We start from the raw sequence: 914612 nt of genomic DNA on the forward strand, positions 1-914612 counted from the left end.
TGTCGACATCGACGCCGGCGACGCCTTGGTCGAAGCAATCAAACCGTTTGCCAAGCGCACCATGCGGGAAGGGGTCCTCGGCGGCATCGGCGGTTTTGGCGGCCTGTTTGAGATCAGCAAGAAGTTCAAGGAGCCGGTGCTGGTGTCCGGCACCGACGGCGTCGGCACGAAACTCAAGCTCGCATTCGAGCTGAACCGCCACGACACGGTCGGCATCGACCTGGTCGCGATGAGCGTCAACGACATCCTGGTGCAGGGCGCCGAACCCCTGTTCTTCCTCGATTACTTTGCCTGCGGCAAGCTCGACGTGGCGACCGCCACTGCCGTGGTCAAGGGCATCGCCCTGGGCTGCGAACAGTCCGGCTGCGCCCTGCTCGGCGGCGAGACCGCTGAAATGCCGGGCATGTACCCGGACGGCGAATACGACCTGGCCGGCTTCGCCGTCGGCGCGGTGGAAAAGTCGCAGATCATCGACGGCAGCAAGATCGTTCCCGGCGACGTGGTGCTGGGCCTGGCCTCCTCGGGTATCCACTCGAACGGCTACTCGCTGGTGCGCAAGATCATCGAGGTCGCCAAGCCTGACCTGGAAGCGGATTTCCATGGCCGCAAGCTGTCGGACGTGCTGATGGCGCCGACCCGCCTCTACGTAAAACCACTGCTGGCGCTGATGGCCTCGATGGAAGTCAAGGGCCTGGTCCACATCACCGGCGGCGGCCTGGTCGAAAACCTCCCGCGCGTGCTGCAGGACAACCTGACCGCCGTACTCGACGGCAAGTCGTGGACGATGCCGCCGCTGTTCCAGTGGCTGCAGCAGCACGGCGGCGTGGCCGACCACGAGATGCACCGCGTCTTCAACTGCGGTATCGGCATGACCGTGATTATTTCGAAAGAAAACGCGGATGCGGCCATGGCCCAGCTTGCCGCGGCGGGCGAGACCGTGTACCGCATCGGCGAGATCCGTGCGCGCGAAGAGGGACAGGCGCAGACCGTGGTGCTGTAAGCACCACGCTGCAATTACGAAAGGCGCCCGCGGGGCGCCTTTTTCGTTTGCAGCGCCGTTGTTTAACGCGCCAAAATCTTCTCCACCCGCGCCCCGCGCAAGCGGAAGGCATCCGGCATGCGCGAACCGAGCAGCGGTCGCAAATACAGGCGGAAGGCGTCGGTGACGTCGGTGCCGCTCTCGCTGATGAATTCGTCTTCCATGGTGCGCGTTTTACCGGCGACCTGGTCGAGCGGCAGCAGTTCGTAGTCGACCGAGTAAAAACCGGTGCGCCGGATCACCACCGAGCCGTCGGCGTCGCCCCACATCGCGAACTGCACCGCCTTTTCGCCGACTTCGCGTGCTTCGCGCTGGTCGACGTCCGACACGCAGCCGATGAAGGAGCGTTGCAGGTAGCCGAAGGTGTCGCCGCGCACGCGCTTGATGCCGATTCGGGCCTTGATTTCCTCGCACAGCAGATCCGCCAGGGCGCCGGTGCCGGACAGTTGCACGTTGCCATGCGCATCCTTTTCAATTTCCTTGGCCAGCAGCGTGACGATCGGCTCGCCGGCGGCGTCGTGCACGCCCTCGGAGACGGCAATCACGCAGCGTCCATGGCGTTCGTAAGTCGCCTTCACGTCCGCCAGGAAGCGCTCCGGCTCGAACACGCGCTCGGGCAAATAGATCAGGTGCGGGCCGTCGTCGGGAAATTTTTTACCCAGGGCAGAGGCAGCAGTAAGAAAACCCGCATGCCGCCCCATCACCACGCCGACATACACGCCGGGCAGGGCGGCGTTGTCGAGATTGGCGCCGGCAAAGGCCTGGGCCACGAAACGCGCCGCCGAGGGAAAGCCCGGCGTGTGGTCGTTGCCGACCAGGTCGTTGTCGATGGTTTTCGGAATATGGATGGAGCGCAGCGGGTAGCCGGCGGCGCGCGCTTCCTGGCTGACGATGCGTACGGTGTCGGCCGAATCGTTGCCGCCGATGTAGAAGAAATGTTCGATCTCGTGGGCGCGCAAGACCTCGAAGATGCGCCCGCAATAGGCCATGTCCGGCTTGTCGCGGGTGGAGCCGAGGGCGGAGGACGGCGTGGCCGCGACCAGCTCGAGGTTGTGGCTGGTTTCCTGGGTCAGGTCGAGGAAGTCTTCGTTGACGATGCCGCGCACGCCGTGCAGGGCGCCGTAGATGCGGTTGACGTTCCGGAAGCGCCGCGCCTCCAGGGTCACCCCGACCATCGACTGGTTGATAACGGCGGTCGGACCGCCTCCTTGTGCAACGAGGATTTTGCCAGATGACATACAGCCTCCTTCACGCATGGCCCTTCAGGATAGCACCGGCATCCGGGCGCATCCATGCATGTCGGATAACGTCGCGCTTATGTGACTCCGGTGCTACTCCGGCGCCCGGATGTAGTCGACCAAGCCATCGCTGCCGCGTGCCGGCGGCGCCGTCAGCAGGCTGACCACGATGATCGCCAGCAGGCCCGCCGGGACGCCGAAGATACCGGCCGACATCGGCGCGATCTCGAACCAGGCGGCATCCATCTGGCCGCCCAGCATCGGGTGCACGCGGATCATGTAGTAGAAGCAGACCAGGAAGCCAACTACCATGCCGGCGATCGCCCCGGCGTGGTTGGCGCGCTTCCAGAACACGCCCAGCACCAGCGGCGGAAATAAAGTAGAAGCAGCGAGCGAAAAGGCGGCGCCCACCAAAGACAGGATGTCGGCCGGCTTTTGCGAGGCGGCATAGGCGGCAATGAAAGCCACGGCCAGCAGCAGCAATTTGGAAATCGTCACCCGCTTCTGGGTCGAGGCGCCCGGGTCGACCAGCTTGTAATAGATGTCGTGCGAGAGGGCATTCGAAATGGCCAGCAACAGGCCATCGGCAGTGGACAGGGCCGCCGCCAGGCCGCCGGCCGCCACCAGGCCTGAAATCACATACGGCAAGCCGCCGATTTCGGGCGTGGCCAGCACCAGCACGTCGCCGTCGATCGCAATTTCCGCCAGCTGCACCAGGCCGTCGCCGTTGATGTCGACGACTTGAATCAAGGGATTCACCTTGTCGATATTTCCCCAATAGGAAATCCAGGTCGGCAGGGACGAAAAATCGCTGCCGACCAGGCTCGTATAGATGTCGTATTTGGCCAGCACGGCCAGCGCCGGAATGCTCAAGTAAATGAGCAGGATGAAGAACAGGGTCCAGAACACCGAGACCCGGGTTTCGTGCACCGAGGGCGTGGTATAGGAGCGCATCAGGATATGCGGCAGGGCGGCGGTGCCGAACATCAGGCAGAACACGAGCGCCAAAAAGTTGTTGCGGCGCGCATTCGATTCCGCTTCGGTGGCGCCGGGGAAGGGCGTGGCATGCGGCTGCGGCGGTTGGGCCCGCGCGAGCAGGCGCGCGCGCTGCTCGCGCCACAGGGTTTCGGCGTCGTCCGCGGTCTTCGGGTAGGCGGCCAGGGCGCGCTCGGCGCTGCGCACGTCGGCCAGCGAGACATTGCGCAGGCGCGCCGTGTCGAGCCGGCGCTGAGCGTCGATCTTGCCCTGGTCCCAGGAGGCGGGCAGCCTGGCGAGGCGCTCGCCATAGGCGTCGGCTTGCTTCTGGAAGGTCGCCCGCACTTCGCGCTCGCGCGGGTCCGCCGCCAGCTGCGCTTCGCGCTGGGCCAGCTTCGGCAGCACCGAGCCGTAGGCGACCTGCGGCACGGGATTGTCGGCATGCTTGGCCGACAGCCACATGGTCGGGAGCAGGAAAGCGACCAGGATGATGATGTACTGCGCCACTTGCGTCCAGGTGATGCCGCGCATGCCGCCGAGGAAAGAGCAGACCAGGATGCTGGCCAGCCCCAGGAAAATGCCGACCGAGAAATCGACGCCGGTAAAGCGCGACGCGATCAGCCCGACCGCATAGATTTGCGCCACCACGTAGACGAAGGAGACGATGATGGTCGCGCTGACTGCCAGTGCGCGCACCGGCCCGCCGCGCCCGCCCGCGCCGCCGCCATAGCGCACGGCCAGGAAGTCGGGAATCGTGTACTGGGCGAACTTGCGCAGATAAGGCGCGATCAGCAAAGCGACCAGGCAATAGCCGCCGGTCCAGCCCATGATGTAGGCGAGGGCGTCGAAGCCGGAGAGATACAGGCCGCCCGCCAGGCTGATGAAGCTGGCCGCCGAAATCCAGTCGGCGGCGGTCGCCATGCCGTTGAACATGGACGGTACGCGCCGTCCTGCGACGTAATATTCAGTGACGTTCGAGGTGCGGCTCACCACGCCGATGGTGGCGTACAGCACGATGGTGGCGAACATGAACAGGTGCCCGATCCACAGGCGCGGCATGCCTTCGTTTTCGAGGATGGTCAGGGCCAGCAGGAAGCCGGCGAAGCAGACGCAGAACCAGGCGTAGTAGCCGGACAGGCGCCGGAAATACCGTTTAGAACCGCTCACGCCTGCTCCTCCAGCGCACGCGCATTGAGGCGGTCGAGCCGGCGCATGCGCCATGCATAGACGCCGATGATCGCCAGGCAGATCAGGGAAGCACCCTGCGCCGCCATGTAGAACGACAGCGGCCAGCCGAACACCGTGACGTGCGCCAGTTCGCGCGCAAAGAACACGGTGCAAAAGCCGGTCGCCAGCCACAGCGCCAGCAGCACGAAGGTCAGGCGGCGGGTCTGGCGCCAGTGCACGGCGCGCGCGGCGATCAGGCGGCGCTGGCGCTGCAGGTCGGGTTCAGGCGGAGGCGCGGGGGCTGCGGGTTCAGGTGGCATCGATGGCGTCGTTGACAGGTGGCGGGAAGGTCAGCCGGAACAGGCTGCCCGGGTATTTGGCCGAATGGCTGCGCGGATTATTGAAAATGTCGACTTCGGCGCCGTGCTGCTGCGCGATCTCGCGCACGATCGCCAGCCCCAGGCCGCTGCCGCTCGCACTCGAGCCGAGGATGCGGTAAAAGCGCTCGAACACGTGGGCACGCTCGTGCGGGGCGATGCCGGGGCCGGTGTCCTCGACTTCGAGCAGCGCGTAGTCCCCGTCGCGCCGCACCCGTACCGTGACGCTGCCGCCCGCCGGGGTGTAGCGCAGCGCATTGTCGATCAGGTTCGACAGCAGTTCGCGCAGCATCAGGGTATTGCCGGCGATGGTCACGTCGTCGTCCTGGGCTTCGTAGCCAAGGTCGATGCGCTGGGCGAAGGACGCCTGCACCCAGTCCTGCACCACCCCGCGCGCCAGCGTCGCCAGGTCGATTTCCTCGAAGGCCAGGCCCGCATGCGGCTGGTTTTCCGCGCGCGCCAGGGCCAGCAGCTGGTTCACCAGGCGCGTCGCTGATTCCGAACTCTTGGCCAGTTGTTCGAGCGAACGGTGGATTTCGTCCGGGTCGAGCTGGCGCAGGGCCAGCTCGGATTGCATGCGCATCCCGGCCAGCGGCGTCTTCATCTGGTGCGCGGCGTCGGCAATGAAACGCTTCTGCATGTCGATGGTCTGCGAGAGCCGGCCCAGCATGTCGTTCAGCGAGCCGACCAGGGGAGAAATTTCTTCGGGCACCTGGCGCGAATCGATGGGAGAAAGGTCGTCCGAGGAGCGCGCGCGGATCCGCTCCTGCAACTCCGCCAGGGGCGAGAGCCCCCTCGAGAGGGCGAACCAGACCAGGGCCAGGATGATCGGCAGGATGATGAACTGAGGCAGGATCACGCCCTTGATGATCTCGTTGGCGAGCAGGGCGCGCTTTTCCAGCGTTTCCGCCACCTGCACCAGGGCCTTGCGCGCAAACGCCGGCGAGCTGCTGCCGGGCGGCGCCAGCGGGTCGAGGTTGATGTACAGGTAGGCCACGCGCAGCGGATTGCCGTGCAGGGCGGCATTGCGGAAGTGGACGGCGCCATCCTTGTCGGCCTCGTCGTCGCGCGGGCGCGGCAGTTCGCGGTCGCCGTCGACGTGGCGCCCGGCGGCGTCCAGCACCTGAAAATACACGCTGTCGATGTCGTCGGCGCGCAGGATGTCGCGCGCGCTGCCCGGCAGGCGTGTATTGATCACCCCGTTCTCTTCGCGCACCTGCTGGGCCAGCACCGTGACCCGGTCTTCCAGCGCATGGTCGAAGGGTTGATTCGCAATCGATTTCGCCACCAGGTAGGTGATCGCAATGCTCATCGGCCACAGCAGCAGCAAGGGCGCCAGCATCCAGTCGAGGATTTCGCCGAACAGCGAATGCTGGATGTTTTCTTCCGGCTCGGGGTTGGGCGGGACGTAGAGCGGCTCGGGCTCGAGCGCGTCCAGGGCGCTGGCGCGATCCTGCTCGTGATCCTGCTCGTCTTCCTTCTCCTGCTGCTTCACTTGTGCTCGGCGCTCTGCTCGCTGCCGGCGCGCGCGGCGTCGGAATATTTTTCCAGGCAATAGCCGAGCCCGCGCACGGTGGCGATGCGCACCCCGCCGACTTCGATCTTCTTGCGCAGTCGGTGCACGTAGACCTCGATGGCGTTGTTCGACACCTCTTCGCCCCATTCGCACAAATGGTCGACCAATTGCTCCTTCGACACCAGGCGCCCGGTACGGGCCAGCAGGATTTCGAGCAGTCCCAGTTCGCGCGCGGAGAGGTCGAGCATCTGTTCGTTGATGTAGGCGCTGCGCCCGACCTGGTCGTAGACCAGCGGGCCGTGGCGGATCACGGTGGGGCCGCCGCCGGCCCCGCGCCGGGTGAGGGCGCGCACCCGCGCCTCGAGCTCGGACAGGGCGAAGGGCTTGGCCATGTAGTCGTCGGCGCCCAGGTCGAGCCCCTCGACGCGCTGCTCGACCGAATCGGCCGCGGTGAGAATGAGCACCGGCAGCAGCGAGGAGCGCGCGCGCAGGCGGCGCAGCACTTCCAGGCCCGACATCTTGGGCAGCCCGAGGTCGAGAATGAGGAGGTCGAATTCCTGGGTGGAGAGGGCCGTGTCGGCGTCCTGTCCGTTGCGTACGTCATCGATCGCATAGCCGGACTGGCGCAAGGAGCGTGTCAGCCCATCCGCCAGTACGCTATCATCTTCAGCAAGCAAAATTCGCATAAGATCACCCTGTTATCAATTAGACCTCCCGGCCGTCCTCATTGTGTTTGATTTGGCGCAACAATGCGAGCTTCTTCAACGGTTGGGGCAAAAACGCGCTTGCCAAAACCACTGGATTTATATACAGTAGTACCCTTGCAAAGCGTGAGGGTGCCCACACCTTGGTACCTCCAAGACTGAGAGAAAATTATGGACGACAAGAAAGTAGTACACAACGCTGCTGAAAAAAGCAAAGCGCTGGCCGCCGCCCTCGCGCAAATCGAAAAGCAGTTCGGCAAGGGTTCGGTCATGCGCATGGACGCGAACACCCCTGTCGAAGAGGTGCAGACCGTCTCGACCGGCTCGCTGGGCCTGGACATCGCCCTCGGCGTCGGCGGCTTGCCGCGCGGCCGTATCGTGGAAATCTACGGTCCGGAATCGTCGGGTAAAACCACGCTGACGCTGCAGACCATCGCACAAATGCAAAAGCTGGGCGGCACCTGCGCCTTCATCGACGCGGAGCACGCGCTGGACGTGGGTTACGCGCAAAAGCTGGGCATCAAGCTCGACGAGCTGCTGATCTCCCAGCCTGACACCGGCGAGCAGGCGCTCGAAATCACCGACGCCCTGGTGCGTTCGGGTTCGGTCGACCTCGTGGTCATCGACTCGGTGGCGGCACTGACGCCACGCGCCGAGATCGAAGGCGACATGGGCGATTCGCTGCCAGGTCTCCAGGCACGTCTGATGTCGCAGGCACTGCGCAAGCTGACCGCCTCGATCAACCGTACCAACACCCTGGTCATCTTCATCAACCAGATCCGCATGAAGATCGGCGTGATGTTCGGTAGCCCGGAAACCACGACCGGCGGTAACGCGCTGAAGTTCTACGCCTCCGTGCGCCTGGACATCCGCCGTACCGGTTCGATCAAGTCGGGTGACGAGGTGATCGGTAACGAAACCAAGGTCAAGGTCGTCAAAAACAAAATCGCGCCGCCGTTCCGCGAAGCGCACTTCGACATTCTTTATGGAGAAGGCACGTCCCGCGAAGGCGAAATCCTCGATCTTGGCGCCGACAACAAGATCGTGGAGAAGTCCGGCTCCTGGTACAGCTATAACGGCGAACGTATCGGCCAGGGCAAGGACAACGCACGCCAGTTCCTGAGGGATCGCCCAGCGCTGGCGCGTGAAATCGAGAACAAGGTGCGTGCGGCGCTGGGCGTGCGGGAACTGCCGCCACCGCTCGGTGGCGATGCGGAAGACAAGGCGCCGAAGCTGAAAGCCGTGTCGGAGTAATCGGCCGGGGCTGACCCTGGTCGGCTCCATCCGGTGGTTCCTAGTACCATGCGTGCACCTGTACTGAGTTTGAAAGGCCGGGCCCTGCGCTTTCTCTCCATGAGGGAGCACAGCAGGCTCGAGCTCAAGCGCAAACTGGCGCGCCATGCCGAGGAGGGCGACGACCTCGACGCCCTCCTTGATTTTTTAGAGAAGAACAATTGGCTGTCGCAGGAGCGCTTCGCCGAATCGCTCATCAACCGTAAGGCGGCGCGCTTCGGCAACAGCCGTGTCTTCGCCGAGCTGCAAAGCCATGGCGTGACCGGCGAGGCACTCGCCGAGCTCAAGCCCGGCCTGGCTGAAAGCGAAACCGCGCGTGCCGTCGAAGTCTGGCAGCGCAAGTTCGGCACAGTCGCGCAAGACGCGGCCGAGCGTAGCAAGCAGATGCGTTTTCTCATGGCCCGCGGCTTTTCCAGCGGCGCCGTGCGCGCTGCCCTCAAGGGCGCGCCCGAAGAGGACGACGAGTTCTAAGAGCCTGGCTCTGATACTCGCCGTCGGGCCTGTCCCGGCAAGGTAACAACCACCATCACGATGATCCAGGCGCCAGCGCGGAGCGCCATTCGCCGATATGCGTCCGCATATTCTTCAACGACGGATGGCGCTGCGCGCTGGCGCTTGCTGCGCCTAAATTATTGTCATTATGAAAACACTGTTCATCCTTACGTCGCTGCTTGTCCTCACCGCCTGCGCCCGCGGCCCTGTCGAACCGACCGGGACCTACCGGCTCGGCACGGCCGATAAAACGATGGAACTGGACGTGCGGGCCAGCGGCGATTATGTGCTCCAGATCGACGGCCCGGACAGCATGACCGATGAAATCCGCGGGAGATGGGAAGCGGAGCGCGGCGGCGAGATCGACATCACCTTCCACGGCCTGGTCTGGCGCGGAACCGTGCCCGAAGCCGGCCAGGGCCTCTGGCTCGCGGCCTTCGAGCGCAATGGCGGGATCTGCCTCGATGGCGAGGGCACCGTGTGCTTTTCGAAGGACAGCGAAGGCTAAACTTGCCCCGGCCGGCAGGGCCGCAGTCCCTCATTTGCGCTGCGCGCGTCAAACATTGGCAAGCTTGCCACCTTTCCCTGGCCTAGGGCCTGGAACCGGACCGCTTCCCCCCATGTTGCAGTGCAACCTGCCCCGGCGTGTGCTAAACTTTCACGGTTTTAGCAGCGCCGCATGAGCGGTTGTTGCCGCAGAAGCTGCGGTAACGTGCATCAGCACACCGGCTGCCACCTTGATTGCCGCCTTCACGGCACCGTTTTTTTATGCCTCTGTCATCTCCCGCCCCGCGTTCACTGCGGCATACTCGCGCCATTACCGTCGAAGCGTACGCGCGCGACGATGGCCTGTGGGATCTTGACGCGCGTATTCGCGACATCAAGGCACAAGACATCGTTCTCGCCTCCGGCAACCGTCCGGCGGGCACGGCCGTGCACGACCTGAGCCTGCGCATTACCATCAACACGGACCTTGAGATTGTCGACGCCGAAGCTGCGTCCGACTCGGTGCCGTATCCAGGGTATTGCGATGTGATCGGGCCGGCGTACAAGAAATTGATCGGGCTGTCGCTCGCCAAGCATTTCCGGCTGCACCTGAAAGACCGCTTCTCCGGCGTGCTCGGCTGCACTCACCTGACCGAACTGGCGCAGGTTTTGCCCACCGCGGCAATCCAGGCCTTCGCCGATGACGAATTCGAGACACGCAACGCCGCCAACGCTGGCGACGCTGTGCGTCCGTATGAAATCGACCGCTGCCACGCGCTGCGCGCCGACGGCCCCGCTGTGGCAAAGTATTACCCACGCTGGGTAATCAAGGCCGTACAGGGTTGAGACCGATGTCGAAGTACCTTAATTAACCTATCTAATCAGTAACATAAGAAGGGAAGCCAGCATGAAAATCCATGAGTATCAGGGCAAAGAAATCCTCCGAAAGTTCGGAGTGACGGTTCCGCGCGGCATTCCGTGCATGTCGGTCGACGAGGCCGTCAAGGCAGCTGAAGAGCTGGGCGGCCCGGTATGGGTGGTCAAGGCCCAGATCCATGCTGGCGGCCGTGGCAAAGGCGGCGGCGTGAAAGTGGCCAAGTCGCTGGAACAAGTCCGCGAATACGCGGAGCAGATCATGGGCATGCAGCTCATCACGCACCAGACTGGCCCAGAAGGCCAGAAAGTGCGTCGCCTGCTGGTCGAAGAAGGCGCCGACATCAAGAAAGAACTGTACGTCTCGATGGTCACCGACCGCGTCTCGCAGCGCGTCGTGCTGATGGCCTCGTCGGAAGGCGGCATGGACATCGAAGAAGTCGCACACAGCAACCCGGAAAAAATCCACTCGATCGCGATCGACCCATCGGTCGGCCTGACCGACGCCGAAGCGGACGAGATCTCGACCAAGATCGGCGTGCCTGCCGAATCGCTGGCCGACGCCCGCACCCAGCTGAAGGGCCTGTACAAGGCGTACTGGGAAACCGACGCATCGCTGGCCGAAATCAACCCGCTGATCCTGACCGGTTCGGGCAAGGTCATCGCCCTCGACGCGAAGTTCAACTTCGATTCGAACGCGCTGTTCCGCCAGCCGGAAATCGTCGCCTACCGCGACCTGGACGAAGAAGATCCAGCCGAAGTCGAAGCATCGAAGTTCGACCTGGCCTACATTTCGCTCGACGGCAACATCGGCTGCCTGGTGAACGGCGCGGGTCTTGCCATGGCCACCATGGACACCATCAAGCTGTTCGGCGGCGAGCCGGCCAACTTCCTGGACGTGGGCGGCGGTGCGACGGCTGAGAAAGTCACCGAAGCATTCAAGATCATGCTGAAGAACCCTGGCCTGAAAGCCATCCTGGTCAACATCTTCGGCGGCATCATGCGTTGCGACGTCATCGCCGAAGGCGTGATCACCGCATCGAAAGCAGTCTCGCTGCAGGTTCCGCTGGTCGTGCGCATGAAGGGCACGAACGAAGACCTGGGCAAGAAGATGCTGGCCGACTCCGGTCTGCCGATCATCGCCGCCGATACGATGGAAGATGCAGCCAAGGCCGTCGTCGCCGCTGCAGCTGGTAAAGCCTAATTCAAGGAATAAACAAATGTCGATCCTGATCAACAAAGATACTAAAGTCATCACCCAGGGTATCACCGGCAAGACCGGTCAGTTCCATACCCGCATGTGCCGCGACTACGCGAACGGCAAAGAAGCATTCGTCGCCGGCGTGAACCCGAAGAAGGCCGGTGAAGACTTCGAAGGCATCCCGATCTACGCTACCGTATCGGATGCAAAAGCCGCTACCGGCGCCAACGTGTCGGTCATCTACGTGCCGCCTGCAGGCGCGGCTGCCGCCATCTGGGAAGCTGTCGAAGCCGACCTGGACCTGGCAATCTGCATCACCGAAGGCATTCCTGTCCGTGACATGATGGCCCTCAAGGACCGCATGGCCAAAGCCGGCTCGAAGACTCTGCTGCTGGGTCCTAACTGCCCAGGCCTGATCACCCCGGACGAAATCAAGATCGGCATCATGCCGGGTCACATCCACCGCAAGGGCCGCATTGGCGTCGTCTCGCGTTCGGGCACCCTGACCTATGAAGCAGTCGGCCAGCTGACCGCACTGGGCCTGGGCCAGTCGTCGGCAGTCGGCATCGGCGGCGACCCGATCAACGGTCTGAAGCACATCGACGTCATGAAGATGTTCAACGACGATCCTGATACCGACGCGGTCATCATGATCGGCGAAATCGGCGGTCCGGACGAAGGCAATGCGGCCTACTGGATCAAAGACAACATGAAGAAGCCAGTCGTTTGCTTCATCGCCGGTGTCACCGCTCCTCCAGGCAAGCGCATGGGCCACGCCGGCGCGCTGATCTCGGGCGGCGCAGATACCGCGCAAGCCAAGCTGGACATCATGGAAGAGTGCGGAATCAAGGCCACCAAGAACCCATCGGAAATGGCGCGCCTGCTGAAGGCCATGCTGTAAGCCTGATTTGTTCTAGCTGGACCAGAGAGGAGCCTGCGGGCTCCTCTTTTTATTTCCGGGACCCGCGGGAATTGTTTCCGTATGGACAGAAAATGCACCATGGGTGACAAATTTTGTCAGTTCTGCAGCGGAACTGACGCGTTTCGTCAGTATTGTTGCATGAAAACTACTAAAAACAGGGGTAAACGGGCTGGCACGGCGCTTGCAATAAGGAGTACGTGGCACGAAGCAATACCAAACAAACACCCCAACACATTACCCCCTGGAGATCCACCATGAAATCGATGAAAATTGTTAAAAAAGCACAAGCCGGCTTCACCCTGATCGAACTGATGATCGTTGTTGCCATCATCGGCATCCTGGCCGCTGTCGCCATCCCTAACTACCAGAATTACACCGCCAAGTCGAAGTTCGGTGCTGCGCTGTCGGAAGTGTCGGCTGGTAAAGTGGGCTTCGACACCCGCCTGAACGATGGCGAAACCGTCGGCTCCGCGACCGATGTCGGACTGTCGGCTAACAAAACCTCGAACTGCACGTTTGGTGCGACCGCAAGCACGCTGACCTGCACGATTGAAGCAGGTCCAACCGGCGTGAAGGGCGAGATGATCACCCTGACCCGCGACGCCGCCGGCGCCTGGGCCTGCACTGCGCCGAAGATCAAGCAAAAACTGATCGGCGCAGAAGGCATCTGCACTGGCGACAAAACCTGATACTGGTAACACGTAGCAGCCAAGAAACCCCGCTTCGGCGGGGTTTTTGTTTTTGGCTGAGCTAGCGCAATCGCGCATCCAGGCTCACGGTTATCGTTCCGGTCTGCTCAATCTCACCGGAGGATCACTATGTTATGTAGGAAATTTCTCAAGAGTACGCAAGCCGGTTTTACCCTGGTCGAACTGATGATCGTGGTGGCCATCATCGGCATCCTGGCAACGGTCGCCATGCCTGCCTACCAGGACTACATGGCGAAATCGAAGTTCGGTGTGGCGCTGGCTGAAGTCGCGGCCGGCAAGGTCGGTATGGACACCAGGCTGATCGACGGCGACACCGTCGCCAAACCGGAAGACGTCGGCCTGGCCGCGGCCGACCAGCCCACCGCCAACTGCAAGTTCGGCGCGGTCGGCGGCCCCGAGGCCACCAATCTCACCTGCCAGATCGTCGCCGGTCCGACGAGCGTCAAGGACCAGACCATCACCCTGACGCGCGACATGGCCACCGGCGCCTGGAGCTGCGCTGCCGCTACCGTCCCGCAAAAGCTGATCGGACCCGCCGGCGTGTGCAAGGGCAAGGCTTGAAGAGCGCTCCCGAAAAGACAAAACCCCGCACTGGCGGGGTTTTTTATTCGGACATCAACAGAAGGCTCTTAAACGATTTTCTGGCGATCGGCCAGCAGCGCTTCATACGTCATGTTCTGCAGGAGCGTGTAGTGCCCAGGATCGAGGTCGATGAACTGCATGCCGTAGGTGAACAGGTCGCTGTCGTCCGGCGCCTTGGTCACGCTCACGTTGCGAATCGCCGCGCGCGCCCCGATGTGGACTTCCTGGTCGTCGGGCGGCGCCTTGAGCGAGAACTGCAGCGCGATTTGCTGCTCGTCGCTCGGCAGGCGGCTCGGCGAAGTCACGAGCGCGCCACTGACGGACAGAATCACGATGGTGCAGGCCAGTGCCTTGCCATGGGTCCCGTTGCCAGTCAGGTGAGCCGGCAGGTCGACCTTGACCCGCATCGCCGTGCGCAGGCTGGTGCCCTGCACCGAGGTCGGGAAGGACACGTGCACATAGAACAAGGGACGGCCGAATACGCGTTCGACCGTGCAGGCGAATGAGCATACCTTGATGCCGGAAAACACGCGGATCGTCAGGCGCTCGCCTTCGGCCAGGGCGATCGGAGAACCGCTTTCCATCGGGATCTTGAGGATGATGTACTCATCCTTGATATAGCCGATCAGGCTCGAGAAATGCTGGACAGGCTTGATGCGGCGATGCGTGATGAGCTGCAAGCGTGTACCGACCTGGATATTCATGGTCTCGAAATCGATGTCCTCGGGTTTGAGCTCGTTTGCCTGTCCGGACTGCATGCTGTTCATGGTGAGGAAGTGGGCCGACAGGCCGGGAGAGGGCTGTATTTTACCATTGCATTTAGTGTTGCCGAGGCAACAGATTTGCTAAATACAATGAAAAAGCCCGTGATGACACGGGCTTGTCCAGGTTTTCTGAGCGCCAGATCAATAATTCAATGCTTCAGGTGCTGATCCAGCCAGCCGATCACCGTGTGGTGCCAGAGCAGCGAGTTGGCCGGCTTGAGTACCCAGTGATTCTCGTCCGGGAAGACCAGCAGCTTGCTCTCGATCCCCTTGCGTTGCAGCGCGGTGAAGGTCGATAAAGCCTGCGCGGTCGGGATGCGGAAATCGAGGTCGCCCTGGATCACGAGCATCGGCGTCTTCCACTTGTTCACATGGTGCACCGGGTTGAAACGCTCGTGCTGCTGCGGCACGGCGAAATAAGGGCCGCCGTTTTCCCAGTCGGTGAACCATTGTTCCTCGGTCGAATAAGCCATGCCGCGCGTATCGAACACGCCATCGTGGTTGACGATGCATTTGAACTCGTTCGACCAGTTACCCTCGATCCAGTTCATCATGTAGCCGCCGTAGGAGGCGCCCAGTGCGCAGCTGCGCCCGCGGTCCAGCCACGGGAATTTCTTCACCGCCGCAGCCAGGCCTTTTTGCAGGTCGACCAGGGGTTTGCCGCCCCAGTCGCCGCTGATGGAGTCGGTGAACTTCTGGCCGTAGCCGGTCGAGCCGTGGAAATCGATGAACACGGCCGCATAACCTGCGCCGGCATACACCTGCGGGTTCCAGCGGTAGCTCCAGGCATTGCCGAAGCTGCCCTGCGGGCCGCCGTGGACCAGGAAGGCGATCGGATACTTCGCGCCCGGCGTGGCGTTCCACGGCTTCATGACATAGCCGTACACCGTGTCGCCATTCGCGCCGGCAAACGAGAACTGCTCGAATTCGCCGAAGCGCACGTCGGCCAGCTTGTCGGCATTGTTATTGGTCAGCTGTTTCGGCGCGGCACCGGCCAGCGGCGTCGTGAACAGCTGGGCCGGCGAGTTCAGGGTGGCGAGGGTGTAGGCAATGGTGTCGCGGCGCATATCAAAACCGCCGATCGAACCCTTGTCCGTCAGCGGCGCGACCTTGCCGCTGGCAACGTCGATCGAGAACAGGCGATGCTGGCCGACGTCTTCGGCGTCCACCACCAGGGTTTTCCCGTCCGCGCTCCACTGCAGGGCGCCGGCGGAGCGGTCCCAGTTCGCTGCCAGCTTGCGCTGCTTGCCGGTGGCGACATCCATCAGCATGATCTGGAAACGGTCGGCTTCGAAGCCGGGACGCGCCATCGCCAGGTAAGCCAGGGTCTGGCCGTCGGGCGAGAACACGCCCTTGGTGTCCCAGGCCGGATTGGCCGCGGTCAGGTTGCGCGGCGCGGCGCCGCCCACTGCCGGCACGCTGTACAGGTCGAAATTGGTCGACCAGGCTTCGGTCTTGCCGGCGATGCGCGCCGAAAAGACGATGCTCTTGCCGTCCGGGCTGAAGCGGTATTCTTCGCGGTCGCCAAAGGGTTTCGAAGGCACGTCGCCGTCGAGCGAACCGGACAGGCTGACGGGCGCGGCGCTCACGCGGCCATTCGCGTCCAGCGGCGCCGAGAACAGCACCGCATTGCGGCCATCGGCCCAGGTATCCCAATGGCGCACGAACAGGCGGTCGTAGACGCGTCCGCTGGCCTTGTTCTTGGCCTGCGCATCCATCCGGTCCTTGGTGCAGGCGAGATCGGCGCAGTCGCGGAACACCGCCAGGCTGAAGGCAATGCGTTCACCCGTCGGCGAGACGCGGAAATTGTCGACGTCGAGCGGCAGGTTGGTCACCTGCACCGGCTCGCCACCGGCGGCGGCCTGGCGCCAGACCTGGGAACTGCCGGAACGGGTCGACAGGAAATAGACGGCGTCGCCCGAGGGTGACCACTCGGGATCGGTGCTGCTGCTGTCGTGGTTGTTCAGGGCGGCGGGCGCGGCAGCCCCTTTCATATCCGCGATCCACAGGCTGGTATGGCCCCGGTTCTTGCCCAGGTCGGTGCGGCGCACTGTGTAGACGACGCGGCTGGCATCCGGCGACACGGCCGGGCTGCCGACGCGTTCCAGGTTGACCAGGTCTTCCACCGTGAATCCGCGCGGCGCGGCAAGGGCGGTGGAAGCGGCCAGGGTTGCCACAGCGGCGCCCAGCATCAGCAAACGTAATTTCATTGAATCCTCGTCAGACGTATAGGAAAGTCCCGCGTGCAAGGGAGGTGCGGAAAGGCAGCAATTTACCATGCGGAATGGGTAAGGCAAGCACCTGCTCGGCCCTTGTCTTTACAGATAGCCAAGCGATCAACCGAGGAGTAGACTCGATGGTGCGCCGCAGCATTCGGCGTTCCCGCGGTTTCCCGTCATTTACGAGGAGAGCACCATGTCAACACCGAACCCCTACCCGAACATTGCATTCCCGATCGTCACAAGCGGCCCGTTTTTCGATACCTGGACCAAGGTCGGCGGCCTGTACAGGGACGCGATGCAGGCCAATACCCAGCAGTTGCTGCAGAGCTCGGCGAGCATCATCCAGGAGCACACGCTGCGCGCTTTCATCGCCGCATCGAAGGCCTGCAGCGACGCGCTGGCGAAGAATGCGGTCGCCGTGCAGCAGCAGTCGATGGTGCGCTTCACCGATGCGAACCAGAAGGCGGTGGGGGTGATGGGCCAGGCGATTACGCAGGCGTGGCTGGGAAGCCTGCAGCCGGCGAAATAAACCTGGTGGCCTGGACGCCTGCCTGCACGCCAGCCGTCCAGTCCTCGCTCTTGCCCCATGCTTCTCCAGCACCCGCGCATTGGTCATGATCATCCCTCGGTCCACCGCCTCGCACATGTCGTATTTCCCATCTCGACGCCGGTGTTCGAAGCCGCCGCCACCTCGGGCGGGATACCGCCTGGTTTTATTTCATCGACTTGCGCAGTTCGCTGAGTGCTTCCTGGCTCACCCTGAGGACGCCTTCCTGCGAGCGGTCCAGGTCCGCGATTAACACGATCACTACCGAAAACGTGACGGCGACAGCGATGATGACGAGCGAGCGGGTCGTGCCTGTCAGGCCGGAGTGATAACCCATCGCGGCGAAAGAAAAGATGGATATTCCGTAAAGCGCCGCCCAGATGGCAAAAGGAATACGATTGCGCACGGCGGCCGTCAGGCGTTTGGTATGCAGGTCGATCACCTCGTTGAGCGATTGAACGAACAGGCCGACAATGATCGAATTGGGATGTTTTACTGCAATAGGAACCGTCAGTTGCCACAGCCGTTTTTGCAGCTCCTCTGATCGGCGAATCCCTTCCGCCAGCTTGTCCGGCACGACCGCTTCGACGCGAACGTCGACATACGTGCGAAGCAAGGCCCGAATTTCATCGCGCCGTTCGGGAAGCATCTCGGCGCGCAAATAGGTCGTCCCGACAGCGTTGGCCTCATCGACCAGAAGCTGCCGCTTGGTATCGTAGCGCGTCGCCGCCAGTCCAAACGTAAATCCGAGAATGAAGGCCAGCAACCCGAGCGTGGCGGCGACCATTTCGCCGACCGGGGTTTCCATTTCATGCGCACGGCGCGCGCGGAGCCGTCCCACGCGAAAGCCAACTTCGCCCGACAACAAGACGATCAGGATAACGCCGATCAACAGAGCCCACAGAGGAACAATGTCGAGGAGTTCAGTGTTTTGCATGGTCGCCTCCCGGCACCGCGCCAGCAACGCGGGGGGCGCGGCTGGCGCTAATTGCAGACTGATTCTGCCACCGATCGCCTGTCTTGCTGCTGTTTTCCGCACCCGCGGCGCGCTTGTCGCGGTGCCGCTTCAACCACGTCGACCAATCACCGATCGATATCCGTACTCCAGTCCCCGCTCTTGCCGCCGTGCTTCTCCAGCACTCGCACATTGGTCATCACCATCCCGCGGTCCACCGCCTTGCACATGTCGTAAATCGTCAGCAGTCCGATCTGCACGGCGGTGAGCGCTTCCATTTCGACCCCGGTTTTTCCACGCAGTTCGACCTGGGCGCGGCAGTGGACGCTGGAAGCGGCGGCGTCGACCTCGAAATCGACCGCCACGCGCGTGAGCGCCAGCGGGTGGCACAGGGGAATGAGGTCGCTGGTGCGCTTGGCAGCCATGATGGCGGCGATGCGGGCGATGCCGAGCACGTCGCCTTTTTTTGCCGTGCCGGACTCGATCAGGGCCAGGGTTTCCGGTTTCATGCGGATGGTGCCGGCGGCGACGGCCACGCGGTGGGTCTCGTCCTTGGCGCCGACGTCGACCATGTGGGCCTGGCCGGTGGAATCGAAATGGGTCAGGCCGTCTGGGCCGGGCGTCGGGGCGGGGTGCGTCATGGTGGTGTCGGTATGCCTGGGTAAGAAAGTGTTTCAGGCTGCGGCAGCGCGCCTGTAGATGCGGTTATCATAGCATCGTGAACTCGACCTCCCACCCCGCAATGCCGCCTGCCCGCGCCCGGCGGCGCCGTTCGTTTGCCGTCCTGCTCGTGTCGGCCGTGCTTGGCGCGGCCCCTGCGCTGGCGGGCGACCAGCCCTTCAGCCAGCAGTCCAATGCAACGCGCCTGCCGACCCTGGGCGATACCTCGCGCGAGGACCTGTCGCCGATCGTCGAGCGTAAGCTGGGCGAGGAGATCATGCGCGAGATCCGGCGCGACCGCAATTATCTCGACGACGATGCGATCGGCGAATACCTGAACAATTTCGGCGGCGCCCTGGTCGACGCCGTGCCCGGAACGCGCGGCGAAACGGGGGCCGACTTCACGTTTTTCCCGGTGCGCGACGGGGCGATCAACGCCTTTGCGCTGCCGGGTGGCTTCATCGGCATTCATTCTGGCCTGCTGCTCGCGGCCCAGAGCGAGTCGGAACTGGCCTCGGTCGTCTCGCACGAAATCGGCCACGTCTCGCAGCGCCACATCGCGCGCATGCTCGGCCAGCAGCGCCAGGACATGTTACTGCCGCTGGCCTCGTTCATCCTTGCCGCGCTGGCGGCCAAGGCCAGTCCGGATGCCGCCATGGGCGTGCTGATGGGCGGGCAGGGCCTGGCCATGCAGCGCCAGCTGAACTTCAGCCGCGACGCCGAGCGCGAAGCGGACCGGGTCGGCTTCCAGATCATGGGCGCCGGCGGGTATGACACCTCGGGCATGGTGGCCTTCTTCAAGCGTTTGCAAAGCGCGAGCAAGATCTATGGCGAGATTCCCGCCTTCCTCAGCAGCCACCCGCTGACGAGCGAGCGGATCGTCGACATCCAGGCGCGCATCAAGGAAACGCCTTACCGCCAGCGTCCGGACTCGATCGAATTCCATCTCGCCAAGGCGCGCGCGCGGGTGCTGCAGGACATGGGCACGACGGCGCGCCGCGATACGCGCACCACCTTCCAGTCGCAGCTGGCCCTGCAGCACCGCCACCAGCAGGCGGCGGCACAGTACGGGCTGTCCTTCCTGGCGCTGAAAGAAGGCGACCTTGCCGGCGCACGCAACTGGTTCGACAAGGCGCGCGCCACGATGCGCCCGAAGGAGGGCGCCTTCTCGGCCATGCCGGCGAGCGATGGCGGCGCCATGTTCGCCGTGCTCGACCTCGACATCAAGCTCGCGCCCGGCCAGCCGAAGGAAGTCGTGCAGCAAGCCTTGAAGGATGCCGCCGAGGCCGCTAGCCGCTATCCGCTCTCGCGTGCACTGGCGCGCCAGTATGCCGATGCGATGATCAGCGCCGGCAAGCCGGACGAGGCGACCCGCTACCTGCGCGACCAGGTGCAACTTTACCGCCAGGATGGCAAGCTGTACGACCTGCTCGCGCGCGCCTATTCGAACCAGGGCAAGATCGCGCTGCAGCACATGGCGCTGGCCGAATCGTATGTGCTGGCCGGGGCCTTGCCGGCGGCGGTCGCCCAGCTCGATTTCGCGCGCAAGGCGAGCGATGTCTCGTTCTACGAACAGTCCGTGATCGATGCGCGCGAGCGCGAGCTCAAAGCGCGCCAGAAGGAAGAAAAAGAAGAAGAGAAGAGCAGGTAGCCATGCGTCCGGTCCTGTTGCCCATCAAGCTGACGCAGCAAGTGGCCGGCGCGACGGTCGAATACATCCTCGCCGGCAGCGGCCTACCCGCCGTGGTGCTGGTCAACGGCGCCGGTGGACCGGTCGAAGGCTGGTTCAAGGTGTTTGCCAGACTGGCCAGCAGCACGCGCACGCTCGGTTACAACCGGCCCGGCATCGATCACTCGAGTAAACCAGCGGTGCCGCAGACAGCCGCGGAAGCGGTCGAGGCGCTGCGCGACCTCCTCGATGCGCTGGCCGTGCCGCCGCCGTATGTCCTGGTCGGGCATTCGCTGGGCGGGCTGGTCGTCAACCTGTTTGCGCGCCTCTATCCGGACGCCGTCGCGGCCGTGGTAATGCTGGAAGCGACCGCGCCCGAGGATGTGCGCGTCTTGCCGCGCTACGAGAACGGAGTGCAGCGCTGGCTGAAACGTGCAAGCCGGCGCCTGCTGCCGCCCCATCCGTTCGACGAAACCGAGCACCTCGACGCCAGCCTGGCCGAGTTGGATGCGGCGCCGCCATTTCCTCCGATTCCCTTATTCGTCGTAAGCGGTGCGCGCCCGGCATTGGGCTGGGCCACGCCCCAGGCGCTGCTCGCGGCGCGCGCGCGGCATCAACAGTCCCTGGCGCGCCTGTCGCCGCTGGGCAAGCAGGTGACGGCATCGAGAAGCGGGCACTTCCCGCAATTTTCGGAGCCTGAACTCGTGTGCGCGACGATCCTTGACGCGGTGCGTGAAGCGATGGCGCGCTTGCGCCCGGCTCAGGCCTGATCGGGCGCCGGCGTGCGCACGTAGCCGAAGCGCTGCGGCAGCTCCTCGCGCACGACGCGTTCGGCCGGAATGGTGTTGCCGCGCCAGCGCAGGGCCAGCGTGCCGGCGCCGCCATCGAGCCAGCGCATCAGCGCGTCGTCGCTGGCCGGCTTGCCGTCCACTTCCAATGCGTCGAACAACTGGGCGGCGTCGCGGTCATCGACCTGGGCGACGATGTCGCCCGCCTGCAGGAGTACCACGCCCACCTCGGTGAGATACACGCGTTCGATATTTTCGAAGGGCGCACCGGTATGCAGCACCAGCCCGAGGGCCGGGTCGGTGCGCGCGACATAGGGCGCCGCTTCCAGGTTCACGTACACGCGCTGCGGGCCGTTCTGGAAATACCAGCGGCCGGCGTCGTCATGCCCGTAGTTGCGGTTGATAAAGCCGATCAGCGTTGCGTTGCTCAGCTTGTCGCCGGCGGCGTCGGCCTGCTGGGCCGCTTCGTCGCGCATGCGCCAGTTGCCGCGCGCGTCGAGCGCCAGCCAGCCGTAGCAGTGCGGTACGTTTGGCCACTTGGCCATTGCCTGTTTTACGATGTCATCCATAAGTGCCAGCTTCGCATAGTTCGGGCGGGTGGGGCGCGCCGCAGGTGTCGACCGTAGCGTCGAAGAAGGACAGGATGCGGCGCGGCAGCCAGTCGTTGCGTCCCGGGAAGGGGCCCGCCGGAAAGCCGGCGTGGCCGCCTTCGTCCGGATACTCGAGCGTCACGGCCTGCGAGGCGCTGCCCGGCAGATGGCGGCCCGGCAGGAAGGGATCGTTGCGCGCGTTCAGGACCAGGGTCGGCACGGTGATCTCGTGCAGCACGTGGCGCGCGCTGGCGCGGTGCCAGTAGTCGTCCGTGTCGCGGTAGCCGTGCAGCGGGGCGGTGACGACGTTGTCGAAGGCGTACAGGTCGCGCGCGGCAAGCAGGGCCGTCCGGTCGAACAGGCCGGGAAATTGTTCCAGCTTGGCCAGGCATTTCGGTTTCAGGGTCTGCAGGAACATGCGCGTATAAAGCATGTTGAAACCCGAGGACAGGGCTTCGCCGCCGCGCGCCAGGTCGAGCGGGGCGGAAATGGCGGCGGCAGCCGTGACGAAGCCGGCCTTGCTGCCGGATTCACCCAGCCAGCGCAGCAGGGCGTTGCCGCCCAGCGAGACCCCGGCCGCGAACAGCGGGCCCGAGCTGCGCGCACGCAGGCGCGCCATGATCCAGTCGACTTCCAGCGAGTCGCCCGAATGATAGAAGCGTGCCGTGCGGTTCGGTTCGCCCGAGCAGCCGCGAAAATGCGGCACCGCGCCCGACCAGCCGCGTTCGGCGAGCGCCGCCATCAGGCTGCGCGCGTAATGGCTGTTCGACGAACCTTCGAGGCCGTGGAACAGCACGACCAGCGGTTTGCCCGGCTCGCCGTCGACGAAATCGACGTCGACGAAGTCCTCGCCCAGGGTCGGATGCTGCACCTCCCAGCGCTCGCGCCGATAGACGACCGGCGGTTTATCGGCCAGCGTGGCGGGATAAATCGTTTGCAGGTGGCCGCCGGGCAGCCAGCGTGGAGCGCGATAAGTCATGGCCGATCGGCCGCTGTTATCAGTGGTGCTTGAAAGCCACGCCAGGGGCGAGGCGGTAGCGGGTGCCGCAGTAGGGGCACTTGGCTTCGCCGTCATGGTCGAAATCGAGGAAGACGCGCGGGTGCGACGACCACAGTGGCATGGCCGGGTTCGGGCAGTGGGCCGGCAGATCCTTGGCCTCGAGTTCCACCACAGGCATCGTCTTGTCAGTCATTCAAATTCTCCGGTACGCAAAGTTGGGCAAAGACAGGATTTTAACGGATAAGAGCGGGCAGTCGGGATCATCGGTAGAATGGCGGATTCATCACAGCCGGGTTTCGCACAGCGCGCACGCCTTGCGAGCAAACCGAATCGTCGTTTCATGTCTTTTTGTCCCCGCTTTATTCACTTGGTTCCCTGTTGCAGGAAGGCGACATGAACGCGCCCGATCCTGTCCGGCACACCGCTCCCATCGTCGAACGCCACGATCCCGCCCTTTGGCAGGAAGGCTTGCGCACCGGCCTGCCTAGCCTGTTCGGGATTGCCGCCTGGGGTTTAGTCGTCGGCATCGCCATGGTCAAGACCGGGCTGAGCCCCCTGCAAGCCTGCGGCATGACCCTGCTCGTGTTCGCAGGGTCCGCGCAGCTGGCCTCGCTGCCCCTGATCCTGGCGCATGCGCCGGTCTGGGTGATTTTTGCCACCGCCATGGTGGTGAACCTGCGCTTCGTGATCTTTTCCGCCTTGCTCGCCCCGCATTTCTCGCACCTGCCCTGGCGCCAGCGCCTGATCTACGGCTATATCTCCGGCGACTTGACGGTGGCGATGTTCCTGCAGCGCTTCCCGACCGCGGTGCCGGTGCCGGGCAAGCTGTCCTATCTGAAAGGCCTGGTGCTGCCGAACTGGACGGCGTGGCAGGTCGGTTCGCTGACCGGCATTTTTGTCGGCAGTGCGATCCCGGCCGAATGGGGCCTGGGCTTTGCCGGCACGCTGGCGATCCTGTGCATCACGGTGCCGCTGGTGGCCAACAGCGCCGCCCTGTGCGGCGTGCTGGTCGCGGGCGCGGTCTCAGTGCTGGCCTATGGCTTCCCTTACAAGCTGGGCCTGCTGGCGGCCGTGTTCGCCGGCATGCTGGCCGCGATGGCCACCGAAGCCGTTCTTGAAAAACGAAAGGCGCGCCATGTCTGATTGGGAAATCTGGGCCACCATCGTGGCGCTGTCGGTGTCGACGGCCATCACGCGCAGCGGCTTCTGGCTGGTGGGGCACAAGGTGTCGATTCCGCCGCGCATCCAGGACATGCTGCGCTATGCGCCGGCCTGCGCGCTGGCGGCGATCATCGGCCCCGACTTGCTGCTCGATGCGGGCGGCGGCGTTCACCTCGAGCTGGGCAATCCGAAACTGCTGGCCGGTATTGCCGCGCTGGGTTTCTATCTGTGGCGGAAGAACATGCTCCAGACCATCGTATTCGGCATGCTGGCCTTCACACTGTTGCGTGTCTTACACGTTTTTGGTGCTGCCGTATAAGAGGCGTGCGGTAGAATATCGTTCTTTCACTATTTCACTGTTGAGCCGACATGGACGCCGTTCTCAGTTTCACCCGCTTGCAAGACCTGATCGACCGCGATGCGCTGCAAGGACAGCGCGTCTTCATCCGCGCCGACCTGAATGTGCCGCAGGATGACAACGGCACCATCACCGAAGACACCCGCATCCGCGCATCGATCCCGGCCATCCAGGCTGCGCTCAAAGCCGGTGCCGCCGTCATGGTGACTTCGCACCTGGGCCGTCCGACCGAAGGCGAATTCAAGCCGGAAGACACGCTGGCGCCCGTCGCCCAACGCCTGTCGGAACTGCTCGGCCAGCCAGTGGAACTCAAGCAAAACTGGGTCGATGGCGTCGACGTCGCGCCGGGCCAGGTTGTGCTGCTGGAAAACTGCCGCGTCAACAAGGGCGAAAAGAAAAACGCCGACGAACTGGCGCAGAAGATGGCCAAGCTGTGCGACGTGTACGTGAACGATGCCTTCGGCACCGCGCACCGCGCCGAAGCGACCACCCACGGCATCGCGAAGTTTGCACCGGTCGTCGCGGCTGGTCCCTTGCTGGCCGCCGAACTCGACGCATTGGGTAAAGCCCTGGGCCAGCCGGCACGTCCGCTGCTGGCCATCGTCGCCGGCTCGAAAGTGTCGAGCAAGCTCTCGATCCTGCAAAGCCTGGCCGGCAAAGTGGATAACCTGATCGTCGGCGGCGGCATCGCCAACACCTTCATGAAGGCCGTCGGCCTGAACATCGGCAAGTCGCTGGTCGAGAACGACCTGGTGGCCGAAGCGAAGCAGATCATCGACATGATGAGCGCGCGCGGCGCCTCGGTGCCGATTCCGGTTGACGTCGTCTGCGCGAAAGAATTTTCGCCAACGGCTGCTGCCACCGTCAAGGATGTGGCGGACGTCAGCGACGACGACATGATCCTCGACATCGGCCCGAAAACCTCGGCAATCCTGGCTGCGCAAATTGAAAAAGCCGGCACCATCGTCTGGAACGGCCCGGTCGGCGTGTTCGAATTTGACCAGTTCGCCGAGGGCACGAAAACCCTGGCGCTGGCGATTGCCGACTCGAAAGGCTTCTCGATCGCGGGCGGTGGCGACACCCTGGCGGCAATTGCCAAGTACGAGATCGGCGACAAGATTGGCTATATCTCGACCGGCGGCGGCGCCTTCCTCGAGTTCCTCGAAGGTAAAACCCTGCCGGCAGTCGAGATCCTGCTGCAGCGTAACGCGAAGTAAGTATTAGCGCAGCCTCTGGGCTGCGCTTCTCTTTCAGAACAAGGATTCCAACACATGCAACCTGCGCGTCCCCTGTACAACGCTACCAAGATCGTTGCCACCATCGGCCCTGCGTCGACCGACTTCGACATCCTCGTGAAAATGATCCGCGCCGGCGTCGACGTCGTGCGCCTGAACTTCTCGCACGGGAAGGCTCAGGACCACATCGACCGCGCCACCCTGGTGCGCCGCGCCGCCGAAGCCTGCGGCACCGAAGTGGCGATCATGGCCGACATGCAGGGTCCGAAGATCCGCGTCGGTAAGTTTGAAGAAGGCAAAATTTTCCTGGAAAATGGTGACAGGTTCATCCTGGACGCCAAGTGGGGCGAGAACGGCGAGCTGGGCAACCAGGAACGCGTCGGCCTCGATTACAAGGCGCTGCCGCGCGACGTGCGTCCGGGCGACAAGCTGCTGCTCAACGACGGCCTGATTGTGCTGATCGTCGACAAGGTCGTCGGCCACGAGATCTGCACCACGGTGAAAGTCGGCGGCGAGCTGTCGAACAACAAGGGCATCAACCGCCAGGGCGGCGGCCTGACCGCGCCGGCGCTGACTGCCAAGGACATGGAAGACATCAAGACGGCGATGAGCTTCCAGGCCGATTACCTGGCGATCTCCTTCCCGAAGAGCGCGACCGACATGGAAATGGCGCGTCAGCTGGCCAATATCGCGGGTGAGGCTTACGGCCACAAGCCGATGATGATCGCCAAGATCGAGCGCGCCGAAGCCATTCCCGTGCTGCAGGAAATCCTGGATGCGTCCGACGGCATCATGGTCGCCCGCGGCGACCTGGCGGTCGAGGTGGGCAATGCCGCCGTGCCGGCGCTGCAAAAGCGCATGATCCGCATGGCGCGCGCTTCGAACAAGCTGGCCATTACCGCGACCCAGATGATGGAGTCGATGATCGTCAACGCCGTGCCGACCCGCGCCGAAGTCTCGGACGTGGCGAATGCCGTGCTGGACGGCACCGACGCGGTCATGACCTCGGCCGAGACCGCATCGGGCAAGTACCCGATCGAGACCGTCGAGATGATGGCTGCGATCTGCCTGGAGGCGGAACAGTCCGAGTATTACAACAAGCTCGATACCGACTTCCTGAACCTGGAGTTCACCCGCATCGACCAGTCGATCGCCTACGGCACGCTGTTTACGGCGCACCACCTGGCGGTGAAAGCCATCGTGGCCCTGACCGAGTCGGGCTCGACGGCCTTGTGGATGAGCCGTCACGGCATCGACACCCCGATTTTTGCCCTGACCCCGTCACGCACGACGCAGCGCAAGGCCTCGCTGTACCGGAACGTGCGAGCATTCCACCTGCTGCAGGAAGGCGGCAGCCACGCGGTATTGCGCAAGGCCGAAGAGCTGCTGATCAAGGAGGGCATGGTCAGCCCGGGCGATACCATCGTCGTGACCTGGGGTTCGCCGATGGGCGAGGCCGGCGGCACGAATGCGCTCAAGATCGTGCGCGTCGGCGAGACCTACAAAGAATAAAGGCGGCTTCGCGTTGTCGAAGCCCTTGAGACGATTTTTTTATTTTGGAGTACTACCATGGCACTCGTATCACTGCGTCAATTGCTGGACCATGCAGCCGAAAACGGCTACGGCCTGCCGGCCTTCAACGTCAACAACCTGGAGCAGGTCCAGGCCATCATGGCCGCGGCCGACGCCACCAACAGCCCGGTGATCATGCAAGCCTCGGCGGGCGCACGCAAGTACGCCGGTGAAGCCTTTCTGCGCCACCTGATCGACGCCGCCGTCGAAGCCTATCCGCACATCCCGGTCGTCATGCACCAGGACCACGGCCAGTCGCCGGCAGTCTGCATGGCCGCGATCCGTTCGGGTTTCACCTCGGTGATGATGGACGGTTCGCTCGAAGCCGACGGCAAGTCGGTCGCTTCCTACGAGTACAACGTCGAAGTGTCGCGCGAAGTCGTGAAATTCGCGCACTCGATCGGCGTGACGGTCGAAGCCGAACTGGGCGTGCTCGGTTCGCTCGAGACGATGATGGGCGACAAGGAAGACGGCCACGGCGCCGACGGCGCCATGACCCGCGAGCAACTGCTGACCGACGTCGCGCAAGCCGCCGACTTCGTCGCCCGCACCCAGTGCGACGCCTTGGCGATTGCCATCGGCACCTCGCACGGCGCCTACAAGTTTACCCGCAAGCCAACCGGCGACATCCTGGCGATCGACCGCATCAAGGAAATTCACCAGCGCATTCCGAATACCCACCTGGTGATGCACGGTTCGTCGTCGGTGCCGCAAGAGCTGCTGGCGATCATCCGCGAATTCGGCGGCGACATGAAGGAGACCTATGGTGTCCCGGTCGAAGAAATCCAGGAAGGCATCAAGCACGGCGTTCGCAAGATCAACATCGACACCGACATCCGCCTGGCGATGACCGCCGCGATCCGCAAATACCTGTTCCAGAACCCAGGTAAATTCGATCCGCGCGACTACCTGAAGCCTGCGCGCGAAGCGGCAACCGAGATCTGCAAGGCACGCTACATCTCCTTCGGCTGCGAAGGCCAGGCTGCCAAGATCAAGCCGATCCCGCTGGAAAAAATGGCCGAGCGTTACAAGGCCGGCGAGCTCGCGCAAGTCGTCAAGTAAAATACTGTTTTGAACGGGCTGCTGCGGCAGCCCGGTTTTCTTGTCGGCGGATGTCTTGCTGAGTCCACCGAGTCCGCTGAGTTCGTTTTTCTGATAGTCCTCCCATGAACAGCCTCTATAAAACCTCGATCAAGTCCCTGCCACTGCTGGGCCACGGCAAAGTGCGCGACAACTACGCCGTCGGCGACGACAAGATCCTGATCGTCACCACCGACCGCCTGTCCGCCTTCGACGTCGTCATGAACGAACCGATTCCGGGCAAGGGCATGGTATTGAACCAGATGAGCGATTTCTGGTTCGAGAAGCTCGGCCACATCGTGCCGAACCACCTGACCGGCGTGGCGCCGGAAAGCGTCGTGGCGCCCGACGAAGTCGAGCAGGTGCGCGGCCGCGCGGTCGTCGCCAAGCGCTTGAAGCCGATCATGGTCGAAGCCGTCGTGCGCGGCTACATCATCGGTTCGGGCTGGAAGGATTATCAGCAAAGCGGTTCCATCTGCGGCATCGAACTGCCGAAGGGCCTGCAGCAAGCCGAAAAGCTGCCGCAGCCGATTTTTACCCCAGCCGCGAAAGCCGACCTGGGCGAGCACGACGAGAACATCTCGTTCGCCGACATGGAGTCGCGCATCGGTCCTGAACTCGCGGCAAAAATGCGCGACACCTCGATCGCCCTCTACACCGCGGCGTCCGAGTATGCAGCCACGCGCGGCATCATCATCGCCGACACCAAGTTCGAATTCGGCCTGGACGACAACGGCGTGATGCACCTGATGGACGAAGTGCTGACGGCCGACTCCTCGCGCTTCTGGCCGGCGGATTCGTATGCACCGGGCATGTCGCCGCCGAGTTTCGACAAGCAGTTCGTGCGCGACTACCTGGAAACGCTCACCGACTGGGGCAAGACCGCACCGGCCCCGGCGCTGCCGCAAGACGTGATCGACAAGACCCAGGCCAAGTATTTCGAGGCCATCGAACGCCTGACCGGCGAAAAGCTGAAGGCGTAAGATGACCGATCAAGCAAAACCGTTGGTCGGCGTCGTCATGGGTTCCTCGTCGGACTGGGACGTCATGAAGAACGCGGTCGACATCCTGAAACAGTTCGGCGTGCCTTTCGAAGCGCAGGTCATTTCCGCGCACCGCATGCCGGACGAGATGTTCAGCTATGCCGAAACCGCCCGCGCACGCGGCCTGCGCGCGATCATCGCCGGCGCCGGGGGCGCTGCCCACCTGCCGGGCATGATCGCCGCCAAGACCATCGTGCCGGTGCTTGGCGTGCCGGTGCCGTCGAAATACCTGCGTGGCGAGGACTCGCTGCTGTCGATCGTGCAGATGCCCAAGGGTGTGCCGGTCGCCACCTTTGCCATTGGCGAAGCGGGCGCCGCGAATGCCGCGCTGACCGCCGTTGCTATGCTGGCCGCGAATGACGATGCCCTGGCCGCGCAGCTGGAACAGTTCCGCCTGGACCAGACCGCCGCCGCCAAGGCGATGATTTTGCCTGTTTGAACGCTTATGAGTAACGAGAGTCATTCCCAGGGAAGCGCCTTCCTGCCAACCGCCAACCCGCCGACCTGGCTCGGCGTGATGGGCGGCGGCCAGCTCGGCCGCATGTTCGCCCACGCCGCCCAGGCCATGGGTTTCAAGGTAGCCGTGCTCGAGCCGGCCGCAAGCTGCCCGGCCGGCGAAGTGGCCGAGCGCCTGATCAATGCCGGCTATACCGACGCCGCCGCGCTGGGCGAATTGTCGGCCCTGTGCGCCGCGGTCACCACCGAATTCGAAAACGTGCCGGCCGACAGCATGAACTTGCTGGCGCAGGGCAGTTTCGTGGCCCCGAACGGCGCCTGCGTCTCGATCGCCCAGGACCGCATCGCTGAAAAACGCTTCTTTGTCGACTGCGCGCCGCAGTCGGGCGTGATGCCGGCGCCGCACAAGGTGATCGCCTCCCTGGCCGACATCGACGAAGTCCAGGAAGAGCTGCTGCCCGGCATCCTGAAAACCGTGCGCATGGGCTATGACGGCAAGGGGCAAGTGCGCGTCAACACCCGCGAGGACATCCGCGCGGCCTTCGAGGCCATGCAGGGCGTCACCTGCTTGCTCGAAAAAATGCTGCCGCTGGCCTACGAGGTGTCGGTGCTGACCGCCCGCGGCTTCGACGGCGCCTCGGTCGTCTATCCGATCGCCGAAAACGTGCACCGCGACGGCATCCTGTTCACCACCACCGTGCCGGGGCCGAACGTGTCGCCCGAATGCGCGCAGCAGGCCCAGGATGCGGCGCGCGCCATCGTCGCCCAGCTCGGTTACGTTGGCGTGCTGTGCATCGAATTCTTCGTGCTGACGGACGGCACGCTGGTCGTCAACGAAATGGCGCCGCGTCCGCACAACAGCGGGCATTACACGATGGACGCCTGCGTCACCAGCCAGTTCGCGCAGCAGGTACGCGCCATGGCGCGCCTGCCGCTGGGCGACGTGCGCCAGCATTCGCCAGCCGTCATGCTCAATATCCTGGGCGATGTCTGGTTCGATGGCGATGCTGTCCGTGAACCGGCCTGGGACCGGGTGCTGGCGCTTCCGGGCAGTTTTGTCCACTTGTACGGCAAGGACGATCCGCGCCGCGGCCGCAAGATGGGCCACGTCACCTTCGTCGCGCCCACGCTGGAAGCGGCGCAGGAGCAATTGCAAGCCGCCTGCGCCATCCTGGGAATCGCGCCGTGAGCGCGATGGAGATCGATCCGGCCGGCATCGACGCGGCTGCGCGTGCTTTGGAAGCCGGGCAACTGGTCGCGTTTCCGACCGAGACGGTGTATGGCCTCGGGGCCGATGCCGAAAATCCGGCGGCGGTCGCGGCCATCTACGCCGCCAAGGGCCGCCCGCAGGATCACCCGGTCATCGTGCACCTGGCGCCGGAAGCCGACATGGCCCACTGGGCCTGCGAGATTCCCGCTGAGGCCCATGCCTTGGCCGAGGCCTTCTGGCCCGGCCCCCTGACGATGATTTTAAAGCGCGCGCCCAACATTCCAGACGCGGTCAGCGGCGGCCAGGACACGGTTGGATTGCGCTGCCCCTCGCACCCGGTGGCGATTGCCCTGCTGCGCGCCTTCAAAGGCGGGCAGGGTGGCGTCGCGGCACCGTCGGCCAACAAGTTCGGCCACGTCAGCCCGACCCTGGCCCAGCACGTGCGCGACGAATTCGGCGCCGACGGCACGGTGGCCATGGTGCTCGACGGCGGCGCCTCGCAAGTGGGCATCGAGTCGACCATCGTCGACCTGTCGCGCCTCGCTACGCACGGCCCGGTGCTGCTGCGTCCCGGCCACGTGAGCGCCGAAGCGATTGCGGCCGTGATCGACCAGGCGCCGGCCGCGCCCGACGTCGCCGCGCCGCGCGCCTCGGGCACGCTCGAATCGCATTACGCGCCGCATACGCCGGTGGCGATGCAGGACACGGCGGCCCTGGCCGAGACCCTGGCGCGCATGCTGGATGCCGGACGCAAGGTGGCGCTGATTCATTATTCGGATTTGCCGGCACCGTACGCGGCGACCTGCCTGCCGGCCACGCCGGACGGTTTTGCGCACGCGCTGTATGCAGCCTTGCGCGCGATGGACGGGCAGGGTGCGGACGTGATTCTGGTCGAGGCGCCGCCGCAAGACGGCGCCTGGCTCGGCGTCAACGACCGCCTGCGCCGCGCCGCGCACGGGTCGACCGGGATTGTGCACGGCTTGCTGAACCGCGACGCCGGAGTGTAGGGCGGCGGTCGGATTTGTTCCGCGGCGGTTGTGTAATGTAGGGTGGGCTCTCCGAGCCCACGCGAAAGCTCAAATCGCGGCGGCGTCATTCAATTCACAATCGCCCGCACCGCGCCAAACGGCACCACATGCACCCCGCAAACGCCAACAACGTGTTGCGCCCCCGCTACCCCTCCGCCCCCTCCGTTTGATCCATCTCAACTCCAGCTCAGTTCGCCTGAAATAACTGCCTGCAAGCCATTGCCTCTGTCACCTTTTGAGATATTACATACAGCAATGCTTGTTATAATCTGCAACGGTTGCCAGCTAGTGCCCGCCTGTTGCCTGTGGTCGATACCATGACAAAAGGAAATTTCTATACAAGCGGAAAGAACACTGGCATATTAGTTTGGGATGCGAATAGCACGAGCGTTCGTTTCACATAAAAATATCTCATTCCTTTTAGGAGACACAATGCGTCAAATGAATTTCGCGCTCGCGCTGCTGGCTGCAGCTGCGCTGGCCGCATGCGGCGGCACCGGTAGCGAAGGTGGCGATCAAACGCACAAGATCGCGTTCACCCAGCAGGTGAGCTTCGGTGACAGCCTGTCGGACGTCGGCACGTATAACGTCGGCGCCATCACGGCGGCCGGCGGCGGCAAGTACACCATCAACGGTGCGAACACGAGCGCGAACGCCGCGTACACCGGCCTGAACTGGACCGAAGTGCTGGCGGCCGAACTGAACCTGCCGAAGCCATGCGCGGCCCAGACCGGCCTGGATGGCGCCGATAACGCCGACCCGGCGCTCGACTTCAAGGTTGCAGTCGTCAACAACGCAAATTGCTTCAACTACGCCCAGGGTGGCTCCCGCGTGACCGACCCGATCGGTTCCCACCACCGCGCCAACGATCCGCAACTGGGGCAGTTGACCGTGCCGCTCGTGACCCAGATCGCCAACCACCTGGCGAAAACCAATGGCAAATTCAGCGGAACCGAACTGGTGACCGTGATGTCCGGCGGTAACGACGTGCTGATGCAGCTGGCCGGATTGAGTGCCGGGGCGACTGCCGCTGGTTCCGCGGAGGGTCAAAAAGTGTTCGGCCCGGCACTGATTGGCGGCCTGGTGGCACTGGTACCGGCGCAGAACCGCGCTGCCGCTCCGGCCGCTATTTCCGCGGCGGCCCAGGGCGCAGGCTCTAATCAGGAAGCCGTCGCTGGCGCTGCCGTGATGGCTGCCTACAACTTGGGCGCTGACCTGACGGCAGCGAAAGCCGCGGCCGCCAAGGCCGGCGCCGATGCGCAAGCGGCTGGCCTCGCGGCTGGCAACAAGTACGCCGCCGACAATGGCCCGGCCCTGGTTGGCAAGCTGGCCCTGGCCGGTGCGGAAATGGCCAAGCTGGTCAAGGAACAGATCGTCGCCAAGGGCGCCAACTACGTGGTGGTGAACAACTTGCCGGACGTTGCCAGCACCCCGTCGGGTAAATCCCAGTCGGCCTCGACCCAGGAACTGATCAAGGCAATGGTCGATGCGTTCAACGCCAAGCTCAAGGCGGATCTGGGCGAGGACCCGCGTATCGCCTACGTCGACCTGTTCACCGTCAGCAACGACCAGGTGAAAAATCCGGCTATCTACGGCCTGACCAACACCGCGCTGAAGGCCTGCACGACCGAGTCGTCGCTGACCTGCACCAGCAAGACGCTGTCGGCGCCGGACACGAGCCACTACATGTTCGCCGACGACATCCACCCGACGCCATACGAGTACTTCCTCGTCACGCGTTATGTCCTGAAAGACATGGCCGTCAAGGGCTGGCTGTAATCCGCATACAAAAAAGCCCGGTTGCTCCCGCCTGCGGACAGGGGTAGCCGGTCGTAAAAAAGAATTCAGGAGAAAGTATGAAAGTACGTATGAATAGCGTCGCCAAAACGCTGGTCGCCGCCGCTGCCCTGGCGTGCGCGTCGGGCGCATTGGCCCAGTCGGCCGGCCAGTTCACCGCGAAATTCGGCCTCAACGAGCTGACCCCGAAGGTCGTGAGCGGCGACATCTCGGCACCGGCCCTGCCGGGCACCAAGGCCGACGTCGAGAGCGACATCCAGCCGGTGCTGATCTTCGCCTACGGCCTGACCGACAACATCTCGCTCGAAGCCGCGCTCGGCACGCCCTACAAGCACAAGATCGTCGGCGCCGGTTCGATCGCCGGTACCGGCGAATTGGGCTCGGTCGAGGCGCTGCCGCCGACCGTGTTCGCGCAGTACCGCTTCTTCGCGCCAACGGCGACCTTCCGTCCCTATGTCGGCATCGGCGCCACCTATGCCTACTTCATGAAGGCACGCGGTTCGGGCAAGCTGACCGCGCTGACCAATCCGGGCGGCCCGCCGACGACCTTCGAGATCGACAACAAGTTCACCTACACCGGCCAGATTGGCGTGGCGATGAACCTGAGCGAGCGCTGGTTCGCCGACGTGACCGTCAACAAGAGCAAGCTGCGCACCGACGTGCACTTCTCGACCGGCCAGACCCAGCACATGAAGCTGGACCCGGTGGCCGTGGTGCTGGCGCTCGGCTACAAGTTCTGATCAAGGTCCTTCGGGACGCAAAAAAACCGGCGGGCGCATAGCCCCGCCGGTTTTTTTTTCGTGTAGCGATTTAATGCAGGCAGGACGCGTAAGCCGCGAAATGCTCGCCGCTGAGCGCGCGTTCGTACAAATACCCCTGGTAGACGAAGCAGCCTGCTTCGGACAGCCACTCGCGCTGACCCAGGGTTTCGACGCCCTCGGCAATGACCTGCAGGCCCAGGCTGGCGCCCAGAGCGATGATCGAGCGCACGATCGAGGCATCGTTGCGGTCGGTGAGCACGTCGCGCATGAAGGAATAATCGATTTTCAGCTGGTCCAGCGGAAGCTTGCGCAGGTAGGCCAGCGACGAGTAGCCGGTGCCGAAGTCGTCGAGCGAGAAGGTGATGCCGAGGCGGCGCAGCGTTTCCATCGTCGCCACCGTGTGCGCGAAATCGGTCACGACCAGGGTTTCGGTCAGCTCGAATTTCAGGCGATGCGGATCGGCTCCGGTGGCGGCCAGGATTTCCTGGGTCATGGCGACGAAATCGGGTTCGACGAACTGGCGCGCGCTGACGTTCACCGACAGCGACAGGTGGCGCGTCACTGGATTGCGCTGCCAGGCCGCCAGTTCGACGCAGGCCCTGCCCAGCACCCAGCGGCCGATTTCGACGATCAGGCTGGTCTCCTCGGCCTGCTTGATGAATTCGGTCGGATACAGGATCTCGCCGTTCGGCAGGCGCCAGCGCAAGAGCGCCTCGGCGCCGATCACGCGGTTGGCGCCGTCGAGCTGCGGCTGGTAGTTGAGCATGAATTCGCGGTTGCGCAAGGCGCGCCGCAGTCCGCTTTCCAGTTCCGAGCGGGCGGTCCACTTGGCCTGCATGTCGGGGTCGAAGAAACGGAAGGTGTTGCGTCCCGCCGCCTTGGCCTGGTACATCGCGGTGTCGGCCTGCTTCAGGGCCGACTCCACGGTATCGAGCGCGCCGCTGATCATCGTCACGCCGACGCTGGTCGACACCGAATACGCGAAGTCGGCCAGCTGGAAGGGCGCGCGCATGGCGGCGACGACCTTGGCGGCCACGGTTTCGGCCTGGTGCGCGGCCGAGGCAAGCGTGTCTTCCTCGGGCGGCACCAGGATCACGAATTCGTCGCCGCCCAGGCGCGCCACCATGTCCGCCTCGCGCACGCTGTGTTCGAGGCGCCGCGCGACCGCCTGCAGCAGCATGTCGCCGGCCGCATGGCCGTGGGTGTCGTTGAGCGTCTTGAAATTGTCGAGGTCGAGGAACATCAAGGCGCCGATCTTGCGCGAGCGCGCGCTGCCGAGCAAGGCGCGCCGCAGGTGGTCGAGCAGGCTGGCGCGGTTCGGCAATTCGGTCAGGGCGTCGAAATAGGCGAGGCGGTGGATGCGCGCTTCGTTGCTCTTGCGTTCGCTGATGTCGGTGCTGATCACCAGGATCTTTTGCGGAACGCCCGAAGCCGCGTCGGCCGGCACCACGGTCCAGCGCGAGTCGGCGTGCAGCTGCGTGCCGTCGCGCCGGTGCTGGTGCAGTTCGCCCACCCATTCGCCTTCGTCGAGCGCCATCTTGTAGGCCTCGCTGTAGGCCGCGTGGTCGTCGCACAGCAGGTCGGACATGCGCTGGCCCACGGCCTGCGCCGCATCCCAGCCGTAGAGCCGCTCGGCGCCCTTGTTCCAGTAGACGATGCGCGAGCCCATGTCCATCACGAAGATCGCGTCGCGCGCCTTGTCCAGCAGCGCGGCCTGTTCCTGCGCCAGCTGGTCCGCGCGGCGCAGGACCGTGATGTCGGCAATAAACCCTTCGAGTGCCTCGACATTGCCATGCTCGTCGTACACGGCCGAACCTTGCTCCCAGACCCAGCGCAGTTTGCCGGCGGCGGTCGTGAGCCGGTAGCTGATCTGGAAGGGGCGGTGGTCGCGGATTGCCGCATTGGTGTCGTCGGTTACCTTGGCGCGGTCGTCGGGATGGATCAGGCTGGCGTACGACATCGCGTCGGGGCCAGTAAACGCGCAAGGGGGATAGCCGGTCAGCTTCTCGACGCCGGCGCTGAGGAAAATCATGGTCCAGGCGCTGTCGTTGAGGCAGCGGTACACGACACCAGGCAAATTGCTCAGCAGCATGTCGAGCGATAACGCCGAGGCGTCGTGCGCTCGCAAATTCGACAAGACTGGATGGCCAGATGTGTGCATGTTCCGCGCGCTTGAAGTAGGTGGAACACCTGCAGGGCAATGCTTGATCTAGCACACATGGTAACGCGAAACTTACGTCGATTCGTTACTGTAAAGACGCTTTATTGAGATTTTGATGTCAAATAAATACGTTCGGGTAAGTTCTAACCCGGCCCGGGTAGGCATCGAGGCCAGTGGCCTCGATGCCGGGTTCACCGGGCAATACAGCGGCGCGGCCGTTAGAAGGCCGCGATACCGGTCTGCGCGCGCCCCAGGATCAGCGCATGGATGTCGTGCGTGCCTTCATAGGTGTTCACGACTTCCAGGTTGACCATGTGGCGGATGATGCCGAATTCGTCCGAGATGCCGTTCCCGCCCAACATGTCGCGTGCGGTGCGGGCGATATCCAGCGACTTGCCGCAGGAATTACGCTTCATCATCGAAGTGATTTCCACCGCAGCGGTTCCCTCGTCCTTCATGCGGCCCAGGCGCAGACAGCCCTGCAAGCCAAGCGTGATTTCGGTCTGCATGTCGGCCAGCTTCTTCTGCACCAGCTGGTTCGCGGCCAGCGGTTTGCCAAACTGCTGGCGGTCCAGCGTGTACTGGCGCGCGGTATGCCAGCAGGCTTCGGCGGCACCGAGCGCGCCCCAGGCGATGCCGTAGCGTGCCGAGTTCAGGCAGGTGAACGGGCCTTTCAGTCCGCGCACTTCGGGGAAGGCGTTTTCTTCCGGGCAGAACACGTTGTCCATGACGATTTCGCCGGTGACGGAAGCGCGCAAGCCGAACTTGCCGTGGATCGCCGGAGCGCTCAAGCCTTTCCAGTCCTTCTCGAGGACAAAACCGCGGATCGCGCCTTCATCGTCCTTGGCCCAGACCACGAACACGTCCGCCACCGGCGAATTGGTGATCCACATCTTCGAGCCGGTGAGCGAGTAGCCGCCGTCGACCTTGCGCGCACGCGTGACCATCGAGCCCGGGTCCGAGCCGTGGTTCGGTTCGGTCAGGCCGAAGCAGCCGATCCACTCGCCGGTAGCCAGCTTCGGCAGGTATTTCTGCCTGGTTTCTTCGTTGCCGAACTCGTGGATCGGCACCATGACGAGCGAGGACTGTACGCTGGCCATCGAGCGGTAGCCGGAGTCGACGCGCTCGATTTCGCGCGCGATCAGGCCGTAGGCGACGTAGTTCAGGCCAGGGCCGCCGTACTGTTCGGGAATCGTCGGGCCGAGCAGGCCGAGTTCGCCCATCTCGCGGAAGATGATGGTGTCCATCTTCTCGTGGCGGAAGGCTTCCAGGATGCGCGGCTGCAGCTTGTCCTGGCAGTAGGCGTTGGCCGCGTCGCGGATCATGCGCTCGTCATCGGTCAGCTGGCTGTTGAGCAGCAGCGGGTCGTCCCAGTGGAAGGCAGTCTTGCGTGGCGAAGCGGCGTGGTTCATGGCGGGTCCTGGTCTCGGTTCTTGTAGGGAGGCGGCGCGCGCAATGCGGCCGCGCCGGGACTGGCCATTATAGAAAGGAGATGCGGGCCTATCTTTTCAAACTGCGACAGCCATTTTCATAATTGTCGCCGGGGCCTCAAGCCGGCCCGGTACTGCCGAAGCGCCCACCATGAAACAGCAGGCCCGCCTGCGGCTGCACATTGCAATCCTCGACTTCGCCGACGAAGATCACGTGGTCGCCTTCCGGATAACGGCTGCGGTTGTGGCATTCGAACCAGGCGGCCACGCCCTTCAGGATCGGCAGGCCGGTGCGCGAGAGTTCGTAGTCGATGCCCTCGAAGGGATTGGTCTCGGTGCGGCGCGAAAAGCGCAGCGCCAGGTCTTGCTGGCCGGCGGAGAGCACGTTGATGACGTAATGCGAGTTGCCGGAAAAGACAGGCATGCTGTTCGCGCCCGCACCCAGGCTCCACAGCACCAGCGGCGGATCGAGCGAGACGGAATTGAACGAACTGGCGGTCAGTCCACGGAAGCTGCCGTCGCCAAGCCGCGTCGTGATCACGGTCACGCCGGTGGCAAATTGCGACAGCGCCTGGCGGAAATGCGCCGAGTCGAATCCGCGCTCGGTAGCGCGGTGGGAGCGTGTGTTCATTGGTACCTTGGAAAGTTGCATGCTCATTATGCCACCGCCGCCTGTGCGCCGTCGCCACGGGAGCGTCACATGCCCGCATCGCATTCCTGGATACGCCTGCATGGCGCGCGCCTTTGCGTTAGCATCGAAGCATTCAATACAAGAACGAGGCATGCGATGAGCGAGCAAGGGCGGCGGGAGGTGGCAATCCTGGGCGGCGGATGTTTCTGGTGCGTCGAGGCCGTGTACCTCGAAGTGCGCGGCGTCACCCGTGTCGAATCGGGCTACATGGGCGGGCATGTCGTGAACCCGACCTACGAGCAGGTCTGCGGCGCCGGCACCGGCCACGCCGAGGTCGTGCGGCTCGAATTCGATCCTTCGGTCATCAGCTACCGCGACATCCTCGAGATCTTCTTCACGATCCACGATCCGACCACGCAGGACCGCCAGGGCAACGACGTCGGCCCGCAGTACCGCTCGGTGATCTTTTATGAGAACCCGGAGCAGGAAGCCACCGCGCGCCAGGTGATGGCGGAGATGGCCTCGGTCTGGGATGCGCCGCTCGTGACCCAGCTGCTACCGAGCCAGACCTGGTACAAGGCCGAGGAGTATCACCAGAATTACTATGCGCAGCATCCGATGCAGGGTTACTGCGCATTCGTGGTGGCGCCGAAGGTGGCGAAGTTTCGCACCACTTTTACGCACTGGATGAAGTAGCCCCTACGGGTACATGTAGCCCCGCGACCATGGTATCTGCGCCGGATCCTTACCCGCTTTCGCCCCCACGATCTGATACAGGCTGATCCAGTCGTGGGCGAAGGCGTAGGCGCAGCCGGCAAGGTAGATGTGCCAGATGCGCACCCGCCTGGCGTCGGTCAGGGCGCCGATCGCGTCCATCCGGTTTTCGAAATGCTCGGTCCACAGCGTGCAGGTGCGTGCGTAGTGGCGGCGCAGGTTTTCGATGTCGCGCACTTCCAGGCCGCCTTGCTGCATGGCCTTGACCACCGTCGACAGGTGCGCCAGTTCGCCGTGCGGGAACACGTACTGGCCGATGAATTCCCCGACGCCGTAGGGCGTGGCGCGGGCGTCGACGTCGGTGGTGGTGATGCCGTGGTTCATGACCACGCCGTCTGGGGCGAGCAGGGCGCCGATCTTCTCGAAATAGGCCGGCAGCTGCTGCAGGCCGACGTGCTCGAACATGCCGACGCTGGTGATGCGGTCGAATTCGCCCGTCAGGTCGCGGTAATCCTGCAAACGGATCTCGACCTGGCTACTTAATCCGGCCCGCGCCACCCGTTCGCGCGCGAGCCGCGCCTGGTTGTCCGACAGCGTGATGCCGACGCAGCGTGCGCCAAACTGTTCTGCTGCGCGGATTGCCAGCGCGCCCCAGCCGCAGCCGATATCGAGCAGGCGCTGGCCAGGGCGCAGGTCGATCTTGCGCAGGATGTGGTCGATCTTCTTGATCTGCGCGCTGGCCAGGTCTTCGCTGCCGTCCTCGAAATAGGCGCAGGAATACACCATGTTCGGATCGAGCCAGGCCGCGTAGAAATCGTTCGAGACGTCGTAGTGGTAGCGGATCGCCTCGGCATCCCTGGCGCGCGTGTGGCGCCTCCGCTGCCACAGCGGATTGGGCGGGCGAGCGGCCTTGCCCTTGGCGGCGGCCAGTTCGGTGCCGATGCGGATCATGTCGGCGGCGCGTCCGCGGATTTCGAGCTGGCCTTCGACGTAGGCCGCCCCGAGCTTGTACAGGGTGGGCGAGAGCAGGTAGCGCAGGCTCGAGGGCTTCGGGACGCGGATGGTGACGCGCGGTGGATCGGAAGAAAAATCCAGGCGCTCTCCGTTCCACAGTTCCACGCGCAAGGGCAGCGACAGCTGGCTGCCCAGACCAGTACTCCAGGTGCTGAGCTTCAATGCATTGAACATGGCGTCCTCCAGCGGTAAGCGCGCCGGCCACACTGCGCCGGCATCGAACCTGCCCGGTGGAGCGACAGGTTCTAGGGTTGCAAACGCTGCCGTACCCAGCTGCCGTCTTCCTGCCGCTCGTAGACGATGCGGTCGTGGAAACGCGAACGCCGTCCCTGCCAGAACTCGATGCGCTCGGGCACCAGGCGGAAACCGCCCCAGTTGGACGGCCTTGCCGGCGCCTCGCCCGCGGTGGCGGCGACCGCTTCGTAGTTCCGTTCCAGGGCCGCGCGGTTGTCGATCGGCGCGCTTTGCTGGGAGGCGATCGCCGACAGGCGGCTCTTCAACGGCCTGCTGTGGAAATACTTGTCGCTTTCTTCAGCCGAGGTCGTTTCGACCCGGCCTTCGATGCGAACCTGGCGTTCAAGTTCGCTCCAAAAGAATAGCAGTGCTGCATGCGGATTGGCGCGCAATTCCTGAGCTTTCCGGCTGTCATAATTGGTGTACCAGGTGAAGCCGCGTTCATCGAACTGCTTGACCAGGACGATGCGCGAACTCGGCCGGCCGTCCGCATCCACGGTTGCCACGTTCATCGCATTCGGCTCGTTGACCTGCGCTTTCAGGGCCTGCTCGAACCAGTTCGTGAACTGCGCCATCGGGTCGTCCAGCACCTCGTCCTCGTTCAGGCTGGCCTGGCCGTAATCCTTGCGCAGGCCGGCCACCGCATCCCCGATCGCCGGCGCCGCCTCGGTCGCCTGCGTTGCGACAGGGTCGTCGCCAATGCCGCGGCGGCGCGCCATCGCGCTGCCCAGCTGTGTCATCTGCTCGGGCGAGAACAGGCGCATCGCCATCGGCGCCATCGTGCTTTCTTCGCGGTCCATGTGCGACGAATACCGCTGGCAGAAGCGCTGCACGCCGGATGCCGACAGGACGCTGGCGCTGCCGTCGGCAATCGCCGCCAGTTGCTCATGCAGGTCTTGCCAGAGCGCATCCATATCCTGGTGGTCCTGCAGGATCACCGGGGCCAGGGCCTGCAACGTGGCGGCGTCTTCCCCCTGCGCCACGGCGCGCAGCATCGGAATCAGGTTTTCTTCCTCGTCCTCGTGGTGCAGGTGCGCCGCCTTTTCGAAGTAGTTCAGGACGGCGCGCGCCGCCTGGCGCGCGGATTCGTCGGCGCCGTGTTCGGGCAGGTGCGAAAGCAGCCGTTCGAGCGTCGTCAATTGCTTGCGGATGCGGCCGTGGCAGTGCTTGAGCACGGCGATCGGCTGGTCGAAGCCGGGGGCCGTATCAGGAAGGAAATCATTCATGTGCGTATTTTTGACAGAGGGAAGTTTTTTAATTGACTAAGCGTTATTTTAGTGCGGATGCGAAAGATCGGTCCGGTAAAATGCCCGGATGAACCCGATCGACACCCCACTCTTCGCGCCGGCGCCTGATGCCGACATCGACTTTGCGCGCCGCTTCGGCGGCGTCCAGCGCCTCTACGGTGAGCGTGCGCTCGAACGTTTTAAAACGGCGCACGTTTGCGTGATCGGCGTGGGCGGCGTCGGTTCCTGGATCGTCGAGGCGCTGGCACGCAGCGCAATCGGCCATCTGACCCTGATCGACCTCGATAACGTGGCCGAATCGAACATCAACCGCCAGATCCAGGCCTTGACCGATACCGTCGGCCAGCCGAAGATCGAGGCGCTGCGCGACCGCATTGCCCAGATCAATCCGTTCTGCCAGGTAACCCTGGTTGAAGATTTCATCGAGCCGGACAACATTGTTCGCATGATCGATGGAAAAGGTTTCGATTACGTGGTCGACGCCATCGACAGCGTCAAGGCCAAGGCCGCCCTGATCGCCTACTGCCGCGAACATGCCCTGCCCATGATCACCAGCGGCGGCGCCGGCGGCCAGATCGACCCGACCAAGATCGAAGTGCGCGACCTGGGCCGCACCGAGCAGGAGCCGCTGCTGAAAAAAGTGCGCAAGCTTCTGCGCGCAGAGTACGGTTTTTCGCGCGGCGAGAAGCAGAAATACGGCATCGACGCCGTGTTTTCGATGGAGCCGCTGCGCTATCCGGAAAGCGAGGACGCCTGCGAGATCGAATCGAGCATCACCGGGCTCAATTGCGCCGGCTTCGGTTCGGGCATGGTGGTCACGGCCAGCTTCGGCATGATCGCGGCCGCCCACATCCTGCGCAAGCTGGCCGAGTCGACGCTGGAAGCTGCCGCGGCGCCGGCCGATGCGACCGAGTTTGTAAGCACCTGAGTCATCGCTGGGCAGTGCGCTCCGGGCTTGCTATGATGGGATATCGCTTGAAATCCTGTTATTGAAAGAGCCCTCATGATGCGTCGTACTACTGCTACTTCTACTTTCGTTGCCCTGTTGCTCGCGGCCGCCGCCGCCAGCGCCCAGCAAGCCACCGTCCCGGCCGCTACGCCGGCCAACGCGCCGGCCAGCGCCGGCCAGGCGGCCGCCCCCCTTGAGCCCAGCACCGCCGCCCAGGCCGCCGCCGCCGCGCAGGCAGCCCAGCCGGTGCCGCCGGCACCCAGCGGTCCCCAGCTCGAAGTCATCGACCGCGTGGTCGGCAAGGGCCGCGAAGCAACCCTCGGCAGCGAGGTGCGCGTCAATTACACGGGCTGGTTCCACAAGCCGCTCTCGGCCACCGGCAAGGGCCGCAAATTCGATTCCTCGCTCGACGGCGGCCGCGAGCCGCTCGAGTTCCGCCTCGGCGCCGGCATGGTCATCAAGGGCTGGGACCAGGGCGTGGCCGGCATGAAGGTCGGCGGCAAGCGCACTTTGATCATTCCAAGCCAGCTCGCCTACGGCAAGCGCGGGGCGCCGGGCGGCATGATTCCGGCGGATACGGATTTGATTTTTGATGTTGAATTGCTCGGAGTTAAATAATCCAACTTACTGACGGGAGAACGGCAATGCGTATTGCAAACGATGTCACCGAACTGATCGGCAACACCCCTCTCGTCAGGATCCGCAAGCTGTCGCCGGGCGGCGCCGACATCCTGGCCAAGCTCGAGTTCCATAATCCCGCGCACAGCGTCAAGGACAGGATCGGCCTGTCCATGATCGAGGCGGCGGAACAGGCCGGCAAGATCGGCCCGGACACCGTCGTCGTCGAGCCGACCAGCGGCAACACCGGCATCGCGCTGGCGATGGTCTGCGCCGCGCGCGGCTACCGCTGCAAACTCGTCATGCCTGAGACCATGAGCAACGAGCGGCGCATGCTGCTGCGTGCCTATGGCGCCGAGCTGGTGCTCACGCCCGGCTCCGAAGGCATGCTGGGTGCGATCCGCCGCGCCGAGGAAATCGTCGCGAACGATCCGCGCGCCTTCATGCCGCAACAGTTCAACAATCCCGCCAATCCGGAAGTCCACCGCCGCACGACCGCCGAGGAAATCTGGCGCGACACCGACGGCAAGGTCGACATCCTGGTGGCCGGCGTCGGCACCGGCGGCACGATCACCGGCGTGGGCGAAGTGATCAAGGAAAGAAAGCCCGGCTTCCAGGCCATCGCGGTCGAACCGGAAGCCTCGCCCATGCTCTCGAAAGGGACCAAGGGCCCGCACCCGATCCAGGGCATCGGCGCCGGCTTCGTGCCGCAGGTATTAAATACCGCGATCTACGACGAGATCATCACGGTCAGCAACGAAAACGCCTTCGAGACGGCGCGTGCCGCCGCGCGCGAAGAAGGTTTATTGGTCGGGATTTCGTCCGGTGCGGCCTTGTGGGCGGCGATCCAGGTGGCGCAGCGGCCGGAGAATGCGGGGAAGATGATCGTGACGATCATTCCGTCCTTCGGCGAACGTTACTTGAGCACTGCTCTTTTCGCCAATTTAGCGGGCTAATCTGGCCAATACACGCCGCGTACCGTAGGGTGGGCACTCCGTGCCCACGCGGAAGCTTGCATCGTGGCACGCGGCGTCAGCACCCATAAGCCGCGTGCCTGCTTGGCCACCTCTAGCTAGATGCTGGCGTTTCGGAGTTTGGTCACCCAAACAATGATCATCGTTCCGCGTGGGTACAGGGTGCGATCGCGGCCCGGCCCAACCTACGAGCGTGTGAAAAAATCCGCCATGGCTGCGTTGCATCGTCTCGCCGTACGAGTGTACTGTCTTCGACGATGCGCCTTGCCCTGGCGTTTTTTTCACACGCTCTACGTGACGAGCGCGCATTGATGTTGTAACGTCCCTTCTTCTACCTGCAGCGTGCAGTGCCCGATCGAAAAATCGTGGCGCAGGCGCGTGACGATCTCTTCGATCACGCGGTCCCCGGGATAGCCTCCCGGCATCACCAAATGCGCCGTCAGCGCCGTTTCGGTCGTGCTCATCGCCCAGATGTGCAGGTCGTGCACCCCGGCCACGCCTGGCTGCGCGGCAAGAAAACGATCGATCGCCACCGCGTCGACGCTGCCGGGCACGGCCGCCATCACCAGGCGCAGCGATTCGCGCAGCAGCGACCAGGTGCCGACTACGATCACCAGCACGATCACCAGGCTGACGGCCGGGTCAAGCCAGGTCCAGCCGGTGCCCATGATGACCAGGCCCGAAATCACCACCCCCAGCGAGATCGCGGCGTCGGCCGCCATGTGCAGGTAGGCGCCGCGGATGTTCAAATCTCCCTTGCTGCCGGCCATGAACAGCCAGGCCGAAAAGCCGTTGATCACCACGCCGATTGCCGCCACCACCGACACGGTCATGCCTTCGACCGGGGCCGGCGCCGTGAAGCGGTGCAGGGCTTCCCAGGCGATCGCGCCGCAGGCCAGCAGCAGCAGGATGGCATTGCCCAGCGCCGCGAGGATCGAGGTGCTGCGCATGCCGTAGGTGTAGCGCGCGCTCGGCGCGCGTTTCGTCAGCACGGCCGCGCCCCAGGCCAGCACCAGTCCCAGCACGTCCGACAGGTTGTGCCCGGCATCGGCCATCAGCGCCGTCGAGTTGGCAAGGAAACCGTAGACGAATTCGATGGCGACGAAGATTGCATTGACGCCGATCGCCAGCGCAAAGGCGCGCCCGTGTCCCGCTTCCGGAATGTGATGGTGGTGGTGGCCATGGCCGTGCCCGTGGTGGCCGTGCTGATGGTCGTGGTCGTGATCGTGGCTCATGCGTCCATTCCGTTGGTAGGTTCGGCGATGTGCTCGAACATGGTGGTGAGCAGGGTGCTGATGTGGGCGTCGGCGGCGGCGTAGAACACTTGCTTGCCCTGGCGCTCGGCCTTGACGATGCGCGCCGCGCGCAGCAGGCGCAGGTGGTGGCTGACGAGCGAACTCGACAGCGCGAGCGTCGCGGCAATCTCGCCCACCGCGGTTGGCTGCGCCAGGCAGGCCAGCACGATGCGCAGGCGGGTCGGGTCGCCCAGCAGGTGGAACAGGTCCGCCAGCTGGTCGACGTCGTCATTCGGATAGGGAAGAGTGTTCATCATTAACATGTGAATAGTTGTTCACATGTTAGATCAAGGTGGACGATTACGCAACGCAATCGTGCTGAAAGGCAGTGTGGGGGCGCGTTCTGGCCGCTTCCAATCGAACGGGGGTTAACCCGGAGCCCATCATATAATTGTCGGTGTATTAATAAAAAGAACGACCGCGAACCGGCACAGCGTGCCGCAAGAACCAACATTTACCCATGGGCGCAGGTCCGGTCAGCCGGTGGACCGCGCTCCCCATGACCATCAACAATCAACAGTCAGGATAGAACCACATGAACAAGAAAATCGCCATCGTCGGCGCTGGATTTTCCGGAGCTGTGATTGCCAACCAGCTTGCACAAGCCGGTTACACCGTCGAAGTCTTCGAATCGCGTTCCCATATCGCGGGCAATTGCCACTCCGAGCGCGATGCCGAAACCGGCGTCATGCTGCACGTCTACGGTCCGCACATTTTCCACACCGATAACGAGCGCGCCTGGGAATTCGTGAACCGCTACGCCGAGTTCAAGCCTTACGTGAACCGCGTCAAGGCCATCACCAAGGGGCAAGTGTTCACGCTACCGATCAACCTGCTGACGATCAACCAGTTCTTCGGCAAGACCATGGGCCCGGCGGAAGCGGAAGAATTCCTGCAGTCGCTCGGCGACAAGACGATCGAAAACCCGACCACCTTCGAAGAGCAGGCGCTGCGCTTCGTGGGCCGCGAACTGTACGAGGCCTTCTTCAAGACCTATACCGTCAAGCAATGGGGCCTGGAGCCGAGCGAACTGCCGGCCAGCATCCTCAAGCGCCTGCCGGTGCGTTTCAATTACGACGACAATTACTTCAGCCACAAGTACCAGGGCATGCCGGCCGAGGGTTACACCGCGCTGGTCGAGAACATCATCACCGTGCCGGGCGTGACCGTGCACCTGAACACGCGCTTCGATCCGGACCTGAAGTCCGACTACGAGCACGTCTTCTACAGCGGCCCGATCGACGCCTGGTTCAAGCACGCCGAAGGCCGCCTGCCGTACCGCACGCTCGATTTCGAGACCTTCCGCGCCACCGGCGACTACCAGGGCAACGCGGTCATCAACTACTGCGACAACGAAAAGCCGTACACCCGCATCACCGAGCACAAGCATTTCTCGCCGTGGGAAAAGCACGAAAAGACGATCTGCTACAAGGAATACAGCCGCCAGTGCGAAGAGAAGGACATCCCGTACTACCCGATCCGCCTGGCGCGCGACAAGCAGCAGCTCGAGCTGTACGTGAACCTGGCGAACAAGGAGCCGAACGTCACTTTTGTCGGCCGCCTCGGTACCTACCGCTACCTGGACATGGACGTCACCATCAACGAAGCGTTGATGACGGCCGATAAGTTCCTGGACTGCGCTCGGGACAAGCAATCGATGCCGGCGTTTGTGATCGATCCACTGGCGTAAATAGGGTGGGCACTCCGTGCCCACGCGGACCTGTGCGCCGTGTTGGCGGGGGCGGATGATCCGCAGTCACGTGTCGGTTTGATGAATTTATCGCCGCGCCCATGCGCCAACGCGACGCACGCATCCGCGTGGGCTCGGAGAGCCCACCCTACGATGTGCAAGCATCGCGGTGTTAATCGGGTAGCTGGCCCATCAGGATCAACGACACCGGTTTGCCGGTTTCCGGGTGCACCGGTTCGCGCAGGCTTGTGACGCGCAGGCCGCTGTCGATGAACAGCGCGACCCAGCTCGCCAGGGTGCGGAAATACCAGGGAGGCGCATCGGTAAAATCGCTGCTGAAGCCGGCCCAGCTGCCTTCGCGCCAGCCGTCCAGGTAGGGCGCATCGCCGCAGGAGGCGAGCGGGTGCACCGTTTGCACGATCAGCGTGCCGCCCGGGCGCAGGTAAGCCGGCGCCGCGCGCAAGAGGCCAGCCGTGGATGCTTCGCCGATCAGCGAGAAATTGCAGATGGCGACGTCGCTGGCCAACTGCAGTTGGCCGGCCGCGATTTCCTCATACGACATGACCCGGAAGTCGCCCGCGCTGCCGCCCGCGGCACGCGCCGCCTCGACCAGGCCGTCGATCGCATCGACGCCGACCATCTTCACCTCGGGCAGGGCGCGCACCAGCCAGCCTTCGCCGCAGCCGAGGTCGACGCCGGTACGGGGCCGGCAGGCGCGCACGGCCTCGACGATGGCAGCATCCGTCACCAGCGCGCGGCTGGCAATTTCTCGGCCGCGCACGGCGGCCACCCAGGGGACGCTGTTGCGTGACCAGGACTCCACAATTTTCTCGTCCGTCAGTACCGCCATCGCACTTCCTCCAATTTAAGGACGCAGCTGCCCTTCGCTGTCGCGCACTTCCACCGGCCCCAGTTTCAGCTTGTCGAGCTGGGGCGCGATCTTCTTGCGCGCGCCCACGGCGACGACCATCAGCCGCGCCGGGTCCAGGTAACGCTTGGCGGCGGCTTGCACGTCGGCCGCGGTGACCGCCGCCAGGCGCGCCGGCAGCTGGCTGTAATAGTCGAGCGGGAGGTCGAACACGAAGGTTTCGGCCAGGCTGGCGCCGATGTCGCTGTTGGTTTCGAAGCGGTTCGGCAGCGACAGCAGCTCGGCGTTGCGCGCCCCTGCCAGTTCGGCCGCCTCCATGGGCTTGTCGACCATCGCTTGCGCTTCCTTGAGCAGTTCGCTCACCGAGGCGCCCGTCACGTTCGCGCGCACGCTGCCGGCGATGATGAAGGGGCCGGGCGTGCGGTCGTAGCGAAAGCCCGAGTACACGCCATAGGTATAGCCCTTGTCTTCGCGCAGGTTCTGGTTGATGCGGCTGGTGAACAGGCCGCCGAAGGCGGCGTTCATGACTTCCAGCGCCGGATACAGGGGCGTCTTGCGCTCGGCCGCCAGGGTGGTCAGGCGCAGCGCCGTCTGGCCCGCGCCCGGCTGGTCGACCAGCACCACGCGCGCCTTCGTCGTCGCCGGCGCGCCCGGCGCCAGCGGCGGCACCGGGGCGCTCTTCCAGCCGAGGAAATGCTTCTCCGCCAGCGCCTTGAGTTCGGCGCGCGAGATGTCGCCCGCCACCACCAGCGCCGCATTGCCCGGCACGTAGTGGCGCTGCCAGAAACCGTGCAGGTCCTCGCGCGTGACGGCGCGGATCGCCGGTTCCGTGCCCAGCTGGCCGTAGCCGTAGGGATGGCGCGGGCCGAACAGGGCGCCCGCGCCGGCCAGGGCCGCGATCAGTTCCGGTTCGTCGCGCTGCTGCATCAGCTCGCCCAGGCGGCTGGCGCGTTGGCGCTCGACTTCGGCGGTCGGGAAGGCCGGGTTCTGCACGACGTCGGCCAGCACGGCCAGCGCCGCGCCGAAGTTGGCGCGCAGCGACAGCAGCGAGACGGCCGAGCCGCCGGTGCTGCTGTCGGCATCCATGAAGGCGCCCAGCTGCGCGATGTCGTCGGCGATGCGCGGCGCGCTGCGCGTGGCCGTGCCCTCGGTCAGCATTTGCGCCGTGAAACCGGCCAGGCCCGGCAGGCCAGGGGGATTCGCGTCCGAGCCGCTGCGCACGACCAGTTCGGCCGACACCAGCGGCAGCGCCGGGTTGTGGTGGTGAATCACCGTCAAGCCATTCGGCAGCTTGAAGGCCTCGCCCTGCGGCAGCGTCATGCGCGGCGCCGGTCCGGCTTTCGGCATCTGGGTGCGCCAGGCTTCGGCTTCGTTGATGCCGCCCGCGCCATGGCCGGAGCGCGCCTTGGGCGGCTTCGGCGCCGGCGGATCGGGCGGCAGGTCGGGGATGCCGGGCACGCCGGCCACCACCACGCGCGCACGCTGCGGCAGCCAGGTGCGCATGGCTTGCCTGACGTCGGCCGCGCTGATGCTGCGCAGGCGCGCCACGTCCTGCGCCAGGTAGCCGGGGTCGCCCGTGTACTGGTTGTAGTGGTTCAGCTGGTCGGCCAGGCCGTCGCCTCCCAGCTTTTCCAGCGAGCTGACGATGGCCGTCTCGATCTGGTTGCGGGCGCGCGCCATTTCCTCCTCGGTCGGGCCATGCTCGCGCAGGGCCGCCAGTTCGGCGTCGATCGCTTCCTCGAGTTCGGCCGGCGTGTGGCCGGCGCGCGCCGTCACTTCGATCAGGAAGGCCGAGGTCAGCGCGCGCGCATCCTGGTTGGCGTCCACGTCCTGGGCGATCTGGCGCCCGTAGACCAGCGATTTATACAGGCGGCTCGACTTGCCGCCGGCGAGGATTTGCGCGGCGACGGCCAGCTCGGCGTCGCCCGGCTGGTAGGCAGGGGGCGTGAGCCAGCCCATGTAGACGCGCGGCAGCTCGACCCGGTCCGGCACCACCAGGCGCTTCTCAAGCGTGATCGGCGGCGTCGTCACCTTCGGGCGCACCACGGCCGGGCCGCGGCGCAGGCTGCCGAAATACTTGGCCACCAGGGCCCGCGTTTTTACTTTATCGATGTCGCCGGCGATCACGATGCTGGCGTTGTTCGGGCCGTAGTAGCGCGTGAAGAAGTCGCGCACGTCTTCCAGCTTGGCATTCTGGATGTCGGCGTGCGAGCCGATCACCGAGGCGCGGTAGGGGTGGTCCTGCGGGAACAGCGCGTGGTTCAGCGCTTCTTCGACGATCCCGTAGGGTTCGTTCTCGACCGTGTCGCGGCGTTCGTTGCGCACCACGTCCTGCTGGTTGGTGAGCGACTTCTGGTCGAGCACGTCGAGCAGATAGCCCATGCGGTCGGCATGCACCCACAGGGCCAGCTCGAGCTGGTTCGAGGGCACCGTGTCGTAGTAATTGGTGCGGTCGTAATCGGTGCTGCCGTTGCTGTCGCTGGCGCCCGCGCCTTCCATCAGGCGGTCGGCGAGACCCCGCGGCAGGTGCTTGCTGCCGGCGAACATCATGTGCTCGAACAGGTGGGCGAAGCCGGTCAGGCCCGGCGCTTCGTTGGCCGGCCCGACGTGGTACCAGACGTTCACGGCCACCAGCGGCAGGCGCTTGTCCTCGACCAGGATGACTTGCAAGCCGTTGGGCAGGGTGTATTTGTCGAAGGCGATGGTCGGGATGCCGGGCAGGCTGGTCTGGGGCGCCGTGCCGATTGGTGCGGCGCTGCCCCCGCCGCCCTGCGCGCCGGCGCCGTTCAGGGCGGCCATCAGCAGCGATGCGGCAAACAGTGGGCGGGTTTTCATGTGATGCTCCAGGAGATAAAGGTGATGCAATGAATCAATGTCAGTGGCAGCGGCCGCTGCCGTGGTCGGGCGGCGAGGGGTTGGGTAGCTGAGGTGGGGTCGCTTCCAGGAATTCCCAGTTGTAGCCGCCTGCAAATAATCGCAGGCGCAGCACGCCGTTGCGGCTGGCGTCGCGCGTTTCGCTGTTTTTCCGGATGCGCAGGAAAGGCGTCGGATAGGCGCCGCCGGTGCCGACCACGAACTGGCGCGGGCCGCGCGGGTCGTGCCGTCCATCCGCATCCTGGGGCGCGAAGCGCTCGTAGTCGTGGTCGTGGCCCGACAACACCAGCTCGGCGCCTGCGTCCTGCAGCAGCATCCAGGCCGCGCGCATCGCCGGCACGCTGCCGTGGCCGCCAGAACTGTACAGCGGATGATGCCAGAATGCCAGCGTGCAGGGCGGCGCGCCGCCGGCGCCGGCCCGCGGGTCGCGCGCCAGCTCGTCCTTCAGCCAGGCCAGCTGTGTTTCCTGCGCCGCGCCCCTCAGGTTGCTGTCGAGCGAATAGATGCGCCAGCTGCCCAGCGTCAGGCTGTAGTAGCCGCGTCCGGCGCGCGCCCCGAAGTAGGCGAAATAGGGCAGGGCGCCCTTTGTATAGTATTCGTGGTTGCCGGGAGAAGGCCAGGTGCGCTCCTTGAAGCGGCCCCAGGTCGGCCCGTAGCAGTTGGCAAATTCCGCGGCCGTACCGCGCGGATAGGTATGGTCGCCCAGGGTCAGCACGACGGCTTGCGGGTCGGCGGCGAGACCCGCCGCGACCACGGCGGCCGTGTCGGCGGCGCCCGTCCAGCGCGTGTCGGGATGGGGGCAGCGGGCGATGTCGCCGACGGCGTACACGGTCTGGACTGCTGGTTCGGGGGCTGCCTGGGCGAGCGCCGGTACGGCCGCGCCGCCCAGGGCGCAGGCGAGCAGGCGCGCTGCGTGCCGGGCCGCGCCAGGCCGGCCCTGCCTATTCAATGAAGCGCAGCAGGCCGCGCAGCGCATGCGCCACGGTCTGCTCGCGCACGGCCTGGCGGTCGCCCTGGAACACCAGGCGCTCGGTGTGGGTGGTGTCGCCGCGCGCCCAGCCGAAGCAGACGGTGCCGACCGGTTTGCCCGGCACCGCGCCGGTCGGGCCGGCGATGCCGGTGGTGGACACGGCGACGTCGGCATTGCTGTTGGCCAGCGCGCCCTCGGCCATTGCGCCCGCGACTTCTTCGCTGACCGAGCCGAACTGGGCCATGAGCGCCAGCGAGACGTCGAGCATTTCCGCTTTCGACACATTCGAATAGGTCACGAAGCCGCATTCGAACCAGCCGGTCGAGCCGGCGATTTCGGTGACGGCCTGCGACACGCCGCCGCCGGTACAGGATTCGGCCGTTGCCAGCAGCAGGCGCTTGGCCTGCAGCGCCATGCCCACTTTCGTTGCAAGATCGATCAACTCGTTCGTCACGTGCAGCTCCTTCAGGTGGCGCCAGGCGTACCCGGCGGTGGCGACAGCGGGTGGTCGCGCATGGTTCATTCTAGCGCGGCATGGCGCACACTGGTGTGGCAAACTTGCCGCGATCCGGTCCCAGGTTCCCCATCGTCACTATCGGTTAAATAAATGTCCCGTGCGACACGGCGGCAAACCGGACTGCTATCCTGCATCGCGGCGGTTTCCGCCGCGTTTCTTTTATTTAACAGAACTCTCATGCCGCATGCATTATCCATGTGCTTTCGCGTAGAGCCGGTCCGGCCGTGATGGCGTTCGCCGTCCGGGCCGTGCGCTCGGCATATTCCTTGCTCCTTGCCTTGTCGCTGCTCGCCGGCGCCGTGCACGCACAGCCGGCACGTGTCGACAGCCGCCTCGAAGTCCAGGTCAAGGCCGCCTACCTGTATAAATTCGCCGGCTTCGTCGATTGGCCGGCCGCCGCCTTCGCCCGGCCCGACAGCGCGCTGGTGATCGGCGTGGCCGGCAACGAGGAACTGGCGGCCCAGCTCGAGCAGGTGGTGGCGGGGCGCAGCGTGGGCGGCCATCCGCTGGCCGTGCGGCGCGTGGCGCGCGGCGATGCGCCTGCCGGCCTGCACGTCCTGTACGTTGCCGGCGCGGACGGCGCCGCCCTGCTGGCCGCCGCGCGCGGGCTGCCGCTGCTGACCGTGGCCGACGCCGGCGAGGCGCCGGCCGGCATGATCCACTTCATCGTGGCTGCGGAGCGCTTGCGCTTCGAAGTGGCGCTCGGCCAGGTCGGCCCCAGCGGCATCAAGATCAGCGCGCGCCTGCTGGCCGCGGCCCTGCGCGTGACGGGGGCCTCGTGATCCGGCGCTCCTCGATCCGCAAGAAGCTGGTCGTGGCCGTGATGGCCACCACCTTCGCCGCGCTGCTGGTGTCGGTCGGCCTGATCATTGGCTACGACTTGCGCAGCTACCACCGTTCGCTGGTGAACGATTTGTCGACCCAGGCCGAACTGGTCGGGCACATGACCTCGGCCGCGCTGGCCTTCGACGATCCGCGCCTGGCAGGCGAAAACCTGGCGCTGCTGCGCACCCGGCCGATGGTCGGGGCGGCCGCCATTTTCGACGAGAACGGGCGCCTGTTCGCTTCCTATACGGCGCATGGAAAGAAAAGCAGCTTTCCGGCGCGCCCGGAAGCGGCCGGCGCGCAGACCGAGGGCGACGCGGTGACGCTGTTCCGCCCGATCGTGGAAAACGGCGAGACCATCGGCACGGTCTGGCTGCACGCCGAACACCGGCTGCTGGCGCGCACGCTCGACTATCTGGCCATTGCGCTCGGGGTGATGCTGCTGGCGATGGGCACGGCCTATCTGGTGATGCGGCGCATGGGCGGCGTGATCACGACCCCGATCGTGGCCGTCACCGAGATTGCGCGCGATGTCGTGGCCACACGCGACTATTCGCGCCGCGCGCCGCGCGTCGGCGACGACGAGGCGGCCGAGCTGGCCGACTCGTTCAACGCGATGCTGACCGAGATCGAGCAGCGCACGCGCGAGCTGGAAGGCTCGAACGCCGAGATCGTGCGCGAGGCGGCCGAGCGTTCGCGCGCCCAGCAGGAAGTGATGCGCCTGAACGAGCAGCTCGAGCACCGCGTCGACGAACGCACGCTGCAGCTGGCGCTGGCCAACGCGGAACTGGCCAACGCCATCGACGAGGCGCGCAAGGCGAACCAGGCGAAATCGGCCTTCCTGTCCTCGATGAGCCACGAGCTGCGCACCCCGCTCAACGCGATCCTCGGTTTTGCGCAGATTTTGACTTCGCAGTCGCTGCCCACGACCGAGGCCCAGAAGAAGGAGTTCGCCAACCACATCCTCAAATCGGGACGCCACCTGCTCACCCTGATCAACGAGATCCTGGATCTCGCGAAAGTCGAGTCGGGCACGATCACGCTGTCGATGGAGCCGGTCGAATTGGGCGAGATACTGGGCGAATGCCAGAGCATGATCGAACCGCTGGCGGCCGCGCGCGGCATCCGCATGCTGTTCCCGCAGAAGGTCGACGCGGTGCTGCTGGCCGACCGCACGCGCGTCAAGCAGGTGCTCCTGAACCTGCTGTCGAACGCGGTCAAGTACAACCGCGACGCCGGCGCCGTGGTGCTCGACTGCGTGCAGGGCGCCCCGGGCCGTCTGCGCATTTCGGTGCAGGACACCGGCATGGGCCTGCGCCCCGAGCAGGTCGAGAACCTGTTCCAGCCCTTCAACCGGCTCGGCCAGGAAGCGGGCGCCCAGGAAGGCACCGGCATCGGCCTGGTGGTCACGCGCCGCCTGGTCGAACTGATGGGCGGTACTATCAATGTTACGAGTAGCCCGGGTGTGGGCAGCGTGTTTACGATCGAACTTGGCACGACGGCGCCGCTGGCCTCGACCGCCCCTGCCGGCGTCCAGTTGGAGGCGGTGGCGGCACCGGGCGGGGATGGCGCTCCCCATCTGCTGCTGTATGTCGAGGACAATCCGGCCAACCTGAAACTGGTGGAGGAAATCGTGCGCTTCCGCTCCGACCTGCGCCTGCTGGCGGCCGGCGACGGCCCGCTTGGCCTGTCGCTGGCGCGCGCCCACCATCCCGAAATCATCCTGATGGACCTGAACCTGCCCGGCATGAGCGGGCTCGAGGTGCTGGCCCAGCTACAGCGCGAGCCGGGCACGCGCGGCATCCCGGTGATCGCGCTGACGGCCAATGCGATGGCGCGCGACATCGAACGCGGCATCGCGGCCGGCTTCTTCCGCTACCTGACCAAGCCGATCGACATCGACAAGTTCAACGAAGCGATCGACCTCACGCTGGCGCACCTGCGCGCGCAAAAGGGCGCCGCCAGCACCGAGGGACGCGCTTCATGATCACGCCGGCCGAGGTACGCCGCGCGCGCGTGCTGGTGGTGGACGACCAGCCGGTCAACGTGCAGCTGCTGGAATACCTGCTGAAAACCACCGGCTACGAGAACGTGCACAGCACGAGCGACCCGCGCCAGGTGGTGTCGATGCACCTGAAATTCCGCTTCGACCTGATCATCCTCGACCTGCACATGCCGCACATGGACGGCTTCCAGGTGATGGAAGCATTGAAACCGCTGGAGAGCGAATCCTGGCTGCCGGTGCTGGTGGTGACGGCCGAACCGGACAAGAAACTGGCGGCGTTGGAGGCCGGTGCGCGCGACTTCATCGGCAAACCCCTCGACACGGTCGAGGTGATGACGCGCATCCGCAACCTGCTGGAAGTGCGCCTGATGCACCGCGAGTCGCGCGAATACGGCGCGCGCCTGGAACGCACCGTGCGCGAGCGCACTGCCGCCCTGGGGCGCTTTCGCAGCGCCATGGACGCGACCACCGACGGCATCTTCCTGATCGACGCGGCCAGCCTGGCGCTGGTCGACGTCAGCGACGGCGCCTGCCGCATGCTCGGCTTTTCGCGCGAGGCGCTGATGCGCATCGATCCGGTGGCCCTCGGTCTGACCACAAAGGACCAGCTCGAGCGGCACCTGGCGACCAATGGCGCGGCCCACGAGGCCGACATCGCCGAGACCGAACTGCTGCGCGCCGGCGGCGAAGGCGCGGTGCCGGTCGAGATCAGCTGGCAATGGCAGGAGGCGGGGACCAGTAAACTCCTGATCGCGGTCGCGCGCGACATCAGCGAGCGCCTGCAGGCGCAGCAGCGCCTGAAACACCTGGCCAGCTTCGACGCGCTGACGGGCCTGCCGAACCGCACCCTGTTTTTCCAGAACCTGCGCGATTCGATCGAGCTGGCGCAGGACAAGGCCTGGCGCGTGGCGGTCCTGTTCATCACGCTCGACCGCTTCAAGATCGTCAACGATTCGCTCGGCCCGAAGCTGGGCGACGAATTGCTGCGCCAGTTCAGCAACCGGCTGGTGCGGGTGCGCGAGCAGCGCGACTCGGTCGGGCGCCTGGGCGGCGACGAATTCGCCGTCATCCTCAGCATGACGCGCGAGCAGCAGGACGAGGCCGCGCACCTGGCCAACGAGATCCGCGAATCCCTGCGCGCGCCTTTCGACCTGGAGGGCCAGCAGGCGGCACTGACCGCCAGCATCGGCATCGCCATGTATCCGGATGACGCGGTCGACCCGGGCACGCTGGTGAAATATGCCGACACTGCGATGGTGCGCGCCAAGGAGGCGGGGCGCGACGGCTACCGCTTCTTCACGGCCGGCATGAACGTGCAGGTGCTGGCCCGGCTCGACCTCGAGGTGGCGCTGCGCGGCGCGCTCGAGGGACGCCAGTTCGTACTGCACTACCAGCCCAAACTCGAACTTTCCACGGGGCGCGTGTGCGGCGTCGAGGCGCTGCTGCGCTGGCACCGGCCGGGCCATGGCCTGGTGTATCCGGCCGAATTCGTGCCGGTGCTGGAAGAGACCGGGATGGTGGTGCGCATCGGCGACTGGATCATCGACGAGGCCTGCCGCCAGATCGCCGAATGGCAGGCGCAGGACGTGCGCGAGCTGCGCGTGGCGGTGAACGTGTCGAGCCGCCAGTTCGTCGAGGGCGACCTGGAAGGCGTGGTGCGCGCCGCGCTCGAACGGCACGGCATCGAACCGGGGCTGCTGGAGCTCGAACTGACCGAAAGCGCGCTGATGACCAATGCCGAGCGCACCATCGAAGTGCTCGAGCGGCTGAAAGCGCTGGGCATCCGCATCGCGATCGACGACTTCGGCACCGGCTACTCGAGCCTGGCCTACCTGAAGCGCTTCCCGATCGACAAGCTGAAAATCGACATCGCCTTCGTGCGCGACATCGTCACCAGCCCGGACGACGCGGCCATTGCCCTGGCCATCGTCAGCATGGCGCACAGCCTGCACATGCAGGTGATCGCCGAAGGCGTCGAGACGCGCGCCCAGATGGCGTTCTTGCGGCGCCACCGCTGCGACGAGATCCAGGGTTTTCATTTTTCGCGCGCGCTGCCCCCTGGCCAGCTGGCCCAGCTGGTGCGCCGCAACCGCGACACCCCGGACCGTTCGGCGCTGGACGACAGCACTGTGCAAACGATTCTGGTGGTCGACGGCGACGTCGACACCCTGACCGCGCTGCACCGCCTGCTACGGCGCGACAACTACCGTGTGCTGACGGCGGCCACGCCGACCGAGGCCTTCGAATTGCTGGCGCTGTACCGGGTGCAGGTGGTGATGTGCGACCAGCGCATGCGGGCCATGAGCGGCACCGAATTTTTGAGCAAGGTGAAGGAGATGTACCCGGACACGATGCGCATCATCCTGTCCGGCCACACGGGCGTCAAGACCGTGCTCGAATCGATCAACCGCGGGTCGATCTACAAGTTTTATACCAAGCCGTGGAACGATGCGGAGTTGCGCGACAACGTGCGGCTGGCGTTCCGGCATTACTGGATGGAGCACGGGCCGTATGACGACCGCAAGGTGCCCCGTACGGGCTGACTCGATGCCGGCGTCCGCGTGGGCACGGGGTGCCCACCCTGTAAAGGCAAAGTTGAAATGTCCGCTTTCAGCAAAGTTGAAATGTCCGCTTTTTCAGGTGTGAACATGGAGCTGAGCGGCCCCTTTCTTTGCTGCTGACACGCCTTTCGTAACGATGGCGGCTGGCTGATCGGCACGATAGGTCCGGTTGCGCGACTTTTTGTCGAGCAGTGCGTGCAGGGTCTTGCTGTCGATGTCGTTCCGATTTTCCCGACGCGGCAGTGCCAGGCTGGTATGGGTAAATAGCTGACCGTTTGCCCGCAGCTCCACACGGCCATCGGTGTAGGTATGGATGGCAACAGCTTGGCCAATCAGACTTCGGGCTCTGGGGGTATCGTCCAGCCGGTGCTGTACGGTGGCCTGTTGCAGGGTCAGTTGGGTGCTCAGTTTGCGTGTCTCGCAAAAGCTCAGGATGCGCTCCAGGTTTTCGCCGGCTTGCAACGGCGTATGCAGGTCAAGCGGATTGCTTGGCACACGGGCAAACCGGGCGTTGTAACGTGCAGCGTAATCGTTACACCAGGCATTGGCGGTCGCGATATCGCTGATTCCTTCAAGCCTCAGATGTTTTACCAAGCGGTCCTGCAAGGTACGGTTGGCTCGTTCTACACGGCCTTTTGCTTGCGGTGAGTTAGCGCAGATTAGTTCGATTCCGAGTTCATCCATGGCACGTTGAAACTGGGTGCAGGTTCGGCTCGTCGCTATTGCCGAGCGAAACACGGCAGCGCGGTCGGAGTACAACGCCTGGGGCTTGCCGTGTTGTTCGACGTAGCGCTGCGTGGCCTCGAAATAGCTGGCCGTTGATTCACTCGGGGCGAAGTGCAGCTGCAGCAGCTTTCCGGTTGCATCGTCGATGTAGACGAGCAGTGCGCAAGCGTCTCCACGTCGCTCGAACCAGTGATGGCGGCTGCCGTCGATCTGGACCAGTTCACCGAAACAGGCGCGCCGCTCGCGCGGCTGGTGCAGCGCAGCCATCCGCGCGGTCTTTGGGATCCACAATCCCGCCTCGATCATCAGGCCACGCAGCGTTTCTTTTGACACGATGACGCCGTGCCGATCCCGCAGCTGCTCGCACGCCAGTGTTGGGCCAAAATCGGCGTAATGGTCGCGTACCAGTTGTAGGGCTGCCTTGGCCAGGCCCGGCCCGAGCTGATTGTTGCTCAGCTTGCCTCGCTTGCCAGAAATCATGGCGCCTACGCCATCCTCTGCAAACCGCTTGATCAGGCGCCGCACCTGCCGGGTCGTTATTTGAAGCCGTTTCGCCGCAATCGTTGCCTTGACCTCGCCACGGGCACACGCCCCCACGAGTTCAGCCCGCTCTAGCTCCTGCATCGTAATGCTCCCGATTTTGCTCACGCTCGACTCCAAACGATTCGGAATCGACAGCATGAACTATCTAGCAAAAGCGGACATTTCAACTTTGCTAGAAGCGGACATTACAACTTTGCTCTTACACACCCTACGAAGGGCGCGCTCTGGTAGATCCTATGATGAAAAAAAAGTGAGCCGATTTGCAGATCGAGTCCTAACCTGAGAGTTCGAAACGCAGATTTAGGAGAACGACATGCAACCGGCTCACACTCAGGATATTACGCTCACCCACCAGACGCTGACAGCCTCGCTCGAACTTGCGTGCAAGAACTGGAAAGTGGCGTTGCAGGACGATGCGCACGAGCGGCCCTCAGTGCACAACACGAAGCAGGCAAGCGCCTCTAACCGGTTAGCCGAATTGATTGGGCTAATCGAAGCAGAACGAGGGAAATGGGGCTTGCCCCCAGACTGTCGCGTCGTGGTGTTGTATGAGGCAGGCCAGGACGGGTTCTGGATTTGCCGGGCCTTGCAGAAACATGGATACGAAGTCGTGGTCGCCGATCCAGCGAGCATTCCCGTGGAACGCCACGCCCGGCGCGCCAAGACCGACCGACTCGACGCGTTGCGCCTGCTGTCGTGCCTGCGCGGCTGGCTGCGCGGCGAGCGTGACCGGCTGCGGGCAGTATCGGTGCCGGCGGCTGAGGACGAAGCGACGCGTCACCTCGTACGCGACCGCGGCCAGTTGCAAAAGGAAATCACGCAGCACCGGGACCGCATCACGAAGTTGCTGCGTACCGTCGGCTGCTGGATGGAAGTCGGACCGAAGTTTGCCGAACAGCTCGGACGCAACGAAATCATCTGCCATGACGGCGTTGCGCTGCCGCAGTGCCTGCGACAGCGCCTGATGAGGGAATGCGATCGGCTGGCGCTGGTGACCCAGCAATTTCACGAACTGGAAGCCCAGTTGCCCCGGCTGTTACCCCCCGCTGCGGCGTCCTCGGCCGCCACGCTGCAGAAGCTGCGCGGTGTCGGCCCGGTCGGCGCGCAGCGCCTGGTCCTCGAACTGTTCTGGCGCCAGTTCGACAATGCCCGCCAGGTCGGCAGTTGCGTGGGACTGGTACCTCAACCGTACGACAGCGGGCAACGCCGGGTCGACCAGGGCATCAGCAAGCAGGGCAATCGCCGGGTGCGCGCCTTGCTCGTCGAGATGGCCTGGATGTGGCTGCGCCACCAGCCCGACAGTGCGCTGGCCCAGTGGTTCAAGCGACGAACCAACAGCGGCACCGACGCCCCTTCGGCGGGCAAGCGTGGCCGGCGGGTCTGCATCGTGGCTGTGGCCCGACGATTGGCCATTGCCCTCTGGCGTTACCTGAAGGACGGCGTGATGCCCGACGGCGCTGAGCTCAAACCAAGGACTGGCAAGATAATCGAAGCGGCAGTATGACGAGCAGGAAGTTTTGCAGTGTGAAGCTTGCAAGCCCGTGGCCCACCCTGGCTGTCAACCAACAGCCGACGCTAGTAGATGGGGCTTGCCTTAACGAGGTCACCTGAGCGCAACGCGCATGCAGGATTCAGTTGGACAAACAGCCCAACGGATAGAAGGTGGTGAGACGCCAATGTCTCACGGACAGATGACCAAGAGCTTTACGACAGCAGCATCAACCAGATAGCTACCAGGAGAGGCAAGATCGCACACGCTCCTTGACAGTCTTCATAGAAGGGTGGGCCGGGCCGCGATCGGACTCTGTGCCCACGCGGTCCGCGGCTTATTTAATCTCCGCTGAAGTGATCCCACCCCTGCACATCCATCTCCACCGCCTTGCCCGCCGCATCGACCAGCCGTAAGCCCGGCTGAGCATCGATCGTTCCCACGCGCGTGACCGGCACGCCGGCCGAACCGGCTGCCGCCAGCACGGCCGCGCGCTGGGAAGGCGGAGCGGTGAAGCACAGTTCGTAGTCGTCGCCGCCGGCCAGGGTGAAGCGGCGGCGCAGGGCGAGCGGCTGCTGTGCCAGCGCCGGGCCGGGCGGCAGGGCGTCGATGTCGAGGGTGGCGCCGACCTTCGAGGCGTCCAGGATGTGGGTCAGGTCGCCCACCAGCCCGTCCGAAATGTCGAGCGCCGCGTGGGCGATCGGCAGCGCGGCCAGGGCGCGTCCGAGTTCGACGCGCGGGGTCGGCAGGTGCATGCGCGGCGCGGCCTGGGCCAGCGACTCGGCATCCAGTGCGATCTCTTTCCAGTAGCCTGCCAGCGCCAGGCGCGCGTCGCCGAGCGTGCCGGAGATCCAGATGTCGTGGCCTGCGCGGGCGGCGTCGCGGCGCAGCGCGTGGCCCGGCGCGATCTCGCCGAACACGGTGATGCAAATCGCCAGCGGCCCGCGCGTGGTGTCGCCGCCGATCAGTTCGCAGTCGTGCTGGTCGGCCAGCGCGAACATCCCGCTGGAAAACGCTTCCAGCCATTCGGGGTCGGCGCCGGGCAGGGACAGGGCCAGCGTGAAGCCGACGGGCCGCGCGCCCATCGCCGCCAGGTCCGACAGGTTCACGGCCAGGCTTTTATGGCCCAGCATGCGCGCGTCAGCGCCGGCAAAGAAATGGCGGCCTTCGATCAGGAGGTCGGTCGAGATCGCGCTCTGCATGCCCGGGGTGGGCGCGAGCAGGGCGCAGTCGTCGCCGATGCCGAGGACAACGTGGCCGGAGTGGCTACTGCGGGCGCGGCGGAAGTATTGTTTGATGAGGTCGAATTCGGAAAGCATGGGCAATTCTACCGTCCAGAGAGCGTGCACGTGCTGGTCAAGGAGACAACACCCGTATTCATCGGCTTTACTTATACCGAGGCTCGTCACATCAGCAAAGCTGATGAATCCCATGCGTGGAAAATACGTAGCTGACTGCAATAGCCACTCTGATAAAATTGGAGGTTCCCCTCTAAGTTCAGGAAGGCTGCATAGCATGGATTCGTCATCGGATAAAAAAGAAGAATTACGCCAACAACTGCGTGCTGCAGCGCTCGAATACCACCAGTTCCCGCGTCCCGGCAAGATCAGCGTCACGCCGATCAAGGGCTTGCTGAACCAGCGCGACCTGGCCCTGGCCTATTCGCCGGGCGTCGCGGCCCCTTGCGAAGAGATCGTCAAGGACCCGCTGAACTCGTACAAGTACACCTCGCGCGGCAACCTGGTGGCCGTGATCTCGAACGGCACCGCCGTGCTGGGCCTCGGTAACATCGGCCCGCTGGCTTCCAAGCCTGTGATGGAAGGCAAGGGCGTGCTCTTCAAAAAGTTCGCCGCGATCGACGTCTTCGACATCGAGATCGCCGAGAACGACCCGGATAAACTGGTCGACATCATCGCTTCGCTGGAGCCGACTTTTGGGGGCGTGAACCTGGAAGACATCAAGGCGCCCGAGTGCTTCTACATCGAGCGCAAGCTGCGCGAGCGCATGAAGATCCCGGTCTTCCACGACGACCAGCACGGCACCGCGATCATCGTCGGCGCCGCCATCCTGAACGGCCTGAAGGTCGTCAACAAGGACATCAAGCACTGCAAGCTGGTGGTCTCGGGCGCGGGCGCGGCGGCATTGGCCTGCCTCGACCTGATCGTCGACCTCGGCTTCCCGATCGAGAACATTTTTGTCACCGACCTCGCCGGCGTGGTTTATAAGGGCCGCGTCGAGCTGATGGACCCGGACAAGGAGCGCTTCGCGCAGGACACCGCGCACCGCACCCTGACCGACATCATGCCCGACGCCGACATCTTCCTCGGCCTGTCGGCCGGCGGCGTCCTCAAACCCGAGATGGTCGCCAAGATGGCGCCGAACCCGATCATCCTGGCGCTGGCCAACCCGAATCCGGAAATCCTGCCGGAAGACGCGAAGGCCGTGCGCAGCGACGTCATCATCGCCACCGGCCGTTCGGACTATCCGAACCAGGTCAACAACGTGCTGTGCTTCCCCTACATCTTCCGTGGCGCGCTGGACTGCGGCGCGACGACCATCACGCGCGAAATGGAAATCGCGGTGGTGCACGCGATCGCCAACCTGGCGCATGCCGAACAGTCGGACGTGGTCGCGACCACCTACGGCATCAACAACCTCTCCTTCGGCCCTGAATACCTGATTCCGATGCCGTTCGACCCGCGCTTGCTGACCCACATCGCACCCGCGGTGGCGAAGGCCGCGATGGAAGGCGGCGTCGCCGCCCGTCCGATCGCCGACCTCGAAGCCTATGCCGAGAGCCTGCAGCAGATCGTCTACCGCAGCGGCTCATTCATGAAGCCGCTGTTCCAGGTGGCCAAGGCGACCCCGCCGGAACTCAAGCGCATCGTCTACGCCGAAGGCGAGGACGAACGCGTGCTGCGCGCGGTGCAGGTGGTAGTCGACGAGAAGCTGGCGCGCCCGATCCTGGTCGGCCGCCCGGCGGTGCTCGAGCAGCGCATCGAGAAGTTCGGCCTGCGCCTGAAGCTGGGCGTGCACTTCGACGTCATCAACCCCGACTTCGACGAGCGCTACCGCGACTACTGGCAGACCTACCACCAGATGGTCATGCGCAAAGGCGTGACGGTGGACATGGCCAAGCTGGCGATGCGCCGCCGCCATACGCTGATCGGCGCGATGATGATTCACAAGGGCGACGCCGACGGCATGATCTGCGGCACCTACGGCACCACCTGGACCCACCTCGACTTCATCGACAAGGTGCTCGGCAAGCGCGCCGGCGCCAACGTGTATGCGGCGATGAACTTCGTGATTACCGAGGAGCGCCAGATCGCGATGGTCGACACCCACGTCAACGACAACCCGAACGCCGCGGAACTGGCCGAGATCACGATCATGGCGGCCGAGGAACTCGAGCGCTTCGGCATCACGCCGCGCGTGGGCCTGCTGTCGCATTCGAATTTCGGCACGTCCGACAGCGAGTCGGCGCAGAAGATGCGCGCCACGCTGGCGCTGGTGCGGGAGAAGGTGCCGAACCTGGAGATCGACGGCGAGATGCATGGCGACGTCGCGCTCGATTCGAAGCTGCGCGCGAAATTGATGCCGCAGTCGACGCTCAAGGGCGACGCCAACCTGGTGGTGATGCCGAACATCGATTCGGCCAACATCGCCTACAACCTGCTGAAAACGGCGGCCGGCAACGGCATCGCGGTCGGCCCGGTGCTGCTCGGCTGCGCCAAGCCGGTGCATATCCTGACGCCGTCGGCCACGGTGCGCCGGATCGTCAACATGACCGCGCTGTGCGTGGTCGATGCGGTGTCGAACCGCTGATCGGGCAGGGCGGCCGGGCTGACAAAAGTTCAGTCCGATTCAGCCTCCATTGAGTGGACTCACAGGCGAGCGTGCTCGCCTGTTTTTTATGGCGGAGACACGTAACAATCCGTAAGCGCAGCTTGCATGCCGCGCAACACCAGCAACAATGTTGTTATGGCGGTATTTCGATATCATTTGGTTACGTCCAAGAGGCAAGCAAGAATCGTTCTGATACAATATTGGGTTGCCATCCGAACTCCGCACTGCCCCAGTCCATTCATCCGGGATTTAGCATCATGCAACAAACAATAAAAAGAGCTGTAATTACCGGCATTACCGGCCAGGACGGCGCTTATCTCGCGCAATTACTGCTCGACAAGGGTTACCACGTGACTGGTACCTTCCGCCGGGCGAGCTCCACTAATTTTTGGCGCATCGAAGAGCTGGGCATCGCGGCGCACCCGAATTTGTCGCTGGTCGAATTCGACCTGACCGACCTCGCGTCGAGCCTGCGCCTGATCCAGAACGCCGCGCCTGACGAAGTCTATAACCTCGCGGCCCAGAGTTTTGTCGGCGTTTCGTTCGACCAGCCGCTGACGACGGCATCCATCACCGGTCTGGGCGCCGTCAACCTGCTGGAATCGATTCGCATACTGAATCCGAAGATCCGCTTCTACCAGGCGTCGACCTCTGAAATGTTCGGCAAGGTTCAGGCGATCCCGCAGGTCGAGGAGACGCCGTTCTATCCGCGCAGCCCGTACGGTGTCGCCAAGCTGTACGCGCACTGGATGACGATCAACTACCGCGAGAGCTACGGCATTTTCGGCGCTTCCGGGATCCTGTTCAACCACGAGTCGCCACTGCGCGGACGCGAGTTTGTGACGCGCAAGATCAGCGACTCGGTCGCGAAGATCGTGCTCGGCCAGCTCGACGTGCTCGAACTGGGCAACCTCGACGCCAAGCGCGACTGGGGCTTTGCCAAGGAATACGTGGAAGGCATGTGGCGCATGCTCCAGGCCGACCAGCCCGACACCTACGTGCTGGCGACCAACCGCACCGAGACCGTGCGCGATTTCGTCACGATGGCCTTCAAGGCCGCCGGTGTCGCCATCACCTGGAGCGGCAGCGGCGAAGATGAAACCGGCCAGTGCGCCAGGACCGGCAAGACCCTCGTGCGCATTTCGCCGAAGTTCTACCGTCCGGCCGAAGTCGAACTCCTGATCGGCAACCCGGAAAAGGCCAGGCGCGAGCTGGGCTGGGAACCGACAACCACGCTGGAAGAGCTGTGCCAGATGATGGTTGATGCCGACCTGCGCCGCAACAAACAGGGCTTCTCGTTCTGATATGACCGGACACGGCGCGCACCAGCTGTCCGCTTCAGCCGCCGTGCGCGAGGGCGAGGGCCGGTGCGCACTGGTCACCGGGCTGCGCGGCTTCACGGGCGACTACGTCGCGCGCGAGCTCGAGGCCGCAGGCTACCGCGTCCACGGCACGGTCATGCCGGGTGGCGAGCAGGAACCCGATATATTCCCGATCGACCTGTGCGAACGCGCGGCGGTGGCCGCAATGGTCGAGGAAGTACAGCCCGACGTGGTGGTGCACCTGGCCGGCATCGCCTCGGTCGCACACAGCAACGCGGGGCAGATCTACAACGTCAATGTGGTCGCCACGCGCAACCTGCTCGAAGCCCTGGCCGGCGCGCGCCGTAAGGCGTCCTGCGTGCTGCTGGCCTCGTCGGCGAACATCTACGGCAACGCCAGCATGCCTGTCATCGATGAGAGCGTCGCGCCGGCCCCGGCCAACGATTACGCCGTCAGCAAGCTGGCGATGGAATACATGGCGCGTCTGTGGATGGACAAGCTGCCGATCGTGCTGGCGCGCCCTTTCAATTACACCGGCCGCGGCCAGAGCGAGCAATTCCTGCTGCCGAAGATCGTCGGCCACTTCCGCCGCGGTGCGCGCCGGATCGAACTGGGCAACCTGGCGATCGCGCGTGATTTTTCCGACGTGCGCACCGTTGCGCGCAGTTACCGGCGCCTGCTGGCCGCTGCCCCCGCGGGCGAAGCCTTCAATATCTGCTCGGGACATACCCATTCGCTGGCGGAGGTGCTCGGGATGATGGCCGAGATCGCCGGCTACTCCATCGAGGTCGAGGTCAATCCGGCATTCGTGCGCGCCAACGACGTGCTCACGCTTTCCGGCAGCAACGCCAAGCTGCTGAACGCGATCGGCACCGTCCCGCAGCACCCGCTGTCCGCCACGCTCCGCTGGATGTACAGCGCGTGACCCGCCGTCATTGCCTGGCGCCGGCGCGCGCCTTCGCAGTCCGTCCGGGCATCAAGGCCGGCGGGCGCTAAGCGTCACTTTTTCGATTTCCTATGCGCGTCCTTCATTTTTACAAAACCTATTATCCCGACACCGTCGGCGGTATCGAGCAGGTCATCCGCCAGCTGTGCGTCGGCACCGGCCGCCTCGGCGTGACCAACACGGTGCTGTCGCTGTCGCGCGAGAAGAACCTGGTGCCGATCGATTTCGAGGGCCACACCGTGCACCGCGTGCCGCTCGACTTCGAGCTGGCCTCGAATGCCTGCTCGGTGGCCTCCCTCGGCGCGCTGGCGCGCCTGGCGCGCGATGCCGACGTCGTGCACTACCACTTCCCCTGGCCCTTCATGGACCTGGCCCATTTCATCGCGCGCGTGAAGAAGCCGACGGTGGTGACCTACCACTCCGACATCGTGCGCCAGAAGAAGCTCCTGCGCCTGTACCAGCCGCTCAAGCAGCGCTTTTTGCGCAGCGTCGACGCCATCGTCGCGACCTCGCCGAACTACATGGAGTCCTCGCCCGTACTCGAGCGCTACCGCGACAAGACCCGCATCATTACCTACGGCCTGGACCGTGACACCTATCCGCAGCCCGACCCGGCGCTGCTGGCGCACTGGCGCGCGCGGATCGGCCCGAAGTTCTTCCTGTTCGTCGGCGTGCTGCGCTATTACAAGGGCCTGCACGCGCTGCTCGACGCCGTGGCCGGTACCGGCTACCCGGTCGTCATCGTCGGCGCGGGGCCGGAGGAAGCGGCCCTGAAAGCCCAGGCGCAGCGCCTGGGCCTGGACCATGTCCACTTTGTCGGCGCCGTCGGCGAGGACGACAAGGTCGCCCTGCTGACCCTGTGCTACGCGCTGGCCTTCCCGTCCTACCTGCGCTCGGAAGCGTTTGGTATTTCGCTGCTGGAAGGGGCGATGTACGGCAAACCGATGGTCTCGTGCGAAATCGGCAGCGGCACCACCTACATCAACATCGATGGCCAAACGGGACTGGTGACGCCGCCGGACGACGCCCAGGCGCTGCGCGCGGCGCTGCGCACGCTGTGGGACAACCCGGAGATGGCGCGCGAGATGGGACTGCGGGCGGCGGCGCGGTATGAGGAGGTGTTTACGGCGAAGAAGATGGCGGCGAGTTATACCGATTTGTATCGCGAAGTGGTCGCGCGTCGCGGCTGAGCGGGCGCTGTAATGCGTGGACTCCCGAGTCCACGCGTTGTACAAGTTTCAGGCCGCTTCCGCCCAGCGCTCCCGCACCACGCGGATCGCCGGCAGCTGCGCCACGAACAAATCCACCAGCGCCGGATCGAAGTGCTTGCCCTTCTGCTGCACGATATGGTCGACCGCTTCCTGTTCGCTCCAGGCGCGTTTATACGGCCGCACCGAGGTCAGGGCGTCGAACACGTCGGCAATGGCCACGATGCGGCCGGTGAGCGGGATCGCGTCGCCGGCCAGGCCGTTCGGATAACCGCTGCCGTCGTACTTCTCGTGGTGGGTCAATGCGATCTGGTGCGCCAGCTGCAGCATGCCGCTGCCATGCTCGCCGATGATCTCGGCGCCGATCGTCGCGTGGCTTCGCATCACCTCCCATTCGTCCGCGTCGAGCGGCCCGGCCTTTTGCAGGATGCGGTCGGGGATGCCGATCTTGCCGACGTCGTGCATGGGCGCGGCGTGCAGCAGGTCGTCCGCTTCCTGTTCCGTCATGCCGGCCGCCAGGCCCAGGATCTGCGAGAAGTGGCTCATGCGGATCACGTGCAGGCCGGTTTCGTTGTCCTTGTATTCCGCCGCTAGTCCCAGGCGCTGGACGATCGCCAGGCGCGAGGCTTTCAATTCTTCCATCCGCACCAGCGACAGGTGGGTGCGCACGCGCGCGCGCACCACCGGCGGGCTGACCGGCTTGGTGATGTAGTCGACCGCGCCGGCCTCGAAACCTTCGAGCTCGTCGGCGGTGTCGGACAGGGCGGTGACGAACACCACGGGAATCGGGGCCGTCAGCGGATTGGCTTTCAGGGCCGCGCAGACTTCATAGCCGCTCATCCCCGGCATCATCACGTCGAGCAGCACCAGGTCGGGGCGCTCTTTATTCGCCAGTTCCAGCGCACGGGCGCCGTCTTTCGCAAACAGCAGGCGGTAGTGGTCCTGCAGGATCTGGCGCAGCAACTGCAGGTTGCTCGCTTCGTCGTCGACCGCCAGGATCAGCGGCTTGTTGCTGGTAGTGCTCATTTCGTCGTTTCCTGTGGCGTAGGGTCATCGTGCCCGGCGAGTGCTTCGAGCACGGCATCGAGCTGCTGCTGGGCGAGGTCGAAATCGAAATCGGACAACGCGGCCTGCACTTGCGTCACGCGCGCCGCGACCGGGTGGCCGGACAGCGCGGCCGCCAGGGCGGCCAGCGCGCCGTCGTCGAGCGCGCCGCGCCCGAGCGCCTCGCGCAGCATGCGTCCGGCCCGCAGGGCGCGCGGGAGATCGACGGTGCTTGCAGGCGACGGCAGAGCCTGCGCCTGCGCCGGGCGTTCGGCGCGGATCATCAGGATCGCCGCGGCATGCGCCGCCTCGACCTTGACCAGGGCTTCGGGCAGCAGGGCGACGCCGGCCAGCTGCTGGCCCTTTTCGCCTTCGGCCAGCAGCTCGAGCTCGGCCAGCGCATCGGCCAGCAGTTCGAGGCCGATGTTGGCGGCCACGCCGCGCGCCTTATGGGCCAGCATGCGCAGCGACGGGTAATCGGTGCTGGCCAGGAAACCCTGCAGGAATTGCGGCAGCAGGGCGTGGTGGCTGTGGAAGTGCTCCAGCGCTTCGCGGTAGGCGTCTTCCTTGCCGCCCCAGCGCTGCACGGCGGCCGTGCGGTTGAGCACATGGCGCTCGAGCTGCGGCGCCGCCTCGTGGCCCGTGTGGCCCGAGCCGAGGCCCAGCACGCGTGCGATCTCGTGCGACAGCGTGACCCAGTCGACCGGCTTGGAAGCGAAACCGTCCATGCCTACCTCGGCGCTGGCGCGGCGGTGTTCGGGCAGCACGCTGGCCGTCATCGCGATCACCGGCACGCGCGTGCGGCCCGCGGCCAGTTCCTGCTCGCGGATCAGGCGCGTGGCCGACAGGCCGTCGAGTACCGGCATCTGGAAGTCCATCAGGACCAGGTCGAATTCCTGGCGCGCGGCCATCTCGACCACGGCCACGCCATCGGACACGGCGGTGAGCGTGTGGCCGCGGCGCGCCAGCAGCAGCTGCAGCAGTTCCAGGTTCTGCGGCACGTCGTCGGCGGCCAGCACGCGCAGCGGCGGCAGGGCGGCGGCGGTGCGTACGCGCGCCTGCTGCGGCGCGAAGCGCGCCACCACCAGCGGCAGCACCACGTGGAAGGTCGTGCCCTCGCCGATCACGCTCTCGGCCCAGATCTTCCCGCCCATCAGTTCGACCAGTTGCTTGCTGATCGTGGTGCCCAGGCCAGTGCCGCCAAAGCGGCGCGTCATCGAGGCGTCGGCCTGGGTAAACGGGTCGAAGATCGCCTGCAGGCGCTCCGGGGCGATGCCGATGCCGGTGTCCTTGACGGAAAAATGCAGCATGCCGTCCTGCTGCTCGGCGCGCAGGACGACGGTACCGGCGGCGGTGAACTTGATCGCGTTGTCGAGCAGGTTGGTGAGCACCTGGCGGATGCGCAGCTCGTCGCCGCGCAGGTTGGTCGGCAGGGCAGGGTCGTAATGGATGTCGACTTGCAGGCCCTTGGTGCGGGCATTGGCCGCCAGCGTCGAGGACAGCTCGTCGATCAGGGACAGCAAATTGAAATCGTTGATCTCGAGTTCGACCGCGCCTTTTTCCAGCTTGGCGGTGTCGAGGATTTCGTTCAGCAGGCGCAGCAGCGAGCGGCCGTTGCTGCGCACCGTGTCGAGGTGGCGGCGCTGGTCCGGCGCCAGTTCGCCGTCGAGCAGCACGTCGGTGAAGCCGAGGATCGAATTCATCGGCGTGCGGATCTCGTGGCTCATGTTGGCCACGAAACTGGCGCGCGCGGCGGCGGCCTGCTCGGCCGCGTCTTTCGCTTCGCGCAGCGCGTCTTCCATCGTGCGGCGCTCGCTGATGTCGAGGATCACGCCGTCGAGCCAGGTCAGCACGCCCGCCTCGTTGCGCACGCCGGTGCCGTTTTCCCACAGCCAGCGGGTCGTGCCGTCGGCATGCAGCAGGCGGTATTCGACCAGGTAAGGACGGTCTTCGCGCAGCGCCGTTTCGATCGCCTCGGACACGCGCGCGCGGTCGGCGGCGTGGATCAGGGTGCCGAAGGAACGGCGCGGCGCGGCGCCCGGCGGTTGGCCCAGGAAGTCGCGCGCCGGGTAGCCGGCAACGCGCTCGACGGCCTCGCTGATGAAGACCATCGGATGCGCGCCTTCGATCCGGCTGCGGTAGGAAATGCCGGGGATGGTGCCGATCAGGGAGCGGAACTGCCCCTCGCTGGCGCGCAGGGCCGCGACCATTTCGCGCCGCTCGGTGATGTCGGTGACAAAACAGACGAACAGTTCGCGCTCGTCCATCCGCGCATGGCCGACGGCGACGCGGATCGGCACCAGGCTGCCGTCGCGGCGCAGCGCTTCGATTTCCGCATTGTTCGGTGCGGCGTGGGCGCTGCTGTCGCGCAGGTAGCCGAGCAGGCCGCCTTCGCTGTTGCGTTCGGTGTCCGTCATCAGCAGGCGGATGTTCCCGCCGACGATGTCGTCGCGCTTCCAGCCGAAGATCTTTTCGGCCGAGGCGTTGAATTCTTCGACCCTGCCATCGCGGTCGATGGTGATCACGCCGTCGACGGTGGTGGTGAGCAGGGCGCGCATCCAGGCTTCGCTGCGCGAGAGTTCGACGTACAGCTGGCGGTAGCGCAGCAGGCCGTTCGCGCCCAGCACGACGACGGTGAACAGGACCGTGATCAGGGAGATCGCCAGGGCCAGGAAAGTCGTGTCCGAAGCGACTGCCGCGTTCGGGTCGACGGTGCCGACGAAACGCGCGGCTGCCATGCCGGTGTAATGCATGCCGGTGATGGCGCAGCCCATGACGATTGCGGCCAGCAGCAGGCGCTTGCCTTCCGAGAGGCGGCGCAGGCGGCGCAAGCCGAAGCGCACCCACAGGGCCAGCGTGGCCAGCACCACGGCCACCACGATCGACAGGCCGAAGGTGAACGGGTCGTAGCGCAGGTCCAGGCTCATGCGCATGCCGGCCATGCCGGCGTAGTGCATCGCGCCGATGCCGGCCCCGACCAGCACGCCGCCCACGACCAGGCTGCCGGTGCCGATGCGCTCGCGCGCGATCAGGCTCAGCGCCACATACGAGGCGCCGATGCTCGGCAGGTTCGACAGGATCGTGATCATCGGGTCGTAATCGACCTGCGTGCACAAATTAAAGGCGAGCATGCCGATGAAGTGCATGGCCCAGACGCCGGCGCCGAGCGCCAGGCTGCCGGTGAACAGGAAGACGCTGCGCTGGCGCGTCTGCTGGCGTGCCTGGCCGGCGATCTGCAAGCCCATCCACGAGGCGAAGATGGCCACGAGCAAGGACAGCACGACCAGTTTCGGATCGTGGATTCCGTAACTGAGCAACGACGGATCGTCGGGCAACATGAAGAGCGACATGGGGATTCCGGCAGTAGAAAGCGCCCGAGCAGGGCTGCGGTATCGTCAGTATGACATTTCCGTACGGAAAGTGTTGCCAGGATTTGCTGAAATTGCCGAAGATGCAAGCAAAGTGTCGCGCACTTGCCACCATACTGACGAGCACGAAAGCACGCTGGGGAGACCGGCTTGCCAATACGGTATGCTGGCTGAATGCAGGACACTTTTTGCGATGCTCCGGACGGATGTGCAACATGCTGATTCGACAATTCCAGTGGACGGTGCTGGCAATGGCGCTGGCGTTTGGCGCCGCGCTGGCGCAGGCCGGCGTGCGCAGCGACGCGGCCGATCCGGCGCGCCGCTTGGTGACGCTCTACCTCACGACCGAAGCGGCGCCGCCATCGAGCATGCACGACGGCGCAGGGCAAGTGGTTGGCATCTCCACCGACAAGGTGCGCGCCGCCCTCGACCGCGCCGGCCTGGCCTATACCATCGAGCTGCTGCCCTGGAAACGGGCCTACGCCGCCGCGATCGGGCGCCCTGACGCCTGCGTCTATTCCACTACCCGCACGCCCGAGCGTGAGCTCCTGTTCAAATGGGTCGGCCCGATCGACAGCGCGGAATGGGTGCTGATGGCACGCGCCGACCGCCGCTTCTCGCTGCGCACGCTGGACGATGCGCGGCCCTACCGGATCGGCACCTATAACGGCGACGCGCGCGACGACTACCTGCGCAGCCGGGGTTTCCGCGTCGACGCCGCGCCGACCGACCTCACCAACCCGCGCAAGCTCCTGCTCGGCCGGATCGACCTGTGGGCCGCGGCGCTGCGCACGGGCAGCCCCGTCCTCCAGCAGAACAACTGGCACGGAAAAATTGTCCCTGTACTAGTATTCAACCGGCTCGACGTCTTCCTGGCCTGCAACCGCGCGTTGCCGGACGAGCTCATCACGCGCCTGAACGGCATCTTTGCTGCGCTGGAACGGGATGGGACGCTGCGGCGGATCGAGCGGTCTTACGATAACTGGATCGTGAAAACGCCGGGGAAATAAGCGCGTCTCACCCCTGCGCGCGGCACGCGCAGGTGGCACCCGGCGATACCGTGACGGTCCGGACCCTGGACCCGCAAACGAAAACGAAATCGAGCGTCCTCGACTAGCGCACGCCGCCAGTTCGGCCCGCTGTTGTGCTGAGCCTTCGGCAATTGCTCTTTTCTAAGCAGCACATGCTGACTTTCAGATGGCATCATGGAGAACCTGCGTAGGAAAAAGACGCTCGAAATCCGAGGCATTCATCGGTTTTCCAAAGAGGTAACCCTGGTAGCACGTGCAGCCAATCTCGGCGAGAAATGCGCGTTGTTCCTGCGTCTCCACGCCTTCTGCGATGATGCTCAGTCCAAGCGACTGGCTCAACGCGACAATGCTGCGCGCAATCGAGGCATCGTTTGCATTCGACAGGATGTCGCGGACGAAGGAACGGTCGATTTTCAGCTGATCGAGTGGTAACTGCTTCAGGTAGCTGAGCGAAGAATAACCCGTGCCGAAATCATCCAGCGAAAAGCTGACACCGATCGACTTCAGACGCTGCATCTTGTCGATCGTATCGTCGAAATTCTCGATGAGCACCGTTTCGGTCAGTTCCAGTTTCAGTCGCTCAGGCGCGATACCCGTCTCCTGAATAATATCCACGACATGTTGTACGAAGCCGTTTTCCCGGAACTGGCGCGCACTGACATTGACCGCTACGGTAAGGGCGCACATGGCAGGCCGGGAAGCCCAGCGGGCGAGCTGTTCACAGGCCGTACGAAGAACCCAACTGCCGAGTTGCACGATGAGACCTGAAGTTTCGGCAATGGGAATAAAGACGGCGGGTCCTACAAAGCCATGTTTCTCGCTGTCCCAGCGCAGCAGGGCTTCTGCTCCTGTGATCTGGCCGTGCATGTCGACCTGGGGCTGGTAGTGCAGGTGGAAGCCCGACGTCTTGACTGATTCCCGAAGCTCTGCTTCCAGCGCCAGACGGTAGGACACGTCGGACGCCATGCCGGGATCGAAGAAACACATGGTGTTGCGTCCGCCCTTCTTTGCCCCATACATGGCCATGTCGCCGCGCTTCATCATTTCGTCGATATCGATCGTGCGGTCGGTACGAAGAGCCGTGCCAATACTGCAGGTGGTGTGATGCGTTGTCGTCCCGAGCGCGAAAGGTTCGGCAATCGCCGCAATGATTTTCCATCCGATCGCACTGGCGTGTGCTGCAGCATCCTCTTCAGTCTTGCCGATGTTTTCGAGAAGGGTGACGAACTCATCTCCACCAAGACGTGAGACGGTATCGCCGGCGCGCGTGCAGGTTCTGATTCGTTGTCCAACCTGGATCAGCAGCTGGTCCCCGGTCTGGTGCCCGTGCAAATCGTTCAGGTCCTTGAAATTGTCGAGGTCGAGAAAAAGCAGGACGGCCATTTGTCCGCTGCGGTCGTGCAGCGACAGGCAATGCCGCAGGCGGTCCAGCAGCAGGCGGCGGTTCGGCAAGCCGGTCAGGACATCGAAATAGGCGAGCTTGGCGATCTCGTCCTGTGCGGACACCTGCTCGGTAATGTCGCCCTGGGTGCCGACATAATGGGTAATCCGGCCATGCTCATTGCGAACGGCGGTAATGGTCAATCGGGCAGGGTAGATTTCGCCAGTTTTGCGGTGGGTCCAAATCTCGCCGGTCCATTTGCTATCGTGCTCTGCTGTTCTCCACATGACTTCCCTGGCGTCCTGGTCATTTCGGCCAAGCGCGAACCACGGCAAGCTGCACCCAATCAGTTCCGCAGGTGCATAGCCAGTCATCATGCAAAATGCGTCATTGACCCGCTGGATAAGCTTGTCCGGGCCTGCAATGAACATGCCCTCCGCTGACTGGAATACGAAGGCGGCGATGCGGGTCGATTCTTCTGCGGCCCGCCGCGCGGAAATATCGATCGAAATGCCGCACAGCCCGTACACGGTTCCGTCATCGCGGCACAACGGGATCTTGGTACTGAGAACCGTGACCATGTCACCGTTCTGGTCCGGGACGGTCTCTTCCTCAATCACCCGTTCCTGCCCGACTATCGCACGGGTGTCATTCCGGCGCAGCTCCATGGCTACGGGCTGCGGAAACAGGTCAGTGTCCTGCTTGCCAATAATGCTGCTGGTTTGCCGAGCGAAGAGGGCATGCAGCGCCCGGTTTGCATACGCGTAGCGGTAGGAGGCGTCCTTGATATAGATGAGCCCGTCTACGCTGTCGAGTATGGTTGCCAGCTGTTGTTCGCTGTCGCGCAATGCCCCGGTCTTGCGCGCCACTTGCCGTCGCAGCCAGGTCGTCGATGCTACCGCCATGGCCAGCAAGGCGATGACTGATCCTGCGGCCCACCAGACAAAGCGCGGGATTTGCGCGATCACGCTGCGGGTCTGCCAATGGTCGAGAATGTCGAAGTAGACAGAGCCGGGATCCTTTTGCCAGGCGCCGAGCTGCCGGTCGATTGCATTGAGTAAGTCAGGGTTCCGGCCTTTTCCGGTGGCGTAGTAGAGGCGAACTGGTTGGAATATGACTGGCGTTTCGATGATCCCGCGGCTGGGCGCATACAGGGAACCGGCATACTTGCTGGCCACAACGGCATCGGCCTCTCCTCGCTCCACCAGCGTAAAACCGTTTTCGACTGAATCGACCAGCAAGAGATGGGGTTTCACACCAAAGTTCGTGGCGTAGTCAGCAAAGAAACGCTGCTGGATCGATCCGGCCAGGATGGCGATGCGCTTGCCCCCGGTGTCTATCATTGTATTGATCGGGACATCAGGGCGCCGGTATATCTGCGACCAGCTGAAGAGGGCAGGGATGTCGTGAAAATCAAGTACCTGCTTGCGTTCTTCCGACCATGCGACGTCCGGGAGAAGGTCAATCCCACCGCCTGCCAGGGCATTGAGGCACCGCGTCCACTCGCATGAGACGAAGCGCAGTTCCCAGCCTTCTGCCTTTGCAATCGTACGAAGCAGGTTGACCAGGATGCCGTCGGCCTGGCCTTGCCCGTCAAAGTAAATTTTTGGCGCGTTGGCGTAAATGCCGACATTGACGACACGCGGCGTCCCACCAGCGTGCACATGCATGGCGCAGAGCAGCAGGATCGTGGTCAGTGTTCGCAACATCGCAGGCGAGGGCCTTTCGTTACAGTCGGACTGCGGGTACGCCTGGTTCTGGCGTGTCAATACGCATTGAATCTTGACTATCGTATATGAAGGTCGGCGCCTCATGGCGCGCTTGAGCGAATTCGCGTTGTCCGGATCCGACTGCGTGGGCGCCCACTTGCCTCAGCCATACCGGCAACGTATTCTCCAGGACAGTCAATTCTCTGGATTTTCCGCTATGACATCGATTTGGTTGCGCATGACCGTCGCCGCTTGTTGTATCGCTACGCTGCCTGGATGTGGCTCCCTGCGTACCCTGGCGCGCACCGAGCCGGGCGCGGGCGCTCAGGCTGCGGTTGTCTTCGGACGCTGGGTCGACTCCGGCGGGGATGCCGCCGCCGCCACGACCTGGTCGCGCAAGGCTGCCGTGGGAGTAACCGTCCAGGAAATCGAGGAGGCATTCGCCAGCGTTGCAGCGGAAGATAACCTGCGCCCTGTCGGCGAAATGTTCCTGTCGCAGGAACTCGCCATTCGCTCCGGCCAGCCGCAGAAATTCCTGAAGGTGTACTCATACTGTGACCCTCAGGTGGCGCGGGCGATCGTCGACTTCAGCCCGCCAATGTCTGCCTTTCTTCCCTGTCGAATTACCGTGGTAGAGCAGGACGATGGGTTCTGGATCTATGCGATGGATATGGATGTCCTGCTCAAACTCGGCCGGTCGATGCCTCCGGCGCTGCGTGCTTCCGTATCGAGAGTGCGCACCACGATGCTGAAAATGCTTGATCGCGCTGCGGCCGGTGAGTTTTAAGCCAATAGATGAGTATATAGACATCTGTCGGCTGTCATTTATTTACCGTGCATTGCGGCGATGCACCATCGAAATATCTTGCCTCGAAATGGCGGCAGTGGTTACATGCGCATGTACGCATATATTTGATGAATAAATAATGGATCCAGACCTCGACAATGAGGAAATGGCAGAAGTGTTCGAGGAAGTCTCGAACTACTTTTTCCTGCTCTCCGAGCCGACCCGGCTGAAAATCCTGCACGCGCTATGCCACGGAGAACGCCCGGTGGGTACGATCGTCAAGGAGCTGGGTGCCACCCAGGCGAATGTGTCCCGTCAACTGAACATGTTGTACCGCGCCCGCATTCTCGGCCGGCGCAAGGATGGGGCGCAGGTCTATTACCGTATCGAAGATCAGAACACGATCGAGCTGTGCCGCACGGTGTGCACGCAAATGGCGGACAAGGTGAAGAAGTCGCGCCGGATGCATCAGGACGCAATCGAAAACTTCATGAATTAATCAAGCTTGCATGCAGCACGCATGGCTGCATCAATAATTAAATATGCGCATATGCGCATTTGGTTATATGAGCATGTAGAGATTTTATTTGCATTGGGGTGGAAAGCAGGATGGAAAAACCAGCACGCAGATTTGGCCGTGTCATCAAAGCGCCGGAAAACTATGTCGATCGTGCCTTGATCGATGAAATCAATGCAAATGGGCTGAGCGAAGAGCGGCGCGGTTTCTTGCGGCGCAGTTTTCTCGCTGCCAGTGCCGCCATGACGGCTGGCACTGCGCTTGCCCGGAGCGGCAGCGCGCCGGCGGGCGACGGCGACCCGCTTATCCTGACCTTGCCGGAACATTCACGCACGCTGGGCAAGCCGGTCGCCTCGATGCCCTATGGACTTCCCTCTGCATTCGAAGCCAACCTGCAGCGGCGCGAGTCGCCCGGCCTGACCCGGGTGTCCGCTGCCTCCGTGGCATTCACGCCGCTGCAAGGATTATTCGGAATCATCACGCCGTCCGGCCTGCACTTTGAACGTCACCACCAGGGGTGGCACGATATCGACCCATCGAAGCACCGCTTCATGATCAACGGGCTGGTCAAGAATCCCAAGGTCTATACGATGGATGACCTGATGCGCATGCCGTCGGTGTCGCGCATGCATTTCATCGAGTGTGGCGCCAACACCGCCATGGAGTGGGGCAACGTCGCCGTGCCATCGGTGCAGTATTCGCACGGCATGCTCAGTTGCAGCGAATTCACCGGCGTGCCCTTGTCGGTGTTGCTCGAAGACTGCGGATACGACAAGCGCAAGGCACGCGTCGTGCTGGCCGAAGGGGCCGATGGCTCGTCGATGACGCGCACCATCCCGCTCGACCGGGCGCTTGACGACGTGATCGTCGCCTGGGCCATGAATGGCGAGATGCTTCGCCCCGAGAACGGTTATCCGCTGCGGCTGGTCGTGCCGGGCGTGCAGGGCGTTTCCTGGGTGAAATGGCTGCGCCGGATCGAGGTCGGCGACCAGCCCTATGCGACCAAGGACGAAGCGATCCACTACATGGACGCGATGCCCGACGGTAGCTATCGCCAGTACACGTCGATCCAGGAGTGCAAGTCGGTCATTACCACGCCGTCGGCCGGCCAGCGCCTGGTCGATACCGGGTTCTACAACATTACTGGCCTGGCCTGGTCCGGGCGCGGCAAGGTCAAGCGGGTCGATGTCTCCGTCGACGGCGGCCGCAACTGGCGCACGGCGCGCCTGGAGACGCCGGTCCTGAGCAAGTGCCTGACGCGTTTCAATATTGACTGGGATTGGAACGGCGCGCCCGCGGTGCTGCAATCGCGCGCGATCGATGACACCGGTTACGTGCAGCCGAAAATTAATGAGCTGCGCGCGGTGCGAGGCACCCGCTCGATTTATCACAACAATGCAATCCAGTCCTGGCAGGTGGCGCAATCGGGGGAGGTATCGAATGTCCAGGTTTATTAAGTTTGGCGCCGGCGTGCTCCTGGCCGCCGCTGCCGCCGCTGCGCTGGCCGGGCCCCTGACCAATCTGGGACGCGCCGCCACGCCGAACGAAGTAAAGGCATGGGATATCGACGTGCGGCCCGATTTCAAGGGACTGCCAAAGGGATCGGGCAGCGTATCCGCAGGCCAGGCCGTATGGGAGAGCAAATGCGCATCCTGTCACGGTACCTTCGGCGAGTCGAACGAAGTCTTCACGCCGTTGGTCGGAGGCACCACGCCCGAGGACATCAGGACTGGCCGCGTGGCAGCGCTGGTGAACGGACGCCAGCCGCAAAAGACGACCCTGATGAAAGTGGCCACCGTCTCGACCTTATGGGACTACATCAATCGTGCCATGCCCTGGACGGCGCCGAAGTCGCTGACCACCGACGAGGTGTACGCCGTCACCGCCTACCTTCTCAACATGGGCGAGATCGTGCCTGATGACTTCGTGCTATCGGACAGCGCCATCGCCCAGGCCCAGCAGCGCATGCCGAACCGCAACGGTATGGCGACCAAGCACGGCATGTGGGACGTCAAGGGCAAACCAGACGTGCGCAGCGTGGCATGCATGAAGGACTGCAAGGTGGATCCGGCGCCGCGCTCGACCTTGCCGGAAGCAGCGCGCAATGCCCATGGCAACCTGGCCTTGCAGACGCGTGGCTTTGGCGCAACCCGTGGTGTCGACACCACCGTTCCCGCGCCGTCAGTGCGTGACGCGAAACCGGCAGCCGGTGCGCCTGCCGCCAAGGCAGCAGCCCCGGCCCCGGCGGCGCAGGCCAGTGTTCCCACCGCCCTGTTGCAGGCAAATGCCTGCATGGCCTGCCATGGCGTCGACAACAAGGTCATGGGCCCGGCCTTCGTGGCGGTGCGGGCCAAGTACAAGGACGATCCTGGCGCGGCAGCGTATCTGGCCGGCAGCATCAGGAACGGCAGCGCGGGAAAATGGGGCGCGATCCCGATGCCGGCGCAGGCGCATGTGAAAGACGAGGACCTGAAGGTCCTGGTGGGATGGATCCTGGCTCCGCAGTAGGCCGGGGCAGCGATGGTGCAAGCGATAACAAGTTTAACTAGGAAAATGGAGCACAAATGAAACAAGTTGTATTCGGAATCGCCCTGGCGGCGGCATGCATGGGAGCCATGGCTGCCGACCACCAGGTCAAGATGCTCAACAGCGGCAAGGACGGCGCCATGGTGTTCGAACCGGGCTTCCTGCAAGTCGCCAAAGGCGACACGGTCAAGTTCGTCAAGGCTGACATGTCGCACAACAGCGCGTCGGTCATCACTCCTCCAGGCGCAGCTGCCTGGAAGGGCAAGCCGGACGAAGAAATCTCGGTCAAGCTCGACCAGGAAGGTGTCTACGTCTACGTATGCGAGCCGCACAAGATGATGGCCATGGCGGGTGTCATCCAGGTGGGCAAGGCAAGCAACCTGGCCGATGCGAAGAAAGGCGCGGACGCGCTGTCGAAATCGTTCGTGATGAACAAGGACCGCCTCACCGGTTACATGGGGCAGGTGAAGTAAGCATGCCTGCCGTTTAAGCGGCGGCATTTTCAACGTTTGGAGGATGGTATGAATCAACAGCGGCGCAACGTCATGCGCATTACCTCGGTGCTGGGCGCTGCCTTTGCAGCCGGATTGCTCAAGCCGGAGCAAGTCTTCGCGGCAGAATGGAGTCAGAAGGTGTTCGATGCCAAGAGCCTGGAAGCCGCCGTCAAGGAGCTTGGCGGCGACAAGTTCGCAGTCAGTGCCGACGTGTCGATCACCGGCCCGGACATCGCCGAAAACGGCGCCGTGGTGCCGGTATCGATCGCAAGCAAGGTGCCGAATACGGATTTCATGGCCATCCTGGTCGAGAAGAATCCGAGCGCCATGTCGGCAAGCTTCACGATTCCGGCCGGGACCGAACCGTCCGTCACAACCCGCGTCAAGATGGGCGCCACCTCCAACGTGCATGCCCTGGTGCGCGCCGACGGGAAGTGGCTCGTGGCCAGCAAGGAAATCAAGGTCACCCTGGGCGGCTGTGGCGGCTGAACTCCCAAGAGAATATCAAATAAGGAAAGATCATGGCAGACCCAATGCGTATCCGCGCCAGCCTGGCTGGCGACACGGTTGAAGTAAAAGTCCTGATGCGGCACGACATGGAAACCGGGCAGCGCAAGGACCCCAGCGGTAAAGTCGTCCCTGCCCACTACATCAAGACGCTGGTGGCCAAAGTGAAGGACAAGGTCGTGCTCGACGCGAACTTCGGTCCATCCGTATCGAAAGACCCTTTCCTGTCCTTTAAATTCAAGGGCGCAGCCAAAGGCGACAAGGTCAGCGTCACCTGGGTCGACAGCGCCGGCGACACGCGCACCGACGAAGGCGTCATCAGCTGAGCATCAAGGCCGCTTCCTGCCGGGAGCGGTCGCATGCGCGGCAACAGACCGCGCAGTCCAACAACAAGGAGACAGGCATGAGCAACATGCGTTTCGGTGTGACCGCTTTGATCGGCTTGACGCTGCAGGGCGCGTGCGCGGTGGCGCTGGCACAGGCATCGGCAACCGACGAGATCGCGAAATACCGCCAGATGCTGGCCGACGGTAATCCTGCCGAGCTGTGGGAAATGCGCGGCGAGGAATTGTGGAAGAAAAAAGCGGGACCGAAGAACGTCACGCTGGAGCAATGCGACCTCGGCAAGGGCCCAGGCGTGCTCAAGGGCGCGTACGCGGCGCTGCCGCGCTACTTCAAGGATGTCAACAAGGTCATGGACCTCGAGCAGCGCCTGCTGCATTGCCGCATGACGCTGCAGGGCCTGAGCCTGGCGGACGCCACCAAAGTTCCGTTTGGAGCGGCGGGCAAGCAGTCCGACATCGAGGCCCTGGTTGCGTATATCACTTCCGAGTCGCGTGGCACCACGATGGCAGTGTCGACCAGCCATCCGTTGGAGAAGCGCGCCTACGAGGCAGGCAAGCAGCTGTTCTTCTACCGGGGCGGCGCGCATGATTTCGCCTGCGCCACCTGCCATTCGACCACCGGGCAGCGCATCCGCCTGCAAGAGCTGCCGAATATCCTCAATACCGTCAATGCACAGGCGGCCTACACCACCTGGCCCGCTTACCGCGTCTCGCAGGGCGAAGTGCGCACCATGCAGCACCGGCTCAACGATTGCTTCCGCCAGCAGCGCTTCCCCGAGCCCCTGTACGCATCCGATGCCATCACTGCGATCACGATGTTCCTGGCGAAAAACGCGAACGGCGGCGTGTATGCCGGTCCGGCACTGAAACGATAGGAGAGAGCGATGACACCACTTGCAAGAAAGCTGATTGTCGTGCTGGGCGCGGCCGCCGTGGCCGGTTGCGCCACCGTCGCCGCCGACACCGACTACCGTCAAGTCGCACTCGACCTGTTGAAGCAGGACTTCCGTTCCAAGGGGCCGGCGACGCTCGAACGCGTCATTGCCCAGGACGAGGCCCAGCAGTTGTGCAGCCAGTATCCGCAGGAGCGGCCTGCCGAGGTCGCTGCACGCATCGAGGCGGCGCAAATGAAGAACATCCGCCTGCCGGCCGACGGCAAGTATATGGGCAGCTGGCAGGAAGGCGAGAAGATCGCGCAGAACGGCCGCGGCATGCAATCGTCGGATCAGGTGGGTAGCGCCAACGGCGGCAATTGCTACGCCTGCCACCAGATCACGAAGAAGGAAATCTCATTCGGCAATATCGGCCCCAGCCTTTACCAGTACGGCAAAATCCGCGGCAACAGCGACGAGATGCTGAAGTACACCTGGGGCAAGATCTATAACGCGCAAGCCTACACGGCCTGCTCGAACATGCCGCGTTTTGGCCATAACGGGATCCTGACGGAAGCGCAGATCAAGGATGTGATGGCCTTGCTGCTCGATCCCGCATCGCCAGCAAACCAGTAAAGGCCAGGTGCGGGCCGGCAGGTCCGCATCCAGCGCAGTCGTACAACAGAGGACATAGCATGGGAATGAATCGGCGCGAATTCGCGCAGTTGCTCGGGATTGCCGCCGCCGGCGGCATGTTGCTTAATTCGAAGGCCGCTCTGGCGGCGCCGTCGCCCGGCGCCCTGTATGATTTGCCGCGCTTTGGCAACGTGCACTTGCTTCACTTTACCGATTGCCATGCGCAACTGATGCCGGTGTATTTCCGCGAGCCGAGCGTGAACATCGGCCTTGGCGCTGCCGCCGGCCGCATGCCGCACCTGGTCGGCGATGCATTGCTCAAGGCGGTCGGCATCCCGGCGAACACGCCGCAGGCGCATGCCTTCACGTCGCTCGACTTCGAGCAGGCGGCCCGGACCTATGGCAAGGTGGGCGGATTTGCGCACCTTGCCACCCTGGTCAAGAAAATGAAGGCCGGGCGGCCAGGCGCGCTGCTGCTCGACGGCGGCGACACGTGGCAGGGGTCGGGTACCGCGCTCTGGACCAAAGGCCAGGACATGGTCGATGCCGGCTTGCTGCTGGGAGTGGACGTCATGACCGCCCATTGGGAAATGACCCTGGGCGATAAACGGGTGCAGGAAATCGTTGGCAAGGATTTCAAGGGCAAGGTCGATTTCGTCGCCCAGAACATCAAGACCAACGACTTCGGCGACCCGGTGTTCGCCCCCTACGTCATCAAGGAAATGAATGGGGTGCCGGTGGCGATCATCGGCCAGGCCTTCCCCTACACCCCCATTGCCAATCCGCGCTACATGATTCCCGACTGGAGCTTCGGCATCCAGGAAGAAAACATGCAAAAAATGGTGGACGAAGCGCGCGCCAAAGGCGCGAAGGTCGTCGTCGTACTGTCGCACAACGGCATGGACGTGGACCTGAAGATGGCCTCGCGCGTGCGCGGCATCGACGCCATCCTGGGCGGGCATACGCACGACGGCGTCCCGGTGCCGGTAACGGTTGCCAATGGCGGCGGAAAAACCCTGGTCACCAATGCAGGCAGCAACGGCAAATTCCTCGGTGTGCTGGACTTTGATGTGCGCGGCGGGCAGGTCCATGGCTTCCAGTATCGCCTGTTGCCCGTCTTCGCCAACTTCCTGCCGCCCGACCGCGACATGGCGGCCCTGGTCAGCAAGGTACGCGCGCCCTACGAAGCGAAGCTGAACGAGAAGCTGGCCGTGACCGAGGGTACGCTCTACCGGCGCGGCAATTTCAACGGCACCTTCGACCAGCTGATTGTCGACGCGCTCATCGCCGTCAAGGGTGCGGACCTGGCGTTTTCTCCCGGCTTCCGCTGGGGCACCTCGCTGCTGCCGGATAGTCCGATCCTGATGGAACACTTGATGGACCAGACGGCGACGACTTATTCGCATACCACCCTGACGGCAATGAGCGGCGCGACCATCAAGACGGTGCTCGAGGACGTGGCGGACAACTTGTTCAACCCCGATCCCTACTACCAGCAAGGCGGCGACATGGTGCGCGTGGGCGGCATGACCTATGCCATCGATCCGGCGGCGCCGATGGGATCGCGCATCAGCGACATGCGCCTGCACGGCAAATTGCTCGATGCCGGCAAGTCGTACAAGGTCGCAGGCTGGGCCCCGGTCGCCGAAGGTGCATCGGGCGAGCCGGTATGGGACGTCGTGGCGCAGTGGCTGCGCACGGAAAAAGTCGTCAAGCCGCGCAAGCTGAATACGCCGCGCCTGATCGGCATGAAGGGCAATCCGGGCATCCTGGCCTGACAGTCCAAAAGGAAATGCAATGCGAAGAATGAGCTCGAAGGCCGCGCTGGCGGCGACGGTGCTTGCGCTGCTGGCCTTGAAACCGGCGCTCGCAGTGGAAGCGAGCGCCGTTGCGCCGAACAAGCAGACAGTGGCGGGCCGCTACCTCGATGCGCGCGAAGCCTACCGGATGAAGCAGGAACTGGGACCGCGCGCCTACTTCATCGATGTGCGTACGCGCTACGAAGTCGCCTATGTCGGCCTGCCAACCGTGGTCGATGCGAATATCCCTTATGTGGAACATCCCGAGGATGCACCCTGGGACGACAAGGCAGGGCGCTTCAAGCTCGACGTCAACAGTGATTTCGGACCGGAGGTTGCGCGCCGCCTGAAAGCAGCGGGACTGGGCAAGGATGCGCCGGTCCTGTTGATCTGCCGCTCGGGCGACCGCAGCGCACGCGCAGCCAACCTGTTGAGCCAGCTCGGCTATACCGCCGTCTACACGGTTGTCGACGGCTTCGAGGGCGACGCCATCGCTTCCGGCGACAAGCAGGGCCAGCGTCTCCTGAACGGCTGGAAGAACGCCGGGCTGCCATGGTCTTATAACCTGGGCAAGGCGCGTGCCTATTTCCCTCAATATTAGGCCACGAAAGCCCTCGCTGCGGCCACTGCGCATTGTTGCGCTGGCAGCGGCCGTACTGACGGGAGACACGGGCGCGGCGACGCCCAGGGCAGGCTTGCCTGCTGCTTCGCAACTCGGCCGGGACGGTCGTAACGCGCTGCAACGTGGCGTGCCGATTGTCATCCTGTTCTCGCTGCCCGGCTGCCCGTATTGCGAAACGGTGCGCCGCAATTACCTGCTTCCGCTGGCGCGTGAGGGGGCGAGTCGGCAGCGGCCGCTGGTGCGTGAGGCGGACCTGTCATCGATGGCGCCACTGCGCGGGTTCGGGAAGGAGTCCAGTAGCGGCAAGGCGCTGGCGGCCAACTACAAGATTCGCGTGGCGCCCACTGTCGTCGTCGTCGACGGGCGTGGCACTTTGCTGGCGCCGCCGCTCGAGGGCGGCGACGTCTCCGGCATGTATGGCGCCTACCTCGACAATATGCTCGCCGCCGCGCGCGGCACGCTCGCCCACACTCCCGCGCAGTCACCGAAAAGGATCGAACAATGAAGGCACTTTCATGCGCGCTCGCCCTGGCGGCACTCCAGGCCAGCCAGGCCATGGCACAGACCGCCTCGCCGCAAGCGGCAACCTATACGATTACCCTGATGAGCCCCGAGCTCGCCCTGCAGGCGGCGCAGGCCGCCATGCATGCCTGCCGCCAGGCCGGTTATCAGGTATCGGTCGCCGTGGTCGACCGCACCGGACAGGCCCAGGTGTTGCTGCGCGACCGCCTGGCGGGCATCCACACGGCGGACGCGGCGGCCGACAAGGCGTGGACGGCGGCCAGCTTCAAGACCGGCACGACGGCGCTGGCGAAGGCGACCATGAGCGGCACGGAAGCTGCCGGCATCCGCCACATCCCGCGTGCGCTCGCCGTTGGGGGAGGCCTGCCGATCGAAGCGAACGGTTCGCTGCTGGGCGCCATCGGCATCTCGGGCGCGCCGAGCGGCGCCGCCGACGACGCCTGCGCGCGCAGCGGCCTGGCGGCGATTGCCGACGACCTGAATTTCTGACGGGACAAGAACATGCAATTCATCCGAACCATCACGGCATGCGTGGCAAACAGGTGCAGGCTGTGGATGCTGGCCCTGCTGGCGGGGACCGCGCTAACGGCGGGCGCGGCGCCGGCTCCCGTACTCAAGCCGGTCAAGATCAGCGCACACGCTTATGTATTCCAGGGCAAGGCCGGCATGGCGGACAACGCCAACGCCGGTTTCATGTCGAACGCCGGGTTCGTCGTTACCCGCGACGGCGTCGTTGTCTTCGATGCCCTCGGTACGCCGGCGCTCGGCGAGGCGATGGTGCGTGCCATTCGCGGCGTCACCCGCCAGCCGATCCGGCGCGTCATCGTCAGCCACTACCATGCGGACCATTTTTACGGCTTGCAGGCGTTCAAGGCCGCCGGAGCGGAAATCTGGGCGCACGAGCAGGGCCGCGCCTATCTCGCTTCCGACGTTGCCGCGCTGCGTCTCGCGCAGCGCAAGGAATCGCTCAAGCCCTGGGTCGACAGGCACACGCGCCTGCTGCCGGCGGACCGCTGGCTCAGCTTCCCCGACGGCAAGCCGATGGCCTTCGAGATGGGTGGTCTGCACTTCCGCGTCATCGACAGCAGCGGCGCCCATGCGCCCGACGACATCATGCTGGCGGTGGACGAGGACCGCCTGCTGTTCGCGGGCGACCTGTTCTTCACCGGCCGCCTGCCTTTCGTGGGCGATGCCGACAGCCGAGTATGGCTGGGTGCGCTCGACCGCATGCTGGCCTTGTCCCCGGCGGTCGTGGTGCCGGGCCATGGCGACGTGTCGCGCGACCCGCGCCGGGATCTCGAGCTGACCCGGTCCTACCTGACTTTCCTGCGCAAGGTAATGGGCGAAGCCGTTGCCGAGCTGTCGTCGTTCGACGAGGCGTATGCCAGAGTCGACTGGAGCCCGTATGCAGGTTACCCTGCATTTGCGCAGGCGAATCGCTTGAACGCCTACGGCACCTTCCTGCTCATGGAGCGGGAAAGCCTGCAACAGAAGTAAACCTGCCATTCGTCTGCATGTCCACCCCGAGGAGACTTTATGAAACTGTTCCGTGCAATCGCAACCGTGCTGTGCCTGGCGTTCGCCGCCAGCGCCGTTGCCAACGCTGCCCCACGCGAAGAGAAAGTTGTTTATCACATCAACGATTCGAGCAACGCGATGATGGCGCTCGGGAACATTCGCAATCACCTGAATGCCAGCCCGAAGGCCAGTATCGTCGTGGTCACGCATGGCCCCGGCATCGACTTCCTGCTCGAGGATGCCAAGGACAAGAACGGCAATCCCTACGATGCGGTGGTGCAGGAGCTGTCGAACCGGAACGTCAAGTTCCGGGTCTGCAATAACACGCTGGAGGCGCGCAAGATCGACCGCAAGCGCATCCTGCCGGAAGCGACGGTGGTGCCCTCCGGCGTGGCGGAAGTGGCGCGCCTCCAGTTCCAGGAAGGCTATGCTTACCTGAAGCCCTGAACACGACGGCCCGGCTGATGAATCACGTAGCCGGGTTCAGTCGCGGATGGGTTTCTTCGCCCCAGTGATGCAGTACCAGGCCGGACAGCGCCATGGCGATCGCAACGAACCAGAAAGCGCTCTCGATCCGGCCACCGAGCATGGCGGCCCCTCCCAGGCCGAGTGCGCCAATGCCATAGCCCAGGTCGCGCCAGAAGCGGTAGATGCCGATCGCGGATGCACGCCAGTCAGGATGAGCGATATCTGCCACCGCTGCGCTCAGGTTGGGATACAGCATGGCCATGCCAAGGCCGGTGACAGCGGCGGCCAATCCCCACCAGATCGAGCCGGACCCCAGCGGCAGCAAGGCGACGCCTGCTGCACACAGCCACATACCCAGCACATTGAGGCGATGACGGCCGATGTGGTCGTAAAGCCGGCCTGTAAACAGTTGAGCCACACCCCAGGTGAAGCCATACATGCCGGTGATCCAGCCGACCTGGGGAAGGCTGGTACCGTGCTGGTGCAGGTAAACCGGCCAGAATATCCAGACCAGCGCATCGACGAACTTCTCGACCAGCCCGGCCTGGCAAATGGCGGCGAGGCGCCGGTCGCGCCAACTCATCAGGATGAACATCTCACGGGTCGACGGGCTTGCGCTGACGCCGGACGGGTAGCGCGGGCGCGGTGCATTGAGCGCATCCGCAGGCTGAGTCTTCAGCTCGGCGTGTGCCCATGGAAGGGTCTCCCGTACTGCAAGCAGGACGAACATTGTCGCCGCGCCGATGACAATGGCGCCGAACCATAGCAAGCCGGAGCGCGCGCCCAGCATCGACGCGAGGTAGCCGGTCAGCACGCCCGCGGATGCGACGCCAAAGTATCCGGAAAATTCGTTCAGGCCGATGACCAGTCCACGCTGGTCTGCTCGGGTGATATCGAGTTTTGCAGTCTGGGTCATCGACCATGTCAACCCTTGGTTAATACCCAGCAGGACAGTCGCCAACACGATCCAGTTCCACGATGGCGCGAAATAGATGAGCAATGGTATTGGCACGGCTGCCAGCCATCCCATCAGCAACACCAGGCGGCGGCCGAGGCGTTCTGCCAGGCGGCCGGCAACGAAATTCATCGTTCCCTTGACGAAGCCGAATGCGACAACGAAAGCTGCCAGCAGCATGAATGAACCGCGTGGCACGCCGAACTCGCTCTCGGCCAGGGCTGGCACGACGGTCCGCATCATGCCAAGCGTCATGCCGACCAGCAGTACCTGAAGCAAGTGCTGGAGTACCTGCGCCAGGTTCGCCCGAATGCCGAAGCGTAAGGCAGTCATCCCTGCGGGCTGGCGCTCATCTGCTGGCAATAGCGGACGAGGTTGTCCGGCAGGTCCAAGGGGCATACGCCGCACTGGCGGTTGCCCGGCACGGCGTGGTCGATGAAAGTAGGGTAGGGCAAATTCAGGTTGGCCATGATTTCGCGGAATTCTTCCAGCGTCTTGCCTTTACCCAGCCGTGGATTGCGCAGCTTTTCCTGTGCAATCGACGTGACGAAGCGTTCCTTGTAATCGTGGGCGGGGTAGACGAGGGTTTCGTCCGGCAATGCAAACAGCTTTTCGGTAACGCTTCGGTACAGCGTATCGGCATCGCCGTTCTGGAAGTCGGTGCGTCCGCAGCCCTCGATCAGAAGGGCGTCGCCGGTGAACACGCGCTCGCCCAGCAGGTAGGCAAAATGCCCATCCGTGTGCCCGGGGGTATGCAGCGGCTGGATGAGGAGGCCGGCCATCCCGAACGGCTTGCCTTCCTCGATACCGACATCGGCACAGGCAAGGCGGTCGAAGGCCGGCGCCGCGATCTTGCTGCCAGTCCGGCGTTTGAGTTCGAGCGCGGCAGTGATGTGGTCGGCATGGATATGGGTGTCGAGCGTGTATGCAAGACGCAAGCCCAGGCCGTGAAGCACGGCGAGGTCCCGGTCCATGCTCGAGATGACGGGATCGATCAGGATCGCCTGTCGAGTCTGTTCATCGCCGAGCAGGTAGGTATACGTGCTGGAGACAGGCTCGAAGAGTTGGCGGAAAATCATGGCGTTACCTCCTGCATGGGTTGATTGGTGTCAGGCGCCGTGCGGCAGGCCCAGATTCTGGTTTGCCGGCACGGCGACATCGATCAGCTTCGGCTTGGGCAAATTCAGTTCGCTCATCAGCTTGCCGAAATCTTCACGGCTGCGGTTGGCCAGGCGGGCGTTGTGCCGCTTTTCCCAGCCGATCGTCGAGACTGCCTGGCCCTTGTAGTCGTGCCCCGGCCACATGCGCGTGTCGTCCGGCAGCGAAAACAATTTGGCGGTCACGCTGTCGTAGAGGGCATCGCTGCTGCCGCTCTGGAAGTCGGTGCGGCCGCAGCCGTCGATCAGCAGCGTATCGCCGGTGAAGGCATTGCCGCGCCAGACATAGCTCATGCTGCCGGCCGTATGGCCGGGCGTATGCAGCACCTTGATTTCCTCGCCATCGCCGAAGCGGATGACGTCGCCGTCGTTCAATTGCAGTTCGGCGGGAGCGATGCCGCAGCCGCTTGGCACCGCCGCCTGCGCGCCGGTCAGTTCGCGCAGCTTGCCGGCGGACGTGACGTGGTCGGCATGCGCGTGCGTTTCCAGGACATAGACCAACCGCAGCCCGAGGCGCTCCAGGTGACGCAGGTCGCGCTCCCAGTGATGGTCTACGGGATCGATGATGACGGCCTGGTTCGACCCCGGCGCCGTCAGGATATAGGTGAAGGTCGATGATTCGGTATCGAACAGCTGGATGGGATTCAGGTTCATCTTGGTTTCCTCGATCAATGGTAACGAAACTTGTTTACGACATTGCCTTGACGATCATCGCGATGGCGACGATCGCTGAGACGATTGCAAAACCCTTCTGTAACTGCGGTCCGGCAAGACGGGATGCGAGCGAGCGGCCGCCGAGCATTCCTGCAAGCGCGCCTGCCGAGAAAGGCAGCGCGAGCGCCCAGTCCAGACGGCCGCTCGCAGCGGTGGTGGCGACACCCATCAGCGAAATCAGGGCGATGACGGCCAGCGAGGTCGCTACGGCCGACTTCATCGGCAGGTCCGTGTAGCGCTGCAATGCGGGCACCATGACAAAGCCCCCGCCCACGCCGAGCAGCCCGGAGAGCAGGCCGGCGAGACCGCCCGACAGGGACATGGCCAGTGCGCAGGGGCGGGTCCAGATGAAGCGCCCGCTACCCACGTCGCGTTTGCACACCACTTTGGCGGCCGTGGCGATGGGGCCATTACCCGATGCCTGCCTGAACGTTTTGAGGGCGACATACAACAGCACCAGCGCGAACAGAACGGCCAGCCAGCGGCTGTCGACTTGCCGCGCTGCCCACAGGCCCGCCGGCGACAGGACCATGCCGGTGGCCGCGATCAGCACGGCGGCGCGGTAGCGCACGATCCCGGCACGCAAGCCCAGTACCGCCCCCAGCGCAGCAGCCATGCCGACCGCCATGAGTCCGACCGGTCCGGCCTCGGCAACGCTGACGCCGGTGCCGAAAATCAGCAGCGGGACGGCCAGGATGCCGCCACCCGCCCCGGTCAGGGCGAGGATCACCCCCACCACCAGGCCCAGTCCGACGCTGGTCAGCATGCCAGCCTCCCGTTCGGCGTGTCCATGTTCAGGCCTTGCCCTGCGCGCGTGTGGCCGAGACGCGTTCCAGCACTTCGAACAGCGCCATCCCGGCCAGCATCGCCAGCGTGAAGAGCAGCGGCTTGTCGCCGCCCGTCGCGAGCGACGCGAGGGCAGGGCCCGGGCAATACCCGGCCAGTCCCCACCCGGCGCCAAAGGCGAGCGAACCGAGTACAAGGCGGCGGTCGATGACAGTCGCCGTCGGCAGGCGCATGGGCGCGCCCAGCAGGGAACGTTGACGTTTGCGCGCCACGCCGAATGCGAAAACGCCCACCAGGATCGCACCGCCCATCACGAAGCCGAGCGACGGATTCCAGTTGCCTGCCAGGTCGAGAAAGCCGATCACTTTGGCGGGATCGGTCATGCCGGATACGATCAGGCCGATGCCGAACAGCAGGCCGACCAGTAAAGCCATGAAGATTTGCATGTCGATTCCCTCAGTTGAAGACGTGGCGAACGAGATAGACCGTGACGAAGCCGGCGAACATGAACGCCGCCGTGGCGACCAGCGAACGGGGCGACATGCGTGAAATCCCGCAGACGCCATGGCCGCTGGTACAGCCGGCGCCGTAGCGGGTGCCGAGACCCACCAGCAGGCCGGCGGCCACCAGCGTGCCGGCGCCGGCATCGACGGTGACTTCAGGCAGCGCCGCGAACAGGCCGTACACGACGGGGGCTGCAAGCAGGCCGGCCAGGAAGGCCACGCGCCAGCCGGCGTCACCGCGCTCTACGCGCAGCAAGCCGCCTAGAATGCCGCTGATGCCGGCGATCCTGCCGTTGAAGAGGACAAAGGCGGCGGCGGCCAGTCCAATCAGTACACCGCCGGCAAGTGCCGCCTGCGGCGTGAAGTTAACCCAGTCAATCGTCATGTCGTTTCTCCTTTGCCTGGCTGGCAGAACAATTCATAAAGGACCTGCATGATCGCCGTCGCCTCGCGGCTGTCGATCTTGTAAAAAATCTGCTTGCCCTCGCGCCGGGTGCTGACGAGACCTTCCTCGCGCAGCACCCCAAGCTGCTGGGACAGGGTCGGCTGCTGGATTTGCAGCAGCGTTTCGAGTTCGCTGACGCAGAACTCGCCTTGCGTCAGCTGGCACAGCAAGAGCAGCCGGTCGGGATTGCCCAGCGTTTTCAGCAGGCCGCAGGCTTGGCTCGCGGCCGATTGCATCGCCTGGAGATCCAGTTTCTGTACATCGCTCATCTTGAATCCTTCTTGTGTTTCGTTATTCCTGAAGATATTATATTCACTTACGATATATCTTTCAATAGATTGTTGACGAATTCCACCACAGGGAGATCACATGAGCATCCGTTACCTCGATAAAGATTTCGCAATTACCTCGCAAGTTGGGCCTGACGCCTTGCCAGGGCTGCGCGACGCAGGTCTGGCGACCATCATTTGCAACCGGCCCGACGGCGAGGCCGCCGACCAGCCGTCGTTCGCCGTAGTGGCGGAGCAGGCGGCCCAGTGCGGCGTAGAGGCGCATTACCTGCCGGTTGTTCCAGGAAAAATCACCCCGCGCGACGTCGAGGCCTTTGCTGCGCTGATTGCCGCGGCGCCGAAGCCGGTGCTGGCCTACTGCCGCACCGGCCTGCGGGCCGAAACCTTGTGGCAGCTTTCCGAGGGGCTGCGGCAGCAAGGGCAAGGGAACGCAACGCGCACGTGAACGCGCACGTTAATGCGCAGTTAATCCGGGAACGAGAAGCTAGGCCAGCGCAGGTTCGGCGTGCAGGACTAAACCTTAACGAAAGGAATGCAATATGTTTTTTCAACGGGTAAAAACGAAGGGGCTGGGCCACAATGCCTATGTGCTCGGGTGCGGCGACGGGCTTGCGGTCGTCGTCGATCCGCGGCGCGACGTGGCAGAGTATCTGCAACTCGCCCGCGACAATGAGCTGCGCATCGCGTATTGCATTGAAACCCATCGCCAGGAGGATTTCGAGTTCGGCTCCGCGACCCTGGCCGAAGTGACCGGTGCGAAGATTCTGGCAGGTAAGCACCCCCTTTTCGGGCGCGTCGATGTGGCGCTTGACGATGGCAAGGAATTCAAGGTGGGTACAACCCGCTTCGTTGCGCTGGCCACGCCGGGGCACACTCCCGAGAGCATGTCCTATGCGGTCTACCCCGAAGACACCGGCGACCAATGCTGGGCCGTCTTCACCGGGGATACGCTCTTTGTTGGCGATAGTGGCCGGACCGATTTGTCGGACCCGAATTTGACGGCGGAAAATGCAGGCGTCCTCTACGATTCGGTCCACCGGAAGCTGGCGCCGCTCGGCGACCAGGCGTTCATCCTGCCAGCGCATGGGTCGGGATCTGCATGCGGAGGCAATATCTCCGAGCGCGACGAGTCGACGCTCGGTATCGAACGTGCGACAAACCCGGTTTTCAAGAAAAGCCGCGAAGAATTCATGAAGCAGAAGGCCGGAGAAAACCTGCCCAGGCCGCCGTACTTTGCTCACATGGAGGTCGTCAATCTGAAAGCCGGGCGGCCGCTGCCTCCCTCCCTTGGGGATCATGTGCTTGCGCCTGACGCCTTCCGCGAGCGCATCCAGGGCGCGATCGTGATCGATACGCGGCCGCCCGAAGCCTTCGCAGGGGCGCATATCCCGGGCTCCTACAACGTGTGGCTGGAAGGGCTGTCCAGCTTTGGCGGATGGATCGCAAAAGATCAGGCCAGCATCTTCATCGTGGTGGAACAGCCCGGGAAGGCGCCTGCGGCAATCGCACAGCTTGCCCGCATCGGCATCGACAGCGTCGAAGGCGTGCTTGTCAACGGGGTCGAGACATGGCGCGAAAAGGGACTTCCCATCGAAACGCTCGGTACGACCAGCGCCACCGAAGCCGCACGCTGGCGTGAGGAAGGAGGGCTGTTCATCCTCGACGTGCGCGACGACATGGAGTGGGAAGAAAAGCATATTCCGGGCGCGCACCATACCTTCGTCGGGCATCTCGAAGAAAACCTGCCGGCGATTCCAAAGGACCGGCGAATCGTTGCCCACTGCAGCGTGGGGAACCGCTCCGGGCTGGCGGTGAGTATTCTCCGGCGCAATGGGTTCACGAATGTGTACAACATGCTCGGCGGCATAACGGCATGGGAGAAGCTTGGTCTGCCCTTGGAGAAGAATCAGGCCAAATAAGCGAGCCGATGGACCCGCGCGCGACGGCATATACGCCGGCCCGCGCGGAAAGGGGCTCCGTGTGGCCATGGTGCAACGCCATGCGTTAGGACGGTTTCCTTAACGTTGCGTTAACCGGGGCGATGTAGCATCGCGCCTCGAAGAACAATCATTGCTTGAATTCAATTGGCCGGTTGCCAGCGTGAGATTGGGCGTGAGGCCGGCGGGGCCGCATGAGCAGGTAACTTGCTCAACCAGTGAACTTCGCCGGCTTTCCTCAAGCGAATGAAAAAATCATCCTGCGCAGGCGTCCAGACGCGCAGCGCTCCCATCAAATACTGATTCCATGCCAAAAACCATTGGTCTTCTGCTGGCGTTAAGCTTTACCGCTTCCCTTTGTGCGCTCGGTTTTCTTATCTGGGCCATCGCCCGGCGCCAGTTCTCGTTGTCGCAGCGAGACGCGAACACGATCTTCGAACCGGGCGAGACCGGCGCGCCTGACGACCCAACTGCGTTCGGGCGTCCTGCGCTCGGTACGGACGCCCACCGGTTCGACGCGATGCGCGAGCGGATCGACATTGCCGGACGGCGCACCGTGATGCTGATGGTGGCGGTGGCCGCATTCTGGCTGGTGCTCGGTTCCGTGTTCGGCGTGATCGCCTCCCTGAAACTGCACCTGCCCGACTGGTTGTCCGCCCATGCGCCATTGACCTTCGGCCGCATGCGCACCATGCACCTGAACCTGGTTGCCTACGGTTGGCTGTCCGTGGCCGGCATCGCCTCGGCGCTGTGGATCGTGCCGCGCATTTTTCATACGCCGCTGCGTCATCCGGGGGTGGCGATGTTCGGAGCGATGGTCTGGACCCTCGGCGTCGGCATGGGCGTGACCGCGATTGCGCTGGGCCATACCCAAGGCGTGGAATGGCTGGAAATTCCATGGCAGATCGGCCTGCTGCTGGCTGTCGGCGGCGCCTGTCTCGCGTTTCCCCTGGTGATGACGGCGCGCCACCGCAAGTCGCATCACATCTATGTCTCCGGCTGGTATTTCCTGGGTGGACTGGTATGGTTTCCGGTCCTGTATGTGATCGCCAATCTCCCGGGCCTGCACGCCGGCGTGCAGCAGGCAACGGTGAACTGGTGGTATGCGCACAATGTCCTGGGCTTGTGGCTGACGCCGCTCGGCGTCGGGACCGCGTATTACCTGATCCCGAAGATCGTCGGCCAGCCGGTCTATTCATACAGCCTGTCGCTGCTCGGTTTCTGGGGACTGGCCCTGTTCTACAGCCAGGTCGGCATTCACCACCTGATCGGCGCACCGGTGCCGACCTGGCTGGTGACGATGTCGATCGTGCACAGCGTCATGATGTTCATCCCGGTGATCGCGGTCGCGGTCAACCAGCACACCACGGTGGCCCGCAACGCCTGGGCGCTGAAGGAGTCGGTGGCGCTGCGCTTCGTTGCGCTCGGCGCGCTGATGTACACGCTGTCGTCGTTCCAGGGTTCGATCGAGGCGCTGCGCGCGGTCAATTCGGTCACCCACTTCACGCACTACACCGTCGGCCACGCCCACTTGGGCGCCTATGGCTTCACGACGATGGTGCTGTTCGGCGCGATCTACTACATGCTGCCTTACCTGACCGGGCGCGACTGGCCGTGGCCGCGCCTGCTCAAACTGCACTTCTGGCTGGTTGTCGGCGGCTTTGCGCTGTACTTCTTCGCCGTGTCGCTGGGCGGCTGGATCCAGGGCGTCGGCCTGCTGGACGTCGGGCGCTCGTTTGAAGCGATCACCAGGGCAACCATCCCCTACCTGCAGGCGCGCTCGGTCGGCGGCACCCTCATGACCGCCGGGCACTTTGTATTCGCATTCCATATCGCCGCGCTCCTGCTGGGCAAGGGCAAGCCACGCTTGTCGCTTGCCGACCAGGCGCCGGCGGCCGTCAACGCGGGAGCATGATGATGAACCGGCTTATTCCTATCTTTGTCGGCGCGATCGCCATCCTGGCCTTCGCCACCCTGATGCTGGTGATTATTCCCGGCGCCCAGATCCGCGATCAGGCGCCGGCACCCGGCCTCGTCGATTACTCGCCGCAGCAGCTGGCCGGGCGCCAGCAATACATCAACCAGGGCTGCGTGTACTGCCACAGCCAGCAGCCGCGCGCCGCCGGCCAGACCCTGGCCGACATGGCCAAGGGCTGGGGTCCGGCACCGACCGCCGCCGATTTCGCATTCGATCGCCCGCACCAGCTCGGCACCATGCGTACCGGCCCCGACCTGCTCAACGTCGGCGCGCGCCTGCCGAGCAGGGACTGGCACCTGACCCACCTCTACCAGCCGCGGGCGATTTTCGACTGGAGCATCATGCCTTCCTACTCCTACCTGTTCGAGCGCAAGAAGGTGGCGGAACCCGGCGATGTGGTCGTCAAGCTGCCGCCCGCTTACCAGCCCGAGGGCGAGGTTGTCGTGGCGACGAAAGAGGCACTCGACCTGGTCGCCTACCTCCAGGGCCTGAACCGTACTTACCAGGGTGGCCCCGCCGGCGACCGTATTCGTGACGAAGGCTATGCGCTGTCCAGGAAGGAGCAACAATGAAGAAAACCGATCCACAAAGCCGTCCGCTCAAGGCGCCGGTCGACGAAGCGTTCGATCCCTGGGAACAGGTGCGGCCGGTTCCCCTGTTCGTGTTGGCAGTGGTCTTCGCACTGGCATTCTGGGGCTTGCTCACCTATATCTCCGAATACCGTGCGCAGCGGCGCGGCCTCGAGCAGAAGGCGGAAACGAACTTGCTGGCCCCGGTGCAGGCCGTACCCCCTGCTGCTGCCGGTTCGCTGTCGGGTACGCCCGGCGTGGCCGATGGCGATGCAGCCACGCTACAGCTGGTCGCGCTGGGCAAGGGGCAGGCATGGAGCTGCGCCTCGTGCCACGGCGAAGCGGGGCAGGGCAACCTGAATACGCCGCGTCTTGCCGGTCAGCCGGCCGAGTACCTGCACAAGCAGCTGCAGGACTTCAAGACAGGAGCGCGCCATAACGAGTCGATGCAAGTCGTCGCCCGCGCGCTGTCCGAGGAGGACATGGCAAAGCTGGCCAGCTATTACGCCGGCATCGAGCTGAGCACGACGCTGGCGCCGACGCTCGGCGGCGACCTGGCGCGCGGACGCATGATTGCCGAAAAGGGCGACTGGAAGACGAACGTCCCGGCCTGCTTTTCCTGCCACGGCATGAGCGGCGAGGGCGTGGCGCCCGGCTTTCCGGCGCTGGCCGGGCAGAAGCCGGACTACATCTTCGCGCAGCTGACCGCCTGGCATCAGGGCGAGCGCAAGAATTCGCCGCAGGCACTCATGGATGGCATTGCACAGCGCATGAGTTTCGAGGACATGCGCTCGGTCGCCGACTACCTGGGCTCGATGCCATCGCGCGCCGCGGCGCCGTCCGTGCAGGCAGCGGCGACGCCGCCGACACCCCAACTCTGAGGCCAGCCGCTGGCAAAGGAAGATCATGACACATCCAAAAGAAACCGATAACAGCAGCCCTTACGGCATCGGCCGCACGGTAAAACGGGTCCTGGCCGGCGCCGGCGGCGGCCTGGCCCTGTTCGCCCTCGGCGCGCTGGTGCACCAGAGCGGCGCCTGGGACAAGCTGCGTACCTCGCTCGGCGGCGAGAATGTCGCCCCGGCGCTGACGCACGAGGCGCAGGAGAAGGCGGCGCGCGAAGCCATGCTGGCCGCACGCGCGGCCCGCAAGAAGGACAAGGAGGGCACGGTCCCGGCACCGCTCCAGCCGGTCGGCCATGACGGCTATTTCGTGCCGCCGTCGGAGTCCGAGATTCCGAAGGGGCCTGTGGGCGACGCCATCAAGCGCGGCCGCGACATCTTCGTCGATACCCCGCGTTTTGCCTCGCGCTACGTCGGCAACAGCATGGCCTGCGCCCAGTGCCACCTTGACGCCGGACGCCGCGAAAACTCGGCGCCGATGTGGGCCGCCTATGTGCAGTATCCGAAATTCCGCGCCAAGAACAACAAGATCAACACGCTCGAAGAGCGCATCAATGGCTGCTTCAACTACTCGATGAACGCCCAGGCCTCACCTGCCGGCAAGGCGCCTCCGCCCGGGGACGAGGTCTACAAGGAGCTGATGACCTACATGTACTGGCTGGCCGATGGCGCGCCGACCGGCGAGGAGATGCGTGGCGGCGGCTACATCAAGGTCAAGGAAACGGCGCGCGGTTACGACTACGCGCGCGGCGCCAAAGTGTACGAGCAGAACTGCGTGCTGTGCCACGGCGCTGACGGCCAGGGACGCAAGGAAGCCGACGGCAAGCTGCGTTTCCCGCCGCTGTGGGGACCGGAAGCCTACAACTGGGGCGCCGGCATGGCGCGGATCGATACCGCCGCCGGCTTCATCAAGGCCAACATGCCACTCAGCAAACCGTACAGCCTCTCGGACCAGGACGCCTGGGACGTGGCCGCCTATATCAACGGCCACGAGCGGCCGAAGGATCCGCGCCAGACCGGCGAGATCGAAGAGGCGCGCGCCAAGTTTCACAAGGACGAGAAAAGCTATTACGGCAAGGAAGTCAACGGCAAGCTGCTCGGCGTCGGTGTAGCACGCAGCAACCCGGCGGGAACCTGATCCATGGCCGCGCTGCCGTTCGACGATCTCGACCGTGAGTCGCTGCGGCGCGCAGGCCGCATGGTGGTCAGCATCGAAGGCATGTGGTGCGGCAGCTGCGCCATGGCCGTCGAACGTACCCTTGCCCGCACGCCCGGGGTGACCTGGGCCAGCACCAGCTTCGCCGGCGGTTCGGCACTGATCCGCTGGGATCCGCAGACGATCGACCTCGACGTCCTGTTCGCGCGGGTGCAAAAACTGGGCTACACGATCACACCGCTGCTCGAAGCGCAGGAAGTCGAGGCGCAGATCGATGCCCAGGCACGTGCGGTCTGGATGCGCCTGGCGGTGGCCGCATTCTTCGGCATGTGGAGCATGCTCGGTTCCTTCGCCCTGTACCTGGATGCGGATTTCGCCGCGTCCCCCGCCGCCTGGTGGGTGGCGCTGGCCACCTGCCTGGCCGCGCTGCCGGTGGTCACCTGGTCGGCGGCGGCATTCCACCGCGCAGGCTGGCGCACCCTGCGGGCGGGCGTGCCGGGCATGGACGCCCTGATTTCGCTTGGCGTTGTCGCCGCCAGCGCGCTGTCGGCCTGGGCCCTGGCGCGCGGCAGCGCGCATGTGTACGCCGATACCGCAACGATGCTGGTCACCTTCCTCCTGTGTGGACGCCTGGTCGAACTGTACGCGCGCCGCCATAACTCGGCCGCGGTCAATGCATTGCGCCAGGCGGTGCCCGAGACGGCGCGGCGCGTGGGGGCCGATGGTATTCCGGCCGATATCCCGGCATCCGAGGTGCAGAAGGGCGACCTGGTACTCGTCGACGCCGGCGAGCGTATCGCCGTCGACGGCGTAGTGACCGAGGGCGCCAGCGAGGTCGACTCCGCGGTAGTGAACGGCGAGTCGCTGCCGGTGCCGGTGGGGCCGGGATCGCAGGTCGTGGCTGGTGCAATCAACCTGTCGTGCCGGCTGACGGTCCGTGTCGAGCAGGCCTACGGACAGCGTTTCATCGACCGCATCGGCGTGCGCATGCTCGAACTGTTCGGCGCCCGCAGTGCAGCCGCTTCCCAGGCCGAGCGCTTTGCGCGCTGGCTGATCCCGGGTGCACTGGCACTTGCTGGCCTGAGTTTTTTGGGTAGCTGGCTCGCGCATGGCGACGCAGTCGAAGCAGCACTGCGTGCATTGTCCGTGCTGGTGGCGGCCTGCCCGTGCGCGGTGGGGCTTGCGTTGCCGCTGGCCTATTCGACTTCCGCCGCGAGCGCGGCGCGCAACGGCATCCTGTTTCGCGACCCGGCTTCGCTCGAAGCGCTCGCCAACGCGCGCGAGATCCTGTTCGACAAGACCGGCACGCTGACCGAGGGCCGCCTGGTACTGGCGGAGACGGTCACCGCACCTGGCGTCACCTGCGAGCAGGTTTTGTATTGGGCCGGGCAGGCCGAACACGGTATCGCGCACCCTGTGGCGCGCGCCGTCCTGGAGGCCGCGGCAAGCTTGCCGGATGCCGTGCCGGTCGCCGGCATCGCGCAACGTCATGCGCAAGGCAGCGACTGGCGCAGCACCGACGGCGTGTGCCGGGTATTGGTCGGTAACGCCCGTTTCCTCGAGACCCATGGCGTGCCGGTTCCAGCCGCGATTGGAACGCAAGGCAACACCCGGATCGACGTGGCCCGCAATGGCGCCTGGCTGGGGTCTTTGCTGTTATGCGACGCGATTCGCAAGGATGCCGCGGGCGCGATGTCCGTTCTTGCCGATGCTGGGATCGGGCTGCGCCTGGTGACGGGCGACGAGGCCGGTCCTGCAAGCAAGGTCGCTTTCGTGATCGGACTGTCGAAAGACAGGGTGCATGCAGGATGCAGCCCGGAACGCAAGGCGGAAATCGTCGAATCGGCCGGCCGGCCTGCGGTCTTCGTTGGCGACGGCGTCAACGATGCACTGGCGCTGGCAGGCGCCGATTGCGGCATATCGGTGCAAGGCGCCAGCACCGCCGCCGTGGCCACGGCGGGTGTCGTGATTGCAAGCGGCGGGCTCGATCAGGTCGTGGCGGCCTGGCGCCATGCGCGGCGTACTGTTCGTATCGTGCGCCAGAACCTGGTGTTTTCGATGGCCTATAACGTTCTCGTGCTCGCCCTCTCGTCCACGGGCATGGTACTGCCCGTCGCGGCGGCGTTCGCAATGCTGGGCAGCAGCCTGAGCGTGGTCCTCAATACGACGCGCCTGGAGCGGTTGCGCTAATCGCGCGGCCTGGTCCCGCAAGCCATTCCCGTCTGCGTCGATGCCTTGACTCATGGCCCGGGCGTGATCAGCACGTACGGGTAGGGAGATGCGGAAAATAGTGCCGTGTAGTCGGGTGCCAGAATCATCCGCGCTCCGTTGTTGGTATGCGCGCCTGCACTGTATTCAGGCGGCCGGGTCGATGAGGAATGATACTGTGCATCTGAACGCAGGCGGCGCATGATCGGTCTCATCCCCGCCGCCGGTTGCGCAAGGAGGCGCCAATCCGGGTTTTCAGGCTGGCATCAGCCGCAAGGAAGGGTAAGGCGCGCCCTCATGCCGCCTTGGCTTCCACGTTGCAATACCCAGGAACCTTCATAGCGCGCCGCGATGGCGCGCACAATCGACAAACCGAGTCCACTTCCCTGGCCGCCGCCCTTGCGCCAGAACCGTTGTCCGGCGCGGGCAATGTCGGCCTCGCTCAATCCTTCTCCCTCATCCTCGACCGTGAACCCGACCGACTGGCCCGCAGGCTGAATGCGGATCACGACCGGTGCGTCGGCAGTGCCATAGCGCAGGGCATTGTCGAGCAGATTGCGCAATGCGGTCATTGCAAGCGAGGCCGGGACCCCCAGTAAGCGGTCGGCGCCGCCTTCATCGATAACGTGGATGCGCTGGACGGAGGTGGCAGGGAGCTGATTAATGGCATGCTCGACAACGGTTCGCGCGTCCAGTTGCTGGTCCTCCTCGAATGATACCGAGCCCTCGACACGGGCCAGCATCAGCAACTGCTCGATCGTGCTCTGGAGACGACGCACTCCCTGCTCGGCATGGTCAAGTGCGACACCGGCTGCTGCGCCCGGCTCGCTCAGGCGCGCAACCTGGAGGTGCGTCTTGACTGCGGTGAGCGGCGTACGCAGTTCATGGGCGGCGTCGCCGGTGAATCGTCGTTCGCGCTCGATGGCGCGCTCGATCTTGGCGAGCAAGCCGTTGACGGTCGAGACCAGTGGCGAAAGTTCGCCGGGCAAACCCTCCACAGGCAAGGGCTGCAATGCGTCGGGAGCGCGCGCCGCCAGTGCACCGCGGATCCGCTCAAGCGGTTTGAGGCAGCGCCGTATCGCGAACCACAAGGCAGCCAGGGTAGCGACCATCGCGACCAGGAAAGGAACGAAGGTCGCAAACGCGATGTTGCGGAACAGATGTTCACGGCGTTCTACACGGTCGGCCGTCGTGATGCGCACGCCATTCTGTTCGATCGTATAGCTGCGCCATTCGACACCGTCGATGGAGCGCGTTTGAAAGCCGGGGGCGGCAATGCCCAGGCGGTGAGGGCTATTGCGTGTGCGTCCGACGATTCCCCCGCGCAGAAGCCTGATCTCGCAAGCGACACCATCGGTCCGCACCAGATAAGAGGGCGTTTCCCGGGTGGCCGAACGCGCCGTCAGCGCCGGCGAATCGGCGACCAGCGCGGACACCATGCGCGCAGAGGCGGCGAGCCTTTCATCGAGCGCGTCGCGGAACTCGGTGCGCAGGTCGACCAGGGTCCAGACAGAAGACAGCGTCCAGAACAGTGCGAAAGAAGCGCCAATCGCGACCAGGAGGCGTAATCGAAGCGTTTTCATTTGCCGGCCGGTCCCAGGCGATAACCGAGACCGCGTACTGTTTCGACAATCTGCTGTCCCAGCTTGCGGCGCAGGTGATGGATGTGCACGTTCAGGGCATTGCTCTCGACGCTTTCACCGAGGCCGTAGAGACTGTCTTTCACCTGTTCGGCGCTGAGGATGCGGCTGCCGCAGTTGAGCAGCGTTTGCAGCAGGGCGAGCTCCCTGCGTGACAACTCGACGGGCTCGCCATGCAGCCTGACTTCGGAGGTGGCGGGGTTGAACGATAGCGGTCCGTGTTCGATCAGGTCGATGCTGCGCCCGGCACTACGGCGTTGCAGTGCGTGCAACCGTGCCGTGAGCTCATCCAGGTCGAAGGGCTTGACGAGGTAGTCGTCAGCGCCGGCGCGCAGCCCTCCCACCTTGTCCGTGACGCTATCGCGCGCGGTCAGTACGAGCACCGGGCAGGCCCTGCCGCCGGCGCGCCAGCGCTTGAGCAAGGACACGCCATCCGCGTCCGGCAGCCCCAGGTCGAGGATGATGACGTCGAAGCGGCCCGCCTGGACTGCGGCGTCTGCCATCGAAGCATTCGGCACATGGTCCGCGTCGATCCCCGAAAGCCGCAGCCCGGCGACGATTCCGCTGGCGACCAGCTGGTCGTCTTCCACTACTAGCACGCGCATCAAACCACCCAGTTCCGCAAAAATCTCATCTTACCCGTTTGCGATTACTCCAAGGTTAACGCGGAGCCGTTGGTGCAAGAGCCGCGGCTATCCCTGGTAAGCAAATTAATTCATTCCCTTAACGCTGCGGTAATCGGCAGCCCCTACCATCCGTTTCACGCTCGAAACTCGTCTGTGCCAGGTGCCAGCCAGGCGCGGCAAGCACAGGCGAGGCCTGGAAACGCTCATGAAAGATGAACATGACAGAAGTAATGATCGGACCCCTGGTCTTGCCAGTGAGCCTGTTGGTGACGCTCGTAGCCGTGATCGCCGGGGCTGCAGTGGGAAATCGCATTGCCCGCTCCGATGGCGTGCAAGTGGAGCGCATTTTATTGTTTGTGATAGCCGTTGCCGTGCTGACGGCGCGCGCCGCGTTCGTCGGTGTCTACTGGGACCGTTACGCCAATGAGCCATGGCGGATCATTGACGTACGCGACGGAGGGTTTCGCCTGGCGCTTGGCGTTCTCGCCGCTGTCATTGCCGGCGGCTGGGTAGCCTGGCGCCAGGCTGACAAGCGCAAGGCAGTGATTGCAGGCGTCCTTTCCGGCACGCTGCTATGGGTAGCTGGTACAGCGATGGCTGATCTGTTTCCCGTTGACGGCGGCCTTCCCGAGTTAACGCTTAGCGATTTGGATGGAAGAGAAGTGCCGTTGAGCGCACTCGCCGGCAAGCCGGTGGTGCTGAATTTGTGGGCGACATGGTGCCCGCCATGCCGGCGTGAAATGCCGGTGCTGGAGCAAGCGCAGCGCACGGTGCCGGGCGTGACCTTCGTGTTCGTGAACCAGGGAGAAAGCGCCGAGACGATTCGCGCTTACCTCGATGCGCAATCCCTGACGCTCGAAAACTTGCTCCTCGACCCAGCAGGCAGCGTCGCCGCAGTCGCGCATGCCCCTGGCCTTCCGACTACGATGTTTTTCGATGCAGAAGGAAAGCTCGTCGATCGGCGCATGGGGGAATTGTCGCCGGCGACGCTCGCGCAACGACTCGAACTGCTGACCAGGCCAGCGGTGGTGCCGGCTGCAGGCGCGGGACCTCAAATCAAGGAAATTCAATGATCGCGGCTTTTTTCAAGCTGTTCCGGTGGCGCTTGATTGCGTCGGCTGCAGTGGCATCGCTGTTCATGACGATGCCTGCAGGGGCGGACGATTCGTTCTTGCCGCCGGAGCAGGCATTCAAGTTTTCTGCCCGGATGGACGGGAATGATGCCGAAGTACGCTACGACATCGCGCCCGGCTATTACATGTACCGCGAACGTTTCGCTTTCAAGGCACAGGGCGCCACGACCGGATCACCACGCATGCCGCAGGGCGCCGTTGTTTACGACAAGACCTTCGAGAAAAATGTCGAAACCTACCGCGGAACTGTAACGATTCGCGTACCGGTCACTGGCAGCGGCGCGTTCACGTTGCTGGCGACGTCGCAGGGTTGTTCGGACAAAGGACTGTGCTACTCCCCAATGACCTCGACGGCTGCGCTTGTCGGCGGCGACGCTGGGAACCCCACGCCATCGCCAAGCGTAATCGGGGCTGGCGACGATGCCGGCCGGATCGAGAAGGCATTACTCAGCCGCGACCTGGTGCTGATTCTGCCGATGTTCCTCTTACTCGGCCTGGGCCTTGCTTTCACGCCCTGCGTCCTGCCGATGCTGCCGATCCTGTCCTCCATTATCGTCGGCAACGGCGTCCAGATTTCCCGCATGCGCGGACTGGGCCTGTCTGCCTCGTATTCCCTGGGCATGGCACTGGTGTACACATTGATGGGCATTACCGCCGGCCTCGCCGGACAGGGACTCGCAGCAGCGCTTCAGAACGCCTGGGTGCTGGGAGGCTTCGCACTCCTGATGGCAGCACTCTCGCTATCGATGGTCGGCGTGTATGAGTTGCAGATGCCTGCTGGTATCCAGACGCGGCTGATGGGCAAATCGAACGAGCGCAGCGCCGGCACGCATGCGGGTGTCTTTGTCATGGGTGCGCTGTCGGCGCTGATCGTCGGCCCGTGCGTTGCCGCTCCACTGGCAGGGGCGCTGGTGTACATCAGCCAGACGCGCGATGCGCTGATCGGCGGGAGCGCACTGTTCGCAATGGCGGTCGGAATGAGCATTCCCCTGTTGCTGCTTGGCGCGTCCGCCGGGACCCTGCTGCCGCGTGCAGGCGTCTGGATGAACGACATCAAGAAGTTCTTCGGCGTCCTGATGCTCGGCACGGCCTTGTGGATTGCTTCCCCGGTCATTCCTCCCCGCTACCAGATGGTCGGCTGGGCCGTGCTCGGCCTGGGCTACGCGGTGTGGCTCCTGTCCAGATACCGCAACCCGCTCAATCTTGCCGTCGGTGTGCTCGCCGGCGCCCTAGGTGCAGTGCAGCTGGCGGGGCTGGCGGCCGGAGGCGCCGATCCCTTCGCCCCGTTCACCCAGGCTGCGGACGCGCATGGCGCCGCGACAGCATTCAAGCGCATAGGTAACGCCGCTGAACTCGACGCAGCCCTTGCAGCGGCCGGCGGCAAACCGGTCATGCTCGATTTCTATGCGGACTGGTGCGTTTCATGCAAGGAAATGGAGCGCTTCACTTTCTCCGACGCGCGTGTGCGCGCCCAGCTCGACACACTGGTTCTTTTGCAGGTGGACGTAACGGCCAACAGACCTGCCGACCAGGCCCTGCTGAAGCGCTTCGGACTGTTCGGCCCGCCGGGAATCGTGTTCTTTGGCGCTGCGGGAGTCGAGATCACGGGAACGCGCGTGATCGGCTACCAGGACGCCGATGCATTCCTGCATTCGCTTGCAGCTGTCGTCCAACCTGCTACCTGAATCATCCATATCGATCCATCCGGAGAAAGCATGAGTATTAAAAAAGGCAGCATCGTCCTCGCATTCGCGGCGGCAACCGTCATGTCGTCCGCTTTCGCGGCGCAGGCGATACCGAAAGTGCTCAACGGCGCGGTCAGTGCAGGTGTCAAGGTCATCAAGCAGTTCCCCGCCGCGTCGGGTTTGACTGGATGGGTTTTATCGCAGGGCGGGAAGTATTCGGTTGTCTACACCACCGCTGACAGCAAAATACTCATCGCGGGTGCACTGATCGATGAACGCGGCCAGAACCTTTCTCAGCTATACGAAGCGTCGCAGGTGCCGCAGCCGGACCTCTCCACTGCCTTCCGGCAGCTCGAAAAGACAAGCTATGTCGCCGAGGGCAGCACAGGCAATCCGAAGAGCGTCATCTATGCGTTCGTCGACGCGAACTGCCCTTATTGTCATTACCTGTGGCAGGCAGTCCAGCCGTATCAGGCTGCAGGCTTGCAGGTACGCTGGATACCAGTGGCAATGCTGGGGCCGACCAGTATGCCCAAGGCGGTTTCGATCCTCGCTGCCAGGAACAAACTGGCAGCCTTCCGCAGCATGGAAGAGAACCATGGCAAGCCCTGGACTGCGCCAGCGGGCATCAGCGCCACATCCCACCCAGCGCTAGTAACCGCTATCCAGAAGAACGGTGAGGTGATGGATGGGTTCGGCATCGGCGGAACTCCGGGCATCGTGTGGCGCGACAAACAGGGAAAGGTGCACGTCAAGAGCGGCATGCCCCGCCTTTCCGAGTTACCGGGAATTACGGGACTGCCTGGACAGCGCAATACGAATCCGGGCCTGGAGAAGTTCATGTAAGAGCCAGGACGCCACATGCTCGCCAGGCGGGACAGCGAGCAACCACCACATAATTCCACCCGCGACCTGATGCATATTTAACGCTTGAAGGCATACCTGCCGCGGGCGGGTCGGCGCTCGTCCGCCCGGAATGCGTCACGTTGCGGATATACGTCGGCGAATGCCACCCCTCTTCATTTTCTCGATAATTTCCTTAGAGAATCATTTGTTTCACTTCATAATTCTGATTCTTGGTCTGCCTTCATCAGGGTGACCTTCTATTACACTTATCGAGGCAAACATGAAGTTGCGAAACAAGATGGCCCTTTGCATGGCCGTCGTATTCATCCTATTTATGGTCGCGGTCGGAACGGCGATCTCCGGCATGCGCAGCGCTGCCGCACAGTTCGACAAGTTCATCGAGCAAGATCAGGCATTCCTAAGTGCAAACAACAATCTGTATGCGCAAGGCTTACAGATGGGCCAGGCACTGCGAAACATTATTCTCGATCCAGCGAACAAGCAGGGATATGAAAACCTGGCATCCGCGCGCAGCGCATTCGGCAAGGAACTGGGGAAGGCGCAATTGCTCGCACAAGCGGAAGCGGCCACAGGGGCAACGCTGTCGAAAATTCAGGCGTTACAGGAAAAACGCGCTGCGGTACAAGACACGATCATGAAACTCGCTACGCAGGATCAAACTGCGGCGATCGCTACCCTGACCGCGGAAGAAACGCCCCTCTGGCGCGAGGCCCGTGCTGACCTGCTCAAGCTCATCAAAGAAAAGAACGAGGCAGTTGCCGTCTCCAAAGATGCGTTAACCCAGCAGACGCGTAGCATGCTGACGCTCAGTCTCGTGCTGGCCGCGTGCGCCATCGTCATTGGTGCCGGTGTCGCGTGGTGGCTGACGCGCGATGTCACTCGGCAGCTTGGCGGCGAACCTGATTACGCTGCTGCAATTGCCTCTTCAATTGCAGACGGCGACCTGACGATCCGCATCGATGTGGACGACGAACGCAACAGCACCAGCCTGATGTTCGCAATGCGCAAGATGCAGCATAGCCTGGCCGCGCTCGTTTCCAAGGTCCGCGACGGTACGGACACGATCACGACAGCGTCCGGCGAGATCGCCGCCGGCAACCTGGACCTGTCGGCCCGCACCGAACAGCAGGCGAGTTCGCTCGAAGAGACGGCCGCCTCGATGGAAGAGTTGACCTCCACTGTCCAGCAGAACACGGAAAACGTGCGCCAGGCGAACGAGCTGGCAACGAAAGCATCGCAAGTCGCAGTCAAGGGCGGCGACGTCGTTGATCAGGTGGTCGGTACGATGGGTTCGATCAACGAATCGGCGAAACGCATCGTCGACATCATCGGTGTCATCGATGGCATCGCATTCCAGACAAACATTCTGGCATTGAACGCCGCGGTCGAGGCCGCTCGTGCAGGCGAGCAAGGTCGCGGATTCGCCGTCGTAGCGTCCGAAGTGCGCAATCTGGCGCAGCGCAGTGCTGCCGCTGCGAAGGAGATCAAGGAGCTGATCGGTGATTCGGTGGGCAAAGTAGACCTCGGGAGCAAGCTGGTCACCGCTGCGGGCGAGACGATGAACGAGGTCGTCGCAAGCGTCAAGCGGGTTACCGACATCATGAGCGAGATCACCATCGCCGGCCAGGAGCAGAGTGCCGGCATTGCCCAGGTCAACCAGGCAATCGCCCAGATGGACCAGGTGACGCAGCAGAATGCGGCGCTTGTGGAAGAGGCAGCAGCAGCTGCAGATTCAATGCAGGTGCAAGCGCAGGGATTGCTGGCCGTGGTCAGCACGTTCAAGCTGGCGGCCGACAGTGCAAATGGCGCCATGCTGGGTGACGGTCGCGTTCAATCCCGGCTGACACCGCCCGTGCGACCGGTCCTGGCGCACTGAGCATGTCCCTTGGTGTTGGTATGTCGATTTCCGACAGTTTGAGATCCCAACAAAGCCACCATCAGCCTGCGTGAAACAACAAAAACCCGCGCCTCTGATGAGGACCGCGGGTTCTGATATTTCTTGATACGTCATGCGAGTGTTTGGTGGTGCCGGGAACCGGAATCGAACCGGTACGCCTCGCGGCGCGGGATTTTGAGTCCCGTGCGTCTACCTATTCCGCCATCCCGGCAACGCGCTCCGCATTATCGCTGATTTGGATTGCAGCGGCAACAGTTTCCCGGCGTGAAAGGTCGGCGGGGTCCTTCGCGGGCACCGTTCCGGCCAGCGCGGCCTGCAAGGCGCGCAGGATCGGGATCGGGCCGGTGACCTCGAGGGCGTGTGGGCGGATGCGGATGCTGACCGCCTGGGCGTGCCAGGCGCTGGCACTGGTCTTGATGTAGCGGATGCGGTCTGGTGTGGCGCTGGCCTCGGTGAATCCCATCTCGCCCAGCGTGCTGTCCAGTGTGGCACGCATGTGGCAGGCGTCGAAGCGGGTATTGACGTCGAGCCGGCCGGGGGCGCCCGTGCACAGCGGCAGGGCCAGGCCGGCCAGCACCGGGAGCACGATGACGGCCAGCGGCGCTTGCGGGAAGGCGGCGCACAGCGCCAGCACCAGCAGCGGCATGCCGATCGCCAGCGTCAGGCCGTAGGCGGTGAGCGGGGTCAGGCGGCGCAGGTCGGGGCGGCGGGGTGCCTGTACGATTTCCGAGAACAATACGCTTTTCATGTTGTCTCCTCCTAAGGGGCGGATCGGGATCGGCAGGGCACTCTTGCCATTGTCGGTCCCGCTTGCGCCCTGGAGTTGACGTGACACAAATAAGCTGACCGGGACGCTTGCCCATGCCGGGCGCGTTTTCGTGCGGCTGTACGTCGACATGACCGAACCATTGCTACTTGCCGATGGAGGCACCATGAAACGATTCTTGATCGTGCCGGGAGCCGCACTTTCCGCCCTGGTTTTCGCCGTCCTCGCGGGCGCCGCGCCGGCGCAGGCGCAGGTGATCGAACGCAGTACCGAGGTGGCCACCGTGGCCGACGGCGCGGGCGGCTTCAATGCCTTCTTCGGCGACACTTTCACCGGTGCGCAAAGCGGCAGCAGCTTTGCCGACCTGTTCACGTTTGCTGTCGCCGGTACGCCCTTCGATGCGGCCGCCTCGCTGACCTCGTCCTTCCTCGATTCGCCGGGCTCGAAAGACCTCCGGATCACCGGCCTTTCCCTGTACCGCTACGACCCGCAGACCCTCGCCATCATCGGCAATGCGCTGGCGGGCATCGACCTGACCGGGTTCGGCGACAATCCGGTCGATTCGTGGGCCGTGACGGGGCTGAACCTGGTGAGCGGATCGTATGCGCTGCGGGTGGACGGGCAGGTGCTGGGGGCGGCCGGCGGCAGCTTCGGGGCCGACCTGACGGTGTCTCCCGTGCCGGATGCGCCGGCCTGTGCGCTGCTGCTGGCGGGCCTGCTGGGCGGCGCGCTGGCCTGGCGCCGCGGGGTGCCGCTGGCGGTGCCGCAAAAGAAAAGCCGCCCTCGCGGGCGGCTTCATGGGGAGGTCGCTAAATAAGACTCAGGGCGCGCGCCGGTACAGGCGGAAGCGCTCGTTGCGGTCGGAGGCGCGCCGGCCTTCCCACAGCAGCGTGGCGCCGCGCGCCGACCACTCGCGGAACAGCGCGCGGTCGTCGCGCGTCTTGACGTTGTCCTGCAGCAGGACGTAGTCGCACTGTCCGCCTTCGACGCCGACAAACGGCAGGCGCCCGTAATAGGCGAACGAGGCGCGCTGGGCGGCGCCGACATTGGTGTCGATGCAGTTGGCGTCGTGCGGCAGCTTGGCCGCGATCGCCTGCGCCACGCCGGCGTAGCTCTTGCTGTAGTTCAGGTCCGGCAGGAACAGGGTCATGAGCAAGACCCACAGCAGGATCAAGCCGCTCGAGGAAAGCACCACGGCGCGCCACAGCACCGTGCGCTGGCGCGACACGCGCCAACGTACCAGCCAGATCCAGCCGACCGAGACGGCGGCGGCCACCAGGAAGGCGACGATCCCGAATTCGGGCGTAAAGCCTGGCACCAGTTTCAGGGCGTTGTGCGACAGCTTGGCCGGCCAGCCGGTCAGCTTGGCGATCCAGAACAGCCAGACCAGGGCGCCCAGCGTCGTCAAGGCCATTACCGAGAACCAGTCGATGGCATTGATCGCGCCGCGCTTCATGGTCGGCAGGCCGAAGGCGGCCATCAGGGCCAGCGGCGGCAGGAGTTTGAGCAGGTCGCCGTTTTCGGGCGTCGGGTCGCACAGGAACAGGGCGGTGAGCGCGCCCAGGAAGGTCAGCGGCAGCACGATGTGCAGCATGTCTTCCTGGCGCCGCCAGGCCCAGATCGCCCAGCCGGCAAACGGCCAGGCCGGCCAGAAGAACCAGACGCCGACGCGGAAGAAGGCCTTGATCGAGACCCAGCTCGGCAGGGCCAGCTGTTCGACGTTGGTGCCGAACCAGCTTGCGATCGGCGACTGGCCGTAGGGCTGCACCAGGCTGGCCGGCAGGACCCACACCAGGGTCAGGGCGACGCCGGCGGCGGCGGCAAGCGCCATGTGGCGCAGCGCCAGGCCGGACGGGATGTGGAACAGGCGCGTCGACAAGAGCAGCGCCAGCAGCAGGGCGATGGAGGACAGCGGGCCGCGCGTGAGCGTCAGGGCGCCCAGCGACAGGCCGACCAGGGCGGCATTGCGCAGGCTGGCGCTCTCGATGTAGCGCACCGCGCGGTAGAGGAAATAGGCGACCAGCGAGCCTTGCAGGGTGACGGCCAGGGTTTCATGGCTGTAGAGCAGCAGGCCCAGCGAGCCGAGGTAGATCAGCACCGTGGTATCGGCCAGGGTACGGCCATAGGCGTCCGGTTCCGGCTGACCGCCGAAGGCCAGGCGCAGCGGCTGTGCCTCGGGGCGGCGGCCCAGGTGGAAGGCGGTGTACCAGAGCGACATGCCGCCCATCACGAAGATGCCGAGGTTCGACACGCGCGCGGCCAGCACGTCGCCCAGCAGCCAGCCGAAGAGCTTGATGCAGACGGCGCCCAGCCAGAACACGAGCGGCCCGTCTTCGAGTGCCGGCAGGCCGGCGATGTTCGGATACAGCCAGTCGTTCAGGCCACCCCTCGCCATGGTCCACATGATGCCGAAGCTGCCGGCGTCGTCCTTCCACGGATCGCGGCCGATCAGGCCCGGCAGGATATACAGCAGGCCGAGCGCGAACAAGGCCCAGCGCGGCAAGGCCAGCGTGGCGGCGGCGGGGAGGCGGACTGGTTTCATCGATAAGTCTGATGTTGGGAATTAATGTCGCGCTAGTATAGCGGCGAAAAAAAAGAAGCCGGAATTAGGTTCCTAATTCGCGGCTTCTTTCTTGAGGCCCGTGGGGGCTCGGTGAAGCCCGCGTGGGGCTTCGTGGGAATTAACCCTGGTCGTTCGCGACGGCGGTCTTCGAACCGACAGCGCCGAATTTCTGGCGGAACTTCTCGACGCGGCCAGCGGTGTCGACGATCTTGTGCTTGCCGGTGAAGAATGGGTGCGATTCAGCCGACACCTCGATCTTGATCAGTGGGTAGTCTTTACCTTCGAAGTTGATCGTTTCGCGGGTATTGATGGTCGAGCGGGTGATGAATTTGAAGTCGCACGACATGTCCTGGAAGACGACGTCACGGTATTCTGGATGGATTTCTTTTTTCATGGTTCTGCCTTGGTAGGTTTGGTAGCCAAACAGCACTTCGTCGGTCGTCCTGCTTCCTGACCCGATTGCCGATCACTTGCCGGGGGTGAGTACTACTGAACCGACGATTATAAATCGCCCTGCGCCCCCAGGCAAGCTTTTGGCGGCGTGCATGTTCAACTGGCAAATAAAAAAAGGCAGCCGAGGCTGCCTTTCTGGATGCTTCAACGGGGTTTAACCGCCGCGGCGCATCATGTCGAAGAATTCGATATTCGTCTTCGTCGCGCGCATCTTGTCGAGGATGAACTCCATCGCTTCGATCTCGTCCATCGAGTACAGCAACTTGCGCAGGATCCAGATTTTCTGCAGCTGGTCTGGCTTGATGAGCAACTCTTCGCGGCGCGTACCCGATTTGTTCAGGTTGATCGCCGGGTAGACGCGCTTCTCGGCGAGGCGGCGTTCGAGGTGCACTTCCATGTTGCCGGTGCCCTTGAATTCTTCGTAGATGACGTCATCCATGCGCGAACCGGTTTCGATCAGGGCGGTGGCGATGATGGTCAGCGAGCCGCCTTCTTCGATGTTACGGGCGGCGCCGAAGAAACGCTTCGGACGCTGCAGCGCGTTGGCGTCGACACCACCGGTCAGGACCTTGCCCGAGGCAGGGATGACGGTGTTGTAGGCGCGCGCCAGGCGGGTGATCGAGTCGAGCAGGATCACGACGTCCTTCTTCATTTCGACCAGGCGCTTGGCCTTTTCCAGCACCATCTCGGCAACCTGCACGTGACGCGTGGCCGGTTCGTCGAAGGTCGAGGCGACGACTTCGCCGCGCACCGAGCGCTGCATCTCCGTCACTTCTTCAGGACGCTCGTCGATCAGGAGCACGATCAGGGTGCAGTCGGGGTGGTTGGCGGTGATCGCGTGGGCGATGTGCTGCAGCATGACCGACTTGCCGGATTTTGGCGAAGCGACCAGCAGGCCGCGCTGGCCCTTGCCGATCGGCGAGATCAGGTCGACGATGCGGCCGGTGATGTTCTCGGCGCCGTTCATGTCGCGCTCGAGGCGCAGCGGCTCGTTCGGGTGCAGCGGCGTCAGGTTTTCAAACAGGATGCGGTGCTTCGAGGCTTCCGGCGATTCGCCGTTGACCTTGTCCACTTTTACCAGGGCAAAGTAACGCTCGCCATCTTTTGGCGTACGCACTTCGCCTTCGATCGAGTCACCCGTATGCAGGTTGAAGCGGCGAATCTGCGACGGCGAAATATAGATGTCGTCGGTCGATGCCATGTAGCTCGCATCGGGGGAGCGCAGGAAGCCGAAGCCGTCCGGCAGGACTTCGAGGGCGCCGTCGCCGAAGATCTGCTCGCCGGATTTGGCGCGCTTCTTCAGGATCGCGAACATCAGTTCCTGCTTGCGCAGGCGCGCTGCGTTGTCGATGTCGAGGCCGATGGCCATCTCCAGCAGCGCGGAGACGTGCATTGCCTTCAGTTCAGATAAGTGCATGTTGTGTGGGTGTCCCGTGACGGGAAGTAAAGGTAGGGGAGGGAACTGCGTGGCTTAGTTAATCGAGTCGGGAAGCGGTCGGAGCCGACCGCTTCCCTTCCGGACAATGGCGGCAGCGCGGGCGCGCTGCCGCCGCTATGCGATTCTTTTTAGATATTGCTGTCGATGAAAGCAGTCAGCTGGCCCTTGGCCAATGCGCCGACTTTTTGCGCGGCTACCGCGCCGTCCTTGAACAGGATCAGGGTCGGGATGCCACGGATGCCGAACTGGGCTGGAACAGCCTGGTTGGCGTCGACGTCCATCTTCGCGATCGTGATCTTGCCGTCGTATTCTTTAGCGACTTCTTCGAGGATCGGGGCGATCATCTTGCACGGACCGCACCACTCGGCCCAGAAATCGACCAGTACCGGACGCTCGGACTTGAGCACGTCGGTTTCGAAAGAAGCATCGCTGATGTGTTTAATGTTTTCGCTCATGTTTTCCTCAAAGAGAGGTAAGGATCAATGTACGCCTGGAGCCTGTGGGGCTCGTCCGGCTTCCGATTACTAATACGGCGGGCTGCAGCACAATGGTGGAGGCAATGTGCGCGAACTCAATATTAGAAGGGCGTCAAGAGGACGTCAGGCGGGGGATTTAGGCCGAATAATACCTTATTTTCCCAAAAAGTGTTCGGGCGTTTGTACAAAATCCTAACGACTGACAGCTGAGCACAACTGGTCCAGTGCAATAGGCTTGCGGAATATACCCGCCACGCGTAATCCGAGCGCGCGCGCCAGTTCGCCGGCCGCGTCGCGCACCTCGGGATCCATGCCCGACAGCAGGATCACGCCGCCGCGAAAACCCTGTTCGGCAGCGGCCTGCAGAAATTCGATGCCATCCATGTCGGGCAGGACCAGATCGCAGATCAGGACATCCGGACCCTGTTCGGCCAGGGTCGACAAGGCGTGGCGCGTGGTCGCTTCGGTATAGACTTCGCGCACGCCGATGGTGTGCAGCATGTCTTTCACCATCTCGAGCATGAAACGGTCGTCGTCGAGCACCAGCACACGCGGCGGCTGGCCTGCGCCTGACGGAGCGAGGTTATTCATACAGTTGGTTCCGGCGAAATGTTAACTGGCAGCGATTATGTGCGAGAACGGGCCAGCGTGGCACACGCCGTTCAAAATATTTCGCGGTTCAGGTTACGCTGCCGGTGAACTGAATCAAATGGCCCGGGTGCCACATCGTGACGACCGAGGCCACGCGGCCCTGCGAGGTGGTCCTGCGCTTGAGCACGAGGCAGGGCGTGCGGCCGTCGATGGCGAGCAGCTCCGTCACTTCGCGCGGCGCGCCCAGGGCTTCCAGGCTATAGGTCGCCCCCTGCAGCGGAGCGACCGCCATCAGGTGTTCGTTCGGCGTGATGCTGGCGAAATCCTGCGCCAGGTAGGCCGGGGCGCAGGCGGGGTTGACCCAGCGGTCCTCGAGCTGGATCGGAACCTCGTTCTCGAAGTGCACGATCAGCGAATGGAACAGCGGGGCGCCCGCCTCGAGCCCGAATTGCAGCGCCAGCGCTTCACTCGCCGGCGCTTCTTCCAGCAGGTGCAGGCGGCTGGCGTGGCGGTGCCCGCGTGCGCGCACCTCGTCGGCGATGTTGCGGATCTCGACCAGGGTCGCCTGGTATTTGCGCGGGGCGACATAGGTGCCCGAACCCTGGCGCCGCGTGAGGATCTGTTCGGCCGTCAGTTCGCGCACGGCGCGGTTGACGGTCATGCGCGAAACGCCGAACTGGCGCACCAGCGCCTGCTCGGACGGCACCAGCTCGCCTTCCTTCCAGCGCCCGGTGGCGATTTCGCCGACCAGGTAGTCCTTGATCTGCTGGAAGATGGGGGTGCTCGCTTGCGCGCTGGGTTCGTCCAAACTGCTCTCCGGAAGGCGATAATCGATGGCCGATTCTAGCATCGCGAATTCGAAAGCAAGACGCGAGATGCGGGACAAACCCAAGCCTGCCAGGATGACGCTGTCCACCACCACCGGAAATGCACCATGAAGACCGAGACCATCGCTCAATCTTGCTCCAGCGCTTATGCCAGCATTGCTGCGCGCTGGGCCGCCGTACAAAGCCGCGACCGCGGCGCCGACGGCGTCTTCTATTACTCGGTGCGCACGACCGGCGTCTACTGCCGGCCCTCGTGCGCCGCGCGTCCCGCGCTGCGCGCGAACGTCGCCTTTCACGCCAGCTGCGCGGACGCTGAGCGCGCCGGTTTTCGCGCCTGCCTTCGCTGCAAGCCCGACCAGCCGCCCCTGGCCGAGCGCCAGGCCCAAGCCGTGGCCGAGGCCTGCCGCCTGATCGACGCACTGGACGAGGCGCCCGACTTCGATGCGATCGCGCAGGCGGTCGGCATGAGCCGCTTCCACTTCCAGCGCGTGTTCAAGCTGCACGCCGGCGTGACGCCGAAAGCATATGCCGCGGCGCGCCGGGCTGCGCGGGTGCGCGAAACCCTTGGCCAGGGCGGCAGCGTCACCGAGGCGCTGTACGCGGCGGGGTTCAATTCGAGCTCGCGTTTTTATGCAGGCAGCGAGGCAATGCTGGGCATGGCGCCGGCCAGTTTTAAAAAGGGCGGCGCGGGCGAAGAAATCCGTTTCGCCGTGGGCGCCTGTTCGCTCGGTGCGATCCTGGTCGCCGCCACCGGGCGCGGCATCTGCGCGGTGCTGATGGGCGACGATCCGGAACTGCTGGTGCGCGACCTGCAGGACCGCTTCCCGCAGGCCCGGCTGATCGGCGCCGACGCCGGCTTCGAGCGCACCGTGGCGCAGGTGGTGGGCCTGGTCGAAGCGCCGCGCATCGGCCTGGACCTGCCGCTCGACGTGCGCGGTACCGCCTTCCAGCAGCGGGTGTGGGCGGCCTTGCGTGCGATTCCGGCGGGCGAGACGGTCAGTTATACCGAGCTGGCCCAGCGCATCGGTTCGCCGGCCGCGGTGCGCGCGGTGGCGGGGGCCTGTGCGGCCAATCCGGTGGCGGTGGCCATTCCCTGCCACCGGGTGGTGCGCAACGATGGCGGCTTGTCGGGCTACCGCTGGGGCATCGAGCGCAAGGCGCAGTTGATCGCCCGCGAGAAGGCATGACGAAAAAAGGCGGGGAACAGGGGGCCGACAGTGCCCTAAGGCGCAGGGACTTCGCTACACTCATGTTTTGCTTCCAATAAACGGAGAGTCCATGCAGTCCAGCCTCAAGCAGTGTTCCGCCTTCGTCCTTGCCGCCCTGGCCGCCATGGGTGCGCAAGCCGATACCATGGTCGTCAACGCCAACGGCTATACGCTGAACGCCAAGGGGGAGCTGGTGCAGTTCGCCGCGCTCGCTTTCAATGACGCGGGCAAGATCGTCGCCGTCGGCAGTGCCGCCGAGGTAGCGGCCAAGGCGCCGGGCGCGCGCCGGGTCGACCTGCAAGGCAAAACCGTCCTGCCGGGCCTGATCGACGCCCACGGCCACGTGTTCGGCCTGGGCCAGATGCTGACCCAGCTCGACCTCTCGCAAACCAGCTCGCTCGACGGCGCCTTGAAAGCGATCGGCGACTACGCCCGCGCCAACCCGGGCCAAGGCTGGCTGCGCGGACGCGGCTGGAACCAGGAAAACTGGAAGCTGGGGCGCTTTCCGACCGCGCTCGATGTCGACGCCGTGGTGAGCGACCGCCCGGTCTGGTTCGAGCGCGTCGACGGCCACGCCGGCTGGGCCAACAGCCGCGCGCTGGCGGCGGCCGGCATCACCGACAAGACCCCGGACCCCGCCGGCGGCAAGATCATGCGCGACGCGAACGGCAAGGCGACCGGGGTGCTGGTCGACGCCGCGCAGGATTTGATCGCCAAAGTCCTGCCGCCGCAAACCGAAGCGGAAGGGCGCGTCGCCCTCGACCGCGCCCTGGGGGCGATGGCGAAGGTCGGCATCACCAGCACCCACGACGCGGGCCTGGGCGTGGCGGAAGACCGCCTGTACCGTGCCTACGCCGACCAGGGCAAGCTGACCGCGCGCATCTACGGCATGATCGGCGGCACCGAAGCCGACTTCGACGCGCTGGCCAAGAACGGTCCCTTGAAAACCTATGGCAAGGACATGTATGCGCTGCGCGCCGTCAAGCTGTATTCGGACGGCGCCCTGGGCAGCCGCGGCGCGGCCCTCATCAAGCCCTACAGCGACGAGCCGCATTCGCATGGCCTGCTGTTCTTCAAGCAGGGCGAGATGGACGCGAAGATGAAGAAGGCGATGGCGCGCGGCTACCAGGTTAACGTGCATGCGATTGGCGACGCCGGCAACCACCAGATCCTGGATATCTACAAGAAGGAACTGGCGGCGACGAAGAGCGCGGCCCAGCGCCACCGCATCGAGCACGCCCAGGTGGTCACGCCCGCCGACATCGTGCGTTTTAAATCGCTCGGCATCATTCCGTCGATGCAGCCGACCCACGCCACCTCGGATAAAAACATGGCCGAGAGCCGCGTCGGCCCCGAGCGCATCAAGGGCGCCTACGCCTGGCGCAGCTTCCTGCACCAGGGTTCGCGCATCGCCTGCGGTTCGGACTTCCCGGTCGAGTCGCCGAACCCCTTCTTCGGCATCCACGCGGCCGTCACGCGCCAGGACGCGGCGGGCCAACCGATCGCCGGCTGGTATCCGGACCAGGCCATGTCGCTGAAGGAAGCCTTCCGCTGCTTCACGCTGGACGCCGCCTATGCGGGCCACGCCGAAAACAGCCTGGGTTCGCTGGAGCCGGGCAAGTGGGCCGACTTCATCGTCATCGACCAGGACTTGTTCACCATGCCGACCTACGACATCCACAAGACGGGCGTGCTGCAGACCTGGGTGGCGGGCAAGGCGGTGTATCAGAAGCAGTAACAAAGACGGTAAACGCTGACAATTTGGATTGACGCTGTTGTATAGACAACCTAGACTCTGTGAATTCCGTGCGCGGATGCCCGCGCACTTTTCCGTCTCAGGAGCCAGCCATGACCCAAGATGCATCCCCCGTCGCCGATCCGCGCTTCGACCCAACGCGCAGCATCCGCGCCCCGCGCGGCACTGAACTGAGCTGCAAAAGCTGGCTCACCGAAGCCGCCTACCGCATGCTGCAGAACAATCTCGATGCCGAGGTGGCCGAGGATCCGACGCGCCTGGTGGTCTATGGCGGCATCGGCCGCGCCGCGCGCAACTGGGAGTGCTACGACCAGATCCTGGCCTCGCTGCGCACCCTGGAAGACGACCAGACCCTGCTGATCCAGTCGGGCAAACCGGTCGGCGTGTTCCAGACCCACGAAAACGCCCCGCGCGTGCTGCTGGCGAACTCGAACCTGGTGCCGAAATGGGCGAACTGGGAGCATTTCAATGAGCTCGACCGCAAAGGCCTGTTCATGTACGGTCAGATGACGGCCGGCAGTTGGATCTATATCGGCACCCAGGGCATCGTCCAGGGCACCTACGAAACCTTCGCCGAAGCGGGCCGCCAGCATTTCGGCGGCGACTGGGGCGGACGCTGGATCCTGACCGCGGGCCTGGGCGGCATGGGCGGCGCCCAGCCATTGGCCGCGACCTTCGCCGGCGCCGTGTCGCTGACCATCGAATGCCAGCAGACCAGCATCGATTTCCGCCTGCGCACGCGCTACCTGGACAAGCAGGCGACCGACATCGACGATGCGCTTCGCCTGATCAAGGAACATTGTGACAAGCGTGAAGCGGTCTCGATTGGCCTGCTCGGCAACGCCGCCGACCTGCTGCCGGAACTGGTACGCCGCGCCCGCGCGGGCGGCCTGGTGCCGGATATGGTCACCGACCAGACCTCGGCCCACGACCTGATCCACGGCTACCTGCCGCAGGGCTGGACGGTCGAACAGTGGAAGGCGGCCCAGGCCGACCCGGCGCAGCACGCGCGCTTGAGGGCCGCGGCGGCTGCCTCATGCGCCGTGCATGTGCAAGCCATCCTCGACTTCAAGGCGCTGGGTAGCCACGCGGTCGACTACGGCAACAACATCCGCCAGGTGGCGCTGGATGAAGGCGTGCAGAACGCCTTCGATTTCCCGGGCTTCGTGCCGGCCTATATCCGCCCCCAGTTCTGCGAAGGGCGCGGGCCCTTCCGCTGGGTGGCGCTGTCGGGCGACCCCGAGGACATCTATAAAACCGATGCCAAGATCAAGGAACTGTTCCCCCACCACGCCCAGGTGCACCGCTGGCTCGACATGGCGCGCGAGCGCATCGCCTTCCAGGGCCTGCCGGCGCGGATCTGCTGGCTGGGACTGGGCGAGCGCCACATCGCGGGCCTGGCCTTCAACGAGATGGTCAGAACGGGCGAACTGAAGGCCCCGATCGTGATCGGGCGCGACCACCTGGACACGGGTTCCGTCGCCAGCCCGAACCGCGAGACCGAGAGCATGCGCGACGGTACCGATGCGGTGTCGGACTGGCCGCTGCTGAACGCCTTGCTCAATACCGCCGGCGGCGCGACCTGGGTCTCGCTGCACCATGGCGGCGGCGTCGGCATGGGCTACTCCCAGCATTCGGGCGTCGTCATCGTGGCCGACGGCACGGACGCAGCGGCGAAACGCCTGGCGCGCGTGCTGGTGAACGACAGCGGCTCGGGCGTGATGCGCCACGCTGACGCCGGCTACGAATCCGCCATCGCCTGTGCCAAGCGCACCGGTTTGAACCTCCCGATGATCAAGTAAGGCAGTACCATGAAAAACCAATCGCAGCACTGGACCCTTCACCCCGGCGCCCTGACGCTGGCCGACCTGCGCGCCGTCTGGGCGTCCCACTTCCCGATCGCCTTGTCGGCTGACGCCGCAGCCCCAATCGCAGCTTCCGCCGCGCTGGTGAAAACCATCGTCGACAAGGGCGACCCGGCCTATGGCATCAATACCGGTTTCGGCATCCTGGCCAAGGCCCACATCCCGAACGAGCAGCTCGAACAGCTGCAGCGCAACCTGATCCTGTCGCACGCGGTGGGCACGGGCGAACTGATGTCGGACGCCGTCGTGCGCCTGATCCTGCTGACCAAGATCGGCAGCCTGGCGCGCGGCTATTCCGGCGTGCGCCCGGTGATCATCGACACCCTGATCGCGCTTTATAACGCCGGCCTGATGCCCGCCATTCCCTGCCAGGGCTCGGTCGGCGCCTCGGGCGACCTGGCGCCGCTGGCGCACATGACCCTCGCCATGCTCGGCGTCGGCCCGGTGCGCTACAAAGGCGAGATCATGGAGGCCAGCGACGCCTTGCAGGCAGCAGGCATCGCGCCGGTGACCCTGGCGGCGAAAGAGGGCCTGGCCCTGATCAACGGCACCCAGGTGTCGACCGCGCTGGCCTTGCATGGCCTGTTCATGGCCGAGCGCCTGGTGGAAGCGGCGATGGTCACCGGCGCCTTGTCGGTGGACGCCGCCCGCGGCAGCGACGCGCCGTTCGACGCCCGCATCCATGCGGTGCGCGGCCAGCCGGGCCAGATCGCGGCGGCCGCCATCTACCGCGAGCTGATGGCCGGCAGCGCGATCCGCGCTTCGCACCTGGTCGGCGACGAACGCGTGCAGGATCCCTACAGCCTGCGCTGCCAGCCGCAGGTGATGGGCGCCATCATGGACCTGGTGGCCAATGCCAGCCGCACCCTGCTGATCGAAGCGAATGCCGTCACCGACAATCCGCTCCTGTTCCCCGAAGACGGCGCCATTCTTTCGGGCGGTAACTTCCACGCCGAGCCGGTCGCCTTTGCCGCCGACACGCTGGCGCTGGCCATCGCCGAAATCGGCGCCTTGGCCGAACGCCGCATCGCGCTGCTGATCGACGCCAATTTGTCCGGCCTGCCCGCCTTTTTGGTGCGCGAGCCGGGGCTGAACTCCGGCTTCATGATCGCCCACGTGACGGCGGCCGCGCTGGCCTCGGAAAACAAGTCGATCGCGCACCCGGCCAGCGTCGACAGCCTGCCGACCTCCGCCAACCAGGAAGACCACGTCAGCATGGCGACCTTCGCGGCGCGCCGTCTTGATCAGATGGCGCACAATACGGCGGTTATTGTCGGGATCGAACTGCTGGCGGCGGGGCAGGGCATCGAGTTTCACCGCCCGCTGGCGAGCTCCGGTCACCTCGAGCACGTGCATGCGCAACTGCGCAAGCGCGTGGCGCCCTTCGATGCCGACCGCTTCTTCGCGCCCGATATCGAGGCCGCGCGCCGGATGGTGATCGAAGGCGAGCTGTCAGCGTCCTGTAAAGAGCTGTTCGCAGTATTACACCCGTAACCATCAACAGGAGTCTTCATGGATTTCCGGTTCAAGGCAGGCGACGCGCCGATGCTGCTGTCGATGCCCCACGTAGGCACCGACCTTCCCGACGAGGTGGCCGCGCACATGGCGCCCTGTGCGCTGGCGACCGCCGACACCGACTGGCACCTGGCCGAACTCTATGACTGCGCGGACCGCTTCGGCATCTCGACGCTGGCGGCGCGCTGGTCGCGCTATGCGATCGACCTGAACCGCCCGCCCGAAAACACCAACCTGTATCCGGGCCTGGACACGACCGGCCTGTGCCCGGTCGATACCTTTGGGCGCGAGAGCCTGTACCAGGAAGGCCGCGTGCCCGACGCGGCCGAGGTGCAGCGCCGCCTCGAACGCTACTGGCAGCCCTACCACAATCAACTGCGCGCGGAACTGGCGCGCCTGCTGGCGCTGCACGGGCGCGTGGTGCTGTGGGACGCGCATTCGATCGCCTCGCAGGTGCCGCGCTTTTTCGAAGGCCGCCTGCCGGACCTGAACTTCGGCACCGCCGAGGGGAAATCCTGCGATCCCGGCCTGGAGAATGCGGTGGTGGGTGTGGCGCGCGCCCAGGACCGCTTCAGCATTGCCGTGAACGGCCGCTTCAAGGGCGGCCACATCACCCGTTTCTACGGCCAGCCGAACGAGGGCGTGCACGCGATCCAGCTCGAGATGTGCCAGTGCCTGTACATGGACGAGGCGCCGCCCTTCGCGTTCCAAGCAGAGGTGGCGGCCAAAGTGCAGCCGCTGCTGTCGGACATGGTGCAGGCAGCGCTCGATTGGGTGCGCGCATGAATGCCCTGTTCGCGCGCCACGCCCTGTTGCCCGAGGGCTGGCAGGGCGACGTGCTGATCGAATGGGATGCGCGCGGCAACCTGACCAGGGTGGCGCCCGGGGCGCGTCCGCCGATCGGCGTGGCACGCGCCGATTACGTTGTGCCGGGCATGGTCAACCTGCATTCGCACGCTTTTCAACGCGCGCTGGGCGGCCTGACCGAGAAGGCGGGCGATGGCCCCGACAGCTTCTGGACCTGGCGCGATCTGATGTACCGCTTCGCCGCCCACATCACGCCAGAGCAGGTGGAGGCCATCGCGGCCCAGCTGTTTTCGGAATGCCTGCGCCATGGCTACACGGCGCTGTGCGAATTCCATTACATCCAGCGCGACCCGGCGGGCAGCCTGTACGCACGTCCAGCCGAGATGGCCGAACGCATCGCGCAGGCGGGCCAGCAGGCCGGCATCGGGCTGACCCTGCTGCCGGTCCTGTACAGCCACAGCGGCTTCGGCGCGCAGCCTTTAAAAGCGGAACAGGCGCGCTTTCGCACCGATGTCGACACCGTGCTGCGCATCGTCGAGACGTTGGAGCCGCTGCGCAATGGCCAGCTCGAGGTGGGCGCGGCGCCGCATTCGCTGCGCGCGGCCGGCATCGAACAGATCCGCGAACTGATGGCCGCGCTGCCGAAGGCGCGTCCGCTGCACATCCATATCGCCGAGCAGCAGGGCGAAGTACAGCAAAGCCTGGATTTTTGCGGGCGCCGGCCGGTCGAATACCTGTTCGACGAAGTGATGATCGACGCGCGCTGGTGCCTGGTGCATGCGACCCACCTGACCGCCGCCGAAACGGCGCAGCTTGCCGCCAGCGGCGCGGTGGCCGGCCTCTGCCCGACCACCGAGGCCAACCTGGGCGACGGCCTGTTCCCGCTGGCCGACTACCTGGCCGCGGGCGGGCGCTGGGGCATCGGCAGCGACAGCCATGTGTCGCAGAGTCCGGTCGAGGAATTGCGCTGGCTCGAATACGGGCAGCGCCTGGTTCACCAGCGCCGCAATATCGCCGCCACGCCGGCAAGACGCGACGTCGCGCTGAACCTGTGGCAGGATGCGCTCGATGGCGGCGCGCAGGCGGCGGGGCGCCCGGTCGGGGCCCTGGCGGCCGGGCGCCGGGCCGATCTGCTGGTGCTGGACGCGGCCCATCCGAACCTGGATGGCGTGAATGACACCGATGTGCTGGGACGTCTGGTATTCTGCGGAAACGATAACCTGGTACGCGACGTGCTGGCCGGCGGACGCTGGGTCGTGCAGGGCGGGCGTCACATGGCGCAGGAAGCAATCGGACGCCGCTACCGGCAAGCCGTTCAACAGTTGCGCGAAGCATGAGCATGAGCGAGGCACAAAGATGAATATCCTCATTCCGTTTGCCGGCCTGTCGGCATACCCGTGGAAGAACGGTGGCGGCAGCACCACGACGATTGCGATCGGTCCGCCCGACGCCGGCTTCGAGGACTTCGACTGGCGCGTCAGCCTGGCCACGATTTCCGAAGACGGCCCTTTCTCGCGCTTTCCCGGCGTCGACCGCACCCTCGCCCTGGTCGACGGCCACGGCATGACGCTCGATATCGACGGCAGCGAACGCGTGATCATCTGCGAGAGCGGTCCGGTGCTGGCCTTCGACGGCGACTCGGATGTGGTGGCCAAGCTCAATCGCGGCCCGACCACCGATTTCAACGTCATGACGCGCAGCGACCGCTGCTACCACCAGTTCGGGCGGCGCCGCCTGGCCGGCAAATCGCGTTTTGTCGCGCGTGCCGACCTGACCTTGATGTTCCTGGCCGAGGGCGATACGCTGGAAATCGCCAGCGATTCCGAGCGCATCAACCTGGTGCGCTACGACGCCGTCCTGTTCGACCCGGGCACGATCTGGTCGATCGAGGCCAACCAGGCGCTCATTTTCATTGTCGACATTTTCTATTACAACGAAGACGAGGACTACGACGATGAGTGAGCGTCACGGGCCGCGCTACGACGCGGTGTTTGCGAACGTAAACCTGGCCACGATGACCGATGGCTACGGCGAGGTGAAGGACGGCGCGATCGCCGTGCACCACGGCCGCATCGCCTGGGTCGGTGCGCGCCGCGAGGCGCCCCGTGCCGCCGTCATCCACGACTGCGACGGCGCCTGGCTCACGCCCGGCCTGATCGACTGCCACACCCACATCGTCCACGCCGGCAACCGCAGCGACGAATGGGAAGCGCGCCTGGAAGGCGCCAGCTACGAAGACATCGCCGGTAACGGCGGCGGCATCATGTCCACCGTGCGCGCCACTCGCGCCGCCAGCGTGGTCGACCTGCTGCACCAGAGCGCGCCGCGCGTGTCGCAACTGCTGGCCGAGGGCGTCACCACGCTCGAGATCAAGTCCGGCTACGGCCTGAACCTGCAGGGCGAAGCGAACCTGCTGCGCGCGGCGCGCCGCATCGGCGAACTGCTGCCGGTGAAGGTGCGCACCACCTTCCTCGGCGCGCACGCGCTGCCGCCGGAGTTTACGGGCCGCCCCGACGACTACATCGCCGAAGTCACCGAGCGCATGCTGCCGCTGTTGATGAAAGAAGGCCTGGTCGACGCGGTCGATGCCTTCTGCGAGCACATCGGTTTTACCTACGACCAGACCGAACGCGTGTTCGCCGCAGCCAGGAAGCTGGGCCTGCCGGTGAAACTGCATGCCGAGCAGCTGTCGGACCAGCGCGGCGCCGAACTGGTGGCGCGCTACCGCGGCCTGTCGGCCGACCACCTGGAGCACGTGACGCCGGCCGGCATCGCCGCCATGGCCGCCGCCGGCACCGTCGCCGTGCTGCTGCCGGGCGCGTATTACTTCCTGCGCGAGACGCAAGCGCCGCCGATCGCCGCCCTGCGCGCCGCCGGCGTGCCGCTGGCGATCGCCACCGACTGCAATCCCGGCACCTCGCCACTGAGTTCGCTGCTGCTGGCGATGAACATGGCCTGCACCCTGTGGCGCCTGACGCCGCGCGAAGCCCTGCTCGGGGCCACCGTCAACGCGGCGCGCGCACTCGGTTTGCAGAACGAGATCGGGACGCTCGAGGTGGGCAAGCGCGCCGATTTCGCGCTGTGGGACATCGCCCGTCCGGCCGAGCTGGCGTATGCGATCGGCTTCAATCCCTGCCAGGCGGTAGTGAATGGCGGCGTGATGCGGGCGCGCGATGTGGGCTTGCCGGCGGGGTTTTAAGCTTGCGGCAACCCTCAGGCTTTCCTGCCTTCACAGCGACTGCAATTTAGAGCGCGTTGTCGACACCGCCCGGTGCAGCATGCGCTCGGCGTGAAAATCGTTCTCGCGCTGGGCGGCAATCGCATGCAGGCTGCGCGTGTAATTGTCGAGCCGGGAACGTAGCCACGCCTTGTACAGGCGCGTGGTGATGGGCTTGAATCTGGAAGTCACGGTCTCTCCCCTTGTCCGAAGAGCACATTGTCCGGGACAGCCATCCATTGCATTTGTGTTCACTCAATCGTGCAACAGCCCCGATTGACGCTTGATTCGCGTCAATTCGTTCATCTACAGCTCGGTAATTATAGGTATCAGACAATCGGTAAGAGAGGTAAGCAATTGTAAGAAAAACAGCTTCTCGCGATTTCACCCAGCTATAGTGAACTCGTGATTTCCAGTCTCCCCTCCCCATTACCATAATGGGTTCGCCCACGGCGCCTTACAGCCCCGTGGGTTTTTTATTGCCGGTCAGTCCGCGCGGCGCGCCAGGTGGTCGAGCGCTTCGCCGGTGACGCGGCAGATGCGCCACTCCGGCAGGATCTCGGCGCCCATGGTCTGGTAAAAGCCGATTGCCGGCTCGTTCCAGTCCAGCACCGACCATTCGAAGCGGCCGCAATTGCGTTCCACGGCGAGCTGCGCCAGCTTTGAGAGCAGCTGGGTGCCATAACCCTTGCCTCGGTGCGATTGACGCACATACAAGTCTTCCAGATACAGGCCCTTCTTGGTGAGGAAGGTCGAGAAATTGTGGAAGAACAGGGCAAAGGCGACGACTTCGCCGTTTTCTTCGCCGACGATGGCTTCGCAGGCCGGGCGGGTGCCGAACAGGCCCTCGTGCAGCAGCTCTTCGGTGGCGACGACCATGTGCTCGAGTTTTTCGAACACGGCCAGCTCGACGATCATCGAGTGGATGTGGGTGATGTCGGCAGGTTCGGCGGGACGGATGGAAAAATGGGTGACAGCGGTCATGGCGTTTCGGTTATCTGATTCAAAGTGGCGGTTTGCACGGGTTTGGCTGTGGGTGCGCGCAGGGCCCAGGCCACGCTGGCCAGGCACAGGATCATGCCGAGGAATTCGACGGGACCCGGACGGTAGGCTTCCAGCTGGATCGACAGCAGCACCGACAGCACCGGCGTGATGACGCCGATGTACACGGCCTTTTGCGGCCCGATGCGGTTGATCAGCGTGAAGTAGGCGAGGAAGGCGATCACCGAGCCGAAGATCGACAGGTAGAGCAGGCCCAGCGTATATGACAGGGTCGGCGGCGGCACGAAGCGCTGGCCGGTCAGCACGACATAGAGGGCGACCAGCAGCGTACCCCACAGCATCGACCAGGCGGTGGTCAGCATCGTGTTGCTGGACTGCTCGCGCACCTTGCCGACCACGATGCTGCCGGCCGAGCTGGCGATGGTGGCGACCAGGGCCAGCACCACGCCCAACAGGAAGTGGCCGCTGCCGCCGGCCTGCACGTCGCGCCAGGCGGTCTCGATCGAGTGATAGAAGAGCAGGGCGACGCCGCAGATGGCGACCACGCCGGCGGTCCAGGTACGGGGTGCGAGCGGCGTGCCGTAAAACACGCGGCCCAGCAGCGGCGTCCAGAACACCATTAGCGCGAACAGCACGGCGACCAGGCCCGAAACCACGACTTCCTCGGCCTGATAGGTGCAGATATACGACAGGCCGAAGGTGGCCACACCCTGCAGCATCAGCCATTTCTGGGTGCGCCAGGGCAGTTGCAGCTTGAAGCCGCGGCCGATGCAGATGATGAACAGCACGCTCGACGCGAGCGCAAAACGGTAGACCACGGAGACCGCCGGCGGCACGTCGCCCAGCTGCAAGGTGATGGCCCAGAAGGTCGAGCCCCAGATGAGCGAGGCGAGGGTAAACAGGACGGGAGAAGACATCGCGGAAGTATACGTGCTTTCCCCGTTTCCTGCCGTCTACAAATTACGACGATTAATGGGTCACGCGGGTCTGGTAGCCGTTGCTCAGCAGCCGCACGCGCTCGCCGGGGCGGAACAATTCGTCCGCCGTCTGGGTGATGGCGCGCAGCTCTCCACTGTCGAGTCTTACCGTGATTTCGAAGCCGGGGCGGTTGTTCGCGTTCTTCTCGACGCGCTGGCCGAACAGGCCGCCCGCAAGGGCGCCGACGATGCTCATCGCCGCCTGGCCGCTGCCGCTGCCGGCCTGCGATCCGGCAATGCCGCCGAGGGCTGCGCCGCTCATCGTGCCGACACCCGATTCCGGATTGGCGATGACGACATTGCGCACCGACTCGACCGTGCCGGTGCGCACGACCTGTTCATTCTGGGTCTCGTGAGCACGGTAGACGCTGCCCGATTGCGGCGTGGTGGCGCAGCCGGCAAGCAGGGCGGCGAACAGGAGGGGAAGCGTGGCTTTCATGGCAATCTCCAGTCAACGCAAGGCGTTGCCTGGCAGCTTACTCCTGGCGAGCGAGGCGCGCTACAGGATCAATAGGCCAGCTTGAAACGGCGGTACAGGAAGCCCAGCACGAACAAGGGGCCGATCAGCAGGAAGCGCATATCGTCGAGAAACGACGGCTTCTTGCCCTCGATCTTGTGGCCGATGAACTGGCCGATCCAGGACACGACGAACACGGCGATCGACAGCGGCAGCACCGTCATCGGCGGCATCGCGGCCAGCACCGCCAGCATCAGGATCGCCATCGCCAGCATGCCGACCGCGAACGGTTTCGACAGCTGCAGGTAGTACCACATCGACCAGCCGACGGCGGCCAGCGCCACGACCGGATGGAGCGCGTACAGGATGCCGAGCAGGGAGAACACGATCAGCGGCACGCAGACGAAGTGAATCAGCTCGTTGGTCGGGTTGCGGTGGCTCTCGCTGTACTGGGCGAGCAGGGCGTCGATGTTGCGCGATTGTGCGGTGTGGTCCATGGCGGTCTCCGGCCGTGATTGTTATGCCGAAGATTCTACACCGGCGCCGCGCCCGCCGAGCCGCATCTGCGGATGGTTCGCGAACACGTCCGACACCCATTCCACGAACACGCGTACCTTGGCCGACATGTGCCGGTTCTGCGGATAGACGATGTGGACCGGCAGCGGATCGCTGAACCAGTCCGGCAGCACCTGCACCATGCGGCCCTCCTCGACGTGGCGCGTGAGGAGATAGTCGGTCATCTGGATCACCCCCAGGCCGGCCAGCCCGGCCTGCACGTAGGCGTTCGAATCGTTCAGGGCGATCATGCCCGGCATCGGCACCTCGATGCGCTCGCCGTTGCGGTTGAAATCCCAGTCGTAGACTTTGCCGGTCTTGGCCGAAAAATAATTCACGCAGCGGTGTTTGACCAGTTCGTTCGGATGCTGGGGCGTGCCGAAACGCGCCAGGTAGGCAGGCGAGGCGGCGGTCACGAAGTTGATGATGCCGACCCGCCGTGCGATCAGGCTGGTATCGAGCACCGGGCCGCCGCGCACGGCGCAGTCGATGCCTTCCTCGACCAGGTCGACCGGCCGGTCGGTGCTGCCCATTTCCAGCGTGATGTCGGGGTAGCGCTCGAAAAAGGCCGGCAGGGCCGGAATCAGGATCTCGCTCGACAAGCCGGTGGGCGTGTCCACGCGCAGCCGCCCGCTCGGATTGATGCGCATGCGCGACAGCGATTCCTCGGCTTCGCGCACGTCCGACAGGATGCGCACGCAGCGCTCGTAATAGGCCGCGCCGTCCGAGGTCACCGTGACCTGGCGCGTGGTGCGGTGCAGGAGCTTGGCCGACAGCGACGCCTCTAACGCCTGCACCAGGGTCGAGACGCTGGCTTTCGGCAGGTCGAGCAGCAGCGCGGCGCGCGTAAAACTGCCGGTATCGACCACCTGGACGAAAACTTCCATCGCTTGAAGCTTATTCACCATCACCTCCTTGCAGCCATTTTAATGGGAATTTAAGCTTATTGTTCGCCATTTCCGAACAATCAATTCGACATTGCCGTATTTATCTCTTGGACGATCCTGTCTATAGTGATCGCAGTGCAGCAAAATTTACTCGCAAGCGGGAGCAGGACATGAAGATTTGGGACAGCATTGTGGCAAGCATCTCTCTGGGGATCGGCATCGGGACGATGGCTGCGGTCGTCAGCAGCGGCGCCTATGCGCAGGCCGCCGGCGCCGAGGCGCGCGGGGTACATGCCCTGTCCTCGACAGTCGCCCAGGCGCTCTACAAGGATGCGGCGCCAGCCGCGATGCTGGCCTCCGCCTCGCCGGAGATGGCGCCATGAACGACCGTCTCGACATGCTTGATGCCGTCCGGGTGCGCGAACTGGAAGTGGCCGGCGAGCAGGGCCCCTTGAAAGCGCGCCTGTACGCCACTGGCGAGAAAGGCAAGCGCGATACGCTGATCGTGTTCTTCCCCGGCGGCGGTTTCGTGGCCGACGACCTGCACGAATCGGACGACTTCCTGCGCCACCTGGCCGGCGTCAGCCACACCCCGGTGGTGCTGGCCTCGAGCTACACGCTGGCCACCGTGCGTCCCTTCCCGGCGGCGGTCGAGGATGCCCACGCCGTGCTGCTGTGGGCGAAAAAGAACAAGGCCAAACTTGGCTGGAACGGCAAGCATTTACTGGTGGCCGGCATCGAGGCCGGCGCCAACCTGGCCGCCGTGTGCGCCCTGATGTCGCGCGACCGCGGCGCTCCCAAGCTGGCCGGCCAGATCCTGATCATGCCGATGCTCGACCCTGGCCTGTCGACCTGCTCGATGCGCGAGATGCCGGCTTGCGCCGACCAGGAAAAGCTGGCCGATGGCTGCGCCGCCGCCTACCGCGGCTATCTGCCGAACGCGGCCGACCGTACCCACCCATATGCTTCGCCCCTGCAATCGAGCCGGCTGAAAAACCTGCCGCCGGCCCTGATCCTGTCGGCCGACGACGATCCCCTGCGCGACGAAGCCGAAACCTACGGCGCCAAGCTGCTCAGCTTTGGCGTGCAGGCCACCGTGCGCCGCATGCTGCCGGCGCCGCAGATGGCGGACGACCGCAACGAATGCGCCTGTGCCCAGTCGGCGCTGGTCGAAATTGCCGCTTTCATCGCACGTCTCGAGGAGCAGGAGGCTCCTCCAGCCTGAGCCAGCACCTTCCTGAACTACCCATCCTGAACTGACCGCAAAAACGCACTATTTTGGTGCGGCGGGACCTGCTTTTCTGCGATTCGTCGCGGAGGGGACGGGTGTCGCCGTCTTATTTACATTCTCACAAGAAAAGGTATCCACATGAGAAACCTGGCACAACTTTCCAAGGCGGCGCGGCCGCTGATTGCGGCGCTGGCCGTCGCTGGACTGGCAACGCTCACGCTCGCCGGCTGCGAGGACGCGACCGGAAAAACCGCCGCGCCAGCCGCACCCGCCGCACCGCCCGTCTCGGCCGCCATCGTGCTGGAAAAGCCGATCGCCGAAACCCAGGAATTCTCGGGCCGCCTGGAAGCGATCGAGCGCGTCGAGATCCGCTCCCGCGTCAGCGGTTTTATTACCGCCGTGAATTTCAAGCCGGGCAGCGAAGTGAAAAAGGGCGACGTGCTGTTCGTGGTCGACCCGCGCCCTTACCAGGCCGAAGCCACCCGTGCGCAAGCCGCCGCCGCCTCGGCCCGGGCGCGCGCCGACCTCGCCAAACGCGAACTGGCCAGGGCCGAAAGCCTGATGGCCGATAAAGCGATCGCACGCCGTGAATTCGACGAGGCCGCCGCCAGCCAGAAGGAACTTGAAGCAAACGCCGGCGCCGCGCAAGCCCAGTACGAAGCGGCGCGCCTGAACCTGGCCTATACCCGTGTGGTCTCGCCGATCGACGGCCGCGTCTCGAAAGCCGAAATCACCCTCGGCAACCTGGTCGACGCCACCGCGGTCCTCACGTCCGTGGTCTCGCTCGAGCGCATCTACGCCAGTTTCGATGGCGACGAAGAGACCTATCTGCGCGTCGGCGCAAAGGCGCGCGACGGCGCTCCGGTGACGGTGCGCGTGGGACTGGCCAACGAAGAAGGCTTCCCGCACGAAGGAAAACTCGAATTCGTCGACAACCAGCTCGATGCCCGCACCGGCAGCGTGCGCATGCGCGCCGCTTTTGAAAACAAGGACGGCGCCCTGGTGCCGGGCCTGTTCGCCCGCGTGCAGCTGGGCGCGGCCGACGACCGCAGCGCGGTCCTGATCAGCGAGCGTGCGGTGGGCACCGACCAGAGCCGCAAATTCGTGGTCGTGGTGGGCGCTGACGGCAAGGCCGAATACCGCCCGGTCGTCCTCGGCCCCGTGGTGGACGGCCTGCGCGTGGTGCGCAGCGGCGTGAAAGCGGGCGAGAAGATTGTCGTCAACGGCCTGCAGCGCGTGCGTCCGGGCGCCCCGGTCGCGCCGCAGATCGTCCCGATGGATGGCGCCGCGCCGCTGACCCTGGCCGCCGCTGCGAAGGAATAAATCATGAACTTCTCCCGCTTCTTTGTCGACAAGCCGATCTTCGCGATCGTGCTGTCGGTGCTCATCTTCGTGTCGGGCCTGATCGCCATCTTCCAGCTGCCGATCTCCGAATACCCGGACGTGGTGCCGCCCTCGATCGTGGTGCGCGCCCAGTATCCGGGCGCGAATCCAAAAATCATCGCCGAAACGGTGGCCGCGCCGCTGGAAGAGCAAATCAACGGCGTCGAGAACATGCTGTACATGTCCTCGCAAAACACCTCCGACGGCGCCCTGATGCTGACCGTGACCTTCGCCATCGGCACGAATGTCGAGCAGGCCGAGACCCAGGTGCAGAACCGCGTCCAGCGTGCCTTGCCGCGCCTGCCGGAAGAGGTGCGCCAGATCGGCGTCACGACGGTGAAAAGCTCGCCCAACCTGACCATGGTTGTGCACCTGAATTCCCCCGATGGCCGCTATGACGACCTGTACTTGCGCAACTACGCGACCCTGAACATCAAGGACCGCCTGGCGCGCATCGAGGGCATGGGCGAAGTGCAGCTGTTCGGCTCGGGCGACTACGCGATGCGCGTCTGGCTCGACCCGCAAAAGGTGGCTGCGCGCGGCCTGGTCGCGGGCGACATCGTCGATGCGATCCGCGAGCAGAACGTGCAGGTCGCGGCCGGCGTGATCGGCCAGGGCCCGGCCAAGGGCGCCGAGTTCCAGTTGACGGTGAACACCCAGGGCCGCCTGTCGAGCGTCGAGGAGTTCGGCGCCATCATCGTCAAGACCGGCGAAGACGGTTCGACCACGCTGCTGAAGGATGTGGCGCGCCTGGAGATGGGCTCGAACTCCTACGCCCTGCGCTCGCTCCTGAACAACAAGTCGGCCGTGGCCATCCCCATTTTCGAAGCACCCAACGCGAATGCGCTGCAGCTGTCGACGGACGTGCGCGCCACCATGGCCGAGCTGTCCAAAGAGTTTCCGGAAGGTGTCGAATACAGCATTGTGTACGACCCAACCCAATTCGTGCGCGAGTCGATCGACTCCGTCATCAAAACGCTGTTCGAAGCGATTCTGCTGGTGGCGATTGTCGTGATCGTGTTCCTGCAAAGTTGGCGCGCCTCGATCATTCCGCTCCTGGCGGTGCCGGTATCGGTGGTCGGCACCTTCGCCGTGATGCTGATGTTCGGCTTCTCGATCAACACCCTGTCGCTGTTCGGCCTGGTGCTGGCAATCGGCATCGTGGTCGACGACGCCATCGTCGTGGTCGAGAACGTCGAGCGCAACATCAGCAACGGCCTGAACCCGCATGATGCGACGATCCAGGCGATGAAGGAAGTGTCCGGGCCGATCATCGCGATCGCCCTGGTGCTGTGCGCCGTGTTCGTGCCGATCGCCTTTGTCTCGGGCCTGACCGGCCAGTTCTATCGCCAGTTCGCGCTCACCATTGCGATTTCCACCGTGATCTCGGCTTTTGCGTCGCTCACGCTGGCTCCCGCCTTGTCGGCCGCACTCCTCAAAGCGCACGATGCGCCGAAGGACCGCGTCACGCGCGCCATCGACACCGTCTTCGGGCGCTTCTTCGCCGCCTTCAACCGCTTCTTCGGCCGTGCCTCGCACCGCTACGAAGGCGGCGTGCAGACGGTCCTGCGCCGCAAGACCCTGTCGCTCGCCGTGTATGCGATCCTCGGCGTCGCTGCCGTGTTCATGTTCAAGGTGGTGCCGCCGGGCTTCGTGCCGCAGCAGGACAAAGCCTACCTGATCGGCTTCGCCCAGCTGCCGGACGCCGCCTCACTCGACCGCACCGACGCCGTGATCCGCCGCATGTCGGCCATTGCAAAAGAGATTCCCGGCGTCGAATCCTCGATTGCCTTCCCCGGCCTGTCGATCAACGGTTTTACCAACGCACCGAACGCGGGCATTGTGTTTACCGGTCTGAAGCCGTTCAGCGAACGCAAAGGCAAGGAGCAGTCGGCCGAAGCCATTGCGGCCGAAATCAACAAGCGCATGGGCGCGGTGCAGGACGCCTTCGTGATGGTGCTGCCGCCGCCGCCCGTGAACGGCCTCGGTACGACAGGCGGTTTTAAAATGATGCTGGAAGACCGCGGCAACCTCGGCTACGACGCGCTGTACAAGGCGGCGCAGGCGATGCAGGCCAAGGCCTGGGCCGAGCCGCGCCTGGCTGGCGTGTTCTCGAGCTACCAGATCAACGTGCCGCAGCTGTTCGCCGACGTCGACCGCGTAAAGGCCAAGCAGCTCGGCGTGCCGCTGCAGACGATTTACCAGACCCTGCAAGTGAACCTCGGCTCACTCTACGTGAACGATTTCAACCAGTTCGGCCGCACTTACCAGGTGCGGGTGCAGGCGGACGCCCAGTTCCGTTCGCAGCCGGAGCAGATCGCCCAGCTGAAAGTACGCAGTACCAAAGGCGAGATGATCCCGCTGTCCTCGCTGATGCAGGTAAAGGATACCTATGGCCCGGACCGCGTGCAGCGCTACAACGCTTACGTCACGGCCGACATGAACGGCGGCCCGGCGGCGGGCGTGTCCTCGGGCGAAGCGCAAGCCATTTTCGAGCAGATCGCAAAAGAGACGCTGCCGAAAGGGATCGCCTATGAATGGACCGACCTGACTTACCAGGACATCCTGTCCGGGAACACCATGGTCTTCGTCTTCCCGCTGTGCGTGCTGCTGGTCTTCCTGGTGCTGGCCGCCCAGTACGAAAGCTGGACGCTGCCATTGGCTGTCATTCTGATCGTGCCGATGTCGATCCTGTGCGCGCTGGTCGGCGTCAAGCTGACCGGTGGCGACAACAACATCTTCACCCAGATCGCGCTGTTCGTGCTGGTCGGCCTGGCCTCGAAGAATGCGATCCTGATCGTGGAGTTTGCCCGCGAACTCGAACACCAGGGCCGCAGCGTGGTCGACGCCGCACTGGAAGCGAGCCGCCTGCGCCTGCGTCCGATCCTGATGACCTCGATCGCCTTCATCATGGGTGTGGTGCCGCTCGTGTTTTCCAGCGGCGCTGGCGCCGAGATGCGCCACGCGATGGGTGTCGCCGTCTTCGCCGGCATGCTGGGCGTGACCTTCTTCGGCCTGTTCCTGACGCCCCTGTTCTATGTCCTGCTGCGCAGCTTTGCCAAGCGTTTCGAAAAACCTGCCGTCGCCCCTGTTGCGGTGCACGCTGAAGGAGTACACCAATGAGAACGATGATTGCACGGGGCGTTGCCCCCTTGCTGGCGGCGCTGCTGCTCACCGCCTGCGCCGCACCGGAGTTCAAACAACCGGCGATCGATACGCCGGCCGCCTTCAAGGAAGCCGGCACGGTGAAAACGGCGCCTGACGGCACCCAGTGGAGCGTGGCACGCCAGGCCGAGCAGCAGCCGCGCGGCCAGTGGTGGCTGGCCTTCCAGGACCCGCGCCTGACGGAACTGGTCGACGAGGCGACCCGTAACAACGCCAGCCTGGCCATGGCCGCGGCGCGCGTAAAACAGGCGAGGGCGATCGCGGGCATTGCGCAAGCGGACCGCGTGCCGCAGGTGGGCGTCGGCGTCCAGGCCCAGCGCGCCCGGCCGTCGGCATTCGATGCCGGCCTGCCGCAGGGCAGTGCGGTCGCGCCGCAGACCAGCTACAGCGCCAGCCTGAGCGCCAGCTACGAGGTCGACCTGTTCGGCCGCGTGGGATCGAACATCGAGGCGGCGCGCCAGGATGCGGGCGCCAGCGAGGCGAGCTACCGCTCGGTGCTGCTGTCGCTGCAGGCGGACGTGGCCCAGACCTGGTTCCGCCTGCGCGCCCTGGACGCCGAGCTGGCCACGGTCGACGCGGCGGTGCGCCTGCGCGAGGAAAGCGTGCGTGTGACCCAGCGCCGTTTCGACCTGGGCGACATCGGCGAATTTGACCTCAGCCGCGCGAAGACGGAATTGTCGGCCACGCGGTCCGAGGCGATCGGCCTGCAGCGCCAGCGCACGAATGCCGAGCACGCGCTGGCGGTCCTGCTGGGCCGCCCGGCCGCACGCTTCACGGCCAGCACCAGCGCCTTGCCGGAAAGCAGCGCGCTGCCCGCGATTCCCGCCGGCTTGCCCTCGACCCTGCTCGAGCGCCGGCCCGACATCGCCGCCGCCCAGCGCGCGATGGAGGCGGCCAATGCCCGGATCGGCGTGGCGCGCGCGGCCATGTTCCCGGCGCTGAACATCAACGCGCTTGGGGGAGGCGTCGGCGGCACGATGGCCGAGGTGTTCAACTGGAGCAGCCGCTCCTGGGTGCTCGGCGCGCTGCTGTCGCTGCCGATCGTCGATGGCGGCCGTAACAAGGCGAACGTGGTGCGCAGCGAGGCGGCCCTGGAGGAATCGGTGGCGGCCTACCGCGAGCGGGTGCTGGTGGCTTTCGCCGAGGTCGAGGACAACCTGGCCGGCGTGCACATCCTGGCCGAGCAGGGCGCACAGCTCGACGATGCGGTGCGTTCCGCACGCCGCTCGGCGCAGCTGGCGCGCACGCTGTACGACGCCGGCCGCTCGAGCTATCTCGACCTGCTCGACGCCCAGCGCAACCTGGCAACCAGCGAACGCAGTGCGGTCCAGCTGCGCGGCAACCAGGCCATGACGACGGTCGCCCTGATCCGCGCGCTGGGTGGCGGCTGGGACGCGCCGGCGCCGCCGGAAGCAGCGCCGCTGGCGATGCGCTGAACCGTATTACGTGTGCCCCTTGCGGCGGATCCGGCCGGGTCCGCCGTTTTTTTATGGGCGGTTACAATCCTCACATGACGACACCGGCACCTCTCGACGCGACCCTGCTCACTGGCCTGGCGCCGGTGCTCGATCCTGACACCCGCATCCTGATTCTCGGCAGCTTCCCGGGCGCGCAGTCGCTCGCGGCCGGCCAGTACTATGCGCACCCGCGCAACCAGTTCTGGCGCCTGGTTTCAAGCCTTGTCGGCGAAGACCTGGCGGCGCTGCCATATATAGAACGCCTGCCGCGCCTGCGTGCGCACGGCATCGGCCTGTGGGACGTACTCGGCGCCTGCGAGCGCGAAGGCAGCCTCGATTCCGCGATCCGCAAGCCTGCCGCCAACGATTTCGAGCGCCTGCACACGCTCTGTCCCATGTTGAAAACGGTCGGCTTCAATGGCCAGACCTCCGGTAAATTCGCGCCGCAGTTCGCCGGCGCCGGCTACCGGACTGTCGTGCTGCCGTCGAGTTCGCCGGCGCACATGGCGATGACGTTCGAACAGAAGCTGTCGGTTTGGCGAGAACTGCTTGCTTAGAGCCGATCCAATTTTTTGCACAGTCAGCGCTGTTGAGGTCTGCTTTCGTGTTTATTTCGAACCATACGGAAGTGCAGCTGTCTCATTCCCTACCATATGGACGAAAAGGCAAAACAATGAACGCACCAGATTACACGCCTCCGATGTTGGACCCATTAGAAATCGAAAAGGTGAGAAAAATCGCGCAAGAAGCGACCACGGCCCGACGAAGACCATTGCCACAGACCCGAATCGAGCAACGCCTCGACGCCTTCAACAAGCAGGTCATGTCGCATGCAATGCTGGGTTTTGTGACGATGATTTCGATGGCTTTACTGGCGTTTTACACTAAGTCGCAGCCGCTTCAGAGCGCCACGCTGGCCTTGGGGATTATTGTTCAGGTGTTTGGTCTGGCCTTGCTTGGGTTAGTAATCGTGGGCGGCTTGTTGTTCATATGGGATTTAAAAAAATCGCCGTTCGGGCCGTTTTTTACGTTGGTGAAATCGTATGCCGACATGGATATCGAATTCGCTCAGCGACTTGCCGGCTGTGAAAAATCGGCTGTTCAGTATGTGCTGACCTATTACAAATATGAACGGGCGAATTTCGAAAAACGCGGTTATTTGATTGCAGGCCCCGTTGAGCGAATTGGCATGTTCCCCGCAATGGCGGCGCTGATTGTGCTCGTTGCCAACCTGGCTAAGGTCTCCGAGGTTGCAACCTGGGCTGTCATGTTCGGCCCGCTTATCTTTGCGTTCTACGTGATGCTGGTGGCAACGTTCCCAATGATTCAGAAGATGGACCGCGTGATTGGCTTGCTGGAATTCAGTATTCAGTCGAGAAAGTAGTGTCGTAACTGTTGCACGACGGCAGCTTATATGTGTCAGCCCATACGCGCTTTGCCGATCCGTGCTACACTGTGTTCAGTCGAAAAGGTCATGAGGCCTTGACGGCATCCCGTACAGCCCCGCAACGCGATATGTGTAATGTCGCCAGCGACCAGGCCGAGGGATTGTGATTCGAGATACGTTGGTCGACTTACACCGATGGAGGCACCTTGCAGATAGCTTGGGCGTCCAGGGCTCCGCACCTTGCAGATAGCATCGGCTGGAGCAGCGATACAAGCATTGGCAATACATTGAAACGAAGCCCGCAGCAAGCGGGCTTTTTTTTCTCCCCGCGCAGGTCGGCGTCCGGTTGCAGGCCCGGAATATAGCCGCCGCCATCTCTCTCCGCCGCTAGGGCGGCCCGTTTAATTTTTCTCCGGTCCAGTCCCCGCGGGCGCTGTGCACCGGCAGCATCGTCGTGGCGCCATGTTCATGCGCCGGCTCGCACTCAATCAAATTCAAAGGAATCCACCATGGCAAAAGAAGAACTGATCGAAATGAATGGCCTCGTGACCGAAGTGCTGCCGGAACTGCGTTTCCGCGTCGACCTCGATAACGGCCACAAGCTGATCGCCTACACCTCGGGCCGGATGAAGAAAAACCACATCCGTATCCTGGCAGGCGACAAGGTCACGCTGGAACTGTCGCCTTACGACCTGAACAAGGGCCGTATCGTGTTCCGTCACATCGAAACGCGCGGCGCTCCGGCAGCACGCCCAGGCGGCTTCCAGCGCCGCCGCTAAGCCGTTTTCGTTGCAGGCCGCGGTGGGCGCATGGCGCCATCGCAACCGGCAGCGGCAGTACTGCAGCGGCGCGGCCATTCGGCCGTGCCCGCATTCCTCCGGCATCGCTCATGCCGCAGGTGTTTCACCCTCGCACTATCCTCCTGTTCAACGACGCCGCGCTCCGTCTGCCACATCGCGCAGATGCGCCAGCTTGGCCGAATAACGCTCGCGCGTATCCGGCCGCACGCTGTGATCGCGCGCCAGCGCGAGCTGCTTCTCGGCCGTCTTCCATTCCCCCAGCTGCAGGCTGGCGACGCCCAGCCAGAAATGAAACTCGTCGTTGTGCGGTGCGCGTGCCACTTCGCGCCCGAACAGGGCGCGCGCCTTGTTGAAGTCGCCGGCCTGGTAGGCCTGCATTCCCTGGTCGAAGTAGTGGTAGGGCGGCGCCGGATACAGGCGCGCGATGCGCTGGGTGAGCGCCGCGGCTTCGGCAGCCTTGCCGTTTGCGGCTAGCAGGGGTGCCAGGTTCTGCATCACGATCAGGCTGTCCGGGTCGCGTTCCAGCGCTGCGCGATAGACCTGCTCGGCCAGCAGCGGCTGTCCGCTGCGCTGGTAGATCACGGCCAGGGTATTGAGCGTCGCAGCCAGTCCCGGTTTTTTCAGCAGGGCGCCGCGCGCCCACCAGTAGGCCTCGGTGTGGCGGCCCTGCGCGATTTCTTCCGCGGCACGGTTGTTCATGTAGCGGGCGACGATGTCGTTCTCGTCGAGATAGCGCACGCGTTCGCTGGCGTTCGGCGGGAGCTGCACGAAGTCGACCGTCAGCGTGGCCGAGGAATCGAAATCGCGGCTCGGTCCGGCTTGTCCCAGGTTCAGGTTGACGTGCGAGCTGACGAGGTAAAGCGCACGTTCGCGGGTCCATGTTTCCTCGATCTGCACTTCCTGGAAGCGTACGCTCATGCCCAGTTCGCGCGCAAAGGCGGCGGTCATGATGACGAGCGACAGGCAGTTGCCACTGCGCGCGGCATAGGTTTCGGCGGCGGTGCCGGTATAGGTGGCGTCGTAGTCGAGCCGCAATTCGCGGCGGTCGTACAGCGCTTGCACGAGGCCATATGCCTGGCCCTCCTCGCGCAAGCGCTTGCGAAATGGCGTGCTGCTGAGGTGGCGCCGCATCTCGGGGCTGAGCGCGAACAGCTGGCCGGTATCGATGCGTTGCGCGGGCGGTGCAAACGCGGCATCGTTGAGGAGGGCCGCAACCTGGCCGGTGGAAACCGGCTCCCGGGCGACATGGGTGCAGCCAGTTAAAAAGACGAGCAGCGACAGGATCCAGGTCTTCATCATGCCTCCCGAACAGATAGCCGTACTTCAGTATCGTCCTGCCGGGGCGGCCTGTCAAAGACTGGCGTTACGAGTGGTCGTCGTGCAGCGCTTCTTCGAGTTCGTCGAGCAGTTCGGCCGCTTCCATCTCGTCGAGCGAAAGATAGGCGATGGCGCGCTCGCCGCCCTTGTCCCATTCGGGCGAGCCGGCGTGGCCCTGGTAGCGGCGGATGGCGCGCTCGGCCAGCAGCGACAGGGCGACCAGCGAACGCACCGCGTCGGCGGTGTTCTCGTCTTCCAGCACCGCGTAGTCGTGGTGATGCAGGATCGCCCACGAGACGTCGCTCGACAGGCCCCAGTTACGCGCCAGCAGGGTGCCGATGGCCGCATGGTTGGTGCTGTGGCGCTCGTCTTCGAGTGCCGTAAACGAACGTTCCGGCTCGGCGCCGGCGTCCAGGAAGGTGGTTTCGTAGTCGGGGAAGCGCTTCACCAGCAGCGGCATGCCGGTGTCGCAGAACAGGCCGAAGGTATGGGCGATGTCGGGCGCGCCGATGCGCAGGCGGCGCGACAGGAAGACCATCGCATGCGAGCGCTTGGTCGAGACGTCCCAGAAATTGGCCAGGGCCGCACTCTCGACGGGAATCGCCTGGCGCGCCAGCAGGCCGGTCATCAGCGCCGCCACCTGGTTGATGCCCAGGAACAGGATGGCCTGCTCGATCGACTTGGCACGGCGCCCGCCGAACAGCGAGGAATTCGCCAGTTTCAGGAGCGCGCCGGCCATGCCGACATCGCGCGCGACGATGCGTCCGATGCGCTCGGGCGAGGGATCGCTGGACGCCAGCTCCGCCTGCAGGTCGGCCAGCAGGCTCGGGCGCGGCGGGATGCGGATCGACCTGATCAGCTCGTCGACCGCATCCGTGGGCCCGGCAGCGGGCGCCGGCGCAGTGACAGCGCGCGCCGGGGGGCGCGCGGAGGCGCTGGCGCGCGATGGCATTGCTTTTGCGGCAACAGTACTCATGGAGGAAGGGTGCTTATAGGAAATAACAGCGAAGAACGCCACTATAAACGATGCTGCGTTTCCGTGCAGCAACAGGTGCGTTCAGCGGGTCCTTGTGTGGCAAAACGGACAGAACGGTGTTGTCGGAACGCCTAAAATTGTTAGCATGAATCCAGCACATCTTGCAGGAATTGACTTTTATGCACCGGCCGAGCTGGTCGCGCGCCAGTTGATCGGGGTGGTGGTATTGATCGACGGCGTTGGCGGGCGCATCGTCGAAACCGAAGCCTACGACCGCGAAGATCCGGCCTCGCACGCCTTTTCCGGTCCGACCGAGCGCAATGCCGCCATGTTCGGGCCGCCCGCGCACGCCTACGTCTATCGCTCCTACGGCATCCACTGGTGCCTGAACTTCGTGTGCCGCGAAGAGGGGCATGGCGCCGGGGTCCTGATCCGCGCGATCGAGCCGCTGGCCGGGCTGGACGTGATGCGCGAGCGCCGCGACGCCGAGGACCTCACGGCGCTGTGTTCCGGTCCGGGCAAACTGTGCCAGGCGCTGGACGTGACGCGTGCCTTCAACGGCAGGCCGCTGGCGCAGCCGCCGTTCCGGCTCGAAGCCGCGCCGCCGGGCCTGCCGATTATCGCAGGCCCGCGCATCGGCATCTCGAAGGCGATGGACGTGCCCTGGCGCTTCGGCCTGGCCGGCTCGCGCTTCTTCAGCCGCCCGTTCCGCTGATCCGGCCAGACCTGGCCTTGGCGCCGGCGTCCGGCAAGGCCGGCGGCGCGCCGCGCATCGGGCTGCCGGGAGCACGGCGCTCGGCCGGATCCTGAAACTCGTCCGTTTCGCCGGCCGCGGCCAGCGGTTCGATGCCCTCGATCTGGAACACCGACACCGCACGCGCCAGGTTCACCGTCTGCTCGTGCAGGCTTTCGGCCGCCGCCGCCGCTTGTTCGACCAGGGCCGCGTTCTGCTGGGTCATGTCGTCCATCTGCCCGACCGCGCGGTTCACTTCCGAGATGCCCTCGGCCTGCTCGGTGCTGGCGACGCTGATGCGCTCGATGATGTCCTTCACCTGGCGCACCGAGGCGACGATATGGCCCATGCTGCTGCCCGCTTCGTTGACCGAGACCGCGCCGCCGTCGATGATCGAGACCGAGTCGGCAATGAGCGCCTTGATCTCTTTCGCCGCCGCCGCCGAGCGCTGCGCCAGGGTGCGCACCTCGGAGGCGACCACCGCGAAGCCGCGCCCCTGTTCGCCGGCGCGCGCCGCTTCCACCGCGGCGTTCAGCGCCAGGATATTCGTCTGGAACGAGATGCCGTCGATGACGCCGATGATCTCGACGATCTTGCGCGAACTGGCGCGGATCGATTCCATCGTCGTCACCGCGCGGTCGACTGCCTGGCCGCCGTGGCTGGCCAGGCGCGCAGCTTCCGCCGCCAGGTCGGTGGCCAGGCGCGCATTGTTGGCGTTGTCCTTGACCGCCACCGTCAGCGTCTCCATGGCGCTGGCGGTCTGCTCGAGCGAGCCGGCCTGCATTTCGGTACGGGTCGACAGGTCGAGGTTGCCGGTCGCGATTTCTTTCGACGCGGTGTCGATCGAACGCACCGACGTGAGGATGGCGTGCAGGGTCGTGTTCAGCGTGCCGATCGTGTGGTCCAGCGCGCGCGAGGTGTCGGCGATCTCGTCGCGGCCGGTGCTGCCGGTGGCGCTGGCCAGCCGGCCCTCGGCCAGTTCGGATACCACGTCGGAGATGGCGCGGATGTCCTGCAGCATGGCGCGCCGCACCAGCATCGTGACCGCCAGCGAGAGCGCGATCGACAACAGCACCAGTACCGCCATCGTCACGCCCAGCATGCGGAACTCGGCGCCGGCGGCGGCATAGGCTTCTTCGCTCAGGCGCGTTTCCAGCGCCGCCAGCTGGGCCAGCTGGGCATTGAGGATGCCGAAGTCCTTCTCCGCCTTCTGCATCGAATTGGTGGCGATCGACTGGTCGACCTGCGCCATCTCGATCGTCTCGAGCACCGCCTTGCGGTAGGCGCTCAAGGCCGTGCTGGAAGCGTCGATCAGCTTGCGCTCGGCCGGATCGGCCACCTTGGCCAGGGCGGCGAGGCGGGTCTTGATGTCGGTGTGCTTCCTGTTGATGTCCTTGACCAGGTCATCGAGCCGGTTCTTGGCGAAGCTGCCGCTGATCCAGGCCAGCAGCTGGTAGATATTCGCATGCGCATATTTGGCGTCGCCGGCGACGTCGGCCGTGTCCTGCAGGCGTGCCGCGCGCACCTGCACCATGTTTTCGAGCGAGGCATGCTGGCGCACCATGCCGTAATAGGCGCCGCCGGAGAGCAGCGTCAGCAGCACCAGCACCAATCCCGGCGCCAGCAGCAGCTTCGGGCCAATCCGTAGTTTTTTCAGCATGCTTTTCTCCGTACAAATGATGAGGGCGGCCGAAGCCGCCCCCAGGTCGGTCGACGCCTACTTTTTATAGATGCCCGCTTCCAGCACCACGTCGTCGACCTTCATCACATAGGTCGTCTTCGGTTCGATCTTGCCGGTGGTCGGGTTCTTGTACATATAGTCGACCCAGCCCTTGCCCTTGGCGGACGCCAGTTCGATGATCGCCCGGCGGTATTTCTTGCCGTTGGCGTCGGGCACGTCGGTCAGGTCCTTGCCGACGATCGACGGATTGTGCGGATGCGCCAGCATCACGCCGGATTTGATGTCACGCATGCCGACATACAGCTCGCCCTGGACGAATTCCGGGTCCTTGGCAGTGATGCGCTTCATCATTTCATTCTTGCCCTTGGACTTGACGAGGGCCGCGCCGCGTTCGGTCATCGCGATCGCATCCTTTTCGGTCGGTTCATTGGCCAGTGCACCGGAGCAGGCAAGTCCGAGGCACAGGGCGGTGGCAGTGGCGAGCAGCTTCATGGGAACATTCCTTTCGGTAGACAGACAGGGGGTAAAACTTTCCTAGGTGCATTGGGAAATGTACGCTGCACTTCCTTTAGGCAATTTGCGCTGACGCAAGCGCCTACCGCGGGTGCAGACGGCGCACCACATGTCTCGCAGCAAACAAATTGTGCTTGAAAGAAAGTTTGTGATTATTTCGTTGATTGTGTGCAACTCACGCAAGACGGCTGCCTCCTAAGATGAGCTCCCGTCGGCAATTTCTTACTCAAGAATTCGCCCGTCGTCCCCCACCACATCTTTCCTTTTCAGGAGCATGACGTGACCACCACCGAAACAACGCCTGCCAAGTTCAAGCCCTACACGCGACAGACCATTGCGCTTGCCCGCCAATGGCAATGGATGAGCCCCGAGTTGCAGGAAGCGACCCAGGTCGTCTCGCACGTGCTGCCGTTTCGCGTCAACGAATATGTGCTCGACCAGCTGATCGACTGGGACCGCATTCCCGACGACCCGATCTTCCGCCTGACCTTCCCACACCGCGACATGCTGCCGGCGCGCGAATACGAGCAGCTGCGCGACCTGGTGCTGCACAAGAAGGACGACGCCGCCCTGGCCAAACTGGTGCACCAGATCCGCATGCGCATGAACCCGCACCCGGCCGGCCAGATGACCCACAACGTCCCGCGCGTAAACGACGCGCCCCTGCACGGCCTGCAGCACAAGTACAAGGAAACCGTGCTGTTCTTCCCGAGCGCCGGCCAGACCTGCCATGCCTACTGCACCTTCTGCTTCCGCTGGCCGCAGTTCGTCGGCATGGACGACATGAAGTTCAATGCGAAGGAGTGCTCGGAGCTGGTGTCCTACCTGGCCACGCATCCGGACGTGACCGACGTCCTGCTCACCGGCGGCGACCCGATGATCATGAATACGCGCTCGCTGACCGAATTCCTGGAGCCCCTGCTGGCGCCGGAACTGGCGCACATCCAGAACATCCGCATCGGCACCAAGTCGGTCGCCTACTGGCCGCAGCGCTTCGTCTCCGACAAGGATTCGGACGACCTGATGCGCCTGTTCGAACGCGTGGTCAAAGCCGGCAAGAACCTGGCCATCATGGGCCACTACAACCATGCGGTGGAACTGCGCCAGCCGATTGCCCAGCAGGCGGTGAAACGCATCGTCGGCACCGGCGCCACGCTGCGCATGCAGGGCCCGCTGATCCGCCACATCAACGAAGACCCGAAAAGCTGGGCCGAACTGTGGACCACGGGCGTGCGCCTGGGCGCGATCCCGTATTACATGTTCGTCGAGCGCGACACCGGCCCGAGCGACTACTTCGCGCTGCCGCTGGCGCGCGCCCACGAGATCTTCCAGCAGGCCTATTCGATGGTCTCGGGCCTGTCGCGCACCGTGCGCGGGCCGTCGATGAGCGCTTTCCCGGGCAAGGTCGTGATCGACGGCGTGGTCACCATCAATGGCGAAAAGCTGTTCGCGCTGCAGTTCCTGCAGGCGCGTAATCCGGAATGGGTGCGCAAGCCCTTCTTCGCCAAATACGATGCGGACGCCACCTGGCTCGACCACCTGAAACCGGCGTTCGGGCGCAAGAAGTTCTTCTTCGAAGAAGAAGCGGGGAACGCCGGCCACGCCACGCCGGGCGGACGGGTGATCCCTATCGTGCAAAGCAACCAGCACGACCGCCGCGCCAGCGACAGCCAGCCCAGCGCCGCTTGAGCCAACGCGGATCCGGACCCGCCATGGGTAACCAAAGCTCGCCACGCTTGTCCAGCGTGGCGGTTTTCTTCTGCGTGTTCCTGCCGTTCGCGCTGGGCCACTATCTGTCTTCGCTGGTGCGCAACGTGAACGCGGTGCTGGCGCCCGACCTGATCGCGACGCTGGCGCTCACGCCCGGCCAGCTCGGGCTGCTGACCAGCGCCTTCTTCTTCGCCGCCGCGCTGGTGCAGCTGCCGGTCGGAATGGCGCTCGACCGCTACGGCCCGCGCAAGGTCCAGCTGGTCCTGATGACCTGCGGCGCGCTGGGGGCGCTGATGTTCGCGTACGGCCAGAACTTCGGCCAGCTGCTGCTGGCGCGCACGCTGATCGGGGTGGGCCTGGGCGGCTGCTTCATGTCGGCGGTCAAGGCGGTATCGACCTGGGTCGACCCGAAGCGCCTGCCGTCGGTGCAGGGCTACATGATCGCGGTCGGCGGCCTGGGCGCTGCTTCGTCGACGATGCCGGTCACAAAAGTGCTGGAGTACATGGACTGGCGCGGCCTGTTCGTGGCGATTGCAGGCCTGATCGCCTGCTGCGGCCTGCTCATTCGCCTGCTCAGCCCAGCTACCCCCCCGAGCGGCGGCAAGGCGCCGACGGTCAAGTCGATCCTCGACGTCTACCGCAACCCGGCCTTTCGCAAGGTCACCTCGCTGGTGGTGGTGTCCCATATGGTGTTCTTCGGCATCCAGGGCCTGTGGATCGGCCGCTGGCTGTCGGACGTGGCGCGCTTTCCCGAGCCGGCCGTGGCCTACCTGCTCTACATGGGCATGGCCTCGGTGATCTTCGGGGCGATTGCGGTCGGCATGATCACCGAGTGGGCGGGGCGGCGCGGCATCGCACCGCTCGACGTGGCGGCGATCGGGGTAGCGCTCTTCGTGCTGATCCAGATGGGGATCGTGTGCAACTGGAAGCCGAGCATGCAGCTGCTCTCGGTCGTGTTCCCGCTGGTCGGCACGATCACGGGCATCGAGTTCGCGATCGTCTCGCAGAGCATGCCCAAGGAGCTGACCGGGCGCGCCGCCACCTGCCTGAACCTGGTGATCTTCGTCGGCGCCTTCCTGGTGCAGGCGGGCTTTGGCCAGCTGGTCGGATTGTGGACGCCGGACGCGGCGAACCACTACCCGGCCCAAGCTTATCAGGTGGCCTTTGGCGTGCTGGTGCTGCTGCAGCTGCCCGGGCTGCTCGGCTACTTCCTTCGGCGGCGTCCGCTACAATGCGAGATTGCCATATTGAGCCCGAAGGAAGACTATGAAATTGGTACGCTACGGTCGCCCCGGTAAGGAAAAGCCGGGACTGATCGACGAAGAAGGACGACTGCGCGATCTCTCCGGCGTGATCGGAGACATCGACGCAGCCGTCCTGTCCGACCGTGCCCTGCGCAAGATCGCGAAGATCGACGAGAAAACCCTGCCGCTGGTGCGCGGCACGCCGCGCCTCGGGGTGCCGGTCAAAGGCACGGGTAAATTCATCGGCATCGGCATGAACTATGCGGACCACGCTGCCGAAATCGGCGCGCAGATCCCGGCAGAGCCGGTCATGTTCACGAAAGCGATCTCCTGCCTGTCCGGTCCCGACGACCCGATCCAGCTGCCGAAAGGCTCGAAGAAGACCGATTGGGAAGTCGAACTCGGCGTCGTGATCGGCACCCGCGCGCAGTACGTCGACGAAGCAGAGGCGCTCAATTACGTGGCCGGCTACTGCGTCGTCAACGACGTCACGGAACGCGCCTACCAGTTCGAACTGGGCTCGCAATGGGACAAGGGCAAGGGCTGCGACACCTTCGGGCCGGTCGGCCCCTTCCTGGTCACGCGCGACGAAATCTACGACGTGCAGGACCTGAACCTGTACCTGGAAGTGAACGGCAAGCGCATGCAGACCGGGAATACGTCGAGCATGGTGTTTTCGGTGGCGCAGATCGTCAGCTACCTGTCGCGTTTCATGACGCTGGAACCGGGCGACATCATCTGCACCGGCACGCCGCCGGGCGTGGGCATGGGACGCACGCCGCAACGCTTCCTCAAAAAGGGCGACCAGGTGCGTCTGGGGATCGAGGGACTCGGCGAGCAGCAGCAAGAAGTGCTGGCGTATCCGAAGTAAACAAGTAAAACCCTGCGCTGGCCGGTGTGTACTGGCCAGCGCGCGGGTAAAACGGGTCAGCTCAGCCAGTAGCGCGTCAGGTGGCGCACCGGGTCGGTGTATTTGCTGCGGGCGTGCATCAGGCGCTGGTTGTCCCAGACCAGCATGCAGCCTTCCGGGATCAGCACCTGGATCATGTGCTCATAGAAGAATTTTTCTCCTGCCTCGGCTATTTTGCCCAGCGGCGTCGGTGCATACTGCCCGGGCGAGGCGAAGTCGCCTTCGGACGGATTGACGTCGCCGAAGCGGAACTGGTTGTAACTGAAGCGGAACAGCCGCGCCCCATCCTTTTCTTCGATCAGCCGCGTGTGGAACTGGCGCCGGCTCATGCCGGGCATGGCGCTGGCAAGGAAGGTGACGTCGTTGTCGTTCACCCATGCCTTCATTTCCGGGCTGAGCGATTCGTAGAATGCAAAACCGTCGGCCAGCAGGGTCTGGCCGCCGCCGCATTGCGCCTGGCGGTGGCAGTGCAGGGCCAGGTATTTGGGCGGCGGGTCGTACACGGGCGCTTCGGTATGCGGGCCGATGCTGTTTTTACTTTGCGAAAACGGCAGCTTCTCGAAGCCCGGTTTGAGCGTGACTTCATAGGTTTCTTCGCCATTAAACTGCGGCACGATGCGGCCGAAATGCGCCAGCGCCGGACGCGGGCCGTCGCGCAGGAGGTCGCGCGGCAGGATCGTCCAGCCGCGTTCCATCAATTCGGACTTGCAGCGGGCGATGCCGGCGCTCGCTTCCATCACATTCGATTCGCTCATTTTTTCAATCCTTTTCGACAGGTGTGGGGATGAAGCTCAAGGCTGCAGGGCGGCGTTGACCGCCTCCTCCAGGCGCATCACGATCTCGCCCAGCTGCGCCTCGCTGGTAATGAAGGGCGGGGCCAGCAGCACATGGTCGCCATGCAGGCCGTCGACGGTGCCGCCCATCGGGAATACCATCAGTCCCCGCTTGAAGGCCTCGGCCTTGACCGCCGCATGCAGCTTCTTTTCGGGCGCGAAGGGGACTTTGGTGGCGCGGTCCTGCACCAGTTCGAGCGCCATGAACAGGCCACGGCCGCGGATGTCGCCCACGTGCGGGTGCTTGCCGAACACGCTGCCCAGCATGCGGCGCAGCGTCGCGCCGCGCTTTTGTACCTTCGCCAGCAGCTGGTCGCGCTCGATCACCTTCTGCACCGCCAGTGCCGCCGCCGCCGCCACCGGATGGCCGATATAGGTGTGCCCGTGCTGGAAGGCGCCGCTGCCCTGGCGCAGCCGGTCCACGATCGCGCCTTGCGCCAGCACGGCGCCGATCGGCTGGTAGCCGGCGCCCAGGCCCTTGGCGACCGTGATGATGTCCGGCGCCACGCCTTCCTGTTCGATCGCATACATGGTGCCGGTGCGGCCCATGCCGCAGGCGATTTCGTCGGCGATGAAGAGCACGCCGTGGCGGTCGCAGATCGCGCGCACGCCCTTGAAATAGCCTGGGGTCGGCGGGACCGCGCCGGCGCTGGCGCCAACCACCGGCTCGGCGATGAAGCCGATCACGTTCTGCGGCCCGGCCTTCATGATCGCGGTCTCGAGTTCGTCGAGCAGCATGGCGGTATAGTCGTCGACCGACTGGTGCTCGCCGCGGCCGCGGTATTCGTTGCAGGGCGAGACGCGCGGCACGTCCATCAGGATCGGTGTAAACGGTTTACTGCGCCAGGCGCTGCCGGACACGGCCAGTGCGCCGAGGGTATTGCCGTGATAGCTCTGGCGGCGCGAGAGGAAGAGCGAGCGCTGCGGCTCGCCGCCTTCGTAAAAATACTGGCGCGCCAGTTTCAGCGCGGTCTCCATCGCTTCGGATCCGCCCGAGACGAAGTAGACGCCAGTCATCCCCGCCGGCGCACCGGCGACCAGCCTTTCGGCAAGCTCCTCGGCTGCCTCGGTGGTGAAGAAGCCCGTGTGCGCGTAGGCGCACTGGTCGATCTGGCGGTGCATCGCCTCGATCACGTCCGGATGGGCATGGCCGAGGGCGGAGACGGCCGCGCCGCCGCAGGCGTCGATATAGATGTTGCCTTGGCTGTCAGTAAAATGGATACCCTGGGCCGACACGACTACCGGCGGGGTCTGGCGCAAGCTGCGGTGAATAATGTGGCTCATGGTGCTCCCGTCTGTTGAAAGTTGACGGTCAACAATAAACGTGGTCGCTTCGGCCTCTTTTGATGTTTGCTGGAAACTAGTTGGATATTTTTCCGGTGGGACACTTTCGCAACATCCCGGCCAAGCCCAATCGCGCGAAGCGGCATTGCCCTTTTCGCTACAATCGCTCAGCCTGCTTCCCCGCGTTCCCTTCCAGGAGAAACCCCATGCGCCTACGTTCGTCCCCCATTCTTGCGGCCGCCGTCCTGCTCACGCTGGCCGCTTGCGGCGACAAATCGAGCCTGCCGGTCGGCGCCGGCGTCGGTCCAGCGCCAATGCTGCCGGAGCCGAAGAAAAGCCTGATCCCGACGGTCGACATCGCGCCGGCCAAGGGCTGGAATGGCGGCAAACCAAGCGCGGCCCAGGGCCTGGAAGTAAGCGCCCTGGCAACTGGCCTCGACCACCCGCGCTGGCTGCACGTGCTGCCCAATGGCGACGTGCTGGTGGCCGAATCGAACAAGCCGCACAATCCCGAGACCGAGCAGAAGGGCATCAAGGCCTGGGTCATGAAGAAGGTGATGGAAAGGGCGGGCGCCGCCGTGCCGAGCGCCGACCGCATCACGCTGCTGCGCGATGCCGACGGCGATGGCGTGGCCGAGGTGCGCACCGTATTCCTGAAAAACCTGAGCTCTCCCTTCGGCATGGCGCTGGTAGGCGAGACTTTGTATGTGGCCAATGCCGACGGCATCGTGCGCTTCCCGTACAAGACGGGCGCCACCGACATCGCCGAGGCCGCGCAAAAGGTCGCGCCGCTGCCGGCCGGGCTGAATCACCACTGGACCAAGAACATCATCGCCAGCAAGGACGGCAGCAAGCTGTACGCCACCGTCGGCTCGAACAGCAACGTCGGCGAAAACGGCATGGAAAGTGAGATCAACCGCGCCGCCATCCTCGAGGTGGACGTCAAGACCGGCGCCACGCGCCTGTTCGCTTCCGGCCTGCGCAACCCGAACGGCATGGCCTGGGAACCGCAGACCGGCGTGCTGTGGACAGTCGTGAACGAGCGCGACGAAATCGGCAGCGACCTGGTGCCCGACTACCTGACGTCCGTGAAGGACGGCGGTTTCTATGGCTGGCCGTACAGCTACTACGGCCAGCACGTCGACGAGCGTGTGAAACCGCCGCGTCCGGACATGGTGGCGAAAGCCATCGCGCCGGACTACGCCCTGGGAGCCCACGTCGCCGCGCTCGGCTTGAGCTTCTCCGACGGTGCGAAACTGGGCCCGCTGTTCACCAACGGCGCCTTCATCGGCCAGCACGGCTCCTGGAACCGCAAGCCGCTGTCGGGCTACAACGTCGTGTACGTGCCCTTCGCCGGCGGCAAGCCGAACGGCAAGCCGGTCGAGGTCTTGACTGGTTTCGTCGACAAGAACGGCGACGCGCTGGGGCGTCCGGTGGGCGTGGCGATCGACAAGGCCGGTGCCTTGCTGGTGGCGGACGACGTGGGCAACGTGATCTGGCGCGTGCGGCCGGCGGCGAGATAAAAGGTCTCGGTCTGCTGACGTGCGTTGAACGCGTGGGTGGCTTTGCCGCCCACGCGTTCAACGCACGCCTGATCTAACGCGCACTGCGTCACCCTACGCGCAACTGTCGATAAACCACATCGGCACGGAGGTCCACGCAATCCCTGCAAAGGCCAGCAGCGCCGTCAGCGCCGCCGCCCAGTCCAGCAGCGCGGTCTCCTCGTTCCCGCCACTGAGCGTACCCCGCGCGCGCCAGGCCAGCGCTGCGCAGACCGCCAGCGCCACGACCGTCATCAGGGCCAGCGGCAGCCGGTGCGGGCTGCCGGGCGCGAAGCCGGCCGGGCTGCACTGGGCCGCGACCAGCACATAGCTGCCGGCGAAATGCGCCGCCCAGACCAGCATCGGCAAGGTCCCGCGGATGAGCTTTCTGAAGAACCGTTCGCGCATCGATCACTCCATCAGCATGGGCACGACATGCACTGCCAGCGACAGGGCGATGCCCTGCAGCGTCGTGTAGTGCCAGATCAGTGCCGTATTGTCGAGCGTCGCACGGCTGGACGGAGACAGGCGTCCGCTCCAGGCACGCGCCGCCAGGTAGGGGCCCGCAATCGCCAGGATGACGACGTGCAGTCCCTGGTAGCTTAACAGTGCCGCGATCGTTGCGCTCCAGGCCTGCGCGCGCGGCGCCAGTCCGGCCAGGTCGTAGCCGTACAGGTCGACCAGGAAGGAGCCGATCACGCAGCTTGTTGCCGCCAGCGCCAGCCAGGGCAGGCGCTGCTTGCCGATGCTGCGCACGGCCCACAGCATCAGGCCAGAACCCAGCGCCAGCAGGGCGCCGGAGATCAACGGCCAGCGCACGTCGGGCAGGGTGGCCGCCGGCGGCGGGCACACTTCCAGGCGCATCGAGATGTGGATGTAGGCAAACAGCAGGGAAGCGAAGATGGTCGCGTCGACCACCAGCATGATGATCGTGCCCCACCACGAATGCGAGGCCGTGCCTTGCGCGCCCACCGGCAGCACCAGCGTGTCCGAGACGCGCGCCTCGGTGATCGCATGCTTCTTGTCCGAGCCCCACAGCCAGGCGACCGTGGAGACGATCGCCGCGATGCCGCACGCCCAGGCAATGAAGGTTAGCTTCATCGTCATCAAGAGGAAGAAGCCGGCGGTGCCGGCGGCGGCAATGAAGGGCAGCCAGCCGTCGGTCGGCAGGATCAACAGGTACTTGGGCGTCGCCGAGACCGGGCTGGTGGCGATCGTCTCGCGCTGCCCGCTGGCGGTGCCGGGCAGGTAGTGCTGGCCCGCTTCGACCTGTTCGGCCAGGTTCGGCTGGTCCCACAGCGGGTCGGCCGACTTGACGAGCGGGATGCTGCGCGTGGCATACACCTCGGTCGGCAGCCATTCGAGGGTCGAGGCATTCCATGGGTTGCCGACCTCTTTCTCCGGCCGGCGCAGCGTGCGCACGATGTCGACCAGCACCACCAGCACGCCGAGCGCGAGGACGAAGGCGCCCAGCGTCGAGACCAGGTTCAGCCAGTCCCAGCCCATCTCGGTCGGGTAGGTGTAGACGCGGCGCGGCATGCCCAAGAGGCCCGTGATGTGCATCGGGAAGAAGGCAATGTTAAAACCGCCAAACATCAGCCAGAACGCCCATTTCGCCAGGCGCTCCGACATGCGCTGGCCCTTGATCAGCGGGATCCAGTAGTACAAGGCCGCGAACACCGGGAACACCATCCCGCCGACCAGCACGTAATGCAGGTGGGCGACGATGAAATAGGTGTCGTGCGCCTGCCAGTCGAAGGGCAGCAGCGCCACCATCACGCCGGTCAGGCCGCCGAGCACGAAAATGAACATGAAGCCGCCCAGGAACAGGGCCGGCGCGTTCATCGTCACTTTGCCCTTCCAGAGTGTGGCGATCCAGCCGAACACCTGGATCGCGGTCGGTACCGCGACGGCCATGCTGGCAGCCGAGACGAAACTCATCGTCATCACGCCCAGGCCGGCCGTGAACATGTGGTGCGCCCACAGCGCGAAGCTGAAGAAGCAGACGATCACCAGCGCCACGATGATGGCCTTGCGCCCGACCAGCGGGGTGCCGGCGATCGACGGGATCATGGTCGAGACCATGCCGGCGGCGGGCAGGAAGATGATGTACACCTCGGGATGCCCGAAGAACCAGAACAGGTGCTGCCACAGCACCGGGTCGCCGCCGCGCTCGGCGATGAAGAAGGGCCAGTCGAAGGCGCGTTCCATCTCGAGCAGCGTGGTGCCGGCGATGATGGCCGGGAAGGCGAACACGATCATCACGGCCACCACCAGCATGGCCCAGGCATACACCGGCATGTCCACCAGCTTCATCCCGGGCGCGCGCGTGAACAGGATGCCGACGATCAGTTCGATGGCGCCGGCGATCGCCGAGATCTCGATGAAGCCGATCCCGAGCAGCCAGAAGTCGGCGTTCAGGCCGGGCGAATACGCCTTGCCCGTCAGCGGCGGATACATGAACCAGCCGCCGTCCGGAGACAAGCCGAAGAACAGCGTGCAGAAGAAAGCCAGGCCGCCGATCGCATACGCCCAGAAGGCATAGGCCGACAGGCGCGGGAAGGGCAGGTCGCGCGCGCCGAGCATGTTCGGCAGCAGGAATACGGCAATCGCCTCGACGATCGGAATGGCGAACAGGAACATCATCACCGTGCCGTGCATGGTGAAGACCTGGTTGTAGGTCGATGCGCTCAAGAGGTCGTTGTCGGGCACCGCCAGCTGGGTGCGCATCATCAGGCCGAGGATGCCGGCCAGCAGGAAGAACAGCAGCGCGGTGCCGATGTAGAGCAGGCCGATGCTGGTGTTGTCGACGCGGGTCAAGAAGCGCCAGCCGGTTGGGCGGCGCCAGGGTTTTTCCAGCCGTTCCAGTTCCCCGGGAGGACGCGGCAGGGAGCTGGGCAGGGCGGCGGACAGCTCGTCCGCGGTGATGGTGGTGTTCATTTCAGCTGTTCGAGGTAGGCGGCCAGGGCTTGCAGCGTGGCCCCGTCGATGTCAGTGGCGGCCGGCATCCGCGCGCCCGGTTTGATGGCTTGCGGATCGGCGATCCAGCCGGCCAGGGTGCCGCGGTGCGTGCGCAGCGTGCCTGCGGCGATGTGGGTGCGCCCGCCCACGTGGGTCAGGTCCGGCCCCAGGCGCGCACCCTCGGCCACGCCGCGGATCGTGTGGCAGCTCTGGCAGCGCTGTTCGATGAAGGCGGCGCGGCCGCGTTCGATCAAGGCGTTGTCTGGCCCCGGCGCGATCGCGCGCGCCGGCTGCGCTTCGCGCGCGAGCCAGGCCGCGTAATCGCCGGGCGCCATCGCCACCACGTACAAGGCCATGCGCGCATGCTGCTCGCCGCAGAATTCGGCGCACTGGCCGCGGTAGATGCCGGGTTTGTCGGCCTGCAGGGTCAGGCCGTTGACGCGGCCCGGCATGGCGTCGATCTTGCCGTTCAAAGCCGGAATCCACAGGCTGTGGATCACGTCGGGCGAGGTGAGGCCGATGTAGACCGGGCGGCCTGCCGGAATGCGGATCTCGTTGGCGCTGACCACTTCGCGGCCGCTGGCGGGGTCGTGGTAGCGCACTTCCCACCACCACATCTTGGCGGAGACGCCAATACTGGTCGCGCCGCGCGAGGTCTGGGGCGTCAGTTCCGCGCTGCGCCAGGTGCTCCACACCAGCAAGGCGGTGAGCACCACGACCGGAAAGGCGATGCCGGCGCCGGCGATCCACCAGCGCGCCGAGACCGGCCGCAGGTTCGGGCGCAGGCTTAGCACCATCAGCGCCATCACGGCGACGAAAATGACGGCGCCGCCCGCGAACAGGACCCAGGACAGGTGCGCGATGATGGCCGCATCGGGACCGGCGGGATGGAGGGCGGACTGCAGCGGCACGCTCATCGCAGCGTCAGCAGGTAAGCCGCCATGTGACGCGCTTCGTCGGGCGAGACGCCCAGGTCCGGCATCGCGGTGCCGGGTTTCACCGCCTGCGGGTTGTCGAGCCAGCGCGTCAGGTTCGACGGCGTGTTCGGGATGCCGCCGGCGATATAGCTGCGCCGGCCGAATAACTCCAGCGGCGGCCCGGCATTGCCGGCCGCGCCCGGCACTTCCGGAACCGCATGGCAGGCGGTGCACTGGTACTGCGCCATCAAGCGCTGGCCCTGGAGCGGATCGCCGCCGCTCACTGGCTGTGGCGCCTCGCGTTCGCCGCAGCCGGCCAGCAATGCCAGGCACAGTCCAGCGGCGCAGAGGCGGCGGGGACGCGGCAGTGAGGGGAGGGGGAAGTGATTGCGCACAATTGAATCCGAAGAAGCGTATGGCTCTATATAATACAAGAGAAACAATATCATTTTTTCAACAGTGCGCACCCCCAGCCAGCGACCACCGATGCTCTCGAACCGTACCCGCCTGATCCTGAAAACCGCCGCCGCCACCCTGGTGCTGGCCGGGCTGGCGGCCGCCACCACCGGGGCCATCGTGCTGCGTGCCGGCTGGTACGACACCACGGCCACCAACCAGCACCTGCAAGTGACGTATTCGGTGCTGGAGAAGGGGATGCATTATTCGGTACGCAATCACGCCAAGGACGTGAAAGTGCCGCCGCTGGGCGCGCCGCAGCAGGTGGCGCGCGGCGCGGTCGTGTACGCAGCAAATTGCGTCCAGTGCCACGGCGGTCCCGGTTCGGCCCAGGCCAAGCTTGGGCAGAGCATGCAGCCGCTGCCCGGCCCCCTGATCGACGCCGGCGCGCGCTGGCAGCCGCGCGAGCTGTACTGGATCACCAAGCACGGCATCAAGATGAGCGGGATGCCGGCCTGGCAGTTCCACATGAGCGACGCCGACTTGTGGTCCGTGGTCGCCTTCATGGGCGTGCTGCCGACCTTGTCGGCGCGCGATTACGCGCAGGCCACCGGGGTCCCGAACGTGGCGGAGACGCCATCCTCGGCGCCAACCACCGCGGGAGCAGCCGAATGAGCGCGCGCCTCCTCACCGTCGGCCTGGCCTTAACGCTGCTCGCCGGCTGCCAGGACACCCCGGCGCCGACCGGCCTGCAGGGCGACCCCGCGCGCGGCCGCGTCGCGCTGGCCCAGCATGCCTGCCGCGCCTGCCACATGATTCCGGGTCTCACCGGTCCCGAGACCTATGTCGGCCGGCCATTGGTGGACCTGCCCGAGCAGCGCTTCATCGCAGGCAAACTGCCCAACAACCAGGCCAACCTGGTGCGCTGGATCCGCAACCCGCAAGCGATCGACCCCCATACCGCCATGCCGACGATGGGCGTGAGCGAACGCGACGCACTCGACATGACGGCCTGGCTGCTTGCGCCGCAAAAATAGTGTCGTTTGATAAAAATCTCATCCTGGTGGGATTTTTTTTGATCTTTAACGGAAGCTGTGCGACTATTTTTTCCGTTTAGACATTTCTCGAGGCCCAGCATGAGTGACCGCCTGCCCCCGATTCCCCCCGACCAGCTGACCGAGGCCCAGCGCCGCGCCGCGCAGGCCGTCATCGCAGGGCCGCGCGGCGCGCTGTACGGCCCCTTCGTGCCCTTGCTGCGCAGTCCGGAACTGCTGGAAAATGCGCAGCGCATGGGCGAATACCTGCGCTACCGCAGCGCCATCGGCGTCAGGTTGTCGGAACTGGTGATCCTGGTGACGGCGCGTCATTGGAACCAGGCGGTAGAGTGGGCCATCCACGCGCCGATCGCGGCGCAGGTAGGCTTGCCGGCACAGGTGATCGAGGCGGTGTCGCGGCGCGAACGGCCGGCGAGCATGCTGATGGACGAAGCGGTGGTCTACGACTTCTGCATCGAGCTGCACCAGAACAAGCAGGTATCGGACCCTACCTATGCGCAGGCGCTGGCGCTGTTCGGCGAGCAGGGCGTGGTCGACCTGATGGGATTGAACGGGTATTACACCTTCCTGGCGATGGTGATGAACACGGCGCGCACGGAAATGCCCGTGTCGAGCGCCGCGCCCTTGCCGGAATAGCGGCGCTGGCGGTCAGGCCAGCGCTTCCTTCGCCGCTTCTTCCGGGCTCAAACCGTCATAAAACAGATCGGTGAACCACTCGACCTGCTCCTCGATATGGTCCTGCGCCTCTTTCTGCGTGGCGCCGCCGGCAACCAGGTGTCCTTCGACTTCGATGCACCAGTTAATCAGTGCCATCGTTTCTTCGTCGAGCGCTTCTTCTTTCTTGGCCATGGTAGGACCTCCAATGTAAAACGGGAGCCAGGGCTCCCGTGGTTTGAGGCTGTTAAGCCAGTACTTTTTTCATCCACGCCGAGATGTCCTGCACTTCCTCGAAGCAGAGCGAGTGCTGCATCGGGTATTCGTGCCATTCGATGGTATAGCCAAGGCCTTGCAGGACGTCGCGCGACTGCTCCGCGCGGATGAAGGGCACCACGTGGTCCTGGCGGCCGTGCGCCATGAAGATCGGGGTGTCGATGCTTTCCTCGGTGCGCTCGTGCGTCACGGTTTCGTTGAGCGGCAAATAGCCCGACAGGCAGAGCATGCCGGCCAGCTTTTCCGGGTGGCGCAGGCCGGTCTGCAGCGTCATCGCGCAGCCTTGCGAGAAGCCGGCCAGGATGATGCGCGAGGCCGGGATGCCGCGCGCCTTTTCGCGTGCGATCAGGGCCTCGACGTCGCGCTGCGAGTCGCGCAGACCCGTTTCGTCTTCGCGGCGCGTGAGGTCTGCGACGCTGATGTCGTACCAGGCGCGCATGATGTAGCCGCCGTTGATCGTCACCGGAATCTGTTTCGCATGCGGGAACACGAAGCGGATGCCGGGCAGGCCCTTCAGGTCGAGTTCGCGCACCAGCGGCACAAAGTCATTGCCGTCGGCGCCCAGGCCGTGCAGCCAGATGACGGCAACCGTCGGATTCGGTGCCGTTTCGATTTCGATGTTTTGCAGCAGATCGCTCATGCGTTGTCCTGGGGTGGGGCCGGACGCTGGGCCGACTTTGGGCGCCAGGCGGTCGTCACGGCCGGGTTGGTTTCCATGTAGGGGCCGCCGATCAGGTCGATGCAATAGGGGACCGCGGCAAAAATGCCGCCGGCGATACTCTTCCCGTCTGCGTCTTTCAACCCTTCCAGGGTTTCCTTGATCGCCTTCGGCTGGCCGGGCAGGTTCATGATCAGCGCCGCGTGGTCGGCGGTCTCGCGGATCACGGCGACCTGGCGCGACAGGATGGCGGTCGGCACGAAGCGCAGGCTGATCTGGCGCATCTGCTCGCCGAAGCCCGGCATCTCCTTGGTGCCGACAGCCAGCGTCGCCTCGGGCGTGACGTCGCGGCGCGCGGGGCCGGTGCCGCCGGTGGTGAGCACCAGGTGGCAGCCGGTGACGTCGACCAGTTCGATCAGGGTCTTCTCGATTTGCGTGCGCTCGTCGGGAATCAGGCGCGGCTCGATCCGGTAGGGCGTGGTGAGGGCCGAGGCGATCCAGTCCTGCAGCGCAGGAATGCCCTTGTCCTCGTAAATGCCGCCACTGGCGCGGTCCGAGACCGAGACCAGGCCGATGACCAGCTCCTGCGCCTTACTCGTCTGCGGACTCATCGTCTTCCAGCTCATCCTCGGTTGGGGCGGCTTTCTTCTTGCTCAGGTCCTTCAGGATCTGGAACAGTTCGCGGAAGGCCTTCGGCGGTTTCGATTCGGCCTGCTCCTTGCGGGCGTTGCGGATCAGCGTGCGCAGGTGCTGCACGTCGAGTTCCGGGTTCTCTTCCAGCAGGGTCGTCAGGGCCTTGTCGTCGGTCAGCAGCTTGTCGCGGCGGCGCTCGAGCGCGTGCAGCGCGGCGGTTTCCGCTTTCGAGGCGCCTTTCCAGCTGTCGATGGTGCGCTGGATGACGGCCACTTCCTCGTCCGTCAGGGTGCGCATCTTCTTGCCGACGAACTGCAGCTGGCGGCGGCGCCCTTCGTGATTCGTGATGGTCTGGCACATCAGGATGGCGTCCTTGACGTCTTCCGGCATCGGGACGCGCTTGACGCGGTCGCGCGGCTCGGCAACGAGCTGCGCTCCGAGTTTCTGCAACTCGTCCATCTGGCGCTTGAGCTCAGATTTGGATGGGCGTTCGTATTCTTGCTCGAACTCGTTGGACTGGAAGCCCACCGAGCCGCGGTTTGGATTTGGCATGGTATCGATTGATCCGATTGGCGCTGAGCCGATCAGTAAAAACAGTAAACGGCTGCTATGATAACTGTTTTAGGGCTCGCACAAAAAACTCGATATGAACAGCTCCGTTTTTACCCACACCCAGGCCCAGTTGAAAGAACTGGCCAAGAGCGTCCTCGCCTTCGCCCAGGACCAGGGCGCAACCGACGCCTCGGTCGAAATCAGCGAGGGTAGCGGACTGTCGGTGTCGGTACGTCGCGGCAAGATCGAGACCATCGAGCAGAACAAGGACAAGGGCATCGGCGTCACCGTCTACGCCGGCCAGCGCCGCGGCAACGCCAGCACCTCCGACTTTTCCGAGACCTCGCTCAAGGCCACCGTGGAAGCGGCCTGGAACATCGCCCGCTTCACCGCCGAGGACGACGCGGCCGGCCTGCCCGACGCCGACATGCTGGAAATGGACCCGCGCGACCTGCGCCTGTGCTACCCGTGGCAGATATCCACCGAAGAAGCGGTCGAACTGGCGCAGCGCTGCGAGAACGCGGCCTTCGAGGTCGATCCCCGCATCACCAACAGCGAAGGCGCCAGCGTCTACGTGCAGCAGTCGCATTTCGTCGCCGCCAACACGCGCGGCTTCATCGGCGGCTATCCGTTCTCGCGCCACACGATGTCGATCGCACCGATCGCCGGCAAGGGCAGCAAGATGCAGCGCGACGACTGGTACACCTCGGCGCGCGACCCGAAAAAGCTGGCCAAGCCGGAAGCGGTTGGCCGTTACGCCGCCGAACGCGCACTCGCCCGCCTGAATGCCCGCAAACTCAACACGCTCACCTGCCCGGTGCTGTTCGAGGCGCCCCTGGCCGCGGGCCTGGTCGGCGCCTTCGTGCAGGCGGTGTCGGGCGGCGCGCTGTACCGCAAGTCCACCTTCCTGCTCGATACGCTGGGCAAGCAGGTCTTCCCGAGCCACATCCAGATCGTGGAAGACCCGCACGTGATCGGCGAAGTCGGCTCCTCGCCCTTCGACGAAGAAGGCGTGCGTACCGTGCGCCGCAAGGTCATCGACAGCGGCGTGCTGCAGGGGTACTTCCTCGGTTCGTATTCGGCCCGCAAGCTCGGCATGAAAACGACCGGCAACGCCGGCGGCGCGCACAACCTCACCATCACCTCCGATGAAACGAAGCTGGCCGACGATTTCAAAGGCATGCTGAGCAAGATGGGCACCGGCCTGCTGGTGACCGAACTGATGGGGCAGGGCGTGAACTACGTCACCGGCGACTATTCGCGCGGCGCTTCCGGCTACTGGGTCGAGAACGGCGTCATCCAGTACCCGGTCGAGGAAATCACGATCGCCGGCAACATGCGCGAGATGTTCCAGCAGATCGTCGCCATCGGCACCGACGTGCTGTCGCGCGGGAATAAATCGACGGGCTCGATCCTGATCGAAAAGATGGTTGTCGCAGGTAACTAAGCGCAGGTAATCAAGGAAAAGCATGAGCAAGTTCATTCGCATCGACAAAGAAAACAACTCGAAGAAGGCAGTGCTGCTCAATCTCGACCTGGTGGCATCGGTCGAATTGTCGCCCCAGTCCGACCTGCTCAGTTCAGCCGACGAAAATCGTGTTTACCTCAGCTGCCTGGCGCACGACAAGACAGTGATCGCCACCGTGCACTTCGATAACGTCGAGGATGCGCACGCGTGGGTGGACAAGAACCTGGGCGTGCAGCTGTAATCAGGGCGGGGTGAGCATGGCCGCCAACAAGACGATGCCGACCCCAGTCGATGCGCGCGGCTACCTTGGCGCGATCGACGACCCTGTACGCCGTGCCGACTGCGCGGTCCTGGCCGGGTTGATGGAGCGGATCACGGACGAGCCTCCGGTGATGTGGGGTCCCAGCATCGTCGGTTTCGGCAGCTATCACTACCGCTATGCCAGCGGGCGCGAGGGCGATGCCCCGATGGCCGGGTTTGCGTCGCGCAAGGGCGACATCAGCATCTACCTCAGCTGCGACACCGAAGCGCGCGCAGCCCTGCTGGCGCAACTCGGCCGGCACAAGATGGGAAAAGGCTGCCTGTATGTGCGCAAGCTGGCCGACATCGACCTGGCCGTGCTCGAAGCGCTGGTGCGCGAGTCGATCGCCACCACCGAAGCGCTCTACGGGAGCCCTGGGACAGGTGCTTAACCCGCCGCCGCCTCGCTGCTGACCTTCTGCAAGGCCCGCTCCACGGTGGCCGCCAGTTCCGCCAGCTGGAACGGTTTGCGCAGCAGCATATCGTCGCCAATCACCTGTTCGATCGCCTTCATGTCGGCATAGCCGGTGGCGATGATCATCGGCACGCCCGGCAGGGTTTGGCGTGCGCGCTGCACCAGTTCGGCGCCGGTAATGCCGGGCATCAGGTAGTCGGTGATGATCAGGTCGGGCGCGGCGCGCCCGAGTTCGCGCAGGCCCGCTTCGCCGTCCGGCGCCTGGGCCACCGTGTGACCCAGGGCTTCGAGCGATTCGACCATCGATTCGCGCACGAAATCGTCGTCCTCGACCACCAGGATGCGCACGCCGGGCCGCGGCGCCGCGGCAGACGCCGGTGCGGCCGCGACGGCCGTCTCAAGGCCGTTGCCGGCCGCCGGCAGCCAGATTTCCACCGTCGTGCCGACGCCCGGTTCGCTCAGGATGCGCGCGGCGCCCCCGGACTGCTGCGCCATGCCGTACACCTGCGACAGGCCCAGGCCCGTCCCCTTGCCGACGCCCTTGGTGGTGAAGAAGGGTTCGAACACGCGCGCCGCCACTTCGGGCGGCATGCCTTCGCCGCTGTCGGTCACGGCGATGCGCACATAGTCGCCGTCGGGCAGCAAGCCGCCCGGCGGCGTGGCCGGGCCGGCATTGAAACGCAGCTCGCCGCCGGCCGACATGGCGTCGCGCGCATTGATCGCCAGGTTCAAGAGCGCCATCTCCATCTGGTTGGTATCGGCCATGACGCTGGCGGTCTGCAGATCGACCTCGAACTTCAGGCGGATGCTCGAGCCGAGCGAGGTGGCGACCAGTTCGCGCACGCCTTCGAACAGGGTGTTCACATCGAGCGGGCGCAGGTCCAGGCTCTGGTTGCGCGAGAAGGCCAGCAGCTGGCTGGTGAGCTTGCCGCCGCGCTGGCAGGCGCGGCGCGCCACTTCGGCGCGCTGTTTTGCGACGTCGTCCTTCGACATCAGGAGGATCAGGTCCATGCTGCCCTGGACCACGTTGAGCAGATTATTGAAATCGTGCGCGATGCCGCCGGTCAGGCGCCCGACCGCTTCCATCTTCTGGAACTGGACCATCGCCTGCTGCACGCGTTCGCGCTCGATCACCTCGTTCATCAGGCGGTCGTTGGCCTGGGCCAGGGCGCGGGTGCGCTCCTCCAGCGCGCTTGTGCGCTCGTCGATCCGTGCTTCCAGGGTTTCGTTCAACTGTACCAGCGCTTCCTGGCTCTGGCGCAGGCTCTCGGCAGTGCGCTCGCGGTCGAGCAGCACGTCGCGCGCCTGGTACTGGCGGCGGCGCGCGCGCAGCACCGACAGCGCGGCCGAGCGCAAGGTCTGCGCGTTCAGCGGGCGCTCCAGCAGGATCACGTTGCCCAGCTCCCCCAGGCGCGCGCGCGCAGCGTCGGCCGGCACGCCGACGCTGCGCGTGAGCAGCACGACGAAGGGAAAGTCGGACCAGTGCTTCTGAGCGTCGAGCCAGTCGCGCAGGCGCGTGGTGTCGATCTGCTGCAGCGCTTCCTCGGCGACGATGGCGGCACCCGCGCCGGCGGCGATGCTGTCGACAAAGCTGTCGAAGCTGTCGACGGTGGCGCAGCCGAAGCCGTCGCGCTCGAGCACCGTGCATATGACCTGGGCATCGCGCCCGTGCGGCGCGAAGATCAGGATGCGTTCGTCGGCTGAGTTAGCGTCTTGCATTACTCGGCTGCATGCGGAATGGACGCCATCATCGGCGTCGAGCCATGGTAGCTCGGCAGGCCGCTGAGTACGCCCTCGAAGCCCTCGAGCGGCTCGCCGACGCGCACGCCGTCCTGGCCGAGCTGGAGTTCGTGGATGGTCAGCGCGTGGCTCGCGGTGCGGCTCTTGATGACGGTGATGGCGCGGCGCAGGCGCCCGCTCGATTCGAAGAAGCGCAGCAGCACCGTGGTGTCGGACAGGTAGCTCAGGTCGACGTCGGAACGCACTTCGCCGATCAGGCCGTGCTGGCCCAGCACCAGCAGCGTGGTCACGCCCTGCTGGTTCAGATAGGACAGCAGTTCGTGCATCTGCAGGGTCAGGAACTGCTCGCCCGGCATGGCCTGCAGGTAGGCGTTCAGGCTGTCGATGGCGAGGAAGGAGACGCCGTGCTGCTCGACCGCGTCGCGCAGCATTTGCGCGAATTCGCCCGGCGAGAGCTCGGCCGGATCGATGTGGTGGATGCGCAGCTTGCCGCTGTCGACAAACGGGCGCAGGTCCATGCCGAGCGCCACGCTGCGCGCGAAGAAGGTGCCCAGGCCCTCGTCGAACAGGTAGAACGAAGCCGTTTCGCCGCGCTCGAGGGCCGACAGCAGGCAGCGCGCCAGCAGGGTGGTCTTGCCGATGCCGGACGGGCCGACCACGAGCGTGTTGGTGCCGCTGACCAAGCCGCCGCCGAGCAGCTTGTCCAGTCCAGTCGAGCCGGTGGAGCGCACTTCGGGCGTGAAGTCGAGCATGTGCTCGGCCGCGACCAGGCGAGGGTACATGGTGATGCCGCCGGTATCGAGCGTGTAGTCATGGTAGCCGCCGCGGAAACGGATGCCGCGCATCTTGATGATGTTGACGCGGCGGCGCTCCTTGCCGAATTCCTTGGCGATCTGCTCGAGGCTGACGACGCCGTGCGCGATGCTGTGCAGGTGCTGGTCGGGCTGGCTGGTCTTGTCGTCCAGCAGCAGCACGGTACAGTGACGCGCCGCGAAAAACTGCTTCAGGGCCAGGATCTGGCGCCGGTAGCGCAGCGGGTTCTGGGCCAGCAGGCGCATCTCCGACAGGCTGTCGAAGACCACGCGCACCGGTTTTACGCGCTCGACCTCGGCCATCACGTTGCGGGTGGTTTCGCCGAGTTCCACTTCCGACGGGTGGAACACCGACTGCTGGGCGTCGATGTCGAGCGAGAGGTCGCTGGCCAATTCGAACAGGGTCAGCGCGTCGATCGACCAGCCATGGCTGGCCGCGACCGCTTTCAATTCGTCGATCGTCTCGGACAGCGTGATGTACAGGCCGTGCTCGCCCTTGGCGACGCCGTCGAGCAGGAACTGCAGGCCGAGCGTGGTCTTGCCTGCGCCCGGCGAGCCTTCCACCAGGTAGACACGTTGCGGCGTCAGCCCGCCACCGAGGATGTCGTCCAGGCCGGCGATGCCGGTCGAGATGCGGGGGGTGGGATAAGGCTCCGCGGTGCGCAAGGAAGATGGGGAATTCATGGACACGGCCTATCGTTTGACCGGGGCGACTGCTGCTGCATGCTGGCGGACGCCGTCGCAAGCCCGACCGGGTGTGGTAGCGTTGCCGTCGCTGTGCGGCAGTGCTGATGACGTGATTATAGAACGATTTTCCGGCGGGTCTTTGTACGCTTGGGTACGTTCAAACAGCTTCGATGCGGCTCAGGCGCTGGCCGTAAATACCCCAGGTAACGTCCTCGCCGTCGACCCGGCCGCGCAGGACCCAGCCGGTGCCGACTTTTTCGACGCGGATCGGGGTTTCGAGTTCCTTGGCCACCTTTTCGGCCCACATCGTGGCCGAACCCTGGCCTTTGAACATTTCGTGGCCGTTATAGATGACGGTGGCGTCGAAGACGGAGGCGGAGAAGATGGTCATGGTGCGTGTTCTTTCTAAAATGAGACAACGCCCCGGCTGGCGGGGCGTTCGTGCGTGTTATTTCTGTGCGCGGATCGATTGCAGCACCGGCTGCAGCACTGCCGCGCCCAGGCGCGCGCTGCGGGCGCCGTCCCAGCCCACTTGCGGGTCGGGGTCGTTGGCATTGTCCTTGAACGGCAGTTCCAGCGTCAGCGACAGGCAGCCGAAGGCGTGCGTGATGTGGGGCGAACCCATGGTCAGCGTCTCTTCGGTATAGGGCGATTCGCCATAGCCGTGCACGTCCTGGAAGTCGGGGCTGGCGATCTTGAAGTCGGCGATGAAGCGCTTCTGGGCCGCGTCCTGCTCGGGTGTGAACGTCGGCAGGGATTCGCTGCCGGCCACGAACACGTAGGGCAGGCCTTCGTCGCCGTGCACGTCCAGGCACAGGTCGACGCCCACTTCATGCATCTTCTGCTTGACCAAGAAGACTTCCGGGCTGCGTTCCATCGTCGGATTGAGCCACTCGCGGTTCAGGTTGGCGCCGGCGGCATTCGTGCGCAGGTTGCCGCGCACCGAGCCGTCCGGGTTCATGTTCGGGACCACGTAGAACACGCTTTCGTTCAGCAACTGGCGTGCGAACGGGTGGGCCGGGTCGAGCAGGGCGTCGAGCATGCCTTCGACGAACCACTCGGCCATCGTCTCGCCCGGGTGCTGGCGCGCGATGACCCAGACCTTCTTTTTACCCGCGGCGGGTTCGCCGATGACGAGCATGTTCAGGTCGCGGCCGTCGACGGTCGAGCCCAGGTCGAGCATGCGCACGTTCTCGCTCATCTGCGCGCGGTCGAGCAGTTCCAGGTGGCGTTCCCACGAGTAGGGCTCGAAATAGGCGTAGTAGACGCTGTCCATGCCCGGCGTGTGGTTGATCGTCATGACCTGGCCGTCGAAGGTGGTCGGCACGCGGAACCAGTTGATGCGGTCGTAGCTGGCCATCGCCTGGTAGTCTTCCCAGCCGGCCGGATAGGCGGCCTGGCCGGCGTTCAGCAGGCGCATGGTGCAGGCTTGTCCTTGCGCGCCCTGCAGGCGGAAGTAGAACCACTGGGTGATGTCGGCGTGCGAATCCTTGCGGATGTTCAGGTCGATGGCGTTCGCGCTTGTGGCGTTCACGATCTCGATGGCGCCAGCGTCGAACTGGCTGCTGATCTTGATAGACATGGTGTGTCCCGTAGAAGGCGTAAAGCCGAGATGATACCAATTATCAGCCGCGCAATCCGCCGAAGCGCTGATAAAACGCTTCATCGGCGGCCGGCGTCGCCGGATCCTCGCGCCTGAGCACCGCATCGACATGCAGCTCGGCCTGCGCATACACCATCAGGTAGACGTCGCGCGCCACGGCATACGCATCCGACCCCGGCCAGGGATCGGGCAGCAGTTCGATCGGCAGCATCGGATCGTGCAGCTGCAGGCGGCGGTAGGCGTGAATCAGGAGCGAGCGAATCGCAAACGCGTCGAGCGGCGCCACATCGGGCGCCGCGCGCAATAAAGCCAGCAGCGGCGTGAACTGGTCGATGAAGCCGCGATAGCTCTGCGCCACGGCGGTGAGATCCCAGCCTTCGCCTACCAGTTCCTGCAAGGGCCGCGAGCCGACGTCCGGCAACTCGGCCGCGGTCACCACAAACACTTTCTCGCGCCCGCCGGTGCGCTGCAAGGCATCGAGCAATCCTTCGGCATCGGCCCCGGGATGGGCCAGCAGGCCCGGTCCCAGCATCGCAAAACCTTCCCACGCCAGCTCTTTTCGTACCGCCGTGCGCAGATCGCCATCGATGCTGCCGTTGGGCGCGATCACCAGCGTCCAGCGGCCATCCCAGTGCAGGCCGGGCGGGGCGTAGATGCGGCGGTCGGCGCGCTGGAAACGCGGCAGCGATTTCGGATCGAAGCCGTAGCGGCTGCGCCGTCCCTCGCGGCTGGCGGTCAGCCAGCCTTCCTGCACCAGCCGGAACACGCTGGTCCGCACCAGGCGGTCGGTCACGCCGAGCGGGGCCAGCAATTCGATCAGGCTGCCCAGCCAGGCCGCGCCGCCGTGGGGAGCGATGGCGTCGCCCATCACCGTCATCACCAGGGATTTCGAGCGTAGTGGCTCGGCGGCAAGTGCCTGGCCGATCCATTCAGCGCTGGTCAATTGTTTCATGTAAATCCGTCAGTGAATGCTGCTCAATATGATTCAAAATTTTGGTGTACATCTCGTTTTCTGTATCGTATTATTGTTGGACGATGTTTGCAATGGGAGACTGACCATGTATGCGCAACTGGTGGAAACGGGCCTGAAAAAGGTCCAGACAATGGAAGACATGAGCGCTGAAGAGCAGGCCTTCCAGGCCCGCATCGACGCCGGCGTGAAGATCGAAGCGAAGGACTGGATGCCGGAGGCCTACCGCAAGACGCTGGTGCGCCAGATCTCCCAGCACGCGCACTCCGAAATCGTCGGCCAGCTGCCTGAGGGCAACTGGGTGACGCGCGCACCGACGCTGAAGCGCAAATCCGTCCTGCTGGCGAAAATCCAGGACGAAGCCGGACACGGCCTGTATTTATATAGTGCCGCCGAAACCCTGGGCGTCTCGCGCGACGAACTGCTGGCCGCGCTGCACTCCGGCAAAGCCAAGTATTCGAGCATCTTCAATTACCCAACCCTGAGCTGGGCCGACATGGGCGCGATCGGCTGGCTGGTCGACGGCTCGGCCATCATCAACCAGATCCCGCTCTGCCGCTGCTCCTACGGCCCGTATGCACGCGCCATGATCCGCGTCTGCAAGGAAGAGTCCTTCCACGCCCGCCAGGGCTACGACATCATGATGAGCCTCGCCAAGGGCACGCCGGAACAGAAGGCGATGGCCCAGGATGCGCTGAACCGCTGGTGGTGGCCCTCGCTCATGATGTTCGGCCCGTCGGATGCCGAATCGGTGAACAGTGCGCAGTCGAGCAAATGGCGCATCAAGCTGTTCTCGAACGACGAACTGCGCCAGCGCATGGTCGACCAGACCGTGCCGCAAGCCGAATACCTTGGTTTGACCGTACCCGATCCCGACCTGAAATTCAACGCCGAGACCGGCCACTACGAATTCGGCGAGATCGACTGGAGCGAGTTCAACAACGTCCTCAAGGGCAACGGCCCCTGCAACCGCGAGCGCCTGCGCACGCGTGTAAAAGCCTGGGACGACGGCGAATGGTTCCGCGACGCGCTCGTTGCGCACGCCGACAAGCAAGCCGCCCGCAAAGCCGCCGCATAAATCGGCCCGCGGCCACCGCATATACCCGCGGCGGCCGCGTACGTAGGGCGGGCACTCGTGCCCACGCGGTACAGCGCATCCGCAGTCGAACAGCACGCACCAACAAAATCAGAAACACCGGAGACAAACCATGAGCAAAGAATGGCCCCTGTGGGAAGTATTCATCCGCAGCCAGCACGGCCTGGCCCACAAACACGTCGGCAGCCTGCACGCCCCTGACGCCGAAATGGCGGTCAACAACGCCCGCGACGTCTACACGCGCCGCAACGAAGGCGTCTCGATCTGGGTCGTGCGCGCCGCCGACATCGTGGCCAGCAGCCCGTCTGATAAAGAAGCCCTGTTCGAGCCGGCCAACAGCAAGGTCTACCGCCACCCGACCTTCTTCCCGATGCCGGAAGAAGTAAAAAACCTGTGAGCACGCCCGTGGACGCGAAAATCGAATACCTGCTGCGCCAGGGCGACAACGCCCTGATCCTCTCGCAACAGCTTAGCCAGCTGTGCGGCAAAGGCCCGGCCCTCGAAGAAGACATGGCGCTGACCAACGTCGCCCTGGACCTGTTAGGTCAAACGCGCATGTGGCTGACCTACGCCGGCGAATTGGAGGGCAAAGGCCGCGACGAAGACAAGCTGGCCTACCACCGCGACGCCATCGACTTCCGCAACGTCCTGCTGGTCGAGCAGCCCAACGCCAGCTACGCCGAAACGATGATGCGCCAGTTCCTGTTCGATTCCTGGCACTACTTCCTGATGCAGGGCCTGCTGCAATCGACCGATCCACGCATCGCCGAGATCGCGGAAAAATCGTTCAAGGAAGTGACTTACCACCTGCGCCGCAGCGGCGACCTGGTGGTGCGCCTGGGCGACGGCACCGATGTCAGCCACGCCAAGATGCAGGCCGCGCTGGACGACCTGTGGATGTACAGCGGCGAAGTGTTCATCTACGACGCGGTCGACAATGCCATGGTCGAGCAGGGCATCGCCCCGAAGGCTGAAGACCTGCGCGCCGCCTTCCTCGACCATGTGAACGACATCCTGCTTGAGGCCACGCTCACCATGCCGTCCCCGGACGCCTGGATGCAGCGCGGCGGCAAGGCAGGGCGCCACAGCGAACACCTCGGCTTCATCCTGGCCGAGATGCAGTTCCTGCAGCGCGCCTATCCCGGAGCCGAGTGGTAATGAGCCCGCACGCCGCCACGGTCGAGCAGGTCTGGTCCTGGCTCGGCGAGGTACCCGATCCCGAGATCCCGGTGATCTCGGTGGTCGACCTGGGCATCGTGCGCGACGTCGCCTACGAAGGCGACGAATGCGTCGTCACCATCACGCCGACCTATTCCGGCTGTCCGGCGATGCAGGTCATTGCCGATACCGTGAAGGAAGCGCTGCATGCGCACGGCCTGGACAAGGTCAGGCTGATCAGCCGCCTGTCGCCCGCCTGGACCACCGACTGGATGAGCGAGACCGGCAAGGCCGCCCTCAAGGGCTATGGCATCGCGCCGCCGGTGCAGCAGGCGATCGACATCAGCGGCCTGCGCGGCGGCGTCAAGCGCGGGACCTTCGTCGAACCCGAAGTCACCTGCCCGAACTGCGGCTCGAAGCACACGCAACTCACCAGCCAATTCGGTTCGACGCCATGCAAGGCGCTCTACAAATGCCTCGACTGCCGCGAACCCTTCGATTACTTCAAGTGTCACTGAGCTGAACATGAGCAAATTCTATCCACTCACCGTGGCCAAGGTGAAGCACGAAACGCGCGACGCGGTCGCCGTCACCTTCTCCGTACCGCCCGAACTGCAAGCCACCTTCGCCTACCAGCAGGGCCAGCACCTGACCCTGCGCGCGATGATCGATGGCGAAGACGTACGCCGCTCCTACTCGATTTGCTCGGCCGTGCAGGACAAGCTGCTGCGCGTGGCGATCAAGCGCACGCCCAACGGCCTGTTTTCCAGCTGGGCCAACGAACACCTGAAAGCCGGCGCCACCCTGGAAGTGATGCCGCCGATGGGCCACTTCAACGTGCCGCTCGATCCGAACAGCGAACGCCACTACCTTGCCTTCGCCGCCGGCAGCGGCATCACGCCCATCCTCTCGATCATCAAGACCACCCTGCTGACCGAGCCGAAAAGCCGTTTTACGCTTGTCTACGGCAACCGCGCCTCCTCGTCGGTCATCTTCCGCGACGAGCTGAGCGAACTAAAAGACATCTACATGGGCCGCCTCAAGCTCGTCTACGTGATGAGCCGCGAGCAGCAGGACATCGAACTCTTCAACGGCCGCATCACCGGCGAGAAGTGCAGCGCCTTCCTCAAGCACTGGATCGATGCCGAGGATATCGACATCGCCTTCATCTGCGGCCCGGAAGACATGATGCACGGCGTCTCGCAGTCCCTGCAGGAAGCCGGCATGGCCAAGGAAAAGATCCGCATCGAGCTGTTCGCCGCCAGCATCCCGAAGCACGAGCACAAGCCACGTCCAGTCGTGGAAGGCACCCGCCACCAGACCGAAGTCACCGTGATCATGGACGGCAGCGCCGCCAGTTTTACGATGGACAAGGACAAGGAATCGATCCTCGATGCGGGCCTGCGCGCCGGCATCGACATGCGCTATTCATGCAAGGGCGGCGTCTGCTCGACCTGCCGCTGCAAGGTCGTCGAGGGCAATGTCGAGATGGACGTGAACTACGCACTCGAAGACTACGAAGTGGCACGCGGTTTTGTACTGAGCTGTCAGGCTTTCCCGATCACGGACAACGTGATCATCGATTTCGACCAGCACGAATAACGAAAAACACTGGAGGAGACAAAGCATGAGCTACGAATCGATTCAATTCAAGATCGAGAATGGCGTCGCAGTACTGACCTTGAACCGGCCCGACCGCCTGAACAGCTTCACCCAGGCCATGCACGGTGAGGTGCGCGACGCGCTCGATACGCTGCAGGCCGACAAATCGGTGCGCGTGCTGGTGCTCACCGGCGCCGGCCGCGGCTTTTGCGCCGGCCAGGACCTGGGTGACCGCGCGGTCAGCCCCGGCGCGCCGGGTGTGGATCTCGGCGAGTCCGTCGAAAAATTCTATGCGCCGCTGGTGATGACATTGCGCAGCCTGCCGATGCCGGTGATCTGCGCCGTCAACGGCGTGGCCGCCGGCGCCGGCGCCAACCTGGCCCTGGCCTGCGACATCGTGCTGGCCGCCAAATCGGCCAGCTTCATCGAAGCCTTCTGCAAACTCGGTTTGATTCCCGATACCGGCGGCACCTGGCATTTGCCGCGCCTGATCGGCCACGCGCGCGCCACGGGCCTGGCCATGCTGGGCGAAAAACTGTCGGCCGAAAAGGCGGAAGAGTGGGGCCTGATCTGGCGCTGCGTGCCGGACGAAGCGCTGATGGACGAAGCGATGGCCATGGCCAACCACTTCGCCAGCGCGCCGACCAAAGGCCTGGCTTTTACCAAGAAGGCGCTGCAGGCCAGCTATGCCAACACGCTGCCCGACCAGCTGAAACTGGAAGGCGAAATGATGCGCGAACTGGGCTATAGCCACGACTACCGCGAAGGCGTCGCCGCCTTCATCGCCAAGCGCCCTGCGCAGTTCAAGGGAGAATAGGATGGCGGGTCTGGCAAAGGGCAGCGTCGTCGCGGTCATCGGCAGCGGCGCCATGGGGTCCGGCATCGCGCAAGTGGCCGCCGCCAGCGGCCACGAGGTGCGCCTGTTCGACACGCGGCTTGATGCGGCAAGCAAGGCGATCATCGAGATCGGCAAGGTCTACGACAAGCTGGTCGACAAGGGCCGCATGGGCGCGGCGGAAGCGGACCTCGCACGCGAGCGCCTGCACACGGTCGATTCGCTCGCGCAGCTGAAAGACGCCGCGCTGGTGGTGGAAGCCATCGTCGAGAACCTCGACGCCAAGCGCGGCTTGTTCGCCGAACTGGAAGGCATCGTCGAAGAGCGCTGCATCCTCGCGACCAACACCTCCTCGATTTCGGTCACCGCGATCGCGGCGCAACTGCGCCATCCGGAGCGCCTGGTCGGCATGCACTTCTTCAATCCCGTGCCCTTGATGGCGCTGGTCGAAGTCATCAGTGGCCTGGCCACCAGCAAGGAGGTCGCCGACACCGTCCACGCCACGGCGCAAGCCTGGGGCAAGGACCCGGTGCACGCGAAGTCGACGCCCGGCTTCATCGTCAACCGCGTCGCCCGTCCGTATTACGCCGAGGCCCTGCGCTTGCTGCAGGAGGGCGCCGCCGACGCGCCGACGCTGGACGCGGTCATGCGCGACTGCGGCGGTTTTCGCATGGGCCCGTTCGAGCTGATGGACCTGATCGGCCACGACGTGAACTTCTCGGTCACGCAATCGGTCCACTCGGCCTATTTCGGCGACCAGCGTTTTACGCCGTCGGTGCTGCAGCAGGAGCTGGTGAACGCCGGTTTCCTCGGCCGCAAATCGGGCCGCGGCTTCTACCGCTACGGCGAGGATGCGGCCAAGCCCGTCGTGCAAACCGAGCCGCACGCGGTGCGTCCGCATACGGTCGGCATCAGCGTCGCGCGCGAAGTGACGTCCAGCGTCCTGAGCCCGATGGAGGCGCGCCTGCTCGACGCCGGCTTTACGACCGCACACCGCGAGCCCCTGCAAGGCGCCGAGAAGCACGAAGCGCCGGCCTTCCACACGAATGGCGCCGCGATTTTCCTCACCGACGGCCGCAGCGCCACCGAGCGCGCCGCCGCCAACAACCACCCGAACACCATCGTCTACGACCTGCTGCTCGACCACGCGAAAGCCACCCGCATCGCGCTGGCGCGCGCTGACCAGTGCAGCGAGGAGGCCTACCAGGCCGCCGTCGGCCTGTTTCAGGCGGCCGGCTTCCAGGTCACGCGCCTGGACGACATTCCGGGTCTTGCCGTGATGCGCACCGTCGCCATGCTCGCCAACGAAGCGGCCGACGCCGTGAACCAGGGCGTGTGCAGCGCCTTCGCGGTCGACATCGCGATGCAGAAGGGCGTGAACTATCCGCGCGGGCCGCTGGCCTGGGCGGACAGTGTCGGCATTGCCCATGTCGTCACGGTCCTGTCGAATCTCGCCGCCACCTATGGCGAAGACCGCTACCGCGTCTCGCCCCTGCTGCGCCGCAAGCTCGCCGCCAATCCAAACGGAGCCCGTTTCCATGCATAGCAATCCGCAACAGCTGGCCGAACTGGCCGGCAAGACCATGTACGAGCGCGACCCGGCCAGCCAGGCGCTGGGCATGAAGCTCGACGAAATTCGTCCCGGTTATGCGCGCATGTCGATGCGCGTGCGCGCCGACATGCTCAACGGGCATGCCACCTGCCACGGCGGTTTCATCTTCATGCTGGCCGACAGCGCCTTCGCGTTCTCCTGCAACTCGCACAATTTCAACACGGTCGGCGCCGGCTGTACGATCGACTACCTGGCGCCGGGCCGCGAAGGCGACCTGCTCATCGCCGAGGCGGTCGAGCAGGCGCTGGCCGGCAAGACCGGCGTCTACGACGTCACGGTGAAAAACGAAGAAGGGCGCACGATCGCCCTGTTCCGCGGCAAATCGCACCGCGTGAGCGGCATGGTGGCCGAGGTGGCCAGCGCCGCCGCATAAAGTCCACAGCCTAAAGGAGACTCAGATGGTCCAACGTACTCCCTCGCCCGGCGAGCTGGAACCGATCGAACGCGCCAGCCGCGACGAACTCCAGGCCCTGCAGCTCGAGCGCCTGAAGTGGTCGCTGCAGCACGCCTACGACAATGTGCCGCACTACCGCAAGGCCTTCGACGATGCGGGCGTGCATCCGGCCGACCTGAAGTCGCTTGCCGACCTGGCGAAATTTCCCTTCACCGAAAAGAAGACCCTGCGCGACAACTACCCGTTTGGCCTGTTTGCGGTGCCGCGCGAGCAGGTGGTGCGCGTGCACGCCTCGTCCGGCACGACCGGGCGTCCGACCGTGGTCGGCTATACGAAGAAGGACATCGATACCTGGGCCGACGTGGTCGCACGCTCGATCCGCGCGGCCGGCGGCCGCCAGGGCGACATGGTCCACATCGCCTATGGCTATGGCCTGTTCACCGGGGGCCTCGGCGCCCACTACGGCGCCGAGCGCCTGGGTTGCACCGTGGTGCCGATGTCGGGAGGGCAGACGGAAAAGCAGGTGCAGCTGATCTGCGACTTTCAACCGTCGATCATCATGGTCACGCCTTCCTACATGCTCAACATCGTCGAGGAATTCAAGCGCCAGGGGCTTGACCCAGCCGCGTCCTCGCTGAAGGTCGGCATCTTCGGGGCCGAACCCTGGACCAACGAGATGCGCCGCACGATCGAAACCGAGGCGGGCATCGACGCGGTCGACATCTACGGCCTGTCTGAAGTCATGGGCCCGGGCGTGGCCAGCGAATGCATCGAGAGCAAGGACGGCCCCGTCATCTGGGAAGACCATTTTTATCCCGAAATCATCGACCCCGAAACGGGCGAAGTGCTGCTAGATGGCGAAGAGGGCGAGCTGGTGTTTACCTCGCTCACCAAGGAAGCGCTGCCGATCGTCCGCTACCGCACGCGCGACCTGACGCGTTTGCTGCCCGCCACCTCGCGCTCGATGCGCCGCATGGGCCGCATCACGGGCCGTTCGGACGACATGCTGATCATCCGCGGCGTGAACGTGTTCCCGAGCCAGATCGAAGAACTGGTGTTGAAGATGCCGGCGCTGGCGCCCCAGTACCAGCTGGTCGTGGCGCGCGACGGCCACCTCGACACGCTGGAAGTGCTCGGCGAACTGAGGGAGGCGAACCAGCCGCAGGAAACCGTGGACGCCCTGTGCCGCGAACTGCAGCACTGCATCAAGACCTATGTCGGCGTGAGCACCAAGGTCACCTTGACCCCGCCGATGGGCATCGAACGCACGATGACCGGCAAGGCCCGGCGCGTGGTCGACCGCCGTCCTAAAAATACATAAGAGGAGACCTTCATGACTGACGCATTCATCTGCGACGCGATTCGCACCCCGTTCGGGCGCTACGGCGGCGCGCTGGCGTCGGTGCGCGCCGACGACCTGGCCGCGCTCCCGATTGCCGCGCTCATGGAGCGCAACAAGGGCGTCGACTGGGCCATGGTCGACGACCTGTACTGGGGCTGCGCCAACCAGGCGGGTGAAGACAACCGCAACGTCGGCCACATGGCGGGCCTGCTGGCCGGCCTGCCGCCTGAAGTGCCGGGCAATACCATCAACCGCCTGTGCGGTTCGAGCCTGGACGCGGTCGGCATCGGCGCGCGCGCCATCCTGTCGGGCCAGGCCCAGCTGATCATCGCCGGCGGTTCGGAAAGCATGACGCGCGCACCTTTCGTGATGGGCAAGGCCGATTCCGCCTTTTCGCGCGCTGCGAAAATCGAAGACACGACCATCGGCTGGCGTTTCGTCAATCCGCTGATGAAGGCGAAGTACGGCATCGACTCGATGCCGGAGACGGCCGAGAACGTGGCGAAGGACTTCAACGTGAACCGCGCCGACCAGGACGCGTTTGCGATCCGCAGCCAGCAGCGCTGGGCGCGTGCGCATGCCGCCGGCTTGTTCCGCGACGAGATCGCGTCCGTCACCCTGCCTACTAAAAAAGGCGACCCGCGCATCTTCGACACCGACGAGCATCCGCGTCCGGAGACCACGATCGAAGCGCTGGCCAAGCTGAAGGGTGTGGTCACGCCGGACGGCACGGTCACCGCCGGTAACGCCTCGGGCGTGAACGACGGCGCCTGCGCGCTCTTGATCGCATCCGGCAGCGCCGCCGAGCGCTTTGGCTTGACGCCACGCGCCCGCATCATCGGCATGGCCACGGCCGGCCTGCCGCCGCGGATCATGGGGTTCGGCCCCTCGCCGGCGACGAAAAAAGTGCTGGCGCAGACCGGCCTCACGATCGGCCAGATGGATGTGATCGAACTGAACGAAGCCTTTGCGGCGCAGGGCCTGGCCGTCATGCGCGACCTGGGCCTGGCCGACGACGCCGAACACGTGAACCCGAACGGCGGCGCGATTGCGCTGGGTCATCCGCTGGGCGCATCGGGCGCACGCCTGGTCACCACCGCGGTCTACCAATTGCAGCGTACCGGTGGCCGTTACGCGCTGTGCACGATGTGCATCGGCGTCGGCCAGGGCATCGCCCTCATCATCGAGCGAGTTTAAAAATATGGTCAAAGTCTATGAAATCGACGGCGTGCGCCCAGTGGTGCACCCAACGAGCTATGTGCATCCGACGGCAGTCATCATCGGCGACGTCATCATCGGCCCGCGCTGCTACATCGGCCCGCTGGCCTCGCTGCGCGGCGATTTCGGCCGCCTGATCCTGGAAGAGGGCGCCAACGTGCAGGACTCCTGCGTGATGCACGGCTTCGAAGACGGCGAGACCGTCATCGAAGTCGACGGCCACATCGGCCACGGCGCCGTGCTGCACGGTTGCCGCGTGGGCCGCAACGCCATGGTCGGCATGAACGCCGTCGTGATGGACGGCGCCGTCGTCGGCGAAGAATCGATCGTCGCTGCCATGAGCTTCGTAAAAGCCGGCATGGTCATCCCGCCGCGCAGCATGGTGATGGGCACCCCCGCCAAGGTGATGCGCGCGCTGACGGACGACGACGTCAAATGGAAGAGTTTCGGCACGAGCCAATACCACCAGCTGACCACGCGCTCCCTGAACACCATGCGCGAAGTCGAAGCGTTTACCGAGATCGAGCCAAACCGCCCGGTGTTCGACTTCAGCGGCACCGGCGGCCACGCCCCCAAAAAATAATCGTAGGGGTCATTGGGGCCAATGGCCTCAATGACGGGTTCACCGGGCACTCTGTGCCCACGCGGTACAACATCTGCACGCCGCCTGCGCAAACAAATCCTGAGGAGACAAAACAAATGGCACAAGCAAGCACCCTGCAAAGCTGGATCGCCAACCGCTGGATCGGCCACGAAGCCGCCACCCCCCTGCACGGCGCCCTCGACGGCCAGCTGCTCTACCACACCCACGCCGAAAAGATCGACTTCGACGAAGCCGTCACTTACGCCCGCAAGACCGGCGTCCCCGGCCTGATGAAGCTCGACTTCCAGACCCGCTCCCAGCGCCTGAAAGCCCTGGCGACCTACCTGATGGAGCGTAAGGAAGAACTCTACGAGATCTCGCACCTGACCGGCGCCACGCGCGCCGACAGCTGGGTCGACGTCGAAGGCGGCATCGGCACCCTGTTCGCTTACGCCAGCATGGGCTCGCGCGAACTGCCGTCCTCGAACGTGCTGCACGAAGGCCCGGCGATTGCGCTCGGCAAGCGCGGCGGCTTCGCCGGCACTCACATCCTGGTGCCGCGCGGCGGCCTGGCCGTGCACATCAACGCATTCAACTTTCCGATCTGGGGCCTGCTCGAAAAATTCGCGCCGAGCTTCCTGGCCGCCATGCCCTGCATCGGCAAACCGGCGACCGCCACCAGCTACCTGACCCACGCAGTCGTCAAAATGATGCAGGAATCGAACCTGCTGCCGGAAGGCGCGCTGCAGCTCGTGATCGGCTCGACCGGCGACCTGCTCGACCGCCTGACCGGTTTCGACGCCGTCACCTTTACCGGCTCGGCCGACACCGCCGCCAAGCTGCGCGCGAATCCGAACCTGATCCGCGAGTCGGTGCCCTTCACCGCCGAAGCCGATTCCCTGAATTGCGCGATCCTGGCGCCGGACGTGACGCCCGACGATCCCGAGTTCGATTTGTTCGTCAAAGAAGTCGCGCGCGAGATGACCGGCAAGGCCGGCCAGAAGTGCACGGCGATCCGCCGCGTCATCGTCCCCGAGCAGCACGTCGACGCCCTGGGCGAGCGCCTGCGCGAGCGCCTCTCGAAAGTCGTGGTCGGCAATCCGAAGATGGAAGGCGTGCGCATGGGCGCGCTGGCGTCGATGGACCAGCACCGCGACGTGTCCGAGCGCATCGAGCTGCTCGCGCGCGGCAACGAGATCGTGTTCGGCGCCGGCCACGGCTTCAATCCGGTGGGCGAGGGCGCATCTGGCGGCGCCTTCATCTCGCCGACCCTGCTCCTGTGCCGCAATGCCGCCGTCAACACGGCCGTGCACGACATCGAAGCCTTCGGCCCGGTCAGCACCATGATGACCTACCGCGACATCGACGAGGCACTCCACCTGGCCGCACTTGGCAAGGGCAGCCTGGTGACGACGCTGGCGACGAAAGACCCAATGATCGCGGCCTACGCGGTGCCGGTGGCCGCGGCCTCGCACGGGCGCGTCCACATTCTCGACCGCGAGTCGGCGGTCGATTCCACCGGCCACGGTTCGCCCCTGCCGCAGCTGAAACACGGCGGTCCTGGCCGCGCGGGCGGCGGCGAAGAGCTGGGCGGCATCCGCGCGGTAAAACACTTCTTGCAGCGTGCGGCGGTGCAGGGCTCGCCGACGATGCTGGCCGCGGTGACGGGCGAGTATGTGCGCGGCGGCGCGGTGAAGGAATCGGAAATTCATCCGTTCCGCCGCCACTTCGAAGAGCTGGAAATCGGCCACTCGCTGCTGACGCACCGCCGCACCGTGAGCGAAGCGGACATCGTCAATTTCGGCGGCGTCTCGGGCGACTATTTCTACATGCACTTCGACGAAATCGCTGCGAAAGACACGCAATTCGGCAAGCGCATCGCGCACGGTTATTTCGTGCTGTCGGCGGCGGCCGGCCTGTTCGTGTCGCCGGCCCCGGGCCCGGTGCTGGCCAACTATGGACTCGACAACCTGCGCTTCGTCGCGCCGGTGGCGATCGGCGACACCATCCGCGCACGCCTGACCTGCAAGCGCAAGGTCGACCGCAACCGCACGGACGAGCAGGGCCGCGGCCAGGGCGTCGTCGCCTGGGACGTGCAGGTCACGAACCAGAACGACGAACTCGTGGCAAGTTACGATATCCTGACGCTTGTGCAGAAACGCGCTTAAGCAAATGAAGCAAGCCCTGCCGGCGACGGCGGGGCGCGCCCATTCAACCAGGAAGGATTGAGCATGTCACGGCTAGACCTGAGCAGTATCCCCGTACAAACCGGAACCGGTTACCCTGATCCCTTTGCCGAGATCGTCAACGGCCGCAGCCGGCAAGCGCTGGGCGAGGCCGGCGGCCTGACCCAGTTCGGCGCCAACCTGGTCGAGCTGAAACCGGGCGCCGCGTCTTCCCAGCGCCATTGGCATACCCATGAAGACGAGTTCGTCATGGTCGTGTCGGGCGAACTGACCCTGGTCACCGACGAAGGCGAAACCCTGATGCGCGCCGGCGATTGCGCGGCCTTCCCGGCGGGCCGCCCGAACGGCCACCACCTGGTCAACCGCAGCTGGGGCAACGCCCTGTTCCTGGCCGTCGGCCCGAACATCCCCGCCGACCGCGCCACCTATCCCGACATCGACCTGATGTACGACGGCAGCTCCAACAGCTACACGCACAAGGACGGCACGCCCTATCCGAAGCGCGATGCCGCTGCTCCCGCACCAGAGCAGCCGGCGGTCGAGGAACACACCCTCAACCCCCGCGTCTACCGCCACGATTAAACACCGCCCACGTAGGGTGGGCGGGTTCCCCGCCCACGCGTTCAACCACCGGTTGCATCACACGTCCACGATCGGCACCCGCCCACCCTACGAAGACATCACCACCCGCAAGCGCCCCTCCGCCGTACAAACACTGCGCAACTCCGCATAATCCACCACCCCAACAACATCCGTCTCCACCGGATGCCCATGCGTCACCGTCACCACCACGCTCTCCATCCCGGCAGCCGCCGCCGACGCCAGCCCCGCCAGCGTATCCTCGAACACCAGGCAATCCTCCGGCGCAAACCCCAGCCTCTTCGCCCCCAGCAAAAACGGATCCGGCGCCGGCTTGCCGCGCTCCACATCCTCCGCCGCCACCAGCACCGCCGGCATCGGCAAGCCTGCCGCCGCAATCCGCGCCACTGCCAGCGCCTTCGGCGCCGAGGTCACGATCGCCCAGCGCTCGACCGGCAGCGAAGCCAGGAAGCCCGCCACGCCGCGAATCGCCTCCACCCCCGCCACATCCTCGATTTCGGCTGCCGTAATCCAGGCCGCCTCCGCCGCCGGATCGACACCAGGCAGGTTCACCCCACGTACCGTCTCCTCTGTACGTTTGCCGTGAATCGTCGGCAGGAAAGCCGCCACGTCGAGTCCATGCCCCTCCGCCCAGCGGCCCCAAACGCGTTCGGCCGCCTTGATCGAGGTGAGAATGGTGCCGTCCATGTCGAACAGGAAGGCGGCGAAGGCGCGTTCGGGCAGGGAAGTGGTCGTCACGGAGAAAGCCTGGTCATGGAAGAGAAGGGCATCTTAATCGAGCTTGCGCTCATACCGCTCCTTGACCACCTGGCTGATAAACGTCGACAAGCCGCTGCCCAGCGTCGCCAGCCTTTCCATCTCCGCGATATTGTCGGCGCCGGCGCTCTGGTCGGTGTAGAGATAGCGCTCGCCCCCGGTAAAGCGCACCGTGATCGAGCGGTCGCCGATCTCGTAGGCGAGCACGCCCGATTCGCCGCTGAGGTTTTTGTAGCGTTGCATGGCGTTCTCCCGCACTGAAGTAGAGCGGTAATTTTATGAGAGGGGAGGCGCTTCGTCCGTGCTGCTTTCAACCGTGCGCACCTGGTTCGCAAGCCTGATCTGGCGGACAAAGACCGCCGTACACGCGCCGAAAAACAGGCGACCCAGCACGCCGCTCAGGCGCGCACCTGAGGCGAGCAGGGCCGCAGGCCCGCCAACGAGCGCCATGAACCCTGAACAGAGCGCGAGTACCCAGAGCAGGGGACGGCCGAATGCCCGGGCGTGGAATGCCATGGCTGCGCGCTTTTGCTCGGGGGTGAAGCGGGCCGGCTTCTCGGTTGTCGTCCGTCCGGTAATTCAGGCGAAAAGGTGGCTGCAACAATTTCGAGGATGTTCATGGGCGATCGTTTGTTTGGATCAGCCTAAGCCGAGCAGCAGCAAGGTATCGGCTCCCCAGGGTGACAGGAGCAAGAACAGTGCACTGCAGTTGACTACGACGGTCAGCCGGAAGGCTTCCCGGAACGATTCTTTTTTCGACTTGTGATGCAGCACTTGGCGGGCCACGAGCGCCCCAGGCCACCCTCCCATCAGCCCGAGCAGATGCAGGGTGCTTTCCTGGGTCCTCCACCGATGATTCCGTGCTGCGGATTTGTCGATTGCGTAGGCAACAAACGCAACAGCACTCAGGCCCAGGTAAAGACCGAAAACGAAACCGGGTAATTTGCCGGTGAAAACTAACAGGGCGATGAGTGCGAGAAAAACTGCCGCGATGGCCAGCGCGCTCGTTGCCCGCGGTTCGGGCGCCGGCCGTGCAATCCGCTCCCGGGCGAAGGCGACATTCTCGGCACGCGGCTGCCCTTTGTCGTTGGCCGAGAGTTCGTAGGTGACGATCGAGTCATTGGCAGGGCGGGTAGCACGGCTGGAAAACGACTTGATGTGAACAAACACGGTTGCCCCACCGCCGTTGGGAGTGATGAACCCGAATCCTTGCTCGTCCTTCCAGGAAGTGATTTTTCCTTGGTACCTGGGCGGTTTTCGCGCGTTCACCTTGGCATTCCCGATTCGATTTAAAAGAATAGTGTAGTACCGGTCTTTCCTTTGATCAACTATTCATTCGTCACACCGCACGCGCGACCAGCACGATCCGCATCGCCGACGGCACCAGCAGTGCCTGTGCGAGCAAGGTACCCGCAAGACGGCTCCCGACCAGCCAGACGATCGCTTTGCGAAACTCCCCTTCGCTCACCCGTCGCTCGACCACGGAACGGCGGGCGCGGCAATCAGAAATCCACCAGCGTGTTAGACGAAAGTCCCATAGCACTGCGCCGGAAAGAACCGGACAATTCAAAGTGAATCAGCACGCATCATGGGCGTGGGCGTAACAACAAATCAACTTTTTACGGGAGTCCGCATCATGATCAAATACCTTCGGAATATCTTCGTGATTCCCATCTTGCTGCTTGTCCTGTCCTGCACGACGACCCCGAGCGGCCCGACCGTTGCCGGTGGTGGAGACCCTGATTTGGACGCAAAAGCGCGAGTGGCGCTACAAAGACTGCTCACCGAGACACCAAAGGCGAAGGAACTCCAGGCTCAAGCGAAGGGTGTACTCGTGTTCCCCGACATTGCCAAGGCCGGTCTCATTGTGGGTGCGGAAGGCGGAAAAGGGGTGATGTTCGGTCCGGATGGGAGAGTCACCGGGTACTACAAAGCCCAGGCGATGTCGGTCGGCCTGCAGGCTGGCGCCCAATCATTTTCCCAGGCCATGTTTTTCATGACCGACTCGGCGATCACGGCGCTCACCAGCGGCTCCGGACTGTCGGTGGGCACGGGGCCGAATGTTGTTGTCGTCGATGCCGGGATGGCCAAGTCAATGACCACGACCACCATGAAATCCGATGTCTATGCCTTCATTTTTGGCCAGGAGGGACTGATGGCCGGCATCGGCATACAAGGACAGCAGATTACCAAGTATGTTCAGTGAAGTTTACTGAGTAAGAAAAAAGGGCGGGCCAGCCGTGAACCACGGCAGGCCCGCCCTTGCTCCATCTTCCCGCTCAGCCTTTGAGCTGACCGCGCACGCGTTCGATGGCGCGGCGTACCTGGTTCGGGGCGGTGCCGCCCACGTGGTCGCGTGCGGCAACGGAACCCTCCAGCGTCAGGACGGCGAACACGTCATCCCCGATCAGCGGCGAAAAGCCCTGCAGCGTCTCGAGCGACATTTCCGACAGGTCGCAGCCGGCGACGTCGCAGGCACGCACCGCATGCGCCACGGCCTCGTGGGCGTCGCGGAACGGTAAACCCTTCTTGACCAGGTAGTCGGCCAGGTCGGTCGCCGTCGCATAGCCCTGCAGCGCGGCAGCGCGCATGTTCTCGGCTTTCACCGTGATGCCGCCGGCCATGTCGGTGAAGATGCGCAGCGTGTCGAGCACGGTGTCGACGGTGTCGAACAGCGGTTCCTTGTCTTCCTGGTTGTCCTTGTTGTAGGCCAGCGGCTGGCCTTTCATCAGGGTCAGCAGGGCGGTCAGGTGGCCGTACACGCGGCCGGTCTTGCCGCGCGCCAGTTCCGGCACGTCCGGGTTCTTCTTTTGCGGCATGATCGACGAGCCGGTGCAGAAGCGGTCGGCGATGTCGATGAAGCCGATGCGCGGGCTGATCCACATGACCAGCTCTTCCGACATGCGCGAGACGTGCATCATGAGGACCGCTGCGGCGGCCGTGAACTCGATCGCGAAATCGCGGTCGGAGACGGCGTCGAGCGAGTTATGGCAGACGTCCTCGAAGCCGAGCGTCTTCGCCACGCGCAGGCGGTCGATCGGGAAGGTGGTGCCGGCCAGGGCAGCGGCGCCCAGCGGCAGGCGGTTCACGCGGCGCCGCGCATCCAGCATGCGCTCGGCATCGCGCCCGAACATTTCCACATAGGCCAGCATGTGGTGGCCGAAGGTGATCGGCTGCGCCACCTGCAGGTGGGTGAAGCCCGGCATGATGGTGTCGTAATGGCGCTCGGCCAGGTCCGTCAGCGCGCCGCGCAGCTGGTGCAGCAGGACGACCACGTCGTCGATCGCCGCGCGCACGTACAGGCGGATGTCGGTCGCAACCTGGTCGTTGCGCGAGCGGCCCGTGTGCAGGCGCTTGCCCGCATCGCCCACCAGCTCGGTCAGGCGCTTTTCGATATTCAGGTGCACGTCTTCGAGGTCGAGCAGCCATTCGAAACTGCCGGCTTCGATTTCGCTCTTGATTTGCGCCATGCCGCGTTCGATCTCCGCGCGGTCGGCCGCGCTGATGATGCCTTGCGCGGCCAGCATCTCGGCGTGCGCGAGCGAGCCTTCGATGTCGAACATGGCCAGCCGCTTGTCGAAGAAGACGGAGGCCGTGTAGCGTTTGACGAGGTCCGACACCGGTTCGGAGAAGCGCGCCGACCAGGCTTCGGCTTTTTTGGAGAATTGTTCGTTCATGGTGGGTTCCTTAGATTTATTCGATTATAAACGGCCTCCCGTGCGGCCGTCCGAGGCGGCTGCGGATGACAGGGCGGCTAAAATAGTCGATTATTCAACTGTTAACATAGTGAAAACCGAAGGAGAACACGATGAAACGACTGCTTGGCCTCGCCGCGATGGCAGCAATGGCAGCAAGTGCAGGCAGCAGCATGGCCGCCCAGCAGGCAGCGTCCGCGCAGCCGGTGCATACCGCGCCCGCCCAGCCGGCGGTGGCCAAGGAAGCCGACGGCGCGTCGGTCGACACCATCGTCGCCGCCCTGTACGACGTCATCTCGGGCCCGGCCGGCGCGCCGCGCAACTGGAACCGGATGCGCGCGCTGTTCGCCCCGGACGCCAAGCTGATGGTCGTCACCCCGAACCGCGAAGGCGGCGGCTTCGCCCTGCGCACCATGACGGTCGAGGATTACATCAGCCGCAACATGAGTGCGTTTAACACCAGCGGTTTCTACGAGCGCGAAATCGCGCGCACCACCGATTCCTTCGGCCAGCTGGTGCACGTGTTCTCCACCTATGAACTGCTGCGCTCGCCGAACGATCCGAAGCCTTTCATGCGCGGCATCAACAGCATCCAGCTGGCATTCGACGGCAAGCGCTGGTGGATTGCCAACCTCGTCTGGCGCGCCGAAGACGCAGGTCTTGCGCTGCCGGAACGCTATCTGCAAAGCCGGCCGGAACCTGTCGCAAAACCCTAATGAATCGGACTTGTCGTTTGTGCAAACGGCGCTAGAATTGGTTTTTTCGCCAGAGCGGCCAGGCAGATGACTACCAACGATTCCAGCTTCGAGGTCAGTACCGACCAGTCGCGGCTCGACATCCCGATGATCTACCGCTTCCTCAGCGAGCAGTCGAGCTGGGCGGTGGGGATCTCGCGGCCGGTCGTCGAGCGCGCCATTGAAAATTCCCTGTGCTTTGGCGGCTTTCTCGATGGCCGCCAGATCGCGTTTGCCCGCGTGATCACCGACTTCGCCACCTTCGCCAACATGGTCGACATGTTCGTGCTGCCGGAATACCGCGGCCACGGCTATGGCAAGCAGCTGGTCGGCGTCGTACTGCGCCACCCGAGCCTGCAGCACCTGCGCCGCTTCATGTTGGCCACCAACGACGCGCAAGGGTTGTATGAACGCTTCGGTTTCACCACGCCGCGCAATCCGGAAGCACTGATGGAGCGTTACTTCCCGAACATTTATTTGTCCTGAGGCGGCGCAACACGGCGACATCCGTCTCGTCTCAGGCTTATGATTTGTTGTGTTCGAGAAGGAGCGCCGTCATGCGCCGATCCGCTGTGTCTGTTGCCCTTGCTTCGGCCCTGCTTGCGGGCCCCGCGGCCGCTGCCGCCGAACTGCCGGCCTCAAAAGGTTCGCTCGTCATCATCGGCGGCGCCCTGCGTCCCGATAACACCGCCGTCTGGGACCGTATCGTTCAGCTCGCAGGCGGGAAGGGCGCTCGCATCGCCGTCTTCGCCTCCGCCTCGGCCAATCCCGAAAAATCCGGCGCCGCCCTGGTCGAGCGCCTGAACAAGTATGGCGCCAACGCTTTCTTCGTCCCGGTCGCCGTGCGCCTGACCGGGACCGACTACCAGGCCGCTGCCGACGACCTGGAACTTGCAAATGCCGTACGCAGCGCCGGCGGCGCCTATTTCGCCGGCGGGGACCAGGCCCGCATCACGCGCGCCCTGCGCCGTCCGGACGGCACCAATACGCGCGTGCTCGACGCCTTGTGGGAACTCTACCGGCGCGGCGGGGTGATTGCCGGCACCAGCGCCGGCGCGGCCATCATGAGCAGCACCATGTTCGGCCATCCGAAACCGGTGCTCGCCACCCTCAAGCTCGGCTTGACGGACGGCGAGGAAATCACGCCCGGCCTGGGTTTCATCGGCGACGACGTTTTTGTGGACCAGCACCTGCTGGTGCGCGGGCGCTTCGCGCGCATGCTGCCGGCGATGCTGCAGAAGGGCTACAAGCTGGGACTGGGCATCGACGAGAACACGGCGATGGTGGTCGGCCCGAACCGCGACGTCGAGGTGCTCGGCTACAAGGGCGCGCTGGTGGTCGATTTATCGGCCGCGAATGCGCGCCAGGGGGCTTTTAACGTCAGCAATGTGCGCCTCAGTTACCTCGACAACGGCGACCGCTTCAACATCTCCAGCCAGACTTTCACGCCCGCGCCCGACAAGGCCGACGGCCGCCTCGATCCGGCCCGGCCGTACTACCGCGAGCCGCTGTTCTCTGCCGACATCCTCGGCAACAGCACGGTGGTCGACCTGATGGGAAAACTGATCGACAGCGACCAGCTTGACGCCATCGGCCTGACCCTGGGCAGCCCGCACGGCGTGCAGCCCGAGCTCGGCTTCGAATTCAAGTTCTCGCGCACCGGAGAAAGTGTCGGCTACATGTCGGCCACGACCGAGGCCTATTCGGTCTACAACGTGCGGCTCGATATCCGGCCGATCGTGGTCAGGCGGCCTCTTTACCAGTACAAATAGAGAAAAATATTGTTCATCGTAGTAGTTAGTTGGCTTTCCCCATGGAGAATTGAAGTTCCTATTAATATTCAAATTCCCAGCATATCTTAAGAGAGCGGGGCTCCGATTCGCTTTCTAGAATGGCAACGATCATGATATAAATATTTTCAATGGCGCGTTCGTTCTCGGGTATTTTTAAGAGCTGCGCCGCTAACAAGTCCGCATCCGTTTCATGATCAACCAATAAAATTAACGTCCCGTCATCTATATCGTCGACTTCGAGAGGATCTGCGCTTTCTCTTAGAAGCTGAGAAATTTCGTAATCAGATCGTCCTTTGACTTCAGATAGTTCAAACCCGTAGCGATGGCCGTCTTTTACAGCAACTATATCGGGCCAAAAATTGTTCTCGTGTATCTCGTCATAATCTGGTCGAATCTGTGCTGCAAACAACCGGAGAGCTTCTGCGCGCCTGCCTGGGTAGGGGCGAATAGCATTGGTTCGACTAGAGGTGACGGAAATGTCGCGCACCTCCTTTAGTGTTTCCTCTGAAACTTCAGCTTTAAGAAACGTCTTAGCAGAGTTAAGGAAATTTTCGAGGCTATACATCAGGAATGTATCTATAGCACTTGAATGCTTCGCCTCATCGATGAGCTCAGGCCGCGGCCCCAGTGTTTTATGGCCAACTCGCGCCCACCAGTCATCTTTCCCATCATCGCTAACAAAAATCAACGTTTTTACGCCTATTTTCTTGGCGTGGGTTAGTATTTGTGTCCAAATAAGGTAGTCGCCGTATTTTCCTTTGTACGTGATCCCTGCGTGAAAGTGTTCGTCCGGTTGATCTTTGTCTTTTCCCTCGTCTTTAAATCCCGGGGGGCGCTTCAATTTGAATCGCTGTTCACCAGCCTTGTAAATATTATCTATTTCTATCTGTTCCTTCGGGGCGGGCCCTACTCTGCCATCGAATAATATCTCGAGTTTCTGTTTTAATGGATCGGCACCAGTTAACTGTTGTTGGTTTTTCTGCGAGCTATCTAATTCATTAAGGAAAGAATCAATAAGCCCATTGAAGCTGCTAATAAATGAGTCTGGATTGATAACTGAATGGCGTTTCTTTAATTGTAGTTTGTCTAAGTCAGTAGATAAACATTTTTTCGTTTTTTCGATTGTATCGCGCACTTCTGTGAAGCGCTTAATCTGATCTGCAATGACGACTTGTCTGTTTTTATGGAATTCAAGCGCTACATGATGGGGAATCCAAATTTGATCAGATAATTTTTCAAGTATGGATATCAGTTCGTCGCGCGTGGCAATTCGATAGCGATAAAGGTTCAGAAGGACGTTCGTATCAAAGACGAAAATAGCCTCCTTCCAAACCACTCCAAAATTTATCGATGAAATATCGTTATATTCCGGAAACATTCCCTTCATAAATTCTCCAAAATATTTATAGATTCATAAACCTGGTTGGCTGCATCAAATCTAAAGTGTGATTTGGTGTAGTCACAGGCAGCGCGGCCGGATGTCCTCGCGCAGCAGCGTCGACTGGGCCTCGACCATCGGCAAATTAGGATCGTGGCCGGCGCGCGGCACCAGCACCAGCTTCTTCACCGGCGCCTTGATCGCATCGTAATAGCGCTGGGTGACGTCGCGCGTGGTGACGAGGTCCTGCGTGCCCTGCACCAGGTAGACCGGCAGCTTGAACTCAAGACCGAGCTTGTACAGGTCGACCGTCCTGAACATGCCGTCGTTGTTCATGCCTACGAACTGCACGAACGAATAGTCTTCGCCCGCTTCGTAGTCGGCCTGGGCCTGCGGCGTCGCATACAGGGCGCCGGGCGCGGCCCAGGCTTTGGGCATCGGGTCCGAGCCCATCGCCTCGTACTTGCGCGAGGCGCGGCGCTCGATGCCGAAGGAGCGGGGATTGACCCAGGGCGGCGGGCCGAGGGCCTCGATTTTCGCGACCGTCTCGGTGTCGTTCGCAGCGCGCGCCAGCGCAATGAGTTTGGCGTGGCCGTCGACGTTTTCGCGCTGCGCGACCATCTGCGCCGTGCCGAGGTAGGCGCAGAACAGCTCGGGACTGGCTTTCGCCATGTGCACGGCCAGCGTCGAGCCCCAGGAGCTGCCCATCAAAATCAGTTTGTTCTTGCCCAGGCGCGCGGCCACGTGGCGCGCCACGGCCAGGCCATCGTCGCGCAAGCCGTCGACCGTGAGTTTTTCGTCTTCAGACGGCTTGTTGCGGCCATAGGTCATGCCGGCGCCGCGCTGGTCCCAGTGCACGACCGTGAAATCCTTTCGCCAGCCGGCGTCGGGACCATTTTCGTACAGGCTCTGCGGGTTGCCGGGCCCGCCGTGTGCGATCAGGATGACCGGGTTGGCGCAGCTGTCGCCCTTCATGGTGACCCATTGCTCGATGCCGTTGATGCGGACAAACCCTTCTTCGTTCACGCGCTGCTGCAGGGACGTGCATGCGGAAGCCGCGGACGCGCCGGCGAAGGGAAGGGCCAGCAGGACGCCGGCAAGCATGCTCAATGGTCTCATCCGGGTCTCCGATTCTTGTCGATAAGTAATGATGCGTCGAGGGCAAGCTGGCGTCAACAAGGATCGGGTATGCATGGCCGCTCACAGGGGCCGTGCCAGGATTACAATGCCGGGATTCGATTTTCCGAGGACACTCCATGCTTCGATTCTTTTCGCGCCTGTGCGCCGCTGCTTCCCTGCTCGCGGCTGGCCTGGTCCAGGCGGCGCAACCGGCCACCGTGCGCGTCGACTACAGCCACAGCGGCAACGCCTTGTCCGACAGCTACGCCCTGGAACAGGTCCTGATCGAACCGCTGCCCTGGCCGGGCGATACGGCGCGCAGCCTGGACAACACCAACCGCGGCCAGAACCGGGTCGAGGTGGCCGATGCGAAGACGGGAAATGTGCTGTATTCGCGCGATTTTTCCACGATCTTCGGCGAGTGGCGCACGACGGAAGAAGCCAATAAAATCAGCCGCAGCTTCCAGGAGTCGGTGCGCTTTCCGAAGCCGGACCGCCCGGTCAAGGTGCGCATCCTGAAGCGCGACGAGAGGAATGCCTTTTCGGTGGCCTGGAGCGTCGAGATCGATACCGATGCGCCGGACGTGGTGCGCAAACAGCCGCCGGCGCCGGCCAGGCCGATTCCGATCCAGGTGAAGGGGCCGTCGCCGCAAAAGGTCGACCTCCTGATCCTGGGCGACGGCTACACGCAGGGCGACATGAAGAAATTCGAAGCGGACGCACGCCGCCTGTCGCAGCACCTGTTCTCGGTGTCGCCCTTCAAGGAGCGCGCGAACGATTTCAATGTCTGGGCGCTGGCGGTGCCGACCGCGGAGTCGGGCGTCTCGCGTCCGTCGACCGGTGTGCACCACGCATCGGCATTGGGCACGCGCTACGACATTTTTGGCAGCGAGCGTTATGTGCTCACGCTCGACAATGCCGCGTTGCGCGGAATCGCCCAGCACGCGCCCTACGAATTCATCGAAATTTTGGTGAACAACGAGACCTATGGCGGCGGCGGCATCTTCGGCCAGTTCAGCACGGCAGCCGCCAGCAACGAATGGGCGCCTTACCTGTTCGTGCACGAATTCGGCCACCATTTCGCGGGCCTGGCCGACGAGTACTACACCTCACCCGTGGCCTACGCGGCCGCCAGCACGCGCATGGAGCCGTGGGAGCCGAATGCGACGGCCCTGCGCGATCCGGCCAAGCTGAAATGGAAGCGCCACGTGAAAGCCGGCACGCCCTTGCCGACGCCGTGGCCGAAGGCGGAGTACGAAGACTATTCGCGCGCCTACCAGAAACGGCGCGCGGCGCTGCGGGCGGAGAACCGGCCCGAGAGCGAAATGAATGCGCTGTTCCGCGAAGACCTGGCGCGTACCAAGGCGCTGTTTGCGAAGCAGCCGCACCGCCACGCGGTGGGTGCCTTCGAGGGCGCGAACTACGAGGCCAAGGGTTACTACCGGCCGGCCATGCAGTGCATCATGTTCGACCGCAGCGAAGCGTTTTGCCCGGTGTGCCAGGACGGCATTGCCGAGATCATCGACTTGTACGCGGGGCCGGCCCAACACTGAAAAGGGCGTGATTTTGCTCATCAGTTGTCTGTGTGATGGCGAACAGACCCGTCCTTCGGCTAGGCATATTCTGGGTTCAGACTTAATAAAAAGTTAAACATTGCGGGCATAGACCCGCAACCCACCATAGCTTCGAAAGGACACACATCATGAACAAACTGCTCCTCACCCTGATCGCCGGTTTTGTCGCAACGAGCGCCTATGCGCAGACCGCCACCACGACCACCACGACGACGACCGCGCCAGTGGCCACGACTTCCGCAACCACCGCGACCACCGTGACCACGCCAACGGCGTCGAACACCAAGGCCGTCGTGAAAGCCGAAGCCGAAGCCGAGAAGGATGTCGCCAAGGCCGAAGCGAAGGAAATGAAGGTTGTCGCCAAGGCCGACGAGAAAGCCACCAAGGCCGTCGCCGATGCGCAGGAAAAGAAAGCCAAGGCGCACGCCAAGGCCGTGAAGGCGCACGCGAACGCCGCCGAGAAGATCACCAAGGCCGATCCGGAAGACCGCGCCAAGGCAGTGGCCAAGGCTGAAGAGAAGGTCTCGGAAGCGAACCTGAAGGCCGAGAAGACCATGATCAAGGCCGACGAGAAGGCACTGAAGATCCAGGTTGGCGCAGCTGCCGACAAGGCGACCGCTTCGGCCAAAACCGAGCAGACCCGTGCAGAGGCCATGGCCGACGTGCACAAGGCAGCGGCCAAGAAGTAATCAGGTCGTTGTAAAAGAAAAATGCCGGCGCGAAGCCGGCATTTTTTTTGTCCACCTTGCGAGATTACTCGCCGGTCGAGCGCATCGCCAGGTCGGTCGCCTTCAGCTTCTGCGACAGCGGCTTGCCCTTCCTCGCCCGCTTGCCGAAGTGCGGCTCCAGGCTTGACGCGAACAGCTCCACCGTGCGCGGCTTGGAGCCGGCCCAGGTGCCGATCACGTTCAGGCCCTTCTGGTTGATCGGCTGCGCCGCCAGCAGCTGCTCTTTCGCATCGAGCTCCATCAGCGTCACGCCGCGCCCGCCGTTGGTCAGCACCTTCATCTCGTCGATGCCGAACACCAGCACCCGGCCGCTGCCGGACAGGCAGGCAATCGCGCCGGTGGTATCGGGCACCACGCGCGGCGCCAGCGGGACGGCGCCTTCGTCAAGGGTGATGAAGGACTTGCCGCCTTTCAGGCGGCTGACCATGTCGCCCGCCTTCGAAATGAAGCCGAAGCCGTTCGAGGTCGCCAGCAAGAGGCGGGTGTCGGCGCTGCCGGCAAAGTAATGCAGGATCCGTACGCCACCCGACAGGTCGACCAGGGTCGTGATCGGCACGCCGTCGCCGCGCGCGCCGGGCAGGGCCGCCACCGGCACCGAATAGGTCTTGCCGTTGTCGCCGATGCCGACCAGGGAGTCGACCGTGCGGCACTCGAACGCGTAGTGCAGCGAGTCGCCCGCCTTGAAGGTGAACTGCGCCGGGTCATGCCCGATGCCGGTACGCGCGCGCACCCAGCCTTTTTCCGACACGATGACCGTGACCGGCTCGTCGATGATCTTCTGCTCGGCCACGGCCTTCTGCGCTTCTTCGATCACGGTGCGGCGCGCGTCGCCGAACTGCTTGGCGTCCGCTTCGATCTCGCGAATGATGGTGCGCTTCATGGTCGATGGATTGGCCAGGATGTCTTCCAGCTTTTCCTTCTCGCCGCGCAGCTGGGCCAGCTCCTGCTCGATCTTGATCGCTTCCAGGCGCGCCAGCTGGCGCAGGCGGATCTCGAGGATGTCCTCGGCCTGCCGGTCGGACAGGCGGAACTCTTCTATCAGGGCCGCTTTCGGCTCGTCCGAATTGCGGATGATCGCGATCACCTTGTCGATGTTCAGGAGGACGATCTCGCGGCCTTCGAGGATGTGGATGCGGTCGTTGACCTTGCCCAGCTTGAACTCTGTACGGCGGCGGACCGTCGTGAATCGATAATCGATCCATTCCTGGATGATCTCGCCCAGGCCCTTCTGGCGCGGACGGCCGTCGCCGCCGATCATCACGAGGTTGATCGGCGCCGAGGATTCGAGCGAGGTATGCGCCAGCAGCAGCAGCATGAATTCGGCCTGGTCCTGGTTCTTCGACTTCGGCTCGAACACCAGGCGCACGGCGGCTTCGCGGCCGGATTCGTCGCGCATCGTGTCGAGCGAGTTCAAGACGGTTTGCTTGAGCGCGATCTGCTCCGGCGTCAGCGTCTTCTTGCCCAGCTTGATCTTCGGGTTGGTGATCTCTTCGATTTCCTGCTGCACCTTGGCCGTCGAGGTCCCCGGCGGCAGTTCGGTCACCACTGCCTGCCACTGGCCGCGCGCCAGCTCTTCGATCTTCCAGCGCGCGCGCACCTTCATCGAGCCGCGCCCGCTCGCGTACATTTCGGCGATGGTCGCTGCCGGGGTGATGATCTGGCCGCCGCCCGGGAAGTCAGGGCCGGGGATGATCGCCATCAGCTCGGCGTGCGACATCTTCGGGTTGCGGATCATGGCCACGGCCGCATCGGCCACTTCGCGCAGGTTGTGCGACGGGATTTCGGTGGCGAGACCGACGGCGATGCCGGAGGCGCCGTTCAGCAGCACCATCGGCAGCCGTGCCGGCAGCGTGCGCGGCTCCAGCGTCGAGCCGTCGTAGTTCGGCTGGAAGTCGACCGTGCCCTGGTCGATCTCGTCCATCAGGAGGCGCGAGATCGGGGTCAGGCGCGCTTCCGTGTAGCGCATCGCCGCCGCGCCGTCGCCGTCGCGCGAGCCGAAGTTGCCCTGGCCGTCGATCAGCGGATAGCGCAGCGAAAAGTCCTGGGCCATGCGCACCAGGGCGTCATAGACCGACTGGTCGCCGTGCGGGTGGAGTTTACCGAGCACGTCGCCGACCACGGCCGCCGATTTGCGCGGCTTGGCGGTCGGGCCGAGACCGAGTTCGTTCATCGCATACAGGATCCGGCGCTGCACTGGCTTCTGGCCGTCGGCCACGTCGGGCAGGGCGCGGCCCTTGACGACCGAGACCGCGTAGTCGAGATAGGCGCGTTCGGCGAAGGTCGACAGGGTCAGGGTTTCGATGTCGTCGCTTGGCTCGGCGGCTTGTTCGAATAAATTTGCTTGAATAGTCATTTACTTACGAAAATTGATGTTGATTCTTTTTAGCGCGGATCATGTTTACGAGCATGAAGATCGCGACGGTGGACAGGCCCAGGACGATTCCGTCCAGTGGCGGCCGGTTGAGTGCGGACGACTGCGGCAATTGCATGGAAATACCGATCCACAGGATGAGCGTGCCCAGCAGCGCCAGGCCATGGAAAAGGGTGGGGCGCGACAGCGTCATCCCTGCCAACAGCCATAACCAGCTCACCGCCGCGTGGATGTGCGCGGGGAGAGGCGAGGCGTCGGCGCGCGCGACCAGCACGATCGCAGCAAGGAGCCATGCACAGCGCAGCGGGAGAATCCACTGCTCCCCTTTGCCCAGCCACGCCCACAGGTCCGTACCGCCGCGCTGCAGAAACAATACAGCGCAGTAGACGCTCGCGATGCAGGCGACGAAGCCGTAAGCGGGATATGCCTTGATCGCCAGGCTGTAGCCGAAAATCCCGGCGATGGTTGCGGCGATGACGAAGACAGCTCTCTCGAAAACAGCGGAGTTGGCGAACGTGGCTGCCAGCGCACAGAAGACCATCGCCACGTTTACCAGCACGGTAAGGAAGGTCGATGGCGACGGAATGAACATAAGCGCAGACACCAGTGCGTAGCTCGCCATCCAGCCGAACTGCCAGCGCGGCTGCTGGCGCGACTCGTGCATCAGCTCCGAGATCAGGTCCCGGCTGCGCCCGGCGAGGGCTGGCAGGCATGCCCATGCGGCTCCGCCAGCCAGCGCCAGCGGCAGCCACAGGGCCAGCAGGAGGTGCGGTTTGATCGCCTGACCAGAAGAGTCTTCGCGGGCCAGGGCGATCAGGTAAGGAGCGACCCCGATCGCTGCAGACCACAGCGCCGTGTCGAGGAAATAGTAGCGGCCCGCGACGCGCCGCTCCCACTCCTCGAACACAGCACGGTTCAGTTTGAAGTGCAGGAGCTCCGGGTGGAACGCGCGGATTCGTGCGATTTCTTCCTGCAAGGCGAGCGTGAAGCGTCGTTCGACGGTACTGTGGAAGCGTCCGCCGGCACTGTCCGAAAGCAGGGCGGCAACGGCCGGTTCCTTGCCCGCGCGGGCGCGCAGTGCGGCGTAGGCGTGGCCGGCACGCAGCCTGCCCGAGGCTTCCATCGCTGCCTCGGGCAGGCGGCGGCTGATAAACCCGTCGTCGTCTCCCCACCCGTAAAACGAGGCAATCGCTTCGCGCAGCTCGTCCGGACAGGCTTCCGCGGCACAGTACTGGACGGCAAAGAGCTCGACGTGCTCGCGCACTTCGAGGTTGAGCATGTCCTCGCTCTCGTCGAGCTGTTTGAGGTGCCATTTCGGCGCCACGTCCGCATGGCCTAGGAAATGGACCCACAGGCGCTGCGCCTGCTCGAAGGCGGCGTGACTTGCTGCCTCGGCCTGTGCGCGTGCTTCTTCGCGTTCGCGCCGGCGCTGTTCTTCAAGCGCGGCCGGGTCGACCGGCGCGCGAAAGGCGGCCACCGGACGCTCCCAGGCTTCCTCGCGGAAGGCCGCGACCGGATGCTCCCACGCCTCCTCGCGCAGGAGCGGCGCGGGAACTTCCTGCAGCGCTCGCGCTTCGAGCACGGCGGGCACCGGCGCGAACGCCTGCAGCGCCGGCTCTGCGTTTTCCTCGTTTTCTTCGTCTGTTTCGACGACCACGAACTGCGCCATCCGCAGCGCCAGCTGGTAAGCCTCGTTCAGCGCCTGGAACGCGGCCGGGTCATCCTCCGGGCGCGTCACTTTCAGCCGGCGCGCGTAGGCACGCTTGATCTCGCGCGTGTCCGGCGTCGGCGCGATGCCGAGGGTGGTCCAGATGTTCACTCCAGGCCGCCCCGATCGAGCTCGCCCATGAGCTGCTGCAGCGCTTCGCGCGCGCGCCGTGCCGCCTGGTGATCCTGGCGCTCGAGCACCGCATGGAAGGAAGTGATCTGGTGTCCCAGGTACTGGCGCGCATCGCCCAGCAGTTCCTGGTACAGGCGGTCGGCTTCGGCCATGACGGTACGGTTCTCGATCTGGTCGCGTGGATGGATCTTCAGCTCGGCCAGTTCGGCCAAGCGCTGCTGCACCTGTTCCGGGGTCATCACGCCGGCGTTTTCAGTGATTACCAGCTTGTGCTTTTCGCCGGTCTGGTCGACCGTGATTTCCGCTTCCAGCACGCCGCTCACGTCATAGGTGAAGCGCACGTCGGCGCTGATCTCGCCGGCCTTCTTGGGCGGGATCGGGAAGTCGATCGCGCCCAGGTAGACATTGTCCTTTACCAGCCGCGCTTCGCCCTGGTAGACCAGTACGCGCAGCGCTCTCTGGCCATCGGTCAGCGTCGCGATGTTTTGCGAGCGCGACACCGGCACCGTCGAATTGCGCTCGATGATGGGCAGGTAGTGGCCGCCTTCGTAGTTGTTGGGCCCCAGCTGGCGCGAGATGCTGATGCCAAGCGAGTAGGGCGCGACGTCGGTCATCACCACTTCCTCGAGGGCGGCGTCGCGCATCTTGAGGCCGGCCTGCACCGCGGCGCCGAGCGCGATCGCGTGGTCCGGGTCGAGATGCACGTTGGGGAAGCGGCCGAACATGCGCGAGACCAGTTTGCGCACGATCGGCATGCGCGTGGCGCCGCCGGCCAGCACGATGGCATCGAGTTCGCCGGCCTTGATGGTGGCGTCGCGCAGCGCGCGGTCGACCGGCTTGCGCAGGCGCGCCAGCAAGGGCTCGCACAGCTGCGCCAGCGTATCTTCGTCGAGGTCCCAGGTGAATTCCTGGCCATCGTGCTGGAAGCTCATGCGCGTGCGCGGCGACTCCGACAGCGCGCGTTTGACGCGTTCGGCTTCGTCGCGCAGGCGCTGGACCTGGCCGCGCGCCAGCGTGGCCGGGCCCAGTGCGCGCGCCAACCCGCTGCGCTCGTAAAAGCCGCGCACCATGATTTCGACAAAATCCTCGCCGCCGAGGAAGTTGTCACCCGCCGTGGCGCGCACTTCCATCACGCCTTCGAACAAGTCGAGGATGGAGACGTCGAAGGTGCCGCCGCCGAGGTCGAAGACGAGGATTTTTGTTTCTTGCTGGCTGTCCTGGATGCCGTAGGCAAGCGCCGCGGCCGTTGGTTCGTTGAGCAGGCGCTCGACGCGCAGCCCGGCGAGCTGGCCGGCGGCGCGGGTTGCTTTTCTTTGGGCGTCGCTGAAGTAGGCCGGCACCGTGATGATCGCTTCCTCGACCTTGTGGCCGAGCCAGGCTTCGGCGTCTTCCTTGAGCGCGCGCAGCACCAGCGAGGACAGTTCTTCCGGGCGGAAGTCCTGCCTGCCGAGGCGGGTCACGCGTTCGCTGCCCATGTAGCGCTTGAACAGGGAAGTGGAGAGTTCGGGATGGGTTTGCAGGCGCGCACGCGCGGCCGCGCCGACCAGGACGGTGCCGTCCTCGTCGATGCCGACGCAGGACGGCGTGAGGAATTCGCCGAGGGCATTCGGAATGATGTGCGCCTTGCCGTCGCGCCAGGCGGCGACAAGGCTATTCGTGGTGCCCAGGTCGATTCCAATGATCATGGTCAGATGTCCGTGAGCTGTCTGTCAGATGTCCGCTTCGGTTTCGTTTCCGTGTTCCTCGATCCACGCGCGGCGGGCAGCGGCTTCGCCTTTGCCCATCAACATGTTGAAGCGTGCGCTCGATTCGCCGTGGTCGAACGCGCCCAGGGCCACCGGCAGCAGGCGCCGGGTGTCCGGGTTCATCGTGGTTTCCCACAGCTGTTCGGCGTTCATCTCGCCCAGGCCCTTGAAGCGGGAGATGTTCCAGCTGCCTTCCTTCAGGCCGTCCTTCTGCAGCTTGTCTTCGATCGCCAGCAGTTCGCCGTCGTCGAGCGCATACAGCTTTTGCAGCGGCTTCTTGCCGCGCGGCGGCACGTCGACGCGGTACAGCGGCGGTCGCGCGACGCAGATGTGGCCATGCTTGAACAAGGCAGGGAAGTGCTTGAAGAACAGTGTCAACAACAATACCTGGATGTGCGAGCCGTCGACGTCGGCGTCGGACAAGATACAGATCTTGCCGTAGCGTAAACCCGACAGGTCCGGCGAATCGCCATGCGAGTGCGGGTCGACCCCGATCGCGACCGAAATGTCGTGGATCTCGTTGTTCGCGAACAGGCGGTCGCGGTCGGTTTCCCAGGTATTGAGCACCTTGCCGCGCAGCGGCAGGATTGCCTGGTATTCCTTGTCGCGGCCCATCTTGGCGGAGCCGCCCGCCGAATCGCCCTCGACCAGGAAGATTTCGTTGCGGGTCAGGTCGGTCGACTCGCAATCGGTCAGTTTGCCCGGCAGCACGGCCACGCCCGAGGATTTTTTCTTCTCGACTTTTTGCAGCGAGCGCATGCGCGACTGCGCCTGCTTGATGACGAGATCGGCCAGCTTCTTGCCGTATTCGACGTGCTGGTTCAGCCACAGCTCGAGCGGCGGTTTCGTAAACGTCGAGACCAGTTTGACGGCGTCGCGCGAATTCAGGCGTTCCTTGGTCTGGCCCTGGAATTGCGGGTCCAGCACTTTGGCCGACAGCACGAAGGAGACGCGGGCAAACACGTCTTCCGGCAGCAGTTTCACGCCTTTCGGCAGCAGGCCGTGCAGTTCGACGAAGCCTTTGACGGCGCCAAACAGGCCGTCGCGCAGGCCGGACTCATGCGAGCCGCCGCTTGGGGTCGGGATCAGGTTGACGTAGGACTCGCGCACCACGCCGCCTTCCTCGTTCCAGGCCACGACCCAGGCCGCGCCTTCGCCTTCGGCAAAACTCTCGTCGCCGGAAGCCGCGTAACCCGCGCCCTCGAACAGCGGGATCACGGTCTGGCCGCTCGAGCTCTGGTTCATGGCCTCGACCAGGTAGCCGCGCAGGCCTTCGTCGTAGCGCCAGGTCTGCACGTCGCCGGTCTTTGCAATGGTCAAGGTGACGGTCACGCCCGGCAGCAGCACGGCTTTCGAGCGCAGCAGGCGCACCAGGTCGCCCATCGGGATGTTCGGCGAATCGAAATACTTGGCGTCCGGCCAGGCGGTAACGCGCGTGCCGTTCTTCTTGCCGCCGCGCTCGAAGGGCGCGGAGGTGAGGGGTTTGACGACGTCGCCGGCGGCGAAGACCAGGTTGTGGATGCCGTTGCCGTCGTCGGTTTTGCGCCAGACCGTGATTTCGAGGCGCGTCGACAGGGCGTTGGTGACCGAGACGCCGACGCCGTGCAGGCCGCCCGAGAACGCATAGGCGCCGCCCGAACCCTTGTCGAACTTGCCGCCGGCGTGCAGGCGCGTGAACACGATCTCGACCGTGGACACGCCTTCTTCCGGGTGGATGCCGACCGGGATGCCGCGGCCGTCATCCTCGACGGTGACGGAACCGTCGACGTTCAGGGTGACGCCGATGTTGCTGCAGTAGCCACCGAGCGCCTCGTCCGAGGCGTTGTCGATGACTTCCTGGATGATGTGCAGCGGGTTCTCGGTCCGGGTATACATGCCCGGGCGCTGCTTCACGGGCTCGAGGCCCTTGAGGACGCGGATGGATGATTCGCTGTAGTCGGGTGCGGGTTTCTTGGTTGCCATGCTGATCAGTGTTTTTGCGGAAGCCTGCGTATTCTACTGTGTCGGGCTATCTTGTCGCAGGGAAAAAGTACGGGTGGCGTAAGCGATAGTGCTTGTCAATGTTATGAAATCTGACTAGATTGGTACGCAAGGTTGCTACGTCAAGCGGCCCTGAGAAACCGTTGAGCGGAAGGCATTCGCCAAGAGGCATACTGTACATGCATACAGTAATTGTCGCAAGCCAGCCAGCTTTTTGCGCAACAGGTCCGGAGCCAGGCAACAGGCACCCACCGGTGACCATCATGCATGCACAAAAAATTCCGACTGCCGTCAGCCTGCTCGGGTTCAACCCGGAGCAGGCGGCACAGCTGGCCGCGCTGCTGGCTGCCGCGCCACGCTCGGGACCGCTGTATGCCTGCCTGCACGACGACAGCCTGCAGGAACCCGACATCGTCCTGGCCGACGGCGCCAATCCGGCGGCCCTGGCCTGCCTCGACGGCATGCGCTGCGCGCCGCCGGCGCTGGTCGTCGGCGGCCCGCTGCGGATCGGCTACGACCACCTGGCGCCGCCGATCGAAGCGGCTTCCCTGTATGACGCCATGGCGCACCTGCTGGCCGAACGGCGGCGCGCGCTGGCGTTGCTGCACGCGCGCGGCCAGCCCTTCCTGGCCGAACGGCGGCGCCGCCCGCGCTTCGGACCGAACTGCGGCTGCGCGGCCGAACGGCGCCCGCCGCGCGACGGCAAGGTGCTCATCGTCGACAAGGGCGGCGCCTTCCGCGACCACCTGGCCGGCCTGGTCGGCGCGCGCGGCCCGGCGATTGCCTGGACCGACAGCGCGCCGATGGCGGTGCGCCTGTGCGACGAAACCAAAATAGCGCTGGCCATGATCAACACCGCCGCGCCGAACATCGATCCCTATGCCCTGAGCCGGACCATCAAGGCCCAGGAAGGGGCAGGGCGCACGGCCGTGGTGCTGCTGGTCGGGCGCACCTTCAGCTACGACAGCACGCTCGCGCGCGACGCCGGCGTGCGCGGCCTGCTGGAAAAGCCGGTGGGCGACCGCAGCCTGGTGTGCATCCTGCAAAGGCTGACGAGCCTGCCGGAGTTGCCGGCCTGAAGAGCTCAGCCGGTGTGATTTTGTTACAACTTCGAATCGTGCGCGGCAATGGCAGGGCTATATTTGGGTCATGGCAGACGATCAACCCAAGCGACGCGGCGAGGCGCCCGGCCCGCCGCTGGAAAACCGTGAAGATGCACCACAGCGCGTCCCCGACCGCCGCGCGGCCAGCGGCACGCCACGCTACCAGCGTCCCGGCGACACGCCCTTGCTACTTGCCGGTCGCGTGCTGCGCTCGCGCTGGCGCTCCCTGCGCGACCGCTTCAGCCGCGACTTCATGCGCCGTACCCTGCGCATCGGCGTCTCGGCCCGCATCTTTCATCCCGAACCCGGCTCCACTGGCCTGCGCAGCAAGAACCTGCAATACCTGGAAGAGTCGATCGCCCAGTGGGTGATGTCGCGCGACGTGCTGGTGTTCATGATCCCGACGGTGAACACGAACGGCTTGCTCCACCCCAGTAACATCACGCTGCGCCACTATGCGCGCCACCTCGATGGCCTGGTGCTGCAGGGTGGTGCCGACGTCTCGCCGCAAACCTATTCCGAGTCGCCCACGCGTCCCGAATGGAGCGGCGACCGCGCGCGCGACCTGTACGAACTCGAACTGCTGCACGAATTCGTCGAGGCCGGCAAACCGGTGCTCGGCGTCTGCCGCGGCTGCCAGCTGATCAATGTCGCCTTCGGCGGCACCCTGTACCAGGACGTGGCGACCAACGTGCCGGCCGCACTGGCCCACGTGCACACCGACTACGACGCCCACCGCCACGCGATCGAATTCCCGCCCGGCTCGACCCTGGGGCGCATGTTCCCGAACGCCGGGCGGCCGGTCGTCAATTCGATCCACCACCAGGCAGTCAAGGAACTCGGGCGCGATATCCGTGTGGAGGCAATGTCGTATCCGGACGGGATCGTCGAGGCGATCCGCTACGACAAGGCCGATTTCGTGATGGGGCTGCAATGGCACCCGGAATTTCACCGGGCCGGTGGGACGGATCTGCTCGATTGCACGCCGGTGCTGGATGAGTTTTTACGGGCGGCGCGGGAGACGCGATTGTAGGTGGCGCAGCCGGACGCACCGGCCCGCACCAGTTGCTTAAGCAGGTGCGCTGCGTGGCGCTTGAATCAAGGCTTCGGCTGGAATGCCAAGCCCTTTGTGCAGACGCCGGATCATCGGCAGCGTCAACGGCCTGGCGCGGCTCAGTACCTCGTAGACCCGATTCAGCCTGCCGATCATCGGCTCGAGATCCTTGGGTGTGAGACCCTTCTGGTCCATCTGAAACTTGATCGCCTCGATCGGGTCTGCCACATCCATCGGGAAGTGCTTTGCTTCGTAGGCTTCCACGAGCGTTGCAAGAACATCGAGCCGATCTCCTTCAGGCGTGCCGAATTCGGCAGTCATGAGCGATTCAACTTCGCTCAAGGTTGCGTGATAGTCCTCTTCGGTGCGGATAGGCTTAATGTCCATGGCGGTGTCCTTCAATTGTTTGTGCATCGATCGCGTCGTACTGCTTGTGCGTGCCAAGGAACTTCACGAACACAATCCCATATGGATAGTTAATCGACGTTACCAGACGGTACTTGTTGCCGGCGATGAAAGTATACGCATCCTGTCATCCTAGTCCCATTTTGGGACTAGGGCAATGGCGTTCAACAAGCGTCGTGAAAACCCCTTGCATCCCAATCTCCCCTTGATCATAATGAATGAGAATCATTCTCATTAACGATCAATGGTAAGGGCTCGTCATGAAAGATCCATTCGCAGACACCATGTCCACGCACGGCATGCCCCAGCGCCAGGCCGTCATGCTTGCCTCCCTGCTGCACCTGATGTCGCACTACACCGCGCGCGGCGAGAAGGACAAGCCCTGCGTGCGCCTGGCCTCGGTGATCGAGCGCCACCTGTGCGCGCTGGCGCGGCTGCCGGATCTCGATCCGGTGCTGCGGGCTACCTGCGAGCAGTTGTGCGAGCGCTGGGCGGGGCTGGTGGACGAGGGGATGCCGCGGCCGGTAAAGCGCAATTTCCTCGAGCGGATTATGCGCACGAGCCGCTGCAATACACCTACCTGCGCCGGAACCGGCGCTCGCCGCGGAACCAGTTAATCGCCGCATGCACCATCCCCTCGACGCTGCCCTGGCGCTCGTACTGCTGGCGCAGCAAGGCCGCGTCGCTCGCCTCGTTGGCAGCCGCGGCCAGGTGCTTCAAGCCGTCCAGGCTGCCCAGCTTCTCGGCGTAGGGCGTCATTTTGGTGAGGGTCGCTAAAATATCTTCGCGGATCGAGACGTTCTCGTAACTTTTCGGATGCGTGATGGTTCCTTCCAGCCCGAAGCGGCAGGCCTGGAAGCGGTTGTAGTTATAGACCAGATAATCGTCCTCGACCGGCGGCGCCTCGTGCCGCTCGAGCAGGTAGCTGCACAGGGCCTGCAAATAGGCCGCCAGCGCCGCCGCCCTTTCTACCGTGAGCGGCGTATCGCACACGCGCAGCTCGATCGTGCCGTATTCGGGCTTGGGGCGCATGTCCCAGTAAAAATCCTTCATGCTCTTGACGATGCCGGTGCGCTCCATCTTCGCGTAATAGCTGGACTCGAATTCGGCCCAGTTGAGCATGAAGGGTGCGCGTCCGCTCATCGGGAAGGCGAACACGGAATTCAGGCGCGCCGAATCGAACAGGCTGTCGTGGCCCTGGACGAAGGGGGACGAGGCCGACAGGGCGATGAAGTGCGGAATATAGCGGTTCAGCGCATGCAGCAAATACATCGCGTTGTCGCCATTGCCGCAGCCGATGTGCACGTGCTGGCCGAACACCGTGAACTGCTTGGCCAGGTAGCCGTACAGGGAGGACAGGTGTTCGAAGCGCGGTTTCGAAAAGATCTTCTGTTCCGACCAGTGCTGGAACGGGTGCGTGCCGCCGCCGGCGATGCCGATATTCAGTTGGTCGCCGGCCGCCACCAGGGTGTCGCGGATGTCCTGCAACTCCGCCAGCAAGGGCGCGTAGGACGAGTGCACGCTCGAATTAATCTCGATCATGCTCTCGGTGATCTCCGGCGTCACGTTGCCGGGGAAGGGTTTGCGGGCCAACAGGTGCAGCAAATCCGGGCTGGCGGCGGTGAGGTCATAGTCGGACAGGCTGACCAATTGCAGTTCGAGCTCGACGCCGAAGGTCAGCGGGGTCGATGCGGTAAACGGTTCAAGCGGCATGGTTCACCTCCGGCTGGGCCTTCGGCACCTCGCGCGCCCATACCAGGGCGCGCTGGATGATGATCGGCCCGAACACTTCCAGCAGCATCGTCACCGCCGCCACCGACCTCAATTCCTCGACCACATGCACGCCGCGCAGGCGCGCGTGTTCCAGCAGCAGGATCACGAACACCGACAAGGGCGCCAGCGCCACCCCGGCCAGCGCCCCCTTGCGCCAGGAGATGCCGGACAAATGGGCGAAGGCCACCACGCCGCCGGTCTTGGTGACCAGGCGCGCGAGCACGATCACGGCCGCGAGCGCGCTGCCGGCGGCGACCTTCTGCCAGTCGAGGGTGGAGGCGGCGAACACGAACAGCAGCACGGTGAGCAGTTCGCCCAGCGCCCCGAAGCCGCGCTGGGCCTGGCTGTAGGCGACGCGCCGGTGGCGTGCGACCAGCCCGAAGGCCAGGGTCGAGACGACCGGCGACAGGCCGGCCGCGTAGGAAATGGCGACCAGCAGGATCACGGCCAGGGCAAAAGCGACGGTCGCATCCTGTTGCGGGTTTTTCAGTGCGCGCAGCAGGGCCGGCACGGCCAGGCCGAATACGGCGCCGGCGAGGAGCGACACGGCCAGCAGGACCAGGCTGTTCCAGATGGCGTCGCCCAGGTCTTCGAAGGTGCGGAAAATCCAGAAGCCGACCACGACGTTGAACGCGAACACGGCCAGCACGCAGTTCTGGGCCGTCAGGTGCAGCACCCGTTCCGTTACCTGGCCCGAACTGCGCTGCTCGTTAATGACGCGCACCACAGTGGCGGGGGAGGTCGCCATCGACAGCGAGGCCAGCATCAGGGCAGTGAGTTGTGGGGTGTCGAAGGCCGCCGCGATCAGGTAGACGGCAACGAAGGTAGCCAGCGACTCCACCAGCCCGCTGATGCCGATCCAGGGATTGGTGCGCAGCCAGCGCAGATTGATGCGGTAGCCGAGTTCGAACAGGATCAAGCCAAAAGCGACGTCGGCCAGCATCGGGATGGCGCCGCCATCGCTGCCCGACCCCGGCGCGGGCAGGATGCCGAGCTGGGGCGCGGCGAACGCGAAGCCGACCACGCCATAAAAACTGATGCGCGGCAGGCCGGTCCAGCGCTGCCCGAATTCGCCGGCAATCCAGGCGATGGCGATCGCGAACGGCCACGCGAGGCTGGTCAGGATCGGCAACAGCTCTTGCATGCAAGCTCCTCGGCAACAGATCGGCAAGCCAGCACCGGGCGGGCTGGTCTTTTGCCGATTTTACAAGACGGGCAGAGCCCTGCCTGCGCACGATTGGATTGTTTACCAGCCGCTGAGTTCGTTGTCAGCAGGCCTTGCGCTGGCTAGAATGGCGAACCGTTGATCCGCACGGTCACCGCTTCGCCGCCCAAACGGCTTTTTTGATTTCTCATTCGTCGTATTACCGCGACGCGCCACCATGTCCCAACCGATTTCGCCGTCACCGCAGCCCCAGCAGGGCCGCGCGCCAATCCGTCTTACGGCCCAGGTGTTGACCTGCCTCGTGTTTTCGCTGATCGCACTCGCGGTCGTTTTTATCGCCCAGGAGCAGCCATGGTCCGTGCTGCGCGGCCCGATGGCAGTGGGCGAGCAGCTGCTGTACGGGCTGGGCCTGTCGGCGCTGGCGGCCGGGTTTTCGTATGCCAGCGACCGCTTCAACGCGGCCTCGGAGGCGAGCCGCAACACGGTGAGCGCCTTCAGCCGGCTCGATTTGTCGGGCTTCAATCCTGTCTGGATCAGCGTGGCGGCGGCGGTCGGCGAAGAGCTGCTGTTCCGGGCGGCGCTGCAGCCGCTGCTGGGCGTGTGGATTACTTCGGTGATCTTCCTGGTGACGCATATGCCGGTGTACCAGTTCCGCAAGCTGAACAAGGCGACGCTGGTGCAGGCGGCAGGGGTGTTCGGCGCGAGCGTGGCGCTCGGCTTTATCTATCAGTACGTCGGGCTGGTGGCGGCGATGATGGTGCACATGGCGCTGGATGTGGTGGGTTTGTATTTCGTGAGGAATGCCTTGCGTAGCGGGCGTGGTTGACACGCCGAGCCGCTACTTACTCAACAACCTCATCGCCCGTTCGAGCCCCTCCAGCGTCACCGGAAACATCCGGTGATTCATGATCTGCTTGATCACCGAAACCGACTGCCGGTACTGCCACAAATGCTCCGGCTCGGGATTGAGCCAGGCGAATTTGGGAAAGGCCTTGCAGAAGCGCGCCAGCCATTCGGCGCCGGCTTCCTCGTTGTTGTACTCGACCGAGCCACCCGGCGCGAGCACCTCGTAGGGGCTCATGGTGGCGTCGCCGACGAAAATGATGCGGGTGTCTTGCGGGTATTTGCGCAGTACGTCCCAGGTGTCGAAGCGCTCGGCGTGCCGGCGGCGGTTGTTCTTCCACAGGTAGTCGTAGATGCAGTTGTGGAAGTAGTAGAACTCCATGTTCTTGAATTCGCTCTTGGCCGCCGAGAACAACTCTTCGGTGCGTTCGATGTGGTCGTCCATGGTGCCGCCCACATCGAGCAGCATCACCACCTTGATTCGGTTCTTGCGCTCGGCCTGCATGCGGATGTCGAGGTAGCCGGCGTTATTCGCCGTAGCGCGGACGGTCTCGTCGAGCGCGAATTCATCGAGCGCGCCGGTGCGGGCGAAGCGGCGCAGGCGGCGTAGCGCCACCTTGATGTTGCGCGTGCCCAGTTCGCGCTCGTCGTCGTAATCCTTGTACGAACGCTGGTCCCAGACTTTCACGGCGGTGCGGTTGCGCCCGGCGCCGCCGATGCGCACTCCCTCCGGGTTGGTGCCGCCGTGCCCGAAGGGAGAGGTGCCGCCGGTGCCGATCCATTTGCTGCCGCCTTCGTGGCGCTCCTTTTGTTCTTTCAGGAGCTCGTTGAGGCGGTCCATCAGCTTGTCGTAGCCGAATTTTTCCAGCGCCGCTTTTTGCTCGGGCGTGAGTTCGCGCTCCATGCGCTTGATCAGCCACTCCAAGGGGATCTCGCCCTTGGCCGTGTCGAACACGGCCTCGATGCCCTTGAAATAGCTGCCGAAGGCGCGGTCGAACTTGTCGAAATGGGCCTCGTCCTTCACCATCACCAGGCGCGCAAGATAGTAAAACTCGTCGAGCGAGGGGGCGATGACGCTCTTGTCCAGGGCTTCGAGCAGGGTCAGGAATTCCTTGATCGAGACCGGGACCTTGGCGTTACGCAGGGCGAAGAAAAAATCGATCAGCATGTGTCTTAGAGTGCGTGGCGCGTCAGTTGATAGTGCAAATGCGTTTTGATTTCATGCCATTCGCCGCGCACGATGCTGTACATGACGGTATCGCGCACGGTGCCGTCGCGGCGCGCGCCATGGTGGCGGATCACGCCATCCTTCTTCGCGCCCAGTCGTTCGATCGCCGCCTGTGACGCGTAGTTGAAGTTATCGGTGCGAAAACCGACGACGGCGCAGCCGAGCGTATCGAAAGCGTGCGACAGCAGGAGCAGTTTACAGCTGGTGTTCACGTGGCTGCGCTGGACGCGTTTGGCGTACCAGGTGTAGCCGATCTCGACCCGGTCGACGGCCGGCAAAATATCGTGGTAGCTGGTCGTGCCCAGCACGTCGCCGGTCGATACGTCGACCACGGCGAAGGGCACACGGTCCGGCGTTTCCAGCGCCGTGTGCACATAGGCCTGGGTACGGTGCGGTTCGGGCACCGAGGTCACGCGCAGGTTCCACAGCGCGCCGTCGAGCGCGGCCGCGCGCAAGCCCTCGACGTGGGCGAGGCTCAAGGGCTCCAGGCGCACGCCGTTGAATTCGAGCGCGATCGGCTCGACCTGGATCATCGGTTCATCCTCGACATCGACAGCAGGCGCTCGAACAGGTGCACGTCCTGTTCATTCTTGAGCAGGGCGCCGTGTAGCGGCGGCACCACGGCCTTGTTGTCCTTGCTGTGCAGGGCCTCGGCCGGAATGTCTTCCGCCATCAGGAGTTTCAGCCAGTCGAGGAATTCGGAGGTCGACGGTTTCTTCTTGATGCCGGGGATGTCGCGCACCGAATAGAAACTCTCGAGCGCGGCGGCGAGCAGCTCTTGCTTGAGGCGCGGGTAGTGCACCTGGACAATGTCGGCCATCGTCCCGCGGTCCGGGAATTTGATGTAGTGGAAGAAGCAGCGGCGCAGGAAAGCGTCCGGCAGCTCTTTTTCATTGTTCGAGGTGATGATCACCAGCGGGCGGTGTTTGGCGACGACCATTTCGCGCGTCTCGTAGACGTAGAACTCCATGCGGTCGAGTTCGCGCAATAAATCGTTCGGGAATTCGATGTCGGCCTTGTCGATCTCGTCGATCAGAAGCACCACCGGTTCCGGCGCCGTAAACGCCTGCCACAGGACGCCCTTGACGATGTAGTTGTGGATGTCGCGCACGCGCTCGTCGCCCAGCTGCGAATCGCGCAGGCGCGAGACGGCGTCGTATTCGTACAGGCCTTGCTGGGCCTTGGTGGTGGATTTGACGTGCCACTGCATCAGCGGCATGTTCAGTGCGGCGGCCACTTCCTCGGCCAGCATGGTCTTGCCGGTGCCGGGCTCGCCCTTGATCAGGAGCGGACGCTGCAGCGTGAGGGCGGCATTCACGGCCAGCTTCAGGTCGTCGGTGGCGACATAGCTTTCGGTGCCTTCGAAACGGGGATGGGCTTGCATATGCGTCAATGGTGAAGAGGGAAATAACGAGTATATGCCAGAATTTACCGCCAGGCTGAGGAGGCGCACGACCTTGGTAGACTGCAATCTTTTGTTGGGCTAGAATCAACAAGTTAATTGAACCTATACCAGTAGGGAGGGGGAAGTTGATGGCGATGCATGGCAAGCGGGAGCAAGGCGCGAGGAGGCCGCGTGGCGAGCCACGCAACGACGAGCAACGCCGCGCCCGCTTGTCAGGCGCGCCAGCAACGACTCATCCCTGCTGGGATAGGTTCTTAGTTTCAGGCTTTTGTACGGTAGCGGCATTCGATTAAAAATTTTACGATTCCCACCATGAAAAAACTTTTGGCAGTACTTGTGCTGGCAGGCTGTGCCGCGGTTGTTACGTCACCTGCGTTGGCAGCCGACGTCGTCGGCAATCCGAAGGCAGCGCAAAGCAAGATCGAAATGTGCATCGGTTGCCACGGCATTCCCGGCTATAAAGCCAGCTTCCCCGAGGTCTACCAGGTCCCGATGATCGGCGGCCAGTCGGCCAAGTACATCGAATCGGCACTGCACGCCTACAAGAAGGGCGACCGCAAGCATCCGTCGATGCGCGGCATCGCCACCAGCCTGTCGGACCAGGACATCGCCGACGTCGCCGCCTATTATTCGCAGCAGAACGCCCAGAGCCGGAAGTAAGCCGCCATGAAAAAACTGATCATTGCGCTGGCCCTCGGCGCCGTTTCCTTCGCTTCCAGCGCCGCCGACATCAAGCGCGGCGAAGAGCTGACCAAGAAATACAACTGCGCCTCCTGCCATGGCGCCGACTATAACAAGCCGATCGACCCGAGCTATCCGAAGCTCGCCGGCCAGCACGCCGACTACCTGACGCACGCGCTGGCGGCCTATAAACGCGGCGGCGACAAGGCCAATGGCCGCAGCAATCCGATCATGGCCGGTTTTGCGAAACCGCTGTCGAACCAGGACATGGCCGACATCGGCGCGTACCTGTCGAGCCTGCCGTCGCAGCTGGTGGTGCGCAAATAAGCACCGTCAGAAGTTCTTGATACAAAAAAGCGGCCTAGCAGGCTGTGTAGATAGTCTGCAGAGTGCAAGCAGTGAAAAACAATGCCCCGCATCTTGCGGGGCATTGTTTTTTTGGGGAGACGTAAAAGCCCTCAGGCCCTGATGGCAGCCAGGGTCCAACCAGCGCCCTTCCAGTTGGTCACGCGTTTCAGGTTATATGCAAGCACCGCCAGGCTCAGTTCGCCTTTAGCGCCGCTCAGACCTCGCATCAACAGGCGCGCGTTGCGCAGGATTTCGTGTTTGATGGTGCCAAATGGGTGTTCGACGGTTCGGCGGCGCAGCTTCATCATTTCCGGTTGCTGTGCGACACGGCGTGCATTGGCCTCGACGGCATCAGCATTGAGTAACCGCGATACAAAGCGCTGCTTGGCGCCAGTGCACTGCGGCTTGAGGATACAGACCCTGCAGCGTTCGGCCGGGGCTGCGTACACCACGGTTTTCTCCTTGCGCAAGACCTGTCTGCGCTGCAAGAGTTCGTTGGCTGGGCATACATAGCAGTCGCGCTCGCGGTCGTAACTGAAGGTCTCGAGGCGGTAGTATTGTCCTTTGCCCCGGGGATTGCCGCTCTCGAGCGTAGCGACGAATGCCTTTTGGCCAGCCTGGTCCAGCAATTGCAAGTGGTCTGCGTTAGCGTAGCCGGCATCGGCCACCACTGCGGGAACAGCGTCCAGCACCTGTGTTGTTGCCTGCGCCATCGGAGCGAGTTGCTTGATGTCGGATGTGTCGTTGCACACTTCGTGATGCACGATCAGATGGCTGTGGGCGTCAACCGCCGTTTGAAGGTTGTAGCCGGGAGCCCCGTGCAACGATTTCATGGCCCGTGCCTGCGGTTCACCCTGCACCGACAGCGTCGACTCGCTGCCGTCCATCCGGTCGATCTCGCCGTGGATTTCCGTTTGTCGCTGCTGCAGTCGCGTCAAGGCAGCCTGCACAGCCTTGCGGTCCGTTGTCTCACCGAGCTCGTCCTGGTCTGTATTGTCCAGCCGCGACAGGTAGCCGGCGATCTCCTCGGCAATGGCCTGCTGCGTGCGTTGCAAATCGACCTTGCGGGCCAGGGCTTTCTTCGATGCTACTGCACGAATCTTGCTGCCATCGATCGCAACCAACTCTCCCTGGATGAGTCGTGCCTGGCGTGCGAACTGGACGAAAGAGGCCGACACGGCGACCAGGCCGGCACTGTTCTCGCGCCGGAATTCTGCGATAGTCTTGTGATCCGGGGCCAGTCGGCCAAGAAGCCACATCACTTCGACGTTGCGATGGCACTCTCGTTCCAGAGCACGGGACGAGCGCACACCATTGAGGTAACCGCATACGTACAGCTTGAGCAGATCAGCCGGATCATAGGGTGGACGGCCCATGCGCTGTGCCTGGGTCTTCGAAAAGCCCAGCGCCGTCAGATTCAGGCGCCCGACCCAGGCGTCGATAACCCGTACCAGCGCATCGGGCCCTACCAGATCATCGAGCATGACGGGAAACAACGCCGCCTGTGTCCTGCTTTCGCCTCTTCGATGTGCCATCTGCCCCCCCCCGGAATGAACAAAGCCTCCCGAGTTTGACCTCGGGAGGCTTTGTTGGTTTACCTTCGACGCAGACTATTTACACAGCCTGCTAGGCCGCTTTTTTTGTATCATTTATTTAACGCGTCGCGCGCCGCCGCACGCATTCGATATATGCCTCGGTGTCCGGTTGGGTGCTGGTGCGCTGCGACTTCCAGATCATCTCGCCCAGGCACTCCATGATTTCATGGTCGGCATCGTGCTTGCCGATACGCGACACCAGCAGATCGTGCGCCGCCTTGATGCCGCGCGGCTGGTCGATCGAGACCTGTTCGGCGATCGACAGATGCATCGACAGGTGTAAAAAAGGATTCGGCTGGCCGCCTTCGACCGAATAGTCGCGCGCGACGGCTTCGTCGGCGTCCATCAGGGCCTCATGGTATTCGGGGTGCTGGACGATCCAGTCGGCGGCGATGGCGTCCATCGGCGTGAGGACTTCGCCGGCGCGCTGCTTGCGCCAGGCTTCGCAGAAAAAACGGCGCACGTCGTGCGAGGACGGTGTGAACATGGCAGGGGAAAGGGACGAAAGAGGAGGGCGTCATTGTAACGCGCGCGCGGCGAGCCTGCCCGCCGTCTTCAGCCCGGACCATCCCCGCTGTCCTCCGGGCGGCCAGGGGCACACTGGGCCCGGCCCTGTGCCCGCATTGCCTGCATCTGCGCCTGCTCGCCGCGCGCCGCATGCCAGTCGGCGATGGCAGCGATGGCAAAGCAGGTGGCGGGCCGGGGCCCGCGTTGCTCGCGTGCGGCATGTTTCAGCACGTCCTCGGCGCTGGCTTGCCCGAGATAAAGCTGCGCGACCGGATGCGGCCAAGCGCCGTCGTCCTGCGCAAAGGCCGCCGCCAGTTCGGTCCTGGCCAGCTCGGCCTGCCCGCTGTGCAGGCGCGCGAGGTGCAGCCACAGGGCGGCCTCGCGGTTGCCGGGCAGCTTGTCCAGGCCGGCGCGCAGGCGCTGTACCGCCTCGGCCATGTCGCCGCGCTGCATCGCAATGCGGCCGCTGCGGATGTTCGCGTGCGGGCTGCCATTGGCGGCGGCCTTTTCGAGCCAGACCCGGGCCTGGGCTTCGCTGCGCGGCACGCGCCTGCCAGCCAGATAGGCATTGGCCAGCGCGAACTGGGCGTCGGCATTGCCCGCTTCGGCCTCGGCCAGCATCCAGGCTTCGAGCTTGCGGCGCTGGCCGAAGGGATCGCCGCCGATATACGAGAGGTAGATCTTGTTCTGGCTCATCGCGAACAGGACGCGGTGGGCGCGCAGGAAGTCCGCGCCCAGGATGAGCTCGACCGGCAGGTTATGGTCGACCACGCTTACCTGGGCGTGTTCCACCGATTCGGCGCCGATCTCGATTTTGCCGAGGGTAGCGTCCCAGTGCGCCACGCGCTGGCTGCCCACGCCGGACACATCGCCAAGGCGGCGCGCGCCTTCGAGGTTGATGCCGAGGCGTTTCGCCGTTTGCAGGCTGATCGAGGTGTTGTCCGCGCCGCTGTCGATCATGGCGTCGACGTCGACGCCGTTGATGCGCACCGCGAAGTGCGGATTGCTGCGGGCGGTCTTGCCTGGCGTAAAAGGAATCACGATGGCAGCCGGATCCCAGTAGCCGAGGAATTTGTCGTCGCATCCGGTCGGACGGAAAAAATTCAGTTCCTTGGCCGCGAGCGATATTTCGAGGTCGGCCTGCAGCAGGAAGGGCGCGCCGGCGATACCGTCGAAGGAGGGCGTGCGGCCGAAGTTGTCGAGCACCTTCATATAGCTCTTGCCGGTGCTGGCCGGCCCCAGCGCAAACTGCTCGACCCTGGCCCGGTAGATCCAGGACTTGCCGCCGACGCCGTGCGCCTCGGTATTCGTGTTGCGCAGTTGCAGGCCGAAGCGTGCCGCGCCGTTGTCGGTCAGGAGCATCTCGTCGGCGCCGGTGTCGACCAGCAAGGTGGCGGGCTTGCCGTTGATGCTGCCGCCGGTCGTGATCTGCAGGCTGGGCCCGGTATAGGCAAGCGGCAGGCGGGCGACGCGGTCGTAGCGGCAACTGGGGTTGCCGGCGGCAGCCGAGGACAGGGCCATGCCCAGCAGGAGGGCGGCGAGCAAGAGAGAGGGAGGGCGCATCCCTCTTATTTTAGAGAATCTTTTCCTTTTTGCAACAAAAGTCATTCGCTGCGGAAAAGAAAAAGGCAGGCACAGCGCTCGCGCACCGTACCTGCCTTCGACGCCTCGCGGCGACGCTTTACTTGTCCGGCGCCAGCATCAACTGCGGCTCGGCGCCTGCCAGGCTTGCCTGGACGGCAGGCTTGGCAACGCCCGACGCAGCTGCGCTGGTAGTACGCGGCTGGCGCAGGTAACGCGCGCTGTGGCGGCGCTCGCCATGGCCGCCGTTGGGCGGCATGGTGAGAAAACGCGACAGCTCCTGCAATGCCCGCTGGTACACATCCCGCTTGAACTCGATGACCACGTCCAGCGGCACCCAGTAATCGTGCCAGCGCCAGGCGTCGAACTCCGGATGGTCGGTCAGGCGCAGGTTCACGTCGTTGTCGCGCGCAACCATGCGCAACAAGAACCAGATCTGCTTCTGGCCGCGGTAATGGCCGCGGATTTCGCGCTTGATGAAATGGTCGGGCACCTCATAGCGCAGCCAGTCGCGGGTACGTCCCACGATCTTGACATGCTCCTGGCGCAAACCGATTTCTTCCTCGAGCTCGCGGTACATCGCCTGTTCCGGCGTCTCGCCGTATTTGATACCCCCTTGCGGAAACTGCCACGAGTGCTCGCGCACCCGTTTGCCCCACCACACCTCGTTATTGGCGTTAAGCAGGATGATGCCGACGTTGGGGCGAAACCCTTCCCGATCGAGCATAAAGCACCTCGAAACTTTCTGCCGGCTTCTGGGTCCTTACATTTTTACCTACAAATCCACACGTCAGCTTCCCTCGTGCACAACGAAAACGGCGGACGCTGCGTGTTCAAGACCCATTTGTACAAAGATTGGACGCATCAGCCAGCTAATCCTTTAAAATTAGGTCGATTATAACTCTCTCTTTTTAAAAAGAATTCATCGATATGCGCGCCTCACGATTTTTTATTTCTACGCTTAAAGAAGCGCCGTCCGACGCCGAGATCGTCAGCCACCAGCTCATGATGCGTGCCGGGATGATCAAGCGCCTGGGCTCCGGTATTTACACCTACATGCCGGTCGGCCTGCGCGTGATCCGTAAAGTCGAGGCCATCATCCGCGAAGAAATGAACAAGTCGGGCGCCCTCGAACTCCTGATGCCGGTCGTGCAGCCGGCCGAACTGTGGCAGGAAACCGGCCGCTGGGACAAGATGGGTGCGGAACTGATGCGCGTCAAGGACCGCCATGGCCGCGAATTCGCCATCCAGCCGACGTCCGAGGAAGTGGTCACCGACGTCGTGCGGGGCGAAATCAAGTCCTACCGCCAGTTGCCGCTGAATTTTTATCACATCCAGACCAAGTTCCGCGACGAGCGCCGTCCACGCTTCGGCCTGATGCGCGGCCGCGAATTCACGATGAAAGATGCGTATTCGTTCGACAGAGATGTGGAAGGCATGCAGAAGTCGTACCAGATCATGTTCGATGCCTACGTGCGCATCTTCAACCGCTTCGGCCTGAAATTCCGCGCGGTGGCAGCCGATAACGGCGCCATCGGCGGCACCGGCTCGCACGAATTCCACGTCATCGCCTCCACCGGCGAAGATGCGCTGGTCTACTGCCCGGATTCGGACTTTGCCGCCAACATGGAAGCGGCCGAGGCGCTGGCCATCGGCGAGCGCAGCGCGCCGACCCAGGAACTGAAAAAAGTGCCGACGCCTGGTAAAACCAAGTGCGAAAGCGTGGCCGAATTGCTGGGCCTGCCACTGTCGCAGACGGTGAAGACCATTGCGCTGACGGTCGAGAAGGAAGACGAGGGCAAAATCACGAAGCAGTACTTCATGCTGCTGCTGCGCGGCGACCATGAACTCAACGAAGTCAAGGTCGGCAAGGTCGAAGGCCTGGCCAACCACCGCTTCTCGACGGAAGCGGAAATCCAGGAAGTCTACGGCACCGTGCCGGGCTACCTCGGCCCTGTGTCGCCGAAGCAGCCAGTCACCATCGTTGCCGACCGCACGGTCGCCAACATGGCCGATTTCGTCTGCGGCGCGAACGAAGCTGACTATCACTTGACCGGTGTGAACTGGGGCCGCGACCTGCCGGAACCCATCGTTGCCGACCTGCGCAACGTGGTCGAGGGCGACGCTTCCCCGGACGGCAAGGGTGTACTGGCGATCGAACGCGGCATCGAAGTGGGCCACGTGTTCCAGCTCGGTACCGCCTATTCGAAAGCCATGGGCGCCACCTTCCTCGACGAAAACGGCAAGCCGGCGCCGCTGCAGATGGGCTGCTACGGTATCGGCGTGACCCGCATCCTGGGCGCGGCGATCGAACAGAATTTCGACGACAAGGGCATCGTCTGGCCGGACGCGCTGGCGCCTTTCCAGATCGTGCTGTGCCCGATGGGCATGGACCGCAGCGAGGTGGTCAAGGAGCAGGTTGAAAAGCTCTACGCCGAGCTCGAAGCGGCGGGCGTAGACGTGATCGTCGACGACCGCGGCCTGCGTCCGGGCGCGATGTTCGCCGACTGGGAACTGATCGGCGTGCCGCACCGCGTTGTCATCGGCGAGCGTGGCCTGAAGGAAGGCAATCTCGAATACCAGGGCCGCCGCGAGAGCGAAGCGACTGCCGTGCCGGTGGGCGACATCGTCGGCTTCATCAAAGGCAAGCTGGGCCAGTGATGCCGGCGGGCTTATACGGCCGGGGCAGGTCCCGGCTGGGCTGCCTCGTGTTCGCAGCGCTCCTCGCTGCGGGCGGGAGCGCGCACGCCGGCAACCAGAAGGAAGAAGCGCTGGCCGATTCCGTGCGCCTGGCGCTGTCGAACGCGATTGCCGACCACCGTCCTCCCAAGCCGGCCTTCCGCGACGAGGCGGCGCGCGTGCGCTACCAGCAGTGGTTCACCGAGATGTCGGCGCGCCTGAAAAAGCGCCTGCCGGACGACCAGTCGCGCACCGAGTTCCTGGAGTCGGCCTGGTACGAGGCGACCCGCGCCGGGCTCGATCCGGGCCTGGTGCTGGGCCTGATCCAGGTCGAGTCGGCCTACCGCAAATACGCCGTCTCGATCGCCGGCGCGCGCGGCTACATGCAGGTGATGCCCTTCTGGACCAAGGTCATCGGCGACAACGACCGCCGTAAACTCTTCCACATGCAGACCAACCTGCGCTACGGCTGCGCGATCCTGCGCATGTATATCGACATGGAACGGGGCGACCTCTACCTGGCGCTGGGGCGCTACAACGGCAGCCGCGGCAAGCCGCAGTATCCGAATGCAGTGCTGGCGGCGTGGAAGAAGTGGGAGTTTCATCCGGTGGCGGTGGCGCAAAGGTAGGGCAGCCGCCCTACAAGCCTGCAACATATCAACATCGCCACACCCGTCGTTTGAGGTGTAGACTTCCCCCTTTCCCCGCTACACATTCCACTATGCGAATCAAGACTCTCGCCGCCGCGTGCACGCTGGCGGCGCTTGCCGGTTGCGCCTCGACCGGCCCGGCTGCACCAGGCCCGCGTTCCACCACTCCGGGACTCGCGAAAAACGTCATCTTCTTCCTCGGCGACGGCATGGGCATCAACACGCTCACCGCCGCGCGCATCTACGCCGTTGGCGAAGAGGGCAACCTGGCGATCGACACGCTGACCGAATCGGCGTTCGTGAAAACCTTCTCGAACGACGCCCAGGTGACCGACAGCGCCGCCTCGATGTCGGCCTACATGACCGGCGTAAAACAGAACAACGGCGTGATCTCGATGTCGACCGAGACCCGCTCGATCTCGCCGGCCACGGAAGGCAAGCGCACCGTCAGCCGCTGCGAGAACGGGCGCGCGGTGCCGACCCTGGCCGAGCTGGCGAAAGCGCGCGGCATGGCCGCCGGCGTCGTCACCACCACCAGCGTCACCGACGCCACGCCGGCCGCGACCTATGCCCACGCCTGCCACCGCAAGCTGGAACAGGACATCGCCGCTGCCCTGGTGCCCGGCGGCGCCGGCTATAACGCGGCCCTGGGTGCAAGCGGCCTCGATCTCGTCTTTGGCGGCGGCGCCCAGCAGTTCACGGCCCTCGACGCCGGCGGCAAGCGTGCCGACGGCCGCAACCTGCTCGGCGAATTGCAAGGTAAAGGCTGGCGCGTGGCGTCGAATACCGCGCAGCTGCAGGCCCTCGCACCAAACGCCCAGCCTGTGATTGGCCTGTTCGCGCAGAACCACTTCAGCTATGAAGCGGCGCGCGACCCCGTCAAGCAGCCGGCGCTTGCCGAGATGACGGCCAAAGCGATCGATATCCTGGCCAACAACCCGAACGGTTTCTTCCTGATGGTCGAGGGCGGCCTGATCGACCATGGGCTGCATGCGACGCTGGCCAAGCGCGCCTTGCAGGAGACGGTCATCTACAACGCCGCCATCCAGACCGCGCTCGACAAGATGAACAAGCTCGACCCGGGCCTGAAGAACACCCTGATCGTCGCCACCGCCGACCACGACCACACCCTGCTGATCAACGGCTACTCGCCGCGCACCGGCAAGACCACGCCGACCAATGCCGGCGTACTGGGCCTGGTGCGCGGCCTGCCGGACGGGAAGATCCGCCTCGACAAGGACGGCGCGCCGTTCACGATCCTGGGCTTCGGTACGGGCGAGCACCGCATCCAGGGCAGCCGCAAGGACGTCAAACTCACCGACGAGATCACCGCCGGCGACGATTACCACCAGGAAGCGGTGGTGCGCACGCGTGCCGGGGCCGAGACCCATGGCGGCGCCGACGTCTACCTGGGCGCGGCCGGCGCCAACGCCGAGCTGTTTCGCGGGACGATCGACAACACCCGCGTTTTCGAACTGATCAAGACTGCGGCGGGCCTGTGAGCCGCGCCGCCAGAAAGCATCCGATGACCAGAACACCTTTGACCGCGCTGCTGCTGGCAGCGTGCTGCAGCTTGAGCGCGCAGGCGCAAACCGCCTCCACCATGCGCCTGGCCCCGAAACCCCAGGCGAAGAACATCATCTTCTTCCTCGGCGACGGCATGGGCCCGACCACGATCACCGCCGCGCGCATCTATAAGGCCGGCGAAGACGGCCTGCTGAACTTCGAGCGCCTCGACCGCACGGCGCGCATCAAGACCTATTCGGCGGACGCGCAGGTAACCGACAGCGCACCGTCGATGGGCGCCTACATGACCGGCGTGAAGATCAACAACGACGTCATTTCGCTGAAAGACGCCAAGCCGGTGGCCCCCGCCAAGGACGGCAACGGCAACCCGACGCTCGACCGCTGCGGCGCCAGCAACGGCACCGCGCCGATGACGATCCTGGAACTGGCGAAGGGCGCCGGCAAATCGGTCGGCGCCATCACCACCACGGAACTGACGCACGCCACGCCGGCGTCGACCTTCTCGCACGTATGCGACCGCGACATGGGTTACACGATCGCGCAGCAAATCGTGCCGGGCGGAGCGGGTTACAACACGCGCCTGAAGGATGGCGTCGACGTCCTGATGGGAGGAGGGCGCATCCACTTCACGCCCTTTGACGCCAAGGCCAACCCGAAGGGCCGCGGCGACGGGCGCAACCTGGTGCTTGAGCTGGAAAAGCAGGGCTATTTCATCGCCGGCACGCGCGCCGACATGGCCTCGAGCCGCCCGGGCCAGAAATTCCTCGGCCTGTACGGCGACAGCCATCTCGACTACGCGTCGAAGCGCCGCGCCACGCAGCCGACCCTGGCCGAGATGACGGCCAAGTCGATCGAGCTGCTGTCGACCAATCCAAAAGGCTTCTTCCTGATGGTCGAAGGCGGCAAGATCGACCACGCACTGCACGACACGAATGCGCGCAACGCGATGATCGAGACGGTGGACTTCGACGAGGCGATCCAGACGGCGCTGGACCGGATGCGCGCCATCGACCCGGGCCTGGACAACACCCTGATCGTCGTCACCGCCGACCACGACCACACGATGGTCCTGAACGGCTACCCGAAGCGTGGCAGCCCGGTGCTCGACATTGTGCGCGGCTACCGCGACGGCGAGCCGACCCGCGACGCCGACGGCAAGACGTTTACGACCCTCGTCTTCGGCAATGGTCCGAACCGGCCTGACCTGCGTCTTGATGTCGACAGCGCCAAGGCGCAAGCCGAGGACTACCACCAGGAGACGGGCGTGAAGTGGTCGAGCGAATCGCACGGCGGCGGCGACGTCAAGCTGTACGCCGCAGGGGCGGGTTCCGCGCCATTCCGCGGGACGATGGAGAACACGCATGTGTTCACGCTGATGAAGGCGGCAGCGGGGCTCTGACGAGCCTGCACCGCGATTGCGTGTGCAAAGATACCCGTAGGGTGGGCGGCATAGCCGCCCACCCTACGGGTATATATATAAAACAAAAAAGCCCCGATCTCGCAATCGGGGCTTTTTAACTTGCGGCCAGACGGCCAGGCATTCTTATTTCAGATGATTCGAAATGAGTTTGGTCATTTCGAACATCGAGACCTGGGCCTTGCCACCGAAGACGGCTTTGAGCTTGTCGTCGGCGTTGATCATCTGGCGGTTGTCTGCAGCTTGCAGGTCCGCTGCCTTGATGTATTCCCAGACTTTCTTCGTCACTTCGGTGCGTGGCAGCGGCTTGTTGCCGACCACTGCAGCCAGTTCTGCCGACGGAGTCAGTTCTTTCATGAACGCGGCGTTTGGCTTGCGTGCTGCTGCAGGCTTCTTTGCTGCGGCGGCTTTCGGTGCTGCTGCCTTTGCAGGAGCTGCTGCTTTCTTCGCTGCAGGCTTGGCCGCGGCGGCCGGCTTGGCGGCTGCTTTCTTTGCAGGCGCTGCTGGGGATTTCTTGGCTGTTGCCATCTTCGAGCCTCCTAATATGAGAAATTGCGCAATACATCGCACGGCTTATATTGGTGGCGTTTTACTGTTCCTGCAAGTCTTTTTCACCATTTTTTCACTCTGATAAGCTCAAAAAACAGGGTTTATACGCAACTCGTCCTCATAGAGTGAAAAACCACCTGAATTCGCATGTAAAAACGCCGCGCCGGCGATAGACCGGGCGCGGCGTTTTATCAGGACAAAAGGGTCCGGAAACGCTAAATCAGGCGCTTAGCGCATCCCGCCCGGCATCATGCCCTTCATGCCGCGCATCATTTTCATGAGGCCGCCGCCCTTCAATTTCTTCATCATCGTCTGCATCTGGTCGTACTGCGTCAGCATGCGATTGACTTCCTGCACCTGCACGCCGGCGCCGGTGGCGATGCGGCGCTTGCGGTTGGCCTTGATCAGTTCCGGTTTCGCGCGCTCCAGCGGCGTCATCGAATCGATGATGCCGCACATGCGCCGCACCTGCTTCTCGGCCTGGTCCATGTTGGCGCCGGCCGCGGCTTGCTGGAATTGCGCCGGCAGTTTGTCGAGCAGGCCCGACATGCCGCCCATTTTCTTCATTTGCGTCAGTTGCGACTTGAAATCGTTCATGTCAAAGCGGCCGCCCGCCTTGATCTTGTTGGCCATGTCGGTGGCCGCTTTTTCGTCGACGCCTTTGCGGGCTTCTTCAACCAGGGCCATGATGTCGCCCATGCCCAGCACGCGGCTGGCCATCCGGGTCGGATCGAAGGCTTCCAGGCCATCGAGCTTTTCCGACACGCCGGCGAACTTGATCGGCTTGCCCGTCACGTGGCGCACGGAGAGGGCCGCACCGCCGCGCGAGTCGCCATCGAGCTTGGTCAGCACGATGCCGGTCAGCGGCAGCGCGTCGTTGAAGGCTTTCGCCGTGTTGATCGCATCCTGGCCCAGCATGGCATCGACCACGAACAGGGTTTCGATCGGCTTCACCGCGGCGTGGACGGCGGCGATCTCCTGCATCATCGCTTCGTCGATACCGAGACGGCCGGCGGTGTCGATGATCAGGACGTCGTGGTAGTGCTTCTTGGCCCAGTCCAGCGCGGCCAGGGCGATGTCGACCGGCTTGTCGGTGGACGTCGACGGGAAGAAGTCGGCGCCGACCTGCTTGGTCACCGATTCGAGCTGGGCGATGGCGGCCGGACGGTAGACGTCGGCCGAGACGGTCAGCACCTTTTTCTTCTTCTGTTCCTTCAGGTACTTGGCGAGCTTACCGACGGTGGTGGTTTTACCGACACCCTGCAAACCGGCCATCAGGATGATCGCCGGCGGCTGCTGCGCGAACGAGAGCTGCGCGGCTTCGGGGCCGAGGTCGGCGCCCATCAGGGCGGCCAGCTCGCGCTGCACCACGCCGACCAGGGCCTGGCCCGGGCTGAGCGAGCCGATGACCTCTTCGCCCAGCGCTTTTTCCTTGACCTTGGCGATGAATTCGCGCACCGCCGGCAGGGCGACGTCGGCCTCGAGCAGGGCCATGCGCACTTCACGCAGCATCTCGGAGGTGTTCGCTTCGGTCAGACGGGCCTCGCCGCGCATCGTCTTGACGACCTTGGCAAGGCGTTGGGTAAGGTTATCTAGCATGTTCTACCTGACTATCTATATAGAGGGACGGCATTCGGAATCCGCCATTTTACCCTGCGCCCAGCCCGCCCGCCGGCCAAGCGCTGCGCATTCCACGAATTTTTGAAGGGCTCGACCTTGTTCCGCATCAAAAGCCGAGCTCGCTTTATCTGACACATTCAGGATTTGCGAAGAGTCCTTTCCTTTTGACATCGCTTTTCGGCGCACCTAATGGAGACATGCATGACGAACACATTCGGCAAAACCCTGCTGGCCCTGGCCTTCCTCGGCGCCACCGGCGCCCAGGCCCAGGAAGTGGTCAGGCTCGGGAACATCAAGCTGGCGCATTTCGGCGCCATCTCGTACATCAAGGAGATTGCGCCGAAGTGCGGCATCAAGGTCGAGGAAAAGGTGTTCGCGAAAGGGCTGGACGTGATGCAGGCGATCATCGCCGGCGAACTCGATGTCGGCGCCACCGCCTCGGAAGCGGCCATTTCGGGACGCGCCGGCGGCGCCCCGATCCTGGTGGTGGCCGGTTTCGCCACCGGCGGCGCGCGCCTGGTGGCGCAGCCGGGCCAGAACATCACCAGCGTCGCCCACCTGAAGGGCAAGCGGGTCGGCGTCACGCGCGGCGCGATCCAGGAAGTGCTGCTCATGGCCGAACTCCAGAAGCACAAGCTCAGCTCCAGCGCCGACCCGGGCAAGGACGTGCAGCTGGTCTTCCTGTCTTACGCCGACCTGAACGCGGCCCTGATCGGCAAGCAGATCGACGCCATGATGCAGTCCGAGCCGCAAGCCTCGCAGGCGATCAACAAGGCCTTCGGGGTCGAGGTGCTGAAACCCTACGACACCCCGATCGGCTCGCCCGTGCGCACCATGGTCATGACCGAGCAGTTCTATGGCGCGCGCAAACCGCTGGCGGAAAAATTCATGCGCTGCTTCGTCCAGGCCACCAAGGCCTTCATCGACGACAAGGCGCTGGCCTCGAAATACGTGCGCGAGACGATTTTCAAGGGCCAGATCAGCGTCGACGATTTCGAGGACGCGATCGGGAATGCCCCGTATTCCTACGACATCACGGCCGAGCACATCCAGGTCACGACCGACACCATGGCCAAAACCGGGGTCGGGCGCATGCGCCAGCCGCCGGTGGCGCGCGACTGGGTCCGCACCGACCTGCTGGCGGCGGCCAAGAAGAGTTTGAACGTCAACTGAGGCCTGAACGTCAATCAAGCGGGAGCGGATATGGAAAAGCGCAATTGGCGTGAACTCGGCGTCGGCATGGTGGTGCCGCTGCTGGCGATCGCACTCTGGCAATGGGTGGCAAGCGCCGGCCTGGTCAACCCCCAGGTGCTGCCGGCGCCCTTCGACGTCGGGCGCAAGTGGGTGGAATACCTGCTGCCGCTGCAGCCTTTTGAAGAACATGCCGGCGCCAGCTGGTGGTCCTGGGCGCGCGTTTCATGGTTATTTTCGGGCGAGCTGGTGGTCGATACCCTCACCAGCCTGTACCGGGTGGTGGTCGGCTTTGCCATCGGCGGCGGCCTCGCGCTCCCCCTGGGCCTGGCGATGGGCGCGATTCCCGCCGTCTATGCCTGGATGAATCCACTGGTGCAGCTGCTGCGCCCGATCCCGCCGATCGCCTACATCCCGCTGGCCATCCTGTGGTTCGGCCTGGGCAATCCGCCGGCCGTGTTCCTGATCGCGCTGGGCGCCTTCTTCCCGGTCCTGATGAACACGATCGCCGGGGTGCGCCAGGTCGACGGCATCTATATACGCGCCGCGCGCAGCCTCGGCGCCGGGCGCGGCACGATGTTCCTGCGGGTGATCCTGCCGGCCGCCGTGCCCTACATCCTGTCGGGCGTACGGATCGGCATCGGCACCGCCTTCATCGTCGTCATCGTCTCCGAAATGATCGCGGTGAACAACGGCCTCGGTTTCCGCATCCTGGAGGCGCGCGAGTATTTTTGGTCCGACAAAATCATCGCCGGCATGATCACCATCGGCATGCTGGGCCTGGCGATCGACATCGGCATGAACCGCCTGAACAACTACCTGCTGCGCTGGCACAGGGGCCTGGAGCATTGACTGGAGCATTCGTGGAACCGCATATCCGCATTCAGAAGGTGAACAAGGTGTTTTCTTCCGGCCGCCGCGAGGTGGTGGCGCTGCAGGACATCGATCTCGACATCGCACCGGGCCAGTTCACCTGCCTGCTCGGCCCTTCGGGCTGCGGCAAGTCGACCCTGCTCAATGCGGTGGCCGGCTTTTCCGCGCCGACGGCGGGCAGCATCACGGTCGACGGCAGGCCGGTGGCCGGGCCCGGTCCCGAGCGCGGCATGGTGTTCCAGGAGTACGCGCTCTTTCCCTGGATGACGGTGGAAAAGAACATCGCCTTCGGCCTCGAGATCAAGGGACTGGCCAAGGCGCGCATCGAGGGCACGGTCGAGAAGCTGCTGCACATGCTGTCGCTCTCGGAATTTCGCACGCGCTATCCGAAGGACCTGTCCGGCGGCATGCGCCAGCGGGTGGCGATCGCGCGCGTGCTGGCGCTCGATTCGCCGATCATGCTGATGGACGAACCTTTTGGGGCGCTCGACGCGCTGACCCGGCGCAACCTGCAGGACGAACTGCTGCGCATCTGGACGGAGACGAAGAAAACGATCCTGTTCGTCACCCACAGCATCGAGGAAGCGATCTACCTGGCCGACCGCATCGTCGTCATGACCTACCGGCCCGGCACGGTCAAGCGCGACATGCGCGTCGACCTGCCGCGCCTGCGCGACCCGGCTTCGCCCGCGTTCAACGACCTGAAACGGGAACTCGGCGTGCTCGTGATGGAAGAGCAGCAGCGGCATCATCATGATGAGCGGAGAATGGCCGCAGTCGACTAGGCGGACGGGGCAGGGGCCCGCCACCGCCGCCTGCCGATGGTGTAGACTCGTGTTATGCACAACACCCTCTTTTTTGCCGCGGCTTTGCTGTACGCGGCCTGCGCCCTGCTGCCGTTGCGCCAGGGCGCCGTCATCTCCGGCGTCACCGCGCTGGCCTGGGCCGTGCACGGCGTCGCGCTGTGGAGCGATGCCTTCGCGCCGGGCGGCCTGCGCATCGGTTTTGCCATCATGCTCTCGGCCGCGCTCTGGGTCTCGGTGCTGGCCTACTGGTTCGAAAACCGCAATTTCGCCCTCGACGGGCTGCGCCGCCTGGTCATGCCCTGCGCCTGCGCCGCCGCCTTGCTGCCGATGGTCTTCCCGGGCACGGTCATGTCGCTGCAAAACCAGTCGAGCGCGTTTGGCTGGCATGTGGCCGTGGCCGTGCTGGCCTACAGCACGCTGACCATTGCCGCCTTCCACGCGGTCCTGATGGCGCTGCAGGAAACGCGCCTGCATGCGCGCGCGGTGCCGGCCGCCAGCGGCTGGTTCGGCGGCGCGCTCGACCAGCTGCCGGCGCTGCTGACGATGGAAAAGCTGCTGTTTCGCCTGATCTGGATCGGCTTCGTGCTGCTCAGTCTCACCGTGCTGTCGGGCGTGGTGTTCTCGGAGCAGCTCTTCGGCCGCGCGCTGCGCTGGGACCACAAGAATGTGTTCGCGCTGCTGTCCTGGCTGCTGTTCGCGGCGCTGCTGGCCGGACGCCAGTGGCGCGGCTGGCGCGGCAAGACGGCGCTGCGCTTAACCCTGGCCGGGTTCGCCACGCTGGCGCTGGCCTATGTCGGCAGCCGGTTCGTGCTCGAAGTCGTGCTGCACCGGGGGATCGCATGAGCCGCGCCTTGTTCTGGATCCTGCTGGCCGTGCTGATTTATTTCGCGGTGCGCGCCAAGCTGCGCGCCGCCGCGCGCAAGGGCAGCATGCACGTGCCGCCGCGGGAACGCAGCGCGCCGCCGGCCGTGGCGATCGAAAACATGACCAGCTGCGCGCACTGCGGCCTGCATTTCCCCGCTTCGGAAGCGCTGCACGCCGACGGGCGCGACTACTGCAGCCCGGCCCACCTGCGCCTGCCGCCCGGTCAGCCTTGAGGCGCGGCTTGCAGTTGCTGTCCACGCAGTCGCGCACCACCTTCTGGCGCTCGCTGCAGGCGCTGACCGTCACCCGCATCGTGATCGTGCTGGTGCTGCTGCTGTATCTCGCCTTCGACGTGCGCGACGGCGGACTCCAGGTCTGGCCCGCCTACGCCTACACCTGCTTCTTCTATTTAGGCGCGGCCGTCTGCTTCTGCGTGCTGACCATGTTCTGGCAGCGCCGCTTCACCCTTCAGCTCACCAGCCAGATCGCGGTCGACCTGGCCGTGATCTCGCTGCTCTACCTGGCCGCCGGCGGCGTGCGCAGCGGCCTGGGCATCCTTTATTTGTTCCCGCTGGCGGGCGCCGCGATCCTCGCGCCCCTGGTACCGGCCCTGTTCTCGGCCGCGCTGGCCACGCTGTTCATCCTGTTCGACGCCGCCTGGCAGCTGTTCAAGCGCGAGGGCGAGCCGGCGCTGATGCAGGCCGGGATGATCGGCATCGCCTTTTTCGCCCTGGTCTGGCTGGTCAATCGGCTGGCGGCGCGCCTGATCGGGCAGGAAGAACTGGCGGCCCAGCGCGGCGTCGACCTGCAGGTGCAGCAGGCGATCAACGAGATCGTGATCGCGGACGTTGGCGACGGCGTGCTGGTGGTCGGCGCGGACGGGCGCATCCACACCGCCAATCCGGCGGCGCGGCGCATGCTCGGCATGGAGGCGGTGGCCGGCCTGCAGCTCGACGAACTGCCGGGGCTCGAACCGGTGGCGCACGCTTTTGCCGGCTGGATGGGGACCGCGCTCGAGGCGGCGCCGACCCTGGCCGCGGTCGAGCCGGTGCCGGGCGAGGCCGGACCCGATGCGGCCTACGTGATTCTGAAACCCTACCAGGAAGTGGCGGTGGGGGAGGCGGGCCTGCGCGCGCGGCGCGACCAGCCGGCCCACCTGAAACTGCGCTTCGCGCGCGTGGCGTCCGGCAGCGAGGCGCCGGCGCGCAGCGTGATCTTCCTGCAGGACGTGAGCGCCATCGAAAACCAGGCGCAGCAGCTCAAACTGGCCTCGATGGGCCGCCTGACGGCGAGCATCGCGCATGAGGTACGCAATCCCCTGTCGGCGATCGGCCACGCCACCGCTTTATTAGCGGAGGATTTGCACGGCAAGGCCGAGGTGCGCCTGTTAAAGATCATCGGCGACAACGTGGCGCGCGTGAACCGGATGGTCGAAGACATCCTGCAGCTGTCGAGAAAGGCCCAGCCGTATGCCGAGCCGGTGCAGCTGGCGCCGTTCCTGGTCGAGCTGAAAAACGAGTTCTGCGAGACCCAGGCGCTGCCCGACGAGATGGTCTGGCTGGGCGGCGCCGGCGCGATCGAGGTGCGCTTCGACGCCCTGCACCTGCGCGAAGTGCTGGTCAATTTGCTCGGCAATGCGATCCGCTACGCCAGCCGCGCCCCGCGCAGCATCCGCATCTGGCCGGAACTGGACGCCTTCGGCACGCTGGAACTGCACGTGCAGGACGACGGCCCCGGCATCACGCCCGAAGTGCGCGCCCATCTGTTCGAACCGTTTTACACGACCTCCAGCAAGGGTACGGGCCTGGGCCTGTACCTGGCGCGCGAGCTATGCCTGAACAACGGCGCTAAACTCGATTACGAGTCGCGTTTCGACACCGCCGCGATCAAGCCGCGCAAGGCCAGCGGCCGTTTCGTCATCACCTTCGCCCAGCCGGCCAGCCCCGGCGCGAAGGCCCAGCAAGAAAGGCTGACATGAGTTCACCCCGCATCCTCGTCGTCGACGACGAAGCCGACCTGCGCGAACTGCTCGAGATCACGCTCCTGAAAATGGGCCTGGACGTCGACTGCGCGGCCACCCTGCGCGAGGCGCGGCGGCTGGTCGACGACAACAGCTACGACCTGGTGCTGACCGACATGCGCCTGCCGGACGGCCTCGGCCTGGAACTGGTGCGCGAAGTCTCCGGCTCCTCGAAAACCCCGATCGCCGTCATCACCGCCTTCGGCAGCGCCGAGAACGCCGTGGTGGCGCTGAAAGCCGGCGCTTTCGATTATGTATCGAAGCCGGTGGTGCTCGACGAGCTGCGCGTGATGGTGCGCTCGGCACTGAAGTTGTCGGATACCGGCGCCGGGGCCGCCGCGGAAAGCGGTTCCCGCCTGATCGGCAATTCGCAGGCGATGCAGTCGCTGCGCGCCCAGATTGGGCGCCTGGCGCGCTCGATGGCGCCGATCGCAATCACCGGCGAATCCGGCGCCGGCAAGGAACTGGCCGCGCGCGAGATCCACGCCCAGAGTTCGCGCGCCGCCAAGCCGTTTGTCGCCGTCAACTGCGGCGCGATTCCGGAAAACCTGATGGAGTCCGAATTCTTCGGCCACCGCAAGGGCGCCTTCACCGGGGCAGGGGAGGAGCGCGACGGCTTCTTCCAGGCGGCCAATGGCGGCACCCTGATGCTGGACGAGGTGGCGGATCTGCCGCTGGCGATGCAGGTGAAACTGCTGCGCGCGATCCAGGAGCGGCGCGTGCGCAAGATCGGCGCGACCAACGAAGAGCCGGTCGACGTGCGCATCATCAGCGCCACCCACAAGGACCTGGCCCGCTGCGTCGAGACCGGGGTGTTTCGCCAGGATTTGTTTTATCGCCTGAACGTGATCGAGCTGGCGCTGCCGCCGCTGCGCGAACGGCTCGACGATGTATCCGTGCTCGCCAATGCCATCCTGGCGCGCCTGGCCGGCCCGGGCGCCGCGCTCGGCCCCGGCGTGCTGGACGCTTTGCGCGCCTATTCCTTCCCCGGCAATGTGCGCGAACTGGAAAACGTGCTCGAGCGCGCGCTGGCCTTTGCCAACGATGGCGTGATCCAGGTCGAGGATTTGTCTTTGAAGGCGCGGTCCGCCGGTGCGGCGCGCGTGCTCGAGGCAGCGCGGCCCGAAGCGCCGCCTGCAGTCGCCATGCCCGTGGCGAGCGCGCCGCCCCCACCGCTGCCGGCCGCCGCGCCGCTTGCGCAGGAGCCCGTGGCGCTCGGCCCCGCCACCTTGCCGAGCAACCTGCCTGCCTATTTAGAGCAGGTCGAGCGCGACATCATCGGGCGCGCCCTGCAGCAGACCCAGTTCAACCGAACCAAAACCGCCAGCCTGCTCGGGATCAGCGTGCGCCAGTTGCGCTACCAGATGCAAAAGCTCGATATCCAAGCCCCGGAGAATTAATTAGATGCCGAAACTCTTACGTTATGCCGCCCTGGCAATTGCCCTCATCGCCGCCTTCATGTGGATGAAGCATGAACGCGCTGCCGACGCCTGTCGCAAGTCCGGCGGGCAATGGGATGGGTCGGCGAACGCCTGTGTGCCGGCCGCGCCGGCACCAGGCAGCCGGCCAGGCTGATACTTGGTTTTGTGACATCTCAAGCCTGAACTTGTCAAAAAGCGTTGCCTTTTCGCCAGTGCAAAATAGTGCGCGCTGCACTGCGATTGGGCAGCGGCTCCGTGGGCTGAACAAGCTTTAAGCAGCAGGTTAGTGCCCACTTACGGCGAGTGGCGCATTCGATGTCCAACACCGCGATGTCAAGGGTCGCGGAACAAAAAAACACCCGAATTTGAATATTTAATCACTTGCCCCTTGCGGCGGCCAAGTACTACAATTAGTCCATTGTCAAACCACGCCACTAGATCTAGTGGTAGCAGGCTCAAGTATTCAAGACCTGGGGCGGGTTTGCAGGCAGCAGTGGCACAGCAGACTTGTCATTGTTCCATTGTTGCTTCATATTTGCATCGGGCAAGATAAATCCATCAACAGCAACATTGTCCAGCCTGAATATTCCGGCTGGCCAGGGTTCGTTTTGCTTTGCATTTTTTAGTTCATTCATTACTGGCTGCCCGCTCGCGGGCGAAAAGCTCGATAACCATAGGCGGCAGCCCGACTGCCCTTCCTGGAGGCCCCATGCAGACTTCACAAGACATTTCCATCCACCCGCACGCGGCACCAGGAACGGCTGCCGGCGCCAACAGCGCCGCCGAGCTGGCCGCACGCGCCGACTACCGCATCCTGCGCCGCAACGGCGCCGTCGTGCCTTTCGAGCCGAACAAGATCTCGGTCGCGATGACCAAGGCCTTCCTGGCTGTCGCCGGCGGCCAGGGCGCCGTCTCGGCCCGCATCCGCGAGCTGGTGGAAGAGCTGACCAATAACGTGGTCGCCAACCTGATGCGCCGCCAGCCGAACGGCGGCACCTTCCACATCGAAGATGTGCAGGACCAGGTGGAACTGTCGCTGATGCGCTCGGGCGAACACGATGTCGCGCGCGCCTACGTGCTGTACCGCGCCAAGCAGATGGAAGAGCGCCGCGCCGCCAAGGAAGCCTCGGGCGTCACCCATGTGGCAGCACCGCAGATCCACGTGGTCGACAACGGCCAGCGCAAGCCTCTGGACATCAACGACGTGCACGCCCTGGTGAACGCCGCCTGCGTCGGCCTGGAAAAGCACGTCGACGCCGAAGCGATCGTCGCCGAAACCCTGCGCAACCTGTACGACGGCGTGCCGGTCGAAGAGCTGTACAAGTCCGCCATCCTGGCCGCCCGCGCCCTGATGGAAACCGACCCGGCCTACAGCCAGGTTACGGCCCGCATCCTGCTGCACACGATCCGCAAGGAAGTCTTCGGCAAGGAAGTCGCGCAAGCGAAAGCCGCCGCCGAATACCTCACCTACTTCCCGCAATACATCGCCAAGGGCATCGAGAACGAACTGCTCGACGCTGAACTGGGTAACTACGATCTCGAGCGGTTGGCCAAAGCCTTAGTGGCCGACCGCGACCTGCAATTCGGCTATATCGGCCTGCAGACCCTGTACGACCGCTACTTCCTGCACGTGCGCGAAACCCGCATCGAAATGCCGCAGGCCTTCTACATGCGCGTCGCCATGGGCCTGTCCCTGCGCGAAGCGGACCGCGAAGCACGCGCCATCGAGTTCTACAACCTGCTGTCGAGCTTTGACTTCATGAGCTCCACGCCGACCCTGTTCAACTCGGGCACCCGCCGCTCGCAGCTGTCGTCGTGCTATCTGACGACGGTGGGCGACGACCTGGAAGGCATCTACGACGCCATCAAGGAAAACGCGCTGCTCTCGAAGTTCGCCGGCGGCCTCGGTAACGACTGGACCCCGGTGCGTGCGCTCGGTTCGCGCATCAAGGGCACCAACGGCAAGTCGCAGGGCGTGGTTCCCTTCCTGAAAGTGGTCAACGACACGGCCGTGGCCGTGAACCAGGGCGGCAAGCGCAAGGGCGCGGTCTGCGCCTACCTGGAAACCTGGCACATGGACATCGAGGAATTCCTCGACCTGCGCAAGAACACCGGCGACGACCGCCGCCGCACCCACGACATGAACACGGCCAACTGGATTCCCGACCTGTTCATGAAGCGCGTGATGGAAAAGGGTTACTGGACCCTGTTCACCCCGAGCGAAACGCCTGACCTGCACGACCTGGTCGGCAAGGCTTTCGAAACCGCCTACACCGCGTACGAAGCCAAGGCCGAGCGCGGCGAAATGCTGGTCTTCAAGAAGATCGAAGCGCTCGACCTGTGGCGCAAGATGCTGTCGATGCTGTTCGAAACCGGCCACCCATGGATCACGTTCAAGGATCCGTGCAACATCCGTTCGCCGCAGCAGCACGTCGGCGTCGTGCACTCGTCGAACCTGTGCACCGAGATCACCCTGAACACCAGCGCCGACGAAATCGCGGTCTGCAACCTGGGCTCGATCAACATGCCGCAGCACATGAAGGGCGATGGCCTGGACCATGTAAAACTGCAGAAGACGATCCGCACCGCGATGCGCATGCTCGATAACGTCATCGATATCAACTACTACGCCGTCGAAAAGGCCCGTAACTCGAACCTGCGCCACCGTCCGGTCGGCATGGGCATCATGGGTCACCAGGACTGCCTGCACATGATGCGCGTGCCGTTTGCCTCGGACAAAGCGGTGGAATTCGCCGACCGTTCGATGGAAGCCGTCTGCTACTTCGCCTACCTGGCATCGACCGAACTGGCCGAAGAGCGCGGCCGTTACGAGTCGTACAGCGGTTCGCTGTGGGACCGCGGCATCCTGCCGCAGGACTCGATCAAGCTGCTGGCGGAAGAGCGCGGCGGCTACCTCGAGCAGGACACGAGCGAGTCGATGGACTGGAGCCTGGTGCGTAACCGCATCAAGGAGTTCGGCATGCGCAACTCGAACTGCGTGGCGATTGCCCCGACCGCGACGATCTCGAACATCATTGGCGTCTCGGCCTGCATCGAGCCGACCTTCCAGAACCTGTACGTGAAGTCGAACCTGTCGGGCGAATTCACCGAGATCAACGGCTACCTGGTGCGCGACCTGAAGGCGCGCGACCTGTGGGACGAAGTCATGATCGCCGACCTGAAGTACTTCGACGGATCGCTGTCCAAGATCGACCGCGTGCCGCAAGACCTGCGCGACATCTACGCCACGGCCTTCGAAGTCGAGCCGAAATGGCTGGTCGAGCAGGCATCGCGCCGCCAGAAGTGGATCGACCAGGCCCAGTCGCTGAACATCTACATGGCCGGCGCCTCGGGCAAGAAGCTGGACGAGACCTACAAGCTGGCCTGGCTGCGCGGCCTGAAGACGACCTACTACCTCCGTACCATCGCGGCGACGCACATGGAGAAGTCGACCACCCGCACCGGCGCGCTGAACGCGGTGCCGGTCTCGGGCGGCATGGTCGGTCACGCGGCACCGGCGGCCTTTACGGCCCCTGTCGCGGCCCCGGTGGCTGCGGCTGCAGCCGAGGAAGCCGATGGCGAAGCCTGCTACCTGCGTCCGGGCGACGACGGTTTCGACGAGTGCGAAGCTTGCCAATAAGTTTTAAGTATTGAAATGCACGCCCGGCCTTCGCGCCGGGCGCTGCCGTCTAGAATAAAAGAGGAATTATCATGCTGTCATGGGACGATGAACCAACCAGCGCACAAGGTGCGCGCCCACCGCAGGTCGGCGGCCTGCCGGAAACGACCGACACCGCCCTGGTCGCCAAGCGCGTGAATGCCGACGACAAGCGCATCATCAACGGCAAAACCGACGTCAACCAGCTGGTGCCATTCAAGTACAAATGGGCCTGGGACAAGTACCTGGCCGGCTGCGCGAACCACTGGATGCCGCAGGAAGTGAACATGCAGCGCGACATCGAGCTCTGGAAGAGCCCGAACGGCCTGTCGGAAGACGAGCGCCGCCTGGTCAAGCGCAACCTGGGCTTTTTTGTTACCGCCGACTCGCTGGCCGCGAACAACATCGTGCTGGGCACCTACCGCCACATCACGGCCCCCGAATGCCGCCAGTACCTGCTGCGCCAGGCTTTTGAAGAAGCGATCCACACCCACGCCTACCAGTACATCGTCGAGTCGCTCGGCCTGGACGAGCAGGAAATCTTCAACGCCTACAACGAAGTGGCCTCGATCCATGACAAGGACCAGTTCCTGATCCCGTTCATCGACACGCTGACCGACCCGAAATTCGAGACCGGCACCCTGGAAAACGACCAGAAGCTGCTCAAATCGATCATCGTCTTCGCCTGCCTGATGGAAGGCCTGTTCTTCTACGTCGGCTTCACCCAGATCCTGGCGCTGGGCCGCCAGAACAAGATGACGGGCGCCGCCGAGCAGTACCAGTACATCCTGCGCGACGAGTCGATGCACGTGAACTTCGGCATCGACCTGATCAACACGATCAAGATGGAAAACCCGCTGCTGTGGACCCCGGCCTTCCGCGAGGAGATCAAGGCCCTGTTCCTGGAAGCCGTGGAACTCGAATACCGCTACGCCGAAGACACCATGCCGCGCGGCGTGCTGGGCCTGAACGCCCCGATGTTCAAGGGCTACCTGCGCTTCATCGCGAATCGCCGCGCGGTGCAGATCGGTCTCGACCCGCTGTTCCCGGCGGAAGAGAATCCGTTCCCGTGGATGAGCGAGATGATCGACTTGAAGAAGGAACGTAACTTCTTCGAGACGCGCGTGACGGAGTATCAGACCGGCGGCGCGCTGAACTGGGATTGATTTCAGGCGGCTCGTATAGACGTCAAAAAGCCCGATGAGAAATCATCGGGCTTTTTTGTGCCGGCGCCTGCTTGACCTGGTCGACACGCTCAAGATGAACAACCCGCTGCCGTGGACCCCCGCCTCCCGGGACGAGACCAATCCCCAGTTCCTGGAAGCCGTCGACTCCCATACCGCTACGCCGAAGACACCATGCCACGCGGCGTGCTGGGCCTGAACGCCCCGATGTTCAAGGGCTACCTGCGCTTCATCGCGAATCGCCGCGCGGTGCAGATCGGCCTCGATCCGCTGTTCCCGGCCGAAGAGAATCCGTTCCCGTGGATGAGCGAGATGATCGACTTGAAGAAGGAACGTAACTTCTTCGAGACGCGCGTGACGGAGTACCAGACCGGCGGCGCGCTGAACTGGGATTGATTCCAGCTTCCTCTATATAGATGGCAGAAAGCCCGATGAGAAATCATCGGGCTTTTTTCATGGGCGGACGTGAAGCGCGGCCTTTCCGGCGACAGCCTCCGGTGAAAGCCTGCACACATGCTCCCGCGCGCGACCGGGTTCGGGACATCTGCCGCTTTGTATGGTCAAAGCAGGTAGGGGCAAGGCCAAATGGTGCGCGTCGAATGCATGATGGCGCGCTGCGGATGGCGAAATGTGCGATGCGCGCGACGTATTTGAACGAGTATTCGTGATCGCGTGCGACACCCGTTCCTCGATCGCCGCAAGCATCCGTAAATCGAAGTAAGCCTGATGGAATCAGGCGCGCTTTGAAATGAAATGGTGTAGCGTGCAGTTTGGTTCCAGCACGAGATTTGTTGTAGTCGTCGTAAGTGGACGAATTTACTCGTGTGTGGGTTGCGGAGTGACAAGGTTTTCGTGTACTTTACGTGATTGAATTTGTCAAAACGTGAACATGGATTTTTTCGCATGCTCGCGGGCAAAGGAAACTGATCGAATTAGGGAGCCTCGGCAGACGTCGCCAGCGCAAGCAAATGCAGCGCAACGCGTCGATCGGGACTTTAATAATGGGACGCTGATTCAAGCCAGCATGCACATAAGCGTAACGAAAAGAACAAGCCGCACTGCCTGATCGTGTTCAGGCATGGCGGCTTTTTCTTTTCGTGCTCGTAAGGGCAGCGATGTGAAAGCGCAGCTAAGTAATGGGTGAGTGTCCCGACGTCGTTGGCTGAAGCGCTGCAATTGTGAGGAGTTGCAGCAGTTCAGCTGGTGCCGGATTCATTGGCAGGAACCGCAAACGGTTTATGCCGATGAATAACCCGTTCGGCCATCCGGACGGACGGGTTTCAACCTTGTAGCGTAAATTTCTCATCGCAGAGAAGGAGAACGAAATGGCAACAGCAGCTAAGAAACCAGCAGCAAAACCGGCATCGAAATCGACCGCCGCAGAGAAACCAGCCGCCAAGTCGGCAGCCAAGAGCGCAGTGAAAGCACCGGTGAAAGCCGCTGCCAAGGCTGCATCGAAGGCGCCGGCAAAGGCCGCAGCAAAGCCAGCGGCGAAGAAAGCCGCAGCCAAGCCAGCCGCAAAGCCAGCTGCAAAGAAAGCCGCTGCTAAACCAGCAGCAAAGCCAGCTGCCAAGAAAGCAGCAGCCAAGCCAGCCGCGAAGCCAGCTGCAAAGAAGGCAGCAGCCAAGCCAGCCGCCAAGCCAGCTGCAAAGAAGGCAGCAGCCAAGCCAGCAGCGAAAGCAGCTGCAAGCAAGTCGGCAGCCAAGCCAGCAGCAAAGAAAGCTGCAGCCAAGCCAGCAGCCAAGCCAGCTGCAAAGAAAGCCGCAGCCAAGCCGGCCGCGAAGAAGACCGCGACCAAGGCCGCCGCCAAGCCAGCTGCAAAGAAGACTGCAGCCAAGCCGGCAGCAAAAACCGCGACCAAAGCCGCAGCCAAGCCAGCCGCGAAGAAAACCGCGACCAAAGCCGCCGCCAAGCCAGCTGCCAAGAAGACCGCAGCCAAGCCGGTAGCAAAAGCCGCAGCGACCAAGTCGGCCGCCAAGCCAGCAGCGAAGAAGTCGGCAGCCAAGCCGGCAGCGAAGTCCGCCGCCAAATCGGCAGCCAAGCCAGCAGCTAAATCGGCAGCCAAGTCGGCCGCCAAGCCAGCCGCCAAGAAGACCGCGACCAAGTCGGCAGCCAAGCCGGTAGCGAAGGCCGCTGCAACCAAGTCGGCAGCCAAGTCGGTCTCGAAGGGCCCGGCAAAAGCACCGGCCAAGAGCGCCGCCAAGACTGCAGCCAAAGCACCGGCAAAGACTGCATCGAAGGCACCGGCCAAGTCGCCAGCCAAGAGCGCAGCCAAGGCACCGGCCAAAGCCGCTGCCAAAAGTGCCGTAAAGGCGCCGGTCAAGTCAGCCGCCAAGACTGCCACCCCAGCACCAGCCAAAGCTGCTGCTACCACGACCGCCGCGAAGCCAGCTGCGACCAAGACCACCGCGACCAAGCCAGCCGCCAAGCCAGCCGTATCGGCAGCAGCCAAGCCAGCCGCCAAGCCAGCCGTCAAGGCCGAAGCCAAGCCGGAAGCAGCCAAGGCGGAAGCCAAGCCGGAAGCGATGAAGGCCGAAGCCAAGCCGGAAGCCGCCAAGGCGGAAGCCAAGGCCGAAGCCAAGCCGGAAGCCGTGAAGGCCGAAGCGAAGCCGGAAGCAGCCAAGGCCGAAGCCAAGCCGGAAGCGGCCGCCAAGCCAGCAGCAAAGAAAGCTGCGGCGAAGAAGCCGGCAGCCAAGGAAGCGGAAGCCAAGCCAGCCCAGGCAGGCGAAGCCAAGCCGGCAGCACCAGCGCCGGCCGCCAAGACCGTGCTGGCACCGGCAGCCGCCTGGCCGTTCCCGACCAGCAGCCGTCCGTAACAGCAAGTCGTGCCCGCTTAGGGCAAAATACCGCTGTGTGAACCCTTCACACAGCGGTTTTTTTTATTTCAAGGAGTAGTCGTGCTGCCCATTCTTCAGTTGATCGTCGATACCATTGCCACAGTGCTGGGCGGAGTGCTGCTGTTGCGCTTCTGGATGCAGGCCATCCGCGTGCGTCCTCCCGCCTCGGTGGCACAGTTCACCTTCAAGCTGACCGACTGGCTGGTCAAACCCCTGCGCCGCATCGTGCCGGGGGCGGGCGGCTACGACTGGGCGAGCCTGATCGGCGCCTTCCTGGTGGTGCTGCTGGCGACCTCGGTCCTGTTCATCATCGGTGCTTCCGTCGAGCAGGTGCTGCTGCTGGCGCTGGCGCGCTTCGTGAAGTGGATCATCTACGGCTTCATCGCGCTCCTGATCATCGAGGCGATCTTCAGCTGGGTCAATCCGCATGCGCCGCTGGCGCCCTTCGTGCACGCGCTGAACGAACCGCTGTTGCGGCCGATCCGCAAGGTGGTGCCGCCGATCGGGGGGCTGGATTTGTCGGTGCTGGTGGCGGTGTTGCTGCTGCAGATCGCGTTGTATCTGCTGCGGACTGTGGTGCCGATTTGATTGGGATGGTGCAGATGTGAAAATGGGCAGCGTTGGCTGCCCATTTTTTTTTGTGCGTCAGGGACGCCGCGGGCCGGGCTTTACTTCAGGCGGTAGCCGAAGGCGGATTCGAACTTGTCGGCGATTTCCTGGGGCGTGAAGCTGTGGTTCTGGCCGCCCTGGTGGGCGATCTTGATCGAGCCGAGCAGGCTGGCCAGGCGGCCGGTCGTGTTCCAGTCGTAGCCCTGGGCGATGCCGTACAGGAGGCCGGCGCGGTAGGCATCGCCGCAGCCGGTCGGGTCGACCACGGCGGAGGCGGCGACCGGCGGGATGTCGTAGCGCTCGCCGCCGGCGTAGATTTCCGAACCCTTTTCGCCGCGCGTGACGATCAGGGCGTCCAGGCGCGCTGCGATGTCTTCCAGCGCCAGGCCGGTGCGGTCCATGACCATCTCGAACTCGTAGTCGTTCGCGGCCAGGTAAGTGGCCTGCTCGATGAAGGTCAGCAGTTCTTCGCCGCTGAACATCGGCAGCTGCTGGCCCGGGTCGAACATGAAGGGCACGCCTTGGGCGGCGCAGTCGCGCGCGTGCTGGAGCATGCCGTCGCGCCCGTCCGGGGCGATGATGGCCACGCGCAGCGGGCCCTGGTCGGCGACCTTGTTCTCGTGCGAGAACTGCATCGCGCCCGGGTGGAAGGCATTGATCTGGTTGTTGTCCTGGTCGGCCGTGACGAAGCACTGGGCCGTGTAGGCGTCAGGGATCGTTTTAATGGCGCGCGTCTTGATGCCGAAGTTGCGCAGGCGCTCGAGGTAGTCGGCGCCGTCCTGGCCCAGGGTCGCCATGATCAAGGGATCGCCGCCGAGCAGTTTCAGGTTGTAGGCGATGTTGGCCGAGCAGCCGCCGTATTCGGTGCGCAGGGTCGGCACCAGGAAGGACACGTTCACGCGGTGCAGCTGGTCCGCCAGCAGGGTTTCGGCGAAGCGGCCGTGGTATTGCATGATCTTGTCGAAGGCGAGCGAACCGCAGATCAGGGTAGGTTGGGTCATGGGAACTCGGGAAAATTCAGGGGTAGAAGACGGCGATGTGATAGCCGGAAGGTTTCAGGTCGTCCACCCGGAAGTGGAGCTTGATGGCTTGTTCGGCGCGCGGCGCGATGCCGTTCGCGGCCGGCGTGGCGGCGGCGAGATAGTCTTTCGGGCCGAACACGCGCCGCACCAGGGGCTTGTCGTTGGCGTCGGTCAGGGCCAGCTCCAGGCTGGGCCAGGCCTGGGCCGTGCCGGCCGTGTTGCGCAGCTCGGTCGTGAACGAATAGACGCCGCTGCCGAGCGTGGTCAGTTCGCCCGTTTCGATGGCCAGGTTGTCGATCTGCGCCGGCAGCTCGACGCGGCAGCCGAACACGGCGCAGCTCGACACCAGCGCGGGCTTCGCGCCCGGGAAGCGGGCGGCGAGGGCGTTGCGGAAGGTGAAGGCGCCCTGGGCGAACAGCAGCACCAGCAGCGCGATGGCGCCGGCAATGAGCGCGATCTTGCGCGTGCGGCCGTTCTGTTCCTGCGCGCGGCCGCGTTTGACGAACTCCGGCTCGTCGATTTCGGCCGCGCGCAGCTTCGGCTGTGATTCGATCTTGGTGGGCGTGAGCTTGGAGCGCCGCACCGCGGCCTTTTCGGCGCGCTTGGCGGCCGGCGTGCGTGCGCCCGCCAGCACGTGCGCGGCAGCGAGCGGCGCCGGCGTGGCGCTGGCGGTCGACTCGCGCATGAGCAGCGGCGGCGCGTCGGCGGCCGGAATTTTTACGCGCGGCGGTGCTTCGGCGGGCGGTGCCGGTTCAGGCGCCGATTCCGGCTCCGGTTCCGGTTCCGGCTCGAGCTCTGGCTCCGGCTCGTAGCCGGGCAGGGGCGCCGCCACCAGTTCCTCGTCCACCGGCAGGCCGAAGGGCGAATCGACGGCCTCAGGGGCCTCAGGGGCCTCCTGGGCGGGGATGCCGGCATCGGGCAGGGCTTCGGCCGCCACCGCGCTGTCGGCAGCAGGCGCCTCGAGCACAGGCTCGGGATGTTTGATCAGTTGCGACCATGGCGGCAGGACCGGCTGGACCGTTTTGGCAGCGGCCAGGGGCGTGTCGTCCCCGGGCTCGGCGTCGTCCGGCGCATCCACCTTCGGCAAGATCCCGAAGGGGTCGAAGGTATGGTTGAAGTCGAGCGTGTAGACCGGCTGGTCCTCGAACTTCGGCAGCTCGACGGCCATATCGAGGGGCGCCAGCGGTTCGTCTTCGGAGACGATCGCTACAGGCGTGTCGACAGTAGCCACGTCCTGCGCGAGAGACTCAGGCTCGGATTGCGGTTCAGGTTCGATGGGTGCTTCAGATAGGGCTGGGGCAGGAACGGGCGCAGGATCAACAGGCGCGGACGCCTCGGCCTTGACCGGCTCCGGCGCCTTGACCGGCAGGGCGTCAAGATCGACCAGCGACGCGCTGCCGTCGAAAATCTCCTGGCAGGAGCCGCAACGCACAATGCCCCCACGCAGCTTGAGTTGGTCCGAGGCGACCCGGAACATCGTGCCGCAGTGGGGGCATTGTGTGGCAAGCGCCATGCCGGCTCCTTAAGGTGCGGTGGAGGAGCGCGCGGCCGGTACCGTGTCCTGGCCTAGCGTCCCGTGAAGGGCAACCCAGCCGTCCTGCTCGGCCCAGACGCCCAGCTTGATGAAAGGTGCGTAGGCGGCGGCCACTTCCTCGGCCTGGCGCGCCAGTACGCCGGACAGCACCAGCGAACCGCCCGGCGCCACGCGGCCGGACAGCATCGGCGCCATCAGCTTCAATGGGCTCGAGAGGATGTTGGCCACCACGATGTCGAACTTGCCGCTTGCATGGCGTTCGTTGCTTGACGCAGCCAGTTCATCCGGCACATAGAAGGTGATGTCACAGTTGTTGCGTTCGGCATTCGCGCGCGCCGATTCGATCGCCTGCGGATCGATGTCGACACCCGTCACGTCCGCCGCATCGAGCTTCTTGGCCACCATCGCCAGGATGCCCGAACCGCAGCCGTAGTCCAGTACCGACTTGCCCGGCGCAGGGTGAGCCTCTAACCACTCCATGCACAGGCGGGTGGTCGGATGGCTGCCGGTGCCGAAGGCCAGGCCCGGATCGAGCTCCAGGATGAGGCCATTCGGGTCGGGTGCTTCGTGCCAGCTCGGCACGACCCAGATATTGGTGCCGATGTGGATCGGCTCGAACTGCGACTGCGTCAGGCGTACCCAGTCGGCATCGGCCACGGCGCGCGTGGTGAAGGCCGGGACGTCGGTCAATCCGATGCTGGCGGCCGCTTCGGCGATGATCGCTGCCTGGTCGGCGTCGACGTCCGTCAGGGCCACGACACGGCTGTGGTCCCAGGCTGCTTCAGTCGGCTCCATGCCAGGTTCGCCGAACAGCGGCTTTTCCTGGTCCGTGCCTTCGTCCGCATCTTCCACCGAGACCGACAGCGCGCCGGCTTCCATCAAGGCGTCCGACAGGGCCTCGGCGTGATCGCGTGCGATTTCGATGATGACTTCGGTCCAGCTCATGCGTCAGCCTTGTTTTCTGGAGACACGACGACCTTCGTGTCCGGGCGATTGGCCAGCTTCTGTTCCAGGTAATGGATGTTGGTGCCGCCTTCGATGAAGCGGGCGTCGACCATCAATTCGCGGTGCAGCTGGATGTTGGTCAAAATACCCTCAACCACCATTTCAGACAACGCAATCTGCATGCGGCGAATTGCTTGCTCACGAGTAGCACCGTAGGAAATTACCTTGCCGATCATCGAGTCGTAATGAGGTGGCACATAGTAGCCCGCATACGAGTGCGAATCGACACGGATGCCAGGGCCGCCCGGCGGATGCCAGCTGGTGATGCGGCCAGGGGACGGCGTGAATTTGAATGGATCTTCCGCATTGATGCGGCATTCGATCGCGTGGCCGGCCAGCATGATGTCGCGCTGCTTGAAACGCAGCTTCTCGCCGCAGGCGATGCGGATCTGTTCCTGCACGATGTCGATGCCGGTGATCATTTCGGTGACCGGGTGTTCGACCTGCACGCGGGTGTTCATTTCGATGAAATAGAACTCGCCGTTTTCGTACAGGAATTCGAAAGTACCCGCGCCGCGGTAGCCGATCTTGCGGCAGGCTTCAGCGCAGCGGTCGCCGATCTTTTCGATCAGTTTGCGCGGGATGCCCGGTGCCGGTGCTTCCTCGACCACCTTCTGGTGGCGGCGCTGCATCGAGCAGTCGCGCTCGCCCAGCCAGACGGCATTTTTATGTTCGTCGGCCAGGATCTGGATTTCCACGTGACGCGGATTTTCCAGATACTTCTCCATATACACTTCCGGATTGCCGAAGGCGCTACCGGCTTCGGTCTTGGTCATCGCCACGGCGTTGAGCAGGGCCGCTTCGGTGTGGACCACGCGCATGCCGCGCCCGCCACCGCCGCCGGCGGCCTTGATGATGACCGGATAGCCGACCTTACGGGCGGTCTGGATGATCTCTTTCGGGTCATCCGACAGCGCGCCTTCCGAACCCGGCACGCAAGGCACGCCGGCGCGGATCATCGCTTGCTTGGCCGAGACCTTGTCGCCCATCAAACGGATCGAGTCGGAACGCGGGCCGATGAAGACGAAGCCCGATTTTTCCACGCGCTCGGCGAAGTCGGCGTTTTCCGACAGGAAGCCATAGCCCGGGTGAATCGCTTCGGCGTCCGTCACTTCGGCGGCGCTGATGATGGCCGGCATATTCAGGTAGCTCAGCGAAGACTGGGCCGGGCCGATGCAGACCGACTCGTCGGCCAGTTTCACGTACTTGGCGTCCTTGTCGGCTTCCGAGTGAACGACCACCGTCTTGATGCCCATTTCGCGGCAGGCGCGCTGGATACGCAGCGCGATTTCACCACGGTTGGCGATAAGAATTTTTTCAAACATGGTTAGCTTGGATAGGTGAGATAGCCGGCGTCGTGCGCCGGCCTGGGTTCGGGATCATGCGGCCGGGAAGAAATCACGGCCGGGAGGCGCATCTACAACCGACGATTAGCCGATCACGAACAGCGGCTGGCCGAATTCGACCGGCTGGCCATTTTCCACCAGGATCTTGGTCACCACGCCGGAAACATCGGCGTCGATTTCGTTCAGGAGCTTCATCGCCTCGATGATGCAGAGCGTGTCGCCTTCCTTGATGTTGGTGCCCACTTCCACGAAAGCGGCCGCGCCAGGCGAGGACGAACGGTAGAAGGTGCCCACCATCGGCGACTTGACGACGTGGCCGGTTTCGACGGCGACGGCGGGTGCCGCAGGGGCGGCCGGGGCAGCAGGTGCGGCGGCAGGGGCGGGCGCCGAATACTGCTGCATACCGGACGGCATCATCATCATCTGGCCTTGGGGCGTGGCGGACGACTTGACGATGCGGACTTTGCTCTCGCCTTCGGTCACTTCGAGTTCGGCGATGTCCGATTCGGCGACGAGGTCGATCAAAGTCTTGAGTTTACGTAGATCCATGTGAAACCCCTTGGAATTATTGTGATAGTAAGAGAGTAAAACAGCGCGCCAAAAGAGGGCGCAGCCGAGGATGATGCATGAAGTTGACGTAGATTAACGCTATTTAAGCGCGAAGTCGATGGCAAACCGATACCCGTCAGTGCCGAGCCCGCATATAGTGCCGCGGGCCAGTGCCGACAGGTAGGAATGGTGGCGGAATTCTTCGCGTTGATAAATATTTGAGATATGGACCTCAATGAACGGGATCGCCACCGCAGCCAGCGCATCGCGCAATGCCACGCTCGTGTGGGTCAGCCCGCCAGGATTGATGACGATCGCCTCGATGCCTTCCTCGCGGGCGGCATGGATGCGGTCGATCAGCGCACCTTCATGGTTGCTCTGAAAGCAGGAAAGCGACCCGCCGCTTGCCACGGCCTGGGCCGTGGCAGCGCTTTCGATGTCGGCCAGCGTTGCTGCGCCATACACCGAAGGCTCGCGGGTTCCCAATAAGTTCAGGTTGGGACCGTTGAGCAGCAGTAGCTTTTTCGCCATTATGTTCTAGAGTCTATGCTCGAAAGTGTCGCATTTTGCCGCTAACGTCAGCTATTGGCAAGCGATAAAATTCTCTATGGATACGCCGAACTTGCACGAGGTTCGGAAAAGAACGACCGTTCGCCAGCCCTACAAGCCTGCCAGGTCGGCCTTCAACTCGTCGAACTTCAGCTTGCCGAGGTAGGTCTTGCGCACTTGCCCGTCGGCGCCGATGAGCACCGTGAAGGGCAGGCCGCCGTTGGCATTGCCGAAGTCGCGCGCAATGTCGGTGCCGCCCATGCCGCCCACCAGCAGCGGGTACTTGATCTTGTGCTTGGCAGCGAATTCGCTCATCGCCGTCGGCGCATCGATGCCGATGCCGATGACGTTGAAGCGCTTGCCGGCGTTCTCGTTGGCGAGGCTGGACAGCTCCGGCATTTCCTGCACGCAGGGGCCGCACCAGGTCGCCCAGAAGTTGATCAGTAAAGGCTTGCCTTGCCACTGTTTCAAAGGCTGCGGCTTGCCGGACAGGTCGTCCAGGGTGCGCGCATATAGATTAGTGGAGGCGGTGTGGGCAGCACCGCCGGTGGACGCCATGGTGGTCGTCAGCGGCGCCGCCTCTTTTGTCTTACTGCCGAATACGACGCCCAGGGCGCCAAAAATCACCGCTACGGCCGCCACGACGGCCAGCTTTTTATTCTTCTTCATTCGTCCTGTTCCAGGGATTGGTCAGTGCGCATCAGGGCGCGCAGGCCGGCAGCGTCGACGCGCTGCAGGCGGCCATCGCTGCGCGGCTTCAAGGCGCCGCGCAGATCATGAAAATCATACAACTCGGCATGCACCGCCTCCTTATGCCACAGGAAGCTCACCGTTTCAACCGGATCGTGCCTGGCGCCCTTGAAGTGCGGGGTTTCCGAGATATCTATAGTGATGTTGCGGTTCAGGAGATAGATCTGCACTTCCTTGGCGCTGTCGGCGAACAATTGCAAATGGATGTCGTCGTACTCGCCGGCCGTGCCATTGAGCACAGCGCCGGTCAGGTGGGGCCGGAACTCGGCCAGCGCATCCATCACCTGCAAGGCCGTTTCGCGCAGCGCCTGCAAGCGTTCGGCATGCGCCGCGCCGCCGAACAGGGCCTGGTAGCGCCGCACTTCTTCTTCGATTTCGCCGTTATCGGGCATCAGATTGGGCTGCGGCTGGTCCACCCCGAGCACCTGGCGCGCTGCTTTCCTGCGCGCCGTGGCGTAGTCGGCGCCGTCCTGCGCGATCATGCGCGCCGCCATTGCGGCTATCTGCGCGCGCAATTGCTGGAGGTCATAATTCTGGGTAGGCATCATGCCCTCGATCATACTCTTGAACGAAAAATGGCATCGCGTCGGGTAGAATCGCGTATTCGCTTCTTTCCTCACGATCATGCACATTCACATCCTCGGCATTTGCGGCACCTTCATGGGCGGCCTGGCAGTCCTGGCGAAAGAAGCCGGCCACCGCGTTACCGGCTGCGACGCCAACGTTTATCCCCCGATGAGTACCCAGCTCGAGGCCCAGGGCATCGAACTGATCCAGGGCTATGGCCCGGAACAGGTGTCGCTGAATCCCGACCTGTATGTAGTGGGTAATGTGATGACGCGCGGTAATCCGCTGATCGAAGAAATCCTGAACCGCGGCTTGCCCTACGTGTCCGGTCCGCAGTGGATTGGCGAACATATTCTGCGCGAAAAATGGGTGCTGGCCGTGGCCGGCACGCACGGCAAGACCACGACCTCGTCGATGCTGGCCTGGATCCTGGAAGACGCCGGTTATTCGCCCGGCTTCCTGATCGGCGGCGTGCCGATGAATTTCGGTATCTCCGCGCGCCTGTCGGGCGCGACGGATTCGGACTTTTTCGTTATCGAAGCGGACGAATACGACACCGCCTTCTTCGACAAGCGCAGCAAGTTCGTGCACTACCACGCGAAGACGGCGGTATTGAACAACCTCGAATTCGACCACGCCGACATTTTCCCGGACATCGGCGCCATCGAGACCCAGTTCCACCACCTGGTGCGCACCGTGCCCGGCGTGGGGCGCCTGGTCGTGAATGGCGACGAAACCTCGCTCGCCCGCGTCATCAAGCGCGGCTGCTGGAGCGAGAAGGAAACCTTCGGCGTCTCCGATGGCGCCGACTGGACGATGGTCGAGCATCCGGGCGGCTGCACCTTCGACGTCATTTTCAATGGCGAGAACCAGGGTACGGTCCACTGGGACCTGACCGGCAAGCACAACCGCTCCAACGCGCTGGCCGCGATTGCCGCCGCCCGCCACGTCGGCGTGCCGGTGACGCAGGCGGTCGATTCGCTGTCGCGCTTCCAGAGCGTCAAGCGCCGCATGGAAGTGCGCGGCGTGGTGAACAACATTACTGTGTACGACGATTTTGCCCACCATCCGACGGCGATCGCCACCACGGTCGGCGGCCTGCACCAGAAGCTCGGCGCCAAGGGCCGCATCCTGGCCGTGCTCGAACCGCGTTCGAACACGATGAAGCTGGGCGCCATGAAGGACGCGCTGCCCGGCAGCCTGAAAGACGCGGACCTGGTATTTGGTTTTGGCAGCCAGCAGGCGCTGGGCTGGTCGCTGGCGGATGCCTTGAAACCGCTGGGCGCGATCGCGCACAGCTTCGACCAGATCGATTACATGGTGCAGGCCATCGTGCAGGCGGCCCAGCCGGGCGACCACATCCTGGTGATGAGCAATGGCGGCTTCGGTGGCGTGCACCAGAAGCTGCTCGAGGCGCTGGCGCAATGATCCTGTACCTGCACGGCTTCCGCTCCTCGCCCCGGTCCTTCAAGGCGCGCGTGATGCAGGAGCGGATGACGGCCGCCGGACGCGCGGGCGACCTGATCTGCCCGCAACTGCCGGCCTCGCCGAAAGCGGCGATGGAACTGGCCTTGCTGCTGGCCGAACGCCATGCGCCGCACAATTTATCCATCGTCGGCTCTTCGCTGGGCGGCTTTTATGCGACCTGGCTGGCCGAACGCCTGGGTGTGCGCGCGGTGCTGCTCAACCCCTCGGTCGATCCCCTGAAGAACCTCGAAAAGCACGTCGGCGTGACGACCAACTGGCATTCGGATGAGCCGTTCGAGTTCCGCCGCGAATACATCGACGAGCTGGCCGGGTTGAAGATTGCGCGCATCACTCAGCCGGAGCGCTATTTCCTGGTCGCGGCAACCGGCGACGAAGTGCTGGATTACCGTGACATGGTCGCCCACTATGAAGGTGCTCGCCAGCATGTGATCGAAGGCAGCGATCACGCGATTTCCGAATTCCCGCAGTATGTGGACGAGGTGCTGGCGTTTTGCCAGCCTGAAGTGGACTGGGCGGCGACGCAGGCGGATACGGCCGGGTGAGCGGCAAGTCGCTGCGCCTGGCCAGGTGGAACCGCAACGTCAGGGCCGTCGGCGCTGACGCGCCGATCCGCGACTGGCTGGCAACGAGCGGTTCGCTGACGGCGCGCCTGGTGGCTAATTGCGAGACCTTTCGCGTGCGGCGCCTGCACCAGAAGAGCGCCCTGTGTTCGCTGGAGGAGGCGGTGCCGATCGGCCTGCCGCGCCGCCAGCGGGTCTGGGAGCGCGAAGTCCTGCTGTGCTGCGACGGCGTGCCCGTCGTGTTCGGCCACACCGTGGTGCCGATGTCGGCCACGGCGGCCGACTGGCCCTTGTTTTCGGCGCTGGGCGAACGCTCGCTCGGCACCACCCTGTTTTACGATCCGCAAGTAGCGCGCGGGCCGCTCGAGTTTGCCCGGCTGCGCGGCAGCCACCCGCTGCTGGCGCGCGTGCGCACGGCGTTAGGCGGGAATCTGGACGGACATGTTTTCCATGCACGGCGCTGTGTCTACCGCCGTCATCAAGGCTTGCTGATGGTCACCGAGGTATTCCTGCCGACGGTATTGCAGTTAGCAGCCGCAACAACAAAGAACGCGAATTAAGATGAATCTATTTTTTGAAGAATCAGGCGACTTCAAGGTCGGCACGGTATTGTCGACGGCCGGCGAAGCCTATCAAGTCGAGCTCGCCAGCGGCAAGCGCACCAAGGTCAAGATCAAGGACGTCCTCTTGCAGTTCGAAAAGCCGGCGCCCGAGGTGCTGCTCGACGAAGCCAAGGGCATCGCCTTTGATGTCGATCTCGACTTCCTGTGGGAAGTCGCGGGCCAGGAAGAATTCGCGTTTGCCGAACTGGGCGCCGAATACTTCGGCCACGCGCCGCTGCCGGCCGAGGCCGCCGGCCTGGTGCTGGCCCTGCACAATGCCCCGATCTATTTCTACAAGAAAGGGCGCGGACGCTACAAGGCCGCCCCCGAGCAGTCGCTGCGCGCGGCCCAGGCCGGCATTGAAAAGAAAAAGCAGCAGGCGCTGATCCAGGCCGGCTATGTCGAGGAACTCAAAGCGGGCACGCTGCCGGCCTCGATGCAGCCAATAGTCGCGCAACTGCTGTTCAAGCCGGACAAGAACACCATCGAATACAAGGCGCTGGAAGCGGCCGCCGACGAGCTGCAAACCACGGCGCCGCGGCTGATGCTCGCCACCAAGGGCATTGCCTCGCCCAAAGACTTGCACATGGGACGTTTCCTGTTTGAGAATTTCCCGCGCGGCGCCGGCTTCGCGCCGGTTACCGTGCCGAGTGCGCCGACCGCGCTGCCGACGGCGAACGTTGCCGCCTTCTCGATCGACGACGTCACCACCACCGAGATCGACGACGCCTTCTCGGTCGAGCACCTGGCTGACGGCCTAGTCCGCGTGGGCATTCACATTGCCGCGCCTGGCCTGGCCATCAAGCCGGACGACGAGATCGACAAGATCGCGCGCAGCCGCATGTCGACCGTATATATGCCGGGCGACAAGATCACCATGCTGCCGGACGAAGTCGTCAACGCGTTTACCTTGGCCGAAGGCACGACCTGCCCGGCCTTGTCGCTGTATGCGGTCCTGAACCCGGAAGACTGGTCGACGATCTCGACCACGACGCGCGCCGAGCTGGTCCCCATTAAAAGCAACCTGCGCCACAACGACCTCGACGAGCTGGTGAACGAGGAAACGCTGGAAAACGGCGCTGGCGAGTATCCGCACAAGGCTGAACTGGGCCTGCTGTGGAAATGGGCGTTAAAACTGGAAGCGGGCCGCATGGTCAAGCGCGAAGCCTTCGGGCTCAAGCCCGAGCAGGGCAACCGCGTCGATTTTAACTTTTATGTCGACGACGACGTGGTCTCGATCGTGCGCCGCAAGCGTGGCGCGCCGCTGGATAAAATCGTCGCCGAGCTGATGATTTTCGCCAACAGCACCTGGGGCAAGCTCCTGCACGACTCGGGCGTGCCGGGCATCTACCGTTCGCAAGGCGCCGGCAGCGGCGCCGGCTGGGCGGCAAAAATGCAGGTACGCATGGTCACGCACGCGGCGCCGCATCAGGGCCTCGGCGTCGATCAATATGCCTGGAGCACCTCGCCGCTGCGCCGCTACACCGATCTGGTGAACCAGTGGCAAATCATCGCCTGCGCCGAACACGGCGTGACCGCGCCCCTGGTCGCCCCGTTCAAGCCGCGCGATGCGACGCTGTTCTCGATCGTCTCGGCCTTTGACGCGGCCTACGCTGCCTACAACGACTTCCAGCAGAACATGGAACGCTACTGGTGCCTGCGCTGGCTGGGGCAGGAACAGGCCAAGCAGATGGATGCCGTCGTACTGAAGGACGACGTGCTGCGCCTGACCGACATACCGCTGGTGATCCGCCTGGCCGGCATGCCGCAGGTGGCACGTGGCACGCCGGTGCGCCTGGACATCGTGCGCTGGGATGAAGTCGATTTGTCGCTCGAAGCGCGCCTGCTGGAAGTGGTGGCCGCGCCGGTCGACGAGCAAGCCGCGCTCGAGGAGGAAGAGGGCGATACCGGTGAGGCAGCGGTGGAAGAAGTGGTCGAGGCTGAAGGTGTCGTCGCGGTCGTCAGCACGGACGATCCCGCGCCAGCCAATTCATAATTGCAATGTAGGGTGGGCACTCGTGCCCACGCGGTACGGCACCCGCACTATGCTTGTTCAACCGGAGTCACAACTGCGCGCCAGATGGACATTGCACAACTAGCCGACACCATCTATGAAGACCTGAACGCACAGATCACCGCAATCTGGCGGGCTGGCGAGAGTGAACTCGCCATGACGCTCGAGTGCGACGACTGGCATGGCGGCGATCATCGCCATCGATTCGAGCTGCGCTGCACGGAGGTCAAGGATCATCATCTCAGCGTGGGCTACGTCGACGACATTGATTTCAAATCCGAGCACCCCCTGTTGTTCAACTACGCCGGACCGCAAGGGAGCTTGTTTTTCTCTTCAGCGCCCGCGTCAGCAGAGCAGGTCTTTTATGAACTCAATGACGTCGTCGCCAGCAGATTCGCCGGATGGGTCGAGCCGTCGATGCTCCTGCACGGTACGCCGAGCGAGATCGTTGGGCGACTCCGGAGCGGGTATGGCCTTCTGGCGGAGGGGCCAGTGTCAGTGCTGAACGAGCTGTGCACGCGTTTGCAAGGGCGGCTGAATGTCAATGTCGTCCAATCTTATACGCCGATGCACAAGCCACATGTATTGATCGCTTCCGGCAAGTGGGTAATTTGCAAAGACGTTCACGTGACGACGCTCGAATAGCACCGGGAGCGATGTTGCCGCTCTGCCACCCGGCCCGCATCGACATCCCACGCGGCCGCTCCGCACGGTAGAATGCGTGGATTCCCAGATTCAACAGCCGTCCGGCCGCCCGCGTGAAGTATTCCCAAGAAAACCGCCCCCTCATGATTGCCCTGGCCGCTTCGGTGGCGGCGCATGCGGTCCTGCTCGCCATCCGTTTCGTGGCGCCCGATGCCTTGCGCTTCGAGCCGGCCGATCCGGGGCTGGAAGTCATCCTCGTCAATGCCAAGCACGCCAAGGCACCCACGAAAGCCGAAGCGCTGGCCCAGGCCAACCTGGAAGGTGGGGGCACGGCCGACGCCGGGCGCTCGAAGTCGCCCTTGCCCGACCTGCGCAAGACCGAGAACGGCGACAGTATCAAGGCGCTGCAAAAGCGCATCGTCGAACTCGAGCAGCTGCAGCAGAACGTGCTCACGCAAGCGAAACAGGCGGCATTCAGGGCCGCGCCGGTCACCGACAAGGACAAGCCCGACCCGACCCGCACCGGGCAGGACGAGGTCGACACCACGCGCCAGATCGCGCGCATGACGGCCGAGATCACGCAGACCATCGAGGACCAGAACAAGCGCCCGAAACGCACCCACATCTCCCCGAGCACGCGCCAGGTCGGCTATGCGCTGTATTACAAGGCGATGCAAAAGCAGGTGGAAGAGGTCGGGACGCTGAATTTCCCCCAGCAGAACGGCAAGAAGCTCTACGGCGAACTCGTGATTTCGATCCCGGTCTTCCAGGACGGCAGCTTGTACCAGAAGGAGGGCGGGCCGCGCATTGAGCGCTCGTCGGGCAATCCGGCGCTCGACAAGGCGGCGCTCGAGATCGTGCGCCGCGCCGCGCCCTTCGGCGCCTTCCCGCAAAACATGCGCTCGGCCGGCAAGGATGACCTCTGGATCGTGATCACCCGCTTTACCTTTACCCGCGAAGAAAAGGTCAAAGCGCAATTGCAGGAGCAGGTGTGACCGATAAATATTGCGTGATCGGCAACCCGGTCGCCCACAGCAAGTCGCCGCAGATCCATGCCGCCTTTGCCGCGCAGACCGGGCAGGACATTGCCTACGAACGCTGCCTCGCGCCGCTCGACGGTTTCGCTGAAGTGTTGCGCACGCTGATCAAACAGGGCTACCGGGGCGCCAACGTCACGGTGCCCTTCAAGATCGAGGCGACGGCCCTTGCTACCACGCTCACCGAACGCGCGCGCGCGGCCGGGGCGGTGAACACCCTGCGCTTTGCCGATGGCGAGATCCATGGCGACAACACCGACGGCGCGGGCCTGGTGGCCGACATCGTCCAGAACGCCGGCGTGGCGCTGACGGGCAAGCGCATCCTGCTGCTCGGCGCCGGCGGCGCGGCGCGCGGGATCATGCTGCCGTTTATCGAGCAGCAGCCGGCCGCGATCCTGGTGGCGAACCGCACCCGCGCCACCGCCGACAGCCTGGTTGCGGGTTTCGCCGGCCATGGCGTCGACGTGGCGGCCTGCGGCTTCGACGAGATTGCCGGCCCTTACGATATCGTGATCAATGCCACCTCCAGCAGCCTGTCGGCCGAGATGCCCCCGGTGCCGGCTTCGGCTTTTGCCAAAGGGACCCTGGCTTTGGATATCATGTACGGCAGCGCGCCGTCGCCCTTCATGGTGTTTGCCGCCGCCCAGGGGGCGCTCACGCGCGACGGGCTCGGGATGCTGGTCGAGCAGGCGGCCGAAGCCTTCCTGGTCTGGCGCGGCATGCGCCCGGCCACGAAAGATGTCCTGAATAATCTGCGAACTTAAAAAACTATAACAATGGCAAAACGAGGCAATGGGTCAGGCACGGCGAAGAGCGGCCGGCGCTGGATCAAGTGGATTTTCCTGGGGCCGATCCTGGCCGTTTTCCTGCTCCAGCTGTATTTCTTCGTGCAAGTGTGCTGGTTCGTGTATTTCAATCCGAGTTCGACCAGTTTCATGCGCCAGCAGTTGTCCGAACTGCGCGACAAGAATCCGGATGCGCAGTTGAAGCACGAATGGGTGCCCTACGACCGCATCTCGAACAACCTGAAACGCGCCGTGGTGGCCTCGGAGGACGCGAATTTCGCCGACCATCCGGGCGTCGACTTCGAAGCCTTAGAAAAAGCCTACGACCGCAACAACCGCAAGCACAAGGTGGTCGGCGGCGGCTCGACCATCACCCAGCAGCTGGCGAAGAACCTTTTCCTGTCGGGCTCGCGCAGCTATTTGCGCAAGGGGCAGGAAATGATCATCGCCTTCATGCTCGAAACGATGATGAGCAAGCGCCGCATCCTCGAGGTTTATCTTAACGTGGTCGAGTTCGGCCGCGGCGTGTTCGGCGCCGAAGCGGCGGCGCGCTATTACTTCCGCATCCCGGCCGCCAAGCTGGCGCCGGCCCAGGCCGCGCGCCTGGCGGTGATGCTGCCGAATCCCCGCTATTACGACCGCAACCGCAGCACGAATTACCTGGTGAGAAGAACCGGGCTGATCCAGCGCCGCATGGCTTCCGCCGAGTTGCCGTAATTCTCGGGAAAACCGCTAGTTGCCCGGCAAAAGTGTTGTTTCGGGGTGGCCTCGCACGGGGCTAACGGGTACACTTGCGTCAGTTTTGATTCCGGCCGAGAAAGCGCATGATCAACGTATTTGTCCTACAAAATGGCCGACTGAACCAGGTACCCATCGCTACCCGCGCCGACCTGGAGAACGCCACGCCTGTCTGGGTCGACCTCACCGATCCGGATGAGGACGAACGCGCATGGGTCAAGGCCATTTACGGCGTGACCTTGCCGGGCGAAGACGAAGTCTCGGACATCGAAGCCTCGGCCCGCTACTACGAAGCGGAGAACGGCGACCTGCACCTGCGCACCGACTTCCTGCTCGAGGAAGACGACGGCCCGTCGCGCGTAGTGACCGTAGCGTTCATCTTGTCGGGCAAGATGCTGTTCTCGGTGCACAACGACGATCTGCCCGTGTTTCGCCTGGTGCGCATGCGCGCCCGCTCGCGTCCCGGTTCGATCGCCGACTACATGGACGTGCTGCTCGACCTGTACGCGACCGACGCCGAGTACTCGGCCGACGCGCTCGAGGGCATCTACGAGAGCCTGGAAGAAGTCTCGACCCGCGTGCTGCAAAAGGAATTTACCGACCAGGACGCGGCCGCCGCGCTGAACGCGATCGCGCACGAGGAAGACTTGAATGGCCGTATCCGCCGCAACATGATGGACACGCGCCGCGCGGTCAGTTTCCTGATGCGCGGGCGACTGCTGAATTCGGAACAGTTCGACGAGGCGCGCCAGATCCTGCGCGACATCGAATCGCTGGACGGCCACACCTCTTTCCTCTTCGATAAGGTCAACTTCCTGATGGATGCGACCGTCGGCTTCATTAACATTAACCAGAACAAGATCATCAAGATCTTCTCGGTGGCCTCGGTCGCCTTCCTGCCGCCGACCCTGATTGCCAGTATCTACGGCATGAACTTCCACAAGTGGTTCCCGGAGCTGGACTGGAGCTTCGGCTATCCGTTCGCGCTGGGGCTGATGGTGGCGAGCGCGATCGCGCCGCTGTGGTATTTCAGGAAGCGTGGCTGGCTGAAGCTGGCTTAACTGGGGGGCATGGCGCGCGGCTGAAACTCCGCCAACTTGATGCCGGCTTCCGCGTGGGCACGGGGTGTCCACCCTACGTGAAAGAAAATTTCACCTGTCGTCGGTTGGTGAAATTTTATTTCACCGCCACGGCGCCCACAGGCTCGCGGAATCCTTCGCCGCCATCCTCGCAGCGCATCTTGCTGAGCACCTTCCCGCGCCGCGAGACGATCACCCCATCTTCGAATTCCGGCGTGCTGCCGTCTTCCGAGCGCGCCATCTTGCTGTAGACCGTGTAGGTATAGACACCGCGCTTGAACGCGACCGTGGTTTCGCCGCCGCCCACCAGCGGCGCGGATTTGACGGTGAAGGCGGCGCTGGCCTGGCGGCCGGGTTCGGGATAGCTCAGCTCGAGCTTGTCGGGGCCACCATAACGGTAGCTCAGCATGCCGCGGTCGCCGGCCTGGCGGCACAGGGACACCATCTTGCTGCCCACATGGCAGGCAAACACGACCGGTTCGCTTGGGGCGCACAGCGACGCGGCCTGCGCAGGGAAAGCGCAGCCGTAGGCCGCAGCGACGGCCAATTTACATGCCCAGTACTTTCTTGATGCTTGCAAGGCGCGCTCCGCGATCTTCCAGTCCATTCAGGCCGCCATTGACGGCGCGGGTTACTTGCTCGAGGTCGTCCAGGTCGGCAAGCGCGTTTACTGTACGCGCATCCCAGTAATAGAAAGCCGATTCGATGGCGTATTTGAGTTCGCTCATGAGGAGCTCGGGTTGTGCCACGAAGTCGACCGGGTCGGTCGGCGTGCGCGCATTGTGCGCGTCCGTGAAGGCCGCGTAGTTGGTCTTGCCGGTCAGCTGGATCAGGCCGCGCCCGCGGTAGCGGTAGCCGTCGCCCGAGGCTTCGTCGCCGTTGCCGAGGCGGTTCGCATACACGTAGGAGAGCAGGCGTTCAGGGTTGCCGGCATAGCTGTCCGCCTCGCTCCAGAGCTTGGGGCGCAGGCGTGCCGGCTGGCCGTCGGGACCGAGGCGGCACTCGTCGGCCGTGCGGTCGTATTGCAGGCGCCCGCCGCGGCAACCGAAGATTTCGCGCATGCGCGGGGCCGAATAATTGCCGTTCTCTTCCGCCGCGCGAAACGCGCTTTCATGGCCGATCTGCGCCAGGAAGTGCGCCAGGCGCAGCGGCGTGTGGACGGCGTAGCGGCGCGCGTAATCGTTCAGCGCATCGACGATGGCGGCGTAATACGATTCAGAGTTGGTGGCGTCGGCCGCCTGCAGCAGCGCAAGCGTGACCGCCGCCTGCCCCGCCTGGGGCAGCGGCTGCTGCGAGCGCGGCACCCGCGAACGGGGCGCGCCGGGAGGAGAGCGTCGGAGTCGTGCCATGATCAAACCCAACCGGAGTTGGATCCATGATGGCACAAGGGGCAGCGCGCGCCGCGCGGGGAAATCGCGCGGCTTTGCTCTTCCTTAAGCGATGCGGGCGAAAACTTTCCGTGCAGCTGAAATCGTTTCCGCAATGACCGCATCGTCATGCGCGGCGGACACGAAGCCCGCTTCGAACATGGCCGGCGCGAAATACACGCCTTCGTCCAGCATGCCGTGGAAGAAGGCATTGAAGCGGTTTTTATCGCCCGCCATCATCTGGCCATAGGTCGACGGCACCTTCTCGCTGAAATAGAAGCCGAACATGCCGCCCACCGCGTCGCCGCAGAAGGCGATGCCGGCTTCTTTCGCCGCCTCGGTGAGGCCTTTGATCAGCTTTTCGCCCTGGGCAGTCAGGTGCTCGTAAAAGCCCGGCTCCTGCACGATTTTCAGGGTCGTCATGCCGGCGGCGACGGCCACCGGATTGCCCGACAGGGTGCCGGCCTGGTAGACCGGGCCCAGCGGCGCCATCTTCTGCATCAGCTCACGCTTGCCGCCGAACGCCGCCACCGGCAGGCCGCCGCCGATGACTTTACCCAGCGCAGTCAGGTCCGGCGCGATGCCGTACATTTCCTGGGCGCCGCCCAGGCCCACGCGGAAGCCGCACATGACTTCGTCGAAAATCAGCACGGCGCCGTGCTCGGTGCACAGGTCGCGCATGCGCTGAAGGAATTCGGGCGTGGCGCGGATCAGGTTCATGTTGCCGGCGACCGGCTCGACGATCACGCAGGCGATGGTCTCGCCCATCGATTCGAAGGCGTCTTCCAGCTGGGCGACGTTGTTATAGTCGAGCACCAGGGTGTGCTTGACGAAGTCTTCCGGCACGCCGGCCGAGGTCGGGTTGCCGAAGGTGAGCAGGCCCGAGCCGGCTTTTACCAGCAGCGAATCGGCATGGCCGTGGTAGCAGCCTTCGAATTTCACGATCTTGTCGCGGCCGGTGGCGCCGCGCGCCAGGCGCAGCGCGCTCATGGTCGCTTCCGTGCCGGAGGAGACCAGGCGCACCTGCTCGATCGAGGGCACGAGCTTGCAGATTTCTTCGGCGATCTCGATCTCGCCTTCGGTCGGCGCGCCGAAGGACAGGCCATTGGCTGCCGCATCCTGCACCGCCTTGATCACTTTCGGGTGGGCGTGGCCGACGATGGCCGGGCCCCAGGAACCGATGTAGTCGATGTAGCGCTTGCCGTCGGCATCCCAGAAATACGGCCCTTCGGCGCGCGTGATGAAGCGCGGCGTGCCGCCCACCGAGCGGAAGGCGCGCACCGGCGAATTCACGCCGCCGGGGGTGGTTTCCTGGGCGCGGGCGAAGAGGGTATCGTTGCGGCTGTTGTTGCCAGATGCGGATTGCTCAGTCGTCATTTCGATGATGCTTTCTTGATGCCGTCCTGCGGCAGGAGGCGGTAAAAACGGTTGGGAACGAGCTTGCCCATGCCGAAGCGCTGGGCGTGCAGCAGGGCGCCGTAAGTGTATTCCTGGGCCAGGCGCAGGGCCTCGACGGCGTCCATGCCGCGCGCCATCAGGGCCACCAGCGCGCCCGAGAGCGTGCAGCCGGCGCCGAGGAAATGGCCGGGCAGGTGCTGCCAGTCGAGCGTGGTGACGCCTTCGTCGCGGTCGAACAGGGTATTGGTACGTTTGTGGCCGCTGCCGGCGGTGCCCGTGACGAGCACGTACTGGCAGCCGCGCGCGGTCAGTTCCGCCACATCGGTTTCCAGAGAACCTTCGACGCCGGCTTCGCGCCAGAGTTCGGCCATGCGTCCCAGTTCCGATTGCGACAATTGCAGCACGGTCGCTTGCGGCGCCAGAATCTGGCGGATCGAGGCCACGATGTCTTCGTCCGACATGCCGGAATCGGGCAGGGCGGAGAGGAAGGGGTCGACGATCAGCGGCACCTCGGCATAGTCCGAGACGATTTCGGCAAGCGCGGCGGCCTGCTCGATGCTGGCGATCGCGCCGATTTTGACGGCGGCGATCGGCATGTCTTCGAGCACCTGGCGCGCCTGATCGGCCATGACGCCGGTATCGACTTCATGCCATTCCTCGACGCGCGCGCTGTCCGACACCAGCAGCGCGGTGGTGATCGAGAGGGCGTGGCAGCCATGCGCGGCGAAGGTGGCGATATCTGCCTGTACGCCGAGTGCCCCGACAGGGTCGGACACCCCAAATGTGAGAATCAGTGGAGACGGTTGGTTTTGCACGACGGGTAGATTAAGATACCTGATTCTGCATTTTACTAGATCGAAGGAAGACAACGTGAGTAACGATACCACCGTGGCCGCTTACCAGACCTGGATGTGCCTGATCTGCGGGTGGGTCTACGACGAAGAGGCGGGCGCACCGGAAGACAATATCGCGCCCGGTACCCGCTGGGCCGATGTGCCGATGAACTGGACCTGTCCGGAATGTGGTGCCCGCAAAGACGATTTCGAGATGACCGCTATTTAATAGACTGGATAGGTGGTGGACCCGGTCCACCCCTGTAAACCCCCTATTTTCGATGTCGTTCAATTAATTCTGTTATCAAATCCACCCCACCCGATAACTTAATTTCTAGCCTCGCCAACAAGCTTTTCCCCTCTCCGTTTGCCGGTAGTTGACGCCGTGCAACACTTCGCGCACAAGCCGATCTCCCTATGCTATCTTGGCGATCCGTGCTGAAGTGAAACGAAAATGACGACATCGCAGCAAGTACCCGAACCGAGCGGCCTGACCGTCATGGTGGTCGACGACAGCAACACGATCCGCCGTTCGGCCGAGATTTTCCTGACCGCGGCGGGCTACCAGGTCGTACTGGCCGAAGACGGTTTCGACGCCCTCGCCAAGATCAACGACCACCATCCGGCGCTCGTCTTTTGCGACATCCTCATGCCGCGCCTGGACGGCTACCAGACCTGCGCCCTGATCAAGAAGAGCGCGCGTTTCCACGCGACGCCGGTGGTCATGCTGTCCTCGAAAGACGGCCTGTTCGACCGTGCGCGCGGCGCGATGGTCGGCTCGAGCGCCTACCTCACCAAGCCGTTTTCCAAAGACACCCTGCTCGCGGCCGTCCGCGAGCACACGGCCCCCAAAGCCTGAATCCCTAGAATTGCGGAGCCCACGTGGCCATTCATAAAATCCTGATCGTCGACGATTCCCCGACCGAGCGTTACTACCTGACCGACATCCTGGTCAAGAACGGCTTTTCCGTATCCACCGCCGACAACGGCGAAGACGCACTCGTTAAAATGCGCGCCGACCGTCCGGAGCTGATCCTGATGGACGTCGTCATGCCCGGCGCGAACGGCTTCCAGGTGACGCGCTCGATTGCACGCGACCCGGAGCTGGCCGCCATCCCGGTCATCATCTGCAGCAGCAAGAACCAGGAAACCGACCGCATCTGGGGCATGCGCCAGGGCGCCAAGGATTATTTCGTCAAGCCGGTCGACCCGGTCCAGCTGCTGGCCAGGATCGCGGCCCTCGCCGCACTGGACGCCTAATGAACGCGATTGTCGACAGCAGCGCACTGGCGCCGCAAGCAAACCGCCGCACCCGCCTGCGCGACTACCAGGCGCAGCTGCTCGAGCGCATGCAGGCCGCGCAAAGCGGCGCGGCCCAGGCCCATCACCAGCTCGGCGTGGCGATCGGCGCCGGGCGCTACCTGCTCGAACTGACCGAAGCCGGCGAGATCGTGCCCGTGGCGGCGCTGGCCGGCGTCCCACTGACCCAGCCCTGGTACCTGGGCCTGGCCAACGTGCGCGGCAGCCTGCTCGGCGTGATCGACCTGGCGCGCTATTTCGACGGCGAGGCCAGCGCGGCCGGCCCCGATGCGCGCCTGGTGTCGCTGGCGCCGCGCCTGGGCTTCAATTGCGCGCTGCTGGTCACACGGGTCTACGGCCTGCGCCGCGCCGGCGCAATGCACACCGACGGTTCGCAATTGCGCGACGCCGAAGGCCATGTCTGGACGCCGCTGTCGCTGGCGGCACTGGTGCGGGAAGAACGCTTCCTGCACGTCGCACTCTCCAACCAATAAAAACCGCCGCACCAGGAGCCGCAATGGGAATCGCGTCAAAGATGGGCTTGAATTTCTTCCCGAAGGGGAAGAGCGACAACGACACCGTGCTGGCGTCGCCGGACACGCGCTTCGGCGCCGATGTACTGCCTGAAACGCCTGCCGCTCCCGCAGCAGCGGGCGGCTCGGCCGAGGAAGCCATGCTGCGGCTCGGGAACGTGATGCAGCGCCGCGCACCCGCCGCGGCCGACGATGTCGAGGACGAGGACAACCTCAGCCTGCCGCTGATCGGCCACCTGTCGCTGCCGCGCCAGTTGCGCATCCTGCTCGTCGCGTTCGCGGCCGGGATCCTGGTCACCATTCTCTCGATGTGGCAGAACGCCGAGGGCAACGCCAAAGTCGCGGCCCAGATCCAGGTCGCCGGCGACATCCTGATGCACACCCAGCGCGCCGGCAAGGCGGCGCCGAACGCGCTTGCCGGCCGCCCGGATTCGTTCGCCCAGCTCGACGAAAGCCGCGCCGAAGTCGACCGCAGCATGCGCCTGCTCGGCAAGGGCGGGGAGATCGGCGGCGTCGGCATTCCGGCCGCCAGCGGCCGCCAGGCCGCCCAGCTGCAGCGCGTGCGCGCGACCTGGAGCGCGTCCGAGCAGGGCGCGGCCAACATCATCAAGATGAAGCCGGCCCTCATTGCCTTCGACAAGAGCGTGCGCCAGCTCGATGGCCTGGCATCGGAAATGCTGACCCTGACCGAAGACCTGATGGCGCAGAACGTCGAACGCGGCGCCAGCGCGCGCGAGCTGGCCGCGATCGGACGGATGATGATGCTGACCCAGCGCCTGGCGCGCGGCGCCAACCAGTTCTTTGCCATCGGCGTGCCGAACGACGATGCCGCCGTGCGCATCGGCGCCGACAGCGCAGCCTTCGAGCATGCGCTGGGCGAGCTCTTGTCGGGCGCCGCGGCCCAGCGCAATCCCGACCTGCGCGACAAGCTGGTGCAGGTGCAGACCCGTTTTAATGCCTTCCGCAAGGACTTCGCGCCCTTCCTCTACAATCCGGTCGCCTATTCGCAGGCCCGCGCCGCGGCGCGCACCATCCACCGCGACAACGAAGAGATCAAGAAGGAAGTCGCGGTCCTGCAGGGCGGCTACCGCGACCAGCAATCCTCGCAGAACGGCTGGTTCTGGATCCTGGTGGTGGCGTCGATCTTCACCCTGGCCACGGCCGGCTCGATCAGCCGCGTGATGCTGCAGGACTCGCACAACCGCACCCGCGGCGCCGACGCGCGCCGCCGCGAAGCCGAGGCGCTGCGCCAGCTGGCGCAAACCCAGGAAGAAGAAGCCAAGGCCACCAACAACCAGAACCAGGCCGCGATTTTGCGCCTGATGAACGAACTGCAGGAAGTGGCCGACGGCGACCTGACCGTGCACGCCACCGTCTCGGAAGACATCACCGGCGCGATCGCCGACTCGGTCAACTACACGGTCGAAGAGCTGCGCACCCTGGTGCAGCGCGTGACCACGACCGCCGAGCAGGTGACGCTGGCCTCGAACGAAGCGCAGGCCATTTCGACGGGCCTGCTGGGCGCGACCGGGCAGCAGTCGCGCGAGATCGAGGAAGCATCCTCGACGGTGCTGCGCATGGCTGGCGAAATCACGGACGTGTCGACCTCGGCCAACGAATCGGCCGAGGTGGCACGCCAGTCGGTGCTTGCGGCCGAGCAGGGCGCAACTGCCGTGCAGAACGCCATCTCCGGCATGCACGAGATCCGCGAGCAGATCCAGGAAACCTCCAAGCGCATCAAGCGCCTGGGCGAATCGTCGCAGGAGATCGGCGAGATCACCGAACTCATTTCCGACATTACCGAGCAGACCAACGTGCTGGCGCTGAACGCGGCGATCCAGGCCGCGTCGGCCGGCGAAGCAGGGCGCGGCTTCTCGGTCGTGGCCGAAGAGGTGCAGCGCCTGGCCGAACGTTCGGGCGAGGCGGCCAAGCAGATCGGCGCGCTGGTGCGCACGATTCAGACCGATACCCACGACGCCGCCGCGGCCATGGAAAAGTCGACCCAGGGCGTGGTCGAAGGTGCGCGCCTGTCGGATGCGGCCGGTGCGGCGCTGGCCGATATTTCGCGCGTCTCGAACCGCCTTGCGGAACTGATCCAGGGGATCTCGTTCGCAACCGGCCTGCAGGCGACGTCCGCCAACGGCGTGGCCTACAACATGCAGCACATCCTGTCGGTCACCGAGCATACCCAGGCCGGCACCGAACAGACCGCGCAGTCGATCCGCCAGCTGGCCCTGCTGGCGCAGGAACTGAAAAACTCGGTGTCGCGCTTCCGCGTCGCCCCTTGAGCCGCATTTAGAGCCGACCTTTGAACATGACCTCATCCCAGCACGCGCCCGCATTTGACACCGGTCCCCTGTCGTGGGTGATCGGCGAGATCCGCGGTGCGCTCGAACGCGCCAGCGCCGCCCTGAACGACGCCGCCACGCGCGCCAGCGAAGCCCAGCCGACCCTGCTGCTGCATGCGAAGACGCACCTGCACCAGGCACACGGCGCGCTGCAGATGGTCGATGTCGAGGGCGTGGGCTTGCTGACCGCTGCCGCCGAGCGCGCGCTGGACCGGTTCAAGGAGCGCTCGCTCGACTGCAGCGCCGACAGCGTCAAAGCCGTGCGCGAGGCTTTCGGCGCGATCGGCGAATACCTCGACGAACTGGTGGCGGGCAGCGCGCCGCAGCCGGTGCGCCTGTTCCCGTATTACCGCGCGCTGCAGGAGCTGCTTGGCGCCGAGCGCATCCACCCGTCCGACCTCCTGAACATCGACACCGCGCGCAGCGCCGAACTGCCGCGCGCGGACGACGAGGCCGCGCCCGACTACGCGGCCTGCCGCGCCATGTTCGAAAAATCCCTCCTGCCTTACCTGAAAAGTACCGACGCCGAAGCGCAGCGCCTGCACGCGGGCGCACTGGCGGCGGCCATCGCGCCGCTGGCCCACAGCGGGACTGACGCCCAGGCACGCACGGCCTGGCGCGCGCTGCATGCCTTCGCCACCCTGGTGGCCGATGGCGTGCTGGCCGCCGACCTGTATGTGAAACAGCTGTTCGGCCAGATCAACCTGCAATTGCGGCGCCTGTCGCAGGGACAGGCGGGCCTGCCCGACACGATGCTGCGCGACGCGCTGTTTTTCATCGCGGCTGCTCGTGAGGGCGAGGGCGAGGGCGAGGCTGCGCTGCTGCGCCGCGCCTTCGGGCTCGAGGGCGCGGTGCCGGCCAACTACACCGAGCGCCGCTATGGCAAGGTCGATCCGGCCGCGCTGAAGACGGCGAAGGAAGCGCTGGCGCGCTCGAAGTCCGACTGGGACCAGCTGGCCGTGCACGCCGACGATCACCGCGAGGCCGATTTCAACGCGGCGCTGGCGACGCTGGCCGGCGCCAGCGAAAAACTCGGCGCGCCGGCGCTGGCCCAGCTGCTGCGCGAGCTTGGCCAGGCAGCGAATGATTCCATCGGCTCGAGCCGCAACGACCAGTTCAGCCTTGAAATGGCCACCGCCATGCTCTTCGTCGAGCACGGCCTGGACCAGGTACGCCAGCTGCCCGACGATTTCGGCCAGCACGCCGAAGTGGTGGGCCAGCGCCTGCTGGCCCTGGCCGCCGGCGAAACGCCGCCCGTGGCGCCCGACTGGCAGAATGAATTGGCGCACCAGATCCAGCAGGGCCAGACGGTGGCCGTGCTGGCGGGCGAAATCAAGTCCGGCCTGCGCCAGGTCGAAAAACTGCTCGACGAGTATTACGACGCCCCCCAGCACAAGCGCGGCGCCTTGAGCGCGGCCAGCCCGGTGCTGCATCAGATCCAGGGCGCGCTCGCTATCCTCGACCTCGAAGCGGCTGCGCGCACCGCGCACCATGTGCGCGAAGCGGTGGCCCGGATGACCGAGGGCGACGGCGACGTCCAGGCGCAATCCGGCGCGCTGCACAACATCGCGCGCAACATCGGCGCGCTCGGCTTCTTCACCGACATGCTGGCGCAAAACAGCGAGAGCGCAAAAAGCCGTTTCGTCTTCGACGAGGAAGCGCAACTGCTGCGTGAACTGAGCTTCGAGCAGGCCAGCCTCGCGCAGGAACCAGCCGTGGCGCCTGCCGCCCCGGCCGCCTCGCAGGCGCCGGCCAGCGTGCCGGAAGGCGCGGGCATCGACGCCGAACTGCTCGAGATCTTCGTTGCCGAAGCGCGCGAAGTGCTCGACACGGTGGCCGCCACGCTGCCGCAGCTGCGCAGCACCCCGCAAGACCAGGAAGCACTGACCATCGTGCGGCGCGCCTTCCATACGCTCAAGGGCAGCGCGCGCATGGTCAGCCTCGATGAATTCGCGGCCGGCGCCGCGGCAGTCGAGCGCGCCATGAACGTCTGGCTGGCCGACGCGCGCGCCGCCACGCCCGATTTGCTCGACCTGGTCGAGTACGCACATGCGGGGCTCACGCCCTGGGTGGCGGAGCTGGAAGCGGGTGGCGCATCGGCACGCGACAGTGCGGAGCTGATCGCGGCGGGCGAACGCGTGCAGGCGGGCGGCGCGTTTGCTGCTGAAGCACCGCAAGTGATCGTTCCCGATGCGACGCCGGCCGAGCCTGAGGCGGCTGCGCTCGAAGAACCGGAAGTGCCGAGCAATGTCATCGCCCTGCCGACGGCCACGCGCCCGGCGCCGGCGGCCGACGAGAACATGCACCGCGTCGGCACGCTCGAGATCCCGCTGGGCCTGTACAACATCTATGTCGCCGAAACCGATGAGCTGGTGCGCCTGCTCGAACGCGATTTCGGCGAGTGGCGCCACGAAGCGGGCCGCCCGGTCAGCACGGACGCGCTCAAGGCCGTGCACACGCTCACCGGCATCTCCGGCACGGTCGGTTTCCTCGCCTTGCGCGACCTGGCCCAGGCCCTGGAGACGGCGCTCGAGATGCTGGCCGCGCCGGCGCCGGCCCTTTCGTCCGCCCAGCACGACGTGTTTGACGCCGTGCTGGTGCGCGTGCGCCAGATGCTGCAGGCCTTTGGACGCGACGAACTGGCCCCGGCCCAGCCGGACATGCTGGCCCAGCTCGATGCCTTGCGCGACGCGCTGGCGCAGCAGCAGGCCGCCGCCGCGTATGGCGACGCCGGTCCTGGCCTGACGCAACAGCTCGACACCTTGTTCGAACAGACTTACGAGAGCCTGGTGGCCGAGCCGCCGGTGATCGAGCAAGCCGCGCCGCCGCTGGAGGGCAAGCCCGCCGCCGGCGACGCCGTCGACGACGACCTGTTTGGCGTCGATTTCGACGCCCTGTTCGATGCGCCGGAAACGCCTGCCCCGGCCACCGCCGAAGAAGCGCCGGCCGATGTCGTGGCCGAGGACGACGTCGCCTACGCCGCGCCGGAAGAACTGCGCGCACCGGAACCCGAACCAGCGCCGCAGGCGCAAGCCCGGCCGGAAGCGATCGAACGTTCCCTGGCCCTGCCTGCCGAGAGCAGCACGCTTGCGGCCGAGCCGGTGCTGCACGACGAGCTCGATCCCGACCTGCTGCCGGTGTTCCTGGAAGAGGCGGCCGACCTGCTGCCGCAGATCGGCAATGGCCTGCGCCAGTGGCAGCACAATCCGCACGACCCGGCGCCGGCGCAGGGTTTATTGCGTACGCTGCACACGGTCAAGGGCAGCGCGCGCATGGCCGGCGCGATGCGCATCGGCCAGCACACGCACGAGCTGGAAACGCAGGTCGAGAACATGGTCCACGCGGGCACCACGCTGCCTGCCGCGTTCGATGAGCTGATGGCCAACTACGACACGGCGCTGGCCTTGTTCGAGCAATTGGTGCAGCCGGCGCAGGCGCTCGAGGCGGAGTCGCCGGCGATCGCGCCGTCCACTGATATTGCTCCCGTGCTCGATGCCCTGGCTCCGCTGGAAGCCCGTACGCCGCTGGTGCGTGTGCGCGCCGACATCCTCGACCGCCTGGTGACCCAGGCCGGCGAGGTCTCGATCACGCGCTCGAAACTGGAAAACCAGATGGGCGTGCTGAAAGGCGCGCTGTCGGACTTCTCGGACAACCTGGGCCGCCTGCGGCGCCAGTTGCGCGAAGTCGAGATGCAGGCCGAATCGCAGATCGCCTCGCGCATGTCGATCGCCGGCGAACGCGAATTCGATCCGCTCGAATTCGACCGTTTCACGCGCCTGCAGGAACTGACGCGCATGATGGCCGAAAGCGTCAACGACGTCGCCTCCTTCCACGAGTCGCTCTCGCGCACGGTCGACGGGGCGGGTGAAGAACTTGCCGCCCAGTCGCGCATGACGCGCGACCTGCAGCGCGACCTGATGCGGGTGCGGATGGTGCCGTTCGCGAGCCTGTCCGAACGCCTGTTCCGGGTCGCACGGCAGACGGCGAAAGAGACTGATAAACGGGTCAACCTGGATATCCGCGGCGGCGCCGTGGAAATCGACCGCAGCGTGCTGGAACAGATGGCCGCGCCGTTCGAACACCTGCTGCGCAACGCCATCGTGCACGGCATCGAGGCGCGCGCCGACCGTGTTGCAGCCAACAAGCCGGAAACGGGCGAACTGCTGGTGCAGGTCAGCCAGCAGGGCAATGAAGTCGTGCTGCAGTTCAGCGACGACGGCGCCGGACTCGACCTGGAACGCATCCGCGCCAAGGCCGCTACTCTGGGCCTGGTGGCGCCGGACGCCGCGCTGAGCGACGAGGAGGCAGCCGAACTGATTTTCGCGCCGGGCTTCTCGACCGCCGATACGCTGACCGAACTGGCCGGGCGCGGCGTCGGCATGGACGTGGTGCGCTCCGAGGCGCAGGCGCTGGGCGGACGGGTGACGATCGACACCCAGCGTGGCAGCGGCGCGCGCTTCACGATCCGCCTGCCGCTGACGCTGGCCGTGACGCAAGTGGTGCTGGTGTCCAGCGCCGGCAAGACCTATGCGCTGCCTTCGACCCTGGTCGAGCAGGTGGTGCAGGTGCGCGAAGCGGACCTGGCCACGGCTTTTGACGCCGGCACGATCGAGGCAGGCGGCCAGGTGCTGGCCTTCCACTATCTGCCGGCGCTGCTGGGAGAAGGAGAGCGGTTCGAACCCGGCCTGCGTTCGCGTCCGGTGCTGGTGCTCGACAGCGCCGGCGAGCGCATCGCGCTGCAGGTGGACGAGGTGCTCGGCAACCGCGAGGTGGTGATCAAGAACCTGGGACCGCAGCTGGCGCGCGTGCCGGGCATTGCCGGCGCCACCGTGCTCGGCACCGGCGACATCGTCCTGATCCTCAATCCCCTGGCCCTGGGCCGCAATGCCGGCACGGCCACGCCGGTGCCCGCTGCCAGCCAGCCGGCGCCCGTGCATCGGCCGATGGTGATGGTGGTCGACGATTCGCTCACGGTGCGCCGCGTGACCCAGCGCCTGCTCGAACGCGAGGGGTATCGCGTTGCGCTGGCCAAGGATGGCGTCGACGCCCTGGCGCAGCTGCCCGAGGTGCGGCCCGACCTGATGCTGGTCGATATCGAAATGCCGCGCATGGACGGTTTCGACCTGGTGCGCCACGTGCGCGGCGACGCGGCGACCGCCACGCTGCCGGTCATCATGATCACCTCGCGCACGGCGGATAAACACCGCAACGTCGCGCTGGGGCTGGGCGTGAATGCGTATTTCGGCAAGCCGTTCCAGGAGCCGGTGTTGCTGGGGGCGATTGCGGGCTTGTTGAATCAGGAGATGCCGGAAGCGTAAATAGTCGAAACGGGTGACGGATACCCGTAGGGTGGGCGGGTTCCCCGCCCACGCGTTCAACCGATGCGAGATCCGCCCGTACGGCGACGCATACGTCAACGATCGACGCGTGGGCGGCAGAGCCGCCCACCCTACGTCCTGCTAATCGACGCTGGCTTTGACCACAGCAAACCGCTCCAAGGTCCGCTGCCTCGCCTCCGCATGGTCAACGACCGGCTCCGGATAATCCCTCCCCAGCACAATCCCGCACGCCTTCAGCTCATCCGCCGGCACCAGCCACGGCGCATGGATATCGCGCGCGTCCAGCTTCGCCAGCTGCGGCAAATACTGCCGAATGAATTCCCCCTGCTTATCGAAACGCAGCGACTGCGTGGTCGGATTAAAAATCCTGAACCAGGGCTGCGCATCGCACCCGGTCGACGCCGCCCACTGCCAGCCGCCGACGTTCGAGGCCAGGTCGTAATCGTTCAGCTGGCGCGCGAAATAGCGCTCGCCCCAGCGCCAGTCGATGCCGAGGTCCTTGACCAAAAAACTCGCCGTCACCATGCGCAGCCGGTTGTGCATGAAGCCGGTCGTGTTCAGCTGCAGCATGGCCGCATCCACCAGCGGGAAGCCGGTACGGCCTTCGCACCAGGCGCCGAACAGCGCGGTAGCCGCGTCGCCTGCTTCCCAGGCGACGGCGTCGAACGCCGGCTTGAACGACTGCTGCGCGATGTGCGGATGGTGGAACAGGATCATCGCGTAAAAATCGCGCCAGATCAGTTCCGACAGCCACACCGGCGCGCCGGCGCCGCCGGCGCCATTGGCCATCATCTGCCTGAGCGTGCGCACCAGGTGGCGCACCGAGGTGGTGCCGAAGCGCAGGTGGACCGACAGGCGCGAGGTCGAATCGAGGGCGGGAAAATCGCGCGCCGTGCCGTAGTCGGCCAGGCGCGGCAGGAAGTCCTCGAACAACTGGGTGGCGCCGGACATGCCGGGCGGGGCGGGCAGGGGGCCGTCGTCGAAACCGAGTTCGGCCAGGCTGGGCAGCGGCGTGGCCGGGACCGGCGCGAAGCCGGCCGCATGGGGTTCGATCATCCAGGGTGCGGCGGCTTCCGGCTGCGCGTTCAGGCGCTTGAGCCAGGCGTTTTTATAGGGCGTAAACACCCCGTAGATGCCGCCGGCCAGGGTCAGCACCTCGCTTTTCTCGAAGATGACCTGGTCCTTGAAGCGCAGCAGGGCGCGCCCCTCGGCTTGCAGCGCCTCGGCCACGCGTGCATCGCGGGCGATCGCGTCCGGCTCGTAGTCCTCGTTGAGGTAGACGGCGTTGACGCCCAGTTGCGCCGCTAAGTCAGGGATGAGCTCGTGCGCCGCGCCATGGCGTACCAGCAGGCCGCCGCCCAGTTTGCGCAGCTCGGCATCGAGTTCATGCAGGCTGGCGTGGATGAAACGCACGCGGCGGTCGTCGCGCGGCAACCCGGCGAGGATGGCGGTATCGAACACGAACACGCAGACCACGCTGCCGCCGTGCTGGACGGCGTCGCGCAGGGCGTGGTGCAGGGCGGCGTGGTCGAAAGCGCGCAGGTCGCGGCGGAACCAGACGAGGGACTTGCTTTTCGGAATCATCGTGTTTTCAGTCAACAGGGCGGGCCATTTTACGGGCTAGGATCGATCCGTTGCGCCCTCCAGGCGCCGTACTTGCCGCGCGCAACGGCGCTCACGGTGGCCAGTCGCGCGTTTCAGTGTAAACTATCGAAAAGCCTAATGTTGTTGTCTGGATAGTAGTAACTAAACAGTGGGCTTCGGGAAACCGCGACGGGTGGACGATCCAACGCGCGGCCGGTCGATCGAGGTTCTCCCAGAGAGCGAGCCAACAGAGAGTCAGCGTATGAAGAAAAGCAAAATCGGCACCACTCTGCCCATGGCCGGCCTGCCGCAAGGCGGCGAAACACTCGGCAATATCGGTCCGGCACCGTCAGGGTTGAATTTAGCCAATCATTTCCTCATCGCCATGCCTTCCATGGAAGACCCGATCTTCGGCGGCGCGGTGGTCTACGTCTGCGAGCACAACGAGAAGGGCGTGCTCGGGGTCGTCATCAACAAGCCGACCGACATGACGATGGAGGTGCTGTTCGACCGCATCGACCTGAAACTGTCCGAAGGCTTGCGCTCGCACGTGGTCGACGAGCCGATCATGTTCGGCGGCCCGGTCCAGGACGACCGCGGCTTCGTGCTGCACAGCCCGAGCGGCCGCTATTCGTCCTCGCTCAACGTGACCGAGGAAGTGGCCTTCACCACCTCGATCGACGTGCTCGAGGCGGTCGCCAGCGGCGCCGGTCCGGCGCGCATGCTGGTCTCGATCGGCTACGCCGGCTGGAGCCCGGGCCAGCTCGAGGAAGAACTCTCGCGCAACGGCTGGCTCACCGTCGGCGCCGATGCGCACGTGCTGTTCGACCTGCCGATCGAGGAACGCTACAACGCCGCCATCAAACTACTGGGCATCGACCCGATGATGCTCGCCGCCGAGGCCGGCCATGCGTGACAATGGTTGACATCGTTTTCGGCTTCGATTTCGGCATCAAGCGTATCGGTATCGCGATGGGCAATACGCTCACCGGGCAGGCCCAGCCTCTCACGGTGGTCAACGCCATCGACAACGCCACCCGCTTCACCACCATCGGCAAGCTGATCGGCGAGTGGCGCCCGGCGCGTTTGGTCGTCGGCGAGCCGCGCCATCCCGACGGCGCCGAGCACGACATGACCCTGCGCGCGCGCCGCTTCGCCAACCAGCTGCACGGACGCTTCGACCTGCCCGTCGAGCTGGTCGACGAGCGCTATTCGTCCGTCGTGATTCCCGCCAAGCGCGGCGAGATCATCGACGCCAAGGCCGCCGCCATCATTTTGCAACAATACTTTGACGATCATGCCAACAACTAATCAAGACTTCGATGCCGAGGCGCTGTACCGCGACCTGCTCGAACAGGTGCGCGCCGGCCTTGCCAGCGCACCCGATGCCGCCATCGTCGGCATCCACTCGGGCGGCGCCTGGCTGGCCGAACGGCTTGCCGCCGACCTCGACCTGAAAGCGCGGCTCGGCTTCATCGACGTCTCGTTCTACCGCGACGACTATGCGAAGAAGGGCCTGCATCCGGACGTGAAGCCGACCCACATCGGCTTCAACGTCGACGGCGCCACCATCCTGCTGGTCGACGACGTGCTCTACACGGGCCGCACCACGCGCGCCGCGATCAACGTGCTGTTCGACTACGGCCGCCCGGCCTGCATCAAGCTGGCGGCGCTGGCCGACCGCGGCGGGCGCGAGCTTCCCGTGGCGCCCGATTTCGTCGGCGTGACCACCACGCTCGCAGACAAGCAGCTGCTGTCGCTGGCCCGCGACGCAAGCGGTCAACTCTCGCTCACGATCGAAGACGACAATGCCGAAACTGTACAATAATCCGCAACTGAACAAGAACGGCGAGCTGCAGCACCTGCTCACCATCGAAGGCCTGCCCAAGTCCATCGTCAACCACATCCTCGACACCGCGCAGAGTTTCGTCGGCATCTCCGACCGCGAAGTGAAGAAGGTGCCGCTCATGCGCGGCAAGAGCGTGTTCAACCTCTTCTTCGAAAACAGCACGCGCACCCGCACCACCTTCGAGATCGCTTCCAAGCGCCTGTCGGCCGACGTCATCAACCTCAATATCCAGGCTTCGTCGACCACCAAGGGCGAGTCGCTGCTCGACACCATCGACAACCTGGCTGCCATGCATGCCGACATGTTCGTGGTGCGCCATGCGCAGTCGGGCGCGCCTTACCTGATCGCCAAGCACCTCAACGACAGCGGCCGCAAGGAGATCCACGTGGTCAACGCCGGCGACGGGCGCCATGCGCACCCGACGCAGGGCCTGCTCGACATGTACACGATCCGCCACTACAAGCAGGATTTCACGAACCTGCGCGTGGCCATCGTCGGCGACATCCTGCACAGCCGCGTGGCGCGTTCGGACATCCATGCCTTGACCACCCTGGGCGTGCCGGAAGTGCGCGCCATCGGCCCGCAGACGCTGCTGCCGAGCGGCCTGGAACACATGGGCGTGCGCGTGTTTAACAACATGGACGAGGGACTGAAAGACGTCGACGTCATCATCATGCTGCGCCTGCAGAACGAACGCATGTCGGGCGCGCTGCTGCCCTCGGCCCAGGAGTATTTCAAGAGCTATGGCCTGACGCCCGAGCGCCTGGCGCTGGCCAAGCCCGACGCCATCGTGATGCACCCGGGACCGATGAACCGCGGCGTCGAGATCGACTCGGCGGTGGCCGACGGCAAGCAGGCCGTGATCCTGCCGCAGGTGACCTTCGGCATTGCGGTGCGCATGGCAGTGATGAGTATTTTGGCGGGAGGCAGGGCGTGAACTTCGCACGGATGAAACTACATATCAAGAACGGGCGCCTGATCGACCCGGCAAACAGCATCGACCGCGTCACGGACCTGTTCGTCGCCGACGGCAAGGTGCTGGCGGTGGGCGATGCGCCCGCGGGCTTCACGGCCGATACCACCTTCGACGCCAGCGGCCTGGTGGTCGCCCCCGGCCTGGTCGACCTCTCGGCGCGCCTGCGCGAGCCGGGCTATGAATACAAGGCGACGCTGGAGTCCGAAATGCGCGCCGCGGTGCAGGGCGGCGTGACCACGCTGGTCTGCCCGCCCGACACCGACCCGGTGTTGGATGAGCCGGGCCTGGTCGAGATGCTGAAACACCGCGCGCGCAACCTCGATCTGGCCCACGTGCACCCGCTGGGCGCGCTGACCATGGGCCTGAGGGGCGAAGCCCTGACCGAGATGGCCGAGCTCACCGAAGCCGGCTGCATCGGCTTCGCCCAGGCCGAGGTGCCGATCCTCGACACCAACGTCCTGCTGCGCGCCCTGCAATACGCCAAAACCTTCGGCTACACCGTCTGGCTGCGTGCGCAGGATCCGCACATCGGCCGCGGCGGCGTCGCCCACAGCGGCCCGCTGGCCACGCGCCTGGGCCTGTCGGGCGTGCCGGTGATGGCCGAGACCATCGCGCTGAACACGATTTTCGAACTGGTGCGCTCCACCGGCGCGCGCGTGCACCTGTGCCGGATCTCGTCCGCCGCGGGCCTGGCCCTGGTGCGGGCGGCGAAAAAGGAAGGCCTGCCGGTCAGCTGCGACGTCGGCGTGCACCACCTGCACATGACCGACGCCGACATCGGCTTCTTCGACTCCAACGCGCGCCTGACGCCGCCGCTGCGCAGCGGCCGCGACCGCGACGCGATCACCGCGGGCCTGCTGGACGGCACGATCGACGCCGTCTGCTCGGACCACACGCCGGTCGACGACGACGAAAAGCTGCTGCCTTTCGCCGAAGCCTCGCCTGGCGCCACCGGCCTGGAGCTGCTGCTTTCCTTGATGCTGAAATGGGCGCAGGAGCAGCACGGCAGCGACGCCTTGCCGCTGGCGCTGGCCAAGGTCACGGCCCATGCGGCGCGTACCGCCGGGTTGCCGGCCGGGCAGCTGGGCGTGGGCGCGCAAGCCGACATCGTGCTGTTCGACCCGGAGACGCGCTGGCTGGTGAATGGCGCGGCGCTGGCCAGCCAGGGCAAGCACACGCCTTTCCTTGGCTATGAGCTCACCGGACAGGTGAAAGCCACCGTCGTCGGCGGGCGCATCGCTTACCAGCGTTAACCGGTACGCGGGGCGCAAGCCCCGCTTTTTTATTTGCCATGACTCGACTTCGCCTTGCCTGGCGCCTCGCGCGCCTGACCGTCCACCTGCTTGCGGGCCTGGCGACCTGCGCGCTTGTCTTTCCCTGGGCGCGCCGCGGCCTGCGCGACGCGGCCACACGGCGCTGGTCGCGCCGGCTGCTGGCCATCTGCAACGTGCGGGTAGAGGCGGCGCCCGGCGCCGCGCCGCTCGAGCATGCGCTGTTCGTGGCGAACCACATCTCCTGGCTCGACATCTTCGTCATCAATTCGCTGTATCCCTGCCGCTTCGTGGCCAAGTCCGAAATCCGCGCCTGGCCGGTGCTGGGCTGGCTGGCGGCGGCGGCCGGCACGGTCTTCATCGCGCGCGGCAACCGGCGCGAACTGCGCCATATCTTCAAGGGGATCGTAACGGTGCTGGGGCAGGGCGAGCGGGTCGCCTTCTTCCCGGAAGGGACCGTCGCCCAGCAGGGCACGGTGCTGCCGTTCCACGCCAACCTGTTCGAGGCGGCGATCGATGCGCGCGTGGCGGTGCAGCCCTGCGCGCTGGCCTATCTCGACGAGGCGGGTAATTGGCACCGCGGCGTCGACTACACGGGCGACGTGAGTTTCGGCGACAGCATCGTCACCATCCTGCAAGGTCCGCAGGTAAGGGCGCGCCTGGCTTGCCTGGCGCCCCTGGCAGGCGCCGGCGCGCACCGCAGGGAATTGGCTCAGGCCGCGCACGACGCGATCCAGGCGGCCCTGGTGCCTGCCGCCCGGCCGGCCGAGCCAGCGCCGCTGCCGGGCCGCTGAGAGCGCTCTAGGCCTTGCCGGCGTGCGGCCGGTATTCGGGGCAGTCCACCTGCAGCAGGCCGCGGTCGTCCAGGCACACGGCGGTAAGCTTGCCGCCCCAGACGCAGCCGCTGTCCAGACCCACCAGGTTCGGGCGCAGGATCAGGCCCAGCGCCGACCAGTGGCCGAACACCACCGTCACATCCATCGTGCGCCGCCCCGGCAGGTCGAACCAGGGCAGCAGGCCCGATCCGATCGGTCCGCTCTCGCTTTCCTTGTGCGCGAAATCCATGGTCCCGTCGGGCAGGCACAGGCGCATGCGCGTCAGGGCGTTCACGATGCAGCGCAGGCGCTCCATGCCGGTCAAGCTGTCGTCCCAGCGGTCCGGCTGGTTGCCGTACATATTGGCCAGGAAATCGACCCAGCCGTCGCCGCGCAGCACCTCCTCGACCTCGTTGGCCAGGGCCATCGTCTGGGCCGCGTCCCACTGCGGCGCCACCCCGGCATGCACCAGCAGATGGGCATCGACGAACATCGCCAGCGGCCGCCCGCGCAGCCAGGCCATCAGCTCGTCGCGGTCGGACGCGGCCAGGATCTCGTCGAGGGTGTCGGACTTGCTCGCCGCCTGCGCGCCGGCGGCCACCGCCAGCAGGTGCAGGTCGTGGTTGCCGAGCAGGGCCTCGACCCGGCCGGCGCTGGTTTCGGCCAGCGCCTTCATGCGCCGCAGCGCCAGCAGCGACTCCGGTCCGCGGTTGATCAGGTCGCCCACAAACAGGATGCGCGCGTGGGTACCGGCGCCGGCGTCGCTGGCGATCTTCTCGAGCAGGGCTTCGGCTTCGTGGGCGCAACCCTGCAGGTCGCCTATGACATAGGTTTTCATGGTCTGTATTCCAGTCCCGCCGCCGTGGGCGCCGTGGAGATTATTCTGTTGAATGCCGCCGGCGCAGCTGTGCGATCGGATAGTGTGCTTTGGAGGGCATACTAAATGATTTTGCCCGGGGCCGTTGTCCGTCGGGGACGGCCGGCCTCGCCGGTGCCGGCGCAATAGCGGACCGTTGATTATCCTGGCCGGACAGGACTTATTCCGTTTCCGGCAATTGACGGGCGAGCACGGCTCAATTTGCCGTGCAACTTTTTAGTGCGCAGCCTTGCCGATCGAATCGCATTTTCGATACGCCGCCGCACGCGATCTGGCGCAATTTCCAACACTGCCCATGCGGTAAACTGGCGTGCCCGGGAACAGGGCCGTTATCCGGTTAGAATAGATTCGAGGTCTTGACGCTCCTGGCCTCATTGCAAGCATGTTGACGTGCATCCTCCAGCGCCGCCGCAGTATGCCTGGGGGGCGGCCGCCCGTCGCGCCATGACACCGCGGGATATCCATGTTTTCATTCTTTGTCAGCTTCGTCTGTTCGGCCCTGCTGACCCTGCTCGTGATCAAGCAGGCGAAACTGCATGGACCGGCGCTCGATACCGACTTCAAAGGCGTCCAGCGCGCGCACACATACCTGGTAGCGCGCATAGGCGGCTTGCCGATCTATCTGTCGGTGGTATTTGCCGCAGCCATCTCGATCTGGCGCCAGCCGGCGCTGCTGGAATTGCTGCCCCTATTGCTGCTGTGCGCATTTGTCGCCTTTATCGGCGGCGTGCTCGAGGACTATACGGGCGCGGTGCGGCCATCGCGCCGCTTATTGCTGACAATGGCCGGTGCTGCGCTCGCGTATTGGCTGCTCGACGCAAAAATCCAGCGCATCGACCTGCCGTTCAGCCTCGTCATCCTCGCGTCCGGCTGGCTTGCATTGCCGCTGACGGTATTGGCGGTGGCGGGAATCGCGAACGCCGTGAATATCATCGACGGCTTCAATGGACTGGCAAGCATGGTCACGATCTGCATGCTGTTGTCATTGGCCTATGTGGCGTTGCAGGTAGACGACATGTTCATCCTCATTACCGCCCTGATGGTGGCCGGTGCAACGGCCGGCTTCCTGATCTGGAATTATCCGGTAGGCCTGATTTTCCTCGGCGACGGTGGTGCCTATTTCATCGGATTCATGCTCGGCGAACTGGCCCTGCTGCTGGTCATGCGCAATCCGGAAGTGTCGACCTGGTACGCGGCACTGCTGCTCATTTATCCTGCATTCGAAACGATTTTTTCAGCTTATCGGCGCATGTTTGTGCGCGGGAAATCGCCGGCGGTACCCGACGGTATTCACTTGCACAGCCTTATTTTCAGGCGTATTGTCAGGTGGACCGTAGGGAAAAAAGAAGCACGTGCGCTGCTCCAGCGTAATGCGCGCACTTCGCCTTATTTGTGGCTCTTTTCACTGATGGCAGTCATCCCTGCTACATTGTTCTGGCAGAATACAATCGTCTTGATAGTATTCTGTTTATTGTTCGTTATCAGCTACCTGTGGTTGTATGCGCGTATTGTTCGATTCAAGTCCCCTAGATGGCTGATTTGGCGCAAGAAGGACTGGCAATAAATTGCCAATGTAGTATATTGCGACATTTGGTGAGAATTCACCTGAATTGGATTAACCCAACTTTTGAGGAACGATGATGGATCTGTCAAATATGTCGGTTGGCGATTTGCGCAACCTGCAGGAACAAATCAAGCAGGAAATGAAACAGCGTGAGCATCAGGAAGTGCAGCAGGCACGCGAGCAGATCCTGGCTATCGCTCAAAAGGTTGGCGTTCCGCTGAAAGACCTGATCAATACGCCGGCACGCGGAACCAAAACCGGTTCGGTCGCAGTGCGTTATCGCCACCCGGACAATTCGTCGCAGCAGTGGACCGGTCGCGGCCGTCAGCCTAAGTGGGTCAAGGAATGGGTTGAAGGCGGAAAATCCCTGGACAAGCTGCGCGTGTGATTGGAACCTCGATAAACCTACTGCGCGTCGAACTGTCGGCCTGCGGTGCTCGCTGTACAGTCGTACAGCTCCGCTCCTCGGCCAACATTTCTTCCGCTCGCTACGGTTTCTCGAGGTCCCGTTAAGCTAACTCTGTTCCGCTTTTAGAACATCGAGAAGCTGAAGTGCGAATCGTTTCACGTTACTAGCGCTCGCTGGTAACTCTCCAGCCGGCCAGTGGGATTACCCATTGGCCGCGCTTGCCGCTACAATACCCTCTGTTTTGTCATCCTCTTATCATTGGCGTTTGCCGCCCTCCGTATTGGCGGAGTGGGCCGAGCACGACGGCGCCCGACTTTTCAAGGTAGAACATGGTTGCTCTTTCAAAAACGATTTTCAAGGCGTATGACATCCGCGGCGTCATCGGCAGCACCCTCGACGAAGGCGTGGCACGCTCGATCGGCCAGGCGTTCGGCCAGGCGTCGCTGGCCAAGGGTGAGCGCAAGGTCGTGATCGGCCGCGATGGCCGCCTGTCGGGTCCTGCGCTGACCGCCGCGCTGGCCGAAGGCTTGCAGGCCGCCGGCGTCGACGTCATCGACCTCGGCATGGTCGCCACCCCCATGGTCTACTTCGCCACCAATGTCCTCGAAGGCACGCGCTCGGGCATCATGGTCACCGGCAGCCACAACCCGCCGGACTACAACGGCTTCAAGATGGTGCTCGCCAGCGAAGCGATCCACGGCGAAGCGATCACCGCGCTGTACGACAGCATCCAGGCGCACGACGGCAGCAGCGCCGCCGCGCCCGGCAGCTACAGCACCCACGACATCCGCGCGGCCTACCTCGAGCGCATCATTGGCGACGTCAAGGTAGCGCGCCCGATCAAGATCGCGGTCGACTGCGGCAATGGCGTGGCCGGCGCCTTCGCGGGCGACCTGTACCGCGGCATGGGTTGCGAAGTCGTCGAACTGTTCTGCGAAGTCGACGGCCACTTCCCGAACCACCACCCGGACCCGGCACACCCTGAAAACCTGCAGGACCTGATCCGCGCGCTGCAAACGAGCGACGCCGAGATCGGCCTGGCCTTTGACGGCGACGGCGACCGCCTCGGCATCGTCACCAAGGACGGCCAGATCATTTATCCGGACCGTCAGATGATGCTGTTCGCGGCCGATGTGTTGTCGCGCAACCCGGGCGCCGAGATCCTGTATGACGTCAAATGCACGCGCCACCTGGCGCCCTACATCGAGCAGCACGGCGGCCGTCCGCTGATGTACAAGACCGGCCACTCGCTGGTGAAAGCCAAGCTGCGCGAAACCGGCGCCCCGCTGGGCGGCGAAATGAGCGGCCACATCTTCTTCAAGGACCGCTGGTACGGCTTCGACGACGGCCTGTATTCGGGCGCGCGCATGCTCGAGCTGTTGACCAGAACGGACGACCCGTCGGCATTGCTGAACGCGCTGCCGATGGCGATCAGCACCCCGGAACTGCACCTGCACCTGAACGAAGGCGAGAACTTCGCCCTGATCGACAAGCTGCGCACCGATGCCACCTTCCCGAGCTCCGAGAAGATCAACGACATCGACGGCCTGCGCGTCGAGTACCCGGACGGCTTCGGCCTGGCCCGCTCCTCGAACACGACCCCGGTCGTGGTGCTGCGTTTCGAGGGCGAGACGCCGGAAGCGCTGGCACGCATCCAGGACGAGTTCCGCAGCGTGATCCTGGCCGCCAAGCCGGACGCCAAGCTGCCGTTCTGACGCGGGGCCGGTGTGAAGATCCTGCTGGTGCGGGTGTCGTCCCTGGGCGACGTCCTGCACAACCTGCCGATGGTGGCCGACATCCTGCGCCACCATCCGCAGGCGACGATCGACTGGGTGGTCGAAGAGGGCTATGTCAGCCTGGTGCGCCTGAATTCCAGGGTTCGCAAAATCATTCCGTTCGCGCTGCGGCGCTGGCGCAAAGGTTTGCGTAACCCGAGTGTGCGCGCCGAGATCAAGGCCTTCTTGCGCACCCTGCGCGAAGAAGAATACGACTTCGTCTTCGACACCCAGGGCCTCCTGAAAACCGGGATCGTCATGGGCGGCGCACGCGTCAAGCGCGGCGGGCGCAAGGTGGGACTGGCCAACGGCAGCGAGGGTTCCGGCTACGAAGGCATCTCGCGCCTGTTCCATACCGAGAGCATTCCGCTCGACCCGCGTACCCACGCCGTTGCACGCGGGCGCCTGGTGGCGGGCGCGGCGCTCGGCTATCCGGTCGACACGGCCCCCGATTTCGGCCTGCCGCCGCCAGCGGCCGCGCAGCGCCCCGACTGGCTGCCGGCCGAGGACTACGCCGTCTTCTTCCACGGCACCGCACGCGACGCCAAGAAGTGGGCGAGCGCCAACTGGATCGCCACCGGGCTGGCACTGGCGCCGATGCCGGTCCTGCTGCCCTGGGGCTCCGAGGCCGAAAAACGCGAAGCCGAGGCCTTGGCCGCGCAGCTGCCGAACGCGCGCGTGCTGCCCAAACTGTCGATGATGGACGCCGTGACCCTGGCACAGCAGGCCGCGCTGGCCATTGGCGTCGACACCGGCCTGACCCATATCGCGGCGGCCTTCTACCGGCCGACCGTGGAGATCTATGCCGATTCGCCGAAGTGGAAGACCGAGGGCAACTGGTCGCCCTGCATCGTCAACCTCGGCGACAAGGGCGTGCCGCCATCGAGCGGCGAGGTGATCGCCGCCGCGCGGCGCCTGCTGGGCGCGCGATGAACCGCCCGCTGTACTCTTTCCTGTGGTGGCTGGCGCTGCCGCTGGTGCTGGCGCGCCTGTGGTGGCGCGGGCGCAAGGAGCCGGGCTATCGCGCGCACCTGGGCGAACGCCTCGGCCTGTACGGCGCGCCGCTCCCCGCGCGCAGGACCTTCATGGTGCACGCCGTCTCGGTGGGCGAGACGCGCGCCGCCGAGCCGCTGGTCGAAGCGCTGCTGGCTCAATGGCCCGACAGCCGCGTGCTCCTGACCCACATGACGCCCACCGGCCGCGCCACCGGGCGCGCGCTGTTCGCGCAGCACGGCGAGCGCGTGATCCAGTCTTATCTTCCCTACGACACCGGCTTCATGGTGCGCCGCTTCCTGCGCCATTTCGCGCCGCGCATCTGCATCCTGATGGAGACCGAAGTCTGGCCCAACCTGATCGCCGGCTGCGCCGCGCAACAGGTGCCGGTGGCGTTGGTGAACGCGCGCCTGTCGGAGCGCTCGCTGCGCCGCGGCCAGCGTTTCGGCACCCTGATGTCGGGCGCGGCGCGCGCGATCACGACGGTCGCTGCCCAGACCGAACTCGATGCCGAGCGCATCCGCTCGCTCGGCGCGCCCAAGGTGGCCGTGACCGGCAGCATCAAGTTCGACGTCGTGCCGCCCCAGGCGGCGCTCGATACCGGCGCCTGGCTGCGCGCGCATTTTGCACAGCGCCCGGTGCTGCTGTGCGCCAGCACGCGCGAAGGCGAAGAGGCGCTGATCCTGGACGCCTACACGCGCCTGGAAAACCGGCCGGCCGGCATGCTGCTGGCGATCGTGCCGCGCCACCCGCAGCGTTTCGGCGAAGTCGAGCAACTGGTGCCCGCACGCGGCCTGTCGGTCCAGCGCCGTTCCGCGATCGGCGACGGTGCGGTCGACGCCGACGTCCTGCTCGGTGACTCGATGGGCGAGATGTTCGCCTATTACGCGGCCTGCGACTGCGCCTTCATCGGCGGCAGCCTGCTGCCGCTGGGCGGGCAGAATTTGATCGAGGCCTGCGCGCTGGGCAAACCGGTACTCGTCGGCGAGCACACGTTCAACTTCCTCGACGCCACCGAGGAAGCGGTCGCGGCTGGTGCGGCCCTGCGCGCGGCGGACGCCGACAGCCTGCTGGCGCAAGCCGTGCGGCTTTTATGCGACGCGCATGAGCGCACGAAAATGGGTAGCAATGCGGCGGAATTTGCAAGCCGCCATCGTGGCGCGACCCTGCGCACTGTTGAACTCCTGCAACGGGAATTCCATTAGGTTTTGTTACCATTGTTTTTTGAGTTCGGTAGAAAAAAGGGGGCGCGCATGTCGTCATTAAATCACCCGGAGCCGGGCGGCAGCGGCAAGCCGATGGCCATGATGGCGCATGGCGCAGCTGACGGCGCCAATGACGGTTTCTATGGTGCGTCCAAAGCGTCTGCTTTGCCGGCGCTCGGTACGGCGCTGGGCGACCTGCATTTCTTTGTGCGCTATTCGCTGCGCGAGTACACCGCCTTCATGTGGCAGCACGGCGGCTTCCTGATCCGCCGCCGCCGCGTCGCCTGGCCGGCCAGTCTCTACCTGCGCGTCAAGAGCACCGCCAGCGCGGCCTTCAATTTCGTGATGCTCGGGCGCGGTCGCCGCACCTACGAATTCACCATCGACGAACACGGCATCGTGCGCACCAGCGGCGGCGTAACGCTCATTAACTGGGCCGACGTGATGGCCGTGCGCACCTATTCGCGCGGCTTCATGATGGTGTTGAAGCGCGGGACGCTGCCGATTCCATATCGCTGTTTGAACGAAGCGCAGCGCGGCGCGATGCGCGGGCTGGCGGAGGCGAGGCGGGATCATTTGCTGAACTAGAACGCCTAGTGGCAGGCGTTTCAGGAGCGCGGGCGTTCGCTGAACGCGTGGGCCTCGGCGGCCCCGCGGAAACCCGCCCACCCTACGGGTCATAGGTACACGTCAACGAAGGGATGTAGCGTGGGCGGGTCCCCCGCCCACGCGTTCAACCAGCTTCAATTCAGCCGATCAACCGATCAATCGGTAAACAACACCGGCATCTCATGCGACCTGCGCCGCAACTCCAGGCGCGCCCCATCGTAATCCGCATACACCTCACCGACGACCGCCCAGAACTGCGGGCTGTGGTTCATCTCGCGCAGGTGCGCCAGTTCGTGCACGACCACATAATCGACCAGCGGCAGCGCGTAGTGCACCAGGCGCCAGTTCAGGCGGATGCTGCCGCCCACCGTGCATGAACCCCAGCGCGTGCCGGCCGAGGACAGGGTCAGGGCGCTGTAGCGCACGGCCAGCTGCGGCGCGTAGAAGTCGAGGCGCTCGGTAAACAAACGCTTTGCCTCGGCCTGGAACCAGATCTTGACGCGCTCCTTCACCTGCCACTCGGACAGGCCCGGCGTCACGCCCACATTCAGTTCGCGCGCCTCGGAATCGAATACGCAATGGCTGCGCGCCGCCGGCTGCAGGCGCAAGGTGATCTCGCCGCCCAAATAGGGCAGGCGCGCGCCGTCTTCCCAGACCAGCGGCGCGCGCTCGGCGCGTTTTGCGCGCCGTTCGCCGCGTTCGTGCAGCTTGGTCAGGATCCAGCGCTGCTTGGCGCGGATTGCGTTGTCGATGTCGGGCAGGATGGCGCGCCGCGGCGCCGTCACGTGCAGGCCGTCGTCGTCGATCATGAAGCCGATCGAGCGGCGCGCCGAGCGTTTCAGTTCGTAGTCGACGGCGTAGTGGCCCAGCACGATGCGGCGCAGGGGCGGATCGTCGGCGGTGCGTGGCGGGGAGGGCAGGTTGATGCGCGGCGGGGCCGGCGGCGCCTTGAACAGGGGCTGCGGCGGCACCGGCTTGGCGGACAGCGTCAGGGGTGCGTCCAGCACCCGCTGGAACGGGTCCGGTGCGCTTGCGGCTGATGCGAACAAATCGAGTTGGGGCCCGGCGATCTTCGGGGAATTCATTTCATGCAATGGAGGTGCTGTGATCAGGCCGCCAACTTCGTTCAGCCATCGGTGTAGACGTGGGGCGAAATGACGCGCATTTCTGATTCTATCCAATTTTCGACCTCTTGCATCAGGCTCTCGGGGGTGTGGTGTTCTGGCGATATCGGTTTGCCGATCGAGACCGTCACGAGTCCCGGCCGCTTGATGAACGAATTCTTCGGCCAGCACTCACCTGAATTATGCGCGATCGGGACGACAACGGCTTGGGTTTCGACAGCGAGACGTGCCCCACCGCTCTTGTACTTTCCCTTTTTTCCAACAGGGATGCGCGTCCCCTCCGGGAACATGATGATCCACTGGCCATCGGCCAGGCGCCGCTTGCCGTGGCGGACCACGTGGGCAAAGGCGTTCTTGCCTTCGCTGCGGTCGATCGGAATCATGCGCAGCAGCGCCATCGCCCAGCCGAAGAAGGGGATGTACAGGATTTCCTTCTTGAAGACGAAGACCAGCGGGCGGATCAGGTTCGGCAGCAGGAAGATGGTCTCCCAGGCCGACTGGTGTTTCGAGAGCACGATCGCCGGCGCGTCCGGCAGGTTCTCATAGCCCTTGAACTTGTAGCGGATGCCGCAGATGACCTTCAGGCACCAGATGATGAAGACGTTCCAGCGCGAGGTGACCCAGAAGCGCTTGTTGTACGGAAGCGGGGCGACCAGGAAGCAGACGCAGGCCCAGACCACGGTGGCCAGCACCATCACGACGGTAAACAGGAGGGATCGCAGGAAGGGGACGACGTTGCGCAAGAAGGACTCTCTTTATTGGGTAATGGATTGGTGATTCAGCCGTTGGTGCGCGGCGCCGCCTTGAGCAGCGTCGTGACCATCGCCGCCAGGTCGGGGAAGACCTGGGTACCGGGCGGCAGGCCCCCGGTCTCCTGGGTTTTCTCGCCCTTGCCGGTCAGGACCAGGTTGGGCAGGCAGCCTTTGACATAGCCGGCCTGCAGGTCGCGCAGCGAGTCGCCGACCGTCGGCACGCCCTTCAGGCTGACCTTGAAACGCTTGCTGATCTCCTCGAACATGCCGGCCTTGGGCTTCCTGCAGTCGCAGTTGTCGACGGCCGCATGCGGGCAGAAGAACACCGCGTCGATGTCGGCGCCAACCTGCTGGGCGGCGTTGTGCATCTTCTGGTGGATCGCGTTCAGGGTCGGCATGTCGAACAGTTCGCGCGCGATGCCGGACTGGTTCGAGGCGATGATGACGCGGTAGCCGGCCTGGTTCAGGCGTGCGATCGCCTCGAGCGAGCCGGGGATCGGAATCCACTCGGCCGGGCTCTTGATGAAATCCGGCGAGTCATGGTTGATGACCCCGTCGCGGTCGAGGATGATCAGCTTCATGGTGAATCCTTAGGCCGCCAGCTTCGAAATGTCGGCGACGCGGTTCATCATGCCGTGCAGGCTGGATAACAAAGCGAGGCGGTTGTTGCGCAGCGCCTCGTCCTCGGCCATCACCATCACGTCGTTGAAGAAGGCATCGACTTCGTCGCGCATCTGCGCCAGCGTTTGCAGGGCGCCGGAGAAATCGCCCTGGGCGAAGGCGCCCGCCACGTCGGATTCGAGCAGCTTCATCTTCGTGGCCAGCTTGGCCTCGGCCGGCTCGACCAGCAGCTCGGCCTTGATCGCGGCGTCCTTCGGCATCGCCGCCTCGTTCTTCTTGAGGATGTTGGTGATGCGCTTGTTGGCCGCGGCCAGCGAGCTTGACTCAGGCAGTGCGGCAAAGGCCTGCACCGCTTCCAGGCGCTGCACCACGTCGTCGACGCGGTCCGGGTTCTGGGCCAGCACCGCTTCCACTTCGTTCGGGGTGAAGCCGCGCTCGCGCAGCATGCCGCGCAGGCGCTCCAGCATGAAGACGCCGACTTCTTCGCGCGGGTCCTTGAAGGCAGCCTGGCCTGCGAAGACGCCGGCAGCATCGCCCAGTAGTTCGGAGATCGACAGCGGCAGGCGTTTCTCCACCAGCATGCGCATCACGCCCAGGGCGTGGCGGCGCAGTGCGAACGGATCCTTTTCGCCGGTCGGCTGCAGGCCGATGGCCCAGATGCCGACCAGGGTTTCGAGCTTGTCGGCCAGTGCCACCACGAGACCGGTGTTCGTCGACGGCAGCTTGTCGCCGGCAAAGCGCGGCTGGTAGTGCTCGGAGGCGGCCAGTGCGACTTCATCCGGCTCGCCGTCGTGGCGCGCGTAATAGGTGCCCATGATGCCTTGCAGCTCGGGGAACTCGCCGACCATGTCGGTCAGCAGGTCGGCCTTGGCCAGGCGGGCGCCGCGCTCGGCCAGCGCCACGTCGTAGCCGAGGCGCTTGGCAATCGCGCCGGCCAGCTGCGTGACGCGTTCGGTGCGTTCAGCCTGCGTGCCCAGCTTGTTGTGGTAGACCACATTGGACAGCATCGGCAGGCGCGATTCGAGCGTCTTCTTCTTGTCCTGCTCGAAGAAGAATTTGGCGTCCGACAGGCGCGGGCGCACGACGCGCTCGTTGCCGCCGACGATGTGCTGCGGGTCGTCGGTGGCAATGTTCGAGACGATCAGGAAGCGCGAACGCAGCTTGCCTTCGCTGTCCGTCAGCGCGAAATACTTCTGGTTCGTCTGCATGGTCAGGATCAGGCATTCCTGCGGCACGGAGAGGAAGGTTTCCTCGAACCGGCATTCATACACGACCGGCCATTCAACCAGGGCCGCGACTTCGTCGAGCAGCGACTCGGGCATCAGGACCTGGTCGGCGCCGGCTTTTTCCAGCAGCTGGGCGCGGATGCTTTCCTTGCGCGCCTCCGCTCCAGCGATCACCTTGCCCTCGTTCTCGAGGACGGCGGCGTAATGGTCGGCATGCGTGATGGCGATCGACTGGCCGTGCGACAGGAAGCGGTGGCCCATGGTCTGGCGGCCGGCATCCAGGCCCAGCAGGGTCAGGGGCAGCACCTGTTCGCCGAACAGGGCCAGCAGCAGGTGCACCGGGCGCACGAATTGCACGGTGGTCGCGTCGGGGCGCTGGTAGCTCATCAGCTTCGGGATCGGCAGCTTGGCCACCGTCTCGGTGAGCACGTCCTGCAGGCCGCCGGCCAGCGCGCTGCCCGCTGCGGTATAGGTGTAGAAGAAGCTCTCGGCCTTGCCGTCCTGGGCGCGTTCGAGATCGGCGATGGCCAGGTCAGGGAAACCGATCGCGGCCAGCTTCTTGGCCAGCGGTGCGCTCGGGTTGCCGTCCTTGTCGAGGGCGACCGACACCGGCAGCACCTTTTCGCGGATGCTTTTGTCGGGCGAGGTAGCGCGCACCTGCGTGATCGACACCGCCAGGCGGCGCGGGGTGGCGTAAGGCGTGACGACGCTGCCCTCATCGAGGAAGCCGCGCGCCTTCAGGCCGTTGGCAATGCCGGTGGCAAAGGCGGCGCCCAGTTTGACGAGCGCTTTCGGAGGCAGTTCTTCGGTCTGCAGTTCGACGAGTAGTGTTTGATTCATGGGATTCTGTTCTGGTCTGGTCCGGGATGCTCAGGCGGCGGCTTGGGTCACAGGTGCGCCCAGCATTGGGAAGCCGAGCTTTTCGCGCGAGTCGTAATAGGCCTGGGCCACCAGGCGCGACAGCGTGCGCACGCGGCCGATGTAGGCGGCGCGTTCGGTCACCGAAATGGCGCCACGGGCATCGAGCATGTTGAAGCTGTGCGAGGCCTTCATGATCTGCTCGTAAGCGGGCAGGGTCAGTTCCAGTTCGATCAGGCGCTTGGCCTCCGACTCGTGGTTGGCAAAAGCCTGGAACAGCAGTTCCGTGTTCGCGTGCTCGAAGTTATAGGTCGACTGCTCCACCTCATTTTGGTGGAAGACGTCGCCATACGACAGCTTCTTCGTCACCGGTTCGCCGGCCGCACCATTCTCTTCCCACTCGGTCCAGACCAGGTCATAGACGTTTTCCACGCCCTGCAGGTACATCGCCAGGCGCTCGATGCCGTAGGTGATTTCGCCCAGCACCGGCTTGCAATCGAGCCCGCCGACTTGCTGGAAATAGGTGAACTGCGTCACTTCCATGCCGTTCAGCCAGACTTCCCAGCCCAGGCCCCAGGCGCCCAGGGTCGGGCTTTCCCAGTCGTCTTCCACGAAACGCACGTCGTTCTTTTTCAGGTCCAGGCCAAGCGCTTCGAGCGAACCGAGATACAGATCGAGGATGTTTTCCGGCGCCGGCTTCAGGACCACCTGGTACTGGTAATAGTGCTGCAGGCGGTTCGGATTCTCGCCATAGCGGCCATCCTTCGGACGGCGCGAAGGTTGCACGTAAGCGGCGCGCCAGGGCTCGGGGCCAATCGCGCGCAAGAAGGTGCCAGTGTGGAAGGTGCCGGCACCCACTTCCATGTCGTAAGGCTGGAGCAGGGCGCAACCTTGCTTGTCCCAGTAGGATTGCAAGGTCAGGATGATTTGTTGGAATGTGAGCATCTTAGTGGGCGCCGCGCGCAATGAGGCGCGGACACGGTGAGTTTGCCAAATGGCCAATTCTAGCGGATTCTGCCCGGCCTCTGGGGCCGAGATGGGCTCAACCAGGCGACATTGGCCTCTCATTGCCCTTTTTCTTGCGGTAATTTCGCCCAGAAAACCAGGCGCCCAGCAATGCGAGCGCGCCCAGCAGCAGGAAGGCATAGTTACCAAAGCGGATAAACGGTGTCATGCCGGTGGTGCCGCGCACGGTCGCCGTCAGCACGCCCTCGGTATAAAAGGGCAGTTGCTGCACGATCCGGCCGCGGCCGTCGATGATGGCGGTGGCGCCGTCATTCGTCGAGCGCAGCATCGGGCGTCCGGTTTCCAGCGTGCGCATGCGCGAAATCTGCAGGTGTTGCGGAATCGCGTAGGACTGGCCGTACCAGGACAGATTCGACATGTTCAAGAGCAGCGTCGCCGGGCGCGGCGCATTGCGCAGCTGGTAGGCGATCTCTTCGCCGAACACGTCCTCATAACAAATGTTCGGCAGCACCAGCTGGTCCTTGACCGGGAAGGGGGCCTGCATGAGCTTGCCGCGCGTGGCGTCGTTCAGCGGAATGTTGAGCATGTCGGTGAACCAGCGGAAGCCCGGCGGAATGAATTCGCCGAAGGGCACCAGGTGCGCCTTGTCATAGCGGTAGGGCGCCGGCTGCGGGGTCAGCGCGATCACGCTGTTGGCGTACTGGCGCGGGCCGTCGAGCAGGGGAATACCGACCGCGAGCGTGCTGCCGCTGGTGCTGGCGAAACGCTGCAAATTGGCGAGGTAACCCGGCGGCAACTCTTGCGGGAAGCTCGGGATCGCCGTTTCCGGGGTGGCGATCAGGTCGGCGGGTGCCGTGGTGATCATCGCCTCGTATTTCTGCAAAATGCTCGACAGGAAGGCGTAGTCGAACTTGCGGTCTTGCGGGATATTTCCCTGCAACAGGCGTACGCTGATCGGCTGCCCGGTTTCATGGGTCCACTCGATGTGGCGCAGTCCATAGCCCGACATTAGCACGGCGCCCAGCAGGCCGATGGCCCAGGGGCGCGCGCGCTGGGTCAGCATCGTCAGGCAGCCGCCGCAGAAAGCCACCAGCACGCCAATGCCGTAGACGCCGATCAGCGGCGCGTAGCCCGCCAGGGGCGCAGTGTCGTGCGCATAGCCGGACACCGACCAGGGGAAACCGGTAAACACCCAGCCACGCATCCATTCGGACACGCCCCAGGTGACGGGCAGCACCAGCAGCACGAAAGGAATCAGGGGCAGCGTCCAGCGCCGCCTGAGCCAGGTCGCAACCCCCGTGGCAAACGCCCCGAACAGGCCCATGTAGAGGCCGAGCAGGACGATGCCGATCGCCCCCAGGATCGCCGGCAGGTGGGCGAAACGGGTCATCAGGATATATAACCAGTGCATGGCGCCGACCGACCAGCCGAAGCCGAAGGCCCAGCCGAGCAGGGTGGCGCGTTTCACGGAGCTGCCGAGCCCGACCTGGTAGAACAGCCAGCCCAGCAGCAGGAACTGCAGCGGCCACCAGCCGAAGGGCTCGAAGGAAAAGAGGGAGGCGCCGCCGGCGAGGGCGGCGATGACAAGTTCACGCAGGGAAGGACGCGTGCCCCGCACGGCGGGCACGGGCGCGCTGGCGGGACGGCGGCGCAGCATCAGTCGTCGGCGTCGCGGGCGTGCTGCGAAGGCGGCAGCTTTTCGACCAGCAAAACGTGGATCTGGCGCGCGTCGGCGCGCAGCACTTCGAAGCGCAAATTACGCAGGGTGAATTCTTCGCCCTTGTGCGGCATGCGGCCCAGGTGACCGGCGACAAAACCGCCGATGGTGTCGGCTTCGTCTTCCGGCAGGTCGACGCCGATTTCTTCGTTGAACTGGTCGATTTCCGTCAGCGCTTTCACGCGCCAGCGCGGGCCGAGCTGGCCTTCCTTGACCGACAGGACGTTGTCTTCTTCCTCGTCGAAATCGTATTCGTCTTCGATGTCGCCGACGATCTGTTCCAGCACGTCTTCGATCGTGATCAGGCCGGCCACGCCGCTGTACTCGTCGACGACGATGGCCATGTGGTTGTGGTTCGCACGGAAATCGCGCAGCAGCACGTTCAGGCGTTTCGATTCCGGAATGAAGATCGCCGGGCGCAGCATGGCGCGCACGTCGAACGTTTTCTCGGAGTAATACCGCAGCAAATCCTTGGCCAGCAGGATGCCGACTACCTTGTCGCGCTCGCCTTCGATGGCAGGGAAGCGCGAGTGCTGGGTTTCCAGCACGATCGGCAGCCACTCTTCGATCGGATCGGTGATGTCGACCACGTCCATCTGGGAACGGGGCACCATGATGTCGCGCGCCGACAAGTCGGAGACCTGGAACACACCTTCGATCATCGACAGGGCGTCGGCGTCGATCAGGTTGCGCTCGTGTGCTTCGTGCAGCACTTCGAGCAGCTCGGTGCGGTTTTCTGGCTCGGGGGAGATGAATGCGGTCAGTCGTTCGAAGAGCGACCTGTGCGGTTTGGCGTCCGGTCGGACGTCAGTGGGATACTCGGGCATAGTTGGCGTGAAGCCGTTGTTACGATGGACGTAGCATACACCAAAAGCGGCCCCACCAGAGCGCGCGAGCCCGGACGGGGGGCTCCTCAGCACGCCGCACGGGCTTGCTTTATCATGTTTCAATTGGCCAAATAGCAAAGGAAACAGCATGCCCGCCCTCACCATCAACGGCACCACCACCACCCTCGACGTGCCCGACGACATGCCCCTGTTATGGGTGCTGCGCGATGTGGCGGGTCTTACCGGCACCAAGTTCGGCTGCGGCCAGGCCCTGTGCGGCGCCTGCACCGTCCACCTCGACGGCCAGCCGATCCGCTCGTGCGTGACCCCTGTCTCGGCGGCGGCGGGCAAGAAGATCGTCACGATCGAGGCGATCGGCCAGGACCCGGTCGGCGCCAAGGTGCAGGACGCCTGGCGCCAGATCGACGTGGTGCAGTGCGGTTATTGCCAGTCCGGCCAGATCATGTCGGCCACGGCCCTGTTGCAGGCGACACCGAAACCGAGCGACGCCGACATCGACAATGCGATGTCCGGCAATATCTGCCGCTGCGGCACCTACGGGCGCATTCGCCAGGCGATCAAGATCGCCGCTGCCAAATAAGGGATGCACATGAGCCAGGATAATAAAACACACCAAGTGCCGAATTCGCGCCGCCGCTTCATGCAAATCGGCGCCACTGCCGGCGGCGGCCTGCTGTTCGGTTTCTCGCTGTTTGGCTGCAATAAGGATAGCGACCGCAAGGACGTGCCCGCCGAAAAAGCAGTCGGCCAGGCCAGTACCGAGCATTCCGACACCCCGGCGGGCCTCGCACGCGACGCCTTCATTCGCATCGACCGCGCCGGCATCGTCACCCTGATCATCCACAAGGTCGAGATGGGGCAGGGCACGTTTACCTCGATGCCGATGCTGCTGGCCGAGGAGCTCGGGGCCGACTTGTCGAAAGTGAAACTCGAGCAGGCGCCGGCCAACAACGAGCTGTATGCCGACCCCATGCTCGGCGGCCAGGTCACCGGCGGCTCCACTTCCGTGCGCGGCGCCTGGAAGCCGCTGCGCGAAGCGGGCGCCATGGTGCGCAGCGTGCTGGTGGCGGCTGCCGCCAAGAACTGGAATGTCGATACCAACGAGCTGCAAGTGGTGGCCGGTTCCGTGCGCCACCAGGCCTCAGGCCGTTCGGCCCACTTCGGCGAGCTGGTCGACGCGGCCTCGAAGATGGAATTGCCGAAGAACGTCAAGCTGAAGGCGCCGGAGCAATTTGTGCTGATCGGCAAATCGATGAAGCGCATGGATTCGGTCGTCAAGACCAACGGCGAAGCCCTGTTCGGCATCGACGCGCGCTTGCCGAACATGGGGATCGCCGCCGTGGCGGCTTCGCCCGTGACGGGCGGCAAGCTGGTCGGCGTGGATGAAGCGAAGGCGATGGCGGTGAAGGGCGTGCGCCAGGTGCTGCGCCTGGAGGGCGCCGTGGCGGTCGTGGCCGACCATTTCTGGGCAGCCAAGCAGGGCCTGGCGGCGGCCGCTCCGCGCTGGGACGACGGCGCCAACGGTAAAGTTTCGTTGGCCGGCATCGTGGCCGACATGATGAAAGTGTCGGAAGGCACGGGCGCAGTCGCCAAGAACGCGGGCGACGCCATCAAGGCATTGGGCCAGGAGGGCGGGCGCAAGATCGAAGCCGTCTACGAAATGCCTTTCCTGGCCCACGCAACCATGGAACCGATGAATTGCACGGTCGACCTGCGCGCGGACGGCTGCGACCTCTGGGTCGGTACCCAAGTGCCGGCGCTGGCGCAGGGCGCTGCGGCCAAGGTGGCCGGCATCCCGGTCGAGAAGGTCAAGGTCCACAACTATTATCTAGGCGGCGGTTTCGGGCGCCGGCTGGAAGTCGATTACGTGATCCAGGCCGTGGCGTTTGCGAAACTGACCAAGGGACCGGTGAAATTCATCTGGACCCGCGAAGAAGATATTCAGCACGACATGTTCCGCCCGTATTACGTCGACCGCCTGTCCGCTCGCCTGGACGACAAGGGCCGCCTGGCAGCCTGGTTCCATCGCGTGACGGGCTCGTCGATCATGTCGCGCTTCGCACCGCCGGCCGTGAAAAATGGCGTCGACCCGGATGCGGTCGAGGGCGCGGCCGAACTGCAGTACACGATTCCCGATATGCGGGTGGAATACGTGCGCCATGAACCGGCCGGCGTGCCGACCGCCTTCTGGCGCGGCGTCGGGCCGACCCACAATGTCTTCGTGGTCGAAAGTTTCATCGACGAACTGGCCCAGGCATCGAAGCAGGACCCGTTGGCCTTCCGCCGCGCCCTGCTCGATAAATCGCCGCGCACGCTCGCCGTGCTGAACCTGGCGGCGCAGAAAGCGGGCTGGGGCAAGCCGCTGGCGCCGATTGCCGGGCGCAAGGTCGGGCGCGGCGTGTCGACCCAGTTCGCCTTCGGCAGCTACATGGCGCAGGTGGCGGAAGTCTCGGTGGGCCCGGACGGCGACGTGCGCGTGCACCGGGTCGTGTGCGCGGTCGACTGCGGCCAGGCGATCAATCCGGACACCATCGTCGCGCAGCTGGAAGGCGGCATCGTCTTCGGCGCGACGGCGGCCTTGTGGAACGAGATCACGATCGACAAGGGCCGGGTCCAGCAGACCAATTTCGGCGATTACCGCATGATGCGCATCAACGAGGCGCCGACAGTGGAAGTGCACATCGTCACCAGCAAGGATGAACCGGGCGGCATCGGCGAGCCGGGCACCTCGGGCATTGCGCCGGCGCTGGCCAATGCCGTGTTCGCGGCGACCGGCAAGCGGATTCGCAAGCTGCCGATCGGCGAGCAGCTGAAGGGGGCGTAAAAAAACCGGCGCAGGTGGTGTGATCCACCACATGCGCCGGTTTTCCGGTTACTCGAAACCCTATTCCGCGTACGGATCCGGGTAGCCGAGTACTTCCATGATGTCGCGCTCGAACTGTTCCATCTCTTCCGCTTCCTCGTCATGCTCGTGGTCATACCCTTGCGCATGCAGGACGCCGTGCACCACCAGGTGCGCCGCGTGTTCCTCGACCGTCTTCTTCTGTTCAGTCGCTTCGCGCTGCAGCACGTCCGTGCACAGGATGATGTCGGCCTGGGTCGGCTCGTCCTCGCCCAGCTCTTCGCCTTCGTTATAGGCGAAGGTCAGCACATTGGTCGCATAGTCCTTGCCGCGGTAGTCGCGGTTCAGCGTTTGCCCTTCGGCACTGTCGACGAAGCGCACCGTCAGTTCGGCCGGCCCGAGCAGGGTGGCGCGCACCCAGCGCTCCACCATTTCCGGGGTCAGGGTCGATTCGAGGCGGGCGTCCGGGTACTGGACGTCCAGGTCAAGCGGATGGTTTTTTTCTTGCATTGCGTACAGGGGTTGGTTTTGGCAAGGCGCCCATTTCCAGGACGGCATTCGATTTTTCGTAGGCGTCGACGATGCGGCCCACCAGCGGGTGGCGTACCACGTCGGCGCTCGAGAATTGCGTGAAGGCGATGCCGCGCACGTCTTTCAGCACATGCATGGCGTCGATCAAACCGCTGCGCTGGGTCTTGTGCAGGTCAACCTGGGTGACGTCGCCCGTCACCACGGCCTTGCTGCCGAAACCGATACGCGTCAGGAACATCTTCATCTGCTCGGCGGTCGTGTTCTGCGCCTCGTCGAGGATGACGAAGGCGTGGTTCAGCGTACGGCCGCGCATGTAGGCCAGCGGGGCGATCTCGATCACCTGCTTCTCGAAGAGTTTTTGCGTGCGGTCAAATCCGAGCAAGTCGTACAGCGCGTCGTACAGCGGGCGAAGGTAGGGATCGACCTTCTGGCTCATGTCGCCCGGCAAGAAGCCGAGGCGCTCGCCCGCTTCGACGGCAGGACGGGTCAGGATGATGCGTTTCACGGCATCGCGTTCCAGCGCGTCGACCGCGCAGGCCACGGCGAGATAAGTCTTGCCGGTACCGGCCGGGCCGATGCCGAAACTGATGTCGTGCTCGAGCACGGCCTTCAGGTACTGGATCTGGTGCGGCGTACGGCCGCGCAGGTCGCTGCGGCGGGTTTTCAGCGTCGGGCTGACGAGCTCGGCGTCGTCCCCGCCCTCCGCCGCCGCACTTGGTGCAGCTTCCGCCTTGGGCTCGGCGCCCTCGATGCTCGGCTTCAGGCCGGCGCGCTGTTCGACCAGGGCCAGCTGCACTTCCTCGATCGGCACGATCTTGTTGGCCACGGCATAGAAACGCTCGAGCAGCTCGACCGCGCGCTCGGCGTTGGCGCCATTGACGATGAATTTTTCGCCGCGGCGGAAAATGGTAACGTCCAGCGCCGCGCCGATCTGGCGCAGGTTTTCGTCGAGCGGACCGCACAGGTGGGCAAGCCGCGTGTTATCGAGCGGCTCGGGAATGAAATAGGACGGCTGGGATGGTTGTGTTTTCAACTGGCTAAGGCAATCGTATCGAGATTGGCGACGAGTTCGCCGCGCAGTGAATAATCCAGGCTCTCGGTGATGCGCACGTCGACCAGTTGGCCGATCAGCGCGTCACCGGAAGCGCCGGGAGCGAAAATGACCGCCCGGTTGTTCTCGGTGCGGCCTTGCAACTGGGTCGGCTCTTTCTTCGACGGTCCCTCGACGAGCACGCGCTGGACCGTGCCGACCATCGCCGCGCTGAGTGCGCGCGTGTTGGCATCGATCTGGGCTTGCAGGCGCTGCAGGCGCGCCAGCTTGACCTCGTGCGGGGTATCGTCTTCCAGGTTCGCGGCCGGCGTGCCGGGGCGCTTGCTGAAGATAAAACTGAAACTGTTGTCGAAGCCGACGTCCTTGACCAGTTTCATCATGGCCTCGAAGTCGGCGTCGGTTTCGCCGGGGAAGCCGACGATGAAGTCGGACGAAATCGTGATGTCGGGCCGTACCGCACGGATGCGGCGAATGATCGATTTGTATTCCAGCCCCGTATAGCCGCGCTTCATGGCGCCGAGGATCTTGTCGGAACCGTGCTGCACGGGCAGATACAAGTGGTTCACCAGCTTCGGGATCTTGGCGTAGGCGTCGATCAGGCGCTGGGTGAATTCCTTCGGGTGGCTGGTAACGAAGCGCAGGCGCTCGATGCCGGACATGTCGGCAATGTATTCGAGCAACAGCGCAAAGTCGGCAATCTCTCCACCTTCCATCGGACCGCGGTAAGCATTCACGTTCTGGCCCAGCAGCATGATTTCCTTCACGCCCTGGGCGGCGAGGCCGGCAACTTCGGTCAGCACGTCCTCGAAGCGGCGCGATACTTCTTCGCCGCGGGTATAGGGCACGACGCAATAACTGCAATATTTGCTGCAGCCTTCCATGATCGACACATAGGCCACCGGGCCGTCGACCTTGGCTGGCGGCAAATGATCGAACTTTTCGATTTCCGGGAAGCTGATGTCGACCTGGGCGTTGCCAGTGCTGCGGCGCGCCTGGATCATCTGCGGCAAGCGGTGCAGGGTTTGCGGTCCGAACACCATGTCCACATGCGGCGCGCGCTTGACGATCGCTGCGCCTTCCTGCGAGGCGACGCATCCGCCTACACCAATGATGAGGTCGGGTCGCTCGCGTTTCAAGGCGCGCAGGCGGCCCAGGTCGGAAAATACTTTTTCCTGCGCCTTTTCTCGTACAGAACAAGTATTAAAGAGGATGACATCGGCATCGTCCGGCGTATCGGTACGCACGAGTCCATCGGAGGCGCCGAGGACGTCCGCCATTTTGTCCGAGTCGTACTCGTTCATCTGGCAACCAAAGGTCTTGATAAATACTTTTTTCTGCATGAGGGCTTGAGGAAGGAAAGAGGGCGGGGCTGTGGCAAGGCGACAAGGGAGTTTACCGTAATTCGATGATGCTGACCAAAAAACGGTATTCACGGGAGTGATATTCAATACCAGAAAGCATTGAATGTTGCTTCGGTCGAAACGATTGCCATTCTAATCAGATTGTTAAATTGCGCCTAGGAATTAAATCGCTGCGAGTAAGGCAGAGTCAGGCTTTGCTCAATAAGTTTCCTGTTGTAAATCAAGGCCTTCGCTCCAAATTCTTTTACACAAATTACTAAAAAAAATCTCTTGCGTGCGCCACAAATTGTCTCCATGTGTTGAAATGCTTATGTGACAAGCTTTCCACACGATAGCTTGATTTCCAACAATGAGTCATGTGCTCAGGACGAACACGAAGGTTTCGTAGGAGTCTGATAATTTGTTGGAAAGACAAGTGGGTTGGGGAGTGTTAAGCAGGACGCATGAACGACGGTATTGTTTTTAAGCTAGGACTCAGACTTGTACTGCAGACTCTGTCCTGTCTCATGGCTCAGAACAGTGACCGGGAACTGATGTTGACGAAGGCGCAGTCGTTATCAAAAGTTCGTAACGGAACCATTTCATTCACTTTACGAGGTAAAACATCATGGCACACCATGCTTTGTCATCACAGGAAAGCTACAACCCCAACCACCTGCTCGACATCTTGCTGGGCAAGATGCAGCTGAAGAATGACGCGGCCCTGTCGCGCATGCTCGAGGTGGCCCCTCCCGTCATCAGCAAGATCCGCCATCACCGCCTGCCGGTCGGCGCCTCGCTCCTGATCCGTATGCACGAGGTAACCGGCATGAGCATCCGCGACCTGCGCGACCTGATGGGCGACCGCCGCACCAAGTACCGCCTGTCCGATGCCCAGGGCCGTCCAAAGCCAGAAGAGAAGGCAGCACAAGCGGCAGCGGCGCAACAGCAGCAACAGCAGCAAACGCAGAACACTGAGGCAACGCCTTCGTCGTCCGGCAACTATGCGCACTAATACCGGCGGCATGGCAGTTTCGACTGCCGTGCCCTCGGTATTGCCAGGCAGCGGCCCGGCGTCCTGAGCGACGCTGTGCCCGCTGCCTCTTTCTTTTGCGCGTCCCGCTGGCACTGGCCTGCCGGATGCGTTGTCGTTTCTGCTCCCGTTTCTACTGCCTCTTCCTGATCCTGCCTCCCCGGCAAGTCTGCCCCGGACCGCCTGCGTCCGTCTCAAGCACGCCCGCGCCGATAATTGTATTCTCGCCCGCTCGGCCGACATGTCTCGTACGCATGTCCGGCGCGTTTCTTTATCAGCTCAAGGACATCCATGAAACTGTATTTCAGCCCCGGCGCCTGCTCGCTCTCTCCCCACATCGTCCTGCTCGAAACAGGTCTCGAGTTCAGCGCCGAACGGGTCGACCTGCGCGAAAAGCGCACAGCCGGCGGCGCCGATTTCCGCGCCATCAATCCGAAAGGCTATGTACCGGCCCTGACGCTCGACGACGGCACCCTGCTGACCGAAGGCGCGGCCATCGTCCAGTACCTGGCCGACCTGGCCCCGCAAGCGGGACTGTTGCCCCCGGTGGGCGATGCGGCGCGCTATACAGTCATTTCCTGGCTCAGCTACATCTCGTCGGAACTGCACAAGAACTTCAGCCTGCTGTTCAACCCGGCGGCAAGCGAGGACATGAAAGCCCATGCGCGCAAGATGCTGGCGCTGCGCCTGGAGTACGTGGCGACGCAGTTGGGCAAGGGCGACTATCTGGAAACGCGCTTCAGCGTGGCCGATGCCTATCTGTTTACGGTGCTCGGCTGGGCCGATTTGGTGAAGCTGAGCCTGGCTGACTGGCCGGTGCTGGGCGACTACCGTGCGCGCATCGCCGCCCGCCCGGCCGTGCAGCAGGCGCTGCGCGCCGAAGGCCTGGTCAAGTAAGCAAGCAATTGCCGCCCGGCTTGCCGAGGCGGTAACATGGCCACATGACAAGTCAACGCTACATTGCCCTGATCCGCGGGATCAACGTGGGCCGCGCCAAGCGCGTGGCCATGGCCGATTTGCGCCAGATCATCGATGAGCTTGGGTACCGCGACGTCAAAAGCGTCCTCAACAGCGGCAACCTGGTGTTCACGGCCGATGGGATCGAACCCGGCGCGGCCGCGGCCGGCATCGAAGAGCAGATGGTGCTGAAACTGGGTGTCGCGGCGCGCGTCATGGTGCTCGCCAGCGAGGAGCTGGCCGCCGTGCTGGCCGAGAACACCTTGCTGCCGCAGGCCAGCGACCATGCGCGCCTGCTGGTGTTCATCTTGGGCGACGCCACCCTGCGCAGCGCCTTGGCGCCGCTGTGCGAGCAGGCCTGGGGCAGCGAGGCCCTGGCCCTGGGCCAGCGCGCCGCCTATGTCTGGTGTCCGGAAGGGGTGCTTGCCAGCGCCGCGGCCAGCGCGCTCGGCAAACAGCTGGGCGATACCACGACCTCGCGCAACTGGAATACCTTGTGCAAGCTGTACGCGCTCTGCAGCGAGCCCGCCTCGGTGCCGCCAGGCGCCTGAGCAGACTGGGGGTACCTGCCGCTGCGGCGGCTTACTTGAACTTCTCGCGGCTGTCGCGCCGCGCCCGGTAGCCGAGCAGGACCAGGCCCACCACCATCATGGCGAAGACCTCGGGCTCGGGCAATTCAGAGATCCCCGACGGCAAGGCAAAGACCTCGGGCGCGGGCAAGGCTGTGCCGACGCGCGCCTCCGGTAACAGGTCGATGACCTTTGCCTGTGCAATGCCGCTCAGCCCGATGGCGAGCGCTGCTGCGAGTGCGAATCTGTTCACGATTCTTCCTTCCAATCGTACCGGTACGGGAAGCGGAGGAGGGCGTCGCAGGCCGACGCTTACGGTCAAGCATAGCAAAGCGCTGTCGCGCAAGGCCGTTCGATTCGGGTAGAAAACGGCTACTCGGCAAGTGCTAGTCAACAGAGCGCAAGCAGCGGCGCGCTGTGAAAGAAATGCGACAGCGAGACAATTTGGCAATAGAAAAACGCCAAGCATTTCACGGCACTTTAATGAAACAGTATTAACGGTTTTTCATAAATGCCAAGCTTGCATGGTCGTTTTTTGCCAACCCGGCAACGAATAGCGTTGTCAGGTTTTCCAGCTATGCGACCGATCAAGAAATTTTAAGCCTGGCGTATACATCTGCGTTTTCTTTACGGGTATAGTCTCTCTATCCCTATTGCCTTACGGCATCAAAACGATGTCGAACAGTTATGTTCGACATATCACGGCCCCCAAGAGCCGCCGCCTTTCCAGTCGGAGTAACCGGAACGGCACCCGCTGTTTGCACTGTCGCATACGCGCACCCATACTATTTGTAGAGTCTCGATAATGCCCAACTTTGCCCGACTTCAGATTGCCTTCAAGAACGTCTATGTGCGCATTGCCGCCGCCGTCCTGCTGGGCGCCGTCACCGGCATCGCGATCTATACGGCCGATGCCCCGCAAGACCCGAGCCCGGTCGTGCACTCGCAAGACATTTCCGAAATCACCCGCCTGGCAGGGCAGAAGGACAAGCTCGACTATTTGATGGTGGCCAAGCCGCTGTCGGAGTCGCCGCGCTATGTCTTCAAGTTCAAGAACGCGCCCGAACTGCACGTGGTCAAGGTGCCGAGCACCTCGCACCTGTCGCTCGAGCGCGAAGTGCTGCTCAAGAATGCGATTCCGTATTCGATCGCCAAGGACGAATTCCTGGCCTCGCATGAAGCCGTGCTCGACGACGGCGCCTCGATGGGCGCCACGGCGGGCGACTTCCTCAAGCGCCACGCCTTCGAAATCATCCTGTTGCTGTTGATCGTGTACTGCCTGAAGTTCGGCATCCCGGGCATGGGTGCGAGCGCGACCATGATCATGCCGGACAAGCTCAAGGGCAGCATGGACGACCTGATCGGCATGGACGACATCAAGCAGGAAGTGCTGCACCTGGAAGACATGATCCGCAACCGCGCCGAATACGCGTCGCACAACATCGACAAGCCCTTCAACGTGATGCTGACCGGACCTGCCGGTACCGGCAAGACCAAACTGGTGGGTTACCTGGCCAAGCGCCTCGACCTGCCGCTGATTTCGGCCTCGGGTTCGGCGCTGGAGTCGGGCTATGTCGGCGGCGGCTCGAAAGCGCTGAACGCCCTGTACCGCAAGGCCTGCGCCAAAGGCAAATGCATCATCTTCCTCGATGAAGCGCAAAGCCTGTTCATGCCGCGCGGGCGCAGCGAAAAGAAGTGGGAAGACGATACCGCCAACACCCTGCTCGGTTTGCTCGACGGCGTGAAAAGCGACAAGGGCCAGGGCGTGATCTGGGTCGTCGCCTCGAACTTCGACGACAGCTCGACCGACATGGACGAAGCGATGCTGCGCCGCTTCTCGGTCAAGATCAACTTCCGCCTGCCGAACAAGGCCGAGCGGCGCGAACTCTTGAAAAGCTTCCTGTCGCGTAAAAAGGAAGGCCTGGTCGACTACAACGACCTCGACCTGGACCAGGTGGCGGACATCACCCAGAACCTGAGCCCGGCGCTGCTGGAAACCGTGGTCGAACGCGCCTCGATGCTGTCGATCCGGGAAAAGACGATCATCAATACCGACCTGCTGTTCCGTGCCTACGAGCGCGCCACGATCGGCCTGACCGACCGCGCCACGACGGCCGAGAAGCACAAGCAGCGCGAGCGCATCGCCCTGCACGAACTGGGCCACTTCTTCATGCAGATCGACCCGCACCTGCGCGCCGGTTTGACCCTGGCCGAAGTGAAGGAAAAGTCGCACCTGCTGAAAATCAGCACCGAAGCGGTCTCGAAGATCGGCGCCCTCGGTTATGTGCTGCAGTCGGGTGACGACATGTCGCTGCGCACCCTGGAAGAACTCGAGCGCGACGTGGTCGGCCTGTACGGCGGCATGGCGGCCGAAGAGCTGTTTTACGGCGCCCGCGGCATTTCGGTCGGCGCCCAGAACGACATCGAAAAAGTCACGAAGATGCTCAACCTGATGGTCAACCGCCTGTCGATGTACTCGCGCTCGAAGATCGACTACAGCCAGCTCAAGAACGACGCCAGCGGCGAACACACGCTGCGCCAGATGGAAGAGAAGGCCGATGAACTCTACAGCTACACGCTGGGCGCGATGCGCGACTACCGCGCGCTGATCGAGTCGCTCAAGGACACCCTGCTCGAGCAGTACGTGCTCTCGAAAGACGCCGTGTTCGCGCTGCTGGAAGAGCGCAAGGACCTGCTGCAGTTCGCACCGAAGCACGCCAACCTGAAGCTGTGCTCCGAAACCGGCGAGATGGTCGCCGCCTGAGCGTCAGCCCAATAAAAAATGCCCGCTGCGCGTGATGCGCCAGCGGGCATATTTTTATGATGAGCTCTTAAACGGCGCCGCCGTGCCCGTGCTCCTTCTTCTCCAGCGTCTCCATCACATAGCGCATCATGCTCCCCGCCAGCTCCTGCTCGCCGACGAAGACCTTGCCGCCCGTGTCCTTGCGCAGCAATGCCGCTTCTTCATCGTTATGCGTGCGCACCACGCAGCGGATTGACGGGTTGAGTATCTTCGCCGTCTCGACCATCGTGCGCACGTGGAAAGTGTCGGGCGTGGCGATCACTAGCACCGCCGCGCGGGCGATGTGGGCCTGGATCAGCACCGCAGGTTCGGCCGCATTGCCCACCACCGCCGGCTGGTCCTGGCGCCGCAGCATCTCGACCAGTTCGCGGTTCTGTTCGGCGACGACGAAGTGGATTCCCTGCGCCGTCAGTTCGTCGGCGATGCGCCGTCCCACGCGGCCGTAACCGACCAGCACGACCTGTCCGGTAAGGCGCTCGTGCGGCACCGACATCGGCAGTTCGGCCAGCGGGTCGGGCGAGGATTCCATCGTGCGCACCGCTTTCGAATTGGCGCGCAGCCAGCGCTGCAGCGGCTCGATCGCCGTGAACAGCAGCGGGTTCACCGCGATCGAGATGATGGCGCCGGCCAGGATCAGGCTCTGCCCTTCCTTCGGCATCAGTTCCAGCGAAATGCCGAGCGCGGCGAGGATGAAGGAAAACTCGCCGATCTGCGCCAGGCTGGCCGAGACCGTGATGGCCGTGTTGAGCGGATAGCGCAAGGCCAGCACCAGCGCCATGGCGGCGATCGACTTGCCGAAGATGATGACAGCCACCACCGCCAGCACCTTCCAGGGGCTCTCGACCAGCACCATGGGATCGAACAGCATGCCGACCGAGACAAAGAACAGCACCGAGAATGCGTCGCGCAGCGGCAGCGACTCTTCGGCCGCGCGGTGCGACAGGTCCGACTCGCGCAGCACCATGCCGGCAAAGAAGGCGCCCAGTGCGAAGGAGACGCCGAACAATTCGGACGAGCCGTAGGCGATGCCGACCGCCGCGGCAATTACCGCCAGCGTAAACAGTTCGCGCGAGGCGGTCTTGGCGACCTTCCACAGGAACCAGGGAAACAGCTTGCGCCCGACGATCAGCATGAAGGCGACGAAGGCGCCCACCTGCAGCAGCGTTTTACCCAGCGCATACAGCAGCGAGGTGTCGCCACCTTCGCTCTTGCCGCCCAGCGAGCCGGCAACCGCCGGCAGCAGCACCAGCACCGTCACCAGGTCTTCCACGACCAGCCAGCCGACCGCAATCCGGCCGTTCATCGAGTCGAGGATGCCGCGGCTTTCCAGCGCGCGCAGCAGCACCACGGTGCTGGCCACCGACAGGGCAAGACCGAACACCAGCCCCGCGCCCAGGCTCCAGCCCCACAGCCAGGCCATCCCGATGCCCATCGCGGTGGCCACGGCAATCTGCAGCACCGCGCCGGGCAGGGCAATCTTGCGCACGTCGAGCAGGTCGCGCAGCGAGAAGTGCAAACCGACCCCGAACATCAGCAGCATCACACCAATCTCGGCCAGTTGCGAGGCCAGTCCGACGTCGGCAACGAAGCCTGGCGTGGCGGGGCCGATGACGATGCCGGCGGCCAGGTAGCCGACCAGTGCCGGCAGCTTCAGGCGTACGGCAAGCATGCCGAAGATGAGGCCGAAGCCGAGGGCGGCGGCGATGGTGGTGATCAGGCTGAGTTCATGATGCATGCAGGACGGCTCCTTATCAAGGTGGAATGGCAACAGTATAAGTGACGTTGGCCACAGGGAATAAAAATAGAGGAGGGCCTCGGCAGGCTCTCGCGTTGCGCCGTCCCGCGCTGGCTATAATCGATTCGATAAAAACGCATAACCAGGAGACAGCATGAACAAGGTATTCGTCACGGGCGTGGGCATGATCCCGTTCGCCAAGCCGGGCGCCAGCGCCCCCTACCACGTCATGGCAGGCGAGGCCGTGCGCGCCGCGCTGCAGGACGCCGGCGTCGACTACAGCGAGATCGAACAGGCCTATGCCGGTTATGTGTATGGCGACTCGACCTGCGGCCAGAAGGCGCTGTACGGCGTCGGCATGACCGGCATCCCGATCGTCAACGTCAACAACAACTGCTCGACCGGCTCGACGGCCCTGTTCCTGGCGCGTCAGGCCATCGCCAGCGGCGCCGCCGACTGCGTGCTGGTGCTCGGCTTCGAGCAGATGAGCCCCGGCGCCCTCGGCTCGGTGTTCACCGACCGCCCGGCGCCGTTCGATGATTTCGACGCCGTCACCGACCGCCTGGTCGGCAAACCCGAAATCCCGCTGGCGCTGCGCTATTTCGGCGGCGCGGGCCTGGCCCACATGGAAAAATACGGCACGCCCCTGGAAGCGTTCGCGCAGATCCGCGCCAAGGCCAGCCGCCATGCCGTGAACAATCCGCTGGCGCTGTTCAAGAAGGAAGTCACGGCCCAGGACGTGCTCGACGCACCGATGATCTGGCCCGGCGTGATGACGCGCCTGATGGCCTGCCCGCCGACCTGCGGGGCGGCGGCGGCCGTGCTGGTCTCCGAAGCCTTCGCCAAAAAACACAGCCTGCGCGCCGACGTCTTCATCGCCGCCCAGGCAATGACGACCGACCGCGCCAGCACGTTTGATGCCAACGACATGATGCGCCTGGTCGGCTACGAGATGAGCCGCGAAGCCGCCGACAAGGTCTATAGCCAGGCCGGCATCGGCCCGGACGACCTCGACGTGGTCGAACTGCACGACTGCTTCGCGCACAACGAGTTGATCACCTACGAAGCGCTCGGCCTGTGCCCGGAAGGCGGCGCCGACAAGTTCATTCGCGACGGCGACAATACCTATGGCGGCAAGGTCGTCACCAATCCTTCGGGCGGCCTGCTCTCGAAAGGCCATCCGCTGGGCGCCACGGGCCTGGCCCAGTGTTTTGAATTGACCCACCAGCTGCGCGGCAGCGCCGGCGCACGCCAGGTCGAGGGCGCACGCACGGCCCTGCAGCACAACCTGGGCCTGGGCGGCGCCTGCGTCGTCACCCTCTACCAGGCGGCGTGAAGATGAGCATGGACCTGACCCCATCCTGGATGAACCCGGAACTCGAGAGCTTCCGCGATTCAGTGCGCCGCTTCGTCGCCAGCGAAGTCGCCCCGCACGGCGAGCGCTGGCGCCACCAGCAGCACGTCGACCGCGAACTCTGGACGAAAGCCGGGGAGATGGGCCTGCTGGCGGCCGACATCCCCGAGGAATACGGCGGCTCGGGCGGCAATTTCGCCCACATGGCCATCGTCTTCGAAGAACTCGGTTATGCCGGCGACATGGCTTTTGGCTTGCACGTGCACGCCATCGTCGCCCACTACCTGCTCAATCAGGGCACCGAAGAACAGAAGCAGCGCTACCTGCCCAAACTGGCCAGCGGCGAGATGATCGCGGCCATTGCCATGTCGGAACCGGGCGCCGGCTCCGACCTGAAAGGCATCCGCACCACGGCCGTCAAGGGCGGCAACGGCTACCGCGTGAACGGCTCCAAGACCTTCATTTCGAACGGCTACCTGGCCGACCTGGTGCTGGTCGTGGCGAAGACCGATCCCACCGGCGGTTCCAAAGGCATCTCGCTGATGCTGCTCGAGACCAGGGACAACCCGGGTTTTCGGGTCGGGCGCATCCTCGAGAAAGTCGGGCAGAAGGGGCAGGACACCTGCGAGCTGTTCTTCGACGACGCCCATGTGGCTTTCGAGGGCGTGCTCGGTGGCGCCGAGGGCAAGGGTTTTGCCCAGCTGATGACCGAGCTGCCGTATGAGCGCACCATCATCGGCGTGGCCGGCGTGGCGGCGATCGAACGCGCGTTAAGGCTCACCGTCGAACACACGAAGGAGCGCAAGGCCTTCGGCCAGGCCCTGATCGAGATGCAGAACACGCGTTTTGTGCTCGCCGAGATCAAGACCGAGGCGACCGTCGCGCGCATCTTCATCGACCGCTGCATCGAAGACATGCTGGCCGGCCGCATGGACGCCGTGCGCGCCTCGATGGCGAAGTACTGGATCTCGGACCTGCAATGCAAGGTCGTCGACCAGTGCGTGCAGCTCTTTGGCGGCTACGGCTACATGCTCGAATACCCGATCGCCCAGATGTATGTCGACGCCCGGGTGCAGCGCATCTATGGCGGCGCCAACGAGATCATGAAAGAGATCATCGCCAGGTCGCTATAAAGGAGCGCTGCATGTCCGGACCACTTACCGGTATCAAAATCATCGAAATGGTCGGCCTCGGCCCCTGTCCTTTTGCGGCCATGATGCTGGCCGACATGGGCGCCGAAGTCATCCGCATCGACCGTAAAACGAAACCCGGCGCCGACAACCCGTTCCCGATGCTGGGCACGAAATTCGACGTCATGGCGCGCGGCCGCCGCTCGCTCGCGCTCGACCTGAAGCATCCCGCCGCGCGTGAAGTGGTGCTGAAACTGGTCGAACAAGCCGACATCCTCATCGAAGGCTTTCGTCCCGGCGTGATGGAACGCCTGGGCCTGGGTCCGGATGCCTGCCACGCACGCAATCCGAAGCTGGTATTCGGCCGCATCACCGGCTGGGGCCAGACCGGCCCGCTGGCGCAGGCGGCCGGCCACGACCTGAATTACATCGCCCTGTCCGGCATGCTGCACGCCATGGGCAGGGCAGAGTCGCCGCCGGCGCCGCCCCTGAACCTGGTGGGGGACTTTGGCGGCGGCGCCATGATGCTGGCCTTTGGCGTCGTCTGCGCGGCCCTGGAAGCGCGCAGCTCCGGCAAAGGCCAGACCGTCGACGCCGCCATGACCGACGGCTCGGCGCTGCTGGGCGCGATGATGTACGGCCTGCGCGCCTTTGGTTCCTGGAACGACGGGCGCGAAGCGAACATGTTGGATGGCGGCGCGCCGTTCTACGACACCTATGCCTGCCTCGACGGCAAATTCCTGTCGGTGGGCGCGATCGAACCGCAGTTCTATGCCCAGCTGCTGGCGCTGTGCGGCGCCACCGACCCCGATTTCCAGAAGCAGTGGAGCCAGAAACGCTGGCCCGAACTGAAAGCGAAATTCGCGGCGCTGTTCGCCACCCGCACGCGCGACGACTGGTGCGCGGTCCTGGAAGGGACCGACGCCTGCGTCGCACCGGTACTCGACATGGCGGAAGCGCCCCTGCACCCGCACAACCAGGCCAGGAGCGCCTTCATCGAGATCGACGGCGTCACCCAGCCGGCGCCAGCGCCGCGTTTCAGCCGCACCGTGCCCGAAGCAGGGCAGGCCGCGTGCGCGCCGGGACAGCACAGCGCGGACGTGCTCGCGGATTGGGGCTGGCCTCAGGAGGCAATCGAATCGCTGAAATCATCCCAGGTCATATAGGATTGCTCCGGTAACGATGGGCTACCGGGAGGGGCATGACCAAGGAATTAGAACTCGACAAATCGAAACAGCTGGCGCTGGGCTTTTTTATTGGCGCGGCGCTTCTCTTCGTCCTGAGTTTCTTCCTGCCGCCGTCCTGGTGGACGGGTTTATTGAAAGCCTTTGCCGAGGCGGCGATGGTCGGTGCGCTCGCCGACTGGTTTGCGGTGGTTGCGCTGTTCAAGCGCGTGCCGATTCCCATCGTCTCGCGCCACACGAATATCATCCCGAACAACAAGGTCAAGATCGCCGATAACCTGGCGCTTTTCGTGCGCGAGAAATTCCTCGATACCGATTCGATCGTCCGCCTGATCCAGAAGCACGACCCGGCCCAGAAAGTGGCCGACTGGCTGGTCAAGCCCGCCAATACCGAGCAGATGGGGAATTACCTGGTGAAGGTGGCGATCTGGATGCTCGACTTCACCGAAGACACGGCGATCCAGAATTTTTTGAAGAAAGCCGTGCACACGATGGTCGGCAGCGTCGACCTGTCGAAATCGGCTGGCACCATCCTCGAAAGTTTGACGAAAGGCGGGCGCCACCAGGAACTGCTCAACGAAGGCATTTATCAGCTGGCCAAACTGCTCGACAACGAAGAAACGCAGGCGACCATTTCGCAGGGCATCGTCGACTGGCTGAAGGAAGAATATGCGCTGGTCGAAAAGATGCTGCCTTCCGAACTCATCGGCCGCAAGGGCGCCGATATCGCAGTCAGGCTGGCCTTCGGTATCCTGAACAAGGTGGCGAGCGATCCGCAGCATCCCTTGCGCCAGCGCTTCGATGCGTTCACGCTCGAGTTCATCGAGCGCCTGAAAGCCGATCCGCAATTCTCGCTGAAAAGCGAAGAGATCAAGACCTATTTGCTGAACGACGACACCCTCAACAATTACCTGAAGTCGCTGTGGGGCGATTTGAAGGGCTGGCTGAAGGCCGACCTGGAAAGCCCTGACTCGACCCTGCGCACGCGCATGCAGGCCACCGGCGCCTGGCTCGGCAAGACGCTGGCCGAGGATCCGCAACTGCGCCAGTCGCTCAACGACAACCTGGAGCTGGCGGCGCGTGCAGCAGCGCCGGAGTTTGCCGCGTATCTCACCCGGCATATCGCCGACACGGTGAAAAACTGGGACAGCGCCGAGATGTCAGAACAAATCGAACTGAATATCGGCAAGGATTTACAATTTATTCGCATAAATGGCACGATCGTCGGCGGCCTGATTGGGGTGACGCTTTACTTGCTGTCGTCCTTGCCGGGCATGCTGCATTAAAGGGTAGTACCGGCTCATCCATCTCGAGGAGTGGTTATGGAACAGGCAATGAACGCATGGCTCGCCGCACATCCCGACATCGAAGCGCTTCCCGGGCGTGATCTGTTCATCGTCGCGCGCTACATGATCCCGATGGAAGCGACGCTGATGCAGGGTTGCCTGGAGGCGTCCGGCATTCCGGCGGTATTGGCCGACGCCCATTTGATGCAGGCCGACCTGTTGTTGGCGCCGGCATTGGGCGGCGTACGGATCCTGGTGCCGGCCTCGTTCGTGCAACAGGCGCAGTCGGTCATCGAGGCGTTTCAACGCGGCGAATTCATGCTTAACGAGAATTCCGACCTCAGCGGCGCGTCCTGATGCCGGCCTGGCCTTTGTGCCAGCGCCTGCCGAGCCAATGGCGCAGCTGCGCATACACTTCCGGGCGGCTCAGCAGATCCAGATGGTGCATGCCAAAACCGATCCACTGATGCGAAGCCGGGAAGGCCAGGCTGCGCGCCGGATCGGCGTGCCGGCCGAGCGCCGTGTCGAGCGGCACCAGGCCGTCGCCCAGCAGCCGGTCGCGCAGGTCGCCTTCGCGCCGGCCGGTGGTTCCGGCCGCCGTGTAGCAGCGCACACCCGCCGGCAAGGCCAGCACACGCGGTAGCTTGCCGCCATGGTGGAAGCGGTTGCGCCCGCGCCAGTCTTCGTCGACCAGGTTGGCGTGGCGCAGGTCGGTGATGCCGGCGCTGCGCAGCTTGCCCAACCGCGCAAAGGGCGCCGTGATTACGCTGCGGCCGAGCACGGCGGTAAGCCAGTTGCCATGCCGTTCAAGCGGGGCGCCATGGTGAGGAGTGCCTAGAAAGACCAGATGGCGCAAGAGCGTACGCCACCCGCAGCCGTGTTGTTCGGCGTAGTGGCAGGCGCTGCGTGCCACCAGCCCGCCCATGCTGTGCGTCAGGAGCGCGATTTCCTCGATCGGCCCGGGCCAGGCCGCTACCAGCTCCTCGAGCAGGACGGCCAGCGCGCGGCCATTGGTCGAAATATGACGCCCGCTGTTGTAATGGACATAGAGCGCGGTGTAGCCCAGGTCGCGTGCAAGCGCAGCGCCGTGGTCGTGCCCGGCGCGCCGCCATTGCAGGTCGCAGCGGCACAGCCCATGCACCAGGATCAGCAGCTTCGGCCCGGCGTCCGGCAGTGTCGCGAGCACCTGCGGTTTCAGCGCCAGCGGCTTGCCTTGCGTGCGCAGGCGCATGGGGATGGCCAACGGGTTGCCGGTGCGGGCCAGCAGGTCGCCGAACAGGCCGTTGAGCGCCGCCAGCACCGCTTCGCGCTGCGCTGTCGAAGCGCGCGGCGCGGCCGTGAAGGTGCGCTGTGCGCCGATCCAGCGGCTCGTCACGCGGATCGTGGATTTCACCCTCCGGAACACGATTCCGGCGAGCCCCCCCGCACCCGGTGGCGCCAGCGGCTGGCCGCGCCACTTCAGGTGCAGCACTTCAACCTGGTCGACCAGTACGTCGACGCCCAGCAGCAGCAGGCGCCCGGCGCCATGCAGGTCAGCCCGATGAAAGTGGCGCGGCGGCGTTTCAGGCGGCGATTTCCTTGCGCGCGCGTTCAATGTCGAGCCTTTCCGTTGCATCGTGCGGCGTGGCGCCGGCCGCCTCCTCGCACAGTGCCCGCGCTTGACCGGCGCGCGCTTCGCCGCCCAGCATGACGAGGGCGCGGGCGTATTCGATGCGCGCGATGGCCGAGCCGGGATTGAGCGCCAGCGCCTGGCGGAAATGGCCCAGCGCCGCCTCCCGTTTCGCGCCGTAGGCGAGGCCGGCCACCAGGGCGCCGGCCTTGTCGATGATCTCGGCGTGATAGACGCCCAGGGCGATGTGCGCGTCCGCATGCCGCGGCGCGAGACGCAGCGTGGCCTCCAGGCTGGCCTTGACCTCGCCCGCGACGCCCCGGGCCAGGGCCTCGAGCACCGACCGTTCCTGCGCCAGGCGGCCCAGGGCGTAGGCGTGCCAATAGAATGCCGCCGCGTTGCCGGGCTGTTCCCGCTGCTGGCGCTCGCAGCGTTCGGCTACGTCCTGCAGCCGCGCGCATTTGCGGGCCTGGTGCTCCTCCAGGTAGACGGCGTGTACACAGCTTGCCTTGTTGGCCACCGCATAGCCGTCCAGGCCAGCGGCCAGCCCCGCGCGCGCCGCCTGCTCGAAGCGCCCGGCGTGGAAATCGATCCAGGCGCCTGCCAGCGGCGCGTCCAGCGGCCACGGTTCGGCGTCGCCCGCATGCAGCATGGCCCAGGCGCGCTTCAGGCGCGCGGCCGTGTACTCGAAGCCGGCGCCAGGATAAGGGAAGGCTTTCCATGCCATGGGGACCTCCGGCGTGCCGCCCCACGCGTCAATGGTGGCGCGCGGCGGCTTTCGGCTGGCGTTTGGCGGCCGCGCGCGCCGGCGTCTTGAGCGCGGCTTTTGGCGCCGCCTTCACCGCCGCGGCCGGCTTGGCCGCCACGCTGCGCCGCGCCTGTTTTTGCGGCGCCGAGGCTGCCGCAAAGGCCGCCTTCAGTTCCGCCAGTTCCCGCCGCAACGCATCGAGCTCGTCGTGCGAAGGCACGCCCAGTGCGCGCATCGAACGGGCCACACGTTCCTCGAAGAGTTTTTCGATCCGGTCCCACGAGCCGCTGGCCTGCCGGCCGACACTGTCGGCAAGCCGGCCGGCGCGCTCGGCGACGCCGGAAAGCTTGTCGCCGGCCATTTTCTGGGTCAGCTCATGCAGGTCGACGCCGTCACGCACCAGCTTGTCGAACAGTTCGGTGCCTTCGTGCTGCGCCCGTGCGAAGGCCCCGAGTCCTGCCTGCCAGATCTGCTGGGCCGAGCCGACGACTGCGTCGACGATCGCATGTTGCTCCGCTGCCGCCATTTCCTTGAGTTTCTTAACCATGTCGTTCCCCGATGCTTGTTGAGCAATTGTGCGCGACGCACCGGTTTCAGCCGGCCGCCGCCCGCGCGGCGCCTTCTTGCGCCTCTTCGTCCACCACCACGCGCCGCAGGATCTTGCCGATATTCGATTTCGGCAGCGGCGCGGCGCGGAACACGACGTACTTCGGCACTTTGTAGCCGGACAGCGACTCCCGGCAGTGCGCCAGCAGTGCCTCGGCCGTCAATGCCGGATCGCGCCGTACGACGACGATCTTGACCACTTCCCCGGCCCGTTCGTCCGCCGCCGGCACGGCAGCCACTTCCGATACGCCCGGATGCATCGCCACCACCTGTTCGATTTCGTTTGGATAGACCTTGAAACCGGAGACGACGATCATGTCTTTCTTGCGGTCGACCAGTCGGACGTAGCCGCGCTCGTCGAACAGCCCGAGGTCGCCGGTACGCAGCCAGCCGTCGCCGGCGAATACGTGCGCGGTTTCCTCGGGCCTGTTCCAGTAGCCCTGCATCACCTGGGGGCCGCGCACGCAGATTTCGCCAGTTTGGCCAGGCGCCAGCGCTTGCCCCTCGTCGTCCAGGATCGCCACCTCCGTCGAAGGCAGCGGCAGCCCGACCGCGCCCGAAAAGCGCGGCAGGTCGAGCGGGTTGGCGCACACGATGGGCGAGGTCTCGGTCAGGCCGTAGCCTTCGACCAGGGGCACGCCGAACACCTGCTGCCAGCGCTCGGCCACCGCGCGCTGCACCGCCATGCCGCCGGCCACCGCCAGCTTCATGCCGGCCGGATGCAGCTGGCCGATCCCCGGCGCCTCCAGCAGGGCCTTGAACAAGGTGTTGACGCCGATCATGACGCTGAACGGCGTGTGGCGCATTTGGCCGATCAGGCCGCCGATGTCGCGCGGGTCGGTGACCAGCACGATGTGCGCGCCCAGGCGGCAGAAGGTGAGGGTGGCGGTGAGCGCAAACACGTGGTACAGAGGCAGCGGGATGATCGCCGTTTCCTTGCCTTCTTCCAGGAAGCCGCCTACCCAGGCCGCAGTCTGCTCGATGTTCGCCAGCACGTTGCCGTGGGTGAGGATGGCGCCTTTCGGCACCCCCGTGGTGCCGCCGGTGTACTGCAGGAAGGCGATGTCGGACCGGTCCAGGGGCACCTCCTCCATGGCTGCTTCCTTGCCGCGCGCCAGCGCGTCGCGCCAGGCGAGCGCGCCCGGGATATGCCAGCGCGGCACCATGTGGCGCACGTGCCTGACGACCAGGTCGACGATCTGCGCCCTCGGAAACGGCAGCATGTCGCCGACGGCGGTGACGACAACGTGGCGCACGCTGGTGCGCTCCAGCACCTGTTCGAGTGTGTGGGCAAAATTTTCGAGCACGACGATGGCGCGCGCGCCGGCATCGTTGAGCTGGTATTCCAGTTCGCGCGGCGTGTATTGGGGGTTCACGTTGACGACCGTGCAACCGGCCTGGAAGGCGCCGAACAGCGCAACCGGGTATTGCAGCAGGTTGGGCAACATCAGCGCGACGCGCTCGCCCCGGCCGAAGCCTGCTTGCCGCAGATGGGCGCCGAAACGGCCTGCCTGCCGCGCCAGCGCGTTCCAGCTCAGCGTGGCGCCCTGGTTGCTGAACGCCGGCTGTGCGCCATAGCGCTCGACGATCCAGGCCAGCAGGGCGTTGAACGAGGCGAACTTGCCGGCATCGACCTCTGCGGGTATGCCGGGGGGATAACTACTGAGCCAAAAGCGTTGCATACAGGGCCTCGTCCGTGCGAAGGCAGGCGGACCCATACACTGGCGTGCACCTGACGGCGCGGGTGGGTCTGTTCTCAGATAGTAGGGCGCTCACCGGCCCCATATCTTTGATATACATCAAGTCGAGGCAGGCCATGGCAGCATCAGCGCATGCAGCAGCAAGGCCTCGAACTCGTTCATGAAGCGCGGCGCCAGTGTGTGCGGATCAGGGACGCGGTGGGCGTCGGCAATGACGCCGACATCGACCTGGCCGGCGTAGCTGAGCATGCTCACGCCCAGTCCGATGCCGCCCGATTGCGGCACCCAGAACATCTGGCGCGCGATGCGGCGCCCGGCCAGGTAGCGCGGCTGCCCGGCGCCGCGCACGTTGGTGACGACCAGGCTGGCGTTGGCGGCCAGCGTTTCGAGCACGCGCTCCTTCAGGAATTCCGGGGCCATGCCCATGCCGGCCAGGATGCCGAGGGCGACCAGCGGCTGCTGCGAGTGCTTCAACGCGGCCATGCGGCGCCGCACTTCGGCTACCCGCTCGACCGGATCGTCGATGCCTACAGGCAGGCTCAGGAACACCATGCCGAAGCGGTTGCCCAGTTCCTGCACCGGGCCGGGCGGGCGCAGGTTGACGGGCACCAGCGCGCGCAGCTCGATGCCGTCGACCGGCTCGCCACGCTCGCACAGCCAGGCGCGCAGGGTGCCGGCCAGGCAGGCCACCAGCAGGTCGTTGACGCTGCATCCGAACACCGCGCACACGGCCTTGACGTCGGCCAACGCCAGGGGCTCGGCCCAGGCCACCCGCTTCATGACGCCCAGTTCGCCCTTCAGGCCGGTCGCCGAATCGGGTGTCATGGCGGCGATCACCCCGGCCTGGTACAGCAGGTCGGCCGCGCCCAGGGCGGCGGCGAGCGCAGTGCGTGGCGCGGCCAGCAGGGCGGCGCCCGTTTGCGCCGCGCCGAGCGCAGCGCGCAGGGCGTCGCCCGCCGTTTCGGCTGCGCCACCGACGAGGCGCTCCCAGGCGCTGTGCGGCGGCGCCGGCGCGCTGTTGCCGTGCGCGGCGTGCGGATGCGCCGGATCCGCATCGGTCAGGGCATCGACCACGTGCAGCAGGGCGAAGCCGTCGCCGTAGCAATGGTGAATGCGCAGGATCAGCGCACTGGCATGCGCGCCCTCGGCCAGGTGGAATTGCCACATCGGCCTGTGCGGGTCGAGCGCGGTGCTGGCCAGGTCGCCGGCGAGTTCCTGCAGCGCGCCGCGTCCGGGCGGCAGGGCGACCCGCCGCACATGCCAGTCCAGGTCGAACTGCGGATCGTTCTCCCACGCCGGCGCCTCGGGCGGGCCCGCCACGCGCTGCAGGAAGCGGTGAAAGCACAGCATGCGCGCCTTGACCACCTCACGCAGCGCGTGCAGGTCGAGGCGGGTCTGGAACAGCATCATCCCGCAGACCATCATCAGGTTGGTCGGCCGGTCCATGCGCAGCCAGGCCGCGTCGATCAGCGACATCGGCTCGGGCGGCGCGTCGTGCTGCGCCATCAGAGGTGCACGCCGTGCAGCAGGTGCTGCATGGCGCGCAGTTCGGGCGAGGCCGGCGCACCCTCGGCTTGTTCGGGCTCCGCCGACAGGCGATAGGCGCTGTTCATGATGATCTGCGCCATGCGCGGGGCGGCCAGCTGCACGCCCAGGCCGAGCATGCCGACCTCGGTGGCAATGCGCGCCGGCGCCTCGACGATGGCTTGCACCACCAGCTCGGCCGCCTCCTCCGGCGTGAGCGCGGGCGCGTCGCGGTAGGCGCGGGTGGGCGCGATCATCGGGGTGCGCACCAGGGGCATGTTGATGGTGGTGAAGGCGATGCCCTCGTCGGCCAGTTCGGCGGCGGCGCAATACGACCACGCTTCCAGTGCCGCCTTCGAGGCCACGTAGCCGGAAAAGCGCGGCGCATTGGTCAGCACCCCGATCGATGAAATGTTGATGATGTGGCCGGCGCGGCGCGCCAGCATCGCCGGCAGCAGGCCCATGCTCACGCGCAGGGCGCCGAAGTAATTCAATTGCATCATGCGCTCGAAGTCGTGCAGGCGCCCGAGGCTTTCCGCGAGCGCGCGCCGGATCGAACGGCCGGCATTGTTGACCAGGATATCGACGTGTCCATGTTCGTCCAGCAGCACCTGCACCAGGCGTGCGCAGTCGGCGCCATCGGCCAGGTCGGCACGGTAGGCGGCAACGTCGAACCCGCGTGCCTGGATGCCGGCGCGCGCCGCGGCCAGCTTCGCTTCGTCGCGCCCGCAGATCAGGGTGCGCGCGCCGGCTTCGGCCAGCCGGTGTGCGGTGGCCAGGCCGATGCCGGAGGAACCGCCGGTCACCAGCACCACTTTGCCCGCCACGCGCGCGCGCAGGCTGCGCTCGACGTGCAGGGCCGGATCGAGGTGACGCTCCCAGTAGTCCCACACGGCGGCGGCATACTGTTCCAGCGGCGGGCAGGCGATGCCGCTGCCGGCCAGCGCGGCGGCGGCGGCGCGGTTGTCGAACCGGGTCGGCCAATTCAGCAGCTGCAGGATGCCCTGTGGCATGCCGAGGTCTTCCATCAGGGCCTGTCGAAGCCGGCGCACCGGGGCCAGCGCGCCGATGCTGCTGCGCAGCCAGGCCGGCAGCAGGTCGAGGACGGCGGCGTTGACGTGCAGGCGCATGGGCGGTGCATGGGCGGCGCGCGCGAAGATGTCGAGCACTTCGCCCACGCGCCGGGTGGCCGGATCGGTCAGGTGGAAGCACTGGCGCTCGCGGCCGGGCAGGTGGGCGATATGGACCAGCGCGTCGACGACGTAGTCGACCGGGACGATGTTGACCCGGCCGCCCTCGATGCCGAGCATGGGCAGCCAGGGCGGCACCAGCGCGCGGATGCGCTGGATCAGCTTGAAGAAGTAGTACGGGCCGTCCGCCTTGTCGGTTTCGCCGCTGCGCGAATCGCCCACCACCAGGCCGGGACGGTAGATGCGCCACGGCAGCGCGGCGCAGGCGCGCACCAGTTGTTCGCCAGCGTGCTTGGTCGCGAAATAGGGATGGTCGAGCTGCTCGGCTTCATCGAACATATCTTCGCGAAAAGTGCCGTCGTACAGGCCGGCCGCTGCCACCGAACTCATGTGGTGGAAACAGCCGGCGCCGAGGGCCGCCGCCAGGTCGAGCGCATGGCGCGTGCCGTCCACATTCGCCCCGGCCTGCGGCCCCGGCGCCGCGCGCAGGTCGTACAGGGCAGCCAGGTGAAAGAAGTGGTCGACCTGGCCGGCCAGCGCGGCGCGCGCCGCCTCGGGTACGCCCAGCAACGGCTGCAGCAGGTCGCCGTGCACAGGCGTGACGCGTGCCGCATCCGCGCCCCAGAATTCTTGCGCCCTGGCCAGCGTGGCGCCGCTACCGGCGCGCACCAGCACCGACACCGTGTTGCCCGGCACCGCCAGCAGCTTGCGCACCAGGCGCTTGCCGATGAAGCCGGTCGATCCCGTGACGAAGTAGCGCATCGTGACTCCTCCGCTCAGTGCCGGCACATGCAAGCCTGCCTGGCCGACAGTGTGATCGTGATCCGCTCCGATCCGATTGTAAAGCCCAGCACAACGTGCCATGGCCGATGTCCGCGCGCTTGATGTGGATCAAAGGCTGCCCGCCCGTCGCGGGACTAGCATGACCTGACACCACTGCTCAACAACTGCTTGCGGGAGGGACATCATGCCAATCGAACACAAGAGGCGTGCCAGCGCCATTGCTTGCGTCGCCGCGCTGTCGCTGTACGGCCTTGCCCAGGCCCAGGCCCCGGCCCCGGCTGTGACCCCGGCCCCGGCCACCCGGGCAGCGCCCGCCGATTCCGTTTCCAAAGCGCAGAATAACGCCGAAGCGCGCGTCACGGCGGCGCTGGCGGTGGTGCCCCAGATCGAGGCCGATCCGCGCATGAAACAGCTGTTGCAAACGGCCAAGGGGATCCTGATCGTGCCCAAGTTCGGGCGCGCGGCGCTCGGCGTCGGCGCCCAGGGCGGCGCCGGCCTGCTGCTGCTCAGGCACGCCGACGGCAGCTGGAGCGGCCCGGCCTTCTACGACCTCGGCGGACTGACCGTGGGCCTGCAGGCAGGCGGTGAAGGCGGGGCGATCGCCATGGTCCTGAACAACGACAAGGCGGTCAACGAATTCATGAAACGGACCAATTTTTCCCTCAGTGCCGAAGCCGGCCTCACCGTGGTCAACTGGTCGAAGCTGGCCATGGGCACAGCGGGCACGGGCGACGTCGTTGCCTGGAGCGGCACCAAGGGCTTGTTTGGCGACGCCGCCGCAGTGGGCTTGACCGGTATCCGCTACAACGAGAAGCTGACCAACGCCTATTACGGGCGCACGCTCTCACCCAAGGACATCGCCGGCGCCAGCGTGAGCAATGCCCAGGCCAAGCCGCTGCAGCAGGCGCTCGGCCGGGCGTCGGGCCACGCCGGCTAGGCAGGGCAGGCGATCGCTGATGAATGCGGACACGCGCCATATCCGCTGGTTCTCGGAACTGGGCAATGCCGACGTCGCCCTGGTCGGGGGCAAGAACGCCTCGCTCGGCGAGATGTTCCGGGAATTGACGGCGCAGGGCGTGCGCGTGCCGAACGGGTTCGCCATCACCGCCGAGGCCTACCGTTATGTGCTCGACCAGGCCAATGCCTGGCCGGCGCTGCATGCGGCGCTCGATGGCCTGGACGTTCACGATATCGACGACCTGGCGCGGCGCGCGCGCCGGGCGCGCGACATCGTCTACGCTGCGCCGCTGCCCCCCGACCTCGCTGCGGCCGTCTCGGCCGCCTGGGCCCGGCTGCAGTCGCAATACGGCGAACAGCTGACAGTGGCCGTGCGCAGTTCCGCCACCGCCGAGGATTTGCCGACGGCGAGCTTCGCCGGCCAGCACGAGACCTATCTCAACATCAGTGGCGAAGCGCGCCTGCTCGACGCCGTGCGCCGTTGTTTCGCCAGCCTGTTCAAGGACCGTGCCATCAGCTACCGCGCCGAGAACGGCTTCGACCATTTCAAGGTATTCCTCTCGGTCGGGGTGATGAAGATGGTGCGCTCGGACCTGGCCGCGAGCGGCGTCATGTTCACGCTCGACACCGAGTCCGGGTTTCGCGACCTTGTCTTCATTACCGGCGCCTATGGACTGGGCGAGAACGTGGTGCAGGGGACGGTCGACCCCGACGAATTTCACGTCTTCAAGCCGACCCTGCGCCAGGGGCGCCGCTGCGTCCTGCGGCGCGCGCTGGGCAGCAAGCAGATCAAGATGGTGTATGGAGGCGGCACGGCGCGCGAAAGCACGCACAACGTGCCTACCTCGCTGCACGACCAGCGCCGTTTCTGCCTGTCCGACGAGGACGTGCTGGCGCTGGCCGACGCCGCCCTCGTGATCGAAGAGCACTACAGCGCGCGCGCCGGCCACCCAATGCCGATGGATATCGAGTGGGCCCGCGACGGCATCGACGGCCAGCTGTATATCGTCCAGGCGCGGCCGGAGACCGTGGCGTCGCAAAAATCGCTGGCCAGCTACGACGAGTACCGCTTGGCGACCACCGGGCCGGCGCGTGCCAGCGGGCGCGCTGTCGGCACCCGGGTCGCATCCGGGGTGGCGCGCGTGATCCACGATGTGGCCCACCTGAACCAGTTCCAGGCGGGCGAGATCCTGGTCGCCGACACCACCATGCCCGACTGGGGCACGGTCATGAAAATGGCGGCGGCAGTGGTCACCAACCGCGGCGGGCGCACCTGCCACGCCGCCATCGTGGCGCGCGAGCTCGGCATCCCGGCCGTGGTCGGCTGCGATAATGCGACCGACACCATTCATAGCGGCGAGGAAGTGACCGTCTCCTGCGCGGAGGGAGACCGCGGCCACGTGTATGGCGGGCGCATCCCGTTCGAAAAAACCACGACCGACCTGTCCGGCCTCGGCAAGCCGGCCACGCATCTGATGCTCAACATCGGCAACCCGGACCTGGCTTTCCACGCCGCGCTGCTGCCCAGCGACGGCGTCGGCCTGGCGCGCATGGAATTCATCATCGCCGACCAGATCAAGGCCCATCCAATGGCACTGGCCCATCCGGAGCGCGTGCGCGATGACGCCGTGCGCGCCGCCATCGGCCAGCTGACGCACCTGTTCGCGCAGCCGGCCGACTATTTCGTGCGGCACTTGTCCGAAGGGGTGGGGACGATTGCCGCGGCCTTTTATCCGAAGCCGGTCATCGTGCGCATGTCCGATTTCAAGACCAACGAATACGCCGGCCTGCTGGGCGGCGCCGACTTCGAGCCGCGCGAGGAAAATCCGATGCTGGGCTTTCGCGGTGCCGCGCGCTACACCCATCCGGCCTACGCCGACGGCTTCGCCCTCGAATGCCGGGCCATGAAGCGGGTACGGCAGGAGATGGGCCTGGACAACGTGAAGCTGATGATCCCGTTCTGCCGCCGGGTGGCCGAAGCCAGGCAGGTGCTGGCGGCGATGGCGGCGCAGGGACTCGAGCGCGGCGTCGACGGCCTGGAAATTTATGTGATGTGCGAAATTCCGAACAACGTGATCCAGATCGACGCCTTTGCCGCGCTGTTCGACGGTTTCTCGATCGGCTCGAACGACCTGACCCAGCTGGTGCTCGGGGTCGACCGCGATTCCGAGATCGTCGCCTTCGATTTCGACGAGCGCGACCCCGGCGTCACCGAGCTGATCCGTCAGGCGGTCGAGGGCGGGCGGCGCAACGGCCGCCATGTCGGCATCTGCGGGCAGGCGCCATCGGACTATCCCGAGGTGGCGGACTACCTGGTGCGGCTCGGCATCGACGCCATCAGCCTCAATCCCGACACCATCTTGCGCACCACGCGGCTGGTGCTCGACCTCGAGCAGCGGCTGGGACGCGCGCCGCGGGCAGGGAGAACCCCATGAGCAAGCCGATCGCATCGATCATGCAGACACAGGCCACGACGGTCGACATGGACGCCACGCTCGAGCAGGTCGAAGCCATTTTGTTCCAGCATCGTTTGTCGGCCGTTCCGGTCATCGAGCGCCCCCATGGCGCCGTCCTTGGCATCATCAGCGCGCGCGACCTGGCCCAGGCGCGCCATGACAAGCGCAAAGCGCAGGAAGTGCATGCCTGGGAAATCTGCTCGTACAAGCCGGTGGAAGTTGGTCCCGGCGCGACACTGAGCGATGTGGCGCGGATGATGGTGGCGCACGACATTCATCATGTGTTGGTTACCGACAATAATGCAATTGTCGGCATCGTGTCGGCGCTCGATTTCGTACGCCAGTTCATCGAGGATGACGCGGGAACGTCAGCTTGACCCCAACAAAAAAAGGCCCGGCTCGATGTGAGCGGGGCCTGGTCTTTGCGCGGCGAATCTGGTGGTGATAGGTGGACTTGAACCACCGACCCCAGCATTATGAGTGCTGTGCTCTAACCAACTGAGCTATATCACCGAAGCGGTACCAGAGCGTTGACAGGCGCTCTAAAGCAAAATGGCCCGACTCCTGAGGAGCCAAGCCATCTGCCTGAATTCTGGTGGTGATAGGTGGACTTGAACCACCGACCCCAGCATTATGAGTGCTGTGCTCTAACCAACTGAGCTATATCACCAAGAGATCGCTATTATCCAAGGCGCCGCGCGTTGTGTCAAGGCTGTGTACGCGGAGCAACCACGGTTTTTTGGCGTGCTGCTAACTTGGCAAGCCCTGCAAGTGCCCCAGGATTTCGCCGGCCGGGTCTTGCCCCAGGCAGTCGACCACGATCCGGTCCGGCATCGCGCGCAGCCAGGTGATCTGGCGTTTGGCCAGCTGGCGGGTGGCGATGATGCCCGTTTCGCGCAGCGCCGCGCGGTCGATCTTGCCATCCAAATAATCCCAGCTCTGGCGGTAGCCGACGCAGCGCATCGAGGGCAGGGTCGGCGACAAATCGCCCCGTGCCCGCAGGCGCGCCACTTCGGCCACGATGCCTTCGTCGTCCGAGTCGCCCAGCATTGCATCGAAGCGCAGCGCGATCCGTTTGTGGAGGACGCTGCGGTCGTTCGGCTCGAGCGCGAACGAGACCAAGTTGAAGGGCAGCTCGGGTTTCGCGCGCAGCGCCAGCAGTTCCGACATCGGTTTGCCGGTCAGCGCGATGATTTCCAGGGCGCGGTTGATGCGCTGGGCGTCCGCGGGCGCCAGGCGCGCGGCCGTCACCGGGTCGAGCGCCTGGAGTTTTGCGTGCATGCCGGGCCAGCCGATGCGCGCGGCTTCGGCGTCGATGGCGGCGCGCACGTCGGCGTCTGCCGTCGGCAAGTCGTCCAGACCATCGGTCAGCCCCTTGAAATACATCATCGTGCCGCCGACCAGCAGCGGCAGCTTGCCGCGCGCGCCGATCTCGGCCACCAGGCGCAGGGTGTCGGTGCGAAACTGCATCACCGAATAGGCCTCGCGCGGGTCGATGATATCGATCAGGTGATGCGGCACGGCGGCCAGTTCCTCCGGCGTGGGCTTGGCGGTGCCGATGTCCATCTCGCGGTAGACGAGGGCGGAGTCGACCGAGATGATCTCGCTCGGGATTTCGCGCGCGATCGCCAGCGCGGCGGCAGTCTTGCCCGAGGCGGTCGGCCCCATGATCGCCACAGCCAGCGGCTTGGCGTCCTTCGATTCACCCATCATTTATTGGCCGCGCAGAAAAAGTTTGTCGAGCGCCGAGATGTCGAGCTGGACCCAGGTCGGGCGCCCGTGGTTGCACTGGTCGGCGCGCTCGGTGCTTTCCATCTGGCGCAGCAGCGCGTTCATTTCGGGATTGCTCAGGATGCGGTTGGCGCGCACGGCCGTGTGGCAGGCGAGGGTGCCGAGCAGTTCGTTGCGGCGCTCGATCAGCACGCGCGAGCCGCCGAATTCGCGCACGTCGCGCAGCACGTCGCGCGCCAGGGTCTGGGCGTCGGCGTTTTTCAGGAGCGTCGGCACCGCGCGCACGGCCAGCGTCGTCGGCGACAGGGCGGCGATGTCGAAGCCGAGCGCCTGCAGGGTTTCCTGGTGGTCGGTGGCGGTGGCCACTTCGATTGCATCGGCGAAGAAGGTGACCGGGATCAGGAGCGACTGCACCTGCATGTCCTGGCCGTCGACCTGGGCGTCGAGCGCGTTTTTCAGCTGCTCGTACAGGATGCGCTCGTGCGCGGCGTGCATGTCGACCAGCACCAGGCCGCGCGTGTTCTGCGCCAGGATGTAGATGCCGTGCAGCTGGGCCAGCGCGAAGCCGAGCGGGAAGTCGTCGTTGCTGGGGCCATTCGAGGGCGCCGGCATCGGCATGGCGGCGGACGACGCCGGCCGCGCCGCCGAATCGGCAAACAGCGCGCCGTAGTTCGCCGTGCTCTGCGCGACCCCGCCCTGCTCGGGCGCATCCCAGCGGCTGCCGGCCGGGAAGGGCGAGGGCGAGAAGGTCTGGCTGAGTTGCGTGCCGAAACCGGTCTGCTCGTGCGGACGGCGCCAGTCCGTATTCGATGGCGTGATCTCGGCCGCGCTGATCGGCGCCGGGCTGCTGCCGTGCGCCGTGGCCGAGGTCGCGGCGAGCGATCGCTGCACCGCGTGGAACACGAACTGGTGCACGGCGCGGCTGTCACGGAAGCGCACTTCGATTTTCGACGGGTGGACGTTGACGTCGACCAGCGCCGGATCGAGGTCGAGCGCCAGCACGTAGGACGGAAAACGGTCGCCGTGCAGCACGTCCTGGTAAGCCGCGCGCACCGCGTGCACCAGCAGCTTGTCGCGCACGTAGCGCCCGTTCACATAAAAGAACTGGCCATCGGCGCGCGCCTTCGAGGCGGTCGGCAAGCCGGCAAAGCCGTGCAGGCGCAAGGGGCCGGCGGCTTCGTCGATGGCCAGGCGCGCTTCGGCGAAATCGCTGCCCAGGATCTGGCTGCTTCGCTTGGCCATCTCGCACACGTTCCAGTGGTCGATCGTGCGCCCGTTATGGGTCAGGCTGAACGAGACGTCCGGACGCGACAGCGCGATGCGGCGCACGACTTCGGCGCAGTGGCCATACTCGGTCTGTTCGCTTTTTAAAAATTTGCGGCGCGCGGGCGTATTGAAATACAGGTCCTGCACGTCGATCGTGGTGCCGCAGGGGCCGGACGAGGGCGCCACCGTACCCAGGTGTGAGCCGATGATTTCCCAGGCGTGCGGTGCATCCTTTGTCCTCGAGGTGATCGACACGGCCGCCACCGATGCGATCGAGGCCAGCGCCTCGCCGCGAAAACCCAGGGTGGCCACGTTTTCCAGCTCGGTCAGCGAGGCGATTTTCGAGGTCGCATGGCGTGCCAGGGCGAGGGGCAGCTGCTCGGGTGCGATGCCGCGGCCGTTGTCGGTGATGGCGATGCGCTTGACGCCGCCTTCCTCGAGCCGGATCGCGATCTGGGTCGCGCCCGCGTCGAGCGCGTTTTCGAGCAGCTCCTTGACGACAGCCGAGGGCCGTTCGACCACCTCGCCGGCGGCGATCTGCGAGATCAGCTGATCGTTCAGCTGCTGGATGGGGCGATGGGTGGGGACGGGCGCGTTCATGGCCACGATTATATCCCGTGGCCCCCGGCTTATCGCCGTCCCTTTATTTAGCCTCGCGCACCGGAATCGGCGCCGCGCACAGGTCGACATGACCGGCCGCGACCTTGGTCCACGGTCCGCCGCGGTTGCGCGTCGCCTCGACCACCTTCTGGTAGGTGGCGCTCTCGGTACGCATCACCTCGAATTTGCTACGCTCAGCCTCGGGCAGGTCGGCCGCCACGCGCAAGGTCTTGATCGGCACCTGCATCTCCGGCTTGTCGAAGAAGCCCATCGGCGCCGGGCCGCGCGTCACGGTCGACAGCAGCGGCATGCCGGACACGACGCGTCCGACCACGGTGATGTTGCGGTCCAGCTGGCGCGGCGCCTGGCCGGTGACGACGTACAGGGCCGTGCCGCCGCCGCTGTCGGCATCGGCGTCACGCCCCACGCCCACCATCGCGTAGCAGTGCGCGAGCCAGGTCTCCCCGGCTTTCGGGTCGCGTCCCACCGGGAAGCCGTTCGAATGGCCGACCTGGGGCGCGTAGCCGTCCACATCCTTCAGGCGCGTAAATTGGCGATCATTCTTTAGCGGCACCGTGAACTCGCCTTTCAGCTTGTCCTTCGCCTTTTTCACCGGGCGCGGATTCTTTTCGTCCGGGTCGCCCCACTGGACGACGAAATTGTCTTGCGAGCGCAGGATGACGAGGCCATCAAAATAGTTCTCGCGTGCCAGCGCCTTGATGTTGACGGCGTGGTTCGGGGCAAAGGTGGGCGCCAGTTCGATCACGACGCGTCCGGCCGGCAAGTCCATGTACAGCGTGTTCTCGGGATCGAGGGCGCGCCAGTCGGCTGCGGTCGATTCCTTGACGATGTCGCCGACGCTCGGTTTCGGCGCCAATTCTTTCTTGGGCGCTGCTGCCTGCGCGGCGCTGCCTGCCAGCATGGCCAACGCCACGCCCACCTGTACTGCGATCCGGACTGCCTTCATCTCCCGCTCCGACTTGTAGTTTATGTTGAGTAATTGTAATCGCGAATTTCACCCTGTCTGCAAAACTTAACACTTCCTTAAAAACTGGTGCAGCCGGGAATGCCGCGCAGGTCTGGCGTGGCTGACTGGTGGTATGATTCGACGTTACCGTTTAGGAAAATTATGGATCTGATGCAATTTTTCGACATGATTCTTCATGTCGATAAGACGCTGGGTGTGCTGCTCGCCGAGTACGGCATCTATGTCTACATTGTCCTGTTTGCGATCGTGTTCTGCGAAACGGGTCTCGTGGTCCTCTTTTTCTTCCCGGGCGACACCTTGCTGTTCATCGCCGGCGCCTTCTGCGCCACCGGCCAGATGAGCTATCCCTTGCTGATGGCGCTGCTCATCATTGCGGCGATTACCGGCAACACCCTGAATTACTATATTGGCGAAGCCGTCGGCCAGCGCATGTTCACGCATAACTACCGCTGGATCAACAAGGACGCGCTGCACCGCACCCACGATTTCTTCGAAAAGCACGGCGGCAAGACCATCATCCTGGCGCGTTTCGTGCCGGTGGTGCGCACCTTCGCCCCGTTCGTCGCCGGCGTGTCGGACATGACCCACTGGCGCTTCCAGCTCTATAACGTGACCGGCGCCGTGCTGTGGGTGGCCAGCCTGGTGACGGCCGGTTACTTCTTCGGCAATATCCCGGTGGTGCGCAACCACCTGACCGAAATCGTCCTCGTCGGCGTCAGCGCGGCGCTGGTGCCGCTCGCCCTGGGCGGCCTGTACAAGTTTGGACGCAAGGTGCTGAGCCGCTAATAGCTTGGAAACAAGCTTCTTGCCCGAATGACCAGCGCGCCGGATTTAATCCGGCGCGTTTGCGTTTACCTGCTCAAGTTTCCGTAGAGAAGCGTCGTTAAGACAGGGTGAGCTACCATTTCCCCACCCCCATGCGTAACCTGATCGCCCTGATTGCCTCCAGCTTCTTCATGCTCGGCGCAAGCGCCGCCGACGCGCCCGCTGCCGCAAAGCCGGCCACGGAAGCCGACAAGAAAGCGGCCGATGCCGCGAAACTGGCGGCTGCGCTGTCGAAACCGGCCAAGGCCGTCGAGAAGCCGGCCGCGCCCGAGAAGGCTGACAAGGCGCCTGCACCGGCGGCCGCCAAGCCCCTGGTCGACAAGCCGGTCATCGACAAATCGCTCGTCGAAAAGCCGCCCAAGGCGAGTGCCGCCACGGCCGACAAGGTCGCCGCCGCCGTCTCGGCGCCGGACGACGACGACCAGGTCGACCTGTCGGTCAAGATCGCCGAGCGCCTGGCCGAGATGCGCGCCAAGCAGGCCGCGCGCGTGGCCGCCGCGGCCAAGGCGAAGAAGCTAGCCGACGCCCGGCGCAAGAAAGAAGCGGCGATCGCCGCCGCGCCGAAGATCAGCACCCATTGGGATTACGACGGTGAATTCGGCCCGGAAAACTGGGGCAAGATCAACCCGGCCTGGGCCCAGTGCGGCAAGGGCAGCCGCCAGTCGCCGATCGACATCCGCGACGGCATGAAGGTCAATCTCGACGAGATCGATTTCGACTACCGTCCCTCAACCTTTACCGAGATCGACAACGGCCACACGGTGCAGGTGAATGTCGCCGGCGGCAACTACATCAACGTCGGCCCGGAGCGCTTCGAGCTGGTCCAGTTCCACTTCCACCGTCCTTCGGAAGAGCGCATCAACGGCAAGGGCACCGAGATGGTGATCCACCTTGTGCACCGCGGCGCGAAGGGCAAGCTGGCGGTGGTGGCGGTGCTGCTCGAACGCGGCAAGGGCAACGACGCGATCCAGACCATCTGGAACAACATCCCGCTCGAAAAGGGCCAGCTCGGCTCGCCCGGCCTGGAACTCGACGCGCTCGAACTGCTGCCGAACCGGCGCGAGTATTACACCTACATGGGCTCGCTGACCGAGCCGCCCTGCACCGAAAACGTCTTGTGGATGGTGATGAAGCAGCCGATGACGGCATCTCCCGCGCAGATGGCCCTGTTCTCGCGCCTGTATCCGCTCAATGCGCGCCCGCTGCAGGAGAGCGGTGGGCGGATGGTCAAGGAATCGAATTAAAACAAAAGCCGGCGATGCCGGCTTTTTTTTGGTGCGGGATTGACTTTCTGCTCTTGCTTCTGGGACGTAGGGTGGGCGGGGAACCCGCCCACCCTACGTCCCTGCGCTACACGCTAACGTTCAGCTGACGTGATACTCCCCGCGCCAGCTTTGGCCCGGTTGCAGCGCCGGCCCGTTCAACAAGGCCGGCTCGATGCACACGAAGCGCCGATACTCTTCATCGGCCATGTCCGCCAGCGCCGCCGCATCCTCCGCCCCCGGATTCCACACGACCGCGTCAGGGAAGCCTTGCTGGCGCAGCGTCAGCACGACACCGCCGTCGACCAGTCCGAGGCGCGGCTCGGCAGCTTCATACACGCGGTCGAATTTATCGGTGATCGCCAGCTCCTCGCGTTCCACACCGAGGATGCGCACGTTCGCCACATCGTCGACCAGGAAATAGGTATGCAGCGCCGCCGCGAAGGGGAAGGGCGCCGCGCCGGTATTGATCACTTCAAAGTCCATGGCCAGCTCGTTGGCGCGAATCGCAACGCGCAGCGCCAGTTCGAAACCATGCGGCCAGGCTTGCGCGTGTTGCTGCGCCAGGTCCGGCGGCGCCAGCGCCAGCACGGCAAAGGCCCAGCCGTCTTCGATGCCAGTGTGAGCCACGCGCCAGTTGCTTACGCGCGCAAAACCATGGCGCATGCCGTCGCCGCGTTCGGCGAACTGGGGAAAGATCACCGGCACGCCGCCGCGGATCGCCTTGCTGCCGTCGAGCGCCGACTTGGCGCTGCAGAACAGCCGCTCGCGCCCGTCCGCGCCGCGCCAGGAGATCAGGTGCGCGCCGTAGAGCGTGATGCTCGCCTGCGCCCCATCGGGGGCGGTGAGCAGCAGGGAAGGCAGCTGGCCGAAAGTGGTCGAAATGGCGGCATCAAGGTGGTTCATGTCGAGAACGGTGCGAATGGGGACCGGCTAGTATGCCACGCCGCCAGATGCCGGCAATGTGCCATGGGCGCGAACGCGTCAGGCCAGCGGGCGAATCACCAGTTCGTCCCAGCCCGATGCCGGATCCGGCGCGCGGCTGAAGGCGTGCTCCGGCAGCAGCGCCACCAGGATCTCCGCCGTCGTACGCACGATGCAGCCCGGCGCGACATGCCCGCCAAGGACGCGGCCGTCGGCGTCCGACACGGAGATGTGGAGGTGCACCCCATCAGGCGACAGGGAGCCTGCCAGCGTCAGGATTTCGAGGTCGCCGTGCAGCTGCGTCGCTTCGTCCCTGCCCGCGAAGCGGATACTGGCCGTGCTCAGGCTGCCGACTCCCTGCAATACAAAGGCGGCGCTGAGCTGGTGCTCGGCCAGGAGCGAAGCGAGGGCATGGCGCAGGTCTTGTTGCGGGCAAAGGCGGATGGGAAGAGTGCGCATGGGACTATCGGAGGCAAATCATGGTTGTGTATTATGCACCGCTACGTACGGGCGCATCGCCAGATTGCGCGCCGATCTGCTTCAACTACAGGGACTCAGGACAGTATGGGCTTGTTCAAGGATGCGTCGGATATTCAGGGCTGGGTCAATCGCGCTCCATTGGCGATCGCGCTGGCGCTCCTGCTCCTTGGCGGCCTCACGTACCAGTTTTACTGGAAAAACGACCCCTACCGTGATGGTGCCGAGCGCTTCCTTCGCCACGACGCCGCGATCGCGCGCACTGCCGGTGAAGTACGCCGGGTCAATCTCAAAGCGGTCGTCGGCGGTGCATGCAAGCCACGGTGCGACACCTACATCTTCAGCGTGGTCGGTACCCGTGCAATCGTGCGCGTGGCGGTCGAATCATGGCAAGCAGCCGACGGACAACCCGGCTTTCGGATACAGGCGGCCGGAAGAGAGAAATGATTTGGCGTGTTTCAGCCTGATGGCCGAAGCGCCCGCGCGACCGCCGCTTCGGCATGCAAACCGGTCGTGTCGTACAAGGGCACAGGACTGTCCTCGGGCGAGACCAGCAGCATGATCTCGGTGCAGCCGAGGATGATCGCTTCCGCGCCACGCGCAACGAGGCGGTCGATCACCTGGCGATAAGCCTGGCGCGAGGCGTCCAGGATGCGTCCCTGCACCAGTTCCTCATAGATGATGCGGTGGACCGTCGCGCGGTCGGACGATTCGGGCACCAGCACCTCGAGCCCGTGCCTGTCGGCCAGGCGCCCCTTGTAGAAATCCTGCTCCATGGTGAAGGCGGTGCCCAGCAGGCCTACCCGGCGCAGCCCGGCGGCCTTGATGCGCGCGGCGGTCGGGTCGGCGATGTGCAGCAGATCCAGCGTGGTAGCCGCCTGCACCTGGGGCGCGGCGATGTGCATGGTGTTGGTGGCGATGACGAGGAAGTCGGCGCCGGCGCGTTCCAGGCGTTGCGCGGCATCGACCATCAAGGCGGCCGCCTCGTCCCAGCGATCGGTGCGCTGCAAGACCTCGATGTCGGCAAAGTCGAAAGACCACATCAGGCAGCGCGCGGAGTGCAAACCGCCGAGCTGCGCACGCACGCCTTCATTGATCAGCCGATAATATTCGGCCGAGCTTTTCCAGCTCATGCCGCCGATCAGGCCGATCACTTGCTGCGACGTGGGGGACGCATCGAATTGCGACATACCGGCTCCTTCATCCTTGATGAGTGCTCGCCAGTATAGTCGTGAATTCGCCGGCGCCTCAGGTCGTGCGGCTCTTCGCCATCGGCGGATTGGCCGCGAAATAGCGCTTGATGCCCTTGGTGATGGCGCCCGCCAGCTGCTCCTGGTAGTCGTCGTCCTTGAGTTTCGCTTCCTCTTCAGGATTCGAAATGAAGGCCGTCTCGACCAGGATCGACGGGATGTCCGGAGCTTTCAGCACCGCGAAGCCCGCCTGTTCCACGGCCGCCTTGTGCAGGCGGTTGATGCCGCCGATTTCGCCCAGCACCGCCTTGCCGAGCTTGAGGCTGTCGTTGATCTGGGCCGTCGTCGACAGATCGAACAGGACGCTGGCCAGCTGCCGGTCGTGCTTGGCGAGGTTCACGCCGCCGATCATGTCGGCCTTGTTCTGGTCGGTCGCCAGCCAGCGCGCCGCGGTCGAGCTGGCGCCTTTTTCGCTGAGCACAAACACCGAGGAGCCGCGTGCGCGCGCTTCGATGAAGGCGTCGGCGTGGATCGAGACGAACAGGTCGGCCTGCACCTTTCTCGCCTTTTCGACGCGCGTGCCGAGCGGGACGAAATAGTCGCCGTCGCGGGTGAGCATGACGCGTGTGTTCGGCAGCGCTTCGAGGCGTGCCTTGAGTTTTTTCGCCACCGCCAGCACGATGTCCTTTTCGCGCGTGCCGCTCGGGCCGATGGCGCCCGGGTCTTCGCCGCCGTGGCCCGGGTCGAGCGCGATCGTCACCATGCGCGCCACGCTGTTGACGGGCGGCTTGGGCAGCGGCTTGCCCGGAGACGGTGTCGGCTGGGTGGTGCGCGGGGCCGCGGCGCCGCTCATGGCGGCGATTTCCGCTTCCAGGCGCGCCACCGGATCGGGAACGACAGGCTGGGTCGAGGGCACCGGCACGGCCGGGACGGCGTTCGGCGTGCCGTCGCCGGGCGACCATTCGCCCTTTTCGATCAGGGCGGCGATCGGATCGGCTTCACGCACCGGATACAGGTCGAAGATCAGGCGGTGCTTGTATTCGGCCACGGGCGCGAGCGTAAACACCTGCGGCTTGACTTCTTCCTTCAGGTCGAACACCAGGCGCACCACGTTCGGGCGGTTCTGGCCGACGCGCACCTGCTTGATATACGGGTCGTTCGATTCGATCTTGGCGACCAGGCTTTTCAGCGTGTCGTTCAGGGCCAGGCCGTCGATGTCGACCACCAGCCGTGGCGGATCGGGCACCAGGAAATGCTCGGCCTTGAGGTTGGTGTCGTTTTCCAGCGTGACGCGCGTGTAGTCGTCTGCCGGCCAGACGCGCACGGCCAGGATCTGGGCGGCGCGCGCGGGCAGCGGGGCGACCACCGACAGCAACAGCGTGCCGCCGATTTTCAGGACGGTACGGCGGCGGGCGGGGGACGTCAACGGGCGGGAAAGGAGAGGCGGTCGAGGCATAGCAGGCCCTGTGGGGACAACGCCTGCAATTCTACAGTACGTCCGGCACCGCTGACTTCGAGCAGCACACGGACGTCGGGTGGGGGCAACACTGGTTCGCCCTTTTCCGGCCATTCGACGATGCAGATGTTGCGGCCATCAAAATCCTCGCGAAAACCGGCATCCAGGAATTCTTCCGGGCTGGCCATGCGGTACAGGTCGTAATGAATGATGTCGACGGGTTCGCCGCCAATCTGAACGCGGTAGGGTTCGGACAGGGTATAGGTCGGGCTTTTCACGGTGCCCTGGTAGCCGGTGGCGCGCAGCAGGGCGCGCGTGAGCGCGGTCTTGCCGGCGCCGAGGTCGCCGTGCAGGTAGATGACGAGGCCGGGCGCAACGGCGCGCGCGAGGGCGGCGCCGAGGGCCAATGTCGCCGATTCGTCGGGCAGGTAGGCTGTGAAGGGCTGCATCAATTAAAATGGTAGGTTGGGCGGCGCGCATCCGTGCCGCGATTTTTCCGTTGCCTGAATGTCCATCGACCTCCCCGACCCGCAGGAATTGACCCGCGCCATCAAGGCCTGGGGACGCGAACTCGGCTTTGCCGACGTGCGCATCGCCGACGTCGACCTCGCGCACGCCGAAGCAGGCCTGCGCGCCTGGCTGGCGGCGGGCCACCACGGCGAGATGGATTATATGGCAAGCCACGGCATGAAGCGCGCCCGGCCGGCCGAACTGGTGCCCGGCACGGTGCGTGCGATCGTGGCGCGCATGGATTATTTGCCCCTGCAAGAGGGCTGGCGCGAGCGCGAGCTGGCGCGCCAGCTCGAACCGGGCGCTGCTGTGGTCTCGATGTATGCGCGCGGCCGCGACTATCACAAGGTCTTGCGCAACCGCCTGGCCCAGCTGGCCGAGCGCGTGAAAGCCGAGATCGGCGAATACGGCTACCGGGTGTTTACTGATTCGGCGCCGGTGATGGAATTGCCGCTGGCGGAAAAGGCCGGCCTGGGCTGGCGCGGCAAGCACACGCTGCTGCTCTCGCGCGACGCCGGCTCCACCTTTTTCATCGGCGAGATCCTGGTCGACCTGCCCTTGCCTGTTGATTCTCCCACATCCAGCCACTGCGGCGCCTGCAGCAACTGCATCGACGTCTGCCCGACGCAAGCCATCCTCGGCCCCGGCCGGCTCGATGCGCGGCGCTGCATTTCCTACCTGACGATTGAACTCAAAGGCAGCATTCCGCTGGAGCTGCGGCCCCTGATCGGCAACCGCATCTACGGCTGCGACGATTGCCAGCTGGCCTGCCCCTGGAACAAGTTCGCCCAGCGCGCGACGGTGCCGGATTTCGAGGAGAGGAATGGCCTGGGCGCGTCGAGCATGGTCGAGGTGTTCGGCTGGGAAGAAGAAGAATTCAACCGCCGCATGGAAGGCAGTCCGATCCGGCGCATCGGCCACGAGCGCTGGCTGCGCAACCTGGCCGTGGGGATGGGGAATGCAGCGGAGGGACGCCGCGGCGATCCGCTTATCGTGGCGGCATTGACAGCGCGCGCAGAGCACCCGTCCGCGCTGGTGCGCGAACACGTGGCATGGGCACTCGAACGCCACCTGTCATAGCTCGATGCGTTTGGCGCGCATTGCCGACCAGTCACCGTCGATCGAGATCATCGCCACGGCTGTGATACCGTTTTCCTTCAGAAACTCGTTGATTGAGTCGCGATTGATATCAGTGGCTTTCGAGGCGGTCTGCTTCAGGTAGGCGATCCAGAGCGAGCCCTTGTCGCTGAGACGTTCCTTGGCCTGCGGCAGGAATTGCTCGAGGTCCTTGCGGTTCATGCAGAACATCATGATCACGTCGAAAGGGCCATCGCCTTCCTTGATCAGTTCTTGCGGAAACTGCGATACGGCCGTCGGGTGCACTGCGCCATTGATGATTTGCATCGCTTTCGCGTTGCGCAAAAACATCCTGTCTGCAACTGTCTTGTCGTTCATCTGCTTTCCCTAGAGAAGTTGACGCCTGCGGGGGCGCGGGTAGCGACGTATTCGATATGGATTTTACAAGCGAATGTGGAAAGGGAGTGCTCCCTTGCGGACGGGGTGGGGCTGTTGCCTGTGCCGTTTTCGTTACGCACGATCCGCGTGGGCACGGAGTGCCCACCCTACGGGCACCGCCATCGGCGAGATCATGCGAAAACCGGATACGTGGCGTGTCCCGTAGGGTGGGCACCCTGTGCCCACGCGGATCATGCGGACCATTAACGGTACAGGCAACAGCCCCACGAACGCACGAACGCCTACTTCAGCAAGCCCGCCAACTCCACCGCCGTCTTCACCTGCATCTTATCGAAGATATGCGCCCGGTGCACCTCGACGGTGCGCATGCTGATGCCCAATTCGTCGGCCACGACCTTGTTCATCTTGCCCGCCAAAATCAGGTCGAGCACTTCGCGTTCGCGCGCCGACAGCGTGGCCAGCCGGGCCTGCACCAATGCCGCGCTGGCGGCGGCGCGCGAGGCGGCCAGGGCCTCGTCGACGCGGTCCATCAGTTCGTTGTCGTTGAAGGGTTTTTCGAAGAAATCGAAGGCGCCGCGTTTGAGCGAGTCGACCGCCATCGGCACCTCGCCATGGCCGGTCAGGAAGATGACGGGCATGCGCGCCAGCCAGCCGCGCTGGATGAGCTGGTCGAAGACGGCGATGCCGTTCATGTCGGGCATGCGCACATCTAACAACACGCAGTCGCCTTCGAGATCGGGTTCGCCCACGCTGTCGAGGAAGGCCTGGCCGCCCGCATGGCCGCGCACCGCGAGGCCGCGCGACTGCGCCAGCCATGCGAGGGCGTCGCGGATCACGTCTTCGTCGTCGACGATATGCAGCATGGGGGTCTCCTGTTTGGCGTCATTGTAGCTCGGCGGGGGTGCTCGCGTCGGCCCGCGGCAGGCTGAAGGTGAAGACCGTGCCGCCATCCGGGTTCGGCGCATGGGTCAGGGTGCCGCCGTGGAATTCGATCGCGGTGCGGCAAATCGACAGGCCCATGCCCATGCCTTCGGCCTTGGTCGAGAAGAAGGGCGAGAACAGGCGTTCGGCCACTTCCGGCGCGATGCCGTGGCCGTGATCGAGCACCGAGACCGATACCTGCGCGGCGTCGGCGGCGGCCGTGATGTGCAGGATGCGCGCTTCGGGCGCGACCTGCGCCATCGCCTCGATGCCGTTGCGCGTCAGGTTCAGCAGCACCTGTTCCAGCATCACGCGGTCGGCCAGCACCGGCGGCAGCTGCGCCGGCAAGTTGATGTGCAGCGCCACATACGACTGGCGTGCCTGCAGCTCGATCAGCGCGCGCACGCCTTCGACCACGCTGTGGATGGCCACGGCTTCGCGCTGCGGCTCGCTCTTCTTGACGAACTTGTGCACGCTCTTGATGATCTGGCCAGCGCGCTGGGCCTGCTGGCGCGCCTGCTCCAGCGCGCGCCGCAGCAGGGCCGGTTCGATCGGCACGCCCTTGTCTGCGCGTTCGAGCACGTTCAGGGCGCCCGCCGTGTAGCTGGAAATGGCGGCCAGCGGCTGGTTCAGCTCGTGCGCCAGCATCGACGAAATCTCGCCCATGGTCGCCAGGCGCGCGCTGGTCTCGAGTTTTTCCTGCTGCTGGCGATTGAGTTCCTCGGCCTTCTTGCGGTCGGTGATGTCGAGGATGGAACTCATCCAGCCGGTCTGGTCGCCGCGGCTGTCGACCAGGGGTGCTTCGAACACCAGCACCGGCACCCGCACCCCGTCCGAGCGCTGGAACACGGTTTCGAACTGGGGCGTGATGGTACCGGCCAGCACGCCCGCGAAGCGTTCTTCGTACTCGCCGCGCACCTCCGGCGCCCAGTAGGGCATGGGCGGCTTCCTGCCCACCAGCTCCTCCGGCGGCAGCCCGACGATTTCGCAGAAGGCCTTGTTGACATAGGTGACGCGGCCCTCGAGGTCGCGCGCACGCAGGCCCGTGATCAGCGAATTTTCCATGGCCGTGCGAAACGCCATCTGCTGGCGCAGCGCGCTCTCGGCCGCCAGCGTGCGCGAGATGTGGCGCCACAGCGTGAGCAGGCTCCACAGCAGTCCCAGCGCCAGCGCGATTACCGAGCCGACCAGCAGGTTGGGCAGCAGGCGCGGCGCGTTCTTGACGCTGTCGGTGGCCAGCACGATCGAGGCACCGGGCAAGTCGAGCGGGCGGCGGTGGGTGTAGACGCCGCGTCCCGGGCCGCCATCGGCGCGCGCGGCAACGGGAAAATCGTTGCGGTCGAGCAGGGCCAATGCATTGTCCTGGGCGAACCACCAGGGCACGCTTTCGCTCAGCAGCACCTGCAGGCTGTAGGTGGCCACCAGGCTGCCGACATACACGCCGTTGCGGTACAGCGGCAAGTGGTAGTCGAGCAAGCCGGGCAGATGGGCGCTGGCGCCGTAGGGCTCGCTGTAGCGTCCGGCCTTGGTCAGGCGTGCCATCTCATGGGTTTCGCCGGCGGCGGGCCGGGCGACGGCCAGCTCGGTGCCATGGCGCGCCAGCACCTCGTCATTGGGGCCCAGCCACAGCACGCGGCGCAGTTCCGGGCCGTTCTTGAACATTTGCGCCAGGCGCGCCTGCAGGACGGCGGGCGCCGGCGGCTTGCCGACCAGGTCGATGCCGAGCGCGGCCAGCGCTTCCTCGCTGCGCGCCAGTTCGAAGCGCAGGGTCTGCTCGACCCACAGCGTGTCGGCAATCAATTGCTCCTGGCGCTCGGTGGTTTCCATCTGGCGCGCCTGCCAGGGCAGCCAGAACAGGACGGCGAGAAACAGCAGCACCAGCAAGACCGGCACCAGCCAACGCCAGGGGCGGGCCAGGTTGGCGCGGCGGCGTAGCGAGAACGGGTTTTTCATTGGGTGGTGGAAGGTTTTCTTGGGCGATGCTATTGTGGACTTCTATAGCGGCAATGCAACTGCCCACTTATTTCAATCTATTGACGACGCATGACCATCAAATTCCTCGCCGCCGCACTGGTCCTCATCGCCTCCTTCAATAACGCCTGGGCGCAAGCCCCGATCGTCATCAAATTCAGCCACGTGGTCGCGCCCGACACCCCGAAAGGGCAGGCGGCCGAGCGCTTCAAACTGCTCGCCGAACAGTTCACGCGCGGACGGGTCAAGGTGGAAGTGTATCCGAACAGCCAGCTCTACAAGGACAAGGAAGAGCTCGAAGCCCTGCAACTGGGCGCGGTCCAGATGCTGGCGCCCTCGCTGGCGAAGTTCGGCCCGCTCGGCGTGAAGGAATTCGAAGCCTTCGACCTGCCTTATATTTTCCCCTCGAAAGCGGCGCTGTACGCTGTCACCGAAGGCCCGGTCGGGCGCGATTTGCTGCGCAAGCTCCAGTCGAAAGGCATCACCGGCCTGGCCTACTGGGACAATGGTTTCAAGGTGATGTCGGCGAACCGCCCTTTGCTGACGCCGGCGGACTTTCGCGGCCTGCGCATGCGCATCCAGTCTTCCACCGTGCTCGACGCCCAGATGCGCGCGCTCGGCGCCCGGCCCCAGGTGATGGCCTTCTCGGAAGCCTACCAGGCGCTCGAAACGGGCGTGGTCGACGGCACCGAGAATCCGCCCTCGAACATGTACACCCAGCGCATGCACGAGGTGCAACAGCACCTGACGGTGTCGCACCACGGCTACCTGGGGTATGCGGTGATCGTCAACCGCAAGTTCTGGGATGGCTTGCCGGGCGACGTGCGCGCGGCGCTTGAGCGGGCCATGCGTGACGCCACCGCGTTCGAGAAGACGATCGCCCAGCGCGACAACGACCGCGCCCTGGAAGCGATCCGCAAGGCGGGCAAGACGTCGATCCACTATTTGACGCCGCAGCAACAGGCCCAGTGGCGTGCGGCCCTGCTGCCCGTGCACCGCCAGATGGAAGGGCGCATCGGCAAGCAATTGATCGATGCAATCACCCGCGAAACGGTCAGAAAATAATGACGCACCGGTCAGTAAAAGCGGAGCCTGTGGCGGAGAAACCTCGGCCATGTTTGGTTTTCAGAAACCGTATATAAAAAACTATTCTCCGTTGAACAGTTGCGTTATGATTGGGCGCTGCGGCACCAAAGCGGTGCAGGCAACCCGGATACAGTCTTGGGGAGGGCAGAAAAATACGGTAGTCCATACCGGAGATCATGAGAGGAGACACACGTTCGACAGAAGCCGTTGGTACAACCAAACGGCCGGGACGTGCCTGATGATTGAAGCGCACCTTTGGGTGCGCTTTTTTTTCGTTTGCGAAACCCTACGCCGCCAATTCTTCGAGCGTTGCCGCATCCACCGGCCGGCTGAACAAATACCCCTGCCAGTGATCGCACCCGATCCCCGCCAAGAACGTGCGCTGGGCCTCGGTCTCGACCCCTTCCGCAATAATCTTGAGCCCCAGCGATTTGCCGAGCGCCACCACGCTGCGCGCGATCGAGGCGTCGTTCGGATCGATCAGCACGTCGCGCACGAAACTCTGGTCGATTTTTAGTTGATCGAGCGGCAGGCGCTTCAGGTAGCTCAGCGACGAATAGCCGGTGCCGAAATCGTCCAGCGAGAAACAGATGCCGTGCTTGCGCAGGGCCAGCATCTTGCCAATGGTTTCCTCGACGCCTTCGATCATCAGGGTCTCGGTCAGCTCCAGCTTCAGGCGCGCGGGGTCGGCGCCGCTGGCGGCGACGATGGCGAGCGTTTCTTCCACGAAGTCGCCCTGCAGGAACTGGCGCACGCTGACGTTCACGGCGAGGGTGAAATGGGCCGTGGCCGGCGAGGCGGCCCACAGCGCCAGCTGGTCGCAGGCGGTGCGCAGCACCCAGCGCCCGAGCGGCAGGATCAGCCCCGAGGTTTCGGCGATGGCGATGAAGCCGGCCGGGCCGATCAGCCCGCGCGCCGGATGCTGCCAGCGCACCAGCGCCTCGGCCCCGGTCAGGATGCCGTCGCCGTCGACCTGTCCCTGGTAGTGCAGCACGAACTGCGAATGCAGGAGGGCGGCGCGCAGTTCGGTCTCGATCGCGGTGCGGTAAGTGACTTCGAGTTCCATCGACGGATGGAAGAAACTCAGCGTGTTGCGGCCCTGGCGCTTGGCTTCGTACATCGCCAGGTCGCCGCGCCGCATCAGGTCGTCCAGGCCGCCTTCGTCGCCGGTGCACAGGGCAATGCCGATGCTGCAGCTGGCGTGGTGCACGGCGCCGCCGACCTCGAACGGCTCGCGCAGGGCCCCCAGGATTTTCACGCCGACAGTCTCGGCATGCTGCTGGGCTGCCAGCGCGTCGTCGGCGATCGACTCGAGCAGGATCACGAACTCGTCGCCGCCCAGGCGCGCCACGGTATCGGTGTCGCGCGCGCAGGCCAGCAGGCGCGCGGCGACCTGCTGCAGCAGGTGGTCGCCGACGACGTGGCCGCGGCTGTCGTTGAGGTCCTTGAAATTGTCCATGTCGAGGAAGAGCAGGGCGCCGACCCGGCGCTGGCGCCCTTGCTGGCCGACATAATGGCCGATGCGTTCGTAGAGCAGGCGCCGGTTCGGCAGCCCGGTCAGCGAATCGTAATAGGCCAGCTGGACGATCTTCTCGTCGGCCTGCTTGCGCGCGCTGATGTCCGACTGGGTGCAGACGAAATTGGTGAGGATGCCGGCCGCGTCGCGCACGGCGCTCACCGTCAGCCAGGCCGGATAGCGGCGGCCATCGCGGCGCGTCATCCAGACTTCGCCCTGCCAGGACTGGGCCGCGCGCACGCTGTCCCACATGCGTTCGCGGTAGTCGTCGCCGTCGGCGTCCAGCGAGAAGTGCGGGAACGCCGTGCCGGGCAAGGCCTCGGCGTCCTCGCCATAGAGCGCGGCCCAGGCCTGGTTGGCTTCGATGATCACGGCATCGGGACTGAGCACGCACATGCCTTCGCCCGACTGGAACACGATGGCCGCGATGCGCAGCGATTCCTCGGCCTGCTTCTGGGGCGTGATGTCGGTCGTGATGCCGCACAGCTGCGTCACCTTCTCGTCGTGCATCAGCGGGATTTTGGTCGTCAGGTAGACCTTGCCGTTGAGGCGCTCCTCGGACACGAAGCGCTGGTGCCCCTCGATGACGGCGAGGTCGGCGGCGCGCGTCATCTTCGCCTCCTGCTCATTGAACAGGATCGCGTCGGTCTGGCCGATGATGGCCGACGCTGGCCGGTTGAACATGCGGCACACGGCGCCGTTCACGTACTGGAAGCGCGACTGCGCATCCTTGATGTAGATGAGGCTATCGACGCTGTCGAGGATGGTCGCGAGTTTGCGCTCGTTGTCGCGCAGTTCGCGCGTGCGCACCGCCACCTCGCGCCGCAGCCAGCTCGCCACGCCCAGCGCCGACAGCAGCAGGCCGCAGGCGGCGGCCAGTGCCCACAGGAGTGCCGGCGACACCACCGCATGGCCACTCGGCTGCCAGCGCCGCAGCGTACTGAAATACACCGAGTTGGGGTCTGCCCGCCAGAGCGCCAGGTGTTTGTCGATGGCCGCGAGCACGTCCTGGTGGCGTCCGGCCTTCACGGCGTAATACAGGCGCACCGGATTGAATACCACCGGCGTGGCCACCAGGCGATGCGCGCCCGCCTGGGCTTCGCCATAGTAATTGTTGACCGCGGCTGCATCGGCCTTGTCTTCCTCGACCAGGGTCAGCGCTTGTTCCAGCGTAGGAACCGGCACCAGCACGGCGCCATATCCCGCCAGGACGCCCGGCAGCACCTGCGCCTGTACCGAACCGGCCAGCACGGCGATGCGGCGGCCTTTCAGGTCGAGCAGCGAGCGGATCCGGTTGGCGGGCGCGGCATACAGCTGCGACCAGCTGTGCAAGGCCGGCACCTGGTGGAATCCATAGGTCAGGGCGCGCTCTTCCGACCAGGCCATGTCGGGCAACATGTCGATCTCGCCGGCGGCGAGTGCGTCGAGACAGGCGCGCCACTCGCAAGCGACGAATTCCAGCGGCCATTGTTCGGCGCTGGCGATTTCCCGCAGCAGGTCGACCAGCAGGCCGGCCGCCTTGCCGTCCTCGCGCATGAACACTTTCGGCGCATTCGCATAGATCCCGACCCGCAACGGCGAGTGCTGCGCGACGCCGCCCGCCTGACCCAAGGGGACAAGCAGGAACAGAAGCGCCAGGATGCGAAGTGCGCGCGGCATGGGATCCTCTTTCGTAAGTAAAGCCAGCATATTCTTTTTTCAACAAGTCGGCCGCCACGGACGAGTACGCCTGAGTAAAAAAGGGGGTGGTGGCCGGTGGCGGCGAGGAGTAAACTAGGGAGATGACGACACAACAAGGCAGCGAGCTGTTTTCCGCCATCGTGGCGGCCCCCTTCGGCGCGATCGGCATCCGTACCGAAGACGCGCGGGTGCGCGAGATGGTGTACCTCCAGCCGCGCTTCCACGAAAAGGACGCCCAGGATCCGGTGGCCGAGGCCGCCGCGCGCCAGATCGAGCGCTACCTGGCCGACCCTGATTTCATTTTCGAGCTGCCGCTGTTCGAGGCCGGCAGCGCCTTCCAGAAACGCGTCTGGGAGGCGATCAGCGCCATCCCGCGCGGCACCGTCAAAACCTACGGCAGGATCGCCAAGGACATCGGCTCGGCCCCGCGCGCGGTCGGCCAGGCGTGCGGCGCCAACTGGTTCCCGCTCGTCATTCCCTGCCACCGTGTGACTGCCGCCGGCGGCCTGGGCGGCTTTGCCAGCAGCGACGACGAGAACGGCTTTCACTTGTCCGTGAAACGCTGGCTGCTGCGTCACGAAGGCGCCACCGCATCGCCATGGCAGCAGCAGGCGATCTGGGACTGATCGACGAGTTCTGCGACACGCTCTGGCTCGAACAGGGCCTGGCAAAGAATTCGCTCGACGCCTACCGGCGCGACATGCGCATGTTCTCGACCTGGCTCGACACCACGCGGCCCGGGCGCGGCCTGCTCGGCGCCGGCCCGGAAGACCTGGCCAGCTATTTCGCCGAGCGCCATCCCGACACCAAGCCGAGCACGGCCAACCGGCGGCTGTCGGTACTGAAGCGCTTCTATGCGCTGGCGCTGCGCCAGAGCCGGATTGCGAGCGATCCCTGCCTGAAAATGGCCACCGCGCGCCAGCCGACGCGCTTCGTGCACACGCTCAGCGAAGCGCAGGTGGAAGCCTTGCTGGCCGCGCCCGATGTGTCGACGCCGCTGGGCCTGCGCGAACGCACGATGCTGGAACTCATGTACGCGAGCGGGCTGCGCGTGTCGGAACTGGTGGCCCTGAAAATTGTCGAACTCAGCTTGAACGATGGCGTGCTGCGCATTACCGGCAAGGGCGCCAAGACGCGCCTGGTGCCCTTCGGCGGCGAAGCGCGCATCTGGCTCGAACGCTATTCGAAAGACGGACGCGGCATCATCCTCAACGGCCAGGTCGACGACGCGCTGTTCGTCACCAGCCGCGGCGGGGCGATGACGCGCCAGATGTTCTGGGTGCTGATCAAGAAGCATGCACTCAAGGCCGGCATCCGCGCGCCGCTGTCGCCGCACACGCTGCGCCATGCGTTTGCGACGCACCTCTTGAACCATGGCGCCGACTTGCGCGTAGTGCAATTACTACTGGGACACTCGGATATTTCCACCACACAGATCTATACCCATGTTGCGCGCGAGCGCCTGAAGGGTTTGCATGCGCAACACCATCCACGTGGTTAATTCAAATGCTGAAAGCGCAACTGCGTCATAATAGCTGCGCACCACATTAACCAAGCATACGAGGTGATCATGGCCAAAACTAACTTCAGTTACGAGAAGCGGCAAAGGGAACTGGAAAAGAAGCGCAAGGCGGAAGAAAAAGCCAAGCGCAAAGCAGAAGCAAAGCATCATCCCGAGGGAGCAGGGCAGGACATGACGGAAGAGGCATCGAACGATGCCGAGGCCGAGGTGAGTGCGGATGCGCAGGAGACGCAGACGCCGTAGTTGTCAGCAGTTCGAATTTGCCGCAACGGATGAACCGTTGCGGCATTTTGCTTTTATGGGTGGCCGCGCCGGCCACGGGCGCTACGCGCTTTCCTTGGCGATCACCTGCACGACCTCGGCGATCTCTTCGTGGCCCTTGGCGAACCACTTGCGTGCGCGCTTGCCCAGGCTGTCGAGATAGCTGTAGGCCACCGGCACCACCACCAGCGTCAGCAGCGTCGAAGTAATCACCCCGCCGATCACCGCGCGGCCCATCGGGGCTTGCGTCTCTCCGCCGTCGCCGGCGCCGATCGCCATCGGCAGCATGCCGAAGATCATGGCCAGCGTCGTCATCAGGATCGGGCGCAGGCGCACCTGGCCCGCTTCCAGGATGGCCGCGAACTGGGCCTTGCCTTCGCGCTGGCCGTGGTTCGCAAAATCGACCAGCAGGATCGCATTCTTGGTGACCAGCCCCATCAGCATGACGACGCCGATCACCGAGAACACGTTCAGCGTGCTGCCCGTGGCCAGCAGCGCCAGCAGCACGCCGATGAGCGACATCGGCAGCGACATCATGATCGCGATCGGCTGCAGGAAGCTGCCGAACTGGGAAGCGAGCACCAGGTAGATGAAGATGATCGCGATCACGATCGCCGAACCGAAGTTGGCCATGGTCTCGGCCATCTGCTGGGCGTCGCCGCCGACGTCGAAGCGCACGCCTTCGGGCAGTTCGATCGAGTCCATCGCCTTCTTGATGTCGGCATTCACGTCGCCCGAGGGACGGCCTTCGATGCCGGCGTAGATCGCCACACGGCGTTCCAGCGCCTGGCGCTTCAACACCTGCGGGCTGAACGAAGGCACGAATTCCACCACCTGGCGCAGCGGCACCATGATCGGGTTGCCGCTTGCATCCATGCGCGAGGACGCCAGCGACAGGTCGGCCAGGTCGGCCACCTTCTGGCGGCCACTCCTCGGCAGCTGCACGTTCACTTCGTAGTTCTGCCCGTCCGGCGCCAGCCACTGGCTGATCTGGTCGCCGCCGACAAAGGGCCGCAGCGCCGCGCCGACCTGGGCCACCGACAGGCCCAGGTCGCTGGCCAGCTCGTTGTTGATCTTGATGACGGTCGCGGGGTTCGCGCCTTCCTGGCTGTACTCGATATCGGCCACGCCCTTGATCGCCTTCATCTTGTCCATCAGCTTGTGCGCGGCGGCGTCCAGCTTGGCTTCGTCGCGGCCGAGAATCGCGATGAAGACCGGCTTGTTACCGACCGACATCGTGATGCCGGCGATCGACTGCAGGCGCGCACGGATCACCGACTCCATTTCTTCCTGCGAGCGGCGATGGGTCTTTTTGACGTCGGTCAGTTTCAGGATCACCTGGGCGCTGTTGTGGCCCTCGTAGACGCCAATGGCGCTGCTGATCGCGTCGATTTCCGGGTAGGCGCGCAGGGCGTCTTCGACCTGTTTTACTTTGCCGTCGGTATAGGCCAGGCTGGAGCCGACCGGGGTCTTGAACTTCATCTGGATGAAGCCGTCATCGGTCTTGGGCGCGAACTCGCCGCCGATCAGCGGCACCAGGAACAGGCTGCGGACAAAAATGCCCAGCGCCAGCGCCAGCGTCGATTTGCGCCAGCGCAGGGCCAGCGCCAGCACGCGGCCGTAAATGCCGTGCACGTGCTCGATGCCGACCTCGATCTTCGCCATCACGCGGCCCAGCCAGGGCACGTATTTGAAACGGTCCTTCACCGGGTCCGGCCACACCGACGAGAGCATCGGGTCGAGCGTGAAGCTCACAAAAAGAGACACCAGCACCGCCACCGCCACGGTGACGCCGAACTGCAGGAAGAAGCGCCCGATGATGCCGTCCATGAAAGCGATCGGCACGAACACGGCGACGATCGCAAAGGTCGTGGCCATCACGGCCAGGCCAATCTCGTTGGTGCCGTCTTCGGCTGCGCGCAGATGGCTCTTGCCCATGCCGAGGTGGCGCACGATGTTCTCGCGCACGACAATCGCATCGTCGATCAGCAGGCCAATGCACAGCGAGAGCGCCATCAGCGTCAGGAAGTTCAGCGTGAAGCCGAAGTAGCGCATCGCGATGAAGGAGGCCAGCACCGAGATCGGCAGGGTCAATCCCGTGATCACCGTACTGCGCCAGGAGTGCAGGAACAGGAACACTATAATCATGGTGAGTATAGCGCCCTCGATGATCGTGCGTTTCACGTTGTCGAGCTGATGCTGGACCGTGGTCGACTGGTCGTCCATCACGCGGAACTGCACGTCGGCCGGCATGGTCTTCTTGAGCTGCTCGACCATCTTCATGATGCCGGTGCCGACCTGCACCGTGTTCGCATCCTGCACCTTGGTGATGTCGAGCGAAATGGCGCGCACGCCGTTGACGCGCGAGACCGAAGTCTCTTCGCGTTCGCCGTCGACCACCTCGGCCACCTGCGACAGGTAGACCGGACCGCTGGCGCGGCGCGCGACGATGATGTTGTTGAACTCTCTGGCGTCCTTCATCTTGCCCTCGACCCGCACCAGGCGCTCGGCCGCGCCATACTGCAGGTTGCCGGCCGGGAGATTCGTGTTGGTGGCCTGGATCGCGCGCAGCACTTCGTCGATGCCGATGTTCTGGCTGCGCAGCTGTTCGGGTTTGACATGCACCAGGATCTGGCGCCGCGCCACGCCGCCGGTACGCACTTCGCCCACGCCGGCCACGCTTTGCAGGCGCTTGACGATCACTTGTTCGGCCAGCGTCGACAGCGCCCGCATGTCGCGCTCGTTCGAGGTGACCGACAGGCGCACCACCGGCTGCTGGTTTTCGCCGTCGGCACGGATCACGAAGGGTTCCTTTACCTCTTTCGGGAAGCCGGGGCGCACGCGCGCCACCTTGTCGCGCAAATCCTGCATCGCCTTGTCCATGTCGGTGGCGATGTGGAATTCGATCGAGACGCCGCTGCGGCCTTCCCACGAGTTGCTGCGGATGTTCTTGATGCCGCTGACCGTGTTGATGACTTCTTCCATCGGCCGCGTGACGTCGTTCTCGACCTGCTCGGGAGAAGCGCCGGGATACTGGGTCTCGACCCAGGCGAAGGGGATCTCGACGTTCGGCATGCTTTCCACGCCGAGCGAGCGGTACGAGAACAGGCCGAGCACCATCAGGCCGACCATGACCATGGTGGCGAAGACCGGATGGCGGATGCTGACTTTGGTGATCCACATGGTCAGCCTTTCTTGACAGGCGTGGCGGCGGCAACCGGCGCGGCGGCTTTCGCGCCTGCGAGTTTGACTTCGCTGCCCGGCTTGACGCCGTCGAGCGGCACCGCCAGCAGCACCGCGCCCGCTTCCACGCCGGCCGTCACTTCGGCCAGGCCTTCGTCTTCGCTGCGCATGCCCAGCTGGACCGGCGTGGCGACCAACTTGCCGCCGTCGACCCGGTACACGACGTCGCGCGCGCCGTCCTTGCGCAGGGCGGCCAGGGGCACGATCGGACGCGTGCCGGATTTCTCGGTCGTGATCTCACCCTTCGCGAACATGCCGGCCCGCAGCAGCTGATCGCGATTGTCGACGCTGATATACACCAGCATCGCGCGCGAGCCCGCTTCGGCGGCCGGATTGATGCGCGCCACCTTGCCGGTAAACGCGCGCTGGTCGAAGCCGTCGACCTTGAAGCGCACTTCCTGCCCGACCTGCACGCGCGGGATGTCGGAGGCCGGCACCTGGGCGTCGAGCGTCAGGTGCTGCAGGTCGACGATGGCCATCACCGGGCTGTCGGGCGAGAGCTTTTCGCCGGCCTGCACGAAACGCTTGCTGACCACGCCCGACAGCGGCGCGCGGATGGTGGTGTCGTTCAGCGCGATGCGCGCCAACTCGAGCTGGGCGCGCGCCGCGTCGCTTGCCGCCTGCGCCAGTTCGACGCTGTTGCGCGTCGTGTCGAAGGAGTTTTGCGAGATGTAGTTCTGCTTGAGCAGGGCCTGGCTGTTGGCTTCGTTCTTGGTTGCCAGGGCCAGGCGCGCATTGGCTTCCTTGAGCAGGGCCGCCTGCTGGGCCACGCGCGCGCGCGCGTCGGCGTCGTCCAGGCGCGCGATCACCTGGCCGGCGGAGACGCCCATGCCCTCGCGCACGGTGGTGGCGAGCACCACGCCCGAGACCTTCGATTTGACGGTCGCCTGGGACAGCGGCGCGAGCGAGCCCGACAGCGGCAGGCGCAGCGCCAGTTCGCGCGACTCGACCGTGACGACGTCGTTTTTGGCCAGCTCGAAGACGGTGGGTTTTTCGGTTTTTTTGCCGGCGGCGACGGCGGCAGGCGGCGCCTTGCCCTGGAAGGCGAACCAGCCGCCGGCGGCGAGGCCCGCGACGACCAGGGCGATGACGGGCAGGCGCCAGCGGCGCCGTTTGTTCAGGGGAGTGGGGGAGGCGAGCGGCAAGGTTTCGATCTTCATGGCGGCCTTTGTTCGAATTGTTAGAAGCACTATTGGCATAGGGAGCGCGCGTGCTCCACCTGGTGTGAAGCGAAGCTCCGTGCGCATGGTAGTGACTATAGAAATTGACAAGTTGCGGCGCCATCGGAATGCGACAAGCTGGCGTTTCCGGACGCTGAAGTGCAGAAAAAGCGGACGGAATGCGCTACCATCAGAGCGCGTTTATGCAGGTGTCATACCTTTGCGCCTGCGCAAACGCAATAGCATTGGTGGGGGCAAGAATGAACCGCTCGGAACCGCGCGACGTCGTCGTTTCATTCGAGAAAAGGATTCTGCCGTGAGCAGCGAACTGCCCGAGCCGCCCCTGTCCGCTTTTCCCGGCGGGCCGGCGCGCGAGGTACTCGACTGGTTGTACCGCTTCGTCGCGGCAATCGAGCTCAGCCCTTCAGTGGCCGTGCACAGCCAGGACCGCAAGGGCATCGTCCGTTTCTGGAACCAGGCCTGCGCCGAGCTCACCGGCATTCCCGCGAGCCATGCGATCGGCCAGCCCTTCGGCAAGCTCGTCAAGCACCTCGGCCAGCAACAGGAATTCGAAGACACCATCGCCTCGGTCTGGCGCACCGGCGAGTCGGTCAAGGCGCGCGAATGGCATGTCGAATATCCCGATGGACGGCGCCGCTGGTTGCATTCGAGTCATTTCCCGGTGCCGGGAGCTGGCGAGACGCAGCAGGTGTTCTGCATGGAAGTCGACGTCACCGCGCGCAAGGAACTCGAAGACGCCTTGCGCCAGGCGAGCCAGGTGTTCGACCATGCGCGCGACGCCATCCTGCTGGTCGACCGCAATCACCGCGTGCTGGCCGCGAACCGGGCCTACACCGCGCTGACCGGCTATCCGACCGAAGAGGTCGTCGGCGCGGAACTGCCGAGCCTGCGGCTGGGCTTGCAGGACCGCGCCTTCTACGACCGCCTGCGCGACCAGCTCGACGGTCATGCGCACTGGGAAACCGAACTCTCCGGCGTGCGGCGCGACGGCAGCACGATTCCGATCCGCGCGGCGCTCTCGCCGATCATCGACAAGGGTGGCGCGGTCACCAGCTACATGGTCATGCTGACCGACATCAGCGAGCGCCGCCGTGCGGTCGAGCAGGCGCGTCACCAGGCCGAGCACGACGCGCTCACCGGGCTGCCGAACCGGATCCGCTTCATGGACCGCCTCGAACAGGCGCTGGCAACGGTCGCACGCCAGCGCCGCCAGTTCGCCCTGATGTTCATCGACCTCGACCATTTCAAGTGCATCAACGACAACCATGGCCACGAGGCCGGCGACGCCGTGCTGCAGGAGATCGCCAGCCGGCTGCGGCGCTGCGTGCGCCGGGTCGATACCGTCAGCCGGCTCGGCGGCGATGAGTTCGCGGTGCTCCTGTCCGATATCGGCGGCGTCGACCAGGCGGCCCATGTGGCGGCCACGATCATGCAGTCGGTGGCGCGCCCGCTGCCGACGCCGGCCGGGCCCTTGAACCTGTCGGTGTCGATCGGCATCGCCATTTGCCCGAGCGATGGCGACGACCCGAAGATCCTGCTGCGCAATGCCGACGTGGCGATGTACCACGCCAAGGAAACAGGACGCAACGAATTCCACTTTTTCAGCCCGGAGATGAATTCGCGCGTGCTCGAGCGCGTGCAGATGGAAAGCCGGCTGCGCCGGGCCCTGGCCAACCACGAATTCGAACTCGAATACCAGCCCGAGATCGAGATCGGCAGCGGCCGCACGGTCGGCTTCGAAGCGCTGATCCGCTGGCGCGATCCCGAGCGGGGGCTATTGAAACCCGATGCCTTCATGAAGGCGGCCGAAGAGTCCGGGCTGATCGTCCCGATCGGGCAATGGGTGCTGCGCGAGGCCTGCCAGCAAGGGCGGCGCTGGCACGATGCCGGTTTTCCGGTGGTGGTGGCGGTGAACCTGTCGAACGTCCAGTTCATCCACAACGACCTGCTGCGTTATGTCGACGAGGCCCTGCACGCCTCCGGCCTGGCGCCGCGCTTCCTCGACCTCGAGATCACCGAAAAAACCATCATGCACGGCGACGCGGCCATCCTCGCCACCGTCAACACCCTGCGCCAACGCGGCGTGCAGCTCACCATCGACGACTTCGGCACCGGCTTTTCCAGCCTCTCGAGCCTGCGCCGCTTCCCGCTGTCGAAACTCAAGATCGACCGCAGCTTCATCGACGACATCGTCAGCGAACCGGGCGCGGCGGCGCTGATCCCGGCCATCATCGCGCTGGCGCGCAGCCTGAAACTGAAAGTGATTGCCGAGGGCGTGGAAACGGCCGAGCAGCTGCAGTATTTGCAGCAGCATGGCTGCGACGAATACCAGGGGTTTTATTCGGATGGGAGAGGCCCGGCCCACCCTACACCCCTGCCTCCATGAGGCCGTGCGCTTCGTCGTAAAGGCGAATCCGCGCCAGCACCTGGCCATGGTCGGATGCATGCGGCAACGCGAGGTCGAGGTGGTCGTTCAGGTAGATCACGTCGATCACTTCACCGATGGCGTTGGGCAGGGCGCCGTTGAATTCTTCCGACACCAGGATGTGGTCGATGGTCGAATAATGCCCTTCGTGCACGCTCGAAAAACCCAGGTGGCGCGCGTGGTCGGCGCGGCGCTGCACCTGGCTGGCGTCGTACAGGCGGTCGCCCAGCGGCGTGCCGGCCCCGAGCACGATGCTGGTCGTCACCGAATCGGCCACGTCGTTGAAGTCGCCCAGCAGCACGCGCGGGCGGCGGTTGGCGCGGCCCATTTCCGTCATCAGCACGCGCAGTGCGGCAGCTTCCGTGCCGCGCCGGATCAGCGAACGCAGGCAGGCCAGCGCATACAGGGCCGGGTCTTCGCCGGTGTCGCCGGTGCGGTAGTCGGGACGGCGCGATTTGAGGTGCACCACCACCACGTCCACCGACACATCGGGCGAGACGGTCACCACCGCATGCAGCGGCGCGCGGGTGAAGCGCGCGGCGTCGCGGCTGCCCGCCGGCAGCTCGATACCGTGCGGGAATTCGATCATCGGCTGCGCCGGGCCGGACAAAGGCAGGCGCGAGACCAGGGCCACGCTCGGCGTCAGGCGCATCGCGGCCGGGTCCGGGTCGAAGCCGAGGTGAAAGGCTTCGCGGTAACGTCTGGTGCGCGCCAGCACTTCCTTCAGGGTCGCCTGCGAGAAGATCTCCTGGAAGCCGATCACGTCGGCGTCGAGCAGGTCGACCTGGTGCGCGGTCCAGTTCAGCTTGGCCTCGTATTCTTCGGGCGTCGTGGGCAGCAAGTTGTCGTACAGCTTCACGCCGGGCGGCGCCAGGTTGCATACGTTGAAGGTGGCAAAGCGTATTTCTTGCTGCATAATAGAAACCCTTTATTCCAGTGTTTAGCGTATCACGCATGGCAAAGAAAGAGCACGTGTCCGAGACACCCGCGACCAGCTTCCTGCGCAAGCATGCGGTCAGTTTTTCCGAACATCCTTATGCCTACGAGGAGCACGGCGGCACCGCGGTGTCCTCCCAGGCCCTCGGCGTCCCCGAGCACGATGTCGTCAAGACCCTGGTGATGCAGGACGAGGCGGCGCGTCCGCTGATCGTCCTGATGCATGGCGACTGCAAGGTCTCGACCAAGAACCTGGCGCGCGCGATCGGCTGCAAGTCGGTCGAACCCTGCAAACCCGAGGTCGCCCAGCGCCATTCCGGCTACCTGATCGGCGGCACCTCGCCCTTCGGCACGCGCAAGGCGATGCCGGTGTATGTGGAGGAATCCATCCTCGCCCTGGAAAAGATCTACATCAACGGCGGCCGGCGCGGCTATCTGGTCGGCATCGCCCCTGCGGTGCTGACCGGGGTGCTCGGCGCCAAACCGGTGCAGTGCGCGCTGGCCGACTGACTACCGCCGGGGTGCGGGCTGGTGTATATTCACGAGCCCGTTAGAGGGAAATAACAGAGAGACAACATGAGCACCTTGATTTTCACCGTCGCAGCCTATTTGATCGGCTCGATTTCGTTTGCCGTCGTGATGAGCCGCCTGTTCGGCCTGTCGGACCCGCGCACCTATGGCTCGAAAAACCCGGGCGCCACCAATGTCCTGCGCAGCGGCAGCAAGAAAGCCGCCATCGCGACCCTGCTCGGCGACGGCGCCAAGGGCTGGCTGGCCGTCTGGCTGGCGATCAACATCGGCCCGGATTACGGCCTCGACGACGCCGGCATCGCCCTGGTCGCGATCGCCGTCTTCCTGGGCCACCTGTGGCCGGTCTTCTTCCGTTTTGTCGGCGGCAAGGGCGTCGCCACGGCGCTGGGCGTGCTGCTCGGCCTGAATGTCTGGCTGGGCCTGGCCACCCTGGTGACCTGGCTGGTGGTGGCCTACGCCTTCCGCTACTCGTCGCTGGCCGCACTGATCGCGGCCGTGTTCGCCCCGTTCTATTACGGTCTGCTGTTCGGCGTGAACGAAATCCTGTTCGCCGTCGTCGCCATGAGTTCGCTCCTGCTGTGGCGCCACAGCGCCAACATCGCCAACCTCATCGCCGGCAAGGAATCGCGGATCGGCAGCAAGGCCGCCGGCGCGAAGAAGAACTAAGTCCCGGGAGGCCGGCCCCGTTGATTCCTTCACAAGCATCCCCATATCGGGCCAAAGCCGGCGCTTCCTGCGCCGGCGCCCCATGAGGAAGGCGGTACAACGTGAGCAAGCAATTGAGGATTGATTTCGTGTCGGACGTGTCGTGCCCCTGGTGCGCGATCGGTCTCAAGGCACTCGAACAGGCCTTGGCCAAGGTCGCCCCCGACGTCAGCGCCGAGATCCACTTCCAGCCCTTCGAACTCAATCCCGACATGGGTCCCGAAGGCCAGGACATCGTCGAACACATCACCGAAAAATACGGCGCCACGCTCGAGCAGCAGATCGCCTCGCGCGAACAGATCCGCCAGCGCGGCGAAGCGGTTGGCTTCAGCTTCGACATGGCGCGCCGCGGGCGCATCTACAACACCTTCGACGCCCACCGCCTGCTGTTCTGGGCCGAGTCGCAGGGCCGTCAGCACGCGTTGAAGCTGGCGCTGCTGGAGGCTTATTTCACCCACGCCGAAGACCCGAGCTCGCGCGAGCTGCTGGTGCGCGTGGCCGGCCAGGTCGGCCTCGACACCGCCGAGGCGCAGCGGGTTCTCGAGACCGGCGAATACGCCGACGAAGTGCGCGAGACCGAGCAGTTCTTCCAGCGCGCCGGCATCCGCTCGGTGCCCGCGGTCGTGATCAACCAGCGCCACCTGATTTCGGGCGGCCAGCCGCCGGAAGTGTTCGAGCGCGCGCTGCGGGAGATTGCGGCGCAGTCGGATGCGCCGCTGATGTGATGTTTGCGCCCGTTCACGCGTGCGTTGAACGCGTGGGCGGCGCAGCCGCCCACCCTACATCCTGCTGCAAACGTTCCGGCATACCCGTAGGGTGGGCGGCTATGCCGCCCACGCGTTCAACCAGCTCCGGCAACCGCGCGCTGCTTCAAGCCCCCGGCACCAGCTCCAGCACCACCGGCTGGTGATCCGAGGCCGCCGTCTCCGACTGCACCTCGACCGAGGCCACGCGCCGCGCCAGGTCCTCGGTGACGAAGAAATAATCGTAGCAATCTGGCTTGTCGGGCCACGGATAGCCGTGCAGCCCGGCGGTCGGCGCGCGAATGGCCCCGGCGTGGCGCTCGCCCCAGGCGTCGACCAGGGTCGGCGCGCCATCGATGCCGGGCGCGAGCAGCGCCTGGTAATCCGCGTCGCCCGGCGCCATGTTGAAATCGCCGCAGTAGATGGCCGAGGCCGGCCGCTCGCCGAGCTGGTAGGGCGCGTCCATCTCCGGATGCGCCGCGAAAATCCGCGCGCGGGCGGTCGCTTCGGCGTGCAGCTCGCGCAGCCGGTGCACTTGCGCCAGGCGCTGCAGCGGTGAATGGTATTCGAGGTGGGTAGTGACGAGACGCAGTTTGGAACCCGGCGTATCGAGCACGACATCGATCGCGCCGCGCGGCATGCCGGGCGGGCGGCCAGGGTCGGCCGGCCAGGGCAGCATGTGGCGCTGGGCCTGGGTGATGCGGTATTTCGAGAGGATCAGGTTGCCGAACAGGCGGGGAACGTTGTTGCGGTATATTTCGCTGGGTGCGTGCTCGACCGCGTGAAAACCGCCAAAGGCGCCCGCCAGCTGCTTGAACTGGTTGGCGGTGGCGCTGCCCTCGAGCTCGGGATGATTGGCGGCGACTTCCTGGAGGCAGATGATGTCCGGGTTCAGCTTGCGCAGCACATCGATGATCGCGTGAATACGGATGCGCCCGTCCTTCCCACAACCCCAGTGGATGTTCCAGCTTACAACGCGCATGTAGGACCTCCCAGAACTGAACCGCCAGAGTTTGCCACCGTTTGGGGCAGGCCGGTCACACGGTAGGATCGTTGTCAGCGTTGCAAGTTCAACAAATGACTAGGCAGCTTCCAGTTCGTCGAGCGGCCAGCGCGGACGCACATTGAAGCCGTAATCGCGCGTGGCCAGCGCTGGATTCTTCTCCAGGCGCAGGGCGCCGGCAAAGGCGATCATCGCGCCGTTATCGGTGCAGAACTCGAGCTCCGGATAGTAGACGCGGAATTTGCGCTTGTCCGCAGCCGCATTCAATGAGGCGCGCAGCTGCGCGTTGGCGCCGACGCCGCCGGCGATCACCAGGCGTTTCAGGCCCGTGTGGCGCAGCGCGTTGACGCATTTCGCGGTCAGCACGTCGACGATGGCGTCGACGAAGCCGCGCGCGATGTTGGCCTTGTCCTGCTCGCAGATATTCGCGATGACCTTCTCTTCGTGGTTCTTCACCACCGTCAGCACGGCCGTCTTCAGGCCCGAGAAGCTGAAATTGAAGTCTTTCGAATGCAGCATCGGGCGCGGCAGCGTGTAGGCGGCGGGGTCGCCGAATTCGGCCAGGCGCGAAATCGCCGGCCCGCCCGGATAACCCAGGCCAAGCAGCTTGGCCGATTTGTCGAAGGCTTCGCCGGCCGCGTCGTCCAGGGTTTCGCCCAGCAGCGTATAGCGTCCGACGCCGTCCACGCGCATCAGCTGCGTGTGGCCGCCCGAGACCAGCAGGGCGATGAAGGGAAAGGCCGGCCGGTCGGTCGCCAATAAAGGCGAGAGCAGATGGCCTTCCAGGTGGTGCACCCCGAGCACCGGCTTGTCCAGGGCCAGCGCCAGGCTGCAGGCGACCGAGGAGCCCACCAGCAGCGCGCCGGCCAGGCCCGGTCCCTGGGTATAGGCGATGGCGTCGATGTCGCCCTTGGCGATACCGGCGTCGTTCAGGGTTTGTTCGAGCAGGGGCAGGGCGCGCCGGATATGGTCGCGCGAGGCCAGTTCCGGCACCACGCCGCCGTACTCCTCGTGCATCGCGACCTGCGAATGCAGGGCATGGGACAGCAGCCCGCGCTCGGTATCGTACAGAGCCAGGCCGGTTTCATCGCAGGAGGATTCGACGCCGAGAACAATCATGGGAAATGCCGGAAGGGGGAAGCGGAAGCAGGCATTGTAAAGCACATGCGCCGCCCCCGCCCGCGTCCGTCAAGCGTGAGGACGCGCCAGCAGCTCCTTGTGCGCATTCCTCAGCATCGTCACCGTGTCGTCCCAGGCGATGCAGCCGTCGGTCACCGAGCAGCCGTACTTCAACTGCGACAGGTCCGCCGGGATCGGCTGGTTGCCGGCCACGATGTTCGACTCGATCATCACGCCCACGAGCGACTGGTTGCCGTGCTTGATCTGCTGGATCACGTCCGACATCACCAAAGGCTGCAGCTCCGGCTTTTTATAGCTGTTCGCGTGCGAGCAGTCGACCACCAGGTTGGCCGGCAGGCCGGCTTTTTTCAGGGCCTGCTCGGCGATCGTGACCGAGACCGAGTCGTAGTTCGGGCGGTCGCCGCCGCCGCGCAGCACCACGTGGCCATAGGCATTGCCGGCCGTGCGCACGATCGAGACCGCGCCCTTGTCGTTGATACCCAAAAACGCGTGCGGATTGGCCGAGGACAGCACGGCGTTGATCGCGATGCTGACGTCGCCGTCGGTGCCGTTCTTGAAGCCGACCGGGGTGGAGAGGCCCGAGGACATCTCGCGGTGGGTCTGCGATTCGGTGGTGCGCGCGCCGATCGCGGTCCAGGCAATCAAATCGCCCAGGTATTGCGGCGAAATCGGATCGAGCGCTTCGGTGGCGGTCGGCAGGCCGAGTTCGCACACATCGATCAGGAACTGGCGCGCGCGTTCCATGCCGACGTCGACCTGGAAGGAGTCGTCCATGAACGGATCGTTGATATAGCCCTTCCAGCCGGTGGTGGTGCGCGGCTTTTCGAAGTACACGCGCATCACCAAGAGCATGGTGTCGGCCACTTCGTCCTGCAAGGCTTTCAGGCGGCGCGCATAGTCCAGGCCCGCTTCCGGATCGTGGATCGAGCAGGGTCCGACGACGACGAACAGGCGCCCATCCTTGCGGTCGAGGATGTCGCGCAGCGCTGCGCGGCCATTCATGACGGTGGCGGCGGCGCGCTCGGAGATCGGCAGCTTGGCGTGCAGCTCGGTCGGGGTCGGCATGCGCCCGAACGAGGTAACGTTGGTATTTTCAATATCTGGCGTAATGAGCATGGTGCGGTCCGTTGGACAAATCGATCAACGAGTGTAGCGCCAAAAATGCTTATGTGCAGCAAACAGCGCAAAAGCAGGGACGATGCATGAGGGTGTAAGCTGGCGATATGGATACCACAACACAGAACAAGCCCTTCCCCGCCGCCCGCTTCATCAAGGAGATCGGGCGCGGCGTCAAGGGCGCGCGCAGCATGACGCGGGAAGACGCAGCGGCACTTTACGGCGCCATGCTGGAGGGGCGCGTCTCCGACCTGGAATTGGGCGCCATCCTGCTGGCGATGCGCATCAAGGGAGAATCGGTTGAGGAGCTGGCCGGTTTCATGGATGCCGCCGAAGTCTCGTTCGCGCCGCTGCCCGCGCCCGGCGGCGAATTCGCGCCGGTGCTGATACCCAGCTATAACGGCGCGCGCAAGCTGGCCAACCTGACCCCGCTGCTGGCGCTGCTCCTGGCGCGCGAAGGCGTGCCGACCCTGGTGCATGGCGTGCGCAGCGACCCGGGGCGCGTCACCACCGCTGAAATCCTCGCCGAGCTGGGCCTGGCGGAAGCCTCCACCAGCGCCGCCGTGCACGACGCCTTCGATGCGCGCCGTCCGGCCTTCATGCCGATCGAGACGCTCGCGCCCAGCCTGTCCCACATGCTCTCGCTGCGGCGCATCCTCGGCGTGCGCAATTCCACCCATACCATCGTCAAGATCCTGCAGCCCTTCGAGGGCGCGGCGCTGCGCCTGGTCTCGTACACCCATCCGGAGTACCTGCAGGCGCTGGGCGACTACTTCCTCACAGCCGCAGCGCCTGAGCGCGGCGATACTTTCCTGATGCGCGGCACCGAAGGGGAGACGGTGGCGAACCCGCACCGCGCGCAGCAGATCGACTGGTTCCATGGAGGGCAGCGCACGCTGCTAGTCGAGCGCGATGCGCCGGCCGACCTGCTGGCCGAGGTGCCCGAGGCGCGCGACGCCGCGGCCACCGCCGCCTGGATCGCGCGTGCCCTGCGCGGCGAGGCGCCGGTGCCGCCCTCGATCCTCGCCCAGGTGGCCGCTTGCGTGCGCGCCGCACGTGCATTGCGCGCCCCTGCCTGATGTCCCGGGACTGATCGCCCGGCTGCATGCCTTCGCTGCCCCGTTCGCGGGCAGCACCTTCCTGACCCAATAATCGCCAGGCGACATGCGCTCAGGGCGGCGCCATGCCCGCTTGCGATCCACGGCGTGGCAGTTTCGCATCGAATGTTGGATTGCAACAACGATCATGAACACAAACAAACTGCAATCTTCAGTTTTCTCTTATTGCGCCTTTTTTAACACCGTTGTGCCCAACGTTGTTCATTTGCCCATGAATTGGCTGTATGTACGCATAACTTTTTAGCATTGCCCTATAGGCATGCTTGTCTATTCATGTGGAATTAACAATTAGTGACTGAAAGTACAACAATTTAGGTAGGAACTGTCTGACAAAAGAATGATTTACGGCAAAAAGCGGGATATTATTTTCTTGCACCATAGCAAAACGATACCGTAAAGCAATTCGGCAGCGTTCTAATCCGACACTATCGCGTTCGGTCTCGTTATTAGATAAGTCCGGCTCCAGGGCCGGTCCTCCAAAACTTGAAGGATGACTAGCATGACCAAGAACTCCCGCTTCACCTCGAACGCCTTCCGTCTGGCCGTCCTGGCGCTGGCAATCGCCGGCTCGGGCAGCGCCATCGCCGCCAATGCAGTGGCCACCTCGACCAGCACCGTCATCACGGCGATCAACATCGCCAAGTCGGCCGACCTGGCCTTCGGCAGCTTCGCCGCCACCGCCGCCGCTGGAACAGTCACGATTACCCCTGCGGGTGCCCGCACCTCGACCGGCGTGGTCGAGGTTGCCAGCACGCCCAGCGCAGCGAAGTTCGACGTCACCGGCCAGTCCGGCATGGGTTACTCGATCAGCGTCGTCGCCACCCCGCTGAGCGACGGCGGCAGCAACTCGATGACCTTCACGCCGATCAGCGCCCTGACCGCCAGCACGTCCACCTCCGGCACCGTGTCCGTGGGTACCCTGACCGGCGGCGCCCAGAGCATCTACGTCGGCGGCGTGCTGACTGTCGCTGCCAGCCAGGCGGCGGGCAGCTACAGCGGCACCGTGACCGCGACTGTCGACTACAACTAAGGGCAGGGGTAGCGGCGCGGTCCGTTCTTGATCATGCTGGTAAGCCGTTACCGTTTCATCGGGGTCGCGAGCATCGCCGCGCTGGCGCTGCTCGCTGCCCCCGCTCGCCATGCGCTCGCCCAGCAGCTCACACTGAGCAATACCCGGGGTCTCGACTTTGGCCGCTTCGTCGCCGGCGCCGGCGGTACCGTGATCCTCGCTCCGAACGGCGCGCGCTCGCGCACCGGCGCCGTCGTCCTGCTCAATTCCCCGACTGTCGGCCAGGCCAGCTTCAATGCCATCCGCGCCAGCGGCAACAAGAGCGCCGTCATCATCACCATACCGGCCAACGGCAGCATCAGGCTCAACAGCGGTACCAACAGCATGGCCGTCAACAATTTCGTCAGCACGCCCGCGTCAACCGGGTCGGTCCAGACGCCGATGACGATGTCGGTCGGTGCGACTCTCGTTGTGGCGCCGAACCAGGCGCCCGGTACGTATTCCGGCACGTTCAACGTCACCGTCAACTACCAGTAACCCCATCCACCATCGCCAGCGCCACGTCGGCGTAGCGTCGTGAAAGGATCCCCTCATGTTTTCTTCCTGCTTCGCCTCCGTTACCGCCACACGCCTGGCGCAGCGTGCCCTGGCTGCCTGCCTGCTGCTGGCGCCCTTGCTGCCCGCCCACGCCGAGCTGATGCTGCATCCGACCCGCATCGTGTTCGACAAGAACGCGCGCGCCGCGCAGATCGAGTTGATCAACACGGGCACCAAGCCGGCCAGCTACCGCATTTCGCTGGTCAACCGCCGCATGACCGAGGCCGGCCAGTTCGAGCCGGCCGAGACAGCGCAGGATGGCGAACGCTTCGCCGACGAGATGCTGCGCTATTCGCCGCGCCAGGTCACCTTGCTCCCCGGGACCGCCCAGACGGTCCGTGTGATGCTGCGCAAACCCGCCGAGCTGGCCGAGGGTGAGTACCGCTCGCACCTGCAGTTCGACAAACTGCCCGAGGTCGAGGGCAATGCCAGCATCGAGAACCAGGCGGCGGGCAGCGCCGGGATCGGCGTGGTGCTCAACGCGCTCGTCGGCGCGTCGGTCCCGGTCATCGTGCGCCACGGCGCCCCCAGCGCGGGCGTGAGCCTGGCCGGCCTGGCCCTGCAGCAGGACGAGGCCCGGCGTCCACAGCTCGCGCTCGAGTTCGCGCGCGAAGGCGGCAGCTCGGTGTATGGCGATGTCAGCGTCACTTTCACCAGGAACGGCAAGACCCATAGCCTGGCCCAGATTGGCGGCATTGCCGTGTACACCCCGAACCGCGTGCGCAAGGCGACGCTGCCATTGCAGGTGCCGGCCGGCCTGGCGCTGGCCGGGGGCACGCTGGACGTGAGCTACCGCGACCGGCCCGAGGCCGGCGGCAAGCTGCTGGCGCAAGCCAGCCTGGCCCTGCCTTGAGGTGCAGGAGGCGGCTCAACCGCCTCCGCGGTCCATGCAATCACTCCGAATAGGCATAGTTCTCGCCGCGCTGGTGCTGCTGCCGGCGAAGAAGAACGAGGCGAACCTGGTCCTGCTCGAGGTGCGCCTCGGCAGCCAGGTGCTGTCCGACGCCGTCACCGGCTACGAGATCGGGCGCGACGTCTTCCTGCCGCTGGGCGAGATGGCGCGCCTCCTGACCCTGGCGATCCGCGTGACGCCTGGAGAAGGCCGCGCCAGCGGCTACATCCTGGCCGAGCAGCGCAGTTTCAGCCTCGACCTCGCAGGCAAGTCGGTCGACATCGCAGGCAGCCGCGAAGCGCTCGACCCGGCCCAGGTGAGGCGGGAAGGGGACGAGATCTATGTCGCCAGCCGCTTGCTGGCGCGCTGGCTGCCGGTCGACCTCGACCTCGATATGTCGAGCCTGACCCTGAAGGTGCGCCCGCGCGAACAGTTGCCGCTGCAGGCGCGCCTGGCGCGGCGCGAGCGCGGCAGCCTGCCGGGCACGCCCGGCGGCTATATCGATCCCGGCTATCCGCGCCTGGCCACGCCCTACCGCCTGGCCGACGTGCCCTTCATCGACCAGACGCTCGGGTTCTCGTTCGACAAGCGCGGCGGCCGGCCGCGGTCGGAGGCGTTTTACACCGGCTACCTGACCACCGATTTGCTGGGCATGGAAGCGGCCCTGTACGCCAGCCGCAACCGCCACGATCCCTCGTCCGGAATCCGCCTGACGCTGGGGCGCAATGACCCGGACGGCGGCTTGCTCGGCCCGCTGCATGCGCGCACCGCGCTGTTCGGCAGCGTGCCGCTGCCCGGCGTGGCCAACATCTCGTTCTCCAGCCCGACCGGGAACGGCGTCGCGCTCAGCAACCGTCCGCTCGACCAGCCCACCAGCTTCGACCGCCACACCTTGCAGGGCGATTTGCCGCCCGGCTGGGATGTCGAGTTGTACTACAACGAGGCGCTGGTGGGTGTCCAGCAGTCGGGGCCGAACGGCAAGTACAGCTTTGCCGACCAGCCGCTGGCTTACGGCCCGAACGAATTCCGGCTCGTGTTCCATGGCCCGCTGGGACAGTCGCGCGTCGAGCGGCAGTCCTTCCTGCTGGAGCAGTCGGCGCTGCCGCGCGGCGCGCTGTTCTACGACCTGGCCGCGCACCGCGACGAGGAAGGGCGCGAACGCGTGCTGTCCCAGTTCGAATGGGGCATGAGCGAACACCTCAACCTCACCGGCGGCTGGCAGCGCGTGCCCTTGTTCGATACCGCGCGCAGCTATGCCAACCTCGGCCTGCGCAGCTACTGGCGCGACGTCATCCTGACCTTTGATGCGGTCAAGGCCGATGACGGCGGCAGCCTGGCCCAGCTCGCCCTGAAGACGCGTGTCGGCAATGTCGCGCTGTCGGCCAGCCACGCCCGCCTGGACGGCTTCGCCAGCGAATTTTTTACCAACATCAGCGACCCTGTGCGCAGCCGCGACGAAGTGCGCGCCGAGGGCGTGCTTGCGTTTGGGAGCGCCAACCTCTTCCCGCTGTCGCTGCAGGGACGGCGCGACGTGCTTGCATCGGGCCTCGAGAACCGGGAAGTCCAGGCACGCCTGTCGGCCTACCGCAACGGCACGGCCGTCAGCAACGCCCTGCGCTGGCAATGGCAGGGCGGCTACAAGCGGACCGACGGACTGCTGCAGGTGAGCCGCCGGGTCGCCGGCATCGGCCTGACCGGCCAGCTGCAATACGCCCTGGCGCCCGAGGCCGAGCTGGGCAGCGCGGCCGTCTCGGCGGACTGGTACCTGCCCGACGGCTACCTGTTCAACCTGGGCGTGGCGCGCATGTTCCAGGACGGCGAAGTGCGCGCGACCGGTTCGCTCAATAAAAGCCTGGGCAGTTTCGGCCTCGGGGTGAGCGGCTATTATTCGAGCGAGCACCAGTACGGCGTCGGCGTGCAGCTGTTCATGGCGATGGGACTGGAGCCGCGCAGCAGGCGCCTGTTACGGGAGGCCCAGCCGATGGCGAACACGGGCGCGGCCTCGCTGCGCGTCTTCCTCGACAAAAACCTGAACGGCGCCATGGACGAGGACGAGGAGGGGATCGCAGGCGCCGGCTTCGTCGTCAACGGCGCCCACTATGGCGTGCGCACCGACGCGAGCGGCCTGGCCTGGCTCGCTCGCTTGCCGGCCAACCAGCACACCGACATCGGGATCGACCCGAACACGTTGGAGGACCCGCAGTGGCAGTCGAAGCTGCCTGGCGTGCGGATCGTGCCGCGCCCGGGCAAGGTCAGCCAGGTCGATTTCGCCGTCAGCGTCACCGGCGAGGTCGACGGCACTACCTATTTGATCAGCAAGAACGTGCGGCGCCCGATGGGCGACCTGCAGCTCGAACTGGTCGATGCGACCAGCAAGGTGGTCAGCACCATGACCAGCGCCGCCGATGGCTATTACGTCATGACCGGCATCTACCCCGGCGAGTATTTGCTGCGCATTGCCAAGAGCCAGCTCAAGCGCCTGGGCCTGCAGGACACGGGCATGCACATCATCACGATCAAGCGCGACGGCACCGTGCTCAATGGCCGCGACCTCCACGTGCGCGGCCCGGACGACGCTTGAGGGGTGTCGTTTGCCGCCGCTCGATTTGGCGGCCCGCCACGCAGCATAGGTGCGAACGTTTACAATGGCGGGTTTGAATCTGGCGGCAGCAGCTCATGGCAAAACAATTCGATGTAGCGGTAATCGGCGCAGGCGCGGCCGGAATGATGTGCGCGGCGATCGCCGGCGCACGCGGCAAGCGCGTGGTGCTGATCGACCACGCCGAGAAGCTGGCCGAGAAAATCCGCATCTCCGGCGGCGGACGCTGCAATTTCACCAACATCAACGCGGGGCCGGCAAACTTTTTGTCCGAGAACCCGCATTTCTGTAAAAGCGCGCTGTCGCGCTACACGGCGCAGGACTTCCTCGCGCTGGTGAAAAAGCACCGCATCGGCTACCACGAAAAACACCGCGGCCAGCTGTTCTGCAACGATTCGAGCGAGCAGATCATCGCCATGCTGAAGGCCGAGTGCAGCGCCGCCGAAGTCAACTGGCGCATGCCCTGCCAGGTGCACGGAATCACGAAAGAGGCCGACGGCTACACCGTCGCCACCGATCACGGCGACATCGAGGCCGAGAGCGTGGTGATCGCCACGGGCGGCCTGTCGATCCCGAAAATCGGCGCCACCGACTTCGGCTACCGCATCGCCACCCAGTTCGGTTTGCCGCTGGTCGAGACGCGCCCGGGCCTGGTGCCGCTGACCTTCGACGGCCCGAGCTGGGAGGCGTTCGCGCCGCTGGCCGGCATCGCGCTCGAGGTGGAAGTCTCCACCGGTTCCGGCAAGGGCAAGAACGCCAGGCGCGGCCTGTTCCGCGAAGATTTGTTGTTCACCCACCGCGGCCTGTCCGGCCCCGCCATCCTGCAGATTTCCAGCTACTGGGAGCCGGGCACGCCGATCGTCGTGAACCTGCTGCCGGAAATGGATGTTGCCGAAGAGCTGATCGGCTCGAAGACGACGGTGAAAAAACAGCTCGGCAACGTGCTGACCCAATGGTTGCCGGCGCGCCTGGTCGAAAGCCTGGTGGCCGCCAACGGCCTCGCGCTCGACGCCCGCCTGGCCGACATGCCCGACGCCAAGCTGCGCAAGCTCGGCGACGCCATCAACCGCTGGGCCATCGTCCCGACCGGCTCCGAAGGCTACCGCAAGGCCGAGGTAACCCTGGGCGGCGTCGACACGCGTGCGCTGTCGCAGCAAACCATGATGGTCAAGGACGTCCCTGGCCTCTACTTCATCGGCGAATCCGTCGACGTCACCGGTTGGCTTGGGGGCTATAATTTCCAGTGGGCCTGGGCGTCGGGTTACGTCGCCGGCCAGAGTGTATAAAGTCTTCCCGCAGCCCATGCATACCCTGTATTAAATTCATCACACCGGCGTAATCTCTTCCACTGCTCCTTAAAAGCTGCTAGAATTTCGTTCTTCCTAAATCCAACGGTTTCATTTTTACATGACCACTATCCGCCTTAAAGAAAACGAGCCGTTCGAAGTCGCAATGCGTCGCTTCAAGCGCACCATCGAAAAAACCGGTCTGCTGACCGAACTGCGCGCACGCGAGTTCTACGAAAAGCCAACCGCAGAGCGCAAGCGCAAGCTGGCCGCTGCCGTGAAGCGTCACTACAAGCGCATCCGCAGCCAGCAGCTGCCTAAGAAACTGTACTAAGACTGTCCAGCCGGGCTTGTACCGGTGACAGAGCAAAAGGCTCGTCCCGGCAGCCGCTAGGAAGTCCTGTGAACCCGCCCTGGTTGTTACCCCGGCGGGTTTTGTTGTTTGCCCCCATCGATTCGGAGAAGCCATGAGCCTGAAAGAACAAATCACCAACGACATGAAGGCGGCAATGCGCGCCAAGGAAGCCGGCAAGCTCAACACGATCCGCCTGATCCTGGCCGACATCAAGCGCAAGGAAGTCGACGAACAGATCGAGCTGAACGACGATCAAACCGTCGCCATCGTCGAAAAGATGATCAAGCAGCGCAAGGATTCGATCAGCCAGTTCGAAGCCGGCAACCGCCAGGACCTGGCCGACATCGAGAAGGCCGAACTGGAAGTGCTGGCCACCTACATGCCGGCCGGCCTGTCGGACGAAGAAATCGCTGCTGAAGTCACTGCTGCCGTGGCTGCCTCGGGCGCCGCCGGTCCGCAGGACATGGGCAAGGTCATGGCCATCGTCAAGCCGAAGCTGGCTGGCCGCGCCGACATGACGGTCGTGTCGAGCCTGGTCAAGAAGGCCCTGTCCGGCGCCTGATGCAACACAACCGGGCCCGAACGAGCTGGTCTCGCGCGGGCTTGTTGTAAATCAATTTACTGCGAGCGCTGCGGTATAGTCTGACCTTAGACAAACACGACTCAAGCCTCTTACGTGATTCCGCAATCCTTCATTACCGATCTGCTCAACCGCGTCGACATCGTCGACGTCGTTGGGCGCTACGTCCAGCTGAAAAAGGGCGGCGCCAATTACATGGGGCTGTGTCCTTTCCATAGCGAAAAGTCCCCCAGCTTCACCGTCAGCCCGACCAAGCAGTTCTATCACTGCTTCGGTTGCGGCGCCCATGGCACCTCGATCGGTTTCCTGATCGAATACTCGGGCATGGGTTTCGTCGATGCCGTCAAGGACCTGGCCCAGAACGTGGGCATGGTCGTGCCCGAAGCCGACGACAAGATCCCGCCGCTGCAGCGCGCCGCCCAGCAGGCGCAGTCGCAATCGATGAGCGAAGCGCTCAGCCAGGCCTGCGACTACTACCGCGCCCAGCTCAAAAGCGCGCCGAACGCCATCAGCTATTTAAAGAACCGCGGCCTGACCGGCGAAGTCGCGGCCCGCTTCGGCATGGGCTACGCGCCATCGGGCTGGGACAACCTGCGCACCGTGTTCTCCGATTACGACGCGCTGGCGCTGGTCGAGTCCGGCCTCGTCATCGACAAGGTGGACGAGGACGGCAGCAACAAGAAACGCTACGACCGTTTCCGCGAACGCATCATGTTCCCGATCCGCAATACGAAAGGGCAGGTGATCGGCTTCGGCGGCCGCGTGCTCGACAGCGGTGAACCGAAATACCTGAACTCGCCGGAAACCCCGCTGTTCCAGAAGGGACTCGAGCTGTACGGCCTGTTCGAAGCGCGCCAGGCGATCCGCGACGCCGGCTATGTGCTGGTGACGGAAGGCTATATGGACGTCGTCGCGCTGGCCCAACTGGGCTTCCCGCAAGCGGTGGCGACCCTCGGCACCGCCTGCACCAGTACCCACGTGCAAAAGCTGCTGCGCCAGACCGACAACGTCATCTTCAGTTTCGATGGCGACAAGGCTGGCCGCCGCGCCGCGCGCCGTGCGCTCGAGGCCTGTTTGCCGCAGGTATCCGACAACAAGACCATCCAGTTCCTGTTCTTGCCGGAAAAGCATGACCCCGACAGCTTCGTGCGCGAATTCGGCGGCGATGCGTTTGCCCAGGAAATCAACGACGCGATGCCGCTCTCGCAATTCCTGCTGCGCGAAGTCACGGGCGAACACGATTTATCGACGCCGGAAGGCCGCGCCGCGACCCAGTACGACGCCAAGCCGCTGCTGCAGTCGATGACACCCACCTCGCTGCGCCTGCAGATCGTGCGCGGTTTGGCCAGCATCACGGAATCGTCGCCGGCCGAGATCGAATCGCTGTTCGAACTGTCCAAGCCGGTATCGGTCGCGAGAAAAGCGCCGCCGCGCCAGGGACGGCCGGAGCCGGTCGGCCTCGAGCTGCAGATCGTGCGCATCCTGGTCGCGCATCCGGCGCTGTCGCTGAACTTCGACGAAGCCGCGCTACAAGCGTTCGACCATTTCGGGCAAGACTCGGCCGATGCTTTGCGTTACCTGGTGAGTATTGCCCAGGCTCTGGGTGAATACGGCAACTTCGCGGCACTGTCCGAGCAGCTGAAAGAGGGCGGCAGCGACTACGACCGCATCATTGCCGAGATCGCATCCGAGCCGGAATCAGACCCCGATGCCGACCGCGTCTGGTTGTCGAGTGCAGTGAGGCAAATCAAGATGGATGCACTAAAACAGGAGTTGAACCAGTTGTTTTCCAAGGGGCTGACCCCAGATCAGGTGAGCGCTCGCTATCGTGAAATCACAGCTCAGCAGGACCTCTTGGCCCGCGAAGCTGCTGCTGAGATGAGCCCCCGATAAGGGTGTGTTACAAAGTCAACAAGTGGGCTCCGTGCAACTTGGAAAAAGAGGGGTGCGTGCTATAATAAAACGCTAACTATTGCAACCTTTGAAACGAATTTCGTGTCGAAAGGGGTGTGGAGTTTCAGTTAGCGCAGCAGTGTTGTACGCTGTTTGCAGCGTGATGTAAGGTAACAAAACTTTATCTTTAACCATCGTAAAGTTAGTCGTTGTGACATCGAAAGCGCCTGTGCCAACCAAGAAACCCGAACCCAAAGTGGCTGCCAAACCCACCAGAGCGTCTGCCCAGGCAGACAATGCACAAGACAAAGCCGATGTTCGCACAGCGGGCACCGCCCCTGTCGTCAGCCAGACTACCGATGCCGCCACCCTGGCAGCCATCGATACGTCCGGCTACGTGCTTCCTTCCGTCAAAGTGCCGGGGCGCCGCGGTCGCAAACCAAAAGAATTCACGCCTGAGAACGACGAAGTCGCCGCGCTCAACGCCGTCGAACGCGCCGAACTGAAAGCCGTCGACAAGGCCAAGGCCAAGGACCGCAAGGCCAAAGAAAAAGCCCTGCTGAAAGACGCGTTCTCGTCGGACACCGAAGCGAGCGAAGAAGAAATCGAGCTGCGCCGCCAGAAGCTGAAAACGCTGATCAAGAACGGCAAGGAACGCGGTTTCCTCACCTACGCGGAAATCAACGACCACCTGCCTGAGAACATCGTCGATCCGGAAGCGATCGAAGGCATCATCGGCACCTTCAACGACATGGGCATTGCCGTGTACGAGCACGCGCCCGATGCCGAAACGCTGCTGCTGTCCGACAACGTCGCCACCGTCACCAGCGATGACGAAGCCGAGGCCGCCGCGGAAGCCGCGCTCTCGACCGTCGACTCCGACTTCGGCCGCACCACCGACCCGGTCCGCATGTACATGCGCGAAATGGGCTCGGTCGAGCTGCTGACCCGCGAAGGCGAAATCGAAATCGCCAAACGCATCGAAGACGGCCTGCGCGACATGATCCAGGCCATCTCGGCTTGCCCGGTCACGATCGCCGAAATCATCTCCGCCGCCCAGCGCATCGAAGCCGACGAAATCAAGATCGACGAAATCGTCGACGGCCTGGTCGAAGAAGAAGGCGCGGTCGAAACGTCGCCTTCGGCTGTCGTGCCTTCCGACGACGACGACGAGGACGACGAAGCCGAAGCGGAAGAAGAGGGCGAGGAAGAAGAAGCCGCCGCTACGCCAGGCGCCGCCGGCTTTTCCGCCGAGCAGCTCGAAGCGCTGAAACAGGCTGCACTGGTCAAATTCAACACCATCGAGTCGCAGTTCGACAAGATGCGCAAAGCCTACGAAAAGGACGGCTACAGCTCGAAAGCCTATGTCAAGGCGCAGGAAGCCATTTCCGACGAACTGCTCGGCATTCGCTTTACGGCCAAAGTCGTCGAAAAGCTGTGCGACACCCTGCGCGGCCAGGTCGACGAAGTGCGCCACATCGAAAAGCAGATCCTGGACGTTGCGGTGAACCGCTGCGGCATGCCGCGCGCCCACTTCATCAAGGTCTTCCCGGGCAACGAGACGAACCTGGAATGGGTCGACGGCGAAGTCAACGCCGGCCACGCCTACAGCGCCATCCTGGGCCGCAACATCCCGACGATCAAGGAACTGCAGCAACGCCTGATCGACCTGCAAGCGCGCGTCGTGCTGCCGCTGCCGGACCTGCGCAACATCAACCGCCAGATGGCGGCCGGCGAAATGAAGGCGCGCAAGGCCAAGCGCGAAATGACCGAGGCCAACCTGCGCCTGGTGATCTCGATCGCGAAAAAATACACCAACCGCGGCCTGCAATTCCTCGACCTGATCCAGGAAGGCAACATCGGTCTGATGAAGGCGGTGGACAAGTTCGAATACCGCCGCGGCTACAAATTCTCGACCTATGCGACGTGGTGGATCCGCCAGGCCATCACCCGCTCGATCGCCGACCAGGCGCGCACCATCCGTATTCCGGTGCACATGATCGAGACCATCAACAAGATGAACCGCATCTCGCGCCAGATCCTGCAAGAGACGGGCGCCGAGCCGGATCCGGCAACGCTGGCCATCAAGATGGAAATGCCGGAAGACAAAATCCGGAAGATCATGAAGATCGCGAAAGAGCCGATCTCGATGGAAACGCCGATCGGCGACGACGACGATTCGCATCTGGGCGACTTCATCGAGGACAACAACACGCTGGCCCCGTCCGACGCGGCCCTGCACGCCTCGATGCGCGGCGTGGTCAAGGATGTGCTGGACTCGCTGACTCCACGCGAAGCGAAGGTGCTGCGCATGCGTTTCGGCATCGAGATGTCCACGGACCACACGCTGGAAGAGGTCGGCAAGCAATTCGACGTCACCCGCGAACGGATTCGCCAGATCGAAGCGAAGGCCCTGCGCAAGCTGCGCCATCCATCGCGCTCCGACAAGCTCAAGAGCTTCCTCGAAGGCAGCAACTGATCTGGTCAGCTAAAGCTTGACGGCGCTACAGTAAAAGCAATATCCTCTCGCCACTCTGCTCCACGGTACCGCACCGCAGGAGCAGGTGGCGAGGTCATTTTGCCACTGTCCCGATTTCTGGGCCTCTAGCTCATGCTTGGTTAGAGCAGCGGACTCATAATCCGTTGGTGCCGTGTTCGACTCACGGGAGGCCTACCAATATTTGTGCCAAAAATGAAGGGGTTACGGTGTTCCGTAACCCCTTTTTGTGTCCGTCCTCGGACTGCACTGCGTCTTAAAGTACCGGGGCTGGCGGCAGGGTTCCCGGAACGTATCCCAAAGAATGGGCTGGCACAATGGTTGTCGCTCGGGGGAAGGGCAGGCGCAGATCGATGAAAGGTAACATCATCTTCGAGGTCACGGTCTGGCACTGGCCCGTTTCGGCTGGGTTGCAGATGCGGACTTGAACAAAGCGGATGCAGGTAGGCGCGCGCGGATTGCTCATGCAGATCTGCCTGTTCGCCGCTGCATCGTTTGGCCACAATGCCTCGGGTATCACGGCCAGGTCAAAGCGCAGGTATTCCAAGCGAACATGTTGGTCCGTAACAGGACTCCCCAGAACGAGCTCTCCAGGCGAGCTGCGTAGGATTCCGTATTGCCTTACCCGGGCGGTGGCGTCGGTGTCGCGCGGATAGACGTTGACTGCCACAGCGGCGGTCCTGCGGGTGACCTCATGCAGGGTGTTAATGACAAACAGGAGGCGCGCCAGTTCGATGATGCCGAACACAAACATGAAAAAGATGACCGCGAGCATTGCGAATTCGACTGCAGCGGTGCCTGCCTGTTTCTTGACTGGGCGCCAGGCGGTGCGCCGCGACAGCTTAGTTGCCGACATAGCGCATGGTGTAATTAGCGGTGATCGGCAGGCCGTACCATCCAGTGTCGATGATGCCGAAGGGGTCGAACATCGAAATCGAAAAATTGACGCGGACGGTTGTGGGAACCGTGCCGGGTAACTTGAAACCGCAGTGCGAGGTATCGCAGAAGGTTTCGAGCCCCCCAATTTGGGAACTCGGTGAAGCCTCGGCGATTTCGCGTCGAATGATCTCCTGGGCCAGATTCCCTGCCGCTAGGGCCGAGGCTGGCGTCATCATTTCCGATACGGACACGGTCGACAGGTAGCGGGCAGCGTCCTGTGCCGCTTTCTGCGCCATCGTGTAATGCCAGAATATGCTTGCAATAAAAAAACCCATCATCAGAAATGCGATGAGGATCGGCAGGAGCAGGGCGCACTCGATCGCAGCGACGCCGGCTTGGTACTTCGTCGATCTGCGCACTGCAGGAGAAGGGAATGTGTTCATGGGAAGAGCTCCACGTGGCCTGGCAACGATTGCAGGGGAATTAATCCGGCGAATTCGCCGACGAGACTCTCATCCGTCGCCGGTACGGTCATGAAAAATTTCCCAACTGCGAGCACGGTGGCCGGTGTGTTCGCGCCTGAGGGCGCTGACGGACTGCACGCAAGCAGTGGGATGTTCAATACCCGCCGATACGGGACGGCCATGGGCTTGTTTGCGGGGCTCGGAGACTTGTAATAACCGCTGGCCGCGGTAGCCGAAAGGTAGGGCGTCGGGGGCGACGACGGGTAAGTCGACGAAGTGGGACCTGCCGGGTACAGAGAAGGCCATTCGGTGTGCGAAAACGTTGGATAGCCGCCGGCGGGCTCGGGCGCAGTCAGCGGGGAGGGAGCCTTGACGGCCTTCGCATATGCCCATAAAGGGCCGTACTCTCCAGGTGACACTGGTGGGGTCGGCAAATCGACGACCGGCTCGCTCTTGCCGCGCTCTGTCGTCACCGCCACAGCGGCGGCCCCTGTGTTGGGATTCATCCACTTGACGACGTTCTCCTCATCGTATGCGTACGATTTGATGTTGATGTCGGGGGCGTTGCCGCTTGGGTCGCAGGAGGTATTTGCATAGGCGTCAAAACGTGTGTTGAGCGCAGCACGCAATGCTGCAAGTGGGGATGCGCCTGGAAGTTCGGAGACGTGGAGTGCGCCGCCTGTGATCCGTCTGACCCACATGGAACCACTGCATACGAAAGGTGCAAGCGCTGGGAGGTTCAAGGCTTGGCTGGTTGCACCGGGTTCGGAGACGGGGTTGATTGCGAAACGGGCCGGCGTAGTGCTATTTGGATTGAGCTTCATCAGGTCGTAGCTGATTCCGCGACGAAATCCATATTGCACCAGCTCGGAAAGTACAGGCCCCGCCGGACGCGCTGCGGCGGCGTCCGGGGACATGGCGCAGACCGCGATGGGCATCGCCTTCACCGATGTCCTTCCCGCGATCGCACTGTCGCTGAGCCTGACGGTCGCCAGATTGGCGTCGAGGATCCTGATGAAAAAGGTACGGACTTCGCCAATGGCTGGATCGAGACCTGCAGTATCCACCCGCGCAAAAAAGAGCTCCGCCGCCTGGACTGCACCAGCCGTTGCAACCCAGGTTCCGCTACGCGAGGAGCTGGTGCCGAAAGTGAGGGCGTTGTCGTTCCAGGTAAAGGCGGTGCCGCCACCATAATTGTGGTAGCGCAGATTTGCTACAGCAGCATTCGCTGCGTTCTTCGCCGCCACAAGTCCCGCAGGAGTGCCGTCGAGCTCGCGGGCAGCTGCCAGCGCGGCCGCCTTGGCGACGCCGTTCAGGTCGACTTTGCGGTTGTAAATCTGCCCGATATCCACGGCAAGGGCCCAGAAACCTATCATCACGAGCAGCAATGGAACGAACATCACGGCAAAGGCACCGCCCTGCCTGGGACGCCTGTTTTTCGCCTTGCGCGATTTGCTGGCCAGGGGATGTGCGTTAGCGTGGCGCTGTGCACGAGATGCGTTCTGCCGGGATGCCATGCTTGCCTCATATTCTTGAGACCGTTGAAATGCTCGGTAGCTTTAGCTTGAGAAAATTAACTCTGACGGGTTGTAAACGCACAAGCTGAACGTCCAAACCAGTGCTGACTGAGTGTGAACGACCGCAGATTGCACTGCAATCAGAGTGTCTTGGAACATTGATTGGAATCATCATTCGGAACAGACGCGCGCGCTCAGCGAGCAGCCAATGCGCCGGGAAGGCCAGCCAAAAAAGAAAGGGCTTACGCGAATTTTCTGCGTAAGCCCAGTTGAGCGAAGCGCGGGTGCTCACACCCGCTTCAAGCCCCTGACGTAAATCAGGTAATACACCATCCCCACCAGCACGCCGCCCCCGACAGCATTCCCCAGCACCACCGCCGCCAGGTTGCGCGCCATTCCCAGCGCCAGCGCAGCGTCCTGCCCCTGGTCGAGCAGCAGCGCCAGCGAAAAGAAGTACAAATTGGCGACGCTGTGCTCGAACCCTGCGGCAATGAAGGCCGAGATCGGAAACAGGAGCACTACCACCTTGTCGAATACGCTGCGTCCCGCCATGCTCATCCATATTGCAAGGCAGACCAATGCGTTGCACAGCACGCCCTTGAAAAACGCGGTCCAGAACGGCAGCGCCGCCTTGCCGGCGGCGATCGACAGATAGGCCTGCCCGACCTTGCCATCGTTGTGCGTGGCGTGATCGGCAAGGTAGACCAGCACGGCGAGCCCGGCGGCGCCGACCAGGTTTCCGAACAGGACGATGGCCCAGTTGCGCAACACCTGGCTTGTCGTGATCAGCCCCTGTGCCCGCGCCATGACCAGCAGGTTATTGCCGGTGAAGAGTTCGGCGCCGGCGACCACGACCATGATCATCCCGAGGCAGAACACGGCGCCGCCCAATACCTGCCGGGCTGCGAAGCCGAGGGTGGGATCGGAGCGGACGACGACGTAGTACAGCGCGCCCAGCCCGATGAAGGCGCCGCCCAGGATGGCGAGCATTATTTGCGGCAGCAGCGGCAGGCCCGCCTTCTTGACCCCGCTTTTCCTGACGAGGGCGGAGACCTCCTGCGGCGAAAACGCGTCGAAGCCGAACAATGGCTCCGCACCACCCGCGTCTTCCTTCAGCCTTCCCGGGCTCCGGGGAGGGGCGTCGCCGGCAGGCTGCTGGCTGCGCTCGTTCATAGCATGAGCACCGGAACGATGTTGACGAACAAGATCTTCACGATGGTCATGCCCGGGAAGATCATGGCGTAGCCGACGTCCGGCTGGTCGGTCGGGGCCAGCTTGTTGGCGTAGGCGAGGATCGCCGGGTTGCCGGTAGCGCCGGCCACGATGCCGGCCACCTGGTCGTAGGGCATCTTGAACATGAACAGCCCCATCAGCAAGACCGGCATCACCAACGCCAGTACGGCGACGGTGGCCAGGCCCAGCATCAGGAAGCCGGTGGCCGAGACCGTCGCGGCGAACTTGGGACCGGCCGACATGCCGACCTGGGCCAGGAACAGCGTCAGCCCGAGGTTGCGCATGACCAGGTTGGCCGACAGCGGGATGGTCCAGTTCACGGGGCCGGTGCGGCGTAGCTTGCCCAGCACCAGGGCGGCGATCAGCACCCCAGCCAGGCCGAAGCTGACCTTGCCCAGTCCCGGCATGGTGATGCTGATCAGGCCGATGATGATGCCGAGCGCCATGCCGAAGCCGATCGAAATGTAGCTGAACTCGGCCATGGCCTTGATCGAGTCGCCGAAATACTTGCGCATCGCCGGGAAGTGGCCGCGGTCGGAAAACAGCCCGACCCGGTCGCCGGTTTCGAGCACCAGGTCCGGGCTGGCCAGCAGGTCGGCGTCGCCGCGCCGCACGTGCACCACCAGCGATCCCGCGCCACCGGGCAGCTCGAGGTCGCCGAGCCGGCGGCCCACCACCGACGGCTTCGAGGCGAACAGGCGGATGTAGTCGAGCTCGCTGCGGTCCTCGCTGATGCGGCCCGGGGCCGCTTCACCCAGGTCGATGCGTACGCGGTCGAGCGTTTCCCGGTCCGGGCCCACGGCAAGCACCACGTCGTCCTCGCCGATGATGATGTCGGGCGAGGCGACCAGGTTGTGATGCTGGTGGCGCAGCGAGACGATCTGGACGCCCGCCGGGAGGGCGCTCATCACTTCACCGAGCTTCCTGCCGATGTGCTGGGGATTGCGCAGGGCGATCTCGAGCAGCTCCATGTTGGCGCTGGTTTGCTCGATCTTCGGTTTCATGAACATGAAGGTGAGATACAGGATCAGGATCGGGCCGGCCACCCCGAACGGATAAGCGACCGAGTAACCCACCGCCGCATCGTTGTTGCCGAGCGTGCTGATGGCCGCCTGCAGGGTGGCGGTGCTGGTGCCGGCGCCGGCGAACAGGCCCAGCGCGTGGCCGGCCGTGACGTAGCGGATGAACAGCACGCTGACCACGCCTGACAGCAGCACCCCGGTGAGCGCCATGATGTTGGCCTTGAGTCCCTTCATGCTGGAGAGGCCGATGAAAAACTGCTTGCCGTACTGGATGCCGATGGCATACAGGAACATCGCCAGGCCCAGCGTCCCGACCATGGGCGAGGGCGCCGACTTCGGTGCGAACCAGCCGATGGCGAGCGCGACGAAGAGCACCGCGCCCACTCCCAGGGAAAATCCTTTGATGTTGATTTCGCCGGCCAGGTAGCCGAGTGCAATGGTGAGGAACAGCGCCATCAACGGCTGCTGTTCTAGCAAGCTCTTGATGAATTCCATGATCTTCCCCCGAGGGGCGCGTGTGGTTCTGCCTGTATCGGGCGCCCTGAATCACTCAATAAACCGTCAGCCCACGGCTGCGGAACTGCCCGCGCACCCGCTCCGTCAGCTCCGGCTCCGGCGGTTCTACGTTTTCCAGCAAATATTCCAGGCCGAGCTTGTGCCACTTGTCGCGGCCCATCTGGTGAAAGCGCAGGATTTCGACGCGCTCGAGCGACTTGATCCCGGCGGCGATGTCGGCCACCTTTTCCACGTTGTCCCAGCTGTCGGTCAGGCCCGGCGCGAGCACGAAGCGCACCCAGGTCGGGCGCCCCAGGTCGGACAGCCGTTTGGCATAGTCGAGCGTCGGCTGCAGCGGATGGCGGGTCACCTTCTCGTAGATCGCCGGGTCGCCGGACTTGATGTCCAGCAGGTTCAGGTCGATCTGCATCAGGTCGTCGTCGGAGAGGCGGGCCCCCAGGCGGCCCGCCGTGTCGACGCAGGTATGCAGGCCCAGCTGCTTGCAGCGCCGGAAGATCTGCATCATGAAGGCCTTCTGCACCATCGGCTCGCCGCCCGACAGCGTGATGCCGCCGTGGCTGACCTTGAGCACTTGCGCGTACTTCCCGATCTCGTGCGTGGCGCGCTCGACCGTGACCTGGCGGCCGTTGAGCTTGTGCCAGGTATCCGGGTTGTGGCAGTACTGGCAGCGCAGCAGGCATCCGGACAGGAAGGCGACGAAGCGCAGGCCCGGTCCGTCCACCGTGCTCCCCACTTCCCAGGAGTGGACGTAACCGATCATGTCGTCGCCCTCCTGCACGTCCTCGAGGTCGCCCGGCTGGATATCGTAGAAGTGATGTTCCTTGACTTCGTCCGCGCCTTCGCGGGTCAGGTGCAGCTCGTAACGGCTCCCTGACAGCGACTGGTGGTGGTGGCTCATGCTTGCCTCCTACATGGTGCCGTGGAAAGTGCGGTTGATCACGTCGAGCTGCTGTTCCTTTGTGAGCTTGATGAAGTTGACCGCATAGCCGGACACACGGACGGTGAGCTGCGGATATTTTTCCGGATGCGCCATCGCGTCCTGCAGCGTTTCGCGATTGAGCACGTTGACGTTGATGTGAAAGCCGCCGCTGCCGAAATAGGCGTCCAGCGCATCGGTCCCGCGACCGACCTGCTCGCCCTCAGTCCCGAGCGCCGACGGCACCACCGACAGCGTCAGCGAAATGCCGTCCTCGGCATCGTCGTAGGGAATCTTCGCCACCGACATCAGGGTGGCCATCACGCCGTGGGTATCGCGCCCGTTGGACGGATTGGCGCCCGGCGCGAACGGATCGCCCTTTTTGCGCCCGTCCGGCGTGGTACCGGTGCCCTTGCCGTACACGACGTTCGAGGTGATGGTCAGCACCGACTGGGTATGCACGGCATTGCGGTAGGTCGGGTGGCTGCGGATCTTGTTCATCATCGTCGTCACCAGCATGGTCGCGATCTCGTCTGCGCGACCGTCGTTGTTGCCATAGCAGGGGAACTCGCCCTCGACCTCGAAATCGACCATCAGCCCGCGCTCGTCGCGGACCGGGCGTACCTTGGCATACTTGATGGCCGACAGGCTGTCGGCCGCGTGCGACAGGCCGGCAATCCCACAGGCCAGCGTGCGCAGCACGTCGCGGTCGTGCAGGGCCATTTCGATCGCTTCGTAGCAGTATTTGTCATGCATGTAGTGGATGACGTTGAGCGCGTTGACATAGGTCTCGGCCAGCCAGTCCAGCATCGGGTCCAGCCGGTCCATGACCTCGTCGTAATCGAGCACGTCGCCCGTGATCGGGGCCAGCGCCGGCCCGATCTGCTCGCCGGTCAGCTCGTCGCGTCCGCCGTTGAGCGCGTACAGCATGGTCTTGGGCAGGTTGACGCGGGCGCCGAAGAACTGCATCTGTTTGCCGATGCGCATGGCCGACACGCAGCAGGCAATGGCGCAGTCGTCGCCCCATTTCGGGCGCATCAGGTCGTCCGACTCGTACTGGATCGCGCTGGTGTCGATCGAGGTCTTGACGGCAAACTGCTTGAAGCCCTTGGGCAGGCGCAGCGACCAGAACACGGTCAGGTTCGGCTCCGGCGCCGGGCCCAGGTTGTACAGCGTCTGCAGCATGCGAAACGCCGTTTTTGTTACCAGCGTGCGGCCGTCCTCGCCCATGCCGCCCAGGGTCTCGGTCACCCATACCGGGTCGCCCGAGAACAGCGCGTTGTATTCCGGCGCGCGCAGGAAACGCACGATGCGCCATTTGATGACCAGGTCGTCGATGATCTCCTGGGCCTGCTGCTCGGTGAGCGTGCCGTCGCGCAGGTCGCGCTCGAAATAGATGTCGAAGAAGCTCGACAGCCGGCCGGCCGACATTGCCGCGCCGTTCTGCTGCTTGATCGCGCCCAGGTAGCCGAAATAGGTCCACTGCACGGCTTCGCGTGCATTCTGGGCCGGCGCGGAAATGTCGTGGCCGTAGCGCAGCGCCATCTCCTTGAGTTCCTCGAGCGAGCGGATCTGTTCCGACAGTTCCTCGCGCAGGCGGATCACCTCCTCGGTTGAGTGGCGGTCGTCGAGTTCGGCCTTTTCGCGCTCCTTGTCCTTGATCAGGAAGTCGACGCCGTACAGCGCCACCCGGCGGTAGTCGCCGATGATGCGGCCGCGCCCGTAGGCATCCGGCAAGCCGGTGACGATGTGCGAGGAGCGGGCGCGCCGGATCGCCGGCGTGTAGGCGTCGAACACGCCGTCGTTGTGGGTCTTGCGGTATTTGGTGAAGATCTCGGACAGCAGCGGGTCGGGCGTGTAGCCATAGGCTTTCAGGCCGGCCTCGACCACGCGCCAGCCGCCGAAGGGCATGATGGCACACTTGGGCGGCGCCTCGGTCTGCAAACCGACGATGATCTCGTTGTCCTTGTCGATGTAGCCCGGCGCGTGCGCCAGGATGCTCGAGGGCACCTGCGAGACGTCGAGAACGCCTTTTTCACGTTCCTCGGCAAGCAGCGGCTCGAGCTTCTTCCACATGGCCGTGGTGCGTTCGGTGGGGCCGGCCAGGAAGCTGCCGTCCCCCTCAAAGGGTGTGTAGTTGTGCTGGATGAAATCGCGCAGGTTGATGCGGTCTTGCCAGACGCCTGGCAGGAACATGCGCCAGGCCCCCGAGGTTTTCTGGTGCTGCAGCTTGAAATCGACCTTGACGTCCATGGTGTTCTCCCTTGTCTCCTGATCGTGGAAAGTCGCCCGGCAGCTGCCCACGGCGCAAGCGCTTTCTCGGCATGCGTTCGTGCAGCTCAGCGATCAGGGGATGCGGAGGGGCATAGCGACGTGGGCCGTCAAGTTCATTGCCGCGACGATGCATGCGCACCGGGGAGCGCCGGACAGTTGACGACGCGCCGAAACCCGTGCTGCTTCGAGCGTCGCGGAACAAGGCAAGGTGGCAAGCGGCCAAACCCGAACCTAGCGTAGGCCGGGGATTTTGCTGGGTCTATTGGACTTTGGTCGTAGGTTCCGGGGGCGGGGCGCCGTCGCGGTTGAGGCCGGGAAGTGCCTGTAGCTGGCCTGATCAGGTGTCAAGCAGTGGCGCGGCCCAGCGCGTTCCCAAATGCGGGCAGCCCGAAACGACAGGCTTACTTCCGTACGCTGCACGGTTTTTCGATCACTGAATAGAAGTAGTTCAGGACCGCATCGCGCGTTGCGTCGTCGCTCCTCTTGAAGGCGCCAACCGTGTCGTCCCAGCGATGTACAGCCTGATACTGATAGCAGCGTTTCCCCATGTTGCGTTTCCCGTCGTCAGGATCTCCCGCATACAGCCCCAGGACAAATGGCGCGCCTCTTTGCTTAGGGAAGAGCAGACGGATATCGGTCAGGTCGACGCGATCGGTTGGCCAGGTCCGATGTTCATATCCGTTCGCGTCCAGTTCCCATCCCTTTTTTCCGTTGAATACCGGCTTCCAGCCATTTGCCTGTCCGAGCGCCAGCAGTTGGTCCAGGCCATATGAATTCATCTGCGAATTAAGTGGATATGGTACGGCCAATGCGTAGTCGCACCAGCCATCGCCATTGAAATCAGCTCGGATCTCGGTTGGAATGTCGCGCGCAAAATCGACGCCGAGCCTGGGCTGCTTTGCTTTCGGCATTCTGCAATGTGGCACATCGGGTCGCAGGTGAGTAACGGAAGGCGGGGCGGCATGCACGGATGCCGAAGCCAACAGCGACAACCCAACGGCGAGAAATAAGGCCTGCCGGAGGCGGGCGGCGCGAAAAGGCTGGCTTACTTCCGTACGCTGCATGGTTTTTCGATCACTGAATAGAAGTATTCCAGGACCGCATCGCGCGTCGCATCATCGCTCTTCTTGAAGGTGCCAGCCGCTTCGTCCCAGCGGTACACGGAGCTGTACTGCTGGCAACCATCGCTCAGCGTACGTTTTCCGTCGTCGTACCCAGCGAACAAACCGAGGACAAACGGCGCGCCCGGCTGCTTCGGAAATACCAGCCGTATATCGGTCAGGTCGACTTGGAATGCGGGCCAGACCTGATTTTCGTATCCGACTTTCTCCAATTCCCATCCCTTCTTCCCGTTGAACACCGGCTTCCAGGTGCTGGCCTGTCCCAGCACCATAAGTTGGTTCAAGTAATACCCTTTCATTTTTGAATTGAGGGGATAAGGGACGCCTAACGCGTAATCGCACCAACCATCACCATTGAAATCAGCCTTGATCTCGGTCGGCATATCGTTCGCAAAATCGACGCCGAGTTTGGGCATTTTTGCTTTTGGCATCTTGCATTGCGGCGCATCCGGCCGCAGGCCGATGGCAGACGGGGGCACGGCCAGCACGGATACAGACACCGAGAACGTGAGTCCAAAGACGAGAACTACTGCTGGAAAAAGCTTCATATTTACCTCAGATTCAGTGTTTCCATTTGCAGGCCATTCGTATCGCGCAACTCGTCAGAACAGCGCAGCGAACGCCAGTCACCGCGGCCGGCCGTGCGAACGAATTCGTCCACGTAGTCATCCACATATTGAGGCACGTTGATGGTCACAGACGTGCCACCGCTACCCCTATTGTGAATAATGGCTGTGCGCCTCGCTAGCTCATCCTCGATCACGCGCTGGCGCGCTCTGTATGCCGCGGTTCCGGCCGTCTCGTTGTTGACAAAACGAGCATTGATGGCGGGCGCGTTCAGGATAGAGTTCAGATTGCTCTGCAGGAAGCGCTTCGACACAAAATTATAGGGATCCTGGCTCTGGTACAACCACATCAACCAATCGCCGAAGGTCATGGCGCCAGTGCCATCGGGGATACGCCTTGCTGCTTCTGATCCGAACGCATTTTTTGCCTCTTCCTCAGTTCGCGCCCGACCGCGTGGTACGAACGCAAGCATGTCGATGAACTCCGTCAGTCCAAACCCGGTATTGCGGGTAAACCTGCTGCGTTCCGCGGCAGTCAGGCTGTTCCACGCGGCAGTTGCCTGCGCCGTGGTCAAGCCTGTCCCGAAAGTGCTGCGAAAATTGCTGAACGCGTTAGCGGCAGCAGTGGCGCGGTTCCTGGCCAGCACCACCATTTGCGCCATTGTTCCCATATTGCCATCCGGCAGCCGCACCGCGGTGTTCAGGCGTAGCGCCGCCAACTCGTCGGGACGAAGCGTGGGTATGAGCCTGTTCAGATGACTCAAGAAGGTCTCGCTTACGAACTGGGTGCGTCCGTAACTGGCGTAATACGAATGCCCGTTCAGCGTAATGTCGGTTGCACTGCGGCAGCCATTGTTCGTGCTGCAGTCCCGGTAGATGGCCGAAGGCGCTGGCGACTCCTGCATCTCGGCCGCGGCTTCATACTTCACGACGCGCCGGCGTTCCGCATCGCTGGCGTAGGTAACGGGCACCGTGGTCGGCCGGTTGCAATTAAGGACACGCTGCACGTTGGCCTGGTTGCCCGTCATGCCGGCAATAGCAGGCTCCACCTGGCGCGTGACGTTGATGTCCGCTTCGCCGGGTGCGAAGCGGATCGCTGGCAGCAGGGGATTGCGCGCCGGGCAGCGGTTGCTGAAGAGGCGGGTACGGTCGGCGGCAATGTAGGTGGCGATCAAGGTAGCCGCATCGTCGTCGCTCATCTCGACCGTGAACTCGGCCAGGCTGATGAGATTGCTGCCGTAATGGTTCAGGAAGGCGCTTTCCTGGCCGGCGCCGGTCCATGTCTGCGCCGGGTTCGCTGCATTGAAATTGCCACCAGTATCGACCAGCAAGGCGGTGCGGTTGGTGGCATAGGTGTTGCGGGTTTGCCCCAGCGGATTGAGGCCAGGACCGGCGGCGATGTTGTCGACAATGAAGGCCCAGCGCGCCTTGGTAAATCCCTGGTTGGTACCGAGCGCCTGGCCGTTGGCACCCGTCGTGATGGCGAAATAACGGATGCGCGCGGCGCCGTCGGGGTCGAAGTATTCGTCCGGCTGGCCGCCCGCGTAGGCATACAGGTCCAGTAGCAGGGGCGCCGCCAGGCCGCTCAGCGCGTCGCCGACGCCGACCGGATCGGGGCTGAGGAAGCGGCCGCGTGCCGGGTCGAAATAGCGCGCGCCGTGGTAGACCAGGCCGCTGTCGTCGTCGTGGTACTGGCCGACATGGCGCAAGGGCTGGTGCCGCCCCATGCTGGCCTGCAGAGACACCTTCACCATGCCGCCGGCAGCCTGGGGTTGCTGCCAGACCGTCTTGCCGTGCTCCGACATGCTCAGCACCTTGCCGACCCGGTCCGTGTGCAGGGCGCGCGCCGGCGCGCCGAACAGCCAGGTCCTGAAGCGCTGCCACAAGGACGCCTCGCCCAGGTCGAACTGGGCCAGTGGCCGCCAGCCGAGATAGGCATACGCGTAACGCATGGCCCCGCTGGCGTCGGCTTCGGCGACGAGGCGGTTGGCGTCGTAGAACGAGAGCAGCGCGCTGGTTGTATTCTGCGCATCCGTGACCAGCTTCACCACGCGCTGGCCCTGCGCGTCGTATACGTAGCGGCTGCTGCCGGTGGCCCTGGCGCTTCGTGCGAGCTGGCCGGCCGCGTTCCAGGACAGGCGCTGCGGTCCCTGGTCGGTATCGATGCCGGCCGGCAGGCCGGCCGCGTCGGTATCGCCGCCTGGCGAGCCCGGCAAGGCATGGCCTGCGCCTGCGGCCGCGACCGTATGCAAGGGGCCGGTTTCCTGCAGCGGGCTTGCCTCCTGCCGCGGCGCCGGATCGAAGCGATCGCTGCTGCCGTCGCCGTGCACGACCCGCGTTGCAAAATCCTGCTGCCATTCCACATTGCCGATCACCGTGTTGCCGCCGCCCAGGCTGGCGGGTAGGGCGCCGGCGGTGGCCAGGCCAATGGGCATGCCCTTCTTGTCGAGCTGCTGGCGCAGTTCGAGCCGCTTGCCGTGGTGATCCGTATAAACTTGCGCGATCACGCGGCCCCGGGCGTCATGGCGCCACGCTTGCGTCATGACGATCGCCGCGGGCATGGCAAGCGCCAGCTTCCCGGCCGGCTCGACGCGCAGGGTCCGGCTGACCATCAGGCCACGGCCGTCGTAGGCCGTCGCGGTGACGCGCCTGCCATCGGCGTCGTCGATCCGTTGCTCGACCAGATGCATGCCCTGGTAGCGATAGGCCAGCGATTGTTTGGGCGCCGCCGTGCCTGGCGGGAAGTGCTGCAGCGCCTGCAGGCGCCCGGCGCTGTCCCAACTGGCCTTTTGCAGGGCGCCGCGCGGGTCGCGCAGCTCGGTGATGCGGCCGGCCGCGTCGTAGCGTGCGAGTTGCCAGCCCTGGCCCGGGTTGCGAATGGCGGTGACCCGTCCGAAATCGTCTATCAGGCGTATCGCCTCGACCCCGTTGGCGCTGAGGGACTGGATCATCGCTTCGGCGGCGGTCCCCATCGGTCCCCAGGCGGCATGCAAGACCTTTGCGCCATGCGCGTCGGACCAGGCGACGGGACGGTTCAGGTCGTCGAACCCGATGCGCCCCTCGGCGGCGGCCTGTAGCGCAGGGCCTGGATAGTCCGTTTGCTCCGGCTTTACCGTGTTGCCGTCGGGCCGGATCAGCGCAGCCAGGCGTCCATCGACGTCGAAGCGGTAGCCGGTCACCTGGGCCGTCGCCGTCGCGCCGGTGCCATGGGCGACGCGGATCTCTTCCGGCTGGCCGCGCCAGTCGTACCTGAGCGCCGTGGTGCGCACCAGCGTCCCGTCGCTGGTACGCACGACTGTCGGACGCAGCGCCGCGTCGCGTTCCAGGACCTCCGTCGTCACGCCGCCCGGCAGCGTGGTGCGTACCGCCAGCTTGGTTTTCGGATCGTATTGCGTGAGCGTGATGTCGCTGTTGACAGGGCCGGCGCCGTGCGCGGCGTTCGGCAGGGGGCCGTCTGCCAGCGTTTGCTGGCCATATTCGTTGTAGCGGTACGAGAACGTGCGCGCAATCGCCACGAAGCCGCCCGGCTCGGGCGAAGGCGCAAAGCCGCGTTCCGTGACGTCGACCGGCAAACCGGCAGCAGGACCCGTTTCGCCATAGCGCACCAGGGTCAGGTGCTCCTTGCCGGGGACTACGCTGGGGCGGCCGATCAGGGACGGCTGCGTGCTCGTGCCGGCGTATTCGAAGCGGCGCTGCCAGTGCGAGGACACCCGTTTGCCGTTCAGGTAGTTGCTGCGGGTCAGGCGCAACGTGCGTCCGAGATGGTCGAGCACGGCCTCGGTGGACGCGACAGGCTGCCCGTTCGCATCGAGTCTGGTGGTGCCTGTCAGGCGACCATCGCGGTCGTAGTCATGGCGGACGTTCGTTTCGCCGCATCCGGCACAGCCGGCACCGCGCACCTCCAGCAGGCGGTAGCCGGCCAGGGTGACGGTGTGGCGAAACACGGTCTGCTGGCTGCGGCTGTTGGTGACGACCGTTGCCCCCGGGCGGCTGTGATCCAGGGTGACCTGGTCCAGGCCGGTGGCCGGCATCCCCCTGACGGAAAGCGTGCCCTTGCCGTTCGCATCGTACCCATATGTGGCAATGCGCTGCCAGCGCACCGGCGCGACGGCGCCGCCAGCGAGCTCGCTGATGCCGGTGAGCAGTGTGGGAAAGCGTGCGTCTTCATAGTGGTAAGTCCTTGCGCCGGTCGGCATGCTGACCTTGCGCAGGTTGGCGAGCAGCAGGGCGTTGTCGGCGTCCGCGCCTTTCGGCATGGGGCTGCCGTAGCGGTAGGCGAAGCGGCCGACCGGGCTGTCGATGGCCTGTACCCCATGGAAGCGGCCGCTGGCGTCGCGCTTGTCGGGGTAGTGCAGGCGCAGGCGCCGTCCCTGCGGATCCGTCACGGTGCGCAGCTAGCCCTGCGCATCGTATTGCAAGGTCACGAACTGCCCGCCCGGCGCGAGGATCTGCACCAGCTTGCCTTTCACATCGAAGCTGAGCTCGCGGCCATTGGTCCAGCGCCAGACGTATTCCTTGCCGCGGCCGGTCTGCACTTCGGTGAGGCGGCCATCCGCTGGATTATGGCTGGCACATACACCTGGGTTGTTCGGATCGCGCTCGAAGATCACCCGGCCGCCATCGGCCTGGATGACCTGGAACGACCTGCCCGTCACATGCAGTTCGGTCTCATACGACAGCTTCCATCCACGGCCGGCAAGATTGGTGGAATGGTTTGGCCGGCTGAAGGCGCTGTTGTAATGGCGAACGATTTCCAGCCCCAAGGTCCCTGGCAAGGCTGCCATATCGACTTCGCGCTGGTATTTGTTTCCGTTGATGATATTGATCGGATTACCGGCCCCGATGTTCAGGCCGCCGGAACTGTCGTTCGATGCGGGCCCCTCGCTACCGCAGGTCGGCCCGCCGGGGCTTGGACCACACGTGCCCGGTGGCCCCGGCGGCGCGACTGGCGGGATGCCAGGCGCGCAACTGGTGTTGGGCGGACAAGCCGGCGGCAGCTCAAAACCGGGACCCTGGGCCTGTAGCTCCGTGCTCAGCAGCAGGAGTTCCAGGAAAAAGCAGCGTGTTCTGGAGAAGATCTGTTTCATGGGCAGACTTGGCTTTCGACAGGGAGAGCGCACTGGCTTGTGGCCAGGCTACTATACCGGGGAAAGTTGTCTGAAAATTCACACTTTGTCACAGAAGACGTGACATTTTTTGCAAGCGCAGGTGCGGCGGCGGAGAGCGGCCTGAAGCAGGCATCAGGCTTTTGCTTCTTCCACCACCCCCGCCTCCACGAACCCATCGATCTCACCATCGCTGTACCCATACTCGCGCAGCAGTTCGCGCGAATGCTCCCCCAGCATCGGTGCCGGCCGGTCAATGCGCGTCGCCGTCTTCGAAAAGTGAATCGGACAGCCGAGCGCGCGGGTAGGGCCCGCCTGCGGATGCACCAGATCGACGACCATTCCCCGCGCCAGCGTTTGCGGGTGGGTGAGGGCCTCGCCGATCGTGTGCACCGGGCCCACCGGCACGCCCGCCTCATCGAGGATGGCGATCCACTCGGCCTTGGTGCGGGTGGCAACGATTTCGCTCATCATCGCCACCAGCGCCTCGCGGTGTTCCATGCGCTGAGAATTGGTCGCGAAGCGCGGGTCCTCGCGCCAGCCCGGCTGCCCCAAGGCCACCGCGATGCGCTCCCAGTTGGCCTGGTTGGCGCCGCCGATGTTGATCCAGCCGTCGCTGGCCTTGAAGGCCTGGTAGGGAGCGGTGAGCAGGTGGGCCGAGCCGGTCGGGCCGGACGATTCGCCCGTCGCGAAATAGATGGCGGCCTGCCAGTAGGTCTGCTGCAGGGCGGCTTCGATCAGGGAGGTGTCGACGATCTGCCCTTCGCCGGTTTTGAGCTTGTGGACGTAGGCGGTGGTGATGCCGGCCATGGCGAGGATGCCGGCGTTGGTGTCGGCGATCGAGTTGCCGGTCTTGACCGGCGGGCCGCCCGGTTCGCCCGTGATCGACATCAGGCCGGAGAAGCCTTGTGCGATCAGGTCGAAGCCCGGCTTGTCGCCGTCCGGGCCATCGCGCCCGTAACCGGATACGGCGCAGTAGATCAGGCCCGGGTTTACTTTGCTTAAAACGTCGTAGCCGAGCCCGAGTTTTTCGAGGGTGCCGCGGCGGTAGTTTTCGGTGAGGACGTCGGCGTCCTTCACCATGCGCAGCAGGATGTCGCGGCCCTGGGCGAGCTTCAGGTTCAGGGCGATGCCGCGCTTGTTGCGGTTCAGGATCATGAAGGGCGCCGAGACACCATTCACGCGCGGTTCGCGGTAGGCGCGCGCATCGTCGCCGCCGGGCAGCTTCTCGACCTTGATGACGTCGGCGCCCATGTCGGCCAGCATCATGCCGCAGGTGGGGCCGGCCATGATCTGCGCCAGTTCGAGGACGCGCAGGCCGGCCAGCGGGCCGGTGTGTTTTGGTTTGTCCATCAGGTTCCCGTCCACTGTGGGCGCTGCTTGTCGAGGAAGGCGTTCACGCCTCGTTTAAAGTCGCCGCTGCCGTAGGCGGCGCGGATCAGGTCTTCGGCGTCGGGCAGGCCGGCATTGGTCAGGCGCCGTATCGCTTCTTTCGACACCCGCATCGTCACCGGCGCATGGCCGGCGAGGCGCTTGCACATGGCGGCCACTTCCGCGTCCAGCGCCTCGGGTTCGGCCACCCTGGTGACGAAGCCGCAGGCCAGGCCCTCGGCCGCGCTGATGGTCTCGGCCAGCAGCAGCAGGCGTTTTGCCGTCGGCACGCCAACCGCGGCGACAACGCGCGCCGTGTTCGTCATCGACAGGCAGTTGCCGAGCGTGCGGGCGATCGGCACGCCGAAGGAAGCATTTGGTGTCGCAATCCTGAAATCGCAGGCCGCGCTCAGCGCAAGCCCCCCGCCGATGGCCCAGCCTTCGATGATGGCGATGGTCGGCATCGGCAGGGCCTCGACTTGGCCCACGCGCGCGTCGATGGCCTGTTCGTAGGCGATGCCGTCGTCGCCACCTTTGAAAGTACTGAACTGTTCGATGTCGGTGCCGGCGACAAAGGCTTCGCCTCCGGCGCCGCGGATCGTCGTCACCCGAATCGACGGGTCGGCCGCGATGCGGGTGCAGATCGCGCCCAGCTCTTCGTACATCGCCCAGGTCATCGCGTTGCGCGCCTGGGGGCGGTCGATCAGGATGGCGGCGACGCCATCGTGAATCGTCAGGTGGATCTTGCCATTCTGTTCGCTCATGATCTCTCCTCAGGTAGGGTGGGCACTCCGTGCCCACGCGTGAAGCCTGCACAGTGTTAGCCGCGATCGCCGCCAACGTTGATCGTCATTCCGCGTGGGCACGGAGTCGGATCGCCGCCCGGCCCACCCTTCTATGAAGACTGTCAAGGAGCGTGTGCGATCTTGCCTCTCCTGGTAGCTATCTGGTTGATGCTGCTGTCGTAAAGCTCTTGGTCATCTGTCCGTGAGACATTGGCGTCTCACCACCTTCTATCCGTTGGGCTGTTTGTCCAACTGAATCCTGCATGCGCGTTGCGCTCAGGTGACCTCGTTAAGGCAAGCCCCATCTACTAGCGTCGGCTGTTGGTTGACAGCCAGGGTGGGCCACGGGCTTGCAAGCTTCACACTGCAAAACTTCCTGCTCGTCATACTGCCGCTTCGATTATCTTGCCAGTCCTTGGTTTGAGCTCAGCGCCGTCGGGCATCACGCCGTCCTTCAGGTAACGCCAGAGGGCAATGGCCAATCGTCGGGCCACAGCCACGATGCAGACCCGCCGGCCACGCTTGCCCGCCGAAGGGGCGTCGGTGCCGCTGTTGGTTCGTCGCTTGAACCACTGGGCCAGCGCACTGTCGGGCTGGTGGCGCAGCCACATCCAGGCCATCTCGACGAGCAAGGCGCGCACCCGGCGATTGCCCTGCTTGCTGATGCCCTGGTCGACCCGGCGTTGCCCGCTGTCGTACGGTTGAGGTACCAGTCCCACGCAACTGCCGACCTGGCGGGCATTGTCGAACTGGCGCCAGAACAGTTCGAGGACCAGGCGCTGCGCGCCGACCGGGCCGACACCGCGCAGCTTCTGCAGCGTGGCGGCCGAGGACGCCGCAGCGGGGGGTAACAGCCGGGGCAACTGGGCTTCCAGTTCGTGAAATTGCTGGGTCACCAGCGCCAGCCGATCGCATTCCCTCATCAGGCGCTGTCGCAGGCACTGCGGCAGCGCAACGCCGTCATGGCAGATGATTTCGTTGCGTCCGAGCTGTTCGGCAAACTTCGGTCCGACTTCCATCCAGCAGCCGACGGTACGCAGCAACTTCGTGATGCGGTCCCGGTGCTGCGTGATTTCCTTTTGCAACTGGCCGCGGTCGCGTACGAGGTGACGCGTCGCTTCGTCCTCAGCCGCCGGCACCGATACTGCCCGCAGCCGGTCACGCTCGCCGCGCAGCCAGCCGCGCAGGCACGACAGCAGGCGCAACGCGTCGAGTCGGTCGGTCTTGGCGCGCCGGGCGTGGCGTTCCACGGGAATGCTCGCTGGATCGGCGACCACGACTTCGTATCCATGTTTCTGCAAGGCCCGGCAAATCCAGAACCCGTCCTGGCCTGCCTCATACAACACCACGACGCGACAGTCTGGGGGCAAGCCCCATTTCCCTCGTTCTGCTTCGATTAGCCCAATCAATTCGGCTAACCGGTTAGAGGCGCTTGCCTGCTTCGTGTTGTGCACTGAGGGCCGCTCGTGCGCATCGTCCTGCAACGCCACTTTCCAGTTCTTGCACGCAAGTTCGAGCGAGGCTGTCAGCGTCTGGTGGGTGAGCGTAATATCCTGAGTGTGAGCCGGTTGCATGTCGTTCTCCTAAATCTGCGTTTCGAACTCTCAGGTTAGGACTCGATCTGCAAATCGGCTCACTTTTTTTTCATCATAGGATCTACGACAAGGCGCGTGCCAGCACGCGCGCCACGTGGACGGCTTCGCGCTGGGCGCCGTCGGCGATCTGGTGGCGGCAGCTGGTGCCGTCCGCAACGAGTACGGTATCAAGCCCGGCCGCGCGCACCGCCGGCAGCAGGGACAGCTCGGCCATCTGCATCGACACGTCGTAGTGCTTGGCTTCGTAGCCGAAGCTGCCCGCCATGCCGCAGCAGCTCGACTCGATCAGCTCGACTTTTAGCCCGGGGATCAGGCCGAGCACGGTCTGCACCGGGCGCACCGCGTCAAACGCTTTCTGATGGCAGTGACCGTGCAGCAGGGCGCGCGCTTCGGGCAGGGCGTTCAGTGCGAGTTTCAGCTTGCCGGCCGCGTGCTCGCGCGCCAGGAATTCTTCAAACAGCAAAGCCTGCGCGCCGAGCGCCTCGGCATCCTGGCCCAGTCCCATCACCAGGAATTCATCGCGCAGCGTGAGCAGGCACGATGGCTCCAGTCCGACGATCGGCACGCCGCGCGCGACGAAGGGGCGCATGGCTTCTACCACGCGGCGCGCTTCGGCCTTGGCCTGGTCGACCAGGCCGCTGGCGAGGTAGGTGCGCCCACAGCACAGGGGGCGCTGCGGCTCGGCGTCCGCTGCTGCAGGCCGCGCAACGTGCACCTTGTAGCCGGCCGCCTGCAGCACGTGGAGTGCGGCCGCGGCGTTTTCGCTCTCGAAGTAATTATTGAAGGTGTCGGCGAACAGCACGACGTCGGCCTGTTCGGGCGCGAGCGTGGGCGCCGTCAGGCTGGCCAGGAAGGTGTCGCTGCGCCAGGTCGGCAGCGAGCGCTTGGCCGAAAAGCCGAACAGCTTTTCCGACAATCCAGCCGCGCCCGGCAGCGTATCGCGCAGGTTGGCCAGCCAGGGCAGGCGCGCGGCCCATGGCGCCCAGCGCGGCAGGTTGGCGATCAGTTTGCTCGCAAACGACAGGCCGTGTTTCTTCTGCCAGTGATACAGGAACTCGGTCTTCATGCGCGCCATGTCGACCCCGGTCGGGCAGTCGCGCTTGCAGCCCTTGCAGCTCACGCACAGGTCGAGCGTGTCGCGCATCTCGGGTGAGGTTAAACCGTCTTCGCCCAACTGGCCCGACAGGGCCAGGCGCAGGGTGTTGGCGCGTCCGCGCGTCAGGTGCTGCTCGTCCTTCGTCACGCGGTAGCTCGGGCACATGGTGCCGGCGTCGAACTTGCGGCAGTGGCCGTTGTTGTTGCACATGTCGACGGCCTTGGCGAAACCGCCGGCCGGATCGCCCCCGGCACCGTGCGCCGTGCTGAGCTCCGTCACGGGATCGACCTGCACGTTCCAGGCCGACCAGTCGAGCGCCGGCTTCAATGTCAGCGGCTGGTAGCCCGGCTTGTAGCGGAACAGGGACTCGTCGTCCATGCGCGTGGCGCACACGATCTTCCCCGGGTTCATCAGGCCGGCAGGATCGAACAGCTGCTTGATGTCCTCGAAAGCGCGCAAGAGGCGCGGGCCGAACTGCCAGGCCACCCATTCGCTGCGCACCAGCCCGTCGCCGTGCTCGCCCGAGAAGGCGCCCTTGTACTTGCGCACCAGTGCGCCCGCTTCTTCGGCAATCGCCCGCATTTTTTCGGCGCCGCCACGGCGCAGGTCGAGGATGGGGCGCACGTGCAGGGTGCCGACCGAGGCGTGGGCATACCAGGTGCCGCGCGTGCCGTAGCGTGCGAAGACTTCGCTCAAGCTGCTGGTGTATTCGGCCAGGTGCTCGAGCGGCACGGCGCAGTCTTCGATGAAGGAGACCGGTTTGCCATCGCCGCGCATGCTCATCATGATGTTCAGGCCCGCCTTGCGCACTTCCCACAGCGCCTTCTGGGCGCCGGCGTCGACCATCTCGACCACGCTGCCCGGCAGTCCCAGCTCGGCCATCAAGGTCACCAGCCCGGCCAGGCCGGCGCGTTGTTCGTCCAGCGACTCGCCGGCGAATTCCACCAGCAGGATCGCATCGGGCGCGCCGATCAGGGCTTTTTCGATCACCGGACGGAAGGCCGGGTTGTCGCGCGCCAGTTCGATCATGGTGCGGTCCACCAGCTCCACCGCCACGGGCCCGAGCTTGACGATGTGGCGCGTCATGTCCATCGCCTGGTGGAAGGTCGGGAAGTTGATGACGCCGAGCGTTTTATGCTTGGGCAGCGGCAGCAGCTTGAGCGTGACGCGTTTCGTGGTCGCCAGCGTGCCCTCGCTGCCGACGAGCAGGTGGGCCAGGTTGACGCTGCCGTCCCCGGTATAGGGCCGCTCGCTTTGCGGATGCCATATGTCGATGTTATAGCCGCCAACGCGCCGCATCACCTTCGGCACCATGCGCTCGATCTCCTCCTGCTCGCGCTCGGCAATCGCGCGCAGGCCTTTGACGAGTTCGCGCACGCGTGGCGGCGCATCCACCATGGCGCGCTCGTCCTGGAACCTGGCCTCGGTACCGTCCGACAGGATGGCGTCGATCGACAGCACGTTGTGCACCATGTTGCCGTAGGCGAGGGAGCGCGAGCCGCAGGAGTTGTTGCCGGCCATGCCGCCGATGGTGCACTGGGCCGCCGTGCTGACGTCGACCGGGAACCAGACGCCGTGGGGTTTGAGCCAGGCGTTCAAGTGATCGAGCACGATCCCCGGCTGCACCGTCACCGTCATCGCGGCCGCGTCGAAGTCGAGCACCTGGTTCAGGTATTTGCTGTTGTCGATGACCAGCGCTTCGCCCACCGTCTGGCCGCACTGGCTGGTGCCGCCGCCGCGCGGCAGGATCGGCACGCCCATCTCGCGCGCAATCGCAATGGCCAGTTCCACGTCGCGCTCGGTGCGCGGCACGAAGACGCCGACCGGCTCGACCTGGTAGATCGAGGCGTCGGTGGAGTAGCGCCCGCGCGAGCCGGCGTCGAACAGGACCTCGCCCCCGGTTTCGGCAGCCAGCCGCTTTGCCAGTCCTTGCCCGTTCATTCGGGAAGCGAGTCGTTCGCTCAACTTGATTGGTGCCGCGGCGGGTGCATTCATGGGCTCTAGGGTTCCTGTGGGGCTTTCGATAAGCGCAGGTCGGCCACGACCGTGTCGCGCTTGGAGAGAAGGTGGCGTTCGAGAATGGCGCGCAGGGCAGGGCCGTCGCGCCGTTCCAGGGCGTCGAGCATGGCGCTGTGCTCCTTCATCGCCGCATCCCACTTGACCTGGTTGAAGTTGGAGCGGAACCGCAGGTTCTGGATGCGCGCGTTCAGGTGCAGGTAAGTGGTCGTCAGCACCGCGTTGCGGGCGCTGGCGTTGATGCGGTCATGGATCTCGTGGTTGATCTTGTAATAGGTCGCCAGGTCGCGTCGCGCATGGGCCGCCTGCATTTCGTAATGCAGGGCGCGGATCTCGGTCACTTCGGCGTCCGTGATGCGTTCGCAGGCCAGCTGGCCCGAGAGCGCCTCGAGCGAGCCCAGTACCTCGAAAGTCTGTTCGATGTCGGCGACCGACATCTCGGCCACCTGGGCGCCGCGGTTGGGCAGCAGTTCGATCAGGCCTTCGCCGGCCAATACCTTGAACGCTTCGCGCAATGGCGTGCGCGAGACCATCAGCTGTTCGCACAGGACGCGTTCGTTGAGACGGGTGGCGGGCGCCAGGGTGCCCTCGATGATCATGTCGCGCAGGCGCACGGTGACGGCGGACGCCAGGCCCTGGCGGTCGATGACGGCGGGGCGGGCTGGGGGTGGCAATGTTGGTTCGTGCATCATGAAATATATTGTATACGATTTTATCTTCGATAAAAGAACTTCTTGGCGCCGGCATCAGACGCTGAGCAATGCCATGTTCCCTGCATAAATAGAGGGAGAAACACTGTTTTCGATGCGCTGCAACGCAACACGATATTTTCTTGACACTGCCACGTTTACGTATATTGTATGCAAACTTGCTCGTCGCCCGAATTACTCTGACTGCGTTGGCCCCATTCAAGGAGTTGCAATGTTGAAGCTCAATTCTCACCCGTCCGGACGTCACTTCCTGCAAATCCCCGGCCCGACCAACGTACCCGACCGCGTCCTCCGGGCGATGGACTACCCCACCATCGATCACCGCGGTCCCGAATTCCAGCGGCTCGGCCAGAAAATCCTCGGCGAGATCGGCGAGATCTTCCAGACCGAGCAGCCGGTGGTGATCTATCCCGCTTCCGGCACCGGTGCCTGGGAGGCCGCGCTGGTGAACACCCTGTCGCCTGGCGACACGGTGCTGATGTACGAGACCGGCCACTTCGCCACCCTGTGGAAGAAGCTGGCCGAGCGCCTCTCCTTGAAACCCGAGTTCATCGGCGACGACTGGCGCCGCGGCGCCGACGCGGCCCGCATCGAAGCGCGCCTGCTGGAAGACAAGGCGCACGAGATCAAGGCCGTCTGCGTGGTGCACAACGAGACCTCGACCGGCGTTACCTCCGATATCGCCGCCGTGCGCCGCGTGATCGACAAGGCCGGCCACCCGGCGCTGCTGCTGGTCGATACGATTTCCTCGCTCGGCTCGCTCGACTACCGCCACGATGAATGGGGCGTGGACGTTACCGTGGCCGGCTCGCAGAAGGGCCTGATGCTGCCGCCGGGCCTGTCCTTCAACGCCGTCTCGCAAAAGGCGCTGGCCGCCTCGCGCACCGCCAAGCTGCCGCGCGCCTTCTGGGCCTGGGACGACATCATCGAAGCGAACAAGAATGGCTTCTGGCCCTACACCCCGGCGACCAACCTGTTGTACGGCCTGTCCGAAGCCTGCGACATGCTGCTGGAAGAAGGCATGCAGAACGTGTTCGCACGCCACCAGCGCCACGCCGAAGCGACCCGCCAGTGCGTGCGCGCCTGGGGGCTGGAGATCCTTTGCCAGAATCCGGCCGAATACAGCGGCGTGTTGACGGCAGTCGTCATGCCCCAGGGCGCGAATGGCGAGCGCCATAACGCCGATGCGCTGCGCAAGATCATCCTCACGAATTTCAACATGTCGCTCGGCCAGGGCTTGAGCAAGCTCTCCGGCTGGGTGTTCCGCATCGGCCACCTGGGCGATTTCAACGACCTGACGCTGATGGGCACGCTGTCCGGGGTCGAGATGGGCCTGGCGCTGGCCGGTGTGCCGCACCAGGCGGGCGGGACGGCGGCGGCGATGCAGTCGCTGCGTGAATCCCTGCCGGGAGCGGCACTGCAAAAAGCCGCGTAAGCGTTCCAATCGTCGCAGCAGATAAAAACAACGGACAGGAGACAGTTTCATGAACAGCCTCAAGCTCAAGCAGTCGCTCGCCCTCGCAGCCCTGGCCCTCGGCACGGGACACGCCGCCGCGGCCGACTGGGAACCCACCAAATCGGTCGAATTCGTCGTGCCCTTCAGCGCTGGCGGCGCCACCGACAACATGGCGCGCGCGATCCAGGGCATCATCGCCAAGCATAAATTGATGAGCCAGCCGATCGTGGTGCAGAACAAGGCCGGCGCCAGCGGCGCGGAAGGCCTGCTCGACATCAAGAGCACGCCGGGCGACGCGCACCGCATCGTGGTGTCCTCATCGGGCCTGTACACGGTGCCGCTGGCCACCGGACTGCCCTTCAACTGGCGCGACCTGACCCCGGTGGCGATGGTGGCGCAGGACGAATTCGTCTTCTGGGTGAACAGCGAAACGCCGTACAAGACGCCCGCCGAGTACCTGGCCGACGTCAAGAAAAAGCCGTCGACCTTCAAGATGGGCGGCACCAGCTCCAAGCGCGAAGACCACATCATCACCGCGCTGGTGGAAAAAGCGGCGGGCGTGAAATTCGTCTACATCCCGTACAAGGGCGGCGGCGAAGCGGCCACCCAGCTCTCGGGCAAGCACATCGATTCGAACCCGAACAACCCGTCCGAATCGATCTCGCAATGGCGCGCCGGCCAGCACCGCGCGCTCTGCCTGTTCGCCGACAAGCGCAGCAGCTATACGGAAAAAGTCACCGCCACCCAGAGCTGGGCCGATGTGCCGACCTGCAAGGAGAAGGGCCTGGATGTGCAGTACCAGATGCTGCGCGTCTTCATGTTGCCGGGTAAGGTGGCGCCGGAGGTGACCAAGTACTACACCACGCTGCTGCAGAAAGTCGTGGCCACGCCCGAGTGGAAAGAGTACGTGACCAAGAACGCCCTGAAGTCGACCGTGATGGTGGGCGATCAACTGCGCGACTACCTGGGCAAGGACGAACAGAACCACCGCCAGATCATGAAGGCGGCCGGTTTCATGGCTCCGTAAGGCGCGGCCATGAGCACCCAGGAAGAGATCCACGGCAGCGTCGCGCCCTCGGCGGCCGTCATCACCAGGCGCACGGCCGAGATCGCGGTCGCCGTCGTGGTCGCGGCCTTTGCGCTGCTGGCTATCGTGAGCAACTACCAGCTCGGCGCCGGCTGGGCCGAAGATGGCCCGGAAGCCGGCTACTTCCCGCTGCGCATGGGCGTGGCCATCCTGCTGGCCAGCATCGTGATCCTGGTGCAGGCCGTGCGCAAGAACGACCGCTCGGCCTTCCTCGAGCACAACCAGTTCAAGCTGGTAGCGACCGTGCTGCTGCCACTGGTCGTGTACATCGCGGCGATCCAGTTCATCGGCGTCTACGTGGCGTCGGCCCTGTTCATCGGCATCTTCATGTGGCTGGTGGGCAAGTTCAGCTGGTACAGGTCGGCCATCACGGGTGTGACGATCAGCCTGGTCCTGTTCTGGATTTTTGAAATCATGTTCACGGTGCCGCTGCCCAAGGGTCCGCTCGAACGCATGTTCGGTTACTGATCGGAAGCTCCCATGGATGATTTCAACGCGCTGATGCAAGGTTTCTCCACCGTCCTGTCGTGGCATAACGGCGGGCTGATGATCGTCGGCATCCTGCTCGGGATCGTGGTCGGGGTGCTGCCCGGGCTGGGCGGCCCGAACGGGGTGGCGATCCTGCTGCCGCTTACCTTCACGATGAACCCGACCTCGGCGATCATTCTGCTGTCCTGTATCTACTGGGGCGCGCTGTTCGGCGGCGCCATCACCTCGATCCTGTTCAACATCCCGGGCGAAGCCTGGTCGGTGGCCACCACGTTTGACGGCTATCCGATGGCGCAGCAGGGCCGGGCGGGCGAAGCGCTGACCAGCGCCTTCACCGGCTCCTTCATCGGCGCCCTCGTCGGCGTGCTGATGATCACCTTCCTGGCGCCGCTGGTGGCCAAGTTCGCCTTGCGCTTCGGGCCGCCCGAATTCTTTGCCGTGTATTTCCTCACCTTCTGCAGTTTCATCGGCATGGGCAAGGAAGCAAAATCGAAGATCGTCGTCGCCATGTGCATCGGCTTCGTGCTGGCAGCCGTCGGCCTGGACACCATTTCCGGCCAGCTGCGCATGACCTTCGGCGCCCCGCAGCTGCTGCGCGGCTTCGACTTCCTGGTGGCGGTGATCGGCCTGTTCGGCATCAGTGAAATCCTGATCACGATCGAGGAGGGCCTGGCCTTCCGCGGCAAGAACGGCAAGATCGACCTGAAGATCGTCTTCAAGACCTGGGCCACGATGCCACGCCACTTCGCCACCCTGGTGCGCTCGTCCGCGATCGGCTGCTGGATGGGCATCACCCCGGGCGGCGCCACGGCGGCCTCCTTCATGGGCTATGGCGTGGCCAAGAAGTTTGCGCGCGATCCGGACAGCTTCGGCAAGGGCAACGTGGCCGGTGTGCTGGCACCGGAAACGGCCGCCCACGCCGCCGGCACCAGCGCCTTGCTGCCGATGCTGGCACTCGGCATCCCGGGCTCGGCCACCGCGGCGGTGCTGCTGGGCGGCTTGATGATCTGGGGCCTGCAGCCGGGGCCGCTGCTCTTCGTCGAGCAGAAGGATTTCGTGTGGGGACTGATTGCCAGCATGTACCTCGGCAATTTGTCGGGCCTGATCATCGTGCTGGCGACGGTGCCGCTGTTTGCCGCCATCCTGCGCATCCCGTTCTCGATCATCGCCCCGGCCATCCTCGTGGTCTGCGCCATCGGCGCCTTCACGGTGCACAACGCCCAGTTCGACATCTGGCTGATGCTGGCCTTCGGCATCGTCGGCTATGTGTTCAAGAAGCTCGACTACCCGCTGGCGCCGCTGGTGCTGGCGCTGGTGCTGGGCGACCGAGCCGAGGACGCCTTCCGCCAGAGCATGCTGGCCTCGCGCGGCGGGCTGGGTATCTTCTGGAGCAATTATCTGGTGGGCACCATCATGACGCTGGCCGTGGCGGGGTTGGGCTGGTCGCTGCTGGGGTCACTGCGGGCGCGGTTCTTTCCGCGTGGCCCGGCAGCAGCCTCCGCGGGTGGCGGTGAGACACAGCCACAAGGTTGAGGCAGACAGGCGGCTGCGGCCGCGCCGGAAAACCCGCACAGTGCGGGTTTTTTTACGTCTCTCGCTCGCGGAAGGTGGCGTGAGAGGCAGTGAATTATCACCAATTGTCACTTTTGTAGCATGGCTGCGACACACTTAAATAAAGTTATGCCCCAGTGGCAATTTAAGTTTCAGCAGCAAAACACCCTCGCTATACTTTCGCCTGATCTATTTCGCTCAGGCAATAAATGGCATCTCCCGCTCTAGGTCGTTCCGCCCTGTTCCTGCTTGGAACCGCGCTTGCGGCGCCCGTGTTTTCGCAAGATCTCCCCGACGTGGCAAACCAGGAGCTGGTGCGTCAGCAACAGCGCGAGGATGCCCGCCGCAAGCAGGCCGAGGTGCAGCCCGATGTCCGCTTGCAGGCACCGGCCACGCCGCTGCCCGGTTATCCGGAACGCGAAACGCCATGCTTCGTGATCAATCGCGTTGCGTTGTCCGGGGACCTGGCTGAAGACTTCCAGTGGGCCCTGGAGGCAGCCGGGCCGGCCATCGGCCGCTGCCTTGGCAGCGTGGGCTTGAACGTCCTGACCGGGCAGATCCAGAACGCGCTCATCGCCAGGGGCTATGTCACCAGCCGCGTTGTGGCGCCACCCCAGGACCTGCTGAGCGGCACCCTGGCGCTGCGCCTGGTGCCGGGGCGCATTCGTGCCATCCGCTTCGCGGGCGTCCAGCCGGGCGGCGTCGGCAGCGCGTTGCCGGCGCGCGCGGGCGACTTGCTCAACCTGCGCGACATCGAACAGGGATTGGAAAACCTCAAGCGCGTCCCGGGTGCCCAGGCCGACATCCAGATCGTCCCCGGCGAGCACCCGGGCGAGAGCGACCTGCTCATCAAGTGGCAAGGCGGCCGCGCCTGGCGTTTCAGCCTGTCCGCGGACGACAGCGGCAGCGAATCGACGGGCGCTTACCAGGGCGCTGCCACCACGTCGATCGACAACCCGACCGGGCTGCACGACCTGCTGTACGCCACGTTCAGCCACGACCTGCCGGCCGACAGCCGCGCCGGCGAGCACGGGACCGGCGGCCATGCGCTGCATTACTCGCTTCCGTGGGGTTACTGGCTGGCCTCGCTGCAGCTCAACGACCACCGCTACCGCCAGACCATCGCGGGCGCCACCCAGGACTATATTTACCGTGGCACCAGCGCTAGTACCGAGTTCAAGCTCGCCCGCCTTGTCTATCGCGACGCGGTGCGCAAGACCACGCTCTCGCTGCGCGCGTACCAGCGGCGCAGCCGCAACTTCATCGACGACACCGAAGTGGAGGTCCAGCGCCGCAGCATGGGCGGCTATGCGCTGGCCATCTCGCACAGGGAATTCATCGGCAGCAGCACGCTCGACGCGACGCTGGTGTGGAAGAAGGGCACCGGCGCCTTCGGCACCCTGGCAGCGCCCGAAGAGCTGTATGGAGAAGGTACCTCGCGGCCCCGCCTGCTGAGCGCCGATGCCAGCCTGGCCGTTCCCTTCTCGCGCCAGCTCGCCTGGCAGGCGGCCTGGCGCGCCCAGTGGAACCGCACCACGCTGGTGCCGCAAGACCGCTTCGCCATCGGCGGGCGCTACACCGTGCGCGGCTTCGACGGCGAGTCGAGCCTGTCGGCCGAACGCGGCTGGCTGCTGCGCAACGACCTGGTATGGACGCTTCCCGGCACCCGCCAGCAACTCTATCTCGCACTCGACCGCGCCATCGTGTCCGGCCCGAGCGCGCCGCTGCTCACCGGCCGCGGCCTCACGGGCGCAGCCATCGGCTGGCGCGGCCAGCTCGGCCGCCTGCAAGCCGATGTGTTCGCGGGCAAGCCGATCAGCAAACCCGCCGCATTCCGCACCGCCAGCGCCACGACTGGCTTCAACCTGAATTACGAGTTCTGACACGCCATGAACAAGCTCCGCTATCGCATCGTCTTCAATAAAACCCGCGGCATGCTGATGGCCGTGCAGGAAACGGCGCGCAGCCAGGGCAAGGGAGCCGGCCAGAGCGGTGCGCTCGCCACCTCGGCACCGGCGGCCATGGCGCTGCCGGCGCTGCGCCGCATCGTCATGATGCTCGGCGCGCCGTTCGGCGGCCTGCTGGTGGCCGGTGCGGCGCTGGCGCAGATTGTCGCCGATCCGAACGCACCAGGGGCGCAGCGCGCGACCGTGCTCGAGGCGGCCAACGGTGTGCCGCAGGTGAACATCCAGACCCCGAGTGCCGCGGGCGTCTCGCGCAACGTCTACACGCAATTCGACGTGCCCGGCAAGGGCGCGGTCCTGAACAATTCGCGTACCGAGGTGCAGACCCAGCTGGGCGGCTGGGTGCAGGGCAATCCGTGGCTGGCGCAGGGCAGTGCGCGCGTGATCCTGAACGAAGTCAATTCCGCCAACCCCAGCAGCTTGCGCGGCTATATCGAAGTGGCCGGCCCCCGCGCGGAGGTGGTCATCGCCAATCCGGCCGGCATCTCGGTCGACGGCGGCGGCTTCATCAACGTCAGCCGCGCGACCCTGACGACCGGCAATCCGATCCTGCTGGACGGCCAGCTGACCGGCTTCTCGGTGCAGCGCGGCCGCATTGCCGTCGATGGCGCAGGCCTGGACGCGAGCCGCACCGATTACACTGCCCTGATCGCGCGTTCGGTGCAGCTCAATGCCGGCGTCTGGGCGCCGCGCCTGGCGGTGGTCGCCGGGAGCAACGAGGTCGCCTATGAGGGCACGGCCGACGTCACCCGCGCAGGAACGGCCGGTAGCGGCGACGTGCCCGGCTATGCGATCGACGTTGCCCAGCTGGGCGGCATGTACGCCAACCAGATATATCTGGTCGGTACCGAAGCCGGCGTCGGTGTGCGCAATGCCGGACAGATCGGCGCCGCCGCCGGGGAACTGGTCGTCACCAGCAGCGGACGGCTGGAAAACAGCGGCAGCCTGTCGGCGGCCGGGCGCCTGCAAGCGAACGCCGGCGCGATCGACAACAGCGGAACGCTCAATGCCGCGGGCGACATTGCGCTCACGGCCGGCAAGCTGCGCAACACGGGCACCATCAACAGCAGCGGCGCAGCCGTGCTGAACGCGCAGGAAGAGATCGACAACCGCGGCGGCAGCATCGAGGCGCAGCGGCTCGACCTGGCGGGCGGCGCCATCCTGAACGATGGCGGCCGGCTCCTGCAGAGCGGCGCGTCGGCACTGGCGATCGAGGCTGCCCGCGTCGTCAACGCGGGCACGCTTGGCGAAGAAGCGGCACCGGCTGCGGCGGGTGTTGTCCTGCCGATCGACACCGCTCCAGTGGACAGCGGCAGCGGCGCGGGCAACATCGCCGACAGCGGCACGAACCCAGGCAGCGACACGGTTGCCGACGGCAGCAGCGCCGGCACCACGGCCGATACGGTGGCGCCAAGGCAGGTGCTGGCCGATGGCCGCATCGCGGCCCCGCTCCTCGACAACGGCACGGGCCTGGTTTCCGCCACCGGCGGCATCGCCCTCACGACGGCGCAATTCGATAACCGCGGCGGCAAGGCGCGCCTCGACGCCTTGTCGGTCTCTGGTGCGGCCTTCGACAACAGCGGCGGCGTGCTGTCGGTGCACGGCGACTTCCGCGCCAGCACCGCCAGCTTTGCCAATGCGGGGTCCTTGCGCGTCGGCGGCCTGTTCGACGCCGTGACCGGGCAGTTCAGCAATGCGTCCGGGCTGCTGCAGGCAGGCAGCCTGCGGATCGACGCCGGCGGGCAGTTCGACAACGCGGGCGGCATCCTGCGCCAGACCGGCAGCGGGACGGCCACCCTGCGCGCCGGCGGTGATTTCAGCCAGGCCTTCGGCACGCTCGACATGGCCGGCGCCCTGGCACTCGACGCCGGCACCATCAGCGGCGCCGGCAGCGTGCTCAATGTTACTGGCGACCTCCTGCTTGCCGGCGGCGCCACCAGCGCCGCGGGCGGCAGTTGGCGCATTGGCGGCAATGCCAGCCTGCGCGTGGGTGACCTCGATAACAGCGGCGGCGCCATCTCCAGCGCCGGGGCACTGACCTTGTCCAGTAGCACCCTGAACAATAGCGCCGGGCGCATCGCCGCCGGCACGGATGCGGCGATCGTGGCCACCGGCCCGCTCGACAACAGCGGCGGCCTCATTCAGGCTGCGCGCAACCTGGACCTGGGCACGGCGGCCACGCTGGAGAACCGCGCCGGCACCATCGAAACCCTCGGCGGTGCCAGTACGCTGCGCGTGGACGCCGCGGCGCTGCGCAACGAGGGCGGCCGCATCGCGAATGCGGGTACGGGCGCCACCACCCTGACGGCGGGCAGCCTCAACACGAGCGGCGTCATCAGCGGCAACGGCAGCGTCGGCATTACGGCAGGGACGCTGGAAAATACGCAGGGCGGACGCATCGCGTCGGCGGGCGCCATGACGATCGCCGCCACGACGCAATTGGCCAACGCCGGCAGCATCGCCGCCGGCGGCACGCTGGCTGTGAGCGGAGCGGAGGTGCACCTGGCCAACCAGGGCAGCCTGATGGCGGCAGGGACCTTGTCGCTCACGACTGCATCGGTCGACAACAGCGGCGGCAGCATCGCGACCGCGAGCGGCAGCGGCAGCATGCTGGTGGTGCAGGCGGGGCAGTTGCGCAACGACCGCGGCACCCTGCAGGCCGACGGCGCCGCGCGGATCGATGTCCAGGGCGCGCTCGCGAGCCGGGACGGACAAATCAAGGCCGGCCAGGACCTGGCGCTGTCGGCGGGACGCATCGACAACCTTGGCAGCGGCGCCATCGCGGCGACCGGCAGCCTGCAATTGCGTGCGCAGGACGTGGTCAATGAGGGAAGCATCAGTGCGGCCGGCACCGGCGCGGCCCTGATCGACGTCGCCAACGCCATCGACAACCGCGGCGCCATCGCCGCCAATGGCGCGCTGCGCATCGATGCGCAGACGCTCGACAACAACGGCGCGGCCGCCAGCATCGGCACGACCGGTGACCTGGTGTTCGGCGTGGGCAGCCGTCTCGGCAACAACGGCGGCGCGATCAGCAGCGCCGGCACCCTGCGCTTCGAACAGGCCGGCGCAAGCCTCTTCACCAGCGGCGCGATCACCTCCGGGGGCGCCGCCACCTTCACGCTCGACCAGTTTGTGAACGACGGCGGGGCGATCGATACGCTTGCAGGCGCAGCGTTCTCGCTGAAGGCCAACACGCTGGCCAATCGAAACGGCCGCATCATGGCCAGTGGCGACGCCGGCCTGGTTCTGGGCGCCGGGGTCGACAACGACGGCGGCGTCATCCAGGCCGGCGGCGCGCTGGACCTGGCCGCGGGCGGCGCCTTGCTGAACCGGGCCGGCATCATCGAGTCGCTCGGCGAATCGGTGCGCCTGGCCGTGCAGGTCGCCTCGATCGACAGCACGGGCGGGCGCATCGTGAACGCCGGCAGCGGCAGCACGACGCTCTCGGCGGCGGGCCGTATCGACGCCTCGGGCCTGGTGGCCGGCAATGGCGATGTCGCCATCGTTGCGGGCACGCTGGCCAATGGCGGCACCATCAGCGCCGGCGCCGCGCTGGAACTGGCGGCGCGCGATTGGCTCGAGAATACGGGAACGATCAGCGCTGCGGCCGGTATCGACATCGACCAGGCCAACGTGGTGCTGCGTAACAGCGGCGCCATGGTGGCCGGCAGCACGATCGCAATTGGCGCGAAGCGCATCGACAATGCCGGCGGCAAGATCGCCACGGCCCAGGGCGCGCAGGCCGACATCGTCCTGCGCGCGCAGGAATTCGGCAATGCCGGCGGCACGGTCATGGCCGACCGCGACGCGACCCTGCTGATCGCTGGCGATGCCGGCAATGCCGGCGGCCTGATCCAGGCGAGACAGCAGTTGCAGGTCAATGCGGCAGGCAGGCTGGACAACACCGGCGGCACCATCGAAACCCTGTCCGCCGACAGCACCCTGCAGGTGGGCGCGGGCACGGTCCTCAATGCGGACGGGCGCATCGTCAACGCCGGCAGCGGCGCGACGACGCTCTCGGTGACGCATCTCGACAACGATGGCCTCGTGGCCGGCAACGGTGCGCTGGTGCTGGCGGCTGACAGCGTATCGAATGGCGCGCAGGGCAGCATCGCCGCCGGCGCCAACCTGACGCTGCAGGTGAAGGATAGACTCGGCAATGCGGGCACGATCAGCAGCCGCGGCACGCTCGTGATGGACGAACAGGCCGCGGCGCTGACCAACAGCGGCAGCATCGTCTCCGGCAGCGGCGCGACCATCAAGGCTGCCGCGATCGACAACGACGGCGGAGAAATCGCCACCGCCGGCGGTTCCGGCGCGAGCCTGACGATCGACGGCGCCAGCCTGTCGAACCGGAGCGGGCGCATCATCGCCGAAGACGCACTTACCCTGGCATTGGCCGGCAAACTTGACAACACCGGGGGTACGGTGCGTGCCGTCTCGGCCGTGCAAGTGGCGGCCGCGGGCCGGCTGGACAATGCGGGCGGCGTAATCGAAGCGAGCGGCGCGCAGGCGACGCTGGCGCTGCAAGCCGCCATCATCGACAACGGCAGCGGGCGCATCGCCAATGCGGGACAGGGCAATACCACGGTAGCGAGCGCTGGCCTGCTTGCGAGCGGCGGCCTGATCGCCGCCAATGGCAGGCTCGACATCGCCGCCGCAACGCTGGACAACGCGAGCGGCGGCACCATCGCTTCGGCCGGCGCCATGACGGCCACGCTCGGCACCGCCTTCGATAACCGGGGCGCGATCAACAGCGGCGGGGCGCTCGATATCGCCGCCGGCAGCGCCTCGGTGCGCAATGCCGGCACCATCGTGGCCGGCGGCGCACTCGACGTGCAGGCGGGAGAGCTCGACAACGATGGCGGCCAGCTCGGCACCGCGCAAGGATCCGCCGCGCGCGTCGACATCGCCGCCGCCGCCGTCAGCAATCGGGGCGGCACGATCCTGGCGGACGCCGACGCGCTCGTCACCAGCGGCGCCGCCTTCGACAATTCGGGTGGCACGCTGCAGGCGCGCGGGCCGCTGGCACTCACCGCCGCCGGACTGGTATCGAACGATGGCGGCGTGATCGAAACGCTCGACCCTGCGGGCACCCTGGCGCTGCAAGCCGCGGCCCTGGACAACGGCAGCGGGCGCATCGTCAACGTCGGCGGCGGCGACACCAACCTCACCGTCACGGGACGCGCGTCCAGCGCAGGCCTGATCGCCGGCAACGGCCAGCTGGTCCTGGCGGCGGCAGACATCGACAACGCCTTTAGCGGCCGGCTCGCGGCCGGCGCCGCCATGTCGCTCACGGCCACCGGCAGCATCGGGAACGCGGGCAGCATCAGCAGCCATGACGCCTTGACGCTCACGGCCGGCACGCTCCTGCGCAACAGCGGCGACATCGCTGCGGGCGGCCACATCGACGCGGGCGCGGCGACCCTCAACAACAGCGGCGGCAAGCTGGCGACCGTCGAAGGCAGCGGCGCCGATATCGCGCTGCGTGGCGGCGCGGTCGTCAATGCCGGCGGTGCCATCGTGGCCGATGGCGGCACGCAGGTGACGAGCAGCGGCGCACTCGATAATCGCCGCGGTACGCTGCGTGCGAGCGACTCCCTGGTGCTCGAGGCCGGCGGCATCCTGGACAACCAGGACGGCGTCATTGAAGCTTCAGGCGCGGCGGCCACACTGGACGTGACGGCCGCATCGATCGACAACACCCGTGGGCGCCTGGTGAACGTGGGCCAGGGCGACACGCAGCTTCGCTCGGCGGATATCGTCAACAGCGGCACGCTCGCCGGCAACGGCAAGCTCGTCGTCGACAGTGCCAGTGTGCGCAATCTCGCCGGCGGCACACTGGCGGCCGGCCGCGCGCTCGAGCTGCACGTGAGCACGCAACTCGAGAACGCCGGCGACATCAGCAGCGGCGGCGCGCTGACGATGGACCAGGCGGGCGCGCGGATCGCCAACAGCGGCCACATGGCGGCCGGTGGCGCCATTTACCTGCGCGGTGCGCAGGTGGCCAACGACGGCGGCCAGATCGCGACCCAGGCGGGGGCGGGCATTGCGATCGACAGCGCGTCGAGCTTCAGCAACCGTAGCGGCGCCATCCTCGCGGCGGGCGATGCCGCCCTGCTGGCAGCGGGCGCGTTCGACAACGACGGCGGCCTGGTGCAAAGCGCCGGCAAGCTCGATGTGAGCGCCGGCGGCGCCCTGACCAATGCCGGCGGCACGCTCGAAGCGGCGGGCGCCAATGCGACCCTGGATGTGCGGGCCGGTTCGATCGCCAGCAGCGGACGCATCGTCAACGCCGGCGCCGGACGCACCGTCATCGACAGCGCCACCAGCATCGTCAACAGCGGCGCCATCGCCGGCAACGGCGTGCTCGACCTGACGGCGGCGACGCTGCAGAACGGAGCCGCCGGCAGCATCAACGCAGGCGGCGCCCTGACGCTCGCCGTGCGCCAGCAGCTCGACAACGCCGGCACAATCGGCAGCGGCGGCAGCCTGCGCTTCAGCCAGGCCGGCGCCGCCTTCAACAACAGCGGCCGGATCGGCGCGCGCGGCCCGCTGGAGGTGACTGCCTCCAGCATCACCAACAATGGCGGCCAGCTCTACACGCTGAACGCTTCCGGCGCGGCCATCGCGCTGCGTGCGGCAAGCCTGGCAAACCTTGACGGCACCATCGCCGCCGACGCCAGCCTGGGCGCCGATATCGGCGGCGCCGTCTGGAACAACGGCGGCACGCTGCATGCCGGGACCGGCTTGCGGCTGGCTGCGGGCGGCGCGCTCGAGAACGGCAGCGGCACCATCGAGACCGGCGCCGGCAGGCTGGATCTCACGGCGCAATCGCTCGCCAGCAGCGGCCGCGTCGTCAACGGCGGCAGCGGCGACACCGTCGTCACGAGCCGCAGCAACATCACAAACAGCGGCAGCATCGCCGGCAACGGCGCCGTCACGCTCGACGCGGCGAGTCTCGACAACCAGGCCGCGGGGCAGATCGCTTCCGGCCGCGACCTGCTGCTCAACGTCCGCCAGCAACTGACGAACGCGGGGTCCATCAGCAGCGGCGGCACGCTGCGCTTCGAGCAGGCCGGTGCTAGCCTGCGCAACAACGGGCAGATTGCCGCAACCGGAAATGCCAGCTTCCAGGCGGCCTCGTTCAATAACGACGGCGGCCGGATTTCCACCGTCAAGGGCGGCGGCGGGAACATCGCCATCAGCGCGCCGGGGCTGAGCAACCGCGGCGGCGCGATCCTGGCCGACGGCCGGGCCAGCTTTACCCTGGCCGGCGCGGCCGACAACAGCTGGGGCACGCTGCAGGCCGGCACCGACCTGGTGCTCACTTCAAGCGGCGCGCTGGCCAACAACAGCGGCACCATCGAAGCGCTCGGTGCCGGCAGCAGCGTCGTCATCGACAGCGCGGCGATCGACAACAGCGCCGGGCGGATCAGCAACGCCGGCACCGGCGACATGCGCTTGCTAAGCCGCGGCAGCATCACCAACAGCGGCGCGATCGGGGCCATGGGCAACCTGCTGCTGTCCGGGCAGGACCTGGTCAACGGGGCCGGCGGTACCATCGGCGCCGCACGCAGCCTCGATCTTGCCATCACGCGCAACTGGACCAACTACGGCACCGTCAACAGCGGCGGCACGCTGACCTTCAACCAGGCCGGCGCGAGCTTCACCAACCGCGGCTAGGTGCTGGCCGGCGGCAACGTGTTCATCAACGCGGCGCAGGTGGACAATAACGGCGGCCAGCTCGGAACGAGCAGCGCGTCGGGCGCCGACATGGCGCTCACCGCCTCCTGGCTGAGCAACCAGGGCGGCCGCATCGCCACCGACCGCGACCTGGCTGTCACTGGCACGACGGTGGCCAGCCTCGGCGAACTGTTCGGCGGGCGCGACCTGGCCCTGTCGATGCAGGGCGACTATGTACAGTACGCCGGATCGCAGCTGCATTCGAACCGTGACCTCAGCCTGGCGGTGACGGGCAACATCACGAATACGGCCGTGTTCGAGGCGGCGCGCAACCTGACCCTGTCGGGCCAGTCGATCACCAACAACGGCGGCGCCACCATCGAGGCCCAGGGCGTGACCCTGCGCGCGGCCGGCACGCTTGCCAACGCCGGCGAGATCAACGGCGCCTCCACGCTCGACATCAACGCCGCGCACGTGAGCAACAGCAGCGGCATCGTCGGCGGCGACGTCACGGTCGCAGCCCAGAACCTGGACAACGCCGGCGGCGCCGCGCTGGTCGGGGCCACGGCCTCGCTGCGCCTTGGCGTGGCCGGCACCCTGAACAACACCGGCGGAGCCACGCTCTACAGCAGCGGCAACCTGGCGATCGGCGGCATCGGCGGCGGCAGCGCCTGGCAGGTGAACAACAACTCGTCGACCATCGAAGCCGGCGCCGACCTGACACTGGCGGCGGCGACGCTGACCAACGTGCGCGAGAACGTCCAGCTCGTGAAGGTGCAGACGATCGACGAGACGCGGCACATGACCATGGCGAGCTGGTACCAGTTCGGCGACAACCACAACTGGTTCGAGACCAGTGCGGCCAACTACACGCCCTACGAACTCTATTTCGTCAATCCGGCCGACATCCTGGAAGAAACGCCTTACGTCACGCCGGACGGCCAGATGATCACTCGCGCGGTGATCCGCACCCACGCCAACGATTCGGCCTACATGATCGCGCACACTGGCCTGTACAGCGCCTATGGCAAGCAGGAGCGCCTGGCGACGACGGAAGGCACGCGCGTCATCTATTACTACCAGCGCGATCAAATGGCCAATCCGGACCAGGGCGGCGACGCGAACAATGCGCTGCTTCCGCGCTTCCTGACCGATGTGAAGAACTGGGATGCGGGAAAGGTTTCCTTCTCCAACCAGTACGGCAGTTGCAGCAGCGACTGCATCCGCCTGGTGACCCAGCCCGGCTATACCGATCCGGCCACCACGATCTTGCGTATAACGCAGAAGCAGCTCGCCGGGCGCAGGGATGCGCTCGAGCTGTGGCGCGATGCGCATCACGTCGCCGTCGAGGACCAGGTCGCGCCTGGTTCCGGGCCGGTCTCGCAGATCCTGTCGGGCGGGAACATGACCCTCTCGGTCAGCAATACGATCGACAACCGCTATGGCGACATCAAGGCACGCGGCTTCCTTGTCATGGACGGCCGGCCGGACATCAGGAACGAGGGCGCGACTCTGTACCGCACCCACACGTTCGACGGCACCTGGCGCACGCTCGGCGGGAGCACGACTGCGTACGCGCAGCCGAGCATCTCCGAGGTCATCGGTTCCGCGCGCGGCATTATCGAGGGCGGGCAAGGCTTGAGCATTTCGGCGCGCAGTTTCACTAACGTCGACGTGACGGCCGGCACGGTCGGCAACATTCGCGAGAATGTACGCGTGATCGGCAGCGGCGCCGCCGGCGCCGCATCGGCCGGTGCCAACGCCGCTGCCGGCAACGGCTCGAACGCGACGCTGGCCGGTGCCACCGCCGGCACCGACTCCGGCAAGTCTGGCACGCTGGCTGGCGCCATGGCCGCCATGGGCGGAAGCGGCGTCTCGGGCCTGTTCCGTGCCGCCGCCAGCGGTATCGGCAACGCGATGCAGGCCGGTGGCGCGGTAGGGGCCAGCGGCGACGGCAACACAGCCGCCATCACGGGCGACGCGACTGGTACCGGTGGCACCAACACCTTCGCCGCGAATGGCGCGGCCAGTGGCAGCGGCCTGCGCGGCAGCGGCACGCTCAAGGGCGCGGTCGCGGCCGCACTGCAGGCGGCCGGCACGGGCGAGCTGCGCACGGCGGCCGGCACGCGTGCCGGCGAGGCGGTATCGCGCGTGCAGGGCGAGGGGACCGGTGCGGTCATGAAGGTCACACCGGGCGGGCTGTTCCTGCGCAATCCCGATGCCGGCGGCAGCTACCTGTATGAAGCGCGCCCGCAGTTCACCAACCAGAAGCAGTGGACCAGCAGCGATTACCTGCTCGAGCAGCTGTCGCTGCACCCGGCGACGATGCAAAAGCGCCTCGGCGACGGCTTCTACGAGCAGCGCCTCGTGCGCGAGCAGCTTTCGGAACTGACCGGACGCACGCCCCAGGGCGGCGCCAGCGACGACAGCTTCTACCGCAACCTGCTCACCAACGCCGTCAGCGCGGCCAGGGAATTCGACCTGCGTCCGGGCGTCGCCCTGAGCGCGGAACAGGTCAGCCGCCTGACGAGCGACATCGTCTGGCTCGAAAGCCAGGCCGTGCAGCTGCCCGACGGCAGCGTCGAGACCGTGCTGGTGCCGAAGGTCTACCTCGCCCACGTGGGCGAGAAGGCACTGCAGCCAGGAGGCGCGCTCGTCACCGGCGCCGGCGTGACGATCTCGACCACCGAAGGCATCGTCAACCGCGGCGGCATCATCGACGGCGGCAACGGCCGCACGCTGCTGCTGGCGGGCCAGGACATAGTCAACCAGGGCGGCACCATCACCGGCGCCGCGGTAGCGCTGGGTGCCGGCGGCGACGTCCGCAACGAAACGCTGGCGGTCAAGCAGGACTACGCCAGCAACAACACCAGCGGCAGCTACACCTCGCTGTCGAACCAGGCCGCGATCCTGACCGCCGGCACGCTGCAGATCCAAGCCGGGCGCGACCTCGCCGACCTCGGCGGCATCATCCAGGCCGGCGCGGCCACGATCACGGCCGGGCGCGACATCAGCTTTAATACGGTGCAGACCGGCAGCACCTACCAGCACCTGGTAGCCGGCTACTCGCAAAACGACAGCAGCATCACGCACCAGCTCAGCCAGCTCAGCACGAGCGGCGACCTGAGCATGAAGGCGGGCGCCAACCTGAACCTGACCGGCACCCAGATCGCAATTGGCACCCGCGGCGCCGGCGCCGGCCAGTTGCTGGCCGGCGGCAGCATCAACATCGGTTCCGTCACCAACGAGGTCAATACCTCGCTGCAGAACGACCCGGCGAGCAAGGCGTATGACAAGGCGGTACACCGGAACCAGACCGTGGTGGGGGCGGGGGTGGCGTCGGCGGGGGACCTGGTGCTCAGCGCCGGTCTCGACAGCCCGGGCGACCTCAACCTGAGCGGCAGCGTCGTTGCCGGCGCGGGCAAGGTTGTTCTCGCCGCCAGCAATGACGTCAACATCAAAAGCGTAACGGAAGATCATCTTTCCGATACCGCGACCCGCAGCGAATCGCGCGGTGCGCTCAAGCGCAGCAGCTCGGCCAGCACGGACTACAGCGCAAGCTCGCAGGTGGTGGGGAGCAGCGTAAGCGGCGACGCCATTACCGTGCTTGCCGGGAACGATGTCGCCATCGGTGCCAGCCAACTGGTCGCAACGAACGGGTTGGTGCTCGGGGCCGGGCGCGACCTGCTTATTACCAGCGCCGAATCGACCAGTACCGAAAACCACACGAAAGAGGAGAAAAAGAGCGGGTTCTCGCTCGGCGCGACCGGTGTGGGGTATAGCAAGGCAGTGCAGAACCAGGCATCCGATACCACAACGGTGACGCAAGTGGGCAGCGTGATCAGCGGCGGGACCGTGCTTGCCACTAGCGGGCGCGACACGCTGGTGGAGGCCAGTACTTTGGTTGCCGATACCGACCTCGATGTCGCCGCGGGCCGCAATTTGTCGATCGTGAGTGCCGAGAACAGCAGCAGTACGGACTCGGCCAGCAGCAGCAAGAAATCGGGATCGATCGGATCTTCTTGGCAGCCTGCGCTGGGTACGGTGAAGACGACCGAGGATGGCACTTCCCGGAGCATCACTCAGGCAGGTAGCCAGGTTGCCAGCCTCGGCGGCAACGTCAGCCTCCAGGCGGGCGAGCGCTACACGCAAACGTCCAGCAGCGTGCTGGCGCAAGCGGGCGATATCGATATCCAGGCCAAGGATGTGTTGGTCGAGGCCGGCTACGATACGGCCGACAGTACCAGCCACAGCACCTTCAGCAAAGTAGCGCTGGGCGGAACCGTGAGCGTTCCGCTGGTCAATGCGGTGCAGGGCATCGCCAGCCTGGCCTCGGCCGCAAAGGACGCTGGAGGCGGCCGCATGGGCGCACTGGCAGTGATGACGGCAGCCTCGAACGCGGCCGATACGGTTCAGCAAATCAGCCAGACCGGCTTAAGCACCGGCATCAAGGTCAGCGTCAGTCTCGGCAGCACCAAGAGCGAAAACAATGTCACGCAAGCGAGCAGTACCGCAGTCGGCTCGCAGGTCCTGGCCGGCGGCAATGTCAGCATCGTTGCCACGGGCGGTGACAAGGCCAGCAACATCAATGCGATCGGCAGTGACATCAGCGCCGGCGGCAATACCAGCCTGCGTGCCGACAACGAAGTCAACCTGCTCGCCGCCGAGAACACCTTCAGCCAGCACAGCACCAACAGCAGCAGCGGCGCGAGCATCGGCATCGGCTTTACATTCGGCGGCGCCCAGCAAGGCTTCACGCTGGACCTGGCTGCGAACAAGGCGAAGGGCCGCGCCGACGGCGACGAGCTCAGCTACACCAACACGCAGCTGAGCGCCGGCGGCAAGGTGACCCTGCAAAGCGGCGGCGACACCACGCTCAAGGGCGGCGTGATTACCGCCGCCACGGTGCAGGCCGACATTGGCGGCGACCTGAAAATCGAAAGCCTGCAAGACCGCGCCATGTACGACAGCAAGCAGACCAGTGCTGGTATCAATGCGAGCCTGTGTATCCCGCCGTTCTGCTACGGCGCCAGCACGGTCGGCGGCAGCGTCAGCAAGTCCGCCGTGAACGGGGACTTCCTGAGCGTCGTCCAGCAAAGCGGCATCCAGGCCGGCGATGGGGGCTTCCAGCTCAGCGTTGGCGGCGCGACCGACCTGATTGGCGGCGTCATCAGCAGCAGCCAGGCGGCGATCGACGACAAGAAGAACAGCCTGGCGACCGGGAGCCTGACCTACAGCAGTCTGCAGAACAAGGATGTGTACGACGCGAAGGGATTTGCCGTGTCGGGTTCGGTCAGCGGAAATGTGGGTAACCAGGGCAGTGCCAGTACCGAGAAGCAGCAGAATGCCGCAGAAGCGGGCAAAAAAGCCGGTCCTTCCTCCTCAGGCGGATTCGGTAGTGAAAGCGGCAGTCAGCGCAGCGTCACACTGAGTGGCATCAGCGCCGGCGAGCTCACCATTACCAATCCGGGGCAGCGGGCCGCTAATGGTAACGATGCGCCGCTCGTTGGTTTGGCGCGTGATGTGACCACTGACAGCGCTGCGAAGGACAGCGGGGCACTGACGCAGCGCTGGAATGGCGAGAAGCTGATGCAGCAAGTGCAGGCGCAGACGGAGGTCACGCAAGCCTTCAGTTCTGTCGCGCCGAGGCGAATTGCGCAATACGCAGACAGCCGCATGGTAGACCTGAGTCTTCAGGCAGAACAGGAGAGCGATCCAACAAAACGCGCAGAGCTCTTATCTGAGTTGAAAAAATGGGACGAGGGCGGCGGCTATAGAACTGCTTTGCATACTGCAAGCGGTGCGCTGACCGGGGGCGTGGGTGGTGCGCTTGGCGCCGGCGCCGTTGCGAACTTCGCGAACGAACTTGAGACCTTCCAGGCGCAGGCTCGCGCTGCAATGGAACAAGGCGGCATGAGCCCCGCGCTCGCCCAGGCCGCCTCCCAAGCGCTGCTGGAAGGGACATCAGCGGGTCTTGGTTCGCTCGTTGGTGGCACAGCCGGAGCCGCGACCGGGTTGACGACGGACACCAACAACAGACAGTTGCACAGCTCTTGGCTAGATAAGCTGACCGGTACGGATGAGGCAGAAAAACTTAAGCAGTTGCAAGAAGGGAAATCCCCTGACGAGCAGCAGCGGCTTGCGGATGCGGCATGCTTTTTAACACACTGTTCAATACAATTATCTGAAGAGAATCCCGCTAACGCAGCGGCACTGGCACAAGAATTTCGAGGACAAGATTATTCAAAGGAAATCGACGACCTGAGGGCTACGGGGCTATTTAAATACGACAATGTCGATCTTGCAGCTGATGTTGCCAGTCGGGCGGGAGATTGGGTTTCCCAAGAAGCGATGGCAGCGGGACGCGGCGCTGTCAATCTGGGCTACCAGATTTTGACGCGCGGTCCTGGCGGGAATATACAGACTCCACCTGACCTTCCAGATGACACGAACTGGCCAAAAGGGGCAACGGCCGGAAGTACGGGAGCAATGGTACCGCCAATGGTGCTATGTGGCCCGCCGCCGCTCTTAGTTTGTGGCATAACGCCTCCGGTCATGACGCCTGGCACACGAGGTTATGTGCCGAGCAACGTGTTATTGTCGGGTGGGCAAGGCGGCGATGAAGTTGGGGGATCAGATAAAGGCACAGGGGCAGGCGACGTTACTGGGGGGGCAAAGACACCTGATGGGTCAAAGGCGGGAGGCGAAACTGCAAGTTCTCTCGCAAAATCACCAGTTGACATTGCGCATGCCATTGGTGCTGATTACACAAAGGCGGGCAAGCCAACCGGTGGGCTTAGTCTACTAAACGGAGATGTTCGAATCGTACCTGGAACGGAGTCCGTTCCCGATGCAACTGGTGTTTACAAAGCAACCATTCAGGTCCCGGATCCACAGAATCCGGGTCAGTGGCTTACAAAAACTAGTAACAATTCGACAACCTCAATGTTCCCGAAAGACTGGGACGCCGCGAGAATTCAGTCCGAAGTTGATGCCGCGTGGAATTCTCCAAAAAAGATTATAAATGGGGCGAAATGGAGTTCGTTCACACCTTCCGGTGTAAAAGTTGAAGGCTTTATTTCCCCGCGGACGACAGTGTTTCCCATACATCAACCTTAAAGCGATGGTGAGCAACGATGAAGATTAGATTTTCTTATGTGGACGGTGGAGTTCATCCAAAACTTGGTCAGGTATTTCATTGGCAACCGATGGCATTGGATGGTGATGCCGCGAAACGCTATAACCAATACCTCTGTGAAGTGTTGAGTTCTGTCGCTCAAGGAACCGATGATTGCGATCGGCTTCTTCAAAATATTAGTGACGTTGAGAACGGGAATCAAGCTGAAATTGAAACTGGAGGAAATGACGTTACGCTGATGATCAGTCGTGCCGGAGTGCAAGTTGACATTGAGATCAATGAGGATTGGATAGGTCAGCCTGAGGGGAATTTTACGCTAAGCGAGTGGAAGTCCGCTTTAGTGGGGTGGCGTCAATTTCTTGAAATGCCACAATCTTTGGAATCAGTTGTCGAGGTCGACGTGTAATTGTCGCTTGAAACAACCGGCATTTGCATCCGGCAGAAGAGAAACAACTTAAAGCGCTGCAAAATGGTAATATGCCCGCATAGCAATTCAGGTTGGCGTCCGCACAGTGTGCGCTGACACATTGCGCGGACAGAATACCGGATACCGATCCTAATGGGTCTGCATTTGGGAAGAAAATGCAGTTCCAGAAAGAGGTAAGGTGAAGTAATGACGAATCTCGAAAAAATTCTAGGGTCAGCCACGCCTGAATCGTTTGCCCCTCAACATGTAGTTGCGGATGCTCGCCATAAGGGAGTGGTGCTCTGATATTGTTGAGCGTGTCGTAGTGTTATACGATTACACCGAAATTATAGGTCTTTGTGCAGATGGGAATTCTTGGGTGACCCAATCGCTTTCATCGGATGGGCTTAGCTCAGTTCAAATTGTTGAGGGATCGGTTGTAGGTAACGCTAGGGAAGCGCTGAACTATTCGTTTCTTACCGGCGGAAGTTGAATTTGATGTTGAGCGCGGCGAGTTTTATTGGCTGCCGCATTTTTCTGGCCATAGGGTGGGCCAAGACATGCGTTTTAATGGCGATGCCTCGCCTTTTTTCATATTGCGGGCGTAACTCGGGTGTGCGCGCTCCCCAGGTATCTGCGAGACAGCACCAGGTTTGCCAAGCCGAACAGCGTGAGCAGTTGCGCATTGTTCTTGGCCAGGCCGCGGTAGCGGGTCTTGCGATGTTTGAACAGGCATTTCACGACATGGAAGCAATGCTCAACCTTGGCGCGCACGCTGGCCTTCGCCTTCTCCAACTTCTCGAGTGCGCGGCCCAGCGGATTTTTCTTGAGGACCTTGCGCTTGCCAGGACGCATGGCCGTATGCCAGTCAACACCTGTACCCGCATTCTCTTCGCGCTTTGCGACGCCTTGATAGCCTGCGTCGCCCAGCACTGCCTTCTCTGCGCCGTGCAGCAGCGCGTGCGCCTGGGTCACGTCGGCCACGTTGCCGGCGGTGACGACGACGGTGTGGACCAGGCCTGTAGCCATGTCCACACCAACGTGCGCCTTCATGCCAAAGTGCCAGTCGTTGCCCTCATCGACTGATGCATCTCAGGATCGCGTTCCTTGTCACGATTCTTCGTCGATGGCGGCGCGGCGATCAAGGTAGCGTCCACAATGATCCCTTCGCGCATCGTCAAGCCCTTGCTGGCAAGGTGGCCGTTGATTTCATTAAAGACCCGGTGCGTCAGGTCGTTTGCCTTAAGCAGACGACGGAACTTGAGTAGCGTCGTCGCGTCGGGCGCCGACTCATGCGTCAGGTCGACGCCGACAAAGTTGCGAACAGATTGGATGTCGTAGATTGCATCCTCAATGCCTTCATCCGACAGGCCAAGGCATTGCTGGGCGATGTACATGCGCAGCATGCGCTCAAGACCAATCGGCGGACGACCGCGACCGTCTCCCTTCGGATAGTGCGGCAGAAGCGCCGCCACCAACGCCGCCCACGGTGTCGCTGATTCGATCTCGGCCAGGAATCGTCCACGCCGCGTGAGCTTCTTCTTGCTGGCGAACTCGATGTCGGAAAAGCTTGTTTGCTTCATCAAGTCGACGGAAAAATTAGATACGCAATTGTGCCAGCACAGCCCGGCCAAGTGGGGCTGCCGGCGATTAAATCAGCGTTTCCCAAGTGCTGTTGACCGAAGTAGAGTGTCAAACCCGAACTTTGCTATTGGAACGGGGACAGCGACAGAGGCAAATCAACTAGGCCAAGCTTGGGTCGGTGATGGCGCTCGATTAGTGACCAATCAAGCTGCTTGTCCGGGCTGCTTGATAAGCGCAAATGGCACAAGAATTTATAGACCACCGCAACCCAAAAAATCGACTTTTGCGACGACCGGGGTGCAGGCAAATTTCGTTCGACAAACTCCAGCCGGGACATTGATCAGCAATGGTCATTTGAATGTGACTCCATGAAGGCGATTGTTAAATCAATATGGCTTGATAGTGCAACCATCAATCTGGATACATACTTGCCCGATGACCCAGAGTGTTTCGGTTTTTGGATTGAATTCAGAGTAGGCATCACAGATAGGGAAGGTGCCGATGATTTTCGACTGTTTGTGTGCACGCCAGAATGGTTGAAAAATGAACGCAGCCGGAAGAGGATTATTTGGGGGCGCCACATGCTGTTTGTATTCGAATACGATCTTGATGAGATTAAAGCTGAAATTGATTGGCGTATCGAAAGCTGCAAGGGCGATGATTGGCTAACTATTGCACGCCAAATTGGTAGGTTCGCCGCTTGGGAATTCGAGGATTATCAGCCGTGAACATTTCCTATCTCGTCGATGGACGATATCTTTATAATGCCGACTCCTTGGGGCGGGTCTAAAAAGTAGAAGAAACCCTATCTTTAGAATTGTTCAAAAGGAACAGCTATCAGCAGTGCAAGGTTGGAAAGTGCGGCGATGTGGGTAACGAGGGCGGCCATTTGATTGCGAGCATCTTTTCCGGCCCCGGAGAAAAGCTGAATCTGGTACCGATGAATGGAAATCTGAATAAAGGTGAATGGAAGGTAATGGAGAACGAGTGGGCGAAAGCACTTGACGCTAATAAAAAGGTCGAAGTGAAGATATCTCCGATCTACGATGGCTTCGGGCCCCGTCCTAAATCATTTGAAGTAAAATACAAGATCGACGGGCAGAGACCTGTCGAAATAACATTTGATAATGTGCCGGGAGGTAAGAAATGAATATTGAGAGTGGACTATATGAAGATATTGCAGAATTGGTAATTAGTATTGCGCCAAAAAACTCGAGAGAGCTCATATATACTTTCATTGTGCAATCCGAGGCTAATGAAGATGCGGGAGGTGTTTATAGACATGAATTTGATTGTGTCTCTGAAAAGGGTGAAATGAATTGGTTTGATTCAGGGGATTCATCTGTGACAAGCAAGCTGGCACCCATCGCTCTGCAGTTGCGGGCGGAAATAGAGAAGGGCACCGACGCTAAATGGAAGAATATGAAGTTTTATATTGATATGCAAAAGCAGAGTTTTAAGGCGGAGTTTTCATATTAGTTTTCTCTGGTGCCGGAGTGGCGCATATCGCTCGGTTGTTGGCGTTGCGACTCTGCAGGACAGTTTGTACGGGCACACAAATGACATCGACTACATTCGACCAGGCAATCGCGAATGTCCAGGCCGCCGCCTCACGTGCAGACGAGCTTGGCACTCGAGCGCTCGACGAGGCAGTTGCCTCGTTAATGCAGTTGAACGACCCGCGCTGCATCCAGCCATTGTTTCTTGCACTAGCTGATGACGCTAAATACGACGAAGCGATGTTTTCGCTGATTCACGCTGCCGAGGCGTTTGACCACGACATCTATGTCAGGGAGATGTGCGGGACGTTGCCGGCGCTCTGCGCACGGGCGCCGGAATGGGCATCGACCGTATTCATGCGGGTGCTGAACAATAGAGACACCTTGGCCTTGATGGTGCGGCAGGTACGCGCAGCTGACGAGGGTATTAAAACGGCGGTGCTGACGCTGTGCGAGAAAATCAATGTGCTTCGTCCTTCGTTTTCGGAAAAGACGCTGCCCTTGTTCCTTGCTGCCGAGTAAAGGCGCTGAGGCCGCTGGCAACGCCGCCTACGCCTCGTCCAGCAAACTCAGCACTCCATGCCTGTCCAGCCCATACCGCTGTAAATCACTGGCCAAAAACAAATTCCCTCTATACGCCGAGCGTGCCTCGGCCTCAACGTCCGCCATCGACGGACCACTGCCGGCCTGCTGGTAGCGCGGGCTGAAATGCGTCAGGATCAGGTTCGGAATACCCGCCGATTCGGCAAACGCCGCGGTCGCCCGCGCCGAGCTGTGCTGCGGGCCGGGACCGACCTTCTGCAGCACTTCTTCGGTATAGGTCGCCTCGTGCACGAGCACGTGCGCATCGACCGCCTGGGCGGCAAGAAGAGCCGGGGTGTCGTTGTCGCCGGCGACGATGATCTTGCGCTGGGCACGGCCCGGCAAGATGTAGTCGGCGCTGCGCGCCACCCGGCAGTCGGGTAAATCGATGTCTTCGCCGCGCTGGAGCTGGCCCCAGCCGGGGCCGGACGCGATGCCGTCGCGCTCGAGCTTGACCGTATCGAGGCGGCGCTCGACGCTCTTTTCGGTGAAGGCAAACGCGAACGACGGGACGCGGTGCGACAGTTCCGCCGCCTCGACGCGGAAGTCGGGCAGGGTGTCGATGGTCCAGCCCGGTTCGATCGCTGCGAACTCGAGGGGGTAGGGCAGGCGCAGCTCGGTGCTCTCCATCACGCCGCGCACGAAACGTTCCACCGCAGGCGGGCCGGCGATCAGCAGCGGCTCGGACCGGTTGAGCAGGCCGGCGCTGGCCAGCAGGCCCGGCAGGCCATAACAATGGTCGCCGTGGATGTGGGTAATGAAAATCGCCCGCAAGCTCATCGGCGAGTAATTGGTGCGCAGGATGCGGTGCTGGGTGCCTTCGCCGCAGTCGACCAGGTACCAGTGTTTCGAGCCGGGCGAGCGCAGCGCCAGGCCCGACACATTGCGTGCGCGGCTAGGCGTGCCGGAAGAGGTGCCCAGGAATTGCAGTTCCATCGTGTTTGCCCTTGTGTGTGCTTCGATTATGCGGAAATTTGGCGAACGCGGCGGACAATTGCCGAGCATGAAAGGCATGCAGCCAGGCTGAAATAAGATTTCATGAACTTGACCAAAATGTAATTATATTTCACTCGCCCGAAGTAGGACGATGCCTACAAACAACAGGAATTGTGTAATTGCTTGTGGTGCATATGCCTCGAATGTAGAATCGGACCCGTGATTTTTCGTCAATTCTTCTAGCCGGCGCCCTCGATGCCGGGCACCCGGCCGATGTCTTTCCGACCCCCTATTTCTTTGCGCCCGTGGCGCGATGCCAGCGCGTATTTCCAGGCCAGCGTGCTGCGCCGGCTGCTGGTATTCCTCGTCCTCGTGCTGCCGCTGGTGTGGCTGTTCATCGCGCATGAACGTGCCCAGCTCGGCACGATCGCGCGCGACGAAAGCCATCGCAACGTCAAGAACCTGGCCCATGCGTTTGCCGAGGAAGTGCGCTCGAGCATCGTCACGATCGACCTGTCGCTGAGCCAATTGCGCCTGAGCTGGCTGCGCAATCCGGAGCAATTCGACGCCATCGTCACCGAGCTCAACACCCATCTGCAGGGCGAGCTGCGCATCAACCTGATCGTGACCGACCCGCAGGGGCAGGTGCTGTACACAAGCCTGCCGAACGTGACGGCGCAGGTCAGCCTTGGCGACCGCGACTACGTGCGCGCGCACCTGAAGCAGGCGGCGGGCGACCACCTGTTCATCGGCAAACCGCTGCGCGGCCGGCTGACGGGGCGCCAGTCGGTCCAGTTCTCGCGGCCGATCCACGATGAAGACGGCACCCTGGTCGGCATCATCGTGGCCGGCGTCGAGCCCGCTTATTTTTCGCGCTTCTACGACACCATGGACCTCGGCGCCAATGCCTCGATCGCCCTGGTGCGCACCGACGGCATCGTGATGGCGCGCACCACGCAGGATCTGACCGTGCGCGACAGCGGCAAGCTGCTGACCGGCTTCCCGTATGCGCCGGGCAGCGGGACGGGCGGCAGTTTCCAGCGCGTCAGCCGCCTCGACGGCGTCGACCGCCATTACGGCTGGCGCCCGCTGGCCGAGTATGGCCTGGTCGTGACCGTCGGCCAGTCGGTGCACGATGCCAGCGCGCGCTATGCGCAGCAGAGGCAATTGCTGGTCTACATAGGGCTGGCGCTGTCGCTGCTGCTGGCCCTGGCCGGCTGGGCTGCGTTCGCCGCCTCCGACCACCACCGGCGCGGCGTGGCCTCGCTGGCGGCCGCCGAAGCGCGCTGGAAGCTGGCGCTGAACGCCACCGGCGAGGGCGTCTGGGATTACAGTTTCGGGAGCGGCCTGGTGACCCTGTCGCCGAGCGCCCAGGGCATCGTCGACGCCGACGGCACGCTGCTGCCCTTTGACCGCCACGTCTTCATGGCGATGGCGCATCCGGACGACGCCGCTGCCGTGCTGCAAGCGCTCGACGCCCACCTGACCGGCGCGACGCCCGACTACACGGCGCAATACCGCACGCGCCTGGGCAACGGCAACTGGCGCTGGATCCTGGCGCGCGGCCAGGTGGCCGAGCGCGACAGCGCGGGGCGGCCGCTGCGCATCGTTGGCACCGTCGCCGACATCGACGCGCGCAAACTGCAGGAAGAAGAAATCCGCCACCTGGCCCACCACGACATGCTGACCGGCTTGCCGAACCGCCTGCTGTTCGGCGACCGCCTGCGCCAGGCGTTGCTGGCGGCGCATCGCGAAAACGTCAAGCTGGCCCTCATCTTCTTCGACCTCGACAAGTTCAAGCCCGTCAACGACAGCTACGGCCATGCCGTCGGCGACATTTTGTTGCAGCAAATCGCCACGCGCCTGCGCAGCACCCTGCGCGCCTCGGACACGCTGGCGCGCCTGGGCGGCGACGAATTCGTCGTGCTCTTGCCACGGGTAGCCGGTACTGGCGACGCAAGAAAGGTCGCCGAGGATATCTTGCGCGAACTGAGCCGCCCCTTCATGACCGAAGGTTTTACCTTGAGCATTTCGGCTAGCCTGGGCGTGGCCGTGTATCCGGATTGCGCGCCTGATGCCGACGGCCTGCTGCGCTGCGCCGACGCCGCCATGTACGAAGCCAAGCTGCACGGCCGCGGCCGCGTGGCCGAGCACGCCGCGATCGAGCGCAGCCCGGCCGAGCCGACCTACGCCCGGCGCGACGCCGCCTGACCCATCACGCCGGCCGCACCCCTTCGATCACGAAGCCGCTGGCCGGCATGGCCGGCATGTGCGCCAGGTTTACTTCCAGATCCTGGGGCGGCACCGCATAGTTGATCGTGCGTGCCAGCAGGCGCAGCGCCGACCTGGTCAGCTCGAGGGTGAGCGCTTCGCCGGGACAGCGGTGCCCCTGGGCCGCATCGCCGCCGCCTTGCGCGATGGCATCGAAGCCGCTGCCTTGCCGGTTCTCGAAACGCTCGGGACGGAAGAATTCGCCGTCCGGCCAGGTGTCGCGGTGGCGGTTCGTGCCGAAAATGTCCAGCACGACCCAGTCGCCCTTGTCGAACACCAGCCCGTTCCATTCGAACGAGCAATTCGCGATCCCGCCGATGGCCGGAATGAAGGGGTAGTAGCGCCGCACCTCTTCCACGAACATGGTGAGATCGGCATCGTCGCCGCTCGCCAGGCGCGCGCTCCATTCCGGGTGCTGGTGCATGGCCAGCGCGCCGAAGACGATGTAGCGCGCCACCGCCACCACCGGGCGCAGCACGTTCATCAGTTCGACTGCCGCGTCCGCATTCGAGAGCACTTCGCCGTCGGCGTCGCGGTGGAAGGCGATGATGGCCAGCGGACTGGCCGGGTCGGTCGGGCGGCCGGCGCGTACCGCCAGGATGTGTTCGCGCGCCCATTGTTCGGTATGGCGGCGCAGCGCCAGCCCCAGCCAGTTGCGCGGGCCGACCGTGCCGGCGCCGTCGATCATGGCCGAGAACTCGGCCGTGCGCAGCACTTCTTCCTCGATGCTCAAGGGCACGCCGGCCCAGGCGCAGGCGGCGCGGCAGAGGACCGCCTGCGCTTCCTGGATCAGGACCACCCGGCGCAGGCGCGGCCAGCCTTCCATGCGCAGGCGCCACTCGCGTTCGGCCAGGTCGACCAGGCGCGTGCGCGATGCGGGCGACTGCAGCGACATCATCATCGCCTTGCGCACCCGGTGCATTTGCCCCTCCTGCACTTGGGTGCCGCCATGGCCTTGCAGCAGGGCCAGCGCACTGGGCGGGACCGCGCCTTTGCGGGTAAAGCGCCCCGGCTGGTAGAACATGCGCGCGGCTGCTTCGCCACGCACGCAGACCACGCGGTGCAGCATCAGGCGGGTGCCGAAGATGTCCGAGCCGAGTTCGTCGCAGCGGTTGCCGATGAAGCGGTAGCCTTCGGCGAGCAGGGCGGTGGTGTTGTCGAAGCCGCCTGCCTCGGGAATGGCGCGGTGCACGGACAGGGCGGTGGAATGGGGCGCGTTCATTGGGCAGTCTCCTGTTTTAACCGAGTGTGCCCGAGCAAGTCTGTTCCGAATGTGCGTTGGCGCGCGCACGCCAGGCTTGTCGCGTTTTACACAACACTCCCCGAGTGATTATTCTGGCTTCGGCGACGTGGAATTGACGGCATACCCGCCGCCCGGCGTCTTGTGGCGCATCAGGCGCGCGGGGCGGTCACGCGGGAACCGGCGCACCGCCGCTGCGTTCCAACCATGTATCGCGCAGGTGCGCCGGCTTGCCCAGCCCGGGTGGCCGCCGCCTTGCCAGGAGGGGTCATGAGTCCTTACCGCAAGCGCTTGCCCCAGCAGGATGGCCGGCTGTTCCTGGCCGACGCCGGGCTGGAAACGATGCTCTCGTTCCAGCAGGGTTTCAGCTTGCCCTCGTTCGCCTCCTTCGTGCTGCTGCAGGACGCTCGCGGGCGCGAGGCCCTGCGCAGCTATTTCGAAGGATTTGCCCGCCTGGCCCAGGCGCAGCGCGCCGGGCTGGTGCTGGAAACGCCCACCTGGCGCGCCAACCCGGACTGGGGAGAGCCGCTGGGCTATCACGCCCTCGCGCTGGCCGACGTCAACCGCGACGCGGTGGCCCTGCTGGCCGAGGTGCGCGCCGCCTACGACAGCCCGGCAACGCCGGTCGTCGTCAGCGGCAATATCGGTCCGCGCGGCGACGGCTACCGCGCCGGCAGTCGCATGAGCGCCGCCGCCGCGCACGACTACCACATGGCGCAAATCGCTACCTTTTCCGGCACCGAGGCCGACATGGTGGCCGCCTTCACGCTCACCTATCCGGAGGAGGCGATCGGCATCGTCGACGCCGCCGCAGCCTGCGAGATGCCGGTCGTCATCTCGTTTACGCTGGAGACCGACGGCAGATTGCCGTCCGGCGACGCGCTGTCCGAAGCGATCCTGCGCACCGATGCCGAGACCGGCAGCTATGCCGCCTATTACATGGTCAATTGCGTGCACCCGAGCCATCTCGCGCCTGCGCTGGCCGGCACCGGCGCCTGGCGCGAGCGCCTGCACGGCCTGCGCGCGAATGCCTCGCGCCGCAGCCATGCCGAACTCGACGAAGCAACCGAACTCGACGACGGCGACCCGGAAGCGCTGGGCGAAGACTACCTGGCGCTGCAAAAACTCTTGCCGCACATGAATGTCGTGGGTGGATGCTGCGGAACCGACGAGCGGCACGTGGCGTCGATTGCGAGGCATCTGACTGGCCGGCCGGCCCGCGCCAGCCCATAGGGTATTAAGGCCAATCAACCTACGTCAATCAACTAAGTTGTTGGCGGCTGCTTTCCGTAGGGTGGGCACTCCGTGCCCACGCGCTACGCGCGTGTCTGGCATACATAACGCTGACTATTCGCTCGCGCAGTATCCGGCGGCTCGGTACATCCGCTAATGGCCCTCATACACAATACGAGCGGCCCGTCATGGACGCAGGTAAAAGCATGCGCACGTACCGCGTGGGCACGGAGTGCCCACCCTACCTCTAGCCGACAGGTTCCTGCTGCGTCGCGGCTTCACTTGGCGCGCCCGCGCGCGGCAAATAGATGCTGACGGTCGTCCCTTGCCCCATCACGCTGTCGATCCGGATATGGCCGCCGCTCTGGCGCACAAAACCGTGCGCCATCGCCAGGCCCAGGCCTGTTCCCTTGCCTTCGGGCTTGGTCGTGAAGAAGGGTTCGAAGGCGCGCTCGATGACTTCCGGCGGCATGCCTTCGCCGCTGTCGGTCACCGCGATCAGTACGTATTCGCCGGGAGTCAGCTCCGGGTCGGCGGTGGCAGGGGCGCGCTCGACCGTGCAGTTGTCGAGCGTGATCGTCACCTTGCCCTTGCCGCCCATGGCGTCGCGCGCATTGATGACCAGGTTGAGCAAGACGTTTTCCAGCTGGTTCGGGTCGACCAGGGTGGGCCACAGGTCGTCCGTGCCCGCCAGGCCGATGGCCACCGCTTCGCCGGCGGCGCGCTGCAGCAGGCTGTCCATGCGTTCGAGCAGTTGGCGGATGTCGACCCGGCTCGGGTGCAGCGGCTGGCGCCGGGCAAAGGCCAGCAGTTGGGACGACAGTTTCGTGCCGCGCTCGACCGCGTCGAGGATGCTGCGCAGGCGCTTTTCGCTGTTGTTCGGCGATTTCATCAAGAGCTGCACGTTGGCGCTGATGATGTGCAGGATGTTATTGAAGTCGTGCGACACCCCGCCGGTGAGCTTGCCGACCGCTTCGAGTTTCTGCGAGCGCGCCAGCGCCGTGCGCGCTTCGTCGAGGCCTTGCTGGCGCAGCCGTTCGCGCGCTTCGGCGTCGCGCCGCGGCGTGATGTCGCGCAGGAAGGCGCTGGCGCCATGGCCTACTTCGGCGGGCAGGGCGGCAACGACGATCTCGACCGGCACCAGACGCCCGTCGCGGTGTTGCGCCATGACTTCGGCCGGCTCGCCAGTCACGAGCGGCCGGGCCTGCGCGGCGCCATCGCCGGCCAGGCGGCCCGCGCCGTCGAGCGCGGCGAACTGCGCGAACCCGTGTTCGCCCGCCACGCGCTGCTGCGGCGGCACCAGCAGTTCGCCGACGTCGCGGCCCAGCGCCTCGTCGCGCGTCCAGCCGAACTGCTGCACCGCGCGCGGGTTCCAGTCGGTGACGCGCCCTGCGGCGTCGATGGCGATAAAAGCGTCGTAGGTGTTTTGCAGGATCAGGTCCATGCGCACGCGCTCGGCTTCGTTGCGCTCCCAGGACTGGCGCAGCTCCAGCGTCATGGCGCGCGCCAGCTGCATGGCGCGGCGCCGCTCGGTGGCCAGCAGCCAGACCACCACGCTCAGCAGGAAGCCCATGCCGATGCCGGTGACGGCGATCACTTGCGGGCGGCGCGTGTCGAGGCGCGCTTCGAAGGCGGGCGAGGAGGCGATGTCGATCAGCCAGGCACGCCCGGAAATGGTGGCCGGCAGGGTGAGTCGGTACAGCGGCGCTCGCCAGGCGACCGCGTCCTGCGAGCGAAACAGCTGGGCGTGCGGATCGGCGCGCGCGCCGTCGAAGATGGCCACCTGCAAGTCATCCGCATGCGCGCCACCCAGGCCGCGCATCAGGTCGGCCATCCGGAAGGGCGCATACACCCAGCCGGCCAGCGCCGCGCGGCGCTCGTCGATGCTCGCGACCGGCGCGCCCTTGCGGTACACCGGCACATACATCAGCACGCCGGGCTGGGCGTCGCTGCCCTCCTGCACCAGCACCACCTTGCCCGACAGGGCAGCCGCGCCGTTGTCGCGCGCCGCTTCCATCGCAAGGCGGCGCACCGGTTCGCTGTACATGTCGAAGCCGAAGGCGCGCAGGTTGCTCCCGGTGAAGGGCTCGATATGGGTGATCGTGGTGGCGAAGCTGCCGCCCGTTTGCGGGTGGATTGTGTAGCTGCCGAACCCCTGGGCCCGCAGGGCGGCCTCGTGCGCCGCCACCTGGCGGCGCGGGACGATGCGGGCGATGCCGAGCGCCTGAATGCCGGGAAAATGTTCCTGCAAATTTTGGCTCTGGAAATATTCGGCGAACTCGGCGCGGTCGATGTCGACGCTGCCGCGCATGAAGCCGCGCGTGCCGCGCAGCACCTGCTCGTAGATGGCCATCCGGCGCAGCGTCGTGTTAACCAGGTCGCGTGCGCGGTAGTCGAACTGGGTGGCAAGGTCGGCGGCGGCATCAAGGCGCGCGCTGCTCCACGCGCCCCAGGTCAGCAGCAGCGACACCAGAAACACCACACCCGCGAGGATCAGGGGTCCCCACCCCCGGCGCGAGGGTGCGCCGGAGGTGGGGATGGTCTCCTCGGGGTCGGGACGTGGCATGTAGTCGGGTCGGTATGCGGCCGGAGCGGCAGGATTCGTTTGGGGGACGCGCATGCGGCGCCAGGGAATCTAGAATACGCGGCAAACTTGTCCGCGGGCGCACGGATGGGGCGCATACGCCCGGCTGGCCGCCGGATTCGTTTGCAGAAGACAATATTCACAGTGCTACAATCGGCCGCCGCATTCGTCCGAGTCGCCCATGCTTGTCTTCCATCCGATCCTGCGCCGCCACTGGCTGCCGTGTTCCATCATCGGCGTGCTCCTGCTGGCGCTGCTGTGGGGTGCGCTGGCGCCGCTGCGCACGCCCAGCCAGGAACGCAGCTTCGCGTTTCCGGCGCCGGCCCGCAGCCAGGGCGCGGCGCCGGCACGCGCCGCCGTGGTGCCGCGCGAGGTCCGCCTGACGCTTGGCGTGCAGGATGTGCTGCTGCTACGCAACCTCGATCGCCAGCCCCACGTGTTCGGTCCTCTGCAATTGCTGCCGGGCCAGGAGTTCCGCCTGCCCTTCGAGGAAGTGGGCGTCTATGCCTATGCCTGCCCGGACGTGGCGGGCGGCACCCTGACGGTGCGTGTCGTGCGCCTGCCCGATCCCGGCTGGGACCGCCTGCGCTGGCGCCTGGAGGCGCTGACCCAGGCCTTGCGCACCCTGCCGCTGGTGGCGCCGAACGCCTAGTCCTACCCGCAGCTGATTCCCCCGGGATTATTGCCCTGCATACAGGCCGCCTGGGCGCCGGAATGGCTGGGTAGACTGCTGGCAATCGTGCTGCGGTCCGCGCGGCGATTCTGTCATGATGGGGCATGGCCACGATTTCCCTTCCATTGTTCCCATTGAGCACGGTGCTGTTCCCGGATGGGGTCTTGCCGCTGCAGGTGTTCGAGGCGCGCTATCTCGATATGGTCAGCCGTTGCCTGACCGAGGACACGCCTTTTGGTGTTGTCCTGCTGACGCAAGGCCATGAAGTGCGCGCGCGCGGCGGCCAGCCCGAGCGCTTCGCCGAGAGCGGCACCCTGGCCACGGTATGCGATACCACCGCCACCTCGCCGGGCCTGTTGCAGGTCGTGTGCCGCGGCGGCACACGCTTCGAAGTCAAATCGTCGCAACAACGACTGAACGGTTTGTGGGTTGCCGAGGTCGAACTGGTGGAAGACGACCACGCCGTGCGCATTCCCGCCGAGCTGCAGGGCGCTTCCGACGCGCTCGACCGGGTGCTCACCTCGCTGCACGATGTGCCGCAGGAACGCTGGCCGGTACAGCCGCCGTTCAGGCTCGAGGATTGCGGCTGGGTCGCCAACCGCTGGTGCGAATTGCTGCCGTTGCCGAACAACCAGAAGCACAATATGCTCATGCTCGACAACCCGGTCATCCGCCTCGAGCTCTTGCACGATGTGCTCGATGAACATGGCTTGATTACCTCTTAAGCGCCGCCATGAAATTTTCGGACGAACTCTTGATTGCATTCGTCAACGGCGAGCTGGCCGAGCCGGCGCGCGCGGCAGTCGAACGCGCGCTGCGCGCCGATCCGGCCATCGCCGCGCGCGTGTCGCAGCTGCGGGCGCGGCGCTCGCGCGTCTACGGCGTGGTGGCGGGCGGGCGCGAAGGCGGCGCGCACGCGCATGCGCATGGCGCGCCGGGCGGCGCCAAGGTGGTGCAGCTCGACATGGTGCGCGCGGCGCGCAATGGCCCGCTGCCAACCCCACCGCCGCCACCACCCACCTGGACGCTGCGCCACTGGAGCGCGCTGGCCGCGGCGCTGGTGACCGGTGCGCTGGCCGGCGCCTTCGGCTGGCGCGCCTGGCAGGGCGGCGCCGAACTGGCTTCCCTCAGCGGCGCCGAGGGCGCCCTGGTCGCGCAAGGCCATCTCGCCTCGGCCCTGAGCGCGCAACTGGCCAGTCCCGGGCCGTCGGGGCGGGTGCGCATCGGCATCAGTTTCCTGGCCAAGGATGGCAAGTATTGCCGCAGCTTTGTGGTCGACACAACGGCCGGCCTGGCCTGCCGCGACGGCGGCGCCTGGAAGATTCCCGTGCTGGCCCAGGGCGCGGCGGGCGCGGCCTGGATGGACGGCACCGGCCTGCCGCCGGCCGTGCTCGACGCGATCGACGGCCGCATCGCCGGCACCCCGCTCGGCCCCAACGCCGAACGTGCCGCCCAGGCACGCGGGTGGAAGCGGGAAGGCTAGCGCTTCGCATGCGTTTTCTATACGTAGGGTGGGCACCTGTGCCCACGCGTAACCTCCGCTCAGTGTCTGCATTATTCCGATCCCGCACAAAAATATCTCCATTTTCGGAGTGCATGGTGCGCAAGATAACGACGTACTGGTGCGGCAAAAGCACAGGCCAGGCCCCCGCTTCGCACACGAATCCATATACACTGCCGTGGTTTTGAGGTAACCTTGAGGGCGATATATTGTGTCTCTACGTCTGCGCTGCCGGTTTTGCCTGCGCAACGTGCCTACCGAGCCGGCCACTGGCCGTGCCCCAGCCGGCGGCCCACCCGCCCCTCCAGGAGTTGTCACTGCCGGCCACGCCTGCTGGGTCCGCGCGGTCGCCCGTAGAGCAAATTGAATTGAAGAAGCCTTGCACTCGCTGCCGCACCCCTGTGCAGCAGTCTGATCGGGCTCCTTAATGCGGAAAGAATAATGTCTGAAACGATGAACAACGAAGTCGCCGCTGTCGAGCCAAGCGTGACCTTTGCGGATTTCGGCCTGTCGCCGGAAATCCTGCGCGCGCTGACCGACCAGGGCTACGTCCATCCGACCCCGATCCAGGCCCAGGCCATCCCGATCGTGCTGCAGGGCCGCGACGTCATGGGCGCCGCCCAGACCGGTACGGGTAAAACCGCCGGCTTCTCGCTGCCGATCATCCAGCTGCTGCTGGCCCACGCGAGCAGCAGCATGTCGCCGGCGCGCCACCCGGTGCGCGCCCTGATCCTGACGCCGACGCGCGAACTGGCCGTGCAGGTGGCCGACAACGTGAAAGCCTATTCGCGCCACACGCCGCTGCGTTCGACCGTCGTCTTCGGCGGCATGGACATGAAGGGCCAGACCGCCATCCTGAAAAGCGGCGTCGAAATCGTCATCGCCACGCCAGGGCGCCTGCTCGACCACATCGAGCAGAAGAACGTCAGCCTGAGCCAGGTGCAGATGCTGGTCATGGACGAAGCCGACCGCATGCTCGACATGGGCTTCCTGCCCGACCTGCAGCGCATCATCAACCTGCTGCCGAAGAAGCGCCAGAACCTGATGTTCTCGGCCACCTTCTCGCCAGAAATAAAGAAGCTGGCCAACAGCTTCCTCGACCAGCCGGTGCTGATCGAAACGGCGCGCAGCAATGCCACCGCCGAAAAGGTCACGCAGATCGTCTACAAGGTCGAGGAAGAGCAGAAGCGCGACGTCGTCGAATTCCTGATCCGCGAGCGCCAGCTCAAGCAGGTGATTATCTTCTCGAACACGAAGATCGGCGCCTCGCGCCTGTCGCGCCACCTCGAGCAGACCGGCATCAAGGCCTCCGCCATCCACGGCGATAAAACCCAGCAGGAACGCATGGCCGCACTCGAGGCCTTCAAGCAGGGCGAGATCGAAGTACTGGTGGCGACCGACGTCGCCGCCCGCGGCCTCGATATTTCCGACCTGCCGTGCGTAATCAACTACGACCTGCCGTACAACGCCGAGGATTACGTGCACCGCATCGGCCGTACCGGCCGCGCCGGCGCCTCGGGCGACGCGCTGTCGGTGTACACGGAGAAGGACGAGCGCCTGCTGGTCGACATCGAAAAGCTGATCAAGCAGAACATCACGCGCGGCGAGCTGGCCGGTTTCGTGGTGCGCCAGCGCAGCGAACGCCCTGAACGCAGCGAGCGTCCCCAGCGCGGCGAGCGTCCCGAGCGTGGCGCCGATCGCAGCGAGCGCGGCCCGCGCCGCAGCGAGTCCGAGGTGCGCACCGAGCGTCCTTCGCGCAGCTACGGCGCCGGCCCGCTGCCGCGCCGCGAGAAGGTCGACCCCTGGTTCCTGAAGCCCTACGAGCCGGCCAGCGCGCCGCGCCCGGACGTCAACCAGAACCTGACCGGTGCGCCAGCCAAGCCCAAGCAGAAGATTGCCGCCTTGCTCGGTGGCTTGCCGAAGCCGCAGCCGCAGTAAGCGGATCGCCCGGCATCACGCCGGGCTGCGCTACGTTCGAGCGCGATTGTTTTCGTACCCACGCAGGCCTGACGGCCACCCTGGCCCGGGCAGCGTCCTCCTGCACCTCGTGCCCTAAAAAAATGACAAAAAAGCTATCCATCGTATGGTACGTCCTGGTCACGCTTGTGATCGGGACCTTGTTTGTGGCAATCAAGGCGGAGGTGGTCCGCAGCACCTCGGTCGACCTGGCCCATACCTATGCCCTGGTGTTTCGCATCGCCGAAAACTCGCAACTGCTCCCCAACGATCCGACCTTGGGCGAGATGAATATCTACCCGAGCGGCAGTCACGCCATCGCCGCGTTTGTCGGAAAGCTGGTCGACTCGTCTTTCCTCGGCTTGCACCTGTCCTCGCTGGTGTCGGTGGTGCTGCTCTGGGCGTCGTGCATGGCGATCCTGTACGCAGCGCCGAATCGTAGCGGACCCTTCAATGCAATGGTGCTGGCCGCAGTGGTCATCCTGAACTTCGGCGCCTTCCGCCTCCATGGTTCGGAAATCGTGCGTGCCTATTATTATGCGCAGCTGATGGGGCAGTCTTTGATATTCGCGGCGATGGCCGCGGCCATCTGGCTCGACGGCAGGCTGCACCGCGCCTGGATCTACGCGTTGATGCTCGGCGTGATCCATGTCGTGGCCGGCATCCACTTGCTGCCGGCACTCGAATTGCTGGGCCTGCTGGCCGGCGTCGCACTGCTCGACGCAGTGTTCGCACAAGGAGGGGCGCGCGCACGCATTGGCGCGGCACTCCTGTCCGGCGCGGTCGTGGCGTCCGGCATCGCGATCGTCCTGCTGCACCCGAGCTTTGCCGCGATGCGTACCATTGCCCTGCACAACGGCGGCATCTGGCTGGGGCCGCTGCGGGCGATGTGGGCGGTCGTCATCGTCAGCCTGATCGTGCTGGCCTCGTCCGTGTCGCTGCTCCGGGCCTGGTACCGCGACCGCGCGGGCAGTGTGGCTTACAAGTATCTGGCGGTGTACGGCGCGGCCGTTGCCGCGCTGTTCCTGCTGCAAGTCGTCCTGCGCCACTTCAACATGGGTTCCGACTACGCGGCCAAGAAATACGGATTCGGACTGGTCACCTTCCTGTTCCTGCGCCTGGCGCTCTGGCTCGGCCCCAAGCTCCGGGTTCGCCTCGAACGCAAGCCGCAGCGCGCGCTCTGGTTCAACAGCAATGCCGGCCGGCTGGCTGTGTTCGGCGTCGCGTTCGCCGCGACCCTTTCCGGTATTGCCCACTCGCGCCGCGGGCCCGATACCATGGCCGTGGCCAACATCGAGCGCCAGTTGATCGCCTTGCACGCCACCTCCATGCCGGCGCCGGTCGCCGGCAAGCCCAACCTGGTGGTCGACACCGAAGGCATGCCCGACGTCATCAACTACATGTTCACGATCGCCGTCACGCGCATGCAGCGTCCCGATGCTGAGAAGATATTCGAGGGCGGCGAACGGCTCCAGCCGCTGAAGCAGCTCTCGCAGTACGGCTACATCCTGTCGTCGCGCGGGCATTCGCGTTTCGCTGGGGCCGATCACTGCTCCAGGCTGCCTTCCGGCCCGATCCTGGTGCTCGACGGTGCATGCGTCGACAAAGTGGCGCTCACCGCAGGACCGGCGACCGCGGCCGCACGCTAAGCGACCGGGCCATCACATGGCCCGGTCATCAAACCAGCCTCAGGCTTTACCAAGCTCGGCAGCCAGGCGTGCGCCGAGCTTGCGGCCTTCGCGGATCGCGTAGTTGGTACCGCGGTCTTCCGGGTAAATCTGGGCCATCGAGCAAAGATGCAGTCCCGGCGCGGGAGCGTCTTGCGCCGGAATCATCTGGCTGTAGTGTTTTCCGACAACCGGCTGCGACCACCGGGCACGCCATAAGTGATGGGCCTGGATCCAGTCGCGCTGCAGGGCCGGGAACATAGTTTTCATGTACGGCAGGGCAAAATCTAGGAACTGGTCCGCATCCATCGCGTACAGGCTGTCGGTGTGGGGCAGGTATTTCGACAGATAGACGATGTGGCGGCCGCCGTAGGTTTCCGGACGCTCGAAATTGGTGTGCTCGATGACGCCGACGAAGGGGAAGCTGGGCTCGTTGACGTTGAGCCAGTAGGTCTTCGACAGGGGGCGGTCCAGTTCCAGCACGAGGCAGACATTGCCGATGTAGGCAATGCGTTCGAGGCTGGCCAGGTAGTCCGGCGTGGCCCAGCCGCGCACCATGTCGGCCACCAGCGGCAGTGCCGTCGTCGCGACCACCCGCTCGGAGACGAGCGTGCCCTGGTCGGTCCTCGTATGCCAGCGCCCGTCGACAGGTTCGATGGCCAGGACGCGGGTGTTGAGCGCAATCGTGCCGCCGAGCGCGGTAATGCGTTCGGCAAGGGCCTCGGCCAGGGCAACGAAGCCCCCCTTGAAATAGGCCAGTCTTTCCTCGCCGCCTTTACCGCGGCTGCCGCCGCGCAGCTTGAGTTTGTTCCAGAACCAGACGGCGGACACCTGCTCCGCGTAGGGGCCGAACTTGCCTTTCAGCAGGGGCTCCCAGACGATCCGGTACACGTTCGCGCCGCCGAGTTCCATCAGCCATTCGTGGGCGGTCTTGTCTTCGAGAAGGCGCCAGTCCTTGACCCGGCGCGCGCGCAAGGCCAGCAGCCCGAGGCGGATACGGTCGGCGAAACCGAGCGGCGTGAAATTCAGTAAATCCCACGGGGTCGACAGCTTGAAGAAGTTGTTCGCGTAGTAGACGCCGGTGTTGGTGGGGCTGATCTCGACGCGTTCGTTCAGTCCCAGCTCATCGATCAGTCCCATGACCTCGAGGTCGTTCGTGAACCAGTGATGGTAGAAACGGTCGAGTTTTTCGCCGCCGACGTCGAATGCCGCGGCCAGGCCACCGAGTTCGGATTCGGCTTCCAGCACCGTCACCGCGATGCCTTGTTTTGCCAGTTCGTAGGCGACCGTCAGGCCAGTGAAGCCGGCGCCGACGATCGTCACCGTGGTAGTGGCGGACATGCTCATTCTTGAATTGCCTTTGGTTTTCTTTGTTGACTTACAGGATGCAACAGCAGGTAGAGTCCGCCGACCAGTGTCGGTGGCAGCCACAACAGCACATGCACGAGCAAGGCGTAGGCGGTCGATGCAGCCGTCGTATTGCCCAGTTCCATCATGGCCTTCACCGTGAAGAAATCGAAGGTGCCCACGTAGCCCGGTGTGCTTGGAATCAGGGTCGCCAGCGTGCCGACCGGCAGCGCCAGCCAGCCGGCCAGCGGCGCCGTCAGCGAAGGCAGTGCCAGGGCGGCGCACCAGAACACGCAGCCTTCGGCACTCCAGGCGACGACCGACCAGGCGGCCAGTTGCAGCATGGTCGTGCCGCGCGACAGGTGTTGCAGCGTCTGCAGGCTTGTTTCGATACCTGCCAGCAGCTTGCTGCCCGGACCCGGCGCCAGACGGGCGAGGGCCCGTCCTGCGCCCAGCAGGAGCGGCGCCACGCTGCGCGGCAGCAGCAGGACCAGCAGGATGGCAGCGGCGCCGGCCACCAGCACCAGGCTGCCGACGCCGGCAAAGCGGCTGCTGTCCATGCCGAACAGGGCCAGCGTCGTACCGAGCAAGGCAAGCACCATCAGCAGGTCGAGCAGGCGCTCGACGAAGAGGGTGGCGACAACGGTGCCCGCGTTCGTGCCAAGGCGCTTGCTGAAGGCAAAGGCGCGCAGGACGTCTCCGGCACGAAACGGCAGCACGTTATTGGCGGCAAAGCTGCCCAGCAAGGGGCCGGCGCACTGGCGCCATTGCAGGCCTGGATTGTCGACCTGCAGCATCACACGCCAGCGCTGGATACGCGCCGCATAGCCGGCGCAAAACGCAACGAGCGCAGCGGCGATCCATGTGCGGTTGGTGCCGTCGAAGGCCGCGCTGATCTGCCCGGTATCGATCTGGCGCAAAACCAGCCATGCAAAAAACGCCGCCAGCGCCGCACCAACGGCCAGGCGCAGGATGCTCTTGCCCGTCATTGGTTGTTGACCACCACCGGACTGCGCGACAGGGCCGGGCCCTGCTCGAAACCGGCATACTCCTCGACCACATACAGGGGACGCTTCTTGACCTCGTTATAGATGCGGCCGATATATTCGCCCAGGATGCCCACGCTGATCAGCTGGACGCCGCCGAGGAACAGGATCGCGATCATCAGGGCGGTCCAGCCTTCGACCCAGATATTCGTGAACACGCGCAGATAGATCGCATAGAAGATGCCGAGCAGGGACAGGGCGCCGCACAGCATGCCCATCGCAACCGACAGCTGCAGCGGCCTGGTCGAGAACGACAGGATGCCGTCCGTTGCAAAGCGCAGCATTTTGCGCAGGGGATACTTGCTCTGTCCCGCGAAACGCTCGGCGCGCCGGTAGGGCAGGGCGGTTTGGCGGAAGCCGACCCAGCTCACCATGCCACGCACGAATCGGTCGCGCTCGGGCATTGCACACAAGGCATCGACCACATTGCGGCTCATCAGGCGGAAGTCGCCGGTGTCGAGCGGGATCGGCACTTCCGACAAGTTGTTGAGCAGGCGGTAGAAACCACGGGCCGTGGCGAGCTTGAACGCCGATTCGCCGGGCCGCTCGGTGCGCGTGCCGTAGACCACGTCAAAGCCTTCGCGCCACTTGGCCACCATCTCGTGCATCACTTCGGGTGGGTCCTGCAAATCGGCGTCGATCAGGATGACCGCATCGCCCTGCGCCGCATCGATGCCGGCAGTGACGGCAATCTGGTGCCCGAAGTTGCGTGCAAAGCACACCAGCTTCACCCGTGGATCGGCGGCCGCAAAGTCCTTGAGCAGTTCGCGCGTACGGTCCCGGCTGCCATCGTCGACAAAAATCAGCTCAACGGCCAGGTCGCGAAATCCCGAGCAGACCAGGGCGAGACGTTTGATGGTCTCGCCGATCACTTCCTCTTCGTTATAGCAGGGGATTACGACTGACAACAGCTGGGTTGCTTCCCGTGTTTCAGCTACTACGCTCATTGGAAACCTTATGAAATTGTTGAATAAGCGCTTTGATCGCACAGATTGGCAGCAGTGTCCGCTTCGGCAAACCGGACCTGGCACAGCGCGAGCGCGCGCAAAGGACGCCGCGAGGCAGCGTCCGGCAGGTTTGGTGCCAGCAGACAAACACGACATTATAGTGCCCGAACAAGGGCGGGATCGAGCTTTCGGGAGTTCGTTGCGGCCGGCTCGGGGTGTCCGGGCCGGCCTCGTTCTCAGCCGTTCGGCGCCGGCGGGATCGCACGCACCCGCGCCAGCAAATCTTCCTGCCGGTACGGTTTGCTCGGGATGTCGAGCCGCTGCCCGCGCGCCGCCGGCAACTCGTCCATGTAGCCGGTGGTCACCAGGATCGGCGTGCCGGGCCGGCGTGCGCGTACCTGGTCGGCCAGCTGCAGCCCGTTCATCCCGCCCGGCATCATCACATCGGTAAACACCAGGTCGATCGCGTCGTCCTCGTCGAGCAGGTCCAAGGCCTGTTCGCCGCTGGGCGCCGATACCACCGCATAGCCGGCCGAGGCGAGCATCGTTTCGGCCAGTTCGCGCACGTCCTCGTTGTCCTCGACCACCAGGATACGGGTCCTGGCGCCGTCTTCCTCGGGTGCGGGGTCCGCTGGCTGCGCTTCAGGCGCACTGTCGGCCGGGAACAGCAAGCGCACGGTCGTGCCCTTGCCGGGCGCGCTGTCGATCTCGAGCCGTCCGCGCGACTGCTGCACGAAGCCGTGCACCATCGCCAGGCCCAGGCCCGTGCCCGGCCCCTTGGTCGTGAAAAACGGTTCGGTGGCGCGCTGCACGACATCCGGCGCCATGCCTTCGCCCTCGTCGACGACGCACACCGCTACCTGGCCGGCAAGCACTGCCGTGCTGACGCGCACCTGGCCGCCATCGGGCATGGCGTCGCGCGCATTGATCAGCACGTTCAGGAGGGCCATCTCGAAATGCGTCGGGTCGATTGTGCAGGCGGGCAGGCCGGGTTTCAGGTCGAGCTGCAGCGCCACCCGGTCGCCCAGGGTACGCACCAGCAATTCGGAAAATTCGACCAGCAGCGCATTCAGGTTGACGCGTTTCGGCTCCAGGTGCTGCTTGCGGGCAAAGGTCAGCAGTTGCTGGGTCAGCTTGCCGGCCTTCATGGCGGCGCGCTGGGCGCGCCGGATCGGTTCGGCCGCCGCGCCCGCCGGCCCGAGCGCGAGCAGGGCCAGTTCCAGGGTGCCGTTGATAACCTGCAGCAGATTATTGAAATTGTGCGCCATGCCGGCCGTCAGCTGGCCGATCGCTTCCATCTTTTGCGCCTGCAGCGAGGATTGCTCGCTGGCGCGGCGCTGGGTAATGTCCATTTGGGAGGCGAAGAAATACAGCAGTTCGCCGTCCTGGTCGAAGATCGGGCCGATGTAGAGCGCATTCCAGAACGGCGAGCCGTCGGCCTTGTAATTGAGGATGTCGAGCGCGATGGCGCGCTGCTCGGCCAGGGCCGCGCGTATTTCGGAGACCGTGTCCGGGTTGGTTTGCGGCCCCTGCAGCAGGCGGCAATTGCGGCCGATCAGGTCTTTTTCTTCGTACAGCGTGAGGTCGAGGAAGGCGCGGTTGATGAACACGATCGGGTCGTCCGCCTGGCGCGGGTCGGTCACGACCATCGGCATGCGCGTCATCTCGACGGCGGCAAAGAACACGTTACCGCGCTCCTGCAGGCCCGCTTCCTCGATGTGGCCGGCCTGCCAGTGCTTCCTGCCCACGCTGCTGCCGGTCTCGTCGGTGCAGAGGAATGCTTGTGGTGTGAGCTTATCCTGCGGATCACGCACCAGCACCCAGCGCAGGGGCACGGTCCGCATCCCTTTGTGAAACCAGACGGCAGTGCCAGTGGCGATCTCGACGACCTTGTCGCCCTGGCAGTACCATTGAGACAGTGTCACGGCACGCCACTGGGTATCCTCAGCAGTCGAGATGGCTTTGAGCGTTGGCTGTCGCGCCCCTTTACGACGAGGTCGTCCGATCGTGCCGGGTGCGCGCTGCGGCGCCGGATCATAAAGAGCGGCATCGAGCCGCAAGCGGGTGATGATACAGACCTGGCGGCGCACCGCATCGATCAGTTCCAGCGCTGCGAAACTGCTGTCGGCGACCACCACGATGGGGCGCTCGGGCACCCAACGCTTGACCATCAACAGCAACTGCCGGGCGCGGTCGGTCAGCTTGTTGGGACGTCGCCCCCGCTTCTGGTAATAGCGCTCGGATGGCGCCAGTACCGTGCAAAACGGTAGCGCCCAGCACCGCTTGGCCCACGGTATCGGCGCCACCAGCATCAGGCACAGCCAGCGCAGGCCGCTGGCCTTGACGAAATGACCTTGGCTCGAGCGTACCGGATCGCGGTAAATGCCCTTGGCATCAATCATGGCACCGCGCCGCCGCTCGATCGTGTCGTCCAGCGCTATGATCAGCGGACCCTCATGTGCGAACGCATCGACCAGCATTCCAAGCAAACGCCGGCTCGCTGCCAGAGTCGACCATTTGACGCGGTTCAGCACACGGTGATACTTCTGGAACTGTCGCTCGTGCGACAAGCCCATGACACGCAGGGCGGCGCTGACCGTGCGCGGCCCGACTGCCAGAATGGATCCCGCCAACAGCATCTGCACCAGCGGCCAGGCACGCTTGGAAAACACATCCTACAGTGGCTTGCGTAAGCCCGGATGAAATAGTTGCCATGATTAACCACCTCGGCCAGGAGTCGGTTAATCAGTCACTATACATTCGGGCTTACCTTTTATCCGCGCATGTGTCCTTCAAATGGACAAAGTCCAGCTTAGTGTCTGGAGGCGCTTTAAATTTTCCCGACAGAAGAGATTCTTATACTCATTGCAATGATAACGTATGCATAATTATCGCTGCCCTCGACGGGAGCGTTGCACAACAAGTGCGCTCTTTCGGCGGTCGCCGATGCGTCGATTAGAGCCATACGCCTACACCGCCATGGAAAAGGTCAAAGATCAGGTACAATCGGTGATCCTGAATGGGAGGGCGGCGGCATGCTGGTCGAGTTCATCGAGGCCCGACGGGAGCATGTAGACCCGAGTAACAGGTGAGTGGCGCGTGCCGCGCGAGAACACTCAGACCGATACGGCATGGAAGGTATATTTGTCTCCTTCGCGCTACGCCAGCTCAGGGCATTGCATGCTCTGACGGGGTACACCACGTTTTGTTTCCCCGCTCGAACAGCGGTCGGAGCAACACAGCATGTGTGCGTCAAGAGCATATCAAAGCAGGTAGGCGACCGTCAGTCCAGTTCAAAGACGCCGATCAGCCAGCTCGAAAAGGTCTTGTGTTTGAACTTTCGACCCGAGTAGCTCAATGGCCGCTCCGAGCCGGAAAAGGTTACCGTGACGACTTCGGGACCATTAAGATTACCGGCTTGGAACAAAGTTTCTCTATAATGGGAACTTTCGGGAAAATTTACCCAAGGTCAGCATGCTGGACATTTCCGTCATTCTTAACATTCATAACGAGGCGCGGTTCATAGCTCGCACCATAAGATCGCTGAGCGAAGCGGCCGAGTTCGCACATTTCGAAGGGATCAGGACAGAACTTATTGTCGTCCTGGACTGTGCGGACGAGCGAACGCGACAGGCGGTGCAGCGTACGAGAGCCACCGGTTTTAACAAGGTGCAAATTATCGAGTGCGAGAATCGCTCGCTCGGTTTAAGCCGAAATACAGGCTGCGACGTTGCGAATGGCGAGTATCTGTGCCCGCAAGACGCTGACGACCTGGTCTCGTTTAACTACTTCGCAGAAATACTCGCGCTCGCGAAGCGTCGGGGGCGGGAAACGATCCTGTTTCCTGAATGGCTAGTCGGTTTCGGCGCTAGCAAATGGATCAGTCGCCATGAGAACGCCGCTCGCGGCCAATTCCTCATGGTAGATCAACACGCCTTTAATTCGCGTGCTTTCTTTCATAGGTCGGTGTACGAGAAACAGAGGTATGAGCATCCCGACCACACTCGCGGGCACGCGTACGAAGACTACCTTTTTAATTCGACCGCGATCGCGAATGGATTCGAATTGGAGTACTGTCCCGGCATTGTCCTTTACTACCGCCAGCGTCCGAACAGCATCATGGCCAGCGCCAGGCAGTCTGGCCGCCTGGAGGTACCTCATAACCCGCTCTTTTCGCCTAAGAAATACATGGCAAGGTTTGAAAAAGAGTACGCACGGGTGCGAAGTGGTGCATGGCCGGAACCGACCCAGTACGACATTGCTTCGGCTTACTGCGCGAATAATGCACTTGCCGTCCTGGCGGTCGCGGCGAACAGGACCGACCCAATAATTGACACGGCGATGCCTGCAGGGAGTACGGGATGGTCGCCTACTTGGGCCTCATGTGAGGCCGCCGCAGTTTACTATGAGATGTGTGCAGAAGTCGGCGACCGAACATTTACGGACGTATTCGTTCTGCCTTATCTTCGTCCCGGAGGCGCTGAGCGGTATATCCTGGACGTGATGCGCGGCCTACTGGATACTGGCATTGGAAGAAATGCGCTCGTAATTATTGGAGAGTACGCCGAGGCGCACACATGGCGCCATAAGCTTCCTTCTCATGTCGCCTGCGTAGATGTTCACTCCTTGGGCGCGAGACTGAACGATGAACAACGTGAGCGTCTTGCGGCACGCTTGATCATGTCTGTCGCTCCCGACGCCCGGATACACGTGAAGACAAGTCTCTTCGGGCACAGGCTGATTAAGTATCACCATCTGCATTTTAGACAAAATGAAATCATTTATTACCGTTTCTGTGATGACATGCATTTCGCGGCGGGAACGATGGCGACTAGTGGCTTCGGCACGGAATTTATCTGTGACCACCTGGACGAGTTGACCAAGCTCGTATCTGACAATGCAGCGACCGTTGCAAGCGACGTCAACCGCTTCGACCTGCATCACGAAAAGTGGACATGCCTGCCGGCTCTTATCGAGCCGGGCGAGAGAAAGGCGCGACCGAGCGGAAGCCCCAAAAGGCGAGTTCTTTGGGCGTCGCGGATTGGGCAACAGAAACGCGTGTCGCTGCTCCCGCATCTGGCGTTGGAACTATCGAAGAAAATGCCGGACGTGACCCTCGATGTGTACGGAACATTCGATCAGGGAGTTCACATGGACATGTCGAATTTCAACTATCGGGGCGCTTTCAGCGATATCGCCGACATCGCGCTCGATCGATATGACGCGTTTATTTATACGTCGTGGTACGACGGTCTGCCGAACATCATTCTTGAGGCGATGGCTGCCGGACTGCCCGTGATCGCCCCTGGAATTGGAGGCATCGCGGACGCGATCACGGACGGAGATACGGGCATCTTGTTGGACTTGCCGCTCGACGATGCGCAGGCTGCGTCGCAGTACGTACAGGCGCTCGGGCTGCTCTACGAAGATCCGACTAAATTGGCCTCCTTGTCGGCCAACGCACTGAACTACATTTCGGGGCGCCATGGACGCGCCGGCTATCTTGCAGGAATAAAAAGGATTTTCGGGGATACGAATTATGAAAAGGCTGCTTGACGAAGAGGCTGTCGTGCATACGGATTACACGGCTCGACAGGTGGCTGAGTTGCGCGCACAGGTGTTGCATTACGCTCGCAAGCTTGACGCAGCTGAGCGCGACAGAGAGTTGCTGCGACATCAGTTGATAGAATACCAACACGGGGCGCGCGCTTGGAGAGCGTTCAGCCGGTCGCGCCTGCACCGTCTGCTACGCGGTGATGCAGCTGTATATCGAATACCTCTATTGGGGCACAGTCTGCGGGCTGCGCGTTGGATCGTGCGGCGCATGCGTGACCGCCGCTGAGTTTTTTGCAAGAGCCGGAGGGAAGATATGCCCCGCAGTGACGATCCACTGCGAGCCGACGGAATAGAGCGTTCGATCGAGACGCTACGAGGCTAGCGCATTCGCGTTTAGACAGTGTTTTTGAGACCGTCAAGGTACTCCGCCCACGCTTGCATGAGTTCTCGCCGCTTATCGAGCCATTGCGTGCGATTGTAGGCGCGTCCGAGCGAATCGCGGGCTTCGTGTGCTAGCTGCATCTCGAGGACTTCGGCTGAATAGCCTAATTTCTCCACCGCGACCGTACGCGCGGTTGGGCGCTCGCCGGAAATTCCCGAGTTTGCAAACGGTGCGATCGTGCCGCTTCAGTAAGTCGATTCCTGCATTGGTTAGCTCCCGATGCAACAACGCCAACGCCATGCACACAGCATGAACCGTGTTGGCGGCTCGGCCGCGGTACGGTGCGTCGCCAAGTATAGGGTAGCCTCATGGACCGGTAAGCCTCTAATAGTTGGAACGTTCCTGATCGATCTTCAACAAATATTGCCCATAGCCGCTTTTGGCCAATGGTGCCGCTAACCGGCGCAGTTGGGCGCCGTCGATATAGCCATTGCGATAGGCAATCTCTTCAGGGCAGGAAATCTTCAAGCCCTGGCGCTTTTCGATGACGGCGATGAACTGGCCGGCGTCGAGCAGCGAATCGTGGGTGCCGGTGTCGAGCCAGGCCGTGCCGCGCCCCATCACTTCCACGTTCAGCGCTCCCTGCTCCAGGTAGACGCGGTTGATTTCCGTGATTTCCAGCTCGCCTCGTTCGGACGGTCGAATGCGCTCGGCGATGTCGCAGACGGTGTGGTCGTAGAAATAAAGGCCGGTGATCGCGTAGTTCGACTTGGGCTGGCGCGGCTTTTCCTCGACGCTGAAGGCGCGCCGCTCCTTGTCGAACTCGACGACCCCGTACCGCTCCGGATCGTTGACGTGGTAGGCGAAGACCGTCGCGCCACTGCTGCGCTCGCCCGCCGCGCGCAATCTGGGCGCGAGGTCGGTGCCGTAGAAGATGTTATCGCCAAGGATCAGCGTCGACGGCGAATCGCCGAGGAAGTCGCGCCCCAGGATGAATGCCTGGGCCAGCCCGTCGGGGGAGGGCTGCACCACATAGCTGAGCTGAATGCCCCATTGGCTGCCGTCACCCAGCAGCTCCTGGAAATGCGGCAGATCGTGCGGCGTCGTGATGATCAGGATCTCGCGCAGGCCTGCCAGCATCAGCGTGCACAAGGGGTAATAAATCATCGGCTTGTCGTAGACCGGCAGCAATTGCTTCGAGACCGTGGCCGTGATCGGGTGCAGGCGGGTACCGGAGCCACCGGCCAGGATGATGCCTTTGCGTTGGATGCTCATGCGCTGGTCCTGGTCCCGGCGCCGTGGCCCGCGTCACGGTTCGCGTAATTGGTGTCCAGCCAGCGCAGGTAGTCGCCTGACTGCACATTGCGTACCCAGTCGTCGTGTTTCAGATACCACTCGACGGTCTTGCGGATGCCGGTCTCGAAGGTTTCCAGCGGTTTCCAGCCGAGTTCGCGCTCGATCTTGCGAGCGTCGATGGCGTAGCGCCGGTCATGCCCGGGGCGGTCCTGCACGTGCACGATCTGTCTGGCGTAGCTGCCTGCCGCATTCGGCGCCAGTTCGTCGAGAATGCCGCACAGGATGCGCACGACGTCCAGGTTGGCCATCTCGTTCCAGCCGCCGATGTTGTAGGTTTCGCCGCAGCGGCCAGCTTCCAGCACGCGCCGGATCGCCGCGCAGTGGTCGCTCACATACAGCCAGTCGCGTACCTGCTGGCCATCGCCGTAGATCGGCAGCGGTTTGCCCTGGCGCGCGTTGGAGATGATCAAGGGGATCAGCTTCTCGGGGAATTGGTAGGGTCCGTAATTGTTGGAGCAGTTGGTGGTCAGTGCCGGCAGGCCATAGGTGTGGTGGTAAGCGCGCACCAGGTGGTCGGACGCTGCCTTCGAGGCCGAGTACGGGCTGTTGGGGGCGTAGGCCGTGGTTTCGGTGAAGGGCGGGTCGCCCGGTCCCAGCGTGCCGTAGACCTCGTCGGTCGAGACGTGCAGGAAGCGGAAGGCGGCCTGGTCGTCCTTGCCCATCCCCTGCCAGTAGGCGCGCGCCGCTTCCAGCAGCGCAAAGGTGCCGTTGACGTTGGTGGTGACGAAGTCGCGAGGACCGTGGATCGAGCGGTCGACATGGCTCTCGGCGGCGAAGTTCAGGATCGCGCGTGGCTGGTGGCGTTCCAGCAGACCGGCGACGAGCGCCTCGTCGCAGATGTCGCCTTTGATGAAGATGTGGCGTGGGTCGCCTGCCAGCGACTGCAGGTTGCCGAGGTTGCCGGCATAGGTCAGTTTGTCGAGGTTGATCACCGGTTCGTCGGACTGTGCCAGCCAGCCGAGGACGAAGTTGGACCCGATGAAGCCGGCACCGCCTGTAACGAGAATCATGGAGAGGGGATCGTAGTAGCCAAATGCGCATGATACGGCATCGGCGCGCTCCAGTCCGTGGTTGGTAATTCAGCCGTTCGACATCGGCAAAATCGCCCGCACCCGCGCCAATAACTCTTCCTGGCGATAGGGTTTGCTCAGGATATCGAGCCGCTGCCCGCGCGCGGCCGGCAACTCGTCCATGTAGCCGGTGGTGACGAGGATCGGCGTGCCGGGCCGCCGCTGGCGCACGTGGTCCGCCAGCTGCAAACCATTCATCCCGCCCGGCATCATCACATCCGTAAACACCAGGTCGACCTCAGCGCCCTCGTCGAGCACATCGAGGGCCTGTTCGCCGCTCGGCGCCGACAGCACGGCGTACCCGGCGGATTCGAGCATCGTTTCCGCCAGCTCGCGTACGTCTTCGTTGTCCTCGACCACCAGGATGCGCGCCTTGGCGCACTCCTGCGCGGCGGCGTCGGGCTCGTCGTCCTCGGTCGCCGCGACGTCGCGCGCGCCGTCGACCGGGAACACCATGCGCACCGTCGTGCCTTGCCCGGGCGCGCTGTCGAGCTCGAGCCGGCCGCGCGACTGCTGCACGAAGCCATGCACCATCGCCAGGCCCAGGCCGGTGCCCGGCCCCTTGGTCGTGAAGAAGGGTTCGGTTGCCCGGCGCATCACCTCCGGCGCCATCCCTTCGCCTTCGTCGGTGACGCAGACGGCCACTTGGTCGCCGGCCACGACGGTGGTACTGACGCGCACCCGGCCGCCGTTCGGCATGGCGTCGCGCGCGTTGATCACGACGTTCAGCAAGGCCATCTCGAAATGCGTCGGGTCGAGCTCGCAGGGGGGCAGGCCGGGTTTCAGGTCGAGCTGCATCTCCACCCGGTCGCCCAGGGTCCGTACCAGCAACTCCGAAAATTCCACCAGCAAGGCATTCAGGTTGACCCGTTTCGGCTCCAGCCGCTGCTTGCGCGCAAAGGTCAGCAGTTGCTGGGTCAGCCTGCCGGCCTTCATCGCCGCGTGCTGGGCACGCCGGATCGGGGCGGCGGCCGCGCCGGTATTGTGCAAGGCAAGCAAGGCCAGCTCCAGGTTGCCGTTGATTACTTGCAGCAAGTTGTTGAAGTCGTGCGCCATGCCGGCCGTCAGCTGGCCGATCGCTTCCATCTTTTGCGCCTGCATCGAGGATTGCTCGCTGGCGCGGCGCTGGGTGATGTCCATCTGGGACGCGAAGAAGTACAGCAGTTCGCCGTCGCGGTCGAAGATCGGGCCGATGTAGAGCGCGTTCCAGAAGGGCGTCCCGTCGGCCTTGTAGTTCAGGATGTCGACGGCGATGGCACGCCGTTCGGCCAGCGCCGCGCGGACTTCGGCGACGGTGTCGCGGTCGGTATCCGGTCCCTGCAGCAGCCGGCAATTGCGGCCGATGATGTCCTTCTCTTCGTACTGCGTGAGGTCGAGGAAGGCGCGGTTGGCGAAGACGATCGGATCGTCCGGCTGGCGCGGGTCGGTGACGACCATTGGCATGCGCGTCATCTCGACGGCGGCGAAGAAAATATTGCCCCGATCCTGCAAGCCGGGTTCTTCAATGTAGCCGGCCTGCCAGTGCTTCTCGCCGGGATTGCCGAGCGGATTGAAGGCGTTGCCCTCCACTTCGCCCGAAGCGGGCACGCCGACGCTTTGCCCGTCACCCTGGATGTCGAGCGGTTTGCCTGCGTTTTCTTCGGGGGTGGAGCCGGTTGCCATTGGGTCCTTTCCGCGGGATTGAGCGTGCACCGGCCTTGCGTCGAGCAAGTACCGGTCTCCATGCTACTGCGGCGGACCGGTGCCCGACTGTGCGTCGGTTCACGCAAGCGCGCACGCGGCCTGTACCCGGCGCAGCACACGTTTGAGGGCGCGCAAGCCCGGCAAGCCCGCTGCGATGAAGATCACTGTCGGGTGCGGGCGATCGTTTGCACTGGAGATGGACGGCTCTTGATGATGTGAAGAATGAAACCTTTACGTTACAATCTGCTACCTTTATACGACGGGGCTGTTGCAATTGCCTTGTATAATTGTTCGGTTGATGTGCTGCTGTAGAGCGTTTGCATCTCCTTTTCAGCGATCGAAACGCTTGCCGCGGTCGATGGCTGCAAATCAAGTCGAGGCCTGTGTTACCGTCGCCGTCGCGTAGTCTCCAACTGTGCAAATGCAATGCAATTGAGTCAAACATTTCCCAAGCCGCTGGATCCCTTGCGCTTGCTTTGGGTACACCGTTTTCTGATCCGCCAGCTCGTCGAGCGCGAACTGACGGTCAAGTTCAAGCGCTCGCGCGGCGGCCTGTTGTGGCTGGTCCTGCAGCCGCTGCTCCTGCTGGCCGGCTATACCCTGGTGTTCGGCGTCATCCTGAAATCGCGCTGGGGCAGCACCGGCACCGGCAGCAGTGCGGAGTTTGCGCTGATTATGAAGGCGGGACAACGCTTTGTTTGGGAGATCGTGGCGCACCTGCCGCTGTCGCGCGGCTATTATTCGCTGCATGGCGGCATCAAGCCGACACCCGACAGCCCGTATTTCTACGACCGCTGCTTCTCGATGGCGGTACTGGAAATCATGGGCAATCCGCTCAGCTGGGGCGATTACGGCGGCCGCGTGATCCATGCGGCGACCAAACTGAATTTGTTCACCCTGGACTGAGCCATGTTCGTATCCTTCCTCATGCCTCATGTGGACCGCGGTGCCGGTCCCTTGTTCCATCTGATTATGCTGTTGCAGATGAGCCGGTTCGCACCCGGCGAAATCTGCTTCATCGGCGATGATGCCTATTTCGTCGAAGAGCACATCCCGTTCGGCGAAGAGCTGGCGCTCGGGACGATGCGTTTCACCTGCGTCAGCCAGGAACGCTATCGCGCCTACGCCAAGGTGCCGCTGCCATTTGCTTCTGTCGCCGCACTGTACGAGGATGGACGCAACCACCTGGACGCGTTCAAGGACTTGCTGACGGCCGAGCACGCGCCGCTGGTGGCGGCCCTGTCGGACGCGCTGGGCCAGCTGGGCGTCGGCGCGGAGGCGATCGAGGCCTTCCTGGCATGGTCGAATTGCCCGAGCCTGTCCGCGCTGGCCGCGCGGCTCGGCAAGCCCGTCATCCATAACGAACTCGGCCCCTTCCGCGGCCTGACCTACCAGGACACGGTGTATTTCGACTTCCGCGGCGTGAATGGAAATACCACGCCGGCCGCCTGGACCGACCGTGCCGCGCTCGCGGCCGAACTCGAGGGCGCCGAATGCCTGACGGGCGAGGACTTGCGTACGCTGTTGTATTGCGGTGAGCCGCCGGCGCAGGCCGATCCCGCGGTGGCGCGCTATCCGCTCGGCGTGGCGCTCCAGGTCGAGGACGACTCGAATACGGTGGCCTATGGCCGCGGCTACGACGCGATCCGCCTGCTGTACCAGGCCCAGCGCAACTTCGCGCCTGGCCAGGTGCTGGTGCGCTCGCATCCGGGCGCGCACCTCGCCTACCGCGGCGGACTCGGCGACCAGGATAGCTCGCCCACGTCGGTGGACTTCCTGCAGCGCATCGAACACCTGGTGACCATCAATTCCAGCGTTGCCGCGGAAGCAGCGCTGTGGGGCCTGCCGTTTACAAGCTTCGGCGATACGCCGTTCGGGGGGCTGTCGGCGCCGCTGCCGCCGGCTCCCGCGCCCCAGGCCGCGTCCGGCCCTGACCTCTTGCTCAACGCCTTGCTGCTGGCTTACCTAGTGCCGGGCAACTTGCTGTACGACCCCGAGTATTATCGCTGGCGCCTGGCCGGCGCGACGCTGCGCGACTGTCTGGCGCGCCATCTCCAGGTCCTCAGGCGCAACGCCGTGCATGCGCAGGGGGCCTTGCCCGATCTTTCGCGCACGCCGTCTGCGGAGACGGAAGCCCCGGCCGATCCGGGTATGCCGCAGCGCAATCCGGCCTTATGGTCGGCCACGCGTTCGCTCTCGCGCAGCGCCGAGGCACTGCAAAAACAGCTGGCGGAGCTCGAGACGCGCTACGTGGCCGCGATTGCCGAGCGCGACGAGATCTGGGACGCGCGTTGCTGGTTTCAGACAAAATTCGAACAGGCCGAGAAGGAAATGCAATCTTTGCAAGTCGAGCGTGATACCCTGCGTGTCGCTTTGGCGAAGCAGAGTGAACTCGATCTCTTGAAGCAGGAACTTGCGTTACGGGATGCCCGTTATGCGGAGGTGGCGGCAACCCTGGCTGAGATGCGGCAACGCTTCGACGCCTTCGAAGCGCGCCATGCCACCGCCGAGGCGCAGAACAATGCCTTGCTCGAAGAACTCAACCGCGCCCAGCGCGAGCGTATCGAAGCACTCGAGCGCGCTGCGGGCCCGTTTTTGCGCTAGTGCATACAACAACACACATACCATGTCCAACAATGCGCTGCCATGTCAGCGGTTCCGTCGGAGAACCTGGCAGGTGGCGAGCGAGCCGAGAGAAAAGCAGAACATGAAGACCGATCCCGTCGTCAGTGCCGTGATTACGATGCACGGCGAGGGCATTCTTGCCCACCGTACCTTGTTGTCGATTCAGCGCTGCCGCGAGTATGCCGAAGCACGCGGCTTGCGTACCGAATTCGTCATCACGCTCGACAATGCCACTGCGGAAACCCGCCGCGTGATCACGTCGCATCCAGCGCTGCGCGACGACGACCAGGTCCACGAGATCAATTTCCGCGACCTCTCCTTGTCGCGTAATTTCGCCATCGAAAAGGCACGCGGGGAATACGTCGGCACCTTCGACGGCGACGATTATTTTTCGAAAAACTGGATCGAGCGCTGCGTGCGCGGCATCGAGGAAAACGGACCGACCACGATCTATCACCCTGAACTGATGGTGGCGTTCGGCGAACTCAATGCCTACTGGTGGCAACCCGACCAGTTAAGCAAGTACTACACGCCCGAATGCCTGTTGACCATGAACCTGTGGAACGCGTGTGCCTTCGCCAAGCGCTCGGTTTACCTCGAGTATCCCTACCAAGTGTCGCGCCCGGGAGAATCGGGCTTTGGCTACGAGGACTGGCTGTGGAACTGCGACACGATCGCTGCCGGCTACGTGCACCGCACGGCACCCGAGACGATTCGCTTCGAACGCCGCAAATCGAACGGCTCGCTCAACGTCGCGCACCAGCGCACGGGCGCCGTGATCAGGCCTTCCGCTTTCTTCGACCAGGTTTAACATGATGTATCGACACGTTGCCCGCATTTACCGATTGATCGATCGCGCCGTACTGCGCCGTGGTCCTATTGCACTCGAGCGTACCGTCAAGGGCACGGCGTTCCGTATTGCGAAGTTCGCTTTTCCGAACCGCATCCCTTGCGCGACGGCCGAGCTCTATCTCTCACGGGCCCTGGCGCATCGTCTTGAGCGGCGCAATTCGAATGGCAGCGTCAGCGGCCAGGTACCGCAGCCGCTGAGCGGCGTGCGTTCCGTGGCAGGCATGAGCGCCGAAGAGCGGATCAAACTGGAAAAGGCCGGTGTCCTTGTGCCGCCGGCGTTGCCGTCCTGGGCCGCCAGCGAAATGGAGGAAATCGCAGCCACGCTCGATCCGGCCTTCCATGCGGCGGGCCCGATCACCCCGCACCTCCAGTACTACGCGATGCCGCTCCAGCACCACTATCCCGGCATTGTTTATGCACGCCTGCGGCGCCAGGTGACCAGCAAGATCGACGTGGTCATCCTGGTGCCTTGGCTGAAGCAGGGTGGCGCCGACTTGGGCGCCATCCACTTCGCCACAGCCCTGCATGATACGTTCGGCAAGAAAGTACTGGTGATTGGTACCGAAGCTGCCGATTCGCCATGGGCCAGCCGTCTTCCCGAAGGCGTGCAGTTCCTGGATGCCGGCACCGACATGGCGCAGCTGTCGGCTGACGAGCGGCGCCTGGTCATGGTGCGCCTGATGCTGCAGCTGGCCCCCGAGACGATTCACCTGATGAATTCTTACCTCGGCTGGGAAATGGTGGCCTTGCATTCGAAAGCCTTGCGTCACACCACCAGGATCTATGCCTCGCTGTATTGCGACGACGTATCCGAAGCTGGCCAGCTCGTGGGCTATGCGCAGACTTTCCTGATGGATTGCTACGAATCGCTCGATGGCGTCATTTCCGATAACGGCGTCGTGGGTGCCGAGTGGTCGCGTTCCATGGGCATGGCTCCGTCGCTGTTCCACGTCGTGCCGTTCCCGGTACGCGAGCCGGCACAGCCGCTTCTGCCGCAGATGCCGGCTGCCCGTACCTTGCTGTGGGCCGGACGCCTGGACCGCCAGAAACGCCCGGACGTGTTGCTCGCCATCGCACAGGCGATGCCGGACTGGACCTTCGACGTGTACGGTCAGGCAGTCGTGAACCAGGAGAGCCCTGCCATGGCCGGTTTGCGCAAGGCGCCGAACGTGCGCCTGCGCGGCGCGTTCAACGATTTCTATGCCGTCGTGCGCCCCGATCACCTGGCGCTGGTCTACACCACGCAGTGGGATGGCATGCCGAACATCCTGCTGGAAGCGGCCAGGGCCGGGTTGCCGGTCGTGGCGCCGGCGGTTGGCGGCATCGTCGAGTTCATTTCGGATGCATGGCTGGTGCCCGAGTGTGCCGATGTGCCCGCTTATGTCGCGCAAATCCAGCGCCTTGCCAACGACAGTGCCCATCGCGAAGAACGTGCACGTACCCAGGCACAACGTGTGCAGCAGGTCCATTCGTGGGATTATTTTGTCGAAGCAATCGCACGCGTGCCTGGCTACCTCAACATGGAAGCGAACCTTGTCCCGAAAGAATCAGCCGGGCAGAGCGCTGAAACGCGTGTCGATGCGGTAGCCTGATCGCCTCGACCAATCCACTTTGCATTCTGATCATTCGGGGCATGCTTCGTTGCCTCGAAATATTTTGCGTGAACACATGAAAAAGAATCTGATTCGGCTCGGTGCCGGCTTCGTCATCCTGTGAGGGCTGGCCTACCTCGGCCACGAAGTATTCGTCCAGCCACCAGGAGACGCCGAAAGCGCCGCGGCCGGACCGCTGGGTGGACCCCGGGGGTATGTCGTTTACCCGGACCGTAATACGGAGAAAGAGCTCAAGCTCGACTATCCCACCTTTGCCGGCAACTTTGCCGATAATGTAACAGTCACACCGCTGCCGCCACATTTCCCCGGAACGGTATTGCTGCGTATGCTGCCCGGGAAAGCGAAAGAGATCGAGATCAGCCTGAACGACTTGCGGTGCGTTGGTCCTGTTCACGTGACCCTCTTGCGCATCAACGATCGCGCGCCACTCGCTACCGGTATCCTCGATCCGAAACAAGCCAAGTTGTCGGTGCCATTCGGCGACGGCCAGGTTTCTCCCCTGCTAGCCGAGCTCTATATGGACGAGAAAGCGCAGAACAATTTTTGGTGCGGTGTCACATTGCGCTGGGTGCAGTAAAGCCTGCGACAGAGTCATTGATTGATGGGTCGGAGCTATTCTGTAGATCAATACGCGGTCGAGGAGGCAATGGCTGCCGGTATCACCGAAATGATTTTCGTGACCGGACGCAGTAAACGCGCGATCGAAGACCACTTCGACAAGTCGTATGAGATCGAGGCGGAGCTGGAAGCGCGTGGCAAGGAAAAGCTGCTGGAAGTCCTGCGCAGCATCAAGCCCAGCCACGTCGATTGCTTCTATGTCCGGCAGCCCGAAGCGCTGGGCCTGGGGCATGCCGTACTCTGCGCCGAAAAACTCGTCGGGAACAACCCGTTCGCGGTAATCCTCGCCGACGACCTGCTGCACGGCGAGCAGCCAGTGATGTCGCAAATGGTCGACGTGTTCCATCACTACCATAGTTCAATCATCGGTGTCGAAGAAATCGCGCGCGACGATTCGAAGTCCTATGGTGTGATTGCCGGGCGCGAATGGGAAGATCATTTCGTCAAGCTATCGGGTATTGTCGAAAAGCCTGAGCCTGCCGCTGCGCCGTCGAACCTTGGGGTAGTCGGCCGCTACATTCTGAAGCCGAGCATTTTCAATCACATTCGCACCCTGAAACCGGGTGCCGGCGGCGAGTTGCAATTGACCGATGCGATCCAGTTACTGCTCGAGAATGAGCAGGTACTGGCCCTGAAATACAAGGGGACACGTTTCGATTGCGGAAGCAAATTCGGTTATCTGCGTGCCACTGTCGATTTCGCGCTGCGTCACCCCGAAGTAGGGGCAGACTTTAAACGATATCTGCAGGACATGCTGCGTTCGCAGCTCGCCTGATCGCCATCAGGTAGGGCAATCAGGCATCTCAGGTTGCCGCGCGGGCTGAACCGCGGCGGCGTATCATTTCCAGCCAGGCCGGAAGCGCCATCGCGAGAACGAAGGCGCCACACAACATCACTGGCAGATAATACTTGAATTGCGATGCCGGAGCGCCAAGGAAGACGATGGGCACCCGGACCACAACGATCACGACGGCGAGCCGGAGAGCGCGGCCGTGTCGGCGGGTCAGCATGACGATCAGGAGCAGCGCAAGCCAAGGAATGATGTTCCAGAAGATAGCCGATCCCGAGGTGAAACGCGGGTTGAATTCTGCTGATCGGTCGAACCACGTTTTCAGACGGTCGAACATTACCGGGAAAGGACGGCCCGCGGTCAGGTCGACATGGTAATCCTGGGGCGGAATCCACCGGCTCGGCCAGTTCGCCCGGTACATATCGGCCATCTTGAAGCCTTTTTCGCCCAGCCCAGTGGCGGCCGAAAAGGTATGGACGCGCCCGGCAAGGAAGACGGCGATATTTTCGCGCAGATAAGCACCCACATGGCGCGTATACACGGCCTGGTCCTCCAGCGCGACGTTCGGCAGAATCAGGCCGCCGCTCCACCACGCAGGGAAATCAGGCCCGGATGGCCTGACCGTTCATGATGGTTTCCAATGCCTTGACGCCCGAAGTCAGCGGCCATTCGCCGTCCGCCAGGGCCACCGTGTCTGCGGCGCCGCTTGCCTGGACGGCGTCGATACGGCGGTGCGTGGCGAGGCGCTGCAGCTCGGTGCGTACGCTGGCCGACCAGTCCCAGGCCTTTTGCGGCACGCCCCTGTCGATTGCATGCGCCGGACGGGCCGATGCTTGCGCCGTGATGCGGTGCATCCAGACGCCGTCCTCGAGGTCGACCCGATTGAAATCCGGGCTTTCGCTGATGACGCAGACGATATGCCCTTGCTCCGCCAGCGCTCGGGCCAGGGCTTCTTCGGCGGGCGCTACCCGGCGCGCGACCAGCACGAGGGCTCTGGGCGCGTCCGCCGCAATCGTCCGGTCGAAGGCCCGGAACTCGCCCCCATGGGCCCGCTGCTTTTCCGGCGTGATGTATTCCCATTCTCCGGACAGCCCGCGCATCATCCCGCGCTCCCAGGCGCTGCGCAGCTGCGCGGCAAGCTCGGCGCGTTCACTTGCCGGCAAGCGCCCGGCGGCGACGTGCAGCTCGACCTCCTCGGCCTGCTGCGCGGCAAAGCGCCGGTTGTCCTCGAGAATATCGGCCAGCGGGACATAGTCGCGCGCATGCTTCAGCGCGAAATACAGCTTGTTCTTGATGACCGGATAGCGATAACGCGTAATCTTGTGCTCGTTGCGGATATTGCTCGGTGCGAACTTGTGGTGGACGTAAGCGTTGGGTAACTGCCGGATCAGGTAGCCCGTATCGACCAGCCGGCAGCACAGCTCGGTCTCGTCCAGGTAGTACTCGATTTCCTCGTCGAAGCCGCCGACCTCGAGCAGGGCGCTGCGGCGGAACGAGGCGTTCGTGCCTTGCAGGTAGGGAAATTCGAACGAGCCGGGGAAGGCCAGGTGATCGGCGTTCCGGGTCAGGTTCCAGTTGGCGTTCGCCAGCCGGTTCGCGGTCGAATACTGGTACTGGTAGCTATAGCCGGTCTGGTCGAACACCAGGCCGCCGGCGGCGCTGACGGCAGGGCTGTCGTAAGCCTGGGCCAGCTGCGCCAGCCATTCGGGCTCGGGAATGGCGTCGTCGTCGATGAAGGCGACGACGTCGCCGCGCGCCATGCAGATGCCGATATTGCGCGAGACCGACAAGTTCGCCACATCGCAGCGCGCCGCGCGGATCGAGGGCAGCCAGGCGTCGATCACTTCCTGGGAGTGGTCGGTCGATGGGCCGTTGACGACGATGACCTCGAACTGGCCGCGATACTTCAGCCAGCGCAGGCTGTCGAGCGTTTTGGCCAGCAGCGTCGCGCGATTGAGTGTGTTGATGACGATCGAAAATGTCAGCGGCATGTGGCCCTTCAGTGTGCAGGCTGGTTCGCCAGGGGCTTCTCGGCAATCGCTTCGAAGGTGTACGGACGGCCGTCGCGGGGGCCGGTATGCGCGATGCCCGCGACGCTGAAACCAGCCTCGCGCAAGAGGGCGGCGAGGCTGTCGGACGTGAGCATGTTCAGCTGCGGCCGGGCGCCGCCATCCCCCGCGCCGTAGAGCGCCTCGCGCAGTTCCTCGTAGCCGCAGCTGCCCGCCGCATAGGCCGCGAGGGCGGCGCCCGCGTCGGCGCCAAGCACGCGCAAGCGCCCACCGGCCTTCAGGCAGGCATGCAACTGCGGCAGCACCTGCTGGCGCAGTTCGGACTGGGTGAAGGTCTCGAACCGGTAGGCGACGTCAGCTTCGTCGGTGACTCCCGGGACCAATGGCTGTGCGCCGGCCAGGGCGCCGGTGCACAGGCCGGCGTAACCAGGCGGCGCCGGCTCGCCATTGCCCAGGTACAGCCGGAGCAGTCCTATTTCCCCGGCGGCCGGCTGTGCCGGCAACGCGAGGAGGGGAACCAGGCGCCGCGGCACGTCATCCAGGGTGGCCGGAGCATCACCAGCCCCGTGCAGCCGCTGGCGCAGCGCATGCACGTCGCGCGTCAGCCGGCGCAGGGTGACCGGCACCGATCGCGTCAGGTTGGCGTCGGCGATGGTGTTTTCGCGCAGTTCAGCCATCGCCTGCCACAGCGCCGGTCGTGCCGGCTTCGCGCCCTGCGGATAGCTGCCAGAGACCAGTGCAAGGAGTTCTTCGCGGAGCTCCGGGAGGCGGTACACGGCCGCTGCGATCCGCACCAGGCGGCCGATGCCCGGCAGGGTCGAGGCCTTGCGAACGATCTGTTTGACGAGTGTTTTCATGGGATAGTCGACAAGGCCTGGGTCACACGTTCGATATCGTCCTTGCCGCCGGCGCCGGCCAGGTCCGCGCCCAGCGCCATACCCGTCACCCCGCGTGCGCGCCATTTCGGCGGGACCGCGGCATCGCCTTCCAGCGCCAGCAGCACGTCGCCGAAATGGACTTCGGCCACGGCGTCTTCCAGCAGCAAGTCGGTGCGGCCGATCAGGTCGAGCGTGAAGCGGCGTGCATAGCGATAATGGGTGCCGTCATGGCGTACCGGTTCGACCCGCCAGCCTGCCGGTGCTTGTGCAATCAGGCCCGTGAGCAGGGTGGCGTGTTCGGCTTGAACCGGCGCGCCCACATCGACCAGCAACTGGCGGTCGCCGCAGTGTCGACGGTTGGCGGCGATCGCGGCTGCACTCTGGAGCAAGTCGGGAAGCGCAACGGCGGTGCTGCTGCCCGCCAGCGCCGCGATCAGGCGTGCCTCGGATGCGCCCGCGCTGTCGCGCGCGAAGGCTTCGATGGCATCTCGGTACAGTGCTCCGACATGCGGCGGCGCGTGCGCCGTTTCCATGTAGGCGCGCGCCGCGGCGCCCAGGCGGGTGCGCAGGCCGCTGTCGCCACGCAGCCGTTCCAGGGCCGCCCCCAGGGCGGCGTCGCTGAACGCGTCGTCGAGGCGCAGGCAGGCCGCTTCCGGCACTTCGGCTGCCGAACCGTGGGAGTTGACGATGGTCGCCAGCCCGAACGACAGGCAGTCGAGGACGCCGGCCGAGGTCTCGCCGCGCGATCCGTTGCGCAGTTGTACCGCGGCGTCCGCGGCGGCCAGGTAGTCCTGGTACTGCGCCTGGCTGGCATAGCCGGTGATACGGATGCGCGGATGCGCGGCGATGCGCTCGCGCAGCGCAACGCGGAAGCGTCCCGGGCCGGCATCGCCCACGAACACCAGGTGGCAGCGCGGATCCTCGCCGAGCGTGCTGCCGAGCCAGGCTTCGACGGTGCGTTCGTTGCACTTGGTCGGTGCCAGCAGGCCAAACGAGCAGACCACGAAATCGTCGTCGCCGAGGCCGAGCGTGCGCCGCGCTGCCGCCTTGTCGACCTGGCCCGGCAACTGCCGCAACAGCGGCAGGACCCGCCAGTCGTCGACCAGGCCCGGGCCGTACCACTGCCGTGCCAGCGCCAACGCATGCGTCGAATGCACGATGACGCCGGTGGCGCGGTCGAGGACCGGCTTGTTGCAGGGATAGGCGTCGCAGGATGCCGGCCGGCCTTCGGTCTTTTCCTCGGCCAGGGGCCGGTAGCCGTGCGAGACGTACAGCATGCGGCAGTAATTGTTCGGCAGCCGGTGTTCGCCCTCGCCAACGCTGACGACACCGCTCAGGAAAAAGTCATGCAAGACCACCACGCCCGGATGGCGTTCGAGCAGCGCGAACATATGGGCGTGGAAATGGGAATTGCCGAACTGGTAAACGATGCGGTCGTAGACGTGGCCATGCTGTTCGAACCATTCGACGGAACGCCGGGGCAGGGCCTCGATGGCGGCGGGAAGCGCGGCGCTGTCCTGGGCCAGGACCAGTTCGATGTCGTAGTAGCGCGCCAGTTCCGGCAACAGGTCGGCGCTATAGTGCGCGATCCCCGAGCGCTCAGGCGGCAGCGGCGAGATGAAAGCCATGCGCGGCTTGCCGGAAACGGGACTGCTGCCGGCGACGCTGCGCGCGCCGACGCGGCGCGCGTGCAGTTCCTCGAAAGCGGCAAAAGCCCGCTGTGCGCTGGCATCCCACGAGAACTTCGCCGCCTGGACTGCACCATGGGCACGCAGCTCCGCCTGGCGTGCCGGGTCGCCCAGCACGCGGCCCATGCTCGCGCTGATATCGGCGATGCTGGCCGGATCGAACAAGGCATCCTCGCGTCCGATCACTTCCGGGATGCTGCTCGTGTTCGAGCCGATTACCGGTGCGCCGCAGGCCATGGCCTCCAGGGCCGGCAGGCCGAAGCCTTCATGCAGGGAAGGGAACACGAACAGCGCGGTGCAGTTGTAGAGCGATACCAGGTCGTCGTCGGAAACGAAGCCGGTCAGCAGCAGGTCGTCGCCGGCCAGCCCCAGGCTGGCCGCCAGGCGTTCGAGACGGAAGCGATCCGGATTCTGGATGCTGCACACAACTGCCAGCTGGTACTGGCGGCGCAGCGCCGGCGGCAGCACGGCGTAGGCCTCGATCAGGCCTTCGATATTCTTGCGGTAGTCGATGCCGCCCGTGTACATGATGAACGGGCGCTTCAGGCCGAAACGCCCGAGCAGGTCGGCGCGCGCCGCCGCATCCAGTTCGCGCGGACGGAAGATGGCATCGACTGCCGACGAGATGTTGACCACGCTGGCGGACGACAGGCCCAGCAGGCCGATCGCTTCCTCGCGCGCCGATGCGGAAATCGCCAGCAGCAGGTCGGCCTGCTTCAGGCTCTCGAGCTTGCGGTGATACCAGGCGGCGACGTTCGGATCGCCCAGGTAGCGCTCCTTGCGCATCAGCGGAATCAGGTCATACAGCGTGACGGCGGTGTCGAAGCGCTCTTCGCCATGCAGGAGCGAAGCGACGACATTGTCGCCCAGGCCTTCGAACAGGCTGGCCACGTGGACGATATCTGGCCGCAGGCTGGCCAGGTAATGCTCGCGAATGCGTTCGGCCGAGCGCACGCGCCAGGCATTGCGCGGATCGACCTCGCCGGCCGGTACCGGCGCGGCGAAAGTGGTGATGTGCGATTGCGGGACCAGTCCATCGAAAGCTTTCCTGATCGCTTCGACGGTGTCGGGATAGTCCTGGTTCAGGACGATGCGCAGGTCATGCGCGCCGCTGTTGCGCGCCATGGCCAGCGCCAGTGCCATCGAATAGCGGCCGATGCCGCGGTGCATGCTGGAAGCCTGGCAGGCCTGCAAGTCGAGAAGGATGCGCATCGATAAACCTTATTGTGGTCGGGCGCGCTCGATCGCGCGCTGCAGGTCGTGCAGGACCTGGCGCGCGCTATCGGACAGCTCCGCTTCGTCTGCCAGCGGGACCGGGAGGCTTTGCCAGTCGCTGCGGCGCGATTGCGCCACGCTCGCCCGTACCCGTCCAGCCAGCGCCGGGAAGCGGTAGATCTGGCGGCGCAGGAAATCGTCGAGACGCGGGCGTGCCACGATGTACGACACCGCGCGCAGCGCCGCTTGTTTCACGGCACGGCGCGGCGCGCCCTTCAAGCGCTGGAGCAGCGGCGAAGCGGCCGAAGGGGGCAGTTTGCGCGTCATCAGGCCGCAGGCGTATCCGCGCAATGCGGACACGACACCCCATACACATACTCCGGCGCGAGCTGCTCGCGCGGCGTGACGATGGCGCGGCAGGCGAAGCACTGGGTGGTGACGGTCGGCTCGAGCTTTGGATTGAGCGCGGTACGGTAGTCGAAGACGAAGCAGTCGCCTGTGTAATGGGCGCCGCCCACGTCTTCGAAATACTTGAGGATGCCGCCCTCGAGCTGATAGACGTTGTCGTAGCCGATGTTCTGCATGTGGATCGCCGCCTTTTCGCAGCGGATGCCGCCGGTGCAGAAGGTGACCACGGTCTTGCCGGCGAAATCGCCCTTGTGGGCGGCGATCACCTCGGGGAACTCGGTGAACTTGGCGATCCGGTAGTCGACCGTGTTCTCGAAGGTGCCGACGTCGACCTCGAAGTCGTTGCGGGTGTCGACCATCACGACCGGCTTGCCGTTGTCGTCATGGCCCTGGTCGAGCCAGCGCTTGAGGGTGGTCGCTGCGACCGCGGGCGCGCGGCCCAGCTCCGGTTTGATCAGCGGCATGCGCATGGTGATGATCTCTTTTTTGATCTTCACCAGCATGCGCTTGTGCGACTGTTCTTGCGATTGGCTGTACTTGACCTCGATGTCGGCGAAGCGCGCGTCGCTGCGCAGCCAGGCCAGGTAGGCGTCGATGTCTTCCGGCAGGCCGGACAGGAACATGTTGATGCCTTCCGGCGTCAGCAGGATCGTGCCGCGCAGTTTCAATCGGGCGCAGATCTCCTGGAACTGCGGGCGCATGTCCTCGGTGTCGTCGAAGCTGACGAATTTATAGGCCGCAATGTTGACGTAGTGGCCGGTTTCGGGTGCTGCATGCGTGGCCGGCGTTTGTTGGATGTTGGGTTGCATGATTGCCAAGTAGCTCAATTCTGGTCAACCGCTATTATAAGCCGTCGGGCTGGTGCCGAAATCACCCCGGCTGGCTTGCCTGCTTCCAGGACGCCGATTCGGCCGCCAACTGTTGTGCAATCGCCTCCGAGGTGCACAGCAGGCGGTCGGCACCCGACGTGCGCGGCGCCGCCCCCGCATCCATGGTCCGCACCAGCAGGTTGATGCGCACGCCGCGCGCACGCCAGGCGGCGAACAGGCCGGCGTCGGCTGCCGCCGTTACGGCCGGGGAGGCTGCGTCGAGCGCGTAATAGATGTCGCCTGCGTGGAGGTCGACCACCGGCTCGTCCTGCGGCCCCCAGTCCAGCCCCAGCACGCGCCCGGCGATATTGCGCGCCTGGCGATAGCGCGGCGCCGCGCCGCTGGTGTCGATGGCCACCGGCTCGATGCGCAGCTGCGCCGGCGCCGTCGCCAGCAAGGCGCGCAGCTGGGCGGCCCCAAGCGGGTCGGCCAAGGCGCCGGGCGCGTTCCAGTGGCTGACGTCGACCAGCAGCTGGCGCCGCGCGGCGGGTTCATTCCCGGCCAGCGTTGCGGCCAGGCCGATCAGGTCCTGTTCGTTCGCCGGGGCCGCTTGCGCCAGCGCCGCGCGCCAGGCCGCGTGCTGCGCCAGCGTGGCCGCGCGCGCGGCGGCAAGTGTGGCCAAATAAAGCTGGGCGCACCTGGCCGGACGAAACTGCGCGTCGAGCAGGGCCACGGCGCCGGCGCCGAGCGCCTGGCGCCGTGCCGGATCGCTGCGCAGCGCCTCCAGTGCGGCGCTCAGTTCGGCGACCGCGAAGGCGTCGGGCAGCTGCCAGAGCGCCTCGGGCGGAAACTCCGCCATCGAGCCGTTCGCATTCACGATCGTGGGCAAGGCGTAGTTCATGCAGTCGAGGACCGCGCCCGAGCTCTCGCCATGCGCGTTGGTGCGCAGCTGCACGCCGACGTCGGCTGCCTGCAGGTACTGGCGGTAGACGGCGTTATCGGTCCAGCCGGCGATGCGGATGTTGGCATCCGGCCCGGCTGCGCGGATCAGGGCCTCGACCTCGACGCCGTACGGGCTGTCGTGATTGGCGCCGACCAGCACCAGGGCGCAGCGGCGGTCGGCGTGCAGCGCCGATCCGGTCCAGGCGCGCAGCAGTTCATGGGTGAGTTTGTTCGGGGCGACGAAGCCGAAGCTGCAGACGAGGAAGCAGTCGTCGGGAATGCCGAGCGCGGCCCGTGCGGCGGCGCGGTCGACGGCCGGGGGCGGCGTGCGCGGGTGCGGGATGACGTCGATGCGCTGCGCGGCGTCCGGGCCGAACCAGTCGGCGGCGAGCTGGCGCGCATGGCGCGCATGGCGCGAGTGGACGATGGTGCGGGTGGCGTTTTCCAGCACTGGCAGGCTGGCAGGCCAGTCCTTGTGCGCCTGGCCGCGGCCGGCTGCGCTTTCGCTCGCGCGCACGGCTGCATAGCCATGCGAATCAAACAGGGCCCCGATCCAGGCGCGCGGGTTCGCGCCGCTCATCTGCGCATGCACCAGCGCGCCGCCGAGGAAGAAGTCGTGCAGCACCACCACGCCCCGGTGTTTCTCCAGCAGCGCGAACATGTGGCTGTGGAAGGGGCTGTTGCCGAACTGGTAAAGCACCTGGTCGTACGCATCGCCATGGTCGGCAAACCAGGCCGCCTGGCGTACCGGCAGGCCGGCGAAGGCCGGCGGCAGGATGGTCTCTTGCTGGGCGACGACCAGTTCGATCTCGACATGGTCCGCCAGTTCGGCCAGCAGTTCGAGCGCATAAGCAGCAACGCCGGTGCGCTCCGGCGGCAGCGGCGAAACGAAGGCCAGGCGCGGACGCGTGCCTGGCTGGCGCGGCACGCCTGCCTGCAGCCTGCGCAGGGTGCGCAGGATCGCATTCGCGCGCGGCGACAAGGAGGCGACGCCGACGCTGTCGGTTTCGCCACGCGTCGCGCCGGCACTCCCTGAGGCCATCATCATCCGGTAGGCGCGCGCATACAGGCCGGGGAAACGCTTCAGGATGCGCAGCGCCAGCCGGCGTACCTGCGGGCGGCGCAGCACCATGCGCGCAGCCAGCATCAATGGCGCCGCCAGGCGGCGCAGTGGCCGCGCACGGCCGGCGCGTGCCGCCGGCGTGACGGCCGCGTCAAGCGCAGGGCCGGGCAGGACGACAATCGCGCCCGCCGCCGGCTCGGCCGCAAGCAGGTCGAGCAGGGTCGCCGGCGCCGCGTTCATCGGGGCAGGAAGGGCAGGCACGGGAAGAGGGAAGCGAAGGTCATCGTCGGAACGGGAAGCGGGGCCGCGGCGGCCAGAAATACCATGGACACTATTATAAGACGGCGCAGGCTGAGGCGGCGCGGCCGGCCCTGCGGAGAGCCTGTTGTCTAATTGCAACTGGTCCCGCGGGCCGTGCCGGCGGCTGTCGAGGGAGCGGCTGGCGGGTTAAAATACGCCCATGACTTCCCCGACCTTCACCCACCTGCGCGTCCACTCCGAATACTCGATCGTGGACGGCCTCGTGCGCATCGACGACCTGGTCGGCGTCGCTGCCAAGGACAAGCAACCGGCCCTGGCCGTGACCGACCTGGCCAACATGTTCTGCATGGTGCGCTTCTACAAGGCGGCGCGCGGCAAGGGGATCAAGCCGATCATCGGGGTCGACGCCTGGATCACGAATGAGGACAATCGCGAGAAGCCCTCGCGCCTGCTCATCCTGGCGAAAAACCACACCGGCTACCTGCAGCTGTGCGACCTGCTCTCGCGCGCCTGGCTGACGAATCAATACAAAGGCCGGGCCGAGTTCCGCATCGAATGGCTCGAAGCGCTGGCCACCTCGAAGTCCACGCTCGAGCCGGACGCCGACCAGGCCAACGGCCTGATCGTGCTCTCCGGCGCCTGTTTCGGCGACGTCGGCCAGGCCATCGACAATGGCGACATCGAACGCGCCGAACGCAATGCCGCGCGCTGGGCGCGCATCTTCCCGGGCCATTTCTACATCGAGATCCAGCGCGCCGGTGCATCGAACCAGGAGCAGGCCGTGCGCCATTCGGTGGCGCTGGCCGGCCGCCTCGGGCTGCCGGTGGTGGCGACCCACCCGGTGCAGTTCATCAGCAAGGACGAATTCATCGCCCACGAGGCGCGCACCTGTATCGCCGAGGGCGAGATGCTGGCCAACGCCAAGCGCGTGCGCCGCTTCAACGAAGAGATGTGCTTCAAGACGCAGGCCGAGATGGCGGCGCTGTTCCATGACCTGCCGGGGGCGCTGGCCAATTCGGTCGAAATCGCCAAGCGCTGCAACGTCGTGCTCACGCTCGGCAAGCCGCAACTGCCGGACTTCCCGACCCCGCCGGGCATGACGATCGACGAATTCCTCGTGGCGGAATCGCAGAAAGGCCTGGAGAAGCGCCTCGAACATCTGTATCCGGACCCGGTCAAGCGCGAGGAGGCGCGTCCGCGCTACGAAGATCGCCTGAAGTTCGAGACCGATACCATCAACAAGATGAAGTTCCCGGGCTACTTCCTGATCGTGGCCGAATTCATCCAGTGGGCCAAGGACAATGGCGTGCCGGTCGGTCCGGGCCGCGGTTCGGGCGCCGGTTCGCTGGTCGCTTACTGCCTGCTCATTACCGACCTCGATCCGCTGAAATACAACCTGCTGTTCGAGCGCTTCCTGAACCCGGAACGCGTCTCGATGCCCGACTTCGACATCGACTTTTGCCAGGAAAACCGCGACCGCGTCATCCAGCACGTGAAGGATCTGTATGGCCGCGACGCGGTCTCGCAGATCGCCACCTTCGGCACCATGGCCGCGAAAGGCGCGATCCGCGACGTCGGCCGCGTGCTCGACTTCGGCTACAACTTCTGCGACGGCATCTCGAAACTGATTCCCTTCAAGCCGGGCAAGCCGGTCTCGATCGCCGAGGCCATCGAAGAAGAGCCGCTGCTGAAGGAGCGCCTCGAGAACGAGGAAGAAGTGAAGCAGCTACTCGACCTCGCGCAGCAGGTCGAAGGCATCACCCGCAACATCGGCATGCACGCCGGCGGCGTTCTGATCGCACCGGGCAAACTGACCGACTTCTGCCCGCTGTACTCGCAAAGCGGCGACACCGGCGTGGTCTCGCAGTACGACAAGGACGACGTCGAGGCCGTCGGCCTGGTCAAGTTCGACTTTTTGGGTTTGACCACGCTGACCATCCTGGACCGCGCCGTGAACTACATCCGCGCGCTCGATCCGGTGGATGCCGGCTTCAATTTAGAGACCCTGCCGCTGAACGACCGGCCGTCTTATAAACTGCTGTCGGATGCGAAGACGGTCGCGATCTTCCAGCTGGAGTCGCGCGGCATGCAGGGCATGCTGAAGGACGCGCGTCCCGACCGCTTCGAGGACATCATTGCGCTCGTGGCGCTGTACCGTCCGGGCCCGATGGACCTGATCCCCGACTTCTGCAAGCGCAAGCACGGCGAGAAGTTCGACTATCCCGACCCGCGCACCGAATCGATTTTGTCCGAGACCTACGGCATCATGGTCTACCAGGAGCAGGTCATGCAGATGGCGCAGATCGTCGGCGGCTATTCGCTGGGCGGCGCCGACATGCTGCGCCGCGCGATGGGTAAAAAGAAGGCCGAAGAGATGGCCGAGCACCGCGAGATCTTCCGCGCCGGCGCCGCCAAGGATGGCCTGTCGACCGAGAAGGCCGACGAGATCTTCGACTTGATGGAAAAATTCGCGGGCTACGGTTTTAATAAATCGCACGCCGCCGCCTACGCGCTGCTGTCCTACCACACGGCGTATTTGAAGGTGCACCACACGGCCGCCTTCATGGCAGCGAACATGTCGCTGGCGATGGAAGACACCGACAAGATCAAGATCCTGGTCGAGGATTCGATCGACGTCTGCCGCCTGACCCTGCTGCCGCCGGACGTGAACGAATCGCAGTTCCGCTTCACGCCCGAAGGCGAGCCGAAATCGGTGACCGGCAAGCAGGTCACGAACATCCGCTACGGCCTGGGCGGCGTGAAAGGCTGCGGCCAGGGCGCGATCGAGGCGATCGTCGCTGCGCGTAACGAGGGCGGCAAGTTCAAGGACTTGTTCGACTTCTGCAAGCGCGTCGACCGCAAGCAGATCAACCGCCGCACGATCGAGTCGCTGATCCGCGCCGGCGGCATGGACTGCTTCGGCATCGACCGCGCGATCCTGCTCGCGTCGGTCGCCTTTGCGATGGAAGTGGCGGGCCAGGAAGCGGCCGCCGCGAACCAGGTCAGCCTGTTCGGCGGCGACGACTCCGACCTGGTCGCGCCACCGGAGTACGTGAAAGCGCTGCCCTGGACCGACCGCCAGAAGCTGTCCGAAGAAAAGACCGCGCTCGGCTTTTACCTGTCGGGCCACATGTTCGACATCTATGCACAGGAAGTGCGGCGCTTCGCACGCACCCGCCTGCAGGACCTGGAGCCCTCGCGCGAGCCGCGCATGCTGTGCGGCGTCATTACCGGTGTGCGCACCCAGATGACCCAGCGCGGCAAGATCCTGATCGTGGCGCTGGACGACAAGACCGGCGTGGTCGAGGTCACCATTTACAACGAGGTGTTCGAGGCGAACAAGAACGCGTTCAAGGAAGACGAATTTTTACTCGTGGTCGGTAAAGTGTCGGAAGACCGCTTCAATGGCGGCCTGCGCATCACGGCGGAAAAGGTCTACGACCTGGCCAGTTCCCGCATCCAGTACGGCCACAAGCTGGAGATGGACCTGGCTTGCACGGTCAGCCCGGCAAAAATCGCCGAAGTGCTGGCGCCCTACAAGCACCCGGACGGCCTGCCGGTCAGCCTGCGCATCAAGCCGGCGAACGTCGACTGCATCCTGCAGCTGGGCGACGAGTGGCGGGTGGCGCCGTCGGACGCATTGAAACATGCGCTCGAATTGACGCTGGGGGCGAAGGACGTGGCGGTGGAGTATTGAGCCGCCGAAGGCGAGCGCATTAAAAAAACCACCTGCGGGTTAATGCCAGTCAGTTAAGCTGACTGGCATTTTTCATTGGAAACTTGGATCTGGGCTGTTTGACGACTCTGGGATAGGAGCGCCTTCGGCGTTCTGGCAAAAGATAAGCGCGTGCCTGCTCACGCAGCCATGCCAGGCGCCTGGGGAAGGTGCCTGGCGTTTGCAAAGGCCAGTGATACAGGGCCGTGGTGATGGCCAGGGCCAGCCACTGGAAACTCAGGCGCTGTGGCGGGACGTGCAGTTCGTCGGCCATCTGGGCGATTTCATGACGTAGCAGGTTGTAGGCGATGAGCGTGCCCCAAACTTCCTGGCGTACCAGCGTAGGCAATCTGCTACGCAGGGTCGTCATGTTCTTTTGCATGCCCTGCTTAATTTCCCTGAAGCCCAGTTCAATCTCCCAGCGCTGCGTGTAATGCGCCACGATCTCGCGCGCCGGAAAGCGGTGCGCATCGCACAGGGAGGTAAGGTACTGCCGCGGCTCTCCGCCGACCATGCACTTGATGAGCCGCGCTTGCCAATGCGACGGCAGGTCCGGCCGTTGCCTGCGTGCCTGTGGCGACACTGAAAAGCTCACCAGACAGTCGTCGGGGGCAAATTGGCATATCACCTCATAACGCAATCCCGCTCTGGCCCGCATAAGCCAATGCCTTTGTTCACCTGCATGCTGCCAGTCCAGAAGAAGGGCTGCAGAGAGATAGGCACGATCGAAAATCGTCAACGATTGATCCGGTACCTTGTGCATGAGTGACTTGGCAAAGCTCACCTCCCCCGTACCGTAATCACCAAACTCGGTTGCGCGGATCAGATGGGTGTAGGTATCCATCAAGCAGACTGCACGTAATTGAGGCCAGGCGCCATTGCTCTTGTCGTTGAAACCCCGCCCAAATTTCTCACAGTTGGCCGGCGTATCGGGAAGCGACCACACGACACCATCAACGGCATAGCTTCGCAGCCCATGAAAGAGACCATGTTCAGGTATGGCAGCGCTTGTCCAGCAGCTTGCCAAGCGTTCGAATAGCCATGCCATCGGTGCTTCACCCAAGCGTTCGCGGCCTGCCACTGCGGCACTGGGAACGGGTGCATTTGGCATTGGCCCATCGGCCAGATCAAGTTGCTGGACGATATGCCAGATTGGTTCGTTACGAAACAGGGCCAGGCCGATGACCAGCCAAACCATGCGCTCAGCCGGCAGGCGCCGTCGGCGCAACGACACGGTTCCGGTTTGTTGCAAGGCTTCGTCGATCCAGGCCGGATCGATCAGGCTGGCGAAACGCTCGAACTCATGCGGTGCCAGCTCAGCCGCATAGTCCATGTCAAATTGAAGGGCCATAATAAAAAACGGATTCACGTTGATCGTGAATCCGTTTTAGCTCAAACCGCCGGCTGGTCAATGCCTTAAGTGACTGGCATTAACCTGCGGGTGGTTTTTTTCGTTACAGGGGGCGCGCCGTTTTCATTGCTGCATCGTGCCCGAGCGCAGGATCAGCTTGCCCTGCGCCGCGGGTACGGCGGCCAGCAGGGCGCTGGCCACGTCGACGGCCCTGATCGGCCGGTAGTCCGCGGGAATCAAGGGCCGCAGCACGCCCGCCAGCACGGCGCCGATACGCTCGCCGGGACGCGGTGCCTGCCCGAGGGCTCCCCGCTCGCCGATCAGCAGCGATGGCCGCGCGATCACGACGCCCTCGAAGCCAAGTGCGCCGACCGCCTCTTCGAGTTCGCCCTTGACGCGGTTGTAGAAGACGCGCGAGCCTTTGTCGGCGCCCATTGCGCTCACCAGTCCCAGCCGGCGTGCACCGGCGTGCCGTGCGGCCCGCGCCACGGCCAGGTTGGCATCGAAGTCGACCGCGCGAAACGCCGCCTGGCTGCCGGCCACCTGGATCGTCGTGCCGAGCGCGAGGTAGACCTCGTCGAGCGCGGGCAGGGCGGGCAAGGCCGTGAAGTCGACAACCTGCCATGCCAGCTTCGGGTGCGCCCTGGGCGCGGCGCGGCGCGCCAGCACATGGACGCTCCCGACTGTCTCGTCGGCCCGCAGGGCATGCAGGATTTCCTGGCCCACCAGGCCGGTCGCGCCGGCGAGCAGGATGCGTCTCATGTCGCCGGCAGCTTGTCCGTTGCCGCCAGCGCCTGGGCGCCGTGTTCGCGCAGGCCGATCGCCGCTTGCGTCGTCCGGGTCTTCATCCGTTCGAGGACGATGTGCTGGTTGCTCGAGGCCGCGTCGCGTGTCGCTTCGCGGTGCCACAGGTGGAATATCTCGGTCGCATAGGCGCCGTCCTTGCGCATCACGCCGGCGTGGAACAGGCGCGCGACCACGTCCGAATCCTCGTAGCCCCAGCCGCGGAAGCTCTCGTCGAAGCCGTTGACGCGTTCCAGGTCGCTGCGCCAGAAGGCCATGTTGCAGCCCTTGATGCGGCGGAAGCTGAAGCGGTGGCGCCGGCGCCCCAGGTCCGGCAGTTTCGCCAGCAGCTGGGCCGCTTTGCCCAGGCCTTGCAGGCGGTAGCGCAGGATTTCGCCGACGCCCAGCGACTGCAGGTCGACCTCCTCAGCCAGCACGCGCTTGCTGAAGGCATCGCTGAGCAGGATGCGGCTGCCGGTGACCATGTAGCCCGGTTCGGCCAGTGCGCGGTGGCGTGCGATGAAATCGCGCTGGGGCACGCAGTCGCCGTCGAGCGTGACGATGTAGTCGCCCGTGGCGGCCAGGATGCCGTTGTTGCGCGACTCGGCCAGGCGGAAGCCGTCGTCGGGCTGCCAGACGTGGCGTAGCGGCACCGGCGAGCGCGCCTGCAGTTCTTCCACCAGCGTGCGCGTCGCTTCGCCCGAGCCGTCGTCGGCGATGATGATCTCGAAATTGCGGTCGCTCTGGCGAAAGCAGGCTTCGACGCAGGCGCGCAAGGCGTCCGGCCAGTTATAGGTCGCGATAATGAGGGAAATGCGGATCTCGTTGTTCATAACGGCGACGGCGCGCAAGGCCGGCGTAATGCTGTGTCGAAGCGCCTATTGTGCAGCGCCGCGCCGCTGGATGCAATGTCCATACAGCGCGCCTGCCAGCAGCAGGAACCAGTAGGCTTCGGTCGGGTCCCACAGCAGGCTGTTGAACAGCGAGGTGATGCCGTAGACAGCCACCAGCAGTGCCAGCGCATCGGCGGTCGGATCGCGCCGCGCCAGCGCGGCCTTGCCGATGGCGCCGAGCAGCGCAAAAAACAGCGCGACGCCGCTCAAGCCGAGCTGGACCGCCAGCAGCAGCGGCTCGCTGTGCGGCTGGTGGCGCCTGTTCTGCTCTTTCGGCGAGCCGACCCAGATGCGTTTCGATTCGGGCGCAAAGACTTCGGAGAAGGAACCGGTGCCGTGGCCGAGCAGGGGGTGATCGAGTACGGCCTGGGTGCCGACCTTGATGAAACTCTTGCGCAGGCCGTTGGGTGAGGCTGCGTTGCTGCTGGCCACCTCGGTCGCCAGCAAGTCCATGCGCGTCTTGAAGTTGGGCGAGACCATATACACGCCTGCAAACAGGACCGACACGGCCGCGGCCACCAGAACGCTGCGCAGCAGCGTGATCCGTGCGCGCAGCAGGTAGAGCGCGAACAGGCCGACGAACAGGGCGACATAGCCGGTGCGGCCATTGCCCATCAGGATGGGCGCCGCGAAATACACGCCCAGGGCCACCAGGCCGGCGCTTTTGCGCCTGTCCTGCGGATAGGTCGCGGCCAGGAAGGCGGCGCAGGCGGCGAACGACAGCAGGATGCCGATCGTGATGTGGTTGCGGAAGGCGTAGGGATCGCTGATGTCGCCCACGCGCCACCAGCCCAGGCTCGAGGTGGGCATGCTGTCGAGCCAGACCAGGTAGAGCGAGCTGGCCAGCACCGCGCAGCCGGCCAGCGACCAGCGCAGCACGCGCGCCGGCAGCTCCGGCGCGCGCCAGCACAGGCAGACAGCCAGGGGCAGCACCAGCAGCTTGGTATATTTGCGCATGGCGTTCTGGATTTCGTCCGGCGGCGCGATCGACCAGGTGCTGCCGATCAGCACCAGCGCCAGCAGGGCGAGCGCGAAGAGCGAGGCCGGCGTGCGCAGCGGCCGTGCCAGCGAACGGTCTGCGACCAGGGCCAGCAGGAAGGCGATCAGGGTCAGGCCGATGAACAGATTCATCAGCGCGGTCGAGAACGGGATGCTGAAGGCGGCGAGCAGCAGCAGCTGGCGCGCGGCGCGCTCGATGCGGCCGCCTTGGGCGGCGGAGGACGGGTGCTGCATCTTGTTTCCTTATTCGTGGCGGCGCGGCGGCATGTCACGTCGGGCCACCGGCAAAATCCCGTGCATTGTACCTTAGACAATTCGAGCTCAGCCCCGCGCCGCCCTGACTGCGCACGCGGGCGCGAGTATGCGAAAATGGTGAGCTGACCATCCTTTCCGGACGGTCCGGATTCCCCGCGGCGCCCGACGGCGCCTGTCACCGCGAGCGAAAAGAGCAAATTGGATAACAGTGTCATCGTCAAGCGCCTGTGGGCGTTCATCAAACCCTACCGTTCGCGCGCCTACATGGCGCTGCTGGCCATGGCGCTCACCGCCGCCACCCAGCCGCTGCTGGGCAAGGCCTTGCAGCTCCTGCTGGACAAGGGGTTCAAGAACAAGGTCGAGTTTTCCCTGTGGTGGATTCCCGGCGTCCTGATTTCGATTTTCATCTTGCGCGGGATCGGCACCTTCGCCACCGCCTACCTCAACAACTGGGTCATCAGCCGCGTCCTCAACGACATCCGCGCACGGCTGTTCGACCGCCTGCTGCGGCTGCCGGCGGCGCGCTTTCATGAAGAGTCGACCGGCAAGATCATCAACACCGTGATCAACGACGTGCGCCAGGTGGTCGACATGATCAACTCGGTCTTCATCGCCTGCGTGCGCGACGTGCTGGTGGTGATCGGCCTGCTCGGCACGCTGCTCTACCTGAACTGGCGCCTGACCCTGGTCGCCATCGTCGTCATGCCGCTGACGGCCGTCATCGTGCGCACCACCACCAAGCGCCTGCGCCAGATGCACCGCGAAAACCAGCGCGTCACGGGCGAAATGACGCAAGTGGTCGAGGAGGCAGCGCGCGGGCACCAGGTGATTCGCGTGTTTTCGGGCGAGCGCTACGAGCGCCAGCGCTTCGACACCCGCAGCGAGGCGCTGCGCGGCTTTTCCCAGCGCAGCACCGTCGCGTTCGCGGCCACCACGCCGATCACCCAGGTCGCCACGGCCATGACGCTGTCGCTGGTGATCGTGCTGGCGATCCGCGCCAACATGACGGTCGGCGAATTCACCCAGTTCGTCACCATGATGCTGATGCTGCTCACGCCCCTGAAATCGCTGGCCGAGGTGAACGGGCCGATGCAGCGCGGGATCGCCGCCGCCGAAACCGTGTTCGAGATGATGGATTCGCCGGTGGAACTCGATACCGGCACGCGCGAACTGGCCAAAGCCAGCGGCCACCTGCGCTTCGAGAACGTCGTGTTCCGCTATCCGAACGCGGCTACGCCGGCGCTGCAGGACCTCACCCTCGACATTCAGCCCGGCCAGACGGTGGCCCTGGTCGGCATCTCGGGCGGCGGCAAGTCGACGTTCGTGAATCTCGTCACGCGCTTCTACGATCCCGAAGGCGGGCGCATCCTGCTCGACGGCGTGCCTTACACCGACTTGCGCCTGGCGAACCTGCGCGCGCAGCTGGCGATGGTGAGCCAGAACGTGGTCCTGTTCGACGACACGCTGGCGGCCAACATCGCCTATGGCGTCGAGCGTATCGACTACGAGCGCCTGGCCGCGGCGGTGAAGGCGGCGCACCTGACGGACGTGGTCGCGCGCCTGCCGGATGGCGTGGAGTCGATGATCGGCGAGAACGGCATGCGCCTTTCGGGCGGCCAGCGCCAGCGCGTGGCGATCGCGCGCGCGATCTACAAGGACGCGCCGATCCTGATCCTCGATGAGGCGACGTCGGCGCTGGACAACGAATCCGAACGCGCCGTCCAGGCCGCGCTCGACACCCTGATGGCGGGCCGCACCACGATCGTGATCGCGCACCGCCTCTCGACCATCGAGCGCGCCGACCGCATCGTGGTGATGGAGCAGGGCCGCATCGTCGAGCAGGGCGCGCATGACGAACTGCTCGCGCAAGGCGGCATGTACGCCAACCTGTACCGGCTGCAGTTCGCGGCCACGGCGGAACAATGAGCGGACGCACCCTCGTCATCTCGCCCAACTGGATCGGCGACGCCGTGATGGCGCAGCCGCTGCTGCAGCGCCTGAAAGCGCAGCATCCCGAGCGAGCGATCGACGTGCTGGCGCCGCCTTCGGTGGCGCCCGTGTGGCGCGCCGCGGTGGAAGTCGACACCGTGCTCGAGACGCCGTTCCGGCACAAGGCGCTGCAGCTGCGCGAGCGCTGGAAGTATGCGCAGGTGCTGCGCGCGCGCGGCTATGCCGACGCCTACGTGCTCCCGAATACCCTGAAATACGCCCTGATCCCCTGGCTGGCCGGGATCAAGCGCCGGGTCGGCTACAAGGGCGAGATGCGCTATGGCCTGGTCAACGTCATGCACCTTGATGACACGCCGCCGCGCCCGATGGTGCCCTTTTATGCCGCGCTGGCGCTGGCGCCAGGCGCGCCCCTGGCGCCGGCGCCGCGCCCGCGCCTGCAGGTAGCGCAGGAAAGGATCGATGCGGTGTGCGCCCGCCTCGAGATCGACGCCGGACGGCTGCTGGTGGTGTTCGCGCCGGGCGCCGAGTTCGGCCCGGCCAAGCGCTGGCCGCCGCGCCACTTCGGCGCGCTGGCGCAGGCCATCCTCGAACAGCATGCGGGAGCGCAGATCGCGCTGCTCGGTTCTCCCAAGGACCGCGAGACCTGCGACGAGGTGCTGGCCTGCGCCGGCGCCGCGGCGGCGTCGATGCTGAACCTGGCGGGGCGCACCCAGCTCGACGAGGCAGTCGCCCTGATCGCGCGCGCGGGCGCCGTGGTGGCGAACGATTCCGGCCTGCTGCACATTGCCTCGAGCCTGAACCGGCCGGTGATTGCGCTGTATGGCCCGACCGACCCGGACCACGCGCCGCCGTTTTCCGACATGGCGCGCGCGATGTCGCTGCGCATCGAATGCTCGCCTTGCCGCCAGCGCGAGTGTCCGCTGGGGCATCACGATTGCATGGAGAAGATGGAGGCGCCGCTGGTGTGGAAAGAGCTGGCGCCAATGCTGGCGCCTTAGCAGTGGGGTGTTCTCAGGCACGAAAAAAACGCGTGGGCTCGAGAGCCCACCCTACGAACAGCGACGAATCGTAGGGTGGGCTCTCGAGCCCACGCGGTAGAACGGCAGATCAGCCGTCAGTTGTCAGCTCGCGTAATGCGCCGCTTCCCCCACCATCTCCCCATCGTCGGCCGCATGCTCTTCCAGCGCCTTCAGATAGCGTCCCAGCGCGTCGTCCAGCGAAGGCAGCAGCACGCCGCGCTCGCTGCCCAGCACCGAGTAATGCGGACGCACCGCGACATGGCCCAGTTCCGACGCCGGACGCTCCTCTAAAGTACGCGGATCGACGCCGGCGATGGCGCAGGCCTTGCGCGCCAGCTCGGCCCAGCTCACGGCTTCGCCATTGGTCAGGTGCCAGACGCCGCGCTCGCGGTCGATCAGGAGGTCGAGGCTGACATTGACCAGGTCAGGCACGTAGGTCGGCGAGATCACCAGGTCGTTCGAGGCCGTGAACGGCTGGCCCGCTTTCATGGCTCTCAGGGCTTGCGTCACGAAGTTGTGCCTGTCCCAGGGGCCGAAGAAGGAGCTGGTGCGGATCACGAGGGCCTGCGGATCGGCTTCCAGCACGCGGCGCTCGGACTCGGCCTTGCTGCGGCCGTACACGCCCAGCGGCGCCACCGCGTCGGATTCGAGATAGGGGGTGTCCTTGCCGCCGTCGAACACCAGGTCGCTCGAATAGGTCATGAAGCGCAGCGCGTGGCGGATGCAGGCCAGGGCCAGCACGGTGGGGCCGTGCGTATTCCCCTTCATGCAGCCGTCAACGTCGCGTTCGGCCTCGTCGACGCGCACATAGCCGCCGGCGTTGATGATGGCCCAGGGCTTGAAGCGCTGGATCGCCGCTTCCACCGAAGCCGGATCGGTGATGTCCATTTCCTGGCGCGTGAGCACGTGGTGCGCCAGGTTGCGCTTCTCGCAGATGCGCGCAAACGCCGAACCGAGGGTGCCGGTCGCGCCCGTGATCAGGATCGGCTGCACATGGTGCGACTTGAACTGGCTGCGCACCGCGATGTCGGCCACCGCCGTGCGCGTGGCCACCGGTTTGCAGAAAAAGCGGCCCGGCCGGCGCCACCAGCCCTGGCCCTGCAGCACGGGATTCGACAGCGCACGGCCGCTGGCAAGTTCGCGCATCATGTTCGCCAGCGCCGTCGGACGCGGGCTTGGTCCGCGCACGTCGAAGGGGCCCGGCTCGTAATAGCCGCGGCATTCGGTGACCAGGCAGTTCCAGTCGTAGGAGCCGAGCAGGGCCCAGACGGTCACCGCGCGGATGTCGGCGCCGCCCGCTTTGGTCTTTTGCGCGGCATTCCAGATTTCGAGCAGCCAGCGCAGCTGGTCTTCGCGGTTGGCGTCGATGTGGGCTTCGGTGATTGCGATCGGCAGTCCGTAGCGTTCCCAGGTTTCCTGCAGCAGCGGCCCGATGCCGGGCGTGGGCGTGGCCAGCGCGCGCGGGGTTTCGATGTCGGCATGCAGGTGGCCGTCGTAGGTGTGGACCCGGTCCTGCGGATAGCGTTCGGTACGGTGATCGAGCCAGCGCTCGCTGGTGGCGTAGTAGTTGGCGCCGATGATGTCGGGCGGGCAGGTGTTCTCGCCGAACCAGAGCAGCTCCTCGCACGTGGCGCCCGACTCCAGCAGATAGGTCCACAGCGGGTGCTCGGGGTCGACCTTCCCGCACAGGATATCCCAGGCCAGCCAGCGCCGTTCGTTGAAGAAGTTTGCCAGCCAGGCCATCTCCGGCGTGCTGTAGGTTTTCGACAGGTCGTCGGTCTGCACCAGTTTCGCTTCCGGGTTGACGGCGCGGATCGCGCGCATCGACAGCACGGTGGCCTTGCACTGATTGAGCAGGGCGCGGATGAAGGTCGTGTGGCTGGTGCCATGCGGGTACCAGACGCCGGCCAGACCGGAAAAGCGCGCCGTCGTCAGTATTTCGTTGACGGGGGTGTAGTACTCGACCCAGGGGTAGCGCCGGGCTACCGCGCCGGCGTACTCGGCGAGCTTTTCGGGGAAGGCCGGATCGACCAGGCTGGTATGTTCGGGGCCGCTGCCATGGTGGATGAGGCCGACGATCGGCGTCACGCCCAGGCGCAGCAGCGCGGGCAGGCGTTCGTCGGACCAGGACCAGTCGGCGTGCTCGATGCCGTTCGGCGCGGTGCGCTCCCATAGCACCGGATAGCGGATTGCCTGGATGCCGAGCGAGGCGAAGCGCTCGATGTCTTCCACGCGATCGAGGTGGCCATTGCGTTCCATCTGGCTGAAATAATTGTCGCGTACACGGTTCACCGTGCATTCGAGGCCGCCCCAAAGCGCCAGCCCTGGTACGGTGTCTGGCTGGATCTGCTTGTCGATGTTCATGAGAAATACCTGCTATTTATGAGACAGGCCCTAGACTAACGGTCCGGTGCAGGCTGTTATGTGAATCGGCTAACATATAGAGGACATTTCGGACTAGTCCTACTTTTTGTCTTCGTATCCATTTCCTCTGCTAAATATCTGCTATCTTCAGCGAAATCGTGCGCTTCTGTTCGCTGAGCAGGTGCAAGATTCGTTGCATTCTTGCCTTTCCGGCAATTCCGTCAAAATGGTGTGGAGTCGCTTTATGTATATGGTGTATTGGACAATTATTGAGGAAGCAGGCAGCCGTCCCCATGCGCAGGGTTTCGGCACCGAGGAGATGGTCAAGGCGATGGGTTTCATGGAAGAGCTGCGCCGGCGCCAGCGCGGCGGCGAGGGCATCCGCTTCATCACCATGTGTTCCGAGCATCCGGAATCGGTGGGGCATCCGGGGGTGGATGTGACGGGGGCGGATTACGACTGGAAGAAGCGGCGGCGTTAGTCTGGAAGGAGAGGGTGCGGCTTCACGGCAGGCTGGCGGCAGGAACCGCTGCATCAGGCCGCCTCCACCGCATCGGGTCACCTGACTCGTGGTCATTGCCTACCCCGATATCGATGAGAAATAAATAAGGAGGTTCGCGTGTCCAACAGCCCTCGGTACACTTCAGGCGGAAGGTTATGCCGTACATCGTTGGCACACGCAGACTCTTTGTCTCCATGTATCCCGGCTCGAACATCCGGGCATGCAGTCGCTTTTTTCCTTCTGGCGTCAGGTCGAACCAAGTGCTGTCGGCCTTCGCCCAAGGCTCCCATCCGCCTGCCTTGAATTGGTTCTGCAGATCCTCCAGGATGACCACGGCTTCGTCGAAAGGCAGTGGATCCAGCATAGGCGACGTGGCAAGTGTAACCGCCTGATTGTACGAGAAGGTGAGCGCGGCGAACTTGGTGGGCGGCAGCACGAACCCGTGTTTCGGATCGGTGAAGCGGATGATCACGGCCGGTTCCGTGACCCAGATCGCGCCGAACTTGTGGTCACCAGGATCTTCAGCGGGCCGGTTAGAGCGCTCCAGCGCCGGGTAGGTGGAATCCTTAACGACCTGCTCGAAGGTCTGGCCGAGGCGGAAGGCGAGGACGGTCGGCTCGGGCGAGCGGGAATGCCACCAGAAAGCGATAGCAACGGCGGCAACGGAAGCAACGAGGTAGCGATCGCGCGTGTTCATTGAACACTGCTACCATTGACTGCATTCTCAGGCTGCTCCCACCGCCTTTGCTCACCCGGCTCCCGGCCATAATTGTCGTCGCCAAGGCCGATATCGATGAGGAACAGGTAGGGTGGTTCCCGTGTCCAGCAACCTTCGCTGCATTTCAGCCGGAAAATCATGCTGTACATCTTGGGAACTCGCAAATCGTTCCACTTCATGTATCCGGGTTCGAACATGCGCGCGTACAAGCGTTTTTTTCCATCCGGCGTCAGGTCGAACCAGGTGCTGTCGTTTTTCTCCCAGGGCTGCCAACCGCCTGCCTTGAATTGATTCTGCAGGTTTTCCAGGATGGCGACGGCCTCGTCGAAGGGCAGCGGGTCCAGCATCGGCGAGGTGGCTAGCGAGACCGCCTGGTTTTCCGAGAAGGTGAGCGCGGCGAACTTGGTGGGCGGCAGGGTGAAGCCGTGTTTCGGATCGGTGAAGCGGATGATCACTGCCGGTTCCTCAACATAGGTCGCGCCGAACTTGTTGTAGCTGGGACTGTCGGCGGGCCGGACCGAGTGCTCCATGACCGGGTAAGTAGAATCCTTGACGACCTGTTCGAAGGTCTGGCCAAGGCGGAACGCGAGGACGGTTGGTTCGGGCGAGCGGGACTGCCACCAGGCGGCGACGACGAGGGCAGCCAGCAAGGCAATGCTGAGATACCGGCGCGTCATGTCACACCCCCGCCGGAGGCGATTGCACGAATCGATGCCTCGACATACGGACGTTCGGGGCCGTGCAAGAGTGTGTGAAATTGTCTGGCGGCTACCAGCACGAAGGGCATGCGCTCTGCCGCTAGCCACAGCTTCGCGTCCTTGCTTCGGGGGAACCACGATGTAAATCCTGACTTGGCTTTGCATTCGGCCGACAGGGTTAGTTTGATCTCTTCGTAGTCGCCAGTCGGGAACTCGGTTGCCCACGCATACTGGTTCATGGCGAGCAGCTTCTGCAGGACGGGATCGGTGTACATGATTTTTTGGAGAATATTCACTTGTTCGTGCTGGGCAAGTCGTTCAACGCTTGAGGCCAAGTCTCCTGAATTGATGAGACTGAACCCATCGCTGATTTCCGCAAACGGCGTTCCAAACCGAAGCACTTCCTTGTCCACGGCCCAATGCACCGGATACTTATCGTTCTGCCTTTTCGCGAGATGAGCGTTGAATTCCTCCCACCCGCGCTCCATGAAAAACCTGTGCAGCGGATAAATATCCAAGAACAAATGCGCATTCCCGAAGCCTAGCTTCCGGAACATGTACTGTGCCGCCGCCTCCGTGCCAGACTGCACCATGGTCGACGCTCCCGCCCCAGGAAACGCGGCGAATGCCTGCTGCACCAACTCGCGCACGCGGCGGTTCTTTTCGCTGACCTCCGCCGAATGGAGCAACCCGCACCCCACCTGCTTCGACGCGAATGCCGCCAGACCCGCCCACTGGAAGCGGTTATCGGCCAGCCATAATTTGGCGTAGGCCGCGTTGATGCGCCTGTTGCGTTCGCGGTCGTTGCCCTCGAGACTGCCGTTTACCAGCAGGATGTTTTCCGCTTCCGCCTGAAACGTGCCCCACAGGTGTTCGGGCGTGAGGATGGGAACGGCGATGGCTTTCTGCACCGTGGCCGCGGGGCCGACGCAGTGGTGCAGGGTGCACTCGCGGATCGGCTTGAGGTTCCGGTTGACCGGAATGCCGTGGTATTTGTGCCGGGCGAACCAGGGGTTCGGCGCTCCGGGGACGTAGCAGGACTGCATCGGCGTTCCTCAGGTGACGGCTTCGTCCGCGTGCCAGGTAACGGCGCCGGCGCGCTGGGCGGCGGCGAGCGGATCAGTCCAGCCCTTGTCGTCGAGCAGGTCCGCGAGCGGCCCGTCCGGCAGCTCGAGCCGGTAGGAACCGGTGTCCAGCGGTTCGAGCGTGTCGGGGTCGATCAGTACCAGGGGCAGCAGGTCGGCGTCGTCCGCATGGAGCCTGGCTGCGTTGGCCAGCGCCGCCGCTGCGGCCGCTGCGGCCAGCTTGCCGGCATACCAGTCGCTGTCGATCGACTGGCAGGCCAGGCGCTGCGCTGCCACCAGGCGCGGCGGCGGGCTGCAGCGGCAGGCGCACAGGTCGTCGTGCAGGGCGGCCTGGCGGCCCTCGACCGATTCGTCCAGGCGCGGCCCGTCGGGCACGATGACGCCTTCCGTGAGGCAGCCGGGGCACCAGCAGGTGTCCCCGAGGACGGCCGCCGGCAAGCCGTCGATGGTCTTGAAGCGGCTGCCGGACGTGACCTTGCCGCCGGCCGTGGTCGGCGCGCCGAGCGTGATGAAATAGCGGTCGATCATGGCGTCTCCGTACGTGCTGAGCCGTCCGGCCAAGACTCCAATCTAGCGACAGACCAGTCCGTTCAATTGAGGGAACGCAGGAATGGATTGACGACCTCGACAGGATGGCGCATGCACCCCGCAGGGCAAGCGGGCGCAAAAGCGACGCTTGCGCTGCGTTGGTGTCAGGCCTGCAGCGAAAACGCCTCGGCAATCGACACCAGTTCACCCGTGCCGGTCGCGTCGTAGCCGGGCAGGGCACCTACCAGGCGGTGGTAGTCGGGGTCGCGCATGATCTCGAGCAGCTGGCGCATGACCGGTTCGTCGGCGGCATCCGTGCGCAGCGCAAAATAATAGTGCTCGCCCACCAGCGGCAGGAAATCGAGCTTGAACTGGGCGGCTGCCGCCTGCATGCCGATGCCGGCGTCGGCCATGCCGCTGGCGATATAGGCCGCCACCGCCGAATGGGTAAACTCGGCGCTGTTGTAGCCGTTGATCGACTCCAGCGGCGGGCCGTCGGCCGCCAGCATCATCTCGAGCAGCATGCGCGTGCCGGAGCCGGCCTGGCGGTTCACGAAGCGCACCTCCGGGCGCGCCAGGTCGGCCAGGCCCTTGATGCCCAGCGGGTTGCCGCGCGCCACGATCAGCCCCTGCTGGCGGCTGGCCACGCGCACCAGGCAATGCAGGTTTGGATCGAGCCAGCGCAAATACCAGGCCACGGTCGCCGCCTCGAAGCGCCCGCGCGGGATGTGAAAGCCGGCCACGTCGCATTCGCGCCGCGCCAGCGCCGCCACGGCGTCGGTGCTGGTGCGGTAGCGCAGGTCGAGCGGCAGTGTGTCGCGGTCGATGCGGTTGATCAGGGCGGCGACGGCGAAGCCGTGGCTGCCGTCCATGCGCAGGGTGCGGATCTTGCTGGCCGCCATGCGCCCCAGTTCCGCCTCCAGTTCCGAGGCCAGGCTGTGCAGGGTCGGCGACAAGCGCGCGGCGATCCGGCGGTCGGCCCAGACCAGCTTTTGCGCCAGTGGAGTGAGCGTCGTGCCGCGCCCGCGCCCGGTCTGCAGCAGCTGTTCGCCGAACAGGGTTTCGGCCGAGCGCAGCAGGCCCCAGGCATAGCGGTAGGACAGGCCGACGCTCTTGGCCGCCTGGGCGATGGAACCCGTGTCCTGGATCGACAACAACAGGCCAAGCAGGTCGGCCGTATCGAGGGGGGCCTCGTCCTTGACGCTGATTTCCCAGTGCGGGCGTATGTGGACTTTCAACATATGCTTAAAATAGCCTATTTCTATGCCAAAAACATCATGCTAACCTCGGAAAGCAACAAAAAATGACTGATTAATATGCTTTAAAAAGCATATTCAAAAACTAAAAAACCGGAGGGGACACATGGGTTTGTTCGATTTTCTAAGTAAGGAACGCACGATTGCGGGGCCGGGCTTCAACCGCTGGCTGGTACCGCCGGCGGCGCTGGCCATTCACCTGTGCATCGGCATGGCGTACGGCTTCTCGGTGTTCTGGCTGCCGCTGTCGAAAGCGATCGGCATCACGGAATCGGTGGCCTGCTCCGCCGACATGGGCTTCATGGCCCAGATCTTCTCGACCAGCTGCGACTGGAAAATCTCGATGCTGGGCTGGATGTACACGCTCTTCTTCGTCTTCCTGGGTCTTGCCGCCTGGCTCTTCGGCGGCTGGCTCGAACACGCGGGTCCGCGCAAGGCAGGCATGGTCTCGGCCGTCTGCTGGTGCGGCGGCCTGGTGATCTCGGCCCTGGGCATCTACACCCACCAGATCTGGCTGATGTGGATCGGTTCCGGCGTCATCGGCGGTATCGGCCTGGGCCTGGGCTATATCTCGCCCGTCTCAACCCTGATCAAATGGTTCCCGGACCGCCGCGGCATGGCGACCGGCATGGCCATCATGGGCTTCGGCGGCGGCGCCATGATCGGCGCGCCCCTGGCCGACAAGCTGATGAAGCACTTCGCCACCGCCAACTCGGTCGGCGTCTGGGAAACCTTCCTGGCCCTGGCCGCGATCTACTTCGTGTTCATGGTCTGCGGCGCGCTGACTTACCGCGTGCCTGCCACCGGCTGGAAGCCGGAAGGCTGGACCCCGCCGGTCAAGGCCGCCAACACCATGATCACCTCGAAGCACGTGCACGCCAGCCGCGTCTGGGGCATTCCGCAGTTCTGGCTGATCTGGGGTGTGCTGTTCCTGAACGTCTCGGCCGGCATCGGCATCCTGGGCATGGCGTCGCCGCTGCTGCAGGAAGTGTTCGGCGGCCAGCTGATCGGCGTCGACCTCGGCTTCAACGACCTCGACGCAGCGCAAAAAGGCCAGATCGCGGCCATCGCAGCCGGTTTCACGGGCTTGCTGTCGCTGTTTAACATCGGCGGACGCTTCGTGTGGGCATCGTGCTCGGACTACATCGGCCGCAAGGCAACCTACTTCATCTTCCTGATCCTCGGTGCGATCCTGTACCTGTCGATCCCGTCGATGGCGCATGCCGGCCAGCTGGCCTTGTTCGTCGGCTTCATTTGTATCATCCTGTCGATGTACGGCGGTGGTTTTGCGACCGTGCCGGCTTACCTGGCCGACCTGTTCGGTACGCAAATGGTCGGCGCGATCCACGGCCGCCTGCTGACGGCCTGGGCTGCCGCCGGTGTACTTGGTCCGATCCTGATCAACTACATCCGCGAATACCAGATCGCCCACGGCGTGCCGAAGGCGCAAGCCTATGACGTGACGATGTACGTGCTGGCCGGCCTGGTCATCGTGGGCATCCTGCTCAACGCGATGATCCGTCCGCTGGCCGACAAGCACTTCATGACCGACGCCGAACTGGCCACCGAGAAGAAGCTGGCGCACGAACGCGACATCAACGCCATGACCGGCACCCGTGTCGGCGGCAGCAGCGGCAGCAGTGTCGCCAGCAGCCCGTTCGTCACGGCCTTCGCCTGGGCGGCAGTCGGCATTCCGCTGATGTTCGGTATCTGGGTGACGCTGCAGAAGGCGTCGGTGCTCTTCAAGTAACTGGCTGTTCGAAGGCTGTACCGCGTGGGCCCTCGAGCCCACGCGGTCTCATCGCTTCCAAACCGAGCCGTATCAACAAACCAACGCAACACAGAACACCGGGACTCCCATCATGAACCATCCCATCATTCCGATCGCCATTGCCGGCGCGACCCGCCAGCGCAAACGCGAAGCCCCGAAGGGCCGCCGCGTCGACCCGCAGGCGCTTGCCGACGTCCAGGCCCTGCTCGGCGCAGAATCGCGCCAGCGCGACCTGCTGATCGAACACCTGCACAAGATCCAGGACCACTTCGGTTGCCTCTCGAGCGCCCACATGGCGGCGCTGGCCCAGGAAATGCGCCTCGCGCAAACCGAGGTCTATGAGGTCGCCACCTTCTACCACCACTTCGATGTGGTGAAAGAGGGCGAGGCCGCCCCGGCGGCGCTGACCGTGCGCGTCTGCGCCGGCCTGTCGTGCGAGATGGCGGGAGCCCAGGAATTGCTGGCCAAACTGCCGGCGCTGCTCGGACGCGAAGTGCGCGTCCTCGAAGCACCCTGCATCGGCCGCTGCGAACAGGCGCCGGCTGCGGTGGTGGGCCAGCATGCAATCCCGAACGCCACGCTTGAGACGGTCGTGGCCAAAGCCGCCGCCGGCGAAACGCTTGACGCGGTCACCGACCACGTCGACTACGCGGCCTACCGCCGCGACGGCGGCTACGCGCTGCTGCGCGACTGCATCGCCGGCACGCACGATGTCGAGAAGGTGCTCGGCATTCTGGAAACCTCCGGCCTGCGCGGCCTGGGCGGCGCCGGTTTCCCGATGGGCCGCAAGTGGCGCATCGTCAGGAATGAAGCCGGCCCACGCCTGATGGCGATTAACGTCGACGAAGGCGAACCCGGCACCTTCAAGGACCGCGTCTACCTCGAGCGCGACCCGCACCGCTTCCTGGAAGGCGCCTTGATCGCCGCCTGGGCGGTCGGCATCGAAGCCATCTACATTTATTTGCGTGACGAATACCACGGCTGCCGCGCCATGCTGGAGGCCGAGCTTGATAAGCTGCGCGCCGACCCACCGGTACAGGGCATGCCGCCGATCCACCTGCGCCGTGGCGCGGGCGCCTATATCTGCGGCGAAGAGTCGGCCATGATCGAATCGATCGAAGGCAAACGCGGCATGCCGCGCCTGCGTCCGCCGTATGTGGCGCAGGTCGGCCTGTTCGGCCGTCCGACGCTGGAACACAATTTCGAGTCGCTGCACTGGGTGCGCGAGATCCTGGAACGCGGCGGCGACTGGTTCGCCAGCTTCGGCCGTAATGGCCGCAAGGGCCTGCGTTCGTTCTCGGTCTCGGGCCGCGTCAAGAATCCGGGCGTGAAACTGGCCCCGGCCGGCATCACGATCACCGAACTGATCGAGGAATTCTGCGGCGGCATGCAGGACGGCCACAGTTTCTATGCCTACCTGCCGGGCGGCGCTTCGGGCGGCATTCTGCCAGCAAGCATGGGCGACATTCCGCTCGACTTCGACACGCTGCAGCCGTATGGCTGCTTCATCGGCTCGGCCGCGGTGGTGGTCCTGTCGAACAGCGACAGCGCCAGCGCCGCCGCGCGCAACACGCTGGCCTTCTTCAAGGACGAGTCCTGCGGCCAGTGCACGCCCTGCCGCAACGGTACCGCCAAGGCGCTCGACATCATTCGCAAACCCGTCTGGGACGTGCCGCTCTTGGGCGAGCTGTCGCAGGTGATGCGCGACGCGTCGATCTGCGGTCTCGGCCAGGCTGCGCCGAATCCCTTCGACTGCGTCATCAAATACTTCCCGCACGAGCTGGAGACAGTGAAACCATGAACGCGATTACTCCTACCGTTACATTCGAACTCAACGGCCGCGAAGTCGCGGCGCTGCCCCACGAAACCCTGATCGAGGTCGCCGGCCGCGAAGGCATCGAGATCCCGCGCCTGTGCTACAAGGAAGGCTACGAAGCCGTCGGCAACTGCCGCTCCTGCATGGTCGAGATCGACGGCGAGCGCGTGCTCGCCCCGTCCTGCTGCCGCCACCCGAGCCAGGGCATGAAGGTCACCACCGACAGCCCGCGCGCGCTCGCCTCGCAAAAGATGGTGCTCGAACTGCTGATGGCCGACATGCCGGAAGCCGAGTACACACGCAAGAACGAAGTCGACGTCTGGGCCGAAAAGCTCGGCCTGGGCCTGTCGCGCTTCCCGCGCACGCGCGCCCAGCCGCAGCGTGACGATACCCATGCCGCGATCACCGTCAACCTCGACGCCTGCATCCAGTGCACGCGCTGCGTGCGCGCCTGCCGCGACGAGCAGGTGAACGACGTGATCGGCCTGGCCTTCCGCGGCGAGAACGCGAAGATCGTGTTCGACCAGGACGACCCGATGGGGGCCTCTACCTGCGTGGCCTGCGGCGAATGCGTGCAGGCCTGCCCGACCGGCGCCCTGATGCCGGCGCGCGAAGTGGCCTTGAGCATTCCTGATAAACAGGTCGATTCGGTCTGCCCGTACTGCGGCGTCGGCTGCCAGCTGACCTACAACATCAAGGACAACAAGATCCTGTACGTGGAAGGGCGCGACGGCCCGGCCAACCAGAGCCGCCTGTGCGTCAAGGGCCGCTACGGCTTCGACTATGCGCACCACCCGCACCGCCTGACCAAACCCCTGATCCGCCGCGAAGGCATGCCGAAGACCGGCGACTTCGTCATGGACCCGGACCGCGTGCTCGACGTGTTCCGCGAAGCGACCTGGGAAGAAGCGCTGGCGCTGGCCGGCGGCAAATTGGCAAACATTCGCGACACCCACGGCGGCAACGCGCTGGCCGGCTTCGGCTCGGCCAAGGGCAGCAACGAAGAAGCCTACCTGTTCCAGAAGCTGGTGCGTACCGGCTTCCAGACGAATAACGTCGACCATTGCACCCGTCTGTGCCACGCCTCCTCGGTCTCGGCCCTGCTGGAAGGGATCGGTTCGGGCGCCGTGTCGAACCCGGTGATGGACGTGACGCGCGCCGAAGTCATCGTCATCATCGGCGCCAACCCGACCGTGAACCACCCGGTGGCGGCCACCTGGATCAAGAATGCCGTGCGTACCGGCGCCAAGCTGATCGTCCTGGATCCGCGCCGCTCGGAGCTGGCGCGCCATGCGCACCGCTACCTGCAGTTCAAGCCGGACACCGACGTCGCCCTGCTCAACGCGATGATGCACGTGATCGTCAGCGAAAAGCTGGTGGACAAGGACTTCATCGCCAGCCGCACCATCGGCTACGAGCAGCTGGAGGCGAACGTCGCCGAGTACAGCCCGGAAGCGATGGCGCCGATCTGCGGCATCGACGCCGAGACCATCCGCTACGTGGCGCGCCTGTATGCGACCTCGAAGGGCTCGATGATCCTGTGGGGCATGGGCGTCTCGCAGCACATCCACGGCACCGACAACGCGCGCTGCCTGATTGCGCTGGCGCTGATGACGGGCCAGATCGGCCGTCCCGGCACCGGCCTGCATCCGCTGCGCGGCCAGAACAACGTGCAGGGTGCGTCCGATGCCGGCCTGATCCCGATGATGCTGCCGGATTACCAGCGCGTCGACAACCCGGCCGCCCGTGCAAAATTCGAAAAAGCCTGGGGCGCAACGCTGGACCCGAAACCGGGCCTGACCGTGGTCGAAATCATGGATGCGATCGACCATGGCCAGATCAAGGGCATGTACATCATGGGCGAGAACCCGGCCATGTCGGACCCGGATGCGAACCACGCGCGCGCCGCGCTGGCCGCACTCGAACACCTGGTGGTGCAGGACATCTTCCTGACCGAGACGGCCTACCTGGCGGACGTGATCCTGCCGGCGTCGGCCTTCCCGGAAAAGACCGGTACCTTCACGAATACCGACCGCCTCGTGCAGCTGGGCCGCCAGGCGATCGACCCGCCGGGCGACGCGAAACAGGACCTGTGGATCATCCAGCAGATGGCCAACCGCCTCGGCCTGCCGTGGAATTACGGCCATGTCTCGGAAGTGTTCGACGAGATGCGCCACACGATGGCCAGCATCGGCGGCATCACCTGGGAGCGCCTGGAAAAGAACGGCGCCGTGGTCTACCCCTGCATGAACGAGGGCGACGTCGGCCAGCCGGTCGTGTTCACCGAGCTGTTCCCGCGCGAAGGCGGACGGGCACGGTTTGTCCCGGCCGATATCATCCCGGCCGACGAGCGTCCGGATGCCGAGTACCCGCTGGTCCTGATTACGGGCCGCCAGCTGGAACACTGGCATACCGGCAGCATGACCCGCCGCGCCACGGTGCTGGACGCGATCGAGCCCGATCCGGTCGCGCTGATCCATCCGCTGGACATGGAGCGCATGCGCATCACGCCGGGCGCACCGGTGACGATCGCCTCGCGCCGCGGCGAAGTGGTGCTGTATGCGCGTGCCGACGACAGCTCGCCGGTCGGCGCGATTTTCGTGCCGTTCTGCTACTACGAAGCGGCGATCAACAGACTGACCAACGCAGCGCTCGACCCGTTCGGGAAGATCCCGGAGTTCAAGTATTGCGCGGTCAAGCTCACGCCGGGCGGGGAGGTTGCACAGCAGGGCAGCTACGGTGGCGGCCAAATCCTGGCCGGCATGGCACAATCGGCAACATGAACTGTCCCGACCTGCCACGCTACCATCCGCAACTGTCCGACGCACGCGCCCATCTCACCCATGAGGTGAACGCGCTCGACGAACGGGGGCGCGCTTCGACCATCTCGATTCCGGCCGAGCGCCCCCTGACGGTGTACGTGGACAAGCGCGAGCTGGTCACCCTGATGACGCTGGGCGGCGCGCCGGAAGCCCTGACCCTGGGCTACCTGCGCAACCAGCGCCTGGTGCGCGCTATCGAGGACGTGGTCTCGGTACAGGTCGACTGGGCCGTCGATGCGGTGGCGGTCGTCACCCGCAACGGCATCGCCGATGTGGAAGAGCGCACGGCGAAAAAGGTCGTCACTACCGGCTGCGGGCAAGGGTCGGTATTTGGCGGATTAATGGATGAGGTCGAGACTATTTCGCTGAGTGATACTGCGAAGCTGAGTCAATCGGTCGTCTACCGCATCGTCGACACCATCCGCACCCAGCAATCGATCTACAAGCAGGCCGGTTCGGTGCACGGCTGCGCGCTGTTCTCGAATACCGGGGAACTGCTGTATTTCGTCGAAGACGTCGGCCGCCACAACGCGGTCGACGCCATCGCCGGCCTGATGTGGCTCGAAGGCATAAAAGGCGACGACAAGGTGTTCTATACCACCGGCCGCCTGACCTCCGAAATGGTCATCAAGGGCGCGCAGATGGGCATTCCCTTCCTGCTCTCGCGCTCGGGCACCACGCAAATGGGCCACATGGTGGCCCAAAAAGTCGGCATGTCGCTGCTGGCGCGCTGCTCCGGCAAGCACTTCCTGCTGCTGGCGGGGCAGGAGCGGCTCGTGTTCGAGCCCGAACTGCTCGACCTGCCGCATGTCCCGCGGACCGCCTGACGCAGTCGGACGGCCCGCCATGTCCCTGTTCGACGCCACGGCGCACGCCTTCGCGCTGCTGTTTTCCGGCGACGCGGCGCTCTGGCGCATCATCTGGGTTTCCCTCAAAACCAGCATCATCGGCCTGCTGCTGGCCACACCGCCTGCCGTGCTGATCGGCTATTGCGTCGCCATGCACCGCTTTCCGGGGCGGCGCATCGTTGTCTGGCTGGCCCAGTGCGCGCTGTCCCTGCCGACGGTCCTGATCGGCCTGCTGCTCTACCTGCTGCTGTCGCGCCGCGGCCCGCTCGGGCCGCTGGAGTGGCTGTTCTCGCAGTCGGGCATCATCCTGGGGCAGTTCGTGGTCGGCCTGCCGGTGCTGCTGGCCTTCACGCTGGCGGCGGTGCAGGGGCTCGACGCGCGCTATGCCGAAACGGCGCGCGCGCTGGGCGCCTCGCGCTGGCGCACCATGACCACCGTGCTGCATGAGGCGCGCTATGGCGTGATGGCGGCCGTGATCAGCGGTTTCGGGCGCGTGATCTCGGAAGTGGGCTGCGCGCTGATGGTGGGCGGGAACATCGAAGGCGAAACGCGCACCATCACCACGGCGATTGCGCTCGAGACGAGCAAGGGCGAGTTCGCGCAGGGAATTGCGCTGGGCATCGTGCTGGTGGCGCTGGCGCTGTTGATGAACGGCGCCCTGATGCTGCTGCAGGGCGAAGCGCATACTGCGGGAGGACGCGCATGAGCACTTTGCTGACGGTACGCGGCCTGAAAAAACGCCATGGCGAGCGCCTGCTGTTCGATATCGGGGAGCTGAACCTCGATGCGGCCAGCGCCTATGTGCTGACCGGCGTGAACGGCGCCGGCAAGAGCACGCTGCTGCGCGTGCTGGCGGGCCTGGAGACGGCCCAGGTCGACAGCGCCGTCTTCGAGGGCAAGCCGGTGGCCCTGCATCCGTATCCGCCGCTGCTGCGCCGTGCGATCGTTTATGTCCACCAGCATCCGATCATGTTTTCGACCAGCGTCGCGCAGAACATCGGCTACGGCTTGATGGCGCGCGGGGAAGCCAAGGCGCGCGTCGCGCAACTGGTGCGGGAGGCGATGGACTGGGCGGGCGTGGCCTACCTGGCCGACACCGATCCGGCGCGCCTGTCGGGCGGGGAAAAGCAGCGTGTGGCGCTGGCGCGGGCGCGCGTGCTGCAGCCGCGTCTGCTGCTGCTCGACGAGCCGACCGCCAACCTGGACGGCGCCGCGCGCGAACAGGTGATCGCCCTGATTCCGACCTTGATGGAGCAGGGGACCACGGTCGTCATGGCCTGCCACGACCGCGACCTGATCGGCCTGCCGGGCGTGCGCCGCCTGAAGCTGCGCGACGGCCATCTCGAATACCGGATGTGAACGAAAAAAAGCGGCCGAGGCCGCTTTTTTCATTTTGCCGTGCGCAGCTTACTTGCGCAGGGCACGGCGCTTGCGCGCGCTCGCGCCGGCAGCCAGCAGGGCGACGCCGAACAGGGCGAGGGAACCCGGTTCCGGCACTTCCGATGGGCTTTCCCCAAGCTTGAACTGGCCGTTCGAGCTGATGAAGAAATACTGTCCCGGACGGTTGGCGTAAGTGCCGCCCGTGCAGCCAGGACCCGTGAAGCCGGCGAACTGGCAAGCCACTTCATTGACCAGGGTGCGGGTCGGGCGGCCGACCGTGTTCGCATTCGTGAAGGCGAAGGACAGGATCGATTCCAGTGCCAGGTCCCTGCCTGCGCCGTTGAAGAAATAGCCGGTATCGAGCATGCCCGGGGCCGCCTTGGCGAAGACGCTGACCTGACCGTTGCGCGTCGGGATGCCGCTCTCGTCGACCAGGCCGCTGCCGCCCAGCACGCTGAACTCGGCGATCGCGTTGCCCAGGTTGGCGCCGTAGAAGCCGTTCGTGCCGCCGTACTGGCCGTTGACGGGGTTCTGGTACATGCGGATGGTGCCGCTGCCGAAGCTGAACGAGCCGCCGAAGGTGCCGGTGCCGGTGGCCTCGAAGGTGGCGGTGATATTGCCGCCGCGGTAGTTAATGGGGAACAGCGCGCCATTGCTGTCGGCCTGCTGGATGTTGAAGACGCCGGTTTCCTTGAACAGGAAAGCGTTGCCGCCGTTCGGGGTCAGCTGGATGAAGGCGTTGCCGTTGATGTCGAGGTATTCATTGATAACCTGGCCACCGGAAAAACCGCCGCCGGTTGGGTTGAAGACCCAGTTATTCATGACCGGACTCGCGATTGCGGCACCGGTCGTACTCAGCATCATTGCTGCTGCGCACATAAGTTTCTTAACGATATTCATTGTTAATCTTTCGACAAATAGTCGTCGGGGTGGGTGAACTTCTAGTAAAGCAAGCACCATGCCCAAAATAAATCTTCTTTATAATCAACTGATTACAATTATCAATGTTCACAATCGTACTGACGTGTAAAGAATATCGACAAGTCATTGTATCTATTGAGAATTTTTCGTTATCACTCTAGATTTACATTGAGCAAATCTGGCAAAATCGGCAATGCACTTTGGCACGATTGTTAAATGCGGCGGCTGATAAAAAACGCCAGCTCGAAAGCTGGCGTCATCGTGCCGGAAGAGTACGCGGCGCGCTTATGATTCGCGCGCCTGCGGATTACCGAGCAGCGCGCCATTGAACGGCGCCGGCCCGTCGCCGATCAGGATCTTGCCGTGTTCGTCGATTTCGAAGGTCCGGATCTGGCGGCTGTGCTTGCAGCCGCGCACCTTGATCACCGAAATCACGGTCCGCAGCTCGGACTGCGATTCGACATAGCGCTGCATGACCACGGCGTCGACCAGCACCGCGCTGCCATAAGGTGAAAAGCGCAGTTCCTGGTAGCGGTCTTCCAGTTCGCTCGTCATCATCACGGTCACGCCCTTGGCGCCAAGCACGGTGGCCATGCGGTAGAGCGACTCGCGGAAGTCTTCGCGGTACTCGGGCGACATTGCCAGCTCGAAGCCCGACAGCGAATCGAGCACGACGCGCGTGGCGCCGGTGGAGTCGATCAGGCCGACGAGTTCGTGCAGCATCTCGTCGACCGACAGGTCAAGTGCGCGCACGCTCATCATGGCCACCTGGCCCGAGCGCACGAGCGTGTCGAGCTTCTCGTTCATGATCTGGCTCGGGCTGCGTTCGAACAGGGCGACCACGCCGCGCTCGCCATTGGCTGCGCCCGCAGCCAGGAATTCGGCCGAGAGCATGGTCTTGCCCGATCCGGTGGGGCCGACCACCAGCACCGAATAGCCGGCCGGGATACCGCCGCCGAACATCTCGTCGAGCGTCGGTACGCCCGTCGAGATTTTCCCGACGGGGGTGCGCATCGGCGGTTCGGCGCCGAGCGGCTCGGGGGCGGGCAGGATGCGCGGGAAGATTTCGATGCCGTTTGAGCCGATGCGAACGGCGTGCAGGCCGGGGCGCTGCTGGCGGCCGCGCATCTTGATGATCTGCAGCTTGCGCGACATGGCGTTGCGCTGGATCACCTGGGTCAGCCAGATCAGGCCGTCGGCCACGGTGAAGATCGGGTTCTGGTCCGCTTCATTGGTGGTGTATTCGCCGACCAGGAAACTGGTCGCGTGCCAGGTCGTCATGTGCGCCACCAGGTGCTGCACGAAGGTTTGCAGCGCTGCCACTTCCTGCTGGTCGCCGCGCGCTCCCTGGATGAAGGATCGGAAGGAATCGATGAACACAAGCGCCGGTTTGTGTGCGCGCACTTCTTCCAGGATCTGCGCCAGCACGGCATCGTAATTGCCTTCCTCGACCTGGGGCGCGAGGCTGATGAAATTGACCGCGTCGCCGACCTTGTCGAAATCGAAGAAAGAGAACTGCTGCTGGTAGCGCAGCATTTTTACCGGCGGCTCGCCCATGGCGGTGAAGAACAGCGCCTTGCGCTCGGGCGAAGCGAGCCCGAACATGATCTGCTGGGCGAAGGTGGTCTTCCCGCTGCCGGGGGCCCCGCCGATGATATTGAACGACAACTCGGGCAAACCACCGCCAAGGATGGTGTCGAGGCCGGGAACGCCTGTTGCCAGCAGGCGCAGGTCAACTTTGTCGGTCATGCCGCTTACTCCTAAGTACTCTTGTTGTTGGTGTCGTCATTCGGAAAGGTCGCCTCCAGGAAGCGGACCGTCAGTCCCGCGCCGATCAGGTCGGCCAGCCCGGCCGTATACGATGCCAGCAGGGCGCGGTTCACTTCGGCGATCTCTTCCGATGTCCGCCCATCGAGGCAGCGCTCGAAATCCGGGAAGATGGAACGCGGCGCGCCCGTCGTCGACTGCGGCAGCCAGGGAAAGGCGGACACGTGATTGGCAAGGGTGCGCGTGAACAGCAGGTCGGTGCTCAAGGGCCCGATCAGCGGACCGAATTTCTTGAACAAGGCACGCCAGACCACGATGGCATCCTTTGCAGTAACCGCCCCAGTTCCGGGAACAAGGCGTCCAGTCATCGTCTCAAACAGCTCGGTCGGTATTGGCATGGCGTTGAAGCAACAGCAGCATGGCCCTTGACGATTTGTAGCGCCACGTCCCGGCCGGGTGAATAGATGTGTTCAGGACATCATTCTATCCGATTGCGGGCCGGTCGGACGATTCAAGGGGGGGAAGCGATCGGGATTTGCACGATCACTTCGGTGCCGTGCGAACGGGCCGCTTTAACGGTCAGTGTGCCTCCGTGCAGGCCGACGCGCTCCTGCAGGTCGAGCAGGCCAAAGCTGCTCGCCTTGCGCGGCGCGGCCATGTCGAAACCGATGCCGTTATCGACGATGCTCATTGTCAGCACGCCGTCCGCGACCTTCAGGCGTACGTTCACGCGGCTGGCCAGCGAATGGCGAAATACGTTGTTCAGGCCTTCCTGCAGCGCCCGGAAAACCGTCAGCAATTCCTCTTCGCCCATGATTAGCTCGTCGACGCCGGGTGCACCGCTGAGTTCGCACGCAATGCCGCTGGCGCGCGTGAATTTGCGTAGCTCCATGTCGACGGTGGCCATCAGCCCGAGTTCCAGGCCGGAGGGACGCAGTTCGCCCAGCAGCTGCTTGACCGAGCGCAGCGTGACGTCGACGTTATCGAGCGCGGCGCCGATGCGGTCGCGCAGGCGGTAGTGCCGGCTGGTGGTGTGCTGGTGCATCATGACGATGTCGATGCGCAGCGCCAGCAGGTTCTGGCCCAGCGAATCGTGCAGCTCGCGCGAAATGCGCCTGCGTTCGTCTTCGCGGGTGGCCAGCTGGTGTGCCAGCAGCGCATGCAGTTTTTGTTCGGAAGCGCGCAGAGCCGTTTCGGCGCGTTCGCAGGCGAAAATCTTTTCCACCAGGGCCTGGTTGACCAGCATCTGGTCCTGCGTCAGGCGCAGCATGGCGGCTTCGTGGGCGGCTTCGGCGTCGGCGCCGTCGCCATCGTCGCGCAGGTAATCGCCGTGCCCGAGGCGCTCGTCGCTCTGGCGCTGGCCACGCGCCTCAGTCTTGCGGCCGGATGGTTGTGTACGCATTTCGAATGCCAGTTGATTCGCCGCAAAGAATCCCGTGAAAGAAACTGCTACCTAGTCCAGACGCTAGGCAGTTTTGGTCGGCAAGTCAAGAAGAATGCTAACCGAGCGGCAAATTATGCAGCGTGAATGGATGCGGCAATTGCGGCAGCTTCCGCAAGTACGACCAAGGTTGGAGCCATGCCGGAGCGAATGGTTCACGCATGGGTTTCACTGAATCACATCAGGATGACGTCGTACTGTTCCTGGTGATAGCCTTTTTCGACCTGCAGCGAGATCTTCTTGCCGATGAAGTCGCCCAGCATTGCCAGGTGCTGCGATTCTTCCTCGAGGAACATGTCGACCACTTCCTGCGAGGCGAGGATGCGGAATTCGCGCGGATTGAACTGCTTGGCTTCGCGCAGCAGTTCGCGCAGGATTTCGTAGCAGATCGTGCGCGAGGTTTTGACTTGTCCCTTGCCGGAGCAGGCCGGGCAGGGCTCGCACAGGATGTGGGCCAGCGACTCGCGGGTGCGCTTCCTCGTCATCTCCACCAGGCCCAGCGCCGAGAAGCTGCTGACCGACACCTTGGTGCGGTCGCGCGCCAGCGTTTTCTTGAGCTCGGAGAGCACCTGGTTGCGGTGCTCGTTGTTCTCCATGTCGATGAAGTCGAGGATGATGATCCCGCCCAGGTTGCGCAGGCGCAGCTGGCGCGCAATCGCGTGCGCCGCTTCCAGGTTGGTCTTGAAATTATGTCCGCGATTTAAGGCATCTAAACCCCAACCTGCCTATTACCGGCAATCGCCACATAAATAATTATTTACATATTTCTTAGCACAAGCATGGCCGGTTTTTTTGCGGCTGAAGGGTAGAATTCCGGATGCGTAGTGACTGACCCAATTGGATTCATAGATTGGAACCAAAACGATATATCTTCAAATAGGCACCGCATAATCGGAACGTCTGCGGCACAATTCGAGATTTTAGTCCAATCGAGTTGTAGCAAAGCTTTCTTTCCGAAGGTAGTCTCATCATACGATGAGCTAGTCAAATGTAACAGATAGCGTTTTGGATGTTTCTGTTCAATCCACCACGTTTTTCCTGCTGTCGCCTGCTCGCTATTGATCTTTGTACAGTTTGGAAGCCATGCTGCATCAGTACTTTCGAACTCTTCAACATCAGAGGGGTGTTTAAGTTGAGGTATCACCGTAGCGGCCACGCCGGCTACAAGGAGCGCATCCGGATCACTGAATAAGTAGGACTCCACCATTGGTCTTAACAAATGAAAAGAACATCTCTCCTTAATTTGTTGTCGATACCTGGTACGTGTCTGCTCGTCATATTTTTCCAAAACTTTCTCTACTGCCTGCCGGAATTGTCGTGCAATCAATTCCTCGTTTCCAAGATTTCCGAGTTCCACGTCGTCGATTACTATGACTAAATCTGCGGGCACTCCTTTTTTTCCAATGCATGCTTCCACAATCATTGTTCTAGCTAACGCCAGCATAGAAGTATTGATAGGGCCGCCGTCAATAAGCGGATTGCTGGTCGCTCCATGTTCATATTGCGGCGTATCCCAAACGACGTCTTTCCCATTCATTTTAGATGGAAAATGTTTTTCAAGCGATTTGTGCAGGGCTACCTTTTCCATTTGGCCTGTAACAATAAGCTTAATCACTGGCATGATTAATCCTCATCTTCGTTACTGCCGATTTCACCTTTTTCGTATAGCTCGCCAATGCGAAATTCAGCAAGCCAATTAAGGTCGCATAGGTTATCGAGCCTGGTCGGAAGGGATGAGCCGATTCCTTCAGGCTTCATTACGAAAACTCTTTGCGCTTCACCGGTGAGTTCATCCAATAGAACAGTCGAATGAGTCGAAAGTAGTATAGTAACGTTGTGTAATTTTGCCCAACGGCTTGCTCTACGAAGAAAGACACGAATAGCAAAAGGATGTAAGCTGTTTTCCGGTTCATCAATTGCCAAGACACTTTCATCTTCGGCACTCGCGACCTCGCAAAGGAGAACTAACAGCTGTAAAAAGCCATTAGCTTCTCCTGATAACGGGCGCGAATAATCAGAATTTGTGCTGTACACTTGGGCCGCAAGCGTATTTCCGGCTTCAGAAAAATCTATTCCGGCAACGGAATTGGGGAACGCTGCAGCTAACCCATCAACTACAAACTGATATCGATGTCTATTGTTTTTCTCTTGTGACCAACGCCGCAGAACAGTCAACACATTGGCACCACGAGCCTGCAATTGGCCACGATCCAAGATGTTTGAACCGTTCTGTCTAATTGACCATAAATCCGGGTCGTGGTAAACCGCCGTTCTCTGCATGAAGTTAGCAATAACGCGAAGAGATGGGTCAGAGTAATTGGCGTCAAATAATGCGCGAACCCCCAGCAATTTTGTAGACGGAAGTCGTTCATTTCCGTACGTAAAATTGCCGAGGCTGTCTCGTGAAAAAATTTCACGCCCGTCATCGGTTAGCCGCTCGGCTGTTATAGGGTCTATTGACCCGTTGCGTGAAATTAGCTGCATACGCCAACTCACTTCGCCGATGTCCAAACCGATTTCTATAGGTTCTGTTTCAGGTGCATCCCAACTTCTCAAATTACTACTTCCGCTAAGAACCACGCTAACCGCCTCGGGGAGACCTCGTTCATACGATAGACGTAATAATTTTAGGATTTGGAATAGAGTGGTCTTCCCCGCACCGTTCGCACCAATAAGGACGCTTACTTGTTCCGGGGTCCAGCTAACGTTTTTCAATGCCCGTAGGTTTCTTACATAAATAGAAAATCTCGGAGCTTGCACTGGTCGCGAAACATCTTTAATAAGCGGCACTTCTGTCACCATGCCAATGTTTTCATGCGCCGTGAGACGCAATTCTTTTTTTGACCAATTGCTTAGATGCGTCAAAACTTTATTTTTAAATCCGTCCCCCGCTCCCCATTCGAAGCAGCAGAGATCCCAAACTGATGAATCTTGTCTTAGCAGTTCTTCTACTTGGACGCCAACGGCTTCGGCGTAGGTACGAACTACTTTGATTTGTGCTTCGATGAACTGCCTTTTCCGCAGTCTAATATGGCCTCCAGCTAAAACTAACGCCGGGTCTTGTTCTAAGAAATTTAACCGGTCGGTTGCAGCAGATACTAAGTTATCGAGCCACGCAGTTGCTGCGCGAGATGCTTCGGCAACGACGGCAGCGTAAAGATTAAGACCAGCATAAGCACCGCGGCGGCGACAGGTGGCATAGACTACAGAGGCATAACGGGCCTTAGTAATAACATCATAAATCCCTGCAAGCGGATCGCTAAGGGGGACGCCAATAGGAAGATTATGGCTCATGACGTCACGAAGCTGTCGATCTACAATATCACGTTCTGCAGAGCTGAGAAGGTTCGTCGAGTTTTCAATAAATGCCTCGGCGTCGACAATTTCCTCCTCTAGCTGCGCCGCGATTTCACTACGAATTAGTTCAACACGTTTGTCGATTGCAGACAGCAAACTCTGTCGGTCATCTTTTAAGGTATCAAAGGCGACAATCTGATCATGCTGCAAGTTACGTAAGCCACTGCTTTCTAACGAAGCGAAGCATTCGCCTATTTTTAGATCTTGTCCATACTCTCGGTCGCCCTCGGCCCCGTTGACTTGCTCAGCATCGCCATGGTCAAGTAGAACCATCAAAGTGCGAGGGAGAGCGAGTCGAAGTTCCGCGTCTCCTACAAGCGAACGTAAAAGGGCGCGGATAGGGTCACCTGGCGCATCCTTGAAAGTAGCGCAAAGGATCACTACTGCTCGTGGATTACGAAGAAACTCTTGCAAGTCCCGGCGTGATTCGACAACCCCGTCAAGCCCACGAGTATCGATCAACTCTAGATCGAGGCCGAGTTGACTGCCTGGGAGCGTTTCAGGCACAAAAACGGTCATGCGGCGTGGGAGCATCGCACTTCCCTCCAACCCATGGTTGATTGCCTCAAAGGTAGACTTCAGCTCCCTAAGATTAGCTACGTTTGCCTCCCACTCCCAGTCCGTTTTTGTTCTTTTTTCGAGCGATGCTCGCTCAAGCAAATGCGTAGCAAAGTCCTCTGGAGAAGAATATTTAAGGGCCTCAATCTCGAACGGCCTTACTGTACGACGTTTGCGTAGCCGATTTTCTAAGTAGGTTTCCTGATATTCGACATAATTTGTCATGCCTCTTATAACACGCTGCACTTCTTGAGAAGACGGATCAGAGTCATCCTCGTCGCTGCGGCGTGAGTTTGGCTGGACTCGGCGCCATTCGTCCGCAGCATATATTTCGATTTCGGTTTTTATGTCGGAATATGAGAACGGCTCAATATTTAGCCGCATGACTGATCCGTTATTGCTCTTCCTTATGCAAACTTCACATACTGTTGTGCGGCCAGATCCAATCGCGAGGACAGAACTACTTTTAAGGCTCGCTCGGTCTGTTGGCGCGGCTGCGATCAGAAGGTTAGCTGTCACTGCTATCAGCGATGATTTCCCCACGCCAACACTGCCAATGAAGACAACAGGATGTGAACGATTATCCAGAAACGCATGCTTGGATTCGATTGTATTAATCCATTGACGAGCGGTTTCATGTGCCTCAATAGGCGCAGTTGCTGGGGCAATTTCTAATGCCTTAAGCTGCGTAATGACCGAACCCGCGCGTTTGCTGATGTCGTTTTTCATATTTGAAGAAATGCTCAAGCGTTCGTTTGGTAAACGCAAGTTAATAAATATATTAAGGGTACTGCGCTATTTTAACTCAGCATTTAACCGTTAGTTACATCAGGATGACGTCGTACTGTTCCTGGTGATAGCCTTTTTCGACCTGCAGCGAGATCTTCTTGCCGATGAAGTCGCCCAGCATTGCCAGGTGCTGCGATTCTTCCTCGAGGAACATGTCGACCACTTCCTGCGAGGCGAGGATGCGGAATTCGCGCGGATTGAACTGCTTGGCTTCGCGCAGCAGTTCGCGCAGGATTTCGTAGCAGATCGTGCGCGAGGTTTTGACTTGTCCCTTGCCGGAGCAGGCTGGGCAGGGCTCGCACAGGATGTGGGCCAGCGACTCGCGGGTGCGCTTCCTCGTCATCTCCACCAGGCCCAGCGCCGAGAAGCTGCTGACCGACACCTTGGTGCGGTCGCGCGCCAGCGTTTTCTTGAGCTCGGAGAGCACCTGGTTGCGGTGCTCGTTGTTCTCCATGTCGATGAAGTCGAGGATGATGATCCCGCCCAGGTTGCGCAGGCGCAGTTGGCGCGCAATCGCATGCGCCGCTTCCAGGTTGGTCTTGAAGATGGTGTCCGCGAAATTTCGGCCGCCCACATAGCCGCCGGTATTCACGTCGATCGTCGTCATCGCCTCGGTCTGGTCGACGATCAGGTAGCCGCCCGATTTCAAATCGACGCGGCGCCCCAGGGCGCGCAGGATTTCCTCTTCCACGCCGTACAGGTCGAACAGCGGACGCTCGCCGGTGTAATGCTGCAGGCGCGCCAGCACGCTGGGCGTATACACCTTGGCGAATTCCACCAGCATGGCGTGGTTTTCGCGCGAGTCGACCTGGATCGTCGCCGTCTCGTCGTGCACGAAGTCGCGCAGCACGCGCTGGGCCAGGTTCAGGTCCTGATACAACAGGCTCGTGGCAGGGCGGGTACGCGCGCCGGTCTGGATCGCGGCCCAGGTTTTGCGCAGGTAATCGATGTCGGCCGCGAGGTCCGTGTCGGACGCTTCCTCGGCCTGGGTGCGCACGATGTAGCCGCCTTTTTCCTCGGCGGGCAGCAGGCCCGCCATGCGCGTGCGCAGCAGTTCGCGGTCGGCTTCCTTCTCGATCTTTTGCGAGATGCCGATGTGGTTATCCTGCGGCAGGTAGACCAGCATGCGGCCCGCGATCGAAATTTGCGTCGACAGGCGCGCGCCCTTGGTGCCGATCGGATCCTTGATCACCTGCACCGTCAGCACCTGGCCGTCGAACAGCAGCTTTTCGATCGGCGTCGGCGGGGTGTTGGTGTTGTCGTGCGGGCGCGCTTCCCAGATGTCGGCCACGTGCAGGAAGGCGGCGCGTTCCAGGCCGATGTCGATGAAGGCCGACTGCATCCCCGGCAGCACGCGCACCACTTTGCCCGAATACACGTTGCCGGCCAGGCCGCGCGTGAGCGTGCGTTCGATGTGCAACTCCTGCACCGCGCCCTGCAGGACCAGCGCCACGCGCGTTTCCTGCGGAGTGATATTGATGAGGATGTCTTCGTTCATGGCACGCTGGGCACGGGGATATTGTTCAGAGTGCCATGATACACGCTGGGCAAGGGAGGAGGCGGGGGAAGTGGCGGTTTGGAAGTGGCCCGGCCCACCCTACAATTAAATGACGACGCGGGCCCGGCGCAGCAGTGCCGCCGTCTCGAACAAGGGCAAGCCCATGATCCCCGAGTGACTGCCCTCGATATGCTCGATGAACAGCGCCGCCATGCCCTGGATGCCGTAGCCTCCGGCCTTGTCGTAAGGCTCGGGCGTGGCGCAGTAGGCGCGGATGGCCTGCGGCGTCAGTTTGGCAAAGCGCACGTTCGATACTTGCGTGACGTGCTCGGCCATGTCGGTGAAATGCACCGCGACCGTCGTCAGGACCTGGTGGGTGCGGCCCGAGAGGCGTTCGAGCATGGCGGCAGCCTGCGCCGGGTCGGCCGGTTTGCCGAGGATCTCGTCTTCCAGGGTCACGGTCGTGTCGGCGGTCAGGACCGGGCGCAGCGGCTGGCGGCGATGTTGCAGCACCTTCCAGGCAAAAGCGCCTTTCTCGAGCGCCACGCGCACCACGTAATCGTGTGCCAGTTCGCCGGGACGCACGTCCTCGGTGACGTCGGCCGAGCCGCGTGCAGGATCGCTGCGCAGCATCAGCAAGTCGAAGTCCACGCCGACCTGGCGCAGCAGTTCGCGGCGCCGCGGGCTTTTCGAGGCGAGGTAGATTTTTTTGTCTAGCACTTTCATGGGAGACCTGGCATCAGACGCGGTGGTACGGATGGTTCTGGGTAATGGACCAGGCGCGGTACAGCTGTTCGGCCAGCATCACGCGCACGACACCGTGCGGCAGCGTCATGCTGGAAATACGGATCAGGCCTTCGGCGCGCGCTTTGAGTTCGGGATCGAGGCCGTCGGCCCCGCCGATGAGGAAGGCGGTATCGCGGCCGTCCTGCTGCCAGCCCATCAATTGCTGGGACAGGCCGACACTGGTGAGGTCCTTGCCGCGCTCGTCGAGCGCGATGATGCGCACGCCTTTCGGCAGTGCGGCTTCGATGCGCTCGCGTTCGAGCGCCATCGCGGTGGCGGCCGTCTTGCTGCCCGAACGTTCGACCGGCTTGATTTCCTTGAGCACGATGCGCAGCTCGGGCGGCATGCGCTTCGTGTACTCGGAGAAACCGGTTTCTATCCAGGCGGGCATTTTATGGCCAACCGCAGCGATGATCAGTTGCATTGAAGCTTGGAACTCAGTGAAAAATTAGTCGGCAGCCTTCTTGGCGACGCGCTTGATGACTTTCTTCACCGGTTCGGCGCTGGCGGCAACGGCGGGTGCCGCGACCTTGCGCTTTGGCGGCTTGGCCTTGGTCGCTTCGACAGCGGCGATCTCGGTCCGGCTTGGCGCGACCGTGATGGTCTTGCCGACAGGCTTAGATACACGCTTGGCCGCTGGTTTTTTCGCAGCCGGCTTGCCGATGGTGTCGCTTGCCTTGGCGGTCGTGGCGCGCTTGGCCGCAGGTTTGCGCTCGTTGATCGGCTTGACCACCGGCGCATCCTGGTTTGCAGCCAGGTGTTTCGACTTGACCTTCGGCTCGGCAGCTTCCGCCGCTTCGACCGTCGACTTGCGCTTGGCGGCGCCCAGCTTGACCGGCTTCTCGCCCCAAATTTCCTCGAGACGGTAGTACTGGCGAATGGCTGGCTGCATGATGTGGACGATCATGTCGCCCAGATCGACCAGCACCCATTCACCGGTGTCCTCGCCTTCCATGCCGATGATCTCGCCGCCCGACGCCTTGACCTTGTCGCGCACCGAGGCGGCCAGCGCCTTGGTCTGGCGGTTCGACGTACCCGAGACGACCGCAATCCGGTCGAACAGGCTGGTCAGCCCGGTCGTATCGAACAGCATGATCTCCTGGCCCTTGACGTCCTCGAGGGCGTCGACGACGACCGCTTGCAGTTTTTTGATATCCATTAGCTCTTGTATAAATTATGTTGTTGAATATAGTCTAGCACTACCGGCGGGACGAGCGTTTTCATAACCGCCCTGGCGTCCGTAGCCGACGCCCCACTTCCATGCAGTACCGCGCGCACTTGGGTGGCCGAGATATCGACCGCCAGGCTATGCGCCAGGCACACCAGGCCGGAAGGCGTGGTGCGCACGTGTTCTGGTGGCGCCAAACGGGGCGCCAGTTCTTGTGCTACCGCGGGCGGCAGCGCTTCTTGTTCCAGGGTATAACCCGGCCGCGCCGCCACGCCGATGTTGGCGAGCGCGAACAGTTGCTGCCAGTCGCGCCAGCTTTCCAGGTTCTGCAGCTGGTCGGCGCCCATCAGGAAGACGATCGAGGCATCCGGCCCCAGTTCTTCGCGCAAGCCGCGCAGCGTTTCGACCGTGTAAGTCGGCGCGCCGCGCGTGAGTTCGCGCTGGTCGACGATCACCGGCAGCCCGGTATCGCGGAAGGCCAGTTCCAGCATCGCCACGCGCGCCGCGTCGCTCGCCTCCAGGCGCGATTTCTGCCACGGTTTGGCCGGCAGCACGTGCAGCGCATCGGGGTGCAGCAGATCGCAGAACAGCCGCGCCAGCGCGATGTGGCCATGGTGGACGGGATCGAAACTGCCCCCGAGCAGGGCGACGCATGCGTTCACGCCTGGACTCACCGAGACAGCCAGTCCCGGTGCGGCAGGAAATCAGTGTACAGCGCAGCTTCCGCGCTGCCCGCTTCCGGATGCCAGTCGTAGCGCCATTTCACGATCGGCGGCAGCGACATCAGGATCGCCTCGGTGCGTCCGCCCGACTGCAGGCCGAAGTGGGTGCCGCGGTCCCAGACCAGGTTGAACTCGACATAGCGCCCCCGGCGGTAGGCCTGGAAATCGCGTTCGCGCTCGCCATACGGCGTGTCCTTGCGTGCCTGCAGGATCGGCAGGTAGGCTTTCAGGAAGCCGTCGCCGACGCTGCGTACCATCGCAAAGGCGTCGTCGAAGGGCAGCTCGTTGAAGTCATCGAAAAAGATGCCGCCGACGCCGCGCGCTTCCTTGCGGTGCTTGATATAAAAATACTCGTCGCACCATTTCTTGAAACGCGGGTGCAGCGCGTCGCCATACGGCGCCAGTGCGTCGTGGCAGACCTGGTGGAAGTGGCGTGCATCTTCCACATTCCCGTAATAGGGCGTCAGGTCCATGCCGCCGCCGAACCACCAGACCGGGTCCTGTCCCTCGGCGGTCGCTTCGAAAAAGCGCACGTTCATGTGGACCGTCGGCGCGTGCGGGTTGCGCGGATGCAGCACCAGCGACACGCCCATCGCTTCCCAGGCGCGGCCCGCCAGTTCCGGACGGCTCGCCGCCGCCGACGGCGGCAGGTTCGCGCCCGTCACGTGCGAGAAATTCACGCCGCCGCGTTCCAGGACATTGCCTTCCTCGATCAGGCGCGAAATGCCGCCGCCGCCTTCGGGGCGTTCCCAGCTGTCCGTCAGGAAGGCCTTGCCGTCCACTTCTTCCAGTCCGGCGACGATACTTGCCTGCAGGTCGAGCAGCCAGGCTTTGATGGCGGAAGGGGAGGGGGTGGACATGAAGGCGTGCGTCGTGAAAGAAAAATAAGAGGGGGATTGTACACTGCGGCGTGCTAATGGGGCAGCGTTTGATCCGACGGGAGACCGCGTGGGCACAAGTGCCCACCCTACGTAGGGTGGGCACTTTGTATAGCACAGACACATAGGTAACAGGTGTCTAGACACATAGGTGACACTGCCGGGTTAAATTTTAGCGCCTTGTAAGTTGAATTTGGGTGACCTCTCGGTTACAGAAAATCACTTGGAAGAGCCCGTCTTCGTTGGCTGGACGGATGGCTACGTGCTCACCTGTTAAACCCTCGCCGACGAAGTAGTCGTGTCCTTTGAAGGTGAGCTGGCCATGTTGCCGGACCCGGCGCACGATGTCTTCATGGTCGTATTCAATAGCCGGTGGCTGAGCCGGAAGAGCCCTGGCACTGCGATGGTATCGCGTAATCGGTGGTTTCTGTCCTAAGGCTTCGTGGGGGCGTATCAGGTTGTACTGGTCACGCCATTCATCGAAAGCGACCTGGCATGCCGATATCGAATTGAAGCCGAAGCGTGCGAGCAAGTCGCGCTTGAGCGTACGGTGAAAGCGCTCGTCCTTGCCCTGGGTTTGCGGGTGAAGCGGCCTGCTATGGCTGACGCGAATTCCAAGACGAATGAGCCAGACTTCCAGGCGCGATAAGGTCTCGTGTCCTGACGTTCCCCATGGCGGGCCGTTATCACAGGTAATTCGTTCGGGTAGCCCATACAACTGAAATGCCCGCGTCAGCGCGCTGCGCACCTCGTCGCCAGTCTCGCCCGAGCAGGCAGTCAATGCGATGGAAAAGCGCGAATAGTCGTCCAGAACAGTCAGCGGGTGGCAACGGCCGGCACGTGGATCGGTCAATGCGAAATGACCTTTGAAATCCATTTGCCAAAGCTGGTTAGGCGCCTCATGCTCGAAGCGCTTCGTTGCCGGCCTGGTTCGATCGGATTGCGGCACCAGTTGGCAACCATGCCGACGCAGGATCGCGGCAATCGTATTTGGGTGCGGCGCAATGTCGTCAGGCAGCAAGGCACGCAACTTGCGCGCTCCCCAGCACGGGTACCTCTTATGCAATGCCAATACCTGTTCCTCGACTCTGGCGCTGCAGCGTCGGGGCATTGATAACGGACGCCTGGAACGGTCGTTCAGGCCCTCCTTGCCGTGTTCGAGGTAGAGATTGCGCCACTTGTAGCCTGTCTTTCGGCTGACGCCGAAAGACAGGCACAGGGCCTGCATGTCCGTGTTGGGCTCTGCCGCCAACATCGCAAACTCGAGTCGAGAAGACATTTGGTTACTCTCTTTCCAGGGCATCGCACACTCCATTTGTAGGCTGTGCAATGATCATAAAAGTGTTACCTATGTCTCTAGACAAGTGTTACCTATGTCCCTGTGCTGAACACACTTGTGCCCACGCGGTACCACGGCTCTGGAATCGAAACCTTATTTAATCCCGCGCCACCCGATATCACGCCGGAACTGCGCCCCATCGAAGCGAATCTTCTCGACGCCTTCATACGCCTGCTTCTGCGCCATGCGAACGCTGTCGCCCAGCCCCACGACACAGAGAACACGCCCGCCATTGGTCTGCAGCGTGCCGCCCACGTTGGTGGTGCCCGCATGGAAGGTCACGCACTCCGCCGTCTCGGCCGGGATGCCCTCGATGACATCGCCCTTGCGCGGGCTGTCCGGATAGCCCGCGGCCGCCATCACCACGCCCACTGCCGTACGGCGGTCCCATTCGAGTTCGACCGCATCGAGCGTGCCGTTGCAGGCGTGTTCGAGCACGGTGAGGTAATCGCTTTTCAGGCGCGTCATGATCGGCTGGGTTTCCGGGTCGCCCATGCGGCAATTGAATTCCAGCGTGCGCGGGTTGCCTTCGCTATCGATCATCAGGCCGGCATACAGGAAGCCGGTGAACACGATGCCGTCCTTGGCCATGCCCTGGATGGTCGGGTTGATGATCTCGCGCATCACGCGCGCATGCATGGCCGGCGTGACGATCGGGGCCGGCGAATAGGCGCCCATGCCGCCGGTGTTCGGGCCTTCGTCGTGGTCCTTCAGGCGTTTATGGTCTTGCGAGGTCGCCATCGGCAGAATGTTTTTGCCGTCGCACATGACGATGAAGCTGGCTTCTTCGCCGGCCAAAAATTCCTCGATCACGATGCGCGCGCCGGCGTCGCCGAAGGCGTTATCGGACAGCATGTTGTCGACCGCGGCATGCGCTTCCTCGAGCGACATCGCCACGACCACACCCTTGCCGGCTGCCAGGCCATCGGCCTTGATGACGATCGGTGCGCCATTCGCGTCGATATAGGCGTGCGCCTGGGCCGCGTCGGAGAAGGTCTGGTAAGTCGCGGTCGGGATGCCGTGGCGCTGCATGAAGGCCTTGGCGAAGTCTTTCGAGCTTTCCAGCTGCGCCGCTTCGCGCGTCGGCCCGAAGATTTTGAGGCCGCGTGCGCGGAACAGGTTGACGATGCCGGCGGCCAGCGGCCCTTCCGGTCCGACCAGGGTCAGGGCGATGTGTTCGGCCACCACGAAGTCGGCCAATGCGGCCGGGTCCGTGATCTCGACGTTCACCAGGCGCGGATCGGCCGCGGTGCCGCCGTTGCCGGGCGCGACATATACCATCTGCACGCGTTCGGATTGGGCCAGTTTCCAGGCCAGGGCGTGTTCACGGCCACCAGAGCCGACTACCAGGATCTTCATAGGGTGCTCGCGCTTGTTTGATCTTTAATACTGCTGATTATTCGACGATGACGGCGTTGGTATAGATTTCCTGCACGTCGTCCAGGTTTTCCAGCGCGTCGATCAGCTTTTGCATCTTGATCGCGTCGTCGCCGGTGAACTCGGTCTCGGTGGCAGGCTTCATGATGACTTCGGCCACCTCGGCCTTGAAGCCCGCCTTTTCCAGGGCGTCCTTGACGTTCGAGAAGGCGAACGGATCGCACAGCACTTCGAAGCCGCCTTCCTCGTCCTGCACCACGTCTTCGGCGCCGGCTTCGAGCGCCGCTTCCATCAGCTTGTCTTCATCCACGCCGGGCGCGAACAGGAACTGGCCGGTGTGGGTAAACATGAAGGCGACCGAGCCTTCGGTGCCCATGTTGCCGCCGAATTTGCTGAAGGCATGGCGCACTTCGGCCACGGTGCGCACGCGGTTGTCGGTCATGCAGTCGACGATGATCGCCGCGCCGCCGATGCCGTAGCCTTCGTAGCGGATTTCTTCGTAGTTGACGCCTTCGAGGCTGCCCGAGCCGCGCTGGATGGCGCGCGTGACGTTGTCCTTGGGCATGTTGGCGTCGGCCGCCTTGTCGACCGCCAGGCGCAGGCGCGGGTTGGCGTCGATGTCGCCGCCGCCCATGCGGGCGGCAACGGTGATTTCCTTGATCAGTCGGGTCCAGATCTTGCCGCGCTTGGCATCAGTGGCGGCTTTTTTGTGCTTGATATTGGCCCATTTGCTGTGTCCAGCCATGTCGAGAATTCCTTAGACGGTATGCAAGAATGGCCGACATTCTAGCATGCGCCCCGTCTGCAAAAGGCGACATGGTGTTATGGAAACAACAACAGCGTTCCCCACGCAACGAGCCCGAGGCCGGCGACGCAAGCAACCACGGGGCCGCCCGGCACCAGCTTTTCGAGCATCACCAGTCCCGCCAGGCCCAGCAGTGCGCCGAGGTTGGTGACGCCGGCCGCGAACAGCAGCAGCATCAGCAGCCAGCAGCAGCCGACGCAGTACAGGCCGTGGGAAAAGCCCATGCGCAGGGCGCCCCACAAACCCGGACGCCAGCCGGTGATCACGAAGGACAGCGGCGCCCGGCAATGGTGGAGGCAGGCATGCTTGGCCGGTGTCCACTGGTAAACGCCGGCCGCCACCAGCAGCAGCCCGTAGCCGCTCACGTTGACGATCGCCATGCTGGTGTCGAGCGCCCCGGCGTCGTGCAGCGCCCACTGCGCCAGGGTGGCGCCGGCGCCGAAGCCGATCCAGGTGGACAGGTAGCCGAAGACAAAGAAGAAGGTTCCCACGTTCGGAAAGCGCACCGCCTGCGCCAGCCGGTTGATGTGGGCAAACAGCAGGATCACGGGCGTGGCCGCCGGCAAGGTAATGGCCGAGAGCATCGCCGCCCACATCGCCAGCACCAGCCCCAGCTCGGCCGCGCGATAAGGCGGCGGCATGGCGCCTGCCGCCTCGCCAGGCAAGACCTGCAGATCGAGCGCCGTGATGCGCAGGGCGCGAAATACCAGGCAGGCCCAGCAGATTGCGACCAGCACCGCTACACAGGCAATGACGAAGGGCCGTTCGCGGCCGGGCCGGGTGTCGACACGGATCAGCGAGTTCATGCAAGCGCTCCCGAGCGGGCCGGGCCCAAAGGCCGCGGCGAGCGTGCCGGCGGCCGCTTCTTGCTCCAGTTCGGCATTGTGGCTCCTCATGGTTGGTGAATGCAGAGGTTGGACTACGCAGCCGGTCTTGCGTTCCGAGGTACTGCCCAGCTTGATTTTGTGCTTGGCCGTACAATCGTCCGATGACCCCGCCTGAACCTGCCGCGACTGCACCCTCCATGCCACGCCCGGCCTTCCTGGCCGGCCTCGCGATTGCCATCGGCGGTGCCGTTTTGTTTTCCACGAAGGCTGTCGTCGCCAAGCTGCTGTACCGATACCACATCGATGCAGTGACATTGATCGCGTTCAGAATGCTCTTCTCGTTTCCGGTGTTTGCCGCCGTCGCGTTCTGGAAGATGCGCACCGAAGCGCCTCTCAGCTGGGCCGACCGCTGGCGCATTACCGGCCTCGGCCTGCTGGGCTACTACCTGTCGAGCTATCTGGATTTCCTCGGCCTGCAATACATCTCGGTCGGGCTCGAGCGCCTGATCCTGTTCCTGACGCCCACCTTCGTGCTGATCATCAGCGCCACGCTGCTCAAGAAACAGATCGGCCCGGCGCAATGGGGCGCGCTCGTGCTGTCCTACTGCGGGATCGTGCTGGTCTTCATGCACGACCTGGCCGGCGGCGACGCCGGCAGCACGGCGCTCGGTTCCCTGTTCGTGGTGGGCTCGGCCCTCAGCTACGCCGTCTACCTGCTGAGCACGGGCGAAATGGTGCGCCGCATCGGCTCGCTGCGCCTGGTGGCCTATGCGATGTGCGTATCGAGCGTGGCGTGCGTGGCGCAATTTTTCCTCCTGCGCCCGGCCTCGCTGCTGGTGCAGCCGATGGAGGTGTACGCGCTCTCGCTCGTGAACGGCGTTTTCTGTACTATCTTCCCGGTGTTCATGACCATGGCTGCGGTGCAGCGCATCGGCGCCGCTACTGCGTCCCAGGCCGGCATGGTCGGCCCGGTGTCGACGCTGTTCCTCGGTTACCTGGTGCTGGGCGAGCCGATGACTGGGGTGCAGCTGGCGGGCACCGGTCTGGTGCTGGCGGGCATCGGCTTGCTGTCCCTGAAAAAATGAGAAAAGAGACGAGACTATGAAACCACGCATCGCGCTCATCGCGCACGACAAGAAAAAAGAAGAGATGATCACGCTCGCCGGCGAGTACCGCGACTTCCTGTCCGGCTGCGCCTTGACCGCTACCGGCACCACGGGCGCGCGCCTGATCAACGAGCTGGGCCTGGCGGTCGAGTGCAAGCATTCGGGGCCTTTCGGCGGCGACCTGCAGATCGGCGCCGAACTCGTCATGGGCAACATCGACTGCGTCATCTTCCTGCGCGACCCGATGACGCCGCAGCCGCATGAACCCGATATCAACGCGCTGGTGCGCGCCTGCGACGTCCACAACATCGCCTGCGCCACCAACGTCTCCACGGCCCACCTGGTGCTGGGCCAGCTCATCACAATCAACAAGGAGAAGAAAGCATGATGGCCAAGGCAATCCGCATGACCCGCACCGGCGGGCCGGAAGTGTTGGAATACGTCGACGTCGACGTAGGGGAGCCGGGCGCGGGCGAAGCGCGCGTGCGCCAGCATGCGATCGGCCTGAATTTCATCGACGTGTATTTCCGCACCGGCCTGTACCCGATGCCGCTGCCTTCGGGCCTGGGCCAGGAAGGCGCGGGCGTGGTCGAGGCCGTGGGCGAGGGCGTGACCCACGTGCAGCCGGGCGACCGCGTCGTCTATGCCGGGCGGCCGAACGGCGCCTACAGCGAAGTACGCATCATGCAGGCCGACATCCTGGTAAAACTGCCGGACGCCATCGATTTCGAAACGGCCGCGGCCATGATGCTGCAGGGCCTGACGGTGCAATACCTGTTCAACGGCACCTATCAGGTCAAGCCGGGCCAGACCATCCTGTTCCATGCGGCGGCCGGCGGGGTCGGCCTGATCGCCTGCCAGTGGGCGCGCGCACTTGGGGTGAACCTGATCGGCACGGTCGGGTCCAAGGAAAAGGCGGCGTTGGCGAAAGCGGCCGGCGCTGCCCACGTGATCAACTACAATGAGGAAGACATCGTGGCGCGCGTACTCGAGATCACCGATGGCGCAAAAGTGCCGGTCGTCTACGACTCGGTCGGCAAGGACACCTTCATCCGCTCGCTCGACTGCCTGCAGCCGCGCGGCCTGATGGTCAGTTTCGGCAATTCGTCGGGGCCGGTGCCGCCGTTCTCGGTCGGCGAACTCGCCTCGCGCGGCTCGCTCTACATCACGCGCCCCTCGCTGGCGGCCTACACGGCGAACCGCGCCGACCTCGAAGCGCGCGCGGCCGACCTGTTCGGGATGGTGGAAAGCGGCAAGGTCAAGATCGACATCCGCCAGCGCTTCCCCCTGGCCGACGCCGCCGCCGCCCACATCGCGCTCGAAGCGCGCCGGACCACCGGTTCGACGATCCTGCTGCCATGAGGGAGTTCAGCGACGATAACGAGCCGCAAGAGCCGGACACGGTCGGCGAGCCGAAGTTCGGGCGCTTGTTGATTGTGTTGCTGCTTGCCGTGCTGCTTGTGGTGGCCATCACCTTTGCCTCGGAAGCTTATTTTTCGTAGGATGGGCACTCCGTGCCCATGCGGTACGCACGGGTCCTTTTTGCCGATGGCGGCGAATCATTGCTCGCACAATTTGCAAAAATCGTTTTGGTTTGCGTGGAAGCCGTGCGAGCGATCATTCACAGGTAACGGTGCAAGGATGCGCCCGTAACGCGTGGGCACGGAGTGCCCACCCTACGCCGCCTTGGACCCAATAAAAAAGCCGGAACGCGAACGTTCCGGCTTCTTTTTTTTCACGACCGGCCCCAAGGCCGGCGCGTCACTTACCCATCCTTGCGCTGCAACTCCACCTGCCGCACCACGCCGCTCGGCCCCGGGAAGCCGGCAAAGGCGCTGGTCACCAGCGCCGGCATCACCACCGGCGTCGAGAGTTCGCGGCTCATGTTGTGCACCGTGACGTCGAACAGGCGCTTGTCGCCCTTGTCCTTGATCGACACCTGCAGCTCGCGCCGGTACTGGTGCTCGACCGATACCTGGTAGGCCGGGAAGGGGCTCCAGAACGGATCGTAGAATGGGTGATGCCAGCCGGCCCAGCGTCCGCGTGGACCGAAGCGGGAATGGAAGCGCGGGCCGTAGCGATACGGGTAAGCATAGCGCGCCTCATAAAACATCGGCATCACCGGCTCGATGACGCGCACCGGCACGTCGGTGGTGGTGAAGCGCATCGCCACCTTCAGTGCGGCAGGGCTGGTGTTCGCTTCACGGAAACCCAATTGCGCCAGTTGCCCGCGCACCAGGTTCTGGTAGCTCTGGTATTCGAGCGTATTGTCGAAGCTGGGCGGCGCCTCGAAGACATAGCTCTTGTCTTCGATCTGGGCCGGCCACTCGTGGAAGGTGGTGACGTTCGAGCGGATGGTGGTGGCGCATCCGCCCAGCAAGAGCGCCGTGAGCGCCATGCCGACTGCAATCAAGCGTTTCATCTTTTCTCTCTCTCTAAATTATTTTGACGGTCTTTGCCTAGCGTCAGATTGCGCCATTTCGTCAATTTTCGCAGATAAATTTACACCTGGTTACTTACGCCACAGTCCGACACATTCGCCGCCAGAGAAATCGCGCGGGCCGGACGAAACCTTGTTGGTAAAATAAGAGCTTCTTTGACTGTATTTTCCGGACATCCCATGCGCACCGACACGCCCCAGACGATCTACAGGAAAGATTACACCCCGCCCAGCTACCTCGTGGAGACCGTCGAACTCGGTTTCGACCTCGATCCCGCGCGCACCATCGTCGCCAACCGGATGACGCTGCGGCGTAATCCGGACAGCGCCCAGCGCGAAATCGAGCTCTACGGCGAGAACCTGGAACTGGTGGCGCTGCGCATGAATGGCAAGCCCCTCGGCGATAAGGATTACCGCATCGAGGGCAGCCTGCTGACGATCCCGAATACGCCGGACGCCGTCACGCTCGAGATCGAAACGATCTGCGTGCCGGAGCAAAACACCACGCTCAACGGCCTGTACACCTCGAACGGCAGTTTCTATACCCAGTGCGAAGCCGAAGGCTTCCGCGCGATTACGTATTTCCCGGACCGCCCGGACGTGATGGCCGTCTTCACCGTCATGCTGCGCGCCGACAAGGAAAAATACCCGGTGCTGCTGTCGAACGGCAACCTGGTCGAAGAAGGCGAGCTGGGTGACGGCCGCCACTACGCCAAATGGGAAGATCCGTTCAAGAAACCGAGTTACCTGTTCGCCCTGGTCGCCGCGCGCCTGGTCTGCCAGGAAGAAACGTTCAGATTGAAAGATGGGCGCGATGCCCTGCTGCAGGTCTGGGTCGAAGAGGGCAACCTCGACAAAACCGATTACGCGATGCAGTCGCTGAAAAACAGCATCCGCTGGGACGAGGAACGCTGGGACCTCGAACTCGACCTGGACCGCTTCATGATCGTCGCCGTCGGCGACTTCAACATGGGCGCGATGGAAAACAAAGGCCTGAACATCTTCAATACGAAGTTCGTGCTGGCTAACCCGCGCGTGGCGACCGACATCGACTTCCAGGGCATCGAAGCGGTGGTCGGCCACGAATACTTCCACAACTGGACCGGCAACCGCATCACCTGCCGCGACTGGTTCCAGCTGTCGCTGAAGGAAGGTTTGACGGTCTTCCGCGACCAGGAATTCTCGGCCGACATGATCGGTACCGAGAGCGGCCGCGCGGTCGGCCGCATCGACCAGGTGCGCACCCTGCGCCAGGCCCAGTTCCCGGAAGACGCCGGCCCGATGGCGCACCCGGTGCGTCCCGATTCGTTTGTGGAGATCAACAATTTCTACACCGTCACCGTCTACGAAAAGGGCGCCGAAGTCGTGCGCATGTACCAGACCCTGCTGGGCCGCGAAGGTTTCAGGAAGGGCATGGACCTGTATTTCGAGCGCCATGACGGCCAGGCCGTCACCTGTGACGATTTCCGCCGCGCCATGGCCGACGCCAGCGGGCGCGATTTGAGCCTGTTCGAACGCTGGTACAGCCAGGCCGGCACCCCGGTCGTGCGCGCCGAGACCCGTTACGATGCGCTCGAAAAAACCTATACCCTGACCTTCTTCCAGTCCTGCCCGCCAACGCCGGGCCAGACGGACAAGTTCCCGTTCCACATTCCGATCGCCGTCGGCCTGCTGGGTGCGGACGGGCGCGACATGGCCCTGACCATCGACGGCAAGGACGCCGGCACCACCACCGTGCTGGAACTGACCGAGTCCGAGCAAAGCTTCGTCTTCGAAAACGTGCTCGAGCAGCCGACCCCGTCCATCCTGCGCGATTTTTCCGCCCCGATCGTCCTCGATTTCAATTATGGCGACGCCGACCTGCTGCACCTGTTCAGTCACGACAGCGATGCCGTGAACCGCTGGGAAGCCGGCCAGCGCCTGGCCATGGGACGCCTGTTGAAACTGACGGGGGAGGCCGGCATCGATGCCCCGCTGAGCCTGGACGACACCTTCCTGATGGCGCTCGGCAAAATGCTGACCGACGACAGCCTCGACCCCGCCTTCCGCGAGCAGGCGCTGCTGCTGCCTTCGGAAGGGATGGTGGCCGAGCAGATCGAGGTGGTCAATCCGATGTCGATCCACCTGGCGCGCCAATTCATGCGCGCCAACATCGGCGCCCGCCTGCGCACGGAGCTGCTGGCGCAATACCAGGCCAACCAGACCCCGGGCGAGTACAGCCCGGACGCCCTGTCCGCCGGCAAGCGCGCCCTGAAAAACCTGTGCCTGGCTTACCTGACTGCGGCCCAGGACGAAGAGGGCCTTGCCCTGGCCCAGCAGCAATTCGACGAGGCGGGCAACATGACCGACCGCGTCGCCGCCCTGAGCGCGCTGATCCATGCGCGCGCGCCGGGTGCGGACGCCTCGCTGCAGCGCTTCTACGACGAATTCGCTGACGAGCCGCTGGTGATCGACAAATGGTTCGCCATGCAGGCCTCGAACGCGACCACCGACGTGCCGGCCGTGCGCGGCCTGATGCGCCACCCGGCCTTCAACCTGCGCAACCCGAACCGCGCGCGCAGCCTGATCGCCAACTTCTGCGCCGGCAACCCGGTGCAATTCCACGCCCCGGACGGCAGCGGCTACGCCTTCTGGGCCGAGCAGGTGATTTCGCTCGACGCCCTGAATCCCCAGGTCGCCAGCCGCCTGGCGCGTACCATGGACCGCTGGCGCCGTTACACGCCGGAGCTGCAGGAGCAGATGAAGAAGGCGCTGCAGCAGGTCGCAGGACAGCAGCGCCTGTCGAACGATGTGCGCGAAGTGGTGGGCAAGGCGCTCGCAAACTAATTAGAAACAATCAATCCAAGCAAAAGGAAGTTCATGAAACGCGTCAGTCTCACGCAACACCTGGTGGAGCAGCAACGCCTCCACAATTCCATCCCGGCCGAGCTGCGCCTCCTGATCGAAGTCGTGGCCCGCGCCTGCAAGCGCATCAGCTATGAAGTCAGCAAGGGCGCACTGGGCGACATCCTCGGCAGCGCCGACACCGAAAACATCCAGGGCGAAGTACAGAAGAAGCTCGACGTGATCTCGAACGAGATCCTGCTGGAAGCAAACGAATGGGGCGGCCACCTGGCGGCCATGGCATCGGAAGAAATGGAAAGCATCCACCCGATCCCGAACCGCTATCCGAAGGGCGAGTACATGCTGCTCTTCGATCCGCTCGACGGTTCGTCGAACATCGACGTCAACGTCTCGATCGGCACCATTTTTTCGGTCCTGAAAGCACCGGAAGGCATGGGCGAGCCGACCGAAGCGGCCTTCCTGCAGCCCGGTTCAGCCCAGGTCGCCGCCGGCTACGCCGTCTACGGCCCGCAGACCATGCTGGTGCTGACCACCGGCGACGGCGTGCACTGCTTCACGCTCGACCGCGAGCAGGGTTCCTGGGTGCTCACCCAGAGCAATATCCAGATCCCGGCCACGACCAAGGAATTCGCGATCAACATGTCGAACAAGCGCCACTGGCACGCGCCGGTGCAGCGCTATGTCGACGAAATGCTGGAAGGTAAAACCGGCCCGCGCGGCAAGGACTTCAACATGCGCTGGATCGCCTCGATGGTGGCCGACGTGCACCGCATCCTGAACCGCGGCGGCGTCTTCATGTACCCGGCCGACATGCGCGACCCTGCGCAACCGGGCAAGCTGCGCCTGATGTACGAAGCCAACCCGATGGCGATGATCGTCGAGCAGGCCGGCGGTGCCGCCACCGACGGCGTCAACCGCATCATGGACATCGCCCCGCACAAGCTGCACCAGCGCGTGCCGGTCTTCCTCGGTTCGAAGGAAGAAGTCGAGATCGTGACGCGCTACCACGCGCAGTAAGACTAATTTGGCGAATCCGGCGAGAAATTGCAGAGTCGCACTAGCAAGTTTGGCAGGTTGTTTGCTAGAATACGGCTCTTCGTCGGGTTTGCCCGCGTAGAGCCGCTGTAGCTCAGTTGGTAGAGCAGCGCATTCGTAATGCGAAGGTCGCCAGTTCGATTCCGGCCAGCGGCACCAGAATTAGTAGTAGAGAAAGGGTTACATGCTTCGGCGTGTAGCCCTTTTTTGTTTTGGTGGGCTATTCACCCTTCGCTCGCCGGAGGCCACCGCGTGCCGTCAGGCGAGGCGCCGCATCTATTCCAGGCGAAACGTGTACGGCTGTTTCAGCCATTCATCCGGGACTTCCGGCTTCACCACGCACGTGGACAAGGCTTCCAAAGCCGCCTCGTCGAGCACCGCCCATCCCGACGTTTTTGCCAACTGGGCATTGACCGGCTTCCCCGCGGCGTTGACTTGAAATCGCAAGATGGTCTGGCCCTGGAGCTCATCGACCAGGGCGGCACGGGGAAAAACAGGTGTCGTGCAAGTCGGCTCCGGCTTTGAAGCGAACCAGTTCTCCGCAGGGCGAAGCTTCGGATTGGCTTGATAGTAAAGTTCGACGGCTTCGCTGATTTTTTTTCGTGTGTCCGGGTCGGCGGCATCATGTGCCATGCCTGGCAGCGCCCAGGTCAAGGCCAAGGTGGAGAAAGCCAAGCGAGAGGCAAAGCGGAGGGTCATTTGGCATCCTGTTCTCAAAAAGTTGCAACGTGACACTATCGGTCAATAGTGACGCATTACAGCCAGGAATTCAATAGCCCTCTATCGCCAGGATCAGGAGTGCCCGTGTCCGGGTTACCAGTACGGCCCCTCAAATCCGCATCACATACTGCTCGCTCTTCATCCTGCGCGCGGCAAACGCCACCGCTCCCGCAGCCAGCAGCAAGGGCAGCAAACAGGTCAGCAAATAAGGCAGCGCGCCCAGCGCCTGGCTGGACGCGAGCGACTGCAGCATGGTCTGGTTCGACAGCACCGGCACGGCGTACATCCACGGCTGCGTTCCCAGGTCGAGCATGGGGACGATCACCAGCGGCAGGAGCGGCAGTATGGAAACGATGCCGGCGCTCGCCTGCGCTTCCTTGAAGGTTTTCGAATTCATCGCCATCGCCACCTGGACCGCGCCGACGAACAGGCACAGGGGCAGGGCGGCCACCGCGACGACGGCCAGCATGGGCAGGCCCAGGCGCCAGGACATGCCGATTTCTTCCAGGGGCAGCAGCGACAGCACGCCATGCGCGACGATCAGTTCGAGCGTCAGGCCGATCGCGGCCAGTGCTGACGCGGCCAGCCACTTGCCCACCACCAGGTCGCGCGAGCGCATCGGCTGGGCCATCAATACCTCGAGCGAGCGGCGTTCGCGTTCGCCGGCGGTGCTGTCGATGGCCATCGACAGGCCGAACAGGAATACCGGCATGAAGAACATGCCGAGCATGGTGCCGATGCGCGAGCCGGAACCGGCGCCGCCCGTATCGTAGCGCTCCAGGCGCAGCGGCGACAGCACCGCCGCCGAGACGCCATGCGCTTCCAGGCGCGCGCCGGCGATGCTGCCGCCGTACTCGCGCAGGATGTCTTCGACTTCGAGCTGCTGCTCGCGCTTGGCGAGCGAGGAATCGAACCACAATTCGATCGGCGCGGGGCGGACGGCGGCATAGTAGTCGGCAAATTCCGGCGCCAGCCTGAGCACGCCGACGACCTTTTTCTCGCGCAGCAGCGCCTGGATCTCGGCATCCTGCATCGGGCCGCGTTCGCTGACGTTCACGTTTTTTTCACGCAGCTGCGTCACCAGGTTGGGCGCCTGCGCGGCGCCGATGACGACCAGCTCGATGCCGGCTTTTTCGGTGCGCGTGCCGCGCTCGATCATGTTGTGCAGGATGAAGCCGATCAGCGCCGGGTACAGCAGCGTCAGCATCAGCAGCATGCCCAGCGTGCGCCTGTCGCGCAGGGCTTCGGTCAGTTCCTTCATCATCACCACGATCCAGAGCGGGGTGTGGGTTGGCTTCATGCTGCAATCCCTTCTTCCGTGCCGACCAGGTGGACGAAGGCGTCCTCCAGGCTGGCGATACCAGTTTGACGGCACAGGTCCTCGGGCGAGCCCTGTGCGACGGTTTGTCCCTTGGCGATGACGATCACGTCGTCGCACAGCTGCGTCACCTCCTGCATCACGTGGGTGGCGAGGATGATGCAGCAGCCCTCGGCGCGCAAGGTGGCCAGCGCGCGCCGCAGGGCCCGCGTGCTCATCACGTCCAGGCCGCGGGTAGGCTCGTCGAGCAGCAGGTTGCGCGGGCGGTGCAGCAGGGTCCGGGCCAGGGCGACCTTGATGCGCTGGCCCTGCGAGAAGCCGCGGCAGGGGCGGTCCAGGATATCTTCCAGGCCGAGCATGCCGGTCACCTCGTCGGTGCGGCGCGCGATGGAGGCCTTGTCCATGCCGTTGATCTTGCCGAAATAGCGCAGGTATTCGCGGGTGCTCAGGCGTTCGTAGAGGCCGAACTGGTCGGTCAGCAGGCCCACGCTGCGGCGCGCCCCGAGTGGATCGACGGCGGGGTCGATGCCGTCGATGCTGACCATGCCGCGGTCGCGCGCGAGCAGGCCGACCAGGGTGCGCATCAGCGTGGTCTTGCCGGCGCCGTTCGGGCCCAGCAACGCGGTGGCCTTGCCGTCGACGGCAGTGAAGCCGACGCCGCTCAGGGCGTGCACTTCTCCGAAACGTTTGTGGATGTCTTTAACGACGATCATGCTTGCTCCTTTATGGATGGGTGCCGGCGTGGCCGAGCTGGAAGGCGGGCAGGGCGATATCGTCCAGGCAGCGGGTGGCGAGCGCCTGGGCGGGCTGGTCGAGAAATTCGCGCAGGAGCCGCGGCGAGCAGCCCAGTCCCGCCACGCCATGCGCGGCCTGGCGCACCACGACCTGCTGCGCCTTCGGCATGGCCCGGGCGGCGCTGGCGGCGCCGGCCGGCGGCGTGACCGGGTCGAGTGCGCCCGAGAGCAGCAGGGTTGGCGCGTCGATCGCCGTGGCCGGGAGCGCGGCGGCGGGCGGCACAGCGGCCAGCGGGCAGAGTGCGGCGATGCGCCCGGCGTGGCCGCGCAGGAAGGAGGCACGCTCGTCGGCGCCCTGCTGCGCCGGCGTCAGGCGCGGGATGTCTTCGGCGCACAGGATGGCCACCAGCAGGGGCATCGCAAGCGGGCTTTCCGGCGACAGGTCGGTGCTGGCATAGCCGCGTGCGAGGAAGGGCCCCCAGTTGCCCCGCGCGGCGCTATGGATCAGGTAAGGCAGGCGCTGGCTGGTCTGCGCCGCATACAGGCTGCGGTGGATGGTGTAGACGAACTGCATGTTCGACAGCGGCAGGCGGGTAGGCTGCGCCGTGCGCGGATGGGCAAAGTCGAGCGTGACGGCGCCGGCATTCACGCGTGCCAGCAGGCTGTCGAACTCGGCGCGCAAACCGGGGAAGGCGCGGGCGCAGGCGCGGTCGTTTTCACAGCGCTGGAAGACCGCGTCGAGCGCGCGCTGGCCATTGGCCGCGCTGGCTGGAATCACCATGTCGGGCGCGGCAACGCCGTCGAGGATGAGTGCGCGCACGCTGGCGGGATAGCTGCGCGCAAACTGCTGCCCCAGGCGGGTGCCGTAGGAGCCGCCGAACACATTGACCTTGCCGTAGCCGAGCGCCAGGCGCACGCGTTCGAGGTCATGCGCCGCATTTACAGTGGTATACAAGCGCAAGGGACGCGCCAGCGTCTTGACGCAGCGGGCGAAGCGCTCTTGCATGGCAGCCTCGCTGGGCGCCTCGGCGACCGGATCGCCGCCGCAGCGCAGCTTGCCCGACAGGCCGGTGCCGCGCTGGTCGATGAAAACGATGTCGCGGGTGGCACGCACGCGCTGGAAGACGGTGGCGTGCATGGCCACGATGTCCGAACCCGCCTGCCCCGGTCCGCCCGCGAGCACGAACAAGGGGTCGGGGTTGGCCACCTGGCGAAATGCCGGTGCGACCGTCACGTGCAGCTGCAGCTGGGACCCGTCCGGGTGCAGCGGGTCGAGCGGAACCGCGATCGCATGGCAGCGCATGGTGGCGCCGCTGCCGGGCAGGTGGCAATCGCGTCCTGGCTGGGTCGCTGCCTGCGCCCACAGCGGCATGAAGAAAATCAGGGCGAGCACCGCCCCTGAAATACAAGATTTCATTTCAAGACTCCTCGGAAAATGGAAAGAAGGGTGCTGCGTGGCCTAGGGAACGGGGTTGCGCAGGCTGCGTATGCGGCGCAGCAGCCGCACTACCGGGTAGATGAACATGGCAATCACCCCCAGCGTCATGGCAATGTGCGCAGGCGTATCCCACAAGCCGTCGGTACCCCGCCTGGAGAGTTGGACGAGTCCTGCCGCTGCGACGAAGGCAAACAGCCACAGCAGGCGTTGATACTTCCTGATGCGCGATGCGGTATCGGTGAAGATTTCAGGGGTGCACCCGGCGCGCGTTGGAGCACGCCAGACTTGCCAGCCGAAGGATTGATCGACACGTTCCCATCCGGCGTCGGTAAACAGTTGGACGTGGTCGGTGGACATGCGCCTGACCTGGAAGTCGAGCCGGTAAGTGATGTCGGCTGGTTTGCCGCGCTTGAAGACGAAGCGGCAGCGCATGCAGTCCACTTTGTACAGGTGCAGGCCCTGACGCGCCATCTGCTCGAGCCAGCGTTCGAGCGCATGGTCGGCATCGTCCCAGAAAAACTTGAATGTGATGACAAACTGGCCCCTCATGCCCGACCTTCCTTCGTTAACAATGGGACGGCATCCCTGCCGTTGCGAACCGACTGCATCTTTACACTGCCGGTCGCTATAACTGGTCTCGCTATACTGATTTCCGATATATCGAGTTACGACATAGTAGCAGTGCCGGTTTGTTTGTCAACAAGAAATGTGAAAAGGCACAGGACGAACGAAGCTCCGTCTTTCGCGTCCATTTTTATCCGATCGCCATTGATCCCCCAGCTCTGTTAGTCAACGCACGGTCCGGCTAGCGCATTCGTTATATTTTTTGTATCGCGACGTGGTAACCCGACAGCTGCAATCGTGCGGTATGCCATCACGGCGTACTCTTGCAAAACGGGATGCGAAAGTGACGTGGCTTGTTGAAGGAACTTTTGAGCTTGTTCGAGGTCGTCGATGAAAATCATTGACCGAGAGCATGATCCGAACGATCCATTGATGTAGCGCAGTTCATTTTCGCGCCTCCGTTTTGTTTCGAACGGAATCGATTGAGAATGTGGTGATGGTCGGGTACCGGTCTACTCCGCGTTGGTCTACATTTTACAAGGACAAAAGTCATGGATAATCAGAAGTCGAGCGAGGGAAAAGGCGTTGATGCCAGCAAGCAGAACGGCAACAGCATGGGTAAAGACCAGTCGAGCTTCGGCAAGGACGACAAGTCGAGCAGCCTGAACAAGTCGGGCAGCGGTTCGTCGGCCAGCGCCGGCTCGTCGGGCAGCCTGTCGGGGAGCTCGTCGTCGAGCAGCAGCCCTGCAACGGGGTCGAGCATCGGCAATGCCGGCGCGACCGGCAGCATGGGTTCGAGCGGTTCCGGCAGCAGCGGCGGCCTGAGCGGTTCGTCGAGCGGCGCTGCCGGCTCGTCGGGTTCGGGTTTGTCGTCGAGCGGCACTTCCGGTTCGTCGTTGTCCGGTACCTCGGGTTCGTCGAGCACCGGTTCGAGCAGCGGTTCGCCGGCCGTCACTTCGTCGGGCGCCATGGGCAGCTCGTCGTCGGGTACGGGCACGGGCGCACTGGGCAGCTCTTCGGTCACCGGTTCGTCGGGGGGTTCGTCGTCGTCGGGTGCCTCGGGTGGCTCGACCAGCGCCAGCACCGGCACCGATTCGTCCAAGGCAGCAGGGATGATGGCCTCGGTCAAGCCGGACGAACTGCACAAGACGATCGACAAGGCTGCCGAAGCAGCCCAGCCGATGGTCGAGCGCGTCGTGAGCACCGCTCACGCCGGCGTCGACAAGCTGAGCGGCCTGCTCAGCGGTGCATCGAGCCAGTTCAGCGACCGTTCCGCGCAAGTGAGCGACACCTACCAGCAACTGGCTGATTCGGGTCGCGAATACGTGCGCACCAAGCCAGGCACCGCCGTGGCAATCGCCCTGGGCGCCGGCTACATCCTGGCCAAGCTGCTTGGCGGCAGCCGCCGTCGCGACTACTAATCAGTAGCGCCTCACCGGACCCCGGCCGACAGTCATTCGGCCGGGGTCCGGTTTTCATTACGAGACCGCTGGTCTCAATAAAAATAATCCGAGGGAATCTATGCAAGCTCAATCATTGAGTACGACTGCGCACGTCCCTATGCAGGGAACCGATGCGGTCGAAACTGCGCGCTCAGGTGTTTCCTGGGGCGCGATCCTCGCCGGCGCAGCCGCCGCGAGCGCACTCTCGCTCGTGCTCTACCTGCTTGGTTCGGGACTGGGCCTGTCGGCCGCGTCCCCATGGTCCGACAACAGCGGCGTTGCCTTCGGCATCGGCGCGATCCTCTGGCTCACGCTGACCCAACTGGCAGCGTCGGCCATCGGCGGCTACATGGCCGGCCGCCTGCGCGTGAAATGGGCCAGTCTGCACACCGATGAAGTCTATTTCCGCGATACCGCACACGGTCTCTTGACCTGGGCCGTGTCGACCATGCTGGCCGCCGCGCTGTTCTCGGGCGTGATCAGCAAGATGACCGGCGCGGCAGTCGACGCCGGCGCGGGTGTGGCGAAGGCGACGATGGCCAGCGGTGCAGCCGCAACGGCAGCCGCCGCCAGCAACGACGGCGCCAGCGCCGGCGGCAATCCGCTCGATTATTTCTCGGACATGATGCTGCGTACCGACAAGCCTGACACGACCGGCGGCAGCGCCGACCTGCGCCAGGAAACCATGCGCATCCTCGCCAACAGCGTCAAGAACGGCAGCCTGGCCGCCGACGACCGCGCCTACCTGGCCAGCCGCATCGCAGCCCGTACCGGCCTCGACCAGGCCGCCGCCGAAAAGCGCGTCGACGACGTCTATGCCCGCGGCGCCGCTGCCGCCGCCAAAGCCAAGGCCACCGCCAAGGAAGCCGCCGACACCGCCCGCAAGGCCGCTGCCGGTACCGCACTCTGGCTGACCGTTGCCCTGCTGCTCGGCGCCTTCGTCGCCAGCTGGTGCGCCACCCTCGGCGGCAAACTGCGCGACGGCGTTGCCGGCGTGTCCCGTCGTTAATTCAAGGAGAAGCTCATGCGTTCGATTCTGTTGTGGCTCATCGGGATTCCGATTCCGATCATCATCCTGCTCGCGATTATTTTCTGAGCAGTGGATAGATAAAAGCAAAACGCCGGCATGCATGCCGGCGTTTTGCTTTTACATGGAACCCAGCAGCGTGAATCCGGCCCAGTAGAAGGGATGGCCGCGCATGGGCGCCAGGGCGGGTCTGCCGACGGCCTTCAGGCCACGCGCGCGCGCCGTTCGCTCCAGGGCAGCCCGCCGGATCTGCCGCAGCTGCGCCGCGCGCAACGCCTCCGGCTTCGCCGCGCCGCGTCCCAGTGCCTGATAGAAGTCCGCCATCAGCGCCGCAGTGGACCTGTCCGAGACCCGCCACAGGCTGGCAAGCACGTGACGGGCACCGCGTTCGCGTGCCAGCCAGGCCAGGCCGGCCAGCTCGCGGCCGGTGGCATCCACCCCGGCCGGCACCGCCGTCTCGCAGGCCGACAGCGTCAACAGGTCCAGTCCGGCGAAGCGGAAGCGCGCCTGCGCCAGTTCGGCCAGGCTCAGTTGCCGGCCGCCGCCCAGCACCAGGTAGGAGGCATCGTCGCGCCCTGGACGCAGCACGAAGTGGCTGGCGATGTGCACCATGCTGTTGCGTTGCAGGGCGCGTTCGAGCGAGGCGTCGGTGAAGCCGGCGTCGAGATAGGTATGAGTGGGAATACGGCCCGACGTGCCGATCGCGCCGACCGCATGCAACTCGCGCGCCACAAAGGGAAGGGCAGGCAGGTCGCCGCTGGCCTGGCTTTGCCCCAGCAGGGCGACCGATCTGGCCCGCTGGGCGGTCGAGATCCCGGCCGCAGCGCCGTCCGTACCGGCGCCGCTCGCGACCTGCAGCGGAAGGCGTTCGACCAGCCACTGCCGGCCATCATGCAGCATGGCAAACGGCAGGTAGCGCAGGACACCGCCCAGCGACAAGGTCAGGGTGCGTGCCCGGGCCAGCTCCGGCAGCACTGGCGCGAGCAGTTGCCCGAACAGGCGCTGGGCCTGGGCGCGTGGGTCCTTGCCGGGATCTTGCGCCAGCCGGCGCAGCAGTGCGATGTCGCGCGCCAGGGCTGCTTCATCCACGTCAAGGTTCACGACGCGGGCGATGCTGCCGTGCTGGACCACGATGCGCATGCGGCGTTCCCCCACCAGGTAGGTCAGGTGCAGCCGGCCCGGCGGCAGCGCGGCGCGCGCTGCCACACCCTTCGCCGCGGCGCCTGGCGCCGCATCGGTGGCGGTGCCGACCGGCGGGACAGGGTGCGCCGGTGCACTCCAGGCTGCCGTCGCCTGGTCGAGCGATCCCTGCATGGCGGCCTGCGCCGCCGCCAGGTCGGCCGCGCCGCCGGCAATCCCCTGCGCCTGGCGGGCGCGTGCCTGTGCCAGCGCCTGTGCGGCCTGGGTCAGGCCGCGGGCATGCAGGGCCAGGGCGCGCTCGGCCGTTTCGTCGACGCCGTCGAAAGGCAGGCGGGCGACGCGCGCATCCTGGCGCCCCCCTGCGTCGGCATCGGCGCCGCGCACCAGGTCGTTGAATTCGTTTTCCTCGACCATCGCCAGCACACGTTCGGCCTCGCCGATGCGGTGCCCGTCCAGCAGCTGGTCGACCAGTTGCTGGTAGGCGGCCTTCTTCAATTGGACGAAGCTGTGCTGCTGCTCGACCGGCAGGCTGGTGGTGTTTTCGCGGGCGGCCTGCAAGGCGTTGACACCCAGCTTGCCGAAGAACACTGAATTTGCGCCCACACCGAGTGCGCTCAACTGGGCGGCCGCGCGGGCCTGCAACAGGGTGGCTTGGTTCGCCAGTCCGATCGCCATGGCGCGCGCGCTTTGCGCACGTGCCAGTGTCCGGTCCGGACCGCGCGCGTTGAGCGCGGCGGTATCGAGCAGCGCGGCGGCATAGGCGGGGTGGGACAGTCCACGCCGCTCGCCCATTTGCCGTGCGAGCGCACCGCTGCTTGCGGCGAGCGCAGCCAGGCCGGCCTGGTCCAGGCCCGCGCGCTCGGCACGCACCGCGTCCAGTGCGAGCGCGATTTCCAGGCGGTCGCTGGCCGCCGCATCGGGCAGGCCCTCGCCGCGCCGCGCCAGCGCGGCAAGGGCGCTTTCGGCCTCTGCCTGGCGCCCTAGGCCGCGCAGCGCTTGCGCGCCAAGCATGACGGCGCTTTGTTCGTCGTCCCCCATCTGGCCGTGGCCCGCTGCCAATGCGGCAGCGCGCTCGGCTTGCGCAAGCGCCTCGCTTGCCTGGCCCAGCGCCAGCAGCGCCCTGGTGTAATCGAGCTGGTGCGACACGCATGAGGCAGCCACGCCGCCCGGCATGGCCCCGCAGGCCTGGAGTGCCGCCTGGGCCGCGGCCGCCGAGCGGCCAAGACGGTTGTTGGCGAGCTGCGTCTTGGCCACGTCCTGCCAGGCGTTCACGGTCTGGGCGTTGTGTTCGCCCAGTACTGCGCGGCGGATGCGCAGCGTCTGTTCCGCCTCGCTGGCCGCCTGCGCCGTTTCTCCAAGGCGCAGGTGGATGCGGGCCACCCGCGCCAGAGCATAGCTGGCGCCGAGCGTCTCGGGGCCGAGGCGCCGCACCGCGCTAGCTAGCCCCAGTTCGGCATAGGCCAATGCCGCAGCGTCGTTGCCGGCCTGGGTGTGCCAGGCCGTCATGTCCTGGACGCTGGTTTGCGTTTCGGCGCTGTCCTGGCCGAATGCCGCCAGGCGGATCCGGTAGGCGCGCTCCAGATAGTGGTAGGCGTCCTGCATCTTGCCCTGGCCGAGCAGCAGCACACCGACGTCGCGCATGCCCCAGGCATGGTCGGTGCTGTCCGTCCCGGAGGTGCGCTCCCAGATGTCCATGGCCTGGCGCGCATACGGCAGGCCGCGCGCATAGTCGCGCGTTACCAGGGCGATGCCGGACAGGTTCGAGAGGCTGGTGCCATAAGAACTCGACGCGGTCCCCACCAGCTCGGCCTTGGCGCGCAAGGCCTTCTCGCCCCATTCCCAGGCCAGGTCGTAACGGCTCCACTGGCGATAGAGATACATCAGCTCGGCCGGATAATACATGCGTTCCCGTCCCGGATCGCCGTCCGCCAGGGGACCGCTGTCGATCTGCTGGCGCAGCTTCCATCCTTCCAGCAGGGCCGATTCGCTCTCGGCATAGCGGTGCAGCAAGTCCAGCAACTGGCCGTGCGCCAGCAGGCTGGCCGAGATCCCAGGCTGGTCGGCGGCCGCGCGGCACAGGCGCAACGCCTGCTCGATCGGAGCGACGGCATGCTGGAGGCGTTCCTGTTTGATGGACTGCCAGCCGCGTTCTATCAGGTCGTCGGCAAAGGGCCGGCATCCGGTTGCGGTGGCGGGCGCCGCCTGCGCCGACGCCAGGCCTGCCGCCGCGCACAGCCAAGCTGTCCCTGCGAGCTTGCGCCAGGCGCTGGCGGTGCGCCGCATCATGGACGCACTCCAGGCGCCACCCGCCAGCTGATGCGTGCCACCTGCGCCAGGTCGGCGCGCTGGCGGGCTGCCAGGACCGCGCCGCGTCCGTTCTCCACATCCGTGTTTCTGCGCAGGGACTCGAACAGCGCGAAGCGGCGCGGCAGGGCGTCCTTGCCGGCGGGCGCGGCTACCAGTACCAGCCATTCCGGCGCACCCGCGGTGCCCTGGCGCGTGACCTCGAACTCGCGTTCAAAACGGCTTGCCTGGGGCGGCATGGCGGGCGGCAGGCGGTTGCTGTCGCTTTCGAACACAGGAAACACGCGCGTTGCCGGCCCGGTCAGCGGCAGGTGCACGATGCCGGCATCGACCGACCCCTCGCTGGCGTTCTCAAGGATCACGCGCAGGCGCGTGCCGGGTGCCAGCCGGCCGAGGTCGCGGTCGGCAAACGGCAGGCTGACCACTGCGTGTCCGGGCACCTGGACCTCGATGCGCGCCTGCAGCAGCGCCGTGCCGGCTGTCGATGGCAGGGCCAGCAAGGGAACGATAGCGGCGACCCGAGTGCGCAAGGCCGGCAGTTCGGCGTCTCGCACACGCAGGCGCACCGCACTGCGGCCAGGCAGGGACACGTCGACCGCGCGCGTACCGCGACGCCCGTCGAGCACGGCGATCGCCGGCGCGCCGCCCGGTGCCGGTTCGGACGGTAGGCGCCGGGCCCAGCCGGCGCCAGCAGTTGCGTGGTCCGGTGGAGCCAGACGCGCTTCGTTCCAGCCTGCCTCGATGACGCGCCAGGTGCCGGCGCCGCGTTGCAGCACATCGCCCACTGCCAGGCCGTCGAGGCGGCCATACGGCACATACCAGCCGCGTTCGTCCTGGCGAACCGGCCATAACAGCGGCGCATCCCCGGCCGTCCACAGTGCCTGTTCAAGTGCGCCGGCGTACACCGGCAAAGGACGCACGCTGGCCGGCAGCTGCCGCGCGTCCAGCGCCTGGCGGTAGTACTGGCTGGTCAGGCTGGCCCACGCCAGATAGCTGGCCGGGTTCTCGCGCAGGCCGGCAATCAGCGCACGCGTAAAGATGCCGCGCGCCTGGCCGGGATAGTCGCTGCCGAGGGCTTCGGCGCTGCGTTGCTGCGGTTCGGCGGCGAAGAAGCCGATGAACAGCGGCCGTTCGCGTGGCCCTGATGCACTATCGAGCGGCCCCGCCGCCGGGCGGCCTTTGGTACCGGGCCGGCCTCCGAGCGCGGGCACCCGCGGCGCCCAGCCGAGCGCCGCGCCGGACAGGCCGCGCCAGGCCAGGCCGGCATCGCCGCGGGTGCTGCCGGCCGCATGGCAGCTGTCGAACACGGCCACGACCTGAACACGGCGCGCCGCGAGGGCATCGATCGCCCGGCCGATGTCGCCGCTGCTGATGCTGCCCGAGAGCTGCCGGCTGCGGGCGTCGATACGGGCATCCTGCGCCAGCAGATGCACCTGCTGGCCGGACGAGGTTTGCCCCACACCCGGCGGACCCGGCATCAGGAGTCCGTGGCCGGACCAGTACAGGACCAGCACGTCGTCCGCCTTGAGCGTGTTGCCCAGGCGCGCCAGCTGGGCCAGGATGGCGCTGCGCGTAGGCACAGCCGCGCCGGCGACGCCATCGGCCAGGGTGATGATACGGGAGGGTGCGAAGCCATGGCCCAGCAAGGCGGTGCGCATGGCCGGCACGTCGTGGCGCGGCCCGTCCAGCGAGGCGCTGCGCGGCAGTGCCGGCATGCTCGCCACGCCGACCAGCAGCGCGTAGCGCTCGGCTTGTGCGGCCGGCGCGGCGGCGCCGGCCGCGCAAGCGAACCACAGCGCAAGCAGCCGGCCGCGCATCAGGGCGCCGGCCCGGCTTCGACGACGGCCACGTTGGCACGCAGGCCCGCCAAGGCGGCGATCGGATCGTCGGCCCGCAGCAGGTAGCGCTGGCCGCCTAGGGGCCCGGTGACGATGCGGGCGCGGGCCTGGATCAATGCCGCCTCCACTTGCGCCAGGCTGGCGTCGGCGGCAAAGCGCACCTGGAGGTTGGCCTGCGGCGCGGCGACGCTGAGCGGCGCGTTGCGCCAGGCCAGGCCGGTGTCGGGTTCGGGTGCGCCGTGCAGCATCCAGGTCTGCACCACGCAGACGCCGGCCAGGGTTGCCATCACGGCCGGCGTCAACACCGGTCCCGGGCGCAGGCCGACGATGCGACACCACCATCCGGCCCGCACCGGGGGCGGCTCCGGCGCCGTCCCGGGGCCGGCGGCGATCCGGCGTTTGAGCTCGTCCAGTCCGGCGGCGTCGTCCATGCTGGCCACCTGTGCACCGATAGCGGCGCGCAGGTCGGCCAGCACGGCGGCCTGCGCCTGCCATGCCGCATCGCTCTCGAGCAGGGCGCCGATGCGGCGCGCATCCTCGCCGGCGACATGGCCATTCAAGTAGTCGGGCAGCCGGTCCAGCAAGCGTTGATGTTCATCCATGGCGTCCACCTTCCTGTACGAACCAGCGTTCGACGCACTGGCGCAGATTGAGCCGGCCGTGGAACAGCCTGGTCTTGACGGTCCCTTCCGGCACCTCCTGGATGCGGGCGATGTCGAGCACCGACAGGTCCTCGAGCGCCCACAAGGTCAGGCTCTCGCGTTGCAGCGGATTGCGCAGGCGCTGCAGGCAGCGCAGCACCGCCGTGCGGCGCTGGGCGGTTTCGTGGAGAGCCTGCGGATCGGGCGCGGTGTCCGTGTCGAGCGCGTCCTCGTACCCGGCGCCGTCGTCATCGGCGAACGCTTCCTCGCGCAGCAAGCGCTTGCCATGGCGGCGGATCTGGTCGACGGTCTTGTTGCGCGTCAGCGTGAGCAGCCAGGTAGTGAATTCCACCCTGCCATCGTAGCGCAGGGGATGGCGCCACAGCTCGTGAAAGACATCGACCGTCACCTCGCCGGCGATGGCTTCGGCATCGAGTCCGCAGCGCAGCAGCCTGGCGTGCGCGAATACCCTGACCTTGCGCGACCAGCCCCGATACAGCAGATCGAGGGCGCGCTGGTCGCCCGCGGCCATGGCTACCAGCAGCTCGCGCGGCGGCGCCGTCTGCGCGCTCGCGGCCGCCTTCCGCAGGGGCGGCGCAGCGGGCGTTTCGGGGGGCAAAGTGGTAACCATAAGTAATATTATGTGTCAGGCCAGGACGCTTTGTCGATGGAAACAGGTCCTTGTATAAATAAAAAAAATTTCTTAAAAAATCTGAAAATAATTTGAACCGTCGGCTGGTGGGCAACGAACAACACGGTGAAAGGATGCGTTTGCAGTCCTGAAACCGGAAAGGAAGACCACCATCATGAAACATCGCGGCAAGATTTTGCGGGACACCAACGCCGGCCCCGGCTTACTGAGCAGCGAAGGCCTGCAGCACCCGTTCACGCTGGAGACGCACTGGAAGTCGGACACGCCGCCCAAGGTCGGCATGGTGGTCGACGTCGCGCTCGACGGCGCGGGCAGCCTGGCCGCGGTGGTGCCGGTGGCCGAATCGCAGCTGGCGCGAGAGCAGGCGGAGCTGGCCATGCAGGCTGCCCGGAGCAAGGGAGGCGAATTGGCGGCTGGCCTGACGGCGCGCTTCGGCATGCCGACGCTGGTGGCGATGGGCGCTTTGCTCGTGGGCTGGTTCTTCTTGAATACGGTGTCGATCCAGGTCTCGTCCCAATACAACGTGGGGCTTTCGTTCTGGAAGCTGCTCGGCATCCTCAACTCGCCGGCCGGGCTGATGAACGGGCTGCGCGACGCCAGCGGCAGCAGCGGCATCTACGGTTTCCTCTGCATTGCCGCCCTGGCCGCGCCACTGGCGCCGCAGTTCTGGAAGGACAAGCGCGCGCATCTTGGCGGCCTGCTGCCGCTGGTATTCATGCTGCTCGTCGCGCTGATGATCTACAACGGCGTGAACGACAGCGTGCAGCAGGCGCAGGGCGCGGCCGGCTTCCTGGGCGGCGAACAGGCCGCGCGCATGGCCGAGAGCGTCAGCAGCATGATGCTGCGCGAAGCCATGCGCGCCATTTCCATCGGCGCGGGCGCTTACCTGGCGCTGCTCGCCAGCCTCTACCTGGCCGCACGAGGGGCCATGAAATTCCTCGCCGCTAAGGCCTGAACCCCACCATCATTCATCAAGGAACATCATGTCCCACCACGCACACCCGCTCCTTCGTCGTCCGCACGCCGCGCTGCTGGCGCTGGCCTTGCTCACCGGCCTGGCCGGCTGCAAGGACAAGGCGCCGGCCGATACCGGCGCAGCACCGAACCTGGCGGATGCCGCCAAACCGGCCGCCATGGCGGAACAGGCCAAGGAAGAAGCACGCGCCCAGTTGCCCAAGGGCGACCCGAACACGCCGGCGAGCAGCTACATCGACATCGACAGCGGCAACCAGATCATGTTCGCCTACCTGAGCATCGCGGGCATGCCGATCGATTACAACGAGGTGGCCGGCAATTACTCGCGCGACTATATGTCGACCTCGGATGAATTCAAGAAAAGCGACCTCCTGAAAGCGCTGAAGGTGAAGATCGATGGCGGCGTGGCGCAAGCGTCCCGGCAGCGCTACGTGAAGCTGGAAATGGCCGACTCGGTCGGAAAATACGATTTCGAGAAGAAGGGCTTTCCGCTCGACTCCTCGGTGTGGGAAAAAGGCTCGTACCGCTACTTCAACGACAACAGCAGTTACAAGATCGGCTTCAATAACGGCCCCCAGTTCCACCACCTGAGTGTCGCGGACGAAGACAAGGCACGCGTGATCGAGGGCCTGCGCAGCAAATACGAAGCCATGCGCACGGTAGTGTACGGCTATGTGCAGGACGCCGACGTCAGCAAGAAAGTGGTGCAGGCGCAGATTCTCAAGATCGAGCTGACCGACAAGAACGGCAACATCCTCGCCACCCAGACCGCGCAATAAGACCGCGGGGCGGGCTGCTGCCCCAACTGTTCAATTTACCCACAACGAAAACGACACTCACCATGAACAAACTGATCCCCGCCATCGTCTGCCTCTGCGGCATGGCTGTCCTCACCGCTTGCACCACCGTCAAGCCGAACTCGATCCGCGAAGTGAACGACAGCGAGGTGAAACGCTGCAAGCTGGCCGGGCAGGTGCAGGGCGCGGACGCCGTGTTCGTCGGCCTGAGCTCCGCCGTCGGTTCGAAAAATGCCAAGGCGCGGGCCATGAACGAGGCCGTTCGCCTGCAGGCGACCGACGTGGTCTGGTCGCAGCAGGGCACCAGCATGACCAGCGAGTGGGTCGGCAAGGCCTACGTCTGCAAATAAGACCGCAGGCAATCGGCAAATGGCATCGGCATCGACGGCATCGCGGCTCTCCGCGCGCCTTTCCCTGGTTGCGCGCGCAAGGCCCAGGGTAGTGGCGGGCAGCTGCCGCCAACTGTGGTTGTGGACGGACACGCAGGTACCGGATCTTGCCGCGGCTGCCGCGGCCTGCGCCGCCGAGCCCGGCCTCGAGGGCACCCTCCCGCGTCTGTTCGCAGCGCTCGGCCTGGCCTATGCGCTCGTGGCCGTCGAACGCTGCAGCGGCATGATTACGCTCGCAGCCGGCCACAATAATCTCCATCCGCTGTATTTCGCCAGCGATGGCGACGGTGTCACGATTCGCGATGCACTGCCTGGTGTTCCGCTCGACGAGCGCCTGCGCCATCTCGACCAGGATGGCTTTGCCGATTTCATCGCGCGCGCCATCGTGGCCGGGCCTTACGAATTGTCGACGCATACGCTCACCTTCGACCGGCGCTGGCGCACGGTGCCGCCGGGCCGGCGCTTGGTGCTGGGTCCGGACGGCCGCGTGTTGCGCTCCGGTGTTGCCGACCGGGTGTTCGAAGGCATCCACACGGCGCTTCCACCGCTGGCCGAGGCCATTGGTGAATTGCGCGAAGCGCTGGACCTGCACTTGCTGGGCCTGGCGGAACGGGGAGCCGTCGCCTCCGAGTTTTCCGGCGGGATCGACTCCTCGATCGTCCGCGCGCGCTGCCTCGCGCGCATCGCGCCGCACTACCGGGGTGGCGTGACCTGCCGCTTTCCGTACTCGGAATTCATGCGCGAGAGCGAGATGCAGGAGGCGGTACTGGCGCACGCGCCCGGCCCGATCGCCCTGGTCGGGCACCGCGGCTTCCTGCCGTTTGCTGGGCTATCCAGCCTGCCATGGCATGGCGCGCCGACCCTGGCATCGACCGCCTGGGGTGCTTTTGCCAGCGTTGCATTGGCAGCGCGCGAGACCGGCGCGCGTGTCCTGCTGAACGGCCACGGAGGCGACACGCTGTTCCGCTGGCATCCTGGCCAGAAGATCCGGTATGCGCTGCCCGCCGATTTGGCCCACTGGTTGCCGCCGCGCCTGTGCCGCGAAGTAGCGGCGCGGGCGCAAGCCATCGCCGCCGGACTGAACGCGGCCCCTGGCGAGGGATTCGGCGGTCTCTGGCACCCCGGCATGTTCGATCCCTGCCACCCGACGGCCATGGTGCGTAGCGGCGTCCCGGGCATGGACTACGTGTCAGGCCTGGCCTCGCGCGAGGTGCTGCGCGCGGCGGCGCGCTTGTGGCTGGCCGATCCGCCACGGGAACCGGGCGTCCAGAAGCCGTTCGCCCACGCGGCGTTTCGCGCAGACCTGCCCGACGCACTCTGGCGGCGGCCGGGCAAGGTCGATCACCTGGGGATTGTATATCGGGGGGCGATCGCCGCGCGCCAGGACATTCTCCGCGTGGCAAGCCGCAGCGCCTGCACGCTCGACGCATTGGGCGTGCCGCCCGGGGTGTTCGCGGCATTCGCCGAGACAGCCACGCGCGGCGTCGACGCCGGCAACCCGATGTTCAGCATCATGCTCGCCGTCCTGCTATGGGCGGATCAGGAAAATTCAAAGGAAACGGGGGTGACAGCGAGAGACCGGTATTCGGAAGTATTCCCATTTATTCAACCACCAAGGACTGAACCATGAAATATCTGCTCACATTTTTCTTTAAAACCGACCTGCAGCTGCGCGCCGATTCCACCATGATCAAAGGTGGCTCGAACACGGGCAACCGTGATACCGCGAACATGTGGTACGAGTACGACGGCCGTTAAGCCGCCGCCAGAAATGACGTGAACTTTGCGCTGCTCCCGCACAGGCAGGAGCGGCGTGAGCGCAGCACTGAGGCAAACCACATGAAAAAGCATTGGTATCCGATCCACGATCCCGAACTCGGCACCTGCACCATGATTGCGCCGCGCACCGGCCACATGGTCGTGAGCACGACCGACTACCGCCGCACGCCCATGCGCGCCGCCCTGCGCCTGGCACTGGGCACGTCGCCTGGCACGAAGGGAAGCAGCGAGTTGCAGCGTGCGTCGATCATCGACAGCAGCGCGGATAGCGGCGCCGTGCCGGCCGGGCCGGAGGCCGCGTCGATCAAGCGGGCAGCCACCCTCTGCCTGCGGCTGCTGCCATTGTCGGCCGCGATCGCGCTGATGCAGCTGTTGTTTCCGCGAGCCCGGGCCGCCGGCATCGGAGTGGAGGAAGCCGTGCGCCTTTCCGCCGTCGCCTTCGGCCGGCGCAGCAATCAGGATTGCCTGCCAGTCTCGCTGTGCCGCCATATCTATCTGCGCCGGCTGGGCATTACCTCGAAGATCCTGCTCGGCGCCCAGGTTCCGACAGAAAAAATGCACGCCTGGGTGCAGATTGGCGACCACCCGGTTCTGGAGTGTCCAGACGTGATGGTGCACTACCAGGCCTGCGTAGCGTATGTATGACTACTTCACCGCGGTCGCCTCGGCGCTGTGCATGGGCTCCCTAGGATGCTTTCTCATCCTGCGTACCCCACGGCCCAGCAAGCCCTTGAAATCGTCCACATAGGTAAACACCGCCGGCACCACCAGCAGGCTGAGTAAGGTCGACGTAATCAGGCCCCCGATCACGGCAATCGCCATCGGCGACCTGAAACTCGGGTCGCCCGAGAAGCCCAGGGCCAGCGGCATCATGCCCGCGCCCATTGCGATGGTGGTCATGATGATCGGCCGGCTGCGCTTGTGGCAGGCGTCGACCAGCGCATCGAAGCGGTTCATGCCGGCCGTACGCGCGAGGATGGCGTAGTCGACCAGCAGGATCGAGTTCTTGGTCACGATCCCCATCAGCATGATCAGGCCAATCATGGTCGGCATCGACAGCGCGCTGCCGGTGATCAGGAGGGCGACGATGGCGCCGCCGATCGACAGCGGCAGCGCGGCGAGAATCGTGATCGGCTGCATGAAGTCGTGGAACAGCAGCACCAGCACGCCGTAGATGCACAGCACGCCGATCGCCATCGCCACGCCGAAGCTGGCGAACAGCGCCTGCATCTCCTGGGCGTCGCCCAGCTCGGCAATCTGCACCGAGGCCGGCAAGGCCGTGAACGCGGGCAGGGCGCGCGCTTCGTCGTTCACCTCGCCGAGCGAGCGTCCGCCCAGCTCGACGTCGAGCGTGACGTTGCGGCTGCGGTTCAGGCGGTCGATCTGGGCCGGGCCGCTTTCCATGGTGATATCGGCGACGCTCGACAGCAGCACCGGGCCGTTCTTGCCCGGCACCGTCAGGCGGCCGATGGCGTCGAGGTCGGCGCGCACCGCGTCGGGCAGTTTTACCCGGATAGGCACCTGGCGCTCCGACAGGTTCATCTTCGCCAGCGCCTGTTCGTAGTCGCCGGCAGTCGCCACGCGCACCGTCTCGCCGATCGATGCCGCCGTCACGCCCAGGTCCGCCGCGCGCGCAAAATTCGGCCGCACGATGATCTCGGGGCGCACCAGCGACGCACTCGAACTGACGTTCCCGATGCCTTGCAGGCCGCGCAGTTCACGCTCGGCGCGCTGGGCGGCGGCAGTCAGCGCGACCGGGTCTTCGCTGCGCAGCACCAGCTGCAGCTTGCCGCCGGTGTCGGCCTGGCCGACGGAAAAACGCGCACCGGGAATGCCGGACAATTCCGTCCGGATCAGGCGCTCGAGGTCCGAGAGCTTCTCGTCGCGATCGCCGCGGTGCGAAGTGGTCACTGTCAGCACCGCACGGCGCGCTTCGGCCGAAGCGCCGGGCGCAAAGGCGTCGCCGCTGGAGCCGCCGCCGATCGAGCTGAAGACGCCTTTCACGCCAGGCACCCGCATCGCCGCCAGGCGCGCCTGCTCGGCCACGCCATGGGTTTGCGCGAGCGTCGAGCCGGGCGGCAGTTCGACGTTGATGATGGTCTGGCCGCGGTCGGCGGCGGGCACGAAGCCGGTCGGCAGCAGCGGCACCAGCGCGATCGAGCCCACGAAGAACAAGAGGGAGGCGATCGCCGTGACGCGGCGGTGGCGCAGGCACCACTGCATGCTCGCCATGTAGCGGCGCATGATTGCGCCATCCTTCTCGACATGGGGATTCTTGGCGGGCTTCATGATATACGCCGCCATCATGGGCGTGAGCAGGCGCGCCACCACCAGCGAGGCGAGGATGGCCAGCACCGCGGTCCAGCCGAACTGTTTGAAGAAGCGCCCCGGGATGCCGCTCATGAAGGCGGTCGGCAGGAACACCGCCACCAGCGAGAAGGTCGTGGCAATCACCGCCATGCCGATTTCGTCGGCCGCTTCGAGTGCCGCCTGCATCGGGCTTTTCCCCATGTTCAGGTGGCGCGCGATGTTCTCGATCTCGACGATGGCGTCGTCCACCAGCACGCCGACCACCAGGGCCAGCGACAGCAGCGTGACCATGTTGAGCGTGTAACCGAACAGGTACTGGCCAAGAAAGGCGGGAATCACCGACAGCGGCAGGGCGGCGGCGGCGACAAAGGTGGCGCGCCAGTCGCGCAGGAACCACCAGACCACGATCACGGCCAGGATCGCGCCTTCGTACAGCATCTCCATCGAGGCGTCGAAGTTCTCCTGCACCGGCTCGGCGTTGTCGACCACCTCCTTGAGCACCACGTTCGCGTGCGCCTTCTGCAGCTCGGCCACCGCGGCGCGCGCACCTTCGGCTACCTCGGTTTCGCTGGCGCCGCGGGTGCGGAAGATCTCGAAGCCGACCACCTTGCGGCCATCCTGCTCGGCCAGCGAGCGCGGCTCGGAGACGGTGTCGATGATGGTCGCCACTTCCGAGAGGCGCACGCGGCGCCCGTCCGGCAGCGGGATGTCCATGCGTGCCAGCTCCTCGGCGCTGGCGACGGTGGCCAGCGTGCGCACCGATTGCTCGGCGCCGCTGACGTCGCCGCGTCCGCCCGGCGCTTCGCGCTGCACGTTGCGCAGCTGGCGCGACACGTCCAGGGCGGAGACCCGCAGCGCGGCCATGCGCGCATCGTTCAGTTCGACCCGCACTTCGCGGTCAACGCCGCCCACGCGCTTCACGGCGCCCAGGCCCGGCACGGTCAGCAGGCGCTTGGCGGCGGCATTGTCGACGAACCAGGACAGCTCCTGGTCGTCGAGGCCATTCGTGCCCGGCTTGGCGCTGGCGGTAAACGTCAGCACCGCGCGACCGGCGGTGGCGGCCTTGGTCACGCTCGGCTCGCGCATCTCGGCCGGCAGGTCGGCGCGTACCTGCGAGACGGCGTCGCGCACGTCGTTCACGGCGTCCGACAGGTTCTTCTCGAGGATGAATTCGACGGTGACCGTGGCCACGCCATCGAGCACCTTGGTGTAGATGTTCTTCACGCCCTGCAGCGTGGCGACCGAATCCTCGATCTTGCGCGCGACTTCGGTTTCCAGCTGGGCCGGCGCGGCGCCATCTAACGTGGCGGTGACGGTCACGATCGGCAGTTCGATATCGGGGAAGAACTGGACTTTATTGGCATTGAAGGCCAGCAGGCCCGCCAGCGTCAGCAGGGCGAACAGCAGGATCGCCGGAATCGGGTTGCGGATCGAGAGTGCGGAAAAATTCATGGTGCCGTCCTCAACGCGCCGCGACTTTGGCGGGCGGCTGTGCCGGAACATTCCTCACCAGATCGCCGTCGTTCAGGAAGCCGGCGCCGTTGACGACGATCTGCGTATCCGGAGCAAGACCATTCACCACTTCGATGCGCTCGCCCAGGCGGCGCCCGGTGACGACCTTCAACTGGCTGACGCGGCTGTCCCGGTTCAGGCGGAACACGTAGCTGAAGCCGTCGCGCACGGCGACCGCCTGCTGCGGCACGGTGAGCGCGTTCGAGGCGCCCAGTTCGAATTCGCCGCCGGCGAACATGCCGGCCTTCAGGGGCGCGCTGCTCGAAAGCGCAGGGGGCAGGTCGACATACACCAGCGTGGTGCGCGTCTGCGCATCGACCGTCGGCGCGACGGTGCGCACCTTGCCCACTACTTCGCCGCCGGCGGCGCCTTTCACGCGCACACGGGCGCCCGGCTTGATGCGGGCGATGTCGGAAGCGGGCAGTTCGGCGCGCCATTCGAGGCGGCCCTGGCGGATCAGGCGGAACAGTTCGGTGCCGACGCCGACCACGGCGCCGACGGTGGCGCTGCGCGCCGAAATGACGCCGCTGTCGGGCGCGAGCACCTGCGTGTATTTCAGGCGCAGCTGCTGTTGCTTGAGCGTGGCGTTGGCGGAAGCGACGCGTGCCGTTGCGGTGCGTGCGGCGGTTGCCCACTGTGTGAACTGCTGTTCGCTGATCGCGCCCGAGCTCTTCAAGTCCTGGCCGCGCTTGGCATTGGCGGCCGCCTCGGCGGCATTCGCCTGCGCCTCCTGCAGCGCCGCGCGCGCCTGCTCGACATCGGCATTGACCGTATCGGCCGAGAACACGGCCAGCACTTCACCCTTCTTGACGACGTCGCCCACGTTGACCCGCACTTCGAGCAGGCGCAGCCCGCCCGACTCGCTGCCGATGACCGCTTCCTGCCAGGGCGCGACGTTGCCGTTGGCGGTCAGCTTGAGTGGCAGGCTGGCCGTCATGGGCGCAGCCGTGCTGACGGTCAGGGCGGGCGTCGCGGGCGTGCCCGCCTTCTTGTCCTCATCCTTGCCGCAAGCAGCGAGCGCGAGGCAGAAGAGGGCGGCCGAGCCGAGGAGCAGAATGCGTGGTGTTGGTTGGGGCATGGGCGTGGGTCCGGTTCCGTGATCGATGCGGGATGCCGCGGCGTGAACGGCAATGGAGCAGTTTATCAAAAGGATAAAAAATTGAAGCGGATTCAATAGCACAATTGAAGCGCCACTCTAATAGCGGCTTGGCTAGAATGGGCTTTTTGACGGAGGCGCCGATGAACAAGCCCCTGCTGTTTGCCGCGATGTGCGCCGCGTTGCCGGCCTGCGCCGCGGCGCAGGAAGCCGCGCCGGCCGCCGAACCTGGAAAGGGGACGTCACAGGCGGCCTGCGGCGCTCCGGAAGCGACGCGCGCATCGAGCGCCTTGCCGGCGCGCGCCAGTACCAAACCCGAGCCGCAGTTGGGCAGCGTCGCGCGCAACGCATGGGTTCCTTCGCACGCCGAGACGCCATCCTTGCGGGCGATGCGCGCCGCGCGGGCGAAAGAGACACGACAAACGCCGGACGCGGAGCGCGGGACAGGCGCAGGCTGCCCACCTGACGCGGGCTATCCTGTGCCACAGGACGATCAAAAACGGGGTTAAATGCACCAATATGGTGCATTTAGAGCATGTGTTGCACAGTCATGATGCGATGCGCCAAATTCGGTACACATTCTGTGCCTGAGCTGCGCATTTCAGGGGAATCTCATAGGAGCAGCTACGGTGCTCCTACCGTAGTTTTACTGTATTGCGGTGCACAATAAAGCGCAGTATATTGGAACTGTCTCCTCCAGTTTTTCTCTGAAATTCTGGATTACCGCCCGCTACCGTCAGGTAGACGGGCGTTTTTTTTGCTCGGCGCTGCCTGCTTGCCTCACTCGACCCCTTCGCCCTGGAACGCGCCGGCACGCCAGGTCAGCACCAGCGTATCGCGGTGCCCGTGCTCGCTCAGCGGCTGGATCGGCGTCGATTCGTGGATCACGCGCGCATCGTCGAGCAGCAGCAGGGTCCAGGGTTCGGTCATGGTGAAGCGCAGGCCGCGCGGGCCGTCGGCCTCGAAGACGCGGGTCTCGCCGCCCTTGATGCCGGTACGCCCGATCAGGATCACGGCCACGAAGTCGACGCCGTCGCGGTGCGCGCCTTCCGGCGTCGGGCGGCCGATGCCGTCGGTGGTATCGATGCGGAACTGGTGTGCTTCCACAAACCAGGGCGCCGCCGCTCTCGCTTGCGAACAGACCGCGCCCAGCGCGCGTACCAGCTGCTGCCAGCCCGGCTGGGCGACGGTAGCAGTGTCCATCGGTTCGAACAGGCGGTGCATGCCGCCGTGCAGGGCGTTGTATTCGACCGGCTGCCAGTGCGCGCGGTGCGGCGTCTGGACCAGCGCCTTGCCATCGTCGATGAAGCAGGAGTGCCGGCGGCGGCGGTAACGTCCGCCGTCCTTCAGGTAGTGGTCGAGTTCGAGATGGTCCCAGCTCGGCACCAGAGCGTCGAGGTCGGCCAGCGTGCAGCCGGCAAGGCGCGCGACATCGACGGGGCGCAGCAGGGCATAGCCATCGCCGAGCAGGGCCTCGGCCAGGCGCGAAGGATCGCTGTAGGGAAGTTCGGATGGGTTCATGCCCGGTAGCGTAGCATTTTTCACAGGGGCCGGTGAAGAGCGGCCCCTGGGCCAGAGCCTATCCCAGTAGACCGGGGGAAGCTGATGGCGATGACTGGCAAGCGCGGGCAAGGCGCGAGGAGGCCGCATGGCTGGCCATGCAACGAACGAGCAACGCAGCCCGCGCTTGCCAGGCGCGCCAGCAGCGACTCCGGGCTGCTGGGGTAGGCTCTTACCAGGTTTTGGTGAGCGTCAGGCGCAGCGTGCGCGGTTCGATCGGGTGAAAATGGATGTCCTCGCGCGGCGCCGGCTCCCCGGCCAGCTGCGAGGCGTAGTAGTAGTCGATCGCCGACGCGCGCCGGTTAGCCAGGTTGAAGGCTTCCAGTTCCAGCTGCAGGTCCCTGCCGACTTTATAGCCGATACGCCCGTTGAGCGTGGTGCTGGCCTGCGAGCGCACGCTGTTGTCTTCGATGAGCGGACGCGGGCCGAAATAGCGCAGGCGCAGCGCGCCCGACCACGGCCCTACTTTATCGACGGTGAGGGCGAGCTGGCCCACGCCTTCCACGGCGCCGGGAATTCGATCGCCGTTGCGCGAGCGGGCCCGCGCATACGCGGCATCGACATCGAAGGCCAGCCATTTCAGGGGCCGCCAGTAGTTCGAGAACTCGATGCCGGTGCGGCGGCTGGCGTCCCCGGCTTCAGTCGTGCCGGCGTCGCCGATGTAGGTGAGCTCGGAGTCGATGTCGAGCCGGTACAGCGAGACAGCCGTCTGCATCTTCGCAATCGCCTCGGTCCGCAGGCCCAGCTCCACGCCGCGCGAGCGCGCCAGGCCGGGCGCGCGCTCGAGCGGATCGCGCGTTTTCGGATCGAAGGCCGCCACCGTGCCGCGCGCGTCGTTGCTGTGGAAGCCGTGGCCGTAGTTCAGGTAGAACTCGGTCGAGGCCAGCGGTGCGAAGATCAGGCTGAACGACGGGCTCACTTGCGTATCGTGCGCGCGGCCCGTATTGGCAGCGAGGTCGCTGCGCACGTCGAAATCGAAGCGGTCGGCCCGCACGCCAAGCACACTGCGCCACATATCGCTCCAGCGCGTCGCGCTTTCGATGAACACGGCGCCGCTGGTCTCGACGATATGGTCTTCGCGCGTGGTCGCCAGCCGTTCGCGCGCGCGGGTGTCGTACAAGCCGTTGAAGATGTTGTCGTTCTGGAGCCGCGCGCCCACCGTCAGGTCGGACGCCATCGTTTCGCCGCGGTGCAGGTGCAAGGTGTGGATGGCATCGAGGCCACTGGTCACGCGCCGGTCCGGCTGGGCGAACTGGTCGCCATTGACCGGGTCGTTCATGAAATAAGTAAAATTCGAGAACAGCTCGAGCTGGTTGCGGATCACATAGGCGCTCAGTTTCGAGGCCGACTCCGCGCCGGTCTGGCGCCAGATGCCGGACAGGCTGTAACGGCGCGCACTGCCGCCGTCCGTGCCGTCGACCGCGTCGAAGCGGCCCAGCGATCCGTCCTCGACCGCACGCAGCGGGATCTGGTCGGTCGCGTTCCAGCTACCCCGGTAGGCCATCGCCGTCACGCTCCAGCCGTTGTTGGCGTAGCCGCGGCTGTAGCGCAGCATGCCGTTGCGCTTGCGGTAGTCGTCGGGCCGGGTCCACGGGCCGTCGTTGTTCATCGTTTCAAGCGCGTAGAGCAGGGTGCCGCCCGCGAGCTCCGGAGACCCCGCCAGGATGGCGCGCGCAAAACCGTCCTGGCCCAGCGTGACGCTGGCGATGTCTTTCACCAGGCGGTTTGCGTAGCTGACCTCGGCGCTGCCGGCCGAGGAAAAGTCGCCATCGAGCGCGGAATACGGCCCCTTGCGGTAGTCGAGGCGTCCAACCAGTTCCGGGATCAGGAAGTTCACGTCGGTCCAGCCCTGGCCATGCGCATGGCTGCGCTGGTTGACCGGCATGCCGTCGACCCAGGTGGCCAGGTCGGTGCCATGGTCGAGATTGAAGCCGCGCAGGTAGAACTGGTTGGCTTTGCCCTCGCCGCTGTGCTGGCTGGCGATCAGGCCCGGCATGGCCTCCAGCATCTCGCCGGGACGGTAAATCGTGCGCGCCGCCAGTTCCTTCTGGCCGACGGTGCCGGCATTGGCCGAATCGGCGATCCCGAGCTGGGACAGGCGCGCGCCTTCGACCAGCACGCGTTGCAGCACGAGTTCGTCGGCATGCACGCAGGAGCTGGCGAACAGCGCGGCGAGCGCGCAGGGGAGGGGACGGATCATGGGCATGGTGTGTTCAGCGCGTCGGCTGCTCCTGGTTGTTGCGATCAAACGTCAGCGTGCGCACGGCATTGCCTTCGTTGAGGTTGACGGTATTGACCTGATCCGGAATGAAGTCGATCAGCACCTTGTCGACAATGGCGCCCGCCATCCACAGCGGTGTCTGCTCGATTTCCTGGAACACGGTCACCTTTTCCGGATCGGCCGTCATGCCGACCCAGCGTAGCGGCAGGGGCGCCTTGTCCTTGCCGAGCACCTGGAAGCGGCTCTCGACATACTTGCGCAGCACGTCCTGGTCCTCTTCATCGGTCAGGTCGAACTGGCGCCCGTACAGGTTCACCAGCAAGGCCTCGACGTCGTGCGCCATGTAGGTGTGCACGATCTCGGTGTTTCCGCTGCGGGCATTGAACGACAGGTCGGTGATCCCCGCATGGAAGCGGTGGGCCGAAGCCATGGCGCTGCCGAGCAGCAGCAGGACGGCGCAGAAGGCGCGCAAGCCGCGCATCATGGGACCGCCTTTGGACCAGCTTCAGGCTTCTTCAAGGGCGCATTGAAGTCCTTCATCATGTCGCTGCCACCGCGCTCGGTCTTGAACAGTTCCAGGCGCGACGGCGTCAGCTTGCGTGGCCAGGCGTTGTTGTTCTGGTCGATGTCGGCGGTTTCCCAGAACGGATCCTGGGTGATTGCCATCATCGGCTCGTCGGTGACGATCAGCTTCGTGATCTTCTTCGGCGAGTAGCGCCAGACTTCCGCCGGGATGCGCTCGACATACTTCTTGCCGCTGGCAAGCGTGATCTCCAGTACCAGCGGCGTCACCAGGCCGCCGACATTCGTGAAGTCGACCAGGTACAGGTGCTTGCCCGAGGCAAGCAGCGCCTTCTCCCAGTCTTCCAGCTTGTCCTGGGTTTCCTGGTATTTGTTGCGGTCGGCGTTCGTCACCGTGAAGTCATCGTGCGCGTTGTAGAAATCCTTCAGCTCCGGGTGCGCGTCGACGCGGCGCGGCATGCCTTGATTGCGCTGCTCGGACAGCGACATCGGCTCGGCCTCGCGCAGCTTGCGGCGCCATGCTTTCTCCGTCTCCGGATTCTGCGAGCTGATCGTGTACGCGCTGATGCCGTCCACGCTCACGTCCACCGCATCGGTCGTGTAGAACCAGCCGCGCCAGAACCAGTCGAGGTCCGTGCCCGATGCGTCCTCCATCGTGCGGAACAGGTCGGCCGGGGTCGGGCGCTTGAACTTCCAGCGGCGGCCATATTCCTTGAAGGCGAAGTCGAACAGCTCGCGGCCCAGCACCGTTTCGCGCAGGATGTTCAGGGCGGTGGCCGGCTTGGCGTAGGCATTCGGGCCGCGCTGCAGCACCGACTCCGAATTGGTCATGACCGGTGTCTGGTTGCGGCTCTTCATGTAGTCGGTGATGTCGCGCGGCTCGCCGCGGCGGGCCGGGTAGTTCTCTTCCCATGCTTCCTCGGCCAGGAACTGGAGGAAGGAATTGAGGCCTTCGTCCATCCAGGTCCACTGGCGCTCGTCCGAGTTGACGATCATCGGATAGTAGTTGTGGCCGACCTCGTGGATGATCACGCTGATCAAGCCATACTTGGTCGACTTCGAATAGGTCAAGGCGCCGGTCTTTTTATCCTTTGTCGGGCGCGGGCCGTTGAACGAGATCATCGGGTATTCCATGCCGCCGATCGGGCCGTTCACGGAAATGGCGGTCGGGTAGGGATAGTCGAAGGAGTACTTGCTGTACTGCTCGATGGTATGGACGATCGCTTGCGTGGAATACTTCTCCCACAGCGGATTGCCTTCCTTCGGGTAGTAGGACATCGCCATGACGGTGGTGTCGCCGCTCTTCATTCCCTGGGCATCCCAGATGAACTTGCGGCTCGAGGCAAACGCGAAGTCGCGCACGTTCTTCGCCTTGAATCGCCAGGTTTTCATGGTGCCGGCGCGCGTCTTCTCGGCCTTTTCCGCCTCCGCCTGGGTGACGATGATCACCGGCTTGTTCGCCGTGCGTGCTTTCGCCAGGCGCTCGCGCTGGACGCTGCTCAGGACCTCGCCCGGGTTCTGCAGCTCGCCCGTGGAGGCGACGATGTGGTCGCCCGGGACCGTGATGGCGACGTCGTAGTCGCCGAATTCGAGGGTGAATTCGCCGTCGCCCAGGTACTGCTTGTTCTGCCAGCCGGCGATGTCGTAATAGGCCGCCATGCGCGGGAACCACTGGGCGATTTCGAAGAGGTCGTTCTTGTCTTCCTTGTCGAAGCGCTCGTAGCCCATGCGCCGGCCCAGCACGCTGGCCTCGGGAATGTTGAAGCTCCATTCGAGCGCGAAGGCGAAGCGCTGGCCCGGTTTCAGGGGCTGCGGCAGGTCGACCCGCATCATCGTCTTGTTGATCACGTGGCGCAGGGGGCGGCCGTCCGCCGTCTTGATGCTCTTGAGCTGGAAGCCGCCCTCGAAAGTGCGGCTCTCGAACGCGAAGCGCACCGCGTCGAACTTCACACCTTCCGGCCCGCCCTTTTGCCAGGCCTCGCGCGAGGGGATGGTCGAGATATTGCGGTTGTCCGAGTCGCCGCGGAACATGTTCTGGTCCAGCTGCACCCACAGGTAGGAGAGGGTGTCGGGCGAATTGTTGTGGTAGGTGATGGTGCCCGCGCCCGTGATGGCGCGTTTGGCTTCGTCGAGCGTCGCGCGCAGCGTGTAGTCGGCGCGCTGCTGCCAGTAGGCGTGACCCGGCGCGCCGGATGCGCTGCGGGTGGCGCCGGGTGTCGGCAGCAGCTCGTCGAGCTGGCGGAACTTGTCATCGAACTTGTCGGCGGCGTGGGCGCCGGTGGACAGGGCCAGGGTCAGTGCAGCGAGGCGGGCGAGGAATTTCATGTGCATGTCTTGCGTGTTAAATGTAGAAACCGGCAGTCGCGCAGGATGCGCGACCGCCGGCTTGATCGAAGGGCGTAGGGTGGGCACTTGTGCCCACGCGGTCCCACCGGTAGGGCAGTCGCGGCGTGACCGAAGTCAGTGGGTATGTAGCCGCCGTACCGCGTGGGCACGGAGTGCCCACCCTACAACAGCCTTACTGCACCGTCGGCACTGTTTCCTTCTTCGGCTCTTCCTTCGTGGCTGCCTTGTCTTCCTTCGTCTTCAACTTGGTATTGAAGTCCTTCATCAGGTCATTGCCGCCACGTTCGGTCTTGAACAGCTCAAGGCGCGATGGGGTCAGCTTGCGCGGCCAGGCGTTGTTGCTCTGGTCGATGTCGGCGGTTTCCCAGAACGGATCCTGGGTCAGGCTCGTCATCGGCTCGTCGGTGACGATCAGTTTCGTGATCTTCTTCGACGAATAGCGCCACACTTCCGCCGGGATGCGCTCGATGTACTTCTTGCCGCTGGCCAGGGTGATCTCCAGCACCAGCGGCGTCACCAGGCCGCCGACATTCGTGAAGTCGACCAGGTACAGGTGCTTGCCCGAACTGAGCAAGGCCTTTTCCCAGTCCTCGAGCTTCTCCTGGCCTTCGTTGAACTTGTTGCGATCCGCATTCGTGACCGTGAAGTCGTCGTGCTCGTTATAGAAATCCTTCAGCTCGGGATGCGCATCGACGCGGCGCGGCATGCCTTTGTTACGCTGGTCGGACAGCGACATCGGCTCGGCATCCTTCATCTTGCGGCGCCATGCCTTTTCCGTCTCCGGATTCTGCGAGCTGATCGTGTACTCGCTGATGCCGTCCACGCTCACGTCCACCGCATCGGTCGTGTAGAACCAGCCGCGCCAGAACCAGTCGAGGTCCGTGCCGGACGCGTCTTCCATCGTGCGGAAGAAGTCGGCCGGGGTCGGGCGCTTGAATTTCCAGCGCTGGGCGTATTCGCGGAAGGCGAAGTCGAACAGTTCGCGGCCCAGCACCGTTTCGCGCAGCACGGTCAGCGCGGCAGCCGGCTTGGCATAGGCGTTGTTGCCGAACTGGAGGAGGGACTCCGAGTTGGTCATGATCGGCACCTGGTTGCGGCTCTTCATGTAGTCGGTGATCAGGCGCGGCTCGCCGCGCATCTCCGGCCATTGCTCTTCCCAGGCTTCCTGGGCCAGGGTCTGCACGAAGGAGTTCAGGCCTTCGTCCATCCAGGTCCACTGGCGCTCGTCGGAGTTGACGATCATCGGGAAGTAGTTGTGGCCCACTTCATGGATGATCACGCCGATCAGGCCGTACTTGGTGCGCTTCGAATAGGTCACCTCGCCGGTCTTTTTATCCTTCGTCGGACGCGGACCATTGAACGTGATCATCGGGTATTCCATGCCGCCCACCGGACCGTTCACGGAAATCGAGGTCGGGTAGGGGTAGTCGAAGGAGTACTTGTTGTACTGCTCGATGGTGTGCACGATCGCCTGGGTCGAATACTTCTCCCACAGCGGATTGCCTTCCTTCGGATAGTAGGACATCGCCATCACGTCGGTGTCGCCGCTTTTGAGGCCCTGGGCATCCCAGATGAACTTGCGGCTCGAGGCAAACGCGAAGTCGCGCACGTTCTTTGCCTTGAAGTGCCAGGTCTTGCTGGTGGTGGCGCGGCCCTTTTCGGCTGCTTCCGCTTCGGCCTGGGTGACGATGATCACCGGCTTGTTCGAATTTTTTGCTTTCGCCAGGCGGTCGCGCTGGACGCTGGTCAGCACCGAGCCCGGATTTTGCAGCACGCCGGTCGAGGCCACGATGTGGTCCGACGGCACCGTGATCTCGACATCGTAGTCGCCGAATTCGAGCGTGAATTCGCCGGCGCCGAGGAACTGCTTGTGCTGCCAGCCGTAGGTGTCGTAGTAGGCCGCCATGCGCGGGAACCACTGGGCGATTTCGAACAGGTCGTTCTTGTCGTCGAATTTCTCGAAGCCCGAACGCCCGCCGAGCACCTTCTGCTCGTTGATCTTGTAGTTCCACTCGACCTCGAACGTGAAGCGCTGGCCGGATTTGAGCGGCTGCGGCAGGTCGATGCGCATCATCGTGCGGTTGATCACGTGGGCCAGCTTGCGGCTGCCTGACTTCACGTTGGTGATGTTGAAGCCGCCGTCGAAGCTCAAGCCTTCGAAGGTCGTGCGCAGGGCGTCGAACTTCATGCCTTCTTCCGGGCTGCGCGGCTTGGCCCAGGCCTCGCGCGAGACCGAGGTGGCCGACATGCGCGCGTCGGAATTGGGCTTGTAGATGTTCTGGTCGAGCTGCACCCACAGATAGCTGAGCGTATCGGGGGAGTTGTTATGGTAGGTGATCGTCTCGGCGCCGCGGATCGAGCGGTTCGCTTCGTCGAGCGTGGCGCGGATCGTGTAGTCCGCGCGCTGCTGCCAGTAGGCCTGGCCGGGTGCGCCCGAGGCGGTGCGGACGGTCGACCCGGACGGCAGCAGCTCGTCGAGCTGGCGGAACTTGTCGTCGAATGGATCGGCCGCGAAAGCGGACACGCTAAGGCATAGCGCAGCCAAGGCGAATGGCAAACGGATCATGTTTCCCCTGAATTTTTATAGATAGTTGGAGAAACTATTCTAAAGGTATCTTTCGGGCAAGCCGCCGCTGCATGTGTAAAAAAGCTGATACATGATGCATATGCAACACGCATGGCGCCCCTCATGCCAGCAGCTTCAGGTCCAACGCCCGCTCGGCGAACCACACCACCGCCAGCAGCGCGATCAGGGCCGAGCCGCCGGCCAGCACCACGCGCCGGTAGAACCAGCCGTGGCGCAGGGCATAGGCCAGCGGCAGGAACACCAGCACGATCGCCATCTGCCCCAGCTCCACGCCCACGTTGAAACCCACCAGCGACAGCACCAGCGCGCCTTGCGGCAAGCCGAGGTCGGCCAGCACGCTGGCAAAACCGAAGCCGTGGATCAGGCCGAAGCCGAAGGCGACCAATGCGCGCCAGCGGTGCACCAGCGGCCACAGGTTGTTCAGCGCGGCCAGCACCACCGAGGCGGCGATTGCCGACTCGACCAGGCGCGAAGGCAGGCTCAATGCGCCGAGTGCGGCCAGGCTCAAGGTCAGCGAGTGCGCCAGCGTGAAGGCGGTCACGATTTTCAGCACGTCGATCACCGACGCGCGCAAGGTCTCGCGTGCCTGCCATGCGCCCTTGCTGCGCACCAGCACCGCCGGCAGCAGCAGCGACACTAAAAACAGGATGTGGTCGAAGCCGATCCAGATATGCCAGACGCCGTGGCGCACATAGTCGGCGAACTGGCGCCAGCGCGCCGGCGTGGCCACCTGCAGCGCCTGCTGGCGGGCGTCGGGTGCGAAGATGGCGCTGCTGGTGGCCGCGCCATGCGTCAGGCGCAGCAGGCCCTTGTGCTGCGGATCGATGTCGAACAGGAGGTTGTAGTCCACATCCAGTGTGCCGACCGGCGCCGCGCAGGCGCCCTGCAAGCGCAGCACCGCGTACGCGCCATCGGTATGGCTGTCGATCAGGTGCTGGGTGACGCGCAGCGGGCAAGCCTGGCCGCCGTTCGAGAGCTGCAGGCGCGCCAGCGCATAGGCGGCAATCGCCTCGTGCTGAGCGCGCACTTCGTCCCAGGTAATCGCCGCGTCGCCGTTCGCATCCAGGCCGATGGCCATCTCGAGGTCGCGCAGGGCGATGTCCCACTGGCCCTCGATGCGCTCGTTCTGCACCTTCAGGCTGAGGTAACTGTCGCTCGCCTTGTGCGCCTGCGCCGGCAGCGCGTGGCCGAAGAAGAGCGCCAGCAGGATCAGATAGCGGGCCATCATGCCTTGCCCGCCAGGCGCGCGACGAGGGCGGCAAGCGAGGCGTCTTCGATTTTGCTCGATGCCAGCCAGTCCTGTACGAGTCTGCGCGCTTCCGGGTCGCGGCTGGCGTCGGCGGCTTGGGCCAGGATGCGCAGGTCGGCCGGTTCCTTCTGCACCGCCCAGTTCAGCTTGGCCAGGCGCACGGCGGCCATCGCGTCGCCGCGCAGCGCGAGTTCGTAGCGGGCCTGCTCGCGCTGGTGCACGTTGTCGCGCCGGCGCAGGGCGGCATCGAAGCGCGCCGCCAGTTCGCGGCTCGCCTCGGCCGCGCCGGGCGCGCCCGTGGCTTTCAATGCAATGGCGTAGCGCAGCAGCAGTGCGTCGGCCGCGGTCTTGTCCTTCAGGAGCGCGGCTGCTTGCGGCGCCCGGCCCCGGTCGATCAGCAAGTCGGCATAGGCGCCCAGCAGGTAGCTGTCGGCCGGATCGAGTTTGTAGGCTTCGCGGAAATGGGACTCCGCCGCATTCAGGCGGCCCAGGCGCGCGGCCATCTCGCCCAGCAGGGTTTCGACCCAGGCGCGGATCTCCGGGCTGGCGTCCGAACGGGCCGCAAGGCTCTGGCGCAGGCGTTCGTAGCTGGCGTCGGCCTGGCCGCTGACGCTGCCCACGCTCGACAGGCAAGCCTGCACTACCAGTTCGGGAGCGCGCGAATACAGGCGCATGCAGCTGGCGCGCGCGTTGGCGAAGTCGCCCGTGATGGTCTGCACGGTGGCACGCGTGAGCCAGGCCTGGCTGTTGCCGCTGTCGCGTGTCAAGACCGTGTCGAGATCGAGCAGCGCCGCCCCGAACTGGTGGGTGCTCTGGCGCAGCGTGGCGCGCAGCACCAGCACGGCCGAAGGCGGCTGCGGCTGGTTCCACCAGGGGGCGAGGGCCGCCTGGGCATAGCCGAGATAGCGCGGATCGCCATCGCGCCGGCTTTGTTCGATGTAGCGCTGGGCCAGGGTAGTGGCCAGGTCCAGGTCGTGCGGTTTGGCGCTTTGCGCCGCGCGCAGGCCTTGCAGTTCGCGCCGTGCGGGAGCGAGGCCACCGGGCAGGCGTTCGAGCACCTGGGCGCCGCTGGCAGGAATATGGGGCGCCGCGCCTGCGGGAAGCAGGGCGCAGGCGCAGGCAAACAAGACGATGATCTTGCCAAACATGGGTACTCCGAAAAACGCGGGACGGCATGCCGTCCCGCGCTGGTGGATGCCGGTCAGCCGACCGGTTGGGGCTCGGTGTCGTCCGGCTTGGTCTCGGTAACGCCGTCGATCGATTCCGGTTCGTCGTTATCGAGCATGGCGTTCACGCGTGCCATCACATAGGCGAAGAACGAGTCGTTCGCCGCGGGTGGGGCCGGCGTGCCGGCGACGGGCGGCGGTTCCGAGTGGACGGTACTGCTGCTGCCGCCGCAGGCGCTCAGCGCGAGCGCCGAGCACACGGCGGCGACGCGCAGCGAGCGGGAAAGGAGATGGGTGGACATGGCTGCTCCTTCGCTTACTGGTTGCCCGGCAGCGGCGTGTTGAGGTAAGGGAAGGCCGCCTTGAAGCTGTTGGCGTCCTTGCGCACGCCGTCGGTCAGCGACAGGCCGCCGGCCGGTGCGTCGGCAGGTTTGCAGCCGACGCCGAGCGCGTCATTGGCACCGGTCAGCACGCACAGCGCGCCCATCGCCACACGCAGCGAGACGTCGACGATATCGTCGGCTGGACGGCGTCCGTTCGGGAAGCCCGCGTTGTCGCCGGCGGCCACGCCAAGCGGATTTTGCGATGCCTGCGCGGTCGGTGCGATGCTCGTGTTCAGGCGCAGCATCTCCGAGGCGACGACGTTCTTCGGCTGGTTCACGCCCGGAATGCCCTTCAGGAAGGCGGTCACGAGGTCGGTACGCGGGAAGTTGGTGGGCGCCTTGGCCGATGGGAACAGCGACTCGACGACCGCCGGCAGCACCGGGTTGGTCACGTAGTTGGCCCACTGGGCGTCGTCCTTCGGCTTCGAGGTGTTGAAGCGGTCCTTGTCATCCATGCCGATGATGACTTCGTTCACCAGCGGCATGCCGAGGCGCGAGACCTGGGTCCAGGCGCCGCCTTCCTTCACCGCGGTGTTGATGCCCGATGCCGGGTTCGGATTGATCAGGCGTGCCTGGCGCATGCTGGCCGTGGCGTAGGCGCCGATGACCGGCTCGCCGGCGACGACCAGGCAGGATGCCGGCAGTTCCATGGCGATCGCGCTGACGTTCTTGTTTTCCAGGTCGTTCTTGTTGCCGCCCGCTTCAGCGCCGAGCGGGTTCAGGTTGAACAGGTCGAAGATCTTGCCGACCGCGATGTAGAACGGCTCCTTGCGCTGGCCGACGAACACGCGGCCGGTGCCGCAGCCTGGCACGGCGATGTCGAAGATGTGCTGGTTGGCGTAGGTTTCATAGCCGCCGGCGCCGCCGAAGACCTTGTCGCCGATGTTGTCGACGGGCTTGTCGAACTCGGTGGCGCCGTTCGGCGCGGCCAGGCGCGTGCGCGTGCCGCTGCGGCGGTCGCCCTTGACCATGTCGATGGTGTAGGTTTCGCGCACGTTCAGCGAGGCCGGATTCACGCCGCTGATGGTCGACGAATTGATCAGCGGAATCAGGACCTGCTTGCCGCCGATGTTCAGCGCCGTGCGCTTGGAGGTGTTCTTGAAGCGGATCTGGAAGGTGATGTCTTCCTTGGCGTCGCCGTTATTGTCGATGTGAATCTCGTACATCGCGTTCTGGTCGAACTGGTAGAAGTTCGGGCCACCCTGCGGATCCTGGAAAGGCGTGAAGTTGGCGATCATCGTCACATAATCGGCGCGGCCCGGGGCGTAGCTGCGGAACATGTAGAAGTCGGTGCCGTCGACTTTCGGCGCATTCGTCAAAAATGGCGCTTCGCGGTGGCTCGATGCGCTGGCCGGGCTGGACAGCGCCATCAGCGTCGTTGCCGTCAGTACTGCCGCAGTTAATAGGGATTTCTTGTTTTGCAGGTGTCTCATCTCGCTCTCCGGGTAATAGTTTGTAATATTTGTAACAGTGCTAAATTGATGATATTGAGTATTAGGCAAGTCCGTCGCACGATTGTTTGAATACTGGAAATGGTTCACGTGCAAGCGAACCGTATGGACATATACGCAGCGAAAACCTTATCGGATTCAAAATATTTTCTTGCAGTGCGTAACGCGCAAATATGGTATTTTCTCCGCGACATCACTAGCGCGAATGACCATGAACTCGATGAAGGACCTCCCTTGAACCCGGCAGCGGCACACACCGATCCAGCCCAATTGCGCGCCTGGCTGCACGGCGCGGCGCACCGCGACCGCACCGCTTTCCGCGCGCTCTACGACGCCAGTTCGCCACGGCTGTATGGCCTGGCACTGCGCATTCTTGGCCGGCGCGAACTGGCGGAAGAAGTGCTGCAGGAGAGTTTCGCCGCGATCTGGCACCATGCTGGCGACTACGAAACCACGCTGTCGGCACCGATGACCTGGATGACGACGATCGTGCGCAACCGCGCCTTCGACGTCTTGCGCCGTACGCGCCATGAAGGCGTAGCTGACGAGATGGACAGCCACGCGCTGGCGTCGCTCGCCGATCTCTCCGCCACGCCAGCCGATCAGCTGCAGATGAGCAGCGAGGCCAGGGCGCTGGCCGACTGCATGGCCGCGCTCGAGGAAAAGCACCGCGAAGTGGTCGGCATGGCCTTCTTCCACGACCTCTCGCACAGCGACGTCGCCGCAAAACTGACGCTGCCGCTCGGTACCGTGAAAACCTGGATCCGGCGCAGCCTGACGCGCCTGCATGCCTGCCTCAGTGCGCGGGGTGCGGCATGAATCTGCGGAATAACGAACCCCTGCGCGAGCGCCTCGCCGCCGAATACGTGCTGGGCACCTTGCGTGGACGCGCGCGGCGCCGCTTCGAAGGCCTGATGCATGGCGATGCGGCCCTGCGCCGCACTACCCGCGAGTGGAACGAGCGCCTCGGCGCGATGGCCGAATTCGCGCCGCCGGTGGCGCCCGATCGCCAGGTCTGGCGCGCGATCGAAAACCGCCTCGGCCTGCGTCCTGCCGCCCCGGCCTGGCAGTTCTGGCGCCATGGTTCGCTCGGCTTGTGGCGCGGCTTCGGCCTGGCCTCGTCGGCGCTGGCCGCCGTGCTGCTGGCGGCTGTGCTGGTCGAGCGTCCCGACACGGCGCGCACGAGCGACATCGCCAGCCTGACGGACGAACAGGCGCGGCCGGCCCTGGTGGTGACGGCCGACCGCGCGCGCGGTGTGATGACGGTGAAGGTGGTGGCCAGCGTGGCGCTCACTCCGCAGCAGGCGCTGCAGCTGTGGGCGGTGCCGCGCGACGGCAAGCCGCGCTCGCTCGGCGTATTGGGCGCGAGCCGCGAGCTGACGCTGGCGCTGCCGGCCGGTGCGATCGGCGACGACGTGGCCGTGCTGGCGGTCAGTTTGGAGCCGAAGGGCGGCTCGACCAATCCGGATGGGCCGAGCGGCCCGATCCTCTACAAGGGCAGCTGGGCCCACGTGCTGTAATCGGACAGGCGCTGCCGCGACGGCTTGCGGCAGCGCCTTCCATCAGGACGCCTTGCGTACGGCGCGCCTGCGTACACCCGCGAGCATCCCCATCCCGAGCAGCAGCATCGCGATCGACCCCGGCTCCGGCACGTCCGCGGCGTCGACCCCGATGTCGTCGATCACCAGGTCGCCGCTGGCCGCGAAGCGCAGCTCGCTCAAGCCCGTCCACATCGACGGCGTGAACGCGCCCAGCTCGCCCAGGGCCAGCATCAGGTTGCGCTGGCTGCTGTCGCCGAAGATGCCGGTGATGCTCAACGAGGCGCCGCCCAGCGGATCGAGTGCGCCCGCGGCCAGGCTTGAAAAGCTGAACAGGCTGCCGTTATTGGCCATCAGGCTGACCGTGCTGCCGTCGAGCAGGACCAGCGCGCCTGTAAAGGCGCTGCCCAGGCCATCGATGGTGAGGAAGCCGGCTGCGTCGCCGTCGAGCCGGAAGCCGGCTTCGCGGTAGACGGCGCGGCCGCTGTCGTTATCGATCTCGATGAGGGAGGGATTGTCGAAGTTGACGACAGCCGCGCCGGCGACCGGGCTTGCGCCCAGCACCAGTGCCGCTGCCAATGCACCGAATATTTTTTTCATGTCGCTCTCCGGTATCGGGCGCTTACTGCGCGCCCGGCAGTGGCGTGTTCAGGTAAGGGAAGCCGGCCAGGAAGGGCTGGACCGCCTGGTCGACCGCGTCATGCAGTCGGAAGGCAGTGCTGCCCAGGGGCACGGCGGACGGGTTGCAAGCGGCGCCGAAGCCGAGCGCATTGTTGTTCCCGTTGGCCATGCACAGGCCGCCCATGGCCACCACCAGCGAGATGTCGACCACGTCGTCCTTCGGACGGCGCCCGTTCGGATAACCCGCATTGTCGTTGCCGCCGGCGAGGATGTTGCCGACGATGCCGAGGCGGTTTTGCTGGGCGAACGGCACTGCGGCGATCGACGTGTTCAGGCGCAGCATTTCCGATGCGGTGGGGTTGAGCGGACGGTTGACGCCTGCGATGCCAGTCAGGAAGGCGGTCACCAAATCCTGACGCGGCAGGTTTTTCGGTGCGGCGCTTCCCGGCGCCAGTCCCATCGCGATCTCCACCAGTTTCGGCAGCGTCGGGTTAGTGACATAGGTCGCAAACTGGCCGTCGTTCTGCGGCAACGCGCTGTTGAAGCGGTCCTTTTCCGACAGGCCGATAATCACTTCGTTCACCAGCGGCATGCCGAGGCGCGACACCTGCACAAATGCGCCGCCATAGCTGACCGTGGTCTGGTGACCGGATGGAGGATTCGCGTTGACGAGCTGGCTCTGGCGGATGCTGGCCGTGGTCCAGGTGCCGATGACCGGATCGGCGGTGGTGGTCGACAGCAGGCAGCTCTTGTGAACCTCGACGGCCAGCGAGGTGATGTTCTTGTTGGCCAGCGGGTTAGGCGCGGCGTTGATCGCGGCCGGATCGGTGATCACCGACAGTGGCGCGTTGATCAAATCAAACACCGTACCGAGGTTGACGGCAAAGCCTTCGCGCCGCTGTCCGACGAAGACGCGTCCCGGCACCGAGCAGCCGGGAATGGCGACCGGGTGAATGTGCTGGGCGGCGTATGCGGCGTATTGCGGAATGGTCTTGGTGCCGATATTGTCGACCGGCTTGTCGAAGCTCGTCGCGCCGCTGCCCACCCGCGACAACGCTGCCGCCTGCCCGCTGCGGCGGTCGCCACGGATCAGGCTCACCGTGAAGCGTTCGTTGACGTTCAGCGACGGCGAATTCGGGCCCTGCACCTGGCCGGCCTGGGTCAGCGGAATGGGCACGCTCTGGGTACCGATCGGCAGTGCGATCCGGTTGAAGACGTTCTGGAATCGGAACTGGAAGGTCAGGTCCTCTTTCGCATCGCCGTTATTGTCGACGTGGATCTCATAGATGGCATTCGGATCCATCTTGAAATAATTCGGCCCGCCGAACGGATCCTGCAGCGGCTGGTAATTGGCAATCAGGGTGACATAGCCGGAACGCCCTTGCTCATAGCTGTTGAACGCGTAGAGATCGGTACCGTCGACTTTCGGCTGGGTGGTGATGAAGGGCGCTTCCCGGTGGCTCGAGGCCTGGGCGGGAAGGGCGGCGACGAGGGCAAGCAGGGGGCAACTTGCGGCAATCAGTAGTTCGCGGAACTTCGCACGGCGTACGGCTTGGTCGACCATGATGCGTCTCCTTAATGAACTGCAATTATCAAAAAAATCAAATTTTCGTGTTTTGCGCATCTCTTCAAGGCAAGATTTTGAGAAAATTTGCCTAAAATGCGTCTTCCAATGGCGTAGGCATAAAATGTGCCAATGCCCGGCTTGCCTATGAATGAAGCAGCCGGTGACCGAGAAAATGTAAAAATCTGTAAGTTTTATCGACACATTGCATCAGGAAAAAGACGCGGTTGCGCAGGAAATCTAATCTTCCGGCGGGCAATTCGGGAGGGGGGTGTGCCGCGTAGGGCGGGCGCTGCCTGAGTTGATTCTAGTGCGCAGTCTGGTTGTCGCTCGACGACGTTTCCGTAGGCGCAGTCGTGGCGTCCTCGGATCGATGGATGGCATGGAGCGTCGCAAGAATGGTGTCGAGCTTTACCGGTTTGACCAGGTACCGGTCGAAGCCGGCTTCGACCGCACGTGCGGCGGCGTCGGGCGACAAAAAGCCGGTGATTGCCACGATGAGCGCCCTTGCCGTTTCGGGCATGCGGCGCAGTGCCATGCACAGGTCGAATCCGCTCTGGTCGGGCAGGCGAATGGCCGAGAACACGGCATGTGGGCGGAACACGGGTACCCAGGCCAGCGCTTCGGTCCCGGTGGTGACCGTCCTGACTTCATACCCCATCGCGAGAAACAGGGCGGCGAACAGGTCGCGTGTCTCTTCGCTGCGCTCCACCAGGAGAATTCTGAAAGGCTGCTCTCCATGTGTTGTTGGAAGCATTTGAATTACCTTTCGTAAACATCGATCCTCAGTATGCGCCGTATCGACGAAAGCGCAAGGCATTTGTAGCGAGTGCACGCAACGACGGAAAACGTGTCGCACGTACAAATGCTCACAATGTTAACTCACGACACAATGCCAAATCCTGTACGATCGCGGGATGGTGAAAAAAGCCCTGATTGTTGACGATTTGCCTTTCGATGTCGAACTCACGCGCCGCGTCTTGCAAGCCTGCGCCGACGCGCACGAAGTCGTCGTGGTGTCGGACGGCGAAGAAGCCTTGCGCGAATTGAACAAGGCGCATGACTTCGATGTCGTGCTGCTCGACCTGAAGCTGCCCAAAGTCGACGGCTTCGAAGTGCTCAAGGAAATCTCCTCCAAACCCTTCCTGTCCGACCTTCCGGTCATCGTGCTCTCGAGTTCCCGCGACGAAGCGGACCGGGTGCGCACGCGCATGCTCGGCGCCGGCGAATTCGTCGAGAAGGCGATCGATTACGCGGTATTCAAGGCGGACCTGACGCGGGCGCTGACGCAGTACGGGTTCGGGTTCGCCTGATCAGCCGAAGCCGCGCACCGGCAAGTGCGCATCGCGCTGGATCCAGTTGCGCGCCGAGTAGCTGGTGCCCGCATCGGTCGCATGCAGCGTGAACGCATGGCGCGATAGCGGCGAGCGGTTCGGCGCGCTGTAGTGCGGCAGCAGGCCGTGAAAGCAGATCAGCGTGCCGGCCGCGGCTTCGAGCGGCACCGCCGTGCTGTCGTCCGGCCACGGCGTCGCATCGAGCTTTTCCATCGACACCACATCGCCATCGCGCAGGAAGCGTTCGCGCAGCGGCCCGCGCTGCCCGCCCGGCTCGGCCCACAGGCAGCCATTCTCGATGGTCGCGTCTTCGAGCGCGAACCAGAAGGTGGTCACGCTGATCGGGGTGGTGTCGAAGAAGCTCGCGTCCTGGTGCCAGCGCACTTCGCCGCCGATGCCGGGCTGCTTGAAGATATACATCGACTGCCATACCTGCGGCTGCGCCAGGCCCAGATCGCGCGCCACCGCAGCGAGCTTCGGGTCGCGCGTAAAGGCGGCAAATACCGGGTCGAGGTCGTGCATCGCATGGCCGATCTTGTTGATCGACAGCGCCTTCGGCTGGCGCAGCTGGCCGTCCGGCCCGAAGGCTTCCTCTTCGAAGAAGCAGCGCACCGTGTTATCCGAACCGAGGAACCAGGCGTCGCTGGCACGCTCCTGGTCGCGCGTGGTGAAGATGGCGCGCGACTCGTTCGGGTCGAAGGCGTCGACGATGGCCTCGGCGCGGGCGCGCAGCGCGGCGATTTCTTGCGTGTTCTTGAAGCCGGGGAGGACGATGAAGCCGTCGCGTTCGTACTGCAGGCCTTGTTCGGGAGTGAGCATGGGAGCCAGGCGGATGAAAGGGATACGGCGATTGTAGCGCCGAACAAAGTCAGACGGTCCAGGCTCCGTCCGCGTACACCCGCTCCTCGCCCAGGTAGACCGCATCGGTCACCGCGAACACGTCGATGTGATAACGCGCGTCCTTGCGCTTGAAACCCGGCTTCGGATACACGCCGTGCTTGGCGCCGAGCGACAGGTGGATGCCGCACATGCGCTCGTAGGTGCCGATGTCGTCGACCCGGCGCTCGCGCGTGAAGGCGCGGTTCATGCCGAAGCCCAGTTCGCGCACCCAGACTTCGCCTTCGTCCTGGCGGATGTTGTCGAGCACCTGCTGGAATTCCGGCGTCGCGTTTTCGGTGCCGACCACGCGGCCGCGTTCGACGATGATCGTCACCGGCACGGCGGGGTGGTTCGACAGGTAGGAGGTGTCGCCGAACACGTGGATCTGCGCGCGCCCGTGCACCGCTTCCAGGTCGAGCGCCTCGGTAAACACTTCGCCGATCGGGAACTGGCCGCCGACGTTGTTCATGCCGCTGTAGTCGCCCACGTTCAGCTTGGCCGCTTCCAGGGGCGAAGCGAACACCAGTTCTTCGCTGCCGCCGCAGACGCGCGCGTGCGGCGCCGCATCGATGCGCGCTTTCAGGGCGCGGCCGACGCCGCGGAAGTAGGCCGGGTCGTAGGCCAGCGCCGCGATGTAGTGCTCGCCCTGGATGCCCGGCATGCGCGACAGGTGCACGTGCTCGACCACCTTCAGCCCCAGTTTAAAAAGTTCGACCCGGATGCGGAAGGCCTCGAGCCGGAAATTGGTCGACTGCACCAGCACCACCAGGTCGCCGCCCGCCAGCTGGCGGAAACGCGCCAGCACCTCGGCCGGGTCGGTGCCGTCGAAGTCGAGGAAGTCGGCGTCAGGCAGGTTGCGCCGGTAGGCCTCGACCAGGGCCCGTGCCAGACCCGTGCGCTCGTCATAGACCACCAGTGCCCGCTGCGCCGGGCCGTGTTCGATGGCGATCGCGAGCACATTGCGCAGGTGATCGGCGGCGGCGTCGACGGCGTGCGCGGGCAGGTCGGGCGTGGGGGGCAGGGTGGGAACGGTCATGGGGAGTATCGGCGCGGAGGGACTCGTCATTATACGATTCCCCGCCGAATCTTCCTGCCGGGGAGCATTGCGCGCTCCCAACAGTGGCGCCTGGCGCTACCGCCCGAACGGCGCGCCGCTCAGGCCCCGGGGCAGTTATTATTTAGACAGCAATGACCACCCGCGGCACGTGGGTGGCATGCATATCTCGATCAACGCGGAGCACGATGGCAACTCAATGGGAAACGCCGGCCAGCACCTGGCTGGAAGACGACACGAGCGGGCAGTTTGCGCTGCAGGCCACGCAAGGCCTGGGGCCGATCGACTGGCAGGCGCATGCGCGCGGCCGGCTGCCTGACGTCGCCCATCTGCTCGGCGCCTCGCTCCCTGCCAGCTGCGCCTGCGCCGGCATCTATCCGGAAGGTTTCGCCTACTGCCCGACCTGCGGCGCGCCGCTCGAGCGGCTGCAGGGCCGCGTCCGGCACCAGCCCGACTGGTGGGGCGCGCCCAGCGACCAGGCATTGCCGCGCCATGTGCCGCATGGCTTGCCGGTCACCTCGCTGGCGCTGGGCGACCGCCTGGAGGGGCGGCCGGCGGCGCCCAGCGTCAACCGCGCCGAGCTGGCCATGCCGGCGCCGCCGAACGCGCATTGCGAGTTCATCGCCGGCAGCTACGGCTTTCCCGAGCAGCGCCTGCTCGCCCTTGCCCCGGCGCGCGGCGTGCTGCAGTACTGGGATCCGCTGGCCCAGCTGTGGCATGTGATGGGCGCCGAAGAAGCGGGCAGCGAACTGCGCTTTGGCGCCGGCGGCTACAGCTGGCTGCCGGCGGTCAATCCGGCGCGCGGCGAAGTCGGCATCGTGCCGCTCGATACCGGGCTGTCTCGCCTGTGGATCAATCCGGTCAACGAAAGCTACCGCCTCGAACTCCTGTTCGCCGGGCGCCTGGCCTCGAGCCCCGGCGTCATGCGGCGCCAGGTCGGCTGCCTGTACGTCGAGGACGGCGTGCTGCAGCTGCTCGATGCCGATCTCGATTTCGTCAACGGCACCACCTTCGACTGCCCCGATGCACCCACCACCGGCTGGATGCGCCCGATCGGCTACGACAACCGCCTGTTCTGGCTGCATGCGCAGGGCCAGCTGGTCTGGCGTCCGGGCGAAGCGCCGCGCTGGACGCCCTGGCCGCGCGGCTGGAGCCCGAAGCTCGATTTCGGCGGCCCCACGCAAAGCCGCGACGGGCGCCTGTGGCACATCGGGCACGATGGCCAGGCCTATTCCTTCCTCGAACTTGGGGCCGACACGCCGCAGGTCGAACCCATCGACGGCGCGCGCCTGGGCTTTGCCAATTTCCTGTTCCGGCGCGGCCACCCGGTGCTCGATCAACCCTGGTCGGCCGAGCACATCGAAGAGGCGGTGGCCGACGACTCGCTGGTGCTGCCGCTGCTGCGCAGTTTCAATAACAACCGCGCCCAGCCGAGCGGCCTGGTGCTGCGCTTTCACGCCTACACCGGCCGCGCCGAAGAAGCGCTGGCCGGGCGCACGATCGCCAAAACCACGATCGAATGGATCGGCAAGCGCAACGTGATCCTCGACGAAGTCGCGCGCCTGTCGCGACCCCTCGATTGCGTGCCCTTCGTGTATGCCGGCGCGCTGTGGCTGCACCATCCGGACTGGAACATGGTGCGCGGCTGGCGCCTGGAAGCCCTGTCGTGAAGTCGCTCGTCATGCGCAGCTTGTGTGCCCTTGCGCTGCTTGGCGGCGCGGGGTCGAGCTGGGCCACGCCGCACGTGTTCCTGGTCCAGAACTCGGGCTGGATGGAGCCGTTCTACAGCGACCCGTCCTCGCCCTTCAAGCCCCTGGTCACCGAGCTGGCCCTGGCCGTCGCGCAGCCGGGCGACGCGCTGGTGCTGGCCGCCTTTAACCAGTCGCAGCCGAATGCGCCGTCGCCGCGGGCGCTGGTCTCGGCCACGGTCGACAAGGGCACCCGTGCGGCGGTGACGCGTGCTTTGTCGAACCTCGACACGGCCCGCAAACCCGGTGGCGCCCTGGCCGACACCGACCTGGGCGAAGCGGTGGGCGCGGCGATGACGCAGGCCCTTGGCGGCAAGGACGGCATCGTCTGGCTGGTCACGAACAACCGCAACAGCCCGAACAACGACCAGGCCACCGCGACGCGCAACCGCGAGTTCTACCAGCTGATCCACAGCGGCGGCAAGATCCGCACGGCGCTGGCTTTCCCGCTGCGCATGCCCGTCAGCGGCAAGCATTACCGCGCCAATGGCCTGATGGTGTATGCGTTCGCCATCGGCGAGGGCGGGGCGCGTGCGCTCGATGGCTTGCTGGCCTCTGGCGCGGTACGAAACATCATCACCGAGCCGCCGGCGCGCCTGAAGCCGCTCGACCGCAACACCGTGCGCCTGGTGCCGCGCAAGGTCGAAAACGCGCCGGGCGTGACTTTCGCCATGGGCCGGAATGGCGTGCTGCGCGCCGACGTCGCGCCGGACGCTAATTCGCCCACCGCGAAGATCGGGTGGAACCTCGAGAACACGATGTACCCCTACACCATCGTCAGCGCGACGCTCTCCGCGCGCTCCAAGCTCGGCGGGGAGGACCGCGCCGTCAGCCTCGGCAGCACGCGCGTGAATGCGCTGGCGCCGAACAAGCCGCAGCCGCTGGGCTCGACCCTGCAGTTGCCGGTGGCGCAGCTGCCGGGCAAATGGTCGATGGCGGCCTTGAAGTCGGCCGGCTCGGCCTATGTACTGCCGGGGACGATCGAGCTGCACCTGGGCGAGCAGAAGCTGGCCCTGTCGAACGGCTTCCGAGAGCGCATGACCGAGCTGTTCCCGGGCGACCCGCTGCCCGATATTTTCACGCCCCCGGCGCAAGTGCAAAGTTCGCGCGCCGTGCTGCCGATCGAAGTGCGCGTGCATTACGGCAGCGGCCCGCTGTTCGTGGCGGGCGCCGGTCTGCTGGCCCTGCTCGCGGCCGGGCTGGGCGCCGCCTACGGCTGGATGCGGCCGCGCCGCGCCTTGGTGACCGTCGAGGACGAGCAGCGCACCATGCACGCGCGCACCGGCACCGTGCAACCGATTTACGACAAGGCGGGCAATGAAGTGGCCCGCTTGAAGACCACCCTGTTCGGCCACCAGCTGATTGACCTGCGCGAAGGTGCGCAGGTCCGTCTCGGCCGCTGACCCCAAGGAAAACCATGCAAGCCCAAAACAACACCGCCCCGACCGACCCAGGCTTCAAGCTCCCCGCCGACAAGACCGCGCCCGACGATCCGCTGCCGAAAACGACGCCGGAAACGGCCACCGGCCCGGTCGAAGTCATGCCGGGCGCACCGACGCCGGCCACCGACACCTCCACCCGCGACGTCGCCATCGGCGGGGCCATCTTCATCGTGCTGCTGGCCGTGTACTTCTTTGTCCGCAACGCCTACGTGCAGCACCTGGTCAAGCGCCGCGTGTCGCCATCGACCGCGAGCAGCGCAGGGTGGCTGCTGTTCGTCGGCCTGGCCTTCATGTCGGCGGCCGTGGTGCTGGCAATCATCAACGCCAGCAAATACCTCACCTTCGGCGTAACCGCGCCGCTGGTGGCGGTTGGCCTCTTCGCGCTGGTCGCGGCCCTGCTCGTCGGCCGCCGCTAAGCCGACCTCACAGAATTCGAAAGCAACGACATGGCAGATATCCCGACGCTAGACCAAATCAACCGCAAGTCCGAACTGAAGGTCGACTTGCGGCCGACGCTGTTCATCGGCGCAGGCGGCACCGGCATGGAAGTGATGATGCGCATCCGCCGGCGCATCCTGTCGGCCGTCTGGAACCGGCACCACCCGACGCGGGTCGAATCGATCGCCGACTTCCCGGTGGCGCGCTTCCTGCACTTCGATCTCGACTCCAATTCCATCATCGACGAGGGAAAATCGCAGCGCACCGATCCCTGGTACGAACTGGTGAAGCTGACCGATGAAGAACGGCTCGTGGAGCCGCTCGACCTCCCTCAGTATCACGAGTCCGACGACAGCCTGGCGCGCTTTCCCCTGATCGAAAAATGGATGCCGCTGCGTCCGAAAAAATTGCGCTCGCTCGGCATCGATCCATCGAAAGGCGCGGGCCAGATTCGCGCCGTGGCGCGCTTGTACCTGTTCGACAAATACCCGAAACTGCGCGGCCGCATCAAGGGCGCGCTGAACTACCTGGGCAGCAATGCCGGCATCGAGCGCAAGGAGAACTACCAGCGCCTCGGGCTGCAAGTCGATACCTCGAAGTTCCGCATCGTCGTCATCGCCTCCAATGCAGGCGGCACGGGCGCCGGCAGCGCCATCGACCTTGGCTGGATGGCCAAGGCCATCGCGCGCCAGGAAGTGGCCGACAGCCAGGTCGATCTCGTCATGTTCATGCCTTCGGGCTTCGCCAAGGCGAACAAGGAGCGCACCGAGGCGAATGCCTACGCCACCATGATGGAGCTGGAAACAAGCATGCGCGACATGAACGCGCAGGTGAAATGGATGGACCCGGACAGCATCACCGGCCGCGGCGCGCCTTTTGACGACGTGTATTTCGTCGACACCGCGAACCTGGCCAACAAGGCGACCCAGGACGTGAAAGACGTCTACCAGATGGTGGCCGACACGCTGTTCGAAGACTTTGCCTCGGCCGATTTCGCGAATCGCAAGCGCTCGGTCGCGGTGAATCAGCAGCAGCACAAGCTCGGGCCGTATAACCCGCGCGTGCCGGAGGGCCGCTTCGGGGACATGCGCCTGTCCTACTCCAAAGTGTATTCGGCCTTTGGCCAGTCGGTGCTCGATACCCAGCAAAGCCTGCGCGAGGACATCCGCGCCTATGAACTGGCGGCGCTGATGGTCAAGGAGTTTTTCGGCCTGGTCGGGCGCGATGGCGCATTGGCGCGCCGTGCCGGCGACCAGGAGCGCGATGCCTTCATGCGCGAACACATGGACATGCGCGAGCTGCCCTTCGACGAATTCCCCGATTTCAAAAAGGGCACCGTGGACGTGGCGCCCTTCCAGGAATATGCGCTGACCGGCCTGCTCCTGCGCGACAAGGAAGGACGCTCGCTGCTCGAACGCGTGGAAAGTAAAGTGCAGCTCGAGATGGACCGCATCATGGCCGCCTTCGACGTGCCGCAGTGGCGCGAGCGCGTGGCCGAGCTGCTGCCCAATCTCGAGCGCGATGCGATCCGCGAAGCCGGCGCCAGCGCCGAGACCAGCGAAGACCGCATCAAGCGCCATACGAGCGAACTGACCGGGCGCCTGAAGACGCGGGTGCGCGAGCGCCTGTATGCGCTGCTGGACGACCGCAAGCAGGGCGGGCTCGAATTCGTGCTCTCGCTGCTGGAACAGGTGAAATCGCGCCTGCTGCAGCGCGACCTGGCCAATGCCGAGCGTAACGGCCGCCGCTACCGCGACATCCGCGATGCGCTGCGCACGCGCCAGGTCGAGGAGTCCTTGGGCAACCTGTCGCAGGCGTCGAACCGGATGTTCGGCAAGGACGCGCAGGCGCGCGAAGTCATGGCCCATTTAAAACGCGACATCGCCGACTACCTGCGCTTCCACATGCTGGCGGTGGCCGCCGGGCAGTCGATCGAGGTCATGCGCGGGATGTCCACCTGGCTGGGCGAGCCGCAGTCGACCGACGAGCAGGGCAATGCCCAGTGGAGCGGCATCGCTGGCGAATTCCAGGAAGGGCGGCGCCACGTGCAGGAAATCCTGCGCGCGGTCGACGGCCGCATCAGCCAGCTGCGCGCCGATGCGCGCCAGGAGCACGCCACCTACATCAAGCTGGCCGGCGACATGCAGCCGGCGCCGGTGCGTTTGACGGGCGACGTGAGCGAATGGAGCGAGGAAGTGCTGCTCGAATTCGGCGGCTCCGGCAAATTGTTCCCGCAGCTGGGCGACGAGCGCACCCGCGCGGAGCTGCTGCTGAAACTGTTCCGCCGCGCCCAGACCCAGTTGTCGAATACCGAACTGCAGGGAGAGCCAAGCGACCCCTTATTGGACCGCCTGAACGCGATGACGCCGCAGGAACGCCAGCGCGTCTTCGCCGAATGGATCCGCAGCGCCATGCCTTGGGTGAACGCGCGCTTCTCGGCCGAATTCACTCCGAATTCGGACCAATTTAAGTGTTTTATCGGAGTGGGCGACGTGGCCGCCTGGCGCAAGATGGAAGCCGAGATCCGCGCCTCGGTGCCGACCGGGTATTTTCACGGCGACCTGGTCTCCGTGGTGAATACCGGCATTCCGGGGCGGGCGACCTGCTATATCGAGTTGTCCGGCTTCCCGATGACGATCCTGCGCGGCCTGCCGACCTGGCGCGCGTCTTACCAGATCGAGAACCCGAAAATCCCGACCCATTTGCATTTCGATTCGACCCGCTTCCGCCATCCGATTTCGCCGTCGATGGATGAATTGAATCGCCTGGCGGACGACTACGAATGGTTTCTGCAGGCGATCGCGCTGGGCGTCATCCGGCGCAAAGCCGACATGGGCGACCGTGAAGCGGCCTTCCAGCCGCGCGGCCAGTACCTGTTCGAGGTCGAGCCGGGTTCCGGCGAATGGCTGCAGATCGGGAACGAGTTCGCGATCCGCTCGAACGGCTTGCCGGCCTATTACCGCGAACAGGTGATCGCGGCCGTGCGCAACCGCCAGGCGAGCCTTGGCCCGCACCAGCTGCTGCTGCTCGCGGCCCTGATGCGCCACTACCAGCTGCGCGTCTACGAGCCGCGCCTGGAAACCGACGAAACCGGCGCCCAGCTGCCCTCGCCCTCGCTGCCCAACATCACGGCGCGCCGCCTGTACGAAGCCTGGCTGCGCCGCGCGCTGGCGGCCGATCCGACGCTCTCGAACGCGGCGGTCGACGCCGCGCTGGCGGCGATCGCCGCCTGGAGCGAGACCGTGCCCGATTCGGCCATGGATGCCTACAGCTGGGAAGTCGAGCGCGCGATCGACAAGCGCGTCGTCAAGCCCGAGATCCTGGCCAGCGAGGCACGCGCGGCAGCGGCGCTGGAAGTGCGCGGGCTCGGGACGCCGACTGCGATTCCCGATCCGGCGCCCGCGCCTGCGCCTGATGCGGCGCGCTATAAACTCTTCATTGCGGGCGCCCAGCGCGGGCCCTTCGCATTGGACGAGGTAGCGCAGCAGCTCGCGCGCGGCGAGATCGACCTCGCCACCCTGGCCTGGAACATGGCGCAGGACCCGAAATACGGCAAATGGCAAACGCTGGCCGAGATTCCCGGCTTCGCAGACAACGCGCCATCGATTCCCGATCCGGACGACGGCGTCCCGGATCCGCAATAACAGGGGAGGGCTGTGCAAGAGAATTCAATGGTCCGCTGTATCGACGCCGCGTGCGGACACGCATTGCCGCGCCGCGTACATTTTTGTCCGTATTGCGGAAGCGCGCAGGAAGAGGGAGGGCGCACGCAGCTTCAAGCGCCGGCAGTGCTTGACGCCGCACCCGAACAACCGCCGCGCGAAGCCATCCTCGTGGCAGCGGCCATGAGCGCTGCCGCGAGCCGGGCCGACACGCCAGTGCCGGCCGCGAGCGAGCCGGCGCCGGAGCCCGCCGCTGCACGCGTGCCGCCGCCCGCGGAAACGCCGCCGTCACCGCCACCGCCGCCACCGCGTCCGCAATCGCCTTTCCCGCGCCCCGAGCCGGCGGCCGGCGCAGCGCCGCCCAGACGCGAGCCGGTGCGCCTGCGCTGGTGGCTGCTGGCGCTGGCGGCCTTGTGGGCGATCTGGCTGATCGCCAAGCCGTCGAACCGGCGCATCGAAGCGCAGATGGACAAGGCGATCGCGCTGGCGACCGAATGCAAGCCGCGCGAGGCGCAGAGCGAGTTGATCGCCCTGCGCGGCACGAAGGCGACGCCCGAACAGCTGCAGCAGGTGCAAACCGCGCTCAACGAGGCGAGCGCCGCCTGCACCCGCAAGCGCCAGCGCGACAAGGCCTGGCGCGACGCGAAAACGGCGGTCGAGTCGGCGCTGTCGACTTCCTCGTTCGAGCGCGCCCGCACGCGCCTGCGCACCTTCACCAAGCGCTGGGGCGAGGACGACGCCACCCGCGCCATGAAGGAAGAGATCGATGCGCGCCAGCCCGAACATCCGCGCGCCGACGAGGTCGAAGAAGGGAAGATGCGCTAGGAAGGTGTATGCTTGTGGAAACACAATCACAGGAGTCAGGCATGAAAACGATGACCATGTTCAGTGCGCTGCTGGTACTGGCCCTGGCCGCCGGCTGCTCGCGCGACGAGGATACGGTAGGCCCGGCGCAAAAAGCCGGCAAGGCAATCGACGAAGCCGGCGAGCGCGTCGCCGACGGCCTGCGCGCGCCGATCGAAAAGGCGGACGAGGCGGCGAAGAAGCTGGCCGAGCGCGCCGAACAAGAGCGCCGCCAGATCGCCGAGCGCACCGATGAGGCGCGCGAGAAGATCAAGGACGCGACCGAGGAAGCAGGGCGCGGGCTGGAGAAGGCGACCGGCAAGGTCGGCGAGAAGGTCGAGCGTGCCGGCGAGAAGATGCAGGAAGCGGCGCGCTGAGGCATCCGGCGCTGGCGTTCAACGCACGGATGCAAATCTCAATTGCGTTTGAATGGGATCGTAGGGTGGGCGGGTCTCCCGCCCACGCGTTCAACCGGCGTCTGCGTCACTGAACATGGATTTCGCGCCGCTCACCCGTTCGTTGAACGCGTGGGCGGGGAACCCGCCCACCCTACGGGTCAGGGGCGAACGTCGTCGGAGTAAATTACGCGCTGGCCCGCAACTCCGGATACCCACCCGTCACGATCGACATGTCCACGAAGCCCGCGCGCCAGGCCTGCTCCAGGTTCTGCTCGACTTCTTCCATCGAGGTCTGCCCGAAGTTGGCGAAGCCGCGCACGCCGTAGGCCCGGTTGCGTCCGTGGCCCTTGGCCATGTAGAGCGCCATGTCGACCAGGTTGACGGCGCGCTCCCAGGGCAGCGCGTTGCCGCTCGGGGCCAGCGGGTAAGGTGCGAAGCCGATCGACACGTTCACGGACAGCGTCGTGCCCTGGAACTCGATGCTGGTCTCGCTGATGCCGTTGAGCAGGCGGCGCGCCACGTCTTCCAGGCCGCTTTTAGGGATCGCCGGCAGGAAGGCCAGGAATTCCTCACCGCCCCAGCGCACGATCATGTCGGTCTCGCGCAGGATTTCGCGCAGGCTTTCCGATATCTTGATCAAGACCGCGTCGCCGGCGCCGTGGCCCCAGGTGTCGTTGATGTGCTTGAAGTGGTCGACGTCCATCAGGAACAGCGCGCTGACCATGTCCTCGCCGGAGGCGCCGGCGCCGCGTTTTTCGTCCACGCGGTGGGTCCGCATGAAGTCCTGGAAGTGGCGGCGGTTGTACAAGCCGGTCAGCGGATCGCGCACGCTCTGCTGTTTCAGTTCGAGGTTCTTCAGGAACAGCTGCGCATTCGCGTGGCGCACCTTGCGGTACAGGAGGGCGACCACGACCGAGGCGAGCCCGAACACGGCGGCGAGCAGCCACCAGACGCGCTGCTGCAGGCGGCGGTTGTCGATCTCGACCGACTTGACCTGGTTCTCGCGCTCGAGCAGCACGATCTGGCGCTGCTTCTTGTCGGCGTTGTATTTTTCCTGGAGTTCCAGCAGCGCCTTCTGGCGGCGCTTCTCGAACAGTTCGTTCGACAGGTCGCGCTCGCGGTGATAGGCCTGGATCGCGCCGGTGTAGTCGCCCGCGTGTTCGAGCGCGTTGCCGTACTCCGCCATGACCATCTGCAGCTCGGGCTTGTCGCCGGTTTTCTCGTACACCGCGAGACCGGCCTCGAAACTGTGCTTGCCCTCTGCCAGCTTGCCCGTCGACAGATAGGCCTGGCCCAGGTTCACGCGCGCAGTCGCCAGCGCAACGTGGTCGTTGATCTTCTCGGCGGCCTCGATCGCCTGCAGCGAATACGCCTTCGCATTGCGATAGTCGCGCATCTTGAGGTAGCAGTCCGACATGTTGACCAGCGAGCGCACGACGAGCGACTGGGCGCCGATCTTGCGCTGCAGCTCCAGCGCCATGGTCTGCGCCTTGAGCGCGCGCGGCAGCTGCCCGGTGTCGACCGCCAGGCCGTATTCCGTGACCTTGAGCGTTGCCATGCGCCCCGGGGAATTGGTCTTCCTGGCCGCCTCGGTGGCTTCGGCCAGGGCTTCGAAGCCCTTGTCGTACTCGCGCATCTGGCCATACAGGCGCGCCATCGAATTGAGCACGATCACCAGGTGGACCGGGCCGCCATGCTGGCGGGCATAGGCCAGCACCGCCTGCGTCTTCTCCAGCGAAACGGGGAAATTGCCGTCCTCGGCATGCGCCTCGGCCGAGGTCACGCCCACGCGCACGCGCAGTTCGACGTCGGTGGTGGTGAGGGCAAGGCGTTCGGCTTCCCAGATCAGCGCATGCGACTGGGCCAGCTCGTTTTGCCGGTACTTGATATAGCCCTTGCGCACCAGGCCCTTGGCCTGAGCGCCATTGTCCTTGCTCTGGCGTCCGAATTCGATCAGCTCTTCGCATGTCGCCATCGCCATCTCGAGCCGGCCGACGCCCATGTAGGCCTCGCACAACTGGGCCTGCATATCGCTCTGGTGCTGGATCGACGAAGCACGCGCTTCGCGCTCGACCGCCAGCAGCATCGGCAGCGCGCGTTCGGGAATGAAGCGGTTGATTTCGCGGATCTCGGCCAGGCGCTCGCCCAGCGGCGGCGTGGCCTGGCCCCAGGCACAGGAAGAGACCAGCAATAACGACGCCAGCAGCGTCGCAATGCGACGGCGTGGCTGTCTGGTCGTGCGTGCTGCCGGCATAAATGATCTTTCGATGGGGTGGTCGGTACCGCGTAATCACGCGCGCCCATCTGTCATTATATTCTTGTTGCAAGTCAGAAACTTCGCTTTTTTAACGTACGTATCGCAAAAATGCGACGCCAAATTGCAACGTTGGCAGGTAACAGGGGGGCGGGACGCTGCTCTTTCCCCCCGGCACGCTAGCGCCCTCCCATAGCTTCCAGTACGCGCATGGTAAGCTGACCGCCTATATAAAAGGGCAAGACGATGAACGCATTGGTGAAGACCGGGATTGCCGGCCTCGACGAAGTACTGCATGGCGGCATTCCGCGCAATAACAACCTGATTGTCGAGGGTCCCCCGGGCTCCGGCAAGACCACCCTGGGCCTGGGTTTCATCTACCACGGCGCGCTCGACTGTGATGAACCGGGCGCCATCGTCTCGTTCGAACTCGACCCGGCCAAGCTGCTGCGCGATGCCGCCGGCTTCAACTGGGACCTGCAGGGCATGATCGACCAGGGCAAGATCAAGATCATCCAGACCAGTCCGGCCGTGCTGCTGAGCGAATTTCGCAGTGCCGACGGCGCCTTCGCCGCCTCCCTGAGCGCCATGGGCGCCAAGCGCCTCCTGATCGACGGCCTGACGCCCCTGCGCCTGTATGCGGAAGCGCACGACCTGCCTTTCCGCGAAGACGTGCACCTGCTGATCGAGGGCCTGACGCGCCTGGGCGTGACCACCATGGTGACCGCCGAAAAGGACGAGTCGCTCTCCGGCGTGCTGGCGCACGAGCGCTTCGTCTTCGACACCATCATCTCGCTCACGCGCGAAGAACAGCGCCGCCGCGTGCAGCGCCGCCTGGCGGTGATGAAGTCGCGCGGCCAGGACTTCATCGGCGGCAGCCACACGATGCGCATCGAGCCGGGCGTCGGCGTGCACGTCTACCGGCGCGCCCAGTCGCGACCGCTCACGCTGGAGATCCAGCCGACTTCGGAAGAGCGCCTGTCGACCGGTTCCCCGGCCATCGACAAGATGATGGACGGCGGCATCTACAAGGGTTCGGTCACGCTGGTGAGCGGCATTTCCGGCACCGGCAAGACGGTGCTGAGCGTGCAGTTCCTGACCAACGCCATCAAGGAAGGCCACAAGACGCTCCTGGTCAGCCTCGACGAGCACCAGGCCCAGCTCACGCGCAACGCCAGGTCGCTCGGCTTCGACATCCAGGCCGCCGTCGACGCCGGCGACATGTTCATCCACTACGAGTCGCCGCTGGAACTGGAACTCGACGTTCACTTCGACCGCATCGTCAAGCTGGTCGAGGAACACGATATCGACTGCGTGGTGTTCGATTCGATCGCCGTCTACGAGATGACCAGCCGCAGCGAAGTGGCCGACTACCTGTATGCGCTGGCGACCTATTTCAAGAACCGCCTGGCCACGACCCTGTTCAACTACGAAAGCCCGGAACTGCTGGGCGTGTCGCAGATCAGCGAAGAGCTCAAGGGCTCGCACCTGGTCGACAACATCATCCTGCTCAATTACGTCGAGGTGTCGACCATCCTGCGCCGCGCGATCGCCGTGCCGAAAGTGCGCGGCAGCCGCAACCTGCAGGTCACGCGCGAGTACACCATCGGCGTGGGCGGCCTGCTGCTGCTCGACGAGAGCGACAGCGAACAGGCGGGCGCGGTGCCGCAGCTGCCGTTCTCCTCCTACTATGGCTTGCTGTCGCGTTCGCCGTCGCGCCAGAGTCCCCTGGTCGAGGAAGCCGTCGTCAAGGGCAATTCCATGCCGGAGTCGGCCGACCTGCCGACTGAAAAGCCGCAGTGATCACAGCCAAGCTGCCGGGCAACGCACCGGTCGACTGGGAAGACTGGGAAACGCCGCTGAGGCAGTTTACCGAGGCGACCGGACTCGTCACCTCGGCCTACGACATCGACGGCGTGCGCCGCATCGGGCCGAAGACGGGGTCGCGCCTGGCGAACCTGCTGGCCGGGTCGACGCTGTGGGCCGACGACGGTCCCGGCACCGCGCTCGAGCGCACGCTGGTGGACGCCTGCCGCGCCGCGCCCCACGCCGCGTCGGCGCAATTCGGCGGCCTGCGCGTGTGCGCGCTGCCGCTGCTGCTGCGCGGCGAGGTATATGGCGTGCTGGTGTTCGGCTGGCGCTTTGCCGATTTCAGTTCACCGCTCGAGTGCGAACGCATCGCCAAGCAGATCGGCCTGCCGGGCCATTTGCTGTGGAACGAGGTGCGGCTCGACGCGCCCGTCTCCGAACAGCGCATGGGTACCTATGCGGCGCTGCTGGAAACGCTGGCCGGCACGCTCGACCGCCAGCGCGAAACCATCGACGACCTGACGCGCGTGAACCGCACGCGCGAACTGTTCCTGGCCACGGTGTCGCACGAGATGCGCACGCCGCTGTCGGCGCTGTCGCTGCGCATCGAGCTGATGCTGCGCACGATGCCCGATCTGCCGCCGAAAGTGGTCAGCGGCCTGGAATCGATGCGCGTGCACGTGCGCCAGGAAACCGGCATGGTCGACGACCTGATCGACGCCGCCCGCACGCTGACCGGCCAGATGTCGATCGTGCCTGCCCAGGTCAGCCTGGGGCAGGTCATGCGCGACGCCATCTCGACCGTGGAAACCTTCGCCCACTCCAAGAATATTTCGATGCGGGTGACCCCGAGCGATTACGGCGACCGCATCCGCCTGGACGCCGACGGCCGCCGCCTGCAGCAGGTGTTCTGGAATCTGCTGTTCAACGCGACCAAGTTTACGCCCGAGGGCGGCGTGATCCGCATCGCGATCAGCCGGCAGGGCGAGATGGTCGCGATCGACATCGCCGACTCCGGGCAGGGCATCGAGCCCGAAGACCTGCCGCACGTGTTCGGCGCCTTCAACCTGCAGCAGCAGAACAATGCCACGGGACTCGGGCTGGGACTGTATATCGCGCGCCGCATCGTGGAGCTGCACGAAGGGACGCTGAGCGTGTCCAGTGCGGGACGGGGCAAGGGCGCAACGTTTGCGATCCGGCTGCCGCTCAAGGCGGGATAAGGCTGGCTCGGCTGCGCGGCGCTCGAGGCGGCGCGGCAGGCCAACCGAACACATAATCAGACACTGGAGACAGCATGGCAAACATGGCATACGAAGCGGCGCCCGCCGCGCAGCAGGAGGGGCCCGCCGGGGCCCAGCAGGGCAACACGGGCGCAATGGTCGTCGTGACCATCCTGTTCTTCATGTGGGGCCTGATCACCTCGCTGAACGACGTCTTGATTCCGCACCTGAAGGCGGTCTACACGCTGACCTATGTGCAGGCGATGCTGGTGCAGTTCTGCTTCTTCGGCGCCTACGCCATCGTGTCGCTGCCGGCCGGTGCCCTGATCCGCCGCATCGGTTACCAGAAGGGCGCCGTGACGGGCCTGCTGGTCGCGTCGGTCGGCTGCGCGCTGTTCTATCCGGCGGCCTCCAGCGGCTATGGCCTGTTCCTGTTCGCCTTCTTCGTGCTGGCTTCGGGCATCACCGTCCTGCAGGTGGCGGCCAATCCGTATGTCGCGGTGCTCGGTCCCCCGCGCACGGCGTCGAGCCGCCTGACGCTGACCCAGGCCTTCAATTCGCTCGGCACCACCATCGGGCCGGCCGTCGGCGGCCTGCTGATCCTGTCGGCCGTGGGTGCGGCCGGCGCCGGCGCCGCCGCCGATGCGGCCAGCGTACGCGGCCCTTACCTGGCCCTGGCGGGCACGCTGGCCGTGCTGGCCATGCTGTTCCTGATGGCGCGGCTGCCGAAGATCGCCGGCAGCGAGGACGTGGCGCTGCCGCGCGAAGGGCGCGGCTCGGCGCTGGCGCACCGCCACCTGCTGCTGGGCGCCATCGGCATCTTCCTGTACGTGGGCGCGGAAGTCAGCATCGGCAGTTTCCTGATCAACTTCCTGGGCGAGTCCCAGATCGCCGGCCTGGCCCATGCCGAGGCCGCGCACTACGTCAGCATCTACTGGGGTGGCGCCATGGTGGGCCGCTTCATCGGTTTTGCCGTGATGCGCGTGGTCAGCCCCGGCAAGACGCTCGCCTTCAATTCGCTGCTGGCGATCGTGCTGGTGCTGGCGGGGGCTTTTGGTGAGGGCAGCGTCGCGATGTGGGCGATCCTGGCCGTGGGCCTGTGCAATTCGATCATGTTCCCGACCATCTTCAGCATGGCGCTGCACGGCCTGGGCAAGTACACGGGCCAGGGTTCGGGCATCCTGTGCATGGCCATCGTCGGCGGCGCCATCGTGCCGTTCGCACAGGGCGCCATTGCCGACGCACTGGGCGTGCAGATCTCCTTCCTGCTGCCGGCGGCCTGCTATGCCTTCATCCTGTACTTCGGCGTGAAGTACGCTTCGATGTACGCGGCAAAGTAAGCGTTACCGCCTTGCCCCGGGGCCGCCAGGAAGGGGCCCCGCTTCCGTTTCTTACACCGCCAGCTGCTGCAGCAGGTACAGGCGCTGGTACAAGCCACCCTCGATCCGCATCAGCTCCTCGTGCGCGCCGGACTCGGTAATCTTCCCATGATTGAGCACCACGATCCGGTCCGCGTCGCGAATCGTCGACAGCCTGTGCGCAATCGCGATGATCGTCACGTGGCCGCGCAATTCGTCCAGCGCTTCCTGCACGATCTGTTCGGTCGCGCTGTCGATGCGCGAGGTCGCTTCGTCGAGCAGCAGGATGCGCGGCTCGCCCGCCAGGGCGCGCGCGATCGCGATCAGCTGCTTCTGGCCTGAGGACAGGCGCGAGCCGCCTTCGCCGAGCGACGTTTCATAGCCCTGTTCCAGCGCCGTGATGAAATCGTGCGCGTGCGCCGCGCGTGCCGCCGCTTCGATACGCTCCAGCGGCAGGCCGCGCCCCATGTCGATGTTCTCGCGCGCCGACGCCGCCAGAATGAACGGATCTTGCGGCACCAGGCCGACTTCATTACGAAAATGTTCGTTGTCGATGCCGGCGATCGGCTCGCCGCAGATCTCGATCCGCCCGTTCTCCGCCGGGTAGTAGCGCAGCAGCAGCGACAGCAGCGTCGACTTGCCGCTGCCGGTATGGCCGACGATGCCGAAGAAGGCGCCCTGCGGGATGTCGAGCGAAATGTCGTGCAGGACGTTCTGGCCCGGCACGTAGGCAAAACTCAGGTCGCGCACCCGAACCGCCGGCGCATCGGGACGCGCCTCCAGGCGCGTGCCGAGCGCGCGGCCGGCGGCGTGTTCGGCGGCGCCCGCTTCGTCGAGCAGGTGCGAGACGCGCGCGGTCGCGACGACCGCCTGCTGCAGGCCGCTGAACTGCATCGTGATCTGGATGAGCGGCTCGACCACGCGCGCGATATAGCTGATGAAGGCGTACAGCACGCCGACTTCGACCGCGCCGATCTCGCGCTGGCCGAAGCTGAAGATGACGACCGCCAGCAAGATTACGTTGAGCAGGTCCAGCGCGGGGCGCAGCAGGAAGGCGTTGGCCTTCAGCTCGGCCAGGCGCGCGTGGTAGTGCTTGTCGTTGGTGTTGGCGAAGCGCTCGCCGAAGCGTCCCGCCGCATTGCTGGCCTGGAGCACCGTCATGCCGCCGATCGATTCGGCCATCTGGCCGTTGATGTCGCTGCGCAGGCCGCGCGCACGCGTGACCGCCGGTGCCGAGAGCCGCTGGTACAGCCAGACGATGACCAGCACCGCCGGCAGCAGCGCCAGCACGATCAGCATCAGGCGCCAGTCGAGCCAGGCCATGGCGATCATGGTGCCGACCAGGACGATGCTCGAATCGAGCAGCACGAACAGCACCTGGATGTACAGGGTTTTGACCGCTTCGGTGTCGTTCGTCACGCGGCTGACCAGCTGGCCGGTAATGGCGCGGTCGAAGAAGGCCATCGGCAGGCGCATGACGTGGCCATATACCCATTCGCGCAGGCGCCGCACCGAGCGCATCGCCATGCCGGATAAACGGATCAGCTGCAGGTAGCGCAGCCAGGACGCGGCCCAGCCGGAGACCAGCACGCCGCCGAGCAGCAGGGCCATGCGCGTCCAGTCGGCGTTGCGCGGCAGCAGGTGGTCGTCGATCAGGGCCTTGCCGAGAATCGGGCCGATCACCTCTAAACCGGCGGCCAGCATCAGCCAGAGCGTGGCCAGCATCAGCTGGCGCCGGTCGGGCCAGGCGGCGCGGCGCAGCAGGCTGGCCGCCTGCGTGACCTGGGCGCGGCCGGCTTTTTCAATCGTGCTAGCTTGCGTCAAGGCTGGCCTCCAGTTGTTGGTAGCGCCACTGGCTGGCATACCAGCCGTCCAGCGCGAGGAGTTGTTCGTGGTCGCCCGATTCGACGATCCGGCCATTCTTCAGCACCACGATCTGGTCGGCGTTCACGACGGCCGACAAGCGGTGGCTGGCGATGATGGCCGACAGTTCCGGTTTGGCAGCGCGCAGCTCGGCCAGGTGTTCGAGGATGCGGGTTTCGGTTCCGGTATCGACCGCCGATAAAGCGTCGTCGAGCAGCAGCAGCGAACTCTCGGCCAGCAGCGAGCGCGCAATCGCCACGCGCTGGCGCTGGCCGCCCGAGAGGGTGATGCCCTTTTCGCCGACCGGCGTGTCGTAGCCCTGCGGGAAGCGCAGGATGTCGTCGTGAATGGCGGCCATGTCGGCGGCCTGCTCGATTTCAGCCCTGCTTGCGCCGGGGCGGGCGAGGGCGATGTTCTCGGCGATGCTGGCCGAGAACAGGAAGGATTCCTGCGGCACCCAGCTCGTCGCCGCGCGCAGGGCATCGAGCTTGTAACTCTCCAGCGCATGGCCGCCCCAGGTCACGGAACCGCTTTGCGGTGTGGCCTGGCGCAGCAGCACGCGCAAGAGCGTCGACTTGCCGGCGCCGGTCGGGCCGACCAGGCCCAGCGTCATGCCGGGGCGCAGGGTCACCGACACGCCGTCGAGCGACGGCTTGTCCGCGCCGCCGTAGGCAAAGCGCACGTCGCGCAAGGCCAGCGGGCCGTCGTCGATGCGCGTGCGCGCGCCTTCGTCGACGACGCTGAGCGGCGCGTCGAGCATCGGCTGCAGGCGCGCCAGGCCGGCGCGGCCACGCTCGATCAGGGACAGCACCCAGCCGGCCGCGAACATCGGCCAGATCAGCTGGCCGAGGTACATCGTGAAACTGGTCAGCGCGCCGATGGTGAGCTGGTTGTTCCAGACCAGGTAGCCGCCCAGGCCCAGGGTGAGCGTACTGGCCGCGGTGAGCGTCAGGCCGACCGCCGGCTCGTAGGCCGCTTCCCATTTCTGGGCCGTCAGGCTGGCATCGGCCGCCTTGCCGGCAAGTTGGGAGAACTGGTCCGCGCTGCGCGTCTCCAGGCCCAGGGCGCGCAGGGTGCGCACGCCCGAGAGCGACTCCTGCACGTGGTCGTTCAGGGCCGAGAAGCGTTTCAGGGAATCCGTTTCGGCGGTGTGGATGTGGCGCGAGATGTACCAGAAGGCCAATCCCATTAAGGGGAAGGGCAGCAGCGCGATCAGGGCCAGGCGGTAGTCGACCCCGAGCAGCATCACGCCCAGCACCATGACCAGGGTGAGCGTGCCGTCGAAGCCGGCCAGCATGGCTTCGCCGGCGGCCATCTCGATGGCGTCGATGTCGTTGGTGGCCAGCGCCATCAGGTCGCCGGTGCGCTGCTTTTGATAGAAGGCCGGGCCTTGCGCGGACAGCCGCGCGTACAGGCGCGTGCGCAGCTCGACGCCGAGGCGGTAGGCAGCCGAATACAGGCGGATGCGCCAGGAGACGCGCAGCACGTAGATGGCCACGCCCAGCGCCAGCAGCTGCATGATGCCGATGGCGAGGTCGTGGCTGGACAACTGGTGCGCGGCCAGGCCGTCGATCATGGCGCCGACCTTGCGCGGCACCCAGACCGTGCACACGGCCACCCCCACCAGCATCACTGCCGACGAGGCATAGGCCTTCCAGTGGCGCAGCACGAAGCTGCCGACCAGGCTCGCTAAACTCATGACTTTCCTTGGCATTGGCGCCCGCGTTTCAAATAAAAAAAGCGGGCCGAAGCCCGCTAGTTTACGTTCTTTCATCAAGCCGCGCAGCGCGCCTCGGAAAGCTGGTCAGTTCTGCTTGCGACGGCCCTTGGTGCCGCGAATTTCCGTGACCTTGGTCGTCGTCGTGGTGTTGGCGACCGGCGGGTTGGCATCGACCGGCTCGACCTTCGGCAGTTCGATCTCGACCGAGACTTCGACCGGCATGCTGGCGGCCACCGGGTGCGGCGGCGCGACCGACATGTCGGCCATTTCGCTCGCCGCCTGGGCGATGGCCGTCGGCGCTGCGCCCGGCTCGACGCTGGAGGTGACGACCGAGGCGGCAGGGGCGCTTTCGGCTTCGGTCACGGGCGCGGTGAAAGGCGTTGCATCGACCGGGGCTGCGGCCGGTGCCGGCGCCGGGTTGGCCGCCGTGAAGCTGGACACTGCCGCCTGCATGGCTTGCTGCGCTGCCGCGGCGTTGGCCTTGGCGATTGCACTCAGGGCGTCGGCGCTGTAGCTGCGCAGCGGTGTGAACGTAGAGCCGGCGGCAATGGAAAACAGTTCGCGGCCGAAGTCGAAGAAACTGTGCAGCTGCTGCTGGGACTGCGAACTGAACTGGGTGGCGAGCGCGAACAGGTCGCGCGCATCGCGTGCGGCCACCAGCTGGCGGGCAGCGGCAGTCGACTGTTCGATGGCGGTACGCGACGCGTTGAGCTGGAAGGCAATCAGGCGGCTGGTCTGGTCGAGCGCCTGGTCGCCGAAGCGGCGGATCAGTTTGAATCCATTGTCGAGCTGAGTCTGGCGTGCTGCTGAGAACTGTTCTGGAAGTGAAGTCATCGGAATTCCTTATCGATCGGTTATGGCGCACTGCAACATAAACAAGTGTAGCCCTGTTACGTAATCGTGCCAATCGAATTCTCCGAGTGTGGGATCTATGCAATATTGCATTGCAGCATCGTTACAATTCAGCGCAGTAAACAAGCACTGCAACGATGTGAAATCGCTACAATTAGGCGTTCGGAACGGGAGCGTCCATGGATCTTGTCATACGTAATGCCAGCCTGGCCGACGGCCGCCGCGGAATCGACATCGGCGTGACCGGCGAGCGCATTACCGCCGTCGAAGCGGGCTTGTCCGTACAGGGCGCACGCGAAATCGACGCCGGCGGCGACCTGGTCACGCCGCCCTTTGTCGACGCCCATTTCCACATGGATGCAACGCTCAGTTATGGCCTGCCGCGCGTCAACGAATCGGGAACCTTGCTGGAAGGCATCGCGCTCTGGGGCGAGCTGAAACCGCAGCTGGCGCAGGAGGCGCTGATCGAGCGAGCGTTGCGTTATTGCGACTGGGCGGTCGCGCGCGGCTTGCTGGCGATCCGCACCCATGTCGATATCTGCGACGACCGGCTGCTGGCGGTGGAAAGCCTGCTCGAGGTGAAGCGCCGGGTGGCGCCGTATATCGACATGCAGCTGGTCGCCTTTCCGCAGGACGGCCTGCTGCGCAGCCCGGGCGCCTTCGAGAACCTCAAGCGCGCCATCCGCATGGGCGTGGACGTGGTCGGCGGCATTCCCCACTTCGAGCGCACCATGGCGCAGGGCGCCGAGTCGGTGCGGCTGCTGTGCGAATTCGCGGCCGAGCAAGGCCTGCGCGTGGACATGCACTGCGACGAGACCGACGACCCGCTGTCGCGCCACATCGAGACGCTGGCCTATGAAACCTGGCGCCTCGGCCTGCAGGGGAGGGTGGCCGGCTCGCACCTGACCTCGATGCACTCGATGGACAATTATTATGTGAGCAAGCTGCTGCCGCTGATGAAGGAATCGGGCGTCGCGGCCATCGCCAACCCGTTGATCAACATCACCCTGCAGGGCCGCCACGACACCTACCCGAAACGGCGCGGCATGACGCGCGTGCCCGAGCTGCTGGCGGCCGGCATCGACGTCGCCTTCGGCCACGACTGCGTGATGGACCCCTGGTACGGGCTCGGTTCCGGCGACATGCTCGAAGTGGCGCACATGGGCCTGCACGTGGCCCAGATGACCGGGCAGGCGGCGATGCGCGAATGCTTTTTGGCCGTCACCGAAACCCCGGCGCGCATCCTCGGTCTCGAAGGTTACGGTATCGCCCCCGGCTGCAAGGCCGACTTCGTCCTGCTCGACGCTGCCAGCCCGGTCGAAGCGATCCGCCTGCGCGCCCCGCGGCGCGCCGTGGTGCGCCGCGGCGCGGTCGTTGCCGAGGCCCCGCGGGCCGTGTCGAGCCTGCGCCTGGAGGGGCGCCCGGGGTCGGTCGACTTCCGTATCGGACGCTGAGTCCGCGGGCACGGGTGCTAGAATCTTCAGCTTATCTTGCCGTTGACGAGGTTTGCAGAGCCGTGAAAGACATCCAGATCCGCCCCGCCACCAGCGCCGATATCGACGCCATGTGGGCCATTTTCAGCGCCCATGTGAGCGCGGGGGAGACCTATCCGTTCGAGCTTGACACCACCCGCGAGGCGGTGCAGGCCTACTGGTTCGGCCACGGCGCTACCTGCCGCGTGGCGGCGCTGGGCGAGCGCGTGCTGGGGATGTACCGCGTGGTGCCGAACCAGCTCGGGCGCGGGCGCCACGTCGCCAACGCTTCCTACATGGTCAGCCCGGCGGCGCAGGGCGTGGGCATCGGCCGCCTGCTCGGCGAACACAGCCTCATCGAGGCGCGCAGCCAGGGCTTCCTGGCGATGCAGTTCAATTACGTGGTCAGCACGAATACCGCCGCCGTCATGCTGTGGAAGAAGCTCGGCTTTTCCATCGTCGGCACGCTGCCCAAGGCCTTTCGCCACAAGCGCCTCGGCCATGTGGATGCCTATGTGATGTATCAGCTGCTGCAGGATCCCGACCACTGGCCGACCACCGACGAATAACGCTGTCTCCCGTGCTACTTGGGGAAGCCTGCGATGTTAGGATGATATTGTCAGATCGATCATCCACGAAAGTAGCCCTGTCCATGCACCCCGACGCCCCCGGCCCAAACGCCGCCTTCTACGTCGTCCTGAACGCCGGTTCCGGCCATTCGGAAACGGCCTTGCGCGAGTCCACCATCCGCGACGTGCTGCAGGCGGCCGGTCGTACCTGCTACCTCGAGATCGTCGACGATCCCGCCGAGCTGGGCGAGATCGCGCGCCGCATGGCGGCCCAGGCCAAGGAGCACGGCGGCGTCGTGGTCGCGGCGGGCGGCGACGGCACCATCAATACGGTCGCGCACGAAGCGGTGCGCCAGGGCTGCCTGTTCGGCGTGCTGCCGCAGGGGACCTTCAATTATTTCGGCCGTACCCACGGCATCCCCGAAGAACTCGACGAAGCGGTGCGCGCACTGCTGGGCGCGCGCGTCGCGCCGGTCCAGATCGGGATGGTCAACGACCGCATCTTCCTCGTCAATGCCAGCGTCGGCCTGTATCCGCAGCTGCTGGAAGCGCGCGAAGAAGACAAGCGCCAGTACGGCCGCAGCCGCCTGGTGGCCATCTACTCGGCCCTGAAGACGGCGCTCGGGCGTTACCGGCCGCTGCGCATCGCCCTGGACGCCGAAGGCATTACCCGCAAGCTGCGCACGCCGACCCTGTTTGTCGGGAACAACCGGCTGCAGATGGAGCAGGTCGGCATGGTGCCGCTGACCCTGGCGGTCCAGGAGGGCGAGCTGGCCGCGATCGCGCCGCGCCCGGTCGGCAAGCTCGGGATGCTGGGCCTGCTGCTGCGCGGCGCGCTCGGGCGCCTGGGCGATGCCGAGAACGTGGTCGCCTTTTCCTTCAAGCGCTTGAGCGTCAAGCACGCCGCGCTGTCGCCGCGCCGGCGCATCAAGGTCGCCACCGATGGCGAAGTGACGCACATGCGCATGCCGCTCGAATTCCGCGTGGTCGAGGGGCGCCTGCTGCTGCTCAAACCCGCCGCCCCGGCCCAGGCCGAGGCGCAGCCGGACAACGACGACGGCGCGGGATCGGTTTCGGTGCTGCGCTTTCCCGCTTCCTGAGCGGCAGCAGCGGGTTCTTTGTGTGCAAAAATAGGTGATGACCATTCGACCAGACTTCGCGGCCCTGTTTGCGGCATCGCCCTATCCCTACCTGCTGATCGATACGAGCCTCATCCTCATCGGCGCCAACCCGGCCTATCTGCGCGCGACCGGCAGGATCGCCGATGACCTCATCGGCAAGCACATCTTCGAGGCTTTCCCGGCCAATCCGCTCGATCCGGATTCGACCAACCTCGACGAAGTGCGGATCTCGATCGAGCTGGCGATCTCGACCCGCCAGCCGCATACCAGCGCACTGCTGCGCTACGCGATTCCCTCCGACACGGCGGACGGCCCGGGTTTCGAGGACCGCTACTGGAGCGTGGTGCACAGCCCCGTATTCGACGAGGCCGGGAATGTCATCTATGTATCCCAGAATGCGATCGACGTCACCGACCTGTACCGCTTCGACGTCGCGACCAGGAAGTACTACCTGAAGCAGGACGCGAATGCGGTGCCGGACATGCCGCAGATGAACCGGCCGCAGATGCACGAGGCGATGACGCGCATCCTCAACGCCGAGCGCAGCCAGCTCCAGATCCTGTTCGACCAGGCGCCGGGCTTCATCGCGGTCATGAGCGGCAAGGACCACACCTTCGACACGGTCAACGAAGCCTTCTACCGCCTGGCCGGCCACCGCGACATACTCGGCAAGCCGGCGCTCGAAGCACTGCCCGAACTCGCAGGGCAGGGCTTCAGGGAACTGATGGACGAGGTGTGCCGCAGCGGCAAGCCGGTGGTCCTGCGCGAGCACCGGCTTGCCTTGCAGCGCGAGCCCGGCGCCGCGCTGGAAGAACGCTATGTGGATCTGCTGTTCCAGCCGATCGTCGGCCAGGACCAGCGGGTGAGCGGCATCTTCGCCCAGGGGAACGACGTCACCGGCGCCTATCGCGCCAACCATGCCCTGTCGGAAAAGGTGCAGCAGCTCGAGGAAGTGCGTGCCAGCCAGGCCTTCCAGCTTGCGCTGGCCGACCGCATCCGCCAGCTGAGCAATCCGGACGACGTCACCGCGGCCGCCTGCGAACTGCTGGGCCGCAAGCTCGGCGTCTCGCGCGTGCTGTACGCGGAAGTGGACGACGAGCGCGGCACGCTGTTCATCCGGCGCGACTGGACCGTGGAAGGTGTTGCCAGCCTGGCAGGGCAGACCAAGACCATGGACGACTTCGGCCCGAACATGATCGATGAGCTGCGCGCCGGCCGCACCGTCATCAATGCCGACGTCGAGCAGGACCCGCGGACCGCGGGCTACCTCGACGCCTACCGCAAGATCGGCGTGCGCGCCGACCTGCTGCTGCCGCTCGTCAAAGCCGGCAAGCTGCGCGTCGTCCTGACCATCCATAGCGCCGCGCCGCGCGACTGGCAGGAAGAGGAATGCAGGCTGGCGCGGGAAACGGCCGAGCGCACCTGGTCGGCCGTGGAAGCGGCGCAGGCGCTGTTTGCACTGCGCACGGAGCGCGACCAGAGCCAGTACATCTTCGACAGCATGGCCGAAGGCTTCGCGGTGCTCGACCGCGACTGGACCATCCTGCGCATGAATGCGGAAGGCTTGCGCCTGACGCAGACCACGCCCGAGCAGGTCATCGGGCGCAGCCACTGGGATGTGTTCCCCTACCTGAAGGAAAGCGAGTCGGAAGCGGTCTACCGCCGGGTCATGGAGACCGGCAAGACCGAAATCATCGAAAACCTGCACTTGATGCCCGACGGGTCGAAGATGTGGAGCGAGGTGCGCACCCACCGCTCGCTCGACGGCGGCATCGCCTTCTTCTTCCGCGACATCACCGAACGCAGGGCGACGCAGGAAACGCTCAAGACGGCGGACCGCCGCAAGGACGAATTCCTGGCCATGCTCGCGCACGAGCTGCGCAACCCGCTGGCCCCGATCGGCGCAGCCGCCCAGCTGCTGCAGATGGCCAGGCTCGACGACGATCGGGTGCGCCACACGAGCCAGATCATCGGCCGCCAGGTCGACCACATGTCGCACCTGATCAACGACCTGCTCGACGTCTCGCGCGTCACGCGCGGCCTGGTCACGCTCGACAATGCGCCGCAGGACATCCGCCACATCGTGGCCGAGGCGGTGGAGCAGGCCACGCCGCTGATCCAGGCGCGGCGCCACAACCTGGCCCTGCACCTGCCGCCGGAAACCACCATGGTCATGGGCGACAAGAAGCGCCTGGTGCAGGTGTTCGCCAACATCCTGGCCAACGCCGCCAAGTACACCAACGCGGGCGGGCACATCGTACTGACAACGGACGTGCGCGAAGCGAACGTGCTCGTCGACGTGACCGACGATGGCATCGGCATGGCGCCCGACCTGGCGGTCCATGCATTCGAGCTGTTCTCGCAGGCCCAGCGCAGCTCGGACCGTTCGGCCGGTGGACTGGGACTGGGGCTGGCGCTGGTGAAAAGCCTGATCGAACTGCACCAGGGCACGGTGGCCTGCCACAGCGAAGGGCCCGGACTGGGCAGCACCTTCAGCGTCTGCCTGCCGCGCCTGTCCATGCCGCAGCGCCAGGACGAGGCGCCCTTCGAAGAGCGCGCCCTGCCGCCGGCCACACGCTCCCTGCGCATCCTGATCGTGGACGACAACGTCGATGCGGCGACGATGCTGGGGATGCTGCTCGAAGCATCGGGCCACCAGGTATGGACCGAGCATGGCGCGCGCGACGGCCTGTTGCGCGCCCAGGCGGAACTGCCCGACGTCTGCCTGCTCGACATCGGCCTGCCCGACATGGACGGCAACGAACTGGCCCAATGCCTGCGCGCCCAGCCCGACACCGCGCGCGCCGTGCTCATTGCGGTGACCGGCTACGGGCAGGAAGCCGACCGCCAGCGCACGAAGGAGGCGGGGTTCGACTATCACCTGGTCAAGCCGCTGGATCCTAAGGCCTTGTTCGGGATACTCGCCACGGTGTGATTGCGTGGTGGTGCGGGCATACCTGTAATCATTCGACGAAAGCATCCACCGGCGTGTGCAGCAGGCCGTAGGGTGGGCGGCTCCACCCGGGCGCCTGATCTTCGATAACGCCGGCGCCGCCCACGCGTTCAACAGCCCCGGGCTCAGTCGCGCAGCCGCTGCACGCGAACTCCGAACAAATCGAAGCGGTTCGACACCCCGCCCGTCCCACCCGCGCCGCTGAAGCTGGCATTGCTCTCCAGGTAGCTCATGTTATAAAAATCGCCGAGCCGCACGCGGTAGTCGCCCGGCTGCAGGCGCGCCGTGAGCGGTGTCGACAGCGCCGCCGGCGACGCGCCGCGTGCCGGCAGCGTGTGCGGCAGCTGGACCACCCCTTGCGCCACCATGCGTCCGCTGCCATCCTCGACCGTCAACCATTTCACGCCATTGCTGATACCCAGGTTGATCTGGTTCGCTTCGTTCCGGTAGCGGAGCTGCAGCGCATAGGTGCCGGCGGCATCGATGTGCAGGCCGCGCAGCTCGAAACGGTCGGCCGGGGCGCCCCAGCCGGCCAAATAGGGCGCTGTGCTGGTGGCTACCTTCAGGTTCGACGCCACGCGCGGGTCGGCAACGCCGATCTCGGCGACCGGGCCGATGCAGTGCGGCGCACTGTGGTGGCTGCGGTTGCCCGATGGCCGGTGCTCGGCCTCGACCGCGTAGCAGGCGCCGGAATGCGCCTCGCGATCGCGCCATGCACCGGGCGCGAGGTTGGCGGCGACCCGCTTGCCGTCGCGGTAGACGTGGTACACCGTCTTGGTGCCATTGCCGCCGGCCGCAAAGCGCAGGCGCGCATGTCCCGCCGCGTCGCGCCCGACGCTCTGGATGACGGGTTCGCGCGGGCCGAAGACGGCGGGCGATTCGGCGTAGGGGTTGGCGTTCACCCGCTTGACCGCGCTCTCGCCCTGCACGGGCGCGCCGAGCGCGATCTCGATGGTGTCGCCGTCGCGCAGCCGGTCCCAGGGGATCGTGGCCTGGGCGGGCGCGCCGTTGAGCAGCACCCGCTCGACGCGGTGCACACCCTGGCCCGTGCTGGCGGGCGGCAGCAGCAGGCGCACCGATACGCGCGCGCCGCGCAGGCGCAGGTCGTGCAGCGTGGCCTGGTTTGACCCCGCGAAGGTCTCGCGGCGCAGCGTGGCCGTCACGAAGGGGCGCAATTGCAGTCCTTCTTCGCTGGCCGTGACGCCGAACACGTGCTCGATCACCATCCCGAGATAGGCGCCGACCGACCACAGCTGGCGCCGCGAATTGATGACGGGGCCGGTCAGGGACGGGTTTTTCTCATCGAGCAGCAGCGGCTGGCCCGAGAGCCACTCGAGGTTTTCCATGTTCGACATGTTCAGCGCCGCGCCGCGCATCAGGGAGGCGTAGGCGGCGTCGGCCACGGCCGCATTGCCGGCCAGGGCCGCGGCCCGCAAACCGTAGCCGGTCACAAACGGCCAGATCGCGCGGTTGTGGTACACCGGCATGCCGGGCTGCTGCGGCCAGATCACCGGCGGGCCCATCGGCCCATGCGGGTAGCGCGCGAGGATGCTGCGCGCCTGCTCGTTGCTGGCGATGCCGGTGACGATCGCCAGCGACTGGCCCAGCCAGTCGAATTTGTGCAGCGGCGCATTGTCGAAGTGGGCGCCGGTCAGGCTGCTGTACATGCCGGCCTCGGGCAGCCACAGGCGCGCATTGATGGCCTGTTTCAGGTCCTGCGCCCAGCCAGCGTAACGCGCGGCGCGCGCGCTATCGCCGGCCTCGGTCGCCAGGCGCGCCGTGAGCGTCAGCGCCTGGTAGTGGGCGGCATTGGTCGAGACCGATTTGGCGCTGGACATCGAGGCCAGGTCGCCGGTGATCCAGGCGGCATAGCTCTGGTCGCGCCAGTCGAGGAAGGATTGTTCGCCCGTGTACAGGCCGTCCTGCGTGTCGAAGGCGGCGATGCGGTCGTTCTCGATCGTGTTCGACAAGGCAGTCAGCGCACGCGCGGCAAAGGCGGCGCGTGCCGCGGGCGCCAGGCCGTGCAGCGTTTTCTCGGCCGCGAAGGCCCAGGCGACGCGGTCGGTGCTGACCGGCCAGCTGCCGCCGCTGCCGGTGTCCTGCACGACCTGCTCACCGTTACCAGTGCCGGCGACCGCTGCGGCTTTCTGCACGCCGTCCCGGAAGGGTGCGAGCTTGAATTCGAGCGAGTTGCGCACCCGCTCCGGGTCGAGCAGGGCCAGTCCCAGGTCGGCCGCATACGACAGGTCGCGCGTCCAGACGTAATGCCACTTCTCGCCGGTCTCGAAGCATGCGCAGGGAATCGCCGCCCCGGCCTTGTAATTGCCGTCGCGGATGTCGCTGACCGCATCCTGGCGCATTTCGCTGGCAGCCAGCGCGAACAGGGCATCGAAGGCGAGGTTCCCGCTGCGCACAAAGGGAAGGCCGGCGCTCTCGGCGTAGGTCGCATGCTGCGGCACCGGGTCGCGCAGCTGCATGGTCGTCGAATGGGTGTAGCTGCGCAGCTGGGCTTCAGGGTCCGCCAGTGAAAAGCGCGCGCTTTCCTGTTTGCCGTCCCAGGTCGGATAGGTGATTGTGGCGACGCGATCCCGGCCCGCATGCGGGTCAGGCGCCGGGCCGCTTTGCCGCTCGGCCAGGCGGGTCACGCGCAGGCTTGGCGCGGCCGGTTTTCTGGCGTCGAGCGTGAAGCGGTAGGTGCCGGGGCTGCGCACGAACAGCGTGGCCTCGGGGCCGGCGCGCGTGGCCAGGCGCAGCGCTTGGCCCGGCTTGATGGCGACGCTGGCGTGCAGGTTGGGGACCCATTCGCGGCTCCAGTCCTGCGTGCCGAGCTTGAAGCCGTGGTTGCCGGGGCTGACCAGGATGTCGGCCTGATAGACGCCCTTGCCCTGGTGCTGCAGGGCGTTGTCGAGGCCCCAGCCGTTGAAGCCGCCGCGAATGAAGAAGGCTTCGCGCAGTGGGCCGGGATCGGCCGCGTGGGCGCCGGCGGTGAACAGAAGGGCGGGCAGCAGCAGCCGGCGTGGCGAGAACATGGGAGCCTTGTTATTAACGGTATTCGTTGCGTTCGATGATGCCGCGCAGCGCGTCCTGCGAGCGCAGCACGGGGAAGTCCTCGCTGCGGTAAGGTTTCGGCGTGGCGAAGCGCAGCGTGCCGATGGTGCCGGCATACGAGCGGCGCGCCTGTGTCACGGCCAGCCTGCGCCCGTCGAGCGCGGCGCGGCGCGTGCCGAGGGCGAGTGTTACCGTCTTGTTCGGCGCCAGCGTGAAGGCCGTCTGCGAGCGGCTTTTATCGGCATTCAGCCAGGCCATGCGCAGGGTGCGCGGCTGTTGTCCGCGCAGGGTAAAGGTCCAGCGTTCGCCGCCTTTGGTGCGCGCGAAGTCGACCGCGACCTCTTCTCCGGCGCCGAAGGGGAGAATCGCGCCGAAGCGCGACCACTGCGCGGGAATGGCGGGCTCGAAGGCCAGCATATCGCCCGGCAGGTCGGGCTTGAAACCCACGTAATCCTGGTAGCCGTTGCGCGCATATTCGGCCACGCTCCAGGACTGGGCGAAGGTACCCGATGGCTGCAGGCGGCCGTTCTCGTGCGGCAGGGCGTCGAGGTTCTCGCTCATGTTGCCGAGCGTGCCGAGTCCCAGGATTTGTTTTCCGAGATTCTGCGTCAGTGCCCAGCTCAGGTCCTGGTAGCCGAAGCGGTTCAGTGCCGTGACCGTAAAGCCCGCGTTCCAGCCCCAGATGGTGCCGTTATGGTAGGCCGCATCCTTGTGGTGCAAGCCCGGGTTCTCGTGGCGCGGGTGGAAATACGGGTCATCCTGGCTCAGCGAGGCGATGCCGTAGGGGTAGAGCAGCGCGGAGACGGCATTTTTCGTCACGTGCGCCTGTACCGCGGGCGGCACGAAATCGTCGAAAGGAATGGTCGCCACCATCAGCTGGTTAGGGCGCACTTTCAGGTCGCGGCTCCCGTCCTCCCGAAGACGGTCGGCCATCGTCCCGCCATCCCAGAACAGGCGCAGGAAGCTGGCCCGCGCCTTGGCCGCCAGCGCGCGCCATGCGCGTGCGCGTTCGTGGTCACCGGCCTGGGTGGCGAGCCAAGCGCCGGTATCGAGGGCCGTGTACCAGAGCGCCTGGATATCGTTGGCGCGCGGACCGCGGTCCGACCAGGGCTGGTGAGTGGCATTCTCGACGCGTGCATCCATCCAGGTGTCGGAGGCGGCGTGGCGCAACAGGCCGTCGGCGTCGACATAGTTCGCGATCGCGCCCTCGAAATAGGGCACCGCCAGCTTGTACATCTCGGCGGCGAAGGCCTTGTCGCCCGTGTAGCGGATGTATTCATAGGCCTCGCGCAGCATCCAGGGCGTGCCGTCGACCGTGTTGTAGATGATTTCGTCGGGCGAGACGCGGTTCGGAATGCGCCCGTAATCCTTGTCGCGCGGCGTGCGCAGGTTCTGGAAACGCGCGAAGTTCGCGAGTACGGCGCGCGCTTCGGCGAACTGGCCCGACACCAGCAGCGTGCCGGGCAGGGCGATGAAGGTGTCGCGGCCCCAGTTCTCGCGGAACCAGGGCAGGCCGGCCCAGATGCCGGCGCCGTATTCGTCGACCACGAACAGGTTCGATGCCGCCTTGGCCCAGTTCAGCGCCTTGTTGTAGTCACTGTCGCTGGTGGCGAGATAGCTGCGCGTCAGCGCCGCGTGGCTGGCGCGGCGTTCGTCGCCGATCGGGTCGCCCTTGGCCAGTGTCCGTGCGCGCCCGGCCGCTTCGGCCGCCGTCGCACCAAAGGCCGCCACCACGGTGAACGATGTCCCGGGTGCGCTCGCGCGCAGCAGCAGGCCGTCTTCCAGCGTAAACGCGCGGTCGGCGGCGAGCGCCATGAACTGGGCCGCCCCTTTACCTGGCGCGACGATGACGACGCCATCAAGGAAGCTCAGTGCACCCGCCGTTTTCAGCTGCGGTTGCAAACCCAGCCTGGATGCCTGCGCACTGGTGACGCGCAGCGCGAGCGCATGCTTCTTCGAGAGCAGCGCCAGTTCCTCGGCGCTGCCGTTGGCGTAGGCCACGCGGTGGCCGAAGGGCAGCACCTGTTCGCGCCCGCCTGCACGCTCGTTGCGCGCGCCATCGACGCTGCTGGCGTAGTTGTGAAAGACGGTCCCGCTTTTCAGGACATAGCCGGCGCCCAGGTCGTGGCTATGGGTGAAGCCTTCGAAGTAGCCGGCCAGGTTGTCGCCGGCGACGAAGCGCGCCTGCTGGCCTGGTGCGGCCTCGATTGCCATCGCCGTGAAAAAGGCGTCGACGCCGGGTTTGTCGACGGCGGCGGCCGGGGCGAGGGCAACGGCAAGGGAGATGGCCAGAAGAGAATGCCGCATCACGCCCCCGGCAGTTCGATGAGCAGCGTCGCCTTCGGCGCCAGGCGCAGCTCGCGCGTCAGGTCGACCGTCTTGCCGCTGAGGACATCGAGGCCGGACGCCGTCCCTTTGAGCATTTCCTGGAAGCGGGCGGTAGGCAAACGCATCTCCTTGTCGTTGTTGTTCATCGCAACCATGATGCGCTTGCTGTCGTCATAGCGGAAGTAGACCCAGGTATTGTTCTCGGGGCCGAAGTGCATCAGGCGCCCGCTGTGGATGACGGGCTCGCCCTTGCGCCAGGTGGCGAGCTTGCGTACCAGGTCTTGCGCCGCGCGCTGTTGCGCATTCAGGCCGATGCCCTTGAACGCATCGGCCTTGTCGCCGGTCCAGCCGCCGGGGAAATCGCGCCGGTAGCTCGCATCGTCGCGGCCTTTGGTGGTGCTGGTCATCAGGATCTCGTCGCCGGTATAGAACTGCGGGATGCGCGGCATCGTCATCAGGAACACCAGGTTCATGCGGTAGCGGTCGAGATCTTCGCCGGCCACGCTGTACATGCGGGCCATGTCGTGGTTGCCGCCGAAGAGGACCAGCTTCTCCGGCTCCGGATACAGGTAGTCGAGCGAGAGCGTCTGGTAGACCTCGTTGAAGCCTTTGCTTGGGGTGGACAGGGCGGTGCGCATCGCGTCGACCAGCGGAAAGTCCATCAGGCTCGGCAGCGAGGAGGTATAGCCGTCGAAGTTGGCCTTGCCCCGCTGCCAGCGCGCCACCACCGGGACCAGCGTGCTCCATTCCTCGCCCACCAGGTTCAGGTTCGGGTATTCATCCATCAGGCGTTTGGTGTACTGCGTGAGGAAGGCGCCGTCGGAATAGCTGTAGGTATCGATGCGCAGGCCGGACAGAGCGGCATATTCGATCCACCAGATGTTGTTCTGGATGAGGTAGTTCGCCACCAGCGGATTGGTCTGGTTCAGGTCGGGCATGCTCTCGACGAACCAGCCGGCCGTGAAATTGCGGCTGTCGGCTTGCGAGGCGTACTTGTCCTGCACCGCCACCCGGTGATGTGCTGTCGGCACGAAGGTCCCGCCGAAGTTGAGCCAGTCCGGCGCCGGCAGGTCCTTCATCCACCAGTGCTTGCTGCCGATGTGCGAGAGCACCACGTCCTGGATCAGGCCGATGCCGCGCTTCTTCGCCTCCTTCGACAGGCGCACGAAGTCCTCGTTGCTGCCGTAGCGCGGATCGATGCGGTAGTGGTTGGTCGCCGCGTAGCCGTGATACGAATACGAGGGCATGTCGTTCTCGACCAGCGGCGTCGGCCAGAGCTGGGTGAAGCCCAGGTCGGCGATGTAGTCGAGGCGATCGATCGCGCCCTGGATGTCGCCGCCATGGCGTCCGCCGGGATGCTTGCGGTCGGCCCGTTCCAGCATGCCGGGAACGGTGTCGTTCGACGGGTCGCCGTTGGCGAAGCGGTCCGGCATGATCTGGTAGATGGCGTCCCGGTTGCCGAAGCCCTGGCGCTGCGCCGAACCTTGTTCGCGCGCGCGCAGCTGATACGCATGGCGCAGCGTGCCGCCTTCGCCTTCGCCCTCGAACGCGATCTCGACGCTGCCCGGCCTGGCGCTGGCGGCGATCTCGAGATCGATGAACAGGTAGTTGTCGCTGGCCACGCGCGTACTCGAAACGATGCGCACGCCCGGGTAATCGACCTTCGGCTGCATGCGGCCAATTTTCGGGCCGTGCACCATCAGCTGCACGCCCTTGTGCTGCATGCCGGTCCACCAGAAGGGAGGCTCTACATGTTCGATGCCTGGCGCGGCCAAGGCAGGGGAGAGAACGGCGGCGGCAAGGAAAAGTGTTGCAAAAGAGCGTCGCATGGCGGGACCCGGCTAAAAAGAGGATGAGAAAGTAGCGAAAATGACAAAAACTAGTAGTCTTGTTACATAGCGGGCAGTCAGTTGCTGGTAATCCGACTATTTTTCGCTCTACGGCGGCATGAGAATACTATACAAGCGCGGCAGGATCAATTCGTCATCTTTGCTAGTTTAGGTACATATTCTGCTGAGCACCGTGGCGCCAATCGCCGCCTGATCGTTCCCATGCTGCAATGCTCAAGATGACATGATTCGACGCCGAATTGTAATGACATCGATACCATTTGGAAATTTGCACCAAAATAGTGCATTTCTGCACTGACTTGGTGAAATGCAAGCAACATGTAGTACGACTACATGACGAACGCCGCGGGTTTGTAGCTGCAATACAACCAAAATATGCGTCACTCTATATAAGCGCCCCGATAACTCAGGAGTTTAGTAGTGCGAATGAACTCCCGTTGACAGTGCATCTAGTTTTAGTACAGAATTCTTGGTAGAACGTCTAAAGAGGCGTTAGTTTCTGGATCCCGTGCCGTGGCTGTGCAGCTGTCTTCGGGAAATTACATAGATTGATCTGAGGGGACACATGAATATCTTCGCAAACAAGCGCGCCGCTGGTACGGGCCTTGTATTTCAGCTGAGCCCGGTTGCGGCCGGCTGCGCCATCTTCGTGTCGGCAATGGCCGGCAACGCTTACGCCCAAACCGCGGTGACCGAACCGGCTGCCGACGCGCCGATCCAGACCGTCCAGGTCACCGGCATCCGCCGCGCGATCGAGACCTCGATCGCCACCAAGCGCGAAGCCACCGGCATCGTCGAAGCCATCTCTTCCGAAGACATCGGCAAGCTGCCTGACGTCTCGATCGCCGAATCGCTGGCACGCCTGCCAGGCCTGTCGGCGCAGCGCGTCAACGGCCAGGCGCAGCAGATCAGCATCCGCGGCACCTCGGGCGACCTGTCGACCGCGCTGCTCAACGGCCGCGAGCAGGTCAGCACCAGCTCGGACCGTACCGTCGAATACGACCAGTACCCATCGGAACTGATCAGCGCCGCCACCGTCTACAAGACGTCGGATGCCGGCCTGGTCGGCCAGGGCCTGTCCGGCACGGTCGATCTGCAAACCATCAAGCCGCTGTCGCTGCGCGAGCGCGCCATCAGCGTCAACGTGCGCGGCGAAAAGAACTCGGCCGGCTCGATCAGCGCCGGCTCGCCTGACACCGGCAGCCGCATCAGCGCATCCTACATCGACCAGTTCGCCAACCGCACCATCGGCGTGGCGATCGGCTACGCGCGCCAGGACAAGCCGAACGTCTCGGAACAGTTCGAGACCTGGGACTGGATCGACAACACCACGGCAGTGCCGGGTTCGACCGTCAAGGTCCCGAAGGGCATCAAGGCGATCGCTACCACCGGCGACCAGGTGCGCGATGGCCTGATGGGCGTGCTGGAATACCGTCCGAACAAGAATTTCAGCTCGACCGTGGATGTGTACCATTCGCGCTTCGACCAGACGGAAATTCGCCGCGGCATGGAAATGGAGCTGCAGCAGGACAAAGATAACGTGCGTTTCACCAACCCGACAGTCGTCAATGGCGTGATGGTCAGCGGCACTGCGAACAACGTCAATCCGGTCGTGCGCAACAACCGCATGCAACGCGACGACAAGCTCACCGCCTTCGGCTGGAACAACCGCTTCAGCAGCGGCGACTGGGTCGGCATCATCGACCTGAGCCACTCCAAGGCCAAGCACAAGGAAGAGCTGGTCGAGATCAACTCCACCCGTCCGACCCGCCAGACCCTCGGTTTCGACTATGCCAACGGCACCATTCCGGCCCTGAACCTGTCCGGCATTTACGACGACCGCTCGCAGCTCGCCCTCGGCGGCCAGTTCGGCGACGGCTATGTGAATGCTCCGAACCTGACCGACAAGCTGAACTCGGCCCGCGCCAGCGTGGAGTACAAGTTCGGCGATGGCATGTTCTCGAGCGTCGAAGTGGGCTTCAATGTCTCGAAGCGTTCGAAGGACAAGCAGCACCTGGAAACGGGCTTCTCGAAGCTCGGCGACGGCACCTTTGCTGCCAACGTCGTCAACGGCTCGCAAGACCTGTACGGCCTGCCAAATACCCTGAGCTGGAACATCGACAGCGTGCTGAGCCAGAACTTCGGCCCATTCACCCCGGCGATCCTGGTGCCATGGGGCGCGACCAAGAACTGGACCATCGACGAGAAGGTCAAGACCGGCTACGCCAAGCTCAACATCGACACCGAACTGATGGCCATGCCGCTGCGCGGTAACGTCGGCATCCAGGTCGTCAAGACCGACCAGAGCTCGACCGCCAACACGCTGCGCGCCTATCCGTTCTCGGATCTGGTGCCGCTGACCGACGGCAAGCAGTACACCGACTACCTGCCGAGCCTGAACCTGGCCTGGAGCCTGCCTGAGCAGCAATTCATCCGCTTCGGCGCCGGCAAGACCCTGGCGCGCGCCAAGCTCAATGAGCTCAACGCCGCACTCGAAGTCGGCCTGACTGCCCAGAACACCGGTGCACCATACGGCAAGGGCGGTAACGCCCAGCTCGACCCATGGCGCGCCAAGCAGGTCGACCTGTCGTACGAGAAGTACTTCGGCAACAAGGGCTATGTCTCGGCCGCCGGCTTCCACAAGAAGCTCGATTCCTACATCTACGAGCTGACCGGTCCGCGCGACTTCTCGGAATACCGCCTCGCCGGCGCCACCGCCGACATCGGCACCATGACCCAGCCGCGCAACGGCGAAGGCGGCAAGCTGCAGGGCCTGGAACTGGCCGCGTCCGCGCCGCTGGAAATGCTGCACCCGATGTTGAACGGCTTCGGCGTCACCGCCAACGCCTCGTTCACGAACAGCGAGATCACGGTCAAGGACCAGCGTTTCGGCAGCATGGCCATCCCGCTGCCGGGCCTGTCCAAGCGCGTGTTCAACCTGACCGCCTACTATGAGGCCGACGGCTTCTCGGCCCGCGTCAGCGAGCGTTATCGCAGCGACTACGTCGGCTCGATCGGCGGCGTCGGCGGCGCGACCGAACTGACCTTCGTGAAAGCGGACAAGGTTGTCGACCTGCAGCTGGGCTACGACTTCCCGCAAGTGAAGGGCCTGTCCGTGCTGTTCCAGGTGAATAACCTGACCGACAGCGTCTACGAGACCTACGCCGGTACGAAAGATCGTCCACGCGGCTACACGAAATATGGCCGCCAGATGCTGCTCGGCCTGAACTACAAGCTGTAATCGGTTTCGCCTTCGGGCGAACCCAGCCCTTGCAGGCTTTGTTGCCTGCAAGGGCTTTTTCTATTGCAAAACTGCTGGCGTATGGGCAATCGCCCCACGCCTACACGGGCGACGGTGTAAACTGTCGCTTTCGTTTTAACTTAAGAGCAACTCATCCATGTCTGACACCCCCATCCCATCGTTTTCCGACCTGAACATCCCTGCGCCTATTTTGAAGGCACTCAAGGACGTCGGCTACGAGACGCCGTCGCCGATCCAGGCCGCCACCATTCCCCTGCTGATGGAAGGCCGCGACGTGCTGGGACAGGCGCAGACGGGTACCGGCAAGACCGCGGCCTTCGCGCTGCCGGTCCTGGCGCGCATCGACACCAAGCAGTCCGCGCCCCAGGCGCTGGTGCTGGCGCCGACGCGTGAACTGGCGATCCAGGTCGCCGAAGCCTTCCAGAGCTACGCGGCCCACATGAAGAACTTCGCCGTGCTGCCGATCTACGGCGGCCAGAGCTACGGCCCGCAGCTGCAGGCCCTGCGCCGCGGCGTGCAAGTCATCGTCGGTACGCCAGGGCGCGTGATCGACCACATGCAAAAGGGCTCGCTCGACCTGTCCCAGCTGAAGACGCTGGTGCTGGACGAAGCCGACGAAATGCTGCGCATGGGCTTCATCGACGACGTCGAGCAGATCCTCAAGCAGATCCCGGCAGAGCGCCAGATCGCGCTGTTCTCGGCCACCATGCCGTCGGCGATCGCGCGCATCGCCAAGACCTACCTGCGTAACCCGGCCGAAGTGACGGTGGCAGCCAAGACCGGCACTGCCGACAACATCACCCAGCGCTACTGGCTGGTGTCGGGCATGCAGAAACTCGAAGCCCTGACCCGCATCCTGGAAGCCGAGCCGTTCGACGGCATGATCATCTTCGCCCGCACCAAGCTCGGTACCGAAGAGCTGGCGACCAAGCTGCAGGCACGCGGTTTTGCCGCCGTCGCGATCAACGGCGACATGGCCCAGCAGGCGCGCGAACGCACCATCGAGCAGCTCAAGAACGGCAAGATCGACATCCTGGTCGCCACCGACGTCGCCGCGCGCGGCCTGGACGTCGAGCGCATCAGCCACGTCATCAACTACGACGTGCCGTCGGATCCGGAAAGCTATACCCACCGCATCGGCCGTACCGGCCGCGCGGGCCGTAGCGGCGACGCCATCCTGTTCATCACGCCGCGCGAGCGCAGCCTGCTCAAAGCCATCGAACGCGCCACGCGCCAGACCGTGTCGCAACTGACGCTGCCGACCATCAAGGCCGTGAACGACGTGCGCATCGCCAAGTTCAAGGAACAGATTTCGGCGACCCTGGCCGCCGGCGGCCTGGAGCAGTTCCGCTCGCTGATCGAGGAATTCGAGCAGGAGCAGAACGTGCCGGCAGTCGACATCGCCGCCGCCCTGGCCAAGCTGGGCCGCGGCGACGTGCCGCTGCTGCTGGAAAAGCAGGACCGCGAACCGAAGGCATCGACCTGGGAAGAGCGTCCTGCGCGCACCGACTTCGTCGAGCGCCTGCCGCGTGCACCGCGTGACGATGGTCCTGCGCGTGCGCCGCGCGACGCCGGCTTCAGCAGCGGCTTCAAGAAGGAGCGCGTTGCGCGCGCCCCGGACGAAGGCATGGCGACCTTCCGCATCGAAGTGGGCCACGCCAACGGCGTCAAGCCGGGCAACATCGTCGGCGCGATCGCCAACGAAGCCAACATCGACGCCAAGCACATCGGCCGCATCGAGATCTACGACGATTTCTCGACGCTCGACCTGCCGGCCGATATGCCGCCGGACCTGATCGACCACCTCAAGACCGTGTGGGTGGCCGGCCAGCAGCTCAACATCACGCGCGACGGCGAAACGCCGCCGCCGAAGAAGCCGGCCGGCGCCAAGAAGGCGTTCGCAGGCGGTGACCGCCGCGTGGGCGAGAAGCCGGGGTTCAAGGCGGACAAGCCGCCGTTCAAAAAGGCGAAGCCGAAAGCTTGATGATTGTGGCTAGCGCCGCATAAAATAAAACGGGGAACCTGTCCGGTGGACTGGTTCCCCGTTTTTCGTAGGGTGGGCACCTGTGCCCACGCGGTTCATCGCTCGCATCTCGGGGCCGATATTTCGATACGCATCGGCCGCACCGCGTGGGCACGAGTGCCCACCCTACAAAGGCTTAAACATCCACAACAACGCCTCGCGCAGTTCTCCGCTCCAGAACTGCTCGTTGTGCTGCGCCCCCGGCACGATCTTGAGCACCGTCGCCTCCGCCGGATGTCCGCTCTTGCGCACGACGCCGGCCATGCGCTCGACGTCCGGCACCATCGAATCGCCTTCCTTTTCTCCCATCAGCAGGTAGACGCGCGCATCCTTGGGCAGCGGGTGCGCGGCCATGAAGTCGAAGGAAGGCGCGGCCGTCCAGTAGGCGGGCGAAAACACGCCGGCCTTGCTGAACACCTGCGGATACCGGGCGATCGCATAGTGCGAGGCCAGCCCGCCCATCGAACTGCCCATGATGGCGGTGTCGCCGCGGCCCGGGAGGGTGCGGTATTTCGCGTCGATATAGGGCTTCAGGGTCTTGACGATGAAGTCCGTGTATTGCCTGCCCTCGGCCTGCCCGAAGCGCGCGTTGTCCCAGGCGTTCAGTTCCGTGATGCGCTTGTCGGCGCCGTTGTCGATGCCGACCACGATCAGTTCGAGCTTGCCCTCGCGGCTCAGCGCGTCGAGCGTCTCGTCGACCTTCCACTCGCCGGAAAAGGCGGTGGCGTCGTCGAACAGGTTCTGGGCGTCGTGCATGTAGAGCACCGGATAACGTTTACCGGAGGTGGCGTAACCCGGCGGCAAATAGAGGCGCACCTGGCGCTTGCGGTTCAGGCCGGGCATCTCGATCAGGTCGGGCAGCAGGCTCACGCCGGGCAGGGCGGTGGATGGCTTGGCTGCCGGCGCGACGTCGGCGGCGATGGCGGGTGCGGCCAGCAGGGCGGCCAGGAGGGTGAGGGAAGTACGCATCATTTAAATTAAGTCTCTCTTGTATCAGTGCGAAGTTGCGAGCGCCGGCGCCGCGCTGGGCACGGCCTTGTTCTCGCGTACCAGCAGCCACAGCACGCTGGAGGCGGCCAGGCAGCCGCCGCAGATCAGGAACAGGACACTCTTGTCCGCCGCCCCCTTGAGCGCGAAGCCGACCACGGTCGTGGCCAGTTGCGGCAGCACCACCGAGAGGTTGAACAGGCCCATGAAATAGCCCATGCGGCTCTTGTCGACCTTCTCGCTCATGATCGCGAACGGCAGGCTAACCACCGCCGCCCAGCCGATGCCGACCACGCCCATCAGCACATAGAGCGTGCCTGGCGTGCGCGCGAACAGGGCGATGGCGAAATAGGCGAGCGCCATGATGCCGATGCAGGCCGCCTGCGTGCGTACGCGTCCAAAGCGCCTCACCAGGGGCGCGAGCACCAGCGCCGGCAGCAGGAAGCCGACCACGTTCATGACCGCGAACGAAATCGCGATCACATGGCCCGACTGCGCCGCCGCCTGCTCGACGCTTGAACCCGGCGTGACCACATGCTGCTGGATGAAGGAGATGATATAGACGAACATGGCCTGCACCCCGAACCAGGTGAACGCGTGCGCCGCCCAGAGGCGCCACAGCTGGCCCCAGTCGGTGGCCGTGGCAGCGACAGTGGCGTCAGCGGCGGGCGCCAGGTCGCGCGGCTCTTCAATCAAGAGCACCGGCAGGATCGAAAACACCAGCACCAGCACGACGCCAACCGAAATCAGCGTGTAGTTGTCGATGAAGGCGCCGATCAGGTAAGCCATCACGCCCCAGAAGCCGGAGATGGTCTGCATCCAGGTATAGCCGCGGGTGCGGGCGTCGCCGTCCGGGGTCACGTCGGCGATCAGGGAGCGCGTCGGGTTGAAGCCGATGTTGATCGACAGGTCGAGCGTGAGCGCGATGATCACCGCGACGACCAGCAGGTTGCCGATGCCGAGGACATCGGCCACGATCTCGATGCGCGGCAGCAGGAACACGGACAATGCGGCCAGCACGCCGCCGATCAAAATAAACGGCCGGCGCCGCCCGCCCCAGAACCAGGTTTTGTCGCTGATGAAGCCGATGATGACCTGGCCGAGGATGCCGGCCAGCGGCCCGGCGGCCCAGACGATGCCGATCTCGTGGATATCGAGGTGGTATTTGGTGCTCAGCAGCCAGCTGAGTGCCGAAATCTGGATGCACAGGGCGAAGCCCATGGCCGTAGCCGGCAGGCTGGTCAGGGCATAAAAGGAATTGCTCAGCCGGCGCTGCATGTCGAGCATCGTTGTCTCCGCGTTTGTTGTGTTATTTGACTACAAAGCGTGCGCTGAAACTGGCACGCGTGGCGATTCTACTACGCCTCATTCGAATTGACACTCGGAAAACGCCATGTTATTTTGCTACAAATCTTCCCGTAAAATTCGCCTTTAACAGCCCGTCCTCATGGCCTTCGGACGGGAACGCTCCCCAGCCACTTCCTCGACGCCCGCACATGCGCGCAAACTCGATGGCGGCACGTGGCGCGTTCGCCACACATACTAGAGCCCGATTTCAACCCGGGCCATTGGGGACACAGATGGACATGCATACCAAGGCGCTCAAACCTCGCCTGTCGTTCTGGCAGTTGTGGAACATGAGCTTCGGCTTCTTCGGCATCCAGTTCGGCTTCGCGCTGCAGAACGCGAACACCAGCCGCATCTTCTCGACGCTGGGCGCAAATCCCGACGACCTGGCGCTGTTCTGGCTCGCCGCGCCCGTCACGGGCCTGCTGGTGCAGCCGATCGTCGGCTACCTCTCCGACAATACCTGGCACCCGAAGTGGGGCCGCCGCCGTCCCTTCTTCTTCGTCGGCGCCTTCCTCGCCATGATCTCGCTGTTCCTGATGCCCAATTCATCTGCGCTGTGGATGGCGGTGGCCGTGCTGTGGATGATGGATGCGGCGATCAACGTCTCGATGGAGCCCTTCCGCGCCTTTGTCGGCGACAAGCTCGACGTCTCGCAGCAGACCGCCGGCTATGCGATGCAGACCTTCTTCATCGGCTGCGGCGCGGTCATCGCCTCGCTGCTGCCGACCATCTTCACCGCGCTGGGCGTGTCGAACGTGCCGGTCGACGGCAGCATTCCCGACACCGTGCGCTATTCGTTCTACGCAGGCGCGCTGGTGTTCATGTTCGCCGTCAGCTGGACCGTGTTTACCGCCGACGAACTGCCGCCGCCGGACATGGACGCCTTCAACAGCGAGCGCAAACACGCACGCAACCTGAAAGTCGCCTTCGCCGAGATCCTGGGCGGCTTCGGCAAGATGCCCAAGACGATGGTGCAGCTGGCCTTCGTCCAGTTCTTCACCTGGATCGCGCTGTTCGCGATGTGGATTTATACGGGCAGCGCGATTGCGGATTCGGTCTACGGCACCCGCGACGCCCAGTCGGCGGCGTACCAAGCAGCCGGCAATTTCGTCGGGGTCATGTTCGCGGTCTACAGCGGCGTGTCGGCCCTGGCCGCCTTCATCCTGCCGGTCTTTGCGCGGGCGACGAGCCGCAAGACGGTGCACGCTACGTGCCTGGCAATCGGCGGCATCAGCCTGGCCGGCATCGTCTTCATCGACAGTAAAGAGATGCTGATGCTGCCGATGGTCGGCGTCGGCATCGCCTGGGCCAGCATCCTGACCATGCCGTATGCGATCCTGGCGGGCGCGCTGCCGGCCAAGCGCATGGGTTATTTCATGGGCCTGTTTAACTTCTTCGTCGTGATTCCGCAGATCGTCAGCGGCCTGCTGCTCGGTTTCGTCACCCGCGAGTTCTTCAATGGCCACACGGTGCAGACCCTGGCCCTGGGCGGCGGCTGCATGCTGCTGGCCGCCATACTGACGCTGGCGGTGACGGACAAGGCCGCCAACTAAGGCTGCGCCATGCTTTTCGCTCCTGTCGTATCGTAAGGTTTTGTCAACAAACGACGCGCATTCAAACAGGAGCGAAGCATGACGATTCAGACCATGGCCACCCAACCATTCGCCGGCCAGCGTCCGGGTACCTCGGGCCTGCGCAAGAAGGTGACCGAGTTCCAGCAACCGGGCTACCTCGAGAATTTTGTCGAAGCGATTTTCCTGAGCCTGGGCGACTGCCCCGGGCGCACCCTGGTGGTGGGCGGCGATGGCCGCTATTTCAACCGCGAAGCCATCCAGACCATCCTGCACATGGCGGCCGCCCACGGCGTGGCGCGCATGCTGGTGGGGCAGGGCGGCATCCTCTCGACGCCGGCGGTGAGCTGCGTGATCCGCAAGCGCGGCGCCTTCGGCGGCATCGTGCTCTCGGCCAGTCACAATCCGGGCGGCCCGATTGGTGACTTCGGCATCAAGTACAACATCGAGAACGGCGGCCCGGCGCCTGAAAAAATCACCGAAGCGATCTATACGCAGACGCAGTCCCTGGCGTCCTTCCGCATCAGCGACGCCCCGCCGGTCAACCTCGACGCCCTCGGCCTCACCACCCTGGACGGCATGCAGGTCGAAGTCATCGACCCGGTCGCCGACTACGCCGAACTGATGGGACGCCTGTTCGATTTCGACGCGATCCGCGCGCTGTTCAAGCGCGGCTTTCGCATGAAATTCGACGGCATGTGCGCCGTCTCCGGGCCGTACGCAACGGCGATCATCGAAGGCGTGCTGGGGGCCCCAAGCGGCACCGTCATCAATGGCGAGCCGCTGGAAGACTTCGGCGGCCACCACCCTGACCCGAACCCGGTCAACGCGGCCGAACTCATCGAACTGATGAACGGCCCGGACGCGCCCGACTTCGGCGCGGCCTCGGACGGCGACGGCGACCGCAACATGATCGTCGGGCGCGGCCTGGCGGTCACGCCCTCCGACAGCCTGGCCATCATCGCCGCGAATGCGACCCTGGCGCCCGGCTACGCCGCCGGCATCAAGGGCATCGCCCGTTCCATGCCGACCTCGATGGCTGCGGACCGCGTGGCCGAAGCGCTCGGCATCGAATGCTTCGAGACGCCGACCGGCTGGAAGTATTTCGGCAACCTGATGGACGCCGGCATGGTCACCCTGTGCGGCGAGGAGAGCTATGGCACCGGCTCCGATCATGTGCGCGAAAAGGATGGCCTGTGGGCGGTGCTGTTCTGGCTGAACCTGCTGGCCGCCACCGGCAAATCGGTCGAACAGCTGGTCGACGAGCACTGGGCCCGCTTCGGGCGCAACTACTATTCGCGCCACGATTACGAAGCGGTCGACGCCGCGGCGGCCGAGGCCATGATGACCGCCTTGCGCGACAAACTCCCGAAACTGGCAGGCCAGACCCTGGGCGCGTACCGCGTCGCGCTGGCCGACGATTTCGTTTACACCGACCCGGTCGACCAGTCGGTCGCTTCGCGCCAGGGCGTGCGCATCATCATGACCGACGGCTCGCGCATCGTGTTCCGATTGTCGGGCACCGGCACCGAAGGCGCCACCATCCGCCTCTACCTCGAACGCTACGAGGCCGATCCTGCGCGTCACCATCTCGATACCCAGCAAGCCTTGTCAGGCCTGGTCGCCATTGCCGACGGCCTGTCCGAACTGCGCAAGCGCACCGGCCGCCAGCAGCCGAGTGTCGTCACCTGATTCACCTAACCGGAACCGCCGCATGAAACTACCCGTCCTTGCCGTCTCTCTCATGTTCGCCTTTGGCGCGGCCGCTGCTCCTGCCCCTTGGGCCGCGCCGACCAAACCCTTCGTCTGGGAGAACGCAACCGTCTATTTCCTGCTGACGGACCGTTTTAATAACGGCAATGCGGACAACGACCACGCCTATGGCCGCAAGGACGACGCGGCCAAGCTGCGCGGCTTCATGGGCGGCGACTTCGCCGGCATCACGGCCAAGATCAAGGAAGGGTATTTCAGGGAGCTCGGCGTGACCGCGCTCTGGATCACGCCGCCGGTCGAGCAGATCCACGCCGGCACCGACGAGGGCACCGGCAAGAGCTACGGCTTCCACGGCTACTGGGCGCGCGATTTCACGGCCATCGACGCCAACCTCGGCACCGAAGAAGAGCTGCGCACGCTGGTCGAGACGGCGCACGCGAACGGCCTGCGCGTGCTGTTCGACGTGGTGATGAACCACACGGGGCCCGTCACCGAGCTCGATGCGGTCTGGCCTGCCGACTGGGTGCGCACCGGCCCGCCGTGCACCTACAAGGACGCCCGCAGCACGATCGAGTGCACGCTGGTGAAGAACCTGCCGGACATCCGCACCGGCGTCGACAAGCCGGTGGCGCTGCCGCCCGCATTGGTGGCGAAGTGGAAGAAAGAGGGGCGCTACGAGCGCGAAGTGCAGGAGCTCGACGCCTTCTTCAAGCGCACCGGCTACCCGCGCGCGCCGCGTTACTATTTAGTGAAATGGCATGCCGACTGGGTGCGCAAATACGGCATCGACGGCTTCCGGGCCGACACCGTCAAGCACACCGAGCCGGGCGTGTGGAAGGAGCTGAAAAAAGTCGCGAGCGGCGCCTTTGAAGACTGGAAGAAGGCCAATCCAGGCAAGAAGCTGGGCGACACGCCCTTCTACATGACGGCCGAGGTCTACAACTACCGGATCGAACACGCCCGCGCCTTCGACCTGGGCGGCATGAAGGTCGACTATCCGGCCCAGGGCTTCGACAGCATGATCAACTTCGCGATGAAGACCGATGCGGTGGAGAGCTATGAACAGCTGTTCAGCGCGTATTCAAAAGCGCTGCAGGGCCCGATGAAGGGCTATTCGGTGCTGAACTACCTCAGTTCGCACGACGACGGCGAACCCTACGATCCGCTGCGCCAGCGTCCTTACGAGACGGCGAATAAACTGCTGCTCGCGCCCGGCGCCGCCCAGATCTATTACGGCGACGAGACCGCGCGCCTGCTGAAAATCGACGGCGCTGAAGGCGACGCCACGCTGCGCTCCTTCATGAACTGGGACGAACTGGCGGCGAACACCCAGCGCGGACTGAACCGCGTTCGCGACGTGCGCGAGCACTGGGCCAAGCTCGGCAAATTCCGCGAGGCCCATCCCGCGGTCGGCGCCGGCGTGCACCGCATGATCCAGCACTACCCGTACACCTTCAAGCGCACCTGGGAGAAGGGCGACGTCGTCGACCGCGTGGTCGTCGCGCTCGGCCTGCCGCTGGACAAACCGACCGCCGTGCCGGTCACCGGCGTCTTCATGGACGGCCAGACGGTGCGCGACTGGTATTCGGGGAAGACCGCGATCGTCAAAGGCGGCAAGGTGCAGTTCGATGCGCGTAACGCGGTGGTGTTGATCGGGCAGGAGTAGGGCATCAGGCAAACAGCTTGTCGCGCGCCATCGCGCTGATGGCCACGGTGGCCGGGTGGCTCATGCGGCGCTCGGTGGTGATCGCATAGACTTGTTCGGTAACCGCGTCGGCCTGTCCCAGCGCCACCACCTGGTATTGCGCGCAGACCTGGGACGCGATGGCCGCTGGTGCGAAGAACACGCCGGCGCCCGACTGGCCGAAGGTCTGCATCATGGCGCTGTCGTCAAATTCTCCCACCACGCGCGGATGCACCTTGATGCGTGCCAGCCAGCCGATCAGGCGCTGGTAGACCGCGAAATCTTCGCCCGGCAGCAGCATCGGCGCATTGTGCAGGCAGACCGGAAAGTCGTCGCCGAGCTGCGCGGCCAGCGCGGCCGTCGCGAACGCCATCATCGGGCTTTCCCCCAGCAAATGGTTGTAGGCACGAAGGCTGAAATGCGGCGGCAGCGGCCGGTCGGCAATCACCAGATCGAGGCGGTGGATGGCCAGCTCCGCCAGCAAACTGTCGAGCCGGCCTTCGCGGCAGATGAGCCGCAGCGGTTGCGCCAGCTTGAGGGCGGGTTCGACCAAACGGCAGGCAATCAGCTTGGACACCGAGTCGGCGCAACCGACGCGAAACGGCGTCGTCGTGGTGAAGGTCTCGTCGCGCACCAGTTCGAGCAAGGCGTCGCCCGTGGCGAAGATGTCGTCGGCATAATGCATGATCCGGCGGCCGGTCTCGGTCAATTCGAGCTTGCGTCCGACGCGGCGGAACAGTTCGACCCCGAGCGACTGGGCAAACTCGGACAACTGCCCCGAAATCGAGTGCGGCGTCAGATGCAGCTGCGATGCGGCCTTGGCAATGCTGCCGGTCTTCGCGACCACCCAGAAGTAACGCAGGTGCTTGTAGTTGAGCACAGAATCCCCCTTTTAAGCTTCCCGTAATACATCGAAAAAACCGATGTTACCCGACAATATATTCGATTTGTTCGATGTATCGTGCGCTTTTATAGTAGTGTTTCACCCCAACAGGAGAATCACCATGCAGATGACCATCCAGACCAATGGCTTTCAGATGACCACCGCCTTGCGCGCCTATACCGAGCAGCGCCTGGCCACCGCACTGGGCTGGGCGCGGCACCACATGCGCAAACTGGCGGTGTCGCTGTCCGACATCAACGGCCCGCGCGGCGGCGTCGACAAGCGCTGCCGGATCCAGGTGCAGCTTGGCGGCGGACGGGAAGTGATCATCGACGACGTCGATGCCAACATGTACGCTGCCATCGACCGCGCGGTCGACCGTGCCGACCGGGCAGTGGTAAAGAAGGTCGAGCGCACGCGCCATTTCGTGCGCACCCGTGCCCCGGCCCAGCAGGCGCAGATGGCCATGAGCGAGCTGCCTGAACTGATCGAAGCCGACATGCCGGCGGCCAGTGACGACTTGAAGGAGCGTTAAATGAACGGTCTTGAAAGCATTGCAAGCGGCCCGATGTGGGCCGGCTTCGTCGGCTTCGTGCTGGTCATGCTGGCCCTCGACCTGTTCGTCTTCGGGGGCAACAAGGCGCACAAGGTCAGCGTCAAGGAGGCCGGCATCTGGTCCCTGGTGTGGGTCAGCCTGGCGCTGCTGTTCAACGGCGGCCTGTGGTGGTACCTGAACGGGACGGTCGGTGCGGAGATCGCCGACCAGAAAGCGCTCGAGTTCTTCTCGGGCTACCTGATCGAAAAGGCGCTCTCGGTCGACAACGTATTCGTCTTCCTGCTGATCTTCACCGCGTTCCAGGTTCCCCAGCAATACCAGCGCCGGGTCCTGATCTACGGCGTGCTCGGAGCGATTGTCATGCGCGCCGTCATGATCAGCGCAGGCGCGTGGGTCGTCAGTGAATTCAGCTGGGTGCTCTACCTGTTCGGCGCCTTCCTGCTGTTCACCGGTATCCGCATGCTCGTCGCCGTCGACCAGGAGCCGGACGTGGCCAACAACCCGGTGCTGCGTTTCGCACGCCGGCACTTGAAGGTGGCCGAAGGCGACCATGGCGAGAAGTTCTTCGTCACGAAAGGCGGGACGCGTTATGTGACGACGCTGTTCCTGGTCCTGATCCTGATCGAGGTGACCGACCTGGTGTTCGCGGTGGATTCGATCCCGGCTATTTTCGCCATCACGACCGATCCGTTCATCGTCTTCACGTCGAACATGTTTGCGATCCTGGGCTTGCGTGCGCTGTACTTCTTGCTGGTGGATGTCGCCGACCGCTTCCACTTGCTCAAGTATGGCCTGGCGATGGTGCTGACCTTCATCGGTACCAAGATGCTGATCATGCCCTGGTACCACGTGCCGGTGCAGGCTTCGCTGACGGTGGTGGCCGTGCTGATCGCCGGTAGCTGTATTGCGAGCCTGTTCATCAAGCAGAAGGACGGCGGCAAGTAAGGCAGGTAGGTCGGGGGGCGTCTCATGGCATTCAAACAATGCTATCCTGAGCGCCTCCAGACCTATCCCGGCCGTAGCAGCGATGATCACTGAACCAGACACCGAACAAAAATCCAGCCGTGCCTCCTACGCCGATGGCCCGCGCCTGCTGGCCGACATCGGCGCCACCCACGCCCGCTTCACGCTCGAAACGGCGCCCGGCGTGTTCCGCCAGACGGCGGTGCTGCGCTGCGACGACTACAGCGGCATCGTGCCGCTCCTGAACACCTACCTGGCCGAGCAGAAAGGCGAGCGCATCACGCATGCGGCCTTCGCCATGGCCAATCCGGTCAGCGGCGACCTGGTGCGCATGACCAACCGCGACTGGCAATTCTCGACCGACGAAGTGCGCCGCGCGATGGGCTGGTCGACGCTGGTGGTCGTCAATGACTTCACGGCGCTTGCGATGGCGCTGCCGGGTCTCGGCCCGAACGACGTGCTGCAGATCGGCAGCGGCAAGCCGGCGCCGCATGCGGTGGCGGGCGTGCTCGGCGCCGGCACCGGCCTCGGCGTCTCGGGGGTGATTCCAACGGCCGACGGTTTCGTCACGCTGGGCAGCGAAGGCGGGCACGTGAACTTCGCGCCGGGCGACGAGCGCGAGTTCGCGATCCTGCAGTACGCCTGGCGCGAGTGGCCGCACGTGTCGAACGAACGCATCCTGTCCGGCCCCGGCATGGAACTGGTCTACCGCGCACTGGCCGAACGCAATGGCGTCGACGCACCGGCGCGCACGGCCGCCGAGATCGTCGCCTGCGCGCTCGAGGACCACGATGCGCTCTGCCTGGAAGTGCTCGAATGCTTCGCCGGCATGCTGGGCGGCGCAGCGGCAAATCTCGCAGTGACGCTGGGCGCCTTTGGCGGCATTTTTATTGGCGGCGGCATCGTGCCGCGCATCGCGCAGTGGTTCGCCACCTCGCCGTTCCGCGCCCGCTTCGAAGCGAAAGGGCGCTTCACCGACTACCTGGCCCAGATCCCGACCTATGTGATCATGACGCCGAACCCGGCCCTGCGCGGCGTGTCGACCATCTTGTCCGAACACCTGCGCGGCCGCAGCGGCGCCAACACCCTGATGGAGCGCGTGCAGCACCTGCAGCACGAGCTGTCGCCGGCCGAACAGCGCGTCGCCACGCTGGTGCTCGAGCACCCGCGCAAGGTGCTGTCCGAGCCGATCGCCGAGATCGCGCGCCTGGCCGACGTCAGCCAGCCGACCGTGATCCGCTTCTGCCGCTCGCTCGGTTTCCAGGGCCTGGCCGAATTCAAGCTCAAGTTCGCCGGCAGCCTGACCGGCTCGATCCCCGTGCGCCACAGCCAGGTGCGCATGAGCGACAGCACCCACGACCTGTCGGCCAAGGTGATCGACAACACGGTGTCCGCGATCCTGAAATTCCGCGACGGGCTCGACGTGCACGCGATCGACCGCGCCATCGCCATGCTGAAGAACGCCAACAAGGTCGAGTTCTACGCGATGGGCAATGCGCGCGTCGTCGCGCTCGACGGCCAGCACAAATTCTTCCGCTTCCGCATTCCGACCACCGCCCACGGCGACGCCCACCTGTTCCAGCTGGCCGCCGAACTGCTGAAACCGAACGATGTCGTGATCGCGATTTCGACGGCAGGGCAGGCGCCCGAACTGCTGTCGGCGGTGGACGCCGCGCGCCGCGCCGGCGCCAGCGTGATTGCGATCACCAGCAGCAAGTCGGCACTGGGCAAGAAGGCCGACGTCTGCCTCGCGGTCGATCACGCCGAGGACAGCACCACCTTCCTGTCGATGATTTCGCGCATCCTGCAGCTGCTCCTGATCGACATCATGGCGGTCGGGATTTCGCTCGGCGCGCAGGCAGAGCAGGATGGGGATATCGAGGCGAGGAAGCTGCTTATTTCCCACCTGGATAGTTAGCCACACTGCAGAGCTGGGGTCAGGTCTGACTTTCGGACACGACCTCAGCCTTTAGTAGTTTTCGGTTACACGCATAGGTACCTGAATATTGTTGAGCTTGTGTCCGAATGTCAGACCTGACCCTGGCCGTTCCATCGCCGCCATGCCGCGCATGATCGGCGAACTGCGGCCAGCCCCAGGGTCGGTACCGGCGGCTCGGATGTGGCCGCTCGTGATAGTGTTCAGCCTCCCATGAAAAAGCCAGTTCGCCAGCACGACCCGTTCCATCCCGGTGAGCACGGCGGCCCCGCCGGAGGATGGCGCGCGCGCGTCCATGAAGTCATCTTCGGCATCGATACGGTGGCCGGGCGTGCATTCGACATCGCCCTGGTCGGGGCAATTTTGCTCAGCATCCTGGTCGTCGTGCTCGACAGCGTGCCGGCCATCGGCCGGTCGCATGCCGACCTGATGTACGCTCTGGAGTGGTTCTTTACGCTGTTGTTCACGGTCGAATACGCGGCGCGGCTGGCGACCGTACGGCAACCGCTTCGCTATGCGTTCAGCTTCTATGGCCTGATCGACCTGCTGTCGGTCCTTCCGACCTATATTTCGCTGCTGGTGCCCGGTAGCGAGGCGCTGCTCGACATCCGTATCCTGCGCCTGCTGCGCGTATTCAGGATTTTCAAGCTCACGCTGTACATCGAGGAATATACGCGGCTGGGCGAGGCGCTGGCCGCAAGCCGGCGCAAGATCATGGTCTTCCTGTCGGTCGTGCTGATGGCGGTGCTCATCCTGGGAACCGTGATGTACGTGGTCGAAGGGCCGCAACATGGCTATACGAGTATTCCGACCGCGATGTACTGGGCCATCGTCACCATGACGACCGTCGGCTATGGCGACATTACGCCGCAGACCGCGCTCGGCAAAGGGATTGCATCGTTCATGATGCTGCTGGGTTGGGGGATCCTGGCGGTGCCGACCGGTATCGTGACGGCCGAAATGACGGCGCGCCGGAATGACCGCCGCGGCGGCACGCGTCCGCCGCTCGCCTGCCCGGAATGCGGCAGCGGCGGCCACGATGCGGGTGCGCGCTACTGCAAGGATTGCGGCGCCGCCTTGCCGGCGCACGCTGATTCGTCCGGAACTGCACCGGACTAGGCCGGAATATTGGCAGGGTGGCAGGGGCTTGTGTTGCAATACAAGCACATAAACATGAATAACTGGCGAAAGGTGACCCGATATGTCTGGTTCGATGATGGTGCTGGCGGCAGCCGGCGCGTTCGTGCTGTCCCACTTCCTGCTGTCCCACCCCTTGCGCCGGCCGCTGGTCAACGCCATGGGAGAGAAGGGCTTTCTTGGGCTGTACTCCGCAGTTGCCCTGATCACGTTCGGCCTCATGATCCGGGCCTACCAAAAGGCGCCGGCGACGCCGCCGCTGTGGCAAGTGGGCGACGGGCTATGGGCCTTCGCGACCGTTGCCATGCTGGTTGCTTCCATCCTGTTGCTGGGCTCCTTCGTGCGCAATCCGGCGTTGCCGGGCGCCGCGGCGAGTGCTGCGAAGGCCGAGGCGCGCGGGGTCTATGGCATCACGCGCCACCCGATGATGTGGGCCTTCGCGATCTGGGGCGCCTGCCACATCCTGGTGTATCCGGTCGAGAAAAACATCATCCTGGCCAGCGCCATCATCGTGTTGGCCTTGGTCGGGGCGGCGCTACAGGACCGCAAGAAGGCGGCGCAGGATCCGCAGGGCTGGATAGCCTGGGAGAGCCGGACCAGTTACTGGCCGTTCGCGGCCATCGCCCAGAGGCGGGCGCATTTGGGCGGCTTCGGCGGGCATGCCATCGGCGGCGGCATCGTGGTCTGGCTGCTGGCCACCTGGGCGCATATTCCCTTGGCCGGCTGGGCGGCAGGCATCTGGCGCTGGCTGGCCTGATGCGCGGGCGATTCTAGCGGGCCATGTGCTGGTGCGCCCGGTCGACGGCGTCAGCTTCCTGACCTTGCCCGCGAAGCCCCCCTTGACTGTCATGAAGTTGCTGCACTCCATTGTTTTTGTGTGAATAACGATGTTATTTGCATAATTTATAATCGCTGCACAGGCGTCGAACCGGCGCGGCAGCGACATTAAATTTTGGAGAAGGCGGCCATGGAGCCCTATATCGAACGAATCCCCACGGGCATCCCCGAACTCGATGCCGTCCTGCGGGGTGGCTTGATCCGCCAGCGTGTGCACCTGATCGAAGGCCGGCCCGGCACCGGCAAGACGACGCTGGGCCTGCGTTACCTCATCCACGGCGCCTCGATCGGGCATGACTGCCTGTACCTGACGCTCTCGGAAAGCAAGGAAGAACTGCAGGCGACGGTGTCGAGCCATGGCTGGAGCCTGGACGGGATCGTCATCGAGGAAATCATGCCGGTGTCTCCCGAGGCGAGTTCCTCGCAGACCATCCTGCTGCCGACCGACACCGAACTGTCGGCACTGGTGGGCCGCATAGCAGACAGGATCGCGGCCAGCGGGGCGGACCGGGTCGTGATCGATTCGATGGTGGAGGTGCGGCTGCTGGCACGCGACAGCGCCCATTACCGGCGCCAGATCATCGACCTGCGCCAGCGCCTGTCGCAATTCAAGACCACCGTGATCCTGCTCGACGACCTCACCGCGGACGGCCGCGAATACGAATTGCAAAGCGCGGTGCATGGCGTGGTGACGCTCGAGCAGCTCGAGCGCAGTTTCGGGGCGGCGCGCCGGCGCCTGCGCGTGGTCAAGCTGCGCGGCGGCGACTTTCAGAGCGGCTGGCACGATTACGCGATCAAGAAAAGCGAGATCCTGGTTTTCCCTAGCCTGATCGCGCAAGAGCACAAGCGCGACGAAGGTGGTTTCGATATCCTGAGCAAGGTCGACAGCCTCGACCGCCTGGTCGGCGGGCCCCTGATGGCGGGCAGTTCGACCATGCTGCTGGGACCGTCCGGCGTCGGCAAATCGACGCTGGCCCTGCAATACGCCTTGTCCGTCGTCGAAAGCGGCTACCACGTCGGCTACTTCACCTTCGATGAATCGGAAGTGATGCTGCGCTCGCGCGTGATCGGACACATGCATGAAGAGGGCGCCCCGGACGAGCAGCGCCGCTTCCACCTGCGGCGCGTCAATCCGTCGCGCATTTCGCCGGGCGAATTCATCTGGAACGTGCGCCGCATCGTCGAAGACCAGGGCGCGCGCCTGATCATCATCGACTGCATCAATTCCTATCTCGACGTCATCCGCGAAGAAAAATCCCTGCTGCTGCAGATGAACGAGCTGTTCTCGTACCTCAGCAACATGAACGTGACCTCGATCATCGTCGGCGCCCATTCGGCACGCCTCGACACCTCGAAGGAGCCGGACGCGCTCAGCATCATCACCGACAACATCATCTCGCTGCGCTATTACGAGCACGACAACGTCGTGTGCAAGGCCATCTGCGTCCTGAAGCGCCGCCATGGCCGTCACGAGCACGATGTGCGCGAGCTGCACCTGACCGATGCCGGCGTCGAGATCGGCGAACGCGTCCGGGTACCCTTGGACGAGGAAGGAGTGAGCTCTCTTGAATTTTGAGGACGACTACGGCAATCCGGCCGCCAGCGCCGCCCTCGCCGTCGTCTTCGCCCCGGTCGCGGGCGACGAGGCGGCCTTGCGCCTGTTGCTCGAAGCCGAAGGCGTGGCTGTTTACACCTGCGGCGACGCCGCCGCTTTCTATGCCAGCCTGAACGAGACCGCCTGGTGCGCGATCGTCACCGAGGAGGGGCTGGACCGCTGCGCCGTCGACGGCCTCGACGCGAGCTTGCGGCGCCAGCCGGCGTGGTCGGATCTGCCCGTGCTCACCCTCGCGGGCCGCGCCGGCGCACAGGTCGACAGTAACCGCTTCGCGCGCCTGGCGCGCATCGGCAACATCACCCTGATCGAACGTCCGACCTCGCGCGAAGTACTCTTGATGTCGATCCGCTCGGCCTTGCGCACGCGCCGCCTGCAGTTCGCCATCCGCGCACAGTGGCGCGCGCTGGAGCGGCATGCCAGCGAGCTGGAAGCGGCCGTCGAGGATCGCACGCGTTCGCTCGAACGTGAAGTGAGCGAGCGGCGCCGGGTGGAACGGGCCCTGGCCGAGGCGCGCCGTCTCGAGTCCCTGGGCCGCCTGACGGGCGGTGTGGCGCACGACTTCAACAACATCCTGCAAGTGATCTCCGGTTCCGAAGCACTGCTGCGCATGCTGCTGGCGAAAGAGCCGAACCCGCGTCTCGAGCGCTCGCTCGACAGCATCCGCCGCGCGTCCGGACACGGCGCCGCATTGACCCAGCAATTGCTGGCGTACGCACGGCGCCAGCCGCTCAACAACGTCGCCCTCGACCTGCACCTGTATCTGCATGCGACCGCCGAACTGCTGGACGATGCGGTCGGCGCATCCGTGCACCTGGACCTGCACCTGCCACACGACCTGTGGCCGGTCGCGGTCGATCCGGCCCAGCTCGATGCCGCGCTGCTGAACATGGCAGGCAATGCGCGCGATGCGATGCCCGGCGGAGGGCAGTTGGTTCTGGCCGCACGCAATACTGGCCTGCCCGATGCCGCCTGGCCGGAGGCCGGCGACCTGGCGGGCGAGTACGTCTGCATTACCGTCACCGACGATGGCGAGGGGATGTCCGAAAAGACGGCGCACCAGGCCTTTGAACCTTTCTTTACGACCAAATCGGTGGGCAAGGGCACCGGCCTGGGCCTGTCGCAGGTACATGGCTTCGCCAGCCAGAGCGAGGGCATGGCCTTCATCCGGCGCGAGCAGCGCGGCACCACGGTTGGCATGCTGCTGCCGCGCGGCCTCGGCGACGCCCCGGTGGCGCTGGCCGCGCCTGCGGAAGCGCCGCCCAGTTCGCTCGCGGGCGTGCGTATCCTGTGCGTGGAAGACGATCCGGTGGTGGCCGACACGATGTCGTCCTTGCTCGCCGTGCTCGACGCCGACATCACGCTCGTCGACAGCGCCGATGCGGCCGTGCAGGCCGACTTCAGTGCGGTCGACCTGGTCCTGTCGGATGTGATGATGCCGGGCAGGCTGGACGGGATCGGCCTGGTGAGCTGGCTCGCCACCCACCATCCGCGCCTGCCCGTCGTGCTGACCAGCGGCTACATGGTCGATCCGGGACGGCTGCAAACACTGCAGATCCAGTTCCTTCGCAAACCCTACACACTGAGCGCGCTGATCAACGCCATCGCGCTTGCGCTGGGACGACAGGATCCTGGCGCTTGAACAGGCGCTGCGGCTGGCTGCTGGCGCGGGCTGACCTGAACCCGGTCAGCGCGCATCGAGCGCGCGCGCCAGGCTGGTCTTGTTCTTCACATTGAGCTTGCGGTACACGCTGCTGAGCTGGTTGCGCACGGTGCTGGGCGACAGGCCCAGGCGGCCGGCGATTTCCTTCGTTTGCAGTCCCTCCATGGCCATGGTCGCGCAGCGCATTTCGGCCGGCGTCAGTCCCTGCGCCGACATGGTGCGGCGAGTCAGCGACAGGATCAGCACGTCCTGCTCGATCCGGGCGCGCAGGTGCACGCGCCGGCCCGGGTAGTCCATGCCGGAGCGGCTCCTGAAGGCGGCCATCAGGGGACCGGGCAAGTAGGGCGGACTCCACTCGGGCCACTCTTCCTGCATCAAGGCGATCGCCTCGTCCACCGCAAAATACAGCCGCCCCGCGAGCGAACTGAGAAGGGTGACGGTGGCGTGCTGCGCCGGCTTGGTGCTCAGCCGCTCGTTGACCTGGCGCGCCTGGATCAGGTGCGGCAAGGTGAGGTTGGCCAGGCCTTCGGCTTCGCCCTGGAATGCCTGGCGCCGCTGCGCGCGCCAAAACGAGACGGCGGTCAGCCGGCCCTGCACCAGCCGGTCGGACAGGTAAGTCAGCGAATGGGCGGTCTCGTACTTGCGGCAGTAAGCCAGCACCTTGGGGTCGTCGATCGTGCGCGCGATGTCGGTTGCGACGCTCTGGCCGCGGCGGCGGAAGGTCGCGCACAAGGCCGGGTCGCGGCTTTTGACGGTGCCGTCGACCAGCATGATCTCTTCGCCCAGCGTGCTTTGGCGGTCGGTGATGCGCTCCGACGACATATTGTTCAGGTAGACGCCGGTTGGCACCAGGCGGTTTCCGAAGATGCGGATGTCGCCGATCATCGCCGCTTCAAAGGACAGGTCCCGTTTGAAGCGGCGCATGATCTCGTCGTTGCATGCGGCGGGCATCGTCGCTTGCGCGATGTCGTACATGTCGAGTATCAGCTTGCTGAAGGTGTCCATCGCGCCTGGCAAAGAGAAGTGAGTAGGGCTGCAATACCGCCGGGGAATTATAAGTAATTCAATATCAAATGCAACTTCTGGTTTCGTCCTTGGGACATCTGACCTATGGACCCTGTGCGGATGGCGTTCAATACTGTGGCCACACCAACACGCGGGACACTCCCGGAAATAACAATGAAAACGACAACCCTTGTTTCCCTCTTCTTCGCAGGCCTTGCCGCCGCCAACGGCGCAAGCGCCGCCGACATCGGCACCTCGGTCGACCTCGGCACCACGGGCCTCGGCCTGCACGGCACCACACCGCTCGCAGCGCAATTGAATGCACGTTTCGGCGTCAACTTCGCCAGCTATTCGTACGACGGCAATACCTCCGACGTCGAATACGACTTCAAGCTCAAGCTGGCCACGGCCGACCTGCTGCTGGACTACCACCCCTTCGACAGCGGTTTCCGCATCAGCGGCGGCGCGGTCTACAACGGCAACAAGATCGAAGCGCGTGCCAAGCCGAATGCCGCGGGCACCTACGACATCAACGGAAACACCTACACGGCAGCCGAAGTCGGCGCACTGTCGGGCAAGATCGACTTTCGCAAGGCCGCGCCTTACCTGGGCATCGGCTGGGGCAACGTTTTGAAGCAAACCGGCTGGGGCGTCGGCCTCGACCTGGGCGTGGCCTTCCAGGGTTCGCCCAAGACCATGCTGGCCTCGACCGGTTGCCGCGCCGCGGCCGCCGACTGCGCCCGGCTGGCGCGCGACGTGGCCGCCGAAAATGTCAGGCTGGCCGACGAAGTGAGCGATTTCAAGGTCTATCCGGTCATTCGCGTGGGCGTCAGCTACCGCTTCTGATGAGGTAAGCGGGCCGACCCCGCAATTGAAAAAGCGGGCTGTGGCCCTAATGCCGTTCAGTTAAGACTGAGCGGCATTTTTTTTCGTCGTTGTAAACGCGACGAATCGCTGTTAACCTTCGTCGCCATGTTCGACGATACCCTACATTTTCTCGCAAATCACCTAGAAGCTCCCGATTGGGCAAGGCTGGGAGATCATCTTCCTTTTGAATGGATCGAGCAGGCCCTTGCGAGCACGGATGCACTCAGTATCCGCCATCGACGGCTGCCTGCCGAGCAGGTGGTTTCGCTAATGGTGGCGCTGGCGCTCTACCGTCACAAGTCGATCGGCGAGGTGCTCGACGATCTCGGCCTGGCGATACCGAGCGAGCAGACGCCGTTCGTGAGCAAGAGTGCAGCGGCGCAGGCGCGCCAGCGTGTCGGGGCCGAGCCGTTGAAGTGGCTGTTCGATCATTCAGCCAGAAATTGGGTGGCGCAAGACAAGCGCGCCTATCTATTCAAGGGGCTGCAGCTGTTCGCGATGGACGGCACAACCTTGCGTACCCACGATACAGAGAAGAACCGGGAGCATTTCGGTGCACAGGGCTATGTCGGCGGCACGGTCGCGAGCTATCCGCAAGTTCGCGGGGTCACGCTCACTGCGCTGACGACACACTTGGTGTACAGCGCCGCGTTCGGTCCTTATTCGACCAACGAAATGCTTTACGCGAAGCAGCTGATCGAAGCGATTCCGGAACAATCGCTTACCGTCTTCGACCGGGGCTTCCTGTCGGCCGAGATTTTGTGCAGCCTGACTGGCAGTGGCGCTGAGCGGCATTTCCTTATCCCGGCCAAGTCCAATACCAAATGGGAAGTGGTCGATGGCAGCGACAACGATGAAGTAGTGCGCATGCGCGTATCGCCGCAAGCAAGGAAGAAATCTCCGGAGCTGCCGGAATTCTGGGAAGCGCGCGCCATCACTGTTGTCGACGCCCAGGCGCGCAAACGCGTCTTGCTCACTTCACTGCGCGACCGTCAGCGTTACAAGCCGGCCGACATCGCCGCCTTGTACGACAAGCGCTGGGGAATCGAGACCAGCTATCGAGAACTTAAGCAGACAATGCTGGGCATGGCGCTGACCTTGCGGTCGAAAACCGTGGACGGTGTCTACCAGGAAATCTGGGGCACGCTGATCGCCTACAACCTCATCCGCCTTGAAATCGCCAAGGCTGCGCTGGCGGTCAAGTGCGAGCCAACCGAGGTCAGTTTCATCCGCGCCTTCCACCTAATCCAGTTTGAACTGCATTGGGCTGGCGTGACGAGGTCCTATGGGAAGTTACCTGCATTGATGAAGCACTTGCGTGAAAGGCTGGTTAGCCTTCTAAAAGACGAACGGCCCGGTCGCAAATGCGACCGGGCCATCAAGGCAACGCCGAAGCGCTATGCTGTACGTAAGGTGAAAAAACTACCTTAACTGAACGGCATTAGGGCTGTGGCCCGCTTTTTCTTAGCCCGCCTGACTGTCCTGCAAGGCCCGCCACTGCACCTTCCCGGTCGCCGACTTCGGCAAGGCCTCGCGAAACTCCACGATGCGCGGGCTTTTGTAGGCGGCCATGTTCTGGTGCGCCCAGTCGACGATGTCGCCCTCGCTGACCTTGCCCGCAAAGCCGTCCTTGAGTGCGACGACGGCTTTCACGGTCTCGCCGCGGCGCGCGTCCTGGCTGGACACGACGCATACCTCGCGGATCGCCGGATGGCGGTACATCAGCGCTTCCACTTCCGCCGGCCACACCTTGTAGCCCGAGGCATTGATCATGCGTTTGAGGCGGTCGACCATGAAGAAATAGCCGTCTTCGTCGACCTTGCCGATGTCGCCGGTACGCAGGAAACGCTTGCCGTCGATCTGGACAAATGTGTCCGCAGTAGCCTGCGGGTTGTTCCAGTAGCCGAGCATCACCTGCGGTCCGTGCACGACGATCTCGCCCACTTCGCCCATGCCCAGGGGGCGCAGGTCGGCGTCGACCACGCGCGCGTCGACGTCCTGGATCGGAATGCCGAGGCACTGCTTCTTGGTGCGCTGGGGCGGGTTCACGTGGGTTGGCGCGATCGTTTCCGACATGCCGTAGCCCTCGACGTAATCGATGCCGAGCAGGTCGTGCATCTTTTGCGCGATGGCGTCGGGCATGGCCGCGCCGCCGCCGGAGAGGCGGGTGATGCTCGACAGGTCGTACTGGTCGATGCGGGGGCTCGACAGCAGGTCGATCACCATCGTGGAGATGAGCTGGGTGGCGTTGGCGCGGTGGCGCCGGATGCATTCGGCCGCCGTGTCGCGGTCCCAGCGCGCCATCAGCACGATGGTCGCGCCGAGGAAGATCGGCCCGTTCATCCCGCCCTGCATGCCGGTCACGTGAAACAGCGGCAGCACGCTCAGCGCAATGGAATCCTGCTGCGACCCGAACCACTGCACGCCGGCCACCGCGTTGTACATCACGCTGCGGTGGGTGTGCATGCAGCCTTTGGGCAGGCCGGTGGTGCCGGAGGTGTAGGGCATGGCGCACAGGTCGCCAGGGCCGGCCGTGAGGGCGCCGGGGCGGCATCCGCGCGCCAGCATGGCGCTCCACAGCGTCACGCCTTCGCCCTCGATGGCGCGGCGTGGCGCGGCGATGACGTCGGGGACGTGCAGGTCGGTGGCCTGCGCGAGGTGGTCGGAGTAGGCCGCCACCAGCAGGTGGCGCAAGCCGGGGCCGGCCAGGGGCGCTACTTGCGCGTATAAATCCTGGGGCAGGAAGATGGTCGAGGCGCCGGTGTCGCTGACGTAGTGGCGCAGTTCCTCGGTCAGGTTCATCGGGTTGACCGGCACGACGACGGCATTCGCGCGCAGGATCGCGTAGTAGGCGATGATGAACTGGGGGCTGTTCTGCATGTAGAGCAGCACGCGGTCGCCGCGCTGCACGCCGCATTCGGCCTGCAGGTAGCCCGCCACCAGTTCGACCTCGTTCATGAGGGCGGCGTAGGTGAGCGGCGTGTCGTAGAAGATGATGGCCGGCTTGTCGGGGTAGCGCGCCGCCGACACGTGCAGGTTGAAGAACAGGTTGGTTTCGGGGACGGTCAAGTGGCGCGGCAAGGCACGCGGCCAGAAATCGGCAGGGCGTTCGGACATGGTGCGGTGTCTCCTCAATTATGTCTGCAGGGTGGCCCGCTTCTCTAATTGGAAGGTGGCGCGTTCAATAATACAGAAATTTGTATTGTTGGATTTGAATGCGCCCGCTTGTTCCGATCAGCCCTGCATCTGGACTGTCCACATCAGGCTGAGGAACTTGCCGGCGAGTGCCGCGGCAGGCGACGAGAGGGAATTGATCAAGTCGGCGGAACAGGCGGAGATTTTTGTGTAGCTGTGGAGGAGGCTGCTCATATCGGTACTTTCTTCTTCTTGTGTCCATCCCCTTGGGGTGTCGCATGGAGTCATGCGCGCAGGGGAGGCGGGAAGGGCGCTTAGGTTCTCAGCGCCGGCTTCCGTAACACACTATCGCCCGTCCAGCGGCGCGGCTCCGTTCGGAACCGCGCATAGCGATAAGAGAATGTAAACCTTGTTGTATTGCGGTGCCGGTCACGTGCGGCGCCGCGGGCGCAGCGAGGCTGCGGCGCACAGGCCGAGCCCGAACAGGGCGAGCGTCGCCGGCTCCGGCACCTCGCCGGGCGGCACGGCAGCGACGCCGAAACCGCTGTACCCGGCGCTGCCATAGTCGCTGCCGAACCCCGATGGTGACCAGGCATTGCAGTCGTTGGAAACGGTATTGCCGTCCATCGTGACGGTCGCCGCGAGCGCGCGGCCGCAGCCGATGCTGGCCGCCGCGCCGAAACTCACGTTGTCCAGGGCCAGGATGTTTCCGGCGAAGGTGGACGCGGCGCCCAGCGTGGCCGAGCTGCCGACCAGGAAGTAGATGCCATTGCTGCTGGTGCCATTGATGACGTTCACCATCGAGCCCGCCGCAGTGCCCAGGGTGCTGCCGATCTGGAAAACGATGACCCCGTTCGGATCGTTGGCGAAATCGATCGTGAGGGCGCCGGTGAGCGCCGCGGACGAGGCGAAGCGGTAGACGCCCGACGACAGGATGCCGAGTGTGCCGAGATCCCGGCCAGTCAGGTCGGTGCCTGCACCCATGGCTGCAAGGCGGTTATAGGCGGCTTGCGCATCGGATTGGGCTTGACCGGCCAGGGCGTCGCCCTCATGGATCGCACCGCCCTCGGCGAAGCGGATCCCGTTCGCGCCGGTGACCGCCGTGCCCGATGCAACGCTCAGGTCGCCGTGCAGGGTGGTCGTGCCGGTATTCGTGACCGACTCGCCGCCGAGTACCGCCACTTGCTGTGCCGCGCCAAGGACGGGGATGACGCCGGCATGCGCGCAGGCGCCAGTCAGTGCCAGTAGCAGCGGAAAGGCCAGTTTGATGGTGTGCATGTCGTCTCTCCAGACAGTGGTTCGGTTGAATGTGCAATCCGCCACATGTGGCCGAGACGACATCTGAAGAGTGCTGCATTAATAAAATTATATTAACACCGCCTTGGCATCGCACGACGCTTGCTCAGCGATATTGCCCGCAAACTGCCCAGTGTTCGGTTCCGAACGGAACGTTTGCAAAAAGCAGAGCATGATGAGTTCACATTCCGCTTCCGTCCTGCCGCGTCGAATCCGACCCCGGCGGCGCCCATCGGCCTCATTCTCCCTCACCCGCCACGCGGAACGCCTGCCCGACGCCGTCGAGCCGTCCAGCCTGAAGCGGCGCATCTCCCCACTAAAGGATTCATCATGAAACATTCCCTGATCTTGCTCGCCCTGGCTGCCACCTTCACCCTGTCCGCCTGCCAGAAGGACGCGCCGCCTCCAGTGGTGCAAGTCATCGCCGGCCCTGCAGGCGCTCCTGGAGCGACCGGTGCCACCGGCGCCACGGGTGCCGAGGCGCAAGCCGGCGCAACCGGTGCCACCGGTGCGACTGGTGCTGTGGGTGATACCGGCGCAAAAGGCACGGCCGGTGCAACGGGCGACACCGGCGCCCAGGGCTATGACGGCGCCAAGGGCGAAGCAGGCGCTACCGGCTACGACGGCGCGAAGGGCGAAGCCGGTGCCACCGGCGCGACTGGCTACGACGGTGAAAAAGGCGACAAGGGCCGTACCGGCGACACCGTCGTCGTGCTGCCACAACGCTGATACCGGGCTGGCGGCAATGCCGCCAGCCGGCAGTAACAATAAAAAAATGGCACACACGAGGAGAGAAAAATGATTTTAATAGTGGACGACGATTCGGATCTTGCAGAGAACTGTTCAATGATGCTGGAGTCCCACGGCTATGACGTCAGCGTGGTGTTGAGCGCGGCTGCCGCCCTGGCGCGCATCGCCGAGCGCAAGCCCGAGCTCCTCATCTCCGATTGCTACATGCCGGGAATGGGTGGGCTCGAGTTGAGCCAGCAACTGAAGGGCAGGCCCGCCAGCGAGCGGTTCCCGATCATGTTGATGAGCGGCTCCCTGCAATGCCGGGTTGCCGGCGGACCGAGTTATGACGCGTTTCTGAGGAAACCGTTCATGGCAGAAGATTTATTGCTGGAAGTGCGCAAACTGCTGCAGGACTGCGCCGGCACCGAACTTGTAAAAGAAGGGCATCAATGAAGTTATCGGTATTTATTCTTTCCAACCTCGAGTGCATCCTGCAGGAATGGGAAGATTTCGCCTTGACGCTGGCTTCACGGGCGAGCAGGTCATGGCCGAGTACCGGGCGTTGCGTTCGAGCGTCCTGCGCCTGTGGGCCGGCCAGGTGACGATCACGACGCCTGAGGACATCGAGGACATGGTGCGCTTCAACGAGGCGATCGACCAGGCCCAGACGGAATCGATGGCGCGCTACGCGAAAATGCTGCGCGAAGCCCAGAACCTGTTTCTCGCGATTCTCGGCCATGACGTCCGCACGCCCCTCGGCGCGATCAGCATGGGGGCCCAGGTACTGCTGCAGGACCAGAGCTTGCCATCGAAGGCGCTGAAAGTGGGACTGCGCATCTTCAACAGCGCGAAACGCATGGAGGCGATCGTGCGCGACCTGCTGGACTTTTCGACGACCCACCTGGGCGACGGTATTCCGGTCGATCCTGCGACGGTCGATCTGGCCGAGATAGCCTACAGGGTGGTCGAAGAAGCCAGGACCTTCCATCCGGACCGTCAGATCGAGCTGGCAACCGAGGGCGATGCGACCGGGGCATGGGACGAACAACGGATGGCCCAGGCGTTTTCGAACCTGATTTCCAACGCCGTCCAGCACGGCAAGCCCGACACAGTGATCAAGGCGCCATCCGCGGCCTTGAGGATGAAGTGGTCTACGAGGTGCGAAACGAAGCCGATGTCATCCCGCCGGCCAAGCTGCGTACCCTGTTCGACCCGGTGAAGCGTTTTGCGATTCGTCCTGCAAGCGAGCGTGTCGCATCCCGCGTGCAGAACCTCGGCCTCGGTCTTTACGTGGTCAAGCAAATCGTCGCCGCCCACGAAGGCCGGGTGTGCGTGGCCTCGAGCGAGGAGGACGGCGTCGTGTTTTCTGCACGTTTTCCACGGCTGATGCCGAACCGCAGGACCGGCGATTAATAGCCGGCGATCGGCACGAGGTGTTGCAAGTCAGCTCATACGGTGAGGCGCGTGTTATTTACTCCTTTGCAAGCCGAATAGGGAGTAAGGTACGCTCTTCCTGTAGGCAGCAACTTAGCTGGCGTACGTGTCTATTTCCTCTTGGAAAGGCAGGGCGTAAAGTACTTGTTAATGGACTTCGCCATGCCTGATAGCCTTGATCCCCAGTTCGCGGCAGCGCCGCTTCCATTGTCCTCGGACGAGCGGCATGCCCGCGATGAGACCGAGCTGGTTCATCTGCGCGCGACCGTCGTCAACTTGCTGGAAGAAATAAAACGCGGCGCCAACAGTGTGATGCCGGTCCCCGACATGGACGAGAACGGTATGGCGCCCCGTACCGAGTTCGTCTCGATGCTGTCGCATGAATTACGCAATCCGCTGCAATCGATGGCGATGGCCATCCGGATGCTGGCGCCTACCGCCAGGATCAATCCGGCCGTCGCCCAGGCCCATGGTGTGCTGGAACGGCAGATGGGCCACATCTCGCGCTTGCTCGACGATCTGCTCGACGCATCGCGCGTGGCAAGTGGGAAGATCATCCTGCAGCTGGCCACGGTGTCCCTGCGCGGCGTGATCGATGCGGCGCTCGAAACGAGTCGTCCGGACCTGCAGTTGCGCCAGCAAACGCTGGCGATTGACCTGCCTGACCAAGACATCGCGCTTACCGGAGACCTGATCCGGTTGGCGCAGGCCGTGTCCAACCTGCTGATCAATGCGAGCCAGTTCACGCCCACGCAGGCGCGCATTGGCGTCGCGGCCGTTTGCCGGGACGAGATGATCCACATCACCGTCAGCGACAATGGCGCCGGCATTCCCCTTGCGCTGCAACCTTTTATCTTCGACTTGTTTACCCAGGGTCAGCGCACCCTCGAACGCGCGCTCGGCGGCCTGGGGCTCGGCCTCGCGCTGGTGCAGACCATCGTTCGCATGCATGGCGGAAGCGTCACCGTGAAAAGCGACGGTGCCGGTACCGGCAGCAGTTTCACGATCAGCTTGCCATTGGCGCCGGCTCCGGCCCCGCCGCTGCAGTCGCCTGCCACGCAGGCCGCTGCGATGCGAAACATACTCATCATCGAAGACAATATCGATGCGAACGAGATCATGGCAATACTGCTGTCGATGCAAGGCCATCAGGTCACCAGCAGCTTCCACGGCGCCGATGGCTTGCGCCTTGCACTCGATGGCCAATTCGATGTCGTGGTATGCGATCTCGGCCTGCCCGGCCTCAGCGGTCTCGAGGTCGCCGCTGCCATCAAGGCGTCGCACCCGGGCGCGGCGCCCGTCGTGATCGCAATGTCCGGCTATACCGACAGCCGGCAGCGCGACCTGGCGCGTGCCGCGGGTTTCGATCACTACCTGACCAAACCGGTCGATCTTGCGCTCCTGTATCAGCTCATCGCCGGCAACGCAGTTTAAGGTCAGGCGCTTGCCAGAGGAATCGTCACCGAGAAGACGACGCGGCCTTCCGCGTGTGTATAGAAAATCGTACCCTGGTGGGCGGTGACGATACGCTCGGCGATGTACAGCCCTAGTCCCATGCCGCCGCGGTTGTGCGCATTGTGCAGCGATGCTGCCTTGAATGGGGCATAGAGCGTGCGAACGGTGGCGGGAGCGAGCGCGTCGGCGACGTTGCTGATCGAAAAAACGGCATGCGCCAGCCCGATCGACAAAACGACATCGATCGAATTGGCAAGGCGTCCATGGCTGCGCGCATTGCTCAGCAGATTCGATACGACCTGGGCCAGCCGGTCGGTGTCGCCCGCCACCATGACGCTGTCCGGGCCGGTCATGCGGTAGACGACGTCGGGGTAGCCGATTGTCGCTTCCTCGACAACGTCGCGAATCACCGCCGCCAGATCGACCGCGCGTATCTGCAAGCCCAGGCCGATGCCGGTTTCGATCTTGCTGACGTCGAGCACCTGGCTGATCAGCCGGCTCATGCGGTTGCTCGACGCATGTATCCGCAATCCCATCGGTACCGCCGGCCCGCCATTTTGCAGCACCACTGCCGCCATCCGGATGGCGTGCAGCGGTTCGCGCAAATCATGGCCCAGCATGCCCATGAGCTGGGCACGTGCCAGATCGGTTTGTGTCTGGCGCGCGATGCTGGCGCGGTGCAGCTCCTCCTGCATCTGGTGGGCGATGAGCAAATGTGTCGGCGACCAGGCTTCCGCCCTGCCGCGGACGGTTTCCAGCCACTCGTCGAACGAGCCGCGCGGCGTCAGTCGCGCGCCCATCGGGCCGACCGCGACAATTTTCTCCGGTTTGCCGGCCCAGCGAATCGAGCCTACTTGTTCTGGCCGCATCGCAATCACCCAGCCGTCTGCGGACGGATCGAAACAAATCGCCAGCATGCCCGGCCATCGATCGATATGCACGCGCGCCGACTCCGGCCAGTCCTCGACCCGCAGGCGCTGCAGCAATGTGTCGCCGGCTGCCCGATGCGTGCGGACGACGGCGGCAGCCGTGTCCGCATCGATATCGCCATGTACCAGATGGCGGCCCGATTGGGTCACGATCATGGCTGGACAATCGAGTACGGCGCAGATGGCTGCAGCATGCAGGGCGACTTCGCGCAGGGTATCGTCGCCGCCCATCAGTGCCTGCATCAGGCTGGTGCGCATATGCGCGCCGCGCTCGACGATTTCCGCATGCCGCAGCGCCTCGAGCTTTTGCACGGTCGCTGCCAATACCTGGGCAATGACGTCGGCCGTCATGCGGATCGCATACGGCACCCTGCGTGGCTGCATGTGGTGGCACGCGATCATTCCCCACAAGTGCCCGTCGACGATGATCGAGACGCTCATCGACGCGCCGACACCCATATTACGGAGGTATTCGATGTGTACTGGCGACACGCTGCGCAGGACGCAATGGCTCATGTCGACCGGCGCGCTGCCCTCGCGCCCCAGCACCGGCACCGGCTCTGCGTTCAAGTCCGGAATCAGGCGCAAGCTGTTCATCACGTACAGCCGCCGGGCCTGCGCGGGAATGTCGCTGGCCGGATAGCGCATCCCCAGCAGCGGCGCGAGGCTGTCGATGCGCGACTCGGCGACGACATCGCCACTGCCGTCCTGGCCGAAGCGGTAGCCCATCACCCGGTCGAAGCCGGTAATCTCGCGCACCTGGTCGGTCGCCATCTGCAGCAGGGAGGCGATGCTGGTCTGGCGCTTGAGCCGATCGAGTGCGCTGTGCGCCTTGAGCGCGAAAATACCGACGGTGTTCAGTGAAACGTCGCGCAATTCGAATTCGACGATGATCCTGCCCAGGTAAGCGTGTACGACGCAGTCGAATTCGCGGCCGCCGATGTCGACCGGGAGGACCGACGGAATCGCTTCATCCGCCAGCATGGTGCTGCATTCCTCCGCCATCGTGCGAACCGGCGCCGGCAGTTCGACCGCCTGCAGCGGCATGCCGACGTGCAGGCGGATGTGCAACAGGGCCGCGACGTTGCTGCTCCACGCCTCCAGCCGGGCTTCGCTGTCGAAGACCAGTATCGCGCCATGCGCCTGAATCGTGCCTGGAACATGAATTGGTTCGTCCGCGCAGTTTTGAAGATTGACCTCTGCTACTTCCAGGGGGAGTTCGTCGATCATGCGCGCGGCCTACTTTCGTTGTTCGTGAGGGAAATGCAAAAGCCTGCGGCACCACAGGAGTGTGGGATGCAAGATGAGAGAACGGAGAACAGTCGCGGCAAGCCGGCGACGGCAGCAAGATCAGGCGGGAAGGGGCGACAGGAAGCAGTCGGGATTGATTTTCATCTTAGCACGTTGCACTTGCATGCCGCGGCATTTGTCGACTTTCTGTTGCAAGCACGATTTGTGGGACGATTTGCGGCAGAATCGGGAGGCGCAGCTGCGTGCGCCTCCGTCCGATTCAATCTTCGACGAAGGCAACGGCGGTACGCGCAGGGATGCTGAAGCTGCCGCTCGCGCCGTCGTAGTGCGCTTCCAGGACCCGCTTGTCGCCGGCGCCTGGCGCGCCGTGCACCGGATGCAGGCGCAGGCGCTTGCCGCGCGCGGCATCGTCGCGCACGACATGCGCCACCTTGTCGACGTTGATGAAATAGGTGATGCCGGCAAAACCTGCGCCTGCATGGCCGCGCCCGTCCAGGTGCGCCGCGATCACGGTCGGCTCCTGCTGCGGCCCGACATTGAAGAAGCGCAGGCGCTGCGCCACCTCGTCGGCCCCGTGCAGCCGGAACAGGGTCGAGCTGGCGCGAATGGCGAGCAAATCGCGGAAAGCATCGCGTGCAAAGGCGATGTCGCCAGGTGCGGGACGCAGGCTGGCGCTGGCCAGCAGCGGTTTGAACAGCGGCCAGTCCTTTGCGTTGTCGGGCGCCGGCGGCAGGCCGGTGCCGAAGTGGTTGGTGCGATAGCTCCAGTCGAGGCGGTTGAACCAGTCGCCCGAATTAAAACTGTTGCGGTCCAGCGACTTGGAACGCAGGATCTCCGCACCCGCGTGGAAATAGGCCACGCCCTGGCTAAAGGCGGTCATCGCCAGGCCCAGCACCTGCACGCGTGCACGGTCGGCAGTGGAGGTGCCGATCGGGAGCTTCAGGGCGTTGGCGTCGTACAGCGTCTGGTTGTCGTGGTTCTCGACATAGTTCACCGTCTCGCCCGGCGCGCTGGCATAGCCCGCAGGCTGACCGCCGTAGTCCATGTTCTCGAGCTTGCGCGTGACGCCGTCGGCATTCATGAACGCATAGCTGCGGATGGTGCCGGCCAGGCCCACGCGCACCATGTCGGCGGCGCGTAGCAGGTCCGTGGGCGGGCGCGGCGGCGCCTTGGCGTTGGCGTCGTAGACCAGGCCATTGATATAGCCCTGCTGCTTGATGACGGCCTCGCCGGAGTCTCCGGCGCTGCCACCGCGCGCCGCATCGCGCGTGCGGTCGCTGAAGGTGCCGATGCCGCTCCCGTTCAGGGACAGCTGCGAGGCCTGCACGAAGCGCGCACCGTCGGCCACTTCGCCGAAATTCCAGCCTTCGCCGATCAGGTGCACGTGGCGGCCGGCGGCCTGGTTGACCTCGCGCTGCAGGCGCTCCATCGCCGCGCGCGGCTGGTGGCCCATCAGGTCGAAACGGAAGGAATCCATGCGGTAGTGCTTCGTCCACAGCACGGCGGAATCGATCATGAGCTTGCCCATCATGGCATTCTCGGTCGCGGTGTTGTCGCAGCAGGTCGACTGGGTGACGGCGCCCGCCGCATCGAGCCGGTGGTAATAGCCGGGTACGATGCGGTCGAGTACCGACTTCTCCTTCTGGCCGGCGGCGAAGGTGTGGTTGTAGACCACGTCCATGCCGACCCGCAAGCCGGCGCGGTGCAGGTGCATGACCATCTCGCGCAGTTCGACGATGCGGCGCGCGCCATCAGCGGCGTCGCTGGCGTAGCTGCCCTCGGGCGCGTTGTAATGCCAGGGGTCGTAGCCCCAGTTGTAGCAGTCGGTATGCGCGGTTTTTTCGACCAGCGCCTGCTGGCCTTCGCTATCTGCCGCGCCGCGTGGCTTCGGCTGCGCGCAGGCCTGCTCGGGCACGCTGGCGATGTCGTACACGGGCAGCAGATGGATGTCGGTCAGTCCCGCTTTCGCCAGCATTTTCAAATGGCGCATGCCTTTCGAGCTGGTTTCGCCGAAGGCCGTGTACTTGCCGCGTTTCCGCGCCGGGACGCTGGTGTCGTCGCGCGAAAAGTCGCGCACGTGTAGTTCATACACCGTCATGTCGGTTTGCCGGCGGACGGTGTCGGGTGCGCGGTGCGCGTCCCAGCCTGCCGGCTTCAGGGCGGCGGCGCCGAGGTCGGCGATGTAGCTGCGCTTCGAATCGGTGGTGAGGCTGACGGAATACGGGTCGGTGACGAGGTTGCGTACCAGGCCGGCGCCGTCGGCGACCACGTCGACCGCGTACTTGTAATAGCGGCCGGACAGGTTTCCTTGGGCCTGCGCGCTCCAGGCGCCGGTGCGGGCGTCGAAGGCGAGCGGGTGGATGGCGCTGGCTTTCGCGGTGCCGCTATCGTAGACGCAGACGGCCGCCTGCTGCGCGGTCGGCGCCCACAGTTTGAAAGTGGTCGCGCCGGCACCCGGCATGGCGCCGAGGTCGGGGATGTCCTGCGCGGCTGCGTACAGGTCGTCGAGCGCACCAGCGCTTTGCAGACGTGTGGCGGCGAGCACGGTGCCGGCGGCGCTTTCCCGCACCAGTACCAGCTGCTCGCGGTGCAGCGCGGCGATGCGCGGCAGGTCGGCGTCGTTCACGGCCAGCACCGGGCCGGCGCCGACATACTTGAAGCGCTGCGCTGCCTGCGCCGGAACCTCGTGCGCATGCACCGTCAGCTCCAGCGATCCTGCCGCGCCGCGAACCTGTGCGCCCACAGTGGCCACAATCGCGCCGCTGGCGGAGTGGTAAAGGCGGAAGCGTCCGTCCGCAGCCATGCCCGGCCATTTGGCCAGGCGGCGGTCGAGCCAGACGGCGCGCGCTTCGAGCTTGCCTTGCGTAGCCTGCAGGACCGTGGCGAAAGCAGGGGTGTCGCAGGCTTGCAAGGGAATGGCAGCGTGGACCGGGCGCATGAGGACAGTGGCTGCGAACGCGATTGAGCGGATGAGGTAAGTCATGAAATGCGCTGGGCCTTCCGTAGTTTTGCTACGGCGACCGATTCTTTCGGATCGGTTGCCGTAAATTTGCGAATCTGTATATGTAATTTTACTAGCTGGCCTGTCATTCATCGCCGGTTGGATCGAGAAAGAGCTTGCAAATTTAAAAAAATGTATCTCTTATTCAATGAATAAAAGAATTATTTATTGCGCATTAGGAAATATTATGCAATATTAGCAATTGATGTGTTAGTTTGTTAACTTAGGAGGATGATTCGATGTATAAATGTTTCCGCATAAGCCGCATTCTGGCGTCGGTAGTCCTGACGGCGAGTGCATGCGTTGCAGCACATGCCACCCCTGTCTTCACCGACGGCACCACCACCACGGTAAGAGAGGTCACTTACAAGTCGTATTACCAGGGTGACATGCTGACCCTGTCGATTCTTACCGACGAAGCCACCGGCACCTTCAGGGGGATTAACAGCCTGAAAAGCCTGGTATTTTCCAGTATGAGGCCTCCTGGTGCGGCAAACCGCAACTTCATATTGGACGGCGCGACCATGGTGGGATCGTCAAATGAGGCTGGCCTGGCGTGCGGCGGCAGCAACGGTGGCGGCCAGATATGCTTCAACGAGTTAAACGACGCGCTCGTCGCAGGCAGCCCGCTGGTTTACCGGATCGCCTTCGATTATTCGGGCGGCCCGCGTATCGATTTCGATAACTTCAACGTACGCGCAACCTTCACCGGCCAGCGCATGAACGCCAATAACAAGCTTGTCAACTTCCAGGCTGCTGAAACGGCTATGCTCAATGCGACCGAGGTTCCCGAGCCGGCAACGCTGGCCATGCTGGGGCTGGGCCTTGGCCTGGTGGGCTTGACCCGCCGCCGCAAGACCCGGGCAGCTTGAGGTTCTCTGGCCACTGCGCCAGGCGCTTCTTCAAGGCCGTCGAATCCCAAGCTCTGGTGGGAGCCCGCGGAAGCTGATCTGGCAGGGAAGAAGCGCTGCAAGCGGCGCGAAAGCGCCGCGCCTACAGGCAGGTCTCGACATAACTCACTGCCGGCTCAAGCCCGGCGCGTATCTTGGTGACCTTGTCACCTGACGTTTCCATGATGATGGCTGCACGGCCATCGGCGCTGGCGAAGCGCACGTAATGGCCTTGTTCATCGTATTTGTGGGGCGTGACTTTCGCTTCCGGATGCCTGGCGCGGATCTGCGCCAGCGTGTCGCCGACGGCGACGCCCACCGCATTGCCGACACCGGGCTCGGCGTCGGCGCGCGTCACGATGTCGCTCTCGACCATGAAGCGCAGTGCCGGCATCGTCGGAAAACGCACCATGCTGCACGCGGGATCGAAGGGCGTTGGCAATACGGCCTTGGCGCCCGTTGCCTGCTCCGCCTGCGCAAGCGTCATGCCGAAGCGAAGGGCGCCAAACCCTGTGGCATTTAGCACCTGCTGCACGCTTGCTGGACGCTCCGTGGAAGCGCTTGCCGCCGTCGCGGCTTGCGGTGCTTCAGGCGGCGCTGCGTTCTTGGTGCATGCGCTCAGCAGCGCGATCGTTCCAAGAAAAGTAGTGATTCGCATCTTTCTATCCTCCATCCAATTGTTTCTCAAGAGATATTTCCTACAATCTTGCGGGAGTTCTTTACACATCGACTGAAAAGATTACATTTTATCAATCTAAGCTGTGGACTCTTGGACGTACATACCGACGCTTCACTCTTGCGCATCGACGTGTATTTCCCGAACCACCATCAACGAGGAATGTAAATCATGAAATTTTTGACGAAGTTGGCATGCGCCGCAGCTGTTGCAACGACCCTGGCAGGAACGGCGAATGCCGCCACCGTGATGAACGACTGGGTGTTCAACCCGACGGGCGGCGGTTTCTCCGGCGGCCAGAAGGTCAACGAATATCTGGACGTGAACGGCAACGCATTCATCCAGATTAATCCGACCAGCAGCAGCAGCTTCTCCTTCAAGGAGCATGCCGTCTTCAACATCACCCAGGCCGACAGCAATGGCGGACTGTTCCCGATTAACTACCCGGGCGGGAACATCACGGCGACCTTCGAGGCGACGGGTACCGGCAGCTTCGGCGGCGCCTTCTCCTTCACCGGCGGCACCATCCGCATGTACCAGAACCCGACCAACGGCCAGTACGCCACCTCGGCCGGCATCTACGGCGCCAACCTCGGCAACGTGATCGCCGAGTTCACGGTGATGGCCGGCGGCGGCGGTTCGGTCGATGCAAGCGGCTCGCCGACCAACAACGGCCAGGTCACCGTGCTGGCCAAGGCGGGCGTCGGTGGACTGGAGTCCGGCTACTTCTTCTCCGAGAACGGCAAGGACCTGACGACGGAATCGATCATGGCCTTCGCATTCACCAACGCCAATACCGTGGCCAAGCCAACCGGCCTGCTGGTGGACGAAGTGGCCTGCCAGTACGCGAACTTCACCGGCAACGGCTGCAACGGCCAGCAGTATGCCAATACGCCAGGCTACTTCTTCGTCAGTAACAACGGCCAGGTCAAGCTGGGCGAAGTGCCGGAGCCGGGCTCGCTGGCCCTGTTCGGCATCGCCCTGCTGGGCGCCGGCATGGTGAGCCGCAAGCGCGCCAAGAAGGCCTGATTGGTCCGGGCCCGCGCCCGCGCAGGACATGAAAAAGCCCGCATCCGCGGGCTTTTTTTCAAGCTGTGGAAACGTGCGGCATCAAGCCTTGGCCGCCACCGGCGCTTTCGCGCTGGCAGTGCTGCGGTAGTGGTCGACCATCTTGTAGCGCTTGGCGTACCACCCGAACGCCGCCGCCGCAAGGAGCGCAAAGGCGGCGAAGAAGTACATCTGGAAGGCGATCACGCCGACACCCGATTCCGAAATGGCATGGATCACCGTGTCGTTTTTCACCGCCGCGTTCACGACCAGCACCCACAGGTTACCGACCGTGACCGCCAGGTACCACAGCGCCATGATCGCGCCCTTCATCGAGGCCGGCGCCTGGCTGTAGGCGAATTCCAGGCCCGTGGCCGAGACCAGCACTTCGCCCATCGTCAAGAGCGCATACGGCAGGATCTGCCAGGCCATCGAGATCGGCGTGCCGGCGTCCATCGAGACCTGGATGGTACCGATCACGATCCACGACAGCGCCGAGAAGGCGATACCGGCCGTCATGCGGCGCAGCGGCGTCGGCATGAAGCCGATACGCTCCAGCAGCGGGAACAGCACGAAGTTATTGAAGGGGATCAGCAGCATCACCAGCAGCGGATTCAAGGCCTGCATCTGCGCCGGCAGCAGCGTGAACTCGCTGCCGAAGACGGAGAAGGTGGTGATCATCGAATTGGCCTGCACGATCCAGGTCGAGGCCTTCTGGTCGAACAGGGACCAGAAGGGCGTGACCAGGGCGAACACGATCAGGATGCGCAGCACGGCGCGCACGCCGTCGACCGCTTCGTCGGAATGGCGGCCGCGCGCGCGCTCGAGCTGCATCGAGGTGCCGATGCCGCCGAAGGCCAGCAGCAGGACCAGCGCCGTGCAGGCGCCGATCACGAAGCCCCATTGCACCGACATCGCCAGCGAGACGATGGCGCCAAGAACGCCGATCAGCGCGACCGTCAGGCCGGGGCGGCCCTGGCCGGGCGCGCGTGCCATGAGCGCAGTGCGCGCGACGCGGGTGACCGAGTCCGGGCTGGCCGCGCTGGGCGGCACGTGCACGTATTTCTTGCGCCCGCTCCAGAGCACCATGGTCGCGATGAACATCAGGATGCCGGGAATGCCGAAGGCGACCGAGGGGCCGTAGTCGCGCAGGAAGACCGGCATCAGGAGCGAGGCGAAGAAGGAGCCGAAGTTGATGATCCAGTAGAAGGCGTCGAACACGAACTTCGCCTTGTCCTTGTTGGTCTGGTCGAACTGGTCGCCGACGAAGCTGGCCACTAGCGGCTTGATGCCGCCCGAGCCGAAGGCGATCAGGAACAGGCCGAAGTAAAAGCCGTTCAGGTTGTCCTCGAAGATCGCCAGGCAGGCGTGGCCCGCGCAGTACACGAGGCTGAGCCAGAAGACGGTATTGTATTTTCCGAAGAAGCGGTCGGCCAGCCAGCCGCCCAGCAGCGGGAAGAAGTAGACGCCGATGACGAAGGTGTGGAATACGTGCTTGGCTTCGCCGGTGCGCGCGGACTCCGGCAAGAACAGCAGCAGGGTCGAGATCAGGAAGGGCGTCAGGATGTTGCGCATCCCGTAGAAGCTGAAGCGCTCGCAGCCCTCGTTGGCGATGATGTAGGGGATCTGGCGGGGCATGCGGCCGCTGGTGGCGGCGGGTGTCGGCTGGCTCATGGGCGCATCCTGAAAATAAATAACACGCGATCCTATGATGCCGCTGAGGTCTTTGCAAGGGTCAAATATGGCGCATCGCAGCACGTCCGTAGTTTTGCTACTTCCGCGACAGGCGATGCAAATATTATTTGCATTTAAGTCCTTGAATGCAAAGGAAATATGCACTCTTGGGGCGTAGATGTGCGGATTGTAAAATCGAAAAAGCTGCTGTATATTGCGTAAAAATCACCAACCGGATCCCCGTCATGACCCAGACCTCCACGCACAGCGCCGACTGGTGGCGCGAAGCCATCATCTACCAGGTGTACCCACGCAGCTATCTCGACACGAACGGCGACGGCGTGGGCGACATCCCCGGCATCACCGCGAAGCTCGACTACATCGCCGGCCTGGGCGTGAACATCGTCTGGCTGTCCCCTTACTTCAAGTCGCCGATGAAGGACTTCGGTTACGACATTTCGGACTATTGCGACGTCGATCCGCTGTTCGGCACCCTGGCCGACTTCGACGCGATGATCGCCAAGGCCCATAGCCTGGGCCTGAAAATCATGATCGACCAGGTCATGGCGCATACGGCCGATGCGCACCCGTGGTTTGCCGAGAGCCGCGCCAGCCGCGACAACCCGAAGGCCGACTGGTATGTCTGGGCCGACGCGGCGCCGGACGGCAACCCGCCGAACAACTGGATGTCGGTCTTCGGCGGCTCCGCCTGGCAGTGGGACACGCGCCGCAAGCAGTACTACATGCACAACTTCCTGGTCAGCCAGCCGCAGCTCAACTTCCATAATCCGGACGTGCAGAAGGCCCACCTGGACGCGCTGCGTTTCTGGCTCGAACGCGGCGTCGACGGCGTGCGCATGGACGCCTGCAACTACCACTTCCACGACACCGAATTGCGCAGCAATCCGCCGGCGCTGACGCGCGATACGGCCTCGGTCACCGACGTCAACCCCTACGGCATGCAGTCCCATATCTACGACAAGACGCGTCCGGAAAACATCGCCTTCCTGCAGAAGGTGCGCACGCTGCTCAACGAATACAGCGCCGTGTCGATCGGCGAAGTCGGCGCCGACGATGCGCTCGCCTGCATGGCCGAGTACACGGCCGACGGCGACAAGCTGCACATGGCCTACAGCTTCAATTTGCTCACGCCGCAGTTCACGGCCGCGCACATCCGCACCCAGGTCGAGGAATTCGAAGCGCGCGTCAAAGGCGGCTGGGCTTCCTGGTCGGTCGGCAATCACGATGCGATCCGCGTGATGACGCGCTGGGGCGGCGAGAATGCGCCGTCCTCGTTCGCGTCGCTGATCCTGGCGATGCAGCTGTCCCTGAAGGGCACGCCTTGCCTGTACCAAGGCGACGAGCTGGCGCTGCCGGAGGCCGACGTGCCTTTCGAACTGCTGCAGGACCCGTACGGCATCACCTTCTGGCCCGAGTTCAAGGGCCGCGACGGCTGCCGCACGCCGATGCCGTGGACGAATGCGGCGCCGAACGCCGGCTTCACCGAAGGCAAGCCATGGCTGCCGGTGGCCGTGCCGCACCTGGCCGCCTCCGTGTCGCAGCAGGACCTCGACCCGGCCTCAAGCCTGAACGCCGCGCGCCGCATCATTCACTGGCGCCAGAGCCTGCCGCAGCTCACGCGCGGCGACATCTCCTTCTTCGATGCGCCGGAGCCGGTGCTGGCGCTGCGCCGCACGCTCGCGGGCGAGCCGACCGTACTGGCCGCGTTCAACCTGTCGAATGCGCCGGTGACGATCGACTGGCCGGAGACGGCAGGCGCGCAGATTCTTTCCGGCCACGGCTTGCCGGGCGAAGCGGCGAACGGCCGCGTCACGCTGCCGGCCTACGGCGCCTGGTTCGGAACCAGCGCCTGATGGGCAACGCGCCCGAGCTGGAAAAATTCGGGCGCACGGCTTTTGCCGACGGCCCGCGCCTCCTGGCCGATATCGGCGCCACGCACGCGCGCTTCGCCCTGCAGACGGCGCCGGGCGTGTTCCGCCATGTCGCCGTCTTGCGATGCGAAGACTTCGACGGCGTCGTGCCGCTGTTGCGCTTCTACCTGGCCGAACACGCCGACCTGAACCTGCAGCACGCCGCCTTCGCCGTGGCCAATCCGGTCAACGGCGACCAGGTGCGCATGACCAACCGCGCCTGGGCCTTCTCGACCGAGGCGGTGCGGCGCGAGCTGGGCCTGGCCACGCTGCTGGTGGTGAACGACTTCACGGCCCTCGCCATGGCGATCCCCGTGCTCACGCCGGACGACCTGATGCAGGTCGGCGGCGGTGCGCCGGCGGCGAATGCCGTCATCGGCGTGCTGGGGCCGGGCACGGGCCTCGGCGTGTCGGGCCTGATTCCAACCGCCGACGGTTTCGTCACCCTGGGCAGCGAAGGCGGGCACGTGAATTTTGCGCCCGGCGACGAGCGCGAGTTCGCAATCCTGCAGCACGCCTGGCGCGCCTGGCAGCACGTGTCGAACGAGCGCCTGATTTCCGGGCCCGGCATGGAATTGATCCACGAAGCGCTGGCCGCGCGTAACGGTGTCGCGGCGCCTGCGCGCTCGTCCGCCGAGATCCTGGCCTGTGCGCTCGACCAGGACGACGCGCTCTGCATCGAGGTGCTGGAGGTCTTCTGCGGCATGCTGGGCGCCGCCGCGGCCAATCTCGCCGTGACGCTGGGCGCTTTTGGGGGCATCTTCATCGGCGGCGGCATCGTGCCGCGCCTGGGGGAGTGGTTCGCACGCTCGCCGTTCCGGGCGCGCTTCGAGGCCAAGGGGCGCTTCTCGCACTACCTGGCCGACATCCCGACCTATGTGATCACGACGCCCAATCCCGCCTTCCACGGCGTGGCGACCATCCTCTCCGAACACCTGCGTGGGCGCAGCGGCGCTAATACGCTGATGGACCGCATCAAGCACCTGCGCCACGAACTGACGCCGGCCGAACAGCGCGTCGCCACGCTCGTGCTCGAGCAGCCGCGCCTGGTGCTGAACGAACCGATCGCGGAGATTGCGCGCAGCGCGGAGGTCTCGCAACCGACCGTGATCCGCTTCTGCCGTTCGCTCGGCTTCCTGGGCCTGGCTGACTTCAAGCTGAAATTCGCCAGCAGCCTGACCGGCGCGATTCCCGTGCGCCACAGCCAGGTGAGAAACAGCGACAGCACCCACGATTTATCCGCCAAGGTGATCGACAACACGGTGTCGGCGATTTTGAAATTCCGCGATGGGCTGGACGTGCACACGCTGGACCGCGCCATCGAACTGGTCAGCCGCGCGCGCCGCGTCGAGTTCTACGCGATGGGCAATGCGCGCGTGGTGGCGCTCGACGGCCAGCATAAATTCTTCCGCTTCCGGATTCCGACGGCGCTGTATGGCGATTCGCACCTGTTCGCGCTGGCCGCCGATCTGCTGGGGCCGGGCGATGTGGTGATCGCCATTTCAAATTCGGGGCGGCTGCCGGAGCTGCTGCAGGCGGTCGATATCGCACGTAGCCGCGGGGCGGACGTGATCGCGATCGGCAACAGCCAGTCGCCGCTGGCGCGCAAGGCGACGGTGAGCCTGGCGGTGGATCACGCCGAGGACAGCACGATTTTCCTGTCGATGATTTCGCGGATCTTGCAGCTGCTGTTCATCGACATCATGGCCGTGGGCTTGTCGGTCGATGCGCACAATGGGCGCGATGGGGCGGACGTGGAGCAGCGCAGGCTGTTGATTTCGCATCTGGACAGTTGATTAACGTAGGGTGGACTCCTGAGTCCACGCGTTACGCCGGCATCGTCGCACCCCGGCGGATCATGTTAATCCGCCGACTTCAACTCCACGCGCCGGATACTGCGCCGCCAATCGTCCAGCGACAGCACCGTATCGTTCGCCGTGTCTTCCACCAGGATCTGCTCCCCGCTGCGCGCCACGAGAAAGCTCTCGCGCCGATGCACCTTGTCGGCGCGGTTTTCGACAAAGCTCAGTTGCCAGTATGCGCGGCCGTTGATCACGCGCGGGGTCGGGTCGTCTTCGATGACGGCGCCATGGGCCTTGCCGCGCGAGCGTTTTTCGATCTCCTGCGACCAGCTTTTCACTTCCGGCAGCGCCAGCAGCGAGGCCATCGCCTGTTCGCGCGTGACTGCCGGCTCCGGCTTCTGCTGGACCACCGGCTTGGCCGGCGGAGGCGGTGGCGGTGCGGGCGGCTGCTTGTCCTTGCAGCCGGCGAGCAGGGCGGCCAGCAGGGTGAGCGTCAGCAGGGGTGCGCCGCGTGAAATCATGATCGAGCCTCGTTAAAAAAACTGCGGCCATACTAGCCCAAATAGTTGGATTTGGAAAACAATCGCCGTGGCGCGCCCGCGCCTGGCTTGATCGGGCAATGCTAGACTCGATGGGGCCGCGGCGCGCAATCACCTGCGCAAGAAATACGATTACCTGGTCAGGCGCGATCTGGTGGCGAATGCGGAGTCGTTTATCCAGCATGCGGCGACCGGGAGCAGCATGAGCGGGAAGGATTATCTGGTCAGGTGCGGGGGAGGGAAGGCGGTGGCCAGTGCGGTGTATTTGAAAGAGGAGCTGGCGCGGTTTCGGGGGCGGGCGGGTAGATAATCGGCGGGCGTGGGGCTGTTGCCTGTTACGTTGGTGGCCGTTTGAATCCGCGTGGGCACGGGGTGCCCACCCTACGGGCACCTCTGGTAGCGAGATCATACGAAACCCGGATCGTTAACGTGTCCGGTAGGGTGGGCACCCCGTGCCCACGCTGATCATGCGGACCAATAAAGTAACAGGCAACAGCCCCACACCGCCCGCACACCGGCCTTAAGCCCCCAGCGTCAGCCCATTCTCCTCGCACCAGGCAGCCAGCGCCGCGCGCGTCTGCGCCTCACGGAAATCATACCAGCGCTCGCTCAGCCCGCGCTCGTCGACCAGCTCGCCGAACACCCGGTAGCCGCCCGCTTTCTTGAACATCTGGCGCACCCGCGCTTCGTCCTCCGGCATCGCCGCACCAACGAAATCGAACACGACCTCGAGCCCGAGTTCGAGCGTGCTGACCCGCGGCACCGGCACGTAGCGGTCCGAGGTATCGATATCGTCCGGCAGGGGCGCCAGCTCCGGGTCCACCAGGTCGGAACGGACATGCACCGCACCGGTGTCGAGGGACACCCAGGCCTCGTCCCCGGTTCCCGCATCCGACACCATCAACACGGCGTCTTCGAGTTCTTCTGCATCGACAAACGGCATTGCAATCTCCAAAAGTAAAAAAAGCCCGCGAGGCGCGAACCTTGCGGACTCCATTGTGCAGCACAGCGCCGCCGAAGCGGCGCCGGGCAAACGACATTACATCATGCCGTCCATGCCGCCCATGCCGCCCATACCACCCATGCCGCCCATGCCGCCGGCTGCTTTGTCTTCAGCCAGTTCCGAGACCATGCAGTCGGTGGTCAGCATCAGGCCGGCGATCGACGCTGCGTTTTGCAGGGCCGAACGGGTGACCTTGGCTGGGTCCAGCACGCCCATTTCGACCATGTCGCCGTAGGTGCCGTTGGCGGCGTTGTAGCCGTAGTTGCCGGTGCCGGCCAGGACTGCTGCGACGACGACCGATGGCTCTTCGCCAGCGTTCTGGACGATCATGCGCAGCGGCTCTTCCATTGCGCGCAGGACGATCTTGATGCCGGCTTCCTGGTCAGGGTTGTCGCCCTTGATGTTGATCGAAGCACGGGCACGCAGCAGGGCAACGCCGCCGCCTGGCACGATGCCTTCTTCAACCGCAGCGCGGGTAGCGTGCAGCGCATCTTCGACGCGTGCTTTCTTTTCCTTCATTTCGACTTCGGTAGCAGCGCCAACCTTGATCACGGCAACGCCGCCGGCCAGCTTGGCCACGCGCTCTTGCAGCTTTTCGCGGTCGTAGTCCGAGGTCGCTTCTTCGATCTGGACGCGCACCATCTTGACGCGCGCTTCGATGTTTTCAGCAGCGCCGGCACCGTCGATGATGATGGTGTTTTCCTTGCCGACTTCGATGCGCTTGGCCTGGCCGAGTTCTGCCAGCGTGACCTTTTCCAGGGTCAGGCCGACTTCTTCAGCGATGACCTGGCCGCCGGTCAGGACAGCGATGTCTTCCAGCATGGCCTTGCGGCGGTCGCCGAAGCCTGGCGCTTTGACAGCGACGGTCTTCAGGATGCCACGGATGTTGTTGACGACCAGGGTCGCCAGCGCTTCGCCGTCGATGTCTTCAGCGACGATGACCAGTGGACGGCCGGCTTTCGCGACTTGTTCCAGTACCGGCAGCAGGTCACGGATGTTCGAGATCTTCTTGTCGCACAGCAGGACGAATGGATTGTCGTGGATGGCGACTTGCTTGTCCGGGTTGTTGATGAAGTATGGCGACAGATAGCCGCGGTCGAACTGCATGCCTTCGACGATGTCGAGTTCGTCGTTCAGCGACTTGCCGTCTTCAACGGTGATGACGCCTTCCTTGCCGACTTTTTCCATCGCTTCAGCGATGCGCTCGCCGATCGAGTAGTCCGAGTTCGCGGAAATGGCGCCGACCTGGGCGATTTCCTTGGTGGTGGTGCATGGACGCGAGATCTTGGCCAGCTCTTCGACGGTGGCAGCAACTGCCTTGTCGATGCCGCGCTTCAGGTCCATCGGGTTCATGCCGGCGGCAACGAACTTCATGCCTTCGCGCACGATGGCTTGTGCCAGCACGGTGGCGGTGGTGGTGCCGTCGCCGGCGTTGTCGCTGGTCTTCGATGCGACTTCCTTGACCATCTGCGCGCCCATGTTCATGAGCTTGTCTTTGAGTTCGATCTCTTTCGCGACCGACACGCCGTCCTTGGTGACGGTTGGCGAACCGAAGGCGCGGTCGAGCACGACGTTGCGGCCTTTAGGACCCAGGGTGACTTTGACTGCGTTGGCGAGGATGTTGACGCCTTCAACCATTTTGGCGCGCGCTGCGTCGCCGAAAATTACTTCTTTAGCTGCCATTTTTAGTTCTCCGATTTATTCGAGGATATTCTGAAAGAGAATTACTTGACCAACACGGCCATGATGTCTTCTTCACGCATCACCAGCAGCTCTTGACCATCGACCTTGACGGTCTGGCCCGAGTACTTGCCGAACAGGACGCGATCGCCGACCTGGACTTCCAGGGCGCGCAGCGAGCCGTTTTCCTGGACCTTGCCGTTGCCGACAGCCAGGATCTCGCCCTGGTCCGGTTTTTCGGCGGCAGCATCAGGGATGATCAGGCCGGAGGCGGTCTTGGTTTCCTGGTCGAGACGCTTGACGATGACGCGATCGTGCAATGGGCGAAGGTTCATGCAGAACTCCTTATTCAGTGTGTGGACTAGCTGTTGTTGACTTCGGTCGCCGCCTCGTTGCTACGTTGCGGCTTGAAAGAGTTGTTAGCACTCTCAGCTAACGAGTGCTAATTATAGGGACGATATAGGGGTATTTCAAGCAGCCATGTTGCGAAATAAACTTTACAGGCTTGATGGGGCGCAAATCATGCACGCTGGATGAGATGCTTTCCTTGCCATGGTGAAGGCAGAAAGCGGAGAGACTAGCACCGAACCTACGGGGCTTGACGCACCGTTGGGGGTAAATTGATCAAGATCAAAAGACCGGCTGAAACGTGCTATTCAAGGAAGAAAACCTGGTGCCTTTATTTTTAGCGCCATCCTAAATAATGTGTTCTTGCCTGCCACCTCGCAAGCCTGCGGGCGCATGCCGCAGCTGGGAGACGCAGGTCCACGTGCCGCCCAGGGACTTCGGCAAGATCGATATCGCCGATTTCGACCCGGGCAGGTATTTGAAGGCGCGCTAGGCCTGAGCGCGTAGGCGTCCGGCAAGAACCAACCCCCGGGCGCACAACACGCTATCCTGTTGACTGTCAAACCTTATCAGACCTATAGTTACGAATGATTTCCGAATTCCAAGACTTATCCGACAAGATCGAGCGGCTCGCAGAGCTGGTCGTGTCGCTGCGCAGCGAGAATGCGCAACTGCGCCAGACCAATCTGGTGCTCAATGAAGTAAACATGGCGCTCGTCGAGCGTATTGTCGAGGTCCAGCACCGGGTCGAAGCCGTGATCGAGCAATTGCCCGCGCCGGAAGCCGCGCCGGACACCGATCATGAAGAAGACGCCGAATCCATCGAAGATACCGAGGCCGCCCGATGATTTACCTGGATGTGACGATCATGGGCCAGCCTTACCGCCTGGCTTGCAAGGAAGGCGAGCAGGCCACCCTGCGCGACGCCGTGCGCTATCTCGACGGCAAGATGACCGCGCTGCGCGACTCGGGAAAAGTGAAGGGCAACGACCGCATCGCCGTCATGGCCGCGCTCAGCGTCGCTGCGGAATTCCTGTCGGTCAAGTCGCCGCAAGGCCCGCTCTCCGACATGACTATGCTCGAAGTCAAGCAAAAACTCGAAGTGATGCACAGCGTCCTCGACCAGGCCTTGGCGCCGCAAGAAAATTTATCCTGAGCGGCCAAATTCGTTTGACATGAGGCTTCAAGGGAGTAAACTCCGTCTCACCCTGCGGTGTTCGAGATTGCCATATATTCCTTGAACCATTTACATGCATAGGTTGCGGGATAGTGTTTGATGGGCGTGAGCGTCGCTTGTTCGACGAACCCGAAATTGAACTGACTGTGACCACCTTGAGCCATTAGGTTCGGGATGCCGGCAAAAAACGGCACAGGCGGGGCACTATTCGAGAAAGCGGTTGCGGGCATATGCACGCAGCCGTTTTTTTATGCGTTTTTTATTTTGTGAGCAGGATGCGATGCGTTACTGGTTGATGAAATCCGAGCCCGATGAAGTCAGTTTCGACGACGTTCTCGCGGCCCCCGGGCAGACCGTCGCCTGGTTCGGCGTGCGCAATTATCAGGCCCGTAATTTCATGCGCGACGCGATGCAGGTCGGCGACGGCATCCTGTTTTATCACTCCAGTTGCGCCGTTCCCGGCGTTGCGGGAATCGCCGAAGTGGTGAGCGGTCCTTATCCGGACGCCAGCCAATTCGACACCAGCGGCAAATACTTCGATCCGAAAGCGACGCAGGCGCAACCGCGCTGGATATCGGTCGACGTGCGCGCGAAAGAAAAGGGGCGCTATTTGCCGCTGGCGGAAATGCGCGCAATGGGCGCATTGGAAGACATGGTCTTGCTGCAGAAAGGCAGCCGCCTGTCGATTTCGCCGGTGACGAGCGGGCAGTGGGATGCGATCCTCAAATTGATTCGCTGCAAAGGCTGATCCGGCATCGCGCACGAACCGCGCGAAAGTGCTTGCAATAGTTAGATGATTAGCTAATAATCGATCACATGAGCACAGTCTTCAAAGCCCTGTCCGACCCGACCCGCCGCAAGGTCCTGCAACTGCTGCAGGCCGGACCCATCGGTGCGGGGGAACTTGCCGAGATGTTCGACGTCTCCAAGCCCACCATGTCGGCGCACTTCGCCGTGCTCGTCAATGCAGACCTGATCGAAGCCGAGAAGCAGGGGCGCAACGTTACCTACCGCCTCAAATTGTCGGTGCTCGAAGAAGCGCTGCTCGCGTTTGCGCAAACCTTTGGATTGCAGGTCACGCGGCCGGACGACGGCCATCCCACAGCTGAATCGAACGAGGAGAAGTCATGAAAACCGCTTTCCCGCTGGGCCGCGCGCTGTTTGCCGCGGTGCTGATCGTGGCGACGTCCGCCGCCCTGAAATGGGCCGCGCCCGAATATTTATCCTTCGAATGGGCGCAGCGCCTGACCGGCGTGATGCTGGGCCTGGTTGTGCTCGTGTTTGCGAACGTGATTCCCAAGTCGCTCACCAGCATGGCGCGCCTGCGCTGTCCTCCCGCAGCCGAACAGGCGGCGCGCCGCTTCGCCGGCTGGAGCCTGGTGCTGGGCGGACTCGGCTATATCCTCGCGATGCTGCTGGCGCCGCCCGTGCTGATGCACCTGGTCGGCGGCGCGATCCTGGCCGTGGCCCTGACGGCGGCGGTGCTGCGCTGCCTCGGCGTCGGTGCCAGCGCCGCGCGCGGTTAAGGAGAAGCCCATGTTCGCCATGCTGATGGGCTTGAAATCGATCGCGCCGCGCGACGTGCAGCAGCGGCTGGGGCAGGGCGGCCTCGCCGTGTTCGACCTGAACGCGCGCCACGCCTGGCGTCAGGCGCGGGTCCCGGGCGCAGTCAACCTGGTGCCGGACTTCGATGCCGCGCTGCTGCCGCCCGAACCCGCCACGCCGCTTGTCTTCTATTGTTCGAACCCGCTGTGCCGCAAGGCGCCGAACGCGGCGCGGCGTGCCGGGAAGCTGGGCTACACCGATGTCCGCGTCATGTCGGCGGGAATCTCCGGCTGGCTTGGGGCGGGACTGCCGACCGACAGCGGCGATTGAATTCGCCTGTCGGGGCCGCCCGGTGATGTTAGGATTCTGCATCTACCAATCATCATCCGGAGCAGTCGTTGACAACCGTAATGCAGTCTTGTGTCGAAGAGATCCAGGCCATCCGTGCCGTCCCCGATATCCTGCACACCCTGGCTGAGCTGACCGGGCTGGGTTTGATTTGTGTCGCCCACGTCACCGAAACCACATGGACCGCCTGCGCGGTGCTCGACCGCCTCAAGGTCGGCCTGAAGCCGGGCGACCCGCTCGACGTCACCACCACACTGTGCGAGGACGTGCGCGATACGGGACTGGCGATCGTCATCGACTGTGTTGACGACAGCGCGCAATACCGGGAGCACCCTATCCCGCGCCGGTATGGGTTCCAGAGCTATTTCTCGGTTCCCCTGTTTCGACCCTGCGGCAGCTATTTCGGCACGCTGTGCGGCCTCGATCCTGCCCCTGCATCGCTGAGCAACAAGACCACGGTCACGACGATGCGGCTGTTTGCCGAGTTGATTTCGAAGCAGCTCAAGGCCACCGATGCGCCTGTGAACGCGCGCGCCTGATGGACCCGCTGATGATCCTGGCCTTGCTGGCCATGGGCGCGTTCGGCGGTTTCGCCGCCGGCCTGCTCGGCATCGGCGGCGGCATGATCCTGGTGCCTTTCATTACCATGGTGCTCACCGCGCGCGACGTGCCGGACGCGCTGGTCGTGCACATGGCGATCGCTACCTCGCTCGCCACCATCATGTTCACCTCGCTGTCCTCGGTGCGCGCGCATCACAAGCATGGCGCGGTGGTCTGGCGCATCGTCAAGCTGCTCGCGCCAGGCATCGTGGTGGGGTCGATGATCGGCCCGTATATCGGCAAGCAGATGACGGCCTCGACCCTGGCCTGGTTCTTCGGCGCCTTCGTCGCCTTCTCGGCCACGCAGATGCTCATCAACAAGAAGCCGGCCGCGGCGCGCGACCTGCCCGGCACGCCAGGCATGTTCGCCGCAGGCGGCCTGATCGGCATCCTGGCGGGACTGGTGGGGGCGGGCGGCGGTTTTATCTCCGTGCCCTTCATGACCTGGTGCGGCGTGCGTATCCACAGCGCCGTCGCCACTAGCGCCGCGCTCGGCTTTCCGATTGCGCTGGCCGGGACGGTGGCGAACGTGTTCTATGGCTGGGGCGAGCCGGGCTTGCCCGACTATTCGCTGGGCTACATCTATCTGCCGGCGCTCTTGATCATCGTGGCCGCCAGCGTGACGATGGCGCCGCTGGGGGCGCGTACGGCGCACCGGATGCCGGTGCGCCGGCTGCAGAAGGTGTTTGCGGTGATTTTATATACGCTGGCCACGTACATGTTCTGGAAGGCGTTTCAATAACGGCGGTGCACCGTAGGGTGGGGCACGCCGTGCCCACGCGTTACGTACGTGTCCGCAGTCGTTGGCAGTGAGGTATCGCTCGCAAACTATTCTGCGGACGAGAAACACGTCTTCGCTTGATGTCGCGAGCGATATTTCAAGGCCGCAGGTGCAAGCTTGCGCCCGCACCACCCTACAAAACCTTAGGCCCTGACCGGCGCCTTCCCATCGCGCGAATACGCCCAGCCCAGCATGATCAGCGCCGCCACGATCATCGGCAGCGACAGGACCTGGCCCGAGGTGATGGTCATGCCGGCCACCGTCGTTTCCCAATCGGGCACGCGGAAGTATTCGGTGAAGAAGCGCGCGCAGCCATAGAGCAGGGTGAACATCGCGCCGACCGCCAGGCGCGGACGTGCCTTGCGTGCGAAGGGCCACAGGATCAGGAACACGACGATGCCGTCGATGATCATCTGGTACAGCGGCGACGGGTGGCGCAGGCCTTCGAGGTAGATCGGCGGGGTGCGCATGCCATCGACGGGCCAGAGCATCGCCCACGGCAGGCTCGGGTCGGCGATGCGGCCCGGCAGTTCGTGGTTGATGAAGTTGCCGAGGCGGCCGGCGGCATAACCGAGCGGCACCATCGGGACGATGAAGTCGTACACGTCGAGCACGTTGCGCTTGGCCTTGCGCGCCCACAGCGCCATCGCGATCAGCACACCGAGGAAGCCGCCGTGGAAGGACATCCCGCCCTGCCAGACTTTAAAGATATCGAGCGGATTGGCGAAGAAGTGGGCCGGCTGGTAGAACAGCACTTCGCCCAGGCGTCCGCCGATCACCACGCCGAGCATGCCGTAGAACAGCATGTCGTCCAGGTCCTCGTTCTTCCAGCCCTGCGCGGCGATGTGCGGCTGCTTGATGCGCAGGCGCCCCAGCAGCAGGAACAGGCCGAAGGCGACCACGTACATCAGGCCATACCAGTGGATGTCGACCGGGCCGATCGAAATGGCGACGGGGTCCGGATTCGGGTGTACCAACATATTAATTTTTCCTCAGTAATTCCAAAAAGCCGCGCAGCACGGGCGAGGCATTGTCGCGGCGCCAGGCCAGGCCCAGTTCCACCAACGGTGTCGGGCCGGCCAGGGCACGGTATTCTACGCCGGGGCGCATCAGGTTCGACACGGATTGTGGCACAAGTGCCAAGCCCATGCCCGCCGAGACCAGGCTGACGATGGTCTGCATCTGGATCGCTTCCTGGCCGATCTCGGGCGACAGGCCGGCTTCGTGGAAGCAGCTGAGGATGGCGTCGTAGAGACTCGGCGCGCTCTTGCGCGGGAAAATGATCAACGCTAGCTGACGCAGGGTTTTCAGGTCGACCGGTTTTCCGCCATTCGGCAGTACGCCGGCGGGCGCGCACAGCACCAGCGGCTCTTCCAGCAGCTTCAGATAATCGAGGTGCACCTGCGCCTTGTCCGACAGCGGCGGAATGATCAGGCCGGCGTCGATCCGCTCATGCAGCAGGTCGTCGACTTGCACGTCGGTGGTCGCTTCCTGCAGTACGAGCTGGACGTTCGGATAGGCCGCGCTGTAGTCGCGCAGCAGGAGCGGCAGCACGCTGTAGTCGGCCGGCGTAACAAACGATAAGGCCAGCCGCCCGGATTCGCCCGCCGCCGCACGGCGCACCAGTTCGGGCAGGCTGGCCGCGCCTTCGAGCAGGCGCCGCGCCTCCAGCAGCAGGGCGCTGCCGGCGCCCGTCAGTTCGACTTGCCGGCGGTTGCGCAGGAAGAGGGGCGCGCCCAGCGTTTCTTCTAATGCCGCAATCGCCTGCGACAGCGGCGGCTGGGTCATGTGCAGGCGCGCGGCGGCGCGGCCGAAGTGGAGTTCTTCGGCGACGGTCACGAAATAGCGCAGCTGGCGCAGTTCAAGGTTCATCGATATGCGTTTCCATTGAATTTAACGGCTCTGATATGTTTTACGAATCACAGGCACGCAAATCTTATATTTGACGCCACATGGAGCGCAAGGCATTCTTTGGTGATTGTTTTCAAGGAGTCCATCATGGCCGACCAGCCGCGCTACAACCGCCGATCCCGCAACGTCACCGAAGGCGTCGCCCGCAGCCCGAACCGCTCGATGTATTACGCGATGGGCTATGAAAAGGACGATTTCAGCAAGCCGATGATCGGCATCGCGAACGGCCACTCCACCATCACGCCCTGCAACTCGGGCCTGCAAAAACTCGCCGACATCGCCATTTCGACCGTGAAAGCCAACGGCGCCAACCCGCAGGTGTTCGGCACCCCGACCATCTCGGACGGCATGTCGATGGGCACCGAAGGCATGAAGTTCTCGCTCATTTCGCGCGAGGTGATCGCCGACTGCATCGAAACCTGCGTCAATGGCCAGTGGATGGATGGCGTGGTCGTCATCGGCGGCTGCGACAAGAACATGCCGGGCGGGATGATCGCCCTGGCCCGCGCCAACGTGCCGGGCATCTATGTGTACGGCGGCACGATTAAGCCGGGCAGCTGGAAGGGCAAGGACTTGACGATCGTGTCGGCCTTCGAGGCGGTCGGCGAATTCACGGCCGGGCGCATGAGCCAGGAAGATTTCGACGGCATCGAAAAGAACGCCTGTCCGTCCTCCGGTTCCTGCGGCGGCATGTACACGGCCAACACCATGTCGTCCTCGTTCGAGGCGCTCGGCATGTCGCTGATGTATTCGTCGACGATGGCCAATCCTGACGACGAAAAGGTCGGCTCCTGCGCCGAATCGGCGCGCGTGCTGGTCGAAGCGGTGAAGCGCGATTTGAAACCGCGCGACATCATCACGCGCGAAGCGATCGAAAACGCAGTCTCCCTGATCATGGCCACCGGCGGCTCGACCAACGCCGTGCTGCACTACCTGGCCATTGCCCACGCCGCCGAAGTGGAGTGGACGCTGGACGACTTCGAGCGCATCCGCCGCAAGGTCCCGGTCATCTGCAACCTGAAGCCTTCAGGCCAGTACGTGGCGACCGATCTGCACAAGGCGGGCGGCGTGCCGCAGGTGATGAAGCTGCTGCTGGACGCCGGCTTGCTGCATGGCGACTGCATCACCATCACCGGCCGTACGCTGGCCGAGGAGCTGGCCGAGGTGTCGTCGACGCCGCCGGCAGGCCAGGACGTGATCCGCACGATCGACAAGGCGCTGTACGCCCAGGGCCACCTGGCCGTCCTGAAGGGCAATTTGTCGCCGGAAGGCTGCGTGGCCAAGATCACGGGCCTGAAAAACCCGGCCATCACGGGCCCGGCGCGCGTGTTCGACGACGAGTATTCGGCGATGGACGCGATCATGGCCAAGCAAATCAATCCGGGCGACGTGCTGGTGCTGCGCTACCTGGGACCGAAGGGCGGACCGGGCATGCCGGAAATGCTGGCGCCGACCGGGGCGCTGATCGGCCAGGGGCTGGGCGAGTCGGTCGGCTTGATCACGGACGGGCGCTTCTCGGGCGGCACCTGGGGCATGGTGGTTGGCCACGTGTCGCCTGAAGCCTTCGAGGGCGGCACGATCGCGCTGGTGAACGAGGGCGATTCGGTGACGATCGACGCGAATGCACTGCTGATCCAGCTGAACGTGCCGGACGAGGAGATCGCGCGCCGGCGAGCCGCCTGGACGCGTCCCGCGCCGCGCTATACGCGCGGGGTGCTGGCGAAGTTTGCGGCGCTGACGTCGAGTGCGAGCAAAGGTGCCGTCACCGGGTAAATGAACTTGCAACGAACGGTTGTGCACGTAGGGTGGGCTCTCGAGCGCTCTCGAGCCCACGAAACGCTGGGGTCAGGTCTGACATTCGGACACGGCCTCGACGATACCAAGCCGATTAATGGGCTCTCGAGCCCACGAAACGCTGGGGTCAGGTCTGACATTCGGACACGGCCTCGACGATACCAAGCCGATTAAGGCAGAGATCGTGTCCGAATGTCAGACCTGCCCCCAGCTTTATTTACTTGCGCTTGTCGAACGAATTTTTCACCCGCGCCTGGCGCCGCTTCTCGTCCTCGTCATGCGCCTTCTTCTTGTCCCAGCCGAGCATCTTCTCCACATACTCGAACCAGAAAAATGCAAACACCATCAGCGCGACGATCCACCACCAGGACAGCTCGGCGAACTTCCAGACTTCGAAAAAGCGCAGCAGCAGCAGCGCGGCAATCAACAGGATCAAGGGCATGGTCATTCTCCAGAATGGGCCATCTTACAAAGAATTTAGTGCTCTGTGGCAAAATATGGCCAGAGCGTGGAAACGGTGCAACCTCAAAACGTAAGCGAGGTTACAGAGTGTGACGGTAACTAGTTACCCGGGCTAAACGCGGTAGAATGCAATCATTACTTTTGGAGAGACACATGAAACGTTCTTTGGTGTTGTTCGGTGTGTTGTCGGTGCTGGCATCCTCGAGCGCGTTCGCGCAAGCCGACCTGGCGAAAGCCAAGAATTGCATGGCTTGCCACGCTGCCGCGACGAAGCTGGTCGGTCCTGCCTACAAGGACGTGGCCGCCAAGTACGCCGGCCAAAAAGGCGCGGAAGACAAGTTGGTTGCCAAGGTCATGAAGGGCGGCGCAGGCGCCTGGGGTCCGGTCCCGATGCCGGCCAATCCACAGGTGAGCGAAGCGGAAGCGCGCAGCCTGGTGAAATGGGTGCTGGCGACCAAGTGATCGCCTGACCAGGCTGCCCCCCGGGCAGCGGAATAAAAAAGCGCGCCGCTGTGAAGCAGGCGCGCTTTTTGTTTGCGGCCGGGCGCGAGGCCCGGCTTATTTAAATCAACGAATGACGTCCATCTTGCTGCGCTTGCCGCCCTTGAAGGTGTACAGGGTCAGGGCGCCGTTGTTGATGTCGCCTGAAGCGTCGAAGGCGATCTGGCCGGTCACGCCGCGGTAGTTGATCTTCTTCAGTTCAGGCAGGTATTTTGCCGGCTCGGCCGACTTGGCCGCCTGCATCGCTGCCGCCATCACCATCACCGCGTCGTACACGTAAGGCGAGTACAGCTGCACTTCGGTACCGGTCCGTTGCTTGAAGCGGGTGCGGAAGTCGGCGATCGCCTTTTCCTGCTCGGCGCCAGTCACGCCGCCTGCTTCGGCGCAGATCACTTTGCCTTCGCCGACCGCGTCGCCCGCCAGACGGCCCAGTGCTTCGGTGCAGATGCCGTCGCCGCCCATGAAGCGCGCCTCGATGCCGAGCGCCTTCATCTGTTTCAGCATCGGGCCGCCGACCGAATCCATGCCGCCGAAGAAGACCAGGTCGGGCTTCTTGGCACGGATCGAGGTCAGGATGGCGGTGTAGTCGGTGGCGGTGGCGCTGGTGAATTCCTTGCCGACGATTTTCACGCCCGGACCCTTGGCGCCCTTGGCGAACTCGGTGGCCACGCCCTGGCCGTAGGTGGTGCGGTCGTCGATGATGGCGATGTTCTTCGCTTTCAGGGTGTCGACCGCGTATTTGCCCAGCGTGCCGCCGAGCTTGGCATCGTTCGCCACGACGCGGAAGGCGCCCGGGAAGCGCTGCTTGGTGTACTGGGTGGCAGTGGTGGCCGGCGAAATCTGCGGGATGCCGGCGTCGTTGTAGATCTTCGATGCAGGCACGCTGGTGCCCGAATTCAGGTGGCCGATGACGCCCTTGACCTTGGCGTCGACCAGTTTCTGTGCGACGGCCGTACCTTGCTTCGGATCGGAACCGTCGTCTTCGGCCACCAGTTGCAGCGTGACCTTCTTGCCGTCGATGGTGAAGCCTTTTGCGTTGAGCTCGTCGATCGCCATGCGGGCGCCGTTTTCGTTGTCCTTGCCGAGGTGCGAGTTCGGGCCGGAGACCGGGCCGACGTGGCCGATCTTGACGACCTGCTGGGCGCTGGCGCCGCCGGCAACGAGCATCGCAATGGCAAGGGGAATGAGCTTGATGGTCATACGTTCTCCAAATGGTGGGATGACGAGCGCCCCGATACACCGCCGCGAGCGCCTGTTTCGATTGATGCAGAGCAAAAGGTACAACAATTCAGAGGGTTGGGAAAGAGGTATCGCGCGGGGTGGTCGTGCAGCGGGAAGTGTGCACGATTTAAAGGCGTGGGAGGAGGGTAAATGCACCCATTTTGGGTGTGGCCGCTCGCTGGGGCACCAGGTGTGCCGCCCGGCCAGTGCTGCTTACTTTTGGCCGAACTGGATCGCCGCCACCTGCTGCGCCACGACCTGCTCGACCGCCTGGCGCAAGCCGACGTGGATCTGGTCGGCCGCCGAGGTCAGCGCATTGCGCACGACGGCGTCGATCTGGGGCTGCAATTGGGCGACGACGCGCTCGGCGATGCGGCGCTCGAGTTCGTCCCAGTCGGTGTCGGGAAGAGGCTGCAATGCGGGCTGCAATGCGGGCTGCGGTGCGGCCACGGGCGCTGCCGCGACGGCATCAACCGGCTCCGCCAGTTCTTCCGCCACGGCGATCGCCGCCTCGGCCTCGGACTGCCCGGCGGGCGCCGGCGGCACGCTCTCCAGCACGACTTCAGTCAACACGGGAATGCTGCTATCGAAGGCTGGGTTCTGGCTCATGATTGTCCTGCGACGAAGTGGGTCAGCGGATAGGCTTGTTTTTTGTAGGCGACGTAGCGCTGGCGCCCGGCGGCGGCATCCTGCTCGTCGATGGAGATGATTTCGAACACGCGCGCGAACTGGGCGAGCGTGCTCGGCGTGCGGCGCGTGAGGTTGACCAGCATGTCGTGGTGCGGCAGCTCGGCTTCTTCGCTGTCGGTGATGATGATCGGGGTTTGCGGCGCGAGCGGATCGTCGGCCATCACGTGCGGCAGGAAGTCGATGTTCGAGAGCGTCCACAGCGCCTCGTTGAGCGCCGCGGCCTGCGCGGCGTCTTCGGCCAGCAGGACGATGTTGGCCTTCGACGCGTAGGCCTTGCGTGCCAGGCGGCAGGCGTAGGCAAGCTTGTCGGGGATATTGGTGTGAAAGTCGATCCGTGTCATGGATCAGATTGTAATCCGGCGCGCCGGCCGGTGGTTGGTTTGCGTCGCTGCGCACCGGCGAACTTATCACCGGCGCGCAGGTCGTGCAATTTAGGCGTTCATGCCGTTATGACGCAGCAAGGCGTCAATCGACGGCTCACGGCCCCGGAAAGCCTTGAACGATTCCAGCGCCGGGCGCGAGCCGCCCACGGCCAGGATCTCGCGCTGGAAGCGCCGGCCCGTCTCGGCCGACAGTTCGCCGCCGCCCGCTTCGATCGCTTCCTCGAAGGCCGCATACGCGTCCGCCGACAGCACCTCGGCCCACTTGTAGCTGTAGTAGCCGGCCGCATAGCCGCCGGCAAAGATGTGGCCGAAGGAATGCTGGAAGCGGTTGAAGGCCGGCGGAATCATGACCGAGAATTTGCTGCGCACGTCGTCGATCAACTGCTGCACGGTCTGCTGGCTGCTTGGGTCGAAGTCGTAGTGCAGGTGCATGTCGATCAGCGAGAACTCGACCTGGCGCAGGGTCTGCATGCCCGACTGGAAGTTCTTCGCGGCCAGCATCTTCTCGTAGAGCGCGCGCGGCAGCGGTTCGCCCGTTTTCACGTGGGCGGTCATGCCTTGCAGCACATCCCACTCCCAGCAGAAGTTTTCCATGAACTGGGAAGGCAGCTCGACCGCATCCCATTCCACGCCCGAAATGCCCGACACCGACAGCTCTTCGACTTCGGTCAGCATGTGGTGCAGGCCGTGGCCGAATTCGTGGAACAGGGTCGTCACTTCGTCATGCGTGAAGAGCGATGGCTGGAGCTTGCCGTCCACAGTTGCAGGCGGCGTGAAGTTGCAGGTGAGGTAGGCCACCGGCGTTTGCAGGATGCCGCCGGTCGTCATGCGGCGTCCGCGCGCGTCGTCCATCCACGCGCCCTGGCCCTTGCCGGCGCGCGCGTACAGGTCGAAATAGAACTGGCCGATCAGCTCGCCGTCCCGCTCGATGCGGTAGAAGCGCACGTCCGGATGCCAGGCCGGGGCGGTGTCCGGCTTGATCGTTACAGAGAACAGCGATTGCACGACCTTGAACAGGCCTTCGATGACCTTTGGCTCCGGGAAGTATTCCTTCACTTCCTGGGCCGAGAAGGCGTAGCGCTGCTCGCGCAGTTTTTCCGACGCGTAGGTCAGGTCCCAGGCCTGCATGTCCTCGATCCCGAGCTCGTCTTTTGCGAACGCGCGCAGTTCGGCCAGGTCTTTCTCGGCGAACGGACGGGCGCGGCGCGCCAGGTCTTCCAGGAAGCTGATCACGTGCTCGGGACTCTCGGCCATCTTCGGCACCAGCGAGACTTCCGCGAAGTTGCGGTAATCCAGCAGCTTGGCTTCCTCGTCGCGCAGCTTTAATAACTGGGCGATGTTCGAGGTGTTGTCCCATTTATCCAGTTCGCTGAAGACGGCGCCCATGTCCGAGGCTTTCGTCGCGCTGGCGCGGTAGATCGTCTCGCGCAGCTGGCGGTTGTCGGCAAATTGCAGGACCGGGAAATAGGACGGGAAGTGCAGCGTGAACTGGTAGCCGGTCTTGCCTGCCGCTTCGGCCGCTGCGCGGGCGGCAGCTTTTGCGTCGTCCGGCAGGCCCACGAGCTCGGCTTCGTCTTCAATCAGAAGCTTGTAGTCATTGGTCGCATCGAGCACGTTTTCCGAGAAGCGCGTGGAAATGGCCGCATGCTGTTCCTGGATGCTGGCGAAGCGTTCCTTCTTTTCGGCCGGGAGTTCGGCGCCGCCCAGGCGGAAGTCGCGCAGGGCGTTCTCGACGATGCGCTTGCGCGCCGGCGTCAGGTTGACATACTCCGGGTTGGCGCGGATCGCCTTGTATTTGTCGAACAGCGCTTCGTTCTGGCCCAGCGTGGTCCAGAACTCGGTCACTTTCGGCTGGTTCTCGTTGTAGACGGCGCGCAGTTCGGGCGTGTCGGCCACATGGTTGATGTGGTTGACGATGCCCCAGGCGCGGCCCAGGCGTTCGGTTGCTTCTTCGAGCGGGACGACGAAATTGTCCCACGTGACATTGTCGGATGGCGCTTCGAGCGTGGCGACCACGGAGGAGGCCTCCTGGATCAGCTGCTCGATGGCCGGCGTGACGTGTTCCGGACGGAACAGGTCGAAACGCGGCAGGCCGGAGAAATCGAGAAGGGAATTGCTGGTATCAGTGCTCATCATGTTCCTTCCTGTTTTAGGCGGTGCCCGGCACCGGGGCCATTCCCGCGGTCAGGCCGAGCCGTTCCTGGTTCTTGCCGAGCACGCGTTCCGCGGACTCGACGGTATTCATCAACAGCATCGTGATCGTCATCGGTCCCACGCCGCCCGGAACCGGGGTGATGTGGGAGGCGACTTCACGCACGCCGGCGAAATCGACGTCGCCGCACAGCTTGCCGGCGTCGTCGCGGTTCATGCCGACGTCGATCACGATCGCGCCCGGCTTGACCATGTCGGCGGTGAGCGTATTGCGGCGCCCGACGGCGGCCACGACCACGTCGGCCTGGCGCGTGTACAGGCCCAGGTCCGGCGTCGCGCTATGGCATATGGTCACGGTGGCGTTGGCTTGCAAGAGCAGAAGGGCCATTGGTTTGCCGACCGTGTTCGAACGGCCGATCACCACCGCGTGCTTGCCGCGCAGATCGGTACCGGTAGACTCGATCAGCTTCATGCAGCCGTAAGGCGTGCACGGGCGGAAACCCGGCAGGTTGGCGACCAGTTCGCCGGCCGACAGCACCGAATAGCCGTCGACGTCCTTGGCGGTCGAAATCGCTTCGATGACCTTGCTCGGATTGATGTGGCGCGGCAGAGGCATCTGCACCAGAATGCCGTGGATGGCGGGGTCATTGTTCAGGGCGTCGATGCGGGCGAGCAGGGCCGCTTCAGTGAGGCTCGCCTCGTATTTCTCGAGCACCGAATGGAAGCCAACGTCGCCGCAGGCCTTGACCTTGTTGCGCACATAGACCTGGCTGGCCGGGTCTTCGCCGACCAGGATCACGGCCAGGCCCGGCTGCTGGCCGGCGGCGGTCAGCTTCGCGGCGCGCGTGGCAATCTCGGCACGCAGTTGTTGGGAAAGTTGGACTCCGTCGATCAGTTGGGCAGGCATGGTGGGGCTCATCACTGGACAAAGATGAAATTATACGGCGCGTGCGGGTAACGCGCGCCGCGCGGGATGTTTCGTTGTCATATTTATAGGGTTACTATGGATGGGACGTAGGTACGCGGCAGGATTATCCGGGATGCATGCCGAAGGGACGTAGGGGGGGCGGCTTTGCCGCCCACGCGTTCAACGCACGTAGTTCAACCACGGTAGGGGGGGGCGAACCATCGTTGAACGCGTGGGCGGGAGACCCGCCCACCCTACGGGTATGCAAGAGATCGCCCGACAACGCATGCTGCGCACCCTTATTTCATATTATGAAATGATATATCGTAATTTGAAAAAGACTAAATGCACTGGTAAAATCATGCTGCTTAATACAGATTAGATTTTCAATACCATCCGCCGCCGGCGATCGGGAAGATCGACGTGGGCCACCAAAACCAAGGAGACGCACCAATGTCAGCTCAACTCGATCAGTTGACGGCCCAGGCCGCCAACGACCCCGATTCGCTCGAAACCAAGGAATGGCTCGACGCGCTCGAAGCGGTCATCGAAAACGAAGGTACCGAACGCGCGCACTACCTGATGGAGCGCCTGGTCGACCTGGCGCGCCGCCGTGGCGCCCACATCCCGTTCTCCAGCAACACCGCGTACGTCAACACGATTCCCGCGCACCTGAACGTCAACAGCCCGGGCAACCTCGAATACGAAGAGCGCCTGCGCTCGTGGATGCGCTGGAACGCGATGGCGATGGTGGTGAAAGCCAACCGCGCCGACGGCGACCTGGGCGGCCACATCTCGTCCTTCGCTTCGCTCGCGAACATGCTCGGCATCGGCTTCAACCACTTCTGGCATGCCCCGACCGACACCCATGGCGGCGACCTGCTCTACATCCAGGGTCACTCTTCGCCAGGCATCTATGCGCGCGCCTTCCTGGAAGGCCGCATCACCGAAGAGCAGCTGCTGAACTTCCGCCGCGAAGTCGACGGCAAGGGCCTGTCGTCGTACCCGCACCCGAAACTGATGCCGGACTTCTGGCAGTTCCCGACCGTCTCGATGGGTCTCGGCCCACTGATGGCAATCTACCAGGCGCGCTTCCTGAAATACCTGCACGCCCGCGGCATCGCCGACACCGAAGCCCGTAAGGTCTGGGTCTTCTGCGGCGACGGCGAGATGGACGAGCCGGAGTCGATGGGCGCGATCGGCATGGCCGCACGCGAACAGCTCGACAACCTGGTCATGGTCGTCAACTGCAACCTGCAGCGCCTGGACGGTCCGGTGCGCGGCAACGGCAAGATCATCCAGGAGCTGGAAGCGGACTTCCGCGGCGCCGGCTGGAACGTGGTCAAGGTCATCTGGGGCCCGGGCTGGGATGCCCTGCTGTCGAAAGACAAGGACGGCATCCTGCAGCGCGTGATGATGGAAACCGTCGACGGCGAATACCAGAACTACAAGGCCAAGGATGGCGCCTACGTGCGCAAGCACTTCTTCGGCAAGCACCCTGAACTGCTGAAGATGGTCGCCAACATGAGCGACGACGACATCTGGCGCCTGACCCGCGGCGGCCACGACCCACATAAAATCTACGCGGCCTTCAAGAACGCGCAGGAGAACAAGGGCACCCCGACGGTGCTGCTGGTGAAGACCGTCAAGGGCTTCGGCATGGGCAAGTCGGGCGAGGCGCGCAACACCGCGCACCAGACCAAGAAGCTGGACGATGAAGCGATCCGCGAAATGCGCGACCGCTTCAACATTCCTATCCCGGACGACAAGCTCTCCGAGATCCCCTTCTTCAAGCCATCCGACGATTCGCCGGAAATGAAATACCTGCACGAGCGCCGCCAGGCCCTCGGCGGCTACCTGCCGCAGCGCCGCCAGAAGTCCGACGAACAGCTGGTCGTGCCGCCGCTCGAATCGTTCAAGGCCGTGCTGGAACCAACCGCGCCGGGCCGCGAAATCTCGAGCACGCAATCGTATGTGCGCGTGCTGACGAGCCTCCTGAAGGACCCGAGCCTGGGCCAGCGCATCGTGCCGATCCTGGTCGACGAATCGCGTACCTTCGGCATGGAAGGCCTGTTCCGCCAGATCGGCATCTTCAACCAGCAGGGCCAGTTGTACGAGCCGGTCGATAAAGACCAGGTCATGTACTACCGCGAAGACAAGGCCGGCCAGATCCTGCAAGAGGGTATCAACGAAGCGGGCGGCATGAGCTCGTGGATCGCCGCGGCGACGTCCTACTCGTCGAACAACCGCACGATGATCCCGTTCTACACCTTCTACTCGATGTTCGGCATGCAGCGCGTGGGCGACCTGGTCTGGCTGGCGGGCGACATCCGTGCGCGCGGCTTCCTGATGGGCGGCACGGCGGGACGCACGACCCTGAACGGCGAAGGCCTGCAGCACGAAGATGGCCACAGCCACATCATCGCGGCCACGGTCCCGAACTGCCTGCCGTACGATCCGACCTTCGGTCACGAAGTGGCGGTGATCATCCGTGACGGCCTGCGTCGCATGGTGGAAGAACAGGAAGACGTGTTCTACTACATCACCATCATGAACGAGAACTACGAGCAGCCTGGCCTCACGCCCGGCACGGAAGAGGGCATCCTGAAGGGCATGTATTTGCTCAAGAAGGGTGGCGAGACGCAGAACCGCGTCCAGCTGATCGGCTGCGGCACCATCCTGCGCGAATCGATCTTCGCCGCCGAACTGCTCTCGAGCGACTGGGGCGTTGCGGCCGACGTCTGGTCCGCACCGTCGCTGACGCTGCTGGCCCGCGACGGCCAGGATTGCGAGCGCTGGAACATGGTCAATCCGGGCGCCGAGCAACGCGTGCCTTACGTGACTTCGCTGATGCAGGAAACGAGCGGCCCGATCGTCGCCACGACCGACTACATGCGCATGTTCGCCGAGCAGATCCGCGGCTACATGCCGAAGGACCGCACCTATAAAGTGCTCGGCACCGACGGTTTCGGCCGCTCGGACAGCCGTGTGAAACTGCGCGAGTTCTTCGAAGTGAACCGCTACTACATCACGGTGGCCGCACTGCGCTCGCTGGCCGACGAAGGCAAGATCGACATGGCGATTGTTGGCCAGGCGATCGCCAAGTACGGCATCGATCCGAACAAGCCAAATCCTGTGACCCAGTAATGTGAATGGTGTTTCGCCGGCCTTTCGGGGCCGGCGTTTGCTGATTCAGCCATACAAAAAATAACGGAGCTAACACTATGAGCATTGTGGAAGTCAAAGTCCCGGACATCGGCGACTTCAAGGAAGTCGAAGTCATCGAACTGATGGTCAAGCCGGGCGACACGATCAAGGTCGACCAGTCGCTCGTGACCGTCGAATCGGACAAGGCCAGCATGGAGATCCCGTCGAGTCACGCGGGCGTGGTCAAGGAAATCAAGATCAAGGTCGGCGACAAGGTTGCCGAAGGTTCGCTCGTGCTGCTGCTCGAGGAGGCCGAAGGTGGCGCTGCTGCCGCTGCGCCGGCCGCCGAAGCTGCGCCTGCTGCTTCTGCTGCTGCACCGGCTGCCGCGCCGGCACCTGCTGCTGCTCCGGCACCAGCACCGGCTCCTGCCGCCGCACCTGCACCGGCTGCCGCCCCTGCGCCAGCCGCGCCTGCCGGCGATGCATCCAAAGCCCACGCATCGCCATCGATCCGCAAGTTCGCGCGCGAACTCGGCGTCGACCTGTCGCGCGTGCCCGGCACCGGCCCGAAAAACCGCATCACCCAGATCGACGTGCAGAACTTCGTCAAGGGCGTGATGGCGGCACCTGCTGGCGCACCATCGAAAGGCGGCACCGGCGTCGGCCTCGACCTGCTGCCATGGCCATCGCTCGACTTCTCGAAGTTCGGCCCGACCGAACTGCTGCCGCTGTCGCGCATCAAGAAGATCAGCGGTCCCAACCTGCACCGCAACTGGGTCATGATCCCGCACGTGACGCAGTTCGACGAAGCCGACGTGACCGACCTGGAACAGTTCCGCGTCGATTCGAACGCCGCGCTGGCCAAGCAGAAGTCCGCCGTGAAGCTGACCATGCTCGCCTTCGTCATCAAGGCATCGGTCGCCGCGCTGAAGAAATTCCCGCAATTTAATGCCTCGCTCAGCGAAGACGGCGCGGCGCTGATCCTGAAGCAGTACTACAACATCGGTTTTGCGGCCGACACCCCGAACGGCCTGGTGGTCCCGGTCGTGAAGGATGCGGACAAGAAGACGGTGTCGCAGATCGCGACCGAAATGGGCGAGCTCTCCGCACAGGCGCGCGACGGCAAACTGAGCCCGGCCAACATGCAGGGCGCGACCTTTACCATTTCGTCGCTCGGCGGCATTGGCGGCACGGCCTTCACGCCGATCATCAATGCACCGGAACTGGCGATCCTGGGCCTGTCGAAATCGGCCATGAAGCCGGTCTGGGATGGCGCCGCCTTCCAGCCGCGCCTGATGCTGCCGCTGTCGCTGTCCTACGACCACCGCGTGATCGATGGCGCCGGCGCTGCCCGCTTCGCCGCCTACCTGGCCGAAGTGCTGGCCGACCTGCGCAAAACCCTTCTGTAAGGAGCGCCGAGAATGAGCACTGTTGAAGTAAAAGTCCCGAACATCGGCGATTTCAAGGACGTCGAGATCATCGAACTGATGGTGAAACCCGGCGACACGATCAAGGTCGACCAGTCGCTGATCACCGTGGAATCCGACAAGGCCTCGATGGAGATTCCATCGACCCACGCCGGCGTGGTGAAGGAGTTGAAGGTCAAGGTCGGCGACAAGGTGAACGAAGGTTCGCTGCTGTTGATGATCGAAGAAGGCGCGGGTGCGGCTGCTACGGCGCCTGCGGCTCCCGCCGCGGCCCCTGCTGCCGCACCGGCTGCTGCGCCGGCGCCTGCCGCCGCACCGGCCGCTCCGATTCCAGGCGCGGCCAGCTACAGCGGCCAGGTCGACGTCGAGTGCGAAATGATGGTGCTGGGCGCCGGCCCCGGCGGCTATTCGGCCGCCTTCCGTTCGGCCGACCTCGGCATGAACACGGTGCTGGTCGAGAAGTACGCAACGCTGGGCGGCGTCTGCCTGAACGTGGGCTGCATCCCGTCCAAGGCGCTGCTGCACGTGGCGCACATCATGGACGAGACCGCGCACATGGGCGACCTCGGCGTGTCGTTTGCCAAGCCGGAAGTCGATATCGACAAGCTGCGTGCCTACAAGGACGGCGTCATCAAGAAGATGACGGGCGGCCTGGCCGGCATGTCGAAGGCGCGCAAGGTGACGGTGGTGCAGGGCGTGGGCCAGTTCCTCAGCCCCAACCACATCGAAGTCACCGGTCCCGATGGCGCGAAGAAGGTCGTGAAGTTCGCGAAAGCGATCATCGCCGCCGGCTCCGCCGTGGTGAAGCTGCCCTTCGTGCCGGAAGACCCGCGCATCGTCGACTCGACCGGCGCGCTGGAACTGCGCCAGGTGCCGAAGAAGATGCTGGTCATCGGCGGCGGCATCATCGGCCTCGAGATGGCAACCGTCTACTCGACCCTCGGCGCACGCATCGACGTCGTCGAAATGATGGACGGCCTGATGCAGGGCGCGGACCGCGATGCCGTGAAGGTCTGGCAGAAGTACAACGAAGCGCGCTTCGACAAGATCATGTTGAAGACCAAAACCGTCGGCGTGGAAGCGCTGCCGGAAGGGATCAAGGTCACGTTCGAAGCCGCCGAAGCCGGCGTCGCCGCGCCGGAGCCGCAGCTCTACGACATGGTGCTGGTCGCCGTCGGCCGCAGCCCGAATGGTAAAAAGATCGCCGCTGAAAAAGCGGGCGTGGCAGTGACCGACCGCGGCTTCATCACGGTCGACGGCCAGATGCGCACCAACGTGCCGCACATCTTCGCGATTGGCGACCTGGTCGGCCAGCCGATGCTGGCGCACAAGGCCGTGCACGAAGCGCACGTGGCGGCGGAAGCAGCCCACGGCGAGAAGGCATTCTTTGACGCGAAAGTCATTCCATCGGTGGCCTACACCGATCCGGAAGTGGCATGGGCCGGCATCACCGAAGACGAAGCCAAGCAAAAGGGCGTCAAGGTCGAGAAGGGCCACTTCCCGTGGGCCGCATCGGGCCGCGCCGTTGCCAACGGCCGCGACGAAGGCTTCACCAAGCTGCTGTTCGACGCCGAGACCGGCCGCATCATCGGCGGCGCGATCGTCGGCACGAATGCCGGCGACATGATCGGCGAGATCGCGCTGGCGATCGAGATGGGCGCCGACGGCGTCGATATCGGCAAGACGATCCACCCGCACCCGACGCTGGGCGAGTCGATCGGCATGGCGGCGGAAGTCTACAAGGGCGTCTGCACCGACTTGCCGCCGGCACGCAAGCGCTGATTCGTCAGGGCTGGCGCAGCGAGCAAACCGGGACACGTGTCCCGGTTTTTTTTCGTCTCAAGTCGCTAGCGGTGGGCCGGAATCATCACCCCTTCGCGCTCGCCGGTCACCGCAGGCTCGCCTGGTTCGCGTTCGAGGACGGTCCGGTACAAGACCCCGGCCAGCGCTGCACCCAGCAGCGGCGCGAGCCAGAACAGCCACAGCTGCCCGACCGCCCAGGCGCCGGCAAACAGGGCAGGGCCGGTGCTGCGTGCCGGATTGACCGAGGTGTTGGTGATTGGGATGCTGACCAGGTGGATCAGGGTCAGCGCCAGGCCGATCGCCAGTCCGGCGAAGCCGACCGGCGCGCGCGTATGCGTGGCGCCGAGGATCACCAGCACGAACATGAAGGTCATCACCACTTCCGTGATGAGGGCGGAGCCGAGCGCATAGCCGCCCGGCGAGTGTTCGCCATAGCCGTTGGCGGCGAAGCCGGTCGCGGCGTCGAAGCCGGGCTTGCCGCTGGCGATTGCATACAGGACGCCAGCTGCCGCGATGGCGCCGGCTACCTGGATGAGCATGTAAGGCCCGATCTGTTTCGCCGGAAAGCGTCCGCCGGCCCAGAGGCCGAGCGTAACGGCCGGATTGAAGTGGCCGCCCGAGATCGGACCGAGCGAATACGCGGCGGTGAGCACGGTCAGCCCGAAGGCCAGCGACACGCCCGTCAGGCCGATGCCGACCTCGGGGAAAGAGGCGGCCAGCACGGCGCTGCCGCAGCCGCCGAGCACGAGCCAGAAAGTGCCGATGAATTCGGCGATCAACTTGCGCAACATGGCTATTCCTCCCGAAAAGTACAGGGATCCGTGCCGTCCGCCATGGACGGCGCGCTGCACTTTCCATTCTAGGGAGTCGGCCGCGAGATGCCAGCCGATTCGTACAGCAGCCCGCCTGGATCACGACGCGGGCCGCGGCGCACGCCTACATCTGCCTGAACAGTTCCACATAATTGCGGCTCACCACCAATTCCTCGCTGCGTCCCTTGAGCCTGACCAGCAAGCGGCCGCGAAAATCCGTGCGCGTGCCTGCCACATGGCGTGCCGCTACGATCACGCTGCGGTGGATTTGCCAGAACTGCTGCGGATCGAGCTGCTCCTTCAGTTTGCTCAGCGGCGTGCGGATCAGGCTTTCGCCCTCGGGCAGGAAGATGCTGGTGTATTTGTCCTTGCTCTGGAACCAGACCACCTCGTCGATCGCGATCAGGCGCGTTTCCTGGCCCTGGGCGGCGCGGATCCACTGCAGCGGCGCTGCGGCCGGGGCGGGCGCCACGCCGAGCTGGCGCAGCAGGGCCTGCAAGGCATCGGGCGCTACGACAGGCGCCGGCGCACGCAGCGCTTCGCGCAGGCGCGCCACCGTGCGCGTCAGGCGCTCCAGGCCGATCGGCTTGAGCAGGTAGTCGAATGCGGCGTGTTCGAAGGCGTTCAGGGCGTACTGTTCGTGCGCTGTCGTGAACACGATGCGCGGCGGCTTGCCGCCGGCGCACAGGCGCCCGGCCAGGTCCAGGCCGGTCAGGCCGGGCATCTGGATGTCGAGAAAGACGACGTCGGGCCCGAGTTCGTCGATCAGTTCCAGCGCCTGCACGCCGTTGGCGGCGCGCGTAATTGCCAGCTCCGGCCAGGCCAGGGCCAGCTGGGCTTCGAGGTAATGGAGCAGATGCGGTTCGTCGTCGGCGATCAGGGCGCGGATGGGGTCGATGATGGCACCAGTAAAGGAAGCAGCAGGCGTGCAGTCACGCCGCAGGGTTGGTTGTCGAACAGTTGCAGCCGGGCTTGCGGTCCGTGCAGCTGGCGCACGCGCTCGCGCAGGTTGGCCAGGCCCACGCCGCCGCCCGGCCGCGGCGGCGCCGTGCCCAGTCCGAGGCCGCTGTCGGCGACTTCGATGCACAGGACATCGCCGTCGACGCGCGTGCGCACCACGATCTCGCCACCGGCCAGCTTCGGTTCGATGCCGTGCATGACCGCGTTCTCCACCAGCGGCTGCAGCAGCATCGGGGCGATCGGCAGCGCACGGCAAGCCGGGTCGGTCTCGATGCGGTAGCGCAGGCGCGCGCCCATGCGTACGGCCAGCACGTCGAGATAGGCACTCACCTGGTCGAGTTCGCCCCCCAGGGTCGCGGACTCGGCGCGGCTGGCGGCGAGACTCGCGCGCAGGTAATCGATGAAGCGCTCGAGCATGCGGCGCGCCTCTGCAGGCCGGGTGTCGATCAGGCCGAGCACATTGGCCAGCGTGTTGTAGAGGAAGTGCGGCTCGATCTGGGCCTGCAGCGCGCGCAGGCGCGCCTCGGCCAGCAGGCGGCTGGCGGTCGCAAACTGTTCCTGCTGGCGCGCGAGCGCCGTTGCGTGGGCAACGCGGCGCTCGACCAGCAGCAGCATGACGCGGATGGTGATGACCGAGAACACCGTACTTACCAGCACCATCATGACCATGCCTGTCCCGAATACCTTCAAGGGGGTGGCCCAGTGCAGCACGATCTGCCCCAGCATCACGCCGCAAAACGCGCCGATGCCGATGACGACCAGTTGCCGGCGCCTTGCGTCGCGGCCGCCCTGAGCCATCACGATGGGCGCCAGGCGCCGCAGTGCGGCCAGGGCGCCATGGATCAGGAAGCCGGCCAGGTTTGCCCTCAGCAGCATCGCGCCCAGGCTGGCGAGCAAGGGGCCCGGACGCGGCGCAAGCAGCTGCTCGCCCGCCGTCAGCACCAGCGCGACCAGGCAGTTCAAGACCAGCGTATAGCCAATGTCGTGCAGTGGCGAGCGGCGCAGGCGGCGAGACGGCATGATCGCTTCGAGCGGATGCAGGCCCGGCGCCGGGCGCGCGGAAGGGAAAGGGTTCATGTACGAGACCATATCAAGTCGACAGGAAGTTACCATGAAAACAGTGGGGCGTGCGATAGGGCAACTTGGCCATGGCCAGTGGACCGCCGCCAATGTGCGCCGCGTCGAAGACAGTCAGCACGCTCACGCCCGCGCGCGTGTCCTGCGCGACCCCGACCAGGTAGCCGTCGGTTTCCGAGCGCGGGTTGCGGCGCGGCACCAGCACGTGCTCCTCGACCTGCCAGCCGGCGCCGAAGCGAAAGCTGTCGGCCTTGCCGCTGTCGGTATCGACCAGGTTCACGGTATCGAGTATAAGTGCCGGATTGGCGCTGTCGCTGCTGAGCAGGGCCAGGCGCCGGTGGCGCGCGCCGACGCGTTGGGGCATCACGCGCGGGAACTCCGCCGGCCCGAACAGGCGGCTGGCGCGGGCCTGGCCACTGGCGTAATCGAGGCAGACCTGCACGACCTGGCTGCGCCCGGGATCGTTCGGCTGGCGCTCGCCGCGCATCAGCTGGCCGAGCTTGTCGAGCGCATCGCCTTCGTGCAGGACGGCGTCGAAGCGGGTGCAGGCGCCGTCTTCCCAGGCGTTTCCGAGGTGAAAAACCATGCGCGGCGGAAGTTCGAACACCTGGCGTACGGCGAGCGTCTCCTTGGCCACCACGACCACCCGCATCGGACGCGCCTGCGCACCGCTGCCGGCCCAGACGTGGCGCGCGGCCAGGCTCAGGCTGCGGTCAAGGCTGAAGTCGTAGGGCGGCACCAGGAAGATCAGGTGCTTGGCGCTGACCACGAAGTCGTGCACGAAATTGAACTGCGGCACATCCACGACCGCGCTGCGCAGCAACTCGCCGGCCGCGCCGATCCGGTACAGGGCAAGGCGGTCGGCGCCGTGGGCCATGCCGAAATTCCACAAACCCCCATCCGGATCGGTTTTGGGGTGCGCCGAGAATGGCATGCCGCGCAAGTCGTCGCGCCAGGTCTTGATGCCGACCGTGGCGAGCGAATCGGGATCCATCTCGGTGGCCGAACCGCCTTCCCAGAGCGCATACAGGCGGCCGTTGAAGGGCAGCAGGTTGGTGTTGGCGGCATTCACCGCGTCGTTGCTGCGCACGGGCCGCCGGGTCACCATGGTGCCGAAGGCGGGCATGAGGAACTGGCCGGCGCGCGACTCGGCGGTGTAGCGTTCGGTTTCGACGAAGCGCCCGCGGTGGCCGACCTTGCCATCGGCGATCGTCCAGCGCTGGGCAAAGCCGTCGCCGTCGAACCAGTGGTGATGACGTTCGCCGCCGAGTTCGAAGCGGCCCGGCCCGTTGCGAAAGAAACTGCCGCGCAGGTCCGCCGGCAGCCGGCCCTTGAGGGTGGCTTGCCCCGCTTGGGCACCGGCCAGGTCGGCATATACGGCGAGCGAGGGGTCGCGCGCGAGGGCGGCGTGGAAGCGGCGGTAAGTCTCGGCGTCGGCACGCGCGGCGCCGGACAGGGCGAGGGCGCCCAGGCCCGCACCGGCGGCAAGGAAATGGCGGCGGTCCATGGCGGCCTCAGCGCAGCGAAACGGTGACAGTCGTGCCCGCTTGCGGCAGGGTAAATTTCGCCTGGTCGAAGGAGGGCGGCCCCATGTTGCCAATCGCATTGTTGCTGAAGGCATAGTCTTCGACCGGCAGGCCGATGGCGTTGCGATCCATCTTGCCGTTGCCGTTGGCGTCGTGGTACAGCGCGATGCCGTAGTCCCCTGCCGGCAGGTCCTTGAACACGACTGTGGTGCTGCCGGCGGTGGCCGGCGCGGCGCTGGTCCTGACGCTCCCCTTCAGGAAGCCGTCGGCCGAATCGTAGAGCGCAACCATCAGCTGGCCCTGGGTGGTCTTGACGTCGTCGATACGAATCGCCAGGTCGCCGGCATGGGCGGCGCCGGCAGTCAAGGCGAGGGCAAGGAAGACGGTGTGGATCGGGTTCATGGAAAGACTCCATTCGGTTGAAAGTGGAGTCACTGTAGTGGCGCAGCGTGCCGGGTGTGGGGGGATGCGACGAAGCGCTGCGGGAGGGCGCGAAGCGCATGGATGCGGCGCGAAATGCACGCGGGCGACGGGCTGGCGCGCTGACATATTTTCATCTTGCGCCACGCTCCAGCCGCGCTATGATGGAGACGCGCACGGCGAGCCGATGCTACGCCGAACGCAGATGCGTGTCACAGGAGACTGACATGGAAGAGCACGGCACTGAATTTGTCGGGACGCTGTTCGTCCTGCCCGCATCGCGGGCTTTCGAGCTCAGTACAACGCTGCACGGCTTGCCGGTCACGCTGACCGGCACCGTGGCCCAGCACCTGGCGGCTCAGTTCGCCGGCAACGATGCGGCGGGCGAGCACATCGACGTGCGCCAGCTCAGCCTGCATCCGCGCCGCGTCGAGATCCTCACGCGCGAGACCCATGAACGGCACCGCGCGCCGCGCAAGGTGCATTTCCTGATGCGGGTGATCGACGGCGGCCTGCATCCGGCGCCGCACGAGGCAACGACCAGCGCTTGAGCGAACCGTGCGTTAGCGCAGGCGTACGTTAGCTGTCGCCTGCCCCTCGCCCACCTCGAACGCCGCGTCCTCGAAACCTGGCGGGCCGAACTTGCTGCGCGCATCGCGGCTGAAGCCGTAGGGCTCCTTCGGGATGCCGAGCAGGTTGCGGTCGAGCTCGCCGTTGCCGTTCTCGTCCTGGTAGGCCAGCACGGCCCAAGTGCCGCTCGGGACGCCCTTGACGCTGACCGTCGTCTCGCCCGCCTGGGCCGGCGCCGAGGCGCTGTAGGCGCACTGCTTGAGGAAGCGCTCCTTGTCGCAGACGGCGACGTTGACCTTGCCTTTCGCGCTCACGCCGGCGACGCGTACCTCGATGGTCGCCGCCGAGGCTGTGCCGAAGCACAGCAGCATGGCGCCGGACAGGGTAATGCGGTACAGCTGCTTCATTCTCGATTCTCCTGATGGTTGTCGGTGCAAGAGCGGGACAGCGCCAATATGGGGCCCGTGTGCGCGGGCGCGTATGGTAGGCTGTGTTCCACCCCTTCCTACTTTTTTGCTGCATCCATGTTGCTCAATACCCTCATCGTCCTGGCCACCGTCGTCTTCATGGAAGTGTTTTCCATCGTCGCGCACAAGTACATCATGCATGGCTTCGGCTGGGGCTGGCATCGCTCGCACCACGAGCCGCGCACCGGCTGGTTCGAAAAGAACGATTTGTTTGCCGTCGTCTTCGCCGGTGTCGCCATCGCCCTGATCTGGTTCGGCACCGAAGGCGCCTGGCCGCTGCAATGGATCGGCGCCGGCATGACGGCCTATGGCGCGCTCTACTTCATCGCCCACGACGGCCTGGTGCACCGGCGCTGGCCCTTTAAATACACGCCGCGCGGCGGCTACGCCAAGCGGCTGTACCAGGCGCACCGCATGCACCATGCGGTCGAGGGCAAGGATGGCGCGGTCTCGTTCGGCTTCCTGTACGCGCCTTCGGTCACGACCCTGAAGCGCCAGCTCCAGGCGCTGCATGGCGGAGCGCCGCAGCGTCCTGCGCGGGACGCTGCCACAAGCCGCCAGGACGCGGCCTGACCGGCTTCACGCGCGACAGCAGCGCTTCCACGCCGCCTTTCGCCAGCAGTTTCAGCTTGGTCGCCTTCGAGGTGCCGACCCGCTCGTCCCAGGCGCGCGGACCGCGTGCTTTGACTTCGATCCCGATCTGGCGGTAGACGTTGCGCGCAGTGGCGATCGCCCAGGCCGAGCGCAGGGGCAGGGCGCGGATGCCGTCCAGCGACGAGTCGTAATACGGCTCCGCATGCGCGACCAGGCGCGCCGCCACCTTGGCCAGCGCGATCCGGTGTTGCGGCAGGGCGAGTTCGGCTGGCGGAATCCCGGCTTCCGCCAGCCACTGCGCCGGCAGGTAGCAGCGCCCTATGCCGGCGTCGTCGACGATGTCGCGCGCGATGTTCGTCAGCTGGAAGGCCAGCCCCAGGTCGCAGGCGCGGTCCAGTACCTGCTCGTCCTTTGCGCCCATGATCGAGGCCATCATCAGGCCGACGACGCCGGCTACGTGGTAGCAGTAGCGCAGCGTGTCCTCGATCGTCTCGTAGCGCACTTCCTCGACATCCATGCCGAAACCGGCCAGGTGGTCGAAGGCATAGCGCGGCGCGATGGCGTGGCGCAGCGCCACTTCCTGGAAGGCGGCGAAGGCCGGGTCCGGCATCTTCTCGCCCGCATAGGCGCGGCGCGTCTGCTCGTAGAGCTGCGCCAGTTCGGCATGCGGGTCATGCGAGGGCGCCGCCACGCCAAAGCCGAGCTCCTGGCCATCGACCACGTCGTCGCAATGGCGGCACCAGGCGTAGAGCATCAGCACGCTGCGCCGGGTGGCGGCATCGAACAGTTTGGCGGCGGCTGCAAAGCTTTTCGAGCCGACCTTGATGGTCTCGGTCGCGTGCTCGAGCAGCGACCCGTTCACGACGGCGTTCATGCGGCCACCTGTCCCAGCATCAGGCCGGCGGTGGCCTTGGCCGAGCCGATCACGCCCGGCACGCCTGCGCCCGGATGGGTGCCGGCGCCGACCAGGTAGAGGTTGGCCAGGTCCTTGTCGCGGTTGTGCGGGCGGAACCAGGCGCTTTGCGTGAGCACCGGTTCCAGCGAAAACGCCGAGCCGACGTGGGCGTTGAGCTGGTCGCGGAAGTCGAAGGGGGTGAAGATGCGGCTGGTGACGAGCTGGCTGCGCAGGCCCGGCATGTAGCGCTCTTCCAGGTAGTCGAAAATCTTGTCGCGGTAGATCGGGCCAACGACGTCCCAGTCGATGTCGGCATTTCCCAGGTGCGGCACGGGCGCGAGCACGTAGTGACTGCCGCAGCCCGGGGGCGCGAGCGACGGGTCGGTGACGCAGGGTGCGTGCAGGTAGAGCGAGAAGTCGTCGGCCAGCGTGTCGCCATTGAAGATCTCGTCGATCAGGCCGCGGTAGCGCGGGCCGAAGCAGACCGTGTGGTGCTGCAGCTGGCTGTGGTGGTGGTTCAGCCCGAAATAAATCACGAACAGCGAATTACTGAAGCGCTTCTTCTGCAGGCTGGCGCCTTCGGCCAGGCCGCGCGGGTGCTGGTTCAGCAGCGACGCGTAGGTGTGCACCACGTCGGCATTCGAGGCCACCGCGTCGGCCGGGAACAATCGCCCGTCCTCCAAACGCACGCCGCTGGCGCGCTCGCCCCGCGTTTCGATCTGCGCTACCGCGGCATTGAGTTCCAGGCGCCCGCCGATGTCCTCGAACAGGCGCACCAGGCCGTTGACCAGTGCGCCGGTGCCGCCGCGCGGGAACCAGACGCCCCAGCGCCGCTCCAGTGCGTGGATCAGCGTGTAGATCGAGGAGGTGGCGAAGGGGTTGCCGCCGACCAGCAGCGAGTGGAAGGAAAAGGCCTGGCGCAGGTGCTCGTGTTCGACGAACTTCGACACCATGCTGTAGACGCTGCGCCATGCCTGGAGCTTGGCCAGCTGCGGGCCGGCCGCGACCATGTCGCGGAAGGTGAGGAAGGGCACGGTGCCGAGCTTGACATAGCCTTCTTCGAACACGGCCTTCGAGTAGGCCAGGAAGCGCTGGTAGCCCGCCACGTCGGCTGGATTCATGGCGTGGATCTGGCGGTCGAGCGCTTCCTGGTCGTTGGCGTAATCGAAGTGGCTGCCGTCTTCCCAGCACAGGCGGTAGAAGGGCGCGACCGGCAACATCTCCACGTAGTCTTCGATACGCTTGCCGGCCAGCGTGAACAGCTCTTCGATGCAGGACGGATCGGTGATGACGGTCGGACCGGCGTCGAACACGAAGCCCTGGTCTTCGTAGACATAGGCGCGTCCGCCCGGCTTGTCGCGCTTTTCCAGCAGGGTCGTTTGCGTGCCGCCGGCCTGCAGGCGGATCGCCAGGGCCAGCCCGCCGAAGCCGGCGCCGATGACAACCGCGGTTTTGGGGGATGCTGCGTTCATTCTGATTTCCTGATCTGACTGGGGTGAAGCATGCGGGCGGCGTGCATGGCCGCGCGCACGGGTACGGGAGGTTTGCCGCTGAGGATGCGCGCCTTGTCGAACAGGCGCAGCCGCGCGGCGTAAAAGCGTTCGATCAGCGGCGCCGGCAGGCGGTAGAAGCGCGCCATGACGCGCCAGCGCTTGTCCGGGCTGCCGGCCAGGAACAGCATGCGGTTCAGGAGCCTGAAGAAACCCTGGCTGCGCCATGCGGCGTTGGCTTCGCGCCGGATCGCGTCGAACAGGGCAGGCGCACGCAGGTCGGGCAGGGCGGCGATGCGCTCGGCCAGGCGCACCGCGTGCGGCAGCGAATAGCCGGTCGTCGCGTGGAACAGCCCGGCGCGCAGGCCCGAGGCCGGCTGGCCATACAGGTCGCGCCAGAAGCCGTCGACGTCGCCCGCCAGCACGATCGGCAGCGAGCCGTGTTCTTCGCGCAGCACCTCGGCGATGTCCCAGCCGCGCGCCTGCGCATAGGCCGCGATGTTGGCGCGCAGCCGTTCCGGCTCCCAGGCCTGGGTATCGACGTAGTGGGTGTCCTCGATCAGGATGCGGTCGGGCCCGAAGGGCAGCAGATAGACGAAGCGGTAGCCGCCCTGCTGCTCCACGCTGGCGTCCATGATCACGGGTGCGCTCAAGCGATGTGGGACAGTCAGTCTCACTTCCTGGCCGAGGAAAGTCTGGTAGCCGAGCGCCAGGCGCGTGCTCGGCTGCGGGCCGCGGCCGTCGACGACGGCGCCCGCGTGGAGAAGCTCGCCGCCAACCAGCAGCACCGTGGTCGGGGTGACGGCTTCCACCTGCGCGCCGGTGCGCAGGGCCGGGCCCAGCGCGCCCTTGATCACGCGGGCGAAATCATCGGAGGCGATGCTGGCATAGCCGCTTTCGAGCGTGCGCGCGTGACCGGGAAAGACGACCTCGTAGCGCGGCCAGCGGCTGCCGACCAGGGGCGCGATCCAGGCATGCTGGTCCGCGTCCAGGTCACCGTCGTGGAAGGACCAGGTGTGGTTGCCGCCGATCTCGCTGCCCGCTTCCAGCAGCAGGATGTTCAGTTCCGGACGCTGGGTGCGCAGGCGCCAGGCGATCAGGCCATTGGCCAGCCCGCCGCCGACGAGAATGAGGTCGTAGGCGCGCTTATCCACGCTGCACCGCGCTGCGTGTGTCGATGCCCAGCGCCGCTTCGACGATATCGGCCGCGCGCGCACTGCCGCCGGCTTGCCGGACGCCGTCGGCCAGCGGCAGGCAGCGCTGTTTGAACGCCGGCTCGTCCAGCAGGCGGCGCAGATGGCGCGCGAGCATGGTGCTGCTTGTAAAACGCGGCGAGGCCGACAGGCCGACACCCGCATGGCGGATGCGCGCCGCCACGCCCGGCTGGTCGAAGGCGATCGGCAGCGCCAGTACAGGCGTGTGGGCCGCGGCTGCATCCATCACCGTGTTCAGGCCGGCGTGCGAAATGACAACGTCGGCCCGCGCAATGGCCGCCTCCTGCGGCGCAAACGCGCAGACCCAGGTCGCGCCAAGGCGTTCGAGCGAGGCCGCCTGGCGCGCGTCGAGACCGCCGCAATGCGCAATCAGGAGCTGGGCGTCGAGCTTGCGGCAAGCCCTGGCGATGCGCTTGAATATATCAAGGCGATGCCCCTGCAGGGTGCCGAGCGACGCGAAGATGAAGGGGCGGTCCTGCTTGATGTCGGGCAGGGCCTCGATGCGGGCCGGCGCCTTGTGGCTGGCCGCGCGCAAGGGGCCGACATGGTGAAAGCCTTGGGGCAGCGCCTGGCGTGGAAACTCGAAGGCGCTCACGGTCTGGCTGATCTGCGCCAGCGGCGACAGGCATTCGTGCAGGGCGCCGCGCAGCGGGATGCCGAGGCGCTCCGACTCGCTTTCGATGGCGCGCCGGTGCGGCGTCATCATCCAGTCGTAGACCCGGGTGCTGCCTTCGAACATGTGCAGCGAGCGCTCGCTGGCGCCCCAGTCGAAGGGCATCACCGGCAGCGGAATGCCGCGCTCGCGGTTCACCGGCAGCGCGCAGGCAACCGAGATGAAGGGCAGTCCGAGCGACTCGGCCACCATGCCGCCGGCAGCTTCCATCTGGTCGGCCAGCACGGCGTCGATCCCGAGCTGTTCGAAGGCCGTGGGCAGTTCGCGGCACAGCATGCTGGTGGTGGCGGCCATGTCGAGGATCACGCGGCGCAGGCCGAGCGGGCCGCCGGGATTGGCTGCACGCCGCAGCGACTGCGCCAGCGACCCGGCCGGATGGCTGCTCAGGCCGACCGCGTGGAAGCCGAGCCGCGCATCGTTCAGGTAGGCAGAGGCGTCCGGGCGCTGCAGGAAGGTGACACGGTGGCCGCGTTCGACCAGGGCCAATGCCAGCGCCGACAGCGCGCTGACATGACTGTAGAAGGCAGGAGCGACCACGCCGAAATGCGCCATGGGGTGTCTCCGGCTAGCCGTGCTGGTTCAAGGGCGATGCAGCGTTCAATGGTGCACCGGGGTCCCGGCGGCGCTGCTCGCCGCGAAACGGAAACCCGCACCTTGCCCGAACAGGGTGCCGACAAAGCGGCGCGTGCGCTGCTTGGCGCCGATGGCATCGGTGAGATAGCGGTCGGCGTCGTCGAGGTGGGTGGCCAGGCGCTTCCTCGCTTCTTCGAAGCCGAGGACGTTGGTCAGGGTGGCCTTGCCGAGGTCCTTGCCGGTGTCTTTACCAGTCACGCTACTGTCCATGGAGACATCGTCCTGGAAGTCGTCGCGGATCTGGAAGGCGTGGCCGGCGGCGAGCGCAAAGGCGCGCAGCGATTCGGCGACGCAGTCGTCGGTTTCGGCCAGGATCGCGGCCATGTCGACCGAAACGCCCAGCAGCACGCCGGTTTTCAGTTCGTTGGTCGTGGCGATTTCCTGTTCCGAACGCTGGCCGCCGGCGCGCAGGTCTTCGAACTGGCCGCGCACCAGGCCTTGCGTGCCGACCGTTTCGGCCAGCTTGGCCACCAGGCGCGTACGCACCGCAGCCGGAATGCCGGGCGCGCTGGCAAGCACGCCGAAGGCGCGGCTGAGCAGGGCCACCGAGGCGAGGATGGCGACGTCTTCGCCATACTGCACGTGAATGGTCGGCTGGCCGCGGCGCAGCGCGGCATTGTCCATGCAGGGCATGTCGTCCAGGATCAGCGAAGCGGCATGCACCATCTCGACGGCGCAGGCGATGTCGGCCAGGGCAGGAGAGGCGCAGCCGAGGTCGCGTGCGACCAGCATCAGTAGCAGCGGACGCATGCGCTTGCCGGCGCTCAGGGTGCCGCTACGCATGGCTGCGGTCAGGGCATCGCTGCCATTGGCGCTGTCGGGCAGCAGCTGCGCCATGCGTGCTTCGAACTCGTGCCGGATCGCGGCGAGTTCCGTCAGCCAGGGATCTCCCCTTTTTTCCATGTTGAGTCCAGTGAGCCGTCCAGTCATCGTAGTCATACGCCGATCCTTGCTGATTGTTCATTGACGAATATTGATGAATTCGTAATTCATCATACCGGAAACCACTTTGTAGAATCCTCAATTATTCAATGGTGTCGTTCGTTTCCCCGTCAAATTTGACGGTTTTCTAGGTGCAACTTGCGTGGTGTCCCGCGCTTGTCCCGGAAAAGATCATGGGAGCGAAGGTGCCGCAGCGCAGGCAGGGGGCGGATGGCCGTAAAAAATGCCGCTGGGCGCAAGCCGGACGGCATTTTCAGGGTGGCGCCACCAGGGCGCCGGATCGGCAATCAGCCGTAGCTGGTCCAGCTTTGCGGGATGTCGATATGCCCCGACTTGGCGGCATCGGCGTAGGAACGCATTTCAGCGATCACCGCTTCGAGCTGCTCGGCACCCGGGTTCAGCAGGAAGCCCTTGACGCGCTCTTGCAGGGAAGCCTGCTGATCATGCCATTCGTAACGGGAAGTCTTGCTCATAATGCCCCCTTGCGGACCGCTGTGATGTTCTTGTTGGTATCCATGACATCCTCCTTGAAGTAGGGGGTCAGTTTCGCACAGCGGTTGCGCCGGATCGGTGCGATGCCGCACATTTCGCTCAGCCGTAGGCTAGTTCAACACCGCGCGGTAGAACAGCTCGAGCCGTTGCCCCAGCAGGCGATGCGCCTCGGCGCGGGTCGGCTGCTCATGCGGGAACACGAAGCGCTGCATGGCGTCGCCCGAAATCCAGCTGGTGAGAAAAGCGGGCAATTGTTCGAAGGGCAGGTCGGCGCGCAATTGCGCACGGATGTCCTCACGCGCGAAAAAACGTTCGAGCATTTCGCGCGTCAGGCGCGGCCCGGCGTCGTAGAAAGTACGGGCCAGTTCCGGATTGTCGGCCGCTTCCGCGATCACCACGCGCTGCATCGCAATCAATTGATCCTGGCAAAGCAGGTCGAAGAACTGGCGCGCGAAATCATCCACCACCTCGCGAAACGGGCGCTGGTCGTGTTCCATGTCGCGCATGTGAAAGTAGGCGTCGCGGCGCGACATCAACACCGCTTCGAGCAGGCCGGCCTTGCCGCCGAACTTGACGTAAATGGTGCGCACGGCAACGCGCGCCGCACGGGCGATGGACTCGAGGCTGGTGCGGGTATAGCCGTTGGCCAGGAACAGTTGCGCGGCAACGTCGATCAGGTCCTGCATGCGCGCTTCGACGTCGCTCGCCTTGGGACGGCCGGCGCCGCGCAGGGAGGCTGCGCTATTGGCTTGCAATGATTTACTCATGGCGTCACTGTAAATCAGCGGCAAATGAAATGCAACCGTTTCATTTCTTGACGAACTGAAGCGCTTGCCGAATAATGTAGGAAAACCCTTAGTCTATTTTCGGAGTTGCTCCATGTCCCAAACGCAGCCTTCGCTCGAGCAGAAGCCGCTCGGCAATCCTCCCGCCGCATCCGCACCCGCATCGGCTGCCGCCGGCAAGACCCCGCCGAACAAGCGCGTGCTGACCGTCGTCGCGCTGATCGCGATCGCGGCTGCCCTTGCCGGCGGGCGCATGTGGTACCGCAGCCATAACTTCGTCGATACCGAGAATGCCTATGTGTCCGGCCACGTGCACCCGGTGTCGGCGCGCATCGCCGGCGTCGTCACGCGCGTGCTGGTGGAAGACAACCAGCATGTGAAAGCGGGCGACGTCATTGCCGAACTCGATCCGGCCGACCAGCACGTGCGCGTCGAGCAGATCGAAGCGCAGATCGCCAGCGCCAGGCAGCAGGTGATCCAGGGCGATGCGCAGGTAGCGCAAGTGCGTGCCCAGGCCCAGGCGGCGCAAGCCCAGGTCGGCCAGTCGCAGGCCCTGGCACTGCGCGCGCGCCAGGACGCCGAGCGCTTCAGCCAGCTCTATACGAAGCAGATGAAGGCCGTCTCGAAAGCCGAAGTCGACGCCGCCAACGCCGCGCGTAGCGCCGCCGCCGCCGACGTGACCGCGCGCCGCGACAACGCCACCGCCGCCCAGGCCCAGATCACCGCCGCCTCCTCGGCGCGCGACGTCCTGAAAGCCCAGATCAAGGTGCTGCAGGCGCAGTTGAAGGACGCGAAGCAGCAGGTGGGCTACAGCCGCATCCTGGCGCCTGTGGACGGCCGCATCGGCCGGCGCAGCGTGGAAGTGGGCGCGCGCGTGCAGCCGGGCCAGCAGCTGGTCGCCGTGGTCGAAGACAAGGTCTGGGTCACCGCCAATTTCAAGGAAACCCAGCTCGCCGGCCTGAAGCCCGGCCAGGAAGTCGAACTCCAGGTCGACGCGCTGCCGGACGAACACCTGGTCGGCCGCGTCGACAGCTTCTCGCCGGCCTCGGGCAACCAGTTCGCGCTGCTGCCGGCCGATAACGCGACCGGCAACTTCACCAAGGTCGTGCAGCGCGTGCCGGTGAAAATCACCCTGGCCCCTGGCGACGTGCAGCGCCTCACGGGCCGCCTGGTACCGGGCATGTCGGTGGTGGCGGAAGTGGACCTGCGCCAGAAGATGGAAGCGAAACGCGCGGAGCCGGCACGCACCGCGCAGGCAGCGCAGCCGGTGAAGTAAGGGGTCTGCCATGACCAGTTCCACCAAGGCGGCAGCGGCCGTCTTCCCCGGCGCGCCCGCCGCCGGTGCGCAGATCGATCTGCGCACCTGGATCGCGGTCGCCGCCGGCATGCTCGGCGCCTTCATGGCGGTGCTCGACATCCAGATCACCAATTCGTCGCTGCGCGACATCCTGGGCACGCTCAATGCGACCCAGGAAGAGGGCTCCTGGATCTCGACCGCCTACCTGTGCGCCGAGATCGTCGTCATTCCGATGACGGCGCTGTTCGCCCGCGCCTTCGGGGTGCGCCGTTACATGATCGGCACGACCTCCCTGTTCCTGGTGTTCTCGACCTTGTGCGGCGCCGCCTGGAACCTGGAGAGCATGATCGTCTTTCGCATGCTGCAGGGCTTTACGGGCGGCGCGCTGATCCCGATGGCGATGACGCTGGTGATGACGCGCCTGCCAAGCTCCAAGCGCGCGGTCGGCATGGCCATCTTCGGCCTGACCGCGACGCTGGCGCCGGCCATGGGGCCCACCCTGGGCGGCTACCTTTCCGAGATCTACGGCTGGCCCTCGATCTTCTATATCAACTGGGTGCCGGGCGTGCTCCTGATCGCCGGCATGGTGTATGGCCTGGACCGCGAGCCATCGCAGGCGAGCTCACTGCTCAATGCCGACTGGCTGGGCATCGGCCTGATGGCGATGGGCCTGGGTTGCCTGACGATCTTCCTGGAAGAGGGCAATTCGAAGGACTGGTTCGATTCGCAGTTCATCATCACCTTTGCCGCGCTGGCGCTGATCGGCATCCTCGGCTGGGTAGCGAACAGTTTCACGCGCCAGCAATCGTTCGTGAATCTGCGCCTGTACGGCCAGCGTAATTTTCTGGTCGCAACCGTGCTGTCGGCCGTCACCGGCATGGGCCTGTATGGCTCGTCCTACCTGCTGCCGCTGTATCTCGGCCAGATTGCCGGTTATACGCCCATGCAGATCGGCGAGGTGATCGCCTGGGTCGGCCTGCCGCAGCTGCTGGTGATGCCGTTCGCCGCGGCCCTGTCCTCGAAAGTCGACAACCGCATCCTGTGCAGTTTCGGCCTGCTGCTGTTCGGCGGCTCCTGCCTGATGAATGCCTTCATGGACGCCAGCACCGGCTACGACCAGCTGATGTGGACCCAGGTGGTCCGCGCCATCGGCCAGCCCTTCGTGATGCTGACGCTGTCGAATTTCGCGATGCAGGGCGTGGCCCCGAAGGACATGCCGTCGGCCTCGAGCCTGTTCAACATGACGCGCAACCTGGGCGGCTCGATCGGCATCGCGATGCTGGCGACTTCGCTCACCAACCGCGAGCACTTCCATTCGGCGCGCCTGGGCGAATCGGTCTCGAGCTATGCGGCGCCGACCCAGGAACGCATCGAGCAGATGACGCAGGCCTTTATTTCAAGCGGCATCGATCCGGCCACCGCCGCCAGCCAGGCACTGGCCGCGCTCGACCGCATCGTGCGGCGCGAAGCCTATGTGATGGCCTATAACGACGGCTTCTTTATCGTCGGGATCATCCTGGTGGGATGCATCGCCGCGGTCTGGCTCGCCGACAAGGTCAAGTCCCCCGGCGGCGCCGGCGGTGGCGGCCACTGATTACTTGAAGAGATGAGAAAAACGATGTTCGATTCCTTTAGCAGGATGTTCCCGCAACGCGCCCTGACCGTCGGCGCGGCCGCTGCCCTGGCCTTGGCGGCCAGCGGCTGTTCCACCATCGGCCCCAATTTCAGCGCACCGAAAACGGTCGAAGCACCGGCCTATCGCCACGTCGCGGCGCCGGCGGCTGCGGCGGTCGATACTGCGGCGGTCGACACCGCGCGTTTGCCGGCCAACTGGTGGACCGTGTTCAACGATGCCACCCTGAGCGGCCTGGAAGAACGCGCACTGCGCGACAACCCGGGCGCAAAAGCAGCGGCCGAGCGCCTGCTGCAGGCCAGGGCCCAACTGGGGGTGCTGCGCGCAGGCCAGTCGCCGAACGTGTCGGTGAATGCCGGCGTGTCGAATTCGCGCAGCTCGGCCGAGACCCCGCAGGGACTGGCGCTGGGCGGGCGTTCGATCGAAGGCAACACCTTCAGTGTGGGCGCGGCGCTGTCGTATGAACTCGATCTGTGGGGCCGCGTGCGGCGCGTGGTCGAAGCGGCCGATGCCCAGACGCTGGCAACCCAGGACGACCGCGACGGCGTGCTCCTGCTGTTGTCGAGCCAGGTGGCGCAAAGTTACTGGCAGCTGCGCGGGCTGGACACCGAACAGGCGATCCTGCGCGACGCATTGGCCGCGCGCCGCGAAGCGCAGGAACTGGTCCAGGCGCGTTTTGACGCCGGCCTCTCGAACGAACTCGATTTTGCGCGTGCGCGCGTCGAACGGGCGAATGCCGAAGCCGACCTGCACGAGGTGCAGCGCCAGCGCAACCAGGTCGAACACGCGCTGGCGGTGCTGGTCGGCAGCTCGCCGAGCACGCCGCTGCTGCCGGTGGATGCGAAGCCGCTGCTGCCGCTGCCGCCAAGCATTCCGGTCGGCCTGCCGGCCAACCTGCTGTTCCAGCGTCCGGACCTGGCGGCCAGCATCGCCAATTTGCGCGCCGCGAATGCGCAAGTGGGCGTGGCCGAGGGCATGTTCTATCCATCCGTGACGCTGACCAGCAATTTCGGCTACGCCTCGCAATCCCTGCGCGACCTGACCGGCGGCGATGCGCGCCAGTTCTCGGTTGGTCCGCTCGCCTTGTCGCTGCCGATTTTCGACGGCGGGCGCAACCAGGCCAACCTCGACCTCTACAAGGCGCGCTACGCGGAAGCGGTGGCGAACCACGAGAACCGCCTGTTGACCGCCCTGCGCGAAGTCGAGGACGCGCTGTCGGACGTCCAGCAGCGCCAGAAGCAAGGCGACGTACAGGCCGAGGCGCAAGCCGCATCCGCCCGCGCCCTGCTGGTGGCGCAGGCGCGCTACGAGCGCGGCATGTCATCCTATCTCGATGTCACCGATGCCCAGCGCAGCGCGCTGGCCGCCGACCGCGCCGCCGCGCAAATCCGCACCCAGCGCTTGCTGGCCTCGGTCGCCGTGGCCCGCGCGCTTGGCGGCGGCTGGTCGGAAGCGCCGGCGATGGCGACGGTGCGCTGATGTTCATGGCGTGAACCACGGCCGGCGCGGACGATGTCCGCGCCGGCCGTTTTCGTTTGTGGAACCAAGCACCGTATTACAATCTCCCTTGTATTCAAACCAACAAGGGGACCCATGAAACACCTTCTCGCTCCACTCGTACTGGCCATCGCGGCCGGCGCCGTCCTTGCAGCTGAAGCGCCTGCTGCCAAAGCGCAGGCGGCCAGCGCCGCCGAACTGAACGCCATGGCGAAACGCTTCGCCCCGGTCGAGCTGCGTGCCGAGACAAAGGCGCTGTCGAAAGGGGACCGTGCGGCGATCGGCAAGCTGATCGAGGCGGCGAAGATCATCGACGCCCTGCAGCTGCGCCAGCGCTGGTCGGGCAACGAGGCGCTGTGGGCGGCGCTGCAGAAGGACACGACGCCGCTGGGCAAAGCGCGCCAGCATTACTTCTGGCTGAACAAGGGACCGTGGTCGATCATCGACGGGAATGCCTCCTTCATGCCGCCCGAGTACGCGGGCATCAAGATCCCGGCGCGCAAGCCCGACGGCGCGAATTTCTATCCGGCTGGTGCGAGCAAGGAAGCGCTGGAAGCCTGGATGAACGGCCTGCCTGCCAAGGACAAGGAAGCGGCACAATGGTATTTCACGACCATCCGCACTGGCCCGGACGGCAAGTTCCGCAGCGTGAAGTACTCGGAAGAATACAAGCCGGAGCTGGAGAAGCTGGCCAAGCTGCTGCGCGACGCCGCCGCCAGCACCGATAACGCCTCGCTGAAAAAATTCCTGCTGCTGCGCGCCGACGCCTTCCTGTCGAACGATTACCTGGCCTCCGACTTCGCCTGGATGGACCTCGATTCGCCGGTCGACATCACGATCGGGCCTTACGAGACCTATAACGACGAACTGTTCGGCTACAAGGCGGCCTTCGAGGCCTATGTCAGCGTGCGCGATGCGAAAGAGACGCAGAAGCTGAACTTCTTCGGCAAGCACATGCAGGAACTGGAAGACAACCTGCCGGTGGACAAGCAGTACCGCAATCCAAAGGTCGGGGCGATGGCGCCGATGGTGGTGGTGAACCAGGTCTATGGCGCGGGCGACGGCAACATGGGCGTGCAGACGGCCGCCTACAACCTGCCGAACGACGAGCGCATCATCCGCGAACGCGGTTCGAAACGCGTGATGCTTAAAAATATTCAGGAAGCGAAGTTCGAGTCGACCCTGAAACCGATCACGAAGCTGGTGCTGCGCCCGCAAGACCAGAAGGACCTCGACTTCGATTCCTTCTTCACCCACATCCTGGCGCACGAAATCACGCATGGCCTGGGGCCGCACCATACGAAGGTCAATGGCGAGGAATCGACCCCGCGCCAGGATCTGAAAGAGACCTACTCGACCATCGAGGAAGCGAAAGCCGACGTCACCGGCCTCTGGGCCCTGGCCTACATGATGGAGAAGGGCCAGCTGAAGGACACGCTGGGGCAGGGCGCGCAAGCCGAGCGCAAGCTGTACAACACCTTCCTCGCCTCGTGCTTCCGCACGCTGCACTTCGGCCTCACCGATTCGCACGCGCGCGGCATGGCGATCCAGGTGAACTACCTGCTCGACAAGGGCGCCTTCGTGTCGCACGGCGACGGCACATTCTCGGTCGACTTCAAGAAGATCAAGCAGGCCGTGATCGACCTGGACCGCGAGTTCCTGACGATCGAAGCGACCGGCGACTATGCGCGCGCCAAGGCCATGATGGCGAAATATGTCGTCATCCGCCCTGACGTGCAGAAGGCGCTCGACAAGATGAAGGCGGTGCCGAACGACATCCGCCCGGCCTTCGTGACGGCGGCCGCTTTGACCGGGAGCGAGAAACGATAATCTTGCATTTTCGACAAATTCGATGATTTACAACGGTCGAGCACATGTTCCTCACATAAATGAATCGCATTTGACGAAATCGCATGTTCGGTCTGCTATAGTCACGATCAATTTCCACGAGGCAATACGTGCCTTGTGGCGTACCGGAGCGTTGTTCCGGCTGACCTTTAGCGAGCTTCCATGTTTTCTTCGAAAATGACGATCGGCGCCCGTCTGGCGCTCGGTTTTGGCGCCGTGCTGGCGCTGATGATGGTGTTGACGGCGCTGGCAGTGAGCCGCGTCGGCAACATCGATGCCACCCTGAACCGTATCAATGACGTCAACAACGTCAAGCAACGCCACGCCATCAATTTCCGCGGCAGCGTGCACGACCGCGCGATCGCCCTGCGCGACGTGGTGCTGGCCGGCGACAACGCCGCCGCCCAGCCAGCCATCAAACAGATCCGCGTGCTGGCCGCAAATTACGAACGCGCTGGCGTGGCGCTGGACGCCATGTTCGCCGCGCGCAGCGATATCCTCGCCGACGAGAAAAACGCACTGGCCGCGATCAAGGAAGACGAGCGCAAGACCCAGCCGGTGATCGCGAAGGTGCTCGAACTGCGCCTGGCCGGCGACGTCGACGGCGCCCGCACGCTGCTGGCGCAAAGCGCGGCGCCCGCGTTTGTCTCCTGGCTGGCCAGCGTGAACCGCCTGATCGATCTCGAAGAACAATTGAACAAGGAGTCCGCCGCCGAGGCGCGCGCGCTGACCGGCAGTTTCCTTGCCTGGATGGCAGTGCTGTGCGCGATTGCGGTGGCGGCCGGCGCGCTGGGCGCCTGGTTCATCAGCCGCGGCCTGCTGGGCGAGCTTGGCGGCCAGCCGGGCTATGCCGCCCACATCGTGCGCAGCATTGCCGCCGGCAACCTCGGCGTGCAGATCGACACCAAGCCGGGCGACCGCTCCAGCCTGCTGTTCGCGATGCAGGGCATGCGCGACAGCCTGGTGGGCATCGTCTCGCAAGTGCGCACCGGCACCCTGACCATTGCGAATGCCTCGACCGAGATCGCCGCCGGCAACCAGGATTTGTCGAACCGCACCGAAAACCAGGCCGACACCCTGAAGGACACCGCCTCGTCGATGGAAGAGCTGACCGGCACCGTGCGCCAGAATGCGGATAATGCACGCCAGGCGAATGCGCTGGCCGAATCGGCTTCGGAAGTGGCACTCAAGGGCGGCGCCGTGGTGGCGCAAGTGGTCGAGACCATGGCCTCGATCAACGCTTCCTCGAAGCAGATCGTCGACATCATCGGCGTGATCGACGGCATCGCTTTCCAGACCAACATCCTGGCCTTGAATGCTGCAGTGGAAGCGGCCCGTGCCGGCGAACAGGGACGCGGCTTCGCCGTCGTCGCCACCGAGGTGCGCAACCTGGCCCAGCGCTCGGCCGCCGCTGCGCGTGAAATCAAGACCCTGATCGGCAGTTCCGTCGAACGTGTCGACGCCGGCGCCAGATTGGTCGACGAGGCCGGCAGCACGATGGAAGAGATCGTCACCAGCGTCAAGCGCGTGACCGACATCATGGCCGAGATCAGTTCGGCCAGCGCCGAGCAGAGCGCCGGCATCGAGCAGGTCAACAGCGCCATTGGCCGCATGGACGAGGCAACGCGCCAGAACGCCAGCCTGGTCGAGCAGGCCAGTGCCGCCGCTGCGTCGTTGCAGGACGAAGCGGCCACCCTGGCCGAGGTCGTCAGTGTGTTTAAAATGGAACAGCAACACGGCCGAACTGTTGCTTTCAAGCCGCAACATGCCGCCTTGGCGATGTCGGTTTGAACAGGGACAAAAATATTTCTGAATGGGAAGATATCCTGAATCTTAGAATTGCCTTGAAGCATTTCTTCGAACCGGATATTTCCCATGTTCAAATCTTTGCTTTCTCTCGCGCTGCTGGCCAGCGCAACCGTCCAGGCCGCTGAACTGACCGCGCTCGAACAGCGCTGGCTGCAAGCGGCGGCTCCGGTCCTCGGGTATTCCCAACAATTGAAGCTGCCGATCGACATCATCGTCCAGCCGCAGGCACGTGCCACCGACGTGCCGCTGGCGATCGGTTTCGCCGGCGGCCGTTGCAAGCTGGTCTTGTCGCTGCGCGGCAATCCGCAGGCCGAAGCCGTGTTTGCGGGCGTGCCGGAAGCTGCCCAGGGCGAATTGATCGAAGCGATGGCGGCGCATGAAATCGCCCATTGCTGGCGCCATGCGAAGGGCGCCTGGAATGCGCTGCCGGCCGGCTTCGTGGAAGACGGCGAGGAAACGGCCAGCGACGGCTCGCTCCTGGTGATCTCGCGTGCACTGCGCGAATCGCGCCGCGAGGAAGCCTTTGCCGACATGGCCGCGCTGGCCTGGACGCGCCACAAGCATCCGGAATCGTATGCGCGCGTGCATGGCTGGCTGGCCTCGGTGCGGGCCGGGCAGACGCCGCGCGGCGGGCACGACACCCGTGCCTGGGTGGCGCTGGCAAGGGACGGCGAGCGCTTCGGCAGCGCGAGTGCGCCCTTCGAGGATGCCGGGCCGATCTGGCGCGAAGGGCTCCTGCAGGACTGAGGGGAACCGCCCTGGAACCGGGGCCGGCCCGACCACATTTATGGTATTTTCGGCAAGTGTTCGTTGTCGCACAGATGTTGTTTAGGTGCCAGCGTTTAATGGTGTCATCACAACAACTGACACAAGGGACACCGCCATGAAATCGTTGCTCGCCACTTTGCTGGCTACCGCAGCCGGCGCCGCTTTCGCCGCCGCACCAGCTACTGCCCCCACCCAGGATTCAGCGACCTACCGCAGCGCGACCGAGAAGGCCGCTTCCGACTACAAGCTTGCCGCTAAAAAATGCGATGCCAAGAAGGGTGCCGAGAAGGATGGCTGCCTGGACAACGCCAAGTCGGTACGCACCGCCGCGCTGGCCGATGCCAAAGCCGGCCGTGACGGCTCGACCACTGCTGCAGGCAGCGCCGGCCTGATCGCCAGCACCGACACCAAGGATCCGGTCAAGGCCGCAGCGGTCGCCAAGTGCGAGCAGACCACCGGCGGCGCCAACACCGGTTGCCTGGTCGACAGCAAAGGCAATGTGACGACGATGACCGGCCGCGCCGAAAACGCGACCGAACGTGCCGCCGACAACACCAAGGCCGCCGCCGTCACCGCCGTCGACAAGACCAAAGCTGTCGCATCGACCGTTGCCGAGAAGACCAGGGAAGTCGCTTCGAACGTGGTCGACAAGACCAAGGCAGCCGCCTCGACCGTGGCCCGGAAGACCGAGAACGCAGCCGAAAACGTCGGCGACAAGTCGCGCCAGGTCGCTGCCGAGACCCGTCAGGAAACCAAGGAAGCCGCGGTCAAGACCGACAACGCGACCGACCGCGCTGCCGACAAGACCCGTGACGCCGGCCGTACCACCGCCGTCGCCGCCTCCGACACGGCCCTCACCACCAAGGTGAAAGCGAGCCTGCTGGCACAGCCGGAACTGAGCTCGCTGGGCATCCACGTCGAGACCGAAAAGGGTGTCGTCATGCTGAGCGGCTTCGTCGAATCGAAGGCCGAGGCCGACAAGGCACTCAAAGCTGCCAAGGCAGTCGAAGGCGTGAGCAGCGTGAAGAGCGCGATCAAGGTCAAGTAAGCCCGCTCTCGGCGGTCCCGCACCGCTTCGTTCAACGCGCGCAGTCATCTTGATGACAGCGCGCGTTGTCGTATGCGCGCCGCATTCGCGCCCCTTGGCGGCGTCTGCCGGTCATGTATTCCCGTGAGGCAGCAGGTGCGCGGGTATAATTTTCAGGTGAATAAACTAGAAGCCTTCGGATACATCGTGGCGCAAGCCTCCCGCGGTGATATCACCCTCCCTACCAGCGTCAATGCCGTGCTGCGCCTGCAGCAGGCGCTCGACGATCCCGACTGTCCGCTCGACGAGGCGATCCGCCTGGTGCTGGCCGAGCCCTTGCTGGCCGCGCGCACGGTCGCGCTGGCCAATTCAGCTGCCTTCAGCGGCGGCGGCGCGCCCGTGACGAATGTCCGCGCTGCGATTACGCGCATGGGCTACCGGCGCCTGCAGGCGCTCGTTGCCAGCCTGCTGGTGCGCCAGTTCGGCAGCCGCATCAAGGACCCTGGCCTGCGCGCCAAGGCCGAACAGCTCTGGCAGCACACGACCCATGTGGCCGCGCTGGCCTGGTCGCTGGCGCGCCACGTGACCGGCGCCAATCCGGACACGGCGCTGTTCGCCGGCATCATCCACGAAGTCGGCGGCTTTTATCTGCTCTCGCGCGCCGACGAATTTCCCGGTCTGCTCGACGACGACGCGGAAAAATGGGGTGAACTGTGCGAGGACGTGGTCGGCCTCGAGGTCCTGAAAAAGCTGTCGGTGCCGGCGCCGGTGGCCGAGGCGATCGGCCAGATGCGCCGCGCCTGGATCAACATGCCGCCCTCGACCCTGCTCGACACGCTGCTGCTGGCGAACCAGTACGCGCCGGTCGCGTCCCCGCTCGGCGCGGCGCTGCCCGCCTTGCCCGAGCATGCCGACAGCGCGCTCGACTTCGTCATCGACGAACAACTGCTGGCGTCGATACGGCACGAGGCCGCCGAGACCTGCAAGGCGATGGGCGGGCCGCTCCTGGTCTAAGGATTATCCAGCTCAATCAAGGGCCGGGAACCAAGGACGAGGCCAGCCGTTCTAACCGTAGGGACTTGGCCTGCGGGAGGGAGCGTGAATCCTTGTTTGACGGGCTTGCCGTCGAAGATCGTGCAGGTGCTGTTCCTGCTCTGCCTGCTCGCGGCGCCGGCTGTGCCGGCGCAACCCGGTCCCGCCCATCCCGCTAGTCCTGCCGCAAGCCTGCTCACCGTCGACGGGCCGATCGGTCCGGCCTATGCCGACTACGTCGAGCGCGGCATCGCCGCGGCGGCAGCGAAGAGGCATCGGCTCGTCGTTCTGCAGATCGACACCCCCGGCGGCCTGGACACCGCCATGCGCCTTACCGTGCGCGCCATCCTCGCCGCACCGATTCCCGTCGCCTGTTTCGTCGCGCCCAGCGGCGCCCGCGCGGCCAGCGCCGGCACCTATATTTTGTACGCCTGCCATGTCGCGGCGATGGCGCCCGGCACCAACCTGGGCGCGGCCACGCCGGTGCAAATCGGCGCCGGACCTGATCCGCCGCGCGACGCTTCGCCGGGCGACGCTTCGCCGGGCGACGCTTCGCCAGGAGACGCAGCACCGGGCGCCGTCAAGCCGGGCGAGGCCAAACCGGGCGAGGCCAAGAAACCCTCGACGCTGGAAAACAAGGCCGTCAACGATGCCGCCGCCTATCTGCGCGGCCTGGCGCAGCTGCGCGGACGCAACGCGGTTTGGGCCGAGGCATCGGTGCGCCAGTCACTCAGCCTGTCGGCCGAGGACGCGCTTGAGGCCAAGGTCATCGACATCGTCGCGCGCGATGTGCCAAGCCTGCTGGCGCAGGCGAACGGACGCAGCGTCAGCGTGCGTGGCCAGCCCTGGCGCGTCGACAGCGCCGCCATGGCCGTCGTCGCCACGCCGCCCGATTGGCGCACGCGCCTGCTGGCGGCCATCACCAATCCCAGCGTCGCCCTGATCCTGCTGTCGGTCGGCGTCTACGGCCTGCTCTTCGAATTCATGAGTCCGGGCGCGGTGCTGCCGGGCGTGGTGGGCGCGATCTGCCTGCTGCTCGGCCTCTACGGTTTGCAGCTGCTGCCGATCAATTATTCGGGGCTGGCGCTGATCTTCTTCGGCCTGGCCTGCATGATTGCCGAAGCCTTCCTGCCCAGCTTTGGCGTGATCGGCTTCGGCGGCGTGATCGCCTTCGTGATCGGCGCCTTGCTGCTGCTCGACAGCGAGGCGCCTGGCTTCGGCCTGCCGCTGGGGCTGGTGGCCGGCATCGGCCTCACCGCCGCGCTGCTGGTGGGCGCCACGGCCAACGTCGCCTTGCGCACGCGGCGCCGGCCGCGCACGGGCGTGCTGGCCTCGCTCGAAGGCAGCATCGGTGAAGTGCTGGGCGAGGGCTGGGCGAATGTGGGCGGCGAGACCTGGCAGGTGGCGGCCGAAACGCCCCTGGCACGTGGCGAGCGGGTGCGCGTGCTGGGACGGCGCGGCCGCGTGCTGCTGGTGGCCCCGCTTGCGCAGGCGCCGCCGGGGCGCGCACCGCCCGCGGAACCGGACGAGGGCAAGCGAACCTACTAGGAGACTGCCATGCTGTTCGAACTGAGTTTCGGCCTGTCCTTGCTGGTCGTGGTGGCGCTGGTGCTGCTCGCCATGTCGGTACGCGTGCTGCGCGAATACGAGCGCGGGGTCGTGTTCCAGCTCGGGCGCTTCTGGGCGGTGAAGGGGCCGGGCCTGATCATCCTGATCCCGGTGCTGCAGCAGATGGTGCGGGTTGACCTGCGCACCATCGTCCTCGACGTGCCAAAGCAGGACGTGATCTCGCGCGACAACGTGTCGGTGAAGGTGAATGCGGTGCTGTATTTCCGCGTGGTCGATCCCGAGCGCGCCATCATCCAGGTGGCCAATTTCCTGGAAGCGACCAGCCAGCTGGCCCAGACGACGCTGCGCTCGGTGCTCGGCAAGCACGAGCTGGACGACATGCTGGCCGAGCGCGAGCGCCTGAACATCGATATCCAGCAAGTGCTCGACGCTCAGACCGATGCCTGGGGCATCAAGGTCGCGAATGTCGAAATCAAGCACGTCGACCTCGACGAATCGATGGTGCGCGCCATCGCCCGCCAGGCCGAAGCCGAACGCGAACGGCGCGCCAAGGTCATCCACGCCGAGGGCGAGCTGCAGGCCTCCGAAAAGCTGATGCAGGCCGCCGAAGTGCTGGCCCGGCAGCGCGGCGCGATGCAGCTGCGCTACCTGCAGACCCTGTCGACGCTGGCCAGCGACAAGACCGCGACCATCGTGTTTCCCTTGCCAGTCGAGATGCTGTCAAACCTGATGGGAGGGCGAGAGCAGTAGCGCCTTCGTTTTTGTATGAGCTCGCCTGGAACAGTTCCCGTATCTATGGACTCCACCCGTTTTGCAAGAAGAAGATTGAATTTCTGCCGTTAGGAAGAGTTGCGTGTATCTATTCGGCCTGTTCGGTGAGCGCTCTTCGTGCTCTGGCCCTGATGTGATACGCGCGTCGGGATCCATATAGGGTGCCGGCCTTGAGGGCCGTTACGGTTCTCGGATTCGCCCGACGCCGGTCCGACCTGTTGGCATCATTCGTTCTTCATCATCGCAAACTTGGCGGTATTGCTCCTTCTATTCGTTCGGTATTTCAGACCGGTCTGGTCGTGATGTTCGACCAGACCGGAACATAGCTTCGACCATGTGCCAACAGTGCCCAGATCACCCTGGCCATTTTGTTGGCCAATGCAACTGCGGCCACATTGAAACTTCGACGCTCGGCGACTTTCCTGGCCCAGCAAAGTTGGCGATCAGGCTTGTTAGCCGCGCTGCGCAGCGCACTACGCGCGCCATGGATTAAGAACGTTCGTAGGTGACTGTCGCCCTTGCACGTGATGCCATACAGGCGCTGCTTTCCTCCGCTGCTGTGCTCGCGTGGCACCAACCCCAGGTTCGCTGCAAAATCGCGGCCGCTACGGAAGTGGTGCGGGTCAGCCACGCTGGCAATCACTGCCGTCGCGATAATCGGACCGACGCCCGGTATCTCCATCAGTTTTTGAGCCGTCTCCGCTTTGGCTGCCTGGTTCAACCTGCGTTCGTACGCCAGGATCCGTTGCTCCTTGTCGTCGAGTTGTTCCTTCAGTTCCCGAAACGTCGTCAGCGCCGAGCCGGACAGGCCGTTCTCGGGATCGGCCAGCCAAGCCATGAGCCCATCGCGGAACCTGGCAACACCCTTTGCAAATACCTGGCCGTACTCGCCGGCGAAGGCGCGAAGGCGGTTGATCAACGCGACACGCTCCGTCATCAGCGCACTGCGCGCACGGTGCAGCATCTGCAAATCCTGCTGGGCCGGGGTATTGATCGGGACGTACTTGGTCGAGCTACGCGATCGGGCTTCAGCAATTGCAGCAGCGTCGTTGGTGTCATTCTTGTTGCCAGTCACGAAGGCCCGGGTGTGCTGGGCAGCGATCAGCTTGACGTCGTGTCCCAGCGCGATCAGTTCCCGGGCCCAATAGTGGGAACCTGCGCATGCTTCGATACCGACTGCCATCGGCGGCAACTCCCTGAACGCCCGCAGCACCTCGCTGCGTTTCCACTTGCGCTGCCAGATCCGTTTGCCGTTACGGTCCTGCGCCACCGCGACAAATACGTCCTTGGCGATATCCAAGCCAGCTACTTTTGCGTTAGCATTCACAGTGACTCCCCCTCTTGTCTTTGCTTGCCAGCCCAATCTGGCACGCTTGGCACAATGATGCCGTTAGCAGGAGGGTGGAGTCCATCACATTAGGGTGGGCACTCTGTGCCCACGCGGATCAAGCGCTACGATCAGCACACGCAACAGCGCCACGTTCGTCAGCACAGGAGCAATTAAAAACTCACTCCCGCTGCAACCTCAACGCCCCAGCCCCCGACTGCATCGCCAGCATCCCCACCGCCAGCAACACCCCCGCAAACGCCAGCCCCGCCGCCACCCACTGCGGCGCCGCATACGAATACCCCAGCGTCAGCGGAATCCCCCCCAGGAAGGCCCCGGTCGCATTCCCGACATTGAACCCCGACTGCCCCAGCGAGGACCCCAGCATTTCCGCCTCGCGCGAATGCTCCATCAACAGCATCTGGATCGGCGGCCCCATTGCCAGCGCATTCGCGCCGGTGGCAAAGGCCAGCACCAGCATGGCCGTCTGCGAAGTCGCGAACAGGCCGTTCATCGCGAGCAGGGCGGTCATGGTCGTGAGCAGGATGACGATCGCGTGGATCGGCGCGAAGCGGTCCGCCAGCCGGCCGCCCAGCACCACGCCCACCGTCATGCCGACGCCGACCACCGTCATGATCATCGGGATCTGGCCAGGGGCGAAGCGCGACAAGTCGGTCAGCAGCGGCGCGATATAGCTGAACCAGGCGAAGAAGCCGCCGGTACCGATCGAGGTGATCGCCAGCGCCATCCACAGGCCCGGTTTTCTGAAAATGCCCAGGTCTTTCCTGAAGCCGGCACTCGGACGCGCCTCGATCACCGGCACCCATTGCCTGAGGCTGATGGCAGTGAGCAGGCCAATGGCGGCCACGATCAGGAACACCAGGCGCCAGCTGAAGTTATGGCCGAGGTAAGTACCAAGCGGCACGCCGATCACGTTGGCCAGGGTCAGGCCGGTGAACATGGTCGCCATCGCCGCAGCTACTTTCCCTTTTTCCGCCAGGCGGCTGGCGACGACCGCGCCGACGCCGAAGAAGGCGCCGTGCGGCAAGCCGGCGAGGAAGCGCGATACCAGCATCAGCCCGAAATTCGGCGCCAGCGCGGACAGCGCATTGAAGACCGCGAACATCAGCATGAACCAGATCAGCACGCTGCGCGGCGGGCGTTTCGCTACCAGGCTGACCAGGGTTGGCGCACCGACCACGACGCCGAGAGCGTAGGCGGTAATCAGGTAGCCGGCTTGCGGAATCGTGATATCCAGGCCGCCGGCGATATCGGGGAGGATGCCCATCATGACGAATTCGGTCATGCCGATGCCGAAGCCGCCAAGGGCCAGCGGGAGCAGGCTTTTCTTGATCAAAATAGATGTCTTTACAGTGGTGACGCCGGAAGAGCGTGTGAAAAAACCTAGGCGCATCGTCGAAGACAGTACGCAAGTACGGCGAGACGATGCAACGCAGCCATGGAGGATTTTTTCACACGCTCGTCGGGCGCCATGCCGGGCCGAGTGGAACCGGCCACTATAGCCCGCACGGTTGAACCCGTCCGCTTTCCGCTCGTGATGTCGGGTATTCGGCGGCCTGATAGTGGGGGCAGCCCTTCATGGCTCGTCGTCGCGCAACCAGCCAATCCGTCCGTGGCCGGCGTCGTTCAGGCGCGCGGCCAGCGCCGGGGCATCGTCCTCGGCCATGCTGAAGGTAAGCATGACCGCGTCGCCATGGCTGACCTCGAGCAGGGTGGCCCCCGCGGCATCGAGTTCGCGCCGGATCATGCCTTCCTGCGCATACGGCGCCGTGCAGCGCAAAGTCGTCTTGCGGATGATGGCCACCTTCTCGGCCTGCAGCAGGGCCTGGGCCACGCTGTCGGTATAAGCCCGCACCAGCCCGCCGGCGCCCAGTTTGACGCCGCCAAAATAGCGCACGACGGTCGCCAGCACGCCTTCCAGGTCCTGGTGGCGCAGCACGTCGAGCATGGGGCGCCCGGCCGTGCCGCTTGGTTCGCCGTCGTCGACCGCAGCCGATTGTCCGCCCGCCAGCAGCGCCCAGCAGACGTGGGCCGCCTGCGGATGCTGGGCGCGCAGGCTTGCCACCACGGCCTGCGCACTGGCGCGGTCCGTCATCGGCTGCACGCAGGCGATGAAACGGCTCTTCTTGATGAGCAGTTCGTGATGGACAGGGGCAGGGAGGGTGTAGGGCATGGACGCCGTGGCAAGCCGAAACAAAAACGCCAACCGTGAAGGTTGGCGTTTTCGCTGAATCTTTGGTAGGCCGTGCGGGATTCGAACCTGCGACCAACGGATTAAAAGTCCGCTGCTCTACCAGCTGAGCTAACGACCCGAAGAAGGCAAGATTATAGCCGGACTCTTGCGAATGTCCAAGAACTTCCTGCGCGGCAGTGCTTCGGCAAGGTGAAACTCAGGTTTCGACGTTCTTGTCTTCCGCTTGTGCCTGCTTCATGGCTTGCGGTTCGAGCTTCTCCGCTTCGACGTTCATCCGGACGAAGAAACCCCAGCCTGCCAGCAGGAGCGCCGCGGCGACACCGATCGACGCGACATGCGGCAGCAGTTCCGGTCTCGTGTGCATGAACTGGAATACCCCGACCAGGCATTCGACGCCAAGCGAGACCACAACCACGATCATGAAGCGCGACAGGAAACGGCGCAGGCGGGTCGGCGAACTGACGTGCACCTCGCGCTGAACCTCTTCTTCCAGCACCGTCTGGCCCAGTTCGAGGGCGGCCACGGCAATCGTCAGCAAGCCGATGCATTCGAGGATCAGGCGGAAGCGCTCCTGCACCGATTGCTCGTCACTGGGGCTAAAGGCCGACCAGATTTCGATGGCGCCGAGCACAACCAGGCCCAGGCCGCAGATGAGAAAGAGGATGGCGATCGAAACGTAACCGATGGCGCTTATTTTTAGCAGGAATTTCACAGAAGCCTCGAGATTGAATATGTAGAAACTTTAGCATCATTGCTGAACAGTCCAGTGTTCGGCAGGATATCTTGTCCAAAATGATGCGGCGCACAACGCGGGTGCATCTTTTGCACCAAGGGGTAGTGCAGCCAGGGGCAGTGCATGCGTTTCACCCCGGTGGCATTACTGGCACAGACCTTGCATATCCAATATCAGCGCAATGAAGCGCCCCGAGTCCTGCCATTGCTGGCAGAGCCCACCAAGACAACGACGTCTACCAAAACATGAACGTGTTCATGTTGGGTACGCGTCGTTTTTTTTGCCTGACACCATTAGGGATGTGCGATGAATTATCAGAAACCAGAAGACAAGAGCGCCGTGCCGGCAGGCGCCGACGAGGTCAATCTCGCGCGCAGGAGCGTGATTCACGGCGCAGGCCTGGCAGCGGCGGGCAGCCTGCTGGGCCTGGCGACGGGAGGCGTGTGGGCGGCAGGATCGGACAAGCCTGAAAAAGAAGAAATCCGGATCGGCTTCATTCCGCTGACCGACTGCGCATCCGTCGTGATGGCCTCGGTGCTCGGCCTCGATAAAAAATACGGCGTCAAATTCGTGCTCAGCAAGGAGGCTTCCTGGGCCGGCGTGCGCGACAAGCTGGCCAACGGCGATCTGGATGCGGCCCATGTTCTATATGGCCTGCTGTACGGCGTGCAGATGGGGATCGGCGGCCAGAAGAAGGACATGGCCGTGCTGATGGGCCTGAATAACAACGGCCAGGCCATCACGCTCTCGAAACAGCTGGCCGACAAGGGCGCGGTCGACGGCCCCTCGCTGGCCAAACTGATGCGTACAGAAAAACGCGACTTCACCTTCGCTCAGACCTTCCCGACCGGCACCCACGCGATGTGGCTGTACTACTGGCTGGCGGCGAACGGCATCAATCCGATGAAGGATGCCAAGGTCATTACCGTGCCGCCGCCGCAGATGGTGGCCAATATGCGGGTCGGGAACATGGACGGCTTCTGCGTGGGCGAGCCGTGGGGTCACCGCGCCATCATGGACGGCATCGGCATCACCGCCACCACCACGCAGGACATCTGGCGCGACCATCCCGAGAAGGTATTAGGCAGCACGCTGGAATTTGCGAAGAAGCACCCGAACACCTGCCGCGCGATGATGGCCGCCATCCTGGAAGCGGGCAAATGGATCGATGCCTCGCTGGCCAACAAGAACAAGATGGCCGAAGTCATCGCCGCCAAGTCCTACGTCAACACCAGCAAGGACGCGATCGACCAGCGCATCATGGGCCGCTACCAGAATGGCCTCGGTAAAACCTGGGACGACCAGAACCACATGAAGTTCTACAACGAAGGCACGGTCAACTTCCCGTATCTGTCGGACGGCATGTGGTTCATGACCCAGCATCGCCGCTGGGGCCTGCTGAAGGACGATCCGGACTACCTGGCCGTGGCCACCTCGGTCAACCAGGTCGACCTGTTCAAGGAGGCCGCCACGCTGACGAAGACACCGATTCCGAAAAGCCTGATGCGCACCTCGAAGCTGATGGATGGCGTCGTCTGGGATGGCAAGAATCCGAAAGCCTACGCCGCCTCGTTCAAGATCAAGACCTGATTCACCCCCTCGCCACAGAAGGAACTGCCATGAGCGCCATCCTGAAATCCGAACTGCCCGAGCGGCGGCCTGCCATCGCTGCGGTCAGCGCCGCCGCGGCGCCTTCGCTCCCTGCGCGCAAGCAGGAATCCACAGCGGCGCGCGGCAAGCCGCTGTTTGCCGCGGCGGTCAAGCTGGTCCTGCCGCCCTTGATGGGGATCGCGCTTGTGGTGCTGGTGTGGCAAATCATCGCGACCCACAATACCGCCTTCCCGTCGCCGCTGGCGACCTTCAAGGAAGCGCTGGTGCTGTTCGCCGACCCCTTCTACCGCAACAGCCCGAACGACCAGGGCATCGGCTGGAACGTGCTGGCCTCGCTGCAGCGCGTAGGGGTGGGCTTCGGACTGGCGGCGCTGGTCGGCATTCCGCTCGGTTTCATGATCGGCAGGGTGAAGTTCATCGGCAGCATGTTCGGCCCGATCATCAGCCTGCTCAAGCCGGTGTCGCCGCTGGCCTGGCTGCCGATTGGCCTGCTGGTGTTCAAGTCGGCCGACCCGGCTGCGATCTGGTCGATCTTCATCTGCTCGATCTGGCCGATGGTGATCAACACCGCCGTCGGCGTGCAGCGCGTGCCGCAGGATTACATGAACGTGGCGCGGGTGCTGAACCTGTCCGAATGGAAGGTGCTGACCAAGATCCTGCTGCCTTCGGCGCTGCCCTACATCCTCACCGGCGTGCGCCTTGCGATCGGCACCGCCTGGCTGGTGATCGTGGCGGCGGAGATGCTGACCGGCGGCGTGGGCATCGGCTTCTGGGTGTGGGACGAGTGGAACAACCTGAACGTCGCACACATCATCATCGCCATCGTCATCATCGGCGTGGTCGGCTTGCTGCTCGAGCAGGCGCTGATGGCGCTGGCCCGTGCGCTCACCCACGAACAAGTAGCCAACTGAAAGGCGCGACCATGAATGCTTCGACTCCGAAATTCATCGACATCACCGGCGTGGAAATGGCCTTCCACACCAAAAAGGGCGTGTTCCAGGCGCTGCAGGGCATCGACCTGTCGGTGCGCAAGGGCGAATTCGTCACCCTGATCGGCCACTCCGGCTGCGGCAAGTCGACGCTGCTCAATTTAATCGCCGGCCTGTTGAAACCGACCGCCGGGGTGCTGCTGTGCGCCAACCGCGAAATCGCCGGACCGTCGCCCGAGCGCGCGGTGGTGTTCCAGAACCACTCGCTGCTGCCATGGCTGACATGCTACGAAAACATCCATCTCGGCGTCGAGCGGGTCTTTGGCCGCAACGAAGACCGCGCTCGGCTGCGCGAGCGCACCGAGGAGGCGCTCGCGTTGGTCGGCTTGACGAGCGCCGGCGCCAAGCGTCCGCATGAAATCTCGGGCGGCATGAAGCAGCGCGTCGGCATCGCCCGCGCCCTGGCGATGCAGCCGAAGGTGCTGCTCATGGACGAACCCTTCGGCGCACTCGATGCGCTCACGCGCGCTCACCTGCAGGACGAGCTGCTCAAGATCGTCGCCGCCACGAAGTCCACCGTGGTCATGGTCACGCACGACGTGGACGAAGCGGTGCTGCTGTCGGACCGCATCGTCATGCTGACCAATGGCCCGGCCGCGACCATCGGCGAGATCGTCGACGTCGGGCTGGAGCGTCCGCGCGACCGCGTCGCGCTGGCCCAGGATGCGCGCTATACCGAACACCGCAAGGCGGTGCTCGAATTCTTGTACCGCAAGCAGGCGCATCCGGTGACGCAAGCGGCCTGACGCCCGCCCCGGCATCGGCCGGAATTGAAAAACGCCAGGCTGCGCAGCCTGGCGTTTTTTTTCGCGCCTCGGCGATGCGCGAGTGTTGCCAATTCATCTCGTTTCCGAACGTCATGACGATGCGCAAACGTCGCGACGGCTAGTGCTTGTATCTTGGCAACGCCTTTCCACATCACGCTGTGTTTGCGGTGCTTCACCGTTATTGCTCATGCATGAGGAGTGCGTTTATCCATGACTATTGCGCTTGTTCGACAGGTCACTGAAGCCTTGGCGGAGTTTTCTAGCAGAGGCAGGCTCTATGAGCTCACCATCGGCGATGGCGACAGCGCGCCGGCCTCGGGAAGCTTGCTGGTGGAAGCCTTTGCCGCCAGCGACGCCGTGCAGGCACCCGGCTACCGCGACGTGATTGTCCTGTCGACGAGCGCCCATCTCGACCCGGCCGCGCTGCTGGGCCAGCCGGCCGCGCTCGACATCAGCCTGGCCGACGGCAGTCGCGACCGCTTCGGCGGCGAGATCAGCGAAGTCGCGATGCTCGGCAGCGATGGCGGCTTGACGCGCTACCGGGTGCGCATCGTGCCCTGGATCTGGCGCCTCGGCCAAGTGCGCAACAGCCGCGTGTGGCAAGACAGGAGCGTCATCGAGATCGTCGACGCCGTCTTCACCGCCTACCAGCCCCTGGCGCGCTGGCGCTGGAGCGAGGAGACCAGCACCTTCATAACGCGGGCCATGCCACGGAGTTACTGCTGCCAGTACCGCGAGACCGATCTCGCTTTCGTTCAGCGCTTGCTGGCCGAAGAAGGCCTGGGCTGGCGCTGCGAACAGGACCATGACGGCGCCGGCCTGGTCCTGTTCGCCGACAGTACCCAGCCCTGCGCCGTCCCCGAGGATGCCAGCAGTCGAGCCAGCGGCGCCGTGCGCTTTCACGGCGTGCGGTCGGTGGAAAGCAGCGATACGGTGCAATCCGTGATTGCCCAGCGCCGCCTGCACGCCTCGCTGACAACCGTGCTCAGTGTCGACTACAAGGCGAAACAGGTCGTGGCCGGCAGTTCGCCCACCCGCATCGCCCAACACCGTAATCTGCCTGCCCTGGAGTCGTTCGACGTACCTGGCCAGTTTGCCTATGCCAACCGCGAGCAGGCGCTGCGCCATGCCGACCTGCAGATGCAGCGCCAGGAAGCACGCGCCGCCGTCTGGCACGGCCGCTCCACGGTGCGCACCCTGCGCGCCGGTACCCGGCTGACGATTAGCGACATGCCGCTGTCGGAGGCGCGCGAAGCCGGGTTCACGCTGCTGCGCGTGACCAGCGTCGGCGTCAACAACATGCCGCCGCCCGCCCAACATGCGCTGGCCGAACTGTTCGGGCCGATTCCTGAACTGCTGGACGAACTGACGCCGCGCGACGTCCCGCATGAGTTCGCGCTCACTATCTTTCAAGCGCGCCAGACCGGCTATGCCAACTGTTTCGACGCCATGCCGGCCGACGTGCCGTGGCGGCCGCAACTGATTGAGTCCGACAGCCGGCAGCGCATCCGGCCGACCGCGCACGGTTCGCAAACCGCCATCGTGATCGGCGCCGACGGCAACGACCAGCCGAACGGCGCCGACGAGCTCCATTGCGACCGCCTGGGCCGCGTGCGCATCCGCTACCACTGGCAGGACATCGGCGACGCCACCTGCTGGGTGCGCGTCGCCCAGCGCTCGGCCGGCGGCGGCATGGGCTGCCAATTCCTGCCGCGCATCGGACAAGAGGTGCTGGTCCAGTTCCTCGAAAACGACATCGACCGGCCGGTCATCGTCGGCGCCCTCTACAACGGGCAGGGGGAGGGCGGCATCGCACCGACTCCGGGCGGCGTCCGGGTGGCCGAGCCGCAAGCCCCGTTCAACCGCGCCCACGACCACGCCCCTTCCGCGCAGGGCAACCTGGCCGGCGGCAACAGCCCCGTCTGGCACGGCGCCTCCGGCGACAGCGCCGGCCACCGCAACGGCGCCGCCCAGTGGGGCATCCGCAGCAAGGAATTCGGCGGTGCCGGCTACAACCAACTGCTGTTCGACGACACCGACGCGCAAGGACGCGTGCAGCTGCGCAGCACCTGTGCATCGAGCGAACTGAACCTCGGACACCTGATCCACGCCGCCGACAATTACCGCGGTAGTTTCCGCGGCCAGGGCGCGGAACTGCGCACCGATGCCTACGGCGCCGTGAGGGCGGGCAGGGGTTTATTGGTGTCGAGCTACAAGCTCAATCACAGCGCGGCGCAACGTGATCCTACGGGCGAGAACCTGGGCGGTATCGCCATGCTCAATACAGCCGTAAAACTGGCGGAGAGCTTCAGTACGGCCGCCGTGACGCATCAGACGGTGGGGCTGGCAGCGCATCTGGGCGCGGCGAAGGCGAACACGAGCGCGCTCGATGAGAAGGCGGCGCCTTTGAAGGCGCTGCTGACCTCGGCCTCGGGCATGGTGGGCGCGGATTCATTCGATGCGGCGCTGGCGGACGCGGTTGCGAAAAATACCGGTGGCGGGAGCGGCAAGACGCCGCACGCGACCGATCCGATCATCGGCATCGCGGCTCGGGAAGGTTTTGGTGCGGTTGCAGGGCAGAGCGTGCAGCTGGCCAATGGCGAAAGTGTTGCGCTGATCAGTGGGCAGGATACGCAATTTGTCAGCGGTGGGCAGATGCGCGTTCATTGCGGGCAGGCGATCGGCGTTCTGGGCGGCGCGGTCAAGGCGGGGGAGGGCGGGCTCGGTCTGCAGCTCATCACTGGAAAGGATGCGATCGATATTCAGGCGCAGGCAGACGAGCTAAAGGTACAGGCGCGCGATGAAGTGAACGTGATCAGCGCGAATGCGCATATCGATTGGGCGGCGGCGAAGAAGATCAGTTTGTCGACGGCGGGTGGGGCGAATATCACGATCGAGGGCGGGAATATTACGGTGCAGTGTCCGGGAAAGATCAAGGTGCATGCGGGGAAGAAGAGTTTTGTCGGTCCGACTAAGCTTTCATACCCCCTCCCAACAATGCCGACGAGCATCTGTGTCGAATGTTTGATCAAAGCGCGCGACATGGGCTCTCCCTTTGTGCTGAGGTGAATATGACATCTTCTTCAGAAATCAGGCGGGCTGCCGAAGCCTACTTAGCGGCCAATACGAGTGATACTTTATACCTACTCATCGATCATGCAGGAATGAATGGTCTGGCTTGCAGACTCAAAAAAGACACAGTGAATTGGGCTAGCCTTTTCGATACAACGCCGGAGAGCGGCGCACTTGCCGTGGCACCTATTTTAGTCTTAATTGGACGAAACTCATCGCTGGAGGTAAGTAAGTCTTTAATCCGGTGGATAAGCGAGCAATCAACGAAGTCTTCCTCAGTGATTATGTTGGCATCCCAGCTTCCACTAATGGAATTACGAGACGAACTGACCCTACGTCTTGATGTAAAAATTTCTCAAAATATGGATGCGGTACTGCGATTTTTCGATCCGCGCATTTTTGAACAGTTGATCAAATTATTGACCGCCGAACAACTGGAAAATTTATGTAACCCTGGCAGGGTCTGGTGGTATGTCAATCGAAATGGACGACTTGTAAGAATTGAAAAAGAATTTCGGCATGTGGGAAGCGATTCTTATTCACTTGAGTTCAATGAAGAACAAGAGTTTTCTCTGATTAGTGCGTCGGAGCCGGATCAGGTGATGCGTATATTGATGAAGACAATGCCCGACCTCGAATCGCTAATGCCGGTTGATCGCTACGGTTTCATTGCCGACAATATTCGATCGGCGTCGCGTCTGGCGCTGTGCGCGATTTCTGATTTTGCACTCTACTCTGCGATGAAGATTCTTCACGGGGCCGAATTTGATACGTTGCCATATTGGCGGATCGCATTCGATGAAATTCGTTCTGGGCGACTCTCTTTCGCTGACGCTGTAGCGTCAAGCGAAGACATCGATTGGGAGAGCTAAGTGAGACTTATCAAAAAACCGTTTCCACGAATTATCGTAATTTCAGTCCTGATTGTGCTTTCACTTTCATTGCATTCTGGAGTAAATGCCCAGCCAGTCAAAAAGGAGGCAGCTAGTGAGAGAGATGCGAAAAAGTGGGAGATAGATATCGTTGGATTTAACTACACTGACAAAATTATAGATAGTTTCAGTGTTAATGGGGAGGGGGGCGGGAATGTCCTGCTGAGTTCGCGAACCAGCGGTGGCGGAAAATCTGTTTGTTGCATAACTATCCCGTATCAGAAGTCAGAAATTTCCCGAGTACGCGTGCGATGGCAGGTTGATGGATGCACGTATCTTACGCGCTCAAAAATTTCAGGAGAGGTTTTTGAAAACATATTTCCTTACTATAAACAAGCAGAAGTGCCGTTGTCCCTACCGGAAAAAATCAATCCGCAGCATTTGGAAGTTCATTTCTATCCGAACGGGTCTGTAAAGGCAGAGTTAACGGAATCTCTCTCGCTTCCGCGTATTTCGTTGAATGATAAACGATCCGACGTTTCAAATTTCCCAAGGTGCCGTGATGACAAAAAGCCGGAATGATGTCGTGGGAGATAGCAAGTCCCCTCCATTGCGTCCGGAGGGACACGGGCTGCGAACCGCTACAGACCAGGCAGCGCTTATAAACGCGGACTCATCGGCGTCAGTCTCCAAAATAAGTGGACTCGGAAGCGTCGCTGCCGCCATGTCGACAGCAAACTCATCGGATCAGCTGACAACGTGCAAGCAAACCCTTTGGTTCTCATTTTTTTTTGATGGCACTGGGAACAACCTCGCTGCTGACGAAGGATTCTCCAAACACAGTAATGTTGCAAAACTATTCCGCGCCCATGCAGCTAATGACACGGTGAGCGGCATTTATGCCCTCTACATTCCAGGTGTCGGCACATACTTCCCTGCTATAGGCGATGATGGCGGTAGCAAATTGGGACTAGGTACTGGCTCCATGGGTGAGGAGCGACTGGAGCACGCATTAAAAAAATTTGATGAATACTTGGCGCCACATTTAGGTCGCACCAAGGCATCACCTTCAGCACGCATTGTCGAGATCAATATGGCCTTTTTTGGGTTCAGCCGTGGTGCCGCACTAACGCGAGCTTTTCTGAACTTGGTTTTAAAAGAACGGTGTATTAAAGCCGGAGATACGTGGGTGCTGAAGTCTGGGCGTTGGCCGATGCGATTTAGGTTCATGGGCTTATTCGATACAGTCGCATCAGTAGGGTTGCCTATGAGTTCGAATACGACTAGCAAGGCGGGTGCAGCTTTGTCCAGTGTTAAATACATGATTAGCGACCGGCTGCAGAGTTATCTCGATACAAGACCTGACGCATTGGCATTCGCGGCAGGTGCCAAGCCAGGTGCGGATCCTGCTCCTGGGAAATACGACGGACACCAGAGCTGGGGTGGGCGGTTGACTGTTGATTACGCAGTTGAAGAAGTTCGACACTTCATTGCCGCGCACGAAACGCGCAACTCATTTCCAGTCGATAGTGTCAGCATACTACGCGATGGCGTAATTACGAAGCCGTCGCACTTCTATGAAACGGTTTATCCCGGAGCGCACTCCGACGTAGGCGGAAGCTATGCCCCTGGCGAAGGAGCGAGGAGCGATCTGCCGGCCGAGGGGTTAGGCTTGGTGCCGTTAATTCACATGTACAAATACGCAATCGCGAAAGGAGTACCTCTTCTGCCGGCAACTGCTTGGGCCAAAGGTAATAAAGCTGACTTCGAAATTAGTAAAACTCTCATTGAAACCTATAACGGATACCTAAAGAAGGTGGGAAATTATCGAGCATTAGGGCAGCTTATAAACAGGCATATGGCCTTATATTTTGCTTGGCGTTTCAGAGCAATAAAGATCAAAGCAGCGGGAGATAAGGTTGAAGCGTCTCGCGTGTCCGAGCGGCGCGACGAGTTCGCTAAAGAAGCCAAGCGAATTGATGAGGAAATATCGCTTCTTGAGAAGAAAGAGGCTATTGCAAATGCCGAGTTAAATACGGATATGTCCCGTCGTGCGAGCCAAACCGGCTATGCGTATGGAATGCCGGTTGTTAAACCGGCAAGTGGCGCTGCAGTTTCAGATATTCAAGCAGCGCAAGAAAAAAGGAAAAAAGCACGTGATGAGGTTCTCAAGGCAAAGGCACGTAAGTTAGCCAACCCAGATATGAGTGTGTTGTTGCAGATGCTTGATGTTTACGATGCTCAACTCGTAGCCGATGTGAAAGCTATTCGGAATGTTATTTCACGACGGGGAAATTTCGGAGTTGATTTGGCACTCGAAAAAGCGAAGGAGTTGCGTCCGCATTACAAAGCGTTGGTGGAAGCGTACGAAAACGAATTCGAAAGGAGTGCAGGCTTGACTGATCAAACGATAATCAGCTTCTTTGATAACTATGTTCATGATTCTCTCGCCGCCTTCGCTGGTGACGCGACGCTCCCGTCAGATCCGCGCGTTGTATATCTCGGCGGTGATGAAAAATACCAGTTTGCATCGAATCATGAAGGTGGCCTGATAGACGAAAAGATTCGAGGTACGTGTTAAGTCTCCTCAATGTAAACTGAGAATTTGAATTTGAAATAGATTTTGATTATTTTGACAATCAAATCTTTTAGAAAAACAAAAAAGGCGCCATGATCACTCATGACGCCTTCAATGTTTACTACTAAATTCGTGGTAGGCCGTGCGGGATTCGAACCTGCGACCAACGGATTAAAAGTCCGCTGCTCTACCAGCTGAGCTAACGACCCGAAAGAGGCAGCATTATAGCCGGTGAATCACGATTGCGCTAGTGCCAACGAAGGAAGGACTAGGAAGCCGACAGCGCCGCCGTCACCTTCAGCACTTCCTCGGCGGTCGTCGCGCCCTCGATGATCTTCATCGCCCCGGCAATGCGCAGCGGCTTCATCCCATCGAGCACACTCTGCTGGCGCAAGCCCACCAGGTCCGCTGCCTCGCCGATCCGGCGGGTGAATTCCTCCGACACCGTCAGCAATTCGTACAGGCCGGTCCTGCCGCGGTAGCCCGTCTGGCGGCATTCGGGGCAGCCGATGGGACGATACACCGTCGCCGGCTTCGGAAGCTTCCACGAACCACCCAGGCTTTCCCAGACGTCGTCGCTCAGCTCGGCGTCGGGCGCCTTGCAGTCGGGGCACAGGGTGCGCACCAGGCGCTGGGCCATGACGCCGATCAGGGTCGCTTCCAGCAGGTAGTCGGGCACGCCCAGTTCCAGCAGGCGCATCACGGCCGAGGGCGCGTCGTTGGTGTGCAGGGTGGACAGCACGAGGTGGCCGGTCAGGGCTGCCTGGATCGCCATCTCGGCTGTTGCCAGGTCGCGGATTTCGCCGACCATGATGATGTCGGGATCTTGCCGCATCAGCGCGCGCACGCCATCGGCGAACGACAGGTCGATCCCGGGCTGCACCTGCATCTGGTTGAAGGAGGCCTCGACCATCTCGATCGGATCTTCCACCGTGCAGACGTTCACTTCGTTCGTCGCCAAGGCTTTGAGGGTCGTGTAGAGCGTGGTCGTCTTGCCCGAGCCGGTCGGTCCGGTGACGAGGATGATGCCATGTGGACGGTTGGTGAGCGTATCCCAGCGCTGTGCGTCGTCCGCCGGGAAGCCCAGTTCCGGCAGCGTCTTGACGACGACTTCCGGATCGAAAATACGCATCACCAGCTTTTCGCCAAAGGCGGTCGGCATGGTCGAGAGGCGCAGTTCGACTTCCTGGCCGGCGTGGGTGCGGGTTTTGATGCGGCCATCCTGCGGGCGGCGCTTTTCGATGACGTCCATTCGTCCCAGCAGTTTGATGCGCGCCGTCATTGCCAGCATGACTGCCGCCGGCACCTGGTACACCTGGTGCAGCACGCCATCGATGCGGAAGCGGATGACCGCGATTTCGCGTTTCGGTTCCAGGTGGATGTCCGAGGCCCGCTGCTCGAAGGCGTAGCCCCAGAGCCAGTCGACGATGTTGACGATGTGCTGGTCGTTGGCGTCGAACTGTTTGTTCGTCTTGCCCATTTCGACCAGCTGCTCGAAATTGTTGCGCAGCGCGAGGTCCTGCGCGTTCGATTTACTGGCGTCGCGGATCGATTTGGCCAGGCTGAAGAACTGGGAAATGTACTGCGAGATATCGAGCGGGTTGGCCAGCACCAGGTCGATGCGCCGGCGCGACACTTTGGCAATCTCGGCTTCCCATTCCGTCGAAAACGGATCGCTTGTGGCCACCGTCAGCGTCGTCGTGCTGATATCGACCGGCAGGATATTGAAGCGCGCCGCGTAGCTGGCCGACATCACGTCGGCCACCCGGGTGAAGTCGATCTTCAACGGGTCGATGCGGATGAAAGGGATGCCGACTTTGGCCGCGCACCATTCGGTGAGGACGTCCAGCGTCAGCAGGCGGTGCGGCGGCTGGTTTGACACCAGCTTGCACTGCGCCACGGCGGTCAGCGGATGCATCGAGCCGGCCGCGTTTTTCAGGATGCCCTGGGCCTGGGCGAATTCCGCCTTGACCTTGTCCTTTTCGACGATGCCTTCGGCCAGCAGCCAAGAGAAAATGGTCTGCAAATCAAGCTTGCGTGGCCGCGCAGGGCTGCGGGGGAGGGAAGCGGGTTGCGGGTTGGCGTTCATGTTCCCTCTTTAAGCAATGACTAGCGCGACGCCTCGATACCCTTGAGCCAGGATTTCGCCGGCAGCTTGGTGGCGGCGACGATCTGGGCGGCCCGGGCAGCCAGCGCTGCGCTGTCGAGCTGGGGCCGGGTCTTGAAGCACAGGGCGACCACGTTCCCGTCATGCACTTCCGGCAGGCAGATCACGTGATCGAAGGCGAATTTCATCGCCTTGATGTTCTTGTTGTAGCTCGGGTGGTCGCCAAACAGGTTCACCGTCATGATGCCCTGGTCGCTCAGGCAGTCGTTGCAGGCCGTGTAGAACTCGGGCGTGTCGAGGACAGGACCGCGCGCGGTGGCGTCGTACAAATCGCACTGGAGGACATCGATGCTGCCATGGTTGGCCGGGTCCTCGACGAAATCGAGGGCATCCATTTCCAGGATCTGCAGACGCTCGTCGCGCGGCGGCAGCTTGAACATGGTGTCGCAGATGGCGATCACCGACGGGTTCAGCTCGATGGCCGTCACTTGCGCCTCGGGGAACTGGCGGTAGCAGTATTTGGTGAGCGTGGCCGAACCGAGGCCAAGCTGGGCGATGTGGCGCGGGCTCTCGATGAACAGCATCCAGGCCATCATCTGCTGGGCGTATTCGAGTTCCGGCCAATCGGGTTTGCGGATGCGCATCGCGCCTTGCACCCATTCGGTGCCGAAATGGAGATAGCGCACGCCGTCCTGTTCGGACAGCGTCACGGGCGCGAATTTTGGCTTACGGGCGGGACGGCGCGAGGATTCGGCCTGTTCGATGGATTTGCGTTTGATGAGCATGGGGCGACCTGGTTGAATCGCCCTATTATCGGGGTTCCCGCTACGCAAGTGCAACGAGAAAAGCTCGGTGCGGAGAAGGAGGTGCTTCTCCGCGCCAATAGCAATCAGTACTGTGCCGGTTCGACCGATACACGCAGGGGAATACGGTTGCCCGGATCGCGCTGCATGAAGGCGGTGTGGTTCTGGCCGCGGTATTCGTAGGTCACGTCGTAGCCGGTGGTGCGCGATTCGAAGGCGTCGACGGTACGGCACTGGCGCACGGCTTGTTCCTGCACGCCGTTGTAGTCCTGGCGGCCATTGTTTTCGACACGGTCACCGACCACGGCGCCGGCGATCGCACCGGCGGCGGTGGCTGCGACTCTGCCGTTGCCGCCACCGATCTGGTTGCCGAGCAGGGCGCCGGCAATGCCGCCGACGATCGAGCCGCCCGCGCCGCGCTGCTGCTGGACCGGTACCTGCTGGTAGTCGGTGCGGCATTCCTGGCGTGGCGTGCGGATCTGCTCGACACGCGGCTGTACGCGCACCACGCGGCCGAAGTCTTCGAATTCGGCAGCCTGGGCGAGCGGCAGTGCGCACAGTCCCAGCGCGGAAATCATCAGTTTGGTTTGCATGTTCATCAGAACCTCGTCATTGGTGCAGCTGGTTAGAAAGGATGTACGTCCACCCCTGTATGTTAAGCCCGCTGCGGCATGCGCGACAATCTGTGTGGCAACAAAATGTAACAGCCGTGCAGATCTCCAACAGACGCATCCAGAATGGAAAAACGCGCAAAACAGGCCCAATATTGCCCGAAAAGCGGCGCTTTCTTTCGAATTTAGGTCTGAAGGGCACATTCGGGTTGCTTCGGCTACCACAAAACGTTACCCTTACACGCTAAGGGTTATTGGCGCGTGGAAACGATTTAGGAGAACAGCGTTGCCGCCCGGGCAGGCATGGTGAACGGCCCCGGCGATTCGAACCACCCACCAAGTCGACTTGAGGGAAAAATGAGTATGTTGATGCGAGTGCCGTCCAATCTTGTGCAGTCCATTCGCGCCTACCGTGTGCCGGAACTGCAGGAAGAGGCGGCGCGACTGGGGCACCATTTCCTGTACGCGCATTGCGCGAACACGCTGACCAAGCAACAGGTGTGCGCCCGCATCGGCGAGAACTTTTATTTTTCCAAGCCCTGCAGCAAGAATTTCGACGCCCTGCGCAACTGCCTGACCACTACCCTGGCGGAAGCCGGCGCCCAGCCTGGTTTTCTCGTCGTGCTGGAGCAGCTGCCGAACACCCAGAAATTCGACAAGGAAGCGCGCGAGACCCTGCTCGACGTCTTCCGCGACGCGGCCGAATTCTGGGCCGAAAAGAAAGTCCCGTTCCGCGTTTTTTACTCCTTCGAAGTCGACCTGACGGCGCCGCGCCAGCCATAACCAGCAGCGCCCGGCGGCAGTGAGCCCCGGGGCCTTGCGGTACAATGCGCGCCATGAAAAATATCGTCATCCTCATTTCCGGCCGCGGCAGCAACATGGAAGCGGTTATCCGTGCGGCGCAGTCGGAAAGGTGGCCGGCGCGGGTCGCGGCAGTGATCAGTAACCGGCCCGATGCAGCGGGATTGGCTTTCGCGCAAAAACATGGCATCCCGACCGCCGTCGTGCCGAGCAAGGCGTTTGCCAGCCGTGACGAATTCGACGCCGCCCTGCAGCAGGAAATCGACCGTTTCAGCCCCGACCTGGTCGTGCTGGCCGGTTTCATGCGGATATTGACCTGCGCCTTCGTGGAACATTACGCGGGACGCATGCTGAACATCCACCCGTCGCTGCTGCCGGCATTCCCGGGCCTGGCAACGCACCGCCAGGCGCTCGACGCCGGTGTGCGCCAGCATGGCGCGACGGTGCATTTCGTCACCGCCGAGCTCGATCACGGTCCGGTCGTGGCGCAGGCCACGGTCGACGTCCTGCCGGGCGACACCGACGAGAGCCTGGCGGCACGGGTGCTGGTCGAGGAACACAAGCTCTACCCCTATGCCGTGCGCCTGTTCGTCGAAGACAGGCTCAGTATTGAACATGGCGTGGTACGCGTTCTGGACGCGCGCCTCGCTGACACCACCAGTCATTAAGTCAATAGTATTCATCAAGGATTTTCATGAGATTGCCACCAGCAATTCTCGGCAGTACCGAAGAGGTACTGCGCGAGATCTTGCGCTTTACGGCCCCGGCCGACGTCACCCTGTCGCGTTATTTCAAGGACCACCAGCGTCTCGGTTCGCGCGAGCGCGGCGTCGTCGCCGAAGCGGTGTATGCCGTTCTGCGCAATAAGACCTTCTTCACCGATTTCGGCGGCAGCGGCGGCACGCCGTCGATGCGCCGCCTGGCCCTGATGGGCCTGGCGGAAACGGCCGGGATCGAGTCGCTCAGCGGCTTGACCGAGGAAGAAACCGAATTCCTCACCCGTATCAAGGAAATCGACCGCAAGCTGCTGCCGCCGCTGGCGCAGGCGAACATGCCGCAGTGGCTGTACGACAAGCTGGTCGCCCAGTATGGCGAGGCAGAAGCGAAAGAACTGGCGGCCGTGCTGAACACGCCGGCGCCGCTCGATTTGCGCGTCAATTCGATCAAGGCGAACCGCGACGACGTCATCGCGACCCTGGCCGAGGCGCCGATCGTTGCCGTGGCGACTCCGTATTCGCCGCTGGGCCTGCGCGTGATGAAGAAGCCGACGCTGCAGAACCTGCCGCTGTTCAAGGATGGCGCGATCGAGGTGCAGGACGAGGGCAGCCAGGTGCTGGCCCAGATACTGGCCGCGCGCCGCGGCGAGATGGTGGTCGACTTTTGCGCCGGCGCCGGCGGCAAGACGCTGGCCCTGGGCGCGACGATGCGCAACACCGGTCGCCTGTACGCCTTCGACGTGTCTGAAAAGCGTCTCTCGAAGCTCAAGCCGCGCCTCGCGCGCAGCGGCCTGTCGAACGTGCACCCGGTCCTGATCGCGCACGAACGCGATGCCAAGATCAAGCGCCTGGCCGGCAAGATCGACCGCGTGCTGGTCGACGCGCCGTGCTCGGGCCTCGGCACCCTGCGCCGCAATCCGGACGTCAAATGGCGCCAGCCTGAGTCGGCCGTGGCCGAGATGCAGGAAAAGCAGGCCTCGATCCTGGACGGCGCCGCGCGCCTGCTCAAGGGCGGCGGGCGCCTGGTGTACGCCACCTGCTCGCTCTTGAACGAAGAGAACGAATTCATCGTCGAGCAATTCCTTGCTTCGCACCCGGATTTCGATCTGGTGCCGATGAGCAAAGTGCTGGCCGAGCAGAAGATTGAACTCGAGATGGACCAGTACCTGAAGCTCTTGCCGCACAAGCACCAGACCGACGGCTTCTTCGCCGCCGTGCTGGAGCGTAAGCCGATGGCGCCGAAAAAGCCGAAGGCCGAGGCGGTCGAGGCGGACGACGCAGTTGTCGAAGAAGAGTAAACCTTAAAGGAACCGCGCCAAGATGCCATTGACCGACCTGTTGCAGGATTTATTAGAGGACATCAACAATCCACGCATCCTGTGGCAGGCCCTGGCCATCATCGGCGCGGTCGTCATCGGCCTGCTCCTGTCGCGCTTCATTCGGCGCAGCTGGCTGCACGAAGACGAATCGCGCAACGCCCTGCAGCGCATCGGCGTGGAGGGTTTCGGCCGGGTACTGGCGCCGCTCCTGATCGCGGCCCTGGTCTGGGGCGCCAAGGTCTTCCTGGCACGCCAGCAAAGCGTTCACCTGCTGAGCGTGGCGCTGCCGCTGTTCACCTCGATGGCGCTGATCCGCATCGTGTTCTACCTGCTGCGGCGCGTGTTCGCGCGCCACGGGCAGATCGGCACGGCGCTGCAAACCTTCGAAAAAATCCTGGCGCTGATCGTCTGGGTGGGCGTTGCGCTCTACCTGACCGGCATGTGGCCCGACCTGATCGACTTCCTCGACCACAAGGTCCTGCCCATCGGGAAGGCACGACCCTCGCTGCTCGATATCCTGCAGGGCCTGGTGTCGGTCGTGGTCCTGATGATGCTGGCCCTGTGGGCGGGCGCCGCGCTCGACGACCGGCTGATGGGCCTGGAAGGCCTGCACACCTCGTCGCGGGTGGTACTGGCACGCATGAGCCGTGCGCTCCTGATTCTGATTTCGGTGCTGGTCAGCCTGCGCCTGGTCGGGCTCGATCTCACCGTCCTCTCGGTCTTCGGCGGGGCGCTGGGCGTCGGTCTCGGTCTGGGCATGCAGCGTATCGCCAGTAACTATGTCTCCGGCTTCATCATCCTGCTCGAACGCAGCCTGTCGATCGGCGACCCGATCACGGTCGACAAGTATTCCGGCCGCGTCACGCGCATCAACACGCGCACGACGGTGCTGCACGCGCTTGACGGCACGCAAACCCTGCTGCCGAACGAAATGCTAATCACCGGCGTGGTACTCAACCAGGCCGCGACCAACAAGGCCGTGCGCCTCACCACGCGCCTGACGGTGGCCTACGACAGCAACCTCGACGAAGTGATGGCGCTGCTGGTGCGCCAGGCCGACGGTGTCGAGCGCGTGGTCGAGGACCCGGCGCCGACGGTCCAGCTGAACGCCTTCGGACCCACCGGCTACGAGCTGGAACTGGGCTTTTCGGTCGTTGACGCGGAAAAGGGGACGGGAAGCGTGATCTCCGCCGTGAACAAGAATATCTATGCGCTGGTGCATTCCGGCGCCATCCGATTGGGCTTGCCGGCCCAGCCTCTCCCAGTTTGATGCACACTTGGCATGAATGTGTCGCACATTGCGCGCTGTGACGCAATTTACTGCGTCCATCGTGCCGTGCGTCACGAGAAGTGCGTAGAATGCGGGTGGCGGCCCGGTCCCTGACCGCCCTTGATGACCCTCTCCCAGAAAAGACGGCATGCACAGACAGCAATTACTCTTGGAGCCTTAATGAGCTTTAGCAACATCCTGCATTCGGTACTCGAATTCCTGAATACCGGCATCGTCGGCCTGTCCGGCTGGGAAGTCGTTCTGTATACCCTGATCGTGACCCACATCACGATCGCCAGCGTCACCATCTACCTGCACCGCCACCAGGCCCACCGCGCGCTCGAACTGCACGCGATCCCGAGCCATTTCTTCCGCTTCTGGCTGTGGCTGACCACCGCGCAGATCACGAAAGAGTGGGCGGCGATCCACCGCAAGCACCACGCGAAGTGCGATACCGAGGAAGATCCGCACAGCCCGGTCACGCGCGGCATCAAAAAAGTGCTGCTCGAAGGCGCCGAACTGTATCGCGTCGAGAGCAAGAACGCGGAAACCCTGGCCAAGTATGGCCATGGCACCCCGGACGACTGGCTCGAGCGCAACGTGTACAGCAAGCACAGCATCGCCGGTGTCTCCGCGCTGCTCGTGATTAACGTCGCGCTGTTCGGCATCATCGGCATCACGGTCTGGGCAGTCCAGATGATGTGGATTCCGATCACCGCGGCCGGCATCATCAATGGCCTGGGCCACTGGTGGGGCTACCGCAATTACGATTGCGCCGATGCGGCCACCAACATCTTCCCGTTTGGCATCCTGATCGGCGGCGAAGAGTTGCACAACAACCACCATACCCACGCCACCTCGGCCAAGCTGTCGAGCAAGTGGTACGAGATCGACATGGGCTGGGGCTATATCCGCGCCCTCGAGATGATGGGCCTGGCGAAGGTGAAGAAAGTCGCGCCGGAGCCGAAGTTCGCCAAGAACAAGCAGATTGCCGACCACGACACGCTGCAGTCGGTCATCACCAACCGCTACGACGTGATGGCAAAGTATGCCAAGTCGGTGAAACTGGCCTTCCACGAAGAACTGGAACACCTGAAAGACAAGGCCTTGCTGGAAAAGCGTTTCCTGAAGTCGTCGCGCAAGCTGCTGCAGCGCGAGCCGGGCAAGCTGGAGCTGTCGCAAAAAGAGCAACTGATCGAGCTCTTCAAGCACAGCAAGGCGCTGGAAACGATGCACCAGATGCGCGTGGAACTGGGCGCCATCTGGGAGCGTTCGCACTCGACCCGCGACCAGCTGCTGCAGCAGTTGCAGGACTGGTGCGCACGCGCCGAGGCGTCGGGCATCAAGTCGCTGCAGGAATTTTCACTGCGCCTGCGCAGCTACGCGTAACGCGGCATAGCTTGTTTAATAAGAAAGGCTCCCACGGGAGCCTTTTTTCATGGGCGTTCAGATCCGCCTGAGTTGCGCGATCCGCTGGCGCGTCAGCATGGCCTGGACCGAGATCGGATCAGACCGCAGGCCCGCGGCAGCAAGAAAAGGCCGCCAGGCGTCGCGATAGGCGAGCCAGACGCGTTCGGTGCTGCGCACGGCTTCGCGCTCGACGGTGGAATAGCGGATGCGCTCCGGATGGTTTTCCTGCTCGGATGGGATGCGCATTACTTTCTGGTAGTGGACATTCAACTGGCGGTCGAGCTGCGCCAGTTCCTGCGCACTGGCGCGCGGGAGCTTGCCGCTGGCCGCCTTCAGCAAGGTTTCCATGAATTCCTCGTCGCGCCGTCCGGCGTGCCGGGATGCGAACCCGGCGCCGCCGGTCCCGCTCATGTCCACCTCGTCGACCGACTTCGCCGCAAATGCTTCGGCTGCCTGGCGCAAGCGCGCGAAGGGCTGGCGTGCCGGCGCCGGCAAACTTGCCGCGAAGCGCTCCAGGCGTGCGCCGCGCACCCGGTCGTCGCGTTCTTCGCTGATCGCGCTGCACACGCCGCCCATGCGGCCGCTCGTGATGTGGTCGCACAGGTCGAAGGGCTGGCCATCGGTGGCGGCGGCAGGGGAGGCGAGGTAGGCGACGCGGCCTTCCATCTCGGCCTTGGCGGTATCGAGCTTGCAGGCGTGGTAGATGGCGCGCTCGAGGTCGCGCGGTGCGCCATAGCCGTTGGCGCTTAGCATCATCAGGACGGCATCGTTGCCGTTCGCCTCGGCGCAGGCCTGCACCTGGCGCCACTCGGCGGGCGAGGTGCTTGCCTGGTCGCGCTTCAGGTAGTAGAGGCTGGTCGCATCGCATCGCATCGCCGGTTTGACCGGCGCCGGTGGCGGCGCAAGGCGCGCGGCGCGCATGCAATGCCGATGCCAGTCTTCACCCTTGTCAAACGGCACGCCGAAGCCCTCGGTATTCGGGTACAGGGGCGGATCTGCCTGGGCGGCACCCGAATTGCATGTCCACAGCAAGGAAGCGGCCAGGGCAGCAGAGCGCAGGAGATGTGGGCGGCGCGACATGGGAAGGGTATTGTCGGGTTCGAAACCCATTCATCATACGCGCCGGTGCTTGTCAAAAAATCACCAATTGTCACAATCCGGCGTATAAAGCAAAAAAGCCGCGCACTTGCGTGGGCGGCTTTTCTTGAACAAGTCCAGGATCGATTACTTGATCTTGGTTTCCTTGTATGCAACGTGCTTACGTGCCTTTGGGTCGAACTTGATGATTTCCATCTTCGCCGGCATCGTGCGCTTGTTTTTGGTGGTGGTGTAGAAGTGACCAGTACCTGCGGTCGATTCCAGCTTGATTTTGTCGCGGCCAGTTTTTGCCATGATAGCTCCCTAATTAGACTTTTTCGCCACGAGCGCGCATGTCGACCAGAACTGCGTCGATGCCCAGCTTGTCGATGACGCGCAGGCCGGCGTTGGACAAACGCAGCGAGACCCAGCGGTTTTCGGATTCGACGTAGATGCGACGATTCTGCAGGTTAGGCAGGAAACGGCGTTTCGTTTTGTTGTTTGCGTGGGAGACGTTGTTGCCAACCATCGGACCCTTGCCAGTAACTTGGCAGACACGTGCCATAGCGCACTCCTTAAAGATAAACTTCCGAATTCGGAAAAACGAGAGTATAGCGTGAAAACCATCACGGAATCAATCACTTGCAGAAAACAATTGTGTCATACTCGTCGGCATAAATTTAACAATTGTAAAATCAAGGTTAGCGCCTTGTTTTGACGCAGTTAATTGAACATTGCCGCTAGAGTTGCCCATGCTCGGCGAAGGAATGCACCTGTGTTCCGGCCACCACAAAATGGTCGAGCACGCGCACGTCGATCAGGGCCAGGGCCTGGGTCAGGGCGCGCGTGAGTTTCAGGTCGGCCTCGCTTGGTTCTGCCATGCCCGACGGATGGTTATGTGCCAGCATCACGCCCGAGGCATTGCGGCGCAGGGCGGCCATGACGACCTTGCTTCATATGTTCGGTGAACCTTTATCCGAGTCTCCCAATTCCCAAGCGGCTGAACTTCCTAAATCACCCATCCCCCAACGAGAAACGGCGCTATCGACTCCCCCGTTTGCCAGTCTCGGAACTGTTCGATAAGCCTGCCGAAGTTACCGTAAAGGGTCTCTAGGCGATCAAGCCAAACTTTCCGTGAAGAGTTGAGCAGGCGCAACAAGAACCGCAACCAGATTTCCCATTTGGACTGCACCCGTTTGCCCGGCTGTGCGTACAGCCTGGTCAGTTCGACCTTGGATTGCTGCAGCCTCTCCCCTCCGTGAGCCTAGTTCCTTCGTCGATTTTGCTTTTTGCCCCGTTTTCACAACGTTCCTCGTCCAATTCGCTATCGAGGCCTTGAGCCAACGAGCAAGCTGATCCTGACGCACAAGGGTTACAAATTTCATCTCAACATAAAGCGCCGGGTGAACTGGGCCGGTGAGCCAGTCGATTACCTAGCGTGCGACAGCTTGCAATCACACGTCACGAAGCTGTACAGGGACGCCGGCATACGGGGTGGTCTTCGCACAGCGGCAGACGCACGATGGCGTCCAGGCTAGTCCAGCAAGGAGCGGCCGTGGAAACCGTCCAGCTGCTGCTCGGACACACTGAGCTGGACCATGTGCGCCCATACCTTCACTTGTCTCCGCAGCGACTCGAGCAGATGTTCGCAGATGTCCTTTGAAAGCATCAACGGACGTGTGCTCTTCACTTTTGGTTCTAGCGAAAACTGAAAAATCGTCAACTTCTCGTGGACCCAAATGTCCCTTAGCTATAAAATTGCTTCATTGGAACACGCTGCGGGCTGCGCTCGGGGAATCCGCGCACAGCAGCATTAGCGGCCCGCACGACGGGCATGGTGCGTGGAGAGCCGGTGCAGGGCCGGCAAACGGGAAAAACCCGGCTTTCGCGCGCGAAAGTCATCAAGGAAAACCCGGCGCCCGCGCGGCGCCCCGATCCGGCCGGCGCCGGCGTGAGGAAAAGACATGAATAGAGGTATGAAGCTTGCCGTAGTAGCACACGTACTTGGAACTATGATGGCCGTCGCGCTCGGCTGGTTCTTTCCCATGTGGCTACCGTTGTTCGAGGAGGTGCGTCCTGCTCAGTACACCTTTTCTACCGTAGCCGGAGCTTGGGGAGTGTGGAAGCTCTATGAAATGCTGACTGGCAAAGACAAGTTGGCGAACGACACGTCCAAGCATTTTGGGAAGAAGAAGTAAGGAGAAGGAATACAAATTGAAGACACACCTGGACACTACTTTTCCTGCACCCGAATTTGATCTGCAAATTGCTGATTGGCTTTCGCACTGGTCGCCTGACCCGCACGACTATGGCGGCCCGACGCTGCGTGTTGGAATCATTGCCGAATCCAATGGACAGAAGACGGTCTACCGTGCGATCGATGGTGATGGGAGCAGCGAGATGCGAAAGGTGTATGAGTTTCTTGAGTCGATCGGCCTCGTAGACCTCCAACTTTACGGGCATCCGCGGTTCAACTGTATCTATGGCTTGGCCGCTGATCGAATTGCTCCTGGTCAGAAGTTTTCGGTCACAGCGCTGTCAGGCTGACGTGGTTGGTTCGCTAAGGAAAAGATCATGAGCGCGATTATCAGCAGTTGTGGGACGTACCGATACCGACTCGAAAGGGACGTTCAACCCAGCGGCCCAGTGTTCGCGTATTTTGGCGTGAACGGGTCGACCGCTACTGCTACCGAGGATGACCACACGGTGCGGAAGTGGATTGGGTTCACCAAAGCCAATGGCGGCCGGGGCTTCATCGTTGGCAACGCCTTCGCGTACCGTGCCACAGACGTCACGACATTGGCATCTGTTGCCGATCCGGTCGGCCCCGAGAACGATGTCCACCTCGCGCAGATCATTGCTGATGCCGAGATCCTCGTTCCATGCTGGGGGAGGCGAACGAAGTTGCCGCAGCGCCTACGTGCGCGACTTGACGACCTCCGTGATCGACTGCTGGCATCGGGAAAGCCCGTGCTGACTTTGGGTTTTACAACCAGTGGCGATCCGTTGCATCCGTTGACGCTCGCGTACTCCACGCCGCTGACTGAATGGAAAAGGTGAAGGAAAACCCAACGGATTGCGCAGCTGCGCGCCAAGTGGGACATTTAAGGCGGAGGGAAAATGACAACAAGACTGACCAAAAGCCACCTCGTCTATGGAGAAGATGGGAACCGTCTGACGGTCGATGAGCTGCGCATCGTCACCGACCATATTCCTCTCAGCACAGGAAGGACCGAGAAGGTCTACAGTAGACCGTCCTTCACAGTCGAAGTCAAAGGCGAAATACTTCAGCTGAGGGAGCTATTAGAAGCAAGTGGGAGGACGTTCGCGCCGAGAACAGTTTTCGAAGACGAGGCCGGAAGGAAGTACGTCAACACAGAATATATGGACAAGTTCATATCTTCGAAATAGCTCTGCGGCTAAGAGATAGGAAAACGAACATGAACTTCAAAGCGATCGCGGCATTAGCATTTTTCACAGCAACCATCACCAGTGCGGACTTATCGTTTGCAGCGCAGCCACAGACAGGCATGGCGGCGAGTCGCAGCGGGGTCACTGCATTGTCAAGAAAGGTCGACGCTATTGGCATGGGCTGGACGCGGAAGGCAGTCATTAGTACGCTCGGTGCGCCCTCGAACGTCATTGCGCCGGGAAAGCTGAAGGCTAACGATATCGACCGCGGGCCGGAGATCGAATACGTTCTGACCTGGGACAATCCTGGCTGCTCACGCATCGAAGTATTTTTCGATGCACGCAATCGGGTCACCGGAAGCGATGCTGGCCGCATGTGTGCTTATCCCATGAAACCGCTGGCAAGTAGTTATTCGTGCTCGAAGCAATCCAACCTCAAATACTGCCGCTAAGGCGAACGAGCATACAGTCTAGGAAAACAATGACGAAAAAGGTTATAGCTCTCGTTCTCGTATATGCGGGACTTATGTCTCAGACCGCTGCCTTTGGGGCATGCTTGCCCTCAGATATCAAGCCGCAGGAGGTGGACGAAGCATCTATGAAGGTTCGAGCAGCCCGTAAAGCTATGGAACGGTCATTGACCGAATCAAATCCCGAACTAAACAAAATAATTGAGATTACCCGGGCGACCCATTCGATTACCGGGAATGCCGACTGGTTCTTCGATATGACCTTTATTCACGCACGAATGCGCGACAGCAATGATCGTAAACTTGTAGCTGACGTTTTCCAAAACAAGGCGGACATCGTAGTCGCAATGATGGATCAAAGCGCTAAAAATATTGAACGTGTCACCGGAGGCATTAGGACTGCAGGGCTGGCAGCACAAGCCGTTGCCCTATCCGCTCAGGTTTCCGCGCTCCAAAAGTTAGTTGCGGTCTGCCGATAGGAAAATAACCTGGTGCCGGTGGGCGCCCCGCCACCGGCCGGTAGCCGGGACCATGAAATTGAAAGGCATTCGATGAGTATCCAAGGTTTCGATCCGAACTTCGAGTTGGTACGTCAAGGCCTGTCCAGTATTGAATTTTTCCGCGAGCTGTATTCTTCGTCGCCCACTTCCACTGCTAATTCTCAGGCGGTCATCGACGGTATGCGAGCGAAAGCAGAAGGCATGAAGAAATCGAATCCGCACGCCGCGGCGTTGTTTGAGAACGTCGCAGCAGGCCTGGAGCTTTACATCGGACTGAAACCTCTTAGCCCGTAACTCCCAGCATTACCCAAGCCGCGCTCGACGCGGCTGAGGCACTGAGAGATTCGGGCGTGGTGCCTGGTCTGTGATATGAATGGGATATGTGGATAAATTTCGATCGGAATACATTGACCAGTATGCTTCTGCGCTCATGCTGGAAATGGTAAAAGGAAAAGGGCTCATCGCCCCTGAAGATCTACCTAAGTACGTTGAGCAAAGCACCACTCTCGCAGGCTTAATGCGCGATAAGTTGGAGGCACTTCGGGCACAGGATTCGAAGCGAGTAAAACGATGATGCAGAGTGAAACATGACGAATCAGCGCCACCATGTCAAACGGGACCACGAGCGCTTCCAAGTAGGGTTGCTATTAAAAGCGCTTAATGCTAGACATCGGTCGGACTTTGTGGTGATTTCTGAGCCAGACCCGCCAGAAGCAATAATAAAGTCGGGGCTGACTACACGGTGGGTGGAGGTAGTCACGGTTTTTTTGAACGAAGATTTTGCTAGAGACTTAAACTCGTTCGTTACAGAGGGTGAACCGCACCATTCGATCTCTGGGACGCTTATCGTAGGGCCAGATGAACAGTTTGCCGAGCGATTCGTCTCTAACGTGCAGGCAAAGCTTCAAAAAAAATCCTATGAAGAATTTCGCGACTCCTTTGGCCCTGGATATTTGCTGGTCTCGATCCATAACCCCTTCTTTGACGACCAGACACTAAACATGATCCAGGAGCAGTGGCGCGCATCAAAGCTAAATAACCTCGGATGCTTTAGGTCGATCTACTTAACGTATCGAGTGGAGCAAGGATATAAGGTAAAAAGATGGGTGCCTCCCGCCGTCAACTCGGCCTTTAGCGTTTGAAAACACTGGGTTTTCGCGACCCGTCTCCCTCGGCACGCATCAGAGAGAAGACACCGACGGGCGCTCCGTACGAAAAACTGTTCAAGCTCCGCCGGCCTTATGCGACTGCCCGTTCCTGAAAGTGGGTGCGATTGAGCTTGCACCCGGCCGCCGGGATAGGATCCTGGAGACGCTGGTATCCGGTGATCGTTCGACCTTCCACTGCCATAAGATCGTCCACAAGAGCCGCCTTGGTGGCAACTCGGATGACGAAAGGAGCTACGACGCCAGCGCTCACGAAAGCATGCGCCGGCGCGATGATCTACCTGGAGAAGCTGGGCCGGCCGACAGTAGAAATGCTCATAGGATGCATACTGAGCATGTGTTCGCCGGACGACTTGGCGCCGCATTTTGATGCGGTCATCGAGCCGGCCAACTGAGCAAGGAAAACCTGCGCCTGACGGCGCCCGCACTCGGCCGGTAGCCGTGAAGAAGATGACGATATGGGACAGGCGAGGCAACGCGGAAGTAGAGAAGTACGTGCTGCACAAGCTGTAGCACGAGTCGAGGCGATCAAGCCTGAGACGATTGTCTGCAATAACTGCAAGGCCGAGATTTCGGATATCCATACGATGGACGTTCGTGGAATGCTCGGGATCGACGGAGCGTTCGCCGGGATGTGTGATTGTGGTCACACGACCTGGGCAGTCGCCGGTCAACCGGAGGCTGTCGCCGGATTGATGGAATCGCTGCACGAGACAACTGGCGGAGAATCGATTCTTGGTTCTATGCCGATTAAGCGAAACTAAATCGGAAAACACGTGAACGCACTTAGGTTCAGTATAAACAATATGAGATGGCAGTTCTTCACTAAGGTTTTTTTCTCGGCTTTTCTCGCCCTGACAACGAACGGTGCATTCGCACAGAATTCTTACGTATGCATACCGGATAAAGCCAGCGGCTTTCAATACAAGTCTGCAACCAAGAGTTGGGAACCCACTAACTTCGACGCGAAATCTGAAAAGAGGTTGTTAAAGAAAAAAGCGGACGGATGGGAGTGGATTGATCTCCAGAGCAAGGAATCGACGTTTTGTGGGCAGATGTTTGGGTACGGAGTGCTTCAATGCCAGCTTAGAGAAGGCAACGTAATGTTCGATTCAGATTCAAAAAATTACGTGGAATCGTATATGCACGGTTATGCATTTGGCGGACCGATAAAACCTGGACGAAAGAGCGAAACAAACTCAACCTACCTAGTAATTGGGACATGCACACCCCTATAGCATGATAAATACTATGGAATTAGCCATGTTTTATCGACTGCGTAATTTGAATTGACGGGATGCATTTGGGACGGAAGGTCCGCAGAATTTTTAATGCGATTGTGTTCATGACTTGCGTCCTTAGAGAAACCTAGGAAAACAGCATACCTAGCGTAAAAATGAAGAAACTATTCGCCGTATTTCTGGCAGCCCTTTCGCTGGCGGTCTTCACGCTGGCAGCCTCTCGTGTCGTCGTGACTGAGTTATATCCGACGAATGCTGCATACATACGCAGCCATATCAGTGCTGTAGCCAAGAAGAAGGCTTTCGACTTGCAGGGCGCGAAGCAGGCAGGTTACAACGATGAGGAAATTGCGGACTACTTTGCCAAATCGAACTTGGCCGATTTCGACCACATATGGTCACAGATCGTCCTGCTTGCGACTGCGACGTCGGCGGCCCTTGTTTTTGGCACTCTCGTTTGGGATTTGCGTCGACGCCAAAAGGGCAAACTAGACGCGTCGAAAGCACAGTCTAAGTAAGAAGCGGAAAATAGGAAAAATGGGAACTTCGGACGTCATCGCAGTGCTTGCACTATGCGCTTCAGCTGGCTCTGCGCTATATGCGCGCTGGGCGGGGAAGGCGGCACAGCGTGCTAACGAAATCGCGATACACAACGAGCGCCTGAGAATATACAAAGGGCTCCTGGAGTTCCGAGCCATCTTAACCACCAGGGGGCCAAGCTTCCCCGATGACGAACTGTGGAAGTTCGCGGATTTAGTTCTGCTGAGTGAGTTTTACTTCTCGAAAGCGGCGCATGAGGCAATGCAGAGATTGCTCGACGATGGCAATCAGACTAAGGTTCGATACGAACTCTGGCAGTCCATGAAAGATTCGTGCGGGGACACCGCTACAGCTACTCGTGCAATGAACGACTTGCACCGCGCAACTCGGGACCGGTGTGGGGCGGTAGCAGACATGTTGAAGCCAGATTTGCTCCTGCATGCCAACAAACCGTCGTGGATAGTTTAGACAGGAAAACCGCACAGCAGCATCCACGGCCCGCATGACGGGCCGGGTGCATTGAGAGAGTCGGCACGGTGCCGGCGAACGAGGAAAATCAAATGACGCAGCCTGTAATCTTTATCTCGCAAGAGGTACTAAGTGACTCGCTTTCTGAAGTAGGAAATGCTGAGACCTTTAGCAATAGCATCGTTGCACTGATAGATGGTGGATTCGACGTGGCACTTGGGCCAGAGTCCGCTCCAACCAAAGTGTTCACCAACTCGGAAGAGTTTTACGATTGGTTCAGTGACCTGGAGGATGAGTTGAACGATGATCCGGACGGCGAGCTCGACGCCGACGATCCTCAACTGGACGCAATCGAATACGAAAATATAAGGGAAGAGATTGGCCATCCTGCTGATGATGATTCGCTGTCGCCGAAGGGCATGGATCAAGCTGAAGTGCGTGCAGGTTTGCGGGACCCCGACTAAGTGACGAACTCTCGGAAACCTGCGTTTAGAACGCCCGGTAGTCGGCCGGACGCCGACACTTTTGAGCATCAAATATGGAAGCAATAGGCGTTATCGTTTTTCTAGTCTGGACGTATGCGGTCTTTAAGATGGGGCACGCCCAAGGGCGACTGACCGGAGGGCGAGATGGTGCACGCGCCTTGGCACGTCACGCCCAACATTACAGTCTTCAAAACCTTAACGAAATCGAATCTGACGCCGAGACGTTGGATGTGCAGAAGACGCTCTCAAAATTGGATCGCGGCGGTAAGAGCTTCGCTTCTTATGGTTAGGAAAAATACATGAGTGAGCTGAAGAAGAACCAAGGCGACCAGATCCTGCACTATCGCGTTGTACAGACTACCCCGGCAGTTGGTTGGGTAGCTCGTTACAACCCTGATGAGGGTGAGAGAAAGGAAGATAGGGACGCCGCGGTGGTTTGCTTTGCGCTGATCGAGTACAAGGACAAGAACGGCGACGTCCTCACCGAAGTGCACCCAATGGTCGCGACACAATACGGAATCGAGGTTGAGGTTGCGCCGAACTTCGACAAGGTGGTGTATTGGCCCGATCGGCTCGTGAAGGTCGAGCAGCAAATTGGCGACTTGGAAGTAGTAAGAGAACCACCGGACGACGAGCTTGCAGAAGATTTCATCGCAAACGCACGTGACCCTGAGTATGTCGCAAATATTCTTGACCATGCGTCCGAGCTCATGCGCGACGGCGATACCGGAACTGCCCGTGGCCTGGTTCTTTTGATGGCCGGAGCATTCAAAGTACATAAGGACCGGCAAGACGGGCGGCCGTCATTGAATGACGAAGATGACGCGACAAACTAAGAACGCCTAACAAAACCTCTTATTTGCTCAGGTAGCAACAACCTCGTACACTGAGCCGACGTCCATTATCGGCCAGAAGCGGACAGTGCACGGAAAGACAAACTCATCATTTGGTTGAGAAAAATCGTCATTCATCAGTATCTGAAACTGTTCAAAAATGTGTGCTCACCTCAGAGGGTGTGATGCCTCGACGCGACGAAAAAATTTGTAAGCTGAATGACCAGGAGTGGCTAAAGTGCGAGGCGTTGCGTCTCTACCATTCCGATAATGGTGGGCGCACGTGGGAGTTGCTACCAGACAGCCGCACCGTATGGACACGCATTGCACAAGCGACGTGCGAATGGCCTGCAATTCCCAATGCATTTGGCTGGCGGCAGAAGCAGATCACCATCGCGCACAGTGACTTTCATGAAGATGGATCGCCGAACTTTAGATACCTGAGCGTCTTCGATCGACATAAGCAAAGATGGTCAACGAAATCGGTCGGCATGGTGTCCGACTATGAAGAGCAATGGTGGTTGAGCTTTCAGTTCGATAAGTTTGTAAACGTCTAGGCAAGCGGGTTCGCTTTGGGTCGGAAGCAGATGCGCCCGGTAGGTCCGCAAACGGCCAAAAGCGGGCGTAGGGGCGCAAGGTGCTCCTCTTAACGTTGGGAAGATCGGATACGCATGACGATACGAGATCGATTGATCGACGCTAAGTTACTTTTGGATAACGGACGCATGACCGGGGCTTGGATTCAAGTGTTGATCGCGGCTGCCGCCACATCTAGAAGCCGGTACCCAAACAAGAAGGACGGTGAGGCGTTTCGCGCATTCATCAAAGAAGTCACGCCAACGATCCTATACGGAAGCGATGCAATGGCCAGCCCAGGAATAACTGTGATATTGAATGCAGATTCTTCGTCCCCAATCTCCTTCGACCAAGTGCTTTACAAGCAACTCCGCTGCACATTGCTTCACGAGGGGAAGATGCCAGAAGAGATTATTTTTTCTGAGGCTAGGATGGTTGATGAGAGGTTAGTATCGGACTTCATCGGGGGGGTACCGCTAACGCTGCCTGGTACATGGGTGTTGAACCTTGCGAAGGCGGTAGCACATGCGCCAGAGAACTTTGCAACGTGTGGCGATCTCATGGCTTGACACTATTGGCTATCGTTTCACTGCGAGATGTCCGGCCTGGGTCGGAAGCAGACCTGTTCGCAACGGTCACAAACAGGTTGCTGATCTCAACAGCTGTCTTGATGAATCGTCAACGTGCTTTGTCTACAGCAGTTGGGGCGGTATCGTAGTCAAACGAGTCTACCTCTGCGGCAATTGCTGCCCAAAATTGTTCGCGCTCTGCCGAGCTAGAGGGAAGGTATGCGTACGCGAACAGCGAGAGAGGATGTACACCGATTACCTTCGCGATTTCATCGATCTTTGTAATCGTAGGCGCTTTGATCCCACGTTCCAAGCTGCTGAGATAGGTTCTACTGGACACAACTGAGAAGTCTTCTTGAGTCAGTTGACGACTCTTCCGTGCTTTCTGCAATCCAGCTCCGAAACGTTTGAGCAACATCACAAGTACCTCCGCACAAAAGGTACGATGTACTCATGACGAACACTTTAGGGCTACAATCTATAGTGTTCATCGTCGAATTCTGGAGAAGCAGATGATCACGACGTATGCGGCGGATGAGGCAGCGATGTTCTCGATGGACCCTGGATTTGTGACCTGGCGAACCGCAACCCTCACTTTGGGAATGTTGTATGTCTTCGTCAACTACGGCCAGAAGGAGGGACGTAGCCGGTGTTTGTCAACGTAGTTGTCGCGTCATCTCACGCAACCTGCTTTGATTCTTCTGGCCGAATCCGTTCCGGATTCAACCAGACATGATCGTCCAGATTCCAGTTTCTGACACCCCGCGACCAGCGCTGCGGATGGCGGCTTCTGGCCTGTCGATACACTTGTTCGCGATGTTCCAGGATCGCTCCGGCTTGACCACCGTGGCGCTGTGCCGGCGTCACGAATTTCAGGCCGCTGTGCTTATGATCCTGGTTGTACCAGCGCACAAATTTCTGCGTCCATGCGCGTGCGTCCTCCAGCGTCTGGAACGGCTTACTTGGGTAATCCGGGCGATATTTGCAGGTTCTGAACAGCGACTCGGCGAACGCATTGTCGTTACTCACGCGGGGCCTGCTGAAGGACGGTGCAACGCCTAACTGTTCCAACGTGGCCAGCATTGTCGAACCCTTCATTGCGCTGCCGTTGTCCGAGTGCAGAACCAGCGGCCGGCCCGCCAGGCCTTCGGCCAAGCTGGCCCGGCGCATCAGCCGCGCTGCCGACTCTGCCGATTCCGCCTCATGGACTTCGTGACCGACGATTTTCCGGCTGTAGATGTCGAGCACCATGTACCAGTAGTGGTACTTGCCCTTGATCGCGGCCGGCAGCCACGTGATATCCCAACTCCAAACCTGGTTCGGCGCCACGGCGCAATGGCTTGTGAGCACGCGAGCACTTGGCTTCTTTGCCTTGCCGCGATGCTGCTGCTGCGAAGCCGCCTTCAACACGCGGTAGAAACTCGATTCCGATGCCATATAAACGCCGCGATCGGCCAGCGTCGGTACGATCTGGCTTGGCGGCAGGCTGGCGAACTCCTCGCTGTTGGCGACAGCGAGAATCTCGGCCCGTTCGTCCTCACTGAGCTTGTGGGCAGGCTCTGGCCGCGCACTCGTCGGGCGGCTGTCGGCAGCTACAGCAGCGTCGCCGTCGCGCACCCACCGCTGAAACGTACGCAGGGTAATGCCGAGCTCCTGGCAAGCCGGTGACAACCGACTACCTGCTGCCTCTGCTTCGCGGATCAACGCAACACACGACAGGCGATCTGGGACGCTGATCAGTCTTCCTCTTTGTCCCCCCAGATCGCCTGGGCTTTTTTTCGCAGGATCAGCAGCGCTGCCGCCTCGGCCAAGGCCTTCTCCTTGCGCTGCAAGTCCCTCTCCAGCTGCTTGATGCGTTTCTTGTCTTCCTTCGATTGCGTCTGCTGACCGCGCACCTGCTGCGCCACGTTCACGTTAGCCGCCATGCACGCAGCCCGCCACGTGGCGATCTGCTCTGCGAAAAGCCCCTTGCGGCGGCAATACTCCGACAGCTCGCTTTCGTTCAGCGCTGCTGTTTCGAGCACCACCGCGAACTTGTCCTCCGAAGTCCATTCCTCAGCATTTTTCCCACTACCTGGCACCGGCGTTCCTTGATTACGAAGTTGACGGCGCCAAGTATAAAGCGTCTGCTCGGTGATCCCACTCTCACGGGCCAGTTCCGACACCACCCGGTTCTGGGGCGGCATCATCTGCCGTAGTAACGCTTCTTTTCGTTCTGCTGAATACTGAATCGCCACGAGTTTACTAGACACTCGCGAGCCGCTTGAAATACTGCTTTTCATACTCGACCGGCGACAAATTATTGCTGAAGCTGTGCCGGCGCTTCGGATTGTAAAACATCTCGATGTAATCGAAGACATCCGTCCTTGCATCTTGCCGGGTGCCGTAAGTTTTGCGTCGGATTCGCTCCCGTTTCAAGAGCTGGAAGAAGCTCTCGGCAACGGCGTTATCGTGACAGTTCCCGCGTCGGCTCATGCTTTGCTGCAGATTGTGCTGGTCCAGAAAGTCGCGCCAGTCGTAGCTGCTGAATTGGCTGCCCTGATCGGAATGTACCATCACCGTATTCTTGGGTTGCCGCCGCCAGAGCGCCATCAAGAGCGCATTCATCGCCAGCTCGCGATCGATGCGTGAACTCATCGACCAGCCGACCACCTGACGCGAAAACAGGTCCAGTACAACGGCCAGATAGAGCCAGCCCTCGTAGGTACGGATGTACGTAATGTCCGTCACCCAGACGCGGTTGGGTTCCTGCACGTCAAATTGACGCTGAAGATGATTGGGCGCCACCAGCGAAGGCGCACCGCCGCGCTTGTATTTGCGCTTGGCGTAGCCGGTTTGTGAACGAATCCCGGCCGACCTCATGAGTCGGTGGACACGATTGACGCCGCATTGTTCACCGAGCTCGCGCAGATCGTCGCTGACTTTGCGGTAGCCGTACACGCTGCCGCTTTCCAGCCAGGACTCCTTGATGGGAACCAGGAGGCGCTTGTCTTCTTTGGCTCGTTTGCTTTCAGGGTTAAGGCGCCAGGCATAGAAACCGCTCGGATGCACCTCAAGCACTTTGCACAGCCGGCGCACCGGGAATTGGTCCTGTAACTGAGCAATTAAGGTGTACCTTACCCGGACGTCTTGGCAAAGTACACCGCGGCCTTTTTCAATATGTCACGCTCCTCCGTAACGCGCTTGAGCTCGGCCTTCAGGCGCCGCATCTCGTCTGACTGAGCATCGACAGCCTTGCGCTCCGCCTCGGGCACGCCGTAGCGCTTTGTCCAGGCGTACAGGCTATGGATGCTGATCCCGAGCCGCGCCGCTACTTCGCTCGCCGGGTGACCGCCCTGCGCCACCTGCTTGACCGCTGCAATCTTGAATTCTTCTGTGTACCGCTTACCGCTCATATCTTCTCCTTGTGCCCGATATTATGGCTCAGGAGTGTCTACGATAGTCGTGGCGATTCATACTGCTTCACACGCTCTCTCTTGCCCGTCCCCGGTATGGCTTTACTTCATCAAGTGACGCGACAACTATTCTGACACCGGGGGTAGCTGGATTTACCAGACTTCAATCCTCTGGGATAGCCGTGATGTGCTAGATTTTTGCCTCCGTTTCAAAAATAACCGAACCGCAAAAATCGTTGACATCTCCCTACTAGAACCTTTCCGAAGGGACAAGGTTTATACATGGCGCTGGACAAAAGTTCTGGAAATTCGCTCGTACGAAGAGGATTCTGTTGAGCATCCGGTCTACATCACCGATGCTGGTGAAACAGTAGGACTAACGCCAGAAGAGTCAAAGCAAAAAATGAAGCTGATATACAAGGCCCGACGTATCGGGCCTAAGGCGCTGTGAGTCGCTAACCGGGTCGTTTCCATGTGCCGAACATGTGGATCTCCTCAAGATGATGCTGTGCCCACGACGGGCGCTATACCTGAGGAGTTAGCGCGAGATGCCCGAGCGTGGTTGCAACGACCACCCGACCATAAGCCGCAAAGCGGCTAGTCGATCAGCCTGAGAGCCTGCTTCGGCGGCGTAGTCAGCTGATCGAAGACGACCTGATATGCTGCCCCACCCGAGCTATGGGCGTCTTCGAGGAAGCCGCAAAGGCGCAGGCGAACAAGAAACATTCGTACCGCGACCGCCGCTAAGCTCTTGCCGTTTCGGGCCACACTGAACCTGCCGATGACCCATTCAACGATCACATCGGCCTCAATAAATGTACGGTGGACCGCTTTGCCGCGGAGGAACCGTGCAAAGATGGCCCCCTGCCAAATGTGATCGGGCTCCGCGATCATGGCGGGGTGTTTAGGGTTGGCGCTCAAGAAGTCCGGCCATGCACCACTGATGCCCAGTGATTCTCGAACCAGTCGCTCCTTTTCCTCCGTGGGGAGCCGGCGGTAACGGGCATTCGCTTCTTCAATCTCCGCATGCGCCGCCAGGATCCGCTCGCGCTTCGAAGCTGCCTGGCTCCTCTTCAATTCGAGCTCTTCGTCATGCTGACGGTCTATTTCGTCCGCCTCGGCGTCGACCTGGCCTTGAAGCTGCGCGCGGGTGCTCGCTTCGCCTGGATAAAACAGCCAGTCCTTGAAAAAGACGTCCTCCAGCACCCGCTGGCGTATCGTCTCCAGGTCGGTGTCGGAGGCAAGGCCTGACAGGTTCACTTCAAGCGCCGGCATTCCCAGGGCTTCGAGCTTCCTCCTCTTCTCTCGGTCGACCGCATGGGTAAAGTACATCTCCACCAGGATGCGTCGCTCGCCGCGGTACCCGACGACGTCAGGCCGCACGCCGGCCGCCCCCTCCCAAACCTCGCTGCAGGAATGATCGAAGCGGATAACGCGGTCGGGGGAGAGGATGATGCTCTTGGCATGGAGCAGACCGGTTTTCAGGCGCCTCTCAGCCGAAATGGCAACCATTGGCGTGCGGAGATAGTTCGCTTCCAACAGGATCTGTTTGGCCGCCGCATGAATTGCAGACTCGATACAGGACTCAGAGCCCGTTGCGATGTGGTGCGCGAAGTGCCATGAGACCTTGTCGCCCTTTTTCGCAATGAGGACAGCGCCGCACGCTACACACGTGCAGCCGCACGCCAGGCCCGATTCGACGTCGGCCGGTGCATACATGCGCCCGTTCTTGAGTCCAAACGGGGTTCGGTGATTAGATTTCGTGGCGATGTTGACTTCCTCGTGCCGCTGGCGCCGGAGTGCTATCGACGCGTCGCTGCAAGCATGTAATTAGTCTCGACCGCGTCTGGCGGCCCTGCTAATGGGTACCAGTTAGGTGCAAGCAAAGCTTGATGCGCAACTCGCCTGTCCGGCCAGCCGGGAGATTGCGATAATACCAACAATTGTTGTGTATCGATATATAATCCGCTTGACACTGCCCATCCCGGACGGTTCTACCTATCTCTCCTACGGCTTATATGATTAATCGGATTCTCGCGGGCGCCGCCTTCAGTCTCACTGCCGTTGCTGCGCAAGCAACCCCCATTCGTGTGGAATTCGAGACGAACATCAGCACTGCTTTCGATTACGTGACGAAGGCTACGGTCCCGGTGACACCAATCACCGGAAAGTTCGCAATCGAATTTGACGACGCGAATCCACAGTGGGGAAGCGATGAATTGGGGCCGTACTTCCAGTTTGGTACGGGCTGGATTAGCACACCTGTTACGGGGAGCATACCCTTCGCTCCGTTCTTTGATGAAAACATTTGGTCGACACCGGTGTTTGTCAACGTAGTTGTCGCGTCATCTCACGCAACCTGCTTTGATTCTTCTGGCCGAATCCGTTCCGGATTCAACCAGACATGATCGTCCAGATTCCAGTTTCTGACACCCCGCGACCAGCGCTGCGGATGGCGGCTTCTGGCCTGTCGATACACTTGTTCGCGATGTTCCAGGATCGCTCCGGCTTGACCACCGTGGCGCTGTGCCGGCGTCACGAATTTCAGGCCGCTGTGCTTATGATCCTGGTTGTACCAGCGCACGAATTTCTGCGTCCATGCGCGTGCGTCCTCCAGCGTCTGGAACGGCTTACTTGGGTAATCCGGGCGATATTTGCAGGTTCTGAACAGCGACTCGGCGAACGCATTGTCGTTACTCACGCGGGGCCTGCTGAACGACGGTGCAACGCCTAACTGTTCCAACGTGGCCAGCATTGTCGAACCCTTCATTGCGCTGCCGTTGTCCGAGTGCAGAACCAGCGGCCGGCCCGCCAGGCCTTCGGCCAAGCTGGCCCGGCGCATCAGCCGCGCTGCCGACTCTGCCGATTCCGCCTCATGGACTTCGTGACCGACGATTTTCCGGCTGTAGATGTCGAGCACCATGTACCAGTAGTGGTACTTGCCCTTGATCGCGGCCGGCAGCCACGTGATATCCCAACTCCAAACCTGGTTCGGCGCCACGGCGCAATGGCTTGTGAGCACGCGAGCACTTGGCTTCTTTGCCTTGCCGCGATGCTGCTGCTGCGAAGCCGCCTTCAACACGCGGTAGAAACTCGATTCCGATGCCATATAAACGCCGCGATCGGCCAGCGTCGGTACGATCTGGCTTGGCGGCAGGCTGGCGAACTCCTCGCTGTTGGCGACAGCGAGAATCTCGGCCCGTTCGTCCTCACTGAGCTTGTGGGCAGGCTCTGGCCGCGCACTCGTCGGGCGGCTGTCGGCAGCTACAGCAGCGTCGCCGTCGCGCACCCACCGCTGAAACGTACGCAGGGTAATGCCGAGCTCCTGGCAAGCCGGTGACAACCGACTACCTGCTGCCTCTGCTTCGCGGATCAACGCAACACACGACAGGCGATCTGGGACGCTGATCAGTCTTCCTCTTTGTCCCCCCAGATCGCCTGGGCTTTTTTTCGCAGGATCAGCAGCGCTGCCGCCTCGGCCAAGGCCTTCTCCTTGCGCTGCAAGTCCCTCTCCAGCTGCTTGATGCGTTTCTTGTCTTCCTTCGATTGCGTCTGCTGACCGCGCACCTGCTGCGCCACGTTCACGTTAGCCGCCATGCACGCAGCCCGCCACGTGGCGATCTGCTCTGCGAAAAGCCCCTTGCGGCGGCAATACTCCGACAGCTCGCTTTCGTTCAGCGCTGCTGTTTCGAGCACCACCGCGAACTTGTCCTCCGAAGTCCATTCCTCAGCATTTTTCCCACTACCTGGCACCGGCGTTCCTTGATTACGAAGTTGACGGCGCCAAGTATAAAGCGTCTGCTCGGTGATCCCACTCTCACGGGCCAGTTCCGACACCACCCGGTTCTGGGGCGGCATCATCTGCCGTAGTAACGCTTCTTTTCGTTCTGCTGAATACTGCTTCACACGCTCTCTCTTGCCCGTCCCCGGTATGGCTTTACTTCATCAAGTGACGCGACAACTATTCTGACACCGGGGGACACCTTCCTGGTTCACGCTCGGCACGGGCAGCATCAGCGATGCCCGAGGTGCATACGGGTATGGCCCTGGCTATGCTGATCAGAACTTCGGCTTCGTGCAAAGGATGAGCAGCTCCGGATTCGACGAGAACGGGCGCTACCGCAGGGACTACACCCTTAGCATTGATTTTCGGAGAGTCTCCCCGATCGAATCGTTCACACCGATGAGTAATATAGACTTCCTGCGCTCATTCGTAGGGAAGGATATCGCTGGCGGTAACTCGACCCTTAGCGAGGGCTACCGTTTCCAGCGCTATTCGGCCGGTGGGCTCGCCCCATATGAGGGACTTCGGTATATGGACGGTGCTCTGAGGGTCACCGCAGTCATCGACCAAACAATCTCAGTTCCAGAGCCGGATAGCATATCAATGGCGCTGCTTGGCCTGGCTGCACTAGTAGTGGTCAGGCGTCGCCGACGTGCTGCGCAAGGAGAAGCCCCAGCTATTTTATGATCTGAGGCGTTCATCGAATTGACACCCTGCATGGCAGCCAACCACCCCTGGCTCTGTTTGTGCCAGCACCTTTTTTGAACTAACCCCTAAAAGTTGGACGGTTAAGAGCGCCCTAACAAGCCTCTCGATTGTCCTAGCAGCAACATCATGCACTGAGGCCTTCTGACGTCTGCTTCCGGCCAGAAGCAGTCATTTAATTGACGCCATTTGTCATCAGCGCAGAGCTCAATTATTTCTCCGCAGTCGGTATATATCCTGGCCAGAATGACCACAACCTGAATATGTCCATGAAGAATTCTTCTTTGCGCGTTGCCCTGTTGGCTCTATTCGCCTTTCATTCCGCCGCTGTGCGGCACCATTGCAGGAGCATCTTGGGCACTGGATGGCCGATCGGAAGTTGCTTGACGGCGCCGTCCTGAAAATCGGGGCAGAGCTTTACAAAAGAGCTGACGGTACGTCATGGGCGAGCGTCTCATCCCCCCACCAGAGGTCTACGACATTCCGGTAAAGAGCATCCACATGGGGCCTGACGAGGCCGCGGTTCTCGACATCACCAATGCAACGCTCAAGCTAACGTGGGTTCACGATCATTTCCTAGGTGAGTGGACGCAAGGACCCACGCTGCCGCTGGAACTGCACGAGGTCACCGCCCTCTCTATGCCGATACGCCCGCAGACGCCGCGCCTTCCGTTTCCGTATAGTGAAGAGTTGGTCGCAGTCCGCAGCAAGGACGGGGTGACGCTTGGCGCGACTCTTACCGTCCCGCGCGCCCCCGCGCACCCGAACGCGGTGGTGCTGATCGCCGGCAGTGGGCCACAGACACGGCACGTGAACATGTTCGGGCATCACATGTTCGACGTACTGGCCAACCACCTCGCACGTCAAGGTGTGGCAGTGCCCCGCTACTACAAACGGGAAGTTGCGCGTTGAACCGGGGGCTATTACGGGCATACGCTCCCGGACCTTGTGGACGATGCCTACGCCGCTGTCAGAGCTCTTGCAAGGCGCAAGCAATTCGCACGCATTTGGATTACTTGGCCACAGCAAAGGCGGACCGTTTGCGGCCGCCGTCGATGCGTGTCATCCGGACGCGGTTGACTTCATTGTGTCGTTGAGCGGTGTGGGGATGTCTGGGTTCGACTTGATGCTGCTGCTGGACCGCCAGTGGGCGCGCGACCATGACGCAGGCACGGAAGAAACAGCGCGGATGATGCTCTATGTCCGGAGATGTTACCAAACCGCACTCGACATGCCCGATGGCGAACCACGCGCTGCAGCGCTCAAGGTCGTAAATGCCGCGCTCACGCCCGAGGATCAAGGACTAATCACTTCATGTAACAATCACTTTGCCTTGCCCGAGAGCGACTCATGCGCACACTAATTCACTCTGCAGGTGTGCAATCGGACTCTCTGCAGACAGCAGCTTCAGAAGAGGTCGAAATCAGCCCAGATGCAGTGATGGTCGGAAGCTTCCGTATCGGAAGTGACGCCTTCGAAAGGATTCCACAACCTCGGATGGTAGCTACCCCTGCGCTCTATGCCGACTTTACGTAACTTGGTATTGAGTGCTGTTGAGCCGATCAGATAGTCAATTTTGTTGTTCTTCAGCCCGGTACCGTAAGTTCCCGGACGGCAATCCGGATAGTCCGAATGTGACTGAATATCCTGCCAGCCGTTATCGAGGAGAGGTCGCACCGCAGGGCTGTCCGGCGTGTCGTTAAGATCGCCCGCAATCAGAACATATCTGCTGATATCCAGTTCGGCCGCACGGGCAATTTCGCGCACCCGTTGTCCCTGGGCCATACGCAGGGCGCGGGCGTTTTCGTCGTTTCCGCCACGTTTGGACTTGAAATGGTTGGCACAAATCACTAGTCGAGTCCCGGAGGGCAGCTCAACGACGTACTCGGGACAATCGCGCGAGAACACCTTTCTACCATCGACGGTGTCGTCGATGTGGCTGCGCATACCCGCCAGTGGAAAGCGGCTCAGAATGCCAACATCAATTCCTCGCAGGTCATTGCCGTCTATAAGCATTGTGTGCGGAAAGGCCTGCCCATACATCGCCCCCAGTACTTGGTCATTAAAACGCTGGAGTGCAAGGCGGTCCTCGACCTCGACACAAACGAGAATGTCTGGCCTGACTTCAGCAATAACACGGCCGGTGTTGACGACAGCCTGCCAGCTGACATCACGTCGTGGTAACTCGAACCACCCGGTCCAGGCGCTGCGGCCTTGGGCGACTACGGTAACAACTCCACTGCGGCGGCCAAATAGGTTTTTCCGGATGCGGTTGAGGATGATCAATGCATTCGCCGGCTGGACTGGGGCGGAAAACCTGTACTTCAGGTCAAGTTCCAGCAGTCTGGCCTTATCCTTTTCGCTATAGGTCGAGTTGGCGATTATGCTGCTGGAAAGCGTGTAGTCGTCCAGCGCCTGCTGTCCGGCCTTATCGCCAAGCGCCATTGCTAAAGGCCGGCTAAACAAATTCTCCAGATTGAAGGATGCTATTCGCATATTGGTTTTCTGAAAAGTAGAATTTTCGTTGCAGCGCGGGCTGAACAGCAAAATTACTCTAATTGCGGAAGTGAAGAAAGCACCGTTTTCCCAGATGGCGTACCAGGAATGTCCTAGCCAAGCCAGAACGATTCCGGTTTTCGACGATACACTTCTCCAAATGCTCAAAGCTTAATTTGTTCTTATGGGAAACTCCCTGCGTTGCGTCCATGCTACAAAAAACCGTGAATCAAAAAGCGGTAGAAGACAGCTGTTCATGTTTTCATAAAAAGTGTAGTATCAAAAAATCCAAAACCGATTGACGTATTTATATCCGCTGGCTGAATTGAGCGCTTGGTACAAGAGGGCCGGCTGATAGTTTCGCTATCGAAATTCTGTCTTTTACTTTCGACTGTCCTCTGATCAGGGAGTATCGACATGGAAAGCGCACAGACTGCAATGCAGAGCGGTGAGCCTGTTCCAGGATTTCCACTCAGGTTTCGGTGGCAGACCGGAATCCTGATGACGCTCATCGACAGACAGGTTGATCTGATCAGGCAGGACATCCTGCGTGCGCGTTCCGAAGGAAGACTGGTCGTTTATCTGAGTTGCCCGATAAGCAGACGCGGAGGAGGACATGACCGGACCAATGTTGAAGTCGCGCATACGACGGCACGGCGGGTGACGACTCAATGGGGCCACAGGTTCTGGCTCCTGAATCCGGCAGCGTATCAGCTCGAATCCCGGGAAGGCACGAGTCTGCTCCAGCAGCACGCAAATGCGTATGCCAGAGAGACCGGTACTGAACCTGTCGACGTAAAAACGCTGAAACCCGAAGGTGGGGACTATATGCGGATGTGGACAAGGGTTCTGGTAGAGGACAATGGTCGCGACGACAGGTCTAATCTGGGCGGCTATTTCGACGCCTACTATTTTCTCGGCCCTTCTGATGTCAAGCACTTTTTCGAGAATTCCGGCGCTACCACGCTAACGTCTGGTGTCGAGGAATACTTCGCGAGCAAATTCACTATTGATCCTGATTTTTCGCGCGACTATTCGCCAGCGGTGGACTCGGGCGGAAGACTTCTCTCAGAAGAAGAGAGGACCAGCGAATGGCGCAGATTACGTCGTGAATTTTTCCGTTATTACACAATCCGTGCGAGCGCATCGTACAGTCGCGGGTCACATGATGAGTGGGAGATTTTGCGACTGCTGAACCAGAAAAGAATGCGTGTTCTCGGAACAGGTGAGCAGATCGCTTCCTATTTCGACGGGCATGCGCTTGCGATGGGTGAAATGGAATTCGAGATATCCAGTGGATACGCTGTTGACTGACAGTATAAAGTCGGCTGGCCGGTCGCAGGGTTAGAAAAAGATATGACAGAAATTAATGCCGCCAGATCTGAACCATTTTTCAACGGCGCCGGGCAACCCGAAAACCGCTTCTGAAAGGCTTTTAGGGATAAAGACAGCTGCAGGAGTTTTTCCAGGCGTCCAAAATGCATCCAAAATAAAGTCGGAGAGAAAGATGGCTAACGAAATTTATGATCTGAGATGGGGCCAGGAACTGGCGCGCAGGATTGGCGGAGAAATAAGATCCGAAGTCGGCAGGATCCGTGCAAACCCACCTCTCATACCGATCGTGCCAGGTTCCTCCCAATATGAAGATGTGGTTCAGAATTACAGGATTCATGCCGGCCCGCCCTATTCAATAAGACCAAACAGCAAACTGGCGCCGGTAAAGATCTCCTCGTATTTTCTCGTTGCACAGCAGCAGTTTTCCGACCAGGTGCTTGCTGCCCGTCTTGCGCTGAGGCCGGCCAGTGATCTTGCATATGCCGAGGACGCAATTCTGCTGTACGGCAGGAACGCCGAAAAAAAACTTAAAGAACTGAACATTATCGACGAAAACGGCACGATAGCCGACCAGGAAGGACTTGTTGCAGAAAAGGCCGTTCCTATTCCCGATGGTAAAGATGTCTTCGAGAGTATTCGTGAAGCGCTTGAAACGCTTCAGGCGAACAAACAGCATGGACCGTATTGCGTTATTGTTTCCCCGGATTTGCACAGGGAAGCAATCACACCGGTCGGAACCGGCACTACACCACGAATCAACCCGATTCTGCCCCAGCTCAGGGAACACGGTTTCCGCTTTTGCGAAGCTGCCGAACGAAGAACCGGCGTTGCGTTCTCTCTCGGCGGGGGGGCCGTCGATCTTGTTATCCCTTACGACACACATGTTGAATGCCGAAAGGTGGAGGGAGATGCGACGTTCGTCGTTGTCGAGCAGTTTCGTCTCAGGGTAAATGACCCGCGCGCTGTCGTTCAACTGAAATAACTGCTTGCAGATCGGCCCGGATCCCGAACCGTGTAATTAATTCCGTCCTGCTGTAATCCGGATGAGAAGCATATGCTGACCAAAAATGATGGCCTGACACTCTGGTATGGAACTTCTGATGCTCCGGCACCCGAAGGGCTTGTGCCTGACGGCACATCAGTCTTGATCACTGTGGGCGTCCAGCCCCAGAGTGCAAGTCATCGGGTCAGTATTTGTTACAGCGTAAACGGCGGTGAAGAACAGAGTCTTTCGGCGGAGTGGATCCGCTCTGATATGAAAGGTATCTCCCAGTATTACCGTGCAGAATTTCCGGTCCTGTGGCCAGGTGACCGGGTAGAGTACACCCCGATCTGTGTCTCGGACCACCGACGGGTTCCGGAACCGGGTGGGACTCCCGCTACAGTATTCGGTATACGTACCATGTCTGGTCCGGACGCAAAACAGAACATGTCAGAAACCCGGCGAACTGCTCAGGCTGACGCCCGGCCGGCAGCAACTGCTGCTGACTCATTGTCAACTGGTAACGGATCTGTGAATCATGCTGTCCGGTCTGCAGGTCTAGACACTGGCTCCGTGCCTGCTGTCGTACGTCATCAGCGTGTAATACCTGCCAGTACGAACCGGAAGCTGCTTGTCAGCGTATTTAACGCGCAGGAAGCCCGCGAGGCGGTTCTGGGCGGGGGACGGATAATCGACAGCGAAGATCCGCGAAGTGCTCTCGGTAACATCCGCCCGGTAGAGATTATGGCCATCAGTGACGGGGTGCTGGATTCAAAGCGAAACCTTGATGTCCAGCTCAGTACAAATATCGGCGAGGATCAGCTGCTCTTCGACCGGTCTCCATCCGGCCAGGCAATACAGAAATCCGCGTACGAAATCGCCGGAAAATCGTCACAGGCGGCGATAGGGGTAGCCTGTTCAATGGGTACCCGGGTTCATCCCTGCAATATCGTCAAGGTCGGTCTCGATGGCGTCGGTATCGATATGCTGACTGAGATTCTTTCAGAGACTGTTGACGCGCTTAACCGCACTGAGCAGTTCTGCCACACCCAGGTAATGTCGGTTCTTTTTGCCCAAGACCTGGCGCTATGGAATCAGCGGAAAACAAACGAAACGGTCCGCCAGGTCCTGATAGGCCTGCGAGAATTTTTCCCGTCAGGACCTACGGCTGAATCGTTCGACTTGCGGAATTTTGCAGTCAACACACTGATTGATTCACAGAACCGTTCGGTATTCAGCCAGTCGCAGCAGGTTTCGCTCGGCAGCCTGATCCGAAGCGGTGCTCTTCCAGAGGGGGCGAATGACTCTTTTGTCGAGCTGAACCGGCTTTTCGTGCACGAGCAGTTTTTTCCGGGCATAGCTTCGGGTGGCAGAACCAACAGGGCGGTGATCAGGGCAATGGTTGATGCAACGGCTGCAGCCGGCGCGTATGGCATCATGATTGACACTTCAATCTTGACCAAAGTGGCAAATGTATGTCTTGTGGATACTTCTGGCAGCGAGATGATAGATGTCAATCAGTTCCGTGTGTCAAACGGGCTTCCGCAACAGGGCATTCTAAGTCTCGATGACATACGGTTTTTTGTCGACTACTGCCATTACCGTGGAGTAGTAGCGAACGTTGCGGGCTCAATTGAAAGCTATCAGGCACAGCAGCTATGGGTCCTTGTACCGGAACTTGACCAGCTGTCTACCAGAGGTTCGGCGTCTGCAGTTGATGTTGACCCGGCCGACGCTAGCGCCGCAAGTGATACCCGACAGTCCCGGGTGATCAGGCGAGATCTGGTCTGCGGTCTGGCTCCACCCGAACATGGGGGGGTACTCAACGTCCCGGCTGTCTGGATTGAGAACGCCAGCGCGCTACGTTCCTGCCAGTCGCTACGGGACATGATTGCTGCAAAGCGTTACCAGTTTGGCTGGCCTGAACTCGAGACCTATTTTGTGAATCCCAGGGGCCAGCGTGTTGCATTCATGGATGATTCGGGTCAGGCGATCCCGCTTGGCAGGTAGGCATCCAGTGACTGTCGGCGGAGACTAATGAATTGCGTAATCTATATGCGATGCCTGTCAGCCAGACAGGACGGCCAGCCTGCTCGCTTCCCCTGGAGGACGCGGACCTCGCCCTGGGCAACGCAAATTGGCTGAAAGGTTTGCAGGCGATGAGCGACTGGTGCTGGAGCGGGCACCTTTATCCGGCCGAATTCTCAAACAATCTTGCGCGCTTTTTTCTGCATATCCCCGGGGTTTTTGAACAGCAGCTTAATTTTTCGACCACCCTAATTTTTGACGAGCCATCATTCCGTAACGGCGTTCAGGTATCCGGATTTCTTGACCGGATGATGCGTGAGCTTGCAATAAGCTTCATAGCGCAGACAAGGCGCTGCTGGTATTCCATGACCCATCATGCGGTTCTCGGAAAATTGACTGCGAACAGACATGGGATGGCTGACCCGATCTTTGAGGAAAAATGGTGTAATTTACTGAACTTCCGCCAGGCCCGGGGGGTGTACACCGAGCTGGAAACTGCTGTTCTCGAGTTTGTGGACTGTTTTGCCACCAATCCGAAGACCTATGGCGACAGGGAATATGGGCGCTTGCGCAGTGCTCTGGTGCAGGCGAACAGGGAGCAGTATGTGCTGGACGGTTTGCGAATGGCCCGCCTGCAGGCAGCGCGGTCGGCGTGGGCCTCAGCCGTTGCAAGTGGAGCTTCACATGCGGCAGCCGATAGAGCTGCAGCGGAAAGTGCGGCGAAAGTGTGCAACAGCATTTCCAACGAAGAGGTTGAAAGAAAAGCAGACTCCCAAGTTGTAGAACTGTCCTTTGTCTGCATGCAGTTTGTAGCGCTTACGGGCGTTCTTACAGCGCTCAACATCCCGGACGAGTCATTCCTTGCGCAAACAATGCAGGACGTATTGCCCCCTGCCCTGATCACTCACATCAACAGCCTCTGCCTGCTCGGCGGCGAAGATATGCGTGCTCTGGTGCCGGAGCCGGTACCGTTACCAGTGAAGGAAATTGCTGCTGGCGGAGTTACGGTACACCCAAGCCGTCCCACCGGAGCTCGTATTCCGCTTGAAACGTATGAAACGGCAATGGACCGCGACCGTGACAAGGGTGTGACGGTCGGCGGCGTGCAGGTTGGAACGTTTGGCTGGAGCTTCGGTTTTCACTTTCCCGGGAATCTTGTTTTCTGCCTGATGCTGCATCCCGAACTGGCGCGCTTTGAGCCACCGTATTCGCTGCCACTGCTCTTCAACGAAGACGAGTGGCGAAATGGTTCCCAGACAGGGGGCTTTGTTTCGAGAGTACTCAAGGAAATCGTATATCAGAAAATATACAAAACGACTCGAAGCCGGTACGGTCTCGAACATCACACAATGTTTCTCTTCAATGTGTATCTGGATCTTTATGGAGTCGGCAGGCCGCCCCGGCCCCGGATGAGCGAGGTGGAACAGGAGCAGGCAAGGACCCGTGCAGTGTCGCATGCAGAACAGGTCGTGCTGTATGTCAATGAACACAGAACGGCGCCGGAAGGCGTGTTCAGCGCAATGGAGATCGCCGTACTCAGCTGGGTCGAGACATTTTTAACAGCTCCGCACATGGCGTGGCAGCTGGAGGACGACATGCGTAGGCTACTTGACAAAGAAAACAGGCGGGAAATCGCTGCAGGAGTCCGTCTGCTTGACATGTCACCCAGACTAGGCGAGCAGGCAGCCTTGGAGCGGCTGCTAAACCATCAGGTTGCCGAACTGGCCATGATTACAGGACACATGGATGGTTTGGGGCGAGTCCTGACCATACTGAAGTTGCCCTCTGAACAGCCGGTGCAGATTGTCGAAGGTACCCTTGACATTTCGACTGGCGGGATCAGACCGGAGCTGACCAGTCGCGGAGAGGTGAAGCCAACAGGGTACTTCAACAATCGAATGGGCCTTCTGGATTTTATGCGCTCAGTGGTCGGGGTAACAGAAAAAGCTTTTACCGCGAACGAACTGACGGTTAACCCCTTACTGAACCTGAATGTGCGCCGCCGGCTTGACGTTGGCGAGCGTAATTTCACCGTTTCGGCAGATACGGCGCAGAAATCCGCCGAATTCTAGGTATGGCAGCTACACGGTTTTTTTAGAGGATTGATTGTGTACAGCATTGACGAAGATAAGGCAGCCCTGATTGCAATGTATGAAGAGGCTCTGAACTCGTTCACGCACGGAGATCTGGAAGCCGTCCTTGATCATTGGGAAGATGACGGGTCCTATTTCTGGCCTGCCATCCGGCCCGCGATCGGAAAACGGGAAATCCGGTCCGCTTACGAAGAATTTTTCCGCAACTGGACAGCCGAGGAGAAATTTTACAGACATGAACTTTTAGTAAGCGGCGATTTTGCGTTCTGCCGATTTGGAACTGAACTTTCGATACAGCCCAAGAACGGTGGCGCAAAAGCCACAATGGTATTGCAGGGAATCCACGTCTATCGTCGAAGTGCAGCTGGTTGGCGATTCAAGAGTGTGATTGCAAACAGTGTTCCCTCAGGTTAGGAAAATATCCGGATTGTGGCCTTCCCTATGCCGTGCTGGCCCAGGGCGGCAGGAACCTGTTTGCCTATTTCGCCTTGTCCAGCTCTGTAGTGCCTGATGCGCCCGTCCAAGCATCCGTGTTGTAGCACCTGTGTCATGGCGCGCTGGCGTCTGGCGGGCGCAGTTGAAAAGATCCTTCACCCATAGGTTGCAGGTGCATGCAGACACTCCGGCATTGAATCGCCCCGGCTTTCGTGGAGGCCGGTTAGTGTGAGTCAGGCCGCGATAGCTTGACTGCTCAGTTGCTCATAATAGTTTGCCTCAGCTTCGGCCGGCGGTATATAGCCGAGCGGCTCCAGCAGTCGGTGGTGATTGAACCAGGATACCCATTCCAGCGTAGCCAGCTCGACGGCCTCACGCGTCTTCCAGGGAGCGCGGCGGTGGATCAGTTCAGCCTTGTAAAGTCCATTGATGGTCTCGGCCAGCGCATTGTCGTAACTGTCGCCCTTGCTGCCCACAGACGGCTCAATGCCGGCTTCTGACAGTCGCTCGCTGTACTTTATCGATACGTATTGCGAGCCCCTGTCGCTATGATGGACCAGCTCGTTCCGTTCGGGCTGACGAGCATACAGCGCCTGCTCCAGTGCATCGAGCACGAAGTCAGTGCGCATCGAGCTGCTGACGCGCCAGCCGACGATGCGCCGAGCGAAGACGTCGATCACGAAGGCGACATAGACAAAACCCTGCCACGTCGAGACGTAGGTGAAATCGCTGACCCACAGCTGGTTCGGCCGCTGGGCCTTGAACTGGCGGTTGACGCGGTCGAGCGGGCACGGCGCCTTCGCATCGGCTACCGTCGTGCGCACGACCTTGCCACGCATGACACCGCGCAGGCCGGCTTTGCGCATCAGGCGCTCTACCGTGCAGCGAGCCACATCCGTTCCCTCACGTCGCAATTGGCGCCAGACCTTGTCTGCCCCGTAGACTTGTAGGTTCGCCTGCCAGACACGCTCAATGTCGACGCTCAGCACGTCGTCGCGCTGGACACGGGCACAGCGCAACGTCGGGTTACGTTGCTGCGCAGCGTGGCGCCAGTATCCCGACGGTGCGACCTGCATCACCTTGCAGATCGGCTCGACACCGTAGGCATGGCGGTACCGGTCGATGAAAGCCCTCACGGCTTGAAGTGGCGGCCGAGCTCCGCCTGGGCGAAAAACGCACTCGCCAGGCGCAAGATCTCGTTCGCCTTGCGCAGTTCGCGCACTTCCCGCTCAAGCGCCTTGACGCGCTCCTCTTCGGCGGTCGTCGGCCCTGGGCGCTGGCCGGTGTCACGCTCCTGCTGGCGTACCCAGCGACGCAACGTCTCCGGGGTGCAGCCGATCTTGGCGGCGATCGATGTGATGGCTGCCCACTGCGATGCGTACTGACTGCCGGCTTCGCTGACCATACGCACGGCGCGCTCGATGACTTCGGGGGAATACTTGGGTTGCTTTTTCATAGCTCCATTCTCTCAAACAATGGAGCCTCTACAAAACCCGGGGCGATTCATCTTTAAGGAAATTGATGATCGCATACGGCCCGTGCTGTGTCTTCTTGAGGCCGTCGCAGCGCTGCTCAGCCCCGCCAGCCCGACGCTTAACCCCCTTCATGATGTAGCGCTTCTCATCGGTCGGATGCGTCAGGAAGATCTCGTCGCCGACTTTCAGATTGACGAGCACCGCCTCGTTCCAGCCCGTGGTGGCCAGGCATAGGTGGAAGGCCGCCTTAATCGCCGTGGGGGTAGGAAAAAAGTATGAGCAAAGTTCGGTATATCCCATGAAGAGGCCCGGCCTCGCCTTAATGTCGTCCGGGTTGAGCTGCTCCGCGGTAGGCAGCGCTACTCCATGTCTCTTTTGGGCGTCCGTGAACCGAAGCAGACTTTCGAGGATGAACCGATGATCCTGAGGCAATTTTTCCCTGTCCGCTCGCGGCAGGCTCAGGAGGTGACGGGCGTGGTCGTGCCTGTCGCGCCACCTGAACCAAAGGCGCTTAAGCGCGTTCTTGATGCGTTTGACATCAGGCAGATCGGGCAACTGTTTTGCCTTTCCAAGTCCTTTCGCTGGCACGCCGAGCCAATTTAGTTGCTTTTCCCCAAGACCCAGACGGGTGAGGTTTAGAATCTTACGGAGCTTACAAAAATCAGTTCTATTAATTCCGCGATCGACGAGCGCTTGGCGGTGCACGCTTGAGATTTCGCGCACAGATTTTAGCCGGGGCGCGCCGGGGACTCGGGCTTCAACTTCATCGAGAGTGCGCCAGAAATAGCGAAGAACGTAGTACGTACCCTCCGTGCTTTGGTCCGCCTCACTCAACGCCAGGTCACGGCTCGCTGGCAGCAGTTCAACCAGCAGTTGGCGTCGGCCGGTGAAGGCGGAGTCGCCTTTCTTCGGGCCGCCTGTGTACCCGTCGGCTAAAACCGAGAAGTGATAGACTCTGCCAGATAACGTCCTGACCAGAAAGCGCTCCGTTTCAGGCGCAGCCTGAACTGACGCCGGTGCATACTGCACGCCTTCGGTATCGCGGTCCGTCTTGGCAAGGACTGTCGCATTGTCGACGGCCAGGGCAACCCTGGCGTGATCTGGAAGATGGTCTTTTTGGGTCGTTCTGATACTCACGGTGCCTCCTGGTCTTATTCATTGTTCGTGGCACGGTCATTCAAGCCGGTTGGATCTGCGCCCGTCTTTTCATCCGTTTCATCGAGAACTAGCGGCGTGCCGAGCTGATTCATAGCCCATCGCAGGTACAACATCGTGGTGTCTTCGGACACATGCCCTAACTGGGGTTGAATACGGGTCATGATGATGCTCAGCAGATTCTCTTTGGTGTGTCCCTCGGCCTCAAGCCTCATCACCTCGTCCCAGAGCGTCATGCAGGCCCACCAATGCCGCCCAGCGTGCGGATACCATCTGTCCGCGAAAACCCGCGGCACGGCGACCCAAGCGTCGTAGAACTTCTTGCCGGACCACCGGTCCCCCGTGTCGTCCCTCAGGAATAGATGTACTAGCGAGGCCGCCACCTCTTCGCGCTGTCGTCCCTTCAGCCCGGCCAGCCGCTTGCCCACCGCCCTGACGCGGCTCTTTTTACGGTACTCGTGCCATTCCAGCGCTAGCGTTCTCGGGATTCGGATATCTCGTCCGACCTTCCGCTCGTCGCCGCTTATCGGGCATGTGGCGATGGTCTCGCCTTTGGGCCCCCATTCCAACCTGATGACTATTTCCTGAAGGTGCGGCGGTTGCGTTGGGTTGGCTATTTCCCAGTCGGATGGGGACAAGGGAAGTGAATCGACGCGCAGGCATATCAGCTCTTCACGGCGCATGCCGGTGCGCAGAACTGACTCGGCCATCAGCGCGGATGTGGGGCCGCTTACGCACCTGGCTTCCTTGAGCCAATCAACGGCTTGCTGTTTGGTCGGTAAGGTAAGGACCTTCGGCTTTGTTTTGAGCCTGCCTTCACGCACTGTCACGGTCTTAATGCTTTTGCGGGAGCTGTCGTGTCTGCCGTAGGTTTGGCTAATTTCCTTGGTCAGGACGTCGAACCAGTCTCGTTCGCCGGTGTCGGCCAGCCAGCGCAGGTAATGCGTCGCGACGTCAACGCGGAAGTTGACTGTAGATGTTTCGAGCCCGCGGCCGCTGCGTGACCACACGCCCCTCAGCATTTCCTGCTGGTAGCGGGCTACACCTTGGCTGTAGTTGCAGGTGCGCAGATCCAGGGCCCGGCGGTCGGCCCAGTCCAGGAAGTTCGCAAGTCGCGCTGCGATGGTACGCATCGACTTGTGTGTCGGCATTTTCGCCCCGCTGCTCATGAGAAAACCAGCGGGAAAGCGCCACTTGGCGTAGGCCAAGTCAAGCAAAAAGCGCAGGGCCAGGCGATGGACCCCTGGGCCTCGATCGAATATGACCGGCAACCCAATGAGGCCCGGGTAGGCGGCCGCCGTCACCCCATCCGGAGGAGCGTAGACGACCGTAAAGGGCGTGACCTTTTTCGAAGTTTCCATTAAACGATCCGCGTTTTGCTGAGATAGACAGCGAGCCGGCCGATCAGTTCCGAAGCAAGATCGCGATAAGAGAATACGGCCTAGAATAAAACGCGCGGATACACGCTGGTGTGGGTGAGGGTGCCCCGGAACATTTCCTGGGCGTCGATCAGGCGGTTCTTCACGTCGACGAACAGGACGACGAAGGATTCATAGGCCTGCAAGCCGAACTTGCCGCGCAAATAGGTTTTGACGACATCGGGCGAGCACAGGGCATGGCGGAAGAATTGTTCCGAGATCGCGCGGCGCGACAATTCCATGACCGCCTGCAGCTGCGCATATTTCGCCAGGCCCAGGCCGTGCACTTGCGAAAATTCCTGCGGCGTCGCGTGCAGCAGGGCTTGCAGCGAGCCGAAATGTTCCAGCATGTGGCCGCCGAGCTCGACGGCGTTGCGCCCGCGTACGCCGACGCGCAGGAAAATGGCCAGCAGTTCGGCATTCGACAAGGCGGCCGATCCTTCGCGCGCCAGCCGTTCGCGCGGCCGGTCCTGTTCCGGCCAATCGTTGATACCCATAAGGCTCCACAGTAGTCAAAAGGGGAGGGCCGATTATGGGCATCCGGGCAAACACGGTTCTGATCTGGCGCGCAGGTGCGCCATGTGCCGCGGTCCTGGCTAGTGTGATGTTTCCTTGCTGGAGCGCTCGAAGCGGACCGGCTGGACCGCGCCGCCTTTGCGCCGGATGACGACCGTGCCGGCCAGCTTGTCGTGCCAGCCCTGCTTTTTCGGATCGATGCCGACCCAGATCAGGCCCAGGCCCAGCGGGAGCGTCGACACGTAATAGCCGAGATAGCGTCCGATCGACTGGCCGAGCGAGGGTTTGAGGCCGGTACGCGCATCGACCACCTGGGCCGAGATCGCCATCTTGCCGGGCGTCGCGCCGCGGGCCACCCAAAAGGCGACCGAAGCGATTGCCGGCAGCGCCAGGGAAATCACGATGTCGGCCAGACCCTCGAAAAAGTTGCCGCCGGTCCCGTAAGCGCTGCCGTAAACGATCCTCACGATCGGTATCGTAATAAAGGACACCAGTACCGTATCGATCAAGGCGGCGCCGACGCGTAACCAGAAGCCGGCATATTCGTATTGTGTTTCATCGGTCACTATTCGGGCTCCAGGTAGGCGGCCGGACTGGCCACAGACCACGGTAGCATCCTGCGCGGAAGGGCGCAATGCAGGCGAGCATCAAGGCCTCGGCTGCACACCTGCTTGCCCACCGGTGGCCGCGATTGTTTGCTCGTCAACATGTCGATGCGCTGGCGCGACAGTCCGGGCGGAAAACGGTTTTCCAAGGAGGCGCGCCTGCCATAAAAAGCAGCGCCCTGAGGCGGGAAGGGCAGTGGTGGCTTACAATAGCGGTTTGCCTGCCACAACGAATATCATGTCCAACGCTTCCCCTGCTGTCGTCACCGAATCGGCCTACCTGACCCTGCACTACCGCCTCGCCGGCGCGGACGGTACCGACATCGTCACGACCTTCGGCACCAACCCGGCTACGCTGATGCTGGGCCAGGGCCAGCTCGCGCCTTTCCTCGAGGACCGGCTGCTCGGCATGGCTGAGGGTGAGCACAAGACGTTTACCTTGAGCGCCGCCGAAGGATTTGGCGAACGCAATCCGGAACTGATCCAGTGGGTCTCGAAGCAGACGCTGATTGAGAATTCGACGCCGGACGCCGACTACAAGGCGGGCGACCTGGTCGACTTCGCCGCACCCGGGGGCGGGCGCTTTGCCGGCATGCTGCGCGAAATGCGCGACGACGCCGCGCTGTTCGACTTCAACCACCCGCTGGCCGGCCAGAACCTGCACTTCGAAGTAAAACTGATTTCGGTCCTGTAACAGGAATGGCTATGGAAAACGTCAATACCGTGGAAAACGTGGAAAACGAGATTCTGCTTGCCCAGCCGCGCGGCTTTTGCGCCGGCGTCGACCGTGCCATCGAGATCGTCGAACGCGCCCTGCAGCAGTTCGGCGCGCCGATCTACGTGCGCCATGAGATCGTCCACAACGCCTATGTCGTGGAAGACCTGCGCAATAAAGGCGCGATCTTTATCGAGGATCTCCACGACGTCCCGGCCGGCAATACGCTGGTGTTCTCGGCGCACGGTGTCTCGAAAGCCGTGCGTGCGGAAGCCGAATCGCGCGGCCTGAAGATTTTCGACGCCACCTGCCCTTTGGTGACCAAGGTGCACGTGGAAGTGTCGAAAATGCGCAAGGGCGGCGCCGAGATCATCATGATCGGCCACGACGGCCATCCGGAAGTCGAAGGCACGATGGGCCAGGCCGAAGAGGGCATGCACCTGGTCGAGACGGTGGACGACGTGGCAACCCTGCAGGTGGCGAACCCGGACAACCTCGCCTACGTCTCGCAGACCACGCTGTCGGTCGACGACACGGCCGAAATCATCGCGGCCCTCAAGGCGCGCTTCCCGAGCATCTCGGAGCCGAAAAAGGGCGACATCTGCTACGCCACCACGAATCGCCAGGAAGCCGTGAAGTTCATGGCGCCGCAGGTTGAGGTCGTGATCGTGGTCGGCAGCCCGAACAGCTCGAACTCGAACCGCCTGCGCGAACTGGCCGACAAGCTCGGCACGCCGGCCTACATGGTCGACAATGCCGGCATGATCGACCCGGCCTGGATCGTGGGCAAGAAGCGCATCGGCGTCACGGCCGGCGCCTCGGCTCCGGAAGTGTTGGTGCAAGCCGTCATCGACCGCCTGAAAACCCTCGGCGCAGCGAGCGTGCGTGCGCTCGAAGGCGTGGAAGAACACGTCACTTTCCCCCTCCCGAAGGGACTGGACGGCATCCCTACGCAGGTGGCATAAGTCTTGCGTTCATTTCGATAGCCAGGAGCCTGCAACTTTCCGTTGTTAGTTTTTCAAAAAGCTCGCTATGATGGCGACGCTCGGAATTTTTGTCACGGCAATGCCAATGAGCGGCACTTCGGGATTCCCCGGGGTGCCGTTTTTGTTATCGAAATCAAGAGGGTGCGGAAACGATGGAGACTTTTGTCCAGCAGATACTCAACGGACTGGTGCTAGGCAGCATGTATGCACTGGTCGCGCTAGGGTACACGATGGTCTACGGGGTGCTGAACCTCATTAACTTCGCCCACGGCGACGTCCTCATGATCGGTGCAATGGTCGGCCTGTCGATCCTGCAGCTGCTCGACAGCTTTTTCCCCGGTTTGCCTGGCGCCGTCCAGCTGGCTGTCGCCATCCTCGGCGCGATTCCGGTGGCGATGCTGGTCAACGTCCTGATCGAGCGGATCGCCTACCGCCGCCTGCGCAACGCGCCGCGCCTGGCGCCCCTGATCACCGCCATCGGCGTTTCGATCCTGCTGCAAACCTTCGTCATGGCCATGCCATGGTGGGGCCGCAGCCCGCTGCCTTTCCCGCAATTGCTGTCCTCCGACCCGATCATGATCGGCGGCGCCATGATTTCCCAGACCCAGGTGCTGCTGCTGGTGCTCGCCGCGCTGGCCATGGTGGGGCTGGTCGTGCTGGTCGAACGCACCAAAATGGGGCGTGCGATGCGCGCCGTGGCGGAAAACCCGCGCGTGGCCGGCCTGATGGGCGTCGATTCGAACAGCGTGATCGTCGCCACCTTCGCCATCGGCGCGGCGCTGGCCGCCGTGGCCGGCGTGATGTGGGGCGCGAACTACGCCTCGATCACCTTCACGATGGGCGTCTTGCCTGGATTAAAAGCCTTCTGCGCCGCAGTGTTGGGCGGCATCGGCAATATCTACGGCGCCATGATCGGCGGCCTCTTACTCGGCATCATCGAAGCGCTCGGCGCCGGCTATATCGGCGACCTGACCGGCGGCTTCCTGGGCAGCCATTACCAGGACATCTTCGCCTTCGTGGTGCTGATCCTCGTCCTTACCCTGCGTCCGTCCGGCATCATGGGCGAGCGTGTGGCCGACCGCGCATAAAGGAGACGTCATGGCATTCCTCTCTTTCGACGTCCACCACAACAAGCGCCAGGCCTATATCACGATGGGCCTGCTGCTGGCCCTGATGCTGGCCTTCCCGTTCTTTGCGGCCCAGTACGGCAACTCCTGGGTGCGCATCATCGACATCGCGCTGCTCTACATCATGCTGGCGCTGGGACTGAACATCGTGGTCGGCTTCGCCGGCCTGCTCGATTTGGGCTACATCGCCTTTTTCGCCGTCGGCGCCTATATGGTCGGCCTGTTCTCCTCGCCGCAATTCGCGGCCCTGCTCGAATCGGTGGTGAATTACCACCCCGTGATCGGCGAGTCGCTGGTCGCCCTGTTCGGCCCGGACATCGCGCAAAACGGCATCCACCTGTCGGTGTGGGCAATCGTGCCGCTGGCCGGCCTGGTGGCGGGCTTCTTCGGCGCGCTGCTTGGCGCGCCGACGCTCAAGCTGCGCGGCGACTACCTGGCGATTGTCACGCTCGGTTTCGGCGAGATCATCCGCATCTTCATGAACAACCTGAACGACCCGATCAATTTCACGAACGGGCCGCAGGGCATCAACATGATCGATCCGATCCGCATCTTCGGCGTCTCGCTGGCGGGGGAGGCGGGTTCGCAGTCGACCGTCTACATCGGCAGCTACGCGATGCCCTCGGTGAACGCCTATTATTTCCTGTTCCTGTTCCTGTGCATCGCCACCATTTTCGTTACCAGCCGCCTGCAGCATTCGCGCCTGGGACGGGCATGGGTGGCGATTCGCGAAGATGAAATCGCGGCCAAGGCGATGGGCATCAATACCCGCAACGTCAAATTGCTGGCGTTCTCGATGGGCGCCACCTTCGGCGGCGTGGCCGGCGCGATGTTCGGCGCCTTCCAGGGTTTCGTGTCGCCGGAATCGTTCTCGCTGACCGAATCGATCGCCGTGCTGGCGATGGTGGTGCTGGGCGGGATCGGCCACATCCCGGGCGTGGTGCTGGGCGGCGTGCTGCTGGCTGCCTTGCCCGAAGTGCTGCGCCACGTGGTCGAGCCGGCCCAGATGGCCATGTTCGGCAAGGTCATCATCGAGGCCGAGGTGCTACGCCAGCTGCTGTACGGCCTGGCCCTGGTGGGCATCATGCTGGTGCGTCCGGCGGGCATGTGGCCGTCGCCGAACAAGGAAGACCGTCCCAACGTGGCCAATGCGCGCGACGAAGAAAAGGAGGCGGCGGCCGTCTGAGGCGCCGGATCATTCCATGAGCGACTTTTTACTGAATATTTCCGGCGTCAACAAGCGCTTTGGCGGCCTGCAGGCGCTGACCGACGTCGAGATCCAGATCCGTCCGGGCCAGATCGTCGGCCTGATCGGCCCGAACGGCGCCGGCAAGACCACCTTCTTCAACGTCATTACCGGCTTGTACCAGCCCGACAGCGGCAAGTTCGAGCTGGCCGGCAAACCCTATTCGCCCTCGGCCCCGCATGCGGTGGCGAAAGCGGGCATCGCGCGCACCTTCCAGAACATCCGCTTATTTGGCGAGATGACGGCGCTCGAAAACGTCATGGTCGGGCGCCACGTGCGCTCGAAACAAGGCGTATTCGGCGCCATCTTCCGCCACAAGGCTGCGCGTGACGAGGAAGCATCGATCCGCGCCCGTGCCCAGGAGCTGCTCGAGTTCGTCGGCATCGGCCAGTTCGGCAACCGTACCGCGAAATACCTGTCCTACGGCGACCAGCGCCGCCTGGAAATCGCGCGCGCCCTGGCCACCGACCCGCAGCTGCTGGCGCTGGACGAACCGGCAGCGGGCATGAATGCGACCGAAAAACTCGCGCTGCGCGAGCTGCTGGTGAAAATCAAGGCAAGCGGCAAGACCGTGCTCCTGATCGAACACGACGTGAAACTGATGATGGGCCTGTGCGACCGGATTACCGTGCTCGAGTACGGCAAGCGCATCGCCGAAGGGGTGCCAGCCGAGATCCAGAAGGATCCGGCCGTCATCGCGGCTTACCTGGGAGGTGCCCACTGATGAGCGAAAACATTCTGAAGATTGCCGGTCTGAAGGTCGCCTATGGCGGCATCAAGGCGGTCAAAGGCATCGACCTGGAAGTCAACAAAGGCGAACTGGTCACCCTGATCGGCGCGAATGGCGCCGGCAAGACCACGACCCTGAAAGCCATTACCGGCACCCTGCCGGCCTGCAAAGTCGAGGGGACCATGTCCTATCTCGGCAAGCCCCTGGTGGGAACCCAATCGTTCCGCCTGGTGCAGCAAAAGCTGGCCATGGTGCCGGAAGGGCGGGGCGTGTTCACCCGCATGACGATTCACGAGAACCTCTTGATGGGCGCTTATACGCGTGACGACAAGGCGGCGATCGAGGCCGATATCGAGAAGTGGTTCGGGGTCTTCCCGCGCCTGAAGGAACGCGCCGCCCAGCTCGCCGGCACCCTGTCGGGCGGCGAGCAGCAGATGCTGGCCATGGCGCGCGCACTGATGTGCCATCCGACCCTGCTGCTGCTGGACGAACCGTCGATGGGCCTGGCGCCGATCATGGTCGAGAAGATTTTCGAAGTCATTCGCGACGTGTCGAACCAGGGCATCACGATCCTGCTGGTCGAGCAGAACGCCAAGCTGGCGCTGCAGGCCGCGGACCGGGGCTATGTGATGGATTCCGGCTTGATCACGATGACCGGGGACGCGAATGCGATGCTCAACGATCCGCGGGTGCAGGCGGCGTATCTGGGGGAATAACCCGGTGCGTGAATAAGAAAAGGGCCGCCTGAGAAATCAGGCGGCCCTTTTATTTATACAGCCTACAGCCCGCTTGATGCGGGCCATCAAACTTTAGGCAGCGGCAGCAGCGGCGTTGGCAGCCGGCGACTTGGCAGCGGCTTGCGAGAACTGCGAGACAGCGGCGTTGACGTTGCTCTCGATGGTTTCGACAGCTTGCTTGGTGGTCTTGCTGAACTGCTCGTAGCCTGCGTTGGCGTTGCTGATCGCGGTCTTGACGGCGGCGACGAAGCTCTCCGAACCGGCTGGGGCGTTCTTGCTCACTTCGTCGACCAGGGCGATAACCTTGCGGTTCGCTTCGACGATCTGGCCTTCAGCGGCTTTCGAGAACTCGGCGCCGGTGCCGGTGGCGATGGCGGCCAGCTGGCGGTTGTAGGCGACGGCTTTTTCAGCGGTTGGCTGGGCCTGGGATGCGGTCAGCTGGAAGAACTCTTGCGGGTCCTTGGCCGACAGCAGTTGGCGCGCGGTGTTCGATTGGTCGGCCATTGCGGCGCGGGCGGTGCTGAGGTTCAGCGCGACCAGCTTTTCAACGCTTTCGAAGGTTTTCGCGGTCAGCGACGAAAACAGGGCGAATTGGGTTTCGAAATTGGCTTTGGTGGCGTTCGAGAATTGCTCTGGGATTGCAAACATGTGGATCTCCAAACAAATGTTATAGGAAGGTATGCTGCTACAAACCGGTGCTCATCCGAATGGTGCACCGCAACAGAGCGAAGTTTTGCCCATTTTTGCAAGCGCGTCAAGCGATTTTGGTGCGTCGCACCACGCTAATTGCGAATGTTGGTTTATTGCATCGGAAGAAATACTTTTCATTAACTACTATCATCGGTTTGCCAAGGTTTTTTGCAACAAAGCAGCGTCGGGAAACGTTTTCCTGCCCATGTTAGACTTGCAATTGCGCTATTCGCCATCCGGTGTTCGCGCCTGACAATCATTACCATGGCCGATACCACCGCAGTCCCAGGCGCATCCACCACCCAGTACCGCTGGGTCGTGCCGGCCTTCTTCGTTGTCCTCTGGAGTACCGGCTTCATCGTGGCCAAGTTCGGCCTGCCTTACGCGCCGCCGCTCACCTTTCTACTCCTGCGCTGCGCCTGCGTGCTGCTGGTGCTCGTACCTGTCGTGCTTGTCTGGCGCGCGCCCTGGCCGCATGGCCGCATCAAGCATGTTGCAGTTGCGGGATTGCTGCTGCAGGCCGGCTACCTGGGCGGGGTCTGGTGCGCCATCAAGATCGGCATGCCGGCCGGGCTGTCGGCGCTGATCGTCGGCATGCAGCCTATCCTCACTGCGGTTGCCGCGCCCCTGATCGGCGAGCGGGTACGCCCGCGCCAGTGGATTGGCCTGGTGCTCGGGCTGGGCGGCGTAGCGCTGGTCGTCGCGGCCAAGATCGACCTGGCCGGCCTGTCGGCGCTTGCCATCGGCTACTGCCTCTTCGCACTGGTGTCGATCACGGCCGGCACCATGTACCAGCGCCGCTATTGCCCGAATTTCGATCTGCGCACGGGCACCGTGATCCAGTTCGCGGCCACGGTTGCCGTGCTGCTGCCCTGTGCAATTCTTTTTGAACAGTTGGACCCAGCCCTGTCTAAGGTAGTGTGGACTGCGAATTTCATTTTCGCGCTGCTGTGGTCGGTGTTCGCGCTGTCGATCGGCGCGATTTTCCTGCTGTTTAAACTTATCCGCCGCAGCAATGCCACCGAGGTGACCAGCCTGCTGTACCTGACGCCGCCCACCACCGCCATCATGGCCTGGCTGCTGTTCGGTGAGTCGCTCAGCCCGCTCGGCTTGCTGGGCATGGCGGTGGCCGTCGCCGGTGTCGCTTTCGTCGTCAAGAAAAAGGGAAACTCATGATCTCAAGCCAGCAACAAGAAGCGGTCGATTCCGCCATCACCTCGCGCCGCTCGATCCGCGCCTTCCTCGACAAACCGGTGGAGCAGGGCGATATCGCGCGCATCCTCGAAGTGGCGGCGCGCGCGCCCTCGGGCACGAATACGCAGCCGTGGAAGGTGTATGTGTTGACGGGACAGGCGCGCACTGCGCTGTCGGACGCGATCCTGGCCGTGCATACCGACCCCGAACAGTCTCGCCAGCACACCGAGGAATACGCCTACTACCCGCGCGAATGGGTCTCGCCCTTCATCGACCGCCGCCGCAAGGTCGGCTGGGACCTGTACGGCCTGCTCGGCCTCGCGCGCGAGGACAAGGCCGGCATGGCGGCCCAGCATGCGCGCAATTTCCGCTTCTTCGACGCGCCCGTCGGCCTGATCTTCACCATCGACCGCGTGATGGAACAGGGCTCCTGGCTCGACTACGGCATGTTCTTGCAGAACATCATGGTCGCCGCGCGCGGACGCGGGCTCGACACCTGCCCGCAGGCGGCCTTTACCCAGTATCACCGCGTCATCGCCGAACAACTCCGGCTGCCCGCCAACGAGACGGTCGTCTGCGGCATGGCGCTGGGCTGGGCCGATCCGGCGAAAATCGAAAACTCGCTGGTGACCGAGCGCGAGCCCGTGTCCTCATTTGTACATTTTGTAAATTAAGTTGTTGCGCCCGCGACACAATTGAAAGGAGATCGCGAGGCCGGCTCCGGTGCATTACGCTTCAGTCCGTTGTTGTGCGGCAAAATAGGCAGGAGGGTGGTAAATTCGCTTGCAGTTGAGTTGCAGGCGCATACACTTTGGAAAGTGCCTCATCGGTTCGCGTAATCAAAGGAAGTAGAAATGTTGAAGCTCCTGTTGTCTGTCCTGGTATCGCTGTTTCTGGTCGTCGAGCCGGTGTCGGCCGCAGGCGCCGGTGCAGGTGCAGGTGCGCAGACCTCGTCCAGCAAGCAGAAGCGCCAGGCCGTCAAGAAGAAGCCGGTCAAGAAAGTCTCTTCCAAGGCCAAACGCGGCACCAAGCGCGAAAAAGCGGTGCTCATTGCCAGCGATAACCGCCAGCGCATGGTGCGCCGGGTCGAGACGGTGCGCGGCAAGCGCCGCGTGACTTACCACCTGGCCCGCCGCGCCGCGCCGGCCATGCTGGTCATTCCCGCCGCCCGCACTGCCGGCGACATGGCCGGCCTGAACCAGACGCGCGATCCGCTCTCGCTGCGTTCCAGCGTCGCCCTCGTGCTCGACCAGAACACCTCGGAAGTGCTGTTCGAAAAGAACGCGAACGTTGCCCTGCCGATCGCCTCGATTACCAAACTCATGACTGGCCTGGTCGTGGTGGAAGCGAACCTCGACCTGAACCAGGTGCTGACGATCAGCAATGACGACGTCGACCGCCACAAGTTCAGCAGCTCGCGCCTGCCGGTCGGCGCACGGATGACCCGTGGCAACCTGCTGCACATCGCACTGATGAGTTCAGAAAACCGGGCGGCGTCTGCGCTGGGACGCAACTATCCGGGCGGCATCAACGCCTTCATCGCCGCCATGAATGCCAAGGCGCGCGAACTGGGCATGAACGACACCCGCTATGTCGATGCCAGCGGCCTGTCGAGCCAGAACGTCTCGAGCGCGCGCGACCTCGCCAGGCTGGTGGCCCATGCGCACCAGAAACCGCTGCTGCGCCAGTATTCGACCGATCCCGACTGGGTGGTCGAGGCCAGCGGCCGGCCTATGCGCTACAACAATACGAACTACCTGGTGAAGCTGCCGGACTGGAATATCGGCCTGCAAAAGACCGGCTTCATCAACGAAGCAGGGCGCTGCCTGGTGATGCAGGCCATGATCCAGGGCCGCAACGTGATCATGGTCTTCCTCGATTCCAAGGGGAAGATGTCGCGTACCGCCGACGCCGGCCGCATGCGGCGCTGGCTCGAAGCGCTGACACCCGACAGCATTGCCGTGCCAACGGCGAGTCCCCTGAGCGTCGCCGAGCCTGCGCACAGCGCGTTCTCGACGGTGACGGCTGCCACCGTGCTGCAGAAACGTTAATAGAACAACGCCCTGCAAACAACAACGGCGCCCGCGGGCGCCGTTGTTGTTTGTGGTGGTCGTTTCCTTCTATGCCACCGACACCGGGCGGAAGCCCAGCGTGGCTGAAATCTGCCCCGCGGTCTGCACCAGGTCGTCCAGCCAGTCCTCTTGCAGGCGGTCGGCCGGCGCCGAGATCGACAGGCCCGCCACCAGCTTGCCGCTGTCGTCATAAATGCCGGCGGCCATGCAGCGCACGCCCAGTTCCAGCTCTTCGTTGTCGCGTGCATAGCCGCGCGCACGTACCAGGCTCAGCTCGCGCTCGAGCTTGGACAAATCGGTGATCGAATTCTTGTTGTGGCCTGCGAGACCGGTGCGCGTGGCATAGGCCCGGATCGCTTTGGCTTCATCGACCGACAGGAACAGTTTGCCGGTCGAGGTGAGGTGCAGCGGGCCGCGCCCGCCGATCGCACGCACCACCTGCATGCCCGAGCGCTCGGAAAACGCACGGTCGATGTAGACGATCTCGTCGCCCTGGCGCACCGACAGATTCACCGTCTGCTGGGTTTTCTTGTGCAGGGCGCGCATGAAGTCGAGCGCAGCTTCCCGCACCGACAAGCGGCTTTTCACGACATTCCCCAGTTCCAGCAGGCGCATGCCGAGCCGGTAGGTGCCGGGCTCGACACGGTCGACGAAACGCGTGACGACCATGTCGTTGAGGATGCGGTGGGCCGTCGACGGGTGCAGGCCGGACACCTTGGACAATTCCTTCAGGCTGACCGGATCGGGATAGGTGGCCAGCGCATCGAGCAGGGCGACCATGCGCTCAATCACCTGGATCGAGGTCTTGGGCGCTTCAAGGGTTTCGATTTTCATGATGTGGTTGGTGCGGTGCAGTATCGTCCCTACTTTATACCATAATGCGAAAAGCGGGGAGGGTTTGGCTAGTGCCTTTCGTCTAACACACAGGGCTGTCCCGGAGCGTGCCGGAACAGGCATAATGGCAACTCTGCATGTCTTCTTGGAAATATGATGGAACAACCGACCAGCGAATTCAAGAGCAAGGGCGGCTTCAAGCGCATCCTTGCCGCGTCGACCTATACCGTGCAGGGCCTGGCCATGGCCTGGCGTATCGAACATGCCTTCCGCCAGGAAGTGCTGGTCTTCGTGCTTGGCGTCATTTTCGCCTTCGTGCTGCCGGTCTCGGGTTTTCAAAAACTGGTCCTGATCGGCGTCCTGCTGCTGGTGCTGATCGTCGAACTCATCAACTCGGCCATCGAGGCGATCGTCGACCGCATTTCGCTCGAGCGCCATCCCCTGTCGAAGAATGCCAAGGACTTCGGCAGCGCTGCGGTCGGGCTGACGGTGCTGCTGGCTGCGCTGACCTGGGGAACGGTTCTCTATAGCCGTTTTATGTAAGTAGATATGCGATGACAGCGCAGCAAGCTTGTTAAAAATGCCGCAGAATAGCCGGATGGCCTGCGGCATTATTTTTTGTCGCCGGCAGGCCTGTCCCTGACAACTCCTGGAGATGACCATGACCTTACGCCTTGGCGACACCGCCCCCGACTTCGAGCAGGATTCCACCATCGGCACCATTCATTTCCATGAATGGGCCGGCAAATCGTGGGTCGTGTTGTTCTCGCATCCCGCCGACTTCACCCCGGTGTGCACCACCGAACTGGGCCTGACTGCCAAGCTGAAACCGGAATTCGACAAGCGCAACGTGAAAGCGATCGCGCTTTCGGTCGACCCGGCAGAGCAGCACAAGACCTGGATCAAGGATATCGAAGAAACCCAGCAGACCGTCGTGGGCTTCCCGATCATCGCCGACGCCGACAGGTCGGTCTCCACGCTGTACGACATGATCCACCCGGAAATGTCGGCCACGGCCACGGTGCGTTCGCTGTTCGTGATCGACCCGAACAAGAAAATCCGCCTGACCATCACCTACCCGATGAGCACCGGCCGCAACTTCGACGAAGTGTTGCGCGTGATCGATGCGCTGCAGCTGACCGACGGCTATTCGGTGGCGACGCCGGGTAACTGGAAGGATGGCGACGACGTGATCATTCCGCTGACGGTGCAGGATCCGGCTGTGATCGCCGAGAAGTATCCGAAGGGCTTCACGGCAGCGCGGCCGTATTTGCGTTTGACGCCGCAGCCGAACAAGTAAGCAGAACCGGCATTGCTCCGGCATGCGTTTTCACAATGCGTGCCGGAGTCGTGGGATCATTTTTCGTATATGAACCGACGGCCCGTAGCACCCGCATCGCCACTCCCCGCATAAGCTCATAACAAACCCGTCCTTTGTCCCACGGCTGACCCAGCTTACTCTTGGGCCATGCTGATGACATACATTACCGCCGGATTCGGGGTTGGCCTGCTGGTCGGGATGACCGGCGTCGGCGGCGGCTCGCTGATGACGCCGCTCCTGACCTTGCTGTTCGGCGTCTCGCCCACCGTCGCGGTCGGCACCGACCTGGCCTTTGCCTCGATCACCAAGGGCGCCGGCACCATTACCCACCGCTTCAACGGCAACGTCCACTGGGACATCGTGCGCCGCCTGTGCATCGGTGCGCTGCCTGCCGCCTTCCTCGCCACGCTCGGCCTGCGCCATTTCGGCGCGCTCGACGCCGAGATCGGCCAACTCATCCGCTATTCGATCGCCGGCTCGGTCATGCTGACCGTGATCGCGCTGCTGTTTCGCAAGCGCATGCTCGCCTGGGTCCACGCCAAACCGTCGCGCCAGCTGCAGGGCAGGGGCCTGACGACCGCCACCATCGTGTCGGGGGCGATCCTGGGTGTGCTCGTGACCGTTTCCTCGATCGGTGCCGGCGCCATCGGCGCGACCCTGCTCGTGATGCTGTACCCGAAGCTGACCCCGGCGGAAGTGGCCGGTACCGACATCGCCTACGCCGTGCCGCTGACCGCCATTGCCGCCGTCGGCCACTGGTGGCTGGGTTCGATCGACTGGACCCTGCTGGTGACCCTGCTGATCGGTTCCTTGCCGGGCATCACCCTCGGTTCGATGCTTGCCCGCAAGGTACCGGAGCGCTTCCTGCGCGCCTTGCTGGCGCTGACCCTGACCGGCGTCGCCGTGAAGCTGGTTTATTAAGAACGCAAATCAAGCGAGCTGGAGATAACAGGTTCACCACGCTAATAGCGTAATTCATCTATGCAAATGAAGATTGGTTCGTTTGGTTTATGAGTTGAAAGTGAGATTATTACAGTCCATTAGAAGAATTTGTAATAAGGCCTCCATGAACATACTTCAGCCGCGCGCGCCGGGCAGGGTGATCCCCGGCTTCGGATTGACGCTCGGATTCACGATCTTTTATCTTGCGCTGATCGTGCTGATCCCGCTGTCGGCCGTCTTCCTGAAAACCTTCACCATGACTTGGGAAGCATTCTGGAGCGCGGTCACTTCCGAGCGTGTGGTCGCTTCCTACAAGCTCAGCTTCGGCGCCTCGCTCATCGCGGCAAGCCTGAACGTGGTCTTCGGCGGCATCGTCGCCTGGGTGCTGGTGCGCTACAAGTTTCCCGGTAAACGGTTTGTCGACGCCCTGGTCGACCTGCCGTTCGCGCTCCCGACCGCCGTGGCCGGCATCACGCTGACGGCCCTGTATTCGAACAATGGCTGGATCGGCAAATACCTCGAGCAATTCGGCATCAAGGTCGCCTTCACGCCGCTGGGCATCGTGGTCGCGCTGACCTTCATCGGCCTGCCTTTTGTGGTGCGCACGGTCCAGCCGGTGCTGGAAGAAGCCGAACGCGAACTCGAAGAAGCGGCCGCCAGCCTGGGTGCGAGCCCGCTGCAGACCTTCTTCCGTGTGATCCTGCCGACGATTATCCCGGCCTTGCTGACCGGCTTCGCGCTGGCCTTCGCGCGCGCCACCGGCGAATACGGTTCCGTCATTTTCATCGCCGGCAACCTGCCGATGGTGTCCGAGATCACGCCGCTCTTCATCATCACCAAACTCGAGCAGTACGACTACGCCGGCGCCACCGCGATTGCGGCCGTGATGCTGGTCGTCTCCTTCATCCTGCTCCTGACGATCAACCTGTTGCAGGCCTGGACCCGCAGAAGGGCCGGCAAGAAATGAGCGCCGTTCTGGATAAACCCCTGGTCCCCGCCGTGCGCGCTGGGCGTCCCGTGAAAACCAATGCCTTCGAGCCGAACTGGGTGCGCTGGACCCTGATCGCCGTCGCACTCGCCTTCCTGACCCTGTTCCTGTTCGTGCCGCTGGTGGCCGTCTTCACCGAAGCGCTGAAACGCGGCTGGGACACCTATGTCGAAGCGATCCTCGATCCCGACGCCATTTCGGCCATCAAGCTGACCCTGATCGCCGCCGGCATTTCCGTCCCGCTGAACCTGGTGTTCGGCGTGTCCGCCGCTTGGGCCATCGCCAAATTCGAGTTCCGCGGCAAGAGCATTCTGCTCACTCTGATCGACCTGCCGTTCTCGGTCTCGCCGGTGATCGCCGGCCTGATCTACGTGCTGCTGTTCGGCGCGCAAGGCTGGTTCGGCGAGTGGCTGATGGAGCACGACATCAAGATCCTGTTCGCGGTGCCGGGCATCGTGCTGGCGACGGTATTCATCACCTTCCCGTTCGTCGCGCGCGAGCTGATTCCCTTGATGCAGCAGCAGGGCACCGAGGAAGAAGAAGCGGCGCTGGTGCTGGGCGCCTCCGGCTGGCAGACCTTCCGCCGCGTGACGCTCCCGAACATCAAATGGGGCCTGCTGTATGGCGTCATCCTGTGCAATGCGCGGGCGATGGGCGAGTTCGGCGCGGTGTCGGTGGTCTCGGGCCATATCCGCGGCGAGACCAATACCATGCCGCTGCAGGTCGAAATCCTCTACAACGAATACAACTTCACGGCCGCGTTCGCGATCGCATCCTTGCTGGCGCTGCTCGCGCTGGTAACGCTGGCCATCAAGTCCTTTATCGAATGGCGTCTGCACCTGTCGATGCGTGACGACGCCGGTACCACGGAGCGCACGCAATGACGATCGAAGTCCAACACATCCGCAAGCAGTTCGGCCAGTTCAAGGCCCTCGACGACGTCTCGCTGCAGTTCCCGAACGGCGAGCTGACCGCCTTGCTCGGCCCTTCGGGCTGCGGCAAGACCACGCTGCTGCGCATCATCGCGGGCCTCGAGCACCCGGACAGCGGCTCTGTTCTGCTGGACGGCCAGGATGCATCGGGCAGCCACGTGCGCGAGCGCCAGGTCGGCTTCGTGTTCCAGCACTACGCGCTGTTCAAGCACATGACCGTGTTCGAGAACGTGGCCTTTGGCCTGCGCGTGCGTCCGCGCAAGGAACGTCCGAGCGAGCAGCAGATCCGCGACAAGGTCAAGCAGCTGCTGGAACTCGTGCAGCTCGACTGGATCGCCGACCGCTTTCCGCCGCAGCTCTCGGGCGGCCAGCGCCAGCGCATCGCCCTGGCGCGCGCCCTGGCCGTGGAGCCGCGCGTGCTGCTGCTCGACGAACCTTTCGGCGCGCTCGACGCCAAGGTGCGCAAGGAACTGCGCCGCTGGCTGCGCCGCCTGCACGACGACCTGCACGTGACCTCGATTTTCGTGACCCACGACCAGGAAGAAGCGCTTGAAGTGGCCGACCAGGTGGTGGTCATGAACAAGGGCCGCATCGAGCAGCTCGGCACGCCGCAAAGCGTGTACGACGCGCCTGCCTCGCCTTTCGTCTACAGCTTCCTCGGTAATGTGAACCTGTTCCATGGCCGCGTGCACGACGGCGTGCTGGCCAGCGGCGACGCCCTGTTCGATGCGCCCGGCCATGGCAGCGTGCAGAACACCGACGGCATCGGCTACGTTCGTCCGCACGACCTCGATGTCGAGCGCTACACGCCGGGCAAGCCGGGCATCGTGGTGAAACTGCGCCGCGCGCATGCGATCGGCCCGCTGGCCCAGCTCGACCTCGAACGTGCGGACAACGCCCAGCTGATCGAAGCGGTGATTCCGAACGAGCGCTTCGCCGGCCTCGGCCTGAAAGAAGGCGAGACCCTGCTCGTGCGTCCGCGCCAGATCCAGGTGTTCGTCGACGAAGGGGGCGGCATATGAACTTCCAGCAGTTGCGCTCGGTGCGCGAAGCCGCGCGCCGCAATTTCAATTTGACGGACGTGGCCAGCGCGCTGTTCACCTCGCAGCCGGGCGTGTCGCGCCAGATCCGCGAACTCGAGGACGAACTCGGCGTCGTCATTTTCGAGCGCAACGGCAAACGCCTGACGGGTCTTACCGCGCCTGGCAAGGGCATCCTGAAAATCGTCGAGCGACTGCTGGTGGAAGCGGAAAACCTGGCGCAGGCGAGCCAGGAGTATTCGGCCCAGGACAGCGGCACGCTGACGATTGCCGTCACCCACACCCAGGCGCGCTATGCGCTGCCGCAGGTGGTGCAGTCCTTCCGCAACGCCTTCCCGAACGTGCGCATCGCCCTGCAGCAAAGCGCACCGGAACACATCGCCGAATACGTGCTGTCGGGCCGCGCCGACATCGGCATCGCCACCGAAGGTCTGTCCACCTTCCCGGATCTGGTGTCCTTTCCGTGCTACCGCTGGAGCCACGTGGTGGTGGCGCCCGACGGGCACCCGCTGCTCTCCAAAACGCCGTTGCGCCTGGAAGACCTGGCCGAGCATCCCCTGATCACCTACGACGTCGGCTACACGGGCCGCGGCCATATCGACACGGCCTTTGCCAAGGTCGGGCTGGCGCCGGACATGGTGCTCACGGCCATGGACTCGGACGTCATCAAGCAGTACGTGTCGCTGGGGATGGGGGTCGGCATCATCGCCTCGATGGCGTTTGACCATGGGCGCGACAAGGGCTTGCGGGCGATCGAATCCTCGCACCTGTTTGCGCCGAACGTGACGCGCCTGGCGGTGCGGCGCGGGGCGTATTTGCGGGCGTATGCGTATCACTTTATCGAACGCTTCGCGCCTGGATTTACACGGGCGGATATCGAGCGCTCGCTGGTGGCGGATGAGGCGATGGCGATTTAATGTTCTGCTGACGCGGTTTCGGCTGCGCTGAATGTAACTATCGACGCGTGGGCGGCAAAGCCGCCCACCCTACATCCCTCCGGTTGATACCCGTAGATCCTATGATGAAAAAAAAGTGAGCCGATTTGCAGATCGAGTCCTAACCTGAGAGTTCGAAACGCAGATTTAGGAGAACGACATGCAACCGGCTCACACTCAGGATATTACGCTCACCCACCAGACGCTGACAGCCTCGCTCGAACTTGCGTGCAAGAACTGGAAAGTGGCGTTGCAGGACGATGCGCACGAGCGGCCCTCAGTGCACAACACGAAGCAGGCAAGCGCCTCTAACCGGTTAGCCGAATTGATTGGGCTAATCGAAGCAGAACGAGGGAAATGGGGCTTGCCCCCAGACTGTCGCGTCGTGGTGTTGTATGAGGCAGGCCAGGACGGGTTCTGGATTTGCCGGGCCTTGCAGAAACATGGATACGAAGTCGTGGTCGCCGATCCAGCGAGCATTCCCGTGGAACGCCACGCCCGGCGCGCCAAGACCGACCGACTCGACGCGTTGCGCCTGCTGTCGTGCCTGCGCGGCTGGCTGCGCGGCGAGCGTGACCGGCTGCGGGCAGTATCGGTGCCGGCGGCTGAGGACGAAGCGACGCGTCACCTCGTACGCGACCGCGGCCAGTTGCAAAAGGAAATCACGCAGCACCGGGACCGCATCACGAAGTTGCTGCGTACCGTCGGCTGCTGGATGGAAGTCGGACCGAAGTTTGCCGAACAGCTCGGACGCAACGAAATCATCTGCCATGACGGCGTTGCGCTGCCGCAGTGCCTGCGACAGCGCCTGATGAGGGAATGCGATCGGCTGGCGCTGGTGACCCAGCAATTTCACGAACTGGAAGCCCAGTTGCCCCGGCTGTTACCCCCCGCTGCGGCGTCCTCGGCCGCCACGCTGCAGAAGCTGCGCGGTGTCGGCCCGGTCGGCGCGCAGCGCCTGGTCCTCGAACTGTTCTGGCGCCAGTTCGACAATGCCCGCCAGGTCGGCAGTTGCGTGGGACTGGTACCTCAACCGTACGACAGCGGGCAACGCCGGGTCGACCAGGGCATCAGCAAGCAGGGCAATCGCCGGGTGCGCGCCTTGCTCGTCGAGATGGCCTGGATGTGGCTGCGCCACCAGCCCGACAGTGCGCTGGCCCAGTGGTTCAAGCGACGAACCAACAGCGGCACCGACGCCCCTTCGGCGGGCAAGCGTGGCCGGCGGGTCTGCATCGTGGCTGTGGCCCGACGATTGGCCATTGCCCTCTGGCGTTACCTGAAGGACGGCGTGATGCCCGACGGCGCTGAGCTCAAACCAAGGACTGGCAAGATAATCGAAGCGGCAGTATGACGAGCAGGAAGTTTTGCAGTGTGAAGCTTGCAAGCCCGTGGCCCACCCTGGCTGTCAACCAACAGCCGACGCTAGTAGATGGGGCTTGCCTTAACGAGGTCACCTGAGCGCAACGCGCATGCAGGATTCAGTTGGACAAACAGCCCAACGGATAGAAGGTGGTGAGACGCCAATGTCTCACGGACAGATGACCAAGAGCTTTACGACAGCAGCATCAACCAGATAGCTACCAGGAGAGGCAAGATCGCACACGCTCCTTGACAGTCTTCATAGAAGGGTGGGCGGGTTCCCCGCCCACGCGTTCAACGACCTTCCGAAAACCACGCCGTCTTACTGCCCCGGATTCGTGATCCGTCCGTGAATCGCATCGATCGCCTTCACCACTTCCTCAGGCAAGACGATCGATGCCGCGTCAATGTTCTCCTCCAACTGCTTCAGGTTCGTCGCCCCAATAATGGTCGAGCTCACGAACCAGCGCGAATAACACCAGGCCAGCGCCATCTGCGCCGGCGTCATTCCATTCGAACGCGCCAGCGCCGCATATTCGGCAGTGGCCGCCAGCACCTCCGGACGCACGTAGCGCGGACTCCAGTTCTCCGGGAAGATCGTCAGCCGTCCTTTCGCCTTCGGATCGTCCAGGTATTTTGCCGTGAGCTGCCCGAAGGCCAGCGGGCTGTAGGCCAGCAGACTGACCTCGGCACGGAAGCAGGTCTCGTCCAGCAGCGACGTTTCGAACGCCCGGGCGGTCAGGTTATATAAATTCTGGATCGTGGCAATGCGCGGCAGGCCATGCATTTCGGCCTGCTTCACGTATTCGCACACGCCCCATGCACTCTCGTTCGACACGCCGATCGCGCGGATCTTGCCGGCCGTGACCAGTTCGCCCAGCGCGCCCAGGGTTTCCTCGATCGGCACGCTCGACCGCTCGCGCTTCGGATTGAAACTGTTGGCGCCAAATATCGGCAGGTTACGGCTTGGCCAGTGGATCTGATAGAGGTCGATGTAATCCGTCTGCAGGCGCTGCAGGCTGGTTTCGACGGCGGCGCGGATGTTGGCGGCGTCGAGATTATGCGAAGGACCGCGGATCCAGCCCATGCTCGCATTCGGTCCGGCGATTTTCGAGGCGATGACGAGCTCGTCGCGGCGGCCGCGTGCTTTCAGCCAGCTGCCGATGAAGCGCTCGGTCGCGCCCTGCGTTTCGGCGCGGCCCATGACGGGATACATCTCCGCCGTGTCGATGAAATTGATGCCGCGCTCGACCGCGTAGTCGAGCTGGCGGTGCGCGTCCAGTTCCGTGTTCTGCTCGCCGAAGGTCATCGTGCCGAGGCAGACAGTCGACACCTGCAGGTCGCTGCGTCCGAGTTGTGTGCGTTTCATAGGTTTTCCATGGGGCCGGTTCGTGGCCATCTTAGCATGGCGCCGGCGCCGGGCAGGGATGCCCGTATCCGGACAACGATGTCCGGATACGCACATGGACGGCCTTCGAAAATCGTTAAAACCCCTTAGATATTAATCGCTTAGCGCATGGCACGCTGCTTGCAAAGGGTGTGGGGCGAACATCCCGTTCGAACCCTGTGAGAGAAACCATGAACATGCAGCGCTCCATCAAGAATTGTCTACAGCTTCTGTCCGCCGCCGTGCTGGTTACGCTGAGCCTGGCGCTGCCCGCACAGGCGCAAACGGCCCGCGGGCCGGCCACCCCCGAGGAAACGACCCGTGTCGAACAGATCGCAGCGGCCGCCGACAAGGATCCCGTGTCCGTCATGACCTCGCCCGACGGGCGCTGGTTCCGCAAGTGGCTCGATGAAGTCCCGGATTACTTCTTCGGGCCCGACAAAGGCGTGTTCTGGCTGATGAATGGCGCAGCCAAGGGTGAACTCAAGCGCGTGGCGATGTTCCAGCACGCGATCAGCGCCGCTGCCTGGCAGTTGAAGCACCAGGTCAAGGATCCGCAAAAGACCCCGGAAAGCCTGGATGCGACCACGGTCGCCGGCCTGGAAGGCGTGCTGCGCGCCTACGAAAGCATGCTCCCCCAAAACCCTGCGATCCGCAGCGCCGAGCTGGACGAGGCCGTCGCCGCCCGCGACAAGGGCACGCTGGCGCAGTTCGTCGCGCGCCTGCCGCCGATGCCGCGCCGCTGACCGGGAGCCCATGATGCGACGATTCCTGGCGCTGCTGAGTGGATGGATGCTGTGTGCTGCCGCGCTGGCGCAAGCCTCGCCCACGCCTGAAGAACGCTTGATCGAGGAAATCGGCCAACACGCCGAGCTGATGCCGAACCTGGAGCAGCTGTGCGACGACATCGGTTCCCGGCTCACCGGTTCGTCCCAGCTGCGCCGCGCGCAGGACTGGGCCATGGCGCGGCTGCGCGCCTATGGTGCCGTCAACGTCCGTCTGGAGGCTTACGACATGGGGCGCCCCTGGCATCGCGGTGCGGCACGGGCGCGACTGTTGAATGCCAATGGGATGGCGCTCGACGTCGTGCAGAAAGGCTGGACCGAGGGCACGGCGGGGCTTGTACGCGCGCAGGTGGCGCTGCTCGAGGCGAAGACGCTGGACGAGTTCAAGGCGGCGGCGCCCGCATTGAAAGGCAAGATCGTGCTGGTCGAGTCGATATTCAAAGCCACCCCGGAGCAGCGCAAGGACATGGCGCGTTATCGTGCCGACGCCGCCCAGGCGATCCGCGACGCCCGCCTGGCCGGCGTGCTGCTGGTCTCATCGAAAGGCAACGGCCTGCGCGACATGTGGGGCGGGCCGGGCTCGCTGTTCGACCAGCGCGCCGCGATCCTCACGGGCGAACACGCCAACGTACTGAAACGCCTGCTGGCGCGCGGGATCGTGCCGCAGGTCGAGCTGGCGCTGGGCGGGCGCTTTGCCGCGCGGCCGGCCGTGGCCCATAACGTCGTCGCCGACTACCCGGGCAGCGACGGCAGTGGCGACATGGTCGTGCTGGGCGCGCATCTCGATTCCTGGGACTTGGGCGTGGGGGCGACCGACAACGGTACCGGCGCGGTCGCCATGCTGGAGGTACTGCGGGCCTGGCATGCGCTTGGCCTGCGTCCGAAGCGCGCCTTGCGCATCGTGCTGTTCTCGGGAGAAGAGCAGGGGCTGCTGGGAAGCCGGGCCTATGTCGCGGCGCACCGCGGCGAACTGGCGCGGATCCAGGCGGTGCTGGTCAAGGATACCGGCAGCGGACGCATCACCGGGTTTCCCGACATGCGCAACGAAGCCTGGTACGCAGCCTTGTCGAAGGCCGCCGCGCCGGCCGCCCGCGTGGGGCCGCTCGATGTGGTCTATGGCCAGGCCGGCGGATCGGACTTCCAGCCTTTCGCGGAACAGGGCGTTCCGGCTTTCCCGGCGCTGCAGGACGAGCGCGACTACCGCAGCCACACCCAGCACAGCCAGGTCGATTCGCTCGACCACGTCGACCGCGCCGCGCTGACGCAGGCGGCGCAGGTGCTCGCGGTGATGGCCTGGGGCCTGGCCAACGGCGAGCGCTTGCCGCACGGGAGCGCGGCGCCGTGATTGCCGGCTAGCGCGCGGACGTGCGCAGCGCCTCGGCGCACTCGCGCACCAGCGACGGGCCGCGGTAAATCAGGCCGCTGTAGAGCTGCACCAGCTGGGCGCCGGCCGCGATTTTCTCGCGCGCGTCCTGGCCCGACAGGATGCCGCCGACGCCGATGATCGGGATCGCGTCGCCCAGTTCCTTCTTCATGGCGCGGATCACGATGTTCGACAGGTCGAACACCGGCGCGCCCGACACGCCGCCGGTTTCCATGCCGTGCCTGTGGCGCTCGACGTCGCGCCGGTTGAGCGTCGTGTTGGTGGCGATCACGCCGTCGATCTTGTGGCGCAGCAGGGCGCCGGCGATGTCGCGGATCTGCTCGGCGTCGATGTCCGGTGCGATTTTCAGGGCCAGCGGCACGTAGCGGCCGTAGTCGTCGGCCAGGCGCGTCTGCTCGGCCTTCAGTTGCGACAGCAGCGCGTCGAGTTCGGAGGCGCCCTGCAGCTGGCGCAGGTTCTTCGTGTTCGGCGACGAGATGTTCACCGTAACGTAGCTGGCGTAGGGATAGACCTTGCGCAGGCATTCGAGGTAGTCGTCGGCGGCGCGTTCGATCGGGGTGTCGGCGTTCTTGCCGATGTTCAGGCCCAGCACGCCGCTCTGTTCCTGGTAGAAGCGCGAGGCCTTGACGTTGGCGACAAAGGCGTCGACGCCGCCGTTATTGAAGCCCATGCGGTTGATGATGCCGCGCGCGGCGGGAATGCGGAACATGCGCGGCTTCGGATTGCCGACCTGCGCGCGCGGCGTCACGGTGCCGATCTCGATCGACCCGAAGCCCAGCGCCGCCAGGCCGTCGATATACGCGCCATCCTTGTCCAGTCCCGCGGCCAGGCCCACCGGATTCGGGAAGGTGATTCCCATCACGGTGCGCGGATCGGGCGCCGGCTTCTTGAACATCCCGGTCACGCCGCGCTGCGCTGCGCTGCGCAGGGCCGGCAGGGTCAGGTTGTGGGCGGTTTCCGCAGCCAGCGTGAACAGCAGGGGACGGGCGAGGGTGTACAGGATTTTTTGGGACATGGAGCGCTCGAAAATGGGGTCGCGTTATTGTACCGTGCGCGAAGTGCAAGCCAGAGCGTCTAATAAAAGCTCCAGGGCAAGGCGCATTGTCGAAGACAGTACGATAGTACGGCGAGACGATGCAACGCAGCCATGGAGTTTTTATTAGACGCTCAGCGCTCGAGGATGCCCCAGTTGCCGCTGATGCGTGCCTCCAGCGGCCGGAAGTTGATTTTATAGGCCATCTTCGGACTCTGTTCGATCCAGTAGCCGAGGTAGACATAGGGCAGGCCGAGTTCGCGCGCCTGGGCCACCTGCCACATCACGTTATAGGTGCCGAAGGAGGCGCCGGGCAGGTCGGGGTCGAAGAAGGTGTAGACCGACGACAGCCCGTCCGACAGGACGTCGATGATCGAGACCATGCGCAGCAGGCCGTCGGGCTCGCGAAATTCCACCAGGCGCGTGTTGACCCGGCTTTGCAGCAGGAACTGGGCGTACTGGTCGCGGCTGTCCTGGTCCATGCCGCCGCCGACGTGGCGCGTGGTCTGGTAGCGCAGGTAGAGCGCGTAGTGCTCGTCGGAGAACGAGAGGTTGGCGACCATGGCGGAAAGGTCGTCATGGCGCTTCCAGGCGCGGCGCTGGGCGCGGTTCGGCGTGAACTCGGCGCAGCGCACGCGCACCGGGATGCAGGCCTGGCAGCCGTCGCAATACGGACGGTAGGTAAAGATGCCGCTGCGGCGAAAGCCGTTCTTCACCAGTTCCGAATACACGTCCGCATTGATCAGGTGCGAAGGCGTGGCGACCTGCGAACGCGCCTGGCGGGCGTCGAGGTAGCTGCACGGATACGGGGCGGTCGTATAGAACTGCAGCGTGGAGAAGGGCAGGTCATTAAGGTGCGTCATGCAGAGCTCTCGGGACGACGTGATGGCCCTATTCTAACGAAAGCGGCCGCGCGCACGGTATCGCGCGCGCTCAGAACGGTGCGACCGGTTCCCACGAGGTAATCGCCGGCTCGCGGATCGCCGCCCGCAGGTGTTGCAGGAATACCGCGCGCGGGATCGGTGCGGCGCCCAGCGAGGCCAGGTGGCCTGTTTCCTGCTGGCAGTCGACCATGCGCACGCCGTTCGCGCGCAGGAAGGCGACCAGGTAGGCCAGCGCCACCTTCGAGGCATCCGAGACGCGCGCGAACATCGACTCGCCATAAAACATGTGGCCGATGCACACGCCGTAGGCGCCGCCGACCAGTTCGCCGTCGCACCAGACTTCGGCCGAATGCGCGTAGCCCAGCGCGTGCAGGCCGGTATAGCCGTCGATGATGTCTTCGGAAATCCAGGTGCCCGGTCCATCCTTGCGCGGGGCGGCGCAGGCGCGCATCACGGCTTCGAAGTCGCTGTCGAAGCGCACCTGCCAGCGCCCGCCTTCGGCCCGGCTGCGCTCGACGCGGCGCAGGGTTTTCCTGAGGCTGTCGCTGAGCTTGAAGTCGCTGGTGTAGAGCACCATGCGCGGATCGGTGCTCCACCAGAGGATGGGCTGGCCTTCCGAGAACCAGGGGAAGATGCCGTTCTGGTAGGCGAGCAGCAGGCGGCGCGGCGACAGGTCGGCGCCGGCCGCGAGCAGCCCGGGCGCGTCGATTGTCAGCGCCTCGGATACGTCGGGAAACGGCGTATGCGCATCAAGCCAGGGAATCATGCCGTTCTCGGTTCAGTCGGGCTCGCGTGGAGCAATCATCGGGCGCCGGATGTCATGGCTATGCACGCCATACGCGTTGACGGCGCCCTCGCGCATTTTGACGCGGTCTGCAAAGAAGAGTTCCAGCGTTGTGCGAATTGTCGGGAAAGCCAGCTCGTCCCAAGGGATCTCGCGTTCTTCGAACAGCTGCACGTCCAGGCTTTCTTCGCCCGGCGCGAAATCGAGGTCGAGCAGGCGCGCCAGGTAGAACATGTGCACCTGGTGGACATGGGCGACATTGAGCAGGGAGAACAGCGGGCCGATCTCGATGTTGGCGCCGGCTTCTTCTTCCGTTTCGCGAATGGCCGCTTCGCTCGTCGTTTCGCCGTTTTCCATGAAACCGGCCGGCAGCGTCCAGTAGCCATGGCGCGGTTCGATGGCGCGCCGGCACAGCAGCACTTGCAGCTTGCCGCCGTGCTCCCAGACGGGAATGGAGCCGATCACCATTTTCGGGTTCTGGTAATGAATCGTGCCGCACTGCGTGCACACATGGCGCGGGCGGTTGTCGCCTTCAGGGATGCTTAGCGCGACCGCATGGCCGCACTCGGAACAAAAGTTCATAGAGGATGGAGAGAATGAATATGCGCCTACTTTACACCCGATTGCAGCGACTGTGCCGCCGCGCCGGCTCGACAGCAGTATTGCCCGGATGCTATTGAAGGCGTCAATCGACCATGCCTCTTGCATCAGGTTTGCCTAAACGGCTGAAGCCGCGTATAATTCGTTTCACAGACGCGGGGTGGAGCAGTCTGGCAGCTCGTCGGGCTCATAACCCGAAGGTCACAGGTTCAAATCCTGTCCCCGCAACCAGAATTACGAAGAAGCCGGTACTTTCTAAAAAGAAGTACCGGCTTTTTTCATTTCCCTCAGGCGAACTCGACCTGTGTCAAAGGGCAAGCAGATTGGCCGCACTTGCCGAACCCGTCGGTGTCCAACAAGTCCTGAGCTCACACGCGGGTTAGACCATGATTACTGTCGACGACATCAACGATGCCTGGGGATGGATGGGCTTGCGGGCTGTCGAAATACTCGGCGCCAACTCTTTCGGCAACCTGATCCTGCGCGACGCCGACGGCAGCTACTGGCGCTTGCGTCCGCAAGACCTGTGCTGCGAACCGGTCGCCGAAGACCGTGCCGCCCTCGACGCGCTCTCCTACAACCAGGATTTTCTGAACGACTGGTACATGCCGGAAGTGGTCGACCTGGCCGAATCGACGCTTGGCCCGCTCACCGACGACCGCACCTATTGCCTGAAAATACCGAGCGCCCTCGGCGGCCACTACGGCAGCGAAAACCTGGCGACGGTACCCTTGCACGAGCTCATCCGTTTTTCGGGGGAGAGCGCCCAGCATCTGGAGGGCTTGCCACGCTGGAATTGATCTGCCAACCCGGTTACTTTCCCCACGCGGCCGGATATGTACGGACGCATCCAATCGATCCGCGTTAACTCGCCGATTGGCTCAAACTCGCCCACAAATACGCCGCCGCCATCGTCCGATGCGGCCGGTACCGCGCCAACCACGCCTGCGTCCGCCCCTGGTCCGGCTTTCCCACTTCTCCGAGCAATCTCCCCAGCGCACTGCGTATCGCCACATCCCCTTCGAGCGAGCAATCCGCATAGCCATACCCCCGCAGCAGCGTGTAATTCACCGTCCACGGCCCGATCCCCTTGATCGCCAGCAGCGCCGCCGCGGCACGCGCCGGATCGTCCTCCTGCACCAGCTGCAATTCCCCTTCGGCCATCATGCGCGCCACGCGCAGCAGCGTCTCCGCCTTGGCGCGCGAGAACTTGCGGCTGGTGAGCGCCTCCAGGTCCAGCCGGGCGACATCGTGCGCCTCCGGATAGCACCACAAACCGCTGCTGTGCGCCCGTCCCGCCTGCGCAATGAAAGTGCGGCGCAGGCTGATGGCGAACGGTAGATTGATCTGCTGGCCGATGATGGCCCAGGTCAGCGCTTCGAACACACTCGCCGACTGCACGATGCGCAGCCCCGGCTGGCGCGCCACCAGCGGCCCAAATGCCGGGTCGTCCTGAACGAAAGCCTCGAAAGGCGCCGGATCGATGCGCAGCGCCAGGATGCTCATCAAGGCTGCGTGCGCCAGCGCCAGCGTGGCGGCGTCCAGTGCGCCATCGGCCTCGATGCGGCACGCGGCTGAGCTGGGTGTCAGCGTCACGTCCAGCAGCACCGGCACGCTGCCTAGCAATACGGCCTTGCGGATGCGTTCGCACGCAACCTGCTCCGCCAGCCCTTCGGCATCGCGCGCATGAAAGGCGAGGACGTCGGCGCTGCGGTAGTGGGGCGGCAGCGCAATCGACAGCGCCTGGCTGGTCATGGCTTGCCGGCGGCAACCGCCGGGCGGCCGAAGCGCGGCACGAAGCCCGTCACCAGCGCGGTGCCGACCAGTACGGTCGCCACGCCCGCCAGCGTGTGCCAGCCAACCGCCTCGCCCAGGAACAGCGCGCCCCAGAGAATGCCGAACACGGGATTGAGGAAGGTGACGGTCAGGGCCGAGGTCGGCCCGACTTCCGCGACCAAGCGGAAATAGAGCAGGTAGGCGATGCCGCTGCAGACCACGCCCAGGGCCAGCACGGCGGCCCACACGCCCGGCGTTGGCGTGGCCGGCGCGGGGAAGAAGGGCAGGGCCGGCAGCACGAACAGCGCAGCCGCCCACATCGTGCCGTGCGCATTGGCGAAGGGCTCTACCGTTTTGGCGGACTTCGCGTACAGGCTGGCGATGCTGTAGCACAGCGCCCCGCCCAGCGCGGCGGCAAGCGCCAGGCCCGCGCCGGGCAGGCGCGAGACGTCGTCGAAGCCGACCAGCAGGGCCACGCCCGCGGTCCCGAGCAAGAGGCCACTGCCGCTACGCAGCGTGATCGGCTGGCGCGCCCATAGCGCGCCGATCAGCGCGCCCCACATCGGCGCGGTCGCGTTCAGCACCGACAGCACCGAGGCGGTCAGCGTGCGCGCGCCGTACGCGAATAACAGGAAGGGCAGGGCCGAATTGAAAAAGCCCAGCATCAGGTAATGCTTCCAGTTGGCGCGCAGGTCGAGACGCTTGCGCAGTACCAGGCCGACCGCGGCCAGGAACAGCGCCGCGAACAGCACCCGGTATTCGATCAGCACGGCCGGCCCGAGCACCGGGGCGCCGATGCGCATGAAAAGAAAGGAGCTGCCCCAGATGGCGGCCAGCAGCAAGAGGCGCAGGAAATTGGCTGTGTTCATGGTCGATTGGGGAAGCGGAAGCGCATGGTCGCGCAAGGCCGGGCGCTGCGCAAGCCGTTTATTGCTCGCGAGTTTAATTGCGCTCTACAGCGCGCAGACCTCGGTGGTGGCAGGCTGCGGCGCATTCGCATGCGGCACCAGCATCGCCGTCGGCACGCCGTTTTTAATCGCCGTCATCTCGGCCAGGATCGCAATGCCGATTTCCGACGGCGTCTTGCTGCCGATGTAGAGGCCGATCGGGCCATGCAGGCGCGCGAGCTGCGCGTCGCTCAGGTCGAACAGTTTGAGGCGCTCGCGCCGGCGCGCGTTGTTCAGGCGCGAGCCGATCGCGCCCACATAGAAGGCGTCGGATTTCAATGCTTCCATCAGCGCCAGGTCGTCGAGTTTCGGATCGTGGGTCAAGGCAACGACGGCGCTGCGCGCGTCCAGCTTCGCTTCGATCATGAGGTCGTCCGGCATGCTGTGCACCAGTTCCGTGCCCGCCACGTTCCAGTCGGCGCGGTATTCCTCGCGCGGGTCGCAGACGATGACGCGGTAGTCCATGGCGCTGGCCACCTGGGCCAGGAAGCGCGACAGCGGGCCGGCGCCGATGATGAACAGGCGCCAGCGCGGCCCGTGCACGGTGGTCAGCACTTCGTTCTCCAGGTGCAGCACGCTGCCCGGCGTGGCGGGCGCCAGCGTGACCGCGCCGCTATTGAGGTCCAGGCGCCGTTCCAGCAGCTCGCCGCCTTCGAGGCGCTGCAGCAGCTCGCGCATCCCGCTGGCGCCATGCAGGGGCTCGATCGCCAGCTCGATGGTGCCGCCGCAGGGCAGGCCGAAGCGGTGCGCGTCGTCGGCGCTGATGCCGTAGCTGACGACGTGCGGCCTGGCGTCGGGCGAGATGCCTTTCGCACGCACGTTCTCGATCAGGTCGTCCTCGATGCAGCCGCCCGACACCGAGCCGATCACGCGCCCATCGTCGCGCACGGCCAGCGTCGCGCCGATCGGACGCGGACTGGAGCCCCAGGTCTTGATGACGGTGACCAGTTCGCAGCGGTGTCCGGCATCGAGCCAGCCGGATGCGGTCTTGAGTACGTCGAGGTCGAGGCTGTCCATGGTCTGCGCGGGCGTTGCTGGTGAGGGATGTCAATGATACAAAAAAAGCGCGCGGGACGTCGGCGGGGAGGAGGTTTTACGGGGTGGGTACGGCCTACCCACCCTGCAAGGGCGTCAAGGCGTGAGTGGCTTCTTCGCCGCCTTCTTCATCTTCACATCCTCGACCGCCAGCTCCATCGCCGTCAGCCGGGCCGCCGTCGACGGGTGGTTGGCCGTGAAGCCATTGGCCACGCTGGCCGGGTGAGTCGCGGCGAAGCGCTTCCAGAACGCGGGGGCGCCTTCGATGTTGTAGTCGGCGCGCGCCAGCAGGAAGATCGCGAGGCGGTCGGCAGCGGCGTCGAGGTTCGAGGGCATGGCCTTGATGCCGGCGCTGCCGGTGAGCATGCCGGCGTCGGGACTCATGCGCGTCAGGTTGTCGATCACGCTGTCGAGCGTGGCCTGGTTGCGCTGCGCTTTCGGGTGCTCGAGCATGTTGTGCGCCATCGTGCGCGCCAGTACATAGGCCAGTTCGTCGTCGCTGCGGGTCACGCCCAGCATGCCGCGCGTGACCATGATGCGCGAACCGTCGGCGTAGGCGTTCACGTTGTCGCCGTTGCCCAGTTCAATGCCGAAGCCGCAGGCGCGGGTAACGGGGATGCTGAGGTCGCGCATGCGGCCGTCGCGGTCGATTGTCAGCGGCAGCTTCGATTGCGAGGCGACGATCGGGTTAAAGATGGCCGCGGCGCCTGCCAGGGCATTCGGGCCGCTCGGGAGTGGCTTGCCGCCGGCCGCGACCAGGGCGTCGCCCAAGCGCAGTCCGGCTTTCGCCGCGCCGCTGCCGGCCAGCACGCCGGTGACCTGCAGGCGTTCTTCCATGCCGAAGGCGACGTGCGCGGCTTCGTTGTAGAGGCCAGGGTAGGAGTGGCGGTTCTTCGCCGTGAAGCCGAGCAAATTGCGCGCATGCTTCGTGCACAGTTCGGCATTGTCGATCAGGAGCGGCGCCGCCACGCGGTACAGGCGGTCCTGCAGCGCAGCCATTTTCGTCAGCGTATCGGCCGCTGCCGCCATTTGCGGCGTGAGCGGCTCGCCTTGCGGGGTTTCAGTCACTGGAACGCCCGGAAGGCCGGCCGGGCGGGTCTGGGGCTGGGTGCCGCAGGCAGCCAGCAGTATGGCGATGGCGACGCCCAGCGCGGCAGGGCGCAGACGATCAAAACGAATCATGTTTTTCCTCTGTTATTGTTTTCCGGTGCTGCCGAACCCTCCAGCGCCCCGTTCGCTCGATGCAAACTCTTCAACGACATTGAAGCCCACCTGCAGGACGGGCACGATCACCAGCTGCGCCAGGCGGTCCAGCGGCTGCAGGGTAAACGCGGCGTGGCCGCGGTTCCAGGTCGAGACCATCAGCTGGCCCTGGTAATCGGAGTCGATCAAGCCTACCAGATTGCCGAGGACGATGCCGTTCTTATGGCCGAGTCCACTGCGCGGCAGGATCATCGCCGCATAGCCCGGATCGGCCACGTGGATGGCCAGGCCCGTCGGCACCAGCACCGTCTGGCCAGGCTCGAGGGTGAGCGGCGCGTCGATGCAGGCGCGCAGGTCGAGCCCGGCGCTGCCTTGTGTTGCATAGGCCGGCAGCAGTTCCTTCATGCGCGGATCCAGAATCTTGATATCGATAGTTTTCATGCGTGATGCGTATTAAGTGAATGGGTGAGTCAGTCGAGCAGGGAGCGCTGCTCGAGCCGCTTGCCGATTTCGGAGACCAGCTGGCGCGCGAGGGTCAGCTTGTCGGCGCGCGGCAGGACGGTGTGGCCGTGTTCGTCGAACAGCACGATCGCATTGTCATCCTGCCCGAAGGTGTGGTGGCCGATGTTGCCGACCAGCAGAGGAATGCCCTTGCGTTCGCGCTTGGCAGCGCCGTATTCGACCAGGTTTTCCGACTCCGCCGCAAAGCCGACGCAATAGGGCCAGCCCGACAGCGAGGTGGTCGCCGCGACTGAAGCCAGGATGTCGGCGTTCTGCACGAATTCGAGCTGGGGCGGGGCGCCGCCTTCCTGCTTTTTCAGTTTCTGGCCGCTGGCATTCGCAACGCGCCAGTCGGCTACCGCCGCGACGGCGACGAACACGTGCTGGCCTTCCACGCCCGCCATCACGGCCTCATGCATCTGCTGGGCCGAAAGCACGTCGATGCGGCGCACGCCATAGGGCGTGGCCAGGGCCGTCGGGCCCGATATAAGCGTCACTTCGGCGCCGGCTTCGCGCGCCGCGCGGGCGATGGCATAGCCCATCTTGCCGGACGAGAGATTCGTGATGCCGCGCACCGGATCGATGGCCTCGAAGGTGGGACCGGCCGTGATCAGGACGCGCTTGCCGGCCAGGATCTTGTGCTGAAAGGAGGCGATCAGTTCGTCGAGGATCTGCTCGGCCTCGAGCATGCGTCCCAGGCCGGTCTCGCCGCAGGCCTGCTCGCCTGCGGCCGGCCCGAAGATGCCGACGCCATCGGCGCGCAAGGTGGCGACGTTGCGCTGGGTCGCCGGGTTCTGCCACATCTCAACATTCATTGCCGGCGCGACCAGCAGCGGTACGCCGTGCGGGCGCGCCAGGCACAGCGTCGACAGCAAATCGTCGCAGGCGCCATGGGCGAGTTTACGGATGAAGTCGGCCGAACAGGGCGCGACGATCACCGCGTGGGCGCCGCGCGTCAGGTCGATGTGCGCCATGTTGTTGGGCATGCGCGCATCCCACTGGTCCAGCCAGACCGGGTTGCCCGACAGCGCCTGCATGGTGACCGCGCCGATGAAATGGGTGGCCGCCTCGGTCATGACGACGTGGACCTGCGCGCCTTCCTTGATCAGCGCGCGGCACAGTTCCGCCGCCTTGTAGCAGGCGACGCCCCCGGACAGGCCGAGGACGATTTTTTTACCTTGCAGGTTCATGCCGCGCTCCTTGTCTTGCGTGCTTAGTTCTTGTTCACGCGCCGCAGCTCATCGAGGATGAACAGGCCGGCGCCGATCGAGATGCCGATGTCGGCCACGTTAAAGGCCGGGAAATGCCCCCAGCCGCGCCAGTAGAAATCGAGGAAGTCGATCACGTGGCCGTAGGCGATGCGGTCGATCACGTTGCCCACGGCGCCGCCCAGGATCAGGGCCAGGGCCCAGCAGAACATGCGCTGGCCGGGATGGCGCTTGAGCAGGTAGAGGATGAAGCCGATGGCGCCGATCGCGATCGCGGTGAAGAACCAGCGCTGCCAGCCGCCCTGGTTGCCGAGGAAGGAAAAGGCCGCGCCCGGGTTATACACCAGCACCAGGTTGAAGAAGCTGGTGACCGGCAGCGTTTCGCCATAAGTGAACAGTTTCGAGACGGTGATCTTGGTCAGCTGGTCGATCAGGACGATGATGAATGCTATCCCCAGCCATGGCGTCATGCTGGCGCCGCCGGTTTTCTTATGGATGGTCGTGATGCTCGGTTTTTTCTTGGTTGCCATGGGATTCAGGGTCGGATGGTAAAACCGCCATGCCGCTAGAGGGCGGCATGGCGGTCGTTGTGGTCCTGCTTACGCGAAGCGGCGTGCTTCGCCGGCGCCGAACAGGTTGCTCACGCAACGGCCGCACAGGCCGCTGTGCTCGTGGTTGTGGCCGACGTCGCGGCGGTAGTGCCAGCAGCGCTCGCACTTCGGCGCTTCCGACGGCGTGACCTGCACCGCTTCCTCCGCTTCGTTAGCGGCCTGCTCGACGCTGGCCTGCGAGGTGATGAAGACGAATTTCAAGTCGTCGTCCAGGCTCGCCAGCAGTTCGTGCTTGGCGCCTGCCGCCTTGATGGTCAGCTCTGCCTGCAGCGAGGAGCCGATCGCACCGGAGGCGCGCAGTTCTTCCAGCTGCTTCGTTACATCGGCGCGCACTTCGCGCAAGGCCGCGTACTTGGCCAGCAGTTGCTCCGCATCGGGCAGCTCCGGGAAGGTCCACATGGTCTGCGTGAAGATGGTCTCGTCACTATCCGCATAGGCTTGCTGGCCCGCGAACACGGCCCAGGCTTCCTCGGCGGTGAACGAGAGCACCGGCGCCATCACGCGCAGCAGGGCATTGGCGATCTGCCACAGCGCGGTCTGGGCCGAGCGGCGTGCCGGCGACTCCACGCCGCTGGTGTACAGGCGGTCTTTCAGGATGTCGAGGTAGAAGCCGCCCAGGTCTTCCGAGCAGTAGTTCAGCAGGCGCGAGACGACCGGGTGGAATTCGTAGCGCTCGAAATGCGCCGCCACGTCCTTCTGCAGCGCAGCCATCGACGCGATCGCATAGCGGTCGATCTCGAACAGCTGCTCGACCGGGACTGCATGCTTGGCCGGATCGAAGTCCGAGGTGTTCGCCAGCAGGAAGCGCAGCGTGTTGCGGATGCGGCGGTAGGACTCGGTCACGCGTTTCAGGATTTCTTCGCTGATCGACAGCTCGCCCGTGTAGTCGGTCGAGGCCACCCACAGGCGCAGGATGTCGGCGCCCAGCGTGTCCGAGATCTTCTGCGGCGCCATCGTGTTACCGAGGGACTTCGACATCTTCTTGCCGTGCTCGTCGACCGTGAAGCCATGGGTCAGCAGCGCTTTGTACGGCGGCGTCCCGTTGAGCATCGACGAAGTCAGGAGCGACGAGTGGAACCAGCCGCGGTGCTGGTCCGAGCCTTCCAGGTAGAGGTCGGCCGGGAAGGTCGACTGCTGTGCGTGCGAGCCGCGCAGCACGGTCTGGTGCGTGGCGCCCGAATCGAACCAGACGTCGAGCGTGTCCTTGTTCTTCTCGTAGGTGTCGGCGTCGGCGCCGAGCAGCTCGCGCGGGTCGAGCGCCTGCCAGGCGTCGATGCCGTTCGCTTCGATCAGCTTCGCAACCTGTTCCAGCAGCTCCGGCGTGCGCGGATGCAGTTCGCCGGTTTCCTTGTGGATGAAGAAGGCCATCGGGACGCCCCACTGGCGCTGGCGCGACAGGGTCCAGTCCGGACGGTTCTCGATCATGCCGTGCAGGCGCGCCTGGCCCCAGTCCGGGAAGAACTGGGTCTTGGCGATGCCGGCCAGCGCAGTCTCGCGCAGGGTAGCGCCGCCATCCTTCGGCGTCAGGTCCATGCCGGCGAACCACTGGCTCGTCGCGCGATACACGATCGGCGTCTTGTGGCGCCAGCAGTGCATGTAGCTGTGGTCGAACATCTTGAGTTCGAACAGGGCGCCGGCGGCGGTCAGCGCCGCGCAGATCGGCTTACTGGCTTCCCAGATCGTCAGCCCGCCGAACAGCGGCAGGGTGGACGCGAAACGGCCGTCGCCCATCACGGGTTTCAGGATCTCGTCGTCTTTCATGCCGTGCGCTTTGCACGAGATGAAGTCTTCCAGGCCGTAGGCAGGCGCCGAGTGGACCACGCCGGTGCCGCTTTCGGTGGTGACGTAGTCGGCCAGGTACATCGGCGACAGGCGGTCGTAGAACGGGTCGGCGGCGTGCATTGGGTGCTTGAAGCGCATGCCCTCGAGCTTGGCGCCGAGGGTGGTCGCGATGACCGTGCCCTCGAGCTTGTAGCGCGCCAGGCAGGATTCGACCAGGTCCTGCGCCAGGATCAGGAGCAGCGGCTGGCCATCGCGCTCGGTTTGCACCAGCGCGTAGGTCACTTCAGGATTGACGTTCAGCGCCTGGTTCGACGGGATGGTCCACGGGGTCGTGGTCCAGATCACGATGAAGCCGTTCATGGTCGGCAGCGACGGCAAACCGAAGGCACTCGCCAGCTTTTCTTCTTCCGCGAACGGGAAGCCGACATCGATCGCCGGATCGCGCTTGTCCTGGTATTCGACTTCCGCTTCCGCCAGGGCCGAACCGCAATCGAAGCACCAGTTGACCGGCTTCAGGCCGCGGTAGACATAGCCCTTGTCCAGCAATTTGCCCAGGGCGCGCAGCTCGTCGGCCTCGTTACCGTAGGCCATCGTCGTGTAAGGGTTTTCCCATTCGCCGAGCACGCCCAGGCGGATGAAGCCGGCGCGCTGGCGGTCGATCTGTTCGAGCGCATAGGCACGCGCCTTTTGCAGGACTTCGGCGGTCGGCAGGTTCTTGCCGTAGAGTTTTTCGATCTGGATTTCGATCGGCATGCCGTGGCAGTCCCAGCCCGGCACATAGGGCGCGTCGAAACCGGCCATGGTGCGCGATTTCACGACCATGTCCTTCAAGATCTTGTTCACGGCATGGCCAAGGTGGATGTCGCCGTTCGCGTACGGCGGACCGTCGTGCAGCACGAAGGTCGGGCGGCCTTTGGACGCCTTGCGGATGCGGTGATAGATCTGCTTGTCCTGCCATTGCTTGACCCAGCCCGGCTCGCGCTTGGCGAGGTCACCGCGCATCGGGAAGGGGGTATCGGTCATGTTGACCGGGTATTTGCTCTCAGGCTTCTTGCCAGCCTTCTGGGCGGGCGCATTCTGGACGGGTTTGCTGTTTTCGGACATAAATTTCTTCGGTAAGGGAATGAGGTGTTGGCTGCGCAGTCATCAGCGTGCAGCCGCGCGCGACGTGGCGTCGCGCGTCAAATTCGGTCGGTGGCGGTCAGGGCGCCGGCGCGCGCGATGCTGCGCGGATCGTGGCGCAGGGTGTGGCCGGCAAACCAGGCGCGCGCCTGCTCGGCGTCGCGGTGGATGGCGGCGGTGAGCGTGTCGAGGTCGACATACTTTTCTTCGTCACGCAGTTTCTCCAGGAACTCGACGCGCACCAGCTTGCCGTAGCAAGACCGTTCGTAGTCGAAGATATGGACTTCGAGCAGCATGCGCCCTGCGTCCTCGACGGTCGGACGCACGCCGAGGCTGGCGACCGCCGGCAGCGGCTGGTCGGCCAGGCCGTGCACCTGCACCACGAAGATGCCTTGCAGGGCAGGGCGGTGCGTGACGCGCAGGTTCAGCGTCGGGAAACCGAGGGTGCGGCCCAGCTTGGCGCCATGGATCACGTGGCCGGACATGGCGTACGGATGGCCGAGCAGGGCGCCGGTCGCCTCCAGGTCGCCCGCCGCCAGCGCGGCGCGTACCAGCGAGGAGGAAATGCGCTGGTCGCCTTCGCGTACCGTCGGCAGGGTCTCGACCTGGAAGCCATGGCGGCGCCCGGCCTCCTTGAGCATCGCGACATTGCCGGCGCGTTTGGCGCCGTAGCAGAAGTCGTCGCCCACCATCAGCCATTTGACGTGCAGGCCGTCGACCAGCACGCGCTGGGTAAAGTCTTCCGGCGAGATCGCGGCGAATTGTTCGTTGAAGTGTTCGACGATAACGCGGTCGATGCCCGCGTTGGCCAGGTCGCCGAGCTTGTCGCGCAGGTTGGCGATGCGCGCCGGGGCACGGCTGAGGTCGCCGCTACGGCGGGCAAAATACTCGCGCGGGTGCGGCTCGAAGGTCATGACGGCCGCTTCCAGTCCCAGCGCATCGGCGGCGCTGCGCACGCGCGCCAGCAAGGCCTGGTGGCCGCGATGGACACCATCGAAATTGCCGATGGTGAGGGCGCACGGTGCGCGCGCCGCGTCGTTGGGAAGTCCGCGAAATACCTTCATTGGTGGTTCCAGAATGCCCGGCAAGCCTGCCACGCATGTCGTGGTCAACCATGCCGCGGGGCGAAAACCCTGATTATACGGTATAGCCTTGTTGCCATGGCCCCAACCACCCCCTGCGCCCACGCGTGGCGGGCGGGCGCGTCGTCGAGGCGAAAAAAAACGCCGCCTGCGAACAGGCGGCGTTTCATGTAGCGTGCCGCGCGGCCGAAACCGCGTGGCGAACACGCCCTGCCGATCAGGCCAGTGGCTTGTTGATCGCCATGATCCAGTAGCGGGCCAGCTCGGCGGTGCCTTCCTTGCCGGCGACGCCGCGCAGGGTGGTGATCGCCTGCTGCTTCTTGCCGGCTGCGGCATAGGCTTCGCCCAGGCGCAGCTTGGCTTCGTCCGCATAGCGCAGGCCGCCTGCCTTGATCGCCGATTCCATCAGCTTCAGGCCCTTGTCGGTCTGGCCAGACTGCACCATGCTGTAGCCGAGAGCGACCAGGCCATCGTTGTCCTTGGCAGCCGTGTACTCGGCTTCCAGTGCGGCGATGCCCTTGTTCTGCTCGGCCAGGTTCTTCTCCGCCAGCGCTTTCAGGCGGGCATGACGTTCGGCGTCGGGACCCACGCCCAGGGCGCCGGCCTTGTAGCCCTTGTCGATGATCTTCAGTGCTTCCGAAGGCGCTTTCGCCTGCATCACCAGCTGCGCCATCTCCATGTATTCGCTTGGCTTTTTCAGCAGGCCATTGGCCAGCTTCAGGCGGTAGATGTCGACCGACAGGCGGCCCGAGAAGCCAGGTTTGCTCTGCACGCGGTTCAGCAGGTCGTTCCAGTACTGGGCTTTCGGATAGTTCGCCGCCAGCTTTTCGATGGTGTTGACGTAGCCGGCCTTGTCGTTTTTCTTGAGCTGGATGTTGGCCAGCATGCCGAGCATGTCTTCGCTCATGCGGCCCGATTTCTCGGCGTTGCGCAGCTCGGTTTCCAAGGCAGCGATGTTGCCCTGTTTGTAATAGTTTTGCAGCAGATAGGCGCGCAGTTTCGGATCGTCGCCGTTCTTGAGCTGGCGCTGGATGGCTTCGTTCGCCTTGTTCAGATCACCGCCGCGCATGTAGATGCCGATCAGGCCTTCCGAGAACTGGCTGCGTTCTGAAGCCGACAGCTTGCCCGATGCGATCAGGGTTTCGAATGCCTTGGCTGCAGTGGCGTAGTCGCCCGCGGACGATGCTGCCGCAGCGCGCACGCGCTCGATCAGGTAGCTTTCGTGTGCGCTCTTGCCAGCGACATTGTCCGCTTCGCGCAATTTTGCCAGGGCTTCCTTGTGCTTACCCTGTTTCATCAATGCCTGGGCTGCCTGCAGGGGCTTGCCGACCTGGGCGCTCACGGTCTGCGCATGGGCAGGGGCCAGGCCAACGATCGGAGCGGCAGCGGTAAAGCCGAGGGCGGCCAGTGCGAGGCCGAGGTGTGCGAGACGGAATTTGCTCATCGTGGAAAATCCTCTTTGAAAATGGACACGGCAGGGAATCCCTGCCGTGTTATTAGTCAAGCGTGATGCGATTACTGGAACTGCTCGTTACCAACCATGCCGATCTTCGTGACGCCGAGACGTTGGGCCGTTGCCATGACGCCGGCAACAACCTTGTACTCGACCAGCTTGTTCGGACGCAGGTGCACTTCCGGCTGGTTTGGCTGGGCAGCGACTTCATTCATCTTCGCTTCCAGCGTCGCGCGATCAGGGATAGCCATACCATCCCAGAGGATAGTACCGTCGAAGTCGACGTCGACCGTATGAACACGCGGCTCTTCAGTCTTCGGCGGTGGCGTACCCACCGGCATGTTCAGATTGACCGAGTGGTTTTGCTTCGGAATCGTGATAATCAACATGATGATCAAGACCAACAGAACGTCGATCAAGGGTGTCATGTTCATTTCCATCATCGGTTCCGGATCGGCATTCTTCGCGGCGCCTGAACCTACGTTCATACCCATAATGTTTCCTTTTTTAATGACTAGGTGCAAGGTGCGGCGCCGAAGGTCTTCCGGCACCGCAACTGACATTACATCTTGTCAGGTGGTTCGATCACGAAACCGACCTTTTGCACACCAGCACGTTGTGCCGTGTAGATCACCCGACCGATTGATTCGTAGCGGGTAGCTTGGTCGCCACGAACTTTCACTGCCGGTTGCGGCACTTTCACCGACTGCTCCGCGAAGAACTTGAACAATTCGTCCGTGTTCGAGATGCGGCGCTGGTTCCAGAACATTTCGCCGTCTTTATTGACGGTGATGTTGATGTCTTCCGGCGCGGTCTTGGTGACCTCGTTCGTTTCAGCCGGCAGAGCAACCTTTTGCAGTTGCAGAACCACCGGGCTGGTGATCAGGAAGATGATCAGAAGAACCAACATGATGTCGACAAGCGGCGTCGTGTTGATCTCTGACATCACGGCATCTTCATCTCCGCTATCGGAGCCGACACTCATTGACATGATTTATCCAATCTTTTTGGCCGACGTAGCGGCACGTGCAGCTTCCGACGTGTTCATCGCGCCCGACACCAGGACCGAGTGAACGTCGGCGCTGAACGAACGGACATCTTCCATGGCCGACTTGTTACGACGCACCAGCCAGTTGTAACCCAGGACGGCAGGAACGGCGACGAACAGGCCGAAGGCGGTCATGATCAGTGCTTCACCGACTGGACCTGCAACCTTGTCGATCGATGCGTTACCCGACATGCCGATGGCGGTCAGTGCGTTGTAGATGCCCCAGACGGTACCGAACAGACCGATGAACGGCGAGGTCGAACCAACGGTTGCCAGGAACGACAGGCCGTCTTGCAGACGCGACTGAACACGGTCAACAGCGCGCTGGACTTGCATCGTGACCCAGGTCGACAGGTCGATCTGCTCGAGCAGGGCGCCGTCGTGGTGCTGGGTAGCCTTGGTGCCGGTTTCAGCGATGAAGCGGAATGGCGAGCCTTCTTTCAGGGCTGCCGAACCAGCGGCGATCGAATTGGCTTTCCAGAATTTCTGGGAAACTTCCTTCGACTGGCGCATGATCTTCGACTGGTCGATCAGCTTGGTGATGATGATGTACCACGAGCCCATCGACATCAGCGACAGGATGATGATGGTGCCCTTGTTGACGAAGTCGCCTTCGTGCCACATGGCTTCGAAGCCGTATGGGTTCGGGACTTCTTCTTTTTCGCCAGCGGCGGCTGCAGGAGCGGCTGCGCCTTCAGCGGCAGGAGCGGCTGCGTCAACTGCTGGTGCTGCAGCTGCGTCTGCTGGTGCAGCTGCGGCCGGAGCGGTTGCTGCCGGTGCGTCAGCGAAGGCTGGTGCCGAGACCAGGGCCGATGCCGCCGTAATCGAGAGCAGGACTGCCGCCAGTACAGCGGACAAACGGGTATTCTTAAACATGCTTCCTCCAGAAATATAAAAATAGACTGTTCGCTGATCTAAAGACAACGAAAATCAGAGTTGTGAGACGTTGTTCTGTCTCGGTTATTGTTCCAGCGACCAGACGTACTGTACTGGGACCCATGCCTGTTCAGGCTGGCCATTGACCATTGCCGGTTTAAAGCGGCACTTGCCGATAGCAGACTGGGCTGCACGGTCAAGATCACGCGAACCACTCGACTTCTGGATCTTGGAGTCGACCATCCGACCATCGACGCCGATCAGGAACGAGATCGTCGTCGTGCCTTCTTCTTCGTTACGAGCCGAGGCCTTCGGGTATTCCGGTTTTGCGCAGGTGCTGAAATCAGCCACTGCAGCGGTACGGCTAGGACCAGCAGGCGCTGCAGGAGCAGCAGCTGGCGGCGCCGGCGGTGCCGGAGGAGCCAGGCTGGTCGTCGGCGGCGGCGTGCTCGTTGCTGCCTGGATCACGTTCTGCGGCGGAGGAGGCTGCTGCACCTGCACCTCGACCGGTGGAATGAATGGCGGCGGTGGCGCTTTCATTTCCGGCGGCGGCGGCGGCGGCGGGGTCTCCGGTGGAGGAGGTGGTTTCACCTCTTCAATCAACTTCGTTTCCACTGCTTCCTGCACCTTCGTGATGACCTTTGTTCCGAGACCATTGATGATCCCCCAGCCGACCAGGACGTGCAACAGGACCACAATGGTGATACCAGTGAGATTTTTCCCCGGTTCCTTCTCGTGTGTAAAATTCATGCCTGCTTTCTCCAATACCAACTCTTTTTGTTGCTACTAAACCCACAGAACACGACGAAATGACAAGGCCGCATTCGGGACATCGGCGAATTATACCTACGAATTCTTTTTTGCACAGGTATTTTTGAGGCCTCAAAAGGGGCGTAAATGCCTGTAAAAACAGGCGATCCTGCTCATCCGGATGCATCCTTACTGTGCAAAAACTCGCAGGGCTTACGTATATAAAATTACAACATTGCTGATGAATACTTACGCACTGTAGAAGACGTCAGAAAAACTGGCGTTTCACCAAATATTGCACGTAGATTTTGCCATCTGGCAAATAACATATAGTGTAATGCTGAGCTTTGCGCAAACTATAGCCAGTTTTAAGAAAGCTGAGCGTTCGCCAGCTAACGCAAGGAGGAGATGTGCGGGGCGTGGCGCATGAGGGGAGGTGATGGCTGGATGTCAGGTCGCTATAACTTGACCTGCATCAGTGCAGAGCTTGCCTCCGGGTAGCATCAAGATGGTGCAGACGCTAGCGGAGGCAAAAGTGTGTAGTTTGACTACCAAAAAAGATAATTAACGGTGATGGCGCTTCTCGCGGCGGCAGTCGAGGAAGCTGACGACGTGGCCGCTTGCATCGACCGTTTCCAGGCGCACATCGAAGCCCCACAGGCGGGCGACGTGCTTGAGCACTTCCTGGGCCTGGGCGTTGAGCGGCCGGCGCTGGAACTGGGTATGGCGCAGGGTCAGGGCCCGGTCGTCGCGGGTGTTGACCTGCCAGACCTGGATGTTCGGCTCGCGGTTGCCGATGTTGTATTGCTCGGCCAACTGCTGGCGCACGTAGCGGTAGCCGGCTTCGTCGTGGATGGCCGAGATGGTGAGCTTGTCGCTGCGGTCGTCGTCGAGCACGGCGAAGAAGTGGAAATCGCGGATCAGCTTGGGCGACAGGTATTGGGCGATGAAGCTTTCATCCTTGAAGTTGCGCATCGCGAAATCGAGCGTCTTGACCCAGTCGCTGCCGGCCATGTCCGGGAACCAGGCGCGGTCTTCAGTGGTCGGGTTTTCGCAGATGCGCCGGATGTCGCTCATCATCGCAAACCCCAGTGCGTAGGGATTGATGCCACTGTAGTAGGGGCTGGTCGCCGCGGGCTGGTAGACGACGTTCGTATGGCTTTGCAGGAACTCGAGCATGAAGCCGTCGCCGACGATGCCCTCTTTATATAGTTCCTGCAAAATCGTGTAGTGCCAGAAGGTGGCCCAGCCCTCGTTCATCACCTGGGTCTGGCGCTGCGGGTAGAAGTATTGCGAGATCTTGCGCGTGATGCGCACCAGTTCGCGCTGCCAGGGTTCGAGCAGCGGCGCGTATTTCTCTATAAAGTACAGGAGGTTTTCCTCGGGCTCGATGGGGAAGCGCGGCGGCGGGGCGTCGCGCTCTTCTTCCTCGCGCCGCGGCACCGTGCGCCACAGGGCATTGACCTGGGACTGCGCATATTCTTCGCGCTCCTTCTGGCGCGCTGCTTCCTGGGCTACCGACAGCTTGGCCGGGCGCTTGTAGCGGTCGACCCCATAGTTCTGGATCGCATGGCAGGAGTCGAGCAGGTCTTCGACGGCGTCGATGCCGTAGCGCTGCTCGCATTCGGCGATGTAATTCTTGGCAAACACCATATAGTCGACGATGGCCTCGGCGTCGGTCCAGGTGCGGAACAGGTAATTACCCTTGAAGAAAGAATTGTGGCCATAGGCGGCGTGCGCGATCACCAGCGCCTGCATCGTCAGGCTGTTTTCTTCCATTAGATAGGCGATGCAGGGATCGGAGTTGATGACGATCTCGTAGGCCAGGCCCATCTGGCCGCGCTTGTAGCTCTTTTCGGTCGAAAGGAAATGCTTGCCGAAGGACCAGTGGTTGTAGGAGACCGGCATGCCGACCGAGGTGTAGGCATCCATCATCTGCTCGGCGGTGATGATTTCGAGCTGGTTCGGGTAGGTGTCGAGACCAAACTTCTTGGCCACGCGGCGGATTTCCTCGTGGGCCTGCTCGATCAGGTCGAAAGTCCATTCCGACTGTTCAGGCAGCGCCCGGGGATTGGTGCGATCGTCTGGCATAGGAGCCTCTGCTTTACTTGGGCTGCTTCTTGAACAGCTCGCGGAAGACCGGGTAGATGTCGGCCGGCGTCACGATCTTTTGCATCGCGAAGTTGGTATGGTGCGCGGCGACCTCGGTGTACTGCTCCCACAGGTTCTGCGGCGGCCCGTCGGTGATTTCGACATAGGTGTAGTACTGCACCTTCGGCATGATGCCGTGGTCCAGCAACTGCTTGCACAGCACCGAATCGTTGTCCCAGTTGTCGCCGTCCGAGGCCTGGGCGACATAGGCGTTCCAGTCGGAGCTCGAATAGCGCTCGCCGATCACCTTCTGCAGCAGGTGCAGGGCGGAGGAGACGACGGTGCCGCCCGACTCGCGCGAGTGGAAGAATTCGTCCTCGTCGACTTCGGCCGCGGCCGTGTGGTGGCGGATGAAGACGACGTCGATGCGTTCGTAGACGCGCTTGAGGAAGAGGTAGAGCAGGATGAAGAAGCGTTTCGCCGTGTCCTTGCGGGTTTCGTCCATCGAGCCGGAAACGTCCATGATGCAGAACATCACGGCCTGGGTACTCGGTTTCGGGACCTTGATGCGATTGCTGTAGCGCAGGTCGAAGGGGTCGATGAAGGGAATGGCGTTGATGCGGGTGTGCAGGTGGTGGATTTTCTTCTTGAGTTCGATGACGCGCGGGTCGTCTTCGGGCACCTCGGCATCGAACAGGGCTTCGAGCTCCTGCTGGCATTCGCTGGCCGCACGCCGGCTCGGGCCCCCGACGGCGATACGCCGTCCGAGCGCGCCGCGCAGCGAGCGCAACACGTGGATGTTCGAGGGCGTGCCCGAGACGTTGTAGCCGGCGCGCTGGGTCTTGAAATCGATGGTCTGCGTGAGCTGGGTCTTGATCATGTTCGGCAGCTCGAGGTCTTCGAAGAAGTAATTCATGAATTCTTCGCGCGAAAGCTCGAAGATGAAATCGTCTTCGACGGTCTGCTCGCTGTTGCCGGCGCGGCCACGGCCGGAACCGCCGCCGCCGCTGCGCGGGCGGTTGAACTGGTCGCCTTTCTGGTATTCGGTATTGCCAGGGTTGATGGTTTCCCAGACGCCGCCGTGGGCGTGGCCGAAATGCGGCTCGTTGACGTCCTTGACGGGGATCGAGACTTTCTCGCCGTTTTCGATATCGGTGATCGAACGGCCCTTGATCGCGCGGCCGACCGCGTCCTTGATTTGCGCCTTGTAACGGCGCAGGAAGCGTTCGCGGTTCACCGCGGACTTGTTCTTGCCCTGCAAGCGTCGGTCGATGAGGTAAGTCAAAACATGCCTCCTGTTAAAACCGCTGCGGACCGCCAGCCGCGCGGTCCCCCTATCTTAATACGCAGCGTGCATAAGCGGGTGGCGCACGGCTGGCAGGGTGGTCAAAAACGCGCGAAACGACGGCTGGCGTGCTGCGTGGTGACGCTTTCGATGCAAGCAAGCATCGTGGTCGACATCGGACAGGCAGCGCGTGCGCTGCCGTGCCCGTTTCCCGTTACGACGACTTGCGCACGCGCAGATACCATTCGCACAGCAGCCGTACCTGCTTGGCCGTATAGCCTTTCTCGACCATGCGGTTGACGAAGTCGGCGTGCTTGGTCGCATCCTCGGCGCTGGCCTTGGCATTGAACGAAATCACCGGCAGAAGTTCCTCGGTATTCGAGAACATTTTCTTCTCGATCACGGTGCGGAACTTCTCGTAGCTGGTCCAGGCCGGGTTCTTGCCGCCGTTGGTCGCCCGGGCCCGCAGGCCGAAGTTGACGATCTCGTTGCGGAAGTCTTTCGGGTTCGAAATCCCGGCCGGCTTCTCGATTTTTTCCAGCTCGGCATTGAGCGACTCGCGGTCGAAACTCTCGCCGGTATCGGGATCGCGGAATTCCTGGTCCTGGATCCAGAAGTCGGCGAAGGTGACGTAACGGTCGAAGATGTTCTGGCCGTATTCCGAATAGCTCTCCAGATAAGCGGTCTGGATTTCCTTGCCGATGAAATCGACATAGCGCTGCGCCAGGTGCTCCTTGATATAGGAGTGATAGCGCTGCTCGAGTTCGGGCGGGAACTGCTCGCGCTCGATCTGCTGCTCGAGTACATACAGCAGGTGGACCGGGTTGGCGGCCACTTCGGTATTGTCGAAGTTGAAGACTTTCGACAGGATCTTGAAGGCAAAGCGCGTCGACAAGCCGTTCATGCCTTCGTCGACGCCGGCGTAGTCGACGTATTCGTGCAGCGACTTGGCCTTCGGATCGGTGTCCTTCAGGTTCTCGCCATCGTAGACCAGCATCTTCGAGTACACGCTCGAGTTTTCCGGATCCTTCAGGCGCGACAGGATGGCGAACTGCGCCATCATGCGCAGCGTGCCCGGGGCGCAAGGCGCCTTCTCGAGCGAGGAGTTGCGCACCAGCTTATCGTAGATCTTGATCTCGTCGGAAATGCGCAGGCAATACGGCACCTTCACGATATAGATCCGGTCCAGGAAGGCCTCGTTATTGCGGTTGTTGCGGAAGGTTTTCCATTCCGACTCGTTCGAGTGCGCCAGGATGATGCCCTCGAAGGGAATCGCGCCGAAGCCTTCGGTGCCCTTGTAATTGCCTTCCTGGGTGGCCGTCAGCAAGGGGTGCAGCACCTTGATCGGCGCCTTGAACATCTCGACGAATTCCATCAGGCCCTGGTTGGCCAGGCACAGGCCGCCCGAATAGCTGTAGGCGTCCGGATCGTCCTGCGAATAATCCTCGAGCTTGCGGATATCGACTTTACCGACCAGCGAGGAAATGTCCTGGTTGTTTTCGTCGCCCGGCTCGGTCTTCGAAATCGCGATCTGCTTGAGGATCGACGGGTAGCGCTTGACGACGCGGAACTTGTTGATGTCGCCGCCGAACTCGTGCAGGCGCTTGACCGCCCACGGGCTCGGGATCGAGCGCAGGTAGCGGCGCGGGATGCCGTAGTCTTCTTCGAGGATGACGCCGTCTTCGTCTTCGTTGAACAGGCCGAGCGGCGACTCGTTCACGGGCGAACCCTTGATGGCGTAGAAGGGCACCTGTTCCATCAGGTGCTTGAGCTTTTCGGCGATCGACGACTTGCCGCCGCCGACCGGTCCCAGCAGATACAGGATCTGCTTGCGCTCTTCGAGGCCCTGGGCTGCGTGGCGGAAGTAAGAGACGACCTGCTCGATCACTTCCTCCATGCCGTAGAACTCGCGGAAGGCGGGATAGACCTTGATGACCTTGTTGGCAAAGATGCGCGACAGGCGCGGATCGAGCCGGGTATCGACGAGTTGCGGCTCGCCGATGGCAGCGAGCATGCGCTCCGGCGCACTGACATAGGTCAGCGGGTCCTTCTTGCACAGGGCAAGATACTCGGACAGGGAATATTCTTCTTCACGGGTGCGCTCGTAACGGGCTGCGTAGTTGTCAAAAATGGTCATGTGCATGTCCTTTAGTTTGCAAACAACGATCACTGTCACGACAGACGATAGATATCGACTGCCCAAGGCCCATTTTTCTTTGACGTTTTTACGGATACCTCGTTAGACCTGCTGCGCGACGGATTGGTCGGCCAATGTGTTGGACCGTGAATCCGCTCGCGATGGCGTCGCGAAGTTCCACCCGTTAGGCGGGTCGTCCTGGTAGCGCCGCGACGTGCGCGGCGACTCAGGCGGATTGTTCTTTTGAGCCGGCTTGTGGCCGGTTGTCCCGTGGATGAAAGGGTCTTTTTATGTTTCTGAAATTTATTATGTGCCTATTAGTTCCCGAAGTCAAAGCAGTATCGTTCTCGGGTCTGTAAAACCTGTAAGTGTTTGATTATTAACCAAAAACAATGTATTCAGTACTCTTTTTATAAGCAATAAAGAAGCTGGCCAGCAGAAATCTTCTATGCGTGCTGTATGGATATTTCCACACATTTTTACTGCTGAGGTGACAAAAGTACTGGATCGATAGTGCACGATCTGGCAGGCAGGCGGCGCACGCGAAACCGGAGGTTTTTGGTGCTCCCGCGCTATGAAAACTGAGCCGTAGCGGCATGCGGTACACTTGTCGGCCTTGCCCTGAAAAACCGCCTTTGACGGAGAACATCCATGCTGAACGAGCAGCTGCGCCAGACCATTGAACAGATGCCGAAGGCCGAATTACACATCCATATCGAGGGCTCGCTGGAGCCGGAGCTGATCTTTGCGCTCGCGCAAAGGAATGGCGTCTCGCTACCTTATCCATCGGTCGAAGCGTTGCGCCAGGCCTACGCTTTCTCCGATTTGCAGTCTTTTCTGGACATCTATTACGCCGGCGCGAGCGTCCTCCTGACCGAGCAGGATTTCTATGACATGACGGCCGCCTACCTGGCGCGCGCAGCAAGCGACAACGTGCGCCATGCCGAGATCTTCTTCGATCCGCAGACGCATACCGCGCGCGGCGTCCCGTTCGAAACGGCCATCAACGGCATCTGGCGCGCCTGCCAGGAGGGGCCGATCAGCGCCTCGCTGATCATGTGCTTCCTGCGCCACCTGTCCGAAGAAGAAGCCCTGGCCACGCTCGACGAATCGCTGCCGCACCGCGACAAGTTCATCGGCGTCGGCCTCGATTCCTCCGAAGTCGGCCACCCGCCTGAAAAATTCGCGCGCGTCTTCGAGCGCGCACGCCAGCTCGGCCTGCGCCTGGTCGCGCACGCCGGCGAGGAGGGACCGCCCGCCTATATCGAAAGCGCCCTCGACGTGCTGCAGGTGGAGCGCATCGACCACGGCGTGCGCTGCCTGGAAAGTCCGGAGCTGGTCGAGCGCCTGGTGCGCGAACAGATGGCGCTGACGGTCTGCCCGCTGTCGAACATCAAGCTGCGCGTGTTCGATGTCATGGGAAGCCACAACCTGCGCACCTTGCTGGACAAAGGGCTGGTGGCGACCGTGAACTCGGACGACCCGGCCTATTTCGGCGGCTACATGAACGACAATTTCGTGGCCGCATTCGAGGCGCTGCCGCTCGACGCCTCGCACGCGCGCCAGCTCGCCCGCAACAGCTTCAGCGCCGCCTTCCTGGGCCCCGAGCAAAAGCGCGATTTCCTGGCGGAAGTCGACGCCTTCTTCGCCACCCATTAAGAAAGTCCTCCCATGCTGATGCAGTCCCTCCGCATGACCGCGCGCGACTGGCGCGCCGGCGAACTGCGCTTCCTGCTCGTCGCGCTGATCGTGGCCGTGTCGGCATTGTCCTCGGTCGGCTTCTTCATCGACCGCATGCGCGCAGGACTGGCGCGCGACGCCAACCAGCTGCTGGGCGCCGACCTGCTGGTCAACAGCGACGCGCCGCTGCGGCCCGCCTGGCGCCAGGAAGCCGAACGGCGCGGCCTGCTGCTGGCCGATACCGTCACCTTCCCGAGCATGGCCCAGGGCGGGGAGGGCGAAGCCTCGCAAGCCCAGCTGGCCTCGATCAAGGCGGTGTCAAACGGCTATCCGCTGCGCGGCGTCCTGCGCATCACCACCGATCCGGCGCAGGCCGGCGAAGCGCGTGGAACGGAGGCCGGTTCGATTCCGGCGCCCGGCACCGTCTGGGTCGACGCCAACCTGCTCACCGCGCTGAACGTCAAGATCGGCGACGCGCTCCAGGTGGGCGAGCGCAAGTTCACCATTGCCCAGCTGGTCGCGGCCGAACCGGACCGCGGCGCCTCGTTCGCCAACTTCGCGCCGCGCGTGATGCTCGCGCTGACCGACCTGAAATCCACCGGCCTGGTCGACGATTTTGCACGCGTGACCTACCGCCTGCTGGTGGCGGCGCCCTCGAACAACGACCTGGCGCGGGTGCGCGATTTCGACGCCTGGCTGCGCGCGCGCATCGCGCAGGACAACGTCAAGGGCGTGCGCATCGAGTCGATCGAAAACGGCCGTCCCGAAATGCAGGCCACCCTGGACCGCGCCGACCGCTTCCTGTCGCTGGTCGGCCTGCTCTCGGCCATGCTGGCGGCAGTCGCCGTGGCCATGGCGGCGCGCCGCTTCATGCAGCGCCACCTCGACGCCTGCGCCATGCTGCGCTGCCTGGGCATGACCCAGAACGGCGTCGGCGCCATGTACCTGATCGAATTCGCCATTGTCGGCCTGGCCGGCAGCGTCATCGGCGTGCTGGTGGGCTTCGGCGCGCACTTCGTGCTCCTGCAGCTGATCGGCACGCTGCTGCCCGCCGACCTGCCGCCGGTCTCGCCGCTGCCTGCGCTGCAGGGCATCGCCACCGGCATGCTGCTGCTGGTCGGCTTCGCGCTGCCGCCCGTTCTTCAACTGCGCAACGTGCCCCACAACCGCGTCATCCGGCGCGAGCAGGCCGCGCCCCAGCCGATGGCGCTGGCCACCTATGGCCTGGGCATCGGCGTCTTCGTCGCACTGCTGCTGTGGCAGGCCGGGGACCCGAAGCTGGCGCTGCTGACCGCCGGCGGCTTCCTGGGCGGCTTCGCGGTTTTCGGGCTGGTGGCCTGGCTCTCGCTCAAACTCCTGCGCCGCCTGCGCAACGTGTCGACGCACCAGGGCTGGCGCTTCGCCGTCACCTCGCTGCAGCGCCGGCCGGGCGCGACCATCGTGCAGGTGGTATCGCTGGCGCTCGGCCTGATGGCGCTCCTGCTGCTGACCGTGGTGCGCGGCGACCTGGTCGCGGCCTGGCAGCGCGCCACGCCCGAGAACGCGCCGAACCGCTTCGTTATCAACGTGCTGCCCGAGCAGAAGGACGACGTCGCGCGCCGCCTGGTCGGCGCCGGCGTCGCCCAGCCGGTGCTGTACCCGATGATCCGCGGCCGCCTCACCGCCGTCAACGGCAAGACCATCACCAGCGCCACCTATACCAGCGACGACGCGCGGCGCCTGTCGAACCGCGAATTCAACCTCTCGACCATGATCCAGGCGCCGCAAGGCAACGAGATTGTCGACGGCGCCTGGTACAAGGATGCGCCGGGCGTATCCGAAGCCTCGGTGGAGCAGGGCATCGCCAAGACGCTCGGCCTGAAACTGGGCGACGTGATGCGCTTCGACATGGCCGGCATCGTGGTCGACGCGAAAGTGACGAGCCTGCGCAAGCTCGAATGGGGTTCGATGCGGGCCAACTTCTTCGTCATCATCAATCCGCAAGCGATGAAGAACGCCCCGGCGACCTACATGACGGCCTTCCACCTGCCGCCCCAGGGCGCGAACCTGGGCAACACGCTGGCACGCACCTATCCGAACCTGACCGTGATCGACGTCAGCGGCATCATCCGCCAGGTGCAGGAGGTCGTCGACCAGGTGGTGGTCGCGGTCGAATTCCTGTTCCTGTTCACCCTGGCCTCGGGCGTGCTGGTGCTGTATGCGGCCCTGATGGGTTCGCAGTCCGAACGCACCCGCGAGGCGGGCCTGCTGCGCGCCCTGGGCGCCACGCGCAAGCAGCTGGCGCAGGCGCAGCGCATCGAGTTCGTGCTGGTGGGCGGCCTGGCCGGCCTGCTGGCCGCGAGCGGCGCGGCGCTGCTGGGCTGGGCGCTGGCGACTTACCAGTTCAAGTTCCCGTGGGTGTTCGAGCCGGGCGTGTGGCTGGCCGGGATCGTGGTCGGCGCGCTGTGCGCGCTGGTGGGCGGCTGGCTCGGGCTGCGCAGCGTACTCAGGCAGCCGCCGCTGCAGACGCTGCGGGAGGCCGGCTGACGCTATTCGGCGTTCCGCGTGGGCACGGGGTGCCCACCCTACCATCGGACATGGCGTTACGCTATCATGACGCCATGTCCGAGAACCAAACCTTGTACGACACCATCGGCGGCGAAGCGCGGCTGCGCGAACTGGTCGACCGCTTTTATGACCTGATGGAGCTGGAGCCTGAATTTGCCGGCATCCACGCCCTGCATCCCAAGCCGAACGACAGTTCGCGCGACAAACTCTTCATGTTCCTGTCCGGCTGGATGGGCGGCCCCGACCTGTTCGTCGAACGCCACGGCCACCCGCGCCTGCGCGCGCGCCATCTGCCCTTCGGCATCGGCACCAGCGAGCGCGATCAATGGCTGCGCGCGATGGCCTGGGCCATGGAAGACATCGGCATCGACGAAGACCTGCGCATGCGCCTGATGCAGTCCTTCTACCAGACCGCCGACTGGATGCGCAACAAGGCCGACTGATGCCCACATTCGAATTCTATGTCTTGCTGATTGCCCTGCTGGTGGTGATCGGCCTGTTGGCGCTGCTGCTCCTGCGCGGGCGCAGCGATGCCAGCGGCCTGGCCTTCGAGCGGCTCGAGCGCGAGGTGCGCCAGGAGCTGCAGCACAGCGCCCAGGCCACGCGCCAGGAACTGACCGGCCACATGGGCCAGCACCAGGGTGCGACCGTCCAGCAGCTGGAGAGCATGCGCCAGCAGATGCAGCTGCATGCGGCCGGCGGGCGCGAAGAGCAGGCGCGTTCATTGAAACGCTTTGCCGACACGCTCCAGCAGACATTAACTAACCTCACCGAATCGAATGCCCAGCGCATGCTGGAAGTGCGCGCCACGCTCGAGCACAAGATCCGCGACCTGCAGGTCGACAATGCGAAACGCCTGGAAGAGATGCGCCAGACGGTGGACGAAAAGCTGCACACGACACTCGAAACGCGCCTCACCGAATCCTTCCGCCAGGTCTCCGAGCGCCTGGAAAAGGTGCACCAGGGCCTGGGCGAAATGCAGCAGCTGGCCATCGGCGTGGGCGACCTCAAGCGCGTGCTGACCAATGTGAAGACGCGTGGCACCTGGGGCGAAGTGCAGCTCGAGATGCTGCTCGAGCAGGTGCTGACCGTCGACCAGTACGCCAAGAACGTCGAGACCGTGGCCGGCACCAATGCGCGCGTGGAATTCGCCATCAAGCTGCCCGGCGTGACCGACGGCGGCGCCCCGCTCTGGCTGCCGATCGACGCCAAGTTCCCGAAAGAGCAGTACGAGCGATTGCAGGAAGCGCAGGACTGCGCCGACGCCGAGGGCGTGGCGAAATATGGCGCCGAACTGGAACGCGCGGTGCGGCTGGAGGCGAAAACCATCTGCGAAAAATACGTCTCGCCGCCGCAGACGACCGATTTCGCGATCCTGTTCCTGCCGACCGAAGGCCTGTACGCCGAAGTCATGCGCCGTCCCGGCCTGGCCGACGATTTACAACGCACGCTGCGCGTCACCATCTCCGGCCCCTCGACCCTGTCCGCGCTGCTCAACAGCCTGCAGATGGGCTTCCGCACCCTGGCCCTGGAAAAGCGCTCGTCGGAAGTGTGGCAGGTGCTGGGCGCGGTGAAGACCGAATTCGGCAAGTTCGGCGACGTGCTGGCGGCCACCAAGCTGACGCTGGAGAAGGCGGCCAAGAACATCGAGAACGCCGAGGTGCGCAGCCGCCAGATGGCGAAGAAGTTGAAATCGGTGGAAGCGCTCCCGAGTGAAGCCGCGCAGTTGATGCTCGGTCCAGAGGCGGATGCAGACTCGTAGGGTGGGCGGGGTAATTTCGGCCAATGGCCGGAAATACGCCCACGCGTTCAACCGCCGCGTGATCGGCCGCACCATGTTCTACTCCCACCGCAATTCCACTTCACCAACCGGCCCGCACCAATCCGCCGGATAAACCCCGGTCCGCACATACCGGGCAAAACTCGAATGCGGCCACAACGCCGCGTGCGTCGCATGCCCGTGCTTCACCGCATTGATGTGAACGTAATCCATATGCGTGGCGAAGTCGCGCTCGTCCCTTATCTGATGCTCCCAGAAGCGGCGCTGCCAGATCGTCGCCACGCGCTGCCGCAGCATCGTTCGTGAAAGGGGAGCGTCGTCGTATAAATGGCGGCAGTTGTAGGAGACGCGGTGCTTGATTTCAGACTAGCGTCGTCCGAAGTCATGGTCGTCAGGCGGTAAGGTCCAGATGCAGTGCAAATGGTCCGGGAGCTGAACCCAGGCGTCGATCGTGAATGGTCGGCGTGCGCGAACCGCGAGGATGGCATCGCGTAGTGCGCGCAGGATCGCGTCATCGCACAGGATGGGGCGGCGGCGGTATGCGACCAGTGTGAAGAAGTAGGTGGAGCCGGTGAGGGCGCGGCGGAAGCGGGACATCGCGTGATCGTAGATCAGTGGCGGAGCATGCGGGAATCGAGCCGGCGGATCCGTGACGTCGGTCAAGCGGTGAGGATGGGCGGGCGTGCGTTGAACGCGTGGGCGGGGGACCCGCCCACCCTACGTCCCATCAATTAATGTTGTGGGATGGTCAAACCAGGCCTTCGAACATCAGCACGTCGACCATGTCCCCGGCACCCACATTGCCCTGCCCATCATGCAGCACCACCATGCAATTCGCCTCCGACATCGAGCGCAGGATGCCCGAGCCTTGCGAGCCGGTGATGGCGACCTGCGGCATCCCGTCCTCGCCGTGCGCGAGCATGCCGCGCTGGTATTCGGTGCGGCCGGGTTTCTTGCGGATCGCCCCGGCTGAGCGGGCACGCAACAGGGGCAGGGTGGCGTCGGCGCCCATCATGCGCAGCAGCGCTTCGCGCGCGAAGAAGTAGAACGAGACCATCACCGCCACCGGATTACCGGGCAGGCCGAACAGGAAGGCGCTGTGGCCGTTCGAGGCAATGCGCCCGAAGGCCAGCGGCCGGCCGGGACGCATGCCGATCTTCCAGAAGGTGACGTCGCCCAGGCGCGCCATGATCTGCCTGGTGTAATCGGCCGCGCCCACCGAGACGCCGCCCGAGGTGATGATGGCGTCGGCGTTCTCGCAGGCGCTGCGCAGCGCCTCTTCCAGCGCGGCCGGGTCGTCGCGCACGATGCCCATGTCGATGATGTCGCAGCCCAGGCGCTGCAGCATGCCGTAGATCGTGTAGCGGTTGCTGTCGTAGACGCTGCCTTCGTCGAGCGGCTGGCCGATCGAGCGCAGTTCGTCGCCGGTCGAAAAGAAGGCAACGCGCAGGCGGCGCCGCACCGGCACCTCGGCAATGCCGAGCGATGCGACCAGGCCGAGGTCGGCCGGCCGGATGATTTTCCCGGCACGCAGCGCAGCGCTGCCCGCCTTCAGGTCTTCGCCCGCGAAGCGCCGGTTGTCGCCAGGCTTCAACACGCCGGCCGCGATGACGATGGCCGCTGCGCCTTCCTCGGCCACGAATTCCTGCGGGATCACGCTGTCGCAGCCCGCGGGCATGACGCCGCCCGTCATGATGCGCACGCATTCGCCCGCTCCTGGCGCCAGCTCCATCGGCTTGCCCGCGTACACGGTGCCGATCACTGTGAATTTCGCCTGGCCCTCTGCAGGCAGGTCGGCGCCGCGCAGCGCGTAGCCGTCCATGGCCGAGTTGTCGTGGGCCGGCACGTTGATGGGCGAGACGATGTCGCGCGCGAGCACCCGTCCCAGCGCCGAGCGCAGCGCCACCTGCTCGAGCGCCTGCACGGGCTGGACGAATTCGCGGATGATGCGCTGCGCGTCTTTCACGGGCAGGGCATCCGGATCGTAGCCGGACAGGCAGCTCGTCACGTCCGCCAGGCGCGGCGCACGCGTGGTGTCGAGGCTGTGCAGTTCGTCGAGCGTATTGATGTTGCGGAAGGCATCGGCGTCGTCAAACCGCACCTCGACAGCCTTCAAATCCTTGTACCAGCCATCCATGCGCCGTCCGCCTTCAAGCAGGTACTGCGACAGGATGGGCAGCAGCGACGCCTTCACCAGGCAGAACACCGGATGCGGCTGCGGGCGCTGGCCCGGCTCCTGCGTCATCGCGAACGCGAGGTCCGCGTCCTGCTCGCGCAGCGCCGCCAGCAGCTTCTCGGCCAGGTCGGGCGGCAGGAAGGGCGAATCGCAGGGGGCAGTCAACAAAAACTCGGTCTGGCAGCGCCGCATGCCCGTTTCCATGCCGGCCAGCGGTCCGGCGAAACCTGCCAGGTCGTCCGGCCACACCGGCACGCCAAGCGCGGCATAGGTGTCCTGGTTCTGGTTGGCGTTGATCGCCACGTTTGCCACCTGCGGGGCGAGGCGCTCCAGGACGTGCGCCGCCATGGTCTTGCCGCGGAAGGGCTGGAGGCCCTTGTCGACCTGGCCCATGCGCGTGCCGCGTCCGCCAGCCAAAATCAGGCCGCTGATCGATGCTTGTTGTGTCATTTGTTGTTAACCGCCGATGTAGGACATTTCAACTTTGCGCACGCCCGGCTCATCGCGCCCGGTGGCTGCCGTACGCGTTTCGGAATAACGATCGGTACGCGCCCGCCACACGCCGGCGATCGCGCCGCTGAGCGCCAGGTCGTCGTGGCCGGCGCGCAGCAGGGCGCGCAGGTCGTGGCCGCGGGTGGCGAACAAACACGTGTACAGCTTGCCCTCGGTCGACAGGCGCATGCGGCTGCAATCCTTGCAGAAGGCCCCGGTGACGCTCGAGATGACGCCCACTTCGCCGCTGCCGTCGAGATAGCGCCAGCGCGCCGCGGTCTCGCCCGTGTAGTTGGCGGCGACCGGCGCCAGGGGCAGCTCGGCGCCGATGCGGCGCACCACTTCGCCCGACGGGACGACTTCGTCCATGTTCCAGCCGTTCGAAGCGCCCACGTCCATGTATTCGATGAAGCGCAGGATGGTCGGCGAGCCTTTGAAGTGGCGCGCCATCGGGACGATTTGCTCGTCGTTGCTGCCGCGCTTGACGACCATGTTGACCTTGACCGGCCCGAGCCCGAGGGCATGCGCGGCGTCGATCCCGGCCAGCACCTCGGCCACCGAGAAATCGACGTCATTCATGCGCTTGAAGACGGCGTCGTCCAGGGCGTCGAGCGAGACCGTGACGCGGTCGAGGCCCGCGTCCTTCAGGGCGCGCGCCTTGCGGGCCAGGAGCGAGCCGTTGGTGGTGAGCGTCAGGTCGAGCGGGCGGCCCGAGGGAGTGGGCAGCGCGCGCAGCATCGCCACCAGGTGTTCCAGGTTCTTGCGCAGCAGCGGTTCGCCCCCGGTCAGGCGTATCTTCTCGACGCCATGGGCGATGAACAGCCGCGCCACGCGCGTGATTTCCTCGAACGAGAGCAGGTCGCCATGGGGCAGGTAAGGGTAGTCCTTGCCGAACACTTCCTTCGGCATGCAGTACACGCAGCGGAAATTGCAGCGGTCGGTGACCGAGATGCGCAGGTCGTGCAAGGGGCGCGCGAGCGCGTCGGCAAGGTGGCCGGTGGGCGCGGCGGGTACTGCCGGGACGGCCAGCGCGGGTGCGCGCAGGTCGTGGAGCATGATGATTTTTTCAGACATGCCAATACGATAGCACGAGGCCAGCCTGCGCACAGGGGCCCGGCGCCGGACGCGGCCGCGCAATGAAAAAGGGCCTGCATGCGCAGGCCCTTTCTTGCAGATCAACCCGGCCGGATTACTGGCGCGTGTCGACCTGGATCAGCGGCTCGTCGGCCAGCTTCGGAACCGGCTTGCGGGCACGGCCGACACGCACCGGGGCGGCTGCCTGGGCGGCCGCTTCCTGGGCTGCGCGCAGCTTTTCCGGATCGGTCGCGGCCAGGGTCAGGCCGGCGGCGCCGAGCGCTTCGCTCAGGTCGACGGTTGCCACCGGCGCCACGGCAGCCTGCGGGGCAGGCGCCGGCGCTGGTGCCGGCGCTGCCGGAGCAGGCGCAGCAACCGGTGCTGGTGCGACCGGGGCCGCGGCAACAGGCGCTTCGACAACCGGAGCAGCAACAGGCGCCGCAGCAACAGGCGCCGCAGCAACAGGCGCCGCAGCAACTGGAGCCGGAGCAACAGGCGCTTTAGCGACCGGTACCGGCGCTGCAGGAGCGGCCTGCACCGGTTCTGCTGCCGGTTTCGACTGCGCTGCCGCGATCGAGGCGGCGGTCGGGAAGGCCCAAGCCTGGCCCGTTGCCTGCGGCACACCGAAATTCGGCGCCGAAGCGGGAGCAGGGGCAGCGACCGGCGCCGGAGCGGCGGCAGCGGCAGCCTGGGCTTGCTGGGCGGCGATCGAAGCGGCGGTCGGGAATGGCCATGGCGTCTGCTTGGCAGCTTGCTGGCGGCCTTCGCCACGTCCACGGCCACGGCCGGTCTTCTCGGCGGCGGCTACTTTCGCGGCTTCCTCGTCGGCGACCGGCATGAATGCCGGCGTACCTTCGTTCTCGGCTTGCTCGCCCGACTCGATTTCGCTGCCGTCGCGGTCGCGGCGGTTGCGGTTGCGGCCACCACGGCGGCGGCGGCGGCGCGGCTCGTCGCCTTCGCCTTCGGCTTCTTCGCCCAGTGGACCGGTACTGGTCACGGCCTTGACGGCGTGCTCGAGCTGGTCGCCATGCGGCGTCGTGGTCGACAGTTCCGATTCAGGCGTCGCGATTGCCACGGCAGCGGTCAGGCCGGTCAGTTCGTCGAGCTTGGCTTCGACCGGCTGCTGGCGCTCGGTGCGTTCGCGCGGCTGGCGTGGTGCGCGTTCAGGACGCTCTGCACGTTCCGGACGCTCGCCACGTTCGGCGCGCGGGGCCGGGACAGCTGCTTCGGCGCCTTCACGTGCTTCACGCGGAGCGCGTGGCTCGCGTGGCGGACGCGGTGGACGTGCCGGCTTGCCCTCGTCGCCTGCCTTGACGGCGTCGTCCACGCCGGCCTTGGCCGTCGCGTCGCGCTCTTCGCGGCTGCGCTCAGGCTTGCCGTTGCGGCCTTCAGGGCGTCCGTTACGGCCACGCGGGCCACGGGCGTTGCGCTCGCCGCGCTCGCCTGGGGCAGCTGCGGCCGGCTTGGCCGGTGCAGGCGCCACTGGGGCCGCTGCGACCGGTTCCGGTTCGCCGAAGAAGAAGGCCTTGATTTTAGCGAAGAAACCGACCGGTTCGGCTGCGACAGGTGCAACCGGTGCGGCTGCAACTTCCACGGGCTTGACTGGCTTGGCCGCTTCGCTGCGGTCGACCACGGGCGCCGGCTGGGCCGGGGTGATGGTCTTGACCATGGCTTCCTGGCGCGGCTTGGCTTCTTCCTTCTGGCGCTTGCTGTAGGCCATGTCGGTTTCGGTCGATTCGGCCAGCGTGTAGCTGGCGACGGCTTCTTCCAGGCGCGGATCGTCGTGCTTGATGCGCTCGAGCTTGTAGTGCGGGGTGTCGAGGTGCTTGTTCGGCACCAGGATCACGGTGATGCGGTGGCGGTTCTCGATTTTCAGGACTTCGCCGCGCTTCTCGTTCAACAGGAAGGCTGCGACGTCGACCGGCACTTGCACGTGGATCGTGGCCGAGTTTTCCTTCATCGCCTCTTCCTGGATGATGCGCAGGACTTGCAGGGCCGACGATTCGGTGTCGCGGATGTGGCCGGTGCCCGAGCAGCGCGGGCAGGTCACGTGCGAGCCTTCGGACAGCGAAGGACGCAGGCGCTGGCGCGACAGTTCCATCAGGCCGAAGCGGGAAATCTTGCCCATCTGGACGCGTGCACGGTCGTGGTGCAGGGCGTCTTTCAGGCGGGTTTCGACTTCGCGCTGGTTCTTCGCCACTTCCATGTCGATGAAGTCGATGACGATCAGGCCGCCCAAATCGCGCAGGCGCAATTGGCGGGCCACTTCATCGGCTGCTTCGCAGTTGGTGTTGAAGGCCGTCGTTTCGATGTCCGAGCCGCGCGTGGCGCGCGCTGAGTTGACGTCGATGGAAACGAGCGCTTCGGTGTGGTCGATGACGATGGCGCCGCCCGATGGCAGCGGCACGGTGCGCGCGTAGGCGGTCTCGATCTGGTGTTCGATCTGGAAACGCGAGAACAGCGGCACGTCGTCGCTGTAACGCTTCACGCGGTGCGCCATGTCGGGCATGACGTGGCTCATGAACTGCTGGGCCTGTTCGTAGATTTCGTCGGTGTCGATCAGGACTTCGCCGATGTCAGGCTGGAAGTAATCGCGGATCGCGCGGATCACGAGCGAGCTTTCCTGATAGATCAGGAAGGCGCCCGAAGCCGACTTGCCGGCGCCTTCGATCGCGCGCCAGAGTTGCATCAGGTAATTCAAATCCCACTGCAGTTCTTCGACGTTGCGGCCGATGCCGGCGGTACGGGCAATCACCGACATGCCTTGCGGCAGGTCCAGCTTGTCCATCGTCTCGCGCAGTTCCTGGCGCTCTTCGCCTTCGACACGGCGCGACACGCCGCCGCCGCGCGGGTTGTTCGGCATCAAGACCAGGTAGCGGCCCGCCAGCGAGATGAACGAGGTCAGGGCAGCGCCCTTGTTACCGCGTTCTTCCTTTTCGACCTGCACCATGATTTCCTGGCCTTCGCGCAGTGCTTCCTTGATGGAGGCATTGCGCACGTCGACACCTTCACGGAAATACGTGCGGGCAACTTCTTTGAAGGGGAGGAAGCCGTGGCGGTCTTCGCCGTAGCTGACGAAGCAAGCTTCGAGGGAGGGTTCGATGCGGGTGATGACACCCTTGTAGATATTCGACTTGCGCTGTTCGCGTCCGGCCGTTTCGATATCGATGTCGATCAGTTTTTGACCGTCGACGATCGCTACGCGCAATTCTTCTTGCTGCGTAGCGTTAAACAACATACGTTTCATTATTGACTCCGCGACCCATGGGTCGTTCCAAAGCCGCCTTGCCAGGGCGGCAAAACTATAGGGACATACGCGGGAGGGGAGAGCTGGAGGGGGTGTATGCCCGGGCGGGCGGCGCGGCGATGGAAAATCATCGCTGCCGCCACGGGGCGCAAATGGGGTCGATCGTCATGCCGAGGGCACGCCGCACCTGGGCCGCTCGTCGAGGAGCGGTACGACCGGGTGCAGACGGTGCGCGCAAAACCAGCCTGACCGTTTACAGCGAACACACGAAGACTGCGATGACAGGCGATGTAATCAGCCTTGTCTCCCAAGCCTTGTGCAGGAGGCTTGCAACGGGTCGGGCGAAACGACAAGCGTTATCGACACCATCAACCGGCGAGCTTGCTTTAAAAAAAGCCAGCTTTCCGGTACTTATCCTTACAGTTCCAAACAATCCAATCCGGCACTCCTGCACGCGATCCGATTACAACTGCGGTGCAACCCTGATCGACGCAGGAATGTGCGTACACGTTTTTTCCATCGAATTTGCATGCCTGCGGGGCCGATGGAGCGCGCCCCTGTGTAAAATATCGTTTTAATTCTTACACCTGCAGAGGTTTGACCGCCGCCTGTCGATTATATATTCAAAATGAAGGACTTAGAGAGAATTTCTGGGAAGACAGGCCACATGAAGATGCAAAACGATGTTGTTCCCCCTTCATCACAGGCGTTAGCTGCAACTTTCGTCACGATCACCGAAGAAGAAGCTGGACAGCGCATCGATAACTACCTGCTGCGCGTCTGCAAAGGCGTACCGAAAAGCCACATTTACCGCATCCTGCGGTCCGGCGAAGTGCGCGTCAACAAGGGCCGAATCGACCAGCTGTACCGCCTGGTCGAAGGCGACCTGGTGCGCATTCCACCGATCCGGATTGCCGAAAAGACGCACACGGCGCCGGTGCCGGGCGCCGAATTTCGCATCGTCCATGAAGACACGCATTTGCTCGTCATCGACAAGCCGGCCGGCGTGGCCGTGCACGGCGGCTCGGGCGTGTCGTATGGCGTGATCGAACAATTGCGCGCGGCGCGGCCGGATGCCAAGTTCCTGGAACTGGTGCACCGCCTCGACCGCGAAACCTCCGGCCTATTGTTGTTGGCGAAAAAACGTTCGGCGCTGACCAATTTGCACGAGCAAATGCGCGACGGCCATACCGATAAGCGTTACCTGGCCGCCGTGCCGGGCGACTGGACGAATAAACGTCAGCACGTGAAATTGCCACTGCACAAGTTTTCGACGCCCGATGGCGAGCGCCGCGTGGTGGTGCAGGCCGGCGGCATGGAATCGCACACGATTTTTAATTTGCTGCGCAAATGGGAACATTTCGCCTTGCTGGAAGCGGAATTGAAAACCGGACGCACCCACCAGATTCGCGTTCATCTGGCTTCGTCGGGCTTTCCCATCCTCGGCGACGAGAAATACGGCGATTTCGCCCTGAACAAGCAATTGCAAAAAGCCGATGCAACACGCGGCGCCTTGCGCCGCATGTTCCTGCACGCCTACAAAATCACGTTTACGCATCCGGAAACCGGCAAACCAATGACCCTGCAGGCACCCTTGCCTGCGGAATGTGACCGTTTCTTGTTAAGCTTAGGGCAAGCAATCAATTGAACGTCTGTTCACACAGGTAAAAAGAGGAGCCGGCCTACGCCGGAAGAAATGCCAAGAAAGCAATTTGATCTGATCGTGTTCGACTGGGACGGCACGCTGATGGACAGCACGGTCGCTATCGTCAAGTGCATCCAGGCCGCCGCCCGCGACGTCGGCTTGCCGGTGCCGAGCGACGATGCCGCTGCCCACGTCATCGGCCTGGCGCTGCCCGAAGCGATGCAGGCGGCCGTGCCCGACATGGCGCCGGCCATGTATCCGCGCATGGTCGAGCGCTACCGTTATCACTTTCTCACGAAAGACCACGAACTGGTGCTGTTCAAGGGCGTGCGCGAGATGTTGAATGAACTGTCGCAACAGGGCTATTTCCTGGCAGTTGCCACGGGCAAAAGCCGCGTCGGGCTGAACCGGGCCCTGAATGCGGCCGGCCTGCTCTCGCTGTTCGATGCCACGCGCTGCGCCGACGAAACCTTCTCCAAGCCCCATCCGGCCATGCTGCAGGAATTGACGCGCGAACTGGGCCAGGACATGCGCCGCACCGTCATGATCGGCGATACCACCCACGATTTGTTGATGGCCAAGAATGCCGGCGCCGCCGCCATCGCGGTCGAATACGGCGCCCACCCGGTCGACCAGCTGCAAGCCTGCCGTCCCCTGTATTCGGCAAAGACCGCGGTCGAACTGCACGCCTGGCTGGCCGAATACGCGTGACGGCGATGGTCGAAGCGATGCCTGCGGTTCTCATCTGCGATGCGGAGCGGCTCGTCGACGGCGGGGAGGGCGTACGCTTTCCGGTCGCCGTCTTCGGCGAAGCGGCAACCGGTTTCGTCGTGCGCTTCAAGGGCGCGCCCTATGCCTACCTGAATCGTTGCGCCCATGTGCCGATGGAACTGGACTGGGTGCAAGGGCAGTTTTTCGAATCGAGCGGCGAATTCCTCATGTGCGCGACCCACGGCGCCGTCTACCGTCCCGAGACCGGCGTCTGCGCGGGCGGCCCTTGCCGTGGCGCCAAGCTGCGCCCGATCGCGGTGCGTGAAGAGGGCGGCAAAGTGTACTGGCAGCCGGACGAGCGGGTCAGCCCGCCGGCGGGCATCTAATAGAGAATTATTCCTTCAACTCACGGGGCTCCAAGAAACCTTAATGAGCGAGAACATCAAGCATGACAACGGCGACGCCCACGGCGGCGACGGCCATTTTGTCGCCAACCCCACCGCCGGCAACTGGGAACGCGAGACCCTCGAAAAGCTCGTGTTCGCAACGATCAAGGAGCGGCGCGCGGCGCGGCGCTGGAGCATTTTCTTCCGGCTGGCCTTCCTCACCATCGCGGTCGTGGGCCTGTGGACGTATTTCGACCTCAGCCTTGGCGGGGATGACGAAAACCTGGGGCGCCACACCGCGTTAATCGAAATTAACGGCGAGATCGAAGCAGAAGGCAGCGGCGCGGCCGACAATGTCATCCCTTCGCTGAACAAAGCCTTTGCCGACGCCGGTTCGGCCGCCGTGGTGCTGCGCATCGACAGTCCGGGCGGCAGCCCGGTGCAGGCAGGCATCATCGTCGACGAGATCCGGCGCCTGAAGCGCGGCTACCCGGACAAGCCGCTGTATGTCGTGGTCGACGAGATCTGCGCTTCGGGCGGTTACTATATTGCCGCCGCCGCCGACCGCATCTATGTCAATAAGGCCAGCATCGTCGGCTCGGTCGGCGTGCTGATGGACAGTTTCGGCTTTACCGGCACCATGGAAAAGCTCGGCGTCGAGCGGCGCCTGCTGACGGCCGGCGCGAACAAGGGTTTTCTCGACCCGTTCAGCCCGCAGTCCGACAAGCACCGCGCCCACGCCCAGGAAATGCTCAACGAGATCCACCAGCAATTCATCACGGTGGTACGCGCCGGCCGCGGCACGCGCCTGAAGGAAACGCCGGAGATGTTCTCAGGGCTGTACTGGACCGGCGCCAAGGCAGTCGACATGGGCCTGGCCGATGGTTTCGGAACGGTCGACACGGTCGCGCGCGACATCGTGAAGGCCGAAGACATCGTCGATTACACGGCGCACGAAGGCTTGCCGGAGCGGGTGCTGAAGAAATTCGGCGCCTCGGTGAGTGAGGGTGCGCTGAAAGCGATGTCGCGCACGACACTTCCGAAACTTAACTGATTCTCCTCAATATCTCCTTGAATGTTCCGTAAGATGCACTATAGTGAATCTTGTAGTTATTTCCAGGAGGGGCGATCAATAACACGTGCCAACCTGTTCGCAATCGTAAAATCTGGTGACACTACCACCCGCATGCGTGCGGTTTCGAGAGAATTCAATTCCTCATAGTAAGAGCCCTTCCCGGGGGCGAAAACGACGGCGCAAGCCGTCGTTTTCATTTGTGGGGCTTATGAATAAGGATCAATTCATAGGGGGAGTTACTGAATGGGTCGCACCCGATCGCAAAGGGCGTAGGGTGGGCGGCTCCACCCGAGCGGTAGCATATACGCTACGTCATTGCCGCCCACGCGTTCAACCACCCTGTGATCCATCGCGACATGCATGTGTGCGTTGAACGCGTGGGCGGCGCAACCGCTACGTGAGTGCCCACTCTAGGGTATAGCCGCCCACCCTACGCCCTCCGGCACATCGTCCGTTCCTTCATGCAGTGCCGTTATCCGCGACTACCTCCTCATGCTGCACAAACCCCCCACGCTCGAGCCAGGCCTGGAAATCGCGCTGCGCGCAGGCAAACCAGGCGGCGCGCAGCGGCGGGTTGCCGTGGCCGCGCAGATGGGGAATAGTGCCGCCGCAGGTCCATCGCGCGAGCGCCAGGCGGGTGGGAAACTGGGCGCACTGCGAACGCGCCAGCGAGAGACGCGCCGCCCGGACCGACGCGGAAGCGACGGTCGGCGTGGCGGCATCGTGTGGCGTAGGATTCACTGCTTGCATGTTGTCCTCTTTTGTTGAGTGATTTGTCCTAGCGGTTCCTCATCAATTCCGGACGCGCTGTAGGTCGATTCCTAATGGGATTGAAGTCTATCAATGGATCTCCCGCTACGATTGATCTAGCGCAAACGCGTGCATACTTTCGATCCCTGGGGAAACAGTCCGTTCCTGTCTTTGCCGCTCCTGGCCCTTCTGTTACAGTCTCGCCCATGAGTAAATTATCCCTGGACCGGATCCTGCAATCGCAGGGTTTCGGTACCCGCAAGTATTGCCGCGCCCTGATCGAAGACGGCGACGTCGCCGTGAATGGCGCCATTGTCGACAACTACAAGCTGACGGTCGAGACCGATGGCCTGGTGCTGACGGTATTCGACGACGAGTGGATCTACCGCGAGCGTGTCTACATCGCCCTGTATAAACCGGCCAATTTCGAGTGTTCGCGCAAACCGAGCCACCATCCCGGCGTGCTGACGCTGTTGCCGGAACAGTTTACATGGCGCGACGTGCAGCCGGTCGGCCGCCTCGACCACGACACCACGGGCCTGCTCCTGATGTCGGACGACGGCCCCTTCATCCACGCCCAATCCTCGCCCAAGCGCCATGTGCCCAAGGTCTACCAGGCCACGACCGCCGAGCCGGTGACGCCTGAACTGGTCGAGCAATTGCTCGCCGGCGTGCAACTGCACGACGAACCGGCGCCGCTGCGCGCGCTGTCCTGCGTGGCCCATGGCGAGCACGGCATCGAAATCGTACTGGAGCAGGGTAAATACCACCAGGTCAAGCGCATGCTGGCGGCGGCGGGTAACCATTGCAGCGCCTTGCATCGCTCGGCGATTGGCGGCTTGACGCTGGAGTCGCTCGGCTTGAAAGAGGGCGAGTGGTGTTTCCTGGAGCAGGCGCAGCTCGATCTGCTGGTAGCTGCAACCTGAGACCTGGCGCCGCGTGTCTGCGGGCGATGAGTCGCCCCGCATGCATGCCGGGCGCTCCCGTGCGACGAAAAACTGCGTTTTTCGTCACACTGCATACTGACTCGCGTCGAATCGTGGTCGGCGCGTGTAGATGCAGTCGGACGAGACGGCGTATTTTCCTCGCAACCGATCACTGTTCAAAGATGCCGTCCACCACCCGTACCCTCCTGTTATCCCTCCCCCTGTTCGTCGCCGCCACTGCAAGCGCGCAAGAAGCGCCCAAGGTGCTGGCCGATTGCGCCAACATCGGGGACAAGGTCGAGCGCCTGGCCTGTTTCGACCAGCTCGCCGCCACGCCGGCGCCACGCACCGAGCCGGCCGTGGTCGTCAACCAGGTCGCAGGCGCCCCGGCCGCCACCGCCGTCGTGGCAGTGGCCACGGCGCAGCCGTCGGCCGAAAGCAGCGCCAAGTTCAGCCAGCTCGACCATTGGGAACTGGACCAGCCATATCGCCGCGGCGTGTTCAAGTTCCGCCCGCACCATGCCAACTACCTGATCGGCATGCGCTCCTACAGCGTCAACGACAAGCCCTACCAGGTATTCCGTGAGCTCGCCGACGACGACGCGCGCCTGTCGAAAGGCGAGCTGGCTTTCCAGCTGAGCTTCAAGATGAAGATGCTGGAAGGTATGTTCGGGAAACCGGTCGACCTGTGGTTCGGCTACACCCAGAACAGCTTCTGGCAGGCGGCCAACAGCAAGGCCTCCAGTCCTTTCCGCGAAACGAATTACCAGCCTGAACTCATGGCGATCGTACCGCTCGCCTTCGACGTGGGCGGCTTCAAGCTGACCCATGCGGGCCTGGGCGTGAACCACCAGTCGAACGGCCAGTCGGCATCGCTATCGCGCAGCTGGAACCGCGTGTATGCCCAGCTCGGCGTCGAAAAGGCCGGCTTCTCCGCCACGGCCCGCGTCTGGAAACGCCTGAGCGAAGACGACGACGATAACCCGGACCTGGTCGACTTCATGGGTCATGGCGACCTGGCGCTGGCCTACCGCAGCAACGACCATATTTATTCGACGACACTGCGCTACAACACGCATACCGATAAGGGCGCCATCCAGGCCGGCTGGGCATTTCCGCTGGCCGGCAACCTGAAGGGCTATGCCCAGGCCTTCGCCGGCTATGGCCAGAGCCTGATCGACTACAACTACTTCCAGCGCTCGGTCGGCCTGGGTATCCTCGGCACCTTCTGATCCTCTACAATGGCGGCTTGATGATTCGTTAAGCCCCCATGAAACTCGCCACAATCAAGGATGGCAGCCGCGACGGCCAGCTTGCCGTCGTCGCGCGCGACCTGAAAACCGCGCACATGGCCGATGCCATCGCGCCGACCCTGCAGGCCGCGCTTGACGACTGGGCCTTCATCGCTCCCCAGCTCGACAGCCTCTACCTCCAGCTCAACGCCGGCCAGGCAAGGCGCGCCTTCGATTTCGATCCGGCGCAGTGCATGGCGCCGCTGCCGCGCGCTTGCACGCTGGCGAGCGGCGCGGCCTGGCCCCACCACCTGGCGCTGGAAGCGCGCGCCGCCGGCGTCGAGGCGCCGGCTACCCTGCTCGACGCCCCGCGCATGGTGCAGGGCGGGGGCGCGCTGCTCGGCGCCTGCGACGACATCGTGCTGGCGCATGAAGAATGGGGCATCGATTTCGGCGCCGGACTGGCGGCGATTGTCGACGACCTGGCCCCGGGCGCCACGCCCGACGAAGCGCACGGCCGCATCCGGCTGCTGGCGCTGGTCAATGCGCTCACCCTGCGCAATTTGCTGCCCGACGAACTGGCCCGGGGCGGCGGCCCCTTGCAAGCGACGCCGGCGACCGGCTTTGCGCCGGTGGTGGTCACGCCGGACGAGCTGGGCGAGGCCTGGCGCGGAGGCAAGCTGCACCTGCGCCTGCGCGCTACCCTGAACGGCAACCTGGTCGGCCAGCCGGATGCAGGCGTCGACATGGCCTTCAATTTCCCCCAACTCATTGCGCACCTGTGCAAAACGCGCGCGCTCGGCGCCGGCAGCATTGTCGCGGCCGGGCCGGTGTCGAACAAGGAAAGCAGCAAGCGCGGGGCGGTGGCGCCGGGGTATTCGTGTATTGCCGAGCAGCGTTATCTGGAAACGATTGCGGAAGGGGCGCCAGTGACGCCGTATATGCGCTTCGGGGATACGATCCGTGTCGAAATGCTGGAAGAAAAGGGGAAGTCGGTATTTGGGGCGATCGAGCAGAAGGTCAACAAGGCGTAATTCGCGAAGTTTTCGATATGGAAATCCCCCATTACCGGCCTTCCCAAAACGCGCCCTTTACCGCTTCACCCCGTAAATCCACTTCCACCGGCGCCGCCATCTTTCGCACCGTGCGCGCCAGCCGCAAGCTCCCATCGGGCGCATGCACCCGATACCAGAGCAGGGCAATGGCCGACAAGCGCAGCCGCTGGCCGCTGAATAAAGAGTCCTTCACGATACTCATGCCTTCCAGGCGCAAGTCGAAATCGAGGACGGGCGCGTTCTCGGTGCGCTGGGCATAACCGAGATAGCGCGCGGCATTCGTCAGCGGGCTCTTGTCGCCGCTTTCGCCGGCGCGCAGCGATTCGATAAACGCATCCACCGCCTTGAGCACGGCGCCGGCCGCATTGGCGACCGCCGCGATGTCGCGTTTTTCGTCGCCCTTGGCCGCGTCGGCCAGTTTTTGCAGGGCGGCGATCCGGTTCGCGTAGTCGGCGCGGTGGCTGGCCAGCGAGCGCAGCTTGCCGAGCAGGCGTTCGTGCTGGGCCGCGTCGAGTTCGCCGAGGTAGCCGCCGCCCAGGCCGGCGATGCGCTGCGGGCAGGCTTCGGCCAGGGCGCTGACAAACAGCGCGCGCGCACCTTCCCCATACGCGATGCTCGAGGCCGTGACGTCGGTCTTGAACAAGGCCGCGGTGTCGGCCGAGGCGCGCAGCACCGAGGGCACCACCGTCAGGGCGACGGCCAGCGTGCCTGCCAGCGCGCCGGGCGGCGTATGCGCATCGAGGTAGGCCTGCATCTCCTTGTTGCGCCGCGCCATTTCGTCGGCCAGGCGCAGCAGGGCGTCGCTGACGCTGCGCGCGGCCAGGATGCCGGCGCTGGTGGCCGGGTCGTAGACGGCGCTGCGTGCGTCCTGCGGCAAGCTCGCACAGACCTCGCGCGCCAGCGTATCGGCCAGGTCGAAGGCAGGCACCAGGCCGGCAGCGCCGAACTGGCGCATGTCGATCCGGCCCTCGAGCGCACGGCTGGTGGCCGGCGGCAGCTGGGCCAGCAGGGCGGCGCGCTCGGCCTCGCGCGTCGCCTGGCGCGCCTCGGCTTCGCGCTGCGCGATCACGGCATCGGCGCTCGACTCCAGGATGCGTAATTCGAGCGCGTATTTGGCGGCATCCAGATCGCTTTTGGAAATGTTCTGGGCCATGGCGGGACATACCAGCGAGGGCAATGTTAATAATATGAAGCAACGGAATTGAGCGTGCGGAAAGAACTTCATTCGCGACTCCAGAATAAGGTGTAACGGGATGTAAATAACGATGGGTCTACGTGGCATAAATACATCAGTAGATGTAACAAAATGTCTGAAAATATTAGGAAATCTGGCACCGATATTTATTGCACTTGCTCAATTCCGATAAGGAATCGCCGAAACGCCACACAAAATCAGCGACTTAGCCATTGCCGATGCAGGTTGCATCGCATTTTCGGCATAAAACACGATTGCCGCCGATGTGATGCTTTCTGTGGAGAAATGCGTTAGAATTCGGCGGCTAAACAAGTCCCTTTTATGGAACAAATAGAAACCAACATCCTTGCTTTTGAACTCGGTCTGGCGATCTCGCTGGTGTGTTCGCTCCTGCTGGTCGCGACAACGCGCTGGCACGGGCGTTTCACCCTCGACGCCACTGCCGGCGTGCAAAAGTTCCACAGCGTGCCCACGCCCCGCATCGGCGGTCTGGCGATCATGCTGGGATTGATCTTTGCCTGTGCGGTCTCGTCCGAGTCGCAGCAGAGCCTGCTCGCGCCGCTGCTCTGCGCGGCCGCGCCTGCCTTCCTGTTCGGTATCGCCGAAGACATGACGCGCCGCGTCTCGATCGGCGCGCGCCTGGTCGCCACCATGGCCAGCGGCGTCGCCTGCTGGGCCCTGACCGGCGTGAGCATCGTCAACACCGGCGTCGACGTGCTCGACGCCATGCTGACCTGGCTGCCGCTGTCGGTCCTGTTTACTGCCTTTGCCGTGGGCGGCGTGGCCAATGCGGTCAATATCATCGACGGCTTCAATGGCCTGGCCAGCGGCACCGTCGTGATCGGCCTGGTAGCGGTCGGCCTGATCGCCCTCGATTGCGGCGACGCCGAACTGGCCCAGACCTGTTTCATCGTCTCCGCCGTGACGATCGGTTTCTTCCTCGTTAATTTCCCGTTCGGTAAATTGTTCCTGGGTGATGGCGGCGCCTACCTGCTCGGTTTCCTGCTGGCCTGGCTGTCGGTGACCCTGGTGTACCGCAACCCGCAAGTATCGAGCTGGGCGCCGCTGCTGGCCTGCGCCTACCCGACCTTTGAAACGGTGTTTACGATTGCACGGCGCCTGTGGTGCCGCCGCCATCCCGGCCAGCCGGACAGCTGCCACCTGCACAGCCTGGTCAAGATCGCCGTCGCCGGCCGTTATTTCCGCAAGTTCCGCGCGCCCCTGCGCAATGCCTGCGTCTCGCCGTTCTCCTGGATCCTGGCCGCCGTGCCGGCCTGGTTCGCGGTGCGCTTCCCGCAAAACCCGGAAACGCTGGTGCAGGGCACCCTGGTCAGCTTCGGCCTCTACCTCGGCTGCTACTGGTACATGGCCTCGGCTTCCCGTGCCCGCCGCCGCCGTGCGACGCGTCCGCAAACGGCGCGTATCTCGCTCGCCGAACTCGAGTCCGAGTCCGCGTCGCTGCAATCCTGACCCCGCCGGGCCGATCGGCTACAATCGGCCGCCTCATGCTCGTCCAGCCCCTCGCCATTCCCGATGTACTGCTGCTCGCTCCCCAGGTGCATGGGGACGCGCGCGGCTTCGTGTACGAAAGCTTCCACCAGGCCCGCTTCGATGCCGCCGTCGGGCGCAGCGTGCGCTTCGTCCAGGACAACCACTCGAAGTCGGGCGCCGGCGTGCTGCGCGGCCTGCATTACCAGCTGGGCCAGCCGCAGGGCAAGCTGGTGCGCGTGGTGGCAGGCAGCGTGTTCGACGTCGCCGTCGACCTGCGCCGCAACGCTCCCAGTTTCGGCCGCTGGGTCGGTGAAGTGCTGAGCAGCGAGAATTGCCGCCAGATGTGGATTCCGGAAGGCTTCGCGCACGGCTTCCTGGTGCTGTCGGAATCGGCCGAGCTGCTCTACAAGGCCACCGACTACTGGGCGCCGCAGCACGAACACTGCATCGCCTGGGACGATCCGCAACTGGCGGTGAACTGGCCGCTCGCCCACCCGCCGCTGCTGTCGGCGAAAGACCTGCACGGCACGGCCTTCGCCGACGCCCCCGTTTTCGACTGATTTGTTGGCAGAAGCATTCGCCTTTCGCCCTGCGGCGTTGAATTGGCAGCGCTTTTCCTCCCTGTTCTCTCTATAGCCGTAGAGCAATACCGGCGATAATCCCGTCCTGGATGGTGAATCGGTGACGGGGAGCGGTAGATGGCGGAAGACAGCGACGCGGAAAAGACAGAAGACGCAAGCCCCAGAAGACTGGAAAAGGCGCGCGAAGACGGCGACGTTCCCCGGTCGCGCGAACTTGCCACCTTTGCCGTCCTGATGACCGCCGGCGCCGGCCTCTGGATCACCGGCGGCTCGCTGGCCGGAAGCCTGTCGCAGGCGCTGGCCTCGGGCTTGAGCCTTACCCGTGACCAGGTCTACAACCCCACCATCCTGATCGAACGCATCACCAACGACGTCAGCGGCGTGATGCTGGCCTGCCTGCCGCTGGCGCTGGCCATCATGCTGGTCGCCCTGGCCGCGCCGATGGCCATTGGCGGCTTCAATTTCAGTTCCAAGGCCTTCATGCCCAACTTCATGAAGCTGAACCCGATCAGCGGCATTGGCAACATGTTCTCCACGAATGCCCTGATCGAACTCCTGAAAGCCGTCGCCAAGACGGTGCTGGTCGGCTGTGTGGCCTGGATCGTGATCATGAGCCAGAAGGACGCCGTGCTCGGGCTGGCCGTCGAGCCGCTCGGCGCGGGCACCGGCCACGTGGCCGACCTGATGGCGCGCGCATTTCTCTTCATCGTCGGTTCGCTGGGCGTGGTGGCCCTGATCGACGCGCCCTGGCAGATCTGGCATTACAACAACAAGCTGAAGATGACGCGCCAGGAAATGATCCAGGAATCGAAGGAATCGGACGGCAATCCTCAGATTAAAGGGAAGATTCGCCAGATGCAGCGGCAAATGGCGCGCAACCGCATGATGCAGAATGTCCCTGATGCCGACGTGGTGGTGACCAACCCGACCCACTACGCCGTCGCCTTGAAGTACACGGATGGGCAGGGCGGCGCGCCGCGCGTCGTCGCCAAGGGCGCCGACGAGGTGGCGGCCAAGATCCGCGAGCTGGCGCGCGAGCACAAGGTCGCGCTGCTCGAAGCCCCGGCCCTGGCCCGTGCGCTCTACAAGCACACCGAGATCGACGACGAAATTCCCGAAAAGCTGTATTCGGCGGTGGCGGAAGTGCTGGCCTACGTCTTCCAGCTGCGCAATTACAGCAAGGGCGCCGGCCAGTATCCGGACCGGCCGACCAGCCTGCCGGTGCCGCCGGAGATGGACCCGCTGAACCCTGCATCCCAAGTAAAACCCGACACGAATAACGGAGCTGTTTGATGAATAGTTTGAGAATGCCGGGCTGGGTGGGAGCGATTGGCGCCAAGGGCAATGCCCTGGCCGCGCCAATCCTGATCATCCTGCTGCTGGCGATGATGATCCTGCCGCTGCCGGCCTTCGTCCTCGACCTCTTCTTCAGCTTCAATATCGCGCTGTCCGTGATCATCCTGCTGACCGCGCTGTACACGGTCAAGCCGCTCGACTTCATGGCCTTCCCGGCGATCCTGCTGATGTCGACCATGCTGCGCCTGGCGCTCAACGTGGCTTCTACCCGCATCGTGCTGACCGAAGGCCACACCGGCGGCGCGGCGGCCGGCAAGGTCATCGAGGCCTTCGGCCACTTCCTGATCGGCGGTAACTACACGGTCGGTATCGTGGTCTTCGTGATTCTCACGATTATCAACTTCACCGTCGTCACCAAGGGTGCGGGCCGTATCGCCGAAGTCGGCGCGCGCTTCGCCCTGGACGCGATGCCTGGTAAACAGATGGCGATCGACGCCGACCTGAATGCCGGCATGATCAACGAGCCGGAAGCGCGCAAGCGCCGCACCGAGGTGTCGCAAGAGGCGGAATTCTACGGCGCCATGGACGGCGCCTCGAAATACGTCAAGGGCGACGCCGTGGCCGGCATCATGGTCACCCTGATCAACGTCATCGGCGGCCTGATCGTCGGCGTGGTCCAGCACGACATGGCCATTGGCGAAGCCGCCAAGACCTACACGCTGCTGGCCATCGGTGACGGCCTGGTGGCGCAGATTCCCTCGCTGATCATCTCGATCGCGGCCGGTATGGTCGTCTCGCGCGTGGCCAACGAGCAGGACATCGGCGGCCAGATGATCGGCCAGCTGTTCGCGAAACCCGAAGTGCTGTACATCACCGGCGCCATCATCGCCGGCATGGGCCTGATCCCGGGCATGCCGAACCTGGTCTTCCTGCTGTTGGGCGCCGTGCTGGGCGGCAGTGGCTACCTGCTGGCCAAGCGTGCCCGCACGGCGCCCGAACGCGAGGCGCAAGCGCAAGCCGAAGATGCGGCGTCTGGCGCCGAGCGCACCGGTGCAACCGAAACCGAAGAAGCGACCTGGCAGGACATCATGCCGGTCGACACCCTGGGTCTGGAAGTGGGCTACCGCCTGATTCCCCTGGTCGACAAGGGGCAGGGCGGCGAACTGCTCAAGCGCATCAAGGGCATTCGCAAGAAATTCGCCCAGGAAGTCGGCTTCCTGGCCCCGCCCGTGCACATCCGCGACAACCTGGAACTGAAACCCTCCGCCTACCGCATCACCTTGAAAGGTGTGGAAGTAGGTACCGGCGAAGCGATCAACGGCCAGTTCCTGGCGATCAATCCAGGCATGGCCAGCGGCACGCTGCCGGGCCAGGCGACGCTTGACCCGGCCTTCGGCTTGCCGGCGGTGTGGATCGAAGCGAGCATGCGCGACGAGGCGCAGAACCTGGGCTATACGGTGGTCGACGCCGGCACCGTGGTGGCGACCCACCTGAACCATTTGATCACGACCCACGCCTCGGAACTGCTGGGCCGCATGGAAGTCCAGGCTTTGCTGGACCACCTGGGTAAAGAGACGCCGAAGCTGGTCGAAGACCTGGTACCGAAGGTGATTTCGCTGGCGACGCTGCAGAAGGTGCTGCAGAACCTGTTAATTGAAGGTGTCCACATCCGCGACATGCGCACCATCATCGAGACCGTGTCGGAACACGCCGGCGTGCAGGACCCGAGCGACCTGACGGCATTGGTGCGCATCGCGCTGGGCCGGGCGATCGTGCAGCAGCTGTTCCCGGGCACCAATGAACTGTCCGTGATGACCCTGGACAATCGCCTGGAACGCCTGCTGATGCAGGCGCTCGGTGCGGGCGGCGACGGCACCGGCATCGAGCCGGGCCTGGCCGACACCATCGCCCAGCAAGCGCACAACGCGGCGCAGCAGCAGGAAGCAATGGGGCACACGCCGGTGCTGCTGGTGCCGGGGCCGCTGCGCGTGCTGCTGGCGCGTTTCCTGCGCCGCGCCTTGCCGCAGTTGAAGGTCTTGTCGCATTCGGAGATTCCGGAGACCAAGACGATTCGCGTCACCAGTCTCGTCGGCGCGGGTTGAGTAGACCCGTATCTATGGACTCCACCCGTTTTGCAAGAAGAAGATTGAATTTCTGCCGTTAGGAAGAGTTGCGTGTATCTATTCGGCCTGTTCGGTGAGCGCTCTTCGTGCTCTGGCCCTGATGTGATACGCGCGTCGGGATCCATATAGGGTGCCGGCCTTGAGGGCCGTTACGGTTCTCGGATTCGCCCGACGCCGGTCCGACCTGTTGGCATCATTCGTTCTTCATCATCGCAAACTTGGCGGTATTGCTCCTTCTATTCGTTCGGTATTTCAGACCGGTCTGGTCGTGATGTTCGACCAGACCGGAACATAGCTTCGACCATGTGCCAACAGTGCCCAGATCACCCTGGCCATTTTGTTGGCCAATGCAACTGCGGCCACATTGAAACTTCGACGCTCGGCGACTTTCCTGGCCCAGCAAAGTTGGCGATCAGGCTTGTTAGCCGCGCTGCGCAGCGCACTACGCGCGCCATGGATTAAGAACGTTCGTAGGTGACTGTCGCCCTTGCACGTGATGCCATACAGGCGCTGCTTTCCTCCGCTGCTGTGCTCGCGTGGCACCAACCCCAGGTTCGCTGCAAAATCGCGGCCGCTACGGAAGTGGTGCGGGTCAGCCACGCTGGCAATCACTGCCGTCGCGATAATCGGACCGACGCCCGGTATCTCCATCAGTTTTTGAGCCGTCTCCGCTTTGGCTGCCTGGTTCAACCTGCGTTCGTACGCCAGGATCCGTTGCTCCTTGTCGTCGAGTTGTTCCTTCAGTTCCCGAAACGTCGTCAGCGCCGAGCCGGACAGGCCGTTCTCGGGATCGGCCAGCCAAGCCATGAGCCCATCGCGGAACCTGGCAACACCCTTTGCAAATACCTGGCCGTACTCGCCGGCGAAGGCGCGAAGGCGGTTGATCAACGCGACACGCTCCGTCATCAGCGCACTGCGCGCACGGTGCAGCATCTGCAAATCCTGCTGGGCCGGGGTATTGATCGGGACGTACTTGGTCGAGCTACGCGATCGGGCTTCAGCAATTGCAGCAGCGTCGTTGGTGTCATTCTTGTTGCCAGTCACGAAGGCCCGGGTGTGCTGGGCAGCGATCAGCTTGACGTCGTGTCCCAGCGCGATCAGTTCCCGGGCCCAATAGTGGGAACCTGCGCATGCTTCGATACCGACTGCCATCGGCGGCAACTCCCTGAACGCCCGCAGCACCTCGCTGCGTTTCCACTTGCGCTGCCAGATCCGTTTGCCGTTACGGTCCTGCGCCACCGCGACAAATACGTCCTTGGCGATATCCAAGCCAGCTACTTTTGCGTTAGCATTCACAGTGACTCCCCCTCTTGTCTTTGCTTGCCAGCCCAATCTGGCACGCTTGGCACAATGATGCCGTTAGCAGGAGGGTGGAGTCCATCACATTAGGGTGGGCGGGTGTCCCGCCCACGCGTTCAACGCACGGATGATATGGCGCGGTATTCGCAGGACCTCGCCTGCCTGTCTTGGGGTAATTCCCCCTCTAAATCGAATTAACCCACTTTCCCCATCCTTTTCCCCAGATGCTTGCTCCACGGCATCGTCAATAATCTATCCCATAGACCGGCGGCATGCGTGCCGGTACCAATCGAATAGCGCAGTGCGGAGAATAAGATGAATGTGAAGAAATTTACAGCGGCAACATCCCGGGAAGCCTTGCGCAAGGTGCGCGATGCGCTCGGCCCGGATGCCGTCATCCTCTCGAACCGTCCTGTCGACGGCGTCGTCGAAATCCTGGCGCTCGACAACGACGATGTCGCTTCCCTTTCCGCGCCAGCGCCGGGTACCGACATGGCCGCGCCGCCGCCGCGCCTGGACCTGAACGCCTTCGAGCCGGAGCCGCAAAGTTTTGTGAACCGCCGCAGCGCCGCACCGAGCGCTGCCGCCACGCCGGAACAGATCTACGCCAGCCGCCGCCCGGTCCAGCCTGAGCCGGAATTCGCCGCCGCCTTCGCCGGCCGCCGTCCGGCCGCGGAAGACTACGAAGCCGAACACAGCTACGCCAACCGCCGTGCACCCCAGCCGGAACCGGCCTTCGACATGAGCGCGATGACCTCGATGATGTCGGCTGCGATCGCCCAGGCCAAGGAATCGGCTGCGCAAGAGATGAGCGGCATGATGCACGAACTGCGCGCCATGCGCGGCATGATGGAATCGCAGCTGGCCGAACTTTCCTGGGGCGGCACCCAGGCGCGCGAGCCGCAGAAAGCCGTCGTGCTGCGCGAGATGCTGGCCGCCGGTTTTTCGGCATCGCTGTCGCGCTACCTGATCGACAAGATGCCGGCGAATAAAGACGCGGCTGAAGCGATGCGCTGGATCAAGACCGTGCTGGCCCGTAACCTCGTCACCATGGCCGACGAAGACACGCTGTTGGATAAGGGCGGCGTCTTCGCCCTGGTCGGCCCGACCGGCGTCGGTAAAACCACCACCACCGCCAAACTGGCCGCGCGCTGCGTGATGCGCCACGGCCCGGAAAAGCTGGCCCTGATCACCACCGACGCCTATCGTATCGGCGGCCACGAACAGCTGCGCATCTACGGCAAGATCCTGGGCGTGATGGTGCACTCGGTGAAGGACGAAGCCGACCTGCGCATCGCCCTGAAAGAGCTCAAGAACAAGCATACCGTGCTGATCGACACCATCGGCATGTCGCAGCGCGACCAGATGGTGACCGAGCAGGTGGCCATGCTCACCGGCGCCGGCGCCGACGTGAAACGCCTGCTGTGCCTGAACGCTACCTCGACCAACGAAACCCTGGCCGAAGTCGTGCGCGCCTACGAGGGCAGCGGCCTGCACGGCTGCATCATGACCAAGCTCGATGAAGCCGCGTCGATCGGCAACGTGCTCGACGTCGTGATCCGCCAAAAGCTGAACCTGCATTACATCTCGAACGGCCAGCGCGTGCCGGAAGACCTGCACCTGGCCGACCGCGCGATGCTGGTCGACCGCGCCTTCCGCAGCCGCCGCGACGGCGCGAATCAACTGGACGACGCCGACCTGCCGCTGATGATGGCCGGCACCGGCAATGTGAACCGCGACGAGAGCCTGCGCGAGGTGCGCCTTGGCTAGTTTCGATTTCGACCAGGCCGAAGGCCTGCGCCGGATGCTGGCCGGCTCGCGGCCACGCATCGTCACCTTTCTCTCCGCCACGCCGTCCGACGACAAGGGCGCGATGCTGGTCAACCTGGGCGCCTCGCTGGTCCAGGGCGGCAACGAAGTGCTGATCGTCGACGCCTGCCAGCGCGACTACGGCGTCGCCCGCCGCCTGGAACTCGAACGCCACGTCAGCCTGCTCCAGGTGGCGCGCCAGGAATGCGCGCTGAACCAGGTGGTGCAGACCGCGCCCCAGGGTTTTAACGTGGCGCTGCTGGCGCGCGACGGCCAGGCGCCAGCCGGCTCGGACGAAGCGCGCCGCCTGGCGAAAGCCTTCGATGTGCTGGTCAAGAAGCAGGGCGGCATCGTCATCGTCGATGGCGAACTGAACCGCGAGGGCGGCTTTACCGTACCGTTGCTGGCCGACTCGGAAATCGTGATCCAGGTCTCGACCAGCGCCACCTCGATCACCAATGCGTATGGCCTGATCAAGCGCCTGGCCCAGGAATTCGGGCGCCGTCCTTTCGGCATCCTGGTCACCGGCGCCTCCGAGGCTGAGGCGAAGGTGGTTTACGATAATATGTCGGCAGCAGCAAGTCGTTACCTTGCAGTAACGTTGAGCTCGATGGGTTCGGTTCCGGCCGACGAATACCTGCACCGCGCCGCGCGTCTCGGACGCTCGGTGGTCGATGCCTTCCCGCTGGCCGGGGCCTCGGTGGCCTTCCGTCAACTGGCCGGGCGCTTCGCGCTCCCTGGCCTGGCACGCTCAGTCGGGCAGAGCAGTGCGCATTTTGGTTCCTGAGAAAAGCATAAGCATGTATACCGTCAAAGGAAAAGCGGACAAGAACCACCTGCTCACCGAGCACGCCCCGCTCGTGAAGCGCCTGGCGCACCAGATGAAGGCCAAGCTGCCGCCATCGGTCGAGGTGGACGACCTGATCCAGGCCGGCATGATGGGCTTGCTGGACGCGATCAACCGCTACGAAGACAACCACGGCGCCCAGTTCGAGACCTATGCCGTGCTGCGCATCCGCGGCGCCATGGTCGACGAATTGCGCAGCAACGACTGGATGCCGCGCAGCACGCGCTCGACCATGAAGAAGGTCGAGACCGCCATGACCAAACTGCAGCAGCAGCTGGGCCGTCCGCCGAGCGAACTCGAAGTGGCCAAGTCGCTCGACGTGTCGCTCTCGGACTACCAGGAAATGCTGTTCGAAGGCGGCGGCCACCAGCTGGTGTACTACGAAGATTTCCATGACGAAGACGGTAACGACTCTTTTCTGGACCGTTATGCGGTCGACGACGACGATCCGCTGCGCGCCCTGCTCGATACCGACTTCCGCTCGGCCGTGATCGAGGCCATCGATTCCCTGCCGCCGCGCGAGAAGATCCTGATGGGCCTGTACTACGAAGAAGAACTGAACCTGAAGGAAATCGGTGCGGTGCTCGGCGTGTCCGAGTCGCGCGTTTCGCAACTGCATACGCAAGCGGTCGCCCGCCTGCGCGCTTCGCTCAAGGAAAAGCTGTGGACTTCGCCAGCCTGATCGGCCTCGCGCTTGCGCTGGCCGGTCTGCTGGTCGGGCACACGCTCGACGGCGGGCGCTTTGCCTCCCTGATCCAGCCGGCGGCGTTTGCGATCGTCGTGGTCGGCACCTTCGGCGCCGTGCTGCTGCAGTCCGAAGCGCGCACCTTCCGGCGCGGCATGCGCATGCTGCGCTGGGTGTTTTTCCCTCCCAAAAGCCGGCGCCAGCCGCTCTCGCGCGAGATCGCGCTGTGGAGCCATACGGCGCGGCGCGACGGCCTGCTCTCGCTCGAGCAGTACATGGGCTCGTCCGACCTGTTCGTGCAAAAGGGCCTGCGTTTGGTGGTCGACGGCATCGCGCCCGAAAAGCTGCGCGGCCTGTTGGAAATGGAAGTGACCGCCTTCGAATTCGCCGAGCGCCAGGCCGCGCGCATCTGGGAGTCCGCCGCCGGCTATGCGCCGACGATCGGCATCCTGGGCGCGGTGCTGGGCCTGATCCACGTGATGGAAAACCTGTCCGATCCTTCGCGCCTGGGCGGCGGCATTGCGGTGGCCTTCGTGTCGACCGTGTACGGCGTGGGCCTGGCGAACCTGTTCTTTCTGCCGGTCGGGAATAAATTGAAAGCGATCGTCTCGGACCAGGTCGCGCAGTACGAAATCCTGATCGAAGTATTCCACGACCTCGCCAGCGGCAACCACACGCGCGTGGTCGAGGAGCGCGTGGCCAGCCTGCTGGCGAAGCGCTGAGATGGCCCGCCGGCGCTACGATGAAGGCGAGGATCGTGAAAGCCAGGACCGCTGGTTGATTTCCTACGCCGACTTCATCACGCTGCTGTTCGCCTTCTTTGTCGTGATGTACGCGATCTCGGTGGTCAACACCGGCAAGTACAAGGCGCTGTCGGACGCGCTGGGCGACGCCTTCGGCGGCCGGCCCGCCGTGCCCCAGGCCAGCTCCACCATCGAACAACTTCCACTGACCAACCTGATCGCCCGCAAACGGCTTGACGCGGCGCGGCGCGAACGCGAGCGCCTGAACACGCTGGTGCGCGAACTCAATGCCTCGCTCGCGCCCTTGATCCGGAATGGCCAGGTGCGCGTGACCCAGAGCGGGCGCGGCGTGACGGTGGAAATCAATGCCAAAGTCCTGTTCGAGGAAGGGCGGGCGGCGCTGGACAGCGAGGCGCGCACGACGCTGGGCACGGTTGCGTCCTTGTTGAAGAACGATCCGCATGCGATCCAGGTCGAAGGGCATACCGACAACCTGGCCATTGCCAATTCCGCCTTCCCGTCGAACTGGGAATTGTCGAGCGCACGCGCGAGCAGCGTGGTGCGCCTGTTCATCGACAGCGGCGTGGCGGAAGGGCGCCTGACGGCGGTGGGACACGCGGCGAATTTGCCGGTGGCGCCGAACGCCGACGAGGCGGGCAGGGTGAGGAACCGCAGGGTGGCGGTGACGATTATGGCGACGCAGTGAAATAAAATTTCATCAAGGCCGAGTGGATGAAATATTGTTTCACTCCGCTTTTCGTCGCACCCTTGGTTTTTTTCGCCCCCACCCTCACAATGGGCGACACAACCATATGGAGCTGACAATGCTGCGCAGACCTTTCCTGCTGGCCGCCCTGAGCGCGCTGAGCCTCCTGCCCCTGATTGCGGGCGCTGCCGGAGAACCGACCGTGAGCGTGAAACACAGCATCGATATCGAAACGCCGCCGGGCAAGGTACTGGTCGAACTGACCTTCACCAACCAGGGCAAGACGACAGTCTGGATCCCGCGCGAACTGGCCGCGGGCAATGAATTGACGGGCGCCCGCTTCGACGTGCGCGATGCCGGCGGCAAGCCGGTGAAATACACGGGCAAGATGGTCAAGCGCGCCGCGCTCACCAGCGCCGATTTCCAGCCGCTGGAACCGGGCAAGATGCTGATGAACACGATCGACATCACGAACACCTATGCGTTCGCGAAGGGCCGCCACAACTACCACATCGGCTATACCGGCCCGGTGCTGGCCGACGTGAAACAGCTCGACAAGGCGGTCGAGTTTCCCGCCCGGCCGGTGTCCTTCATCACCACCCTCAAATAAAAACGTCCCGGCGGGCTGGGATGCCGGCCGGGACGTCGTACTTTCAATTGCTTAGTTCAGCGCCGGCGTGTTCTCGGCGAAGTACTCGTGCGAGTCGGCGTTTTGCACGGCCGCGTTCGGGTCGCTGATCGCCAGGGCCGCCGCGCCGCTCTGGCCGTACACGTTGTCGTCGGTGCCGGCGACGACGTTGAAGTGGCTCATCTCATGCACCAGGGTGCCGCCCTTCGAGTCGGTGCCGGTCAGCGGCGCGGTCCAGAAGGCCTTGCAGACATAGATGCGGTACGGCTGGGTCGGGTAGACGTAGGCGTAGTAATTCTGGTTGCAGCCGCAATCGACCACCACCGACTTGTTGTCGAAGGCATCCTTGATGGCCGAGAAGTTCGCCTTGACCGTGGCCTGGCGCGTCGACGTGACGGTGCCGAACCACTTCGTGTAGCGCGGCCCCATCGTGGCATTGGCCATGTAGCTGACCGAGCCGTTCGACATGGTCTTGGCGGCCGAGACGGCCGACGCGATCGTGCTTTGCTGCGAGGCGGTGCAGGAAGCATAGCTCAGGCCTGGCGGGGGAGTAGTGCCGCCGCCGCCGGGACGCTTGAGCGCCTGCATGATCGGCGATTCGGCGCCGCGCGGCAGGCGGCCTTCGATATAAACCTGCGCTGCCTGCGATTCCAGTTCGCCAATGCCGTTGGCGTTCGCACGGCCGTTATTAGCGGCCAGGAACAGGTCGGGCGAGGCGGCGCGGTACTTGATCGCATAGTCGCCGGTCACGCTCATGTCGTACAGCGACGAGAGCTCGACCTTCACCGTGTGCGAGGCACCCGGCTTGAGCACGTAGTAATCAGCCTGAGCCGGTTTGCCGCGCTTGATCATGGCGCCGGTGTAGGCCACTTTCGCACCGTCGCGCGTGATGTCGAACAGCGGGGCGGACAGGCCCTCGAAGGGCGTACGCGCCTTGAGCACGTACTGCGGGGTGGACGAGGTGTTGGTGATGGTGACCTTCACCAGCACATCCTCGCTCGGGCCGAGGCTGGCCTTGTCGAGCGCCACGTCCACCTTCACGCCGTTCGACCCTGCCTGCGCGCCGACGGCGACGCTCAGTGCTGCGATACCGAATACCGACTTCCAGATGCTGTTGCTCATGTGTTTCTCCGTATGTGATTTGTCGTGGCCTGCTGGCCATTCTTTTGACAAGTTTCCGAATAAAACTTGATTTCAATCTAAGGAAACTCGTCCAATACTGGCGAATTCATGAGCTGACAGCAATGCAAATCGGTTTTTGTGAGGCCGGTTTTTGCGAAAAAGTAACAGTCGTGCATTTTATTTAAGTCGCGCTGGATTTCTTTTTCTTCTCGTGTTAGCGCGGGCCTTAGAGCGCCTGACAAACCTCTTTCTTGCTCCAATAGCAACAAGCCCGTACACTTGGACCATCCGACCGCCGGCGCTCCCCCAAGAGCGGACACACGACCACTTAAACAGTCAATCCTATAACCCATCAAGCTACAACATGCACGCTTCGAAATTTGCCATCCTCGCTTTGATTACCGGTAACTTGTTTGGCTGTGTGACCGTGGCGCGTGAAGGCACGCCCGGAACGAACGTCTCGACACCGGTGGCGCCTGTCCCGGCAGAGCGTCTGGGCTTAAACGAGACGAAGATCAGAATGAATGTCGAAGGCGGGTTCATGCGGGAGCTCAGCCAGGAGTTTTCCGACGAACTCAAATTTCGGATGCGCATAACGGAAGAACACGCCACCTCGAAATGGTTTCCTGTATTCGGCGTTTGTCTCAAGGAGGCAGCGTCCGAAGCTTCCGCGTGCATGCAGTTCGCGCGGATATCGGGTATGGGGCCGGACTTCAGGGCGGTTTTCTATTATCTCGCTAATAAACAGGCTCCACGTCAGCACAAGCTAATATTGGTAGATCACACGGCCGTGCTGGGTCAGACCGTCAATGTATCGATTAAACAGAAAGCGGACAGGCTGGTATTTTCGATCGACGGAAAGGATGAGATTTTCCCGGTTTCCCTCAAGGCGGGCATTCTTGAATATCATTGCTCGTCAGGGGCATGTGAATTCCGCGATTAGTGTGCCCGCAGCATGAGAGCAACAACATCGTGGCCTGAGCCATTCCGAACGTCGGCTATCGTGGCCAGAATCGGACCGTGAACAATTTTTAAACATTCAAAGACGCATTTCTCATGAATCACGCCCTGACGATTTCCGTGCCTCGCCTTCACACAGAACGGCTGACGCTTCGGGAATATCGTGTTGAAGACTTCAACTTATTCGCAGACCATTTGTCGAATGCCGAAAGTTCAGCGCATTTAGGCTCGGCAGATCGTCAAACCGCCTGGCGCATCTTCAGTTCACATGCTGGATTTTGGCTCCTGAACGGGGCTGGCTGGTGGTCGATAGAGGACCGGAAGACGGGTCAGCTGGTTGGCAGCGTGGGCGCCTTCTTCCGCCATGAATCAATTGTGATGGAAATGGGATGGAATACCTATCGGGAATTTTGGGGAAAAGGAATTGCGAGCGAAGCGGCTGCGGCAGTACTGGAATATGCGTTCGAGGTTCGGCGTGAGCCGAAGGTTCGGGCGTTGATCGCGTCCAGCAATGAGTCATCGCGTCGTGTAGCCGAGCGCCTGGGAATGACCTACGAAATGGAAACTGAGCTGAACGGCAAGGGAATCAATAGTTATATGCGTGAGCGTACGTGAATCAGCTACGCTCGGCGACTTGCCGATGTCCGTATTGGGGGGCCAGGAGCGGACGTTCGAAACGCTTTACAGCATTGAAAACAAACCTCTCCCAGTAGTCAGGAACCTATGTCCCACACCGCACGCGCACTCGTCGGCTTTCTTGTGGCGCCGGCATTTCCTGGTTCGCTGCTGTATCTCTACAATTTCTTCTGGGCGGGATACGGAGATGCGGCGGTGGTTGGACCTTTCATCCTCGTGTTGTATGGCTATTCGGCGGCGTTGGTTCTCGGCGTTCCCGTGCATCTTTTACTGCATCGAAAAGGCATCCGTCGTTTTTCCTCCTATGGCCTGCTCGGAGCGCTGATCGGGCCAGTTTTCTTCCTGATAACTGAAGTGGTAATGGGTCATCCTGGAACGTTGGCGGTGAGGCTTCAACATGCGTATGGTGCGGCACTGGTCGCCACGGTGTACGCTTCATTGGCCGCCGTTGCGTTCTGGGCGATTGCTTACTGGCCGATAGAACGAGCTCCGAAAACGCCTGCTTAATTCAGCGGCGGCGAATTCTCGCCAAAATATTCGTGCGAATCGACGTTGTTGACCGCCCGCTGCGGCGCCGTGCGCGCCAGCTCGGCCGCGCCTTGCTGGCCATACACGTGGTCGTCCGTGCCGGCGACGATAGTGCTTATAGAGACAATAGAGACAATAGGGTCAGGTCTGACATTCAGACACGAGCTCAACTGTACATTGAGTCCATGCTCATAAAGCTAGAGACAATAGGGTCAGGTCTGACATTCAGACACGAGCTCAACTGTACATTGAGTCCATGCTCATAAAGCTAGTGAGCTGCCGGATGCGGGACGAAGGTAGAGGTCGTGTTCAAATGTCGGGTCCAGACCCTCAATCCGTCTGGGTCAGCCATTGGGGAGAGATATGCGCGCAATTTTTCGACGACACTGCCTGTCTTGGCAGCGCTCGCATTGAGCACCGCGACATCCGTATCCGCACAGCCCCATCTGCTTCGCATTTCCGCGCCATCAATTCTTCGTTTGTACTACGCTCCACACCGCTAGCCTGGCTTCGCGCTCGCCTGCGTGGGGATCAAGATATTTGCTCCCAGTGCCGACGATGGTCACATTCTCCCGCAGGTACCGGGTGCGGGCTCACCGAAAGACCGCCGCAACGCAGCGTTTCCCGCTTTTCGACGTGCGCGACCACGGGTGGACCAAGGGGTCTTGCATCCCGGTTCCTGACAACCAGGACCTTATTGCTGAACACTGCCACGCGACCGTATGGCGAACACATGTTCGCAAGCGTGGAACATTCACGACGGCAGGCTTTAAATGGCCGCAACTGGTGGCGGTCCGGCCTTCATTGAATTGGGCCGGCTGGAAAGCGGTGCGCTGATGTTTTTTTAACAACAGGAGATTTATCATGGTCAAACTCGCGTTGTTCGTTCGCTTGGAAGCCAAGCCGGGTAAGGAGAAAGACGTGGAGAACTTTCTATTAAGCGGTCTCCCCCTCGTTCAGGCAGAGCCGGGTACGACAGCCTGGTTCGGCATCCGCCTGGGGCCGTCAACCTTTGGCATCTTTGACGCCTTTCCAGATGAGGCCGGGCGGCAAGCTCATCTTTCCGGCGCAGTCGCCGCCGCGCTCATGGAAAAAGCAGGTGAGTTATTCGCCCAGCCGCCCTAAATCGAAAAGGTCGACGTTCTTGCGGCAAAGCTGCCGGGTTGAGCAAGCCCACAAGTCGCTCAAGCCTGATCGCAGCGCCTGTTTGCGCTCAAGAAAGAAATTCCTTGGGATTACCAGCTCCGTGCTGCAAACACCATCTGCTGGTGGGCTGGCTTTGATTGCCCGGATCCCAGGCGCGCACGCGCGCGATCCGCGACCGCATTCTTAATTGAGCGGCGGCGAGTTCTCGCCAAAATATTCGTGCGAATCGGCGTTGTTGACCGCCCGCTGCGGCGCCGTGCGCGCCAGCTCGGCCGCGCCTTGCTGGCCATACACGTGGTCGTCCGTGCCGGCGACGATGTCGAAATGGCTCATCTCGTGCAGCAGGGTGCCGCCTTTCGAGTCGGTGCCGACCAGGGGCGCGGGCCAGAAGGCGTTGCAGACATAGATCGTGTAGGGCTGGGCCGGGTAGACGTAGGCAAAATAATCCTCGTCGCAGCTGCAGTCGACTTTTACCGGCTTGGTCTCGAAGGCATCCTTGATGGCCGTGAAATTCTTGGTCACGGTCGCCTGGCGCGCCGCGTCGAGCGCGCCGAACCAGTTGGTGTAGCGCTTGCCCTGTTCCTTGCTGCTCGCCAGGTAGCCCACGCCGTTGGCGGCCATCGCGCTGCCGGCGGCAAAGGCGTCGGCGACCGTGTCCTGCTGGGCGTTCGAGCACTGGGCGTAGGTGAGGCCCGGCCCGGCGGGGGCGGCCAGCAGCGGCGTGCTGGTGCCGCGCGGCAGGCGGCCCTCGATGAAGATCGCGGCCGTGTTCGAGCTGATGCCGCCGGGACTCATGGTGGGCGCGCTGGAGGCGCCGTGGTAGCGCACCGCGTAGGCGCCGGTCGCGGCCATGTCGTAGCTGCGCGAGAGTTCGACGAGGGCGACGAGGCGCTCGCCCGGGGCCAGCACCAGATAGTCGGATTCGCGCGGCGCCGGGCGTTTCACCTCGCGGCCCAGGTAGCGCACCGGCTGGCCGTCGCGCGTGATCTCGAACAGGGCGAATTCGGCCGGCCCGAAGGGCGTGCGCGCTTTCAGGATGCGTTCGGGTGCGTTGCCGACATTGGTCAGGGTGACCGTGACCACGACCTCGTCGCGCTTGCCCAGCGACGCCCGCTCGGGCGTGATGGTGACGGCGATGTCGGCGTGGGCGGGCAGGGCGGCGGCCAGCAGGGTGGTGGCAAGCAGGTAGTTGGTGCGGTGCATGGATTCCTCCGTCAAAGAATGACAATCAGGAACACTGTCCGCTTGTAGCAATGGTTGAGCTTGCGCTGCTGCAAGGTTTCGTAGGGTGGGCGCCCCCGCGCCCACGCGCTTACGTGCTTGGCCGTGAGTACGTTGCGTGGATGTATCGCTCGCACAGCGTCCGCGAGCCGTGATCGATTCGTTTGAAGTTGCGGGCGACAGGTCGAAGCAGCGGGTCAAAGGTGACGCCCGTATCCGCGTGGGCGCAGGGGCGCCCACCCTACAACGGCGTAACGCCGAAAGCGTACGCCAGAAACAACAACGGCCGCATCAGCGGCCGTCATCCAGAGCACTTTTAGGACTTATCCCACCACGAAGCGCCTCGACGGCGCGCTGCCAAAGGTCTGCCCCTTGGCCCCGTACAGCGTCGCATCGGCCGCGCCTGCCGTCGGCGTACGCAGGGCATTCAGGACCGTCTGGTTATGCGCCATTTGCCGGTTGATCAGCATGCCGTTGACGCGGTTCAGTTCTTTCGCCTCGGCGGTGAGCGCCAGCAGCTGGGCCCAGGCAGCGCGTGCTGCTTCGTCGCCCTGCGCCGCCAGCCACGGCGCCATCCCGGCTTCCGACGCCATGAAACCGGCGCCGCCCAGTGCGCCATGGCGCTCACGCGACAGTTGCGCCAGCTCCTGCACCAGCGCCACCTTGCGGGGCGTGAGTTCGCCCAGCGCGTCCGCGTCCGCTGCCACCAGCAATTGCTGTTCCTGCTTCATCAATTCCACCAGCGCTGCGATGCGCTCGTGTTCGGCGGGGAGGGTGGCTTGCGGACGGGTCATGGGGCTTTATCGGTTGCGTGAGTGGAGCAGGTCGCGCACGGTGTCTAACAAGCCGTCCGCGATCCTTTCGGAATTTACCTGGAATTGCCCATCGGCGATTGCCAGTTTGATACGTTCAACTTTCTTGGCATCGAACACTTGCGAGGTGCTCGCCGTGCCGCCCGCTGCCTGGGCCTGCGACGACAGACGCACGCTATCGGTCTGCGCCGGCGTCGCCGTGGCTGCGGCCTTTTCGGCCTGCTTGGCGTTGGCTGCCGTGGTATTGGTCAGCTGTTGGGCTTGCGCCCCTTTGAGGGTATCGTTAATTTTCACAGCATCATCCTTCTCTGTTCGGAGCAGGAACTCCGGGATCTGCAGTGTGTAACGGCTGTTTGCCTACAAACTTTAGCGCAGAACCCCAAACAAAGAAGTTTTTTCAAAAATACAAGCCCGGCAGGCCTCGCCCTCGCCGGCAATACTGCTTACATTGCGACTTCGACAATCCCGCCGCTGCGCGCCGTACCGCTGACGATCGCCCCGCGCGGCGTGCGTACCTGCACCACCTGGCCCTCGACCGCGTTGCCGATTGCCTTGCCTTCGCCCGAGACCGAGAAATTTTCGCCGCGCGAAATGATTCGTACTGCCTGGTTTTGCTGCACCACCGGTTTGCTTTTTAGGGAATCCTGGCGCAGCGGCGTGCCGGCCGGCAGCGAAACCGTCGGCGTACGGCCGATCGCCTGCGCCATGTCGGTGATGATCCCGTTCGGCATCGCCGCAAGGTCGCCCTGCATGGTGGCCAGCTGGCTGGCGTCGATCGCCTGGCCCTGGGCCAGCGGCGCGCCGGCCACGACGTAATCGGCCATCACGCTCACTTGCGCCTGCAGGAACATGGTCCAGGCGGGCGCCGTGCAGCGCACCCCGACCGTGGTCTTGCCCCAGGCGCGTGCGCCGGGTTGCTGGAATGCTTCCGGCGCCGGGCAGGCGGCCAGCGACAGGCGCGGGTCGACCGCGCCGACTTTAATGGTGACCTTGCCCGGCAAGCCGGCGCCTTGCGCCTGCAAATAGCCTTCGGCAAGTTTCTTCAGCGCGGCGCCGTCCTGGCGTGGGCCGGCCTGGGCCAGCGCCAGCGGCGTGGCAAGTAATAGAAGCGAGAACAGCTTGAAATTCCTGAACATGGCGTAAGGACCTTTCGTAATGGCTGCCATCTTAGGCGTGTTGATGCCACAGCGAAACTTTGAATAGGGGGGGTATTGAGGGGCTAATCCTTCGATGGACTAGTGTTGCTCAAACGTATGATTCACGCTGTCCCAACAAGAAATCAGCCCGGAGGCGGCATGATCGGCAAACTCGACAACTACTTACGCTTCAACGAATCCGCGCTCTCCCTGCGAGCCCAGCGCCAGGAACTGATCGCGTCCAACATCGCGAATGCCGACACGCCGAACTTCAAGGCGCGCGACATCGACTTCGCCAGCGCCATGCAGGGCGCCGTGGCAAAAGCCAACCCGGCCGCCGCCAATCCGCTGGCAGCGACCAATAAAGGCCATGTCCAGCCGGCTGCGGACGGCAAGGCGCTGCTGAATGGGGCCGCCCCGGGCACCCCGGTGCTCTACCGCGGCGTGGTGCAGGGCGCGGTCGACGGCAATACGGTCGACATGGATGTCGAGCGCAACCAGTTCGCCGACAACGCGCTGCGCTACGAAGCCGGCATCACGATGATCAACCACCAGATCCGCGGCCTGATGGCGGCGATCCAGAACGGTCAATAAACATGTCCTTATTTAATATCTTCAACGTCTCCGGCTCGGCCATGAGTGCCCAGGCCCAGCGCCTGAACACGGTCGCCAGCAACCTCGCCAACGTCGACAGCGCCACCTCGAGCACCGGCGAAGCCTACCGCGCCAAGCAGGTCGTCTTCGAAGCCGTGCCGATGGCCACCGGCGGCACCGGCGTCAAGGTCAAGGAAGTCGTCAACGACCCGTCGCCGATGAAGCAGGTCTATGACCCGAAACATCCGATGGCCGACGAAAAAGGCTATGTCTCGATGCCGAACGTGAACCCGGTCGATGAGATGGTCAACATGCTGTCGGCTTCGCGTTCCTACCAGAACAACGTCGAAACGATGAACGCGGCCAAGAGCATGCTGCTGAAAACCCTGACCCTCGGTCAGTAACCTTAAGCGCACCAGATAAATGACCACCGTCAATTCCGCCGCCGGCACCTCGATCACCGACCTGATGTCGACCATGAACGCCAAGAAGCCGGACACGGCTGACAGCGTCCAGGCCGATACCGACAAGTTCATGACCTTGCTGGTCACCCAGCTCAAGAACCAGGATCCGCTGAACCCGCTCGACAACGCCCAGGTGACCAGCCAGCTGGCCCAGCTGCAAACCGTGACCGGCGTGAACAAGCTCAACGAAACGCTGGAAACGCTGAAATCGAGCTACCAGTCGACCGAGGCCATGTCGGCCACCAGCCTGATCGGTCATGGCGTGCTGGTCGAAGGCAATTCCCTGAACCTGGTCGGCGGCAAATCGGTGTTCGGCGTCGACCTCGCCACCGCCGCCGACAACGTGCAGGTGATCGTCACCGATCCGCGCACCGGCAAGGACGTGGCCACGATCGACCTCGGCGCGGCTGAAGCCGGCGCCATGCCGCTGGCCTGGGACGGCAGCAGCGACGCCGTCGACGCCGCGCTGCTGGCCGACGGCAAGTACAGCTTCCGCGTGGTGGCCACCCAGGGCGGCCAGCCGCTGACCGATGTAAAAGCATTGACGCTCGACACGGTCGCCAGCGTCAGCACGAATTCGAAGGACGGCGTCAAGCTGAACCTCGCCGGCAAGGGGGCAATTACCCTCGCCGATATCCATCAAGTCCTGTAACAGCCGTGAGTGCCTGATACAACCCTCATGGCTGCGTTGCACCGTCTCGCCGTACTAACGTACTGTCTTCGACGATGCGCCTTGCCCTGAGGGCTGTCTCAGGCACTCGAAAACCAATATCTTAGGAGCATCACATGTCTTTCCAACAAGGCCTGAGCGGCTTGAACGGCGCAGCCAAATCGCTGGACGTCATCGGTAACAACATCGCCAACGCCAGCACGGTCGGCTTCAAGGGATCGCAGGCGCAGTTCGCCGACGTGTATGCCAGCTCGCTCAACGGCGCCGGCGGCGCGACGGCCGGTATCGGCACCAAGGTGTCGAATATCGCCCAGCAGTTCACCCAGGGCAACGTCGAATCCTCGAACAATTCGCTCGACATCGCGATCAACGGCCAGGGCTTCTTCCGCACGGTGTCCTCAGGCATGGTGCAGTACTCGCGTAATGGCCAGTTCTCGCTCGACAAGGAGGGCTACATGACCAATGCGCAGGGCGCCAAGCTGACCGGCTACCAGACCGGTCCGAGCGGCGAGATCCTGGCCGGCGCACCGACCCCGGTGCAGATCAGCACCACCGACATCAAGCCGGTCTCGACCACCAAGGTCGGCATCGAGATGAACCTCGATTCGCGCGTTGCCGCGCCCGTCGTGTCCCCGTTCGACGCTACCGATCCGAGAAGCTATAACAAGCAGTCGCCGGTCGACGTGTACGACACACTGGGCAACCCGCACGTGCTGTCGACCTTCTACGTGAAGAACGGTTCCGGCACCTGGGACGTGTATGCGGCCAACGACGGCACGGAAGTGACGAACCTGAAGGTGGCGCAGTCCGCGCAGGGCAACGCGACCGTCGCTTCCGCACGCGCCGCATGGGATGCAGCGACCAAAGCCGTGCCACCGGTGGCGGCAACGATCTCGACGGCGCTGGCAGCCTACGCCGCCGCGGCTGGCGGCGTGGTCGCCACCGCCGCCGGCACGGCCGGTGCCAACGCCGCCGCCCAGACGGCCATCACGACCGCCGGCAATGAAGCGGCCCTCGTGGCCGGCAACACGCCGGACCTGGTCGACAAGGCGATCCTGGCCTCGGTCAAGGTGCCCGCAGTGCCGGTCGGTACCTTGCGCTTCGACGAAAACGGCGCCCTGAACGCGGCAACCACGGCCAACGGCGGCAAGTTCGGCATTACCCTGCCGATCTTCCCGTCCACCGGTTCCGAGCCGACCCAGACGATGGAAATCGCCTTTACCGGCACCACCCAATACGGCACCGCGACCAGCGACAAGAAATTGGTCCAGGACGGCTACACGGCCGGCCACCTGCAGCGCTTCTCGATCGGTAAAGAGGGCATCATCCTGGGCCAGTACAGCAATGGCCAGAGCAAGCCGCTGGGGCAGATCGTGCTGGCGAACTTTGCCAACACCAACGGCCTGGAACCACTGGGCAACAATGCCTGGGCCGAATCGGCCAATTCCGGCACACCGCTGATCGGCACCCCGAATTCGGGCAGCTTCGGCGTGATGCAGTCGTCGGCGGTCGAGACCTCGAACGTCGATTTGACGGCGGAGCTGGTCAACATGATCACGGCGCAGCGCGTGTACCAGGCCAACGCCCAGACCATCAAGACGCAGGATTCGGTGTTGCAGACCCTCGTCAGCATGCGTTAATCGTTTGAAACCGGCACGAAAGAGGAAAAAATAAATGGATCGCTTAATCTACACCGCCGCCTCCGGCGCCAAGCACATCCTCGAGCAGCAGGCCACGACCTCGAACAACATGGCCAACCTGAACACCACAGGTTTCCGTGCCCAGCTCGATACCTTCCGCGCCGTGCCGGTGCAAAGCGAGGGTTTGCCGACCCGTACCTTCGTCGTCAACAACACCGTCGGCGCCGATTTCACGACCGGCCCGCTCCAAATGACCGGGCGCGACCTCGACGTCGCCATCAAGGGCCCGGGCTGGATCGCCGTGCAGAACCCGGACGGCAGCGAAGCCTATACCCGCAACGGCGCCCTGCAGATGAACGCGAACGGCGTCCTGACCACGAACTCGGGCGCGACCATCGCAGGCGAGGGCGGTCCGATCACGATCCCGCCGGATGCGACCGTCATGGTCGGCGCCGACGGCACCATTTCCACGATCTCGACCGCCGAACGCCCGGCCGCCCCGGTGATCCTGGGGCGCATCAAGCTGGTGAACCCGTCCGAAAAGGACTTGGTGCGCGGCGACGACGGCCTGTTCCGCTTGAAGGACGGCGCCCCGGCCCAGCTCGATCCGAACGTGCGCGTCGCGGGCGGCGCTCTGGAGGGCAGCAATGTGAATGCCGTCGATGCCATGGTGACAATGATCGGTCTCGCGCGTTCGTTCGAAACGCAAATGAGCCTGATGAAGAACGCCGAGAATAACGCCGCGAAAGCCAGTCAGATCCTTGCTTTGAATTAAGTGTTTCTCCAGCATAATTCTATTGTGCATGGCGGCTCTCGGTCGCCGCCAATAGGAGAAACCCATGATTCGTTCGCTGTATATCGCCAAGACCGGCCTCGAGGCACAGCAGACCAACCTCGACGTCATCACCAACAACCTCGCCAACGTCAGCACCAACGGCTTCAAGCGTTCGCGTGCGGTGTTCGAGGACTTGCTGTACCAGACCGTGCGCCAGCCCGGTGCCCAATCGTCGCAGCAAACCAATCTGCCTTCCGGCCTGCAGCTCGGTACCGGTGTGCGCGCCGTTTCGACCGAACGCATCTTCACCCAGGGTAATCCCCAGCAAACGGGCAACTCGAAGGACGTGATGGTCAACGGCTCGGGTTTCTTCCCGGTCCTCCTGCCCGACGGCACCCAGGCCTATACCCGCGACGGCTCCTTCCAGACCGATGCCAACGGCACGCTGGTCACTTCCAGCGGCTACCCGGTCCAGCCTCCCATCACCGTGCCGGCGAATGCCGAATCGATCACGGTCGGCCGCGACGGCACCGTCTCGATCAAGGTCGCCGGCACCACCGCCACCACCCAGATCGGCAACCTGCAGCTGATGACCTTCGTCAATCCGGCCGGCCTGGAATCGAAGGGCGAGAACCTGTACATGGAAACCACCGCGTCCGGCAACCCGAACGCGAACACCCCGGGCACCAACGGCGCCGGCGTGCTGATGCAGGGTTTCGTGGAAACCTCGAACGTGAACGTGGTCGAGGAAATGGTCAACATGATCCAGACCCAGCGCGCCTACGAGATCAACAGCAAGGCGATCACGACCTCCGACCAGATGCTTGCGAAACTGTCCCAGTTATGAAAACGCTTATTTTCACGATTCTGCTGGCGGCCCTGACCGGCTGCGCTGTTACCCCGAGCACCATCGTGCAGGAAACGCGCACGGCGCGCCCGGCGCTGGCAGAAGCTGCGCCGCCGATCGACGGCGCCATCTACAACGCCGCGCGCTACCGTCCGATGTTCGAAGACCGCCGCGCGCGCCAGATCGGCGACCTGCTGACGATCAACATCGTCGAGAAGACCTCGGCCAACAAGGCCGGCACCAGCTCGGGCAACAAGACGGGCAGCGCCAGCTTTGGCCTGCCGGGCCCGCTGCAGTCGAAGCTGGGCGCGAATATCGCCACCGAAGGCGGGATCAAGTTTGCCGACGGCGACAACCAGACGGCCAGCAATGCCTTCACCGGCACCATCGGCGTGACCGTTACCGAGGTGCTCTCGAACGGCAACCTGATCGTCGCCGGCGAGAAGCAGGTCGCGATGAACAAGGGCATCGAGTTCATCCGCTTCTCAGGGCTCGTCAGCCCCGACACGATCCAGAACGGCAATGTCGTCTCCTCGACCCTGGTGGCCGACGCCCGCGTCGAATACCGTACTAACAGCCGTGTCGACCGCGCCGAAGTCAATTCGATGATGTCGCGTTTCTTCATGTCCCTGCTGCCGTTCTAAGGAATGACCATGCGTTTTAATGTCCCGCTGCTGGCGCTGTGCGCCGCTCTCGTTGCCGCCGCTCCTGTCGCCCAGGCCGAGCGCCTGAAAGACATGGCCAGCATCGCCGGCGTGCGCCAGAACCAGTTGTCGGGTTACGGCCTCGTGGTCGGCCTGGACGGCACGGGCGACCAGACCAGCCAGACCCCGTTCACGGTGCAGTCGATCATCGCCATGCTCCAGCAAAAAGGCGTGAACCTGCCGCCGACCGGCCAGCTGCAGCTGAAGAACGTCGCCGCCGTGATGGTCACGACCTCGCTGCCGGCCTTTGCCCAGCCGGGCCAGAACATCGACATCACGGTCTCGTCGATCGGCAATGCGAAAAGCCTGCGCGGCGGCACGCTGCTCATGACGCCGCTGCACGGCGCCGACGGCCAGGTGTATGCCATGGCCCAGGGTAATGTGCTCGTCGGCGGCGTTGGCGCATCGAGCGGCGGCGCCCAGGTGCAAGTCAATCACCTTTCTGTCGGCAAGATCTCCGCCGGCGCCACCGTCGAAAAAGCGGTCGCCTCGAACCTGGGCGAAAACAACCAGATCCGCCTGGAGCTGAACACCACCGATTTCGCCACCGCCAGCCGCGTCGTCGCGGCCCTGAACGACCAGTTCGGCGTCGGCACCGCCACCGCGCTCGACGGGCGCGTGATCCGCGTGCGCACCCCGTCCTCGTCGGACGCGCGGGTGAGCTTCATCGGCCTGATGGAAAACATCGACGTCAAGCCGGCCGCGGCCGCCGCCAAGGTGATCCTGAATGCGCGCACCGGTTCGGTGGTGATGAACCAGTCGGTCACGCTCGATACCTGCGCCATTTCGCACGGTAACCTGTCGGTGACGGTGGGCGCCGACACCCAGGTGAGCCAGCCGGCGCCGGGTTCGCGCGGCCAGACCGTGGTGACCCAGACCCCGACCGTCGAAATCAAGAAGGAACCGGGCAAGGTCATGCTGGTCAAGGGCGGCGCCTCGCTGGCGGAAGTCGTGAAAGCCATGAACTCGATCGGCGCAAGCCCGCAAGACCTGTTGGCGATCCTGCAGGCATTGAAGGCTGCAGGTTCGCTGCGCGCCGAACTCGAAATCATCTAAGGACGCAGTAATGATTCCCTCCAGGAGCAATTCCAGCAACAGCCTCGCGCTCGACACCCAGAGTCTCGGCGACCTGAAGCGTTCGGCGAAAGCCGGTACCAGCGAGGCTACCCGCGGCGCGGCCCAGCAGTTCGAGGCGCTGTTCATCAACCAGATGATGAAGAGCATGCGCGAAGCCACGCCCTCGGAGGGCTTGAACGACAACCAGCAGACCAAGATGTTCACCTCGATGCTCGACCAGCAGCTGAGCCAGAACATGTCCAAGCGCGGCATGGGCCTGGCCGACGTGCTGGTGCGCCAGCTCTCGAACCAGACCGATGTCAAGGCGCTGGGCATCGGCGCCGACGGCGCGGCCGGAACCAACGGCGCGGCCAGCGCGCTCGACATCCCGATGCTGCCGAACCGGGCCGGAACCTTGAAAGGCCTCGAGGGCGCATTCAAGGCCAACGGCGAGACCAACGGCATCAGTGCCAGCGGCCGCACCCAGGCGCCGCACGTGCGCGCCTTCCAGGAAAAACTCGGTGCCCACGCGGCCGAAGCGGAAGCCGTCACCGGCGTGCCAGCCAAGTTCATGCTGGGCCAGGCGGCGCTCGAAACCGGCTGGGGCAAGCGCATGATCCGCAACGCCGACGGCAGCAATGCCAACAACCTGTTCGGCATCAAGGCCGGTCCGGGCTGGAAAGGCAAGGTCGCCACCGCGGTCACCACCGAATACGTGAACGGCCAGCCGCGCCAGAAGGTGGAGAAGTTCCGCGCCTACGACACCCCGGCCGATTCGTTCAAGGATTACGCGCGCATGCTGGCGAACAACCCGCGCTACGAAAAGGTGCTGGACCACGCCGGCGACGCCTCGGCCTTCGCCCACGGCCTGCAGCGCGCCGGGTATGCGACCGATCCGCAGTACGGCGCCAAGCTGTCGAAGATTATCAAGAATTCATTGGCATAAGCGTTAGTGTAATAACAACAGGCAGTAATTAACGCTCAAGTTTTGGCGTCTGCTGCCGTAGAAGAATAGTCAACCAGAGAAAAGAACATGGCCGGAAACCTCCTCAGTATCGGTAAAAGCGGATTGTTCGCAGCGCAAGCCGCGCTGACGACGACCGGCCATAACATCACCAACGCCAACGTGGACGGCTACAGCCGCCAGGGCGTGGTGCAGGCGACGTCGACGACGATGGAGACGGGCGCCGGTTTCGTCGGCACCGGGACCAAGGTCGCCGAGATCAAGCGCTACAGCGACGAATTCCTGAACAAGCAGGTGCGTACGGCAACCGCTTCGACTTCCTCGCTGGACGCCTACTACGCCCAGATCAGCCAGATCGACAACCTGCTGGCCGACACCACCACCGGCCTGTCGCCGGCGATCCAGAATTTCTTCTCCAGCGTGCAGGACATGACCGGCAACGGCGCCTCGATCCCGTCGCGCCAGGCACTGCTGTCCTCGTCGGAAACGCTGGCCGGCAGCTTTCAGCAGGTTAGCGCGCGCCTGGAAGAGATCGGCACGGGCCTGAACAGCCAGATCGAGACCAACGTCAACCTGATCAACACCTACGCCAAGCAGATCGCCGAGATCAACTCGAAGATCGGCTCCTATGGTTCGATCGAGCAGCGCCAGCCGAACGACCTGCTCGACCAGCGCGACCAGCTCGTTCTGGAGCTCAACAAGCACGTCAAGGCGACCGTCACCGCCGGCAGCAACAATGCACTGAACGTCTCGATCGGCAACGGCCAGCCGCTGGTCGTTGGCCAGCAAGCCTTCCAGCTGGCGGCGATGAAGACGCCGACCGACCTCACGCGCGTGACGGTCGGCTATGTCACCGGCGACAAGGTCACGCAATTGCCGGAAAGCGCCGTCTCGGGCGGCGAACTGGGCGGCTTGCTCGAGTTCCGTACCGGCACCCTCGACCGCGTGCAAAATTCGATCGGCCGTCTCGCGCTCGGCATGGCGATGACTTTCAATGCCCAGCACAAGCTCGGCATCGACGGCAGTGGTCAGCAGGGCAAGAATTTCTTCGTGGAGGCGGGCGCCTATGTGACCGCGGCCGCCGACAATGCCAAAACCAGCACCGCCAAGGTCGGCGCGGTCGTCACCGACCCGACCAAGCTGACCGACAGCGACTACAAGGTCGAGTCCGACGGCAGCAGTTTTTTTGTGACCCGCCTGTCCGACAACACGCGCACCAAAATCGACCCGTACAACCCGGCCGGCACCACGACCAACATCGACGGCGTCGACTTCGCCATTTCCGGCAACGCCGCCTCGGGCGACAACTACCTGGTGCGTCCGACCGCCAACGGCGCGGCGAACTTCGCGCTGGCCTTGAGCGACGTCGGCCAGATCGCCGCCGGTGCCCCGATCGCGACCAGCACGCCGCTCTCGAACAAGGGCACGGGCCAGGTCAGCGCCGGCAGCGTCAGCGCCAGCTATTTCACGGCGCCGCCGACGCTGCCGGTGTCGCTCGCCTTCGACGACAGCGGCAGCGGCCAGCTGACCGGCTTCCCGGCCGGCGCCACGGTGACCATGACCCTGAACGGCACCACCACCACCCACACCGGGGGCAGCGCGCCGTTCACCTCGGGCGCCAGCTACAGCTTCTCGGGCGTGAACCTGACGCTGTCGGGCGTGCCGAAGAACGGCGACAAGTTCCAGATCAGCGCCAACACCGCCGGTACCGCGGACACGCGCAACATCCAGGCGCTCGGCGCCCTGCAGACGAAGAACATCTTCAACGGCGGCAGCGCCACCTACCAGTCGGCCTTTGCCCAGACCGTCAGCGCGGTCGGCAACAAGACGCGCGAAGTGCAGGTCAACGCCAGCGCCGGCGAAGCCCTGCTGAAACAGGTCACGGGCGCGGCCTCGGACGTCTCGGGCGTGAACCTGGACGAGGAAGCGACCAATTTGCTGAAATACCAGCAGGCCTACCAGGCGGCCGGCAAGGTCATGCAGATTGCCAACACCATCTTCGACACGCTGCTGTCGATCGGACGCTAAGCGGAGAATAAGAAATGCGCATCAGCACCAGAAGCATCTACGAAAACGCGACGACCCAGCTCAACACGCTGCAGTCGAACATGGCGCGCACCCAGAACCAGCTGGCCACCAACAAGCGCATGCTGACCGCGGCGGACGACCCGATCGCCTCGGCGCGCGCGCTGGAAGTGACCCAGTCGAAATCGCTCAACGAGCAGTTCGCCACCAACCGCTCGAACGCGAACAGCGCGCTGTCGCTGGTGGAAGGCGCACTCAACGACGGCGGCAACCTGCTGATGGACGTGCAGACCCTGGTGGTGCAGGCCGGTAACGGCACGCTCTCGAAAGCCGACCGCAACATGATCGCCACCGAAATCGAAGCGCGCATGCAGGACATGCTGGGCGTGGCCAACACCTCGGACGGCTCGGGCGGCTATCTGTTCTCGGGCTACCGCGGCAGCACGGTGCCCTTCATCCAGAACGACGCCGGCGCGGCCTACCAGGGCGACCAGGGCCAGCGCAAGCTGCAGGTCGGCTCCTCGCGCTCGATCGCGATCAGCGATTCGGGCAGCGCGATCTTCGAAAACAACCGTACCGGCAACGGCAGCTACCAGACCGTGATGGTCGATGGCAACCAGGGTGGGGCGATCGCCGTCAGCGGCTCGGTCTCGGACGCCACCAAGCTCACCGGCCACAACTACACGCTCGAATTCCAGGTCGCGGGGACCCCGGCCGTGACCACCTACAGCGTCACGGACAAGAGCACCACGCCCGCGAGCAGCGTGCTGGCCAACGAGCCTTATGTGAGCGGCAAGCAGATCACCTTCGACGGCACCTCGTTCTCGATCACCGGCGCGCCGGCCAACGGCGACAAGTTCGAAGTCAAGCCGAGCGAGAAGGAATCGATCTTCACGACCATGACAAACCTGGTCAATGCGCTGCGCGACTCCGGCGACGACACCAACGCCCGCGCGACCCTGTCGAACAAGCTCAACACGGCCAGCGAAGGCCTGAGAGCCTCGCTCGACAACATCCTGACGGTCCGCGCCTCGGTCGGCTCGCGCATGAAGGAACTCGACTACCTCGACGACTCCGGTTCCGACCTCGGCATCCAGTACGACGCCACGCTGTCGAAACTGCAGGACCTCGATATCGTGAAGGCGATCTCGCAGTACGCGACCCAGCAGACCACGCTGGAAGCGGCGCAGAAGTCGTTCAAGACGATGTCGAGTTTGTCGTTGTTTAACTATATCGGCTGATCATCGTAGGGTGGACTCAGGAGCGGTTCGCCGCCCGGTCCACCCTACGTACTTCGAAACTCCAGCTACGCCGCAGGGCGCAGCGGACAGTCCGCCCCCAGGTCGTCGATCTTCGCAGCCAGCGCGGCCCGCAACTCCGCCAGCCCGGCAATCCGCGCATCGATATCCCCCAGTTTGCGCAGCAAGGCCGCGCGCAGTTCCTCGCCCGCGTTGGCCGGGTCGGCCAGCAGCGGCATCCCCGCTTCGATATCGGCCAGCGTAAAACCCAGCGCCTGCGCGCTGCGCAAATAGCACAGCCATTCCACCGCCTCGGCCGGATAGTCGCGGTAGCCGTTCGCGCGGCGCCTGGCCGCGAGCAGGCCGCGCTCTTCGTAAAAACGCAGGGTATCGCGCGACAATCCCGTGGCCGCCGCCAGTTCGCCGATGCGCATGTTCTCTCCCGAAATCGCTTGACCTTCGAGTGTACTCCAGGGTTGATGATGGCGCTTTCACTCCCGGAGACCATCATGGAACTTGCCGCCTATCTTCGCCTCGTGCGCGCCAGCGCGCTCTACGACCTCGTCGTTACGGGCGCGCTCGCCACGCCCTGGACCCTGCCGTTCGCGCACGGCCTGATGTCCAGCCTGAACCAGCAGCTGGGAGGCGCGGCGCTGCCGGACTTCGCGCCATTCCACATGTTCATCGGCGGCCTGCTCGGCAGCATCGTCGTGGTCTGGTCCCTGCTGCGCCTGCGTGCGCCCAGCCTGCTGCTCGGCCGCCACGACGGCGCGGCGCGCTTCCTGTTTTCAAGCTGGATGGGGTGGGCGCTGCTGCAGACGGGCGCGCCGGTGCTGTGGCTGCTGCTGGTTCCCGAATTCGCCTGGGGCGTGGCGCAGTGGTTGAGTGTGGATCAGGCGGGCGCCGGCCGGCTCCATATCAGTTCGCCGTTGCGCACCACTTCGCGCACCCGGTGAAACGGCACCATGCGCGCTTCGCCATCGCTGCCGATCAGCTCGAACCCGAAATGCTGGCCGCGTTCGAGCCGGATGCGCTCGAACGAGACCCGCAGCACGCGCTTGAACACGCGGTCGTAATAGCCGATGACGAAGTCGGCGTTGCCGAATTCGTTGTCCCACATGATGCGGTTGACGAGTTCGTGGATGGGCGTCATGGCGGACAGGCTGCCAGCGGCTGCGCGAACAGTTGCGCCACCTGGGCGGCGGTGGCCGGGCGTCCGAAGACGTCGCCCTGTGCGCTGTCGCAGCCCATGGCGCGCAGCGCGGCCAGCTGCGCTTCGCCATTGACCCCGTCGGCAAGGACGGCCAGGTGCAGGCGGTGCGCCATGTGGACGATCGATTCGGCCAGGGCGTGGGCGGGGGCATCGGGGCTGCCGAGGCCTTCCACGAAGCTGCGCTCGAGCTTCAGGATGTCCGCGGGGAGCTGCGCCAGGTAGCGCAAGCCCGCGCTGCCCGTGCCGAATCCGTCAACGAGGATGCGGATGCCGGCGCGGCGCAGGCGCCCGAGCACCGCCTCGGCCAGCATCCTGTTGCCGGCCAGGGCGCCTTCGCCTACTTCCAGCACCAGGGAGCCGGGATCGATGCCGGTGTCCTTGACGATCGCCAGGATGGTCTCGGCCATGCCGGGATGAACCAGCTGGCATGCCGACAGCGGCACGGTCGTGCGCAGCGGCGCCAGGCCTTGCGCGCGCCAGGCCGCGTTCTGCAGGCAGGCGCTGCGCAAGATCCATTCGCCGATCGGCAGGCCAAGGCCGGTTTCCTCGGCCAGCGGCATGAAGCGCGCTGCGTCCAGCAGGCCATATTGCGGATGCGCCCAGCGCACCAGCGCCGCCACGCCGGCCAATTGGCCGCCGGGGAGGTCGGCCTGGGCCTGCCAGGCGAGCAGCAGCTGGCCTGCACCCAGCGCCGCGCGCAGGTGATTTTTCAGGATCAGACGCTCGCCCGGCGCCGAGGCGGGATCGAGCGCATACAGCTCGGCGTTGTTGCCGCCCCAGTTGCGGGCCCGCGTCATGGCCACCGTGGCGCGCTCGAGCAGGGCGTCGATGTCGCAGGCGGGGGCGGGGAAGAGGGCGATGCCGATGCTCAGGCGCACGGCGCATTCGCGCTCGGCGACGATCAGCGGAAAAGTAAAACGGTCCAGGATTTTTTCCGCAACCTGCTGCGCGTGCGCGGCGCTGTCCAGGTCTTCCAGGATGACGATGAACTGGTCGCCGCTCCAGCGTACGACGGTGTCCGATTCGTGCAGGCAGGCGCGCACCTGGCGCGCCGCGTGCACCAGCACCGCGTCGCCTCCGGCAATGCCGAAGGCCTCGTTGATCTCGCCGAGCTTGTTCACGTTCAGCAGCAACAAGGCGACCGGGTGGCTGCCGCGCAGCGCGCGCGCCATGGCGTGGCCCAGGCGGTCGCGCAGCACGCGCCGGCTGAGCAGGCCCGTCAAGGCATCGATCCGGGAGGCGTCGAACAGATCGGGGGCTGCACTGAACTGCGCCGGTGCAGGGGCTTCGCCGTAAGCGACTACCCGGTTGCGCGCGCCCGCCCTGGCCTGGTGCAGGGCTTCGTCGGCCCGCGCGATGGTCTGGCCGATCGATTCCCCTGGCCGCAAGCCGGCAATCCCGGCCGATACCGTGACTTCCACCCCGGGCGGCAGTCCGGCAAAGCGCAATTGCTGCACGTCCTGGCGCACCCGTTCGGCGAGCAGCTGCGCTTGTTCTTGCGTGGTCTCCGGCAGCACCAGCAGCCATTGCGCGGCGCCGTAGCGGCCCATGGCATCGCGCTCGCGCAGGTGGCGCCCGGCGCACAGCGCCACGTCGCGCAGCACCAGGTCGCCGCCGGCCGCACCATGGGCGGCGTTGATGCGCCTGAAATGGTCGACCTGGAACAGGCACAGGCTGAAGGCCGTGTCGGCGTGGATGGCGTTTTCCCTTTCCTCGTCGGCCAGCTTGTACGTGTGGCTGCGTTTGAACGCGCCGGTCAGCGGATCGCCGACGGCCCGTGCGTGGAGGAAGTCGAGGGCATGCCGCAGCTTGACGAAGCCTTGCGTCTTGGTCAGCTCGAACAAGATTACGAAGAACACGATGACGACGTACAGGCCGAGGTCGCACAGCAGGTACAGGAGCGCCATGTCCTCGATCGGGTGCGCGGGCAGCGGGATGCCCAGCAGCGGCAGGGCGTAGATCAGGGCCACGGTGGCGCAGGTCAGGCAGAGCCAGAACATGGCGGTGGCCAGGCCGCCCAGGAACATGGCGACCATCGGCGGCACCACCATCCAGCCGGCGGTCGGCGCCGAGACGCCGCCCATCGCATAGGTCAGCCAGGAAAAATTGAAAAACACCGCGCACAGGAATACTTCGCGCGCCACGACGATGCTTTTGGTGGCGCGTAGCAGGAAAGGCGCGGCAAACATGCACGCGCAGCAGGTCAGGATGACCCGGGCGGCCGCGCTGTAGCCAAGCAGATGGTAGGCGAGGGCGTACAGGGGGCCGGAGAGGGCGGCCATGACGACCGCATTGACCACGTTTTGCGCCCGCGTCAGGGTCGTGGCGTCCTCACGGACCTCGAGCGGAATGAACCACCGGATAGCGGCGATGTAGCGATGGATGAAGCGGGTGCCGAAAGTCATGTTGTCCGTGGGTGCTGTGATGTCCTCCGCAGGCAGACTGATGCAACTGTTCAGTATATTGACACTCGGAAGCAGGCCGAGATCCTAGCATGGCAGGGCTCCCTTTTGCACCTCTATAGTGCAGCGTTAGCCCGGCAGGCGGGCGTCGCTGCAGACCATCTCTTCGAGCGAGCGCTGCGACAGCGCCGGACTGAAGTACCAGCCCTGCATCTGGTCGCAGTCGTTGTCGCGCAGGAAGGTCAGCTGTTCCAGCGTTTCCACACCTTCGGCAATCACCTTGAGCTTCAGGTTGTGCCCGAGCGCGATGATGGCGCGCGCGATCACGGCATGGCCGTCGTCCGAGACTTCGCCGAGGAAGGAGCGGTCGATCTTGATGAAGTCGACCGGGAATTTCTGCAGGTGCGACAGGCTCGAGTAGCCGGTGCCGAAGTCGTCGATCGACAGGCGCACGCCCAGGGCTTTCAGGTCGGCCAGCGCCTCCATCGCTTCGTCCGGATGGTCCATCAGCTGGCTTTCCGTCACTTCCAGTTCCAGGCTGGCCGGGTTCACGCCGAGGCGCTTGAGCGTGCGCGCGAGGCTGGATGCGAACTGGCGCTGGCGCAGCTGGCGCGCCGACAGGTTCACCGAGATCACGAAGTCCTTGATGCCCAGCGCTTCGAGCGCCTTCAAGGCGCCGCAGGCTTCGACGATGACCCATTCGCCGAGCGGCACGATGAGCCCCGTTTCCTCAGCCACGGGAATGAATTTATCGGGCGGCACCATGCCGTTTTCCGGATGGTTCCAGCGCACCAGCGCTTCGGCGCCGACGACTTTCCCGGTGCGCAAATCGACCTTCGGCTGGTAGCCGAGCACCATCTCCTGGTTGCCGATCGCGCGCGACAGGCTAGCTTCGAGCATCAGGTGCTGGTGCACGATCTGGTTCAGTTCGTTCGAATAAAACTGGCAGTTGTTCTTGCCCATGGCCTTGGCGTGGTACATCGCCGCGTCGGCCGCGCGCATCACCCGGTCGACCGTGTCGCCGTCGTGCGGGAAGCGCGAGACGCCGATGCTGGTGCTGGGCAGGATCTCGCGCCCGGCCACCGCGATCGGGGCGTTGACGCGCTGGCGGATGCGCTCGATCAGGTCGGCCAGCTGCTCGTGGCCCGGCTGGTTGTTAATCACGAGCACGAACTCGTCGCCGCCGACGCGCCACGGTATCGTCGTCGCGCACGCTCAGCTTGAGCCGGTGCGCAATCTCGCGCAGGACCACGTCGCCGGCATCATGGCCGAAGTTGTCGTTGATGTGCTTGAAGTTGTCGAGGTCGAGGAAGGCCAGCGCCCCCAGCACCTCGTTGCGCACGGCGAAATCGATGGAGAACTTGAGTTCGTCCTGCAGCAGGGTCCGGTTTGCCAGGCCGGTCAGGGGGTCGTGATGGGCCAGGTGGTGCAGGCGCCGCTCGTAATGGCGCGCCTCGGTGATGTCGCTGAGCACGCCGACGAAATGGGTGACTTCGCCATCGGCGTTGCTGACCGGATCGATGCGCAGGTCGTTCCAGAACACCTCGCCATTCTTGCGCGCATTGCGCAGGATGACCTGCACGCTTTCGCGCTTGTGCAGGGCTTCGTGGATGCGCTGCTGCTCAGGCACATCGCAGCCCTCGATGCGCATGAAGCGCGGATCGCGCCCCTTGACCTCGGCCAGCGTGTAGCCGGTGATCTGTTCGAAGGCGGGATTGACGTATTCGATCGGATTCTTGCCCTCCTCGCAGCAGGTAATCAGGATGGCGTTGACGCTCGAATAGATGGCGCGTTCGCGCACCCGCAGGCCCTGTTCGGTCTGCCTGCGCGCGCTGATGTCCAGGCCCGTGCCGAAGATGACCGGCAGCTGGCCCAGGCTGGTGCGGGCGCAGTGAAAGAGCAGGCTGGTGCGCCGGCCATGCTTGCCGATGATTTCCGCTTCATGCGAGGAGTGGCCGTGTTCGAAGGCGGCGAGCATGTTCTCGACGCTTTCCGCGCGTCCCTTTTCGTCGAAGAAATTCTGGACTTCGCAGGTCGGCAACTCTTCGCTCGTCATTTCCAGCACGCTCTCGAGTTGCCGGTTCCACAGCAGCAGATGGCCGCTCTGGTCGATCACGTAGAACACGCAGGGCAGGCCTTCGATGATGTCGGCGGTCGGCAAGTCCTGGATCAGGGCGTAGCGCGGCGGCACCAGGCCGGCGCGCGGAATGACGATCACGCTGTAGGTGCCGCTGTGGTCCGGGTCGAGCGACTGCGGCGCGATGGTGACGCGCACCGGCAGGCAGCTGCCGTCGGCGCAGCGCAGCTGGCCGGTCGAGTCGAGTTCGACGCGCGCGGCAATACTCGGCGCCCCCCCGGCAACGGGGTCGAACTCAATGATTTCTTCGAGCGCCTTGCTGCGGATGTCAGCTGCGGTATAGCCGGCCAGTTTCTCGCAAGCCTTGTTCCAGCTGGCGATGTTGCCGCTGGCATCAACAACGAAAACGGCGAGTGGTAACGGTGAAAGATTCAACGCGTTCTCCAGCAGTGGCGTGTCATGACTTGCCCAGAAGGCAAACCTGGCAGGCACAATCGCATGATAGTCCAGCGCGGGAGGATGAGCGAGCGGAATTTCGTTTGAAGATATGGAACGGAAAACCTTGGTTTTCAGCAGGTTTTCGGCCGCGCTCGTGCCTGATTAAGCGCGCCTAACAAAACCTTATACTTGCCCTGAATGCAACAAGTTCGTACACTGAGCCCACATCAGTGCCTTCTGATTATCTGAGTAATAGATCCGAGGTTTCCGCTTCATGTAACCACTCCTCCGTAAGCCTTAGAGTGTTGCGTTCACCGGTTGAATCCATAGCCATTACCAGTCGAAAGGGCTTCCCATTCAAGACAGTCTCTGATCCTGTCGGCGCCATGACCACATCGCGCGCGAAGAGCAGATGTCCGCCGGACTGCGTGCGTTCTACGTACAGGCGAGACGTAGCGGCAAGCACGCCGTTGGAAGCTCGCGCCGGTTATTCGTCGGGGGAAAAAATGGGCGATCGTGGAACAAGGATTCCTATAGATAAGGCGTGCAAGCGATGGCAGCAACATTTCGCAGTTCTTGCTGAAAACCACTGCGCGTAAATAGTTTTCTGAATTTGTCCGATGCGCCTTTCAACAAGCGCGTAGTGGACTTGTTCGCACGGTCCTTCGAGATCCTGTATCCGAGCAGCGAGTCGCTGCCTCCTTCCTGTCGCGCCAGGCATCGACCAAGTTATTCTTCAAGTGAGCGTATTTTGTGCGACTCAACACTGAAAGGGTACCTCATGTTTCCATTTAACCAATCCGTTAACCCAGCCCTGCGCTTGAGCCTGGACTCGCAGCTCGCATTCTTCAACTATCTGTCGCAGTTGCTGTCGGGTTCATTTCAAGGCGTATGCCAGGCGAATCTGAGGCTTGGTCAGAATGTGATTGAGGAAACCCTTAGCGCCGGCCGGCGCATGCTGACAAGCGGGCAAGCCAACGGCGTGGCTGGCACCGTCCTGCCCGACACGCAACCGTCGTCAGAACATATGCGCGCCTATCAGCGGAAAATTTCCAGTATCGCAGCAGGGTCGCAGGCGGACCTGGCACGGGTTATCCGGCTGCACGGGCGGGAAACGTCCCATACGGCCCAGGCAATGGCGGACGAGGTAGCACGTGTTTCGGTGGAGGCAGCCGGTCGTGACCGGCAATAGAAAGAAGAAGTACTGAAGCGTTTCCGCTATCTGCTCCGCATGCCCATTGAGCGTGTGCTTCGAGAGCCCATCGGGCTTGGCTGCGCCGTCGGGGCATCGCTGTTCGCATTGCGCGCTATGGCGTGGAGTCGCGCGAAAGGCTCGGCCAATGGTGGTGGTCGTCGAGCGCACCTCGGGTTGGCTACACCGCTTTTGCAGACTGCGCATACGACATGAGCGAGAAGCATACATCCACCGGGCATTCCTTTCGCTTGCCTGCTCGCTCATCTGTTGGCGGTACGTCGAACGGTTTTGTCAGGCGTTCTAAGGCTCGGGTGGCGCGGGTGGCGCGGGTACGGCCGGCGCCGGCCGCTGCGGTACCAGCAACGGCGGCACGCGTTCTGCCGCCGCGCGCGGAATCCTGCGCCCGGCTTCGATGCCTTCGTTGAACAGGTTCTGGATCGGCGTATTCAGATAGGGCAGGGCAACGGAAAGGGTCAGCATGCCGACCCCGAGCGTGATCGGAAAACCGATACCGAAGATGTTCAGCTGCGGCGCGGCGCGCGTCAGGATGCCGAGCGCGACGTTGGTGATGAGCAGGGCGGCAATGATCGGCAGCGAGATCTGCAGCCCGGCCGAAAAGATGCGGCTGCCCAGGCGCGCCAGCTCCAGCGGCGCCGTCGACGACAGCGGCGTGCTGGAAATCGGCAGGCTCACAAAACTTTCCGCCAGCGCCGCCAGCAGCACCAGGTGCGCGTTCACGGCGAGAAAGGCCATGGTCGCCACCATCGACAGGAACTGGCTGATCGCGGCCGAGCGGCCTTGCGTGGTGGGGTCGAAAAAGGACGCAAAGGAAAAGCCCATGGTCGAGCTGGCCAGTTCGCCCGCATATTCGATGGCGGCGAACACCAGGCGCATGGCGAACCCCATCGCCAGGCCCACCAGCAGTTCCTGCAGCAGGATCAGCAGGCCCGCGTAGGAGGTGGGATCGACTGCGGGAATGGACGGGACGGTGGGCGCGATGATCAGCGCCAGCAGCACGCCGAGGATGACCTTCACCTGGGTCGGGACGCTGGCGTGGCCGAACAGCGGGGCCGAGGCGATCATGCCGAGGATGCGCGTGAGCGGCCACAAGAGGCCCGCGATCCAGGCGTTGATCTCCAGCGAAGTGAGGGTCAGCACAAGGGGGACTGAAGCTAGCCGACCATGCCGGGGATGCCGGTGAACACCTGGCGCATGTAGTCGAGCATCACGGACAGCATCCAGGGTCCGGCGATGATGAGGGCGACGAACACGCCGACCAGCTTCGGGATGAAGGAGAGGGTGGCTTCGTTGATCTGGGTGGCGGCCTGGAAGATGCTGACCACCAGGCCGATGATGAGCGCCACCAGCAGCAGCGGCGCCGACACCAGCAGCGTCACCTCCATGGCCTGGCGGCCGATCGTCATGACCGATTCGGGCGTCATTCGCGCTCCCTAATTAAAGCTCTGGGACAGCGAGCCCAGCAGCAGTTGCCAGCCGTCGACCAGCACGAACAGCATCATCTTGAACGGCAGCGAAATCACGGCCGGCGACATCATCATCATGCCCATCGCCATCAGCACCGAGGCGACCACCATGTCGATGATCAGGAAGGGGATGAAGATCGCGAACCCGATCTGGAAAGCCGTTTTCAGTTCGCTCGTCACAAAGGCCGGGATCAGGACGCGCAGCGGAATGTCTTCGGGCCCCTGCAGGGCGGGCGTGCGCGAGATCTTGACGAACATGGCAAGGTCCGACTGGCGCGTCTGCTTGATCATGAAGTCCTTCAGCGGCTGGGCGCCGCGGCTCATCGCCTCGGTCATCTGGATCTGGTTTTCCTGCAGCGGCAGGTAGGCTTGCGTATAGATTTTATCGAAGGTCGGGCCCATCACGAACAGGGTCAGGAACAGGGCCAGTCCCACCATCACCTGGTTCGGCGGCGCGGTCTGGGTGCCGATCGCCTGGCGCAGCAGCGAGAGCACGATGATGATGCGGGTGAAACTCGTCATCATCAACAGCGCCGCCGGCAGGAAAGTAAACGCCGTCATCAGGAGCAGCGTCTGCACCGGCAGGGTATATGTGGTGCCGCCGCCGGGGCTTGGCGCGGTGGTGAAGGCGGGAACGCCGGGCGCGGCCAGCACGGCCAGCGGCAGCAGCAGCATCAGGCCGCCCGCCAGCAGGAATTTCTTCTTATTTCTCATTACTTTGCATTACGCTTGTCGATCGTCTGTTTGAGCCAGTCGCCAAAGTTCGATGCCGAGGGGGCGTGGCTGGCGAGGGTGGCGCTGGCCGGGGCTTCGCCTTTCGGCATGGTAGCCAGCGCATTCACGCGTCCCGGGGAAGCACCGACGACGATCCACTGGTCGCCCACTTCGATGACCATGATGCGTTCGCGCCCGCCGATGTTCAGGGCGCCGACCATGCGCAGGTTGGCCGAGCTGCCGGTCACGCGCGGGCCGTAGCGCTTGGCCGCCCAGGCCAGGGCCGCGAGCAGGCCCAGCACCAGCACGAGGGCGAAGATGGTTTGCAGCAGGGAGCCGGTCGACGGGCCTGGGGCCGAGGCGTGCGGCAGCAGGGCCGGATTGGCGGCAGTGGCGGGGTTTGCTGGTGTGCCGGGAATCGCGGCCGGCGCGGCCGGCATGCTCGCTACCTCCGGTGCGGGCGCGGCGGGGGTGCCTGCCACGGTCGGCACTTCGCCGACGGTGGTGGCGCGTTCGGCGACGGGCGTGGCAGAAGGCGCCGGGCTTGCCGGCGTGGTGGCGCTGGCCGCGGCCGCAGGCTGGGCGGGAGCCGGCGCGCTGGCTGGCTGTTGCGCAAGCGTAGCCAGCGGCAGCACCAACATCGATGCCAGCAGCGCGCTTGCTAGGTGCATTCTTGCGGGAGGGCAGGCGGGGGCGCGCGTCGACATCATTTATTCAATTTTCTGATCCGTTCCGAAGGCGTGATGATATCAGTCAGGCGGATACCGAACTTGTCGTTCACGACGACCACCTCGCCCTGGGCGATCAGGCAGCCGTTCACCAGCACGTCCATCGGCTCGCCGGCCAGGCCGTCGAGTTCGACCACGGAGCCCTGCGCCAGCTGCAGCAGGTTCTTGATGGCGATTTTCGTACGGCCCAGTTCCACGGTCAGCTGCACCGGAATGTCGAGGATGAAGTCGATGTCGTTCGGGGTGTCCGGACGCACGTTCTTGGTGCCGAAGTCCTGGAACACGGCGGCGCTGGCCTGCTGCTTCTGCAAAGCGGCGGCCTCGGCGGCTGCCTGCTCGGCAATGGCGGCGCCCCAATCGTCGTCGAGAATTTGGTCGTCCTGGTTGTCAGACATGGTGTTTCTCCTGAATTACTTGAAGCTGTCGCTGTTGGCCATCAATTTCTCGACCTTCAGCGCGTACTGGCCGTTGAAGACGCCGTAGGAACATTCCATCACCGGCACGCCGTCCACCGTCGCCTGGACCAATTCCGGGACCGTGATCGGAATCACGTCGCCGACTTTCATGTTGAGGATTTCGTCGAAGTTCGCCTTGCCGTGGCCGAGTTCGGCCACGAGTTCGACTTCGGCCACCTGGATCTGCTGCGTCATCAGGCGGATCCAGCGCTTGTCCACTTCCAGCGCCTCGCCCTGCAGGCTCGAGGTCAGCGTGTCGCGGATCGGCTCGATCATCGAATACGGCATGCAGAAGTGGATCTGGCCCGATACCGGACCGAGCTCGATCGTGAAGGTGGACGATACCACGACTTCATTCGGTGTCGCGATGTTCGCAAACTGCGTGTTCATCTCCGAGCGCACGTACTCGAATTCGATCGGATACACCGGCTCCCACGACTTGCCGTAGGCCTCGAACACGACGTCGAGGATCCGCATGATGATGCGCTGCTCGGTCTGAGTGAAGTCGCGGCCTTCGACGCGGGTATGGAAGCGTCCGTCGCCGCCGAACAGGTTGTCCACCAACAAAAAGACCAGGCCCGGATCGAACACCATCAGCGCGGTGCCGCGCAAGGGCTTCATGTGGATCAGGTTCAGGTTGGTCGGGACCACCAGGTTTCGGATGAATTCGCTGTACTTCGAGACCCGCACCGAACCGACCGAGACCTCGGCGCTGCGGCGCAGGAAGTTGAACAGGCCGATGCGCAGCAAGCGCGCGAAGCGCTCGTTGATGATCTCGAGCGTCGGCATACGGCCGCGCACGATCCGCTCCTGGGTCGCCAGGTTGTAGGTGCGGACTCCCGAGGTGTCTTCAGGCGCGGAAATATCGTCCTGATCGCCGTTGACCCCTTTTAAGAGGGCATCGACTTCTTCCTGTGAGAGGAAATTATCGGCCATGTCGTTTCTTTACTCGATGCTTGCTGAATGCTTATTGGATGATGAACGAGGTGAACAGCACGTCCGACACGTCCTGTTCGTCGCCGTCCTCAACGAACGGCACCTGGACCGCGGCCTTGATTTCGCCTGCGAGCTGCTGCTTGCCTTCCACCGTATTGATTTCCGATGCCTTCTTGCCCGACAACAGGAGCAGGACGCGGCTGCGCACCTTGGCCATGTTGTCCTTGACCAGCACGGCCTGTTCGGGGCCGTCCACCTGCAGTGTAAACTGCACTTGCAGGTATTGGTCGCCATTCTCGGGCTGCAGGTTCACGGTAAAGGCTTCGACCGGCACATATTCGGCCTTGACGACTTCCTTGTCCTTCTTTTTCTTCTTCTTGGCCGGCGCTTCGTCGGCATGCGCCGTTTCGGCATCGCCAGAGCCATGCAGGAAGAACCAGCCGGCGCCGGCGCCACCGCCGAGCACGAGCACACCCACGATCGCCATGATCATGAGCTTTTTCTTCGAGCCCGACGCCGGAGCCGCTTCTGCCTTGGGGTCAGCCTTCATTTTCGGATTCGCTTTCAAGTTGCCTCTGGTGCCTGATTAGGGGTTGCGTGATTATGCATTATCGAGAAAAAGTGCGCGGCGGCAAGCTTCGAAAAGAGAGGGGAAGGTGGGTTAGCTCGGCGTATGTGGCCATACGGCAACCGAAATGCCTCTCCCGACCAAAAAACGGCCGCACTTGGCGGCCGTAAACGAAACACTTGCTGACTTACGCGAAGGTGTCGACGGCGCCGGCGCCGCCGAGCACGCCCGTGCGCTGGCGTGGCGCCGCTTCCGCCACGGCGCTCTCGCCGCCGTTGCCATTCCCGCCTTTACCGCGGCCTTGCTGGCCATCCTGTCCCTGGCGGCCCTCGGCGCCGGCGTTCACCGTCGCGTTGCCGAGCGCGATGCCGCTCTCGCTCATCATTTCACGCAGGCGCGGCAGGGCGTTTTCCAGCGCCTGGCGCACTTCCAGCTGCTGCGAGGAGAAGGTCACGCTGGCCAGATCGTTCGACACGTTCAGCACCACCTGCACGGGACCGAGGTCCGGCGGGTTCAGTTCGAGCGTGGCGCTCTGGTCTTCGCCGCCGACCATCCAGATCACTTTCTGGCCGACCTGGTTGTCCCAGGCCGGGGTGCCGACGCGGGCGCTCAGGCGGTCGGTCGGGGCGCTGCCGGCCGCTTGCGCGGTTTGCAGGGCGGTGGCCTGGGCCGTCAGGCTGGTCAAAGCTTCGGTAGCAGGCGCCGCTTCCTTCATGCTGGCGGCCTGGGCCGCGCTGTCGCGCAGGGCGCCGGCAAAGTCGGCGCTTTCGGCCAGCTGCTTGCCGGTCTCGCCCGCCTTGTTCATGTCGAGGGCGCGCAGGTCGGTGCCCGGTTGGGCCTTGTCCTGCGGCGCGTCGGTCAGGCTGGCCAGCGCCGCGTCGGCGTCGAGCTTGACGAGCGGCTCGCTGCCTTCGGCGAGCTGGGCCTGCATGCCCGACAGCAGGGCATCGGTCTGCGCGGCAGCCGTCTGGGTGGCGAGCGGGACCGGGGCATTGAGCGCCTGCTGCGCCTGGTTGAAGCTGGCGACCAGGGCCAGCATGTCGACCACCGCATCGGCCGCCTTTGCGTCGGCCGGGTTCGCTGCCTCGTCGCTGCGCTCGCCCGTGGCCGCCGCCGTCTTGCTCTCGGCGCCCGTTGCCTGTTCGGCAGCCGCTTCCTTGGTCGTGGGGGGATGTTCTGTTTCCTTCGCCGCCTGCTTGACCATGTCGCGCGACGCCGCCTTCGCTTCGTTCGCGGGCGGCCTGGCGCCGGCTTGCGGTTTTGGCACGGGCGCTGCCTGCGGCGCTGGCATGGCCGGCTGCGCTTGCGGCTGGGCTTGCGGCTGAACCTGCGCCTGGCGCTGTTCCATTTGCCGCTGTTCCATCTGGCGCTGGGCGATCTGTTGGGTCAACGCGGCGCCGAAATTCACGCCGTCGGCCGTGCCCGGCGCGTTGTTGCGCAGGTTCTGGGCCGGAGCGGCGGGAGCGTTGAGCTGGATCGGGAGGGAGTTGGTCTGCATCGTTATCTCGGTATCAACGGTTGGCGCGCACAGTGCGCGCCGCGTGGTCATCCATCATTTTCTGGTCGCGCTTGTTTTCGATCTTCAAGGCCTCGGCCGCCGCGCGGTCGTTCAGCGTGCGGTAGGACAGGCGCTTGCGTTCGCTTTCCTGCCAGGCCGCCTTTTCCAGGTCGCTCTTGTATTTCGCGTGTTTCAGTACTTCCTGCTGGCCATTGATCGCGTTGTCGAGCTTGCCGACGAAGGCGACGAAGTTGGCGTAGGCAAAGGGCGTGATGCCCGCCATCTGCGCCTGGTCGAGCCGCTGCGCGTAATCGTCGCGGTAGCCCAGCAGCATTTGCAGCTTTTGTTCCGCTTCCTCGACACCCTTGAGCGCCGCCCCGAGCCGCTTGGCGGCGTCGTCGGAATCGCGCTGGGCCAGTTCGATCAGGGTTTCAAGCGCGGATTGGTTTGCCATGGTGAATCAGAGTATATCTGCGGCAACATTCAGCCAATCAGCTGAACAGAGAGGTCAATTGCCCCAAGCTCTGGCCCATATTCGTGTTTTCGTGGATTTCCTGGCACAGGAATTCCTCGATCTGCGTGTTCAGGGCGATTGCCTGGTCCAGCACCGGGTCGCTCCCCGGGGCGTAGGCGCCGACGCTGATCAGGTCGCGCGAACGCTGGTAGCGCGAATACAGCTGCTTCAGTTTGCGCGCCTCCAGCTGGTGCTCGTGCGTCGTGATGCCGTGCATGGCGCGGCTGATCGATTGCTCGATGTCGATCGCCGGATAGTGTCCGGACTCGGCCAGCTGGCGGCTGAGGACGATGTGGCCGTCGAGAATACCGCGCGCCGCATCCGCAATCGGATCCTGCTGGTCGTCGCCCTCGGACAGCACGGTATAAAAGGCCGTGATCGAGCCGCCGCCCTCCAGCCCGTTACCGGCGCGTTCGACCAGCACCGGCAGTTTCGCGAACACCGAGGGCGGATAGCCCTTGGTGGCCGGCGGCTCGCCGATGGCCAGCGCGATTTCGCGCTGCGCCATGGCGTAGCGGGTCAGCGAATCCATGATCAATAAAACGCTCTTGCCCTGGTCTCGGAAATGCTCGGCGATTGCCGTGGCGTAGGCCGCGCCCTGCAGGCGCATCAGCGGTGGGCTGTCGGCCGGGGCGGCGACGACGGCCGAACGGGCCATGCCTTCCGGCCCCAGGATCTGCTCGATGAATTCCTTTACTTCGCGGCCACGCTCGCCGATCAGGCCGACAACGATCACGTCCGCCGTCGTGTAGCGCGCGATCATGCCCAGCAAGACCGATTTGCCGACGCCGGTACCGGCGAACAGGCCCAGGCGCTGGCCTCGGCCCACAGTCAGCATCGCATTGATGGCGCGCACGCCAACGTCGAGCGTGTCCTTGATCGGCGCGCGGTCCAGCGGATTGACGGGGCGGGCGTTGATCGGCGCGACTTCGTCGGTGCCCAGCGGCCCCTTGCCGTCGAGCGGGCGGCCGGCGCCGTCGACCACGCGGCCGAGCAGCTTCCAGCCGACCGGCAGGTGGCGTGCGCGGTCGCTCGGACGGCGGCGCGGATGGGTCACCGAGCCCGGACGCGGGATCGAGGGTTCCACCGGATGCACGCGCGAGCCGGGCACCACGCCTTCGACGTCCGATTGCGGCATCAGGAACAGGCGCTCGCCCTCGAAGCCGACCACTTCGGCTTCGATCTTGGCGCCATTGGGCAGCGGGATGGTGCAGGCGCTGCCGACGGCCAGGCGCAGGCCGACGCATTCCATCACCAGGCCCGCCACGCGCGTGACCCGGCCCGAGACCTGCATCGGCTCGACAAAGCCGAGCAGCGAATCGCAGTCGGCCAGGTAGGATTTCCAGCGCGCCGTGTGCCGGTCGGGAGCAGTCACTCCCATCAGCCCAGCCACTCGACGTTCTTGCCCAGCGCATGCGAGAGGCGTGCCCAGCGCGCGCTGGCCTGGGCGTCGATCTGGTTGCTGGCGGTATCGACCTTGCAGCCGCCGCGGCCCACCTGCGGGTCGGCGACGACGCGCCAGCCGCCTTTGTCGAGTTCGTCGGCCAGGGCGGCGCGCACGATCTCGATGTCCTCGGGGTTCAGCGCCAGGATGGCCGGCTGCTGGAGCACCGGCAGATAGTCGATCGCTTCGCGCACGATCGGGATGATCAGTTCGGGACGCACCGTAAAGGCGCTACGCACCATCGAACGCGCCAGGTGCAGGGCGAGGTCGAGTACGTCCGACGCAATCGTTTCGTCGGCCGCCGTGACGGCGCCGCTGAAGGTAGCGGCGATCCCGCGCAGGGTTTCCACCTCAAAGGCAGTTTCGACGCGGCCCGCTTCCAGCGCTTCGGCCTGGCCGGCTGCGCGGCCTTCTTCCAGGCCCTCGGCATAGCCCTCGGCGCGCGCATCGTCGCGCAGCGCTTCGAGTTCGGCCGCGGTCGGGAACTGCATGGCCGGCACCGCCGGTTCGGCAGCGGCGTAGGTGGCCGCCGCGGCCGAGGCAGCAATGGAGGCCGCCCGCTCTTCGGCCTGGATGCGCGCCGCCAGCGAACTGGGCCGGTCGTCGCCGAAGGAGGTCATTTCCCAGCGCTTGAAGGCGCCCTGCGTGTCTTTGCTCATCTTTATCCGCTGTTACCGATCAAACGAAGGAATCTTCGCCCTTGCCACCCAACACGATCTGCCCTTCGTCCGACAAGCGGCGCACGATTTGCAGAATCTGCTTCTGCTGCGCTTCCACTTCCGACAAACGCACGGGACCTTTCGACTCCAGGTCTTCGCGCATCATTTCGCTGGCGCGCTGGCTCATGTTGCGGAAGATCTTCTCGCGCAGGTCTTGCGAGGCGCCTTTCAGGGCGATGATCAGCATGTCCGACTGCACTTCGCGCAGCAGCAGCTGGATCCCGCGGTCGTCGATGTCGATGATGTTGTCGAACACGAACATCTCGTCCATGATCTTCTGCGCCATGTCGTTGTCGTAGTTCTTGATGTTTTCCATGACCGAGCTTTCCTGCTCGCCGGCCATGAAGTTCAGGATCTCTGCCGCCGTGCGCACGCCGCCGAGCGAGGATTTCTTGATGTGTTCGTTACCCGACAGCAGCTTGGTCAGCACGTCGTTCAGTTCGCGCAGTGCGGCAGGCTGCACGCCGTCGAGCGTGGCGATACGCAGCACGACGTCGTTGCGCAAACGGTCGGTGAAGTGGGACAGGATCTCGCAGGCCTGGTCGCGCTCGAGGTGGACCAGGATGGTAGCAATGATCTGCGGGTGCTCGTTGCGGATCAGTTCCGACACCGACTGCGAATCCATCCACTTCAGGCTTTCGATGCCCGAGGCGTCCTTGCCGCCCAAAATGCGGTTCAGCAGCACGGCGGCCTTGTCGTCGCCCAGCGCTTTCGTCAGCACTTCGCGGATGTATTCGTCCGAATCGAGGCCCACCGTCGAGTGGGCGTCGGCTTCGTCGCGGAAGGCTTCCAGCACACTGACCACCTGCTCGTGCTGGACCGATTTCATTGCCGCCATCGCGCCGCCGAGTTTCAGCACCTCGCGCGGGCCGAGGAATTTCATGACCTCGGCCGCTTCCTGTTCGCCCATGGCGAGCATCAGGATTGCCGCCTTGGTGATGCCGTCCTTGTCCTTGTCGCTCATTCCGAACCCACCCATGCCTTGATTACGTTTGCCACGATGCGCGGATCATTCATCGCCATCTCTTTTGCCATCGCCAGGTTGGCGCGGTAACTGCGCTCGCGCGGTGCTTCCTCTTCCTCGAGCGGCATGCCGTCCGGTCCCAGCAGCGGTTTGCCGTTGATGTCGACGATCGCGCCGTCTTCGTCTTCCTCGTCCTTCTTTTCCTCTTCCGGAACCGCGGTCGCCTCGTCGAACTTGCGCACCACGGGGCGCAGCAGCGGACGCAGGATGCGGAACCAGAGGAAGGCGATGACCGCGGCGATCAACAGGTATTTGCCGATTTCCATGGCCAGCGGCAGGTTCGACGGATCCTTGTACCAGTCCGGACCGTTCTCGTCGGGACGGTCGACGCCGTCGAAGGGGGCATTCGCCACGTTCATCGTGTCGCCGCGCGCCTGCGAATAGCCCATGGCCTGCTTGACCAGCTCGTTGATCTGGGCGACTTCCGCCGCCGCCAGCGGTTTCACGGTGACCTTGCCGGTGGCAGGGTCGACCGAGCGGCGGTAGTTCACCACCACGCCCACCGTCAGGCGCTTGATGCCGCCCATCGGACGCTGCTCGTAGCGGATTGTTTTGTCCAGTTCGTAATTTGTGGTCGCGTTTTTGCTGGCAGGGCCAGTCGTCGCCTGTGGCGCCGTGCCGGGCGCGGTTCCGTCCAACGGGGCCGTGGCCACGCCCGGCGGCTGGTTCGACAGCGCGCCCGGGATGCCGTTGGCGGGACCCGTGGTCGCGCCCGTCTGCTCCGAGGTCTGCTGGCTGCGGATCGCCTGCGGCTCCGGCGGCGAGTTCGGCTTGTACATCTCGGCGGCGGTGTCGACCTGGGCGAAATCGATGTCGGCGGTCGCTTCGGCGCGCACATTGCCCTTGCCGACGATCGGGGTGATCAGCGACTCGACCTGCTTGATGATGTTCTGCTGGACCTGCTCGACGTATTTCAGCTGGGTCGCGTCCAGCTGCTTGTTCAGCGCATTGTTCTTGGGCTGCTCGGACAGCAGGTTGCCGTTCTGGTCGACGACGGTGACGTTGCCGATGGTCAGTTCAGGAATGCTGGACGCCACCAGGTGCACGATGGCGCTGACCTGGCCCGGATCGAGCGCGCGGCCCGATTGCAGGTTCAGGAGGACCGAGGCGGTCGGCTTTTGCTGGTCGCGCACGAATACGGAGGGTTTCGGCAGGGCCAGGTGGACACGCGCGCCGGCGACCGAGCCGAGCGACTGGATCGAACGGGCCAGCTCGCCCTCAAGCGAACGCTGGTAATTGACTTGCTCGAGGAATTGCGAGACGCCCAGCTTCTGGTTTTCCATCAGCTCGAAGCCGACGTTGCCGCCTTTCGGCAGCCCTTGCGAAGCGAGTTTCAGACGCAGGTCGGGCACCTGCTCGGCCGGGACGAGGATGGCGGTGCCGCCTTCGCTAAACTTGTATTTCACTCCCATCTGGTCGAGCGCCGCAGTGATCGCGCCGCCGTCCTTGTCGCTGTAATTGGCATACAGCACGCGGTAGTCCGGCGTGCTGCTCCACATCCAGATCGCAAGCACCGCCGCCAGCACGGCCGCCACCCCACCGCCGATGAGCACGTTGCGGCCCATGGTGGTCTTCAGGAACGGTTGTGGAGCAGCAGGAGTGTCGAGCAAGTCGTCGGCGGTCGCGGCCATGTGGGTTTTCCAAGGGAGAAAGGAGATCAGGTCCGAATTATGAAGCCTTGGAGCAACATTCAAACGCGGGAATAGGGGGTTCTTTCCCCTCCTGCTCGGCCCAGCGGCTTGCACTGGGCTTGGTAAGCTGTAAGCCTGACAAAAGGAAAAGCCATGAACGTAGGCGGAATCGACACCAACCGGATCGAAGCGATGATGGCCCAGCTCAAGGCTGCGGCCACGAAGCCGGCCGCGCCTTCAATGGGCGCCGGCGCCCTGGGCGGGCTCGGCGCGCCGGCGGCGCTGAATGAAGGCCCGTCGAAAGTCAGCTTCTCCGACGCCCTCAAGAACTCCCTCGAGCAGGTCAGCAATTCACAGAAGAATGCCGAAGAGTTGGGCCAGCGTTTCGCCATGGGCGACGACAGCGTCAGCCTGTCCGATACCATGATCGCGATGCAGAAATCGAGCATTGCCTTCCAGGCGACCGTGCAGGTGCGCAACAAGCTGGTGTCGGCCTACCACGAGATCATGAATATGCAGGTGTAATCCAGGCTGATCGCACCATGAAAAACGGGCCGCTTTCCGAAAGGAACGCGGCCCGTTTCACATTGTTAGAGGCTGCGCACCGTTACGAAAGGCCAGCCAAACGCGCGTTGCGCTCACGCTCGAGCTTGGTGATATAGCGCTGCACCGCCGCCATGTTCCCGCGCGAGATGTCGACGAACATGCAGCCGATGCGGCGGCTGGTCTTGTTGTTGAGCATCGTGATATCCAGCGCATTGCGCACCTGCAGCGAGGTCGTGACCGGCCCGATTTCCGGCAACTCGATGCGGCAATTCGTAAACGTCTGGCCAATCGTCGAATTGAGCATCATCTTGTTGTCGAGCAGGGCGACGCCGCCGCAGCTGATGTCGGCCAGCGGGAAGGTGGCGTTGCCGCCGCCGAGATCCAGCGGCATCGGCACCAGCGCCGGGATCGGATTGGTCACCGGCGTCGGCATGCGGTAGAACTCGCGCCGCTGCAGGCGGATCAGCGAGGCGGGAATCGCGGCTGCCAGCGCGCCGGCGCCCTTGAATTCGGCATCCTCCACGCCGCTGACGCTGAACAGGATGCGGATCTTGTCGAGATAAGTCTCGCACATCACGCTTTTGGCCTTGACGATGCGTTCGTTCTGCTCGCGGTTGATCGAGCGGTCGAGGATGAAAATGCCGTCGTCGGCATCGACCTCGAGGATCGAGGTGACGCAGACGTCGGCCTCGCCCTTGATCTTCATCCGGATCAATTGCTTTTTTTCGTTAATCTGGCGCAGCAGCGCGACGATCTCGCGGCGCGATTGCACCTCGTAGTCGTGCCAGTTTTCCAGTTCTGCGTCATGCATTGCTTGCATCTTGTTCCGCCGATATTGCAGGTGAGTCGATGAGAAGCGCGCTGTCGGGTGGGGCCGTGATCGGCGCCATCTGCGAGCTGCCGAGTTGTTGCGCGGACTCAATATGATAAAGCCATGCTAACAGTTCCGCAATTGCGCGGTACAGTGCGGGCGGAATCTGGCCGTCGAGATCGATATCCATCAGGAGCGAGACCAGTTCTTTCGATTCGTGGACGAACACGCCGGCGTCGTTTGCGCGCGCGATGATCTGGTCGGCGACCAGGCCGCGGCCCTTGGCGACGACCGTCGGCGCGTTTGACCCCCCGGCATACGCCAGTGCGACCGCGCGCTGCTGGCGCGCGCCGGGCTGCTCGCTCACGCGCCCTCCCGGTCCTGGACGCGCAGCGCCGCCAGTTCGCTGCCGGCCGCGGCCAGCGCTTCCTGCAGGCGCGGCGCACCGGCGCGCAGCAGGCCGGCGGCCTCGGGCGCGGCCAGGAGTTCGATCTGCAGGTGCGCGCCGCGCAGGCTGATGCTCGCTTCGACTTCGCCCAGCAGGGCGAAACGCAGGCGCAGGCCGCTGTGCCAGCCGGGGCCGTCTTCCTCGCCGCCTGCCTGGGCAGCGCCTTCTTCGTCGCGCGTGATGGCCCAGCGCAGCGGCTGGTCCGGACCGAGCATGCCCTGCCAGGCCAGCTGGCCGGACTCCTGGGTTGCCAGCTGCTGGTTGATCAGCTGGGCGGTGGCCGGATCCGTGGAGGGCGTGCCGGGCGCCTTTTGCCCCTGCGGTTCCTGCATCAGCTCGGCCAGCGGACGTTTTCCTTCGGCCCACTGGGCCAGGTGCGATTCGTAGAACAGGCCGCTTTTGGCGACGGCCTGCTGCAACTGCTGCGCCAGCTGCGCCGGATCGGGCGCGCCTTGCGGCGCCAGCGGGACGGTGGAATTGAGGCTGGCCAGGGGCGGCGCGCCGGCGGCGCTCTTGAAAACCTGGCCCAGCAGGCGCGCGGCGGGGCTGAGGTCGGCGCCCTGTGGCTGGCCGTTCGATTGCAGGAGGGGAGGGCTGGCGGCGGCGATGTTGGCCGCTAGCGACGCGGCGCTGGCGGACAGGGGCAGCAGCTTGCCCTGCAGGCTGGCCTCGCCCAGGCCAAAGGTCGGCTGCGGCGAGGCGGCGAGGACGGTCATGGAGAGTTGCGCGCCCGGCTGGGTGCCTGCGGGCAGTGCCATGCGCACCGGGGTGTCGGCCACGCGCACCAGGAAACTGCCGTCGCCGAGGCGGGCCAGTACCGAGACCGGTACCTGGCTGCCGAGCATGGTGGCAAGGGTGCGCTGGAAGGCGTCGAGGCGGGCGTCCCCGTTGCGTTCGACCGCCGCCGCAGGCCAGACCGGCAGCGGGGCGCTGACGCCGGGGCTGGGGATGCGCTCGACCATGCGGTATTACGGCGTCACACGCTGCCGTAGGCGTTGGCGAGGCGGCGCTGGGTGCCGGAGTTGTTGATCAGGGAGGACAGCTGGGCCATCCAGGGCATGGTGAGGTCGCGGATCTTGCGGTCGTCGGCCAGGATGCGGCGGATGCAGTCGATCTTCGCCTGGCGTCCCGACGGATTGAGTTCGACCGCCGCTTCCGCGCCCTTCAAGGCGTCAACGTGGAGCGTGCATTCTTGCTCGAGCACCACGAGGTGGTCCCAGTCGCCCGCTTCGGCGGCCGCCAGCATCTGGCCGGTGAGCTCGGCGACGGCGGCGTATTCAGTCAGGACGTCCTGGCCGGTCATCATCAGGCGCTCGCCATCACAGGGTAGTGCTGCATGGCCGCAGGCGCCGCCGGCTTCTCGCCGATTTGCGACCAGGCGTCGCGCAGGTCGACCAGCAGGGTCTGCACTTCGTCGAGCAGCGCCGTCTTGTTCTGCAGGTTGGCAGTGAGCAGGCGTTCGGTCATGTACACGTACAGGGAATCCAGGTTGCTGGCAATTTCGCCGCCGGCCTTCTTGTCGAGGCTGGCGCGCAGGCCGTTGTTGATGATGTCGAGCGCTTTCGAAATGGCCGCGCCCTTTTCGACGATATTACCCGCCGCCATGTGCTTGGCCGCGTTCTTGATGGCCGTGAGGGCGCCGTCGTACAGCAGCACGATCAGTTTGTGGGGAGACGCCGAAATCACCGAGGTTTCCATTCCCACTTTGGCGTAAGCGTTGACGCCGCGCTGCATCGATCCAAACATCAGAACCTCCATTGCTTCTATTGTGTGAGGACCGCGCCGACGGGCGTTCCTCCAAGTTCGTGCTGCAGCTGGTCGGGTGCGGCATCCAGTTTACCTGGGCCGGCCTGCCATTCTTCAGCGAGGGTAGTTTACTTGCTTAACGGCAGGTTCTAACCGGACTTGAGAGGCAGGAATACCCGGCTTTTTCAGGCTTTGTCATCCCGATAACGGAATCAGGCGAGACCGGCGGGCGGCAACATAGGGAGCGGGGAAGGTGGACGGCGCGGCGGCAGGCGCGTGCAGGGATGAAAATAAATCAGTCGTTGCGTGGCTGCTGGCGGCGCTCATGGTGGCGCCGCGAGTCGGGCGACTGGAGCGCCCGCGTCAGGATCGAGCGTGAAACATTGCAGGTGTCGAGATAGGTGAGGGCGAACTCGACCCCGCGAATGTCCACCAGGTAGAGCGCGTATTCGGCGGTCAGCGCCGTTTGCTCGTCGGTTCTTCGTTGCATCATAAAGCGGTACCATGGACTGAATCGACAGCTGGCCGGACGTGGCATACGTCCTTCCGTATCGCGTTAGCACAATGATATCCATGTCCAAGGCGCGCACCCGCCTGAATTGTTAAAATTTGTTTCTGTTGTAAATACGACTCAGTCCGCTTGCATGCCGATCGGCGCCAGGTAGGCGCCGGCTTCGAAAGCGTCGAGCGGACGCGCATAATAATACCCCTGGGCCTGGTCGCAGCCTGTTTCGCGTAGCGCCATGGCCTGCTCTTTCGTCTCGACCCCCTCGGCCACCACGCGCAGCTGCATGCGGTGCGCCATGGCGACGATCGCCTGCACGATGGCGCGCGCGTCCGAGCTGTGCACCATGTCGTGGACGAAGGACTTGTCGATTTTCAGCTTGTCGATCGGCAGGCGCTTGAGGTAGCTGAAGCTCGAGTAGCCGGTGCCGAAGTCGTCGATGCTGAGCGTGACGCCCAGCTTGCGCAGGCGGTGCATGATCGCCAGGCTGCGCTCGGGGTCGGCCATCGACAGGCTTTCGGTCAGCTCGATTTCCAGCAGGTGCGGCGCAATGTCCGCTTCCATCAATAATCCTTCGACCAGGGTCGCCACGTCGCCCTGCAGGAACTGGCGCGCCGACAGGTTGACCGCGACCGGAATGGCGGGCACGCCGGCAGCGCGCCAGGCCGCCATCTGCTGCACGGCCGTGCGCACCATCCAGTCGCCGATCGGGACGATCAGGCCGGTCTCTTCCAGGATGGGCACGAATTCTTCCGGCGACACGACGCCGTGCTCGGGATGGCGCCAGCGCAGCAGCGCCTCGAAGCCGGCCAGGCTGCCGCCCTGCAGGTCGACCTTCGGCTGGTATTGCAGGAACAGTTCCTCGCGCTCCAGCGCGCGCTGGAGCTGGTGTTCGAGCGCCATGCGCCGTCCCATTTCGCGGCGCTGGCCGGGGGCGAAATGCTGCAGGCGCGCGCCGCCCGTGTCCTTGGCATGGCGCATGGCCGTGTTGGCATTGCTGAGCAGGGTGTCGGCATCCTCGCCGTCAAGCGGGAACAGCGCAAAGCCGAGGCTGCAGGTAATGGCGATGTCCTTGCCGGCCCATGCCACGCTGCCGTTGACGCTTGCCATCAGCCGGCGCAGGCGCTGCGCCAGCGCGTCCCCGTCGCCGGGCTGGTCGAGCAGCAGCACGAATTCGTCGCTCCCGGTGCGCGCCAGCAGGTCGGCATCGTCCAGGCCCGCCTGCAGGCAGCGCGTGATGGCGACCAGCACTTCGTCGCCGGCGGCGTGGCCGAGCGCATCGTTGATGCGCTTGAAACGGTCGACGTTCAGGCAGGCGACGGCGGCCGGCGTGCCGCGCGCGCGCCAGTTGGCCACGCTGGTGTGGATGGCGCCTACCAGCGCCTGGCGGTTGGCCAGGCCCGTGAGCGTGTCGTGCGTGAGCAGGAATTCGACCTGGCCGGCGGCGGCGGCCAGCTGGGCGCCCGAGGCGTTGTGCTGCAGCCCATCGTGCAGGCGCTTGGAGGCGATGGCGAGCTGGCGGTGGTGGATCAGTTCCTCGACCATGCGCGCCAGGTCGTGCAGTTCGGTCAGCTCGTCGGCATCGAGTTCGCGCGGCGCGCTGTCGATGATGCACAGGGTGCCGAGCTTGGCGCGCTCGACCGAATACAGCTGCACGCCCGCATAGAAGCGCACGTGGGGCGCGCCGGTCACGTTCGGGTTGTCGGAAAAGCGCGGATCGCGCGTGGTGTCCTCGACCACCATCGGCTGGTCGAGCAGGATGGCATGGCCGCAGAAAGAGGCGTCGCGCGAGCCGTACTGGGCGTCGAAGCCGCAGCGCGACTTGAACCACTGGGTGTCGCTGCCGACCAGCGAGATCAGGGCGGTGGGCACCTTGAACAGCTTGGCCGTCATGCGCGTGACCCGGTCGAAGGCTTCTTCAGGACCTGTGCCGAAGAGGCTGGTGGCGTGCAGGGCGGCGAGCCTGCGCGCCTCGTCCACCGGGATCTGGGGTGTCATCATGTGCAGGGGGAGCCGCATCTTGCCGACACGGCTGGGTTCGTAATCCAGCCTGCATTACGCCAGAACCCTCGAGATTTTGCAATTGCCGCACGATTGTAAAATCCTGTGCCTGCAGCGGCAGCCTTGCCTCAGGGGTGGGGCAGGGCGCCCAGCGCAGCCTTGACGGCCTCGATCACGCTGTCCCAGTCGCCGGGGCGCTCCTGGCGGAACAGGCGGGCGTTTGGATACCACGGGGTGTCGTCGCGCTCGGTCAGCCAGCGCCAGTCCGCCACGTGGGGGAGCAGCAGCCACAGCGGCTTGCCCAGCGCACCGGCCAGGTGGGCCACGCTGGTGTCGATCGAAATGACGACATCCATCAGCTCACACAGGGCGGCCGTGTCCGAAAAATCGTCGAGTTGCGCGTCCATGCGCAGCACGCCCGAGGCGTCGAGCGCAGCGATGTCCTCCTGGCGGTGCTCCTTTTGAAGGGAGACGAACTGGCAGTCGAGCCCGAACAGGGGGGCGAGCCGGGCGAACGCGATGCTGCGGTTGTGGTCGTTCGCATGACTTGCATTGCCGCTCCAGACCAGTCCCACGCGCGGACGCACGTGGGCGCCGAGGTGCGGCCATTCGCCCGGGTGGGCTGCCTCCGCCGACAGGTAGCGCGGCGGCGCCGGAATCGAGGCCAGGTCGGTGCCGAAGGCCAGCGGCAGCGACATCAGCGGACACTGGTAGTCAAAAGGCGGTAACGTTTCGCCGCGCGTAACGACGCGGTCGACACCGCCGAGCTTTTCCAGCAAGCTTGCCAGCGGAGCTTGCACCTCGAGGATGACGCGCCCGCCGCGCGCTGCTACCAGTGGCACGTAGCGGCAAAACTGCAGCGTGTCTCCCAGCCCCTGTTCCGCGAACAGCAGGATGGTCTTGCCTGTCAGCACCTCGCTGCCAAGCCAGAGGGGAGGGACAAAATCGCGTTTCTGGCGATAGACAGTCAGGTGCTCGTTCTTCCAGCGCCATTCGTAGCCCGCCCATCCTTGCAAAAGACGCCCGTATTGCAGGTCGAGCAGTGCCCGGTTCCAGTGCGCAACCGGGTAGTCCGGACTAAGTGCGATGGCTCGCGCATAGCAAGCGAGGGCCTCGTCATCGCGCCGGGCGACTTCGAGGGCGTTACCGCGGTTGTTCCAGATCTGTGCGTCATCGCCATGGCGCTTGAGTACCAGATCGTAGCACTGCAGGGCTTCGTCGATGCGCCCCATGTCCTGTAGTACATTTCCGCGGTTTAGCATTGCTTCGACATGCTGTGGGATCAGGGACAGCACCTGGTCGAAAGCTTCCAAGGCTTCGTTGAAACGTTTGAGTGCTTGCAAGACAAGCCCGCGGCTGTGGTGAGCGGCGGGATCGTGGGGCGCCAGGTGTAAGGCAGCATCGACGCATTGCAGTGCGCCATGTGCGCGACCGAGTTGCAGCAGCGTGTTACCGAGGTGCAGGCGAAACGTCGGGTTCGCGGGGGCGCCGATGACGGCCTGCTGGTAGCTTTCGACGGCCTTGTCGAGAAACCGGAGCTGGCGTAGCGCTTCGCCCCGGCCATGGTGCGCCTCGGGCAAGGTGGGAGCCAGGGCCAGCACGCCGTCCCAGGAAGCCAGCGAATCGTTGAAACGGCCCAGCTGCTGCAGCGAGCGGGCCAGGCCAAGCCGGGCGTCGCAGTGTTCGGGGACGAGTCTGGTTGCACAGTCGAAACTGGACAATGCCTCCTGGTGGTGGCCGAGCGCGCCCAGGATTACTCCATATATACAGTGAGTGTCGGCATCTTCTCTGCCCAGCGCTAATGCCTCTTTACAACTATTGAGCGCATCGGCGAGCCGCCCGAGTTTGTGCAGCACCGCAGCGCGTCCGCGCCATGCAGTACGGTCAAGTTTGTCGAGCGCCAGTGCCTGGTCGTAGCTTTGCAGGGCAGGGGAGTTTTCCCCGATCGCCGCGAAAACGTTGCCGAGGTCGGTATACGTTGACGGATCGGCCGGATCGGCCGTGACGGCCGCGCCAAGAAATTCGAGGGCAAGTTCATAGTTGCCGATCTGGTAGCCAAGAATGCCGATGTGGTGCAGGGAGCCGGCATGGCCGGCGTCGTGCTGGAGCGCCGCCTCGTAACTGGCAAAGGCTTCTTCCAGGCGCCCGTCCCCGTGGGCCGCCAGGCCGGTGGCGAAGAGGCGGTCAGCGTCGGAGACGGCGGCGTGTTTGATATTCATGGAGGGATCTGGTGAGCGTTGGGCGCCGGGTCGCCGCGGCTTCGGGCGGCGGCCGGCGCTGCAAGCAGGCTTGTCGATGGGATGGCGCGGAGTGTAGCGCAGCCGCCATGCCGGGCATGGGACGAACAGGAGGGCAATTTGCCCCTAAATGTTTCTATCGGAATGCCGATGACGTACTTGTCGGGCTCGCCGCATGATGCTTTGCCAGCGGTCCCGCAATCGATGGGAAGTTGCCCACAAACATTTTTTTAAAAAAATCCTCAAGGTTTTACCGAGGGCTCCGTTAAAGAATACAAGCGAGCTGAAACAGCGAGCAAGCAACAAAGAACCCTTGATAGCAGCACAGACTGAACCGCCAACTGGAGAATTAACATGTCGACCATCAATACCAACATTTCCTCGCTGAACGCACAACGTAACATGACCAAGTCGTCGAGCGACCTGTCGACGTCGATGCAGCGCCTGTCGTCGGGCCTGCGTGTCAACAGCGCCAAGGACGATGCGGCCGGCCTGTCGATCGCCACCAAGATGGATTCGCAGATCCGCGGCATGTCGCAAGCTTCCCGTAACGCCAACGATGGCGTTTCGATGATCCAGACCGCCGACGGCGCACTGTCGAACATCAGCGACGCACTGCAGCGTATCCGCGAACTGGCGGTCCAGGGCTCGAACGGCACCAACGGTTCGGTCGAACTTAGCAATATCAACACCGAGATCCAGGCGCTGAACACCGAGATCGGCCGTATCGCGACCGACACCAAGTTCAACGGCAGCACTGTCCTCGGCAAGGGCAACGTGGACATCCAGGTTGGCGCCGACTCGGCCCAGAAGATCACCGTGGCCTTCGGTGCGACCACCGACTTCGTCAAGGCGATTCCGGCAGTGACGACCCAGGCCCTGGCCGAAAGCACCCTGACCCAGATCGACACCGCCCTCGAAAAGCTCAACGGCGAGCGCGCTTCGCTGGGTACCGCACAGAACCGCATGGGCTACGCCATCAGCAACCTGGCTACCTCGATCGAGAACCAGTCGTCGGCAAAGAGCCGCATCATGGACACCGACTACGCTGCTGAAACCAGCAAGCTGAGCCGCGCTCAGATCCTGCAGCAGGCTGGTACCGCGATGCTGGCCCAGGCCAACTCGGCACCGAACAACGTCATGTCGCTGCTGCGTGGTTAATCCCTCGGTATAATCGATGGTCGCGCTGTGCGGGGTTAGAGCCCCGCACAGCCGTTTTCAGAGAGGTGTTCCGATGTTGCAACCAATACAAGCTGGAAGCCCATCGGCCGTCGCCGGCGGTACGGCGCGGCCGTCTGCCGAGGCCTCGATCAAACCTGTCACGAATGCCGCGCATGTCGCGGCGTTTGCACAGGTGGACCGTACCCCGAATAAAGTCGAACTCGGCAATGTCGTCGCCGACCTCAACAAGGTAGCCCAGGCGAATGCGCAGGGTGTACGCTTTTCGGTCGACGACGAAACCGGGCGCACCGTGGTCAAGGTGGTCGACACCCAGACCGACACGGTGCTGCGCCAGATTCCGACGGTCGAAGCACTGAAGCTGTGGCGCTCGATCGAACAGATGCAAGGCGTGATGCTGCGCGATAAGGCTTGAACCGCATCGGCGGTCCGATCCACACCATGATGGGAGAACGAGATGGGAATTAGTGCTGCAGGCATGGTATCCGGCCTCGATGTCGATGGCCTGGTCACGTCGCTGATGTCGATCGAACAGCAGCCGCTGGCGAACTTGCAGGCCAAGCAGACCAGCTACCAGTCCAAGCTGTCGGCGTTCGGCACGCTCAAGAGTGCGGTGTCCGCTTTCCAGACTGCGGTCAAGAACGTCTCCGGCGATGCGCTCAAGGCGCTCACGAGCACGTCCAGCAAACCCGATATCGTCGGCGTGAGCACCGTGAAGGGCAGCGGCGCGGCGGCGGGCAGCTATTCCATCGAAGTGACCCAGCTGGCGCAGGCCGAGAAGCGGGTGTCGGCGGGCTTCGATACCAGCGTGCCGATCTCCATGACCGACACGATGACGATCAGCGTCGGCGGCAAGCCCGTCCCGGTCGTGCTGACCGACACCACGCTGGCCGGACTGAGCGCTGCGATCAACAAGGCCAACGCCGGCGTCACCGCCACCGTCCTCAACGACGGCACCCAGGATCACCTGGTCATTACCGGCAATGCAAGCGGCAAGGACAATAAAATCGACATCGTCGCCTCCGGCGGCCTGGCGCAATTCGACACCACGTCGCCCACGACGACGATGAAGCAGCAGCAGGCGCCCCTGGATGCCGAACTCAATATCGACGGCATCAAGGTCACGAAGCCATCGAATACCGTCACCGACGCCATCAAGGGAGTGACCCTGAACCTGGCGCAGACCAATGCCGGCAGCCCGGTCAAGGTCACGATCGGGACCGACAAGGCGGCCGTGACGACCGCCATCACGGCCTTCGTCGACGCCTACAATACGCTGGCGACCGCCGTGAACAAGCAGACCGCCTTCAACAGCGCGACCGGCAAAGGGGCGGTGCTCAATGGCGACGCCTCGGCGCGTTCGATCCTGACGAATATCCGCGCCGAGCTCGGCAAGGCCGTGGGCGATGCCGGCGGCCTGAAAAGCCTGTCGGATATCGGCATTGCCTTCCAGCGCGACGGTACCCTGAAGATGGAAAAACCGGCCAAGCTCGATGCGGCGCTGACGAGCAATTTCGAGTCCGTTTCCAGCCTGTTCTCGTCGACCTCCGGCGTTGGCACACGGCTGGTCAAGGTCACGGAAGAGATGCTGAGCAGCAAAGGCGTGTTCCAGAACCGCACCGAAGGCTTGAACGCAACCATCCGCAGTTTCGGGAAAAGCAGTGAGCGGATGGAACTGCAGCTGGCGCAGACCGAGAAGCGCTACCGCGCGCAGTTCACCGCGCTCGACTCGATGATGGTCAACATGCAGAGCATGAGCAGCTACATGTCGCAGCAGCTCGCTGCGCTGGCCGCCAACAGCGGTTACTGATCGCCCGCCCGGCGGGTGCGACAGGGCGGCCGTCGATGGCCGCCTTTCTTCTTTTCTTTTCCTTCGCCTGAATTGCCGATGACACGCCTGGCCCTTGTCATGATCGTGCGCGACGAAGCCGCGCGCATCGCACGCTGTCTCGATTCGGCGCGCGCGCTGGTCGACGACATCGTCGTGCTCGACACCGGCTCGCTCGACGATACCGCCGCCATTGCCCGTGCCCGCGGGGCGCGCGTCTTTGCCTTCGACTGGTGCGACGATTTCGCCGCCGCGCGCAACGCCGCGCTGGCGTATTCCGACGCCGACTGGAACCTCGTGCTCGATGCCGACGAGTGGATCGATGCCGCCGCGCGCCGCGCCGTGCTCGAACCGCTATTGGCCGCTGCGCCCTGCATCGGCCTGCTGCCTGTCGACAGCAGCTTCGACCTGCAGGGACGGGTCGAACATTCGGTGAACTGGATCCCGCGCCTGTTGCCGCGCGGGGTGCGCTACGCGGGCCGCATCCATGAACAACCCGTGTCCGCCTTGCCGCGCCAGCGAATTGTCCTGCCGGTCGGGCACGACGGCTATCGTCTGGACGCCCTCGAACGCAAGCATGGCCGCAATGACGCGCTGCTGCGCCGGGCGCTATGCGATGCGCCCGGCGACCCCTACCTGCTGTACCAGCTCGGCAAGAACGACGAGGTGTATGGGGCGCATGAAGCAGCTGTCGGACACTTCCTCGCGGCGCTGGCCGCATGCGGCCCCGATGCCTCCTTCCGCCACGACCTGACGGTGCGCACCCTGTTCTGCCTGAAAAAGGCGGGACGCCACGCGGACGCCGTTCAGCTGGCCGAGGCCGAGACGGCGCGCTGGAGCGAGTCGCCGGATTTCTACTTTGTGCTGGGCGATGTGCTGCTCGACTGGGCCGGCTGCGAGCCGGGCCGGGCGGGCGAATTGCTGCCGATGGTCGAAGGGTGCTGGCAGCGCTGCCTGGAACTGGGGGAGCGCGAGGAGCTCGATGGCGCCGTGGCGGGGCGTGGCAGCTATCTTGCGGCGCACAATCTGGCCGTCCTGTACGGCAGCCTTGGGATGGCGGACGAGGCCGCGTACCATGGGGAACTGGCGAGGCAGAGGCCGGGCGGCCCCAGCCTGCAGAGTGCCTAGGCTTCCGGGTTGCTCATCACCGCGAGCAGCGAAATATTGTTGAAGAACCACATTCCATCGATACGCCACGGCGTGTATTTGGTAATCACGTTCGAGAACGTAAATGGGGGTATACCAGCAGTTGTGGTCGGGATGCACGACCTCGACGAAAGTCTCGGATTCCTTGATGTAGCCGAAATGGCGCTGGTGGCACTGGAAGGCGTCCGGCACCGTCATGACGATGGTATGCGCTTTCAGGGAATGCAGCTGGCCCAGGAAGCCGGCAACGTCCGGCACGTGCTCCATTACCTCGGGCACCAAGATCAGGTCGTATTCGTCGGTCAGGTCGGCGAAATTCGAATACAGCTTGCCGCGGGTATAAGGCGCGAGCGCCTCCAGGGCCTCGGCATGGATGTCGAAGCCGTCGAGCACGGCGCAATGCGGTTCGAGGAACAGGTGGAGCGAGGTCTTCGGATCGGTGATCGGCCAATCGGCGCAGCCGATATGCAGCACGCGCTGGCCTGCGCACAGGGCCTTGAACACATCGGGGCGGCTGGACCCGACGAGACTGCTGCTGACCTGTACGCGCTGCACGAAGTAAGGGGCATGCTGCGATTCCTGCAGGCCGCTGCCAGGTATGACGGCCGGCACGGGCGCGGAACGGCGCGGCGGCGCGGCAGGAGGCGCGGGCGGCAACGCTGGCGCCGCCACGGCACTCAAGGGAGCGCCGGATGCATCGAACTCGGTGCGGTAGAGTTCCGCATAATTTTTCTTCGTGCTCCCCCACATCTGGCGCGCATAACCGGACCCGGGCCGTCGTACACCACGCCGGTAAAATGCTCCGGGATGAAATAGTGACTCGGCAGGATGCGCAGGGCGTGATAGGCGTAGCGCCGGTACGAATCCGTCAGCCGCTGCGGGCCGACGCTGATCCAGGCCCGGGTCTCGATGACCGATGGTTCAGCCCGGATGTCGAGAACGATCTGGCCGACAAAGGCATTGCCCGCGCAAGCGCCGACATAGCCGGCTGCGATCAGCCCCGGCCGCGCGATCTCGCTTTCCCAGCAGGCGAATGCCTCGCAGTCCAGCAGCGATTCGTCCAGCGGGTGCACGCAGACACTGTCGGCATCGATCACGATCCCGCCTTCGCCGTACAGGATTTCCCAGCGCATCATGTCGGCCACGCCGTTGAGTTCGCGGCTGAACATTTTCTGCATGTGCGCGCCGTTCTCCCATTCACGCTCTTGCAGCGCCGCGTTACCCCACAGCCTGATTTCCCAGTCCGGATGGTGATCGATCCAGGTTTGAATACAGTTGTCAGGGCGGATGCTCTCGTCGCCAACCCAGATGAAATGCAGGATTTTAGGGATCATACCGGTCTCGGGAATGTGTTCTTCAATCAGCGACGACGACGCGGTTCTTGCCCGTCTGCTTGGCCTGGTACATCGCCCGGTCGACGCGCGCCAGCAGGCTGGCCTGGTCTTCGTTCGGCAGGCGCAGCGCCACGCCCGCCGAGAAGGTAATCAACAGCTTCTCATTATCGTGCATGAAGAAATGCTTGGTCAGTTCGCGCTGCAGGCGCGTCATGGTCAGCTCGGCCGCCTCGATGCTGGTCTCGGGCAGGATGATCAGGAATTCCTCGCCGCCGAAACGGGCGATCACGTCCATCGAGCGCAGCGTCGCCTTCACGACCTTGGCCAGGTGGCGCAGGGCGTTGTCGCCGGCCAGGTGGCCGTAGGTGTCGTTCAAGCGCTTGAAGTTGTCGAGGTCGAGCAGGGCCACGCACAGCGGCGTATTGCGGCGGTCGGCGCGCGCGCTTTCGCGTTCGAACACGTCGTCCAGGCCGCGCCGGTTCAGGGTGCCGGTCAGCTGGTCTTCGCGCACCAGTTCGCTCATGTGCTGGAGCTTGGCTTCCAGCTCCTTGATCCTGCTTTCCGCTTCCTGCACTTCACGGTGCGCGGCCAGCATGCGGTCGCGCGAAGCGAGCGCCTCGGCCTGCGCCTGCTTCGTTTCGCTCAGCACTTCGTCCAGCACTTCGTTCAGTTCGGTGATGTTGCCGGCGTCGCGGATGCGCTCCGAAAAGCCGCCCAGCTTGTCGTGGTAGTCGGCCGTCGACGCCGCCACCGAACCGAGCCGGTCGATGAAGGTCATCATCATGTTCTTGACGGTTGCTTTCACGTCCGACAAGGTGTGCTTGAGTTGCCCCTGCTTGTAGATCACGTCCTTCAAACTGCGCGTGGCGTCTTCCAGCGCGCGCTGGTCGATCGGACCGGCGATCAGTTCCTGCACGGCCTCGATCTGGCCGCGCATCCAGCTGTCGTCGTCCAGCAGTTCGCTGACGTTCTCGAGCAGCAGTTTGAACAGGCGCAGCAGCAGTTCCTGCTGTTCGCCGGTGTCGCCGCTGTGCAGTTCGATCTGGAAGCACAGTTCCTTCAGGCCGGTCGCGATTTCCTGCAGCGCCGCCTCCCCGTGGGCGATTTTGACGGCCGCGCCGAGCGATTCGGCTTCTTTTGCCAGCGTCGGGCTGGCCGGCAGCAGCGAGGCGAGGGCGAAGGCCAACGTGCGGCTGAGCAGTTCGCGCAGCAGCTTGGTGTCGTTGCTTTCCATGCCATAGGTGACGCCCGGCGGAATTCCGCGCCGCAGGTGCTTTTCCACCAGCTGCGACAGGGCGCGCGCGTAGGCGTCCCAGTCGCGTCCCTTCACCGCCCGGTTCAGGCGGCGGCCGTATTCGGCCAGTTCGCCAGGCGTATCGGTCAGCTGGGTGGCGAAGTCGGCGAGCACGACTTCGGCCGCGCCATGTTGTGCTACGGGGGCGGCGGCGGGTTTCGGCACGCCGGCGATCTCGTCATAGATGTCGCGGTAGGCGTCCGGCGTCGGTGCGATGCGACGCGTGGCCAGTCGTTTGAATGCCTCGCGCGCGATGTCGACGGGATTCTGGGCGGGAGGGGCGGAGTGATTGGACATGATGCAAAGGCCAGGTATTTACTATTGCGTAATGATAAGCACCTTTTCTTTTCGGCATTGTCCGAAAAGAGAGTGAAAAGCGCCTCACTTAGGGGGAATGCCTACTCGACCAGCTGGTTGCGGATCGCGTAATGGGTCAGCTCGGCGCTGGTTTTCAGGTTCATCTTGGCCAGCAGCCGCGCCCGGTATTCGCTCACCGTCTTGACCGACAGCGACAGTTCGCGGGCGATCTCGCTGACCGTCTTGCCCGAGGCGATCATGGTCAGGGTCTGGAATTCGCGGTCCGACAGGCCGTCGTGCGGCGCGCCTTCGTGGTCCGCGCCGACCTGGCTGGCCAGGGCCTGGGCCAGCGTGGCGCTGACATATTTCTGGCCGCCCGCGACCTGGCGGATGGCAGTGACGAGCTCGCGCGGCGCGCTCTGCTTGGTCAGATAGCCCGCGGCGCCTGCTTTCAGGGCGCGGATCGCGTACTGGTCTTCGCGGTGCATCGACAGCATCAGCACGGCCAGTTCGGGGCGCTCCTGCTTGATCTGTTTCAGCACGTCGATGCCGTTACGGTCGGGCATCGAGATATCGAGCAACATCACGTGGCAGCGCGATTTGCGGAACAGCTTGATCGCATCGAGCCCGTTTTCTGCTTCGCCGGCGACGACGATGTCGCGCTGCTCGGCCAGGATCTGTTTCAAACCTTCGCGCACGATGGCATGGTCGTCGGCGATGAATACGCGGATGGTGGCTTTGTCGGTCATTGTTCCCTGATGCTAAGCGCTACGGGCCGGCGGGGGCGCCAGCCTGATCTTGATCGTCACCATCGTGCCACCTCCGGGCGCCGCCGACAAGGTCAACGTGCCGCCCAGCGCGCGCGCGCGTTCGCTCATGCCGCGCAGCCCGAACGAAGCCGGCTTCAAACGGTCGGCCGGTGCGATGCCGCGGCCGTTGTCGCAAATGGCCAGGGTCAGGTGCTGGCGCTGGCGCCGCAGCGTCACGGTTACGCGGGTCGCGCCGGCGTGCTTCGTCACATTCGTCAGCGCTTCCTGGAAGATGCGGAACAGCGCCGCCGCATGGTCCGTGTCGAGCTCGATCTCGCGCTCGGCGCTGCGGAAGATGCAGGCGATGCCCGAGCCCTTTTCGAATTCGCGTGCCTGCCACTCGAGCGCGGCGACGATGCCCAGGTCCAGCGTCGAAGGCCGCAGGTCGAGCGAGATGCGGTGCACGGCGTCGATCGTGCGGTCGACCAGGTCGTCGAGATAGCTGGCTTTTTCCAGCAGCGCGGGCTGCTCCGGCGGCAGGCGCGCGGCCAGCATCGACAGCGCCATCTTGATGGCGGTGAGGTTGCCGCCCAGGTCGTCGTGGATTTCGCGCGCGATGCGTGCCCGTTCCTGCTCCTTCACCTGCTCGATGTGGTCGGTCAGTTCGGCCAGGCGCGCGCGCGACCGCAGCGCGTCCTGCTGCTCGATCTTGCTGTCGGTGATATTGGTCATGATGCCGTCCCACTGCACCCCGCCCGCGGGCGCCGCATGCGGCGTGGCGCGCAGGTTGATCCATTTGACGTCTTTCCAGGCGTCGATCCAGATCCGTCCCTCCCAGTTCCAGCTCGAGAGCGATATTTTCGACACCGCCATCGCTTCCAGGTAGCCCTTGCGGTCTTCCGGCAGGATCAGGCGCAGGAACAGGTCCGGGTCCTGCTGCAGCTGGGCCGGCTGCACCCCGAGCAGGGGCGCGCAGCCTTCGCTCAGGTAAGGGTAGGCGTGGCGTCCGTCGGCGCCGAGCAGGAACTGGTAGACCAGGCCGGGCGTGTGGTTGACGATGGCGTTAAAACGGGCCTGGTACTGTGCGAGCGTGTTCGATGCCGCCAGCTCCGGCGAAAGGTCGTCGCCGATCGCCAGCAGCAGCGCACGGCCGTCGCGACGGGTGCGCAGGAAAGTCAGCTTGGCCGGGTAGCTGCTGCCGTCGGCGCGGCGCAGCTCGGTGCGCAGGCAGCGCGGCTCGCCCAGGTCTTCGGCCAGGTTGTCCAGCAGCGCCCGCAGGTCGGCTTCGCCCAGGCTGGGGACGATGTCGCAGGCGCGCATGCTCGCCAGGGCCGCCGCGTCGTAGCCGAGGTTGGCGCGCGCGCTGGCGTTGAACTCGACCAGGGCCAGCGTGGCGGCGTCGAACAGCAGGATCTCGGCCGGGACGGCATGCATGGGCGCAGCCAGCAGCGGCTCGACGGTCGTCATCCTTCGCTCCCCGGTTTGCGGCGCCGGCGCCAGAGCGAGACGAAGCGGCGCAGGGCGCGCGCGCTGCGCGTGGCATGGCAGCTGCCGAAGGGAATCGACGGTTTGAGTTGATAGCGCAGCCGGCGCAGGGCACGGCGCAGGTTCGACAGGGAGCGGCGCGCGTGGCTGTACATTGGGCTGGCCCGCAGGCGGGCGATGAGCTGGTCTTTGAACATAATGAAGCGATTGTGCCACCGCGCGAACCAGATGAGCGCCAGCAAGGACGGCAGAGTCAGCACATAGATGCGCGCCACCACCATCGCACCGCCCACCTTGGCCACGATAAACACCGCCAGGCCCATGAGCGGATGGCCGTGCGCGATCGCCAGCAGCGCCAGTAGTTTGATTGGCAGCAGCAGCAAGCCGGGCAGGGCGAAGGCCAGCAGCGCCACATACGGCGGCAGGCGGCGGAGCAGGGACTCGAGCGCGCGCAGCGGCGGCCAGGTGGCCATCGCCCCGGCGCAGCGGCTGCCGGTTTCCCACAGCCACTGCTCGGCCAGCAGCAGCAAGGCCACCAGGTAGAGCAGTGGGGCCAGCAGCATGGCGCGCGTGGGATGAGGGCTTGTCATTACGTGCATGATACGGCATTGGCGCCGCGAAACCTTCGGCCACGCTGAGCGCCGGCAACGGTTTCTCGGGGCGCGCGAACTGCGGCTACAATGGACGAATGAACAAGGCATTTGTAAAAGAGTCCGACAACGACGACGATGAAGACGCCGTCGCACTGGCGCAGGCGATTCCGCCGGGCGCCAAGAATTACATCACCCCTGCCGGCTATCAGACCATCAAGGACGAGCTGCTGCAGCTGATCGACGTCGACCGCCCGGAAGTGGTGCGCATCGTGCACTGGGCCGCCTCGAACGGCGACCGCTCGGAAAACGGCGACTACATCTACGGCAAGCGCCGCCTGCGCGAGATCGACCGCCGCATCCGCTTCCTCACCAAGCGCATGGATTCGGCCGCCATCGTCGACCCGAGCGTGCATTACGGGAACGACCAGGTCTTTTTCGGCGCCACCGTCACCTATCTCAACAAGTCAGGGGAAGAGCATACCGTCAACATCGTCGGCATCGACGAGCTCGACCCGCTGAAAGGCAAGATCAGCTGGGTCTCGCCAGTGGCGCGTGCGCTGACCAAGGCGCGCGAGGGCGACCTCGTCACGCTGGAAACGCCGCAGGGCAGCGAAGAACTCGAAATCGTCTCGGTCGCGTACCCGGAGCCGATCACCGACTAGGCTGGTAAGATGGCGAGTTGCTCTCGATAATGCTCGTACGCCTTCCATGAACCGTTCCCCCGACACCGCACCCGCGCCCGACGTCCTGGCCGCGCTGCGGCATGCCACCGCCGCCCGCCACGAACGGCTCGACAGCGCGCTGCCGCTCTCTAGCCTCGACGCCACGCTGGCCGACTACGCCGCGCACCTGCACTTGCTGCAGGACTGGCTGGCGCCCCTGCAGGCCTGGCTGAACGGCTATGGCGACGGGCCGCAAGGTCCCGCCGGGCTCGCGCCGGCGCCGCACCTGGCGCTGATCGAGGCCGACCTGGCCGAGTCTTCGCTGGCCGGTTATGACGGCGCCGAACACCTCGATGCAACACCCTGGCCGCACGATGCCAGCGCCGCCTACCGCTGGGGCGTGGCCTATGTCGTCGAAGGCTCGCAGCTGGGCGGCGCGGTCCTCTATAAACGTCTCGCGCAGCAATTGGCGCCGCATCCGCTGCACTACCTGCGCGGCGCGGGCGAGGGCGGGCCGGGCCCGCGCTGGCGCGCCTTCATGCTGGCGCTACGTGAAGAGGTGAATACGCCGGAGGCCAGCATTGAGGCCTGCGCGGGCGCCTGCGATGCGTTCGATCGGATTCTGGCGCTGGCGTTCGGCCCGGATTCAGGACAAACACGATTCCCATTGGAACGGCACGAGCTTTGATGCGAATAAACTGCCGCCTTTGGCCCAGTGGATCGCATGGCATCGCATCACATAACTATCCATGAGTGACACAGCGAGTCAGGGCTTCCTGCTCACGCGCCACTGGCGCGATGCCGGCAACCACGGCGACGATGGGATCGGCGGCGTCGAGGTCGAGCTCTGGCTCGCCACCGACGACGGTCCACGCCGCCTGCGCCTGCCGGCGGCGGAGGCGGTCGCCTTTGTCCCGGCCGAGCAGGAGTCAGCGGTGCGGAGCCTGTTGCAGCGGGAACGCGGTGTCGAACTGCGCCCGCTGGCCTTGTGCGACTTCCGCGGGCGTCCTGTGCTTGGGCTGTACTGCCGCCACTACCGCCATCTGCTGCGGCTGGAGAAACGCCTGCGTGAGCACGGGATCGACGTCTACGAGGCGGACATCCGTCCGCCCGAGCGCTACCTGATGGAGCGCTTCATCACGGCGCCGGTGGCGTTTACGGGCACGCCGGCCCCCGACGACCCCGCGCTGCTCCTGGCCGCACACCTGAAACCGGCGCCCGGCTACCGTCCGCGGCTGCGCACCGTCTCGCTCGACATCGAGACCACCATGCAGGGCGAGTTGCGCTCGATCGGCCTGGAAGGCTGCGGCCAGCGCCAGGTGTACATGCTGGGACCGCCGAATGGCGACCCAACCGGGCTCGATTTCGATCTGGAGTATTGCGACACCCGCCTGGCATTGCTGGAGAAGCTGGAAGCGTGGATGACGCGCCACGATCCGGACGCCATCATCGGCTGGAGCGTGATCGGGTTCGACCTGCGCGTGCTGCACGAGCACGCCGAACGCCTGCGGCATCCCTTGCGCATTGGCCGCGGGGGCGCATCGATGGAATGGCGCACGAATGCCAAGGCCAGCTCGGAGCGCGAGGCGCGTTATTTCGCGGGCCTGCCGGGCCGGCTGGTCATCGACGGCATCGAGGCGCTGCGCTCGGCCACCTGGAGCTTCCCTTCGTTCAGCCTGGAGAACGTGGCGCAAACCCTCCTGGGCGAGGGTAAAGCAATCGATCATCCCTACGACCGCATGGCCTCCATCGACCGCATGTTCGCGCAGGACAAGCCGGCCCTGGCGCGCTACAACCTGAAGGACTGCGAACTGGTCACCCGCATTTTCGAGAAGACCGGTTTGATGACCTTCCTGCTGGAGCGCGCCAGCGTCACCGGCCTGGCGGCGGACCGCAGCGGCGGATCGGTCGCCGCGTTCGAGCACGCCTACATTCCGCTGATGCATCGCCTGGGCCGGGTGGCGCCCAACATCGGCGACGTGCCCGGTGCGGACAGCCCGGGCGGCTTCGTCATGGATTCGCGTTCGGGCCTCTACGATTCGGTGCTGGTGCTCGACTACAAAAGCCTCTACCCGTCGATCATCCGCACCTTCCTGATCGATCCGGTGGGGCTGGTGGCGGGGCTGGAGAAGCTTGAGGCCGACACCGTGCCGGGCTTTCGCGGCGCGCACTTTTCGCGCACCCGGCACTGCCTGCCCGGCATCGTCAAGCGCGTGTGGGAGGACCGGGACGCGGCCAAGCGCGCCGGGAACCAGCCATTGTCGCAGGCCCTGAAGATCATCATGAACGCCATGTACGGCGTGCTCGGGACCACCGGCTGCCGCTTCTTCGATGCGCGGCTGGCTTCTTCGATCACCATGCGCGGCCACGAGATCATGCACCGCACGCGCGCGCTGATCGAGGCGCGCGGCTACCAGGTCATCTACGGCGACACGGACTCCACTTTCGTGTGGTTAGGTGAGGCCCATGCCGACGTTGACGCGCTGCGCATCGGGCGCGAACTGGTCGAGCATGTGAATGGCTGGTGGCGTACGCACCTGCGCGACGAGCTCGGGCTCGAGAGTGCGCTCGAGCTGGAGTACGACACCCATTTCCGGCGCTTCCTGATGCCGACCGTGCGCGGCTCCGACGAAGGCAGCAAGAAGCGCTATGCCGGCCTGGCCGGCACGCCCGGCGGTGGCGAGGAGATCGTGTACAAGGGCCTGGAGACGGTGCGCACCGACTGGACTCCGCTGGCGCAGCAGTTCCAGCAGGGCCTGTTCGGCCGCATCTTCCGGCGCGAACCCTACGAGGACTACGTGCGCGACTACGTGGCGTCTACCCTGCGCGGAGACTTCGACGACCTGCTCGTCTACCGCAAGCGTTTGCGCCGGCCGCTGCAGGAATACGAACGCAACGTGCCGCCCCACGTGCGCGCCGCGCGCATGGCCGACGACTTCCATATCGCCCAAGGCCGGGGAGCGCAATACCGCAACGGAGGCTGGATCCGCTACCTGATAACGACCGCCGGGCCCGAACCGATGGAAGCTTTGCGTTCGCCGGTCGACTACGAACACTACCTGGTCAAGCAGCTGGAACCCGTTGCCGACGGCATCCTGCCTTTTGTCGGCGACAGTTTCGCGCGCCTTACCAGCCCGCAGGGCGCGTTATTTTGACGCCATTCCCGGATTAACTACACTGCGCCTTTGATTTTTACGTGCTGCATACAATGCTTACTCAACAAGGCGAAGCTTGTTGATTGCTTGAACGGATGACTTCAGCAAATCGTTTTGTAGCGGTCACCTGCATTCGGCGGGCGCCAAGCGCTCGACGCCGAGGCCGTCAAGCCGGTTTGCGAACGGGCCTATGCCTTCCTGTGCGAGCAAAAGGAAGACAAGCTGGCCGAGGAATATGCCGAGCGTTGGCGGCGCCAGAATGCGCTGGGCGCGGCAGGCGCATGATTAATGAAAAAGCCCACTGAATAGTGTAATGCCGTTCAGTTAAGACTGAACGGCATTTTTCTTTTGTGGTGTTGTAAACGTTAGCTCAGGCTGTTAACCTGCGTCACCATGTTTGATGACGCGCTCCATTTTCTTGTACAAGCTCAGGAAGCCCCGGATTGGGCGCGCCTGGGACAGCACTTGCCGTACGAGTGGATTGAGCAAGCGGTTACTTACACAGGAAAGGCGAGCATCCGGCAGCGCCGTTTGCCAGCCGAGCAAGTGGTGTGGCTGGTCGTCGCTTTGGCACTGTATCGTCATCAGTCCATTAGCGAAGTCGTGGACGACCTGGATTTGGCGCTGCCGGATGCACAGGCACCGTTCGTCAGCAAAAGCGCAGTAGCGCAAGCGCGGCAGCGTCTTGGCGCCGAGCCGCTACGGGCACTGTTCGATATATCAGCGAAGGCATGGTCGGAACAGGATCGCAAGCAATACCTGTTCAAGGGGTTGAGCCTGTTTGCGATGGACGGCACGACGCTCAAGACTGCCGACACCGCCGAGCACCGTGAGCATTTCGGCGAGCAGGTATATCCCAGCGGCCGGATCTCGAGCTATCCGCAAGTACGCGGCGTGACCTTGACCGCAGTACCGACCCACTTGATTCGCGACGCGAAATTTGGCCCTTACGGGATCAGCGAGATGCTCTATGCCAAAGAGCTGCTTGCATCGATTCCGGATGACTCCCTTACCGCTTTCGACAAAGGTTTTTTGTCGGCCGAAATTCTGTGTGGGCTGACCAAGGGCGGCGTCAACAGACACTTCATCATTCCATCCAAGGCTAACACCAAATGGGAAGTCGTCGGCGGCACACCTGACGATGCCGTCATTGAAATGAAGGTATCGCCCCAAGCACGCAAGAAGTGTCCAGATTTGCCTGAAACATGGCGCGTCCGTGCCATCACGATCATTGATCAGAGTGCACGCAAACACGTACTGCTCACATCGTTGTTTGACACCAAGCGCTACACGGGCAAGGACATCGCCGCTTGCTACACGCAACGCTGGCGGATCGAGACGAGCTACCGCGAACTCAAGCAAACGATGATGGGCATGGCCTTAACACTACGTAGTCGCACCGTCGAGGGCGTCTATCAGGAAATTTGGGGCGCCCTAACTGCCTACAACTTGATACGGCTGGAGATGGCCAAGGCCGCACTCGAAGTGAAATGCGAACCGACCGAGATCAGCTTCATCCGCGCCTTTCACGTCATCCAGTACGAACTGCATTGGGCAGCGGTGACCCGAGCATACGGCAAGCTGCCTGCCTTGATGCAGCGTCTTCGCCAACGCCTGGTGATGCTCCTGAATGAAGAACGGCCCGGTCGAAAAATCGACCGGGCCGTCAAAGCCTTACCTCAGCGTTATACCGTCCGTGTGCTAAAAAGAGACCTTAACTGAACGGCATTACACTGAATAGTGGGCTTTTTGATGAGTACAGATACTGAATCAGGCGCGCTCGCGCTCGACCCGGTTCACGCCCGCCACGCGCCGCAGGTTACGGATCAAGTGCGCCAGGTGCACCCTGTCCTTCACCTGGATCGTGAAGCGCAGCTGGGTCATCATGTTCTCGTCGTCCTCGTCCATGCCGACATAGGTGATGTTGCCGTCGGACTCGCCGATTTCCGCCGCCACGCGCGCAAGGATGCCTTTTTCGTTGTTGATCAACAGGCGGATGCGGCAGTCGAAGCGGCGGTTCAGTTCCTCGCCCCACTGCACGGCGATCCAGCGGTCCGGTTCCTTCACACGCAGGCGTTTTGCAGGCAGGCAGTCGCAGGTGTGCACGACCAGGCCCTGGTCGCGGCGCAGCTGGCCCGTGATCTGGTCGCCCGGGATCGGCAGGCAGCAGGGCGCCAGTTGCACCGAGACGCCTTCGCTGCCGTAGATCGTCACCGGATCGATGTCGCCGGCCATCGGCATGTTCGACGACGGCACGGCGGCCGACTCGCCTTCGATCAGGCCGAAGATGTGGCGCGCGACGAGTGCCGGCATGCGCTTGCCGATGCCGATGTCGGCGTACAGCTCGTCCATCGACTGTACCGGGAATGTCATGCAATCCGACCGAAAAACTTTGCTAGCCCGAATCCACATTACGTTCGTGTTAGCCGTCTGCATGCTCGGCATCATGTCCCTCATCGTCCTCGGCCCGACCGCCTTCTGGCTCAGCGTCTGGCCAAAAAAGTTCCTGTTTGCCTGGCCGATCGCCTTCGTCCTGACCTGTTAGTGAGCGAGTTCGGGTTTCAATCGCGCCGGTCCGTGGAACTTCAGTATTCAGACTAGGCTCCTTGAAGAAAACTTGATTCGTGTCAAATGTAGTTAGCTAATCTGCGAGCTTGAGCTCGAGTTCGCTAAGATCGATATTTCTTGGCGCAAATCTCATGACCGTAAGGAGTTCTGCAGATGACAAACGCCCATGAGTCGGTCGTTCAGACGAAAGCTTTCTCTGAGTCTGCGTCATCGCGTCCGTATGGTGCTGGGCTGAGTCAGCAGAGCAGGCTCATCACCTTGGTAACGTCCCAGAACTGTGGACTTCCAGAGTCGCTGGTGGCGGAACAGTTTGCCGGGCGTGAAGCGGTCAACGAGCTGTTCAGTTTCGAAATCGACGCCCTGAGCGTGTCGACGGACCTCGATCTGTCCAGCTTTATCGGTGAACAGCTCACAGTCACCCTGTTGCAGCCTGCTGGTGGCCGGCGCGCCTGGCACGGCATGTGTACTCATGCATTCTGGTCCGGTGCAGACGGTGGGGTAGCCCGTTACCGGTTACGGATGGAGCCTGCTTTGTCGCTACTCGCCCTTCGCCAGGATTGCTATATATTCCAAGGCAAGAACGTGCGCGAAATCGTCACCGAGCTTCTAGCCGATTACCCGCAAGTCCGCTTCGATTTCGACATCACGCAAGAGTTGCTCATCCGTCCGATCTGTACGCAATACCGGGAAACTGATTTTGAATTCTTCGGGCGCTTGCTAGCGTCGGAAGGGCTGAACTGGCGTTTCGAGCACGACCAGGTGGGCTTTGACGATCGCGACCGTCTTGGGCATGCAACGCATCGGCTGGTCATTTTCGACAGCAGGGCAAGGGCGCCCGCGATGCCCGATGGACGAGCTATCCGTTTCCACGGAGTGCGGGCGACAGATACTGACGACGCGATTGATGCGTTCTCGGCGCGCAGACGCGTGTCGGGCAACGCAGTAGCCATCAGCAGTTGGAACCCGTCGCAACTGCTTGCCCCGGGCGCTGAACTGGAATCCATTCTGGATGCGGGCGAACTGCCTGTGCTCCAGACTTACGACGGCAGCGGTGAAGGCGACACGGGAAGCGCCGAGGCCGCCCGACAGGGCGAACTCATGCTGCAGGCGCTGGAGTTGAAGAATAAGTTCTTCCAGGGTGCCGGCGCGGTTCGGCGACTGCGCCCAGGCCACGCGTTTCTACTTACCCAACACGACAGGTATCCGGAGGGGCGGAATAGCTTTAACGTACTTTGGGTGCGCCACGAAGCGCGCAATAACTTCGATACCGGGATCGCCAGCGCCGCAGCCAACACAGTCGAGAACGGCACTTACCGGAACACATTCGCGTGTGTCCGCGATGAGGTCGCCATTGTTCCCGACAGAATGGCGCTCACCTATCCCTGTACAGCCCAAGGACCACAGGCAGCGCTCGTGGTCGGTTTGGCCGGCTCCGTGGTGACAACGACACGCGACCACCAGGTGAAGGTCCAGTTCGCATGGCAGCGTGGTGGCGAACCAAACGCAGGCGGGCTTGAGCACAATACCGATCATCAAGGCAACGCACCAGGTGACGAGAGGTCTGGAACCTGGGTTCGCGTCGCCGAGGCCTTGGCCGGTCCCAATTGGGGAACGCAATTCACGCCGCGCATCGGAACCGAAGTGCTGGTCGACTTCATTGAGGGCAACATCGACCGGCCTGTGATTGTCGCCCAGCTTTACACAGGTGCCGACTTGCCGCCGTTTGCGGCTGGCGTCGATTCCGGCGTCAACCATGCCGGCATGCTATCGGGCATCCACACGACGAGCTTCGACGGCAGCGGCTACAACCAGTGGCAACTCGACGATACGAACGGCCAGTTACGTACGCGTCTTGCGAGCAGCAGCGCGACAACCGAATTGAACCTCGGGTACCTGATTCAGCAGGCCGCGTCATCTGCCCAGCGCGGCGGCTATCGCGGCAGCGGCTTCGAGCTGCGCACGGATGCATGGGCCGTGCTGCGGGGAGGCGAAGGGGTATTGCTGTCGACCAGTACGCGGGCGCGGCAGGGAAGCGGCGTCACATCCACACAGATGGATGCGGCTGAGGCGGTATCGCTGTTGAAGGGCGCACAGTCGCTGGGCAACACGCTGAGCGAAGTTGCGAATCAGCAACAGGCGCTGGTCAGCAAGGACGCTGCGAAAGCGCAGGTCGATTTTATCGAACAGCTCGATCCGAAGGCCAAGGGCAAGTATACGGGTGCGATCAACGGACAGCAGGCTGTCAAGGCGAAGAACGGATCGCGTGACCTCGATGCCGGGCAAGCGGTCGAGAAGTTCGGATCGTCGATCGTGCTGATGGATTCGGCAGCCAGCATCAATTGGGCGACGCCGGCATCGACTGTTATCTTCGCTGGACAGCAGATGCACTGGACTATGCAATCGGATCTGCACATGACGGCAGCGCATACCGTATCGTCAGTCGCTGGCAGCGCTGCGAATTTCTTCGCCCATTCAGGGGGTATCCAGGCCATCGCCGCGAATGGCCCGGTATCTTTGCAGGCTCATACCAATCAGCTGGAAATTCTAGCGGACCAAGCCGTTACCGTCATATCGGTCAACGACAGCATCGAGATCAGCGCCAAGGAAAAGATCGTGCTGCAGGCGGGGAAATGCGCGGTCACGCTCGACGGACAAAATATCACTTTCGCATGCCCTGGGAAATTCTCAGTCAAGGGCGGGAAGCATTTGTTTGACGCCGGTGCTCGTAAAGAGGCATCAGTTACAAGGCTACCCGACAGCCGATTGAAGCTTTTCGACGAAGGTTTCGTTTTGCGGGACGAGGACACAGGCTCGCCCCTACCGAACTATCCCTACCGAATCGTCCGAGCGGATGGATCAATCGAGGCTGGAATAACGGACGCGGAAGGTCGGACACACGTCGTTTCCTCGGCCGAAATTGAGGAGATAAACATCGAGATTCCTCGCCTATAAAGGTTTCTTTTCCATGGCCACCACAAAATTCAAGAATGCGGGAAACGCCAGTACCAACCCTGTCGAGAACAAGGTTCGAAAGGAGATCAGGGTAAAAGTCGGGCCGGCGGGAATCGCCCGGATTGTCTTCCTCAATAGCGACGGTACCGAAGCAAACAGCGTCAAGCAGTTCGTCAACCTGAGCGAGTCGGAGAGCTTTGTGGACGGAAAAATCGTTCCAAATGTCTACCGCGCTGGCGATCAAATCCGACTAAAGGTGCTCTTCAATAAGCCTGGCACTTATCCATTCATGGTCAAGTGCGAACCGCTTGAGGGCAACGCTCGGTACAGTGCAGGAGAGTTGGCGCGGAATGATCGCTTCACCTATCAGAAAGAACAAAAGTCTTACACAACTGGAAGCGATGGAAGCCTGGCCTTGCCGCTCGAAGATTTCTTCGTGGGCGCTGCGGGCAAGGATAGATATGTATTTCGCGCTACCGACGCAAGCGGCGTAACGGTATCGACCGGGAATCTGGAAGTGCACCGGTTGATCTACTACGTAGAGCTAAAGATGCGTTCGCTTACTTCATGTGCGGCCAATCTGGCGCTAGCGGAACAGGTGTACGCAAAGCACCACATCAAACTGCTGAAGTTGCCCGCGGTCGAGATGGCTTTCATGCCCAACATCGGACAGCAGAACGATGTTGACACATTTATGGCCGATGCTAAGAGAGCCTATTCCACGTCGTTAGCTGTCGGAAAGCAGCCTCATGTGATAGCGATTGCGTACACCGGGCACTTAGCAGTAAAGAAAACAAATCTGCTCGTTCCAAAGTTGTCAGTTGCGGTCGGGCCGGGAAGCTCACCAGTGCTAATTGCTATCCTTAAAAAGGGGAGGGGCTCCGAAATTCCGGAGTCTTATTATTTGTGGCAGGGCCTCGTGCCAGGGGAAAGCTGGCTCGTGTCAGCCAGATTTATTAAAAATGGGGGGGCGCCCGCCGATGCAATCAGCATCCCGCCCGAGAAATGCACTCCAGTGTCAAGCAGTGCTGCCTCTCCTCACGGGGCTCAAGTCGTGCAAATTGACGTAAGCGCGCTGCCGCATGCGATTGGCACTATCGAGCTCGTCGTAAATATTGTCGACAGGATGCGAGGCGGAATTTCATTCCCTGGCGGGAACCTGATTTGCGTTTGCACAAAAGCATGGTGGTCGACCGTTGACACTAAAATGCAGAACGAAGTGATCGTCCACGAATTAGGGCACAAAATGGGCATGGTGGCAGATGGTCGCGGGAAGCTGCCTGACAAAATTGTTAGTCTGTACGACGATGCGAAAGGACACCGTGGAAACCATTGCTTTTATGGCCTTCCTGCGACTCAGACCCGTTATGACTCCGATGCCGACCTAAGCGGTTCCAAGTGCGTAATGTATGGTGCAGCCAATGAACTTAGCGACTTCTGCGTCAATTGCGCGCCGGCTGTTTCGAAAGTCGATTTGAGCGACGGCTGGGACCCGTTTTAATGTGCTCTTGGTCTCAATTACTCGCGACTGCCGTTTGCGTCTTGAGCCTACCGGTAATCGTCAGCGGCAACGCTCTATCCCAACAACCCGATTCGTCGGTCGCTCATCCGGCCACCCCGTCCAGTTCAACGCTAAACAAAATTATGACCGACGACAAAATGTTCGAGAACGTGCCATTTGACACGAATAAGCAGACGGCCTGCTCCCCGGCAGACCCAGGAATCGATTGGCTTGGAGTCAAAGTGCGCGCCCCTTCGCAAGTTTTTATACCCGACAAAGGCGCTTCCCACTCGGCGCTCATCATGCCTTTGTGCGGGATTTATACTATGAACGTCGCAAAGGCAATACGGCATCCCTGGCCGCTAATGCTGATCGTTACCGACATTGCAACTGGAATAACGTACCGTGGTCCGATCGTCGATCGAGACCCGCACCCGAGAGTCCCGCCCCCACCGTCGCCCCCCCTTAATCCCGCTGACTATGAAGATCAGGACTTCGGCAGCTACTTCAACTTCGATGTAGCGTCGTATGTGTCGCTGCCGCTGCAGGCCGCGCGTTATCGCGTAAAGGTCGAGTGGCATGGCTATGAGTCGAACGAGGTAATCATCGCTGTTGTTCAGCGTCCGTAGCGATCATTCTGATGCGCTCCCTGGCCCCCTTATTCGCCGCCGCTGTTTGCGTTCTGTATTTGCCTGCACACGCAAGCAATTACCCTCTATCCCAACAAACCTCGTCGCCTGTCCAGCACCCGACGACCTTGCGCAGCTTAATGGTGGACAAAATGATGACAGATGACAAAGCATTCGACCAGGTACCGTTTGACACGGAAGAGCAGAATGCTTGCTCGCCGCCAGATCCTGGTTTTGGCTGGCGTGGGCTGAAGGTGCGCGCCCCTTCGCAGGTTGTCTTGCCTGGCAAGGACGCACTACGATCGGTGCTGCGCATTCCCTTGTGCGGGATATATTGCCTGGACCTTGTCAAAGTGATGCAACATCCTGGGCGAATGATGTTGGTCGTTACCGACGATATCTCTGGAAAAACGTATCGGGGCGCAATCGTGGATCGAGATCCAAACCCGACAATTCCTCCGCCGCGCTCGGCTCCGATTGATCCCGCCATCTACGAAAATCAAGCGTTTGGTAGCTACCTTAACGTCGATGTGGCGTCCTACGTAGCGCTGCCCTTGCAGCCTGCCCGCTATCGCGTGAAGGTCGAATGGTCGGGCTACGAGTCGAACGAGGTAAGCGTTGAAGTTGTCCAGCGCCGCTAACCGCGCATAGGTCTTATGGCGCCTGCGGTCGAGCCGATACGAGGTAGCAGTTCAAAAGGGGGGGCTGTTCGCCCCCCCCGGCTGCAAGTCAGGCCCGCTCGCGCTCGACCCGGTTCACGCCCGCCACGCGCCGCAAGTTGCGGATCAAGTGCGCCAGGTGCACCCTGTCCTTCACCTGGATCGTGAAGCGCAGCTGCGTCATCATGTTCTCGTCGTCCTCGTCCATGCCGACATAGGTGATGTTGCCGTCGGACTCGCCGATCTCGGCCGCCACGCGCGCGAGAATGCCTTTTTCGTTGTTGATCAACAGGCGGATGCGGCAGTCGAAGCGGCGGTTCAGCTCCTCGCCCCATTGCACGGCGATCCAGCGGTCCGGCTCTTTCACACGCAGGCGTTTTGCAGGCAGGCAGTCGCAGGTGTGCACGACCAGGCCCTGGTCGCGGCGCAGCTGGCCCGTGATCTGGTCGCCGGGGATCGGCAGGCAGCAGGGCGCCAGTTGCACCGAGACGCCTTCGCTGCCGTAGATCGTCACCGGATCGATGTCGCCCGCCAGCGGCATGTTCGACGACGGCACGGTGGCCGACTCGCCTTCGATCAGGCCGAAGATGTGGCGCGCGACCAGCGCCGGCATGCGCTTGCCGATGCCGATGTCGGCGTACAGCTCGTCCATCGACTTGGCCGACGATTCATTGAGCAGGCGCTCGATCGTGGTCGACGACAGCGCCGGCTCGATATTGCGCGCGGCGAGCGCCTGGCCCAGCAATTCCTGGCCCAGTTCCACCGACTCGTTGACGTTGATCGTGCGCAGGTGATGGCGGATCGCCGAGCGTGCCTTGCCGGTGCGCACATAGCTGAGCCAGACCGGGCTCGGGCGCGATTCGGCGTCGGTCACGATCTCGACGATGTCGCCGTTGTGCAGCTCGGTGCGCAGGTGCTGGGTTTCGTTGTTGATCTTGACCGCCACCGTGTGGTCGCCGATGCCGGTGTGGATCGAGTAGGCGAAATCGAGCGCCGTGGCGCCGCGCGGCAGGGCGATGATCTTCGACTTCGGCGTGAACACATAGACCGAGTCCGGGAACAGGTCGACCTTGACGTGTTCGAGGAATTCGGCCGAGTCGCCGGTCTGCTGCTGGATGTCGAGCAGCGACTGCAGCCAGGCGTGGGTACGCTGCTGCAGGTCCGACATGTTCTGGTCGCCCGTCTTGTACAGCCAGTGCGCGGCCACGCCGGATTCGGCGGTACGGTGCATGTCCTGGGTGCGGATCTGGAATTCGACCGGGGTGCCGTAAGGACCGATCAGGGTCGTGTGCAGCGACTGGTAGCCGTTCAGTTTGCGGATCGCGATGTAATCCTTGAACTTGCCCGGCATCGGCTTGTACAGGCCGTGCAGGGTGCCCAGCGTGACGTAACAGTTCGGCACCGTGTCGACCACGATGCGGAAGCCATACACGTCGAGCACCTGCGAGAACGACAGGTGCTTGTTACGCATCTTTTTATAGATGCCAAACAGCGTCTTTTCGCGGCCGTAGACTTCGGCGTGGATGCCGCCGATCGAGAGCGTGTGCTTGACCGCTTCCAGGATCTTCTTGACCACTTCGCGCCGGTTGCCGCGCGCCGCCTTCACCGCTTTTGACAGCGTGCGGTAGCGCAGCGGGTACAGGTGCGAGAAGGCGAGGTCCTGCAGCTCGCGGTAGATGTTGTTCAGGCCGAGGCGGTGCGCGATCGGCACGTAGACTTCCATCGTCTCGCCCGCGATGCGGCGCTTCTTGGCCGGCGCCATCACGCCCAGCGTGCGCATGTTGTGCAGGCGGTCGGCCAGCTTGATCAGGATAACGCGCACGTCCGACGCCATGGCCAGCAGCATCTTGCGGAAGTTTTCCGCCTGCGCCTCGACCAGGCTCTGGAACTCGATCTTTTCCAGCTTGGACAGGCCGTCCACTAAGGTGGCGACCGGCGCGCCGAAGCGTTCGATCAGCTCTTCCTTCTTGACGTCCTGGTCTTCGATCACGTCATGCAGCAGCGCGGCCATGATGGCCTGGGCATCGAGCTTCCACTCGGCACAGATTTCGGCGACGGCGATCGGATGGGAGATATACGGCTCGCCCGACTTGCGGACCTGGCCCAGATGCATCTCGTCAGAGAAGCGGTAGGCTTCCTTGACCTTCTTGAGTTCGGCGGGGGTGAGGTAGTCCGAGAGCTTGTCGATCAGGTAGGTGACCGAGGCGACACCGATGGCGTTGGGCTCAGGGACTTCTTGCGGCTTGCCCGGGCGTTTGGCCCGGGTGGTGGTATTGCCTGAATGAGTCGAGTCCGGGGGAAGCAGGTTCATGTTATGTCGATCAGCGGTGTAGTGACAGAATAACAGAAGTGAGGGTCGACACAGTCAGGCGCACCGGGGCTATTACATTGGCACTTTTTTCAGCATTTCGACGCCGACTTTACCGGCGGCGATTTCGCGCAGGGCGACGACGGTCGGCTTGTCCTTGGCTTCGACTTTCGGGGTGTGACCCTGCAGCAGCTGGCGCGCGCGGTAGGTCGCAGCCAGGGTCAGCTGGAAGCGGTTAGGGATGTTTTTGAGGCAATCTTCGATGGTGATACGGGCCATTTGTAGCTCCTGGATAGACAATATAACGACGACGCGTCAACGACGCGAAGGATTACGTTGGTTGGTGCGCGTGGATTCCCAGCTGGGCAAACAGCGAGGCGTTGCGGGCTGCCTGTTGGGCGAAGCGGCAACGTGTCGCCTGGACAATCGCCCGCAGCTCGGACAGGGCGACATTGAACTCTTCGTTGATGATAGCATATTCGAACTCGGGAGCGTGAGCGATCTCACCCCCGGCAGCCAGTAAACGGCGCGTGATGATGTGCGGTTCGTCGGTGCCGCGCTTGTGCAGGCGTTGCTCGAGCGCCTCGATCGACGGCGGCAGGATGAAAATGCCGGACGCATCGGGGAATTGCTTCTTCACCTGGCGCGCGCCTTGCCAGTCGATTTCCAGCAGGATATCGGTGCCGGTCTTCATCTTGTCTTCCACGGTCAGGCGGCTGGTGCCGTAGTAATTGCCGTGCACTTCAGCCCATTCCAGGAACTCGCCACGCTCGGCGCGGGCGACGAAATCCTCGGCGCTCGTGAAATGGTATTCGCGGCCATCCTGCTCGCCCGGACGCGGCGCTCGCGTGGTGGTCGAGATCGACAGCTGGATGCCCGGCTCCTGCGCCAGCAGCGCGTTGACCAGGGTCGATTTGCCGGCGCCGGAAGGTGCGGCGACGACGAACAGGCTGCCGGAGAAAGCGGTGGTGATCATGGGGTGGTCCTTTGTTTCTGCGAATTCATGTCGCGATTGTTCATCATAGTGCTGAACGCGTGGGCGGGAAACCCGCCCACCCTACGTGTATGCCAGTAATTTCACCGATATACCCGTAGGGTGGGCGGGTCCCCCGCCCACGCGTTCAAGCGGCGCGTGCAAACCACGCCGCCATTCAAATTGTGATTACTCCAGGTTCTGCACCTGCTCCCGCATCTGCTCGATCAGGAGTTTGAGTTCCATCGACGCATCCGCCAGCTCCTTCACCGAGGCCTTGGCGCCCAGCGTATTGGCTTCGCGGTTCAGCTCCTGCATCATGAAGTCGAGGCGCTTGCCGACCTGGCCGCCTTTTTTCAGGATGTGGCGCGTCTCGTTCAGGTGCGCGGACAGGCGCGACAATTCTTCGGAAACGTCGATCCGGATGCCATACAAAGTGACTTCCTGGCGAATCCGCTCGAATACTTCCTGGCGCGTCAGCGTCGACGGGTTGCCGTGGCCGGCCAGGCCCAGCGCGTCCTGCATGCGCTCGACCGCCTTTTGCTGGAATTGCGAAATCACCTGGGGAATGAGCGGGGTGATGCGCTTGACGATCGCTTCCATCGAATCGATGCGCGACTGCAGCATCGTTTCCAGGGCCGCGCCTTCGCGGCGACGGCTGTCGACGAAGGCGGCGATCGTTTTCGCGGTGAGGGCGGCAACATCGGCCTGGAGCGACTCCTGGCCGATGTGCGCTTCCTCGACCACGCCGGGCCAGCGCAGCAGTTCGGCCACCGTCATCGGCTGCGCTTGCGTGAAGTGCTGCGTGACCTCGGCCTGCAGGCGCGCCAGGTCGGCCAGCAATTCCGCATTCAGCGCCTGGGCGCCGCCGGCGACCTTGCGGCCGAAGGACAGGCGCGCTTCGACCTTGCCACGCGTGATGGCGGCCATGATGGCGGCGCGCAGGTCCGGTTCCAGCGCGCGCAGCTCGTCGTTAATGCGGAACTGAAGATCGAGGAAGCGCGAATTGACGCTCTTGATTTCGATCGTGAGGGTGCCGGCAGCGCCTTCGCTGGTGGCGACCGCATAACCTGTCATGCTTGAAATGCTCAATTCTGTCCCCGGTTTTTAGAGCGCCTACCAAAAGCCCCATGGCGGCGTTGCATTCGTCTCGCCGTACTAAAGTACTGTCTTCGACGAATGCGCCTTGCCCTGGAACTTTTGGTCGACGCTCTTTATTCTTTACAAGACCGACATTTATCCACACAATCGCCGTGTTATGCAAGGAACTCTTCAGTATGGCCGCACAAAATAACGCACCCTTGCCGGAAGGGCTGGAGATTGCCGGATATCGCATTGTAAAGAAAATCGCGTCTGGCGGGTTCAGTATTGTCTATCTTGCATATGATGGCGAGGGCAATGCCGTCGCCATCAAGGAATACCTGCCCAGCGCGCTGGCATTGCGCCAGCCCGGCGAACTCGCACCCGTCATCGCGAGGCCCAACCAGCCCCTGTTCCGGATCGGCCTGAAGTGCTTTTTCGAAGAGGGGCGGGCACTGGCGCGCATCAACCATCCGAACGTGGTGCGCATCGTGAACTTCTTCCGCGCCAACGACACGGTGTACATGGTGATGGCCTACGAATCGGGCCAGTCGCTGCAGGAACACATCGCCCGCACCAGGGGAAAAGGCGAGCGCCTCGGCGAAAGCTTCATCCGCAAGACCTTCGACGGCGTCTGCCGCGGCCTGCGCGAAACCCATGCGAACAAGCTGCTGCACCTGGATTTAAAGCCGGCCAACATCTACCTGCGCAGCGACGGCTCGCCCATCCTGCTCGACTTCGGCGCCGCGCGCCAGGCGGTCGGGGTGGACGCGCCGATGCTCGCGCCCATGTATACGCCCGGCTTCGCGCCGCCCGACCTGTACGCCAAGGGCCTGGCGCTCGGTCCCTGGTCCGATATCTACAGCCTCGGCGCGGCCATGTTCGCCTGCATGACGAGCGCGCCGCCGCAGGCGGCCGATGCACGCAAACTCGACGACAAGCTGGGTGCGCAGTTCGATCAGCTCGCGCTCCTCTACTCGCCCGAGCTGGTAGCGGTGGTGCGCGCCTGCCTCGCGCTCGATCCGATGGCGCGCCCGCAGAGCGTGTTCGCGGTACAGAAGGTGCTGCAGGCAGCGCCCGCCATGCCGAGCGCCGCCGCACCGCAAGAAGCGGCCGCGCCTGCCGGCGGCCTGCGCGGCCTGGTCAAGCGCGCCCTCAAGCGCCGCTAGCCAGTCATTCAATTACGCCTATCAAGGCAACCAGGAGCCAGAATGCAGTTTTCCGTCTACCAGCAAAGCCATATCGGCGGGCGCAAGGTCAACCAGGACCGCATGGGCTACTGCTTCACGCGCGACGCGCTGCTGCTGGTGCTGGCCGACGGCATGGGCGGCCACCAGCATGGCGAGATCGCCGCGACCATCGCGATGCAAACTTTGTCGATGATGTTCCAGATGCAGGCCCGGCCCTATATCAAGAAGCCGGAGCGCTTCCTCGAGGAAGCCTTCCAGCAGGCGCACCGCGACATCCTCGCCTACACCGCGCGCCACAAGCTGCCGGAAAGCCCGCGCACGACGGTCGTCGCCTGCCTGGTGCAGCACAACTGCGCGGTCTGGGCCCACTGCGGCGACTCGCGCCTGTATTGGGTGCGCGGCAACGGCGTGCTGGCGCAGACGCGCGACCACTCGCACCTCGAATACCTGATCGCCAAGGGCCTGGCCAGTCCCGCCGATCGCGCAAGCCACCCCGACCGCAACAAGCTGTATAACTGCATCGGCGCCGGCACCACGCCGCGCGTCGAGCTCTCGCGCCAGGCCGGCCTGGAGCCGGGCGACGTGCTGCTGCTGTGTTCCGACGGCCTGTGGTCGATGGTGCCGGATGCCGAGATCGTGCAAAAGCTCGCCACCGGCACCGTGGTGCAGGCCGTACCCGAGCTGGTGTCGATGGCAGTCAACATCGGCGGCCCGCGCGCCGACAACACGACCGCGCTGGCCATCAGCTGGCAGGGCGCGGATAACGCCGGCGGCGCCGGCCCGAACGTGATCTCGACCCAGATGCTGCCGGAGGACCAGGTCAGCAGCACGATCAGTAACGTCGATGCCGCCATCGACCCGAATGCCGATCCTTTCGACGAAGACGAGATCGAAAAGGCGATTGCCGAAATCAACCAGGCGATCGAGAAGTCGTCCCAATTACTCAAATAACGAAAGTCCCCCATGTCCTTTACAACCCGCCCGAGCGGCCGCGCCGTCGACCAGCTGCGCAGCATCCGCATCACCCGCCAGTACACCAAGCATGCCGAGGGGTCGGTGTTGATCGAATGCGGCGACACCAAGGTGATCTGCACCGCCAGCATCGAAGAGAAGGTGCCCGGCTTTTTGAAGGGCAAGGGGCAGGGCTGGCTGACGGCCGAATACGGCATGCTGCCGCGCTCGACCCACACGCGCATGGACCGCGAAGCCGCGCGCGGCAAGCAGTCCGGCCGCACCCAGGAAATCCAGCGCCTGATCGGCCGCTCGCTGCGCGCCGCCTTCGACCTCGAGGCCTTCGGCGAGCGTACCCTGCACCTGGACTGCGACGTGATCCAGGCCGACGGCGGCACCCGCACCGCGGCGATCACCGGCGCCATGGTCGCCGCCTACGACGCCTTCAACGCGCTGGTGGCGCGCGGGCTGCTGCCGGCTGTGCCGGTGAAGCATTTCTTGGCCGCGATCTCGGTGGGCGTGTATCAGGGCATGCCGGTGCTGGATCTCGACTATGTCGAGGATTCGGGCTGCGATACCGACATGAACGTGGTCATGACCGAAGCGGGGCATTTCATTGAAGTGCAGGGAACGGCCGAAGGCGCGGCGTTTGACCGCGCGGGCATGAATCGTTTGCTGGATCTGGCGCAGGGCGGGATTGCGGAGCTGGTGCGCCTGCAGAAAGGCGCGCTCGGCATCGTCTGATCCATGATGTGCGACGACCGCGGTCGCGGCGAAGGGGTAAAATACCCGCTTCTGTTCCCTCCGCATCGCTCCCACCATGACCCAACGCCTCATCCTCGCCTCCAACAACGCCGGCAAGCTCAAGGAATTCCAGCAAATCCTCGGCCCCATCGGCTTCACCCTGCATCCGCAAGGCGAATTCGACGTCCCGGAAGCGGAGGAGCCGCACGCCACTTTTGTGGAAAATGCGCTGGAAAAGGCGCGCCACGCCGCACGCCTGACCGGCCTGCCGGCGCTGGCCGACGACTCCGGCGTGTGCGTGAATGCGCTCGGCGGCGCGCCGGGCGTGTACTCGGCGCGCTTCGCGGGCGAGCCGAAATCGGACGCGCGCAACAACGAGAAGCTGGTGGCCGACCTGGCCGACAAAGAAGACAAGTCGGCCTATTACTACTGCGTGCTGGTCTACGTGCGCCACGCCGACGACCCGCAGCCGGTGATTGCCGACGGCCGCTGGGATGGCGAAATCATCGCCACGCCGCGCGGCGAGAACGGCTTCGGCTACGACCCGTACTTCCTGATTCCCGCACTCGGCAAGACCACGGCCGAACTCACGCCCGATGAGAAGAACGCGCGCTCGCACCGTGGCCAGGCCCTGCGCGCGCTGGTCGAGAAACTGCGATGATCCCGATTAAAGTCGCGGGCGCGCAAGTGGGCGAAGCCCGTTCGCCGGCCCAGGCCGCGCTGCAATACCTGCAGCCGGGCGCCCTCAATCTGACTGCCTTGCCGCCGCTCTCGCTCTACATCCACTTCCCGTGGTGCGTGCGCAAATGCCCGTATTGCGACTTCAATTCGCACGAAGCGAAGGGCGAACTGCCGGAACAGGAATACCTCGACGCCGTGCGCCTCGACCTCGAGCAGTCGCTGCCCCTGATCTGGGGCCGCAAGATCCACACCGTCTTTATCGGCGGCGGCACGCCCAGCCTGATGTCGGCCGCCGGGCTGGATCGATTGCTGTCGGACGTGCGCACGCTGCTGCCGCTGGAAATCAATGCCGAGATCACGATGGAAGCCAACCCCGGCACCTTCGAGATCGAGAAGTTCCGTCACTACCGCGACAGCGGCGTGAACCGTCTCTCGATCGGCATCCAGAGCTTCAACGCCGAGCACCTGAAATCGCTGGGCCGCATCCACGACGAGCGCGAAGCCCTGCGCGCGGTCGAGATCGCACACTCTACTTTTGAGAACTTCAACCTCGACCTGATGTACGCGCTGCCCTCGCAAACGCTGGCGCAGGCCGAGTCGGATTTGAAAACGGCGCTGTCGTTCGCGCCGCCGCATCTGTCGCTCTACCACCTGACGATGGAGCCGAACACGGTGTTTGCGAAGTACCCGCCCGCGCTGCCGGACGACGACGCCAGCGCCGACATGCAGGACATGATCGCGGAGAGGATGCAGGCCGCCGGCTACGAGCACTACGAAGTCTCGGCCTATGCGCAGCCGGGAAAGCGTGCGAACCACAACCTCAATTACTGGAATTTCGGCGACTACCTCGGCATCGGCGCAGGCGCCCATTCGAAGATCTCGTTCCCGCACCGCATCCTGCGCCAGGCGCGCTTCAAGCAGCCGGCCTCCTTCATGGAGGCGGCGAAGCGCGGCAACCCGGTTCAGGAAGAGCACGAGATCGCGCGCGCCGACATGGGCTTCGAGTTCATGCTCAACACGCTGCGCCTGACGGCCGGCTTCGATCCGAATTTGTTCGGCGAGCGGACCGGCATGAGCATCACGGCGATCAGCAAAGCGCTCGACGCCGCCGAAGCAAAGGCTCTGCTGTACCGCGACTTCAAGCTGATCCGTCCGACGGAACTTGGCCAACGCTTTCTCAATGATCTGCAGGAGATGTTCCTCGCTGAAGGGAAATAAAGCGCGGCGGGCGCCGGGTAGACACGATCTTCGTTGATGCGGCGCTGCTGTAACGCGTGGACTCCCGAGTCCACGCGTATAAACGTACCGCACCCCGGAACCCCTGCAGCAAGCGCACGCGAGCTACCCCTGATCCTACCCCTTCGCCGCCCCCGCCAGCCCGGCAATCGTCTTCGCCAGCCCCGTCACCACTCGCGCCAGGCTTTCGTAGTCGAGCTTGTCGGCCGTATCCTCGGCGGTGTGATGGTAGGGATAGCGCATGAAGGCCGTATCCGTGACCATCAGGGCCGGATAGCCCTGCCGGTTATCCGCGCTGTGGTCGGCCAGCGTGACGCCGGTGGTATGCGCCGGCGCCGCCAGCCCATGCGCCGGAATTTCCGGCGCGGCCCGGAACGCCGCCAGCGCCTCGCGCACCAGTGCCGAGGACTCCAGCGTGCCGACAAAGGCGATGAAATTGCCCGTACCCGGATAGCGTCCCTCCGGCCATTTTCCGCCCCTTGGCCCGGGCGGTTCTTCGTTCACGAAGAAGACGAAGCGCACCTCGGTGCCGGCGGCGGGCTGCATGGTGCTCAGCATGCGCGCAAGTTCCAGCACAGCCGCCGTGCCACTGCCATTGTCGTTGGCGCCGAGTGACCCGTACGCCGCATGGTAATGAGCGCCGACGATGAATATACGCTCCGGGCGCTTGTCGGGTGCGGCACTGCTGAGTAGGGCTTCGATATTGCGCACGCGCTGCCCGCGCGTCAGGTATGCCTGGCGCGTGATCCGGTAGCCGGCGCGGCCTAGTTCCGTTTCTATATGCGAGGCCGCTTGTTCGAGCGTGGCGGGCGGCCTCATATTATGTTCGCTCGACGCGATCGCGTTGACATGCCGGTGCAGGCGCCCGGCCAGGCTGCTGGCGGCAGCGGCGGGATCCGGACGCACGGCCAGCGCCGCCACCAGGAGGAGCAGAATGAGCGCAAGGATCAATTTCCAGTGTGAGTGAAAAAAGCTTCGCATGGCAGTCTTTCGGCGGCGTGGATGAGGACCCCCCCTGATAGACCGGTTTGTTCCAGCGGAGTTCAGCCGCGCAGCACGCACGGTGTTCCCCGGCGCGTGCCATACCAGCGCCACGGGTTCGTCCACCGCTTGCACGTGCCCGTCAATGCGTGTTGCAAAATCTAACTTGCAAACAAGCACATCTGGTAATATTATTGCGAATTATTCTCATTCTCGTTCTCATCGCATATGATTTTTTCTTTGACAATTTTCCGGCCAACTCCCGTCGCGCTTGCCGTGGCAAGTTCACTCCTGGGCAGCGCAGCGATGGCACAGGAGAATCAAGCAAGTCCAATGGCTGTCGTTGAAGTACTTGGCGCTGCCAACAATGGCTATGTTGAAAAATTTTCTCTTAGCGCGATGAAGACCGATACGCTGCTGCGCGATACCCCGCAATCGGTGACGGTGATTACGCGCCAATTGATGAATGACCAGGCCATGCAGAGCATCGCCGACGCGATCCGCTATATGCCAGGGATTGTCACAGCGCAGGGGGAAGGGAATCGCGACACGGCCGTATTTCGCGGCAACAGCTCGACCGGCGATTTTTTCATCGATGGCATGCGTGACGACGTGCAGTACTACCGCGACTTTTACAATATCGACAGCATCGAGGCCATCAAGGGCGCCAATGCAATGATCTTCGGCCGTGGCGGTTCGGGTGGCGTGATCAATCGCGTCAGCAAGCAGCCGGGCCGGACGCCGTTGTTCGATGCCACGTTCAGCGCAGGCTCGTTTGGCCACAAGCGAGCCGCGGTCGATGTCGGTGGGACAACAAGTGCGGACCTGGCGCTGCGCGTGAACGCCATGGCCGAGCGATCGGACAGCTATCGCGATGGCGTTACGCTCGAGCGAAAAGGCATCAATCCGACAATGACGCTGCGCGCCGGCAAGAACACCCGCGTCAGCCTTGGCTACGAGCACTTCCGTGACGACCGCATCGCCGACCGCGGCGTGCCATCGCTGAATGGACACCCGTACGCTGCCGGCGAGTCGACCTTCTTTGGTAACGCCGAGCTGAGTCCGACGGGCGTGCGCGTGAACGCTGTTTCGGCCTATGTCGAGCATGATGCCGGCAACGGCCTCGTGCTGCGCAACCGGACCCGGCTTGCCAACTATGACAAGTTCTACCAGAACGTCTATGCCAATGGCGCCGTCAACGCCGCTACCGGCCGTCTCGCCGTGGGCGCTTATCACGATGCGACCGAGCGCACCAACCTGTTCAACCAGACCGACCTGACCTACGCGCTCGCGACCGGCAGCATAACGCACAAGCTTGCCGGTGGCATCGAGGTGGGGCGCCAGGAAACCGATAACATGCGTCGCGCCGGTGTGTTTGCGGGCAGCCCGAGCGTGTCCGTCGGCAGTCCGACCTACACCGGCGCGGTGGGCTTCCCGGCGGCGACTACCAGCAATGAAAGTGCGGCCAACGTTGCATCGGTATATGTGCAGGACCAGATCGTGTTTTCGCCCCAGTGGCAGGCTGTGGCAGGCTTGCGCTACGACCGCTTCAGCGTGGATTTCAACAACCGCCTGGCCACCACCGGTGCACGGTTCAAGGTCGTCGACACGCCGGTCTCCCCACGTTTCGGCCTGATTTACAAGCCGGTCGATGTTATGTCGCTTTACGCCAGCTTCAGCCGCGCCTACGTGCCGCGCGCCGGCGATCAGCTCACCTCGCTCACCCCGAGCAACCGCGCTTTCGATCCTGAGAAATTCGACAATGCCGAAGTCGGCATGAAGTGGGATGTGACCCCCCTGCTGGCGGCCAGCGCCGCGCTGTATCAGCTCGACCGTACCAACGTCGTCGTGCCGGGCGCGGTCGCCGGCACCAGCATCCTTGTCGATGGCCAGCGCAGCAGGGGTGTCGAACTGGAATTGTCCGGCCGGCTGACGAAGGCGCTCAGCGTCATGGGGGGCTATGCCTACCAGGACGCCGTGTTGACGGCCGACCAGTCGGCGACCGTGCGCTCCGGCGCCAGGCTGGCCATGGTGCCGAAGCACACGTTCTCACTGTGGAACCGCTACGACTTCAGCGAGCAGCTGGGTTCGGCCTTGGGCGTGGTCTATCGCGACAGCCTGTACACGTCGACCTCGAACACGGTGACGCTGCCCGCGTTTACCCGCTTCGATGGCGCCGTTTACTACCGTTTCAGCAAGCAGTACCGGCTGCAGCTGAACGTGGAAAATCTGTTTGACAAGAAGTACTGGGCATCTGCCCACAACGACAACAACATCACGCCGGGCGCGCCGCGCAGCGTGAAACTGTCGCTGTTCGCCAGCTTCTGAGCATTGTCGCGAACACAACCGGCGCAGGGAGTGGCGGGCGTCAATGTGCCCGACGCGCCCTGCGCTAGCAGGAAAAAGCGACCACGTGATCGACGTCCAGCCGAATCCCGATGCGCTCACCAAGCGCATGGTCATGGTGGCTTGGCACCAGCGACAGCACTTCCTGTCCGCTGGCGAGCCTGAGCGTATAGAGAAATTCGGCGCCGCGGAAGGCCTTGGCAACCACCTCGGCCGTCACGGGGCTGGCGTCATCATGCACGATGTCGTCCGGGCGCAGCAGGACGGTGACGGAATCGCCGCTGCGCCACGGGGTAGGATCAGTTGCCGCAGTGTTGCGCAATTCGCCCAGTTCGATTCCTATCGCGCCCGCAGGCAGGACGCGGCCAGGAACGAATGCGCCCTGGCCGACGAAGTCCGCGACGAAACGGTTCGCCGGGCGGTGATAGAGGTTGTAGGGGGTGTCCCACTGCTGGATCCGGCCCTGGTGCATGACCCCCACCTGGTCGGCCATCGCAAACGCTTCGTGCTGGTCATGCGTTACCAGGACCGCAGTGGTGCCCTCGGCGCGCAAGATGGCACCCACCTCGGCCGCGAGGCGCTCGCGCAGGTCCACGTCGAGGCTGGAGAACGGCTCGTCGAGGAGCAGCAAGCGCGGCCGCGGCCCGAGGGCACGCGCCAGCGCCACGCGCTGCTGCTGGCCGCCCGACAGCTCGTGCGGATACTTGTTTGCGTGGTGGGGCAGGCCCACCAGGTCCAGCAGCGCCTCCACACGCTCCTTGCGGGCAGCGGACGGCAGGGCCCGCAAGCCAAAGGCGATGTTGGCGGCCACGCTCAAATGCGGAAACAGCGAGTAATTCTGGAACACCATGCCAATGCGCCGCCGCTCGGGCGCGACATGGCCGGACGGCGCGCTGACCACTTCGCCGCCGACCCGGATCACACCGGCATCGGGGCGCTCGAATCCCGCGATGCAGCGAAGTACAGTGGTCTTGCCGCAGCCGGAAGGCCCGAGCAGGCAGCCGATCGTTCCTGGCGCCAGGTCGAGCGATAAGCCGTTCACGACAGTATGGTTGCCGTAGGCGTGGGAAAGCTGCTGGAGTTCGAGAAGCGCCATGCTGGTCCGATCGGGCAAAGGACCCATTATAATTCTTTATTTCCTTAGGTTATCGTGGCGAAATCGGCGTTCAACACCCTGCAAGCTGCGGCACTGGTCATCGCGGCGTTGATTGCGGTCCCCTTGCTGACTGTCGCGGCGTCTTTGCTTCCCGGCGCGGCCGGCGATACCTGGATACACCTGGCCGACACCGTGCTCGGGTCCTATATTGCCAGCACCATTTACCTGTGCGCAGTCGTGGGCGCCGCTACGGTCGTCATCGGCACGGGTGCCGCGTGGCTCGTCACCATGCACGACTTCCCCGGGCGGCGCCATTTCGAGTGGGCGCTGGTGCTGCCGCTGGCGGTGCCGACCTACGTAATGGCGTACACGTATACCGACCTGCTTCAGTTCGTCGGGCCGGTGCAGTCCTGGCTGCGCGCCACCTTCGCCCTGGCTCCGGGCAGCTACTGGTTTCCCGATATACGAACCCTTGGCGGTGCGGCCGTGATCTTCACGTTCGTGCTGTATCCGTACGTGTACCTGCTGGCACGCTCGGCGTTCCTGGAGCGGGCCGGCAGCATGCTCGATGTGGGGCGCTCGTTGGGACTGGGACCATGGCGGCGCTTCTTCACGATCGCCGTGCCGCTGGCGCGCCCCGCGATCGCCGCCGGCGCCGCGCTGGCTTTGATGGAAACTTTGGCCGACTACGGCGCCGTGTCGTATTTCGGCGTGCAGACCTTCACGACAGGCATCTACCGCGCCTGGTTCTCACTTGGCGACCGCGAGGCGGCGGCGCAGCTGGCTGCGGCATTGCTGGGCTTCGTGGCCCTGCTGCTGCTGGTGGAGCACCTCAGCCGCGGACGCGCCCGTTTCGAGGTCGCCGGCCAGCGCCGGGCCCTCCATCCGGGCGACCGGCTGACGGGACTGCGCGCCGCCGGCGCGGTCGTGTTCTGCGGCATTCCGCTCGGTGCCGGCTTTCTCGTGCCCGCGGCGGTCTTGCTGCACATGGCACTGACCAGCGGCGACGCGCAGTTTGGGGAACGCTTCCTCGTGCTTGCCCGCAACAGCTTTGTGCTGGCGGCATTGACGGCAGTCCTGGCCGTGGCGATCGCCGTCCTGCTGGCCTATGCCGCACGCATGGCGCGCGGCAGCCTGCACCGCCACGTCAACCGGCTGGCCGGACTTGGCTATGCGCTCTCGGGCACGGTCATTTCCGTTGGCGTGCTGCTGCCGGTGACGCAGCTCGATACCTGGCTGGCCGCGGCCATGACGAACCTGACGGGCCGTAACCCCGGCCTGCTGCTGACCGGGGGCATTGCCGCGCTGGTGTATGCCTATCTGGTGCGCTTCCTGGCCGTTTCGCTGCATGCTGTGGAGGCGGGCCTGGGCAAGATCACCACGTCGATGGATGACGCTGCACGCTCGCTCGGACACGGCGCGCCGGCGACGCTGTGGCGCGTCCACATCCCCATGTTACGGGGCAGCCTGCTGACCGCCGGCCTGCTGGTCTTCGTAGAAGTCATGAAGGAATTGCCGGCAACCTTGGTCATGCGGCCCTTCAATTTCGATACCCTGGCCACCCAGGCCTATGTGCTCGCTTCGGACGAACGCCTGACGGAGGCCTCCACGGCAGCGCTGGCGATTGTCGCCGTCGGGGTGCTGCCCCTGATGTTTCTTACCCGCGAGATCGCACGCAGCCGCCATGGGCGTTGAGCGGCGCCCTCAAAACGACGCAATGCCGTCCAGCCTCGGCCGGACGGCATTGCACGCCCGGTTTCAGCTGCGCACGTTTTTGATAGCAGCGTCTCAGCGCCAGCCGGCGCGGTCGTAAATCTTCTGGACCTCGGCCTGTTTTGCCGCGAGGGTGCCTACCTTGACGGTGTCGGCCTTGAACTTGCCCATTGCCCCCAGCCCGGGATTAATGGTCTTGACGCCGGCGACCACGGGCCACTCATTGTTGCCGTCAGCAAAATACACCTGCGCCTGATCGGATACCAGGTATTCCAGGAACTTGACTGCGGCATCCTTGTTTGGCGCGTTCCTGAGCATGCCTCCGCCCGAAATGTTGATATGGGCGCCAGTGGTTTTCTGGTTCGGCCAGATCACCGTGACGTTTTCCATGATCTTTTTGTCTTCCGGTTTCTCCGACCGCAGCAGGCGCGCCACATAGTACGAATTTGCAAGCGCGACCCCGCATTCGCCCGCAGCCACCGCCTTGATCTGGTCGGTATCGCCGCCTTTCGGCGCGCGTGCGAAATTCTCTACCAGGCCCTTGGCCCAGGCCTGCGTCGTTTGTTCGCCGTGGTGTGCGAGCATTGCTGCGCCCAGCGACAGGTTGTACGGATGGGCGCCGGAGCGCACGCACACCTGTCCCTTGAAATTAGGGCCAGCAAGATCCTCATAGCTCTGCACGGCAGCGGCGTTCACGCGCGACTTGTTGGCCACGATGACACGCGCGCGCTGCGAGAAGGAAAACCAGGTATCGGTGCGTAAGTGCGCCGGAATACGCTGCGTCAACAGCGCCGATTTCACCGGGGCGAACAAGCCCAGTTCCTCGGCCTTGCCCAGCCGGGCAGCGTCGACGGTCAGGAACACGTCCGCCGGGCTGTTGGCGCCCTCGTTGCGCAGGCGCTCGAGCAGCTCATTTTCGCCGGCCTCGATACGGTTGATCTTGATGCCGGTCTGTTTTGTGAAATTCGAGTACAGCGCTTCATCGGTCTGGTAATGGCGCGCGGAGTACAGGTTCAGTACTTTGTCCTGGCCGACGGCGGGCAAGGCCAGCAGCGAGGCGAAGGCAAGGGCTACAAGTTTCTTGGGGCTCACGATGGTCCTGGCGTTGATTAAAACTTGAGGGTACCAAAACCTGAATGCAGATGCAAATCATACTCATTTACGCAGGCGATGAAAGGCCCCCAAAAGTTGTGCTCAACTTTTGGGGGCCAGTTCAGGCCGCCCCGGGCGCCCTGGCGAGCGCGCGGCGGCGAATCAGCGCGCCGCTTGCGACGGCGAAGCGCCCTCGCTCCAGCCACCACCGAGCACGCGATACAGCGTGACCTGGTTTTGCAAGCGCTGCAAATTCGCCTGCACCGCCAGCTGCTGCGCCAGGAACAGCGAACGCTGGGCGTCGAGCAGGTCGAGGTAGCTGGACGCGCCGCTCTTGTAGCGCAGCTCGGACAGGTTGAAGCGGTCCTGCTCGGCCAGGGCGACGGCGCGCTGGGCGCGCAGCTGCTCGCTGAAGGTGGCCTGGCCGGCCAGTGCGTCCGCCACTTCGCGGAACGCGGTCTGGATCGACTGCTCGTACTGGGCCACCGCGATGTCGCGGCCGGCCCTGGCTGCATCGACGCCGGCACTGACGCGGCCCAGGTCGAACAGCGGCAGCACCGCCTGCGGCGCGAAGGTCCAGCCGAAGGAGCCGCTCTTGAACAGGCCGGACAACTCCGTGCTGGCGCTACCGACCGAGCCGGTGAGCGAGATGCGCGGGAAGTAGTTCGCGCGCGCCGCACCGATGTTGGCGTTGGCCGCGATCAGCTGCTGCTCTGCCGCGCGGATGTCCGGACGGATGGTGAGCAGGTCGGACGGCAGGCCCGCCGGCAGCTCGGGCAGCTCGGTCGTCGCCAAGGTTGCGCCGGCCGGCAGGTTCTCCGGAATCGACTGGCCTACCAGCAGGGTCAGCAGGTTGGCGTCCTGGGCGCGCTGGCGCTGGAAGCGCGCCAGTTCGGCGCGCGCCCCCTCCACCAGCGAGAGCGATTGCTGCAGTTCGAGTTTCGACACGACGCCGTTCTCGAAACGCAGGCGGGTCAGGCGGTCGGACTCTTCGCGGGTTTTCAGCGTCTGCTGGGTGAGGGCCAGCAGCTCGTCGTCGGCCAGCAGCGTCAGGTAGGTGTTGGCAACCGAGGCGACAAGGCTGATCTGCGTGGTGCGGCGCGCTTCCTCGGTAGCGAGGAATTGCGCCAGCGCCGCCTGCGACAGGTTGCGCACGCGGCCGAACAGGTCCAGCTCGAAGGCCGAGACGCCGAAGCCCGCCTGGTAGATGCTCGAGATCGGCTGGTCCTCGCCTGTGGTCTGGCGGTTGCCGCTGACGATTGCCGACACCGTCGGCAGGCGGTCGGCGCGGGTGATGCGGTACTGGGCGCGCGCCTGCTCGATGTTCAGGATGGCCACGCGCAGGCCGCGGTTGTTCGCCAGCGACAGCTCGATCAGCTGGCGCAGGCGCGCGTCCGCAAAGAAGCGCTGCCACGCCAGATTGACGGGGGCCTCCGGCGTTGCCACCGGCAAGGCCGTGCCGCCGGCCCGCGGCAGCTCGGGGAAGGCCGGGGCCACCGGCGCTTGTGGCCGCTCGTACTTCGGCGCCAGCGACATGCAGCCGGAGAGGGCCATGGCCAGTGCCAGGGGAGTAAGGATGAGTTTCATTGTTCTCATTTAGATTTTTTCCTCGATTACCTTGCTGGTCTCTTCTTCATGTGCGTACTTCTTGCGCTGGCGTTCGCTGCCCTTGAAGAACTTGCGCACCACGACGAAGAACATCGGCACGAACAGCACGCCCAGCGTCGACGCCGTGATCATACCGCCCATCACGCCGGTACCGATGGCGCGCTGCGATGCCGAACCGGCGCCGCCTGCGATTACCAGCGGCATCACGCCAAGGATGAAAGCCAGCGAGGTCATGATGATCGGGCGGAAGCGCAGGTGCGCCGCCTCGATCGCCGCTTCCATCGGCGAGCGTCCCTGCGCCTGCAGGTCTTTCGCGAACTCGATGATCAGGACCGCGTTCTTCGCGGCCAGGCCGACGATCGTGACCAGGCCGATCTTGAAGTACACGTCGTTCGGGTAGCCGCGCAGCAGGGCTGCCAGCACCGCACCCAGGATACCAAACGGAACCACCAGCAGCACCGCCACCGGGATCGACCAGCTTTCATACAGTGCGGCCAGGGCCAGGAAGATTGCCAGCAGCGAGAAGGCCATCAGGATGCCCATCGTGCCGCTGGAAAGCTGTTCCTCGCGCGACTGGCCGGTCCACTCGAAGGCGAAGCCGGCCTGCAGCCTGGCCGCCAGGGCTTCCATCTCGGCGATCGCGTCGCCGGTCGAATAGCCCGGCTTGGCGTCGCCCGAAATGCTCATTGCCGGATAGCCGTTGTAGCGCAGGGTCTGCATTGGACCGGTCACCCACTTGGTCGACGCGAAGGACGACAGCGGCACCGGGTTGCCCTGGGCGTTGAGCGCGTTCAGGCGCAGCAGGTCGTCCGGCTGCATGCGGTCTTTCGCATCGGCCTGCACCACGACACGCTGCAGGCGGCCGGCGTTCGGGAAGTCGTTCACGTAGCTTGAGCCCAGCGAGGTCGAGATCGCGGTGTTGATGGCGTCAAAAGAAACGCCCAGCGCCTGCGCCTTGTCGCGGTCGATGTCGAGCATCACCTGCGGCGCGTCTTCCAGGCCTTCCGGACGCACGCCGGCCAGGACCGGGCTTTGCGATGCCATGCCCAGCAGCTGGTTGCGTGCTGCCAGCAGGGCGTTGTGGCCGTTGCCGCCGCGGTCCTGCAGGCGGAAGCTGAAGCCCGTGCCGCGGCCCAGTTCCGGAATCGGCGGTGGCGACAGCGCGAAGATGAAGGCATCGCGCACGCCAGACAAGCCGCCCATGATGCGTCCGGCCACGGCGTTGGCGCTCGAGTTTTCGCCCTTGCGCTCGCTCCAGTCTTTGAGCGGGATGAAGGCCAATGCCATGTTCTGGCCGGCACCCGAGAACGAGAAGCCCAGCACGCTGACCATGTTCGCCACTTCCGGCTGCTTCATGATGAAGGCTTCGGCGGTGCGCATCACTTCGTTGGTGCGCTCCAGGGTCGCGCCCGGCGGCAGCTGGATGTTGGCAATCACATAGCCCTGGTCTTCGTTCGGCAGGAAGGAGTTCGGCATGCGCGTGAACATGAGCGCGACCAGGCCGCATACCAGCACGAAGGCGACCAGCGCACGGCCGGAATATCGCGCCAGCTTGCCGACCCAGCTCTCGTAGCCCTTGGCGGTACGCGCGAAGCGGCGGTTGAACCAGCCGAAGAAACCCTTCTTCTCGTGGTGGTGGCCGGCTTCGACGGGTTTGAGCAGGTGTGCGCACAGGGCCGGCGTCAGGGACAGCGCCAGGAAGGCCGAGAAGGCGATCGAGGACACCATGACGACCGCGAACTGGCGGTAGATGTTACCCACGGCGCCGGCGAAGAAGGCCAGCGGCACGAACACCGACATCAGGACCACGGTCACGCCGATGATGGCGCCCGAGATCTGGCCCATGGCCTTACGTGTGGCTTGGAGCGGCGGCAGGCCTTCCTCGCTCATGATGCGCTCGACGTTCTCGACGACCACGATCGCATCGTCGACGACGATACCGATCACCAGCACCATGCCGAACATGGTCAGCACGTTGATCGAATAGCCCAGTGCCAGCAGCGTGCCCAGCGAGCCAAGCAGCGCGACCGGAACGACGATGGTCGGGATAATGGTGTAGCGGAAGTTCTGCAGGAAGAGGTACATCACCAGGAATACCAGCACGATCGCTTCGACCAGGGTATGCAGCACCTGCTCGATCGAGATGTCGATGAACTTCGAGCTGTCGAAAGGCACGGTGGCCTTCATCCCGGCCGGGAAGAATTTGGAGAGTTCGTCCATGCGCTCGCGCACCAGGCGCGCCGTTTCCAGCGCATTGCCCGATGGCGCCAGCTGCACGCCGATACCGGTCGACGGCTTGCCGTTCAGGCGTGCCGAAGTGCCATACGCCTGGGCGCCGATTTCAATGCGGGCCACGTCCTTCAGGCGCACGGTCGAACCGTCCGGGTTCGCGCGCAGTGCGATGTTGCCGAACTGTTCGACGGTCGAGAGCTGGCCGCTGACGACCACGGTCGCGGTGATTTCCTGGCCTTGCGCCAACGGCAGTTCGCCGATGGTGCCCGAGGCGACCTGGGCGTTCTGGCTGCGAATGGCATTGTTCACGTCGGCCGGCGACAGGCGCAAGCCCACCAGCTTGGCCGGATCGATCCAGACGCGCATGGCGCGCTCGGTACCGAACAGCTGGGCGGTACCGACGCCCTTGATGCGCTGGATTTCAGGCAGGACCGTGCGCGAGGCATAGTCGCCCAGCGCGATCGGATCCCATTTCGGATCGCTCGAGGAGAGGATCGTAAACAGCAGGAAGTTAGCGCGCACCTTGTCGACGCGCACACCCTGCTGGTTCACGGCCGCCGGCAGGCGCGGGCTTGCCCGCGACAGGCGGTTCTGGACGTCGACCTGGGCCAGCTCAGGATCGGTGCCGGTTTCGAAGGTCAGGGTAATCGAGCCGCTGCCGTTGGCGGTGCTGCTCGACTCCATGTAGACCAGGCCTGGTGAGCCGTTCATCTCGCGTTCGATGACGGAGATGACCGAGTCTTCCAGGGTTTGTGCCGAGGCGCCCGGATAGGCGGCATTGATCACGATCGATGGCGGAGCCACGTTCGGATACTGTGCAATCGGCAGCTGGGTGATCGAAACGCCGCCGATCACCATGATGAACAGCGCGATCACCCAGGCGAAAATAGGGCGGTCAATAAAAAAACGTGCCATTGGATAGTCCTGTTTTTATGCGTTGCGGCTTAGCGGGCGGCCGTCGTGGCGGCGGCAGCGGCAGGCGCGGCACCTGCCGGGGCTGCGATTTCGCTTTTCGGCGCGGTCCACGGCACGGCTTTCACCGGGGTACCCGGCGGCAGCATCTGCAGCTTCTGGAAGCCGTCGACCATGACGCGTTCGCCTTCCTTCAGGCCGTCGAGCACGACCCAGTTCGAGCCTTGCTGCGAACCGATCTTGACGGTGCGCGGGGCCGGCTTGTTGTCCGGGCCGACCACCATCAGGGTGTCGCCCTGGGCGCCGCCGCGGGTGACGGCCTGCTGCGGCACCAGGATGCCGTTCGGGACCTGGGCCTGCGCCAGGCGCACGCGCACGTACTGGCCCGGCAGCAGGGCGTTGTCCGGATTGGCGACGGTGGCGCGCAGGGTGACCTGGGCGGTGCCCGGATCGACGGTCACGTCCGAGAACAGCAGCTTGCCGCGGGTCGGCAGTTCGGTGCCGTCGTCGAGGAGCACGGTGACCGGAGCGTCTTTCGCGCCACCGCCAGCCTGCTTGCGCAGGCGCTGCACTTCGGAGGCCGACTGGGTGATGTTCAGGTACATCGAGTCGGTCTGCTGGATCAGCGCCAGCTGGGTGCCTTCGGTCGCCGAGACCAGCGCGCCTTCAGTGACCAGGGCGCGGCCGATGCGGCCCGAGATCGGCGCATTCACGTTGGCGTAGCCGGAATTGATCTGGGCGATGCGCACCTGGGCGCGCGAGGCTGCCACGGCTGCTTCCGCCTGCTTCTGCGCGGCGACCGCATTAATGTATTCCTGCTTGCTGATCGCGTTGGCTTCGACCAGCGGCTTGTAGCGCGCGGCCTGGGCGGCGGCCTGGGTCAGCGTCGCCTGGGCGCTGCCGAGTTCGGCCTGGGTGGCGGCGAGCTGGGCCTGGTAAGGCGCCGGGTCGATCTGGAACAGTGACTGGCCTTCCTTGACCGCGCTGCCCTCGGTGAACAGGCGCTTGAGGACGACGCCGTTGACGCGGGCGCGCACCTGCGCAGTACGCACTGGCTCGGCACGGGCCGGCAATTCGGTCTGCAGGGCGACCGATTCGAATTTGGTGGTGATGACGCCGACTTCAGGCGCAGGCATCTTGGCGCCGGCGCCAGGACCGGCCTGGGCGGCGTCTTTCTTGCCGCAGGCCGACAGCAGGGCCACGGCCATCAAGGTGCAGGCGGCGATCCGGGTGAGGGACAGGGGAGAGGAGTTTGCAGAGCGCATTACGTGCTTCCTTCTGGTTTTTTGGGAAAGACGCAAGCGTGCTCAGGTATCCTCTCGGTCCTGTGCACGCGTGCATCACTGGCTTTTACAGATTTTTTTATATACTATCACGAGTGTATGTTTAACGTGCAGCACCCATTTAAAACCGGAGAAGAGACATGGCCCGCAGGACAAAAGAAGAAGCAGCGGCCACACGCGACAGCATTCTGGATGCTGCAGAGAAATTGTTTGTCGAGCAGGGAGTGTCGCGAACGACCTTGCAGCATATCGCAACAGAAGCGGGTGTGACGCGCGGTGCAATTTATTGGCATTTTGACGACAAGGGCGCCTTGTTCAACGCCATGATGGAAAGGGCAATCCTGCCCTTCGAATGCGCCATGGGCGTACTCGGCGAAGCGGATGAGGCCAACGTGCTGGACAACCTGCGCCAGTTCATCGTCGAAATCTTCCGCGTCACGGAAACCGACCCGCAAGCGCGCCGCGTGTTTGAGATTGCCTCGCTGAAAGTAGAATTCGTCAGCGAGATGGATGCCGTGCGCGTGCGCCGGCGCCAGAACCAGCAGGAGTGGATGGCGCAGGTGCAACAGCGCCTCGTGCTGGGACAGTCCAGCGGCCAGATCCGCAAGGAGGTGAGTACGCAGGTGCTGGCCATCGGGCTGTGGGCGCTGATGGATGGGCTGATCCGCAACTGGATGTTCGAGCCCGATTCGTTCGGGCTGGTGGAGACGGGGGACAGGCTTATTGCGGGGATGCTGGATGGGATTCGGACGCGCTGACCCAAAAAAACAAAAACGCCGGCATCCCGCCGGCGTCGTCAGCATCGATTCCCGTTAACGGATCAACGCATTTCTTCAATCATCTTCTTGAGCTTCTTCGAATCGGCGACGAAGGCGCGAATCCCCTCGGCCAGCTTCTCGGTACCCATCGCATCTTCGTTGAGCATGAAGCGGAAGTTCTTCTCGTCGACGGCGATCTTTTCGATCGAGGCATCGGCTTCGTCGGTGAGCTTGCGCTCGACCGGCGCGTCGCTGTCGGCCAGCTTTTGCAGCAGGTCCGGTGAAATGGTCAGGAGGTCGCAACCGGCCAGTTCGAGGATCTGCGAGGTATTGCGGAAGCTCGCGCCCATGACTTCGGTCTTGTAGCCGAACGTGCGGTAGTACTGGAAAATCTTCTTGACCGACTGCACGCCCGGATCGTCCGCACCGGTGTACTCAAGGCCGCTCGACTTCTTGTACCAGTCGTAGATGCGGCCGACGAAAGGCGAAATCAGCTGCACGCCCGCTTCGGAGCAGGCCACGGCCTGGCACAGCGAGAACAGCAGGGTCAGGTTGCAGTGGATGCCGTCCTTTTCCAGGATCTCAGCGGCGCGGATGCCTTCCCAGGTCGAAGCGATCTTGATCAGGACGCGCTCGCGCGACACGCCGGCCGCTTCGTACAGGGCGATCAGCTCGCGGCCCTTGGCGACGGTGGCCTCGGTATCGAAGGACAGCGCCGCATCGATCTCGGTCGAGACGCGGCCCGGCACGAATTTCAGGATCTCGACGCCGAACGCGATCAGGAGGCTGTCGACGATCGCATCGGTCGAGCCGCCCTTGGCATCCGCCACTGCTTTCTGCAGCAGCGGCAGGTATTCCGGCTTCTGCACGGCTTTCAGGATCAGCGACGGATTGGTGGTCGCATCCTGCGGCGCATAGGCTTTGATGGACTGGAAATCGCCGGTATCGGCAACGACGGTGGTGTATTGCTTGAGTTGGTCGAGTTGATTCATATAATTTGCCTAAAATGTAATATTGCCAAATATTCTTTGCATCACCGCGTTCAGAAATCTGTCGCGTCGATAAACGCCTGCACCATCGCTTCCAGCCCAGCGCGGTCCTCATCCGAAAAGCGGTTCAGCAGCGGGCTGTCGATATCGAACACGCCGACCAATTCGCCATCCTTCAGCACCGGGAGCACGATCTCGGACGCCGACGCCGAATCGCAGGCGATATGCCCCGGAAACGCATGCACGTCCGGCACCACGATGGTCTTGCGCTCGACTGCGGTCGCGCCGCATACGCCGCGCCCGAACGGGATGCGCGCGCAGGCCGGCTTGCCCTGGAAGGGCCCGACCAGCAAATCCTGGCCTTCGCCTTTTTTCGAGGGCACGGTGAGGTAGAAGCCGGCCCAGTTCAGGTCGGCGAGGGTGTCGTACACGAGTGCGGAGAACTGCGCCGCGTTCGCGGTCAGGTCGCGTTCGCCCTCCAACACACTGGCGACCTGGCGTACCAGCAGGTCGTAATCGGGGCGGGTGCTGCGTTCTGGGTTGATGTGCATGGCGAGCTCAAGGGTGCTGGCGAAAACCACTATTTTACAGCCAGCACGCTCGATCCTGTGCGTGCGGAACATTAGGTGTTCGACAACTAGAATACCAGGCAGTTATCAATATGTTGTGTAAGGGCAACTTTTACTTGCTTGTTCCATAAGTAAACACACATATTTACCGCTCGAGCGAGCACAGAGTTTAGTAGGAGTTATCCTACAGAAACTTCTTGCTATGTGTTCTCAGGTCTGCATATAGCCCACGCTCATCCACAACGGTTGGCCACACACATGAAACTCTCGAATCTCCCCATCGGCACGCGTCTCAGCGGCGCTTTCGCAATTCTCCTGGTATTACTCGGCGTCGTGCTCTTCAGCGCCTTGAAGCAGCTCGAGCGGATCGACGAGGCCAAGACCGAGATGGTCGGCGCAAACCACAAGGCCCAACTCGCCAACGCCTGGCGCGAGGGCACTTCCACCAACATTGTGCGTACGCTGTCCAAAGCCAGGAGCAATGACCCGGCTGCGGAGCTGGAACTCGACAGCGAAATGAAAACCGTCAGCGCCCAGGTGACCAAGGTGCAGGAGGAACTCGCAAGCCTGGTGAAGAGCGACGAAGGCAATGCCAAGCTGCAGGCCGTTGCCGACCAGCGCAAGGCGTACATCGCAATTCGCAACGACCTGTTCAAGCGCAAGGCCGAGCAGGGCGCGGATGATGCGTTCAAGGCTGCCGTGACCGACAAGCTGCTGCCTGAAATGAAAAAAT

General features: G+C 64.0%; 800 protein-coding genes, 8 tRNA genes, 1 other RNA gene, 10 pseudogenes and 1 other annotated feature (2 of these 820 cut by a window edge). Of the genes and pseudogenes, 434 read left to right on the top strand and 385 right to left on the bottom strand.

Features of this window, described 5'->3' with window-relative positions; translation table 11 throughout:
* A protein-coding gene (gene purM, locus NMB41_RS02110) for a phosphoribosylformylglycinamidine cyclo-ligase (protein ID WP_494380840.1) crosses the window boundary here: on the top strand, positions 1 to 1000 show its 3' portion. It extends 44 nt beyond the left edge of the window; the window shows 1000 of its 1044 coding nt (coding positions 45–1044); its start codon lies beyond the left edge, outside the window; it ends in the stop codon at positions 998 to 1000.
* Between the two features lie 62 nt (positions 1001 to 1062).
* Here purM and NMB41_RS02115 read toward each other — a convergent pair whose 3' ends face one another.
* From NMB41_RS02115 to NMB41_RS02135, 5 genes are all read right to left on the bottom strand, one after another.
* Positions 1063 to 2277, bottom strand: a complete 1215-nt coding sequence (locus tag NMB41_RS02115; protein ID WP_494380841.1) for a 6-phosphofructokinase — start codon at positions 2275 to 2277, stop codon at positions 1063 to 1065.
* Positions 2278 to 2370: 93 nt separating this feature from the next.
* Positions 2371 to 4419, bottom strand: a complete 2049-nt coding sequence (locus NMB41_RS02120) for a sodium:solute symporter family protein (RefSeq protein WP_494380842.1) — start codon at positions 4417 to 4419, stop codon at positions 2371 to 2373.
* The gene (locus NMB41_RS02125) at positions 4416 to 4739 is read right to left on the bottom strand and encodes a DUF4212 domain-containing protein (protein ID WP_494380843.1); all 324 of its coding nucleotides are present in this window, start codon (positions 4737 to 4739) and stop codon (positions 4416 to 4418) included. Before NMB41_RS02125 ends, NMB41_RS02120 begins: the two co-directional genes overlap by 4 nt.
* Positions 4729 to 6291: a sensor histidine kinase gene (locus tag NMB41_RS02130; protein ID WP_494380844.1), complete on the bottom strand. Its 1563-nt coding sequence runs from the start codon at positions 6289 to 6291 to the stop codon at positions 4729 to 4731. The genes NMB41_RS02125 and NMB41_RS02130 overlap by 11 nt, the downstream gene beginning before the upstream one ends.
* The gene (locus NMB41_RS02135) at positions 6288 to 6998 is read right to left on the bottom strand and encodes a response regulator transcription factor (protein WP_494380845.1); all 711 of its coding nucleotides are present in this window, start codon (positions 6996 to 6998) and stop codon (positions 6288 to 6290) included. The genes NMB41_RS02130 and NMB41_RS02135 overlap by 4 nt, the downstream gene beginning before the upstream one ends.
* Before the next feature lie 189 nt (positions 6999 to 7187).
* On the opposite strand from NMB41_RS02135, the gene recA reads away from it, so the two are divergent.
* The 9 genes and pseudogenes from recA (at position 7188) to NMB41_RS02180 (ending at position 13554) form a co-directional block, all read left to right on the top strand.
* On the top strand, positions 7188 to 8270 hold the full coding sequence (recA, locus tag NMB41_RS02140; RefSeq protein ID WP_494380846.1) for a recombinase RecA: 1083 nt from the start codon (positions 7188 to 7190) through the stop codon (positions 8268 to 8270).
* Positions 8271 to 8318: 48 nt separating this feature from the next.
* Positions 8319 to 8780, top strand: a complete 462-nt coding sequence (recX, locus tag NMB41_RS02145; RefSeq protein ID WP_494380847.1) for a recombination regulator RecX — start codon at positions 8319 to 8321, stop codon at positions 8778 to 8780.
* 169 nt (positions 8781 to 8949) lie between these two features.
* Positions 8950 to 9309, top strand: coding sequence for a hypothetical protein (locus tag NMB41_RS02150; protein ID WP_494380848.1), 360 nt, complete (start codon positions 8950 to 8952; stop codon positions 9307 to 9309).
* Between the two features lie 260 nt (positions 9310 to 9569).
* Complete coding sequence (locus NMB41_RS02155; protein WP_494380849.1) at positions 9570 to 10133, top strand: DUF2889 domain-containing protein; 564 nt, start codon at positions 9570 to 9572, stop codon at positions 10131 to 10133.
* Between the two features lie 61 nt (positions 10134 to 10194).
* Positions 10195 to 11364 carry an ADP-forming succinate--CoA ligase subunit beta gene (gene sucC / locus NMB41_RS02160; RefSeq protein WP_494380850.1) on the top strand — a complete coding sequence of 390 codons (1170 nt, stop codon included), beginning with the start codon at positions 10195 to 10197 and terminating at the stop codon, positions 11362 to 11364.
* Positions 11365 to 11380: 16 nt separating this feature from the next.
* A complete protein-coding gene (gene sucD, locus NMB41_RS02165) occupies positions 11381 to 12262 on the top strand; it encodes a succinate--CoA ligase subunit alpha (RefSeq protein WP_494380851.1) in 882 nt (293 codons plus the stop codon).
* Between the two features lie 275 nt (positions 12263 to 12537).
* Positions 12538 to 12670 (top strand): annotated as a pseudogene (locus NMB41_RS02170) (pilin); the annotation flags it as partial.
* A gap of 14 nt (positions 12671 to 12684) precedes the next feature.
* The gene (locus NMB41_RS02175) at positions 12685 to 12972 is read left to right on the top strand and encodes a pilin (protein ID WP_494382920.1); all 288 of its coding nucleotides are present in this window, start codon (positions 12685 to 12687) and stop codon (positions 12970 to 12972) included.
* A gap of 129 nt (positions 12973 to 13101) precedes the next feature.
* Positions 13102 to 13554, top strand: coding sequence for a pilin (locus NMB41_RS02180; protein WP_494380852.1), 453 nt, complete (start codon positions 13102 to 13104; stop codon positions 13552 to 13554).
* A 68-nt stretch (positions 13555 to 13622) separates the two neighbouring features.
* On the opposite strand, the gene NMB41_RS02185 is transcribed toward NMB41_RS02180, so the two are convergent.
* A complete protein-coding gene (locus NMB41_RS02185; RefSeq protein WP_494380853.1) occupies positions 13623 to 14342 on the bottom strand; it encodes a flagellar brake protein in 720 nt (239 codons plus the stop codon).
* 146 nt (positions 14343 to 14488) lie between these two features.
* Positions 14489 to 16549 (bottom strand): S9 family peptidase, encoded by a 2061-nt coding sequence (locus NMB41_RS02190; RefSeq protein ID WP_494380854.1) that lies wholly within the window; start codon positions 16547 to 16549, stop codon positions 14489 to 14491.
* A 205-nt stretch (positions 16550 to 16754) separates the two neighbouring features.
* On the opposite strand from NMB41_RS02190, the gene NMB41_RS02195 reads away from it, so the two are divergent.
* Positions 16755 to 17090 carry a hypothetical protein gene (locus NMB41_RS02195; RefSeq protein ID WP_494380855.1) on the top strand — a complete coding sequence of 112 codons (336 nt, stop codon included), beginning with the start codon at positions 16755 to 16757 and terminating at the stop codon, positions 17088 to 17090.
* 184 nt (positions 17091 to 17274) lie between these two features.
* Here the strand turns inward: NMB41_RS02195 and NMB41_RS02200 are convergent, their stop codons facing one another.
* Positions 17275 to 18045 (bottom strand): bestrophin-like domain, encoded by a 771-nt coding sequence (locus NMB41_RS02200; RefSeq protein ID WP_494380856.1) that lies wholly within the window; start codon positions 18043 to 18045, stop codon positions 17275 to 17277.
* A gap of 146 nt (positions 18046 to 18191) precedes the next feature.
* On the bottom strand, positions 18192 to 18704 hold the full coding sequence (moaC, locus tag NMB41_RS02205; RefSeq protein ID WP_494380857.1) for a cyclic pyranopterin monophosphate synthase MoaC: 513 nt from the start codon (positions 18702 to 18704) through the stop codon (positions 18192 to 18194).
* A 101-nt stretch (positions 18705 to 18805) separates the two neighbouring features.
* On the opposite strand from moaC, the gene NMB41_RS02210 reads away from it, so the two are divergent.
* Together NMB41_RS02210 and NMB41_RS02215 are read left to right on the top strand one after the other, a co-directional pair.
* Positions 18806 to 20374, top strand: a complete 1569-nt coding sequence (locus tag NMB41_RS02210) for a beta-barrel assembly-enhancing protease (RefSeq protein ID WP_494382921.1) — start codon at positions 18806 to 18808, stop codon at positions 20372 to 20374.
* 2 nt (positions 20375 to 20376) lie between these two features.
* On the top strand, positions 20377 to 21162 hold the full coding sequence (locus NMB41_RS02215; protein ID WP_494380858.1) for an alpha/beta fold hydrolase: 786 nt from the start codon (positions 20377 to 20379) through the stop codon (positions 21160 to 21162).
* Here the strand turns inward: NMB41_RS02215 and NMB41_RS02220 are convergent.
* From NMB41_RS02220 to NMB41_RS02230, 3 genes are read right to left on the bottom strand one after another with little or no spacing between them, the layout of a single operon-like run.
* Positions 21153 to 21749, bottom strand: a complete 597-nt coding sequence (locus NMB41_RS02220; RefSeq protein ID WP_494380859.1) for a DUF2946 family protein — start codon at positions 21747 to 21749, stop codon at positions 21153 to 21155. The two genes, NMB41_RS02215 and NMB41_RS02220, sit on opposite strands and share 10 nt — an antisense overlap.
* Positions 21742 to 22845, bottom strand: coding sequence for a YheT family hydrolase (locus tag NMB41_RS02225; RefSeq protein ID WP_494380860.1), 1104 nt, complete (start codon positions 22843 to 22845; stop codon positions 21742 to 21744). The genes NMB41_RS02220 and NMB41_RS02225 overlap by 8 nt, the downstream gene beginning before the upstream one ends.
* Positions 22769 to 22963 carry a zinc-finger domain-containing protein gene (locus tag NMB41_RS02230; RefSeq protein ID WP_193688200.1) on the bottom strand — a complete coding sequence of 65 codons (195 nt, stop codon included), beginning with the start codon at positions 22961 to 22963 and terminating at the stop codon, positions 22769 to 22771. The genes NMB41_RS02225 and NMB41_RS02230 overlap by 77 nt, the downstream gene beginning before the upstream one ends.
* Before the next feature lie 200 nt (positions 22964 to 23163).
* Here NMB41_RS02230 and NMB41_RS02235 point away from each other — a divergent pair, with 200 nt between their 5' ends.
* The 11 genes from NMB41_RS02235 (at position 23164) to NMB41_RS02285 (ending at position 34450) form a co-directional block, all read left to right on the top strand.
* Complete coding sequence (locus NMB41_RS02235; protein WP_494380861.1) at positions 23164 to 23913, top strand: AzlC family ABC transporter permease; 750 nt, start codon at positions 23164 to 23166, stop codon at positions 23911 to 23913.
* Positions 23906 to 24250: an AzlD domain-containing protein gene (locus tag NMB41_RS02240; RefSeq protein WP_494380862.1), complete on the top strand. Its 345-nt coding sequence runs from the start codon at positions 23906 to 23908 to the stop codon at positions 24248 to 24250. Before NMB41_RS02235 ends, NMB41_RS02240 begins: the two co-directional genes overlap by 8 nt.
* Before the next feature lie 50 nt (positions 24251 to 24300).
* On the top strand, positions 24301 to 25506 hold the full coding sequence (locus NMB41_RS02245) for a phosphoglycerate kinase (RefSeq protein ID WP_494380863.1): 1206 nt from the start codon (positions 24301 to 24303) through the stop codon (positions 25504 to 25506).
* 72 nt (positions 25507 to 25578) lie between these two features.
* Complete coding sequence (gene pyk, locus NMB41_RS02250) at positions 25579 to 27036, top strand: pyruvate kinase (RefSeq protein ID WP_494382922.1); 1458 nt, start codon at positions 25579 to 25581, stop codon at positions 27034 to 27036.
* Between the two features lie 57 nt (positions 27037 to 27093).
* On the top strand, positions 27094 to 28158 hold the full coding sequence (fba, locus tag NMB41_RS02255) for a class II fructose-bisphosphate aldolase (RefSeq protein WP_494380864.1): 1065 nt from the start codon (positions 27094 to 27096) through the stop codon (positions 28156 to 28158).
* 104 nt (positions 28159 to 28262) lie between these two features.
* The gene (locus tag NMB41_RS02260) at positions 28263 to 29159 is read left to right on the top strand and encodes a phosphoribosylaminoimidazolesuccinocarboxamide synthase (protein ID WP_494380865.1); all 897 of its coding nucleotides are present in this window, start codon (positions 28263 to 28265) and stop codon (positions 29157 to 29159) included.
* A gap of 1 nt (position 29160) precedes the next feature.
* On the top strand, positions 29161 to 29658 hold the full coding sequence (gene purE, locus NMB41_RS02265) for a 5-(carboxyamino)imidazole ribonucleotide mutase (protein WP_494380866.1): 498 nt from the start codon (positions 29161 to 29163) through the stop codon (positions 29656 to 29658).
* Between the two features lie 6 nt (positions 29659 to 29664).
* On the top strand, positions 29665 to 30864 hold the full coding sequence (locus tag NMB41_RS02270; protein WP_494380867.1) for a 5-(carboxyamino)imidazole ribonucleotide synthase: 1200 nt from the start codon (positions 29665 to 29667) through the stop codon (positions 30862 to 30864).
* Positions 30865 to 30869: 5 nt separating this feature from the next.
* The gene (locus tag NMB41_RS02275) at positions 30870 to 31892 is read left to right on the top strand and encodes an L-threonylcarbamoyladenylate synthase (protein ID WP_494382923.1); all 1023 of its coding nucleotides are present in this window, start codon (positions 30870 to 30872) and stop codon (positions 31890 to 31892) included.
* A gap of 453 nt (positions 31893 to 32345) precedes the next feature.
* Positions 32346 to 33692 carry an SGNH/GDSL hydrolase family protein gene (locus tag NMB41_RS02280; protein ID WP_494380868.1) on the top strand — a complete coding sequence of 449 codons (1347 nt, stop codon included), beginning with the start codon at positions 32346 to 32348 and terminating at the stop codon, positions 33690 to 33692.
* Between the two features lie 77 nt (positions 33693 to 33769).
* Positions 33770 to 34450 carry an OmpW/AlkL family protein gene (locus tag NMB41_RS02285; protein WP_494380869.1) on the top strand — a complete coding sequence of 227 codons (681 nt, stop codon included), beginning with the start codon at positions 33770 to 33772 and terminating at the stop codon, positions 34448 to 34450.
* Positions 34451 to 34520: 70 nt separating this feature from the next.
* Here NMB41_RS02285 and NMB41_RS02290 read toward each other — a convergent pair whose 3' ends face one another.
* The 3 genes from NMB41_RS02290 to NMB41_RS02300 all read right to left on the bottom strand — a co-directional run bounded on the left by NMB41_RS02290 (position 34521) and on the right by NMB41_RS02300 (position 38693).
* Positions 34521 to 36608: a putative bifunctional diguanylate cyclase/phosphodiesterase gene (locus NMB41_RS02290; protein ID WP_494380870.1), complete on the bottom strand. Its 2088-nt coding sequence runs from the start codon at positions 36606 to 36608 to the stop codon at positions 34521 to 34523.
* A 242-nt stretch (positions 36609 to 36850) separates the two neighbouring features.
* Positions 36851 to 38044 (bottom strand): acyl-CoA dehydrogenase, encoded by a 1194-nt coding sequence (locus NMB41_RS02295; RefSeq protein ID WP_494380871.1) that lies wholly within the window; start codon positions 38042 to 38044, stop codon positions 36851 to 36853.
* A gap of 136 nt (positions 38045 to 38180) precedes the next feature.
* On the bottom strand, positions 38181 to 38693 hold the full coding sequence (locus tag NMB41_RS02300; protein ID WP_494380872.1) for a flavin reductase family protein: 513 nt from the start codon (positions 38691 to 38693) through the stop codon (positions 38181 to 38183).
* A gap of 156 nt (positions 38694 to 38849) precedes the next feature.
* On the opposite strand from NMB41_RS02300, the gene msrA reads away from it, so the two are divergent.
* A complete protein-coding gene (gene msrA, locus NMB41_RS02305; protein WP_494380873.1) occupies positions 38850 to 39389 on the top strand; it encodes a peptide-methionine (S)-S-oxide reductase MsrA in 540 nt (179 codons plus the stop codon).
* A gap of 3 nt (positions 39390 to 39392) precedes the next feature.
* Here msrA and NMB41_RS02310 read toward each other — a convergent pair whose 3' ends face one another.
* Together NMB41_RS02310 and pdxH are read right to left on the bottom strand one after the other, a co-directional pair.
* Positions 39393 to 40595: a class I SAM-dependent methyltransferase gene (locus tag NMB41_RS02310; RefSeq protein ID WP_494380874.1), complete on the bottom strand. Its 1203-nt coding sequence runs from the start codon at positions 40593 to 40595 to the stop codon at positions 39393 to 39395.
* A 71-nt stretch (positions 40596 to 40666) separates the two neighbouring features.
* Positions 40667 to 41881, bottom strand: coding sequence for a pyridoxamine 5'-phosphate oxidase (pdxH, locus tag NMB41_RS02315; RefSeq protein ID WP_494380875.1), 1215 nt, complete (start codon positions 41879 to 41881; stop codon positions 40667 to 40669).
* Positions 41882 to 41969: 88 nt separating this feature from the next.
* On the opposite strand from pdxH, the gene tcdA reads away from it, so the two are divergent.
* The 3 genes from tcdA to cysK all read left to right on the top strand — a co-directional run bounded on the left by tcdA (position 41970) and on the right by cysK (position 44425).
* Positions 41970 to 42830, top strand: a complete 861-nt coding sequence (gene tcdA / locus NMB41_RS02320; RefSeq protein WP_494380876.1) for a tRNA cyclic N6-threonylcarbamoyladenosine(37) synthase TcdA — start codon at positions 41970 to 41972, stop codon at positions 42828 to 42830.
* 75 nt (positions 42831 to 42905) lie between these two features.
* Complete coding sequence (locus NMB41_RS02325) at positions 42906 to 43469, top strand: FKBP-type peptidyl-prolyl cis-trans isomerase (protein WP_494380877.1); 564 nt, start codon at positions 42906 to 42908, stop codon at positions 43467 to 43469.
* Positions 43470 to 43495: 26 nt separating this feature from the next.
* Positions 43496 to 44425 (top strand): cysteine synthase A, encoded by a 930-nt coding sequence (gene cysK / locus NMB41_RS02330; RefSeq protein WP_494380878.1) that lies wholly within the window; start codon positions 43496 to 43498, stop codon positions 44423 to 44425.
* Positions 44426 to 44733: 308 nt separating this feature from the next.
* On the opposite strand, the gene NMB41_RS02335 is transcribed toward cysK, so the two are convergent.
* Both NMB41_RS02335 and NMB41_RS02340 read right to left on the bottom strand, forming a co-directional pair.
* A complete protein-coding gene (locus tag NMB41_RS02335) occupies positions 44734 to 45678 on the bottom strand; it encodes a cation diffusion facilitator family transporter (protein ID WP_494380879.1) in 945 nt (314 codons plus the stop codon).
* Positions 45675 to 45992, bottom strand: a complete 318-nt coding sequence (locus tag NMB41_RS02340; RefSeq protein ID WP_494380880.1) for an ArsR/SmtB family transcription factor — start codon at positions 45990 to 45992, stop codon at positions 45675 to 45677. The genes NMB41_RS02335 and NMB41_RS02340 overlap by 4 nt, the downstream gene beginning before the upstream one ends.
* A 281-nt stretch (positions 45993 to 46273) precedes the next feature.
* On the opposite strand from NMB41_RS02340, the gene glf reads away from it, so the two are divergent.
* Positions 46274 to 47428, top strand: a complete 1155-nt coding sequence (gene glf / locus NMB41_RS02345; protein WP_494380881.1) for a UDP-galactopyranose mutase — start codon at positions 46274 to 46276, stop codon at positions 47426 to 47428.
* Positions 47429 to 47600: 172 nt separating this feature from the next.
* On the opposite strand, the gene NMB41_RS02350 is transcribed toward glf, so the two are convergent.
* Genes NMB41_RS02350 through NMB41_RS02365 form a run of 4 tightly spaced genes read right to left on the bottom strand, consistent with a single transcriptional unit; the run spans position 47601 to position 52555 of the window.
* Positions 47601 to 48278, bottom strand: a complete 678-nt coding sequence (locus NMB41_RS02350) for a class I SAM-dependent methyltransferase (protein WP_494380882.1) — start codon at positions 48276 to 48278, stop codon at positions 47601 to 47603.
* 15 nt (positions 48279 to 48293) lie between these two features.
* Positions 48294 to 51131 carry a M16 family metallopeptidase gene (locus NMB41_RS02355; RefSeq protein ID WP_494380883.1) on the bottom strand — a complete coding sequence of 946 codons (2838 nt, stop codon included), beginning with the start codon at positions 51129 to 51131 and terminating at the stop codon, positions 48294 to 48296.
* Positions 51132 to 51171: 40 nt separating this feature from the next.
* A complete protein-coding gene (locus NMB41_RS02360) occupies positions 51172 to 52119 on the bottom strand; it encodes a metallophosphoesterase family protein (protein WP_494380884.1) in 948 nt (315 codons plus the stop codon).
* Positions 52112 to 52555: a CinA family protein gene (locus NMB41_RS02365; protein WP_494382924.1), complete on the bottom strand. Its 444-nt coding sequence runs from the start codon at positions 52553 to 52555 to the stop codon at positions 52112 to 52114. Before NMB41_RS02365 ends, NMB41_RS02360 begins: the two co-directional genes overlap by 8 nt.
* A 368-nt stretch (positions 52556 to 52923) precedes the next feature.
* Between NMB41_RS02365 and NMB41_RS02370 the strand changes: the two genes are divergently transcribed.
* From NMB41_RS02370 to NMB41_RS02380, 3 genes are read left to right on the top strand one after another with little or no spacing between them, the layout of a single operon-like run.
* Entirely contained in the window at positions 52924 to 53439 is a 516-nt protein-coding gene (locus NMB41_RS02370) for a TOL_0243 family YfiR-like periplasmic protein (RefSeq protein ID WP_494380885.1), read from the top strand.
* Positions 53436 to 55469, top strand: a complete 2034-nt coding sequence (locus NMB41_RS02375; protein ID WP_494380886.1) for a sensor histidine kinase, YfiR-like protein-associated — start codon at positions 53436 to 53438, stop codon at positions 55467 to 55469. Before NMB41_RS02370 ends, NMB41_RS02375 begins: the two co-directional genes overlap by 4 nt.
* Positions 55466 to 58030, top strand: a complete 2565-nt coding sequence (locus tag NMB41_RS02380) for an EAL domain-containing protein (RefSeq protein WP_494380887.1) — start codon at positions 55466 to 55468, stop codon at positions 58028 to 58030. Before NMB41_RS02375 ends, NMB41_RS02380 begins: the two co-directional genes overlap by 4 nt.
* Before the next feature lie 93 nt (positions 58031 to 58123).
* On the opposite strand, the gene NMB41_RS02385 is transcribed toward NMB41_RS02380, so the two are convergent.
* Positions 58124 to 59455: an ISNCY family transposase gene (locus NMB41_RS02385; protein ID WP_494380888.1), complete on the bottom strand. Its 1332-nt coding sequence runs from the start codon at positions 59453 to 59455 to the stop codon at positions 58124 to 58126.
* 175 nt (positions 59456 to 59630) lie between these two features.
* Between NMB41_RS02385 and NMB41_RS02390 the strand changes: the two genes are divergently transcribed.
* Positions 59631 to 60821 carry an IS110 family RNA-guided transposase gene (locus tag NMB41_RS02390; protein ID WP_494378481.1) on the top strand — a complete coding sequence of 397 codons (1191 nt, stop codon included), beginning with the start codon at positions 59631 to 59633 and terminating at the stop codon, positions 60819 to 60821.
* A gap of 326 nt (positions 60822 to 61147) precedes the next feature.
* Here the strand turns inward: NMB41_RS02390 and thiL are convergent, their stop codons facing one another.
* On the bottom strand, positions 61148 to 62125 hold the full coding sequence (gene thiL / locus NMB41_RS02395; protein WP_494380889.1) for a thiamine-phosphate kinase: 978 nt from the start codon (positions 62123 to 62125) through the stop codon (positions 61148 to 61150).
* Between the two features lie 196 nt (positions 62126 to 62321).
* Here thiL and NMB41_RS02400 point away from each other — a divergent pair, with 196 nt between their 5' ends.
* The 4 genes from NMB41_RS02400 to NMB41_RS02415 all read left to right on the top strand — a co-directional run bounded on the left by NMB41_RS02400 (position 62322) and on the right by NMB41_RS02415 (position 68113).
* Positions 62322 to 64634, top strand: a complete 2313-nt coding sequence (locus NMB41_RS02400) for an NADP-dependent malic enzyme (RefSeq protein WP_494380890.1) — start codon at positions 62322 to 62324, stop codon at positions 64632 to 64634.
* 278 nt (positions 64635 to 64912) lie between these two features.
* Entirely contained in the window at positions 64913 to 65959 is a 1047-nt protein-coding gene (gmd, locus tag NMB41_RS02405) for a GDP-mannose 4,6-dehydratase (protein WP_494380891.1), read from the top strand.
* Position 65960: 1 nt separating this feature from the next.
* Complete coding sequence (locus tag NMB41_RS02410) at positions 65961 to 66902, top strand: GDP-mannose 4,6-dehydratase (protein ID WP_494380892.1); 942 nt, start codon at positions 65961 to 65963, stop codon at positions 66900 to 66902.
* Between the two features lie 92 nt (positions 66903 to 66994).
* Positions 66995 to 68113, top strand: coding sequence for a glycosyltransferase family 4 protein (locus NMB41_RS02415; protein ID WP_494380893.1), 1119 nt, complete (start codon positions 66995 to 66997; stop codon positions 68111 to 68113).
* Between the two features lie 48 nt (positions 68114 to 68161).
* On the opposite strand, the gene NMB41_RS02420 is transcribed toward NMB41_RS02415, so the two are convergent.
* Positions 68162 to 69157 (bottom strand): response regulator, encoded by a 996-nt coding sequence (locus NMB41_RS02420; protein ID WP_494380894.1) that lies wholly within the window; start codon positions 69155 to 69157, stop codon positions 68162 to 68164.
* The gene (locus NMB41_RS02425) at positions 69154 to 72525 is read right to left on the bottom strand and encodes an MHYT domain-containing protein (RefSeq protein ID WP_494380895.1); all 3372 of its coding nucleotides are present in this window, start codon (positions 72523 to 72525) and stop codon (positions 69154 to 69156) included. Before NMB41_RS02425 ends, NMB41_RS02420 begins: the two co-directional genes overlap by 4 nt.
* Before the next feature lie 233 nt (positions 72526 to 72758).
* Here NMB41_RS02425 and NMB41_RS02430 point away from each other — a divergent pair, with 233 nt between their 5' ends.
* The gene (locus NMB41_RS02430; RefSeq protein ID WP_494380896.1) at positions 72759 to 73553 is read left to right on the top strand and encodes a substrate-binding periplasmic protein; all 795 of its coding nucleotides are present in this window, start codon (positions 72759 to 72761) and stop codon (positions 73551 to 73553) included.
* A 183-nt stretch (positions 73554 to 73736) separates the two neighbouring features.
* Here the strand turns inward: NMB41_RS02430 and NMB41_RS02435 are convergent, their stop codons facing one another.
* Positions 73737 to 76664 carry an EAL domain-containing protein gene (locus tag NMB41_RS02435; protein WP_494380897.1) on the bottom strand — a complete coding sequence of 976 codons (2928 nt, stop codon included), beginning with the start codon at positions 76662 to 76664 and terminating at the stop codon, positions 73737 to 73739.
* 217 nt (positions 76665 to 76881) lie between these two features.
* On the opposite strand from NMB41_RS02435, the gene NMB41_RS02440 reads away from it, so the two are divergent.
* The 15 genes from NMB41_RS02440 (at position 76882) to NMB41_RS02510 (ending at position 88255) form a co-directional block, all read left to right on the top strand.
* Entirely contained in the window at positions 76882 to 77451 is a 570-nt protein-coding gene (locus NMB41_RS02440; protein WP_494380898.1) for a DUF302 domain-containing protein, read from the top strand.
* Positions 77452 to 77590: 139 nt separating this feature from the next.
* Positions 77591 to 77950: an ArsR/SmtB family transcription factor gene (locus tag NMB41_RS02445; RefSeq protein WP_494380899.1), complete on the top strand. Its 360-nt coding sequence runs from the start codon at positions 77591 to 77593 to the stop codon at positions 77948 to 77950.
* Between the two features lie 110 nt (positions 77951 to 78060).
* Entirely contained in the window at positions 78061 to 79425 is a 1365-nt protein-coding gene (soxC, locus tag NMB41_RS02450; RefSeq protein WP_494380900.1) for a sulfite dehydrogenase, read from the top strand.
* Positions 79409 to 80476, top strand: a complete 1068-nt coding sequence (locus NMB41_RS02455) for a c-type cytochrome (RefSeq protein ID WP_494380901.1) — start codon at positions 79409 to 79411, stop codon at positions 80474 to 80476. The genes soxC and NMB41_RS02455 overlap by 17 nt, the downstream gene beginning before the upstream one ends.
* A gap of 56 nt (positions 80477 to 80532) precedes the next feature.
* The gene (locus NMB41_RS02460) at positions 80533 to 80967 is read left to right on the top strand and encodes a pseudoazurin (RefSeq protein ID WP_494380902.1); all 435 of its coding nucleotides are present in this window, start codon (positions 80533 to 80535) and stop codon (positions 80965 to 80967) included.
* Positions 80968 to 81015: 48 nt separating this feature from the next.
* Entirely contained in the window at positions 81016 to 81477 is a 462-nt protein-coding gene (gene soxY, locus NMB41_RS02465; protein WP_494380903.1) for a thiosulfate oxidation carrier protein SoxY, read from the top strand.
* Positions 81478 to 81509: 32 nt separating this feature from the next.
* Positions 81510 to 81821 carry a thiosulfate oxidation carrier complex protein SoxZ gene (gene soxZ, locus NMB41_RS02470; protein ID WP_494380904.1) on the top strand — a complete coding sequence of 104 codons (312 nt, stop codon included), beginning with the start codon at positions 81510 to 81512 and terminating at the stop codon, positions 81819 to 81821.
* Between the two features lie 86 nt (positions 81822 to 81907).
* Positions 81908 to 82714 (top strand): sulfur oxidation c-type cytochrome SoxA, encoded by an 807-nt coding sequence (gene soxA, locus NMB41_RS02475; RefSeq protein WP_494382925.1) that lies wholly within the window; start codon positions 81908 to 81910, stop codon positions 82712 to 82714.
* Positions 82715 to 82723: 9 nt separating this feature from the next.
* Complete coding sequence (gene soxX / locus NMB41_RS02480; RefSeq protein WP_494380905.1) at positions 82724 to 83347, top strand: sulfur oxidation c-type cytochrome SoxX; 624 nt, start codon at positions 82724 to 82726, stop codon at positions 83345 to 83347.
* Between the two features lie 65 nt (positions 83348 to 83412).
* Entirely contained in the window at positions 83413 to 85125 is a 1713-nt protein-coding gene (soxB, locus tag NMB41_RS02485; RefSeq protein ID WP_494382926.1) for a thiosulfohydrolase SoxB, read from the top strand.
* Between the two features lie 28 nt (positions 85126 to 85153).
* On the top strand, positions 85154 to 85747 hold the full coding sequence (locus tag NMB41_RS02490; RefSeq protein ID WP_494380906.1) for a rhodanese-like domain-containing protein: 594 nt from the start codon (positions 85154 to 85156) through the stop codon (positions 85745 to 85747).
* The gene (locus NMB41_RS02495; RefSeq protein WP_494380907.1) at positions 85725 to 86273 is read left to right on the top strand and encodes a thioredoxin fold domain-containing protein; all 549 of its coding nucleotides are present in this window, start codon (positions 85725 to 85727) and stop codon (positions 86271 to 86273) included. The genes NMB41_RS02490 and NMB41_RS02495 overlap by 23 nt, the downstream gene beginning before the upstream one ends.
* A complete protein-coding gene (locus NMB41_RS02500; protein WP_494380908.1) occupies positions 86270 to 86779 on the top strand; it encodes a GlcG/HbpS family heme-binding protein in 510 nt (169 codons plus the stop codon). The genes NMB41_RS02495 and NMB41_RS02500 overlap by 4 nt, the downstream gene beginning before the upstream one ends.
* 12 nt (positions 86780 to 86791) lie before the next feature.
* Positions 86792 to 87787 carry an MBL fold metallo-hydrolase gene (locus tag NMB41_RS02505; protein ID WP_494380909.1) on the top strand — a complete coding sequence of 332 codons (996 nt, stop codon included), beginning with the start codon at positions 86792 to 86794 and terminating at the stop codon, positions 87785 to 87787.
* 39 nt (positions 87788 to 87826) lie between these two features.
* Positions 87827 to 88255: a DsrE family protein gene (locus NMB41_RS02510; protein ID WP_494380910.1), complete on the top strand. Its 429-nt coding sequence runs from the start codon at positions 87827 to 87829 to the stop codon at positions 88253 to 88255.
* A gap of 22 nt (positions 88256 to 88277) precedes the next feature.
* Here the strand turns inward: NMB41_RS02510 and NMB41_RS02515 are convergent, their stop codons facing one another.
* From NMB41_RS02515 to NMB41_RS02545, 7 genes are read right to left on the bottom strand one after another with little or no spacing between them, the layout of a single operon-like run.
* A complete protein-coding gene (locus tag NMB41_RS02515) occupies positions 88278 to 89564 on the bottom strand; it encodes an MFS transporter (RefSeq protein WP_494380911.1) in 1287 nt (428 codons plus the stop codon).
* A complete protein-coding gene (locus NMB41_RS02520; RefSeq protein WP_494380912.1) occupies positions 89561 to 90310 on the bottom strand; it encodes an MBL fold metallo-hydrolase in 750 nt (249 codons plus the stop codon). Before NMB41_RS02520 ends, NMB41_RS02515 begins: the two co-directional genes overlap by 4 nt.
* Before the next feature lie 30 nt (positions 90311 to 90340).
* Positions 90341 to 91042 carry an MBL fold metallo-hydrolase gene (locus NMB41_RS02525; RefSeq protein WP_494380913.1) on the bottom strand — a complete coding sequence of 234 codons (702 nt, stop codon included), beginning with the start codon at positions 91040 to 91042 and terminating at the stop codon, positions 90341 to 90343.
* A gap of 34 nt (positions 91043 to 91076) precedes the next feature.
* Positions 91077 to 91868, bottom strand: coding sequence for a sulfite exporter TauE/SafE family protein (locus NMB41_RS02530; RefSeq protein WP_494380914.1), 792 nt, complete (start codon positions 91866 to 91868; stop codon positions 91077 to 91079).
* 28 nt (positions 91869 to 91896) lie between these two features.
* Positions 91897 to 92334: a YeeE/YedE family protein gene (locus NMB41_RS02535; protein ID WP_494380915.1), complete on the bottom strand. Its 438-nt coding sequence runs from the start codon at positions 92332 to 92334 to the stop codon at positions 91897 to 91899.
* A 10-nt stretch (positions 92335 to 92344) separates the two neighbouring features.
* Complete coding sequence (locus NMB41_RS02540; protein WP_494380916.1) at positions 92345 to 92776, bottom strand: YeeE/YedE family protein; 432 nt, start codon at positions 92774 to 92776, stop codon at positions 92345 to 92347.
* A complete protein-coding gene (locus tag NMB41_RS02545) occupies positions 92773 to 93105 on the bottom strand; it encodes a metalloregulator ArsR/SmtB family transcription factor (protein WP_494380917.1) in 333 nt (110 codons plus the stop codon). The genes NMB41_RS02540 and NMB41_RS02545 overlap by 4 nt, the downstream gene beginning before the upstream one ends.
* Positions 93106 to 93205: 100 nt before the next feature.
* On the opposite strand from NMB41_RS02545, the gene NMB41_RS02550 reads away from it, so the two are divergent.
* The 7 genes from NMB41_RS02550 (at position 93206) to NMB41_RS02580 (ending at position 101858) form a co-directional block, all read left to right on the top strand.
* Positions 93206 to 93571 carry a protein tyrosine phosphatase family protein gene (locus NMB41_RS02550; RefSeq protein ID WP_494380918.1) on the top strand — a complete coding sequence of 122 codons (366 nt, stop codon included), beginning with the start codon at positions 93206 to 93208 and terminating at the stop codon, positions 93569 to 93571.
* Between the two features lie 94 nt (positions 93572 to 93665).
* On the top strand, positions 93666 to 95045 hold the full coding sequence (locus tag NMB41_RS02555; protein WP_494380919.1) for an MBL fold metallo-hydrolase: 1380 nt from the start codon (positions 93666 to 93668) through the stop codon (positions 95043 to 95045).
* 325 nt (positions 95046 to 95370) lie between these two features.
* Positions 95371 to 96978, top strand: coding sequence for a cbb3-type cytochrome c oxidase subunit I (locus tag NMB41_RS02560; protein ID WP_494380920.1), 1608 nt, complete (start codon positions 95371 to 95373; stop codon positions 96976 to 96978).
* A gap of 2 nt (positions 96979 to 96980) precedes the next feature.
* Complete coding sequence (locus NMB41_RS02565; protein WP_494380921.1) at positions 96981 to 97613, top strand: cbb3-type cytochrome c oxidase subunit II; 633 nt, start codon at positions 96981 to 96983, stop codon at positions 97611 to 97613.
* Complete coding sequence (locus NMB41_RS02570) at positions 97610 to 98491, top strand: c-type cytochrome (protein WP_494380922.1); 882 nt, start codon at positions 97610 to 97612, stop codon at positions 98489 to 98491. The genes NMB41_RS02565 and NMB41_RS02570 overlap by 4 nt, the downstream gene beginning before the upstream one ends.
* Positions 98492 to 98516: 25 nt before the next feature.
* Positions 98517 to 99650 carry a c-type cytochrome gene (locus tag NMB41_RS02575; RefSeq protein ID WP_494380923.1) on the top strand — a complete coding sequence of 378 codons (1134 nt, stop codon included), beginning with the start codon at positions 98517 to 98519 and terminating at the stop codon, positions 99648 to 99650.
* 3 nt (positions 99651 to 99653) lie between these two features.
* A complete protein-coding gene (locus NMB41_RS02580) occupies positions 99654 to 101858 on the top strand; it encodes a heavy metal translocating P-type ATPase (protein ID WP_494380924.1) in 2205 nt (734 codons plus the stop codon).
* Between the two features lie 284 nt (positions 101859 to 102142).
* Here the strand turns inward: NMB41_RS02580 and NMB41_RS02585 are convergent, their stop codons facing one another.
* The gene (locus tag NMB41_RS02585) at positions 102143 to 103459 is read right to left on the bottom strand and encodes an ATP-binding protein (RefSeq protein WP_494380925.1); all 1317 of its coding nucleotides are present in this window, start codon (positions 103457 to 103459) and stop codon (positions 102143 to 102145) included.
* Positions 103456 to 104121 carry a response regulator gene (locus NMB41_RS02590; protein WP_494380926.1) on the bottom strand — a complete coding sequence of 222 codons (666 nt, stop codon included), beginning with the start codon at positions 104119 to 104121 and terminating at the stop codon, positions 103456 to 103458. The genes NMB41_RS02585 and NMB41_RS02590 overlap by 4 nt, the downstream gene beginning before the upstream one ends.
* A 233-nt stretch (positions 104122 to 104354) precedes the next feature.
* Between NMB41_RS02590 and NMB41_RS02595 the strand changes: the two genes are divergently transcribed.
* From NMB41_RS02595 to NMB41_RS02610, 4 genes are all read left to right on the top strand, one after another.
* A complete protein-coding gene (locus NMB41_RS02595) occupies positions 104355 to 105215 on the top strand; it encodes a prolipoprotein diacylglyceryl transferase family protein (RefSeq protein ID WP_494380927.1) in 861 nt (286 codons plus the stop codon).
* Entirely contained in the window at positions 105212 to 106960 is a 1749-nt protein-coding gene (dsbD, locus tag NMB41_RS02600; protein ID WP_494380928.1) for a protein-disulfide reductase DsbD, read from the top strand. Before NMB41_RS02595 ends, dsbD begins: the two co-directional genes overlap by 4 nt.
* Positions 106961 to 106990: 30 nt before the next feature.
* Positions 106991 to 107806, top strand: a complete 816-nt coding sequence (dsbG, locus tag NMB41_RS02605; RefSeq protein WP_494380929.1) for a thiol:disulfide interchange protein DsbG — start codon at positions 106991 to 106993, stop codon at positions 107804 to 107806.
* A 280-nt stretch (positions 107807 to 108086) separates the two neighbouring features.
* Entirely contained in the window at positions 108087 to 109703 is a 1617-nt protein-coding gene (locus tag NMB41_RS02610; RefSeq protein WP_494380930.1) for a methyl-accepting chemotaxis protein, read from the top strand.
* Between the two features lie 147 nt (positions 109704 to 109850).
* Here NMB41_RS02610 and NMB41_RS02615 read toward each other — a convergent pair.
* Positions 109851 to 109935 (bottom strand) — tRNA-Leu (locus tag NMB41_RS02615).
* Positions 109918 to 110472: a hypothetical protein gene (locus NMB41_RS02620; RefSeq protein ID WP_494380931.1), complete on the bottom strand. Its 555-nt coding sequence runs from the start codon at positions 110470 to 110472 to the stop codon at positions 109918 to 109920. The genes NMB41_RS02615 and NMB41_RS02620 overlap by 18 nt, the downstream gene beginning before the upstream one ends.
* Before the next feature lie 184 nt (positions 110473 to 110656).
* On the opposite strand from NMB41_RS02620, the gene NMB41_RS02625 reads away from it, so the two are divergent.
* Positions 110657 to 111307, top strand: coding sequence for an FxDxF family PEP-CTERM protein (locus NMB41_RS02625; protein ID WP_494380932.1), 651 nt, complete (start codon positions 110657 to 110659; stop codon positions 111305 to 111307).
* Between the two features lie 3 nt (positions 111308 to 111310).
* On the opposite strand, the gene NMB41_RS02630 is transcribed toward NMB41_RS02625, so the two are convergent.
* The 6 genes from NMB41_RS02630 to hutC form a co-directional block, all read right to left on the bottom strand.
* Positions 111311 to 113032: an ArnT family glycosyltransferase gene (locus NMB41_RS02630; protein WP_494380933.1), complete on the bottom strand. Its 1722-nt coding sequence runs from the start codon at positions 113030 to 113032 to the stop codon at positions 111311 to 111313.
* A gap of 139 nt (positions 113033 to 113171) precedes the next feature.
* Complete coding sequence (locus NMB41_RS02635) at positions 113172 to 113447, bottom strand: type B 50S ribosomal protein L31 (RefSeq protein ID WP_494380934.1); 276 nt, start codon at positions 113445 to 113447, stop codon at positions 113172 to 113174.
* A 213-nt stretch (positions 113448 to 113660) separates the two neighbouring features.
* Positions 113661 to 114923 carry a transcription termination factor Rho gene (rho, locus tag NMB41_RS02640; RefSeq protein ID WP_494380935.1) on the bottom strand — a complete coding sequence of 421 codons (1263 nt, stop codon included), beginning with the start codon at positions 114921 to 114923 and terminating at the stop codon, positions 113661 to 113663.
* Positions 114924 to 115072: 149 nt separating this feature from the next.
* Positions 115073 to 115399, bottom strand: coding sequence for a thioredoxin TrxA (gene trxA, locus NMB41_RS02645; protein WP_379720274.1), 327 nt, complete (start codon positions 115397 to 115399; stop codon positions 115073 to 115075).
* Positions 115400 to 115612: 213 nt separating this feature from the next.
* Entirely contained in the window at positions 115613 to 116011 is a 399-nt protein-coding gene (locus NMB41_RS02650) for a response regulator (RefSeq protein WP_494380936.1), read from the bottom strand.
* Positions 116012 to 116099: 88 nt separating this feature from the next.
* Complete coding sequence (gene hutC / locus NMB41_RS02655) at positions 116100 to 116861, bottom strand: histidine utilization transcriptional repressor HutC (RefSeq protein ID WP_494382927.1); 762 nt, start codon at positions 116859 to 116861, stop codon at positions 116100 to 116102.
* Between the two features lie 84 nt (positions 116862 to 116945).
* On the opposite strand from hutC, the gene ada reads away from it, so the two are divergent.
* The 8 genes from ada to hutI all read left to right on the top strand — a co-directional run bounded on the left by ada (position 116946) and on the right by hutI (position 127188).
* Positions 116946 to 118025 (top strand): bifunctional DNA-binding transcriptional regulator/O6-methylguanine-DNA methyltransferase Ada, encoded by a 1080-nt coding sequence (gene ada / locus NMB41_RS02660; RefSeq protein WP_494380937.1) that lies wholly within the window; start codon positions 116946 to 116948, stop codon positions 118023 to 118025.
* A 91-nt stretch (positions 118026 to 118116) separates the two neighbouring features.
* Entirely contained in the window at positions 118117 to 119784 is a 1668-nt protein-coding gene (locus NMB41_RS02665) for an amidohydrolase (RefSeq protein WP_494380938.1), read from the top strand.
* Between the two features lie 110 nt (positions 119785 to 119894).
* Positions 119895 to 121604, top strand: coding sequence for a urocanate hydratase (gene hutU / locus NMB41_RS02670; RefSeq protein WP_494380939.1), 1710 nt, complete (start codon positions 119895 to 119897; stop codon positions 121602 to 121604).
* Positions 121605 to 121613: 9 nt separating this feature from the next.
* Complete coding sequence (gene hutH / locus NMB41_RS02675) at positions 121614 to 123161, top strand: histidine ammonia-lyase (RefSeq protein WP_494380940.1); 1548 nt, start codon at positions 121614 to 121616, stop codon at positions 123159 to 123161.
* 18 nt (positions 123162 to 123179) lie between these two features.
* Positions 123180 to 123968, top strand: coding sequence for an N-formylglutamate deformylase (gene hutG, locus NMB41_RS02680; RefSeq protein ID WP_494380941.1), 789 nt, complete (start codon positions 123180 to 123182; stop codon positions 123966 to 123968).
* A complete protein-coding gene (locus NMB41_RS02685; protein WP_494380942.1) occupies positions 123965 to 125326 on the top strand; it encodes a formimidoylglutamate deiminase in 1362 nt (453 codons plus the stop codon). Before hutG ends, NMB41_RS02685 begins: the two co-directional genes overlap by 4 nt.
* Before the next feature lie 19 nt (positions 125327 to 125345).
* A complete protein-coding gene (locus NMB41_RS02690) occupies positions 125346 to 125951 on the top strand; it encodes a HutD/Ves family protein (RefSeq protein WP_494380943.1) in 606 nt (201 codons plus the stop codon).
* A complete protein-coding gene (gene hutI, locus NMB41_RS02695; RefSeq protein WP_494380944.1) occupies positions 125944 to 127188 on the top strand; it encodes an imidazolonepropionase in 1245 nt (414 codons plus the stop codon). Before NMB41_RS02690 ends, hutI begins: the two co-directional genes overlap by 8 nt.
* A gap of 30 nt (positions 127189 to 127218) precedes the next feature.
* Here hutI and NMB41_RS02700 read toward each other — a convergent pair whose 3' ends face one another.
* The 6 genes from NMB41_RS02700 to NMB41_RS02725 all read right to left on the bottom strand — a co-directional run bounded on the left by NMB41_RS02700 (position 127219) and on the right by NMB41_RS02725 (position 131102).
* Positions 127219 to 127398: a hypothetical protein gene (locus NMB41_RS02700; protein ID WP_494380945.1), complete on the bottom strand. Its 180-nt coding sequence runs from the start codon at positions 127396 to 127398 to the stop codon at positions 127219 to 127221.
* Between the two features lie 294 nt (positions 127399 to 127692).
* On the bottom strand, positions 127693 to 128190 hold the full coding sequence (locus NMB41_RS02705; protein WP_494380946.1) for a GNAT family N-acetyltransferase: 498 nt from the start codon (positions 128188 to 128190) through the stop codon (positions 127693 to 127695).
* Complete coding sequence (locus NMB41_RS02710; protein WP_494380947.1) at positions 128187 to 129125, bottom strand: DMT family transporter; 939 nt, start codon at positions 129123 to 129125, stop codon at positions 128187 to 128189. The genes NMB41_RS02705 and NMB41_RS02710 overlap by 4 nt, the downstream gene beginning before the upstream one ends.
* A 52-nt stretch (positions 129126 to 129177) precedes the next feature.
* Positions 129178 to 129624, bottom strand: a complete 447-nt coding sequence (locus tag NMB41_RS02715) for an outer membrane lipoprotein (RefSeq protein WP_494380948.1) — start codon at positions 129622 to 129624, stop codon at positions 129178 to 129180.
* A gap of 68 nt (positions 129625 to 129692) precedes the next feature.
* Positions 129693 to 130139 carry an Mpo1 family 2-hydroxy fatty acid dioxygenase gene (locus NMB41_RS02720; RefSeq protein ID WP_494380949.1) on the bottom strand — a complete coding sequence of 149 codons (447 nt, stop codon included), beginning with the start codon at positions 130137 to 130139 and terminating at the stop codon, positions 129693 to 129695.
* Between the two features lie 21 nt (positions 130140 to 130160).
* Positions 130161 to 131102 carry a LysR family transcriptional regulator gene (locus tag NMB41_RS02725; protein WP_494380950.1) on the bottom strand — a complete coding sequence of 314 codons (942 nt, stop codon included), beginning with the start codon at positions 131100 to 131102 and terminating at the stop codon, positions 130161 to 130163.
* 152 nt (positions 131103 to 131254) lie between these two features.
* On the opposite strand from NMB41_RS02725, the gene NMB41_RS02730 reads away from it, so the two are divergent.
* The 8 genes from NMB41_RS02730 (at position 131255) to infA (ending at position 140486) form a co-directional block, all read left to right on the top strand.
* Positions 131255 to 131467: a hypothetical protein gene (locus NMB41_RS02730; RefSeq protein ID WP_494380951.1), complete on the top strand. Its 213-nt coding sequence runs from the start codon at positions 131255 to 131257 to the stop codon at positions 131465 to 131467.
* Positions 131464 to 132309: an alpha/beta hydrolase gene (locus NMB41_RS02735; RefSeq protein WP_494380952.1), complete on the top strand. Its 846-nt coding sequence runs from the start codon at positions 131464 to 131466 to the stop codon at positions 132307 to 132309. The genes NMB41_RS02730 and NMB41_RS02735 overlap by 4 nt, the downstream gene beginning before the upstream one ends.
* 144 nt (positions 132310 to 132453) lie before the next feature.
* Positions 132454 to 133638 (top strand): efflux RND transporter periplasmic adaptor subunit, encoded by a 1185-nt coding sequence (locus NMB41_RS02740; RefSeq protein ID WP_494380953.1) that lies wholly within the window; start codon positions 132454 to 132456, stop codon positions 133636 to 133638.
* 3 nt (positions 133639 to 133641) lie between these two features.
* Entirely contained in the window at positions 133642 to 136821 is a 3180-nt protein-coding gene (locus NMB41_RS02745) for an efflux RND transporter permease subunit (protein WP_494380954.1), read from the top strand.
* Positions 136818 to 138299: an efflux transporter outer membrane subunit gene (locus tag NMB41_RS02750; protein ID WP_494380955.1), complete on the top strand. Its 1482-nt coding sequence runs from the start codon at positions 136818 to 136820 to the stop codon at positions 138297 to 138299. The genes NMB41_RS02745 and NMB41_RS02750 overlap by 4 nt, the downstream gene beginning before the upstream one ends.
* Positions 138300 to 138373: 74 nt before the next feature.
* Entirely contained in the window at positions 138374 to 138877 is a 504-nt protein-coding gene (locus NMB41_RS02755; protein ID WP_494380956.1) for a DNA-deoxyinosine glycosylase, read from the top strand.
* 116 nt (positions 138878 to 138993) lie between these two features.
* The gene (locus NMB41_RS02760) at positions 138994 to 139704 is read left to right on the top strand and encodes a hypothetical protein (RefSeq protein ID WP_494380957.1); all 711 of its coding nucleotides are present in this window, start codon (positions 138994 to 138996) and stop codon (positions 139702 to 139704) included.
* Between the two features lie 512 nt (positions 139705 to 140216).
* The gene (gene infA / locus NMB41_RS02765; RefSeq protein ID WP_494380958.1) at positions 140217 to 140486 is read left to right on the top strand and encodes a translation initiation factor IF-1; all 270 of its coding nucleotides are present in this window, start codon (positions 140217 to 140219) and stop codon (positions 140484 to 140486) included.
* Positions 140487 to 140633: 147 nt separating this feature from the next.
* On the opposite strand, the gene NMB41_RS02770 is transcribed toward infA, so the two are convergent.
* Entirely contained in the window at positions 140634 to 141803 is a 1170-nt protein-coding gene (locus NMB41_RS02770) for a tetratricopeptide repeat protein (protein WP_494380959.1), read from the bottom strand.
* A 67-nt stretch (positions 141804 to 141870) separates the two neighbouring features.
* A complete protein-coding gene (locus NMB41_RS02775) occupies positions 141871 to 142800 on the bottom strand; it encodes an HDOD domain-containing protein (protein ID WP_494380960.1) in 930 nt (309 codons plus the stop codon).
* Between the two features lie 145 nt (positions 142801 to 142945).
* Between NMB41_RS02775 and NMB41_RS02780 the strand changes: the two genes are divergently transcribed.
* Complete coding sequence (locus NMB41_RS02780) at positions 142946 to 143515, top strand: DNA-3-methyladenine glycosylase (protein WP_494380961.1); 570 nt, start codon at positions 142946 to 142948, stop codon at positions 143513 to 143515.
* Here NMB41_RS02780 and NMB41_RS02785 read toward each other — a convergent pair.
* Positions 143496 to 145193 (bottom strand): methyl-accepting chemotaxis protein, encoded by a 1698-nt coding sequence (locus NMB41_RS02785; protein WP_494380962.1) that lies wholly within the window; start codon positions 145191 to 145193, stop codon positions 143496 to 143498. The two genes, NMB41_RS02780 and NMB41_RS02785, sit on opposite strands and share 20 nt — an antisense overlap.
* 57 nt (positions 145194 to 145250) lie before the next feature.
* Positions 145251 to 145706, bottom strand: coding sequence for a cache domain-containing protein (locus tag NMB41_RS02790; RefSeq protein ID WP_494380963.1), 456 nt, complete (start codon positions 145704 to 145706; stop codon positions 145251 to 145253).
* 300 nt (positions 145707 to 146006) lie between these two features.
* Here NMB41_RS02790 and NMB41_RS02795 point away from each other — a divergent pair, with 300 nt between their 5' ends.
* From NMB41_RS02795 to NMB41_RS02805, 3 genes are read left to right on the top strand one after another with little or no spacing between them, the layout of a single operon-like run.
* Positions 146007 to 147416: a KamA family radical SAM protein gene (locus NMB41_RS02795; RefSeq protein WP_494380964.1), complete on the top strand. Its 1410-nt coding sequence runs from the start codon at positions 146007 to 146009 to the stop codon at positions 147414 to 147416.
* A 23-nt stretch (positions 147417 to 147439) separates the two neighbouring features.
* Positions 147440 to 148735 carry an MFS transporter gene (locus NMB41_RS02800; protein WP_494380965.1) on the top strand — a complete coding sequence of 432 codons (1296 nt, stop codon included), beginning with the start codon at positions 147440 to 147442 and terminating at the stop codon, positions 148733 to 148735.
* A complete protein-coding gene (locus NMB41_RS02805; protein ID WP_494380966.1) occupies positions 148704 to 149552 on the top strand; it encodes a fumarylacetoacetate hydrolase family protein in 849 nt (282 codons plus the stop codon). Before NMB41_RS02800 ends, NMB41_RS02805 begins: the two co-directional genes overlap by 32 nt.
* Positions 149553 to 149608: 56 nt before the next feature.
* On the opposite strand, the gene NMB41_RS02810 is transcribed toward NMB41_RS02805, so the two are convergent.
* Together NMB41_RS02810 and NMB41_RS02815 are read right to left on the bottom strand one after the other, a co-directional pair.
* Positions 149609 to 150346, bottom strand: coding sequence for a TauD/TfdA family dioxygenase (locus NMB41_RS02810; protein ID WP_494380967.1), 738 nt, complete (start codon positions 150344 to 150346; stop codon positions 149609 to 149611).
* 36 nt (positions 150347 to 150382) lie between these two features.
* Positions 150383 to 151708, bottom strand: a complete 1326-nt coding sequence (locus tag NMB41_RS02815; protein WP_494380968.1) for an aspartate aminotransferase family protein — start codon at positions 151706 to 151708, stop codon at positions 150383 to 150385.
* 206 nt (positions 151709 to 151914) lie between these two features.
* Between NMB41_RS02815 and NMB41_RS02820 the strand changes: the two genes are divergently transcribed.
* Complete coding sequence (locus NMB41_RS02820) at positions 151915 to 153231, top strand: PQQ-dependent sugar dehydrogenase (protein WP_494380969.1); 1317 nt, start codon at positions 151915 to 151917, stop codon at positions 153229 to 153231.
* 93 nt (positions 153232 to 153324) lie between these two features.
* On the opposite strand, the gene NMB41_RS02825 is transcribed toward NMB41_RS02820, so the two are convergent.
* Genes NMB41_RS02825 through NMB41_RS02840 form a run of 4 tightly spaced genes read right to left on the bottom strand, consistent with a single transcriptional unit; the run spans position 153325 to position 157522 of the window.
* Positions 153325 to 153657, bottom strand: a complete 333-nt coding sequence (locus tag NMB41_RS02825) for a hypothetical protein (protein WP_494380970.1) — start codon at positions 153655 to 153657, stop codon at positions 153325 to 153327.
* 3 nt (positions 153658 to 153660) lie between these two features.
* Positions 153661 to 156189 (bottom strand): cytochrome c oxidase subunit I, encoded by a 2529-nt coding sequence (gene ctaD, locus NMB41_RS02830; protein ID WP_494380971.1) that lies wholly within the window; start codon positions 156187 to 156189, stop codon positions 153661 to 153663.
* Entirely contained in the window at positions 156186 to 157127 is a 942-nt protein-coding gene (locus tag NMB41_RS02835; RefSeq protein WP_494380972.1) for a cytochrome c oxidase subunit II, read from the bottom strand. Before NMB41_RS02835 ends, ctaD begins: the two co-directional genes overlap by 4 nt.
* Positions 157124 to 157522 carry a c-type cytochrome gene (locus NMB41_RS02840; RefSeq protein WP_494380973.1) on the bottom strand — a complete coding sequence of 133 codons (399 nt, stop codon included), beginning with the start codon at positions 157520 to 157522 and terminating at the stop codon, positions 157124 to 157126. Before NMB41_RS02840 ends, NMB41_RS02835 begins: the two co-directional genes overlap by 4 nt.
* A gap of 91 nt (positions 157523 to 157613) precedes the next feature.
* Between NMB41_RS02840 and NMB41_RS02845 the strand changes: the two genes are divergently transcribed.
* The 3 genes from NMB41_RS02845 to NMB41_RS02855 all read left to right on the top strand — a co-directional run bounded on the left by NMB41_RS02845 (position 157614) and on the right by NMB41_RS02855 (position 159214).
* The gene (locus NMB41_RS02845) at positions 157614 to 158198 is read left to right on the top strand and encodes a c-type cytochrome (protein ID WP_494380974.1); all 585 of its coding nucleotides are present in this window, start codon (positions 157614 to 157616) and stop codon (positions 158196 to 158198) included.
* Positions 158195 to 158560 carry a c-type cytochrome gene (locus NMB41_RS02850; protein ID WP_494380975.1) on the top strand — a complete coding sequence of 122 codons (366 nt, stop codon included), beginning with the start codon at positions 158195 to 158197 and terminating at the stop codon, positions 158558 to 158560. Before NMB41_RS02845 ends, NMB41_RS02850 begins: the two co-directional genes overlap by 4 nt.
* A 99-nt stretch (positions 158561 to 158659) precedes the next feature.
* Positions 158660 to 159214, top strand: coding sequence for a carboxymuconolactone decarboxylase family protein (locus NMB41_RS02855; protein ID WP_494380976.1), 555 nt, complete (start codon positions 158660 to 158662; stop codon positions 159212 to 159214).
* A 12-nt stretch (positions 159215 to 159226) separates the two neighbouring features.
* Here the strand turns inward: NMB41_RS02855 and NMB41_RS02860 are convergent, their stop codons facing one another.
* From NMB41_RS02860 to yjgA, 4 genes are read right to left on the bottom strand one after another with little or no spacing between them, the layout of a single operon-like run.
* Positions 159227 to 159427 (bottom strand): hypothetical protein, encoded by a 201-nt coding sequence (locus NMB41_RS02860; RefSeq protein ID WP_494380977.1) that lies wholly within the window; start codon positions 159425 to 159427, stop codon positions 159227 to 159229.
* A gap of 52 nt (positions 159428 to 159479) precedes the next feature.
* A complete protein-coding gene (locus tag NMB41_RS02865; protein ID WP_494380978.1) occupies positions 159480 to 160148 on the bottom strand; it encodes an alpha/beta hydrolase in 669 nt (222 codons plus the stop codon).
* On the bottom strand, positions 160145 to 160777 hold the full coding sequence (gene mog, locus NMB41_RS02870) for a molybdopterin adenylyltransferase (protein WP_494380979.1): 633 nt from the start codon (positions 160775 to 160777) through the stop codon (positions 160145 to 160147). The genes NMB41_RS02865 and mog overlap by 4 nt, the downstream gene beginning before the upstream one ends.
* A complete protein-coding gene (yjgA, locus tag NMB41_RS02875) occupies positions 160758 to 161351 on the bottom strand; it encodes a ribosome biogenesis factor YjgA (RefSeq protein WP_494380980.1) in 594 nt (197 codons plus the stop codon). The genes mog and yjgA overlap by 20 nt, the downstream gene beginning before the upstream one ends.
* 94 nt (positions 161352 to 161445) lie before the next feature.
* On the opposite strand from yjgA, the gene pmbA reads away from it, so the two are divergent.
* From pmbA to NMB41_RS02890, 3 genes are read left to right on the top strand one after another with little or no spacing between them, the layout of a single operon-like run.
* A complete protein-coding gene (gene pmbA / locus NMB41_RS02880) occupies positions 161446 to 162798 on the top strand; it encodes a metalloprotease PmbA (protein WP_494380981.1) in 1353 nt (450 codons plus the stop codon).
* Between the two features lie 22 nt (positions 162799 to 162820).
* The gene (locus tag NMB41_RS02885; protein WP_494380982.1) at positions 162821 to 163060 is read left to right on the top strand and encodes a hypothetical protein; all 240 of its coding nucleotides are present in this window, start codon (positions 162821 to 162823) and stop codon (positions 163058 to 163060) included.
* A gap of 16 nt (positions 163061 to 163076) precedes the next feature.
* Positions 163077 to 163511 carry a DUF1801 domain-containing protein gene (locus NMB41_RS02890; RefSeq protein WP_494380983.1) on the top strand — a complete coding sequence of 145 codons (435 nt, stop codon included), beginning with the start codon at positions 163077 to 163079 and terminating at the stop codon, positions 163509 to 163511.
* On the opposite strand, the gene NMB41_RS02895 is transcribed toward NMB41_RS02890, so the two are convergent.
* The 5 genes from NMB41_RS02895 to paaX all read right to left on the bottom strand — a co-directional run bounded on the left by NMB41_RS02895 (position 163508) and on the right by paaX (position 169328).
* Positions 163508 to 165253, bottom strand: coding sequence for a response regulator (locus NMB41_RS02895; RefSeq protein WP_494380984.1), 1746 nt, complete (start codon positions 165251 to 165253; stop codon positions 163508 to 163510). The two genes, NMB41_RS02890 and NMB41_RS02895, sit on opposite strands and share 4 nt — an antisense overlap.
* Complete coding sequence (locus NMB41_RS02900; RefSeq protein ID WP_494380985.1) at positions 165253 to 166770, bottom strand: ATPase domain-containing protein; 1518 nt, start codon at positions 166768 to 166770, stop codon at positions 165253 to 165255. The genes NMB41_RS02895 and NMB41_RS02900 overlap by 1 nt, the downstream gene beginning before the upstream one ends.
* 160 nt (positions 166771 to 166930) lie before the next feature.
* Positions 166931 to 167164: a hypothetical protein gene (locus NMB41_RS02905; protein ID WP_494380986.1), complete on the bottom strand. Its 234-nt coding sequence runs from the start codon at positions 167162 to 167164 to the stop codon at positions 166931 to 166933.
* A gap of 57 nt (positions 167165 to 167221) precedes the next feature.
* Entirely contained in the window at positions 167222 to 168355 is a 1134-nt protein-coding gene (locus NMB41_RS02910; protein WP_494380987.1) for a M14 family metallopeptidase, read from the bottom strand.
* 43 nt (positions 168356 to 168398) lie between these two features.
* Positions 168399 to 169328 carry a phenylacetic acid degradation operon negative regulatory protein PaaX gene (gene paaX, locus NMB41_RS02915; RefSeq protein WP_494380988.1) on the bottom strand — a complete coding sequence of 310 codons (930 nt, stop codon included), beginning with the start codon at positions 169326 to 169328 and terminating at the stop codon, positions 168399 to 168401.
* Between the two features lie 106 nt (positions 169329 to 169434).
* Here paaX and paaA point away from each other — a divergent pair, with 106 nt between their 5' ends.
* The 13 genes from paaA (at position 169435) to NMB41_RS02980 (ending at position 181954) form a co-directional block, all read left to right on the top strand.
* Positions 169435 to 170424, top strand: coding sequence for a 1,2-phenylacetyl-CoA epoxidase subunit PaaA (gene paaA / locus NMB41_RS02920; RefSeq protein ID WP_494380989.1), 990 nt, complete (start codon positions 169435 to 169437; stop codon positions 170422 to 170424).
* A 130-nt stretch (positions 170425 to 170554) separates the two neighbouring features.
* The gene (gene paaB, locus NMB41_RS02925; RefSeq protein ID WP_305824063.1) at positions 170555 to 170839 is read left to right on the top strand and encodes a 1,2-phenylacetyl-CoA epoxidase subunit PaaB; all 285 of its coding nucleotides are present in this window, start codon (positions 170555 to 170557) and stop codon (positions 170837 to 170839) included.
* Positions 170840 to 170847: 8 nt separating this feature from the next.
* Positions 170848 to 171600 (top strand): 1,2-phenylacetyl-CoA epoxidase subunit PaaC, encoded by a 753-nt coding sequence (gene paaC, locus NMB41_RS02930; protein WP_494380990.1) that lies wholly within the window; start codon positions 170848 to 170850, stop codon positions 171598 to 171600.
* Positions 171600 to 172118, top strand: a complete 519-nt coding sequence (paaD, locus tag NMB41_RS02935) for a 1,2-phenylacetyl-CoA epoxidase subunit PaaD (protein ID WP_494380991.1) — start codon at positions 171600 to 171602, stop codon at positions 172116 to 172118. Before paaC ends, paaD begins: the two co-directional genes overlap by 1 nt.
* 7 nt (positions 172119 to 172125) lie before the next feature.
* On the top strand, positions 172126 to 173202 hold the full coding sequence (paaE, locus tag NMB41_RS02940) for a 1,2-phenylacetyl-CoA epoxidase subunit PaaE (protein ID WP_494380992.1): 1077 nt from the start codon (positions 172126 to 172128) through the stop codon (positions 173200 to 173202).
* 25 nt (positions 173203 to 173227) lie between these two features.
* Positions 173228 to 174019 (top strand): 2-(1,2-epoxy-1,2-dihydrophenyl)acetyl-CoA isomerase PaaG, encoded by a 792-nt coding sequence (gene paaG, locus NMB41_RS02945; protein ID WP_494380993.1) that lies wholly within the window; start codon positions 173228 to 173230, stop codon positions 174017 to 174019.
* A 1-nt stretch (position 174020) separates the two neighbouring features.
* Positions 174021 to 175583 (top strand): 3-hydroxyacyl-CoA dehydrogenase PaaH, encoded by a 1563-nt coding sequence (paaH, locus tag NMB41_RS02950; protein WP_494380994.1) that lies wholly within the window; start codon positions 174021 to 174023, stop codon positions 175581 to 175583.
* Positions 175576 to 176022, top strand: a complete 447-nt coding sequence (gene paaI / locus NMB41_RS02955; RefSeq protein ID WP_494380995.1) for a hydroxyphenylacetyl-CoA thioesterase PaaI — start codon at positions 175576 to 175578, stop codon at positions 176020 to 176022. Before paaH ends, paaI begins: the two co-directional genes overlap by 8 nt.
* A gap of 25 nt (positions 176023 to 176047) precedes the next feature.
* Positions 176048 to 177364 carry a phenylacetate--CoA ligase PaaK gene (gene paaK / locus NMB41_RS02960; RefSeq protein WP_494380996.1) on the top strand — a complete coding sequence of 439 codons (1317 nt, stop codon included), beginning with the start codon at positions 176048 to 176050 and terminating at the stop codon, positions 177362 to 177364.
* A 12-nt stretch (positions 177365 to 177376) separates the two neighbouring features.
* Positions 177377 to 178582, top strand: coding sequence for a 3-oxoadipyl-CoA thiolase (gene pcaF / locus NMB41_RS02965; RefSeq protein ID WP_494380997.1), 1206 nt, complete (start codon positions 177377 to 177379; stop codon positions 178580 to 178582).
* Between the two features lie 4 nt (positions 178583 to 178586).
* Positions 178587 to 179186, top strand: a complete 600-nt coding sequence (locus tag NMB41_RS02970; protein ID WP_494380998.1) for a phenylacetic acid degradation protein PaaY — start codon at positions 178587 to 178589, stop codon at positions 179184 to 179186.
* 116 nt (positions 179187 to 179302) lie between these two features.
* Positions 179303 to 181354 (top strand): phenylacetic acid degradation bifunctional protein PaaZ, encoded by a 2052-nt coding sequence (gene paaZ / locus NMB41_RS02975; protein ID WP_494380999.1) that lies wholly within the window; start codon positions 179303 to 179305, stop codon positions 181352 to 181354.
* A gap of 63 nt (positions 181355 to 181417) precedes the next feature.
* Positions 181418 to 181954, top strand: coding sequence for a cupin domain-containing protein (locus tag NMB41_RS02980; RefSeq protein ID WP_494381000.1), 537 nt, complete (start codon positions 181418 to 181420; stop codon positions 181952 to 181954).
* Between the two features lie 87 nt (positions 181955 to 182041).
* On the opposite strand, the gene NMB41_RS02985 is transcribed toward NMB41_RS02980, so the two are convergent.
* The 5 genes from NMB41_RS02985 to NMB41_RS03005 form a co-directional block, all read right to left on the bottom strand.
* Positions 182042 to 182710, bottom strand: a complete 669-nt coding sequence (locus tag NMB41_RS02985; protein WP_494381001.1) for an HAD-IA family hydrolase — start codon at positions 182708 to 182710, stop codon at positions 182042 to 182044.
* Positions 182711 to 182743: 33 nt separating this feature from the next.
* Positions 182744 to 182971, bottom strand: a complete 228-nt coding sequence (locus NMB41_RS02990) for a hypothetical protein (RefSeq protein WP_494381002.1) — start codon at positions 182969 to 182971, stop codon at positions 182744 to 182746.
* Between the two features lie 33 nt (positions 182972 to 183004).
* Positions 183005 to 183244: a hypothetical protein gene (locus NMB41_RS02995; RefSeq protein ID WP_494381003.1), complete on the bottom strand. Its 240-nt coding sequence runs from the start codon at positions 183242 to 183244 to the stop codon at positions 183005 to 183007.
* Positions 183245 to 183367: 123 nt separating this feature from the next.
* Positions 183368 to 183997: a DUF1294 domain-containing protein gene (locus NMB41_RS03000; protein WP_494381004.1), complete on the bottom strand. Its 630-nt coding sequence runs from the start codon at positions 183995 to 183997 to the stop codon at positions 183368 to 183370.
* Positions 183998 to 184067: 70 nt separating this feature from the next.
* Positions 184068 to 184196: a lipid II flippase family protein gene (locus NMB41_RS03005; protein ID WP_494381005.1), complete on the bottom strand. Its 129-nt coding sequence runs from the start codon at positions 184194 to 184196 to the stop codon at positions 184068 to 184070.
* A gap of 168 nt (positions 184197 to 184364) precedes the next feature.
* Between NMB41_RS03005 and NMB41_RS03010 the strand changes: the two genes are divergently transcribed.
* Positions 184365 to 184934, top strand: coding sequence for a lipid-binding SYLF domain-containing protein (locus NMB41_RS03010; RefSeq protein ID WP_494381006.1), 570 nt, complete (start codon positions 184365 to 184367; stop codon positions 184932 to 184934).
* A 73-nt stretch (positions 184935 to 185007) separates the two neighbouring features.
* On the opposite strand, the gene argH is transcribed toward NMB41_RS03010, so the two are convergent.
* Positions 185008 to 186405, bottom strand: a complete 1398-nt coding sequence (gene argH / locus NMB41_RS03015; protein WP_494381007.1) for an argininosuccinate lyase — start codon at positions 186403 to 186405, stop codon at positions 185008 to 185010.
* Between the two features lie 131 nt (positions 186406 to 186536).
* Here argH and NMB41_RS03020 point away from each other — a divergent pair, with 131 nt between their 5' ends.
* The 3 genes from NMB41_RS03020 (at position 186537) to NMB41_RS03030 (ending at position 188929) form a co-directional block, all read left to right on the top strand.
* Positions 186537 to 187139 carry a hypothetical protein gene (locus NMB41_RS03020; RefSeq protein ID WP_494381008.1) on the top strand — a complete coding sequence of 201 codons (603 nt, stop codon included), beginning with the start codon at positions 186537 to 186539 and terminating at the stop codon, positions 187137 to 187139.
* A gap of 66 nt (positions 187140 to 187205) precedes the next feature.
* A complete protein-coding gene (locus NMB41_RS03025) occupies positions 187206 to 187643 on the top strand; it encodes a GNAT family N-acetyltransferase (protein WP_494381009.1) in 438 nt (145 codons plus the stop codon).
* A gap of 71 nt (positions 187644 to 187714) precedes the next feature.
* The gene (locus tag NMB41_RS03030) at positions 187715 to 188929 is read left to right on the top strand and encodes a cyanophycinase (RefSeq protein ID WP_494381010.1); all 1215 of its coding nucleotides are present in this window, start codon (positions 187715 to 187717) and stop codon (positions 188927 to 188929) included.
* A gap of 61 nt (positions 188930 to 188990) precedes the next feature.
* On the opposite strand, the gene NMB41_RS03035 is transcribed toward NMB41_RS03030, so the two are convergent.
* The gene (locus tag NMB41_RS03035; protein ID WP_494381011.1) at positions 188991 to 190337 is read right to left on the bottom strand and encodes a PIN-like domain-containing protein; all 1347 of its coding nucleotides are present in this window, start codon (positions 190335 to 190337) and stop codon (positions 188991 to 188993) included.
* A 72-nt stretch (positions 190338 to 190409) separates the two neighbouring features.
* A complete protein-coding gene (locus NMB41_RS03040) occupies positions 190410 to 191447 on the bottom strand; it encodes an alpha/beta fold hydrolase (RefSeq protein WP_494381012.1) in 1038 nt (345 codons plus the stop codon).
* A gap of 137 nt (positions 191448 to 191584) precedes the next feature.
* Between NMB41_RS03040 and NMB41_RS03045 the strand changes: the two genes are divergently transcribed.
* Together NMB41_RS03045 and NMB41_RS03050 are read left to right on the top strand one after the other, a co-directional pair.
* On the top strand, positions 191585 to 193000 hold the full coding sequence (locus NMB41_RS03045) for an IgA Peptidase M64 (RefSeq protein ID WP_494381013.1): 1416 nt from the start codon (positions 191585 to 191587) through the stop codon (positions 192998 to 193000).
* Between the two features lie 149 nt (positions 193001 to 193149).
* On the top strand, positions 193150 to 193710 hold the full coding sequence (locus NMB41_RS03050) for a hypothetical protein (RefSeq protein ID WP_494381014.1): 561 nt from the start codon (positions 193150 to 193152) through the stop codon (positions 193708 to 193710).
* A 64-nt stretch (positions 193711 to 193774) separates the two neighbouring features.
* Here NMB41_RS03050 and parC read toward each other — a convergent pair whose 3' ends face one another.
* Genes parC through NMB41_RS03070 form a run of 4 tightly spaced genes read right to left on the bottom strand, consistent with a single transcriptional unit; the run spans position 193775 to position 201667 of the window.
* Positions 193775 to 196102 carry a DNA topoisomerase IV subunit A gene (gene parC, locus NMB41_RS03055; RefSeq protein WP_494381015.1) on the bottom strand — a complete coding sequence of 776 codons (2328 nt, stop codon included), beginning with the start codon at positions 196100 to 196102 and terminating at the stop codon, positions 193775 to 193777.
* 4 nt (positions 196103 to 196106) lie between these two features.
* A complete protein-coding gene (locus NMB41_RS03060; RefSeq protein ID WP_494381016.1) occupies positions 196107 to 197939 on the bottom strand; it encodes a J domain-containing protein in 1833 nt (610 codons plus the stop codon).
* The gene (locus NMB41_RS03065; protein WP_494381017.1) at positions 197936 to 199645 is read right to left on the bottom strand and encodes a molecular chaperone HscC; all 1710 of its coding nucleotides are present in this window, start codon (positions 199643 to 199645) and stop codon (positions 197936 to 197938) included. Before NMB41_RS03065 ends, NMB41_RS03060 begins: the two co-directional genes overlap by 4 nt.
* Positions 199646 to 199669: 24 nt before the next feature.
* On the bottom strand, positions 199670 to 201667 hold the full coding sequence (locus tag NMB41_RS03070) for a DNA topoisomerase IV subunit B (protein WP_494381018.1): 1998 nt from the start codon (positions 201665 to 201667) through the stop codon (positions 199670 to 199672).
* A gap of 281 nt (positions 201668 to 201948) precedes the next feature.
* Between NMB41_RS03070 and NMB41_RS03075 the strand changes: the two genes are divergently transcribed.
* Together NMB41_RS03075 and NMB41_RS03080 are read left to right on the top strand one after the other, a co-directional pair.
* Positions 201949 to 202764 (top strand): response regulator, encoded by an 816-nt coding sequence (locus tag NMB41_RS03075; RefSeq protein ID WP_494381019.1) that lies wholly within the window; start codon positions 201949 to 201951, stop codon positions 202762 to 202764.
* A 70-nt stretch (positions 202765 to 202834) separates the two neighbouring features.
* Complete coding sequence (locus NMB41_RS03080) at positions 202835 to 203821, top strand: gamma-glutamyl-gamma-aminobutyrate hydrolase family protein (protein ID WP_494381020.1); 987 nt, start codon at positions 202835 to 202837, stop codon at positions 203819 to 203821.
* Between the two features lie 36 nt (positions 203822 to 203857).
* Here NMB41_RS03080 and NMB41_RS03085 read toward each other — a convergent pair whose 3' ends face one another.
* Positions 203858 to 204229, bottom strand: a complete 372-nt coding sequence (locus NMB41_RS03085; RefSeq protein WP_494381021.1) for a helix-turn-helix domain-containing protein — start codon at positions 204227 to 204229, stop codon at positions 203858 to 203860.
* Complete coding sequence (locus NMB41_RS03090; RefSeq protein ID WP_494382928.1) at positions 204219 to 204356, bottom strand: type II toxin-antitoxin system HigB family toxin; 138 nt, start codon at positions 204354 to 204356, stop codon at positions 204219 to 204221. The genes NMB41_RS03085 and NMB41_RS03090 overlap by 11 nt, the downstream gene beginning before the upstream one ends.
* A gap of 151 nt (positions 204357 to 204507) precedes the next feature.
* On the opposite strand from NMB41_RS03090, the gene NMB41_RS03095 reads away from it, so the two are divergent.
* Positions 204508 to 204864, top strand: coding sequence for a hypothetical protein (locus tag NMB41_RS03095; protein WP_494381022.1), 357 nt, complete (start codon positions 204508 to 204510; stop codon positions 204862 to 204864).
* On the opposite strand, the gene NMB41_RS03100 is transcribed toward NMB41_RS03095, so the two are convergent.
* Together NMB41_RS03100 and NMB41_RS03105 are read right to left on the bottom strand one after the other, a co-directional pair.
* Positions 204824 to 205960 (bottom strand): YbdK family carboxylate-amine ligase, encoded by a 1137-nt coding sequence (locus NMB41_RS03100; protein WP_494381023.1) that lies wholly within the window; start codon positions 205958 to 205960, stop codon positions 204824 to 204826. The two genes, NMB41_RS03095 and NMB41_RS03100, sit on opposite strands and share 41 nt — an antisense overlap.
* Positions 205950 to 207164 carry a cation:proton antiporter gene (locus NMB41_RS03105; protein ID WP_494381024.1) on the bottom strand — a complete coding sequence of 405 codons (1215 nt, stop codon included), beginning with the start codon at positions 207162 to 207164 and terminating at the stop codon, positions 205950 to 205952. Before NMB41_RS03105 ends, NMB41_RS03100 begins: the two co-directional genes overlap by 11 nt.
* Before the next feature lie 238 nt (positions 207165 to 207402).
* Between NMB41_RS03105 and NMB41_RS03110 the strand changes: the two genes are divergently transcribed.
* Complete coding sequence (locus NMB41_RS03110) at positions 207403 to 208011, top strand: CPBP family intramembrane glutamic endopeptidase (RefSeq protein ID WP_494381025.1); 609 nt, start codon at positions 207403 to 207405, stop codon at positions 208009 to 208011.
* Positions 208012 to 208023: 12 nt separating this feature from the next.
* Here NMB41_RS03110 and NMB41_RS03115 read toward each other — a convergent pair whose 3' ends face one another.
* The 3 genes from NMB41_RS03115 to NMB41_RS03125 are packed head-to-tail and all read right to left on the bottom strand — an operon-like array spanning position 208024 to position 210640.
* Positions 208024 to 209196: a vWA domain-containing protein gene (locus tag NMB41_RS03115; protein WP_494381026.1), complete on the bottom strand. Its 1173-nt coding sequence runs from the start codon at positions 209194 to 209196 to the stop codon at positions 208024 to 208026.
* Positions 209197 to 209201: 5 nt separating this feature from the next.
* Positions 209202 to 209789: a GNAT family N-acetyltransferase gene (locus tag NMB41_RS03120; protein ID WP_494381027.1), complete on the bottom strand. Its 588-nt coding sequence runs from the start codon at positions 209787 to 209789 to the stop codon at positions 209202 to 209204.
* Complete coding sequence (locus NMB41_RS03125) at positions 209786 to 210640, bottom strand: AAA family ATPase (protein WP_494381028.1); 855 nt, start codon at positions 210638 to 210640, stop codon at positions 209786 to 209788. The genes NMB41_RS03120 and NMB41_RS03125 overlap by 4 nt, the downstream gene beginning before the upstream one ends.
* Before the next feature lie 333 nt (positions 210641 to 210973).
* On the opposite strand from NMB41_RS03125, the gene NMB41_RS03130 reads away from it, so the two are divergent.
* Both NMB41_RS03130 and NMB41_RS03135 read left to right on the top strand, forming a co-directional pair.
* A complete protein-coding gene (locus tag NMB41_RS03130) occupies positions 210974 to 211321 on the top strand; it encodes a c-type cytochrome (RefSeq protein ID WP_494381029.1) in 348 nt (115 codons plus the stop codon).
* A gap of 6 nt (positions 211322 to 211327) precedes the next feature.
* Positions 211328 to 211669: a c-type cytochrome gene (locus tag NMB41_RS03135; RefSeq protein WP_494381030.1), complete on the top strand. Its 342-nt coding sequence runs from the start codon at positions 211328 to 211330 to the stop codon at positions 211667 to 211669.
* A gap of 131 nt (positions 211670 to 211800) precedes the next feature.
* On the opposite strand, the gene NMB41_RS03140 is transcribed toward NMB41_RS03135, so the two are convergent.
* The 4 genes from NMB41_RS03140 to NMB41_RS03155 form a co-directional block, all read right to left on the bottom strand.
* Entirely contained in the window at positions 211801 to 213174 is a 1374-nt protein-coding gene (locus NMB41_RS03140; protein WP_494381031.1) for an IS1182 family transposase, read from the bottom strand.
* A 169-nt stretch (positions 213175 to 213343) separates the two neighbouring features.
* Positions 213344 to 213772 (bottom strand): DUF1841 family protein, encoded by a 429-nt coding sequence (locus NMB41_RS03145; protein ID WP_494381032.1) that lies wholly within the window; start codon positions 213770 to 213772, stop codon positions 213344 to 213346.
* Positions 213773 to 213840: 68 nt separating this feature from the next.
* On the bottom strand, positions 213841 to 215355 hold the full coding sequence (locus tag NMB41_RS03150; RefSeq protein WP_494381033.1) for a retroviral-like aspartic protease family protein: 1515 nt from the start codon (positions 215353 to 215355) through the stop codon (positions 213841 to 213843).
* Positions 215356 to 215473: 118 nt separating this feature from the next.
* The gene (locus NMB41_RS03155) at positions 215474 to 216100 is read right to left on the bottom strand and encodes an RNA pyrophosphohydrolase (RefSeq protein WP_494381034.1); all 627 of its coding nucleotides are present in this window, start codon (positions 216098 to 216100) and stop codon (positions 215474 to 215476) included.
* A gap of 203 nt (positions 216101 to 216303) precedes the next feature.
* On the opposite strand from NMB41_RS03155, the gene NMB41_RS03160 reads away from it, so the two are divergent.
* The 4 genes from NMB41_RS03160 (at position 216304) to NMB41_RS03175 (ending at position 221628) form a co-directional block, all read left to right on the top strand.
* Positions 216304 to 218034: a proline--tRNA ligase gene (locus tag NMB41_RS03160; RefSeq protein ID WP_494381035.1), complete on the top strand. Its 1731-nt coding sequence runs from the start codon at positions 216304 to 216306 to the stop codon at positions 218032 to 218034.
* Complete coding sequence (locus NMB41_RS03165) at positions 218034 to 218681, top strand: lytic transglycosylase domain-containing protein (RefSeq protein WP_494381036.1); 648 nt, start codon at positions 218034 to 218036, stop codon at positions 218679 to 218681. The genes NMB41_RS03160 and NMB41_RS03165 overlap by 1 nt, the downstream gene beginning before the upstream one ends.
* Positions 218682 to 218773: 92 nt before the next feature.
* Positions 218774 to 220204, top strand: coding sequence for an alkaline phosphatase (locus NMB41_RS03170; protein ID WP_494381037.1), 1431 nt, complete (start codon positions 218774 to 218776; stop codon positions 220202 to 220204).
* Positions 220205 to 220227: 23 nt separating this feature from the next.
* Positions 220228 to 221628 (top strand): alkaline phosphatase, encoded by a 1401-nt coding sequence (locus NMB41_RS03175; RefSeq protein ID WP_494381038.1) that lies wholly within the window; start codon positions 220228 to 220230, stop codon positions 221626 to 221628.
* A 144-nt stretch (positions 221629 to 221772) separates the two neighbouring features.
* Here the strand turns inward: NMB41_RS03175 and NMB41_RS03180 are convergent, their stop codons facing one another.
* On the bottom strand, positions 221773 to 222174 hold the full coding sequence (locus NMB41_RS03180; protein ID WP_494381039.1) for an SWIB/MDM2 domain-containing protein: 402 nt from the start codon (positions 222172 to 222174) through the stop codon (positions 221773 to 221775).
* A gap of 249 nt (positions 222175 to 222423) precedes the next feature.
* Positions 222424 to 223794, bottom strand: coding sequence for a signal recognition particle protein (gene ffh / locus NMB41_RS03185; RefSeq protein WP_494381040.1), 1371 nt, complete (start codon positions 223792 to 223794; stop codon positions 222424 to 222426).
* Positions 223795 to 224016: 222 nt separating this feature from the next.
* Here ffh and NMB41_RS03190 point away from each other — a divergent pair, with 222 nt between their 5' ends.
* From NMB41_RS03190 to NMB41_RS03225, 8 genes are read left to right on the top strand one after another with little or no spacing between them, the layout of a single operon-like run.
* Complete coding sequence (locus NMB41_RS03190) at positions 224017 to 224988, top strand: ABC transporter substrate-binding protein (protein ID WP_494381041.1); 972 nt, start codon at positions 224017 to 224019, stop codon at positions 224986 to 224988.
* A 30-nt stretch (positions 224989 to 225018) separates the two neighbouring features.
* Positions 225019 to 225858: an ABC transporter permease gene (locus tag NMB41_RS03195; RefSeq protein WP_494381042.1), complete on the top strand. Its 840-nt coding sequence runs from the start codon at positions 225019 to 225021 to the stop codon at positions 225856 to 225858.
* 11 nt (positions 225859 to 225869) lie between these two features.
* A complete protein-coding gene (locus NMB41_RS03200; RefSeq protein ID WP_494381043.1) occupies positions 225870 to 226664 on the top strand; it encodes an ABC transporter ATP-binding protein in 795 nt (264 codons plus the stop codon).
* A 54-nt stretch (positions 226665 to 226718) separates the two neighbouring features.
* On the top strand, positions 226719 to 227528 hold the full coding sequence (locus NMB41_RS03205) for a cytochrome C assembly family protein (protein WP_494381044.1): 810 nt from the start codon (positions 226719 to 226721) through the stop codon (positions 227526 to 227528).
* Positions 227525 to 227782 (top strand): PP0621 family protein, encoded by a 258-nt coding sequence (locus NMB41_RS03210; protein ID WP_494381045.1) that lies wholly within the window; start codon positions 227525 to 227527, stop codon positions 227780 to 227782. Before NMB41_RS03205 ends, NMB41_RS03210 begins: the two co-directional genes overlap by 4 nt.
* Before the next feature lie 8 nt (positions 227783 to 227790).
* Positions 227791 to 229527, top strand: a complete 1737-nt coding sequence (locus NMB41_RS03215) for a sensor histidine kinase (protein WP_494381046.1) — start codon at positions 227791 to 227793, stop codon at positions 229525 to 229527.
* Positions 229524 to 230969 (top strand): sigma-54-dependent transcriptional regulator, encoded by a 1446-nt coding sequence (locus tag NMB41_RS03220; RefSeq protein ID WP_494381047.1) that lies wholly within the window; start codon positions 229524 to 229526, stop codon positions 230967 to 230969. The genes NMB41_RS03215 and NMB41_RS03220 overlap by 4 nt, the downstream gene beginning before the upstream one ends.
* A gap of 4 nt (positions 230970 to 230973) precedes the next feature.
* Entirely contained in the window at positions 230974 to 231144 is a 171-nt protein-coding gene (locus NMB41_RS03225) for a hypothetical protein (RefSeq protein ID WP_494381048.1), read from the top strand.
* Positions 231145 to 231445: 301 nt separating this feature from the next.
* Here the strand turns inward: NMB41_RS03225 and NMB41_RS03230 are convergent, their stop codons facing one another.
* Positions 231446 to 231625: a hypothetical protein gene (locus NMB41_RS03230; RefSeq protein WP_494381049.1), complete on the bottom strand. Its 180-nt coding sequence runs from the start codon at positions 231623 to 231625 to the stop codon at positions 231446 to 231448.
* 74 nt (positions 231626 to 231699) lie between these two features.
* On the opposite strand from NMB41_RS03230, the gene NMB41_RS03235 reads away from it, so the two are divergent.
* From NMB41_RS03235 to NMB41_RS03255, 5 genes and pseudogenes are all read left to right on the top strand, one after another.
* Positions 231700 to 234630: a ribonucleoside-diphosphate reductase subunit alpha gene (locus tag NMB41_RS03235; RefSeq protein ID WP_494381050.1), complete on the top strand. Its 2931-nt coding sequence runs from the start codon at positions 231700 to 231702 to the stop codon at positions 234628 to 234630.
* A 71-nt stretch (positions 234631 to 234701) separates the two neighbouring features.
* A complete protein-coding gene (locus NMB41_RS03240) occupies positions 234702 to 235814 on the top strand; it encodes a ribonucleotide-diphosphate reductase subunit beta (RefSeq protein ID WP_494381051.1) in 1113 nt (370 codons plus the stop codon).
* Positions 235815 to 235884: 70 nt separating this feature from the next.
* A pseudogene (locus NMB41_RS03245) lies at positions 235885 to 236228 on the top strand (ribonucleotide-diphosphate reductase subunit beta); the annotation flags it as partial.
* A gap of 929 nt (positions 236229 to 237157) precedes the next feature.
* Positions 237158 to 238648, top strand: coding sequence for a transcriptional regulator (locus tag NMB41_RS03250; RefSeq protein WP_494381052.1), 1491 nt, complete (start codon positions 237158 to 237160; stop codon positions 238646 to 238648).
* A gap of 81 nt (positions 238649 to 238729) precedes the next feature.
* Entirely contained in the window at positions 238730 to 239257 is a 528-nt protein-coding gene (locus NMB41_RS03255; RefSeq protein ID WP_494381053.1) for a YggT family protein, read from the top strand.
* A gap of 80 nt (positions 239258 to 239337) precedes the next feature.
* Here the strand turns inward: NMB41_RS03255 and NMB41_RS03260 are convergent, their stop codons facing one another.
* The 8 genes from NMB41_RS03260 to NMB41_RS03295 all read right to left on the bottom strand — a co-directional run bounded on the left by NMB41_RS03260 (position 239338) and on the right by NMB41_RS03295 (position 246581).
* Positions 239338 to 240279, bottom strand: a complete 942-nt coding sequence (locus NMB41_RS03260) for a carbohydrate kinase family protein (RefSeq protein WP_494381054.1) — start codon at positions 240277 to 240279, stop codon at positions 239338 to 239340.
* A gap of 16 nt (positions 240280 to 240295) precedes the next feature.
* Positions 240296 to 241813 (bottom strand): zinc-ribbon and DUF3426 domain-containing protein, encoded by a 1518-nt coding sequence (locus NMB41_RS03265; RefSeq protein WP_494381055.1) that lies wholly within the window; start codon positions 241811 to 241813, stop codon positions 240296 to 240298.
* A gap of 9 nt (positions 241814 to 241822) precedes the next feature.
* The gene (gene prmA, locus NMB41_RS03270; RefSeq protein ID WP_494381056.1) at positions 241823 to 242779 is read right to left on the bottom strand and encodes a 50S ribosomal protein L11 methyltransferase; all 957 of its coding nucleotides are present in this window, start codon (positions 242777 to 242779) and stop codon (positions 241823 to 241825) included.
* Positions 242776 to 244164: an acetyl-CoA carboxylase biotin carboxylase subunit gene (gene accC, locus NMB41_RS03275; RefSeq protein ID WP_494381057.1), complete on the bottom strand. Its 1389-nt coding sequence runs from the start codon at positions 244162 to 244164 to the stop codon at positions 242776 to 242778. Before accC ends, prmA begins: the two co-directional genes overlap by 4 nt.
* Positions 244165 to 244269: 105 nt before the next feature.
* Entirely contained in the window at positions 244270 to 244734 is a 465-nt protein-coding gene (accB, locus tag NMB41_RS03280) for an acetyl-CoA carboxylase biotin carboxyl carrier protein (protein WP_494381058.1), read from the bottom strand.
* Positions 244735 to 244833: 99 nt separating this feature from the next.
* Entirely contained in the window at positions 244834 to 245265 is a 432-nt protein-coding gene (gene aroQ, locus NMB41_RS03285; RefSeq protein ID WP_494381059.1) for a type II 3-dehydroquinate dehydratase, read from the bottom strand.
* 129 nt (positions 245266 to 245394) lie between these two features.
* The gene (locus NMB41_RS03290) at positions 245395 to 245952 is read right to left on the bottom strand and encodes a TlpA disulfide reductase family protein (protein ID WP_494381060.1); all 558 of its coding nucleotides are present in this window, start codon (positions 245950 to 245952) and stop codon (positions 245395 to 245397) included.
* The gene (locus tag NMB41_RS03295; RefSeq protein ID WP_494381061.1) at positions 245949 to 246581 is read right to left on the bottom strand and encodes a hypothetical protein; all 633 of its coding nucleotides are present in this window, start codon (positions 246579 to 246581) and stop codon (positions 245949 to 245951) included. Before NMB41_RS03295 ends, NMB41_RS03290 begins: the two co-directional genes overlap by 4 nt.
* A gap of 112 nt (positions 246582 to 246693) precedes the next feature.
* Between NMB41_RS03295 and mpl the strand changes: the two genes are divergently transcribed.
* From mpl to corA, 9 genes are all read left to right on the top strand, one after another.
* The gene (gene mpl / locus NMB41_RS03300; RefSeq protein WP_494382929.1) at positions 246694 to 248028 is read left to right on the top strand and encodes a UDP-N-acetylmuramate:L-alanyl-gamma-D-glutamyl-meso-diaminopimelate ligase; all 1335 of its coding nucleotides are present in this window, start codon (positions 246694 to 246696) and stop codon (positions 248026 to 248028) included.
* Positions 248025 to 248630 carry a YqiA/YcfP family alpha/beta fold hydrolase gene (locus tag NMB41_RS03305; RefSeq protein ID WP_494381062.1) on the top strand — a complete coding sequence of 202 codons (606 nt, stop codon included), beginning with the start codon at positions 248025 to 248027 and terminating at the stop codon, positions 248628 to 248630. Before mpl ends, NMB41_RS03305 begins: the two co-directional genes overlap by 4 nt.
* Complete coding sequence (locus NMB41_RS03310) at positions 248627 to 249208, top strand: chorismate--pyruvate lyase family protein (protein ID WP_494381063.1); 582 nt, start codon at positions 248627 to 248629, stop codon at positions 249206 to 249208. Before NMB41_RS03305 ends, NMB41_RS03310 begins: the two co-directional genes overlap by 4 nt.
* A gap of 1 nt (position 249209) precedes the next feature.
* The gene (locus NMB41_RS03315) at positions 249210 to 251246 is read left to right on the top strand and encodes a ribonuclease catalytic domain-containing protein (protein ID WP_494381064.1); all 2037 of its coding nucleotides are present in this window, start codon (positions 249210 to 249212) and stop codon (positions 251244 to 251246) included.
* Between the two features lie 84 nt (positions 251247 to 251330).
* The gene (locus NMB41_RS03320; RefSeq protein ID WP_494381065.1) at positions 251331 to 251909 is read left to right on the top strand and encodes a hypothetical protein; all 579 of its coding nucleotides are present in this window, start codon (positions 251331 to 251333) and stop codon (positions 251907 to 251909) included.
* Positions 251910 to 252022: 113 nt separating this feature from the next.
* The gene (locus tag NMB41_RS03325; RefSeq protein ID WP_494381066.1) at positions 252023 to 252904 is read left to right on the top strand and encodes a TonB family protein; all 882 of its coding nucleotides are present in this window, start codon (positions 252023 to 252025) and stop codon (positions 252902 to 252904) included.
* Positions 252901 to 253710: a shikimate dehydrogenase gene (gene aroE, locus NMB41_RS03330; protein WP_494381067.1), complete on the top strand. Its 810-nt coding sequence runs from the start codon at positions 252901 to 252903 to the stop codon at positions 253708 to 253710. The genes NMB41_RS03325 and aroE overlap by 4 nt, the downstream gene beginning before the upstream one ends.
* A 12-nt stretch (positions 253711 to 253722) precedes the next feature.
* Entirely contained in the window at positions 253723 to 254448 is a 726-nt protein-coding gene (mtgA, locus tag NMB41_RS03335; RefSeq protein WP_494381068.1) for a monofunctional biosynthetic peptidoglycan transglycosylase, read from the top strand.
* 107 nt (positions 254449 to 254555) lie between these two features.
* Positions 254556 to 255530: a magnesium/cobalt transporter CorA gene (gene corA / locus NMB41_RS03340; protein WP_494381069.1), complete on the top strand. Its 975-nt coding sequence runs from the start codon at positions 254556 to 254558 to the stop codon at positions 255528 to 255530.
* Positions 255531 to 255645: 115 nt separating this feature from the next.
* Here corA and NMB41_RS03345 read toward each other — a convergent pair whose 3' ends face one another.
* From NMB41_RS03345 to thiD, 4 genes are all read right to left on the bottom strand, one after another.
* A complete protein-coding gene (locus NMB41_RS03345; protein ID WP_494381070.1) occupies positions 255646 to 256155 on the bottom strand; it encodes a hypothetical protein in 510 nt (169 codons plus the stop codon).
* Positions 256097 to 256897, bottom strand: a complete 801-nt coding sequence (locus NMB41_RS03350; RefSeq protein ID WP_494381071.1) for a glycoside hydrolase family 19 protein — start codon at positions 256895 to 256897, stop codon at positions 256097 to 256099. Before NMB41_RS03350 ends, NMB41_RS03345 begins: the two co-directional genes overlap by 59 nt.
* A gap of 84 nt (positions 256898 to 256981) precedes the next feature.
* Positions 256982 to 258292 (bottom strand): glutamate-1-semialdehyde 2,1-aminomutase, encoded by a 1311-nt coding sequence (hemL, locus tag NMB41_RS03355; RefSeq protein WP_494381072.1) that lies wholly within the window; start codon positions 258290 to 258292, stop codon positions 256982 to 256984.
* Positions 258289 to 259089, bottom strand: a complete 801-nt coding sequence (gene thiD, locus NMB41_RS03360; protein WP_494381073.1) for a bifunctional hydroxymethylpyrimidine kinase/phosphomethylpyrimidine kinase — start codon at positions 259087 to 259089, stop codon at positions 258289 to 258291. The genes hemL and thiD overlap by 4 nt, the downstream gene beginning before the upstream one ends.
* Positions 259090 to 259222: 133 nt before the next feature.
* On the opposite strand from thiD, the gene NMB41_RS03365 reads away from it, so the two are divergent.
* From NMB41_RS03365 to NMB41_RS03390, 6 genes are all read left to right on the top strand, one after another.
* Positions 259223 to 259375 (top strand): rubredoxin, encoded by a 153-nt coding sequence (locus NMB41_RS03365; RefSeq protein ID WP_192052709.1) that lies wholly within the window; start codon positions 259223 to 259225, stop codon positions 259373 to 259375.
* Between the two features lie 225 nt (positions 259376 to 259600).
* Complete coding sequence (locus NMB41_RS03370) at positions 259601 to 260005, top strand: response regulator (RefSeq protein WP_494381074.1); 405 nt, start codon at positions 259601 to 259603, stop codon at positions 260003 to 260005.
* A gap of 23 nt (positions 260006 to 260028) precedes the next feature.
* Positions 260029 to 260406 carry a response regulator gene (locus NMB41_RS03375; RefSeq protein ID WP_494381075.1) on the top strand — a complete coding sequence of 126 codons (378 nt, stop codon included), beginning with the start codon at positions 260029 to 260031 and terminating at the stop codon, positions 260404 to 260406.
* Positions 260406 to 260939, top strand: coding sequence for a chemotaxis protein CheW (locus NMB41_RS03380; protein ID WP_494381076.1), 534 nt, complete (start codon positions 260406 to 260408; stop codon positions 260937 to 260939). The genes NMB41_RS03375 and NMB41_RS03380 overlap by 1 nt, the downstream gene beginning before the upstream one ends.
* Before the next feature lie 23 nt (positions 260940 to 260962).
* Entirely contained in the window at positions 260963 to 263266 is a 2304-nt protein-coding gene (locus NMB41_RS03385) for a methyl-accepting chemotaxis protein (RefSeq protein WP_494381077.1), read from the top strand.
* 26 nt (positions 263267 to 263292) lie between these two features.
* Complete coding sequence (locus NMB41_RS03390; RefSeq protein ID WP_494381078.1) at positions 263293 to 268644, top strand: hybrid sensor histidine kinase/response regulator; 5352 nt, start codon at positions 263293 to 263295, stop codon at positions 268642 to 268644.
* 141 nt (positions 268645 to 268785) lie between these two features.
* Here NMB41_RS03390 and NMB41_RS03395 read toward each other — a convergent pair whose 3' ends face one another.
* A complete protein-coding gene (locus NMB41_RS03395; protein ID WP_494381079.1) occupies positions 268786 to 270249 on the bottom strand; it encodes a cryptochrome/photolyase family protein in 1464 nt (487 codons plus the stop codon).
* Positions 270250 to 270511: 262 nt separating this feature from the next.
* Here NMB41_RS03395 and NMB41_RS03400 point away from each other — a divergent pair, with 262 nt between their 5' ends.
* The 6 genes from NMB41_RS03400 to NMB41_RS03425 are packed head-to-tail and all read left to right on the top strand — an operon-like array spanning position 270512 to position 275139.
* A complete protein-coding gene (locus NMB41_RS03400) occupies positions 270512 to 271165 on the top strand; it encodes a YqgE/AlgH family protein (RefSeq protein ID WP_494381080.1) in 654 nt (217 codons plus the stop codon).
* A gap of 2 nt (positions 271166 to 271167) precedes the next feature.
* On the top strand, positions 271168 to 271560 hold the full coding sequence (gene ruvX, locus NMB41_RS03405) for a Holliday junction resolvase RuvX (protein WP_494381081.1): 393 nt from the start codon (positions 271168 to 271170) through the stop codon (positions 271558 to 271560).
* On the top strand, positions 271547 to 272077 hold the full coding sequence (gene pyrR / locus NMB41_RS03410; protein ID WP_494381082.1) for a bifunctional pyr operon transcriptional regulator/uracil phosphoribosyltransferase PyrR: 531 nt from the start codon (positions 271547 to 271549) through the stop codon (positions 272075 to 272077). The genes ruvX and pyrR overlap by 14 nt, the downstream gene beginning before the upstream one ends.
* Complete coding sequence (locus tag NMB41_RS03415) at positions 272058 to 273035, top strand: aspartate carbamoyltransferase catalytic subunit (RefSeq protein WP_494381083.1); 978 nt, start codon at positions 272058 to 272060, stop codon at positions 273033 to 273035. The genes pyrR and NMB41_RS03415 overlap by 20 nt, the downstream gene beginning before the upstream one ends.
* Before the next feature lie 11 nt (positions 273036 to 273046).
* The gene (locus NMB41_RS03420) at positions 273047 to 274327 is read left to right on the top strand and encodes a dihydroorotase (protein WP_494381084.1); all 1281 of its coding nucleotides are present in this window, start codon (positions 273047 to 273049) and stop codon (positions 274325 to 274327) included.
* 38 nt (positions 274328 to 274365) lie between these two features.
* On the top strand, positions 274366 to 275139 hold the full coding sequence (locus tag NMB41_RS03425) for a lysophospholipid acyltransferase family protein (RefSeq protein ID WP_494381085.1): 774 nt from the start codon (positions 274366 to 274368) through the stop codon (positions 275137 to 275139).
* Positions 275140 to 275146: 7 nt separating this feature from the next.
* On the opposite strand, the gene NMB41_RS03430 is transcribed toward NMB41_RS03425, so the two are convergent.
* Positions 275147 to 275998 carry a symmetrical bis(5'-nucleosyl)-tetraphosphatase gene (locus NMB41_RS03430; RefSeq protein WP_494381086.1) on the bottom strand — a complete coding sequence of 284 codons (852 nt, stop codon included), beginning with the start codon at positions 275996 to 275998 and terminating at the stop codon, positions 275147 to 275149.
* Positions 275999 to 276500: 502 nt separating this feature from the next.
* Between NMB41_RS03430 and NMB41_RS03435 the strand changes: the two genes are divergently transcribed.
* The 6 genes from NMB41_RS03435 to NMB41_RS03460 all read left to right on the top strand — a co-directional run bounded on the left by NMB41_RS03435 (position 276501) and on the right by NMB41_RS03460 (position 282571).
* Positions 276501 to 277601: an MraY family glycosyltransferase gene (locus NMB41_RS03435; RefSeq protein ID WP_494381087.1), complete on the top strand. Its 1101-nt coding sequence runs from the start codon at positions 276501 to 276503 to the stop codon at positions 277599 to 277601.
* Positions 277602 to 277677: 76 nt separating this feature from the next.
* A complete protein-coding gene (locus NMB41_RS03440) occupies positions 277678 to 277989 on the top strand; it encodes an H-NS histone family protein (protein ID WP_056343802.1) in 312 nt (103 codons plus the stop codon).
* Between the two features lie 350 nt (positions 277990 to 278339).
* Complete coding sequence (locus NMB41_RS03445; protein WP_494381088.1) at positions 278340 to 279725, top strand: phosphomannomutase/phosphoglucomutase; 1386 nt, start codon at positions 278340 to 278342, stop codon at positions 279723 to 279725.
* A 12-nt stretch (positions 279726 to 279737) separates the two neighbouring features.
* Positions 279738 to 280718 carry a lipopolysaccharide heptosyltransferase I gene (gene waaC / locus NMB41_RS03450; RefSeq protein WP_494381089.1) on the top strand — a complete coding sequence of 327 codons (981 nt, stop codon included), beginning with the start codon at positions 279738 to 279740 and terminating at the stop codon, positions 280716 to 280718.
* Entirely contained in the window at positions 280715 to 281983 is a 1269-nt protein-coding gene (gene waaA, locus NMB41_RS03455) for a lipid IV(A) 3-deoxy-D-manno-octulosonic acid transferase (protein ID WP_494381090.1), read from the top strand. The genes waaC and waaA overlap by 4 nt, the downstream gene beginning before the upstream one ends.
* 48 nt (positions 281984 to 282031) lie before the next feature.
* The gene (locus tag NMB41_RS03460; RefSeq protein WP_494381091.1) at positions 282032 to 282571 is read left to right on the top strand and encodes a YcxB family protein; all 540 of its coding nucleotides are present in this window, start codon (positions 282032 to 282034) and stop codon (positions 282569 to 282571) included.
* 176 nt (positions 282572 to 282747) lie between these two features.
* On the opposite strand, the gene NMB41_RS03465 is transcribed toward NMB41_RS03460, so the two are convergent.
* The 7 genes from NMB41_RS03465 to NMB41_RS03495 form a co-directional block, all read right to left on the bottom strand.
* Positions 282748 to 283677, bottom strand: coding sequence for a M48 family metallopeptidase (locus tag NMB41_RS03465; RefSeq protein ID WP_494381092.1), 930 nt, complete (start codon positions 283675 to 283677; stop codon positions 282748 to 282750).
* Between the two features lie 41 nt (positions 283678 to 283718).
* Entirely contained in the window at positions 283719 to 284411 is a 693-nt protein-coding gene (locus NMB41_RS03470; protein WP_494382930.1) for a lysophospholipid acyltransferase family protein, read from the bottom strand.
* Between the two features lie 83 nt (positions 284412 to 284494).
* Positions 284495 to 285049, bottom strand: coding sequence for a D-glycero-beta-D-manno-heptose 1,7-bisphosphate 7-phosphatase (gene gmhB, locus NMB41_RS03475; protein WP_494381093.1), 555 nt, complete (start codon positions 285047 to 285049; stop codon positions 284495 to 284497).
* Positions 285050 to 285058: 9 nt separating this feature from the next.
* A complete protein-coding gene (gene glyS, locus NMB41_RS03480; protein ID WP_494381094.1) occupies positions 285059 to 287155 on the bottom strand; it encodes a glycine--tRNA ligase subunit beta in 2097 nt (698 codons plus the stop codon).
* A gap of 30 nt (positions 287156 to 287185) precedes the next feature.
* Positions 287186 to 288118 carry a glycine--tRNA ligase subunit alpha gene (gene glyQ / locus NMB41_RS03485; RefSeq protein ID WP_494381095.1) on the bottom strand — a complete coding sequence of 311 codons (933 nt, stop codon included), beginning with the start codon at positions 288116 to 288118 and terminating at the stop codon, positions 287186 to 287188.
* Between the two features lie 97 nt (positions 288119 to 288215).
* Positions 288216 to 289796, bottom strand: a complete 1581-nt coding sequence (gene lnt, locus NMB41_RS03490) for an apolipoprotein N-acyltransferase (RefSeq protein ID WP_494381096.1) — start codon at positions 289794 to 289796, stop codon at positions 288216 to 288218.
* Entirely contained in the window at positions 289796 to 290683 is an 888-nt protein-coding gene (locus NMB41_RS03495; RefSeq protein ID WP_494381097.1) for a CorC family transporter, read from the bottom strand. Before NMB41_RS03495 ends, lnt begins: the two co-directional genes overlap by 1 nt.
* A gap of 148 nt (positions 290684 to 290831) precedes the next feature.
* Here NMB41_RS03495 and NMB41_RS03500 point away from each other — a divergent pair, with 148 nt between their 5' ends.
* Both NMB41_RS03500 and NMB41_RS03505 read left to right on the top strand, forming a co-directional pair.
* Entirely contained in the window at positions 290832 to 291284 is a 453-nt protein-coding gene (locus NMB41_RS03500; RefSeq protein ID WP_193688382.1) for a (2Fe-2S)-binding protein, read from the top strand.
* Positions 291285 to 291293: 9 nt separating this feature from the next.
* Positions 291294 to 293528 carry a xanthine dehydrogenase family protein molybdopterin-binding subunit gene (locus NMB41_RS03505; RefSeq protein ID WP_494381098.1) on the top strand — a complete coding sequence of 745 codons (2235 nt, stop codon included), beginning with the start codon at positions 291294 to 291296 and terminating at the stop codon, positions 293526 to 293528.
* 60 nt (positions 293529 to 293588) lie between these two features.
* Here the strand turns inward: NMB41_RS03505 and ybeY are convergent, their stop codons facing one another.
* Genes ybeY through miaB form a run of 3 tightly spaced genes read right to left on the bottom strand, consistent with a single transcriptional unit; the run spans position 293589 to position 296468 of the window.
* On the bottom strand, positions 293589 to 294056 hold the full coding sequence (ybeY, locus tag NMB41_RS03510) for an rRNA maturation RNase YbeY (protein WP_494381099.1): 468 nt from the start codon (positions 294054 to 294056) through the stop codon (positions 293589 to 293591).
* Positions 294031 to 295110 carry a PhoH family protein gene (locus NMB41_RS03515; protein ID WP_494381100.1) on the bottom strand — a complete coding sequence of 360 codons (1080 nt, stop codon included), beginning with the start codon at positions 295108 to 295110 and terminating at the stop codon, positions 294031 to 294033. The genes ybeY and NMB41_RS03515 overlap by 26 nt, the downstream gene beginning before the upstream one ends.
* Positions 295107 to 296468: a tRNA (N6-isopentenyl adenosine(37)-C2)-methylthiotransferase MiaB gene (gene miaB / locus NMB41_RS03520; RefSeq protein ID WP_494381101.1), complete on the bottom strand. Its 1362-nt coding sequence runs from the start codon at positions 296466 to 296468 to the stop codon at positions 295107 to 295109. The genes NMB41_RS03515 and miaB overlap by 4 nt, the downstream gene beginning before the upstream one ends.
* 628 nt (positions 296469 to 297096) lie before the next feature.
* Here miaB and NMB41_RS03525 point away from each other — a divergent pair.
* The 3 genes from NMB41_RS03525 (at position 297097) to NMB41_RS03535 (ending at position 299009) form a co-directional block, all read left to right on the top strand.
* Positions 297097 to 297483 carry a hypothetical protein gene (locus NMB41_RS03525; protein ID WP_494381102.1) on the top strand — a complete coding sequence of 129 codons (387 nt, stop codon included), beginning with the start codon at positions 297097 to 297099 and terminating at the stop codon, positions 297481 to 297483.
* A gap of 309 nt (positions 297484 to 297792) precedes the next feature.
* Complete coding sequence (gene gstA, locus NMB41_RS03530; protein ID WP_494381103.1) at positions 297793 to 298398, top strand: glutathione transferase GstA; 606 nt, start codon at positions 297793 to 297795, stop codon at positions 298396 to 298398.
* A gap of 44 nt (positions 298399 to 298442) precedes the next feature.
* Positions 298443 to 299009, top strand: coding sequence for a DUF1697 domain-containing protein (locus NMB41_RS03535; protein WP_494381104.1), 567 nt, complete (start codon positions 298443 to 298445; stop codon positions 299007 to 299009).
* A gap of 31 nt (positions 299010 to 299040) precedes the next feature.
* On the opposite strand, the gene NMB41_RS03540 is transcribed toward NMB41_RS03535, so the two are convergent.
* Positions 299041 to 299280 (bottom strand): hypothetical protein, encoded by a 240-nt coding sequence (locus NMB41_RS03540; RefSeq protein ID WP_494381105.1) that lies wholly within the window; start codon positions 299278 to 299280, stop codon positions 299041 to 299043.
* Between the two features lie 552 nt (positions 299281 to 299832).
* Between NMB41_RS03540 and NMB41_RS03545 the strand changes: the two genes are divergently transcribed.
* On the top strand, positions 299833 to 301791 hold the full coding sequence (locus tag NMB41_RS03545) for an AAA family ATPase (RefSeq protein ID WP_494381106.1): 1959 nt from the start codon (positions 299833 to 299835) through the stop codon (positions 301789 to 301791).
* A gap of 67 nt (positions 301792 to 301858) precedes the next feature.
* On the opposite strand, the gene NMB41_RS03550 is transcribed toward NMB41_RS03545, so the two are convergent.
* Positions 301859 to 303565, bottom strand: a complete 1707-nt coding sequence (locus NMB41_RS03550) for a cation:proton antiporter domain-containing protein (protein ID WP_494381107.1) — start codon at positions 303563 to 303565, stop codon at positions 301859 to 301861.
* A gap of 154 nt (positions 303566 to 303719) precedes the next feature.
* On the opposite strand from NMB41_RS03550, the gene NMB41_RS03555 reads away from it, so the two are divergent.
* The 5 genes from NMB41_RS03555 to NMB41_RS03575 are packed head-to-tail and all read left to right on the top strand — an operon-like array spanning position 303720 to position 308876.
* Positions 303720 to 304901 (top strand): lipid-transfer protein, encoded by a 1182-nt coding sequence (locus tag NMB41_RS03555; protein ID WP_494381108.1) that lies wholly within the window; start codon positions 303720 to 303722, stop codon positions 304899 to 304901.
* A gap of 2 nt (positions 304902 to 304903) precedes the next feature.
* Positions 304904 to 306052 carry an acyl-CoA dehydrogenase family protein gene (locus NMB41_RS03560; RefSeq protein WP_494381109.1) on the top strand — a complete coding sequence of 383 codons (1149 nt, stop codon included), beginning with the start codon at positions 304904 to 304906 and terminating at the stop codon, positions 306050 to 306052.
* A gap of 11 nt (positions 306053 to 306063) precedes the next feature.
* Positions 306064 to 307215: a CaiB/BaiF CoA transferase family protein gene (locus tag NMB41_RS03565; RefSeq protein ID WP_494381110.1), complete on the top strand. Its 1152-nt coding sequence runs from the start codon at positions 306064 to 306066 to the stop codon at positions 307213 to 307215.
* A gap of 35 nt (positions 307216 to 307250) precedes the next feature.
* Positions 307251 to 308519 (top strand): DUF445 domain-containing protein, encoded by a 1269-nt coding sequence (locus NMB41_RS03570; RefSeq protein ID WP_494381111.1) that lies wholly within the window; start codon positions 307251 to 307253, stop codon positions 308517 to 308519.
* 36 nt (positions 308520 to 308555) lie between these two features.
* On the top strand, positions 308556 to 308876 hold the full coding sequence (locus NMB41_RS03575; RefSeq protein WP_494381112.1) for a putative signal transducing protein: 321 nt from the start codon (positions 308556 to 308558) through the stop codon (positions 308874 to 308876).
* Here the strand turns inward: NMB41_RS03575 and NMB41_RS03580 are convergent.
* The 6 genes from NMB41_RS03580 to NMB41_RS03605 all read right to left on the bottom strand — a co-directional run bounded on the left by NMB41_RS03580 (position 308860) and on the right by NMB41_RS03605 (position 316658).
* Positions 308860 to 310113 (bottom strand): esterase/lipase family protein, encoded by a 1254-nt coding sequence (locus NMB41_RS03580; protein ID WP_494381113.1) that lies wholly within the window; start codon positions 310111 to 310113, stop codon positions 308860 to 308862. The genes NMB41_RS03575 and NMB41_RS03580 overlap by 17 nt on opposite strands.
* Positions 310082 to 310855: a hypothetical protein gene (locus NMB41_RS03585; protein WP_494381114.1), complete on the bottom strand. Its 774-nt coding sequence runs from the start codon at positions 310853 to 310855 to the stop codon at positions 310082 to 310084. The genes NMB41_RS03580 and NMB41_RS03585 overlap by 32 nt, the downstream gene beginning before the upstream one ends.
* Before the next feature lie 28 nt (positions 310856 to 310883).
* Positions 310884 to 311423 (bottom strand): phasin family protein, encoded by a 540-nt coding sequence (locus NMB41_RS03590; protein WP_494381115.1) that lies wholly within the window; start codon positions 311421 to 311423, stop codon positions 310884 to 310886.
* Between the two features lie 46 nt (positions 311424 to 311469).
* Entirely contained in the window at positions 311470 to 313164 is a 1695-nt protein-coding gene (locus tag NMB41_RS03595) for an AMP-binding protein (protein WP_494381116.1), read from the bottom strand.
* Positions 313165 to 313281: 117 nt separating this feature from the next.
* Positions 313282 to 314688, bottom strand: a complete 1407-nt coding sequence (locus NMB41_RS03600; protein ID WP_494381117.1) for a wax ester/triacylglycerol synthase family O-acyltransferase — start codon at positions 314686 to 314688, stop codon at positions 313282 to 313284.
* A complete protein-coding gene (locus NMB41_RS03605; protein ID WP_494381118.1) occupies positions 314688 to 316658 on the bottom strand; it encodes an SDR family oxidoreductase in 1971 nt (656 codons plus the stop codon). Before NMB41_RS03605 ends, NMB41_RS03600 begins: the two co-directional genes overlap by 1 nt.
* 205 nt (positions 316659 to 316863) lie before the next feature.
* Here NMB41_RS03605 and NMB41_RS03610 point away from each other — a divergent pair, with 205 nt between their 5' ends.
* The 3 genes from NMB41_RS03610 to NMB41_RS03620 are packed head-to-tail and all read left to right on the top strand — an operon-like array spanning position 316864 to position 320469.
* Positions 316864 to 317616: a lipid-binding SYLF domain-containing protein gene (locus NMB41_RS03610; protein WP_494381119.1), complete on the top strand. Its 753-nt coding sequence runs from the start codon at positions 316864 to 316866 to the stop codon at positions 317614 to 317616.
* 19 nt (positions 317617 to 317635) lie between these two features.
* On the top strand, positions 317636 to 320071 hold the full coding sequence (gene ppsA / locus NMB41_RS03615; RefSeq protein ID WP_494381120.1) for a phosphoenolpyruvate synthase: 2436 nt from the start codon (positions 317636 to 317638) through the stop codon (positions 320069 to 320071).
* Positions 320068 to 320469 (top strand): CBS domain-containing protein, encoded by a 402-nt coding sequence (locus NMB41_RS03620; protein ID WP_494381121.1) that lies wholly within the window; start codon positions 320068 to 320070, stop codon positions 320467 to 320469. Before ppsA ends, NMB41_RS03620 begins: the two co-directional genes overlap by 4 nt.
* Before the next feature lie 59 nt (positions 320470 to 320528).
* On the opposite strand, the gene NMB41_RS03625 is transcribed toward NMB41_RS03620, so the two are convergent.
* From NMB41_RS03625 to NMB41_RS03645, 5 genes are all read right to left on the bottom strand, one after another.
* A tRNA-Met gene (locus NMB41_RS03625) sits at positions 320529 to 320605 on the bottom strand.
* Between the two features lie 80 nt (positions 320606 to 320685).
* Positions 320686 to 320762: transfer RNA gene (locus NMB41_RS03630), tRNA-Met, on the bottom strand.
* Between the two features lie 80 nt (positions 320763 to 320842).
* The gene (gene miaA / locus NMB41_RS03635) at positions 320843 to 321805 is read right to left on the bottom strand and encodes a tRNA (adenosine(37)-N6)-dimethylallyltransferase MiaA (protein WP_494381122.1); all 963 of its coding nucleotides are present in this window, start codon (positions 321803 to 321805) and stop codon (positions 320843 to 320845) included.
* On the bottom strand, positions 321806 to 323689 hold the full coding sequence (gene mutL, locus NMB41_RS03640; protein WP_494381123.1) for a DNA mismatch repair endonuclease MutL: 1884 nt from the start codon (positions 323687 to 323689) through the stop codon (positions 321806 to 321808).
* 43 nt (positions 323690 to 323732) lie between these two features.
* Positions 323733 to 324656 (bottom strand): peptidylprolyl isomerase, encoded by a 924-nt coding sequence (locus NMB41_RS03645; RefSeq protein WP_494381124.1) that lies wholly within the window; start codon positions 324654 to 324656, stop codon positions 323733 to 323735.
* Positions 324657 to 324818: 162 nt separating this feature from the next.
* Here NMB41_RS03645 and NMB41_RS03650 point away from each other — a divergent pair, with 162 nt between their 5' ends.
* Positions 324819 to 325463, top strand: coding sequence for a VTT domain-containing protein (locus tag NMB41_RS03650; RefSeq protein ID WP_494381125.1), 645 nt, complete (start codon positions 324819 to 324821; stop codon positions 325461 to 325463).
* A 131-nt stretch (positions 325464 to 325594) separates the two neighbouring features.
* Positions 325595 to 326746, top strand: coding sequence for a carbonic anhydrase (locus NMB41_RS03655; protein ID WP_494381126.1), 1152 nt, complete (start codon positions 325595 to 325597; stop codon positions 326744 to 326746).
* A 120-nt stretch (positions 326747 to 326866) separates the two neighbouring features.
* Here the strand turns inward: NMB41_RS03655 and NMB41_RS03660 are convergent, their stop codons facing one another.
* Entirely contained in the window at positions 326867 to 327670 is an 804-nt protein-coding gene (locus NMB41_RS03660) for an aldose epimerase family protein (RefSeq protein WP_494381127.1), read from the bottom strand.
* A 78-nt stretch (positions 327671 to 327748) separates the two neighbouring features.
* Positions 327749 to 328147, bottom strand: a complete 399-nt coding sequence (locus NMB41_RS03665; RefSeq protein ID WP_494381128.1) for a PPC domain-containing DNA-binding protein — start codon at positions 328145 to 328147, stop codon at positions 327749 to 327751.
* Between the two features lie 105 nt (positions 328148 to 328252).
* On the opposite strand from NMB41_RS03665, the gene NMB41_RS03670 reads away from it, so the two are divergent.
* A complete protein-coding gene (locus NMB41_RS03670; RefSeq protein WP_494381129.1) occupies positions 328253 to 328612 on the top strand; it encodes a hypothetical protein in 360 nt (119 codons plus the stop codon).
* An 11-nt stretch (positions 328613 to 328623) separates the two neighbouring features.
* Here the strand turns inward: NMB41_RS03670 and NMB41_RS03675 are convergent, their stop codons facing one another.
* Genes NMB41_RS03675 through tsaE form a run of 3 tightly spaced genes read right to left on the bottom strand, consistent with a single transcriptional unit; the run spans position 328624 to position 331260 of the window.
* Entirely contained in the window at positions 328624 to 329355 is a 732-nt protein-coding gene (locus NMB41_RS03675; protein ID WP_494381130.1) for an aspartate/glutamate racemase family protein, read from the bottom strand.
* Positions 329356 to 329413: 58 nt separating this feature from the next.
* Entirely contained in the window at positions 329414 to 330811 is a 1398-nt protein-coding gene (locus NMB41_RS03680) for an N-acetylmuramoyl-L-alanine amidase (protein WP_494381131.1), read from the bottom strand.
* A complete protein-coding gene (tsaE, locus tag NMB41_RS03685; protein WP_494381132.1) occupies positions 330778 to 331260 on the bottom strand; it encodes a tRNA (adenosine(37)-N6)-threonylcarbamoyltransferase complex ATPase subunit type 1 TsaE in 483 nt (160 codons plus the stop codon). The genes NMB41_RS03680 and tsaE overlap by 34 nt, the downstream gene beginning before the upstream one ends.
* A gap of 58 nt (positions 331261 to 331318) precedes the next feature.
* Here tsaE and queG point away from each other — a divergent pair, with 58 nt between their 5' ends.
* The gene (gene queG / locus NMB41_RS03690) at positions 331319 to 332401 is read left to right on the top strand and encodes a tRNA epoxyqueuosine(34) reductase QueG (RefSeq protein ID WP_494381133.1); all 1083 of its coding nucleotides are present in this window, start codon (positions 331319 to 331321) and stop codon (positions 332399 to 332401) included.
* Here queG and NMB41_RS03695 read toward each other — a convergent pair.
* The 3 genes from NMB41_RS03695 to NMB41_RS03705 all read right to left on the bottom strand — a co-directional run bounded on the left by NMB41_RS03695 (position 332396) and on the right by NMB41_RS03705 (position 335671).
* Positions 332396 to 332776 (bottom strand): DUF3052 family protein, encoded by a 381-nt coding sequence (locus NMB41_RS03695; protein ID WP_494381134.1) that lies wholly within the window; start codon positions 332774 to 332776, stop codon positions 332396 to 332398. The two genes, queG and NMB41_RS03695, sit on opposite strands and share 6 nt — an antisense overlap.
* Positions 332777 to 333078: 302 nt before the next feature.
* Positions 333079 to 333660, bottom strand: a complete 582-nt coding sequence (locus tag NMB41_RS03700; RefSeq protein ID WP_494381135.1) for a response regulator transcription factor — start codon at positions 333658 to 333660, stop codon at positions 333079 to 333081.
* Positions 333661 to 333679: 19 nt separating this feature from the next.
* Positions 333680 to 335671, bottom strand: coding sequence for a sensor histidine kinase (locus tag NMB41_RS03705; RefSeq protein ID WP_494381136.1), 1992 nt, complete (start codon positions 335669 to 335671; stop codon positions 333680 to 333682).
* A gap of 90 nt (positions 335672 to 335761) precedes the next feature.
* On the opposite strand from NMB41_RS03705, the gene NMB41_RS03710 reads away from it, so the two are divergent.
* Positions 335762 to 336754, top strand: a complete 993-nt coding sequence (locus NMB41_RS03710) for a TRAP transporter substrate-binding protein (protein ID WP_494381137.1) — start codon at positions 335762 to 335764, stop codon at positions 336752 to 336754.
* A gap of 307 nt (positions 336755 to 337061) precedes the next feature.
* Here the strand turns inward: NMB41_RS03710 and NMB41_RS03715 are convergent, their stop codons facing one another.
* The gene (locus tag NMB41_RS03715; RefSeq protein ID WP_494381138.1) at positions 337062 to 339950 is read right to left on the bottom strand and encodes an EAL domain-containing protein; all 2889 of its coding nucleotides are present in this window, start codon (positions 339948 to 339950) and stop codon (positions 337062 to 337064) included.
* Between the two features lie 122 nt (positions 339951 to 340072).
* Between NMB41_RS03715 and NMB41_RS03720 the strand changes: the two genes are divergently transcribed.
* The 3 genes from NMB41_RS03720 (at position 340073) to NMB41_RS03730 (ending at position 341736) form a co-directional block, all read left to right on the top strand.
* Complete coding sequence (locus tag NMB41_RS03720) at positions 340073 to 340597, top strand: methylated-DNA--[protein]-cysteine S-methyltransferase (protein WP_494381139.1); 525 nt, start codon at positions 340073 to 340075, stop codon at positions 340595 to 340597.
* Positions 340570 to 341472: a site-specific tyrosine recombinase XerD gene (gene xerD, locus NMB41_RS03725; protein WP_494381140.1), complete on the top strand. Its 903-nt coding sequence runs from the start codon at positions 340570 to 340572 to the stop codon at positions 341470 to 341472. The genes NMB41_RS03720 and xerD overlap by 28 nt, the downstream gene beginning before the upstream one ends.
* A 69-nt stretch (positions 341473 to 341541) precedes the next feature.
* On the top strand, positions 341542 to 341736 hold the full coding sequence (locus NMB41_RS03730; RefSeq protein WP_494381141.1) for a hypothetical protein: 195 nt from the start codon (positions 341542 to 341544) through the stop codon (positions 341734 to 341736).
* Positions 341737 to 341817: 81 nt separating this feature from the next.
* On the opposite strand, the gene NMB41_RS03735 is transcribed toward NMB41_RS03730, so the two are convergent.
* The gene (locus NMB41_RS03735) at positions 341818 to 344937 is read right to left on the bottom strand and encodes an efflux RND transporter permease subunit (protein WP_494381142.1); all 3120 of its coding nucleotides are present in this window, start codon (positions 344935 to 344937) and stop codon (positions 341818 to 341820) included.
* Positions 344938 to 344939: 2 nt separating this feature from the next.
* Positions 344940 to 346157 (bottom strand): efflux RND transporter periplasmic adaptor subunit, encoded by a 1218-nt coding sequence (locus tag NMB41_RS03740; protein WP_494381143.1) that lies wholly within the window; start codon positions 346155 to 346157, stop codon positions 344940 to 344942.
* Between the two features lie 316 nt (positions 346158 to 346473).
* Here NMB41_RS03740 and NMB41_RS03745 point away from each other — a divergent pair, with 316 nt between their 5' ends.
* Complete coding sequence (locus NMB41_RS03745) at positions 346474 to 348564, top strand: putative bifunctional diguanylate cyclase/phosphodiesterase (RefSeq protein ID WP_494381144.1); 2091 nt, start codon at positions 346474 to 346476, stop codon at positions 348562 to 348564.
* Here the strand turns inward: NMB41_RS03745 and NMB41_RS03750 are convergent.
* Positions 348545 to 349519: an endonuclease/exonuclease/phosphatase family protein gene (locus NMB41_RS03750; protein ID WP_494381145.1), complete on the bottom strand. Its 975-nt coding sequence runs from the start codon at positions 349517 to 349519 to the stop codon at positions 348545 to 348547. The genes NMB41_RS03745 and NMB41_RS03750 overlap by 20 nt on opposite strands.
* A 38-nt stretch (positions 349520 to 349557) precedes the next feature.
* On the opposite strand from NMB41_RS03750, the gene NMB41_RS03755 reads away from it, so the two are divergent.
* From NMB41_RS03755 to NMB41_RS03765, 3 genes are all read left to right on the top strand, one after another.
* Positions 349558 to 350049 (top strand): aminoacyl-tRNA deacylase, encoded by a 492-nt coding sequence (locus NMB41_RS03755; protein ID WP_494381146.1) that lies wholly within the window; start codon positions 349558 to 349560, stop codon positions 350047 to 350049.
* A gap of 66 nt (positions 350050 to 350115) precedes the next feature.
* Complete coding sequence (gene plsY, locus NMB41_RS03760; protein ID WP_494381147.1) at positions 350116 to 350736, top strand: glycerol-3-phosphate 1-O-acyltransferase PlsY; 621 nt, start codon at positions 350116 to 350118, stop codon at positions 350734 to 350736.
* A gap of 101 nt (positions 350737 to 350837) precedes the next feature.
* Entirely contained in the window at positions 350838 to 351500 is a 663-nt protein-coding gene (locus tag NMB41_RS03765) for a DsbA family oxidoreductase (RefSeq protein WP_494381148.1), read from the top strand.
* Between the two features lie 145 nt (positions 351501 to 351645).
* On the opposite strand, the gene NMB41_RS03770 is transcribed toward NMB41_RS03765, so the two are convergent.
* The 3 genes from NMB41_RS03770 to NMB41_RS03780 all read right to left on the bottom strand — a co-directional run bounded on the left by NMB41_RS03770 (position 351646) and on the right by NMB41_RS03780 (position 354777).
* Complete coding sequence (locus NMB41_RS03770; RefSeq protein WP_494381149.1) at positions 351646 to 352500, bottom strand: endonuclease/exonuclease/phosphatase family protein; 855 nt, start codon at positions 352498 to 352500, stop codon at positions 351646 to 351648.
* Positions 352501 to 352599: 99 nt separating this feature from the next.
* Positions 352600 to 353640 carry a tRNA (adenosine(37)-N6)-threonylcarbamoyltransferase complex transferase subunit TsaD gene (gene tsaD, locus NMB41_RS03775; RefSeq protein WP_494381150.1) on the bottom strand — a complete coding sequence of 347 codons (1041 nt, stop codon included), beginning with the start codon at positions 353638 to 353640 and terminating at the stop codon, positions 352600 to 352602.
* A gap of 69 nt (positions 353641 to 353709) precedes the next feature.
* A complete protein-coding gene (locus NMB41_RS03780) occupies positions 353710 to 354777 on the bottom strand; it encodes a 3-deoxy-7-phosphoheptulonate synthase (RefSeq protein WP_494381151.1) in 1068 nt (355 codons plus the stop codon).
* 107 nt (positions 354778 to 354884) lie between these two features.
* Between NMB41_RS03780 and ybiB the strand changes: the two genes are divergently transcribed.
* The 11 genes from ybiB (at position 354885) to NMB41_RS03835 (ending at position 367783) form a co-directional block, all read left to right on the top strand.
* Positions 354885 to 355856, top strand: coding sequence for a DNA-binding protein YbiB (gene ybiB, locus NMB41_RS03785; protein WP_494381152.1), 972 nt, complete (start codon positions 354885 to 354887; stop codon positions 355854 to 355856).
* A 538-nt stretch (positions 355857 to 356394) separates the two neighbouring features.
* Positions 356395 to 356925 carry a DUF4402 domain-containing protein gene (locus NMB41_RS03790; protein ID WP_494381153.1) on the top strand — a complete coding sequence of 177 codons (531 nt, stop codon included), beginning with the start codon at positions 356395 to 356397 and terminating at the stop codon, positions 356923 to 356925.
* Between the two features lie 33 nt (positions 356926 to 356958).
* A complete protein-coding gene (locus tag NMB41_RS03795) occupies positions 356959 to 357441 on the top strand; it encodes a DUF4402 domain-containing protein (RefSeq protein WP_494381154.1) in 483 nt (160 codons plus the stop codon).
* 55 nt (positions 357442 to 357496) lie between these two features.
* Positions 357497 to 358354, top strand: coding sequence for a fimbrial biogenesis chaperone (locus NMB41_RS03800; protein WP_494381155.1), 858 nt, complete (start codon positions 357497 to 357499; stop codon positions 358352 to 358354).
* A gap of 34 nt (positions 358355 to 358388) precedes the next feature.
* Positions 358389 to 360974 (top strand): MSCRAMM family protein, encoded by a 2586-nt coding sequence (locus tag NMB41_RS03805; RefSeq protein WP_494381156.1) that lies wholly within the window; start codon positions 358389 to 358391, stop codon positions 360972 to 360974.
* 95 nt (positions 360975 to 361069) lie between these two features.
* Positions 361070 to 362278 (top strand): BaiN/RdsA family NAD(P)/FAD-dependent oxidoreductase, encoded by a 1209-nt coding sequence (locus NMB41_RS03810; protein ID WP_494381157.1) that lies wholly within the window; start codon positions 361070 to 361072, stop codon positions 362276 to 362278.
* A 121-nt stretch (positions 362279 to 362399) separates the two neighbouring features.
* Entirely contained in the window at positions 362400 to 362612 is a 213-nt protein-coding gene (rpsU, locus tag NMB41_RS03815) for a 30S ribosomal protein S21 (protein ID WP_005665410.1), read from the top strand.
* Between the two features lie 133 nt (positions 362613 to 362745).
* Positions 362746 to 363195 carry a GatB/YqeY domain-containing protein gene (locus tag NMB41_RS03820; RefSeq protein WP_494381158.1) on the top strand — a complete coding sequence of 150 codons (450 nt, stop codon included), beginning with the start codon at positions 362746 to 362748 and terminating at the stop codon, positions 363193 to 363195.
* 114 nt (positions 363196 to 363309) lie between these two features.
* Positions 363310 to 365106, top strand: coding sequence for a DNA primase (dnaG, locus tag NMB41_RS03825; RefSeq protein WP_494381159.1), 1797 nt, complete (start codon positions 363310 to 363312; stop codon positions 365104 to 365106).
* Positions 365107 to 365362: 256 nt separating this feature from the next.
* Positions 365363 to 367585: an RNA polymerase sigma factor RpoD gene (rpoD, locus tag NMB41_RS03830; protein WP_494381160.1), complete on the top strand. Its 2223-nt coding sequence runs from the start codon at positions 365363 to 365365 to the stop codon at positions 367583 to 367585.
* A 119-nt stretch (positions 367586 to 367704) separates the two neighbouring features.
* A tRNA-Ile gene (locus NMB41_RS03835) sits at positions 367705 to 367783 on the top strand.
* A 76-nt stretch (positions 367784 to 367859) separates the two neighbouring features.
* On the opposite strand, the gene NMB41_RS03840 is transcribed toward NMB41_RS03835, so the two are convergent.
* The 16 genes from NMB41_RS03840 to NMB41_RS03915 all read right to left on the bottom strand — a co-directional run bounded on the left by NMB41_RS03840 (position 367860) and on the right by NMB41_RS03915 (position 390771).
* Positions 367860 to 368378, bottom strand: coding sequence for a TadE family protein (locus tag NMB41_RS03840; protein ID WP_494381161.1), 519 nt, complete (start codon positions 368376 to 368378; stop codon positions 367860 to 367862).
* 67 nt (positions 368379 to 368445) lie between these two features.
* Positions 368446 to 368925 carry a TadE/TadG family type IV pilus assembly protein gene (locus NMB41_RS03845; protein WP_494381162.1) on the bottom strand — a complete coding sequence of 160 codons (480 nt, stop codon included), beginning with the start codon at positions 368923 to 368925 and terminating at the stop codon, positions 368446 to 368448.
* Entirely contained in the window at positions 368922 to 370463 is a 1542-nt protein-coding gene (locus NMB41_RS03850; RefSeq protein WP_494381163.1) for a pilus assembly protein TadG-related protein, read from the bottom strand. The genes NMB41_RS03845 and NMB41_RS03850 overlap by 4 nt, the downstream gene beginning before the upstream one ends.
* A 288-nt stretch (positions 370464 to 370751) precedes the next feature.
* A complete protein-coding gene (locus NMB41_RS03855) occupies positions 370752 to 371636 on the bottom strand; it encodes a formate/nitrite transporter family protein (RefSeq protein ID WP_494381164.1) in 885 nt (294 codons plus the stop codon).
* Positions 371633 to 373213: an aspartate:alanine exchanger family transporter gene (locus tag NMB41_RS03860; protein WP_494381165.1), complete on the bottom strand. Its 1581-nt coding sequence runs from the start codon at positions 373211 to 373213 to the stop codon at positions 371633 to 371635. Before NMB41_RS03860 ends, NMB41_RS03855 begins: the two co-directional genes overlap by 4 nt.
* 55 nt (positions 373214 to 373268) lie before the next feature.
* Positions 373269 to 374132: a pyruvate formate-lyase-activating protein gene (gene pflA, locus NMB41_RS03865; RefSeq protein ID WP_494381166.1), complete on the bottom strand. Its 864-nt coding sequence runs from the start codon at positions 374130 to 374132 to the stop codon at positions 373269 to 373271.
* A gap of 9 nt (positions 374133 to 374141) precedes the next feature.
* Positions 374142 to 376403, bottom strand: coding sequence for a formate C-acetyltransferase (pflB, locus tag NMB41_RS03870; protein WP_494381167.1), 2262 nt, complete (start codon positions 376401 to 376403; stop codon positions 374142 to 374144).
* Between the two features lie 422 nt (positions 376404 to 376825).
* Complete coding sequence (locus tag NMB41_RS03875) at positions 376826 to 377488, bottom strand: hypothetical protein (protein ID WP_494381168.1); 663 nt, start codon at positions 377486 to 377488, stop codon at positions 376826 to 376828.
* A complete protein-coding gene (locus tag NMB41_RS03880) occupies positions 377470 to 378093 on the bottom strand; it encodes a hypothetical protein (protein ID WP_494381169.1) in 624 nt (207 codons plus the stop codon). The genes NMB41_RS03875 and NMB41_RS03880 overlap by 19 nt, the downstream gene beginning before the upstream one ends.
* Before the next feature lie 2 nt (positions 378094 to 378095).
* Positions 378096 to 382496, bottom strand: a complete 4401-nt coding sequence (locus tag NMB41_RS03885; protein ID WP_494381170.1) for an RHS repeat-associated core domain-containing protein — start codon at positions 382494 to 382496, stop codon at positions 378096 to 378098.
* A 9-nt stretch (positions 382497 to 382505) separates the two neighbouring features.
* Positions 382506 to 383198, bottom strand: coding sequence for a DUF6531 domain-containing protein (locus NMB41_RS03890; protein ID WP_494381171.1), 693 nt, complete (start codon positions 383196 to 383198; stop codon positions 382506 to 382508).
* A gap of 153 nt (positions 383199 to 383351) precedes the next feature.
* A complete protein-coding gene (locus NMB41_RS03895) occupies positions 383352 to 384569 on the bottom strand; it encodes a CaiB/BaiF CoA transferase family protein (protein WP_494381172.1) in 1218 nt (405 codons plus the stop codon).
* Entirely contained in the window at positions 384569 to 385351 is a 783-nt protein-coding gene (locus NMB41_RS03900; protein WP_494381173.1) for an enoyl-CoA hydratase/isomerase family protein, read from the bottom strand. Before NMB41_RS03900 ends, NMB41_RS03895 begins: the two co-directional genes overlap by 1 nt.
* 404 nt (positions 385352 to 385755) lie before the next feature.
* A complete protein-coding gene (locus NMB41_RS03905) occupies positions 385756 to 386946 on the bottom strand; it encodes an IS110 family RNA-guided transposase (RefSeq protein WP_494378481.1) in 1191 nt (396 codons plus the stop codon).
* An 82-nt stretch (positions 386947 to 387028) separates the two neighbouring features.
* A complete protein-coding gene (locus tag NMB41_RS03910; RefSeq protein WP_494381174.1) occupies positions 387029 to 390004 on the bottom strand; it encodes an FAD-binding and (Fe-S)-binding domain-containing protein in 2976 nt (991 codons plus the stop codon).
* A 59-nt stretch (positions 390005 to 390063) separates the two neighbouring features.
* A complete protein-coding gene (locus NMB41_RS03915; RefSeq protein ID WP_494381175.1) occupies positions 390064 to 390771 on the bottom strand; it encodes a GntR family transcriptional regulator in 708 nt (235 codons plus the stop codon).
* 229 nt (positions 390772 to 391000) lie between these two features.
* Between NMB41_RS03915 and NMB41_RS03920 the strand changes: the two genes are divergently transcribed.
* The 8 genes from NMB41_RS03920 to NMB41_RS03955 all read left to right on the top strand — a co-directional run bounded on the left by NMB41_RS03920 (position 391001) and on the right by NMB41_RS03955 (position 412569).
* Complete coding sequence (locus NMB41_RS03920; RefSeq protein WP_494381176.1) at positions 391001 to 392224, top strand: pyridoxal-phosphate-dependent aminotransferase family protein; 1224 nt, start codon at positions 391001 to 391003, stop codon at positions 392222 to 392224.
* 49 nt (positions 392225 to 392273) lie between these two features.
* Entirely contained in the window at positions 392274 to 393272 is a 999-nt protein-coding gene (locus tag NMB41_RS03925; protein ID WP_494381177.1) for a Bug family tripartite tricarboxylate transporter substrate binding protein, read from the top strand.
* Positions 393273 to 393281: 9 nt separating this feature from the next.
* The gene (locus tag NMB41_RS03930; RefSeq protein ID WP_494381178.1) at positions 393282 to 393800 is read left to right on the top strand and encodes a tripartite tricarboxylate transporter TctB family protein; all 519 of its coding nucleotides are present in this window, start codon (positions 393282 to 393284) and stop codon (positions 393798 to 393800) included.
* Between the two features lie 12 nt (positions 393801 to 393812).
* The gene (locus NMB41_RS03935; RefSeq protein ID WP_494381179.1) at positions 393813 to 395354 is read left to right on the top strand and encodes a tripartite tricarboxylate transporter permease; all 1542 of its coding nucleotides are present in this window, start codon (positions 393813 to 393815) and stop codon (positions 395352 to 395354) included.
* 227 nt (positions 395355 to 395581) lie between these two features.
* Complete coding sequence (locus NMB41_RS03940; protein ID WP_494381180.1) at positions 395582 to 397255, top strand: ShlB/FhaC/HecB family hemolysin secretion/activation protein; 1674 nt, start codon at positions 395582 to 395584, stop codon at positions 397253 to 397255.
* 6 nt (positions 397256 to 397261) lie between these two features.
* Positions 397262 to 405025 carry a two-partner secretion domain-containing protein gene (locus NMB41_RS03945; protein ID WP_494381181.1) on the top strand — a complete coding sequence of 2588 codons (7764 nt, stop codon included), beginning with the start codon at positions 397262 to 397264 and terminating at the stop codon, positions 405023 to 405025.
* Between the two features lie 18 nt (positions 405026 to 405043).
* Positions 405044 to 412144 (top strand): hemagglutinin repeat-containing protein, encoded by a 7101-nt coding sequence (locus NMB41_RS03950; RefSeq protein WP_494381182.1) that lies wholly within the window; start codon positions 405044 to 405046, stop codon positions 412142 to 412144.
* A 17-nt stretch (positions 412145 to 412161) separates the two neighbouring features.
* On the top strand, positions 412162 to 412569 hold the full coding sequence (locus NMB41_RS03955) for a hypothetical protein (protein ID WP_494381183.1): 408 nt from the start codon (positions 412162 to 412164) through the stop codon (positions 412567 to 412569).
* Positions 412570 to 413160: 591 nt separating this feature from the next.
* On the opposite strand, the gene NMB41_RS03960 is transcribed toward NMB41_RS03955, so the two are convergent.
* Positions 413161 to 414152 (bottom strand): IS5 family transposase gene (locus NMB41_RS03960; protein ID WP_494381184.1). Its coding sequence is split into 2 segments (ribosomal slippage): positions 413161 to 413648 and positions 413648 to 414152, totalling 993 coding nucleotides; the frame shifts between segments, so codons are not numbered across the junction.
* Positions 414153 to 414521: 369 nt separating this feature from the next.
* On the opposite strand from NMB41_RS03960, the gene NMB41_RS03965 reads away from it, so the two are divergent.
* The 4 genes from NMB41_RS03965 to NMB41_RS03980 all read left to right on the top strand — a co-directional run bounded on the left by NMB41_RS03965 (position 414522) and on the right by NMB41_RS03980 (position 416174).
* A complete protein-coding gene (locus tag NMB41_RS03965; protein WP_494381185.1) occupies positions 414522 to 414881 on the top strand; it encodes an immunity 8 family protein in 360 nt (119 codons plus the stop codon).
* A gap of 89 nt (positions 414882 to 414970) precedes the next feature.
* Entirely contained in the window at positions 414971 to 415303 is a 333-nt protein-coding gene (locus NMB41_RS03970) for a DNA/RNA non-specific endonuclease (RefSeq protein ID WP_494381186.1), read from the top strand.
* Entirely contained in the window at positions 415300 to 415632 is a 333-nt protein-coding gene (locus NMB41_RS03975) for a hypothetical protein (protein ID WP_494381187.1), read from the top strand. The genes NMB41_RS03970 and NMB41_RS03975 overlap by 4 nt, the downstream gene beginning before the upstream one ends.
* 80 nt (positions 415633 to 415712) lie before the next feature.
* Positions 415713 to 416174 carry an Imm30 family immunity protein gene (locus tag NMB41_RS03980; RefSeq protein ID WP_494381188.1) on the top strand — a complete coding sequence of 154 codons (462 nt, stop codon included), beginning with the start codon at positions 415713 to 415715 and terminating at the stop codon, positions 416172 to 416174.
* A 27-nt stretch (positions 416175 to 416201) separates the two neighbouring features.
* On the opposite strand, the gene NMB41_RS03985 is transcribed toward NMB41_RS03980, so the two are convergent.
* Positions 416202 to 417170, bottom strand: a complete 969-nt coding sequence (locus NMB41_RS03985; protein WP_494381189.1) for an MBL fold metallo-hydrolase — start codon at positions 417168 to 417170, stop codon at positions 416202 to 416204.
* A 273-nt stretch (positions 417171 to 417443) separates the two neighbouring features.
* Here NMB41_RS03985 and NMB41_RS03990 point away from each other — a divergent pair, with 273 nt between their 5' ends.
* A complete protein-coding gene (locus NMB41_RS03990) occupies positions 417444 to 419381 on the top strand; it encodes a sensor domain-containing diguanylate cyclase (RefSeq protein ID WP_494381190.1) in 1938 nt (645 codons plus the stop codon).
* A 4-nt stretch (positions 419382 to 419385) separates the two neighbouring features.
* On the opposite strand, the gene NMB41_RS03995 is transcribed toward NMB41_RS03990, so the two are convergent.
* Entirely contained in the window at positions 419386 to 420663 is a 1278-nt protein-coding gene (locus tag NMB41_RS03995; RefSeq protein WP_494381191.1) for a cytochrome P450, read from the bottom strand.
* A gap of 288 nt (positions 420664 to 420951) precedes the next feature.
* Between NMB41_RS03995 and NMB41_RS04000 the strand changes: the two genes are divergently transcribed.
* A complete protein-coding gene (locus NMB41_RS04000; protein WP_494381192.1) occupies positions 420952 to 421914 on the top strand; it encodes a homocysteine S-methyltransferase family protein in 963 nt (320 codons plus the stop codon).
* A 247-nt stretch (positions 421915 to 422161) separates the two neighbouring features.
* Here NMB41_RS04000 and NMB41_RS04005 read toward each other — a convergent pair whose 3' ends face one another.
* On the bottom strand, positions 422162 to 424480 hold the full coding sequence (locus NMB41_RS04005) for a CHASE domain-containing protein (protein ID WP_494381193.1): 2319 nt from the start codon (positions 424478 to 424480) through the stop codon (positions 422162 to 422164).
* A gap of 199 nt (positions 424481 to 424679) precedes the next feature.
* On the opposite strand from NMB41_RS04005, the gene NMB41_RS04010 reads away from it, so the two are divergent.
* From NMB41_RS04010 to NMB41_RS04030, 5 genes are all read left to right on the top strand, one after another.
* Positions 424680 to 425150: a cupredoxin domain-containing protein gene (locus NMB41_RS04010; RefSeq protein ID WP_494381194.1), complete on the top strand. Its 471-nt coding sequence runs from the start codon at positions 424680 to 424682 to the stop codon at positions 425148 to 425150.
* Between the two features lie 125 nt (positions 425151 to 425275).
* Positions 425276 to 425896, top strand: a complete 621-nt coding sequence (locus tag NMB41_RS04015) for an LON peptidase substrate-binding domain-containing protein (protein WP_494381195.1) — start codon at positions 425276 to 425278, stop codon at positions 425894 to 425896.
* A gap of 8 nt (positions 425897 to 425904) precedes the next feature.
* Positions 425905 to 426654 (top strand): anti-sigma factor family protein, encoded by a 750-nt coding sequence (locus NMB41_RS04020; RefSeq protein WP_494381196.1) that lies wholly within the window; start codon positions 425905 to 425907, stop codon positions 426652 to 426654.
* 459 nt (positions 426655 to 427113) lie between these two features.
* The gene (locus tag NMB41_RS04025; protein WP_494381197.1) at positions 427114 to 428610 is read left to right on the top strand and encodes a DEAD/DEAH box helicase; all 1497 of its coding nucleotides are present in this window, start codon (positions 427114 to 427116) and stop codon (positions 428608 to 428610) included.
* Positions 428611 to 428795: 185 nt separating this feature from the next.
* A complete protein-coding gene (locus NMB41_RS04030) occupies positions 428796 to 430277 on the top strand; it encodes a hypothetical protein (protein WP_494381198.1) in 1482 nt (493 codons plus the stop codon).
* 39 nt (positions 430278 to 430316) lie between these two features.
* Here the strand turns inward: NMB41_RS04030 and NMB41_RS04035 are convergent, their stop codons facing one another.
* From NMB41_RS04035 to NMB41_RS04050, 4 genes are all read right to left on the bottom strand, one after another.
* A complete protein-coding gene (locus NMB41_RS04035) occupies positions 430317 to 431636 on the bottom strand; it encodes an NAD(P)/FAD-dependent oxidoreductase (RefSeq protein WP_494381199.1) in 1320 nt (439 codons plus the stop codon).
* A gap of 2 nt (positions 431637 to 431638) precedes the next feature.
* Positions 431639 to 432631 (bottom strand): lysylphosphatidylglycerol synthase transmembrane domain-containing protein, encoded by a 993-nt coding sequence (locus tag NMB41_RS04040; RefSeq protein WP_494381200.1) that lies wholly within the window; start codon positions 432629 to 432631, stop codon positions 431639 to 431641.
* Complete coding sequence (locus NMB41_RS04045; RefSeq protein ID WP_494381201.1) at positions 432628 to 433596, bottom strand: glycosyltransferase family 2 protein; 969 nt, start codon at positions 433594 to 433596, stop codon at positions 432628 to 432630. The genes NMB41_RS04040 and NMB41_RS04045 overlap by 4 nt, the downstream gene beginning before the upstream one ends.
* A gap of 275 nt (positions 433597 to 433871) precedes the next feature.
* Positions 433872 to 436268: an IS701 family transposase gene (locus NMB41_RS04050; RefSeq protein ID WP_494381202.1), complete on the bottom strand. Its 2397-nt coding sequence runs from the start codon at positions 436266 to 436268 to the stop codon at positions 433872 to 433874.
* Positions 436269 to 437109: 841 nt separating this feature from the next.
* Here NMB41_RS04050 and NMB41_RS04055 point away from each other — a divergent pair.
* Complete coding sequence (locus NMB41_RS04055) at positions 437110 to 439191, top strand: glycosyltransferase (protein WP_494381203.1); 2082 nt, start codon at positions 437110 to 437112, stop codon at positions 439189 to 439191.
* 766 nt (positions 439192 to 439957) lie between these two features.
* Here the strand turns inward: NMB41_RS04055 and rfbA are convergent.
* From rfbA to NMB41_RS04070, 3 genes are all read right to left on the bottom strand, one after another.
* A complete protein-coding gene (rfbA, locus tag NMB41_RS04060) occupies positions 439958 to 440848 on the bottom strand; it encodes a glucose-1-phosphate thymidylyltransferase RfbA (RefSeq protein WP_494381204.1) in 891 nt (296 codons plus the stop codon).
* Complete coding sequence (gene rfbB / locus NMB41_RS04065) at positions 440845 to 441939, bottom strand: dTDP-glucose 4,6-dehydratase (RefSeq protein WP_494381205.1); 1095 nt, start codon at positions 441937 to 441939, stop codon at positions 440845 to 440847. Before rfbB ends, rfbA begins: the two co-directional genes overlap by 4 nt.
* A gap of 69 nt (positions 441940 to 442008) precedes the next feature.
* On the bottom strand, positions 442009 to 443661 hold the full coding sequence (locus tag NMB41_RS04070) for a histidine kinase famiy protein (protein WP_494381206.1): 1653 nt from the start codon (positions 443659 to 443661) through the stop codon (positions 442009 to 442011).
* Between the two features lie 492 nt (positions 443662 to 444153).
* Between NMB41_RS04070 and NMB41_RS04075 the strand changes: the two genes are divergently transcribed.
* The 6 genes and pseudogenes from NMB41_RS04075 to NMB41_RS04100 all read left to right on the top strand — a co-directional run.
* Positions 444154 to 444588: a hypothetical protein gene (locus NMB41_RS04075; protein ID WP_494381207.1), complete on the top strand. Its 435-nt coding sequence runs from the start codon at positions 444154 to 444156 to the stop codon at positions 444586 to 444588.
* Between the two features lie 78 nt (positions 444589 to 444666).
* Complete coding sequence (locus NMB41_RS04080) at positions 444667 to 446286, top strand: GT99 family glycosyltransferase N-terminal domain-containing protein (RefSeq protein ID WP_494381208.1); 1620 nt, start codon at positions 444667 to 444669, stop codon at positions 446284 to 446286.
* A 103-nt stretch (positions 446287 to 446389) separates the two neighbouring features.
* Positions 446390 to 447118 carry a glycosyltransferase family 2 protein gene (locus NMB41_RS04085; protein WP_494381209.1) on the top strand — a complete coding sequence of 243 codons (729 nt, stop codon included), beginning with the start codon at positions 446390 to 446392 and terminating at the stop codon, positions 447116 to 447118.
* Between the two features lies 1 nt (position 447119).
* Positions 447120 to 448751, top strand: coding sequence for a glycosyltransferase family 4 protein (locus NMB41_RS04090; RefSeq protein WP_494381210.1), 1632 nt, complete (start codon positions 447120 to 447122; stop codon positions 448749 to 448751).
* Positions 448752 to 449088: 337 nt separating this feature from the next.
* Entirely contained in the window at positions 449089 to 449349 is a 261-nt protein-coding gene (locus tag NMB41_RS04095; RefSeq protein ID WP_494381211.1) for a hypothetical protein, read from the top strand.
* 48 nt (positions 449350 to 449397) lie between these two features.
* Positions 449398 to 450165 (top strand): annotated as a pseudogene (locus NMB41_RS04100) (UTP--glucose-1-phosphate uridylyltransferase); the annotation flags it as partial.
* Between the two features lie 28 nt (positions 450166 to 450193).
* Here NMB41_RS04100 and NMB41_RS04105 read toward each other — a convergent pair.
* From NMB41_RS04105 to NMB41_RS04135, 7 genes are all read right to left on the bottom strand, one after another.
* Positions 450194 to 450721 (bottom strand): hypothetical protein, encoded by a 528-nt coding sequence (locus NMB41_RS04105; protein WP_494381212.1) that lies wholly within the window; start codon positions 450719 to 450721, stop codon positions 450194 to 450196.
* Positions 450722 to 450782: 61 nt separating this feature from the next.
* Positions 450783 to 452171: a glycosyltransferase family 2 protein gene (locus NMB41_RS04110; RefSeq protein WP_494381213.1), complete on the bottom strand. Its 1389-nt coding sequence runs from the start codon at positions 452169 to 452171 to the stop codon at positions 450783 to 450785.
* Positions 452172 to 452179: 8 nt separating this feature from the next.
* The gene (locus NMB41_RS04115; protein WP_494381214.1) at positions 452180 to 453046 is read right to left on the bottom strand and encodes a hypothetical protein; all 867 of its coding nucleotides are present in this window, start codon (positions 453044 to 453046) and stop codon (positions 452180 to 452182) included.
* The gene (locus tag NMB41_RS04120) at positions 453043 to 455967 is read right to left on the bottom strand and encodes a glycosyltransferase (RefSeq protein ID WP_494381215.1); all 2925 of its coding nucleotides are present in this window, start codon (positions 455965 to 455967) and stop codon (positions 453043 to 453045) included. Before NMB41_RS04120 ends, NMB41_RS04115 begins: the two co-directional genes overlap by 4 nt.
* 9 nt (positions 455968 to 455976) lie before the next feature.
* Positions 455977 to 456297, bottom strand: coding sequence for a hypothetical protein (locus NMB41_RS04125; RefSeq protein WP_494381216.1), 321 nt, complete (start codon positions 456295 to 456297; stop codon positions 455977 to 455979).
* On the bottom strand, positions 456297 to 457187 hold the full coding sequence (locus NMB41_RS04130) for a sulfurtransferase (protein ID WP_494381217.1): 891 nt from the start codon (positions 457185 to 457187) through the stop codon (positions 456297 to 456299). Before NMB41_RS04130 ends, NMB41_RS04125 begins: the two co-directional genes overlap by 1 nt.
* A gap of 61 nt (positions 457188 to 457248) precedes the next feature.
* A complete protein-coding gene (locus NMB41_RS04135) occupies positions 457249 to 459453 on the bottom strand; it encodes a glycosyltransferase family 4 protein (RefSeq protein ID WP_494381218.1) in 2205 nt (734 codons plus the stop codon).
* Positions 459454 to 459652: 199 nt separating this feature from the next.
* On the opposite strand from NMB41_RS04135, the gene dnaE reads away from it, so the two are divergent.
* Entirely contained in the window at positions 459653 to 463150 is a 3498-nt protein-coding gene (gene dnaE, locus NMB41_RS04140) for a DNA polymerase III subunit alpha (RefSeq protein WP_494381219.1), read from the top strand.
* Positions 463151 to 463199: 49 nt separating this feature from the next.
* Here the strand turns inward: dnaE and NMB41_RS04145 are convergent, their stop codons facing one another.
* The 4 genes from NMB41_RS04145 to NMB41_RS04160 form a co-directional block, all read right to left on the bottom strand.
* Positions 463200 to 464537, bottom strand: coding sequence for an IS4 family transposase (locus NMB41_RS04145; RefSeq protein WP_494379701.1), 1338 nt, complete (start codon positions 464535 to 464537; stop codon positions 463200 to 463202).
* A 105-nt stretch (positions 464538 to 464642) separates the two neighbouring features.
* The gene (locus NMB41_RS04150) at positions 464643 to 465281 is read right to left on the bottom strand and encodes an NAD-dependent epimerase/dehydratase family protein (RefSeq protein WP_494381220.1); all 639 of its coding nucleotides are present in this window, start codon (positions 465279 to 465281) and stop codon (positions 464643 to 464645) included.
* Positions 465278 to 466135 carry a glycosyltransferase family 2 protein gene (locus tag NMB41_RS04155; RefSeq protein WP_494381221.1) on the bottom strand — a complete coding sequence of 286 codons (858 nt, stop codon included), beginning with the start codon at positions 466133 to 466135 and terminating at the stop codon, positions 465278 to 465280. The genes NMB41_RS04150 and NMB41_RS04155 overlap by 4 nt, the downstream gene beginning before the upstream one ends.
* Positions 466136 to 466180: 45 nt before the next feature.
* Complete coding sequence (locus tag NMB41_RS04160) at positions 466181 to 467428, bottom strand: O-antigen ligase family protein (protein WP_494381222.1); 1248 nt, start codon at positions 467426 to 467428, stop codon at positions 466181 to 466183.
* A gap of 285 nt (positions 467429 to 467713) precedes the next feature.
* Here NMB41_RS04160 and msbA point away from each other — a divergent pair, with 285 nt between their 5' ends.
* Both msbA and waaF read left to right on the top strand, forming a co-directional pair.
* Entirely contained in the window at positions 467714 to 469375 is a 1662-nt protein-coding gene (msbA, locus tag NMB41_RS04165) for a lipid A export permease/ATP-binding protein MsbA (protein WP_494382931.1), read from the top strand.
* Positions 469372 to 470397, top strand: coding sequence for a lipopolysaccharide heptosyltransferase II (gene waaF / locus NMB41_RS04170; RefSeq protein WP_494381223.1), 1026 nt, complete (start codon positions 469372 to 469374; stop codon positions 470395 to 470397). Before msbA ends, waaF begins: the two co-directional genes overlap by 4 nt.
* A gap of 123 nt (positions 470398 to 470520) precedes the next feature.
* On the opposite strand, the gene NMB41_RS04175 is transcribed toward waaF, so the two are convergent.
* Complete coding sequence (locus tag NMB41_RS04175; RefSeq protein ID WP_494381224.1) at positions 470521 to 472782, bottom strand: family 1 glycosylhydrolase; 2262 nt, start codon at positions 472780 to 472782, stop codon at positions 470521 to 470523.
* 244 nt (positions 472783 to 473026) lie between these two features.
* Here NMB41_RS04175 and NMB41_RS04180 point away from each other — a divergent pair, with 244 nt between their 5' ends.
* A complete protein-coding gene (locus tag NMB41_RS04180) occupies positions 473027 to 473263 on the top strand; it encodes a hypothetical protein (RefSeq protein ID WP_494381225.1) in 237 nt (78 codons plus the stop codon).
* Positions 473264 to 473285: 22 nt separating this feature from the next.
* On the opposite strand, the gene NMB41_RS04185 is transcribed toward NMB41_RS04180, so the two are convergent.
* The 5 genes from NMB41_RS04185 to NMB41_RS04205 all read right to left on the bottom strand — a co-directional run bounded on the left by NMB41_RS04185 (position 473286) and on the right by NMB41_RS04205 (position 477554).
* The gene (locus tag NMB41_RS04185; RefSeq protein ID WP_494381226.1) at positions 473286 to 473981 is read right to left on the bottom strand and encodes a hypothetical protein; all 696 of its coding nucleotides are present in this window, start codon (positions 473979 to 473981) and stop codon (positions 473286 to 473288) included.
* A complete protein-coding gene (locus NMB41_RS04190) occupies positions 473978 to 474679 on the bottom strand; it encodes a hypothetical protein (RefSeq protein ID WP_494381227.1) in 702 nt (233 codons plus the stop codon). The genes NMB41_RS04185 and NMB41_RS04190 overlap by 4 nt, the downstream gene beginning before the upstream one ends.
* Positions 474676 to 475746: a DUF2515 family protein gene (locus NMB41_RS04195; protein ID WP_494381228.1), complete on the bottom strand. Its 1071-nt coding sequence runs from the start codon at positions 475744 to 475746 to the stop codon at positions 474676 to 474678. The genes NMB41_RS04190 and NMB41_RS04195 overlap by 4 nt, the downstream gene beginning before the upstream one ends.
* A 9-nt stretch (positions 475747 to 475755) precedes the next feature.
* On the bottom strand, positions 475756 to 476313 hold the full coding sequence (locus NMB41_RS04200) for a PAAR domain-containing protein (RefSeq protein ID WP_494381229.1): 558 nt from the start codon (positions 476311 to 476313) through the stop codon (positions 475756 to 475758).
* Positions 476314 to 476477: 164 nt separating this feature from the next.
* Complete coding sequence (locus tag NMB41_RS04205) at positions 476478 to 477554, bottom strand: substrate-binding domain-containing protein (RefSeq protein ID WP_494381230.1); 1077 nt, start codon at positions 477552 to 477554, stop codon at positions 476478 to 476480.
* Between the two features lie 121 nt (positions 477555 to 477675).
* Between NMB41_RS04205 and NMB41_RS04210 the strand changes: the two genes are divergently transcribed.
* The 6 genes and pseudogenes from NMB41_RS04210 to NMB41_RS04235 all read left to right on the top strand — a co-directional run.
* Positions 477676 to 479319, top strand: coding sequence for an OFA family MFS transporter (locus NMB41_RS04210; RefSeq protein WP_494381231.1), 1644 nt, complete (start codon positions 477676 to 477678; stop codon positions 479317 to 479319).
* A 112-nt stretch (positions 479320 to 479431) separates the two neighbouring features.
* Positions 479432 to 481141, top strand: coding sequence for an NAD(P)H-dependent oxidoreductase subunit E (locus tag NMB41_RS04215; RefSeq protein WP_494381232.1), 1710 nt, complete (start codon positions 479432 to 479434; stop codon positions 481139 to 481141).
* On the top strand, positions 481138 to 483939 hold the full coding sequence (gene fdhF, locus NMB41_RS04220) for a formate dehydrogenase subunit alpha (RefSeq protein ID WP_494381233.1): 2802 nt from the start codon (positions 481138 to 481140) through the stop codon (positions 483937 to 483939). The genes NMB41_RS04215 and fdhF overlap by 4 nt, the downstream gene beginning before the upstream one ends.
* Entirely contained in the window at positions 483936 to 484805 is an 870-nt protein-coding gene (locus tag NMB41_RS04225; protein WP_494381234.1) for a formate dehydrogenase accessory sulfurtransferase FdhD, read from the top strand. The genes fdhF and NMB41_RS04225 overlap by 4 nt, the downstream gene beginning before the upstream one ends.
* 19 nt (positions 484806 to 484824) lie before the next feature.
* Complete coding sequence (locus NMB41_RS04230; protein WP_494381235.1) at positions 484825 to 485532, top strand: ABC transporter permease; 708 nt, start codon at positions 484825 to 484827, stop codon at positions 485530 to 485532.
* Positions 485526 to 486185 (top strand): annotated as a pseudogene (locus NMB41_RS04235) (ABC transporter ATP-binding protein); the annotation flags it as partial. The gene NMB41_RS04230 and the pseudogene NMB41_RS04235, both read left to right, overlap by 7 nt.
* A gap of 48 nt (positions 486186 to 486233) precedes the next feature.
* Here the strand turns inward: NMB41_RS04235 and pepA (NMB41_RS04240) are convergent.
* From pepA (NMB41_RS04240) to NMB41_RS04320, 17 genes and pseudogenes are all read right to left on the bottom strand, one after another.
* A complete protein-coding gene (gene pepA, locus NMB41_RS04240; protein WP_494381236.1) occupies positions 486234 to 487166 on the bottom strand; it encodes a flocculation-associated PEP-CTERM protein PepA in 933 nt (310 codons plus the stop codon).
* Positions 487167 to 487412: 246 nt separating this feature from the next.
* Positions 487413 to 488876, bottom strand: coding sequence for a DUF7125 family protein (locus NMB41_RS04245; protein ID WP_494381237.1), 1464 nt, complete (start codon positions 488874 to 488876; stop codon positions 487413 to 487415).
* Between the two features lie 11 nt (positions 488877 to 488887).
* Positions 488888 to 489208 (bottom strand): hypothetical protein, encoded by a 321-nt coding sequence (locus NMB41_RS04250; protein WP_494381238.1) that lies wholly within the window; start codon positions 489206 to 489208, stop codon positions 488888 to 488890.
* Positions 489209 to 489405: 197 nt separating this feature from the next.
* Positions 489406 to 490296: a sensor histidine kinase gene (locus NMB41_RS04255; protein WP_494381239.1), complete on the bottom strand. Its 891-nt coding sequence runs from the start codon at positions 490294 to 490296 to the stop codon at positions 489406 to 489408.
* A gap of 215 nt (positions 490297 to 490511) precedes the next feature.
* A pseudogene (locus NMB41_RS04260) lies at positions 490512 to 491021 on the bottom strand (ribonuclease E/G); the annotation flags it as partial.
* A gap of 71 nt (positions 491022 to 491092) precedes the next feature.
* The gene (locus tag NMB41_RS04265) at positions 491093 to 491956 is read right to left on the bottom strand and encodes a hypothetical protein (RefSeq protein ID WP_494381240.1); all 864 of its coding nucleotides are present in this window, start codon (positions 491954 to 491956) and stop codon (positions 491093 to 491095) included.
* 2 nt (positions 491957 to 491958) lie between these two features.
* Complete coding sequence (locus NMB41_RS04270; protein ID WP_494381241.1) at positions 491959 to 494979, bottom strand: AAA family ATPase; 3021 nt, start codon at positions 494977 to 494979, stop codon at positions 491959 to 491961.
* Positions 494980 to 495073: 94 nt separating this feature from the next.
* Entirely contained in the window at positions 495074 to 496537 is a 1464-nt protein-coding gene (gene rng / locus NMB41_RS04275) for a ribonuclease G (RefSeq protein ID WP_494381242.1), read from the bottom strand.
* A gap of 105 nt (positions 496538 to 496642) precedes the next feature.
* Positions 496643 to 497263 (bottom strand): Maf family protein, encoded by a 621-nt coding sequence (locus tag NMB41_RS04280; protein WP_494381243.1) that lies wholly within the window; start codon positions 497261 to 497263, stop codon positions 496643 to 496645.
* A gap of 13 nt (positions 497264 to 497276) precedes the next feature.
* Complete coding sequence (rlmH, locus tag NMB41_RS04285) at positions 497277 to 497747, bottom strand: 23S rRNA (pseudouridine(1915)-N(3))-methyltransferase RlmH (protein WP_494381244.1); 471 nt, start codon at positions 497745 to 497747, stop codon at positions 497277 to 497279.
* A 24-nt stretch (positions 497748 to 497771) separates the two neighbouring features.
* The gene (gene rsfS / locus NMB41_RS04290; protein ID WP_494381245.1) at positions 497772 to 498482 is read right to left on the bottom strand and encodes a ribosome silencing factor; all 711 of its coding nucleotides are present in this window, start codon (positions 498480 to 498482) and stop codon (positions 497772 to 497774) included.
* Entirely contained in the window at positions 498482 to 499153 is a 672-nt protein-coding gene (locus NMB41_RS04295) for a nicotinate-nucleotide adenylyltransferase (RefSeq protein WP_494381246.1), read from the bottom strand. The genes rsfS and NMB41_RS04295 overlap by 1 nt, the downstream gene beginning before the upstream one ends.
* An 8-nt stretch (positions 499154 to 499161) precedes the next feature.
* A complete protein-coding gene (gene hemF, locus NMB41_RS04300; protein WP_494381247.1) occupies positions 499162 to 500073 on the bottom strand; it encodes an oxygen-dependent coproporphyrinogen oxidase in 912 nt (303 codons plus the stop codon).
* 190 nt (positions 500074 to 500263) lie between these two features.
* The gene (locus NMB41_RS04305; protein ID WP_494379720.1) at positions 500264 to 501370 is read right to left on the bottom strand and encodes an IS481 family transposase; all 1107 of its coding nucleotides are present in this window, start codon (positions 501368 to 501370) and stop codon (positions 500264 to 500266) included.
* A 153-nt stretch (positions 501371 to 501523) separates the two neighbouring features.
* Positions 501524 to 502789 carry a phosphoribosylamine--glycine ligase gene (purD, locus tag NMB41_RS04310; RefSeq protein ID WP_494381248.1) on the bottom strand — a complete coding sequence of 422 codons (1266 nt, stop codon included), beginning with the start codon at positions 502787 to 502789 and terminating at the stop codon, positions 501524 to 501526.
* A 37-nt stretch (positions 502790 to 502826) separates the two neighbouring features.
* On the bottom strand, positions 502827 to 503552 hold the full coding sequence (locus NMB41_RS04315; protein WP_494381249.1) for a YebC/PmpR family DNA-binding transcriptional regulator: 726 nt from the start codon (positions 503550 to 503552) through the stop codon (positions 502827 to 502829).
* A 77-nt stretch (positions 503553 to 503629) separates the two neighbouring features.
* Positions 503630 to 504508, bottom strand: a complete 879-nt coding sequence (locus tag NMB41_RS04320; RefSeq protein WP_494381250.1) for a DUF2182 domain-containing protein — start codon at positions 504506 to 504508, stop codon at positions 503630 to 503632.
* Between the two features lie 128 nt (positions 504509 to 504636).
* Here NMB41_RS04320 and NMB41_RS04325 point away from each other — a divergent pair, with 128 nt between their 5' ends.
* The 4 genes from NMB41_RS04325 to NMB41_RS04340 are packed head-to-tail and all read left to right on the top strand — an operon-like array spanning position 504637 to position 507047.
* Positions 504637 to 505524, top strand: a complete 888-nt coding sequence (locus NMB41_RS04325; protein ID WP_494381251.1) for a DMT family transporter — start codon at positions 504637 to 504639, stop codon at positions 505522 to 505524.
* Positions 505525 to 505540: 16 nt separating this feature from the next.
* Entirely contained in the window at positions 505541 to 505933 is a 393-nt protein-coding gene (locus tag NMB41_RS04330) for a methylglyoxal synthase (RefSeq protein ID WP_494381252.1), read from the top strand.
* Positions 505933 to 506907 (top strand): quinone oxidoreductase family protein, encoded by a 975-nt coding sequence (locus NMB41_RS04335; protein WP_494382932.1) that lies wholly within the window; start codon positions 505933 to 505935, stop codon positions 506905 to 506907. Before NMB41_RS04330 ends, NMB41_RS04335 begins: the two co-directional genes overlap by 1 nt.
* On the top strand, positions 506904 to 507047 hold the full coding sequence (locus NMB41_RS04340; protein WP_494381253.1) for a hypothetical protein: 144 nt from the start codon (positions 506904 to 506906) through the stop codon (positions 507045 to 507047). The genes NMB41_RS04335 and NMB41_RS04340 overlap by 4 nt, the downstream gene beginning before the upstream one ends.
* A 263-nt stretch (positions 507048 to 507310) precedes the next feature.
* On the opposite strand, the gene NMB41_RS04345 is transcribed toward NMB41_RS04340, so the two are convergent.
* A complete protein-coding gene (locus NMB41_RS04345) occupies positions 507311 to 507967 on the bottom strand; it encodes a DUF4136 domain-containing protein (protein ID WP_494381254.1) in 657 nt (218 codons plus the stop codon).
* Positions 507968 to 508165: 198 nt separating this feature from the next.
* Between NMB41_RS04345 and pepN the strand changes: the two genes are divergently transcribed.
* The 3 genes from pepN (at position 508166) to NMB41_RS04360 (ending at position 512023) form a co-directional block, all read left to right on the top strand.
* Positions 508166 to 510811: an aminopeptidase N gene (gene pepN, locus NMB41_RS04350; RefSeq protein ID WP_494381255.1), complete on the top strand. Its 2646-nt coding sequence runs from the start codon at positions 508166 to 508168 to the stop codon at positions 510809 to 510811.
* A 33-nt stretch (positions 510812 to 510844) separates the two neighbouring features.
* Positions 510845 to 511846 (top strand): class 1 fructose-bisphosphatase, encoded by a 1002-nt coding sequence (locus NMB41_RS04355; protein ID WP_494381256.1) that lies wholly within the window; start codon positions 510845 to 510847, stop codon positions 511844 to 511846.
* Positions 511847 to 511947: 101 nt separating this feature from the next.
* Positions 511948 to 512023: transfer RNA gene (locus tag NMB41_RS04360), tRNA-Thr, on the top strand.
* 117 nt (positions 512024 to 512140) lie between these two features.
* On the opposite strand, the gene NMB41_RS04365 is transcribed toward NMB41_RS04360, so the two are convergent.
* The 6 genes from NMB41_RS04365 to NMB41_RS04390 all read right to left on the bottom strand — a co-directional run bounded on the left by NMB41_RS04365 (position 512141) and on the right by NMB41_RS04390 (position 517767).
* Positions 512141 to 512563: an energy transducer TonB gene (locus NMB41_RS04365; RefSeq protein WP_494381257.1), complete on the bottom strand. Its 423-nt coding sequence runs from the start codon at positions 512561 to 512563 to the stop codon at positions 512141 to 512143.
* Positions 512564 to 512693: 130 nt separating this feature from the next.
* Positions 512694 to 513884 carry an ABC transporter permease gene (locus NMB41_RS04370; RefSeq protein ID WP_494381258.1) on the bottom strand — a complete coding sequence of 397 codons (1191 nt, stop codon included), beginning with the start codon at positions 513882 to 513884 and terminating at the stop codon, positions 512694 to 512696.
* Entirely contained in the window at positions 513881 to 514615 is a 735-nt protein-coding gene (locus NMB41_RS04375; protein WP_494381259.1) for an ABC transporter ATP-binding protein, read from the bottom strand. Before NMB41_RS04375 ends, NMB41_RS04370 begins: the two co-directional genes overlap by 4 nt.
* A 10-nt stretch (positions 514616 to 514625) precedes the next feature.
* Complete coding sequence (locus tag NMB41_RS04380) at positions 514626 to 516053, bottom strand: alpha/beta fold hydrolase (protein WP_494381260.1); 1428 nt, start codon at positions 516051 to 516053, stop codon at positions 514626 to 514628.
* Positions 516054 to 516095: 42 nt separating this feature from the next.
* Positions 516096 to 516623 carry a DUF2812 domain-containing protein gene (locus NMB41_RS04385; RefSeq protein ID WP_494381261.1) on the bottom strand — a complete coding sequence of 176 codons (528 nt, stop codon included), beginning with the start codon at positions 516621 to 516623 and terminating at the stop codon, positions 516096 to 516098.
* Between the two features lie 574 nt (positions 516624 to 517197).
* Positions 517198 to 517767 (bottom strand): hypothetical protein, encoded by a 570-nt coding sequence (locus NMB41_RS04390; RefSeq protein WP_494381262.1) that lies wholly within the window; start codon positions 517765 to 517767, stop codon positions 517198 to 517200.
* Here NMB41_RS04390 and NMB41_RS04395 point away from each other — a divergent pair.
* Together NMB41_RS04395 and NMB41_RS04400 are read left to right on the top strand one after the other, a co-directional pair.
* A complete protein-coding gene (locus tag NMB41_RS04395; RefSeq protein WP_494381263.1) occupies positions 517751 to 518059 on the top strand; it encodes an ElaB/YgaM/YqjD family protein in 309 nt (102 codons plus the stop codon). The genes NMB41_RS04390 and NMB41_RS04395 overlap by 17 nt on opposite strands.
* Before the next feature lie 139 nt (positions 518060 to 518198).
* Complete coding sequence (locus tag NMB41_RS04400) at positions 518199 to 519089, top strand: hypothetical protein (protein WP_494381264.1); 891 nt, start codon at positions 518199 to 518201, stop codon at positions 519087 to 519089.
* A gap of 138 nt (positions 519090 to 519227) precedes the next feature.
* On the opposite strand, the gene NMB41_RS04405 is transcribed toward NMB41_RS04400, so the two are convergent.
* Genes NMB41_RS04405 through NMB41_RS04420 form a run of 4 tightly spaced genes read right to left on the bottom strand, consistent with a single transcriptional unit; the run spans position 519228 to position 525661 of the window.
* Positions 519228 to 522533, bottom strand: a complete 3306-nt coding sequence (locus NMB41_RS04405; RefSeq protein WP_494381265.1) for a CHAT domain-containing tetratricopeptide repeat protein — start codon at positions 522531 to 522533, stop codon at positions 519228 to 519230.
* The gene (locus NMB41_RS04410) at positions 522530 to 524368 is read right to left on the bottom strand and encodes a caspase family protein (RefSeq protein WP_494381266.1); all 1839 of its coding nucleotides are present in this window, start codon (positions 524366 to 524368) and stop codon (positions 522530 to 522532) included. The genes NMB41_RS04405 and NMB41_RS04410 overlap by 4 nt, the downstream gene beginning before the upstream one ends.
* Complete coding sequence (locus NMB41_RS04415; RefSeq protein WP_494381267.1) at positions 524368 to 524991, bottom strand: hypothetical protein; 624 nt, start codon at positions 524989 to 524991, stop codon at positions 524368 to 524370. Before NMB41_RS04415 ends, NMB41_RS04410 begins: the two co-directional genes overlap by 1 nt.
* Complete coding sequence (locus NMB41_RS04420; protein ID WP_494381268.1) at positions 524984 to 525661, bottom strand: RNA polymerase sigma factor; 678 nt, start codon at positions 525659 to 525661, stop codon at positions 524984 to 524986. Before NMB41_RS04420 ends, NMB41_RS04415 begins: the two co-directional genes overlap by 8 nt.
* A 175-nt stretch (positions 525662 to 525836) precedes the next feature.
* On the opposite strand from NMB41_RS04420, the gene NMB41_RS04425 reads away from it, so the two are divergent.
* From NMB41_RS04425 to NMB41_RS04450, 6 genes are all read left to right on the top strand, one after another.
* Positions 525837 to 526637 carry a hypothetical protein gene (locus tag NMB41_RS04425; protein ID WP_494381269.1) on the top strand — a complete coding sequence of 267 codons (801 nt, stop codon included), beginning with the start codon at positions 525837 to 525839 and terminating at the stop codon, positions 526635 to 526637.
* A gap of 28 nt (positions 526638 to 526665) precedes the next feature.
* Entirely contained in the window at positions 526666 to 527436 is a 771-nt protein-coding gene (locus tag NMB41_RS04430) for a hypothetical protein (RefSeq protein ID WP_494381270.1), read from the top strand.
* A gap of 62 nt (positions 527437 to 527498) precedes the next feature.
* Positions 527499 to 527804: a hypothetical protein gene (locus NMB41_RS04435; RefSeq protein ID WP_494381271.1), complete on the top strand. Its 306-nt coding sequence runs from the start codon at positions 527499 to 527501 to the stop codon at positions 527802 to 527804.
* Positions 527805 to 527922: 118 nt separating this feature from the next.
* The gene (locus NMB41_RS04440) at positions 527923 to 529473 is read left to right on the top strand and encodes an asparagine synthase-related protein (protein WP_494381272.1); all 1551 of its coding nucleotides are present in this window, start codon (positions 527923 to 527925) and stop codon (positions 529471 to 529473) included.
* Positions 529470 to 529601, top strand: a complete 132-nt coding sequence (locus tag NMB41_RS04445; RefSeq protein WP_494381273.1) for a hypothetical protein — start codon at positions 529470 to 529472, stop codon at positions 529599 to 529601. Before NMB41_RS04440 ends, NMB41_RS04445 begins: the two co-directional genes overlap by 4 nt.
* Before the next feature lie 81 nt (positions 529602 to 529682).
* A complete protein-coding gene (locus NMB41_RS04450) occupies positions 529683 to 530267 on the top strand; it encodes a lasso peptide biosynthesis protein (protein WP_494381274.1) in 585 nt (194 codons plus the stop codon).
* On the opposite strand, the gene NMB41_RS04455 is transcribed toward NMB41_RS04450, so the two are convergent.
* Complete coding sequence (locus NMB41_RS04455; RefSeq protein WP_494381275.1) at positions 530268 to 533384, bottom strand: efflux RND transporter permease subunit; 3117 nt, start codon at positions 533382 to 533384, stop codon at positions 530268 to 530270.
* Positions 533385 to 533394: 10 nt separating this feature from the next.
* The gene (locus tag NMB41_RS04460; RefSeq protein WP_494381276.1) at positions 533395 to 534522 is read right to left on the bottom strand and encodes an efflux RND transporter periplasmic adaptor subunit; all 1128 of its coding nucleotides are present in this window, start codon (positions 534520 to 534522) and stop codon (positions 533395 to 533397) included.
* A gap of 161 nt (positions 534523 to 534683) precedes the next feature.
* On the opposite strand from NMB41_RS04460, the gene NMB41_RS04465 reads away from it, so the two are divergent.
* Positions 534684 to 535049, top strand: a complete 366-nt coding sequence (locus NMB41_RS04465; RefSeq protein ID WP_494381277.1) for a hypothetical protein — start codon at positions 534684 to 534686, stop codon at positions 535047 to 535049.
* 271 nt (positions 535050 to 535320) lie between these two features.
* On the opposite strand, the gene NMB41_RS04470 is transcribed toward NMB41_RS04465, so the two are convergent.
* The 9 genes from NMB41_RS04470 to NMB41_RS04510 form a co-directional block, all read right to left on the bottom strand.
* Positions 535321 to 536061 (bottom strand): 2OG-Fe dioxygenase family protein, encoded by a 741-nt coding sequence (locus tag NMB41_RS04470; protein ID WP_494381278.1) that lies wholly within the window; start codon positions 536059 to 536061, stop codon positions 535321 to 535323.
* Positions 536062 to 536272: 211 nt separating this feature from the next.
* A complete protein-coding gene (locus NMB41_RS04475) occupies positions 536273 to 538306 on the bottom strand; it encodes a TonB-dependent receptor (RefSeq protein WP_494381279.1) in 2034 nt (677 codons plus the stop codon).
* 7 nt (positions 538307 to 538313) lie between these two features.
* Positions 538314 to 538805 (bottom strand): DUF6702 family protein, encoded by a 492-nt coding sequence (locus NMB41_RS04480; protein WP_494381280.1) that lies wholly within the window; start codon positions 538803 to 538805, stop codon positions 538314 to 538316.
* Positions 538802 to 541174, bottom strand: a complete 2373-nt coding sequence (locus tag NMB41_RS04485; RefSeq protein ID WP_494381281.1) for a M1 family metallopeptidase — start codon at positions 541172 to 541174, stop codon at positions 538802 to 538804. The genes NMB41_RS04480 and NMB41_RS04485 overlap by 4 nt, the downstream gene beginning before the upstream one ends.
* 187 nt (positions 541175 to 541361) lie before the next feature.
* On the bottom strand, positions 541362 to 543755 hold the full coding sequence (locus tag NMB41_RS04490) for a M1 family metallopeptidase (RefSeq protein WP_494381282.1): 2394 nt from the start codon (positions 543753 to 543755) through the stop codon (positions 541362 to 541364).
* Positions 543756 to 543876: 121 nt separating this feature from the next.
* Complete coding sequence (locus tag NMB41_RS04495; RefSeq protein WP_494381283.1) at positions 543877 to 545004, bottom strand: HupE/UreJ family protein; 1128 nt, start codon at positions 545002 to 545004, stop codon at positions 543877 to 543879.
* Positions 545001 to 546173: a tetratricopeptide repeat protein gene (locus NMB41_RS04500; RefSeq protein WP_494381284.1), complete on the bottom strand. Its 1173-nt coding sequence runs from the start codon at positions 546171 to 546173 to the stop codon at positions 545001 to 545003. The genes NMB41_RS04495 and NMB41_RS04500 overlap by 4 nt, the downstream gene beginning before the upstream one ends.
* 53 nt (positions 546174 to 546226) lie before the next feature.
* Entirely contained in the window at positions 546227 to 546493 is a 267-nt protein-coding gene (locus NMB41_RS04505; RefSeq protein WP_494381285.1) for a hypothetical protein, read from the bottom strand.
* Between the two features lie 14 nt (positions 546494 to 546507).
* Complete coding sequence (locus NMB41_RS04510; RefSeq protein WP_494381286.1) at positions 546508 to 548007, bottom strand: DUF4331 domain-containing protein; 1500 nt, start codon at positions 548005 to 548007, stop codon at positions 546508 to 546510.
* Positions 548008 to 548259: 252 nt separating this feature from the next.
* Here NMB41_RS04510 and NMB41_RS04515 point away from each other — a divergent pair, with 252 nt between their 5' ends.
* Together NMB41_RS04515 and NMB41_RS04520 are read left to right on the top strand one after the other, a co-directional pair.
* Complete coding sequence (locus NMB41_RS04515; protein ID WP_494381287.1) at positions 548260 to 548844, top strand: sigma-70 family RNA polymerase sigma factor; 585 nt, start codon at positions 548260 to 548262, stop codon at positions 548842 to 548844.
* Positions 548841 to 549545 carry an anti-sigma factor gene (locus tag NMB41_RS04520; protein WP_494381288.1) on the top strand — a complete coding sequence of 235 codons (705 nt, stop codon included), beginning with the start codon at positions 548841 to 548843 and terminating at the stop codon, positions 549543 to 549545. Before NMB41_RS04515 ends, NMB41_RS04520 begins: the two co-directional genes overlap by 4 nt.
* Positions 549546 to 549587: 42 nt before the next feature.
* On the opposite strand, the gene NMB41_RS04525 is transcribed toward NMB41_RS04520, so the two are convergent.
* From NMB41_RS04525 to NMB41_RS04535, 3 genes are all read right to left on the bottom strand, one after another.
* Complete coding sequence (locus NMB41_RS04525; RefSeq protein ID WP_494381289.1) at positions 549588 to 550163, bottom strand: PEP-CTERM sorting domain-containing protein; 576 nt, start codon at positions 550161 to 550163, stop codon at positions 549588 to 549590.
* 22 nt (positions 550164 to 550185) lie between these two features.
* A complete protein-coding gene (locus tag NMB41_RS04530) occupies positions 550186 to 551748 on the bottom strand; it encodes a DUF4331 domain-containing protein (protein WP_494381290.1) in 1563 nt (520 codons plus the stop codon).
* A gap of 307 nt (positions 551749 to 552055) precedes the next feature.
* Positions 552056 to 552505, bottom strand: a complete 450-nt coding sequence (locus NMB41_RS04535; RefSeq protein WP_494381291.1) for a response regulator — start codon at positions 552503 to 552505, stop codon at positions 552056 to 552058.
* 160 nt (positions 552506 to 552665) lie between these two features.
* On the opposite strand from NMB41_RS04535, the gene NMB41_RS04540 reads away from it, so the two are divergent.
* Complete coding sequence (locus NMB41_RS04540) at positions 552666 to 553061, top strand: response regulator (RefSeq protein WP_494381292.1); 396 nt, start codon at positions 552666 to 552668, stop codon at positions 553059 to 553061.
* Here the strand turns inward: NMB41_RS04540 and NMB41_RS04545 are convergent, their stop codons facing one another.
* Both NMB41_RS04545 and NMB41_RS04550 read right to left on the bottom strand, forming a co-directional pair.
* Positions 553062 to 553901, bottom strand: a complete 840-nt coding sequence (locus NMB41_RS04545; RefSeq protein WP_494381293.1) for a phytanoyl-CoA dioxygenase family protein — start codon at positions 553899 to 553901, stop codon at positions 553062 to 553064.
* 49 nt (positions 553902 to 553950) lie between these two features.
* Complete coding sequence (locus tag NMB41_RS04550; protein ID WP_494381294.1) at positions 553951 to 554997, bottom strand: hypothetical protein; 1047 nt, start codon at positions 554995 to 554997, stop codon at positions 553951 to 553953.
* A 206-nt stretch (positions 554998 to 555203) separates the two neighbouring features.
* Here NMB41_RS04550 and NMB41_RS04555 point away from each other — a divergent pair, with 206 nt between their 5' ends.
* From NMB41_RS04555 to NMB41_RS04580, 6 genes are all read left to right on the top strand, one after another.
* Entirely contained in the window at positions 555204 to 556685 is a 1482-nt protein-coding gene (locus tag NMB41_RS04555; protein WP_494381295.1) for a hypothetical protein, read from the top strand.
* Positions 556682 to 558166 (top strand): hypothetical protein, encoded by a 1485-nt coding sequence (locus NMB41_RS04560; RefSeq protein WP_494381296.1) that lies wholly within the window; start codon positions 556682 to 556684, stop codon positions 558164 to 558166. The genes NMB41_RS04555 and NMB41_RS04560 overlap by 4 nt, the downstream gene beginning before the upstream one ends.
* Positions 558167 to 558180: 14 nt before the next feature.
* Entirely contained in the window at positions 558181 to 558621 is a 441-nt protein-coding gene (locus NMB41_RS04565; protein ID WP_494381297.1) for a hypothetical protein, read from the top strand.
* A gap of 30 nt (positions 558622 to 558651) precedes the next feature.
* Positions 558652 to 562287, top strand: a complete 3636-nt coding sequence (locus tag NMB41_RS04570; protein WP_494381298.1) for a tubulin-like doman-containing protein — start codon at positions 558652 to 558654, stop codon at positions 562285 to 562287.
* A gap of 144 nt (positions 562288 to 562431) precedes the next feature.
* On the top strand, positions 562432 to 563130 hold the full coding sequence (locus NMB41_RS04575) for a hypothetical protein (protein ID WP_494381299.1): 699 nt from the start codon (positions 562432 to 562434) through the stop codon (positions 563128 to 563130).
* A 41-nt stretch (positions 563131 to 563171) separates the two neighbouring features.
* Positions 563172 to 563525 (top strand): hypothetical protein, encoded by a 354-nt coding sequence (locus tag NMB41_RS04580; protein ID WP_494381300.1) that lies wholly within the window; start codon positions 563172 to 563174, stop codon positions 563523 to 563525.
* A 205-nt stretch (positions 563526 to 563730) separates the two neighbouring features.
* Here the strand turns inward: NMB41_RS04580 and NMB41_RS04585 are convergent, their stop codons facing one another.
* A complete protein-coding gene (locus NMB41_RS04585; RefSeq protein ID WP_494381301.1) occupies positions 563731 to 565737 on the bottom strand; it encodes a tetratricopeptide repeat-containing diguanylate cyclase in 2007 nt (668 codons plus the stop codon).
* Positions 565738 to 566046: 309 nt separating this feature from the next.
* On the opposite strand from NMB41_RS04585, the gene NMB41_RS04590 reads away from it, so the two are divergent.
* From NMB41_RS04590 to NMB41_RS04600, 3 genes are all read left to right on the top strand, one after another.
* Positions 566047 to 567603, top strand: a complete 1557-nt coding sequence (locus NMB41_RS04590; protein ID WP_494381302.1) for a DUF7125 family protein — start codon at positions 566047 to 566049, stop codon at positions 567601 to 567603.
* Positions 567600 to 568829, top strand: a complete 1230-nt coding sequence (locus NMB41_RS04595; RefSeq protein WP_494381303.1) for a sensor histidine kinase — start codon at positions 567600 to 567602, stop codon at positions 568827 to 568829. The genes NMB41_RS04590 and NMB41_RS04595 overlap by 4 nt, the downstream gene beginning before the upstream one ends.
* 74 nt (positions 568830 to 568903) lie before the next feature.
* Positions 568904 to 570169 carry a sugar MFS transporter gene (locus NMB41_RS04600; RefSeq protein ID WP_494381304.1) on the top strand — a complete coding sequence of 422 codons (1266 nt, stop codon included), beginning with the start codon at positions 568904 to 568906 and terminating at the stop codon, positions 570167 to 570169.
* A 51-nt stretch (positions 570170 to 570220) separates the two neighbouring features.
* Here NMB41_RS04600 and NMB41_RS04605 read toward each other — a convergent pair whose 3' ends face one another.
* The 3 genes from NMB41_RS04605 to NMB41_RS04615 form a co-directional block, all read right to left on the bottom strand.
* Positions 570221 to 571912, bottom strand: coding sequence for an ABC transporter ATP-binding protein (locus tag NMB41_RS04605; RefSeq protein WP_494382933.1), 1692 nt, complete (start codon positions 571910 to 571912; stop codon positions 570221 to 570223).
* Positions 571913 to 571997: 85 nt separating this feature from the next.
* Positions 571998 to 573749, bottom strand: coding sequence for an ABC transporter ATP-binding protein (locus NMB41_RS04610; protein WP_494381305.1), 1752 nt, complete (start codon positions 573747 to 573749; stop codon positions 571998 to 572000).
* 105 nt (positions 573750 to 573854) lie between these two features.
* The gene (locus tag NMB41_RS04615; protein WP_494381306.1) at positions 573855 to 574604 is read right to left on the bottom strand and encodes a phasin family protein; all 750 of its coding nucleotides are present in this window, start codon (positions 574602 to 574604) and stop codon (positions 573855 to 573857) included.
* A 197-nt stretch (positions 574605 to 574801) separates the two neighbouring features.
* On the opposite strand from NMB41_RS04615, the gene NMB41_RS04620 reads away from it, so the two are divergent.
* The 4 genes from NMB41_RS04620 to NMB41_RS04635 all read left to right on the top strand — a co-directional run bounded on the left by NMB41_RS04620 (position 574802) and on the right by NMB41_RS04635 (position 580719).
* The gene (locus NMB41_RS04620) at positions 574802 to 576076 is read left to right on the top strand and encodes an amidohydrolase family protein (protein WP_494381307.1); all 1275 of its coding nucleotides are present in this window, start codon (positions 574802 to 574804) and stop codon (positions 576074 to 576076) included.
* A gap of 62 nt (positions 576077 to 576138) precedes the next feature.
* The gene (locus tag NMB41_RS04625) at positions 576139 to 576663 is read left to right on the top strand and encodes a GNAT family N-acetyltransferase (protein ID WP_494381308.1); all 525 of its coding nucleotides are present in this window, start codon (positions 576139 to 576141) and stop codon (positions 576661 to 576663) included.
* Between the two features lie 83 nt (positions 576664 to 576746).
* On the top strand, positions 576747 to 577763 hold the full coding sequence (locus NMB41_RS04630; protein WP_494381309.1) for a diacylglycerol/lipid kinase family protein: 1017 nt from the start codon (positions 576747 to 576749) through the stop codon (positions 577761 to 577763).
* 37 nt (positions 577764 to 577800) lie between these two features.
* Entirely contained in the window at positions 577801 to 580719 is a 2919-nt protein-coding gene (locus NMB41_RS04635; RefSeq protein WP_494381310.1) for a hybrid sensor histidine kinase/response regulator, read from the top strand.
* Between the two features lie 143 nt (positions 580720 to 580862).
* On the opposite strand, the gene NMB41_RS04640 is transcribed toward NMB41_RS04635, so the two are convergent.
* From NMB41_RS04640 to NMB41_RS04650, 3 genes are read right to left on the bottom strand one after another with little or no spacing between them, the layout of a single operon-like run.
* Positions 580863 to 583766 carry an MGH1-like glycoside hydrolase domain-containing protein gene (locus tag NMB41_RS04640; RefSeq protein ID WP_494381311.1) on the bottom strand — a complete coding sequence of 968 codons (2904 nt, stop codon included), beginning with the start codon at positions 583764 to 583766 and terminating at the stop codon, positions 580863 to 580865.
* A 13-nt stretch (positions 583767 to 583779) separates the two neighbouring features.
* Entirely contained in the window at positions 583780 to 586092 is a 2313-nt protein-coding gene (locus NMB41_RS04645; RefSeq protein ID WP_494381312.1) for an amylo-alpha-1,6-glucosidase, read from the bottom strand.
* Positions 586092 to 587837 carry a glycoside hydrolase family 13 protein gene (locus tag NMB41_RS04650; RefSeq protein WP_494381313.1) on the bottom strand — a complete coding sequence of 582 codons (1746 nt, stop codon included), beginning with the start codon at positions 587835 to 587837 and terminating at the stop codon, positions 586092 to 586094. The genes NMB41_RS04645 and NMB41_RS04650 overlap by 1 nt, the downstream gene beginning before the upstream one ends.
* A 691-nt stretch (positions 587838 to 588528) precedes the next feature.
* Here NMB41_RS04650 and NMB41_RS04655 point away from each other — a divergent pair.
* Both NMB41_RS04655 and NMB41_RS04660 read left to right on the top strand, forming a co-directional pair.
* On the top strand, positions 588529 to 591204 hold the full coding sequence (locus NMB41_RS04655) for a TonB-dependent receptor (protein WP_494381314.1): 2676 nt from the start codon (positions 588529 to 588531) through the stop codon (positions 591202 to 591204).
* Positions 591205 to 591361: 157 nt separating this feature from the next.
* Positions 591362 to 593209 (top strand): DEAD/DEAH box helicase, encoded by a 1848-nt coding sequence (locus NMB41_RS04660; protein ID WP_494381315.1) that lies wholly within the window; start codon positions 591362 to 591364, stop codon positions 593207 to 593209.
* Between the two features lie 165 nt (positions 593210 to 593374).
* Here NMB41_RS04660 and NMB41_RS04665 read toward each other — a convergent pair whose 3' ends face one another.
* Together NMB41_RS04665 and NMB41_RS04670 are read right to left on the bottom strand one after the other, a co-directional pair.
* The gene (locus tag NMB41_RS04665) at positions 593375 to 594220 is read right to left on the bottom strand and encodes an alpha/beta hydrolase (RefSeq protein WP_494381316.1); all 846 of its coding nucleotides are present in this window, start codon (positions 594218 to 594220) and stop codon (positions 593375 to 593377) included.
* A gap of 21 nt (positions 594221 to 594241) precedes the next feature.
* On the bottom strand, positions 594242 to 595522 hold the full coding sequence (locus NMB41_RS04670) for an MFS transporter (protein ID WP_494381317.1): 1281 nt from the start codon (positions 595520 to 595522) through the stop codon (positions 594242 to 594244).
* 293 nt (positions 595523 to 595815) lie between these two features.
* On the opposite strand from NMB41_RS04670, the gene NMB41_RS04675 reads away from it, so the two are divergent.
* From NMB41_RS04675 to NMB41_RS04685, 3 genes are all read left to right on the top strand, one after another.
* Entirely contained in the window at positions 595816 to 597138 is a 1323-nt protein-coding gene (locus NMB41_RS04675) for an MFS transporter (RefSeq protein ID WP_494381318.1), read from the top strand.
* Positions 597139 to 597216: 78 nt separating this feature from the next.
* Complete coding sequence (locus NMB41_RS04680) at positions 597217 to 598848, top strand: alpha-D-glucose phosphate-specific phosphoglucomutase (protein WP_494381319.1); 1632 nt, start codon at positions 597217 to 597219, stop codon at positions 598846 to 598848.
* A 22-nt stretch (positions 598849 to 598870) separates the two neighbouring features.
* Positions 598871 to 600535, top strand: a complete 1665-nt coding sequence (locus NMB41_RS04685) for an alpha-amylase family glycosyl hydrolase (RefSeq protein WP_494381320.1) — start codon at positions 598871 to 598873, stop codon at positions 600533 to 600535.
* A 4-nt stretch (positions 600536 to 600539) separates the two neighbouring features.
* On the opposite strand, the gene NMB41_RS04690 is transcribed toward NMB41_RS04685, so the two are convergent.
* Complete coding sequence (locus tag NMB41_RS04690) at positions 600540 to 601433, bottom strand: LysR family transcriptional regulator (protein WP_494381321.1); 894 nt, start codon at positions 601431 to 601433, stop codon at positions 600540 to 600542.
* A 124-nt stretch (positions 601434 to 601557) separates the two neighbouring features.
* Here NMB41_RS04690 and NMB41_RS04695 point away from each other — a divergent pair, with 124 nt between their 5' ends.
* From NMB41_RS04695 to NMB41_RS04725, 7 genes are all read left to right on the top strand, one after another.
* On the top strand, positions 601558 to 601971 hold the full coding sequence (locus NMB41_RS04695) for an HPF/RaiA family ribosome-associated protein (RefSeq protein ID WP_494381322.1): 414 nt from the start codon (positions 601558 to 601560) through the stop codon (positions 601969 to 601971).
* Positions 601972 to 602937, top strand: a complete 966-nt coding sequence (locus NMB41_RS04700; protein ID WP_494381323.1) for a TerC family protein — start codon at positions 601972 to 601974, stop codon at positions 602935 to 602937.
* Between the two features lie 82 nt (positions 602938 to 603019).
* Complete coding sequence (glk, locus tag NMB41_RS04705; protein WP_494381324.1) at positions 603020 to 604873, top strand: glucokinase; 1854 nt, start codon at positions 603020 to 603022, stop codon at positions 604871 to 604873.
* Positions 604874 to 605104: 231 nt separating this feature from the next.
* Positions 605105 to 606010, top strand: a complete 906-nt coding sequence (locus NMB41_RS04710; protein WP_494381325.1) for an ion transporter — start codon at positions 605105 to 605107, stop codon at positions 606008 to 606010.
* 82 nt (positions 606011 to 606092) lie between these two features.
* Positions 606093 to 606785: an NnrU family protein gene (locus NMB41_RS04715; protein WP_494381326.1), complete on the top strand. Its 693-nt coding sequence runs from the start codon at positions 606093 to 606095 to the stop codon at positions 606783 to 606785.
* A 210-nt stretch (positions 606786 to 606995) separates the two neighbouring features.
* Positions 606996 to 608441 (top strand): ATPase domain-containing protein, encoded by a 1446-nt coding sequence (locus tag NMB41_RS04720; RefSeq protein WP_494381327.1) that lies wholly within the window; start codon positions 606996 to 606998, stop codon positions 608439 to 608441.
* A complete protein-coding gene (locus NMB41_RS04725) occupies positions 608431 to 610119 on the top strand; it encodes a response regulator (RefSeq protein WP_494381328.1) in 1689 nt (562 codons plus the stop codon). Before NMB41_RS04720 ends, NMB41_RS04725 begins: the two co-directional genes overlap by 11 nt.
* Before the next feature lie 45 nt (positions 610120 to 610164).
* Here NMB41_RS04725 and NMB41_RS04730 read toward each other — a convergent pair whose 3' ends face one another.
* Complete coding sequence (locus NMB41_RS04730; RefSeq protein WP_494381329.1) at positions 610165 to 611145, bottom strand: helix-turn-helix transcriptional regulator; 981 nt, start codon at positions 611143 to 611145, stop codon at positions 610165 to 610167.
* Between the two features lie 174 nt (positions 611146 to 611319).
* Here NMB41_RS04730 and NMB41_RS04735 point away from each other — a divergent pair, with 174 nt between their 5' ends.
* Together NMB41_RS04735 and NMB41_RS04740 are read left to right on the top strand one after the other, a co-directional pair.
* Positions 611320 to 611991, top strand: coding sequence for a hypothetical protein (locus NMB41_RS04735; RefSeq protein WP_494381330.1), 672 nt, complete (start codon positions 611320 to 611322; stop codon positions 611989 to 611991).
* A gap of 126 nt (positions 611992 to 612117) precedes the next feature.
* Positions 612118 to 613443 (top strand): IS4 family transposase, encoded by a 1326-nt coding sequence (locus NMB41_RS04740; protein ID WP_494381331.1) that lies wholly within the window; start codon positions 612118 to 612120, stop codon positions 613441 to 613443.
* Positions 613444 to 613476: 33 nt separating this feature from the next.
* On the opposite strand, the gene NMB41_RS04745 is transcribed toward NMB41_RS04740, so the two are convergent.
* From NMB41_RS04745 to NMB41_RS04755, 3 genes are all read right to left on the bottom strand, one after another.
* Entirely contained in the window at positions 613477 to 615129 is a 1653-nt protein-coding gene (locus NMB41_RS04745) for a long-chain fatty acid--CoA ligase (protein WP_494381332.1), read from the bottom strand.
* 117 nt (positions 615130 to 615246) lie between these two features.
* Positions 615247 to 615381, bottom strand: coding sequence for a hypothetical protein (locus NMB41_RS04750; RefSeq protein WP_494381333.1), 135 nt, complete (start codon positions 615379 to 615381; stop codon positions 615247 to 615249).
* Between the two features lie 195 nt (positions 615382 to 615576).
* Positions 615577 to 616425, bottom strand: a complete 849-nt coding sequence (locus tag NMB41_RS04755) for a DUF3494 domain-containing protein (protein ID WP_494381334.1) — start codon at positions 616423 to 616425, stop codon at positions 615577 to 615579.
* Positions 616426 to 616773: 348 nt separating this feature from the next.
* Here NMB41_RS04755 and NMB41_RS04760 point away from each other — a divergent pair, with 348 nt between their 5' ends.
* From NMB41_RS04760 to NMB41_RS04780, 5 genes are all read left to right on the top strand, one after another.
* Entirely contained in the window at positions 616774 to 617172 is a 399-nt protein-coding gene (locus NMB41_RS04760) for a collagen-like triple helix repeat-containing protein (RefSeq protein ID WP_494381335.1), read from the top strand.
* A 69-nt stretch (positions 617173 to 617241) separates the two neighbouring features.
* A complete protein-coding gene (locus NMB41_RS04765; protein ID WP_494381336.1) occupies positions 617242 to 617628 on the top strand; it encodes a response regulator in 387 nt (128 codons plus the stop codon).
* 46 nt (positions 617629 to 617674) lie between these two features.
* Positions 617675 to 618394, top strand: a complete 720-nt coding sequence (locus tag NMB41_RS04770; RefSeq protein WP_494381337.1) for a sensor histidine kinase — start codon at positions 617675 to 617677, stop codon at positions 618392 to 618394.
* Positions 618334 to 618588, top strand: a complete 255-nt coding sequence (locus tag NMB41_RS04775) for an ATP-binding protein (protein ID WP_494381338.1) — start codon at positions 618334 to 618336, stop codon at positions 618586 to 618588. The genes NMB41_RS04770 and NMB41_RS04775 overlap by 61 nt, the downstream gene beginning before the upstream one ends.
* Before the next feature lie 183 nt (positions 618589 to 618771).
* Positions 618772 to 620043: a hybrid sensor histidine kinase/response regulator gene (locus NMB41_RS04780; protein ID WP_494381339.1), complete on the top strand. Its 1272-nt coding sequence runs from the start codon at positions 618772 to 618774 to the stop codon at positions 620041 to 620043.
* 2 nt (positions 620044 to 620045) lie between these two features.
* On the opposite strand, the gene NMB41_RS04785 is transcribed toward NMB41_RS04780, so the two are convergent.
* Positions 620046 to 622223, bottom strand: coding sequence for an ATP-binding protein (locus NMB41_RS04785; protein ID WP_494381340.1), 2178 nt, complete (start codon positions 622221 to 622223; stop codon positions 620046 to 620048).
* Positions 622224 to 622503: 280 nt separating this feature from the next.
* Positions 622504 to 625227, bottom strand: coding sequence for an alpha-1,6-glucosidase domain-containing protein (locus NMB41_RS04790; RefSeq protein WP_494381341.1), 2724 nt, complete (start codon positions 625225 to 625227; stop codon positions 622504 to 622506).
* Between the two features lie 257 nt (positions 625228 to 625484).
* On the opposite strand from NMB41_RS04790, the gene NMB41_RS04795 reads away from it, so the two are divergent.
* Positions 625485 to 626117: a PEP-CTERM sorting domain-containing protein gene (locus tag NMB41_RS04795; protein ID WP_494381342.1), complete on the top strand. Its 633-nt coding sequence runs from the start codon at positions 625485 to 625487 to the stop codon at positions 626115 to 626117.
* Positions 626118 to 626238: 121 nt separating this feature from the next.
* On the opposite strand, the gene NMB41_RS04800 is transcribed toward NMB41_RS04795, so the two are convergent.
* A complete protein-coding gene (locus NMB41_RS04800; RefSeq protein WP_494381343.1) occupies positions 626239 to 626793 on the bottom strand; it encodes a hypothetical protein in 555 nt (184 codons plus the stop codon).
* Between the two features lie 189 nt (positions 626794 to 626982).
* Between NMB41_RS04800 and pepA (NMB41_RS04805) the strand changes: the two genes are divergently transcribed.
* Positions 626983 to 627840: a flocculation-associated PEP-CTERM protein PepA gene (gene pepA / locus NMB41_RS04805; RefSeq protein WP_494381344.1), complete on the top strand. Its 858-nt coding sequence runs from the start codon at positions 626983 to 626985 to the stop codon at positions 627838 to 627840.
* Positions 627841 to 627921: 81 nt separating this feature from the next.
* On the opposite strand, the gene NMB41_RS04810 is transcribed toward pepA (NMB41_RS04805), so the two are convergent.
* The gene (locus NMB41_RS04810) at positions 627922 to 629532 is read right to left on the bottom strand and encodes a POT-type proton-dependent oligopeptide transporter (protein WP_494381345.1); all 1611 of its coding nucleotides are present in this window, start codon (positions 629530 to 629532) and stop codon (positions 627922 to 627924) included.
* A gap of 245 nt (positions 629533 to 629777) precedes the next feature.
* Between NMB41_RS04810 and NMB41_RS04815 the strand changes: the two genes are divergently transcribed.
* Both NMB41_RS04815 and NMB41_RS04820 read left to right on the top strand, forming a co-directional pair.
* The gene (locus tag NMB41_RS04815) at positions 629778 to 631406 is read left to right on the top strand and encodes an alpha-glucosidase family protein (protein ID WP_494381346.1); all 1629 of its coding nucleotides are present in this window, start codon (positions 629778 to 629780) and stop codon (positions 631404 to 631406) included.
* Positions 631406 to 633259, top strand: a complete 1854-nt coding sequence (locus NMB41_RS04820; protein WP_494381347.1) for a glucokinase — start codon at positions 631406 to 631408, stop codon at positions 633257 to 633259. The genes NMB41_RS04815 and NMB41_RS04820 overlap by 1 nt, the downstream gene beginning before the upstream one ends.
* 65 nt (positions 633260 to 633324) lie before the next feature.
* Here NMB41_RS04820 and NMB41_RS04825 read toward each other — a convergent pair whose 3' ends face one another.
* The gene (locus NMB41_RS04825; protein WP_494381348.1) at positions 633325 to 633786 is read right to left on the bottom strand and encodes a hypothetical protein; all 462 of its coding nucleotides are present in this window, start codon (positions 633784 to 633786) and stop codon (positions 633325 to 633327) included.
* 169 nt (positions 633787 to 633955) lie between these two features.
* On the opposite strand from NMB41_RS04825, the gene NMB41_RS04830 reads away from it, so the two are divergent.
* The gene (locus NMB41_RS04830) at positions 633956 to 634114 is read left to right on the top strand and encodes a DUF5329 family protein (protein ID WP_494382934.1); all 159 of its coding nucleotides are present in this window, start codon (positions 633956 to 633958) and stop codon (positions 634112 to 634114) included.
* Positions 634115 to 634324: 210 nt separating this feature from the next.
* Here the strand turns inward: NMB41_RS04830 and NMB41_RS04835 are convergent, their stop codons facing one another.
* The 3 genes from NMB41_RS04835 to groES form a co-directional block, all read right to left on the bottom strand.
* Positions 634325 to 634747 carry a hypothetical protein gene (locus NMB41_RS04835; RefSeq protein ID WP_494381349.1) on the bottom strand — a complete coding sequence of 141 codons (423 nt, stop codon included), beginning with the start codon at positions 634745 to 634747 and terminating at the stop codon, positions 634325 to 634327.
* Between the two features lie 96 nt (positions 634748 to 634843).
* Positions 634844 to 636490: a chaperonin GroEL gene (gene groL, locus NMB41_RS04840; protein ID WP_494381350.1), complete on the bottom strand. Its 1647-nt coding sequence runs from the start codon at positions 636488 to 636490 to the stop codon at positions 634844 to 634846.
* A 41-nt stretch (positions 636491 to 636531) separates the two neighbouring features.
* Positions 636532 to 636822 (bottom strand): co-chaperone GroES, encoded by a 291-nt coding sequence (gene groES / locus NMB41_RS04845; protein ID WP_494381351.1) that lies wholly within the window; start codon positions 636820 to 636822, stop codon positions 636532 to 636534.
* A 600-nt stretch (positions 636823 to 637422) separates the two neighbouring features.
* Here groES and NMB41_RS04850 point away from each other — a divergent pair.
* The 9 genes from NMB41_RS04850 to NMB41_RS04890 all read left to right on the top strand — a co-directional run bounded on the left by NMB41_RS04850 (position 637423) and on the right by NMB41_RS04890 (position 641247).
* Positions 637423 to 637683, top strand: coding sequence for a hypothetical protein (locus NMB41_RS04850; protein WP_494381352.1), 261 nt, complete (start codon positions 637423 to 637425; stop codon positions 637681 to 637683).
* On the top strand, positions 637680 to 637991 hold the full coding sequence (locus tag NMB41_RS04855; RefSeq protein ID WP_379758360.1) for a cell division protein ZapA: 312 nt from the start codon (positions 637680 to 637682) through the stop codon (positions 637989 to 637991). Before NMB41_RS04850 ends, NMB41_RS04855 begins: the two co-directional genes overlap by 4 nt.
* A 46-nt stretch (positions 637992 to 638037) precedes the next feature.
* Positions 638038 to 638219, top strand: a non-coding RNA gene (ssrS, locus tag NMB41_RS04860) — 6S RNA.
* A 73-nt stretch (positions 638220 to 638292) separates the two neighbouring features.
* Positions 638293 to 638760 (top strand): EVE domain-containing protein, encoded by a 468-nt coding sequence (locus NMB41_RS04865; protein WP_494381353.1) that lies wholly within the window; start codon positions 638293 to 638295, stop codon positions 638758 to 638760.
* 68 nt (positions 638761 to 638828) lie between these two features.
* The gene (locus NMB41_RS04870; protein ID WP_494381354.1) at positions 638829 to 639143 is read left to right on the top strand and encodes an autorepressor SdpR family transcription factor; all 315 of its coding nucleotides are present in this window, start codon (positions 638829 to 638831) and stop codon (positions 639141 to 639143) included.
* Entirely contained in the window at positions 639140 to 639538 is a 399-nt protein-coding gene (locus NMB41_RS04875; RefSeq protein ID WP_494381355.1) for a hypothetical protein, read from the top strand. Before NMB41_RS04870 ends, NMB41_RS04875 begins: the two co-directional genes overlap by 4 nt.
* Positions 639539 to 639548: 10 nt before the next feature.
* Complete coding sequence (locus NMB41_RS04880; protein WP_494381356.1) at positions 639549 to 639887, top strand: rhodanese-like domain-containing protein; 339 nt, start codon at positions 639549 to 639551, stop codon at positions 639885 to 639887.
* A gap of 80 nt (positions 639888 to 639967) precedes the next feature.
* Positions 639968 to 640444, top strand: a complete 477-nt coding sequence (locus NMB41_RS04885; protein WP_494381357.1) for a GAF domain-containing protein — start codon at positions 639968 to 639970, stop codon at positions 640442 to 640444.
* Complete coding sequence (locus NMB41_RS04890; RefSeq protein WP_494381358.1) at positions 640444 to 641247, top strand: sulfite exporter TauE/SafE family protein; 804 nt, start codon at positions 640444 to 640446, stop codon at positions 641245 to 641247. The genes NMB41_RS04885 and NMB41_RS04890 overlap by 1 nt, the downstream gene beginning before the upstream one ends.
* Positions 641248 to 641429: 182 nt before the next feature.
* Here NMB41_RS04890 and lgt read toward each other — a convergent pair whose 3' ends face one another.
* Both lgt and NMB41_RS04900 read right to left on the bottom strand, forming a co-directional pair.
* Positions 641430 to 642266 carry a prolipoprotein diacylglyceryl transferase gene (gene lgt, locus NMB41_RS04895; protein WP_494381359.1) on the bottom strand — a complete coding sequence of 279 codons (837 nt, stop codon included), beginning with the start codon at positions 642264 to 642266 and terminating at the stop codon, positions 641430 to 641432.
* A gap of 1 nt (position 642267) precedes the next feature.
* Positions 642268 to 643158 carry a LysR family transcriptional regulator gene (locus tag NMB41_RS04900; protein WP_494381360.1) on the bottom strand — a complete coding sequence of 297 codons (891 nt, stop codon included), beginning with the start codon at positions 643156 to 643158 and terminating at the stop codon, positions 642268 to 642270.
* Between the two features lie 126 nt (positions 643159 to 643284).
* Between NMB41_RS04900 and ilvD the strand changes: the two genes are divergently transcribed.
* Positions 643285 to 644970, top strand: a complete 1686-nt coding sequence (ilvD, locus tag NMB41_RS04905) for a dihydroxy-acid dehydratase (protein WP_494381361.1) — start codon at positions 643285 to 643287, stop codon at positions 644968 to 644970.
* A gap of 238 nt (positions 644971 to 645208) precedes the next feature.
* On the opposite strand, the gene NMB41_RS04910 is transcribed toward ilvD, so the two are convergent.
* Positions 645209 to 645433: a TIGR04438 family Trp-rich protein gene (locus NMB41_RS04910; RefSeq protein ID WP_494381362.1), complete on the bottom strand. Its 225-nt coding sequence runs from the start codon at positions 645431 to 645433 to the stop codon at positions 645209 to 645211.
* A 173-nt stretch (positions 645434 to 645606) separates the two neighbouring features.
* Here NMB41_RS04910 and NMB41_RS04915 point away from each other — a divergent pair, with 173 nt between their 5' ends.
* Complete coding sequence (locus NMB41_RS04915; RefSeq protein ID WP_494381363.1) at positions 645607 to 645915, top strand: c-type cytochrome; 309 nt, start codon at positions 645607 to 645609, stop codon at positions 645913 to 645915.
* Positions 645916 to 646020: 105 nt separating this feature from the next.
* On the opposite strand, the gene NMB41_RS04920 is transcribed toward NMB41_RS04915, so the two are convergent.
* The 5 genes from NMB41_RS04920 to folD form a co-directional block, all read right to left on the bottom strand.
* Positions 646021 to 647154, bottom strand: coding sequence for a branched-chain amino acid ABC transporter substrate-binding protein (locus tag NMB41_RS04920; protein WP_494381364.1), 1134 nt, complete (start codon positions 647152 to 647154; stop codon positions 646021 to 646023).
* A gap of 234 nt (positions 647155 to 647388) precedes the next feature.
* Positions 647389 to 647784 carry a hypothetical protein gene (locus tag NMB41_RS04925; RefSeq protein ID WP_494381365.1) on the bottom strand — a complete coding sequence of 132 codons (396 nt, stop codon included), beginning with the start codon at positions 647782 to 647784 and terminating at the stop codon, positions 647389 to 647391.
* Positions 647781 to 648206: a DNA polymerase III subunit chi gene (locus NMB41_RS04930; RefSeq protein WP_494381366.1), complete on the bottom strand. Its 426-nt coding sequence runs from the start codon at positions 648204 to 648206 to the stop codon at positions 647781 to 647783. Before NMB41_RS04930 ends, NMB41_RS04925 begins: the two co-directional genes overlap by 4 nt.
* A gap of 90 nt (positions 648207 to 648296) precedes the next feature.
* Entirely contained in the window at positions 648297 to 650384 is a 2088-nt protein-coding gene (locus tag NMB41_RS04935) for a M3 family metallopeptidase (RefSeq protein WP_494381367.1), read from the bottom strand.
* Positions 650385 to 650397: 13 nt separating this feature from the next.
* Entirely contained in the window at positions 650398 to 651306 is a 909-nt protein-coding gene (gene folD / locus NMB41_RS04940; protein WP_494381368.1) for a bifunctional methylenetetrahydrofolate dehydrogenase/methenyltetrahydrofolate cyclohydrolase FolD, read from the bottom strand.
* Between the two features lie 453 nt (positions 651307 to 651759).
* Here folD and aceE point away from each other — a divergent pair, with 453 nt between their 5' ends.
* From aceE to lpdA, 3 genes are all read left to right on the top strand, one after another.
* Positions 651760 to 654453: a pyruvate dehydrogenase (acetyl-transferring), homodimeric type gene (aceE, locus tag NMB41_RS04945; RefSeq protein WP_494381369.1), complete on the top strand. Its 2694-nt coding sequence runs from the start codon at positions 651760 to 651762 to the stop codon at positions 654451 to 654453.
* A 77-nt stretch (positions 654454 to 654530) separates the two neighbouring features.
* The gene (aceF, locus tag NMB41_RS04950; protein WP_494381370.1) at positions 654531 to 655862 is read left to right on the top strand and encodes a dihydrolipoyllysine-residue acetyltransferase; all 1332 of its coding nucleotides are present in this window, start codon (positions 654531 to 654533) and stop codon (positions 655860 to 655862) included.
* Between the two features lie 12 nt (positions 655863 to 655874).
* A complete protein-coding gene (gene lpdA / locus NMB41_RS04955; RefSeq protein ID WP_494381371.1) occupies positions 655875 to 657662 on the top strand; it encodes a dihydrolipoyl dehydrogenase in 1788 nt (595 codons plus the stop codon).
* Between the two features lie 65 nt (positions 657663 to 657727).
* On the opposite strand, the gene aqpZ is transcribed toward lpdA, so the two are convergent.
* The 5 genes from aqpZ to NMB41_RS04980 all read right to left on the bottom strand — a co-directional run bounded on the left by aqpZ (position 657728) and on the right by NMB41_RS04980 (position 662460).
* Positions 657728 to 658474, bottom strand: a complete 747-nt coding sequence (aqpZ, locus tag NMB41_RS04960) for an aquaporin Z (protein WP_494381372.1) — start codon at positions 658472 to 658474, stop codon at positions 657728 to 657730.
* A 145-nt stretch (positions 658475 to 658619) separates the two neighbouring features.
* Positions 658620 to 659351, bottom strand: coding sequence for a LytR/AlgR family response regulator transcription factor (locus tag NMB41_RS04965; RefSeq protein ID WP_494382794.1), 732 nt, complete (start codon positions 659349 to 659351; stop codon positions 658620 to 658622).
* 20 nt (positions 659352 to 659371) lie between these two features.
* Positions 659372 to 660532 (bottom strand): sensor histidine kinase, encoded by a 1161-nt coding sequence (locus NMB41_RS04970; protein WP_494381373.1) that lies wholly within the window; start codon positions 660530 to 660532, stop codon positions 659372 to 659374.
* A 13-nt stretch (positions 660533 to 660545) separates the two neighbouring features.
* Positions 660546 to 662039, bottom strand: coding sequence for a carotenoid oxygenase family protein (locus NMB41_RS04975; RefSeq protein ID WP_494381374.1), 1494 nt, complete (start codon positions 662037 to 662039; stop codon positions 660546 to 660548).
* A 7-nt stretch (positions 662040 to 662046) separates the two neighbouring features.
* Positions 662047 to 662460 (bottom strand): DUF2141 domain-containing protein, encoded by a 414-nt coding sequence (locus tag NMB41_RS04980; protein ID WP_494381375.1) that lies wholly within the window; start codon positions 662458 to 662460, stop codon positions 662047 to 662049.
* A gap of 245 nt (positions 662461 to 662705) precedes the next feature.
* Here NMB41_RS04980 and NMB41_RS04985 point away from each other — a divergent pair, with 245 nt between their 5' ends.
* The gene (locus NMB41_RS04985; protein ID WP_494381376.1) at positions 662706 to 663029 is read left to right on the top strand and encodes a hypothetical protein; all 324 of its coding nucleotides are present in this window, start codon (positions 662706 to 662708) and stop codon (positions 663027 to 663029) included.
* A 12-nt stretch (positions 663030 to 663041) separates the two neighbouring features.
* Here the strand turns inward: NMB41_RS04985 and NMB41_RS04990 are convergent, their stop codons facing one another.
* Positions 663042 to 663455 carry a DUF2141 domain-containing protein gene (locus NMB41_RS04990; protein WP_494381377.1) on the bottom strand — a complete coding sequence of 138 codons (414 nt, stop codon included), beginning with the start codon at positions 663453 to 663455 and terminating at the stop codon, positions 663042 to 663044.
* 117 nt (positions 663456 to 663572) lie between these two features.
* Between NMB41_RS04990 and NMB41_RS04995 the strand changes: the two genes are divergently transcribed.
* Complete coding sequence (locus NMB41_RS04995) at positions 663573 to 664088, top strand: sterol desaturase family protein (RefSeq protein ID WP_494381378.1); 516 nt, start codon at positions 663573 to 663575, stop codon at positions 664086 to 664088.
* Here NMB41_RS04995 and crtB read toward each other — a convergent pair.
* From crtB to NMB41_RS05030, 7 genes are all read right to left on the bottom strand, one after another.
* A complete protein-coding gene (crtB, locus tag NMB41_RS05000; protein WP_494381379.1) occupies positions 663994 to 664983 on the bottom strand; it encodes a 15-cis-phytoene synthase CrtB in 990 nt (329 codons plus the stop codon). The two genes, NMB41_RS04995 and crtB, sit on opposite strands and share 95 nt — an antisense overlap.
* Positions 664980 to 666476 (bottom strand): phytoene desaturase, encoded by a 1497-nt coding sequence (locus NMB41_RS05005; protein WP_494381380.1) that lies wholly within the window; start codon positions 666474 to 666476, stop codon positions 664980 to 664982. Before NMB41_RS05005 ends, crtB begins: the two co-directional genes overlap by 4 nt.
* Entirely contained in the window at positions 666473 to 667648 is a 1176-nt protein-coding gene (gene crtY, locus NMB41_RS05010) for a lycopene beta-cyclase CrtY (RefSeq protein ID WP_494381381.1), read from the bottom strand. Before crtY ends, NMB41_RS05005 begins: the two co-directional genes overlap by 4 nt.
* Positions 667641 to 668933 (bottom strand): glycosyltransferase, encoded by a 1293-nt coding sequence (locus NMB41_RS05015; RefSeq protein ID WP_494381382.1) that lies wholly within the window; start codon positions 668931 to 668933, stop codon positions 667641 to 667643. The genes crtY and NMB41_RS05015 overlap by 8 nt, the downstream gene beginning before the upstream one ends.
* A gap of 45 nt (positions 668934 to 668978) precedes the next feature.
* Positions 668979 to 669917 carry a polyprenyl synthetase family protein gene (locus NMB41_RS05020; protein ID WP_494381383.1) on the bottom strand — a complete coding sequence of 313 codons (939 nt, stop codon included), beginning with the start codon at positions 669915 to 669917 and terminating at the stop codon, positions 668979 to 668981.
* Positions 669918 to 670243: 326 nt separating this feature from the next.
* On the bottom strand, positions 670244 to 670429 hold the full coding sequence (locus NMB41_RS05025; RefSeq protein WP_494381384.1) for a hypothetical protein: 186 nt from the start codon (positions 670427 to 670429) through the stop codon (positions 670244 to 670246).
* 129 nt (positions 670430 to 670558) lie between these two features.
* A complete protein-coding gene (locus tag NMB41_RS05030) occupies positions 670559 to 671215 on the bottom strand; it encodes a TetR/AcrR family transcriptional regulator (protein ID WP_494381385.1) in 657 nt (218 codons plus the stop codon).
* 112 nt (positions 671216 to 671327) lie between these two features.
* On the opposite strand from NMB41_RS05030, the gene NMB41_RS05035 reads away from it, so the two are divergent.
* The 10 genes from NMB41_RS05035 (at position 671328) to NMB41_RS05080 (ending at position 684463) form a co-directional block, all read left to right on the top strand.
* On the top strand, positions 671328 to 672509 hold the full coding sequence (locus tag NMB41_RS05035; protein ID WP_494381386.1) for an HlyD family secretion protein: 1182 nt from the start codon (positions 671328 to 671330) through the stop codon (positions 672507 to 672509).
* A gap of 10 nt (positions 672510 to 672519) precedes the next feature.
* A complete protein-coding gene (locus NMB41_RS05040; protein ID WP_494381387.1) occupies positions 672520 to 674124 on the top strand; it encodes a DHA2 family efflux MFS transporter permease subunit in 1605 nt (534 codons plus the stop codon).
* A gap of 24 nt (positions 674125 to 674148) precedes the next feature.
* Positions 674149 to 675642 carry an efflux transporter outer membrane subunit gene (locus NMB41_RS05045; protein WP_494381388.1) on the top strand — a complete coding sequence of 498 codons (1494 nt, stop codon included), beginning with the start codon at positions 674149 to 674151 and terminating at the stop codon, positions 675640 to 675642.
* 114 nt (positions 675643 to 675756) lie between these two features.
* Positions 675757 to 677490: a DUF8614 domain-containing protein gene (locus NMB41_RS05050; protein WP_494381389.1), complete on the top strand. Its 1734-nt coding sequence runs from the start codon at positions 675757 to 675759 to the stop codon at positions 677488 to 677490.
* A gap of 180 nt (positions 677491 to 677670) precedes the next feature.
* A complete protein-coding gene (locus tag NMB41_RS05055) occupies positions 677671 to 679299 on the top strand; it encodes a methyl-accepting chemotaxis protein (RefSeq protein WP_494381390.1) in 1629 nt (542 codons plus the stop codon).
* 84 nt (positions 679300 to 679383) lie between these two features.
* A complete protein-coding gene (locus NMB41_RS05060; protein WP_494381391.1) occupies positions 679384 to 680064 on the top strand; it encodes a hypothetical protein in 681 nt (226 codons plus the stop codon).
* Positions 680065 to 680200: 136 nt separating this feature from the next.
* Positions 680201 to 681133 carry a BON domain-containing protein gene (locus NMB41_RS05065; protein ID WP_494381392.1) on the top strand — a complete coding sequence of 311 codons (933 nt, stop codon included), beginning with the start codon at positions 680201 to 680203 and terminating at the stop codon, positions 681131 to 681133.
* Between the two features lie 186 nt (positions 681134 to 681319).
* Positions 681320 to 682126 carry an HDOD domain-containing protein gene (locus NMB41_RS05070; RefSeq protein ID WP_494381393.1) on the top strand — a complete coding sequence of 269 codons (807 nt, stop codon included), beginning with the start codon at positions 681320 to 681322 and terminating at the stop codon, positions 682124 to 682126.
* Positions 682127 to 682210: 84 nt separating this feature from the next.
* Positions 682211 to 683692, top strand: coding sequence for an NfeD family protein (locus NMB41_RS05075; RefSeq protein WP_494381394.1), 1482 nt, complete (start codon positions 682211 to 682213; stop codon positions 683690 to 683692).
* A gap of 9 nt (positions 683693 to 683701) precedes the next feature.
* Entirely contained in the window at positions 683702 to 684463 is a 762-nt protein-coding gene (locus NMB41_RS05080) for a slipin family protein (RefSeq protein WP_494381395.1), read from the top strand.
* Positions 684464 to 684767: 304 nt separating this feature from the next.
* Here the strand turns inward: NMB41_RS05080 and NMB41_RS05085 are convergent, their stop codons facing one another.
* From NMB41_RS05085 to NMB41_RS05105, 5 genes are all read right to left on the bottom strand, one after another.
* The gene (locus tag NMB41_RS05085) at positions 684768 to 685784 is read right to left on the bottom strand and encodes an IS110 family RNA-guided transposase (protein WP_494379946.1); all 1017 of its coding nucleotides are present in this window, start codon (positions 685782 to 685784) and stop codon (positions 684768 to 684770) included.
* 208 nt (positions 685785 to 685992) lie between these two features.
* Positions 685993 to 687168: an MFS transporter gene (locus NMB41_RS05090; protein ID WP_494381396.1), complete on the bottom strand. Its 1176-nt coding sequence runs from the start codon at positions 687166 to 687168 to the stop codon at positions 685993 to 685995.
* Positions 687169 to 687408: 240 nt separating this feature from the next.
* Positions 687409 to 688005 (bottom strand): IMPACT family protein, encoded by a 597-nt coding sequence (locus NMB41_RS05095; RefSeq protein WP_494381397.1) that lies wholly within the window; start codon positions 688003 to 688005, stop codon positions 687409 to 687411.
* 63 nt (positions 688006 to 688068) lie between these two features.
* Positions 688069 to 688144 (bottom strand) — tRNA-Lys (locus tag NMB41_RS05100).
* A gap of 78 nt (positions 688145 to 688222) precedes the next feature.
* Positions 688223 to 688738, bottom strand: a complete 516-nt coding sequence (locus NMB41_RS05105) for a hypothetical protein (RefSeq protein ID WP_494381398.1) — start codon at positions 688736 to 688738, stop codon at positions 688223 to 688225.
* A gap of 327 nt (positions 688739 to 689065) precedes the next feature.
* On the opposite strand from NMB41_RS05105, the gene NMB41_RS05110 reads away from it, so the two are divergent.
* From NMB41_RS05110 to NMB41_RS05140, 7 genes are all read left to right on the top strand, one after another.
* On the top strand, positions 689066 to 690349 hold the full coding sequence (locus NMB41_RS05110; protein ID WP_494381399.1) for a CmpA/NrtA family ABC transporter substrate-binding protein: 1284 nt from the start codon (positions 689066 to 689068) through the stop codon (positions 690347 to 690349).
* Positions 690350 to 690378: 29 nt separating this feature from the next.
* Positions 690379 to 691281: a nitrate ABC transporter permease gene (gene ntrB, locus NMB41_RS05115; RefSeq protein WP_494381400.1), complete on the top strand. Its 903-nt coding sequence runs from the start codon at positions 690379 to 690381 to the stop codon at positions 691279 to 691281.
* An 11-nt stretch (positions 691282 to 691292) separates the two neighbouring features.
* Positions 691293 to 692105: an ABC transporter ATP-binding protein gene (locus NMB41_RS05120; RefSeq protein ID WP_494381401.1), complete on the top strand. Its 813-nt coding sequence runs from the start codon at positions 691293 to 691295 to the stop codon at positions 692103 to 692105.
* 231 nt (positions 692106 to 692336) lie between these two features.
* Positions 692337 to 695195: a type VI secretion system Vgr family protein gene (locus NMB41_RS05125; RefSeq protein WP_494381402.1), complete on the top strand. Its 2859-nt coding sequence runs from the start codon at positions 692337 to 692339 to the stop codon at positions 695193 to 695195.
* A 2-nt stretch (positions 695196 to 695197) separates the two neighbouring features.
* A complete protein-coding gene (locus NMB41_RS05130) occupies positions 695198 to 696070 on the top strand; it encodes a DUF4123 domain-containing protein (RefSeq protein ID WP_494381403.1) in 873 nt (290 codons plus the stop codon).
* The gene (locus tag NMB41_RS05135; RefSeq protein WP_494381404.1) at positions 696071 to 696652 is read left to right on the top strand and encodes a DUF3304 domain-containing protein; all 582 of its coding nucleotides are present in this window, start codon (positions 696071 to 696073) and stop codon (positions 696650 to 696652) included.
* A 142-nt stretch (positions 696653 to 696794) separates the two neighbouring features.
* Positions 696795 to 698651, top strand: a complete 1857-nt coding sequence (locus NMB41_RS05140) for a T6SS phospholipase effector Tle1-like catalytic domain-containing protein (protein WP_494381405.1) — start codon at positions 696795 to 696797, stop codon at positions 698649 to 698651.
* Between the two features lie 130 nt (positions 698652 to 698781).
* On the opposite strand, the gene NMB41_RS05145 is transcribed toward NMB41_RS05140, so the two are convergent.
* The 4 genes from NMB41_RS05145 to NMB41_RS05160 form a co-directional block, all read right to left on the bottom strand.
* Positions 698782 to 698857 (bottom strand) — tRNA-Lys (locus tag NMB41_RS05145).
* Between the two features lie 59 nt (positions 698858 to 698916).
* A complete protein-coding gene (gene tfpB, locus NMB41_RS05150; RefSeq protein WP_494381406.1) occupies positions 698917 to 700737 on the bottom strand; it encodes a type IV pilus assembly ATPase TfpB in 1821 nt (606 codons plus the stop codon).
* Positions 700738 to 700757: 20 nt separating this feature from the next.
* On the bottom strand, positions 700758 to 701540 hold the full coding sequence (locus tag NMB41_RS05155; RefSeq protein WP_494381407.1) for a spermine/spermidine synthase domain-containing protein: 783 nt from the start codon (positions 701538 to 701540) through the stop codon (positions 700758 to 700760).
* A gap of 104 nt (positions 701541 to 701644) precedes the next feature.
* Positions 701645 to 702157, bottom strand: coding sequence for a glycine zipper 2TM domain-containing protein (locus NMB41_RS05160; protein WP_494381408.1), 513 nt, complete (start codon positions 702155 to 702157; stop codon positions 701645 to 701647).
* Positions 702158 to 702526: 369 nt separating this feature from the next.
* On the opposite strand from NMB41_RS05160, the gene NMB41_RS05165 reads away from it, so the two are divergent.
* The 5 genes from NMB41_RS05165 (at position 702527) to NMB41_RS05185 (ending at position 707664) form a co-directional block, all read left to right on the top strand.
* Positions 702527 to 702952 carry a barstar family protein gene (locus NMB41_RS05165; protein ID WP_494381409.1) on the top strand — a complete coding sequence of 142 codons (426 nt, stop codon included), beginning with the start codon at positions 702527 to 702529 and terminating at the stop codon, positions 702950 to 702952.
* Between the two features lie 53 nt (positions 702953 to 703005).
* Entirely contained in the window at positions 703006 to 703638 is a 633-nt protein-coding gene (gene purN / locus NMB41_RS05170; protein WP_494381410.1) for a phosphoribosylglycinamide formyltransferase, read from the top strand.
* Positions 703639 to 703664: 26 nt separating this feature from the next.
* Positions 703665 to 704984 carry an RsmB/NOP family class I SAM-dependent RNA methyltransferase gene (locus tag NMB41_RS05175; protein ID WP_494381411.1) on the top strand — a complete coding sequence of 440 codons (1320 nt, stop codon included), beginning with the start codon at positions 703665 to 703667 and terminating at the stop codon, positions 704982 to 704984.
* 22 nt (positions 704985 to 705006) lie between these two features.
* Complete coding sequence (locus NMB41_RS05180) at positions 705007 to 706275, top strand: mechanosensitive ion channel family protein (protein WP_494381412.1); 1269 nt, start codon at positions 705007 to 705009, stop codon at positions 706273 to 706275.
* 180 nt (positions 706276 to 706455) lie between these two features.
* Positions 706456 to 707664, top strand: coding sequence for a DesA family fatty acid desaturase (locus NMB41_RS05185; protein WP_494381413.1), 1209 nt, complete (start codon positions 706456 to 706458; stop codon positions 707662 to 707664).
* A 57-nt stretch (positions 707665 to 707721) separates the two neighbouring features.
* Here the strand turns inward: NMB41_RS05185 and NMB41_RS05190 are convergent, their stop codons facing one another.
* From NMB41_RS05190 to NMB41_RS05205, 4 genes and pseudogenes are all read right to left on the bottom strand, one after another.
* The gene (locus NMB41_RS05190) at positions 707722 to 708795 is read right to left on the bottom strand and encodes a lysozyme inhibitor LprI family protein (RefSeq protein WP_494381414.1); all 1074 of its coding nucleotides are present in this window, start codon (positions 708793 to 708795) and stop codon (positions 707722 to 707724) included.
* Positions 708796 to 708909: 114 nt separating this feature from the next.
* Positions 708910 to 709077, bottom strand: a complete 168-nt coding sequence (gene rpmG, locus NMB41_RS05195) for a 50S ribosomal protein L33 (RefSeq protein ID WP_056157216.1) — start codon at positions 709075 to 709077, stop codon at positions 708910 to 708912.
* A 13-nt stretch (positions 709078 to 709090) separates the two neighbouring features.
* Complete coding sequence (rpmB, locus tag NMB41_RS05200; protein ID WP_379784994.1) at positions 709091 to 709327, bottom strand: 50S ribosomal protein L28; 237 nt, start codon at positions 709325 to 709327, stop codon at positions 709091 to 709093.
* Positions 709328 to 709502: 175 nt separating this feature from the next.
* Positions 709503 to 709712, bottom strand: a pseudogene (locus NMB41_RS05205) (JAB domain-containing protein); the annotation flags it as partial.
* A 572-nt stretch (positions 709713 to 710284) separates the two neighbouring features.
* Here NMB41_RS05205 and NMB41_RS05210 point away from each other — a divergent pair.
* The 14 genes from NMB41_RS05210 (at position 710285) to NMB41_RS05275 (ending at position 719021) form a co-directional block, all read left to right on the top strand.
* The gene (locus NMB41_RS05210; protein WP_494381415.1) at positions 710285 to 710425 is read left to right on the top strand and encodes a hypothetical protein; all 141 of its coding nucleotides are present in this window, start codon (positions 710285 to 710287) and stop codon (positions 710423 to 710425) included.
* Between the two features lie 313 nt (positions 710426 to 710738).
* The gene (locus tag NMB41_RS05215) at positions 710739 to 710960 is read left to right on the top strand and encodes a hypothetical protein (RefSeq protein ID WP_494381416.1); all 222 of its coding nucleotides are present in this window, start codon (positions 710739 to 710741) and stop codon (positions 710958 to 710960) included.
* A gap of 16 nt (positions 710961 to 710976) precedes the next feature.
* Positions 710977 to 711309, top strand: a complete 333-nt coding sequence (locus NMB41_RS05220) for a hypothetical protein (protein ID WP_494381417.1) — start codon at positions 710977 to 710979, stop codon at positions 711307 to 711309.
* A 27-nt stretch (positions 711310 to 711336) separates the two neighbouring features.
* Positions 711337 to 711822, top strand: coding sequence for a DUF1643 domain-containing protein (locus tag NMB41_RS05225; protein WP_494381418.1), 486 nt, complete (start codon positions 711337 to 711339; stop codon positions 711820 to 711822).
* Between the two features lie 60 nt (positions 711823 to 711882).
* Positions 711883 to 712173, top strand: coding sequence for a hypothetical protein (locus NMB41_RS05230; RefSeq protein WP_494381419.1), 291 nt, complete (start codon positions 711883 to 711885; stop codon positions 712171 to 712173).
* 29 nt (positions 712174 to 712202) lie between these two features.
* Positions 712203 to 712625: a hypothetical protein gene (locus tag NMB41_RS05235; protein WP_494381420.1), complete on the top strand. Its 423-nt coding sequence runs from the start codon at positions 712203 to 712205 to the stop codon at positions 712623 to 712625.
* 29 nt (positions 712626 to 712654) lie between these two features.
* Positions 712655 to 713122: a hypothetical protein gene (locus tag NMB41_RS05240; RefSeq protein WP_494381421.1), complete on the top strand. Its 468-nt coding sequence runs from the start codon at positions 712655 to 712657 to the stop codon at positions 713120 to 713122.
* 72 nt (positions 713123 to 713194) lie between these two features.
* Complete coding sequence (locus tag NMB41_RS05245) at positions 713195 to 713437, top strand: hypothetical protein (protein ID WP_494381422.1); 243 nt, start codon at positions 713195 to 713197, stop codon at positions 713435 to 713437.
* A gap of 293 nt (positions 713438 to 713730) precedes the next feature.
* Positions 713731 to 714285, top strand: a complete 555-nt coding sequence (locus NMB41_RS05250) for a hypothetical protein (RefSeq protein WP_494381423.1) — start codon at positions 713731 to 713733, stop codon at positions 714283 to 714285.
* A gap of 1420 nt (positions 714286 to 715705) precedes the next feature.
* Positions 715706 to 716068, top strand: a complete 363-nt coding sequence (locus tag NMB41_RS05255) for a hypothetical protein (protein WP_494381424.1) — start codon at positions 715706 to 715708, stop codon at positions 716066 to 716068.
* A 582-nt stretch (positions 716069 to 716650) separates the two neighbouring features.
* Entirely contained in the window at positions 716651 to 717022 is a 372-nt protein-coding gene (locus NMB41_RS05260) for a hypothetical protein (protein ID WP_494381425.1), read from the top strand.
* 320 nt (positions 717023 to 717342) lie between these two features.
* Complete coding sequence (locus NMB41_RS05265; protein ID WP_494381426.1) at positions 717343 to 717879, top strand: hypothetical protein; 537 nt, start codon at positions 717343 to 717345, stop codon at positions 717877 to 717879.
* Positions 717880 to 717989: 110 nt separating this feature from the next.
* The gene (locus tag NMB41_RS05270; RefSeq protein ID WP_494381427.1) at positions 717990 to 718433 is read left to right on the top strand and encodes a hypothetical protein; all 444 of its coding nucleotides are present in this window, start codon (positions 717990 to 717992) and stop codon (positions 718431 to 718433) included.
* 132 nt (positions 718434 to 718565) lie between these two features.
* Positions 718566 to 719021 (top strand): Rv1289 family protein, encoded by a 456-nt coding sequence (locus NMB41_RS05275; RefSeq protein WP_494381428.1) that lies wholly within the window; start codon positions 718566 to 718568, stop codon positions 719019 to 719021.
* Between the two features lie 109 nt (positions 719022 to 719130).
* Here NMB41_RS05275 and NMB41_RS05280 read toward each other — a convergent pair whose 3' ends face one another.
* From NMB41_RS05280 to NMB41_RS05300, 5 genes are all read right to left on the bottom strand, one after another.
* On the bottom strand, positions 719131 to 719439 hold the full coding sequence (locus NMB41_RS05280; protein WP_494382795.1) for a helix-turn-helix domain-containing protein: 309 nt from the start codon (positions 719437 to 719439) through the stop codon (positions 719131 to 719133).
* 260 nt (positions 719440 to 719699) lie between these two features.
* A protein-coding gene (locus tag NMB41_RS05285; protein WP_494381429.1) for an IS3 family transposase occupies positions 719700 to 721303 on the bottom strand; the annotation gives its coding sequence in 2 pieces (ribosomal slippage) (positions 719700 to 720793 and positions 720793 to 721303; 1605 coding nt in all).
* Positions 721266 to 722416, bottom strand: a protein-coding gene (locus tag NMB41_RS05290) for an IS3 family transposase (protein ID WP_494381430.1) whose coding sequence is annotated in 2 segments (ribosomal slippage) — positions 721266 to 722173 and positions 722173 to 722416 — 1152 coding nt in all. Because the reading frame shifts where the segments join, the coding sequence is not laid out codon by codon here. Before NMB41_RS05290 ends, NMB41_RS05285 begins: the two co-directional genes overlap by 38 nt.
* A gap of 597 nt (positions 722417 to 723013) precedes the next feature.
* Positions 723014 to 724135, bottom strand: a complete 1122-nt coding sequence (locus NMB41_RS05295; protein WP_494381431.1) for a hypothetical protein — start codon at positions 724133 to 724135, stop codon at positions 723014 to 723016.
* A gap of 631 nt (positions 724136 to 724766) precedes the next feature.
* Positions 724767 to 726322, bottom strand: a protein-coding gene (locus NMB41_RS05300) for an IS3 family transposase (RefSeq protein ID WP_494380432.1) whose coding sequence is annotated in 2 segments (ribosomal slippage) — positions 724767 to 725860 and positions 725860 to 726322 — 1557 coding nt in all. Because the reading frame shifts where the segments join, the coding sequence is not laid out codon by codon here.
* 481 nt (positions 726323 to 726803) lie between these two features.
* Between NMB41_RS05300 and NMB41_RS05305 the strand changes: the two genes are divergently transcribed.
* The 3 genes from NMB41_RS05305 (at position 726804) to NMB41_RS05315 (ending at position 728268) form a co-directional block, all read left to right on the top strand.
* Positions 726804 to 726887 (top strand): hypothetical protein, encoded by an 84-nt coding sequence (locus NMB41_RS05305; RefSeq protein WP_494382796.1) that lies wholly within the window; start codon positions 726804 to 726806, stop codon positions 726885 to 726887.
* Positions 726888 to 727346: 459 nt separating this feature from the next.
* The gene (locus NMB41_RS05310) at positions 727347 to 727817 is read left to right on the top strand and encodes a hypothetical protein (protein WP_494381432.1); all 471 of its coding nucleotides are present in this window, start codon (positions 727347 to 727349) and stop codon (positions 727815 to 727817) included.
* A 43-nt stretch (positions 727818 to 727860) separates the two neighbouring features.
* Positions 727861 to 728268, top strand: a complete 408-nt coding sequence (locus NMB41_RS05315; protein ID WP_494381433.1) for a hypothetical protein — start codon at positions 727861 to 727863, stop codon at positions 728266 to 728268.
* 44 nt (positions 728269 to 728312) lie between these two features.
* Here the strand turns inward: NMB41_RS05315 and NMB41_RS05320 are convergent, their stop codons facing one another.
* A complete protein-coding gene (locus tag NMB41_RS05320) occupies positions 728313 to 729401 on the bottom strand; it encodes an endonuclease/exonuclease/phosphatase family protein (RefSeq protein WP_494381434.1) in 1089 nt (362 codons plus the stop codon).
* A gap of 501 nt (positions 729402 to 729902) precedes the next feature.
* Here NMB41_RS05320 and NMB41_RS05325 point away from each other — a divergent pair.
* The 5 genes from NMB41_RS05325 to NMB41_RS05345 all read left to right on the top strand — a co-directional run bounded on the left by NMB41_RS05325 (position 729903) and on the right by NMB41_RS05345 (position 736253).
* On the top strand, positions 729903 to 730715 hold the full coding sequence (locus NMB41_RS05325) for a hypothetical protein (protein WP_494381435.1): 813 nt from the start codon (positions 729903 to 729905) through the stop codon (positions 730713 to 730715).
* Positions 730716 to 730908: 193 nt separating this feature from the next.
* Entirely contained in the window at positions 730909 to 731718 is an 810-nt protein-coding gene (locus NMB41_RS05330) for an encapsulin (protein WP_494381436.1), read from the top strand.
* Between the two features lie 72 nt (positions 731719 to 731790).
* Positions 731791 to 733728, top strand: coding sequence for a (5-formylfuran-3-yl)methyl phosphate synthase (locus NMB41_RS05335; RefSeq protein WP_494381437.1), 1938 nt, complete (start codon positions 731791 to 731793; stop codon positions 733726 to 733728).
* 32 nt (positions 733729 to 733760) lie between these two features.
* The gene (locus NMB41_RS05340; RefSeq protein WP_494381438.1) at positions 733761 to 735818 is read left to right on the top strand and encodes a carboxymuconolactone decarboxylase family protein; all 2058 of its coding nucleotides are present in this window, start codon (positions 733761 to 733763) and stop codon (positions 735816 to 735818) included.
* 36 nt (positions 735819 to 735854) lie between these two features.
* Positions 735855 to 736253 (top strand): YybH family protein, encoded by a 399-nt coding sequence (locus NMB41_RS05345; RefSeq protein ID WP_494381439.1) that lies wholly within the window; start codon positions 735855 to 735857, stop codon positions 736251 to 736253.
* 254 nt (positions 736254 to 736507) lie between these two features.
* Here NMB41_RS05345 and NMB41_RS05350 read toward each other — a convergent pair.
* The 5 genes and pseudogenes from NMB41_RS05350 to NMB41_RS05370 all read right to left on the bottom strand — a co-directional run bounded on the left by NMB41_RS05350 (position 736508) and on the right by NMB41_RS05370 (position 741404).
* Positions 736508 to 737730 (bottom strand): IS3 family transposase gene (locus NMB41_RS05350; RefSeq protein WP_494381440.1). Its coding sequence is split into 2 segments (ribosomal slippage): positions 736508 to 737442 and positions 737442 to 737730, totalling 1224 coding nucleotides; the frame shifts between segments, so codons are not numbered across the junction.
* Positions 737336 to 737452 (bottom strand) — a sequence feature (AL1L pseudoknot). (Overlaps the previous gene by 117 nt.)
* A gap of 28 nt (positions 737731 to 737758) precedes the next feature.
* Positions 737759 to 738886, bottom strand: coding sequence for a hypothetical protein (locus tag NMB41_RS05355; protein ID WP_494381441.1), 1128 nt, complete (start codon positions 738884 to 738886; stop codon positions 737759 to 737761).
* Positions 738887 to 738900: 14 nt separating this feature from the next.
* On the bottom strand, positions 738901 to 740265 hold the full coding sequence (locus NMB41_RS05360) for a site-specific integrase (protein ID WP_494381442.1): 1365 nt from the start codon (positions 740263 to 740265) through the stop codon (positions 738901 to 738903).
* 92 nt (positions 740266 to 740357) lie between these two features.
* A pseudogene (locus NMB41_RS05365) lies at positions 740358 to 740819 on the bottom strand (UPF0758 domain-containing protein); the annotation flags it as partial.
* A 99-nt stretch (positions 740820 to 740918) separates the two neighbouring features.
* Positions 740919 to 741404 carry an RDD family protein gene (locus NMB41_RS05370; protein ID WP_494381443.1) on the bottom strand — a complete coding sequence of 162 codons (486 nt, stop codon included), beginning with the start codon at positions 741402 to 741404 and terminating at the stop codon, positions 740919 to 740921.
* A 277-nt stretch (positions 741405 to 741681) separates the two neighbouring features.
* On the opposite strand from NMB41_RS05370, the gene NMB41_RS05375 reads away from it, so the two are divergent.
* From NMB41_RS05375 to NMB41_RS05400, 6 genes are all read left to right on the top strand, one after another.
* Entirely contained in the window at positions 741682 to 742137 is a 456-nt protein-coding gene (locus NMB41_RS05375) for an FKBP-type peptidyl-prolyl cis-trans isomerase (protein ID WP_494381444.1), read from the top strand.
* An 11-nt stretch (positions 742138 to 742148) separates the two neighbouring features.
* On the top strand, positions 742149 to 743123 hold the full coding sequence (gene ispH, locus NMB41_RS05380; protein ID WP_494381445.1) for a 4-hydroxy-3-methylbut-2-enyl diphosphate reductase: 975 nt from the start codon (positions 742149 to 742151) through the stop codon (positions 743121 to 743123).
* Positions 743124 to 743296: 173 nt separating this feature from the next.
* Positions 743297 to 744232, top strand: a complete 936-nt coding sequence (locus tag NMB41_RS05385) for a branched-chain amino acid ABC transporter permease (protein WP_494381446.1) — start codon at positions 743297 to 743299, stop codon at positions 744230 to 744232.
* Between the two features lie 10 nt (positions 744233 to 744242).
* Positions 744243 to 745457 carry a branched-chain amino acid ABC transporter permease gene (locus NMB41_RS05390; RefSeq protein WP_494381447.1) on the top strand — a complete coding sequence of 405 codons (1215 nt, stop codon included), beginning with the start codon at positions 744243 to 744245 and terminating at the stop codon, positions 745455 to 745457.
* 16 nt (positions 745458 to 745473) lie between these two features.
* A complete protein-coding gene (locus tag NMB41_RS05395; protein ID WP_494381448.1) occupies positions 745474 to 746241 on the top strand; it encodes an ABC transporter ATP-binding protein in 768 nt (255 codons plus the stop codon).
* Complete coding sequence (locus NMB41_RS05400) at positions 746241 to 746963, top strand: ABC transporter ATP-binding protein (RefSeq protein ID WP_494381449.1); 723 nt, start codon at positions 746241 to 746243, stop codon at positions 746961 to 746963. The genes NMB41_RS05395 and NMB41_RS05400 overlap by 1 nt, the downstream gene beginning before the upstream one ends.
* Positions 746964 to 747056: 93 nt before the next feature.
* Here the strand turns inward: NMB41_RS05400 and phaP are convergent, their stop codons facing one another.
* Complete coding sequence (gene phaP, locus NMB41_RS05405) at positions 747057 to 747632, bottom strand: TIGR01841 family phasin (RefSeq protein ID WP_494381450.1); 576 nt, start codon at positions 747630 to 747632, stop codon at positions 747057 to 747059.
* A gap of 31 nt (positions 747633 to 747663) precedes the next feature.
* Here phaP and NMB41_RS05410 point away from each other — a divergent pair, with 31 nt between their 5' ends.
* The 4 genes from NMB41_RS05410 (at position 747664) to pbpG (ending at position 750919) form a co-directional block, all read left to right on the top strand.
* Positions 747664 to 747927 carry a hypothetical protein gene (locus NMB41_RS05410; protein WP_494381451.1) on the top strand — a complete coding sequence of 88 codons (264 nt, stop codon included), beginning with the start codon at positions 747664 to 747666 and terminating at the stop codon, positions 747925 to 747927.
* 11 nt (positions 747928 to 747938) lie between these two features.
* Positions 747939 to 748850: a DMT family transporter gene (locus NMB41_RS05415; RefSeq protein WP_494381452.1), complete on the top strand. Its 912-nt coding sequence runs from the start codon at positions 747939 to 747941 to the stop codon at positions 748848 to 748850.
* Positions 748847 to 749542 (top strand): nitroreductase, encoded by a 696-nt coding sequence (locus NMB41_RS05420; protein WP_494381453.1) that lies wholly within the window; start codon positions 748847 to 748849, stop codon positions 749540 to 749542. Before NMB41_RS05415 ends, NMB41_RS05420 begins: the two co-directional genes overlap by 4 nt.
* Before the next feature lie 180 nt (positions 749543 to 749722).
* Positions 749723 to 750919, top strand: coding sequence for a D-alanyl-D-alanine endopeptidase (pbpG, locus tag NMB41_RS05425; RefSeq protein WP_494381454.1), 1197 nt, complete (start codon positions 749723 to 749725; stop codon positions 750917 to 750919).
* Positions 750920 to 750988: 69 nt separating this feature from the next.
* Here pbpG and NMB41_RS05430 read toward each other — a convergent pair whose 3' ends face one another.
* Positions 750989 to 751774: an IclR family transcriptional regulator gene (locus NMB41_RS05430; protein WP_494381455.1), complete on the bottom strand. Its 786-nt coding sequence runs from the start codon at positions 751772 to 751774 to the stop codon at positions 750989 to 750991.
* A gap of 156 nt (positions 751775 to 751930) precedes the next feature.
* Between NMB41_RS05430 and NMB41_RS05435 the strand changes: the two genes are divergently transcribed.
* From NMB41_RS05435 to NMB41_RS05470, 8 genes are all read left to right on the top strand, one after another.
* Positions 751931 to 752317: a diacylglycerol kinase gene (locus tag NMB41_RS05435; protein WP_494381456.1), complete on the top strand. Its 387-nt coding sequence runs from the start codon at positions 751931 to 751933 to the stop codon at positions 752315 to 752317.
* A 118-nt stretch (positions 752318 to 752435) separates the two neighbouring features.
* Positions 752436 to 753074: a peroxiredoxin gene (locus NMB41_RS05440; RefSeq protein ID WP_494381457.1), complete on the top strand. Its 639-nt coding sequence runs from the start codon at positions 752436 to 752438 to the stop codon at positions 753072 to 753074.
* Between the two features lie 168 nt (positions 753075 to 753242).
* A complete protein-coding gene (locus NMB41_RS05445) occupies positions 753243 to 754016 on the top strand; it encodes a sulfite exporter TauE/SafE family protein (protein ID WP_494381458.1) in 774 nt (257 codons plus the stop codon).
* Positions 754017 to 754161: 145 nt separating this feature from the next.
* Positions 754162 to 755004 (top strand): sulfate ABC transporter permease subunit CysT, encoded by an 843-nt coding sequence (gene cysT / locus NMB41_RS05450; RefSeq protein WP_494381459.1) that lies wholly within the window; start codon positions 754162 to 754164, stop codon positions 755002 to 755004.
* On the top strand, positions 755001 to 755909 hold the full coding sequence (cysW, locus tag NMB41_RS05455) for a sulfate ABC transporter permease subunit CysW (RefSeq protein WP_494381460.1): 909 nt from the start codon (positions 755001 to 755003) through the stop codon (positions 755907 to 755909). The genes cysT and cysW overlap by 4 nt, the downstream gene beginning before the upstream one ends.
* Positions 755906 to 756979, top strand: coding sequence for a sulfate/molybdate ABC transporter ATP-binding protein (locus NMB41_RS05460; protein ID WP_494381461.1), 1074 nt, complete (start codon positions 755906 to 755908; stop codon positions 756977 to 756979). Before cysW ends, NMB41_RS05460 begins: the two co-directional genes overlap by 4 nt.
* On the top strand, positions 756976 to 757914 hold the full coding sequence (locus NMB41_RS05465) for a CysB family HTH-type transcriptional regulator (protein WP_494381462.1): 939 nt from the start codon (positions 756976 to 756978) through the stop codon (positions 757912 to 757914). The genes NMB41_RS05460 and NMB41_RS05465 overlap by 4 nt, the downstream gene beginning before the upstream one ends.
* A 178-nt stretch (positions 757915 to 758092) precedes the next feature.
* Positions 758093 to 759283, top strand: coding sequence for an IS110 family RNA-guided transposase (locus NMB41_RS05470; protein WP_494378481.1), 1191 nt, complete (start codon positions 758093 to 758095; stop codon positions 759281 to 759283).
* Between the two features lie 330 nt (positions 759284 to 759613).
* On the opposite strand, the gene NMB41_RS05475 is transcribed toward NMB41_RS05470, so the two are convergent.
* A complete protein-coding gene (locus NMB41_RS05475; RefSeq protein WP_494381463.1) occupies positions 759614 to 760660 on the bottom strand; it encodes an aldo/keto reductase in 1047 nt (348 codons plus the stop codon).
* Between the two features lie 209 nt (positions 760661 to 760869).
* On the opposite strand from NMB41_RS05475, the gene NMB41_RS05480 reads away from it, so the two are divergent.
* The gene (locus NMB41_RS05480; RefSeq protein ID WP_494381464.1) at positions 760870 to 761424 is read left to right on the top strand and encodes a hypothetical protein; all 555 of its coding nucleotides are present in this window, start codon (positions 760870 to 760872) and stop codon (positions 761422 to 761424) included.
* A 10-nt stretch (positions 761425 to 761434) separates the two neighbouring features.
* Positions 761435 to 762808, top strand: coding sequence for a M20/M25/M40 family metallo-hydrolase (locus NMB41_RS05485; protein ID WP_494381465.1), 1374 nt, complete (start codon positions 761435 to 761437; stop codon positions 762806 to 762808).
* Between the two features lie 7 nt (positions 762809 to 762815).
* Here the strand turns inward: NMB41_RS05485 and NMB41_RS05490 are convergent, their stop codons facing one another.
* The 4 genes from NMB41_RS05490 to NMB41_RS05505 all read right to left on the bottom strand — a co-directional run bounded on the left by NMB41_RS05490 (position 762816) and on the right by NMB41_RS05505 (position 766130).
* Complete coding sequence (locus NMB41_RS05490; protein ID WP_494381466.1) at positions 762816 to 763862, bottom strand: quinone-dependent dihydroorotate dehydrogenase; 1047 nt, start codon at positions 763860 to 763862, stop codon at positions 762816 to 762818.
* A gap of 152 nt (positions 763863 to 764014) precedes the next feature.
* Positions 764015 to 764743 (bottom strand): arginyltransferase, encoded by a 729-nt coding sequence (locus tag NMB41_RS05495; protein WP_494381467.1) that lies wholly within the window; start codon positions 764741 to 764743, stop codon positions 764015 to 764017.
* A gap of 70 nt (positions 764744 to 764813) precedes the next feature.
* Positions 764814 to 765530, bottom strand: coding sequence for a leucyl/phenylalanyl-tRNA--protein transferase (gene aat, locus NMB41_RS05500; RefSeq protein WP_494381468.1), 717 nt, complete (start codon positions 765528 to 765530; stop codon positions 764814 to 764816).
* A 12-nt stretch (positions 765531 to 765542) separates the two neighbouring features.
* Positions 765543 to 766130 carry an NUDIX hydrolase gene (locus NMB41_RS05505; RefSeq protein WP_494381469.1) on the bottom strand — a complete coding sequence of 196 codons (588 nt, stop codon included), beginning with the start codon at positions 766128 to 766130 and terminating at the stop codon, positions 765543 to 765545.
* A gap of 172 nt (positions 766131 to 766302) precedes the next feature.
* Here NMB41_RS05505 and NMB41_RS05510 point away from each other — a divergent pair.
* Positions 766303 to 766379 (top strand) — tRNA-Met (locus NMB41_RS05510).
* A gap of 155 nt (positions 766380 to 766534) precedes the next feature.
* Entirely contained in the window at positions 766535 to 766948 is a 414-nt protein-coding gene (locus NMB41_RS05515; protein ID WP_494381470.1) for a T6SS immunity protein Tdi1 domain-containing protein, read from the top strand.
* Between the two features lie 64 nt (positions 766949 to 767012).
* On the opposite strand, the gene NMB41_RS05520 is transcribed toward NMB41_RS05515, so the two are convergent.
* From NMB41_RS05520 to NMB41_RS05600, 17 genes are all read right to left on the bottom strand, one after another.
* Entirely contained in the window at positions 767013 to 767903 is an 891-nt protein-coding gene (locus NMB41_RS05520; protein ID WP_494381471.1) for a DNA-3-methyladenine glycosylase family protein, read from the bottom strand.
* Positions 767900 to 768793, bottom strand: a complete 894-nt coding sequence (locus NMB41_RS05525) for a DMT family transporter (protein WP_494381472.1) — start codon at positions 768791 to 768793, stop codon at positions 767900 to 767902. The genes NMB41_RS05520 and NMB41_RS05525 overlap by 4 nt, the downstream gene beginning before the upstream one ends.
* Positions 768794 to 768877: 84 nt before the next feature.
* The gene (locus NMB41_RS05530) at positions 768878 to 769888 is read right to left on the bottom strand and encodes an XdhC family protein (RefSeq protein ID WP_494381473.1); all 1011 of its coding nucleotides are present in this window, start codon (positions 769886 to 769888) and stop codon (positions 768878 to 768880) included.
* A gap of 114 nt (positions 769889 to 770002) precedes the next feature.
* Positions 770003 to 771088, bottom strand: a complete 1086-nt coding sequence (locus NMB41_RS05535; RefSeq protein ID WP_494381474.1) for a M48 family metallopeptidase — start codon at positions 771086 to 771088, stop codon at positions 770003 to 770005.
* A gap of 12 nt (positions 771089 to 771100) precedes the next feature.
* Positions 771101 to 771550: a dUTP diphosphatase gene (gene dut / locus NMB41_RS05540; protein ID WP_494381475.1), complete on the bottom strand. Its 450-nt coding sequence runs from the start codon at positions 771548 to 771550 to the stop codon at positions 771101 to 771103.
* 29 nt (positions 771551 to 771579) lie between these two features.
* Entirely contained in the window at positions 771580 to 772800 is a 1221-nt protein-coding gene (gene coaBC, locus NMB41_RS05545) for a bifunctional phosphopantothenoylcysteine decarboxylase/phosphopantothenate--cysteine ligase CoaBC (RefSeq protein ID WP_494381476.1), read from the bottom strand.
* A gap of 23 nt (positions 772801 to 772823) precedes the next feature.
* The gene (lspA, locus tag NMB41_RS05550; RefSeq protein WP_494381477.1) at positions 772824 to 773348 is read right to left on the bottom strand and encodes a signal peptidase II; all 525 of its coding nucleotides are present in this window, start codon (positions 773346 to 773348) and stop codon (positions 772824 to 772826) included.
* A gap of 69 nt (positions 773349 to 773417) precedes the next feature.
* On the bottom strand, positions 773418 to 776315 hold the full coding sequence (ileS, locus tag NMB41_RS05555; RefSeq protein WP_494381478.1) for an isoleucine--tRNA ligase: 2898 nt from the start codon (positions 776313 to 776315) through the stop codon (positions 773418 to 773420).
* A gap of 77 nt (positions 776316 to 776392) precedes the next feature.
* Positions 776393 to 777397, bottom strand: a complete 1005-nt coding sequence (locus NMB41_RS05560; RefSeq protein ID WP_494381479.1) for a bifunctional riboflavin kinase/FAD synthetase — start codon at positions 777395 to 777397, stop codon at positions 776393 to 776395.
* A gap of 235 nt (positions 777398 to 777632) precedes the next feature.
* Positions 777633 to 778859, bottom strand: coding sequence for a tetratricopeptide repeat protein (locus NMB41_RS05565; protein WP_494381480.1), 1227 nt, complete (start codon positions 778857 to 778859; stop codon positions 777633 to 777635).
* A 71-nt stretch (positions 778860 to 778930) separates the two neighbouring features.
* Entirely contained in the window at positions 778931 to 779362 is a 432-nt protein-coding gene (locus tag NMB41_RS05570) for an ExbD/TolR family protein (protein WP_494381481.1), read from the bottom strand.
* Between the two features lie 68 nt (positions 779363 to 779430).
* A complete protein-coding gene (locus NMB41_RS05575) occupies positions 779431 to 779859 on the bottom strand; it encodes an ExbD/TolR family protein (protein ID WP_494381482.1) in 429 nt (142 codons plus the stop codon).
* A gap of 3 nt (positions 779860 to 779862) precedes the next feature.
* Positions 779863 to 780792 (bottom strand): MotA/TolQ/ExbB proton channel family protein, encoded by a 930-nt coding sequence (locus NMB41_RS05580; RefSeq protein WP_494381483.1) that lies wholly within the window; start codon positions 780790 to 780792, stop codon positions 779863 to 779865.
* A gap of 84 nt (positions 780793 to 780876) precedes the next feature.
* Positions 780877 to 781542 carry an energy transducer TonB gene (locus tag NMB41_RS05585; RefSeq protein WP_494381484.1) on the bottom strand — a complete coding sequence of 222 codons (666 nt, stop codon included), beginning with the start codon at positions 781540 to 781542 and terminating at the stop codon, positions 780877 to 780879.
* Positions 781543 to 782106: 564 nt separating this feature from the next.
* A complete protein-coding gene (locus NMB41_RS05590; protein ID WP_494381485.1) occupies positions 782107 to 783633 on the bottom strand; it encodes a SpoVR family protein in 1527 nt (508 codons plus the stop codon).
* Positions 783634 to 783646: 13 nt separating this feature from the next.
* Positions 783647 to 784918, bottom strand: a complete 1272-nt coding sequence (locus NMB41_RS05595) for a YeaH/YhbH family protein (protein WP_494381486.1) — start codon at positions 784916 to 784918, stop codon at positions 783647 to 783649.
* 214 nt (positions 784919 to 785132) lie between these two features.
* Positions 785133 to 787055: a PrkA family serine protein kinase gene (locus tag NMB41_RS05600; RefSeq protein ID WP_494381487.1), complete on the bottom strand. Its 1923-nt coding sequence runs from the start codon at positions 787053 to 787055 to the stop codon at positions 785133 to 785135.
* Between the two features lie 651 nt (positions 787056 to 787706).
* On the opposite strand from NMB41_RS05600, the gene NMB41_RS05605 reads away from it, so the two are divergent.
* The 4 genes from NMB41_RS05605 (at position 787707) to NMB41_RS05620 (ending at position 793044) form a co-directional block, all read left to right on the top strand.
* The gene (locus tag NMB41_RS05605; RefSeq protein WP_494381488.1) at positions 787707 to 788714 is read left to right on the top strand and encodes an adenosine deaminase; all 1008 of its coding nucleotides are present in this window, start codon (positions 787707 to 787709) and stop codon (positions 788712 to 788714) included.
* Between the two features lie 12 nt (positions 788715 to 788726).
* Positions 788727 to 791261: an ABC transporter permease gene (locus tag NMB41_RS05610; RefSeq protein WP_494381489.1), complete on the top strand. Its 2535-nt coding sequence runs from the start codon at positions 788727 to 788729 to the stop codon at positions 791259 to 791261.
* A gap of 74 nt (positions 791262 to 791335) precedes the next feature.
* Positions 791336 to 791725: a group II truncated hemoglobin gene (locus NMB41_RS05615; protein ID WP_494381490.1), complete on the top strand. Its 390-nt coding sequence runs from the start codon at positions 791336 to 791338 to the stop codon at positions 791723 to 791725.
* Positions 791725 to 793044, top strand: a complete 1320-nt coding sequence (locus NMB41_RS05620; protein ID WP_494381491.1) for a DNA recombination protein RmuC — start codon at positions 791725 to 791727, stop codon at positions 793042 to 793044. The genes NMB41_RS05615 and NMB41_RS05620 overlap by 1 nt, the downstream gene beginning before the upstream one ends.
* A gap of 78 nt (positions 793045 to 793122) precedes the next feature.
* Here NMB41_RS05620 and NMB41_RS05625 read toward each other — a convergent pair whose 3' ends face one another.
* From NMB41_RS05625 to NMB41_RS05645, 5 genes are all read right to left on the bottom strand, one after another.
* Positions 793123 to 793344: a hypothetical protein gene (locus tag NMB41_RS05625; protein WP_494381492.1), complete on the bottom strand. Its 222-nt coding sequence runs from the start codon at positions 793342 to 793344 to the stop codon at positions 793123 to 793125.
* A gap of 84 nt (positions 793345 to 793428) precedes the next feature.
* Positions 793429 to 793659, bottom strand: coding sequence for an REP-associated tyrosine transposase (locus tag NMB41_RS05630; protein WP_494381493.1), 231 nt, complete (start codon positions 793657 to 793659; stop codon positions 793429 to 793431).
* Positions 793660 to 793810: 151 nt separating this feature from the next.
* On the bottom strand, positions 793811 to 795688 hold the full coding sequence (moeA, locus tag NMB41_RS05635) for a molybdopterin molybdotransferase MoeA (RefSeq protein ID WP_494381494.1): 1878 nt from the start codon (positions 795686 to 795688) through the stop codon (positions 793811 to 793813).
* A gap of 6 nt (positions 795689 to 795694) precedes the next feature.
* Positions 795695 to 796804: a GTP 3',8-cyclase MoaA gene (gene moaA, locus NMB41_RS05640; RefSeq protein WP_494381495.1), complete on the bottom strand. Its 1110-nt coding sequence runs from the start codon at positions 796802 to 796804 to the stop codon at positions 795695 to 795697.
* A 115-nt stretch (positions 796805 to 796919) separates the two neighbouring features.
* Positions 796920 to 800051 carry an Rne/Rng family ribonuclease gene (locus tag NMB41_RS05645; RefSeq protein ID WP_494381496.1) on the bottom strand — a complete coding sequence of 1044 codons (3132 nt, stop codon included), beginning with the start codon at positions 800049 to 800051 and terminating at the stop codon, positions 796920 to 796922.
* 667 nt (positions 800052 to 800718) lie between these two features.
* On the opposite strand from NMB41_RS05645, the gene NMB41_RS05650 reads away from it, so the two are divergent.
* The 4 genes from NMB41_RS05650 to NMB41_RS05665 are packed head-to-tail and all read left to right on the top strand — an operon-like array spanning position 800719 to position 803847.
* Complete coding sequence (locus tag NMB41_RS05650; protein WP_494381497.1) at positions 800719 to 801699, top strand: RluA family pseudouridine synthase; 981 nt, start codon at positions 800719 to 800721, stop codon at positions 801697 to 801699.
* A 48-nt stretch (positions 801700 to 801747) separates the two neighbouring features.
* Positions 801748 to 802407, top strand: coding sequence for an HAD-IIIA family hydrolase (locus NMB41_RS05655; RefSeq protein ID WP_494381498.1), 660 nt, complete (start codon positions 801748 to 801750; stop codon positions 802405 to 802407).
* 17 nt (positions 802408 to 802424) lie between these two features.
* On the top strand, positions 802425 to 802793 hold the full coding sequence (locus NMB41_RS05660; protein WP_494381499.1) for a Rieske (2Fe-2S) protein: 369 nt from the start codon (positions 802425 to 802427) through the stop codon (positions 802791 to 802793).
* A 43-nt stretch (positions 802794 to 802836) separates the two neighbouring features.
* Positions 802837 to 803847, top strand: coding sequence for a S49 family peptidase (locus tag NMB41_RS05665; protein ID WP_494381500.1), 1011 nt, complete (start codon positions 802837 to 802839; stop codon positions 803845 to 803847).
* A gap of 480 nt (positions 803848 to 804327) precedes the next feature.
* On the opposite strand, the gene NMB41_RS05670 is transcribed toward NMB41_RS05665, so the two are convergent.
* Complete coding sequence (locus tag NMB41_RS05670) at positions 804328 to 804618, bottom strand: hypothetical protein (protein ID WP_494381501.1); 291 nt, start codon at positions 804616 to 804618, stop codon at positions 804328 to 804330.
* Between the two features lie 206 nt (positions 804619 to 804824).
* Here NMB41_RS05670 and NMB41_RS05675 point away from each other — a divergent pair, with 206 nt between their 5' ends.
* From NMB41_RS05675 to NMB41_RS05685, 3 genes are all read left to right on the top strand, one after another.
* Positions 804825 to 805544, top strand: a complete 720-nt coding sequence (locus NMB41_RS05675; RefSeq protein WP_494381502.1) for a pseudouridine synthase — start codon at positions 804825 to 804827, stop codon at positions 805542 to 805544.
* Between the two features lie 182 nt (positions 805545 to 805726).
* Entirely contained in the window at positions 805727 to 806776 is a 1050-nt protein-coding gene (locus NMB41_RS05680; protein ID WP_494381503.1) for a phospholipase A, read from the top strand.
* 38 nt (positions 806777 to 806814) lie between these two features.
* Positions 806815 to 807810, top strand: a complete 996-nt coding sequence (locus tag NMB41_RS05685; RefSeq protein ID WP_494381504.1) for a fumarylacetoacetate hydrolase family protein — start codon at positions 806815 to 806817, stop codon at positions 807808 to 807810.
* Positions 807811 to 807841: 31 nt separating this feature from the next.
* Here NMB41_RS05685 and NMB41_RS05690 read toward each other — a convergent pair whose 3' ends face one another.
* Complete coding sequence (locus tag NMB41_RS05690) at positions 807842 to 808984, bottom strand: hypothetical protein (RefSeq protein WP_494381505.1); 1143 nt, start codon at positions 808982 to 808984, stop codon at positions 807842 to 807844.
* A 363-nt stretch (positions 808985 to 809347) separates the two neighbouring features.
* On the opposite strand from NMB41_RS05690, the gene NMB41_RS05695 reads away from it, so the two are divergent.
* From NMB41_RS05695 to flhA, 4 genes are all read left to right on the top strand, one after another.
* Complete coding sequence (locus NMB41_RS05695) at positions 809348 to 810496, top strand: MraY family glycosyltransferase (protein ID WP_494381506.1); 1149 nt, start codon at positions 809348 to 809350, stop codon at positions 810494 to 810496.
* A gap of 35 nt (positions 810497 to 810531) precedes the next feature.
* Positions 810532 to 811077 (top strand): dTDP-4-dehydrorhamnose 3,5-epimerase, encoded by a 546-nt coding sequence (gene rfbC, locus NMB41_RS05700; RefSeq protein ID WP_494381507.1) that lies wholly within the window; start codon positions 810532 to 810534, stop codon positions 811075 to 811077.
* Positions 811078 to 811215: 138 nt separating this feature from the next.
* Entirely contained in the window at positions 811216 to 812391 is a 1176-nt protein-coding gene (gene flhB, locus NMB41_RS05705; RefSeq protein WP_494381508.1) for a flagellar biosynthesis protein FlhB, read from the top strand.
* Positions 812391 to 814496: a flagellar biosynthesis protein FlhA gene (flhA, locus tag NMB41_RS05710; RefSeq protein WP_494381509.1), complete on the top strand. Its 2106-nt coding sequence runs from the start codon at positions 812391 to 812393 to the stop codon at positions 814494 to 814496. Before flhB ends, flhA begins: the two co-directional genes overlap by 1 nt.
* 273 nt (positions 814497 to 814769) lie before the next feature.
* Here the strand turns inward: flhA and NMB41_RS05715 are convergent, their stop codons facing one another.
* Positions 814770 to 815786, bottom strand: a complete 1017-nt coding sequence (locus NMB41_RS05715; RefSeq protein ID WP_494379946.1) for an IS110 family RNA-guided transposase — start codon at positions 815784 to 815786, stop codon at positions 814770 to 814772.
* A gap of 345 nt (positions 815787 to 816131) precedes the next feature.
* Here NMB41_RS05715 and flhF point away from each other — a divergent pair, with 345 nt between their 5' ends.
* The 6 genes from flhF (at position 816132) to NMB41_RS05745 (ending at position 821216) form a co-directional block, all read left to right on the top strand.
* Positions 816132 to 817586, top strand: a complete 1455-nt coding sequence (gene flhF, locus NMB41_RS05720; protein WP_494381510.1) for a flagellar biosynthesis GTPase FlhF — start codon at positions 816132 to 816134, stop codon at positions 817584 to 817586.
* Positions 817579 to 818412 carry a MinD/ParA family ATP-binding protein gene (locus NMB41_RS05725; protein WP_494381511.1) on the top strand — a complete coding sequence of 278 codons (834 nt, stop codon included), beginning with the start codon at positions 817579 to 817581 and terminating at the stop codon, positions 818410 to 818412. Before flhF ends, NMB41_RS05725 begins: the two co-directional genes overlap by 8 nt.
* Before the next feature lie 13 nt (positions 818413 to 818425).
* Positions 818426 to 819154, top strand: a complete 729-nt coding sequence (locus tag NMB41_RS05730; protein ID WP_494381512.1) for an RNA polymerase sigma factor FliA — start codon at positions 818426 to 818428, stop codon at positions 819152 to 819154.
* Positions 819136 to 819879, top strand: coding sequence for a flagellar motor protein (locus NMB41_RS05735; protein ID WP_494381513.1), 744 nt, complete (start codon positions 819136 to 819138; stop codon positions 819877 to 819879). The genes NMB41_RS05730 and NMB41_RS05735 overlap by 19 nt, the downstream gene beginning before the upstream one ends.
* A gap of 1 nt (position 819880) precedes the next feature.
* Positions 819881 to 820606: a flagellar motor protein MotD gene (motD, locus tag NMB41_RS05740; RefSeq protein ID WP_494381514.1), complete on the top strand. Its 726-nt coding sequence runs from the start codon at positions 819881 to 819883 to the stop codon at positions 820604 to 820606.
* Positions 820607 to 820724: 118 nt separating this feature from the next.
* A complete protein-coding gene (locus NMB41_RS05745) occupies positions 820725 to 821216 on the top strand; it encodes a hypothetical protein (protein WP_494381515.1) in 492 nt (163 codons plus the stop codon).
* A gap of 51 nt (positions 821217 to 821267) precedes the next feature.
* On the opposite strand, the gene NMB41_RS05750 is transcribed toward NMB41_RS05745, so the two are convergent.
* The gene (locus NMB41_RS05750) at positions 821268 to 822356 is read right to left on the bottom strand and encodes a M35 family metalloendopeptidase (RefSeq protein ID WP_494381516.1); all 1089 of its coding nucleotides are present in this window, start codon (positions 822354 to 822356) and stop codon (positions 821268 to 821270) included.
* A gap of 364 nt (positions 822357 to 822720) precedes the next feature.
* On the opposite strand from NMB41_RS05750, the gene NMB41_RS05755 reads away from it, so the two are divergent.
* The 3 genes from NMB41_RS05755 (at position 822721) to NMB41_RS05765 (ending at position 824459) form a co-directional block, all read left to right on the top strand.
* Positions 822721 to 823299, top strand: a complete 579-nt coding sequence (locus NMB41_RS05755) for a hypothetical protein (RefSeq protein ID WP_494381517.1) — start codon at positions 822721 to 822723, stop codon at positions 823297 to 823299.
* Between the two features lie 113 nt (positions 823300 to 823412).
* Complete coding sequence (locus NMB41_RS05760) at positions 823413 to 823931, top strand: GNAT family N-acetyltransferase (protein ID WP_494381518.1); 519 nt, start codon at positions 823413 to 823415, stop codon at positions 823929 to 823931.
* Between the two features lie 108 nt (positions 823932 to 824039).
* Complete coding sequence (locus NMB41_RS05765) at positions 824040 to 824459, top strand: hypothetical protein (RefSeq protein WP_494381519.1); 420 nt, start codon at positions 824040 to 824042, stop codon at positions 824457 to 824459.
* Here NMB41_RS05765 and NMB41_RS05770 read toward each other — a convergent pair.
* Complete coding sequence (locus tag NMB41_RS05770) at positions 824456 to 824566, bottom strand: M35 family metallo-endopeptidase (RefSeq protein ID WP_494381520.1); 111 nt, start codon at positions 824564 to 824566, stop codon at positions 824456 to 824458. The two genes, NMB41_RS05765 and NMB41_RS05770, sit on opposite strands and share 4 nt — an antisense overlap.
* Positions 824567 to 825344: 778 nt before the next feature.
* Between NMB41_RS05770 and NMB41_RS05775 the strand changes: the two genes are divergently transcribed.
* Positions 825345 to 825605 carry a putative quinol monooxygenase gene (locus NMB41_RS05775; RefSeq protein ID WP_494381521.1) on the top strand — a complete coding sequence of 87 codons (261 nt, stop codon included), beginning with the start codon at positions 825345 to 825347 and terminating at the stop codon, positions 825603 to 825605.
* A 204-nt stretch (positions 825606 to 825809) separates the two neighbouring features.
* Here the strand turns inward: NMB41_RS05775 and NMB41_RS05780 are convergent, their stop codons facing one another.
* From NMB41_RS05780 to flgA, 4 genes are all read right to left on the bottom strand, one after another.
* Positions 825810 to 826829, bottom strand: a complete 1020-nt coding sequence (locus NMB41_RS05780; protein ID WP_494381522.1) for a M35 family metalloendopeptidase — start codon at positions 826827 to 826829, stop codon at positions 825810 to 825812.
* Positions 826830 to 827170: 341 nt separating this feature from the next.
* The gene (locus tag NMB41_RS05785) at positions 827171 to 827641 is read right to left on the bottom strand and encodes a flagella synthesis protein FlgN (RefSeq protein WP_494381523.1); all 471 of its coding nucleotides are present in this window, start codon (positions 827639 to 827641) and stop codon (positions 827171 to 827173) included.
* Between the two features lie 6 nt (positions 827642 to 827647).
* Positions 827648 to 827953, bottom strand: coding sequence for a flagellar biosynthesis anti-sigma factor FlgM (gene flgM, locus NMB41_RS05790; RefSeq protein ID WP_494381524.1), 306 nt, complete (start codon positions 827951 to 827953; stop codon positions 827648 to 827650).
* A 149-nt stretch (positions 827954 to 828102) separates the two neighbouring features.
* Entirely contained in the window at positions 828103 to 828825 is a 723-nt protein-coding gene (gene flgA / locus NMB41_RS05795; protein ID WP_494381525.1) for a flagellar basal body P-ring formation chaperone FlgA, read from the bottom strand.
* 129 nt (positions 828826 to 828954) lie between these two features.
* Between flgA and flgB the strand changes: the two genes are divergently transcribed.
* From flgB to flgL, 11 genes are all read left to right on the top strand, one after another.
* Positions 828955 to 829389: a flagellar basal body rod protein FlgB gene (flgB, locus tag NMB41_RS05800; RefSeq protein ID WP_494381526.1), complete on the top strand. Its 435-nt coding sequence runs from the start codon at positions 828955 to 828957 to the stop codon at positions 829387 to 829389.
* Positions 829390 to 829391: 2 nt separating this feature from the next.
* On the top strand, positions 829392 to 829793 hold the full coding sequence (gene flgC, locus NMB41_RS05805) for a flagellar basal body rod protein FlgC (protein ID WP_494381527.1): 402 nt from the start codon (positions 829392 to 829394) through the stop codon (positions 829791 to 829793).
* Positions 829794 to 829812: 19 nt separating this feature from the next.
* Positions 829813 to 830505 (top strand): flagellar hook assembly protein FlgD, encoded by a 693-nt coding sequence (locus NMB41_RS05810; RefSeq protein WP_494381528.1) that lies wholly within the window; start codon positions 829813 to 829815, stop codon positions 830503 to 830505.
* A 134-nt stretch (positions 830506 to 830639) separates the two neighbouring features.
* On the top strand, positions 830640 to 832163 hold the full coding sequence (locus NMB41_RS05815) for a flagellar hook protein FlgE (RefSeq protein ID WP_494381529.1): 1524 nt from the start codon (positions 830640 to 830642) through the stop codon (positions 832161 to 832163).
* 34 nt (positions 832164 to 832197) lie between these two features.
* Positions 832198 to 832938 (top strand): flagellar basal-body rod protein FlgF, encoded by a 741-nt coding sequence (gene flgF, locus NMB41_RS05820; protein WP_494381530.1) that lies wholly within the window; start codon positions 832198 to 832200, stop codon positions 832936 to 832938.
* Positions 832939 to 833002: 64 nt separating this feature from the next.
* Positions 833003 to 833785, top strand: a complete 783-nt coding sequence (flgG, locus tag NMB41_RS05825) for a flagellar basal-body rod protein FlgG (protein ID WP_494381531.1) — start codon at positions 833003 to 833005, stop codon at positions 833783 to 833785.
* Positions 833782 to 834429 carry a flagellar basal body L-ring protein FlgH gene (locus NMB41_RS05830; protein ID WP_494381532.1) on the top strand — a complete coding sequence of 216 codons (648 nt, stop codon included), beginning with the start codon at positions 833782 to 833784 and terminating at the stop codon, positions 834427 to 834429. The genes flgG and NMB41_RS05830 overlap by 4 nt, the downstream gene beginning before the upstream one ends.
* A gap of 9 nt (positions 834430 to 834438) precedes the next feature.
* A complete protein-coding gene (locus NMB41_RS05835; protein ID WP_494381533.1) occupies positions 834439 to 835545 on the top strand; it encodes a flagellar basal body P-ring protein FlgI in 1107 nt (368 codons plus the stop codon).
* A 10-nt stretch (positions 835546 to 835555) separates the two neighbouring features.
* Positions 835556 to 836491, top strand: a complete 936-nt coding sequence (gene flgJ / locus NMB41_RS05840) for a flagellar assembly peptidoglycan hydrolase FlgJ (protein WP_494381534.1) — start codon at positions 835556 to 835558, stop codon at positions 836489 to 836491.
* Between the two features lie 87 nt (positions 836492 to 836578).
* On the top strand, positions 836579 to 838537 hold the full coding sequence (gene flgK / locus NMB41_RS05845) for a flagellar hook-associated protein FlgK (RefSeq protein ID WP_494381535.1): 1959 nt from the start codon (positions 836579 to 836581) through the stop codon (positions 838535 to 838537).
* A 14-nt stretch (positions 838538 to 838551) separates the two neighbouring features.
* The gene (gene flgL / locus NMB41_RS05850) at positions 838552 to 839775 is read left to right on the top strand and encodes a flagellar hook-associated protein FlgL (RefSeq protein WP_494381536.1); all 1224 of its coding nucleotides are present in this window, start codon (positions 838552 to 838554) and stop codon (positions 839773 to 839775) included.
* 65 nt (positions 839776 to 839840) lie between these two features.
* On the opposite strand, the gene NMB41_RS05855 is transcribed toward flgL, so the two are convergent.
* Positions 839841 to 840206 (bottom strand): MerR family transcriptional regulator, encoded by a 366-nt coding sequence (locus NMB41_RS05855; protein ID WP_494381537.1) that lies wholly within the window; start codon positions 840204 to 840206, stop codon positions 839841 to 839843.
* Between the two features lie 75 nt (positions 840207 to 840281).
* Between NMB41_RS05855 and NMB41_RS05860 the strand changes: the two genes are divergently transcribed.
* Entirely contained in the window at positions 840282 to 840728 is a 447-nt protein-coding gene (locus NMB41_RS05860; protein ID WP_494381538.1) for a hypothetical protein, read from the top strand.
* Here NMB41_RS05860 and NMB41_RS05865 read toward each other — a convergent pair.
* The 4 genes and pseudogenes from NMB41_RS05865 to NMB41_RS05880 all read right to left on the bottom strand — a co-directional run.
* Positions 840665 to 840925: a DUF504 domain-containing protein gene (locus NMB41_RS05865; protein WP_494381539.1), complete on the bottom strand. Its 261-nt coding sequence runs from the start codon at positions 840923 to 840925 to the stop codon at positions 840665 to 840667. The genes NMB41_RS05860 and NMB41_RS05865 overlap by 64 nt on opposite strands.
* Entirely contained in the window at positions 840922 to 843390 is a 2469-nt protein-coding gene (locus NMB41_RS05870) for a putative bifunctional diguanylate cyclase/phosphodiesterase (RefSeq protein ID WP_494381540.1), read from the bottom strand. Before NMB41_RS05870 ends, NMB41_RS05865 begins: the two co-directional genes overlap by 4 nt.
* 126 nt (positions 843391 to 843516) lie before the next feature.
* Positions 843517 to 844389: a putative bifunctional diguanylate cyclase/phosphodiesterase gene (locus NMB41_RS05875; protein ID WP_494382797.1), complete on the bottom strand. Its 873-nt coding sequence runs from the start codon at positions 844387 to 844389 to the stop codon at positions 843517 to 843519.
* Positions 844390 to 845956: pseudogene (locus tag NMB41_RS05880) on the bottom strand (sensor domain-containing protein); the annotation flags it as partial.
* Between the two features lie 727 nt (positions 845957 to 846683).
* Between NMB41_RS05880 and NMB41_RS05885 the strand changes: the two are divergent.
* Positions 846684 to 847094 carry a phasin family protein gene (locus tag NMB41_RS05885; protein WP_494381541.1) on the top strand — a complete coding sequence of 137 codons (411 nt, stop codon included), beginning with the start codon at positions 846684 to 846686 and terminating at the stop codon, positions 847092 to 847094.
* A 71-nt stretch (positions 847095 to 847165) separates the two neighbouring features.
* Positions 847166 to 847401, top strand: a pseudogene (locus NMB41_RS05890) (IS5/IS1182 family transposase); the annotation flags it as partial.
* Here NMB41_RS05890 and fliR read toward each other — a convergent pair.
* From fliR to fliF, 13 genes are all read right to left on the bottom strand, one after another.
* Entirely contained in the window at positions 847398 to 848255 is an 858-nt protein-coding gene (fliR, locus tag NMB41_RS05895; protein ID WP_494381542.1) for a flagellar biosynthetic protein FliR, read from the bottom strand. The pseudogene NMB41_RS05890 and the gene fliR overlap by 4 nt on opposite strands.
* Positions 848256 to 848269: 14 nt before the next feature.
* Positions 848270 to 848539 carry a flagellar biosynthesis protein FliQ gene (fliQ, locus tag NMB41_RS05900; protein ID WP_494381543.1) on the bottom strand — a complete coding sequence of 90 codons (270 nt, stop codon included), beginning with the start codon at positions 848537 to 848539 and terminating at the stop codon, positions 848270 to 848272.
* A gap of 9 nt (positions 848540 to 848548) precedes the next feature.
* On the bottom strand, positions 848549 to 849295 hold the full coding sequence (gene fliP / locus NMB41_RS05905) for a flagellar type III secretion system pore protein FliP (protein WP_494381544.1): 747 nt from the start codon (positions 849293 to 849295) through the stop codon (positions 848549 to 848551).
* Positions 849295 to 849966: a flagellar biosynthetic protein FliO gene (gene fliO / locus NMB41_RS05910; protein WP_494381545.1), complete on the bottom strand. Its 672-nt coding sequence runs from the start codon at positions 849964 to 849966 to the stop codon at positions 849295 to 849297. The genes fliP and fliO overlap by 1 nt, the downstream gene beginning before the upstream one ends.
* Before the next feature lie 35 nt (positions 849967 to 850001).
* Entirely contained in the window at positions 850002 to 850418 is a 417-nt protein-coding gene (fliN, locus tag NMB41_RS05915) for a flagellar motor switch protein FliN (RefSeq protein ID WP_494381546.1), read from the bottom strand.
* A 15-nt stretch (positions 850419 to 850433) separates the two neighbouring features.
* A complete protein-coding gene (gene fliM, locus NMB41_RS05920) occupies positions 850434 to 851414 on the bottom strand; it encodes a flagellar motor switch protein FliM (protein WP_494381547.1) in 981 nt (326 codons plus the stop codon).
* Between the two features lie 31 nt (positions 851415 to 851445).
* Positions 851446 to 851964 (bottom strand): flagellar basal body-associated protein FliL, encoded by a 519-nt coding sequence (fliL, locus tag NMB41_RS05925; RefSeq protein ID WP_494381548.1) that lies wholly within the window; start codon positions 851962 to 851964, stop codon positions 851446 to 851448.
* Positions 851965 to 852169: 205 nt separating this feature from the next.
* Positions 852170 to 853480 carry a flagellar hook-length control protein FliK gene (locus tag NMB41_RS05930; RefSeq protein WP_494381549.1) on the bottom strand — a complete coding sequence of 437 codons (1311 nt, stop codon included), beginning with the start codon at positions 853478 to 853480 and terminating at the stop codon, positions 852170 to 852172.
* Between the two features lie 13 nt (positions 853481 to 853493).
* The gene (gene fliJ / locus NMB41_RS05935; protein WP_494381550.1) at positions 853494 to 853934 is read right to left on the bottom strand and encodes a flagellar export protein FliJ; all 441 of its coding nucleotides are present in this window, start codon (positions 853932 to 853934) and stop codon (positions 853494 to 853496) included.
* 37 nt (positions 853935 to 853971) lie between these two features.
* A complete protein-coding gene (gene fliI / locus NMB41_RS05940) occupies positions 853972 to 855375 on the bottom strand; it encodes a flagellar protein export ATPase FliI (RefSeq protein WP_494381551.1) in 1404 nt (467 codons plus the stop codon).
* Positions 855375 to 856097 (bottom strand): flagellar assembly protein FliH, encoded by a 723-nt coding sequence (locus NMB41_RS05945; RefSeq protein WP_494381552.1) that lies wholly within the window; start codon positions 856095 to 856097, stop codon positions 855375 to 855377. Before NMB41_RS05945 ends, fliI begins: the two co-directional genes overlap by 1 nt.
* Before the next feature lie 19 nt (positions 856098 to 856116).
* Positions 856117 to 857121 carry a flagellar motor switch protein FliG gene (fliG, locus tag NMB41_RS05950; RefSeq protein ID WP_494381553.1) on the bottom strand — a complete coding sequence of 335 codons (1005 nt, stop codon included), beginning with the start codon at positions 857119 to 857121 and terminating at the stop codon, positions 856117 to 856119.
* Positions 857118 to 858812 (bottom strand): flagellar basal-body MS-ring/collar protein FliF, encoded by a 1695-nt coding sequence (fliF, locus tag NMB41_RS05955; protein WP_494381554.1) that lies wholly within the window; start codon positions 858810 to 858812, stop codon positions 857118 to 857120. Before fliF ends, fliG begins: the two co-directional genes overlap by 4 nt.
* A gap of 153 nt (positions 858813 to 858965) precedes the next feature.
* Between fliF and fliE the strand changes: the two genes are divergently transcribed.
* Complete coding sequence (gene fliE, locus NMB41_RS05960) at positions 858966 to 859337, top strand: flagellar hook-basal body complex protein FliE (RefSeq protein WP_494381555.1); 372 nt, start codon at positions 858966 to 858968, stop codon at positions 859335 to 859337.
* 82 nt (positions 859338 to 859419) lie between these two features.
* Here the strand turns inward: fliE and NMB41_RS05965 are convergent, their stop codons facing one another.
* The 8 genes from NMB41_RS05965 to NMB41_RS06000 all read right to left on the bottom strand — a co-directional run bounded on the left by NMB41_RS05965 (position 859420) and on the right by NMB41_RS06000 (position 867088).
* A complete protein-coding gene (locus NMB41_RS05965) occupies positions 859420 to 860169 on the bottom strand; it encodes a flagellar brake protein (protein ID WP_494381556.1) in 750 nt (249 codons plus the stop codon).
* Positions 860162 to 860536 (bottom strand): EscU/YscU/HrcU family type III secretion system export apparatus switch protein, encoded by a 375-nt coding sequence (locus NMB41_RS05970; RefSeq protein ID WP_494381557.1) that lies wholly within the window; start codon positions 860534 to 860536, stop codon positions 860162 to 860164. The genes NMB41_RS05965 and NMB41_RS05970 overlap by 8 nt, the downstream gene beginning before the upstream one ends.
* A complete protein-coding gene (gene fliK / locus NMB41_RS05975; RefSeq protein ID WP_494381558.1) occupies positions 860533 to 861579 on the bottom strand; it encodes a flagellar hook-length control protein FliK in 1047 nt (348 codons plus the stop codon). The genes NMB41_RS05970 and fliK overlap by 4 nt, the downstream gene beginning before the upstream one ends.
* Before the next feature lie 14 nt (positions 861580 to 861593).
* Complete coding sequence (locus NMB41_RS05980) at positions 861594 to 861923, bottom strand: flagellar protein FliT (protein ID WP_494381559.1); 330 nt, start codon at positions 861921 to 861923, stop codon at positions 861594 to 861596.
* Positions 861923 to 862363, bottom strand: coding sequence for a flagellar export chaperone FliS (gene fliS, locus NMB41_RS05985; protein ID WP_494381560.1), 441 nt, complete (start codon positions 862361 to 862363; stop codon positions 861923 to 861925). Before fliS ends, NMB41_RS05980 begins: the two co-directional genes overlap by 1 nt.
* Before the next feature lie 295 nt (positions 862364 to 862658).
* The gene (locus tag NMB41_RS05990; RefSeq protein ID WP_494381561.1) at positions 862659 to 862856 is read right to left on the bottom strand and encodes a hypothetical protein; all 198 of its coding nucleotides are present in this window, start codon (positions 862854 to 862856) and stop codon (positions 862659 to 862661) included.
* A gap of 138 nt (positions 862857 to 862994) precedes the next feature.
* Positions 862995 to 864869 carry a putative bifunctional diguanylate cyclase/phosphodiesterase gene (locus NMB41_RS05995; RefSeq protein WP_494381562.1) on the bottom strand — a complete coding sequence of 625 codons (1875 nt, stop codon included), beginning with the start codon at positions 864867 to 864869 and terminating at the stop codon, positions 862995 to 862997.
* A gap of 128 nt (positions 864870 to 864997) precedes the next feature.
* Positions 864998 to 867088 (bottom strand): tetratricopeptide repeat protein, encoded by a 2091-nt coding sequence (locus tag NMB41_RS06000; RefSeq protein WP_494381563.1) that lies wholly within the window; start codon positions 867086 to 867088, stop codon positions 864998 to 865000.
* A gap of 372 nt (positions 867089 to 867460) precedes the next feature.
* Between NMB41_RS06000 and NMB41_RS06005 the strand changes: the two genes are divergently transcribed.
* From NMB41_RS06005 to NMB41_RS06020, 4 genes are all read left to right on the top strand, one after another.
* Positions 867461 to 868267: a flagellin N-terminal helical domain-containing protein gene (locus NMB41_RS06005; RefSeq protein WP_494381564.1), complete on the top strand. Its 807-nt coding sequence runs from the start codon at positions 867461 to 867463 to the stop codon at positions 868265 to 868267.
* 73 nt (positions 868268 to 868340) lie between these two features.
* Positions 868341 to 868700 (top strand): flagellar protein FlaG, encoded by a 360-nt coding sequence (locus NMB41_RS06010; RefSeq protein ID WP_494381565.1) that lies wholly within the window; start codon positions 868341 to 868343, stop codon positions 868698 to 868700.
* A 42-nt stretch (positions 868701 to 868742) separates the two neighbouring features.
* Positions 868743 to 870095, top strand: a complete 1353-nt coding sequence (gene fliD / locus NMB41_RS06015; RefSeq protein WP_494381566.1) for a flagellar filament capping protein FliD — start codon at positions 868743 to 868745, stop codon at positions 870093 to 870095.
* Between the two features lie 78 nt (positions 870096 to 870173).
* On the top strand, positions 870174 to 871241 hold the full coding sequence (locus NMB41_RS06020) for a glycosyltransferase (RefSeq protein WP_494381567.1): 1068 nt from the start codon (positions 870174 to 870176) through the stop codon (positions 871239 to 871241).
* A 695-nt stretch (positions 871242 to 871936) separates the two neighbouring features.
* Here NMB41_RS06020 and NMB41_RS06025 read toward each other — a convergent pair.
* The 5 genes from NMB41_RS06025 to NMB41_RS06045 all read right to left on the bottom strand — a co-directional run bounded on the left by NMB41_RS06025 (position 871937) and on the right by NMB41_RS06045 (position 877008).
* Positions 871937 to 872593, bottom strand: coding sequence for a glycosyltransferase family 32 protein (locus NMB41_RS06025; protein WP_494381568.1), 657 nt, complete (start codon positions 872591 to 872593; stop codon positions 871937 to 871939).
* Positions 872594 to 872615: 22 nt separating this feature from the next.
* Positions 872616 to 874184, bottom strand: coding sequence for a GGDEF domain-containing protein (locus NMB41_RS06030; protein WP_494381569.1), 1569 nt, complete (start codon positions 874182 to 874184; stop codon positions 872616 to 872618).
* A gap of 101 nt (positions 874185 to 874285) precedes the next feature.
* Complete coding sequence (locus NMB41_RS06035) at positions 874286 to 874933, bottom strand: response regulator (RefSeq protein ID WP_494381570.1); 648 nt, start codon at positions 874931 to 874933, stop codon at positions 874286 to 874288.
* A gap of 12 nt (positions 874934 to 874945) precedes the next feature.
* A complete protein-coding gene (locus tag NMB41_RS06040) occupies positions 874946 to 876400 on the bottom strand; it encodes a sensor histidine kinase (protein WP_494381571.1) in 1455 nt (484 codons plus the stop codon).
* Complete coding sequence (locus NMB41_RS06045) at positions 876397 to 877008, bottom strand: hypothetical protein (protein WP_494381572.1); 612 nt, start codon at positions 877006 to 877008, stop codon at positions 876397 to 876399. Before NMB41_RS06045 ends, NMB41_RS06040 begins: the two co-directional genes overlap by 4 nt.
* A 98-nt stretch (positions 877009 to 877106) precedes the next feature.
* On the opposite strand from NMB41_RS06045, the gene greB reads away from it, so the two are divergent.
* The 4 genes from greB (at position 877107) to NMB41_RS06065 (ending at position 882550) form a co-directional block, all read left to right on the top strand.
* Positions 877107 to 877673, top strand: a complete 567-nt coding sequence (greB, locus tag NMB41_RS06050) for a transcription elongation factor GreB (protein WP_494381573.1) — start codon at positions 877107 to 877109, stop codon at positions 877671 to 877673.
* Positions 877674 to 877719: 46 nt separating this feature from the next.
* The gene (locus NMB41_RS06055) at positions 877720 to 878361 is read left to right on the top strand and encodes a biliverdin-producing heme oxygenase (RefSeq protein ID WP_494381574.1); all 642 of its coding nucleotides are present in this window, start codon (positions 877720 to 877722) and stop codon (positions 878359 to 878361) included.
* A 61-nt stretch (positions 878362 to 878422) separates the two neighbouring features.
* Positions 878423 to 880828 carry a DNA polymerase II gene (locus NMB41_RS06060; RefSeq protein ID WP_494381575.1) on the top strand — a complete coding sequence of 802 codons (2406 nt, stop codon included), beginning with the start codon at positions 878423 to 878425 and terminating at the stop codon, positions 880826 to 880828.
* Positions 880829 to 881221: 393 nt separating this feature from the next.
* Positions 881222 to 882550 (top strand): IS4 family transposase, encoded by a 1329-nt coding sequence (locus tag NMB41_RS06065; protein ID WP_494381576.1) that lies wholly within the window; start codon positions 881222 to 881224, stop codon positions 882548 to 882550.
* Between the two features lie 48 nt (positions 882551 to 882598).
* Here the strand turns inward: NMB41_RS06065 and NMB41_RS06070 are convergent.
* Positions 882599 to 883186 (bottom strand): annotated as a pseudogene (locus tag NMB41_RS06070) (ACT domain-containing protein); the annotation flags it as partial.
* An 88-nt stretch (positions 883187 to 883274) separates the two neighbouring features.
* Here NMB41_RS06070 and NMB41_RS06075 point away from each other — a divergent pair.
* The 5 genes from NMB41_RS06075 (at position 883275) to NMB41_RS06095 (ending at position 889119) form a co-directional block, all read left to right on the top strand.
* Positions 883275 to 883373, top strand: coding sequence for a DUF2798 domain-containing protein (locus NMB41_RS06075; RefSeq protein ID WP_494381577.1), 99 nt, complete (start codon positions 883275 to 883277; stop codon positions 883371 to 883373).
* Between the two features lie 176 nt (positions 883374 to 883549).
* On the top strand, positions 883550 to 886348 hold the full coding sequence (locus tag NMB41_RS06080; RefSeq protein WP_494381578.1) for a type VI secretion system Vgr family protein: 2799 nt from the start codon (positions 883550 to 883552) through the stop codon (positions 886346 to 886348).
* Positions 886349 to 886361: 13 nt separating this feature from the next.
* A complete protein-coding gene (locus NMB41_RS06085) occupies positions 886362 to 887849 on the top strand; it encodes a hypothetical protein (RefSeq protein WP_494381579.1) in 1488 nt (495 codons plus the stop codon).
* A gap of 143 nt (positions 887850 to 887992) precedes the next feature.
* The gene (locus NMB41_RS06090) at positions 887993 to 888478 is read left to right on the top strand and encodes a hypothetical protein (protein WP_494381580.1); all 486 of its coding nucleotides are present in this window, start codon (positions 887993 to 887995) and stop codon (positions 888476 to 888478) included.
* A 152-nt stretch (positions 888479 to 888630) separates the two neighbouring features.
* On the top strand, positions 888631 to 889119 hold the full coding sequence (locus NMB41_RS06095; RefSeq protein ID WP_494381581.1) for a hypothetical protein: 489 nt from the start codon (positions 888631 to 888633) through the stop codon (positions 889117 to 889119).
* Positions 889120 to 889207: 88 nt separating this feature from the next.
* Here the strand turns inward: NMB41_RS06095 and NMB41_RS06100 are convergent, their stop codons facing one another.
* The 4 genes from NMB41_RS06100 to NMB41_RS06115 form a co-directional block, all read right to left on the bottom strand.
* On the bottom strand, positions 889208 to 891448 hold the full coding sequence (locus NMB41_RS06100) for a RelA/SpoT family protein (RefSeq protein WP_494381582.1): 2241 nt from the start codon (positions 891446 to 891448) through the stop codon (positions 889208 to 889210).
* A 72-nt stretch (positions 891449 to 891520) separates the two neighbouring features.
* Positions 891521 to 891724, bottom strand: a complete 204-nt coding sequence (rpoZ, locus tag NMB41_RS06105; protein WP_193688750.1) for a DNA-directed RNA polymerase subunit omega — start codon at positions 891722 to 891724, stop codon at positions 891521 to 891523.
* Between the two features lie 52 nt (positions 891725 to 891776).
* Complete coding sequence (gene gmk / locus NMB41_RS06110) at positions 891777 to 892421, bottom strand: guanylate kinase (RefSeq protein WP_494381583.1); 645 nt, start codon at positions 892419 to 892421, stop codon at positions 891777 to 891779.
* A 186-nt stretch (positions 892422 to 892607) separates the two neighbouring features.
* Positions 892608 to 893495 (bottom strand): YicC/YloC family endoribonuclease, encoded by an 888-nt coding sequence (locus NMB41_RS06115; protein WP_494381584.1) that lies wholly within the window; start codon positions 893493 to 893495, stop codon positions 892608 to 892610.
* Positions 893496 to 893695: 200 nt separating this feature from the next.
* Here NMB41_RS06115 and NMB41_RS06120 point away from each other — a divergent pair, with 200 nt between their 5' ends.
* The 5 genes from NMB41_RS06120 to hemW all read left to right on the top strand — a co-directional run bounded on the left by NMB41_RS06120 (position 893696) and on the right by hemW (position 898282).
* Positions 893696 to 894667, top strand: a complete 972-nt coding sequence (locus NMB41_RS06120) for a serine/threonine-protein kinase (protein WP_494381585.1) — start codon at positions 893696 to 893698, stop codon at positions 894665 to 894667.
* A 42-nt stretch (positions 894668 to 894709) separates the two neighbouring features.
* Positions 894710 to 895639: a PP2C family protein-serine/threonine phosphatase gene (locus NMB41_RS06125; RefSeq protein ID WP_494381586.1), complete on the top strand. Its 930-nt coding sequence runs from the start codon at positions 894710 to 894712 to the stop codon at positions 895637 to 895639.
* Positions 895640 to 895651: 12 nt separating this feature from the next.
* Positions 895652 to 896383 (top strand): ribonuclease PH, encoded by a 732-nt coding sequence (rph, locus tag NMB41_RS06130; protein ID WP_494381587.1) that lies wholly within the window; start codon positions 895652 to 895654, stop codon positions 896381 to 896383.
* 76 nt (positions 896384 to 896459) lie between these two features.
* A complete protein-coding gene (gene rdgB, locus NMB41_RS06135; RefSeq protein ID WP_494381588.1) occupies positions 896460 to 897044 on the top strand; it encodes an RdgB/HAM1 family non-canonical purine NTP pyrophosphatase in 585 nt (194 codons plus the stop codon).
* Positions 897041 to 898282: a radical SAM family heme chaperone HemW gene (gene hemW, locus NMB41_RS06140; protein WP_494381589.1), complete on the top strand. Its 1242-nt coding sequence runs from the start codon at positions 897041 to 897043 to the stop codon at positions 898280 to 898282. Before rdgB ends, hemW begins: the two co-directional genes overlap by 4 nt.
* Positions 898283 to 898417: 135 nt before the next feature.
* Here hemW and NMB41_RS06145 read toward each other — a convergent pair whose 3' ends face one another.
* Complete coding sequence (locus NMB41_RS06145) at positions 898418 to 899251, bottom strand: M28 family peptidase (protein WP_494381590.1); 834 nt, start codon at positions 899249 to 899251, stop codon at positions 898418 to 898420.
* A 336-nt stretch (positions 899252 to 899587) separates the two neighbouring features.
* Here NMB41_RS06145 and NMB41_RS06150 point away from each other — a divergent pair, with 336 nt between their 5' ends.
* Positions 899588 to 901609 carry a TonB-dependent receptor gene (locus tag NMB41_RS06150; RefSeq protein ID WP_494381591.1) on the top strand — a complete coding sequence of 674 codons (2022 nt, stop codon included), beginning with the start codon at positions 899588 to 899590 and terminating at the stop codon, positions 901607 to 901609.
* Positions 901610 to 901673: 64 nt separating this feature from the next.
* Here NMB41_RS06150 and NMB41_RS06155 read toward each other — a convergent pair whose 3' ends face one another.
* Positions 901674 to 902723: an ABC transporter ATP-binding protein gene (locus NMB41_RS06155; RefSeq protein WP_494381592.1), complete on the bottom strand. Its 1050-nt coding sequence runs from the start codon at positions 902721 to 902723 to the stop codon at positions 901674 to 901676.
* Positions 902724 to 902777: 54 nt separating this feature from the next.
* On the opposite strand from NMB41_RS06155, the gene NMB41_RS06160 reads away from it, so the two are divergent.
* Positions 902778 to 904418, top strand: coding sequence for an ABC transporter permease (locus NMB41_RS06160; RefSeq protein ID WP_494381593.1), 1641 nt, complete (start codon positions 902778 to 902780; stop codon positions 904416 to 904418).
* A 93-nt stretch (positions 904419 to 904511) separates the two neighbouring features.
* On the opposite strand, the gene NMB41_RS06165 is transcribed toward NMB41_RS06160, so the two are convergent.
* The 4 genes from NMB41_RS06165 to NMB41_RS06180 all read right to left on the bottom strand — a co-directional run bounded on the left by NMB41_RS06165 (position 904512) and on the right by NMB41_RS06180 (position 911545).
* On the bottom strand, positions 904512 to 905528 hold the full coding sequence (locus NMB41_RS06165) for a Fe(3+) ABC transporter substrate-binding protein (RefSeq protein ID WP_494381594.1): 1017 nt from the start codon (positions 905526 to 905528) through the stop codon (positions 904512 to 904514).
* A gap of 162 nt (positions 905529 to 905690) precedes the next feature.
* A complete protein-coding gene (locus tag NMB41_RS06170; RefSeq protein ID WP_494381595.1) occupies positions 905691 to 907115 on the bottom strand; it encodes an efflux transporter outer membrane subunit in 1425 nt (474 codons plus the stop codon).
* 9 nt (positions 907116 to 907124) lie between these two features.
* A complete protein-coding gene (locus NMB41_RS06175; protein ID WP_494381596.1) occupies positions 907125 to 910283 on the bottom strand; it encodes an efflux RND transporter permease subunit in 3159 nt (1052 codons plus the stop codon).
* Between the two features lie 29 nt (positions 910284 to 910312).
* The gene (locus NMB41_RS06180; RefSeq protein WP_494381597.1) at positions 910313 to 911545 is read right to left on the bottom strand and encodes an efflux RND transporter periplasmic adaptor subunit; all 1233 of its coding nucleotides are present in this window, start codon (positions 911543 to 911545) and stop codon (positions 910313 to 910315) included.
* A 158-nt stretch (positions 911546 to 911703) separates the two neighbouring features.
* On the opposite strand from NMB41_RS06180, the gene NMB41_RS06185 reads away from it, so the two are divergent.
* On the top strand, positions 911704 to 912321 hold the full coding sequence (locus tag NMB41_RS06185) for a TetR family transcriptional regulator (RefSeq protein WP_494381598.1): 618 nt from the start codon (positions 911704 to 911706) through the stop codon (positions 912319 to 912321).
* Between the two features lie 62 nt (positions 912322 to 912383).
* On the opposite strand, the gene tal is transcribed toward NMB41_RS06185, so the two are convergent.
* Together tal and NMB41_RS06195 are read right to left on the bottom strand one after the other, a co-directional pair.
* The gene (gene tal / locus NMB41_RS06190) at positions 912384 to 913313 is read right to left on the bottom strand and encodes a transaldolase (RefSeq protein WP_494381599.1); all 930 of its coding nucleotides are present in this window, start codon (positions 913311 to 913313) and stop codon (positions 912384 to 912386) included.
* A gap of 50 nt (positions 913314 to 913363) precedes the next feature.
* Positions 913364 to 913861: a GAF domain-containing protein gene (locus NMB41_RS06195; protein WP_494381600.1), complete on the bottom strand. Its 498-nt coding sequence runs from the start codon at positions 913859 to 913861 to the stop codon at positions 913364 to 913366.
* 276 nt (positions 913862 to 914137) lie between these two features.
* On the opposite strand from NMB41_RS06195, the gene NMB41_RS06200 reads away from it, so the two are divergent.
* On the top strand, positions 914138 to 914612 hold the start of the coding sequence (locus tag NMB41_RS06200; protein WP_494381601.1) for a methyl-accepting chemotaxis protein. The gene runs 1148 nt beyond the window's last position; 475 of the gene's 1623 nt are visible here — the first part of the coding sequence; the start codon lies at positions 914138 to 914140; the stop codon falls past the right edge of the window.

Source organism: Massilia sp. FBCC-B171, assembly GCF_059134155.1.

What these genes read in the sequence shown, in the direction of transcription:
- NMB41_RS02115 (WP_494380841.1), bottom strand. Translation starts at nt 2,277, where the DNA reads ATGTCATCTGGCAAAATCCTCGTTGCACAAGGAGGCGGTCCGACCGCC.
- NMB41_RS02125 (WP_494380843.1), bottom strand. Translation starts at nt 4,739, where the DNA reads ATGCCACCTGAACCCGCAGCCCCCGCGCCTCCGCCTGAACCCGACCTG.
- NMB41_RS02135 (WP_494380845.1), bottom strand. Translation starts at nt 6,998, where the DNA reads ATGCGAATTTTGCTTGCTGAAGATGATAGCGTACTGGCGGATGGGCTG.
- recA (WP_494380846.1), top strand. Translation starts at nt 7,188, where the DNA reads ATGGACGACAAGAAAGTAGTACACAACGCTGCTGAAAAAAGCAAAGCG.
- recX (WP_494380847.1), top strand. Translation starts at nt 8,319, where the DNA reads ATGCGTGCACCTGTACTGAGTTTGAAAGGCCGGGCCCTGCGCTTTCTC.
- NMB41_RS02150 (WP_494380848.1), top strand. Translation starts at nt 8,950, where the DNA reads ATGAAAACACTGTTCATCCTTACGTCGCTGCTTGTCCTCACCGCCTGC.
- NMB41_RS02155 (WP_494380849.1), top strand. Translation starts at nt 9,570, where the DNA reads ATGCCTCTGTCATCTCCCGCCCCGCGTTCACTGCGGCATACTCGCGCC.
- sucC (WP_494380850.1), top strand. Translation starts at nt 10,195, where the DNA reads ATGAAAATCCATGAGTATCAGGGCAAAGAAATCCTCCGAAAGTTCGGA.
- sucD (WP_494380851.1), top strand. Translation starts at nt 11,381, where the DNA reads ATGTCGATCCTGATCAACAAAGATACTAAAGTCATCACCCAGGGTATC.
- NMB41_RS02180 (WP_494380852.1), top strand. Translation starts at nt 13,102, where the DNA reads ATGTTATGTAGGAAATTTCTCAAGAGTACGCAAGCCGGTTTTACCCTG.
- NMB41_RS02185 (WP_494380853.1), bottom strand. Translation starts at nt 14,342, where the DNA reads ATGAACAGCATGCAGTCCGGACAGGCAAACGAGCTCAAACCCGAGGAC.
- NMB41_RS02190 (WP_494380854.1), bottom strand. Translation starts at nt 16,549, where the DNA reads ATGAAATTACGTTTGCTGATGCTGGGCGCCGCTGTGGCAACCCTGGCC.
- NMB41_RS02195 (WP_494380855.1), top strand. Translation starts at nt 16,755, where the DNA reads ATGTCAACACCGAACCCCTACCCGAACATTGCATTCCCGATCGTCACA.
- NMB41_RS02200 (WP_494380856.1), bottom strand. Translation starts at nt 18,045, where the DNA reads ATGCAAAACACTGAACTCCTCGACATTGTTCCTCTGTGGGCTCTGTTG.
- moaC (WP_494380857.1), bottom strand. Translation starts at nt 18,704, where the DNA reads ATGACGCACCCCGCCCCGACGCCCGGCCCAGACGGCCTGACCCATTTC.
- NMB41_RS02210 (WP_494382921.1), top strand. Translation starts at nt 18,806, where the DNA reads ATGCCGCCTGCCCGCGCCCGGCGGCGCCGTTCGTTTGCCGTCCTGCTC.
- NMB41_RS02215 (WP_494380858.1), top strand. Translation starts at nt 20,377, where the DNA reads ATGCGTCCGGTCCTGTTGCCCATCAAGCTGACGCAGCAAGTGGCCGGC.
- NMB41_RS02220 (WP_494380859.1), bottom strand. Translation starts at nt 21,749, where the DNA reads ATGGATGACATCGTAAAACAGGCAATGGCCAAGTGGCCAAACGTACCG.
- NMB41_RS02225 (WP_494380860.1), bottom strand. Translation starts at nt 22,845, where the DNA reads ATGACGGCGAAGCCAAGTGCCCCTACTGCGGCACCCGCTACCGCCTCG.
- NMB41_RS02230 (WP_193688200.1), bottom strand. Translation starts at nt 22,963, where the DNA reads ATGACTGACAAGACGATGCCTGTGGTGGAACTCGAGGCCAAGGATCTG.
- NMB41_RS02235 (WP_494380861.1), top strand. Translation starts at nt 23,164, where the DNA reads ATGAACGCGCCCGATCCTGTCCGGCACACCGCTCCCATCGTCGAACGC.
- NMB41_RS02240 (WP_494380862.1), top strand. Translation starts at nt 23,906, where the DNA reads ATGTCTGATTGGGAAATCTGGGCCACCATCGTGGCGCTGTCGGTGTCG.
- NMB41_RS02245 (WP_494380863.1), top strand. Translation starts at nt 24,301, where the DNA reads ATGGACGCCGTTCTCAGTTTCACCCGCTTGCAAGACCTGATCGACCGC.
- fba (WP_494380864.1), top strand. Translation starts at nt 27,094, where the DNA reads ATGGCACTCGTATCACTGCGTCAATTGCTGGACCATGCAGCCGAAAAC.
- NMB41_RS02260 (WP_494380865.1), top strand. Translation starts at nt 28,263, where the DNA reads ATGAACAGCCTCTATAAAACCTCGATCAAGTCCCTGCCACTGCTGGGC.
- purE (WP_494380866.1), top strand. Translation starts at nt 29,161, where the DNA reads ATGACCGATCAAGCAAAACCGTTGGTCGGCGTCGTCATGGGTTCCTCG.
- NMB41_RS02270 (WP_494380867.1), top strand. Translation starts at nt 29,665, where the DNA reads ATGAGTAACGAGAGTCATTCCCAGGGAAGCGCCTTCCTGCCAACCGCC.
- NMB41_RS02275 (WP_494382923.1), top strand. Translation starts at nt 30,870, where the DNA reads ATGGAGATCGATCCGGCCGGCATCGACGCGGCTGCGCGTGCTTTGGAA.
- NMB41_RS02280 (WP_494380868.1), top strand. Translation starts at nt 32,346, where the DNA reads ATGCGTCAAATGAATTTCGCGCTCGCGCTGCTGGCTGCAGCTGCGCTG.
- NMB41_RS02285 (WP_494380869.1), top strand. Translation starts at nt 33,770, where the DNA reads ATGAAAGTACGTATGAATAGCGTCGCCAAAACGCTGGTCGCCGCCGCT.
- NMB41_RS02295 (WP_494380871.1), bottom strand. Translation starts at nt 38,044, where the DNA reads ATGAACCACGCCGCTTCGCCACGCAAGACTGCCTTCCACTGGGACGAC.
- NMB41_RS02300 (WP_494380872.1), bottom strand. Translation starts at nt 38,693, where the DNA reads ATGAACACACGCTCCCACCGCGCTACCGAGCGCGGATTCGACTCGGCG.
- msrA (WP_494380873.1), top strand. Translation starts at nt 38,850, where the DNA reads ATGAGCGAGCAAGGGCGGCGGGAGGTGGCAATCCTGGGCGGCGGATGT.
- NMB41_RS02310 (WP_494380874.1), bottom strand. Translation starts at nt 40,595, where the DNA reads ATGTTCAATGCATTGAAGCTCAGCACCTGGAGTACTGGTCTGGGCAGC.
- pdxH (WP_494380875.1), bottom strand. Translation starts at nt 41,881, where the DNA reads ATGAATGATTTCCTTCCTGATACGGCCCCCGGCTTCGACCAGCCGATC.
- tcdA (WP_494380876.1), top strand. Translation starts at nt 41,970, where the DNA reads ATGAACCCGATCGACACCCCACTCTTCGCGCCGGCGCCTGATGCCGAC.
- NMB41_RS02325 (WP_494380877.1), top strand. Translation starts at nt 42,906, where the DNA reads ATGATGCGTCGTACTACTGCTACTTCTACTTTCGTTGCCCTGTTGCTC.
- cysK (WP_494380878.1), top strand. Translation starts at nt 43,496, where the DNA reads ATGCGTATTGCAAACGATGTCACCGAACTGATCGGCAACACCCCTCTC.
- NMB41_RS02335 (WP_494380879.1), bottom strand. Translation starts at nt 45,678, where the DNA reads ATGAGCCACGATCACGACCACGACCATCAGCACGGCCACCACGGGCAC.
- NMB41_RS02340 (WP_494380880.1), bottom strand. Translation starts at nt 45,992, where the DNA reads ATGAACACTCTTCCCTATCCGAATGACGACGTCGACCAGCTGGCGGAC.
- glf (WP_494380881.1), top strand. Translation starts at nt 46,274, where the DNA reads ATGAACAAGAAAATCGCCATCGTCGGCGCTGGATTTTCCGGAGCTGTG.
- NMB41_RS02350 (WP_494380882.1), bottom strand. Translation starts at nt 48,278, where the DNA reads ATGGCGGTACTGACGGACGAGAAAATTGTGGAGTCCTGGTCACGCAAC.
- NMB41_RS02355 (WP_494380883.1), bottom strand. Translation starts at nt 51,131, where the DNA reads ATGAAAACCCGCCCACTGTTTGCCGCATCGCTGCTGATGGCCGCCCTG.
- NMB41_RS02365 (WP_494382924.1), bottom strand. Translation starts at nt 52,555, where the DNA reads ATGGCGCTGCAGGCCAAGCGCCTGCTGCTGGCAACGGCCGAATCCTGT.
- NMB41_RS02380 (WP_494380887.1), top strand. Translation starts at nt 55,466, where the DNA reads ATGATCACGCCGGCCGAGGTACGCCGCGCGCGCGTGCTGGTGGTGGAC.
- NMB41_RS02385 (WP_494380888.1), bottom strand. Translation starts at nt 59,455, where the DNA reads ATGCTGTCGATTCCGAATCGTTTGGAGTCGAGCGTGAGCAAAATCGGG.
- NMB41_RS02390 (WP_494378481.1), top strand. Translation starts at nt 59,631, where the DNA reads ATGCAACCGGCTCACACTCAGGATATTACGCTCACCCACCAGACGCTG.
- thiL (WP_494380889.1), bottom strand. Translation starts at nt 62,125, where the DNA reads ATGCTTTCCGAATTCGACCTCATCAAACAATACTTCCGCCGCGCCCGC.
- NMB41_RS02400 (WP_494380890.1), top strand. Translation starts at nt 62,322, where the DNA reads ATGGATTCGTCATCGGATAAAAAAGAAGAATTACGCCAACAACTGCGT.
- gmd (WP_494380891.1), top strand. Translation starts at nt 64,913, where the DNA reads ATGCAACAAACAATAAAAAGAGCTGTAATTACCGGCATTACCGGCCAG.
- NMB41_RS02410 (WP_494380892.1), top strand. Translation starts at nt 65,961, where the DNA reads ATGACCGGACACGGCGCGCACCAGCTGTCCGCTTCAGCCGCCGTGCGC.
- NMB41_RS02415 (WP_494380893.1), top strand. Translation starts at nt 66,995, where the DNA reads ATGCGCGTCCTTCATTTTTACAAAACCTATTATCCCGACACCGTCGGC.
- NMB41_RS02420 (WP_494380894.1), bottom strand. Translation starts at nt 69,157, where the DNA reads ATGAGCACTACCAGCAACAAGCCGCTGATCCTGGCGGTCGACGACGAA.
- NMB41_RS02425 (WP_494380895.1), bottom strand. Translation starts at nt 72,525, where the DNA reads ATGTCGCTCTTCATGTTGCCCGACGATCCGTCGTTGCTCAGTTACGGA.
- NMB41_RS02430 (WP_494380896.1), top strand. Translation starts at nt 72,759, where the DNA reads ATGCTGATTCGACAATTCCAGTGGACGGTGCTGGCAATGGCGCTGGCG.
- NMB41_RS02435 (WP_494380897.1), bottom strand. Translation starts at nt 76,664, where the DNA reads ATGTTGCGAACACTGACCACGATCCTGCTGCTCTGCGCCATGCATGTG.
- NMB41_RS02440 (WP_494380898.1), top strand. Translation starts at nt 76,882, where the DNA reads ATGACATCGATTTGGTTGCGCATGACCGTCGCCGCTTGTTGTATCGCT.
- NMB41_RS02445 (WP_494380899.1), top strand. Translation starts at nt 77,591, where the DNA reads ATGGATCCAGACCTCGACAATGAGGAAATGGCAGAAGTGTTCGAGGAA.
- soxC (WP_494380900.1), top strand. Translation starts at nt 78,061, where the DNA reads ATGGAAAAACCAGCACGCAGATTTGGCCGTGTCATCAAAGCGCCGGAA.
- NMB41_RS02455 (WP_494380901.1), top strand. Translation starts at nt 79,409, where the DNA reads ATGTCCAGGTTTATTAAGTTTGGCGCCGGCGTGCTCCTGGCCGCCGCT.
- NMB41_RS02460 (WP_494380902.1), top strand. Translation starts at nt 80,533, where the DNA reads ATGAAACAAGTTGTATTCGGAATCGCCCTGGCGGCGGCATGCATGGGA.
- soxY (WP_494380903.1), top strand. Translation starts at nt 81,016, where the DNA reads ATGAATCAACAGCGGCGCAACGTCATGCGCATTACCTCGGTGCTGGGC.
- soxZ (WP_494380904.1), top strand. Translation starts at nt 81,510, where the DNA reads ATGGCAGACCCAATGCGTATCCGCGCCAGCCTGGCTGGCGACACGGTT.
- soxA (WP_494382925.1), top strand. Translation starts at nt 81,908, where the DNA reads ATGCGTTTCGGTGTGACCGCTTTGATCGGCTTGACGCTGCAGGGCGCG.
- soxX (WP_494380905.1), top strand. Translation starts at nt 82,724, where the DNA reads ATGACACCACTTGCAAGAAAGCTGATTGTCGTGCTGGGCGCGGCCGCC.
- soxB (WP_494382926.1), top strand. Translation starts at nt 83,413, where the DNA reads ATGAATCGGCGCGAATTCGCGCAGTTGCTCGGGATTGCCGCCGCCGGC.
- NMB41_RS02490 (WP_494380906.1), top strand. Translation starts at nt 85,154, where the DNA reads ATGAGCTCGAAGGCCGCGCTGGCGGCGACGGTGCTTGCGCTGCTGGCC.
- NMB41_RS02500 (WP_494380908.1), top strand. Translation starts at nt 86,270, where the DNA reads ATGAAGGCACTTTCATGCGCGCTCGCCCTGGCGGCACTCCAGGCCAGC.
- NMB41_RS02505 (WP_494380909.1), top strand. Translation starts at nt 86,792, where the DNA reads ATGCAATTCATCCGAACCATCACGGCATGCGTGGCAAACAGGTGCAGG.
- NMB41_RS02510 (WP_494380910.1), top strand. Translation starts at nt 87,827, where the DNA reads ATGAAACTGTTCCGTGCAATCGCAACCGTGCTGTGCCTGGCGTTCGCC.
- NMB41_RS02515 (WP_494380911.1), bottom strand. Translation starts at nt 89,564, where the DNA reads ATGACTGCCTTACGCTTCGGCATTCGGGCGAACCTGGCGCAGGTACTC.
- NMB41_RS02520 (WP_494380912.1), bottom strand. Translation starts at nt 90,310, where the DNA reads ATGATTTTCCGCCAACTCTTCGAGCCTGTCTCCAGCACGTATACCTAC.
- NMB41_RS02525 (WP_494380913.1), bottom strand. Translation starts at nt 91,042, where the DNA reads ATGAACCTGAATCCCATCCAGCTGTTCGATACCGAATCATCGACCTTC.
- NMB41_RS02530 (WP_494380914.1), bottom strand. Translation starts at nt 91,868, where the DNA reads ATGCTGACCAGCGTCGGACTGGGCCTGGTGGTGGGGGTGATCCTCGCC.
- NMB41_RS02535 (WP_494380915.1), bottom strand. Translation starts at nt 92,334, where the DNA reads ATGCAAATCTTCATGGCTTTACTGGTCGGCCTGCTGTTCGGCATCGGC.
- NMB41_RS02540 (WP_494380916.1), bottom strand. Translation starts at nt 92,776, where the DNA reads ATGACGATTGACTGGGTTAACTTCACGCCGCAGGCGGCACTTGCCGGC.
- NMB41_RS02545 (WP_494380917.1), bottom strand. Translation starts at nt 93,105, where the DNA reads ATGAGCGATGTACAGAAACTGGATCTCCAGGCGATGCAATCGGCCGCG.
- NMB41_RS02550 (WP_494380918.1), top strand. Translation starts at nt 93,206, where the DNA reads ATGAGCATCCGTTACCTCGATAAAGATTTCGCAATTACCTCGCAAGTT.
- NMB41_RS02555 (WP_494380919.1), top strand. Translation starts at nt 93,666, where the DNA reads ATGTTTTTTCAACGGGTAAAAACGAAGGGGCTGGGCCACAATGCCTAT.
- NMB41_RS02560 (WP_494380920.1), top strand. Translation starts at nt 95,371, where the DNA reads ATGCCAAAAACCATTGGTCTTCTGCTGGCGTTAAGCTTTACCGCTTCC.
- NMB41_RS02565 (WP_494380921.1), top strand. Translation starts at nt 96,981, where the DNA reads ATGAACCGGCTTATTCCTATCTTTGTCGGCGCGATCGCCATCCTGGCC.
- NMB41_RS02570 (WP_494380922.1), top strand. Translation starts at nt 97,610, where the DNA reads ATGAAGAAAACCGATCCACAAAGCCGTCCGCTCAAGGCGCCGGTCGAC.
- NMB41_RS02575 (WP_494380923.1), top strand. Translation starts at nt 98,517, where the DNA reads ATGACACATCCAAAAGAAACCGATAACAGCAGCCCTTACGGCATCGGC.
- NMB41_RS02580 (WP_494380924.1), top strand. Translation starts at nt 99,654, where the DNA reads ATGGCCGCGCTGCCGTTCGACGATCTCGACCGTGAGTCGCTGCGGCGC.
- NMB41_RS02585 (WP_494380925.1), bottom strand. Translation starts at nt 103,459, where the DNA reads ATGAAAACGCTTCGATTACGCCTCCTGGTCGCGATTGGCGCTTCTTTC.
- NMB41_RS02590 (WP_494380926.1), bottom strand. Translation starts at nt 104,121, where the DNA reads ATGCGCGTGCTAGTAGTGGAAGACGACCAGCTGGTCGCCAGCGGAATC.
- NMB41_RS02595 (WP_494380927.1), top strand. Translation starts at nt 104,355, where the DNA reads ATGAACATGACAGAAGTAATGATCGGACCCCTGGTCTTGCCAGTGAGC.
- dsbD (WP_494380928.1), top strand. Translation starts at nt 105,212, where the DNA reads ATGATCGCGGCTTTTTTCAAGCTGTTCCGGTGGCGCTTGATTGCGTCG.
- dsbG (WP_494380929.1), top strand. Translation starts at nt 106,991, where the DNA reads ATGAGTATTAAAAAAGGCAGCATCGTCCTCGCATTCGCGGCGGCAACC.
- NMB41_RS02610 (WP_494380930.1), top strand. Translation starts at nt 108,087, where the DNA reads ATGAAGTTGCGAAACAAGATGGCCCTTTGCATGGCCGTCGTATTCATC.
- NMB41_RS02620 (WP_494380931.1), bottom strand. Translation starts at nt 110,472, where the DNA reads ATGAAAAGCGTATTGTTCTCGGAAATCGTACAGGCACCCCGCCGCCCC.
- NMB41_RS02625 (WP_494380932.1), top strand. Translation starts at nt 110,657, where the DNA reads ATGAAACGATTCTTGATCGTGCCGGGAGCCGCACTTTCCGCCCTGGTT.
- NMB41_RS02630 (WP_494380933.1), bottom strand. Translation starts at nt 113,032, where the DNA reads ATGAAACCAGTCCGCCTCCCCGCCGCCGCCACGCTGGCCTTGCCGCGC.
- NMB41_RS02635 (WP_494380934.1), bottom strand. Translation starts at nt 113,447, where the DNA reads ATGAAAAAAGAAATCCATCCAGAATACCGTGACGTCGTCTTCCAGGAC.
- rho (WP_494380935.1), bottom strand. Translation starts at nt 114,923, where the DNA reads ATGCACTTATCTGAACTGAAGGCAATGCACGTCTCCGCGCTGCTGGAG.
- trxA (WP_379720274.1), bottom strand. Translation starts at nt 115,399, where the DNA reads ATGAGCGAAAACATTAAACACATCAGCGATGCTTCTTTCGAAACCGAC.
- NMB41_RS02650 (WP_494380936.1), bottom strand. Translation starts at nt 116,011, where the DNA reads ATGAATAACCTCGCTCCGTCAGGCGCAGGCCAGCCGCCGCGTGTGCTG.
- hutC (WP_494382927.1), bottom strand. Translation starts at nt 116,861, where the DNA reads ATGCTAGAATCGGCCATCGATTATCGCCTTCCGGAGAGCAGTTTGGAC.
- ada (WP_494380937.1), top strand. Translation starts at nt 116,946, where the DNA reads ATGAAGACCGAGACCATCGCTCAATCTTGCTCCAGCGCTTATGCCAGC.
- NMB41_RS02665 (WP_494380938.1), top strand. Translation starts at nt 118,117, where the DNA reads ATGCAGTCCAGCCTCAAGCAGTGTTCCGCCTTCGTCCTTGCCGCCCTG.
- hutU (WP_494380939.1), top strand. Translation starts at nt 119,895, where the DNA reads ATGACCCAAGATGCATCCCCCGTCGCCGATCCGCGCTTCGACCCAACG.
- hutH (WP_494380940.1), top strand. Translation starts at nt 121,614, where the DNA reads ATGAAAAACCAATCGCAGCACTGGACCCTTCACCCCGGCGCCCTGACG.
- hutG (WP_494380941.1), top strand. Translation starts at nt 123,180, where the DNA reads ATGGATTTCCGGTTCAAGGCAGGCGACGCGCCGATGCTGCTGTCGATG.
- NMB41_RS02685 (WP_494380942.1), top strand. Translation starts at nt 123,965, where the DNA reads ATGAATGCCCTGTTCGCGCGCCACGCCCTGTTGCCCGAGGGCTGGCAG.
- NMB41_RS02690 (WP_494380943.1), top strand. Translation starts at nt 125,346, where the DNA reads ATGAATATCCTCATTCCGTTTGCCGGCCTGTCGGCATACCCGTGGAAG.
- hutI (WP_494380944.1), top strand. Translation starts at nt 125,944, where the DNA reads ATGAGTGAGCGTCACGGGCCGCGCTACGACGCGGTGTTTGCGAACGTA.
- NMB41_RS02705 (WP_494380946.1), bottom strand. Translation starts at nt 128,190, where the DNA reads ATGACCGCTGTCACCCATTTTTCCATCCGTCCCGCCGAACCTGCCGAC.
- NMB41_RS02710 (WP_494380947.1), bottom strand. Translation starts at nt 129,125, where the DNA reads ATGTCTTCTCCCGTCCTGTTTACCCTCGCCTCGCTCATCTGGGGCTCG.
- NMB41_RS02715 (WP_494380948.1), bottom strand. Translation starts at nt 129,624, where the DNA reads ATGAAAGCCACGCTTCCCCTCCTGTTCGCCGCCCTGCTTGCCGGCTGC.
- NMB41_RS02720 (WP_494380949.1), bottom strand. Translation starts at nt 130,139, where the DNA reads ATGGACCACACCGCACAATCGCGCAACATCGACGCCCTGCTCGCCCAG.
- NMB41_RS02730 (WP_494380951.1), top strand. Translation starts at nt 131,255, where the DNA reads ATGAAGATTTGGGACAGCATTGTGGCAAGCATCTCTCTGGGGATCGGC.
- NMB41_RS02735 (WP_494380952.1), top strand. Translation starts at nt 131,464, where the DNA reads ATGAACGACCGTCTCGACATGCTTGATGCCGTCCGGGTGCGCGAACTG.
- NMB41_RS02740 (WP_494380953.1), top strand. Translation starts at nt 132,454, where the DNA reads ATGAGAAACCTGGCACAACTTTCCAAGGCGGCGCGGCCGCTGATTGCG.
- NMB41_RS02745 (WP_494380954.1), top strand. Translation starts at nt 133,642, where the DNA reads ATGAACTTCTCCCGCTTCTTTGTCGACAAGCCGATCTTCGCGATCGTG.
- NMB41_RS02750 (WP_494380955.1), top strand. Translation starts at nt 136,818, where the DNA reads ATGAGAACGATGATTGCACGGGGCGTTGCCCCCTTGCTGGCGGCGCTG.
- NMB41_RS02755 (WP_494380956.1), top strand. Translation starts at nt 138,374, where the DNA reads ATGACGACACCGGCACCTCTCGACGCGACCCTGCTCACTGGCCTGGCG.
- NMB41_RS02760 (WP_494380957.1), top strand. Translation starts at nt 138,994, where the DNA reads ATGAACGCACCAGATTACACGCCTCCGATGTTGGACCCATTAGAAATC.
- infA (WP_494380958.1), top strand. Translation starts at nt 140,217, where the DNA reads ATGGCAAAAGAAGAACTGATCGAAATGAATGGCCTCGTGACCGAAGTG.
- NMB41_RS02770 (WP_494380959.1), bottom strand. Translation starts at nt 141,803, where the DNA reads ATGAAGACCTGGATCCTGTCGCTGCTCGTCTTTTTAACTGGCTGCACC.
- NMB41_RS02775 (WP_494380960.1), bottom strand. Translation starts at nt 142,800, where the DNA reads ATGAGTACTGTTGCCGCAAAAGCAATGCCATCGCGCGCCAGCGCCTCC.
- NMB41_RS02780 (WP_494380961.1), top strand. Translation starts at nt 142,946, where the DNA reads ATGAATCCAGCACATCTTGCAGGAATTGACTTTTATGCACCGGCCGAG.
- NMB41_RS02785 (WP_494380962.1), bottom strand. Translation starts at nt 145,193, where the DNA reads ATGCTGAAAAAACTACGGATTGGCCCGAAGCTGCTGCTGGCGCCGGGA.
- NMB41_RS02790 (WP_494380963.1), bottom strand. Translation starts at nt 145,706, where the DNA reads ATGAAGCTGCTCGCCACTGCCACCGCCCTGTGCCTCGGACTTGCCTGC.
- NMB41_RS02800 (WP_494380965.1), top strand. Translation starts at nt 147,440, where the DNA reads ATGGGTAACCAAAGCTCGCCACGCTTGTCCAGCGTGGCGGTTTTCTTC.
- NMB41_RS02805 (WP_494380966.1), top strand. Translation starts at nt 148,704, where the DNA reads ATGAAATTGGTACGCTACGGTCGCCCCGGTAAGGAAAAGCCGGGACTG.
- NMB41_RS02810 (WP_494380967.1), bottom strand. Translation starts at nt 150,346, where the DNA reads ATGAGCGAATCGAATGTGATGGAAGCGAGCGCCGGCATCGCCCGCTGC.
- NMB41_RS02815 (WP_494380968.1), bottom strand. Translation starts at nt 151,708, where the DNA reads ATGAGCCACATTATTCACCGCAGCTTGCGCCAGACCCCGCCGGTAGTC.
- NMB41_RS02820 (WP_494380969.1), top strand. Translation starts at nt 151,915, where the DNA reads ATGCGCCTACGTTCGTCCCCCATTCTTGCGGCCGCCGTCCTGCTCACG.
- NMB41_RS02825 (WP_494380970.1), bottom strand. Translation starts at nt 153,657, where the DNA reads ATGCGCGAACGGTTCTTCAGAAAGCTCATCCGCGGGACCTTGCCGATG.
- ctaD (WP_494380971.1), bottom strand. Translation starts at nt 156,189, where the DNA reads ATGAACACCACCATCACCGCGGACGAGCTGTCCGCCGCCCTGCCCAGC.
- NMB41_RS02835 (WP_494380972.1), bottom strand. Translation starts at nt 157,127, where the DNA reads ATGAGCGTGCCGCTGCAGTCCGCCCTCCATCCCGCCGGTCCCGATGCG.
- NMB41_RS02845 (WP_494380974.1), top strand. Translation starts at nt 157,614, where the DNA reads ATGCTCTCGAACCGTACCCGCCTGATCCTGAAAACCGCCGCCGCCACC.
- NMB41_RS02850 (WP_494380975.1), top strand. Translation starts at nt 158,195, where the DNA reads ATGAGCGCGCGCCTCCTCACCGTCGGCCTGGCCTTAACGCTGCTCGCC.
- NMB41_RS02855 (WP_494380976.1), top strand. Translation starts at nt 158,660, where the DNA reads ATGAGTGACCGCCTGCCCCCGATTCCCCCCGACCAGCTGACCGAGGCC.
- NMB41_RS02860 (WP_494380977.1), bottom strand. Translation starts at nt 159,427, where the DNA reads ATGGCCAAGAAAGAAGAAGCGCTCGACGAAGAAACGATGGCACTGATT.
- NMB41_RS02865 (WP_494380978.1), bottom strand. Translation starts at nt 160,148, where the DNA reads ATGAGCGATCTGCTGCAAAACATCGAAATCGAAACGGCACCGAATCCG.
- mog (WP_494380979.1), bottom strand. Translation starts at nt 160,777, where the DNA reads ATGAGTCCGCAGACGAGTAAGGCGCAGGAGCTGGTCATCGGCCTGGTC.
- yjgA (WP_494380980.1), bottom strand. Translation starts at nt 161,351, where the DNA reads ATGCCAAATCCAAACCGCGGCTCGGTGGGCTTCCAGTCCAACGAGTTC.
- pmbA (WP_494380981.1), top strand. Translation starts at nt 161,446, where the DNA reads ATGAACAGCTCCGTTTTTACCCACACCCAGGCCCAGTTGAAAGAACTG.
- NMB41_RS02885 (WP_494380982.1), top strand. Translation starts at nt 162,821, where the DNA reads ATGAGCAAGTTCATTCGCATCGACAAAGAAAACAACTCGAAGAAGGCA.
- NMB41_RS02890 (WP_494380983.1), top strand. Translation starts at nt 163,077, where the DNA reads ATGGCCGCCAACAAGACGATGCCGACCCCAGTCGATGCGCGCGGCTAC.
- NMB41_RS02895 (WP_494380984.1), bottom strand. Translation starts at nt 165,253, where the DNA reads ATGCAAGACGCTAACTCAGCCGACGAACGCATCCTGATCTTCGCGCCG.
- NMB41_RS02900 (WP_494380985.1), bottom strand. Translation starts at nt 166,770, where the DNA reads ATGAATTCCCCATCTTCCTTGCGCACCGCGGAGCCTTATCCCACCCCC.
- NMB41_RS02905 (WP_494380986.1), bottom strand. Translation starts at nt 167,164, where the DNA reads ATGACCATCTTCTCCGCCTCCGTCTTCGACGCCACCGTCATCTATAAC.
- NMB41_RS02910 (WP_494380987.1), bottom strand. Translation starts at nt 168,355, where the DNA reads ATGTCTATCAAGATCAGCAGCCAGTTCGACGCTGGCGCCATCGAGATC.
- paaX (WP_494380988.1), bottom strand. Translation starts at nt 169,328, where the DNA reads ATGAAACAATTGACCAGCGCTGAATGGATCGGCCAGGCACTTGCCGCC.
- paaA (WP_494380989.1), top strand. Translation starts at nt 169,435, where the DNA reads ATGTATGCGCAACTGGTGGAAACGGGCCTGAAAAAGGTCCAGACAATG.
- paaB (WP_305824063.1), top strand. Translation starts at nt 170,555, where the DNA reads ATGAGCAAAGAATGGCCCCTGTGGGAAGTATTCATCCGCAGCCAGCAC.
- paaD (WP_494380991.1), top strand. Translation starts at nt 171,600, where the DNA reads ATGAGCCCGCACGCCGCCACGGTCGAGCAGGTCTGGTCCTGGCTCGGC.
- paaE (WP_494380992.1), top strand. Translation starts at nt 172,126, where the DNA reads ATGAGCAAATTCTATCCACTCACCGTGGCCAAGGTGAAGCACGAAACG.
- paaG (WP_494380993.1), top strand. Translation starts at nt 173,228, where the DNA reads ATGAGCTACGAATCGATTCAATTCAAGATCGAGAATGGCGTCGCAGTA.
- paaH (WP_494380994.1), top strand. Translation starts at nt 174,021, where the DNA reads ATGGCGGGTCTGGCAAAGGGCAGCGTCGTCGCGGTCATCGGCAGCGGC.
- paaI (WP_494380995.1), top strand. Translation starts at nt 175,576, where the DNA reads ATGCATAGCAATCCGCAACAGCTGGCCGAACTGGCCGGCAAGACCATG.
- paaK (WP_494380996.1), top strand. Translation starts at nt 176,048, where the DNA reads ATGGTCCAACGTACTCCCTCGCCCGGCGAGCTGGAACCGATCGAACGC.
- pcaF (WP_494380997.1), top strand. Translation starts at nt 177,377, where the DNA reads ATGACTGACGCATTCATCTGCGACGCGATTCGCACCCCGTTCGGGCGC.
- NMB41_RS02970 (WP_494380998.1), top strand. Translation starts at nt 178,587, where the DNA reads ATGGTCAAAGTCTATGAAATCGACGGCGTGCGCCCAGTGGTGCACCCA.
- paaZ (WP_494380999.1), top strand. Translation starts at nt 179,303, where the DNA reads ATGGCACAAGCAAGCACCCTGCAAAGCTGGATCGCCAACCGCTGGATC.
- NMB41_RS02980 (WP_494381000.1), top strand. Translation starts at nt 181,418, where the DNA reads ATGTCACGGCTAGACCTGAGCAGTATCCCCGTACAAACCGGAACCGGT.
- NMB41_RS02990 (WP_494381002.1), bottom strand. Translation starts at nt 182,971, where the DNA reads ATGCAACGCTACAAAAACCTCAGCGGCGAATCGGGCGTGCTCGCCTAC.
- NMB41_RS02995 (WP_494381003.1), bottom strand. Translation starts at nt 183,244, where the DNA reads ATGGCATTCCACGCCCGGGCATTCGGCCGTCCCCTGCTCTGGGTACTC.
- NMB41_RS03010 (WP_494381006.1), top strand. Translation starts at nt 184,365, where the DNA reads ATGATCAAATACCTTCGGAATATCTTCGTGATTCCCATCTTGCTGCTT.
- argH (WP_494381007.1), bottom strand. Translation starts at nt 186,405, where the DNA reads ATGAACGAACAATTCTCCAAAAAAGCCGAAGCCTGGTCGGCGCGCTTC.
- NMB41_RS03020 (WP_494381008.1), top strand. Translation starts at nt 186,537, where the DNA reads ATGAAACGACTGCTTGGCCTCGCCGCGATGGCAGCAATGGCAGCAAGT.
- NMB41_RS03025 (WP_494381009.1), top strand. Translation starts at nt 187,206, where the DNA reads ATGACTACCAACGATTCCAGCTTCGAGGTCAGTACCGACCAGTCGCGG.
- NMB41_RS03030 (WP_494381010.1), top strand. Translation starts at nt 187,715, where the DNA reads ATGCGCCGATCCGCTGTGTCTGTTGCCCTTGCTTCGGCCCTGCTTGCG.
- NMB41_RS03035 (WP_494381011.1), bottom strand. Translation starts at nt 190,337, where the DNA reads ATGAAGGGAATGTTTCCGGAATATAACGATATTTCATCGATAAATTTT.
- NMB41_RS03040 (WP_494381012.1), bottom strand. Translation starts at nt 191,447, where the DNA reads ATGAGACCATTGAGCATGCTTGCCGGCGTCCTGCTGGCCCTTCCCTTC.
- NMB41_RS03045 (WP_494381013.1), top strand. Translation starts at nt 191,585, where the DNA reads ATGCTTCGATTCTTTTCGCGCCTGTGCGCCGCTGCTTCCCTGCTCGCG.
- NMB41_RS03050 (WP_494381014.1), top strand. Translation starts at nt 193,150, where the DNA reads ATGAACAAACTGCTCCTCACCCTGATCGCCGGTTTTGTCGCAACGAGC.
- parC (WP_494381015.1), bottom strand. Translation starts at nt 196,102, where the DNA reads ATGACTATTCAAGCAAATTTATTCGAACAAGCCGCCGAGCCAAGCGAC.
- NMB41_RS03065 (WP_494381017.1), bottom strand. Translation starts at nt 199,645, where the DNA reads ATGATCATTGGAATCGACCTGGGCACCACGAATAGCCTTGTCGCCGCC.
- NMB41_RS03070 (WP_494381018.1), bottom strand. Translation starts at nt 201,667, where the DNA reads ATGGCAACCAAGAAACCCGCACCCGACTACAGCGAATCATCCATCCGC.
- NMB41_RS03075 (WP_494381019.1), top strand. Translation starts at nt 201,949, where the DNA reads ATGCATGCACAAAAAATTCCGACTGCCGTCAGCCTGCTCGGGTTCAAC.
- NMB41_RS03080 (WP_494381020.1), top strand. Translation starts at nt 202,835, where the DNA reads ATGGCAGACGATCAACCCAAGCGACGCGGCGAGGCGCCCGGCCCGCCG.
- NMB41_RS03085 (WP_494381021.1), bottom strand. Translation starts at nt 204,229, where the DNA reads ATGGACATTAAGCCTATCCGCACCGAAGAGGACTATCACGCAACCTTG.
- NMB41_RS03095 (WP_494381022.1), top strand. Translation starts at nt 204,508, where the DNA reads ATGAAAGATCCATTCGCAGACACCATGTCCACGCACGGCATGCCCCAG.
- NMB41_RS03100 (WP_494381023.1), bottom strand. Translation starts at nt 205,960, where the DNA reads ATGCCGCTTGAACCGTTTACCGCATCGACCCCGCTGACCTTCGGCGTC.
- NMB41_RS03105 (WP_494381024.1), bottom strand. Translation starts at nt 207,164, where the DNA reads ATGCAAGAGCTGTTGCCGATCCTGACCAGCCTCGCGTGGCCGTTCGCG.
- NMB41_RS03110 (WP_494381025.1), top strand. Translation starts at nt 207,403, where the DNA reads ATGTCCCAACCGATTTCGCCGTCACCGCAGCCCCAGCAGGGCCGCGCG.
- NMB41_RS03115 (WP_494381026.1), bottom strand. Translation starts at nt 209,196, where the DNA reads ATGCTGATCGATTTTTTCTTCGCCCTGCGTAACGCCAAGGTCCCGGTC.
- NMB41_RS03120 (WP_494381027.1), bottom strand. Translation starts at nt 209,789, where the DNA reads ATGATCCAGGTCGAGCCGATCGCGCTCGAATTCAACGGCGTGCGCCTG.
- NMB41_RS03125 (WP_494381028.1), bottom strand. Translation starts at nt 210,640, where the DNA reads ATGCAAGCCCATCCCCGTTTCGAAGGCACCGAAAGCTATGTCGCCACC.
- NMB41_RS03130 (WP_494381029.1), top strand. Translation starts at nt 210,974, where the DNA reads ATGAAAAAACTTTTGGCAGTACTTGTGCTGGCAGGCTGTGCCGCGGTT.
- NMB41_RS03135 (WP_494381030.1), top strand. Translation starts at nt 211,328, where the DNA reads ATGAAAAAACTGATCATTGCGCTGGCCCTCGGCGCCGTTTCCTTCGCT.
- NMB41_RS03140 (WP_494381031.1), bottom strand. Translation starts at nt 213,174, where the DNA reads ATGCTCGATGATCTGGTAGGGCCCGATGCGCTGGTACGGGTTATCGAC.
- NMB41_RS03145 (WP_494381032.1), bottom strand. Translation starts at nt 213,772, where the DNA reads ATGTTCACACCGTCCTCGCACGACGTGCGCCGTTTTTTCTGCGAAGCC.
- NMB41_RS03150 (WP_494381033.1), bottom strand. Translation starts at nt 215,355, where the DNA reads ATGCGCCCTCCCTCTCTCTTGCTCGCCGCCCTCCTGCTGGGCATGGCC.
- NMB41_RS03155 (WP_494381034.1), bottom strand. Translation starts at nt 216,100, where the DNA reads ATGCTCGATCGGGAAGGGTTTCGCCCCAACGTCGGCATCATCCTGCTT.
- NMB41_RS03160 (WP_494381035.1), top strand. Translation starts at nt 216,304, where the DNA reads ATGCGCGCCTCACGATTTTTTATTTCTACGCTTAAAGAAGCGCCGTCC.
- NMB41_RS03165 (WP_494381036.1), top strand. Translation starts at nt 218,034, where the DNA reads ATGCCGGCGGGCTTATACGGCCGGGGCAGGTCCCGGCTGGGCTGCCTC.
- NMB41_RS03170 (WP_494381037.1), top strand. Translation starts at nt 218,774, where the DNA reads ATGCGAATCAAGACTCTCGCCGCCGCGTGCACGCTGGCGGCGCTTGCC.
- NMB41_RS03175 (WP_494381038.1), top strand. Translation starts at nt 220,228, where the DNA reads ATGACCAGAACACCTTTGACCGCGCTGCTGCTGGCAGCGTGCTGCAGC.
- NMB41_RS03180 (WP_494381039.1), bottom strand. Translation starts at nt 222,174, where the DNA reads ATGGCAACAGCCAAGAAATCCCCAGCAGCGCCTGCAAAGAAAGCAGCC.
- ffh (WP_494381040.1), bottom strand. Translation starts at nt 223,794, where the DNA reads ATGCTAGATAACCTTACCCAACGCCTTGCCAAGGTCGTCAAGACGATG.
- NMB41_RS03190 (WP_494381041.1), top strand. Translation starts at nt 224,017, where the DNA reads ATGACGAACACATTCGGCAAAACCCTGCTGGCCCTGGCCTTCCTCGGC.
- NMB41_RS03195 (WP_494381042.1), top strand. Translation starts at nt 225,019, where the DNA reads ATGGAAAAGCGCAATTGGCGTGAACTCGGCGTCGGCATGGTGGTGCCG.
- NMB41_RS03205 (WP_494381044.1), top strand. Translation starts at nt 226,719, where the DNA reads ATGCACAACACCCTCTTTTTTGCCGCGGCTTTGCTGTACGCGGCCTGC.
- NMB41_RS03210 (WP_494381045.1), top strand. Translation starts at nt 227,525, where the DNA reads ATGAGCCGCGCCTTGTTCTGGATCCTGCTGGCCGTGCTGATTTATTTC.
- NMB41_RS03220 (WP_494381047.1), top strand. Translation starts at nt 229,524, where the DNA reads ATGAGTTCACCCCGCATCCTCGTCGTCGACGACGAAGCCGACCTGCGC.
- NMB41_RS03225 (WP_494381048.1), top strand. Translation starts at nt 230,974, where the DNA reads ATGCCGAAACTCTTACGTTATGCCGCCCTGGCAATTGCCCTCATCGCC.
- NMB41_RS03230 (WP_494381049.1), bottom strand. Translation starts at nt 231,625, where the DNA reads ATGAATGAACTAAAAAATGCAAAGCAAAACGAACCCTGGCCAGCCGGA.
- NMB41_RS03235 (WP_494381050.1), top strand. Translation starts at nt 231,700, where the DNA reads ATGCAGACTTCACAAGACATTTCCATCCACCCGCACGCGGCACCAGGA.
- NMB41_RS03240 (WP_494381051.1), top strand. Translation starts at nt 234,702, where the DNA reads ATGCTGTCATGGGACGATGAACCAACCAGCGCACAAGGTGCGCGCCCA.
- NMB41_RS03250 (WP_494381052.1), top strand. Translation starts at nt 237,158, where the DNA reads ATGGCAACAGCAGCTAAGAAACCAGCAGCAAAACCGGCATCGAAATCG.
- NMB41_RS03260 (WP_494381054.1), bottom strand. Translation starts at nt 240,279, where the DNA reads ATGACCCAACCTACCCTGATCTGCGGTTCGCTCGCCTTCGACAAGATC.
- NMB41_RS03265 (WP_494381055.1), bottom strand. Translation starts at nt 241,813, where the DNA reads ATGGCGCTTGCCACACAATGCCCCCACTGCGGCACGATGTTCCGGGTC.
- prmA (WP_494381056.1), bottom strand. Translation starts at nt 242,779, where the DNA reads ATGAGCTGGACCGAAGTCATCATCGAAATCGCACGCGATCACGCCGAG.
- accC (WP_494381057.1), bottom strand. Translation starts at nt 244,164, where the DNA reads ATGTTTGAAAAAATTCTTATCGCCAACCGTGGTGAAATCGCGCTGCGT.
- accB (WP_494381058.1), bottom strand. Translation starts at nt 244,734, where the DNA reads ATGGATCTACGTAAACTCAAGACTTTGATCGACCTCGTCGCCGAATCG.
- aroQ (WP_494381059.1), bottom strand. Translation starts at nt 245,265, where the DNA reads ATGGCGAAAAAGCTACTGCTGCTCAACGGTCCCAACCTGAACTTATTG.
- NMB41_RS03290 (WP_494381060.1), bottom strand. Translation starts at nt 245,952, where the DNA reads ATGAAGAAGAATAAAAAGCTGGCCGTCGTGGCGGCCGTAGCGGTGATT.
- NMB41_RS03295 (WP_494381061.1), bottom strand. Translation starts at nt 246,581, where the DNA reads ATGATGCCTACCCAGAATTATGACCTCCAGCAATTGCGCGCGCAGATA.
- mpl (WP_494382929.1), top strand. Translation starts at nt 246,694, where the DNA reads ATGGGCGGCCTGGCAGTCCTGGCGAAAGAAGCCGGCCACCGCGTTACC.
- NMB41_RS03305 (WP_494381062.1), top strand. Translation starts at nt 248,025, where the DNA reads ATGATCCTGTACCTGCACGGCTTCCGCTCCTCGCCCCGGTCCTTCAAG.
- NMB41_RS03315 (WP_494381064.1), top strand. Translation starts at nt 249,210, where the DNA reads ATGAATCTATTTTTTGAAGAATCAGGCGACTTCAAGGTCGGCACGGTA.
- NMB41_RS03320 (WP_494381065.1), top strand. Translation starts at nt 251,331, where the DNA reads ATGGACATTGCACAACTAGCCGACACCATCTATGAAGACCTGAACGCA.
- mtgA (WP_494381068.1), top strand. Translation starts at nt 253,723, where the DNA reads ATGGCAAAACGAGGCAATGGGTCAGGCACGGCGAAGAGCGGCCGGCGC.
- corA (WP_494381069.1), top strand. Translation starts at nt 254,556, where the DNA reads ATGATCAACGTATTTGTCCTACAAAATGGCCGACTGAACCAGGTACCC.
- NMB41_RS03345 (WP_494381070.1), bottom strand. Translation starts at nt 256,155, where the DNA reads ATGGACTGGAAGATCGCGGAGCGCGCCTTGCAAGCATCAAGAAAGTAC.
- NMB41_RS03350 (WP_494381071.1), bottom strand. Translation starts at nt 256,897, where the DNA reads ATGGCACGACTCCGACGCTCTCCTCCCGGCGCGCCCCGTTCGCGGGTG.
- hemL (WP_494381072.1), bottom strand. Translation starts at nt 258,292, where the DNA reads ATGACGACTGAGCAATCCGCATCTGGCAACAACAGCCGCAACGATACC.
- NMB41_RS03365 (WP_192052709.1), top strand. Translation starts at nt 259,223, where the DNA reads ATGTGCCTGATCTGCGGGTGGGTCTACGACGAAGAGGCGGGCGCACCG.
- NMB41_RS03370 (WP_494381074.1), top strand. Translation starts at nt 259,601, where the DNA reads ATGACGACATCGCAGCAAGTACCCGAACCGAGCGGCCTGACCGTCATG.
- NMB41_RS03380 (WP_494381076.1), top strand. Translation starts at nt 260,406, where the DNA reads ATGAACGCGATTGTCGACAGCAGCGCACTGGCGCCGCAAGCAAACCGC.
- NMB41_RS03385 (WP_494381077.1), top strand. Translation starts at nt 260,963, where the DNA reads ATGGGAATCGCGTCAAAGATGGGCTTGAATTTCTTCCCGAAGGGGAAG.
- NMB41_RS03390 (WP_494381078.1), top strand. Translation starts at nt 263,293, where the DNA reads ATGACCTCATCCCAGCACGCGCCCGCATTTGACACCGGTCCCCTGTCG.
- NMB41_RS03395 (WP_494381079.1), bottom strand. Translation starts at nt 270,249, where the DNA reads ATGATTCCGAAAAGCAAGTCCCTCGTCTGGTTCCGCCGCGACCTGCGC.
- NMB41_RS03400 (WP_494381080.1), top strand. Translation starts at nt 270,512, where the DNA reads ATGAAGAAAAGCAAAATCGGCACCACTCTGCCCATGGCCGGCCTGCCG.
- ruvX (WP_494381081.1), top strand. Translation starts at nt 271,168, where the DNA reads ATGGTTGACATCGTTTTCGGCTTCGATTTCGGCATCAAGCGTATCGGT.
- pyrR (WP_494381082.1), top strand. Translation starts at nt 271,547, where the DNA reads ATGCCAACAACTAATCAAGACTTCGATGCCGAGGCGCTGTACCGCGAC.
- NMB41_RS03415 (WP_494381083.1), top strand. Translation starts at nt 272,058, where the DNA reads ATGCCGAAACTGTACAATAATCCGCAACTGAACAAGAACGGCGAGCTG.
- NMB41_RS03420 (WP_494381084.1), top strand. Translation starts at nt 273,047, where the DNA reads ATGAAACTACATATCAAGAACGGGCGCCTGATCGACCCGGCAAACAGC.
- NMB41_RS03425 (WP_494381085.1), top strand. Translation starts at nt 274,366, where the DNA reads ATGACTCGACTTCGCCTTGCCTGGCGCCTCGCGCGCCTGACCGTCCAC.
- NMB41_RS03430 (WP_494381086.1), bottom strand. Translation starts at nt 275,998, where the DNA reads ATGAAAACCTATGTCATAGGCGACCTGCAGGGTTGCGCCCACGAAGCC.
- NMB41_RS03435 (WP_494381087.1), top strand. Translation starts at nt 276,501, where the DNA reads ATGTTTTCATTCTTTGTCAGCTTCGTCTGTTCGGCCCTGCTGACCCTG.
- NMB41_RS03440 (WP_056343802.1), top strand. Translation starts at nt 277,678, where the DNA reads ATGGATCTGTCAAATATGTCGGTTGGCGATTTGCGCAACCTGCAGGAA.
- NMB41_RS03445 (WP_494381088.1), top strand. Translation starts at nt 278,340, where the DNA reads ATGGTTGCTCTTTCAAAAACGATTTTCAAGGCGTATGACATCCGCGGC.
- waaA (WP_494381090.1), top strand. Translation starts at nt 280,715, where the DNA reads ATGAACCGCCCGCTGTACTCTTTCCTGTGGTGGCTGGCGCTGCCGCTG.
- NMB41_RS03460 (WP_494381091.1), top strand. Translation starts at nt 282,032, where the DNA reads ATGTCGTCATTAAATCACCCGGAGCCGGGCGGCAGCGGCAAGCCGATG.
- NMB41_RS03465 (WP_494381092.1), bottom strand. Translation starts at nt 283,677, where the DNA reads ATGAATTCCCCGAAGATCGCCGGGCCCCAACTCGATTTGTTCGCATCA.
- NMB41_RS03470 (WP_494382930.1), bottom strand. Translation starts at nt 284,411, where the DNA reads ATGGTGCTGGCCACCGTGGTCTGGGCCTGCGTCTGCTTCCTGGTCGCC.
- gmhB (WP_494381093.1), bottom strand. Translation starts at nt 285,049, where the DNA reads ATGAAGCTGATCATCCTCGACCGCGACGGGGTCATCAACCATGACTCG.
- glyS (WP_494381094.1), bottom strand. Translation starts at nt 287,155, where the DNA reads ATGAATCAAACACTACTCGTCGAACTGCAGACCGAAGAACTGCCTCCG.
- glyQ (WP_494381095.1), bottom strand. Translation starts at nt 288,118, where the DNA reads ATGCTCACATTCCAACAAATCATCCTGACCTTGCAATCCTACTGGGAC.
- lnt (WP_494381096.1), bottom strand. Translation starts at nt 289,796, where the DNA reads ATGCTGCGCCGCCGTCCCGCCAGCGCGCCCGTGCCCGCCGTGCGGGGC.
- NMB41_RS03495 (WP_494381097.1), bottom strand. Translation starts at nt 290,683, where the DNA reads ATGCCCGAGTATCCCACTGACGTCCGACCGGACGCCAAACCGCACAGG.
- NMB41_RS03500 (WP_193688382.1), top strand. Translation starts at nt 290,832, where the DNA reads ATGCCCGCCCTCACCATCAACGGCACCACCACCACCCTCGACGTGCCC.
- NMB41_RS03505 (WP_494381098.1), top strand. Translation starts at nt 291,294, where the DNA reads ATGAGCCAGGATAATAAAACACACCAAGTGCCGAATTCGCGCCGCCGC.
- ybeY (WP_494381099.1), bottom strand. Translation starts at nt 294,056, where the DNA reads ATGCAAGAAAAAAACCATCCGCTTGACCTGGACGTCCAGTACCCGGAC.
- miaB (WP_494381101.1), bottom strand. Translation starts at nt 296,468, where the DNA reads ATGCAGAAAAAAGTATTTATCAAGACCTTTGGTTGCCAGATGAACGAG.
- NMB41_RS03525 (WP_494381102.1), top strand. Translation starts at nt 297,097, where the DNA reads ATGGCACACCATGCTTTGTCATCACAGGAAAGCTACAACCCCAACCAC.
- gstA (WP_494381103.1), top strand. Translation starts at nt 297,793, where the DNA reads ATGAAACTGTATTTCAGCCCCGGCGCCTGCTCGCTCTCTCCCCACATC.
- NMB41_RS03535 (WP_494381104.1), top strand. Translation starts at nt 298,443, where the DNA reads ATGACAAGTCAACGCTACATTGCCCTGATCCGCGGGATCAACGTGGGC.
- NMB41_RS03545 (WP_494381106.1), top strand. Translation starts at nt 299,833, where the DNA reads ATGCCCAACTTTGCCCGACTTCAGATTGCCTTCAAGAACGTCTATGTG.
- NMB41_RS03550 (WP_494381107.1), bottom strand. Translation starts at nt 303,565, where the DNA reads ATGCATCATGAACTCAGCCTGATCACCACCATCGCCGCCGCCCTCGGC.
- NMB41_RS03555 (WP_494381108.1), top strand. Translation starts at nt 303,720, where the DNA reads ATGAACAAGGTATTCGTCACGGGCGTGGGCATGATCCCGTTCGCCAAG.
- NMB41_RS03560 (WP_494381109.1), top strand. Translation starts at nt 304,904, where the DNA reads ATGAGCATGGACCTGACCCCATCCTGGATGAACCCGGAACTCGAGAGC.
- NMB41_RS03565 (WP_494381110.1), top strand. Translation starts at nt 306,064, where the DNA reads ATGTCCGGACCACTTACCGGTATCAAAATCATCGAAATGGTCGGCCTC.
- NMB41_RS03570 (WP_494381111.1), top strand. Translation starts at nt 307,251, where the DNA reads ATGACCAAGGAATTAGAACTCGACAAATCGAAACAGCTGGCGCTGGGC.
- NMB41_RS03575 (WP_494381112.1), top strand. Translation starts at nt 308,556, where the DNA reads ATGGAACAGGCAATGAACGCATGGCTCGCCGCACATCCCGACATCGAA.
- NMB41_RS03585 (WP_494381114.1), bottom strand. Translation starts at nt 310,855, where the DNA reads ATGGCATGGAAAGCCTTCCCTTATCCTGGCGCCGGCTTCGAGTACACG.
- NMB41_RS03590 (WP_494381115.1), bottom strand. Translation starts at nt 311,423, where the DNA reads ATGGTTAAGAAACTCAAGGAAATGGCGGCAGCGGAGCAACATGCGATC.
- NMB41_RS03595 (WP_494381116.1), bottom strand. Translation starts at nt 313,164, where the DNA reads ATGCAACGCTTTTGGCTCAGTAGTTATCCCCCCGGCATACCCGCAGAG.
- NMB41_RS03600 (WP_494381117.1), bottom strand. Translation starts at nt 314,688, where the DNA reads ATGGCGCAGCACGACGCGCCGCCCGAGCCGATGTCGCTGATCGACGCG.
- NMB41_RS03605 (WP_494381118.1), bottom strand. Translation starts at nt 316,658, where the DNA reads ATGCGCTACTTCGTCACGGGATCGACCGGCTTCATCGGCAAGCGCCTG.
- NMB41_RS03610 (WP_494381119.1), top strand. Translation starts at nt 316,864, where the DNA reads ATGCCAATCGAACACAAGAGGCGTGCCAGCGCCATTGCTTGCGTCGCC.
- ppsA (WP_494381120.1), top strand. Translation starts at nt 317,636, where the DNA reads ATGAATGCGGACACGCGCCATATCCGCTGGTTCTCGGAACTGGGCAAT.
- NMB41_RS03620 (WP_494381121.1), top strand. Translation starts at nt 320,068, where the DNA reads ATGAGCAAGCCGATCGCATCGATCATGCAGACACAGGCCACGACGGTC.
- miaA (WP_494381122.1), bottom strand. Translation starts at nt 321,805, where the DNA reads ATGATGGGTGAATCGAAGGACGCCAAGCCGCTGGCTGTGGCGATCATG.
- mutL (WP_494381123.1), bottom strand. Translation starts at nt 323,689, where the DNA reads ATGAACGCGCCCGTCCCCACCCATCGCCCCATCCAGCAGCTGAACGAT.
- NMB41_RS03645 (WP_494381124.1), bottom strand. Translation starts at nt 324,656, where the DNA reads ATGAAGGCAGTCCGGATCGCAGTACAGGTGGGCGTGGCGTTGGCCATG.
- NMB41_RS03650 (WP_494381125.1), top strand. Translation starts at nt 324,819, where the DNA reads ATGGATCTGATGCAATTTTTCGACATGATTCTTCATGTCGATAAGACG.
- NMB41_RS03655 (WP_494381126.1), top strand. Translation starts at nt 325,595, where the DNA reads ATGCGTAACCTGATCGCCCTGATTGCCTCCAGCTTCTTCATGCTCGGC.
- NMB41_RS03660 (WP_494381127.1), bottom strand. Translation starts at nt 327,670, where the DNA reads ATGAACCACCTTGATGCCGCCATTTCGACCACTTTCGGCCAGCTGCCT.
- NMB41_RS03665 (WP_494381128.1), bottom strand. Translation starts at nt 328,147, where the DNA reads ATGCGCACTCTTCCCATCCGCCTTTGCCCGCAACAAGACCTGCGCCAT.
- NMB41_RS03670 (WP_494381129.1), top strand. Translation starts at nt 328,253, where the DNA reads ATGGGCTTGTTCAAGGATGCGTCGGATATTCAGGGCTGGGTCAATCGC.
- NMB41_RS03675 (WP_494381130.1), bottom strand. Translation starts at nt 329,355, where the DNA reads ATGTCGCAATTCGATGCGTCCCCCACGTCGCAGCAAGTGATCGGCCTG.
- NMB41_RS03680 (WP_494381131.1), bottom strand. Translation starts at nt 330,811, where the DNA reads ATGCCTCGACCGCCTCTCCTTTCCCGCCCGTTGACGTCCCCCGCCCGC.
- tsaE (WP_494381132.1), bottom strand. Translation starts at nt 331,260, where the DNA reads ATGCAGCCCTTCACAGCCTACCTGCCCGACGAATCGGCGACATTGGCC.
- queG (WP_494381133.1), top strand. Translation starts at nt 331,319, where the DNA reads ATGTCCATCGACCTCCCCGACCCGCAGGAATTGACCCGCGCCATCAAG.
- NMB41_RS03695 (WP_494381134.1), bottom strand. Translation starts at nt 332,776, where the DNA reads ATGAACGACAAGACAGTTGCAGACAGGATGTTTTTGCGCAACGCGAAA.
- NMB41_RS03700 (WP_494381135.1), bottom strand. Translation starts at nt 333,660, where the DNA reads ATGCTGCATATCGTCGACGACGAAGACGTGATCCGCGACGCCCTCGCA.
- NMB41_RS03705 (WP_494381136.1), bottom strand. Translation starts at nt 335,671, where the DNA reads ATGAAAAACCCGTTCTCGCTACGCCGCCGCGCCAACCTGGCCCGCCCC.
- NMB41_RS03710 (WP_494381137.1), top strand. Translation starts at nt 335,762, where the DNA reads ATGACCATCAAATTCCTCGCCGCCGCACTGGTCCTCATCGCCTCCTTC.
- NMB41_RS03715 (WP_494381138.1), bottom strand. Translation starts at nt 339,950, where the DNA reads ATGCCGCGCGCACTTCGCATCCTGGCGCTTCTGTTCCTGCTTGTCCCC.
- NMB41_RS03720 (WP_494381139.1), top strand. Translation starts at nt 340,073, where the DNA reads ATGACGACACAACAAGGCAGCGAGCTGTTTTCCGCCATCGTGGCGGCC.
- xerD (WP_494381140.1), top strand. Translation starts at nt 340,570, where the DNA reads ATGGCAGCAGCAGGCGATCTGGGACTGATCGACGAGTTCTGCGACACG.
- NMB41_RS03730 (WP_494381141.1), top strand. Translation starts at nt 341,542, where the DNA reads ATGGCCAAAACTAACTTCAGTTACGAGAAGCGGCAAAGGGAACTGGAA.
- NMB41_RS03735 (WP_494381142.1), bottom strand. Translation starts at nt 344,937, where the DNA reads ATGTGGATCACCAAAGTCAGCATCCGCCATCCGGTCTTCGCCACCATG.
- NMB41_RS03740 (WP_494381143.1), bottom strand. Translation starts at nt 346,157, where the DNA reads ATGAAGATCGAAACCTTGCCGCTCGCCTCCCCCACTCCCCTGAACAAA.
- NMB41_RS03750 (WP_494381145.1), bottom strand. Translation starts at nt 349,519, where the DNA reads ATGCAGCAAGAAATACGCTTTGCCACCTTCAACGTATGCAACCTGGCG.
- NMB41_RS03755 (WP_494381146.1), top strand. Translation starts at nt 349,558, where the DNA reads ATGGCAAAGAAAGAGCACGTGTCCGAGACACCCGCGACCAGCTTCCTG.
- plsY (WP_494381147.1), top strand. Translation starts at nt 350,116, where the DNA reads ATGAGCACCTTGATTTTCACCGTCGCAGCCTATTTGATCGGCTCGATT.
- NMB41_RS03770 (WP_494381149.1), bottom strand. Translation starts at nt 352,500, where the DNA reads ATGCGCGTTGTAAGCTGGAACATCCACTGGGGTTGTGGGAAGGACGGG.
- tsaD (WP_494381150.1), bottom strand. Translation starts at nt 353,640, where the DNA reads ATGATTGTTCTCGGCGTCGAATCCTCCTGCGATGAAACCGGCCTGGCT.
- NMB41_RS03780 (WP_494381151.1), bottom strand. Translation starts at nt 354,777, where the DNA reads ATGCTCATTACGCCAGATATTGAAAATACCAACGTTACCTCGTTCGGG.
- ybiB (WP_494381152.1), top strand. Translation starts at nt 354,885, where the DNA reads ATGGATACCACAACACAGAACAAGCCCTTCCCCGCCGCCCGCTTCATC.
- NMB41_RS03790 (WP_494381153.1), top strand. Translation starts at nt 356,395, where the DNA reads ATGACCAAGAACTCCCGCTTCACCTCGAACGCCTTCCGTCTGGCCGTC.
- NMB41_RS03795 (WP_494381154.1), top strand. Translation starts at nt 356,959, where the DNA reads ATGCTGGTAAGCCGTTACCGTTTCATCGGGGTCGCGAGCATCGCCGCG.
- NMB41_RS03800 (WP_494381155.1), top strand. Translation starts at nt 357,497, where the DNA reads ATGTTTTCTTCCTGCTTCGCCTCCGTTACCGCCACACGCCTGGCGCAG.
- NMB41_RS03805 (WP_494381156.1), top strand. Translation starts at nt 358,389, where the DNA reads ATGCAATCACTCCGAATAGGCATAGTTCTCGCCGCGCTGGTGCTGCTG.
- NMB41_RS03810 (WP_494381157.1), top strand. Translation starts at nt 361,070, where the DNA reads ATGGCAAAACAATTCGATGTAGCGGTAATCGGCGCAGGCGCGGCCGGA.
- rpsU (WP_005665410.1), top strand. Translation starts at nt 362,400, where the DNA reads ATGACCACTATCCGCCTTAAAGAAAACGAGCCGTTCGAAGTCGCAATG.
- NMB41_RS03820 (WP_494381158.1), top strand. Translation starts at nt 362,746, where the DNA reads ATGAGCCTGAAAGAACAAATCACCAACGACATGAAGGCGGCAATGCGC.
- NMB41_RS03840 (WP_494381161.1), bottom strand. Translation starts at nt 368,378, where the DNA reads ATGCTCGCGGTCATCTTTTTCATGTTTGTGTTCGGCATCATCGAACTG.
- NMB41_RS03845 (WP_494381162.1), bottom strand. Translation starts at nt 368,925, where the DNA reads ATGAACACATTCCCTTCTCCTGCAGTGCGCAGATCGACGAAGTACCAA.
- NMB41_RS03850 (WP_494381163.1), bottom strand. Translation starts at nt 370,463, where the DNA reads ATGGCATCCCGGCAGAACGCATCTCGTGCACAGCGCCACGCTAACGCA.
- NMB41_RS03855 (WP_494381164.1), bottom strand. Translation starts at nt 371,636, where the DNA reads ATGAACGAGCGCAGCCAGCAGCCTGCCGGCGACGCCCCTCCCCGGAGC.
- NMB41_RS03860 (WP_494381165.1), bottom strand. Translation starts at nt 373,213, where the DNA reads ATGGAATTCATCAAGAGCTTGCTAGAACAGCAGCCGTTGATGGCGCTG.
- pflA (WP_494381166.1), bottom strand. Translation starts at nt 374,132, where the DNA reads ATGAGCCACCACCACCAGTCGCTGTCAGGGAGCCGTTACGAGCTGCAC.
- pflB (WP_494381167.1), bottom strand. Translation starts at nt 376,403, where the DNA reads ATGGACGTCAAGGTCGATTTCAAGCTGCAGCACCAGAAAACCTCGGGG.
- NMB41_RS03875 (WP_494381168.1), bottom strand. Translation starts at nt 377,488, where the DNA reads ATGCAGCGTACGGAAGTAAGCCAGCCTTTTCGCGCCGCCCGCCTCCGG.
- NMB41_RS03880 (WP_494381169.1), bottom strand. Translation starts at nt 378,093, where the DNA reads ATGAAGCTTTTTCCAGCAGTAGTTCTCGTCTTTGGACTCACGTTCTCG.
- NMB41_RS03890 (WP_494381171.1), bottom strand. Translation starts at nt 383,198, where the DNA reads ATGAAACAGATCTTCTCCAGAACACGCTGCTTTTTCCTGGAACTCCTG.
- NMB41_RS03895 (WP_494381172.1), bottom strand. Translation starts at nt 384,569, where the DNA reads ATGGACAAACCAAAACACACCGGCCCGCTGGCCGGCCTGCGCGTCCTC.
- NMB41_RS03900 (WP_494381173.1), bottom strand. Translation starts at nt 385,351, where the DNA reads ATGAGCGAACAGAATGGCAAGATCCACCTGACGATTCACGATGGCGTC.
- NMB41_RS03905 (WP_494378481.1), bottom strand. Translation starts at nt 386,946, where the DNA reads ATGCAACCGGCTCACACTCAGGATATTACGCTCACCCACCAGACGCTG.
- NMB41_RS03910 (WP_494381174.1), bottom strand. Translation starts at nt 390,004, where the DNA reads ATGAACGGGCAAGGACTGGCAAAGCGGCTGGCTGCCGAAACCGGGGGC.
- NMB41_RS03915 (WP_494381175.1), bottom strand. Translation starts at nt 390,771, where the DNA reads ATGATGCACGAACCAACATTGCCACCCCCAGCCCGCCCCGCCGTCATC.
- NMB41_RS03920 (WP_494381176.1), top strand. Translation starts at nt 391,001, where the DNA reads ATGTTGAAGCTCAATTCTCACCCGTCCGGACGTCACTTCCTGCAAATC.
- NMB41_RS03925 (WP_494381177.1), top strand. Translation starts at nt 392,274, where the DNA reads ATGAACAGCCTCAAGCTCAAGCAGTCGCTCGCCCTCGCAGCCCTGGCC.
- NMB41_RS03930 (WP_494381178.1), top strand. Translation starts at nt 393,282, where the DNA reads ATGAGCACCCAGGAAGAGATCCACGGCAGCGTCGCGCCCTCGGCGGCC.
- NMB41_RS03935 (WP_494381179.1), top strand. Translation starts at nt 393,813, where the DNA reads ATGGATGATTTCAACGCGCTGATGCAAGGTTTCTCCACCGTCCTGTCG.
- NMB41_RS03940 (WP_494381180.1), top strand. Translation starts at nt 395,582, where the DNA reads ATGGCATCTCCCGCTCTAGGTCGTTCCGCCCTGTTCCTGCTTGGAACC.
- NMB41_RS03945 (WP_494381181.1), top strand. Translation starts at nt 397,262, where the DNA reads ATGAACAAGCTCCGCTATCGCATCGTCTTCAATAAAACCCGCGGCATG.
- NMB41_RS03955 (WP_494381183.1), top strand. Translation starts at nt 412,162, where the DNA reads ATGAAGATTAGATTTTCTTATGTGGACGGTGGAGTTCATCCAAAACTT.
- NMB41_RS03965 (WP_494381185.1), top strand. Translation starts at nt 414,522, where the DNA reads ATGAAGGCGATTGTTAAATCAATATGGCTTGATAGTGCAACCATCAAT.
- NMB41_RS03975 (WP_494381187.1), top strand. Translation starts at nt 415,300, where the DNA reads ATGAATATTGAGAGTGGACTATATGAAGATATTGCAGAATTGGTAATT.
- NMB41_RS03980 (WP_494381188.1), top strand. Translation starts at nt 415,713, where the DNA reads ATGACATCGACTACATTCGACCAGGCAATCGCGAATGTCCAGGCCGCC.
- NMB41_RS03985 (WP_494381189.1), bottom strand. Translation starts at nt 417,170, where the DNA reads ATGGAACTGCAATTCCTGGGCACCTCTTCCGGCACGCCTAGCCGCGCA.
- NMB41_RS03990 (WP_494381190.1), top strand. Translation starts at nt 417,444, where the DNA reads ATGTCTTTCCGACCCCCTATTTCTTTGCGCCCGTGGCGCGATGCCAGC.
- NMB41_RS03995 (WP_494381191.1), bottom strand. Translation starts at nt 420,663, where the DNA reads ATGAACGCGCCCCATTCCACCGCCCTGTCCGTGCACCGCGCCATTCCC.
- NMB41_RS04000 (WP_494381192.1), top strand. Translation starts at nt 420,952, where the DNA reads ATGAGTCCTTACCGCAAGCGCTTGCCCCAGCAGGATGGCCGGCTGTTC.
- NMB41_RS04005 (WP_494381193.1), bottom strand. Translation starts at nt 424,480, where the DNA reads ATGCCACGTCCCGACCCCGAGGAGACCATCCCCACCTCCGGCGCACCC.
- NMB41_RS04010 (WP_494381194.1), top strand. Translation starts at nt 424,680, where the DNA reads ATGCTTGTCTTCCATCCGATCCTGCGCCGCCACTGGCTGCCGTGTTCC.
- NMB41_RS04015 (WP_494381195.1), top strand. Translation starts at nt 425,276, where the DNA reads ATGGCCACGATTTCCCTTCCATTGTTCCCATTGAGCACGGTGCTGTTC.
- NMB41_RS04020 (WP_494381196.1), top strand. Translation starts at nt 425,905, where the DNA reads ATGAAATTTTCGGACGAACTCTTGATTGCATTCGTCAACGGCGAGCTG.
- NMB41_RS04025 (WP_494381197.1), top strand. Translation starts at nt 427,114, where the DNA reads ATGTCTGAAACGATGAACAACGAAGTCGCCGCTGTCGAGCCAAGCGTG.
- NMB41_RS04035 (WP_494381199.1), bottom strand. Translation starts at nt 431,636, where the DNA reads ATGTCCGCCACTACCACGGTGACGATCGTCGGCGCCGGCTTCACTGGC.
- NMB41_RS04040 (WP_494381200.1), bottom strand. Translation starts at nt 432,631, where the DNA reads ATGACGGGCAAGAGCATCCTGCGCCTGGCCGTTGGTGCGGCGCTGGCG.
- NMB41_RS04055 (WP_494381203.1), top strand. Translation starts at nt 437,110, where the DNA reads ATGCTGGACATTTCCGTCATTCTTAACATTCATAACGAGGCGCGGTTC.
- rfbA (WP_494381204.1), bottom strand. Translation starts at nt 440,848, where the DNA reads ATGAGCATCCAACGCAAAGGCATCATCCTGGCCGGTGGCTCCGGTACC.
- rfbB (WP_494381205.1), bottom strand. Translation starts at nt 441,939, where the DNA reads ATGATTCTCGTTACAGGCGGTGCCGGCTTCATCGGGTCCAACTTCGTC.
- NMB41_RS04070 (WP_494381206.1), bottom strand. Translation starts at nt 443,661, where the DNA reads ATGGCAACCGGCTCCACCCCCGAAGAAAACGCAGGCAAACCGCTCGAC.
- NMB41_RS04080 (WP_494381208.1), top strand. Translation starts at nt 444,667, where the DNA reads ATGAGCCGGTTCGCACCCGGCGAAATCTGCTTCATCGGCGATGATGCC.
- NMB41_RS04085 (WP_494381209.1), top strand. Translation starts at nt 446,390, where the DNA reads ATGAAGACCGATCCCGTCGTCAGTGCCGTGATTACGATGCACGGCGAG.
- NMB41_RS04090 (WP_494381210.1), top strand. Translation starts at nt 447,120, where the DNA reads ATGATGTATCGACACGTTGCCCGCATTTACCGATTGATCGATCGCGCC.
- NMB41_RS04110 (WP_494381213.1), bottom strand. Translation starts at nt 452,171, where the DNA reads ATGCCGCTGACATTTTCGATCGTCATCAACACACTCAATCGCGCGACG.
- NMB41_RS04115 (WP_494381214.1), bottom strand. Translation starts at nt 453,046, where the DNA reads ATGAAAACACTCGTCAAACAGATCGTTCGCAAGGCCTCGACCCTGCCG.
- NMB41_RS04120 (WP_494381215.1), bottom strand. Translation starts at nt 455,967, where the DNA reads ATGCGCATCCTTCTCGACTTGCAGGCCTGCCAGGCTTCCAGCATGCAC.
- NMB41_RS04125 (WP_494381216.1), bottom strand. Translation starts at nt 456,297, where the DNA reads ATGACGCGCAAACTGCCCCCTTCGGCCGCTTCGCCGCTGCTCCAGCGC.
- NMB41_RS04130 (WP_494381217.1), bottom strand. Translation starts at nt 457,187, where the DNA reads ATGCAACCCAACATCCAACAAACGCCGGCCACGCATGCAGCACCCGAA.
- dnaE (WP_494381219.1), top strand. Translation starts at nt 459,653, where the DNA reads ATGACTTCCCCGACCTTCACCCACCTGCGCGTCCACTCCGAATACTCG.
- NMB41_RS04150 (WP_494381220.1), bottom strand. Translation starts at nt 465,281, where the DNA reads ATGAGACGCATCCTGCTCGCCGGCGCGACCGGCCTGGTGGGCCAGGAA.
- NMB41_RS04155 (WP_494381221.1), bottom strand. Translation starts at nt 466,135, where the DNA reads ATGAACAACGAGATCCGCATTTCCCTCATTATCGCGACCTATAACTGG.
- NMB41_RS04160 (WP_494381222.1), bottom strand. Translation starts at nt 467,428, where the DNA reads ATGCAGCACCCGTCCTCCGCCGCCCAAGGCGGCCGCATCGAGCGCGCC.
- msbA (WP_494382931.1), top strand. Translation starts at nt 467,714, where the DNA reads ATGGCGCTGCTGGCCATGGCGCTCACCGCCGCCACCCAGCCGCTGCTG.
- waaF (WP_494381223.1), top strand. Translation starts at nt 469,372, where the DNA reads ATGAGCGGACGCACCCTCGTCATCTCGCCCAACTGGATCGGCGACGCC.
- NMB41_RS04175 (WP_494381224.1), bottom strand. Translation starts at nt 472,782, where the DNA reads ATGAACATCGACAAGCAGATCCAGCCAGACACCGTACCAGGGCTGGCG.
- NMB41_RS04180 (WP_494381225.1), top strand. Translation starts at nt 473,027, where the DNA reads ATGTATATGGTGTATTGGACAATTATTGAGGAAGCAGGCAGCCGTCCC.
- NMB41_RS04185 (WP_494381226.1), bottom strand. Translation starts at nt 473,981, where the DNA reads ATGAACACGCGCGATCGCTACCTCGTTGCTTCCGTTGCCGCCGTTGCT.
- NMB41_RS04190 (WP_494381227.1), bottom strand. Translation starts at nt 474,679, where the DNA reads ATGACGCGCCGGTATCTCAGCATTGCCTTGCTGGCTGCCCTCGTCGTC.
- NMB41_RS04195 (WP_494381228.1), bottom strand. Translation starts at nt 475,746, where the DNA reads ATGCAGTCCTGCTACGTCCCCGGAGCGCCGAACCCCTGGTTCGCCCGG.
- NMB41_RS04200 (WP_494381229.1), bottom strand. Translation starts at nt 476,313, where the DNA reads ATGATCGACCGCTATTTCATCACGCTCGGCGCGCCGACCACGGCCGGC.
- NMB41_RS04205 (WP_494381230.1), bottom strand. Translation starts at nt 477,554, where the DNA reads ATGTTGAAAGTCCACATACGCCCGCACTGGGAAATCAGCGTCAAGGAC.
- NMB41_RS04210 (WP_494381231.1), top strand. Translation starts at nt 477,676, where the DNA reads ATGGGTTTGTTCGATTTTCTAAGTAAGGAACGCACGATTGCGGGGCCG.
- NMB41_RS04215 (WP_494381232.1), top strand. Translation starts at nt 479,432, where the DNA reads ATGAACCATCCCATCATTCCGATCGCCATTGCCGGCGCGACCCGCCAG.
- fdhF (WP_494381233.1), top strand. Translation starts at nt 481,138, where the DNA reads ATGAACGCGATTACTCCTACCGTTACATTCGAACTCAACGGCCGCGAA.
- NMB41_RS04225 (WP_494381234.1), top strand. Translation starts at nt 483,936, where the DNA reads ATGAACTGTCCCGACCTGCCACGCTACCATCCGCAACTGTCCGACGCA.
- NMB41_RS04230 (WP_494381235.1), top strand. Translation starts at nt 484,825, where the DNA reads ATGTCCCTGTTCGACGCCACGGCGCACGCCTTCGCGCTGCTGTTTTCC.
- pepA (WP_494381236.1), bottom strand. Translation starts at nt 487,166, where the DNA reads ATGGTGCTTGCTTTACTAGAAGTTCACCCACCCCGACGACTATTTGTC.
- NMB41_RS04245 (WP_494381237.1), bottom strand. Translation starts at nt 488,876, where the DNA reads ATGACCGACAAAGTTGACCTGCGCCTGCTGGCAACAGGCGTTCCCGGC.
- NMB41_RS04255 (WP_494381239.1), bottom strand. Translation starts at nt 490,296, where the DNA reads ATGCGTACACAACCATCCGGCCGCAAGACTGAGGCGCGTGGCCAGCGC.
- NMB41_RS04265 (WP_494381240.1), bottom strand. Translation starts at nt 491,956, where the DNA reads ATGCCAGTGATTAAGCTTATTGTTACAGGCCAAATGGAAAAGGTAGCC.
- NMB41_RS04270 (WP_494381241.1), bottom strand. Translation starts at nt 494,979, where the DNA reads ATGAAAAACGACATCAGCAAACGCGCGGGTTCGGTCATTACGCAGCTT.
- rng (WP_494381242.1), bottom strand. Translation starts at nt 496,537, where the DNA reads ATGAACGAAGACATCCTCATCAATATCACTCCGCAGGAAACGCGCGTG.
- NMB41_RS04280 (WP_494381243.1), bottom strand. Translation starts at nt 497,263, where the DNA reads ATGAAAGTGCTAGACAAAAAAATCTACCTCGCCTCGAAAAGCCCGCGG.
- rlmH (WP_494381244.1), bottom strand. Translation starts at nt 497,747, where the DNA reads ATGCAACTGATCATCGCTGCGGTTGGCCATAAAATGCCCGCCTGGATA.
- rsfS (WP_494381245.1), bottom strand. Translation starts at nt 498,482, where the DNA reads ATGGATATCAAAAAACTGCAAGCGGTCGTCGTCGACGCCCTCGAGGAC.
- hemF (WP_494381247.1), bottom strand. Translation starts at nt 500,073, where the DNA reads ATGTCCACCCCCTCCCCTTCCGCCATCAAAGCCTGGCTGCTCGACCTG.
- NMB41_RS04305 (WP_494379720.1), bottom strand. Translation starts at nt 501,370, where the DNA reads ATGTCTTCTCGACTCGAGTTTGCGATGTTGGCGGCAGAGCCCAACACG.
- purD (WP_494381248.1), bottom strand. Translation starts at nt 502,789, where the DNA reads ATGAAGATCCTGGTAGTCGGCTCTGGTGGCCGTGAACACGCCCTGGCC.
- NMB41_RS04315 (WP_494381249.1), bottom strand. Translation starts at nt 503,552, where the DNA reads ATGGCTGGACACAGCAAATGGGCCAATATCAAGCACAAAAAAGCCGCC.
- NMB41_RS04320 (WP_494381250.1), bottom strand. Translation starts at nt 504,508, where the DNA reads ATGAGGAGCCACAATGCCGAACTGGAGCAAGAAGCGGCCGCCGGCACG.
- NMB41_RS04325 (WP_494381251.1), top strand. Translation starts at nt 504,637, where the DNA reads ATGCCACGCCCGGCCTTCCTGGCCGGCCTCGCGATTGCCATCGGCGGT.
- NMB41_RS04330 (WP_494381252.1), top strand. Translation starts at nt 505,541, where the DNA reads ATGAAACCACGCATCGCGCTCATCGCGCACGACAAGAAAAAAGAAGAG.
- NMB41_RS04335 (WP_494382932.1), top strand. Translation starts at nt 505,933, where the DNA reads ATGGCCAAGGCAATCCGCATGACCCGCACCGGCGGGCCGGAAGTGTTG.
- NMB41_RS04340 (WP_494381253.1), top strand. Translation starts at nt 506,904, where the DNA reads ATGAGGGAGTTCAGCGACGATAACGAGCCGCAAGAGCCGGACACGGTC.
- NMB41_RS04345 (WP_494381254.1), bottom strand. Translation starts at nt 507,967, where the DNA reads ATGAAACGCTTGATTGCAGTCGGCATGGCGCTCACGGCGCTCTTGCTG.
- pepN (WP_494381255.1), top strand. Translation starts at nt 508,166, where the DNA reads ATGCGCACCGACACGCCCCAGACGATCTACAGGAAAGATTACACCCCG.
- NMB41_RS04355 (WP_494381256.1), top strand. Translation starts at nt 510,845, where the DNA reads ATGAAACGCGTCAGTCTCACGCAACACCTGGTGGAGCAGCAACGCCTC.
- NMB41_RS04365 (WP_494381257.1), bottom strand. Translation starts at nt 512,563, where the DNA reads ATGACCCTCCGCTTTGCCTCTCGCTTGGCTTTCTCCACCTTGGCCTTG.
- NMB41_RS04370 (WP_494381258.1), bottom strand. Translation starts at nt 513,884, where the DNA reads ATGAAGCCAACCCACACCCCGCTCTGGATCGTGGTGATGATGAAGGAA.
- NMB41_RS04375 (WP_494381259.1), bottom strand. Translation starts at nt 514,615, where the DNA reads ATGATCGTCGTTAAAGACATCCACAAACGTTTCGGAGAAGTGCACGCC.
- NMB41_RS04380 (WP_494381260.1), bottom strand. Translation starts at nt 516,053, where the DNA reads ATGAAATCTTGTATTTCAGGGGCGGTGCTCGCCCTGATTTTCTTCATG.
- NMB41_RS04385 (WP_494381261.1), bottom strand. Translation starts at nt 516,623, where the DNA reads ATGAGGGGCCAGTTTGTCATCACATTCAAGTTTTTCTGGGACGATGCC.
- NMB41_RS04395 (WP_494381263.1), top strand. Translation starts at nt 517,751, where the DNA reads ATGATGGCCTCGGTCAAGCCGGACGAACTGCACAAGACGATCGACAAG.
- NMB41_RS04400 (WP_494381264.1), top strand. Translation starts at nt 518,199, where the DNA reads ATGCAGGGAACCGATGCGGTCGAAACTGCGCGCTCAGGTGTTTCCTGG.
- NMB41_RS04405 (WP_494381265.1), bottom strand. Translation starts at nt 522,533, where the DNA reads ATGATGCGGCGCACCGCCAGCGCCTGGCGCAAGCTCGCAGGGACAGCT.
- NMB41_RS04410 (WP_494381266.1), bottom strand. Translation starts at nt 524,368, where the DNA reads ATGCGCGGCCGGCTGCTTGCGCTGTGGTTCGCTTGCGCGGCCGGCGCC.
- NMB41_RS04415 (WP_494381267.1), bottom strand. Translation starts at nt 524,991, where the DNA reads ATGGATGAACATCAACGCTTGCTGGACCGGCTGCCCGACTACTTGAAT.
- NMB41_RS04420 (WP_494381268.1), bottom strand. Translation starts at nt 525,661, where the DNA reads ATGGTTACCACTTTGCCCCCCGAAACGCCCGCTGCGCCGCCCCTGCGG.
- NMB41_RS04425 (WP_494381269.1), top strand. Translation starts at nt 525,837, where the DNA reads ATGAAACATCGCGGCAAGATTTTGCGGGACACCAACGCCGGCCCCGGC.
- NMB41_RS04430 (WP_494381270.1), top strand. Translation starts at nt 526,666, where the DNA reads ATGTCCCACCACGCACACCCGCTCCTTCGTCGTCCGCACGCCGCGCTG.
- NMB41_RS04435 (WP_494381271.1), top strand. Translation starts at nt 527,499, where the DNA reads ATGAACAAACTGATCCCCGCCATCGTCTGCCTCTGCGGCATGGCTGTC.
- NMB41_RS04445 (WP_494381273.1), top strand. Translation starts at nt 529,470, where the DNA reads ATGAAATATCTGCTCACATTTTTCTTTAAAACCGACCTGCAGCTGCGC.
- NMB41_RS04450 (WP_494381274.1), top strand. Translation starts at nt 529,683, where the DNA reads ATGAAAAAGCATTGGTATCCGATCCACGATCCCGAACTCGGCACCTGC.
- NMB41_RS04455 (WP_494381275.1), bottom strand. Translation starts at nt 533,384, where the DNA reads ATGAATTTTTCCGCACTCTCGATCCGCAACCCGATTCCGGCGATCCTG.
- NMB41_RS04460 (WP_494381276.1), bottom strand. Translation starts at nt 534,522, where the DNA reads ATGCCCCAACCAACACCACGCATTCTGCTCCTCGGCTCGGCCGCCCTC.
- NMB41_RS04465 (WP_494381277.1), top strand. Translation starts at nt 534,684, where the DNA reads ATGAACAAGCCCCTGCTGTTTGCCGCGATGTGCGCCGCGTTGCCGGCC.
- NMB41_RS04470 (WP_494381278.1), bottom strand. Translation starts at nt 536,061, where the DNA reads ATGAACCCATCCGAACTTCCCTACAGCGATCCTTCGCGCCTGGCCGAG.
- NMB41_RS04475 (WP_494381279.1), bottom strand. Translation starts at nt 538,306, where the DNA reads ATGCCCATGATCCGTCCCCTCCCCTGCGCGCTCGCCGCGCTGTTCGCC.
- NMB41_RS04480 (WP_494381280.1), bottom strand. Translation starts at nt 538,805, where the DNA reads ATGATGCGCGGCTTGCGCGCCTTCTGCGCCGTCCTGCTGCTGCTCGGC.
- NMB41_RS04485 (WP_494381281.1), bottom strand. Translation starts at nt 541,174, where the DNA reads ATGCACATGAAATTCCTCGCCCGCCTCGCTGCACTGACCCTGGCCCTG.
- NMB41_RS04490 (WP_494381282.1), bottom strand. Translation starts at nt 543,755, where the DNA reads ATGATCCGTTTGCCATTCGCCTTGGCTGCGCTATGCCTTAGCGTGTCC.
- NMB41_RS04495 (WP_494381283.1), bottom strand. Translation starts at nt 545,004, where the DNA reads ATGATGGCCCGCTATCTGATCCTGCTGGCGCTCTTCTTCGGCCACGCG.
- NMB41_RS04500 (WP_494381284.1), bottom strand. Translation starts at nt 546,173, where the DNA reads ATGTTTGGCAAGATCATCGTCTTGTTTGCCTGCGCCTGCGCCCTGCTT.
- NMB41_RS04505 (WP_494381285.1), bottom strand. Translation starts at nt 546,493, where the DNA reads ATGTCCACCCATCTCCTTTCCCGCTCGCTGCGCGTCGCCGCCGTGTGC.
- NMB41_RS04510 (WP_494381286.1), bottom strand. Translation starts at nt 548,007, where the DNA reads ATGAGACACCTGCAAAACAAGAAATCCCTATTAACTGCGGCAGTACTG.
- NMB41_RS04520 (WP_494381288.1), top strand. Translation starts at nt 548,841, where the DNA reads ATGAATCTGCGGAATAACGAACCCCTGCGCGAGCGCCTCGCCGCCGAA.
- NMB41_RS04525 (WP_494381289.1), bottom strand. Translation starts at nt 550,163, where the DNA reads ATGAAAAAAATATTCGGTGCATTGGCAGCGGCACTGGTGCTGGGCGCA.
- NMB41_RS04530 (WP_494381290.1), bottom strand. Translation starts at nt 551,748, where the DNA reads ATGGTCGACCAAGCCGTACGCCGTGCGAAGTTCCGCGAACTACTGATT.
- NMB41_RS04535 (WP_494381291.1), bottom strand. Translation starts at nt 552,505, where the DNA reads ATGCTTCCAACAACACATGGAGAGCAGCCTTTCAGAATTCTCCTGGTG.
- NMB41_RS04540 (WP_494381292.1), top strand. Translation starts at nt 552,666, where the DNA reads ATGGTGAAAAAAGCCCTGATTGTTGACGATTTGCCTTTCGATGTCGAA.
- NMB41_RS04545 (WP_494381293.1), bottom strand. Translation starts at nt 553,901, where the DNA reads ATGCTCACTCCCGAACAAGGCCTGCAGTACGAACGCGACGGCTTCATC.
- NMB41_RS04550 (WP_494381294.1), bottom strand. Translation starts at nt 554,997, where the DNA reads ATGACCGTTCCCACCCTGCCCCCCACGCCCGACCTGCCCGCGCACGCC.
- NMB41_RS04555 (WP_494381295.1), top strand. Translation starts at nt 555,204, where the DNA reads ATGGCAACTCAATGGGAAACGCCGGCCAGCACCTGGCTGGAAGACGAC.
- NMB41_RS04565 (WP_494381297.1), top strand. Translation starts at nt 558,181, where the DNA reads ATGCAAGCCCAAAACAACACCGCCCCGACCGACCCAGGCTTCAAGCTC.
- NMB41_RS04570 (WP_494381298.1), top strand. Translation starts at nt 558,652, where the DNA reads ATGGCAGATATCCCGACGCTAGACCAAATCAACCGCAAGTCCGAACTG.
- NMB41_RS04580 (WP_494381300.1), top strand. Translation starts at nt 563,172, where the DNA reads ATGAAAACGATGACCATGTTCAGTGCGCTGCTGGTACTGGCCCTGGCC.
- NMB41_RS04590 (WP_494381302.1), top strand. Translation starts at nt 566,047, where the DNA reads ATGAACGCATTGGTGAAGACCGGGATTGCCGGCCTCGACGAAGTACTG.
- NMB41_RS04600 (WP_494381304.1), top strand. Translation starts at nt 568,904, where the DNA reads ATGGCAAACATGGCATACGAAGCGGCGCCCGCCGCGCAGCAGGAGGGG.
- NMB41_RS04605 (WP_494382933.1), bottom strand. Translation starts at nt 571,912, where the DNA reads ATGCTGGCCACGCTCTGGCTGATGCTGGCCGCCGGTTTAGAGGTGATC.
- NMB41_RS04610 (WP_494381305.1), bottom strand. Translation starts at nt 573,749, where the DNA reads ATGAGTTTAGCGAGCCTGGTCGGCAGCTTCGTGCTGCGCCACTGGAAG.
- NMB41_RS04615 (WP_494381306.1), bottom strand. Translation starts at nt 574,604, where the DNA reads ATGACTTCACTTCCAGAACAGTTCTCAGCAGCACGCCAGACTCAGCTC.
- NMB41_RS04620 (WP_494381307.1), top strand. Translation starts at nt 574,802, where the DNA reads ATGGATCTTGTCATACGTAATGCCAGCCTGGCCGACGGCCGCCGCGGA.
- NMB41_RS04630 (WP_494381309.1), top strand. Translation starts at nt 576,747, where the DNA reads ATGCACCCCGACGCCCCCGGCCCAAACGCCGCCTTCTACGTCGTCCTG.
- NMB41_RS04635 (WP_494381310.1), top strand. Translation starts at nt 577,801, where the DNA reads ATGACCATTCGACCAGACTTCGCGGCCCTGTTTGCGGCATCGCCCTAT.
- NMB41_RS04640 (WP_494381311.1), bottom strand. Translation starts at nt 583,766, where the DNA reads ATGTTCTCGCCACGCCGGCTGCTGCTGCCCGCCCTTCTGTTCACCGCC.
- NMB41_RS04645 (WP_494381312.1), bottom strand. Translation starts at nt 586,092, where the DNA reads ATGCGGCATTCTCTTCTGGCCATCTCCCTTGCCGTTGCCCTCGCCCCG.
- NMB41_RS04650 (WP_494381313.1), bottom strand. Translation starts at nt 587,837, where the DNA reads ATGCAGCACAAGGGCGTGCAGCTGATGGTGCACGGCCCGAAAATTGGC.
- NMB41_RS04655 (WP_494381314.1), top strand. Translation starts at nt 588,529, where the DNA reads ATGAATATCTTCGCAAACAAGCGCGCCGCTGGTACGGGCCTTGTATTT.
- NMB41_RS04660 (WP_494381315.1), top strand. Translation starts at nt 591,362, where the DNA reads ATGTCTGACACCCCCATCCCATCGTTTTCCGACCTGAACATCCCTGCG.
- NMB41_RS04665 (WP_494381316.1), bottom strand. Translation starts at nt 594,220, where the DNA reads ATGATGCGTACTTCCCTCACCCTCCTGGCCGCCCTGCTGGCCGCACCC.
- NMB41_RS04670 (WP_494381317.1), bottom strand. Translation starts at nt 595,522, where the DNA reads ATGCTCGACATGCAGCGCCGGCTGAGCAATTCCTTTTATGCCCTGACC.
- NMB41_RS04675 (WP_494381318.1), top strand. Translation starts at nt 595,816, where the DNA reads ATGGACATGCATACCAAGGCGCTCAAACCTCGCCTGTCGTTCTGGCAG.
- NMB41_RS04680 (WP_494381319.1), top strand. Translation starts at nt 597,217, where the DNA reads ATGACGATTCAGACCATGGCCACCCAACCATTCGCCGGCCAGCGTCCG.
- NMB41_RS04685 (WP_494381320.1), top strand. Translation starts at nt 598,871, where the DNA reads ATGAAACTACCCGTCCTTGCCGTCTCTCTCATGTTCGCCTTTGGCGCG.
- NMB41_RS04695 (WP_494381322.1), top strand. Translation starts at nt 601,558, where the DNA reads ATGCAGATGACCATCCAGACCAATGGCTTTCAGATGACCACCGCCTTG.
- NMB41_RS04700 (WP_494381323.1), top strand. Translation starts at nt 601,972, where the DNA reads ATGAACGGTCTTGAAAGCATTGCAAGCGGCCCGATGTGGGCCGGCTTC.
- glk (WP_494381324.1), top strand. Translation starts at nt 603,020, where the DNA reads ATGATCACTGAACCAGACACCGAACAAAAATCCAGCCGTGCCTCCTAC.
- NMB41_RS04710 (WP_494381325.1), top strand. Translation starts at nt 605,105, where the DNA reads ATGAAAAAGCCAGTTCGCCAGCACGACCCGTTCCATCCCGGTGAGCAC.
- NMB41_RS04715 (WP_494381326.1), top strand. Translation starts at nt 606,093, where the DNA reads ATGTCTGGTTCGATGATGGTGCTGGCGGCAGCCGGCGCGTTCGTGCTG.
- NMB41_RS04720 (WP_494381327.1), top strand. Translation starts at nt 606,996, where the DNA reads ATGGAGCCCTATATCGAACGAATCCCCACGGGCATCCCCGAACTCGAT.
- NMB41_RS04730 (WP_494381329.1), bottom strand. Translation starts at nt 611,145, where the DNA reads ATGGACACCTTCAGCAAGCTGATACTCGACATGTACGACATCGCGCAA.
- NMB41_RS04735 (WP_494381330.1), top strand. Translation starts at nt 611,320, where the DNA reads ATGAAAACGACAACCCTTGTTTCCCTCTTCTTCGCAGGCCTTGCCGCC.
- NMB41_RS04740 (WP_494381331.1), top strand. Translation starts at nt 612,118, where the DNA reads ATGTTCGACGATACCCTACATTTTCTCGCAAATCACCTAGAAGCTCCC.
- NMB41_RS04745 (WP_494381332.1), bottom strand. Translation starts at nt 615,129, where the DNA reads ATGTCCGAACGCCCTGCCGATTTCTGGCCGCGTGCCTTGCCGCGCCAC.
- NMB41_RS04750 (WP_494381333.1), bottom strand. Translation starts at nt 615,381, where the DNA reads ATGAGCAGCCTCCTCCACAGCTACACAAAAATCTCCGCCTGTTCCGCC.
- NMB41_RS04755 (WP_494381334.1), bottom strand. Translation starts at nt 616,425, where the DNA reads ATGCACACCATCAAACTGGCCTTTCCGCTGCTACTGGCACTGACTGGC.
- NMB41_RS04760 (WP_494381335.1), top strand. Translation starts at nt 616,774, where the DNA reads ATGAAACATTCCCTGATCTTGCTCGCCCTGGCTGCCACCTTCACCCTG.
- NMB41_RS04765 (WP_494381336.1), top strand. Translation starts at nt 617,242, where the DNA reads ATGATTTTAATAGTGGACGACGATTCGGATCTTGCAGAGAACTGTTCA.
- NMB41_RS04770 (WP_494381337.1), top strand. Translation starts at nt 617,675, where the DNA reads ATGGGAAGATTTCGCCTTGACGCTGGCTTCACGGGCGAGCAGGTCATG.
- NMB41_RS04780 (WP_494381339.1), top strand. Translation starts at nt 618,772, where the DNA reads ATGCCTGATAGCCTTGATCCCCAGTTCGCGGCAGCGCCGCTTCCATTG.
- NMB41_RS04785 (WP_494381340.1), bottom strand. Translation starts at nt 622,223, where the DNA reads ATGATCGACGAACTCCCCCTGGAAGTAGCAGAGGTCAATCTTCAAAAC.
- NMB41_RS04790 (WP_494381341.1), bottom strand. Translation starts at nt 625,227, where the DNA reads ATGACTTACCTCATCCGCTCAATCGCGTTCGCAGCCACTGTCCTCATG.
- NMB41_RS04795 (WP_494381342.1), top strand. Translation starts at nt 625,485, where the DNA reads ATGTATAAATGTTTCCGCATAAGCCGCATTCTGGCGTCGGTAGTCCTG.
- NMB41_RS04800 (WP_494381343.1), bottom strand. Translation starts at nt 626,793, where the DNA reads ATGCGAATCACTACTTTTCTTGGAACGATCGCGCTGCTGAGCGCATGC.
- pepA (WP_494381344.1), top strand. Translation starts at nt 626,983, where the DNA reads ATGAAATTTTTGACGAAGTTGGCATGCGCCGCAGCTGTTGCAACGACC.
- NMB41_RS04810 (WP_494381345.1), bottom strand. Translation starts at nt 629,532, where the DNA reads ATGAGCCAGCCGACACCCGCCGCCACCAGCGGCCGCATGCCCCGCCAG.
- NMB41_RS04815 (WP_494381346.1), top strand. Translation starts at nt 629,778, where the DNA reads ATGACCCAGACCTCCACGCACAGCGCCGACTGGTGGCGCGAAGCCATC.
- NMB41_RS04820 (WP_494381347.1), top strand. Translation starts at nt 631,406, where the DNA reads ATGGGCAACGCGCCCGAGCTGGAAAAATTCGGGCGCACGGCTTTTGCC.
- NMB41_RS04825 (WP_494381348.1), bottom strand. Translation starts at nt 633,786, where the DNA reads ATGATTTCACGCGGCGCACCCCTGCTGACGCTCACCCTGCTGGCCGCC.
- NMB41_RS04835 (WP_494381349.1), bottom strand. Translation starts at nt 634,747, where the DNA reads ATGCCGTTTGTCGATGCAGAAGAACTCGAAGACGCCGTGTTGATGGTG.
- groL (WP_494381350.1), bottom strand. Translation starts at nt 636,490, where the DNA reads ATGGCAGCTAAAGAAGTAATTTTCGGCGACGCAGCGCGCGCCAAAATG.
- groES (WP_494381351.1), bottom strand. Translation starts at nt 636,822, where the DNA reads ATGAACCTTCGCCCATTGCACGATCGCGTCATCGTCAAGCGTCTCGAC.
- NMB41_RS04850 (WP_494381352.1), top strand. Translation starts at nt 637,423, where the DNA reads ATGATTTCCGAATTCCAAGACTTATCCGACAAGATCGAGCGGCTCGCA.
- NMB41_RS04855 (WP_379758360.1), top strand. Translation starts at nt 637,680, where the DNA reads ATGATTTACCTGGATGTGACGATCATGGGCCAGCCTTACCGCCTGGCT.
- NMB41_RS04865 (WP_494381353.1), top strand. Translation starts at nt 638,293, where the DNA reads ATGCGTTACTGGTTGATGAAATCCGAGCCCGATGAAGTCAGTTTCGAC.
- NMB41_RS04870 (WP_494381354.1), top strand. Translation starts at nt 638,829, where the DNA reads ATGAGCACAGTCTTCAAAGCCCTGTCCGACCCGACCCGCCGCAAGGTC.
- NMB41_RS04875 (WP_494381355.1), top strand. Translation starts at nt 639,140, where the DNA reads ATGAAAACCGCTTTCCCGCTGGGCCGCGCGCTGTTTGCCGCGGTGCTG.
- NMB41_RS04880 (WP_494381356.1), top strand. Translation starts at nt 639,549, where the DNA reads ATGTTCGCCATGCTGATGGGCTTGAAATCGATCGCGCCGCGCGACGTG.
- NMB41_RS04885 (WP_494381357.1), top strand. Translation starts at nt 639,968, where the DNA reads ATGCAGTCTTGTGTCGAAGAGATCCAGGCCATCCGTGCCGTCCCCGAT.
- NMB41_RS04890 (WP_494381358.1), top strand. Translation starts at nt 640,444, where the DNA reads ATGGACCCGCTGATGATCCTGGCCTTGCTGGCCATGGGCGCGTTCGGC.
- lgt (WP_494381359.1), bottom strand. Translation starts at nt 642,266, where the DNA reads ATGTTGGTACACCCGAATCCGGACCCCGTCGCCATTTCGATCGGCCCG.
- NMB41_RS04900 (WP_494381360.1), bottom strand. Translation starts at nt 643,158, where the DNA reads ATGAACCTTGAACTGCGCCAGCTGCGCTATTTCGTGACCGTCGCCGAA.
- ilvD (WP_494381361.1), top strand. Translation starts at nt 643,285, where the DNA reads ATGGCCGACCAGCCGCGCTACAACCGCCGATCCCGCAACGTCACCGAA.
- NMB41_RS04910 (WP_494381362.1), bottom strand. Translation starts at nt 645,433, where the DNA reads ATGCCCTTGATCCTGTTGATTGCCGCGCTGCTGCTGCTGCGCTTTTTC.
- NMB41_RS04915 (WP_494381363.1), top strand. Translation starts at nt 645,607, where the DNA reads ATGAAACGTTCTTTGGTGTTGTTCGGTGTGTTGTCGGTGCTGGCATCC.
- NMB41_RS04920 (WP_494381364.1), bottom strand. Translation starts at nt 647,154, where the DNA reads ATGACCATCAAGCTCATTCCCCTTGCCATTGCGATGCTCGTTGCCGGC.
- NMB41_RS04925 (WP_494381365.1), bottom strand. Translation starts at nt 647,784, where the DNA reads ATGAGCCAGAACCCAGCCTTCGATAGCAGCATTCCCGTGTTGACTGAA.
- NMB41_RS04930 (WP_494381366.1), bottom strand. Translation starts at nt 648,206, where the DNA reads ATGACACGGATCGACTTTCACACCAATATCCCCGACAAGCTTGCCTAC.
- NMB41_RS04935 (WP_494381367.1), bottom strand. Translation starts at nt 650,384, where the DNA reads ATGATGAGCACTGATACCAGCAATTCCCTTCTCGATTTCTCCGGCCTG.
- folD (WP_494381368.1), bottom strand. Translation starts at nt 651,306, where the DNA reads ATGCCTGCCCAACTGATCGACGGAGTCCAACTTTCCCAACAACTGCGT.
- aceE (WP_494381369.1), top strand. Translation starts at nt 651,760, where the DNA reads ATGTCAGCTCAACTCGATCAGTTGACGGCCCAGGCCGCCAACGACCCC.
- aceF (WP_494381370.1), top strand. Translation starts at nt 654,531, where the DNA reads ATGAGCATTGTGGAAGTCAAAGTCCCGGACATCGGCGACTTCAAGGAA.
- lpdA (WP_494381371.1), top strand. Translation starts at nt 655,875, where the DNA reads ATGAGCACTGTTGAAGTAAAAGTCCCGAACATCGGCGATTTCAAGGAC.
- aqpZ (WP_494381372.1), bottom strand. Translation starts at nt 658,474, where the DNA reads ATGTTGCGCAAGTTGATCGCCGAATTCATCGGCACTTTCTGGCTCGTG.
- NMB41_RS04970 (WP_494381373.1), bottom strand. Translation starts at nt 660,532, where the DNA reads ATGAACCCTTTCCCTTCCGCGCGCCCGGCGCCGGGCCTGCATCCGCTC.
- NMB41_RS04975 (WP_494381374.1), bottom strand. Translation starts at nt 662,039, where the DNA reads ATGGACCGCCGCCATTTCCTTGCCGCCGGTGCGGGCCTGGGCGCCCTC.
- NMB41_RS04980 (WP_494381375.1), bottom strand. Translation starts at nt 662,460, where the DNA reads ATGAACCCGATCCACACCGTCTTCCTTGCCCTCGCCTTGACTGCCGGC.
- NMB41_RS04985 (WP_494381376.1), top strand. Translation starts at nt 662,706, where the DNA reads ATGGAAGAGCACGGCACTGAATTTGTCGGGACGCTGTTCGTCCTGCCC.
- NMB41_RS04990 (WP_494381377.1), bottom strand. Translation starts at nt 663,455, where the DNA reads ATGAAGCAGCTGTACCGCATTACCCTGTCCGGCGCCATGCTGCTGTGC.
- NMB41_RS04995 (WP_494381378.1), top strand. Translation starts at nt 663,573, where the DNA reads ATGTTGCTCAATACCCTCATCGTCCTGGCCACCGTCGTCTTCATGGAA.
- crtB (WP_494381379.1), bottom strand. Translation starts at nt 664,983, where the DNA reads ATGAACGCCGTCGTGAACGGGTCGCTGCTCGAGCACGCGACCGAGACC.
- NMB41_RS05005 (WP_494381380.1), bottom strand. Translation starts at nt 666,476, where the DNA reads ATGAACGCAGCATCCCCCAAAACCGCGGTTGTCATCGGCGCCGGCTTC.
- NMB41_RS05015 (WP_494381382.1), bottom strand. Translation starts at nt 668,933, where the DNA reads ATGGCGCATTTCGGCGTGGTCGCTCCTGCCTTCTACAGTCATGTCAGC.
- NMB41_RS05020 (WP_494381383.1), bottom strand. Translation starts at nt 669,917, where the DNA reads ATGGAAAAAAGGGGAGATCCCTGGCTGACGGAACTCGCCGCGATCCGG.
- NMB41_RS05025 (WP_494381384.1), bottom strand. Translation starts at nt 670,429, where the DNA reads ATGAGCAAGACTTCCCGTTACGAATGGCATGATCAGCAGGCTTCCCTG.
- NMB41_RS05030 (WP_494381385.1), bottom strand. Translation starts at nt 671,215, where the DNA reads ATGAGTAAATCATTGCAAGCCAATAGCGCAGCCTCCCTGCGCGGCGCC.
- NMB41_RS05035 (WP_494381386.1), top strand. Translation starts at nt 671,328, where the DNA reads ATGTCCCAAACGCAGCCTTCGCTCGAGCAGAAGCCGCTCGGCAATCCT.
- NMB41_RS05040 (WP_494381387.1), top strand. Translation starts at nt 672,520, where the DNA reads ATGACCAGTTCCACCAAGGCGGCAGCGGCCGTCTTCCCCGGCGCGCCC.
- NMB41_RS05045 (WP_494381388.1), top strand. Translation starts at nt 674,149, where the DNA reads ATGTTCGATTCCTTTAGCAGGATGTTCCCGCAACGCGCCCTGACCGTC.
- NMB41_RS05050 (WP_494381389.1), top strand. Translation starts at nt 675,757, where the DNA reads ATGAAACACCTTCTCGCTCCACTCGTACTGGCCATCGCGGCCGGCGCC.
- NMB41_RS05055 (WP_494381390.1), top strand. Translation starts at nt 677,671, where the DNA reads ATGTTTTCTTCGAAAATGACGATCGGCGCCCGTCTGGCGCTCGGTTTT.
- NMB41_RS05060 (WP_494381391.1), top strand. Translation starts at nt 679,384, where the DNA reads ATGTTCAAATCTTTGCTTTCTCTCGCGCTGCTGGCCAGCGCAACCGTC.
- NMB41_RS05065 (WP_494381392.1), top strand. Translation starts at nt 680,201, where the DNA reads ATGAAATCGTTGCTCGCCACTTTGCTGGCTACCGCAGCCGGCGCCGCT.
- NMB41_RS05080 (WP_494381395.1), top strand. Translation starts at nt 683,702, where the DNA reads ATGCTGTTCGAACTGAGTTTCGGCCTGTCCTTGCTGGTCGTGGTGGCG.
- NMB41_RS05095 (WP_494381397.1), bottom strand. Translation starts at nt 688,005, where the DNA reads ATGCCCTACACCCTCCCTGCCCCTGTCCATCACGAACTGCTCATCAAG.
- NMB41_RS05110 (WP_494381399.1), top strand. Translation starts at nt 689,066, where the DNA reads ATGAATTATCAGAAACCAGAAGACAAGAGCGCCGTGCCGGCAGGCGCC.
- ntrB (WP_494381400.1), top strand. Translation starts at nt 690,379, where the DNA reads ATGAGCGCCATCCTGAAATCCGAACTGCCCGAGCGGCGGCCTGCCATC.
- NMB41_RS05120 (WP_494381401.1), top strand. Translation starts at nt 691,293, where the DNA reads ATGAATGCTTCGACTCCGAAATTCATCGACATCACCGGCGTGGAAATG.
- NMB41_RS05125 (WP_494381402.1), top strand. Translation starts at nt 692,337, where the DNA reads ATGACTATTGCGCTTGTTCGACAGGTCACTGAAGCCTTGGCGGAGTTT.
- NMB41_RS05130 (WP_494381403.1), top strand. Translation starts at nt 695,198, where the DNA reads ATGACATCTTCTTCAGAAATCAGGCGGGCTGCCGAAGCCTACTTAGCG.
- NMB41_RS05140 (WP_494381405.1), top strand. Translation starts at nt 696,795, where the DNA reads ATGTCGACAGCAAACTCATCGGATCAGCTGACAACGTGCAAGCAAACC.
- tfpB (WP_494381406.1), bottom strand. Translation starts at nt 700,737, where the DNA reads ATGAACGCCAACCCGCAACCCGCTTCCCTCCCCCGCAGCCCTGCGCGG.
- NMB41_RS05155 (WP_494381407.1), bottom strand. Translation starts at nt 701,540, where the DNA reads ATGCTCATCAAACGCAAATCCATCGAACAGGCCGAATCCTCGCGCCGT.
- NMB41_RS05160 (WP_494381408.1), bottom strand. Translation starts at nt 702,157, where the DNA reads ATGAACATGCAAACCAAACTGATGATTTCCGCGCTGGGACTGTGCGCA.
- NMB41_RS05165 (WP_494381409.1), top strand. Translation starts at nt 702,527, where the DNA reads ATGAGTATGTTGATGCGAGTGCCGTCCAATCTTGTGCAGTCCATTCGC.
- purN (WP_494381410.1), top strand. Translation starts at nt 703,006, where the DNA reads ATGAAAAATATCGTCATCCTCATTTCCGGCCGCGGCAGCAACATGGAA.
- NMB41_RS05175 (WP_494381411.1), top strand. Translation starts at nt 703,665, where the DNA reads ATGAGATTGCCACCAGCAATTCTCGGCAGTACCGAAGAGGTACTGCGC.
- NMB41_RS05180 (WP_494381412.1), top strand. Translation starts at nt 705,007, where the DNA reads ATGCCATTGACCGACCTGTTGCAGGATTTATTAGAGGACATCAACAAT.
- NMB41_RS05185 (WP_494381413.1), top strand. Translation starts at nt 706,456, where the DNA reads ATGAGCTTTAGCAACATCCTGCATTCGGTACTCGAATTCCTGAATACC.
- NMB41_RS05190 (WP_494381414.1), bottom strand. Translation starts at nt 708,795, where the DNA reads ATGGGTTTCGAACCCGACAATACCCTTCCCATGTCGCGCCGCCCACAT.
- rpmG (WP_056157216.1), bottom strand. Translation starts at nt 709,077, where the DNA reads ATGGCAAAAACTGGCCGCGACAAAATCAAGCTGGAATCGACCGCAGGT.
- rpmB (WP_379784994.1), bottom strand. Translation starts at nt 709,327, where the DNA reads ATGGCACGTGTCTGCCAAGTTACTGGCAAGGGTCCGATGGTTGGCAAC.
- NMB41_RS05210 (WP_494381415.1), top strand. Translation starts at nt 710,285, where the DNA reads ATGGCGTCCAGGCTAGTCCAGCAAGGAGCGGCCGTGGAAACCGTCCAG.
- NMB41_RS05215 (WP_494381416.1), top strand. Translation starts at nt 710,739, where the DNA reads ATGAAGCTTGCCGTAGTAGCACACGTACTTGGAACTATGATGGCCGTC.
- NMB41_RS05225 (WP_494381418.1), top strand. Translation starts at nt 711,337, where the DNA reads ATGAGCGCGATTATCAGCAGTTGTGGGACGTACCGATACCGACTCGAA.
- NMB41_RS05230 (WP_494381419.1), top strand. Translation starts at nt 711,883, where the DNA reads ATGACAACAAGACTGACCAAAAGCCACCTCGTCTATGGAGAAGATGGG.
- NMB41_RS05235 (WP_494381420.1), top strand. Translation starts at nt 712,203, where the DNA reads ATGAACTTCAAAGCGATCGCGGCATTAGCATTTTTCACAGCAACCATC.
- NMB41_RS05240 (WP_494381421.1), top strand. Translation starts at nt 712,655, where the DNA reads ATGACGAAAAAGGTTATAGCTCTCGTTCTCGTATATGCGGGACTTATG.
- NMB41_RS05245 (WP_494381422.1), top strand. Translation starts at nt 713,195, where the DNA reads ATGAGTATCCAAGGTTTCGATCCGAACTTCGAGTTGGTACGTCAAGGC.
- NMB41_RS05250 (WP_494381423.1), top strand. Translation starts at nt 713,731, where the DNA reads ATGACGAATCAGCGCCACCATGTCAAACGGGACCACGAGCGCTTCCAA.
- NMB41_RS05255 (WP_494381424.1), top strand. Translation starts at nt 715,706, where the DNA reads ATGAAGAAACTATTCGCCGTATTTCTGGCAGCCCTTTCGCTGGCGGTC.
- NMB41_RS05260 (WP_494381425.1), top strand. Translation starts at nt 716,651, where the DNA reads ATGACGCAGCCTGTAATCTTTATCTCGCAAGAGGTACTAAGTGACTCG.
- NMB41_RS05265 (WP_494381426.1), top strand. Translation starts at nt 717,343, where the DNA reads ATGAGTGAGCTGAAGAAGAACCAAGGCGACCAGATCCTGCACTATCGC.
- NMB41_RS05280 (WP_494382795.1), bottom strand. Translation starts at nt 719,439, where the DNA reads ATGTTGCTCAAACGTTTCGGAGCTGGATTGCAGAAAGCACGGAAGAGT.
- NMB41_RS05295 (WP_494381431.1), bottom strand. Translation starts at nt 724,135, where the DNA reads ATGTATGCACCGGCCGACGTCGAATCGGGCCTGGCGTGCGGCTGCACG.
- NMB41_RS05305 (WP_494382796.1), top strand. Translation starts at nt 726,804, where the DNA reads ATGGCGCTGCTTGGCCTGGCTGCACTAGTAGTGGTCAGGCGTCGCCGA.
- NMB41_RS05310 (WP_494381432.1), top strand. Translation starts at nt 727,347, where the DNA reads ATGGGCGAGCGTCTCATCCCCCCACCAGAGGTCTACGACATTCCGGTA.
- NMB41_RS05315 (WP_494381433.1), top strand. Translation starts at nt 727,861, where the DNA reads ATGCCTACGCCGCTGTCAGAGCTCTTGCAAGGCGCAAGCAATTCGCAC.
- NMB41_RS05320 (WP_494381434.1), bottom strand. Translation starts at nt 729,401, where the DNA reads ATGCGAATAGCATCCTTCAATCTGGAGAATTTGTTTAGCCGGCCTTTA.
- NMB41_RS05325 (WP_494381435.1), top strand. Translation starts at nt 729,903, where the DNA reads ATGACGCTCATCGACAGACAGGTTGATCTGATCAGGCAGGACATCCTG.
- NMB41_RS05330 (WP_494381436.1), top strand. Translation starts at nt 730,909, where the DNA reads ATGGCTAACGAAATTTATGATCTGAGATGGGGCCAGGAACTGGCGCGC.
- NMB41_RS05335 (WP_494381437.1), top strand. Translation starts at nt 731,791, where the DNA reads ATGCTGACCAAAAATGATGGCCTGACACTCTGGTATGGAACTTCTGAT.
- NMB41_RS05360 (WP_494381442.1), bottom strand. Translation starts at nt 740,265, where the DNA reads ATGGAAACTTCGAAAAAGGTCACGCCCTTTACGGTCGTCTACGCTCCT.
- NMB41_RS05375 (WP_494381444.1), top strand. Translation starts at nt 741,682, where the DNA reads ATGTCCAACGCTTCCCCTGCTGTCGTCACCGAATCGGCCTACCTGACC.
- ispH (WP_494381445.1), top strand. Translation starts at nt 742,149, where the DNA reads ATGGAAAACGTCAATACCGTGGAAAACGTGGAAAACGAGATTCTGCTT.
- NMB41_RS05385 (WP_494381446.1), top strand. Translation starts at nt 743,297, where the DNA reads ATGGAGACTTTTGTCCAGCAGATACTCAACGGACTGGTGCTAGGCAGC.
- NMB41_RS05390 (WP_494381447.1), top strand. Translation starts at nt 744,243, where the DNA reads ATGGCATTCCTCTCTTTCGACGTCCACCACAACAAGCGCCAGGCCTAT.
- NMB41_RS05395 (WP_494381448.1), top strand. Translation starts at nt 745,474, where the DNA reads ATGAGCGACTTTTTACTGAATATTTCCGGCGTCAACAAGCGCTTTGGC.
- NMB41_RS05400 (WP_494381449.1), top strand. Translation starts at nt 746,241, where the DNA reads ATGAGCGAAAACATTCTGAAGATTGCCGGTCTGAAGGTCGCCTATGGC.
- phaP (WP_494381450.1), bottom strand. Translation starts at nt 747,632, where the DNA reads ATGTTTGCAATCCCAGAGCAATTCTCGAACGCCACCAAAGCCAATTTC.
- NMB41_RS05410 (WP_494381451.1), top strand. Translation starts at nt 747,664, where the DNA reads ATGCTGCTACAAACCGGTGCTCATCCGAATGGTGCACCGCAACAGAGC.
- NMB41_RS05415 (WP_494381452.1), top strand. Translation starts at nt 747,939, where the DNA reads ATGGCCGATACCACCGCAGTCCCAGGCGCATCCACCACCCAGTACCGC.
- NMB41_RS05420 (WP_494381453.1), top strand. Translation starts at nt 748,847, where the DNA reads ATGATCTCAAGCCAGCAACAAGAAGCGGTCGATTCCGCCATCACCTCG.
- pbpG (WP_494381454.1), top strand. Translation starts at nt 749,723, where the DNA reads ATGTTGAAGCTCCTGTTGTCTGTCCTGGTATCGCTGTTTCTGGTCGTC.
- NMB41_RS05430 (WP_494381455.1), bottom strand. Translation starts at nt 751,774, where the DNA reads ATGAAAATCGAAACCCTTGAAGCGCCCAAGACCTCGATCCAGGTGATT.
- NMB41_RS05435 (WP_494381456.1), top strand. Translation starts at nt 751,931, where the DNA reads ATGGAACAACCGACCAGCGAATTCAAGAGCAAGGGCGGCTTCAAGCGC.
- NMB41_RS05440 (WP_494381457.1), top strand. Translation starts at nt 752,436, where the DNA reads ATGACCTTACGCCTTGGCGACACCGCCCCCGACTTCGAGCAGGATTCC.
- NMB41_RS05445 (WP_494381458.1), top strand. Translation starts at nt 753,243, where the DNA reads ATGCTGATGACATACATTACCGCCGGATTCGGGGTTGGCCTGCTGGTC.
- cysT (WP_494381459.1), top strand. Translation starts at nt 754,162, where the DNA reads ATGAACATACTTCAGCCGCGCGCGCCGGGCAGGGTGATCCCCGGCTTC.
- cysW (WP_494381460.1), top strand. Translation starts at nt 755,001, where the DNA reads ATGAGCGCCGTTCTGGATAAACCCCTGGTCCCCGCCGTGCGCGCTGGG.
- NMB41_RS05460 (WP_494381461.1), top strand. Translation starts at nt 755,906, where the DNA reads ATGACGATCGAAGTCCAACACATCCGCAAGCAGTTCGGCCAGTTCAAG.
- NMB41_RS05465 (WP_494381462.1), top strand. Translation starts at nt 756,976, where the DNA reads ATGAACTTCCAGCAGTTGCGCTCGGTGCGCGAAGCCGCGCGCCGCAAT.
- NMB41_RS05470 (WP_494378481.1), top strand. Translation starts at nt 758,093, where the DNA reads ATGCAACCGGCTCACACTCAGGATATTACGCTCACCCACCAGACGCTG.
- NMB41_RS05475 (WP_494381463.1), bottom strand. Translation starts at nt 760,660, where the DNA reads ATGAAACGCACACAACTCGGACGCAGCGACCTGCAGGTGTCGACTGTC.
- NMB41_RS05480 (WP_494381464.1), top strand. Translation starts at nt 760,870, where the DNA reads ATGAACATGCAGCGCTCCATCAAGAATTGTCTACAGCTTCTGTCCGCC.
- NMB41_RS05485 (WP_494381465.1), top strand. Translation starts at nt 761,435, where the DNA reads ATGATGCGACGATTCCTGGCGCTGCTGAGTGGATGGATGCTGTGTGCT.
- NMB41_RS05490 (WP_494381466.1), bottom strand. Translation starts at nt 763,862, where the DNA reads ATGTCCCAAAAAATCCTGTACACCCTCGCCCGTCCCCTGCTGTTCACG.
- NMB41_RS05495 (WP_494381467.1), bottom strand. Translation starts at nt 764,743, where the DNA reads ATGACGCACCTTAATGACCTGCCCTTCTCCACGCTGCAGTTCTATACG.
- aat (WP_494381468.1), bottom strand. Translation starts at nt 765,530, where the DNA reads ATGATTCCCTGGCTTGATGCGCATACGCCGTTTCCCGACGTATCCGAG.
- NMB41_RS05505 (WP_494381469.1), bottom strand. Translation starts at nt 766,130, where the DNA reads ATGAACTTTTGTTCCGAGTGCGGCCATGCGGTCGCGCTAAGCATCCCT.
- NMB41_RS05515 (WP_494381470.1), top strand. Translation starts at nt 766,535, where the DNA reads ATGATTACTGTCGACGACATCAACGATGCCTGGGGATGGATGGGCTTG.
- NMB41_RS05520 (WP_494381471.1), bottom strand. Translation starts at nt 767,903, where the DNA reads ATGACCAGCCAGGCGCTGTCGATTGCGCTGCCGCCCCACTACCGCAGC.
- NMB41_RS05525 (WP_494381472.1), bottom strand. Translation starts at nt 768,793, where the DNA reads ATGAACACAGCCAATTTCCTGCGCCTCTTGCTGCTGGCCGCCATCTGG.
- NMB41_RS05530 (WP_494381473.1), bottom strand. Translation starts at nt 769,888, where the DNA reads ATGGACAGCCTCGACCTCGACGTACTCAAGACCGCATCCGGCTGGCTC.
- NMB41_RS05535 (WP_494381474.1), bottom strand. Translation starts at nt 771,088, where the DNA reads ATGATTCGTTTTGATCGTCTGCGCCCTGCCGCGCTGGGCGTCGCCATC.
- dut (WP_494381475.1), bottom strand. Translation starts at nt 771,550, where the DNA reads ATGAAAACTATCGATATCAAGATTCTGGATCCGCGCATGAAGGAACTG.
- coaBC (WP_494381476.1), bottom strand. Translation starts at nt 772,800, where the DNA reads ATGAACCTGCAAGGTAAAAAAATCGTCCTCGGCCTGTCCGGGGGCGTC.
- lspA (WP_494381477.1), bottom strand. Translation starts at nt 773,348, where the DNA reads ATGGCAACCAAGAAAAAACCGAGCATCACGACCATCCATAAGAAAACC.
- ileS (WP_494381478.1), bottom strand. Translation starts at nt 776,315, where the DNA reads ATGTCCGAAAACAGCAAACCCGTCCAGAATGCGCCCGCCCAGAAGGCT.
- NMB41_RS05560 (WP_494381479.1), bottom strand. Translation starts at nt 777,397, where the DNA reads ATGAAGGTATTTCGCGGACTTCCCAACGACGCGGCGCGCGCACCGTGC.
- NMB41_RS05565 (WP_494381480.1), bottom strand. Translation starts at nt 778,859, where the DNA reads ATGAGCAAATTCCGTCTCGCACACCTCGGCCTCGCACTGGCCGCCCTC.
- NMB41_RS05570 (WP_494381481.1), bottom strand. Translation starts at nt 779,362, where the DNA reads ATGGGTATGAACGTAGGTTCAGGCGCCGCGAAGAATGCCGATCCGGAA.
- NMB41_RS05575 (WP_494381482.1), bottom strand. Translation starts at nt 779,859, where the DNA reads ATGTCAATGAGTGTCGGCTCCGATAGCGGAGATGAAGATGCCGTGATG.
- NMB41_RS05580 (WP_494381483.1), bottom strand. Translation starts at nt 780,792, where the DNA reads ATGTTTAAGAATACCCGTTTGTCCGCTGTACTGGCGGCAGTCCTGCTC.
- NMB41_RS05585 (WP_494381484.1), bottom strand. Translation starts at nt 781,542, where the DNA reads ATGAATTTTACACACGAGAAGGAACCGGGGAAAAATCTCACTGGTATC.
- NMB41_RS05590 (WP_494381485.1), bottom strand. Translation starts at nt 783,633, where the DNA reads ATGCCAGACGATCGCACCAATCCCCGGGCGCTGCCTGAACAGTCGGAA.
- NMB41_RS05600 (WP_494381487.1), bottom strand. Translation starts at nt 787,055, where the DNA reads ATGACCATTTTTGACAACTACGCAGCCCGTTACGAGCGCACCCGTGAA.
- NMB41_RS05605 (WP_494381488.1), top strand. Translation starts at nt 787,707, where the DNA reads ATGCTGAACGAGCAGCTGCGCCAGACCATTGAACAGATGCCGAAGGCC.
- NMB41_RS05610 (WP_494381489.1), top strand. Translation starts at nt 788,727, where the DNA reads ATGCTGATGCAGTCCCTCCGCATGACCGCGCGCGACTGGCGCGCCGGC.
- NMB41_RS05615 (WP_494381490.1), top strand. Translation starts at nt 791,336, where the DNA reads ATGTCCGAGAACCAAACCTTGTACGACACCATCGGCGGCGAAGCGCGG.
- NMB41_RS05620 (WP_494381491.1), top strand. Translation starts at nt 791,725, where the DNA reads ATGCCCACATTCGAATTCTATGTCTTGCTGATTGCCCTGCTGGTGGTG.
- NMB41_RS05630 (WP_494381493.1), bottom strand. Translation starts at nt 793,659, where the DNA reads ATGTCCCGCTTCCGCCGCGCCCTCACCGGCTCCACCTACTTCTTCACA.
- moeA (WP_494381494.1), bottom strand. Translation starts at nt 795,688, where the DNA reads ATGACACAACAAGCATCGATCAGCGGCCTGATTTTGGCTGGCGGACGC.
- moaA (WP_494381495.1), bottom strand. Translation starts at nt 796,804, where the DNA reads ATGTCTGAAAAAATCATCATGCTCCACGACCTGCGCGCACCCGCGCTG.
- NMB41_RS05645 (WP_494381496.1), bottom strand. Translation starts at nt 800,051, where the DNA reads ATGAAACGTATGTTGTTTAACGCTACGCAGCAAGAAGAATTGCGCGTA.
- NMB41_RS05650 (WP_494381497.1), top strand. Translation starts at nt 800,719, where the DNA reads ATGAAGATGCAAAACGATGTTGTTCCCCCTTCATCACAGGCGTTAGCT.
- NMB41_RS05655 (WP_494381498.1), top strand. Translation starts at nt 801,748, where the DNA reads ATGCCAAGAAAGCAATTTGATCTGATCGTGTTCGACTGGGACGGCACG.
- NMB41_RS05660 (WP_494381499.1), top strand. Translation starts at nt 802,425, where the DNA reads ATGCCTGCGGTTCTCATCTGCGATGCGGAGCGGCTCGTCGACGGCGGG.
- NMB41_RS05665 (WP_494381500.1), top strand. Translation starts at nt 802,837, where the DNA reads ATGAGCGAGAACATCAAGCATGACAACGGCGACGCCCACGGCGGCGAC.
- NMB41_RS05670 (WP_494381501.1), bottom strand. Translation starts at nt 804,618, where the DNA reads ATGCAAGCAGTGAATCCTACGCCACACGATGCCGCCACGCCGACCGTC.
- NMB41_RS05675 (WP_494381502.1), top strand. Translation starts at nt 804,825, where the DNA reads ATGAGTAAATTATCCCTGGACCGGATCCTGCAATCGCAGGGTTTCGGT.
- NMB41_RS05680 (WP_494381503.1), top strand. Translation starts at nt 805,727, where the DNA reads ATGCCGTCCACCACCCGTACCCTCCTGTTATCCCTCCCCCTGTTCGTC.
- NMB41_RS05685 (WP_494381504.1), top strand. Translation starts at nt 806,815, where the DNA reads ATGAAACTCGCCACAATCAAGGATGGCAGCCGCGACGGCCAGCTTGCC.
- NMB41_RS05690 (WP_494381505.1), bottom strand. Translation starts at nt 808,984, where the DNA reads ATGGCCCAGAACATTTCCAAAAGCGATCTGGATGCCGCCAAATACGCG.
- NMB41_RS05695 (WP_494381506.1), top strand. Translation starts at nt 809,348, where the DNA reads ATGGAACAAATAGAAACCAACATCCTTGCTTTTGAACTCGGTCTGGCG.
- rfbC (WP_494381507.1), top strand. Translation starts at nt 810,532, where the DNA reads ATGCTCGTCCAGCCCCTCGCCATTCCCGATGTACTGCTGCTCGCTCCC.
- flhB (WP_494381508.1), top strand. Translation starts at nt 811,216, where the DNA reads ATGGCGGAAGACAGCGACGCGGAAAAGACAGAAGACGCAAGCCCCAGA.
- flhA (WP_494381509.1), top strand. Translation starts at nt 812,391, where the DNA reads ATGAATAGTTTGAGAATGCCGGGCTGGGTGGGAGCGATTGGCGCCAAG.
- flhF (WP_494381510.1), top strand. Translation starts at nt 816,132, where the DNA reads ATGAATGTGAAGAAATTTACAGCGGCAACATCCCGGGAAGCCTTGCGC.
- NMB41_RS05730 (WP_494381512.1), top strand. Translation starts at nt 818,426, where the DNA reads ATGTATACCGTCAAAGGAAAAGCGGACAAGAACCACCTGCTCACCGAG.
- motD (WP_494381514.1), top strand. Translation starts at nt 819,881, where the DNA reads ATGGCCCGCCGGCGCTACGATGAAGGCGAGGATCGTGAAAGCCAGGAC.
- NMB41_RS05745 (WP_494381515.1), top strand. Translation starts at nt 820,725, where the DNA reads ATGCTGCGCAGACCTTTCCTGCTGGCCGCCCTGAGCGCGCTGAGCCTC.
- NMB41_RS05750 (WP_494381516.1), bottom strand. Translation starts at nt 822,356, where the DNA reads ATGAGCAACAGCATCTGGAAGTCGGTATTCGGTATCGCAGCACTGAGC.
- NMB41_RS05755 (WP_494381517.1), top strand. Translation starts at nt 822,721, where the DNA reads ATGCACGCTTCGAAATTTGCCATCCTCGCTTTGATTACCGGTAACTTG.
- NMB41_RS05760 (WP_494381518.1), top strand. Translation starts at nt 823,413, where the DNA reads ATGAATCACGCCCTGACGATTTCCGTGCCTCGCCTTCACACAGAACGG.
- NMB41_RS05765 (WP_494381519.1), top strand. Translation starts at nt 824,040, where the DNA reads ATGTCCCACACCGCACGCGCACTCGTCGGCTTTCTTGTGGCGCCGGCA.
- NMB41_RS05775 (WP_494381521.1), top strand. Translation starts at nt 825,345, where the DNA reads ATGGTCAAACTCGCGTTGTTCGTTCGCTTGGAAGCCAAGCCGGGTAAG.
- NMB41_RS05780 (WP_494381522.1), bottom strand. Translation starts at nt 826,829, where the DNA reads ATGCACCGCACCAACTACCTGCTTGCCACCACCCTGCTGGCCGCCGCC.
- NMB41_RS05785 (WP_494381523.1), bottom strand. Translation starts at nt 827,641, where the DNA reads ATGACCCGTCCGCAAGCCACCCTCCCCGCCGAACACGAGCGCATCGCA.
- flgA (WP_494381525.1), bottom strand. Translation starts at nt 828,825, where the DNA reads ATGGCAGCCATTACGAAAGGTCCTTACGCCATGTTCAGGAATTTCAAG.
- flgB (WP_494381526.1), top strand. Translation starts at nt 828,955, where the DNA reads ATGATCGGCAAACTCGACAACTACTTACGCTTCAACGAATCCGCGCTC.
- flgC (WP_494381527.1), top strand. Translation starts at nt 829,392, where the DNA reads ATGTCCTTATTTAATATCTTCAACGTCTCCGGCTCGGCCATGAGTGCC.
- NMB41_RS05810 (WP_494381528.1), top strand. Translation starts at nt 829,813, where the DNA reads ATGACCACCGTCAATTCCGCCGCCGGCACCTCGATCACCGACCTGATG.
- NMB41_RS05815 (WP_494381529.1), top strand. Translation starts at nt 830,640, where the DNA reads ATGTCTTTCCAACAAGGCCTGAGCGGCTTGAACGGCGCAGCCAAATCG.
- flgF (WP_494381530.1), top strand. Translation starts at nt 832,198, where the DNA reads ATGGATCGCTTAATCTACACCGCCGCCTCCGGCGCCAAGCACATCCTC.
- flgG (WP_494381531.1), top strand. Translation starts at nt 833,003, where the DNA reads ATGATTCGTTCGCTGTATATCGCCAAGACCGGCCTCGAGGCACAGCAG.
- NMB41_RS05830 (WP_494381532.1), top strand. Translation starts at nt 833,782, where the DNA reads ATGAAAACGCTTATTTTCACGATTCTGCTGGCGGCCCTGACCGGCTGC.
- NMB41_RS05835 (WP_494381533.1), top strand. Translation starts at nt 834,439, where the DNA reads ATGCGTTTTAATGTCCCGCTGCTGGCGCTGTGCGCCGCTCTCGTTGCC.
- flgJ (WP_494381534.1), top strand. Translation starts at nt 835,556, where the DNA reads ATGATTCCCTCCAGGAGCAATTCCAGCAACAGCCTCGCGCTCGACACC.
- flgK (WP_494381535.1), top strand. Translation starts at nt 836,579, where the DNA reads ATGGCCGGAAACCTCCTCAGTATCGGTAAAAGCGGATTGTTCGCAGCG.
- flgL (WP_494381536.1), top strand. Translation starts at nt 838,552, where the DNA reads ATGCGCATCAGCACCAGAAGCATCTACGAAAACGCGACGACCCAGCTC.
- NMB41_RS05855 (WP_494381537.1), bottom strand. Translation starts at nt 840,206, where the DNA reads ATGCGCATCGGCGAACTGGCGGCGGCCACGGGATTGTCGCGCGATACC.
- NMB41_RS05860 (WP_494381538.1), top strand. Translation starts at nt 840,282, where the DNA reads ATGGAACTTGCCGCCTATCTTCGCCTCGTGCGCGCCAGCGCGCTCTAC.
- NMB41_RS05865 (WP_494381539.1), bottom strand. Translation starts at nt 840,925, where the DNA reads ATGACGCCCATCCACGAACTCGTCAACCGCATCATGTGGGACAACGAA.
- NMB41_RS05870 (WP_494381540.1), bottom strand. Translation starts at nt 843,390, where the DNA reads ATGACTTTCGGCACCCGCTTCATCCATCGCTACATCGCCGCTATCCGG.
- NMB41_RS05875 (WP_494382797.1), bottom strand. Translation starts at nt 844,389, where the DNA reads ATGCGCGCGGCCGACGCGGCGATGTACCACGCCAAGGCCATGGGCAAG.
- NMB41_RS05885 (WP_494381541.1), top strand. Translation starts at nt 846,684, where the DNA reads ATGTTTCCATTTAACCAATCCGTTAACCCAGCCCTGCGCTTGAGCCTG.
- fliQ (WP_494381543.1), bottom strand. Translation starts at nt 848,539, where the DNA reads ATGACGCCCGAATCGGTCATGACGATCGGCCGCCAGGCCATGGAGGTG.
- fliP (WP_494381544.1), bottom strand. Translation starts at nt 849,295, where the DNA reads ATGAGAAATAAGAAGAAATTCCTGCTGGCGGGCGGCCTGATGCTGCTG.
- fliO (WP_494381545.1), bottom strand. Translation starts at nt 849,966, where the DNA reads ATGCACCTAGCAAGCGCGCTGCTGGCATCGATGTTGGTGCTGCCGCTG.
- fliN (WP_494381546.1), bottom strand. Translation starts at nt 850,418, where the DNA reads ATGTCTGACAACCAGGACGACCAAATTCTCGACGACGATTGGGGCGCC.
- fliM (WP_494381547.1), bottom strand. Translation starts at nt 851,414, where the DNA reads ATGGCCGATAATTTCCTCTCACAGGAAGAAGTCGATGCCCTCTTAAAA.
- fliL (WP_494381548.1), bottom strand. Translation starts at nt 851,964, where the DNA reads ATGAAGGCTGACCCCAAGGCAGAAGCGGCTCCGGCGTCGGGCTCGAAG.
- NMB41_RS05930 (WP_494381549.1), bottom strand. Translation starts at nt 853,480, where the DNA reads ATGCAGACCAACTCCCTCCCGATCCAGCTCAACGCTCCCGCCGCTCCG.
- fliJ (WP_494381550.1), bottom strand. Translation starts at nt 853,934, where the DNA reads ATGGCAAACCAATCCGCGCTTGAAACCCTGATCGAACTGGCCCAGCGC.
- fliI (WP_494381551.1), bottom strand. Translation starts at nt 855,375, where the DNA reads ATGGGAGTGACTGCTCCCGACCGGCACACGGCGCGCTGGAAATCCTAC.
- NMB41_RS05945 (WP_494381552.1), bottom strand. Translation starts at nt 856,097, where the DNA reads ATGAGCAAAGACACGCAGGGCGCCTTCAAGCGCTGGGAAATGACCTCC.
- fliG (WP_494381553.1), bottom strand. Translation starts at nt 857,121, where the DNA reads ATGAGCGACAAGGACAAGGACGGCATCACCAAGGCGGCAATCCTGATG.
- fliF (WP_494381554.1), bottom strand. Translation starts at nt 858,812, where the DNA reads ATGGCCGCGACCGCCGACGACTTGCTCGACACTCCTGCTGCTCCACAA.
- fliE (WP_494381555.1), top strand. Translation starts at nt 858,966, where the DNA reads ATGAACGTAGGCGGAATCGACACCAACCGGATCGAAGCGATGATGGCC.
- NMB41_RS05965 (WP_494381556.1), bottom strand. Translation starts at nt 860,169, where the DNA reads ATGCATGACGCAGAACTGGAAAACTGGCACGACTACGAGGTGCAATCG.
- fliK (WP_494381558.1), bottom strand. Translation starts at nt 861,579, where the DNA reads ATGGTCGAGCGCATCCCCAGCCCCGGCGTCAGCGCCCCGCTGCCGGTC.
- NMB41_RS05980 (WP_494381559.1), bottom strand. Translation starts at nt 861,923, where the DNA reads ATGATGACCGGCCAGGACGTCCTGACTGAATACGCCGCCGTCGCCGAG.
- fliS (WP_494381560.1), bottom strand. Translation starts at nt 862,363, where the DNA reads ATGTTTGGATCGATGCAGCGCGGCGTCAACGCTTACGCCAAAGTGGGA.
- NMB41_RS05990 (WP_494381561.1), bottom strand. Translation starts at nt 862,856, where the DNA reads ATGATGCAACGAAGAACCGACGAGCAAACGGCGCTGACCGCCGAATAC.
- NMB41_RS05995 (WP_494381562.1), bottom strand. Translation starts at nt 864,869, where the DNA reads ATGATGACACCCCAGATCCCGGTGGACGAGGCGCGCAGGCTCGCCGCC.
- NMB41_RS06000 (WP_494381563.1), bottom strand. Translation starts at nt 867,088, where the DNA reads ATGAATATCAAACACGCCGCCGTCTCCGACGCTGACCGCCTCTTCGCC.
- NMB41_RS06005 (WP_494381564.1), top strand. Translation starts at nt 867,461, where the DNA reads ATGTCGACCATCAATACCAACATTTCCTCGCTGAACGCACAACGTAAC.
- NMB41_RS06010 (WP_494381565.1), top strand. Translation starts at nt 868,341, where the DNA reads ATGTTGCAACCAATACAAGCTGGAAGCCCATCGGCCGTCGCCGGCGGT.
- fliD (WP_494381566.1), top strand. Translation starts at nt 868,743, where the DNA reads ATGGGAATTAGTGCTGCAGGCATGGTATCCGGCCTCGATGTCGATGGC.
- NMB41_RS06020 (WP_494381567.1), top strand. Translation starts at nt 870,174, where the DNA reads ATGACACGCCTGGCCCTTGTCATGATCGTGCGCGACGAAGCCGCGCGC.
- NMB41_RS06025 (WP_494381568.1), bottom strand. Translation starts at nt 872,593, where the DNA reads ATGATCCCTAAAATCCTGCATTTCATCTGGGTTGGCGACGAGAGCATC.
- NMB41_RS06030 (WP_494381569.1), bottom strand. Translation starts at nt 874,184, where the DNA reads ATGTCCAATCACTCCGCCCCTCCCGCCCAGAATCCCGTCGACATCGCG.
- NMB41_RS06035 (WP_494381570.1), bottom strand. Translation starts at nt 874,933, where the DNA reads ATGACCGACAAAGCCACCATCCGCGTATTCATCGCCGACGACCATGCC.
- NMB41_RS06040 (WP_494381571.1), bottom strand. Translation starts at nt 876,400, where the DNA reads ATGACGACCGTCGAGCCGCTGCTGGCTGCGCCCATGCATGCCGTCCCG.
- NMB41_RS06045 (WP_494381572.1), bottom strand. Translation starts at nt 877,008, where the DNA reads ATGACAAGCCCTCATCCCACGCGCGCCATGCTGCTGGCCCCACTGCTC.
- greB (WP_494381573.1), top strand. Translation starts at nt 877,107, where the DNA reads ATGAACAAGGCATTTGTAAAAGAGTCCGACAACGACGACGATGAAGAC.
- NMB41_RS06055 (WP_494381574.1), top strand. Translation starts at nt 877,720, where the DNA reads ATGAACCGTTCCCCCGACACCGCACCCGCGCCCGACGTCCTGGCCGCG.
- NMB41_RS06060 (WP_494381575.1), top strand. Translation starts at nt 878,423, where the DNA reads ATGAGTGACACAGCGAGTCAGGGCTTCCTGCTCACGCGCCACTGGCGC.
- NMB41_RS06065 (WP_494381576.1), top strand. Translation starts at nt 881,222, where the DNA reads ATGTTTGATGACGCGCTCCATTTTCTTGTACAAGCTCAGGAAGCCCCG.
- NMB41_RS06075 (WP_494381577.1), top strand. Translation starts at nt 883,275, where the DNA reads ATGTCCCTCATCGTCCTCGGCCCGACCGCCTTCTGGCTCAGCGTCTGG.
- NMB41_RS06080 (WP_494381578.1), top strand. Translation starts at nt 883,550, where the DNA reads ATGACAAACGCCCATGAGTCGGTCGTTCAGACGAAAGCTTTCTCTGAG.
- NMB41_RS06085 (WP_494381579.1), top strand. Translation starts at nt 886,362, where the DNA reads ATGGCCACCACAAAATTCAAGAATGCGGGAAACGCCAGTACCAACCCT.
- NMB41_RS06090 (WP_494381580.1), top strand. Translation starts at nt 887,993, where the DNA reads ATGACCGACGACAAAATGTTCGAGAACGTGCCATTTGACACGAATAAG.
- NMB41_RS06095 (WP_494381581.1), top strand. Translation starts at nt 888,631, where the DNA reads ATGATGACAGATGACAAAGCATTCGACCAGGTACCGTTTGACACGGAA.
- NMB41_RS06100 (WP_494381582.1), bottom strand. Translation starts at nt 891,448, where the DNA reads ATGAACCTGCTTCCCCCGGACTCGACTCATTCAGGCAATACCACCACC.
- rpoZ (WP_193688750.1), bottom strand. Translation starts at nt 891,724, where the DNA reads ATGGCCCGTATCACCATCGAAGATTGCCTCAAAAACATCCCTAACCGC.
- gmk (WP_494381583.1), bottom strand. Translation starts at nt 892,421, where the DNA reads ATGATCACCACCGCTTTCTCCGGCAGCCTGTTCGTCGTCGCCGCACCT.
- NMB41_RS06115 (WP_494381584.1), bottom strand. Translation starts at nt 893,495, where the DNA reads ATGACAGGTTATGCGGTCGCCACCAGCGAAGGCGCTGCCGGCACCCTC.
- NMB41_RS06120 (WP_494381585.1), top strand. Translation starts at nt 893,696, where the DNA reads ATGGCCGCACAAAATAACGCACCCTTGCCGGAAGGGCTGGAGATTGCC.
- NMB41_RS06125 (WP_494381586.1), top strand. Translation starts at nt 894,710, where the DNA reads ATGCAGTTTTCCGTCTACCAGCAAAGCCATATCGGCGGGCGCAAGGTC.
- rph (WP_494381587.1), top strand. Translation starts at nt 895,652, where the DNA reads ATGTCCTTTACAACCCGCCCGAGCGGCCGCGCCGTCGACCAGCTGCGC.
- rdgB (WP_494381588.1), top strand. Translation starts at nt 896,460, where the DNA reads ATGACCCAACGCCTCATCCTCGCCTCCAACAACGCCGGCAAGCTCAAG.
- hemW (WP_494381589.1), top strand. Translation starts at nt 897,041, where the DNA reads ATGATCCCGATTAAAGTCGCGGGCGCGCAAGTGGGCGAAGCCCGTTCG.
- NMB41_RS06150 (WP_494381591.1), top strand. Translation starts at nt 899,588, where the DNA reads ATGGCACAGGAGAATCAAGCAAGTCCAATGGCTGTCGTTGAAGTACTT.
- NMB41_RS06155 (WP_494381592.1), bottom strand. Translation starts at nt 902,723, where the DNA reads ATGGCGCTTCTCGAACTCCAGCAGCTTTCCCACGCCTACGGCAACCAT.
- NMB41_RS06170 (WP_494381595.1), bottom strand. Translation starts at nt 907,115, where the DNA reads ATGAAACTCATCCTTACTCCCCTGGCACTGGCCATGGCCCTCTCCGGC.
- NMB41_RS06175 (WP_494381596.1), bottom strand. Translation starts at nt 910,283, where the DNA reads ATGGCACGTTTTTTTATTGACCGCCCTATTTTCGCCTGGGTGATCGCG.
- NMB41_RS06180 (WP_494381597.1), bottom strand. Translation starts at nt 911,545, where the DNA reads ATGCGCTCTGCAAACTCCTCTCCCCTGTCCCTCACCCGGATCGCCGCC.
- NMB41_RS06185 (WP_494381598.1), top strand. Translation starts at nt 911,704, where the DNA reads ATGGCCCGCAGGACAAAAGAAGAAGCAGCGGCCACACGCGACAGCATT.
- tal (WP_494381599.1), bottom strand. Translation starts at nt 913,313, where the DNA reads ATGAATCAACTCGACCAACTCAAGCAATACACCACCGTCGTTGCCGAT.
- NMB41_RS06195 (WP_494381600.1), bottom strand. Translation starts at nt 913,861, where the DNA reads ATGCACATCAACCCAGAACGCAGCACCCGCCCCGATTACGACCTGCTG.